The organism is Aequorivita iocasae, from assembly GCF_016757735.1.
Taxonomy (GTDB): Bacteria; Bacteroidota; Bacteroidia; order Flavobacteriales; family Flavobacteriaceae; genus Aequorivita; species Aequorivita iocasae.
Genome location: NZ_CP068439.1, coordinates 1,787,157 through 2,625,000 on the forward strand (window position 1 = coordinate 1,787,157; position 837,844 = coordinate 2,625,000).

The 837,844-nt window shown below is 38.8% G+C and carries 749 protein-coding genes, 12 tRNA genes, 4 rRNA genes, 1 other RNA gene, 2 pseudogenes and 2 riboswitches (2 of these 770 only partly in view); of the genes and pseudogenes, 485 read left to right on the plus strand and 283 right to left on the minus strand.

The annotated features are described in order from the left end of the window. From JK629_RS08245 to JK629_RS08260, 4 genes are all read left to right on the plus strand, one after another. Positions 1 to 24, plus strand: partial view of a DUF6252 family protein gene (locus JK629_RS08245; RefSeq protein WP_202335185.1) — the final stretch only. The gene continues 504 nt to the left of window position 1, outside the view; 24 of the gene's 528 nt are visible here — the last part of the coding sequence; its start codon lies beyond the left edge, outside the window; it ends in the stop codon at positions 22 to 24. 373 nt (positions 25 to 397) lie between these two features. Beyond that, on the plus strand, positions 398 to 640 hold the full coding sequence (locus JK629_RS08250; RefSeq protein ID WP_202335186.1) for a hypothetical protein: 243 nt from the start codon (positions 398 to 400) through the stop codon (positions 638 to 640). Positions 641 to 643: 3 nt separating this feature from the next. Further along, entirely contained in the window at positions 644 to 2,416 is a 1,773-nt protein-coding gene (locus tag JK629_RS08255; protein ID WP_202335187.1) for a tetratricopeptide repeat-containing sensor histidine kinase, read from the plus strand. A 95-nt stretch (positions 2,417 to 2,511) separates the two neighbouring features. Then, entirely contained in the window at positions 2,512 to 3,159 is a 648-nt protein-coding gene (locus tag JK629_RS08260; protein WP_202335188.1) for a response regulator, read from the plus strand. Positions 3,160 to 3,261: 102 nt separating this feature from the next. Here the strand turns inward: JK629_RS08260 and metK are convergent, their stop codons facing one another. Then, positions 3,262 to 4,518, minus strand: a complete 1,257-nt coding sequence (metK, locus tag JK629_RS08265; protein WP_202335189.1) for a methionine adenosyltransferase — start codon at positions 4,516 to 4,518, stop codon at positions 3,262 to 3,264. Between the two features lie 243 nt (positions 4,519 to 4,761). Continuing rightward, positions 4,762 to 4,879, plus strand: a riboswitch (SAM riboswitch). Between the two features lie 127 nt (positions 4,880 to 5,006). Between metK and JK629_RS08270 the strand changes: the two genes are divergently transcribed. From JK629_RS08270 to JK629_RS08320, 11 genes and pseudogenes are all read left to right on the plus strand, one after another. Then, positions 5,007 to 6,176 (plus strand): trans-sulfuration enzyme family protein, encoded by a 1,170-nt coding sequence (locus tag JK629_RS08270; RefSeq protein ID WP_202335190.1) that lies wholly within the window; start codon positions 5,007 to 5,009, stop codon positions 6,174 to 6,176. Further along, positions 6,158 to 7,330: pseudogene (locus JK629_RS08275) on the plus strand (bifunctional aspartate kinase/homoserine dehydrogenase I); the annotation flags it as partial. The gene JK629_RS08270 and the pseudogene JK629_RS08275, both read left to right, overlap by 19 nt. A 125-nt stretch (positions 7,331 to 7,455) precedes the next feature. After that, positions 7,456 to 7,878 carry an OsmC family protein gene (locus JK629_RS08280; protein ID WP_202335192.1) on the plus strand — a complete coding sequence of 141 codons (423 nt, stop codon included), beginning with the start codon at positions 7,456 to 7,458 and terminating at the stop codon, positions 7,876 to 7,878. 164 nt (positions 7,879 to 8,042) lie between these two features. Continuing rightward, positions 8,043 to 8,150: riboswitch (SAM riboswitch) on the plus strand. Between the two features lie 240 nt (positions 8,151 to 8,390). After that, the gene (locus JK629_RS08285; protein WP_202335193.1) at positions 8,391 to 9,404 is read left to right on the plus strand and encodes a homocysteine S-methyltransferase family protein; all 1,014 of its coding nucleotides are present in this window, start codon (positions 8,391 to 8,393) and stop codon (positions 9,402 to 9,404) included. Then, entirely contained in the window at positions 9,401 to 10,342 is a 942-nt protein-coding gene (locus JK629_RS08290) for a pyridoxal-phosphate dependent enzyme (protein ID WP_202335194.1), read from the plus strand. The genes JK629_RS08285 and JK629_RS08290 overlap by 4 nt, the downstream gene beginning before the upstream one ends. An 83-nt stretch (positions 10,343 to 10,425) precedes the next feature. Beyond that, entirely contained in the window at positions 10,426 to 13,122 is a 2,697-nt protein-coding gene (gene metH, locus JK629_RS08295) for a methionine synthase (RefSeq protein WP_202335195.1), read from the plus strand. 112 nt (positions 13,123 to 13,234) lie between these two features. Next, positions 13,235 to 14,191 (plus strand): methylenetetrahydrofolate reductase [NAD(P)H], encoded by a 957-nt coding sequence (metF, locus tag JK629_RS08300; RefSeq protein ID WP_202335196.1) that lies wholly within the window; start codon positions 13,235 to 13,237, stop codon positions 14,189 to 14,191. A 20-nt stretch (positions 14,192 to 14,211) separates the two neighbouring features. Further along, positions 14,212 to 15,306 carry an acyloxyacyl hydrolase gene (locus tag JK629_RS08305; RefSeq protein WP_202338027.1) on the plus strand — a complete coding sequence of 365 codons (1,095 nt, stop codon included), beginning with the start codon at positions 14,212 to 14,214 and terminating at the stop codon, positions 15,304 to 15,306. A gap of 3 nt (positions 15,307 to 15,309) precedes the next feature. After that, on the plus strand, positions 15,310 to 16,062 hold the full coding sequence (locus JK629_RS08310) for a head GIN domain-containing protein (RefSeq protein WP_202335197.1): 753 nt from the start codon (positions 15,310 to 15,312) through the stop codon (positions 16,060 to 16,062). Positions 16,063 to 16,089: 27 nt separating this feature from the next. Next, positions 16,090 to 17,199 carry an acyloxyacyl hydrolase gene (locus JK629_RS08315; protein ID WP_202335198.1) on the plus strand — a complete coding sequence of 370 codons (1,110 nt, stop codon included), beginning with the start codon at positions 16,090 to 16,092 and terminating at the stop codon, positions 17,197 to 17,199. Positions 17,200 to 17,227: 28 nt separating this feature from the next. Continuing rightward, positions 17,228 to 17,977, plus strand: coding sequence for a head GIN domain-containing protein (locus JK629_RS08320; RefSeq protein WP_202335199.1), 750 nt, complete (start codon positions 17,228 to 17,230; stop codon positions 17,975 to 17,977). On the opposite strand, the gene gldA is transcribed toward JK629_RS08320, so the two are convergent. Beyond that, a complete protein-coding gene (gene gldA, locus JK629_RS08325) occupies positions 17,964 to 18,863 on the minus strand; it encodes a gliding motility-associated ABC transporter ATP-binding subunit GldA (protein ID WP_202335200.1) in 900 nt (299 codons plus the stop codon). The two genes, JK629_RS08320 and gldA, sit on opposite strands and share 14 nt — an antisense overlap. Before the next feature lie 251 nt (positions 18,864 to 19,114). On the opposite strand from gldA, the gene JK629_RS08330 reads away from it, so the two are divergent. After that, entirely contained in the window at positions 19,115 to 20,197 is a 1,083-nt protein-coding gene (locus JK629_RS08330; protein WP_202335201.1) for a bifunctional 3-deoxy-7-phosphoheptulonate synthase/chorismate mutase type II, read from the plus strand. 4 nt (positions 20,198 to 20,201) lie between these two features. Here JK629_RS08330 and JK629_RS08335 read toward each other — a convergent pair whose 3' ends face one another. Continuing rightward, positions 20,202 to 20,657: a hypothetical protein gene (locus JK629_RS08335; protein WP_202335202.1), complete on the minus strand. Its 456-nt coding sequence runs from the start codon at positions 20,655 to 20,657 to the stop codon at positions 20,202 to 20,204. Positions 20,658 to 20,738: 81 nt separating this feature from the next. Between JK629_RS08335 and rsgA the strand changes: the two genes are divergently transcribed. The 10 genes from rsgA to rlmN all read left to right on the plus strand — a co-directional run bounded on the left by rsgA (position 20,739) and on the right by rlmN (position 32,133). Next, positions 20,739 to 21,686 (plus strand): ribosome small subunit-dependent GTPase A, encoded by a 948-nt coding sequence (gene rsgA, locus JK629_RS08340; protein ID WP_202335203.1) that lies wholly within the window; start codon positions 20,739 to 20,741, stop codon positions 21,684 to 21,686. 78 nt (positions 21,687 to 21,764) lie between these two features. After that, entirely contained in the window at positions 21,765 to 22,217 is a 453-nt protein-coding gene (gene dtd, locus JK629_RS08345; protein WP_202335204.1) for a D-aminoacyl-tRNA deacylase, read from the plus strand. A gap of 62 nt (positions 22,218 to 22,279) precedes the next feature. Beyond that, a complete protein-coding gene (locus JK629_RS08350) occupies positions 22,280 to 24,178 on the plus strand; it encodes a DUF3857 domain-containing protein (RefSeq protein WP_202335205.1) in 1,899 nt (632 codons plus the stop codon). 13 nt (positions 24,179 to 24,191) lie between these two features. Then, a complete protein-coding gene (locus tag JK629_RS08355; RefSeq protein ID WP_202335206.1) occupies positions 24,192 to 26,210 on the plus strand; it encodes a transglutaminase domain-containing protein in 2,019 nt (672 codons plus the stop codon). Further along, on the plus strand, positions 26,210 to 26,536 hold the full coding sequence (locus tag JK629_RS08360; RefSeq protein ID WP_202335207.1) for a nucleotide pyrophosphohydrolase: 327 nt from the start codon (positions 26,210 to 26,212) through the stop codon (positions 26,534 to 26,536). Before JK629_RS08355 ends, JK629_RS08360 begins: the two co-directional genes overlap by 1 nt. After that, positions 26,537 to 26,779: a hypothetical protein gene (locus tag JK629_RS08365; protein WP_202335208.1), complete on the plus strand. Its 243-nt coding sequence runs from the start codon at positions 26,537 to 26,539 to the stop codon at positions 26,777 to 26,779. Next, a complete protein-coding gene (locus JK629_RS08370; protein ID WP_202335209.1) occupies positions 26,776 to 28,020 on the plus strand; it encodes a 3-phosphoshikimate 1-carboxyvinyltransferase in 1,245 nt (414 codons plus the stop codon). Before JK629_RS08365 ends, JK629_RS08370 begins: the two co-directional genes overlap by 4 nt. 152 nt (positions 28,021 to 28,172) lie before the next feature. Then, on the plus strand, positions 28,173 to 29,222 hold the full coding sequence (gene queA, locus JK629_RS08375) for a tRNA preQ1(34) S-adenosylmethionine ribosyltransferase-isomerase QueA (protein ID WP_202335210.1): 1,050 nt from the start codon (positions 28,173 to 28,175) through the stop codon (positions 29,220 to 29,222). Between the two features lie 130 nt (positions 29,223 to 29,352). Beyond that, positions 29,353 to 31,011 carry a T9SS type A sorting domain-containing protein gene (locus JK629_RS08380; protein WP_202335211.1) on the plus strand — a complete coding sequence of 553 codons (1,659 nt, stop codon included), beginning with the start codon at positions 29,353 to 29,355 and terminating at the stop codon, positions 31,009 to 31,011. Between the two features lie 81 nt (positions 31,012 to 31,092). After that, positions 31,093 to 32,133 carry a 23S rRNA (adenine(2503)-C(2))-methyltransferase RlmN gene (rlmN, locus tag JK629_RS08385; protein ID WP_202335212.1) on the plus strand — a complete coding sequence of 347 codons (1,041 nt, stop codon included), beginning with the start codon at positions 31,093 to 31,095 and terminating at the stop codon, positions 32,131 to 32,133. Positions 32,134 to 32,181: 48 nt separating this feature from the next. On the opposite strand, the gene JK629_RS08390 is transcribed toward rlmN, so the two are convergent. After that, the gene (locus JK629_RS08390) at positions 32,182 to 32,988 is read right to left on the minus strand and encodes a T9SS-dependent choice-of-anchor J family protein (protein ID WP_202335213.1); all 807 of its coding nucleotides are present in this window, start codon (positions 32,986 to 32,988) and stop codon (positions 32,182 to 32,184) included. A 322-nt stretch (positions 32,989 to 33,310) separates the two neighbouring features. Here JK629_RS08390 and JK629_RS08395 point away from each other — a divergent pair, with 322 nt between their 5' ends. From JK629_RS08395 to dnaG, 5 genes are all read left to right on the plus strand, one after another. After that, positions 33,311 to 34,288, plus strand: coding sequence for a polyprenyl synthetase family protein (locus JK629_RS08395; RefSeq protein ID WP_202335214.1), 978 nt, complete (start codon positions 33,311 to 33,313; stop codon positions 34,286 to 34,288). A 134-nt stretch (positions 34,289 to 34,422) separates the two neighbouring features. Further along, a complete protein-coding gene (locus tag JK629_RS08400) occupies positions 34,423 to 34,989 on the plus strand; it encodes an RNA polymerase sigma factor (protein ID WP_202335215.1) in 567 nt (188 codons plus the stop codon). Continuing rightward, complete coding sequence (locus tag JK629_RS08405) at positions 34,976 to 35,770, plus strand: hypothetical protein (protein ID WP_202335216.1); 795 nt, start codon at positions 34,976 to 34,978, stop codon at positions 35,768 to 35,770. Before JK629_RS08400 ends, JK629_RS08405 begins: the two co-directional genes overlap by 14 nt. A 73-nt stretch (positions 35,771 to 35,843) precedes the next feature. Beyond that, on the plus strand, positions 35,844 to 36,914 hold the full coding sequence (locus tag JK629_RS08410; protein ID WP_202335217.1) for a hypothetical protein: 1,071 nt from the start codon (positions 35,844 to 35,846) through the stop codon (positions 36,912 to 36,914). Positions 36,915 to 37,020: 106 nt separating this feature from the next. Beyond that, a complete protein-coding gene (dnaG, locus tag JK629_RS08415; RefSeq protein ID WP_202338028.1) occupies positions 37,021 to 38,979 on the plus strand; it encodes a DNA primase in 1,959 nt (652 codons plus the stop codon). A 1-nt stretch (position 38,980) separates the two neighbouring features. Here dnaG and JK629_RS08420 read toward each other — a convergent pair whose 3' ends face one another. Continuing rightward, entirely contained in the window at positions 38,981 to 39,613 is a 633-nt protein-coding gene (locus tag JK629_RS08420) for a response regulator (protein ID WP_202335218.1), read from the minus strand. 164 nt (positions 39,614 to 39,777) lie between these two features. Continuing rightward, positions 39,778 to 40,566 (minus strand): NAD(+) synthase, encoded by a 789-nt coding sequence (gene nadE / locus JK629_RS08425; protein WP_202335219.1) that lies wholly within the window; start codon positions 40,564 to 40,566, stop codon positions 39,778 to 39,780. Between the two features lie 105 nt (positions 40,567 to 40,671). Here nadE and gldB point away from each other — a divergent pair, with 105 nt between their 5' ends. Together gldB and gldC are read left to right on the plus strand one after the other, a co-directional pair. Then, on the plus strand, positions 40,672 to 41,631 hold the full coding sequence (gldB, locus tag JK629_RS08430; RefSeq protein WP_202335220.1) for a gliding motility lipoprotein GldB: 960 nt from the start codon (positions 40,672 to 40,674) through the stop codon (positions 41,629 to 41,631). Then, on the plus strand, positions 41,631 to 41,969 hold the full coding sequence (gene gldC / locus JK629_RS08435) for a gliding motility protein GldC (protein WP_045079207.1): 339 nt from the start codon (positions 41,631 to 41,633) through the stop codon (positions 41,967 to 41,969). Before gldB ends, gldC begins: the two co-directional genes overlap by 1 nt. 22 nt (positions 41,970 to 41,991) lie before the next feature. On the opposite strand, the gene yihA is transcribed toward gldC, so the two are convergent. Both yihA and JK629_RS08445 read right to left on the minus strand, forming a co-directional pair. Continuing rightward, positions 41,992 to 42,597, minus strand: coding sequence for a ribosome biogenesis GTP-binding protein YihA/YsxC (gene yihA / locus JK629_RS08440; protein ID WP_202335221.1), 606 nt, complete (start codon positions 42,595 to 42,597; stop codon positions 41,992 to 41,994). A 133-nt stretch (positions 42,598 to 42,730) separates the two neighbouring features. Continuing rightward, positions 42,731 to 43,495: an alpha/beta fold hydrolase gene (locus JK629_RS08445; protein ID WP_045079209.1), complete on the minus strand. Its 765-nt coding sequence runs from the start codon at positions 43,493 to 43,495 to the stop codon at positions 42,731 to 42,733. 205 nt (positions 43,496 to 43,700) lie between these two features. On the opposite strand from JK629_RS08445, the gene mraZ reads away from it, so the two are divergent. From mraZ to JK629_RS08525, 16 genes are all read left to right on the plus strand, one after another. Continuing rightward, the gene (gene mraZ, locus JK629_RS08450) at positions 43,701 to 44,174 is read left to right on the plus strand and encodes a division/cell wall cluster transcriptional repressor MraZ (RefSeq protein ID WP_202338030.1); all 474 of its coding nucleotides are present in this window, start codon (positions 43,701 to 43,703) and stop codon (positions 44,172 to 44,174) included. Next, a complete protein-coding gene (gene rsmH, locus JK629_RS08455; protein WP_202338029.1) occupies positions 44,161 to 45,057 on the plus strand; it encodes a 16S rRNA (cytosine(1402)-N(4))-methyltransferase RsmH in 897 nt (298 codons plus the stop codon). Before mraZ ends, rsmH begins: the two co-directional genes overlap by 14 nt. Before the next feature lie 70 nt (positions 45,058 to 45,127). Next, a complete protein-coding gene (locus JK629_RS08460; RefSeq protein ID WP_045079210.1) occupies positions 45,128 to 45,454 on the plus strand; it encodes an FtsL-like putative cell division protein in 327 nt (108 codons plus the stop codon). A 52-nt stretch (positions 45,455 to 45,506) separates the two neighbouring features. Continuing rightward, entirely contained in the window at positions 45,507 to 47,507 is a 2,001-nt protein-coding gene (locus JK629_RS08465) for a penicillin-binding protein (protein WP_202335222.1), read from the plus strand. Then, on the plus strand, positions 47,504 to 48,967 hold the full coding sequence (locus JK629_RS08470) for a UDP-N-acetylmuramoyl-L-alanyl-D-glutamate--2,6-diaminopimelate ligase (RefSeq protein WP_202335223.1): 1,464 nt from the start codon (positions 47,504 to 47,506) through the stop codon (positions 48,965 to 48,967). Before JK629_RS08465 ends, JK629_RS08470 begins: the two co-directional genes overlap by 4 nt. A gap of 3 nt (positions 48,968 to 48,970) precedes the next feature. Continuing rightward, positions 48,971 to 50,212 carry a phospho-N-acetylmuramoyl-pentapeptide-transferase gene (gene mraY / locus JK629_RS08475; RefSeq protein WP_202335224.1) on the plus strand — a complete coding sequence of 414 codons (1,242 nt, stop codon included), beginning with the start codon at positions 48,971 to 48,973 and terminating at the stop codon, positions 50,210 to 50,212. A 1-nt stretch (position 50,213) separates the two neighbouring features. Beyond that, positions 50,214 to 51,551 carry a UDP-N-acetylmuramoyl-L-alanine--D-glutamate ligase gene (gene murD / locus JK629_RS08480; RefSeq protein ID WP_202335225.1) on the plus strand — a complete coding sequence of 446 codons (1,338 nt, stop codon included), beginning with the start codon at positions 50,214 to 50,216 and terminating at the stop codon, positions 51,549 to 51,551. 13 nt (positions 51,552 to 51,564) lie between these two features. After that, positions 51,565 to 52,755 (plus strand): FtsW/RodA/SpoVE family cell cycle protein, encoded by a 1,191-nt coding sequence (locus JK629_RS08485; RefSeq protein WP_202335226.1) that lies wholly within the window; start codon positions 51,565 to 51,567, stop codon positions 52,753 to 52,755. Continuing rightward, positions 52,752 to 53,837, plus strand: coding sequence for an undecaprenyldiphospho-muramoylpentapeptide beta-N-acetylglucosaminyltransferase (gene murG / locus JK629_RS08490; RefSeq protein WP_202338031.1), 1,086 nt, complete (start codon positions 52,752 to 52,754; stop codon positions 53,835 to 53,837). The genes JK629_RS08485 and murG overlap by 4 nt, the downstream gene beginning before the upstream one ends. 64 nt (positions 53,838 to 53,901) lie before the next feature. Then, positions 53,902 to 55,257: a UDP-N-acetylmuramate--L-alanine ligase gene (gene murC / locus JK629_RS08495; RefSeq protein ID WP_202335227.1), complete on the plus strand. Its 1,356-nt coding sequence runs from the start codon at positions 53,902 to 53,904 to the stop codon at positions 55,255 to 55,257. After that, positions 55,247 to 55,963, plus strand: a complete 717-nt coding sequence (locus tag JK629_RS08500; protein ID WP_202335228.1) for a cell division protein FtsQ/DivIB — start codon at positions 55,247 to 55,249, stop codon at positions 55,961 to 55,963. The genes murC and JK629_RS08500 overlap by 11 nt, the downstream gene beginning before the upstream one ends. A gap of 4 nt (positions 55,964 to 55,967) precedes the next feature. Continuing rightward, positions 55,968 to 57,320, plus strand: a complete 1,353-nt coding sequence (ftsA, locus tag JK629_RS08505; RefSeq protein WP_202335229.1) for a cell division protein FtsA — start codon at positions 55,968 to 55,970, stop codon at positions 57,318 to 57,320. A gap of 40 nt (positions 57,321 to 57,360) precedes the next feature. After that, complete coding sequence (gene ftsZ, locus JK629_RS08510) at positions 57,361 to 59,331, plus strand: cell division protein FtsZ (RefSeq protein ID WP_202335230.1); 1,971 nt, start codon at positions 57,361 to 57,363, stop codon at positions 59,329 to 59,331. A 148-nt stretch (positions 59,332 to 59,479) separates the two neighbouring features. Further along, positions 59,480 to 59,929: a GatB/YqeY domain-containing protein gene (locus JK629_RS08515; protein ID WP_202335231.1), complete on the plus strand. Its 450-nt coding sequence runs from the start codon at positions 59,480 to 59,482 to the stop codon at positions 59,927 to 59,929. A 12-nt stretch (positions 59,930 to 59,941) separates the two neighbouring features. Beyond that, positions 59,942 to 60,015, plus strand: a tRNA-Arg gene (locus JK629_RS08520). A gap of 275 nt (positions 60,016 to 60,290) precedes the next feature. After that, positions 60,291 to 60,656, plus strand: coding sequence for a SpoIIAA family protein (locus JK629_RS08525; protein WP_202335232.1), 366 nt, complete (start codon positions 60,291 to 60,293; stop codon positions 60,654 to 60,656). Positions 60,657 to 60,691: 35 nt separating this feature from the next. Here JK629_RS08525 and JK629_RS08530 read toward each other — a convergent pair whose 3' ends face one another. Continuing rightward, positions 60,692 to 61,135: a DUF1569 domain-containing protein gene (locus tag JK629_RS08530; RefSeq protein WP_317193636.1), complete on the minus strand. Its 444-nt coding sequence runs from the start codon at positions 61,133 to 61,135 to the stop codon at positions 60,692 to 60,694. Positions 61,136 to 61,244: 109 nt separating this feature from the next. On the opposite strand from JK629_RS08530, the gene radC reads away from it, so the two are divergent. From radC to JK629_RS08560, 6 genes are read left to right on the plus strand one after another with little or no spacing between them, the layout of a single operon-like run. Beyond that, positions 61,245 to 61,940, plus strand: a complete 696-nt coding sequence (gene radC, locus JK629_RS08535; protein WP_202335233.1) for a RadC family protein — start codon at positions 61,245 to 61,247, stop codon at positions 61,938 to 61,940. Between the two features lie 6 nt (positions 61,941 to 61,946). After that, a complete protein-coding gene (locus JK629_RS08540) occupies positions 61,947 to 63,242 on the plus strand; it encodes a DUF7033 domain-containing protein (protein WP_202335234.1) in 1,296 nt (431 codons plus the stop codon). Next, entirely contained in the window at positions 63,232 to 63,921 is a 690-nt protein-coding gene (locus JK629_RS08545) for a YjjG family noncanonical pyrimidine nucleotidase (protein ID WP_202335235.1), read from the plus strand. The genes JK629_RS08540 and JK629_RS08545 overlap by 11 nt, the downstream gene beginning before the upstream one ends. A gap of 49 nt (positions 63,922 to 63,970) precedes the next feature. Further along, positions 63,971 to 64,516, plus strand: a complete 546-nt coding sequence (locus JK629_RS08550; protein WP_202335236.1) for a hypothetical protein — start codon at positions 63,971 to 63,973, stop codon at positions 64,514 to 64,516. Positions 64,517 to 64,520: 4 nt separating this feature from the next. Then, on the plus strand, positions 64,521 to 65,936 hold the full coding sequence (locus JK629_RS08555) for a DUF5723 family protein (protein ID WP_202335237.1): 1,416 nt from the start codon (positions 64,521 to 64,523) through the stop codon (positions 65,934 to 65,936). Continuing rightward, entirely contained in the window at positions 65,933 to 66,730 is a 798-nt protein-coding gene (locus JK629_RS08560) for a hypothetical protein (RefSeq protein WP_202335238.1), read from the plus strand. Before JK629_RS08555 ends, JK629_RS08560 begins: the two co-directional genes overlap by 4 nt. Here JK629_RS08560 and JK629_RS08565 read toward each other — a convergent pair. Continuing rightward, entirely contained in the window at positions 66,727 to 68,004 is a 1,278-nt protein-coding gene (locus JK629_RS08565) for a replication-associated recombination protein A (RefSeq protein WP_202335239.1), read from the minus strand. The two genes, JK629_RS08560 and JK629_RS08565, sit on opposite strands and share 4 nt — an antisense overlap. A gap of 90 nt (positions 68,005 to 68,094) precedes the next feature. Between JK629_RS08565 and JK629_RS08570 the strand changes: the two genes are divergently transcribed. After that, positions 68,095 to 68,877, plus strand: coding sequence for a rhomboid family intramembrane serine protease (locus JK629_RS08570; protein WP_202335240.1), 783 nt, complete (start codon positions 68,095 to 68,097; stop codon positions 68,875 to 68,877). 2 nt (positions 68,878 to 68,879) lie between these two features. On the opposite strand, the gene rlmB is transcribed toward JK629_RS08570, so the two are convergent. The 5 genes from rlmB to JK629_RS08595 form a co-directional block, all read right to left on the minus strand. Then, on the minus strand, positions 68,880 to 69,620 hold the full coding sequence (gene rlmB / locus JK629_RS08575) for a 23S rRNA (guanosine(2251)-2'-O)-methyltransferase RlmB (RefSeq protein WP_202335241.1): 741 nt from the start codon (positions 69,618 to 69,620) through the stop codon (positions 68,880 to 68,882). A gap of 134 nt (positions 69,621 to 69,754) precedes the next feature. Beyond that, complete coding sequence (locus tag JK629_RS08580; protein ID WP_202335242.1) at positions 69,755 to 70,180, minus strand: hypothetical protein; 426 nt, start codon at positions 70,178 to 70,180, stop codon at positions 69,755 to 69,757. Positions 70,181 to 70,200: 20 nt separating this feature from the next. Beyond that, the gene (locus JK629_RS08585) at positions 70,201 to 71,637 is read right to left on the minus strand and encodes a RagB/SusD family nutrient uptake outer membrane protein (protein ID WP_202335243.1); all 1,437 of its coding nucleotides are present in this window, start codon (positions 71,635 to 71,637) and stop codon (positions 70,201 to 70,203) included. Positions 71,638 to 71,655: 18 nt separating this feature from the next. Next, positions 71,656 to 74,739, minus strand: a complete 3,084-nt coding sequence (locus JK629_RS08590; RefSeq protein WP_202335244.1) for a SusC/RagA family TonB-linked outer membrane protein — start codon at positions 74,737 to 74,739, stop codon at positions 71,656 to 71,658. A gap of 121 nt (positions 74,740 to 74,860) precedes the next feature. Beyond that, on the minus strand, positions 74,861 to 76,558 hold the full coding sequence (locus JK629_RS08595) for a POTRA domain-containing protein (protein WP_202335245.1): 1,698 nt from the start codon (positions 76,556 to 76,558) through the stop codon (positions 74,861 to 74,863). A 185-nt stretch (positions 76,559 to 76,743) separates the two neighbouring features. Here JK629_RS08595 and rpsL point away from each other — a divergent pair, with 185 nt between their 5' ends. From rpsL to JK629_RS08795, 40 genes are all read left to right on the plus strand, one after another. After that, positions 76,744 to 77,118 (plus strand): 30S ribosomal protein S12, encoded by a 375-nt coding sequence (gene rpsL / locus JK629_RS08600; protein ID WP_014782632.1) that lies wholly within the window; start codon positions 76,744 to 76,746, stop codon positions 77,116 to 77,118. 60 nt (positions 77,119 to 77,178) lie between these two features. Beyond that, on the plus strand, positions 77,179 to 77,655 hold the full coding sequence (rpsG, locus tag JK629_RS08605; protein WP_045079235.1) for a 30S ribosomal protein S7: 477 nt from the start codon (positions 77,179 to 77,181) through the stop codon (positions 77,653 to 77,655). Between the two features lie 3 nt (positions 77,656 to 77,658). After that, complete coding sequence (gene fusA, locus JK629_RS08610) at positions 77,659 to 79,791, plus strand: elongation factor G (protein WP_202335246.1); 2,133 nt, start codon at positions 77,659 to 77,661, stop codon at positions 79,789 to 79,791. Positions 79,792 to 79,802: 11 nt separating this feature from the next. Further along, the gene (gene rpsJ, locus JK629_RS08615; RefSeq protein ID WP_010181931.1) at positions 79,803 to 80,108 is read left to right on the plus strand and encodes a 30S ribosomal protein S10; all 306 of its coding nucleotides are present in this window, start codon (positions 79,803 to 79,805) and stop codon (positions 80,106 to 80,108) included. 147 nt (positions 80,109 to 80,255) lie between these two features. After that, positions 80,256 to 80,867, plus strand: a complete 612-nt coding sequence (rplC, locus tag JK629_RS08620) for a 50S ribosomal protein L3 (RefSeq protein WP_202335247.1) — start codon at positions 80,256 to 80,258, stop codon at positions 80,865 to 80,867. Further along, on the plus strand, positions 80,867 to 81,496 hold the full coding sequence (gene rplD / locus JK629_RS08625) for a 50S ribosomal protein L4 (RefSeq protein ID WP_062622475.1): 630 nt from the start codon (positions 80,867 to 80,869) through the stop codon (positions 81,494 to 81,496). The genes rplC and rplD overlap by 1 nt, the downstream gene beginning before the upstream one ends. A gap of 7 nt (positions 81,497 to 81,503) precedes the next feature. Beyond that, positions 81,504 to 81,794, plus strand: a complete 291-nt coding sequence (rplW, locus tag JK629_RS08630; RefSeq protein ID WP_045079239.1) for a 50S ribosomal protein L23 — start codon at positions 81,504 to 81,506, stop codon at positions 81,792 to 81,794. A 26-nt stretch (positions 81,795 to 81,820) separates the two neighbouring features. Next, positions 81,821 to 82,645 carry a 50S ribosomal protein L2 gene (gene rplB, locus JK629_RS08635; protein ID WP_202335248.1) on the plus strand — a complete coding sequence of 275 codons (825 nt, stop codon included), beginning with the start codon at positions 81,821 to 81,823 and terminating at the stop codon, positions 82,643 to 82,645. Between the two features lie 3 nt (positions 82,646 to 82,648). Next, the gene (gene rpsS, locus JK629_RS08640; protein WP_062622473.1) at positions 82,649 to 82,927 is read left to right on the plus strand and encodes a 30S ribosomal protein S19; all 279 of its coding nucleotides are present in this window, start codon (positions 82,649 to 82,651) and stop codon (positions 82,925 to 82,927) included. A 6-nt stretch (positions 82,928 to 82,933) separates the two neighbouring features. Then, positions 82,934 to 83,344, plus strand: a complete 411-nt coding sequence (gene rplV, locus JK629_RS08645; RefSeq protein WP_202335249.1) for a 50S ribosomal protein L22 — start codon at positions 82,934 to 82,936, stop codon at positions 83,342 to 83,344. Positions 83,345 to 83,348: 4 nt separating this feature from the next. Beyond that, positions 83,349 to 84,074, plus strand: coding sequence for a 30S ribosomal protein S3 (gene rpsC / locus JK629_RS08650; protein ID WP_202335250.1), 726 nt, complete (start codon positions 83,349 to 83,351; stop codon positions 84,072 to 84,074). A gap of 18 nt (positions 84,075 to 84,092) precedes the next feature. After that, complete coding sequence (gene rplP / locus JK629_RS08655) at positions 84,093 to 84,512, plus strand: 50S ribosomal protein L16 (RefSeq protein WP_154191847.1); 420 nt, start codon at positions 84,093 to 84,095, stop codon at positions 84,510 to 84,512. An 11-nt stretch (positions 84,513 to 84,523) separates the two neighbouring features. Further along, positions 84,524 to 84,715 (plus strand): 50S ribosomal protein L29, encoded by a 192-nt coding sequence (gene rpmC / locus JK629_RS08660; protein WP_202335251.1) that lies wholly within the window; start codon positions 84,524 to 84,526, stop codon positions 84,713 to 84,715. 15 nt (positions 84,716 to 84,730) lie between these two features. After that, entirely contained in the window at positions 84,731 to 84,994 is a 264-nt protein-coding gene (gene rpsQ / locus JK629_RS08665) for a 30S ribosomal protein S17 (RefSeq protein WP_014782644.1), read from the plus strand. 2 nt (positions 84,995 to 84,996) lie between these two features. After that, the gene (gene rplN / locus JK629_RS08670) at positions 84,997 to 85,365 is read left to right on the plus strand and encodes a 50S ribosomal protein L14 (protein ID WP_045079247.1); all 369 of its coding nucleotides are present in this window, start codon (positions 84,997 to 84,999) and stop codon (positions 85,363 to 85,365) included. A 13-nt stretch (positions 85,366 to 85,378) separates the two neighbouring features. Next, positions 85,379 to 85,693 (plus strand): 50S ribosomal protein L24, encoded by a 315-nt coding sequence (rplX, locus tag JK629_RS08675; RefSeq protein ID WP_202335252.1) that lies wholly within the window; start codon positions 85,379 to 85,381, stop codon positions 85,691 to 85,693. A gap of 2 nt (positions 85,694 to 85,695) precedes the next feature. Continuing rightward, positions 85,696 to 86,247 (plus strand): 50S ribosomal protein L5, encoded by a 552-nt coding sequence (rplE, locus tag JK629_RS08680; RefSeq protein ID WP_202335253.1) that lies wholly within the window; start codon positions 85,696 to 85,698, stop codon positions 86,245 to 86,247. Between the two features lie 3 nt (positions 86,248 to 86,250). Further along, positions 86,251 to 86,520: a 30S ribosomal protein S14 gene (gene rpsN / locus JK629_RS08685; RefSeq protein ID WP_202335254.1), complete on the plus strand. Its 270-nt coding sequence runs from the start codon at positions 86,251 to 86,253 to the stop codon at positions 86,518 to 86,520. A gap of 87 nt (positions 86,521 to 86,607) precedes the next feature. Beyond that, on the plus strand, positions 86,608 to 87,009 hold the full coding sequence (rpsH, locus tag JK629_RS08690; RefSeq protein ID WP_202335255.1) for a 30S ribosomal protein S8: 402 nt from the start codon (positions 86,608 to 86,610) through the stop codon (positions 87,007 to 87,009). A 15-nt stretch (positions 87,010 to 87,024) separates the two neighbouring features. Further along, positions 87,025 to 87,567: a 50S ribosomal protein L6 gene (gene rplF, locus JK629_RS08695; RefSeq protein WP_202335256.1), complete on the plus strand. Its 543-nt coding sequence runs from the start codon at positions 87,025 to 87,027 to the stop codon at positions 87,565 to 87,567. An 11-nt stretch (positions 87,568 to 87,578) separates the two neighbouring features. Then, positions 87,579 to 87,935: a 50S ribosomal protein L18 gene (rplR, locus tag JK629_RS08700; protein ID WP_068763103.1), complete on the plus strand. Its 357-nt coding sequence runs from the start codon at positions 87,579 to 87,581 to the stop codon at positions 87,933 to 87,935. 8 nt (positions 87,936 to 87,943) lie between these two features. Further along, entirely contained in the window at positions 87,944 to 88,468 is a 525-nt protein-coding gene (gene rpsE / locus JK629_RS08705) for a 30S ribosomal protein S5 (RefSeq protein WP_045079253.1), read from the plus strand. An 11-nt stretch (positions 88,469 to 88,479) separates the two neighbouring features. After that, positions 88,480 to 88,659: a 50S ribosomal protein L30 gene (gene rpmD / locus JK629_RS08710; RefSeq protein ID WP_045079254.1), complete on the plus strand. Its 180-nt coding sequence runs from the start codon at positions 88,480 to 88,482 to the stop codon at positions 88,657 to 88,659. Between the two features lie 14 nt (positions 88,660 to 88,673). Next, entirely contained in the window at positions 88,674 to 89,126 is a 453-nt protein-coding gene (rplO, locus tag JK629_RS08715; RefSeq protein WP_202335257.1) for a 50S ribosomal protein L15, read from the plus strand. A 12-nt stretch (positions 89,127 to 89,138) separates the two neighbouring features. After that, positions 89,139 to 90,482: a preprotein translocase subunit SecY gene (secY, locus tag JK629_RS08720; RefSeq protein ID WP_202335258.1), complete on the plus strand. Its 1,344-nt coding sequence runs from the start codon at positions 89,139 to 89,141 to the stop codon at positions 90,480 to 90,482. Positions 90,483 to 90,485: 3 nt separating this feature from the next. Next, complete coding sequence (gene infA / locus JK629_RS08725) at positions 90,486 to 90,701, plus strand: translation initiation factor IF-1 (protein WP_026452613.1); 216 nt, start codon at positions 90,486 to 90,488, stop codon at positions 90,699 to 90,701. A 95-nt stretch (positions 90,702 to 90,796) separates the two neighbouring features. After that, positions 90,797 to 90,913 (plus strand): type B 50S ribosomal protein L36, encoded by a 117-nt coding sequence (ykgO, locus tag JK629_RS08730; protein ID WP_009779203.1) that lies wholly within the window; start codon positions 90,797 to 90,799, stop codon positions 90,911 to 90,913. A gap of 3 nt (positions 90,914 to 90,916) precedes the next feature. Next, positions 90,917 to 91,291 (plus strand): 30S ribosomal protein S13, encoded by a 375-nt coding sequence (gene rpsM / locus JK629_RS08735; protein WP_026452614.1) that lies wholly within the window; start codon positions 90,917 to 90,919, stop codon positions 91,289 to 91,291. An 11-nt stretch (positions 91,292 to 91,302) separates the two neighbouring features. Beyond that, entirely contained in the window at positions 91,303 to 91,704 is a 402-nt protein-coding gene (rpsK, locus tag JK629_RS08740) for a 30S ribosomal protein S11 (RefSeq protein ID WP_202335259.1), read from the plus strand. Positions 91,705 to 91,794: 90 nt separating this feature from the next. After that, positions 91,795 to 92,400: a 30S ribosomal protein S4 gene (gene rpsD / locus JK629_RS08745; protein ID WP_202335260.1), complete on the plus strand. Its 606-nt coding sequence runs from the start codon at positions 91,795 to 91,797 to the stop codon at positions 92,398 to 92,400. A gap of 94 nt (positions 92,401 to 92,494) precedes the next feature. Continuing rightward, positions 92,495 to 93,487 carry a DNA-directed RNA polymerase subunit alpha gene (locus JK629_RS08750; protein ID WP_202335261.1) on the plus strand — a complete coding sequence of 331 codons (993 nt, stop codon included), beginning with the start codon at positions 92,495 to 92,497 and terminating at the stop codon, positions 93,485 to 93,487. Between the two features lie 152 nt (positions 93,488 to 93,639). Further along, a complete protein-coding gene (gene rplQ / locus JK629_RS08755; RefSeq protein WP_202335262.1) occupies positions 93,640 to 94,137 on the plus strand; it encodes a 50S ribosomal protein L17 in 498 nt (165 codons plus the stop codon). A gap of 128 nt (positions 94,138 to 94,265) precedes the next feature. Next, positions 94,266 to 95,387: a glutamine-hydrolyzing carbamoyl-phosphate synthase small subunit gene (gene carA / locus JK629_RS08760; RefSeq protein WP_202335263.1), complete on the plus strand. Its 1,122-nt coding sequence runs from the start codon at positions 94,266 to 94,268 to the stop codon at positions 95,385 to 95,387. A gap of 79 nt (positions 95,388 to 95,466) precedes the next feature. After that, positions 95,467 to 96,753, plus strand: coding sequence for a phosphopyruvate hydratase (eno, locus tag JK629_RS08765; RefSeq protein ID WP_202335264.1), 1,287 nt, complete (start codon positions 95,467 to 95,469; stop codon positions 96,751 to 96,753). A gap of 177 nt (positions 96,754 to 96,930) precedes the next feature. After that, positions 96,931 to 98,217, plus strand: coding sequence for a citrate synthase (locus JK629_RS08770; RefSeq protein WP_202335265.1), 1,287 nt, complete (start codon positions 96,931 to 96,933; stop codon positions 98,215 to 98,217). 63 nt (positions 98,218 to 98,280) lie between these two features. Then, a complete protein-coding gene (locus JK629_RS08775; protein WP_202335266.1) occupies positions 98,281 to 99,195 on the plus strand; it encodes a dimethylarginine dimethylaminohydrolase family protein in 915 nt (304 codons plus the stop codon). Positions 99,196 to 99,371: 176 nt separating this feature from the next. After that, complete coding sequence (locus tag JK629_RS08780) at positions 99,372 to 101,552, plus strand: S9 family peptidase (RefSeq protein WP_202335267.1); 2,181 nt, start codon at positions 99,372 to 99,374, stop codon at positions 101,550 to 101,552. 28 nt (positions 101,553 to 101,580) lie between these two features. Continuing rightward, on the plus strand, positions 101,581 to 102,984 hold the full coding sequence (locus JK629_RS08785; RefSeq protein WP_202335268.1) for a peptide MFS transporter: 1,404 nt from the start codon (positions 101,581 to 101,583) through the stop codon (positions 102,982 to 102,984). Between the two features lie 31 nt (positions 102,985 to 103,015). Further along, positions 103,016 to 104,806 (plus strand): peptide MFS transporter, encoded by a 1,791-nt coding sequence (locus tag JK629_RS08790; protein WP_202335269.1) that lies wholly within the window; start codon positions 103,016 to 103,018, stop codon positions 104,804 to 104,806. An 85-nt stretch (positions 104,807 to 104,891) separates the two neighbouring features. Further along, on the plus strand, positions 104,892 to 105,428 hold the full coding sequence (locus JK629_RS08795) for a thioredoxin family protein (protein ID WP_202335270.1): 537 nt from the start codon (positions 104,892 to 104,894) through the stop codon (positions 105,426 to 105,428). A 27-nt stretch (positions 105,429 to 105,455) separates the two neighbouring features. On the opposite strand, the gene JK629_RS08800 is transcribed toward JK629_RS08795, so the two are convergent. The 4 genes from JK629_RS08800 to JK629_RS08815 all read right to left on the minus strand — a co-directional run bounded on the left by JK629_RS08800 (position 105,456) and on the right by JK629_RS08815 (position 110,375). Further along, positions 105,456 to 107,480 carry a ComEC/Rec2 family competence protein gene (locus JK629_RS08800; RefSeq protein WP_202335271.1) on the minus strand — a complete coding sequence of 675 codons (2,025 nt, stop codon included), beginning with the start codon at positions 107,478 to 107,480 and terminating at the stop codon, positions 105,456 to 105,458. Positions 107,481 to 107,580: 100 nt separating this feature from the next. Continuing rightward, entirely contained in the window at positions 107,581 to 108,171 is a 591-nt protein-coding gene (locus tag JK629_RS08805; protein WP_202335272.1) for a C40 family peptidase, read from the minus strand. A gap of 44 nt (positions 108,172 to 108,215) precedes the next feature. Beyond that, entirely contained in the window at positions 108,216 to 109,334 is a 1,119-nt protein-coding gene (lpxB, locus tag JK629_RS08810) for a lipid-A-disaccharide synthase (RefSeq protein ID WP_202335273.1), read from the minus strand. A 63-nt stretch (positions 109,335 to 109,397) separates the two neighbouring features. Continuing rightward, on the minus strand, positions 109,398 to 110,375 hold the full coding sequence (locus JK629_RS08815) for a D-alanine--D-alanine ligase (protein ID WP_202335274.1): 978 nt from the start codon (positions 110,373 to 110,375) through the stop codon (positions 109,398 to 109,400). A gap of 110 nt (positions 110,376 to 110,485) precedes the next feature. On the opposite strand from JK629_RS08815, the gene JK629_RS08820 reads away from it, so the two are divergent. Both JK629_RS08820 and JK629_RS08825 read left to right on the plus strand, forming a co-directional pair. Then, positions 110,486 to 111,118, plus strand: a complete 633-nt coding sequence (locus JK629_RS08820; protein WP_202335275.1) for a PASTA domain-containing protein — start codon at positions 110,486 to 110,488, stop codon at positions 111,116 to 111,118. Further along, positions 111,105 to 112,151 carry an RluA family pseudouridine synthase gene (locus JK629_RS08825; protein ID WP_202338033.1) on the plus strand — a complete coding sequence of 349 codons (1,047 nt, stop codon included), beginning with the start codon at positions 111,105 to 111,107 and terminating at the stop codon, positions 112,149 to 112,151. The genes JK629_RS08820 and JK629_RS08825 overlap by 14 nt, the downstream gene beginning before the upstream one ends. Positions 112,152 to 112,185: 34 nt before the next feature. Here JK629_RS08825 and JK629_RS08830 read toward each other — a convergent pair whose 3' ends face one another. Further along, on the minus strand, positions 112,186 to 113,547 hold the full coding sequence (locus tag JK629_RS08830) for a T9SS type A sorting domain-containing protein (protein ID WP_202335276.1): 1,362 nt from the start codon (positions 113,545 to 113,547) through the stop codon (positions 112,186 to 112,188). Positions 113,548 to 113,643: 96 nt separating this feature from the next. After that, complete coding sequence (locus JK629_RS08835; protein WP_202335277.1) at positions 113,644 to 115,395, minus strand: T9SS type A sorting domain-containing protein; 1,752 nt, start codon at positions 115,393 to 115,395, stop codon at positions 113,644 to 113,646. Positions 115,396 to 116,145: 750 nt separating this feature from the next. Here JK629_RS08835 and JK629_RS08840 point away from each other — a divergent pair. The 6 genes from JK629_RS08840 to JK629_RS08865 all read left to right on the plus strand — a co-directional run bounded on the left by JK629_RS08840 (position 116,146) and on the right by JK629_RS08865 (position 126,558). Further along, positions 116,146 to 118,503, plus strand: a complete 2,358-nt coding sequence (locus JK629_RS08840; protein WP_202335278.1) for a T9SS type A sorting domain-containing protein — start codon at positions 116,146 to 116,148, stop codon at positions 118,501 to 118,503. A gap of 235 nt (positions 118,504 to 118,738) precedes the next feature. Then, positions 118,739 to 120,880 (plus strand): S46 family peptidase, encoded by a 2,142-nt coding sequence (locus JK629_RS08845; protein WP_202335279.1) that lies wholly within the window; start codon positions 118,739 to 118,741, stop codon positions 120,878 to 120,880. 87 nt (positions 120,881 to 120,967) lie between these two features. Continuing rightward, a complete protein-coding gene (locus JK629_RS08850; RefSeq protein ID WP_202335280.1) occupies positions 120,968 to 121,858 on the plus strand; it encodes a DUF808 domain-containing protein in 891 nt (296 codons plus the stop codon). 111 nt (positions 121,859 to 121,969) lie between these two features. After that, on the plus strand, positions 121,970 to 123,367 hold the full coding sequence (locus tag JK629_RS08855) for an HYR domain-containing protein (protein WP_202335281.1): 1,398 nt from the start codon (positions 121,970 to 121,972) through the stop codon (positions 123,365 to 123,367). A 150-nt stretch (positions 123,368 to 123,517) separates the two neighbouring features. After that, entirely contained in the window at positions 123,518 to 124,123 is a 606-nt protein-coding gene (locus JK629_RS08860; RefSeq protein WP_202335282.1) for a hypothetical protein, read from the plus strand. A 32-nt stretch (positions 124,124 to 124,155) separates the two neighbouring features. Further along, positions 124,156 to 126,558 carry a TonB-dependent receptor gene (locus tag JK629_RS08865; RefSeq protein WP_225625977.1) on the plus strand — a complete coding sequence of 801 codons (2,403 nt, stop codon included), beginning with the start codon at positions 124,156 to 124,158 and terminating at the stop codon, positions 126,556 to 126,558. A 150-nt stretch (positions 126,559 to 126,708) separates the two neighbouring features. On the opposite strand, the gene JK629_RS08870 is transcribed toward JK629_RS08865, so the two are convergent. After that, entirely contained in the window at positions 126,709 to 127,044 is a 336-nt protein-coding gene (locus JK629_RS08870) for an STAS domain-containing protein (protein ID WP_202335283.1), read from the minus strand. Between the two features lie 231 nt (positions 127,045 to 127,275). Here JK629_RS08870 and JK629_RS08875 point away from each other — a divergent pair, with 231 nt between their 5' ends. From JK629_RS08875 to JK629_RS08890, 4 genes are all read left to right on the plus strand, one after another. Further along, positions 127,276 to 128,913, plus strand: coding sequence for an ABC-F family ATP-binding cassette domain-containing protein (locus JK629_RS08875; RefSeq protein WP_202335284.1), 1,638 nt, complete (start codon positions 127,276 to 127,278; stop codon positions 128,911 to 128,913). Positions 128,914 to 128,987: 74 nt separating this feature from the next. Beyond that, a complete protein-coding gene (locus tag JK629_RS08880) occupies positions 128,988 to 129,698 on the plus strand; it encodes a flavodoxin family protein (RefSeq protein ID WP_202335285.1) in 711 nt (236 codons plus the stop codon). Between the two features lie 58 nt (positions 129,699 to 129,756). Next, complete coding sequence (locus tag JK629_RS08885) at positions 129,757 to 130,257, plus strand: DUF4251 domain-containing protein (protein ID WP_202335286.1); 501 nt, start codon at positions 129,757 to 129,759, stop codon at positions 130,255 to 130,257. 53 nt (positions 130,258 to 130,310) lie between these two features. Further along, positions 130,311 to 130,688, plus strand: a complete 378-nt coding sequence (locus tag JK629_RS08890; RefSeq protein ID WP_202335287.1) for a PH domain-containing protein — start codon at positions 130,311 to 130,313, stop codon at positions 130,686 to 130,688. Here the strand turns inward: JK629_RS08890 and JK629_RS08895 are convergent. Continuing rightward, entirely contained in the window at positions 130,683 to 131,066 is a 384-nt protein-coding gene (locus JK629_RS08895) for a DUF3037 domain-containing protein (RefSeq protein WP_202335288.1), read from the minus strand. The two genes, JK629_RS08890 and JK629_RS08895, sit on opposite strands and share 6 nt — an antisense overlap. After that, complete coding sequence (locus JK629_RS08900; RefSeq protein ID WP_202335289.1) at positions 131,044 to 131,841, minus strand: HipA family kinase; 798 nt, start codon at positions 131,839 to 131,841, stop codon at positions 131,044 to 131,046. Before JK629_RS08900 ends, JK629_RS08895 begins: the two co-directional genes overlap by 23 nt. Before the next feature lie 142 nt (positions 131,842 to 131,983). Here JK629_RS08900 and JK629_RS08905 point away from each other — a divergent pair, with 142 nt between their 5' ends. Beyond that, positions 131,984 to 133,462 carry a potassium/proton antiporter gene (locus JK629_RS08905; protein ID WP_202335290.1) on the plus strand — a complete coding sequence of 493 codons (1,479 nt, stop codon included), beginning with the start codon at positions 131,984 to 131,986 and terminating at the stop codon, positions 133,460 to 133,462. On the opposite strand, the gene JK629_RS08910 is transcribed toward JK629_RS08905, so the two are convergent. Further along, a complete protein-coding gene (locus JK629_RS08910) occupies positions 133,451 to 134,305 on the minus strand; it encodes a hypothetical protein (protein WP_202335291.1) in 855 nt (284 codons plus the stop codon). The genes JK629_RS08905 and JK629_RS08910 overlap by 12 nt on opposite strands. Positions 134,306 to 134,438: 133 nt before the next feature. Here JK629_RS08910 and JK629_RS08915 point away from each other — a divergent pair, with 133 nt between their 5' ends. From JK629_RS08915 to JK629_RS08940, 6 genes are all read left to right on the plus strand, one after another. Beyond that, complete coding sequence (locus JK629_RS08915; protein WP_202335292.1) at positions 134,439 to 135,680, plus strand: alpha/beta hydrolase-fold protein; 1,242 nt, start codon at positions 134,439 to 134,441, stop codon at positions 135,678 to 135,680. A 19-nt stretch (positions 135,681 to 135,699) separates the two neighbouring features. Beyond that, positions 135,700 to 136,227 carry a DUF3124 domain-containing protein gene (locus JK629_RS08920; RefSeq protein ID WP_202335293.1) on the plus strand — a complete coding sequence of 176 codons (528 nt, stop codon included), beginning with the start codon at positions 135,700 to 135,702 and terminating at the stop codon, positions 136,225 to 136,227. Between the two features lie 156 nt (positions 136,228 to 136,383). Then, the gene (gene yaaA / locus JK629_RS08925) at positions 136,384 to 137,145 is read left to right on the plus strand and encodes a peroxide stress protein YaaA (RefSeq protein WP_202335294.1); all 762 of its coding nucleotides are present in this window, start codon (positions 136,384 to 136,386) and stop codon (positions 137,143 to 137,145) included. Between the two features lie 48 nt (positions 137,146 to 137,193). Further along, positions 137,194 to 137,853: a uracil-DNA glycosylase family protein gene (locus tag JK629_RS08930; protein WP_202335295.1), complete on the plus strand. Its 660-nt coding sequence runs from the start codon at positions 137,194 to 137,196 to the stop codon at positions 137,851 to 137,853. Between the two features lie 201 nt (positions 137,854 to 138,054). After that, a complete protein-coding gene (locus tag JK629_RS08935; RefSeq protein ID WP_202335296.1) occupies positions 138,055 to 141,846 on the plus strand; it encodes an HYR domain-containing protein in 3,792 nt (1,263 codons plus the stop codon). A gap of 127 nt (positions 141,847 to 141,973) precedes the next feature. Continuing rightward, a complete protein-coding gene (locus tag JK629_RS08940; protein WP_202335297.1) occupies positions 141,974 to 144,100 on the plus strand; it encodes a M3 family metallopeptidase in 2,127 nt (708 codons plus the stop codon). Positions 144,101 to 144,335: 235 nt separating this feature from the next. On the opposite strand, the gene JK629_RS08945 is transcribed toward JK629_RS08940, so the two are convergent. From JK629_RS08945 to JK629_RS08995, 11 genes are all read right to left on the minus strand, one after another. Next, the gene (locus JK629_RS08945; RefSeq protein ID WP_225625986.1) at positions 144,336 to 144,740 is read right to left on the minus strand and encodes a hypothetical protein; all 405 of its coding nucleotides are present in this window, start codon (positions 144,738 to 144,740) and stop codon (positions 144,336 to 144,338) included. A gap of 22 nt (positions 144,741 to 144,762) precedes the next feature. After that, a complete protein-coding gene (locus JK629_RS08950; RefSeq protein ID WP_202335298.1) occupies positions 144,763 to 146,928 on the minus strand; it encodes a S46 family peptidase in 2,166 nt (721 codons plus the stop codon). 154 nt (positions 146,929 to 147,082) lie between these two features. Beyond that, positions 147,083 to 147,622: a hypothetical protein gene (locus tag JK629_RS08955; protein ID WP_202335299.1), complete on the minus strand. Its 540-nt coding sequence runs from the start codon at positions 147,620 to 147,622 to the stop codon at positions 147,083 to 147,085. Positions 147,623 to 147,843: 221 nt separating this feature from the next. Beyond that, positions 147,844 to 148,344: a GreA/GreB family elongation factor gene (locus tag JK629_RS08960; RefSeq protein WP_202335300.1), complete on the minus strand. Its 501-nt coding sequence runs from the start codon at positions 148,342 to 148,344 to the stop codon at positions 147,844 to 147,846. A 120-nt stretch (positions 148,345 to 148,464) separates the two neighbouring features. After that, positions 148,465 to 149,043 (minus strand): T9SS type A sorting domain-containing protein, encoded by a 579-nt coding sequence (locus tag JK629_RS08965; protein ID WP_202335301.1) that lies wholly within the window; start codon positions 149,041 to 149,043, stop codon positions 148,465 to 148,467. A gap of 86 nt (positions 149,044 to 149,129) precedes the next feature. Beyond that, complete coding sequence (locus JK629_RS08970; RefSeq protein ID WP_317193637.1) at positions 149,130 to 150,017, minus strand: DUF5777 family beta-barrel protein; 888 nt, start codon at positions 150,015 to 150,017, stop codon at positions 149,130 to 149,132. A 5-nt stretch (positions 150,018 to 150,022) separates the two neighbouring features. Next, positions 150,023 to 150,400, minus strand: coding sequence for an OB-fold protein (locus JK629_RS08975; protein ID WP_202335302.1), 378 nt, complete (start codon positions 150,398 to 150,400; stop codon positions 150,023 to 150,025). An 11-nt stretch (positions 150,401 to 150,411) separates the two neighbouring features. Further along, positions 150,412 to 150,960, minus strand: a complete 549-nt coding sequence (locus tag JK629_RS08980; RefSeq protein ID WP_202335303.1) for a YceI family protein — start codon at positions 150,958 to 150,960, stop codon at positions 150,412 to 150,414. Between the two features lie 22 nt (positions 150,961 to 150,982). Further along, a complete protein-coding gene (locus JK629_RS08985; RefSeq protein WP_202335304.1) occupies positions 150,983 to 151,345 on the minus strand; it encodes a hypothetical protein in 363 nt (120 codons plus the stop codon). 163 nt (positions 151,346 to 151,508) lie between these two features. Next, positions 151,509 to 151,976: a hypothetical protein gene (locus JK629_RS08990; protein WP_225625987.1), complete on the minus strand. Its 468-nt coding sequence runs from the start codon at positions 151,974 to 151,976 to the stop codon at positions 151,509 to 151,511. Positions 151,977 to 152,030: 54 nt separating this feature from the next. Continuing rightward, positions 152,031 to 153,782: a hypothetical protein gene (locus tag JK629_RS08995; protein ID WP_202335305.1), complete on the minus strand. Its 1,752-nt coding sequence runs from the start codon at positions 153,780 to 153,782 to the stop codon at positions 152,031 to 152,033. Between the two features lie 116 nt (positions 153,783 to 153,898). Between JK629_RS08995 and JK629_RS09000 the strand changes: the two genes are divergently transcribed. From JK629_RS09000 to ligD, 5 genes are all read left to right on the plus strand, one after another. Next, positions 153,899 to 154,408 (plus strand): RNA polymerase sigma factor, encoded by a 510-nt coding sequence (locus tag JK629_RS09000; RefSeq protein ID WP_202335306.1) that lies wholly within the window; start codon positions 153,899 to 153,901, stop codon positions 154,406 to 154,408. 58 nt (positions 154,409 to 154,466) lie between these two features. Then, positions 154,467 to 155,378 (plus strand): FecR family protein, encoded by a 912-nt coding sequence (locus tag JK629_RS09005; RefSeq protein ID WP_202335307.1) that lies wholly within the window; start codon positions 154,467 to 154,469, stop codon positions 155,376 to 155,378. Then, the gene (locus JK629_RS09010) at positions 155,359 to 157,920 is read left to right on the plus strand and encodes a carboxypeptidase-like regulatory domain-containing protein (RefSeq protein WP_202335308.1); all 2,562 of its coding nucleotides are present in this window, start codon (positions 155,359 to 155,361) and stop codon (positions 157,918 to 157,920) included. Before JK629_RS09005 ends, JK629_RS09010 begins: the two co-directional genes overlap by 20 nt. A gap of 845 nt (positions 157,921 to 158,765) precedes the next feature. Continuing rightward, entirely contained in the window at positions 158,766 to 159,539 is a 774-nt protein-coding gene (ku, locus tag JK629_RS09015; protein ID WP_202335309.1) for a non-homologous end joining protein Ku, read from the plus strand. A 2-nt stretch (positions 159,540 to 159,541) separates the two neighbouring features. Beyond that, positions 159,542 to 161,959 (plus strand): DNA ligase D, encoded by a 2,418-nt coding sequence (gene ligD / locus JK629_RS09020; protein WP_202335310.1) that lies wholly within the window; start codon positions 159,542 to 159,544, stop codon positions 161,957 to 161,959. An 86-nt stretch (positions 161,960 to 162,045) separates the two neighbouring features. Here the strand turns inward: ligD and JK629_RS09025 are convergent, their stop codons facing one another. From JK629_RS09025 to JK629_RS09060, 8 genes are all read right to left on the minus strand, one after another. Beyond that, entirely contained in the window at positions 162,046 to 162,630 is a 585-nt protein-coding gene (locus JK629_RS09025; RefSeq protein WP_202335311.1) for a DUF1989 domain-containing protein, read from the minus strand. 7 nt (positions 162,631 to 162,637) lie between these two features. Beyond that, positions 162,638 to 163,087, minus strand: a complete 450-nt coding sequence (locus JK629_RS09030) for an MgtC/SapB family protein (protein WP_202335312.1) — start codon at positions 163,085 to 163,087, stop codon at positions 162,638 to 162,640. 18 nt (positions 163,088 to 163,105) lie between these two features. Next, on the minus strand, positions 163,106 to 163,774 hold the full coding sequence (gntA, locus tag JK629_RS09035) for a guanitoxin biosynthesis heme-dependent pre-guanitoxin N-hydroxylase GntA (RefSeq protein ID WP_202335313.1): 669 nt from the start codon (positions 163,772 to 163,774) through the stop codon (positions 163,106 to 163,108). A gap of 114 nt (positions 163,775 to 163,888) precedes the next feature. Continuing rightward, the gene (locus tag JK629_RS09040; protein ID WP_202335314.1) at positions 163,889 to 164,149 is read right to left on the minus strand and encodes a SemiSWEET transporter; all 261 of its coding nucleotides are present in this window, start codon (positions 164,147 to 164,149) and stop codon (positions 163,889 to 163,891) included. A gap of 2 nt (positions 164,150 to 164,151) precedes the next feature. Next, positions 164,152 to 164,673 carry a DUF421 domain-containing protein gene (locus JK629_RS09045; protein ID WP_202335315.1) on the minus strand — a complete coding sequence of 174 codons (522 nt, stop codon included), beginning with the start codon at positions 164,671 to 164,673 and terminating at the stop codon, positions 164,152 to 164,154. A 77-nt stretch (positions 164,674 to 164,750) separates the two neighbouring features. Further along, positions 164,751 to 165,233, minus strand: a complete 483-nt coding sequence (locus JK629_RS09050; protein ID WP_202335316.1) for a YciE/YciF ferroxidase family protein — start codon at positions 165,231 to 165,233, stop codon at positions 164,751 to 164,753. A 715-nt stretch (positions 165,234 to 165,948) separates the two neighbouring features. Then, on the minus strand, positions 165,949 to 166,350 hold the full coding sequence (locus JK629_RS09055) for a VOC family protein (RefSeq protein ID WP_202335317.1): 402 nt from the start codon (positions 166,348 to 166,350) through the stop codon (positions 165,949 to 165,951). Between the two features lie 30 nt (positions 166,351 to 166,380). Continuing rightward, positions 166,381 to 166,542, minus strand: coding sequence for a DUF1328 family protein (locus tag JK629_RS09060; protein WP_202335318.1), 162 nt, complete (start codon positions 166,540 to 166,542; stop codon positions 166,381 to 166,383). Positions 166,543 to 167,072: 530 nt separating this feature from the next. Between JK629_RS09060 and JK629_RS09065 the strand changes: the two genes are divergently transcribed. The 3 genes from JK629_RS09065 to JK629_RS09075 all read left to right on the plus strand — a co-directional run bounded on the left by JK629_RS09065 (position 167,073) and on the right by JK629_RS09075 (position 172,797). Next, a complete protein-coding gene (locus tag JK629_RS09065) occupies positions 167,073 to 169,229 on the plus strand; it encodes a peptidoglycan DD-metalloendopeptidase family protein (RefSeq protein ID WP_202335319.1) in 2,157 nt (718 codons plus the stop codon). Between the two features lie 167 nt (positions 169,230 to 169,396). Next, entirely contained in the window at positions 169,397 to 170,248 is an 852-nt protein-coding gene (locus tag JK629_RS09070; protein WP_202335320.1) for a helix-turn-helix domain-containing protein, read from the plus strand. Positions 170,249 to 170,529: 281 nt separating this feature from the next. Next, positions 170,530 to 172,797, plus strand: a complete 2,268-nt coding sequence (locus JK629_RS09075; protein WP_202335321.1) for a hypothetical protein — start codon at positions 170,530 to 170,532, stop codon at positions 172,795 to 172,797. A gap of 187 nt (positions 172,798 to 172,984) precedes the next feature. Here JK629_RS09075 and ssrA read toward each other — a convergent pair. Further along, positions 172,985 to 173,383, minus strand: a transfer-messenger RNA (tmRNA) gene (ssrA, locus tag JK629_RS09080). Between the two features lie 88 nt (positions 173,384 to 173,471). On the opposite strand from ssrA, the gene JK629_RS09085 reads away from it, so the two are divergent. Genes JK629_RS09085 through JK629_RS09095 form a run of 3 tightly spaced genes read left to right on the plus strand, consistent with a single transcriptional unit; the run spans position 173,472 to position 176,700 of the window. Further along, a complete protein-coding gene (locus JK629_RS09085; protein WP_202335322.1) occupies positions 173,472 to 174,620 on the plus strand; it encodes a T9SS type A sorting domain-containing protein in 1,149 nt (382 codons plus the stop codon). A 28-nt stretch (positions 174,621 to 174,648) separates the two neighbouring features. Then, complete coding sequence (locus JK629_RS09090; RefSeq protein ID WP_202338037.1) at positions 174,649 to 175,857, plus strand: NAD(P)-dependent oxidoreductase; 1,209 nt, start codon at positions 174,649 to 174,651, stop codon at positions 175,855 to 175,857. A 30-nt stretch (positions 175,858 to 175,887) separates the two neighbouring features. Further along, positions 175,888 to 176,700: an SDR family NAD(P)-dependent oxidoreductase gene (locus tag JK629_RS09095; protein WP_225625991.1), complete on the plus strand. Its 813-nt coding sequence runs from the start codon at positions 175,888 to 175,890 to the stop codon at positions 176,698 to 176,700. A gap of 23 nt (positions 176,701 to 176,723) precedes the next feature. Here the strand turns inward: JK629_RS09095 and JK629_RS09100 are convergent, their stop codons facing one another. The 12 genes from JK629_RS09100 to kdsA all read right to left on the minus strand — a co-directional run bounded on the left by JK629_RS09100 (position 176,724) and on the right by kdsA (position 188,900). Beyond that, positions 176,724 to 178,094 carry an FG-GAP-like repeat-containing protein gene (locus JK629_RS09100; protein WP_202335323.1) on the minus strand — a complete coding sequence of 457 codons (1,371 nt, stop codon included), beginning with the start codon at positions 178,092 to 178,094 and terminating at the stop codon, positions 176,724 to 176,726. A gap of 40 nt (positions 178,095 to 178,134) precedes the next feature. Further along, positions 178,135 to 178,977 (minus strand): T9SS type A sorting domain-containing protein, encoded by an 843-nt coding sequence (locus JK629_RS09105; RefSeq protein ID WP_202335324.1) that lies wholly within the window; start codon positions 178,975 to 178,977, stop codon positions 178,135 to 178,137. Positions 178,978 to 178,998: 21 nt separating this feature from the next. Further along, complete coding sequence (locus tag JK629_RS09110) at positions 178,999 to 180,966, minus strand: DUF3857 domain-containing protein (RefSeq protein ID WP_202335325.1); 1,968 nt, start codon at positions 180,964 to 180,966, stop codon at positions 178,999 to 179,001. A gap of 1 nt (position 180,967) precedes the next feature. Beyond that, positions 180,968 to 182,935: a hypothetical protein gene (locus tag JK629_RS09115; RefSeq protein ID WP_202335326.1), complete on the minus strand. Its 1,968-nt coding sequence runs from the start codon at positions 182,933 to 182,935 to the stop codon at positions 180,968 to 180,970. A 56-nt stretch (positions 182,936 to 182,991) separates the two neighbouring features. Then, positions 182,992 to 183,660: a DUF1361 domain-containing protein gene (locus JK629_RS09120; RefSeq protein ID WP_202335327.1), complete on the minus strand. Its 669-nt coding sequence runs from the start codon at positions 183,658 to 183,660 to the stop codon at positions 182,992 to 182,994. After that, positions 183,632 to 184,027: a ribosomal maturation YjgA family protein gene (locus JK629_RS09125; protein WP_202335328.1), complete on the minus strand. Its 396-nt coding sequence runs from the start codon at positions 184,025 to 184,027 to the stop codon at positions 183,632 to 183,634. Before JK629_RS09125 ends, JK629_RS09120 begins: the two co-directional genes overlap by 29 nt. Then, complete coding sequence (locus JK629_RS09130; RefSeq protein WP_202335329.1) at positions 184,024 to 184,677, minus strand: SanA/YdcF family protein; 654 nt, start codon at positions 184,675 to 184,677, stop codon at positions 184,024 to 184,026. The genes JK629_RS09125 and JK629_RS09130 overlap by 4 nt, the downstream gene beginning before the upstream one ends. Before the next feature lie 5 nt (positions 184,678 to 184,682). Continuing rightward, positions 184,683 to 186,029 (minus strand): cell envelope integrity protein CreD, encoded by a 1,347-nt coding sequence (gene creD, locus JK629_RS09135; RefSeq protein WP_202335330.1) that lies wholly within the window; start codon positions 186,027 to 186,029, stop codon positions 184,683 to 184,685. Between the two features lie 27 nt (positions 186,030 to 186,056). Continuing rightward, a complete protein-coding gene (locus JK629_RS09140; protein ID WP_202335331.1) occupies positions 186,057 to 186,587 on the minus strand; it encodes a Coq4 family protein in 531 nt (176 codons plus the stop codon). Between the two features lie 51 nt (positions 186,588 to 186,638). Beyond that, positions 186,639 to 186,938 (minus strand): winged helix-turn-helix domain-containing protein, encoded by a 300-nt coding sequence (locus JK629_RS09145; protein WP_068763179.1) that lies wholly within the window; start codon positions 186,936 to 186,938, stop codon positions 186,639 to 186,641. Positions 186,939 to 186,940: 2 nt separating this feature from the next. After that, positions 186,941 to 187,549, minus strand: coding sequence for a hypothetical protein (locus JK629_RS09150; RefSeq protein WP_202335332.1), 609 nt, complete (start codon positions 187,547 to 187,549; stop codon positions 186,941 to 186,943). Positions 187,550 to 188,081: 532 nt separating this feature from the next. Continuing rightward, positions 188,082 to 188,900 carry a 3-deoxy-8-phosphooctulonate synthase gene (gene kdsA / locus JK629_RS09155; RefSeq protein WP_202335333.1) on the minus strand — a complete coding sequence of 273 codons (819 nt, stop codon included), beginning with the start codon at positions 188,898 to 188,900 and terminating at the stop codon, positions 188,082 to 188,084. Positions 188,901 to 189,078: 178 nt separating this feature from the next. Between kdsA and typA the strand changes: the two genes are divergently transcribed. From typA to JK629_RS09180, 5 genes are all read left to right on the plus strand, one after another. Beyond that, positions 189,079 to 190,872: a translational GTPase TypA gene (gene typA, locus JK629_RS09160; protein ID WP_202335334.1), complete on the plus strand. Its 1,794-nt coding sequence runs from the start codon at positions 189,079 to 189,081 to the stop codon at positions 190,870 to 190,872. 90 nt (positions 190,873 to 190,962) lie between these two features. Further along, positions 190,963 to 191,166, plus strand: coding sequence for a hypothetical protein (locus tag JK629_RS09165; RefSeq protein ID WP_202335335.1), 204 nt, complete (start codon positions 190,963 to 190,965; stop codon positions 191,164 to 191,166). Beyond that, positions 191,150 to 192,544, plus strand: coding sequence for a class I SAM-dependent methyltransferase (locus tag JK629_RS09170; RefSeq protein ID WP_202335336.1), 1,395 nt, complete (start codon positions 191,150 to 191,152; stop codon positions 192,542 to 192,544). Before JK629_RS09165 ends, JK629_RS09170 begins: the two co-directional genes overlap by 17 nt. Further along, positions 192,534 to 194,024, plus strand: coding sequence for a sulfatase-like hydrolase/transferase (locus JK629_RS09175; RefSeq protein WP_202335337.1), 1,491 nt, complete (start codon positions 192,534 to 192,536; stop codon positions 194,022 to 194,024). Before JK629_RS09170 ends, JK629_RS09175 begins: the two co-directional genes overlap by 11 nt. Before the next feature lie 19 nt (positions 194,025 to 194,043). Beyond that, positions 194,044 to 195,525 carry a sulfatase-like hydrolase/transferase gene (locus JK629_RS09180; protein ID WP_202335338.1) on the plus strand — a complete coding sequence of 494 codons (1,482 nt, stop codon included), beginning with the start codon at positions 194,044 to 194,046 and terminating at the stop codon, positions 195,523 to 195,525. Positions 195,526 to 195,537: 12 nt separating this feature from the next. On the opposite strand, the gene JK629_RS09185 is transcribed toward JK629_RS09180, so the two are convergent. Then, on the minus strand, positions 195,538 to 196,257 hold the full coding sequence (locus JK629_RS09185; RefSeq protein ID WP_202335339.1) for a glycosyltransferase family 2 protein: 720 nt from the start codon (positions 196,255 to 196,257) through the stop codon (positions 195,538 to 195,540). 117 nt (positions 196,258 to 196,374) lie between these two features. On the opposite strand from JK629_RS09185, the gene JK629_RS09190 reads away from it, so the two are divergent. Continuing rightward, positions 196,375 to 197,862 carry a hypothetical protein gene (locus tag JK629_RS09190; RefSeq protein WP_202335340.1) on the plus strand — a complete coding sequence of 496 codons (1,488 nt, stop codon included), beginning with the start codon at positions 196,375 to 196,377 and terminating at the stop codon, positions 197,860 to 197,862. Between the two features lie 10 nt (positions 197,863 to 197,872). Here the strand turns inward: JK629_RS09190 and JK629_RS09195 are convergent, their stop codons facing one another. Then, the gene (locus tag JK629_RS09195) at positions 197,873 to 199,018 is read right to left on the minus strand and encodes a glycosyltransferase family 2 protein (RefSeq protein ID WP_202335341.1); all 1,146 of its coding nucleotides are present in this window, start codon (positions 199,016 to 199,018) and stop codon (positions 197,873 to 197,875) included. After that, positions 199,015 to 200,304, minus strand: a complete 1,290-nt coding sequence (locus tag JK629_RS09200; protein ID WP_202335342.1) for a glycosyltransferase family 39 protein — start codon at positions 200,302 to 200,304, stop codon at positions 199,015 to 199,017. Before JK629_RS09200 ends, JK629_RS09195 begins: the two co-directional genes overlap by 4 nt. 99 nt (positions 200,305 to 200,403) lie before the next feature. Between JK629_RS09200 and JK629_RS09205 the strand changes: the two genes are divergently transcribed. The 6 genes from JK629_RS09205 (at position 200,404) to JK629_RS09230 (ending at position 207,111) form a co-directional block, all read left to right on the plus strand. Further along, complete coding sequence (locus tag JK629_RS09205) at positions 200,404 to 201,387, plus strand: GNAT family N-acetyltransferase (protein WP_202335343.1); 984 nt, start codon at positions 200,404 to 200,406, stop codon at positions 201,385 to 201,387. Continuing rightward, positions 201,384 to 202,484: a DegT/DnrJ/EryC1/StrS family aminotransferase gene (locus JK629_RS09210; protein WP_202335344.1), complete on the plus strand. Its 1,101-nt coding sequence runs from the start codon at positions 201,384 to 201,386 to the stop codon at positions 202,482 to 202,484. The genes JK629_RS09205 and JK629_RS09210 overlap by 4 nt, the downstream gene beginning before the upstream one ends. After that, a complete protein-coding gene (locus tag JK629_RS09215) occupies positions 202,485 to 203,765 on the plus strand; it encodes an O-antigen translocase (protein WP_202335345.1) in 1,281 nt (426 codons plus the stop codon). Positions 203,766 to 203,821: 56 nt separating this feature from the next. Further along, positions 203,822 to 205,303, plus strand: a complete 1,482-nt coding sequence (locus tag JK629_RS09220) for an oligosaccharide flippase family protein (RefSeq protein WP_202335346.1) — start codon at positions 203,822 to 203,824, stop codon at positions 205,301 to 205,303. A 98-nt stretch (positions 205,304 to 205,401) separates the two neighbouring features. Further along, positions 205,402 to 206,052 (plus strand): acyltransferase, encoded by a 651-nt coding sequence (locus JK629_RS09225; RefSeq protein WP_202335347.1) that lies wholly within the window; start codon positions 205,402 to 205,404, stop codon positions 206,050 to 206,052. A gap of 75 nt (positions 206,053 to 206,127) precedes the next feature. Beyond that, complete coding sequence (locus JK629_RS09230; protein ID WP_202335348.1) at positions 206,128 to 207,111, plus strand: hypothetical protein; 984 nt, start codon at positions 206,128 to 206,130, stop codon at positions 207,109 to 207,111. Here JK629_RS09230 and JK629_RS09235 read toward each other — a convergent pair. Continuing rightward, a complete protein-coding gene (locus JK629_RS09235; protein WP_202335349.1) occupies positions 207,108 to 208,247 on the minus strand; it encodes a glycosyltransferase in 1,140 nt (379 codons plus the stop codon). The two genes, JK629_RS09230 and JK629_RS09235, sit on opposite strands and share 4 nt — an antisense overlap. 47 nt (positions 208,248 to 208,294) lie before the next feature. Between JK629_RS09235 and JK629_RS09240 the strand changes: the two genes are divergently transcribed. Continuing rightward, complete coding sequence (locus tag JK629_RS09240) at positions 208,295 to 209,404, plus strand: glycosyltransferase (RefSeq protein WP_202335350.1); 1,110 nt, start codon at positions 208,295 to 208,297, stop codon at positions 209,402 to 209,404. Further along, positions 209,391 to 209,804, plus strand: coding sequence for a sugar 3,4-ketoisomerase (locus JK629_RS09245; protein ID WP_202335351.1), 414 nt, complete (start codon positions 209,391 to 209,393; stop codon positions 209,802 to 209,804). Before JK629_RS09240 ends, JK629_RS09245 begins: the two co-directional genes overlap by 14 nt. On the opposite strand, the gene JK629_RS09250 is transcribed toward JK629_RS09245, so the two are convergent. Genes JK629_RS09250 through JK629_RS09260 form a run of 3 tightly spaced genes read right to left on the minus strand, consistent with a single transcriptional unit; the run spans position 209,787 to position 212,330 of the window. Further along, positions 209,787 to 210,719 carry a glycosyltransferase family 2 protein gene (locus JK629_RS09250; RefSeq protein ID WP_202335352.1) on the minus strand — a complete coding sequence of 311 codons (933 nt, stop codon included), beginning with the start codon at positions 210,717 to 210,719 and terminating at the stop codon, positions 209,787 to 209,789. The genes JK629_RS09245 and JK629_RS09250 overlap by 18 nt on opposite strands. Further along, positions 210,709 to 211,605 (minus strand): glycosyltransferase family 2 protein, encoded by an 897-nt coding sequence (locus JK629_RS09255; RefSeq protein WP_202335353.1) that lies wholly within the window; start codon positions 211,603 to 211,605, stop codon positions 210,709 to 210,711. Before JK629_RS09255 ends, JK629_RS09250 begins: the two co-directional genes overlap by 11 nt. Continuing rightward, positions 211,602 to 212,330: a class I SAM-dependent methyltransferase gene (locus JK629_RS09260; RefSeq protein WP_202335354.1), complete on the minus strand. Its 729-nt coding sequence runs from the start codon at positions 212,328 to 212,330 to the stop codon at positions 211,602 to 211,604. Before JK629_RS09260 ends, JK629_RS09255 begins: the two co-directional genes overlap by 4 nt. A 115-nt stretch (positions 212,331 to 212,445) precedes the next feature. Here JK629_RS09260 and JK629_RS09265 point away from each other — a divergent pair, with 115 nt between their 5' ends. Then, positions 212,446 to 214,077, plus strand: coding sequence for a S8 family peptidase (locus JK629_RS09265; protein ID WP_202335355.1), 1,632 nt, complete (start codon positions 212,446 to 212,448; stop codon positions 214,075 to 214,077). Here JK629_RS09265 and JK629_RS09270 read toward each other — a convergent pair. From JK629_RS09270 to JK629_RS09280, 3 genes are all read right to left on the minus strand, one after another. Continuing rightward, positions 214,074 to 214,757, minus strand: coding sequence for a cell division ATP-binding protein FtsE (locus tag JK629_RS09270; protein ID WP_202335356.1), 684 nt, complete (start codon positions 214,755 to 214,757; stop codon positions 214,074 to 214,076). The genes JK629_RS09265 and JK629_RS09270 overlap by 4 nt on opposite strands. A 78-nt stretch (positions 214,758 to 214,835) precedes the next feature. Next, positions 214,836 to 215,306, minus strand: a complete 471-nt coding sequence (locus JK629_RS09275; protein ID WP_202335357.1) for a tail fiber protein — start codon at positions 215,304 to 215,306, stop codon at positions 214,836 to 214,838. Positions 215,307 to 215,455: 149 nt separating this feature from the next. Next, positions 215,456 to 216,040 (minus strand): transposase, encoded by a 585-nt coding sequence (locus tag JK629_RS09280; RefSeq protein ID WP_202335358.1) that lies wholly within the window; start codon positions 216,038 to 216,040, stop codon positions 215,456 to 215,458. Between the two features lie 219 nt (positions 216,041 to 216,259). Between JK629_RS09280 and JK629_RS09285 the strand changes: the two genes are divergently transcribed. From JK629_RS09285 to JK629_RS09300, 4 genes are all read left to right on the plus strand, one after another. Further along, positions 216,260 to 219,277 carry a tetratricopeptide repeat protein gene (locus tag JK629_RS09285; protein ID WP_202335359.1) on the plus strand — a complete coding sequence of 1,006 codons (3,018 nt, stop codon included), beginning with the start codon at positions 216,260 to 216,262 and terminating at the stop codon, positions 219,275 to 219,277. A gap of 31 nt (positions 219,278 to 219,308) precedes the next feature. Beyond that, the gene (locus tag JK629_RS09290) at positions 219,309 to 221,045 is read left to right on the plus strand and encodes a porin family protein (protein ID WP_202335360.1); all 1,737 of its coding nucleotides are present in this window, start codon (positions 219,309 to 219,311) and stop codon (positions 221,043 to 221,045) included. Positions 221,046 to 221,123: 78 nt separating this feature from the next. Then, positions 221,124 to 222,761, plus strand: coding sequence for an amidohydrolase (locus JK629_RS09295; RefSeq protein WP_202335361.1), 1,638 nt, complete (start codon positions 221,124 to 221,126; stop codon positions 222,759 to 222,761). Between the two features lie 75 nt (positions 222,762 to 222,836). Beyond that, on the plus strand, positions 222,837 to 223,334 hold the full coding sequence (locus tag JK629_RS09300) for a YkgJ family cysteine cluster protein (RefSeq protein ID WP_202335362.1): 498 nt from the start codon (positions 222,837 to 222,839) through the stop codon (positions 223,332 to 223,334). Positions 223,335 to 223,392: 58 nt separating this feature from the next. Here JK629_RS09300 and JK629_RS09305 read toward each other — a convergent pair whose 3' ends face one another. Continuing rightward, positions 223,393 to 224,625, minus strand: coding sequence for an exo-beta-N-acetylmuramidase NamZ family protein (locus tag JK629_RS09305; RefSeq protein WP_202335363.1), 1,233 nt, complete (start codon positions 224,623 to 224,625; stop codon positions 223,393 to 223,395). Between the two features lie 9 nt (positions 224,626 to 224,634). Between JK629_RS09305 and JK629_RS09310 the strand changes: the two genes are divergently transcribed. From JK629_RS09310 to JK629_RS09440, 28 genes are all read left to right on the plus strand, one after another. Continuing rightward, a complete protein-coding gene (locus JK629_RS09310; RefSeq protein ID WP_202335364.1) occupies positions 224,635 to 225,870 on the plus strand; it encodes an ABC transporter permease in 1,236 nt (411 codons plus the stop codon). Between the two features lie 375 nt (positions 225,871 to 226,245). After that, positions 226,246 to 227,604: a pyridoxal-phosphate dependent enzyme gene (locus JK629_RS09315; protein ID WP_202335365.1), complete on the plus strand. Its 1,359-nt coding sequence runs from the start codon at positions 226,246 to 226,248 to the stop codon at positions 227,602 to 227,604. A gap of 72 nt (positions 227,605 to 227,676) precedes the next feature. After that, positions 227,677 to 228,057 carry a DUF202 domain-containing protein gene (locus tag JK629_RS09320; protein WP_202335366.1) on the plus strand — a complete coding sequence of 127 codons (381 nt, stop codon included), beginning with the start codon at positions 227,677 to 227,679 and terminating at the stop codon, positions 228,055 to 228,057. A gap of 56 nt (positions 228,058 to 228,113) precedes the next feature. Beyond that, the gene (locus JK629_RS09325; protein ID WP_202335367.1) at positions 228,114 to 229,415 is read left to right on the plus strand and encodes a DUF2851 family protein; all 1,302 of its coding nucleotides are present in this window, start codon (positions 228,114 to 228,116) and stop codon (positions 229,413 to 229,415) included. A gap of 62 nt (positions 229,416 to 229,477) precedes the next feature. Next, positions 229,478 to 229,708 (plus strand): PspC domain-containing protein, encoded by a 231-nt coding sequence (locus JK629_RS15520; protein WP_225625995.1) that lies wholly within the window; start codon positions 229,478 to 229,480, stop codon positions 229,706 to 229,708. After that, positions 229,705 to 230,712: a potassium channel family protein gene (locus JK629_RS09330; RefSeq protein WP_202335368.1), complete on the plus strand. Its 1,008-nt coding sequence runs from the start codon at positions 229,705 to 229,707 to the stop codon at positions 230,710 to 230,712. Before JK629_RS15520 ends, JK629_RS09330 begins: the two co-directional genes overlap by 4 nt. A gap of 102 nt (positions 230,713 to 230,814) precedes the next feature. Next, complete coding sequence (locus JK629_RS09335; RefSeq protein ID WP_202335369.1) at positions 230,815 to 232,440, plus strand: alanine/glycine:cation symporter family protein; 1,626 nt, start codon at positions 230,815 to 230,817, stop codon at positions 232,438 to 232,440. Between the two features lie 14 nt (positions 232,441 to 232,454). Then, a complete protein-coding gene (locus JK629_RS09340; protein ID WP_202335370.1) occupies positions 232,455 to 233,339 on the plus strand; it encodes a ComEA family DNA-binding protein in 885 nt (294 codons plus the stop codon). Positions 233,340 to 233,386: 47 nt separating this feature from the next. Beyond that, entirely contained in the window at positions 233,387 to 234,553 is a 1,167-nt protein-coding gene (locus JK629_RS09345) for an acyl-CoA dehydrogenase family protein (protein WP_202335371.1), read from the plus strand. Positions 234,554 to 234,583: 30 nt separating this feature from the next. Further along, entirely contained in the window at positions 234,584 to 235,996 is a 1,413-nt protein-coding gene (locus JK629_RS09350) for a carboxypeptidase-like regulatory domain-containing protein (protein WP_202335372.1), read from the plus strand. Positions 235,997 to 236,083: 87 nt separating this feature from the next. Continuing rightward, a complete protein-coding gene (rpsU, locus tag JK629_RS09355) occupies positions 236,084 to 236,278 on the plus strand; it encodes a 30S ribosomal protein S21 (protein WP_202335373.1) in 195 nt (64 codons plus the stop codon). Positions 236,279 to 236,398: 120 nt separating this feature from the next. Beyond that, a complete protein-coding gene (locus JK629_RS09360) occupies positions 236,399 to 237,283 on the plus strand; it encodes a tyrosine-type recombinase/integrase (RefSeq protein WP_202335374.1) in 885 nt (294 codons plus the stop codon). Between the two features lie 61 nt (positions 237,284 to 237,344). Then, positions 237,345 to 237,647: a ribosome hibernation-promoting factor, HPF/YfiA family gene (hpf, locus tag JK629_RS09365; RefSeq protein WP_202335375.1), complete on the plus strand. Its 303-nt coding sequence runs from the start codon at positions 237,345 to 237,347 to the stop codon at positions 237,645 to 237,647. A gap of 113 nt (positions 237,648 to 237,760) precedes the next feature. Continuing rightward, a tRNA-Thr gene (locus JK629_RS09370) sits at positions 237,761 to 237,834 on the plus strand. A gap of 39 nt (positions 237,835 to 237,873) precedes the next feature. After that, positions 237,874 to 237,956: transfer RNA gene (locus tag JK629_RS09375), tRNA-Tyr, on the plus strand. A 67-nt stretch (positions 237,957 to 238,023) separates the two neighbouring features. After that, positions 238,024 to 238,096 (plus strand) — tRNA-Gly (locus JK629_RS09380). A gap of 82 nt (positions 238,097 to 238,178) precedes the next feature. Then, positions 238,179 to 238,250, plus strand: a tRNA-Thr gene (locus JK629_RS09385). A 56-nt stretch (positions 238,251 to 238,306) separates the two neighbouring features. Further along, positions 238,307 to 239,494, plus strand: a complete 1,188-nt coding sequence (gene tuf / locus JK629_RS09390; RefSeq protein ID WP_202335376.1) for an elongation factor Tu — start codon at positions 238,307 to 238,309, stop codon at positions 239,492 to 239,494. Between the two features lie 107 nt (positions 239,495 to 239,601). Beyond that, positions 239,602 to 239,674: transfer RNA gene (locus tag JK629_RS09395), tRNA-Trp, on the plus strand. A 51-nt stretch (positions 239,675 to 239,725) separates the two neighbouring features. Beyond that, positions 239,726 to 239,914: a preprotein translocase subunit SecE gene (secE, locus tag JK629_RS09400; protein ID WP_045081577.1), complete on the plus strand. Its 189-nt coding sequence runs from the start codon at positions 239,726 to 239,728 to the stop codon at positions 239,912 to 239,914. Positions 239,915 to 239,917: 3 nt separating this feature from the next. Continuing rightward, positions 239,918 to 240,472 carry a transcription termination/antitermination protein NusG gene (gene nusG, locus JK629_RS09405; protein ID WP_202335377.1) on the plus strand — a complete coding sequence of 185 codons (555 nt, stop codon included), beginning with the start codon at positions 239,918 to 239,920 and terminating at the stop codon, positions 240,470 to 240,472. 65 nt (positions 240,473 to 240,537) lie between these two features. Next, positions 240,538 to 240,975 (plus strand): 50S ribosomal protein L11, encoded by a 438-nt coding sequence (rplK, locus tag JK629_RS09410; protein ID WP_202335378.1) that lies wholly within the window; start codon positions 240,538 to 240,540, stop codon positions 240,973 to 240,975. A 21-nt stretch (positions 240,976 to 240,996) separates the two neighbouring features. Beyond that, the gene (gene rplA, locus JK629_RS09415; protein ID WP_202335379.1) at positions 240,997 to 241,695 is read left to right on the plus strand and encodes a 50S ribosomal protein L1; all 699 of its coding nucleotides are present in this window, start codon (positions 240,997 to 240,999) and stop codon (positions 241,693 to 241,695) included. Positions 241,696 to 241,707: 12 nt separating this feature from the next. Further along, positions 241,708 to 242,229, plus strand: coding sequence for a 50S ribosomal protein L10 (gene rplJ, locus JK629_RS09420; protein WP_202335380.1), 522 nt, complete (start codon positions 241,708 to 241,710; stop codon positions 242,227 to 242,229). Between the two features lie 57 nt (positions 242,230 to 242,286). Then, on the plus strand, positions 242,287 to 242,664 hold the full coding sequence (gene rplL, locus JK629_RS09425; RefSeq protein ID WP_202335381.1) for a 50S ribosomal protein L7/L12: 378 nt from the start codon (positions 242,287 to 242,289) through the stop codon (positions 242,662 to 242,664). A gap of 137 nt (positions 242,665 to 242,801) precedes the next feature. After that, a complete protein-coding gene (gene rpoB / locus JK629_RS09430) occupies positions 242,802 to 246,614 on the plus strand; it encodes a DNA-directed RNA polymerase subunit beta (RefSeq protein WP_202335382.1) in 3,813 nt (1,270 codons plus the stop codon). A gap of 93 nt (positions 246,615 to 246,707) precedes the next feature. Next, positions 246,708 to 251,006, plus strand: a complete 4,299-nt coding sequence (gene rpoC, locus JK629_RS09435) for a DNA-directed RNA polymerase subunit beta' (protein WP_202338039.1) — start codon at positions 246,708 to 246,710, stop codon at positions 251,004 to 251,006. Between the two features lie 53 nt (positions 251,007 to 251,059). After that, positions 251,060 to 251,380, plus strand: a complete 321-nt coding sequence (locus tag JK629_RS09440) for a DUF3467 domain-containing protein (protein WP_202335383.1) — start codon at positions 251,060 to 251,062, stop codon at positions 251,378 to 251,380. 73 nt (positions 251,381 to 251,453) lie between these two features. Here JK629_RS09440 and JK629_RS09445 read toward each other — a convergent pair whose 3' ends face one another. Next, positions 251,454 to 253,052, minus strand: a complete 1,599-nt coding sequence (locus JK629_RS09445; protein ID WP_202335384.1) for a peptide chain release factor 3 — start codon at positions 253,050 to 253,052, stop codon at positions 251,454 to 251,456. A 475-nt stretch (positions 253,053 to 253,527) separates the two neighbouring features. On the opposite strand from JK629_RS09445, the gene JK629_RS09450 reads away from it, so the two are divergent. The 7 genes from JK629_RS09450 to JK629_RS09480 all read left to right on the plus strand — a co-directional run bounded on the left by JK629_RS09450 (position 253,528) and on the right by JK629_RS09480 (position 268,760). Further along, positions 253,528 to 263,463 carry a DUF7507 domain-containing protein gene (locus tag JK629_RS09450; protein ID WP_202335385.1) on the plus strand — a complete coding sequence of 3,312 codons (9,936 nt, stop codon included), beginning with the start codon at positions 253,528 to 253,530 and terminating at the stop codon, positions 263,461 to 263,463. Positions 263,464 to 263,518: 55 nt separating this feature from the next. Further along, positions 263,519 to 264,460, plus strand: coding sequence for a PorP/SprF family type IX secretion system membrane protein (locus JK629_RS09455; protein ID WP_202335386.1), 942 nt, complete (start codon positions 263,519 to 263,521; stop codon positions 264,458 to 264,460). 12 nt (positions 264,461 to 264,472) lie between these two features. Beyond that, positions 264,473 to 266,416 (plus strand): OmpA family protein, encoded by a 1,944-nt coding sequence (locus tag JK629_RS09460; protein WP_202335387.1) that lies wholly within the window; start codon positions 264,473 to 264,475, stop codon positions 266,414 to 266,416. Between the two features lie 104 nt (positions 266,417 to 266,520). Next, positions 266,521 to 267,039, plus strand: a complete 519-nt coding sequence (gene idi, locus JK629_RS09465) for an isopentenyl-diphosphate Delta-isomerase (RefSeq protein ID WP_202335388.1) — start codon at positions 266,521 to 266,523, stop codon at positions 267,037 to 267,039. After that, positions 267,036 to 267,449, plus strand: coding sequence for a 6-pyruvoyl trahydropterin synthase family protein (locus tag JK629_RS09470; RefSeq protein WP_202335389.1), 414 nt, complete (start codon positions 267,036 to 267,038; stop codon positions 267,447 to 267,449). The genes idi and JK629_RS09470 overlap by 4 nt, the downstream gene beginning before the upstream one ends. Beyond that, complete coding sequence (locus JK629_RS09475; protein WP_202335390.1) at positions 267,446 to 268,423, plus strand: type I phosphomannose isomerase catalytic subunit; 978 nt, start codon at positions 267,446 to 267,448, stop codon at positions 268,421 to 268,423. Before JK629_RS09470 ends, JK629_RS09475 begins: the two co-directional genes overlap by 4 nt. A 70-nt stretch (positions 268,424 to 268,493) precedes the next feature. Then, positions 268,494 to 268,760 carry a hypothetical protein gene (locus JK629_RS09480; RefSeq protein WP_202335391.1) on the plus strand — a complete coding sequence of 89 codons (267 nt, stop codon included), beginning with the start codon at positions 268,494 to 268,496 and terminating at the stop codon, positions 268,758 to 268,760. On the opposite strand, the gene JK629_RS09485 is transcribed toward JK629_RS09480, so the two are convergent. The 3 genes from JK629_RS09485 to JK629_RS09495 form a co-directional block, all read right to left on the minus strand. Next, positions 268,755 to 269,468: a DUF4369 domain-containing protein gene (locus JK629_RS09485; protein WP_202335392.1), complete on the minus strand. Its 714-nt coding sequence runs from the start codon at positions 269,466 to 269,468 to the stop codon at positions 268,755 to 268,757. The two genes, JK629_RS09480 and JK629_RS09485, sit on opposite strands and share 6 nt — an antisense overlap. An 83-nt stretch (positions 269,469 to 269,551) precedes the next feature. Further along, the gene (locus tag JK629_RS09490) at positions 269,552 to 270,889 is read right to left on the minus strand and encodes a DUF819 family protein (protein WP_202335393.1); all 1,338 of its coding nucleotides are present in this window, start codon (positions 270,887 to 270,889) and stop codon (positions 269,552 to 269,554) included. 43 nt (positions 270,890 to 270,932) lie between these two features. Then, positions 270,933 to 271,862 carry an alpha/beta hydrolase family protein gene (locus JK629_RS09495; protein ID WP_202335394.1) on the minus strand — a complete coding sequence of 310 codons (930 nt, stop codon included), beginning with the start codon at positions 271,860 to 271,862 and terminating at the stop codon, positions 270,933 to 270,935. Positions 271,863 to 272,084: 222 nt separating this feature from the next. Between JK629_RS09495 and JK629_RS09500 the strand changes: the two genes are divergently transcribed. Further along, positions 272,085 to 272,861, plus strand: coding sequence for a S1/P1 nuclease (locus JK629_RS09500; protein WP_202335395.1), 777 nt, complete (start codon positions 272,085 to 272,087; stop codon positions 272,859 to 272,861). 15 nt (positions 272,862 to 272,876) lie between these two features. On the opposite strand, the gene JK629_RS09505 is transcribed toward JK629_RS09500, so the two are convergent. The 3 genes from JK629_RS09505 to htpG all read right to left on the minus strand — a co-directional run bounded on the left by JK629_RS09505 (position 272,877) and on the right by htpG (position 279,948). Beyond that, positions 272,877 to 273,227 (minus strand): DoxX family protein, encoded by a 351-nt coding sequence (locus JK629_RS09505; protein WP_202335396.1) that lies wholly within the window; start codon positions 273,225 to 273,227, stop codon positions 272,877 to 272,879. 132 nt (positions 273,228 to 273,359) lie between these two features. Next, on the minus strand, positions 273,360 to 277,865 hold the full coding sequence (locus JK629_RS09510; protein ID WP_202335397.1) for an HYR domain-containing protein: 4,506 nt from the start codon (positions 277,863 to 277,865) through the stop codon (positions 273,360 to 273,362). A gap of 190 nt (positions 277,866 to 278,055) precedes the next feature. Beyond that, on the minus strand, positions 278,056 to 279,948 hold the full coding sequence (gene htpG, locus JK629_RS09515) for a molecular chaperone HtpG (RefSeq protein ID WP_202335398.1): 1,893 nt from the start codon (positions 279,946 to 279,948) through the stop codon (positions 278,056 to 278,058). 225 nt (positions 279,949 to 280,173) lie between these two features. On the opposite strand from htpG, the gene JK629_RS09520 reads away from it, so the two are divergent. Both JK629_RS09520 and JK629_RS09525 read left to right on the plus strand, forming a co-directional pair. Further along, a complete protein-coding gene (locus JK629_RS09520; protein WP_202335399.1) occupies positions 280,174 to 280,863 on the plus strand; it encodes a TetR/AcrR family transcriptional regulator in 690 nt (229 codons plus the stop codon). Next, positions 280,863 to 282,170 carry an ABC1 kinase family protein gene (locus tag JK629_RS09525; protein ID WP_202335400.1) on the plus strand — a complete coding sequence of 436 codons (1,308 nt, stop codon included), beginning with the start codon at positions 280,863 to 280,865 and terminating at the stop codon, positions 282,168 to 282,170. The genes JK629_RS09520 and JK629_RS09525 overlap by 1 nt, the downstream gene beginning before the upstream one ends. A 175-nt stretch (positions 282,171 to 282,345) precedes the next feature. On the opposite strand, the gene JK629_RS09530 is transcribed toward JK629_RS09525, so the two are convergent. Beyond that, positions 282,346 to 284,799, minus strand: a complete 2,454-nt coding sequence (locus tag JK629_RS09530; RefSeq protein WP_202335401.1) for an alpha/beta hydrolase family protein — start codon at positions 284,797 to 284,799, stop codon at positions 282,346 to 282,348. Positions 284,800 to 284,939: 140 nt separating this feature from the next. Here JK629_RS09530 and JK629_RS09535 point away from each other — a divergent pair, with 140 nt between their 5' ends. After that, positions 284,940 to 285,947 (plus strand): 3-oxoacyl-ACP synthase III family protein, encoded by a 1,008-nt coding sequence (locus JK629_RS09535; protein ID WP_202335402.1) that lies wholly within the window; start codon positions 284,940 to 284,942, stop codon positions 285,945 to 285,947. 193 nt (positions 285,948 to 286,140) lie between these two features. Here the strand turns inward: JK629_RS09535 and JK629_RS09540 are convergent, their stop codons facing one another. Further along, complete coding sequence (locus JK629_RS09540; RefSeq protein ID WP_202335403.1) at positions 286,141 to 288,579, minus strand: outer membrane beta-barrel family protein; 2,439 nt, start codon at positions 288,577 to 288,579, stop codon at positions 286,141 to 286,143. A 373-nt stretch (positions 288,580 to 288,952) separates the two neighbouring features. Here JK629_RS09540 and JK629_RS09545 point away from each other — a divergent pair, with 373 nt between their 5' ends. Beyond that, positions 288,953 to 289,312 carry a CoA-binding protein gene (locus JK629_RS09545; RefSeq protein ID WP_202335404.1) on the plus strand — a complete coding sequence of 120 codons (360 nt, stop codon included), beginning with the start codon at positions 288,953 to 288,955 and terminating at the stop codon, positions 289,310 to 289,312. Here the strand turns inward: JK629_RS09545 and JK629_RS09550 are convergent. Next, positions 289,283 to 290,728: a sodium:solute symporter gene (locus JK629_RS09550; protein WP_202335405.1), complete on the minus strand. Its 1,446-nt coding sequence runs from the start codon at positions 290,726 to 290,728 to the stop codon at positions 289,283 to 289,285. The genes JK629_RS09545 and JK629_RS09550 overlap by 30 nt on opposite strands. A gap of 133 nt (positions 290,729 to 290,861) precedes the next feature. On the opposite strand from JK629_RS09550, the gene JK629_RS09555 reads away from it, so the two are divergent. From JK629_RS09555 to ftsY, 12 genes are all read left to right on the plus strand, one after another. Beyond that, positions 290,862 to 293,351, plus strand: coding sequence for a T9SS type A sorting domain-containing protein (locus JK629_RS09555; protein WP_202335406.1), 2,490 nt, complete (start codon positions 290,862 to 290,864; stop codon positions 293,349 to 293,351). Between the two features lie 82 nt (positions 293,352 to 293,433). Beyond that, positions 293,434 to 294,054 (plus strand): recombination mediator RecR, encoded by a 621-nt coding sequence (recR, locus tag JK629_RS09560; RefSeq protein ID WP_202335407.1) that lies wholly within the window; start codon positions 293,434 to 293,436, stop codon positions 294,052 to 294,054. A gap of 3 nt (positions 294,055 to 294,057) precedes the next feature. Beyond that, positions 294,058 to 295,179 carry a glycosyltransferase family 2 protein gene (locus JK629_RS09565; protein ID WP_202335408.1) on the plus strand — a complete coding sequence of 374 codons (1,122 nt, stop codon included), beginning with the start codon at positions 294,058 to 294,060 and terminating at the stop codon, positions 295,177 to 295,179. Positions 295,180 to 295,277: 98 nt separating this feature from the next. Further along, positions 295,278 to 296,603, plus strand: a complete 1,326-nt coding sequence (locus tag JK629_RS09570) for a dihydrolipoamide acetyltransferase family protein (protein ID WP_202335409.1) — start codon at positions 295,278 to 295,280, stop codon at positions 296,601 to 296,603. Between the two features lie 111 nt (positions 296,604 to 296,714). Continuing rightward, on the plus strand, positions 296,715 to 297,488 hold the full coding sequence (locus tag JK629_RS09575; RefSeq protein ID WP_202335410.1) for a 3'-5' exonuclease: 774 nt from the start codon (positions 296,715 to 296,717) through the stop codon (positions 297,486 to 297,488). A 7-nt stretch (positions 297,489 to 297,495) separates the two neighbouring features. Next, the gene (locus JK629_RS09580; RefSeq protein ID WP_202335411.1) at positions 297,496 to 298,107 is read left to right on the plus strand and encodes a fumarylacetoacetate hydrolase family protein; all 612 of its coding nucleotides are present in this window, start codon (positions 297,496 to 297,498) and stop codon (positions 298,105 to 298,107) included. A 1-nt stretch (position 298,108) separates the two neighbouring features. After that, on the plus strand, positions 298,109 to 298,450 hold the full coding sequence (locus JK629_RS09585) for an Hpt domain-containing protein (protein WP_202335412.1): 342 nt from the start codon (positions 298,109 to 298,111) through the stop codon (positions 298,448 to 298,450). Between the two features lies 1 nt (position 298,451). Continuing rightward, positions 298,452 to 299,699, plus strand: a complete 1,248-nt coding sequence (locus JK629_RS09590; RefSeq protein WP_202335413.1) for a competence/damage-inducible protein A — start codon at positions 298,452 to 298,454, stop codon at positions 299,697 to 299,699. 77 nt (positions 299,700 to 299,776) lie between these two features. Further along, positions 299,777 to 300,016, plus strand: a complete 240-nt coding sequence (gene rpmB, locus JK629_RS09595; RefSeq protein WP_014782807.1) for a 50S ribosomal protein L28 — start codon at positions 299,777 to 299,779, stop codon at positions 300,014 to 300,016. Between the two features lie 27 nt (positions 300,017 to 300,043). Further along, positions 300,044 to 300,226 (plus strand): 50S ribosomal protein L33, encoded by a 183-nt coding sequence (gene rpmG, locus JK629_RS09600; protein ID WP_081211513.1) that lies wholly within the window; start codon positions 300,044 to 300,046, stop codon positions 300,224 to 300,226. Between the two features lie 8 nt (positions 300,227 to 300,234). Further along, a complete protein-coding gene (locus JK629_RS09605; protein ID WP_076692490.1) occupies positions 300,235 to 300,387 on the plus strand; it encodes a DUF4295 domain-containing protein in 153 nt (50 codons plus the stop codon). Between the two features lie 117 nt (positions 300,388 to 300,504). After that, a complete protein-coding gene (gene ftsY / locus JK629_RS09610; RefSeq protein WP_202335414.1) occupies positions 300,505 to 301,458 on the plus strand; it encodes a signal recognition particle-docking protein FtsY in 954 nt (317 codons plus the stop codon). Between the two features lie 97 nt (positions 301,459 to 301,555). Here ftsY and JK629_RS09615 read toward each other — a convergent pair whose 3' ends face one another. Continuing rightward, the gene (locus tag JK629_RS09615; RefSeq protein WP_202335415.1) at positions 301,556 to 303,451 is read right to left on the minus strand and encodes a S9 family peptidase; all 1,896 of its coding nucleotides are present in this window, start codon (positions 303,449 to 303,451) and stop codon (positions 301,556 to 301,558) included. Between the two features lie 177 nt (positions 303,452 to 303,628). Between JK629_RS09615 and rimO the strand changes: the two genes are divergently transcribed. From rimO to JK629_RS09645, 6 genes are all read left to right on the plus strand, one after another. Further along, a complete protein-coding gene (rimO, locus tag JK629_RS09620; protein WP_202335416.1) occupies positions 303,629 to 304,930 on the plus strand; it encodes a 30S ribosomal protein S12 methylthiotransferase RimO in 1,302 nt (433 codons plus the stop codon). A gap of 155 nt (positions 304,931 to 305,085) precedes the next feature. Then, complete coding sequence (locus JK629_RS09625; RefSeq protein ID WP_202335417.1) at positions 305,086 to 305,391, plus strand: hypothetical protein; 306 nt, start codon at positions 305,086 to 305,088, stop codon at positions 305,389 to 305,391. A 33-nt stretch (positions 305,392 to 305,424) separates the two neighbouring features. Continuing rightward, positions 305,425 to 306,645: a glycosyltransferase gene (locus tag JK629_RS09630; protein WP_202335418.1), complete on the plus strand. Its 1,221-nt coding sequence runs from the start codon at positions 305,425 to 305,427 to the stop codon at positions 306,643 to 306,645. 103 nt (positions 306,646 to 306,748) lie between these two features. Continuing rightward, positions 306,749 to 307,699, plus strand: coding sequence for a T9SS type A sorting domain-containing protein (locus tag JK629_RS09635; RefSeq protein ID WP_202335419.1), 951 nt, complete (start codon positions 306,749 to 306,751; stop codon positions 307,697 to 307,699). An 85-nt stretch (positions 307,700 to 307,784) separates the two neighbouring features. Beyond that, positions 307,785 to 308,186, plus strand: coding sequence for a DUF1801 domain-containing protein (locus JK629_RS09640; protein WP_202335420.1), 402 nt, complete (start codon positions 307,785 to 307,787; stop codon positions 308,184 to 308,186). A 567-nt stretch (positions 308,187 to 308,753) separates the two neighbouring features. Beyond that, positions 308,754 to 309,266: a hypothetical protein gene (locus JK629_RS09645; RefSeq protein ID WP_202335421.1), complete on the plus strand. Its 513-nt coding sequence runs from the start codon at positions 308,754 to 308,756 to the stop codon at positions 309,264 to 309,266. Between the two features lie 20 nt (positions 309,267 to 309,286). Here JK629_RS09645 and JK629_RS09650 read toward each other — a convergent pair whose 3' ends face one another. Next, positions 309,287 to 309,643, minus strand: coding sequence for a hypothetical protein (locus JK629_RS09650; RefSeq protein ID WP_202335422.1), 357 nt, complete (start codon positions 309,641 to 309,643; stop codon positions 309,287 to 309,289). A gap of 128 nt (positions 309,644 to 309,771) precedes the next feature. Between JK629_RS09650 and JK629_RS09655 the strand changes: the two genes are divergently transcribed. The 3 genes from JK629_RS09655 to JK629_RS09665 all read left to right on the plus strand — a co-directional run bounded on the left by JK629_RS09655 (position 309,772) and on the right by JK629_RS09665 (position 312,043). Then, positions 309,772 to 310,908, plus strand: coding sequence for a tyrosine-type recombinase/integrase (locus JK629_RS09655; protein WP_202335423.1), 1,137 nt, complete (start codon positions 309,772 to 309,774; stop codon positions 310,906 to 310,908). A 74-nt stretch (positions 310,909 to 310,982) separates the two neighbouring features. Then, the gene (locus JK629_RS09660; protein WP_202335424.1) at positions 310,983 to 311,465 is read left to right on the plus strand and encodes a hypothetical protein; all 483 of its coding nucleotides are present in this window, start codon (positions 310,983 to 310,985) and stop codon (positions 311,463 to 311,465) included. Between the two features lie 221 nt (positions 311,466 to 311,686). Continuing rightward, positions 311,687 to 312,043: a hypothetical protein gene (locus JK629_RS09665; protein ID WP_202335425.1), complete on the plus strand. Its 357-nt coding sequence runs from the start codon at positions 311,687 to 311,689 to the stop codon at positions 312,041 to 312,043. Between the two features lie 94 nt (positions 312,044 to 312,137). Here the strand turns inward: JK629_RS09665 and JK629_RS09670 are convergent, their stop codons facing one another. After that, on the minus strand, positions 312,138 to 313,703 hold the full coding sequence (locus JK629_RS09670; protein ID WP_225625999.1) for an IS1182 family transposase: 1,566 nt from the start codon (positions 313,701 to 313,703) through the stop codon (positions 312,138 to 312,140). Between the two features lie 176 nt (positions 313,704 to 313,879). On the opposite strand from JK629_RS09670, the gene JK629_RS09675 reads away from it, so the two are divergent. Next, positions 313,880 to 314,389, plus strand: a complete 510-nt coding sequence (locus JK629_RS09675) for a hypothetical protein (RefSeq protein ID WP_202335426.1) — start codon at positions 313,880 to 313,882, stop codon at positions 314,387 to 314,389. Between the two features lie 332 nt (positions 314,390 to 314,721). On the opposite strand, the gene JK629_RS09680 is transcribed toward JK629_RS09675, so the two are convergent. After that, positions 314,722 to 315,777 carry an IS110 family RNA-guided transposase gene (locus tag JK629_RS09680; RefSeq protein WP_202335427.1) on the minus strand — a complete coding sequence of 352 codons (1,056 nt, stop codon included), beginning with the start codon at positions 315,775 to 315,777 and terminating at the stop codon, positions 314,722 to 314,724. A gap of 197 nt (positions 315,778 to 315,974) precedes the next feature. On the opposite strand from JK629_RS09680, the gene JK629_RS09685 reads away from it, so the two are divergent. After that, positions 315,975 to 317,243, plus strand: a complete 1,269-nt coding sequence (locus tag JK629_RS09685) for a chloride channel protein (RefSeq protein WP_202335428.1) — start codon at positions 315,975 to 315,977, stop codon at positions 317,241 to 317,243. A gap of 97 nt (positions 317,244 to 317,340) precedes the next feature. On the opposite strand, the gene JK629_RS09690 is transcribed toward JK629_RS09685, so the two are convergent. Next, positions 317,341 to 318,906, minus strand: coding sequence for an IS1182 family transposase (locus JK629_RS09690; protein WP_225625999.1), 1,566 nt, complete (start codon positions 318,904 to 318,906; stop codon positions 317,341 to 317,343). A 176-nt stretch (positions 318,907 to 319,082) separates the two neighbouring features. Here JK629_RS09690 and JK629_RS09695 point away from each other — a divergent pair, with 176 nt between their 5' ends. Next, complete coding sequence (locus JK629_RS09695) at positions 319,083 to 319,595, plus strand: hypothetical protein (RefSeq protein WP_202335429.1); 513 nt, start codon at positions 319,083 to 319,085, stop codon at positions 319,593 to 319,595. 323 nt (positions 319,596 to 319,918) lie between these two features. On the opposite strand, the gene JK629_RS09700 is transcribed toward JK629_RS09695, so the two are convergent. After that, the gene (locus tag JK629_RS09700; protein ID WP_202335430.1) at positions 319,919 to 320,974 is read right to left on the minus strand and encodes an IS110 family RNA-guided transposase; all 1,056 of its coding nucleotides are present in this window, start codon (positions 320,972 to 320,974) and stop codon (positions 319,919 to 319,921) included. Between the two features lie 244 nt (positions 320,975 to 321,218). On the opposite strand from JK629_RS09700, the gene JK629_RS09705 reads away from it, so the two are divergent. The 8 genes from JK629_RS09705 to JK629_RS09740 all read left to right on the plus strand — a co-directional run bounded on the left by JK629_RS09705 (position 321,219) and on the right by JK629_RS09740 (position 329,737). Next, positions 321,219 to 322,334, plus strand: a complete 1,116-nt coding sequence (locus tag JK629_RS09705) for an FG-GAP repeat domain-containing protein (protein WP_202335431.1) — start codon at positions 321,219 to 321,221, stop codon at positions 322,332 to 322,334. 104 nt (positions 322,335 to 322,438) lie between these two features. Continuing rightward, positions 322,439 to 322,876, plus strand: a complete 438-nt coding sequence (locus JK629_RS09710) for a VOC family protein (protein WP_202335432.1) — start codon at positions 322,439 to 322,441, stop codon at positions 322,874 to 322,876. 281 nt (positions 322,877 to 323,157) lie between these two features. Continuing rightward, positions 323,158 to 323,643: a hypothetical protein gene (locus JK629_RS09715; protein WP_202335433.1), complete on the plus strand. Its 486-nt coding sequence runs from the start codon at positions 323,158 to 323,160 to the stop codon at positions 323,641 to 323,643. A gap of 249 nt (positions 323,644 to 323,892) precedes the next feature. Next, positions 323,893 to 324,288 carry a hypothetical protein gene (locus tag JK629_RS09720; RefSeq protein WP_202335434.1) on the plus strand — a complete coding sequence of 132 codons (396 nt, stop codon included), beginning with the start codon at positions 323,893 to 323,895 and terminating at the stop codon, positions 324,286 to 324,288. A gap of 94 nt (positions 324,289 to 324,382) precedes the next feature. Next, complete coding sequence (locus JK629_RS09725) at positions 324,383 to 326,287, plus strand: ORC-CDC6 family AAA ATPase (RefSeq protein WP_202335435.1); 1,905 nt, start codon at positions 324,383 to 324,385, stop codon at positions 326,285 to 326,287. A 124-nt stretch (positions 326,288 to 326,411) separates the two neighbouring features. Further along, positions 326,412 to 326,756: a hypothetical protein gene (locus JK629_RS09730; protein ID WP_202335436.1), complete on the plus strand. Its 345-nt coding sequence runs from the start codon at positions 326,412 to 326,414 to the stop codon at positions 326,754 to 326,756. Positions 326,757 to 326,908: 152 nt separating this feature from the next. Continuing rightward, positions 326,909 to 328,906 carry an excinuclease ABC subunit UvrB gene (uvrB, locus tag JK629_RS09735; protein WP_202335437.1) on the plus strand — a complete coding sequence of 666 codons (1,998 nt, stop codon included), beginning with the start codon at positions 326,909 to 326,911 and terminating at the stop codon, positions 328,904 to 328,906. A 231-nt stretch (positions 328,907 to 329,137) separates the two neighbouring features. Further along, on the plus strand, positions 329,138 to 329,737 hold the full coding sequence (locus JK629_RS09740; protein ID WP_202338040.1) for a hypothetical protein: 600 nt from the start codon (positions 329,138 to 329,140) through the stop codon (positions 329,735 to 329,737). Between the two features lie 542 nt (positions 329,738 to 330,279). On the opposite strand, the gene JK629_RS09745 is transcribed toward JK629_RS09740, so the two are convergent. Then, positions 330,280 to 331,806 (minus strand): GH3 family domain-containing protein, encoded by a 1,527-nt coding sequence (locus JK629_RS09745; protein ID WP_202335438.1) that lies wholly within the window; start codon positions 331,804 to 331,806, stop codon positions 330,280 to 330,282. Between the two features lie 115 nt (positions 331,807 to 331,921). Here JK629_RS09745 and rluF point away from each other — a divergent pair, with 115 nt between their 5' ends. Next, positions 331,922 to 332,776, plus strand: a complete 855-nt coding sequence (rluF, locus tag JK629_RS09750; protein ID WP_202335439.1) for a 23S rRNA pseudouridine(2604) synthase RluF — start codon at positions 331,922 to 331,924, stop codon at positions 332,774 to 332,776. A 73-nt stretch (positions 332,777 to 332,849) separates the two neighbouring features. Here the strand turns inward: rluF and JK629_RS09755 are convergent, their stop codons facing one another. Beyond that, on the minus strand, positions 332,850 to 333,284 hold the full coding sequence (locus JK629_RS09755) for an Hsp20/alpha crystallin family protein (RefSeq protein WP_202335440.1): 435 nt from the start codon (positions 333,282 to 333,284) through the stop codon (positions 332,850 to 332,852). 206 nt (positions 333,285 to 333,490) lie between these two features. On the opposite strand from JK629_RS09755, the gene JK629_RS09760 reads away from it, so the two are divergent. Further along, positions 333,491 to 334,765, plus strand: coding sequence for a DUF2254 domain-containing protein (locus JK629_RS09760; RefSeq protein ID WP_202335441.1), 1,275 nt, complete (start codon positions 333,491 to 333,493; stop codon positions 334,763 to 334,765). Here JK629_RS09760 and JK629_RS09765 read toward each other — a convergent pair. Beyond that, complete coding sequence (locus tag JK629_RS09765; protein WP_202335442.1) at positions 334,762 to 335,157, minus strand: TerB family tellurite resistance protein; 396 nt, start codon at positions 335,155 to 335,157, stop codon at positions 334,762 to 334,764. The genes JK629_RS09760 and JK629_RS09765 overlap by 4 nt on opposite strands. 62 nt (positions 335,158 to 335,219) lie before the next feature. Then, positions 335,220 to 336,410 carry an ADP-forming succinate--CoA ligase subunit beta gene (gene sucC, locus JK629_RS09770; protein ID WP_202335443.1) on the minus strand — a complete coding sequence of 397 codons (1,191 nt, stop codon included), beginning with the start codon at positions 336,408 to 336,410 and terminating at the stop codon, positions 335,220 to 335,222. A 194-nt stretch (positions 336,411 to 336,604) separates the two neighbouring features. On the opposite strand from sucC, the gene lysA reads away from it, so the two are divergent. From lysA to JK629_RS09785, 3 genes are all read left to right on the plus strand, one after another. Beyond that, a complete protein-coding gene (gene lysA / locus JK629_RS09775) occupies positions 336,605 to 337,810 on the plus strand; it encodes a diaminopimelate decarboxylase (protein ID WP_202335444.1) in 1,206 nt (401 codons plus the stop codon). 158 nt (positions 337,811 to 337,968) lie between these two features. Beyond that, positions 337,969 to 338,160 carry a cold-shock protein gene (locus JK629_RS09780; RefSeq protein ID WP_202335445.1) on the plus strand — a complete coding sequence of 64 codons (192 nt, stop codon included), beginning with the start codon at positions 337,969 to 337,971 and terminating at the stop codon, positions 338,158 to 338,160. Between the two features lie 158 nt (positions 338,161 to 338,318). Further along, the gene (locus JK629_RS09785) at positions 338,319 to 344,447 is read left to right on the plus strand and encodes a M36 family metallopeptidase (RefSeq protein WP_202335446.1); all 6,129 of its coding nucleotides are present in this window, start codon (positions 338,319 to 338,321) and stop codon (positions 344,445 to 344,447) included. 83 nt (positions 344,448 to 344,530) lie between these two features. Here JK629_RS09785 and JK629_RS09790 read toward each other — a convergent pair whose 3' ends face one another. From JK629_RS09790 to bshC, 13 genes are all read right to left on the minus strand, one after another. Next, positions 344,531 to 345,472: an NAD(P)H-dependent flavin oxidoreductase gene (locus JK629_RS09790; RefSeq protein WP_202335447.1), complete on the minus strand. Its 942-nt coding sequence runs from the start codon at positions 345,470 to 345,472 to the stop codon at positions 344,531 to 344,533. Beyond that, positions 345,472 to 347,106, minus strand: a complete 1,635-nt coding sequence (locus tag JK629_RS09795; protein ID WP_202335448.1) for a S8 family peptidase — start codon at positions 347,104 to 347,106, stop codon at positions 345,472 to 345,474. The genes JK629_RS09790 and JK629_RS09795 overlap by 1 nt, the downstream gene beginning before the upstream one ends. Before the next feature lie 9 nt (positions 347,107 to 347,115). Continuing rightward, positions 347,116 to 348,306, minus strand: a complete 1,191-nt coding sequence (gene mnmA / locus JK629_RS09800) for a tRNA 2-thiouridine(34) synthase MnmA (protein ID WP_202335449.1) — start codon at positions 348,304 to 348,306, stop codon at positions 347,116 to 347,118. A 76-nt stretch (positions 348,307 to 348,382) separates the two neighbouring features. After that, complete coding sequence (locus tag JK629_RS09805) at positions 348,383 to 349,072, minus strand: toxin-antitoxin system YwqK family antitoxin (protein WP_202335450.1); 690 nt, start codon at positions 349,070 to 349,072, stop codon at positions 348,383 to 348,385. 75 nt (positions 349,073 to 349,147) lie between these two features. After that, positions 349,148 to 351,028, minus strand: a complete 1,881-nt coding sequence (gene yidC / locus JK629_RS09810) for a membrane protein insertase YidC (RefSeq protein ID WP_202335451.1) — start codon at positions 351,026 to 351,028, stop codon at positions 349,148 to 349,150. A gap of 99 nt (positions 351,029 to 351,127) precedes the next feature. Beyond that, positions 351,128 to 352,747, minus strand: coding sequence for a CTP synthase (locus tag JK629_RS09815; protein WP_202335452.1), 1,620 nt, complete (start codon positions 352,745 to 352,747; stop codon positions 351,128 to 351,130). 98 nt (positions 352,748 to 352,845) lie between these two features. After that, positions 352,846 to 353,499 carry a spermidine synthase gene (locus JK629_RS09820; RefSeq protein ID WP_202335453.1) on the minus strand — a complete coding sequence of 218 codons (654 nt, stop codon included), beginning with the start codon at positions 353,497 to 353,499 and terminating at the stop codon, positions 352,846 to 352,848. After that, a complete protein-coding gene (locus JK629_RS09825; protein ID WP_202335454.1) occupies positions 353,496 to 353,723 on the minus strand; it encodes a DUF3820 family protein in 228 nt (75 codons plus the stop codon). The genes JK629_RS09820 and JK629_RS09825 overlap by 4 nt, the downstream gene beginning before the upstream one ends. Beyond that, the gene (locus JK629_RS09830) at positions 353,710 to 354,240 is read right to left on the minus strand and encodes a DUF922 domain-containing protein (RefSeq protein ID WP_202335455.1); all 531 of its coding nucleotides are present in this window, start codon (positions 354,238 to 354,240) and stop codon (positions 353,710 to 353,712) included. Before JK629_RS09830 ends, JK629_RS09825 begins: the two co-directional genes overlap by 14 nt. 72 nt (positions 354,241 to 354,312) lie before the next feature. Continuing rightward, complete coding sequence (locus JK629_RS09835) at positions 354,313 to 354,717, minus strand: OsmC family protein (RefSeq protein WP_202335456.1); 405 nt, start codon at positions 354,715 to 354,717, stop codon at positions 354,313 to 354,315. Next, positions 354,714 to 356,615 (minus strand): LysM peptidoglycan-binding domain-containing protein, encoded by a 1,902-nt coding sequence (locus JK629_RS09840; protein ID WP_202335457.1) that lies wholly within the window; start codon positions 356,613 to 356,615, stop codon positions 354,714 to 354,716. The genes JK629_RS09835 and JK629_RS09840 overlap by 4 nt, the downstream gene beginning before the upstream one ends. Positions 356,616 to 356,666: 51 nt before the next feature. After that, complete coding sequence (gene guaA / locus JK629_RS09845; protein WP_202335458.1) at positions 356,667 to 358,196, minus strand: glutamine-hydrolyzing GMP synthase; 1,530 nt, start codon at positions 358,194 to 358,196, stop codon at positions 356,667 to 356,669. Between the two features lie 153 nt (positions 358,197 to 358,349). Next, entirely contained in the window at positions 358,350 to 359,945 is a 1,596-nt protein-coding gene (bshC, locus tag JK629_RS09850; protein ID WP_202335459.1) for a bacillithiol biosynthesis cysteine-adding enzyme BshC, read from the minus strand. A 181-nt stretch (positions 359,946 to 360,126) separates the two neighbouring features. Between bshC and JK629_RS09855 the strand changes: the two genes are divergently transcribed. Beyond that, a complete protein-coding gene (locus tag JK629_RS09855) occupies positions 360,127 to 362,589 on the plus strand; it encodes a M14 family metallopeptidase (RefSeq protein WP_202335460.1) in 2,463 nt (820 codons plus the stop codon). A 4-nt stretch (positions 362,590 to 362,593) separates the two neighbouring features. On the opposite strand, the gene JK629_RS09860 is transcribed toward JK629_RS09855, so the two are convergent. Continuing rightward, positions 362,594 to 363,346, minus strand: a complete 753-nt coding sequence (locus tag JK629_RS09860) for a DUF6503 family protein (RefSeq protein ID WP_202335461.1) — start codon at positions 363,344 to 363,346, stop codon at positions 362,594 to 362,596. A 59-nt stretch (positions 363,347 to 363,405) separates the two neighbouring features. Beyond that, positions 363,406 to 364,011 (minus strand): alpha-ketoglutarate-dependent dioxygenase AlkB family protein, encoded by a 606-nt coding sequence (locus JK629_RS09865; protein ID WP_202335462.1) that lies wholly within the window; start codon positions 364,009 to 364,011, stop codon positions 363,406 to 363,408. A 144-nt stretch (positions 364,012 to 364,155) separates the two neighbouring features. Between JK629_RS09865 and JK629_RS09870 the strand changes: the two genes are divergently transcribed. The 3 genes from JK629_RS09870 (at position 364,156) to JK629_RS09880 (ending at position 368,464) form a co-directional block, all read left to right on the plus strand. Continuing rightward, a complete protein-coding gene (locus JK629_RS09870) occupies positions 364,156 to 364,716 on the plus strand; it encodes a LemA family protein (RefSeq protein WP_202335463.1) in 561 nt (186 codons plus the stop codon). Positions 364,717 to 364,742: 26 nt separating this feature from the next. Then, positions 364,743 to 366,482, plus strand: coding sequence for a DUF2207 domain-containing protein (locus JK629_RS09875; protein WP_202335464.1), 1,740 nt, complete (start codon positions 364,743 to 364,745; stop codon positions 366,480 to 366,482). A 113-nt stretch (positions 366,483 to 366,595) separates the two neighbouring features. Continuing rightward, positions 366,596 to 368,464, plus strand: coding sequence for a vWA domain-containing protein (locus tag JK629_RS09880; RefSeq protein ID WP_202335465.1), 1,869 nt, complete (start codon positions 366,596 to 366,598; stop codon positions 368,462 to 368,464). Positions 368,465 to 368,533: 69 nt separating this feature from the next. On the opposite strand, the gene JK629_RS09885 is transcribed toward JK629_RS09880, so the two are convergent. The 5 genes from JK629_RS09885 to JK629_RS09905 all read right to left on the minus strand — a co-directional run bounded on the left by JK629_RS09885 (position 368,534) and on the right by JK629_RS09905 (position 374,033). Next, on the minus strand, positions 368,534 to 370,960 hold the full coding sequence (locus JK629_RS09885; RefSeq protein WP_202335466.1) for a T9SS type B sorting domain-containing protein: 2,427 nt from the start codon (positions 370,958 to 370,960) through the stop codon (positions 368,534 to 368,536). Positions 370,961 to 371,032: 72 nt separating this feature from the next. Next, positions 371,033 to 371,869: an ABC transporter permease gene (locus JK629_RS09890; protein WP_202335467.1), complete on the minus strand. Its 837-nt coding sequence runs from the start codon at positions 371,867 to 371,869 to the stop codon at positions 371,033 to 371,035. A 5-nt stretch (positions 371,870 to 371,874) separates the two neighbouring features. After that, positions 371,875 to 372,771, minus strand: a complete 897-nt coding sequence (locus JK629_RS09895; RefSeq protein ID WP_202335468.1) for an ABC transporter ATP-binding protein — start codon at positions 372,769 to 372,771, stop codon at positions 371,875 to 371,877. Positions 372,772 to 372,981: 210 nt separating this feature from the next. Then, on the minus strand, positions 372,982 to 373,374 hold the full coding sequence (locus tag JK629_RS09900) for a DUF1398 domain-containing protein (protein WP_202335469.1): 393 nt from the start codon (positions 373,372 to 373,374) through the stop codon (positions 372,982 to 372,984). Positions 373,375 to 373,841: 467 nt separating this feature from the next. Further along, positions 373,842 to 374,033, minus strand: coding sequence for a hypothetical protein (locus JK629_RS09905; RefSeq protein ID WP_202335470.1), 192 nt, complete (start codon positions 374,031 to 374,033; stop codon positions 373,842 to 373,844). A gap of 528 nt (positions 374,034 to 374,561) precedes the next feature. Here JK629_RS09905 and JK629_RS09910 point away from each other — a divergent pair. Both JK629_RS09910 and JK629_RS09915 read left to right on the plus strand, forming a co-directional pair. Next, positions 374,562 to 375,494, plus strand: a complete 933-nt coding sequence (locus JK629_RS09910) for a peptidylprolyl isomerase (protein ID WP_202335471.1) — start codon at positions 374,562 to 374,564, stop codon at positions 375,492 to 375,494. 66 nt (positions 375,495 to 375,560) lie between these two features. Continuing rightward, the gene (locus JK629_RS09915) at positions 375,561 to 376,097 is read left to right on the plus strand and encodes a YfiT family bacillithiol transferase (protein ID WP_202335472.1); all 537 of its coding nucleotides are present in this window, start codon (positions 375,561 to 375,563) and stop codon (positions 376,095 to 376,097) included. Positions 376,098 to 376,145: 48 nt separating this feature from the next. On the opposite strand, the gene JK629_RS09920 is transcribed toward JK629_RS09915, so the two are convergent. Further along, complete coding sequence (locus tag JK629_RS09920; RefSeq protein WP_202335473.1) at positions 376,146 to 376,712, minus strand: thioredoxin family protein; 567 nt, start codon at positions 376,710 to 376,712, stop codon at positions 376,146 to 376,148. A 167-nt stretch (positions 376,713 to 376,879) separates the two neighbouring features. Here JK629_RS09920 and JK629_RS09925 point away from each other — a divergent pair, with 167 nt between their 5' ends. The 3 genes from JK629_RS09925 to JK629_RS09935 are packed head-to-tail and all read left to right on the plus strand — an operon-like array spanning position 376,880 to position 378,074. Then, on the plus strand, positions 376,880 to 377,191 hold the full coding sequence (locus JK629_RS09925; RefSeq protein ID WP_202335474.1) for a phosphoribosylpyrophosphate synthetase: 312 nt from the start codon (positions 376,880 to 376,882) through the stop codon (positions 377,189 to 377,191). After that, positions 377,181 to 377,519, plus strand: a complete 339-nt coding sequence (locus JK629_RS09930; protein WP_202335475.1) for a tRNA-binding protein — start codon at positions 377,181 to 377,183, stop codon at positions 377,517 to 377,519. The genes JK629_RS09925 and JK629_RS09930 overlap by 11 nt, the downstream gene beginning before the upstream one ends. A 45-nt stretch (positions 377,520 to 377,564) precedes the next feature. Next, on the plus strand, positions 377,565 to 378,074 hold the full coding sequence (locus JK629_RS09935) for a DUF6265 family protein (RefSeq protein ID WP_202335476.1): 510 nt from the start codon (positions 377,565 to 377,567) through the stop codon (positions 378,072 to 378,074). Positions 378,075 to 378,078: 4 nt separating this feature from the next. Here JK629_RS09935 and JK629_RS09940 read toward each other — a convergent pair whose 3' ends face one another. From JK629_RS09940 to JK629_RS09965, 6 genes are all read right to left on the minus strand, one after another. After that, positions 378,079 to 379,041: a cation diffusion facilitator family transporter gene (locus tag JK629_RS09940; RefSeq protein ID WP_202335477.1), complete on the minus strand. Its 963-nt coding sequence runs from the start codon at positions 379,039 to 379,041 to the stop codon at positions 378,079 to 378,081. Continuing rightward, positions 379,038 to 379,460, minus strand: coding sequence for a transporter substrate-binding domain-containing protein (locus JK629_RS09945; protein WP_202335478.1), 423 nt, complete (start codon positions 379,458 to 379,460; stop codon positions 379,038 to 379,040). The genes JK629_RS09940 and JK629_RS09945 overlap by 4 nt, the downstream gene beginning before the upstream one ends. A 102-nt stretch (positions 379,461 to 379,562) precedes the next feature. Next, on the minus strand, positions 379,563 to 381,179 hold the full coding sequence (locus tag JK629_RS09950; protein WP_202335479.1) for a SulP family inorganic anion transporter: 1,617 nt from the start codon (positions 381,177 to 381,179) through the stop codon (positions 379,563 to 379,565). A gap of 75 nt (positions 381,180 to 381,254) precedes the next feature. After that, complete coding sequence (locus tag JK629_RS09955; RefSeq protein ID WP_202335480.1) at positions 381,255 to 382,856, minus strand: phytoene desaturase family protein; 1,602 nt, start codon at positions 382,854 to 382,856, stop codon at positions 381,255 to 381,257. 118 nt (positions 382,857 to 382,974) lie between these two features. Then, positions 382,975 to 383,370, minus strand: coding sequence for a PUR family DNA/RNA-binding protein (locus tag JK629_RS09960; RefSeq protein ID WP_202335481.1), 396 nt, complete (start codon positions 383,368 to 383,370; stop codon positions 382,975 to 382,977). A gap of 66 nt (positions 383,371 to 383,436) precedes the next feature. Beyond that, a complete protein-coding gene (locus tag JK629_RS09965; RefSeq protein WP_202335482.1) occupies positions 383,437 to 385,194 on the minus strand; it encodes an ABC transporter ATP-binding protein in 1,758 nt (585 codons plus the stop codon). 132 nt (positions 385,195 to 385,326) lie between these two features. Between JK629_RS09965 and JK629_RS09970 the strand changes: the two genes are divergently transcribed. From JK629_RS09970 to yajC, 4 genes are all read left to right on the plus strand, one after another. Next, on the plus strand, positions 385,327 to 386,424 hold the full coding sequence (locus JK629_RS09970; RefSeq protein ID WP_317193696.1) for a Glu/Leu/Phe/Val family dehydrogenase: 1,098 nt from the start codon (positions 385,327 to 385,329) through the stop codon (positions 386,422 to 386,424). An 86-nt stretch (positions 386,425 to 386,510) separates the two neighbouring features. After that, positions 386,511 to 387,455, plus strand: a complete 945-nt coding sequence (gene nusB / locus JK629_RS09975; RefSeq protein ID WP_202335483.1) for a transcription antitermination factor NusB — start codon at positions 386,511 to 386,513, stop codon at positions 387,453 to 387,455. 55 nt (positions 387,456 to 387,510) lie between these two features. Beyond that, positions 387,511 to 387,987: a DUF1573 domain-containing protein gene (locus JK629_RS09980; protein ID WP_202335484.1), complete on the plus strand. Its 477-nt coding sequence runs from the start codon at positions 387,511 to 387,513 to the stop codon at positions 387,985 to 387,987. A gap of 27 nt (positions 387,988 to 388,014) precedes the next feature. Further along, positions 388,015 to 388,305: a preprotein translocase subunit YajC gene (gene yajC, locus JK629_RS09985; protein WP_202335485.1), complete on the plus strand. Its 291-nt coding sequence runs from the start codon at positions 388,015 to 388,017 to the stop codon at positions 388,303 to 388,305. 86 nt (positions 388,306 to 388,391) lie between these two features. Here the strand turns inward: yajC and pepT are convergent, their stop codons facing one another. Next, positions 388,392 to 389,654 carry a peptidase T gene (gene pepT / locus JK629_RS09990; RefSeq protein ID WP_202335486.1) on the minus strand — a complete coding sequence of 421 codons (1,263 nt, stop codon included), beginning with the start codon at positions 389,652 to 389,654 and terminating at the stop codon, positions 388,392 to 388,394. A gap of 85 nt (positions 389,655 to 389,739) precedes the next feature. Here pepT and JK629_RS09995 point away from each other — a divergent pair, with 85 nt between their 5' ends. The 10 genes from JK629_RS09995 (at position 389,740) to guaB (ending at position 402,284) form a co-directional block, all read left to right on the plus strand. Next, positions 389,740 to 390,756, plus strand: coding sequence for a quinone-dependent dihydroorotate dehydrogenase (locus tag JK629_RS09995; protein ID WP_202335487.1), 1,017 nt, complete (start codon positions 389,740 to 389,742; stop codon positions 390,754 to 390,756). Further along, on the plus strand, positions 390,753 to 391,367 hold the full coding sequence (locus tag JK629_RS10000; protein WP_202335488.1) for a LysE family translocator: 615 nt from the start codon (positions 390,753 to 390,755) through the stop codon (positions 391,365 to 391,367). The genes JK629_RS09995 and JK629_RS10000 overlap by 4 nt, the downstream gene beginning before the upstream one ends. A gap of 63 nt (positions 391,368 to 391,430) precedes the next feature. Further along, a complete protein-coding gene (locus JK629_RS10005; RefSeq protein ID WP_202335489.1) occupies positions 391,431 to 392,294 on the plus strand; it encodes a hydroxymethylglutaryl-CoA lyase in 864 nt (287 codons plus the stop codon). Continuing rightward, positions 392,295 to 393,836 (plus strand): bifunctional metallophosphatase/5'-nucleotidase, encoded by a 1,542-nt coding sequence (locus JK629_RS10010; RefSeq protein WP_202335490.1) that lies wholly within the window; start codon positions 392,295 to 392,297, stop codon positions 393,834 to 393,836. Further along, positions 393,836 to 394,318: a heme-binding domain-containing protein gene (locus JK629_RS10015; RefSeq protein WP_202335491.1), complete on the plus strand. Its 483-nt coding sequence runs from the start codon at positions 393,836 to 393,838 to the stop codon at positions 394,316 to 394,318. The genes JK629_RS10010 and JK629_RS10015 overlap by 1 nt, the downstream gene beginning before the upstream one ends. A 116-nt stretch (positions 394,319 to 394,434) precedes the next feature. Further along, on the plus strand, positions 394,435 to 395,655 hold the full coding sequence (locus JK629_RS10020) for a DUF4856 domain-containing protein (RefSeq protein WP_202335492.1): 1,221 nt from the start codon (positions 394,435 to 394,437) through the stop codon (positions 395,653 to 395,655). Between the two features lie 70 nt (positions 395,656 to 395,725). After that, entirely contained in the window at positions 395,726 to 396,847 is a 1,122-nt protein-coding gene (locus JK629_RS10025) for an imelysin family protein (RefSeq protein ID WP_202335493.1), read from the plus strand. Next, complete coding sequence (locus JK629_RS10030; RefSeq protein WP_202335494.1) at positions 396,847 to 398,211, plus strand: HTTM domain-containing protein; 1,365 nt, start codon at positions 396,847 to 396,849, stop codon at positions 398,209 to 398,211. Before JK629_RS10025 ends, JK629_RS10030 begins: the two co-directional genes overlap by 1 nt. 9 nt (positions 398,212 to 398,220) lie before the next feature. Next, complete coding sequence (locus tag JK629_RS10035; protein ID WP_202335495.1) at positions 398,221 to 400,653, plus strand: TonB-dependent receptor; 2,433 nt, start codon at positions 398,221 to 398,223, stop codon at positions 400,651 to 400,653. A gap of 158 nt (positions 400,654 to 400,811) precedes the next feature. After that, the gene (gene guaB, locus JK629_RS10040; RefSeq protein ID WP_202335496.1) at positions 400,812 to 402,284 is read left to right on the plus strand and encodes an IMP dehydrogenase; all 1,473 of its coding nucleotides are present in this window, start codon (positions 400,812 to 400,814) and stop codon (positions 402,282 to 402,284) included. A 232-nt stretch (positions 402,285 to 402,516) separates the two neighbouring features. Here guaB and JK629_RS10045 read toward each other — a convergent pair whose 3' ends face one another. Both JK629_RS10045 and JK629_RS10050 read right to left on the minus strand, forming a co-directional pair. After that, positions 402,517 to 403,029 (minus strand): OmpH family outer membrane protein, encoded by a 513-nt coding sequence (locus JK629_RS10045; RefSeq protein ID WP_202335497.1) that lies wholly within the window; start codon positions 403,027 to 403,029, stop codon positions 402,517 to 402,519. A gap of 116 nt (positions 403,030 to 403,145) precedes the next feature. Beyond that, entirely contained in the window at positions 403,146 to 403,385 is a 240-nt protein-coding gene (locus tag JK629_RS10050) for a hypothetical protein (protein ID WP_202335498.1), read from the minus strand. Between the two features lie 208 nt (positions 403,386 to 403,593). Here JK629_RS10050 and JK629_RS10055 point away from each other — a divergent pair, with 208 nt between their 5' ends. The 6 genes from JK629_RS10055 (at position 403,594) to JK629_RS10080 (ending at position 411,907) form a co-directional block, all read left to right on the plus strand. Continuing rightward, positions 403,594 to 405,552 carry a peptidylprolyl isomerase gene (locus JK629_RS10055; RefSeq protein WP_202335499.1) on the plus strand — a complete coding sequence of 653 codons (1,959 nt, stop codon included), beginning with the start codon at positions 403,594 to 403,596 and terminating at the stop codon, positions 405,550 to 405,552. Continuing rightward, positions 405,549 to 406,406, plus strand: a complete 858-nt coding sequence (locus tag JK629_RS10060; RefSeq protein ID WP_202335500.1) for a peptidyl-prolyl cis-trans isomerase — start codon at positions 405,549 to 405,551, stop codon at positions 406,404 to 406,406. The genes JK629_RS10055 and JK629_RS10060 overlap by 4 nt, the downstream gene beginning before the upstream one ends. Beyond that, positions 406,363 to 407,835, plus strand: a complete 1,473-nt coding sequence (locus JK629_RS10065) for a peptidylprolyl isomerase (protein ID WP_202338042.1) — start codon at positions 406,363 to 406,365, stop codon at positions 407,833 to 407,835. Before JK629_RS10060 ends, JK629_RS10065 begins: the two co-directional genes overlap by 44 nt. A 9-nt stretch (positions 407,836 to 407,844) precedes the next feature. Further along, positions 407,845 to 408,798: an AAA family ATPase gene (locus JK629_RS10070; RefSeq protein ID WP_202335501.1), complete on the plus strand. Its 954-nt coding sequence runs from the start codon at positions 407,845 to 407,847 to the stop codon at positions 408,796 to 408,798. Positions 408,799 to 409,011: 213 nt separating this feature from the next. Further along, a complete protein-coding gene (locus JK629_RS10075; protein ID WP_202335502.1) occupies positions 409,012 to 411,276 on the plus strand; it encodes an aconitate hydratase in 2,265 nt (754 codons plus the stop codon). A gap of 148 nt (positions 411,277 to 411,424) precedes the next feature. Further along, complete coding sequence (locus tag JK629_RS10080; protein WP_225626005.1) at positions 411,425 to 411,907, plus strand: TlpA family protein disulfide reductase; 483 nt, start codon at positions 411,425 to 411,427, stop codon at positions 411,905 to 411,907. Between the two features lie 11 nt (positions 411,908 to 411,918). Here JK629_RS10080 and JK629_RS10085 read toward each other — a convergent pair whose 3' ends face one another. The 8 genes from JK629_RS10085 to JK629_RS10120 all read right to left on the minus strand — a co-directional run bounded on the left by JK629_RS10085 (position 411,919) and on the right by JK629_RS10120 (position 417,497). Further along, complete coding sequence (locus JK629_RS10085) at positions 411,919 to 412,503, minus strand: SET domain-containing protein (RefSeq protein ID WP_202335504.1); 585 nt, start codon at positions 412,501 to 412,503, stop codon at positions 411,919 to 411,921. Positions 412,504 to 412,623: 120 nt separating this feature from the next. Beyond that, a complete protein-coding gene (locus JK629_RS10090; RefSeq protein ID WP_202335505.1) occupies positions 412,624 to 413,328 on the minus strand; it encodes a lycopene cyclase domain-containing protein in 705 nt (234 codons plus the stop codon). 3 nt (positions 413,329 to 413,331) lie between these two features. Beyond that, entirely contained in the window at positions 413,332 to 413,781 is a 450-nt protein-coding gene (locus JK629_RS10095) for a sterol desaturase family protein (protein ID WP_202335506.1), read from the minus strand. 55 nt (positions 413,782 to 413,836) lie between these two features. Further along, complete coding sequence (locus JK629_RS10100) at positions 413,837 to 414,679, minus strand: phytoene/squalene synthase family protein (protein WP_202335507.1); 843 nt, start codon at positions 414,677 to 414,679, stop codon at positions 413,837 to 413,839. Then, positions 414,676 to 416,142 carry a phytoene desaturase family protein gene (locus JK629_RS10105; RefSeq protein WP_202335508.1) on the minus strand — a complete coding sequence of 489 codons (1,467 nt, stop codon included), beginning with the start codon at positions 416,140 to 416,142 and terminating at the stop codon, positions 414,676 to 414,678. Before JK629_RS10105 ends, JK629_RS10100 begins: the two co-directional genes overlap by 4 nt. 121 nt (positions 416,143 to 416,263) lie before the next feature. Beyond that, positions 416,264 to 417,166 carry a MerR family transcriptional regulator gene (locus JK629_RS10110; protein ID WP_202335509.1) on the minus strand — a complete coding sequence of 301 codons (903 nt, stop codon included), beginning with the start codon at positions 417,164 to 417,166 and terminating at the stop codon, positions 416,264 to 416,266. A 93-nt stretch (positions 417,167 to 417,259) separates the two neighbouring features. After that, positions 417,260 to 417,342: transfer RNA gene (locus tag JK629_RS10115), tRNA-Leu, on the minus strand. A gap of 82 nt (positions 417,343 to 417,424) precedes the next feature. Continuing rightward, positions 417,425 to 417,497, minus strand: a tRNA-Lys gene (locus JK629_RS10120). A gap of 204 nt (positions 417,498 to 417,701) precedes the next feature. Here JK629_RS10120 and JK629_RS10125 point away from each other — a divergent pair. Continuing rightward, positions 417,702 to 418,223, plus strand: coding sequence for a shikimate kinase (locus JK629_RS10125; protein ID WP_202335510.1), 522 nt, complete (start codon positions 417,702 to 417,704; stop codon positions 418,221 to 418,223). Here JK629_RS10125 and JK629_RS10130 read toward each other — a convergent pair. Next, positions 418,215 to 418,718, minus strand: a complete 504-nt coding sequence (locus tag JK629_RS10130; RefSeq protein WP_202335511.1) for a phosphoribosyltransferase family protein — start codon at positions 418,716 to 418,718, stop codon at positions 418,215 to 418,217. The genes JK629_RS10125 and JK629_RS10130 overlap by 9 nt on opposite strands. A 21-nt stretch (positions 418,719 to 418,739) precedes the next feature. Continuing rightward, complete coding sequence (locus JK629_RS10135) at positions 418,740 to 419,129, minus strand: RNA-binding S4 domain-containing protein (protein ID WP_202335512.1); 390 nt, start codon at positions 419,127 to 419,129, stop codon at positions 418,740 to 418,742. Positions 419,130 to 419,206: 77 nt separating this feature from the next. Here JK629_RS10135 and JK629_RS10140 point away from each other — a divergent pair, with 77 nt between their 5' ends. Then, positions 419,207 to 420,139 (plus strand): FKBP-type peptidyl-prolyl cis-trans isomerase, encoded by a 933-nt coding sequence (locus tag JK629_RS10140; RefSeq protein ID WP_202335513.1) that lies wholly within the window; start codon positions 419,207 to 419,209, stop codon positions 420,137 to 420,139. Between the two features lie 76 nt (positions 420,140 to 420,215). Here the strand turns inward: JK629_RS10140 and JK629_RS10145 are convergent, their stop codons facing one another. Both JK629_RS10145 and JK629_RS10150 read right to left on the minus strand, forming a co-directional pair. Continuing rightward, on the minus strand, positions 420,216 to 421,169 hold the full coding sequence (locus tag JK629_RS10145; RefSeq protein ID WP_202335514.1) for a transketolase family protein: 954 nt from the start codon (positions 421,167 to 421,169) through the stop codon (positions 420,216 to 420,218). 17 nt (positions 421,170 to 421,186) lie between these two features. Then, positions 421,187 to 422,032, minus strand: a complete 846-nt coding sequence (locus JK629_RS10150) for a transketolase (protein WP_202335515.1) — start codon at positions 422,030 to 422,032, stop codon at positions 421,187 to 421,189. 176 nt (positions 422,033 to 422,208) lie between these two features. Between JK629_RS10150 and tgt the strand changes: the two genes are divergently transcribed. From tgt to JK629_RS10180, 6 genes are all read left to right on the plus strand, one after another. Continuing rightward, positions 422,209 to 423,339 carry a tRNA guanosine(34) transglycosylase Tgt gene (gene tgt / locus JK629_RS10155; protein ID WP_202335516.1) on the plus strand — a complete coding sequence of 377 codons (1,131 nt, stop codon included), beginning with the start codon at positions 422,209 to 422,211 and terminating at the stop codon, positions 423,337 to 423,339. Position 423,340: 1 nt separating this feature from the next. Further along, on the plus strand, positions 423,341 to 424,420 hold the full coding sequence (locus tag JK629_RS10160) for an LptF/LptG family permease (protein ID WP_202335517.1): 1,080 nt from the start codon (positions 423,341 to 423,343) through the stop codon (positions 424,418 to 424,420). Continuing rightward, positions 424,407 to 425,309: a DMT family transporter gene (locus JK629_RS10165; protein ID WP_202335518.1), complete on the plus strand. Its 903-nt coding sequence runs from the start codon at positions 424,407 to 424,409 to the stop codon at positions 425,307 to 425,309. Before JK629_RS10160 ends, JK629_RS10165 begins: the two co-directional genes overlap by 14 nt. 50 nt (positions 425,310 to 425,359) lie before the next feature. Beyond that, complete coding sequence (locus JK629_RS10170; RefSeq protein ID WP_202335519.1) at positions 425,360 to 426,313, plus strand: acetyl-CoA carboxylase carboxyltransferase subunit alpha; 954 nt, start codon at positions 425,360 to 425,362, stop codon at positions 426,311 to 426,313. A gap of 168 nt (positions 426,314 to 426,481) precedes the next feature. Further along, positions 426,482 to 428,035: a replicative DNA helicase gene (gene dnaB, locus JK629_RS10175; protein ID WP_202335520.1), complete on the plus strand. Its 1,554-nt coding sequence runs from the start codon at positions 426,482 to 426,484 to the stop codon at positions 428,033 to 428,035. Between the two features lie 167 nt (positions 428,036 to 428,202). Continuing rightward, on the plus strand, positions 428,203 to 429,387 hold the full coding sequence (locus tag JK629_RS10180) for an asparagine synthetase B (RefSeq protein ID WP_394369431.1): 1,185 nt from the start codon (positions 428,203 to 428,205) through the stop codon (positions 429,385 to 429,387). On the opposite strand, the gene JK629_RS10185 is transcribed toward JK629_RS10180, so the two are convergent. From JK629_RS10185 to thrS, 5 genes are all read right to left on the minus strand, one after another. Further along, positions 429,384 to 430,331 (minus strand): OmpA family protein, encoded by a 948-nt coding sequence (locus tag JK629_RS10185; protein ID WP_202335522.1) that lies wholly within the window; start codon positions 430,329 to 430,331, stop codon positions 429,384 to 429,386. The genes JK629_RS10180 and JK629_RS10185 overlap by 4 nt on opposite strands. A gap of 108 nt (positions 430,332 to 430,439) precedes the next feature. Then, complete coding sequence (rplT, locus tag JK629_RS10190; protein ID WP_202335523.1) at positions 430,440 to 430,784, minus strand: 50S ribosomal protein L20; 345 nt, start codon at positions 430,782 to 430,784, stop codon at positions 430,440 to 430,442. A gap of 96 nt (positions 430,785 to 430,880) precedes the next feature. After that, positions 430,881 to 431,078, minus strand: a complete 198-nt coding sequence (gene rpmI / locus JK629_RS10195) for a 50S ribosomal protein L35 (RefSeq protein WP_202335524.1) — start codon at positions 431,076 to 431,078, stop codon at positions 430,881 to 430,883. 56 nt (positions 431,079 to 431,134) lie between these two features. After that, entirely contained in the window at positions 431,135 to 431,647 is a 513-nt protein-coding gene (infC, locus tag JK629_RS10200; RefSeq protein ID WP_262896523.1) for a translation initiation factor IF-3, read from the minus strand. Positions 431,648 to 431,705: 58 nt separating this feature from the next. Further along, positions 431,706 to 433,652, minus strand: coding sequence for a threonine--tRNA ligase (gene thrS / locus JK629_RS10205; RefSeq protein WP_202335525.1), 1,947 nt, complete (start codon positions 433,650 to 433,652; stop codon positions 431,706 to 431,708). 681 nt (positions 433,653 to 434,333) lie between these two features. Between thrS and JK629_RS10210 the strand changes: the two genes are divergently transcribed. The 5 genes from JK629_RS10210 (at position 434,334) to rrf (ending at position 439,631) form a co-directional block, all read left to right on the plus strand. After that, a 16S ribosomal RNA gene (locus JK629_RS10210) occupies positions 434,334 to 435,857 on the plus strand. A gap of 162 nt (positions 435,858 to 436,019) precedes the next feature. Beyond that, positions 436,020 to 436,093 (plus strand) — tRNA-Ile (locus JK629_RS10215). A 174-nt stretch (positions 436,094 to 436,267) separates the two neighbouring features. Next, positions 436,268 to 436,344, plus strand: a tRNA-Ala gene (locus JK629_RS10220). Between the two features lie 170 nt (positions 436,345 to 436,514). Then, positions 436,515 to 439,341 (plus strand): 23S ribosomal RNA (locus JK629_RS10225). 180 nt (positions 439,342 to 439,521) lie between these two features. Continuing rightward, a 5S ribosomal RNA gene (gene rrf / locus JK629_RS10230) occupies positions 439,522 to 439,631 on the plus strand. The 16S, 23S and 5S rRNA genes sit together here with 2 tRNA genes alongside, the layout of an rRNA operon. A gap of 99 nt (positions 439,632 to 439,730) precedes the next feature. On the opposite strand, the gene JK629_RS15525 is transcribed toward rrf, so the two are convergent. From JK629_RS15525 to JK629_RS10270, 9 genes are all read right to left on the minus strand, one after another. Then, the gene (locus JK629_RS15525; protein ID WP_225626007.1) at positions 439,731 to 439,955 is read right to left on the minus strand and encodes a DUF6095 family protein; all 225 of its coding nucleotides are present in this window, start codon (positions 439,953 to 439,955) and stop codon (positions 439,731 to 439,733) included. After that, complete coding sequence (murQ, locus tag JK629_RS10235) at positions 439,948 to 440,763, minus strand: N-acetylmuramic acid 6-phosphate etherase (protein WP_202335526.1); 816 nt, start codon at positions 440,761 to 440,763, stop codon at positions 439,948 to 439,950. Before murQ ends, JK629_RS15525 begins: the two co-directional genes overlap by 8 nt. A gap of 27 nt (positions 440,764 to 440,790) precedes the next feature. Further along, a complete protein-coding gene (locus JK629_RS10240; RefSeq protein WP_202335527.1) occupies positions 440,791 to 441,594 on the minus strand; it encodes a DUF4249 domain-containing protein in 804 nt (267 codons plus the stop codon). Between the two features lie 4 nt (positions 441,595 to 441,598). Beyond that, complete coding sequence (locus JK629_RS10245; protein WP_202335528.1) at positions 441,599 to 443,959, minus strand: TonB-dependent receptor; 2,361 nt, start codon at positions 443,957 to 443,959, stop codon at positions 441,599 to 441,601. Positions 443,960 to 444,023: 64 nt separating this feature from the next. Further along, complete coding sequence (locus JK629_RS10250; protein ID WP_202335529.1) at positions 444,024 to 446,252, minus strand: NADP-dependent isocitrate dehydrogenase; 2,229 nt, start codon at positions 446,250 to 446,252, stop codon at positions 444,024 to 444,026. A gap of 906 nt (positions 446,253 to 447,158) precedes the next feature. Beyond that, a complete protein-coding gene (gene rplS, locus JK629_RS10255) occupies positions 447,159 to 447,509 on the minus strand; it encodes a 50S ribosomal protein L19 (protein ID WP_202335530.1) in 351 nt (116 codons plus the stop codon). Positions 447,510 to 447,641: 132 nt separating this feature from the next. Further along, on the minus strand, positions 447,642 to 448,316 hold the full coding sequence (gene trmD / locus JK629_RS10260; RefSeq protein WP_202335531.1) for a tRNA (guanosine(37)-N1)-methyltransferase TrmD: 675 nt from the start codon (positions 448,314 to 448,316) through the stop codon (positions 447,642 to 447,644). Next, positions 448,316 to 448,810 (minus strand): tetratricopeptide repeat protein, encoded by a 495-nt coding sequence (locus JK629_RS10265; RefSeq protein ID WP_202335532.1) that lies wholly within the window; start codon positions 448,808 to 448,810, stop codon positions 448,316 to 448,318. Before JK629_RS10265 ends, trmD begins: the two co-directional genes overlap by 1 nt. A 46-nt stretch (positions 448,811 to 448,856) precedes the next feature. Then, on the minus strand, positions 448,857 to 450,029 hold the full coding sequence (locus JK629_RS10270; protein WP_202335533.1) for a DUF748 domain-containing protein: 1,173 nt from the start codon (positions 450,027 to 450,029) through the stop codon (positions 448,857 to 448,859). Between the two features lie 231 nt (positions 450,030 to 450,260). Here JK629_RS10270 and JK629_RS10275 point away from each other — a divergent pair, with 231 nt between their 5' ends. The 3 genes from JK629_RS10275 (at position 450,261) to JK629_RS10285 (ending at position 452,164) form a co-directional block, all read left to right on the plus strand. Continuing rightward, positions 450,261 to 450,749: a hypothetical protein gene (locus JK629_RS10275; protein WP_202335534.1), complete on the plus strand. Its 489-nt coding sequence runs from the start codon at positions 450,261 to 450,263 to the stop codon at positions 450,747 to 450,749. 284 nt (positions 450,750 to 451,033) lie between these two features. Beyond that, positions 451,034 to 451,393 (plus strand): hypothetical protein, encoded by a 360-nt coding sequence (locus JK629_RS10280; RefSeq protein ID WP_202335535.1) that lies wholly within the window; start codon positions 451,034 to 451,036, stop codon positions 451,391 to 451,393. Positions 451,394 to 451,465: 72 nt separating this feature from the next. Then, entirely contained in the window at positions 451,466 to 452,164 is a 699-nt protein-coding gene (locus tag JK629_RS10285) for a hypothetical protein (protein WP_202335536.1), read from the plus strand. 93 nt (positions 452,165 to 452,257) lie between these two features. Here the strand turns inward: JK629_RS10285 and JK629_RS10290 are convergent, their stop codons facing one another. The 3 genes from JK629_RS10290 to JK629_RS10300 all read right to left on the minus strand — a co-directional run bounded on the left by JK629_RS10290 (position 452,258) and on the right by JK629_RS10300 (position 457,040). Further along, positions 452,258 to 453,823, minus strand: coding sequence for an IS1182 family transposase (locus tag JK629_RS10290; protein WP_225625999.1), 1,566 nt, complete (start codon positions 453,821 to 453,823; stop codon positions 452,258 to 452,260). Between the two features lie 240 nt (positions 453,824 to 454,063). Next, positions 454,064 to 455,512, minus strand: coding sequence for a glyceraldehyde-3-phosphate dehydrogenase (locus tag JK629_RS10295; protein ID WP_202335537.1), 1,449 nt, complete (start codon positions 455,510 to 455,512; stop codon positions 454,064 to 454,066). A 139-nt stretch (positions 455,513 to 455,651) separates the two neighbouring features. Then, positions 455,652 to 457,040, minus strand: coding sequence for a trypsin-like peptidase domain-containing protein (locus JK629_RS10300; RefSeq protein ID WP_202335538.1), 1,389 nt, complete (start codon positions 457,038 to 457,040; stop codon positions 455,652 to 455,654). Between the two features lie 262 nt (positions 457,041 to 457,302). Here JK629_RS10300 and dapF point away from each other — a divergent pair, with 262 nt between their 5' ends. From dapF to mltG, 3 genes are read left to right on the plus strand one after another with little or no spacing between them, the layout of a single operon-like run. Further along, positions 457,303 to 458,076, plus strand: coding sequence for a diaminopimelate epimerase (dapF, locus tag JK629_RS10305; RefSeq protein WP_202335539.1), 774 nt, complete (start codon positions 457,303 to 457,305; stop codon positions 458,074 to 458,076). Further along, positions 458,073 to 458,645: a GNAT family N-acetyltransferase gene (locus JK629_RS10310; RefSeq protein WP_202335540.1), complete on the plus strand. Its 573-nt coding sequence runs from the start codon at positions 458,073 to 458,075 to the stop codon at positions 458,643 to 458,645. Before dapF ends, JK629_RS10310 begins: the two co-directional genes overlap by 4 nt. A gap of 6 nt (positions 458,646 to 458,651) precedes the next feature. Further along, complete coding sequence (mltG, locus tag JK629_RS10315; RefSeq protein WP_202335541.1) at positions 458,652 to 459,695, plus strand: endolytic transglycosylase MltG; 1,044 nt, start codon at positions 458,652 to 458,654, stop codon at positions 459,693 to 459,695. Positions 459,696 to 459,708: 13 nt separating this feature from the next. Here the strand turns inward: mltG and JK629_RS10320 are convergent, their stop codons facing one another. Together JK629_RS10320 and JK629_RS10325 are read right to left on the minus strand one after the other, a co-directional pair. Then, on the minus strand, positions 459,709 to 460,719 hold the full coding sequence (locus JK629_RS10320) for a M28 family metallopeptidase (RefSeq protein ID WP_202335542.1): 1,011 nt from the start codon (positions 460,717 to 460,719) through the stop codon (positions 459,709 to 459,711). Between the two features lie 16 nt (positions 460,720 to 460,735). Next, positions 460,736 to 461,059 carry a hypothetical protein gene (locus JK629_RS10325; RefSeq protein WP_202335543.1) on the minus strand — a complete coding sequence of 108 codons (324 nt, stop codon included), beginning with the start codon at positions 461,057 to 461,059 and terminating at the stop codon, positions 460,736 to 460,738. 154 nt (positions 461,060 to 461,213) lie between these two features. Between JK629_RS10325 and JK629_RS10330 the strand changes: the two genes are divergently transcribed. Together JK629_RS10330 and JK629_RS10335 are read left to right on the plus strand one after the other, a co-directional pair. Beyond that, positions 461,214 to 462,596 (plus strand): MBL fold metallo-hydrolase, encoded by a 1,383-nt coding sequence (locus tag JK629_RS10330; RefSeq protein WP_202335544.1) that lies wholly within the window; start codon positions 461,214 to 461,216, stop codon positions 462,594 to 462,596. 170 nt (positions 462,597 to 462,766) lie between these two features. Further along, a complete protein-coding gene (locus JK629_RS10335) occupies positions 462,767 to 463,771 on the plus strand; it encodes a T9SS type A sorting domain-containing protein (protein WP_202335545.1) in 1,005 nt (334 codons plus the stop codon). Positions 463,772 to 463,846: 75 nt separating this feature from the next. On the opposite strand, the gene JK629_RS10340 is transcribed toward JK629_RS10335, so the two are convergent. After that, complete coding sequence (locus JK629_RS10340; protein WP_202335546.1) at positions 463,847 to 464,326, minus strand: ferritin-like domain-containing protein; 480 nt, start codon at positions 464,324 to 464,326, stop codon at positions 463,847 to 463,849. 166 nt (positions 464,327 to 464,492) lie between these two features. Between JK629_RS10340 and JK629_RS10345 the strand changes: the two are divergent. From JK629_RS10345 to JK629_RS10355, 3 genes and pseudogenes are all read left to right on the plus strand, one after another. After that, positions 464,493 to 465,560, plus strand: a pseudogene (locus JK629_RS10345) (NAD(P)/FAD-dependent oxidoreductase); the annotation flags it as partial. A gap of 158 nt (positions 465,561 to 465,718) precedes the next feature. Then, positions 465,719 to 466,240, plus strand: coding sequence for a DUF421 domain-containing protein (locus JK629_RS10350; RefSeq protein WP_202335548.1), 522 nt, complete (start codon positions 465,719 to 465,721; stop codon positions 466,238 to 466,240). A 77-nt stretch (positions 466,241 to 466,317) separates the two neighbouring features. Then, positions 466,318 to 466,461: a hypothetical protein gene (locus tag JK629_RS10355; protein ID WP_202335549.1), complete on the plus strand. Its 144-nt coding sequence runs from the start codon at positions 466,318 to 466,320 to the stop codon at positions 466,459 to 466,461. A gap of 132 nt (positions 466,462 to 466,593) precedes the next feature. Here JK629_RS10355 and JK629_RS10360 read toward each other — a convergent pair whose 3' ends face one another. From JK629_RS10360 to JK629_RS10370, 3 genes are all read right to left on the minus strand, one after another. Continuing rightward, on the minus strand, positions 466,594 to 467,076 hold the full coding sequence (locus JK629_RS10360) for a hypothetical protein (RefSeq protein WP_202335550.1): 483 nt from the start codon (positions 467,074 to 467,076) through the stop codon (positions 466,594 to 466,596). A gap of 88 nt (positions 467,077 to 467,164) precedes the next feature. Continuing rightward, complete coding sequence (locus tag JK629_RS10365) at positions 467,165 to 467,731, minus strand: adenylosuccinate lyase (protein WP_202335551.1); 567 nt, start codon at positions 467,729 to 467,731, stop codon at positions 467,165 to 467,167. A gap of 5 nt (positions 467,732 to 467,736) precedes the next feature. Further along, positions 467,737 to 468,411, minus strand: a complete 675-nt coding sequence (locus tag JK629_RS10370) for an SIR2 family NAD-dependent protein deacylase (RefSeq protein ID WP_202338044.1) — start codon at positions 468,409 to 468,411, stop codon at positions 467,737 to 467,739. A 122-nt stretch (positions 468,412 to 468,533) separates the two neighbouring features. On the opposite strand from JK629_RS10370, the gene JK629_RS10375 reads away from it, so the two are divergent. From JK629_RS10375 to JK629_RS10415, 9 genes are all read left to right on the plus strand, one after another. Beyond that, positions 468,534 to 469,196, plus strand: coding sequence for a TrmH family RNA methyltransferase (locus tag JK629_RS10375; protein WP_202335552.1), 663 nt, complete (start codon positions 468,534 to 468,536; stop codon positions 469,194 to 469,196). Next, positions 469,193 to 469,543 carry a hypothetical protein gene (locus JK629_RS10380; RefSeq protein WP_202335553.1) on the plus strand — a complete coding sequence of 117 codons (351 nt, stop codon included), beginning with the start codon at positions 469,193 to 469,195 and terminating at the stop codon, positions 469,541 to 469,543. The genes JK629_RS10375 and JK629_RS10380 overlap by 4 nt, the downstream gene beginning before the upstream one ends. 3 nt (positions 469,544 to 469,546) lie before the next feature. After that, the gene (locus JK629_RS10385; RefSeq protein WP_202335554.1) at positions 469,547 to 470,119 is read left to right on the plus strand and encodes a non-canonical purine NTP diphosphatase; all 573 of its coding nucleotides are present in this window, start codon (positions 469,547 to 469,549) and stop codon (positions 470,117 to 470,119) included. A 311-nt stretch (positions 470,120 to 470,430) separates the two neighbouring features. Beyond that, positions 470,431 to 472,245, plus strand: a complete 1,815-nt coding sequence (locus JK629_RS10390; RefSeq protein WP_202335555.1) for a DEAD/DEAH box helicase — start codon at positions 470,431 to 470,433, stop codon at positions 472,243 to 472,245. Between the two features lie 87 nt (positions 472,246 to 472,332). Continuing rightward, positions 472,333 to 472,953 carry a GNAT family N-acetyltransferase gene (locus tag JK629_RS10395; protein WP_202335556.1) on the plus strand — a complete coding sequence of 207 codons (621 nt, stop codon included), beginning with the start codon at positions 472,333 to 472,335 and terminating at the stop codon, positions 472,951 to 472,953. Positions 472,954 to 472,979: 26 nt separating this feature from the next. Then, entirely contained in the window at positions 472,980 to 473,744 is a 765-nt protein-coding gene (locus JK629_RS10400) for a carboxypeptidase-like regulatory domain-containing protein (protein WP_202335557.1), read from the plus strand. A 65-nt stretch (positions 473,745 to 473,809) separates the two neighbouring features. After that, the gene (locus JK629_RS10405; RefSeq protein ID WP_202335558.1) at positions 473,810 to 475,171 is read left to right on the plus strand and encodes an aldehyde dehydrogenase; all 1,362 of its coding nucleotides are present in this window, start codon (positions 473,810 to 473,812) and stop codon (positions 475,169 to 475,171) included. Between the two features lie 78 nt (positions 475,172 to 475,249). Continuing rightward, the gene (locus JK629_RS10410) at positions 475,250 to 476,896 is read left to right on the plus strand and encodes a T9SS type A sorting domain-containing protein (protein WP_202335559.1); all 1,647 of its coding nucleotides are present in this window, start codon (positions 475,250 to 475,252) and stop codon (positions 476,894 to 476,896) included. A 12-nt stretch (positions 476,897 to 476,908) separates the two neighbouring features. After that, positions 476,909 to 477,610, plus strand: a complete 702-nt coding sequence (locus JK629_RS10415; RefSeq protein WP_202335560.1) for a 2'-5' RNA ligase family protein — start codon at positions 476,909 to 476,911, stop codon at positions 477,608 to 477,610. Between the two features lie 47 nt (positions 477,611 to 477,657). Here the strand turns inward: JK629_RS10415 and JK629_RS10420 are convergent, their stop codons facing one another. Further along, complete coding sequence (locus JK629_RS10420) at positions 477,658 to 478,284, minus strand: SDR family oxidoreductase (RefSeq protein WP_202335561.1); 627 nt, start codon at positions 478,282 to 478,284, stop codon at positions 477,658 to 477,660. A 202-nt stretch (positions 478,285 to 478,486) separates the two neighbouring features. Here JK629_RS10420 and JK629_RS10425 point away from each other — a divergent pair, with 202 nt between their 5' ends. The 6 genes from JK629_RS10425 to lepB all read left to right on the plus strand — a co-directional run bounded on the left by JK629_RS10425 (position 478,487) and on the right by lepB (position 484,152). Beyond that, positions 478,487 to 479,368, plus strand: coding sequence for an SDR family oxidoreductase (locus JK629_RS10425; RefSeq protein WP_202335562.1), 882 nt, complete (start codon positions 478,487 to 478,489; stop codon positions 479,366 to 479,368). Between the two features lie 187 nt (positions 479,369 to 479,555). Then, positions 479,556 to 480,326, plus strand: a complete 771-nt coding sequence (locus JK629_RS10430; protein WP_202335563.1) for a ParA family protein — start codon at positions 479,556 to 479,558, stop codon at positions 480,324 to 480,326. Next, positions 480,327 to 481,226, plus strand: coding sequence for a ParB/RepB/Spo0J family partition protein (locus JK629_RS10435; protein ID WP_202335564.1), 900 nt, complete (start codon positions 480,327 to 480,329; stop codon positions 481,224 to 481,226). It abuts the gene before it with no gap. Next, on the plus strand, positions 481,216 to 481,797 hold the full coding sequence (locus JK629_RS10440) for a DUF5683 domain-containing protein (protein WP_202335565.1): 582 nt from the start codon (positions 481,216 to 481,218) through the stop codon (positions 481,795 to 481,797). Before JK629_RS10435 ends, JK629_RS10440 begins: the two co-directional genes overlap by 11 nt. 7 nt (positions 481,798 to 481,804) lie before the next feature. After that, positions 481,805 to 482,515, plus strand: coding sequence for a 4-hydroxy-tetrahydrodipicolinate reductase (dapB, locus tag JK629_RS10445; RefSeq protein ID WP_202335566.1), 711 nt, complete (start codon positions 481,805 to 481,807; stop codon positions 482,513 to 482,515). Between the two features lie 80 nt (positions 482,516 to 482,595). Then, positions 482,596 to 484,152, plus strand: a complete 1,557-nt coding sequence (gene lepB / locus JK629_RS10450; RefSeq protein WP_202335567.1) for a signal peptidase I — start codon at positions 482,596 to 482,598, stop codon at positions 484,150 to 484,152. 63 nt (positions 484,153 to 484,215) lie between these two features. Here the strand turns inward: lepB and JK629_RS10455 are convergent, their stop codons facing one another. Beyond that, positions 484,216 to 485,334 (minus strand): PQQ-dependent sugar dehydrogenase, encoded by a 1,119-nt coding sequence (locus JK629_RS10455; RefSeq protein WP_202335568.1) that lies wholly within the window; start codon positions 485,332 to 485,334, stop codon positions 484,216 to 484,218. Between the two features lie 118 nt (positions 485,335 to 485,452). On the opposite strand from JK629_RS10455, the gene JK629_RS10460 reads away from it, so the two are divergent. The 3 genes from JK629_RS10460 to JK629_RS10470 all read left to right on the plus strand — a co-directional run bounded on the left by JK629_RS10460 (position 485,453) and on the right by JK629_RS10470 (position 489,000). Next, positions 485,453 to 485,944, plus strand: a complete 492-nt coding sequence (locus JK629_RS10460) for an acetyl-CoA carboxylase biotin carboxyl carrier protein subunit (RefSeq protein ID WP_202335569.1) — start codon at positions 485,453 to 485,455, stop codon at positions 485,942 to 485,944. Then, positions 485,940 to 487,379, plus strand: coding sequence for an acetyl-CoA carboxylase biotin carboxylase subunit (accC, locus tag JK629_RS10465; protein ID WP_202338045.1), 1,440 nt, complete (start codon positions 485,940 to 485,942; stop codon positions 487,377 to 487,379). The genes JK629_RS10460 and accC overlap by 5 nt, the downstream gene beginning before the upstream one ends. A 79-nt stretch (positions 487,380 to 487,458) precedes the next feature. Beyond that, positions 487,459 to 489,000 (plus strand): acyl-CoA carboxylase subunit beta, encoded by a 1,542-nt coding sequence (locus JK629_RS10470; RefSeq protein ID WP_202335570.1) that lies wholly within the window; start codon positions 487,459 to 487,461, stop codon positions 488,998 to 489,000. A 12-nt stretch (positions 489,001 to 489,012) separates the two neighbouring features. On the opposite strand, the gene JK629_RS10475 is transcribed toward JK629_RS10470, so the two are convergent. Next, positions 489,013 to 489,813, minus strand: coding sequence for a sulfite exporter TauE/SafE family protein (locus JK629_RS10475; RefSeq protein ID WP_202335571.1), 801 nt, complete (start codon positions 489,811 to 489,813; stop codon positions 489,013 to 489,015). 190 nt (positions 489,814 to 490,003) lie between these two features. On the opposite strand from JK629_RS10475, the gene JK629_RS10480 reads away from it, so the two are divergent. From JK629_RS10480 to JK629_RS10530, 11 genes are all read left to right on the plus strand, one after another. Continuing rightward, positions 490,004 to 492,508 (plus strand): cation-translocating P-type ATPase, encoded by a 2,505-nt coding sequence (locus JK629_RS10480; RefSeq protein ID WP_202335572.1) that lies wholly within the window; start codon positions 490,004 to 490,006, stop codon positions 492,506 to 492,508. Positions 492,509 to 492,631: 123 nt separating this feature from the next. Then, positions 492,632 to 493,210 (plus strand): outer membrane beta-barrel protein, encoded by a 579-nt coding sequence (locus JK629_RS10485; protein ID WP_225626009.1) that lies wholly within the window; start codon positions 492,632 to 492,634, stop codon positions 493,208 to 493,210. A 25-nt stretch (positions 493,211 to 493,235) separates the two neighbouring features. Then, complete coding sequence (locus JK629_RS10490) at positions 493,236 to 494,324, plus strand: DUF6544 family protein (protein ID WP_202335573.1); 1,089 nt, start codon at positions 493,236 to 493,238, stop codon at positions 494,322 to 494,324. Positions 494,325 to 494,328: 4 nt separating this feature from the next. Beyond that, a complete protein-coding gene (locus tag JK629_RS10495) occupies positions 494,329 to 494,541 on the plus strand; it encodes a hypothetical protein (RefSeq protein WP_202335574.1) in 213 nt (70 codons plus the stop codon). Between the two features lie 234 nt (positions 494,542 to 494,775). Beyond that, positions 494,776 to 495,558: an MlaE family ABC transporter permease gene (locus JK629_RS10500; RefSeq protein WP_202335575.1), complete on the plus strand. Its 783-nt coding sequence runs from the start codon at positions 494,776 to 494,778 to the stop codon at positions 495,556 to 495,558. After that, a complete protein-coding gene (locus JK629_RS10505) occupies positions 495,559 to 496,311 on the plus strand; it encodes an ABC transporter ATP-binding protein (RefSeq protein ID WP_202335576.1) in 753 nt (250 codons plus the stop codon). It abuts the gene before it with no gap. 4 nt (positions 496,312 to 496,315) lie between these two features. Continuing rightward, positions 496,316 to 497,302: an MlaD family protein gene (locus JK629_RS10510; protein ID WP_202335577.1), complete on the plus strand. Its 987-nt coding sequence runs from the start codon at positions 496,316 to 496,318 to the stop codon at positions 497,300 to 497,302. Positions 497,303 to 497,351: 49 nt separating this feature from the next. Further along, positions 497,352 to 497,984: a Crp/Fnr family transcriptional regulator gene (locus JK629_RS10515; protein WP_202335578.1), complete on the plus strand. Its 633-nt coding sequence runs from the start codon at positions 497,352 to 497,354 to the stop codon at positions 497,982 to 497,984. Positions 497,985 to 498,096: 112 nt separating this feature from the next. After that, positions 498,097 to 499,122 (plus strand): c-type heme family protein, encoded by a 1,026-nt coding sequence (locus JK629_RS10520; protein ID WP_202335579.1) that lies wholly within the window; start codon positions 498,097 to 498,099, stop codon positions 499,120 to 499,122. Positions 499,123 to 499,125: 3 nt separating this feature from the next. After that, entirely contained in the window at positions 499,126 to 499,707 is a 582-nt protein-coding gene (locus tag JK629_RS10525) for a methyltransferase domain-containing protein (protein WP_202335580.1), read from the plus strand. An 80-nt stretch (positions 499,708 to 499,787) separates the two neighbouring features. Beyond that, positions 499,788 to 501,128, plus strand: coding sequence for an MBL fold metallo-hydrolase (locus JK629_RS10530; protein WP_202335581.1), 1,341 nt, complete (start codon positions 499,788 to 499,790; stop codon positions 501,126 to 501,128). Here the strand turns inward: JK629_RS10530 and upp are convergent, their stop codons facing one another. Further along, positions 501,129 to 501,782, minus strand: coding sequence for a uracil phosphoribosyltransferase (gene upp / locus JK629_RS10535; RefSeq protein WP_202335582.1), 654 nt, complete (start codon positions 501,780 to 501,782; stop codon positions 501,129 to 501,131). Positions 501,783 to 501,897: 115 nt separating this feature from the next. Between upp and JK629_RS10540 the strand changes: the two genes are divergently transcribed. The 5 genes from JK629_RS10540 (at position 501,898) to JK629_RS10560 (ending at position 508,462) form a co-directional block, all read left to right on the plus strand. Next, entirely contained in the window at positions 501,898 to 502,209 is a 312-nt protein-coding gene (locus JK629_RS10540; RefSeq protein WP_317193639.1) for a hypothetical protein, read from the plus strand. An 11-nt stretch (positions 502,210 to 502,220) separates the two neighbouring features. After that, positions 502,221 to 502,361: a hypothetical protein gene (locus tag JK629_RS10545; RefSeq protein WP_202335583.1), complete on the plus strand. Its 141-nt coding sequence runs from the start codon at positions 502,221 to 502,223 to the stop codon at positions 502,359 to 502,361. A gap of 52 nt (positions 502,362 to 502,413) precedes the next feature. After that, positions 502,414 to 502,812, plus strand: a complete 399-nt coding sequence (locus JK629_RS10550) for a hypothetical protein (protein WP_202335584.1) — start codon at positions 502,414 to 502,416, stop codon at positions 502,810 to 502,812. Between the two features lie 140 nt (positions 502,813 to 502,952). Then, positions 502,953 to 507,284, plus strand: a complete 4,332-nt coding sequence (locus JK629_RS10555) for a CusA/CzcA family heavy metal efflux RND transporter (protein ID WP_202335585.1) — start codon at positions 502,953 to 502,955, stop codon at positions 507,282 to 507,284. 11 nt (positions 507,285 to 507,295) lie between these two features. Beyond that, entirely contained in the window at positions 507,296 to 508,462 is a 1,167-nt protein-coding gene (locus JK629_RS10560) for an efflux RND transporter periplasmic adaptor subunit (protein WP_202335586.1), read from the plus strand. A gap of 87 nt (positions 508,463 to 508,549) precedes the next feature. On the opposite strand, the gene JK629_RS10565 is transcribed toward JK629_RS10560, so the two are convergent. The 6 genes from JK629_RS10565 to JK629_RS10585 all read right to left on the minus strand — a co-directional run bounded on the left by JK629_RS10565 (position 508,550) and on the right by JK629_RS10585 (position 515,065). Next, positions 508,550 to 509,533 carry a M14 family metallopeptidase gene (locus JK629_RS10565; RefSeq protein WP_202335587.1) on the minus strand — a complete coding sequence of 328 codons (984 nt, stop codon included), beginning with the start codon at positions 509,531 to 509,533 and terminating at the stop codon, positions 508,550 to 508,552. A gap of 52 nt (positions 509,534 to 509,585) precedes the next feature. Beyond that, entirely contained in the window at positions 509,586 to 510,638 is a 1,053-nt protein-coding gene (locus JK629_RS10570) for an ATP-grasp domain-containing protein (RefSeq protein ID WP_202335588.1), read from the minus strand. A 2-nt stretch (positions 510,639 to 510,640) separates the two neighbouring features. Next, entirely contained in the window at positions 510,641 to 512,476 is a 1,836-nt protein-coding gene (locus JK629_RS10575; protein ID WP_202335589.1) for a flavohemoglobin expression-modulating QEGLA motif protein, read from the minus strand. Positions 512,477 to 512,739: 263 nt separating this feature from the next. Beyond that, positions 512,740 to 512,868: a hypothetical protein gene (locus JK629_RS15595; protein WP_262896508.1), complete on the minus strand. Its 129-nt coding sequence runs from the start codon at positions 512,866 to 512,868 to the stop codon at positions 512,740 to 512,742. 61 nt (positions 512,869 to 512,929) lie between these two features. Then, complete coding sequence (locus tag JK629_RS10580; protein WP_202335590.1) at positions 512,930 to 513,919, minus strand: aldo/keto reductase; 990 nt, start codon at positions 513,917 to 513,919, stop codon at positions 512,930 to 512,932. Positions 513,920 to 514,258: 339 nt separating this feature from the next. Beyond that, a complete protein-coding gene (locus JK629_RS10585; RefSeq protein ID WP_202335591.1) occupies positions 514,259 to 515,065 on the minus strand; it encodes a response regulator transcription factor in 807 nt (268 codons plus the stop codon). Between the two features lie 291 nt (positions 515,066 to 515,356). Here JK629_RS10585 and JK629_RS10590 point away from each other — a divergent pair, with 291 nt between their 5' ends. The 9 genes from JK629_RS10590 (at position 515,357) to JK629_RS10630 (ending at position 524,994) form a co-directional block, all read left to right on the plus strand. Next, positions 515,357 to 516,031, plus strand: a complete 675-nt coding sequence (locus tag JK629_RS10590; RefSeq protein WP_202335592.1) for a SprB repeat-containing protein — start codon at positions 515,357 to 515,359, stop codon at positions 516,029 to 516,031. Between the two features lie 730 nt (positions 516,032 to 516,761). Beyond that, entirely contained in the window at positions 516,762 to 517,151 is a 390-nt protein-coding gene (locus JK629_RS10595; protein ID WP_202335593.1) for a DUF302 domain-containing protein, read from the plus strand. 208 nt (positions 517,152 to 517,359) lie between these two features. Beyond that, entirely contained in the window at positions 517,360 to 518,664 is a 1,305-nt protein-coding gene (locus JK629_RS10600; protein ID WP_202335594.1) for a TolC family protein, read from the plus strand. A 6-nt stretch (positions 518,665 to 518,670) separates the two neighbouring features. Then, positions 518,671 to 519,750 (plus strand): efflux RND transporter periplasmic adaptor subunit, encoded by a 1,080-nt coding sequence (locus JK629_RS10605; RefSeq protein ID WP_202335595.1) that lies wholly within the window; start codon positions 518,671 to 518,673, stop codon positions 519,748 to 519,750. A 2-nt stretch (positions 519,751 to 519,752) separates the two neighbouring features. Beyond that, positions 519,753 to 522,950 carry an efflux RND transporter permease subunit gene (locus JK629_RS10610; RefSeq protein ID WP_202335596.1) on the plus strand — a complete coding sequence of 1,066 codons (3,198 nt, stop codon included), beginning with the start codon at positions 519,753 to 519,755 and terminating at the stop codon, positions 522,948 to 522,950. Positions 522,951 to 523,072: 122 nt separating this feature from the next. After that, positions 523,073 to 523,378, plus strand: coding sequence for a hypothetical protein (locus tag JK629_RS10615; RefSeq protein ID WP_202335597.1), 306 nt, complete (start codon positions 523,073 to 523,075; stop codon positions 523,376 to 523,378). A 165-nt stretch (positions 523,379 to 523,543) separates the two neighbouring features. After that, a complete protein-coding gene (locus tag JK629_RS10620) occupies positions 523,544 to 523,729 on the plus strand; it encodes a YgaP family membrane protein (RefSeq protein ID WP_202335598.1) in 186 nt (61 codons plus the stop codon). A gap of 117 nt (positions 523,730 to 523,846) precedes the next feature. Continuing rightward, on the plus strand, positions 523,847 to 524,146 hold the full coding sequence (gene hpf / locus JK629_RS10625; protein WP_202335599.1) for a ribosome hibernation-promoting factor, HPF/YfiA family: 300 nt from the start codon (positions 523,847 to 523,849) through the stop codon (positions 524,144 to 524,146). A gap of 11 nt (positions 524,147 to 524,157) precedes the next feature. After that, positions 524,158 to 524,994 (plus strand): universal stress protein, encoded by an 837-nt coding sequence (locus tag JK629_RS10630; RefSeq protein ID WP_202335600.1) that lies wholly within the window; start codon positions 524,158 to 524,160, stop codon positions 524,992 to 524,994. Positions 524,995 to 525,065: 71 nt separating this feature from the next. Here the strand turns inward: JK629_RS10630 and deoD are convergent, their stop codons facing one another. The 5 genes from deoD to JK629_RS10655 all read right to left on the minus strand — a co-directional run bounded on the left by deoD (position 525,066) and on the right by JK629_RS10655 (position 528,125). Further along, positions 525,066 to 525,767 (minus strand): purine-nucleoside phosphorylase, encoded by a 702-nt coding sequence (gene deoD / locus JK629_RS10635; RefSeq protein ID WP_202335601.1) that lies wholly within the window; start codon positions 525,765 to 525,767, stop codon positions 525,066 to 525,068. Further along, on the minus strand, positions 525,751 to 526,422 hold the full coding sequence (gene deoC, locus JK629_RS10640) for a deoxyribose-phosphate aldolase (protein ID WP_202338047.1): 672 nt from the start codon (positions 526,420 to 526,422) through the stop codon (positions 525,751 to 525,753). The genes deoD and deoC overlap by 17 nt, the downstream gene beginning before the upstream one ends. Further along, positions 526,422 to 526,724 carry a thioredoxin gene (gene trxA / locus JK629_RS10645; RefSeq protein WP_202335602.1) on the minus strand — a complete coding sequence of 101 codons (303 nt, stop codon included), beginning with the start codon at positions 526,722 to 526,724 and terminating at the stop codon, positions 526,422 to 526,424. The genes deoC and trxA overlap by 1 nt, the downstream gene beginning before the upstream one ends. 60 nt (positions 526,725 to 526,784) lie before the next feature. After that, positions 526,785 to 527,651 carry an RsiV family protein gene (locus tag JK629_RS10650; protein WP_202335603.1) on the minus strand — a complete coding sequence of 289 codons (867 nt, stop codon included), beginning with the start codon at positions 527,649 to 527,651 and terminating at the stop codon, positions 526,785 to 526,787. A 69-nt stretch (positions 527,652 to 527,720) separates the two neighbouring features. Next, positions 527,721 to 528,125, minus strand: coding sequence for a hypothetical protein (locus tag JK629_RS10655; protein WP_202335604.1), 405 nt, complete (start codon positions 528,123 to 528,125; stop codon positions 527,721 to 527,723). A 104-nt stretch (positions 528,126 to 528,229) separates the two neighbouring features. Between JK629_RS10655 and JK629_RS10660 the strand changes: the two genes are divergently transcribed. The 3 genes from JK629_RS10660 to JK629_RS10670 all read left to right on the plus strand — a co-directional run bounded on the left by JK629_RS10660 (position 528,230) and on the right by JK629_RS10670 (position 531,482). After that, positions 528,230 to 529,465, plus strand: coding sequence for a PAS domain-containing sensor histidine kinase (locus JK629_RS10660; RefSeq protein ID WP_202335605.1), 1,236 nt, complete (start codon positions 528,230 to 528,232; stop codon positions 529,463 to 529,465). Further along, the gene (locus JK629_RS10665; RefSeq protein WP_202335606.1) at positions 529,466 to 530,518 is read left to right on the plus strand and encodes a response regulator; all 1,053 of its coding nucleotides are present in this window, start codon (positions 529,466 to 529,468) and stop codon (positions 530,516 to 530,518) included. Between the two features lie 124 nt (positions 530,519 to 530,642). Beyond that, entirely contained in the window at positions 530,643 to 531,482 is an 840-nt protein-coding gene (locus JK629_RS10670) for a universal stress protein (protein WP_202335607.1), read from the plus strand. Between the two features lie 57 nt (positions 531,483 to 531,539). On the opposite strand, the gene JK629_RS10675 is transcribed toward JK629_RS10670, so the two are convergent. Beyond that, complete coding sequence (locus tag JK629_RS10675; protein WP_202335608.1) at positions 531,540 to 531,764, minus strand: hypothetical protein; 225 nt, start codon at positions 531,762 to 531,764, stop codon at positions 531,540 to 531,542. A 140-nt stretch (positions 531,765 to 531,904) separates the two neighbouring features. Here JK629_RS10675 and JK629_RS10680 point away from each other — a divergent pair, with 140 nt between their 5' ends. From JK629_RS10680 to JK629_RS10715, 8 genes are all read left to right on the plus strand, one after another. Beyond that, positions 531,905 to 532,750: a universal stress protein gene (locus JK629_RS10680; RefSeq protein ID WP_202335609.1), complete on the plus strand. Its 846-nt coding sequence runs from the start codon at positions 531,905 to 531,907 to the stop codon at positions 532,748 to 532,750. Between the two features lie 18 nt (positions 532,751 to 532,768). Continuing rightward, positions 532,769 to 533,617, plus strand: a complete 849-nt coding sequence (locus JK629_RS10685) for a universal stress protein (RefSeq protein ID WP_202335610.1) — start codon at positions 532,769 to 532,771, stop codon at positions 533,615 to 533,617. Positions 533,618 to 533,628: 11 nt separating this feature from the next. Continuing rightward, complete coding sequence (locus tag JK629_RS10690) at positions 533,629 to 534,480, plus strand: universal stress protein (RefSeq protein WP_202335611.1); 852 nt, start codon at positions 533,629 to 533,631, stop codon at positions 534,478 to 534,480. 5 nt (positions 534,481 to 534,485) lie between these two features. Then, on the plus strand, positions 534,486 to 535,334 hold the full coding sequence (locus JK629_RS10695) for an ATP cone domain-containing protein (protein WP_202335612.1): 849 nt from the start codon (positions 534,486 to 534,488) through the stop codon (positions 535,332 to 535,334). 2 nt (positions 535,335 to 535,336) lie between these two features. After that, a complete protein-coding gene (locus JK629_RS10700) occupies positions 535,337 to 536,716 on the plus strand; it encodes an MBL fold metallo-hydrolase RNA specificity domain-containing protein (RefSeq protein WP_202335613.1) in 1,380 nt (459 codons plus the stop codon). Between the two features lie 267 nt (positions 536,717 to 536,983). Then, positions 536,984 to 537,577, plus strand: coding sequence for a YceI family protein (locus JK629_RS10705; RefSeq protein WP_202335614.1), 594 nt, complete (start codon positions 536,984 to 536,986; stop codon positions 537,575 to 537,577). Positions 537,578 to 537,620: 43 nt separating this feature from the next. After that, positions 537,621 to 538,916: a hypothetical protein gene (locus JK629_RS10710; protein ID WP_202335615.1), complete on the plus strand. Its 1,296-nt coding sequence runs from the start codon at positions 537,621 to 537,623 to the stop codon at positions 538,914 to 538,916. Positions 538,917 to 538,983: 67 nt separating this feature from the next. Continuing rightward, positions 538,984 to 539,562 (plus strand): YceI family protein, encoded by a 579-nt coding sequence (locus tag JK629_RS10715; protein ID WP_202335616.1) that lies wholly within the window; start codon positions 538,984 to 538,986, stop codon positions 539,560 to 539,562. 126 nt (positions 539,563 to 539,688) lie between these two features. Here the strand turns inward: JK629_RS10715 and JK629_RS10720 are convergent, their stop codons facing one another. Further along, positions 539,689 to 540,180, minus strand: a complete 492-nt coding sequence (locus tag JK629_RS10720) for a hypothetical protein (protein ID WP_202335617.1) — start codon at positions 540,178 to 540,180, stop codon at positions 539,689 to 539,691. A gap of 203 nt (positions 540,181 to 540,383) precedes the next feature. On the opposite strand from JK629_RS10720, the gene JK629_RS10725 reads away from it, so the two are divergent. Then, positions 540,384 to 541,016 carry a hypothetical protein gene (locus tag JK629_RS10725; protein ID WP_202335618.1) on the plus strand — a complete coding sequence of 211 codons (633 nt, stop codon included), beginning with the start codon at positions 540,384 to 540,386 and terminating at the stop codon, positions 541,014 to 541,016. A 1-nt stretch (position 541,017) separates the two neighbouring features. Here JK629_RS10725 and JK629_RS10730 read toward each other — a convergent pair whose 3' ends face one another. After that, positions 541,018 to 541,845 (minus strand): universal stress protein, encoded by an 828-nt coding sequence (locus JK629_RS10730; protein ID WP_202335619.1) that lies wholly within the window; start codon positions 541,843 to 541,845, stop codon positions 541,018 to 541,020. Positions 541,846 to 542,068: 223 nt separating this feature from the next. Here JK629_RS10730 and JK629_RS10735 point away from each other — a divergent pair, with 223 nt between their 5' ends. The 8 genes from JK629_RS10735 to JK629_RS10770 all read left to right on the plus strand — a co-directional run bounded on the left by JK629_RS10735 (position 542,069) and on the right by JK629_RS10770 (position 549,281). Then, a complete protein-coding gene (locus JK629_RS10735; protein WP_202335620.1) occupies positions 542,069 to 542,572 on the plus strand; it encodes a cytochrome c in 504 nt (167 codons plus the stop codon). Between the two features lie 66 nt (positions 542,573 to 542,638). Further along, the gene (locus tag JK629_RS10740) at positions 542,639 to 543,214 is read left to right on the plus strand and encodes a fasciclin domain-containing protein (RefSeq protein WP_202335621.1); all 576 of its coding nucleotides are present in this window, start codon (positions 542,639 to 542,641) and stop codon (positions 543,212 to 543,214) included. Between the two features lie 27 nt (positions 543,215 to 543,241). Next, the gene (gene nosZ, locus JK629_RS10745; protein WP_202335622.1) at positions 543,242 to 545,209 is read left to right on the plus strand and encodes a Sec-dependent nitrous-oxide reductase; all 1,968 of its coding nucleotides are present in this window, start codon (positions 543,242 to 543,244) and stop codon (positions 545,207 to 545,209) included. A 202-nt stretch (positions 545,210 to 545,411) separates the two neighbouring features. Beyond that, the gene (locus JK629_RS10750; protein WP_202335623.1) at positions 545,412 to 546,038 is read left to right on the plus strand and encodes a hypothetical protein; all 627 of its coding nucleotides are present in this window, start codon (positions 545,412 to 545,414) and stop codon (positions 546,036 to 546,038) included. Between the two features lie 15 nt (positions 546,039 to 546,053). After that, entirely contained in the window at positions 546,054 to 546,488 is a 435-nt protein-coding gene (locus JK629_RS10755; RefSeq protein ID WP_202335624.1) for a nitrous oxide reductase accessory protein NosL, read from the plus strand. Between the two features lie 67 nt (positions 546,489 to 546,555). Next, positions 546,556 to 547,809 carry a nitrous oxide reductase family maturation protein NosD gene (locus tag JK629_RS10760; RefSeq protein ID WP_394369416.1) on the plus strand — a complete coding sequence of 418 codons (1,254 nt, stop codon included), beginning with the start codon at positions 546,556 to 546,558 and terminating at the stop codon, positions 547,807 to 547,809. Beyond that, the gene (locus JK629_RS10765; RefSeq protein ID WP_202335625.1) at positions 547,796 to 548,506 is read left to right on the plus strand and encodes an ABC transporter ATP-binding protein; all 711 of its coding nucleotides are present in this window, start codon (positions 547,796 to 547,798) and stop codon (positions 548,504 to 548,506) included. Before JK629_RS10760 ends, JK629_RS10765 begins: the two co-directional genes overlap by 14 nt. Continuing rightward, entirely contained in the window at positions 548,499 to 549,281 is a 783-nt protein-coding gene (locus JK629_RS10770; RefSeq protein ID WP_202335626.1) for an ABC transporter permease, read from the plus strand. Before JK629_RS10765 ends, JK629_RS10770 begins: the two co-directional genes overlap by 8 nt. 174 nt (positions 549,282 to 549,455) lie before the next feature. Here the strand turns inward: JK629_RS10770 and JK629_RS10775 are convergent, their stop codons facing one another. Continuing rightward, positions 549,456 to 551,510: an acetate--CoA ligase family protein gene (locus JK629_RS10775; protein WP_202335627.1), complete on the minus strand. Its 2,055-nt coding sequence runs from the start codon at positions 551,508 to 551,510 to the stop codon at positions 549,456 to 549,458. 185 nt (positions 551,511 to 551,695) lie between these two features. On the opposite strand from JK629_RS10775, the gene JK629_RS10780 reads away from it, so the two are divergent. The 20 genes from JK629_RS10780 to JK629_RS10875 all read left to right on the plus strand — a co-directional run bounded on the left by JK629_RS10780 (position 551,696) and on the right by JK629_RS10875 (position 570,463). Next, complete coding sequence (locus tag JK629_RS10780) at positions 551,696 to 552,094, plus strand: c-type cytochrome (RefSeq protein WP_052671304.1); 399 nt, start codon at positions 551,696 to 551,698, stop codon at positions 552,092 to 552,094. After that, entirely contained in the window at positions 552,084 to 553,409 is a 1,326-nt protein-coding gene (locus tag JK629_RS10785; protein ID WP_202335628.1) for a cbb3-type cytochrome c oxidase subunit I, read from the plus strand. Before JK629_RS10780 ends, JK629_RS10785 begins: the two co-directional genes overlap by 11 nt. A gap of 6 nt (positions 553,410 to 553,415) precedes the next feature. Next, positions 553,416 to 554,342, plus strand: a complete 927-nt coding sequence (nadA, locus tag JK629_RS10790) for a quinolinate synthase NadA (protein WP_202335629.1) — start codon at positions 553,416 to 553,418, stop codon at positions 554,340 to 554,342. After that, a complete protein-coding gene (nadB, locus tag JK629_RS10795) occupies positions 554,342 to 555,916 on the plus strand; it encodes an L-aspartate oxidase (RefSeq protein WP_202335630.1) in 1,575 nt (524 codons plus the stop codon). The genes nadA and nadB overlap by 1 nt, the downstream gene beginning before the upstream one ends. Next, the gene (locus JK629_RS10800; protein ID WP_202335631.1) at positions 555,913 to 556,509 is read left to right on the plus strand and encodes a thioredoxin family protein; all 597 of its coding nucleotides are present in this window, start codon (positions 555,913 to 555,915) and stop codon (positions 556,507 to 556,509) included. The genes nadB and JK629_RS10800 overlap by 4 nt, the downstream gene beginning before the upstream one ends. 204 nt (positions 556,510 to 556,713) lie before the next feature. After that, positions 556,714 to 557,982: an acetyl-CoA hydrolase/transferase family protein gene (locus JK629_RS10805; RefSeq protein ID WP_202335632.1), complete on the plus strand. Its 1,269-nt coding sequence runs from the start codon at positions 556,714 to 556,716 to the stop codon at positions 557,980 to 557,982. A gap of 108 nt (positions 557,983 to 558,090) precedes the next feature. Further along, positions 558,091 to 558,519: an RrF2 family transcriptional regulator gene (locus JK629_RS10810; protein WP_202335633.1), complete on the plus strand. Its 429-nt coding sequence runs from the start codon at positions 558,091 to 558,093 to the stop codon at positions 558,517 to 558,519. 45 nt (positions 558,520 to 558,564) lie between these two features. Further along, a complete protein-coding gene (locus JK629_RS10815; RefSeq protein WP_202335634.1) occupies positions 558,565 to 559,032 on the plus strand; it encodes a hemerythrin domain-containing protein in 468 nt (155 codons plus the stop codon). Between the two features lie 116 nt (positions 559,033 to 559,148). After that, entirely contained in the window at positions 559,149 to 559,874 is a 726-nt protein-coding gene (ric, locus tag JK629_RS10820) for an iron-sulfur cluster repair di-iron protein (RefSeq protein WP_202335635.1), read from the plus strand. A gap of 134 nt (positions 559,875 to 560,008) precedes the next feature. Continuing rightward, positions 560,009 to 561,220, plus strand: a complete 1,212-nt coding sequence (locus tag JK629_RS10825) for a hypothetical protein (protein ID WP_202335636.1) — start codon at positions 560,009 to 560,011, stop codon at positions 561,218 to 561,220. 118 nt (positions 561,221 to 561,338) lie between these two features. Beyond that, positions 561,339 to 563,744, plus strand: a complete 2,406-nt coding sequence (locus JK629_RS10830) for a heavy metal translocating P-type ATPase (RefSeq protein WP_202335637.1) — start codon at positions 561,339 to 561,341, stop codon at positions 563,742 to 563,744. A 63-nt stretch (positions 563,745 to 563,807) separates the two neighbouring features. Continuing rightward, positions 563,808 to 564,014, plus strand: coding sequence for a cbb3-type cytochrome oxidase assembly protein CcoS (gene ccoS, locus JK629_RS10835; RefSeq protein ID WP_202335638.1), 207 nt, complete (start codon positions 563,808 to 563,810; stop codon positions 564,012 to 564,014). Between the two features lie 13 nt (positions 564,015 to 564,027). Continuing rightward, complete coding sequence (gene ccoN / locus JK629_RS10840; protein WP_202335639.1) at positions 564,028 to 566,229, plus strand: cytochrome-c oxidase, cbb3-type subunit I; 2,202 nt, start codon at positions 564,028 to 564,030, stop codon at positions 566,227 to 566,229. Between the two features lie 2 nt (positions 566,230 to 566,231). Continuing rightward, positions 566,232 to 566,429: a CcoQ/FixQ family Cbb3-type cytochrome c oxidase assembly chaperone gene (locus tag JK629_RS10845; protein WP_202335640.1), complete on the plus strand. Its 198-nt coding sequence runs from the start codon at positions 566,232 to 566,234 to the stop codon at positions 566,427 to 566,429. Continuing rightward, a complete protein-coding gene (locus JK629_RS10850; protein ID WP_202335641.1) occupies positions 566,426 to 567,409 on the plus strand; it encodes a cbb3-type cytochrome c oxidase N-terminal domain-containing protein in 984 nt (327 codons plus the stop codon). The genes JK629_RS10845 and JK629_RS10850 overlap by 4 nt, the downstream gene beginning before the upstream one ends. A 39-nt stretch (positions 567,410 to 567,448) precedes the next feature. After that, positions 567,449 to 568,870, plus strand: coding sequence for a cytochrome c oxidase accessory protein CcoG (gene ccoG / locus JK629_RS10855; protein WP_202335642.1), 1,422 nt, complete (start codon positions 567,449 to 567,451; stop codon positions 568,868 to 568,870). A gap of 20 nt (positions 568,871 to 568,890) precedes the next feature. Then, positions 568,891 to 569,337 (plus strand): FixH family protein, encoded by a 447-nt coding sequence (locus JK629_RS10860; RefSeq protein WP_202335643.1) that lies wholly within the window; start codon positions 568,891 to 568,893, stop codon positions 569,335 to 569,337. A 10-nt stretch (positions 569,338 to 569,347) separates the two neighbouring features. Further along, the gene (locus tag JK629_RS10865) at positions 569,348 to 570,085 is read left to right on the plus strand and encodes a sulfite exporter TauE/SafE family protein (protein WP_202335644.1); all 738 of its coding nucleotides are present in this window, start codon (positions 569,348 to 569,350) and stop codon (positions 570,083 to 570,085) included. A gap of 12 nt (positions 570,086 to 570,097) precedes the next feature. Continuing rightward, on the plus strand, positions 570,098 to 570,265 hold the full coding sequence (locus tag JK629_RS10870) for a hypothetical protein (protein WP_202335645.1): 168 nt from the start codon (positions 570,098 to 570,100) through the stop codon (positions 570,263 to 570,265). Positions 570,266 to 570,277: 12 nt separating this feature from the next. Further along, positions 570,278 to 570,463: a hypothetical protein gene (locus JK629_RS10875; protein WP_202335646.1), complete on the plus strand. Its 186-nt coding sequence runs from the start codon at positions 570,278 to 570,280 to the stop codon at positions 570,461 to 570,463. A gap of 51 nt (positions 570,464 to 570,514) precedes the next feature. Here JK629_RS10875 and JK629_RS10880 read toward each other — a convergent pair whose 3' ends face one another. The 6 genes from JK629_RS10880 to JK629_RS10905 all read right to left on the minus strand — a co-directional run bounded on the left by JK629_RS10880 (position 570,515) and on the right by JK629_RS10905 (position 576,390). Then, complete coding sequence (locus JK629_RS10880) at positions 570,515 to 571,135, minus strand: SCO family protein (protein WP_202335647.1); 621 nt, start codon at positions 571,133 to 571,135, stop codon at positions 570,515 to 570,517. Between the two features lie 11 nt (positions 571,136 to 571,146). Beyond that, positions 571,147 to 571,839 (minus strand): formylglycine-generating enzyme family protein, encoded by a 693-nt coding sequence (locus JK629_RS10885; protein ID WP_202335648.1) that lies wholly within the window; start codon positions 571,837 to 571,839, stop codon positions 571,147 to 571,149. Between the two features lie 89 nt (positions 571,840 to 571,928). Next, positions 571,929 to 573,395: a copper-containing nitrite reductase gene (nirK, locus tag JK629_RS10890; protein ID WP_202335649.1), complete on the minus strand. Its 1,467-nt coding sequence runs from the start codon at positions 573,393 to 573,395 to the stop codon at positions 571,929 to 571,931. A 27-nt stretch (positions 573,396 to 573,422) separates the two neighbouring features. Further along, positions 573,423 to 574,706 (minus strand): alginate export family protein, encoded by a 1,284-nt coding sequence (locus JK629_RS10895; protein ID WP_202335650.1) that lies wholly within the window; start codon positions 574,704 to 574,706, stop codon positions 573,423 to 573,425. A 103-nt stretch (positions 574,707 to 574,809) separates the two neighbouring features. After that, positions 574,810 to 576,174, minus strand: a complete 1,365-nt coding sequence (hemN, locus tag JK629_RS10900) for an oxygen-independent coproporphyrinogen III oxidase (protein ID WP_202335651.1) — start codon at positions 576,172 to 576,174, stop codon at positions 574,810 to 574,812. A gap of 142 nt (positions 576,175 to 576,316) precedes the next feature. Beyond that, positions 576,317 to 576,390 (minus strand) — tRNA-Pro (locus JK629_RS10905). Between the two features lie 248 nt (positions 576,391 to 576,638). Between JK629_RS10905 and trxB the strand changes: the two genes are divergently transcribed. Then, positions 576,639 to 577,601: a thioredoxin-disulfide reductase gene (trxB, locus tag JK629_RS10910; RefSeq protein ID WP_202335652.1), complete on the plus strand. Its 963-nt coding sequence runs from the start codon at positions 576,639 to 576,641 to the stop codon at positions 577,599 to 577,601. 65 nt (positions 577,602 to 577,666) lie between these two features. Here trxB and JK629_RS10915 read toward each other — a convergent pair whose 3' ends face one another. From JK629_RS10915 to JK629_RS10940, 6 genes are all read right to left on the minus strand, one after another. Then, a complete protein-coding gene (locus JK629_RS10915) occupies positions 577,667 to 578,098 on the minus strand; it encodes a hypothetical protein (RefSeq protein ID WP_202335653.1) in 432 nt (143 codons plus the stop codon). A gap of 150 nt (positions 578,099 to 578,248) precedes the next feature. Beyond that, positions 578,249 to 578,968: a head GIN domain-containing protein gene (locus JK629_RS10920; protein ID WP_202335654.1), complete on the minus strand. Its 720-nt coding sequence runs from the start codon at positions 578,966 to 578,968 to the stop codon at positions 578,249 to 578,251. 19 nt (positions 578,969 to 578,987) lie between these two features. Continuing rightward, positions 578,988 to 580,748, minus strand: coding sequence for a PspC domain-containing protein (locus JK629_RS10925; RefSeq protein ID WP_202335655.1), 1,761 nt, complete (start codon positions 580,746 to 580,748; stop codon positions 578,988 to 578,990). Further along, a complete protein-coding gene (locus tag JK629_RS10930; protein ID WP_202335656.1) occupies positions 580,745 to 581,083 on the minus strand; it encodes a PadR family transcriptional regulator in 339 nt (112 codons plus the stop codon). Before JK629_RS10930 ends, JK629_RS10925 begins: the two co-directional genes overlap by 4 nt. After that, complete coding sequence (locus tag JK629_RS10935; RefSeq protein ID WP_202335657.1) at positions 581,080 to 581,265, minus strand: hypothetical protein; 186 nt, start codon at positions 581,263 to 581,265, stop codon at positions 581,080 to 581,082. The genes JK629_RS10930 and JK629_RS10935 overlap by 4 nt, the downstream gene beginning before the upstream one ends. Continuing rightward, the gene (locus tag JK629_RS10940; RefSeq protein WP_202335658.1) at positions 581,249 to 581,749 is read right to left on the minus strand and encodes a DUF4870 domain-containing protein; all 501 of its coding nucleotides are present in this window, start codon (positions 581,747 to 581,749) and stop codon (positions 581,249 to 581,251) included. The genes JK629_RS10935 and JK629_RS10940 overlap by 17 nt, the downstream gene beginning before the upstream one ends. Before the next feature lie 134 nt (positions 581,750 to 581,883). Here JK629_RS10940 and JK629_RS10945 point away from each other — a divergent pair, with 134 nt between their 5' ends. After that, complete coding sequence (locus tag JK629_RS10945; RefSeq protein ID WP_202335659.1) at positions 581,884 to 582,336, plus strand: DUF4442 domain-containing protein; 453 nt, start codon at positions 581,884 to 581,886, stop codon at positions 582,334 to 582,336. A gap of 192 nt (positions 582,337 to 582,528) precedes the next feature. Then, entirely contained in the window at positions 582,529 to 582,726 is a 198-nt protein-coding gene (locus JK629_RS10950; RefSeq protein WP_045079953.1) for a hypothetical protein, read from the plus strand. A 54-nt stretch (positions 582,727 to 582,780) separates the two neighbouring features. Here the strand turns inward: JK629_RS10950 and JK629_RS10955 are convergent, their stop codons facing one another. The 7 genes from JK629_RS10955 to JK629_RS10985 all read right to left on the minus strand — a co-directional run bounded on the left by JK629_RS10955 (position 582,781) and on the right by JK629_RS10985 (position 590,000). Next, a complete protein-coding gene (locus JK629_RS10955) occupies positions 582,781 to 583,761 on the minus strand; it encodes a hydrogen peroxide-inducible genes activator (protein WP_202335660.1) in 981 nt (326 codons plus the stop codon). A 57-nt stretch (positions 583,762 to 583,818) separates the two neighbouring features. Beyond that, positions 583,819 to 585,153 carry a DUF58 domain-containing protein gene (locus JK629_RS10960; protein WP_225626011.1) on the minus strand — a complete coding sequence of 445 codons (1,335 nt, stop codon included), beginning with the start codon at positions 585,151 to 585,153 and terminating at the stop codon, positions 583,819 to 583,821. 73 nt (positions 585,154 to 585,226) lie between these two features. Further along, positions 585,227 to 586,219 (minus strand): AAA family ATPase, encoded by a 993-nt coding sequence (locus tag JK629_RS10965; protein WP_202335661.1) that lies wholly within the window; start codon positions 586,217 to 586,219, stop codon positions 585,227 to 585,229. Between the two features lie 4 nt (positions 586,220 to 586,223). Further along, the gene (locus tag JK629_RS10970) at positions 586,224 to 587,417 is read right to left on the minus strand and encodes a DUF4350 domain-containing protein (RefSeq protein ID WP_202335662.1); all 1,194 of its coding nucleotides are present in this window, start codon (positions 587,415 to 587,417) and stop codon (positions 586,224 to 586,226) included. Next, positions 587,407 to 588,132: a hypothetical protein gene (locus JK629_RS10975; protein ID WP_202335663.1), complete on the minus strand. Its 726-nt coding sequence runs from the start codon at positions 588,130 to 588,132 to the stop codon at positions 587,407 to 587,409. The genes JK629_RS10970 and JK629_RS10975 overlap by 11 nt, the downstream gene beginning before the upstream one ends. Beyond that, entirely contained in the window at positions 588,125 to 589,051 is a 927-nt protein-coding gene (locus JK629_RS10980; RefSeq protein ID WP_202335664.1) for a hypothetical protein, read from the minus strand. Before JK629_RS10980 ends, JK629_RS10975 begins: the two co-directional genes overlap by 8 nt. Next, positions 589,026 to 590,000: a stage II sporulation protein M gene (locus JK629_RS10985; protein WP_202335665.1), complete on the minus strand. Its 975-nt coding sequence runs from the start codon at positions 589,998 to 590,000 to the stop codon at positions 589,026 to 589,028. The genes JK629_RS10980 and JK629_RS10985 overlap by 26 nt, the downstream gene beginning before the upstream one ends. A gap of 40 nt (positions 590,001 to 590,040) precedes the next feature. On the opposite strand from JK629_RS10985, the gene JK629_RS10990 reads away from it, so the two are divergent. Both JK629_RS10990 and JK629_RS10995 read left to right on the plus strand, forming a co-directional pair. Continuing rightward, positions 590,041 to 590,766 (plus strand): RDD family protein, encoded by a 726-nt coding sequence (locus tag JK629_RS10990; RefSeq protein WP_202335666.1) that lies wholly within the window; start codon positions 590,041 to 590,043, stop codon positions 590,764 to 590,766. Next, a complete protein-coding gene (locus JK629_RS10995; RefSeq protein ID WP_202335667.1) occupies positions 590,763 to 591,386 on the plus strand; it encodes a trimeric intracellular cation channel family protein in 624 nt (207 codons plus the stop codon). Before JK629_RS10990 ends, JK629_RS10995 begins: the two co-directional genes overlap by 4 nt. A gap of 78 nt (positions 591,387 to 591,464) precedes the next feature. Here the strand turns inward: JK629_RS10995 and JK629_RS11000 are convergent, their stop codons facing one another. Further along, positions 591,465 to 592,175: a peptidylprolyl isomerase gene (locus JK629_RS11000; RefSeq protein WP_202335668.1), complete on the minus strand. Its 711-nt coding sequence runs from the start codon at positions 592,173 to 592,175 to the stop codon at positions 591,465 to 591,467. Positions 592,176 to 592,177: 2 nt separating this feature from the next. Between JK629_RS11000 and JK629_RS11005 the strand changes: the two genes are divergently transcribed. After that, positions 592,178 to 592,819 carry an NUDIX hydrolase gene (locus JK629_RS11005; protein WP_202335669.1) on the plus strand — a complete coding sequence of 214 codons (642 nt, stop codon included), beginning with the start codon at positions 592,178 to 592,180 and terminating at the stop codon, positions 592,817 to 592,819. Between the two features lie 115 nt (positions 592,820 to 592,934). Beyond that, positions 592,935 to 593,738, plus strand: coding sequence for a lysophospholipid acyltransferase family protein (locus JK629_RS11010; protein ID WP_202335670.1), 804 nt, complete (start codon positions 592,935 to 592,937; stop codon positions 593,736 to 593,738). 84 nt (positions 593,739 to 593,822) lie between these two features. Here JK629_RS11010 and JK629_RS11015 read toward each other — a convergent pair whose 3' ends face one another. Both JK629_RS11015 and JK629_RS11020 read right to left on the minus strand, forming a co-directional pair. Then, positions 593,823 to 594,467: a hypothetical protein gene (locus tag JK629_RS11015; RefSeq protein ID WP_202335671.1), complete on the minus strand. Its 645-nt coding sequence runs from the start codon at positions 594,465 to 594,467 to the stop codon at positions 593,823 to 593,825. A gap of 6 nt (positions 594,468 to 594,473) precedes the next feature. Further along, positions 594,474 to 594,968: an RNA polymerase sigma factor gene (locus JK629_RS11020; RefSeq protein ID WP_202335672.1), complete on the minus strand. Its 495-nt coding sequence runs from the start codon at positions 594,966 to 594,968 to the stop codon at positions 594,474 to 594,476. 113 nt (positions 594,969 to 595,081) lie between these two features. Here JK629_RS11020 and JK629_RS11025 point away from each other — a divergent pair, with 113 nt between their 5' ends. Beyond that, entirely contained in the window at positions 595,082 to 596,356 is a 1,275-nt protein-coding gene (locus JK629_RS11025) for an NAD(P)/FAD-dependent oxidoreductase (protein ID WP_202335673.1), read from the plus strand. Positions 596,357 to 596,399: 43 nt separating this feature from the next. On the opposite strand, the gene JK629_RS11030 is transcribed toward JK629_RS11025, so the two are convergent. The 3 genes from JK629_RS11030 to JK629_RS11040 are packed head-to-tail and all read right to left on the minus strand — an operon-like array spanning position 596,400 to position 598,474. After that, complete coding sequence (locus JK629_RS11030; protein WP_202335674.1) at positions 596,400 to 596,735, minus strand: hypothetical protein; 336 nt, start codon at positions 596,733 to 596,735, stop codon at positions 596,400 to 596,402. A gap of 27 nt (positions 596,736 to 596,762) precedes the next feature. Beyond that, entirely contained in the window at positions 596,763 to 597,878 is a 1,116-nt protein-coding gene (locus JK629_RS11035; RefSeq protein ID WP_202335675.1) for an adenylate/guanylate cyclase domain-containing protein, read from the minus strand. Beyond that, complete coding sequence (locus JK629_RS11040) at positions 597,878 to 598,474, minus strand: YdeI/OmpD-associated family protein (protein WP_202335676.1); 597 nt, start codon at positions 598,472 to 598,474, stop codon at positions 597,878 to 597,880. Before JK629_RS11040 ends, JK629_RS11035 begins: the two co-directional genes overlap by 1 nt. 220 nt (positions 598,475 to 598,694) lie before the next feature. Here JK629_RS11040 and JK629_RS11045 point away from each other — a divergent pair, with 220 nt between their 5' ends. The 9 genes from JK629_RS11045 (at position 598,695) to JK629_RS11085 (ending at position 605,714) form a co-directional block, all read left to right on the plus strand. Beyond that, the gene (locus JK629_RS11045; RefSeq protein WP_202335677.1) at positions 598,695 to 599,216 is read left to right on the plus strand and encodes a DUF2975 domain-containing protein; all 522 of its coding nucleotides are present in this window, start codon (positions 598,695 to 598,697) and stop codon (positions 599,214 to 599,216) included. Positions 599,217 to 599,218: 2 nt separating this feature from the next. After that, complete coding sequence (locus JK629_RS11050) at positions 599,219 to 599,422, plus strand: helix-turn-helix domain-containing protein (protein WP_202335678.1); 204 nt, start codon at positions 599,219 to 599,221, stop codon at positions 599,420 to 599,422. A 138-nt stretch (positions 599,423 to 599,560) separates the two neighbouring features. Further along, positions 599,561 to 601,714: a TonB-dependent receptor gene (locus JK629_RS11055; protein ID WP_202335679.1), complete on the plus strand. Its 2,154-nt coding sequence runs from the start codon at positions 599,561 to 599,563 to the stop codon at positions 601,712 to 601,714. Between the two features lie 111 nt (positions 601,715 to 601,825). Further along, the gene (locus JK629_RS11060; RefSeq protein ID WP_202335680.1) at positions 601,826 to 602,485 is read left to right on the plus strand and encodes a hypothetical protein; all 660 of its coding nucleotides are present in this window, start codon (positions 601,826 to 601,828) and stop codon (positions 602,483 to 602,485) included. Between the two features lie 72 nt (positions 602,486 to 602,557). Beyond that, positions 602,558 to 603,886 carry a 2TM domain-containing protein gene (locus tag JK629_RS11065; protein WP_202335681.1) on the plus strand — a complete coding sequence of 443 codons (1,329 nt, stop codon included), beginning with the start codon at positions 602,558 to 602,560 and terminating at the stop codon, positions 603,884 to 603,886. Between the two features lie 97 nt (positions 603,887 to 603,983). Continuing rightward, a complete protein-coding gene (locus JK629_RS11070) occupies positions 603,984 to 604,295 on the plus strand; it encodes a 2TM domain-containing protein (RefSeq protein ID WP_202335682.1) in 312 nt (103 codons plus the stop codon). Continuing rightward, positions 604,295 to 604,609, plus strand: a complete 315-nt coding sequence (locus JK629_RS11075) for a 2TM domain-containing protein (RefSeq protein WP_202335683.1) — start codon at positions 604,295 to 604,297, stop codon at positions 604,607 to 604,609. Before JK629_RS11070 ends, JK629_RS11075 begins: the two co-directional genes overlap by 1 nt. An 11-nt stretch (positions 604,610 to 604,620) precedes the next feature. Then, positions 604,621 to 604,926, plus strand: a complete 306-nt coding sequence (locus JK629_RS11080) for a 2TM domain-containing protein (RefSeq protein WP_202335684.1) — start codon at positions 604,621 to 604,623, stop codon at positions 604,924 to 604,926. A gap of 32 nt (positions 604,927 to 604,958) precedes the next feature. Next, the gene (locus JK629_RS11085) at positions 604,959 to 605,714 is read left to right on the plus strand and encodes a LytR/AlgR family response regulator transcription factor (protein WP_202335685.1); all 756 of its coding nucleotides are present in this window, start codon (positions 604,959 to 604,961) and stop codon (positions 605,712 to 605,714) included. Here the strand turns inward: JK629_RS11085 and JK629_RS11090 are convergent, their stop codons facing one another. Beyond that, complete coding sequence (locus tag JK629_RS11090; RefSeq protein ID WP_202335686.1) at positions 605,715 to 606,938, minus strand: LETM1-related biofilm-associated protein; 1,224 nt, start codon at positions 606,936 to 606,938, stop codon at positions 605,715 to 605,717. 150 nt (positions 606,939 to 607,088) lie between these two features. Between JK629_RS11090 and JK629_RS11095 the strand changes: the two genes are divergently transcribed. The 3 genes from JK629_RS11095 to JK629_RS11105 all read left to right on the plus strand — a co-directional run bounded on the left by JK629_RS11095 (position 607,089) and on the right by JK629_RS11105 (position 609,802). After that, a complete protein-coding gene (locus JK629_RS11095; RefSeq protein WP_202335687.1) occupies positions 607,089 to 607,775 on the plus strand; it encodes a DUF4331 family protein in 687 nt (228 codons plus the stop codon). A 29-nt stretch (positions 607,776 to 607,804) separates the two neighbouring features. Next, positions 607,805 to 608,431, plus strand: coding sequence for a DUF4331 family protein (locus JK629_RS11100; RefSeq protein ID WP_225626013.1), 627 nt, complete (start codon positions 607,805 to 607,807; stop codon positions 608,429 to 608,431). Positions 608,432 to 608,524: 93 nt separating this feature from the next. After that, positions 608,525 to 609,802: a tetratricopeptide repeat protein gene (locus tag JK629_RS11105; RefSeq protein ID WP_202335688.1), complete on the plus strand. Its 1,278-nt coding sequence runs from the start codon at positions 608,525 to 608,527 to the stop codon at positions 609,800 to 609,802. Between the two features lie 255 nt (positions 609,803 to 610,057). Here JK629_RS11105 and JK629_RS11110 read toward each other — a convergent pair whose 3' ends face one another. Further along, positions 610,058 to 610,852, minus strand: a complete 795-nt coding sequence (locus JK629_RS11110) for an anti-sigma factor (RefSeq protein ID WP_202335689.1) — start codon at positions 610,850 to 610,852, stop codon at positions 610,058 to 610,060. 6 nt (positions 610,853 to 610,858) lie between these two features. Further along, entirely contained in the window at positions 610,859 to 611,392 is a 534-nt protein-coding gene (locus JK629_RS11115) for an RNA polymerase sigma factor (RefSeq protein WP_202335690.1), read from the minus strand. A gap of 213 nt (positions 611,393 to 611,605) precedes the next feature. Between JK629_RS11115 and JK629_RS11120 the strand changes: the two genes are divergently transcribed. The 13 genes from JK629_RS11120 to JK629_RS11180 all read left to right on the plus strand — a co-directional run bounded on the left by JK629_RS11120 (position 611,606) and on the right by JK629_RS11180 (position 630,304). Continuing rightward, on the plus strand, positions 611,606 to 615,049 hold the full coding sequence (locus tag JK629_RS11120) for a M36 family metallopeptidase (protein ID WP_202335691.1): 3,444 nt from the start codon (positions 611,606 to 611,608) through the stop codon (positions 615,047 to 615,049). Positions 615,050 to 615,131: 82 nt separating this feature from the next. Further along, entirely contained in the window at positions 615,132 to 615,674 is a 543-nt protein-coding gene (locus tag JK629_RS11125; RefSeq protein WP_202335692.1) for an NADPH-dependent FMN reductase, read from the plus strand. Then, positions 615,674 to 616,975 carry an aminodeoxychorismate synthase component I gene (gene pabB, locus JK629_RS11130; protein ID WP_202335693.1) on the plus strand — a complete coding sequence of 434 codons (1,302 nt, stop codon included), beginning with the start codon at positions 615,674 to 615,676 and terminating at the stop codon, positions 616,973 to 616,975. Before JK629_RS11125 ends, pabB begins: the two co-directional genes overlap by 1 nt. A 103-nt stretch (positions 616,976 to 617,078) precedes the next feature. Beyond that, on the plus strand, positions 617,079 to 617,765 hold the full coding sequence (locus JK629_RS11135) for a helix-turn-helix transcriptional regulator (protein WP_202335694.1): 687 nt from the start codon (positions 617,079 to 617,081) through the stop codon (positions 617,763 to 617,765). Between the two features lie 6 nt (positions 617,766 to 617,771). Beyond that, on the plus strand, positions 617,772 to 618,476 hold the full coding sequence (locus JK629_RS11140) for a DUF3307 domain-containing protein (RefSeq protein ID WP_202335695.1): 705 nt from the start codon (positions 617,772 to 617,774) through the stop codon (positions 618,474 to 618,476). A gap of 12 nt (positions 618,477 to 618,488) precedes the next feature. After that, entirely contained in the window at positions 618,489 to 619,793 is a 1,305-nt protein-coding gene (gene tilS, locus JK629_RS11145) for a tRNA lysidine(34) synthetase TilS (protein ID WP_202335696.1), read from the plus strand. Between the two features lie 236 nt (positions 619,794 to 620,029). Beyond that, positions 620,030 to 621,013 carry a 6-phosphofructokinase gene (gene pfkA, locus JK629_RS11150; RefSeq protein WP_202335697.1) on the plus strand — a complete coding sequence of 328 codons (984 nt, stop codon included), beginning with the start codon at positions 620,030 to 620,032 and terminating at the stop codon, positions 621,011 to 621,013. Between the two features lie 27 nt (positions 621,014 to 621,040). After that, a complete protein-coding gene (gene gap, locus JK629_RS11155) occupies positions 621,041 to 622,039 on the plus strand; it encodes a type I glyceraldehyde-3-phosphate dehydrogenase (protein WP_202335698.1) in 999 nt (332 codons plus the stop codon). A gap of 3 nt (positions 622,040 to 622,042) precedes the next feature. Next, positions 622,043 to 622,900 (plus strand): N-acetylglucosamine kinase, encoded by an 858-nt coding sequence (locus JK629_RS11160; protein ID WP_202335699.1) that lies wholly within the window; start codon positions 622,043 to 622,045, stop codon positions 622,898 to 622,900. A gap of 6 nt (positions 622,901 to 622,906) precedes the next feature. Continuing rightward, positions 622,907 to 624,475: a glucose-6-phosphate isomerase gene (gene pgi, locus JK629_RS11165; RefSeq protein ID WP_202335700.1), complete on the plus strand. Its 1,569-nt coding sequence runs from the start codon at positions 622,907 to 622,909 to the stop codon at positions 624,473 to 624,475. 85 nt (positions 624,476 to 624,560) lie between these two features. Further along, complete coding sequence (locus JK629_RS11170; RefSeq protein ID WP_202335701.1) at positions 624,561 to 626,102, plus strand: YifB family Mg chelatase-like AAA ATPase; 1,542 nt, start codon at positions 624,561 to 624,563, stop codon at positions 626,100 to 626,102. A 101-nt stretch (positions 626,103 to 626,203) separates the two neighbouring features. Further along, entirely contained in the window at positions 626,204 to 629,071 is a 2,868-nt protein-coding gene (locus JK629_RS11175) for a M16 family metallopeptidase (RefSeq protein ID WP_202335702.1), read from the plus strand. A gap of 102 nt (positions 629,072 to 629,173) precedes the next feature. Further along, positions 629,174 to 630,304: a DUF2891 domain-containing protein gene (locus JK629_RS11180; protein WP_202335703.1), complete on the plus strand. Its 1,131-nt coding sequence runs from the start codon at positions 629,174 to 629,176 to the stop codon at positions 630,302 to 630,304. Here the strand turns inward: JK629_RS11180 and JK629_RS11185 are convergent. Together JK629_RS11185 and JK629_RS11190 are read right to left on the minus strand one after the other, a co-directional pair. After that, a complete protein-coding gene (locus JK629_RS11185) occupies positions 630,301 to 632,874 on the minus strand; it encodes a hypothetical protein (protein ID WP_202335704.1) in 2,574 nt (857 codons plus the stop codon). The genes JK629_RS11180 and JK629_RS11185 overlap by 4 nt on opposite strands. Positions 632,875 to 632,941: 67 nt before the next feature. Further along, a complete protein-coding gene (locus JK629_RS11190; RefSeq protein WP_202335705.1) occupies positions 632,942 to 633,757 on the minus strand; it encodes a peptidoglycan-binding protein in 816 nt (271 codons plus the stop codon). Positions 633,758 to 634,021: 264 nt separating this feature from the next. Here JK629_RS11190 and JK629_RS11195 point away from each other — a divergent pair, with 264 nt between their 5' ends. From JK629_RS11195 to JK629_RS11210, 4 genes are all read left to right on the plus strand, one after another. Further along, positions 634,022 to 634,372 carry a hypothetical protein gene (locus JK629_RS11195; RefSeq protein ID WP_202335706.1) on the plus strand — a complete coding sequence of 117 codons (351 nt, stop codon included), beginning with the start codon at positions 634,022 to 634,024 and terminating at the stop codon, positions 634,370 to 634,372. 418 nt (positions 634,373 to 634,790) lie between these two features. Further along, positions 634,791 to 635,075 carry a hypothetical protein gene (locus JK629_RS11200; protein WP_202335707.1) on the plus strand — a complete coding sequence of 95 codons (285 nt, stop codon included), beginning with the start codon at positions 634,791 to 634,793 and terminating at the stop codon, positions 635,073 to 635,075. A 108-nt stretch (positions 635,076 to 635,183) separates the two neighbouring features. Next, positions 635,184 to 635,981 carry a sensor histidine kinase gene (locus JK629_RS11205; RefSeq protein ID WP_202335708.1) on the plus strand — a complete coding sequence of 266 codons (798 nt, stop codon included), beginning with the start codon at positions 635,184 to 635,186 and terminating at the stop codon, positions 635,979 to 635,981. Beyond that, a complete protein-coding gene (locus JK629_RS11210; protein ID WP_202335709.1) occupies positions 635,981 to 636,634 on the plus strand; it encodes a response regulator transcription factor in 654 nt (217 codons plus the stop codon). The genes JK629_RS11205 and JK629_RS11210 overlap by 1 nt, the downstream gene beginning before the upstream one ends. Here the strand turns inward: JK629_RS11210 and JK629_RS11215 are convergent. Both JK629_RS11215 and panB read right to left on the minus strand, forming a co-directional pair. Further along, the gene (locus tag JK629_RS11215) at positions 636,631 to 637,332 is read right to left on the minus strand and encodes an RluA family pseudouridine synthase (protein WP_202338051.1); all 702 of its coding nucleotides are present in this window, start codon (positions 637,330 to 637,332) and stop codon (positions 636,631 to 636,633) included. The genes JK629_RS11210 and JK629_RS11215 overlap by 4 nt on opposite strands. Before the next feature lie 52 nt (positions 637,333 to 637,384). After that, on the minus strand, positions 637,385 to 638,203 hold the full coding sequence (gene panB / locus JK629_RS11220; protein ID WP_202335710.1) for a 3-methyl-2-oxobutanoate hydroxymethyltransferase: 819 nt from the start codon (positions 638,201 to 638,203) through the stop codon (positions 637,385 to 637,387). A gap of 70 nt (positions 638,204 to 638,273) precedes the next feature. Here panB and JK629_RS11225 point away from each other — a divergent pair, with 70 nt between their 5' ends. Then, positions 638,274 to 638,738 carry a nuclear transport factor 2 family protein gene (locus JK629_RS11225; RefSeq protein ID WP_202335711.1) on the plus strand — a complete coding sequence of 155 codons (465 nt, stop codon included), beginning with the start codon at positions 638,274 to 638,276 and terminating at the stop codon, positions 638,736 to 638,738. Positions 638,739 to 638,740: 2 nt separating this feature from the next. Here JK629_RS11225 and JK629_RS11230 read toward each other — a convergent pair whose 3' ends face one another. After that, positions 638,741 to 640,165, minus strand: coding sequence for an L-serine ammonia-lyase (locus JK629_RS11230; protein WP_202335712.1), 1,425 nt, complete (start codon positions 640,163 to 640,165; stop codon positions 638,741 to 638,743). Positions 640,166 to 640,287: 122 nt separating this feature from the next. Here JK629_RS11230 and JK629_RS11235 point away from each other — a divergent pair, with 122 nt between their 5' ends. Both JK629_RS11235 and JK629_RS11240 read left to right on the plus strand, forming a co-directional pair. After that, positions 640,288 to 640,659, plus strand: a complete 372-nt coding sequence (locus JK629_RS11235) for a S24 family peptidase (RefSeq protein ID WP_202335713.1) — start codon at positions 640,288 to 640,290, stop codon at positions 640,657 to 640,659. After that, positions 640,656 to 641,927, plus strand: coding sequence for a Y-family DNA polymerase (locus tag JK629_RS11240; protein WP_202335714.1), 1,272 nt, complete (start codon positions 640,656 to 640,658; stop codon positions 641,925 to 641,927). Before JK629_RS11235 ends, JK629_RS11240 begins: the two co-directional genes overlap by 4 nt. A gap of 54 nt (positions 641,928 to 641,981) precedes the next feature. On the opposite strand, the gene JK629_RS11245 is transcribed toward JK629_RS11240, so the two are convergent. After that, on the minus strand, positions 641,982 to 642,740 hold the full coding sequence (locus JK629_RS11245) for an SDR family oxidoreductase (RefSeq protein WP_202335715.1): 759 nt from the start codon (positions 642,738 to 642,740) through the stop codon (positions 641,982 to 641,984). Between the two features lie 21 nt (positions 642,741 to 642,761). Further along, a complete protein-coding gene (locus JK629_RS11250) occupies positions 642,762 to 643,532 on the minus strand; it encodes a DUF1206 domain-containing protein (protein ID WP_202335716.1) in 771 nt (256 codons plus the stop codon). A gap of 235 nt (positions 643,533 to 643,767) precedes the next feature. Between JK629_RS11250 and dnaK the strand changes: the two genes are divergently transcribed. Then, positions 643,768 to 645,684 (plus strand): molecular chaperone DnaK, encoded by a 1,917-nt coding sequence (dnaK, locus tag JK629_RS11255; protein WP_202335717.1) that lies wholly within the window; start codon positions 643,768 to 643,770, stop codon positions 645,682 to 645,684. 74 nt (positions 645,685 to 645,758) lie between these two features. On the opposite strand, the gene JK629_RS11260 is transcribed toward dnaK, so the two are convergent. From JK629_RS11260 to JK629_RS11270, 3 genes are all read right to left on the minus strand, one after another. Continuing rightward, the gene (locus JK629_RS11260) at positions 645,759 to 646,274 is read right to left on the minus strand and encodes a hypothetical protein (RefSeq protein WP_202335718.1); all 516 of its coding nucleotides are present in this window, start codon (positions 646,272 to 646,274) and stop codon (positions 645,759 to 645,761) included. A gap of 370 nt (positions 646,275 to 646,644) precedes the next feature. Continuing rightward, positions 646,645 to 647,358: a leucine-rich repeat domain-containing protein gene (locus JK629_RS11265; RefSeq protein ID WP_202335719.1), complete on the minus strand. Its 714-nt coding sequence runs from the start codon at positions 647,356 to 647,358 to the stop codon at positions 646,645 to 646,647. Positions 647,359 to 647,454: 96 nt separating this feature from the next. Then, positions 647,455 to 648,096 carry an alpha/beta hydrolase gene (locus JK629_RS11270; RefSeq protein ID WP_202335720.1) on the minus strand — a complete coding sequence of 214 codons (642 nt, stop codon included), beginning with the start codon at positions 648,094 to 648,096 and terminating at the stop codon, positions 647,455 to 647,457. Positions 648,097 to 648,141: 45 nt separating this feature from the next. Between JK629_RS11270 and JK629_RS11275 the strand changes: the two genes are divergently transcribed. The 3 genes from JK629_RS11275 to menD are packed head-to-tail and all read left to right on the plus strand — an operon-like array spanning position 648,142 to position 651,331. Beyond that, positions 648,142 to 648,567: a PaaI family thioesterase gene (locus JK629_RS11275; RefSeq protein WP_202335721.1), complete on the plus strand. Its 426-nt coding sequence runs from the start codon at positions 648,142 to 648,144 to the stop codon at positions 648,565 to 648,567. Next, on the plus strand, positions 648,567 to 649,634 hold the full coding sequence (locus tag JK629_RS11280) for an isochorismate synthase (protein ID WP_202335722.1): 1,068 nt from the start codon (positions 648,567 to 648,569) through the stop codon (positions 649,632 to 649,634). Before JK629_RS11275 ends, JK629_RS11280 begins: the two co-directional genes overlap by 1 nt. 32 nt (positions 649,635 to 649,666) lie before the next feature. Next, on the plus strand, positions 649,667 to 651,331 hold the full coding sequence (menD, locus tag JK629_RS11285) for a 2-succinyl-5-enolpyruvyl-6-hydroxy-3-cyclohexene-1-carboxylic-acid synthase (RefSeq protein ID WP_202335723.1): 1,665 nt from the start codon (positions 649,667 to 649,669) through the stop codon (positions 651,329 to 651,331). Here menD and JK629_RS11290 read toward each other — a convergent pair. Then, positions 651,326 to 651,730 carry a hypothetical protein gene (locus JK629_RS11290; protein WP_202335724.1) on the minus strand — a complete coding sequence of 135 codons (405 nt, stop codon included), beginning with the start codon at positions 651,728 to 651,730 and terminating at the stop codon, positions 651,326 to 651,328. The genes menD and JK629_RS11290 overlap by 6 nt on opposite strands. An 85-nt stretch (positions 651,731 to 651,815) precedes the next feature. Here JK629_RS11290 and JK629_RS11295 point away from each other — a divergent pair, with 85 nt between their 5' ends. After that, positions 651,816 to 652,646, plus strand: a complete 831-nt coding sequence (locus tag JK629_RS11295) for a CvfB family protein (RefSeq protein WP_202335725.1) — start codon at positions 651,816 to 651,818, stop codon at positions 652,644 to 652,646. A 3-nt stretch (positions 652,647 to 652,649) separates the two neighbouring features. Here JK629_RS11295 and JK629_RS11300 read toward each other — a convergent pair whose 3' ends face one another. Together JK629_RS11300 and JK629_RS11305 are read right to left on the minus strand one after the other, a co-directional pair. After that, positions 652,650 to 653,093 (minus strand): hypothetical protein, encoded by a 444-nt coding sequence (locus JK629_RS11300; RefSeq protein ID WP_202335726.1) that lies wholly within the window; start codon positions 653,091 to 653,093, stop codon positions 652,650 to 652,652. An 83-nt stretch (positions 653,094 to 653,176) separates the two neighbouring features. Then, entirely contained in the window at positions 653,177 to 654,295 is a 1,119-nt protein-coding gene (locus JK629_RS11305) for a C1 family peptidase (protein ID WP_202335727.1), read from the minus strand. A gap of 72 nt (positions 654,296 to 654,367) precedes the next feature. Between JK629_RS11305 and JK629_RS11310 the strand changes: the two genes are divergently transcribed. After that, a complete protein-coding gene (locus tag JK629_RS11310) occupies positions 654,368 to 655,207 on the plus strand; it encodes a 1,4-dihydroxy-2-naphthoyl-CoA synthase (protein WP_202335728.1) in 840 nt (279 codons plus the stop codon). On the opposite strand, the gene JK629_RS11315 is transcribed toward JK629_RS11310, so the two are convergent. From JK629_RS11315 to JK629_RS11375, 13 genes are all read right to left on the minus strand, one after another. Further along, complete coding sequence (locus JK629_RS11315; protein ID WP_202335729.1) at positions 655,208 to 655,603, minus strand: hypothetical protein; 396 nt, start codon at positions 655,601 to 655,603, stop codon at positions 655,208 to 655,210. It abuts the gene before it with no gap. Positions 655,604 to 656,072: 469 nt separating this feature from the next. Further along, positions 656,073 to 656,402: a putative quinol monooxygenase gene (locus JK629_RS11320; protein WP_202335730.1), complete on the minus strand. Its 330-nt coding sequence runs from the start codon at positions 656,400 to 656,402 to the stop codon at positions 656,073 to 656,075. A gap of 419 nt (positions 656,403 to 656,821) precedes the next feature. Next, on the minus strand, positions 656,822 to 658,489 hold the full coding sequence (gene asnB / locus JK629_RS11325) for an asparagine synthase B (protein ID WP_202335731.1): 1,668 nt from the start codon (positions 658,487 to 658,489) through the stop codon (positions 656,822 to 656,824). Positions 658,490 to 658,810: 321 nt separating this feature from the next. Beyond that, positions 658,811 to 659,332, minus strand: a complete 522-nt coding sequence (locus JK629_RS11330; protein WP_202335732.1) for a hypothetical protein — start codon at positions 659,330 to 659,332, stop codon at positions 658,811 to 658,813. Between the two features lie 65 nt (positions 659,333 to 659,397). Further along, complete coding sequence (locus JK629_RS11335; RefSeq protein ID WP_202335733.1) at positions 659,398 to 661,812, minus strand: alpha-ketoacid dehydrogenase subunit alpha/beta; 2,415 nt, start codon at positions 661,810 to 661,812, stop codon at positions 659,398 to 659,400. Positions 661,813 to 661,911: 99 nt separating this feature from the next. Then, positions 661,912 to 662,136: a hypothetical protein gene (locus JK629_RS11340; RefSeq protein WP_202335734.1), complete on the minus strand. Its 225-nt coding sequence runs from the start codon at positions 662,134 to 662,136 to the stop codon at positions 661,912 to 661,914. 29 nt (positions 662,137 to 662,165) lie between these two features. After that, positions 662,166 to 664,979, minus strand: coding sequence for a gluzincin family metallopeptidase (locus tag JK629_RS11345; protein ID WP_202335735.1), 2,814 nt, complete (start codon positions 664,977 to 664,979; stop codon positions 662,166 to 662,168). Then, positions 664,976 to 666,220, minus strand: a complete 1,245-nt coding sequence (locus tag JK629_RS11350) for a T9SS type A sorting domain-containing protein (RefSeq protein WP_202335736.1) — start codon at positions 666,218 to 666,220, stop codon at positions 664,976 to 664,978. Before JK629_RS11350 ends, JK629_RS11345 begins: the two co-directional genes overlap by 4 nt. 17 nt (positions 666,221 to 666,237) lie before the next feature. Then, complete coding sequence (locus JK629_RS11355; protein ID WP_045079866.1) at positions 666,238 to 666,927, minus strand: LOG family protein; 690 nt, start codon at positions 666,925 to 666,927, stop codon at positions 666,238 to 666,240. A 70-nt stretch (positions 666,928 to 666,997) separates the two neighbouring features. Further along, positions 666,998 to 669,829 (minus strand): excinuclease ABC subunit UvrA, encoded by a 2,832-nt coding sequence (gene uvrA, locus JK629_RS11360; RefSeq protein WP_202335737.1) that lies wholly within the window; start codon positions 669,827 to 669,829, stop codon positions 666,998 to 667,000. A gap of 90 nt (positions 669,830 to 669,919) precedes the next feature. After that, positions 669,920 to 670,933 (minus strand): hypothetical protein, encoded by a 1,014-nt coding sequence (locus JK629_RS11365; RefSeq protein WP_202335738.1) that lies wholly within the window; start codon positions 670,931 to 670,933, stop codon positions 669,920 to 669,922. Between the two features lie 274 nt (positions 670,934 to 671,207). Beyond that, positions 671,208 to 672,920 (minus strand): gamma-glutamyltransferase, encoded by a 1,713-nt coding sequence (ggt, locus tag JK629_RS11370; RefSeq protein ID WP_202335739.1) that lies wholly within the window; start codon positions 672,918 to 672,920, stop codon positions 671,208 to 671,210. Continuing rightward, positions 672,917 to 673,501 (minus strand): acyl carrier protein phosphodiesterase, encoded by a 585-nt coding sequence (locus JK629_RS11375; RefSeq protein WP_202335740.1) that lies wholly within the window; start codon positions 673,499 to 673,501, stop codon positions 672,917 to 672,919. The genes ggt and JK629_RS11375 overlap by 4 nt, the downstream gene beginning before the upstream one ends. A gap of 40 nt (positions 673,502 to 673,541) precedes the next feature. Here JK629_RS11375 and JK629_RS11380 point away from each other — a divergent pair, with 40 nt between their 5' ends. Together JK629_RS11380 and glmM are read left to right on the plus strand one after the other, a co-directional pair. Next, positions 673,542 to 674,612: an acyltransferase family protein gene (locus JK629_RS11380; RefSeq protein ID WP_202335741.1), complete on the plus strand. Its 1,071-nt coding sequence runs from the start codon at positions 673,542 to 673,544 to the stop codon at positions 674,610 to 674,612. A 78-nt stretch (positions 674,613 to 674,690) separates the two neighbouring features. Next, positions 674,691 to 676,079, plus strand: a complete 1,389-nt coding sequence (glmM, locus tag JK629_RS11385) for a phosphoglucosamine mutase (RefSeq protein ID WP_202335742.1) — start codon at positions 674,691 to 674,693, stop codon at positions 676,077 to 676,079. A 39-nt stretch (positions 676,080 to 676,118) separates the two neighbouring features. Here the strand turns inward: glmM and JK629_RS11390 are convergent, their stop codons facing one another. Continuing rightward, positions 676,119 to 676,820 carry a T9SS type A sorting domain-containing protein gene (locus JK629_RS11390; RefSeq protein ID WP_202335743.1) on the minus strand — a complete coding sequence of 234 codons (702 nt, stop codon included), beginning with the start codon at positions 676,818 to 676,820 and terminating at the stop codon, positions 676,119 to 676,121. Positions 676,821 to 676,902: 82 nt separating this feature from the next. Next, positions 676,903 to 677,775 carry a lysophospholipid acyltransferase family protein gene (locus tag JK629_RS11395; protein ID WP_202335744.1) on the minus strand — a complete coding sequence of 291 codons (873 nt, stop codon included), beginning with the start codon at positions 677,773 to 677,775 and terminating at the stop codon, positions 676,903 to 676,905. Between the two features lie 147 nt (positions 677,776 to 677,922). Here JK629_RS11395 and JK629_RS11400 point away from each other — a divergent pair, with 147 nt between their 5' ends. The 3 genes from JK629_RS11400 to JK629_RS11410 all read left to right on the plus strand — a co-directional run bounded on the left by JK629_RS11400 (position 677,923) and on the right by JK629_RS11410 (position 679,805). Then, entirely contained in the window at positions 677,923 to 678,276 is a 354-nt protein-coding gene (locus JK629_RS11400; RefSeq protein WP_202335745.1) for a four helix bundle protein, read from the plus strand. Between the two features lie 177 nt (positions 678,277 to 678,453). Next, the gene (locus JK629_RS11405; RefSeq protein WP_202335746.1) at positions 678,454 to 679,104 is read left to right on the plus strand and encodes a rhomboid family intramembrane serine protease; all 651 of its coding nucleotides are present in this window, start codon (positions 678,454 to 678,456) and stop codon (positions 679,102 to 679,104) included. Between the two features lie 14 nt (positions 679,105 to 679,118). Next, positions 679,119 to 679,805: an SIMPL domain-containing protein gene (locus JK629_RS11410; RefSeq protein WP_202335747.1), complete on the plus strand. Its 687-nt coding sequence runs from the start codon at positions 679,119 to 679,121 to the stop codon at positions 679,803 to 679,805. Positions 679,806 to 679,880: 75 nt separating this feature from the next. On the opposite strand, the gene JK629_RS11415 is transcribed toward JK629_RS11410, so the two are convergent. Further along, positions 679,881 to 680,993 (minus strand): TlpA disulfide reductase family protein, encoded by a 1,113-nt coding sequence (locus JK629_RS11415; protein WP_202335748.1) that lies wholly within the window; start codon positions 680,991 to 680,993, stop codon positions 679,881 to 679,883. Positions 680,994 to 681,128: 135 nt separating this feature from the next. Between JK629_RS11415 and JK629_RS11420 the strand changes: the two genes are divergently transcribed. Then, positions 681,129 to 683,495 (plus strand): GAF domain-containing protein, encoded by a 2,367-nt coding sequence (locus tag JK629_RS11420; protein ID WP_202335749.1) that lies wholly within the window; start codon positions 681,129 to 681,131, stop codon positions 683,493 to 683,495. Here the strand turns inward: JK629_RS11420 and JK629_RS11425 are convergent, their stop codons facing one another. Beyond that, positions 683,496 to 684,680 carry a Pycsar system effector family protein gene (locus tag JK629_RS11425; protein WP_202335750.1) on the minus strand — a complete coding sequence of 395 codons (1,185 nt, stop codon included), beginning with the start codon at positions 684,678 to 684,680 and terminating at the stop codon, positions 683,496 to 683,498. A 52-nt stretch (positions 684,681 to 684,732) separates the two neighbouring features. Here JK629_RS11425 and JK629_RS11430 point away from each other — a divergent pair, with 52 nt between their 5' ends. Both JK629_RS11430 and JK629_RS11435 read left to right on the plus strand, forming a co-directional pair. Beyond that, positions 684,733 to 688,410 carry a BamA/TamA family outer membrane protein gene (locus JK629_RS11430; protein ID WP_202335751.1) on the plus strand — a complete coding sequence of 1,226 codons (3,678 nt, stop codon included), beginning with the start codon at positions 684,733 to 684,735 and terminating at the stop codon, positions 688,408 to 688,410. A 6-nt stretch (positions 688,411 to 688,416) separates the two neighbouring features. After that, positions 688,417 to 692,130 (plus strand): metallophosphoesterase, encoded by a 3,714-nt coding sequence (locus JK629_RS11435; RefSeq protein WP_202335752.1) that lies wholly within the window; start codon positions 688,417 to 688,419, stop codon positions 692,128 to 692,130. Between the two features lie 74 nt (positions 692,131 to 692,204). On the opposite strand, the gene JK629_RS11440 is transcribed toward JK629_RS11435, so the two are convergent. Together JK629_RS11440 and JK629_RS11445 are read right to left on the minus strand one after the other, a co-directional pair. Continuing rightward, positions 692,205 to 692,696 carry a Dps family protein gene (locus tag JK629_RS11440; protein ID WP_202335753.1) on the minus strand — a complete coding sequence of 164 codons (492 nt, stop codon included), beginning with the start codon at positions 692,694 to 692,696 and terminating at the stop codon, positions 692,205 to 692,207. A gap of 259 nt (positions 692,697 to 692,955) precedes the next feature. Continuing rightward, positions 692,956 to 693,114, minus strand: a complete 159-nt coding sequence (locus tag JK629_RS11445; protein WP_202335754.1) for a hypothetical protein — start codon at positions 693,112 to 693,114, stop codon at positions 692,956 to 692,958. 127 nt (positions 693,115 to 693,241) lie between these two features. Here JK629_RS11445 and cysQ point away from each other — a divergent pair, with 127 nt between their 5' ends. The 7 genes from cysQ to JK629_RS11480 all read left to right on the plus strand — a co-directional run bounded on the left by cysQ (position 693,242) and on the right by JK629_RS11480 (position 698,339). Continuing rightward, the gene (gene cysQ, locus JK629_RS11450) at positions 693,242 to 694,030 is read left to right on the plus strand and encodes a 3'(2'),5'-bisphosphate nucleotidase CysQ (RefSeq protein ID WP_202335755.1); all 789 of its coding nucleotides are present in this window, start codon (positions 693,242 to 693,244) and stop codon (positions 694,028 to 694,030) included. 1 nt (position 694,031) lies between these two features. Then, positions 694,032 to 694,454 carry a DUF2061 domain-containing protein gene (locus tag JK629_RS11455; RefSeq protein WP_202335756.1) on the plus strand — a complete coding sequence of 141 codons (423 nt, stop codon included), beginning with the start codon at positions 694,032 to 694,034 and terminating at the stop codon, positions 694,452 to 694,454. A 6-nt stretch (positions 694,455 to 694,460) separates the two neighbouring features. Then, a complete protein-coding gene (cysC, locus tag JK629_RS11460; protein WP_202335757.1) occupies positions 694,461 to 695,048 on the plus strand; it encodes an adenylyl-sulfate kinase in 588 nt (195 codons plus the stop codon). 168 nt (positions 695,049 to 695,216) lie between these two features. Further along, positions 695,217 to 695,591: a four helix bundle protein gene (locus tag JK629_RS11465; protein WP_202335758.1), complete on the plus strand. Its 375-nt coding sequence runs from the start codon at positions 695,217 to 695,219 to the stop codon at positions 695,589 to 695,591. 72 nt (positions 695,592 to 695,663) lie between these two features. Continuing rightward, on the plus strand, positions 695,664 to 696,569 hold the full coding sequence (gene cysD, locus JK629_RS11470) for a sulfate adenylyltransferase subunit CysD (protein WP_202335759.1): 906 nt from the start codon (positions 695,664 to 695,666) through the stop codon (positions 696,567 to 696,569). A gap of 67 nt (positions 696,570 to 696,636) precedes the next feature. Next, a complete protein-coding gene (locus tag JK629_RS11475; protein ID WP_202335760.1) occupies positions 696,637 to 697,038 on the plus strand; it encodes a GxxExxY protein in 402 nt (133 codons plus the stop codon). 44 nt (positions 697,039 to 697,082) lie between these two features. Then, positions 697,083 to 698,339 (plus strand): sulfate adenylyltransferase subunit 1, encoded by a 1,257-nt coding sequence (locus JK629_RS11480; RefSeq protein WP_202335761.1) that lies wholly within the window; start codon positions 697,083 to 697,085, stop codon positions 698,337 to 698,339. A 94-nt stretch (positions 698,340 to 698,433) separates the two neighbouring features. Here JK629_RS11480 and JK629_RS15600 read toward each other — a convergent pair whose 3' ends face one another. Beyond that, entirely contained in the window at positions 698,434 to 699,690 is a 1,257-nt protein-coding gene (locus JK629_RS15600; RefSeq protein WP_202335762.1) for a T9SS type A sorting domain-containing protein, read from the minus strand. A gap of 279 nt (positions 699,691 to 699,969) precedes the next feature. Here JK629_RS15600 and JK629_RS11490 point away from each other — a divergent pair, with 279 nt between their 5' ends. From JK629_RS11490 to JK629_RS11545, 12 genes are all read left to right on the plus strand, one after another. Further along, positions 699,970 to 700,131: a T9SS type A sorting domain-containing protein gene (locus JK629_RS11490; protein WP_202335763.1), complete on the plus strand. Its 162-nt coding sequence runs from the start codon at positions 699,970 to 699,972 to the stop codon at positions 700,129 to 700,131. Positions 700,132 to 700,557: 426 nt separating this feature from the next. Beyond that, complete coding sequence (locus JK629_RS11495; RefSeq protein WP_202335764.1) at positions 700,558 to 701,985, plus strand: lipopolysaccharide biosynthesis protein; 1,428 nt, start codon at positions 700,558 to 700,560, stop codon at positions 701,983 to 701,985. A 7-nt stretch (positions 701,986 to 701,992) separates the two neighbouring features. Further along, the gene (locus tag JK629_RS11500; RefSeq protein ID WP_202335765.1) at positions 701,993 to 703,150 is read left to right on the plus strand and encodes a glycoside hydrolase family 88 protein; all 1,158 of its coding nucleotides are present in this window, start codon (positions 701,993 to 701,995) and stop codon (positions 703,148 to 703,150) included. A 5-nt stretch (positions 703,151 to 703,155) separates the two neighbouring features. Further along, positions 703,156 to 704,286, plus strand: a complete 1,131-nt coding sequence (locus tag JK629_RS11505; protein ID WP_202335766.1) for a polysaccharide pyruvyl transferase family protein — start codon at positions 703,156 to 703,158, stop codon at positions 704,284 to 704,286. A gap of 1 nt (position 704,287) precedes the next feature. Beyond that, positions 704,288 to 705,187 carry a glycosyltransferase family 2 protein gene (locus JK629_RS11510; RefSeq protein WP_202335767.1) on the plus strand — a complete coding sequence of 300 codons (900 nt, stop codon included), beginning with the start codon at positions 704,288 to 704,290 and terminating at the stop codon, positions 705,185 to 705,187. Between the two features lie 224 nt (positions 705,188 to 705,411). Beyond that, positions 705,412 to 706,776, plus strand: a complete 1,365-nt coding sequence (locus JK629_RS11515) for an O-antigen polymerase (protein WP_202335768.1) — start codon at positions 705,412 to 705,414, stop codon at positions 706,774 to 706,776. 6 nt (positions 706,777 to 706,782) lie between these two features. Then, positions 706,783 to 707,883, plus strand: coding sequence for a glycosyltransferase (locus tag JK629_RS11520; RefSeq protein ID WP_202335769.1), 1,101 nt, complete (start codon positions 706,783 to 706,785; stop codon positions 707,881 to 707,883). Positions 707,884 to 707,885: 2 nt separating this feature from the next. Next, positions 707,886 to 709,061 carry a glycosyltransferase gene (locus tag JK629_RS11525; RefSeq protein ID WP_202335770.1) on the plus strand — a complete coding sequence of 392 codons (1,176 nt, stop codon included), beginning with the start codon at positions 707,886 to 707,888 and terminating at the stop codon, positions 709,059 to 709,061. Between the two features lie 4 nt (positions 709,062 to 709,065). Next, positions 709,066 to 710,208 carry a glycosyltransferase family 4 protein gene (locus JK629_RS11530; protein ID WP_202335771.1) on the plus strand — a complete coding sequence of 381 codons (1,143 nt, stop codon included), beginning with the start codon at positions 709,066 to 709,068 and terminating at the stop codon, positions 710,206 to 710,208. Between the two features lie 71 nt (positions 710,209 to 710,279). Further along, positions 710,280 to 710,885 (plus strand): sugar transferase, encoded by a 606-nt coding sequence (locus tag JK629_RS11535; RefSeq protein WP_202335772.1) that lies wholly within the window; start codon positions 710,280 to 710,282, stop codon positions 710,883 to 710,885. Between the two features lie 63 nt (positions 710,886 to 710,948). Further along, positions 710,949 to 711,545 carry an acetyltransferase gene (locus JK629_RS11540; protein ID WP_202335773.1) on the plus strand — a complete coding sequence of 199 codons (597 nt, stop codon included), beginning with the start codon at positions 710,949 to 710,951 and terminating at the stop codon, positions 711,543 to 711,545. A gap of 368 nt (positions 711,546 to 711,913) precedes the next feature. After that, on the plus strand, positions 711,914 to 713,323 hold the full coding sequence (locus tag JK629_RS11545; protein ID WP_202335774.1) for a choice-of-anchor tandem repeat GloVer-containing protein: 1,410 nt from the start codon (positions 711,914 to 711,916) through the stop codon (positions 713,321 to 713,323). Between the two features lie 311 nt (positions 713,324 to 713,634). Here the strand turns inward: JK629_RS11545 and JK629_RS11550 are convergent, their stop codons facing one another. Further along, positions 713,635 to 714,414, minus strand: a complete 780-nt coding sequence (locus JK629_RS11550) for a sigma-70 family RNA polymerase sigma factor (RefSeq protein ID WP_202335775.1) — start codon at positions 714,412 to 714,414, stop codon at positions 713,635 to 713,637. Between the two features lie 147 nt (positions 714,415 to 714,561). On the opposite strand from JK629_RS11550, the gene JK629_RS11555 reads away from it, so the two are divergent. Beyond that, positions 714,562 to 714,768: a hypothetical protein gene (locus JK629_RS11555; protein ID WP_202335776.1), complete on the plus strand. Its 207-nt coding sequence runs from the start codon at positions 714,562 to 714,564 to the stop codon at positions 714,766 to 714,768. A gap of 149 nt (positions 714,769 to 714,917) precedes the next feature. On the opposite strand, the gene JK629_RS11560 is transcribed toward JK629_RS11555, so the two are convergent. The 4 genes from JK629_RS11560 to JK629_RS11575 form a co-directional block, all read right to left on the minus strand. Beyond that, entirely contained in the window at positions 714,918 to 715,097 is a 180-nt protein-coding gene (locus tag JK629_RS11560) for a hypothetical protein (protein ID WP_202335777.1), read from the minus strand. 10 nt (positions 715,098 to 715,107) lie between these two features. Beyond that, positions 715,108 to 715,392, minus strand: coding sequence for a hypothetical protein (locus JK629_RS11565; protein WP_202335778.1), 285 nt, complete (start codon positions 715,390 to 715,392; stop codon positions 715,108 to 715,110). A 70-nt stretch (positions 715,393 to 715,462) separates the two neighbouring features. Continuing rightward, on the minus strand, positions 715,463 to 715,873 hold the full coding sequence (locus tag JK629_RS11570) for a DUF5675 family protein (RefSeq protein WP_202335779.1): 411 nt from the start codon (positions 715,871 to 715,873) through the stop codon (positions 715,463 to 715,465). 10 nt (positions 715,874 to 715,883) lie between these two features. Continuing rightward, positions 715,884 to 716,642, minus strand: a complete 759-nt coding sequence (locus tag JK629_RS11575; RefSeq protein ID WP_202335780.1) for a hypothetical protein — start codon at positions 716,640 to 716,642, stop codon at positions 715,884 to 715,886. A gap of 713 nt (positions 716,643 to 717,355) precedes the next feature. Between JK629_RS11575 and JK629_RS11580 the strand changes: the two genes are divergently transcribed. The 5 genes from JK629_RS11580 (at position 717,356) to JK629_RS11600 (ending at position 720,422) form a co-directional block, all read left to right on the plus strand. After that, positions 717,356 to 717,724 (plus strand): nuclear transport factor 2 family protein, encoded by a 369-nt coding sequence (locus JK629_RS11580; RefSeq protein ID WP_202335781.1) that lies wholly within the window; start codon positions 717,356 to 717,358, stop codon positions 717,722 to 717,724. Continuing rightward, complete coding sequence (locus tag JK629_RS11585) at positions 717,714 to 718,139, plus strand: VOC family protein (protein WP_202335782.1); 426 nt, start codon at positions 717,714 to 717,716, stop codon at positions 718,137 to 718,139. Before JK629_RS11580 ends, JK629_RS11585 begins: the two co-directional genes overlap by 11 nt. 45 nt (positions 718,140 to 718,184) lie before the next feature. After that, positions 718,185 to 718,589 carry a VOC family protein gene (locus JK629_RS11590; RefSeq protein ID WP_202335783.1) on the plus strand — a complete coding sequence of 135 codons (405 nt, stop codon included), beginning with the start codon at positions 718,185 to 718,187 and terminating at the stop codon, positions 718,587 to 718,589. Beyond that, positions 718,589 to 718,888: a hypothetical protein gene (locus JK629_RS11595; protein WP_202335784.1), complete on the plus strand. Its 300-nt coding sequence runs from the start codon at positions 718,589 to 718,591 to the stop codon at positions 718,886 to 718,888. The genes JK629_RS11590 and JK629_RS11595 overlap by 1 nt, the downstream gene beginning before the upstream one ends. 472 nt (positions 718,889 to 719,360) lie before the next feature. Beyond that, positions 719,361 to 720,422 (plus strand): Fic family protein, encoded by a 1,062-nt coding sequence (locus JK629_RS11600; protein ID WP_202335785.1) that lies wholly within the window; start codon positions 719,361 to 719,363, stop codon positions 720,420 to 720,422. A 249-nt stretch (positions 720,423 to 720,671) separates the two neighbouring features. On the opposite strand, the gene JK629_RS11605 is transcribed toward JK629_RS11600, so the two are convergent. The 13 genes from JK629_RS11605 to JK629_RS11665 all read right to left on the minus strand — a co-directional run bounded on the left by JK629_RS11605 (position 720,672) and on the right by JK629_RS11665 (position 732,145). Continuing rightward, on the minus strand, positions 720,672 to 721,082 hold the full coding sequence (locus tag JK629_RS11605) for a hypothetical protein (protein WP_202335786.1): 411 nt from the start codon (positions 721,080 to 721,082) through the stop codon (positions 720,672 to 720,674). Positions 721,083 to 721,443: 361 nt separating this feature from the next. Continuing rightward, on the minus strand, positions 721,444 to 721,713 hold the full coding sequence (locus JK629_RS11610) for a hypothetical protein (RefSeq protein ID WP_202335787.1): 270 nt from the start codon (positions 721,711 to 721,713) through the stop codon (positions 721,444 to 721,446). A 16-nt stretch (positions 721,714 to 721,729) separates the two neighbouring features. Then, entirely contained in the window at positions 721,730 to 722,026 is a 297-nt protein-coding gene (locus JK629_RS11615) for a hypothetical protein (protein ID WP_202335788.1), read from the minus strand. A 151-nt stretch (positions 722,027 to 722,177) separates the two neighbouring features. Then, positions 722,178 to 723,122 carry a hypothetical protein gene (locus JK629_RS11620; RefSeq protein WP_202335789.1) on the minus strand — a complete coding sequence of 315 codons (945 nt, stop codon included), beginning with the start codon at positions 723,120 to 723,122 and terminating at the stop codon, positions 722,178 to 722,180. 11 nt (positions 723,123 to 723,133) lie between these two features. Then, complete coding sequence (locus JK629_RS11625) at positions 723,134 to 724,006, minus strand: DUF6175 family protein (protein WP_202335790.1); 873 nt, start codon at positions 724,004 to 724,006, stop codon at positions 723,134 to 723,136. A gap of 10 nt (positions 724,007 to 724,016) precedes the next feature. Further along, on the minus strand, positions 724,017 to 724,490 hold the full coding sequence (locus JK629_RS11630; RefSeq protein WP_202335791.1) for a hypothetical protein: 474 nt from the start codon (positions 724,488 to 724,490) through the stop codon (positions 724,017 to 724,019). A 2-nt stretch (positions 724,491 to 724,492) separates the two neighbouring features. Beyond that, positions 724,493 to 725,344: a CsgG/HfaB family protein gene (locus JK629_RS11635; RefSeq protein ID WP_202335792.1), complete on the minus strand. Its 852-nt coding sequence runs from the start codon at positions 725,342 to 725,344 to the stop codon at positions 724,493 to 724,495. A 73-nt stretch (positions 725,345 to 725,417) separates the two neighbouring features. Then, positions 725,418 to 725,975, minus strand: a complete 558-nt coding sequence (locus tag JK629_RS11640; protein WP_202335793.1) for an outer membrane beta-barrel protein — start codon at positions 725,973 to 725,975, stop codon at positions 725,418 to 725,420. A gap of 274 nt (positions 725,976 to 726,249) precedes the next feature. After that, a complete protein-coding gene (locus tag JK629_RS11645) occupies positions 726,250 to 727,089 on the minus strand; it encodes a response regulator transcription factor (protein WP_202335794.1) in 840 nt (279 codons plus the stop codon). A gap of 180 nt (positions 727,090 to 727,269) precedes the next feature. Further along, positions 727,270 to 729,165, minus strand: coding sequence for a histidine kinase dimerization/phosphoacceptor domain -containing protein (locus tag JK629_RS11650; protein ID WP_202335795.1), 1,896 nt, complete (start codon positions 729,163 to 729,165; stop codon positions 727,270 to 727,272). A 133-nt stretch (positions 729,166 to 729,298) separates the two neighbouring features. Next, positions 729,299 to 729,451 carry a hypothetical protein gene (locus tag JK629_RS11655; RefSeq protein WP_202335796.1) on the minus strand — a complete coding sequence of 51 codons (153 nt, stop codon included), beginning with the start codon at positions 729,449 to 729,451 and terminating at the stop codon, positions 729,299 to 729,301. Between the two features lie 193 nt (positions 729,452 to 729,644). Further along, positions 729,645 to 730,316, minus strand: coding sequence for a response regulator transcription factor (locus tag JK629_RS11660; RefSeq protein WP_202335797.1), 672 nt, complete (start codon positions 730,314 to 730,316; stop codon positions 729,645 to 729,647). Between the two features lie 2 nt (positions 730,317 to 730,318). Continuing rightward, positions 730,319 to 732,145: an ATP-binding protein gene (locus tag JK629_RS11665; protein ID WP_202335798.1), complete on the minus strand. Its 1,827-nt coding sequence runs from the start codon at positions 732,143 to 732,145 to the stop codon at positions 730,319 to 730,321. A gap of 479 nt (positions 732,146 to 732,624) precedes the next feature. Between JK629_RS11665 and JK629_RS11670 the strand changes: the two genes are divergently transcribed. The 17 genes from JK629_RS11670 (at position 732,625) to JK629_RS11750 (ending at position 756,484) form a co-directional block, all read left to right on the plus strand. After that, the gene (locus tag JK629_RS11670) at positions 732,625 to 733,803 is read left to right on the plus strand and encodes a T9SS type A sorting domain-containing protein (RefSeq protein ID WP_202335799.1); all 1,179 of its coding nucleotides are present in this window, start codon (positions 732,625 to 732,627) and stop codon (positions 733,801 to 733,803) included. 611 nt (positions 733,804 to 734,414) lie between these two features. Next, positions 734,415 to 737,144 carry a KAP family P-loop NTPase fold protein gene (locus JK629_RS11675; protein WP_202335800.1) on the plus strand — a complete coding sequence of 910 codons (2,730 nt, stop codon included), beginning with the start codon at positions 734,415 to 734,417 and terminating at the stop codon, positions 737,142 to 737,144. Next, positions 737,128 to 738,483, plus strand: coding sequence for a DUF262 domain-containing protein (locus JK629_RS11680; RefSeq protein ID WP_202335801.1), 1,356 nt, complete (start codon positions 737,128 to 737,130; stop codon positions 738,481 to 738,483). The genes JK629_RS11675 and JK629_RS11680 overlap by 17 nt, the downstream gene beginning before the upstream one ends. Further along, the gene (locus JK629_RS11685) at positions 738,483 to 740,447 is read left to right on the plus strand and encodes a GmrSD restriction endonuclease domain-containing protein (RefSeq protein WP_202335802.1); all 1,965 of its coding nucleotides are present in this window, start codon (positions 738,483 to 738,485) and stop codon (positions 740,445 to 740,447) included. The genes JK629_RS11680 and JK629_RS11685 overlap by 1 nt, the downstream gene beginning before the upstream one ends. Continuing rightward, the gene (locus JK629_RS11690) at positions 740,437 to 741,162 is read left to right on the plus strand and encodes a hypothetical protein (protein ID WP_202335803.1); all 726 of its coding nucleotides are present in this window, start codon (positions 740,437 to 740,439) and stop codon (positions 741,160 to 741,162) included. Before JK629_RS11685 ends, JK629_RS11690 begins: the two co-directional genes overlap by 11 nt. 568 nt (positions 741,163 to 741,730) lie before the next feature. Further along, positions 741,731 to 742,609: a DUF4007 family protein gene (locus tag JK629_RS11695; protein WP_202335804.1), complete on the plus strand. Its 879-nt coding sequence runs from the start codon at positions 741,731 to 741,733 to the stop codon at positions 742,607 to 742,609. Beyond that, positions 742,599 to 745,820: a hypothetical protein gene (locus tag JK629_RS11700; RefSeq protein ID WP_202335805.1), complete on the plus strand. Its 3,222-nt coding sequence runs from the start codon at positions 742,599 to 742,601 to the stop codon at positions 745,818 to 745,820. Before JK629_RS11695 ends, JK629_RS11700 begins: the two co-directional genes overlap by 11 nt. Further along, positions 745,817 to 746,920, plus strand: coding sequence for a phosphoadenosine phosphosulfate reductase family protein (locus tag JK629_RS11705; protein WP_202335806.1), 1,104 nt, complete (start codon positions 745,817 to 745,819; stop codon positions 746,918 to 746,920). The genes JK629_RS11700 and JK629_RS11705 overlap by 4 nt, the downstream gene beginning before the upstream one ends. Positions 746,921 to 746,933: 13 nt before the next feature. Beyond that, a complete protein-coding gene (locus tag JK629_RS11710) occupies positions 746,934 to 747,461 on the plus strand; it encodes a hypothetical protein (RefSeq protein ID WP_202335807.1) in 528 nt (175 codons plus the stop codon). Continuing rightward, positions 747,461 to 748,693, plus strand: a complete 1,233-nt coding sequence (locus tag JK629_RS11715; RefSeq protein ID WP_202335808.1) for a DGQHR domain-containing protein — start codon at positions 747,461 to 747,463, stop codon at positions 748,691 to 748,693. Before JK629_RS11710 ends, JK629_RS11715 begins: the two co-directional genes overlap by 1 nt. Continuing rightward, positions 748,694 to 749,842, plus strand: a complete 1,149-nt coding sequence (locus JK629_RS11720; RefSeq protein WP_202335809.1) for a cysteine desulfurase family protein — start codon at positions 748,694 to 748,696, stop codon at positions 749,840 to 749,842. Next, on the plus strand, positions 749,835 to 752,039 hold the full coding sequence (locus tag JK629_RS11725; RefSeq protein WP_202335810.1) for a DEAD/DEAH box helicase family protein: 2,205 nt from the start codon (positions 749,835 to 749,837) through the stop codon (positions 752,037 to 752,039). The genes JK629_RS11720 and JK629_RS11725 overlap by 8 nt, the downstream gene beginning before the upstream one ends. 10 nt (positions 752,040 to 752,049) lie before the next feature. Beyond that, complete coding sequence (locus tag JK629_RS11730) at positions 752,050 to 752,280, plus strand: hypothetical protein (RefSeq protein WP_202335811.1); 231 nt, start codon at positions 752,050 to 752,052, stop codon at positions 752,278 to 752,280. Continuing rightward, positions 752,277 to 754,463, plus strand: coding sequence for an AAA family ATPase (locus JK629_RS11735; RefSeq protein ID WP_202335812.1), 2,187 nt, complete (start codon positions 752,277 to 752,279; stop codon positions 754,461 to 754,463). The genes JK629_RS11730 and JK629_RS11735 overlap by 4 nt, the downstream gene beginning before the upstream one ends. Position 754,464: 1 nt before the next feature. Further along, a complete protein-coding gene (locus JK629_RS11740; RefSeq protein WP_202335813.1) occupies positions 754,465 to 754,986 on the plus strand; it encodes a hypothetical protein in 522 nt (173 codons plus the stop codon). A 104-nt stretch (positions 754,987 to 755,090) separates the two neighbouring features. Next, a complete protein-coding gene (locus JK629_RS11745; RefSeq protein ID WP_202335814.1) occupies positions 755,091 to 755,294 on the plus strand; it encodes a hypothetical protein in 204 nt (67 codons plus the stop codon). A gap of 60 nt (positions 755,295 to 755,354) precedes the next feature. Beyond that, positions 755,355 to 756,484, plus strand: a protein-coding gene (locus JK629_RS11750) for an IS3 family transposase (RefSeq protein ID WP_202335815.1) whose coding sequence is annotated in 2 segments (ribosomal slippage) — positions 755,355 to 755,616 and positions 755,616 to 756,484 — 1,131 coding nt in all. Because the reading frame shifts where the segments join, the coding sequence is not laid out codon by codon here. A gap of 10 nt (positions 756,485 to 756,494) precedes the next feature. On the opposite strand, the gene JK629_RS11755 is transcribed toward JK629_RS11750, so the two are convergent. The 3 genes from JK629_RS11755 to JK629_RS11765 form a co-directional block, all read right to left on the minus strand. Next, positions 756,495 to 756,965: a hypothetical protein gene (locus tag JK629_RS11755; protein ID WP_202335816.1), complete on the minus strand. Its 471-nt coding sequence runs from the start codon at positions 756,963 to 756,965 to the stop codon at positions 756,495 to 756,497. A gap of 477 nt (positions 756,966 to 757,442) precedes the next feature. Beyond that, entirely contained in the window at positions 757,443 to 759,170 is a 1,728-nt protein-coding gene (locus tag JK629_RS11760) for a UvrD-helicase domain-containing protein (RefSeq protein WP_202335817.1), read from the minus strand. 3 nt (positions 759,171 to 759,173) lie between these two features. Further along, a complete protein-coding gene (locus JK629_RS11765; protein WP_202335818.1) occupies positions 759,174 to 760,976 on the minus strand; it encodes an ATP-dependent nuclease in 1,803 nt (600 codons plus the stop codon). Positions 760,977 to 761,217: 241 nt separating this feature from the next. On the opposite strand from JK629_RS11765, the gene JK629_RS11770 reads away from it, so the two are divergent. Then, positions 761,218 to 761,442 (plus strand): hypothetical protein, encoded by a 225-nt coding sequence (locus JK629_RS11770; RefSeq protein ID WP_202335819.1) that lies wholly within the window; start codon positions 761,218 to 761,220, stop codon positions 761,440 to 761,442. Positions 761,443 to 761,638: 196 nt separating this feature from the next. Here JK629_RS11770 and JK629_RS11775 read toward each other — a convergent pair whose 3' ends face one another. Together JK629_RS11775 and JK629_RS11780 are read right to left on the minus strand one after the other, a co-directional pair. Beyond that, a complete protein-coding gene (locus tag JK629_RS11775) occupies positions 761,639 to 762,052 on the minus strand; it encodes a helix-turn-helix domain-containing protein (protein ID WP_202335820.1) in 414 nt (137 codons plus the stop codon). A 36-nt stretch (positions 762,053 to 762,088) separates the two neighbouring features. Continuing rightward, the gene (locus tag JK629_RS11780; protein WP_202335821.1) at positions 762,089 to 762,481 is read right to left on the minus strand and encodes a helix-turn-helix domain-containing protein; all 393 of its coding nucleotides are present in this window, start codon (positions 762,479 to 762,481) and stop codon (positions 762,089 to 762,091) included. Positions 762,482 to 762,733: 252 nt separating this feature from the next. Here JK629_RS11780 and JK629_RS11785 point away from each other — a divergent pair, with 252 nt between their 5' ends. The 3 genes from JK629_RS11785 (at position 762,734) to JK629_RS11795 (ending at position 769,782) form a co-directional block, all read left to right on the plus strand. Further along, on the plus strand, positions 762,734 to 765,736 hold the full coding sequence (locus JK629_RS11785; protein WP_202335822.1) for a SusC/RagA family TonB-linked outer membrane protein: 3,003 nt from the start codon (positions 762,734 to 762,736) through the stop codon (positions 765,734 to 765,736). Positions 765,737 to 765,746: 10 nt separating this feature from the next. Next, the gene (locus JK629_RS11790) at positions 765,747 to 767,138 is read left to right on the plus strand and encodes a RagB/SusD family nutrient uptake outer membrane protein (RefSeq protein ID WP_202335823.1); all 1,392 of its coding nucleotides are present in this window, start codon (positions 765,747 to 765,749) and stop codon (positions 767,136 to 767,138) included. A gap of 109 nt (positions 767,139 to 767,247) precedes the next feature. Further along, positions 767,248 to 769,782: an alpha/beta hydrolase family protein gene (locus JK629_RS11795; protein WP_202335824.1), complete on the plus strand. Its 2,535-nt coding sequence runs from the start codon at positions 767,248 to 767,250 to the stop codon at positions 769,780 to 769,782. Between the two features lie 51 nt (positions 769,783 to 769,833). On the opposite strand, the gene JK629_RS11800 is transcribed toward JK629_RS11795, so the two are convergent. From JK629_RS11800 to JK629_RS11820, 5 genes are all read right to left on the minus strand, one after another. Further along, positions 769,834 to 770,088, minus strand: coding sequence for a DUF6520 family protein (locus JK629_RS11800; protein WP_225626016.1), 255 nt, complete (start codon positions 770,086 to 770,088; stop codon positions 769,834 to 769,836). Positions 770,089 to 770,166: 78 nt separating this feature from the next. Next, positions 770,167 to 771,648, minus strand: coding sequence for a DoxX family protein (locus JK629_RS11805; RefSeq protein ID WP_202335826.1), 1,482 nt, complete (start codon positions 771,646 to 771,648; stop codon positions 770,167 to 770,169). An 812-nt stretch (positions 771,649 to 772,460) separates the two neighbouring features. After that, positions 772,461 to 772,853, minus strand: coding sequence for a VOC family protein (locus tag JK629_RS11810; protein WP_202335827.1), 393 nt, complete (start codon positions 772,851 to 772,853; stop codon positions 772,461 to 772,463). Positions 772,854 to 772,890: 37 nt separating this feature from the next. After that, positions 772,891 to 773,412, minus strand: a complete 522-nt coding sequence (locus JK629_RS11815) for a hypothetical protein (RefSeq protein WP_202335828.1) — start codon at positions 773,410 to 773,412, stop codon at positions 772,891 to 772,893. A 326-nt stretch (positions 773,413 to 773,738) separates the two neighbouring features. Then, entirely contained in the window at positions 773,739 to 776,213 is a 2,475-nt protein-coding gene (locus JK629_RS11820; protein ID WP_202335829.1) for a T9SS type A sorting domain-containing protein, read from the minus strand. A gap of 316 nt (positions 776,214 to 776,529) precedes the next feature. Between JK629_RS11820 and JK629_RS11825 the strand changes: the two genes are divergently transcribed. Next, the gene (locus JK629_RS11825) at positions 776,530 to 777,147 is read left to right on the plus strand and encodes an SOS response-associated peptidase (RefSeq protein WP_202335830.1); all 618 of its coding nucleotides are present in this window, start codon (positions 776,530 to 776,532) and stop codon (positions 777,145 to 777,147) included. A 4-nt stretch (positions 777,148 to 777,151) separates the two neighbouring features. On the opposite strand, the gene JK629_RS11830 is transcribed toward JK629_RS11825, so the two are convergent. Both JK629_RS11830 and JK629_RS11835 read right to left on the minus strand, forming a co-directional pair. Further along, complete coding sequence (locus JK629_RS11830; protein ID WP_202335831.1) at positions 777,152 to 777,859, minus strand: SOS response-associated peptidase family protein; 708 nt, start codon at positions 777,857 to 777,859, stop codon at positions 777,152 to 777,154. A 156-nt stretch (positions 777,860 to 778,015) separates the two neighbouring features. Continuing rightward, positions 778,016 to 778,876, minus strand: coding sequence for an SDR family oxidoreductase (locus JK629_RS11835; protein WP_202335832.1), 861 nt, complete (start codon positions 778,874 to 778,876; stop codon positions 778,016 to 778,018). Between the two features lie 225 nt (positions 778,877 to 779,101). Here JK629_RS11835 and JK629_RS15605 point away from each other — a divergent pair, with 225 nt between their 5' ends. From JK629_RS15605 to JK629_RS11845, 3 genes are all read left to right on the plus strand, one after another. After that, entirely contained in the window at positions 779,102 to 779,233 is a 132-nt protein-coding gene (locus tag JK629_RS15605; protein ID WP_262896509.1) for a hypothetical protein, read from the plus strand. Between the two features lie 187 nt (positions 779,234 to 779,420). Then, the gene (gene dinB / locus JK629_RS11840; RefSeq protein WP_202335833.1) at positions 779,421 to 780,635 is read left to right on the plus strand and encodes a DNA polymerase IV; all 1,215 of its coding nucleotides are present in this window, start codon (positions 779,421 to 779,423) and stop codon (positions 780,633 to 780,635) included. Continuing rightward, complete coding sequence (locus tag JK629_RS11845; RefSeq protein WP_202335834.1) at positions 780,635 to 783,625, plus strand: DNA polymerase III subunit alpha; 2,991 nt, start codon at positions 780,635 to 780,637, stop codon at positions 783,623 to 783,625. The genes dinB and JK629_RS11845 overlap by 1 nt, the downstream gene beginning before the upstream one ends. A 621-nt stretch (positions 783,626 to 784,246) precedes the next feature. Here the strand turns inward: JK629_RS11845 and JK629_RS11850 are convergent. The 6 genes from JK629_RS11850 to JK629_RS15610 form a co-directional block, all read right to left on the minus strand. Further along, the gene (locus JK629_RS11850) at positions 784,247 to 784,924 is read right to left on the minus strand and encodes a hypothetical protein (RefSeq protein ID WP_202335835.1); all 678 of its coding nucleotides are present in this window, start codon (positions 784,922 to 784,924) and stop codon (positions 784,247 to 784,249) included. A 63-nt stretch (positions 784,925 to 784,987) separates the two neighbouring features. Beyond that, positions 784,988 to 785,650 carry a response regulator gene (locus JK629_RS11855; protein ID WP_202335836.1) on the minus strand — a complete coding sequence of 221 codons (663 nt, stop codon included), beginning with the start codon at positions 785,648 to 785,650 and terminating at the stop codon, positions 784,988 to 784,990. Continuing rightward, on the minus strand, positions 785,647 to 787,686 hold the full coding sequence (locus tag JK629_RS11860; protein ID WP_202335837.1) for a tetratricopeptide repeat-containing sensor histidine kinase: 2,040 nt from the start codon (positions 787,684 to 787,686) through the stop codon (positions 785,647 to 785,649). Before JK629_RS11860 ends, JK629_RS11855 begins: the two co-directional genes overlap by 4 nt. A gap of 85 nt (positions 787,687 to 787,771) precedes the next feature. Next, positions 787,772 to 787,933 carry a hypothetical protein gene (locus tag JK629_RS11865; RefSeq protein ID WP_202335838.1) on the minus strand — a complete coding sequence of 54 codons (162 nt, stop codon included), beginning with the start codon at positions 787,931 to 787,933 and terminating at the stop codon, positions 787,772 to 787,774. A 214-nt stretch (positions 787,934 to 788,147) separates the two neighbouring features. Next, positions 788,148 to 788,864 (minus strand): LytTR family transcriptional regulator DNA-binding domain-containing protein, encoded by a 717-nt coding sequence (locus JK629_RS11870; RefSeq protein WP_202335839.1) that lies wholly within the window; start codon positions 788,862 to 788,864, stop codon positions 788,148 to 788,150. A 38-nt stretch (positions 788,865 to 788,902) separates the two neighbouring features. Continuing rightward, positions 788,903 to 789,034 carry a hypothetical protein gene (locus tag JK629_RS15610; RefSeq protein ID WP_262896510.1) on the minus strand — a complete coding sequence of 44 codons (132 nt, stop codon included), beginning with the start codon at positions 789,032 to 789,034 and terminating at the stop codon, positions 788,903 to 788,905. 110 nt (positions 789,035 to 789,144) lie between these two features. Between JK629_RS15610 and JK629_RS11875 the strand changes: the two genes are divergently transcribed. The 8 genes from JK629_RS11875 (at position 789,145) to JK629_RS11910 (ending at position 799,577) form a co-directional block, all read left to right on the plus strand. Next, the gene (locus JK629_RS11875) at positions 789,145 to 789,768 is read left to right on the plus strand and encodes a hypothetical protein (RefSeq protein ID WP_202335840.1); all 624 of its coding nucleotides are present in this window, start codon (positions 789,145 to 789,147) and stop codon (positions 789,766 to 789,768) included. Between the two features lie 652 nt (positions 789,769 to 790,420). Then, the gene (locus JK629_RS11880; RefSeq protein ID WP_202335841.1) at positions 790,421 to 790,663 is read left to right on the plus strand and encodes a hypothetical protein; all 243 of its coding nucleotides are present in this window, start codon (positions 790,421 to 790,423) and stop codon (positions 790,661 to 790,663) included. Positions 790,664 to 790,959: 296 nt separating this feature from the next. Next, positions 790,960 to 791,505, plus strand: coding sequence for a sugar transferase (locus tag JK629_RS11885; protein ID WP_317193697.1), 546 nt, complete (start codon positions 790,960 to 790,962; stop codon positions 791,503 to 791,505). A gap of 176 nt (positions 791,506 to 791,681) precedes the next feature. Continuing rightward, the gene (locus JK629_RS11890) at positions 791,682 to 792,821 is read left to right on the plus strand and encodes a DegT/DnrJ/EryC1/StrS family aminotransferase (protein ID WP_202335842.1); all 1,140 of its coding nucleotides are present in this window, start codon (positions 791,682 to 791,684) and stop codon (positions 792,819 to 792,821) included. Between the two features lie 68 nt (positions 792,822 to 792,889). Continuing rightward, positions 792,890 to 794,815, plus strand: a complete 1,926-nt coding sequence (locus JK629_RS11895) for a polysaccharide biosynthesis protein (RefSeq protein WP_202335843.1) — start codon at positions 792,890 to 792,892, stop codon at positions 794,813 to 794,815. A 183-nt stretch (positions 794,816 to 794,998) separates the two neighbouring features. Then, positions 794,999 to 795,784, plus strand: coding sequence for a polysaccharide biosynthesis/export family protein (locus JK629_RS11900; RefSeq protein ID WP_202335844.1), 786 nt, complete (start codon positions 794,999 to 795,001; stop codon positions 795,782 to 795,784). A gap of 81 nt (positions 795,785 to 795,865) precedes the next feature. Continuing rightward, entirely contained in the window at positions 795,866 to 798,229 is a 2,364-nt protein-coding gene (locus tag JK629_RS11905; protein WP_225626017.1) for a GumC family protein, read from the plus strand. A 10-nt stretch (positions 798,230 to 798,239) separates the two neighbouring features. Next, the gene (locus JK629_RS11910; protein ID WP_202335846.1) at positions 798,240 to 799,577 is read left to right on the plus strand and encodes a capsule assembly Wzi family protein; all 1,338 of its coding nucleotides are present in this window, start codon (positions 798,240 to 798,242) and stop codon (positions 799,575 to 799,577) included. A gap of 180 nt (positions 799,578 to 799,757) precedes the next feature. On the opposite strand, the gene JK629_RS11915 is transcribed toward JK629_RS11910, so the two are convergent. Both JK629_RS11915 and JK629_RS11920 read right to left on the minus strand, forming a co-directional pair. Next, the gene (locus JK629_RS11915) at positions 799,758 to 800,762 is read right to left on the minus strand and encodes a lipoate--protein ligase (protein ID WP_202335847.1); all 1,005 of its coding nucleotides are present in this window, start codon (positions 800,760 to 800,762) and stop codon (positions 799,758 to 799,760) included. Between the two features lie 98 nt (positions 800,763 to 800,860). After that, positions 800,861 to 803,152 carry a TonB-dependent receptor gene (locus JK629_RS11920; RefSeq protein ID WP_202335848.1) on the minus strand — a complete coding sequence of 764 codons (2,292 nt, stop codon included), beginning with the start codon at positions 803,150 to 803,152 and terminating at the stop codon, positions 800,861 to 800,863. 193 nt (positions 803,153 to 803,345) lie between these two features. Between JK629_RS11920 and JK629_RS11925 the strand changes: the two genes are divergently transcribed. Then, positions 803,346 to 804,914 carry an NAD(P)/FAD-dependent oxidoreductase gene (locus JK629_RS11925; RefSeq protein ID WP_202335849.1) on the plus strand — a complete coding sequence of 523 codons (1,569 nt, stop codon included), beginning with the start codon at positions 803,346 to 803,348 and terminating at the stop codon, positions 804,912 to 804,914. Between the two features lie 99 nt (positions 804,915 to 805,013). On the opposite strand, the gene JK629_RS11930 is transcribed toward JK629_RS11925, so the two are convergent. Further along, positions 805,014 to 805,442 (minus strand): FKBP-type peptidyl-prolyl cis-trans isomerase, encoded by a 429-nt coding sequence (locus tag JK629_RS11930; RefSeq protein ID WP_202335850.1) that lies wholly within the window; start codon positions 805,440 to 805,442, stop codon positions 805,014 to 805,016. Positions 805,443 to 805,646: 204 nt separating this feature from the next. On the opposite strand from JK629_RS11930, the gene JK629_RS11935 reads away from it, so the two are divergent. From JK629_RS11935 to JK629_RS11965, 7 genes are all read left to right on the plus strand, one after another. Then, positions 805,647 to 806,474: a helix-turn-helix domain-containing protein gene (locus JK629_RS11935; protein WP_202335851.1), complete on the plus strand. Its 828-nt coding sequence runs from the start codon at positions 805,647 to 805,649 to the stop codon at positions 806,472 to 806,474. Positions 806,475 to 806,572: 98 nt separating this feature from the next. Beyond that, positions 806,573 to 807,142, plus strand: a complete 570-nt coding sequence (locus tag JK629_RS11940) for a YceI family protein (RefSeq protein ID WP_202335852.1) — start codon at positions 806,573 to 806,575, stop codon at positions 807,140 to 807,142. A 304-nt stretch (positions 807,143 to 807,446) separates the two neighbouring features. After that, positions 807,447 to 808,370, plus strand: a complete 924-nt coding sequence (locus JK629_RS11945) for a DsbA family protein (RefSeq protein ID WP_202335853.1) — start codon at positions 807,447 to 807,449, stop codon at positions 808,368 to 808,370. 288 nt (positions 808,371 to 808,658) lie between these two features. Continuing rightward, complete coding sequence (locus tag JK629_RS11950) at positions 808,659 to 809,429, plus strand: SDR family NAD(P)-dependent oxidoreductase (RefSeq protein WP_202335854.1); 771 nt, start codon at positions 808,659 to 808,661, stop codon at positions 809,427 to 809,429. A gap of 261 nt (positions 809,430 to 809,690) precedes the next feature. Continuing rightward, positions 809,691 to 810,515, plus strand: coding sequence for a 4,5-DOPA-extradiol-dioxygenase (gene ygiD, locus JK629_RS11955; protein WP_225626199.1), 825 nt, complete (start codon positions 809,691 to 809,693; stop codon positions 810,513 to 810,515). Positions 810,516 to 810,532: 17 nt separating this feature from the next. Next, the gene (locus tag JK629_RS11960; protein WP_202335856.1) at positions 810,533 to 810,955 is read left to right on the plus strand and encodes a DoxX family protein; all 423 of its coding nucleotides are present in this window, start codon (positions 810,533 to 810,535) and stop codon (positions 810,953 to 810,955) included. Between the two features lie 21 nt (positions 810,956 to 810,976). After that, positions 810,977 to 811,543, plus strand: a complete 567-nt coding sequence (locus tag JK629_RS11965) for a TetR/AcrR family transcriptional regulator (protein ID WP_202335857.1) — start codon at positions 810,977 to 810,979, stop codon at positions 811,541 to 811,543. Positions 811,544 to 811,589: 46 nt separating this feature from the next. Here the strand turns inward: JK629_RS11965 and mnmE are convergent, their stop codons facing one another. From mnmE to JK629_RS12000, 7 genes are all read right to left on the minus strand, one after another. Further along, on the minus strand, positions 811,590 to 812,978 hold the full coding sequence (gene mnmE / locus JK629_RS11970) for a tRNA uridine-5-carboxymethylaminomethyl(34) synthesis GTPase MnmE (RefSeq protein WP_202335858.1): 1,389 nt from the start codon (positions 812,976 to 812,978) through the stop codon (positions 811,590 to 811,592). Positions 812,979 to 813,096: 118 nt separating this feature from the next. Next, the gene (locus JK629_RS11975; protein ID WP_202335859.1) at positions 813,097 to 813,603 is read right to left on the minus strand and encodes a hypothetical protein; all 507 of its coding nucleotides are present in this window, start codon (positions 813,601 to 813,603) and stop codon (positions 813,097 to 813,099) included. A 144-nt stretch (positions 813,604 to 813,747) separates the two neighbouring features. Next, entirely contained in the window at positions 813,748 to 814,866 is a 1,119-nt protein-coding gene (dnaN, locus tag JK629_RS11980; RefSeq protein ID WP_202335860.1) for a DNA polymerase III subunit beta, read from the minus strand. Positions 814,867 to 814,970: 104 nt separating this feature from the next. Further along, the gene (gene gldG / locus JK629_RS11985; RefSeq protein WP_202335861.1) at positions 814,971 to 816,662 is read right to left on the minus strand and encodes a gliding motility-associated ABC transporter substrate-binding protein GldG; all 1,692 of its coding nucleotides are present in this window, start codon (positions 816,660 to 816,662) and stop codon (positions 814,971 to 814,973) included. Then, positions 816,662 to 817,369 (minus strand): gliding motility-associated ABC transporter permease subunit GldF, encoded by a 708-nt coding sequence (gene gldF / locus JK629_RS11990; protein WP_202335862.1) that lies wholly within the window; start codon positions 817,367 to 817,369, stop codon positions 816,662 to 816,664. Before gldF ends, gldG begins: the two co-directional genes overlap by 1 nt. Before the next feature lie 11 nt (positions 817,370 to 817,380). Next, on the minus strand, positions 817,381 to 817,677 hold the full coding sequence (locus JK629_RS11995; RefSeq protein ID WP_202335863.1) for a putative quinol monooxygenase: 297 nt from the start codon (positions 817,675 to 817,677) through the stop codon (positions 817,381 to 817,383). A 12-nt stretch (positions 817,678 to 817,689) separates the two neighbouring features. Continuing rightward, the gene (locus JK629_RS12000; protein WP_202335864.1) at positions 817,690 to 818,523 is read right to left on the minus strand and encodes an SAM hydrolase/SAM-dependent halogenase family protein; all 834 of its coding nucleotides are present in this window, start codon (positions 818,521 to 818,523) and stop codon (positions 817,690 to 817,692) included. Between the two features lie 107 nt (positions 818,524 to 818,630). On the opposite strand from JK629_RS12000, the gene JK629_RS12005 reads away from it, so the two are divergent. From JK629_RS12005 to JK629_RS12015, 3 genes are all read left to right on the plus strand, one after another. Continuing rightward, positions 818,631 to 819,584: a PhoH family protein gene (locus tag JK629_RS12005; protein ID WP_202335865.1), complete on the plus strand. Its 954-nt coding sequence runs from the start codon at positions 818,631 to 818,633 to the stop codon at positions 819,582 to 819,584. A 66-nt stretch (positions 819,585 to 819,650) separates the two neighbouring features. Then, on the plus strand, positions 819,651 to 820,598 hold the full coding sequence (locus JK629_RS12010; RefSeq protein WP_202335866.1) for a phosphoribosylaminoimidazolesuccinocarboxamide synthase: 948 nt from the start codon (positions 819,651 to 819,653) through the stop codon (positions 820,596 to 820,598). 196 nt (positions 820,599 to 820,794) lie between these two features. Beyond that, positions 820,795 to 828,354 (plus strand): choice-of-anchor Q domain-containing protein, encoded by a 7,560-nt coding sequence (locus tag JK629_RS12015; protein ID WP_202335867.1) that lies wholly within the window; start codon positions 820,795 to 820,797, stop codon positions 828,352 to 828,354. 57 nt (positions 828,355 to 828,411) lie between these two features. Here the strand turns inward: JK629_RS12015 and JK629_RS12020 are convergent, their stop codons facing one another. Beyond that, complete coding sequence (locus JK629_RS12020; RefSeq protein ID WP_202335868.1) at positions 828,412 to 829,677, minus strand: acyloxyacyl hydrolase; 1,266 nt, start codon at positions 829,675 to 829,677, stop codon at positions 828,412 to 828,414. Between the two features lie 78 nt (positions 829,678 to 829,755). Between JK629_RS12020 and JK629_RS12025 the strand changes: the two genes are divergently transcribed. Continuing rightward, complete coding sequence (locus JK629_RS12025) at positions 829,756 to 831,129, plus strand: alanine/glycine:cation symporter family protein (RefSeq protein WP_202335869.1); 1,374 nt, start codon at positions 829,756 to 829,758, stop codon at positions 831,127 to 831,129. Here the strand turns inward: JK629_RS12025 and JK629_RS12030 are convergent. The 3 genes from JK629_RS12030 to JK629_RS12040 all read right to left on the minus strand — a co-directional run bounded on the left by JK629_RS12030 (position 831,126) and on the right by JK629_RS12040 (position 834,703). Then, a complete protein-coding gene (locus tag JK629_RS12030; RefSeq protein WP_202335870.1) occupies positions 831,126 to 832,040 on the minus strand; it encodes a hypothetical protein in 915 nt (304 codons plus the stop codon). The two genes, JK629_RS12025 and JK629_RS12030, sit on opposite strands and share 4 nt — an antisense overlap. A 31-nt stretch (positions 832,041 to 832,071) precedes the next feature. Then, complete coding sequence (locus JK629_RS12035) at positions 832,072 to 833,409, minus strand: MBOAT family O-acyltransferase (protein ID WP_202335871.1); 1,338 nt, start codon at positions 833,407 to 833,409, stop codon at positions 832,072 to 832,074. 208 nt (positions 833,410 to 833,617) lie between these two features. After that, positions 833,618 to 834,703 (minus strand): M42 family metallopeptidase, encoded by a 1,086-nt coding sequence (locus JK629_RS12040; RefSeq protein ID WP_202335872.1) that lies wholly within the window; start codon positions 834,701 to 834,703, stop codon positions 833,618 to 833,620. 127 nt (positions 834,704 to 834,830) lie between these two features. Between JK629_RS12040 and JK629_RS12045 the strand changes: the two genes are divergently transcribed. The 3 genes from JK629_RS12045 to JK629_RS12055 form a co-directional block, all read left to right on the plus strand. Next, positions 834,831 to 835,532 (plus strand): DUF4294 domain-containing protein, encoded by a 702-nt coding sequence (locus tag JK629_RS12045; protein ID WP_202335873.1) that lies wholly within the window; start codon positions 834,831 to 834,833, stop codon positions 835,530 to 835,532. Between the two features lie 584 nt (positions 835,533 to 836,116). Further along, positions 836,117 to 837,640, plus strand: a 16S ribosomal RNA gene (locus JK629_RS12050). 162 nt (positions 837,641 to 837,802) lie between these two features. Next, a tRNA-Ile gene (locus JK629_RS12055) sits at positions 837,803 to 837,844 on the plus strand; it runs 32 nt beyond the window's last position.

The following is an 837,844-nucleotide window of genomic DNA, read 5'->3' on the forward strand; positions in this document are numbered from 1 at the left end:
AATATTGAAGTGACCAATCAGTAATAAATTTTTGAAGGAAATCTCTATGTTGAGGTTTTTACGTGGGCCGGGGGCAGAACGCAAGTTTTTCCTCCGGTTTTTTTTACAGGTTGAGAAATTTAATTATTTCCTAAAGTTTTATGGACAATGTGCTTTCGGAAATAAGGCAACTGCCTTATTGCTTTTGCCTTTTAGTAAAGGCATCTTTGTATAAGAAGTTTAAAATGATCTACTAACCAGATTATTTTCACGCTGAGGGCGAAGTGAGGAGCGCCTAAAGTAATAAAAACCCCATGTTCAACTATGGGGTTTATTATTTTACAAAACAAATAAGGCAGATGCCCTATGGGTAAAAACAAAAAAGAAATATATATTTAAGGTTTATAACCAGTTACTTATGATGTTGCAGCTAATCTTCACAATAGTACTACTCTTCTCAATTTTGGGAATGCTGATTTGGGCGTATATGGAAAATAGGGCACTCGGCAGAGCCCATGCGCAAAGCATTTCTGAGTTGGAAAGTGCAATATCCATAAATTATGGGCAGGTAAACTTTAGAAAACAGCATCTCAACAACTATCAATTTATGCAGTACAATTTACACGAGGCTCTGGTGGTTCAATCTGAAATAAAATTATAGTTTATGTTTAGGTTTTTACTGTTTCTTCCGGTGCTAATGAATTTCACCGCCACGTATTCACAGAGCAAGAAAACAATTGATTCCATAAATACACTTTATGTCCAAGGGCTCAATATTCCACAAGATTCCATTGTTGCACTTTTTCAACAAAACCTAAAAGATGCCGAGAAAATTTCCTATGAATTAGGAATGGCAGGCGCACATTCACAACTGAGTTTGGTGTATGCCTACCAAGGAAAATATGAGGAAAGCACCAAAAGTTCCATTGAAGGGATAAAGATTTATGAAAAACTAAACCAACTGGACCGAGTTGCTGATTATTATGCCGAAATGGGCTATAGCATGAAGTACCGTGATATGGAAAAGGCACTTTACTACATGCAAAAAGGAAAGGCCATTGCTGAAGCCAATAATTTTGAGAATGAACTAAAGGATATTTATAACAACTACGGCGTTTTGAAAGAAATAAATAAAGAGCTGGATAGCGCTCTTTTCTATTTTGAAAAAGGCTTACAAATAAAACTGAAGCTCAACGACACCATAGGCATACCCTATAGTTGGAGTAATTTGGCCGGCGTGTATGGCTTGCAGGAAAATTTTTCAAAATCGAGGGAATATTTCAGCAAATCCCTTCAGCAACGATTGCAATGGGCAGATTCATTGGGCATTGCTGAAAATTATACACAGTTGGGTGAAGTTTTTGTTGCAGAGCAAAAATGGCGCAACGCAATTCCGCTAGTACATAAATCTTTACCTATTTCAAAAAAGAAACAGTATCAAAATCTCACACAGTATAACTACAAGCTGCTTTCAGATATTTATAAAAAATTAAAAAATACAGATTCGGCTTTGTATTATTTTGAACAATATGCTGCGATAAAAGATAGTGTACACGGACTGAAGGTGCAGGAGCGAATCGCGGCCTTAAACGTGGAATTTGAAACAGAAAAAAAACAAAACGAAATACTGCAACAGCGTGCCCAGCTTGCCGAAAAGGATTTGGAGGTACGTCGTAAAAACACTTTTATTTTTGGGAGCCTCGGGCTGGCATTGATTCTTGGCCTGCTCGGCTATTTGCTTTACAATCAGCAAAAACTTAGAAACCGTCAGCTTCAAAAAGAAGGTGAATTGAAAACCGCTTTGGCAAAAATTGAGACACAAAATAAACTGCAGGAGCAACGTTTACGAATATCCCGTGATCTTCACGACAATATTGGCGCACAGCTTACTTTTATCATTTCCAGCATTGATAATTTAAAATTTGGCTTTACGGATATAAGTGAAAAATTAGGCAGCAAACTCAGTAATATCAGCAGTTTCACACAGCAAACTATTTATGAGCTGCGCGATACCATTTGGGCGATGAATAAGGAAAATATAACCTTTGAAGATCTTCAGGCTCGTATCGCCAACTTTATAGAGCACGCAAAAAACGCCTCAGAAAAGACTGATTTTTCGTTTAATATAGAAGGAAATATTGATGAAGCACATGTTTTTTCTTCCGTAGTGGGAATGAATATTTACAGAATTATTCAAGAGGCTGTTAACAATGCCTTGAAATATGCTTCTGCAGATGAAATTGAAGTTAATATATCTGAAAAGGAGGCCAAATATAATATTGAAATTACTGATGATGGAATTGGGTTTGACCAGGATAATACTGAGCTCGGCAATGGATTAAATAATATGAAAAAACGTGCTAGGGAAGTTGGAGGCACGCTTCAAATTAAATCCTCAAAAAAGGGAACTTCAGTTTTGCTGAAGGTACCGAAATGATTCAAAAAAAATAAACTAATAAGGCAATTGCCCTATTTTTTTGATTATTCTTAAAAGGTATTTTTAGTATCTTTAAAACAACTAACCCGCAAAAGATGCTTAAAGTTGCAATAGTTGACGACAACACTTTTCTTATAAATGCCGTGAAGGAAAAACTCTCTTTTTTTGATGATGTTTCCGTGAAGCACACTTCCATGAACGGCACCGAATTACTAACAAAATTGGAAGAAAACCACAACCTAGATTTAATTTTGATGGATATTGAAATGCCCGTGCTGAGCGGTATTGAAACCACTCAAATCGTAAAGCAGAAATACCCACACATAAAAATAATCATGCTCACGGCTTTTGATAACGATGAGCATATTTTCAATGCAATAAAGGCTGGCGCTGATGGATATTTGCTTAAGGAAATCAATCCAAAGGATTTATACGAGGGCATAAAGGAAACCTTAAACGGCGGGGCTGCAATGAATCCCTCCATCGCAATGAAAACCTTAAAATTGCTCCGAAACCCGATAGATATACAAAATCCTCGCGACCAAGAAGAAATATCACTTTCCACACGCGAGGTGGAGGTTTTGGAACAACTCAGCAAAGGTTTGAGCTATACAGTTATTGCTGATCATCTTTTCCTTTCGCCCAGCACCGTGCGCAAACACATTGAAAATATCTACAAAAAACTGCAGGTACATAGCAAGATAGAAGCTGTTCAAAAGGCTAAAAACCATAATATCATTTAAAGCACCAACAAATAAATCCCAAATTCCAAATAGTAACTTTTGGGATCTGGGATTTGTATTTTGGAATTTATTTAATATTGTCAGTTCGAGCGCAGTCGAGAATTATTTAAGTTGAAAAGCTTCCTTCACCTTATCAACATAATCTAACTTTTCCCAAGTAAAAAGTTCCACTTCCTTTGTAATCTGTCCATTGTAGGGGCTTTCAAAAGTCTTGGTAATAACTTGTGGTTCTCTTCCCATATGCCCGTAAGAAGCGGTTTCGGAATAAATTGGGTTTCTCAATTTCAACCTTTTTTCAATAGCAGCAGGACGCATATTGAAAATTTCTGAAATCTTTTTTGCGATTTCGCCGTCAGACAAATTAACATTTTTAGAATTGTATGTATTCACCAAAATTGAAGTTGGTTCCACAACGCCAATTGCGTAAGAAACCTGCACTAAAACTTCATCTGCAACACCGGCTGCAACAAGGTTTTTCGCAATATGCCGTGCAGCATAGGCCGCACTTCTATCCACTTTACTCGGGTCTTTTCCGCTGAAAGCGCCGCCGCCGTGGGCTCCTTTTCCGCCGTAAGTGTCTACTATAATTTTTCTGCCAGTTAAACCGGTATCGCCGTGGGGCCCACCAATTACAAATTTTCCAGTTGGATTTATGTGATAAACAATATCGTCATTGTACAGTTTCTGAACATATTCCGGCAAAAGCTTCTTTACTCTCGGAATTAAAATCTCAACTATATCTTTTTTTATTTTTTTCAACATTGGCTCGTCTTCATCAAACTCGTCGTGCTGTGTGGAAACAACAATTGCCACGATTTTCTGCGGAATATTATCGTCGCTGTATTCAATGGTAACCTGACTTTTTGAGTCTGGGCGCAAATATTTTATTTCAGAATTTTCACGGCGAAGGGCAGCCAATTCAATCAAAATTTTATGTGAAATATCCAACGCCAACGGCATATAGTTTTCAGTTTCCTTTGTGGCGTAACCAAACATCATTCCTTGGTCGCCAGCACCCTGTTCTTCCTTGTTTTCACGATCCACACCCTGATTGATGTCCTGGGATTGTTCGTGAATTAACGAAATAACACCGCAAGAGTCCCCACTGAATTTATATTCGCCCTTTGTGTAACCAATTTTATTAATTACATCACGCGCAATATTTTGAACGTCAAGGTAGGTATTGCTCTTCACTTCGCCCGCCAAAACGACCTGTCCGGTTGTTACTAAAGTCTCGCAAGCAACTTTACTTTCAGGGTCGAATGCTAAAAAGTTATCCAAAAGCGCATCGCTTATTTGATCCGCAACTTTGTCTGGGTGTCCTTCGGAAACACTTTCCGAAGTAAATAAATAGGCCATAAAATGGTTTTAAAATTTATATTTTTCAGAAGATTTGACGAATGCCGACGAGGAAGTTTTCACTGCCTTTAGCATTTTTTATTGAGGTTGCAATCAGTCAAATCTTTCCTCTTAATTTGTCTTGGGCAAAAGTAAAAAAATTAAATGAACCGCAATTTTATTTAAAGTTTTTTGGCGAAATATTTGGTTATTAAATTTTTCTGACGCTATATTTGCGCTCACAAAGTTCAAAACTTTATTGAAATGTTATCAAGAAAGGCCGAGGGAATAGACCCTATGACGCCTTAGCAACCCTTTCTCCGGAAAGAAGGTGCTACATTCTACAACAATTTTGAATTTCAAAATTGGCGATAGATAACGACAAGACAATTTCTTTTCTGAAATTGCTTTTCATTTTTTTCTTTTTAACATTTTTCTATTGAAGTACGTCACAAGGCGCATTTTGACTTTTGGTTTAATCTATTTATTAACTCAAAAAAATTAGAAAAATGAGTGCAACAAAAATTATCCATTCCATTCCAAGTGATCCGTTAACGGGAGCTATTTCCGTCCCGGTTTACCAAACATCAACCTTTATCCAGGAAGCGCCGGGCATCAACAAAGGTTTTGATTACGCCCGAAGCAACAACCCAACCCGTAAAGTGCTGGAAGATGTGGTTGCCCAACTTGAAAACGGCCATTCCGGTTTTGCCTTCGCAACAGGATTGGCTGCCATTGATTCAGTTTTAAAATTGCTTTCAGCAGGTGATGAAATAGTTGCGGTTGATGATATCTACGGTGGTGCGTACCGACTTTTCACTCACGTTTATGAAAAACTGGGTATAAAAGTAAATTATGTTGATGCCACTGAAGTTGAAAATGTAGCGAACGCCGTTTCAATAAAAACCAAACTTGTTTGGATTGAATCACCAACGAATCCAACTTTGAAGATTTCAGATATTGAAGCTATTTCGAAAGTAGCTAAAAGTGTAAATGCACTTTTAGTTGTGGACAATACTTTCGCTTCCCCAATTGCCCAAAAACCGATTGATTTGGGTGCTGACATTGTTATTCACAGCGGCACAAAATACATCGGTGGCCATTCCGATTTAGTGGCGGGATTGGTAGTAACAAAAACTGCAGAGCTTTCCGAAAAAATAAAATTCATCCAAAATGCTTCGGGTGGAATTTTAGGTCCGTGGGATTGTTTTTTGACCATTCGCGGAATTGAAACCTTGGACATTCGCTATAAAAAACAATGCGAAAATGCTTTCAAAGTAGCCCTATTTTTGGAAAGTCAGGATGCGGTTTCAAAAGTGCATTATCCAGGTTTGAAAACCCACAAGAATCACGAAATCGCCAAAAAGCAACAAAACGGTTTGTTTGGCGGAATCGTTTCCTTCAGCTTAAAAAATGACACGCAGGAAGCAGCCGTAAAATTCGTGACCAATACGGAATATTTTAAACTTGCAGAAAGTCTTGGCGGTGTTAAAAGTTTGCTTTGCCATCCCGCACAAATGACGCACGCTTCCATTCCGCGTGAAATCCGTTTGAATGCAGGAATCAACGATTCGCTAATCCGCCTTTCTTGTGGAATTGAAGATGCGGAAGATTTGATAAACGATCTTTCGGAGGCCTTCAAAACCATTGAAAATTCAAAAGAAATTCTAACCTATTAAACCGAAAAAAGATGAGTGCAGCAACAATAGAACTTCCTTTGGAACAATTGATAAATCTAGAAAAGATTAAAAAGAAAAAAATAAACATCGCCATTTTCGGACACGGAAATGTAGGCAGCCATTTAGTAAACCAAATCATTTCTTCGAAAGAGGAAATCTCTCGAAGACGCGATTTGGAGCTGAATATTTTCGCAATCGCAAATTCAAAAACCCTATTGCTCCAGCAAAATGGATTAACCAAAAATTGGATTCAAGAAAAAACAGTATCGGGAAAGGAATATACTCCCGAAGAAGTGATTTCCTTCGCAAAGAAAAATAATCTACAAAATCTGATTTTAGTTGATAATACGGCTGATTCGGGCTTTGTTCAAAATTATTTAGCCTTTGTTGAAAATGGTTTCCATTTGGTTTCCTCAAATAAAATTGCAAATACGTTGGATTTGAATTTTTACAAAGAACTTCGCCAAAAGTTGATTTCAAAAAAACGGCAATATCTTTATGAAACTAATGTTGGAGCAGGGCTTCCGTTGATTGATACGATTAAATTATTGCATCTTTCAGGTGAAAATATCACGCGAATCCGTGGCGTGTTTTCGGGTTCGTTGAGCTATATTTTCAATACATTTTCGGAAGAGGATAGAACGTTTAGTTCGGTTTTAAAATCTGCAATCAACAAAGAATTTACAGAGCCTGACCCTCGCGAGGACCTTTGTGGCAATGACGTTGGTCGGAAATTGCTTATCTTGGCTCGTGAATTGGATTTACACAACGAATTTGCAGATATTTCTATTCAAAACCTAATTCCAAAGGATTTGCGAAAGGTTTCAAAAGAAGAGTTTTTGGAGCGATTGAACGAATTGGACATTCCCTTTCAAATCAAAAAGAAGAATCAATCGAAAGATTCCGTTTTTCGTTATGTTGCCGATTTGCACGGTGATTTATCAAAGGAAACGGGCGCGCTTTTGGATGTGAGTTTGGTGTCGGTTTCCAAAAATAGTATGCTGGGAGCACTTAAAGGTAGCGACTCGATTTTTGAAATTTACACCGAAAGTTACGGTGATAATCCAATTGTGATTCAAGGTGCTGGAGCAGGGGCAGCGGTTACTGCGAGAGGCGTTTTTGGAGATATTTTGAGGATTAGTGATAAAGATTAAAAAAGACACAAGACTTAAGACCGCTGCGCTGTAAGACATAAGACAGAAAAAGCTTTTAATAATTTTAGTCCTACGTCTTACCGTCTTAAGTCATTCATCATTAAACGATAAACAAAATATAGCATATGAAAGTTTCACTAAACAGAATCAACGACAACTATCTTTTTGAAGCAAAGGGCGCTTCAGGCGTACCCGTTTTAATCGACAATAAAACAGACGAGCCCTCAAAAGGCGCAAGCCCGATGGAACTTTTGTTGATGGGTGTTGGGGGTTGCAATGCAATAGATATTGTAATGATTTTAAAGAAACAGCGGCAGGAAATCACTTCCTATAAAATAGAGGTGGAAGGTCAACGTAAGGAAGTGCGCGATGCAAAACCGTTTGAAGCAATTCACATAAAACTGTATTTGGAAGGCAAAATTGATGAGGCAAAAGCCGTTCGTGCTGCACAACTTAGTTTTGAGAAGTACTGTTCGGTTTCCATCACGCTGGAAGCTTCGGTGAAAATTACGTATAGCATTGTGCTTAATGGGAAAGCGATTAAATGACGGAAAGTAAGAAAGGACGAAAGGATAAAAAGAAAAAAAGACGAAATGACAAAAGATAAATTCCTTTTCGTCCTTTAGCGAAGCGGACTTGGGTCACTTCCAAAACTAATTTTGTATTGTAAACTTTATAATGTTACTTTGTATCAGTTCATATTCATAGTTAAAAGTTATCAAGAAAGGCCGAGGGAATAGACCCTTTGACGCCTTAGCAACCCTTTCGCCAGAATGAAGGTGCTACATTCTACTTCTGTTTTTGCAGAGATAGATAACACAAAACAGGTTTTTCCTTCACCTTTTCTTGATATTTTTTTGGTTCCCCCTTCGAAGGGGGTTAGGGGGATGTTTATGGCGTGCCCCTTCGGGTCGGGCTTTCCACTGCAATCTTTTTAGTTTGTCACCTTGAGCGCAGTCGAAAGGTCGCTGATAAATTAAAAAGGATAGAGTTTATCCTGAGCGGAGACGAAGGGCTACAATCCCTCACGCAAATTTGAACTTCAATTAAAAATCAGGAAATGAATAAAATACAACAAGCACTTCAAAACCGAATCCTAATCCTCGACGGCGCAATGGGCACGATGCTGCAGCGCTACAAATTTTCGGAAGAAGATTTTCGTGGCGAACGTTTCAAAAATTACCATAAATCGGTGCAAGGGAATAATGACTTGCTTTCCATCACACAACCACAAGCCATTGCTGAAATCCATTCAAAATATTTTGCAGCCGGCGCCGATATTGTGGAAACCAATACCTTTTCCAGCACTACCATCGCAATGGTCGATTACGATATGCAGGATTTGGTGTATGAATTAAATTACGAATCCGCTAAAATCGCAAAAAAAGTCGCTGAGGATTTCACCGAAAAGGAACCGAACAAACCACGTTTCGTAGCGGGAGCCATAGGCCCGACAAACAAAACGGCAAGTATGAGCCCAGTTGTTAATGATCCCGGTTTTCGCGCCATTTCTTTTGAGGAATTGCGCGTTGCTTACAAACAGCAGGCCGAAGCCTTGATTGATGGCGGTGTGGATTTGCTTTTAGTTGAAACCATTTTTGATACATTGAATGCAAAAGCAGCTCTTTTCGCAATCGATGAAATAAAAGAAGAACGAAATCTCGACATCCCAATAATGATAAGTGGAACTATTACCGATGCTTCCGGGCGCACGCTTTCCGGCCAAACGGCAGAGGCGTTCTTGATTTCAATTTCGCATATTCCCCTGTTGAGCGTAGGTTTCAACTGTGCCTTGGGCGCCAAACAGCTCACGCCCCATCTTGAAGTGATTGCAAACCGCACCAAGCTTGCCGTGAGCGCCTATCCAAATGCAGGCTTGCCAAACGCATTCGGGGAATACGATGAAAGTCCGAAGCAAATGGCGGAGCAGGTGAAGGAATATTTGGACAAACAATTGGTAAACATCATAGGCGGTTGTTGCGGCACCACGCCAGAACACATAAAAGCCATTGCCGAAATCGCTTCGCAATACAAACCACGACCTGTTTTTAAATCTGAAAACCTTACTGTATGATACCCACAAAACAAGAAGTCGAAGCAGCTGGCGCGCGAGTAAAACCATACGTTCACAACACGCCCGTTTTGAAATCTTCCTATATAAATGAACTTTCCGGCGCGGAAGTTTTCTTTAAATGTGAGAATTTCCAAAAGATGGGAGCTTTCAAAATGCGGGGCGCGACCAATGCAATTCTTCAGCTTTCCGAAGCGCAGAAAAAGGCTGGAGTTGTAACGCATTCCTCCGGAAATTTTGCACAGGCACTCTCATTGGCAGCGAAAAATCTTGGCGTGAAAGCCTACATCGTGATGCCCGAAAATGCACCACAAGTAAAAAAAGAAGCGGTTAAAGGTTACGGCGGAATTATCACAGAATCCGAATCAACCCCAATTGCGCGTGAAACTGAGGCTGAACGGATTCAGAAAGAAACGGGTGCAACATTTATCCATCCTTCAAACGATAGAAATGTAATTCTTGGAAACGCAACTTCCGCCGCGGAATTGCTTCACTCACACCTCGATTTGGATTATGTTTTCACACCCGTTGGCGGTGGCGGATTGATTGCCGGAACATCACTTTCGGTTAATTATTTTGGAAAAAATTGCAAAACAATCGGCGGCGAACCGTTTGAGGTTGACGACGCTTTTCGAAGTTTAAAAAGCGGGAAAATAGAATTCAACGAAAACACAAATACAATCGCCGACGGACTTAAAACCTTTCTGGGCGATGTCAATTTCCCCATAATAAAGGAATTCGTTTCAGAAATAATATGCGTTGAAGAAACCGAAATCATTTCAGCAATGAAACTCATTTGGGAACGGATGAAAATTATTGTCGAACCTAGTAGCGCTGTAGCTTTTGCAGCTTTGCTCCGGGAAAAAGAACGCTTTAAAAATAGAAAAATAGGAATTATCATTTCTGGCGGAAATGTGGATTTAAAAAATCTGCCATTTTAATCTCTGTGCCCTCAGTGCTCTCTGTGCCTCCGTGGTGAAAAAATAAAACACAAAGACACAGAGGACGCAAAGGATAATAAAAAATGAAAACAGAAAATAAAAAATACCTAAAACTTAGCGGTCTCGAGCCTCTTATAATCACTCCCGAAAGCAATTTCATAAACGTGGGGGAACGCACTAATGTGGCAGGTTCAAAGAAATTCCTTCGATTGATTAAAGAAGGTGATTTTGAGGAAGCGCTTTCCGTTGCCCGCGAACAAGTGGAAAACGGCGCGCAGATCATCGACGTGAATATGGACGATGGTTTGATCGATGGCAAAGAGGCAATGGTGAAATTCTTAAACCTTGTTGTCGCAGAGCCCGATATTTCACGCGTTCCAATAATGATTGACAGCAGTAAGTGGGAAATTATTGAAGCCGGTTTACAGGTGGTACAAGGCAAATGTGTGGTGAATTCCATCAGTTTAAAAGAAGGCGAAGCAGAATTTATCCATCACGCAAAACTCATAAAACGCTACGGTGCCGCGGTAATCGTAATGGCTTTTGATGAAGTGGGCCAAGCTGACAATTACGAAAGAAGAATTGAAATCGCCAAACGCTCCTATGATATTTTGGTGAATCAGGTAAAATTCGCTCCCGAAGACATCATTTTCGATTTGAATATTTTCCCCGTGGCAACGGGAATGGATGAGCACAGAAAAAACGCTGTAGATTTTATCGAGGCTACGCGCTGGGTTCGCGAAAATCTGCCACACGTGAGTGTGAGTGGTGGCGTGAGCAATGTTTCCTTTAGTTTCCGTGGGAATGATCCCGTTCGGGAGGCGATGCATTCCGTGTTTTTGTACCACGCCATTAAAGCGGGAATGAACATTGGGATTGTAAATCCGGCGATGTTGGAGGTGTACGATAACATTCCGAAAGATTTATTGGAACGCGTGGAGGACGTAATGCTCAACCGTCGCGATGATGCTACGGAACGTTTACTCGATTTTGCCGAAACCGTAAAAGGAACGGCAAAGGAAAGTAAAATCGATTTGTCATGGCGGGAAGAACCGTTGCAAGACCGTATTACGAGAGCGTTGGTAAAAGGAATTGATGAATTTATTTTAGAAGATATCGAGGAAGCGCGTCAAAGCGTGTCAAAACCCATTGAAGTCATCGAGGGTCATTTAATGACTGGAATGAATGTGGTTGGCGACCTTTTCGGAAGCGGAAAAATGTTTTTGCCACAAGTGGTGAAATCTGCGCGAGTAATGAAAAAAGCAGTAGCGTACTTGCTTCCATACATCGAAGAAGAAAAACTTAAAAACCCACAAATTGGAGATTCCAAAAATGCAGGGAAAGTGTTGATGGCCACTGTTAAGGGCGACGTTCATGACATTGGGAAAAATATTGTAGGCGTTGTTTTGGCCTGCAACAATTATGAAATTATCGATTTAGGCGTTATGGTTCCACCTGAAAAAATAATAGCAACGGCGAAGGAAGAAAATGTGGATGCAATTGGCTTGAGCGGTTTGATAACACCGTCATTGGACGAAATGGTCTTTTTGGCCAAGGAAATGCAACGCCAAAATTTCAAAGTACCTCTTTTAATTGGCGGGGCTACAACAAGCAAAGCGCACACGGCGGTTAAAATAGACCCCGAATACGAATGTGCTGTGGTGCATATAAACGATGCTTCCCGGGCGGTAACCGTTGTAGGCGATTTGTTAAAAAAGGAAAGTTCGGTTTCATATAAAGAAAACTTGAAAAAAGAATACGATAATTTCCGAAAGGATTTTCTGAAAAGACAAAGAGTAAAAACCTATATATCAATTGAAGAAGCTCGAAAAAATAAGTTTCAAATTAATTGGAAAACTTCGGAAATTAAAAAGCCGAACCAATTGGGCGTGCAGATTTTGAAGGATTTTGATTTGAATATTTTGAAAGATTATATCGATTGGACACCCTTTTTCCGAAGTTGGGAGCTGCACGGAAGGTTTCCAAATATTTTGAAGGATGAAATTGTAGGCAAACAAGCAACCGAATTATTTGCTGATGCACAAAAAATGCTCGATAAAATAATTTCAGAGAAACTCTTGGAAGCACGCGCCGTTTTTGGAATTTTTGAGGCGAATACTGTAAATGATGATGATATAACAATTCAAAATTCAGAATTCAGAATTCAAAATTATTTTTTCCGAACGCTACGCCAACAATCACAAAAAGCCGCTGGAAAACCGAATCTTGCCTTAGCCGATTTTATTGCGCCAAAGGAAACAGGAATTCAGGATTATATTGGTTGTTTCTGTGTAAGTACTGGTTTTGGTACTGCTGAATTGGCTTCAAAATATGAGAAAGAGCACGACGATTACAATGCCATAATGGTAAAAGCTTTGGCAGACCGTTTGGCAGAGGCTTTTGCGGAATTTCTTCACAAAAAAGTGCGGACAGAATTTTGGGGTTACGCTTCCGAAGAAAATCTTTCCAATGAAGATTTAATTTCAGAAAAATACAAAGGAATTCGTCCCGCGCCGGGCTATCCCGCTTGTCCCGATCATTTGGAAAAAATCACTATTTGGGAAGTTTTAGAAGTAAAGGAAAACATAGGTGTGGAACTTACCGAAAGCTTGGCAATGTGGCCGGCGGCTTCGGTTTCGGGATATTATTATGCAAATCCCGAGGCGCGCTATTTCGGTCTTGGAAAAATTAAGGAAGACCAAGTAAAAGATTTCGCAAAGAGGAAAAATATAAATTTAGAAGAAGCCACGAATTGGCTGAAAACAAATTTGGCGGACTAGTCCCCTCCCTGCCCTCCCCAAAGGGGAGAGGGGGCAAATAATATAAAATCGATAATTAAAATAAAAATCCCAAAAGCTCCCTCTCCTTAGGAGAGGGTTGGGGAGAGGACTTATGAAAGTAACCGAACACATAAAAAACGGCAACGGAAAAACACAGTTTTCGTTCGAGATTTTACCGCCTTTAAAGGGCGAAAATATCCATTCCATTTTTGAAAATATTGATCCTTTGATGGAGTTTCAGCCGCCCTACATAAACGTAACCTATCATCGTGAGGAATACGTTTTTAAGGAATTAAAAAATGGTTTAATAGAAAAGAAAATCGTTCGTAAACGTCCTGGAACGGTGGGAATTTGTGCCGCAATTCAAAACAAATATGATGTGGATGCCGTACCACACATTCTTTGCGGCGGATTTACGAAAGAAGAAACCGAAAATTTTTTGATAGACCTTCAGTTTTTGGGAATTGACAATGTTATGGCTTTGCGAGGCGATGCCGTAAAAAGTGAAACCTATTTCACACCCAATAAAAATGGCCACAAGTATGCCTGCGATCTTGTTTCACAAATAAATTCGATGAACAAGGGCCAATATCTCGATGATGAACTTCAACATACTTTTCCGACCGATTTTTGTGTGGGTGTAGCTGGCTATCCCGAAAAACATATGGAAGCGCCAAGTAGCGAGAGCGATATCCATTTCCTAAAAAAGAAAATTAAGAATGGTGCGGGATATATAGTGACACAGATGTTTTTCGACAATGAAAAATATTTCAAATTTGTGGAAAAATGCAGAGCAGAGGGCATTATCGTTCCTATTATTCCCGGCTTAAAACCCATTGCAGTGAAATCGCATCTCAATTTAATTCCACATCGCTTTAAAGTGGATTTGCCCGATGCGTTGGTAATGGAAGTGGTAAAGGCAAAAGATAATAAAGCCGTTCGGCAGATTGGGATTGATTGGTGCGTAAAGCAAAGCAAAGAACTTGTAAAAGCGGGAGTGCCTTTTCTTCATTATTATTCTATGGGGAAAAGCAGCAATATTAAAGAAATTGCTTCGCAAGTATTTTAAGATTGTTTTATTTTGCGGTAATGTCCCGAATTGCGTTTTTAGTGGTTTTTCTCACAACTTCTTTTGTTTTTTCACAGGAAAAAAACAAGGATTTTTTTGTGGACGCCAATTATTTCTACGGAACCATTCTTCGGCACAATAAGGATATTTCACATTTGGTAAAAGCCCATCCCGATGGTTTTATTATTGGTTTTAACCGAAAAACCTACGGAGCCGAACGATGGCAACAGGAATATAACTATCCCGATTGGGGTTTTTCTTTCGTGCATCAAAATGCGCATTACGATGTTTTGGGTGAAAATTATGGGCTGTACGGGCATTTCAATTTTTACTTTTTAAAGCGAAATCTTTTTTTCCGAATAGGGCAGGGTATTGCATACAATACCAATCCGTTTGACTTAGAAACCAATTTTAAAAATAATGCTTACGGTACCCGTTTGTTGAGTTCAACCTATTTGATGCTGAATTACAACAAGCAAAATCTTTTCAAAAACTTCGGGGTTCAGGCGGGGATTGCTTTAGTGCATTATTCAAATGGAAATTTTAAGGCGCCAAATTCCAGTACAAATGCGTTCACTCTAAATGTTGGTGTGCAATATTCCGTTGCCGATGAAAGAAATCCGGAATACATTTCCGATTCACTTTCGAATAAAATTACAGAACCTATAAAATACAACTTTGTGCTTCGCGGCGGTTTGAATGAAAGTGATTATTTAAACCTGGGCCAGCATCCCTTTTTTGTTGTTTCTGCCTTTGCAGACAAGCGGTTGAGCTATAAAAGTACGATTCAGTTGGGCGCAGATTTTTTTTATTTACCATTTCTGAAAAAGGAAATAGAATACCTTTCCGTTGCTTTTCCCAGTTTTGGCGTAAAAGGCGATGAAGATTTTAAGCGGGTGGGAATTTTTGCCGGTCACGAACTTCGAATCAACCAATTGGCAGTGGTTTCACAAGCCGGATATTACGTTTATTATCCCTACGATTTTGAAGGACGAACTTATTTTCGCGCGGGGTTGAAATATTATTTTACTGATAAGCTTTTCACTGCAATCACATTAAAATCACATGGAGCGAAAGTGGAAGGCGTTGAATTTGGTGTAGGAATTAGAATATAGTTTATGAAGAAATTGGTATGTATGGTATTGGTTTTTTTGTTGCTTTCGTGCGATTCCGAAAACGGGTGGGATTGTGTGCAAGCGGCAGGAGATTCAATTTCCAAAGAATATGTTGTTTCAGATTTTTCAAAAATCAGGATTGAGGACGATGTGACATTATATTTGAAACAGGGCGATTCTACAAAAATAATTCTTGAAACCGGCGAAAACCTCTTGAGCGATATTTTCGTAAGGGTTGAAGGAAATACTTTGGTGGTGAAAGATAGAAATGCTTGCAATCTGGTTCGCGATTACGGAATTACAAAAGTTTTTGTAACAGCGTCGAACATCACAGAAATCAGGAATAGTTCAGCTTACGATGTAATTGGTGAAGGCATTTTACATTTTCCAAAGCTTACTTTAGTCAGCAATAGCAGTGCCGGGCCAGAAAACATACGTAAAAGTGGCGATTTTTATTTGAATTTGAACGTTGAGGAATTTCAGGTAGCAGCCAATGGGCAGAGCGTTTTTTATATTTCGGGAAAGGCTGGCAAGGCCAATATAAATTTTGCGGACGAATTTCCACGTTTTGAAGGCAAAGATTTTCTAATTGATGAACTTAATGTTTTCCAAAGAAGTGCTAACAAAATGATTGTAAATCCACAACAAAGTATCGTCGGAAAAATCGTGGCAACGGGCGACATTATTAGCCACAATCGCCCGCAGTTGGTAGATGTAAAAGAATTATTCACGGGCAGGCTATTATTTAAAGATTAGTTTATCTTTACTGGCGTTGAAAAAAATATGAAGCACCTTCTTTCCGTAATTTCAGTCCTATTTATAAGTCTTTCGCTTTTTTCACAAGAAGAAGAATTGAAACCAATTTCACTGGAGGCAGATTTTTTCTACGGAAGTATTCTGGAGCACAATCCGGATATTGAGCACTTAATTACCGGACATCCCACAGGGTTTATTCTTTCCTTTAATCGAAAAACCTATGGGTTTAATGAATGGGAACGTCGCTATAATTATCCAGATTGGGGTTTTACGGTTGCTTACCAAAGCATGCACAACAAATATTTGGGAGATGTTGTGGGAGCATATGGACATATTAACTGGTATTTTTTAAACAGACATTTTATGCTTCGCGTGGGCCAGGGAATTGCCTGTGCTGCCACTCCGTATGATGCTGTAAACAATTTTGATAACAATGCCTACGGGACATATTTATTGAGTACCACATTGTTAAAAGGGAATTTTGTACGCGAAAATATTTGGAAAGGTCTTGGTTTTCACGCTGGTTTCACTGTTATCCATTATAGTAACGCAAATTTTAAGGCGCCAAACAACAGTACAAATACTTTTGCGCTGAACGCTGGGGTAAGTTATCAGTTGGGTTATAAAGAATTTCCAGAATATATAAAAAAAGAAGATTCGCTTAGCAGAACACACGCTGAGCGTGTAAAGTTCAATTTTGCCTTTCGGACTGGCGTTAATGAAAGTGATGTGGTTGGGCTCGGGCAGGAACCCTTTTATGTAGCTTCATTTTTTGCCGATAAACGCATAAACTATAAAAGCACATTTACCGCTGGGGTAGATGTTTTCTTTTCTACTTTTTTAAAGGAATTGATCAATTATCGCTCTATCGCTTACCCTGAAGACGGTCTTTCTGGTGATGAAGATTACAAGCGGGTTGGGGTTTTTGTGGGTCACGAATGGCGTTTCAATAAAGTGGCCTTTGTTTCGCAGTTAGGGTATTATGTATATTGGCCCTATGAATTTGAAAACCGAGTTTATAACCGTTTGGGGTTGAAAAGATATTTTTTCAGTGATAAGGTATTTGCCGCGGTAACCGTTCATGCGCATTGGGCGAAGGCCGAAGCTGTGGAATTTGGCGTTGGTTACCGATTGTAAAATTCTGAAATTTTCAGAAATAATAAATATGAAGAATTTAGTTTACGCTTTATTGATTTTGTTTTTTGCTGGATGTAGTTCAGATTCGGGCTGGAACTGTATCCAGACATCCGGAGATATTGTACAGAAAGAAGTTATGGTACCTTCATTTACCAAAATATTGGTATGGGAACGTACCAAAGTATTCATCCAGCAGGGTGACGTTCAAAAAGTAATTATTGAAACTGGCGAAAATTTAATGAACGATGTGGAGGTTTCGGTAACCGACGGGATGCTTGAAATTCACAACAATAATAGTTGCAATTTGGTTCGCGATTATGAGCTTACAAAAGTTTATATAACATCCCCTAATATTTCTGAAATTAGAAGCAGCACCGGTTATGCTATTGAAAGCATCGGGGTACTTAATTACCCTTCATTGACACTTTTATCCGAAGACCAACAGAACGAAGATCAGTATCACATTGACGGTGATTTTAAATTGAATTTGAATGTACAAAGTTTGAGTGTTGTGGCAAACGGACTCTCCAAATTTTATTTAAAGGGAAGTGCAACAAACACCAATTTTGGTCTGTACGCGGGCGATTGCCGAATTTTTGCTGAAAATTTAACTGTACAAAATCTATATGTTTATCATCGAAGTACAGGTGAAATGGTAGTAAATCCACAACTGGCCATTCGCGGCAAGATTGTGAGTTTGGGTAACGTTATTTCCAAAAACAGACCTTCAATCGTTGAGGTTGAAGAGCTCTATCGCGGCAAGCTTATTTTTGAATAGTCAATTCAGAAAACAATTTTTCTAGCGTAGTGTTTTTTTGGTGTAGCTGAAGAATCTTTAAGCCATTATCGTGCGCAAAATCAAACACTTTTCCGCGCATATCCTGCTCGGTTTCAAAGTAAAGCTGATACACAAAACCGATGGAGTTTTCAACTTTTTGAATCTTCGGAAGCTGTTGCAGTGCCACTTCTTCCACACGATAATCAAATTCCACTTCAATAATCTGTTGCTGATTATTTTTTAAATCTGAAAGTTTTTTATCGAGCACTATTTCGCCTTTGTTTATAATTATTACGCGATCGCAAATGGCTTCCACTTCCTGCATGATGTGGGTGGATAGCAAAACCGTTTTTTCCTTCCCCACGTTTTTTATAAGCTGACGGATTTCAATCAATTGATTTGGGTCCAAACCGGTTGTTGGTTCATCTAAAATCAAGACTTCGGGGTCGTGCAACAGTGCATTTGCAAGCCCAACCCGTTGGCGATACCCTTTTGAAAGTTGTCCGATTTTTTTGTTCGCTTCGGGCGTTAAACCGGTTTTTTCAATAACGCTTTCAACTTCCTTTTTGGGAATATTGTAGATTCCCGCATTAAAAAGAAGGTATTCGCGAACGTACATATCCAAATAAAGTGGGTTGTGTTCCGGCAGATAGCCAACGCTTTTTTTTACGGAAATATCATCCTTCGTTACTTCAAAACCATTCACGATCGCCACACCTTCCGAAGCGGGAAGAAAGGTGGTCAAAATTTTCATCATTGTGGATTTTCCAGCGCCGTTAGGACCCAGAAATCCTACAATTTCCCCTTTTTCAATGGTGAAGGAAACCTTGTTAAGCGCTTTTTGTTCGCCGTAGGTTTTGGTTATATTTTCTACTTGTATCGACATATTTTCAGAATAGCAAAACTACATAAATTTTCTTCTGAAGTGTTTATGCTTCGCGATTTAAAATTTTTCCTAAAACGTTTTCCGGCTCACAATTATTGGCTACTTTAGCGGCTATGATTATGAAACCTATTTACAATTTTTCCAAAGCGTGGTGGCATATGTTCCAAAACATTCGCTAATTGGGATTATTGTATTTTAAAATATACTTTTGAAAAGTCCCATTTTGGGGCTTTTTTTATGAAATTGACTTTATGGAAAACAAAAAAGAACTGCGCAATTGGTTAGATGCCTTTGGGTTAAACCATCCACTTGTAATTGCGGGGCCTTGCAGTGCCGAAACTGAGGAGCAACTGCTGAAAATAGCGCATCAATTGAAGGATACAGACACTTCTGTATTGCGCGCTGGCATTTGGAAACCAAGAACTCGCCCGGGTAACTTTGAGGGCGTTGGCGCTTTGGGCCTAAAATGGCTTCAAAAGGCAAAGCAAGAAACCGGATTGCTCACAACCACTGAAGTTGCAAACGCAAACCACGTAGATTTGGCACTACAGCACGATGTAGATATTTTGTGGATTGGCGCGCGCACTACGGTTTCGCCTTTTATTGTACAGGAAATTGCAGATGCGGTAAAGGGAACTGATAAAATAGTGTTGGTGAAGAACCCGGTGAACCCAGATTTGGCGTTGTGGTTGGGTGCTGTGGAACGATTTTATACCGCCGGAATTACCAAGCTTGGGGTAATCCACCGTGGTTTTTCTACTTATGAAAAAACGCGTTATCGCAACAATCCCGAATGGCAGATTCCTATTGACCTTCAAAACACATTTCCAGATTTACCACTTATTTTGGATCCCTCGCACATTGCGGGCAGACGCGATATTATTTTTGACCTTTGCCAAACTGCGCTCGATCTAAACTATGATGGGTTGATGATTGAAACACACTTTGACCCGGACAACGCGTGGAGCGACGCGAAACAGCAAATCACGCCCCAGGCTTTGGAAAAAATGACGGTGGATCTAAAAATCCGAAAAGTAGAGGGGGACGAGGCAGAGTTCAACAATCAATTAAATACATTGCGGACTCAGATTGATTTAATAGACGATCAAATCATGGACATGTTGGGCAAGCGGATGAAGATAGTTGACGGAATTGGCGCTTTGAAAAAGAAAAACAATGTTGCCATTTTACAGGTGAAACGATGGAATGAGGTGCTCGGCAGGATGATTTTGGAAGGCGAACAAAACAAGCTCAGCGAAGAATTTGTTCTAAAAATATACAAAGCCATTCACCAAGAGTCCATAAATCACCAAAAAAAGATAATAAACGGATAACAACTTATTGTTTAGGTCGCTTAAAGATTAGCCGTGTTATGAATATGCCTTGGCCGTCCTTTTCGCCTGCATCGCTTTCCACGGCACTGGTTACAAAGGCTAGGTCCCAACCTTCAGCAAGCATCGTATTTATTTTAGAGGTTATAAGGGCATCGTTAGCTGCAATGTTTTGGAATCGTATTCCGCCGAGATTATAGAAATTAAGAAGTTTGGTTTCGTCGTAATCCTTTACGCGAATTTCTGAGCGGTCCGCTTTGTTGCGTGAGTTGTCGTCTTCGCTTTGGGTGGTAGTAAATTCTTTATAGTCGCGTTCGCTATTTGTGGAAATCATTCGGGAACGTCCCAAACCATTTGGAACAATGGATTCCACAACGGTTACAACGTTCACTTCATATTGCTGCGCTAAAATTTCAGAAGAAATTAGCAACATAAAAACTAAAGGAAGGATTATTTTTTTCATAACAGTATGAATTTGATATTTACCTAAGTAAAAATAATTAATTATGGCAATGTTTGTTTTAATTTTCAGATTTTTGTTACAATGAAAGGCATCGTCTATAAATCTACTGGCAGTTGGTATTCCGTGAAAGCGGAAAACGGCACATTTTACGATTGCCGTATAAAAGGGAAATTCCGCATTGGCGGTATTAAAAGCACAAACCCCGTTGCCGTGGGCGACCACGTAGATTTTGATATTGAAAAAAAAGGCGATGAAACCGTTGGGGTGATAAAACATATTGACGAACGTGAAAATTACATTATCCGCAAATCTGTAAACCTTTCCAAACAAACCCACATCATTGCTGCGAATATTGACGTCGCTTTTCTTTTGATAACGCTGAACAACCCGCCAACATTTACCACTTTTATAGATCGTTTTTTGGTAACTGCGGAGGCCTATCACATTAAAGCTGTGCTCCTTTTCAACAAAATTGACACATACAACGAAGACGAATTGTTAGAGATTAAATTCCTCGCTGCACTATACCGAAAAATAGGGTATGAGTGTATTGGGATTTCAGCAATAACAGGAAAAAATATTGACAAGGTAAAAGCGCAAATGCAAGATAAAGTAACGATGTTTTCGGGCCATAGTGGTGTAGGGAAATCTACTTTAATCAACGCAATTGAACCCGACCTGGATTTAAAAACCTCAAAAATCTCCGAACAACATCTGCAGGGGCAGCACACAACCACTTTTGCAGAAATGTTTGACCTTTCCTTTGGCGGACAAATTATTGATACGCCCGGAATTAAAGGTTTTGGCGTGGTGGAAATGGACAAGGAAGAGTTGGGGGATTATTTTCCTGAATTTTTTGAACTGAAGGAAAATTGCAAATTCAATAACTGCCTTCATTTGGAAGAACCCCATTGCGCGGTAAAGGAAGCTTTGGAAAACGAGGAAATAGCGTGGTCGCGCTATAAAAGTTACCTGCAGATATTGGAAGGCGAGGAGGATCACTTCAGAAAAGATATTTATGAAAAGTAAAATTCCAAACCACAAGCACCAAATACCAAAATTCCACTAATCTAACTATCCAACAATCTAAAAATCCAACGATACAAAATGCGCGTTTTAATCCAAAGAGTAAAAAAAGCATCTGTTACCATTGAGGGAGAAATATTTTCGGAAATAAATCAGGGCTTACTTATTTTGTTGGGAATTGAAACGGAGGACTCCCAAGAAGACATTGACTGGTTAGCAGGTAAAATTGCCCGTTTGCGGATTTTTTCGGATGAAAACGATGCGATGAATCTTTCGGTACAAGATGTAGGAGGGGATTGCTTGGTCGTTAGTCAATTTACGCTTCACGCCAGCACCAAAAAAGGAAACCGTCCCTCATTCATAAATGCCGCAAAACCCGAAACTGCTATTCCACTCTATGAAAAGTTTGTGCTTCAGCTTGAAAATGAGACAAATAGAAATATAAAAACTGGGAACTTCGGAGCTATGATGGATGTTGCTTTAATAAACGACGGCCCGGTGACAATTTGGATGGATTCAAAAAAAAGAGAATAACTCTTTAACTTTTTTTTAACCTTTCGGAATTTTTATATATTGCCAAGCAATAAATAAACTTTATGAAAAAGATTTTTTGCTTGGCAATTCTATTTTGCTCAGCTCATATATTTTCCCAAACCAATTATTCTATAGCATCTATTTCCAAGGAACTTACTGAATATTCCAACAGTGTACTTATTGATGAATTGGTTGAGATTGATGTTACCAATTACAATAAATTAGAGCAGAAAAATCACCGCGTGGTAGCTGTGCTTAATAAATTGGGCGATGGCGATACGCGGCTCTATGAATTTTACGATGAAAATTCACGCGTAAAAGATATTGAGGTAAGAATATACAATGCTTCGGGTAAGCAAATAGAGCATTTTAAAAAAAAGGATTTTATGGATGTGAGCCGTACGGGCATCAGTATTTATAGTGATGACCGTATGTTGGGCGTAAATTACACCCCCACTACATACCCATATATTGTGGTTTTTGACAGTGAAACAGAAACGGGTGATACCGCTTTTTTAAGCTCTTGGGTTCCGTTAAATGGGTATGCGGAAAGTACCCAAAAGAGTGTAATGAAAATAAAATATGATCCAGCGAACAAGCCAAAATACAAACCACAAAATTTGGAAGGTTTTGATATCTCAATTTCTGAAACACCTGAAGAATTAATCTTTTCAGCTACAAATCTTGCGGCAATTCGCTATGAGGAGCACAGCGTATCGATGAGTAAAATATTCCCTGTAGTTTATGTATCGCTAAACAACTTTAAATTAAAAGGAACTGCCGGCTCGGGTAAGGATTGGCAGCAATTTGGAAGTTGGATGAATAAAAGTTTACTTTCTGATGTTAGCGATCTTCCCGAAGGTACTGTGGCACGCGTTAAAAGTCTTGTGGCAAATGAAACAACCAACGAAGGTAAAGCGCGAAAGATATATCAATTTGTACAAGATAAGGTTCGCTATGTAAGCATTAATATAGGCATTGGTGGGTGGAAACCGATGCTTGCCTCTGAAGTAGATAAGTTGAGCTATGGCGATTGCAAAGCATTAACAAACTACACCAAAGTACTACTTGATGCCGTGGGCGTTCCATCGTACTATACAATTGTATACGGCGATGAAACAGAGTGGGATATTATGGAAGATTTTTCTTCCATTCAAGGAAATCATATCATTTTAGGAATACCTAATAATGATGAAATAACATGGTTGGAATGTACCAGCCAAGATACGCCCTATGGCTATATTGGTAATTTTACTGACGATAGGGATGTGCTAATATTAACACCAGAAGGCGGTAAAATAGCCCATACCAAAATTTATGAAACTGAAGAAAACACAAGAGAGAATATTTCAAAAGTAAAAGTAGATGCAGCTGGCAACGTAGTGGCAAATTTTAAAAGTGTATCAAAAGGGCTGCAGTATGATGGAAAATATTTACTTCCCAAACAAAAACAGGAGGATATAGACCAGTACTACAAAAAGAAATGGAGCTACATCAATGGTTTCTCGATTGCGGATGTACAATTCAATAACGATAGGGAAACTGTGGTTTTTGAAGAAGAATTGGCGCTCAATATTCCAAATTATGCAAATCCGGTAGGCAATGATTATCTTTTTTGTGCTAATATTTTCAACCAAAACCAGCACATTCCACCGCGAATTGAAAACCGCAAACAAAACCTATACATTGATAACGGATACATCCATACTGATTCCGTTGAAATTGAAATACCTGAAAACTTTGAAGTAGATGGCCTTCCGGAAGAAACTATACTGGAAACCAAGTTTGGAACCTATCAAATGGGTTTCAGCAATGCTGATGATAAATTGATATATACTCGCAGAATACTTATAAAAAAAGGGGAATATCCTCCTTCAGAATATGAAAATTACCGTGATTTTCTTAGGAATATCGCCCGTTTGGACAAAACAAAAATACTTTTAAAACAAAATGTACAATAAACATCTCTACCCAATGAAACCAAGTTTACTTACCCTGATTGCAATTTTGTGCTTTTTTGGCACATCGGTAGCCCAAAACTATAAATTTGGAAAAGTCTCCAAGGAAGAACTGCTCCAAAAAGAACATCCCTCAGAACCATCGGCAGAAGCTGCAATTTTATATAGGGAAACGCATTCAAATTTTGAGTATTCAAGTGACTCTGGATTTTATATGGTTACAGATGTTTTTGAACGTATTAAAATCTACAATAAAGAAGGCTTTGATTGGGCTACAAAAGAAGTTGATCTGTACCAAGGTAGCTCAGGCAAGGACGAAATTTCAGGATTAAAAGCTTATACCTATCATTTGGGAGCCAATGAAAAAATTGAAGAAATAAAACTTAAAAGTGAAGGGATTTTTGAAGAGAAAACTAACAAATATATCCATAAGGTAAGATTCACTATGCCAGATGTAAAAGAAGGGTGTATCATAGAATATAAATACACCATCAAATCACCTTTTATAAGCAATATTGATGAGTTCCGTTTTCAGGAAACCATTCCTGTTGAGAATGTGGAGGTACGTTTTGCTTCTCCAGAATATTTCGTTTTTAAAACACACCAAAAAGGGTGGGTTCCCTATAAAGTGGATAAGGATAGAAGAGACCGTACAATTTCATTATCAAACGCACGCTCCGAGTTTGATAAATACGGAAACATGGTAAACAAAGGAGGCGCAAGAGAAGTAAAGTTAAAAGAGGATATATATTTAATAAAACTGAGCAATGTTCCCGCAATGAAGGAAGAAGCATATGTAGGTAATATTGATAATTACTCCACCAGCCTTAAGTTTGAGTTGAGCTATGTTGATTTTCCGGGGAGTCCGTTGGACACCTACTCCACTACATGGGAAGATGTTTCAAAAGGCATCTATCAAGTAGACTCTTTTGGAGACGAACTGGCCCGAGACAATTATTTTGAGGACGATTTAAATAATCTATTAAAGGGCGTCAGCAATCCCGAAGAAAAAGTGAGCCGTATATTTTCATATGTGTTAAATAAAATGACTTGGAATAATAATACAAGTTATTACACAAATGAAGGCGTTAAGGAAGCTTATAAAAAAGGGTCCGGAAATGTAGCCGATATTAATCTGATGCTTGTGGCTATGTTGCGCAAAGCAAATTTGAATGCCGATCCTGTTCTAGTAAGCACCAAGAATCACGGAATGCCTTTGTTCCCAACACGCAATGGTTTTAACTATGTAATTGCAGGGGTAGAACTTCCGCAAGGGGTTTTACTGCTCGACGCAACCAATAAAAATGCAGAAATAGGTGTTTTAAGACCCAGCATAATGAACTGGCAAGGAAGAATTATAAAGAAAGACGGCTCTTCGGGCTGGGTTTCCTTGACGCCCCAAACCCCCGCAGTAAAGAGCGCAATGGTAAATGCTGAAATTAAATCAAATATGTCCGTTACTGGAAAGGCGCAAACCAGGTTCACGGGCAATTACGCTTTATATTACAGAACAGAATATAAAAGCTTAAATGAAGATGCTCAGCGCAAAGCGATAGAAAAAAACAGTAATCAAGCAGAACTTTCTGCACTGCATTTTGAAAATCTAGAAACTGTGGGAAAACCCGTTTCACTGAATTATGATTTCGAATCTATTGATGCAGTAGAAGATGTGGCGGGCAAGCTATATTTTTCGCCCATGGTTTTTATGGCAACCAAAGAGAGTCCATTTAAGCCCGAAACTCGCGACTATCCTATTGATTTTGGTTATCCTATGAAAGATCGTTACATTATAAACATTACAGTACCCGAAGGATACAAAGTGGAATCTATGCCGGAAAATGCAGTATTCAACTTAGGTGAAAATACTGGGAGCTATCGTTATTTAATATCCCAAATGGGCAACAAGCTACAGTTATCTGTAGAGTTTTCCATAAACAAATCTTTCATCGCCGCTGATGAATATGGTAATTTGAAAAAATTCTTTGAACTTTTAATAGCTAAGGAAAACGAAAAAGTTGTACTTTCAAAGGCATAATGGATATTAAAAACGCACAACAGGTAGTAGATAATTGGATAAAACAGCATGGAGTTCGCTATTTTAACGAACTTACCAATATGGCGCAGCTCACTGAAGAAGTTGGTGAAGTAGCACGTATCATAGCACGCCGCTATGGCGAACAAAGTGAAAAGGAAACCGACAAAACCAAAGATCTGGGAGAAGAGCTTGCCGATGTTATTTTTGTGGTACTCTGCCTTGCAAACCAAACTGGGGTTGATCTTGAAAAAGCCTTTCAGGAAAAACTGGACCTAAAGGCCAAACGCGACCACGATCGGCACCATAATAACGATAAACTGAAATAAATGTTCAAAAAAGTTATAAATACAAAGGGCTTTTGGAAATCGGTGTTTGCGCTTGCCATTGCTTTCGTGGTGCTTTTTTCACTTATTAAATGGGCCATAGAAGGTTTTGAAATAGCTTATTTCACCGAACAAAACCCGGTACTATTTTTCCTCACCCTTTTTGTAGCGGGGTTTGTTTATGGTTTTTTTGTCACTTTCGGAAAATTTAGAGCAAAGCTTAAGGAAAAGGATTCTGGGCAATGAAAGCCATTCTAAAACGTGGAGAGCTTCCTTCGGAAAATATAAAAATCAATATCGGCGGTTCAAAAAGCGAATCGAACCGCCTATTGATCCTTCAGGCACAATTTCCAAATATTTCTATTGAAAATCTATCGGAAAGTGACGATTCTACAGTACTCAAAAAGGCATTGAACGTCATAAACGGAACGGTGGATGTGCACCATGCCGGCACCGCCATGCGTTTCTTGACGGCTTACTTTGCTGCAAAGGAGGGCGCGGCTATATTGCTCACCGGTAGCCAGCGTATGCAGCAACGCCCCATAGGTATTTTGGTGGAAGCACTCAGAAATTTGGGCGCTGATATTGCATTTGTTAAAAATGAAGGTTTCCCGCCTCTAAAAATAAAGGGAAAAAAACTTTTGAAAACTGAGGTAACCATCAAAGCAAACGTGAGCAGTCAGTATATTTCTGCATTGATGCTCATGGCGCCCATGTTGCCCCATGGGTTGAAAATTGTTTTAGACGGTAATACCACTTCCGTACCTTATATTGAAATGACCCTTTCACTGTTGAAAAAAATTGGAATTGAAAGCAGTTTTGCCAATAATGAAATCGTGGTTTCCGCTGCAAAAAATGTTGAAAAACAGTCTTTAATTGTGGAATCTGATTGGAGCTCAGCCTCTTATTTTTATAGTTTGGTTGCGCTTTCCGAAAGTCTTCAAGTCACATTAGGCAGCTTTTCAAGAGAAAGTTTACAGGGAGATGCCGCTTTGGCGCAACTCTATAATTCATTGGGCGTAGAAACGGTTTTTAATGCTTCTGAAAAAACCATATCACTTGTAAAAAAAGACATTCCCCTGCCAGATTCCTTGTTGCTCGATCTTTCTAATACACCAGATTTGGCGCAAACTATTGCCGTAAGTTGTTTTGGTTTGGGAATAAGTTGTAGGCTGACGGGACTCCACACCTTAAAAATTAAGGAAACTGACAGACTCTTGGCATTGAAAACTGAACTGGAAAAATTGGGCGCTACGGTTCAGATTGATGAAAATTCACTAAGTCTCGAAAAAACATCGCAGATTTATTTAAATAAAACTATTGAAACGTATCAAGACCACCGAATGGCGATGGCTTTTGCACCCCTGGCTTTAAGAACGGAGCTTACCATTCAAAACGCTGAAGTAGTTTCAAAATCGTACCCAAATTTCTGGAAAGACCTTCAAAAAATTGGGGTGGTATGTGAGTTGGGCAGTTCCGCAAAATAGAATTTTTGCTTTCCAAACATCTTCCATATCCCGCATCCTGTACTCATCGCAAAACATTTCCAAATAATAAACCTTCATTTACTTGACAACGCCTGTTTTGAGGTTGTATATTTGCAGCCTTTTAAAATCTAAAGACACAACGCATTATGGGAATGAAACTTTCAAACTTCAACTTCAACCTTCCAGAGGAATTATTAGCTGAATATCCAGCTCCGAACCGTGACGAGTCACGATTGATGGTTCTGGACAGGAAAACCAAAACCATTGAACATAAAATGTTCAAGGATCTAATTGATTATTTTGAGGAAGATGATGTATTGGTAACTAACAATACAAAGGTTTTTCCGGCGCGTTTGTTCGGGAACAAAGAAAAGACCGGGGCCCGCATTGAAGTTTTTCTTTTAAGGGAATTGAATCCAGAAACGCGTCTTTGGGATGTTTTGGTAGATCCTGCCAGAAAAATAAGAATAGGGAATAAGCTGTATTTTGGAGATGATGAAACCCTGGTGGCAGAAGTGATCGATAACACTACTTCGCGTGGAAGAACACTCCGTTTTCTTTTTGATGGCTCTTATGAGGAATTCCGCAATAAGTTGACGGAATTAGGTGAAACACCCCTTCCGAAATATATAAAAAGAGAGGTAGAGCCAGAAGATGCAGAGCGGTATCAAACTATCTTTGCTAAAAACGAAGGAGCTGTTGCAGCACCTACGGCTGGCCTGCACTTTTCAAAACATTTGTTGAAACGCCTTGAAATTAAAGGTGTAAACGTGGCTGAAGTTACCCTTCATGTAGGTCTGGGCACTTTCAGCTCTGTTGAGGTAGAGGATCTTTCAAAACACAAGATGGATTCTGAGGAAATGGAAATTGACCAAAAAGCCGTAAATATTATTAATACAGGCATACAAAAGAAAAGACGCGTTTGCGCTGTTGGGACAACAGCAATGCGTGCTCTGGAAAGTTCCGTTTCATCAAATCATACCCTTAACTCTTACAAAGGATGGACCAATAAGTTTATTTTTCCTCCGTATGATTTCAGTATAGCTAATGCGATGGTAACAAACTTTCACACCCCAAAATCTACCCTATTGATGATGGTTTCTGCTTTTGCGGGTCACGATTTCATTAAACAGGCTTATGCCGAAGCCGTAAAGGAAAAATACAGGTTCTACACTTATGGTGATGCCATGTTGATTATTTAACGCTTACATCTACGTATATTAAAATCCCGACATTTTCGGGATTTTTTAATTTATAAGTGTTTGGTTTTCTTATCTCAAAGAAAAAATATACCTTAGTGTTCCTTTAATATAATATTATCCAGCTTTTTGAATGAAAAAAACAATACTTTTCTTCATCTTAAGTTTTGCAATTTTTACTGCCTTTTCACAAGGTGGAGGGCAAGATTTGCCTAAAAGCTGGGATTTTAATTTTGCCGAATACCCACCTATCGTTAATCTTCCTATATTGGATTTTGAATTAATAATGCAACAGGACAGCATAAATGATTTGGACAAAAGTTTGCCATGGCGTTATGGAATTGAAAGACCCATAGTTCTAAATATGGAAAGGAATGGGCTTTGGACCGTATTGCCAAACGGTGGAAAAATTTGGCAAGCTACTATAAAATCACCTGGGGCGCTTAACCTAAGTGTTAATTTTGATGATTTCTTTTTACCACTTGGATCCCGACTTCAGCTTTTTAATCAGGACCGTACAGATGTTACCAGGACCTATACAAATTCACAAAACAGAATAGGTGGGCAAATAGGAACTTGGTTTGTAGAAGGAGACGTAATCTGGATAGAATATTACCAGCCTCCAGGAATTCAAGGTACGCCAAGACTTCAAATAAATAGTGTCATTCACGGCTATAGGATGGGAAGGGTCAGTGCCCTTTTGGAGGGAAACCGTGGTATGAATGATTCAGGAGCTTGTAACTATGATGTGAACTGTCCTATTGGAAGCGATTTTGACCCAAATAAGGATATCGTCAAAAAAGCTGTTGCTTTATTGAATTTAGGTAATGGCTACTTATGCTCGGCAGCACTGTTGAATAATGCCCAAAACGATAAAACACCATATTTGCTAACAGCCAACCATTGTCTTGAAAATAGCAATCCAGCGCTTTGGACAGTCCGGTTTAATTGGGTAAGCCCCTCTCCGGTCTGTGCAACAGGCGAAGAAAGTGGAGATATTCAAACAAATTTTACAATAAGCGGTGCTGAGCTTAAGGCTAAAAATAGCTTTAGTGATTTTGCACTTGTAGAATTATTTGATGCCATTCCCGAATCCTGGGATGTGGTCTTTGCAGGATGGGACAATACCGATAACAACCCTGAGTTTGAAGTGGGAATACACCATCCCAATGGAGATATTATGAAAGTATGCAGGGATGACTCTGGCGCTACAAAAGTAGATGCCAACGGAACACAAGTTTGGTTAATAGGTGGCGGAGCGCACGGTAGCGGCGATGGTTGGGAAATAGGAACTACAGAAAGCGGTTCCTCTGGCTCGCCCCTATTTAATGAAAACGGTAAAATAATTGGACAGCTATATGCAGGCCAATCTGCCTGTAATGGCCAAGAAAACAATAAGGATTATGATGTTTACGGTAGGTTTGGGGTTTCTTGGAGTTCTGGGAACACTCCAGAAACACGTCTGCAAGATTGGTTAGACCCCAATAATACGGGCTTAACCTCTATTGAAACACTTCAAAATATTTTGAACGTACCAGAATTTCAGCTTATAGGCGATCTTAAAATCTATCCAAATCCGGCAAGCACATCGTTAACAGTAATGAATAATAGATATCCACATTTGTCCTTTCAGTTTTTAAATGTTATGGGACAACGTATACATTCAGGGTCATTGTCAAATACTATGAACACCATAGCAGTGGATAATCTTACAGAAGGAGTGTATTTTTTATATTTAACTGACGAGGATAGCAAGGACTCCATCACTAAAAAAATTATAATAAAAAAGTAAGCCTTAATTCTATTTATCCAAAGAGCCTCTATTCTGCCAAGGAAAGAGGCTTTTTTCTTTAAAATACAGTAATTTTGCACGATGGTTTCAGAAAAAAAGGACATAAGGGCACTTTCAAAAGAAGAACTTCGAAGTTTTTTTGAAAGTATTGGCGACAAAGCTTTTCGGGGTACACAAGTTTACGATTGGCTATGGAATAAGGGCATTCACAATTTTGATGATATGACCAACCTTTCCAAGGAAACCCGTGCCCACCTCAATGAAAATTTTGTAATTAACCATATTAAGGTTGACCAAATTCAAAAGAGTAGCGATGGGACGATAAAAAATGCTGTAAAATTGCATGATGATTTTGTGGTGGAATCCGTTTTAATTCCTACCAAAAAAAGGACTACCGCCTGTGTATCCTCGCAAGTGGGTTGCAGTTTGGATTGTACATTTTGTGCCACCGCTCGGTTGAAAAGAATGCGGAACTTGAACCCCGATGAAATTTACGATCAAGTAGTAGCAATAGATAAGGAAAGCCGTCTGTACCACGACAAACCGCTTTCAAATATTGTATTTATGGGTATGGGCGAACCGCTTATGAATTATAAAAACGTTCTTGAATCCATAGCGAAAATTACTTCGGAAGAAGGTTTGGGAATGTCGCCAAAAAGAATTGTCGTGTCAACTTCCGGCGTGCCGAAAATGATAAAAAAGTTGGCAGATGATGAAGTGAAATTCAACCTTGCCGTTTCCCTGCATTCCGCAATTCAAGGAACACGGGAGCAGATTATGCCTTTTGCAAAGAATTTTACATTACCCGATTTAAGAGAATCCTTGGAATATTGGTACAGCAAAACCAAAAGAAAAATCACATACGAATACATTGTTTGGAAAGGTATAAACGATAAATGGGCCGATATTGAAGCCTTAGTCACTTTTTGCAAGTACGTACCCTGCAAGGTAAATATAATAGAATACAACCCAATTGATGACGGCCGTTTTCAGCAAGCTTCACCTACTGTTATAGAAGATTACCTTCAAGCTTTGGAACACGAACGAATTCCGGTAACAGTTAGAAGAAGCAGAGGTAAGGATATTGACGCTGCCTGTGGGCAGTTGGCAAATAAACAATAAAAAAGAGCGGCAATTGCCGCTCTTTTTGAATTCAGTATAAAACTTAAATTATTTTTTTACAATTCTGAAAGTTTTGGTTGCACCGTCGATAGTAACAGAAGCAATGTAAACACCAGACTGAAGTCCAGAAATATTCACAGTTTCGTTGTTGCTGGCAAGTTTTTGAGCAACTACTTCTTGGCCTAACATATTGTAAAGAGCAACACGCTCCATAGCAGTGTTAGCAGAAAGGTTTAATTGACCGTTAGCAACGAAGTGTTTGAAACCTTGGAACTCGTTTGTTCCCACTGCTAAAACACCAGTAATCATTACATCGTCAATTGAAAGAAAATCTTGATCGGTAACATCATGGTGTCTGAAAGCAACATAAACCATCTCACCGGCTAAGCTAGAAAGGTCTAGGGAACGATCATATTGAGTTCCTAAGTTATCAGGGTCATCGTAAACTTCTGTAAAAGTAACAGTTGCATTTTCTAAATCTGCAATATCGCTACTTGTACCAACATATACACTGTACTTCTCTAAATCCCAAGTTGCAGCTGCAGCTTGAACTTTCCATGATAATTCAACCAAGCCATTTGCAGTTGTTAAATCAATTGCAGGAGACACAATCCAGTTATCTGGAGTTAATGGAACACCTTGCCAAGATCTTGAAATAATTGAAACTGGAGTTACAGGGTTTCCGTTTCCGTCTTCAACAACAAATAGATCAGCCCAAAAATTTCCATCTCCATCTTCGTCATATCGAGTCCAATCTGAAACGTCTTCATCATTGAAATCGTCTGTAAAGAAAACAGTCTGTGCATTCATAGCAAAGCCAGCAAATAATGCGGCCAATAATGTAATTTTTTTCATTTTAAATATTAATTAGGGTTAAAAATTTTATTGTTCCAAAGTTAACCTTTGAGCCCTTGTTTTACGACACTTCCCAAGAGTTTAACGCATTTTTGAATATTCTGAAAAGTTCATTGTGTTGCTTTGTGTTATGCTCAATTATTAACACGTTTTTTATTAATTTCTTCTTAAAGGCCGTCTTTGGTTGCTTTATTTGTTTTTGGGAGATTATGGGGGGCTACTAAAATTTTGTTAATAGAAGTATTGCGCAACCATTTTTGAAGGATTTTATAAAATATCGTAACAAAATCCATCGCTCATTTTTAACTATCTTTGAACCTTTATGAAGATAGTTTCGCGCATTAAACTTCCTATTGAAACCGAGATGGAGCTTTTTGAGAAAAAGTTCTCCGCTTCCATGTCTTCCAAAGTCTCCCTATTAAATAGAATCACCCATTACGTTGTAAACCGAAAGGGAAAACAGATGCGCCCCATGTTTGTTTTTTTGATTGCAAAAATGACCGGCAACGGCCAAGTAAACGAACGTACCTATCGCGGTGCGTCTGTTATCGAGCTTATTCATACCGCAACTTTGGTGCACGATGATGTGGTGGATGACAGCGACCGCCGCCGGGGTTTCTTCTCCATAAACGCACTTTGGAAAAATAAAATAGCTGTTTTGGTTGGCGATTATCTTCTTTCAAAAGGATTGCTTCTTTCAATAGATAATGACGATTTTGATCTTTTGAAAATTATTTCGGTAGCCGTGCGCGAAATGAGCGAGGGCGAATTGCTACAGATTGAGAAAGCCCGTAGGCTCGACATTACCGAAGAAATCTATTTTGAAATAATTCGCCAAAAAACCGCCACATTAATAGCAGCTTGTTGTGCCATGGGCGCACGTTCCGTGATGGCACCTGATGAGGAAGTTGAAAAAATGCGCAAGTTTGGCGAGCTTATTGGCACCGCCTTTCAAATAAAGGATGATCTTTTCGATTATGGCAACGAGCGCATTGGCAAGCCTACGGGCATCGATATTAAGGAGCAGAAAATGACGTTACCTTTAATATATGCGTTAAATAACTCTTCTTCCCAAGAAAAAAAATGGCTTATCAATTCGGTTAAAAACCATAACAAAGACAAGCAGCGCGTTAAGGAGGTTATCGCCTTTGTAAAAGATAACGGCGGTCTTGATTATGCGGTTGCAAAAATGAAGGAGTATCAAAAACATGCGCTGCAACTTCTTGAAACTTATCCCCCCTCACCTTATAAGGAATCATTGGAGTTAATGGTGAATTACGTAATTGACAGGAAAAAGTAGCAGTAAGCAGTGCCCGTATGCAGTGGTTTAACTGCAAACTGCGAATAAAAACTGAAAACTTTTTTAACTTCAGACAACCATTATTCAAACATCTGCGTCTATTAAAATAGAAGCCTTAAACAGCAAAGCGTATTTTGAAAATTATACCCTTACATAAAAACTATTCAAAGTTGATTGCCAAAGCGTCCAAAGGCGACCGCCGTGCGCAGCATCAATTATTTGAAATGTTTTCGCCAAAAATGTTGGGCGTGTGCAGACAGTATTTAAAAAATAATGATTTGGCTGAGGAGGTTATGCTTTCGGGATTTTTCAAAATGCTTACACATTTAAATGATTTTAAGAACGAAGGCAGTTTTGAGGGTTGGATACGAAGAATTATGGTGAACGAGAGTATTTCGCAACTTCGGAAGGACAAAAAGCTGCATTTCGTTTCCGAAGCGGAAATAGATAACACAACAGAGCATTCCACTTTTATTGAAACCGAACTTGAGGAAGCCGATATCCAAAAAATGATAGATAGTCTGCCGGAGGGTTACAAAACAGTGTTTGTGCTCTATGCGGTGGAAGGTTATAAACACAGTGAGATAGGAGAGTTGTTACAGATTAGTGAAAACACTTCAAAAACGCAACTTTTCAAAGCACGCAAGATGCTTAAAAATATGGTAAAACAACAAAATAATTTAAGCTATGGCACCCTATAAATTGGAAGACAACATTCGCGAAAAGCTGGAGGCAAGAGAACTTAAGCCATCAGCCGACGCATGGAGAAAACTGGAAGCAAAACTGGATGCCGAACAGCCCAAAAGGAAAAACTTTTTTTGGTATTACGCAGCCGCAAGTTTTGCGGGGTTGCTAATAGTAGCATCAATTTTCTTTAGTAGAAATGCTCCAGAGATAAACAATCAAGTAGTTGATGAAAGTATAGACCAGCCCAAAATTGAAGAGAATTCTGAAACTGTTCCACAAAGTATCAATAAGGAAGAAATTGCTTCGGAAGAAAAAAAGAATGATAAAAATACTTCTGAAAAGCAACAGGAAAATAAACAAACGCCCCGTTCAAATAAATCGCAACTGCTTCCACAACCCAATGTAAGAAAAAAATCTGCCGTTGAAGAAAAGATTGAAAAGACCGAAGCCATTGCCGAACACATGGAAGTGAAACAACCCATGAATGTTGAGAAGCCCGTTCCTTCTGAAGAAAACAGGATTTTTAATACCAAGGTAGATGAAGTGGTTGCATCGGTTAAAAAATTGCAGGAAAACAACACTAAAGTTACCGCCACCGAAGTGGAAGCATTGCTAAACAGCGCCCGTCGCGATATTCAAACCCAACGAATTCTTAGCAGTCCTAAGGTAGATGCCACCGCTCTGTTGCAGGACGTAGAATGGGAGCTTGAAAAAAGTTTCCGCGACAAGGTTTTTGACGCCCTAGGCGAAGGTTTCAATAAGATTAGAACCGCGGTTTCGGAACGTAACGATTAAACAATTGTACAATAAATCATTCATCAATAAATCATTCATCAATAAATCATCATTAATCAAAAATCGAACAGTTATGAAATTAATTACATTTACTACCGCCCTCGCCCTTTGGCTACTTGCAGGGATTTACGTCCAGGCTCAAGAAAACGATCACGATACGCAAACTTCAGTGGAGCGGCTCAATTCTTTAAGGGAAACAATTATTCAAGAGGAAAAAGATGCGCTGAAGGCGGGCGTGGAAAATATAAACCAGCGTGTTGAAAATGAAAACATCACCGAAGCGGAAGCGGAAATACTAAAGCAAGAGCTTGCTGAAAAACATGCGCTGAATATTGAAAACCGTTTGGCAATTATAGACAATAAGGTAGCACTATTGCAACGAAACGGAAAGGTGGACGAAGACGAGGACAATCAAATTATACTTCGATTCGGTTCGTCCGGTAAGGATAATGAAAATGACAACGTACTCTATATAGGTCCAAAAAACAAAAAGCGAAAATACGACCGTCGCACCACCTCAGACCTTGTTTTTGCCTTCGGCCTCAACAATGTAATTACCGAGGGCGAATCTTTGCAGGATTCAGATTTTAAGATTGCGGGAAGTCGCTTTGCCGAACTTGGCTGGGCGTGGAAGACAAGAGTATTCAAAAATACAAATTGGCTGCGCGTAAAGTATGGTCTTTCCGTTCAATTCAATGGTTTAAAACCGACCGATAACCGTTATTATGTTGATACGGGAGAGCAGACAGAGCTTCAGGAATATCCTTTAGATTTGGACAAATCAAAATTTAGGATGGACAATCTTGTGGTTCCCATACACTTTGAATTTGGTCCTTCAAAAAAGATAGAACATGATGGGTATTTTCGTTATTCTACCGAAAACCAGATAAAAATAGGTCTTGGTGGTTATGCAGGTATCAATCTAGGCGCGCGCCAAAAATTAAAATTTGAGGAAGAGGGCGAAGACAAAAAACTAAAACTTAAAGCGAATTATAACACAAACAATTTCATTTATGGCCTTAGTGGGTATATAGGTTGGCAGGGTATGGCACTGTATGCCAAGTATGACCTCAACACCATTTTCAAGAATAACCCTATTGAGCAGCGCAACGTTTCACTCGGTCTGCGTTTTGATATGGATTAGCAAGCATCTTTTCATATTCGTTGTTTAAAACCTGTGTGGATTTTTAAAATTCGTGCGGGTTTCTTTTCGTAATATCCCTATTTTTACAAATCAAAAATCTAACAATCTGATCTCTAAAACCACCATAGACAATGTGTTTGAAACCGCCCGGGTAGAGGAGGTGATCGGTGATTTTGTACAGTTGAAAAAATCCGGGAGCAATTATAAAGGTCTAAGCCCCTTTACCGATGAGCGTTCGCCGAGTTTTATGGTGAGTCCGGTAAAGCAAATATGGAAAGATTTCAGTAGCGGAAAAGGAGGAAACGCAGTGGCCTTTTTGATGGAGCACGAGCATTTTACCTATCCCGAAGCTATAAAATATTTGGCAAAAAAATACGGAATCGAGGTTGAGGAAACCGAACAAACTACCGAAGACAAAGAACAAGCCAACGAGCGGGAGAGCTTATATTTGGTAAGTGAATTTGCAAAAAATTATTTCCACAACACATTGGTAAAAACCGAAGAAGGAAAAGCCATCGGGGTTTCCTATTTTAAGGAGCGCGGTTTTACTGATGAAACAATTGCAAAATTTGAGCTCGGATATTCGCCAGACTCTTGGGATGCCTTTACCAGTCACGCCATTAAAAAGGGTTATAAACTTGAGTTTTTGGAAAAGACAGGGTTAACAATTGTAAAGGAAGAAAAACAATTTGACCGCTTTAAGGGAAGGGTAATGTTTCCAATTCTCAGTATGAGCGGGCGCACATTGGGTTTTGGAGGGCGTATTTTAACTTCAGATAAAAAAGCGGCAAAATATTTAAACTCTCCCGAAAGTGATATTTACCATAAGAGCAAAGTGCTTTACGGAATCTTTCACGCCAAGCAAAGCATTGCAAAAGAAGACAATTGCTATTTGGTAGAAGGTTATACCGATGTTATCCAGTTTTACCAAACGGGCATTCACAATGTGGTTTCTTCATCTGGAACCGCACTTACTTCAGAGCAGATTCGGCTTATAAACCGGCTCACAAAAAATATAACCGTGCTGTTTGACGGTGACGCGGCTGGGCTTCGTGCATCGCTTCGCGGCATCGATTTGATTTTGGAACAAGGAATGAACGTAAAAATCTGCACTTTTCCACAAGGGGAAGATCCAGATAGTTTTTCACGCAAAAATTCTCTCGAAGAACTCACGCTTTATTTGGAAGAAAACGCAAAGGATTTTATCACTTTTAAAGCCTCACTTCTCGCTTCCGAAGCAAAGAACGACCCCATAAAAAAATCTGAGACCATTCACGATATGGTTAATAGCATCGCCAAAATTCCCGATGTTATAAAAAGAGAAGTGTATATAAAAGAATGCTCCCGAATAATGGACATTTCAGAACAGGTTCTTTTCAATACGCTTGCGCAGATTTTTCAAAAGGACAGAAAAGATACTGCCAAAAAAGCGACCGTACCACAAGAAGCTTTTCAAGTAATTCCCGCCGAAAAAAAGATTGATAAGGTAGATGTGCAGCTTCATCTAGAACAGAAAATTATTGAATTGCTATTGCTTTATGGAAATGTAGAAGAAGATTTTGAGGAATTAATTTTGGAGGCAGATGATAAAGGCGAAATAACCTTTAGGCCAGAAATTCACAAGTCACGCGTTTTTGAAAAAATTTATTTAGACTTACAGGAAGATGAGATTGAATTTACAAATTCAGAGTTTAAGGAGTTGTATTTTGAAGTGGTCAATCGTTTTAACCAAAATCCAGAAGCAAAGGCCGAGACATTTATAAATGAACTAAAGCCGGAGTTGGCTTCTGCGGTTACACATATTTTGATGGAAGAGGAGCGTTATGTACTCCATAACTGGGAACGTAAGGAAATTTATGTGAAGGAAAAAGAACAAACCATAGCCCAAATGGTTAGTGAAACCATATTGAACCTGCGTCGCCATTTAGTTTCACAGAAAATAAACGAACTTTCCGAGACAATGAAACAGGAAGACAATCCTGAAAAAGAATCTGGTCTACAGGAAATTGTTGATTACTTAAGCCTTAAAAAAGTGCTTTCCAATAAACTTAACCGGGTTTTATAGCCTAGTTAAACTGAAACATCCGGGCTTGGTTTATCAATTCTGCCAAGCTTGTAACGTTTAGTTTTTTTAAAAGCCGTGTTTTATAAGTACTCACGGTTTTTTCATTGATTTCTAAAAGGGATGCTATGTCTTTGTTGCGTTTGCCGTTGGAAAGCAAATTTAACACTTCTATTTCACGCGCCGAAAGCTTTTTGTATCTACCAACAATTGTGTTGTCATTAACGGAGTGGTTGCTGAAAGCCGCTGTAAGCTCATCGTTTAAATATATGCCACCCAGCGCAATACGCTTAATAGCTTGTAAAAATTCTTCAGAAGACGATGTTTTTGAAATGTAGCCTGCAGCACCTGATTTTATAGAGCGTAATGCATAAATTTCTTCTGGATGGGATGAAAAAATAGCGATTCGCGTTTTTGGAAATTCCTCACGAATACTTCGTAGGGCGTGAAAACCATTAATTTCTGGAATGTTCAATTCTAAAATCAAAATGTCTGGGCGTTCTTCCTCAAGGCACTTCAACAATTCCGATCCTCGCGCTACTTTCCCAACAATAGTATACTCATTTGTGCTATCAAGCAAAATTGAAGCACCTTTTCTAGTTACAGGGTGATGGTCTGCAATTACAACTTTTTTCATCTTAGTGTTTTTATAAATTCAAAAATGTATAAAACCTTCAGATTTGGGGAGCATATGAGTTTTAGACACGTAATATTAATATTACATTCTGAATATATAAAATATACACGTAAAGAAAATTAAACCTTTCGTTTAATGGTTAAATTGTTCGGTAAATAACAATATTATTTAAATTCTTTGGGAATCTCGCAAATTGGAATTGGGAGCATTTTATGCTGGTTGGCCTTATTTAATCTTTTATAAATATCAAAAACTACTTTTTCCCTCTCTGAAAAATCGGAGCTGCTTTTACCCTTTTCATCCATTCTCATCGCCCATTCCAGTTCATCATAGCTTGCGCCAAGTTGGTCTTCATCTGTTCGGTCGTCACCCCATAATCCATCTGTTGGTGCCGCTGCAATTATTTCTTTATTTATTCCCAAGAATCGTGCAATTTCATAGACCTCACTTTTCATCAAATCGGCAATAGGGCTTAAATCCACACCGCCGTCGCCGTATTTTGTATAAAAACCTACACCAAAATCTTCTACTTTATTGCCGGTTCCCGCAACTAAATATTTGTTAAAGGCTGCAAAATAATAAAGAGTTGTCATCCGCAATCGGGCACGTGTATTTGCTAGCGACATGAAGCGCTCTTCTTCTTTTTCAACTTTTGGTAAAGCGATAATCAAAGAATCGAAAACAGGGGTGAGGTTTACTTCAATTTTTTCAACTTTTGGAAAATTTTTCTTCAGCCAAGCAATATGATTGACTGCTCGACTTACTTGTGATGATGCCTGATGAATGGGCATTTCCACACATAATAAATTAAGCCCGGTTTTTGCACATAGCGCTGAGGTTACCGCCGAATCTATACCGCCACTTACTCCTATTACAAAACCATCCATTTTTGCGTTTTGCGCATAGTTTTTAAGCCAATCTACAATATATTCTATAACTTTTTCAGTCTGCATTTTCTGTGTTTTTAATCTTTTATAATAATACCTTTGCACCGCAAAAGTGATTAAAGATAAAATTAATAAAAAGGATTGGCGTTAACCAACAATAACATTTTTTCTATGGTGAAATATTGCGCATTGGTTCTCTTGGGTGTTTTCTTTTTTTCCTGTAATGACGAGAGCAAGGTTGAAAAGGAGATTGAAAGAATTCCTATAAATGTGGAAATCATCCGTTTTGATAAGAAGTTTGCGGCTGCTACTGCCGAAACACTCCCAAAATTAAAAGCTGAATTTCCAGAATTTTTTCCAAAACAGTACAACGATAGTATTTGGATTGAAAAATTGACGGATACGTTACAAACCCAACTCGAAGCTGAGATAGAAAAAACTTTTCCCAACGAGGAAAAATTGGAAAATATATTAATTCCATTGTTTCAACATATTAAATATTACTTCCCGAACTTTAAAACCCCATTGGTGGTGACCACTACCTCAGATGTAGATTATCGCAACAAGGTCATCCTTGCAGATAGTATGCTGGTTATTGCTTTGGATAATTACTTGGGCGCCGATCACCGTTTTTACGAAGGCATTGATAAATATATTTCCAAAGAAATGAAACCTTCACAAATAGGTCCCGATGTGGCCGAAACCTATGCAAGACAGTATATAAAACCGCCCAACAAATCTACTTTTTTGGGTCAGATTATTTATTTCGGAAAAGAGCTCTATTTAAAAGATCTTTGGCTTCCAAACGCTACAAATGCTGAAAAAATAGGCTATACCGAAGAAGAATACCAGTGGGCCGAAGAGAACGAGGAATATATGTGGCGCTACTTTATTGAGAAGGAATTGCTCTACAGTACAGACCCAAAGCTGGGGGCACGGTTTATAAGTCCCGCGCCTTTTTCAAAATTTTATCTGGAAATAGATAATGAATCTCCGGGAATGTTGGGGCGCTATTTGGGCTGGAAGATTGTTCGCGCCTATATGGAAAAAAATGATACAGATGTTCAGCGACTAATGGTAACAGATGCTGAAGAAATATTTACGAATTCAAAATACAAACCAAAGAAATAATGGCAATTAAACACACTTCAGAAATAAGGCTAAAAGTGGGTCTTGACGAAAATAAAATACCTGAAAATATCCATTGGACAGCCGAGGACGGCGGCGTGTCAAACGAGGAAACAAAGGCGGTGATGCTATCGGTTTGGGACAGTAAAAGCAAGGAATCGCTCCGGATAGACCTTTGGACAAAGGAAATGCCCGTGGACGAGATGAAAATTTTCTTCCACCAAACCTTAAGTGCGATGGCCGATACATTTCAGCGTGCCACCAATGACGAAAAGATGAGCGCCACGATGCGCGATTTCTGTGATTATTTTGCTGAAAAATTGGAGTTGAAGCGGGGATAAGGCCGATTAAACCTAACAGGTCTCAAAGACCTGTTAGGTTTTTATTTAATTCGTCAATATAATTCAACACTTCATCCCTTCCCGTGGAATCACTGCCTGAGGTAACAAAATACGGCGGCATTTCTTCCCAGGTTTCGAGCATTTTTTCGGTGTAAGCAGCCATATTTCTTTCCAATGCTTTTGGCTTCAGCTTATCTGCTTTTGTAAAAATGATGTTGAAGGGGATTCCACTTTCGCCCATCCATTGCATAAACTCCAAATCGATGGGTTGCGGTTCGTGGCGGCAATCTACCAATACAAAGGCGAGTACCATTTGCTCCCGCTTTTCAAAATAATTGGTGATGAATTTCTGAAAAGTCTTTTTACTGCTTTTTGAAACACGTGCATACCCATAGCCCGGTAAATCCACCAAATACCAATTCTTATTTACTAGAAAATGGTTTATAAGCTGAGTCTTTCCAGGTCTTCCCGAAGTCTTTGCCAAACTCTTGCGCTGCATCAACATATTGATAAGCGAAGATTTCCCAACGTTACTGCGTCCAATAAAAGCGTATTCCGGCAAACGGTCCTTTGGGCATTTGGCAACATCGCTGTTGCTCATTACAAATTCTGCCGATTTTATGTGCATTGCTTTAGGGTTAGGAGTTAAGAGTTAAGAGTTAAGAGTTAAGAGTTAAAAGTTAAGGGTTAGGAGTTAAGGGTTATGCGGGAGAATATGTTTTTTTAGAAACTTGAAACCTGAAACCTGAAACTTGAAACTACTAAAACCCTCGTTTCTGTAACCAAGAGTAAAGAAGTTCATTAAACTCATCGGGATGCTCCATCATTGCGGCGTGGCCACATTTATCAATCCAGAATAATTCAGAATCTGGTAGTAGTTCATCAAACTCAATGGCTACTTCCGGAGGGGTTACGTTGTCATTTTTCCCCCAGATAATACAGGTTGGGGTGTACATTTTGGGCAAATCCTTTGCCATATTGTGCCTGATGGCACTTTTTGCAATGGCCAGTGTCCGTATTAATTTGTTTCGGTCGTTTACGGTTTCATAAACGTCGTCCACAATTTCTTTGGTAGCCACAGCAGGGTCGTAAAAAACGTTTTCGGCTTTTTTCTTTATGTAATCATAATCGCCGCGTTTTGGGTAGCTTTCGCCCATGGCGCTCTCGTAAAGACCAGAACTTCCGGTGATTACCAAAGCTTTTACTTTTTCGGGATACATTTTTGTGCAGAGTAGGCCAATGTGCCCACCCAGCGAATTTCCCAAAAGAATCACTTCCTCATAACCCAAATGGTCGATAAACTGCCCCACGTATTTCGCGAAATTTTTCACGTTGGTACGCAAGAGGGTCATTTTGTAAATGGGCAATTCGGGTATAAGGATTTTATATCCCTTTGGCGGAAAGAAATCTGCAACTCCGTCAAAATTGCTTAACCCGCCCATTAGTCCGTGAAGAATGATTATTGGTGTGCCTTCACCTATTTCTAAATATGAAAATTTTCCTTCTTTCTTTAAGTTTTCCGACATGCTGTGGTTGGTGCAATTTAGAAAGACAAAAGTAAACAAAAATATTTCATACGGTCTATTTAATGTTAGGCTTTGTTCATCGCCAGTTCCATTTTAGGTTATCTACAATGTGGTAAAACTTATCAACAAAGTGGTAGAATGTGGTAAAAAGTGGGAAAAGTTATATATATTTGAAACTATAAATTACAAATCGGGAATTTCCACAATGCTCAATCTAATAGGCACATACGAATGTAAAGCAGACGTAAAAGGAAGGGTCATGGTACCTGCGCCGCTGAAAAAGCAGTTGGCGACCGTGGCTCCCGAAGGCTTCGTTATCAAGCGCGCGGTCTTCCAGCCCTGCCTGGAAATTTACCCGATGAAGGAATGGGACGCCCTCATGCTGAAAATGGGCGAGCTGAACCGATTCAACAGAAAAAATAACGATTTCATAAGAAGGTTTACGGCTGGCGTAAAGACTGTAGAGCTTGATGCTACAGGCCGATTGCTCATTCCAAAGGACTTGCTCTCTTTTGCCGGCATCAACAAGGAAATTGTGTTCTCTTCCGCGATAAACATTGTGGAGGTTTGGGATAAGGAAAAATACGAACAGGCCATTGACGATGCCGCAAGCGATTTTGCCGATTTGGCCGAAGAAGTAATGGGAAATAAAAGCAATGATGGTGATGGAATATCATAATCCGGTTTTGCTGAAAGAAACTGTTGATGGGCTTAACATAAAGCCAGATGGGGTTTATGTTGATGTCACTTTCGGCGGTGGCGGCCACTCCCGCGAAATCCTGAAGCGGTTGGGCCCCGCTGGAAAACTCATCGCCTTTGATCAGGACAAGGACGCTTTGCAAAACGCTATCGACGATATGCGTTTTTTGCTTATAAACCAAAATTTTCGGTTTCTGAAGCAATTTTTGAGATTCCACGGTTTTAGGACGGTGGACGGGATTTTGGGCGATTTCGGGGTTTCATCGCATCAGTTTGATGTGGCCGAGAGAGGTTTTTCTACCCGTTTTGAAGCCGATTTGGATATGCGTATGAATCGCGATACAAATTTTTCGGCATATACGGTGGTCAATAAATATGAAGAGGTTCAATTGCGAAATGTGCTTTCAAATTACGGTGAATTGCGAAGCGCTGCAGGAATGGCCCGCGTAATTGTGGAAGCGCGCCAGACCGAAATGATAAAAACGAGCGAACAATTAAAAAAAGTGCTCAGCAGGTTTCTGCCGGCGCATAAAGAAAACAAGATTTTGGCCCAGATATATCAGGCCATTCGCATCGAGGTGAATCAGGAACTGGAGGCGTTGAAAGAGTTTTTGCTTCAAACGAACGAAGTTTTAAAACCGGGTGGGCGCCTTAGTTTAATAAGCTATCACTCTTTGGAGGATAGGTTGGTAAAAAGATATATCCGCAACGGATTGTTTGAAGGGGAGCCAGAGAAGGATGCTTTTGGGCATTTTGAAGTGCCGTTCAAGGCGGTGGGGAAATTTATAATCCCTTCCGATGAAGAAATAAAACAAAACAACCGTGCCCGAAGTGCCAAGCTTCGCATAGCGGAAAAAATATAACGTAGGCGCCCGATTCATCGCGCGCCAAATTAACGAATCAACGAATCCCGAATTAACGAATTAACAAATTTTGAAAGAAGGTTTTTACAACATAATAAAAGGAAAATTTTTGGTGAGCGACGACGCGCTGAAAAACTGGCGCTTTATCATTTTCCTCTCCGTATTGGCTTTGATTATGATTGGCAGTTCGCACAGCGCAGACAAAAAAGTCCATAAAATTTCAAAATTGAATGCACAAGTGAAAGAACTGAAAAGTGAATATGTTGATGTGCGAATGTTGTTGATGCAGGCACGGATGGAGAGCAAAATTATTGCCGCAATGGAAAGTCATGGGTTGCAACCATCCACAACACCTCCGAAAAGAATTCGAATAATTGAACCGGAAAATAAAAAATAGCTAATGCTAAAAGTGTAACCATTAATCAATAACTGACAACCGATACCTGATCATGGCTTTTGAGGAAAAAAACATATTAAACCGTCTATACGTCGTTGCCGGATGCATGTTTCTTTTTGCGCTTGCCATTAGTGTGAAGTTGATGAACATTCAGTTTGTGGATGGTGAAAAATATCGCGAATTGGCAAAGGAGAACACCACGAAAAACTTCGTGATTCCTGCGAACCGCGGAAATGTTTACGCCGATGATGGCAGTCTTTTAGCTACTTCAGTCCCAAAATATGACATCCGCTTTGACGCGGTAACGGTTTCTTCGGAAGATTTCAAGGAAAATTTAAAGCCACTTTCCGAAGGGTTGAGCAAAATGTTTGGGAAGCCCGTTTCGCATTATCAAAATATGTTCAGAAAAGCGCGTGCCGATAAAAACAGGTATTTGCTTATCGTAAAAAATCTGGGCTATTCAGATTATATAAAGGTGAAAAACCTGCCGCTTTTCCGCAAAGGTCCCTACAAAGGTGGAATTATTGTGGAACAGCGCACCGTCCGCGAGCATCCCATTGGTAAGATAGCGCAACGCACCGTGGGCGATGAGGCTTATGACCGTCCGGGATACTACGCCGTTGGTTTGGAGGGAGCATTCAACGATTTGCTTACGGGCAAGGAAGGCCATAGGCTAAAGCAAAAAATAGCCAAGGGCCAGTGGAAGCCAATTTCCGACGACAATGAGATTGAGCCGCAGGATGGCTATGATATCGTTTCAACCATAAACGTGAACATTCAAGACATCGCTCACCACGCCTTGCTAAAACAATTGGAATATTACGAAGCCGAGCACGGAACCGTAATTGTGATGGAAGTAGCAACGGGCGAAATAAAAGCCGTCTCAAATTTGGGCCGCACCTCCAACGGAACCTATTATGAAAAATTGAACTACGCCATCGGCGAATCGCACGAGCCGGGCTCTACCTTTAAGGTAATGGCAATGATGGCCGCTTTGGAAGATAAGGTAATAGACACCAGTACCGTGGTTGATACAGGCAACGGCGTAAAGGTTTTCTACGGAAGAAAAATTTACGATTCGCACCGAGGCGGCTACGGAAAAATTTCGGCTGCAAAAGCTTTGGAAGTTTCTTCAAACATTGGATTGGCCACAATTATAAATGATAACTATTCCAAAAATCCCAACAAATTCATCAACCGTTTAAAAAGCTGGCATCTTACCGAAAAAACAGGCGTTGCCATTAAGGGTGAAGGCGTACCAATGATTCCACAGCCTGGCGATAAAAAGTGGAGCAAGAATGCACTTCCTTCTATGGCCTATGGGTATAACCTACGTCTCACTCCACTTCAAACTTTAAATTTTTACAATGCCATTGCCAATAACGGCGTAATGGTAAAACCTCGTTTTATAAAGGAAGTCCGCGCTTGGAATGAAAAAGTAACTACCTACGACACCAAAGTAATAAACCCTAAAATTTGTTCTGATGAAACCTTGGCCAAAATCAAGGAAATTATGAAGAACACTGTAATGCGTGGTACGGGTAAATCGCTTTATTCTCCAGATTTTTCAATGGCCGGTAAAACCGGAACTGCCCGAACCGAATATTGGATGCCGGATTGGAAAAGCAACCGCCGTTACATTTCTTCTTTTGCAGGCTTTTTTCCTGCGGAAAACCCAAAGTATTCTTGTATCGTGATTATTCACAAACCGAGTACGAAAAAAGGGTTTTACGGCGCCGATGTTTCGGGACCTGTTTTTAAAAGAATTGCCCAGAAAATTTTTACCGAGTCCCGAAATATCGACAAGGTTGAAAGCATAGAACAACCAGACCCAACCATTGAAAAGGATTTTGAAAGATATTATGCCAAGTTGCAACAACCCGCCAAAACAATTCCGAATGTAACCGGAATGGCAGGAATGGACGCCGTTTCCTTACTTGAAAATCTCGGGCTGCGAGTGCAGGTTGTGGGCAATGGCACCGTTGCCAGCCAATCCATAAAGTCTGGCGAAACTTTAAAGAAGGGACAAACCATAACCTTGAATTTATCGTGATATTGTTAAAGGACATATTGTACAAAGTTACCATCGAAAGCGTCGTTGGCAGTACTTCCGTGGCTATAAACAATCTGGAATTTGATTCCCGAAATGTTTCTTTAAACGACGTTTTTATTGCGATAAAGGGAACGGTTTCAGATGGGCATCAATTCATAAAAAAAGCTGCCGACCAAGGTGCCTTGGCTATTATTTGCGAAACCTTGCCAGAAAACATCATCAACGGAATTACCTATGTGCAGGTTGCGGATTCGCATAAGGCATTGGCGATAATGGCTGCCAATTACTACGGCAATCCTTCCGAAGAATTAAAGCTTGTCGGTATAACCGGAACCAACGGGAAAACAACGGTTTCTTCTCTTTTATATCAACTTTTTAAAAAAGCGGGCTTGGAAGCTGGCTTGCTTTCCACCGTAAAAATAATGGTTGGCGATACCGAATTTAAAGCCACGCACACTACGCCGGATTCGTTGACCATCAACAAATATTTGCGCGAAATGGTGGACGCTGGCGTGGAATATTGCTTTATGGAAGTGAGTTCGCACGGAATCCACCAAAAACGAACTGAGGCGCTTCATTTCACCGGAGGCGTTTTCACCAATCTTTCGCACGACCATTTGGATTATCACAAAGATTTTGCGGAATACCGCGATGTGAAAAAGTCCTTTTTTGATGCTTTGCCGAAATCTGCTTTCGCACTGGTAAATGTGGATGACAAAAACGGCTTGGTAATGCTTCAGAATACGAAAGCGAGAAAATATACCTACGCCCTAAAAACCTACGCCGACTATAAAGCCCAAATTCTGGAAAGCCAATTTACAGGGCAACTTCTGAAAATAAACAATCAGGAATTGTGGGTGAAATTGATTGGTGGATTCAACGCGTATAATCTACTTGCAATTTTTGGTACCGCACATCTTTTGGAGTTAAAGGAACTTGAAATTCTTCAAATAATGAGCACACTGGAAAGTGTGGGCGGCAGGTTTCAATATTTAATTTCAGAAAAGAAAATCACTGCTATTGTGGATTATGCACATACGCCCGATGCCCTGAAAAATGTCTTGGAAACCATAAATGAAATCCGCACGGGCAACGAAGAAGTTATAACCGTGGTAGGCTGTGGCGGTGACCGCGATGCCCAGAAGCGCCCGGTTATGGGAAACATTGCCGCTTCGTTGAGCACCAAAGTGGTTTTTACCAGCGACAATCCGCGCACCGAAAATCCTGAAAAAATTATCGAACAGATTGAAAAAGGCGTGCCTGCCGAGCATTATAAAAAGACGATTTCAATAACAAATAGAAAGGAAGCCATAAAAGCGGCTTGCCAAATGGCGCAGGAAAACGATATCATTTTGATTGCCGGAAAAGGCCACGAAACCTATCAGGAAATAAACGGAGAGCGCTTCGATTTTGATGATTTTAAAATAGTAAACCAACTTTTAACCGCCCTAAACAAATAGCCAATGCTTTACTATCTTTTTGAATATTTGGATAAAACATACGACGTGCCAGGTGCGGGGCTGTTCAATTTTATTACGTTCCGGGCAATTTTGGCGGTTATCCTTTCGCTTTTTATCGCCACGGTTTATGGAAAAAAAATAATCAATTATCTACAGAAAAAACAAGTTGGCGAATCTATCCGTGATCTTGGTTTGGAAGGTCAAAACGAAAAAGCAGGAACCCCGACCATGGGCGGAATCATTATAATTCTCGCCACATTGGTTCCTGTTCTGCTTTTTGCGAAACTTGAAAACATTTACGTAATTCTTTTGATTGTTACCACCGTTTGGATGGGAACCATCGGATTTATTGATGATTATATCAAAAAGTTTAAAAATGACAAACAAGGATTACCGGGAAAATTTAAGGTAATTGGCCAAATTGGTTTGGGCCTTTTTGTGGGTACAACCATGTATTTGCACCCAGACATTATTGTGCAGCGTACCATCGAAAATCCTGAAACTGAAACTCAAGTAACAGAAGTTATTGCCAAAGAGTCCGTAAATACATTTTACGTAAAGGACAAAGCAATGCTTACCACCATTCCTTTTGTGAAGGAAAACGAATTTAATTATTCTAAACTCATAAGCTGGGCGGGTGAAGATTATAAAAGTTATGTGTGGCTCATTTTTATCCCCATCGTAATTTTTATTATCACGGCAGTTTCAAACGGTGCCAATCTCACAGATGGAATTGACGGTCTTGCCGCTGGGACCTCGGCTATAATTGGGCTAACGCTTGCGCTATTTGCATGGGTTTCCGGTAATGTTATTTTTTCAGATTATCTCAACATTATGTACATACCAAACACCGGTGAAATGACCATTTTTATCACCGCGTTCGTAGGAGCGCTTATCGGTTTTTTATGGTACAATACCTATCCCGCCCAAGTATTTATGGGCGATACGGGCAGTTTGACAATTGGCGGAATTATAGCCGTAATTGCAATTGCAGTTCGAAAAGAACTGCTTATACCCATTCTCTGTGGAATATTTCTGATGGAAAATCTTTCGGTTGTTTTGCAGGTAAGCTGGTTTAAGTACACAAAGAAAAAATTTGGTGAAGGCAGGCGCATTTTCAGAATGTCGCCATTGCATCACCACTATCAAATAAAGGGTTTCCACGAAAGTAAAATTGTTACGCGGTTTTGGATTGTGGGAATTTTTTTAGCCATTATCACGATCGTCACCTTAAAAATTAGATAAAGTGAAACAGCGGTTGGTGATTTTAGGAGGAGGCGAAAGCGGGGTAGGCACAGCCATGTTAGGATTAAAAAAGGGGTTTGAAGTATTTGTTTCAGACTTCGGAAAAATAAAGGAAAAGTACAAACAAGTTCTTATAAATAATGGAATTAAATGGGAAGAGGAAGGCCATTCCGAAGCCAAAATTCTTTCGGCTGACATAGTGATGAAAAGTCCGGGAATTCCCGATAAGGCACCAATTGTTAAAAAGTTGCACGAAAAGGGAGTGAAGGTTATTTCTGAAATTGAATTTGCTTCAAAATATACCAAAGCAACAATCGTAGGAATAACCGGAAGCAACGGAAAAACAACCACCGCAAGTTTGACCTATGAATTGCTGAAAGACGGCGGATTGAATGTGGCTTTGGGAGGTAACATCGGAAAGAGTTTTGCAGAGCAGGTTTCAGAGGAAAAGTTTGAAAATTTCGTACTCGAACTCAGCAGTTTTCAGCTGGACGGCATTGAAATCTTTGCACCGCATATTGCAGTTTTGACCAACTTGAGTCCGGACCATTTGGACCGATATGATTATAAATATGAAAATTATATCGCTTCAAAATTCAGGATAACGATGAACCAAACCTCGCAGGATTACTTCATTTATGACGCAGATGATGTTGAAATCATAAAGTGGCTTTCGCAAAATTCCATAAAATCACAACCGCTGCCTTTTTCAACCAAAAAAGAATTGAATCAGGGAGCATTTAAAAGAAACAACGAAATAATAATAAAAATAAATAATACAGAATTTACTATGCCAATCGCAACAATCGGAATACAAGGGGAACACAATGTAAAGAACGCAATGGCCGCCAGTACGGTAGCCACACTACTGAGAATTAGAAAACAGACCATTCGTGAAAGTCTTGAAGGATTTCAAGGTGTGGAGCACAGATTGGAAAAAGTTTTGAAGATAAACAATGTGATGTATATCAACGATTCCAAAGCCACGAATGTAAACGCAACTTTTTATGCTTTGGACAGTATGGAAAACCCAACCGTGTGGATTGTGGGCGGTGTGGACAAAGGGAATGATTACAGCGAACTCTTACCATTGGTGAATGAAAAGGTAAAGGCGATTATCTGCTTGGGAGTTGATAATGAGAAAATAATCAATGCCTTCGGAAATGTTGTGGATACAATAATTGAAACCGATTCCATGGCGATGGCGGTGCAGGTTGCCTACAAATTGGCTGAAAGAAATAACACCGTTTTGCTTTCCCCGGCCTGTGCAAGTTTTGATTTATTTGAAAACTACGAAGATCGCGGCAGACAGTTTAAGGATGCGGTGCGAAATCTATAATTCTTAAAAACAAGTGAAAAATATTTTCCATTACATACAGGGTGATAAAGCAATCTGGGGAATTGTAGGCCTTTTGGCGTTATTTTCCTTTTTGCCGGTTTACAGTTCTAGTAGCAATCTGGCCTATTTGTACGGAGATGGAAGCACGTTGCCTTATTTGCTCCGTCATTTTTCACATTTGGTTTTAGGTTTTGGAATTCTTTATGGGATCCACAAAATACCTTATCATTATTTCCGGGGACTTTCCATTATCGCCATGCCGATTATAATTTTGCTTTTGATAATCACGATGGCAGAGGGTACAACTATAGATGGAGCCAACGCAAGCCGCTGGATACGTTTGCCTTTTGTAGGTATTACATTTCAAACTTCTACACTCGCAGGAGTGGTTTTGATGACTTATGTAGCACGGTATCTTTCGCGCATAAAAGACAAGACGGTTACTTTTAAGGAAACAATTTTACCGCTGTGGTTGCCAGTATTTTTAGTGCTGGCATTAATACTTCCCGCTAACTTTTCTACTACGGCAATTTTCTTTTCAATGATCGTGATGTTGGTTTTTGTAGGAGGCTATCCTTTAAAATATTTGGGAATAATCCTAGGTGCAGGATTAATATTCCTTACGCTTTTTGTGCTTACGGCTAAGGCATTTCCAGGCGTTTTCCCAAACCGTGTGGATACTTGGATAAGCCGTGTTGAAAACTTTAGTGATGATACAGATACAGAGGCCGATTATCAAATAGAAAAAGCAAAAATAGCAATCGCCTCTGGTGGTGTGGCGGGATTGGGGCCTGGAAAAAGCGTACAGAAAAACTTTTTACCTCAGTCTTCCTCAGATTTTATTTATGCAATAATCGTTGAAGAATTTGGCCTTTTGGGCGGCATGTTTTTGATGGTTATGTATTTGTTTCTGCTTTTCAGAATTGTCGTTGTAGCGCACAAATCGACCTCCATTTTTGGAAAACTATTGGTCATTGGCGTGGGCTTACCCATTGTTTTTAGGGCGATGATCAACATGGCTGTTGCCGTCGAATTGTTTCCGGTAACGGGTCAAAACTTACCCTTAATAAGCAGTGGCGGTACCTCAATTTGGATGACGTGTTTAGCACTTGGAATGATTTTAAGCGTGAGCGCAAAACGGGAGGTGGTTGCAAAAGAAGAAACAGAAGAAAACCCATTGGATATTTTAAGCGAAACAATTTGAAATATAAATTCATCATATCAGGCGGAGGCACCGGAGGTCATATTTACCCGGCGGTTGCCATTGCGAACGAGTTAAAAACCCGTTTTCCCGATGCTGAATTTTTGTTCGTTGGCGCAAAAGATAGAATGGAAATGGAAAAGGTGCCACAGGCAGGTTACAAAATAAAGGGCCTGTGGATTTCTGGGCTGCAGCGTAGTTTATCATTGCAGAATTTGGCGTTTCCGTTGAAACTTGTTTCCAGTCTTGGAAAATCGCTTAAAATTCTTAAAAAGTTTAAGCCAGATGTTGCAATTGGTACGGGCGGTTATGCCAGTGCTCCCTTGTTGCGAATGGCGGCTTTGAAAGGCATTCCTTGCTTAATTCAAGAGCAGAACAGCCATGCTGGCATCACCAACAAATGGTTGAGCGGTAAAGTTCAGAAAATTTGTGTGGCGTATGAAGGAATGGAAAAATTCTTCCCTTCCGAAAAAATAAAATTCACCGGCAATCCCGTGCGGCAGGATTTGCTGGATATTTCTTTAAAAAAAGAAGAGGCAATGGCATTCTTCAATTTAAAAAAAGAAAAGAAAACCTTGTTGGTTTTGGGCGGAAGTCTTGGCGCGCGCCGCATCAATCAATTGATAGAAAAATCACTTCCTTTTTTTGAAAAACAGAATTTGCAAGTTATTTGGCAATGCGGAAAATTTTACGAAGAAACCTATAAAAACAAAGGTTCCCAAACGGTTCAAATCCATCCTTTTTTAAACCGAATGGATTTGGCATACGCTGCGGCAGATTTCATCATTTCGCGTGCGGGTGCTCTTTCTGTTTCTGAGTTGTGCTTGGTGGGGAAACCAGTACTGTTTATTCCTTCTCCCAACGTAGCTGAAGACCACCAAACCAAAAACGCGCTGGCAATTTCAGAAAAAAATGCCGCGTTATTGATTAAGGAAAGTGAACTGGATGCCAATTTCGAAAACGAATTTTCAGCATTGCTTGCTTCCGAAGAAAAGCAGAAAACCCTATCTGAAAACATAAAAAAACTAGCAAAACCAAACGCAACCAAAGATATAGTTGAAGAGATTGAAAAACTTTTACAATGAACAATAACCAATAACCAATAAAAATTAACAATAAAGCCATTACACAATTAATCAATAAAAAACTTTGAACAACCTTAAAGACATACAAACTTTCTACTTCGTTGGCATTGGCGGCATTGGGATGAGTGCGCTTGCGCGTTACTTTAAAATGCAGGGTAAAAATGTCTTTGGTTATGACAAAACTTCAACAGATTTGACCGATGAATTGGTAGCCGAAGGAATACCTGTGACTTTTGTGGATGAAATTTCTGAGGTTCAAAAAGAGGTGATTTCCAACGAAAATGTATTGGTAGTTTATACGCCCGCCATTCCCAAGTGTAATAAAATTTTAAACTATTTCTTTTCCGAAGAATTTTCAATCTTAAAACGCGCCCAGCTTTTGGGTGAAGTTTCTAAAAACACCCTTTGCTTGGCGGTGGCGGGTACTCATGGTAAAACCACAACTTCAGCCATTTTAGGTCATTTGCTAGCTGAATGTAATATGCCCGTAACCGCATTCTTGGGGGGAATAGCAGAGAATTATAATTCAAATTTTATTTATAAAGGCAGTGAAATAACTGTTGTGGAGGCTGATGAATTTGACAGATCTTTTCTGCAGCTTCGGCCAGACATTGCTTGTGTAACATCAATGGATGCCGACCATTTGGACATTTATGGAGATGCTAATGAAATAGAAGATGCTTTTCGAAATTTTGCAAAATTGGTTGAAAAAGAAGATAACGTTTTTATAAAAAATAACCTTCCGTTAGACGGAATGACTGTTGCTGTAGAAGAATCCGCAGATTACGAAGCTCAAAACGTAAAAATTGAAAACGGTGCATACCTTTTCAATTTAAAAACCCCGACGGAAACGTTGGAAAACTTAACCTTCCATCTTCCAGGGCACCACAATCTTACAAATGCCATTATGGCTTTGGGTATGGCGATTTTAGCAGGCTCCCCAACCGATCGTCTGCCCAAAGCATTGGCATCTTTTAAAGGGGTGAAGCGCCGCTTTTCCTATAAAATAAAAACCGAAGAATTGGTTCTGATAGACGATTATGCGCACCATCCCACAGAAATTGATGCGTTATTTCAAGCCGTTGACGAAATGTACCCAAACGATCACAAACAGATTGTTTTTCAGCCACATCTTTTCAGCAGAACTCGTGATTTTGCAGAAGGTTTTGCAAAAAGTTTATCGCAGTTTGACGAAGTTGTGCTGCTCGATATTTATCCTGCACGGGAAGAACCTATTGAAGGTATTACTTCGGAATGGCTTTTAAAGCAAATAATAGCAAAAAACAAAAGACTGGTTTTTAAATCTGCTTTGCCAGAGGTATTGTTGAAATCAAAATGCAGGATAAAACTGCTCGTTGGGGCAGGAAATATTGGTGCCGAAGTAAATAAATTAACAAAAATATTGAAAAATGAAGCGTAGCATTGAAATCATCAAATTTATCATTTTGCTTGGCATTATGGCGTTTCTTTTCAGCTTTACCAAAAAACGAAATGATTCGCGAAAAATAAAAAAACTGGACGTAGAGTTTGTCGATGAAAACAGCCCGTTTATAACCTACAATACAGTTAATAAATTGTTGATACAAAATCATGATAAGGTTACGAGCATAGACAAAGAAACTTTAGTTTTGAAGAAGATGGAGCAAAGATTGCGGGAAAACCCTATGGTTCGTGATGCTCAGGTCTATATCTCGGTTGACGGTACTTTGGGGGCAAAAATTGAGCAGCGCAAACCTATAGGCAGGGTGTCTGCTTCGCCGGATTATTATTTAGATGCAGATGGAAAGAAGATGCCGTTGTCTGACGTTTATTCAGCTAGGGTGCCAATAATTACCGGAAGTTCAAAAAATAACTTCAATGAAGTTACGCCGCTACTTCTTAAGATTGAAGCAGATGAGTTTATGAAGCGTAGTGTAGTGGGCTTAAACCAAAAAACGAACGGCGATATTGAATTGGAACTTCGGAAAGTAGATTTTAAAGTACTTTTCGGAAAACCCGAAAACATCGACAAGAAGTTTCAAAACTTTAAAGCGTTTTATAAAAAAACAAAACAAGATAGTACTCTTTATGGGTACGGTACGGTAAGCCTGAAATTTGAGAGTCAGGTAATCGCCACAAAAAAGTAAGGCCATGGAAAACGATAATATTGCTGTAGGATTGGATATAGGAACTACCAAAATCGTCGCGATGATTGGTAGAAAGAACGATTATGGCAAAATGGAAGTATTGGGAATAGGAAAGGCCAAAAGCCTTGGTGTACACCGGGGCGTGGTAAACAATATTACCCAAACCATACAGTCCATCCAGCAAGCGGTACAAGATGCTGAAACTTCTTCTGGGATGAAGATAAAAGAAGTAGTGGTAGGCATTGCCGGCCAGCATATAAGAAGCCTTCAGCATAGCGATTACATTACGCGTCCCAATGGTGAGGATGTTATAAGTGAAGCAGATATTGACAGGCTTTGTAACCAAGTACACAAGCTGGTAATGCTTCCGGGAGAGGAGATATTGCACGTCTTGCCCCAAGATTTTAAGGTGGATGGACAGGCCGAAATAAAAGAGCCCATCGGTATGTACGGCGCACGTTTGGAAGCAAATTTCCACGTAGTTGTGGGGCAGGTTTCCTCCATCAGAAATGTGGGAAGATGCATCAAAAGCGCAGGATTGGAACTTTCGGCCATCACTTTGGAGCCTTTAGCTTCCGCAAAAGCGGTTTTGAGCCAAGAGGAAAAAGAAGCCGGCGTTGCCTTAATTGATATAGGAGGTGGAACGACCGATTTGGCGATTTTCAAAGATGGCATTATTCGCCATACCGCTGTAATTCCTTTTGGTGGAAATGTGATTACTGAAGACATAAAGGAAGGCTGTTCCATTATTGAAAAGCAGGCAGAACTTTTGAAAATAAAATTTGGTTCAGCTTGGCCCGGTGAGAACAAAGACAACGAAATTGTTTCAATCCCCGGCCTTCGCGGAAGGGAACCGAAGGAAATCAGTTTAAAAAATCTTTCAAAAATAATCCATGCCCGTGTTATCGAAATTATCGAGCAAGTGTATATGGAAATTAAAAATTACGGCCACGAAGAGCAAAAGAAGAAGCTTATTGCAGGAATAGTACTTACCGGAGGCGGGGCGCAGCTCCAGCACATTAAGCAACTCGTGGAATATATTACCGGAATGGATACACGTATTGGCTATCCTAATGAGCATTTGGCAGGCGATAGCGATGCCGAGACTACAAGTCCGATGTATGCAACTGCGGTAGGTTTGGTGCTCAACAGTTTGGAAAGCAAAGAAAAATCTTCATTGATGAAACGTTTTTCACACGAAATTGAGTCGGAGGTAAGAGAAGAAAAAGCTGATACGTCGGAAAATGAAAAAGAAATTAAAGAAGAAAAGGTAAAGGAAAAGGAACAGAAAACTTCAAAACGGTTTTTTGATAAATGGGCAGAGAAGTTTAAGGAGTTTTTAGACAATGCCGAATAATAAAAAATTGAATAAAGAAAGGACCACAAATAGAAAAAATATGAGCAGTAAAACAGAATTTGATAACATTTCATTCGACCTGCCGAAAAACCAATCAAACGTGATAAAAGTGATTGGTGTAGGCGGCGGAGGGAGTAACGCCATTAACCATATGTTCAGCCAGGGCATAAAGGGAGTTGATTTTGTAATTTGCAATACAGATTCACAAGCATTGGAAAACAGCCCCGTGCCTATCAAAATTCAGCTTGGAGTGTCCTTGACCGAAGGTTTGGGAGCAGGTGCTAATCCTAAGGTTGGCGAGCAATCTGCCGTAGAAAGTATGGAAGAGATCCGCAGCATGCTTACCACCAACACCAAAATGATTTTCATTACTGCGGGTATGGGTGGCGGTACTGGAACCGGTGCTGCGCCAATTATTGCAAAAATGGCAAAGGATATGGATATTCTTACTGTGGGTATCGTGACCATTCCATTTCAATTTGAAGGGAAAACACGAAATGACCAAGCACAGATAGGTGTTGAGAAACTACGTCAAAACGTGGACTCTTTGGTGGTTATCAACAACAATAAATTGCGTGAAGTTTACGGTAACCTTGGTTTCAAGGCTGGTTTCTCAAAAGCCGATGAAGTTTTGGCCACCGCTGCTCGTGGTATTGCCGAGGTTATCACGCATCACTACACTCAAAACATTGACCTCCGCGATGCTAAAACAGTACTTGCCAACAGTGGTACTGCTATTATGGGAAGTGCCACCGCTTCTGGCGCTAACAGAGCTAAGGAAGCCATCGGTAAAGCTTTGGACTCTCCATTGCTCAACGACAACAAAATAAAAGGTGCCAAAAATGTCTTGCTCCTCATAGTTTCTGGTACTGACGAAATTACTATTGACGAAATTGGTGAAATCAGTGATCATATTCAAGATGAGGCTGGCCATAGCGCAAATATCATTATGGGTGTTGGCGAAGAGGAAAACCTAGAAGGTTCTATTTCTATCACCGTTATCGCCACGGGGTTCAATGTAGAACAACAAAACGAAATAGTAAATACTGAAACAAAAAAAATAATCCACACACTTGAGGATGAGCAAAGAGCTGAACAAAATCTTACGCCAAAAGCAACAGCTAGTTCTGTTAAGTTGCCAGAGCAACCCTTAAACACTCCTCCTAAAGCTGAACACGTCGTTGTAAAGCATACGCTTTTTGACGATGCTGAGGTGGAAGAGAAATTGCCATTTGAAGGTTACATTAAAACTTCAGAGTTATTGAAAAATATAAATGTTTCCTATGAAGAAGTTAAAGCAAAAAATATAGAGGAATTCAATCAGGTAGAAGTCAATAAAATTAATGTGAACGAATTTGTGATTCTTGAAGCTCTTAAAGAAAATAAGAATATCAACAATACTTCTTCCGAAGAAAAGGACGACCAAATACTCATGTTTGATCTCCCCATAAACACTACTTCAAAAAAGTCTTCAGAAAAGGAACAAAAAGAAGAAACAATTTTCTTTGACCTAGACAATATTGAGGTAAAAGACCATGTGGAGATTATTCCGGTTACCGAAGTTTCCGGTAACGGCATAAAGCGTTACAGTTTGGATGATTATCAAGAAGTAGAAAATAGGCTCAATAGTGCAAAACCATCTAAATTGACAGCAGAAGAGGTTGAGGATGACGACGCAGAAATTATTTTTGAAAAAAGAACTGTTTCTGAGCCAAACGCAACTGAAACTGAGGTGAAAGAGGAGGAAGATCCTATGAATTTACCCATTTCGAAAATTTTGAGTGATCGTACCGAAGAGCGCAAACGTAAAATGAAAGAATTTAATTACAAATTCAAAAACAGCCCTTCACGTATTGATGAGATTGAAAAGCAACCGGCCTACAAACGTATGGGCATTGACCTGAATGAAACCAAGAATGAACCTAACATATCACGAACCTCTGTAAATACAGATGATGATGATATTTCCTTGCGAAAAAACAATTCATTTTTGCACGATAATGTGGACTAGATGATGAATTTTCGCTTAAAGCAGGGGCCCAAATTTCTTTATTGAGTTTGGGCCTTTTTTACAATAAAAAGGTTTCTATAAAACAAAGCATTGCTGTTTTAAATTTCGGCTTAATTGAGTATCTTCGCACTCAATTAAAAATACAGCAATGAGCTTACAGGAAAAGGTAATGGAAGCAATGAAGACCGCAATGAAAGCGAAAGATACTAAATCTTTGGAGGCATTGCGGGCCGTTAAATCTGCTTTGTTATTAGCACAAACGGAAACAGGTTCAAAGGTAGATTTAAGCGAAACTGAGGAGATAAAACTACTTCAGAAGCAGGTAAAACAACGAAAGGATAGTGCTGCAATTTACAGGGAGCAAGGGAGAGAAGATCTCGCCGAACCAGAATTGGCCCAAGCACAAGTTATTGAGCAGTTTTTGCCCGCGCAATTAACCGAAGCAGAAGTTAGCAAGATTGTTGATGAAATTATTATTGAAACTGGAGCTTCATCCATGGCAGATATGGGAAGGGTTATGGGCTTAGCCAGCGCAAAACTTGCTGGCAAAGCAGATGGTAAAACCATTTCTACTGTTGTAAAATCCAGATTGTCATAAAATAGTTTAAAAGGCCGCGTGGCGCAACTGAATAGCGCATCAGATTTCGGCTCTGAGGGTTGGGGGTTTGAATCCCTCCGCGGTCACGAATAAATAGAAACGGAGAAAAAGTCTTGAACAAGCTCAGACTTTTTCTCCGTTTCTATTTTCAAAGAGAAGAACTTTGAGTAATCAAGAAGTGTAATCCCTTTATGAATTACGATTTTAACCTTCAAAATAAGTTTTAATCCTTTTTTAGGATTAATTCCCAATGGAATAAACCTAATCTCCAAGCTTTAAAAATGTGTTAATTAATACATTTTTAATAGTCATAGCCTCCAACAATATTTAACTTCAAATGCTAAACTTAAATTTCAAAATTATGTTTACTATTATAAATGGGCTTCCAAAAGATACTTTGGGAATACTAATTTCAGGGAAAACCACAAAAGAGGATTATGAAAGATTGAACCCATTACTGGAAACACATAAAAAAAATCATGAAAAAATTAAGATGCTAGTTGAAGTAAAAGATTTTAACTATTCAGCAGGAGCGTTGTGGGAAGACCTCAAGTTTTCCTTCAATTATTTGGGCTCCATATCCGCTATTGCAATTGTTACCGAAAAAGAGTGGTTGGAAGAATCCATGGAAACATTTGGAAAGGTATGGCCTAACTTAAACGTTGAGGGTTTTGAATTTGAGGAACAAAAGAAAGCATTGGATTGGCTCAAAAAACAGAAAGTTTAATGAGTGCCTTTGTTTAAATGGATTCAATAGGTGCTTTAAACCCCGAATTGTTTTAAATGGTGGTCCAAATGTTTGTATTGCATTTGCCCCCATTGCTGCGGTGTAAATTTTCCAAAAACTGGGTGTGGCTCCCATTGGGTTTCATTTTTTTTCTCATGAAACTTGTCTATCAATATTGCAAGTTCGTACTTTTCTGTTGCAAAATCCTTGCTGTCTTTAATTTTAAAAGCCTTTGCAGTAGGTAAATTCTGTTTCCACGGGTTGTCATTATACAACATTTTCTTAAACAGGAAGGCGAGTGGAAAAAATTGTTTTTTCAGATTGCCCTTCCCCAGTGAGACCTTTAAGGGCTGTTGGCAATGGTGCAACATTTGGGCAACGTCCATCTTTCCCCATCTGCCTTCACTTTCCTGGGTAAGATTGTTCAACCTTTCCTTTATTTCTGAATATGCGTTGTTTTCAAAAAGTGATTTCATCATTTATAGTTTTAAACAATAAATGTATTTAAAATTGGCAAGTAAAAAGATTGTTTTCAATTCTTTATGCAATTTAAGCATTCATTATTATCTTTAATAAAAAGCTTAAAGTATGGAAGAAAACAATTCCTTTTCCATAAAAAACTGGAATGAGGACGACCGTCCGCGTGAAAAATTGTTGCTCAAAGGCCGCACAGCACTTAGCGATGCTGAGCTAATTGCCATTCTAATTGGATCCGGTAGCCGCAATGAGAGTGCAGTGTCCCTAAGCCAGCGTATCTTGGCTTCAGCGGGCAATAATTTAAATGAACTCGGAAGGCTAACCATTCCTGAATTGATGAAATATAAAGGGATAGGTGAAGCAAAAGCAATCTGCATTGCTGCTGCAATGGAACTTGGACGGAGAAGGAGGGCTGAAGAAGCTCTGGAGCGAAAAAAAATAACTTCAAGTAACTCTGTGTTTGAATATGTCCAGCCCATTATTGGCGAACTTCCACACGAAGAGTTCTGGATTCTGTATCTAAACAATTCAAACAAAATTATTAAAAGCGCACAGCTCAGCAAAGGTGGAATTACCGGTACTGTGGTAGATGTTCGATTGGCGTTTAAAGAAGCTTTGCAGTTGGGTGCTGTGGGTATTATTTTGGCACACAACCACCCTTCTGGTACTTTAAAGCCCAGTCAGGCAGATATTCAGCTTACCAGAAAACTAAAAACAGCTGGGGAAAGTCTTGACATAAAAGTGCTAGACCACCTTATAATTACCGAAAAAGCGTACTTTAGCTTTGCTGATGAAAATATGCTGTAACCTTTTATGTTGTTAATCTACACCCAAAAACTCACTCCGCGAATTTCTTATATTTTTAAGCATATTTGTTTGCGTATCTTGGGGATTGAGGCGGTTTTTACCTCGGGGATTGAAGAATTTATCTCCCACGCGGGCCCCAAGATTTCATATGGGAAAAAACCTTTGGGCAATGAGCTTTTTTTCCATAGCTATGGACTTTTAGAGCAACAGGGGCTTGAAGCTATTGATGTCGCAGTAAAAAAATGGGGCGATACGTATGGTTTTTTTTCGGTTTCAAACAATAGCGGGCTTCCATTTGATATTTTTTCTGCAAGTTTTTTTATGATTACGCGCTATGAAGAGTACTTGCCCCATGTAAAAGACGATGTTGGCCGTTTTATGGCTTCGGAAAGTTTGGCATATAAGGAAGGCTTTCTTCAGCAACCCATCGTGGATATCTGGGCACATCTTTTTAAGAAAAAACTTCTAGAAACTTTCCCAGAAATGAAATTTCCTGAAAAAGAGATCGTCATTCACCCCATTATTGAGGCATCCCAACCTTACGCCTATAAACAAAAGGGAATTTTTAGATCCGTTATGGGCTATTTTAATAGTTTGGTAAAAGGGCAATTTCGAAATATCTTAAACCGCACACAGGTTATTTTAGGCTTAAAACGCGACCCTTTTGACAGCTTTAAGTGGATAATAAACAAAGCTACTAGAAGTAATTTTAAGCTATCCGTTTTTTTTCTCTTAGGAAATGCAGTTTCTTTTAATGAGAGCATGAACACACACCGGCAAAAGTTTAAAATGCTAATTAAGTTTGTGGCAGATTATAACGAAGTGGGTCTTATTTTTTCATTCAATTCTCTGAACAATTATGAAATGTTGAAAAAAGAAAAGAAGCGCATGGAAGAAATAACCAACCGCGCGCTAAAAGTGTCCATGAATTCTGATTTTTTAGTAAACCTCCCAGATATTTACAGACATCTGGTGGAGCTTGAGGTAAAGAATGATTTTACGATGGTATTTCGTGACACCGTTGGCTTTAGGGCCGGAACCTGTACCCCTTTTCTTTTTTATGATTTGGATTATGAAATAAAAACTCCTTTGGTGGTGCATCCTATCGCAATGACAACCATGGCTTTTCAAAAAAAATATGCTTCAGATATTGAAAAAAATGTAGATAATGCCATTGAAGAGGTAGACAAGGTAAAAGGTACATTTACCATGATCTTTTCAAACAAAGATTTTTCTTCCGAAGAAAATAACAGGGTTTGGAGAAAGATTTTTGCTGAAAAATTACAGAAGTATGCAGAATAATGAAATAACTGACGTTTTTTTTGATTTGGACCATACCCTGTGGGATTTTGATCGAAATTCTGGCTTGGCGTTTGAAAGGGTCTTCAAAAAGCACAAAATTAAATTGCCATTGACCGATTTTCTAAAAGTATATGAACCTATAAACTTTGCATACTGGAAAAAATATCGAGAAAATGTTGTAACAAAAGAAGAGCTGCGCAGAGGAAGGCTTACCGAGACCTTTCAATACTTTAAAACAAAACTCCCATTGGCCACCATAGATTCGCTTGCGCACTGCTATATTGAAGAACTGCCTATAGACAATCATCTTTTTTTGGGTACAGTTGAAATTCTCGAATACCTTTCTGGCAACTATAAACTACATATTATTACAAATGGTTTTGAGGAAGTACAGCATCTTAAACTTCAAAACAGCGGCATTAAAAAATACTTTAAAACTGTAACCACATCCGAAGAGGTAGGGTTAAAGAAGCCCCATCCTGTTATATTTAAAACCGCCCTTGCAAAAGCTTCAGTCGCCCCAAGAAATAGTGTTATGATTGGAGACAGCTTGGAAGCAGATATTATAGGGGCGCATAATGTGGGAATGCATACCTTGTTATTTAATTATAGAAATGAAATTGTTGCAACGCCCCATTTTGCCATAACCGAACTTTCAGAAATTAAAAAACATCTGTAGTAATAATCCTTCATTTTGGACGTTAAAAATTAGTAAACTATCCCCACTTATGAATAAAACCATATCCCATTCCATCTATATGGTTTGTGCTTGTTTGTTATTTTCAGCCTGTATAAAAGATACCGATTTTGACCAGGCCGAAGAAATAGCACTGACCCCCATTGTAGAACTAGACCTGATATATTTTAATCTTCGCGCAGACCAGTTTTATGATACTATAAATTCTACCCCTGTATTAACTGTTACGGATACTACGGAAATTAAATTTTTAGATGACAGCTCCCTTCAGGAAAGCCTAAAGCGCGCAGAGTTTTATTTTAAATTTACAAATAGTATCCCTCGGACTTTTCAAGTAGATTTTCAGTTTTTAAGTGAAACGAATGATACAACATATGTTGCGGGAACATCGGTTATTGAGGGAATGCCCGCCGCGCCTGTAATTACTGAATTTATTGAAAACGTGGAGGAAGACGATATTCTGCGATTGACACAAGCCAATAAGGTTGTGGTTTCCGTAACCATACCCTCATCCAATGAGAGTTTGGAAGGCACATTAAATTTAAAATCCAAGACAACCTACTTTTTGGAATACTAATACCATGCGATACTTATTTACCTTTATACTATCCCTCTTGGGCTTTTTTGCTATTTCCCAAAACAAGCAGATTCTTTATGGTTTTGATGACGTGCCCCAATCCTTGATGCTCAATCCCGGAAGCAAAGTTACTCAGCAAAAACATTTTGGAATCCCGTTTTTGTCCCAAATTCATTTTAACGGAGGCTCCTCGGGCGTATCGGTTTATGATATTTTTAAAGATGGAAATGATAATATCAACGACCGTATTACACAAAAGCTATTTGAAATGAAGAATACGGATTTCTTTACTGCAACACAACAATTGGAGCTTCTAAATTTTGGTTGGCGCGCAAAGAATGAAATTTACTTTTCAGGTGGAATTTATCAAGAGTTTGATTTTATTTCCTATTTCCCAAAAGATCTTGCCATATTGGCTTGGGAAGGAAATAGAGATTATTTGGATTACCAATTTGATTTGGGAGAGATTAGTACCACCGGCGATTTTTTGACGGTTTACCACTTTGGCCTAAACAAGCAAATAACCAATAAACTAACAGTAGGTGCTCGTTTAAAAGTATATTCTAGCATGTTCAGTTATCGGAGCGTCAACAATTCTGGAACTTTTACAACCCGATTGGGTGATGAAAGTTCAGAAAACATTTATGAACATACGGTGGAAAATGCTGATGTATCTGTAGAAACTTCTGGTTATGCTTCTCTGCGCGATTTGGATGGCGCTTCGCAGGTAACTAATGAAATATTGGGCAGGGCCTTTTTTGGAGGAAACATTGGGGTAGGGGTTGATCTAGGGTTTAATTACGACATAAACGATGCTTGGACTCTTACAGGGAGTGCCCAGGACGTTGGCGCTATTTTTCATTCAAAAGATGTTGAGAGTTATCGCGCCCATGGAACTTATACATTAGATGGGATAAACCTAATTTTTCCGCCTTTGAGCGAGGGAGACTCCACGTTTCCCTATTATGACGACCTTGAAGATGAGATAGAGCGTGAAATTCCCATAGATACTCTCACCAATTCATATACCCAGTTCCGGCCCGTAAAAATTAATGCGGGTATAAGTTACGGCTTTGGTAGGTTTAGTGTTTCCGGTGAGTGTGATTGTTTAAATAAGGGCGGAGGTACACTTCATAAGCAAAATGTAGGGTTGCAATTCTATTCAATCTTTAGACCTAAAGGACCGCAAATGGCCGGCACACTTTTTTATCATAGAAGAATTACAAACTATCTTTCTGCAAAAGCAACATATACGGTAGATTCCTATTCCTTTTCAAATGTAGGTTTAGGTGTTTCCGCAGCTATTGGCAATGTCAATTTTTATCTCGCGGCAGACAATCTTATAAGGTATGGCAACTTGGCAAAAGCAAAAAGTGTATCTTTACAGTTAGGCTTTAACATAATAATTGACGAGGAATGAAACGTATTTTACTACTTGCATTTGCCATATTTTTGACTATCAGCGTTGGAGCGCAACAAACTAATTTGAGTGAGTATAGTTATATTGTTGTTCCTGATCAATTTGATTTTTTAAATGAAAAGGATAAATTTCAGCTCAACTCGATGTCAAAGTTCTATTTTGAAAAAAGCGGTTTCAATGCTTATATGGCAGATGAGGCTCCAAATGCGAACCGATGTGACGGACTTTATGCAAATGTGGAAAAGTTAAAGAGTATTTTGGGCACAAAACTTCAAATTGTTTTAAAGGATTGCAACAATCAAGAAATCTACAGAAGCCAAGAAGGGAAAAGCAAGTATAAGGAATACGATAAGACTTATCAAGATGCGCTTCGCAAGGCATTTAATAGTGTAGAAATGCTAGGTGTAAATCAAAAAGATGTAATTCTCATAGACGATAATAGAAATACAAGAATAGCATCTAACCAAAAAAATCAAAATACGGCGCAGGAAGAGCTTCCTATTTCAAAAGTTTCAAGAATTTCAGGAAATTTGCTTCCCGATGCAAAATTCTCAAATTATACCCAGGACGGAAAAACATTTCTGTTAAGAAAAACTACGGAAGGTTATGCCTTGTATGAAGAGTCTTCAAGTGCTGATGATGGACTTTTACTAAAAGGGAAAATCATTGTGATGGATGAAGTGGTAAAATATATGGACACTTCTGGAAAAGTTTGGACCGCTGCTTTTGATGCATCTGGAAATTTATCAATTAAGGACGATTCCACAACAAGCATTTATCATTCTGTAAATTAAAAGTCGTATTTGTCCTTCCAGAGCTGCTTTAAATAATTTTTCAAGGTGTTTTCTTTGGGATTGTTTCCAGGCTTGTAAAAAGTGGTTCCTTTTATTTCTTCGGGCAAAAACTCATGCGGAACAAAATTGCCCTCGTAATTGTGGGCATATTCATATTCCTTTCCGTAGCCCAATTGCTTCATTAACTTTGTGGGCGCGTTTCTAATAGATAAAGGAACTGATAGGTCCCCCGTTTGCCGAACTGTGTGTTGTGCTTCACCTATCGCTTTATAGGAAGCGTTGCTTTTGGGCGAAGTGGCCAAGTAGATGGCACACTGGCTTAATATAATACGCGCTTCGGGATAGCCAATGGTATTTACCGCCTGAAAGGTACTGGTAGCTAGTAAAAGTGCATTTGGATTTGCCATGCCGATATCCTCGGAAGCTAAAATTACCATTCTACGGGCAATGAACTTGATATCTTCACCTCCTTCAATCATTCGTGCTAGCCAGTATACTGCTGCGTTCGGATCGCTGCCTCGAATGGATTTTATAAATGCCGAAATAATATCGTAATGCTGCTCTCCAGTTTTGTCATAAAGCACAGTATTTTTCTGCGCCTTTTGCATCACAAGCTCGTTGGTTATGATAATTTTACCTTCTTTTTCTGAAAGAACTACCAACTCTAAAATATTTAAAAGCTTTCGGGCATCACCCCCAGAAAGCCTTATGATTGCTTCTGTTTCCTTTAAGGTTACATTTTTTTGTGAAAGAATTTCGTCTTCGTTTAAAGCTCTTTTAAGTAATGCTTCCAAATCCTCACGACTAAAAGGTTCCAGAACATATACCTGACAGCGAGATAGCAAAGCAGGGATTACTTCAAAACTTGGATTTTCGGTAGTAGCTCCAATTAAAGTAATCCAGCCCTTTTCTACAGCACCCAACAGCGAATCCTGCTGCGATTTACTGAAACGATGAATTTCGTCAATAAATAAAATTGGATTTTTAGTAGAAAATAGTGTATCGCTTTTTTTAGCTTTTTCAATTACTTCCCGAACTGCTGCAACACCGCTGTCTACAGCACTTAGGGTATAAAACGGTCTGCCACTTTCATTTGCAATTATATTTGCAAGTGTGGTCTTTCCAGTTCCTGGTGGTCCCCAAAAAATCATGGAGGGAATCATTCCGGTACCCAATTGTGATGTAAGTGAACCTTTGGGCCCTACTAAATGCTGCTGGCTTAAATAGCTCTCGAGAGTTGTGGGGCGGATCCGTTCGGCGAGGGGTGCGTTCATAATTTTCAAAATTACAATTTTAATAAATCGGTTTCACTGACAATTTATCATAATTTTGGTTTTGGGAGTGTTTTTTGTAATCACACATTTATGTCAAAATCAGACCAATTAAAGTTCAGTCCCGAAATTTTTGGTTATCCTTTACTTTTTGTATTGGGGCTTTGGATTGTGTATTGGGTCGAAGCGCGTTTCAATATAAATTTTAACCCATACGGTATTTTCCCAAGAAAGTTGGATGGCCTCTGGGGTGTCCTTTTTAGCCCTTTTATCCATGGTAGTTTAAAGCATCTTTTTAATAACTCGGTTCCGCTTTTTGTTTTGACGGCTGCGCTCTTTTATTTCTACAGGGAAATTCGCTGGAAGGTTTTAATTTTCGGCTTGTTAATTACAGGTATAGCTACCTGGGTTATTGGGCGCCCATCACTTCACATAGGTGCAAGTGGGGTTGTGTACCTGCTTGCTTCTTTTTTATTTTTTAAAGGTATTTTTTCAAAGCAGTATCAGCTTACAGCATTGGCATTGGCAGTAGTGTTTCTTTACGGTGGAATGCTTTGGTATGTTTTCCCCGTAAATCCAGAAATATCTTGGGAAGGGCATCTGTCTGGTTTCTTTGTAGGTCTTGTTTTTGCTTTTTTATTTAAAGGAAACTCTATTGAGCGAAAAAAATACGAGTGGGAGCGGGAAGATTACAACCCCGATAACGATCCTTTTTTGCGACAATTTGATGAAAATGGAAACTTTATCGAAATTTCAAAAGAGTCCGTAGAGGATGCTTTAGGGCATCCAAATAAGCTTTCGGATACCGTTGAAAGAAAGAATACAGTTAAAATAATATATACATTAAGAAAAAACAGTAAGGACAAATCTGACTAATGCTACAAGCGTCTTTGCCTAGTAACTTCATATAAAAACGCGCCACAGGCAACGGAAACATTCAAAGAATTTATTTCACCGAGCAGGGGTAGAGAAGCCCTTTCATCTACAAGGCCAAGTACAGATTTTGATATGCCTTTCCCTTCTGAGCCCATAATGATGGCCAATGGTTTTTTTAAATCTAAAGAATAAATTTCTGTATTCGTTTTTTCGGAGGCTGCTATGGTCGTAATTCCTGAACCTTGCAAATAAAAAATTGCATCTTTAATATGCTCTACTTTACAAATTGGAATTTTAAAAATTGCTCCGGCTGAAGTTTTAACAGTATCACCAGAAACAGGAGCCCCTCCTGATTTTTGAATTATAACTGCGTCAACTCCCGTGCATTCTGCCGTGCGCAAGATTGCACCAAAATTCCTAACATCTGTTATTTGGTCAAGGATGAGGAAAAGTGGAGTTTTTTGAGTCTCTAAAACCTTTTCAACAATTGTTTCCAGTGATTGAAAAGCTATTGGCGATGTAAGTGCTACTATGCCCTGATGATTTCCCCTAGTGAGCCTGTTCAGTTTTTCAAAAGGAACTATATTTATAGATACATTTGCCTTTTTCAGATCTTTTACAAGACTCTCAATTTTATCATTTTCTGCCCCCTTTTGGATATAAACCTTATCAAAAACAATGTTTGAAGCCAATGCTTCTTTTATAGGGTAAATGCCAAAGATGGTATTTGTTTTGTCTTGCATAATTAATTGCTTATTTCTTAAGAATTCGCAACAAAGGTAATTAGAATATTCTTGCTTTTAAGTTTTTAATTATATGCAAAAAAAAACACCCCTTAAGATAAGGGGTGTTTTACAAATTATAGGTTATCTAAAATTTAATTTTTAACTCCTATTAAAGCTCTACCTCCTGAAACAACATCAGCTTCTCCCTGAATTGCAAGGCGGAAGAAACGTCTTGTGTCGTCTATAGAATTATCTACAGCCGTAACACCAAACATGGTTTCACGCGTATTTGCCGGGATAGTAACTGTACTTTCAAAAGTATAATTTTCAGGTGCAGTAGGCAAAGTATCCACAGGTATTGTTATTACAGTAAATGTTCTATCTGAACTTGATAAATCTGAAACAAATACCTTAACACTATCTGTTTTACTACCTCCTTCTGGCACACTTATGTTCTTGTTAGGGGTTACAAAACCAACTACGGTTTTTCGATCGGTGTTATAGTCATCATAAGTTTCACAAGAAACAGCGATGATGGCTATTGTAAGTATAACAATTAATATATTAACTCTTTTCATTTTGATACAATTTAAAATTATTAATACCCAGGATTTTGTGTCAGGTTTGGATTTAAGTCCGTTGCAGATTGTGGAATGGGCAATTGAAATTTATTACTTCCTGCAGGTAATGTTAATTGATCTGAAGGAGTACCGGTTCCATCAGCAAGATCCCCAAAACTTTCACGTTCTACAGCCTGTCCCCATCTTTTAATGTCGAAGAATCGTTGGCATTCAAATGCAAATTCAAGTCTTCTTTCCAAACGGATAGCATCGCGTAAAGCTGTACCAGTTTCTCCACTTGGTGGTGTAGTATATCTTTTAGATCTCACTCTATCCAATGCTGTTCTGGCAGGACCTTCTTGACCTAAGTTGTAGTATGCTTCTGCAGCATTTAAAGATGCTTCTGCAGCTCTAAATATTTTTAAATCTACTAAACCATTAGTTTGTCCAGGTCTCCCGAACAATTTTTTGATAGCATTAAAGTCTAAGTTATCTGCGTTGTTTCTTGCTTGTAATGTATAAGCATCTTTACGAATATCATCATCTTCAAATAATTGATACAGTTCGTAAGAAACAACATATTCTGGGATAAGATTTGTAAGGCCTCCTTGGCTCCAAGTTACACCGATGTTAAATCCAAGAATGGATAATTCATTTTCTATGTAAAAAAGTACTCCAGCTCTACTTGTATCTTCCCATACATCCACAACATCTGTGCGAGGGGCTACCGGGGTGCTTACACCATTAGCTACATTTATAGCATTTTGCCATTGGCCCATGTAAAGATATACACGTGATAGTAAAACTCTTACAGCATCTTTTCCCATTCTACCTGGTCCATTGGTCTCATTTATGTCAGCTAATGCTTCTGATAAATCTTGTGCAATTTTATCATAGGTTGCGCCAACGGTTTCTCTTGCAGGTTCAATTAGCGGATCTGGCTCAGTAACATAGGCAATACCTAAACTTCCGTTTGCGTCACCTGATTGAGTAGGTATTTTTGCAAAGAAAGTTGCAAGGTCTAAATGTGCAAGAGCTCTTAAAGCTTTCGCCTCAGCAACAACGTTTGCCTTGTTTTCACCATCATAACTTTCGCTTTTTGAAATTAGCAAGTTAGCGCGGTTTATCAATTGATAGGCTCTTTGGTACAATCCGCCCATTGGTTCATCAGCGGCTCCATACTGCCAGTTATGTAGTGTTCTTCTGGTATTTCTTCCACGTTGTGCGAAAGTAACATTATCTGAAAGTACATCTGGAGCATCATACATTCCTCCAGCATCACTTCCACCATATAGTGGTCCGAATGTTAGTGCTCTGTAGATACCACGAGTGGCATTTTCAAAATCTTCTGCCGTAACATAGGCATTTTCTGTACCGAACTCATCGAAAGGTACTTGATCCAGTTCTTCATCACAGGAAGTTAAGCCCCCTACGAATAATGCCAAAACTGTTATTTTATAAATTATGTTTTTCATTTTTACTTTTTTTTAGAATTAGAAACTTACGTCCAAACCTACTTGGAAAGATTTTGTGTTTGGATAGCTATATAGAGTAGCCTCACCAGGTGCTACTACATCTGCAAAAGAAATAGTTTCACCAGATGAAAGACCTACCTCAGGATCTCCCCAGAATTTTGTGAAAGTCAATAAGTTTTGGCCTTGTGCATAAATTCTTAAAGAGCTAATTGGAGTTTTTTCCAAATATTTATTTGGGAAACTATATGACAATGTAATGTTTCGCATACGTATATAATCTCCTTTTTCTAACCAACGGTCAGAATTTCCAGTAACAGTTGCGTCATCTGCAGCATAAATTGGACTTGGTAATACCCCTGTATCACCAGGTTGTTGCCAGTAGTTGAAAGCGCCAACTGCTTGATTGTCAGCTATTGCAAGACCGTCAGATTCGCGATCGCTTCTCACAAAGTTATTGATCCAGTTTCCAGCTTTGAATACAAAATCTGTACGTAATCCAAATCCTTTATAGGTAATGTTAGAGAAGAAACCTCCTTCTTTATCTGCAATTGTAGATTTTCCTTGGAAAACACGATTGTCGTTTTCGTCAGTAGGTAAGTCTGAAGCAAAATATGTATTGCCATCGGCTCCGTAAAACAGGGATCTTCCTGTAGCTGGATCAACACCTGCATAGCGAATTAAGAAATGCTCATTAATTTTTCTACCCTCACTATATCGTATATTGAAAGCATTAGGAGTCACGTCTTCACCGTCAGGTAACTGTACTATCTCAGTATCCAAGAATATAATGTTACCTCCTAAAGTCCAAGTGAAATCTGGAGAACGGAATATGTCCGCTTTTAAAGAGATTTCTAGACCTTTATTTTGAATTTCCCCAAGGTTACCCGCAATACCTTCTACGCCCTCTGGGTCAATAATACCGGCTTCCCACGCTGTAGGAATGTCGAAAAGTAGATCTGTAGTATTTCTGATGAAATAATCAGATACTAAACTAAGACGTTTATTGAACATGTTTAGCTCTAAACCTACGTTATAGGTCTCTGTAGTTTCCCACTGAATCTCAGGGTTTGCTACTCGTGCAGGGATAGTTGCTGAACCACCTGGATAAGAGTCAAAAGTTACAGTACCTTGCGATGCGTAACGTGGAATACCATCTCTGTTACCCACAGTACCGTAAGCAGCTCTAATTTTAAGATCGTTTACAGCATCAATAGAAAAGAAATCTTCTTTTGCAATGTTCCAACCAAGACTTCCACTGTAGAAAGTACCGTATTGTACGTCTTTACCAAAGTTAGAAGAACCGTCACGGCGCACAGATCCAGATAATAGATATTTTTCTTTGTAGTCATAATCTGCGAAAGCACCATAGGAAACAAGAGTTAATCTGGTTCTATTGGTAAAACCGTCTGTTAATACTGCAGCATTCTCTTGGGTGGTTAATAAAGCAGATGGGAAACCGATGCTTCTTACAAATGCTCTGTTAAACTCATTCATGTTATATTCATAAAGACCCAACACGTTTAAGTTGTGGTTATTCTTATTAAGATTGTAAACCAAACGATTACTTATGGTCAAATCCAGTCTGTGTTGTTGGTCGTCAAACTTATTTCCTGGGTTATCAGGATCTCCAATAAGAGCATCCAAGATACCACCTGGCTTAGAATAACTTTCCCTTCTAGTAGCTCCCCAGTTTACAGCAACATTAAAGCCGTAACTCCAGTTTTTACTAAAAGTAACCACAGCATCAACACTACCGATTGTACGGTTTTCAATATCTTCACTAGGTTCTGATAATAAAGCTCCACGAACAGGGAAGCCTGTGTGGGTAGGATTATATACTGGATTTCCATTCTCGTCAACTACAGTATTTCCGTCCTCATCTAAAAGAAATTCTGTCTCATAACCATTATAATCCAACATTCCGCGGAATGGGTTTTGTGTGTTGTTTCTATCACGTGGCTCATCACTCATAGAGCGTGAATAACCTACGTTTACACCGACTGAAAGCCACTCTTTAGCGTCAAAGTTTACGTTAAGGCGTGTTCCTAATCTTTCAAAACCATCAATATTATCAATGATGCCAGTATTTCTGTCGTTTGATACTGAAAAATAATAATCCATTTTTTCAGCACCCCCTGAAATAGAAAGACTGTTATTTTGAATAATACCGTCTTTTAATATAAGCTCTTGCCAGTCCACTTCTCTGTCCAATAGAGTTTGACGCTCTGGTGAACCAGGTTGTGTTGTAACACCAGGAAGGGTAGCTGCACCAGTTACACCTAATGCATAAAGCTCTGCCTCATACTGCATTTTTTCAGCAGCGGACATCATTGTGTAATTTTGTTCAATAATTGAGGTTGTTCCGTATCTTGAACTGAAACGGATTACTGCATCCTTATTTCTATTACCAGTTTTAGTTGTAATTACAACTACTCCATTAGCACCACGTGAACCATAACGGGCAGTAGTAGCTGCATCCTTAAGAATTGTTATATTCTCAATATCCTCGTTTGGGATGTTTGCTAAGTCTTCTTCTCTAATAGGTGCTCCATCCACGATATATAAAGGTGAAGATGCTCCAGCAGTTAAAGATCCGGTACCACGAATACGAACAAAAGCTCCTTGACCCGGCTTACCGTTAGCAGCAGTTACCTGTACCCCGGCGGCCTTCCCTTGCAGCATGTTGTCAATACTGGTAGTCGGAGCCATTTGTGACAATTCCGAAGCGGAAATGGATACAACAGCTGATGTTTGTACTGTTTGGTTTCGTGTAGAATATCCCGTAACTACTACCTCTTCCAAAGATGCACCGGGCACCAATGTTACATCAATAGTGTTTTGAGCGCCTACTTTCACTTCCTTGGTGTCGAAACCTACATAACTAAAGGTAAGTGTTTGGCCCACATTGGCAGAGATGGTATAGTTTCCATCAAAATCTGACTGTGTTCCAGTACTTGTTCCTTTAATAATAACGTTTGCACCAGGCAATGGCAGACCTGTATCGTCTGTCACCGTACCTGTAATAGTTTTTTGCTGTGCGAAGGTAAGCTGCACAACTAACGCTAATAAAAGCGTTAAAATTCCACTAAACTTTGTTCTCATTTTTATAAATTATTTGAATTAGCCAACGGCAAAAATCATAATAAAAAGTTAATTACACAAGTATTTGCTCCCAATTTTTATGTTTTATTTGGCGAAATAGTGTGGGTTGGCGGATTGTTTGTTAAAATTTTGAAGAAATGCTGATATGGATTTTTGTATTCGAAAAACTGAAATTTCCATTTTGCGAGTTCCCGTTCGCTACATTGAAACGGAATAAGCCTGCCTTTGTGCTCAATCCCAGGCCTAATCCAAAACTATAGAGATTTTCTTTTAAAGCTGCGGTCTCATTTTCAAAATACGCCACATCTATGATGGAGTGTATGAATACCCCCTCATTAAATAGATAGCGGTACTCTGTATTTATTACCGAATATAGCGAAGCGTCAATACTGTTTTCATTAAAGCCACGAATACTGTTTATTCCACCAAAGCGGAATAATTCGTTCACTAGATAGGTTTCGCTGAAAAGAACACTCGTGCTATTTTGAACAAAAATGGAATTTTTATAATTTAAATTGAAAATGTTGCTAATTCTGGATTCTACGCTAAATTGATCTTCAGAACTCCCTTCTCTTTTGCGAGACCCGATGCCCATGTCTAAAAATATTGCCGTCTTCACCGGAAAAAGTTTTCGATTTTGTGGTTTTATATAGGTGCCTCCCGCAATAAAAAACTTTGATTTAAAATCTTCCACGGGCACGCCCGCTATTGCTTCATCCAATAAGTTGCTGGATTCGTAGCGTTTGTAACCAACGTAAACAGTAGATTTTGGGTCTATCTGGTAGGTAGTGCGTATTTGCTGCTCAGTGGTGATAAAGGTGCTGTCTCTTTTAAAAATCTTTAGTTCTCCGCTTAGTCCAAATGGTGTTCCTAAAATATAAGGCAGGGTGAGTCTTGTTCTGAAGTTTACCTGCTCTTCGCCATCGGCTTTATAATTTATTAAAAGTTGCTCGCCATAATTTAAGTTGTTGTTCAATTCTAAATTAAGGTAACCGTTGAAAGTCAATTTTTGGGTTTCCTCATCGGTGGCGAAACCCAAAATACCGTCAAATAAGTTATTGTTCTGCTTTTCCAAATAAAAATATACTACCGTTGAGTCTTTTCGGAACAAAGCTTCGGGGGGTTTTATGGTGGAGACAAAGCCTAGACTGTTTAGATTTTCGTTTTGAGCTACTAATTTCTTTTGATTAAAAACACGCCCTTTTCGAACGCCCGCATAATATTTCAAAAATGATTTTGGAAACTTTTCGTAACCCTTCACAACTATCGAATCTACGGTTCTAATGGTTCCGTTGTCCACGAGTAAATTTGCGCTCAAGACGCCGTTTTCACCTTTTTCAAGTTGGGTGAGCTTTACGCGTGCAAAGGCATTTCCTTTTTGGTTGCGAATTGCGGTAAGCATTCCGAGTGCGCGGGGAATAGTTTCAAATGGAAGTATGAAATAAGTTTCCGTAATCTCAGAAGCAACCCGCTGAAGTTCTTTTTTGGTAAAATCTTCTTCTGAATAGAAAACCTTTATTTCTCTGTACTTTTTCCCGAGAAAGAAATCTGCAACATAGCTGCTGTCGTTTTCTTTTTTAAGCTGAAGCAATTCACTTTCAATAAACCCCATGCGCTGAAGCTTAAGATAAAGGGTGTCGGTTTCATTTTTTATTGAATTGAAATCTTCAAACGTTGTTTGCATTTGAAGCGAGTCTTTAATGCCTTCGGAAATGGGTTTTTCTGTTTTTAGGGAAAGGGTGAGTTCCTGTGCATTTATTCCGAAGAAAAAACAGGTATACATATTAAGGTATAGAAAAATATACAGGAATCTTTTCAAAAAGGTGATATTTGCTGTGTAAAACTAACGCTTCAAGTTGCCATTTCATATCTAAATCTAAAAAATAATGAAAGTATGCTGAAAATTAATTCAGTATGGTTTGATTAGTAAAAAAAATATTCTACATTTGCATCCCCTAAAAATAGGGGTGTTTTATTTTTAAACAGTAATAATACATATTTTATATGCCAACAATTTCACAATTAGTACGTAAAGGAAGAACCAAAATAACCAAGAAGAGTAAATCGGTTGCTTTGGATTCGTGCCCACAACGTCGTGGTGTTTGTACGCGTGTATATACTACTACACCTAAAAAACCAAACTCTGCTATGCGTAAAGTAGCAAGGGTTAGGCTTACAAACGGTAAGGAAGTAAACGCATACATCCCGGGCGAGGGGCACAATCTCCAAGAGCACTCGATAGTATTGGTTAGAGGTGGAAGGGTAAAGGATTTGCCAGGAGTTAGGTATCACATTGTTCGTGGAGCTTTAGACACCGCAGGTGTTGCAGGCCGCACGCAACGTAGATCTAAGTACGGAGCAAAACGCCCAAAGAAGTAAAATGAAAACGGGTCGAGAATGAATAGAAATATTTAGTTCAAGGCCATTAACAAACAACAAATGAGAAAAAGACAGGCCAAAAAAAGACCACTTTTACCAGATCCGCGGTTTAACGACCAGTTGGTTACACGTTTTGTAAACAACATGATGTGGGACGGAAAAAAGAGTGTGGCTTTCAAAGTTTTCTACGATGCAATTGACATTGTGGATGAAAAGAAACAAGACGAAGAAAAAACTGCGTTGGAGCTTTGGAAAGATGCACTTTCCAATATTATGCCCCACGTAGAGGTGCGTAGCCGTAGAGTTGGTGGGGCAACCTTCCAGATTCCTATGCAGATTCGTCCGGACCGTAAAATTGCAACAGCAATGAAATGGTTGATCACCTATTCAAGAAAAAGAAACGAGAAATCCATGGCCGCTAAATTGGCCGGCGAAATTCTTGCAGCTGCCAAAGAAGAAGGCGCCGCGGTGAAAAAACGTATGGATACTCACAAAATGGCAGAAGCTAACAAAGCATTCTCACATTTCAGATTCTAAAAAATGGCACAAAGAGATTTAAAATACACAAGAAATATCGGAATTGCCGCGCATATTGATGCCGGTAAAACCACAACTACAGAGCGTATCCTTTTTTACACGGGGGTAAGCCATAAAATTGGTGAGGTTCACGATGGAGCTGCAACCATGGACTGGATGGAGCAAGAGCAGGAGCGTGGTATTACCATTACTTCGGCTGCTACTACTTGTACTTGGAGGTTTCCATTGGAAAACGCACAACCGCTACCTGAAACAAAAGATTACCATTTCAACATTATTGACACTCCCGGCCACGTGGATTTTACCGTAGAGGTAAACCGCTCGCTGCGTGTTCTTGATGGTTTGGTATTCCTTTTCAGTGCTGTGGATGGTGTTGAGCCACAATCAGAAACAAACTGGAGACTTGCAGATAACTATAAAGTGCCTCGCATCGGTTTTGTGAATAAAATGGACCGTCAGGGAGCAAACTTTATGGCTGTATGTCAGCAGGTAAAAGATATGTTGAAGTCTAATGCAGTGCCAATTGTTTTGAACATTGGTGACGAAGCAGACTTTAAAGGGATTGTGGATCTTGTGAAAAACCGTGCCGTAATATGGCATGATGATTCATTCGGATCAACATTTGATGTTGTGGAAATTCCTGAGGAATTAAAAGCTGAAGCAAAAGTTTTACGCGGTAAACTTATTGAAGAAGTTGCCGCTTATGACGAAAATCTACTTGAAAAATATATGGAAGATGAAGACTCCATTACTGAAGAGGAAGTGCACGCTGCACTTCGCGCTGCGGTTATGGATATGTCTATCATTCCTATGATTTGTGGTTCTTCGTTTAAAAATAAGGGGGTTCAGTTTCTTTTGGACGCTGTTTGCCGTTATTTGCCAGCTCCAACTGATAAAGAGGGTATTATAGGTGTTAATCCAGATACTGAAAAAGAAGAAATACGCAAGCCAGATGTTACTGCTCCTTTTGCAGCATTAGCATTTAAAATTGCTACAGATCCATTTGTTGGTCGTTTGGCATTCTTCCGTGTTTATTCTGGTAGATTGGATGCAGGTTCTTATATATTGAACAACCGCTCAGGTAAAAAAGAGCGCATCTCTCGTATCTATCAAATGCACTCCAACAAACAAAATGCTATCGATTATATTGAAGCTGGAGATATTGGAGCGGCTGTTGGATTTAAAGATATCAAGACTGGTGATACCATGTCTGATGAGAAACATCCAATTGTGCTGGAAAGTATGGACTTCCCAGATCCTGTAATCGGTATCGCGGTAGAGCCAAAAACCAAAGCAGATGTTGATAAATTGGGTATGGCTTTGTCAAAACTTGCAGAAGAAGATCCAACATTCCAAGTACGTACGGATGAAGCTTCCGGGCAGACTATTATTTCTGGAATGGGAGAGCTTCACTTAGATATTATTGTAGATCGTTTGCGTCGCGAATTCAAAGTAGAAGTAAACCAAGGTCAGCCCCAGGTTGAGTACAAGGAAGCTGTTACAAGAGCTGCAGATCACAGAGAGGTATATAAGAAACAATCTGGTGGTCGTGGTAAATTTGCTGATATCGTATTTACACTTGAGCCAGCCGAAGAAGGCAAAATTGGTCTTGAGTTCGTAAACGAAGTAAAAGGTGGTAACGTTCCAAAGGAATTTATTCCGGCTGTTGAAAAAGGTTTCAAACAGGCAATGGTCAATGGGCCGCTAGCAGGTTTTGAGGTTGACAGTATGAAAGTTACTTTAAAGGACGGATCTTTCCACCCTGTGGATTCAGATGCACTGTCTTTTGAATTGGCTGCAAAAATTGGTTTCAAAGAAGTTGCCAAAAAAGCAGGAGCCGTAATTCTAGAACCTATCATGAAACTTGAGGTGCTTACACCTGAAGAAAACATGGGCGATATAGTTGGTGACCTTAACCGTCGTCGTGGTACAATCAGTAACATGAGCGATCGTGCAGGAGCTAAAGTAATTAAAGGCGAAGTGCCACTTTCTGAAATGTTCGGTTATGTGACAACATTAAGAACATTATCTTCAGGCCGTGCAACTTCAACTATGGAATTTTCACATTATGCTGAAACACCTTCTAACATTTCAGAAAGTGTAATAGCAGCAGCAAGAGGAACCGCTAACGTATAATAAATTCAGCAATGAGTCAAAAAATAAGAATAAAACTAAAATCTTACGATCACAATTTGGTGGACAAATCTGCTGAAAAAATCGTTAAGACCGTAAAGAGTACTGGAGCTGTAGTTACAGGGCCAATTCCTTTACCAACACACAAAAAAATCTTTACCGTATTGCGTTCTCCACACGTGAACAAGAAAAGTAGAGAGCAATTCCAATTAAGTTCATACAAAAGACTTTTGGATATCTACAGTTCTTCTTCAAAAACAATTGACGCTCTGATGAAATTGGAGCTTCCAAGTGGTGTAGAGGTAGAGATCAAAGTATAGTGTAATTCTGAAATTCAGAATTTAAAATGTCCTCAACGATGGTTGGGGAAAAACGGAAACAAAATAATATTCAGGGTTGAATTTATTTTGACCCTGTTTTTTTTAAATAGCAATTATAAATAAGTAATAATCAATAAATAATTAAATATGTCTGGGTTAATTGGAAGAAAGATAGGGATGACCAGCATCTTTGACGACAACGGAAAGAACATTCCGTGTACCGTTATAGAGTGCGGCCCCTGTGTTGTTACCCAAGTCAGAACCAAAGAGGTTGACGGGTACGAAGCTCTTCAACTTGGTTTCGATGACAAGAAGACTGTTACAAAAGCTGCCGAAGGGCACGCCAAAAAAGCAGGAACCGTTGCAAAACGCAAAGTCGCCGAATTCAAGGGATTTGAAGAAAATTACAAATTAGGCGACACAATTACCGTGGAGCATTTTATCGAAGGTGAATTCGTGGATATCGCGGGTACATCTAAAGGTAAAGGTTTCCAAGGGGTTGTAAAGCGTCACGGTTTTGGCGGTGTGGGTCAAGCGACTCACGGTCAGCACAACCGTTTGCGCGCGCCAGGTTCTATTGGAGCTGCATCCTATCCTGCGAGAGTATTCAAAGGAATGCGTATGGCAGGCCAAATGGGCAACGAAAGAGTAAAAGTTGAAAATTTAAGAGTTTTGAAAGTAGTTCCTGAAAAGAACCTACTTGTGGTTAAGGGAGCAGTTCCTGGCCATAAAAATTCTTATGTAATGATTGAGAAATAATGAAGGTAGCTGTATTAGACATAAACGGAAAAGACACAGGCCGGAAAGTTGAACTTTCTGCAGATGTGTTCGGAATAGAGCCTAACAATCACGCGGTTTATCTTGATGTGAAACAATACCTTGCCAATCAACGTCAAGGAACTCACAAAGCAAAGGAGCGTGCTGAGATTGCTGGTTCTACCAGAAAGATAAAGAAGCAAAAAGGAACCGGTACTGCCCGTGCAGGTAGCATCAAGTCTGGTGTATTTAAAGGTGGTGGTAGAATGTTCGGACCTCGTCCACGTAACTACTCCTTCAAATTGAACAAAAACCTGAAGCGTTTGGCACGTAAATCTGCCCTTTCGATGAAGGCAAACGATAAAGCTATTTTTGTGATGGAAGACCTAAATTTTGACGCTCCAAAAACCAAGAATTTTACCGCGGTTTTGAACAGCTTAGGGCTTAACGACAAAAAATCTTTATTTGTGTTGGGAGACTTAAATAATAATGTATATTTGTCGTCTCGCAATTTGAAAGGTACTGAAGTTATAACTAACTCACAACTAAGTACTTATAAAATTATGAATGCAAATAGTGTAGTGCTATTTGAAGGTTCTTTGGAAGGAATTGAAACAAACTTAAGTAAATAGAAACAAGATGAACATCTTAATTAAACCTATAATTACGGAAAAAGCTACGAAAGATGCCGAGGACAAAAATGTTTTTGGCTTTGTAGTGAACCCAAAGGCGAATAAGGTAGAAATCAAGAAAGCGGTTGAGGCTGCTTACGGAGTTTCTGTTGAAAAAGTTCGCACAATGAATGTCCGCCCTGATAGGAAGACCCGTTATACAAAAACAGGTGTCCAAACTGGTAAAACGAATGCTTACAAAAAAGCAATCGTACAGGTGGCGGAAGGTGATACAATAGATTTTTACAGTAACATCTAAGGAAACTTAGATTTAAAAAGACACAAATGTCAGTAAGAAAATTAAAACCAATCACCCCAGGTCAGCGTTTTAGGGTTGTTAATGGTTTTGACGCCATTACAACCGATAAGCCGGAGAAGTCGTTACTTGCTCCGAACAAAAGATCTGGTGGTAGAAACAGTCAAGGAAAAATGACCATGCGCTACATAGGTGGTGGTCATAAGAAGAAATATCGAATTATCGATTTTAAACGCGACAAGGCGGGAATTCCTGCTACCGTTGCCAGTATTCAATACGATCCAAACCGTACTGCGTTTATCGCACTTTTAAACTATCAAGATGGTGAAAAGCGATATGTAATTGCGCAAAACGGACTACAAGTTGGTCAAAACATCGTTTCCGGTGAAGCAGTAGCTCCAGAGATAGGAAACGCAATGCCACTTTCAGCTATTCCATTAGGTACTATCATTTCCTGCATCGAGCTTCGTCCCGGTCAGGGAGCCATTATGGCGCGCAGTGCTGGTGCTTTCGCACAGCTTATGGCCCGTGATGGAAAATATGCTACCGTAAAACTTCCTTCAGGTGAAACCCGATTGATCTTGGTTGAGTGTATGGCTACCATCGGTGCCGTTTCAAACAGCGACCACCAATTGTTGGTATCTGGTAAAGCCGGTAGAAGCAGATGGTTGGGTAGAAGACCACGTACAAGACCAGTAGTGATGAACCCAGTAGATCACCCAATGGGTGGTGGTGAGGGCCGCGCTTCAGGAGGTCATCCACGTTCTAGAAAAGGTATACCTGCCAAAGGTTACAGAACCCGTACTAAAACGAAAGCAAGTAATAAATACATCTTAGAACGAAGAAAGAAATAAGTTATGGCAAGATCGTTAAAAAAAGGACCGTTCGTTCATTATAAACTAGACAAGAAAGTTCAACAAAATGTTGAGGACAATAAGAAGACCGTTATCAAAACTTGGTCGCGTGCTTCTATGATAACTCCAGATTTTGTTGGCCAAACCATCGCTGTACACAACGGGCGCCAATTTGTTCCTGTGTATGTTACAGAAAACATGGTAGGGCATAAACTAGGAGAATTTTCACCTACAAGATCATTCCGTGGTCACGCAGGTGCTAAAAACAAAGGTAAAAAATAATAGGCCATGGGAGTTCGTAAAAGAGAAAGAGCAGAAGCAATCAAGGAAGCCAAAAAGACAACGTACATGGCTAAATTGAACAATTGCCCCACTTCACCAAGAAAAATGCGCTTAATGGCGGATTTGGTAAGAGGTGAGAAAATAGACAAAGCACTTAACATTTTGAAGTTCAGTTCAAAGGAATCTTCACGCAAATTGGAGAAACTACTTTTGTCTGCCATCAACAACTGGCAGCAAAAGAACGAAGATGCTTCAATTGAGGATGCAGATCTTTTTGTGAAGGAAATCCGTGTGGACGGTGGAACGATGTTGAAGAGGCTTCGTCCAGCACCACAAGGCCGCGCACATAGAATAAGAAAACGTTCCAACCACGTAACACTGGTGTTGGGAGCTAACGATAACACACAAAGCAAGTAATTAAATGGGACAGAAGACAAATCCAATCGGGAATCGCTTAGGTATCATTAGAGGTTGGGAATCCAACTGGTACGGAGGCAACGACTACGGCGATAAAATTGCCGAAGACGACAAGATTAGAAAATACATTCACGCCCGTTTGAGCAAAGCTAGTGTGAGTAGAGTAATTATTGAGCGTACGCTTAAACTTGTAACCGTTACTATAACCACTGCCCGTCCCGGTATCATTATCGGTAAAGGTGGCCAGGAAGTAGACAAGCTAAAAGAAGAGCTTAAGAAAATTACAGATAAAGAGGTACAGATCAACATCCACGAGATCAAAAGACCTGAGCTTGATGCATATTTGGTAGCTGCGAGCATCGCGCGCCAGATTGAGAGTCGTATTTCATACCGTCGTGCCATTAAAATGGCAATCGCGGCAACAATGCGAATGAATGCTGAAGGTATTAAAGTTCAGATCTCAGGACGTTTGAACGGCGCTGAAATGGCACGTTCAGAATCTTATAAGGAAGGTCGTATCCCCTTATCAACTTTTAGAGCCGATATTGACTACGCTTTAGTTGAGGCACATACTACCTACGGTAGATTGGGTGTTAAAGTATGGATTATGAAAGGCGAAGTATATGGAAAGAGAGAACTTTCCCCACTAGTTGGTTTATCAACCGGCAAAAAGAGTGGTGGTAAAGGTACTCCAGGACGCGGTGGCAACAAAGCACGTCGCAGAAAGTAATTTTTTAAATAGAAAAAAATGTTACAACCTAAAAGAACAAAGTACCGTAAACAAATGAAAGGCCGTATGAAGGGCAATGCCGAACGTGGCAACCAGCTAGCATATGGAACCTTCGGTATAAAATCGTTGGAATCAGAATTTCTTACAGCAAGACAAATTGAAGCTGCACGTATCGCCGCTACCCGTTTTATGAAAAGAGAAGGTTCTATCTGGATTATGATTTTTCCAGATAAGCCAATTACCAAAAAACCTCTTGAAGTACGTATGGGTAAAGGTAAAGGTGCCGTGGAATATTATGCTGCTGTGGTAAAACCAGGAAGAATGCTTTTTGAAGTATCTGGTGTTCCAGTTGAAACAGCAAAAGAAGCATTGCGCCTTGCGGCACAAAAGCTTCCGGTAAAAACTAAATTTGTAATGTCTCGGGATTTCCAAGCATAATTTTTTGAAAGATGAAACAATCAGAAATTAAGAAAGCATCAACGGCAGAACTTCAGGAAGCATACGCTGAATCTAGAAAGGCATATTCAGACCTTAAAATGGCTCATACCATTTCACCGTTGGAAAATCCAATTCAACTAAGATCCCAAAGAAGGGTGATAGCAAGAATAGCGACTGAACTAACTAATAGAGAAGTGCAATAATTGTACAGCTGAAAGATGGAAGAAATTAAAAGAAACTTAAGAAAAGAACGTATAGGTGTTGTAACCAGCAACAAAATGGACAAGTCCATTGTAGTTGCAGAGGTGAAAAAAGTAAAACACCCTATGTACGGAAAGTTCGTGCTTAAAACGAAAAAATACGTTGCGCACGACGAGACAAACAACTGCAACGAAGGCGATACTGTAAAGATCATGGAAACACGACCTTTAAGCAAAACCAAATGTTGGAGATTAGTAGAAATAATTGAAAGAGCGAAGTAATTATGTTACAACAAGAATCAAGACTCAAAGTCGCAGACAATACCGGTGCTAAAGAAGTTCTTTGCATTCGCGTATTGGGCGGAACAAAAAGAAGGTATGCTTCCATTGGTGACAAGATTGTAGTTTCTGTAAAAGAAGCAACACCAAATGGAAACATTAAAAAAGGAGCAGTTTCTACAGCAGTTGTAGTTCGTACCGTAAAGGAAATAAGAAGACCTGACGGTTCTTACATCCGTTTCGATGACAATGCGTGTGTGCTTTTGAACCCACAGGGTGAAATGAGAGGAACACGCGTTTTCGGCCCGGTAGCAAGAGAGCTTCGTGACAAACAATTTATGAAAATAGTATCATTGGCACCAGAGGTGCTTTAATATGAAAACTAAGATGGCAAAGCTTAAAATAAAATCAGGCGATACAGTAGTAGTTACTGCCGGTGAGCACAAAGGCTCAGAAGGTAAGGTAATGAAAGTATTCCTTGACAAAAACAAAGCAATCGTAGAAGGAGTAAATATGGTTTCAAAACATGAGAAGCCAAGTGCGAAAAACCCACAAGGTGGCATCGCAAAAAAAGAAGCTCCTATCCATATCTCAAACCTATCATTGGTGGATCCAAAATCTGGAAAAGCTACACGTGTAGGGTACAAAATGGAGAATGGCAAAAAAGTACGATTTTCAAAACAATCGAATCAAGCAATATAGTTATGGCATATTCACCAAGACTTAAAGAAGAGTACAAAAGCAGAGTGGTCAATGCACTCACTGACGAATTTGGTTACAAAAACGTCATGCAGGTACCAAAATTGGAGCGTATTGTTGTTTCCCGCGGAGTGGGTGCAGCAGTTGCTGACAAAAAACTTATTGACTATTCGGTTGATGAGTTTACAAAGATAACCGGGCAAAAAGCAGTAGCAACCATGTCCAAGAAAGACGTTGCAAACTTCAAACTTCGTAAAGGCATGCCAATTGGTGTGAAGGTTACGTTGCGCGGAGAGCGTATGTACGAATTTTTGGATAGATTGATTACCTCTGCATTGCCACGGGTACGTGACTTTAACGGAATTAAGGCAACTGGTTTTGACGGAAGAGGAAACTACTCTCTTGGAATTACCGAACAGATTATCTTCCCAGAAATCGATATCGATAAAGTGAAGAAAATTGAAGGAATGAATGTAACGTTCATCACCAGCGCAAATACCGATAAAGAAGCGAAATCATTATTACAAGAATTGGGATTACCCTTTAAAAAGAACTAAGAGATGGCTAAAGAATCAATGAAGGCCCGCGAGGTTAAGAGACAAAAAACGGTATTGAAATACGCTGCCAAACGCAAAGCTTTAAAAGAAGCTGGCGATTGGGAAGGCTTACAGAAACTACCTAAAAATGCCTCACCCGTACGTTTGCACAATCGCTGTAAGCTTACCGGAAGACCAAGAGGGTATATGAGAACTTTTGGAATTTCACGCGTAATTTTCCGTGAAATGGCAAATTCAGGGTTAATTCCGGGAGTGCGCAAAGCATCCTGGTAAGAATAGATTTTTTTCTGTTCAAAAGAAAAGTATAAACTGGTTGAAGGTTTGGAATAGTCCAAAAACCACATCCGCAAATTCAAATAAATGAATACAGATCCAATTTCAGATTATCTAACGCGAGTTAGAAATGCTGCTAAAGCCGGACATCGCGTTGTAGAGATTCCAGCATCAAACCTTAAAAAGGAGATTACAAAAATCCTTTTTGATCAAGGATATATTCTAAGCTACAAATTTGATGACGAAAGCACCGCACAAGGTATCATCAAAATTGCGTTGAAATACGACAAGCTTACAAAAGAATCAGTGATCAGGAAAATTCAAAGAATAAGTAAACCAGGTTTACGTAAATACGCAAGTTCAACAGAACTTCCTCGTATTTTGAACGGATTGGGTATTGCAATTGTTTCTACTTCTTCGGGAGTAATGACAGGCAAGCAAGCCAAAGCTCAAAATGTAGGGGGTGAAGTATTGTGTTACGTTTACTAAAAAATAGACAAAGAAATGTCAAGAATAGGTAAAAACCCGGTAGCAATCCCACAAGGAGTTACAGTTGATGTAAAAGACAACGTAATTACCGTAAAAGGAAAATTAGGAGAGTTAACTCAGGAATATGCTGATGTAACTATAAAAGTTGAAGACGGAAACGTATTGGTAGAACGCCCTTCCGAATCTAAGGATCACGTTGCAAAGCATGGTCTTTATAGAGCTTTAATCAATAATATGATTGTAGGCGTAAGCAAAGGATGGACCAAGGAATTGGAGCTTGTAGGTGTAGGTTACCGCGCCAGCAGCCAAGGACAAAAATTAGATTTGGCATTAGGATTTTCACACAATATTATTTTGGACATCGCGCCAGAAGTAAAAGTGGAAACCGTATCTGATAAAGGTAAAAACCCAATCGTAAAATTAACGTCTCACGACAAACAATTGGTTGGACAAGTAGCGGCTAAAATACGCGGCTTCCGTAAGCCAGAACCTTACAAAGGAAAAGGTATCAAGTTTGTAGGTGAACAATTAAGAAGAAAAGCAGGTAAATCTGCATAACAAATAGAGTTATGGCATTATCAAAGTACGAAAGAAGAGAGCGCTTGCGCATGCGAATCAGAAAAACGGTTGAGGGGACCGAAAGTCGCCCACGTTTGGCTGTTTTCCGCAGCAACAAGGAAATATACGCTCAAATTATTGACGATGTAAATGGAAAGACCATTACCGCTGCATCTTCAAGAGATAAAGATATTGACGCTTCAAAAGTAAACAAGGTTGAAGCTGCAAAATTGGTAGGAAAAGCAATCGCAGAAAAAGCTGTTAAAGCAGGTGTTGAAACCATCGCTTTTGACAGAGGCGGTTACCTATACCACGGAAGAGTAAAATCATTAGCTGAAGGTGCACGCGAAGGTGGCCTTAAATTCTAAGTAGCATTATGTATCAAGATTATAAAAACGTAGAATTAGTAAAACCAGGAGGTCTTGAATTGAAAGACCGTTTGGTAGGTGTACAACGTGTAACCAAGGTGACCAAAGGTGGTCGTGCCTTCGGATTTTCAGCTATTGTAGTTGTTGGTGACGAAAAAGGAGTGGTGGGCCACGGTCTTGGAAAATCCAAGGATGTAGCTAGCGCGATAGCAAAAGCTATTGAGGATGCCAAGAAAAACTTGGTTCGCATTCCACTTAACAAAGTGACACTTCCGCACGAACAAAAAGGAAAATACGGCGGAGCCCGCGTTAACCTTCTTCCAGCTGCGCCTGGTACCGGAGTAATTGCCGGTGGTGCCGTACGTGCCGTATTGGAAGCAGTAGGGGTTCACGATGTATTGTCAAAATCACAAGGATCTTCTAACCCACACAACGTGGTAAAGGCAACTTTTGACGCTCTTTTGCAAATGCGAAGTGCGCAAACTGTAGCTGACCAAAGAGGAATTTCACTTGAAAAAGTATTCAAAGGATAAATATCAGAGCGATGGCAAAAATTAAAGTAACAAAGGTAAAGAGCGTTATAAAGCGCCCAAAAAACCAAAAGAGAATCATGGAATCGTTAGGGCTTCACAAGATGAACCAAACGGTTGAGCATGAAGATACGCCAAACATTCTTGGTATGATCAATAAAGTTAATCACTTGGTTTCTGTTGAAACCAAATAAGGAAACACGAAAAAATGGATTTAAGTAACTTACAACCCGCCGCAGGATCGGCGAAAAACAAAGGCAAGCGAGTAGGTCGCGGACAAGGTTCCGGTAAAGGTGGTACTGCCACCCGCGGACACAAAGGAGCAAAATCACGTTCAGGTTATTCCAAGAAAATTGGATTTGAAGGTGGACAGATGCCCCTACAACGTCGTGTTCCTAAGTTTGGTTTTACAAACATCAACCGTAAAGAATATAAGGGAATCAATATAGATACTCTTCAGCAGCTGGTTGACGACAAGAAAATAAATGATGCCGTTGACTTTGAAACCTTAGTTGGTTTGGGTCTTGCCGGAAAGAACGAAATGGTTAAGATTTTAGGAAGAGGAGAGATTAAGGCAAAACTAAAAGTATCTGCGCACAAGTTTACTGCCTCGGCAAAAGAAGCTATTGAAGCTGCCGGAGGTGAAGTAGTAACATTGTAACAACAGCTAAGGATGAAATTTATCGAAACCTTAAAAAATGTTTGGAAAATAGAAGAGTTGCGTAACCGCATCCTACTTACCTTGGGAATGCTCTTAGTGTACCGTTTTGGGGCGCAAGTAGTATTACCGGGTATCGATGCAGATATGCTTGCTCAATTTGCAGGTAAGTTTGATTCAGGCGGTATTGGCGGATTGCTAAACGCATTTACAGGAGGGGCTTTTGCCAATGCTTCTGTTTTTGCTTTAGGTATTATGCCATATATTTCTGCTTCTATTGTTGTACAGTTGATGCAAATTGCTGTGCCATACCTTCAAAAATTACAGAAAGAAGGAGAGAGTGGTCGTAAAAAGATCAATCAGATTACACGCTGGTTAACCATCGGTATCTGTTTGGTTCAGGCACCAAGCTACCTTGCGGGTCTTCCGGCAATGGGAGTTCCTGCTGAAGCTTTCGTAATGGGCCAGAGTGTAATGTTCTACGTTTCCTCGGTAATAATTTTGGTTACTGGAACAATTTTTGCAATGTGGCTGGGTGAAAAGATTACTGATAAAGGTATAGGTAATGGTATCTCCATACTTATTATGGTTGGAATCATTGCTCGTTTGCCTCAATCATTTGCGCAGGAATTTGTTTCAAGAGTTATGGAGTCAAACGGTGGTTTGATTATGATTCTTATTGAATTGGTTATCTGGTTCGTGATTATCCTGCTTTCCATTATGCTGGTAATGGCGGTTCGAAAGATACCTGTTCAATACGCACGAAGAACAGCAAGTGGCAGTTACGAAAAGAATATTTTCGGCGCCCGTCAGTTCATTCCTTTAAAGTTGAATGCATCTGGGGTAATGCCAATCATCTTTGCCCAGGCAATTATGTTTGTGCCTTCTGCGGTAGCTAGTCTTTCTGAAAGTGATTTTTCGCAAAGTATCCAAGCAACGTTCAGTGATATCTTTGGATTTTGGTACAACTTGGTATTCGCAGTATTGATTATTATATTCACATATTTCTATACTGCAATCACTGTTCCGACCAATAAAATGGCAGACGACCTTAAAAGAAGCGGTGGGTTTATTCCGGGTATCAAACCAGGTTCACAAACCGCTGAATATTTAGATCGAATTATGTCTCAAATAACCCTTCCAGGTTCTATCTTTTTGGCCTTGATCGCTATTTTTCCCGCGTTCGTTGTTAAATTGATGGGTATCCAGCAAGGATGGGCATTATTTTACGGTGGTACTTCCCTCTTAATTATGGTGGGTGTAGCTATCGACACAATGCAACAAGTAAACTCGTACTTATTGAACCGTCATTATGATGGCTTGATGAAAAGCGGCAAAAATAGAAAAGCAGTAGCATAAATTATGGCAAAACAAAGCGCAATAGAACAAGATGGAAGTATAGTGGAAGCACTATCAAACGCAATGTTCCGTGTGGAACTGGAAAACGGTCACATTGTAACCGCACACATTTCTGGTAAAATGCGAATGCACTATATAAAACTTTTGCCAGGCGATAAGGTGAAACTTGAAATGAGCCCATACGACTTAACTAAAGCAAGAATAACATACAGATATTAATACAATGGACCTCACGGTTCATTGAACACTAAATAAAAAAGAGAGATGAAATCGCAGATTCCATCTCACCGATAAAAATCAAATAACAAGGAGAGATGAAAGTAAGAGCATCCGTAAAGAAAAGAAGTGCCGACTGCAAGATTGTTCGCAGAAAGGGCAGATTATATGTAATTAACAAAAAGAACCCAAAGTTCAAACAAAGACAAGGATAAGTTATGGCAAGAATCGCAGGTGTAGATATCCCGAAGCACAAAAGGGGTGTAATCGCGTTAACGTATATCTTCGGAATCGGTAAGAGCCGTGCCCAAGATATTCTGAACAAAGCCGGAGTTGACGAAGACAAAAAAGTAAGTGAATGGAACGATGATGAAATCGGAGCTATTCGTGACGCTGTAGGGTCTTTCAAAATCGAAGGTGAATTACGTAGTGAAGTTCAATTAAGCATCAAACGCTTAATGGATATTGGTTGTTACAGAGGTATTCGTCACAGATCGGGTCTTCCACTAAGAGGACAACGTACTAAGAATAACTCTCGTACCAGAAAAGGAAAACGTAAAACTGTTGCTAACAAGAAAAAAGCAACTAAATAAAACCTAACGTTATGGCAAAGACAAGTCAAAAAACTACAAAAACAGTTAAAAAACGCAAGGTTAATGTTGAATCTGTTGGTGAAGCACACATTACTGCTTCCTTTAACAACATTATCGTCTCGTTAACAAATAAGAACGGAGATGTTATCTCTTGGTCCTCAGCCGGTAAAATGGGCTTCCGTGGATCTAAGAAAAACACTCCTTATGCGGCTCAATTGGCATCAGAAGATTGTGCAAAAGTTGCACATGATGCTGGTTTGCGTAAAGTAAAAGTTTACGTAAAAGGGCCAGGAAACGGTAGAGAGTCTGCAATACGTTCCATCCACAACGCAGGAATTGAAGTAACCGAAATTATCGACGTTACCCCAATGCCGCACAACGGATGCCGTCCTCCAAAAAGAAGAAGAGTTTAATTAATTATAAATATCAATCTGAAGGAATCAAGAACTAAAGGATTAACGTAAGACCTTAATTTAGTTTTCCTTCATAACCTTAAACAAGAAATGGCAAGATATACTGGTCCAAAAACTAAAATCGCCCGTAAGTTCGGGGAAGCTATCTTCGGAGACGATAAGTCTTTCGAAAAAAGAAACTACCCTCCTGGGCAACACGGTAATGCACGTCGTCGTGGTAAAAAATCTGAATATGCAATCCAGTTGATGGAGAAGCAAAAAGCGAAATATACCTACGGTATCTTGGAGCGTCAGTTCAGAAATATGTTCAAAAAAGCAACTGCTGCACCTGGAATTACAGGTCAGGTTTTGCTTCAATTGTGTGAGTCACGTCTAGATAACGTGGTTTACAGAATGGGGATTTCCCCAAGTCGTGCGGGTGCTAGACAATTGGTATCGCACCGCCACATCACCGTTAACGGTGAAAAAGTAAACATTCCATCATACCAATTAAAACCTGGCGATGTAGTAGCAGTTAGAGAAAAATCAAAATCTCTTAGTGCAATCAACGATTCGTTGGCAAATGCAAGTCATGTTTACGAATGGATTACTTGGAATAACGATAAGAAGGAAGGAACTTTTGTTTCCGTTCCTGAGCGTATCCAAATCCCAGAAAACATCAACGAGCAGTTTATCGTCGAATTATATTCTAAATAATAAATAATCATATTGGTATTTGGCCAAAGGGTTTATAGTATTCTTCAAACTTTTAAACCGCGCAACCAAATAACAATTAAAACGAAGAAAAAAAATGGCAGTATTTAGTTTTCAGAAGCCTGATAAAGTTATAATGGTAAATTCTACCGATTTCGAAGGGAAATTTGAATTTCGTCCTTTGGAACCGGGTTACGGACTTACCGTTGGTAACGCATTAAGACGCGTATTACTTTCCTCATTGGAAGGATTCGCCATTACTTCGGTTCGTATCGAAGGCGTGGATCACGAATTTTCAACCATTGCAGGAGTCGTTGAAGATGTTACCGAAATTATTTTGAACCTTAAACAAGTTCGTTTCAAAAGACAGATTGACGAAATAGATAACGAAACCGTTACTATTTCAGTATCTGGAAACGAGCAGTTGAAAGCGGGTGATTTCCAAAAATTCATTTCAGGATTCCAAGTATTGAACCCAGAATTGGTTCTTTGCAATATGGACAAAAAAGTGAATCTTAATTTCGAAATCACTATCGAAAAAGGTCGCGGCTATGTTCCTGCTGAAGAGAACAAAAAAGCAAACGCTCCTTTGGGAACCATCTTTACGGATTCTATCTACACTCCAATAAAAAACGTGAAGTACAGCATTGAAAACTTCCGTGTAGAGCAAAAGACTGATTACGAAAAATTGGTTTTTGAAATCGTTACAGACGGATCAATCCACCCAAAAGATGCTTTGACCGAAGCTGCAAAAACCCTGATCCATCACTTTATGCTGTTCAGCGATGAGCGCATTACCTTGGAGGCAGATGAAATTGCACAAACTGAAACTTATGATGAAGAATCTCTTCACATGCGCCAGTTGCTTAAAACAAAATTAGTAGATATGGATCTTTCGGTTCGTGCGCTAAACTGTTTGAAAGCTGCTGAAGTTGATACCTTGGGCGACCTAGTATCTTATAACAAAAATGACTTGATGAAGTTCCGTAACTTCGGTAAAAAATCGCTTACTGAGCTTGAAGAGCTTGTAAACGTAAAAGGACTAAATTTCGGGATGGATCTTGCAAAATATAAATTAGATAAAGACTAGTTGATTAACGATTTCAGATTTATGATTTCAGATTGCTGAAGTTTTAAATCTGAAATCAACAATCAGCAATCGACAATCGTTAATCATTAACCCATCATAATTTGCTCTCCGAAGAACGGATCTTGTAGCAAGATGATGATAACAAAAACGTCATGAGACACGGAAAAAAAATAAATCACTTAGGTAGAAAAACTGCCCACAGACATTCAATGTTGGCCAATATGGCTTGCTCACTTGTAGAGCACAAACGTATCAACACTACTGTTGCAAAAGCAAAAGCGTTGAAGCAGTTTGTTGAGCCATTGGTAACAAAGTCTAAGGAAGACACCACGCACAACCGTCGTTTGGTTTTTGCAAAATTGCGTCAAAAAGAAGCAGTTGCAGAACTTTTCAGAACTGTTGCGCCAAAAGTTGGTGACCGTCCGGGAGGTTACACCCGAATTATTAAATTGGGTAACCGTCTAGGTGATAACGCTGATATGGCAATGATAGAGCTTGTGGATTTCAACGAAATTTATAATGCTGGCAAAGCTACTAAGAAGAAATCTACACGTAGAAGTCGCCGTGGAAGCGGTTCTTCAGCTGCTGCTCCTGCTGCAAAAGCCGCTCCAGCAAAAGCCGAGAAAGAAGCTAAAAAAGAAGAGGAGTAAATGAATTCCAATTCGATAAATAACAAAGGGATAAGCGTTTTCGTTTATCCCTTTTTTTTATACTATTTTTGCAAAGATTTTGCGAAATGGGAAAATATTAAAACAATAGAATCCACAAAAACAATAGCATGAAATACCAAACACGAAAAAAAGCACTCATTTTATTGGCCGACGGAACTATTTTCTACGGAAAAGCAGTTGGCGGCAAAGAAGGCTCCGCCTTTGGTGAAGTTTGTTTTAATACCGGAATGACCGGTTACCAAGAAATTTTTACGGATCCTTCTTACTATGGGCAAATTATGGTTGCCACCAATGCCCACATCGGGAATTACGGCACCAACAAAGAGGAAGTGGAATCTGAAGGAATAAAAATAGCAGGTTTGGTGGTTCGCAATTTCAGTTACCATTATTCCCGTTCCGCGGCAGATGATTCCTTGGAAGAATTTTTAAACAGAAATAATTTGCTGGCCATAAGTGATGTGGACACCCGCGCTTTGGTAAGCTACATTCGCGACAATGGCGCAATGAACGCCGTGATTTCAACAGAAGTTGATAATATTGAAGGTCTCAAAAAGCAGTTAGCAGCCGTACCCGATATGAACGGACTGGAACTCGCTTCAAAAGTTTCTACAAAAGGGCCTTATTTCTTCGGAGATGAAAACGCTAAATACAAAGTGTCTGCTTTGGACCTCGGAATAAAGAAAAATATTCTTCGTAATCTAGCCGAAAGAGATTGTTATGTGAAAGTGTTTCCCTACAGTGCTTCTTTTTCAGAAATGGAAGCTTTCAACCCCGATGGTTACTTTATTTCCAATGGGCCAGGTGATCCGGAGCCACTACACAGCGCCATAGAAGTTGTAAAGACAATTTTGGATAAGAAATTACCCATGTTCGGTATTTGTTTGGGGCATCAGGTTTTAGCCTTGGCCAATGGTATTTCAACCTATAAAATGCACCATGGCCATCGCGGAATCAACCATCCAGTGATGAATCACGTTACTGGAAAGGGTGAGATTACTTCTCAAAACCATGGTTTCGCAATCAATAGGGAAGAAGCTGAGGCAAACCCAAATATTGAAATTACACACGAACATTTGAACGACCATACGGCGGCGGGAATACGTTTAAAAAATAAACCTGCTTTTTCAGTGCAGTACCATCCCGAAGCAAGTCCGGGACCGCACGATGCTTCGTATCTTTTTGATCAATTCATCGAGAGCATTGAAACGCATAAATTTGAAACAGCATAAAATTTTCCAGACCCCAAAGGTTTTAAAACTTTTGGGGTCTTTTAAAAAAATATTAAACAATAACTATTAATTTTTACCAATGAGCATCATCATCGACATCAACGCAAGACAAATTTTCGACTCTAGAGGAAACCCAACTATTGAGGTTGACGTAATTACCGAAAACGGTTTTATGGGCCGGGCAGCAGTTCCATCCGGAGCTTCCACTGGTGAGCACGAAGCTGTAGAGCTTCGCGATGGCGGAAAAGATTATATGGGAAAAGGTGTGTTGAAAGCTGTGGAAAACATTACAGGAAAAATTGCCGGGACGCTTTTGGGAATTTCTGTTTTTGAACAGGAGTTGATTGATAAAACAATGATTGATTTAGACGGCACCAAAAATAAATCGAAATTGGGCGCCAATGCAATTTTAGGCGTTTCGCTGGCTTGCGCAAAAGCAGCCGCAGCTGAGCTGGGCATGCCGCTTTATCGCTACGTGGGTGGAGTGAGTGCTAAAACACTCCCTGTGCCTATGATGAATATTATTAATGGCGGTTCGCACAGTGATGCACCTATCGCTTTTCAGGAATTTATGGTAATGCCCGTGAAGGCAAAAAGTTTCACGCACGCGATGCAAATGGGTTCCGAAATTTTTCATAACCTTAAAAAGGTATTGCACGACCGTGGATTGAGCACGGCAGTTGGCGACGAAGGCGGATTTGCCCCAACTTTAGATGGAACGGAGGATGCTTTGGATACCATTGCAAAAGCAACCAAAAAAGCAGGTTACAAATTGGGCGATGATGTAATGATTGCTTTGGATTGCGCTTCTGCTGAATTTTATATTAAGAAAAAATACGATTACACAAAATTTGAAGGGGAAAAAGGAAAAGTGCGTACATCAAAAGAGCAGGCAGATTATTTAGCTGAATTATGCGAAAAATATCCCATCATTTCTATTGAAGACGGTATGGACGAAAACGACTGGGAAGGCTGGAAATATTTGACAGAGAAAATTGGCGATAAAGTTCAATTGGTTGGAGATGATTTATTTGTGACAAACGTGGAAAGACTTTCAAAAGGTATTTCAGAAAAAATAGCCAATTCAATTTTGATAAAAGTGAATCAAATTGGCACGTTGACCGAAACCATAGCAGCTGTAAATATGGCCCACAATGCAGGCTATACATCTGTTATGAGCCACCGAAGCGGCGAAACTGAAGATAATACTATTGCTGATTTGGCGGTGGCTTTAAATTGCGGCCAAATAAAAACTGGTTCCGCTTCACGAAGTGATAGAATGGCAAAGTACAATCAGTTGCTAAGAATAGAGGAGCAATTGGGTGAAGTGGCTTATTTTCCCCAGCAAAATGCCTTCAAAATATAACTTTTAATAGTTTGTTTGAAAACCTCGCTAATGGCGGGGTTTTTTAATTTTCAAAAATCCACTAAGCATCGATGATTTAAGGATTTTTTAACCTAAGATTACTTCGAAATGTTAAAAAAATAGCTTTAGATTTTGTAATTTAGCATTTCTGAATAAATAAAAAACACACAATATTTTATGGCAAAGATGGCGACCCTCGAAATAGATGGAAAAAAATACGAGTTCCCCATTGTGGAAGGGACTGAAAATGAATTAGGAATAGATATAAAAAGTCTTCGTAGCGATACCAATGGGGTTGTTACTTTAGACCCTGGGTATAAGAATACAGGCTCTTGTGAGAGTGCCATAACCTTTCTGGATGGTGAAAAGGGAATTCTCCGCTATAGGGGATATTCCATTGAGGAACTTGCTGAAAAAGCTCGCTTTTTGGAAGTTTGCTATCTTCTTATTTTTGGGGAGTTGCCCACAGAGGAACAACTTGAAAAATTCCATAATGATATAAAAGCACAATCGCACGTTGATGAAGATGTTAAAAAAATATTGGATGGCTTTCCAAAATCTGCCCATCCTATGGGCGTGCTTTCATCATTAACTTCTGCTTTGGTTGCATTCAATCCATCATCGGTAAATGTAGATAGTGAGGAAGATATGTATAAAGCCATAGTGAAAATCTTGGCAAAATTCCCCGTACTAACTGCGTGGACTTACAGAAAACGGTTGGGTTTACCGCTTGATTATGGGGATGACTCGTTACGCTATGTGGATAATTTTGTAAAAATGATGTTCAAAAAGCCAAGTGGGGAATACACATCAAAGCCTACTGTGGTTGATGCATTAAACAAACTATTGATTCTACATGCAGACCACGAACAGAATTGTTCTACCTCAACGGTACGTATTGTAGGTTCATCGCACGCAGGTCTTTTTGTTTCTATTTCTGCAGGTATCGCGGCACTGTGGGGGCCACTTCACGGAGGTGCTAACCAAGCAGTTATTGAAATGCTGGAAGCTATTAAGGAAGATGGTGGCGATACCAAGAAATTTATGGCAAAAGCAAAAGATAAGGAGGATCCGTTTCGTCTTATGGGCTTTGGCCACAGAGTGTATAAAAACTTTGACCCCCGTGCAAAAATCATCAAAAAAGCTGCCGATGATGTTCTAGAAGATTTAGGAATTGAAGATCCCGTTCTGGACATTGCAAAGGCTCTTGAAAAAGAAGCGCTGGAAGATCCATATTTTGTGGAAAGAAAATTATATCCTAACGTAGATTTCTATTCGGGTATCATTTACCGTGCCTTGGGTATTCCGGTAGAGATGTTCACTCCTATGTTTGCCCTTGGGCGTCTTCCGGGCTGGATAGCGCAGTGGAGAGAGATGAGGCTACAAAAAGAGCCGATTGGCCGTCCAAGACAAATTTATGTGGGTGCTAACCTTCGTTCCTTTGTACCTATCGAAAAAAGATAAATACTTATTTTTAATACTTTTAAAAGCACTTCCGAATCGGGGTGCTTTTTCTATATTTGCGATATGATCAATTTAAACATTAACGACGAAACTTCAAGACTACGTGTTGTGGTGCTGGGTCGCGCCGACAGCAATGGACCCGTTCCCAAGTTGGAAAATGCCTACGATCCCAAATCGGCAGAGCATATTAAGGCTGGTACTTATCCTAAGGATGAAGATATGGTAAAGGAAATGGAGGCCGTGGCCGAAGTTTTTAAAAAGTATGATGTAAAAGTGTACAGGCCACAATCCATTAAGGATTATAACCAAATTTTCTCGCGTGATATAGCCTTTGTAATTGAAGACAAATTTATCATCGCAAATATTTTGGAAGATCGTTCCATGGAAATTGAAGCCATAGAGCACGTAATCAATCAGATTGACCCTTCAAAAATTATTGAATTTCCAGAAAATGCCCATATAGAAGGAGGTGATGTTATGCCTTGGGGCGATTATATTTTTGTAGGCGCCTATTATGGTGAGGACTATCCAAATTTTATAACTGCACGTACCAATCTGAACGCTGTAAAACACCTACAAAAATTGTTTCCACATAAGAAGGTAAAATCTTTCAACCTCAAAAAAAGCAATACTGTCGCAGATGAAAATGCATTGCATTTAGATTGCTGTTTTCAGCCGTTAGGTAAGGGCAAGGCCATTATACACAAGGAAGGGTTTTTGATTGAAGAGGAGTATAATTGGCTTATAGATTTCTTCGGAAAGGAAAACTGCTTCCACATTACAAAACGCGAAATGTACGATATGAACAGCAATGTATTCTCAATTTCGCCTGATGTGGTCATTTCAGAGAAAAACTTCACGAGATTGAATAACTGGCTGCGTGAGCAAGGTTTTACGGTAGAAGAAGTTCCTTACGCTGAAATATCAAAACAGGAAGGTTTGTTGCGTTGCACTACCATGCCATTAGTGCGTGATTAACTCAAAACCTAATTATTAAGGATTTGCATTTTTGGATTGTAATAGTGTACAATTTGTAAGGGTTTGTAACTAATTGTTATTCGCGTTAAATAACGCTTCAAGGGCTTATTTAACAAAAAAACCTTACGCTCTTTCACAAAAAATTAGTAAACTTGGCGTAACAAAATTTTAACACTTTGAAAAGATTCAATTCCCTTCCCTTTTTATTGCTGTTTCTAACAGCTTTTTCCACCCTTATAGCCCAACAAAAAAACATAAGCCTTGAAGAAATTTGGGGTGGAGCTTTTAAAACCCAAGGTCTAGACGCATTAAATTCCATGAACAACGGAAAAGAATATGCGGTGCTCAATTATGACCGACAGAACAAAGCTTCTACCGTTGATGTTTATGACTACAAAAGTGGCCAGAAAGTACGAACCCTATTGAATAGTGCAGATTTAAAAGGCATCAATTACGTAATTTCTTATGAGTTCAGCAAGGACGAGTCAAAGATTCTATTTACTACAGAGCTGCAGCAAATATATCGTCGTTCCTCCTTGGGAACTTATTACGTGTACGATATTGCTTCAAAACAGTTCAGTTTGGTTTCCACACATAAAATTCAAGAGCCTACCTTTAGCAATGATGGTAGTAAGGTAGCTTACGGATATCAAAACAATCTGTATATAAAGGATTTGAAATCTGGAGAAACTAAACAGATTACCACAGACGGTAAAAAGAACAGTATTATAAATGGGATTACCGATTGGGTTTATGAGGAAGAATTCGCGTTTGTGCGGGCATTTGAATGGAGCAAGGACGGCGATAGGCTAGCTTACATTAAATTTGATGAAACCGAGGTGCCACAGTTCAATATGGATCTTTACGGCAACGAACTCTACCCTTCTGCAGACACCTTCAAATATCCAAAAGCTGGAGAGGCAAACTCCAAGGTTTCATTGCATTTATATGATCTTGGTAGTGAAAAAACTTCTGAAATAAACCTTTCAAAATACAATAGCTATTATATTCCACGGTTACTTTGGACGCAAGACAACAACCTTTTGAGTGTGCAGCTTACCAATCGTCATCAAAATGAAATAGATTTGGTTTTTGTGGATGCTTCAAACAATACGTCAAAATTAATTTTAGCAGAAAAAGATGACGCATACGTTGACGTTACCGACAACCTTACCTTTTTAAACAACAACAGTTTTTTCTGGACCAGTGAACGGGATGGTTGGAACCACATTTACCAATACGATAAAAATGGAAAGCTGCTAAATCAGGTAACTCAAGGGCCTTGGGAAGTGACGGCTTATTACGGTTTTGATCAAAATACGGGCCGTGTTTACTATCAAAGTACCGAGAACGGAAGCATCAATCGTGATGTGTACTCCATACTTCCTTCCGGTAAAAATAAAGTACGCTTAACACAACAAACAGGAACCAACGATGCCGACTTCAGTGCAGATTATACCTATTTTATAAATACATTTTCAGACGCAACAACACCTTTTGTTTTCACGCTTCGGGAAGCTAAAACTGGCAAACTGCTTCGTGAAATAAAAAATAATAATGATTTAAAAAATCGTCTGGCTTCTTATAAAATTTCACCTAAACAGTATTCAACTATAAACATTAATGGTGAAGATCTAAATATGTATATGATAAAACCATTGGATTTTGATGAAAGCAAACAATACCCATTGTTTTTGTATCAATATTCAGGTCCCGGCTCACAGAATGTTTCCAATAGTTGGATGTCCTCTAACGATTATTGGCATGAAATGCTTGCCAATGAATATGGAATTATCATAGCCTGCGTGGACGGTCGCGGAACTGGCTTTAAAGGAAGAGATTTCAAAAAAATGACCCAAAAGGAATTGGGCAAATATGAAGTTGAAGACCAAACGGCTGTTGCCAAAAAATTGAGCGAGCTGCCCTATATTGATGCTTCGCGAACAGGTATTTGGGGCTGGAGTTACGGTGGATTTATGTCTTCAAATTGTCTTTTCCAGGCACCCGATACGTTTGAAATGGCCGTCGCCGTGGCGCCAGTGACCAGTTGGAGATTTTATGACAGTATCTATACAGAGCGCTATATGCAAACCCCGCAGGAAAATGCTTCTGGCTATGATAATAACTCCCCCCTTTCACACGTAGATAAGCTGAAAGGAAAGTTTTTATTAGTACACGGAAGTGCCGATGATAACGTACACGTACAAAATACAATGCGTTTAATAGAAGCTTTGGTGCAAGCCAATAAGCAGTTTGACTGGAGAATCTATCCAGATAAAAACCATGGAATTTATGGTGGAAATACCCGCTTGCATCTTTATACTTTAATGACCAATTATATCAAAAACAATTTATAAAAATCAACACTAACTAATAATTAATCTTATGTCAGAAGCACTTCAATATCAAAAGCAAAAAGAACTATTTGGACACCCAGTAGGTCTTTATATTTTGTTCTTTACCGAAATGTGGGAACGTTTCTCCTATTATGGAATGCGGGCCATTTTGGTACTTTATTTGGTTGCAGAAGCTACCAGTGATAATCCAGGATTAGGGTGGACAAATGCCGAAGCGCTTTCATTATACGGAACTTACACCATGCTTGTTTACGTTGCTTCCATTCCAGGAGGATGGATTGCCGATAAATTTATGGGCCAGAAGCAATCCGTACTTGTAGGTGGTATTCTTTTGGTGGCAGGGCATGGTATTCTTTCAATAGAAGAAATGTGGGCCTTTTACACCGGACTTGGATTGATTATAGCGGGTGTAGGTATGCTAAAGCCAAATATTTCAACTATGGTTGGTGGTCTGTATAAAACTGGAGACATTAGAAGAGATAAGGGCTTTACAATCTTTTATATTGGTATTAATATAGGTGCTTTCTTATCCAGTTTAATTGTAGGATATGTTGGGGAAGTTTATGGATGGCACTACGGTTTTGGTCTAGCGGCGATAGGTATGGCTTTAGGACTTATTCAATATTTGGTAGGGCAGAAGCATTTGAAGTACGTAGGTAACAACACCAACAAATCTATCGATCCCGAAGAAAAAGCAGCTATGAAGAGACCGCTTTCTAAAGTTGAAAAAGATAGAATGATAGTTCTTTTCATTTCTTTTATATTGGTTATAGTATTTTGGGGAGCTTTTGAACAAGCGGGAGGTTTGATGAATATTTACGCATCTGAAAAAACTGATCGTATGTTAATGGGTTGGGAAGTGCCAGCATCTTGGTTTCAGTCCCTTAACGCCATGTTTATAATTATTTTGGGAACTTCCGTAGCTGCCTATTGGGCGCATAGAAAATTGAAAGGAAAAGTTTCCACCTCACTTTTTAAAATGTGTATTGGTTTGATAATAATGGGGACGGGTTTTTTCTTCATGACCGCTGCAGCCGCACAGTTTAACAGTGATGGCGCATCAGCTATGTACTGGTTAGTATTGGCTTATCTGTTCCATACCGTGGGAGAATTATGTCTATCGCCAGTTGCGCTTTCTTATATTACAAAATTAGCTCCTTTGAAATATGCTTCCTTGATGATGGGAGTATATTTTGCGATGACTGGTTTTGGAAATAAGGTTGCTGGACTTTTGGGAGAATCTGCTTCTGATTTAGGTGAATACACTGTGTTTACGGGAATTGCGGTATTCTGTGTTGCCTTTGGATTATTAGTTTTATTGATAAGAAAGAAACTTGAAAAACTTACGCACGGCGCTGAGGATAATGAGCGTGAACTTCACGACAACGAGCCTTTTGAACTTGCAGATCCAGAAATCAACAAGACAAACTAATTTTTCAGCAACATAACCAAAACATTTACCGATGAACACCGATATAGAAAATCTGTTTAAAGACAAAGTTTTAGGGCACCCCGCGGGATTGTTTATACTCTTTTTTACTGAAATGTGGGAGCGTTTTTCCTTTTATGGAATGCGAATCCTTTTGGTGCTGTTCCTTACAGCTCCAATTTTAAGCGACAACCCGGGCTGGGAATGGCCGCGCGAGCATGCGCTTGCACTGATAGGTACCTATGCATCACTTTTGTATCTAACGCCTATTATTGGTGGCTGGATTGCAGATAAGATTACAGGTTACCGAATGGCCGTGGTTTTGGGTTGCATTATTATGACCCTGGGTCACGCTTCTATGGCGCTGGAAACTACAGCTTCCTTTTACTTGGGTCTTGCACTTCTGGTTATTGGGACAGGTTTTTTTAAGCCGAATATTACTTCCATCATTTCTGAAATGTATAAAGGTAAGGAATCGAAAAAAGACGGTGCTTATACAATCTTCTATATGGGTGTAAATGCCGGAGCTTTCTTTGGAATGATGCTTTGCGGTTATTTAGCTGAAAATTATGGCTGGTCTTGGGGCTTTGGCCTTGCCGGTATTTTTATGTTCTTGGGGATGCTACAGTTCCTTTTGGCGAAAAATCTATTCGGAAGTGTAGGCGCCAAACCTACCAAAATTCACGAAGTTGAAATTCCACAGAATATAAACGAAGAAAGACCTGAATTGCGAAATGACCAAGCAGAAGAAGCCCCTATCAAGTTAAATCCATTCACAATGTTTGACAAAATCTTGGTAGTTCTTTCATCTGTGGGTGGTTTACTCTATCTTTTTAACGACCCTTTGGAGAAGATTGGAGGTACATCCTTAGTTCCTTTTGAAGTAGGCGGATTGAGCGGAACCAATTTTGTAGTTTTAACGGCATTGTTCTTATTTTTAATATTATTGATTACCCGTATTGTAAGATACTTGCCTATAGTTCGTGATAGAATTATCGCGGTTTCCATATTTGGTCTTTTCACCGTTTTCTTCTTTTCGTTCTTCGAGCAATCGTTAGGATCCATGACCCTTTTTGCAAGAGATTATACCGATAGAACATTGGTAGGCGATTCAGCTATGATATTTAAAATCGTGGATGCACTTTTAACTACTGTTCCTTTAATAATAATTACTTGGGTAATCTATTTGCTATTTAAGAAAACATTCACCATAATTGGCGCTTCAAACATAGTACTGGCAATTGCTTTTATTGGGGTTTGGGGATTGGTACTTTACCGCTTATATGATAAGTTTTCACAGGAGGGCAACGAAGTGGATGCCACTTGGTTTGGTATTTTAAATTCCTTTTTCATTATTACCCTCGCACCACTTTTTTCCAGATGGTGGGAGAGCAAATACAATCCAAGTGCAGGTATGAAATACGGTATTGGTTTGATATTACTGGGATTAGGATTTGCGGTACTTTCTTACGGTGCGTCAGATATACCTTCAGGGGCGATGACAGCTTCCGTGAGTATGATATTTCTAATTTTGGCTTATTTGCTGCACACTATGGGAGAACTATGTATTTCACCAGTAGGACTTTCATATTTAAGTAAACTTGTTCCTGCTAGAATGATTGGGTTTATGTTCGGGGTGTGGTACCTTGCCATTGCCGTGGGCCAAAAGGCTGCAAATACAATGGGCGGGATGATTGATAAGATTTCTGCGGAGTATTCCTTAGGAACCTTCTTTTTAATTTTTGCATTAATACCCATTGGCGTGGGGGTTATTGCGATGATTCTTAACCCAATTCTAAAAAAATTAATGCACGGTATTCGTTAACACACAATACTTTATAATATAAAAGCGTTCCTTTTTATGGAACGCTTTTTGTTTCAAAATATTTAAAATCACTAAAGCATTTATAATGAAATATTTATTACTCTTTTTTCTTATTGTTTCCGCAGGTACGGTCCATTCACAGGATAAAATCAAGTGGATGACCATGAACGAAGCGCTTGCCGCGCAAAAGAAAGAACCGAAAAAGATTTTTATGGACGTTTATACCACGTGGTGTGGTCCCTGCAAGATGCTCGATAAAAATACTTTCAGTGATGCGGACGTAATTGAATATTTGAACAAAAACTATTATGCGGTTAAATTTAACGCAGAAGGGACTGAAAAGGTAACTTTTAATGATTTTACCTATACAAATCCTAATTATGATCCCGCCAGAAAAGGTAGAAATTCACAGCACTTATTTGCGCACGCATTAAAGGTTAACGCCTATCCAAGTGTTGTTTTTTTCACGGAAGAAGGCAAGTTAATCCAAACGGTACCAGGGTACAGAACGCCTCCCCAACTTGAGATTTTCCTAAAAATGATACATACGGACGATTATCTAAAAATAACCACTACCGAGGCTTGGGAAGAGTATCAGAAGAATTTTAAACCCACATTTTAGTATAGCCACTTCGGTTTCATATTCGGGCTATTCTATTGGGAAAGCTCCTTGTTTTGCAGTATGGCGGAACGGGAGCTTTTTTAGTTTGCAGGTTTTTTCCCAGCGTTTTACATAGGAATAATAGTTACTGCCATCGGCAATAATTTGTACAGGCTTTAAGCTATCAATTAGTCGGTTGAGGTTTATTTTTGGACTGCTAATGAGCAGAATTGTATTCACATTCGTTGCATTGGGAAAGACCCCCAAACTATCTAAAACCAAAACATTTTTATTGTTATACTTAAAGAATCCCGGAATCTTTTTTTCCGAATAGGAATTAGTATTTACGGCAATTTTATACGATTTAAGAGGATATGTTTCAGAAGTATTTGAAATACTATCACTTTTAAAAACCGTAAGATGCTTTCCGTTTTTATAAGCGATTAATGTCTGTTTACTCTTTTGAAATATCAAGAATTGATTTCCAGAATACCTGAATTCATCATAAATGTAGATTGAAATTAATACTGAAATTGCCAATAAGGAAATTACCAGCCTATGATAGTTCATCTTTTTAAGAAGTAATGCAATGGCAATAATTAGTAAATAGGTTCCCAAGACTTTTAATATAGAAAAATGGATTTCCTTAAAGAGGAATTCGTCTTGGACTGCTATCCAATGAATAAAGCCATTAAGACCTTCAATCAAAAAATTATAGCTGTCTGCAAACCAATTTGGCAAGCTGTCAAAACTCGCCAATAGAACAATCAATATTCCGCCGCACATCAAGATTGTTAAAAAAGGCAGTACCACTATATTGGTGAGCAAAAATAATCCTGGAAATTGGTGGAAATAGTATAAACTTAACGGTAGAACCCCAATTTGTGCACAAATAGTAACGGAAACGATTCCCCAAGTTTTCCGCACAATCCAGTATTTTGAATAGCCTACTTTATAAAAAAGCGGTTGTAGCCAAACGATAAAGAAAACTGCAAGATAGCTAAGTTGAAAACCAACCTGGAATAACCATAGTGGATTGATGATTAAAAGCGTAAAAAATGAAAGGAATAAGGTGTTTATGGAATTTATCTCTCGGTCAAAAAGTTTGGCAATTGCAAAGAAGCTGAACATTGTTACCGCCCGCGTAACTGAAGGCGATAATCCCGATAACAATGCAAAACCCCATAAGAGAATAACAATGAATGTAGCTTGAAAAAAAACACCATATTTCCATCTTACAAAGGGTTTAAAAAGAAATGCGAGAATAATATATAAAATGCCCACGTGTAGCCCCGAAACGGCCAAAATATGCACGGCTCCCGCAGCGGCGTATTCGTTGTACAGATTTTTGTCAATGTCTTTCTTTTCGCCCAAGACAAGCGCTTGTATAATGGCGCGTTCGTCCGTTTTTAGGTTGGTGTTTTGAAATTTTGTAATTATATGCGCGCGTATGTTTTGCGCAATACCCATCAAAGTTTTGGAAGCTTTTTGTGTTTTTAGAATAGGGGAGGATGAAAGGCGTAGCTGTCCATAAACCCCTAATGATTTCATATATTTTGAGTAATCAAACTGGTGCGGGTTCAGTGGTTTTTGAATTTCGGTAATTGGGGCATATACAAGTAATATTTCATCGGGCGAAAAAGATTGTTTTATAGATTTTTTTGAAATATTCAGCAAGATTTTTCCTGCCGCGGGATTGTTGTTTATTGCGGTTATCGTTGCAAAATACTTTAGATAGAATTTGTCGGGTTTTAAGCTCTGGTTTATTTTCAACTGTACTAAATCTGCTTTGTTTTCTGAAATAAAGTGCGAATAATGGTTGGGTTGAAATTCTGGCAGCTGCATCTGATATGTGAAGTAACCAATGGCGAAAAAGCAGAGATAGACAGCTATTCCGAAGTAAGGTTGCTGAACCAATTGCTTTTTTGCCCAAAACCAAAGACCCGCAACTATTGCTAGGATTATGAAAAGATAAGAGAGAAAAAAAGAATTAGAGGGGAGGTAATGTGCAGTGAGAATCCCCAGCACGAGGAAAGCCGAAAACTTTACTATTGCAAAGTTGATGAATTTCATGCCCCAACCTTTTAAGTGTTTTACTTAAAACTTATTGGGGAGAATGGAAATAAAATTAAAAAATATATTTTGCAAAAGCAAAGTTGCTGAAACCGAAAAATTAAATGACCCGCCGCACTTCCACAAATGTCTTTTTCCAATAGTCCTCATCGAGTGAGGAAATAATAACACCGGCCCGGGTCGTGGAGTGGATAAATTTTACTTCACCGCGTTTTGCCTCAACTACCAAACCTACGTGGTTTATGGTGTTTCTGCTGGTGGTTTTAAAGAAAACGAGATCGCCTTCCTCGATATCCTTAAAAGAAATAAGTATCCCCTTTTTAGCCATATCTCGCGAAATACGAGGTAGGCTAATATTTTCCTTTTGGAAAGCGGTGTATACCAGACCTGAACAGTCCATCCCGGCATCAGTAGTGCCACCAAATTTATAGCGTGTTCCCTCAAAGGTTTTTGCGTAATCTATAATTCCTTTCTTAATTTCTTTTGGAGATTCTTCAGAGGCTTCCGAAGTGTTTTCATCATCCCTTTTTGCTACAATTTTATTGTTTTTGTGCAGATTTACTTTTCGGGTAGTTTTAGTTCTTGTTTCTTTTTTCCCTTTGATGGCCTCTGGAACTTTACCAGTGTTTTTGGTACTACCGCAGGATATGAGGAATAAAGCCAAAAAAGAAAGAAAGAGTAGTTTTCGCATCGATAAAAAATAGTGGATGAAGGTTTAAAAATATAAAAATTTATTTAATTTCTCTTTACGGCAGTATAGATTAGTCTGGCCGTGGTTTCACTTGCACCACGACCTCCGAGTGCTTTTTCCAATTCGTAATAATCCAAAAACATAGTAGCCCGTTTATACGGATCCAAAATTTTTGTGAGTTCTTCTTTTAGCTTTATTGTGTTGAATTCGGTTTGGATAAGTTCGGTAACAACTGTTTTATTGAGAATTAAATTTACCAGTGAAATGTATTCCAACTTAATGACCCGTTTGGCAATTTCATAGCTAATCCTGCTACCTTTGTAGCAAACCACTTGTGGTACTTTGAAAAGAGCGGTTTCAAGTGTAGCTGTGCCCGAGGTAACCAAGGCAGCTTCTGAAATACTTAAAAGATCGTAGGTTTTATTAGCTACAAAATGCACATTTTTAGTACTGAGAAAACTTTCGTAAAATGATTTTTCCTGACTTGGCGCACCGGCAATAACAAATTGATAATCCTTAAAATCTTTCGCTACCGAAATCATTATTTCCAGCATTTTCTTTATTTCCTGTTTTCTGCTGCCGGGAAGCAATGCTACCACTGGTCGATCATCTAAACCGTTTTCTTTTTTGAAGATTTCGGGATCAACTTGGGGTCTGTTATAAATGGCGTCAATTAGTGGGTGACCCACAAAATGAACCGGAAATTCATGTTTTTTTTCATAAAAACCCTTTTCAAAGGGAAGGATAACATACATCTCATCCACATCACGCTTTATATCTTTTATTCGCCCTTCCTTCCATGCCCAAATTTGGGGCGAAATGTAATAATGCGTTCGGTATCCTTTTTGCCGCGCCCATTTCATAATTCGAAAGTTGAAGCCGGGATAGTCTATAAAAATAATTACATCGGGATTGAAGCGCTCAATATCCTTTTTGCAGAATTTGATGTTTTTAAAAATAGTTTGAAGGTTTAGTACTACCTCTGCAAAGCCCATAAAGGCAAGTTCCCGATAATGTTTTACCTCGGTGCCGCCAACCTCACGCATCAAATCGCCACCCCAAAAGCGAAAATCCGCTTGGGAATCTTCTTTTTTTAAGGCTTTCATTAAATTGGCCCCGTGCAAATCTCCGGAGGCTTCGCCTGCTATGAGGTAGTATTTCATTTTGAAAAGTTATAAGTTTAAAGTTGTGGTTTCGGATAATAACTAGAAACTTGAAACAAGTAACTATTTTATTACATTTTGAATAAGAATATCAAAAAATTCCGTCAATGTCATTCCTGCTTCTCGGGCTTGTTTAGGGACGATGCTTTCTGTGGAAAGACCCGGATTTGTGTTTATTTCCAGAAAAAATGGTTTTCCTTTCTCAATAATAAATTCACTGCGGGTGATTCCCTTCATATTTAGTAATTTATATATGCGAACGGCTTCTTTTTTTACCATTTCCGTTTCTTCTTCTGAAATTCTTGCGGGGGTAATTTCCTGCGACTTCCCAAGGTATTTTGCTTCATAGTCAAAGAATTCATTTTCCGAAACAATTTCGGTTACGGGCAGGGCGATTATTTCTTCGCCTCTATTATAAACTCCCACCGAAACTTCAACTCCAACGAGAGCTGTTTCAATAATGATTTCGGTGTCTTCGGTAAATGCTTTTTCTATTGCTGGCATCATTCCTTCCATATCGTTCACTTTGCTGATGCCGAAACTGGAGCCAGAGCGATTTGGCTTTACAAAACAGGGCAAGCCGGTTTTTTTTACTATTTCTTCAACGTTAATCTCCCCGCCTTCATTTATGTAATAGGAATTTGCGGCGCGAATACCAAAATTTTTCAATACCGAAAGACAGTCGCGTTTGTTGAAGCTCAGCGCGGCCTGATAATAATCTGTGCTGGTATGTGGAATTTTCAACAATTCCCAATAGGCCTGCAGATAACCATCTTCACCGGGCGTGCCGTGGATGGTGTTGAAAATGGCATCGGGATGGATGGTTTCGGTACCATTGACAAAACTGAAATCGGCTTTGTTTACGGGATGTTTGGAACCGTTTTTTGCTACAAAGTACCAGCCTTCTTCCAAAATATGGACGGGATACACCTCATATTTATTTTTATCAAGGGCGTTGCAAACCACGCCGCCGCTGTTTATCGAAATTTCAAACTCGCTGGAATAGCCGCCCATAGCAACGGCAATATGTTTTTTACCCATAACAAATCATTAAAAGCTGCGTTAAATAACTGGTAAAACAAAAATATCACTTATCCATAGAAAGATACTAACTTTGGGTTTTATATTTTTGTGCATTAACAAACAAACGTATGACTTTTTTCCAGTTCGTATTTTCCAAGGTATTTTTAAAGCAGCTGCTATTGGCAATTGTAGCCTTGCTAGTCATGGCTTTTTTGATATTATGGTGGTTGCGCTTTAGCACAAACCACAATGAAACGATAGAGGTGCCCAACCTTGCAAAACTATCTTTGGACAAAGTGGAGGAGACCTTGGACGAAATGGACCTTCGTTATGAAATCTTGGATTCGGCAAATTACAATCCCGATTACCCAAAGTATTCCGTAATCGAACAAATTCCGAAACCTGGTAAATTTGTAAAGGAAGACCGAAAATTATATTTAACACTGAACCCTTCGGGCTACCGTAAAATTGAAGTGCCCGATGTGTTGGGGCGTACACGCCGGCAGGCAGAACCTACGTTATTGGCCATGGGTTTCAAAATAGGAAAGATAAGTTACCGTCCGCATATTAGCGACAACGTTTTGGAAATGCGCTACAAAGGCGAAAAGCTTGAGGTGGGCACACCGCTGCAGAAAACTTCAGTGATAGATTTAATCGTTGGGGATGAATCGCTCAATAGAATTCAAACTGAAGACGATCCTTCCGAAGAAAACCCAGAGGCTCCAACAGAAAATGAAGAAGCGAACAATGGCGAATTTTAACGAAGAGCAAATAGAGGATACCGATGGCAGTGATGATCTTTATGAACATTACCGTTTTAAGGCAGACAAAGGACAGGGTGCGCTTAGGGTAGATAAATACCTTATGAACCTGATTGAAAAAGCGACCCGCAATAAAATACAAAAAGCAGCCACCGCTGGAAATATTTACGTTAACGGCGTTCCCGTAAAATCAAACTACAAAGTGAAGGGCAATGATGTGGTGACGGTGCTTTTTGAGCATCCGCCATATGAATTTCTGCTTGTTCCTGAAAATATTCCTCTCGACATAGTTTATGAAGATGATGCTGTACTCGTAGTGAACAAGCCTGCGGGAATGGTGGTACATCCCGGTCACGGCAATTACAGCGGAACACTTATAAATGCACTGACGTATCATTTTGAAAACCTTCCGAATAATTCGAGTAACAGGCCAGGATTAGTACATAGAATAGATAAAGACACCAGCGGACTTTTAGTTATAGCAAAAACGGAGGAAGCAATGACGCACCTCGCCAAACAGTTTTTCGACAAAAGCACCGAGCGCGAATATGTAGCCCTTGTTTGGGGAAATGTGGAAGAAGAGGAAGGTACCATTGAAGGAAATATCGGCCGCCATCCCAAAAACCGCTTACAAAACACCGTTTACGAAAACGATGAAGAGGAAAAGGGAAAGCCAGCTATTACCCATTACAAAGTTTTGGAACGTTTGGGGTATGTTACGTTGGTTTCCTGCAGATTGGAAACAGGCCGTACCCACCAAATTCGGGTGCATATGAAATACATAGGCCACACCCTATTTAACGATGAGCGTTACGGAGGCGAAAAGATATTGAAAGGAACAACTTTCACTAAATACAAGCAGTTTGTTGAAAACTGTTTTAAAGTTTTACCACGTCAAGCTTTGCATGCCCGCACCTTGGGTTTTGTGCATCCCGTTACAGGTGAATTTATGCGTTTTGAATGCCCAATTCCAGAGGACATGGAAGCGTGTTTGGAGAAATGGCGGAATTATTCGCAGCATGTTATTGAATAGAAATCCCAAAGTTCAAGCACCAAATTCCAAAAGGCTAGATTTTTATTACTTGCTTGGTAACAGATCCTTTTTCATTGGTGATATTTATGAAATAAACACCTTCAGTCAAACCATTGAGCGAAGTTTCATCTTTTCCTAAAGTGATCCTTTTTAAAACTCTTCCACGGCTATCTGTAATTCGCACTTCACCATTTTCAATTCCTGAAATAGTAAAATTGTTTAAAGTAGGATTGGGATAAATTGAAAAATTATTCTCAGCTAAGTTTTCATTGTTGTTAAGCAAACCACAGTCTTGTAAAATTTCTTCACGAGTATTACAGCCCTGGGCATTATCGTATATTATAGCTTCATTGGCTGGGTCGTTTAAATACTCACAGATATTTGGATAATCACATATAGCTAATTCAGGACTGCCGTGAATAACAAGTTCGTATAGCGGGGTGTTTATATCTATATTTGAGAGTGCTGAAATGTCATTTAGTAAATAATTACCTTCAAAATATAAAAGAAATACATTGGTCAAGTTTTCAAGACCATTTAAACTTGTTAATAATGGAGCATTGACAATGCCAAAACTTCCTAGAGAAGTTGTGAGATTACTAAAACCCTCAAGATTCGTTACTGCTGTATTCCCAGATAAATAAAAATCTCCACTCGAAACAAGACTCTCGAAACCATCAAATGATTCTAAGCTAGGATTAGAATATATTTCTATTCCTTCCTCACCTACTGTAACCAAATTATTCAATCCTTCTAAGTTTATTAGATTTTGGTTTGCTATTATTCTAAGATCACCTAATTCAGTTATATTGTTTAGACCATTTAAATTATAGAGCAAATCATTGTCAGTAATATGAATCCCATCAGCACTTGTAAGATTGGTCAACCCCATTAAACTTGTTAGGGAAGGGTTTTCTTCTATTAGAATGTGCGCTGTAGTTGATGACAAACTTTCTAAACCCTCTATCGATGAAAGTATCGGATTTTGAATAATTCTTAAATCTTGAGAAACTTCTTCCAAACTCTCAAGTCCACTTAGATTCTGTAGACTTTGATTACCAATAATATAAAGTCGTCCGTAGGTGTCTCCATCAGTTACAGCTGTTAAATTGTTCAGACCATTAAGGTTTGTTAGAGCAGCATTATTTAGGATACGTAAATTTTCAACCCGGATTATTTGGGATAGGCCATTAAGGTTTGTTATTTCACCTGACACAGCTTCTTCTATTCGGAGAGTTCCATTTATTTCTGTACAATTAGGATAATCTATGATAAAATTATCTATCTGACTTTGCGAAGTAAACGTTACAAAACCGGTAGGGCACTGCCCAAATAGGAAATTTGATGCAGAAAAAATAAAAACTAGCAATCCCGAAAATAGTATTTTTGAATTCATTAGTAATATAAGGGTAAGCCTCAAATATAGGTATAATGTTCAGTTTCCAAAATTTGAGGCTTTTTGTTTAAAATTATTCTAATCGGAGTGATTTAATCAATTCTTCATCCACTTCGCAGTAAATGTTTTCTTTCCGTCAGAAATTGTTACGAAATACATTCCATTATTCAAATGTTTTAGATTATAACTGTTTGATTTTTCAAGATTACCTTCTTCTGAAAAAACTACTTTTCCATCGATACTATAAATATTCACTTTTGCATTTTCCATAGCTTCGGGAATTTTAAAGGACAACATTCCTTCTGAAGGATTTGGGAATATTTTAATTATGGAGCCAGTGTTAAAGTCAGTAACACCCATAATTTCTTCTATTTCCACAAAGCCATCGCGGGTATTGTCGCCTTTGTAGCCATTGCGATGAATGTTTTCTGGGTTGTACGGTACGTTTAGATTATACACATTCACAAAAGTAGAATCTACTCCTGCGCCAAAAGTTAAAGTGTAACTATTTGCTGTAAGATCTAACATTCCGTCATTGTCTACATCGCCCAAAACGGCGCCGTTCAAAAAGGTAAAACCATGGGGGCGTAAAGGAAATCCATCTATTTCACCAGACCCGTCTAAGGAATAGGCATGTATATAGCCTTCACCAGCAGCATCTGTTAGGACACTTGGGAAAATAATATCAGAGATACCATCATCATTGACATCGGCAATGGAAAGTACACCTTCGGTACCGCCATATTTTTCTATCGGGAAATTGGGTATGTTGCTGCTGCTTTCATCCAGGCCATATATAACGGGAAGTTCTACGCCGGGAGTACCACTGGTAATTCTATCGGACATAAAGATTTCAAAAGTGCCATTTGCATCTATGTCCAACACTGTTGGGGGAGAATAGGTCCAACCACTCAAAGGGATGGGCCAGCCCAGTCTGTAGTTGCCATCGTGTTCCATAACATAGAAGCGGGGATTGTCTCCGTGGTTGCTTCCTATAATTTCCAAGTCGTCGTCCCCATCAAGATCAGCGAGGATTGGGGATTGGTAGGAATAACTTACTGTAGGGTCAAAAACTGGAAAACCTGGAAATACTTGCCCTTGGTTATCAAAAATATACATTCCTGCTGAAGAGGCGGCTATAACCACATCGAGGTTGCCGTCATTATCCATATCTGCAATAGAAGGAGTGAAAGCAGGGGTTGCTGCTACCTCTACGGGCCAATTTGCATTTATTGGAGTTCCGTCCATTTTAATAGCATGCACAAAGCCTTGGGCGCTCCCTACGCGTTCGCCGGTAATAATCTCCAACATTCCATCGCCATCCAAGTCTGCTAATGCTGGGGCGTTAATCATCCAGTGGTCGTCAAAGTTTAAAGGCCAACCCGGCAGGTCTGCTCCCGTGGGATCAAGAAGGTACACGCGACCCGCATTGGGAACACCTCCTGTATTTAGTACAATCTCCAGAGTGCCATCGTTGTTTAAATCTGCAACCGATGGAGGAAGTAGGATGGTGCCGCTAACGGTTTTTTGGAAAAGTATAGTACCGTTACCTTCAAGGGCATAAAGGGTATTCCAGATACCGTAGAGTATTTCGTCTATACCATCATTATCAATATCTGCCAAGGTGGTGCCACGACTGTTTTTAAAATTGGGATGTGCTGGCTCCCCAAAGCGCCAGAGTTGGTCAAATACGTGGGTTTGTTCTGTATTGTTATAATCTTGGGGTAGTGTAACCATTTCTACGGAAATGGTGCCGTCTTGATTTAAAGATGCTTTTTTGCCTTGTTGCTGGGCGGTGGAGCCTATGGCTAAAGCAAGGGCAGATAGGAGGGTAATGGTTTTTTTCATAAGTTTTCAGTTTATTTTTATAAAGCTATCGATAAATGTTGGGTTATCAAAAAGATGGGGCAAGAAAGCTTACTTGGAAATTTTCAGCAGTAAAGGATGAAGGGTTTAATATTGAAGTAATGGATTTAATATTTATAAAATACGCTTTAAACACGCTATAAACACGCTATAAATACACTATATATATACTATGAATATGCTATACATATACTTTAAACTATTGGTTTATTATGATATAATGCATTATTCTATTTTTAATTTTTTTTGTTTTCAGGTTTGGAAGTAATAAGTAATTATTACAATAATTGAATTATTAGTTGGTCTGTATTTTTTTGGAGTTGCGTTCTCTTCTAAGGAGCTGCCATTCCATTCAAGCTAGGGAGCAATCACCTCGTCTGTTTTGCAGCCACCCCTGCCATACAGGGCAGGGAGAGCGATTACTTTTTTTTTGGATTTTTGCATATTACTAGTTCCTTCCCCCTGTGATAATTTCAAATAGAAGATTCTAAATTTTTAAAGAGGAAGGTGGCTTTTGGTTTTTTCTGCCAAAAGACCGAAGGGGTTTTGTCTTTTATTTTTATAACAAGTACCCACCCTTCTGCTTCGCAGCCACCCCTCCCTTTTAGGGCGGGGAATATTTTTTTAAAATAAGATTTTTTTATTTTTTGGATATATATATATATATATATTGTGCCAGTTAAACCAGAAGCTCATCAACCCCTCGACACCTAAACTCATAAACTTTTAAAAATGAAACACCTACTACTCACCCTAACCCTGCTTACCTCTTTTTTTGCCAGCGGCCAGATAGTAAACATACCCGATACCAATTTTAAAAATGCATTGCTAAACCATAACCCTGTTATTGATACCAATGGGGATGGGGAGATACAATATAGTGAGGCAGAGGCTGTAGAAATTTTATATGTACTAGAGAAGGCTATTATTGATTTAACTGGTATAGAGACTTTTGAGAATTTGAAAGAATTAAATTGTCAAAGCAATTTTTTAAACGAATTAAATATTTCTTCTAATATAAGCCTAGAAAGACTTATTTGCTATAATAATAATATTCAAGTATTAAATATTTCCAACAACCCATTATTGCAGATTCTGCAAATTAGTTCAAATAACTTAACAACAATTAGTGCATCAAACAATGCTAATTTGGAAGAAATCAATTGTGATAATAATAATTTAACTACAATTGATGTTTCCCAATTTCCAAATATTACAAATATTAGTTGTAGTGATAATAATATAGTTGGATTGGACGTGAGTAATAATCAATTTCTTGAAATATTATGGTGCTTTGGAAATGAAATTAGTGAGTTAGATGTTTCTCAAAACCCAAATGTTCGATTTTTATGGGTCTCCAATAATGAATTAACGAATTTGAATCTTGAAAATAATTTACTTTTAGAAACATTTTATGCCGTAGAAAACCCTATAAGTAATTTCGACTTTTCTTCAAATATAAATTTAAGAGTGCTCAACATTTCGAACACCTTAATTACTGAATTAGATCTATCTAATAATCCTGAATTATGTAATATAAAGGTTAGAAATATCCCATCTTTGGAATATATAAATTTAAAAAATGGAAATACTGAGGTATTAGGAGGGGGGTGTACTCAGGATGCACTATCTTTAACAAACAACCCCAACCTCCAATTTATCTGCGTAGAAGACGCCCAATACGCCGCAAACAACTTTACAGATATTCCACCCTTGGCAACCTTTGTTGAGGATTGCACAATCGCCAACGGCGACCTAAACCATATAACAGGCACCGTAAAATACGATGACGAAAACAACGGCTGCGATGGTGGCGATGTTGGGGTTGGTAGGTTGCTTGTAAACACTACGGATGGCACCAACAATTTTGCAACCACTACAATAAACACAGGCGATTACAACCTTACCGTAGCAGAGAATACTTATACCACTACTGTTTTGGGGCTTTCGCCTTACTTTTCATTAAGTCCGGCGCAGGCGGTTGATACTTTTGTAGGTTTTAACCAAACCGAGATTGCTGATTTTTGTATCGCGCCAACCACCACCGCCAATGACCTTGCGGTAACCCTTGTGCCACTAAATGCTGCCCGACCCGGATTTGAGGCCAGCTATAAACTGGTCTATGAAAACGTGGGCACTACCCAACTGAGCGGCAATGTAGAACTGGATTTTGATGGAATGCTTGTAACGTTTGTAGAGGCTACGCCTACGGAAACTTCCATAAACGGAAATACTATTTCTTGGGATTACAGCAACCTAAACCCTTTTGAAACCCGTAGTATTGAAGTGGTTTTTGAAGTGGCGCAACCGCCCATTGTTGAAAGTGGCGATGTGCTGCCCTATATTGCAAGGGTAAATCCCGTAAGTGGCGATGCCGCACCTGATGATAATGTTTTTCAGTTAAACCAAATTGCGGTAAACAGTTTTGACCCGAACGACAAGCAGGTATTGGAAGGCTATCAAGTATTGATTGATGATGCTGATGAATATCTACATTACGTGGTGCGCTTTCAAAATATGGGAACCGCGAATGCCATAAACGTACGCGTGCAGGATGCGCTGGATGAAAAACTGGACTGGACAACATTTAAGGTTCTCGATGCCAGCCACGCTATGAAAACACAGCTTGTAAATGGGTCGATAGATTTTATTTTTGACAATATCAACCTGCCCACGGCTTCTTCGGACCCTGAAGGAAGCCAAGGTTTTGTGGCGTTTAAAGTGAAACCCGTTTCCACGGTTCAACTTAACGATGTAGTGGCAAATGCTGCGGATATCTACTTTGACTTTAATGCGGCGATTGTAACCAATACCGTATTCACCACTTTTGTTGATGAATTGGCGGTTGCGGATTTTGAATCTTTAAAGGTTGTAGCATTTCCAAATCCCGCCAATGATATCCTTAATATTCAGGCAGAGGGTTCTATTTCTTCAATTGAGATTGTAAATATACTGGGGCAGACCTTACTTACTTCCAAAGGGAACAGTAATCGTGAACAAATTGATATTTCTGGACTAAGTGCTGGGAATTATTTTGTGCGTATTGTTGCAGGGAATGTTAGTAGTGTTTTGCGGATTGTGAAAAAATAACCCACCGTGTCTGACACACCCCGTCTGACCCACCCCGCCTTCGGGCCCCCCTCCCTTGGAGGGGGGCTATTTATAACATTGACCATCTTCTCTTAACAAAAAGTTAAAGTTGCTCTTTTCGGTAACGTTCGCGCAGTATAGTAGACGAATGCGTTTATATTTACAAGCCGATAAATTTCAGCGTATTTTACGCCTATTTATTGAGCATTTTATAAATAAATAACTCCCTTTAAGAATGAAAAAATTACTTATTTGCTTTCTCCTCGCTACTTTTGTATTGCCTGTTCAGGCCAATGAGGGTATGTGGTTTTTAATGCATATTGAAAGGTTAAACTACCGCGATATGCAAAAAATGGGGCTGCAGCTTACGCCCGAAGAAATTTATAGCATAAACAATTCCAGCCTTAAGGATGCCATTGTGCAATTTAACCGTGGGTGCACTGCTGAAATTATATCAGATAGCGGTTTGGTGCTTACCAACCACCATTGTGGCTACAGCCAAATTGCAGAACTTTCCACTGCGGAAAACGATTATTTGACCAATGGGTTTTGGGCGGGAAATTACGCTGAGGAATTAAAGCCAAAGAAACTTTCCGTTCGCTTTTTTGTACGTATGGATGATGTTTCAAAACGCATTTTGGGGCAGGTGAATGATAAAATGACTGAAGCCGAACGCGAAGCTGCCATAAACCGTGAAATCGCAAAGATTGAGCAGGAAAACAACGAGGGTGGAAAATATACCGTTTCTGTAAAATCCTTTTATCAGGGCAATGAGTTTTACTACTTCGTTTACCAAGATTATAATGATGTGCGATTGGTAGGTACACCGCCGGCAAGCATAGGGAAATTTGGAGGGGATACCGACAACTGGGAATGGCCAAGACATACAGGCGATTTTTCACTTTTTAGAGTGTATGCTGATAAAGACGGTAACCCTGCGGAATATTCACCAAACAATGTGCCCCTGAAACCCAAATACCACTTAAAAACTAGTTTGAAAGGTTTTGAGGAAAACGATTTTGCTATGATCCTTGGATACCCTGGAAGGACTAACCGTTGGATGCCCGCAGGCGGCATACAGCAAAACGTAGATTATGCGTATCCAGCTTGGGTGGAGGCTTCAAAAACCTCTATGGACGTAATGAAGAAATATATGGACAAGGATCAGCAAGTAAAACTTGACTATGCGTCAAGCTATGCGTCTATTGCCAATTATTGGAAAAATCGCCAGGGAATGATAGATGCGCTTACGCAACATAAAACTGCGGAAAGCAAACGAAAGGAAGAAAAAGCTTTTCAGAAATGGGCCTCCAAAAAAGGCAATGAAAAATATGCCAATGTGATACCCGTTATTAATAACTACTATAAAAATACCAATAAGGCTAGTGCACACGACAATTACTTGGGCTTGTTGTTGCGTACCCGTATGGCAACTATTCCTTACCGCTTGGGCAATGCACTGGATTATTATTTACAACAAAACGAAGCAAAACAAGCTGAGGTTAAGCCACAGCTAGAGGCGGAGATTAATGACCTTTATGAGGGTATCTATATGCCTTTAGAAAAAGATGTGCTTGCCGCCCAGTTGAAGCTTTATTCCACCAAAGCGGAAAATATTGCGCCTATGGTAGCGCGCATTGCAACTGCCAATAATAAAAGTGAAGCAGGATGGAATGACTATTTAAATACCGCTTTTGAAAACAGTATTTTTCAATCAAAGGAAAAAGTAGAAGCCTTTATGGCAAATCCCAATGCCGAAGTTTTAAGGAATGATTCTTTGTTCCAACTTTCCACAGATTTGCTGAAGCGCTACCGCTATGAGTCTGAAGAAGAAAAGCAATTGAACAATGACTTTGAACGTGCATACCGTTTGATGGTACAGGGAATGCGTGAGATGAATCCAGACGCCAAATACTATCCTGATGCAAATAGTACACTGCGCTTAACGTATGGAAAGGTAATTGCATTGCCGGAAGATAAGCGCAATGATGCTGTGAAAAATTACTACACAACATTGAAGGGGACTATTGCAAAATACCAACCGGGCGATGATGAATTTGATATGCCGCAAAAATTGATAGACTTATATGAGAAAAAAGATTTTGGTCAATATGCTGATGATGACGGCTATTTGCCAGTAAACTTTTTAACGGATAACGATATTACTGGTGGAAACTCTGGTTCGCCAGTGCTGAATGGCAAAGGTGAATTAATTGGATTGGCCTTTGATGGAAACATTGAAGCGATGGCGGGCGACGTTATTTTTGACGATCAACTGCAACGCACCATCAATGTAGATATTCGCTATGTATTGTTTTTAATAGACAAATTTGCAGGAGCGAGCCATATTATTGATGAATTGACGATAGTAAAATAAACACTTTTTCTTCCAATACCTTTTTATTAAACCCTGTATATTTATTTAAATTTACGGGGTTTTAATTTTTTATATAATTATAAATATATGGCATCAGGAATTTTTGCAATACTGGATGATATAGCTGCACTGTTGGACGATGTGGCAATGATGAGCAAAGTGGCAGCCAAAAAAACGGCTGGCATTTTGGGTGATGACCTAGCGGTGAATGCCGAAAAGGCCTCTGGTTTTGCCTCTTCCCGTGAAATTCCTGTTCTCTGGGCAATTACCAAAGGCTCTTTTTTAAATAAATTGATTATTCTGCCCATAGCCTTTTTGCTGAGCGCTTTTTTACCTTGGGCAGTGACCATAATCTTAATTTTAGGGGGATTATATCTGGCTTATGAAGGGGCAGAGAAAATATATGAGTTCTTTTTTCCCCACACCCACGTGAAGGAATCTTTTGTAGAGGAGGGGCTTACCGAAATTGAAATTTTAGCCATTGAGAAAGAACGTGTAAAATCAGCAATTGTGACCGATTTTATCCTGTCATTAGAAATTGTGATTATAGCTTTGGGTACCGTGGTAGAAGAACCCATAGGCACCCAGATTATGGTAGTGAGCGTTATTGCAATTCTTGCCACGGTTGGAGTTTACGGTATTGTTGCACTTATTGTACGTATGGATGAAGCGGGTTTTAAATTGATAAAACGTAGTAAGACAGAAACTAGTTTTTCACGTAAGCTAGGAAATTTATTGGTACAAGCACTTCCAAAAGTTATTAAAAGTTTAAGCGTTATAGGTACCATAGCCTTATTATTGGTATCGGGCGGTATATTTGTACACAATGTAGATTTCTTCCATCATTTATTACCCTCATTGCCTTCCTTTCTTTTGGAATTTGCCGTGGGGCTTATTGTAGGTTTTATTTGTTTAGGTGTTGTGGTTATCTTCAAAAAACTTTGGCGAAGGGTAAAAGGGAAAAGTGCATCTGTCTAACAATTAAATTTTTAGCAATTTGGTAGCGATAAATTGATTAATATCATTTTATTTCCTACAAATACAATTCTATATTTGCCGCCGAAAAAGTATTAACCTTTAAAAATTATTATGAATAAATTTTACACTTTATTGTTTACATTACTTATTGCTGCCACTTCATCTGCGCAGGTTTTAAACGAAACCTTTGACGATAATAGTGGTTTTGTTACTTCAACACCTTTCTTTTCTGACGGTGCTGGAGATTTCTTCGGACTTGCCGTAGTGGAGGATTTTAACGGGGAGCCAGTTCCAACACAGATTAAGGCCTACACAGGGTTTACAGGTGGATTTTTAACTGGAATGGACCTGGATGGTGAAGGCGCCAGTTTGCCAATATTCATCGAATGGAACGGGCTAGACATAGATGGGTTTACCGATTTGATGTTTAGCGGTGAATTTGCTGAGTTTTTTGATGCTCCAGGCGATATTGATGATTTAGACTTTCTTCGCATAGATTATCAAATTGACGGTGGGGGTTACCAAAATCTTATCTGGTTTGAAGGAGCTGACTTTACCGGTGGCGGGGGAACTGCCAACGGAAACTTTAGAGAAGATACCGATTTTGATGGTGAGGGTGACGGAAATGTTTTAACAGATGCAGCACAAGTTTTTACCAAAGCTATAACAGGGACAGGGGCAGTACTTGACCTTCGTTTAACTGTTTCTGTGGATTCTGGTGATGAGGACTTTGCGGTTGACTCATTTTTGATTACAGGAACAGCCCCTGATACTACTCCTCCCGTAATTACTTGTCCTGCAGTTATTGAACAGGACAACGATGCGGGTATTTGTGGCGCTATTGTAACTTTTGATCCTGCAACTGCCACTGATGATACTGATCCTAACCCAGTAGTAGTTCAGACTTCAGGCCTTGCTAGTGGATCGGAGTTTCCAGTGGGAGTTACCACTATAGAATTTACAGCTACAGATGCTTCAGGTAATTCCAGCACTTGCACATTTACAGTTACTGTAATAGATGCAGAAATTCCAGAAATAGTATGCCCTCCTACACAAACTGTAATGGCAGATTCCAACGATATGTATGAGCTTCCAGATTACGTGGGCGATGGGTTGGTTACAATTACTGACAACTGCGCTACTACTTTTACAACACTTCAAATTCCTGCTGCGGGAACGATGGTGGGCGTAGGTACTACCAATGTAATCATTGAGGCCACAGACGATGCCGGAAACACTGCGGGCTGCAATTTTGACGTCGTGGTTGAACCATTTTTGAGTGTGAATGACATTGCACTTTCTCAAATTGTATTATATCCCAACCCAGCAAAATCAACAGTTAGTGTTAATGCAACTGTTGAAAGCATAATTGTTTATAATGTAGCTGGACAAAAACTTATGGAAACCAGCAGCAATAGTTTTGATGTTTCTGAATTGGCTAATGGTATTTATTTAGTGAAAATTACCACTGCCGAAGGCACTGCAATTAAGCAGTTGAGCGTTCAGTAAGCTATTTTATTTGAATTCTATAGAGAAAACCATCTGTTACTTACGGGTGGTTTTTCTTTTTATATAGATTTTATTGAACAATAAAATGTCAAAAAAATTTACGCAAATGCCTTCAATTTTGCGACATTTGAATTCCAATAAATCTCAAGGTTGAAAAAAAGACTGTTTGCCATAGCATTTCTGTTAGTACTGTTCGCTCCGGTGGCAACAATGTTTCTATTCCATTTTGAGAAAGCTGCGCTAAAACGCGAAATTAAATGGAAGATGATTGCAGGAATAGACCAAAATGAATTGGTGCTGCTGAAATTTTCAAAAGAAGAAGCTGAGACAAAGTTGCGGTGGGAACATTCCAAGGAATTTGAGTACGAGGGACAGATGTATGATGTTGTTTCCAAGGAAACAAAAGGAGATACCATTTACTATAGATGCTGGTGGGACCACGAGGAAACTGCCCTTAACAAAAAGTTGCAACAGCTGGTTACCCAGACTTTTGATAAAGATAAGGACAAGCAAAGAACCCAAAAGCAACTAAATAACTACTTTCAATCCTTTTTCTGTTCAAAATTTTTTGATTGGCAGGCCACTGCCTTAGAAAACTTTCAAAAAATTTATCAGCCTATAGCATATGAGCGCAATTTTAGTTCCATACGTTTAAGTCCTCCCACGCCACCTCCCCAAGTACAGTTAGTACCCAATACTTTATCATTAGCGCTTTCAATACACATTGAAACTGCATTCTATTGTGTTATTTATTGACACCTTAACAATTAAACAAACCAATTTTTAAAATGAAAAAACTATACATGCTATGGTTATTGTTGGTTATTGTGGGAACTTCCTACGGACAAACCATTACCATAACAGATGCGCAGAACAACGAACCGGTGGAGTTGGTTACCCTTAGCGCAAATTCAAAATTATATGTTACCACAAATGCCAAAGGCAAGGCTGATGTTTCAGCATTTAAGAATGCCGAAAAAATTGAAATACGCAGTCTTGGCTATAAAACGGTGGTAAAGAGTTATAGCGAGCTGGAGGCAGAGGGGTTTTCTCTTTCGCTTGAAATTTCAAACTTAAATCTTGACGAGGTAGTTATCTCTGGATCTCGATGGCGGCAGAGCAGTGATGATGTTCCGTCAAAAATAATTTCTATTTCATCGAAAGATGTAGCCCTTCAAAACCCACAGACAGCCGCCGACTTATTGAGTATTTCTGGGAAAGTATTTGTTCAGAAAAGTCAGCAAGGTGGAGGCAGCCCCATGATTCGTGGTTTTGCAACAAGCCGTTTGTTATATTCTGTGGATGGCGTTAGGATGAACACGGCAATTTTCCGTTCCGGAAATCTTCAAAATGTTATCAATCTGGATCCTTTTGCCATTGAAGGCACCGAGGTGCTTTTTGGTCCCGGCTCAGTAATTTACGGTAGTGATGCCATTGGGGGGGTAATGAGTTTTCAAACCTTGACGACACGACTTTCACTAACCGAGTCGCCATTGGTAACAGGAAAGGCCAATGTGCGCTATTCTTCTGCCAACAACGAAAAAACAGGACATTTTGATGTGAATCTGGGTTTCAAGAATTGGGCATTTGTCACTAGTATCACGTCGTGGGATTATGACCATTTGCGCCAAGGAAGCCACGGGCCCGAAGAGTATATTAAGGATTATTATGTACAACGACAGGACAGCGTGGACGTCGTGATCTGGCAGGATGATAAACTGTTGCAGGTTCCCTCGGCCTATTCGCAAATAAATATGATGCAGAAAATTCGCTTTCAACCAAATGAGCGTTGGGACTTTCAGTACGGATTTCATTATTCGGAAACTTCACCTTACGGAAGGTATGACAGGCATACGCGTGTTCGCAATGGCACTGCCCGTTATGCCGAATGGGATTATGGCCCGCAGATTTGGATGATGAATAATTTAAACATAAACCATACTGCAAACAATTCGGTTTTTGACCAATTGAGCCTTCGCTTGGCACACCAGTGGTTTGAGGAGAGCAGGATAGACCGCTCGTTTAACAGTAATGAACGCAATACACAAAGTGAAGAAGTGGGGGCTTACTCCGCAAACCTTGATTTTATAAAGGGTACGGGAGAGCGGAATACTCTTTTTTACGGTGTGGAATATGTGCTGAACGATGTAAATTCCAAAGGAGAAGTAACAGATGTTCCAACAGAAGTTTCTGTAACTGGGCCGGCTCGGTATCCAAAATCCACGTGGCAGTCAATGGCTGTATATGTAACCGACGAGTTTAAAGCAGCCGATAATTTCACATTAAGTGCTGGCGCACGCTACAACTATGTGTTGTTGGACGCTGAGTTTGACACTACTTTTTACCCCTTTCCCTTCACAGAAGCCAATTTAAAGAATGGCGCGCTTACCGGGAGCATTGGTGGGGTATATCGTCCAGACGATTCGTGGGTAATAAGTGCCAATTTGGGAAGCGCGTTTAGAGCGCCAAATGTAGATGATGTGGGAAAAGTTTTTGATTCAGAACCTGGTAGCGTTGTTGTTCCCAATCCAAATTTGAAGCCTGAATATGCCTACAATGCAGACTTAGGAATTGCAAAGGTTTTTAATGATGTTATAAAAGTAGATGTTACTGGATATTACACATCCCTCAAAAATGCCTTAGTGCGCAGGGATTTTAAATTGAATGGACAGGACAGCATTATATATCAGGGCGAATTGAGCCAAGTGCAAGCAATTCAAAATGCAGCCGTGGCACATGTATATGGGGTGCAGGCAGGCGTGGAGGTGAAATTGCCCAAGGGTTTTGGCTTTTCAACAGATGTAAACTTTCAGAAAGGTGAAGAGGAATTGGACAATGGAGAAACCAGTACTTCACGCCACGCTTCACCATTTTTCGGTGTTTCGCGCTTAAATTATAAAGCGAATAAGTTGCATATGGAGCTGAACGTGAATTATCAAGGGAAATATGATTTTGACGAGTTGCCCGAGGGAGAAAAGGAGAAGACGGAAATCTATGCGCTTGATAAAAATGGAGATCCGTATGCCCCCGCTTGGTACACCCTTAACTTTAAGGCCCTTTATAAGTTAACGGATACCTTTGATGTGAGTGGCGGGATTGAAAATCTTACCGATCAACGTTATCGACCCTATAGTTCGGGAATTTCGGGAGCTGGAAGAAATTTTATTCTTTCAATTACGGCACATTTTTAGTTTAATTTCCAAAGGTTGGGGACAAAAAAATATGTGGGTTTGTATTCACATTTTTTATATATTTGGATCGAGCCTTATGGCTTATTTCTCCCCACTTAATTTGAGAAAACCCGCACTGTTATGGTGCGGGTTTTTAAATTAATAGTGAATTTAATGTGAGTGATTTAAAAAGCCGATGTAAGGATATTTTTTTGGAATTTTTGAGTAATATTGAATTCCCACAAAAGAGAAAATAGATTTCACCTTATCATTTTCCCTACAAAACAGAATAATTTCCTTGTTGTTCTCCCGTGCCTTTTCCGAAGCAATATAAAGCATATAAGCCCCTGCCTGGTCAAATTTTTCCAGGGCATCCAGATCAATGATTAAGGATTGGGTTTTGTCCAGTGCGGCTTCAATTTTAAACTGAACCTCCGAAAGGTTGCCACTGTATAATCTGCCTTCTAAACTTAAAAAACGGTTGGTTAAAAAACTATGCAATGTCATGCTAAGTGATTAAAATTAATGATCACATAGGTTTGCGTAGGAATTTAAGGGCGATTGTGATTTAGGACAGAAATTTTGATTTGTGAATTTACAAAATGATTTTCAATTGGAAGGGATGAATGTTGTGCGAAGATAGCTACCTAATGCATTTTTTAATTCTATTTATCCAAATGATTATAAGTAATCGTAATCCACTTCTTTTTAATAGTTTTGCAACCTCAAAATTTTGATATGATTTCAATAGATGGTTTAGCGGTTGAGTTTAGTGGTGAAACACTTTTTAGCGATGTCTCCTTTGTAGTGAACGAAAATGACAAAATAGCGTTGATGGGAAAAAACGGCGCCGGAAAAAGTACGATGATGAAGATTATTGCCGGTGTACAAAAACCCACCCGTGGTAATGTGCGCGCTCCAAAAGATGCCGTAATTGCATATTTGCCACAGCATTTATTGACGGATGACAGCTGTACAGTTTTTGAGGAAGCTTCCAAGGCCTTTAAGCAGATTTTTGAAATGCGGGACGAAATGGACCGCTTGAACAAAGAACTGGAAACCCGAACCGATTACGAGAGTGATGAGTACATGACCATCATTACCAAAGTGGCGGAATTGGGAGAAAAATACTATGCTTTGGAAGAAATAAATTACGAGGCCGAAGTGGAAAAGACGTTGCGTGGCTTGGGCTTTAAAAGAAGTGATTTGCACCGCCCCACATCAGTATTTAGTGGTGGGTGGCGTATGCGTATTGAGCTTGCCAAACTGCTGCTTCAAAAGCCCGATCTTATTTTGCTGGACGAGCCCACCAACCACGTAGATATTGAATCTGTAATCTGGTTGGAAGATTTTTTACTGAATAAAGCAAAAGCGGTTATTGTTATTTCTCACGACAGAAAATTTATAGATAACATTACCAACCGGACCATTGAAGTTACAATGGGGCGCATTTACGATTATAAGGCCAACTACAGCCATTATTTGCAATTGCGTGCCGATAGGAGGGCGCACCAGATAAAGGCGTACGAGGAGCAACAAAAATTTATAGCCGAGACCCAACAATTTATTGAGCGTTTTAAGGGTACGTATTCCAAAACCAATCAAGTGAATAGCCGCGAGCGGATGCTGGAAAAGCTTCAGATTATAGAGATTGACGAAATAGATACTTCGGCTTTGGCACTTCGTTTTCCACCTGCCCAGCGCAGTGGGGATTATCCTGTAATTGTGGAGGGAATGACCAAAAAATACGGCGACCATGTGGTTTTTAAAGATGCCAATATGAGCATATCGCGTGGCCAAAAAGTGAGTTTTGTGGGAAGAAACGGTGAGGGAAAATCTACCATGATAAAAGCCATTATGGGTGAAATAGATTTTGAAGGAACCTGTGCCTTGGGGCATAATGCCAAGGTAGGCTATTTTGCACAGAACCAGGCCGCACTTTTAGACAAGGAACTCACCGTTTTTCAAACTGTCGATGAGGTTGCAAAAGGCGAAATACGCACCCAAATAAAAAATATTCTTGGTCGCTTTATGTTCAGCGGTGATGATATCGATAAAAAAGTGGGGCTGCTTTCTGGTGGGGAAAGAACCCGTTTGGCGATGGTGAAGTTATTGCTGGAGCCTGTAAATGTGCTCATTCTCGATGAGCCTACAAACCATTTGGATTTAAAATCGAAAGATGTTTTAAAAGAAGCCCTGCTTCAGTTTGATGGCACCTTGATTTTGGTTTCCCACGACCGCGATTTTCTTCAAGGTCTTTCCGAAAAAGTATTCGAATTTAAAGAAAAACGCATTATTGAACATTTTGAAACCATAGACGATTTCCTTCAAAGAAATAGAATTGAGAATTTGAAGGAGATTGATTTGAAGGTTTAATCGGTGAATTAAAAGCTTAGTTTTTAAAATTTTAGAGGTGTTTTTATTATTTATTACCTTTAGAAATAAAAACTATGAAAAAACCAGACTTTTCAAGTTTAAAAGCACTCTATATCAATTGTACCCTAAAACAGTCCCCGCGGATGAGTCATACACAGGGCTTGATGGATGTTTCGCAAAAAATAATGAAAGCCGAAGGGGTTTCTTTTGAAAACATTCGATTTGTGGACTATGCTGTTGCATATGGCGTATATCCAGATATGACCGAGCACGGAGCCAAGGAAGATGCCTGGCCGGAAATTTGGAAGAAAGTAGATGCTGCCGATATTCTGATTATTGGAACTCCTATTTGGCTGGGCGAAAAATCCTCTGTGGCCAGTAAATTGATTGAAAGGCTGTATGCAATGAGCAGTCTTCAGAATGAAAAGGGGCAGTATTATTTTTACGGAAAGGTAGGCGGTTGCATCATTACCGGAAATGAAGATGGAATAAAGCATTGTGCTATGGGCATTCTCTATGCCTTACAGCACGTGGGCTACAGCATTCCGCCACAGGCAGATTGTGGTTGGATAGGTGAAGCCGGCCCTGGGCCAAGTTATCGGGATGAGGAAAGTGGCGCGAAGAATAATGATTTCACCAATAGAAATACAACCTTTATGACCTATAATCTCCTCCATTTGGCAAAAATGCTGAAAGAGCAGGGAGGGTATCCAAAATACGGCAATTCCCGAAAAGATTGGGATGATGGCACTCGCTGGAATTTTGAAAATCCTGAATACCGCTAAATTCATTTAAATGACTTGGGCATAATCATTGTACAGTTTATTTAAAAAATTACAGATTATGAAAAAGCGTATCTTTTTATTTATAGCCCTGTTTTGTTTTACCCTTAGTAGCTTGAATGCACAGAATAAAACCACGAAAACGCAACCGACAGCAGAGACAGAACAAACTCAAACAGAAATTTTATTGAATTCCAAAAACTTTGAGTTTATTGCAAATACAGCAATTCCATTAAGCGGCCCCACAAAAAATTTAGTTGGAAGCAATTATTCCATAACCTTTACCCCTGAAATGGTGACAAGCAATATGCCTTTTTACGGCAGAGCATATAGCGGAATGATTATGGGCCGAGATAAAGGCATGCGTTTTAAGGGAAAACCTGAAGATTTTATTATAACGAGTGCAAAAAATGGTTATAATGTAACTACTACTATAAAAGGAGAAACTGACATTTACGTTATTTCAATTTCAGTGGGATACTCCAGTTTTGCCACACTTTCCATTAGCAGCAACGATCGTGGCACCATAAGTTATCAAGGAGAAATTGTTAATAATGAATAATATTGATTTTAACAATCTAACAATCTAACAATCTAACCATCTAAAAATCTAAAATGAGTCTATTCAATAAAATATTGGGAAATGCCAGCGAAGTTTCCTCAGAAAAACTAAACGAAAAATACGGACGTCTTTTAATTCAGGGCGAAGTGGTAGAACTTGGTTTCAAACTTTTCCGCGATGTGTTTATGTTTACCAATAAACGGTTAATTTTGATAGATGTTCAAGGTTTAACGGGAAGTAAGGCGGAGTATAAATGTCTTCCCTACAAACACATTTCGCGATTCTCTTTGGAAACTGCGGGCACTTTTGATCTGGACGCCGAACTGAAGATTTGGATAAGCAGCGAAGACTTGCCAACGGTGAGTAAAAAGTTCAACAAGAGCATAGATATTTACGAAGTGCAGAAATATTTGGCGGCAAAGGTTTTATAACACCAATTCTGCAAAAAGTCGTTTTAAGGTAGCTTCCAAATTATCACTAAAGCCATTATGGGGACGTGAAGTTTGAAGTGAAGAACTGCGTTGGGCAGTAAGCCAGCGGAATCTGTCGGGTTTTTCCCATTGGGCCACGGGGCCTCCGTCTTTGGAGCCTGAACATATTTTTTCAAAAGCCTTTAAATTGTTTTCAATCTCTTCAACTTCCAATTCGCAGGAAAAGAGTTTTAACTTTTCGGTGTCAATTTGGTGTTTGCAATTCAAATAGTTGGCTCCTTTGCAGAAAAGGATTATCCCAACATTCAGGAATTCCTCGCGTTCCACGCGGGGCACCAAACGTATTACCGCATATTCATACAAGTGTTTCCCGGGCATCCTGAATCTGTTTTACAAAGTTGTTCGCATTGTTTCTTCTCGTCACCAAAAACTGGTAATATACTTCCCTGATTTCTTCCGAAGACATTTCAAAACCTTCCCAATCGAGCCAATCTGCGGGAATAAGATCAGTTATTTCGCGAAGTTTTTTATCTGGCAAAAGCGCAATCATTTCTTCATTAATTTCTTCAATCAACGCAGCTTGTGGCAAAAGCACGTGATCTTTAATATAAGGAAATGGCGTAACAGCCGCTTTTTGCCAATTGCTCCAAGAATGATGAAAATAAAAAGTAGCGCCGTGATCTATCAGCCAAAGTTCCTTATGCCAAATAAGCATATTGGTATTTTTTACGGTTCTGTCAATATTTGTGGTAAAAGCATCTACCCATACAATTTTGGAAGCCAAGGTTTCATCAACCTGTGTTACTACGGGGTCAAATGTTAAAGCTCCCGAAAGAAAATGCAGTGCCAGATTAAGTCCGCGGCTGCCCTTTAATAGATCCTGTATTTCCTCGTCGCCTTCACTTCTGCCAAAAGCTTCGTCTAAATTTGCGAAAACAAGCTCGGGAATTTTTAAGCCTAAAGTTCGTGCAATTTCGCCACCCAACAATTCGGCAATCAACGCTTTTGTGCCGTGTCCTGCCCCGCGAAATTTCAAAACATATTTAAAATCATCATCCGCTTCGGCCAAGGCTGGCAGCGAACCGCCTTCACGCAAAGGGGTTATGTAACGTGTAACGTTTACGGTGCGGAGCTCTATTTTATTGGTTGCCATTGCCTACAAAATTAAGTTTATTTGTGAATATGAGGTACCATTCTGTAGAGATGTTTTTTTATCCCTTAAAATTAGAATCCAATATTTTTTGAAAGTTTAAATTCGTATTTTGCTAAAATGTGAAACCTTAAACTAAAAGCTATTGGATTTAACCATTGAAAACATTTTACTTGTTGGCTCGTTACTACTTTTTATAAGCATAATAGCAGGTAAAACTTCTTATAAATTTGGTGTTCCCACTTTAGTACTTTTCCTGGGAATAGGAATGCTTGCCGGTGAAGATGGTATAGGCGGCATCAGTTTTGACGATCCGCAAATCGCTCAGTTAGTTGGTATTATTTCATTGAATTTTATTCTTTTTTCAGGAGGTCTTGACACTGATTGGAAAGCTGTAAAACCAATTATGAAAGAAGGTTTTGCACTTTCAACGTTGGGGGTTTTACTTACCGCTGTTGGCTTGGGAACCTTTGTTTATTACGTTACAGATTTTACCATTTATGAAAGTTTGCTTTTGGGGAGTATAGTGTCATCAACAGATGCTGCTGCGGTGTTTTCCATTCTGCGTTCCAAAAATCTTACGCTTCGAACCAATTTACGTCCCACCCTGGAAATGGAAAGTGGGAGTAACGATCCCATGGCCTATGTGCTTACAATCGCTTTTTTAGTTTTGGTAATCAATCAGGATAAAGGATTGGTGTCTATGATTCCACTGTTTTTTCAACAAATGATTATTGGAACCATCGCTGGGTTTGGCTTTGGAAAGTTGAGCAAGGTTATAATCAATAAAATCAACTTGGATTTTGAGGGTTTATATCCCGTGCTCGTCATCGCGCTAATGTTTATAACCTTTTCCGTAACCGATTTTGTGGGCGGCAACGGCTTTTTGGCCATTTATATTTGTGCGGTCTTTTTGGGGAACCAGTACTTAATCCACAAAAAGACCATTCTTAAAATGTATGATGGGTTGGCGTGGTTGATGCAGATTGTACTTTTCTTGACGTTGGGGCTTTTGGTATTTCCATCGCAGATTGTTCCTGTGATTGGTATTGGACTTTTAATATCGTTGTTTTTGATCTTTGTAGCACGTCCCGTAGCGGTTTTTATGAGTTTGATTCCTTTTAAGATGAAATTGCGGAGGCGTTTCTATATTTCTTGGGTGGGTTTACGCGGGGCAGTGCCGATTGTGTTTGCAACCTATCCATTATTGGCGGGAATCGATAAAGCGAATATGATTTTTAACATTGTATTTTTTATTTCGCTGACCTCCATTTTAATTCAGGGAACTACGCTTTCCGTAGTCGCGAAATGGTTAAGGGTGAGTATTCCCAGTGAAGAGAAAAAAATATCTCCTTCTGAAAAATTTCTTGAGGAACATCCCAAAACCGAAATGCGGGAAATTGGTATTGCAAAGGGGAACAAGATAGTCGGTAAAAAAATTGTGGATATTGAATTCCCAAAAACCGCAATTATCGCAATGATAAAAAGAGACGACAAATACATCACTCCCAACGGAAACACGGTCATTAATGCAGATGATGTGCTCATCGTGCTTTCCGAATCAGAAAAGGGAATCAAAAAAGTCTTCAAGGCATTGAAAATCCAAGAATTTTCAGCTGCCTAAATTTGAATAAGGGGTTTTGTAGATACTTTTTGAATCATATTTTCTAGCATCCTCAGCGGCCTCCAATTCTTTTTCAGAATAATTTAAATTGAAATGGGGCAGAATTTCACTTTCAAATTTATTGGGAAACGAAGGGTATTCCAAAAATAAATTGTTTCCGAGCCGAAATTTTTTTGCAGTGTTTTTATGCGCTTCAACCATTGCGAATAGATAATTTTCCAATGATTCAAACTGCTTTTCTTCGTCCAAAAAATAATTTTGCAGCAAATTGGTGGGATGATAAAACCATTCCACAAACCCACGGCCAGATTTTAAAAGGCTTGCAACCACTTCCTCCGTTTTTCTATCTATAAAAATCCAAGGAACTTCGGGATATGCTTTTTGGAAAAGCTCGATAAAGAATACATTCCATGATGTAAGTTTGAAAACAACTTGTTCGGCTTCGGCCAGCGGCCGTAAATAGCTTTCAATGATAATTTTTAAACTTTTTAAAAGTATTTTTTCTTCCAAATTGTAAAATATTGCCGATAACAACAATCCGTTTATGGCCTCCGTTTCGGAAACAACCCTTGTCTTTTTGGAAGCGCGAAACATATTTGCCAACAGCGTTGAACCGCAATGGGAAGTGTGAAAAATAAAGCCTTTTAGCGGTAATAATTCTCTGTTTTCTGAAATGGTTTCCGCAGTTAAATCGAGTTCTTTTCGCTTGGAATTTTTAGAGCGCACTACAGGAACTGCATCATTAAAAAAAGGTGAATCAAATACTTCTGCGGGCAATTTTTCAAAGATTGTAACGGGGGCTTCCAATATTTGGGTATAGACTGGAAAGTATACTGTTTTCAATAATAAAATATTTCAAATTACAAAACGTGAAACTACAAAATGTGATGCAAAAGCAATTAAAATATTTTAAACGAAAGAAATATTTTCGGTTAACTTTGAAAATGGTTTAAATCACTGACTTAAAATTTTAATTATGTGTAAACAGCTACTACTTTATTTTCTTCTATTTACTGTTTTACAGAGCGGGTTTTCACAGGAAATTTCAATCGGCAAACGCGATAAGGTTTTTTCTGAAATTCTTCAGCAAAACAGGGAGTTTTCAGTCTATTTTCCACCTTCCTATAATATTGCGGTTAACCAAAAATATCCCGTGCTTTATATTTTGGACGGCGATTACAACTTTCAATACGTTGCTGGAATTTTGGAGTTGCAGGGCGGAATCAGTGAAGTTATTCCAGAAATGATATTAGTGGCAATTTCAGGAAAAGGGACCAACGAGTACCGCAAAAACTGCAAACCAAAAATTGAAGGCGTGGAAGATAGCGGCAATGCCGAGGAAATGGCAGGTTTTATTGAAAAGGAATTGATTCCGTATGTAAACAAAAACTATAAAACGGCAGATTATAAAATTCTTGGCGGCCATTCCGTGGGCGGTATTTTTGTTATCAATACGGCAATAAACCATCCCGAACTTTTCAATGATTATATCGCCATAAGTCCCGCGCTTTGGTGGGGCAAAAATGCGATGGAGGATGTAATTGAAAACACTTGGGGCAAAACCGGAAGCACTACGGCTAGTGTGTATATTTCACTCGCCAACGAACAGGGGATGGGCGTAAATGAATTCATCAAAAAGATTCCTAAAAATATGATGGGTAAAAACATACATTTTCAAGAGTTTCCCAATGAAATCCATAATTCCGTTGGGCTTCCCACCTATAAATGGGCACTGGGCGATATTTTCAAAAACTGGTATGTAAAGGAAGAGTATTTTGATTCTGCGGAAGCTTTAAAAAATCATTATTCCGAAGTGAAGAGACAATATGGCAGTATTTTCAATATTCCATATACCATTGTTGGAAATACCCATTATATGCTTCAAAAAAATGAAAAGGAGCGAGCAAAAGTGCAAGCTGCTCTAAGGGAGCTCAATCCAAATGCATTGGTTCTTTTTAATACGTATAGAGCCGGGAAACTTGTGGACAATAAAGATTATGCTGAAGCCGAACAGCTTTTAAATGATGCTTTGACCATCAATCCAAACAATTTTGACAGTTATGATGTTTTAGCCCGGATTAAAATGGCAAACGGTAATACTGCCGAAGCAAACGAAACCATTGATAAAGCTTTAGGTTTGGCGAACAAACAACAGGCAAGACAATGGCAAATAAATGAGTTATTGGAAACTAAGGCCGAAATAAATAAAAAGCCGTAGTTTTATTGAGAATATTATTATGAAAATACTCTTTAAAATAGCGCGAATTATAACAGTTCTAATTCTTTTCGGAATGGTTATGGGTTGTGATGACCCCAAGGAAATAAGCTCTTTTGACCCAAACCATTGGGAAGACCATTATGCGGAAATTCCCAAGAGTGATTCGTTACAATCTGGAAAAACCTATTTGAGTATCTATTCGCATATTTATAGTTTTACTTTGGAAAAATCGCAAAATCTCACTGCAATGGTCAGCCTTCGGAATGTAAGCGATGGCGATACCATTTATATTTCAAAAGCAGATTATTACAATACCAAAGGAGAATTGATACGTAGCTATTTTGAAAAACCAATTCAACTTAAACCTTTGGAAACCGTTGAAATCGTTATAGACGAAACGGATGAGCACGGAGGCAGCGGCGCCAATTTTATTTTTGAATGGACTACAAAAGCAACAACTCCCGAACCCATTTTTGAAGCAGTTATGACTTCGCTGCGGGGTTCGCAGGGATTGAGTTTTACAACACAGGGCAGAAGGATTGAGTGAAATATGAATTACGAGCGACGAATTACGAGAATGACGAAAGTGGAAATTAGAAATACGAAGTAAGAATACCGAATCCCGAATCCCAAATCAACCAAAACAATTTTGAATTCTGAATTCAAAATTGTTTTCGTTATTTTTGAAGCAAAGAAGAATTTAATGAAAATAGTTATATCCCCAGCAAAAACGCTGGATTTTGAATCAAAACTTCCCACTGCCCGCGCCACCCAGCCCAAGTTTTTGGAGGAAGCCGAAATGATAAACAACAAGCTGGAGCGTAAAAGCAAAAAAGCGATAGGTAAGTTGATGGACATCAGCGATAAATTGGCCGAACTCAATTACCAACGTTATAAGGAATTCCAGACTCCTTTCACAAAACAAAATGCCCGACCAGCAGTCTATGCCTTTGCTGGCGATGTTTACGCGGGTTTGGACGCTTATACCATTCCTTCGGAAAAGATTGATCTGTTGCAGGATTCCCTCCGAATCCTTTCGGGAATGTACGGAATGTTGCGTCCGTTGGATTTGATTCAGCCCTATCGGTTGGAAATGGGCACCAAACTTCCTATGAATCGTAAAAAAGATTTGTATGCTTTTTGGAAAAAAACACTTACCGAAACTTTGAATAACGAATTGGAAGAAGGCGAGCTTTTCTTAAATCTTGCCAGCGTTGAATATTTCAATGCCATTGATGAAAAGAAATTGAAAGTGCCCGTTATCTCGCCAGTTTTTAAGGATTTCAAAAATGACAAACTGAAAATAATTTCGTTCTTCGCCAAAAAAGCACGTGGCAGTATGAGCCGTTTTGCGATTGATAAGAATGTAAAAACCTTGGATGAATTGAAAGCGTTTAATTATGATGGTTATGGTTTCAGTGAAGAATATACTGAAAAGGAGAGTGAGCCTGTTTTTATTCGATAAATCTAAAATCTAAGTGTCCAGAAATCTAATAATCTAGATATCTAAAATTTGTTCCACCACATCCACCCATACCCGCCATTTATTCCCGAAAATGCAACCAAACTGATAGTGGGAACCCTTCCGCCACCACGTTTCACAACCGGGGAATTGAAAGAGGGCGATGTGGATTTTTGTTACGGCAGCCGCGACGGACAATTATGGTTGATTTTGGATAAAATATTCGGCTTGGATCTAAAATTTGAAACCACAGCCGAAGCAATTAAGCAACGCGAACATTTTTTAATAAAAAGAGGTATCGGAATCTGCGATATGGTGGCTTCTGCCAGAAGAGAAAAAATTGATGCTTCAGATATTGGAATGTTGGAAGTGGAACTGCGCGATTTGGTTGCCGTGCTTCAGCAAAATCCTAAAATTGATACGTTGCTTTTCACGGGCGGAAATAGCAAAAACGGTCCGGAATATTTCTTCCGAAGAAAACTGAAAGAGTGCAATATTTCCCTGAAGTTGGTTTCAAATAAGGTGCCTCGAATCCATACATTTCAACTTCCGGAAAATGGCAGAACTGTAAAAACAGTTTCATTAATAGCACCATCAGGAGCAGCTAATAGAGCTGTTGGCAGCCTTTCAGCCTATAAAAAAATGAAAGATGAATTCCCCGAAAAAACTACGATAGATTTTCGGGTGGAACAATACCGTCCATTTTTTTAAACATTAAACTTGAGACAGGAATAACAATCTGTTAATAAACAACTTACGGCCAATTAATCGCTGGGCCTATTGCTGGGCTTTATTTGCAGCTAGAAAAAAATCCCCAATATTTCATAAATTCTGTTGCCTTATTATTTGGCAATTACTACAATTTAGATTATTTTTAACGACATTTTAACTTTTAATTTAAATTATCAATTTATGAAGAAAATTACATTATTACTCTTGCTGGTTTTTTTTGCCGCAGGAACTACTTTTGCCCAATGTATTGTGACGACACCGTATTTGACGGTGAACTCCAATAATAGTGGCAACGTTCAGACTATTTCTACCTGTAGTTATGGGGGGGATTACAATACTGTAAATGCCCTTATCATTGGAGCAAACTATCGCTTTACTTCTGCTGCGGGTTATGTGACAATTACAGATACAAGTAACAATGTACTGGGATTTGGTCCAACTCCAGTGACAATCAATAACATTTCAGTTGCCTCTATCAGGTTGCACAACACTACTAGTGCTGCTCCTGCTTGTGGAACTGATACTTCTTGTCACACTACAACCATCCAACGACTTATTCCGCCGCCGGCCAATGATCTTTGTGTGAATGCTATCAATATAGGTTCTGACGGAACTATTGCTGGAACAACATTAGGGGCCACTGTAGATAGCGCAGGAACTTGTAACGGTGTTACTAACACTGTTGCTGGGGTATGGTATTCCTTTACCGATGTTACGGGAGTAGGTTCAACAGTAACCATAAATACGTGTTCTGCCATTGGATATGACACCAAACTTTCAGTATATACAGGAAGCTGTGGAGCCTTTACTTGCGTTACTGCTAATGATGATGCAGGTGCCGCCTGTGGTATCAGCAGTGTAAGAAGTGAAGTAACCTTTACTACTGATGGTTCTTCTACCTATTACGTGTTGGTACATGGATTTAGCACCACTGGGAATTTTGAATTAAATGTATCTGGTTTGCCAACATTAGGCGATCCGCCAGTTATTGCTTGTCCATCTAATATTACTGCAAACAATGCGCCTGGCCAATGTTCAGCGGTTGTAAACTTTACTGGAGTAGCTTTTGATACCGAAGATGGAAACATCTCTGGCGATATTGTTGCCACCCCTCCAAGCGGAAGTGATTTTCCTGTAGGTGATACTACTGTAACCCTTTCGGTAACTGATAGCGATGGAAATACTTCGACTTGTAATTTTATCGTTACTGTAATAGATAATGAATTACCAGTAGCAGTATGCCAAGACATAACTGTAGAGCTCGATCCTGTTACAGGAGTTGCGAATATTACGGCTGCCGATGTGGATAATGGTTCGTCAGACAATTGTGGAATAGCTTCAATGACTCTTGATGTTTCTTCTTTTGACTGTTCCATGACAGGCGCTAACACTGTTGTTATGACTGTTACAGATGATTCTGGAAACATATCTACTTGTACTTCTACGGTTACTGTTGAGGACAACACCGCTCCTGAAATATTCTGTGTAGGTGGTTTTGGTACTTTTACAGAATCAGAAGATTTTGAAGCTGGCTTACCATCTGGCTGGTCAACTGTAGTTAATACAGGTACTTGCGATTGGATCAATAGTGGAGATATGCCTACCGGCGATGATTTCCCAACATTGGCAATGCTTTTTGATGATGATGACTGTGGTCTTGGTGCACCGGCAAGTAACGTAACGCTACTTTCGGCTGTGTATGATTTAACTGGAGCTTCAAACGTATCCCTTGGCTATGATGTTGCTTTCCAGGAGTCTGGAACACAAACTTTTACGGTTGAGGTTTTTGATGGTACAGCTTGGCAACAAATTGCCCTTTATGAAGATGATCTGGATCCAGACATCCAGACAGAAACTATCGATGCTTCTGCATATGCCAATGCGAATTTCCAAGTTCGTTGGACTTATGACGACAATGGCGGCGAATGGGGCTGGGGAGCTGGCGTTGACAACTTCCTGTTGAGCTACGATGCTTCCTCAGGAGGAGGTCTTGATGTCTTTCTAGATGCTAACGGTATGGCTAGTATAGACCCTATGGATTTGCTTGTAAACGTAAATGAAGCTTGTGGATATACTATTACTGCAGGTGGAGTAGGTGGCGGAACTATGGGATCGCTTTCTACTTTATTTACTTCAAACAACGGTGGATCACCTGGTTGGGCTGTTATGTACGACCTTACCGTAGGTCCAAATGACATCGAGGTTACTGATATTGATGTGAACATTGACGGTACCTCTACCTTCAACCTTGATATGTATACCTTAGTAGGTACCTATGTTGGTAACGAGACAAATGCTGCTGCATGGGGTTCTCCCGCGGCTTCTGGAACTGGAACCGGACTTGGAATAGACCAGCCTAGTAACGCAGTGCTTTCTACCCCGGTAGTTTTGAGCGCGAACACCACTTATGGTATCGCTATAGTGACCGACTCTGGTCAAAACTACACCAATGGTGATGGATCCAACCAAAACTTCTCGAATGCAGACCTATCATTGTCTTTAGGTACTGCCGTTGCAGGATTGTTTACTGGATCTGTGTTCTCTCCACGTGTGTGGAATGGTACTATAAACTATACTACAACTGGAGGTTCAGGCCTTGATTTTACTTGTGCAGATCTTGGTGAGAACCAAGTAGAAGTTACTGTTACTGACAATAGTGGTAACGAATCTACTTGTATTGCAATTGTAAACGTAATAGATCTTATTGCACCTGTTATTACTTGTGGACCTCCTGTAATTACTGAAACTGAAGAAGTAGACTTTGAAGGAAGCTCTATACCTAATGGGTGGACTACTCAGATTAATGCAGGTTCGCAGGACTGGACTTTTGGTTCCGGTGATATGCCCACAGGCACTGACTTCCCTTCTAATGCAGCCATCTTTGATGACGACGCTGCAGGTAACGGCGCAGTGAACAATGCTACGCTTATATCTCCAGTATATGATCTAAGCGGTGCTTCTACTGCCTCATTATCTTTTGATTATGCAATGCAAGAGTTCCTTGGTGATGGTACGCTTACTGTTGAAGTTTATGACGGTGCCGCATGGCAAGAGATCTTGTTTGTAGATGTGAGTACCAACCCAACCAATACAGGCGCTATTGATTTGGCGGCTTACTTAAACGCTAACTTCCAAGTTCGTTATACTTATGATGATGAAGGCGGCTGGGGCTGGGGTGCCGGTGTTGATAATTTCGAGCTTACCTATTCTATCGTTCCAACGAGCAACATTGTAGAAATCGAATTGGGTCCTGATGGTACTACTTCTGTAGATCCATACAGTCTTGTATCCAACATAGATGAAGCTTGTGGTATTTCTACAATCGCTGTAGATGTGCCAACAGTTAGTTGTGCTGATATAGGAGGTACGTTTATGATAACTGTATTTGTTAGTGATACTAGCGGCAACATTGCTTCTTGTATTGCAGAGGTAAGTGTAGTTGACAGACTTGCACCAGAACTTACCTGCCCAGCCGATCAAACCGTTGATCCGGGAGCAGGCAACCTGTTCTACATCTTGCCTGATTATTTCGCCACTGGCGAGGCAACAGCTGATGACAACTGTACAGATCCTGTGACTATCACAACCCAAGACCCGGCTCCTGGAACGGCACTTCCTGATGGAACTTATACCATTACGATGACCGCCACCGATGAGTACGGAAACACAGCTACCTGTGACTTTGAGCTTACCGTGGAAACTGTTCTTGGCGTGGATACCAACTCACTGGAGACCGGACTGGCACTATATCCAAATCCAGCGAGCAGCGTTGTGAACCTTGTCAACAAGACCAACATCTCCCTAGAGAAGATGATGATCTATGACATAAACGGAAAACTAGTAAACCAAACAGACCTTCGCACTATGCAAGGTGAAAGAGCAGTAGATGTTTCATCACTTGCTTCTGGAGTTTACATGGTACAGATTATTGGTGACAACGCAAGCACTGTGAAGCGCTTGATTAAAGAATAATCACCAAATAACCAACCAAAAAAGAAAACCCCCTCAGCTTTTGCTGAGGGGGTTTTTGATTATAGGTACTTCACTATTTACATCTTCCAATTATGTATCTTTACGGGTCGTATTAAAAATCAATAAAATGAAAAATGCAATTCCTTTATTTATATTAGCCCTTATGGTGGTGGCTTGTAAAAATTCCAAAGAAAAAGAAGACCCAAATCAAACTGAAGAACAAATGAATAAGATTGAAAATCCGTTACTTTCAGAAAGTACCTTACCCTATGGTGCACCTGATTTTTCCAAAATTAAGGATGAACATTTTAAAGCGGCAATGCTTGAAGGAATAGAACAACAAAAGAAAGCCGTAGAGGCAATTGCCAATTCTGAAGAGGAACCCACTTTTGAAAATACCGTCCTTGCCCTTGAAAAAAGTGGTGAATTATTAAATAAATCTTCACAAATATTTTATGCACTTGCAGCGGCAAATACCAATGAGATATTGCAGGCAGTGGAGGCAGAAATGGCTCCAAAATTTGCTGCCCAAAATGATATGATTTATTTGAATGATAAACTGTTCAAGCGCTTTAAAACACTTCACGATAAAAAAGAAGATCTAAATCTCGATGCTGAATCTTTAAAACTTTTGAAAGAATATTATGAGGATTTTGAAATAGCGGGCGCCAATCTCTCTTCGGCAGATAAAGAAAAGCTTAGGCAATACAATGAAAAAATTGCTACACTAACTACTAAGTTTGGAAGAACCCTTTTGGATGCCAACAATGCCGGAGGAGTTACTTTTACGGATAAAGCAGAATTAGCCGGAGTTGATGAAGATTTCCTAAAGTCCAAAGAACACAAAGACGGAAATGGGTGGACCATTCCGTTACAGAATACTACCCAACAACCTTTACTGCAATCCATGGAAAATAGGGCAAGCCGCGAAAAGCTTTTTAAAGCTGCATGGCATAGAGCAGACCAAGGTGCAAACAACACAAGCGAAATAATAAAGGAATTGGTGGAAGTACGGGCACAAAAAGCGAAACTTCTTGGCTTTAACAATTTTGCGGAGTGGAGTCTTCAAAAAACTATGGCAAAAACTCCTGAAAAAGTAAATGATTTTTTTAGCGGCCTAATTCCAGCCGCTACTGCAAAAGCAGAAGCTGAAGCTGCTGAAATACAGAAAATGATTAAAGCAAAAGGACAAAATTTCACATTAGAACCTTGGGACTGGAATTATTACGCCGAAATGGTTCGAAAGCAAAAATACGATCTCGATGAAAATCAAATAAAACCTTATTTTGAAATTAACAACGTATTGGAAAAAGGGGTATTCTATGCGGCAAATAAACTTTACGGCATTACTTATAAACCCAGAACCGATATTCCAACTTATCACGAAGATGTAAAAGTCTATGAACTTTTTGAAGAAGATGGCGAGCCATTGGGCCTTTTTTATACAGATTATTTTGCACGCCCCAGTAAGAGTGGTGGTGCATGGATGGACAATTTTGTAACCCAGTCTAAACTGTATAACAAAAAGCCCGTTATCTATAATGTGTGTAATTATCCAAAACCAGCAAATGGCGAACCTGCTTTATTGACCTATGATGAGGTGGAAACTATGTTCCATGAGTTTGGCCATGCGCTGCATGGGTTCTTTGCAAACCAAAAATATCCTTCCCTTTCAGGGACTGCAGTGGCGCGTGATTTCGTGGAGTTTCCCTCGCAGTTCAATGAAAACTGGGCGTTATATCCTGAAGTTTTGAAAAATTATGCCCTTCACTATAAAACAGGGGAGCAGATTCCACATGCCCTAATTGACAAAATTAAGAACTCGGGCACATTTAATCAAGGGTATAGTTTAACGGAAAATTTGGCTGCATCAAATTTAGATATGCAGTGGCATACTATTTCATCTGATAAAAAGATAGATGATGTAGATGCTTTTGAAAAAGAAGCTTTACAAAGAACTAAACTCGACGTAGTTCATGCGGTTCCTCCAAGATATCGCTCCACCTATTTCTCCCATATTTTTGCAGGAGGATATGCTGCTGGTTATTATTCCTATTCATGGACAGAGATGTTGCACCACGATGCCTACAATTGGTTTGAGAACAATGGAGGGATGACACGAAAGAATGGACAGCGTTTCCGTGATATGGTATTGTCTAGAGGAAATACAATGAACATGGAAGAAATGTATAAAAATTGGCGAGGAAGTGCTCCTAAAATTGGGCCTATGCTGAAGGCGAGAGGCTTAAAGTAAAATTGTAAATAAACCTCGAATTCACGAATGTTTTTTTAAAATTATTCGTGAATTCGTGGTTTTACATTAAATACATTTTAACTTTTTAAAGGAAATGTAATCCCCACTGCAAATGCTCCAGCGAATTGTTCCACAGATGGCTGGAAGTAATAAGAAAATCCTAAGTCAACATTATTGTTTTTTCCTAATTCCAATCCCAAAGCGAATGGAATATGGTAAATAACTCCTTTTCTATTTATGTATCAAAGGTTGTGATTGTTTCAAACTTTCCGATTGAAGCTCCTATTCCTATTTCCGTATAGGGGGCTACCCAAGGTATTGGAGCTCTTAATCTTACTTTTCCCCCTGCTAAAAATGCTTTTGATTCCGCTTTTTCATTAGTGGGATTGTTATTTATGTCTTTTCCATTTGAATTTGTTATAATAAAACCTGCATAAGGTCTCATTTCAAACCAAGAGGCTACCTTTAGTACTAATTCTCCCTGGGCCAAAAAACCTGTAGCAACTACATCATCAACGCTGTTATATGGTGCGCTAAGTCCATAGCCAACTTGGGCATTAATTGATTTTTCTTTTATGAATTGTGCTTTTAATAAATTTGAAGATAGAATTATTATTAACAGTATTATTGTCTTTCTCAAGGGAGTACAGCTCTTAATGTTATTACTTTTTCTTGTTTTTGGCTTTTTCTTTCTTAGGATGCACCAACTTCAACTCTTCAATCAAGTTGGTTGCGCCAGCGTATTTATCCACTATAAAAAGGACATAACGAATATCAACCATGATGTTACGGGATAGGGCAGGATCGTAATAATAATCGCTCATAGTTCCTTCCCAAACACGGTCGAAGTTTAAACCTATTAGATTTCCGTGGGCATCAATGGCGGGACTGCCGGAGTTTCCTCCGGTAGTGTGATTAGTACCAATGAAGTTAACAGGCATCTTGCCGTTTTCGCCATACTGTCCATAATCTTTTGTTTTATATAGATCGATTAGCTTTTGGGGAACGTCAAACTCGTAATCACCTGGTACGTATTTTTGCATTACGCCTTCCAAATGTGTAACGGGTTCGTAATAAATGGCATCGGCAGGAGAGTAGCCAGCTACTTTTCCATAAGTTACACGAAGGGTTCTGTTGGCATTAGGAAAAATGCGTGCCTCTTTCGGACTCAATTCGAGTAAAGCCTTCATATAATCTCGGTGAAGACCAGAGATATTGAGTTCCAGTTCTTCATATCTTGGGGCTACTTTATCAAAATAAGTATTAGCCATTTCCTGCACTACTTTAAAACCTGCATCGTTTTTTAGCTTTTCCATAACGGTTTCGGCATCACCTTCCAATAAGGCTTTTAAAGAAGCATAATCTACAAATGCAGAATTGCTGTAAACATCGTTCGTTAGCATTGCAGCATTTATGTTGTTAAAGGAAGAAGGCAAAAACTGGGCGGGTACATTTTTTGCGTAAAGTGCGATTAAGACTTCAAAAACCTCTTTGTCTACTTGCTTGCTGTAATCCTTGTAATGGCTTTCTGCACCTTCAATAAGATTATTTCTTCGATCTTCAAAAGATTGTGCGCCACGGTTTTCATACACCTGTTTCAATTGATATGTTTGGTATGCCATGCGCAGCAATTCTACATTGCGTATCACCGTTTCTAAAAAGTACTCCCTGGCCAAGGCATAAGGCTCAATTTCGGTATAGTATTGCTCAAATTGTGGCAAAAGCTGTCCATATTCCTGTTGTTTTCCTTTTATATTTATTTGTTCGGTAAGTTCGTTTTCTTGTTGTTTTTTAATGCCTACAGCATTGCTTTTCGTTAAACCAAGCGTTTCTCCTTTCCACTTTTTCCAGTAATTGGCAATGCGGGCAAATTTAGATGCATATTGAATTTTTATCTGCTGGTCTGCACGCATATACTTATCCTGAATGGCCAAAGCGGCATCGCGAATGGCGATACGGACTGGGTTTACTGTATTTATAACCTGTTCTATGGCAATGGAAGGTAAATACTCATCCGTAGTGCCGGGATAGCCAAAAACCAAGGTGAAATCGTTTTCTTCCACACCATCTAAGGAAATTGGCAAGAAGTGTTTGGGGGTATAGGGTACATTGTCTTCAGAATATTCCGCCGGACGGTTGTTCTTGTCTGCATATATCCTGAAAAGTGAAAAATCGCCTGTGTGTCGTGGCCAGATCCAATTGTCGGTATCGTTGCCAAACTTTCCAATTGAAGAAGGTGGGGCACCCACCAGACGAACATCCTTAAAGGTTTCTACCACAAAAAGCATGTATTGGTTTCCTTCGTAAAAGGTACGTACGCGGTTTTCTTGCCAAGACTCTTTTGGCGAAGTACGCACTATTTCGGCAATATTCTCTTCTATTTTTTTCTGTTTATCCGCTTCGCCCATCTCCGGGGTAATTCCTGTCATTACTTGGGTAGTTACATCTTCAATCCGAACCATAAAACTCGCGGTAACCCCTGGGTTGGGAAGTTCTTCTTTTTGACTCATCGCCCAAAAACCGTTTTCTAAATAATCATTTTCCAAAGAGGAATGGCTTTGAATCTGTGAATATCCACAGTGGTGATTTGTAAGCAAAAGCCCCTTGTTGCTGATTACTTCAGAAGTACAGCCTCCATTAAAATGTGGTACTGCATCTTTTAGACTTGCGTTGTTTACGTCATAAATGTCCTTGGCGGTCATTTTCATGCCAAGATTTGTCATTTCGGCTTCGTTCATCCCTTCTAAGAGCGAAGGAATCCACATGCCGCCTTGTTGTGCAAAAAGAGGAAAAGATAGAAGAATAAAAAATAGTCGGAACAGTTTCATTTGAATGTTTTTTTAATTGTTGCAATATACTAAATAGAAATATTTATGAACGACAAATTAAATATTCATAACGTTTTTGACGGTATGTTTTAAAACGAAAGAAGTCCGATTTTTTTAAATCGGACTTCATTTAGATTTGTTTTTGATAGTTTAATTAAAGGCCACAGTCATCTAGACAGTATTCAAAATACATAGCACAGCTATTGCCGCCATAAGGTAGACCTGCTGCCCAGCCTGTTTCTGAACCTGTTGGGCCATTTACTTCTGCATGCGCTGCAATACATAGACAGTTTGGTAAATCTGATAAAGGAATACTGTAGGTATAGGTAGTAGTTCCGTTCGGATGGCTTGCCGAGTAAGGGAAATGTCCAATACGTGGATTTCCGGATTTATTGGATGGCCGTTGGGAACAATCTCCTACAAAAAGGTGTGATGCGTTAAGGATCCAGTCCCCTTCCATGCTATAGGTGACCAATAGGTTGTCTCCGTAGATTGCAACCTCTACATTTCCAGAATCGTAATGTTGTCCTGCCATAAGATCAACTTGAACGCAATAACCGTCACTCGTAGGTTGCTCTCTTGAAGCCACAATATCATCAGGTTGATTGATTAAAAGATTGTCATTTTCGTTATCCTTAGAGCAACTGGAGAGGAAAATTACACCTAAAAAAAGAATAAGTAATTTTGTTTTCATAATATTTATCAATGTGTGGTTAGCCAACAAAAATAAATATATTTCAACACAAATAGACGAAATACATTAAATAATCGATAAAAAGCATATTTGTTTATACTAAATGTTAAAAAATACACACTAATCTGAAAAATTAAATATTTATTGAAAGAATACTTTTCTAGATAAGAAACTGTTTGTTGAAATTGAAGGCAAAAGATTTAAAACCAACAAATAATAAATTAATACTTAATATTTAAAATCTCCAACTTTTGGGTTCCCCCCGCTATATTAAAAGGAATTACTTCTCCAGCCTTATGGCCGGTGAGGGCCACGGCAATAGGAGCAACAAATGCAATTTTTCGCTTCTTAACATCAGCTTCGTCTACACCCACTATCTGAAATGTTTGAGGAGAAGGAGATGTTGAAATTTTATAACTTACCGTAGCGCCAAAGCGCACTTCATTTTGGGGCTGGGTGGCAGGATCAAGAATACGGGCAGAGGCAATGCGTTCGTTCAGTAAATCCAATTTACCATTTAATACCGCCAGCTCAACCCGGCGTTGCTGCTCATGAGTGGTGGGGAGAGTAGCGCACGCATTCTCCAATTGCTCGCGCTCGCTCTGTAAAAGTTTCATTCCCGTGGGGGTTACGTAGTTGGTAACACCTTCTGGCAATGCAGCGCGCGGAGGTATTATGGGTGTTTCTTCTTGGTCGCCTTCTTTAACAAATCCTCGACTCATACTACTTTATTATATCTAAAAAACACTTTTATTTTAATTGCTGGGAATTTCAAAAAACATAGTAATATAATAAAGACTGCCTAAAAAGGCAGTCTTTCATTTAAAAAAAGTATTTTTTTACTACTGCTTTATAACTTTAAAAGTAGAATTCAATTCGCCAGAGGATGCATTTATAAAATAGATACCGCTTTCTAAATTTGCCATATCTATTTCTGTAATGTTACCGGTTGCAGCTTCTTCTGCAATTACTTGCCCCAAGATACTGTAAATTTTGTAACGGTCTAATTTATAAAGGGAGGCTACCGTTACTTTATTGCTTACAGGGTTAGGGTAAAAAGAAATATTTTTTCGAAATTTTTCTTCCAGGGAAGCCGTTTGTTCTACTGTTATGGTTCCGACCATACCTGAATGCACCTCACATTTATAATCATTTACACCCGTTTCCGTAAATGTGTAAGAAAACTGCGAGCCACTTCCCGTAAGTATACCACTGTCAAAATCTTCTTGACTGCCAGATTCGCTTGTCACCGAATGGGGAACTTCATCTGTCCAAGTCCATCTTACGGTATCACCCATTTCTATTGAAATACTTACGTTTGCACTAGGTACGCCAACAAACCAGTCTAGGTCAAAAGTGGTTTGTGCAGTTGCCATCGAGGCGGTTAGCACTGTTAATAATAAAAGTTTAATTTTTTTCATAATAAATGTTTTATGGTTAATAAATAATTGATGTTATTAATTTTAAATATTTTCAAATTTCAGCTGTATGCTTCATAAACAATTTCTCAAAAAACACGGCTTATATTAAATCCGAAAAAGAAGTCTCCATCACTCCAATCGCCTTGGCCTTGTATAATATATCCTTCTTCAAACATAGCTTGGGCATTCGTAAAGTGCATTTGGAACACGTGCCCACCTGTTTCTATATCTACGCCCACTGACAATGGGTTTCTAAAATTGGAATTTTCGTTTCTGTTTAAATGGAGCCCGTAATCTGCATTAATGCTTACGCGGGTCGATATTTTATAGCGTCCGCCCAGGCCCAACGCAAATTGGTTATGGTCTTCATCGTAATTTAACGTGGTTCCATCTGCCAAAACCTTACGACTGCGGGTTGCCAAGTTTTCATGAATATAAGTTGGGGCCAGTAAAAATGAAAACGATTCATTGAATTTTCGCGACACTAAAAGCTGTGAAGTATAGGTAAGCCTGTCAGAAAATTCCAAATTTGCATACTGATCCCTTTCCAATGAACTATTGATTGTTGCCAGATTATAGCCCACGAGGGTTACGGGAAACCCATCCCTTTCCTGGGTTATTAATTGGTACTTGGCGTGAATTCCGTATTTTTTTTGAAAAGAGCTTCGGGCAATTCCTATATTAAGCCAATCGGTAAATCCATAAATAAACTTTAACTGGGTTACTGCATTGTCCAGGCCGAAGAAATCGTCAAAACCATTTTTTACCGATCCGAAACGGTGCGCCACCACAAAATAGAAATCATTTTTACTGGCAAGTTTTGTAGATTCAAAATTTACCACTTTCAGACCCTTAAAAGCGGCAATTACCGTTTTGTCGATTTCTGCTTCGTTTTCCAGATTGTTCAGTAAATCTTCTTGTGAAAAAAGACTCAGCGGAAGAAGGAACAGTAAAAAAATAATTTTTTTCATCATTAAAGCTATTTTATCATGCTGCATTGATCCAGTTTTACGATTTCAAAAAGCTCGTCATACCCAATACATCTGCCTTTGATTGCTACTTTGTTATTTGCTCTCAGTTCCGGGATTTCCTCGGAAAAACTTGCATATACACTTTCGTTAAGAGTAACTGCGCCTTCTTCTATAGCGGTTATAGTTCCGGTTACGGTTATGGTTTTGTTGAGCAAACTAGCACCATCATCTGTTTTAAATCGTTCCAACAAATAAGGCGCTGTAATTTCCAGTTGTGAGGTTTCCGATTGAATGTCCCGATGGTCTTGGTACATATAGTTATAAACCATAAAACCACCGATTACAACCAACAATATCAAAATCAGGAATAATCTTTTCTTTTTCATTTGTTTTCTTATTATTGCTTCTGAAGTTTAAATACTGTGGAAACGTTTACCTCATCGGCAATCTTTTTGCTTACGATGGATGGAATTTTAATGTTGAATTCTTCTGGTTTTAGTACAAATTGGGCAGTAACCCATACATCTTCTCCTTTTTTTGAAATCACCGCGGGCACTTCCATGGTCTTGTCAGTACCGTGAAGGTTGAAAGTTCCGTTTATAACATATTCTTTCTCTCCCGATAATTCGGAATAGTAAAAATCTTGTATCTTACCTTTAAAGGTAGCTTTGGGATATTTGGAGGATTCTATATAATTTTCATTAAAATGTTCTTCCATTAATGCCACTTTAAAACGAAATCCTTTCATTAGAGCAAGTGCGGCAAAATTTCCAGTGCCAGTTTCCAAAACTGCGCTTACATTGTTGTTTTCAGCCTTAACTTCCTCAAAAGAAGGAACGGAGGCCTCAAAGTTTATTTCTCCGGTTTTGGTCGCAAATTTTTCTTGGCCAAATGCAGTTACCACAAAGGCGAAACAAAAAATCAATAAAACGATTATGGTTTTCATATGTAGAATTATTTTATAAAATCTAGTTTTCCAGCAGTCCATCTTGGTTCCACTGTATTATTAAGTCTATTTGTTGTTGGGGCAATCGTGGCCCGCCCAAGGGCATTAACCCTTGCTCGCCTTCGTTTCTGCTTATTCGGTCTATTAGGCCTCTGGTTTCAACAGCATTTTTTATTTCCGAATAATTGGTCAAAGGCATAGGCGCGCCATTTTGGGGCGGATTTCTGTGGCAGGCAGTACATACATTTTCAAAGACAAAGGCCACTTCTTGAAAGGTTACAACCTCTATAGGATCTTGTTCGTCAATCGCTACAATATCGTCATAAGTGCTGGTGGTGCAGCTTACCAACAAGGCAGAAAAAAAGAGGAAGCAGTATTGTTTCATAAAGTGTTTGTGTTTTTTCCTATATAGTATTAGAACATTTAAATAAGAGAAAACCCTACTTAGTGAAGTAATTTTTTTGAAATGAACCCTTGTTCCCAAAATGTATCCAAACAAAAAAGCCACGGAAAACCGTGGCTCATTCGCGGGGAAATTAAACAAACAACTATATTTTTTCAAAGGTGAGGAAATCGGTGCCGCCATTGCCACCGCTCACATCTGTTAATTGAATTTTTGAATTGGTTACCGAGATTATGTCCCAATCATCTGACAGTTCTTCGAAGTCTGGTGGCGAAGCAAAGAAAATATTGAAGTCGGTATCGCTGGAGCCGCCATCGTCATCATTGGAATTGCTATCTGTTACTGACCAAGTTCCTGTAATTGTAGTACTTCCGTTTATCGCTACCAGTGAGCCGTTTTCATTAAAAGTAAACGTATAACCGGTAAAATGGTTTGTTTCATTTTGATCAGAATCTAAGTAATACGTTATTTTCCATGAGCCGCTTTGGGCGGTGTTTTGGGTTTGCTGTATTGTAGTATTCTGCGGCTCATTGTTATCATCGTCCTTATCACAAGACATGGCAAGACCGGTGTAGATAAATATAATAAGCATTCCTTTTAGTGTCAATTTCATAGTTTTAGAATTGTTTTAGATTAGTATTTGTACAAAATAATGTTATTGAGTTCTTTAATTCTTTTTAAATATCAAAGTGTCTTCAATTTCCCCTTGACTGTTTCGGGTTATAAAAGTTACCGATGTGGTCGTATATTGTAATGCTTTGTATTCATCATCGTCAGCGCCATTTATTGGGCTGTCCATATCAAATTCAAAATTGAGTTCTGTTCCGGTTACCGTGATTATCCAGATACCGTACACATATTCCGATCCGTTGGAGGCAAAAACGGTTTCATTGTTGTAAAAATTGAAATCATAGCCATTAAAATCGGAAGTCTCATCCCCGCCATCGTCCAGAAACTTTTCAACGTACCATGTGCCAGAGACCAAAATATCGCGCAGTTCCTGTGGGTCGGGGCCGCCACCGCCACCGCCGTTTGGCTCGCGGCCAAAGGTGAGGTAGTCTGTCCCGCCACCGCCGCCACTTACATCAGAGAGACGAATAATAGTCTGTGTAGCTTCCAGCACTTTCCAATCATCGTTTAATGCTGCAAAATCACCATTTGTACTTGTCTCAAAATTCATTATGAAGTCCAGATTGCCGCTATTTACTTCGGCGGTCCAAAAACCGTTAATTGTGTTTCCGTTGCTTACCGATGTGGCTGAGCCATTTCCGAAGAATGTAAATTCGTATGCATCAAAATTTGAAGTATGGTCCGTGCCGTTTTCTTCCAGTAAGTTTACATACCAGTTTCCCGTAATCAGGTTTTCAATAAAAAGGTTCAACTCGGTGTTGTTGCCGCCCGTATTTGGATTTCGGCTAAAGGTCAAAAAGTCTGTACCGCCATCACCGCTTATGTGTTTTAGGGTAATAATTTCGGCGGTTGCCTCCAGTATTTCCCAGTCTTCATCAAGTTCATCCAGTGGGGCAGTGGTTCCGAAGAAAAAGTCAATTTTAAAATCATCAACAAGGGCCCACGTTCCAGCTGTAATTACACCTGCTTTTACCGTTTGTGCCGTTCCGTCCAGAGCGAAGGTAAATTCATAACCGGCATAATTGTCGGTTTCGTCATAATCATCAAAAAAATACGCTACGTACCAAACCCCCGTGGTAAGATCTTCCTCAAACTGCGAAATATCTATAGGGTCTCCACCGCCATTGGCCACACAGTCCGTAATTAAAGTTTGCAATGCCGTATGGCTGCTCACTTCTGTTGTGGAACCATCTTCGAGCACCACCGAAATTGGGAAATCTAAACTTATAAAATCGTCTGGTCCCAAATTTTGCAGAAAGCTGTAGAGTTCAATATCGTTATTAATTGTAACGGTACCCGTTTGCTGTTGGTCTGCGTTATAGGTGAAAAAAGAAATAGGATATACAATATCCAAACAGCCTATTTCCACTTCATTGGCGCCACAGGAAGCCGCGAGGGCATCCAGCTCTACTTGGCTATTTACGGTAACTTGCGTGAAATCAAACAGTTCCAAAGTAATAGGAAAGTTTATTTGTAACGTATCGGTATCATTGGGGAACTGGTTAAATATTTGTACAATCAATAAAACATCCTCTGGAGTATTGACGGTTACCTGTTGCCCATTTGCAACTACCGTTATCGGGAGCACCACCGAAGCGCAGCCGTTGCCATCAATTATATCATCATAGGTTCCAGGATTTTGGGAAGTGCGCAACAGCAAGGTTGTGAGTGGCGAACTGGCGGTTATAGTTTCCTCTTGGGTTTCATCAATATGCTCTTCCTCCTCTTTTTGGCAAGATAAGAGCGAGAAGCCCAAAAAGAGCACCGCGAAAAATTTGAAAAAATGCATTTTATTCACATTCCGAAAGTTAACGTGTTATACCATAATAACAAATAAAGAAAAAACTACCCTACCCTACAAGTGGAAATATTTTTAAATATATTTGACCACCGTCAATCTCATGTATGAAAGAACCTGAAAACGTTTGTAACGAGAGTATATTCAATCGTCTTTACGAAGCCCACGGCAAACCGGTCTGGCGCTTCATCTATTATAAATGTGGCGATGGAGCGCAGGCGGACGACCTGGTGCAGGAAGCCTTTATAAAACTGTGGCAAAATTGTGCAAAAGTAACCCAGGAAAAGGCAAAGTCTTTTTTATACACCGTTTGCAACAATGCGTTTTTAAATGAAGTAGCGCACAAAAAAGTTGTTTTGAAATACGCCAAAGCAAAGCCCACAATAACAAATTTTCAGTCTCCGGAGTTTATAATGGAGGAAACGCAATTTCACGAAAAGCTCAAGAGTTCAATTGAAAATCTTACCGAAGCGCAACGCACCGCCTTTCTTTTAAACCGTATTGAAGGAAAAAAATATGCTGAAATTGCCGAAATTTTAAATATATCGGTTAAAGCCGTGGAAAAGCGAATGAGCAAGGCTTTGGCAACGCTTCGGGATGAAATTGGAAATATATAATATATTTTAAGGTAGGGTAACGCCCGTTATGGCTGTTATACCTTTGAACATAATGAAAATGGAAAAAGACCAATTATTGCACAAATGGCTCAACAATGAAGCTACTGCAGAAGAGCTGGAACAGTTAAAGGCAGATCCAAAATACGCTTCCTATCTTCAGATTGCCGATGCCAGTTCAGGTTTTGGGGTTACTGAAATGAATAGTGAGGAAAACTTCGTAGCTATTTCAAAAAGGATAAAACCCGTTCGTCAATTACAAAAGCCGAATGTTTTTTCAGTGGTTTGGAAGGTGGCCGCAATATTCGTATTGCTGCTGGCGGGGTATTATTATACTACCACTTTGGACACTTCCATCACAACCGATATTGCACAAACAGAAACATTTTTGCTGCCCGATGATTCTGAAGTTATGATGAATGCAGGCTCCCAGATTACTTATAACAAAAAGGATTGGGAAAAAACAAGAATGCTTTCCTTGGAAGGGGAAGCATATTTTAAAGTAACAAAAGGAAATAAATTTAGTGTGAAAACTCCTGAAGGAACCGTAACCGTGTTGGGCACACAATTCAACGTTTCCGCACGGGATGGGCTTTTTGCGGTTTCCTGTTATGAAGGTTTGGTAAGCGTGGCCTTCAACGAAACGTTTATAAAATTGGCTGCCGGTGAAAAAGTGGAAGTGGAAAACGGAAAACTAGTAAGTAGCGGTGCTACCGAAAATCCTTCGCCAGTATGGATCCACAGGGAAAGCAGTTTTGAAAATGCGCCCCTGCAAAGGGTGATAAAAGAACTGGAAAGGCAATATCCCGTAAAAGTTTCCGTAGAAAATATTGATACCGCCAAAAGATATACCGGCACCTTTACCCACAAAAACCTTGAACTCGCACTAAAGTCAATATGTGAACCCCTGCAGCTGAATTATAAAATAAATAAAAACGGAGCAGTAACCATTGATGCCAAAAATAGCAAGTAGCTACCAAATCTTGGTTTTCCTTTTGGTGTTCTGTGTCTTTGGAACAAAAACCACGGCGCAGGAAACTGAAAAGACTAGCCTTGTGGCCTATTTGGAAACTTTGGAAAAGCAATATAATATCCGCTTTTCCTATGTTGGGAAAGAAGTTGAGGGCATTACCCTAAAACCGATTTCCCAACAGGATACACCTATTGAAAACGTACTATCCTACCTTCGGGAGAATACGCCCTTTCTTTACAACCGTATCAACGAACGTTATATAACCATTACTTTCAAGGAAAATGAAGACCACCTTTGCGGAAGGATAATCGACTTTGAGTCCCAATTGCCGCTTGAAGGAGCAACTATTATTTCAGAGAATAATACTTTCAAAACAGTCTCAAACGCTGAAGGTTTTTTTTATGTCCCAAAACCAAACAAAAAAACAAATTTTACAGTTACCTATGTGGGGTATGCCCCAATCAAAAAAAGCACCTTAGATTTAGCTGCAGATTGTGCTGCTTTACTTCTTGTACCTTCAGTTTCGGAGCTTGAGCCTGTTATGGTGCAAAACATTTTTACCAAAGGAATAGATAAAAACCTAGACGGATCCATTTTGCTTTCCACCCAGCATTTCGGTCTGTTACCAGGACAAGTGGAGAATGATGTGCTGCAGATTGCGCAGGCACTACCGGGTGTTGAGAGTGTTGATGAAACTATTTCCAACATCAACATCCGCGGTGGCACGCACGATGAAAACCTGATGCTTTGGGATGATATTAAAATGTATCAAAGTGGGCACTTCTTTGGCCTAATTTCCGCTTTTAATCCTGACCTTACAAAAAAAGTGACCCTCTATAAAAATGGAACCAACATCCGTTATGGCGATGGGGTCTCGGGCGTGCTGGATATGCGTTCAAAAAATACACTTTCCGCAAAAACCGAAGCGGGAGTAGGCTTCAATCTTATAAACGGAAACGGGTTTTTGGAACTTCCCATATCTACAAAAACAAGCATACAGCTAGCTGCGCGAAAATCCATTAACCACCTTTGGGAATCGCCCGTTTATAAAAATTATACCAAACGGATTTTTCAGGATAGCGAAATTACCAATGTTGAAAATAGCCAAAACAACATTGCAATAAATACCGAAGAGGATTTCAGTTTTTACGATGTAGGCACCAAATTGCTCTGGGAGGTTTCAGAGAAAGACATGCTACACATCAACTTTTTGACCATAGATAATTCCTTGGATTTCACCGAAACCTTGGAAACCACTTCCCTGTCTAAAACAAGTAAATTGGAACAGCGCAGCCTGCTAGGTGGTATTTCTTGGGATCGCTCCTGGAATGATAAATTTGAAACCAGTGCTTTAGTATACGGCACCTATTATTTGCTGGACGCTATCAATAAAGATATTTTTACCACCCAGGAACAAAAGCAACAAAACGAAGTGCTGGAAACGGGCGTGAAGCTGGACGCTGCCCTCAAACTTTCGGAAAAGCTAAAACTACAAACTGGCTATCAGTTTTCAGAAATAGGTATTGCAAACACCCAGGATGTAAATTTGCCTCGGTTTCGCGATTATGAAAAGGATGTACTGCGAACCCACGTGGTTTTTGCGGGATTGAATTATCTTTCCGGCAACCAAAAAACTTATCTCTCAGCTGGTTTACGTGGGAATTATTTTGTCAAATTTGAAGGGTTTCGCTTTGAGCCCAGAATGAATTTTCATCAAAAATTGGGGAACGGCTTTGCGGTTGAGGTTTTGGGCGAGTTCAAGAGTCAAAGCACAACCCAACGTATTGATTTTGAAAGTGATTTTTTGGGCCTCGAAAAACGTCGATGGGTCTTGGCCGATGGACAGCAAACTCCCGTTATTCAAAGCAAGCAAGCCTCTGCAGGGGTGGTTTATAACAAACGCGGTCTGTTTATAAACACCGAAGTTTTTTACAAAATTGTTGAAGACATAAATATTGCTAATCAAGGTTTTCAGAACCAATTTCAATTTTCAAAAGCATTAGGGGAGTATACGGTAAAAGGGGCGGAGTTCGTAGTCAACCAAAAAACAAAATCGCTCAGCCTTTGGGCCAGCTATATTTACAGTAAGAATGATTATGAGTTTAAAAGCTTAATGCCTTCTTCGTTTCCCAATAATTTGGATATTCAGCATGCTGCAAACGTGGCAGGCAGCTATTCGTGGCATGCCTTCAAGCTTGCTTTGGGAGTGAATTGGCACAGCGGAAGACCTTATACCGTTCCATTAAAAAATGCAGAAACTTCTGTAGAAGGGGGCGTTACAACCATTCAGTACGACCTGCCCAATAATGAAAGATTGCCGGATTATTTTAGAACTGACTTCTCGGCGGAATACCTTTGGAAACTATCATCTTCCATTGATGCCAAGCTAAACTTTGCGCTATTAAATCTTTTGAATACCCAGAACGTTTTAAACGTCCGCTACACTTTGATAGCCGATGAAAACAACCAAGCTTTAGTAAATAAGGTTGAGGAAATTTCCTTGGGTATTACACCCAACTTTTCGTTTCAGCTTTTCTTTTAATAGCGCTGTAATTATTCCATGAATTCGTCAATCGTCCCTCTTCGGACCTAATCCTTTATTTTTTTCCCTGAATATAACTGATTATTAACAATACCAAAATCAAGACAACGGTGGCAACAAATAAATTTCCTACACCCATAATAAAAACGGTTTTAAAGATTTGTAAAAGTAAAGATAAAACAATAGATGGAATCTAAGGTATTGCAGTTTTAAAATAGATTTATAAACCTTATCTCGTGGTTTTTCGCTGGTTTTTCTTACATCCCGAATGGATAGCATCCTAAACACCTGAATAACATAAAAGTGACACTATTGCCAAAAGCAGGGAAAGACCTGTGATTAATAAAATGCTAAATTTTATAGGCTTAACAGAAAATACGTTAAAGCCTGACCTTTTTCCCCTTGGCATATATGGGTATTATGGTTAAGTAAGTTAGTAAATTCAATAAGGGGGCAAACAAAAATAGAAGTGTTCAATAGATATAAATATCCTAAAAAGTTCTTTTTTTAATCCATATGCACCATTTCGTCATTATTACTCGAGCTTTTAAATAGGAAGCTTTTAATGGAAGATGTAAAAAACGGCAGTCAGAAAACAAAAGACCACCAGTAGCAGCTGGTTTTATGGCTAAAGTATCTTTCCTTTTTCATAAGTGGAAAAAGCTGATGGGACCTATTGTAATTACCATCAGTATTCGTGCAGATATGTACAATAATATACTAAACCTTTCAAACAGCATAGCAGTACACAGAAAGAGGTGATGCAATAGCACATAACTGTTAAAGTATCGTGAAGTACTATTTCTTTTGAAACTTTCATTTTAACTTTAATGAAAAAGGACAATATGAGATCAATTTGGAATGGTTCAATAAGTTTTGGTTTGGTGTCAATTCCCATAAAAATGTACAGTGCTTCCGAAGACAGAAAACTTGACCTGGACATGCTTGATGTACACGACAATGCCCGAATACGGTATAAACGCATCAACGAGGAAACAGGAAAAGAAGTAGCATGGAAGGACATCGTGAAAGGCTTTAAAAAGGATGATGCTTATATTGTGCTGGAGAAAGAAGATTTTGAAAAGGCAAATATGAAAAAGAGCAAAACAATAGATATAGAAGAATTTGTAGAGGAAGCCCAAGTTTCCGATCTTCTTTTTAAAAAGCCTTATTTTTTGGAACCACAAAAGGAAGGTGGAAAAAGCTATAACCTTTTACGCGATGCCCTTAAAAAAACAAAGAAACTGGGCGTTGCTACTTTCGTTATGCGCCAAAAGGAAAACTTAAGTCTTATAGGAGTCTATAAAAATGCCCTGGTAGTTCACGTTATCCGCTTTGCCGATGAAATCAGGGACCCCGAGGATTTGAAATTACCCACTGCCAAAGTTTCTAAAAAAGAAGTGGATATGGCGCTTTCACTTATTGAAAATTACACTACCGACTTCAAACTTGAAAAATATAAAGATGTTTACAACAAACAGTTGATGAAAATAATCAAAAACAAAGCATCTGGAAAGAAATCACGTACTAAGAAAGTAGATACCACCCCCACCGCCGCCAACGATCTTATGGCAAAACTTAAGGCCAGCCTTGAAAAGAAAAAAAGTAAAGCTTCCTAATTGTGGCACTGCAGGATTACATAAAAAAACGAAAATTCAACAAAACACCAGAACCAGAAGGCGAACTGGATGATAATAATGCTTATCGCTTTGTGATCCAAAGGCACAAGGCTAGCCATTTGCATTACGATCTACGTCTTGAAATGGAAGGCGTACTAAAAAGTTGGGCAGTACCAAAAGGTCCTTCCATGAATCCCTCAGATAAACGATTGGCCATTATGACCGAAGATCATCCTGTAAAATACCTCACGTTCCACGGCGTAATTCCAAAAGGAAATTATGGCGCTGGGGTGATGGACATTTGGGACGAGGGTACCTATCAAGTTCTGGAGGATGAAGATCCAGTTAAACAATTAAAAAATGGCGACCTTAAAATTGAATTCTACGGAAAAAAAATAAAAGGAGCTTTCGCTCTAGTGAAAATGAAAAGGGATACTGAAAAGAACCAATGGTTACTGATCAAAAAAAAGGATGCCTTTTCAACAGATCTACATTATGATGCCGAGATTTTCGCATCAAAAAAAAAAGTAGCTAAACCCGGAAAATTAAAACCCCTAAATACCAAAACCTATATTGAACCAATGCTGGCCAGCACGGGAAAAAAAATATTTAAGGACCCCGATTGGGTTTTTGAGTTGAAATGGGACGGCTACCGTGTGTTGGCCAATATTCAGGATGGCCATGTGGAGCTATATTCCCGCAATGGCATTTCCTACAATAAAAAATTTGCTTCCATTAAAAAGGAATTGGAAAATGTGTCTAACGATTGTATCCTCGATGGGGAAGTGGTACTTGTAAATAAAAAAGGAAACTCCGATTTTCAAAAACTTCAAAATTACGATGCGGGCACTTCTGGAGATCAATTGAAATATTATGTGTTCGACTTGCTCCACCTAAACGGCCACGATACTTTGGGGCTTAGTCTGCTGGAACGCAAAAGCCTCTTGCCAGAAATATTGAAGGACTTAGATAACGTAGTTTATTGTGACCATATCAAGGCAATGGGCCCCACACTCTACAAACGCGCAATAGATGCAGGGATGGAAGGGGTAATTGCGAAAAAAGCCGATTCAACTTATACTCCTGGCTACCGAACTTCAAATTGGCTAAAAATTAAAAGTACCAATACCGAAGAAGCTATTATTTGTGGCTATACCGATTCTGTTACTGGCGGAGCTCTTTTTGGTTCGCTTATTTTGGGAATGTTCCATGGGAAGAAACTTATCTATGTGGGCAATTGCGGTACCGGCTATTCCAATGCGGAACAAAAAGAAATATTAGAGAAGCTTAAGGCCATTGAAACGGATACCAATCCTTTTGAAAAAAAAATTACCTTAAAGGGAAGAAACCCCCACTGGGTAACGCCACAATTAATCTGTGAGGTGAAATTCTCCGAATGGACAAAAAACGGAATAATGCGGCACCCTGTATATAAAGGGTTGCGGAAGGATAAGGATTTGGAGGAAATAAGGCCACAGTCAAAAAAGACTTCCACAAGTACTCCTGCCAGCGCTTCCTCACTGGAGATAGATGGTATATCTGTGCCTGTTACGAATCTAGAAAAAGTGTATTGGCCCGCATCAGGATATACCAAATATGATTTGATTGACTATTATTTAAATATTTCTGAAACCATTTTGCCATATTTAAAGGATCGTCCACAAAACCTTCACCGTCATCCTAACGGTATTCAAAAAAAAGGTTTTTACCAAAAAGACAACGAGTCATTGCCCGACTGGGTGGAATCAATTAAAATTTATTCCGAATCTTCCAAAAAAGAGATTGACTATCTGCTTTGCCAAAATGAGGCCACTTTACTTTATATGGCAAATCTAGGCTGCATCGAAATTAATCCGTGGAATTCCACAATTAAGAATTTAGATAAACCCACCTATACGGTAATAGACATTGATCCTTCTGATAAAAATAATTTTGAACAGGTAATAGAAGTTGCATTAGCAGCTAAAGAAGTATTGGATTTGGCGAAAATTAAGGGGTTGTGCAAAACTTCTGGATCCAGTGGCATGCATATCTATATTCCATTGGGAGAAAAATATAATTATGAGCAAGCGCGTGACTTCACCAAATTATTGTGCTATTACATCCACGAAAAATTACCAAAACTCACCAGTATGGAGCGTGTGGTGAAGCTTAGAAAAAATAAAATATATCTAGATTTTTTACAAAACAGACGGGGTCAAACCTTGGCAGCTCCCTATTGTGTACGACCAAAGCCCGGGGGTACTGTTTCCGCACCCCTATTGTGGAAGGAGGTAAAACCAGGTTTGGATCTTTCCAGTTTTACTCTTAAGAATATGCCGCAACGAATCTCCCAAAAGGGTGATTTATTTAAAGCTGTATTAGAAAAGGGAATTGATATGAAAAAGACGATTGAAATTTTAAATTCTCATGAGGGTTGAGGCAAAAGTTTTTTGCAGTAGAATAGGGAAGTTGCTCTGTCTGAATACCTTTATTAGTCGTTCGGTTATATATAGCACACGATACTTTAATTTATAATAATTTCATACTGAATCGGCTTAAATGTGCCCCCATTGCTATCTTCGGCCGAGCAGGCTGTAAGGCCAACTATTAAATCCATTTGGGCCTCAAAGAGTACAAAATCATTTGGCTGGCTCATAGGGGGCAAGACCGAGAGCTTGCCATTACTGTCAAACTGTACATTCATAAAAATATTAAAGGCTGTGGGAATGTCATCGGGAAAAATATTGAACGGTTTCAAATTTGTATAAAGGTTTTCAAAACAGCTGGGGTGGTATTCAGGATTATCATACATTATCTGAAAGGTTTCGGGACTGCAGGGCGCCAATAAAAAATCATTTCTGCCATTGGTGTCCTCCAGTATCTTCACCATCTTACGGCTACGGTTGCTCCATAGATGGTTTCCGGTACTAATAAGTATGCTTTCCTCAAAATCTAAGGTTTTACCAGATGATATCTTTTCACGTATATCGTGTTCATTAAAAAGTACCATATCGCTTACCTGCATTCCCTGCGGATCTATAACACGTAATCTTTCACCTTTTTTTAATGTAAACGCAGCCCCTGTTTGGGGGGCAATCTCCTCTATCATATTTTCCTTATTTTTTGATGTGATCTTTATGGTTCTTTTTATAAATCTTCTTGTTGTAATAGCCCAACACCAAATTTACAATAACTATTATAAGCGTACTTGCTGCCAGTTCTATATACATACTCAAGGCTGCCAAACACCCCAGCGCCGCACTGCACCAAATAGCGGCCGCGGTTGCCAGGCCAGATATTTCTCTTTTGCGTTTTACTATAACGCCTGCGCCCAAAAAACCCACGCCTACAATAATTTGACCTGTAATTCGGGTTAAATCTACATTAGGCAAATCAATATATTGAAATGAGATTCCAATAAATATAGCGGCTCCCACAGCTACCAATGCGTTGGTCTTAAGTCCTGCATTCTTATTTTTCATCTGGCGTTCTATCCCTACACAGATTCCAGCTATCATTGCAATTACGGTATTTAATATAAATTCAAAGCTACTTATGGGCTCCATACTACGGGGTTGGTTGAATTATTTATGGTGAAAGGGGCACTTCCAGGTTTGCCCTACCTGTCGGCCACTGTATTGGCGTGCTTCACTTTCCTCCCCAAAATCCTGCAATACTGGGTTAATGCTTCCTTGCAGAGCAGCATCACGCTCCCTTATCTTATCGCGCACTTTATAGTAAACGCCCATCTCGCGTAACTTTTCAAATTGGGAATGTAGATTGAATACTAAGGTAGGGTAAGGGGAGCGGCGTGCCATGCGCGATGCTAGGGGATGAAGGCCTACTACATAAAAAGCTTTTCCTCCCAGACTGAAACTAAAGTTTGGATTATTGGGATCTTCACTTACCGTCGGGTCCCATGGCTTTATATCTATTTCATGCAAAAACTGTAATTGACGCCATAAAAGATTTTCAAATTCTATCTCACTTACTACCTCCGCCTCTGGAAATACGGCAATAAATGACTCAAAATCCTTACTCTCAAAATCGTAATGGGCTATATAGTTTTTTAGGTCGGCCATTAAGGCGATCGCAGTTTTTTTGCTCCCCAAACTCTCATAAACGTTTAATTGGTACTTTTCCATTTGGAAAACCGTATTGGCCATAATGCAGGGATGATTTTCTTCTAAAATGAAGTTTTTAAAATCACGGGATATAGCATCGTTTCCTTGTGATTGTATTGATGGTTTCATAGCTTTTTTTATGAAAATTATTAAATTGAGCCTATAAAACCCATTGTTTTAATATTTCCTTAGCGGCTATTTAAAGCTATTTTAACAGGTTTAATCCATCCGAAAGCAATTGTGTTAATCTTTTGATTTATAAAGCAACATAAGCAGTAACATAGATGAGTTCAGCAAAAATGAAATTCCATTGGTGAGGATGATGGGGTAGTCATTTTTAATAATGCCATATATCACCCACAGGCCTACCCCGCCCAAGAGCAATACAAACATAAAGGGCGAAATATCCATCACTTTCTTGGTCATCCAGGATTTTACAAGCTGGGGCAATACGGCCACTGTAGTAAGTATTCCGGCAATAAACCCTAAAATTTGCTCTTCCATATTTATCGGTCCACATCCGTTAAGAGCCAGGCCTTAAGGTGCTGGTTCATATCTTCACTATGCAATACGGTAATATCACCCGTTGTTTCAAAAACCACCGCCTCTATTTCTGAATAATCAGTTACATTGGCTTCCCGTAATTTAGCGCGCAAATCTCCCTCGGTTACCCTGGCTTTTCTTAGATTATCATGAAATATATCCTTATGTTCCATTAACAATAAGGGAGTATTGTCTATAGCATTTTGAAACGGCTTATAACGCCTAAAGAATGCTGCCGATAGTTGAAAGAAATAAATAGCCAGTAGCCCTAGCGCTCCCTCAGCCAAAGACACGGTACTGGACAAAACCGTAGTGGCAATTAGCGACCCCACTGCCACGGTCATGGCAAAATCAAAACTGGACATTTTACTGAAGCTCCGTTTTCCGAAAATGCGCGTAAAGGCAATCACTAATATATAAATCCCTAAACAGCTTATTACTATCCGCCCGGCACTGGACCATGTAAGGTCTAATATTTTTTCCATAATAGTTGTTGTTTGATTCGACTAGTTAAAAAAAAAGTCCGTATTAAACGGACTTTTATATGTACATTCAAATAAGGTTATTTGGCCTTATCGTTTAATCGTTTTTCTGCAAGATCATTCAGTTTTTTGTCGGCATTATACTCTTCGTCCAATGTCTTCTGAAGTTTCTTTGCAATAGCGTCATGGCCCAACTCCTTGGCATAGCGCACTGCCGTGCCGTAGCCCGAAATCTCATAGTGCTCCACTCGTTGCGCCTCGGCTATCATTCCGGCATTCTTTACATCATCGTCCTTCACCTCATCGAGAAAATCCTCGGCTTCCTTTATCAATCCCTTCATTGCCTTACAGGTCTCCCCGCTCGGATCAATGTCCAGATTATCACAAATTTCCTTTAGGCGTTGCTTGTGCTCCTTGGTTTCTTCCAAATGGTCCTCAAAAGCTTTTTTGAGTTTCGCGTCCTTCGCATTCTTTACCATTTTAGGTAATGCCTTTGTCAATTGATCTTCAGCACTGTAAAGATCCTTTAATTGATGTTCAAATAATTCTTTTAAGTCTTTCATAGTAATAAGTTTTTTTGTTTTGAACTAAAATTAAAAATCATCCCTCACACAAAAAACTACTTTACCAATGTTTTAACGCTCCTGTTTTAAAATCGACACATTTTTAACGAAAAGTGTTAGTGATAAGCTAACCAGTGGCTTGGCAAAGGAGCGTACATGGGTAATTTCAATAATAACCATGACGCTATTCAGCATTATTGTCAATTGGTTCAGCAAGTATGAAGTGGGGGTTTTATATTTTATTACAATAGCTTGTGTATAACAATCCGCAATTCCCCAAGTATCCAATATATATTGGGTGGGTAATCCACTTTTGTTTTGGACTGGCGTTTATGTGTATACTTGAATGGCTTTGGAAAATAACCCCTTATAATTTTTAGCATAACTGCTTTTTGAATATATAATTCATTTGAATAATAAAAAATGATACCCTTATGTGCTATCATAAAATTAACGGCTCCAAAGGAAGCAATTCAAAAAGAATTTGAGGCCGAATTTGATGGGCGAGAATTTTTTTTCAACAGAGACCATAAAGGGTTTTGCATTTTCAAAGCATTGCGTGATCTTAGATTAAGCCAGGGGGCATAAAAGCAAGTCGAGTTAGGGGTCATTCCTGTTTGCACAAAGATGACAGCATAAAGACAATCCTGTTTATTATAAAAAAAGCGTCTGAATTACTTGTATTCAAACGCCTTACCTATAGGATTGTAGAATATTATTCTTTGAAGTTAACCATCCAATTAATTCCGTATTTGTCGGTACATCTGCCGTAATGTGCCCCCCACGAGGTTTTTTGAAAAGAGGTGTGTACTTTTCCCCCTTTTGATAATTCGGCAAATGCAAACTTTGCGCCCCCCTCATTATCCATATCCACACCTAAGTGCATATTAGTTCCATCGGTTAAGGGAGTGTCTGGGGCGGCATCGTATCCAAGTATTGTAAAATTTTTTCCTCTTAACTCCGCATGCTGCCATTGGGTTCTGTAATTTTCGGGGAGGTCAATAGCTTTGTTCTCATATGTCTCAATATTTACTATTTCACCTCCAAAAATTTCTTGATAATAGTTAAAGGCCTCTTGACATTGACCTCTGAATGATAAATAGGCTTCAATTCTCATAGCTGTTTTTTTGTTTGTTAATGGTTCAAATTATCTTCTAAAAAGGCGTGACAAAAGCCCCAATACTAATAGCACCAAGAAAATGTAAAAAATAATCTGGGCAATGTCCGCTGCACCTTCAGCTATTCCACCAAATCCAAAAATGGCAGCGATAATAGCAATTACTAGAAAAATAATAATCCATCGTATCATAATAATAAGTAGTTTTTTTGTTAGTATGGAACTAAGATACCTATGCAAAACAAGCTATAAAATTTTTTAAAGGTAGTTTAACGGCAGTTGTTAAATATTTTAAAACGCAAGGAGATAATCTTGGAAGGGGAATTTTTCTTGTTAATTAAACTCTAGTCGAAGTTGGCTAGTACGCGATAATTAGTGAGCTGCTTATAAAAGTGTTCGTGGTTTACCGAAAATCAAACACACAATTCAAGAGATGAAACAAATAAATTGCAAGAAGAGCATTAAAGAAGCATACGTGCCGCTATAAATTGTCAATATTTTAAAACACACCCGAAGTAGATATAAGCCATTAAAAATAATTCCTACAAAAATTAACAAATAAAAGTAATTGATATTCAATTATTTACTAAATTTACCCTACAAGTTATCCAACTTTGGATAGTTATTACCGCTCTCCTCAATTTTAAGCAATACCTGTTATCAGGTACTACATTTCCCAATTGAATAATTTAAGGATTGTCCAACTTCAAAAATTGAGTAAAATGACTGCAAAAAAAATTATTAGAGTTGGGGCTTCTAAAAAAAAGACGCCCTTGACAAATGTTGCCACCTCTAAAAAAAGGATGGTAAAGAGCACTCCCAAAACAACTGTAAAAACCCCTGTACGTCCCACCATTGCTAAGCGGGGAAAAGTTTCTGCCAGTACGATAAAAAAGGTAGGCACTGTGGCCCAAGTGAGGCACTTTAAGTTTGCTGAGGAGAAGCCTCTTCGGTTTGATCCCAAAAAAGTTAATGCTGAGGTTTTTAAAAGAGGCGCCAATGCCCCCAAAAACATTGAGTTTGCCATGGAACCCACCGAGGGCGGTGTGGTGCTTTTTCATCCAACCCCAGGATTTACGAGCCAAGAAAAGCAATTGGCGCAACTTTCCATCTGGGTTAAAATCTATAACAAAGGCACGGAAACGGTTGATCTTGACGAAGTAATTTTGGAATATAAAAAGGGCAATACTACCGTAAAAAAGGAGGTGTATCTGCCCACAGATAAACTTGTTATTGAGCCTGCCCATTCCGCCAATTGGCAGAATAGTCGTGAATATCATGAGAATGGCGATGTGGTTTTTCTGGAGGCTCCATTTCCGACTAGTGTAAAATTGAGCTTTAAATTTAAAAACTATAGTGGGGCGCTCTCAGTTACCAAAAGTCTAAAACCCTATGAGCACGCAGTTGCACTTCCTTTTAGTAAAAATGATTTTGGCGATGAGGAATACATTTCCGGTTATTCCATGCACGGTGGCGGCAGCCAGGTGTTTGCTTATGATCTGGTTGTGGATGCTTATGAGGATAAAGCTTGGCGAGGGGTGCTCCCTGGCAAGGACGGGAGTAAAAATGAAGACCATCGTATCTGGGGTAAGCCTATAAGGGCAATGGCAGATGGCACCGTGCTACATTTTGAAAACAACATTCCCAACAATTGGAAACCCGATGGGTCAGAGGCAGGAATGAAAAAGCAAAAAGATGAGCTTTGGGGTTCATTTGATTATGGTGGCTCCGGCAATCATTTCTACATACGTCACGGCAATGTGGTTGCTCTATATGCCCACATGCAGAAAGGTTCATTAACCAGTGGCTTACTAAAAAAGGGCGCAACCGTTAAAAAAGGTGCCATTCTGGGAAAAGCTGGCAATGCGGGCAACTCCAGTGGCCCGCACCTACACATACATATAAAGGCATATAAAAACGATAGCGAACCGGACAGCGGTGCTTTTAGACCATTACTGTTCAACACGGGCTATGCAATAGGAAAGGATAATTATAAAACTCCGAAATCCAATATCAATTGGTCTAAGCTAAATACCCAAGGTATTCCAGGACAAAAAAGTAAGGCGTGTTTTGTAGCAATGGAACATCCCTATTGTGAATATCCAACCAATTGGGGTGAAGTGGCAAAACAGGGAGTATCTCATGCTAATTATCAAACAGAGTTTGACAAGATTTGGACATGTGGCTATTATCCCGTATGGGTTGATGGTTTTGATGTAAACGGAAAAACCTATTTCAACGTTATTTTCCGCCCTTCAAAAAAAGTGGCCTGGGTAGCACGGCACGATATGGATGGCAAAAAATACCAAGCTGAATTTGACAAATGGAACGAAGAGGGATATAGGCTTATAAATATAAACTCCTATCTGTTAAAAGGCAAGTTGCGGTATGCAGCAGTATGGAAAAAAGATAATTCTGTAAAATGGATGGCCTATCATGGACAGCCACTTGCCTGGCATGAGGCTAATTTTGAAAAACATCATAAGGCAGGTTGGGTGCCGGTAAATGTTTCCTGTGTTTTCGTAGGCTCAAAAACATATGTTGCAGCCCTTTGGGAAAAGAAAAGCACTGGTGGTTTTTACTTACGGCCTGAAATGGATCTGCAAGCCTTTAAAAATTACTTTAAGGATTATTCCGAAAAGAAAAAGTTCAAACTCGTCTATTTGGACGCTTATGTAAAAGGAGGAAAACCACAATTGAGTGGAATATGGTATAAAAATGCACCCGACTATAATACGTGGTGGGAAAAACACCATCTCTCTAGCACACAATACCAAACTGAATATACCAATATGCTTTCCAAAGGCTATCTTACCCGTTGTGTTGTGGGTTACGAAGCTGATAATAAAGCAACTTATGAAGGTATTTGGTCTAAATAATCTCAAGAAAAGGACAGATAGCGCGCCTTGCTTTATCGATACCAAATAGCTTCTTCATAGGCTGTTATCTGTCCTTCTTATAATTAAAAGAAACCATCTGCCGTAGTTGCACCTTTTCAAAAGACGCTAGGACTTGTTAATCCCACTAATGGTTTCAAAAGTATATTATGCCCAAAATAGTAAACATACCACCCAGTATTTTCTTGGCGCCTTTTGTACGCAATTATACCCTTTTGGACTTTAATACTAATGAGGCAGGGCTAATTTGGCCATGTTATTCCGGTCCCGAAATGTGCCTACTTTTTTTTCAGGGTGCGTTTCCTAAAAATTTGGCAATTAACTACGCTCCATCCCTAGACCAAGTATTAACGCGTATTTGGTTAAAAGGGCTTTTTACCCAATTTAAAGAAAGTTGGAAATTTAAGGGGAAGTATTCCATTTTCAAAATACAGTTTACCCCTAATGGCTTTCATAGCCTGTTTGAACTGCCTTTAAAGGAATTCAAAGATAAAATTGTGGATGCCCAGGCTGTTTTTGGCAAGGAAATTTTACCGTATTGCGAACAGTTGCAGCAGGCACAGACCATACATGAAATGGCCGCACTTACCGATGAATTTTTAAAGAGTTATGTAGTTCAAAGAAAATTAAGTAGTACCAAAAAAAGCGTAGCCCTGGTTTGCAATGCAATAGTGCAGTCTAATTGTGCAATATCGATAGAAGAGTATGCAGCAATGGCCAAGATGAGTATTCGCAATTTTGAACGAAATTTTATAAAACAGGTGGGAACAACCCCCAAGGTGTTTTGCCGTTTACTGCGCTTCCATCGTGCCATACAAACAAAACTCATAAACCCCAGTAAATGTTGGACCAGTATTGCACTGGATTGTGATTATTATGACCAGATGCACATGATTCGGGATTTCAAAAAAATTGCTGGCATCTCCCCGACAGGGCTTTTTGAAAATAACTATCCTTCTTCCCTTCGTATTAAAAATGTAAAACGATCTATCGCAATATAAGGTTCATTCCTAGATTTATTAAAATAAGCTGTCGCTTTTGTACTATTTCAATTAATGGGGGAGTATTAACTTTATTGTTTCCTTGTATGGTATTTAAAAGCGATGAATTTTTCACTCCTCTGATTAAATCGATTTGCTTACATTTTAAAGTATATATCAAAAAACTTCCCTTTGAAATGATTGTAAGGTTTGTTGGTTACGTCAGCAAACATAATAGTTAATGGAGTATGCCCAAAATCCAAATGGAAACAGAGTAGGCACTAACCTATAAATATGTAATCATGGCAAAGAATCCTGACTACCCAAACAGAAACTTCAAGATCCATATCGATTTTGAACAACCCCCAGAAAGAGATTTCCCGCTTATCGGCTTTCTTTTTCATTGGCGGGGAATATTGCTCCAATGGCAATATGCGAAAGACAATGTTCTGGAATTTAACCTAGACAAATTGCCAGCGCATAGCCGTGAAATGAAAATAAACCCGGAACAGCTCAGGCTTTTTATTGCACCAGCTTCCGACAAAAAAATTACACACATTAAAACTACGCAAGAGTTGCAAAACTATAAGGCTTATGAACCCATAATGACATGGAACGCTAACCAAGAAATTACTATTTTACCAATTCCTGAGGTATTGTCCCGTTTTTGGCTTAAATGCAAATGTCGCGTTAGTGGAAAGGTTTCAAAATGGTTCAACCTAGGGAACAGCTGGGTAGATCGACCTGTTTGTAGGGCACGTGTACATATTTGTGAAATAGACCCTATTTGGTATTGGATCTATAGAATACCGGATCATATAATCGCCAAGGTCCCAGATGCCATTTTAAAGCCCGTTTTTAAATTTCCGATTCCTATACCAGACCCAGCGCCTTTTCAGCGTATTGAGCGCTTTCCGATGATGGAAGGGTCAAACGAGGAGAATATTTTTAAAACGCAATCTTATACAGAACTGCGTAAGGAGACGCTTTCCAAATTACCCGAATTGGGTTCTGAAATTAGACAACAACTCGCTTCTGGCAACCTTAATAATATTCGGGAAACAATTGCAAAAAACTATACATTATTTCACCCGTGGTTTTGTTTTTGGCCTTGGTGGTGGCCCTATTTTTACCGTTGTAAGGAATTGGCTGTGGTTGAAACTAACGCGAGTGGCAGGTTTGAAAAGAGCATTTACTATAATTGCTTTGGCGATAAACCCGATATTTATATTTGGGTGGAATATATGATAAATGGGGTGTGGACTACAGTTTACAAACCACCTATTCCTTGCAATACGCACTGGAACTATGCTTGCGGCACCGATATAAACATCCACCTTACCCATAATATGGTTGCGGGTGATTGCTGTTGCGATTGCCATCTGCCGGGACAAAATGTGTGGTTGCGGTCTGTGGGCCATACTAGCGTTTCACATATAAAACAGACGCATCAACTGCTGCCACCACCTATGCAATCTGTGGTATATGACCGGGTTGGGCTAACCGATGCCGGCGCTGCAGGAGATAGTTTTTTGGTTACCACAGTCGATGATTATAAAAGACCGTTTGGAGGAAACCCTACATTTAGACTGGGCTTTGGTAGCGATCTGCCAAATTCCAATATGTACTATTATCGCTGGAGCTATAGAAAAATATCCCTTACCGATCTATCTCCCCTCTCTTCCTATGAGCCACTGGAGCCTAAAGGGGCAACATTCTATAAAGGGTATGATTACGTTTATACTGATTCTAATGGCGATGAACAATGGGGCGCTGACAAGGTAAAACTGGGTCCTTTTACCGAAGGGCCCAATGACAACCTGTACATTATACCGCCGGAATTACCAGAAATGGCACCTTTCAATATAGCGGCAGATTCGCATCCACATTGGCACCAACAGACTTATAATATGGATACAATAACGTTTGATTCCACAAATCTGGAAGGTGATGGTCTCTATGAGTTTAAACTGGAGTTGTTTGACAAAGCGGGTAATCTTCTACAAAATCTTCCCAAGGCAACCTTTAAAACGCCACGGCATGATGATGCAAGCTTTAGTGAGAATGCGCCCGATATTTTACTGGAGAATCCCACTTCTTCCAATGCGGATGCCTTCAATGTTATTATGCGCATAGACAACGGCCAGTGCGAAGGCGATATTTACACCGTGAATGTGAATGGCGAACCAGCTTCTTCCAACTGTTGTGGCTTTGTAAAATACAAGCCCGCTGGCGAAGAAGCCGAACTAGAGCTTACCTTTAGGGCGGTACACCCTACCAATTTTGCTGAGTTCAGCTTTGGTGTGGTTAAAGGAACCTGCGGAAGTGTGGCAACAGCCTCTGCACGGGGAATGGTTATAGACAGTGCCTCTGGCTATACTTTGAACACAGCCACCGGAATATACAGCAAGACATTTACTCCTTCCGAATTATTGGGCGAATGTTATGAAAATGGAACCGGTAAAGCGGCCTTTGCAGAAACCTTGCACATAATTTCTACGGCTACGGACGGAATATCACGAGTTGCTAAAGACTATGGAAGGACTGTGGCGTTTGCATTGGAGCCTTAAAGGTCTCATAATCTCAAATAAGCAAAAAACCGTAAATTTAGTTTTACGGTTTTTTCTTTTCTTCCGTTGACAATTGCTAAAAACACAACAAGTCGGAGCGCGAATACCTTCTCCCAAGATTTCAAGCATGCTTAGCTATTTCATAAAATAAAAAAGCCACACCTTCAGGTGCGGCTTTCTCAGTTAATGGTGGAGCCGGAGGGATTCGAACCCTCGTCCAAACGCGCAACCATATTGCTTTCTACATGCTTAGTTTTCGTTTTGATTTTCGAGAGATTGCCGGTTGAAAACTACCAACGCACTCCTTAGCTCCATTTAAGTTTCGCAATCGCATCAGAGCCCTGCGATTGCTAGGTTTACTTTCACGAAGCCGCTAAATCGAACGCCGTAAACCAAGGCCTTCGAGCGACTTCCTGCTTGCCCACCTTGTGGGCCGAGGCATACCGTACTATAATTCGGGTTATGCAGCTAGGGCGTAGTTATTCTCGCCGTTTAAAAAGTGTGAAATATGATATTAACGAGCTATATCCCAGCGCTCGGCATGCTTACAATACAATTAGACCCGCTGTCAAAACCAGTCGGCCCCTTTTTTCAATGAACAATTGTCAATAAACAATTACCAATTTTTGAATGCTTATAGCATATAGCTTACAGGATACAGCTGCCAAAGATACATGAAAAACCCTATCTTTGCCACCGCAATATTAAATCAATATTCACGCCAAAAAGTTATGAATCTACGTGTTTTACTCTTTTTTTTTCTTATGAGTATTGCTGCAAGTGCTCAAATTATTAATATTCCAGACGCCAATTTTAAAAATGCTTTGGTAAATACCATATGTGCAGATCTCGATGCCAATGGTTCTCTTGATGGTGATGTGGATACAAATAACGATGGGGAAATAGATGTAGATGAAGCTGAAAATGTTTTTCGATTGGTGGTAGATGATCAAAATATTGATTCCATGGAAGGATTACAATACTTCATTCATCTTTTTCGATTAAGTTGCCAAGATAATAACTTAACAGAATTGGATTTGTCTGCTTTACAATATCTGGAAACAATAGGTTGTGGGAGAAATCAACTTACTACGCTTGACTTTTCAGGTAATTGGCGATTGGAACATATAGTGTGTGAGGATAATAATTTAATTGAAATAAATATCACTCAATGTGTCAATCTTGAAAGATTATACGCTTACGGAAATCAACTAACTAGTTTGGATCTTTCCCTGTTTCCTCAATTAAGGGATTTGAACTTACAAATTAATAATTTTACCCACTTGGATGTAAGCCAAAATCCTTTACTAGACTCCTTTAATTGTGGCGATAATCAATTGTCCACTTTAGATATTACACAAAATCCATTAATAGATTGGTTGGTTTGTGTGCGCAATGATCTGGAAATTTTGGATATGAGAAATGGCAATAATTCCATATTGGAAACCTTGCAAGCACAAGGAAATCCATTACTTGAGTGTATTCTCGTAGATGAAGAAAATGCTCCTCGCCCAGAATGTGACCCTCCATGGAATGACGGTTGGTGTGTGGATCCCGGTGTTCGCTTCAGCGAAGATTGCCTGTTAAGCACCGCTGAGTTTACAAAGTCTGCTTTTACAATATTTCCCAATCCGGCAGGCAACGTTTTGAATATTAAAAGTTCTAAGAAAATTGATCAGGTGAAAATTTATAGCCTACAGGGAAGATTGATTTCTGAAGGCTCTGAACCGAATTTAGACCTTTCAAAATTTGCAGCTGGAACATATATTGTCAAAGTATTAATAGATGGAACTTTAAATACTAAAATGCTTGTAAAAAAATAAAATTCTTAAAAACTATTTTAATATGCCTATAACCTTTGCCATCATCAAAGAACGCAAAACTCCGCCAGATCGTCGGGTGGTTTTTTCACCGGAAAAGTGCCAAGAAGTCATACAGAAGTTTCCCGATGCACGGATCATCGTGGAAGCCTCAGATGTTCGTATCTTTCCAGATGATGCGTACCGCGATGCTGGTTTTAAAGTGTTGGAAGATGTGTCATCAGCAGATGTGATGCTGGGCGTAAAGGAAGTGCCCGTAGATGCTTTAATTCCGAATAAAAAGTATTTCTACTTCAGCCACACCATCAAAAAACAACCTTACAATCGCAAATTGCTAAAGGCGATGCTCGCTAAAAATATTGAAATGTTTGATCACGAAACCATCGTAAATGCAGACAAACATAGATTGATCGGGTTTGGGTATTATGCTGGATTGGTGGGCGCCTATAATGGGTTTAGAGGTTTAGGTTTGCGTGATAGGCTGTTTGCACTCCCAAAAGTTGAAACCCTTCCAGACCTTGAAGCCGTAAAAGCGGAACTGGATAAAATTACACTTCCAAATATAAAAATTATCCTTTCTGGAACAGGAAAAGTTACAAGAGGTGCAAAGGAGATTCTCGATCACCTTAAAATTCGCGAGGTTACTGATACCGACTACCTTTTCAAAGATTTTGAAGAACCGGTTTATTGTTTAATTGACGTTACTGAATACAACAAGCGCAAAGACGGCGGAGCATTTGATAAGGAAGAGTTTTATAACGACCCTTCTGATTATGAAAGTGATTTTATGAAGTATGCCAAAGTGAGCGATATGTTTATCTCGGGACATTTTTATGGCAATGGCGCCCCGTATCTGTTCACTCGCGAAGATGCCAAACATCCTGACTTTAAAATAAACATCGTAGCGGATATTTCTTGTGATGTGGATGGGCCTATAGCAAGCACCTTGCGCGCATCTACCATTGCCGATCCATTTTACGGATATAACCCCCAAACCGAAGCGGAAACGGCTTTTGATGCTCCCGGCGCAATAACCGTTATGGCGGTAGATAATTTGCCTTGCGAGCTGCCCAAGGATGCAAGTGAAGGATTTGGCGATATGTTTATGGAACATGTTATCCCTGCATTTTTTAATGGCGATAGGAATGGCATCTTGGAACGTGCAAAAATAACTACTGCAGACGGAAAACTCACTTCTAGATTTGCATATTTAAAGGATTATGTGGAAATTGCCGATTAACAAATTAACTTTTTGTTAACAACCTTGCAATTGAAACTTACTGAAAAAATAAAACAAACAGCCCTTGTAACTGGGGCCGCTTCAGGACTCGGTTTTGAACTTGCCATGCTACTAGCCCAAGATGGTTATGATCTTTTTTTAGTGGATGTTGATATCCAAGGGTTGGAAAAGGCAAAAAAAGAAATAGAAACACAATTTTCTTCTGAAGTAAAACTTATCGCAAAAGATTTGAGTACCTGTAATGTGGCACCTGAAATTTTTGAAGCGATTGAAGATGTACCTATTGACGTTCTCATTAACAATGCAGGATTTGGAATTTTCGGGAGCTTTCAAGATACAGATTGGAAGCGCGAGGCCGAAATGCTCAATCTGCACGTTGTTACAACAACACATTTGACCAAGCTTGTCTTAAAGGGAATGGTAGCTCGAGGCAAAGGGAAAATTCTTAATATGTCGTCACTTGCGGCTTTTCAGCCGGGACCCTTAATGTCTTTATATTATGCTTCCAAGGCTTATATACTCTCTTTTTCCGAAGCGATAGCAAATGAGCTTAAAGACTCTGGAGTTACTGTAACAGTACTTTGCCCGGGACAGACCAAAACTTGTTTTCAAGATGTAGTTTCAAATGGCATAGGCAAGTCTTCTTCCGAAAATAAAATCAGTTTTAACATAGCTTGCCCTAAAGCCGTTGCTAAATACGGATATGAGGCCATGCAAAAAGGTAAAATAGTTGCCATTCCAGGCAATATTAACAAACTGCTTTCCAAACTTCCGCGTTTTGTTTCACGGCGTACCGCTACTGCAGTTATAAGGCGCATTCAGGAAAAGAATCGTGCCCATTAACTTTACTCTTTCAAATACAAGATTTATTTTTTGATAAAGCTGTTCATTTGGAATTTTCCATCCTCCAGCGCTATTTTTAAATAATACACTCCAGGAGTAAGGTTTTCAATATTGAGATGAAAGTTATCAGAATCTATACTGTAGTGCTGCTGGACGTTGCCCAGAGTGCTAAGAAGCGTAACGCTTGAAACAGCAGTGTTATGGAACTTTAAATTGATAAAGTTTTTTGCAGGATTTGGAAATAAGGCGATATTGGAAATTTCGTTTTCGTTTATAGCTAGGACAGGGTCAGTTTGATTGATCCAAAAAACACTGTCTGCATCATTTACATTGATGGTAAATAAATCTTTGTCATTATCGTTATCAATATCAAAAGCTTCAATATCAAAGGTATCGCTAATTGAAAATTCTTCAGACCCTTCCGTAAAATTTCCATTGCCATCATTAAATAGCACAACACTGCTATAGGTTTCTGTGCCAAAGGCAAATTTGGCTATTACTAAGTCTAGGTCGCCATCAACATCTATATCAACCAAATCAACATCTGAGGCTGGTTCTGCCGAGTATAGGGTGGTAAAGTTTTGGAAAAGGGAAGTGCCATTGTTTAAATAGCCCCTAACCAGATTATCGGCTTCCACAACTACAAGATCTATAGTGCCATCGCCATTATAATCTCCACTATCTACTTTCCACGTTGCTACTTGGGGTAACATTTGGGGACTTTTAAAAAAAGTGCCATCGCCATTTCCCGTCCATATTTCATTTTCACGTCTTGCCTGAAGCGGCGAATTGCCCTTTAAGATTATAATGTCCATATGGTTGTCTTGGTTAATGTCAACCACGGTAGCTTCGCTGGAATAACTGCCAGTAGTCCATGGCATTTGGGTTAATATTAACGATTGTGCGCTGCCCTGGCTTAAATATAATTTGTCTTCAGCTTGTAAGTTGTAAACAGCACAAAACACATCCATAAACCCATCCTCATTAAAATCTGCAACTTCTACGGCCCACACGTCATTGCCTAAATATTGCCCTATTGTAAAAGTCCCAGTTCCGTCATTAAGAAATATCCTGCTTGATGTAACTGCATCTAAATCTCCGTCATTATCCATATCGGCAAGTTTGATGTCTTCATTGACGGCAGTACCGAATTCACCGAATAATGTAAAGGTAGAGTCTCCATTATTGGTCCATACCTTCGTTGCATTTAAGGGACTTTGGCCCGTAAAGGCGTTATATGTTTGCAAAAAATCTATTTGTCCATCGCCGTTCACATCACCAAAAGCGGCAGCGGTAGGAAATGTGCCCGGTACATGAAAGCCCTCCTGCAAAATCTGTGATTGAGCGGCATTTGCTAAAGTTAGAATAAGCAGTGAATATAATACTCCCTTCATTTTTTTTTGTTTTTGTAGGTTTTAAGTAAATAGGGAATGGTTATGTCTTTATTATTTTTTTTGTCAGATTTCCTTGCTCTGTTTCCAGTATAAGTATGTAAAAACCGGCTGGAAGATGTGAAATATCTACTGAATCATTAAAATGGGTTTTCATAACTGCTTGCCCGTTAATATTGAAAATGGTTATTTGAGTAATATCAAGATTGGGTGATTTTTCAATAGAAATTGTATTGATGACCGGATTTGGCGTAAGGGTGATGCTGTCTTCATTAAAATTTTCCACTGAAAGGGTTTGGGTTCCCGAGACAGTTATATAGTAATTAAGATCGGGTCTGTTTAGGTCATAATTACTTTTGTAAACATAGGGAGTATTGCTACACGCGGGAGAATCTATTTTGTACCAAGAATAATCATAAGTATCTGAGGTGCCGCCCAAAAAAAGGACCTTTCCGTCAAATTCTTGATGAACTTCTACCAAAATTCTATCCTGCCCTGCAGGGACGATAACAGGAGTGCTGAACGTTAATGGCAATATAACATTCGCCAGAGTTCCTACAACAATAGGATCACTAGAACCCAGTATATTGCTTTCTGAAAATGAAGCGGGAAAATCCTCATCAATTGTATAGATCTTAACTATAATTGAGGGGCCCGGGATTGCAATGGTACTTTGAATACCAACGTTTGCGATATCAATTTCGAAATCACCAGCGATACCAAAATCAGCCAATTCGAATACTCTCGCCCAATCATTTCCACCAATTCCGCAGCTATAATTTTGAATTTGATCTACAATGTTATTGCCAATGTTATGTTTTAGCGTAATCACTTGGCTAAAGGATACTTGAGTGATCAATGCCACTATTAAGTAAATTTTTTTCATATAGAATGTTTGGAGTTGATGTTAAATTCGTTTTAATTGGATTGGTTCCTCTGCTTGAACTTTTATAAGGGTTTCAAAAAATTGTCGCAAAGCTGGATATGCTTCTTTTGAAAAACTAGTATTATTCAATTTGGCGCTCAGTCGTATGTTAACTTTACTCCCCGCAACGTCATAAACTACCGAAAGCTCTCCATCATTATTGGGAAGTTTCAGGATTTTGTTCTCTGGGACCTTAACAATTTCGTAGGCGTCCCGGACATCTATAGAGACCAAATAATTATTTATTACAGGGAAACCAAAATCAATAGGATAGATGCGGGTTTCTTTTGAAAAAGGGTTTTCGGAAAAATAGGGTTTTGCCAAGAATGGATACACAAACAATATATCGCCTACCGGTTGCTGGTGTATGGTGATGTCAAAGGTTTCTTTATAGGGTTGTTCCAAGTCTTGTTCGTTTTCTACTTGAAGATTTGAAATGTCCAATAATTCATTGCTATTCTGTTTTCTTTTTATTATTTCCTCTTTGGAAAAATCGGCGTTGTCCCTTCTTTTGGATACTGCCACGTAGCCCGTGGAAATTTCACTTACCTTGCCGGAAAATAACCCACTATTATTAGCAGTAAGTTGCATATTTATATAATGCATGTTTTTGGCGATAGGAACTATAGGTTCCCAATAACTACCTTTTTTAAAATCAAGTACACGACCTTCTCCATTTAAATCGCGAAAGGGAAGTACCCCAAACGAAGTATATTTATCTGTAGCATCCAATATGTATTTAGTGTTGTTGATATTAAGAAATGCCACGGCATAGTTAAAATCTGTAAGAACTGGGTACTGTTTGGTTGGTTTAGCTTTGTCGCGTGTTGCCAACAGCATTATTTTTGCGTCTAGACCTACAGCTTCCAGGGCGTTTATAAGAGTTAAATTAATTTCGGAACTGTTGCCAACTCCTTTTTCAAAAGCTTCTTTTACACGAATGTCGCTGAGTATTCTGTATTGTTTGTTCCAAGTCATTTTTTTCTGGACAAAATAATAGACTGCTTTTGCACGTTCCAATTCATCTGAAATCGAGCTTATTGAGGTAGGAAGTTGTTCCGAAAAAAAACTTGTGTATTTTAATTGGCGCCCCAAATCCTTATCGTATCTAAATTGGCGGTCCACATCTTCCCAGCTTTTTGAGAATGCGGTTTTACTTTCATCCAAACGAACTATGTCCCGAAGTTCAAATTTCATTGCGGGAATATAATTGCTTTCAGAAAGCATGTGCTTCTCTTCCTTAAAGGCGGGAATGGCTTTCATAATATAGGTAGCCGATTCGCAATCTCCGGGGACCTTGAAGCCGGGCAAGTGAAAACAATCCCGTTTTATTTCGGCATGGTTCACATCCAGTTTTCTGTCTCCATAAAGTGTTCGGTTGTAGGTATAATTTCCTGGTATTTCTGTGTGCAGCTCTGAATAAAGGGTCGGTAAGCTATTCATAAATTCCCATACACCCATATGTTGCATATATGGAGTTTCTATGCGATAGGTATATTCCAAAATACTACCGTCCTGGACGTTGGGAAAGGCAAATTTTTTGAGCGACCAGTATTGATTTTCATCGGTATCAAAGATTGCTTTATCACTCACGTAAACTTGTGATTGACCGTTATGGGTCACGGCTTTAAGATTTTTAATATTTTCCTGTACGTTGTTTTCACGATAGTAGGGAATTTCCACATGATCAAATTCAAAATTTTTGGCATGCAATACCTTGATTTTCCTATGAACTTCCTTGATTAGCCTGATGTAACCATCGGCAGCATCTACTGTGTAGTTTCCCCTTTCATAAAGCACTACGCCATTTGCTTCTGGGTCTAAGGAATAGCTGGTCATGGCGAATTCTTCCGGTAGGGGTTCCCCAAAGGTGTGTGGGGGTTGTTGTTGCGAATAGCAAAGCGATACAAGAAATAAAAGGCAAATTAAATTTAACTGTTTTATTGTCATTCTATATTTTTTTTAAAACGATTGATTCTTCTTTCAGCATGGTTACCATAGTGCCAAAATATTCTTTTAAGGATTGGTATGCATCTGAGGGAAACCGATAGGCATTAAGCTTCATATTAAAACGTATATTTAGTTTGCTGCCCTCTGAAACGTAGGTGACTGAGCATTCGCCATCTTCATTTGGAAGTTTTATGCTTCTGCTTTTGGGAAGTTGTTCAATTTCATATACTTCACCCAAATCTATTGAAATTAAATATGTATTCGTAAACGGAAAACCGAAATCCATGGGGTAGCTGCGCGCTTCCATTTTAAAGGGATTTTCAGTAATATAGGTTTTATGGAAGAAAGGATTGAGAATTACTTTATCGCCTACTATTTCTGGTTCAATGGATATAGCGTAGCTTTCCTTAAGGGGTTGTTCAATTTTTTCAATGTCATCTACTTGATAATCCGTAATTTCTATTCCCGCTTTTTCATTTAGTTTTTCTTTTATGTACCCCTGCAGGGTTTCATCTTCAATGGTATTTCTTTTTTCCAATGCTATGTATCCATAATTTGCCTGGCTTACTTTTCCTGAAAAGGTACCGTCTGCCGCTGCAGTTATTTGTGCATTTACGTAATGGATATTTTTTTCAAAGGGTTCAATGGGCATCCAATAGCTTCCGTTTTTAAAATCCATTACGCGACCTTGCATATTGAGCGCCCGAAAGGGAATGACTCCAAAAGGAGCTTGTTTGTCTGTGGCGTCCAGTAAATAGATTTTATTTTGAATTGTAAGTACAGCTACAGTGTAATTGAATTTGGTGAGGACTGGGTAAAGCTCTGTGGGCAGTCCATTTTGTCTTGTTGAAAGTAACATCAATTTTGCATCAAGGCCTGCAGCTTCCAAAGCATTAATAAGTGAAAGATTAATTTCTGGAACACTTCCTTTTCTTTCATCAAAAGCATCTTTTACCTCTGTTTCTGAACTATAATAGCTGCCATCCCAAGTATAATGGTCTTTAATGAAACTGTAAATTGCTTTTGCCTTATCAGGCATATCGGTTTTTGAAAGAATTGAATCTGGTAGACGTTTTTTAAAATAACTTGTTTTATTTAGCTGATCTCCAATATCTCCTTTTTTTAGAAGCTTATCGACATCTTTCCATTCCGTTGAAAATTTTTTCGTTTTACTCCAACCAGAAGCAGTATGAATTTCTTTAGGTTCAAATTCTACCCGAGCAATATAATTTTTTGGTGAAAGCATATAATCTTCCATTTTAAAAGCGGGAACGTCCTTCATAGCATATAAGGTCATCGGACATCTAATAATTTCAGTATTGTAAGTTGTTTGTAAACAATCACCGACAACCTCGGATTTGTTTAAGTAAAGTTTTTGATTGCCATAAAGTACATTGTTAAATTGAAAAGCTATAGGTATTTTAAATAAAAATTCACTGTAAATTTTTGGAAGTTCTCCTTGAAATTCCCATCCGTAAAAATTAAAAAGAAATGGAGATTCAATTTTATAAACATATTCAATGATGCTACCATCCTTCACATTTGGAAAAACCATCCTAAAAACTTTGCCAATTTCAGGATCGGAAGTTATAAACACAGCATCAGCATCAACTTTTGATTTAGCTTTTCCATTATGGGTCCATCCGCTATATCCAGCTAATTTTTCACTTGTTTCATCTGAGAAAAACAATGGAATATCAACAGTGCCTCCCTCAAATTTTTTTGAATCAAAAACTTTTATTTTTCTGTGTACTTCTTTTATTAATTTAATATAGTCACCAACGGTATTATAGTAATAATAACCTTGTTCATACAAAACAACGGCTGCGGCTGTTGAGTCTTTTTCGTAAACAGTTAGTGCAAAATCACTTTCTGAAGGTTCGCGAAATTCAGCTATTTCTCGTTCTTGGGAATAGAGAAAATTAATTGAAAGAAGAATTAGAAAAAAGCAGAGGGGACGAATTAACATAAATAGCACTATTAATTATTTCGCAAAATAAACTAAATATTATAATTACAAAATGCTTAATCTTCCATAAAATCAAAAAGATATTTCTCGAAAACCCAATAAACTAATTTTAAAAATAGACCAAAAAGTATTGTAAATGCCCAAGCTTCCAAATTGTCAATTGGGACTGTGATTATTTCGAAAACATCTGTAAAAAGGATAAAGGGATTGTGAAGAACATCCCAGGAATTCCACCGTAATACGCGCCCGAGATACATTCCAAAACTTACCGCAAAAGGAAGGATAATCAGGGATTTTAAAATCAGTTTTTGGTTGAAATGCTTAAAGCACAATTGTTTCATTTCCTTAACGGAAACTACATAAAAAGCGAGTCCCGTAACTGCAAAAACCGCAATCATCAAACTGTCAAAACCAAGCCATTCCATTGGGCTTAAGCGCAGGTGGATAAAATCCGTCAATAAATACGGCGCATTGGGGAGAAACAACAACCAAACTATTAATAAAAAGGACAGTTTCAGCTTTTTGATCTGTTTTTGGCTTTTCATATAAGTGGAAATGAAAAATGGGATCATAGCCAAGAATAGGTTCCATACCAAAAAAAGATAGAAAAAGGAATGGGTTATTTTTAAACGAACAGAAAGCAGAAAAATGCTAAAAACCGTCAGTAAAAAAAGAGGAAACCAAATGTTGAAACGATCAAAGAGAAATGTTTTTAGGGTCTTCATTTTTGATATATATATTTTCGATTAATAAAATAAGTAAAAAGCCCAGTGTATAGACAATCAAGTCCCGCCAATCAAACACGGAGCCAATAATGGTCATTAGTATTTCTGAATGGATATTCAGTTTTTCAGCAAACTTGAATAATTGGAGCATTTCCACGAAATAGGCAAAAGCCAATACGGAAACGGCAGTTTGGAGAACATGATTTTTTATAAAGATTTTTATAAAGCAATAGATTAGGAGTATAACAAGCACATCGCCCAAAAAACCTCTGATAAAGTGATTGAAATGGAAATAGGCAATGGCAATCTCTGCTGCAAAAAGAATGCTTGTTGCCAAAATATGTCTTGTCGAAATATAAAACTTCATTGTATTGCTATTTTTTCCCCCAAGTATTTTGGTCGCGAATCAAAAACAATGTCGAGACAGGCTTTTATTCGCGCCAAGTATTCCCGAAGTTCTGTTTTTGCGGAATATTTCCCCGCGACCGTTTCGGCGTTAAAACCTATTGCTGCAATGCCTTTTTGTTTTGCCAGGAAAATTGCACGTTCGTTATGGAAACTTTGTGAAATTACCGTAAACCTATTCAATCCAAATATCTTTTGGGCTCTTAAAACAGAATCCAAAGTGCTGAATCCGGCATAATCCAAGACTATTTTTTCTTCGGGTATTCCTAATTGAATTAGGTCTTTTTTAAAAAGCAAAGGTTCGTTGTAACCTATTCTGCCATTGTCGCCGCTCACTAAAATAAAATCAATCTTTCCAGCTTTAAAAAGTTCCACGGCCGCTCTTATTCTGAATAGACAATACAGGTTTATATCGCCATTGGCTATAAATTTTGAAGTGCCCAAAAGCAAGCCTACCCTATTATGCGGAATTTCTTCGGTACTTTGAAAGGTTTGGTTTTCCGTTTCCAAAAGCACGTAAGTGTCCAAACAAATAATGGCAAACAATACAAATGGGCTTAGCAATAAAGCCCATTTATAAAGTTTTGCAATTTTATTGAAAAGTGTCTTCATCTTTTTCAATCGTTATTCCAATCAATTCGCCGTGAGGTAAACATTATGATTGCTAGGATTAAGAATAGACCAATACTGCCTACCAAAAGTGCATAGTTTTCCAATTGGATTATCACATAAATAAAACCATATAGCGAAACCAACGAGCCGCAGATGAGCAACGGAAATTTAAATCCTTTTAAAATGGCGCGCGAATAGATCGTTATCAATACAATTACTGAAAATGCGGCAACGGCATACGCTTTAAAGAAATTACTATGCTCTGAAATGGAGATGAGCAGCGTATAGAACATTACCAAAGCCAAACCGATCATCATATATTGAAAGGGGTGGATGTAAATTCTGCTAACCAATTGTATCAGTAAAAAAACCAACAATGTTAAGCCGATAACCAAAATGCCGTATTTGGCAGTGCGTTCGCTCTTTTGGTATTCGTCCACGGGAATGATAAGTTTGGTGCCGAAAGCGAAAGCTGAAAGATCTGGCAGATGCCCAAAAAAAGATTGCTCAAACTGTCTGTTTATTTGCAGGATGCGCCAAGTAGCCGTAAATCCCTCTTGGCTTATTTCCTTATTGGTGTCTTCGGGCAGAAAGTTACCGTCAAAACTGGGGGAGTGCCAGTTCGATTTCATGGTGGCATCGGTTTCTTTTCCTATTGGTAAAAACTTCAAACTTTCGCTGCCGTTTATTTTTAAGTCGAATGAAAAGGGAAGTGGTGCAGCGAATATTTCCTTCGCGTTTGCAATGTATTTGCTTTGGATGGTGTTCAAATATTCCGTGGAATATTGGGGCGTCATTGAAAGTGCTTCCGAAGCTAAGTTTACAACCGGAGTGGTTTTTATTCCCTTTAAGTTTGTGGTTTTTAGAAGAACGGTCGCCTTTTCCCAAAGAATGTTTTCTTCTGGAATATCAGTATCCGAAAAATCAATTGTGGGGAAATTTCCCTTTACGCCAATGGCCGCGGAATAGACCACCGATTCATAAATACTTCGGTTCAGCGGTTTCGTATTAACATTTGATGTAATGTTCAATTCATCGGGAAAGAAGTAAGCGTTTTCTATTGTTTCCTTCGTTTTCGTATAATAGGCGTTACTTTTTTCGTTGAAAATCTTTTCCTCTGAAATCATTTTATAAGGAATTTTCACGATGGGGCCGGAGAGCAAGACCTCATTTCCCCATTTTTGATTTATCTCGCGCACAACTTCTTCCTGCCTATACGCCCGTTCGTTAATTAATGATTTTACGAATTCCAAAGGAATCAATAAAACCAATAATAAAAATCCTACTACGAGCATGCGCGCGGTGATGGAGTTGCGCATCCAATTGCTGAATCTACTTTTTTTCTGTTCCATAATTTTTGTGTTAAAGGTTAAATGCCATTAGTTTATTGTTTGTGGACTGTATTGAAATTCATTGTATTGATATTGAAGTTTCTGAAGTTTCAATAATTGTGTTTCGGAAAAGATTACTTTTCTAAACCCTTCAAAATCTGTGTGTAATAATTTTTGGAAATCAAAGTGGTGGAAGGTGTTGATCTGTTTACCAATTAAGTAGGAGTTGTAATAATAGGAAGCATATTTTGGGAGAAGGGTGGTTCCCAATAAAAGTACGCCCGTTAAATAAGGCGTTCGTTTGCCGTTGCCGTAGCATAAGTATTGAAGCGCAATTTCGTTTTCCACATTGGTGCCGAAACCGGATAATACGTGGTAGGCATCGTGGCGTTCCACTTTTCCAATAAGTTCGAAACCATTTTTATTGAGAAATGCGCCTAAATTTTTTCCAAAGCTGTTATTTGGATATTCAAGTAATTCAGCTGTGCTGATTCCCCAGGGTTCTTTCTTTTTGAATTTCAAATAAATTTTTTGGGACCATTCAAAGAGTTTCTCTATAAGTTTTTTCCGTAGCTTCATATATTTAAAGTACTTTGTATTTCAAAGTGAAATGATAAAAAAATATAATTGTTATGTTTTCGGTTTTTGAATCAATTTCTCAAGAGCATCAATATGCTTTTTAAATTCCGCCTTTCCCAGCTTTGTGGCTATGTAATTTGTATTTGGCTTTCTTCCCACAAAACTTTTTTCCACCAAAATATATTCTGCCTGCTCCAGTGCTTTTATGTGGCTGGCCAGATTGCCATCGGTAACATCAAGCAATTCCTTAAGCCTATTGAAATCTGCATCCTCGTTCACTACAAGTATGCTCATGATTCCCAAGCGGATGCGATGGTCAAAAAGTTTGTTTATGTTGTCTATGATGCCCACTTTTAGCTTTTTCTTTCTTTAATATACATTATACTTCCATAAATAATATGGAAAAGCCCGAAGCCCAAGAGCCAAAACCATAGGCCATAACCGGGAAGAGCCGCACAAAGTAAGCCGATGATAATTTCTGCATAGCCCAAATATTTTACGTTGCCGATGGTGTATTTTGAGGCATTTACAAGCGCCAGTCCATAAAATATAAGCATTAACGAAGCACTTAAACCATAATGCTGACTATTCAATTTGATGATGATGTAAATTCCACCCGTTACAAGTGGGATTAGAAAATTTATGAGTAAACGACGGGTGGTGGCATCCCAAATTTTCTCATTGTTTTTTTTTGCTTTTTGGGTCGTCAACAGATAAGCTGTGACTACGCTGAGAATTGCCACGGAAGCCAGGAGCGCGAGCAAGAGTTTAAAATTCCAACTGTGGAGGGTAAGAAATTCCCCCGGTTTTGGGAAAAGATATATGTATGCTATTGCCGCTCCAAGAATAGCATAGACTCCAGCAAAGATACCGGAGAGCCCGCTCAGCGATATAAAACGGGAAGAGCGGTTCATTAAGTTTTTAATCTCGCTTATGTCTTTTAGATAATCCTGATCACTCATAATAAAGTACTTTGAAAAACAAAGTAAATATAAAAATGTTTGTTAGCCAAATAAAATTCTGAAATATATAGAGCAGTTTTATGGTAATTAAATTAAGTAGGAGAAACCTTACGTTAAAAAAGGGGGAAATCCCCCTACAAATTCAGGGTTTTTCCTCTTGACTGGTATTGTTCTTCTTCGCATCTTTACACTATCAAATTAATTGGGGAGTTAATTTTAGATATGAGGGCAGAAGCTGTTTCTTTTCAGAAGCAGCTTTTCTTTTTTTAATCTGGACTTAATGATAAAAACAGGAAAAATCCTGTGTAAAAAGGGGGAAATCCCTGTTGATTGTTAGCAGATTTAGTGCGATATTTGAATACTTATTTAATTGGGGAGTTTTATAAGTAATGAGGTTAAGGACTGTGCCCCAATTGGGTACAGTCCTTTTTTAAAAAGTAACGATGCTTATTTTATAGAGTTTTGTTATTAGCCAAAGCGCCCTGCCATTTTGTGATGGCAGGGCGCTTTAATTATATAAATTTTTATAGAGCTATAATTGATTGATGGTTTTTCTTATAGCTACAAGATCCGTTAATAACTTCTCAAGTAGGTTTAAATTTAGCATATTGGCACCATCGCTTTTTGCGTTTGTTGGGTCAAAGTGGGTTTCAATAAAAATTCCATCGGCGCCGGTAGCTATTCCCGCTCTCGCAATTGTTGAAATCATTTCGGGCCTACCACCTGTAACGCCAGCACTTTGGTTGGGCTGTTGCAAACTGTGGGTAACGTCCAAAACAACGGGGGCGTATTGTTTCATTGTGGGAATACCCCGAAAATCTACAATCATATCCTGATAGCCGAACATGGTTCCGCGATCTGTAATCAGTACTTGTTCGTTATTGCAATCTGTAACCTTGGTTACGGCATGCTTCATGCTTTCCGGGCTCATGAATTGTCCTTTTTTCAAATTCACTACTTTTCCAGTTTCGGCGGCAGCAACCACCAAATCTGTTTGGCGTACCAAAAAAGCCGGTATCTGTAAAACATCCACGTATTCCGCAGCCATTGTTGCATCACTCACTTCGTGAATATCGGTAACGGTGGGAAGGTCAAAAGTTTCAGAAACTTTGCGGAGGATTTTCAAAGCTTTTTCATCGCCAATTCCCGTGAAACTATCGATTCTGCTTCGGTTTGCTTTTTTAAAACTTCCTTTAAAGATGTATGGAATTTCGAGGGCATCTGTAATTTTTACAATCTTTTCGGCAATCTGCATTGCCATTTCTTCGCCTTCAATGGCGCAGGGACCGGCGAGGAGAAAGAAATTGTTGGAAGTTGTGTGTTTTATTTTTGGGATTAAATTAAGTTTCATACTATAATTTTAGTAGTGTAAAGATAGGTATTTTACTATTCTGATATGTCGTCAAGCTAACACTGCTTTGTTTCATTTATTCCAACCTACTATTTCAACTAAAATAAACACCCAACTTTTATTTCTAATCCACTTAGAAACACTACTTTTGCACCCTCTTAAAAAAAGGAGCATTGCTATGAAAATTAAAAACATCGCCATTATTGCACACGTTGACCACGGTAAAACCACCTTGGTTGATAAAATTATGCACCACTGTAGCCTTTTTCGTGAAAACGAAAACACTGGCGAACTTATCTTGGATAATAACGATTTGGAACGCGAACGCGGAATTACCATTACTTCAAAAAACGTTTCCGTTGTTTATAAAGACACTAAAATAAACATTATCGATACCCCTGGTCACGCCGATTTTGGTGGCGAAGTGGAGCGTGTATTGAACATGGCAGATGGTGTTCTTCTTTTAGTTGATGCTTTTGAGGGCCCGATGCCGCAAACACGTTTCGTGCTTCAAAAGGCGATTTCGCTTGGGTTGAAGCCTTGCGTGGTTGTAAATAAAGTGGATAAGGAAAACTGTACGCCAGATGAAGTACACGAAGCGGTATTTGATTTAATGTTTGAATTGGGCGCAGAAGAGTGGCAACTAGATTTCCCAACCGTTTATGGTTCTGCAAAGCACAACTGGATGAGCGAAGACTGGAAAAACCAAACCGAAACTATTGAGCCGTTGCTTGATATGGTATTGGAACACATTCCATCACCAAAAGTGGAGGAAGGTACCGTGCAGATGTTGATTACCTCCTTGGACTTTTCGTCTTTTACAGGGCGTATCGCAATCGGTCGTTTGCAGAGAGGCGTTTTAAAGGAAGGAATGCAGATAGCCTTGGTGAAACGAGATGGTAGTAAAGTAAAATCAAAAATAAAGGAACTTCATACTTTTGAAGGTTTGGGCCGTAAAAAAGTTGCTGAAGTACAAGCGGGCGATATTTGTGCGTTGGTAGGCTTGGAAGGTTTTGAAATTGGCGATACCGTTGCCGATGCCGAAAACCCCGAAGCACTTAAAACCATTGCCATTGACGAGCCTACAATGAGTATGCTTTTCACAATTAACGATTCTCCTTTCTTTGGAAAGGATGGAAAGTTTGTTACTTCGCGCCACATTAAGGAGCGCCTTGAAAAGGAATTGGAAAAAAACCTTGCCTTGCGCATGCAACCAACGGACAGTGCTGATAAATTTATGGTTTTTGGCCGTGGGGTTTTGCACCTTTCGGTTTTGATTGAAACAATGCGCCGTGAAGGATACGAACTTCAAATCGGGCAGCCTCAAGTAATCATTAAAGAAATTGACGGCGTAAAATGTGAGCCGGTTGAGGAAATGACCATCGATTTGCCCGAAACAGTAAGTGGAACTGCCATTAATATGGTAACCATCCGTAAAGGGGAAATGTTGAGCATGGAAGGAAAAGGGGAGCGAATGATCTGTAAATTCATCATACCATCCCGTGGAATTATCGGTCTTAGAAACCAGTTACTTACTGCAACTGCGGGTGAGGCTATTATGACACACCGTTTTCTTGAATACCAACCTTTGAAAGGAGGGATTCCTGAAAGACAGAACGGAAGTTTGGTTTCTATGGAAACGGGGCAAGCCATACCGTACTCAATTGATAAATTACAGGATCGTGGACGTTTCTTCGTAAATCCTAACGAGGATATTTACGAAGGGCAGGTTATTGGTGAAAACACTCGCCAAGACGATATGTCGGTAAACATTACCAAAACCAAAAAGCTATCAAACGTACGTTCTTCGGGAGCTGACGATAAGGCACGAATTATTCCCGCTATTAAATTTTCTTTGGAAGAAGCGTTGGAATACATACAAAAAGACGAATACGTCGAGGTAACGCCAAACCATTTAAGACTTCGAAAAATATATTTGAAGGAAGTGGACCGCAAGCGTAATAAATTGTAGAAAAAAGAAAATCGCCAAGCAACTCAATAAACTTGGCGATTTTTAGTTAATTTGTTGTCGCCGAAAGGCAAACACAGAAAAATAATAGGTATGAATTTTCTTTATTTCGATCCAGGGCTGGGAGCCATGATAGTACAGGCGGTAGTGGCAGCAGCAGCTGGCATTTTGCTTTTTTCAAAAAATGTTATGTATAAGGTGAAATCTTTTTTCGGATTGGTAAAAGAGGAAAAGGATACTTACGATTCAATTGACGTTGAAGAGCAAGACACCGATACACATGACAAAAAAAACTGACGCACACCAAGCTTCATTTCGCGATCCTTCGGGGTATATTTTTTACGAAGGAAAAACCCTGCGAAGGGCTATCAAACCTATATATTTTCCGCAATACAACAAACTGAAAGAAAGCGGTTTTTTTAAAAATCTTATTTCAAAAGGCTTGCTCATTCACCATGAGGAAACTGCTGTTTCTTCTGACGAAATAATTATTACCCCGGAAGAAATTCCATTTATTACAAATCCGTACGAATGGAGTTTTGAGCAATACAAGCACGCCGCGCTCCACACCTTAAAAATTCAGAAATACGCACTTTCAAAAGGATTTATTTTGAAGGATGCCTCTGCTTATAACGTAACATTTCACAAAGGAAAACCTATTTTTATCGATACGCTTTCCTTCGATTTTTATGAGGAAGGCACTCCTTGGCGCGCTTATAAACAATTCATCACCCACTTTTTTGGACCTTTGGTTTTGGCAAAATATCACGGCACCGAAATCTTTAAAATGATGCAAACGCACATTGACGGTATTCCGGTAAAATTGATTTCGTCTTTATTGCCCACGCGTACCAAACTTAGTTCGGTAGTATATCCAAATATTCACTTGCTCGCCAAAATGGAAAGCAAGCACAGTGAAGACTACAAAGCTGAAACCAAGATAGCGACTCTTTCCAAAAAGGCCCAGGAAAATATTTTGGAAAGCCTTTATGATTACATAAAAGGCTTAACGTTAAAAGAAGCCAGTGAATGGGGCAATTATTACGATAAAACCAATTATGACGAAACTGCGTTTGAAGCAAAAAAAACGCTCATAAAAGAATGGATAAAACCATTGGCACCGCAAAAACTGATTGACGTGGGCGGAAATGACGGAACCTTTGGACGCACTGTTATTGACAGTGTACCACATATAATTGTGACTGATATTGACAGCAATGCGGTAGATTATAACTACAAACAGCTTCAGCAAAACAAGGAAACCAATATGTTGCCCTTTGTATGCGATGTGCTACAGCCCGCACCGGGCATCGGTTTCAACAATACGGAGCGCAGTTCGTTAATGCAGCGTTTGGCAGATTATGCGCCCGATGTTACCATGGCTTTGGCTTTGATACATCACATTACGCTTTCCGGAAACGTTCCTTTTGAAAAATCGGCTGAATTTTTTGCTTCATTTTCTAAAAACCTGATCATTGAGTTTCCAACCCGGGAAGATTCCTGGGCGCAATCGCTATTGGTACGCAAGCGTGAATTTATTAACCATTTTGATTTTTACAATGAAATGGAATTTGAAAAGGGATATTTAAAATACTTCACCCTTGAAAAAAAGGAGACTGTAAAAGGCACCAAGCGTTTGCTGTATCTTTTGAAAAACAAAAATCATGCAGGCTAAAAAAAAACAGGGTCTTTTCTCGGGTTTTTTGAACAACGGGAATGCCTATCCTGTACTTACGGCCGTGGCGGCGGGTCTTTACCCATTATTGTTTTATTACACAAACAATTATAAAATGATCAATTCCTGGGGACACCTAGGGTATTTTGTCTCTGTATTTTTATTGTTTCCCATTGCTGTATTTTTTTTGGCACATAAAATTTCTGGGGTAAACTTGTTCAAGAAATTTCAGCCGTTTGTTTTACCTTTTTTAAACTTTTTCTTCTTTTTTTCTTATTTGAATATAGCACTGTATGCTGGCTTTAATTGGTTGCGAACCCTTATCATATTTGGAGTCGCTGTTTTGCTTGCCTTTTTGCTTCGAAAATTTTTCAAGAAAATCATTGGCTTTCAACTCATACTTGCCGTCATTGGTATTTTCACATTAGCGCCCGTGGTTATTAAGCAGCTTAATTATTCCAAGGAATGGATGGCGCAGCCCGATGCAATCGAGGAAGCTGTATTTAAGAAAAAACCTAATATTTATTTTATTCAGCCTGATGGGTACGCAAATTTTTCGGAGCTTAAAAAGGGTTTTTACAATATTCCGAATAGCGAATTTGAATATTATTTGAAGGAAAACAATTTTAAAAACTATCCCGGTTTCCGAAGTAATTATGCCGCCACACTGCCCACTAACAGTGCGGTGTTTATGATGAAGCATCATTATTATAACAACGGCTCCGATTTTACCGAAACCATTGACGCCCGCAATGTAATTGTATCAGATAATAGTGTGCTTCGCATATTGAAGAACAACGGTTATCGCACATTTTTTCTTACCGAGCAGCCCTATTTTTTGACCAACAAGCCAAAGCTTGGTTATGATTTCTGTAATTTTTCAACGGAAGAAATTGATTTTGTCACTACCGGCATTGGAGAGCCAAAAGATGTAATAAAACCTTTCGATAACTATTTGGAAACTTATGCTGATGGCCCTAATTTCTTTTTTATTGAAATTTTCAACCCCGGGCATATTACAAATACTATAGAAGATTCCAAAGGGGTGGAGGGAGAGCGCCAACATTATATGGAAAGTTTGGCGGAAGCAAATAAAAAACTGACCCAACTTACAAAGTCTATTCTGGAAAAAGATCCGAAAGCATTGATTGTAATTATGGCCGATCATGGCGGATTTGTGGGGATGACAAACACGGGCGAATCCTACACTAAGAATACGAACCCTGATTTTGTGAACTCCATATTCAGCACCATACTTTCCATTCATTGGCCCAATGGGGAAGCGCCGGAATTTGATAAGGAATTAAAAACCTCGGTTAATCTTTTTAGAATTTTGACCGCATATTTAAGCGAGGAAAACTCATATCTTGAAAATTTACAGGAAAACGGGAGTTACATAATAATCAACTCTGGCGCACCCCAAGGCGTTTATGAATATTTGGACGATGCGGGAAGTGTAATTTTCAAGAAACTTTCATAAGATAAAGAAACAAAGCAAAGTGTTAAAAAACTTTCTCAATAATAACAAGGAGTATCCGGTTTTGGCAGGTATTTCGGCTGGTCTTTACCCTGTGCTGTTTTACTATTCCAGAAATTTTGATATGTCAAAATCATGGGAACACCTTTTATATTTCACAGGTGTTTTTATACTGTTGCCCGCTCTGGCCTTTTTGATATTCCACAGACTTTCAAAGTTGGTCATTTTTAAACCCTATCAAAAATACGTATTACCCTTTTTAAATCTCTTCACGTTTTTATTCATTCTGAAAACTTTTGTTTTTGTACCTATTGAACGTAAAATAATAGTTGGGATTTTTATTGTTTCGCTATTGTTCGCAATATTTCTTTATCGACATTTAAAGAAGTTAATTGTGATCGAATTGCTTTTGGCCTTGATAGGTATTTTTTCAGTTTCACAGATAATATTCCAAAAATTAACTTATTCTGACACGTGGAAGCAACAGCCGGACGATATTGAAAATGTGGTTTTTAAAAAGAAACCCAACGTATACTTTATTCAACCCGATGGTTACGTGAGTTTTTCTACCTTGAATGATGATTTTTACAATGTCGGAAACAATGCATTTGAAACCTTTTTAGAAACTACCAATTTTAAAACCTATCCAGATTTTCACACCAATTATAAATCGACTTTGGCTTCAAACAGTAGTGCTTTTATGATGAAGCACCACTACTACGATTTTAATTTGGATAAACAAGAAGTAGAGAATGCCAGAGAAATTATTATTTCTGAAAATCCCGTTCTCAACGCTTTCAAAAGCAATGGATATGAAACCTATTTTCTGTCGGAAACTTATTATTTTTTGAATAACAGGCCAAAAATGGGGTATGACCATAGCAGTATTCCATATGGTAAGGTTCCGTTCCTTAATAAAGGTTTGGGGGAAGTGCAGCCCGTTTTGGAACCGTTGAAACGGTATCTTTCCGATTCTATCCAAACTCCCAAATTCTTTTTTATACAAATACTCAAACCTGCCCATATAAATACTACGGCCGGTAGCTCGCAAGGTGCGGCCGTGGAGCGTGAAAAATGGATTGAAAGATTAAAAGAGTCCAACGAATTGATGAAAAATCTTATCATTGAAATATTGGATAAGGATCCACAGGCGCTTATAATATTAATGGCGGACCACGGTGGGTTTGTAGGCCTAAATTATACTGGGGAAGGCGATACAAAAACCGAAAATATAGCCATAAAAAAATCTATTTTTAGTACGAACCTTACAATTCATTGGCCAAAAAACGAAGTGCCAGAATACGATTCCAAATTAAAAACGCCGGTGAATGTTTTTAGAATTCTTTTTACCTATTTATCCGGAAACGAAAAATATCTTCAAAATTTGCAGGCAGATGAAAGCTACATCTGCTTAACCGGTGGTACCGAACCTGGCGTTTATAAATATGTAGATGGTTCCGGAAATTATGTCTTTGAAAAAATAGAGCCCGAAAAAGGCAAATAATGTTTTAGAGATTTAGCGGGAAAATACATTGTATTTAAAAATGCACCAAAGTGCCCAAAGTCCGTCTTTCCAGTTTATTTTTTTCCCTTCTTCGTAAGTTCGACCGTAGTATGAAATGCCTACCTCATAGATACGTATTTTTTTTACGCGTGAAATTTTCGCCGTTACTTCAGGTTCAAAACCAAACCTTTTTTCCTTTAAATCCAACCCTTTTAGAATATCTGCCCTAAACAGTTTATAACAGGTTTCCATATCGGTTAGGTTCAGATTGGTAAACATATTACTTAAAAATGTGAGAAACTTATTTCCGATAGTATGCCAAAAAAACAAAATTCTATGCGGATTCCCGCCCATAAATCGGGAGCCATAAACCACATCGGCCTTATTTTCCAAAATTGGTTTCAACAAAAGGGAATACTCATTCGGGTCATATTCCAGATCGGCATCCTGAATAATTATAAAATCACCTGTTGCCATTTGAATGCCTTTATTTAACGCTGCGCCCTTTCCTTGGTTTTTTTCAAAGGAAAAAAACTGAACGTTACAATCAAGATGATTTTGAATAAATTTCTTGATGATATTTAAGGTGTTGTCCTTAGAACAATCGTCAACAATTACAATTTCTTTTTGCAGGTTGTTGGGCAGTTCTAATTTATAGAGTATTTCCAAAATTTCAAGAATGGTATGTTCTTCGTTATAAGCCGGAACAATTATAGAAAGCGCTTTTTGCATGAAATAGATTTGATAGCAAATATATGCATCTATTTTTTTAAAATTTCAATAATTGTCTTCCATTCATAAAGAGGTACTGAAAGCATTAAATTACTTATTTTTGATTTCAAATTTTTGATGAAAGCGAAAACTATAGGTTATCTGTTTACCCTTTTGGGCTTTGTTCCAATGGCCATATGGTGCTTTCATTATATAGATTACGATCTTTGGTACGATGAGGTATATTCGCTTGAAGAATTTGCCTTGAGGGACTTTTCTACCACGCTGTTTTATTATCCAGCACCCAACAACCATATTTTTTACAATTTCACCACACAACTTATTTCAAGGGCATTTGGATATCGGGATATTTTTTCCGCAGAGGCACATACCTATATTTTTCGCGGATTTCAATTGATTATTTCACTGTTATCCGCTTTTTTATCGGTTCGAATTCTAAAGCGTTTTTTTGGCTATAAAAGCAGTTTTCTTTTGTATGGCATTCTTTTTACCACCATTCCGTATATGAATTTTTCACTGCAGCTTAGAGGTTATAATATGAGTGCGCTTTTTTTGGTGATGCTGGTCTATTTTTCGTGGACTTATATTTCGGATAAAAAAAACCTTTCACTTTTTATTGTGTTAATCTGCAGTTTGTTGCTTTTGTATACAATACCTTCAAATCTATACGTACTTGTGGCTTTTGGGTCTCTACTTTTCTGTAGTTGGTTGTATTATTACCGTAAAAGGGAAAATATTTCACGGCTATATTTTAATGTGATGATTTCAGTAATCGGTGGGGCTGTTTTAGCATTTTTCCTGTATTTGCCAATATTGGAAGATGTAATGTTTAACAAATACTCCAATAGAGGTCCCTTTGGGTTGCTTTATTCATTTCACGTCTTAAGAATTGCGGTTGTCGATTTTTTCTCAAATAGATATTTTTTATTGCTGTTGTTGCTACCGGGATTATTTATTTTTTATAAAAAGAGCTCAATAAAGGAACGCTACTATTTTTTGTTTTTGGCATCTCTTTTTGTTGTGCCATTTGTGCTTTCCTTTTTACATCAAAAAGCTCCATTTCCCAGAGTTTTTGTTCCGTTGGCTCCTATATTCTGTATCATTTTGACGATACTGATCGTGAAATTTATTGATACTTTAAAGGTATATCAAACACGCATTTTACAAGTAGTTGTTTCGGTTTACTGTATTATTGTTTTTCTGAAAGAAATGGATAGAAACAATGTCATTATTTCAAAAAATATGGTTGAGAATAATATGGAAACCCAGGATTTATACAGAAATTTTTACTTGGGAAATTTTTACAAGCAAGACAGCACGATGAACTATTTGAGCAAAATCCATAATAATTATCCGGTGGTCAAATACGATCAAAGAGACCAACCTTCCACTGATTTTTATTTAAGAAAATACAATATCACCTTTTGTGAAGTTGATACTATAACAGCTATTTCTAACCAATTAAAAGAAAGGGGAAAAGTGTATGTTTTAACTTCATTTAAGAATAGAACAGTAGATGCGCTTAATAAAATAGGCAGTATTGAAATAGAGGTTTTAAGCCCCGAGTATGCTTTTACAAATATTATTAGCGTACAAAAAAAATAAAGAGTAAAATTTATTTTTTCAATCCAAGAATACTGAAAAACAAACTGAAAAGTATAATCTGAACGCCCAATAGCATTAGCGTAATTGCAGGAATAACTCTTCTTAAAATTGCCGTGCTTTCAATATTTCCATAACCGGTGGCCTGCCAATCTGAATATGCCAAAAAGCTTAGAACTATTCCCACAATAACCAAAACAAAACCGGTTATCAAGCCTTTTTCCAAATTAATAAATTTGAAAAGCCGGTCATATTTTTTTGACTTCGGAAGAAGTTCGTTTTCTACCGTGAAAACTTTTGTTAGGCCGTAAAAAAGGATAAACTGGAAACCAATAAGTATAAAGCCGGAAGTGAAAAGAAGGGTGTGCACATCAAAATTTACATTTCCAACGGAAACGGGACCCATAATTAAAAACGCCGAAGTAATCAGCCCAAAAAGCATTAACAACAAACCGGGAACCATAAATAACCAATTGGGGCTGTAGAGCACCAAAAACCGTAAATGCCTCCAACCGTCACGCCATGTATTCAAATGTGGTGGTCGGGAGCGCCCATCAGGTGAAAGGATGGTCGGTACTTCAGCAATTTTAAGATTTTTAAGACTTGCCTTTACAATCATTTCGCTGGCAAATTCCATGCCTGTGGTTTTGAGCTCCATTTTGTAAAAAGCTTCCTTGCTGAACCCACGCAAACCGCAGTGAAAATCACCAATTTTACTTTTAAAGAATAATCTTCCAATAAAGGAAAGTACCGGGTTTCCCAGATATTTGTGTAGAAAGGGCATGGCACCTTTTTTAATTCCGCCCTTAAAACGATTGCCCATTACCAAATCATAACCTTCCCGAAGTTTCATGATATAGGGCATCAAATTTTCAAAATCATAACTATCATCGGCATCGCCCATAATAATATACTTTCCGTTTGCTGCTTCTATGCCGCCCCGCAGTGCACTGCCGTAACCTTTTTGTGGAACGTTTATAACAGTAGCGTTTAAATCTTTTGCAATTTGTTGTGAGCCGTCCGTGCTGCCGTTGTCAGCAATAATAACTTCACCCACTATGTTTTTTCGTTCAAAAAAACCTTGTGCTTTTTTTATGCAAATGGCAAGGGTTTCGGCTTCATTTAGGCACGGCATTACAACAGATAGCTCTACGTTCATATTTTTGAAGTTATTTTTCGGAATAAAATAATTCCGATTAAAATGGCAAAAAAGTAATTGTAAAATAAATAGCGCATAATGGAATGCGAAGCAAATGCCACGATCATTGCATTTGAAACTATAAGTGTGGAACCAAATAGCAGCAATCCATTATTGACAGACCATTTTCTAAAAGTAATTATTGTGCTATAAAGAAAAAGAAGCAATGTGAGCACTGCCGGCAGGATTCCCTTAAAACCGTGAAAAATACCTTCAAAATAAATAGATATGTATTTTTCGAAATTATCTTTCACCAAAACGGGAAGCATATTTTTTGCGGCCTTTTCGGCCAAAATTACATTTTCACTCAATTTATTGGTTTTGCTCTCAAAATAGTTCATCGTGGGAACGTGAAAAGATCTATTGCAGATCCACGGAAAATTGTTGTGAAAAAGCATGTATTTTTCAGTGGCGTCGCCTTCTACCTTTGAACTCAAAAGACCTAAGCTGTCAATTTTTTGATAGGTTCTTGAAAAAACTATTTTTTCATTCTCAGTTTTCATCAAAGAAGCATCTTCTTCATCTGAAACATAAAGTGGCAAAGTGAGTGCATTTACATAGCTGAAGGGCGTGGTAACAAAGAAACCGTGAACGGCTTTATGATATGTCTTGTCTAAGGTTTGAGTGATAATTGGCAAAATAAAAAGAAGTATCCCAAAAAATAGATTGGGTCTGTTAAGAATATTTTTTCGCTCTTTTAAAATGTACAAAACCCCTAGAATGGGGGCAACAATTATAAACTGACCGCGCGTAAGGCACAATAATATAAATGCAATAGAAAGGTGAACTAATTTATTGGGCTGGTTGTTAAATAAAAAATCTAAGCTATAAGCTATCAAAAACAGGTAAAAAGGATAGGAGAGTCCTTCCGAAGTCAGATTGTTTCCCACCAAAAGTGGCGGAAAATATGGGAAAATAAGCAGTATGAACAACACAAAATACTCCCAGTTTTTAAGTTTCAGAAGTTGTTTGCATGTTTTTTGAAGCTTGGCAATTGCCAAAAAACCTAGCAACAGCTGAAAAGCAACCACAGCGGTTTCAAAAAAGCTGCCGAAAAAAAGATCAAAACTCCTCAAAAAAAGTCCGTAGCCTGGAAACCTGTAAAAATGTACTCTAAAATAGGTGTTGGTATCGGGAGAATAGATGGCCGGTTGAAGAACAAAATAAATAAAGACCGCTAAATAGATTAACAGCAATAACCCATCAAACGCAGAAAATTTTAATCCTCTTGTAGAATATTTAAACAATTTGATGGTTTTAATTAATTATTTGTGGGACTGTAAAACTAAAAATAAATTTTAGCTTTACATTCTTATACCGAAACCCTTTTTAAAAAAAGAAATCACTTGGAAAGCAATACATTTTCAGTAAAAAAATATACTGCGGAAGATAAACTTTTGTGGCAGAAATTTCTGGAGAATTCCAAAAATGCAACTTTTCTGTTTCAAAGGGATTTTATGGAATATCATGCCGACAGATTTACGGATTATTCCCTTCTGGTATTTAAAAAAGGAAAAGTTGTTGCGGCCCTGCCAGCAAATATTTCTGAAAATACCGCGTATTCCCATCAAGGATTGACCTACGGAGGTTTGCTGCTTCAGAAAAAAACAAAGTTGAAGGAAGTTGTTTTGATTTTTAGCAGTGTGCTTCAATTTCTGAATGAAGCGGGAATTGAACATCTTCATTTAAAAATGTTGCCGAAAATATATAATTTATTGCCTTCTGATGAAATGGATTATCTGCTTTTTATTACAGAAGCGGAAAAGGTGCGTACCGATGTTTTAAGCGTAATTGATAACCAAAATCCGTTAAAGATTGCTGCGAACCGAATGGAAGGAGTGAAAAAAGCAAATAAAAGCGAGCTTCGGATTGAGGAAGAAAATGATTTTGAACCGTTTTGGGAAAAAATATTGATTCCCAACTTAGCTCTTCGCCATCAAGCGCTGCCTGTACATTCATTTGGTGAAATAACCGAACTGGCAAACAATTTTCCGAAGAACATCATCCAGTTTAATGTTTATAAAGCAGATGAAATTGTAGGCGGCGCAACTATTTTTGAAACCGAAACCGTAGCGCACGTGCAGTATATTTCTGCAAATGAGGACAAGCAGCAATTGGGGACGTTGGATTTTTTATTTGAGTATTTAATAACCGAGCGTTTCAGAAATAAAAGATATTTCGATTTTGGGACTTCCAACGAGAACCATGGGAAAAACATAAATGAAGGCCTGCTTTATTGGAAGGAATGTTTTGGGGGCCGCTGCATTGTACAATCATTTTATGAAGTGAAAACCGCAAATTATAAAAAATTAGCAACCGTTTTTTTATGATTCCATTTTTAGACCTACACGCCATAAATAAACGTTTTGAAAAGCAATTTCAAGACGGCTTCAAGCAATTTCTGGATTCGGGATATTATGTTTTGGGAAGTCAAGTAAAATTGTTTGAAGCAAATTTTGCGCGCTATTGCGGCACGAGTCACTGCATAGGTGTTGGCAATGGTTTGGACGCTTTGCGGTTGATTTTGGAAGGATATAAAATTCTTGGAAAATTAAAAGACAATGATGAAGTTTTGGTTGCATCAAATACCTACATCGCTACAATTTTGGCAATAAAACAAGCCGGCTTAAAACCTGTTTTGGTGGAGGCAGATTTTAATGCGTATAATTTCGATATCAATTCACTTAAAAGTGCTATTTCAGAAAAAACGAAGGCGATAATGCCCGTTCATCTCTACGGACAGCTTTCGCCAATGGAAGAAATTTTAAAGATTTCAAAAGAAAATAATTTGCTCGTTATTGAGGATGCCGCACAGGCCCACGGAGCTAAAAATAGTGATGGAAAACTGGCGGGAAATATTGGCGATGCGGCTGGCTTCAGTTTTTATCCAACAAAAAATTTGGGTGCGCTGGGAGATGGGGGAGCGGTAACTACCAATGATGACGAATTGGCGTCTGTTATTGCAAAACTTCGAAATTATGGAGCTTCCACAAAATACGTAAATGAGTTTGTGGGCTTAAATTCAAGACTTGATGAAATACAGGCTTCCTTTTTAAATATAAAGTTGCCTACACTGGATTCTGATAATGAAAGCCGTAGGACAATCGCGAAAAAGTATATTTCAGAAATAAAAAATGATAAAATAATTCTTCCGCATTACGATGGAAGTGAAAACCACATCTTTCATCTTTTTGTGGTTCGCGTTGAAAATAGAAATGAATTTATAGATTACTTGGACCGCAATGGAATTGGCCATTTAATCCATTACCCCATTCCGCCACACAGACAAGAGGCGCTTTCTGAATTTAAAAATTTAAACTTTCCCGTTACCGTAAAAATCCATGAGCAAGTAGTGAGCATTCCCATAAGCCCAATACTTTCTAACGCTGAAGTTGAGACTATAATATCAGTTTTAAATAAATATTAGGTGAAAATACCATCCTTTATACGCGGTAATTTGCTTTTGAAGATGACATCGCTCAATGCTGTGGTGGTAAGTATCAGGCTCTTGATTTCTGCCGTTGTGCAACGTCTTCTCTATGATTATGTAGGTGCTGTAGGACTTTACAAAATTGGTCAGCTTAGAAGTTTGTCGCAGTTATTGATGTCAATCTCTTCGCTCGGTACTTTCAGCGGCCTGGTAAAATATGTTGCAGAATACAGGTCAGACAAGGCCCAGCTTCAAAAGCTATTTAGCACTACGTTTGTTTTTACCATATTTGGTGTTTTAGGTAGCTGTATCACGCTGCTTGTGTTTTCAGACCTCATCAGCGATTATCTTTTTGCCTCAAATGAATTTTCATATATAATTAAATTAACTGCTGTTATTATTCCCTTCATCGCGGTGCAACGCGTTTTTAATGGAGTTATAAACGGACTGTCCGAATACAAAAAGTTTGCAAAAATCGATTTGGTCAGTTACCTGCTTACGGTGTCATTAACTCTGTTGTTTCTTTTCCAGTACAATTTGGACGGGGTGCTGATAGCTATTAGTATTACGCCGATAATTCAGGTATTGGTCCTGCTTTTCTTTTTTTTCAGAGTACTGCGTGGCTACATAAGTTTCAAGGATATAAAATTGAAATCCCCTATGGCAAAAAGCCTTTTTGCGTTTACGGTTATGTCCTTTGTGAGTTCCATTTTACTACCTCTTGTGGAAATAGATATAAGAAGCATGCTGGAAGAACGAATGTCAGGACGGGACGCCGGGGTATGGACCAATATGACTTTTATTTCGAAAAATTATATGGTTTTTTCAGGTTCCCTTTTTACATTATATGTGCTTCCCAAATTTGCGGGAATCTATTCCGCAAATAATTTTAAGAAAGAAGTTTTCAATATTTATAAAACCATTTTGCCGCTATTTGCCGCAGGTATGATTCTGGTTTATCTTTTTAGACACCTTATAATTGAATTGTTATATCCAGGATTGACCGAAATGGCGCCACTCTTTAAATGGCAGCTGATAGGAGATTTTATTAGGCTCGCGTCTTTGGTGCTTCTAAACCAGTTTTTGGCAAAAAAATTAGTGCGAAGTTTTATATTTTCGGAGCTTTTTTCATTGGCGCTTTTTTATGTGCTGGCCCAATTGCTTGTTGCTCCGTATGGAGTTGAGGGAATTGTAATCGCACATTTTATCAGGTATGTGCTTTATTTTTTTGTTGTTTCATTTTTAGTGTTCAGATATTTTAAAAAACAAAGAAAGTAAATTTTAAAGGAAAAAATCAGGTAAAGTTTAGATAGCTTTGAAACCAATTTTGTTGCATGCTTGATTCTAAAAACTCTTACAGACAGGTAATTAAGGCCACTTCGCTTTTTGGGGGGGTTCAGGTATTCAATATTTTGATTTCCATAGTTCGCTCAAAATTTATCGCCTTGTGGATAGGCCCTGCGGGTTTTGGCATCGCCACGCTTTTGAACACGACCATAGGCCTCATCAACGGAATGACCAATTTGGGATTGGACAGAAGTGCCGTAAAGGATATTTCCTTCAGTCATGCCAACGCACAACCTGAAGGTACCGCACGCACCATCCAAATTGTGAAGAGATTAGTGTGGTTTACCGCTATTTTGGGCAGTGTAATTATGCTTGCGGGCGCTCCGTGGTGGAGTGAGATTGCCTTTGACTCAAAGGAATATACCCTATCCTTTGTCTGGATTTCTTTGGCACTGTTTTTTAAACAGCTTTCCAATGGTCAGTTGGCAATACTGCAAGGCCTTCGAAAATTAAAAAAACTTGCAAAGGCGAATCTGTATGGAAATCTTTTGGCACTGCTCATTACGCTTCCCCTGTATTATTTTTACCGAATTGACGCCATTGTACCTGCAATAATAATTTCTTCTTTTATCGTTTTTATTTTTACCTATTATTTCGCCCATAGTGAAAAGGTTGCTACCATTAAACTTACCAACAGGGAAGCTTTTGTTGAAGGAAAAACAATGGTGCAATTGGGGCTTACGCTGAGCATTAGCAGTATGATCGGTCTTTTGGTAGCGTATATTATTCAAATCTTTATTAGCCAAACTGGGGGGCTGTCGGAAGTGGGTCTATACAACGCCGGGTTTGTTATTCTGAATGCATATGTGGGGCTGGTCTTTACGGCTATGGAAACGGATTATTTTCCGAGATTATCTGCAATTTCCGATAGGATTGAAGCCATACGCCAAACCGTTCTTGAACAAGCTTTTATCGCTATTCTTCTCATTCTGCCAATTATAGTAATTTTTTTGGCGGCCGCGCCATTCATTATTGTGCTTTTATATTCCAATGAATTTGTACCGATAATAGATATGGTTCGTTGGGGTATTTTGGGAATGGTATTCAAAGCCGTTTCCTTTTCCATGGGATACATCTTAATAGCGAAAGGTGACTCAAGACTTTTTATGAAAACGGCAATCGGGTTTAATGCTTTACTCTTAATAATGAATCTTTCCGGCTATTATTTTGGCGGTTTGGAAGGCTTGGGGATTAGTTTTTTATTATATTATATCATTCATTTCATAGGCTTGCGGATGATTACAAAAACACGATATGATTTCTATTTTAATAAAAGCTTTTACGGCATCTTCGGCATTTGTGTTTTAATATGTGGAATTTCATTTTTGTTGACCTATATAGAATATTCCTATCTTAAATATGGTTTGTTAATAGTTATGGCTGGTTTTTCTTTTGTATTTTCATACATCCAATTGGATAGAAAAATGGACATAAAGGAATTATTCCGAAAGATTTTTAGAAGAAAATAATGGTCGGCTCGTTAAAAAGAACATATCGAAATACCCGCGAGAGTTTTAGGTTTTACCTCTCGGTGAATTGGATAAAAACCATTTATTTCAATTTCAGGATGTTTCCCGTAAAAACGGCCCGGAAGCTGCCTGTTTTTTTCTATGGACCAGTAAAACTCTGCGCAATACGTGGTAAGATTATAATTAAAGCTCCTATTAAACGGGCGATGATCGGATTTGGACAGCCATATGAAATGAATACAAAATTTCAAGGCATTTCCGAACTTTTCTTAAATGGAACATTTGTAATTAAAGGACATATTCAATTTGGTAAAGATTATTTTATATACATATCAGATAATGCATACTGTGAATTTGGACATATGGCATCCCTAGCTTCTAGAGGTAAGTTAATTTGTAAAAATAAAATTGTATTCGGCGATTATGCTCGAATTGGATCAGAATCGCAGGTAATAGATACCAATTTTCATCAAATGATTAACACTCAAACGAACGAAAAATATCCGATGGATGGCACCATTAAATTAGGAAACTACAATTTTATTGGCAATAGAGTTTCAATAATGCAGAAAACTATAACGCCCAATTACTGTACTATAGCCTCAAATACATTGTGTAATAAGGACTATTCAAAGCTCGGGGAGAATATCTTAATAGGAGGGATACCGGCAAAATTATTAAAGGAAAATATATCGCGAGATTGGCTTGGTGAACAGGATATTTTAGAGAAATATTTGATAATAAAATAATTTAGAAAAGACGTAATCGGGGCTATATAATTATCTTTGCAAAAATAAATCTTCAGCCTTCCATTTTTTACTCCTATGCCACTTTCCCTATACAATCCCTTTGACGATTTAATTTTTGACGAACATTTCTGCTTTCTTTCGGGAGCGCTCACTACCGAAAAAATGCCAGTGTTTCCACAATGGTTGATGGACAAATTTAAGTTTGGCGATGAGCGCATCGAAATGATGGACAAGCAGAAAACCTACGTATATGCCGATTTGGAATTGCCCTGCTCCCCAGAGGTAAAAAATGCCTTTGACGCACTGGATGAAAAAATTCAGGCCGCCTACAAAAAAGACTACGAGGGAATGGCCGCGCTGGACGAACTGCTCATCTTTCAATGGACGGGCAGAATGTTGTACGGCCTACTTTATTATGAAATGCGGTACGAACGCGACCGATTGCTGCGGCAAGGGGAGGAGTTTGCCCTTTCCACGCAGTTGAAACAGCGGTTCGGGAATTTCCATTTGATGCTCCAATCCATTGTTGAGTCGGTTTCTTTCGTTGGAAGAAAGCCGTGGAGCATAGTGGTGTTTCCACTGAAATATTCGGCCGATATTTTCAGCTATCGCGATGATGCCATCAATCTGCTGTTTTCATTTGGGGTAAACGGTTTTGGCTTTGTTGCGTGCTTACAGGACAATGGTATAATTGCCGAAAAGCAAAAAGAGTTACTCGAAAAAATGAAAGGCCAGGTTTTGCACCCTATCCAGTTTGAGGAATTGTACGCCCGGTTCCATTACTCCGATTATATCTTACAGTATAACCCGGAATACAAAATTGAAAGGAAGGATAATGCAATTACTATAGAAGCGATTCCTATTGAAAAAAAGGGAAGCAAGCCTATTTTCGGGTTTTGGGACGAGGATATTTTTGCCCAGTTGCTCGCCAACTATTGGAGCGTTTACGGCATTGAGCGGGAGGATATCCTACAATTTCAAAAGCCGCCGCTCAGCTTTTTGGAAAACCCGTATTCCAAGGATTTTATAAAGCCGGAAGCAATCGATTTGCCTTTTTAATTAGAATTCCAAACTTTCAAATATTTCTTGGCCATTGAAATATAATGGTGTTCCCGTTCAATAAACGCCCGTGCATTTTTTGAAATAGTTTGTAATTTTTCGGGATTCAAAATTAGGTCTTCCATTTTTTGGAATAAATAATCCACATCGGGAAGGGCGTTGATGCACACTTCATCTTCCTTTAGATTATAATGCTCCAAAAACTCCGCTTCGGCACCGGTAAAAACTACCTTTCCCTTTGCCATGGCTTCCAAAGCGTTATAACCTTGGTCATACGCAAACACTTGGTCCAAAATTATATGCGCTGAATTGTATTTTTCGATGTATTCGGAATAGGGAACATTTTCAACGGTTATCACTTCAATATTATTGGAAAATTTATGCTGGATTTTTTTCAGTGCAGCTTCAAAATAATCATTTCCTTTTTTAAAATAATTTGCCCGATTAATGCCGTGGAAAATGATAATTTTTTCAGAAACGGGAAGGGGTAGATAGTTTAACTTTTCAGTATTTACGGGGTTTGGTATAAGTCCTAAGTATTTTGAATGTTGTTGCAACGGAATGTCATAATCTAAATCGGAAGCAATAATTCCATCTACTTTTTCAAAAACAAAATTGTGTAATTCTTTGTAGTCGGCTTTTAAATATTTCAAAGCAGGAAAAAATTCTTTTTCAGATATTTTCCCTTCAAAATAGGGACTGAAAATTGAATACCGAAACTTTTTTTCAAAAGCATATTTCACGCTCATGTAATCTGTGCCACAGGAAAGTAGAAATAGCTTTGTATTGTTTTTTTTTAAAAAAGAAATAACTTCTTTTTCATATTTCGGCTGCAAGCCAAACGGGCTTTCATTTATAAGTTGCACAAAGTAAAAACCGGAGAAAACTTCCTTTTCCCGAAAAAATTGATTTTTAAGTGAAATGGAAGTAATATCCAAACCCATGATTTTAAAGAGCAGGACCTTAATCTTTTTTGAAAATCCGGAATCGTATTTCCGTTTTAAAAGTATGTCTGAAGGGAATTTTTTAAAATCATCGCCCGTCGAAACCAACGTTACCTGGTGGCCCAATTGCTGCAACCCTTCTTTTAAGGAGTTATGCAACCTGCTGTATTCGCCCACCAAAAGTATTTTCATAAAAGCTATATTTGCGTTGTGCAATCAAAAATACACAATAATTGACGATGCCCACCCAAAAGAAATTTAAAGTGTGTCTTGTTTCCATTTCACTTGCAAAAGGAGGGTTGGAGCGGTCTTGCGCCATGCTTTCACAAATGCTGGAATCTTACGGTCACGAAGTGCATTTGGTTATTTTGAACGATGAAATTGATTATCCATACAGCGGAAAATTGCTGAATTTGGGAAAGCTGAAAACCGAAAAGGATTCGATGGTGAAGCGTTTGCTGCGTTTCCGAAAATTTCGAAATTATTTAAAAAAGGAAAATTTTGATGTAGTTATCGACCACCGACCCAAAAATAATTTTGACCGCGAGAAATTTTATTCTCAATTTATTTATCGTGAATTGAATAAAATATATGTGGTACACAGTTCAAAAAAGACTGAATATCTCACTGAAAATTTATCGGCTTTTTCAAAAATCTATAATAAGAATATATTGAACGTTGCGGTTTCTGAATATATTGAAAACGAAATTCTTAAAAAAGAAGGAATCACAAATTCCGTTACCATCCACAATGCTTTCAATCCTACCTGGGCGGAAGAAGCTGGAAATTTCCCTGAAATCCTTCAAAACAAAAAATACATACTTTCTTATGGCAGAATGGACGATTCCATAAAGGATTTTTCATTTTTGATTAAAGCTTTTTCGCAATCAAAGGTTTGGGAAAAGGATTATAAATTGGTCATTTTGGGCGATGGGAAAGACAAACAGATGCTCCAAGGTTTAGCGGCTTCACAACTTGGTGCGCAGCATATTTTGTTTTTGCCATTTACAAAAAACCCTTTTGAGATTATCAAAAAATCGCATTGTGTAACCCTTACCAGCAAATACGAAGGATTTCCGATGGTGCTTGTGGAATCACTTTCTTTGGGAACGCCCGTGGTTTCATTGGACGTAGTTTCGGGGCCTTCGGAAATCGTGCAGCATAAAAAAAACGGATTGCTGATTGCCGAAAGAAACTTATCTTTATTTGCGGAAGCGTTGCAAACAATTTGCTTTGATGAAGGAATGTATAAAACTATGAAAAACAACGCCCGACCATCCGTTGAAAAATTTTCAATGCAGACCATTTCTGAAAAATGGAACCAAACTTTACAGCATGCCCTACACTAAAATAGAAAATATCGATTTAATTGAAATTCCCAAAATAACCGATCCGCGTGGCAATTTGTCGGTAGTGGAAGAAGGTTTTTTGCCTTACGCCGTAAAACGCGTTTATTATTTGTACGATGTGCCCAGCGGTGCCTATCGCGGCGGTCACGCCCACAAGGAGCAACAGGAATTTTTGATACCCCTTAGTGGTAGTTTTGAAGTTATTTTGGATGATGGGGAAAACAAAAAATCCGTTACTCTCAATAAACCAAATAAGGGATTATTGATACCTACGGGAATATGGCGGGAACTTGAAAATTTCTCCTCAGGCGCAGTGTGTTTAGTGCTCTCATCCGGCAGATTTTTGGAAAGCGATTACATTCGGGAATATGACGAATTTAAGCTATTTAAAAGTACCTAAACGCAGGCCTAACTTTTCCAGATTATCTTTCGTTTTTGAAAGATATTTCAAAATTGTTTTATTCTGCCGAAGTAGAAACTGCTGTTTTTTACTAAGGTTTTCCAGATTTATTTTCTGAAAATTTTTCTGAAAAGCATCTTTATTACCTTCTATTTTTGCCAAAATACAAAGGGAATATCTGTTTAAATCCAGAAATTTTTTAAGCGCGGGATTGTTTTTTTCGTAATTTTCATAGGCCTCAAAATTGGCTTTTTCTTCCAGATTTTTTACACTTTGGAACAAGCTATTTTTTCGAACTACGTAAGTGGCACAAACTTTTGGACTAAAAACAATTGTGTATTTTAACCCAATACGCACGTAAAGATCAGTATCTTCGCCACTTTTTATTTTGGGGTCATACCAACCTGCCACTTCAAATACGTTCTTGTTAAGTACAGTGGAAATACTCAACAATACCGAATCCAATTGGCTGGCTTCAAAATAGTCTACTACCACAGCATCCGTTCCAATGGTCTTAATGGAATAACTATTTTTAAAAGTTTTTCCGTTGCGCTTTATTTCGGTAGCGGTGGCAAAAACGGATTCATTGGGAAATTGGTTTATCAATCTATTTTGCTCTTCCAAATAGAATGGATACCAATAATCATCGGCATCCATTAATGCTATATATTTTGAATTTGCCTGTTGTATCGTAAAATTTCGTGCGGCAGATGCCCCGCTGTTTTCCTTTGAAAAATACCGAATACGCGGATCGTTGAATTTTAAAATTTCAGCTTCACTTTTGTCGGTTGAACCATCATTCAAAATCACTACTTCAAAATCTGTAAAAGTCTGGGCCAAGACACTTTTCAAAGTATCGGCAATGTACTTTTCTTTATTAAAGACCGATATGACTACTGAAAATCTAGGCATCATTTGGTTTTATGGAACTAAGATACCCCAAGCGGTACAAATCAAAAAGGAAAAGTGAAGGTTTTGGTGAATACAGATTTTTGAGCATGGGTTTTCTGAAAACACTGAAAAACCCTCTTACCGAAAACAATAAGTTGCGATTCTTTAATTTTAAATACGTTTTTAAGATTTTCACCGTATCTGCTTCTATTGCTCCCCTTTTATAAAAATTCAACAAATTTTGAAGTGCCAACTCAGATTTTTTTATAAAATCCTCGTTGCTTTCCAAATTCAAGTGAATCACCGGATTGTCTATATGTAAAATGGAAATACTATTCTTTTGAAGCTGATTCGCAAATACGGAATCCTCGTAACCATATCCCGCAAGTTTTTCGTTGAATTGTATAATTTTGAAAATTTCCTTTTTTATGGCAAACCCCATGGTTATAAAACTTAGGCAGGGATTTTTTACACGTTCCGCAAGTGGAAGACTTTCCCGATCGGTCCCGTATTTGTGCCTCAAACTGAAATTTTCCGAAACATTTTCCGGATACTTTATTCCGCCGAAAATAACCGAACTTCCTTTTGAAAAGGCCGATAGATAGTTCATGATAAATTCTGAAGAAGAAGGAAAAGTATCTGCATCCAAAAATAACAGCCAATTGTGTTTGGCCTTTTCGGCCAAAAGATTCCTGATTTTGCTTCGGCCAATATTTTCACCCAAAACCTGAAAACTACAGTTTTCTATGGAATTTATTTTTTTATTTTCTTCTAAGAAATTTTTATTGGTGGAAGCATCGTCCAGTACGATTATTTCATAAGCTACAGTTGCAATTTCACACTGTTTCTGCAGATTTTCCACCAGCGAAAGCACATTGTAATTATAGGTTGGAATTAATACGGAAATCATTTTCTGCAGATTAAAACGGTTTCTTCCATAAAGCCGTAACGTTCATTTCCCGGAAAAGTTTTGATTTCAATAGTTTGAAAACCGCTATCCTTTAAACGTTGCCGCAATCCTTCAACAGAATAAATGCGCACGTGGTCTTCCTGCCCAAAGGCTGCCAATCTTTCTGACGCCGTTTTTTTTGAGAAATCCTCATAAATTTCCCCTTCCTTAAATGGTGTTTGGATAATACATGTTCCCTTTGGTTTTAAAACACGGAAAAGCTCCTCCATCGCCTTTAAATCATTTTCAATATGCTCCAAAATATGATAACAGATTATGAGATCAAAAAAATTATTCTCCAAAGGAATTTTAGTAATGTCGTACTGATAATCTGCCAAAAATTCATCTTCAAAATCGGTGCTGAAATATTCAATATTCGGGTTTTTCTTTAAATTTCTATAAACACTTCGCGAAGGTGAAAAATGGAGTACTTTTCCATTCAGTAAACTATTTTCGGTTAGGTAAGAATAAAGTCTGCGAGTTCGTGAACGGCTGCCGCAGAATGGACAGAGCTTATCTCCGTCCGGAATGGCGATAAAATTTCTTAAACCTCGCCCACAGACAGTACATTCATATTTTTTTCCGTGGAGGTGAAATGCAAATAACGACCTGAAAAACACCTCATTTTGAAAAAGGAATTTTTTTGGTAACACGGAAAGTGCTATCTTTTTTAGGGTTTGGTACATGCCGCTAAAATACAGCAAACTTTTTTAGGGTGAAAGCAAATCCAACATCCTACTAAAGACTCCTTTTTTAAATTAGCCTATACTTTAGAAAAAAAGTATCTTTAAAAAAAAGTTCGTGCGCAATCTGTTGCTTTTCTTTATTCTCATTGCATCAATTTTTTCTGTAAATGCACAGGAAGAAGCTTGGTTTTATCTGCGGGCACGCGATACTTCCTTTTCACCTTCATTTGAAAAAAAGGGTGATTATTTAATATATACCGGGCAAGATCCCAAACTGAGTGCTGGACTTCAAAATTACACTATAAAAGCATTCAAGAAGACTCAGAAAAATGCCATAAGGGAAAACTTAAACAAAACTTTTTTTGTGATAGCAGACAAAAAAAGTCTGTTGCACGATTTGCTGATAAACATGGCCGATATTTTTGAATCTGGTGAAATAATTTCAAAGGAGGACAGGAAAATATTTGAGCCCAATGACTACGGGCTTACTAGTACCATTGGAGATAGCAAGGGTTTTAAAGTAAGCTTGGATTATCTGGATTTTCTAGAATTGCCCAAAGCTTGGTATTATACCACTGGAGATAGAAATACTTTTGTTGGAATATCTGATGGCATTATTGATACAACAAATGCGGAATTTAAAGGGAAGATTACCGTATTAAAAAAATCGTATGATGTTAAGGGGCACGGTAGCAGCGTGGCTTCAATAGCCGTTGGTCAGGGCGATAACAGCTATGGTGTGCCTGGCGTTTGTTATGATTGTAGTATTTACGCAACCACGTATGGGAGCTCAAAGGCGTTGAGCATTTTTACAGAGTTGGCAGATGCTGGTGCCAAGGTTATAAATTGTAGCTGGCTTAGTAGCTTTTCAAGTCCAAAAATACAGGAAGGGATCAACGAGTTGCTCAAACAGGGTACTGTGATTGTAGCTTCCGCCGGGAATAAGCCATGGAGTGTCACTTTTGGTCAAAAGTCTTATTACCCCGCCTCATATGATCATGTAATTTCAGTTTCTTCAGGAATGTTCAAATACGATAGTATAGAGGACAACATTATACAGTTAGATTCTGGTGAGTATTATGCAGAAAATATTAGAGGTCATGTGGGGAGAACAGTAGGTTTTGAAGGTAATGATCTGAAAGGTAAAGCCAAAATATGGCCTATTTCCATAACAACGCTAAATAAGGATGTGGATCTATTGGCCCCATCGGTAGGTATTGTACAATTGGCCAAAACATTAAGGACAAACAAAATTTCCAATATACCTTTTGAGGCTACCTCGCCTTCCGCCCCTTTGGTTTCCGGAACAATCGGCTTAATGTTTTCTCTCTACCCTTGTCTGCCGGCAGATGAGGTGGAGAGTATTTTAAAAATGACGGCTATGAATATTGACGACATTGAGGTTAACAAACCCTACGCAGGAATGTATGGTGCTGGAATTTTAAATTCTGGTCGGGCCGTGGAAATGGTTTTTGATATGTTTGCCCAAAAAGGCAGCGTAAAAATTGAAAACCAGCGTTTCAGTCGGTGGGATTTTAAACTCACCTCTATTTCTGAAGTTGTGATGCGAAATCAAAAATTCACGGAAGATTCTTCCTTGAAATTAACATCCAAAAAAAGAATTGTAATTTCTGAAAACACAATTTTAAAACCGAATTCCAATGGGAAAATTCATCTCAAAATTGACCCTTCGCTCAAAAAAGAATGTGAACTTCAGCTTCGCGATCCAAATATTCTAAATGATTAAACCGTTTTCTGAACTACTTCAAAAATCTGGTTTTCGTCACATTTCAAGGTTTTGGAAGGATATTTCAGCAGCAATGCATAATCGTGCGTTGCCATTAAAATAGTGTTGCCATTTTTATTTATTTCGCGCAAAACTTCCATTACTTCCACACTAGTTTGTGGGTCTAGGTTTCCCGTGGGCTCATCTGCCAAGATAAGTTCGGGATCATTTAAAAGAGCACGCGCAATGGCAACGCGCTGCTGCTCCCCGCCCGAAAGTTGGTAAGGGTATTTAAAGGCTTTGGTTTTCATATCCACCTTATCCAACACCTCGTTAATTTTGCTTTCCATGGCGGCTTTGTCTTTCCAGCCCGTTGCTGTCAAAACAAAGTTGAGGTTATCGCGCACCGTGCGATCATTCAAAAGTTTAAAATCCTGAAAAACCACGCCCAATTTTCTTCGTAAAAAAGGAATGTCTTTTTCTTTCAAAGTTGCCAAATCATATCCTACAATATTGCCTTCCCCTTCCTGAAGCGGAAGATCACCGTAAAGCGTTTTCATAAAACTACTTTTTCCGGTTCCGGTTTTCCCGATTAGGTACACAAATTCCCCTTTTTCCACTGAAACGGAGACATCAGAAAGAACTAAATTGTCACCTTGATAGATGGAAGCATCTTTTAAAAATAATACGGTATCGGCCATTGGGATTATAGATTTACGATTTCGATTTCAAAAGTAATTTGAATTACTTCAAACTGCAACTGATTACTGCCAACATATTTATTTTTCTGAAGTTTTTTCTTTCAAAGCATCTATTTCTTTTTGCTGTTGAAGCGTATAAAGTGTCAATTCTTCAATTTTTTGTAGCAAAAGAAGGTTCATTTCTTTCAATGAAATTCCTTCGGTTTCCATCGTTTCCGCAGAAGGTACATTTGGCAGATGGTTGTTTTCTTTTAAGAATGCTTCCAGGTCTTCCAAGGAAATCAAACTGTAATTTGGCATCATTTCGGAAAAACCATTATAATAGGTCTCAAAAACATAATCCGGAGCAACGGCGCCGTCCAGATCCACCAAAACTTCCTGTGTGTGGATTTTTCCTTTTACGGTCAAAAGCTCATCGGGAATAGTTGTGCCAATGCCTATTTTTCCATCCTTTTCAGAAAGATTTTTAAAAGGATTGCGCTGTGCTGTGGCGGAAAAACAAAACAGCAGAACAATGGTAATTACGATTTTAGGTAACAATTTTTTCATGACAAATAATTTTTATAAAAATAGGGGTTATTTTTTGAATCAAACGTTTTTGATTTTTACCATCGCAAGCGTAAACAATAGCAATAGGCAGAGACAAGGCATGCCTTGTCTCTATGAATCAATCAATCAATCAACCCATACGTCTGGCATTAATTATTGAATTTATCATCATTCCAATTTTGTGGGTTTTTGATAATATAATTTTCAATTCGGTTATATTCCGCGTGGTTGCGAATAATATGGTCGTGAAACCCCGCCTGCCAACCATTTTCTATTTCCAATCGGTTGGCGTGGCGCGTTACCGCCGATTTATACGAACCTACGATGGACGAAATGGTGTTTTTTCCGATATTTTGGAATAGGGTTTTCCCCGGTATATACAGGGCATGCCCTGTATATACAACACCGGGGGCATGCCCTGTATCTACACCGGGGGCATGCCCTTTATCCGTCGGGTTATCCGGTTTATCAATCAATAAAATTCCGTGAATATGGTTGGGCATAACCACGAATTCGCCCAACGAAACGAATTTTGAATGATTTGGAATTTCGTGCCACAAAATATCCGCAATAATCCCCAAGGATGAAAAAACCATTTTCCTATTCGTTATTTCCCCAAAATAATGATTCCTGTTTTTGGTGTAAATGGTTATAAAATAGGTGCCGTTCCAGCCGTAATTCCACCATTGGGCGCGGATGGATTCAATTCTATATTTTCCCCTAAATTTCGCCACCTTTCAATTGACATTCAAATCTTTGAAATGAAATTCTAATTCTTAAAAATAAGGAATATTTGCATAAAAATCTGAAATGTAATTTATTGCCATTTATAGCGTTATATTCCTATGAAAATTCTTCAAAAAAACATTCGTTAATTAAACCTTAAAAAATTACAGTATCGCCAAAAGCTACATTTAAAGTTAAATATCTTTACGCCACAAAAACTGTAAATAATGATAAAGAATTTTCTTGTTTTTTCACTTTTCCTATTCCTTTCATTTTCATCCTTTTCGCAGCAAACAGCGGTCTTTACAAATGACCTCGCCGATTTCAACCAAGCGCTGGAACTCTACAATAACGGGCAATATTTGGCTGCGCAAATTCTTTTCGACAAAATAAAAAACAGCAGCGATGATGAAACCGTGCAAAGCGATTGTGCCTATTATATTGCGAATGCGGCGGTGAGGCTCAACCAGCAAAATGCCGACCAGTTGATGGAGGAATTTGTGGAGAAATATCCCACAAGCTTAAAGCGAAATTCAGCGTATATAGATGTAGCAAACTATTATTTTGAAAACGGAAAATATGCCTACGCCCAAAAATGGTACGAAAAAGTTGATACGGGAAATTTGAGTCGAAGCGAGCAGGAACGTTTCAATTTCAATAACGGGTACGTCTATTTTAAGGCGAATCGATATGACGAGGCGAAAAGTTATTTCAACAAAGTTTCAACTTCACAGAAATATGGCTCGCAGGCGAAGTATTATCTAGGTTTTATCGCTTACGAAGGCGATGATTATGAAGAAGCCAATAAAAATTTTGAAGAGGTAAAAGGAGAGGAGCGCTATTCCGAAGATCTTAGTTATTACCAAGCCGATATGAATTTCAAGCTCGGAAATTTTGAAAAGGCTATCGAAATGGGGAAGGAGCAGTTTGATAAATCCAGCCCGCAGGAGAAAAGTCAGCTTTCCAAAATTATTGGGGAAAGTTATTTCAATCTTGAAAAATATGCCGAAGCCATTCCATTTTTAAAGGAATACAAAGGACTGCGCGGCAAATGGAACAACACCGATTACTACCAGTTGGGCTATGCCTATTACAAACAGGGCGATTACGAAAGCGCCATTGGCGAGTTCAACAAAATTGTTGACGGAAAGAACGCCGTTGCCCAAAACGCCTATTACCATTTGGCTGAGAGTTATCTAAAACTCGACAAAAAACAGGAGGCATTGAATGCTTTTAAAAATGCTTCGGAAATGGATTTTAGTGCCGAAATTCAAGAAGATGCTTATCTCAATTATGCAAAATTGAGTTACGAGATTGGTAATAGTTACAAAAGCACGCCCCAAGTTTTGCTTTCGTTTATTGAAAAATATCCGAACAACTCCAATAATGACGAACTGAAACGATTGTTGATCGACAGTTACATCACTTCAAAAAATTACAAAGAGGCGTTAGATTTGCTCGAAAATAACAAAAATTTTGCGGATGAAGACGCCTATCAAAAAGTTGCTTTTTACCGTGGAATTGAATTGTATAATGAAGCTGATTACAACGAAGCGATGTCGTTTTTTGACAAAAGCCTGAAATATCCCAAAAACCGGGATTTCACAGCGCGCGCAACCTATTGGAAGGCCGAAAGCGATTACCAACTCTCAAATTTTGAAAAATCGTTGGCTGGCTATAAAAAGTTTGCACAAATGCCGGGCGCGCAGAATACTTCAGAATATAAAAACTTGAAATACAATTTAGCCTACAACCATTTCAAACTTAAAAATTATACTGAAGCTATTTCAAATTTCAAAAGTTACGTAGGTTCTTCTTCCGCTGAAACAACCCGAAAAAAGGACGCATACCTGCGATTGGGCGACAGCTATTTCGTGACCAGCCAATATTGGCCGGCAATGGAAAACTACAACGCCGCAATCGATTTGGGCGGCGATAATGATTATGCACAGTTTCAAAAAGCCATTAGTTATGGTTTTGTGGATCGCAGCGAGAAAAAAGTCGAAGAGCTTATCACATTCATAAAAAAGTATAATAAATCCGTTTATCGCGATGATGCCTTATATGAATTGGGAAATACCTACGTGGCGCAAAACAAAACCAGCGAAGCTATTTCGGCTTACGATCAATTGGTTCGCGATATTCCAAATAGCAGTTTTGTTTCAAAAGCATTGTTGAAAAAAGCCTTGATTTATGACAATACCGGAAAGAGCAACGATGCGTTGGCAATTTTCAAAAGAGTGGCGAAGGACTTTCCTTCAACGCCCGAAGCATTGCAGGCTGTTTCTTCCGCAAAAATAATTTACATAGACCAAGGAAATGTTGACGAATACGCCCGTTGGGTAAAAACCTTGGATTATGTGCAAATGGGCGACACTGAACTTGACGATGCTACGTACTTGGCGGCGGAACAACCGTATTTGGAGAATAACCAGAGTCAAGCCAAAGGTAGATTTGAGGATTATTTAAAACAATTCCCGAATGGGCAGCACGCTTTAAACGCACATTTTTATTTGGGTCAGATTTATTTCGCTGACGGAAAAAACGATCAAGCCATTCCGCATTTTGAATATGTGGTGAACCGCGAGCGAAGTGAATTTACAGAACAAGCCTTGGCGCGTGTTTCGGAATTGTATTTGGGTAAAATGGATTACCAAAATGCCTTAAAATATTTGAAGCGTTTGGAAGCCGAAGCCGATTTTCCGCAGAATATCATCTTTGCGCAGACCAACAGTATGAAGGCTTCGTATGAATTGAAGCAATATGCCGAAGCTGTAAATTATGCCGAAAAAGTGCTTCAAAATTCAAAGATTGACAATTCAATTAAAAGTGATGCACAGGTAATCATCGCCCGTTCGGCGATGAAGACCAATAACGAGGCAAAAGCCAAAACCGCTTACGACGAAGTTCAGAAAATTGCAACCGGTGCCCTTGCTGCCGAAGCGCTTTATTACGATGCCTATTTCAAAAATAAAGAAGGAAATTTTGAAGGCTCAAATGCTTCCGTGCAGAAATTGGCGAAGGATTATTCAGGCTACAAACTCTACGGCGCCAAAGGTTTGGTGCTGATGGCGAAGAATTTTTACGCTTTGAAGGATGCATACCAAGCGACCTATATTTTGGAAAGCGTTACCAAAAACTTTACCGATTTCCCAGAAGTAGTTGAAGAAGCAAAAGCCGAGCTTGCAGTAATCAAAAACGCAGAGGCAAAAACCAATTCTTCCGTTGAAACCGGCGGAAACTAAGCAATTATTTTAAAACGATATTACTATAAATATGTCAAAGAAACGCATAGTATTATTTTCAATCGCAACAATATTATTGTTCAATCTTTCGATGTTTTCGCAGGAAAAAGAACTCGATCCGGAGGTTGTAAATATCGTAAAACCATATACCCCTACAATTTCGGATGCCTTTAAAGTGAAGGAAACTCCTGAATTGAACGATTCCATTTCAACCACAAAAAAGGAGGTGAAGTACAGCATTTTCTCGGTTCCTGTGGCTTCTACTTTTACACCTGCGAAAGGCAAGGCTACTACAGTTGAAAAGGCAAAACCCATTAAATTATACGATAATTACGCAACGCTGGGCTTCGGGAATTACACTTCCATTTTGGGCGAATTTTACAGCAATTTTGAAATCAGCCGTACCGATAACGCCGGGTTTTTCTTTCGTCATAATTCCTCACAAGGAGATATTAAAGATGTGAAATTGGACAATAAATATTACGATACCAGTCTGGATGCCAATTACACAAGCAGACAAAAAGATGCAACCTATAGGCTTGATGCGGGCGTGGAACATCAAATATACAACTGGTACGGTTTGCCCGAGGATTACGTGACATATCTTGACAACGTAATTACTGATATCAATCCGTTGCAAATGTATTTTAGCGGTTACGCGGGCGGAAGTATTGCGTTGGACGATTCGTTTTTTGAAAAGGCGGCTTTGAACATTCGCTATTTGGGTGATGCGTTTTCCTCTTCGGAATTCAATGCTACTTTGAAGCCTGAGTTTTCTTTTCCGTTGGAAAATTTGACTTTTAATATTGATGGAGATATTGATTATTTAAGTGGAAGTTTCGACAGAAATTACACAAACACTTCAGACATTAAATACAGTTATTTAAATGCAGGCTTGGCACCGTCCATCACTTTTGTAAATGATGGTCTTTCTGTTTCATTGGGCGTTGCGGGGTATGTGAGTTTGGATTCTGAAAACAGTGACACGGAATTTTCGTTATACCCAAAATTGAATGCCTCGTACCGTTTATTGGACGAAACCGTGATTGTTTACGGAGGGGCAGAAGGCGGGCTTCAGCAAAATACTTATTATAATTTTAAGGAGGAAAACCCATTTGTTTCGCCTACTTTAAATATTGCGCCTACCAAAAAACTCTACGAAGGTTTCGGTGGAATTAAAGGGAAAATCTCTAATTCCGTTGCCTACAATGTTCGAGCTTCTTACGGAAAAGATGAAAACCGGGCGCTTTTTCAAATGAATCCTTTAAAGATTTACAACGCAAATTTTGAAGGATACGAATATGGAAATTCTTTCAATGTAGTTTATGATGATGTAAATACACTTGCCTTTTTCGCAGAATTGAAAGTGGAGGTTTCAAATACATTTTCATTGGGAATAAACGGAACCTATAATAGTTACAGCACAGATTTACAAAGTGAAGCGTGGAACTTACCGGATTTAAAGGCTTCGGTGTTTTCAGATTTCAACATAACCGAAAAATTATACGTTGGCGCTTCCTTGTTTTATGTTGGCGAACGAAAGGATTTGGTTTATAATAATGATCCTTTCGGGAATTCCATAAATCAAGAGGTAACTTTGAATGGCTACGTTGATGCCAATCTTCACTTTGGTTATAGGTTCACGGATAGACTTTCAGCGTTTGTAAAGGGAAATAACCTTTTTGGTGATAATTACGAAAAGTGGCTTAATTACCCTGTTCAAGGAATTCAGGGATTGGCAGGAGTAACCTATAAGTTTGATTGGTAACCATTAAAAAATTATAATTTCTGAAAACATCCGTCTTTGGCGGATGTTTTCTATTTTTACACCCTAAGAGAACCAATTATGCAAAAACTACTATTTCTATTATTGGCAATAGCCATTGCTTCGTGCGCTCCCGAAAAAATTCCCGCAGATTTATTGATTAAAAATGCAACCATTTATACGGTTGATAAGGATTTTAGCACGGCGAATGCACTTGTGGTAAAAGATGGAAAAATTCTTGAAATAGGCTTAAAACCTGAACTTGAACTGAAATATAAAATAAAGGAAACCTACGATGCAAAAGGCAATACAGTTGTTCCGGGTTTGATTGATGCACACGCGCATTTGTACGGCCTCGGTATGAGTTTACAACAAGTAGATTTAGTAGGAACTACAAGTTTTGAAGAGATTTTGGGCCGTGTGGTGGCCTTTCAGGAAGAAAAGAATATGCCTTACATCATTGGTCGCGGTTGGGACCAAAACGATTGGGATGATAAAAGTTTCCCCACTAAAAAAGAATTGGATTCCTTATTTCCAAATACACCTGTTTCTTTACGCAGAATTGACGGCCACGCTATGTTGGTTAATTCAAAGGCTTTGGAATTGGCCGGAATTACTTCAAAAACTAAAGTTGCCGGAGGCGAAATAGTTTTGGAAAACGGCGAACCAACAGGTATAATTGTTGATGCGCCAATGCGATTAATAGGAAAAACCTTCCCGGAAATTACAGCTGAAGTTTCCACCGAAGCACTTTTGGAAGCTGAAAAATTATGCCTGCAATACGGATTGACAACTGTTGACGATGCAGGTTTGGATAGAAATATCATTGAGCTGATTGATGCACTTCAAAAAGAAGGAAAATTTAAGCTCAGAATGTACGCGATGGTCAGCAACAGTCCCCAAAATCGTGATTATTATTTAAGCAACGGAATTTATAAAACCGAAAGATTAAACGTGCGTTCTTTTAAAGTATATGCAGATGGCGCTTTGGGATCCCGTGGTGCCGCAATGCGTGAGCCATATAGCGATATGCCTCATCATTTTGGAGCAATGATTACAACTGCCGACAGCTTGGATTATTTAGCCCAAAAAATTGCTGCTTCAGAATTTCAAATGAATACGCACGCCATTGGCGATTCAGCGAATATAGCAGTTTTGAGAGCTTACAAAAAAGCATTGGAAGGTAAAACCGATAGACGTTGGAGAGTGGAACATGCGCAGATCATTTCAGCTGGGGATTTCAATTATTTTGATGATAACAACAATATTCTTCCTTCGGTACAACCAACGCACGCCACCAGTGATATGTATTGGGCCGAGGATAGAGTGGGAGCAGAACGTATAAAGGGCGCTTATGCTTATAAGGAATTATTGGACAAAGCAGGAAGCATTGCTTTGGGAACCGATTTCCCTGTAGAACAAGTAAACCCGATGTACACTTTTTACGCAGCCGTTGCCCGAAAGGATTTAAAAAACTATCCTGAAAACGGATTCCAAATGAAGGATGCTTTAACACGCGAAGAAGCTTTGAAAGGAATGACAATTTGGGCAGCTTTTGCAAACTTTGAAGAAAACGAAAAGGGAAGTATTGAAGTAGGAAAGTTCGCGGATTTCACGGTTCTTGATAAAGATATTATGAACGTTGATGATAAGGAACTTCCAAATACAAAAGTTTTGGCAACGTTCATCAATGGCGAAATGGTTTACCAAGCCAAATAATTAAACTAGGCGTCCTCTGCGCCTTTGCGGTGTAAATTTTACCGCAGAGGCGCAAAGAGCGCAGAGAAAATTGAAATGGAAAATATCCTAAAACAACTTCCACAAAAAGCAAAAGAAGCAGAGGCGGAAAACAAAAAGTTTTTCGCGAAGCTGAAAAAGAAACCGCCCAAACATCTCGATAGCTTGATGCAAGAATTGCATGAGGAAGAATTCAAAAGGACAGATTGTTTGACTTGCGCCAATTGCTGCAAAACCACAGGCCCGCTTTTCACCGACAAAGACATCGAGCGGATTTCAAAACATTTTCGAATGAAACCGCAGCAATTCATCGAAACCTATTTGCGGATTGACGAAGACAAAGATTATGTATTGCAAAGCGTTCCCTGCACTTTTTTGGGAGCCGATAATTACTGTAGTATTTACGACGTGCGCCCAAAAGCCTGTCGCGAATTTCCACATACGGATAGAAAGAAATTTCAGCAGATTTCAAATCTTACAATAAAAAACGTAGCCATTTGTCCGGCGGCTTTTAATATTGTGGAGGAGATGAAACGAAGGGTAAATTCCAAATAACAAAAACCAAATTCCAAAATAAATCAATTAGTTACTTTGGAATTTGAGATTGGGTGCTTTATGGATATAACAAATACTTCTCCCGAATCTTCTGAAAATTAGCAAGCCCATCTTTCCAAGAATCCCGAATTTCTTCCGCAGATAAACCTTGTTCAATTTGTTTTTGCAATTTTTCCGTTCCGGCAAGTTTCACAAAAAATGAATTAAAGAAATCTTTCTTTTTCCCATTGGCGTTGTAGGCTTCAATCAACCATTCCAATTTGATTTTGCTCAAACGCGGTTCTTTCCGTAGATCTTTTCCGTGGCAAAGTTCCCCTTTGAATTTTGGGTCTTTTGCACCTTCGTTGGCTTGGGGCGTATATTTAAAAGTATATTTTGAAGTGGGCAAACTAGGCGCTCCAAAAACCTGAAATTGCATATCCGTGCCGCGACCAGCGTTTATAAATGTGCCTTCAAAAAAACAAAGGCTTGGGTAGAGGTTTATGGCTTGATCGTTCGGAAGGTTGGGGGATGGTTTTATGGGAAGTGCATAAGGTGTTTCGTGTGTGTAGTTTTGCATTTCCACCACAGTTAATTTGCATTTTATTTTATCTTTTAACCAGCCTTCGCCATTTATCATCTGTGCATATTCGCCAATAGTCATCCCGTGAACCACGGGAATAGGGTGCATCCCCACGAAACTTTGATGTTCGGTTTCCAAAATTGGGCCGTCAATATAATGTCCGTTGGGGTTTGGACGGTCCAAAACAATAACCGGAATTCCAGCTTCCGCGCAGGCTTCCATCACGTAATGAAGCGTGGAAATATAGGTGTAAAACCGCGCGCCCACATCTTGAATATCGAATACAATTACATCAATTCCCTTCAATTGCTCTTGCGAAGGTTTTTTATTGCTTCCGTAAAGTGAAATCAACGGAACGCCTGTTTTTGAATCAACACCATCTTTCACATGTTCGCCGGCATCTGCGGTTCCGCGAAAACCGTGTTCTGGGGCAAAAACTTTTTTTATTGAAACTTTTTTCGAAATCAAAAAATCAACCAAATGCTGGTTTTCTTTTTCCAAAAAAGAGGTCTGATTTGCAACCACACCCACATTTTTACCTTTCAAAATTTCAGAATAAATCTGAAACTGCTCCGCACCAACGATGATTTGTTCGTCTTGATTCTTGGTTCTTGCTTCTTGATTCTCTTTTATATCTTCTCTTTCTCCTTTCTTCTCAACCGAACTTCCGCAGGAAATAATAGTCAAAACAACCAATAAAACTGTATTTTTGAAAAAAGTTAAGCCCATAAAATCGTAGTGAATTTCGAATTTTTCATCGCTCGGCGCATCATTGCTTCCAAGGACTATAAAAGTAGTATTTCGGCACCGATAATAAAAATTGCAATTACCGCAATTGCGCTCGGCATTATTATGATGCTAATTTCCATTGCCACAGGCGTTGGACTTCAAAAAAAGATACGCGAAAAGGTTTCGGCTTTTAATGGCGACATCATTATTACGAATTTCGACACCAACTTTTCCAACGATTCGCAAAACCCGATTTCAAAAAAACAGGACTTTTATCCAACCTTTAAAAATATTGAAGGAATAAAACACGTGCAAATCACTGCTTCAAAAGGCGGCGTAATCCGCACCGAAACAGATTTTGAAGGCGTGGTTGTAAAAGGCGTTGGTGAAGATTATGATTGGGAATATTTCAAGGATTATTTGGTTGAAGGCAAACTACCGGATTTTAAAGGTGTTTTAAATGAAGATATTCTTATTTCAGAGTATTTGGCGAATCGGCTACATCTAAAATTAGGCGATAAAGTGACCACTTTCTTCCTGAACGATGAAGTCTCAAAAACGCCACGCAGCCGCGGTTTTGATATCGTGGGAATTTACAATAGTGGCTTTCAGCAGTTTGACGAACAGTTTATAATTACAGACATTCGCCACATTCAAAGATTGAATAAATGGGAAGACGACCAAATTGGCGCGTTCGAGGTTTTTGTGAACGATTTTGATGAAATTATCCCTATTGGGCAAGAAGTTTATAACGAAACGGCAAGCACTTTGGACACGCAGACCATCCGCCAGAAATATGCCTCCATTTTTGAATGGCTCGATCTTTTCGATTTCAATATTATAATGATTATTGGAATTATGATTTTAGTGGCGGGCATCAATATGATTACGGCGCTTTTGGTTTTGATTTTAGAAAGAACCCAAATGATAGGGATTTTGAAAGCCTTGGGCAGCAGCGATTGGAGCGTGCGGAAAGTGTTTTTGTATAACGCAATGTATTTGATTGGCGTCGGTCTTTTTTGGGGAAATGTTATTGGAATCGGGCTGCTTTTGGTTCAGAAATACGGAAAAGTTTTTAAACTTAATCCAGATACTTATTACGTTAACGAAGCGCCTGTTTATTTGAGTTGGGATTATATTTTAATTTTGAACGCAGGTACTTTTCTACTTTGTCTTTTAATGCTTTTGATACCTTCTTTTATCATTTCAAAAATTTCTCCTGTGAAGGCGATTCGGTTTGAGTAATAAAATCAATTGGCACTCAATCACTTTTAAAATTCCTAATTCTATTCTAACTTTAAATAAGCAACTAACCTATGGAAGAATCCATAGGTGGAATAGCTTTTTAATAGTATTGCTTAAACATATAAGAGAGTTATCTTTAATTCTTATATAGTATATTTATAGTATGTATATAGTATGTATATAGTATATATATAGTATGTTTATAGCGTATTTAAAGTATATATTCTTTAACTTTTACTTATACTTATTTGTCAATCTTCTAATTCTCTATTTTTTGGCAAAAATCATTAAGCATTTCGATATTAATAGGTATTGGGTAAGTAATGCATTTTGTTTTCATCTATTAATTGTACCTTTGACGCCTCAAAAAATATTATGGAATACGCAGAAAATATATTGGGAACCATCGGCAATACGCCTATGGTAAAAATCAACAAAATAGTTGGGGATATTCCCGCTTTGGTGCTCGCCAAATACGAAACTTTCAATCCTGGAAATTCTGTAAAAGATAGAATGGCAGTGAAGATGATTGAAGACGCCGAAGCCGATGGCAGATTAAAACCCGGCGGTACCATCATCGAGGGAACTTCCGGAAATACGGGAATGGGCCTCGCGCTTGCCGCAATCGTAAAAGGCTACAAAATGGTCTGTGTAATCAGCGATAAGCAAAGCAAGGAAAAGATTGATATTTTAAAGGCTGTGGGAAGCAAAGTGATTGTTTGCCCAACAAACGTTTCTCCCGAAGATCCGCGCAGTTATTATTCTACTTCAAAACGGTTGGCAGAGGAAACTCCCAACAGTTGGTACGTAAATCAATACGATAATTTAAGCAATACAAAAGCACATTACGAAAGTACTGGTCCCGAAATTTGGAAACAGACCGATGGAAAAGTAACACATTTTGTGGTTGGCGTTGGAACTGGCGGGACGATAAGTGGCGTTGGAAAATATTTAAAGGAAAAAAATCCAAACGTGAAAATTTGGGGCGTTGATACCTACGGAAGTGTTTTCAAAAAATACCACGAAACGGGTGTTTTTGACGAAAACGAAATCTATCCATATATCACCGAAGGGATTGGCGAAGATATTCTTCCAAAGAATGTGGATTTTAGCGTGATTGACGGTTTTGTGAAAGTGACCGATAAAGATGCGGCAATCTATACCCAAAAGCTTGCCAAAATGGAAGGTTTTTTCTTGGGGAATTCTGCTGGTGCAGCAATTAAAGGCTTGCTTCAACTGAAGGATAAATTTACGAAAGATGACGTAGTGGTAGTTCTATTCCACGACCACGGTAGCCGCTACGTTGGTAAAATGTACAATGACGAATGGATGCGCGAGCGCGGTTTTGTGGAAGATGAAGTGAAAAATGCTTCCGATTTAATTCAAGAGCACGCTGATAAACCGTTGATTACTGTAAAAACTGAAGAATTGGTAGGGCATGCAATAGAAAGAATGAAAAAATACCACATCAGCCAAATTCCAGTGGAAGATACTTCAGGTTTTGTGGGCGCTTTGGACGAAACCGATTTACTCCGTAAATTTTTGGAAAACAAAAATGTGGCCGACCTTCCCATAAAAGAAGTAATGCACAAACCTTTTCCAATCGTAAAAAAGAGCACGCCCATTGAAGAAGTCTCAAAATTGATCCATAAAGAAAACAATGCCGTTTTGGTAGATTTGGGTGATGGAAACTATAATATTATTACTAAGCACGACATTATTCGCGCCTTGTAGTTTTATTCATATTCAAAATAATATCCCGCTTCACTATAAATGGAGCGGGATTTTTGTTATTTTTAGGCTACTATGAAAAACGAGGCTAAAAAATTATTTCGCTTTCTGCGCACCAAGCCAGTTCCAGCAAATACCAATGAAATATTGGCGTTGGAACGTACCAAATTGGCCAATGAGCGCACGCTGCTTTCCTATATTCGTTCCTCCCTTTATCTTTTGCTCGGCGGAATTGGAATTCTGCAATTAAAGGATTTTGAAAGTATAAAATGGCTTGGCTACGTGGCGCTCGCAGTATGTGTAATTTTTTTGGCAGTCGGCATTTTTAGGTATGTATTATTATCGCGACGGCTATACAAATGGAACCGTATTCTATATGTAGATACTGTTTCTGAAAAAGTTCAAAAACAGGTAGATACGCAGGATAAAATGCAAAACGAAAAAGTAGAAGCATAATATTTTTTACTATATTTACCTCTCAATTTTAAGACTCCCCTTAAAAGTTATTAGCAATGAAAGAGGATTTTCTGCACTATGTGTGGAAATTTCAGAAGTTTGATGTGGGCAGTCTTTACACTTCGAATGGTGAAATTTTGCACATAAAGAATCAAGGGAGCCATAACCTTAATTCAGGACCGGATTTTTTTAACGCACAAATAGAGTTGGGCGGTCAGCTTTGGGCCGGCAATATTGAAATCCATATTAAATCCTCAGATTGGTACGCCCATGGCCATGAAACCGATTCAGCTTATGATAACGTTATACTCCATGTTGTTTGGGAGCACGATGCCGAAATTTATAGAAACGATGGCTCTGTGGTTCCAACGTTTATTATAAAGGAACACGTCCCAAAAACTACGCTAGGGCAATATAAACAACTTTTTTCCAAAGAAAACAAATGGATAAATTGTGAGAATGATTTTAAGGAAACCGATGATTTCATCATTGAAAACTGGCTAGAAAGACTTTATCTGGAAAGGCTACAGAAAAAGGAAGAAATACTTTTAAAAGAACTGAAAGCTACCCAAAACCATTGGGAAAGTCTGCTTTTCAGAATGCTTTGCAAAAACTTCGGGTTGAAAGTGAATGGCGATTCCTTTTTCAGTATCGCAAAATCAATTGATTTTTCCGTTGTGAAGAAATGTAGTCATGAACGGCAAGATTTGGAAGCATTATTAATAGGTCAGGCAGGATTGCTAGAAGGTGAAGCGGAAGACTGGTACTTTAAAACGTTGAAATCTCGCTATGAATATTTAAAGTATAAGTTTCAATTGAATAATGAAAATGTAGTCGTTCCGAAGTTTTTCAGGCTTCGCCCGCCAAACTTTCCCACGGTTCGTTTGGCGCAGTTTGCCATGCTTTATTTTGGGCAGCCCAAATTATTTTCAAAAGTAATTGCGGCAAGGCATGTACATGAATTTTATGAATTATTTAATGTAACCAGCAGTGAGTATTGGGATACGCATTACAATTTTGGGATAGGATCGTTACAGCGCAAAAAGCGCGTTTCAAAGAGCTTAATGGATCTTTTGATAATCAATACAGTAATTCCATTGAAGTTTTGTTATGGAATGCAAAACGGCAAGGATGTTTCTGAGGAAATACTGAGGCTTGCATTTTCTATTTCTTCTGAAGATAACACTATTGTGAAAAAATTCAATTCCCTTAAAAACATTTCAACAAACGCTGGCCAAAGCCAAGCCCTATTGCAATTAAAGAGTGAATACTGCGAGAAAAATAAATGCTTGCACTGCGCCATTGGTAATGCTATTATTGGCTCGCAAGCAAAATCAAGAGGAAGTAGATTGGTTTAAAACTGACTTTTTTCTTTTCTTCTATATTAAAAATTTTGAGGGAAAAAGTGTAATTTGCAGCTATGTTACAAGCCGTTTATTCCTTACGTCATTACCTTGAAAAGAGAGGCTTTTATGTTTCCTCCCGTTTTGCGGATAGATTAGGCATGCGCGCCAAAAGTGTCCGCCTTTTTTTTATTTATGTTTCCTTTGCCACTCTGGGTGCGGGTTTTGCCATTTATCTTACAATGGCATTTTTACTGCGTTTGAAAGACTTAGTGAATACGAAACGAACCTCCGTCTTTGATCTATGAGGCAAATGTTTAATTCTAAAATAGCAGTTGCTCTTTTTTTGCTCTTGGTAGTATTTATGACAGGAGTTATTGGGTTTCGTTTTTTTTCAGACTATAGTTGGATAGATGCTTTCTACATGACGGTCATCACTATAACAACCGTTGGCTATGGAGAGGTAATGCCCTTAAGTCCGGGTGAAAAAGTTTTTGTTTCGCTTCTCATCATTTCCAGTATCTTTATCGTAGGGTATGCCATTTCGGTAATCACTGAATATATTTTAAGTAAGAACATAGGTATTTTAAGACAGAAAAAAGTGCAAAAAAAATTGGAATCCATGCATGGCCACATAATTGTATGCGGTTATGGCAGAAACGGAAAACAAGCGGTCCAAAAGCTTTTGGCCTATAAGCGTCCCTTTGTTATTATTGAAAAAGACGAAGAAGTTATAGATCGCTTTTCCGATGAAAAAAATCTATTTATTCTCGGTAATGCCATAGAGGACGATGTGTTGCTAAAAGCTGGAATAAAAAAAGCTTCAACCCTTATTTGCGCCACGCCAAATGATGCAGATAATTTATTTATAGTCCTTTCAGCGAGGCAGATGAATAAGAATCTTAAAATAATAAGCCGCGCCAGCGAAGAAACCAGTTATAAAAAACTGAAACTTGGCGGGGCAGACAATGTAATTATGCCCGATAAAATAGGTGGAGACCATATGGCATCGTTGGTGGTAGTGCCAGATCTTGTTGAATTTTTGGATAATCTTACTGTTTCAGGGCAACATGACAGTATTAATGTGGAACAAATACCATTTGAGAATATGTGTCCCGATGGCAAGGAGCAGGCTATTAAGGAATTGGATGTTCGCAAAAAAACAGGTTGCTCCATCATCGGTTACCGCTCGCCAACTGGAGAATACATTGTAAACCCAGAGCCTTCACTCGTGTTACAAAAAAGCTCAAAGTTGATACTAATTGGGCGACCTGAGCAAATAGAAAACTTAAAAAGGGAATACGGCGTTTAAGAAAGCGTTAACAAATTTCCTTTTAATTTTTTGAAATTGTAGTTTTTTTTAAGCATCTTGCTCTGTTTTATTTCAAAAAACGTTTCATCTTAAAAATCCACTATGAAGAAATATCTTCTTTCGCTAATTACTTTTTTAATTCCAATTATCACTTTTGCGCAGGATACCACTGCTTCTGAGAAAGTTGATGAAATTTTCCAAAAATACACGGGTTGGTTTGTTGAATTAATATTTTACGAAATACCATTTTCTGAGTCTTTTCAAATACCCTGGGTGTTAATAGTGTTAATTGGTGGCGCATTTTATTTTACCATCTATTTCAAATTAATAAATTTTACGGGTTTCGGTACCGCTATTCGAGTAGTTCGCGGAAAATATGAAGACATAGAGAAGCACGGAGCTGATACACTCTACGGAGATGTTACGCCAAACGAACAGGAAAATTTAATAGAAACCATTCGCGATGACAGTGCAGATGGAGAGGTTTCACACTTTCAGGCATTAACTGCAGCACTTTCTGCTACCGTAGGCTTAGGAAATATTGCCGGAGTGGCGGTAGCGCTATCCATCGGTGGGCCGGGAGCGACTTTCTGGATGATTGTTGCAGGTTTACTGGGAATGGCATCAAAATTCGCTGAATGTACACTGGGTGTAAAATTTCGGGATGTGGGACCTGACGGGACCGTTTACGGAGGGCCAATGTACTACCTTAAAAAAGGACTTGGCCAGAAAGGAATGGGCGGACTCGGTAAAGTGCTCGCCATACTTTTCGCAATATTTGTAATTGGTGGTTCCTTTGGGGGCGGAAATATGTTCCAGGCAAACCAAGCAGCGGCACAATTTGTTCAACTTTTTGAATTGCAGGGAACCAATGCAGCAATATGGTTTGGGATTGCAATGGCAATTATAGTTGCCGTAGTAATTATTGGCGGTATCAAACGGATTGCAAAAGTTACCGAAAAGATAGTGCCGTTTATGGCGGGAATTTATGTTTTGGGAGCCCTCATTATTTTAGCTGCAAATTATCACCACATAGGCGATGCCTTTGCTTTGATTTTTGAAGGCGCTTTCAGCGGACTTGGAATTGCCGGTGGTTTGGTGGGTGTAATGATTCAGGGAATTCGCCGGGGCGCATTTTCAAACGAAGCTGGGGTTGGTTCCGCAGCTATTGCACACTCCGCAGTACGCACTAAATATCCTGCTTCCGAAGGGATTGTAGCGCTTTTGGAGCCTTTTATTGATACTGTTGTTATCTGTACTATGACGGCTTTAGTAATTGTAATCACTAATTTCGACAATAATATTATTCAATACGGTGTAGAAGTTAAGGAAGGTGTTGAGCTTACCGCAACGGCTTTTGACAGTGTAATTCCACACTTTTCGGTAGTATTAACCGTGGCCGTTATTCTATTCGCTTTTTCTACCATGATTTCATGGTCTTACTACGGAATGCAGGGCTGGGTTTATCTATTCGGAAGAGGTAAAGTTACCGAGCTTATTTATAAATTGTTATTTTGTATCTTTATATGGGTAGGATCGGTTATCAGCCTTGGGTCTGTTATCAACTTCTCAGACGCAATGATATTTGCAATGGTAGTTCCGAACATTATAGGGGTTATTCTGTTAACGCCTGTTGTTAGAAAAGAACTCAAGCGCTATATGACCGCCATCCGTACCAAACACGAGGCCATTGATGATGGACTTGAAGATATGTCAAAGCATTTGTAAACAAACATTTTTATATGGAGTTAAAATCCCACTTTACGTTCAGCAAACAGCAACGGAGTGGGATTTTGCTTTTGTTGCTGGTTATTGTTTCGCTATTATGTATTTATTGGTTCGTGGATTTTTCAGAAGAAGATACATTTGATATTTCTTCTGCTGAAATTGTTTCCGCTCAAAAGCAAATGGATTCCCTTCGGCTTGTTGAAATTGAAAACAGAAAACCTAAAAAATATCCCTTCAACCCAAATTTCATAACAGATTATAAAGGTTATGTTTTAGGAATGTCCAATGAGGAAATTGACCGGTTGCTTCAGTATAGAAAAGAAGGAAAGTGGATTAATTCGGCAACAGATTTTAAGAAGGTTACCGGTGTTTCAGATTCTTTGTTGAATGAATTGAGCCCTTATTTCAAATTTCCCGATTGGGTGACCAATCCAAAACCAAAAAACAATTTCAAAAATTATAAAAGCGAAAAAGGTTTTGCTGAAAAGCCCTACGAGCAAAAAATTGACTTAAATAAAGCTACAGAAGAACAGTTGCAGCAAGTAAGCGGCATAGGCGAAGCACTCAGCAAGCGGATAATTTCGTATCGTGAAAAATTGGGTGGATTTTCAAATGATATTCAGTTATACAATGTTTTCGGACTGGAACCTTCCGTGGTACAGCGCACACTCAATCTATTTACGGTAAAAACCCCTAAGGCTATTTCAAAGATTAATGTGAATACTGCTTCTGCTTCCGATATCTCGACCATTCCCGGCATCTCTTTCGAGATGGCTAAAAAAATCTGGGAATTTAGGCGGCTTCGCGAAAAACTAACCAGCATACAGGAACTGGACAAAATTGAGGGAATGACGGAAAGAAAGTTACAGCTAATTCATTTATATTTGTCCGTTGAGTAAATTTTCTAAATCGCCGAAAGGCTTACAAATATTAGTTTTAAGACCGCATGGATAAAATGTATTTTACAGAGGAACACGATTTTTTCAGAAAGAGTTTTCAGGATTTCCTTCAAAAGGAAGTAGTGCCACACATTGAAAAATGGGAAAAAACTGGGCATATTGAGCGCTTCATCTGGGAAAAATTTGGTGAGATGGGCTACTTTGGTATTTATCAGCCTGAAGAATATGGAGGTCTTGATTTAGACCTTTTTTATACCGTAATTTTTTTAGAAGAACTTCAAAAAATTAATAGTGGCGGTTTTGCGGCCGCGATGTGGGCGCATGCATATCTTGCCATGACACATTTAAAAGTGGAAGGCAATCATGAGCAAAAGGAAAAATATCTAGCCCCCAGCATCACTGGTGAAAAAATAGGCTGTCTTTGTATCACAGAACCTTTTGGTGGTAGCGATGTTTCTGGAATGCGGAGTACCGCTGAAAAAAAAGGGGACAGCTATATTTTAAATGGTTCAAAGACTTTTATCACTAACGGTGTTTACAGCGATTATTTGATAGTAGCGGCCAAAACAGCCCCCGAACTAGGCAATAAAGGCATCAGTATTTTTGTAGTTGATCGTGATGCAAAAGGGATTTCTGCAACAAAGCTTGACAAATTAGGCTGGCGAGCCAGCGATACCGGCGAAATAGCTTTTGACAATGTTGAAATTCCCGCTAAAAATTTAATGGGCGAGGAGAATAAAGGATTTCCGTACATAATGCAGCACTTCGCATTGGAACGTTTGATTATGGGCATCAATGCGCACGCACGAAGTGAGTTTGCTTTGGAATATACCATTCAATATATGAAAGATCGTTTTGCCTTTGGGAAAAGCATTTCGAAATTTCAAGCCTTGCGTCACCGCGTTGCCGAGATTGCTAGTGAAATTGAGGTTAGCAAGACCTTTAACTATGTTACCGCAAAACGTTTGAACGATGGTGAATATGTAGTAAAGGAAGCCACGATGAGTAAACTTATTTCCACCAAAGTTGCCGATGAGGTGATGACCGAATGCCTTCAGTTTTTGGGTGGTTACGGATATATGGAAGATTATCCTTTGGCGCGTTTGTTGCGTGATAGCAGACTAGGGCCCATTGGTGGCGGAACTTCAGAGATTCTTCGGGAAATAATTGCTAAAATGATTATTGAAGGGAAGGAATATAAGCCGGCGAAGTAAAATTATTTATTTTAAAAAATCAATTTGGAAATGAAGCATTTCACTTTAAAGCATTTTTCTTTATTATTTGTTTTTTTTATCGGGACCACCACCTTCGCACAAACAGAGCTAAAGGGAAAAGTGGCCGATTTCTTAACATTTCAGCCCATTGAAAGCGCCAGTGTTTATATAGAGAATACCACTATCGGTTCCATTACCAATGCCGATGGTAATTTCGTTTTAAAAGTACCACACCAACATTTGCAGGACACGCTTGTTATTTCTTCCATTGGGTATAAAAGTTTTAAGATTGTCATTAGTGAATTTGAAAACGGTTCCGATATTTTCTTGGAAGAAGACGTTGCATCCCTCGATGAAGTCGTGATCGTCGCAGATCCGCGCCCCACAACTGGAAATGGTATTGTTGAGAAAGCCATTGAAAAACTCCCGAAAAACCTTCCCGAGAAAGCCTACCTTCAAAAGGGATTTCTTCGCCACAAAGAGCGCAATAAAAAGGAGTACAAATGGCTTATTGAAAGCGCCATTACAATCTACGACTCCAGCTATGCTGCCGGAGCTAAAGACAATCTAAAAATAAACGTAGACGAAACCCGCAAAAGCTATGATTTAAGGGATATTGACAGTCTTTTTACATATTCAGCCTATCTTAAAAGTATGAATTCAAAAAGTGGAAATCTAAATTCGGTGAAAACTTCATCATTGGTTGAGGCCATAAAATGGAACGACAGCCGCGTAAATGGTTTGGAGAATCTTTTTAAAGGAAAGCTCAATTTGGTCCGAAATTCAAATGTTACGGGTGCTTTGTTAGGAAAAAATATGTTGGAAAAGCATCAGTTTGCACTCGATACTATTCTTGTGGATAATGGAAGAAAACTCTATAAGATAAAAATTGAAAAAGGGGCGGATTTTGTGGGTCTCAACACACCTAATATTTATAACGAAGGCTTTGAGCCAAAAGGGTGGATTTATATTTATTATGATAATTACGCCATAAAAAAAGTGGAATATGAATTGGTCGCTGCGTCCGACGTTCAGAAAAAGCGAAGCAAGAGCCTTTTTGATACACAGACCATCCATAAACTAGTAATAACCTATAAAGATTACGACGGAAAGATGTATCCGAACTACATTTATTACGAAACGCCAAAACTTGTAAACACAGGCGACCGCTCTTCAGATAGAATAAAGACGGAGGCTGAGCCCGGTTTTGACAAAGACGAACAATATTACTATACCATTCAGGAAATTTTGTTTAGCGACATTATTCAAGATTCAGAATTAATAAATCAGGAATTACAACAAAATAATTGGTCTGCAGATATTTTCTCAAGCAAACCCTATAACGAATCGTTTTGGAAGAATTACAACGTTTTATTGGAAAGCAAAGAAGAGGAGAAGCTAATCCAGGATTTAAGCAAGCGCGCCTCTTTATATAAAGAGTAATTTTTTCAAAAAAACTGAAAACTGAATACTAATTACTGAAAAGTTTTTTCTACTTTTGCAGTCCTAAAGAAAGGAGGTGATGACACTATGTTAATTATACCAGTTAAAGACGGAGAAAATATCGACAGAGCGCTGAAGCGTTTCAAGCGTAAATTTGATCGTACCGGAACTATGCGTCAGCTACGTGCAAGACAACAGTTTACGAAGCCTTCTGTTAAGAAAAGAGCACAGATTCAAAAAGCACAATACATTCAAAACCTAAGAGATCAGGAAGAGATTTAGTGTTTCTATTTTGAAAATTGAAGATATATATCCGCTGGAATTTTTTCCAGCGGATTTTTTTGTGAGTATATCTGCCAATAAAAATTTCACTATTTTTAACTCACAATTCACAACTTACAAATGCCCTTACAAGCCTTCAGTGATTATCTCCAACTCGAAAAAAAATATTCGCGACATACGTTGACTGCATATTTAAAGGATTTAGAAGATTTTCAAACTTTTGCCTCGCAAGAGTATCAATATGATGAAATAGCAAGCGTGAATTACGCAATTATAAGGAGCTGGGTTGTTGCGCTTGTAGATTCAGGCATCTCTAACCGGACTGTAAACCGAAAGATTTCCTCATTAAAAACCTACTATAAATTTCTACTGAAAACCGGCCAGATAGAAGTTAATCCATTGGCCAAGCACAAAGCGTTGAAGACTTCAAAAAAAGTACAAGTTCCTTTTTCCGAAAGTGAAATTGAAAGCGTAATGAAACTCCTTGGTTCTGAAAATAGCTTTGAGGGAATGCGCGACCGTTTAATAATAGAGCTTTTTTATGCTACGGGCATACGCAGGGCAGAATTGATCCGCATAAAACTGAGCGATATTTCTTTTGCGCAAAAAACCCTAAAGGTTTTAGGCAAAAGAAATAAGGAGCGCATAATTCCGCTCTTGCCTGCAGTGTTAAAAACTATTGAAGAATATTTGCCGTTTCGGCAGGAGCTTGAAAATGTAAAGGACGATCACTTATTGTTTCTTACCCCAAAAGGGGTTAAAATTTATGAAACTCTTGTCTATCGGATTATAAATTCTTACTTTAGTAAAGCTTCCGAAAAAGTAAAGAAAAGTCCGCATATTTTGAGGCATTCTTTTGCAACACATCTTTTGAACGAAGGCGCTGACATTAATGCGGTAAAAGAATTGCTGGGCCACTCCAGCCTTGCTTCAACCCAGGTTTATACACAAAACAGTATAGCGAAACTGAAGGAGGTCTATAAAAACTCCCACCCGCGTAATTAAAAAACCAAATAGGCTTATGGCATAAAAATACATAGTATATTAACTTTTAAAATAATATAATATGAGAGTGAACGTGCAAACACCCAACTTTGCTGCCAAAGATGAATTATTGGTATTTGTTGAAAAGAAACTGAACAAGCTGGAGCATTTTTATGATAAAATTGTTTTTGCAGATGTGTTTTTGAAAGTGCAGAAAACAAGTGAGAAAGAAAATAAAATTGTGGAAGTGCTATTAAGTATTCCTGGAGATGATGTAATGGTTAAAAAAGAAGCAAAAAGCTTTGAAGAGGCTACAGATGAAGTTGTAAAGACTTTGGAGCGGCAGCTTAAAAAAAGAAAACAAAAACAAAAAGCATATTTGTAATATAATTTTTTAGAAAAAGTTTTGTAGAAAAAATAATTTCTCTACATTTGCAGTCCGTTAGAAATAGCGGACTTTTTTATGGCTAAAAAATAGTCTTAAAAAGAGGTCAAAAAGCCGATGTAGCTCAGCTGGCTAGAGCAGCTGATTTGTAATCAGCAGGTCGTGGGTTCGAGTCCCTCTATCGGCTCTTTAAGAAGGAAACGTTCCTATAATTATTTAACGTATCGGGGAGATACTCAAGCGGCCAACGAGGACAGACTGTAAATCTGTTGGTTTTCACCTTCGCAGGTTCGAATCCTGCTCTCCCCACACTTTTAGCGGAAGCGTGAATTGAAATATTGAAAACCAAGATTCTGAAATGTAGGATCAAAAAAATGCGGGAGTAGCTCAGTTGGTAGAGCGTCAGCCTTCCAAGCTGAATGTCGCCGGTTCGAACCCGGTCTCCCGCTCAATATGAGTTACAAGTTGTAAAGTTGCAAGTTACAGGTTGGAGTAACCTGAAACTCGAAACCGGAAACCTGAAACCAAAACGCCGGTGTAGCTCAGGGGTAGAGCGTTTCCTTGGTAAGGAAGAGGTCATGGGTTCAATTCCCATCATTGGCTCAGATTTAGAATACAATAGATCACTAATATATAACTAAGATTAAAATTAATACAAAATGGCAAAAGAAACATTCGATCGGTCAAAACCACACTTAAATGTTGGTACAATTGGACACGTAGATCACGGTAAAACAACGTTAACCGCAGCTATTACCAAAGTGATGGCTGATGCTGGTTTTTCGGAAGCCAGATCATTCGACCAAATTGATAACGCTCCAGAGGAAAAAGAAAGAGGTATAACAATCAACTCTTCACACGTAGAGTACCAAACAGCAAACCGCCACTATGCGCACGTTGACTGTCCTGGTCACGCGGATTACGTTAAGAACATGGTAACTGGTGCTGCTCAAATGGACGGTGCTATATTAGTTGTAGCTGCTACAGACGGACCAATGCCGCAGACTCGTGAGCACATCCTTCTTGGTCGCCAGGTAGGTATCCCACGTATCGTTGTATTCATGAACAAAGTGGATATGGTTGATGATGAAGAATTACTTGAGCTAGTTGAAATGGAAATCCGTGACCTTCTTAACTTTTACGAGTATGATGGAGATAACGGACCTGTAATTGCTGGTTCTGCACTTGGCGCACTTAATGGTGAGCAAAAGTGGGTTGATACAGTAATGCAGTTGATGGAAGCAGTTGACAATTGGATTGAACTTCCAACTCGTGATGTTGATAAGCCTTTCCTAATGCCTATTGAAGATGTATTCTCTATTACTGGTCGTGGTACCGTTGCAACAGGACGTATTGAAACTGGTGTAGCTAACACAGGTGATGTTGTTGACATTATCGGTATGGGTGCTGAAAAATTGACTTCTACAATTACTGGGGTTGAAATGTTCCGTAAAATTCTTGATAGAGGTGAAGCTGGTGATAACGTAGGTATCCTTTTAAGAGGTATTGAAAAGAACGACATCCGTCGTGGTATGGTTATCTGTAAAAAAGGATCTGTAACGCCACACGCTAAATTCAAAGCTGAGGTTTATATCCTTAAGAAAGAAGAAGGTGGACGTCACACTCCATTCCACAACAACTACCGTCCACAGTTCTACGTTCGTACAACTGACGTAACTGGAACAATCATGCTTCCTGACGGTGTTGAAATGGTTATGCCTGGTGATAACTTAACTATCCATGTTGAGTTACTTCAGCCTATCGCAATGAACGTTGGTCTTCGTTTCGCTATCCGTGAAGGTGGACGTACCGTTGGTGCAGGTCAGGTAACTGAAATTTTAGACTAATTTCTATATAATTAAAAGCGCTGGGTGTCCCGAATTAACGTCGGGATACCTTGGCTTTTATAGCGGGTTTAGCAGAATGCCAATAAAATGGAAGCTAATCCTTAGAAACGGGTTTAGCTCAGTTGGTAGAGCACTGGTCTCCAAAACCAGGTGTCGGGAGTTCGAGCCTCTCAACCCGTGCTAAAGATGATAAATAGTTAAACATCTTGAAAAATTTTAAACTGCGACAAAATGGTAAACTATATTACAGAATCGTATAAAGAACTTAAAAACCACGTTACCTGGCCTACCTGGGCTGAAGCACAAAAACTAACTGTTATTGTGGCAGTGTTTTCTGTTTTGTTAGCCTTGGCAGTTTGGGGAGTAGATACCGTTTTCAGCAAGGTCGTGGGTTTATATTTTGATTGGATCAAGTCCTAAGCAATGACCGAAACAACAAGTACAAAAAAGTGGTATGTAGTCCGTTCAGTTAGTGGACAGGAAAACAAGATCAAATCGTATATCGAAACGGAGATAAAACGATTGGAGCTTGAGGATTATATTGATCAGGTGCTCGTGCCCACTGAAAAAGTAATACAGATTCGTAACGGAAAAAAAGTAAACAAAGAACGTGTTTACTTTCCCGGGTATATAATGATACAAGCAAACCTGGGTGGAGAAATTCCGCACATTATAAAATCAATAAACGGAGTAATAGGTTTTTTGGGCGAAACCAAAGGTGGTGATCCCGTGCCGCTTAGACAGTCTGAGGTAAACAGAATGCTTGGAAAGGTTGATGAGCTTTCTGTGAAAGACGACAGTGTGAACATCCCTTACACAATAGGCGAAACTGTAAAAGTAATAGACGGGCCGTTCAACGGATTTAACGGAACCGTAGAAAAGATAAATGAAGAAAAACGCAAGCTTGAAGTAATGGTGAAAATTTTCGGAAGAAAAACACCTTTGGAATTGAGCTATATGCAAGTTGAAAAAGTTTAATTGTTACGCTTAATAGGTTTTTTCAGAGGCTTCCACTTTTGAAGGACCACATTTAAAAATTAGAAATGGCAAAAGAAGTTAGTAAAGTAGTTAAGTTGCAAGTTCGTGGAGGTGCTGCTAACCCATCACCACCAGTTGGACCTGCCCTTGGTGCTGCCGGTGTTAACATCATGGAATTCTGCAAGCAGTTTAATGCTAGAACCCAGGATAAGCAAGGAAAAGTATTGCCAGTAGCGATCACGGTTTACAAAGACAAATCATTTGATTTTGTTATTAAAACCCCACCCGCTGCCGTACAAATACTTGAAGCTGCTAAGGCAAAAAAGGGCTCCGGTGAACCACACGCAAAAAAAGTAGCCACAATCTCTTGGGACCAAATCAAAACGATCGCGGAAGACAAAATGCCCGATCTTAATGCATTTACCGTTGAGTCTGCCATGAAAATGGTAGCTGGTACTGCACGTTCCATGGGAATTAAAGTAAAAGGTGACGCACCTTTTTAATCTGAAAAAAGAATCTATAAAATGGCACGATTAACTAAAAAGCAAAAGGAAGCCGCTTCAAAAATAGAGCCTAACAAGGCCTATTCAGTAGCTGAAGCTTCTGCTTTAATAAAAGAAATCACCAGCGTAAAGTTTGATGCTTCCGTTGACCTTGCGGTACGTCTTAACGTGGATCCACGTAAAGCGAACCAAATGGTTAGAGGCGTTGTTACCCTTCCACACGGAACAGGTAAAGACGTTAAAGTGTTGGCATTGGTAACTCCAGATAAGGAGGCCGAGGCTAAAGAAGCAGGAGCAGACTACGTAGGTCTAGATGAGTACCTCGACAAAATTAAAGGAGGATGGACAGATGTTGACGTTATAGTAACTATGCCAAGTGTAATGGGTAAATTAGGTCCTTTAGGACGCGTATTAGGTCCTCGTGGCCTTATGCCAAACCCAAAAACAGGTACAGTGACAATGGACGTTGCTAAAGCAGTTTCTGATGTAAAAGCTGGTAAGATCGATTTTAAGGTTGACAAAACCGGTATTGTACACGCAGCAATCGGAAAAGCATCTTTTGATGCCGAAAAAATTGCAGGAAATGCAAGAGAATTATTAACAACCCTCGTTAAGCTAAAGCCTCAAGCGGCAAAAGGTGTTTACATAAAGAGTATCTATATGTCTAGCACAATGAGCCCAGGTGTTGAAATCGACACTAAAAGGTTTACTGAGCAGTAAAAACTGGAAATTATGACAAGAGAAGAAAAATCACAAGTAATTGAAACGTTGACTGCGCAGTTGTCTGATAATGCCAATATCTATTTGGCAGATATTTCAGGACTAGACGCAGGGAATACTTCCAACCTTCGTAGGGCTTGCTTCAAAGCAGGTGTTCAGTTGGCAGTTGTTAAGAACACATTGCTTAAAAAAGCAATGGAAAGTTCCGATAAAGATTTTGGTGAGCTTACAAATATCCTGAAAGGAAACACATCTTTGATGATTTCTGAAACAGGAAATGCTCCAGCTAAAGTAATTAAGGAATTCAGAAAAAAATCTGATAAGCCTCTTTTAAAGGGAGCCTACATCCAAGAGTCAATTTACGTTGGCGATAACCAATTGGATAGTCTGGTTGAGCTTAAATCTAAAGACGAGCTTATTGGAGAAATTATCGGGTTGCTACAATCCCCTGCCAAAAACGTTATCTCTGCTCTTAAGAGTGGTGGTAGCACAATTGCAGGACTTGTTAAAACCTTATCCGAGAGAGAAGGATAAAATTTCATTAAGCACTAATTAATTTATATAAACACAATTTTTTTAAAAACGATAGAAATGGCAGATTTGAAAGATTTCGCAGAACAATTGGTTAACCTAACAGTAAAAGAAGTTAATGAGTTAGCTACAATATTAAAAGATGAGTATGGCATCGAGCCTGCTGCTGCAGCTGTTGCTGTTGCTGCTGGTGGTGCTGCTGCTGGTGGAGAAGCCGCTGAAGAGCAATCAGAATTCACAGTAATGTTGAAGGCTGCTGGCGCATCTAAACTGGCAGTTGTAAAACTAGTTAAGGAATTAACTGGCGCTGGTCTTAAAGAAGCAAAAGAATTAGTTGATAATGCTCCATCTCCTATTAAAGAAGGTGTAGCTAAAGATGAAGCTGAAGCTTTAAAAGCTCAATTAGAAGAAGCTGGAGCAGAGGTTGAGCTTAAGTAAGCTCCCTACGTTCCAAACCTTAAGGTTTAGGTCTTCCCGATAGTTCGGGAAAGACCTAAACCATTTTGCGTATATAATGGTGAATGCCTTTTTATACGATTATTTCATTTTTATTTTAATTAAAATTCCGTCCATAGATGTCAGCAACGCAAACTGAAAGATTGAATTTTTCCTCTGTAAAAAATAAGCCGGAATATCCCGACTTTTTGGACATTCAGATTAAATCCTTTCAGGATTTTTTCCAGTTGGAAACCAAATCAGAAGAAAGAGGCCAAGAAGGATTGTACAAAACCTTTTTGGAAAATTTCCCGATTACCGATACCCGAAACCAATTCGTTTTAGAGTTTTTGGACTATTTCGTAGATCCGCCAAGATATTCCATACAGGAGTGTATTGAACGTGGTCTTACCTATAGCGTGCCTTTAAAAGCACGTTTAAAACTGTACTGTACGGACGCCGAGCACGAAGATTTTGAAACCATCGTGCAAGATGTTTACTTAGGTACAATCCCGTACATGACCCCTAGCGGAACTTTCTGCATCAACGGGGCCGAGCGTGTAGTTGTTTCGCAACTTCACCGTTCGCCAGGGGTGTTCTTTGGCCAGTCGTTCCACGCTAATGGAACCAAACTTTACTCTGCCCGTGTAATCCCTTTTAAAGGTTCGTGGATTGAGTTTGCCACAGATATCAACAGTGTAATGTACGCGTACATTGACCGTAAGAAAAAGTTACCTGTAACTACACTTTTCCGTGCCATTGGTTTTGAAAGGGATAAGGATATTCTTGAAATTTTTGATCTTGCGGAAGAAGTAAAAGCTTCAAAAACAGGACTTAAAAAATATATTGGTCGTAAGCTAGCCGCCCGTGTGCTAAAAACTTGGCATGAGGATTTCGTAGATGAAGATACTGGCGAGGTTGTTTCCATAGAACGTAACGAGATTATTTTAGACCGTGATACTGTTCTTGAAAAAGAACATATTGACGAAGTAATTGATTCTGGTTCTAAGACTATATTATTACATAAAGAGGATAATCTTCAGGCAGATTACGCAATTATCCATAACACTTTGCAAAAGGATCCTACCAACTCAGAAAAAGAAGCGGTAGAACATATTTATAGACAGCTTCGTAACGCTGAACCGCCCGATGAGGAAACAGCTCGTGGCATCATCCACAAACTTTTCTTCAGCGACCAGAGATATAATCTTGGTGAAGTAGGTCGTTACAGAATGAACAAAAAACTTGGTCTTGATATCGCAATGGATAAGCAAGTGCTTACCAAAGAAGATATCATTACCATTGTTAAATACTTGATCGAGCTTATCAACTCCAAAGCTGAGATTGATGATATTGACCACCTTAGTAATCGTCGTGTACGTACTGTAGGGGAGCAATTATCACAACAGTTTGGTGTTGGTCTTGCCCGTATGGCGCGTACCATACGTGAGCGCATGAACGTTCGTGACAACGAGGTGTTTACACCTATTGATTTGATTAATGCGAAAACACTTTCGTCAGTAATCAATTCATTCTTTGGTACCAACCAGCTTTCTCAGTTTATGGACCAGACCAACCCTCTGGCAGAGATTACGCACAAGCGTCGTCTTTCAGCACTTGGGCCAGGTGGTCTATCCCGTGAAAGGGCAGGTTTCGAGGTTCGTGACGTTCATTATACACACTACGGAAGGCTGTGCCCGATTGAAACCCCGGAAGGACCAAACATTGGTCTTATTTCTTCACTTGCGGTTTATGCCAAAGTGAACAACCTTGGTTTCATAGAAACTCCATATCGTAAAGTAACGGATGGAAAAATTGACTTGAAGCACGAACCCGTTTATCTTTCTGCTGAAGAAGAGGAAGAAAAACATATTGCACAAGCCAATATACCATTAACAGATAAGGGTGAAATTGATACAGATAAGGTAATTGCACGTATGGAAGGTGACTTCCCACTTGTGGAACCAACAGTAGTAAATTACGCCGATGTTGCACCAAACCAGATTGCATCTATTTCTGCATCGTTGATTCCTTTCTTGGAACACGATGATGCTAACCGTGCATTGATGGGGTCAAACATGATGCGCCAGGCGGTACCTTTGTTGATTGCAGATTCACCAATCGTTGGAACAGGTCTTGAAAGACAAGTTGCCTCCGATAGCCGTGTATTGATAAATGCTGAAGGAGATGGTGTGGTTGAATACGTTGATGCAAATGAAATTACCATTAAATACGACCGTACCGAGGAAGAGCGTATGGTAAGTTTTGATAGCGATTCAAAAACATATCAATTAATTAAATTTAGAAAAACAAACCAAAGTACTTCCATTAACTTGAAGCCTATTGTTCGCAAAGGCGATAGAGTTAAAAAAGGACAGGTACTTTGCCAAGGTTATGCTACCGAAAAAGGAGAACTTGCACTGGGACGAAACATGAAAGTCGCTTTCATGCCTTGGAAAGGTTACAATTTTGAGGATGCAATCGTTATTTCTGAAAAAGTGGTTCGTGAAGATATTTTCACTTCTATCCATATAGATGAATATTCTTTGGAAGTTCGTGATACCAAACTTGGTAACGAGGAATTGACAAATGATATTCCCAATGTATCGGAAGAAGCCACAAAAGATTTGGATGAATTCGGTATGATCCGAATTGGAGCCGAGGTAAAACCTGGTGATATCCTTATCGGAAAAATTACTCCTAAAGGAGAAAGCGATCCAACTCCAGAAGAAAAACTGCTTCGTGCCATTTTTGGTGATAAAGCAGGTGATGTTAAGGATGCTTCTCTTAAAGCTTCACCGTCTTTGAATGGCGTGGTAATAGACAAGAAATTGTTTGCCCGTGCTGTAAAAGATAAACGTAAGCGAGCGAAAGACAAAGAAGATATCGCTGAACTTGAGGCAAAATACGAAGCAAAATTTGTTGCGCTTCAAGATGTATTGGTTGAAAAACTTTTCGCCATTGTAGGTGGAAAAACTGCCCAAGGTGTAAACAATGACCTTGGCGAAGTAGTATTCCCAAAAGGTAAAAAGTTCACATTAAAAATGCTCCATGCCGTTGACGATTACACCCACTTAACTGGTGGTACTTGGACGACCGATGATGAAACCAACGTGTTGGTGGCAGATTTGATGCACAACTATAAAATTAAAGAAAACGACCTTCAAGGTAACTTGCGTCGTGAGAAGTTTACAATCTCTGTGGGAGATGAGCTTCCTTCCGGAATTTTGAAACTTGCAAAAGTTTACATCGCTAAAAAGCGTAAACTGAAAGTAGGGGACAAGATGGCGGGACGTCACGGAAACAAAGGTATTGTTGCACGTATTGTACGTGAAGAAGATATGCCTTTCCTTGAAGACGGAACTCCTGTTGATATCGTGTTGAACCCACTTGGGGTACCATCGCGTATGAACATTGGGCAAATTTATGAAACGGTTCTTGGATGGGCTGGACAAAAATTAGGTCGCAAATATGCAACCCCGATTTTTGATGGTGCAACCATTGATCAAATCAATGAATTGACCGATGAAGCTGGAATCCCAAGATTTGGACACACCTATCTATTTGACGGTGGAACCGGTAAGCGTTTTGATCAACCTGCAACCGTAGGTATAATCTATATGCTGAAACTGGGCCACATGGTAGATGATAAGATGCACGCGCGTTCAATCGGTCCCTACTCACTTATTACGCAACAGCCGCTTGGTGGTAAAGCACAATTTGGTGGTCAGCGTTTTGGGGAGATGGAAGTTTGGGCACTCGAAGCATATGGTGCATCCAGCACACTTAGGGAAATATTGACTGTTAAATCTGATGATGTTATTGGAAGGGCGAAAACCTACGAGGCAATCGTAAAGGGTGAAACCATGCCAGAACCAGGATTACCGGAATCTTTCAACGTACTTATGCACGAATTGAAAGGATTGGGTCTTGACATTAGATTAGAAGAATAAATTGAAACCCCTGCTAATGCAGGGGTCTCAAAAATTCTTACCGAAACCATTTAAATGGTTTCAAAAACAACAACAAAGTTTATTTAAATCATGATGAACAGAAATAAAGAAAACACAGTACAGAAATTCGACAAGATTTCTATTGGTTTGGCTTCTCCTGAATCCATTTTGGCGGAATCACGCGGCGAAGTTCTAAAACCCGAAACAATCAACTACCGTACGCACAAGCCAGAGCGTGACGGTCTTTTCTGTGAGCGCATTTTCGGTCCGGTAAAGGATTACGAATGTGCCTGTGGTAAATATAAAAGAATACGCTACAAAGGTATTGTTTGCGACCGTTGTGGTGTGGAAGTAACGGAGAAGAAAGTACGTCGTGACCGTGTGGGGCATATCAATTTGGTGGTTCCCGTGGCGCACATTTGGTACTTCCGAAGCCTTCCGAACAAAATTGGTTACCTTCTTGGGTTGCCTTCCAAGAAATTGGATATGATCATTTACTACGAGCGTTATGTAGTAATTCAGCCAGGTATTGCAAAATACGAAGGTGGTGAAGCCGTTAAGAAAATGGATTTCCTTACTGAAGAGGAATACATTGCAATCCTTGACACACTTCCGCAGGAGAACCAATATTTGGAAGAAAGCGATCCAAACAAATTTATCGCGAAAATGGGAGCGGAGTGCTTGATCGATCTTTTACAAAGAATCGATTTGAACACACTTTCGTACAACCTTCGCCATAAAGCAAACAACGAAACTTCAAAACAACGTAAAACCGAAGCGCTGAAACGTCTTCAAGTTGTGGAAGCACTTCGTGATGCAAACAAAAACCGCGAGAACAAGGCCGAATGGATGATTATGAAAGTAATCCCGGTAATTCCGCCAGAATTACGTCCATTGGTGCCACTTGATGGTGGTCGTTTCGCAACATCAGATTTGAACGATCTTTACCGAAGAGTAATCATTCGTAACAACCGTTTGAAGCGATTGATGGAGATTAAAGCTCCAGAAGTTATTCTTCGTAACGAAAAACGTATGCTTCAAGAATCGGTAGATTCATTGTTTGACAATACACGTAAATCTTCCGCGGTAAAAACTGACAGCAACCGTCCGTTGAAATCCCTTTCAGATTCATTGAAAGGAAAACAAGGTCGTTTCCGTCAAAACTTGCTTGGTAAGCGTGTGGATTATTCGGCACGTTCGGTAATCGTCGTTGGACCAGAATTGAAATTGTTCGAGTGCGGTCTTCCAAAAGATATGGCTGCCGAGCTTTACAAACCTTTCGTAATCCGTAAATTGATTGAGCGAGGGATTGTAAAAACAGTAAAATCTGCAAAGAAAATTATAGATAAAAAAGAGCCGGTAGTTTGGGATATTCTTGAAAATGTTTTGAAAGGACACCCAGTATTGCTAAACCGTGCTCCAACGCTTCACCGTTTGGGAATCCAAGCGTTCCAGCCTAAATTGATTGAAGGCAAGGCAATCCAGCTGCACCCATTGGTATGTACCGCATTCAACGCGGATTTCGATGGTGACCAGATGGCGGTACACCTTCCACTTGGGCCAGAGGCTATTTTGGAAGCCCAGTTGTTGATGCTCGCTTCGCATAACATTTTGAACCCTGCGAACGGATCTCCGGTTGCGGTTCCTTCACAGGATATGGTTTTGGGTCTTTATTATATGACCAAACTGAAAAAGACCATGGGCGATGTGGTGGTTAAAGGAGAAGGACTTACTTTTTATTCTGCCGAAGAAGCTATTATTGCCTACAACGAAGGGCAAGTAGATTTGAATGCCGAAATAAAAATACGTACCAAGGATTTCAACGAAAATGGTGAATTGGTAAAACAAATCATCACCACAACTTTGGGAAGAGTAATCTTCAACGAGCAAGTTCCCGAAGAAGCTGGTTTCATTAATGAGGTATTGACGAAAAAATCACTTCGTGATATTATCGGAAGGATTTTGAAAGTAACTTCAGTTCCCGTTACTTCAGCTTTCCTTGATGAAATTAAAACCCTTGGCTATAAATTCGCCTTTGAGGGTGGATTGTCTTTCAGCCTGGGTGATATTATCATTCCTGCCGAAAAACAAAGTATGATTGATAGTGCCAACGAACAAGTAGATGGCATTATCAACAGCTACAACATGGGTCTAATTACCAACAACGAACGTTACAACCAGGTAATTGATATTTGGACCGCAACCAACGCTGAACTTACCGAGCTTTCTATGAAGCGTATTCGTGAAGATCAGCAAGGTTTCAACTCTGTGTATATGATGCTTGACTCTGGTGCGAGGGGTTCCAAGGAACAAATTCGCCAGCTTACAGGTATGCGTGGATTGATGGCGAAACCAAAAAAATCAAACTCCGGTGGAGGCGAGATTATTGAGAACCCGATTCTTTCCAACTTTAAGGAAGGTCTATCAATTCTTGAGTACTTTATCTCTACCCACGGTGCGCGTAAAGGTCTTGCGGATACCGCTCTTAAAACAGCGGATGCAGGTTACCTAACCCGTCGTTTGGTGGATGTTTCACAAGATGTTATCATCAATATTGAAGATTGTGGCACCCTTCGTGGAATCGAGGTTTCACCATTGAAAAAGAACGAAGAAGTTGTAGAAACTTTGGGAGATAGAATTGTTGGGCGTACCGCGCTTAATGATATCGTAAACCCATTGACCAAGGAATTATTGGTTGCCTCCGGCGATCACATTTCTGAGGAAATAGCAGAAGCCATTGAAAAATCGCCCTTGGAAAGTGTGGAAGTTCGTTCCGCCCTAACTTGTGAGGCAAAACAAGGAATCTGTTCACAGTGTTACGGTCGTAACCTTGCAACCAATAAAATGGTTCAGCGTGGTGAAGCAGTAGGTGTTGTGGCCGCACAATCCATCGGGGAGCCCGGTACACAGCTTACGCTACGTACCTTCCACGTGGGTGGTATCGCGGGTAACATTTCCGAAGAAAATAAATTGGTCGTTAGATTTGACGGAAAAGCTGAGATCGAAGATCTTAAAACCGTTAAAGGTGAAGACAACCAAGGAAAAACGGTAGATATCGTTATTTCCCGTACTTCTGAAATTAAACTTGTTGACAAGAAAACAGGAATTACACTCAGCACCAACAACATTCCTTACGGTTCCACACTGTATGTGAAAGATGGCGATAGCCTAAATGCCGGTGATGTTGTGTGTTCTTGGGATCCATATAACGGGGTAATTATTTCTGAATTTGCTGGAAAGATCAAATACGAAAACATTGTTCAAGGTTTGACCTATCAGGTTGAAATCGATGAACAAACCGGTTTCCAAGAAAAGGTAATTACAGAATCTAGAGATAAAAAACGTATCCCGACCCTGCAGATTTTAGGGAAGAAAGACGAAATTATCCGAAGCTATAACCTGCCGGTTGGTGCCCACTTGATGGTGGACGATGGCGACAAGATCAAGATTGGTAAAGTACTGGTGAAAATTCCACGTAAGTCTGCGAAAGCGGGTGATATTACTGGAGGTCTTCCACGTGTTACCGAACTTTTTGAAGCGCGTAATCCTTCCAACCCAGCGGTTGTTAGCGAGATTGACGGGGTAGTTTCCTTCGGAAAAATTAAGCGTGGTAACCGCGAGATTATCGTCGAGTCCAAATTGGGCGAACTGAAAAAGTATTTGGTAAAACTATCAAACCAAATTCTTGTTCAGGAAAACGATTACGTTCGTGCAGGTATGCCACTTTCCGATGGTTCCATTACGCCAGAGGATATCCTTCGCATTAAAGGCCCTTCAGCAGTACAACAATATCTTGTGAACGAAGTTCAGGAGGTTTACCGTCTGCAAGGGGTGAAAATTAACGACAAGCACTTCGAGGTGGTTGTTCGCCAAATGATGCGCAAGGTACAGATCCAGGATCCGGGAGATACAACTTTCCTTGAAGATCAATTGGCTCATAAAGATGATTTCATTGAAGAAAACGATAAGATTTTTGGAATGAAGGTGGTAACAAACGCCGGTGATTCCGAAAACTTGAAGGAAGGACAAATCCTTACTTCACGTGAACTTCGCGATGAAAACTCTTTATTGAGAAGAAATGACAAAGTGCTTGCAGAAGCGCGCGATGCGGTTCCTGCAACGGCAACTCCGGTACTTCAAGGTATCACCAGAGCGTCGTTACAGACCAAGTCATTCATCTCTGCAGCTTCATTCCAGGAAACCACCAAAGTACTTAACGAAGCGGCTGTTGCCGGTAAAGTAGATACTTTGGAAGGCTTGAAAGAGAACGTAATTGTAGGACATAAAATACCAGCCGGAACCGGTATGCGTAGATATGATACTATAATTGTAGGCTCTAAACAAGAGCTTGAGGAAATGAACCGCGTAAAGCAAGAAGTAAATTATAATTAATACTGAAAAAGGTGCGTTTTGAGAAACGCACCTTTTCTTTTTATAAAAAACACATGGCAGATCAAAAGAAAGAACAGCCCAAGCAAGGGCAGATAAATATAGAATTGGATGAAAGTGTTGCGCAGGGAATTTATAGTAACCTGGCAATTATCAATCATTCCGTTTCTGAATTTGTGGTTGATTTTGTTACCATAATGCCAGGAATCCCAAAAAGTAAAGTGAAGTCGAGAATTATCTTGACGCCACAGCACGCAAAAAGATTCCTAAAGGCATTGAACGACAATGTAAAAAGATTTGAGAACGCCCACGGCGAAATAAAGGATTACGAGCAACCGCCCATTCCTTTAAACTTCGGCCCGACCGGCGAAGCATAATAAAAAATCCAGCTTTTTGAGCTGGATTTTTTTTATTTAGTTATAAGTTATGGGTTTTTTGCCTAAAGCCTTTTTATTTTGTCTTTTCAAATTCACTCACAAAATGCAATTTCACATTCGGATATTTTGATTGCGTCATCTGCAGCGTAAATGCTGAATCTGCGAAAAACACCAATTGGCCGCGCTTGTCCTTCGCCAAAAACTTCGCTTTAACCCTTTTAAAATCTGCAAATTCCTCGCTTTTTGGATCTTTTGCTTCTACCCAACAGGCTTTGTGCACGTTTAGATTTTCATAGCTGCATTTTGCGCCATATTCGTGTTCCAAACGATATTGAATTACTTCAAACTGAAGTGCGCCCACGGTTCCTATTACTTTCCTGCCATTCAATTCCAAAGTGAAAAGTTGCGCCACACCTTCATCCATCAATTGGTCAATGCCTTTTTCAAGCTGTTTGCTCTTCATTGGGTCTGCGTTGTTGATGTATTTAAAGTGTTCCGGTGAAAAGCTGGGGATGCCTTTATATCGCATTTCCTCGCCTTCAGTCAACGTATCGCCAATCTTAAAATTTCCTGTGTCGTGAAGCCCGACAATATCGCCGGGATAGGAAATATCAACAATTTGTTTTTTTTCAGCAAAAAATGCATTTGGGCTACTGAACTTTAATTTTTTGCCATTTCGAACGTGCAAATACGGTGAATTTCTTTCAAAAGTACCCGAAACAATTTTCACGAAAGCCAAACGGTCGCGGTGCTTCGGGTCCATATTTGCGTGAATTTTAAATACGAAGCCCGAAAATTCCTTTTCGTCCGGTTTCACCAAACGCGTGTCGCTTTCTTTTGGGCGCGGGGTAGGGGCAATCTCTACGAAACAATCCAACAATTCACGCACGCCAAAATTATTCAAAGCCGAACCAAAAAAAACGGGTTGAAGTTTCCCTTCCAAATATTCCTCACGGTCAAAATCTGGATAGACCTCATAAACCAATTCCAGTTCATCGCGAAGGGTTTTTGCTGGTTTTTCGCCAATAAGCTTTTCAAGTTGTGGGCTTTGAACATCTTCAATTTCAATGGTTTCCTCAATATTTTTTCTGCTATCGCCACTAAAAAGATTTATATTCTTTTCCCAAATATTATAAATTCCTTTAAAGTCATATCCCATTCCGATGGGGAAGCTTAGAGGTGTTACGCGTAGGTTCAGTTTTTGTTCAATCTCGTCGAGCAATTCAAAAGCATCCTTTCCTTCGCGGTCCATTTTATTGATGAAAACAATCATCGGGATATTGCGCATTCGGCATACTTCAACAAGTTTCTCGGTTTGTTCCTCAACTCCTTTTGCCACGTCAATTACCACAATTACGCTATCAACGGCAGTCAATGTTCTAAAAGTATCCTCGGCAAAATCCTTGTGGCCGGGCGTATCAAGAATGTTGATTTTTATGCCTTCGTATTCAAAAGCCAACACGGATGTTGCCACGGATATTCCACGCTGGCGCTCTATTTCCATAAAATCGCTGGTAGCGCCTTTTTTTATTTTGTTGCTTTTTACCGCGCCCGCTTCCTGGATGGCTCCACCAAAAAGAAGTAGTTTCTCCGTTAAAGTAGTTTTTCCCGCATCGGGGTGGCTAATGATACCGAAAGTTCTTCGGCGTTTTATTTCTTTTTGTAGGGACATTTTTTTAATCTAAATTGGTTGCAAAGATAAAATTTGTAAGTATAGAATTGGCCTCTTGACTAATATAATTAATCAATCTTTATATCTGTTTTTGCGATAAATCTATAATTTTTCCTACGGTTTTTTTCTTGTTAGTTTTTGTTTTATGTACAGTCAATATTCTAAATATCGGGGTCGCTTTTTATGATAAATAAAGAAACAAAAGGTTAGAACGCTGTTTTTTTCCTACCTATAGATATCTCAAAAGCCTTATATTCAGCATATATACGTACTAACACGTATGTCTTTTTCCTACAAAATTCCTTTCATTTTTTATCAATTTAGGTCGTTTGCCGACTATTTTTTACATTTTAGCTAATACTTGTTTGTCAGTAATTTTTAACAGTTTTTACACTGTATATTTGACCATTAATTGAGGTGAAATGTTCAATTATTGCATTATCAAAAGATATCGGTATAAATAAAATTCTAACTTATGTTTAAAATAATTACTAAATTATTTGCTTCTGATAAGAGGTTCTTAATAGGTCTCATTTTAATAGTTTGCTTGAGTAGCCAAGGTTATTCTCAGGTAAAAGAATCTAGCGATGGAGAACAGGTAATATTGCCATATTCCCAAGAATATTTGGATCAATATAACGCTAATTTAGATAAAAAAGCGGCGGAATATAATTCAACTTTCCGTTCAAGGTCTAAAGCTGAAGCTTTCAATAACGCCCAAAGAGGAGGAACGGTTGGGGCTTGTAATTTAATTACTTGCGGTTCCTTTGAAAAAACGGATGTTAACGGGGGAACTTTCCGCACCGCTGTAGGGGGAACAAATGGACAATACCAAGCCGATGCCAGATATACTTGCTGGAACGATGATGGGACGGTTGATTGGTCAGAGGGACAGTATATTTCTTACTCAACTACGAACTCAAACGTTTTATATCCCGCTATTATAGAACCTTCCACATTTGATGGAGGTGGTTTTGCTATTTTTTCTTATCAAAATGAAGCAATTCGTCAAACTTTAAATGTTGTTCCAAATACAATTTATACCGTGTGTTTTGAAATAGCAGTAATACCTCGATATAATACGGTAAACAGTAACAATCAAGGAGGTGGAGTAATTGAATATGCGCCCAATTTGCAATTTGGAGTAAGAAATGGGGCTGTTCAAATTTCTGATCCATTAACTTACACCCACAACGATTTAGTACAGCATCCATTGAGTGATTTCCCAACGAGATTATCATTTGCCACAAATGGTAATAACGGAAATCAGAACCCTGGAGGCTGGACCGAGATAAACCCTTATTGGGAAAATAGATGTATTACTTTTAGATCTGGCAATAGTGCTACATCGGTTGAAGTTTTTTACAAAACTGGAAACCCTGGAAGATCAGTTGTTTTAGTTGATGGTTTAAGATTATCGGTTGAGGGTTATGCAAATGCCCCTACGCTTTCTCTAACTGAAAAGACCTATTGTGTGCCTACACAAGTACAACTAGATAGCTTTGTTACTTCTACAACTCCACCAGGAGCACAATTAAGATGGTCTGCTAACTCAGATTTAAGTAATCCCCTGGCTGTTAATCCAACTGTTACGACTCCAGGTATTTGGTATGCATTTTATTTTAACCCCACTTTAGGTTGTACTTCACCATCCCGAAAGCTTACATTAACAAATACAGATTTAAATTCAAGCTACACAAAAGTAAATGTAACTTGTTTTGGTGGAAATAATGGTTCTATTGATTTATCTGTTACCGGTGGATCAGGGACATACACTTATGCCTGGACCGCCAGTAACGGTGGAAGTGGTTTAAATCCCACAGCTCAAGATCAATCTGGTCTAACTGCTGGTACTTACAATGTAACTGTTAATGACGGTACTTGTACTACTTTAGAAACTATTGTAATTAATCAACCTAATCAAATAAATGTCGATGCGGGCAATTACGGTCCACTTTGTGACCGAATAAATCCCATAACTCTAACGGGTACTCCTACGGATTCCAATGGAACTTGGACTGGAATAGGTGTTACAAATAATGGCAATGGTACGGCAAGCTTCAACCCAACGGGTCTTAGTGGCACGATAACTGTTACCTATAGTTATACAAATGGTAGTGGCTGCTCCAACAGCGATACTGCTGATATAGTAATTAACACCACACCTTTAGTAGACGATCCGTCGGATGTTACTGCCTGCGACAGCTACACGCTTCCTGCCTTGACGCACGGAAACTACTTCACCGGCAGCGAGGGGACAGGTACTGCATTGAGCGCTGGTTACATAGTTGAGACTACCCAGACAATTTACGTGTACGCAGAGACTGGCACTACGCCCAACTGTACCGCTGAGAACAGCTTCTTGGTAACGATCAACGACACCCCTTTGGTGGACGATCCGTCGGATGTTACCGCCTGCGACAGCTACACGCTTCCTGCCTTGACGCACGGAAACTACTTCACCGGCAGCGGTGGTACAGGTACTGCATTGAGCGCTGGTTACATAGTTGAGACTACCCAGACAATTTACGTATACGCAGAGACTGGCACTACGCCCAACTGTACCGCTGAGAACAGCTTCTTGGTAACGATCAACGACACCCCTTTGGTGGACGATCCGTCGGATGTTACCGCCTGCGACAGCTACACGCTTCCTGCCTTGACGCACGGAAACTACTTCACCGGCAGCGGGGGGACAGGTACTGCATTGAGCGCTGGTTACATAGTTGAGACTACCCAGACAATTTACGTATACGCAGAGACTGGCACTACGCCCAACTGTACCGCTGAGAACAGCTTCTTGGTAACGATCAACGACACCCCTTTGGTGGACGATCCGTCGGATGTTACCGCCTGCGACAGCTACACGCTTCCTGCCTTGACGCACGGAAACTACTTCACCGGCAGCGGGGGGACAGGTACTGCATTGAGCGCTGGTTACATAGTTGAGACTACCCAGACAATTTACGTATACGCAGAGACTGGCACTACGCCCAACTGTACCGCTGAGAACAGCTTCTTGGTAACGATAAATAATTGTGGAATTCAACTTGAAAAAATTGCTAGTCCAAATAACTCTCAGGGTTGTACCCCTATAGCTCCAGGAGAATCGATTACATATACATTTAATGTTTCAAATCCAGTAGGGAACGCTCCTATAAATAATGTTGAATTAAGAGATCCATTAATTGACCCAACAAACAATCCCCTTCCTGGCCCTGTTAGTGGAGATACATCAAATCCAGGAGTTTTAGACGCAGGTGAAACTTGGGTTTATACTGCTTCCTTCATAATAACTCAACAAGATATTATAAATGGACAAGTTCAGAATACTGCTACAGTAAATGGACTGGTTCAAACCACAGGCAATCCTTATCCAGTTTCAACTTCTGACTCGGTTACAGTAAATCTTTGCCAAAATGCTGAAATTTCCATTGTGAAATCTAGCGTGAGCGCAACTGGAGATTGTATTAATTTTGAAGTTGATGATACAATTGACTACAAATTCGTAGTAACAAATGAGGGTGATGTTGATATCACGGATGTTATTGTAAACGATACTAAGCTTGGTGGTGTAATTGCTGGGCCTGCAATGGGAGACGTTAATCTTGACGGAATATTAAATGTAGGTGAAGTTTGGACATATAATGCATCATATACGATTACACAGTTCGATATAGATTTTGGTTCAGTAGTGAATATTGCAACCGTAGAAGGTGATACAGCTTTGGGGCATAGAGACGCTACCAGTAATACAGTTACAGTTTTAATCTGCCAGAGCGCGGACATCGCGATCGTAAAATCGAGCGATCAAGTACCGGGCAACAACGGATGCGTTGACCTAGCGGAAGGCGATGTTATCACCTATACCTTTACAGTGACCAACGAGGGCAATGTTTCCATAGACAATGTAGTTGTGGCCGATCCATTGGTAGGCCTTTCTGCAATCACTGGCCCAACGGGCGACACCGGTTCAGACGGTATCCTTGGACTTGATGAGATTTGGGAATACACGGCGACCTATACCGTAACGCAGTCAGATGTTGACGCTGGCCAGGTAACTAACCAAGCAGCAGTCAACGGCCTTGCAATGAACCCATCAAATACTCCGGTATCCGATGACTCACACCCAACCTCTACCACAGCGGATGGCGATACAGTTGTGGTTATCTGCCAGAGCGCGGACATCGCGATCGTAAAATCGAGCGATCAAGTACCGGGCAACAACGGATGCGTTGACCTAGCGGAAGGCGATGTTATCACCTATACCTTTACAGTGACCAACGAGGGCAATGTTTCCATAGACAATGTAGTTGTGGCCGATCCATTGGTAGGCCTTTCTGCAATCACTGGCCCAACGGGCGACACCGGTTCAGACGGTATCCTTGGACTTGATGAGATTTGGGAATACACGGCGACCTATACCGTAACGCAGTCAGATGTTGACGCTGGCCAGGTAACTAACCAAGCAGCAGTCAACGGCCTTGCAAGGAACCCATCAAATACTCCGGTATCCGATGACTCACACCCAACCTCTACCACAGCGGATGGCGATACAGTTGTGGTTATCTGCCAGAGCGCGGACATCGCGATCGTAAAATCGAGCGATCAAGTACCGGGCAACAACGGATGCGTTGACCTAGCGGAAGGCGATGTTATCACCTATACCTTTACAGTGACCAACGAGGGCAATGTTTCCATAGACAATGTAGTTGTGGCCGATCCATTGGTAGGCCTTTCTGCAATCACTGGCCCAACGGGCGACACCGGTTCAGACGGTATCCTTGGACTTGATGAGATTTGGGAATACACGGCGACCTATACCGTAACGCAGTCAGATGTTGACGCTGGCCAGGTAACTAACCAAGCAGCAGTCAACGGCCTTGCAAGGAACCCATCAAATACTCCGGTATCCGATGACTCACACCCAACCTCTACCACAGCGGATGGCGATACAGTTGTGGTTATCTGCCAGAGCGCGGACATCGCGATCGTAAAATCGAGCGATCAAGTACCGGGCAACAACGGATGCGTTGACCTAGCGGAAGGCGATGTTATCACCTATACCTTTACAGTGACCAACGAGGGCAATGTTTCCATAGACAATGTAGTTGTGGCCGATCCATTGGTAGGCCTTTCTGCAATCACTGGCCCAACGGGCGACACCGGTTCAGACGGTATCCTTGGACTTGATGAGATTTGGGAATACACGGCGACCTATACCGTAACGCAGTCAGATGTTGACGCTGGCCAGGTAACTAACCAAGCAGCAGTCAACGGCCTTGCAATGAACCCATCAAATACTCCGGTATCCGATGACTCACACCCAACCTCTACCACAGCGGATGGCGATACAGTTGTGGTTATCTGCCAGAGCGCGGACATCGCGATCGTAAAATCGAGCGATCAAGTACCGGGCAACAACGGATGCGTTGACCTAGCGGAAGGCGATGTTATCACCTATACCTTTACAGTGACCAACGAGGGCAATGTTTCCATAGACAATGTAGTTGTGGCCGATCCATTGGTAGGCCTTTCTGCAATCACTGGCCCAACGGGCGACACCGGTTCAGACGGTATCCTTGGACTTGATGAGATTTGGGAATACACGGCGACCTATACCGTAACGCAGTCAGATGTTGACGCTGGCCAGGTAACTAACCAAGCAGCAGTCAACGGCCTTGCAATGAACCCATCAAATACTCCGGTATCCGATGACTCACACCCAACCTCTACCACAGCGGATGGCGATACAGTTGTGGTTATCTGCCAGAGCGCGGACATCGCGATCGTAAAATCGAGCGATCAAGTACCGGGCAACAACGGATGCGTTGACCTAGCGGAAGGCGATGTTATCACCTATACCTTTACAGTGACCAACGAGGGCAATGTTTCCATAGACAATGTAGTTGTGGCCGATCCATTGGTAGGCCTTTCTGCAATCACTGGCCCAACGGGCGACACCGGTTCAGACGGTATCCTTGGACTTGATGAGATTTGGGAATACACGGCGACCTATACCGTAACGCAGTCAGATGTTGACGCTGGCCAGGTAACTAACCAAGCAGCAGTCAACGGCCTTGCAAGGAACCCATCAAATACTCCGGTATCCGATGACTCACACCCAACCTCTACCACAGCGGATGGCGATACAGTTGTGGTTATCTGCCAGAGCGCGGACATCGCGATCGTAAAATCGAGCGATCAAGTACCGGGCAACAACGGATGCGTTGACCTAGCGGAAGGCGATGTTATCACCTATACCTTTACAGTGACCAACGAGGGCAATGTTTCCATAGACAATGTAGTTGTGGCCGATCCATTGGTAGGCCTTTCTGCAATCACTGGCCCAACGGGCGACACCGGTTCAGACGGTATCCTTGGACTTGATGAGATTTGGGAATACACGGCGACCTATACCGTAACGCAGTCAGATGTTGACGCTGGCCAGGTAACTAACCAAGCAGCAGTCAACGGCCTTGCAAGGAACCCATCAAATACTCCGGTATCCGATGACTCACACCCAACCTCTACCACAGCGGATGGCGATACAGTTGTGGTTATCTGCCAGAGCGCGGACATCGCGATCGTAAAATCGAGCGATCAAGTACCGGGCAACAACGGATGCGTTGACCTAGCGGAAGGCGATGTTATCACCTATACCTTTACAGTGACCAACGAGGGCAATGTTTCCATAGACAATGTAGTTGTGGCCGATCCATTGGTAGGCCTTTCTGCAATCACTGGCCCAACGGGCGACACCGGTTCAGACGGTATCCTTGGACTTGATGAGATTTGGGAATACACGGCGACCTATACCGTAACGCAGTCAGATGTTGACGCTGGCCAGGTAACTAACCAAGCAGCAGTCAACGGCCTTGCAATGAACCCATCAAATACTCCGGTATCCGATGACTCACACCCAACCTCTACCACAGCGGATGGCGATACAGTTGTGGTTATCTGCCAGAGCGCGGACATCGCGATCGTAAAATCGAGCGATCAAGTACCGGGCAACAACGGATGCGTTGACCTAGCGGAAGGCGATGTTATCACCTATACCTTTACAGTGACCAACGAGGGCAATGTTTCCATAGACAATGTAGTTGTGGCCGATCCATTGGTAGGCCTTTCTGCAATCACTGGCCCAACGGGCGACACCGGTTCAGACGGTATCCTTGGACTTGATGAGATTTGGGAATACACGGCGACCTATACCGTAACGCAGTCAGATGTTGACGCTGGCCAGGTAACTAACCAAGCAGCAGTCAACGGCCTTGCAATGAACCCATCAAATACTCCGGTATCCGATGACTCACACCCAACCTCTACCACAGCGGATGGCGATACAGTTGTGGTTATCTGCCAGAACCCAGTTATCGCGATCGTTAAGACGGGTGTGTTCAATGACGTTGACGGCAACCAGTGCGCCGATGCGGGCATCGATACTATAACCTATACGTTCACGGTTACCAATGAAGGAAACGTGAGCCTATCGGGCATAACAGTGACCGACCCATTGCTGCAGGCGCCGAACCCAATAGTGGACATCGTGTTCCAGGGTGGCGATACCGATGGCGACAATGAGCTTGACGTGACCGAGACCTGGACCTACACGGCCACCTCGTATACCATCACACAGGATGATATCGATACGGGCAGCGTGACCAACCAGGCAACCGTGACGGGCACTGCACCAGACCAGACCACGGTAGAGGATCTATCGGGAACAGATGTGACCAACGATAACGAGACCGTTATCGAGCTGTGCCAGAACCCAGTTATCGCAATCGTGAAAACTGGAATCTTCAATGATGAGAACCAAAATGATTGTGCAGATGTGGATGAGACTATCAGCTACACTTTCACAGTAACAAATGAAGGGAATGTGAGCTTGAGTAATGTAACCGTAACCGATCCATTGATTGCTACAATCACTGGCCCCACAGGTGACACTGATAGTGATGGCGAGCTTGACGTTACTGAAACTTGGGTATTTACTGGAACTTATGTAATAACACAAGACGATATTGATCTTGGATTAGTGAAAAACCAAGCTACAGCTGAGGGTACAGCACCTGATGCTACAGTGGTGAGCGACTTATCGGACGAGAGTAGTGTTCTTGAAGATGATCCAACAATTGTTGAACTGTGTCAAGATCCTGCTATTGCAATCGTGAAAACTGGAATCTTCAATGATGAGAACCAAAATGATTGTGCAGATGTGGATGAGACTATCAGCTACACTTTCACTGTTACCAATGAAGGAAACGTGAGTCTAAGTTCTGTTGAAGTGACTGATCCATTATTAGGAGGACCAATTGCAGGACCAGATAGTGGCGACACTGATGGTGATGGAGAGCTTGATGTTACTGAAACTTGGATTTACACAGGTAATTATTCAATAACGCAAGATGATATAGATGCGGGTCAGGTAGTTAACCAAGCTACAGCAAAAGGTAATGATCCAATGGGCAATCCTGTTTCTGATCTTTCAGATGAAAGTAGTGTTCTTGAAGATGATCCAACAATTGTTGAACTGTGTCAAAATCCTGCCATTGCAATAGTTAAAACTGGAATCTTCAATGATGAGAACCAGAATAACTGTGCAGATGTGGATGAAACTATTAGCTATACATTTACTGTTACCAATGAAGGTAATGTGAACCTAAGTAATGTAACTTTAACGGATCCATTGATTGCTACAATCACTGGTCCAACAGGAGACACTGACGGAGACGGAGAACTTGATGTTACTGAAACTTGGGTATATACAGGAAATTATGCAATCACACAGGTTGATATAGACGCTGGCGAAGTAATTAACCAAGCTACAGCGGAAGGTACTGCTACTGATGCTACTGTTGTAACGGACCTTTCTGATGAAAGTAGTGTGCTTGAGGACGATCCTACTATAATTGAACTATGCCAAAACCCAGTAATAGCTCTTATTAAAACTGGAGTTGTTGATGATACAAATGGAAATGGTTGTGCAGATGTAGGTGAGACTATTGAATATAGCTTCACAGTATTCAACCTTGGTAACGTTACATTATCAAATATAACCGTAACAGACCCATTGGTGAGTGTAATAGGAGGACCAATAACATTGGCCCCAGGTATTACTGACGGAACATCTTTTACAGCTTCTTATACAATTACACAAGCTGACATAGATGCTGGATTTGTTGAAAACCAAGCTACAGCAACAGGTACTGATCCTTCTGGAAATTCCGTAAGTGATCTATCTGATGATAATAGTGAGGTTGAAAATGATCCAACTATTACTGAACTTTGCCAGAACCCTGCAATAGCATTGATAAAAGTGGGAGTTCCAAATGATGAAAATGGTGATGGCTGCGCAGATCTTGGTGAAACTATTCTCTACACCTTCAGTGTTAAGAATACAGGAAATGTTGCATTGACCAACATAATAATAACAGATCCATTAGTGACTGTTGTTGGTGGACCGATTGATTTGATCGCAGGAGAAGAGGATACAACAACCTTTACCGCTGTATATACAATCACTCAAGCTGATGTTGATGCAGGCCTTGTGGAAAACCAAGCTACTGCAGAAGGTATTGCTCCTAACGGGGATGTGGTAACAGATCTGTCTGACAATAATAGTTATACAGAAGATGACCCAACCATAGTAGATGTTTGTAACGTAGTTTCAAACCCTTCGATTTCACTTGAAAAAACAGGTGTGTTCAACGATGAGGATGGAAATGGTTCGGCAAATGTTGGAGAAACAATATCATATACATTTACCGTAACCAATACTGGAGATGTGACTTTGTACAATATTGTTATTACGGATCCATTACCCGGTATTGAAATCTTCGGAGGACCAATTGCAGAATTGGAGCCAGGTGAGGTAGACAGTACTACATTTACAGCAACCTATACTATCAACGATCAAGATATAGGAAATGGTGAAGTAGTGAACCAAGCTACCGTAACTGGAGAAGATAGTGAAGGAACTATCGTTGAAGATGAGTCTGATGATCCAACAGATTTAACCAATACCGATAATAACGGTGATGGTGAACCTGATGATCCAACAGTTGTAACACTTCCTTTCGTATTGGATACAACCTTTGAAATATTCAACGGTATTACACCGAACGGAGATGGACTTAACGATTATTTCCAAATAGTTGGAATTGAGAACTGGCCAAATAATAACGTGAAGATATTCAACCGATGGGGCGTACTCGTCTTTGAAACTAACGGTTACGGCGGCTCAGATGGTAAACAGAATGTTTTCAGGGGTATTTCTGAAGGACGTGTAACTGTTCAACAGAACGAAGAACTGCCAACAGGAACATACTTCTATATTCTTACCTTCCCGGCAGATAATCCAGGCAAGGCAGATTATACAGGTTACTTATATATTAACAGATAGAAAATCAAAAAAATTCCTGGGAGGAAATTCCCTCCCAGGATTAAAATACATAACTATGAAACACAGTTATCTAACGCTACTAATTTTGATTTTACTTGGCACGTTTTCAAGTAAAGCGCAGCAGGATCCACAGTACACGCAATATATGTACAATACGCAGGTGGTAAACCCTGCATATGCCGGAAATCGTGAAGCCTTAAGTATTGGTCTGCTATACCGAACCCAATGGGTAAATTTTGGTGATGGAGCCCCTAATACGGGTACCTTCACAGTAAATTCACCAATTGCAAGCAATATGGGGCTAGGCCTATCTATAGTAAATGATAGAATTGGACCGGCAGTCGAAACAAACTTTAATATAGACTATTCTTATAGCATTAATACTTCAGAAACGGGCAAAGTTTCATTCGGTCTTAAAGCAGGACTCGATATCTTGGATGTAGATTTTAATAAATTGAACATCTTGGATGATAACGACCCCTATTTTGAAGAAAATAATGTAGACAATAAACTGCAACCGCAAATAGGTGCAGGTATTTATTATAATACCGAAAAGTTTTATGCAGGTCTTTCTGTTCCAAACTTTTTAACCACCAAACATTTTGACACGGGCAGTATAGAAAATACGCAAATTGAAACAACCGCTGCAGAACGTATGCACTATTTCCTTATTGCGGGTTATGTGTTTGACCTTAGCGATAATCTAAAGTTTAAGCCCGCAACCCTTTTTAAAATGGTAAGTGGTTCTCCTTTACAGGCAGATGTGTCGGCAAACTTTTTATTATATGACAAAGTTACCCTCGGAGCAGCATACAGATGGAGTGCTGCAATGAGCGGACTAGTTGGCTTTCAAGCTACAGACAATATTTTCATAGGCTTTGCTTATGATTACCAAACAACAGATATTGAAGCTTACAGCGATGGTTCTTATGAAGTTATGCTTCGCTTTGAATTGTTTAACAGACCAGAACGAGTGCTAACACCAAGATTCTTCTAAAAAATAAAGACTATGAATACAATAGTACGTAACATATTTATAATCGCAATGGTGGTCTTTACCACCAGTAATGCCTTTTCACAAAAAAAGGATATTAAAAAAGCAAACAAAGAGTTTGATAAGTTTGCCTACATAGATGCCCGCGAAATATATTTAAAGGTAGTTGAAGACGGATATGAATCTGCTGAAATATTTAAGAACCTGGGTGACACATATTATTTTAACAGTGATTACACAAATGCTGCAAAGTGGTATGATAAACTTGTAAACCAATTTCCAGATCAAACCGAAGCAGAGTATTATTACCGGGCGGCACAATCTTTAAAAAGCTTAGGAAAATATGCTGAATCTGATGCACTTTTAAAAGATTACATTGCCAAAGGAGGCAGTGGACTAGTAATAAAAACCTATGAGGACGATCCTAATTATTTGAAAAGCACTGTTTTTAAAGAAAGGGATTTTGTTATTGATAAAGTTTCAGTCAATTCATCAAATTCAGATTTTGGCGCAACGTTTTACGGAAAGGATAAAATAGTATTTACTTCAGCAGGAAACTCAACCGGTGCCAAAATAAATGAATGGAACCAAGAACCATATTTAGATCTTTTTATAGCTGATAGAGCACCTAAAGGTGAATTGAGCAATCCTATGAAGTTAGGAGGTGATATAAATACCGCCTACAATGAATCTACAGCTACTTTCTCTAAAGATGGAAAAACCATTTATTTCACCAGAAATACTTATTTGGAAGGAAAAAAGGGTCTTGATAAATCTAATAAGAAGTTTAAGACCTTGAGATTGTCGCTTTATAAAGCCACAAAAACCGGAGATCATAATTGGACAAATATTGTTGAGCTTCCTTTTAACAGTAAAGAATATTCTGTGGCACACCCCGCATTAAGCCCAGATGGAAAAAAATTGTATTTTTCTTCCGATATGCCAGGTACATCTGGTATGTCTGACCTTTGGTATGTTGATATCTTGGGCAACGATAAGTACGGACCCCCCGTAAACTTAGGACCTGAAATAAATACAGAAGCTAGAGAGTCTTTTCCTTTTATAAGTGATGCTAATAATCTTTACTTTTCCAGCGATGGTCGCTCAGGCCTTGGAGGTTATGATATATTTGTAACTCCACTTGATAATGAAGGAAAACCTGGAAAAATAACAAATTTAGGTGCTCCCACAAATAGTGCCCAAGATGATTTCGGCTTTATCATTAACGAAGACGATCGCATAGGTTACGTAGCCTCAAATAGAGGGGGAGATAGGGGTAGTATTGATGACGATATTTATTTGGTAAAAGAAATTTGTTCAATTACCATACAAGGTAAAGTTTTTGACAAAGAAACGAAAGACCCGTTGCCTGGAACACAAGTGAGCTTACTTGATGAAAACAATCAATTGGTAAGTCAAACCACAGCTAAAAATGACGGAACCTATAGTTTTGTTGGTGATTGTGGAACACAGTATACAGTAAGGGGAGTAAAAGAAGGATACAACCCTTATGAAAAAATGATTGAAACTCCAATGCTCTCCGGTACTGTGGATGTACTCCTTCCACTGGAAAGAATTGGCCCATGCCCTCCCAATGATTTAGGCTGTAAATTGAACTTACAACCAATCTATTTCGATTTTGATAAATCAAACATCCGTCGCGATGCTGAAATAGAACTGGCTAAAATTCTAGCGGCCATGAGAGAATACCCAGAGTTAATTATTCATATTGAATCGCACACAGATTCACGTGGTAATGACAGTTACAATATGGCTCTTTCAGAGCGTCGCGCACAATCTACACTTAAGTGGTTAGTAGGTAAAGGCATTGACGCCAGTAGACTTACTGCCAAAGGATATGGAGAATCACAACTAGTTAACAATTGTACAAATGGAGTGCCCTGTACTGCCGAAGAACATCAGCTTAATAGACGCTCCATGTTCATAATAAAGAATTAGATTAACCAAATTAAATAATAAGAAGCGTTCAATACTTGCTATTGGGCGCTTTTTGCTTTTAAAACGTTTTCCCTTTTCGTACTTTTGAACCCAAAGGGCTATTAATGGAAGAAGAAAAGGTAATCCTCGTTAATGAAAAGGATGAGAAAATTGGGTTAATGCTCAAACAGGAAGCCCATGCAAAAGGGGTTCTACACCGGGCATTTTCAGTTTTTATTTTTAATTCAAAAAAGGAACTGATGTTACAACAACGTGCCGTTCATAAATATCATTCTCCAGGGCTTTGGACCAACACTTGCTGCAGCCATCAGCGAGATGGCGAATCTTCGCTGGATGCTGGAAAAAGAAGACTTTATGAAGAAATGGGTTTTGTCACAGGTTTAAAAGAAACAACTTCCTTCATTTATAAAGCACCTTTTGACAATGGTCTCACAGAGCACGAACTGGACCATATTCTTGTGGGAAGCTTTGATGGAACTCCCGATATCAATCCAGACGAAGTAGCAGCGTGGAAATGGATTGGCTTGGAAGAAGTAAAAAAAGATATTCAAGTCAACCCAGAAATTTATACTGCATGGTTTAAAATTATTTTTGATAAATTTTACCAACACTTACTTATATGAGCCTTACCGTCTATAGAAAAGCACATTTTAACGCCGCCCACAGACTTTTCAGAAAAGAATGGGACGATGCTAAAAACCTTGAAGTGTTTGGGAAATGTAGTAATCCCCATTATCACGGTCATAATTATGAGTTGGAAGTTGGAATTTCTGGGGAAATTGACCCAAAGACAGGCTTTTTGATTGATCTTAAAATTTTAAGTAATATTATTAAAGAAGAAGTTGAAGATTCCTTTGATCACAAAAATTTAAACATAGAAGTCCCCGAATTTAAAGATCTTAATCCCACCGTAGAAAATATAGCTGTTGTGATCTGGAACAAAATCAGGATGCGAATTGATTCAAAATATGGTATTTCAGTGAAACTCTATGAAACGCCACGTAACTTTGTTTTCTATAACGGTAATCAATGATTACATTACCTCCATTATATCCTTTAAAATTCTCCCCTATACTGAAAGAAAAAGTGTGGGGAGGAAATAAATTACAAAAGCTATTCCACAAAACTGCCAAAGGATATGTGGGAGAAAGTTGGGAGATTTCAGGGGTGGAAGATAGTATTTCTGAAATTGCAAATGGCCCCTTAAAAGGACATACGCTCAATTGGATATTGAAAAATTATAAAGAAAAACTGGTTGGAGAAAAAGTCTATCAAGAATTTGGGAATCAATTTCCATTACTATTCAAGTTTATTGATGCTCGTGAAGATCTTTCCGTTCAAGTTCATCCTGACGATTTTTTAGCTAAAGAAAGGCATAATTCCTTCGGAAAAACTGAAATGTGGTATATCTTGAATGTGGAAAACGACAGCAAGCTTATAGTGGGATTCAATAAAGAGATTAACCAAAAGCAGTATGTTCATTATCTCTCTGAAGGCAAAATTACCGAAATCTTGAATACCATACCAATAAATAAAGATGACGCTTTTGTTTTAAAGCCTGGAACCGTTCATGCCATAGGAGCAGGAGTGCTTTTGGCTGAAATTCAACAAACTTCAGATATCACCTATCGTATTTATGATTGGGATAGGCCCGATACTAATGGCCAAATGCGTGCATTGCATACTGATTTAGCTTTAGGGGCAATTAAGTTTAACCAATCAAACTCCAAAATTGCTTATTCCCCAGTAAAAAATTTACCCAGTCTTATCAGTACAACAGATTTTTTTACCGTAAACAAACTCGTGCTTTCTAAAAATTACATCCGAAACCTAAAAGATATCCCTTCTTTTACCGTATATATGTGCATAGAAGGAAACGCAGTACTGAAATCTGACGATTTTTTAGAAGAAATTAAAATGGGAGAAACTATCCTGATTCCTGCACAATTGCCAGAGCTCAAATTCAGTACCAATTCAGCATCATTTTTAGAAGTGTACATTCCTTAATTGTTCGTACCTTTGCCGAAATTATAAAAATTCACAATTAATTAAAAAATACCGCCTTAGCGGGAAAATTATGGCAAACGTAAGAGATTTAAAAAAAGACATTAACTATGTCTTGGGTGATATTATTGAAGCAGTTTACATTTGGGAGCTAACCAATCCAGATAAAGACAACAAAAAGGCTGAAGCAATTATTGATGAAGCAATTGTAACTTTTGATGAGCTAATTACAAAAGTAAACCAAAAGGATGTGGAAGATAAAAAGAAACATTTTAAAGCAGTAAATACTGAACTTGAGGAACGTGGCAGAAAGCTTATAGATAAGATAAACGCATTATAGTATAGTATCTTCCTTTTTACGCTTTACAATAAAAGACTCCAATTCCTTACCGTATTTGGAGTCTTTTATTTTTGGCGCCAATGAATTATAGACAGTATCCAAGTATTTGATATTTGAATTATAGGCCTCGCTCAAAATCAAGTAGGGCGCTACTTCATAATCTTTATTGTTTAGCGCAAAATTGATTGTAGTTAAATATTTACTCGATATAAGCGCTTGTTGTTTTCTGTTTAAATCTATTTCTGATGAATCGTTATTTTTCTTTCCTTTTTTGAAACGTTGTTCAATATATTCAAGATTTTTTGCCACGTAACGTTGCTTCAGTTTGTCATATTCCTTTAAAATACTATCGTTTGCGGAGCCTTTTACTGTTGCGGCACTGCCAAAATTTTCCAATTTCGTTTCGATATTCAATTCTCCATTTTCAGCAAAAAATGTAATTCGGTCGTCCCGAAGACTACCATCTTTAAGCCTTACATATAAATAATAAATTTCAGGACTTTCCACTTTTTCAGAAAAGGAAAAACTTGAATTTCCGTCAACGATTACAGAATCTACGGTAACCAATACCGTGTCTTCAAATTTCTGTAGTAGTAACGTGCCCTTTTTAAGTCCTTTCACTGTTCCGGTAAGATTCATCGTTTCCGTATCTGTGGAACAACTTAGCAACGTAAGGAAGATTATGGTAAGGGAAAGAATATAGCGCATCTTATATTTTTTTAAAGGACAAACCTAAGCCAATAGCAATTGAGATTTTTTAAGGTGCAAAGATGATATTTTTTTTAGAATTTTTATGCGCCTGAAGCCAATTGCATCAAAACCGTACATAAAATCGCAGCTACTGTACCAATGGCATAGCCAAACACAGCCAAAAGAACCCCAACCGTTGCCAGTGAAGGGTGAAAAGCAGAAGCAACTATAGGTGCCGAAGCCGCTCCACCAACGTTTGCTTGGCTTCCCACGGCCAAAAAGAAATAGGGTGCGCGAATCATCTTTGCTACCAAAATCATAATACCTGCGTGTACGGCCATCCAAACCAGACCTATAACAATAAGCCACATATTGTCGAAAATAAGCGTCAAGTCCATTTTCATTCCTATACTCGCTACCAAAATGTATATAAATACACTTCCAAACTTGCTAGCGCCCGCACCTTCATAAGCTCTTAGTTTTGTAAAAGAAAGTAGCACTCCAATAATTGTGGTTATGGTTATCATCCAAAAGAAACTGGAATCCAAAAAAGTAAATATATTTCGCGTTATTCCTTTTGGAATACTATCTACTACCGATGTAAAATAGGCACTTAACCAATCGCCTCCGAAATGTGCAAAACTTACCGTTCCGAAAGCAATGGCTGCCAAAATCATCAAATCGGTCAAAGTGGGGTTTCTATCTACGCTTTTGGCATAATCTGAAACTTTGTCCTTCAAACTTTCTATTGCTGAAGTATCTGCTTTCAACCATCTATCAATTCTTGCAGATTTCCCAATTCCGAAGAGAATGATGGCCATCCAAATGTTTGCTACTACAATATCCACAAATACCATCCCGCCATACAATTTTTGGTTGTAACCGTAAATTTCAAGCATTGCCGTTTGGTTGGCACCTCCGCCAATCCAGCTTCCTGCAAGTGTAGAGAGTCCCCGCCATACGGCATCGGCACCTTCACCGCCCACAGCCTCGGGATGGATACTTCCAACTATCAAAACTGCCAACGGTCCCCCAAGTACAATCCCTATCGTTCCTGCAAAAAACATTATCAAGGCTTTAGGCCCTAAGTTGAGAACGCCTTTTAAATCGATGCTCAGCGTCATTAGCACCAGCGCGGCGGGTAATAAATAACGGCTGGACATATAGTATAGACTAGTACTTCCTTTAGAAGCTTCGCCAGTTTCAGAAACGGAAGTCCAATCTGGCGAAATAATTCCTGCTGTAGTCAGCAAAGCAGGAAGAAAATAAGCCATAAAAAGTGCAGGGACGACTCCATAGAATTTTTTCCAAAATCCTTCTTCGCGGGAAGAGGTGTAAAAAATGAAGCCCAGGGCTATCATCAATATTCCAAAAACAATAGTATCGTTGGTAAAAAGGGGAGTGGTGTCCCTTATTATTTCAGTAGTTGTATCCTGCATTTTGATGGTTTTGACGCAAAATACAATTATTTTTTAATTTGTATTATTTTTTGATAAAATCACTAATAACTGAAATTAATTTAGGAGCTACGGGCAGATTATAAATATTGTAAGACTTGCTATTCTCCAGATCATTCCCTTCAATTTCTTTTAAAACATGATTCATTTTTTCAATGATTGCATATGTTGCATCAGGTTTTGCGTTTTTTAATAATTCTGCTTCAGAAACCTGTACTTGAATATCCTTATCACCATTAACGATTAAGACTGGAATGTTGAGTTTTGTAATTTCAACCTTGGGATCATACTGCATCCAAGTGAATATGAAAGGCTGAATTTCTTTCCTAAAAATTGAAGCTAAGCCAGGACTGTAATTAAGGGCAACCCCATTTGCTCTTAAATCGTCAAAAGATGTGCGGGCATTATCTACTAGCCCTGGGGCTTGGTTGGCAAGTTGGTCTATAATTACATCATCAATTTCCTGTCCGGCACCCGCAATGGAAATAAACCCATCTGCGGCTTGCTGAGCAGCCACCATCCCCACAAGTGAGCCTTGACTGTGGCCGATGATGTAGACTTTTGAAAAGCGTTCATCTTTCTTAAAATAGTTGAGTACGGCCGTAGCATCTTCAATAAAGTCATCAAAACGAATGTTTTTTTCATTCAAAGCACGCATTTTCATTTGCTTTACAATTCTTTTGTCATATCTGAATGATGCAATATTGTTATCATATAAACCTTCGGCTAAAAATTTTATGGAATTGTTTACCACCATTTGCTGATTGCCATTCCTGTCAGTCGGACCGCTACCGCCTATTATTATTGCAAGAGGTGGTTTTTCGGTTTTTTCCGGAACCATTAAGGTACCATCAATTAGGGGAGTGATGCTTAAATCTTCAGAATTATATTTTTTGTTTTGGGCCGTTGCTATTATTCCGAAGAAGAAAAAAAAGATTACAAGCGTATTTTTCATGTATTGTGTATTTTACTTGACAATTCAGTAGTTATGTTTTAACAGTCAAATCTGGTTTATATTGCTTTTATGTCTAATATGAATATTTCAAGCTTATATAAATGAAATTATTTATAATGAGTTGTTTTTTTTAGTATTTGAAAAGTTTTAAATCAGTTTTGAAATTAGGGATGTTATCTTTGCCGAAATTGACGACTTATCTCAATGTTAAAACTATCAATAATGAAAAAAATAATGATTGTGCTTTTTACCTGTTTACTTTCCAACGGTATTATTGCTGCAGAAGACTGGGGAAAAACCGGACATAGGGTTGTAGGTGAAATAGCCGAAAAATATTTAAACAAAAAAACAGAAAAGGAAATTTCAAAATTGCTGAACGGTCATTCCCTCGCATTTGTAGCGAATTATGCTGATGATATTAAAAGTGACCGGCAATATGATGGGTACAAACCGTGGCACTATGTAAATTTCCCTTTCGGCGAAAAGTATGAAGGCCATCACCGTAATGAAAATGGTGATATTATTCAGGGAATTGAAAAATGCATTTCTGTTTTAAAAAACAATAATTCCCCAACGGAAGAAAAGATTTTTTATCTAAAAATGTTAGTCCATTTTATGGGCGATCTGCACCAACCCTTGCACATTGGTTTGGAAGATGATAAAGGTGGTAATGATTTTCAGGTACGCTGGTTTAGCGATGGTACCAATCTCCATACGGTTTGGGATTCCAAAATGTTAGATTTTTACGATATGTCCTATACCGAACTTGCTGTAAATACTGATGTGCTCACTAAACCACAAGTTGAAGCTATAAAAAAAGGTTCTGTTTTGGATTGGATGTATGAAAGTCGTGCGCTTTGCGAAAACATTTATGGAAATACCGAAATTGGCGAAAAACTAGGTTACGGGTATATGTATGAATATATGGATGTTTTGCGATTTCAACTTCAAAAGGGTGGAATACGTTTGGCCGAAGTTTTAAATAATGTTTTTAGTTAATCACAGCCTCTTCCATTAGGTGTATATATATGCCCAATACATTAGCCCAAATTGCAATGGAAGCCTCAAAATGAGCAGCCATTTAGGTAAATTCATTGCTACTTTTTCATTTTGGAGCATATAGATGTGTACCGGTATAAAAGCGAAAAGCATTGCAATAATTCCCCAGGCAGCTTCTTCCTGTGTATTTTTATTCAATATCATAAAGCCCAAAACCATTTCTGCGACACCGCTTAACATAACCGCCGTAGTATGTGCAGGAATATATGGAGGCATAATACGTTCATATAATTTTGGTTTTCTAAAGTGATTCATTCCTGCGAGTATATAAAGCACTCCCATTAAATATTGATGCCACGGTAACATAAAGTTAATTTTTTTAGATTTTAAAAGTACTCTTTTTTTGACTATTCCATGGCGCCAGAATATTTCAAAATAGAAAAGCCTCCTTATGTTTCCATAAGAAGGCCTTCAAGTTTAAATTATTTATGAAGAAAATTATTCTTTAATCAAGCGCTTCACAGTGCTTGCGTTGTCACCAATAATCTGTACCATGTAAACTCCAGAAGCAAGTGATGAAACATCTACTGCTCTTTCACCTTGCATAGTGCGAAGGTCTGTTTGGTTTACTAGTTTTCCGTTTATGTCATAGATCATCATCTTCTCTAGGGAGATGTTGGTCTTGTTGACAAGGTTCACAACGCTGCTCGCTGGATTTGGATATAGTGCCAGTCCGGCATCCAGTGAGTTGGTATCCACGCCAAGAACAGTTTCCACGATAAGCTCAAAGTCACAGGTAGCTGTGTTTCCGTACTCATCGGTGGCGGTCATCGTAATGGTATAAGTTCCATCAGGAAGTGCTGTTCCAGGAGCAGGGTCTTGGGTTGTGATAGTCACAGGGTCTGTACAGTTGTCATCAGCTGTTGCCTCGCCAGTGGCGAAATAATCAGGCAAGATGTAGAACAGGTTGCCTGCTCCCGGATCAACGGTTTGATCGGCTGGGCAGGTAAGTTCTGGTGCCAAAAGATCAACTACGGTTATCACTGCAGTACAGGCTGCAATATTACCACTAGCATCACTGGCAAATACCGTGACGGTTATAGGCGTTCCTATATCAGCACAACTAACTGTTGGCACATCTACCGCAAGTACAGTAATACCACAAGCATCATATGAGAGGGGGCCTCCGGGTATTTCAACGAAAAAGGCATCACCATCAGAGTTAGTAAGTGTAAGGTTCCAGTTCGCTGGATCAAATTGACCTTCAAAGCCTGGCATAAAATTACTTATCACTGTTTCATTATTTCCAAGAAGATTATCATCGGTTTGCGAACGGAATCCGAAAACATCGCCTGGTGCAACAGCTACAGAGGCACTACCAGATTGGTTACCCTGTGCTGGATTAGTCAATTGAGTATAGGTGCCATTCAAAAGGTAGCCGAAACTATCAAAACCTGGATCATCATTTGAAGTATAATCCCAATCAAAAGATACGGTCGCTGCTTCTGTTACACTTACGGTAAAATCTGTAAAACCTTCACCTATTGAACCATTATCACTACCAATAACCATTACCTCATAGGTGGTTGGTAATGTAGCCAATAACGCCATGGGGTCAACAGTTGCAGTGCCATCGGGGCCAAGCTCGATAGTGGCGTCCTGGCATACAAGTACGGGTGCGGTATTGTCAATAACGTTAACGGTTGCAATACAGGTGGATGCGTTTCCACTGTCATCGGTAACAGTAACCTCAATCTGGTTTTCCCCAAGATCGGCACAGGTAAAGTCAAGTCCAGAGCCTCCCCCTACGGTATAGTTAATGGTTCCATTCCAAACACGCGGAGAAAAAACCGATCCGCTAAACGCGCCGCTTACTGCCGCACCCAGGGTTAGAGAAAGGTCTGCATTTGAGTATGCTTCATTGGTACCATCTCCATTAGTATAGCGTGGTACTGCATCCATGATAATTGCAATGCCATATGTAGTATTAGCATTTAAAGTTACAGGTGAAGCTAAGGTTACGCTGCTTGGTACATCTGTACCTGCACCCGTTCCAGTTCCTGTAGTTACAGGAGATCCCCAGGCTCCGGGATTAAGTTCATTTCCAACATAGCTACCGACCAAGGTATAAAAATCAAGGTTGATTGCAGAGGTGCTAGAAGTATTAACCTCAAGGTCTGTAATTTCAATATCATTTGGGCCTACGGTAAGATCATACATAACTGTCCATCCGGCTGCTCCTCCGTTGTTAGAGGTAAATAATGTTGATAATGAACCCATGCCTCCACCACCGGTTCCTCCTACTGTAATAGTATATCCACAAGCCTCATCTATGTTTATCAATAAGTCCATAGGATCAATGCTTGCCATTCCATTTGCATCAAGTATTACATCAAGTGGTGTTGCAGATACATCATAGGAATATTCAATGCCCCAAGCATTAAGGGTTCCTGTATCTCCACCGGCGTTATCTGATACAGTTAGCGTCCAGTCTCCCAACGTGCTCTCTCCGTCAAATGCTGACAATGGATTGTTAGGAGTAAATGAACCTGAAGCGGCAGGAGGACCAGGCTGGCATTCGTCTTCAATCGGACTTGCTGCTTCATCGTCAAGCGTGATCAAAAGGTTGTTGCTGCTACAACCAAACCCTGTTCCGGTATATCCCATTCTGTCTACAATCACTGCAGTTGTCCCTGCAGGAGACTGTAGTGTAACAATTAAGTCACCTACCCAAGTATGGGTGATGTCTAAGTTTACATTAAGATCGGTAATTTCAAAATCGTCCGCCACGGTTATTGTGGTCGATACTCCCGCTGGGTTATTGTCGGTAATTGGCAGTGCTGGGCTATCAGAAACTGTATCGGTTACTGTAGCGGGCTCACCAATACAAGTGATAGCTGGTGCGGTATTATCTTCAACTGTAACTGTAGCTGCACACGTAGAGGAATTTCCACTTGCATCGGTAACCATTAAGTAAATCGTGTTTGCACCAACCATTGAACAGTCGAAAGTTCCACCAAAAGCATCGGGAATAATATCATAGGTCAATCCTCCATTAAATACACGTGGACTAAAAGCGGTTCCGCTAAACGGAATATTACTTGCAGCCCCCAACGACATAGAAACATCGGCATTTGAAAAATTTTGATTTGCTCCGTTACCATTTGTGTATCGATGCGCATGAGTTGCGTCCATCACAATTGCCATAGCATATGTTGTTCCAGATTGCAAAGTAATTGAAGAGCTTAAAGTTGCCGTAGAAGGAACATCGGTTCCTGCTGTAACTCCAGATCCTGATGCAACTGGAGATCCCCATGGGGCGGGATTACCGGTATTGCCAACATAAGTTCCTTCAAACGCATAGACATTTATAGTAAAAGGATCGCCGGCGGCAGTAGTAGTATTTACGTCAATTGCAGTAAGAGCAATATCACTTGGCCCGACTGTTACATCAAAATAGACAGCACCGCCTGGGTTACCTCCGTTTGTGCCCACAAAAATAGTCTGAAGATTTCCAGAACCGGCAGGTCCCGAAGTGCCAAACTCATACGTTACAATACTACAATTGTCTAAAGAACCATTATCTATTTCAAGTGGATCTAGCTCGTATAACCCATCTTCATCCAATTCAACTGTAATATTTTGGCAAATTACATTAGGGGCTTCGTTATCTACAACGGTTACCATAAATTGACAGGTTGAAGTATTGCCATCGCTGTCAGTTACCGAAAGTGTAACGGTAGTGTCTCCCACAGCAAATAAACTTCCACTAGCCGGGGTGGCAATTATATCTCCAGATATGTTGCCGTCTTCAGTATCAAAAGCTACTCCCGCAAAGTTTACAGCAGCTCCACAAACACCGGAATCGTTATTTACGACAATATTAGCCGGACATGCTATAATTGGTGGGTCGCCTATAACCACTGCAGGAAATCCAGAAATATTCAGATCAAAAGGACCTGTGGCTCCTCCAAAACTATGAACTAATATATAATATGTTGAAGAACCATCAGTATTAAACGATACTTGACTTTGAAGACCACAGAAATCATCGTTTCCTGCTACACAAGTAAAAGCTCCACAAGAACCATTGTAAACGCTAATTTTAGTATCAAAGGCAGCTCCTCCACATAAACTCAAGGTAACTGCAGAGCCGGTAATTGAATTATCAGTGAATTTATACCAAACTCCTGGGGAGGTGATACTAGTGCCACAAAATGGATTTCCAGAATCAGTACTTGCAAAAACGGTTGTGCCACTTATTGTTCCATCGCCAGTAATAGTAATAGCATTAGCGCATAAATCGTTTGGCGGAGCAGCTTCTGCCTCCAACTTCATTGAAAAATTATTTATCAAGCCAAAGTTTCTAGTGCAGCCATTGTTAGCCACTATACTTCCGCACCTTTGAACTACGCTCAGGGGTGGTTCTCCAGCTGGTTGTGATCCAATTACAGGATTTTCGTTCAATATCCAAAAAACATCATTTCTACTTGCCTTGAGGGCAACTGAAATGGTATTGTCTATTTCAGAATAGAGGTTAACATTGGGGAGTGTAAAAACAACGGAATAGATAAAGCCCAAAGGGCCTGGCGTTACCGTTTGTGTAACTGTTGATGCTGCTACTAAAGTGCCGGGTCCACTACCACAAGCACCTGTTGCACCATTAGTGGTACAGTCTGTATATATGCTTAGTGTTAAATCATATGGAGCGGCAGAAGCTAAATTAAAAACATTTACCGTTACCTTTTGTAGTATTCTGTTGCTGCCTGCCATAACAATAGCATCTGCCATTGAAGTACTAGGGCCATTTGCGGTTGCGGTTATTTCAGCACCATTGGCTCCTAAATTGTCAGTTTCATAAATTGTGGTCAAAGCACGCGACTGCATGTTTTGCGTTGCGGACACTCGTGCATTACCAAGCGCCGTTGCTACTCTTTCTTCCTGAGCATTTGCAACAAATAGTGTGCAAAGCCCAAAAATTAAGAACATTGTAATTTTTTTCATAATCGGAATGATTTTATAGTTAGACCATTAAAAGTATGTTAAAATTCCGAAATAAACCATATTATGTTTAAGTTTTTATGTTAAATATTGTGTATATAAAAATCTATTTAAGATTATTCTGAAATATCAATAAAAAAGGCCACTGCAGTATATTTTGCAATGGCCTTTTATATTTTTTATTTGATTAATTTTATTTAATCATCTCATAACTGCGCTTTATGAACGCCGTAAGTTCTTCTCCTTTGAGTAAATTTTTGCTCAACCTTGCCAAATCGAGAGCTTGGTTTACCAATCTTTCTTTCTTCTTTTCGGTTTTTGTATTCAGGATTTCACTAACCAATTCATGGTTGGTATTTACTATCAAATTGTACATTTCCGGGAAGCCTCCCATCCCAAACATACCGCCACCACCGGTTTTCTGCATATCTTTCATTCTACGCATAAATTCGGGCTCGGTAATTATGAACGGGTTTGCATTGCTGTCCAATGCTTCAAGTTGTACGCTGAATTTTTCTTTCGGTATAACGCCTTCCAAAAAGGTTTTCAGCGTTTCCTTTTCTTCGTCGGAAAGTTTTGAAATCTGTGCATCGTCCTTTTTGATGAGGTTTTCCACGTGATCGCTATCCACGCGTACAAAGGAAATTTTCTCTTCCTTGCTTTCCACTTTTTGAAGCAAATGTGCAACTATTGGCGAATCCAAAAGCAATACTTCATATCCTTTCTCTTTGGCGGCTTCTATGTAGCTGTGCTGTTCTTCTTTGTTGGAAGCATAAAGAAGTACTAGATTGTCGTCCTTATCGGTCTGCACGTCTTTTATTTTTTCCTTGAATTCTGAAAAGGTGAAATATTTGTCGTCAACCGTTGGATACAGGGCAAAATCCTGTGCTTTTTCAAAGAATTTATCTTCAGTCAACATTCCGTATTCAATAACGATTTTAATGTCGTTCCATTTCTTTTCAAAGCCATCGCGGTCATTGTTGAAAAGACTTTTCAACTTATCTGCGACTTTTCGGGTTATGTAGCTCGAAATCTTTTTCACAGCGCCATCGGCCTGCAAATAGCTACGCGATACGTTCAGCGGAATGTCCGGACTGTCAATAACCCCACGGAGCATCGTCAAGAATTCGGGCACGATTCCTTCCACGTTATCGGTTACGAAAACCTGGTTTTGATAGAGCTGGATTTTATCCTTTTGAATGCTCATATCGTTCGTCATCTTCGGAAAATAAAGAATTCCGGTAAGATTGAACGGATAGTCAACGTTCAGGTGAATGTGGAAAAGCGGCTCCTCGAACTGCATTGGGTACAATTCGCGATAAAATGAATTATAATCTTTATCTTCCAATTCAGTGGGCTGCTTAGTCCACGCCGGGTTTGGATTGTTGATAATATTGTCAACTTCCTTCGTTGGCGCTTTGTCGTCTTCTTTTGCGCCTTCAGGTTTTGGAAGGGTTTCGGTGCGCGTTCCGAATTTAATCGGAATTGGCATAAACTTGTTATATTTCACCAGTAACTCACGGATGCGGCTTTCTTCCAAAAATTCGGTAGAATCGTCGGCTATGTGAAGGATAATCTCAGTCCCTCTTTCCTTTTTATCGGCTTTTTCAATGGTAAATTCTGGCGAACCGTCGCAGCTCCAGTGTACCGCTGGCTCATCTTTGTAGCTTTTGGTGATGATTTCCACCTTTTTGGCAACCATAAAAGCGGAATAAAACCCAAGTCCAAAATGCCCAATAATCCCGGCATCCTTTCCGTTTTTATCTTTGTATTTTTCGATGAATTCCTCTGCGCCGGAAAAGGCGATTTCGTTGATGTATTTTTCAACTTCATCTTTGGTCATCCCAATTCCTTGGTCAATAATGCGAAGTTCCTTTTTCTTTTTATCGAGCTTCACTTCAATCATTGGGTTGCCGTATTCCACGCCTTCAGCTTCGCCGATGTTAGCCAAATGTTTCATTTTTAAGGTAGCATCCGTCGCGTTCGAAATCAATTCACGAAGAAAAATTTCGTGATCACTGTATAAAAACTTTTTGATCAGCGGGAAGATATTGTCCACCGATACATTAATAGTTCCTTTGCTCATATTTCTTATGTTTTATTTAATAATGCTATTAATTCATTTTTACTTAGTCAAATAAAATACCAAGCCTTAAAATTCTGCCACGTTGTCACTTCAAATAACTATAAGTTTTCGGTTAAACTTTAACAGAATATTTTGTTTAACTAAACGATAAAAACATTGAACAAGAGTTATCTTTGTATTTAAGTAACGACCTCCACTATCAGTAATATAAATTAAGAATATACCATGGCAACTGGAACAGAAAAATCAGCTAAAACAAACAAAGCAACTTCAAAGAAAAGCGTTAATACAGGCAAGATTACCAATGCATATATGGAGTGGGTTTTAACGAAAGAAAAAGCACCGCTTAGTGTTTTCAAATTTTGTAAAGAGAACAATTTTAGCGAGGGTCAATTTTATGAACATTTTGGTTCTTTTGAAGGACTGCAAATGGCAATTTGGAACGCTTTTTATGAAGAAACCATCCGCTTGGCAAACCAGGATGAAGGGTACGAAGCCTATACTAATAAAGAAAAAATGCTCACCTTTTTTTACACGTTCTTCGAACTTCTCACCATAAACCGAAGCTATGTACTGTTCACATTACGCCAACATCAACATATGATGAAGAATTTGAGCCAGTTAAAAGGGCTTCGGCAGAATATAAAGCATTTTGCGGCAGCTTTAATTCGGGAAAGCAATGAAGATAAAAAGTTGAAAATCCTGAAACAATCGGTAACCGTTTTTTCTGAAGGTGCGTGGCTGCAAACGCTTTTTCTGTTAAAATTCTGGATGGACGATAACTCTCCAAATTTTGAACACACAGATGTTGCTATAGAAAAATCGGTCCGCGCCATTTTTGATGTTTTTGACACCCAACATTTGGAAAGCGTGCTGGATTTCGGAAAATTTTTATGGAAAGAAAAAATGGCTTAATGAAGACGATAGATAAAATTCCCACAAACAAAATTCAGCGTGCTTCAAAATTAATGACAACTGGCGTGAAAGTTGGCGGCAATTATTTGAAGTATTACGGAAAAAAGCTGGTTAATTCTGAAACCACAAAAGATGAATTGAACGAAAGCAATGCCGAAGATATTTACGACGGTCTGAAAAATTTAAAAGGAAGCGCGCTAAAAGTTGCCCAGATGCTGAGCATGGAAAAAAACATAATGCCGAAAGCGTATGTTGAAAAATTTTCCTTGGCACAATTTCAAGTTCCACCACTTTCCGCACCTTTGGTACGGAAGACTTTTAAAAAATATTTTGGCGATACACCCGAAAGCCTTTACGATACATTCAATGCGGAATCTGTGGCTGCGGCAAGTATAGGGCAGGTTCACAAAGCTACAAAAAATGGTAAAAATTTAGCCGTAAAAATCCAGTATCCCGGCGTTGCGGAAAGCATCAGTAGTGATTTGGCCATGATAAAACCGGTGGCAATGAAGATGTTCAATATAAAAGGAAAGGACAGCGACAAATATTTTAGGGAAGTAGAAGATAAGTTACTGGAAGAAACCGACTATTTATTGGAAGTTGAACAAAGCAAGGAAATTACCGATGCTTGTAAAAACATTCCGAATCTACTGTTTCCAAAATATTACGAAGAACTTTCCGGAGAGCGCATAATCACGATGGATTGGATGTCGGGCCAGCATCTTTCTGAATTCACCAAAACAAATACCGATAAAGTAAAAGCGGATAAAGTAGGGCAGACACTGTGGGATTTTTATATGTTCCAAATGCACCGATTGAAGCGGGTGCACGCTGATCCGCACCCCGGAAATTTTTTAGTGGACGAAAATACAAACTTGATTGCAATAGATTTTGGTTGTGTTAAGACAGTTCCCGAGGAATTCTATGTGCCTTATTTTGAACTGGCAAAACCCGAGAATATAAATAATCCGGAAGTTTTTTTAGAGAAAATGTATGCTTTGGAAATTTTAAAAAAAGAAGATTCGCCTGAGGAAACAAAATTCTTTTCAGAGCTTTTTCACGAAATGCTAAGTCTTTTTACCCAACCTTTCCACAGCGAAACCTTTGATTTTGCTAATAAAGAATTCTTCGGAAAGATTGCCGAATTGAGCAATAGATACTCCAAAGACACTGAAATTAGAAAGATGAACGGCAATCGTGGCTCCAAACACTTTTTATATATAAACCGAACTTTTTTTGGACTGTATAATTTAATGAACGATTTGGGAGCAAAAGTTTCTATAAATAATTTTAATAAATACATTTAAACTTTAACAAAACTTTGTTTAATCCTTTAACAATTTCACTAAACAAAGAATAGTATCTTTACAAAGAGTAATCGAATATTAAATTGCTATGAAAAGGTAAAAAATATTCTATTATTTAATTGGTTAGGTTGTTTAAGAAGGGCGCGTCTTTTGCGCCCTTTTTTTGTTTTCTAAACTACTGTTTTATTTCATCGGAAACGTGTATGGGTTTTTCGTTTTTATTCTTTACATATTTATCAAGCCATTGGTCCTGTTCCCACAACATATGAAGTATACTTTCCTTTGCACTATACCCGTGGCTTTCCTTAGGTAGCATAACCAGTCTTGCCGTTGCTCCCAAACCTTTTAAAGCATTGAAATAACGCTCACTTTGTAGCGGATAGGTGCCTGAATTATTATCTGCTTCCCCATGGATGAGCAACAGTGGCGTCTTCATTTTATCAGCGTGCATAAAGGGCGACATTGTGTTATAAGTTTCAGGAGAATCCCAATAACTTCGCTCTTCACTTTGGAAACCGAAAGGCGTAAGAGTTCTGTTATAAGCACCACTTCGGGCAATTCCCGCTGCAAAAAGGTCAGAATGGCTTAACAGGTTCGCAACCATAAACGCACCGTAGGAATGACCGCCCACGCCCACACGATTTCTATCGATATAGCCCATCTTGTCAACGGCATCAATGGCAGCTTTGGCATTGCCCACCAATTGAGTCCTAAAAGTATCGTTGGGTTCTTCGTCACCCTCCCCCACAATGGGAAAGGCCGCATCGTCCAAAACCACATAGCCCTGGGTTACCCAATAAATGGGCGAGCCGTAGTATGGATAAATAAATTCATTGGGGTTTGTGGTGTTTTGCGAGGCGCTGTTTTTGTCCTTAAATTCGCGAGGATATGCCCAAAGAAGCATCGGCATTTTTTCTTTCTTCTGCATATCGTAACCAATGGGCAGATACAAAGTTCCTTCAAGCTCCAAGCCGTCATCGCGCTTGTAGCTAATAACTTCCTTGTGTACATTTTGGATGCTCTTAAAAGGATTTTCAAAAGAAGTTACTGGCGTTAAATCGTTCTTCTTTTTAATATTTCTGAAATAATAATTGGGATATTCGTTCTGCGATTCTATCCGTACCAAAATTTTCCCTTTCTTCAGATCGATTGCCGAATTCAGATTTTCCAGCTTATCGGTGTATTCAGATTTATAGATGCGTTTTGTTTTTTGGGTCTTTAAGTTGAATTCATCTATAAAGGGAAATTGTCCTTCCTCCGAAAAACCATCGCCCATGAGAAAGGCGTTGCCATCAACCATTTCGAGGACCCTTTCGTCAAAATCGTTTCGGGTGGTTACAAAATTGCCGGGGTCGTTATACCTGTCCTGATAATTTCTATCAAAAATAATCTTTGGCGTTTCCGAAGCATTTGAAGGATTGAAGAGATACGATTTTGTATTTCGGTTGTTCCACCAATAATCTGACGCAAGGGCCAGATTGTCATTTCCCCAAATAATTCCAGAGTAACGGTTTTGGGTTTTTAAAAGCAGTTTTTCCTGTCCGTTGAAGGGAGCTGGCAGTTCGTACACCGCATCGCGATAATCTACCTTTACTTCCGGATCGCCTTTATCCATTGCCTCGGCCCAATAAAGGGTTGCGGGTTTATCAGCGCGCCATTCCATTCTTCTTTTGCCCATTCGGGTCGCCATAAATCCCTTGGGCTCTACTTCGTTTAGCGGTACATCGTTTACTTTTTGAATAAGTTTGCCTTCGTTATTATAAATATTGGTTTCAAATGGAAAACGACTATACGGCACGATATAGGAAAAGGGTCTTTTGATTGTATTCACCATTACATAATTGCCATCGGGTGAAAAATCCAATTCATCATACATAGCTGTTGGAAGAAAATCAGAAACTTTTCCTTCCACCGAAATCTTTTTTATCTCCGACAGGGCCAATTGTTCAAAATTATATTCGTCGTTGGGGCTGCTCAGCAAATCCTGATAGGTTCGGTTTTGGGCCTTTTCACCGTCGCTTACGGTGATGGTCGGGCCATCGGGAACGGCTTCATCTGTATTTATCAATTCCTTTCTATCCGGCGGAATTACATTTACCAACACGGCGCTGCCGTCTTTAAACCAATTAATTGGATTGCCCATATTCGCGTTCACTTTTAGATTGCTGAGTTGTTTGGCGGTACCGTTTTCAATATCCGCAAGCCAAAGCTGTACACCATCTTCCACCGTATTCAAAAAGGCAACCATTTTTTGGTTAGGTGAAATGGTAAAGTTTGAAAGCCGTGGATTGCTGGGTATTCCGGATACTTGCCGAGCGTCTTTTTCGGAAGCCTTTTTCACTTTTATATTATTATAAAACCGGGTTCTGCTGCCGATGTTGGTTTTGGGGTTTATGCGAAGTCCGCCCAACCGCAATTCAGCTTCAGAAAGTTCGGCAATAGATTTATAGGCATCGCGATAAAAAAGAACTACATTTTCACCGTTGCTATCAATCCAAACCGAAGGTGCTAAGGGCGCCTCCACAAGTTCCAGAATTTCCTTTGGAGGTTTTTGATAGGTGAGTTTTTCCTGTGCAACAAAACTTCCTGATAGATGAAGAAGGATGGCAATTGCGATGAGTTTTTTCATAATCTTAAAAATTTAAGTTTTAAAGATATTCAAAAAAGGAGATATTACAATTGCTATGCACGCATACTATATAAACCACGATTTGTTTCCTTAAAAAGCGGTATATAGTTATCTTTCCAAATTATTTTAAACTGAAATAAATGTACACTTCAAAAATTACCGGTTTGGGATATTACGTACCCGAAAACGTGGTTACCAATGACGATCTTTCAAAATTAATGGATACCAACGATGCTTGGATCCAGGAACGTACGGGCATAAAAGAAAGAAGACATATAAAAAAGGGCGATGGCAACTCTACTTCGGTAATGGCAGTAAAAGCTTCAACCATCGCTTTGGAACGCGCCAAACTTAAACCTACTGATATTGATATGATTGTTTTTGCCACGCTAAGTCCCGATATGTATTTTCCCGGCGGTGGGGTAGAAGTACAAGAAATGATGGGAATGCGAACCATTCCCGCATTGGATGTACGCAACCAGTGCAGTGGTTTTGTGTATGCACTTTCCGTGGCCGATCAATTTGTGAAAACGGGAATGCACAAAAATATTTTGGTAATTGGCAGTGAAAACCATAGTGGCGGACTGGATATGACCACGCGCGGAAGAAATGTTTCCGTAATTTTTGGTGATGGCGCCGGTGCAGCGGTAGTTTCAAGGAATGAAACTGGAAAAGGTGGTATTCTCTCCACCCATCTTCACAGCGAAGGACAACATAAAAACGAGCTGTCATTGCAAGGACCGAGTACTAGTCATTGGGTGCCAGAAATTATTGCTGAAAATCCCCAAGAAAATATACCTTATTATCCAGTGATGAACGGTCAGTTCGTTTTTAAACACGCCATTGTCCGTTTTGCTGAGGTTATTCAAGAAGGATTGGAAGCTAATAATTTGAAGGTTGAAGATATTGATATGTTGATTCCGCATCAAGCAAATCTTCGTATTTCTCAATTTATTCAGCACAAATTGAAGCTTACCGACGATCAAGTTTTCAATAACATTCAAAAATATGGTAACACTACCGCTGCATCCATTCCAATCGCACTCACGGAAGCGTGGGAAGAAGGAAAAATCAAGGAAGGCGATCTGGTGGTCTTGGCAGCCTTTGGAAGTGGCTTTACGTGGGGAAGTGCTATTATTAGGTGGTAATATTACTTCTGCAAAAAATATAAAAAGCCTTTCAGAAATTGAAAGGCTTTTATTTTACCTAAAAATGGTATAATTCGTTAAAGGCTAATTCAAATAAATTATAAAATGAACTTTCAGGTATTATGTTGTAATAGACGAGATGCAATCGTGCATAGTTTCACCCCATATCACTTTTTAACAAAAGAATAACGGTCTAAAAAATTCCACCGCCTCCAGATGATGTGTTGTCGTCTCTGTTTTTTCTGCTCTTAGCACGGTAATTACTTCCTCCAAACCTATAGGATAAGCCAACGTAAATAGTATTACTCTCGTTTTTAAACTCCCCGCTCTGTGGGTAGGGCGTATTACCGCTGAAAACAAACTTCATAGAATCCAAAACGTCGTTATAATTTACACTGAATGTTCCGCGGCCTTCCCATAAAGTATAACGCGCTCCCAAATTGACGAAATATAGGGGTTCCGATTCAAACTGGATACCCTTGTTTTTTGCGCGATAAAGTCCAAAGGCCGAAAACGTAAGATCTTTGGTAATCGTAAAATTATTCGACATTCTTACATTCCAAGCTATGTTGTCTACTTCCGTCACTTGTGTTATTATGTCGTCAACTGTGGGAGTTCCTGTTGGATTTTCAAATGCTTCGGTAATTCCCTTTTGGGTTCGTTTGTAAAGTTCAAAACTTGTATTGAAGCTCCACCACTTTGTAAGTTTGTAATTTGACGAAAGTTCAATTCCGTATAAATCCGTGCTGCTAAAATTTTGAAAGGTGAGAATGGACCTATCTAAATTTGTGCGGTCAATAAGTATGGCGCGGTTTATTTCGTTATCAACCAATCGGTAAAATATTCCTCCCGTGATACTTCCCTTTTCTAAATTTCGGGTATAGTTGACCTCTATTGAATTGGTAAACTGTGGTTCCAGATTGATGTTTCCGAATGAAGAAATTAAAGGCGTGCTGAATTCGCGAATTGGATTCACCTGGTCGAGTCCGGGACGATCCACTCTACGACTGTAACTAAGCTGGTATTGGTTTTTTTCACTGGGAGAATAGGTAACAAAAGCGCTGGGGTATACCTGAAAATAATCGTTGGTGAAAGCACGTATCTTGTTGGTGTCAGCTTTTACGCTAACGTTTTCTACGCGTGCTCCTAGCTGATAAGACCACTTTTCGTAATTTTTTCCAAATGTGGCATATAGTGAATAAATATCGCGTACGTATTCAAAACGGGTTGAGGGGGTTGGTACCAATTCACCATTGGCATTATAACTTTCGCCGTTGGACGCATAATCGATATTAGTTTCAAATAGTCTCGCTTCCGCGCCGGCTTCAATTTTTACACTTTCTGAAAGTGGATTCACATAATCCAGATTTACGGTAAGTTGATTACGGTCTGTCTCGTCATTATCTGCAAAGTTTTCTAAAGGTGAAGCCCCGCTGAACACATATTTTCCCATGGTTTCATTTGAAAATATATTGTAGTCAGCCTCAAGTTCAAGCGTGTGATCGGTCTTTTCAAAATTCAGCTTATAATCAAAATTATATTGAGAAGAAATATTTTCATTGTCAAAATAGAATAACTGTTGCTGATTGAGGGAGGGTTGGTCTAAATAAAATATCGAAGAACTTCCCACGCCCAGTCCGTCATATAAATTTTGGTTAGTGAAGATGGATAGAGTGTTTTTATCATTTAAATAAAAATCTAATCCCACTTTGAAAAGATTGGATTTACTGTCATCCAAAAAGTGGATTACTTCTTTGGAATTGTTTAGTGAACGAGAAATGAGCCCATCGTTCTCGTTTTTGGATACATTGTTGCTAAGGTTGGCATACATGTTAAACTTTCCATTTCTGTAATTCATATCCAGGCCGGCGTTAAATTTGGCGTTTTCCTTATAGGTAAGCCCTACGGAAGCGTTGCCATTGAACCCCACATTTACATTTTTATGAAGAATAATATTTATTATTCCGCTCATACCCTCAGGATTGTATTTTGCCGAAGGGTTGGTAATGAGTTCAATTTGTTTAATGGATGAGGATGGAATTTGCTTCAGCAATTGCGCTACGGGAATGTTTGAAAGCTTGCCATCTACCATTACGCGGACATTTTGATTGCCGCGCATGGAGAGTTCACCGGTTTGTTGGTCAACGCTTACGGTTGGTAGGTTGTTCATGATATCGGAGGCTGTGGGACCAGCGGTAGAAAGATCTTTGCCCACATTTATTACCTTTTTGTCCAAACGTTGTTCAATGGTAGATCTTTCGGCCACAATGTTTACCTCATCAAGTGAAGCTATATCTTCTTCGAGTAATATATTGCCCAAATAAATATCTTCATTTCCTTTTGTGATGTTTATTTCAGTTGTAAAAACTTTATATCCTATATACTGGATAATTACTTGGCTCTTGCCTTCCGGTATTTTGTGGATTTCAAATTTCCCAGTATCGTCAGTTACTGCACCTGTAATAATTTCACCGTTTAAATTTTTTACCACTACCGCTACGTAGGGAAGCGGTTCGTTTAGGATTTTGTCTGTAACGCTACCATAAATATTGCCCGGTTTTTCTGAAGGGTCAACAGAAGCGTGTAGCGTGCCGAATGTGATGAATGCGATTAGCAATAAGATGTTTTTCATTTGTGTGATTGATGTTAATGATTTATGAATTAAAAAAGACCGATATATTGCAATAGATATTACCTTGTATAACATACTAACTCTGCAAATGTTACCGTACTTATATATACAAGACGATATTTATTTTTTTCTGTTACACCAAAAGTGAAGAATTTTTAAAAAAACAAACCCGAAGCAAGTGCTCCGGGTTTGAAATCTTTACTGCAATTATTAACACTAACCATCAACGTAAAAACTGCCGCAGTAAAGAATGAAATTCTAACTACTATATAGACGCCCAAGTTTTAGTAATGTTTCATGGTATTTTTCATTTTAACGAACATTTATGAAATCTTGCAGAAGAGAATTGTATTTTCATAAAAAAACAATCAAAATGAAGAAAACACTAGTACTAGGCGCTAGCCTAAATCCTGGGCGCTATTCTAACCTTGCAATAAACAGATTGGTAAGTTATGGCCACACTGTGGAAGCAGTGGGTTTAAAAAAGGGTATTGTTGCCGGTGTCGAGATTTCCACAGAAAAGGAACAATTTAAGGACATTGACACCGTGACACTCTATTTAAATCCCAAACGCCAAGAGGAATATTATGGGTATATTGTTTCGTTAAAGCCGAAGCGCGTCATTTTTAATCCGGGTACGGAAAACCCTGAGTTTTATGATATTCTCAAAAAGAACAATATTGAAATTGAGATTGCCTGTACCTTAGTTCTTTTGGGTACGAATCAATATTAGACCGAGAAATGTAAGCGCTCCGTTCAAAATAAGTATAAAAAATCCAAATTCAAAGTTTAAATAGGTGGTGCAAAAGGTACTTATTGCATACCCCAAAAAGGGAGTCAATATTGCCACTATGGGCACAAGTTTATCTTCTACTTTCCATTTTGTGAATAGTCCGTAAGCATAAAGTCCCAAAAGGGGGCCATAAGTGTATCCTGCAAAAACGAAAAGTTTTGCAATTACAGAATCATCAGCAATTACATATTTAAAAATAATAATAACGGCAATCAGCAAAAGTGAAACCAAGATGTGAATTAGCTTGCGAACGCGTATTTGTTTTGCTTCTTCATATTTTTTTTCAATTTCCAGAATATCAATACTGAATGAAGTAGTTAAAGCAGTTAATGCACTATCAGCACTACTGTAGGCCGCTGCAATCAATCCTAAAATAAAAAGAACCGCAACCCCAATCCCAAATTCGTTCTGCATAGCTAATGTGGGGTACAGTTGGTCTTTGTGGGCGTCAATTCCGTTTTGTGCTGCGTAAACAGTCAGTAGCAACCCAAGTACCAAAAACACAAAATTCACGATGATCAGGACAATGGTAAACCAAAACATGTTTTTCTGGGCATCCTTTAGATTTCTGCAGGTAAGGTTTTTTTGCATCATATCTTGGTCCAGCCCTGTCATTACAATTGCTATAAATGCTCCACTAATGAATTGTTTCACAAAATGATCGGCAGATTTCCAATCATCAACAAAGAAAATCTGGCTCATGTCGCTATTGGCAATGAAAGTGAAAAGTTGACTTCCCGAAAGTCCTAAATCTGTAGAAACATAATAGACCGAAACACCTACAGCTATTAACATGAACAGGGTTTGGAGCGTATCTGTCCATACAATTGTTTTTATCCCACTTTTAAAAGTATAAAGCCAAATTAGCAAAATAGTGATGGTAACGGTTACCCAAAAGGGGATGTTCATTGCGTCAAAAATCAAATTTTGTAGCACAACCGCAACTAAATAAAGTCGAAAACTTGCCCCCACAACTCTTGAAAGGAGGAAAAAGGAAGCGCCGGTTTTGTATGAGGCATTTCCAAATCTGCCCTCCAAATAGGTATAAATTGAAGTTAAGTTTAAACGATAATAAAGTGGAAGAAGTACGGTTCCAATCACCGCATAGCCTACAGTATAACCTAGAACCACTTGAAAGTAGCTAAACTTTGAAGCCTCTACCCAACCCGGAACTGAGATAAAAGTAACCCCGCTTAGAGAGGCGCCAATCATTCCAAAAGCGACCAAATACCACGGCGATTGTTTTCCTGCCTTAAAAAAATCAGCGTTACTGCCACCTCTATTTGTGAAATAGGAAATTAGAATTAGAACCAAAAAATATCCAAGAATAAGTAACAATATGTGTAAGGATTGCATAAAATTTAAGACTTCAATGGTTTAGCGTATTTTTTTGGTAAAAATACAAAGATTGGGTTCTTCAACATTTTTATTTTTAATACATTTGAAAACTTTGCATATATAATAACATAACTTCCTTAAAATTAAAAAGATGCGTTTTAAATTACTTCTATTTTTTACATTATTTTTTGGTTCTTTTGTCGTTCAGGCACAAGAATATCTTCAAATGATTGATGCGGGTACCTATAAGGTACAAGAGATTATTGACAGTGCCGAGGCTTACTTTGCAAATCGAGACAAGGGACGAGGTACTGGTTATAAACAATTCAAAAGATGGGAATACAACGCCCTGCGAATGATGAATGAGAATGGGTATCTTCCAAGTGTTGAAGAACGCCTAACCGAACTAGAACAATGGAATGCTTATTTAAATGCTACTGCAGCAAGCAGATCGGTTCTTAACGACAACTGGCAGGAACTTGGCCCTACAGATTGGAACGCCACTTCGGGTTGGAATCCTGGCGTGGGCAGAATTACAGGTCTTGCCATTGAGGAGGGAAATGAGAACCACATGATAATAGGCGCAAACACTGGGGGGGTATGGAGAACTATAGATGGAGCACAAACTTGGACGCCACTGTGTGATTATTTTTCTAATCTCTCTGTTTATAGTGTTGCGATTGATCCATTAGATTCTGACACCTACTTTTTTGGTTCAACTAACGGAAGGATTTTTAAATCCACAGATGCCGGCGCAACTTGGAACTTATTAGGTACTATTGGAAACAGTATTGTAAATAAAATCTTAATAAACCCATCCAACAACAATATTATTTTTGCGACCGCGGAAAATGTAGGTATTTATAGATCGACAGATAGTGGTGTGACTTGGAATGAGCCGGTTGCAGATACAAGAGGATATGATGTAGAGTTTAAGCCAGGAGACCTGTCAGTGGTATATGCTTCAGGAAGTGGCTTTCACAAATCTACTGATGGAGGTGCTACTTTTACAACCATTGGAGGTTTTGCCACGGGCCCTAAAATGATTGGCGTTTCGGCAAATGATCCAAACACAGTGTATGTGCTTGAAGCAACAGGAAGTAGATTTGGTGGATTTTACACCTCCAGCAATAGTGGAGATAGTTTTACAAAAATAAACCATGGAAGCCTAAACTTTTTTGGATACAGCACCAGTGGAAATGATAATAGTGGTCAGGCTCCACGAGATATGGGTATAGCAGTTAATCCTACCAATGTAAATGAGGTACATATTGCAGGTATACTTACTTGGCGATCTAGCAATGGTGGAACCACTTTTAGCTGTACTTCAGACTGGATTCCAGCAAATGCCGCTTCACAAAATATTGGTTATTGTCACGCAGATGTAGATGATCTTCAATATTATGGGACTACCTTGTATGCTATTACTGACGGGGGTGTTTATAAGGCTGAGAATACGGGTGCAGTGAATGCTAATTATTATGAAGACCTGACACAAGGTTTGGGAATTAGGCAATTTTATAAAATTGGGGTTTCACAAACAGCAGATGTTATTGTATCAGGAGGTGCACAGGACAATGGAACTTCTTTTTATACACAGGCAACCCAATGGAAAGATTGGTTGGGCGCTGATGGTATGGAATCTTTCATAGATAAAACAAATTCTAATATTTTTTATGGAACCAGCCAGAACGGTCAGCTGTATAGAAGCCAAAATGGCGGTAATTCTTATATCGGTATCAATGAGCCCGGAAGTGGCTCTGGAAATTGGGTAACACCCTTTGAACAAGATCCAATCCTTGTAAATACTGTGTATGTAGGTTATAACCGTGTTTATAAATCTTCAAATTTGGGTGGCAGTTGGACAAGCATTTCCCAAGACCTTATTGGAAATCTTGACAACATGAAAATTTCACCTACCAACAATCAGGTAATGTATGTTTCAAGAGGCCCTTTTCTCTTTAGAACCGAAGATGCTGGAGCTACGGATTGGGTACAAACAGCTTTTCCCGGAGGAACAATAAACTCAATAGCGATACACCCTACAAATCCCTATAAAATTGCAGTGGCAATTACCGGAAACAGCCGCGTTATGGTTTCCGAAGATGGAGGCGATACGTGGATAGATTATAAAAAGAACCTTCCCAACTTTAGTGCCTTGGCGCTTATCTGGGATAATAATGGTAAAGATGGCCTGTACCTAGGAATGGATTATGGTATCTACTATATTGACAATACATTTACAGATTGGCAACCATACAGTAACTTATTGCCAAATGTTATCATAAATGAATTGGATATAAACAATACAACAAACATGCTGTACGCAGCAACCTATGGAAGAGGCCTATGGGTATCGCCTTTGGTAGATGGAACAGCAGGTGTTAATGATACTATTTCTGAAGTTTCAGTAAGTATTTACCCAAATCCTGCAAGGGATTCGTTTACAGTTGCATTGCCAAAATCCCTAAATGCAGAGTTAAGAGTCTTTGATATTTCTGGTAAACTACTTATCTATGAAGCAGAAGCTTTGATTTCAAATAAGCATTCGGTTGATGTTTCATCGCTTTCTGCCGGTACATATTTTGTTCGGATCAACAGTGAAGAAGGTACAGCAACCAAAAAACTTCTTATAAACTAAGAACCTTTTTATATTAGGAATGCTTCGGGAAAAGCCTCTTTTTCTGAAGCATTTTTTTTATATTGGCAGCACGAATCAGGCTATGGAATTTTCTTCAAAACTTCTTGAAAACGCAGTAAACGAAATGTCCCAACTCCCCGGAATTGGTAAACGTACCGCCCTGCGATTGGTGCTTCACTTACTAAAACAATCTAAAGAACAAACTCAAAACTTAACCGCTAGTTTGCTGAAAATGCGCGAGGAAATAAACTTTTGCGCAAATTGCCACAATATTAGCGATGCCAAGCTTTGTGAAATATGTGCCAATCCGCGCCGCGATGAACAATTGGTTTGTGTGGTTGAGGACATACGCGATGTAATGGCCATTGAAAATACCAGTCAATACCGTGGCCACTACCACGTGTTGGGCGGAAAAATTTCCCCGATGGATGGCATTGGCCCTGGCGATTTGACCATTCCATCTTTAGTTGAGAAAGTAAAATCCGGAAACGTGCGCGAACTTATTTTTGCGCTCAGTTCTACCATGGAAGGGGACACTACTAATTTTTATATCTATAAACAGATTGAGCCATACCATATAACCACCACCACCATTGCCCGTGGCATTTCAGTTGGCGATGAGCTTGAATATGCAGATGAGGTTACGCTGGGCCGAAGCATCCTGCACCGTATTCCTTTTGAATCTTCATTAAAAAGCACATAAGTTTTGAAACTATCTGTTGTTATACTTAATTATAATGTGCGCTTTTTTTTGGAGCAGTGCATTCGTTCCGTTCAAAAAGCCATCCAGCATTGGGATGCCGAAATCATTGTAATCGACAATGATTCAAAGGACGATAGCTGCCAAATGGTCAAAACCCTTTTTCCAAATGTAGTCTTGATTGAAAATAAGGAAAATGTAGGTTTCAGCAAGGCAAATAATCAAGCTGTGGCTGTTGCAAAAGGTGAATACCTATGTATTCTGAACCCAGATACTGCTGTTTCCGAAGATACTTTTAGAAAAACCATTGAGTATTATGAGAGTGTCGAAAAGATTGGTGCCCTGGGCGTTTATTTAATGGATGGAACAGGGAATTTCCTACCCGAAAGCAAAAGAAATCTTCCAACTCCAAAAGTCTCTTTGATGAAACTCACCGGTTTTACCCAGAAATATTATGCAAATCATATTATCGATAGTGAAAAAGGCGAAGTAGAAGTACTGGTAGGTGCTTTTATGATTTTGAAAAAAAGTATTTACAATGAAGTGGGCGGATTTGACGAGGATTATTTTATGTATGGCGAGGACATAGATTTTTCGTACAAAATAACAAATGCCGGTTATAAAAATCATTACCTGGGAAACACTACCGTACTGCACTATAAAGGGGAAAGCACCAAAAAGGATGACGCATACTTTGAGCGCTTTTACGGGGCAATGCAGATTTTTTACCAAAAACATTTCAATAAAAACTTTCTATTGGGAAGTTCCGTGTCTGCCGGAGTTGCCTTGGCCAAAGCTGTACATAAAATTTCTTTCGATAAAAAAGTGGAACCACTTCCTACTTTGGATCGAAATTACTTCTTCACCGAAAATATTGAATTACTGGAAAAACTCTCTGAGAGTACAGCCACTATTTTCCAAATGGTTTCAAAAAATATGCATCCCTTGGTTTCCTTAGAAAACAGTCTGCTAGTTTTTGATGCTGAGTATATTTCCTATGCGGAAATTTTCAAATTGATGAAACAATTGAAAAACAAAAACAATCTTTTCCGCATACGTCCTGCGGGCTGCAACTTTATAATAGGGAGCGACCAAAGTGACGAAAAGGGTGGTGTGGTTGTTTTTTAAGAAATTTGAAACCCAGAACGAACAAATTTTAACTAATTTTGCAAGGTTTTTAAAACAAGCACATTTGTGCTTACCAAATTCGACATTGAAAAAGTATTATGGCAAAATTTGAATTGAAACTGCCCAAAATGGGTGAGAGTGTTGCAGAGGCAACCTTGACTAACTGGCTAAAGGAAGTGGGCGATACCATCGAGGCTGATGAGGCTGTGCTTGAAATCGCTACCGATAAGGTAGATAGCGAAGTACCCAGCGAGGTAGATGGCGTTTTGATTGAAAAACTTTTCAACGTTGATGATGTAGTGCAAGTTGGGCAGACCATCGCTATAATTGAAACCGCCGGCGGAAGTAACGGAAGTGAAAAGGCCGTTGCCGAAAGCACTCCTTCCCCAGAAGTTGTGAAGGAAGTTGAAAAGCAAGTAGAAACCGCAAAACAAGCTACCCAGGCCCCAATTGAAAATAGCGGAGACCGCTTTTATTCGCCTTTGGTTAAAAATATTGCAGCTGCCGAAGGTATTTCGCAAGCTGAACTTGACGGAATTTCCGGTACGGGAAAAGACGGTCGCGTAACCAAAAACGATATTTTGGAATATGTTGAAAACCGTTCCTCTTCAAAAACAGAAACACCCCAGCCACAAACAGTAGTGGAGGCAAAAAATCCTGAAACGGCAAAAACTACGGAATCTGTAAAACCTAAAGCTCCGGTTTCAGTTAGTGGTGAGGATGAAATTGTTGAAATGACCCGAATGGGCAAACTCATTGCGCACCACATGGTTGAAAGTACTCAAACTTCAGCACACGTGCAGTCTTTTGTGGAGTGCGATGTTACCAACGTTTGGAACTGGAGAAATAAAGTAAAGAACACCTTTGCGAAACGCGAAGGGGAGAATCTTACTTTCACCCCAATATTTATGGAAGCCGTTGCAAAAGCGCTGAAAGACTTCCCCATGATGAATATTTCCGTTGACGGGAATAATATTATTAAGCGTAAAAATATAAACTTGGGAATGGCTGCGGCGCTGCCCGACGGAAATCTAATTGTTCCGGTAATTAAAAACGCCGATAGATTAAATCTAGTTGGAATGAGCAAAGCGGTAAACGACCTTGCAAACCGTGCGCGCGAAAACAAATTAAAACCAGACGAGATACAGGGCGGAACCTACACGGTTACCAATGTGGGAACCTTTGGAAGCATCATGGGAACACCTATTATAAACCAGCCACAAGTGGGTATTTTGGCTTTGGGTGCCATCCGCAAAGTACCTGCGGTTATTGAAACTCCAGAGGGTGATTTTATTGGTATTCGCCATAAAATGTTCCTTTCGCACAGTTACGACCACAGGGTGGTGAACGGTGCTTTGGGCGGACAATTTGTTAAGCGAGTTGCCGAATATTTGGAAGCTTGGGACGTTAATCGAGAATTTTAAAACATCGATATTTTGAAAAAAGGGAGGTTTTGAAATCAAAACCTCCCTTTTCCTTTTTTATGCGTCTTCAAAACTTCAATTAAAAGTATCTTTGCGCAACAAAACAAAACAATGGAACTCAATTTAAAAAAACCAATCTGTTTCTTCGATCTTGAAACCACCGGAATCAATGTGGCAACAGACAGAATTGTAGAAATAGCAATATTAAAAGTATTCCCAAATGGAAACAAGGAAAGCCACACTTGGCGCGTAAACCCTGAAATGCCCATTCCCGCAGAATCTTCCGCCATCCACGGAATTACTGATGAAATGGTGGCAAACGAACCAACCTTTAAGGAATTGGCGTCAAAAATATATGCACTTATAAAAGATAGTGATTTGGGTGGTTTTAATTCAAACCGTTTTGACATTCCATTGCTGGCCGAAGAATTGCTCCGTGCCGAAGTGGATTTTGATATGAAAAAGGCACTTTCGGTAGATGTGCAGACCATTTTTCATAAAATGGAAAAGCGAACCTTGGAAGCGGCCTATAAATTTTATTGCAACAAAGATTTAACCGATGCGCACAGTGCCGCTGCTGATACAAACGCAACCTACGAAGTTTTAAAGGCACAGCTTGACAAATATCCTGATTTGGAAAATGATGTAAATTTTCTTGCAGATTTCAGTTCGCACCGTGACCATGCAGATTTTGCAGGCTTCATAAGTTATAACGAAGAAGGTGTTGAGGTCTTTTCTTTCGGAAAATATAAAGGAAGTTTGGTTACTGAAATTTTGGAAAAAGATTCTGGCTACTTTGGTTGGTTGTTAAATGCGGATTTTCCACTTTATACCAAGAAAGTATTGACCAGAATCCGACTTCAGAAGTTAAATACAAAATTCTAAATTTATAATGAAGATAATCTGTATTGGTCGAAATTACGCAGACCACATAAAAGAACTGGACAACGCAAAACCAACCGACCCGGTTATTTTTTTAAAGCCAGATACTGCAATATTATTAAAGAAGCAACCGTTTTTTATTCCAGAGTTTTCAAATGAAGTGCATCATGAAGTGGAATTACTGGTTCGAATTAATAGAATTGGTAAACATATTGACCAAAAATTTGCTCATAAATATTATGATGAAATAGGCTTGGGGATAGATTTTACTGCACGGGATTTACAGACAGAATTAAAGGAGAAGGGATTGCCTTGGGAAAAGGCAAAAGCGTTTGACGGTTCTGCAGTTATTGGAAATTTCATTGATAAAGAGCAATTTACAGATATAAACAACATAGAATTTAGCTTAAAAAAGAATGGAAAAACCATTCAAAATGGTAATTCTATGCTGATGATGTGGAAAATCGATGCTTTAATCGAATATATTTCAAAATATTTTACCTTGAAAATTGGGGATATTATCTTTACAGGAACTCCCGCAGGGGTTGGTAGTGTTAAAGCTGACGATGTGTTAACGGGATATATAGGGAAAACAGAAATGTTCTCCATTAAAGTTAAGTAAGATGACTAAATATTATGCAAAAGAGAATCTTAGCGAAATTGCTGATGGAGATCAGGAATTTTTACGGGTTCTTGCACAAACATTTTTAGATGAGATTCCCCCTGATTTACAATCCATGGAAGAAGCCATTGAGAATGAAAACAGGGAATTGGCATATCAGTTTGCCCATAAAATGAAACCAAACATTGAAATGTTCGGTATAGATGCGCTCAAGGATATTACAAGTATCGAGGCGTGGTCAAAGACATCCAAAAGCAAAGCTACGGTTCTTCCGCATCTGGAAAATGTGCTTGGCACATTAAACCATGTTTTTGACGAACTGAGAGAAGACTTCCAATTATAATATGCTCGCAGAAATTATTACCATAGGCGATGAGATTCTCATAGGCCAGATCGTTGATACCAATTCGGCTTACATTTCAAAAGAATTGAACAAAATTGGGGTAAAGGTCTATCAGATTACCTCTGTGCAGGATGAGCGGGAACATATTCTACAAGCGTTTAAGGATGCAAAAGAACATGCCGATTTAATTATTATCACTGGGGGTTTGGGCCCTACCAAAGACGATATTACCAAACAGACGTTTTGCGATTTTTTTAATGATACTTTGGTTGAGGACCAAAGTGTGATTGAAAACGTAAAACACCTTTTTGAAAAATACCAGCTCAATAAACCTTTGCCCGCAAACTTTCGTCAGGCAATGGTCCCTTCCAAGGCTACTATCTTGATGAATAAGTACGGTACCGCTCCCGGAATGTGGATGGAAAAAGACGAAATTGTTTTTGTATCACTTCCCGGTGTCCCCTATGAAATGAAGCATTTATTGCAAGAGGAAGTTTTACCCCGAGTAATTAAGCGTTTCAATAGGCCGCATATTTATCATAAAACGCTTTTAACTTATGGTTTGGGCGAAAGCGCCATTGCCGAACGCATTGCCGACTGGGAAAACGCCTTGCCGGAGGAAGTAAAACTTGCCTATTTGCCATCTTTGGGAAAAGTGCGTCTCCGCTTATCTTCAACGGGAAATGACGAAAGAGTACTAAAGGAAAGCATTGACTCAAGAATGGAAATCTTGAATGAAATGCTGTCGGATATTGCAATTGGATATGAAGATGAAACCAGTATAATTGGTAGGATTGCACATATTTTAACTCAAAAGAACCAAACCTTAAGTTTGGCAGAAAGCTGTACTGGAGGAGCAATTGCAGAAAATATAACAGCCGAGCCGGGCGCTTCTTCCTTTTTTCTGGGAAGTATTGTCCCATATAAAACTGAATTAAAAACTAAAATACTCGGGGTTCCATCTTCCATAATAGAAGAATTTTCCGTTGTTAGCATTGAGGTGGCCGAAAGTATGGCGCTTAATTGCAACAAACTTTTTGCGACTGATTATGCCATTGCCACTACAGGGATTGCGGGCCCCACAAAAGGTGATGGCATAGATGAAGTAGGTACGGTATGCATTGCTATTGCTACTCCAGATGGCGTTGTGTCAGAAAAATTCAACTTTGGAAATGACCGTTACCGTGTGATTAAAAAGACAACAAATAAAGTCTTTGAGATGCTCCTGAAAGAAATTTCGAAAAACTAATTTTCTTTTGTTGTACATCACAAAAGAATTACTTAAATTTGCACCCTGTTTTAAAAATAACTTAAAAAGGTTAAGGAATGTCAAGAGTTTGTGAACTTACCGGAAAGAAAGCGATGGTTGGAAATAACGTATCGCACGCAATGAATAAAACCAAACGTAAGTTTGATGTAAACTTGCTCAAAAAGCGTTTTTATATTCCAGAGGAAGACAAATGGGTTACCCTTCGTGTTTCAGCTTCTGCTATAAAGGACATCAATAAAAAAGGTATTTCTGCGGTTATGAAAGAAGCCCGCGAAAAAGGCTTTTTAACTAAATAATTGCAATAATCAATAAAGTCTGTTACAATGGCTAAAAAAGGAAATAGAGTACAAGTGATTTTGGAGTGCACAGAGCACAAGGAGTCTGGACAACCAGGAACTTCACGTTATATCACTACCAAAAACAAAAAGAATACACCGGACAGAATGGAGTTGAAAAAATTCAACCCAATCCTGAAGAAAATGACGGTTCATAAAGAGATTAAATAATATAAGTCATGGCAAAGAAATCAGTAGCATCGTTACAAACAGGTTCAAAGCGTTTAACCAAAGCAATAAAAATGGTTAAATCGCCAAAAACAGGAGCATATACATTTACTGAAGCTATCATGGCTCCAGAATTTGTAAACGACTGGTTGAACAAAAAATAACCAGCTTAAAATATTAAGTAAAAGCCACTTTTTTGCGAAGGTGGCTTTTCGTATTTTTGCCTTTTTGAAAAATTGCAATATTAAATTTTTCACTAGCTAACAACCTACAACTGAAATATGAGTTTATTCAAAAAAATATTTTCAAAAGAAAAAAAGGAAACCCTCGATAAAGGGCTTGAAAAAACAAAGACATCCTTTTTTGACAAACTGAGCAAAGCCGTTGCTGGCAAGAGCAAAGTGGACGATGATGTTTTGGACAACCTTGAAGAGGTTTTGGTCTCCAGCGATGTTGGCGTAAACACCACCCTTAAGGTAATTGATAGAATTGAAGCTCGTGTTGCCAAGGATAAATATGTGGGAACCGATGAGTTGAATAAAATTCTCCGTGAGGAAATAGCAGGTCTTTTAAGCGAAATAGATTCAGGAAACGCCACAGATTTTGAAATTCCCGCAAACAAAAAACCATATGTAATTATGGTTGTGGGTGTAAATGGCGTGGGGAAAACAACTACTATCGGTAAACTTGCCTATCAATTTAAAAAAGCTGGAAAGAAAGTAGTTTTGGGAGCTGCGGATACTTTCCGGGCTGCGGCAATTGACCAGCTTCAAATTTGGGCAGATAGAACTGATGTTACAATCGTAAAGCAAAGCATGGGCAGCGATCCTGCCAGTGTTGCGTTTGATACTTTGCAAAGTGCTGTAAACCAAAATGCAGATGTGGTTATCATTGATACTGCTGGCCGACTTCACAACAAAGTGAACTTAATGAACGAGCTTACAAAGGTAAAACGTGTTATGCAAAAAGTAATCCCCGATGCACCGCATGATGTGCTTTTAGTGTTGGATGGTTCTACAGGACAAAATGCTTTTGAACAAGCCAAGCAGTTTACCGCCGCAACCGAAGTTACATCTCTTGCCGTCACAAAACTAGATGGAACTGCCAAGGGAGGCGTGGTGATTGGGATTAGTGATCAATTCCAGATTCCTGTGAAGTATATTGGCGTAGGCGAGGGAATGGAAGATCTTCAGGTATTTAACAAATTTGAGTTTGTTGATTCTTTCTTTAAGTAATTTCTTTGAAAAAAAATAAGCTACGAATTCATGAATATTTTTTATTCTTAAATTCGTGGCCAAAATCTTTAATCTTTTCTCTTTTCTTCTCTCTTATTTAGAGTGTTTCCTTCAGCCAATTAAAAAACTCCCGTTGCCAAACGAGCGCGTTCTGTGGCTGCAAGACCCAGTGGTTTTCTTCGGGAAAATAAACCAGTTTGCTTTTTATTCCCTTTAACTGTGCAGCCTGAAAAGCACCCAGGCCTTGTTCAATAGGCACACGATAATCTTTTCCGCCCTGAACGATCATAATGGGAGTATCCCATTTGTCAACGTAGGTTATGGGATTGAATTCATTGAAGGATTTTTGTGCTTTTGCATTGTCTTTTTCCCAATAAGCACCCCCCATATCGTAGTTCACAAAAAATAATTCTTCAGTGGTTCCGTACATTGCTCGGGTATCAAAAACGCCGTCGTGGGCAATAAAGGTTTTGAAACGTCCATTGTGATTTCCTGCCAACCAAAACACGGAATAACCACCAAAACTAGCTCCAATAGCGCCCAATCGGTCTTTGTCCACATAGGATTCTTTAGAAATATCGTCAATGGCATCTAGGTAATCCTGCATAGCACCGCCACCCCAATCGCCACTTATAGCTTCGTTCCATTCCACGCCGTGACCTGGCATTCCGCGGCGGTTTGGTGCTACAATAATGTAACCCTGGGAAGCCATCAATTGAAAATTCCATCGTGTAGAATAAAACTGTGATAGTGCCGATTGTGGCCCGCCCTGTGCATAAAGTAGCGTTGGATATTTTTTGTTTTTGTCAAAGTTGGGAGGAAGAATAACCCAAACCAACATTTGCTTTCCGTCCTTAGTTGTTACCATTCTCTTTTCAACTGTTGGCAAATCAAGTTTTCCGTAGAATTCGTTGTTTACTTGGGTAAGTTGCTTAAAGGTTTTGCTCTTCAAATCAAAAGAGAATATTTCCGAAGCGTGGTTCATATCTGTTCGGGTAACAATCAGTTGGCCGTTGTTTTCTGCAACAATACCCGTAACGTCAAATTGCCCTTTTGAAAGTTGTTCAACAACCGCCATTTTTCGTGTCTTTCCGGGATAATCAACTTTAAAAATTTGTTGTGTTCCATCTACAGGAGCCGTGAAATAAATGTCTTTATTGTTATTTGCCCAAAGAAATCCGTTAACCGTTCCATCCCATTGAGAAGTAAGGTTTTGTTTTACGCCATTTTCCAAAACGATAATATCATTCTTATCGGCTTCATAACCATCCGTTTTCATTTGAAGATAAGCTAGCGCACCTTCTGTTGAAAAGGCCGGTTGGGTATCATAGCCTTTGTTTTCTTCGGTAATATTTTCTGTCTGTTTGCTGGCAAGGTTGTATTTATAAATATCTGTATTGGTGCTTAGGGCATAATCAGTGCCCGCCTTCTTTTTGCTTACATAATAAATGTTTTCACCTTTGGGGCCCCAAATATAGTCCTCGTCACCACCAAATGGTTTTTGTGGTGTGTAATAAGGTTGGCCTGGCGTAATATCGGTTTCGGCGCCAGTGTTTATATCTTTATAAAAAACGTGATTGTAGGAACCATCGTTCCAAGTGTCCCAATGCCTATAATCTAAGGAAGTATAAACATAGACATCACTTTTTGGGAGGTCGCTGTAAATATCCTTTCCTGTAACTTCCTTTATCTCTACTGGTTTATCAATCAACATATACTGTCCATTTGGCGAAAGATTCTTGTCGGTAACCTTTGCTTCCTCTTTAGAGATTTCAGTAAAATTTCCTCCACTAATTGGCATTTTGTAAAATTTGGAATCAAAACTATTCTCTTCCACATTTGGAGTTGCTACTTTATAAAAAAGTTCTTTTCCGTCAGGGGAAATACCTATAGGGCTCACTTTTTTCACCTGCCATAAAAGTTCAGGTGTCATTTTTTGGGCAAACACAATTCCGGCGCAAAGAAAGGCCAGTAAGAAGATAATTTTTTTCATTTTAAAAGTATTTTTTAGATGCGTAAAGTTACTTAAAAAGTCGCAGTGTTCAGTCTCAGTTGGCAGTAATTGGAATTTGGCATTTGTTTCAGATTTTTCGTGGTATCTTTGCGCACTTTTAAAAATTCAGGACTCTATAGCAAATGAGATGTTCTGAATAAAAAATATAATTGAAGTATGCGTACCAAAACCTTAAAAAAGAACAAGATAAACGTAGTTACCCTTGGTTGCTCCAAAAATGTGTATGACAGCGAGGTGCTGATGGGGCAGTTGCGCGCCAGCAATAAAGAAGTTGTTCATGAGGAGGAAGGCAATATTGTGGTGATAAACACCTGCGGTTTTATTGCCAATGCAAAGGAGGAAAGTATCAATACCATTCTTGAGTTTGTTCAGAAAAAGGAAGAAGGCTTGGTAGATAAGGTTTTTGTTACCGGCTGTCTTTCCGAAAGGTATAAACCAGATCTTCAAAAGGAAATTCCAAATGTGGATGAGTATTTTGGAACTACCGAGCTTCCCGGATTGCTGAAAGCTTTGGGTGCCGATTATAAACACGAATTGATTGGGGAACGAATAACCACAACTCCAAAGAACTACGCATACTTCAAAATTGCAGAAGGTTGTGATCGCCCGTGTTCGTTTTGCGCAATCCCAATCATGCGTGGAAAGCATCGAAGCACACCCATGGAAGATTTGGTAACAGAAGCCGAAAAACTTGCGGCAAAAGGGGTAAAGGAACTTATTTTAATTGCACAAGATTTAACCTATTACGGACTAGATCTATACAAAAAAAGAAACCTTGCAGAACTGCTTCAAAAGCTAGTAAAGGTAGAAGGCATAGAATGGATACGTTTGCACTACGCTTTCCCAACGGGTTTTCCGATGGACGTTTTGGAAGTAATGCGTAACGAACCAAAAATCTGCAATTATATCGATATTCCGCTTCAGCATATTGCCGACCCAATTTTAAAATCAATGCGTCGCGGAACCACAAAGGCAAAAACTACAAAATTATTGGAGGAATTTCGGGCAGCCGTTCCCGGCATGGCAATACGCACAACGCTTATTGTAGGCTATCCTGGCGAAACCGAGGAAGATTTCCAAACCCTAAAGCAATGGGTAAAGGACATGCGTTTTGAGCGTTTGGGCTGTTTTACTTATTCCCATGAAGAAAACACCCATGCTTATAATCTGGAGGACGATGTTCCGGAAGAGGTAAAAATGGATCGCGCAAACCAGATTATGGAAATACAATCACAGATTTCTTGGGAATTGAACCAGCAGAAGATAGGAAAGGAATTCCGAGTGGTGATTGACAGAAAGGAAGGCGGCTATTTTGTAGGACGCACCGAATTTGACAGCCCCGATGTAGATAACGAAGTGTTGATCAACGCCGAGGAAGGCTATCTGCGCACTGGCGAATTTTTCACAGTAAAGATAACCGCTGCCGAAGACTTTGACCTATATGCCGAAGTAATCTAATCTGTCACACTGAGCAGCAGGTCCTGAGCGAAGCCGATGGGCATTTAAAGGATGGCTGTATTAAATGGCGAATGTTACGTTGGGTAGATAACTCAAAATAATAACAGTTCACAAATATGTTGCTGAATTGTTATCTTTGAAGGAAACCCGCAGTTATGAGAAACTCCCAACGCTTCAAATTTCCAAAAACGGTACTGTTCGGGATAACCGTACTTTATATAGTGTTGATGCTGGCAACCTATTTTTTGTACTATAAAGAACCCGTTATTGTCTGTGCCCAGCGTATGCTGACCGCCCAGGCACTGGCTCTACTTTTTCAAGTAGCGCTCAATTATATAAACTACCACTCCAAAAATAAGATTGTGATATTGGCAACGCTATTTGTTAGCGCCATGCTATTCCTTGGGGCGCTTACCGCTTTCTTTAATTTGGGAATGATGTGCGAACTCTATGGTTTTTAAGTAAAAGATATCCCGACACCTGAAACCAGAAACTTGAAACAACTTTTAATTATTGGCCATACATTCCCAGAACCTAGCACCACTGCTGCGGGAAGTAGGATGATGCAACTGGTTGAGTTGTTTCAGGAAGAAAATTACCAAATCACTTTTGCCAGTACAGCGGCTTTTTCTGAAAAAACTGAAAACCTTCATGCGCAGAATATTTCCGTAAAAAATATTAGGTTGAACGATGCTTCTTTTGATGAATTTATAAAAGAATTGAATCCCGAAATCGTAATCTTTGACCGCTATATTACTGAAGAACAATTCGGTTGGCGCGTTTCGGAAAATTGCCCGAATGCCCTAAAAATACTCGATACCGAAGATTTACATTTCCTTCGAAAGGCTAGGGAAGAGGCGGTGAAAAACAATAAACCCATTTCTGAAGCGAATCTTTTTTCGGAAACTGCAAAGCGCGAATTGGCGAGTATTTTACGTTGCGATTTGTCACTTATCATTTCAGAATATGAAATAGAACTGCTACAAAATACTTTTAAGATTTCTTCAGAAATACTTTACTATCTGCCCTTTTTGGTCGAGACTATCTCTGAAAATACTCCTTCATTTGAACAACGCCAAAACTTTTTCACCATCGGCAATTTGCTACATGCACCAAATGTAGATTCTGTTTTGCAGTTAAAGCAAATTTGGCCGGAAATAAAAAGCCAGCTTCCTGAAGCTGAACTTCATATTTATGGAGCGTATGCGCCACAACAAATACTTCAGCTTAACAATAAAAAAGAAGGTTTTATCATAAAAGGCTGGGCGGAAGATGTAGAAACCGTGATGAAAAACTACCGAGTGCAATTGGCTCCGCTGCGTTTTGGTGCAGGTTTAAAAGGCAAGCTTTTGGATGGGATGCAATTTGGTTTGCCTTCTGTAACCACGGAAGTTGGCGCGGAGGGAATGAACGGCGAACTTCAAATTGGTGGAAGCGTCACCACTTCAAAAGAAGATTTTATAAATGCTTCCGTAAAATTATATTCCGAAGAAAAGCTTTGGAACCAAGCACAACTCAACGGTTTCGAAATCATAAAACAGCGTTTTCAAAAAAGCCTTTTTTCAGAAGATTTTAAAAGACACATTCGCACGCTTTCTTTAAAACTTGAAAAACATCGCCAAGAAAATTTTATTGGGCAGATATTTCAGCACCACACATTGCAAAGCACAAAATATTTGAGCAAGTGGATTGCGGAGAAAAATTCCTCTAAATAATTAGTTCTTTTTTTTTAAAGGGAAATGCAAAGCTGATTTGCTATATTTGATAATGCTACCTAAGTTGTGGAACTGTTGACAAAGTTTCTTTTAATAAAAAACTATGAAAAATATACTACTCTTTTTACTTGTAATCACCCCCAATATAATCTTTGCCCAAATAAACGGCTATCAATCCCGGAGCATACAAGGCTTTGAGGTATATGTGCTAGAAGAGGCCCTAAATAACCACCCACAGGAGACCAATGAGGCTATTGATTTATTGACTACAAAACTGGCAGAGATTGTTGATTTTGGGTTAAAAGAAGAAATACTGGAAGAACTACGCTTGGTAAAAATTTTCATGGATTGGAACACGACCAATGGTTCCGCCGTCTATCACCCGTACCTACAATGGTTGATAGACAATGGCTACATAGTGGAAAAATGGAAATCCATTGAAATATCCAATATCAACAATTTTATTAATTGGACGGAATTAAACCAACCCTTTATGGTCATGCACGAAATGGCACATGCCTATCATCACCGGGTGTTGGGCTTTACCTATGCACCCATACTACAGGCGTACAACAGTGCCATGCAAAGTGGCCTTTACGATTCCGTGCTGTATCATGCCGGGAACGGCGTATACTATTATCGCGAGGCATATGCCGCAACAAATGAAATGGAATACTTTGCGGAACTGACAGAGGCCTATTTGGGTGAGAATGATTTTTATCCCTTTATCCGTGAGGAATTGGAAACGCATGACCCTGTGGCCTATGCTATTTTGGTAGGCATTTGGCAGTTTGAACAATTGGGAGTTGAAGACAACAAATATACCGATGTTGTACTGTATCCTAATCCTACCGATGGGCTTATAACCTTAAAATGGAACAACACATGGAGGGCAAAAACATTAAAAATCATCACCCTGGAAGGGAAGGTTTTACTGGAGCAGGACACAAACGCGACGGGCGATACCACGCTTAACATTGCTAACTTGGCTGCCGGAATGTATGTGCTCGTGTTGGATAATCTAAAGACCTATAAAATAGTGAAGGCACATTAAGCGGTTTTTAAATACCCCTCAATTATAGATTGAAGGATATATTTATTTTAATTTTTATCAAGGTGCAACCCAATACTAAAATACCATGGCTATCCCTTCTAAAGATATTTTGGAATACAACAAAACGCAAATAGTAGCGGACGGAGCAATCTGCGATCTTCTTTCAATAGAAATCAGCAAACACTTGCCCGAAGCCGAAGGCAAGATCTGGCACGGCCATCCCGTATGGCTTTTGGAGGGCAATCCCATTGTGGGTTACAGCAAGGAGAAAAAAGGGTTGCGGCTTATGTTTTGGAGCGGGGCCGACTTTAACGAAGAAGGCTTGGACGTGAGGGGAAAAAAATTTAAGGATGCCTCTAAGTTTTACCAATCAGTAAACGAAATCAATACGGAAAATTTAAAACGTTGGCTGGAAAAATCAAGGGCAATACAGTGGGACTATAAAAACATAGTAAAACGAAAGGGGGTCTTGGAAAGGTTGAAATAAAAACTTTTAGTTGGCTATTCCTCTTAATTCACACAGGCATTTCGCAGATTTTTTATGCTTATATTACAAAGAAAAATAAGAATTTTCTATAGGAAACAGAGGGGAATTCTATTTAATAGTATATGGTAAGTTGCCTCATGCGACTAAAATGTACAGGCAAGTTTAATGGGAGATAAATTCGGTTAAGATTTAAACCATTGTGTTCCTTGATGCCTTTTGGTTTATATAATATCGTATTTAGAAGGTTTCTATGTAATATTTAGGAAGTATCTAGGAAGTATCTAGGAAGTTGCTATGTAGTTGGGTCGGCATGGAGACGGCATGGAGTCGGCTTACAGACGGCATGCAATCGGCTTAAAGTCGGCATGTACTTCTTGTATTTTTAGCGAAAAGTTTCTATTTTTACTTTAGAAACCAACAAGTTTAGCCATGGGAGGATTCACTTACGAAAATAATAAAAAAAATCCAAGAATTTACAAAAATTCTGATGAATTTGGGTTGTGCAGTTTATTTGTCAAAGAATTTAAGATAGCCTTACTGCCTCTGTTAAAGTATAAAAAGGTTGGCATGCTCCACCAGCGGCTGATGAGTTTATGCTCCAAAATAAAATTATTGGATCCCACTTCGGAAAAGGGTAACCGCTCCATGGGAGGGGGCCTGAAGACGCTCAAGGGCAAAATGTTGCTAAGGGAATTTGTCTTTACGCCCAAAGCAGGCATACGGCAGCATTTTGGGAATCCGGACATAGATGAAGCGGATTTCACATTGACCTGGCGCGGATTTGATCCCTCTTCGGCCCGATTTCCGAAGGGAGCGACGGATTTTGAGCTCATATATTTAGTATTGGCGTATGATCCCGATATAAATTTATTTGCTACTTATGAAGCGGTACCCATTCGAAGATCAAAACAGGGGAAAGCGGAAGTTTTGGTGATGCCGCTAGCGCGGAAGGTGAAGAAAAAAGAGGGGATGTATTTTATTCCCGTTATCGGACTGCGGTTTTTAGAGATTATTGGGGAAGAGGAGTATGAATGTTTGGGGCAGGATGCTGTTGGGATTGAGATTTTGGGGGTATATTAGTTGTTGGGTTTGGATTAGCATTACTTTCGTTTTTTAACGATGAGGATTTCATCGTCTGAAAATTCCATCCAGGCAAGGTCGTAGATATAGTGGAACATTTTGTTATGGGAGTTAATGTGGAAATGAGTGTGATACATAAACCGGAATTTCTTTTTCTCAAGCACGTTTCTATATATTTTGACTTGAGATTTATTATTTCCGAGCAATTCTGATAAGATGGAATAGTTTCGCTTTAAGTAGCCGTTTATTTCTATGGCTGCCTGTTTGGATGCATAGCGAAGGTGTTTGTGGTACTGGTTTTTGCAATAGGTAGAGCAGAAGATTTTATCGGTTCGCCCTTTCAGTGGTTTTTCGCATATTTTGCATTTCCTGTCCATGCGGTCATTGTTATTACTGTAAATATAGAGTATCCGTTCCTAACGGATAAACACACTTATGGACGTTTTCTCCTATATAATGGGACATTTTTTTCACTAATTTTGGTAGAAACCAGAAAAATAGCGAAATGGATACGACAAAAAGGAATACAATTATTCTATTTGCCCCGCGCGCCAATGCGGGGCGCGTAAAGGTAAGAATTCCCTACGAACTAAAAGCGGAACGGGAAGCCTTTAAAAAACTGGACGGCACGTTTTACCATTACAATCAAAAACTGTGGAGTATCGTAAACACCGAAGAAAACCTAAAAAAAGTTCGACACCTTTTTGGCAGCAAACTGGTGGTTGAAAATGAGGTGTCCCCCGCCAAGATACCACAATTCAGTCCTTCTGAAAAAATTCAAAAGGAACTGGACCGCAATCAACAAAAAATGGTTTTAAAAGGTTTTAGCAACAGTACCATACGCAGCTATCAAAGCTGCTTACTTCAGTTTTTTAAGTATTTCGAAACTGCGGATTTAAGAACCATAACCAAGACCCAAATTGAGGGCTATGTGTTTTTTTTGATCAATAAATATAAAATAGGCGACCAACAACAGAACATGGTCATTAATGCCATTAAGTGCTATTATGAGCATACGTTGGAAATGCCCCGTGAGTACTATAACATCACCCGCCCAAAGAAGAGCAAGGACCTGCCCAATGTTTTGAGTACGGAGGAAGTAAGGCAAATAATAAACCAACCCACAAACATAAAGCACCGTGCCATCCTCCATATAATCTATGGTGGGGGTCTGCGCGTGGGCGAGGTGAGGCGGTTGCGGGTAAAGGACATCCGCAGTGATGACGGCTATATATTTATTAAGGACAGCAAGGGAAAGCGTGACCGGCATACGGTGCTTAGCCCGCTACTGTTGGATCTGTTGCGCAACTATTACCGGCAGCACCGGCCCAGCTATTGGCTTTTTGAAGGGCAGGACGGCGGGCAGTACAGTGCCAAGAGCATACAGCAAATTTACCGAGCTGCGGTAAAGGCCACCAATAGCAACCCCTGGAGCACGCCGCACACCCTCCGGCACAGCTTTGCCACCCATTTGATGGAGCGGGGAACCAACATAAGGTATATACAGAGCGCACTGGGCCATGCCAGCACCAAAACGACCGAGGTGTACACCCGTGTTTTGGGTATTAACAATAAAACTTTAAAGAGCCCTTTGGATACTTTGTATGAAACGGTTACATTTGGGAAAAAAGAACCCCATTGACGTTCGCACATGTGCGATATAAACGCAATAGGGGGTTCGTTTATACACATGTTGTGCGTCATACCGACAACCTAATGAAAATTGAATTTAACTACATATTAAAAGACCACGGTTGGGCGATTGGAAAGCTTAAATCAAAAGATTTTTCGACTGAATTTAATGCGTCATATCTTCACGACACTCTGAATTCGATTATCAATGCACTCATCGGACTTTTGACTGACCGAAAAAGAGTTATGATTCCATTTTATGACGAACCTGGAGAACACCAATTAGTGATTGAAAAAATTGATAATACCAAAAAAATTACGATTGAATTGAAATGGTATGAGGATTACGCAACTGAATACTTTATAGATTCGGACAAATACGAATTACTTTATAAAGGAGAAACAACATTGAAAAGTTTTATCACTAACGGATTTAACTCTATCGAAAAAATATTAAACGAAAACGGAATTGAGGGATATAAAGAAAAATGGAGGCGTGAATTCCCAATTGTTGACTTTAAAAAACTGACTGAATTAAAAAGTACGAACGCACAACAATGGCTATAATTCATTGCGGTTGAATTCCTAATCGGAATTCAACGCTTATTTGTTATCTTTCGGCTACGGCGGAAAGAATCCTACGGATTTTTCCGCAACAAAATCATAGCCAAACACGTTGTAACACATTTAAATGACTAACATCGGAAAATTAATTGAATAATAAAGCGAATAATTTATCTCTAACTTCAAGAGTTACTTATTTGAAAATGAAATAAAAAATAACGGAAATGGACAATAATAAAATAACTGAATTCCAAAAAATAACAGAACGATTACAAAAAATTCGTAAAAATTTATTTGAGGAATGGAAATTAAAATATCCTTCGCATTATAGATTAGAAAGTTCAGCATCCGAAATAATGGAATTACTAAAAGAAACCAAAATTGAGGATGAGGAATTTGAATTTTGGAAATCTTGGAAAATTAGAGAAATGGATATTTTTATAGCTGATTTGGTTGGAGAATTGCATCACGATTATGAAAAAAGGCTCAAGCGCTATCACGGAAAATGGTCTAAAGAAAAAGAGAAAATTGACACTCTGATTGCTGAATTTAAACAAAAGTTTGGAAATCGAACTGAATAAAAAACGTGTTACAACAATGGTAACCGTTGCACAACCCCTTAATTCCGTAAAAGCTGACCCCGTTTAAGCCGTTTTAAGCGGCTTTATTTTTTGTTCACGCTACAGCGTAGGCACTCTTCGGAAGTATTAAAAACGGGGCTATACATCTCTGAAGGTGCTTTTTCAGTGAAAACGTAAGCGCAAGGCAGATTGCCCCACTTTTTGACCGTTTCTGGACGAACTTTAGGTATTTTTTAAGGTTGTAGGCCATTGCCGAGAGGTGCATGCACTTGTTGGCCTGTGCCAGCCCAATGGTATTTACCTTGCCAAGCCCCATAAACTGGGTGAGCGTTCCGAAGACCGGTTCCACCGTACTCTGCCTTTTGCCCTTCATATACCTGCCCAGTGGGCTGCTTACACGGGCAATGTTACGTTCATATTCCTCTCGATATGCTGTTATGTTGATGCGTTTTTCGTGCGACTTGCCGATGCACTGGGCCTTGATGGGACAGCCCTTGCAATCGCTCCTCCTGGTGAAATAGTTATCCTTGAGCGTTCCCTTTTCCAGTTTCTGCTTGCGGAAGGTCACCTTTTTTCCCTGTGGGCACAGCCAGTAATTCCCGCCCTCTATATAGACAAAACCCTCCGGGCCACCTTTGTAGGTGCCGTGGGGCGGGATAAAGCTCTTGATGCCCTGCCTTTCAAGGAATGCATAGTTCTCGCCGCTGCTGTAGCCCGTGTCGGCCACGCAGTTTTCCCAGACCAGGCCTTGTTTCCCTAGCCGCCGTTTTAATCGCTGTACAATGTCCGGCAATTGCTGGTTGTCCTTTCCATCCGCGTGGTAGGCCCTTATATCGCTGATCACGTGGTGGGCGGTGTCCACGCACAGCTGGCTCAGGTAGTTGAGCTTCCGTGCCTTGCCGGGCTTTACGCTGATGCGGGCATCGGGATCGGTGGGGCTGTAATGGGTCTTGTTGCTGGTATATTTACTTCCCTTGTTTCCCGCTCCGGGGCGCTGATCTTGGTCTTTGTTCCAGCGTTTGTTTCGTGAGGCAATGGCATTGAGTTCCTTCCCGTTGGCGGTAATAGTACGCTGGCCTTTATCTGATCTATCGCCCTTGCTTTTGCGAAAGGGCTTTTCTTTATCCATTGCGCTTATGTGGCGAACCTTACGAAGATGTGATTCCAGCTCTTCTTCCGGAACCTTCAGCTCCAGACTGTCCATAGAGGCATTGGCCTTGACCGGGGCGCTGTCCACCGTCTGGGTATGGCCGCTGACCATCCCCACATCCACGCAGAGGGTGAAGACCTTGGTGAACACTGCTTCAAAGACATCCTCGGGAAAGAGTTGCCGCGTACGGCTGATGGTAGAGTGCCAAGGGAGTTGCTCGTCTATCCCATAGCCCAAAAAGTAGAGGATATCCAGGCGCATCCCGCAATGTTCCACAAGCTTGCGGTCGCTGGTGATGTTCTCCAAATAACCAACCAGACAAAGCTTGAAAAATACGATCGGGTCGATGCTCTTTTGGCCGCTGTCGCCATAAAAGTCCCTTGTAAGTGCATATAAATAATTCAGGTCCAAAGCCGATTGTAGCCGACGGTAAAAATTGTGCTCCGGAACGCGCTCGCTCAAACGGAAATCGTTGAAGAGCTTTTCTTGGTAGATCTTTTTTCCTTGCATACCATGAAATTACGGAAAATCCTTAACTTGTGCAACAGGCACAATGTATAACAACAATTGCGGCTTTGTGTCCTGCGGACACAACCGCATAAGCATAAAAGTCGGTAATTTTAGCTATCTTAGTTTTTAACCAATCCGCAACTGATTGTTATACAAGAACGTTGGCAAACATTAGAATGAACGACGATAGAAGAAAAAAAATCGAGTTATTAAAAAGAAAAAATAAAGTCAAAAACGATGTGAAATTTTTGACTGAATTCTATGCGGATATAGAAATCGTTGAATTTCTGACAAATGACGAATTGAATAAAATGTTTGCATTCGACAAAAAGGAAGATGTTAGAAATTATAATCTTGAATTTTCTTACTCGCCATCTGAAAACGAAACTGTGAAATCAGACTTATCCGACTTGATTGAAGACAGTTTTTTGTTCAAACCTTATGATTTAAGCGACCAAACTTATTGCTTAACCCATAAAACAGAATTCAATAAAATCTTTGAGAGAACATTTATAGAAAATAACATTCCGACTTTGATTTACACTAGCGATGGAGAAATATCAATTGTGGTTTCTAAAGAGGTTGTCGATTACGAATTAAAAGACGGAATTAAAACTCAAAAAGAATGGTGGAATATAATTGTTGGAGGAATAAAAGGAATAAAACAAATCATAAATAAAAAATAACGTTTGCCAACACCGGCTCCTATGAAAAGCACTAATCCCGTTCTTCAAAAATAATATTTTTATTTTAATCAGCTTTTAATGATGATTTTGGGGTGTTTAACTGTTGGCAATCCTCTCCTTTTTGCTGATTGATTGTCAACAGTTAAATACTTATAACTTGCTCCGCATCCTATATGTGATCAACTCGTATTGGTCGTCACCAGCATCTGTATGATTATAAGTTATAATAAACCTGGCCACTTGCTATAAAATGTGATTCCAATTGCTTGGATCACCCACGGTGTTTTGTGATACAGGTAAATCTACTTCTTTGTGAGCTTAGTTATAGTTTATTATTCAATGACCCCTATTTCATAAGGAGTTTCTGTTTTTATGACTGCTAAAGTTCTGCTCAATAATTTACGGGCGACCTTGATTATTATTGATTTGACGTTTTTTCCCAAATGCCTGCGATAATAGGTCTGCATTATCGGGTCTGTCCTGATGGCCTGCCAGGAGGCTTCTATAAAATAACTGCGCATCAATCTATGTGCCCGCATGGTTATTCCCGTGCTCTTTTGGTTGTCGCCACTCTGGTGGATTCCCGGTGCCAGCCCGACATAGCCGGCCAGATGTTTTATGCTGTTAAAACGCCTGAGATCTCCAAGCTCGCAGAGGATGCCGCAGGCTACGATACCACCTATGCCCGGAACACTTTTCAGTAAATAATAATCTTTCTTGTAATGCTTGCGGCAATAGGCACGCATCTTTGTGGAGACATCTCGCAGCTCCTGGTCTATGAACCTGAAGCTGCGCATCCTGCTGTCCAGTGTCTCACGTGCCGATGGATATGCAAAGGCCACTTCGTCCACCCAATTGCGGAACTTGTGACTCCAGTGGTCATTGTCAAACTCCTCGGGAATAGCAATGCCAAAATACAGCAACTGCATTTTTATAAGGCTCTTGATGCGCCTATAGTCCTTGACAAGATCGTTTCTTCTTCTGAAGAGACTGCGCAGCTGCTCCCGCTCCACATCGGGAACGTGGATGCTCTCAAGCCTGCCGTCTTTTAGCTCCCTGCTTATCAGTTGGGCATCTATTCTATCTGTTTTGGTATAACGCTCTTTTCCCTTGCGGTGGATATCGGCAGGATTGACCACTAGGGAATTCCAGCCATAGGTTTTAAAACTGCGGTGGGCGTAATAGCCGCAACAGCCAGCTTCATAAGCGGTGGTAACCTGATGGTCGGGAAAATGCTTGGTTACATACTCGTATAATACTTCAGGTTTTGGGGGCATAGCAAATGACTTGCCGCCAAACAGGTCGGTGGCACAATGAACTTTCCAGCTCCGCTTGTGAATGTCGATGCCAATGTATAACTTTGGTTGGGCAGTGGGTTCTAATTTCATATCTTATTGTTTTGGTGAACTTTAAAGATACGAGACTCGCTGCTTTTTCATAGATGCTATAGCACATTGCGGCCGAATTTTCGGCAGAAAATTCACCGCAGTTTTGCTATCTTTATCGCAAGCGGCGAAAATCCTGCGGATTTTCCCACAACGCGCCATACACCAAACGTTGTATGCCATAAAACAGAAACGAAACAGTGAAATTAAAACGAAGAAGAAAATTAGTAACGTATTTAAACATTTTAGACCAACCTGTCCGATTTAACCCATTCGTTTTCAGTCGGACTTTTTTGTTATGGGCTTTACTTGGATTAATAGGTGGAATTATTGCAGGAGCTTATTGGATTGGACTTGAGTTTCTAACTCATCAATTAGCTTTTTTTAGTGGTTGGCAAGTAATTCCTGTAATGGCGATTTGCGGACTTTTAGCAGGTTTGATAATTCACTTCATAGGAGACCCGGGAGAAATACATTTGATTGTAAACAATATCCGATTTAATAAAGGAAAACTTGACCCTAAAAATAATCCTTCAATGGTTCTCTCTTCATTGCTATGCGTTGCGTCAGGTGGAAGTCTCGGACCCGAAGCGCCATTGGTTCAAGTAACAGGCTCAACAGGAACTTGGATAGGAAAATTGTTTCGACTAAAAGGAGAAGAATTAAGGTCGTTAAGTATCGCAGGAATGGCTTCAGGATTTACAGCTTTATTTGGTGCCCCATTGGGCGGCAGCCTCTTTTCATTAGAAATTCTTCATCACAAACACGCAGTTGAGTATTACAAAGCAATTATTCCTGCGTTTGTTGCAAGTTGCTTTAGCTATTTAGTTTTCGCCTTAATCATTCATTTGGGACTTGGTCCTATTTGGGATTTATCTGCTTATGAATATTCAGGGATTTTTGATTTTGGCTATGCAGTTCTCTTTGCAATAATCGGAGCAGCCTTTGGTTGGGCTTTTATTTTTTGCACCAAATTTTTCAAATCACTTTTCGAGAAAAAACCCATACCAATTTACATCAAAGCGTTAATTGGTGGAATTCTACTTGGCATCATAGCATTTTACTTTCCATTAACCCGATATTTTGGACATCACGAAATTAACGAACTTCTTTCAGGGAATTTTCCATTGACTTTATTGCTTGCTATTTTGATTTTTAAAATTATCGCCATCTCAATTACTGTAACATCAGGTTGGAGAGGTGGATTTATTATTCCGCTGTTTTTCGTAGGAGCTACGTTAGGACTAATTATCCATCAACTATTTCCGACAATAAATTTGACATTAGCGATAGTTAGCTGTATGGCAGCAATTAACGCTTGCGTAACCCGAACACCAATGAGTACAACCATTTTACTTGCAACATTGACAGGGTTTGGACATTTTATCCCAATCTTATTTGCAAGTTTGACAGGCTATTTTTTAGCTCCGAGAATACCTTTTATAAGTTCACAAATGGAGAAAGAATGAAAAAATACGGCATACAACATTGGTAACCGTTGCACAACCCCTTAATTCCGTAAAAGCTGACCCCGTTTAAGCCGTTTTAAGCGGCTTTATTTTTTGTTCACGCTACAGCGTAGGCACTCTTCGGAAGTATTAAAAACGGGGCTATACATCTCTGAAGGTGCTTTTTCAGTGAAAACGTAAGCGCAAGGCAGATTGCCCCACTTTTTGACCGTTTCTGGACGAACTTTAGGTATTTTTTAAGGTTGTAGGCCATTGCCGAGAGGTGCATGCACTTGTTGGCCTGTGCCAGCCCAATGGTATTTACCTTGCCAAGCCCCATAAACTGGGTGAGCGTTCCGAAGACCGGTTCCACCGTACTCTGCCTTTTGCCCTTCATATACCTGCCCAGTGGGCTGCTTACACGGGCAATGTTACGTTCATATTCCTCTCGATATGCTGTTATGTTGATGCGTTTTTCGTGCGACTTGCCGATGCACTGGGCCTTGATGGGACAGCCCTTGCAATCGCTCCTCCTGGTGAAATAGTTATCCTTGAGCGTTCCCTTTTCCAGTTTCTGCTTGCGGAAGGTCACCTTTTTTCCCTGTGGGCACAGCCAGTAATTCCCGCCCTCTATATAGACAAAACCCTCCGGGCCACCTTTGTAGGTGCCGTGGGGCGGGATAAAGCTCTTGATGCCCTGCCTTTCAAGGAATGCATAGTTCTCGCCGCTGCTGTAGCCCGTGTCGGCCACGCAGTTTTCCCAGACCAGGCCTTGTTTCCCTAGCCGCCGTTTTAATCGCTGTACAATGTCCGGCAATTGCTGGTTGTCCTTTCCATCCGCGTGGTAGGCCCTTATATCGCTGATCACGTGGTGGGCGGTGTCCACGCACAGCTGGCTCAGGTAGTTGAGCTTCCGTGCCTTGCCGGGCTTTACGCTGATGCGGGCATCGGGATCGGTGGGGCTGTAATGGGTCTTGTTGCTGGTATATTTACTTCCCTTGTTTCCCGCTCCGGGGCGCTGATCTTGGTCTTTGTTCCAGCGTTTGTTTCGTGAGGCAATGGCATTGAGTTCCTTCCCGTTGGCGGTAATAGTACGCTGGCCTTTATCTGATCTATCGCCCTTGCTTTTGCGAAAGGGCTTTTCTTTATCCATTGCGCTTATGTGGCGAACCTTACGAAGATGTGATTCCAGCTCTTCTTCCGGAACCTTCAGCTCCAGACTGTCCATAGAGGCATTGGCCTTGACCGGGGCGCTGTCCACCGTCTGGGTATGGCCGCTGACCATCCCCACATCCACGCAGAGGGTGAAGACCTTGGTGAACACTGCTTCAAAGACATCCTCGGGAAAGAGTTGCCGCGTACGGCTGATGGTAGAGTGCCAAGGGAGTTGCTCGTCTATCCCATAGCCCAAAAAGTAGAGGATATCCAGGCGCATCCCGCAATGTTCCACAAGCTTGCGGTCGCTGGTGATGTTCTCCAAATAACCAACCAGACAAAGCTTGAAAAATACGATCGGGTCGATGCTCTTTTGGCCGCTGTCGCCATAAAAGTCCCTTGTAAGTGCATATAAATAATTCAGGTCCAAAGCCGATTGTAGCCGACGGTAAAAATTGTGCTCCGGAACGCGCTCGCTCAAACGGAAATCGTTGAAGAGCTTTTCTTGGTAGATCTTTTTTCCTTGCATACCATGAAATTACGGAAAATCCTTAACTTGTGCAACAGGCACATTGTATAAGCGTAATGCGGGCTAAAGTGCTAAATTTAAACAAATTGAATATTAATAAACATAAGGTTAAACCGAAAGTGAAGTGCTTCTAATCCCGCACTACGCTTATACTTGACCGTTACCCACCATTATAAATGAATAAAGGAGAACTCAAGGCCGAAATAGCGAATGCAATTCCGAAGTTGTTAGGAATGGTTAAGGAGAATTGTATCAATATTCTTTCGGAAAATTTAGTTTACATCATATCGGAAATAAAAGAGACGAATCTGAAACCTGACTTAGAACGTAAACGCCGAATCAAAGAAAATAAAACAAAGTCACCATTATCATTTGAAGAAGCTGTGTTGCGACTATTGGATCTTTATGATAATCTATACGATATTAACCTAGTTATCTACAAAGCAGAGAAAAAGAGAACTATTATTGAAATACGATATTATCCTAAATCATCACTTAGTGAAACATTTCGAGAATCTGTTGTAGAAAAATCACCAATGCTTCATTGCAAAATCGCCTTACCCATTTATCATAAGGAAAAAAAATTCGACGTTAATTGGGAGCATAACAGCTTTGCACATAAATGGAATGAGATCACCTATCGGAAGAAGCTTCAAAAGGAAATCGACGCAATAAAAAACGGTGGGTAACACCGCATCCTATGAAAAGCACTAATCCCGTTCTTCAAAAATAATATTTTTATTTTAATCAGCTTTTAATGATGATTTTGGGGTGTTTAACTGTTGGCAATCCTCTCCTTTTTGCTGATTGATTGTCAACAGTTAAATACTTATAACTTGCTCCGCATCCTATATGTGATCAACTCGTATTGGTCGTCACCAGCATCTGTATGATTATAAGTTATAATAAACCTGGCCACTTGCTATAAAATGTGATTCCAATTGCTTGGATCACCCACGGTGTTTTGTGATACAGGTAAATCTACTTCTTTGTGAGCTTAGTTATCTGTTTATTATTCAATGACCCCTATTTCATAAGGAGTTTCTGTTTTTATGACTGCTAAAGTTCTGCTCAATAATTTACGGGCGACCTTGATTATTATTGATTTGACGTTTTTTCCCAAATGCCTGCGATAATAGGTCTGCATTATCGGGTCTGTCCTGATGGCCTGCCAGGAGGCTTCTATAAAATAACTGCGCATCAATCTATGTGCCCGCATGGTTATTCCCGTGCTCTTTTGGTTGTCGCCACTCTGGTGGATTCCCGGTGCCAGCCCGACATAGCCGGCCAGATGTTTTATGCTGTTAAAACGCCTGAGATCTCCAAGCTCGCAGAGGATGCCGCAGGCTACGATACCACCTATGCCCGGAACACTTTTCAGTAAATAATAATCTTTCTTGTAATGCTTGCGGCAATAGGCACGCATCTTTGTGGAGACATCTCGCAGCTCCTGGTCTATGAACCTGAAGCTGCGCATCCTGCTGTCCAGTGTCTCACGTGCCGATGGATATGTAAAGGCCACTTCGTCCACCCAATTGCGGAACTTGTGACTCCAGTGGTCATTGTCAAACTCCTCGGGAATAGCAATGCCAAAATACAGCAACTGCATTTTTATAAGGCTCTTGATGCGCCTATAGTCCTTGACAAGATCGTTTCTTCTTCTGAAGAGACTGCGCAGCTGCTCCCGCTCCACATCGGGAACGTGGATGCCTTCAAACCTGCCATCCTTTAGCTCCCTGCTTATCAGTTGGGCATCTATTCTATCTGTTTTGGTAAAACGTTCCTTTCCCTTGCGGTGGATATCGGCAGGATTGACCACTAGGGAATTCCAGCCATAGGTTTTAAAACTGCGGTGGGCGTAATACCCGCAACAGCCAGCTTCATAAGCGGTGGTAACCTGATGGTCGGGAAAATGCTTGGCTACATACTCGTATAATACTTCAGGTTTTGGGGGCATAGCAAATGACTTGCCGCCAAACAGGTCGGTGGCACAATGAACTTTCCAGCTCCGCTTGTGAATGTCGATGCCAATGTATAACTTTGGTTGGGCAGTGGGTTCTAATTTCATATCTTATTGTTTTGGTGAACTTTAAAGATACGAGACTCGCTGCTTTTTCATAGATGCTATAGTTCATTGCTTGCGACTTTGCCTACGGCCAGTTCGCACTTCGTGCTCGTGTCCTCTCGGAAAGTCCTCACAAATTTGCTATCTTCGGTTTGTGGCGGAAAATCCTCCCCGGTATTGCTTCGCCAGTTCGCACTGCATGCTCGTGTCACACAACAAAACCATAGTCCAAACGTTGCCCACAATTATGGAAAAAATCAGAACACCAATATTATTCCTTGCATTTTTGACAATTACTTTTAGTGGAATTGCACAAGAAGTTACATTTTTCAACGCAGACGGATTCTTTTCAATCGGGACACAATCGAACCGAACCGCTTCTATAACCTTGTTCGACATAGATAAAGACGGGAATTTGGATGCCCTCGTAGCAAATGGCAGACATTGGGCAGAACAGAACTACATTTATTACAATGACGGAAAAGGAGGTTTTAAAGTGGCTCAACCCATCGGAAAATTCCTTGATGCTTCCTATGCCATAAAAAGTGCGGACTTCAACAATGATGGATTTACAGATATTGCAGTGGCCAATGACAACATTCCCAATAAAATATATTTTGGGTCATCCAATCAAAACTTTGACAACGAAAGCACCTTTGGTTCAATATCGCCTTCAAGAAATCTTGAAATAACAGATATTGATAATGATGGGGACTTTGATTTAATACTATCAAACAGAAAAGCTGAAAACGAAATTTGCCTAAATGATGGACGGGGAAACTTTGAAAACACTATTACTTTTGGAAACGAATCTGACCAGACTATACAAACCAAGGTAATAGACATTAATAAAGATGGATTTTTGGACTTGGTAACAGCAGAGAGACAAAAGAAAAATAAAATTTACATAAATGACGGAAAACAGAATTTTATAAAAACCATAGCGTTTGGCAAGGAAGAAGATGAAACTCGTTCAATCGATATTGGCGATTTTGATAAAGACGGATTTTTAGATATTGTAACAGGAAATTTAGGTTCTAAAAACAGTATTTACTTTGGTGATGAAAATTTGAGTTTCAATCGAGTTTTTCATTTTAAACCAGAACGTAACACTTCATCCATTAAAATATCTGATTTAAACCAAGATGGTTATTTGGACATCATTGAGGGAAATTCAGAAGAACGAAATTATGTTTATTTAGGACAAAAAAATGGAACGTTTACAGAGATTGGATTGCGGGAAGACTTAAAAGATGACACCTATAATATTGAGGTTGGAGATTTGAACAATGATGGTTTTCCCGATATTGTGGAATCAAACTCTGGAACTTGGAATATATATTACAGAACGCAAAAAAAATAACTGGGGGCTCCTAAAAACAAAAACCCTGCTCTCTGGTGCAACGGTATTTTATTATGAACCGATACTTCATAATGATAGGCAAACAACAGATTAAAAAGTAAAATATGGCAAGCATCAATCCACACATCAACTTTAACGGCAATGCGGAAGAAGCATTCAACTTTTACAAATCTATATTTGGTGGAGAGTTCACTAAATTAGTGCGGTTTAAAGATCTGGCAAGTGCCGATTTTCCAGTTTCGGAACGTGAAGAAAATAAAATTATGCACATTGCACTACCCATAGGCAAAAGCGTTTTAATGGCTAATGATGTACCTGAAGTTTTGGGGCGAACAAACGAAAATGAGAACAGGAGCAAAATTGTAATTAGTGCAGAAAGTAAAGAAGAAGCAGACAGACTATTCAACGGCCTTTCGGTAGGCGGACAAATTGAAATGCCAATTTCCGATAGTCCTTGGGGTACGTATTTTGGTATGTTTAGGGACAAATATGGAATTGAATGGATGGTAGATTTTGACACAAATAACAAGGGAATTATTTAACCGAGGAAACAACAACGAAACCATAGCCTAAACGTTGTAGCACATTAAAACCGTAGCGATGGGTACAATTTGGTCTGTGCCTACTTGGTAAATCCTCATTCAAAAAGACATAATTTTCCTTGCCCCAACCAAAACCGCGCCCAGCGGTTTTTTTTTAACCACCACTTAGTGAAAAGAAAGGAAAAACCCTGTAAAAAAAGTGCGTCATTGCGGAATACCGTAAAAAAAGTCCAATAAGGCCTTCTACATTTGGTTTATTAACCTTTAAAAATGAATGCTTTATGGCAAATTTATCAGAAAACAGACTCAATGAAGTCTTAGACCCCGCAGTGCTTAGCGCTGCCATTACCGGCCTTGACGCCTTTATGGAAGGCCTGCCAGAGGGAGTACTGAATGACGACCAACGCCGACGCTACACCGGTATGGACGTGGACAACCGCGTGTTTGTAGAAACTGTGCTGGATGTTATGGCCGGTAGTGGCGCCAGCGTGCTGCCCGCCAGCTTCCAGTTGGCCACCCTACAGGTAGACTACCAGTTGTTTGAGCAGGTAAAGGCAGTTCTTGCCCGCGTGGCGCAGGTGCAGCGCAAGCTGGAAGACCTCCTGCGCATCTCTGCCCACGAGGCCTTCACCTATGCCTTGGCGGTTTATGCCATTTATGAAACCATGAGCAAGGCAGGCAGTGAGGATGCCCGTGCGGGTTTTGAACTGATGCGTGAGCGTTTTGCCGGGCAGGGCGGTGGCAGACCTGCTGAAGAGGAGCTTTAAGCCAACTTCTAAATGAAAGAACGGAAGGGCAGCCTTCCGTTTTTTTAGTGTCTGTTTTCAAACCCAAAATGTATTATAATGATACAGATTAGTACTATAATAATACTGAAAAAATAATAATATGATATGGAATAGTACCAAAATGATACAAAACAGTACTTTAACAATACAGGAAAGGACTAAAATGTTACTAAAAAGATGCTAATTTGATGCAAAGTGGTATTAAAATGATACAGGAAAGCCAATAATATGATACAGAATAGTATCAAAACAATACTAAAAAATATTAAAATGAAAACCACCAACCCACAACCGTCATTGCCACACATAGGCACAATGCTCCGAGCCCATATTAAAAAACACCGATTGTTTAGAAGTGTGCTTGCCCGTATGCTTGGCAAGCCTGATTCGGTAGTACTCAGATATGAAAAAAGAGAGAGCCTACAGTGCAGCCTGCTTTGGGAACTCTCCCTAGCCATAAAGCATAACTTTTTTGCAGACCTCGCCGCCCAGCTGCCGCTAGACTTTACCACCAACGCCCCAGACCCTACGCTGCCCTTACAGGAGCGGATTGCTATACTGGAGGAAGAGAATAAGGTGTTGAAAACTAAGGTGGAAACGCTTATGGCGGTGGTGGGGAAGTAGGTGGGTTTTTGTTTATATTTGGAATTAAGCAACTTCACCCAGAATATAGACTATATTATTTTTATTCGTGAGCTAACAATTTTAATTAAAAGTAATGGATAACAAAACCAAAATAAACATTAAGGATGCCTTTGATTCAATACTGAGGGCTGATTATTTATCAATAGATAGAATTAAGGATTTAAATCAATTAAGCGATTATTATGTCGACCCTTTCAATACTATTTCTAGCATCCTTCAGAAGCAAGATAATTTTATTTCTGGCAGGCGTGGTACAGGTAAAACAACTGCGCTATTAAAAGGATATTTTGAATGTTTGAAAACCTTGAAAAAAGGAGAGGAATCAGATTATTTTCATTCAAATAAAATTCTCCCACTATATATTGACTTGAGCAATTGTAATGATTTATTCGAAAAAGACAATTTAGCTTTACTTGAAATTCATTTTGTACGTCAGCTTATAGACTCCTTAAAAAGGCAGATTGAATCTGTTTTGGATGAAAAGTTCTTGTTGCTTTTCAAAAAGGAAAACCCTGCACTAGATGACTTAGATATTATTGAAAAACTTTTAGTAGAAGGAGTCACTGTATCAAAATCTAAAAATATCGCAGCTACAGATAAAAGAATCTCTGAACAAACCGATAGTTTTGCTCTGGAAGTTACACCAGAAAAAATGGGTATTTCTGCTCAAATTTCAGATAAAAATGAAACAGAAGAAATAAGAAGCTATAATCAAACTAAAGGATTAAACATTCAAGAGTTTTTAAATAAAATAAAAGACATTATAAAAAAAGCAAAAATCGATTATGTCTATCTCTTTCTTGATGAATATTCTGATCTAAATAATAAATCACAAGTTCATTTGGCTGGATTGATTAAAAGTCTATTAGGTTCAAAAACGAATTTGTTTATTAAAATTGGGGTAATAACAGATAGATTTGATTTTGGGAGTAATATAATTGTAGGTAGAGATATTTTTCATATCCCCTTAGACTTAAATGAACATGTGGAAAGGTTAGGAGGTTTAAGTCCAGCATTAAACAAATTTGAAGAACTAATTCTTGAATTAGTAGAGAAAAGGTTTGCTGCTTTCAATGTTGGATTAAAATTCGAAGATATTCTAAAGGCTAATAAATCGGAAATCGTATCTAGAATTGCTCGAGAATCAATCGGTGTAACAAGAACTATTGGCTTAATTCTACAAAATGCATGGAAGCAAGCCGAAATAGGAACTAATCAAATTGGTTTTTCAGAAATTAACTACGGTATTCGAGCAGCGAGAAAAACATATTTCAAACAGTATGAAGGAGCTGTTAAGAGAAAACTAATTCCAGGATTTTATAATGATATGTGGAATGCATTAATAGGAAAAGCGATTCAAGAAAAAGACAAGCATTCAGATAGACCGGCAAGTCATTTATTGGTTGACCCTAAAAGAAATCATTACTTAAATGTGTTCAAAGAGAATTTCATGGTACATCTTTTAGAAGAAGGTAGGTCTTCTAAATATGGAGGTAATTACAATCTTTATTCAATTGATTATGATATCTGTCTAGATCTAAATATAAAGTATGCCGAATCCAAAGACCAATATACCGGGATAAGGTTTATATATGATGATGTACTATCCGAATTTGATGGTTACTTTTCTACCGAACAGCTAAAAAGCTATAAATGTCCTAAATGTGGTAGAATTTATCAAGAAGAGGAGGTCTCACAAGCAAAAGTTAAAAGATGTTTTGAAGATGATGAGAAGTTGGAAGAAATAGTTCATCAAGAATTTGAAGTTACTGATGGAAATTTTGCAGAAGTTGAGGTCAAAATTCTTGGTCTGATTGCAATGCTTAAAATAGAGGATAACATGTCCGCAGTTGAAATAGCAAACTCTGTAGGTTGTAGTAGACAAAAAGTCTCAGGGTGGTGTTCAAGAGTGCTTGCTCCAAAAGGTGATGTTCTAATAGAGGTTAAAAACGGGAAAAATTATTATTATGGAGAGTAAATATATTTCCTAGCCCAAACCCACGGGTGCGCTTTTCCAAAGCGTGCCCATCTAAATAAAGCATTTTCAATGGGCTCTTATAAATTTGTTCTAAGAATATATAATTAACTTTAAATAAATAATTATGAAAAAACAAATACTATTAATTTTTGGGTTTTTAATAATTTTTTCCTGTGGTCCAAAAATATCAATGGCATTACATCCAGAAAGGTTAGTTTTAGGAATGTCTAAATCTGAAGTTATTAGTGCAATGGGGGAACATATTCCTATGAAAATAATTGGATCAAAATATTATGAGACTGGCAGTATAGAAGTAGGTCAATATTATGATAAAAAATTGATTGTTGGGCAAGGATGGGCCGAGGAAATATATTACTTATATTTTTTTAATAATAAATTGGTTCAATGGGGCAGACCACAGGACTGGCAAAAAGAAGCTGACCGAATTTATGAGATTAGAATTAAATGATTTTATTAACATTTTACCCCACGCTAGCGCCAGCGTCCCGCTCGTGCCAACATATCAAAAACCATAAATCTCTCACTACTCAATAACAACTACTCACTACTAAATTCCCACTTCTATTTTCGCTACCTTTGTAAGGCAATGAAAAAGAACAAATGAATTTTAAAATAGCTTCCGAATTCCAACCCACCGGCGATCAGCCGCAGGCCATCAAGGCATTGGTAAACGGCCTAAATGAAGACGAAAAATACCAGACCCTGTTGGGTGTAACCGGCTCGGGTAAAACCTTTACCGTGGCCAATGTAGTGCAACAGGTACAAAAGCCCACCATTGTTTTGGCGCACAATAAAACCCTAGCGGCACAGCTGTACACGGAGTTTAAAAACCTATTCCCCGAAAACGCGGTGGAGTATTTTGTTTCCTATTACGATTATTACCAGCCCGAAGCGTTTATACCCAGCAGCGGCACCTATATAGAAAAGGATCTTTCCATAAACGAGGAGATTGAAAAAATGCGGCTTAGCACCACCTCGTCCCTGCTTTCGGGCAGGAGGGATGTGCTGGTGGTTTCCTCGGTTTCCTGCCTGTACGGTATCGGAAATCCCGTGGAATTCCAAAAGAACGTAATTACTTTGGAAAAGGGGCAGATCATTTCCCGCACCAAATTGTTGCACCGTTTGGTACAAAGTCTTTACTCAAGAACCGAAGCGGAGTTCAACCACGGCCGTTTCCGCATAAAAGGAGATACGGTGGATGTGTACCCTGGCTATGCGGATGATGCTTTTAGAATCCACTTTTTCGGTGATGAAATTGAGGAAATTGAAGTCTTTGACCCCTTGAACAACAACATAAAAGCCAAATACGACCGACTGAATATTTACCCTGCAAATATGTTCGTTACCTCGCCAGATGTGCTGCAGGGCGCCATTCGCCAGATTCAGGACGATTTGGTAAAACAGGTGGAATATTTTGGCGAAATAGGAAAACATCTGGAGGCAAAACGTCTGGACGAACGAACCAATTTCGATTTGGAAATGATACGCGAACTCGGCTATTGCAGTGGGATTGAAAACTATTCGCGCTACTTGGACCAGCGACTGCCCGGCACGCGCCCGTTCTGTTTGCTGGATTACTTTCCCAGGGATTATTTAATGGTTGTGGATGAGAGCCACGTAACCATTCCGCAGGTAGGCGCCATGTACGGCGGCGACCGTTCCCGAAAGGAAAATCTTGTGGAATATGGCTTTAGATTGCCAGCTGCGATGGATAACCGTCCGCTAAAATTTGAGGAATTTGAAGCCCTCCAAAACCAAGTAATCTACGTAAGCGCCACGCCCGCCGATTACGAACTTGAAAAAAGCGGCGGCGTGTATGTGGAACAGATTATCCGCCCCACCGGTCTGCTGGACCCACCCATTGAAGTACGCCCCAGCCTAAACCAGATTGACGATTTATTGGAGGAAATCCAATTGCGGGTAGAGAAAGACGAACGCGTTTTGGTAACCACCCTTACCAAAAGAATGGCAGAAGAACTTACCAAATATTTAACCAGAGTACAAATCCGTACCCGCTACATCCACAGTGATGTGGATACCTTGGAACGCGTGGAGATTATGCAGGATTTGCGTCTTGGACTCTTTGATGTTCTGGTAGGTGTAAACCTTTTGAGGGAAGGGCTGGATTTACCGGAAGTTTCCTTGGTAGCCATTCTCGATGCCGATAAGGAAGGGTTTTTGCGAAGCAACCGCTCGCTCACTCAGACCGTAGGCCGCGCCGCCCGGAACCTAAATGGAAAGGCAATTATGTATGCCGATAAAATCACTCGAAGTATGCAGGAAACCATTGACGGCACCGAATACCGCCGCCAAAAGCAGATTGCCTATAATGAAGCGCATGGCATTACGCCAACGCAGATAAAAAAATCATTTGAAAACTCATTGACGAAATCCAAGCAGGAGGCTTATACGTTTGAAAATGCCGAAACCCTCGCCGCGGAATCGGAAGTAGAATATTTGACCAAGGCACAGATAGAAAAGAAAATCCGCGACACCCGAAAAGCCATGGAAAAAGCCGCAAAGGATTTGGACTTTATGATGGCCGCCAAGTTGCGGGATAAGATTAAGACGTTTCAGAAACAATTGGAGGAAGTTTAAATTCAATTTTCAATGCTCAATGTTCAATGCTCAATGTTCATTTTTATTAACCTGCAACCTGCAACCTGCAACCTGAAACCCGAAACCTGAAACCTGAAACCTGAAACCTGAAACAAAAAATACAAATCCCAAATCCCAAATCCCAAATCCCAAATCCCTAACACCCAATACCGAGAATTTATAATGCCTTTAACGTCCCTCATAAAACCTATTTTGTACTTTACCATTTCTATGGTTTCAGCGCAAAATATCAATTTGGACAATAAGATTATTCCCGAGAGCATCAAAAAAGAAGTTATTGAGGCGATTTCCTTTTATCCTGAACTGTACGATACCGCAATTGAATTCAAATTCAAGGATAATATTAAAAAATCCACCATGCAGGCGCAGCCACGGTTTACAAGCTTTTTTAAGGCGAAGGAAAATCGTGAGTATGTAATTCTGATTAGTAGAAACATACAGATAGAAGGTGAGCATTTCACCATGAAAGATATTCCCTCTGAGGTACAGATAGGTTGGCTAGGACACGAGTTGGGCCACGTGATGGATTATCGGGAGCGTACAAATTTTGGTATGCTCATCTTCGGAATAAAATACCTTTTTTCCTCAGCGCATATCAAGGAAGTGGAGCGTGCGGCAGATACCTACGCTATTGCGCACGGCATGGGGGATTATATTTTAAAGACGAAGAATTTTATACTTGACAACGCCAATCTTTCAGAAAAATATAAGGAGCGTATCCGCAGACTCTACATTTCTCCAGAAGAAGTAATGGAGCTCATTAATAAAAACAAAGTAGAAGAGGAGCCTGAGATTGTTGGGGAGGGATAGTTGGATGGTTAGATTGTTGGATTGTTAGATTTTTGGATTGCTGGAAGACCCTTGACCCTTCGACTGAACTTTGACTATGCTTATGGCGACAAGATTTAAGAAGAAGTAATGGAGCTCATTAATAAAAACAAAGTAGAAGAGGAGCCTGAGATTGTTGGGGAGGGATAGTTGGATGGTTAGATTGTTGGATTGTTAGATTTTTGGATTGCTGGAAGACCCTTGACCCTTCGACTGAACTTTGACTATGCTTATGGCGACAAGATTTAAGAAGAAGTAATGGAGCTCATTAATAAAAACAAAGTAGAAGAGGAGCCTGAGATTGTTGGGGAGGGATAGTTGGATGGTTAGATTGTTGGATTGTTAGATTTTTGGATTGCTGGAAGACCCTTGACCCTTCGACTGAACTTTGACTATGCTTATGGCGACAAGATTTAAAATTTTGTATTTTTCATTACTAATTACTAATTACTAATTACTAATTACTAATTACTAATTACTAATTACTCACTACTCACTACTCACTACTCACTACTCACTACTCACTACTCAATTTGAGTTTTTACAAACCTTTCCCACTCAGCAAACTTTTCCTCGTCCATAACCTTTTCCATTTTTACCTGTCCGCCCTTCTTTTTGTTTTTGGCGTTCCATTCGTGGAAAATTTCAGGATTCACGGTATTCACTTTTACCCCCTTCAATGCTTTTGAACGTGCGACTGCGTAGTTTTTATTTGCTTCCTTTAAGGCTTCATCCAGTGCGTCGGCTATTTTTGCTGCGTCGATTTCGGTTTCCGTACCCAAATACCAATGGTGGTAAAATTCGCCCTCTATTTTGACCGCTGCTAAAGTAAATTCGGGGATTTTTATATCGAATTTCTCCTCCATTTCACGCAAGGCAACTTCCATTTTGTTCACGGATAATTGTGAACCAACCACATTTAAAAAGAATTTGGTCCGCCCCGTGATTTTTATTTCGGCCTTTTCCACATCGGTAAAAGCAATGGTATCGCCAATCAAATAGCGCCAAGCGCCCGAGACTGTACTGATTATCAAAACATAATCCACACCCGGTTCCACTTCGGCGAGGGTTAGGGCAGGGGCGTCCTGTGCAAGGGAACCATCATCGTTGATATACTCGGGTTTGAAGGGAACGAATTCAAAATAGATTCCATTGTCGGTAACCAACTTCATTGAAGTGGTATCGGGCCTATTCTGAAACGCCAAAAATCCTTCCGAAGCCAAATAGGTGTCAATCACAATAATGGGATGCGCCAATAATTGGTTAAAACTCTTCTCATACGGCTGAAACGCAACACCGCCAGTGGTATAGACCTGCAGGTTTGGCCAGATTTCGTGAATGTTTGCCGCATCGTGGTATTCAATAACCTTCTTCATCATCAATTCCATCCACGAAGGAATGCCGCTGAGGGCACCAATGTCCCAATTTCGGGCATTTTTGGCAATGGTTTCCACCTTTTGGTCCCAGTCGTCCATTTGGGCAATTTCCTCTCCCGGTTTGTAATAGCCCCGAAACCAAAACGGAATGTTGCTGGCGCTGATACCGCTTATTTCACCCTCCAAAAACTGATCCTGTTCCTCCAGATTGGTGCTGCTGCCCAGCATCATGATTTCCTTTTCGTAAAAATCGGAAGGGATTTCAAAATTGGTCAATGCGCCCACTTGCTTGATGCCCGTGGTGCGAATGGCCTCAATCATCTCGTCGGTAACGGGAATGCGTTTTGAGGTTTTTCCGGTCGTGCCGCTGCTTCGGGCAAAGTAGGTAGGCTTTCCGGGCCAGCTAATATCTTCCATTCCTTCCTGGGTCTTGCACCACCATTCGGCCTCCATTTGGTGGTAATCAAAATAGGGAACTTTCTCGGCAAACTCTTTTTCAATATCGGTTGCTTCAAGAATTTTTGAAAAGCCGTAATATTTCCCAAAGGCGGTGTCCTTTGCCTTTTCGAGCAGATTTTTTAGGACTTCCCGCTGCGATTCCACAGGAGGTTTTTCTGAAACGATCGCTCCCCGTAGATCGATCGCGGTTTTTATTATTGAGCCGAGTATTGCCATTGTTGAAATTTTTGTTGAAACTACAATTTTTTAAAAAGTTGGATAGGGCGTTTAAATCAAATTTAACCTTTTCGCCATGCGCTGCAATAATGGTATCTTTGTTGAAAAATTAGAAATGCACCATCCAGATTCCGTACGATTGAACAAGGCCATAAGCGATAGCGGTTACTGCTCCCGCCGCGAGGCTGACACTTTAATTGAAAAAGGGCGCGTAACCGTGAACGGTGAAAAAAGCGGACTTGGTGATCGCGTAATGCCCAATGATGAGGTTCGTGTGGATGGAAAACTCATCAAGGAAAATACAGCCGAAGTGTTTATAATGCTGAATAAACCTGTTGGAATTACCTGTACCACCGATACCCGCTTTGACGATAACGTAATTGATTTTGTAAACCATCCCGAACGTATTTTTCCCGTAGGAAGGTTGGACAAACCAAGTGAAGGCTTGCTGTTGCTTACCAATGAAGGTGATATTGTAAATAAAATATTACGTGCCGGGAACAAACACGAAAAGGAATATATTGTAAAGGTAGATAGGCCCGTTACAGATGAATTTATAAAACGTATGGGGTCCGGAATTCCTATTTTGGATACCGTAACCAAGCGATGTAAAGTTGAGCGGATAAGCAGGTTTGAGTTTCGGATTATTTTGGTGCAGGGCTTAAATAGACAAATTAGAAGAATGTGTGAATATTTAGGGTATGAAGTTGTGGCCTTGCAGCGAACCCGTATTATGAATTTGGAATTGGGCAACTTGCCCCTTGGGCAATGGCGAGACCTTACCCCAGCAGAACTTAAAACCTTGAAAGATTCCGTAAAGGATAGTGATGGCCTGCCGAAGGCTTATCAAAAAGATGGTCGTGAAAAAGCGGTAGAAACAATAAAGCCCGAAAAGAAAAGGCAAGCGGAGCGGAATTTAAAAAGGGAGCAAAATAGTACTGGAGGACGAAGAAGGAGAGGCCCCAATTAATCCCATAAAAAAACCGCGCACCGATTGAGTAGCACGCGGTCATTTTCAACTAACTAACCAAATTAAATTTCAATTATGAAATCTCAACCATTTTCTTCAATGCTTTCTTTTCTTCCATCTTTGGAAGCGTAACCCTAAGGATTCCATTTTCATAATTGGCTTGAATATCTTCCACTTTAATATTTTCAGGAAGTTTAAAAGAACGTTCAAAAGTTTGATAATTAAATTCCCTTCTTCTAAACTGGGAATCGTTGCTTTCTTCCTTTTTTTCTTCTACCTTTTTTGAAGCTATTTTTAAGGTATCTTCCTCAACCTCAATAGTAAAATCTTCCTTTTTCAAACCTGGAACGGCCAATTCGACTACAAAATTCGGGAAATTTTCAATAATATTTACTGCTGGAATGCTAAATGTTTCATAATTATTATTAAAGACATCTAACTTGTTATCAAAAAGCAGATTATCCCATAGTCCCGGAAACCAAATATTGTTTTTATTAACTGTTTTCATAACTATATATTGTTTAAGTTTTGACTTATTTTTCAATTTATTAGTCAATAATAATTCCAACACGATACAACGGACAAGTTGACTGAAAATGAGCATGTTTTGGTGACTTTTTGGCACTTCACATTTAATGCTCCAGAAGATTTAATTCATTTTTAAGATTTTTAACTAGGGGTTTCAGTACTTTTAAAAATCACTAACTACCCACTATGAAAAAACTTTTTATCCGCATTTTTGATTTCTTCAATACTGTTGAAAGTAAAATTGCTTTTTATCCCACACTCTTTGCTATTTCCGGGTTTTTTGTAGCCGTTTTAATGATCTATTTGGAGCAACACGGCATTTCCAGGGAAATTATGGATGTGTGGCCAATATTAATGGTAGAAGATGGCAATACGGCCCTCACGGTCCTTAGTGCATGTTTGGGCGGACTTATTTCGTTGATGGTTTTTAGTTTTTCAATGGTAATGCTGCTGCTCAGCCAGGCATCAAATAATTATTCCCCGCGACTACTGCCAGGCTTAATAAGTGATAGGCGACACCAGATCATATTGGGTATTTATCTCTCCACGATTCTTTATAATATATTTATTTTATTCTCAATTGAACCTAGTGAGGATAAATATACGCTTCCCGGTTTTTCGGTGCTTTTGGGTATTGTTTTTACCATAGTCTGCTTGGTTGCTTTTATCTATTTCATCCATAATATTTCCCAGAGCATTCAGATAAACAATATTTTGGATGTTATTTTTGAATATGCGGAAAGAAGGCTGCAAGGCTTAATTGAATCTGAAAAAGGAAAAACTAAAAAGTTTTCCAATACGGATAATTGGTATGAGTATAAAGCGGGAAGAAGCGGTTATTTCCAGAATATATCCATAAAAAATATTTTGAAGATTTGCGATGACGAAGAAACCAAGATTTACATAACAATACCGAAGGGGCTGTTCGTGCTGAAGAATTCAATTTTTTTAAAATCTGAAAAGCAATTGGATGAAAAAGTTGTGAATTCAATCATTTCCAATATCAGCTTTGCCCGTGGCGAATTGGTTGAGGACAATTATATTTTGGCATTTAAGCAAATTACCGAAATAGCCGTTAAGGCAATGTCACCGGGAATCAATGACCCAGGAACCGCAATTAACGCCATTGATTATTTAACCGATTTATTTGCGCTACGGATGCAAAAAAATGATAATGGAATTATTATACATAAAGAAAATGCAACCCTTAGAGTGGCAGTCGTAACCTTTAAGGAATTAATGTATAACGTGATGGCTTCTCTGCGCACCTATTGTAAGCATGATCCGGTACTGGTTGAGAAATTGTTGTGGATGATGGTCTATCTTCAAAAACAACCTGCCGCAGAGAACAATTACCACAAGGTAATCAAGGAAGAAATGACAACGCTATTGGAGCAGGCTAAAAACTCCTTTGATTCTGAGTGGGATGTTTTAACGATTGATAAAATGATAGCTGGCTAGTTGTAATATATTTTAAAAATTTTCAGGAGTTCTTCAGCTGGCACTATATTTTCTTCATATTCATTCATTTTTTTCAAAATCTGATCTGCAACAACGGGGCGAATGCCCATTTTTAGCCCGAAATTTTTCAATGCCACAATTTCAGATTCGTGGGCTTCATTGTCTATATTCATCATCAAGATCAATTTGTAGAAATGCGTGATACGTTCCACTTCACTGAAAACGGGTCGTGAGGGTTGAGGGTTCTCAAATAGATCGACCAATTCCCTATCCGAAATATCCATACGTAGGGCCAACTTTTGGATAAAATCTATTTCGGAAGGTTTGATTTTTCCGTCAGCCATGACCATGTTTATTAAATCACTAAGAAGGGATTTGGGGTTGCGTTCCATACTTTTTATTTCAAAAAAAAGCCCTTGCAAATGCGAAGGGCTTTTATAATTATTAATTGTATTTATGAAAGAACAGCTTTTACCTTATCGGCCGCCTCTTGAAATTCAATAGCACTCTGTACATCCAGTCCACTATCGTCAATTAGTTTTTTTGCAATGTCTGCATTGGTTCCCTGCAAACGTACAATGATTGGAATGTTGATGGTTCCCATATTTTTATAGGCATCAATAACACCTTGCGCCACGCGGTCGCAACGTACAATTCCACCAAAAATATTTATCAAGATTGCTTTTACGTTTGGGTCTTTCAATATTAATTTGAAAGCAGCTTCCACACGCTCTGCATCTGCAGTTCCTCCAACATCAAGAAAGTTTGCGGGTTCACCGCCAGCTTGCTTAATAAGATCCATCGTTGCCATTGCAAGTCCGGCACCATTTACCATACAGCCAACGTTTCCGTCCAGGTCAACATAGTTCAAGCCTTTTTCCTTTGCTTCAACTTCTACGGGGTTTTCCTCGCGCTTGTCGCGCATTTCCATATAATCTTTGTGGCGGAAAAGTGCGTTATCGTCAATACTTACTTTCGCATCAACCGCGATAATTTTATCATCACTTGTTTTTAAAACTGGATTTATTTCGAAAAGCGAAGAATCAGATTCGTTGTATGCTTTGTAAAGCGCAGTAACAAATTTTGTCATTTCCTTAAAAGCCTTTCCGCTCAAACCAAGATTGAAAGCAACCCTGCGCGCCTGAAAACCCAAAAGACCCACTGCGGGATCAATTTCTTCCGTGAAAATTAAATGTGGAGTTTCCTCGGCAACGGTTTCAATGTCCATTCCACCTTCGGTAGAATACATAATCATATTTCTTCCTGTGGAACGATTTAAAAGCACGCTCATATAATACTCTTCTGGCTCACTATCGCCAGGATAGTAAACATCTTCGGCTACCAAAACTTGGTGCACTCTTTTTCCTTCTGCAGAAGTTTGCGGAGTAACAAGATCCATCCCTATGATTTTTCCAGCGATATCCTCAACTTCCTGTAGATTCTTTGCAAGTTTTACACCTCCGCCCTTACCACGGCCACCGGCGTGAACTTGAGCCTTAATAACGTGCCAACTCGTTCCGGTTTCTTCGGTAAGTTTTTTGGCGGCGTCCACAGCCTCTTTAGGAGTGGTTGCCACGATACCGCGCTGTATTTCAACGCCAAAACTGTTTAAAATTTCTTTTCCCTGATATTCGTGTAAATTCATAGTAGCGGTTTTGTACTTGTTTATGGAAGGCAAAAATAACAAATGTTGCAGGAATGGACTAATGTTTTTTGAAGCTTTGCATGCCAGAAATTTTGTAGATTTCACAAATCTGAAAATTTAAGTGATTATTAATGAAGTAATTCGAGTTACATCTCTATTTTTACGCCTTAATTTTTAAAATTTATTCTAAAGAAATGAAAAATCAAGACCTTTTGGCAATTGCCAAAGAATTCGGAAGCCCTGTTTATGTTTATGACGCCGCTAAAATAGAAAAGCAGTATAAACGTTTGACCAGCGCTTTTGATAAGGTGGATAGTTTAAGAATAAATTATGCAGTAAAGGCACTTTCCAATATCTCCGTGTTGAAATTGCTCATTAATATGGGAAGTGGTTTGGACACCGTTTCCATACAGGAAGTAATGCTAGGCTTGGAAGCTGGGGCAAAGCCTGAGGATATAATTTACACTCCCAACGGAATTTCATTGGAAGAAATTGAAAAAGCCGCAAAACTTGGCGTGCAGATAAATATTGATAACCTCTCCATTTTGGAGCAGTTCGGTACCAAGCATCCCAAAACTCCAGTTTGTATTCGCATAAATCCACACGTTATGGCGGGAGGGAACGCAAATATCTCTGTGGGGCACATTGATAGTAAGTTCGGGATTTCGATTCACCAAATGCCTTTGCTGAAGAGAATTGTGGAAAATACCGGAATGAACATTAATGGTATCCATATGCACACGGGAAGTGATATTTTGGACATCGACGTTTTTCTTTATGCTTCAGAAATACTCTTCAATGCTGCGGAAAATTTTGATAATCTGGAATTTATTGACTTTGGAAGCGGCTTTAAAGTTCCCTATAAAGAAGGCGATATTGAAACAAATGTTGAGGAATTGGGAAAAAAACTAAGTAAAAGATTCAACGAATTTTGTAAAAAATACGGTAAAAAATTAACCTTGGCTTTTGAGCCCGGCAAGTTTTTGGTAAGCGAAGCTGGGCAGTTTTTAGTGAAAGTGAATGTTATAAAACAAACTACTTCTACTGTGTTTGCCCAGGTGGACAGTGGATTCAATCATTTAATCCGCCCGATGCTGTATGGTTCACAGCATGAAATTTCAAACATTTCGCGACCTCATGGCAGGGATCGTTTTTACACTGTAACGGGCTACATCTGTGAAACAGATACGTTTGCAAACAATAGAAGAATTCCCGAGGTTCACGAAGGTGATATCCTTTCTTTCCACAACGCTGGGGCGTATTGCTTTACTATGGCGAGCAACTACAATTCGCGCTATAGACCGGCGGAAGTGCTTTGGTATAAAGGGAAGGCGCATTTAATCCGTAAAAGGGAAACATTTGAGGATATTCTGAAAAATCAAATAGCTATTGATTTGTAGTGATGATTCGAATTTGTTTTTTGAATTTTAATCAAAAACGTTAATTTTTTACAGAAATTTTAAAAATTTACGTTTTTAAAATAAACAATCATAAAAAGTGTATTTGTCAATTATAATACTATCTTTGCCACTTATTATAAATATTTTAATTAAATACAATGAACAAAGGAACAGTAAAATTCTTCAACGACACCAAAGGTTTTGGTTTTATCACTGAAGAAGGAACCAACAAAGAACATTTTGTACACATTTCAGGCCTAATCGACGAAGTTCGCGAAGGTGACGAAGTAGAATTTGATCTTCAAGAAGGCAAAAAAGGATTGAACGCGGTAAACGTAAAAGTGATTTAATACACACAATTTTTTTAAGACAAAGCCTCCCATTTTGGGAGGCTTTTTTTTTGGATTGTGTTTGGCTCAAAGATTTTTTTTATTTTTTTTGATGACATGTATATGGTTTACACGATTTTAGTATACATTTATACAACTAACTAAACCAAGTTTCAACAATGAAAAGATCAACACTACTCTTGATGGTGTTGTGCATAGTGACTATTCAGCTATCTGCACAACAGAAAAAACCACAAAAAGAAAAAGAAAACCAAAGGATAGCTGCTGAGCCGTCATCCATTTCACTAGAAAATCTTATCAAACAGCCCAGTTCTGTATATGTTATCACAAAGCAGCATGTGAGCAGTATCAGTGGTATTCGCCACGTATATATAAGGCAAGCTATTAACGGTTTGGAAGTTTATGGAACCGAATCCAGCGTGCACATTGACAAAAACGGAAAGGTTTTAATGGAACACAATAAGTTCTTAAAAGACGTACAAGTAACTGTTAAGAGTAGTTCGCAAGGAATTTCAGCTAGACAGGCAGTAACTTCTGTTGCAAGCCAAATGGGTTACACAATTACAAATCTTCAAGAAGTAAAAAGCATTGGAGGTAAAAATAAAGCTACTGTCTTTAATAAAGCAGGCATATCTTCAGAGGAAATTCCTGCCAAATTAATGTATTATTATCGGGAAGGTATTGGAACCTATTTGGTATGGGAGCTCTCCGTAGCCGAAAAAAATTCTTCAGATTGGTGGAATTTTCGCGTAGATGCTTCAACCGGGAAAATAATAGACAAAGATAATTGGACAATTTCCTGTAATATTTTGGGAGATCACGAAGACCATGTCCATACTTCTGCTACGCCGTCGGCCCCATTCATTGGCCCAATGAATGAGCCAGTAGAAAATAATGCTATTGTTTCAGAAAGTTTTGCGCCTCCCGCAGCAAGTTATAGAGTGTACGCAATGCCCGTAGAAAACCCAAATTACGGAACCCGTACATTGGTAACAAATCCGGAGAATTTAACGGCCTCACCTTTTGGCTGGCACGATACTAATGGAGATGACACCCCAGAATTTACCAACACCCGCGGAAATAATGTGGATGCGTATGATGATGATAACGCAAATAATAATCCAGACGGTAAATATGCTTTTAGCCCTGGGGGAAATTTGATTTTTGATTTTCCGCTAAACACTACTTATAGTGCGGGTGACCAATCCGAAAATGCCGCAATCACTAACTTGTTTTATTGGACAAACATTATACACGATGTAACGTATCAATATGGTTTTGATGAAGCTAGCGGAAATTTTCAACAGAATAATTACGGAAACGGTGGGTTGGGAAATGATCCTGTAAACGCTGAAGCCCAAGATGGATCTGGAACTTGTAATGCTAATTTTGGAACTCCTGCAGACGGATCTAGACCACGTATGCAAATGTATGTTTGTAATTCTCGGGATGGTGATTTGGATAATATGGTAATTATCCATGAATACGGTCATGGAATTTCAAATAGGTTGAGCACATTAGGTGGAGCAGAGCAAATGGGAGAAGGTTGGAGCGATTATTATGGCTTAATGCTTACAATGGAAAGTGGGGATGCTGGACCGGATTCGCGAGGTGTTGGAACTTGGTTGATTGGCGAGGGCCCTGGCGGACCAGGGATAAGAACTTGGCCATACAGTACTGATTTTGGAGTAAACCCACATACCTACGATGATATTAAGACTGAAGTAGCGCCACACGGGGTTGGCTCCGTTTGGGCAGAAATGTTGTGGGAAATGACATGGGAGCTTATAGCTATCCATGGATTTGATACAGATTTTTATAATGGTAACGGGGGAAATAACATTTCTTTGGCGTTGGTTACCGAAGGCTTAAAATTACAACCAAGCCAACCTGGTTTTGTAGATGGCCGTGACGCTATTTTAGCTGCAGATATGGCAATGTACGGGGGGGCTAATCAGTGCGCTATTTGGGAAGCTTTTGCAAGAAGAGGTCTCGGCTATAGTGCCATTCAAGGTTCTTCGGGAAGTAAAACTGATGGGACAGAAGCTTTTGATTTACCGCCATCTTTTTCAAGTTTGGATGTTATTGATGAAGTATGCCTTTCTGATGGAATTCAAACAGGCCTTTCAGGCGGTAATCCAACTGGGGGTGTTTATAGTGGTTCCGGGGTAACCGATGATGGCAATGGAATGACTTTTACTTTCGATCCAAGTGTTGGTGGCCCAGGTTTGGTAACCGTAACGTATATAGTGAACGATTTCTGTACTGGAGCACCAACTACTTTAACAGACGATATCAATGTAACCAACGACCCCCCGGAAATTATATGTATGGGCTCTGGAACTATCCCAATGAACGGAACTCAAACAAGCACTCCCGGAGCGCCGATTCCTGATAATAATCCTACTGGTGTTACTGTGAATATGAATGTCACTGAAAATGTAACCATTACAGATTTGGATGTAAATCTCAATATATCCCATACTTGGGTTGGTGACGTAATTGTTACAATAAAATCACCATCGGGAACCATGGCTACAATAATTGATAGGCCTGGAAGAACAACAAGTGGATTTGGGTGTTCCGGAGATAATATTGTTGCTGTTTTAGATGATGAAGCTGCCACTGCTGTGGAAAATGAATGTGCAGGATCAGTGCCTACAATAAACGGTTCTTTCATTCCAAACAACCCCCTGTCAGTATTTGATGGGGAAAGCACTATGGGGTTATGGGAGCTTACGGTTTCTGACGTTGTGAGCCCAGATGCTGGTACAATAAACAGTTGGGGTATAGATTACGATTATGAAGTAACTGCGCCAGTATTGGACGTTACTCTTGACGGAAGCGGAAATGCCACGGTAAATGCAGAAGATTTGCTTTTTAGTGTTAGTGTAGATTGCGGAGGTTATACAGTACTTGCTGGAAGCCCATTAGCCCCCACGGTGAGTTTTACCTGTTCTGACACAGGTTTGAATACAGTGGCTGTTGAGGTAACAAATGACAACGGTGCAACGTCAACCTGTTCTGCCTTAGTAAATGTTATTGGCGGCGGAGGCGGCGGAGGCCCCTTTACTTGCCCTGGCAATATTACCCAAGACAACGATCCGGGCATTTGCGGTGCAGTTGTAACCTATACTGTTCAATCACCTTCCGGTTGTGGGGGGGCAACTCCTATAACCTTTACATATACAGGTGCTCCAGAAGTATTTATAGTGCCAGCCGGCGTAACCGAAATTACCGTTGAAAATTGGGGCGCCTCAGGTGCCGATGGAGATGGTTCCGGTGCGGGTATTGGTGGATTGGGAGGTTATGCCTCTGGCGTACTTTCTGTAACCCCAGGCGACGTTATTAATATTTTCGTAGGTGGCCAAGATGGTTATAATGGCGGAGGCATGGTTCCAGGTTCTACTGCAGGAAATGGCGGTGGCGCTTCAGATATACGCATTAACGGAGTTACATTAGCAGACAGGGTGCTTGTTGCTGCCGGTGGCGGTGGCGGCGGTAGTACTGGATGTGTAGCAGATTGGATGGGCGGTAATGGCGGCAATGGTGGTGCTGGCGATCCAGGAATTAAAGGAGTTGATAGTCCAAATGGGGGCGGTGGTTTTGGAGGCAGTCTTCAAACTGGTGGAGCTCCAGGAATTGGATGTGCAGGATTTTTAGGTGGCCCAGGTGGCGATGATGGTACGGGGGGAGTTGGACAAAGCTGTTGCTGCGCAACAATACCAAATGGTGGTGGCGGTGGCGGTGGCTATAATGTTGGCGGCGGCGGCGGCGGTGGTTCTGCGGGAACAACTGGATGTTCGGGTAATGACAAAGGTGGCGGCGGCGGCGGCGGTGGCGGCCTTTCCTATATTGGAGGTGTTACTAACGGTTCTATTAATAATGGAGTTAATTCTGGCAACGGAATGATTGTTATATCATACATTAATACTGGAACCGTCACACAAACAGCAGGTCTTGCTAGTGGTGATATCTTTCCGGTAGGAACAACTACCAATACTTTTGAGTATGACGATGGTGTAAACCCAGTACAAACCTGTTCTTTTGATGTAACTATTAATGACACCGAAGCTCCAGCGGCAGTTTGCCAAAACATCACCGTTCAGCTGGATGCTTCTGGAAATGCTTCAATAATTCCTGCCGATGTTGATGGCGGAAGTACTGATAATTGTGGAATCGCTTCCTTAAGTGTTTCTCCAAGTACTTTCACTTGCGCAAATGTAGGTGCAAACAATGTTACCTTTACTGTAACTGATGTCAATGGAAACTCAAATACCTGTACCGCAGTAGTTACTGTGGAAGACAATGTAGCTCCAGCGGCAGTTTGCCAAAACATCACCGTTCAGTTGGATGCTTCTGGAAATGCTTCAATAACTCCTGCCGATGTTGATGGCGGAAGTACTGATAATTGTGGAATCGCTTCCTTAAGTGTTTCTCCAAGTACTTTCACTTGCGCAAATGTAGGTGCAAACAATGTTACCTTTACTGTAACTGATGTCAATGGAAACTCAAGTACCTGCACCGCAGTAGTTACTGTGGAAGACAATGTAGCTCCAGCGGCAGTTTGCCAAAACATAACCGTTCAGTTGGATGCTACTGGAAATGTTTCCATTACTGCTGGTGATGTTGATGGAGGCAGTACCGATGCCTGTGGAATTGCAAGTACTTCAATTGATATTACAGATTTCACTTGTGCAGATATTGGTCCTAATAACGTGACCTTAACGGTAACTGATGTAAATGGAAACTCAAGCACTTGCGTAGCTGTGGTAACTGTGGAAGATGACCTCCCACCAACAATAGTTTGTCCTGAAAATATTACTGCAAATACAGATTTGGGAATGTGTAGTGCAGTTGTAAGCTTTCCAATGGCATTAGGTCAGGATAATTGTAGTGTTACTGTTTCCCAAACAGGTGGTCTTGCAAGTGGAAGTGCTTTTCCGGTAGGGGTTAATACAGTTGAGTTTACTGCAACAGACGGTAGCGGAAATACAGCAGTTTGTAGCTTTACCATTACGGTTGTTGATAATGAAGTGCCAACCATGGTTTGCCAAAACATTACAATTCAATTGGACGCGTCAGGAAATGCATCAATAACTGCAGCCGATGTTGATGGAGGATCTACTGATAATTGTGGAATTGCAAGTATATCAGTTAGCCCGAGTACTTTTGATTGTAGCGATGTGGGCGATAACCCGGTAGTATTAACCGTTACAGACGTTAATGGAAATTCCAATACCTGTACAGCAATCGTAACTGTAGAGGATATTACTCCTCCTGTAGCAGTTTGCCAAAACATTACAGTTGAATTGGATCCCGTTACCGGAACTGTAACTATTGCTGGAACAGATATTGACGGTGGAAGTACGGATGCCTGTGGAATAGATACTTATAATTTGGATATTGATACTTTTGATTGTTCAAACATTGGCGATAACACAGTGGTACTTACAGTAACAGATGTTAATGGAAACATTAGTACCTGTACGGCTATCGTAACTGTTGAAGATAACACCAATCCAGAGCTTGTCTGTCAAGACTTTACGCTGGAACTTGGGGCTGATGGAACAGCTACGCTAGATCCAAACGATGTAATAGCAAGTAATACTGATAATTGCGTAATTGCAACTGTGGCAGTAGATATTACTGAATTTAGCTGTGCCGATATTGGCACCCCTGTAACGGTTCAGGTATTTACAAGTGATGTAAATGGAAACTTAAGCACTTGCACTGCAGTGGTTACGGTTGTGGACTTATTGGCGCCAGTACTTACTTGTCCTACAGATCAAACGGTTGATCCGGGAGCTGGTAATTTATTTTACATTGTTCCAGATTATTTCGCAACCGGAGAAGCAACAGCAATTGACAACTGTACTGACCCCGTTACTTCAACTACACAAGATCCTGCAGCAGGCACACCTTTATCTGATGGTGTTTATACCATTACACTAACTGCGGAAGATGAATACGGAAATGTATCTACTTGTACATTTGAGCTAACCGTTGAAAGTGTCTTGGGCGCTGGCGACAACAATGCTAATATTGGAAGTTTAGAAATGTATCCAAATCCAGCCCAGCATACCGTAACGATCGGAAATCCACAAAGCCTATCTCTTGAAAAACTAAGTATTTTTGATTTAAGAGGAAGAATGGTAAAATCAATCGATCTTAGAAGTATGGGAGCCGAGAAAACAATTGATATTTCTGAAATGGCCGCCGCTACGTATCTTGTAATTATTCAAGGTGAAAACGGACAGACTACCAAAAGACTTATCAAGGAATAAACATTTGGTTTTAATTGAAAAGTAAACCCTTCCAAGTTTAGTTGGAAGGGTTTTTTATTTATTAAAAGTTGAAATTAAAAAATTTATAAATTGATTATTTCTTTCTTTGCTTTTTCAAATTCGGCAACCATATCCTTAAGTATTTGGGCTGCAGGTTTAATATCGTGAATTAAGCCAGCAATTTGTCCTATTTCCAGTTCGCCTTCTTCCATATCGCCTTCAAACATTCCGCGTTTGGCACGAGCGCGGCCCAAATGTTTTACAAGGTCTTCCTTAGAAGGGTTTGTGGTGTAAAGTTGCATTACGCTTTCAAAAAATTTGTTTTTCAGCATCCGTACGGGTGCCAACTCTTTTAAAGTAAGTTGCGTGTCGCCTTCTTTGGCATCGACCACCATTTGTTTAAATGCCCTATGGGAAGAGGCCTCTTCCGAAGCTACAAAGCGGCTACCCACTTGCACACCATCTGCGCCCAGAACCATTGCTGCGAGCATGCCTCTACCGGTTGCTATTCCGCCAGCGCCAATCAACGGAATTTCCAACTGCTCTTTAACCATTGGAATTAATGTGAAAGTTGTGGTTTCCTCACGCCCATTATGGCCGCCAGCTTCAAAACCTTCGGCAACTACTGCATCAACACCCGCTTCCTGTGCTTTTAAAGCAAATTTTATGCTACTTACAACGTGTACAACAGTAATTCCGTGCTCTTTAAGTTTTGAAGTATAGGTTTTTGGATTTCCGGCTGAGGTGAAAACAATTTTTACACCCTCTTCAATAATGATATCGATTATTTTATCAATATCTGGGTAGAGCATCGGCACATTTACGCCGAAAGGTTTATCAGTCGCTTTTTTACATTTCAGAATATGCTCGCGAAGAATTTCCGGATACATAGAGCCTGCGCCCAAAAGCCCCAAGCCCCCGGTATTTGAAACAGCGGAGGCCAAACGCCATCCGCTGTTCCAAATCATTCCAGCTTGGATAATTGGGTATTCAATATTAAAAAGTTCGGTAATACGGTTTTGCACTACTGCTTAATAATTTTATAGCTTGTTGTTTTATTGTTTGAAGTGATTGAAGCTATGTACATTCCAGAGGAAAGTCCCGAAACATCTACACTGTTATTAAGTGTGGTAATTTTGGTTTGAAAAATCTTTTTGCCCAAAACATTGTAAAGGGCAAAATCTGCATTTTCGGCATTTTTTGGAAAAGAAATGTTTATTTGCGTAGTTACTGGGTTAGGATATAGTGCAAAGTTATTTTCCTGTAATTGGTCTTCAACACTTAATAGCAATAATGCTTCCAATGCATCTCCAAAATTTGGAATTCCATAGCCCATATTATCGGTAGGGTTATTATACATTGAGGCAGATTCACGGATTGCCTGCATCACTACATCATTCTTTAAATGTGGAACGGCTTGCCAAAGAGAAGCAACGGCACCGGCTGTTATTGGGGATGAAAAAGAAGTTCCGTTTGCATAGCTCAAATTTCCATTAGCTGTTACAATGGCGGCATCTTCACCTTGAGCCATAACGTCTGGTTTTACTCTACCATCAACCGTTGGTCCATGGGAGCTAAAGCCAGCATAGTTTCCGTTGGAATCTACCGCACCGATTGTAAAGGCACCTGGGGCATCGCCCGGCGTACCTACGTAACCAAAATTCCAAGGCTGCCCGTCATTTCCAGCTGAAGTTACTGTGATCATGCCTTTGTCAAAAGCTAGATTTGCGCCACGCGCACCAATAGTGGTTTGTCCATCAAGGTCTGCATAAGAGTGGTCGTATGCTGAGTTGTCAAAATCTTGATATCCCAGAGAAGTATTAGTTACATAAACTCCCAAACTATCAGCACGTTCTAATGCTTCTACCCAATAGGCTTCTTCGGCGGGAGATTCGTTATTATCATCTTCGGTCACAAATAGATAGTACGATGCTCCGGGAGCAGTTCCTACAAATTGACCGTTCAAAAAGGCAGCTGCATCGCTAAATGTAGATGCACCGTGATTTCCGGTTCCAGTGGGACTTTCTACGCGGGCGACAAAATCATAATATCCCAATAGTCTTCCTTCATTTCGTAATGTAGCATAGGCGGGGTTGGTCAACACATTGGGGTAACCATTGTCCATAAATGCTACTATTATATCTTCTCCAATATAATCGTTTTCGTGAAGATAATCCACGTTTATCATTTCAGTTTGGTTTGCCGCATTGCCATAATTGTAAATGGGGCGTTCTGCTTGTTCAAATTCAAACTTGTCTTGGGTGAATTGTTTTCCGGCTGAGGGTCTGTTCAAAGATTTATCGGCAAATTCTATATCTTCCACAAAAGATAGATTCAAAAGTGCATTTATATTATTCTCGGTCCCGCGCACATATACGGCATTCATCCATTTAGACTTTGCCATAACTGTAATTCCCGTAGCGGCTTCTATGAGTGCCTTTTGAGCTTCATTCAGGGGTACATCGCGTTCATCAATTACAATTCCTTGTGCATTCTTTCTATCAATAGCCGCTTGGGTCATAATGGTGATAGGGTTGGCCAAAGCCACAGCAACTACTGCTGGATCCTTTGCCTCTAAAAAGACAAGGGCTTCCTCAGTTTGGGCAAAACCTAGTGTAGAAATAAGAATAACAAATAATAGGGAAAATTTTTTCATCATAATATTTTTTTAAGAGATTACGCCGCTCCCCAATAATTCATTTCCAAAATACCAGGCAACAAATTGGCCTTCGGTTATGGCGGATTGCGGGTTTTCAAATATAACATAAAGTCCGGAAACTGTGGCGTGTATTATGGCTTTTTCCAAAGGCTGTCTATAACGGATACGCGCCATGACCTCCATTTTTTGGTTTTCGGAAAGCTTGAGGTCTTCGCGAATCCAGTGGACTTCTTCTTTTTTTACAAAAAGTCCACGACGGTAAAGCCCTGGATGCTTTTTTCCTTGTCCAGTGTAAATTACATTTTCGTTTACATCTGTAGCAATAACAAACAAAGGTTCTTTTGTTCCCCCAACGGCCAATCCTTTTCGTTGTCCATTTGTAAAATAGTGCGCTCCTTGATGCGTACCAATTTTTTTGCCATCGGACAGTGAATAGGTGTGTTTTGTCGACAGATATTCCAATTCTTCTGCTTCGGAAGTAAAATTGGGAGGTGCTAATGTGTATTCCTCAAAATCTGAAGGCACTTCTACTATAATGCCATCCTTAGGAGCCAATTTCTGTTGAAGGAATTCTGGCAGCCTCACTTTTCCGATAAAGCACAAGCCTTGGGAGTCACGTTTTTCAGCTGTAATTAAATTTTGTTCCGAAGCTATCTTTCTCACTTCTGGTTTTAGTAATTCACCAATAGGGAAGAGTGTTTTTGAAAGCTGATCTTGTGAGAGTTGGCAGAGAAAATACGATTGATCCTTGTTTGGATCTTTCCCTGAAAGCAATTGATAGATTTCCTTACCATCCTTCTCGATACTACCTTTGCGGCAATAGTGACCTGTAGCAACAAAATCAGCTCCAAGTCCGAGGGCAATTTTCATAAATACGTCAAATTTTATCTCACGGTTGCAAAGCACGTCTGGGTTTGGGGTACGTCCCATTTGGTACTCTCGGAACATATAGTCAACAATACGTTCTTTATATTGTTCGCTTAAGTCTACCGTTTGAAAGGGAATGCCTAATTTTTCTGCGACAAGCATTGCATCGTTGCTGTCTTCCAGCCAAGGACATTCATCAGAAATTGTTACTGAATCGTCATGCCAATTCTTCATAAATAGTCCAATAACATCATAGCCCTGTTCTTTTAAAAGATAAGCTGCAACGCTGGAATCTACGCCTCCGCTAAGACCGACAACTACTCGTTTTTTCATAAAAATTTAAGAATGTAAAGATTATAGATTTGTGACTATAACTGTCGGGAGATTGTTTCCAAACTTACTCCGCGTACTATTTATCCTTTTTCGGGTATGTTTCCTCCAAAATCACTTCTCCGTTTTTGTAGTATTTCCAAAGGCCGTTTTTTCTATCGTCTTTGTAAAACCCTTCAATTACCACATTACCGTAGGCATCATAATATAAAGCTGGCCCCTGTAGTTGGTCTTCCTTATAAAGGAGTTTTTTTAACATTACACCCTCGGGAGAATAATAAACGTCTTCGCCTTCCTTTATGCCGTTTTTATAGTGGGTTTCCTGTGTAACTATCCCGTTGGGGTAATATGTTATCACTTTTCCTTCCAGTTTACCTTTTACATACTGCTCACGGGTCATAACATTTTTCGTGTTCTCGTGATAATAAATCCATTCGCCAATGCGGTCTTTACCCTGCATTTCTCCTTCGCTAACGAGTTTCCCTTTTATGGTGAAGTATTTTACGTGGGCAAGACCATCCTTCCCTTTAAAACTTTTTATGACCGTGGGTTGCCCTTTACAGTCTTCACAATAAAACTTGAACTCGCCAACCTCCTTTCCGTGTTCAAAGGTTCCTTCATAGCGAAGCTGGTTGGTGCCTTCATACATTTTTTTCCAAATGCCATGACGCTTTCCCTGGGCGTCCATTTGGTTAATTTCACTTTGTGAAAAAGCAGAATGGGAGCAGAGTATTATTCCGAAGAAGAAGATTAAAGCAGTTTTTTTCATCGTTCATTTACTTAAAAAGCAAACGTTTAAATTTAAAATCTATTTTTTAAATCGTTTTAAATCTAATTTTAAAAACTAACGTTTTCCGACTTTTTTCTGTTGCTCTGCCTGTTCCATCATCTCGGCCATTTTTCGCTGAAATTTGTTTTGTTTCTTTGGCGTGGCTTTTTTCACCTGAATTTTAGCGTGAACTTTGTCTTCATCAATAATGAAGTTTTTGATTACAAGCATAATACCAATGGTAATGAGGTTTGAAACAAAATAATACAGTGAAAGTCCACTCGCATAGTTATTGAAGAATACCAACATAAACAGGGGCGAGAGGTACATTAGGAATTTCATGTTTGGCATACCGGGCTGTTGCTGTTGCTGCATATTCTGGCCCATTGTCATCATCATATAAACAAAGATGGCGATGGATGCCAAAATAGGGAAGAGGCTCACGTGATCTCCATAAAATGGAATATGGAACGGCAGCTCTGCAATGGTGTCATAACTTGAAAGGTCATCTGCCCAAAGGAAACTTTTCTGCCTTAAATCAAAAGCCGATGGGAAAAACGTAAACAGCGCATAAAATACCGGAATTTGCAGCAAAGCTGGCAAGCAACCCTTTAGCGGACTGGCTCCAGCAGAGTTTTGCAGCTTCATGGTTTCCTGTTGTATTTTTAAGCTATTGCCTTTGTATTTTTCTTTTATTTCGTCAAGTTCTGGTTTCAACACCTTCATCTTTGCCTGTGCCAAATACTGTTTGTACTGCACTGGGGAAAGCAAAAGTTTTATAAGAATTGTCAAAACAATAATTGCGATTCCCGCAGGAAGGAAATCGCTCAAAAAGCCGAATAACGGTATGATAATATATTTGTTTATCACACCAAAAATACCCCAACCCAGAGGCATGGCTTCATCCAGATTCCTGCCGTATTTTTTAAAAATCTGATAGTCCGATGGGCCGTAGTACATATTCATGTCATAAGACAAGGCACCATTTTTTGGCTCCAAAAGCATTTTTGCACCGTATTGTTTTGTAAATGTGGTATCTACTTCTTCATCTTTTACCAAATCAACCGAGGTCAATTTCACTTCTTTAAACGGAGTGTCGGTAAGTAGCATGGAGCTAAAGAAGTGTTGGCGGAAGTTCATCCAAGTAACGTCCTTCTCCAATTCATCATCTTCGCCTGAAGGAGAAAGTTTTGAATGCTTTTCATCATCGTATTCATACGTTAAGCGCGAATAGCGGTTTTCGTACGAAATACTTTTGGCGTGACGATACCCCTTCAACTGCCAATCCAAATACATAGGCTGCGAAGTGTTGATAATACCATCCAGTCCTTGGCTATTGATGCTGAAGTCCATCATATATTCGCCCGGGTGCAAGGTGTAGCGGTATTCAATAAAACCATTTTCTGAAGTTTTGAGCTTCATGGAAAGCACTTGGTCTTCTCCATTTTTGCTCAATGTAGGTTCAAAATAGAGCTCTTGTGAGTTTAAGGTTCTATTTTCAGATGCAAACTGAAGATTTAAGGAAGCTGTTCCATCTTTTATCAAATAAACAGGAACTGAATCATATTTGGTAAATTTCTTAAGAAGGGCTTCGGTTATGTATCCACCTTTATTGCTCACTTCCAAATAAAGCACATCATTTTCCAAAACGGTTGTACCTTCAGTGGCAGAAGGAAGTGTTTCTGAATATGCAAAGGAGCCCAGTTTGTTTTTTAATTGCTCAAAAGCCAGCGAGTCGCCTTTCACAGTCATAGAGTCTGTTGTAGCTTGTGCTAGGGTAACTTCCTCTGTGGTTTTTGATGCTTGAGCTTCTTTTTTGGCAGCGGCTTCGGTTTTGGCTTTTTCTGCCTGAATTTCTTCCTCGGTGGGTTTGTTTATATAAAGCATCCAGATTAGGATTCCACCGATTAATAAAAAGCCTATGAGTGAGTTAAGGTCGAATTTTTTTTGTTCCATCTTTTATTTCTTCTTTTGAAATCAATCAAAAGCATATTAACGTTAATGCTCTTTGGCAGGGCAATAATCCCGCCTTTTCTTTTATTGCGTCAAATTGTCTTATTTCTTTTTTGAAGCGTGTTGGTGAACTGCCTTTACAAAAGCCACAAAAAGGGGATGTGGATTGGCTACCGTACTTTTGTATTCTGGATGATATTGGACCCCGACAAACCAAGGATGTTCAGGTATTTCTACAATTTCTACCAGTCCAGTATCAGGATTTATTCCAGTAGGAACTAGCCCTGCTGTTTCAAACTGCTCACGGTATTTGTTATTGAACTCATATCTGTGGCGGTGGCGTTCCTCTATGGTTTTTGATTTGTAGACCTTGCTTACGATGCTTCCTTTTTTCAGATCGCATTTCCAAGCTCCCAAACGCATGGTGCCGCCCATGTTGGTAATGTTTTTCTGATCTTCCATAATGCTGATTACCGGATTTTTGGTTTGCGAATCCATTTCGGTACTATTGGCGTCTTTCAGTTTTAGTACGTTTCGGGCAAACTCAATAACTGCCATTTGCATTCCCAAACAGATTCCCAAAAATGGAAGGTTGTTTTCGCGAGCATACTTTACGGCTGCAACTTTACCCTCAACCCCGCGTTCACCAAAACCGGGCGCGACTAAAATTCCGTCAAGTTTGGAAAGTTTCTTGCCAATGGTTTTTGCATTTATATGTTCAGAATGGATGTATTCTACCTTCACTTTTACTTCGTTTTCAGCACCCGCGTGGATGAAGGCTTCCAAAATTGATTTGTAGCTATCCTGTAATTCTACGTATTTTCCAATAAGGCCAATGTGAACTTCGCCCTTTGGATTTTTGTGTCTTTGCAGAAATTTATTCCATTGTTTTAAATCTGGCTTTTTTGAATCTTTCAAATTTAATTTCTGCAGAGTAACCGTGTCCAAACCTTCTTCTAGCATCATATTTGGCACATCATAAATAGTGGAGGCGTCAATAGATTGGATAACCGCCTCTTCCTTCACATTACAGAAAAGCGCCAACTTTCTTCGTAAATCATGTGAAAGTTCGTGCTCGGTTCTGCATACCAAAATGTCTGCACGAATTCCACTTTCCATCAAGGTTTTTACGGAGTGTTGGGTTGGTTTTGTTTTTAATTCGCCAGCGGCGGAAAGGTAGGGTACAAGCGTTAAGTGAATAACAAGGGCATTGTCATCACCCATTTCCCACTTCATTTGACGCACCGCTTCAATGTAGGGCAATGATTCAATATCGCCCACGGTCCCGCCTATTTCGGTAATTATTATGTCGTACTCGCCCGTGTTCCCGAGTAGCTGAACACGTTCCTTTATTTCGTTTGTTATGTGTGGAATAACCTGAACGGTTTTACCTAAAAATTCACCACGACGTTCTTTTTCGATTACACTTTGATAAATTCGGCCTGTGGTAACGTTATTTGCCTGTGAAGTATTTACATTCAAAAAACGCTCGTAGTGACCCAAATCAAGATCGGTTTCGGCACCATCATCGGTTACGTAGCACTCGCCGTGTTCGTATGGATTCAGCGTTCCAGGATCCACATTTATGTATGGATCCAGTTTTTGGATGGTCACACGGTAGCCTCTGGCTTGCAGTAACTTAGCTAGCGATGCCGCAATAATTCCTTTTCCTAAAGATGATGAAACCCCGCCCGTAACGAAGATGTATTTTGTAGTGCTCATGAATACCTTTGCTGAAATAACTATACGGGATGCAAAGGTACATTTTTATTATGGAAAGGAAAGGGATAAAGTTTAAAATGTGGCACCTCCAAATCAAACTATTGAGCTGGCTGTTTTTGACCAATTAGTAGTGTATTGGTTCCGTTTATTTTTTTATAAACTTTAAGCTCAAAATCGCTCCCAAAATTTGAGATAATTTTTTCAGCGGTTCCCGACTCGTTTTTCAAGTTTACCCCGATATTAAAAATTAACCAACCACTTTTACAGAGTAATTTTGAAATATTCTTACAAAATTCTGTTCCATAAAAGATGTGAGGTACCTTGGTGTCTATAAAGAGGTCTATAATTATCAATTGAAATTTTTCCCTACAGGTTTTTACATAATGAAACGCATCGTCTTCTTTAATCTGGAGGTTTTTGGAAGCAGATATTCCAAATTCTTCTTTTGCAAGTCTTATAATTTCGGGATCAATTTCAACAGCAGTTATATTTTTGTGGTAATCAAATGTTTCACGAAGCGAATGAATGATACTTCCGCCGCCCATTCCCAAAAGTAAAATATTTTCTACTGTATTTAAATCAATTTTGGTCAGTCCAATTTCCAATATTTTTTGAAGCGAACCGTAGGAGTAATTTGCGTTTTCGGTATCCAAAACCTTTTTACCGTTCACGTAAGTAATTTCCAAAGTTCCATTAATTGTTGAAGAAAAGCGCCGTGTAGTGGGCCAAATGTAGCTGAAAAGCTTCTTCATTTTTTTATCAATTTTTGCACCAATCCTTCCAAACCGTTCAATTTCAGTTCATACATTTCGGCCATCATTCTGCCAAGTTTTCCCTCGGGGAAACCTTTTTGTTTAAACCATACAAAGTAATATTCGGGAATATTTGCAAGGTAATAGCCTTCGTACTTGCCGAAGGGCATTTTGTAGTTTGCCAATTCCACCAAGTGGTTGGGGTCGGGCTTATTTCCAAGCATCGTATGCAGCTAATTGTTGGGCAATATATTTTTGCCAGAAAATTTCTTTCTCTTCATTGCGGGAATGATCGCTCTCAGCATCAAATTTGTTTTGCATTGCGCGTCTTTTTTGCTCTACCTGTTTGTAAATACCTTCTATTTCTGACTTTATTCTTTTAGTGAATTTTTTTCCTTGAAGGTTTTTACGGAGTATGCGGGCGTGCAGTTCCGAAATGTCAAAATGGGCCTGTTCGTGTCTTAAAATATGGGCGTTCACTCTTTGGGGCATGTACCACGAACCTTCTGGGCTAAAAAAACTATCCACGGAATATTCCACATTTATATCCCCGTTTTGTATGGAATATGAGTATTGAAAACTGATACCAGTATTGGTGCTGGCTACAAAACTTGCGCTCGGAATTGGCTTTCCGCGGAAGTCATTCCAACTGAGTTTTTGGTTTTCATTCCACAAGATTTTTTCGGTATTAAGCTGTGGAACAAAAAGAAAGAAAAATATGAAGATTATGAGTAGTTTCATAATTTATGGAATATCAAAAACAATATCTAAAATTCATTGGGCATTGCAGTTGAACTGGCAATTGCTATTACTTCATCCCCAATTAAAGGAAATTATTTTTTCAATATCTGGATGAAGGCTATAAAGCACCGGGCAGGTTCTAGCGGTATTCTCCAATATTTTTCGTGCTTTTTCCTCTATGCCCGTAGGAAAATCCAGAACAATTTCAATTTTCGAAATGCGCCGTGGTTCTGCAGCCATTGTTTTGGTAACCATCGCGGTAGTGCCGTCAATGCTCACTTCCATATCGCGCGCCTTGATACCCATAACCGTAAGCATGCAGTTGGCAAGCCCAGTGGCTACGGTATCTGTGGGTGAAAAAGCTTCGCCTTTTCCGTTATTGTCCGTTGGGGCATCCGTGATGAACTTGTCACCCGATTTTAGATGCTCATTTTCGGTGCGAAGATTTCCGAGATAGGTTACTTTGGCGGTGCTCATTCTACAACATCAAATTTAAGTTCGTCGTTATATTTTAAAATATAGGCAGCTTCGTTGCAGTAGCCTTCGGTTTTCGATTTTTCATATCGAAATTTATTTTCAATATAAACCGTTTCGCTTTCGGGCAGTATGGCATCGTAAATATCTTTTTCCGAAGCCAATCGCAGCAATACATCATAGGTTACGTCAAAGCCCCGAATGGCATATCTGTTGGGAAGTACGCCGTATTTGTTTTTGTAACTTATTAAGAAAGGGATGCGGTCTTCGGGGTTAATATTTTTGTTTACGGATGGGAAAGTGAAGTTCAGCTTTGCCAATCGCATACTGGAAACCTCGTGCCATTCATATGCATCATTTTTGTTCAAAGTGAATAAGCGCATTTTATAATTATTGGGCATTGCGGAAAGTACATTTACGGCACTACTTACCAATATGGGGTTTTCAGATTCTAGAATTACCCAATTTTCCATCCCCTCAGAAGCTACCGCTGTTATGTCACTTGCTTGAATGTATCCGCTGCCTCTGGGCGATACCGTTTTTGCTGTTGGAATAGCAGTTTGAATCATTTCTTTTTGCTTCACTCTTTTGCTATCTGAAATAATAATGATATTTTTCCCTGCACTGTTTTCTTTTAGATAGCGAATCATTGTTTTTTGAAGCACGGCATCGGTGGGAAGCGTCTGAAAAAGATTGTCGTTCATTGCCATTTCCCTGTTGCTCAATGGTGAAAAAACCGGAATTTTTTCACCTTTGAGCATAGCTGAAGCCTTTTCCACATTTTTTTGAAGAAGCGGGCCAATTACGGCATCTACATTTTTGAACTCATTTCTTGAAATAATGGAAGCTACTTTGCTGTCGCTTTTTTCGGTATCATACACGTTTAATGTTACCGAAATGCCGTTATCTTTTGCAAACTCTGCTGCCAGCAAAGCACCACTATAAAAATCCAAAGCCACCCGAAGGGTTGGATCCTTTTTTAATAAATCTTGGTCATTGCTGGTAGAGTCATTAACATTTCGCATTAAACGGAAAGGGAGCATCAATGCTACCGTTTTCATTTTTTTGTTTTCAATTCTTTTTTCTAGATCGATGACCGAAATATCAGCTTGTGAAATTGCGGTTTCGTCTTTTGGCAATTTAAGAATCATGCCATCTTTCAAACCATCTTTTGCATATGGGTTAAGCGCTATTATTTCTTCTTCGGAAAGCCCAAATTTTACTTTTAGCCTATAATAGCCTTCTTTTGGTTTTACTTCGTAATACTGAAAATTTTCTTCGTCAATTTCAGCATTTTCGATTACTGCTTTATCTGGAACGACTAGGGTTGTGCCCACTTTTAAGCTTTCGCCTAAATCTGGATTTAAATCTTCCAGTTCGGCAATGGAAATTCCAAATTTTCTGGCGATCCCGAATTTAGTTTCCTTCGCCTTAACGGTATATTGTTGGGTGCCGGGTAAAGTGTTTCCAATATTTGTATTAGTATTCCCAGTATTATTGGAAGCGGCGGGAATCAACAATCGCTCACCTTTTCTGAGGCCACGGGAATACAATTCCTTATTTAATTTTTTTATATCGTCAACACTTACGTTGTAGAGTTGCGCAATGCCATAGAGTGTTTCCTTTTTTTTTACTTTATGGTCGCGGTAATTGTTGTTGTTTGTTCCCGAACTTATTACACTGCTGGAGGGAATGATGAGCACACTGTTAACCTTTAATTCATTTCTGGAATCGGGGTTGAGATTATAAATAGTTTCTTCGGATATATTATACTTTTTTGCAATGCTATAAACGGTCTCGCCCTTTTGCACAGCGTGGCTTTTGTATTGTTGCTGGGCCGCAGAACCACAACTTACCATAAAAAGTACGGTTACCGAAACGTATATTAAACACTTCAACATAGAGATAATCAATTTTTTAGATTTGCCAAACATAGTCTCGATTTCATTTTGTTATTCCCACTCGATGGTCGCGGGCGGTTTTGAGCTAATGTCATAGACTACTCTATTAACGCCTTTCACGCGGTTTATTATATGATTGCTCACTTCCTGTAAAAATTCATACGGAAGGTTTACCCAATCTGCGGTCATTCCATCGGTGGATTCTACGGCACGTAAAGCAACTACTTTTTCATAGGTTCTTTCGTCACCCATAACGCCCACACTGTTTACAGGAAGCAAAATTGCTCCGGCCTGCCAAACCTTATCATAAAGGTCCCACTTCTTTAATCCATTTATAAATATTGCGTCAACCTCTTGTAAGATACGAACTTTTTCTGCGGTAATATCTCCCAAAATTCTGATTGCAAGTCCGGGTCCCGGGAAAGGATGCCTGCCCAATAATTCGGGGTCAATGCCCATTTCCTTTCCAACGCGTCGCACTTCATCTTTAAAGAGCATTCTTAAAGGTTCCACGATTTTCAGTTTCATAAAATCAGGCAATCCGCCTACGTTGTGATGACTTTTTATGGTAACCGAAGGGCCGTTTACTGAAACGCTTTCAATAACATCTGGATAAATTGTTCCCTGTGCCAGCCAGTCAACGCCTGTTAATTTGTGTGCTTCATCATCAAAAACCTCGATGAATGCGTTGCCGATGGCTTTTCGTTTTCTTTCGGGATCGCTCTCATTTCGCAAAGCTTCCAAAAAGCGTTCCGAAGCGTCAACACCTTTTACGTTCAGCCCCATATCTTTGTATTGGTGGAGCACGTTTTCAAATTCGTCTTTACGAAGCAGACCATTATTCACAAAAATGCAAAAGAGGTTTTTACCGATGGCTTTGTTCAGTAGAATTGCAGCAACCGTAGAATCTACGCCGCCACTTAAACCAAGTACAACCTTTCCGTCGCCAATCTGCTCTTTTAAAGTTTCGACCGTAGTTTCCACAAAGGCAGCGGGAGTCCAGCTTTGTTCAACGCCAGCTATATTCACCAAAAAGTTCTCAAGCAATTGTTTGCCGTGGGTGGTATGATATACCTCGGGATGGAATTGGATTGCGTAGGTTTCCTCGCCTTCAATTCTATATGCGGCATTCAATACATCTGTTGTGCTCGCCAAACGCACTCCGTTCTCAGGAAGTTGCGCAATGGTGTCGCTATGGCTCATCCACACGTTTGTGTTTTCGGGAATATCCTTAAAGAAATCCTCGCCAGATTTTATCATAGAAAGCTTCGCTCTTCCGTATTCGCGAATGTTTGAAGGTTCCACACTTCCGCCGTTGAAATGTGCCAAATACTGAGCGCCGTAACAGACCGCCAAAAGCGGTTTGTGACCGCGAATCTGTGAAAGATCCGGGTGAGGCGCATCTTCCGCGCGAACGGAAAACGGACTGCCCGAAAGGATTACGGCCTTAAACGGGTCAAGACTTTCGGGGATGTGATGGTAAGGGTGAATTTCGCAGTAAATGTTCAGTTCCCGCACGCGTCTCGCGATAAGTTGGGTGTACTGCGAACCAAAATCTAAAATGAGGACGTTGTTTTGCATAGGCAAAAATACTTTAAATATATAAGTTGGTTAAATGGTTGTCGGGAATTTTTTATGATATTTATTTTGTCGGGTCGAGCGCAGTCGAGACCTAATTATTAAAAGGAAATTGATATTTTTTGATGCCGAGCGAACGGACATTTAAAAGTTTTTTCATAATTCCAAAATAGTAAAATTTGCATCTAACGGCTCCAGGTTTTCTTTCAATAGATCCAGCAAGCTTTCGCCATATTCCAAGTAAAACTCAGAGAAATTAAGCTGCCGTTCCTGCAAACTTTGGTTTGGGAACAGTTGGTTTTGAATATTTTTTAATCGATCAAGTTCATCAGAAAGTTTTCTTTTTTGCGCTTTAAGCAATCGTTTTTCAAGATTGTCCAAGCCGTTTAATTGCTTCTTTTCCTGTGCGCCAACTGCTCCCAAAAAAGAAGCATCAGTCTGTTTTGCAAGTTCATATAAATCCTTAAATTGTTTTTTGAGAAATTCTTTTTGTTGTGAAAAGTCGATTTCTATTTTTGAAATTTCCCGAGTATGTTTCGATATTAGTTCGTGTTGCGGAAGAAATAAATCATCAATTTCTACATTCAGTTTTTGCAATTTTTCAGAAAGCATTTTAGGAACCAAAAGCACAGAATTCCGAAGTAAAAGAATAGGGAAAGGAACTTCCACTTTGTTAAAATAATCCTTCAGCTGAAACCAATACGCCAATTCCCCGCCGCCGCCAATGTAACAGAGATTCGGTAAAATAACTTCCTGGTACAATGGGCGCAACAATGCATTTGGAGAAAAACGCTCTGGGTTTTCGTGCAGTTCCTTTAGGATTTCTTCTTTGGAAAAGGAGATGTCTGTTTCATTTACATAAAAGCGGCTGTTTTTTTCGATGATGCGTTCGCGAAGTTTTTCCTTTAAATAAAACATATTTATTTCACGAGGATGCACTTGTTCCGAAAAGCCCAAAGCGGTCAATTTTTCTGTCGTTTCGGAAACTTTTTTAAAGCTGAGGTTTTCGGTCAGTTCCTTTTCGGCATAGGGAATAAAACATTTTTTCAGCGCTGCATCGTTGCCGTCAACAATCACCAAACCGTGATGGTAAAACAGCGTGTTAGCCAAAAAATGCGTGGCATCAGCCAAATTATCGTGTTTTGTATATGCATCGGAGAAATAGGAAATCAACTTTTTGGCATTTTCGCTTTCTCCGAACTCCTTTTTCAATTGGTGCTTCACTTCCTTCAATCCTTCGGTGGAAAGTTCACCAACCGCGCCGGAAGCATCTCTGTCCCATTTCACCTTTTTTCCGAAAAGATTGAAGTAATTTATTTCCTCAAAATCGTTGTCTTCCGTCGCCATCCAATAAACAGGGACAAAATGGTTGTTGGGGTATGTTTTGTTGAGTTTTTCAGCAAGGTTTATGGTAGAAAATATTTTATAAAGAAAATATAAAGGCCCTGTGAAAAGATTGAGTTGATGTCCCGTGATTATTGTAAACGTATTGTGCTCCCGTAATAAATCTATATTGCTCAAGGTAGATTGCGAAATAGAATTATCGCCATACTGAAGCATGATCCGTTTCGAAAGCAAATGCCTTTTTTCATCGGTAAAATTTTTCTGTTTTTCTACAAGCTGATGCTTAAAATTCTCCAAGTTTGGAAAACGGTTGTAAAAAGGATTTAGGCCTTCATCTTCAGCGAGATAATCGCAGATCAATTTTGAAAAATAACCTGTGTCTTTGTACGGAATGGAGTGGGTTGGCATAGGATTTCTGAAAAAATTCAAACAAAAATAACCGTTTTAAATTGAGTGTAGGTCTAAAGATACGTTAATATGGTTTTCAAGTTCCAAATTTCAAGCACCACATACCAAAATGTGCCCATTGGAATTTGGAATTTCGTTTTTGGAATTTACCTATCTTTGGCCCTCAATTAAAATACATCAAATGGTTCGCAAGTTAGCTTTTCTTCTATATTTAACGCCTGTTTTCATTTTTGCCCAACTGCAATCCCCTTCCGAGTTTTTGGGGTATGAAATTGGCACCCAATTCTCCCGTCACGCCGATGTTGTTTCCTATTTTGAACACGTAGCGGCAAACAGCGAAATGGTGAAATATGCTGACTACGGAAAAACCAACGAACGCAGAAGATTGACTTATGCGGTGATTTCTTCCGAAGAAAACCTTGCAAATCTTGAACAAATACGCACCGATAATTTAAAAAATATTGGCATTCTTTCCGGGAGTGCGACTCCCGATAAAGCAATTGTTTGGCTAAGTTATAACGTTCACGGCAACGAAGCCAGTAGCAGCGAAGCCGCGATGAATACAGCATATAAACTTATTACTGAACATGCAGATTGGCTTAAAAATGTTGTGGTAATTATGGATCCGGGTGTAAATCCTGACGGTCGTGATCGCTATGTAAACTGGTACAATCAAGTGAAAGCTTCACCTTATAATTCATCCCGGGATGCAATAGAGCACAATGAGCCTTGGCCCGGCGGCCGGCCAAACCATTATCTTTTTGATCTTAACCGAGATTGGATGTGGGCAAGCCAAGTGGAAACCCAGCAACGCTTAAAAATTTACAATCAATGGATGCCGCAGGTACATGTTGATTTTCATGAGCAGTTTATTAATAACCCGTATTATTTTGCACCTGGAGCAGAGCCTTATCACGAAATAATAACCGATTGGCAACGAGAATTTCAAAATATAATAGGGAAAAACAACGCGAAATATTTTGATGAAAACGGCTGGCTTTTCTTTACCCGCGAGAGTTTTGATTTGCTATATCCCAGTTATGGCGATACCTACCCATTATATATGGGTGCCATCGGGATGACCTATGAACAGGCCGGCCACGGAATGGCAGGCTTGGGAATTATAAACGACGAAGATGTTGAGCTTACTCTTGTTGATCGCGTGGCGCATCATACCACGACTGGACTTTCAACCATTGAAGTTGCTTCACACAATGCTGCTTCCCTTAATTCTGAATTTAAGAAATTCTTCAAAAACGATAATTTAAAGTACAAAAGTTTTGTATTGAAAGGCAATCCCGATAATTTACAAGCGCTAGCGGCATTATTGGACAAACACGAAATTAAATATGGCTATGCCACTGGAGGTATCGTAAAAGGTTTTAATTATAACGAAAATAAAAATGGTGCCATGAATGCCCAGGGCGCATTGGTTGTGAGCACCAATCAACCAAAAGGCAAAATGGTTCAGGTGCTTTTTGAGCCCAATGCTGCCTTATCAACGCCCATTACTTATGATATTACTGCTTGGAGCTTGCCGTATGCCTATGGTTTGGAAACTGTAGCAAGTACCAGTTTAGTTCCTGCCAATGCATCGGCTCCAGCCAATAAGGTTTCAAATATAACTATGCCATCAGCAGCGGGATATATCGCTAAGTGGAAAAGTTTACAGGATGCGGAATTTTTGTCTGCATTGTTGAAGGAAGGTATAAAAGTGCGCTTCTCAGAAAATGAACTTGGTTTTGGGGGTAATACTTTTGGTCGCGGTAGTTTGATTATTACACGTAGCGATAATAAATCCAATGTAGATTTTGAAAAAACGCTTATTGAAATTGCGAATGAAATGGGACGGCAGTTGTATGCTTCGCCCACGAGTTTCGCAGACAACTTGACCGACTTCGGTTCACAATATGTGCATTTAATAAAAAATAAGAAAATAGCAATGTTGCAGGGGGAAGGCACTTCATCATTAAGTTACGGCGCACTTTGGCACTTTTTTGAAACACAATTAAAATACCCCGTAACCTCAATAAATACAGATGATATAGAAAACATTCAATGGGCAGATTATGATGTGCTGATATTACCGGATGGGTATTACAAGTCTATTTTAAACGAAGCGTCTTTTAAAGCCGTGGAGGAGTGGATAAGCAACGGTGGGAAAATTATTGCAATTGCCAATGCCGTTAGCATTTTTGAAGGCAAGGATGGTTTTGATTTGAAGAAAAATAATTCTGAAAAACCTAAAACGGAAACCGATTCCATTGGCAATATGATACCTTACGCCCAACGCGAACTGGAAAGCACAAAAGAATTCATAACGGGAAGTATCTATAAAGTGAAATTGGACAATACCCATCCTTTGGCATTTGGCTATGGAGATACTTATTACAGTTTAAAACTCGGCAGCGATTCCTATAAATTTTTAAATGAAGGTTTCAATGTAGGCTATATAAAAGACCCAGAAAGCGTTTCAGGTTTTTCTGGGGAAACAGCAAAGGCTAAATTAAAAAACTCAATAGTTTTTGCGGAAGCGAAAAAGGGCAGGGGCAGCGTAGTTTATATGGTTGATGATGTTAGTTTCCGCTCCTTTTGGCAGAATGGGAAACTTTTTTTGGCGAATGCGGTGTTTTTTATCAATTAAAAAACTACTTGTTCTCTAAAATTTCCACAGAAATATTTTTTGTTTTAATCTCGGAGAGTAGCTCTAGTTTACCATCCAAATAAAGAGAGTCCATGGTTTTTAAATCGACTGTCTTCCAAGGCTCCAATTTGTAGTTTTCGTAATCAACAAACCGTATTCCGTTTATCATTCTTGGATTGTAGGCTTTGCGGAAACGGATGCCGCCTTCGCCTGTGTAGAATTTATAGGCGAAATAATCTACAGTGAAATTCTGCTGGTTTATCCAATACATATAAACATCTTCGTGGTCTGTTCCGCCGCTATCTTCTTCAAAAGTTACCTGTATTTCATAATATTTTTCACCCTCTATTTCAGCGTTGCCTACCAGTTCCTTTTTAACTGCGGAGTCGTTTAGGCCATAGGGCAACTGTACAAAATAATGTACGGAATTTACCGAGTTTGCATATTTGGTAGCCGTAGAGTCGGGAACAATAATCTTATTGGCATTCACATAGCGTTCAAAACCCGTGTTGGTAAGCACATCCAAGGTCTCGCCAAGGGAATCTGTAATGGTACGGGTAAATTCATATTGGCCATTGTGGCGTTTGCTACTGTATTTGGTATTTCGGAAGGTGAAGTTTATCATGGCTGCTCCATAATTTTCGCCTCCGGCATTCGCAATTGCTTTGTCTACGATTTGCTGAGCGGTACGTTTTTTCTCTTCTGGCTTGCAGGAGCTAAAAATTATCAGAGAACAGATTATTAATAGATATTTCATAGAATTTATTTTTTAAAGATACGAATCTATATACGAGGCTCAAAATAGATAATTTTATATTAGACAATCGTTCTAAAAGTAAGATTGACCCTCGGCGATTGTATTTTTTTTGTAGGTGGCAAGCGGTGCAGCCAGTGGGTTTGTGTAGCACCTTTCATAATCAATAGGCTACCATGTTGTAGGTTTAGGGAAACGGTTTCTTTGGTTTCCTTATGTTTAAAGGCAAACTTGCGCTCTGCCCCAAAACTTACCGAGGCTATGGCGCCATTTTTTTTCAGGTCTTTTTCGGCATCGCTGTGCCATGACATGCCTTCCTCGCCAGAGTGGTAAAGGTTTAATAGGCAACTGTTAAAAGTTTCGCCACTTTTTGTTTCTATTTTCTTTTTTAGTTGCAGGAGTTCGGGTGTCCACAAATGCGCTTTTTTTGTCACTTTTGAATAGGTATATTCAAACTCTTTTTCACCGTACCATGCTACTTTTCTTTTGGTGATAATTTTTTTTCCAAAGATGATGGCTTCGTCATTTTTCCAGGCAATGCTATTCAGAAGTATGTTGTAATAATGATTGGCTTCTTTTTCAGAAAATACCCTTCCGAAGTAATTTACAATACCATCCCTAGGCAACAGGTTATGCTCGGTATCCATTTCAAAGTTGAACAATTCCATAATGGAACAAATAACAAACAACAAATTCCAACTTCCAAATAACAATTAACAATTAACAATTAACAAATAGCGTATAACCCCTAACTTTATAGTATCTTAGATGTTTCATTTTTAAGTAATAAGCAATTTTAAAAAACCGCTATTATGAATATTATTTTACTTGTTATTGGTATTCTTGCTGTCGTGGCTATCCTACTTGTTATAGTCTATAACCGTTTTGTAAAAAATAGAAATATGGTAAAAGACGCTTGGAGCAATATAGATGTTGCCCTAAAACGCCGCTATGATTTGATCCCGAATCTAGTGGAAACTGTCAAGGGATACGCAGCACACGAAAAATCAACCTTAGAAAGCGTAATTGAAGCCAGAAATGCCGCGATGGCAGTGCCTTCAAACGATATAAATGCACAGATAAAGGCTGAAAACCAACTGCAGCAAAGTCTGCGCAGTATATTTGCCTTGGGGGAAGCATATCCAGATTTAAAAGCAAATATTAACTTTTTGGACCTGCAGCAAAAGCTTAACGAAATAGAAGAGAACCTAGAGCGCAGCCGAAGATATTATAATGGTACCGTACGGGAGAACAATACTTATGGAGAGAGTCTGCCGGGGGTAGTGTTTGCCGGAATGCTCAACTACCAGCATTTTGATTATTTTGAAACCGATGAGGCCAGCCGTGAAAATGTGAAGGTGAGTTTTGGGTAGCGTGATGGATTGTTATATTATTTGAAATGAATAGCATTGTGGCAATAAACACCAAGATTAATAATCTGTTGTTGGATAAAAAACTATTCCTGCTTTTTTTTGGGATGCTATTTTTTCTGAAAACATCAGCGCAGGATTTTATTGTCAACAAATGCGTGGTTGATATTTATATCAGCGAGGAAGGCTATTTTGATGTCATGGAAAATTATGACATTACTTTCACGGCCCACAAGCACGGTATCTTCAGAACCATCCGCACCAATTATGATTTATTTACCGAAGATAGCATTCAGGAAAAGCGTAAAATAAAGATTAGAAATATTGAAGTGCCCAATCATAAGTATGAAGCTGATTTCGATTTTGTACAGAAAATTAGTGACAACCTTCAAATAAAAATTGGCGATAAGAATAAAACCATTATTGGTCCGCAGCATTACGAAATAAAGTACAGGGTTTACAACGCTTTTCTGTTTGGTGATTCGCAGATTCGGTTTTACTGGAACATAAAATCTGACATGTGGCAAACCGTTTTTGAGAAGATAGATTTTAACATCCATCCACCGGAGAATGTTGATGTAGGTTTGGACAATATTTTTATCTATACAGATTTTGGTGGTGAAACAAATGAAAGCACGGAGTATGATATTAATTACGAAAATGGAGTTTTTAAGGCAAAGAGCCTTCCGCGTTTTAAATCATATTTAGGTCAAAATGTAACGGTACTGCTCAATCTTCCTTTGGGTTCTGTAGAGGAAATCAAACCTTGGTGGCCTTTCTGGACAAATTATGGCTGGACTTTGATACTCGCCGTATTGTTAGTGCTGTTTTATTGGGTATGGAATAAATATGGCAAAGATGATAGGGTAGTGGCAACTACCAGTTACTTTCCGCCCAGCGGCATAGATCCCGCAATGGCTGGTTTTTTAATTGACGATACCGAAGATACACAAGACCTTATTGCCTTGATCCCATATTGGGGTTCGCGAGGAATTATCACTATGGAGCAAATACCAAAAAAGGGCTGGTTTGGTAAGGACGACACCAAATTAACCAAACTTAAACCCTTGCCCGACGGTGCGCCCGATTATGAACGGAAAATTTTTGACGGGCTTTTTGGCAGCTCAACAGTTTCCTCGAAACAGGAAGTGTTGATAAGTAGTCTAAAAGATTCATTTTATACGAAAATGGCAAGTGCCAAAACACTTCTGAAAGCCAAAGCTCAAATATATTATGAGGCCGAAGCAAAGAAAATGCAGACCCGAACTATAATTGCCACATTGCTTCTTGGGGTTTTTCTATTTGGCTTTTTCTTACTTATATGGGGGCTTTTTGCCGCTTTGGCAGTAATTCCAGTTACTGTATTTCTTTTATTTATGACAGTCCATTTAGTAAAGAAAAATACAAAAGGCAATAAAATGCTTTCCGAGTTAAAAGGTTTCAAAAGCTTTATAAAGATTGCTGAGGAAAACAAGTTAAAAATGCTATTGCGAGACAGTCCGTCTTATTTTGAGACCACTATGGGGTATGCCCTTGCTTTTGGACTATTCAATCAATGGACTAAAAAGTTTGAGGCACTGGATCTGCAACCGCCCAGTTGGTACACTTCATCAACCGGCGCCATTACGATGCACAATTTTTCACAATCATTTTCAGATTCCATTTCTACGGCTAAGGCTACCATGGTAAGTTCTCCATCCAGCAGTAGTTCTGGTGGTGGCGGTTCATCGGGCGGCGGTTTTGGCGGTGGCGGTGGCGGGAGCTGGTAGTAAAATCGTTATATTTTTTCCCTCACCCAAAGCTCGCGTTCCCTCATTTCTCGTTTTGTAGTATTGTAATGTGCGGTAGTTTTACTTCAAGTTTAACACTAAAACCACATATTATGAAAACACTCTTCACATTGTTTACAGTAGTATTACTGAGCCTTCAGCTACACGCACAGATAGTTACCATCAGCGGTACAGTAACCGATGATACAAGTCTTGTTTTGCCTGGAGCAAATGTTATTATCAAAGGAACTTCCACAGGAACACAAACGGATTTTAATGGCAAGTACAGTATTTCAGCACAAATAGGGCAGAAATTGGTTTTCTCCTATGTAGGATTTGAAACCGAAGAAGTTAAGATAAAAAAAGCTGGAGAAATTAATGTAACATTAAAGCCGAGTGCTGCCTTGGATGAGGTTGTAGTTACAGCGTACGGAGGAAGAAGAGAGAAAAAATCCTTGGGGTATGCCGTTGTTCCCATTCATTCAGCAAATCAAGCTCTTCAAGGTAAAGCCTCGGGTGTGCGGATCAGGGGTTCGGCTTCTTTATATGGCTCAAGAAGCTACGAAAACAACAACCGCGTTGCGGAAAACGAATCCTACGGCCGCATTGAGGAAAATATTTTTAAAAGCGTAGTTACGGCACCACTATCTACCTTTTCAATAGATGTTGACAAAGCAGGTTACAGCAACATCCGCCGAATGTTGAACAATGGGCAGAAAATACCGGAAGATGCCGTAAAGATTGAGGAAATGGTAAATTACTTCGCCTATGACTATCCGCAGCCCACAGGCAAAAATCCGTTTTCAATTACTGCAGATATGGTAAACTCACCGTGGAACCAAGATGCCAAGTTGGTGCGGATTGGTTTAAAAGGAAAAGATATTTCCCTAGAAAATGTTCCGCCTTCAAACTTGGTGTTTTTATTAGATGTTTCTGGTTCTATGAATGATACCAACAAACTGCCATTGCTGAAAGCTGCTTTAAATGTTTTGGTAGATAAATTACGTGAAAAAGACAAAGTTTCAATCGTAGTCTACGCAGGTGCTGCAGGATTGGTATTGCCGCCCACTTCGGGAGCAGAAAAACAATTAATTCGAAATGCCATTGAACATCTTAGCGCCGGTGGCTCAACAGCGGGTGGCGCAGGAATTGAATTGGCTTACAAAGTTGCAACTGAAAACTTCAGCAAAAAAGGAAACAATCGGGTCATTCTAGCCACGGATGGCGACTTTAACGTTGGTGCTTCCAGCGATCGCTCCATGGAGAACCTAATTGAGGAAAAACGTAAAAGCGGTGTATTCCTTACTTGCTTAGGTTTTGGAATGGGTAATTACAAAGACAGCAAACTTGAAACTCTAGCCGATAAAGGCAACGGAAACCATGCTTATATAGACAGCATGCAGGAAGCGCAAAAAGTGTTGGGCACGGAATTCTTCGGAACTCTTTATACCATTGCAAAAGATGTAAAAATTCAAGTAGAGTTTAATCCCTCAAAAGTTCAGGCATATAGATTGATTGGATATGAAAACCGTTTACTGAACGATGAAGATTTTAAGGACGACACCAAAGACGCAGGTGAATTGGGCAGCGGACACACCGTTACCGCGCTGTATGAAATAATTCCCGTGGGTGTAAAAAGCAAATACTTGAAGGCTATTGATAATTTGAAATACACAAAACAAACCAATCTAAATTATAGAGATGAAATGCTTACGGTAAAATTCCGCTATAAGGAACCCAATGGTGACGTAAGTAAATTGATTGAGAAAACAGTGAAAGACGAAAACATTTCCATAGATAATGCTTCAGATGACTTAAAGTTTTCAGCTGCGGTAGCCCTTTTCGGAATGCAGCTGCGCAAATCTGAATTTATAAATACTAAAAAAAGAGAAGATGTAATTGTATTGGCAGAGGCTGGTAAGGGAACCGATGCCGACGGATACCGAGCAGAGTTCATAAGGTTGGTAAAGAGCAGCAAATAAAACTTAGCTATGAATTTGTGATGTGGTTTGGTTTTTTGATCGAAAGGGCGCAAAAGCGCTCTTTCTTTATTAATAATTCACATAAACCCAACCTATAAAAGCTTCGGGATATTTGGGGTCGTTCAGCACCAAGACGTAATAATAAGTGCCCACGGGAACGGTACTTCCCGTAAACAGCAGTCCTTTTGTAGCCACACCATCCCAAAAGCCATCAACGTTATGGGCAGTGTGTATCAGGTTACCCTCGCGAGAGTAAATGTTAAGTTCAAAGTTTTCGTAAATGTTCAGCAGATTGCTTATTTCAAAAGTATCGTTTATACCATCACCGTTGGGTGAGAAACCTTGTGGAATAAAAGGAGCACAGTTTTGTGTAGTCAATAAAAAGGAAGCTGTGGTAAAGCAGATTTCGTTTTCGAGCCGTACATAGATTGATTGTGGATCAGTGCCGTTTTGATATTGTGTTGGATTGCTAATGGGATTAGTATTCTCCAAAGCATTTTCCATAGTTGTAAAATACAATATTACATCATCGTTCCCCGTGCTTATCAAATCGTCCTGTTGTGTTAAGTCAAAAATTGCCGTATCAAAACCTGTGTCGCATTCCAATAGATTGGGCAAGTTGGGAATGGGAGGGATGCTTTCAAAGGAAATAGTTTGCTTAAAACTGTTATTGTCCTCCCGAAATTCTTCAACCGCGCCGTTGCCATTTCCATCATCGTCCACAACAGCTATGATTGTAAAAGTATTTGGTAAACTGTCTGGCAAAAGAAGTTCTACCTCGCCATTTTCACTACTACCAATTGGAAGACTTTGCTGTGTTTGCGAAAGTCCCAACAAAAGTCCGTTCGTATAAAACGCTATGGAAGTATTGGCAGGCAGCGGTGCCGTGGCTTCCAAATTATAAACCGTAAAAGGAAGCAATAATTCTCTATCGCGACAGGCAGAAATTTCAGGAAGTTCAATCGTGGCATCGGGCAAAGGGCACGGAACAACCTCTACAGCAAAACTATCAACTAGAAAACAATCTGGATTTGAAACTCGAATATAAATGGTCTCTGGGTTTTCGGTATTCTGAAAGTTTTCAGGATTTGCAATTGGGTTTTCATTGTTTTGCGCATCTGCCTCAGAAAGATGAAAACTCAATTCATAAACGGGGTCAATCTGGGAAGTTGATTCGGTTAAATCAAAAAATTCTTCGCCAATAACATCACAAGTTTCCAGATTGCGAAGTCCCGTAATTATTGGATTTAGCAATAAATGGATTGATGTTTCGTCTTCGTTGTTTTCTTCATTTATTTCATCGACTATTCCGCTGCCGTTTCCGGTATCATCCACGATAGCTTTAAGAATAAAATCTGATTCAATATTGCTGGGAACCGTAAATGTTACGGTTCCACTTTCCTGTCCGTCAATGGGTATCACTCCCACAGTAGCACTTTGAGCTACTAAGGTTTCATCTGCATAAAAAGCAATGGGTGTTCCGGCAGGTAATATATCGGTACTGTTGAAGTTATAAACGGTATAATCTATGGTCAGCTCCCGATTGCCACATTCCGTACCGCCAATTATATTATCAATTGAAATAGTAGCATCCGGCAGTTGGGTATTTAATACGGTAATAATGTTGTTCACCATCACAAAATCCTGTCCGCTGGTAAGTTGGATAGTAGCTGAGGTATCGCCCGGGCTTATATAATTAGAAATAGGATACACATCAATATCCATATTGTAAAGTACATCACTGCCCGTAAAACTGTTGGTGCCATTAAAGGCATTGTCGGGAGGATTTAGCGGCAGATTGCTAAGAATATTCCCATTGATGCGAAGGGTTTCGTTTACAGCAAGTCCACGGTCGCCTTCCCAAGCCAGGAAGCCTATTTTGGCACCTTCGGTATCCAAAACCATCAAATTACTCAAGGTTATTTCCAAAGTTTGGTCAACGCGCGATACACTTTGCAAACCATCAAATATATTTACTTGATTGTTGGGAAGGGTCACATCCTCATAAACCACGGTCACCGCCCAACCCCCGAAGTTGGTGCCCGAGCCTGGTGGACTGCAATATGCAGGAATTACAAGCGTAAGGTCTAAATCGGAAAGTGTATAGTTGCCATTTCCGGTGGTTTGAATTTGCTCGGTAACATCTGCAAATGCTGAAAAATAAATATAATCCTGTCCGCCGCTGTTATAACTTTCATTAAAGGTGCGTTCTGCAGTTATCGGAACTTGGTTGAAGGTTACGTTGAAATCCCCAGGACCAGACCCTGCCCAATATAAATAGGCAGCAACTACCTCTTGATTGGATTGTAATTGAAAGTTGGCACTGCTGCTGGTAAGAATGAAGCATTGTCCGCCTTGACCATTTTCTTCAACATTTAATGTATTGCCAAATGCTGTGTAGTCATATTGACCATTGAATTGCCTAAAGAGCGAAATATCCTGAGAAAAAACTCCAGTGAAGATAAATAAACAGAATATGGAAAAAATGTACTTCAAAAAAGAGTTTTGTTGATTGCCTGTTAAATATAGGAAAAAATGAAGTTATAGCTCCATAAACATATCAACTCACTAAAGATCTCTTTTTTTTAGAATGGCGTAGGACCAATAAATAAAAAGGGAGGTCCAAATAAGAACAATCAACACATTGAGCCAAGTAACCTGATAGTCTTTTGTGAAATTTTCACCCAATTGATTTGCAGCAGACTGAATTGCGCCCAAACGGCTAAGTGGTTCTTTTATAAGGTTTGCCATTGCATTCAAAGGGAAGAATTGCGCAACATTATCAGCAATTTCCGTGTCTTTGAAAAATTGCCATTTCATCAAGCCATAGCCCAACCATTCCACAATTTGCCATATAATCAAAAAACCTAATGCAAAGGCAGAACGTTTCACCAAAACCCCAAGAAAAAGACAGAAAGAGAAGAAGGCGACAAGTTTTATGAAATAAGCGCCTATGTATTCCATATCGCTAAAAATGATTCCTATTTCATTGTAATCTGAAAAGAAAAGTCCCAAAATCAATGAGACACCAAAAATAAAAACCGTTGATATCACTGCAAAAAGCAAGACGGTCAAAAACTTTGAAAGTACAAATTCCTTTTTGCTAAGGCCGTCAATAAGGTTTTGTTTTAAAGTTCTATAACTGTACTCATTGCTCATCATGGAAACAATCACTATGGCCAAAAACAATTTCAAAATTGCTGCCACATAGGTATTGAAATGCCAGATATACGGAAAGTTGAAAATTCCCTGATCGGCAACCCGAAAGTGAAAATCACCAAAGTTAAACTCAATGGACGCAATTAGGGCGATAAAAGTGATTAGTACAAAATAAATTATGGAAATAACCTTTGCCGAACGGTTATAGCGCAGTTTTTGAAGTTCTATATTTAATAATCGTAGCATTGCGGTTAGTTTTGTTTGGTAAGTTCAAGGAATTGTTCTTCAAGACTTTCCTTGCGTTTCACAAGGTGGCTAAGCGTGATGCCTTTTTCAAAAAGAAGTCTGTTCACTTCCGAAGCATCCATCGGGGCGTTGAGGTAAGCGATTAAATAATCGCCTTCGCGCTTTACGATGCCAAAGGCAGCGTTTCCTTCCAAAGCATTTTCAAGCGCTTCCATATTGTTGCTCTGCATCGTTAAAAAACCGTGACTGGCGTTCATCCCATCCACACTGCCAGAATAAAGACTCACACCTTTCCGAAGAATGACCACGTGTGTGCACACTTTTTCAACCTCGTCGAGTAAATGCGAAGCCAGCAAAATGGTTGTTCCTTGGGAGGCAATTATTTTTATTATTTCGCGGATTTGATGGATTCCCTGCGGGTCTAATCCGTTTGTTGGCTCATCGAGTATTAATATTTCAGGGTCGTTTAGCAGTGCCGAAGCGATTGCCAAGCGTTGTTTCATCCCTAAGGAAAAAGTACTGAACTTGCTGTCCTTTCTGTCCAAAAGTCCTACAAGCTCTAGTTTTTCAGAAATCTTTTCTTCCGAAACTTCCTTTATTTTACACACCAGTTGCAGGTTTTGCACGGCGGTCATATACGGGTAAAAGTTGGGGCGTTCAATGATGGCGCCTACTTTCTTTAAAGCGTTGTGTGTATCTATGTTGCCATCAAACCATTTAAAGTCGCCAGTAGTTTTGTTTACCACATTAAGCACGATGCCCAGTGTGGTACTTTTACCGCTACCGTTTGGGCCGAGGATACCGTAAACATTGCCTTTTTCAATTGAAAAGGAAAGATTATCCACGGCAGTTAGGGAGCCAAATTTCTTGGTTAGATTATTTATGGTGAGAATGTTTTCCACAGGATTGTTTTTGGATGGTTGTTGATTGTATGACGAATGGGTTAGGGTTTTGTTACATTTTAGCGAAAAGCGAAAAGCGAAAAGCGAAAAGCGAAAAGCGAAGAGCGAAGAGCGACGAGGGATGTGGAAATTATTTAAGATGAAAAAGTCATGTCTTATTTGCTTCTTAAGTTGTTTTTTAACTTAGTTCTTTGTTAGCGGTTCATTGTTTTATACGGTTGGTACATGTTCAATTGTAACTTCATTTTCAACTTTGTCAAAATAAACACAGGTCATTTTTTCAAGATTTACTATCCATTTCTCAATTCCTGTTTCAGCGCTATGTTTACAAAATGTAAAATAGTCTGTTTCTCCTTTTTGGTGGATTTTCAAATATTCTTCAAATTTTTGCTTATCAGTATAATCTGCTATATCCAATTCTTCATATTTCGGTTTAGATTTCGTCCGAAAATTGTTCTTTCCAAAATATTCAGTATGGCTGTCCGACACCCAAGTTTCAAATGCCGTTACTCCGATTTGCTTGATTTCCTCAATATACTTTGGAAATTCCGCCCCTGATTTGATTTTACTGTGGGCTAATTCAATTTGTTCTACTGTAAACATTATTTCCTTTTCTTTAATGTTATTCTTTTCCGTTTCGTTGATTTCAATGACCGCCAACGCTCAGGCTAAGAAACGTAGGGCTTTCGAAGCGATTAGCTGTCCACCGAAACCAAAGTTTGTTTAATGAACGAACCTTTCTGAAAGCCTTGTCCGCTCTATGTCTTCTTAGCTATTGTTGGCAGTATGTGCTTTTATTTCTTTTTTATTATTTGTTTTCAAAGACTGTCCAAACAGAAAACTTAGTCCTATCAAAATTGGAAGTGCTAGCCAAGCCGTAAACACTAATTCAATTCCATTTTGTCCGTCCGATACATAGCAAAGAGTTTCTCGACTCGTGAAGAATAGTGCTAAACTGGCTTGAATGAAAGTGTATTCAATTAGATTAAAGAAAGTCAGTCGAGTTGTTAAATTCTCAAGTTTCTTTTCTGTTAAAGTTGGTAAATGTCGATAGAAGATAATGGGTAGTGCTAGTCCACCAATAATTGTAATTGACCAAGAACTGTCCAAGCATTATGGCAATCAAGTCCAAAAGAAGAAAGTAGCATTTGAAAACCAAGAAGCCCAATCGCAGTAAAACCCGGTATAAAAAATCCAACTGCTGAAAAAATCAGAGTCGGCTTTAATAAGTTAGGTTTTCTATGTTTCAATTCTGCCTGCATTTTTTCTAGGTCATTTTTGCATTACTGCCAACTTGTTCATATCCCCAACTCTATTGGGTTTATACCGCTAATATAGTTGGCTATACCCAAGTTCTAGTATTTTTATGTGGTGTATTTCCCAAATATACAAATTTACCCTTTCCAAACCCTTCAATATACGTTCAGCAACCATATAATTCCTAAACCCCGCTAGATACCATTCAATCCTTCCCGTTTGGGTCTTGAAACCATGTGTTAGGGTTCAGAACCCTTCCGTATAGGTACACCAACCCTAACGGATGTGTGTAGAACCCTAACGGATACGTCCCACAATCCTAACGGATACGTCCGACACCCTAACGTATGTATATAGAACCCTAACGGATACGTCCCACAACCCTAACGGATGTATGTAGAACCCTAACGGATACGTCCCACAACCCTAGCGCATGTATGTAGAACCCTAATCGCTCATTCCTCATCGCTAGTCGCTAGTAATTCTTTCTTCCTATTTCCTTACCTTTGCGTTTCAATTTAAAAAAACAAAAAATGCAAGACGGTATTTACGCAAAAATAACCACCGAAAAAGGAGAAATCCTGATAAAACTAACGCACGACAAAACTCCGGGAACGGTTGGAAACTTTGTGGCTTTGGCTGAAGGTAATTTGGAAAATTCAGCAAAACCACAGGGAACACCCTATTATGATGGGTTAAAATTTCACCGTGTAATCCCAGATTTTATGATTCAGGGCGGCGATCCAAAGGGAACAGGCTCTGGCGGACCGGGTTATGATTTTGAGGATGAGTTCCATCAAGACCTTCGCCACGATACCCCGGGGGTGCTTTCCATGGCAAATGCTGGGCCAGCGAGCAACGGTAGTCAATTTTTTATAACGCACGTTGCAACGCCTTGGTTGGACAACAAACACACGATTTTTGGAAATGTAGTGGAAGGGCAGGACGTTGTTGATAGTGTTGCGCAAGGCGATACTATGCAAAAGGTTGAAATAATCCGCGTAGGCGAAGAAGCCAAAAACTGGAATGCTGTTGAGGCTTTTAGAAGTTTTACTGGTGAAAGGGAGCAGCGAATTGCAAAAATGAAAGAGGCTCAGGAAGCCGAACTGAAAAAAATTTCAGAAGGTTTTGATAGAACCGATAGCGGACTTCTTTACAAAATAATTCAAAAAGGAAACGGGAAAAAAGCCGAAAAGGGAAAAACAGTTTCTGTGCATTACAAAGGTGCATTAACTGACGGAACTGAATTTGACTCGTCATACAAAAGAAAACAACCGATCGATTTTCAACTGGGCGTTGGCCAAGTAATCGCTGGTTGGGATGAAGGCATCCAATTATTGCAAGTGGGCGATAAGGCCCGTTTTGTAATTCCTTCACATTTAGGTTACGGTGAACGCGGAGCTGGCGGGGTTATTCCTCCAAACGCATCCTTGATTTTTGATGTGGAATTGATGGACGTAAAGTAGTGATTCGGGATTCGAGATTTGTTAATTAGAATCTCGAATCCCAAATTAACGAATTCCGAAAGCTAAATGGATTTAGAGAAACTGAAATACCCAATAGGCACGTTTGATTGCCCTTCAAACATCACTTCAGAAAAGCTGGAAGCTTGGATTTCTATTTTGGAACATTTCCCCAATAGATTAAATAATTTGGTAAGCAACCTTTCCGAAGTGCAATTGAACACACCCTACAGGCCAGAAGGCTGGACGGTACGCCAAACAATCCATCACGTTTATGATAGCCACCACAATGCCTATACACGTTTTAAATGGGCGTTGACTGAAGCTACCCCGATAATTAAAGCCTATGATGAAAAAGCTTGGGCAGAAACAGCTGATGCCAAAAACGCGCCCATAGATTTATCTTTAGTGGCAATAAGCGCTTTGCATGCCAAATGGACATATTTATTAAAAGGACTCTCCATAGATAATTTTCAGAGAGAAATAATTCATCCAGAGCGCAATCGCACTATGTCTTTGGCTTATATGACAGGTATGTATGCATGGCACAGCAACCACCATTATGCACACATAGAAAATTTGCTAAAAAGGGAAGGGTGGAAGTGAACAATTATCAGTTAACAATAAACAATTAATAATTTCACGGTTAAACAGTTAACCAATTTCTTCCTTCCACTTAATATTACACCCAATACTCGGTTTTTGATCCTTTCGCTGCGGATTGTTATTAAGTATGTTATCAAGTGCTTCCCGCAGGTCGCGACCGTTTACGGGAATGCCGTTTCCAGGGCGGGAATTATCTAATTGACCCCGATAAACAAGTTTCAATTCATCATCAAATAAATAAAAATCTGGGGTGCAAGCGGCATCATAAGCCTTTGCAATTTCTTGGGTCTCATCAAATAAATAAGGAAAAGGATAATTTTGTTTTCGTGCCGTTCGCCACATTTCAGCTGGAGAATCTTCAGGATATTTTATAACATCATTGCTGTTAATGGCCACAAATCCAAATCCTGTAACGCGATAATCATTACAGACCCGAACCAACTCTTCATTTACGTGTTTCACAAATGGGCAGTGGTTACAGATAAACATAACCACAGTACCTTTTTCGCCGCGAACGTCTTTTAGTGAGACAGGTTTGTTGGTTATCGCGTCAATTAATGTAAAATCGGGTGCTTTGGTTCCCAAAGAAAGCATTTTAGATTCTGTTCTGGCCATTTTATTCTTTTCTAAATTAGTTGACAAATTGGGGTTTAAAGTTACGATTTTTGAATGGTTATTGAGTTGGTGGTTTAAAGCCTTCTAAACTTTTTCTATTAAAGAATTTATAAAACTTTGCCGTTGCAAAATATCTCCATTAACTTTAAAAACTAAACCAATCTATTATGAAAAACTCATATTCATCATTATCCGTAGCAATCGAAGATTTACAAAATCACGGTTTTACAGAAGACTTCAACCTTGTAGGCGAAGGCATTGAATCTAAAAGTCTTAAAAAGAAATGGAAAGCAGGGGAATTGGACGTTGTGAAGTTTTACCGTTTTGAGGGAATGACCAATCCGGGCGACAACACTATTCTTTATTTAATAGAAACCCACGACGGTCAGAAAGGCTTGCTGGTTGATGTTTACGGTGCCGACCAAGGTGAGATTTCTCCTGAAATGATTAAAAAACTTTCCATTCACCATGACGAATGATTTAACCTGGGCCGATTTTGAGAAAGTCGAAATGCGCGTGGGGACCATAATTGAAGCCAACGATTTTCCCGAAGCGAGAAATCCTTCCTATCAACTTTTAGTAGATTTTGGAAATGAAATTGGGCAGCGGAAAACTTCTGCGCAAATAACTTCACTTTATTCCAAAGAGGAATTGATTGGCAAGCAAGTAGTTGCCGTAGTTAATTTTCCGAAGAAACAGATAGCCAATTTTATGAGCGAATGTCTGGTTTTGGGTGCTGTAGAAGGAAAAAATGTCACCTTACTACGGCCCGATATGAAGGTTGAAAACGGTTTACGAATTTTATAGCTAAAGTTTTTTTGTGATATCTTCGCTGAATCAATCCACTCAATAATGAATAAATATTTACTTTTTCTATTACTTCCATTAGTCTTCATTGCATGTAGAGAAAATCCTGAAAGAAAAAACGCAAACACAGCAGCCGCCGAAGAAAATTTTGAAATGATAGAACAAATGCAATGGCTTTTAGGAACTTGGGTGAACCAGAATGGAGAAGAATATTCCCAAGAAACGTGGTCTGCAGAAAATGACAGTACTTTTACTGCCTATAGTTTTGTTGAGGTAAATAAAAAGAAGGTTGTTTTTGCTGAAACTATGGCACTTGAGCAAAAAGGAGAAAACTTATTGTTGACAGTAGCAGTCGCAAATCAAAACGATAAAAAACCAGTTACATTTAAAATGATTTCTTTAGAAAATGGACAAGTCATTTTTGAAAATAAAAACAACGATTTTCCGCAACGCATAGTCTATACAAATTCTGCAAAAGATTCACTCCACGCTTGGATCGAAGGGACTGAAAATGGTGAGCCAAAAAAGATTGATTTCTCCTTTTCAAGACAATAAAAGCTCAGGATTGCTTTTCTGAATAGTCCTTTATTTCTTTTACAGGCATAAGGGTTACATCATAAATTTTCCAATGAAATTCTTGGAGTTTTTTTAATCCTTCTTCAATAGACTGGGAAAGGTCTATTCTCGGTTCTGCTATAACCTGCACATCTCCAAAATATACCTGTCCTTCTTCCCGAAACCGTGCTTTTGCATCTATAACCCATTCCCAAGATTTTACAAAGCGCTCTGTTTTTTCCACCAGTTCATCGGGTTTTTCGTCTTTAATGTGCACTGGTTTTCTATCCATTAAATCCTGAACGGCATCCTTTAAATTTGTATACCCATCCTTTAAAACTGAAAATGAAATAAACAGCGCCGCACTGGCATCTGCCCACCACCAACCCATACCAAGCCCCAAAATTCCAGCCATGGCCGCAAAACCAGTCATATAATCGGCCTTTTGCGCATTGGCATCGGTATAGAGAATTTTATTGTGAAGTTTTTTTGCGAGGGGCAATTTCTTATAGCCCAAATACATCGCTGGCAGCGAGCTATATATTAGTACAGCAATCATTATCCAGCCCATCCAAATTTGTTTTCCAAATAAAACAATAGTGCCAATAGTAGGATGTTCCGCTTTTATAAGGGTTATAGTGGAATCAACCAAAAGAAAAACTCCCATTCCAAAAAGGGCAATACTACCCGTTAAAAACGCAATGCTGAACACGCGGTGAAAGCCATACTGAAACTTTTGGGTGGGTTTTCTATTATAAATGCGCGAAGCTATCAAAAAGGAAATTGCAGGAATTATACTAAGGGCATCTTCCAGCCAAGCTGTTTTCATTGCCTGAGAAGAACCCATAACCAGATACATAAGTATAACTACGGTTGAAAGATATACTATAGTAATCCATTCCAATTTTTTTGCTTTTTTCAGCTTTTCCTTTAAATCTTCGGGAAGTTCAAAAGCTTCATTTCTCATTGTTTTTTGTTTTTGGTGATGAATTTTTCTAGATGAAAAAGTAAGCGGTTTTCGCCTCGTGGAATAAAGAGAACGTGCTTATCATCATAGGGCTTGGTCATTCCCACTTTCTTTTTCCAATTTGAGTCTTTTTCAAAACCGCCAAGTACAATGTCCAATTGATAATTTTCGAGTTTTTTTACTAACTCCGTTTCATTGTCGACAATAAATTGGGTCTGCATTCCTTCTTTTTTAGCAAAATTCTCTACAAAGTTTTTTTCAAATGAAGTTGTGATGGAATCAGTATTGGGAACAATCCCAACACGCAAGGAAGATTTTTTTGCGTTTTTATAAGAATTGTTTGGGTCTTTTGGGAAATTGCAAGCGCTACAAAAAAATACGAATAGCAGTAACATCCCCAAATGTGTGAATTTCCGCATACTATTTTCTTATAAATTTATAAAGAACCTTAAAAAAGGAATTATAAATTTTTGCTAAAATTCAGAAATCAACTTTTTCTTTAAGGGATTGTAAGGTAAAAACTATGCGTCAGCATCCAAAGTATCCGTCACTACATAATAACGGGGATCTTCAATAGAGTCTTCAATTATGGTTTCAAACTCAGGGTTCCATTTTAAGAGAAGTGCTTTGCAGTCTGGGCTAAGATGAGTAAGCTTTACCTGCTTTCCGCTGTCCAAATATTTATTGGCAATATTCCGCACGGCTTCCACACCGGAATGGTCTGAAATCTTGGACTCAATAAAATCGATTTCTATAGCATCAGGATCATTAGAAACATCAAATTTAGTGTTGAAAGCTGATGTTGAACCAAAAAATAACGGGCCCCATATTTCGTAGACTTTTGTCCCGTCTTCCTTAATTCTTTTTCGGGCGCGAATCATTGTGGCGCTTTTCCAAGCAAAAACAAGCGCACTCATAATTACACCTACAAATACAGCTATTGCCAAATCTTGCCAAACAGTGACCGCCGAAACGGTTATTAAAACAATGGCATCGGAAAGCGGAATTTTATTCAAAATTCTAAAACTGCTCCACGCAAAGGTGCCGATAACCACCATAAACATTACACCCACCAAAGCTGCGATAGGGATTTGTTCAATCAATGGTGCGCCAAATAATACAAAACAAAGCAATGCAACAGCAGCTACCGTTCCTGAAAGTCTACCACGGCCACCCGAACTCACATTAATGATAGATTGCCCAATCATTGCACAACCACCCATGCCTCCAAAAAACCCATTTAAAATATTTGCGCCACCTTGGGCCACGCACTCGCGATTACCGCTTCCGCGGGTTTCGGTCATTTCATCAATTAAATTAAGGGTCATCAACGATTCAATTAATCCAACTGCAGCCAATAAAAATGCTGTGGAAATTATTAAATCCCAATGGCCATTTAGGGTGTCTAAAAACCCAAAAATCTGGGTTTGGAAAACCGGCAATGAGCCCTTCAAGCCAGTCCCGCCACCGTCACGTATAAATGAACCCACAGTACTCACATCAAGGTTTCCGAAGATAGTTATACACGCTACTACAATGATTGCTATTAAAGCTGCAGGAAGTTTTTTAGTGAGTTTCGGCAGACCGAACATAATAGCCATTGTTAAACCAACCAAAGCCAACATTACCCATAAATCTGGCCCGGTGAGCCATTGCGGGACCGTACCACGGCTTTCCTTAAAAAGACCTAATTGTGAAAGAAAAATCACGATTGCCAAACCGTTTACAAATCCCATCATTACCGGATGTGGTATAAGCCGAACAAACTTTCCAAGTTTAAAAACGCCTGCCAAAATCTGGATTGCGCCTACAAAAAGAAGTGTTATAAAAAGCCATTGCAGTCCAAGATATTGTACGGGCTCGGTTAATGTTAATCCAACTTCATTACCTTTTTGAATTAAATGAACCATTACCACTGCCATAGCTCCCGTTGCACCGGAAATCATTCCCGGACGCCCGCCAAAGAGGGCGGTTACGAGCCCCATAATAAAAGCGCCGTAAAGACCCACTAATGGGTCAACACCTGCAACAAAGGCAAAGGCAACGGCTTCTGGTACTAACGCCAAGGCAACGGTAAGCCCTGAAAGTATGTCGTTTTTGGGATTTTGGGTAAAGGACAAAAGGTATTTTGCAAGCATTTCGTTTTTTTAAGGCGGCAAATATAGGGCTTTCTATTTTAGGGATAAAAATCAAGAAATCTAGTCAATAGAGTCCTACTGATTTTTTTGAGCCTTCACTTCCTTAAAAATTTTCCAAGACCGAAACTTCAAAATTGCAGTAGCGCACAGCAATCCCGAAAGCATTGCGCCTGCCACGCCAACTAGTGTGATGTCCTGACCTGTTAGAAACAAACCTTTTATTTTTGTTTTCGGACGTAAAAAAGGAAGTGCAAAACGTTCCGGCGAATGGGCAAGGCCATAAATCTCGCCACTTTTATAATTTGTGAAATTTTCTGTTGATAGAGGAGTTGAGACTTCGGAAGCTACAACGGTTCCTTCTATTTGCGGAAAAAACCTGTAGAGAACTTTTAGCATCTCTTTTTCAAAATTCTTTTTTAGTTGAAGATATTCATCGCCACGTTTCATCCAATTCGAATCTTTATATTCTTCAAACCAATCCATATTTCCTACTGAAATAGCTTGAATGGTTGCAGTATTGGGGTTTTTGGTTTCCCAATTTGGGTCCTTTGCTGAAGGGAAAGAGATATAGGCAAAATTTTCAGGAGCATTTTTCAATGTAGCTTCTTCAAAAATGGCATCAATGCCGTCGTGTTTGTAATACCACAGATTGTGCTTCGGAAGGTTTAAAGTTTCACTTGATTGATTTAAACCCAAATACAAACAAATATGGGCACTGGCAGGCTGCACATTTTTTAAGCTGAAATTGCAAACTTTTCGGTCTTCTTCCGTAAGCAGATGGTGGAAAGTATTGTTTACGCCAACGTTGCTTATTACACTTTTGCACGAAATAAATTTTTCTCCAAGCTGTATTCCTTTCACCTTAAGGTTTTCGGTAACGATTTTGGTGACATCGGCATTTATAAAAATTTTTCCTCCGTGTGCAGTAAAGACCTCTAGCGTTTTTTCACAAATTTGGTCCGCGCCGCCAATAGGGTAGTAGCCACCTTCCAAAAAATGCCCAATGACCATAGCGTGTGCGGCAAAACTGCTTTTTTTTGGCGACAGGCCGTAATTGCCACACTGCGCACAAAGAACCGCTATCAACCGTTGGTTATTGGTGAGTTCATTTAAAACCTCCCAAGTGGTTTTTTGTGAAAATTTTGAATATCTTTTTCTGAAGATCCAACCAGCGGATTTACTGAACCACGGCTCAAAGATTTTTTCAAAGAAGAAGGCGCTGCCACGTTTGTTGGTTTTTTCAATGAGTTTAAGGTAACTGTGGATTGTTTTTTCTTCTTCGGGAAAATAGCTGATGAGTTGTTTTCTGAAATTTTCCTTCCCCGCCTTAAAGAGATATTCTGTGCCTTCAATCTCTGCTATATCATATACTTCACCCATAGGTTCCCACTCCAATTTTCCATCCGTTAAAAAGTCAAAAAAACCGCGCAAGGAAGCATCTTCGGCCATGTTGCCCACGTAATGTACGCCTACGTCCCATTGAAATCCATCCTTGCGCTTAAAGCTGTGTGTGAAACCGCCGGGTACGTAATGCCGCTCAAAGATTGCAACTTTTTTACCGGCTTTTACGAGCCAGGTCGCAACGGTGAGGCCGCCCATTCCACTGCCAATTACAATATGGTCTAGCCCCGAAAAATCCAGATTTGGCTTGTAGGGTCGGTATAGTTTGTTTACCATAAAAGTTGTTGGGAAAAAGTTTTATTCCTGAAAAATAAGCAAAGTATTTGAGCTTCTGAAATAAAAAACCGGCAGCGGTTTTTGACCGTGCCGGTTTATATTTTTTAAAACTTGAAAATTATATGTCGTCAAATTCAATATCGGTGAAAGTGCTGGTATCAGTTTGTCCATTTTCTTTGGGTGGGGCTGCAGCCATTTCTACTTCATCGCTTTCTTTTTTATAATCTTTTTGGTGACGTTCGCTTATTACTTCCTCACCTTTTTCATCGATTACGTAGTTTATCATTTCTTCAAGGTTATCTTTAAACTCGTTGAAATCTTCTTTGTAAAGATAAATCTTGTGCTTTTTGTAATGGTAGGAACCATCGTCATTTGTGAATTTTTTGCTTTCGGTAATGGTAAGGTAAAAATCTCCTGCCTTTGTGGACCTTACGTCAAAAAAATAGGTGCGTCTTCCGGCGCGCATTACTTTTGAAAAAATCTCTTCTTGCTCCATCGTATAGTGGTCACTCATAATTTCTGTTTTTTGCTAACGTTTTGCCAAAAATCCAAAAAAAATCCAAATCAGCCAAAGTAAAATTTACATTTCTTTTTCCAAAAGCTGTTTTGCGTACAGTTCCTTATAATAGCCTTCGGTATTTACTAAATTATTGTGGGTGCCCTGCTGTATGATTTTTCCTTCTTCCAGCACAATAATTTTGTCGGCATTTTTGGCGGAGGAAATCCTATGGCTCACAATTATAGTAGTTTTTTCTTTTGAAATTTTATGCAGGTTTTGAAGTATTTGCTCTTCCGTTTCGGTATCTACCGCAGAGAGGCAATCGTCAAACAGAAGTATTTGTGGGTCTTTAATAATGGCACGAGCAATGGAAACACGCTGCTTTTGTCCGCCACTCAAAGTAATTCCGCGTTCGCCCAAAACCGTGTCATAGCCTTTTGTAAAACCAATTATGTTTTTGTGCACGGCGGCATTTTTTGCTGCTTCAATAACTTCTTCTTCGGAAGCATTTTCTTTTCCAAAACGGATATTATTGCGAAGTGTGTCACTAAAAAGAAAAGCATCTTGTGGTACATAACCAATACTGTCGCGCAAATCTTCGAGGTTTAAGTTTCTTATTACTGTATCGTCTATTTTCAACATTCCTTCCTCTACGTCGTAAAGTCTTCCTATCAATTCAAGAATTGTGGATTTTCCAGAACCTGTATTACCTACAATCGCAAGTGTTTCACCTGGTTTTACTGTAAAAGAAATATCCTTTAAAGCGGTAATTCCAGTGTCGGGGTATGTAAATGATAAATGATTGAATTCAATATTTCCTGTTATTGGAGTGCTTTCTGTAACCAAATTTTCAATGGAAGGTTCGGTTTCCAAAAATTCATTGATGCGTTTTTGTGAGGCCTCTGCCTGTTGCACCATTGACGTTACCCAACCCACAACTGCAACGGGCCAAGTGAGCATATTCACATAAATTAAAAATTCAACGATGGTTCCAAATTCCGCAATCTGGCCGTTTATATATCGAGTTCCACCGATATATATTACGAGGATATTGCTAATGCCTATTAACAATATCATTAAGGGAAAAAACAGGGCCTGCACCTTTGCCAAATCTATGTTTTTCACTTTGCTGCCTTCTGCAAGTTCTTCAAAATTGGCGTTGGTGCGCGGTTCAATTCCGTAGGCTTTTATTACAGCAATGCCACTAAAACTTTCCTGTGTGAATGTGGTGAGTTTTGAAAGGTATTGCTGCACAATGGTTGTGCGTTGGTTAATAAGTACACTTAGTTTATAAATGGCAAGTGAGAGTATAGGTAAGGGGGCAATAGCGTAAAGCGTTAGGATAGGAGCTTGGTAAAACATATAACTGATTACAACTATAAAAAGTGTTGCGGTTGTAATGCTGTACATAAGTGCCGGCCCAACGTACATGCGCACTTTGGAAACATCCTCGCTGATGCGGTTCATCAAATCGCCAGTACGGTTCTGTTTGTAGAATCCGAGCGAGAGTTTTTCATAATGTTGAAAAATTTCGTTCTTCAGATCATATTCTACATAACGAGAGACTACAATAAAGGTTTGCCGCATCATAAATGTAAATAGCGCAGACAGTAACGCAGCACCTAACAGCAATAAAATATTGATGAGCAGTTCGTGTTCCACAATACCAACATCGGTAATTTCACCGTTCATATACTGTTTCACCGCCGTTAAGGAATCGCCAACTTTCATCGGTACTACCAGCTTGAAGACGGTTGCGATAATGGTAATGAAAACACCTAATAGTAGACGTCCTTTATATTTTAGAAAATATTTGTTGAGGTATTTTAATTCTTTCATTTACGTTCCAGTTAGCTGTGCACTAACTTTTTTAAAATTCTTAAATTAACAACCATTACTTTGTGGAATTGACAACAATAAGCTACTTTTGCACCGCCTTTTTAAAGGATGAATAAAATAATAAAAAAAGCTATGGTAACTGAAGTAATTAAAACAAACGAACTTCACAAAGTTGACCCGGTTTTCGGGCAAATGTCCTTTGACAATCATGAGCAAATCGTTTTTTGCAATGACAAAGATACTGGATTAAAAGCAATAATTGGTATTCACAATACGGTTTTGGGACCTGCTTTGGGCGGTACCAGAATGTGGAATTATACCAGCGAGTGGGAAGCTTTGAATGATGTATTGCGTCTTTCCCGCGGGATGACCTATAAAAGTGCTATAACAGGCCTAAACTTGGGCGGTGGAAAGGCGGTTTTGATAGGAGATGCAAAAACCCAAAAAACACCAGAATTAATGTTGAAGTTCGGTGAGTTTGTACATTCACTTGGCGGAAAATACATTACTGCCGAAGATGTAGGGATGGCAACTTCAGATATGGATTTGGTGCGCACGGTTACCCCTTACGTTACCGGAATTTCAGAATCAAAAGGCGGTGCGGGCAATCCGTCACCCATTACTGCTTACGGCGTTTTTATGGGAATGAAAGCTGCGGCAAAATATACTTTCGGAAGCGAATTGCTTGAAGACAAAGTAATTTACGTACAAGGAATAGGTAATGTAGGCGAAGCTTTGGTTGAAAATTTGAGCAACGAAGGAGCCAAGGTGTATATTTCAGATATAAACCAAGAGCGTCTGGAAGAAGTGCGTGACAAATACAGTGTTGAAATTTACGGCGGAAGCAATCTTTACGCAGAAAAGATGGACATCTACGCACCCTGTGCCTTAGGGGCTACTATAAATGATTTTACCATAAATCAATTGAACACAAAAATTATTGCCGGGGCGGCCAATAACCAATTGGCTGAAGAGCAGAAGCACGGAAAAATGCTTCGCGAAAAAGGAATTGTGTACGCACCGGATTTCTTGATTAATGCCGGCGGAATTATAAATGTGTATGCGGAACTTGAAAATTACGACCGAAAGGAAATAATGCGTAAAACCGAAAACATTTACAATACTACCCTGGAAATATTGAAGAAAGCTGACAATGATAATATTACAACACATCAAGCCGCATTCAATATTGCACAGGCCAGAATTGACGCAAGAAAAAGCGAAAAGTAGTTTTCTTTTTTCTTAAAACACTATCTTTGCAGCGCACAAGAGCATTCTTGTGCGTTGTTTCTTTAAAAACAGTTCTTTCAAAAAATATGCTTACAAGAAGACATATCCGAGTAAAAGTTTTGCAGTCCGTTTACGCCTATAAACAGCGTGAAAATCCGAATATAGATTCACAGGAAAAATTTCTGATGCACAGCATAGACCAAATGCAGGATCTTTATTTATTGTTGTTGCAGTTACTTGTGTCACTTCAGGAGCAGGCAGACAGCTTTCTTAACCGTTCGCAAAAAAAGCATCTTGCAACCACACTTGAAAAGAACCCCAGCCGCACTTTTGTTGACAATAAGCTTTTAAAGGTAATCGCCGAAAACGCAACTTTTTCTAATATTATTGAAAAGAAAAAACTCAATTACTGGAAGTTGGACAGCGAGTATGTTTCAATTATCTTTAACGAGCTGCGCCAATTGGAATGGTACGATAATTACCTTTCAAAAAAAGAAACTACTTACAAAGAAGATAGAGATTTCATAATTAAGGTTTTCAAGGAATTAGTGGCGCCCAATGACAAGCTTTACGAATATTTGGAAGACAAAAGATTGACGTGGGTAGATGATTTTCCCATTGTGAATACGGCCATTGTAAAGATGCTCAATAAACTTTCAGAAAAAAATGCCTCCTCCCTTTTAGTTCCCAATCTATACAAAAACGATGAGGACCGTGAATATGCGTTGCAGCTTTTCAGAAAAGTGATTTTGAACGAAGACAAACTGAATGCCCAGATTGAGGGAAAAACACCAAACTGGGACCAAGAACGCATTGCCGATGTAGATTTGATAATTCTGAAAATGGGCATTGCGGAATTTCTGTATTTTCCATCCATTCCTGTAAGAGCCACAATCAATGAATACTTGGAAGTTTCCAAAGAATATTCAACGCCTAAAAGCAGCATTTTTGTCAACGGAATTTTAGATAAAATAGTGAAGGAATTTGAAGAAAATGGCAAACTCAATAAAATTGGACGCGGACTTCAATAAAAGTAAAAAAATCCCTATTTTTGGCGTGCTAAAAACATAAAAAATAACAATTATCATGAAAAAATCAGTATTATTAGTAGCAATACTATCTGTTTTCGCTTTTTCTTCTTGCAAGGATAATGCAGCAGATAAAGTAAACGAAGAAAATGTTGCAACAGCGGAGGCGCGTGATGCAGAGTCAGGTAAATTTCCCGTAATCACTTTTGAAGAAAGTCAATTTGATTTTGGTACTATTGACCAAGGGACAAATGTGGAGCACGTTTTTAAATTCAAAAACACTGGTGAGGCCCCTTTAATGATCGTAAATGCTAAAAGTAGCTGTGGTTGTACAGTTCCAGAATATACTAAGGAACCGGTTGCGCCAGGTGACTCAGGAGAGCTTTTGGTAAAGTTCAATGGTAGCGGTCAAAACCAAGTGAGCAAAACAGTTACACTTACTACAAACACAAAAGCTGGGACAGAAACTTTGACAATCAAAGCTTTTGTAAACCCTAAAGCTGGTGCTGCGCCCATTAAAACCCCAACTTCCTAATACCCATTTTAGGAATAAATAATTGCTATGGAACAAATACAAAGTTTTTTACCAATAATATTATTGTTTTTGGTGATGTATCTTTTTTTGATACGTCCCCAAATGAAAAAAGCCAAACAGGAAAAGCAGTTTGCCGCCCAATTAAAAAAAGGTGACAAAGTGATTACCACTGGCGGAATCCACGGAAGAGTATTAGAACTTAATGATGATGGAACCTGCGTTATTGAATGCGGTGCCGGAAAAATAAAGTTTGAAAGAGCTGCTATTTCTATGGAAAGAACAGTAAAACTAAATGCTCCCGTAAAAGAAAAGAAATAGTAAATTGTTCCTTTTTAAATAAAAAACTCCCTCACTCTATTTTTAAATAGCTGAGGGAGTTTCTTTTTGGTGTAATTGAGTAAAATTTACTCCTCTTCTTTTTTAAACCTTGAGATATCCTCTGCGGTAATTTTAGCAATATTCACAATTACTTCTACAGCCTTTTGCATACTTTCAACAGGTACGTATTCATATCTGCCGTGAAAATTATGCCCTCCTGCAAAAATATTTGGGCAAGGAAGCCCCATAAAGCTTAATTGCGAACCATCGGTTCCGCCGCGAATTGGTTTAATGATGGGTTCAATACCTGCTTGCTCCATGGCTTGCTTTGCAATTTTCACAATGTGCATAACAGGCTCAATCTTTTCACGCATATTGAAATATTGGTCTTTAATTTCAACTGTCACCACCTCCATTTCAAATTGTTCGTTTAAATCATCAGCCAGTTTTTGGATCATTTCCTTTCTGGCTTCAAAATGCTTTTTATCGTGGTCGCGAATAATGTATTGAATCTTGGTCTCATCCACAGTACCTTTTACTCCGTGCAAATGAAAAAAGCCTTCGCGTCCTTCGGTATGTTCTGGAGTTTCAAGTCTTGGTAAAGAATTTATGTAGTCGGTAGCTATGTACATACTGTTTACCATTTTTCCTTTTGCGTAACCTGGATGCACAATTTTTCCTTTTACGGTAACTACCGCTCCTGCAGCGTTGAAGTTTTCATACTCCAGCTCGCCCACTTGGCTTCCGTCCATAGTATAGGCCCAGTCTGCGCCAAATTTTTTCACATCAAACTTATGGGCGCCACGTCCAATTTCTTCATCGGGGGTAAACCCAACGCGAATTTTCCCATGCTTAATCTCGGGATGGTTGATGAGATATTCCATTGCGGAAACAATCTCTGTGATACCCGCTTTATCATCTGCTCCCAAAAGCGTTGTACCATCGGTCGTAATTAATGTTTGGCCTTTATAAAGCAACAAGTCCTCAAAATAATCTGGGGAAAGCACGATGTCCTGTTCTTTGTTCAGCACAATATCTTTTCCGTTGTAGTTTTCAACAATTTGCGGTTTTACATTCGCTCCTGTAAAATCCGGTGAAGTATCAAAGTGAGAAACAAAACCGATTACGGGAACCGGATGCGAGACATTTGACGGCAAAGTGGCCATTATATAAGCGTTTTCGTCAATAGTTACATCTTCCATGCCTATTTGCTTAAGTTCTTGGGCAAGTTTATTGGCAAGATCCCATTGCTTTTTGGTGCTTGGGGTAGTGTCGCTATTTGGATCGCTTTCGGTATCCACGGTAACGTAACTTTTAAAGCGATTTATAATGTGTTGTTTTTCGATCATAGTTTTTCTTTTACATTACAAAATAAAGCATATTCAAAATAACAAATACATAGTTTAGTGTATTTTTGTACCACATTTTTCAACTATGTATAAAAGCGTCATTCGTCCATTGTTTTTCAGTTTCGATCCTGAGAAAATTCACTATTTTACATTTTCCTTGATTCGATTTTTTCATAAAATTGGATTCGGAAGTATTTTCAGAAGTATTTATAAAATAGAAAGCCCAAAACTGGAACGCGAACTTTTTGGACTGAAATTTTCAAACCCTGTGGGACTTGCCGCAGGTTTTGATAAAGATGCAAAGCTTTACAAAGAACTTTCAAATTTTGGTTTTGGTTTTATTGAAATAGGCACCGTTACACCAAAGCCGCAACCCGGGAACGACAAACCGCGCTTGTTTCGGTTAAAAGAAGATGCTGCAATTATAAACCGAATGGGTTTCAACAATGGCGGAGTAAAAGAAACAGTTGAAAGATTAAAGGGTAATGAAAAGGTTTTAATTGGCGGAAACATTGGTAAAAACAAAACCACTCCCAACGAGGAAGCGGTAAAAGATTATATAATCTGTTTTGAAGCGCTTTTTGATTATGTGAATTATTTTGTAGTAAACGTAAGCTCACCCAATACTCCAAACCTGCGCGCCTTGCAGGAAAAAAAGCCATTGACTGATTTGTTGAAAACGCTTCAGGACAGAAATAATTTAAAAGAAAAACGCAAACCAATTCTTTTAAAAATAGCTCCCGATTTGACCGATGAACAACTTTTGGATATCATTGAAATTGTGGAAACGACAAAAATTGACGGCGTTATCGCAACCAATACCACCATTTCCCGCGAAGGAATTTCTTCTGAAAGTAAAATGGAAATGGGTGGTTTAAGCGGAAAACCTTTAGCCAAGCGAGCGACGGAAGTAATCCGTTTTCTTTCAGAAAAGAGCAACAAAGCTTTCCCCATAATTGGTGTTGGCGGAATCCATTCTGCTGAAGATGCTTTGGAAAAACTTGATGCCGGGGCAAGTCTTGTACAACTTTACACAGGTTTTATTTATGAAGGTCCTGGACTTATTAAACAAATAAACAAAGCGATTTTAAAGCGAAAATGATTGAAACCCTAATTTCATTCTCCATCGCAACGCTTGCCTTGGCCATTTCTCCGGGTCCGGACAATATTTATGTGCTTACGCAATCGTTGGTTAATGGGACTAAAAGCGGTATTGCCACAACTGCGGGATTGATTAGTGGCTGTATCGTTCACACTACACTTTTGGCTTTTGGAATCTCGGCAATTATAACCGCTTCCGAAGAAATTTTCTACGGAATAAAAATTTTGGGTGCGTGCTATTTAATTTTTTTAGCCTATAAAGTCTATAAAAGTGATGAGCACATTTCGTTGACTGAAAATGCTCCGCAAAAATCATACTCGCAACTTTTTAAAACCGGTGTTATCATGAATTTGGTAAATCCTAAAGTGATGATTTTCTTTTTGGCCTTTTTTCCAGGTTTTCTGTGGAATGAAGGTGGAAACACAGTAATTCAGTTTTATATTTTGGGAATTACTTTTATGATTTTTTCCTTTATAACTTTTAGCGCAATTGCAATGGCTGCTGGGAAAATTTCAAAATTACTTTTGGAGTGGAAAAATATGGGAATAGTATTGAAATGGCTCCAAATTATTGTTTTTATAGGAATTGCTGTTTTTATATTATTACCGTAAAGCTTAATCCTTTTTTAAAATTGAAAGATTCCTGCCTTTGCAGGAATTGCTATCTTTGAAGCAATGCAGCAAGTAAAAATTATAGAATGTCCGCGCGATGCCATGCAAGGCATCAAAGACTGGATTCCCACATCTCAAAAAGTGCAATATATTCAATCGCTTTTGCGCTGTGGTTTTGATACCATTGATTTTGGAAGTTTTGTTTCACCAAAGGCGATTCCGCAAATGCGTGATACCGCCGAAGTACTTTCAAAGTTGGATCTTTCTACCACTAAAAGCAAATTACTTGCCATTATTGCGAATTTACGCGGAGCGGAAGATGCCGTAAGCCATTCAGAAATCAATTATTTGGGCTATCCTTTCTCCATTTCTGAAAACTTCCAGATGCGTAACACCCACAAAACCATTTCAGAATCCTTGGTGATACTTCAGGATATATTGAACCTTGCCGAAAAAAACAATAAAGAAGTGGTTGCCTATCTATCCATGGGCTTCGGAAATCCTTACGGTGACCCATGGAATGTTGAAATAGTAGGCGAGTGGACGGAGCGGCTTGCTGCTATGGGAGTGAAGATTCTTTCCCTCAGTGATACGGTAGGTTCTTCTACACCTGAGATAATTTCATATTTATTTACTAACTTAATAGCCAAATATCCCCATATAGAATTTGGCGCACATTTGCACACCACACCAAACGCTTGGCATGAAAAAATTGATGCAGCATATAAAGCTGGCTGCAGAAGATTTGATGGAGCCATTCAAGGTTTTGGCGGTTGCCCAATGGCAAAGGACGAATTAACGGGAAATATGCCTACCGAAAAAATGCTCAGCTATTTTACGGCTGAAAAAGTTTTAAGTAACATAAACCCAATGTCTTTTGAGAGTGCGCACAATGAAGCAACCAAAATTTTTACTAAATATCATTAAATGAAAAATTTTTTACTATTGGTTTTTGTGGGCTGTTTTTTTTCGAGCTGCCAAATCTTTCAACAAGTATATCCCGAAGACCCAATAAAAGGAGCGGGGGCCATTACCCTCAAATTTATTCAAATTAACGATGTATATGAAATTGCTCCCTTAAATGGGGGTGAATATGGTGGGCTGGCACGTGTGGCGCATATTCGTGATTCAATCAAGGAAAAATATCCAAATACCTTTTTATTCCTGGCCGGAGATTTTCTTAACCCTTCTCTAATTGGTTCTCTCACGATTGATGGCGAACGTGTAAATGGCAAACAGATGATAGACGTACTTAATGCAATGGATATTGATTTGGTAACCTTTGGTAACCATGAGTTTGATTTGAGTGAAAAAGACCTTCAAAAAAGATTAAATGAATCAAATTTTACCTGGACCACTGCTAATGTAAGGCACGTTACTGAAAAAGGACTTATGCCTTTTGCTACTAAGTGGGAATATTCTACAGTGCCCACATCAGATTTTTCCACCTTCAGCGCCACGGATGCGGATGGAAATATCATGAAATTTGGAGTTTTTGGCGTAACGCTTCCTTCAAACCCAAAAGCTTATGTTTCGTATGGCAATATTTATGAGAATGCAATTCGGGCGTATGACCTAGCCATTCAAAAAGCTGATTTTGTAGTTGGCCTTACACACGTTTCCCTAGATGAGGATAAGGAAATTGCCAAGCGACTGAGAGCACTACCTTTGATAATGGGTGGACATGAACACTATAATATGCTTATAAAAGAAGGGAAAACCATTATTTCCAAAGCAGATGCCAATGCTAAAAGTGTTTACGTACATACCCTCATCTATAACCTTCGTACAAAATATCTTCATATCAATTCTGAATTGATGATGGTAACAGATAAAATAGCATCTTCGGCCAAGGTGGAACGCGTAGTAAACAAATGGACCGAAATTTTGGACAAAAAGCTAAAAGAAGTGATAGAAAACCCCAGTGAGATAATATATAGAGCATCGGATCCATTGGATGGAACTGATACCTCCAACCGAAGCAAACAAACCAATATAGGTGAACTTATAACCCGCTCCATGGCATATGCCTATAATGATAAAGTGGACGGTGCTTTGGTAAACGGTGGCTCCATACGAATTGATGATAGATTGGTAGGCGATATTACCAGCGCAGATATATTTAGGGTACTTCCCTTTGGAGGAAGTGTTTTAAAAGTAGATTTAAAAGGAAGTTTATTAAAAGAAGTTTTGGAATACGGAAAATCACAAAGCGGTGAAGGCGCTTATCTTCAACGTTACAAATTTTCCCAGAACCAGAATGGGGAATGGCAAGTAAGCGATAAGCCAATAAGCGACAATAAAACATATACTGTAGCCTTCAGCGACTTTTTGCTGAAAGGTTTGGACATTCCTTTTTTAACTCCTGAAAATAAAGGCATTGTGAAGGTCTATACACCCGATGAAACTGAAAATGCCGCAGATATTCGGAAGGCAATTATTTTCTATTTAAATTCGCTAAAAAAATAATGATTAAAAAGATTGTAAAAATAATTTTGATTTTGCTGCTGATAGCTTTGGTTGCAATTCAATTTATTCGTCCCGAAAAAAATAACGGAGGTTATGAAAGCGTTGCTGCTTTTGAAGCCGAAACCAAGCCTTCTGCAAAAGTTGCAATCATATTAAAAGACAATTGCTACGACTGCCACAGCAATCAAACCCAATATCCATGGTATGCAGAGATCGCGCCCTTTTCACTGTGGCTTGATGAACATATTGAGCACGGGAAAGAGCATTTCAATGTTTCTGAATGGAGCAAATACTCCATAAAAAAGAAAGAACACAAGTTAGAGGAACTGGTTGAAATGGTAGAGGATGATGAAATGCCCTTGAGGTCCTATACCATTATTCATGGTGATCTTTCCGAGGAAAATAAAAAGTTGCTGCTGCAATGGGCTGGGGTCGCTCGACTTCAATACAAACACCAATTGGAAGTTTCTTTAAACGAATAATTATTCCTATTAAATTTATTTAAATTAATTCTAAATAAACTTGTGAGGTTTATTACTGACTATTATTTTTGCGGCTGAAAAATCAATCTATCTTAATTCAGTCTAAATAATATTTAATGAAAAATCTACTTTCAGCCACACTAGTCATTTCAGCACTTTTTTTTGTTTCGTGTTCCTCTGACGACGATCAGCCAATAGTACAAAATACTGTTGAAGTTCCTTCAACTTATAAATTTATGCGCAATAGCGAGTCAACAGTTAACTTTGATGGCCAAACCACAAGAATTCTAATGGCGGGTGAAACTGCTAACGCTTTTACTGACTTTGACAATGCTACTGAAGCATCATTATTGGCAATGTTCAACCATCAAGCCGGAAACAATGATTTTACAGAAGCCGATTTAAATGCCTCAGATAAAAACCTTCGAAGCAAAACTGCAGCTTCCTATGATTATTTTTTTACTAATACTTCAGAAAGTGCCGAAATAAAAGCAACTTTTGAAAACTATATTTCTTCACAGGTAAATGAGGTTTTTCCAAATATTATGGTAGTTGCTACCCCTGGAACACCTGGACAGATTGCAGATGGCACTAGAACACGTTACGTGAGCGCGAAAGGTTTAGAATACAACCAGGCCTTTGCAAAAAGCCTTTTGGGTGCTGTAATGGCAGACCAAATACTTAATAACTATTTAAGTGCCGCTGTGCTTGATGATGGTAATAATCGTGAAAATAACGATAACGGTATTACTGAAGAAAACAAATCTTACACAACTATGGAGCACAAATGGGATGAGGCCTACGGTTACCTTTATGGAACCTCTGCAAATCCTGAAAACCCAAATCTAACCATAGGCGAAGACGACAAATTTTTAAATGAATATGTAGGCCGCGTTAACGATGACCCAGATTTTTCAACTATAGCCGCAGATATTTGGGATGCATTTAAACTGGGTCGTGCCGCAATTGTCGCAAAAAATTATGAAGTTCGCGATGAGCAGGTAGCTATAATCCGCGAGAAAATTTCTGAAGTAATTGCCGTTCGTGGTATTTATTACCTACAGGCCGGTAAAAATAAAATTGTTGACGGCGATCGTCAGGGCGCTTTCCACGCTTTATCTGAGGCCTATGGCTTCGTTTACAGTTTACGTTTTACAAGAAAATCAGATAACAGTACACCGCTTTTCACAAAAACTGAAGTGGATGCGCTATTGAATATGCTTATGAATTCTTCAAACAATGGCTTTTGGGATATTGCCCCAGAAACATTGGATGCAGTATCTGAAGCTATGGCTGCAAAGTTCGATTTTACCGTTTCAGAAGCGGCAAGTTTATAGTTTAATTGTGTTAGTAGCCAATCGGCCGTTATTGCTGGCCGGTTGGTTTTTTTTAATAAAAATACTTACGATGAAATTTTTAAAAATAGGAATCCTTTTAGCAATCGTAGCAGCATCAATTGCCGCATGTTCAAGCGATAGCGATAGCCCAGAAGAAACAAACGACACGTTTGACCGCGGCGCAATGCTTGCCAATTGGGCGGATAATATCATCATTCCCGCGTATAGCAGTTTCAATTCCAAAGTAGTTGAAATGGAGAGTGCAACAACTATTTTCAACGCAATGCCCACAGTTGAGAACCTACAATCGCTGCGCTCAGTCTGGAAAGAGGCTTATGTATCATTCCAGAATGTTTCTATGTTTGAAATTGGAAAAGCAGAGGAAGTACGTTTCCGAAACCGATTGAACGTTTATCCTACAAACGTTGCCCAGATTGAAGATTTTATCGCAACGGGAAATTATGATTTTGCGTTGCCTTCTACTATAGATAAGCAAGGGTTTCCAGCATTGGATTATATGCTGAATGGCCTTGCTGAAACCGATGCTGAAATTGTAACTTTTTACACTTTAAATTCCAATGCTGAAGGGTATAAAAACTATTTGAAAACCCTTTCCCAAACTATTTCAAGTTTGAGCAATGAGGTGCTTACAAGCTGGACGGGCGGTTACCGCGATACGTTTGTGGCAAATACAAGTTCATCAGCCTCCGGTGCTGTTGACAAACTTACCAATGATTATATCTTTTATTTCGAAAAAGCGCTTCGGGCCGGTAAAGTGGGTATTCCCGCAGGTATTTTTTCAAGCGGAACTTTGCCCCAAAACGTAGAGGCATTCTACAAAAAGGATATCTCAAAAGAACTTTTATTGGAAGCCATTGATGCTAGTGTAAATTTCTTTAACGGAAGAAGTTTTAATGGAAATTCCACTGGACAGAGTTTTAAAACATACTTGGATTACCTGAATACCATCAAAAATGGTGAAAACTTAAGTGCTTTAATAAACAATCAATTCGCGGTCGCAAAGAATAAAGCAAACGAGCTGAACGTTAATTTTATACAACAAATAGAAACTGACAATACAAAAATGCTAGCTTCCTATGACGAATTGCAACGGCTTGTTGTACTTATGAAGGTAGATATGGTACAAGCTTTTGATGTAACCATAGATTATGTTGACGCTGACGGGGACTAATGTTAGCGGCAGTTCAAAAATATTTCAAGAAAGACACACAGGCCGCACCACTTGCAGTCTTTCGTGTTCTTTTTGGATTTATGATGTTTTTGAGTATCGTCCGTTTTTGGATGAATGGTTGGATTGAAAAACTTTACATCCAACCAAAATTTTTCTTCAGTTATTACGGTTTTGAATGGGTTAAGCCTATTGGCGATTATACCTATCTTCTTTTTATAATTTGTGGAATTGCTGCGCTTTTTGTGGCTTTGGGCTACAAATATCGCATAGCGATTATTGTTTTCTTTTTAAGTTTCACTTATATCGAGTTGATGGACAAGACCACCTATCTTAACCATTATTATTTTATAAGCTGCGTAGGGTTTTTAATGATTTTTCTTCCCGCAAACGCATATTTTTCTATAGATGCTTATAAAAATCCAAACAAAGCATTTCAATTGGTTCCACAATGGACCATAGATAGCATCAAACTAATGTTGGGCATCGTCTATTTTTATGCAGGCTTGGCAAAACTGAACAGCGATTGGCTGTTTAAGGCCATGCCTTTAAAAATCTGGCTCCCCTCAAAATACGATCTTCCTTTTCTGGGAGATTTAATGCAGCAATCCTGGGTGCATTATACTTTCAGTTGGAGTGGCGCCCTGTATGATCTGGCCATTCCATTTTTATTGCTATATAAACGTACACGCTGGTTTGCCTTTGCTTTAGTTGTAATTTTTCACGTGATAACGCGGATATTGTTTCCTATTGGGATGTTTCCGTATATAATGATTGTTAGCACACTTATCTTTTTTGGCACGGGCTTTCACAGAAAAATAATCCGTTTTATTTCGAAATTATTGCGAATTGATTATTCCAAAATGGTCGCTCTTACGCAAACAAAGAAATACCGTTTCAAAAGAAATATTGCCTTGCCGATTCTTGCCGTGTTTTTTGTATTTCAGCTAGTGTTTCCGTGGCGCTATTTGGCGTACCCCAACGAGCTTTTTTGGACAGAGGAAGGCTATCGATTTTCTTGGCGGGTTATGTTGATGGAGAAAGCGGGCTATGCGCAATTCAAAATAAAAAATACAGAAACCGGGGAGCAATTTTTAGTGGATAACACAGATTTTTTGACGCCCTTCCAAGAAAAACAGATGAGCACCCAGCCAGATTTTATACTGCAATACGCACATTTTTTAGGAGAACATTTTGAAGCACAAGGTCACGAAAATATAGCTGTGTATGCAGAAAGTTATGTAGCACTCAACGGTAGGTTGAGCCAGCCCTACGTTGACCCAAATGTAGATTTGATGAAACAACGGGAATCTTTCCGTAGAAAGGATTGGATTTTACCATTTAACGATACCATTAAAGGACTTTAAAATAATACAATGTTGAAAAACGCCCTCTTTTTATTTTTTCTTTTTTTGAACTTTTCAGTAGTTGCACAATTTTCAATTTCTGGAAAAGTAATTTCAAAAGAAACCCAAGCCCCGATAGCCTACGCCGAAGTTTATATTTTGGATCTTGGAAAATCTAAAGTAAGCGATGTAGACGGAAATTTTGAATTTTCCGATATTCCTGCAGGCACTTATGAGTTTGCGGTCTTTAATCTGGAATATGAAGTATTGAAAAAACAGTTTACTATTTCAGAAAACACAGCGATAAATTTTGAATTGGAACTGCTGGGCGAGCAGCTTTCCGAAGTACGGATCACAAAACGTAAAGAGGAAATTTTCGCTTTGCGGAATTTAAAACAGGTGGAAGGCACGGCCATTTACGCTGGAAAAAAGAGCGAAGTGGTTGTGATGGACAACTTGACTACAAATACTGCCACCAACAATGCACGACAGATTTATGCGCAGGTTGTAGGGTTGAATATTTATGAAAACAACGACGGTGGCTTACAGTTGAACATTGGCGGTCGTGGTTTGAACCCAAACAGAACCGCAAATTTCAACACACGCCAAAACGGTTATGATATTTCAGCAGATGTTTTGGGCTATCCCGAAAGTTACTACACTCCGCCCGCCGATGCCATTAGCGAGATTGAAGTGGTTCGTGGCGCGGCTTCGCTTCAGTACGGAACGCAGTTTGGCGGATTGATAAATTTTAAGTTGCACCAACCCAAGCCGAAGAAAAAAATAGAATGGATTTCCCGACAATCCTTAGGTTCGTATAAACTTTTCAATAGTTTCAACAGTCTGAGTGGCACCGTGGGGAAGTTTGGCTATTACGCATATTACAACTTTAAAACGGGTGATGATTTCAGGCCCAATTCTGAATTTGATTCGCACAACGCCTACGCTCATTTGGAGTATAATTTTTCAGAAAAAACAACCCTCGCTTTTGAAATTAGCTATTTGAACTATTTAGCGCAACAACCGGGAGGACTTACGGATAAACAGTTTGAGGAAGACCCAACTTTCAGCAACCGGACGCGAAACTGGTTTAAGGTAGATTGGAAATTGTATTCGCTGCGTTTGGATCACAGTTTTTCGGAAAAAACAGATTTCAGCCTAAACCTTTTTGCACTGGATGCCTATAGAAAATCGGTTGGTTTCCGTGAAAACAGGGTTTCACAGCAGGATGATCTGGATGCGCCGCGTGAATTGATTTCAGGAAATTTCAACAATTGGGGCGCGGAAGCCAGACTTTTGACACATTATAATTTATTTGGAAACGAAAATGTAGTATTATTTGGCGGAAAATATTACCAATCAAACAATAGCGAACGCCAAGGGCCGGGAACCAACGGTAGTGACGCCAATTTTGAATTCGCTTCAGAAGAGTTTCCGAATTATCCGCGCCAAAGTGATTTTGAATTTCCAAACCTGAACTTTGCTGCCTTTGGGGAAAATATTTTTAACATTTCTTCCAAGTTTTCGGTTACGCCCGGTTTCCGTTTTGAATATATTAAAACGCAAAGTGAAGGAGAGTTCAAAAAGATAAATTTCGACATTGCAGGCAATCCAATTCTGAACGAGGATATTGCGGACAACCGCGAGTTTGATCGTGCATTTGTGCTTTTGGGAGTAGGGTTGAGTTACAAACCCGTGAAATCTATGGAAGTTTATGGGAACGTGAGCCAAAACTACCGTTCGGTTACTTTTAATGATATTAGAATTACCAATCCTTCTTTGGTTGTCGATCCAAATATTACTGACGAGGAGGGCTATACTTTTGATTTGGGCGCACGCGGAAGGTTTGGCAAATACCTTTCGTATGATATCGGTGGTTTTTACCTGAGCTATCAAGATAGGTTAGGGGTGATCGTGCGCGAGGTGAGCGATATTCAAGAGGAGCGTTTCCGCGGAAATATTGGCGATGCGGTTACCTATGGTTTGGAAAGTTTTGTGGATTGGAACATTATGGAAACTCTTTCAGCCAATAGAAATTTTAGGATGAATTATTTTGTGAACCTCGCATTAACCGATAGTGAATACACTTCTTCCGAAGAAAATAATGTGGAAGGCAAGAAAGTAGAATTTATTCCTGCAATCAATTTAAAAACCGGGCTGGGCTTTGGTTACAAAAACTTTTTGGGAAGCCTGCAATATACGTATTTGAGTAAGCAGTTTACAGATGCCACAAATAGCAAGCGCGATTTTGAAAGCCAGAGTGGCATTGTGGGCGAAATCCCTGCTTATGATATTTTGGATCTTTCCTTGGCATACACTTTTGGTCGTTTTAAACTGGAAGGCGGTATTAATAATGTTTTGGATAACAGTTATTTTACGCGAAGAGCTACCGGGTATCCTGGTCCGGGAATCCTTCCCAGCCAGCCACGTACTTGGTATGCGACGCTGCAGATAAAGTTATAATTGAAAATGACAGCGAGATTTTTAAACATATCTCTATATTTTTAATAGTTGCAGGATAATTCACAATTCTTAATTCAAAATTCTGAATTAAAAGATGTACATTTGCACGCAATTAATCCATAACCACTTTCGCTCTTTCGGAAGTTAATTTAATTGCAATGACCGCACACGACAACAAGATTCTTGGGGAAGGCCTTACTTACGATGACGTACTTTTGGTGCCTGCCTATTCCGAAATTTTACCGCGCGAAGTTTCCATCGCCACAAAATTTTCACGAAATATTACATTGAACGTCCCCATCGTTTCTGCAGCGATGGATACCGTTACCGAAAGCGCCATGGCCATTGCTATTGCCCGCGAAGGCGGTATTGGTGTGCTTCACAAAAACATGACTATTGAAGAACAGGCTGCCGAAGTACGAAAAGTGAAGCGTGCCGAAAGCGGCATGATAATCGATCCAGTTACTTTAAAGAAAACTGCAACTGTAGGTGATGCCCAAAAGACGATGCGCGAGTACAGTATTGGTGGAATCCCCATTACGGATGATGCTGGAAAACTTATAGGAATTGTAACAAACCGCGATCTTCGTTTTGAAAAGAATTTAAAGCGAGAATTGAGTGAAGTTATGACTTCCGAAAATTTAGTGACTGTTGCTCAGGGAACATCCTTAAAGGAAGCTGAGATAATTCTTCAGCAAAATAAAATTGAAAAGTTACCTGTAGTGAGCGATGACGGAAAATTGTTGGGGCTTATTACATTTCGAGATATAACAAAACTTACCCAAAAACCTATAGCTAACAAAGATAAATTTGGAAGGCTACGCGTTGCCGCAGCATTAGGGGTTACAGCAGATGCAGTGCAAAGAGCAGAAGCTTTGGTAAATGCACAGATTGACGCTGTAATTATTGATACTGCCCACGGACATACAAAAGGAGTTGTTGAAGTTTTAAAACAAGTAAAACAAAAATTTCCGGATTTAGACGTAGTAGTTGGGAATATTGCCACAGCTGATGCTGCAAAATATTTAGTCGATGCAGGTGCCGATGCCGTAAAAGTTGGAATTGGTCCTGGCTCAATTTGTACCACTCGTGTGGTGGCGGGAGTTGGGTTTCCACAGTTTTCTGCGGTGCTGGAAGTTGCCGCGGCTATTAAAGGTAGCGGTGTGCCCGTGATTGCGGATGGTGGAATTCGCTACACAGGCGATATTCCAAAAGCGATTGCTGCTGGCGCAGATTGTGTTATGCTCGGGTCGCTATTGGCAGGAACAAAGGAATCTCCCGGAGAAACGATTATTTATGAAGGAAGGAAATTTAAATCATACCGCGGTATGGGTTCTGTGGAAGCGATGAAACAAGGCTCCAAGGATCGTTACTTCCAAGATGTGGAGGATGATATCAAAAAACTGGTTCCGGAAGGTATTGTGGGCCGTGTACCGTACAAAGGTGAATTAGTGGAAAGTATGACGCAATTCATCGGCGGCTTGCGGGCTGGAATGGGTTATTGTGGCTCCAAGGATATTGAGACTTTAAAAGAGAATGGCAAGTTTGTAAAAATAACCTTTTCAGGAATTGCGGAAAGTCATCCACACGATGTAACTATTACGAAAGAGGCGCCAAACTATAGTAGATAGCGTTTTAAGAATTAAATAATCTTTTGAAAAAGCATGGGAGTTTTCCTATGCTTTTTTATGATAGAGAGTTTTGCAATTGTTTAAAATAATTGATAATTGTTTCCCATGGAGAGCTTTCTTTTTTCTTCAATTGCACCTTATGAATTTCAAAATGTAGTTTATTGATAAATAGATGTATAAAAAAAACGTGGAACTTTCAAAGTACCACGTTTCTATCTAAAAAAATTATGCTTTATTTTCCTTCTTCTGCTGTAATTGTAATTCCCAACTCGGTAATGATTGGCAGCGTAAGGTCGTAATTAGGGTCTAAATAAACCATATCTGTGGAGGTCTGCATTACTTGGGTGTAATTTTGCGCTTTAGCTACTTTATCCAATGCTTCTCCGATTTTCTTATAGAGTGGTTGTAAGTATTCTTGTTGTTTAATCTCCATAAGCTTGGCGCCGTTCTGCTGAAATTTTTGGATATCGGCCTCTAGCGTTAAAAGTTCGGTTTGTTTTGTTTTTTTTACTTCAGGAGTAAATGTAGCTTCGCCAGCTTTATATGCTTCTGCCAACTTTTTGTATTCGTCCACTTTTTTGTTAAGGTCAATGTCCAATTGCTTCCCATAGGTTTCCAATTGGGTCTGTACGGTTGTCATTTCGGGCATTTTGGAAAGTATGTAATCTATATCTACGGCCCCAACCTTGCTTTGTCCGAAAGTGGTAAGACCAATAAAGAATACGGCAATTTTTAGAAATTTCATTTTATTATATTTTAAAATTTAGGAGCGCAATATTACTATAAATATTGCAATTATACAGGCAGTTACGCTATTGATTGTAAAAAAATGTGTGCACAAACTTTAGATCCCTTTGTGCACTATTCATCATAAAGTTGTCCTCGGGTAGGTTTTAAGATTTGCCGGAGTGTATCCATCTGGCTTTTTTCAACAACCATAAATGCGGTGTGGTGCATATTGGTAATTTCTTCGTTTCCTGTTAAGGCGTTCTTTAGGTTTTCAGTTTCGGCAAATTCACTAAGATGCTTTGCGTGGTGTGTGGCAATATGTTTTGCATTTGGCCCTCTGAAATCCCATATAAGTTTCACTTTTTCAGTCATTTGTGTTTTCTTGAAAAGAAATATTTCTTCAAAACGGAGGCAATATTTTCTTTATTATAAAAATCTACCGCAATGTACGGGTTTCTGTGAAAATTAATAAAACCACAAAACACTATAATTATATTAAATTCGTTTGCATCTCTGATGTGTGTTACCACAGTTTTTTTGCTATTTTTGCCACGCTTCAATAAAAATAAATATTCAAAAAATGATGAAAAACCTTATTTCCGTATTCATTTTAGCACTAATGTGCGCCACTGCCGTTTTCTCGCAAAACAAAAAAGAGGTATTGATGACCATTGATGGCAGCCCAGTGTACGCCAAAGAGTTCAAAAGGGTGTACAACAAAAATCTCAATTTGGTCCAGGACGAATCACAAAAGGATATTGACTCATATTTGAATCTATTTATAGATTACAAATTGAAAATTGCCGAGGCAGAATCACAAGGACTTGCCGATAGACCATCTTATCAAAATGAGCTTTCACGCTACCGCGACCAGCTCTCCAGAAATTATCTTTTTGAAGACAAAGTGACCGAAACCTTAGCTAGGGAAGCTTATGAACGTGGAAAAGAGGAAATTAATGCTTCGCATATTTTAATAAGAGTAGATTATGAAGCTATGCCGCAAGACACCCTGGCAGCGTATAAAAAAATAAAGTCTATACGCGAAAGAGCACTTAAGGGAGAAGATTTTGCCAAGCTTGCGCAAACCCTTTCCGAAGAACCCGGTGCCAAGGACTCTGAAGGTAATTTAGGCTATTTTTCAGTATTCTCAATGGTATATCCTTTTGAAACCGCTGCATATAATACCAAAGTAGGGGAGATTTCAGAAATTATACGCACCCGCTTTGGGTACCATATTTTGAAGGTACACGATAGAAGAACCAAAATGCCCAAGATTTCGGTTTCGCACATAATGATTTCCGATAAAAAAGGACCCCGTGATTTTGATCCGGAACAACGCATAAACGAGCTATATACTATGGCTAAGCAAGGGGAATCTTTTGAAAACCTCGCCAAGCAATTCTCTGATGATAAAAACTCTGCGATACAGGGCGGTAAGCTCAAGCCTTTTTCCAAAGGCGATCTTAGAGCCCCAGAATTCGAAAATGCCGCCTATGAACTTAATAATGTAGGTGAAATAAGCAAGCCCATAAAAACCGATTTTGGCTGGCACATTATTCGCTTAGATGAAAAACTGGCAATGGAAACCTTTGAAGCCCAAAGGGAAGAGCTTGAAAAGAAAGCTGGCGAAGGTGACCGTTCTAAGGTTGTTACCAATGCAATCAACAAAAAAATAAAAGAAAAGTACGGTTTTAAAAAAGGAGAAAGCTATTTGCCCTATTTTGATACTTTTGTTAGTGATGATGTTTTGGGAAGAGGCTGGGCAAGACCTCCTGTACCTGCTGAAGAGGATAAGGTTCTTTTCACCATTGGTGATAAGGAGGCGACTTTTACAGAATTTGCCACGTTTATAGCGGGACGCCAAAAAACAACCAGACCCTTTAAACAAAAGGAATCTTTGCTGGTAGCCTTTTATGATGAATTTGAAACCGAAGTGCTTAAGGACTATTTTAAAATGGCACTTGAAGGTGAAAATGAAGATTATGCGGCCATAGTTGCTGAATACCGTGACGGTCTTTTAATTTTTGATGTGATGGAAAAAAATGTTTGGGACAAAGCAAAAACCGATTCTATTGGTCTTCAAAATTTTTATAACAAGACAAAACAGAATTACCAATGGAAGCAACGCGTAGATGCAGATTTCTATTCTGCTACCAACGAAACTTTTGCACAGCAAGTACAAAGCATGCTTGCCGAAGGTAAAACCTCCGAAGAAATTAAGGCAGCAGTGAATACAGAAGGTAAAGTAAATGTAATGGTTACCCCAGGAATTTTTGAGATTGATGATGAAAAACTTCCAAAAAACATGGAAATTAAAGAAGGGATCTCTACCATTTTCAAAAGCAATGATTCCTCGGTTATTGTGAATGTAAAGCAGGTTATAGCCCCGGGATTAAAATCACTCGATGAGGTTAAAGGAAGAGTATTGAGTGATTATCAAAACGAACTCGAGAAGAATTGGATGGAGAGTCTTCATAAAAAATATAAAGTTGAGGTAAATAAAAAAGCTTTAAAACGAGTAAAAAAAGACCTTAAGTGATAAACCGAATTTTTCATATCATACTTATAAGTACTTTTATTACTTCCTGTGATTATTTTAGACAGGAAACAAACGAAAATGCAATTGCCAGAGTTAACAATACGTATTTATACGAAGCTGATATCCAAAAATTGATTTCTGAAGATATTTCTTCTGAAGACAGTACCTTAATAGTAAACAACTACATTAACAGGTGGGCAACCCAGCAGTTACTGATAGACCAAGCAAAAATCAATCTTTCCCCAGACAAGCTTGAGCAATATAACAAACTGGTAAAGGAATATCAAAATGATTTGTTGACCGAAGCGTATAAAAACGTTATTGTTGGCAAGCAATTGGACAGTGTAATATCAGAACAGGAATTTCAGGAGTATTATGAGAACAATAAAGATAATTTCAAATTAAAGGATTTTCTTGTAAAACTACGTTATGTGCAACTTCCGGTAAACTATGATGGCCTTTCCGCTGTTCGTGAAAAATTAAACCGCTACAATGAGAAGGATAGAAAATCGCTAAACAGCCAAGATTATCAATTTATATCCTCAAATTTTAATGATTCTGTTTGGATAAAAAAAGAAGTTTTAACACAGGCATTGCCCATCATCAGGGGCGCCAATGAACAAGTGTTAAAAAAATCCAATTTTGCACAACTGCAAGATTCATTAGGAGTATATTTGATGAAAATTGAAAATGTGCTCAATCCCAATGATACCGCACCACTTTCCTATGTTAAGCCTACTTTGAGGCAAATTATCCTAAACAAACGAAAGCTTGAACTTATAAAAAAACTTGAAACAGATATTACAAAAGATGCTATTGAAACAAACAATTTTGAAATCTATAAAAATGAATAAATTCTTATTCGTAATACTATTTTCCACAACAGTGCTACAAGCACAAATCGTTGTAGAGCCAGACAGTAGCGGTGTAGTTAAAAGCAACGATTCTTTGGTGGTACAGCAAACCGAAAAACGCGACACACTGAAACTTTTTAAAAGATATAAAGCAGAAGGTGTAAGTGCAGTGGTGGGAGAATACGTTATTTTGGATAGCGATATTGACAAGGCCTATGTAGAAATGCAATCACAGGGAATGTCCATTGAAGATATTACCCGCTGCCAATTGATGGGCAAATTGATGGAAGACAAGCTCTATGCGCACCAAGCCAAACAGGACAGTATTTTAGTTCCCGATGCTGAAATAAACGGGATGATAGATCAACAACTACAATATATGGTGAGCGAACTGGGCAGTGAGGAAAAAGTAGCCGAATATTACCGAAAAGACAATATTGCCCAACTTAGGAAAGATCTTTTTGAGGCTAATAAAAGCATCAAATTAGCCAGTTTAATGCAGCAAAAAGTAATTGAAAAAGTTGAAGTAACTCCAGAGGAAGTTAGAACCTTCTTTTTTTCCATTCCAGAAGATGAGCGTCCGGTTTTTGGAGCTGAAATAGAAATCGCCCAAATAGTAATTGATCCCGAAATTACCAAACAAGCTATAGATGAGGTAATCGCAAAATTAAATGCAATTCGTGCAGATGTTTTGGACAATGGCGCAAGCTTTTCTACCAAAGCGGTTTTATATTCAAAAGATCCCGGTTCTTCTTCTAAAGGAGGGCTTTATACTGGGGTTAAAAGAGACTCCCCTTGGGCAAAAGAATTTAAGGATCAAGCTTTTTCTCTTTTGGAAGGTGAAATAAGCGAACCTTTTGAGACCGAATTTGGATGGCACATTCTTTATGTTGAAAAAATTCGCGGGCAAGAAGTTGACGTTCGCCATATTCTAATGTTTCCCGAAGTATCACAACAATCCATTGATGCTGCACAAAAAGAAATAGAGGATATTAAAGCCAAAATAAGCTCGGGTGAAATCACATTTGCCGAAGCTGCCCGAAAATTTTCTGATGATAAGGAAACAAGAAACAATGGAGGACAATTGATTAATCCAATAAATTTTGACACCAAGTTTGACCTTACCAAAATGGACCCGACACTTAGTGCCCAAGTGTATAATTTAAAAGAAGGGGAAGTTTCTGAAATTTTTACGGATCGTGACCGTACAGGGAAAAGTAGCCTCAAAATTCTTACCGTAACAAAAAAATATGCTGAGCACAAAGCTGATTATGCCAATGATTATGAGCGTATAAAACAACTGGCACTCCGTGAAAAACAAATTAAGGTAATAAACAAGTGGCAGAATGAGAAAATAAAAGATACGTATATTAGCATCAATCAAGATTACCAGGATTGTGAATTTGCTGGAAATTGGTCAAAAAAATAATAGAATAATATGTCAGACGTAGCAGCGGTAACACAACTGGTTTCAAAATACGACGCCCTCAAAAAAGAAATAAAGAAAGTAATAGTAGGTCAAGATGAAGTAGTTGAGCAGGTTTTGCTCGCTATCTTTTCAGGGGGCCATGCATTGCTTATCGGAGTTCCTGGGCTAGCTAAAACTTTATTGGTAAATACCGTTGCAGAAACTCTTGGTCTTAAATTCAAAAGAATCCAGTTTACGCCAGATTTGATGCCAAGCGATATTTTAGGTTCCGAAATTTTGGACCAAAACCGCGAGTTCAAATTCATAAAAGGACCCATTTTCGCCAATATCATCCTAGCTGATGAGATAAATAGAACACCGCCAAAAACTCAAGCAGCGTTGCTAGAGGCAATGCAGGAACGTGCTGTAACTGTGGCAGGCCATCACTACAAGTTGGATTTGCCATACTTTGTACTTGCAACCCAAAACCCAATAGAGCAAGAAGGAACCTATCCTTTACCTGAAGCACAGTTGGACCGTTTTATGTTTGCCATCAATCTTGAGTATCCTTCCTTTTCTGAGGAAGTTGAAGTGGTAAAGCAAACCACTACGGGCAAAATCCAAACTGTAAATGCACTCTTTACTGCGCAAGAAATTATTGATTTTCAACAATTGATAAGAAGAATTCCCGTAGCCGATAATGTTGTGGAATACGCAGTAACACTTGTAGGAAAATCACGTCCTAATAGCTCTACCGCCACAGATACAGTAAAAAACTATATTGATTGGGGCGCTGGCCCACGAGCCTCACAGAACCTAATTTTGGTAGCTAAAGCGAATGCTGCGCTTCACGGAAAGTTCTCTCCGGATATTGAGGATGTTCAGAAAGCCGCAATCGGAATACTTCGGCACAGATTGATAAAAAATTATAAGGCTGAAGCCGAAGGATTGAGTATTGAAGAAATAATCAAAAGCCTGTTTTAATTCAAATTTTATTCTTTCCTTTTGGAATTATAAAACAATCTTTTATAATATTCTGAATTTCTTAGTTTTTCATAGGTAATATTATCATATCAATAATTATATTCAATAATATTTAATATTTAATGAATTATGTTCATTAAATAAGCATTTTCATTAAATATTTTTTAAATATTCCAAATTTTTGTATTTTCGCAAACAACTAAAAATACAACTATGGCTTTTGATATTGACATGATTAAAAAGGTTTATGCCCAGATGGCAGAACGTGTTGACAAAGCACGTGAGATCACGGGAAAACCACTTACGCTTTCCGAAAAGATTTTATACTCACACCTTTGGGATGGTAACCCAGATAAGGCTTTTCAACGTGGAAAAGATTATGTGGATTTTGCCCCAGATAGAATAGCCTGCCAGGACGCAACTGCCCAAATGGCGCTTTTGCAATTTATGCAGGCCGGAAAGAAAACGGTTGCGGTACCCACTACCGTACACTGTGATCATTTAATTCAAGCCAAACAGGGTGCAGCTCCAGATTTGAAACGTGCCAACGAAACGAGTAACGAAGTTTTTGACTTTCTGGAATCTGTTTCAAACAAGTACGGAATTGGCTTTTGGAAACCGGGCGCCGGAATTATCCACCAAGTTGTTTTGGAAAATTATGCATTTCCCGGCGGAATGATGATTGGTACCGATAGTCACACTGTTAATGCAGGAGGTTTGGGAATGGTAGCAATTGGAGTTGGGGGCGCTGATGCCGTTGACGTAATGGCAGGAATGCCTTGGGAATTAAAATTTCCGAAGTTGATTGGTGTAAAACTTACCGGTGAACTAAACGGTTGGACGGCTTCAAAAGATGTTATTTTAAAAGTAGCTGGAATACTTACCGTAAAAGGTGGAACTGGTGCTATTGTTGAATATTTTGGCCCTGGCGCAAAAAATCTTTCCTGTACCGGAAAAGGAACAATCTGTAATATGGGTGCCGAAATAGGTGCAACCACTTCAACCTTTGGGTATGACGACGCAATGGAACGTTTTCTAAGAGCAACAGACAGAGCGGATATTGCAGATGAAGCAAATAAAATTCGGGAATATTTAACGGGCGATGATGAGGTCTATGCAAATCCAGAAAAATATTTTGATCAAGTTATTGAAATAGATTTATCTACGCTACGTCCACACTTAAATGGACCATTTACACCAGATTTGGCAACTCCGGTGGGGGAATTGGGTGAAAAAGCAAAGAAAAACGATTGGCCCATAAAAGTGGACTGGGGCTTAATAGGTAGCTGTACCAACTCTTCTTATGAAGATTTAACGCGCGCCGCTTCTATTGCACAACAGGCCATCGATAAAAAATTAAAACCGAAAAGCGACTTCGGAATAAATCCTGGTTCGGAACAAATTCGTTTTACAGCAGAACGTGACGGACTTTTGGACGTTTTTGAAAATTTAGGAGCAACCATTTTTACAAATGCCTGTGGCCCGTGTATTGGCCAATGGGACCGAAGCGATAGAAAAGGAGAGGAAAAAAATACGATTGTACATTCCTTCAACAGAAACTTTTCAAAACGTGCGGATGGAAATCCAAATACCCACGCTTTTGTGGGCTCACCAGAAATGGTTGCCGCAATCGCAATCTCGGGCCGCTTGGATTTTGACCCTATGAATGATACCCTTCTAAATGAAGACGGACAAGAGGTAAAGCTTGACGAGCCACGTGGATTGGAATTGCCACCCAAAGGTTTTGAGGTGGACGATAACGGTTATTTGGCACCAAGGGAAGATGGAAGTTCCGTTGAGGTGAAAGTTGCAAAGGATAGCGAACGTCTACAATTACTGGATCCTTTCCTGCCTATTAAGGATTCTGAATTACAAGGTGTAAAATTATTAATAAAGGCTTTCGGAAAATGTACCACAGACCATATTTCTATGGCTGGCCCTTGGTTGCGCTATCGTGGCCATTTGGACAATATTGCCAACAATACCTTGATTGGCGCCGTAAATGCTTTTAACAAACAAACCAATTTTGTTAAAAATCAATTCACAGGTGAGTATGGTGGCGTGCCAGATGTACAGCGTGAGTATAAGGCAAAAGGAGTAAAAACGATTGTTGTGGGTGATCATAATTACGGTGAAGGATCATCGCGAGAGCATGCGGCAATGCAGCCACGTCATTTAGGTGTTGCGGCGGTTTTGGTAAAATCATTTGCACGGATCCATGAAACTAACCTAAAGAAACAGGGGATGTTGGCACTTACTTTTGCAAATGAAGCAGATTACGATTTAATTCAAGAGGATGATACCTTCAACTTTGTAGATATTGCCAATTTTTCTGAAAACAGACCGTTAACCATTGAAATTGTACATAAAGATGGAAGAAAGGATACCATCAAGGTAAACCATACTTATAATGATGCACAAATTAAGTGGTATCGTGAAGGTTCAGCTTTAAATTTGATAAAAAAGCAAAACTCTTAAAAATGCCTTTTAAAGAAGTTAAACCTAACAGGACTTTAAATCTGTTAGGTTTTTTTATACCTTAAAGCCGATGAAGTTTATAAAGAAACACTGGAGCAACATATTGTTTTTTGCTTTTTTAGCTTTGTTGGTTTTTCCTCAAACTAGGATGCCAATTCAGGTTTTTGTACAGCGGCTCGTTTCGTTTTCGCCTTCCGAAAAGGATAAAACGGAACGAGAAACTCTTAATGGTTATGAGTGGAATTTACAACGATTAAATGGTGAGGAAATCAATTTTTCACAGTCTGAGGGCAAGGTAATTATTGTAAATTTTTGGGCTACATGGTGTCCGCCTTGTGTTGCAGAAATGCCTTCGTTCCAGAAATTATATGATGACTATGGAGGCAAGGTTGATTTCTATTTTATTACTTCGGATGAATCTGAAAAAGTAAAGAGGTTTCTTCAGAAAAACGAATATACGTTGCCAGTTTTTCTTCAAGAACAACAGGCGCCAAAACAATTGAGGTCACAAGCCTTGCCCACTACTTATTTGATTTCAAAAACTGGTGAAATGGTAATAGCGGAAGAAGGCGCCGCAGATTGGAATAGTAAAAAAGTGAGAGCGTTACTAGATTATCTTTTGAATGAATAAGTTACTGTAAATTATCCGGGAAAATGGTTTTTTAGAATAGAATCCATCTCCTTTTTACCTTCGGCAATTGCGGTAATAGTGCTCCACAATTTTGGGGTTATCAAAGATTTTAATGGTTGCTCAACATTAAGAATTGCGGGGAAATTTTTTATGAGCTGCTCGTCCCAAACTTGATGAAAATTTAATAAATCGTCGGGATAGACGGTTTTGCGTTTCGTACCTTCCTCAATACCGTTAAAAGGCTCCGAAACATTTAAATAACCATAATCGTCCGTCAATTCTTCTCCTGCTTGAATATCGCGTATCGCAATTTCAAAATCATAGGCCGTAGATAGGCAGTTGCTTTTAAAACTGTGGTTCACATATCGACCATAATCCCAGCAGAGCACAAAGTTTCCCTTGTTGTTTCGGTAGCAATAGGTTTCCAGAATATTTTGGTACAGCGAATTCATTTTTTTCATCTTGGCCGGTGTGAATTCACGGTCCAAATCATCCAAAGCCCATGTTATGGTCCCGGCTGGTATAAATTCAGTAGCAACAACGCCGTATCCAATTTTATCACTTATAAACTTTAGTTCTGTTTTGGGATGTATCATAAACAATTCTAATTTTTAGGATTAAATGTAATGCAAAATATTTTTTGAATTACCTTCACTAAGGTATTGTATATAATATATTATAGCTGTTAATTTGATGATTTTTTTCACCAGAAGCTTTTAAGCTTTCCCTGGTTTGGAAGAATATTTTTCTTTGAATTTTTCCATCAATACAAATACTGTTAGTAACATTCCCAAGGCATAAATGCTGTCTTCAATAGGGACCGTTCCCAGGCGTATGCCCAGATTTTCGGCATTGTGGTACCAAACCACTTCTTCGTCTATCCAGCTGCCGGTAAGAAAACCATTCACAATAAAAAAAGGAATGAGAAGAATAGCGAAGACAGGAAAAAAAACGGTTAAAGCTTCGCGTTTATAATTAAATACCAGAGCTAGTAAAACAATGGCGTATCCAAAATTAATGGCTGTATACCACCGATCGTAAAAATAAAGCAGGGTAGCGATTAAAATAGTTTGTAGCAAATAATATACTATTTCAGTTGTTTTCCGGGAAATTGAAAACTTGGGAAGCAAATCTTTAAAAGCGTATATTGTAAAAAGACAGGCGTACGGAATACAAATGAAGAATAGCCATTCTTCCAAAGGTAAACTGCCAAGATTAATTCCAGACAAGTACATTTCATTGAATCCCCAAACTCCATGTTGTGTAAAAATAATGTCCCAGGGAATAAAAAAAGCCATCATAATAAAGGTGGCCGGAAAAAAATATTTCCAGAGTTTATAAAACTTCAATTTTGGGTGAAAACTAAATAAAAACGGAATACTTAACGAAGCTAGATCAAGCAGAAGGTAAAAATGCCACATGGGTTATTTTTTGAAATATTTCAAAGGCGGAAACAGCATCCCGAAACACTCTCCTTTTTCTTTGCCCAAATGTTTATGATGTATTTTATGTGCTCTGCGGATACCGCGCGCATACCAATTATTGGCATTTCGGAACATTTTAAAACGTTGATGAATGAAAATATCGTGAACAAAAAAATAGGTGAGTCCATATGCAAAAATCCCTAAGCCAATGGGCAAACCTGCCCAAAAACCAAAATAACTCCAGCCCACAAAACAACTGATGCTTACCAACGCATAAAACAGAAAAAAATAATCGTTACGTTCCCACCAACTGCCGTGGTCTTTATGGTGGTGGTCTTTATGTAATTTCCACAAAAAACCATGCATAATGTATTTATGGGTAAACCACGCCATGAATTCCATAATGCAAAATGTAGCAATAAAAATTAATATCCAAAGAACGGTCGTCATTATTATTTGTTAATTTGTTAAGGCAATTATTGTTGTTAATCCTGGGACCTTTGTGTTATTTAACCAAATTTAATTGATATTTTACGTAGCTGCGTGTTAAAAGCCCAATTTTTTCAATATTTGGAACACGAATTCGCGAATTCTTAATTTCTGTGGCAGGTGTTTTCTGGAGTTTTTTCAACAGTCTTTTATAATATCTGTAAGCAACAAAAACGCCAAGTTTTGAATCATGTGGCAACTGAAGAATGCCTTGGTAACCTTGGGTGAAGTTTTCTTCAATTTCTTCAATTATTTTACTTTTAGAATCTTCGTCCAAAGAGTCTAGATTTGTGTTTGGAAAATATGTTCGGCTTAAGCTTTCATAATCTTCTTTCAGATCGCGCAGAAAATTTACTTTTTGAAAGGCAGAGCCCAAATTCATGGCAGATTCTTTCAGTTGCTCATACTTTTCAGCGTCTCCTTTCACAAAAACTTTTAGGCACATCAGGCCCACAACATCTGCAGAGCCATAGATATATTCATTAAATTCTTCTGTAGTTGTGTAAACACTTTTGGTAAGGTCCAAACGCATACTGTCCATAAATGTATCAATTAAATCTTTTTGAATATTGTATTTATAGACTGTTTCCTGAAATGAATTTAAAATTGGGTTTAGACTTATTCTATCTAAAAGAGCTTCTTCCAAAGCATTTTCAAAGCGACTAAAAAGCACCTCTTTGTTGAAATCGTGAAAGGAATCAACAATTTCATCAGCAAAACGTACGAAACCATAAATATTATAAATGTCCTGCCGTATGGAAGGCCCCAGCAGTCGGGTTGCCAACGAAAAGGATGTGCTGTAGGTTTCAGTTACCTGTTTGCTGCATTTTTTGGAAACTATGTCAAAAAGTTCTTTCACTGTTTTATTTCTTTTTCAATTAATCCTGCAACTAATTTTCCAGAGATAAGGGCTGGAGGGACCCCTGGCCCGGGTACGGTAAGCTGCCCCGCAAAAAAAAGATTTTTAACTTTTTTACTCTTCAGTTTTGGTCTTAAAAAAGCTGTCTGCATTAATGTATTGGCAAGTCCGTAAGCGTTTCCTTTATAGCTGTTATAGTCAGAAATAAAATTATTTATGCAAAAAGACTCTTTAAATATAATGTATTTTTTTACCTCCTGGTTGATGGTTTTTTCAAATCGTTCCATTATTTTCTCGAAATATTCCTCGCGTATCTCGGGAATATCATCAAGACCGGGAGCCAAAGGGATTAAAAATATCCCCGCTTCTTTTCCTTCGGGAGCTACACTTTTATCGGTTTGAGAGGGAAAACTAGCGTAAAATAATGGTTCTTCGGGCCATTGTGGCACATCGTATATTTGTTGGGAATGTTTCTCAAAATCCACATCAAAAAAGAGTGTGTGGTGATCCACATTTTTTATTTTCTTATCGAATGCGACGTAAAAAAGTAGGGCAGAAGGCGCAAAGGTTTTCTTCTTCCAAAAGTTTTCAGTATACTGTCGGAATTTTTTATCCAAAAGTGTTTCGGTGTGGTGATAGTCGGCACCGCTCAAAACTACATCGGCTTTAATTTTTTCTCCATTAATTTGCAATGCAGAGGCTTTTCCGTTTGTGACAATTATTTTTTCTACATTTTGATTGGTTTTTATAGTTACGCCCAATTTTTCGGCTAGTGTTTTTATTCCTTCAATTACTGAATACATTCCCTTTTTTGGATGAAATGTGCCCAAGCCGAAATCTGCATAGTTCATAAAACTATAAAAGGAAGGTGTATTTGAAGGTTTTGCGCCTAAAAATAAAACAGGGAACTCTAAAATTGAAATTAATCGAGGGTTTGTAAATTCACGACGTACATCTTTACTTATGGTGCTGAAGAATTGCCCAATTTTTTTCATAGTAGCAATAGTGACCAGTTCTACCGGTGAAACACCTGGCCGATAAACCAAATCTTTAATGGCTATATTGTAATTGTCCATGGCTTGGGCCATAAATTTTCTTAACTTAATTGAGCTTCCAGGTTCTTCATTTTCAAAAGCGGTGCATATTTTTTCAAGGGTATCTTCAATGGTTATAAAATCATTAACCCCAAAATAAACCCTATATGCGGGGTTCAGTTTTTCCAATTCATAAAAATTTGAGGGTATTTTCCCAAAGTCTTCAAAAAAGCGTTCAAAAACATCGGGCATCCAGTACCAAGTGGGACCCATGTCAAACGTAAAACCATCTTTTTTAAATTGTCGAGCGCGCCCGCCAATGGTCTCATTTTTTTCATAAATGGTTACATTATTTCCTGTTCCTGCCAAGTAGCACGAAGCGGCAAGCGATGAAAATCCAGAACCAATAACCGCAATGTTTTTTTTCATATTGTTTAACAAATTTACATTTTATTTAAACAAAAAAGAAATTTGCGTGTTTTTATTTTTGGGTTCTTTTGAAAGTTTTAAGAATAGTATTATTCGGTATTGGGGGTTTCAGATATTGAAATCAGGTACTGGCTATAGTTTCTATTTGGTCAGTAAATTGTTTGATATCCTTAAAAAACTTAATATTTTTAGAGTTTTTAACATCTTTTCCAACTTTTCTGCCTAGCACCCAAAGCTCGCTCGGGCCTTTGTCGCAAACCTCTTTTTGAAATTCGTTGAGATAATTGTTTAGATTATATTTTTCAGGATGTACCGTAAAATAACTTACAAATATGACTTTCTTTTTTGTTTTCAGTAAATGTTTTAGGCTTTCTAAGGGGATATTTGCGCCTAAAAAGATAGTATTGAAACCCGCTGATTGTAATTCATAATTGGCATATAATAAACCAATTTCGTGGATTTCCTGATAAGGAAGATAGAGTGAAAAAAGTTGTTTGTTATTTTGTGCAACAGATTTCTTATTGAGCGCAGTGTGCAGGATTATGCAATGCTTTATTTTTTCGGAAATGAAGTGCTCATGTGAAGGATCAATAGTGCCAGAATGCCACAGTACCCCCATCTCGTTTAGTAAGGGTACAAAGAGTTCTGAAAAAGTTTCCCGGAATGATTTTTTCTCAAGAATTTTTTTCAGTGTATCGTCAAAAAGCTCACTGTCAAACTCAAACATGGCTGATTTGAATACGTTCAGCAAATATTCAGAATCAAGCCCATTTATAGTTGTTCTTATCAATGCCTGAATTTGTGCAGTATCTAAACTTGCAAGTTTTGATATTTTATGCCCAGCATTGTAGAGATAGGCAATATTCAATAATTTTTTAAGGTTTTCGATATCGTACTTTCTTATGTTGGTATCGGTACGATCTGGTTCAAGAAGATTATAGCGTTTTTCCCATATACGGATAGTATGGGCTTTTACATTTGAAAGATTTTCAAGATCCTTAATGCCAAATTGTGTTTTGACCACTGAAGAAAAATTAAAATTATTGTGTGAAAGTACTAAAAAGAAGTGAATTTGTTTAGATAAATTTAAAATTCTCTAAACATAATGGAAAAAATGTACCCGGGATGGGACTTGAACCCACACGCCCAAAGGACACATGGCCCTCAACCATGCCTGTCTACCAATTCCAGCACCCGGGTGGATACTTTGTATAATTCGGTTTAAAACTATTAAAAAAATATTTTAAACAAAAAAAGTTAAACCAATGGCTTAACTTTTTAGTGACCTGGCTGGGGCTCGAACCCAGGACCACCTCCTTAAAAGGGAGGTGCTCTACCAACTGAGCTACCAGGTCTTCCTTAATGCGGGTGCAAATATACTATCATTAAATTAAATTTTCAAAACGAAAATGGATTAAATTTGAGGAAAATTCAAAACCTTTGAAATTCAGGGGTTCGCAAATGAATTTTTTCTTAAAAAATTTACATTTGAATAAATAATCAATAAAAATCAGAAGATTGCTATACCATATTTTGAGAAATTCGTAATTTAAAAATCTATGAAAATTGTTTTGGTTGGATATATGGGAAGCGGAAAATCTTCCATAGGAAAAAAATTGGCAGAAGTTGTGAAACTTCCTTTTATGGATTTGGACTCTGAAATTGAAAAAACTGAAGGAATTGCGGTCTCCGAAATATTTTCCCAAAAAGGAGAGATCTATTTTAGGAATATTGAGAACAAGATTTTAAAAAAGGTACTTGATCAGCCAGATAACTTTATTTTGGCCACCGGAGGAGGAACGCCCTGCTATGGTGATTCTATGGATTATATATTGAAAAAACAGGGTGTTGTATCAATTTATTTAAGGACGCCATTAAAGGTTTTGGTTTCCAGATTGATGTTGGAAAAAGACGAACGCCCCTTATTGATTCATATAAATACTGAAAATGAACTTGAAGACTTCATTAGGAAACATTTGTTTGAAAGGGCATTTTATTACAATCAGGCAGCGGTAACTATTGATGTGGTATCGGAAAGCATTACCGAAACCGTAGCGAAAATAATTCTGAAGTTATTCTAATACTGCTCTGTCATTATTTTTTTCAAATATAACTGAAACGTTTTCGTTCAGCGAAGTGGAAAGGGAAATACCTTTAAAATCTGCTTTTACAGGGTATTTTTTGTGATTTCTATCTACAAGGACCGCCGTTTTGAATTGCTTTAAGGGAACTTCCAGAAAATGCTTTACACCATATATCAAAGTGGTTCCAGAATGTAGTACATCGTCAACAAGCAATAAAGATTTGTTTTGATATTCTTCTGTTTTTAAAGAAGTCTGAATTGGGTTGGTAGGATTCTTTTTGTCAATTATCACTTCGCAGAGAAGGACTTTTATTGGAGAAATTTTCTCAACTTCAGTTTTTATTTTTTTCGCTAGGAGAAAACCATTGGTCATAATGCCAGCAACTACTACCTCTTTTTCATCTACATTTGTTTCGTAGATTTGATAGGCAATCCGCTTAATTTTATGGGCTATCTGCTTTTTGTTGAGAATTACGGTATTTATTTGCTGCATCTGCTTTTTTTTCAAATATAGTTATAACGTCTCATTTTCCTCATCTGTAGATTCGGTAAAATCATCCAAATCCCTTCTATCTTTTTTGGTGGGCCTGCCAACTCCCTTTTTGCGATAATAGGTTTTGGCATATTGCAGCATCTCGTTTGTTTCAAATGCTTCTTTGGGCGTTGTATCCTTTCTGTAAATATCTACCAGTTTTGCCCCTACACGGCTTTCCGGAAGATCCAATACTTCCAGTTCATAATTAATTTGGTTTTTCCGAAGGTTTATAGTATCGCCCGGATAGACGTCTCTGGAAGGTTTCACGATATCACCGTTTACCCTCACGGAACCTTTTTTGCAAGCTTGGGTAGCCATGTTTCTGGTTTTCAAATAACGTACCGCCCATAAATATTTATCAATCCTCATAATTAATATGCCCAAAACATCGTTAATGTAGTGTGCAAAAATAACGGAAAATTGTATCTTGCGCCCACAAAAAATTGATGATGATAAAAATAAAATATGCTTTTGTGCTTCTACTTTTGATACTGGGAGTAACTGTTTCTTGTAAAAAAGATGATGACAATCGTCCTGAACCCATACCCCCAAGAGATCGTGGTGCTGAAGCAATTAGGGCGCAAGATTCCATTGAGAAATTTTTAGAGACACATTATTACAATTACATGGAGTATCAGACAGACCCTGAAAATTTTAAGTTGAAGTTTGACACTATTCCCGAGGGTAGCGATTTAATTCCATTAATTCAACAAGTTGATTTTAAGGAAGTGAAAGATGTTATTGATCCCAGTGTAACTTATAAACTTTATTACCTTAAAGTACGTGAAGGAGGGGGTGATAAACCACATTTTTCAGATTATACTATCAATACTTATGAGGGACTTTTATTTGAGGATAGATCAAGTTTAGATCTTTTTGATAGTTCTGTAATCCCAGTTCGTTTTAACCTCGTGGATACTCCTACTGCCCCAGGCATCATCACTGGACTGCAGCAAGCTTTAATTGAATTTAGAGGTGCCTCTAACATTATTGAAAATCCCGACGGGACACTTACTTTTGAGAATTATGGTATTGGGGCGGTATTTATTCCTTCAGGTTTGGCATATTATCAATATCCAACAGCAGATGGAGGATTAAAGGCATATGAACAAGTTATTTTTTCATTTGAATTATTTGAATCCGAAGTTGCGGACCATGATGGAGATGGTATCCCTTCTTTTATGGAAGACCTAAACAACAATGGCTATTTACTTGATGACGATACCGATGGTACTGGGGGTGCAAATTATTTGGATAATGACGACGATAACGATGGAAGACTCACAGAATATGAAATTGAAATAGATGGCAATGGAAATATAACCTTCCCGGACGTAGATGGGGATGGCATTCCAGATTATTTAGATGCCGACAGTTAGAATGTTATAAAATATGCACTAATAAAAAAGCCCGATTCTTTTAAGAAACGGGCTTTTTTTAATACTATTTTTTAAATTATTTACGGGCAGTAACTTTTTGAACAGCGCTTACAATTGCTGAGGCATTCAAACCATATTTATCCATTAATTGTTCAGGAGTTCCGGACTCACCAAAAGTATCCTGTGTAGCAACAAATTCTTGTGGAGCTGGATGATGCGTAGAAAGTAAACGAGCTACACTTTCTCCCAAACCACCCAAAAAGTTATGTTCTTCTGCAGTTACTACACAACCTGTTTTTTTAACGCTTTTCAATATTGCTTCATCATCCAAAGGTTTTATGGTGTGAATGTTTATGACATCGGCGGTAATTCCACTTTCGTTTAAGGTTTCAGCAGCTTGTAATGCTTCCCAAACCAGATGGCCGGTTGCTATAATAGTAACATCTGTGCCTTCCTGTAGTTGGACTGCTTTCCCTATTTGAAAGTTTTGGTCTGCAGGAGTGAAATTTGCAACTTTCGGTCTTCCAAAACGCAGGTAAACAGGGCCTTCATACTCGGCGATAGCAATTGTGGCTGCTTTTGTCTGATTATAATCACATGTATTGATTACCGTCATTCCCGGAAGCATTTTCATCAAACCAATATCTTCCAGAATTTGATGCGTTGCACCATCCTCCCCTAAAGTAATCCCAGCGTGTGAAGCACATATTTTTACATTTTTCCCGCTATAGGCTACGCTTTGACGAATTTGATCGTAAACCCTTCCGGTAGAAAAGTTTGCAAAAGTACCCGTGAAGGGAATCTTCCCGCCAATGGTCATTCCCGCTGCAATACCAATCATATTTGCTTCGGCAATACCAACTTGAAAGAAACGCTCCGGATGGTTTTCCTTAAACTCGTCCATCTTTAATGAACCTGTAAGGTCTGCGCAAAGTGCTACAACATCCTTGTTTTTCTTTCCAAGCTCCGTAAGTCCGTCGCCAAAACCTGACCGTGTATCTTTTTTACCTGTATCTGTATATTTTTTCATCTGAACTATTTTCAATTTTAATAATCTCCTAAGGTTACAGGATTCTGTGAAAGTGCTGTTTCCAACTGTTGATCGTTTGGTGCTTTTCCGTGCCAATCGTGGGTGTGCATCATAAAATCTACGCCATTGCCCATTACAGTATGTAGCAAAACACAAACTGGTTTTCCGTTGCCTGTTTTTTCTTTGGCCTTTTTCATTCCAGCAACGATAGCTTTTAAATCGTTTCCTTTTTCAATATCCATCACATCCCAACCGAAAGCTTCAAACTTTGCTTTCAGATTTCCGAGCGGAAGAACATTTTTGGTAGCACCATCAATCTGCTGCCCGTTTAAATCTACGGTTACTATTAGGTTGTCCACGTTATTTCCGGCGGCATACATTATTGCTTCCCAATTTTGGCCTTCCTGTAATTCGCCATCACCGCAAAGAGTGTAAACTATGTGTTTGTCTTTGTTTAGCTTTTTTGTGAGTGCTGCCCCAATAGAAACTGAAATGCCCTGGCCCAAAGAACCCGAGGCAATACGAACACCCGGTAAGCCTTCATGAGTTGTTGGATGGCCTTGCAAGCGTGAATTCAAAAGACGGAAGGTATTTAACTCTTCCACCGGAAAGTATCCAGCTCTTGCCAAAACACTGTAGAAAACGGGTGAGATATGTCCGTTTGAAAGAAAGAATAAATCTTCGCCAATACCGTCCATCGTGAAGTTTTCGTTTCGTTCCATCAATTCATTGTATAGTGCAACGAAAAATTCGGTACAGCCAAGTGAACCACCGGGATGCCCAGAATTTACTTTGTGTACCTGCCGTAAAATATCTCTTCGGACCTGAATTACCAAATCCTCAAGCGCTTTGTAATCTGCCATAAATATGTGTTAATTTTCAGTTTCAAAAGTAAGGCATTCAATGGGCCGTTCAAAGTTGAAACGTATGCTTTTATTAACGATTTGAGAGTTTTGTTAACATGTCATTCAATTCTGAATACAGAATTCTAAATTCAGAATTATAAGGTTATCTTTGCCACCTCAATAAAAATTGCTGAATGCACTTTAAGTTAGAAGCTACAGATTTACAGAGCAGTGCCCGCGCCGCTACAATTACTACAGATCACGGAATAATAGAAACACCAATCTTTATGCCCGTTGGAACCGTTGGAACGGTAAAAGGCGTGCATCAGCGTGAGTTGAGGGAAGATATAAATCCTGACATTATTCTTGGAAATACGTACCATTTATATTTAAGACCGCAAACCCCTGTTCTGGAAAAGGCTGGTGGCCTCCATAAATTTATGAATTGGGACCGAAATATTTTGACTGACAGTGGGGGCTACCAAGTGTATTCGCTTTCGGCAAATAGAAAAATCAAAGAGGAAGGCGTAAAATTCAAAAGCCATATCGACGGTAGTTACCATGTTTTTACGCCTGAAAATGTAATGGAAATTCAACGTACCATAGGCGCAGACATAATTATGGCTTTCGATGAGTGCACGCCGTATCCATGCGAATATAATTATGCAAAACGTTCTATGCACATGACACACCGTTGGTTAGACCGATGCATAAAGCATTTAGAAAAAACGCCTTTAAAATATGATTACGGGCAAACATTTTTCCCTATTGTTCAAGGAAGTACCTATAAAGATTTAAGAAGACAATCTGCGGAATATATTGCTTCTGTGGGCGCGGAAGGCAATGCTATTGGTGGACTTTCAGTAGGCGAACCCGCTGATGAAATGTATGAAATGACAGCGGTGGTTACGGAAATTCTTCCGAAGGAAAAACCACGATATTTGATGGGCGTGGGTACACCTGTGAATATTTTGGAAAATATAGCGCTGGGTATTGATATGTTTGACTGTGTAATGCCAACCCGTAACGGAAGAAATGGGATGCTTTTCACTTCCGAAGGAATAATCAATATCAAAAATAAAAAGTGGGAGGCTGATCTTTCAGTAATAGACCCCATGGGAATAACTTGGGTAGATACGGAATACAGCAAAGCGTATCTTCGACACTTATTTACTGTAAACGAAATGCTTGGAAGGCAAATAGCTACTATCCATAATTTAGGTTTTTATTTATGGTTGGTTCGTGAGGCGAGAAAACATATATTAGCGGGTGATTTTACCGAATGGAAAAACGGTATGGTAAAGAAATTGGATCAAAGACTATAACATGCTCAGCATACTGGATAGGTACATATTAAAGAAATATTTGGGCACTTTTTCGCTCCTTTTGCTTCTTTTTATACCAATTGGAATCACTGTCCATCTCGCCGAAAAGATTGATAAAATTTTGGAAAATGAAGTTCCTTTGAGTGAGGTTCTTATCTATTTATACAACTTTACCATTTATTTTGCGAACCTGCTTTTTCCGCTTTTTTTGTTTCTTTCGGTAATATGGTTTACTTCAAAATTGGCAAACAATACCGAAGTAATTGCTTTTTTAAGTAGCGGGGTTTCCTATTATCGGTTTCTTCGCCCGTACATAATTGGCGCTACCATAGTTTGCATTGCAGCACTTGTTTTTAGTATGTATTTGGCACCCAAGGCCAGTAAGGGTTTTAATGAATTTTCCTATAATTATCTAAAAAAAGGAAAGCAAGACAGGGACCAAAGCAATGTTTACACGCAGATAAACGACAACGATTATATTTACGTAAGCTATTTCAACGTAACCGATAAAGTAGGCAGCAACTTTACTTTAGAACATTTTGAAGGAAATAAAATGACCTATAAAATTTCCGCAGCGCAGATAAAGTATAATGAAAAAGATAGCACTTACTCCTTGTTTCACTATAACAAAAGAAAGATAGGGGAGTTTGAAGATGTTTTGGAAAGCAAGCCAAAATTGGACACCGTTTTTTCATTCGATCTGGAAGATTTAACACCTGTAACATACATTGCCGAAACGCTGAATTTTACCGAGCTGAACGATTTTATCAAAAAAGAAAAAGCCCGTGGTTCTTCATACATTAACCGTTATGAAGTGGTTCGCTACAAGCGGTGGAGTTTGCCCGTTTCTGCATACATACTTACCATTATTGCCGTAGCGGTGTCTTCGGTAAAAAGGCGCGGTGGAATGGGGCTGAACCTTGCCATTGGCATTGGTATCGGGATGGTTTTTGTTTTCTTTGATAAAATTTTCGGTACCATGGCGGAGCAAAGTGATTTTTCACCTTTTGTGGCTACCTGGTTTCCAAATTTTGTTTTTGGAATATTGGCAATCTATCTTTTAAGAAATGCGAAACGATAAGCTCCTCAATTACCTTCACCTACATTTTATTGTTTTTATTTGGGGGTTTACCGCCGTTTTGGGCGCGTTGATTTCTTTGGAAGCCATTCCATTGGTTTGGTACAGAATGTTACTGGCCGCAGGGTTGGTTTTTCTTTTTTTGCTTTTCAAAAAGGAAAATTTAAAGTTTTCACTAAGAACATTGGGCAAATTTTGCTTCGCCGGAATTCTTATTGCAGTGCATTGGCTCACTTTCTTTGGGGCAATAAAAGCATCAAATGTTTCGGTGACGCTTGCAGTTCTCTCTACTGGAGCTTTTTTTGCGTCTCTGTTGGAGCCGCTACTCTATGGAAGAAAGATAATTTTATACGAAGTATTGTTTGGACTTATCGTAATAGTTGGGCTTTACATAATTTTTGATGTAGAGGCTTCCTATACTTTGGGCATTATTTTGGCGCTTATTTCAGCATTTTTAAGTGCGCTCTTTTCAGTAATCAATGGAAAGTTTGTCTTGCAGCATAAGGCATCGGCAATTTCTTTTTATGAATTGCTCTTTGGCGTTATAGGCATCAGTATCTATCTCGCCTGTGCGGGTAAATTCACCACAGAATTCTTCACCATTTCGGCACACGACTGGATTTATTTAATAATCCTGGCTTCGGCCTGCACTGCCTATGCTTTTATCGCTTCCATACATGTAATGAAATGGATAAGTCCCTACACTGTTATGCTTACCATAAATATGGAACCTGTGTATGGTATTATTTTGGCGCTCATTGTTTTGGGAGATTCTGAAAATATGAGTCCACAGTTTTATTACGGCGCGGCTATTATATTACTAACGGTAATTGCCAACGGAATCATTAAAATAACCCAAGAAAGAAAACGAAGAAGATTACGCAACACCTAAAACAAAATTTTATCTTTGTACACCAACCTTTACAAAAAGAAGGAAAAATTATGGAATATCTTGATTTTGAACTCCCTATAAAAGAATTACAGGAACAATACGAAAAGGCCTGTCTAATTGGCGAAGAAAGCGATGTAGATGTGACCAATACCTGTAAACAGATTGAAAAAAAACTAAACGACACCAAAAAGGAAATATATAAAAACCTTACGCCTTGGCAGCGTGTGCAGCTTTCGCGTCACCCAGACCGTCCATACACCATGGACTATATTAAAGCCATTTGCGGAGATTCATTTCTAGAACTTCACGGCGACCGAAGTTTTAAGGACGATAAAGCAATGGTAGGTGGTTTGGGAAAAATTGGTGACCAAAGTTATATGTTCGTGGGTCAGCAGAAAGGCTATAATACAAAAACCCGTCAATTCAGAAATTTTGGAATGGCGAACCCCGAAGGGTACAGAAAGGCCTTGCGCTTGATGAAATCTGCTGAAAAATTTAATGTACCTGTAGTGTGCTTTGTAGATACACCCGGTGCTTTCCCTGGTTTGGAAGCAGAAGAAAGAGGACAGGGTGAGGCCATTGCACGTAACATCCTTGAAATGACTCGCTTGAAAGTACCAATTATTGTAGTTATAATTGGCGAAGGAGCAAGTGGTGGCGCTTTGGGAATAGGCGTTGGCGATAAAGTATTAATGCTTGAAAACACTTGGTATTCGGTAATTTCTCCCGAAAGCTGCTCTTCTATTTTATGGCGAAGCTGGGAATTTAAAGAACAAGCTGCCGAGGCCTTAAAGCTTACGGCAACAGATATGAAAAAACTTAAGCTAATTGATGAAATTGTAAAGGAACCTTTGGGCGGTGCCCATAGTGACCGTGAGAAAACTTTTACAACTGTGGCAGGTGCCATTGAAAAGTCTTATGCTACCTTAAAAATGTTATCCCCAACCGATTTGGTTAAAAAAAGGATGGAAAAATATTTGGAAATGGGTGAGTTTAAAAGTTAAATCTAACAATAGCTTATCATACCGTAAATCCGAGGGGAAAGCCTCGGATTTTTTTACGGGTTATCAACAATATTTTGCAGTTTTCAACAGTTCAATTGTTGATGAACGGTTAATATAGTAAAGCAAAAAATCATATAATCCTCTTAACATTTTCTTTACATTCGCTTCATGGAAAAAATCAAACCTCAAACCAGTTTTTCAACCCGCTCTTCGCAGGTCATCTCGCTTGAAAAAGGCAAAATACCCCCGCAAGCTATTGATTTAGAGGAGGTTGTGTTAGGCGCTTTGATGATTGACAAAAAAGGTGTAGATGAAGTAATAGATATCCTACATCCTGAAGTTTTCTATAAGCAAGCGCACCAGCATATCTTTGAAGCTATTCATGATTTGTTTGAAGACAGCCAACCAGTGGACTTATTAACCGTTTCCACACAACTTAAGAAGCAAGGTAAAATCGAGCTCGTTGGCGGAGAGTTTTATTTGATTCAATTAACCCAAAAAGTGTCCTCTTCGGCACATATTGAATTCCACGCGCGTATCATTCTTCAAAAATATATTCAGCGAAGTTTGATTAAAATTTCAAACGAAATTATTGAAGATTCTTATAATGAAAGTACCGACGTTTTTGACCTTTTGGACAACGCCGAAGCAAAATTGTACGAAGTAACACAGGGAAACATAAAGCGTTCTTCAGAAACCGCACAGAATCTTGTAATCCAAGCTAAGAAAAGAATTGAAGAAATAGCTAATAAAGAAGGACTTTCCGGAATTCCATCAGGTTTCACCAAAGTCGACAAACTTACCTCGGGCTGGCAACCGAGCGATTTGATAATCATTGCTGCTCGTCCGGGTATGGGTAAAACCGCCTTGACACTTTCCATGGCCAGAAATATTGCCGTGGAGCACAATATTCCTGTGGCTTTCTTTTCTTTGGAAATGTCCTCGGTACAGCTTATAACCCGTTTGATTTCTTCGGAAACTCAATTGAGTTCAGAAAAACTACGTACCGGAAACCTTGAAAAACACGAATGGGAACAACTGAACGTAAAAGTAAAGGGGCTTGAAAAAGCGCCACTTTTTATAGACGATACCCCTTCGCTTTCTATTTTTGATTTGCGGGCAAAGGCGCGGCGACTTTCGTCACAGCACGGCATCAAACTTATAATTGTAGATTATTTACAATTGATGACCGCCGGCGGAAGCCAAAAAGGAGGGAACCGCGAACAGGAGATTTCCACAATTTCCCGAAATCTTAAAGCTTTAGCAAAAGAACTGAACATTCCTGTAATTGCACTTTCACAACTTTCGCGAGCCGTGGAAACACGCGGCGGCAGCAAACGCCCATTACTTTCAGACCTTCGGGAATCTGGAGCGATTGAGCAGGATGCCGATATTGTTTCCTTTATATATCGCCCCGAGTACTACAAAATTGACGAATGGGATGATGAGGAACACACACCAACAGCTGGTCAGGCAGAATTCATAGTTGCAAAACACCGTAATGGCGGTTTGGATGAAATTCGTTTGAAGTTTATCGGCCACCTCGGTAAGTTTGAAAGTCTCGATAACTTTGATACACCGATGGAAATCCATTCCAGAATGAACGATGCCGCTAACGATGATACTTTTAAAACAAAAAATCTTCCATCACCCAATGAAGCTTTCGGAAGTTCTATGAACGATGATTTTTCCATCGACGAGGATAATGATGTGCCGTTTTAATAATCCTTAGGTACTTTGGCTTAAAAATTGTCGTTATATTTATTCCCGCGAATGCGGAAATCTTATCATTTCATTTTTTCGAAATATTTATTATGCCGAAATACGTTGCAATCATATTATTACTTCTTTTTTCAATAAAAGCTTCTGCTTCTTACGTACTTATTCCAATGGATGCCGAGGGCCAAAAGGAACACCTAAAAGCTTATGGCATTACCTATTGGGTTTTGGAGAAGCAACAAAAAGTAAAATGGTTGCTGAATTACAGAGGCGGCTCTTTTTTGATGCCCGATTCCCCTGAAATTCAAAAGGAATGTCAGATTCGCGGGGTTTCTTTTGAAGTGATTTCGGATAGCAAAACAGAACAAATTCTTACAGATATTAGCAGTCCGTCCAAAAATATGGACGCAGTCGTTTTGGAAAAAGCTCCTAAAATTGCGGTTTATTCCCCCAAAGGAAACCTTCCATGGGATGATGCGGTTACTATGGTTTTGACATACGCCGAAATTCCATATACTGTAATTTATGACGAAGAGGTCTTAAGTGATCAATTGATTCTCTACGACTGGCTGCATTTGCACCACGAAGATTTCACTGGCCAATATGGAAAATTTTATCGCGCCTATCGTTCCGCACCTTGGTATATTGAAGAGAAGGCTAAAGCTGAAGCGATGGCCGCAAAATTGGGTTACAATAAAGTATCTGAAGAAAAACTAGACGTTGCCAAAAAAATACGTGATTATGTGATTGGTGGCGGATTTATGTTTGCCATGTGCAGCGCTACTGATAGTTTTGATATTGCGCTTTCGGCTGAAGGCGTAGATATTTGCGAACCTATGTTTGACGGCGACCCAAGTGAGCCAGGGTATCAGAGTAAAATTGATTACAATAAAACCTTTGCTTTTAAGGATTTTATTCTCGAACGCAGCCCGATGGTCTATGAGTTTTCAAGTATTGATATGACTGAAAAACGTAGAATTGCCAAAGAGAGTGATTACTTTACCTTAATGGACTATTCGGCTAAATGGGACCCTATTCCTACGATGCTGTGTCAAAACCACACTGCCTTGGTAAAGGGTTTTATGGGACAGACAACATCATTTGATCGTGATGAGATAAAGGCGAATGTTTTGGTTATGGGTGAAAACAAAAGCAATGGCGAAGCTCGCTATATTCATGGAATAAAAGGAAAAGGTTTCTTTACTTTTTACGGAGGCCATGACCCAGAAGACTATCAGCATCGAGTAGGGGACGCAAAGACTGAATTGGCACTTCACCCAAATTCGCCGGGCTACAGGCTTATTTTGAATAACGTTTTATTTCCAGCAGCTAAAAAGAAAAAGCAAAAAACCTAAATCTTTTTTAAACTTTCGTAGTAATCCTTCGGCGGTAAAACTGTAATTTCCACCCTTCTATTTTGTTGTTTGTTTTCTTCAGTATCGTTCGGAAAACGAGGTTTGCTTTCGCCATACGGTTTTATCTCGAATTCATATAACGAGTCTTCCCCAAAAATTTCAATCAATCTATTTTTTACTGAAATACACCTATTTTCAGAAAGCGTCATGTTTGAAACTTCATCACCATCACTATCTGTATGGCCTTCCACCAAAATGGTTGCCTTATCTACTTGCCGAATAGATTCAGCCAGAGAATCGAGACTTTGTTTGGCGTTTTCCTTTAAGTCATATTTGGCAACATCAAACAAAACATCTGCATTAATGGTAAGTTTAATTACGCTATTTATAGCGCCAATCGCATCCAAATCGGCCCCTGCACTTTTGCTTTTGCAAAGGTCTTTTAAATCGGTAATCTTAAGAAAATAGAAAACGGTTTCGGTATCAATTCCTTCTTTATTTAAATCTATGGATGATTTTCCACCGGCAATTTTTCCCGCATAAATCCAATCTTTTCCATTTTGGGAGATTTCAACTTTAGCAGGTTCTTTTGAAGGGCCAACTTCAAAAAGATAAAGATCGTCGCCCGGCAGGTTCATAAAGCCATTGTCCGTGAATTCCACAGTCAAACTGCCGCCGCAGCCCAGCGATGTAAAATTTGGAGTTTGGTAATTTTTATAATTTGGTTCGTGTAGACATTGCACGCTGTCGCGATATTTTTGAATTGGTGGGGGAGTTCCAACTTTATATTCAATAAGTTTATCTGCAAATGAAATCTTTCCCAAAGGAAGATAAATAGATTCGTATCTGTCAATTCTGTAAAGTTTTCCTGTTCTTTTTTGAGCAAAAAGAAACCCTTGGGAAGCAAATAGAATAATGAAAAGAAGAAATTTGAAACAAGACATCGATCTATTTTTAACGAAGATACTGAAACTTCTTCAGTTGAAGTTTTAGCATAAAAAAACCGCCTCATTATTGAAGCGGTTTTTAGGCGAAATAATATAGTTAATGTCTTATTTTACTTGTTTTACGATTGCGGCAAAAGCCTCTGGGTGGTTCATAGCCAAATCTGCCAAAACCTTACGGTTAAGTTCGATTCCGTTATTTTTTAAACTTCCCATAAATTGTGAATAAGACATTCCATGCTGTCTTGCACCCGCGTTGATACGGGTAATCCATAAGGATCTGAAATTTCTCTTTTTTGCACGGCGGTCACGGTATGAATAAAGCATCGCTTTGTCCACAGCGTTTTTAGCAACCGTCCATACGTTTTTACGTCTTCCAAAGTAACCTTTGGCTTGTTTAAGAACCTTTTTTCTGCGGGCTCTTTTCGCAACTGAGTTTACTGATCTTGGCATAATTTTAATTTTTTTGTAGCAGGCGATTCATTAATTCTGAATTCTTTGATTGCACTACTCCAGGGTTTAAATAATTGTTTTAACCGGTTAGGCTTTTTACTTCATTCGAAGCATTAGCTTAACATTAGGCTCGTCGGCCTTGTCCACCAACCCGTCATGGGTCAATGCAAGTTTGCGTTTTTTGCTCTTCTTTGTTAAGATGTGGCTTTTAAACGCATGCTTTCTTTTGATTTTACCTGTACCCGTTAGCTTAAAACGCTTTTTGGCACTGGATTTTGTTTTTTGTTTCGGCATGTTTCCTACTTTTTATTTATTATTTCGCTTTATTGTTAACTTCAAATATTGAAGTTTTATTTCTTTTTCGGGGCAATGAACATGATCATGCGCTTGCCTTCCAGTTTTGGCATTTGCTCTACTTTACCGAATTCCTCAAGATCGCGCGCAAGACGCAAAAGCAAAATTTCACCTTGGTCTTTGTAAATGATGGAACGCCCTTTAAAGAAAACGTATGCTTTCAATTTTGAACCTTCCTGCAAAAACTTTTCGCCATGTTTCTTTTTGAACTCGTAATCGTGATCATCGGTATTTGGCCCAAACCTGATTTCCTTAATGGTAACCTTGGTCGCTTTGGCCTTTAGCGCCTTTTCACGTTTTTTCTGCTCGTAAACAAACTTTTTATAGTCTATTACTTTGCAAACTGGCGGGTTGGCGTTTGGTGAAATTTCCACGAGATCGAGCTCTTGCTCTTCAGCAATTTCGCGCGCTTTTTTTAAAGGATAAACTCCTATTTCAACATTATCACCTACAAGGCGTACTTCTTCCGCACGAATCTTTCCGTTGATTCTGTGTTGATCTTCTTTAATTACCCTTGCAGGGCCTCTACTTCTTTTTCTTCGTATTGCTATGGCTTACTAATTTTAGTTAAACATTAAATTCTTTCGATTCTTCTTTTATTGCTTGTTGAATCAATTCTGAAAAGGCTTTTGGCGTCATTGTGCCTAAATCGCCTTCGCCGTGTTTACGTACAGAAACCGTTCCATCTTTTTCTTCCTGCTCCCCAACAATCAGCATATAAGGGATTTTGTTCATTTCGGCCTCTCTAATTTTCTTGCCAATTGTCTCGTTCCTATTGTCAACAAGGGCGCGAATTTCGTCATTTTCAAGCAAATTTAAAACTTTTTGTGAGTATTTTTCATATTTTTCACTTAATGATAATATACTCACCTGTTCTGGCATTAACCAAAGTGGGAAATTCCCACCCGTATGTTCCAGTAAAATAGCTACAAAACGTTCCATACTGCCAAAAGGGGCACGGTGAATCATAACAGGGCGGTGAGTCTCATTATCACTGCCTTTATATTCCAACTCAAAACGCTCCGGTAGATTGTAATCTACCTGAATTGTTCCCAATTGCCAACTTCTTCCTAATGCATCCTTGACCATAAAATCCAGTTTTGGCCCATAGAAAGCAGCTTCACCATATTCAACTTTATAATCCAAGCCTTTTGCTTCAGCTGCATTTACGATTGCTTTTTCGGCTTTTTCCCAATTTTCAAGACTTCCTATATATTTTTCAGGTTTCTCCGGGTCGCGCAATGAAACTTGGGTATAAAAGTTTTCGAAACCTAATGAACCAAAAACGTACAAAACCAAGTCAATCACTTTTTTGAATTCATCATCCAATTGGTCTGGAGTACAGAAAATATGGGCGTCATCTTGGGTAAAACCGCGAACACGCGTTAATCCGTGCAGTTCACCGCTTTGTTCGTAGCGATATACGGTGCCAAATTCAGCAAAACGTTTTGGTAAGTCTTTATATGACCACGGTTTGCTGTTGTATATTTCGCAATGATGTGGGCAGTTCATTGGTTTCAATAAAAACTCTTCACCTTCATTTGGCGTTTTGATCGGTTGGAAGCTGTCTGCTCCGTATTTTGCATAATGACCGGAAGTAACATATAATTCCTTTTGGCCAATATGCGGCGTCACCACCATTTCATACCCTGCTTTTTTCTGTGCTTTCTTTAAAAAATTCTCAAGTCTTTCGCGCAGGGCAGCACCTTTTGGCATCCACAACGGAAGACCTTGCCCAACTTTTTGCGAAAATGTAAAAAGCTCTAATTCCTTTCCAAGCTTTCTGTGGTCACGCTTTTTTGCTTCTTCCAGCAATTCCAGATATTCTGTTAGATCTTTCTGTTTTGGAAAACTGATGCCATAGATACGGGTAAGTTGCTTGTTGTTTTCATCGCCGCGCCAATAGGCTCCGGCAATGCTCATTAATTTTACGGCTTTTACAATTCCGGTGTTTGGAATATGCCCACCGCGGCACAAATCGGTAAAGGTGTCGTGGTCGCAGAAAGTAATGGTTCCGTCCTCTAAATTTTCAATCAGTTCAACTTTATATTCATTGCCCTGCTTTTTGTAATAATCCAAGGCATCTGCTTTCGAAGATTCGCGCATGGAAAACTCAAACTTTCCGCGGGCAATCTCCAGCATTTTATTTTCAATCTCCTTTAAATCCTTTTCAGAAATAGTTTTGTCCCCAAAATCAACATCGTAATAAAAACCGTTTTCGATCGCAGGACCGATTGTCAATTTTATGCCAGGGTACAATTGCTCCAGAGCTTGAGCAAGAATGTGTGCGGAAGAATGCCAAAAAGCCTTTTTCCCTTCCTCGTTGTTCCAAGTGTATAGCACAAGGTTCCCGTCCTCCGTCAATGGAGTGGTAGCTTCCACAGTTTCGTCATTAAAGGAAGCCGAAATTACATTGCGAGCTAATCCTTCGCTTATATTTTTGGCCACGTCCATAGGCGTAACCCCTGCATCAAAATGCTTTACACTTCCGTCTGGTAAGGTAATGGCTATCATATACTGAAAAATTTTAGGGTGCAAAGATACTATTAGTTTCGGCCGTTTGCAATAATCACTTTAAGGTTTATTATTACTTTTTGGGCGTTCCCAATAACCGTTTCCGGTTATTGGTCAGGCTTTCACTACTCGCTTCCCCAGACGCTTTTTTAGTGCTTGGGGTGAGCTCAAACACGCCGTTCAATCCTTAACGCAAACAGAACTTCCAGATCTAGTATATATATTAAGGTATAATTATACCAAAATTTTTTTTACTGCTAAATACTGCCCTTTCAGTAGCTTATAAAACAAATTGAAAAAACTATGAAAAAACCTTTCAAATAAGTTTGCGGGAATGCAAAAGGGTTCTATATTTGCACCCGCTTAGCAGAACAGATAGAGGGTTCGGCAGGTCAAAAAAAGCTCTTTAAATTTTTTTTGAAATATTTTTTAAAAAGGTATTGCGGGATTAAAAAAGAGTTGTACATTTGCACCCGCTTAGACAGTGAGTGACTACAGACCACGATCTGTCGGCGAGCGAGAAAGAGACAAAAGTTCATTGAGATATTGAAATTGACAGCGTAGGCCACCGCCCGAAGGGGTGGGTGGTCGACAAAGAAAACTAAACTAAGTGAGAATCCCGAGAATTTTTTTGAGAGTCGGGCTCTTTTGGTGTATGGTCGCAATATTATTGAAGATTATACGATGAAGAGTTTGATCCTGGCTCAGGATGAACGCTAGCGGCAGGCCTAACACATGCAAGTCGAGGGGTAGAGGGTGCTTGCACCCTTGAGACCGGCGCACGGGTGCGTAACGCGTATGCAACCTACCTTCTACAGGGGAATAGCCCAGGGAAACTTGGATTAATGCCCCATGGCCCATACAGATAGCATTTGAAGTATGGTAAAGATTTATCGGTAGAAGATGGGCATGCGTCCCATTAGCTTGTTGGTAAGGTAACGGCTTACCAAGGCTACGATGGGTAGGGGCCCTGAGAGGGGGATCCCCCACACTGGTACTGAGACACGGACCAGACTCCTACGGGAGGCAGCAGTGAGGAATATTGGACAATGGGCGGGAGCCTGATCCAGCCATGCCGCGTGCAGGAAGACTGCCCTATGGGTTGTAAACTGCTTTTTTACGGGAAGAAACACCCCCACGTGTGGGGGCTTGACGGTACCGTACGAATAAGGATCGGCTAACTCCGTGCCAGCAGCCGCGGTAATACGGAGGATCCGAGCGTTATCCGGAATCATTGGGTTTAAAGGGTCCGTAGGCGGGCGTCTAAGTCAGTGGTGAAATCCCGCAGCTCAACTGTGGAATTGCCATTGATACTGGTCGCCTTGAATCAATGTGAAGTGGCTAGAATATGTAGTGTAGCGGTGAAATGCTTAGATATTACATAGAATACCGATTGCGAAGGCAGGTCACTAACATTGCATTGACGCTGATGGACGAAAGCGTGGGGAGCGAACAGGATTAGATACCCTGGTAGTCCACGCCGTAAACGATGGATACTAGCTGTCCGGCCTGCATTGGTAGGCTGGGTGGCCAAGCGAAAGTGATAAGTATCCCACCTGGGGAGTACGTTCGCAAGAATGAAACTCAAAGGAATTGACGGGGGCCCGCACAAGCGGTGGAGCATGTGGTTTAATTCGATGATACGCGAGGAACCTTACCAGGGCTTAAATGTAGTCTGACAGGGGTGGAAACACCCCCTTCTTCGGACAGACTGCAAGGTGCTGCATGGTTGTCGTCAGCTCGTGCCGTGAGGTGTCAGGTTAAGTCCTATAACGAGCGCAACCCCTGTCGTTAGTTGCCAGCATGTAAAGATGGGAACTCTAACGAGACTGCCGGTGCAAACCGTGAGGAAGGTGGGGATGACGTCAAATCATCACGGCCCTTACGTCCTGGGCCACACACGTGCTACAATGGCAGGTACAATGGGCAGCCACGCCGCAAGGCGGAGCGAATCCACAAAACCTGTCTCAGTTCGGATCGGGGTCTGCAACTCGACCCCGTGAAGCTGGAATCGCTAGTAATCGGATATCAGCCATGATCCGGTGAATACGTTCCCGGGCCTTGTACACACCGCCCGTCAAGCCATGGAAGCTGGAAGCACCTGAAGTCCGTCACCGCGAGGAGCGGCCTAGGGTGAAGCTGGTAACTGGGGCTAAGTCGTAACAAGGTAGCCGTACCGGAAGGTGCGGCTGGAACACCTCCTTTCTAGAGAAAGACGACCGAAATTCAACAAGAGAAGGCTCTTATATTGAAAAACGAGGGGTCTTGCTTGGTTTAGCTGTCAATTTTAAAATATTATGGTCAACAGGTTAAGTCTCAGTACATCAAAACTGAATGCTGAACACTGAACATTGGGGCCAATTACAGAGTCCCATAGCTCAGCTGGTTAGAGCGCTACACTGATAATGTAGAGGTCGGCAGTTCGAGTCTGCCTGGGACTACAACCGAAACCGAGACGGAAATCGAGATCGGAGTTTGAAAAAAGTATTTCTTCGGGAATATAAGTTCATAAACACATATTGAAAGGAAATTTTAGAAGTTGGGTATCCCAAGTTGACGTATAAGTCATCAATTAACTGATAACTGTTAACTGATAACTGGCAACTGAAACAAATGGGGGATTAGCTCAGCTGGCTAGAGCGCCTGCCTTGCACGCAGGAGGTCATCGGTTCGACTCCGATATTCTCCACCAAGGACAACAACCGTTGCCTTCCATTAGCTGCCCGTTATCCGGGCCTGGGGGACACGGGGATCCGGACAGTTCATTGACATATTGGAAACAAAGAATACGAGAAAAGTAATAATTAAGTGTATACTTTTAGTATACGAAATTTGAATAACTCATTAAAAGAGCAAAAAGTACAATAAGCAAAATAAGGGCGTATGGGGAATGCCTAGGCTCTCAGAGGCGAAGAAGGACGTGATAAGCTGCGAAAAGCTGCGGGGATTGGCACATACAAGTTGATCCGCAGGTATCCGAATGGGGCAACCCACCGTATTGAAGATACGGTACCCGAAAGGGGGCGAACCCGGGGAACTGAAACATCTAAGTACCCGGAGGAAGAGAAAACAATAGTGATTCCGATAGTAGCGGCGAGCGAAATCGGATTAGCCCAAACCAATGCCGTTACGGCGGTATTGGGGTTGTAGGACCGCGACATTTGATGCGCAATGAACTAGAACACGTTGGAAAGCGTGGCCATAGACGGTGATAGCCCGGTATAGGCAAGGAGCGTTATCGATAGCGGTATCCTGAGTAGTGCGGGGCACGTGAAACCCTGTATGAATCCGGCGGGACCATCCGCCAAGGCTAAATACTCCTGAGAGACCGATAGTGAACCAGTACCGTGAGGGAAAGGTGAAAAGAACCGTGAACAACGGAGTGAAATAGAACCTGAAACCATACGCCTACAAGCGGTCGGAGCCAGTTTACTGGTGACGGCGTGCCTTTTGCATAATGAGCCTACGAGTTACTGTTGCCAGCGAGGTTAAGGTCCTTAGGACCGGAGCCGCAGCGAAAGCGAGTCTGAATAGGGCGCCATAGTTGGTAGTAGTAGACGCGAAACCGTGTGATCTACCCTTGGGCAGGTTGAAGTTTGGGTAACACCAAATGGAGGACCGAACCCGTTGACGTTGAAAAGTCTTGGGATGACCTGAGGGTAGGGGTGAAAGGCCAATCAAACTCGGAAATAGCTCGTACTCCCCGAAATGCATTTAGGTGCAGCGTTGACATATAGTTTTATAGAGGTAGAGCTACTGATTGGATGCGGGGGCTTCACCGCCTACCAATTCCTGACAAACTCCGAATGCTATAAAATGTTGGTCAGCAGTGAGGGCATGGGTGCTAAGGTCCATGTCCGAGAGGGAAAGAACCCAGACCATCAGCTAAGGTCCCCAAATGATAGTTAAGTTGAAAAAACGAGGTTGGACTGCACAGACAGCTAGGATGTTGGCTTGGAAGCAGCCATTCATTTAAAGAGTGCGTAACAGCTCACTAGTCGAGCGGTCCGGCATGGATAATAATCGGGCATAAACTATCTACCGAAGCTATGGACAGATTTATTCTGTGGTAGGGGAGCATTCTGTTTGCGCCGAAGGTGCGCCGCGAGGCGTGCTGGAGCGGACAGAAAAGAAAATGTAGGCATAAGTAACGATAATGCGGGCGAGAAACCCGCACTCCGAAAGACCAAGGTTTCCCCAGCTATGCTAATCAGCTGGGGGTTAGTCGGGGCCTAACGCGAACCCGAAAGGGGTAGTGGATGGACAACGGGTTAATATTCCCGTACCTGCCCGCGCCAAAAGCGACGGAGGCGAAAAGATGGTGCGCACTGACGGAATAGTGCGTTGAAGCGAGCAGCAATGCCGTGATAGTACACTGAGGCTCCGGCCAAGGTGATAATCCATTGTATCGACTTCCAAGAAAAGCGAGCGAGGCAGCCCGTACCCTAAACCGACACAGGTGGTTGGGATGAGAATTCTAAGGAGCTCGAGAGATTCATGGCTAAGGAACTAGGCAAAATCGACCCGTAACTTCGGGAGAAGGGTCGCCCACGGCAACGTGGGCCGCAGTGAAGAGGTCCAGGCGACTGTTTATCAAAAACACAGGGCTCTGCAAAATCGAAAGATGAAGTATAGGGCCTGACACCTGCCCGGTGCTGGAAGGTTAAGAGGAGATGTCAGCTTCGGCGAAGCATTGAATTGAAGCCCCAGTAAACGGCGGCCGTAACTATAACGGTCCTAAGGTAGCGAAATTCCTTGTCGGGTAAGTTCCGACCTGCACGAATGGTGTAACGATCTGGACACTGTCTCAGCCATGAGCTCGGTGAAATTGTAGTATCGGTGAAGATGCCGATTACCCGCTGTGGGACGAAAAGACCCCGTGCACCTTTACTATAGCTTAGTATTGGTTTTGGACAAGTAATGTGTAGGATAGGTGGGAGACTTTGAAGCTGCGTCGCCAGGCGTGGTGGAGTCATTGTTGAAATACCACCCTTTGCTTGTCTAGAGTCTAACCCTTCGAAAAAGGGGACAGTGCTTGGTGGGTAGTTTGACTGGGGTGGTCGCCTCCAAAAGAGTAACGGAGGCTTCTAAAGGTTCCCTCAATACGGTTGGCAATCGTGTGTAGAGTGCAATGGCATAAGGGAGCTTGACTGAGAGACCTACAAGTCGATCAGGTACGAAAGTAGAGCATAGTGATCCGGTGGTTCCGCATGGAAGGGCCATCGCTCAAAGGATAAAAGGTACGCCGGGGATAACAGGCTGATCTCCCCCAAGAGCTCACATCGACGGGGGGGTTTGGCACCTCGATGTCGGCTCGTCACATCCTGGGGCTGGAGAAGGTCCCAAGGGTTGGGCTGTTCGCCCATTAAAGTGGCACGCGAGCTGGGTTCAGAACGTCGTGAGACAGTTCGGTCTCTATCTACAGTGGGCGCAAGAAATTTGAGTGGATCTGATCCTAGTACGAGAGGACCGGATTGGACCGACCGCTGGTGCACCAGTTGTCCCGCCAGGGGCACCGCTGGGTAGCTACGTCGGGAAGGGATAAGCGCTGAAAGCATATAAGCGCGAAACCCACCACAAGATGAGATTTCTTTAAAGGGCCGTGGGAGACTACCACGTCGATAGGCCGTAGGTGCAAGGGCGGTAACGTCCCAGCCGAGCGGTACTAATAGCCCGTAAGCTTATGTACGCCGCCTTCCCCGCTCCGGCGGGGAGAGCAACTCTTTTTTTAGGTAGGTTCGCTTTTCCCCTATTGTCTGTTTCCATATGTCAAGATATTTGTTGCGCGAATGCGCAACGCTTTAGGCCCTAGGCCTTAAGCGACAGGCCCGGGGCCTGCTGCTTATGGCTTAGAGCACATAGCTAAAACTAAGGTGGTTATAGCGACGGGGCTCACCTCTTACCATTCCGAACAGAGAAGTTAAGCCCGTTTGCGCCGATGGTACTGCAATCCTGTGGGAGAGTAGGTCGCCGCCTTCCTTTAAAACCTTCACCATGCATTTGGTGAAGGTTTTTTTTATGGAGTAATGCGTAGAGGGACTTGTTGGAGATTGGAATGTTTCTCCGAAGGCGAAGCTTCTAAAATATTGATTTCAGAATCGTATTTATTCCTTTAAAACACAGAAAAATTGCTGCTGCACCAGCTATAATTCCAAAGAAAAGAAATACGAAGAACATAAATGTTTCTTTGTTGAGAAAAGATAAGGTTAATAAATAAGGACTTAAAAAAAGCAATGGCAAAGCAAAGGCCATGAATTTTAGGCCTTTTTTTAACAAATCAAAATCTGTGTGTTCTTTACCCATTTTGAAAATTGTTTATTGCATTGCGAACGTTTTTATGTTTTTCCAAAAGTGATTGTGCCTGTTTTTCAGAAACATTCAATTCACTCATAATCATTCGTACACCTCGGTCCACGAGCTTATTATTGCTTAACTGCATATCTACCATTTTGTTTCCCTTTACTCTTCCCAATTGAATCATCGCAGTGGTCGAAATCATATTAAGAACTAGCTTTTGGGCCGTACCAGCTTTCATACGGGAACTGCCAGTAACAAATTCGGGTCCGACAGTCACAACAATCGGAAATTTTGCAGTATTAGCCAAAGGGCTTCCTTCATTGCAAGTTATACAACCTGTGAAAATATTGTTTTCATTACATTTCTTAAGCGCTCCAATTACGTAAGGAGTTGTTCCCGAAGCTGCAATGCCAATCACAATATCTTTTTCTGAAATGTTTTCTTTCTGAAGATCTTCCCAACCTTGGTTTTCGGAATCTTCAGCAAACTCTACGGCTTTACGAATGGCAGTGTCGCCACCTGCTATTAAACCGATCACTAAATTGTAGGGAACACCAAAAGTTGGAGGACATTCGCTAGCGTCAACAATTCCCAAACGGCCACTCGTTCCTGCGCCTATGTAAAATAACCTTCCTCCATCCTTTAATTTTTCAACTACTTTTTCGGTAAGTTTTTCAATCTGGGGAAGTGATTTTTCAACAGAAAATGCAACGGTTTTGTCTTCGTTGTTTATGTTTTGAAGCAATTCAGAAACGCTCATTTTTTCCAAATGATTGTATTTTGAATCGGATTCTGTTGTTTTAATAAAAGACATATTCAAATTTACGATTAAAAATAATGGTTATTGAACAGTATAATTAAGTGTAGAAACTTCTGAAATCCTAAAATAGCCCAATGGAAAATTATCAGGATTTGTTTCATTTACAATATTTCCTCGGACGGTTGCAGGCTGCGTTTCAAAAGGTCCACCGCCACCATCACTGGTTTGCTGTAAAAGGATAAACATAAAGTTGTAATAGGCTTCACTTACACCGTATATATTGAATTGTACCTCGTCTCCAGCAGCAAGATCTTCCACCAAATAGTAACCAAAAATGGTATTTCCATCAAAAAACTCATCTTTATAAACGTCTAAAACGTCACCTCTTTCTGAGAGTCCTTCAAAATAATAAAAGTTTTGTTCGCCTGCAGGATCGGTGAAAAATGCTTTTAGTTCAATATCTTCACCTGTAAAGCCGCCATCATTGCGCTGTTCCACAAATTCTAAAGGAGAAACATTATATAACTGCTCAGTTGCGCTGTAGGTCTCATCTTTGTAAATAACTTCTAATCTATAATCTTTTCCAGGCTCTACGGGGAAAGGTGCCATATAAATACCATTGTTAAAATATTCAAGATTTACAATAAATCCTTCTTCTGTAATAATCTTTACTTCAGCATCTTCGATAATAGTATTTTCGTTTCCGAAAAATGGTTTAGTTGTTGTCAACCTCACTCTCGCTTGAACTTGATCTTCGTTACTATTTTTGTTACAATTAGCTTCAATTACTAATCTAGGTGGAGCTGTATTCAGCTCTACATCAATTACATCTTCACAGGAAGCAAAAATTCCGAAGAAAATCACCAATAAAAATAACTTCTTCATACTCTTAAAATTTAAAATTATAGGTTACCGAAGGGATTATCCCAAAAATGGAAAGCCGAACGGCTTCATTTTTACCTGTGTCAGTGTTTTCACGAAAGGAGACCGAAGCGGCGTTTTTACGATTATACACATTGTAAATGCTAAAAACCCATTCGCCTTTCCAACGTTTTGTACTTTCAGGCTTAGGAGTCCAAGTTGCGGAAAGGTCCATACGGTGGAACGCTGGAAGACGACTGTTGTTTCGGGCTTCGTAAACGGGAACAACCACACCGTTGTATTCATATTGTCCTTCCGGATAGGTTGTTGGTATTCCTGTTTGGAAGATAAAATTTGCTCCAAAAGACCATTTGGTTGTGAGCTGATATTGTCCAGTTACTGAAATATCGTGCGTTTTGTCCCAAGGCGAATTATACCAATCTCCATTGTTTATTCCACTTTCAGCTGGGTTTCTTCCGGGTGTTCGTTGCTCACTTTTTGAAAGGGTATACGCTAACCAACCTTGTAATTTTCCAGGGTTTTTTTTGAAAAGCATCTCCAATCCGTAGGCTCTTGCTTCCCCATTCAAAAGAATTTGTTCTACTGCGTTGTTGGCAATTAAATCGGCATCGTCCACATAATCCAAACGGTTTTTTACTTTTTTGTAAAAAGTTTCCACTTCGAGGGAATAATTTTTGAAATTTCTGAAATAACCCAAGGCTACTTGATCTGCCAACTGTGGTTCAATATATTTTCCGCTCGGCGCATAAATATCAAAAGGGGTTGGCGAAGTGGTATTGCTGATTAAATGGATATATTGGGTCATCCTATTATAGCTCGCTTTTATGGAAGAGTCGTCATTCAGCAAATAGGAAATTGCAAAGCGCGGTTCCAAATTGGCAAAAGATTTTATGGTTTCACTTCTGCTAAAAGAAACTGTATCAATTGGTTTCGCCTTTTGATAGATATCTAAATCTGGATTGTAAATTATCGGGTTGTCGTTTTCGTATAAAAACAGTTCGTCTTGCCCCAAACGGTTGAAAGTAGATAATCGAAGCCCAGCCTGTACCGAAATTTTATCTGAAAGATCTATTTCAGCATCAACGTAAGCTGCGTTTTCCCAAGCGTATTTATCGGTAAGTTTAAAAGGGTTGATTCCAGAATCTTCCGTAGTTGGCGTTACATCACCTGGATTGAATTTGTAATAAATACTGTTGATTCCGTAGCGCAAATCCACGTTGTTTGAAATGTAATGTGTGAAGTCATATTTCAAATTGAAATTTCGAATGCCGCTGTCAAAGTCAAACTCTACAAATTTTAGTTCCAAACCGTAATAATAATCTGAATAAATCAAAGATAGATTCGAAAATAATTTATCTGAAAAAAGATGGTTCCAACGAAGATTTAGCGTTGTATTTCCGAAGCTATTCGCGAAGCTATCAGAGATTTCAAAAACATCCCTTCCGAAATAACCGGACAAATAAAGGCGATTATTATCGTTTAGGTTATAACTAAGCTTGGCATTCAAATCATAAAAGTATGCTACATTATCATTGTCGAAAAGAGGCAAAAACAAGTGCGCATAACTACTTCTTCCTCCAATCAAAAACGATGCTTCGTCCTTTTTTATGGGGCCTTCCAAAAGCAATCTGCTCGCCACCAAGCCAATGCCGCCGCTGGCGTGATATTCGCGTTTGTTTCCGTCTTTTTGGTAAATATCTAAAACTGAAGAAATTCTTCCGCCATAACGGGCCGGAATCCCGCCTTTGTAAAGCGTCAAATCTTTTATGGCATCGGGATTGAAGACCGAAAAGAAACCGAACAAATGCGAAGAATTATAAAGTGTGGCTTCGTCCAACAAAATTAAATTTTGATCAGCAGCGCCCCCGCGGACGTTAAAACCGCTGGCACCTTCACCCGCACTGGTAACTCCGGGAAGTAGTGTTATTGCTTTGATAACATCCACTTCGCCCAAAACCACAGGGATTTTTTTAATAGTATTTGTAGAAAGTGTGTTTGCGCTCATCTGTGAACTGCGAATATTGAGTTTTTCGCCATTGGCTTCAATGATTACCTCATCCAAACTTTCGGTATCGGTGGCTAGGGCCAAATCCTTTTTTGTATTTTCAAAAAGGGAGATTTCAAGTTTTTGGGTTGCAAAACCAATGCTGCTGTAAACAATTTCATAATCGCCTTTTGGAAGTGTAATGGAATAATAACCGTACTGGTTGGTTACCGTACCTGTTTGAAGCGAAGGGATAATAACATTTACACCAATCAAAGTTTCGCCTGTATCCGCTTCAGAAATTGTGCCGCTGATAGTATATTTTTCCTGACCGAAGGCTATAAAGCTTCCGAGAAAAAGTAGAAAAGTTAGTATTTTTTTCAAATGTTTGATTGTTATATATAAAAAAACCTCCAGCTGTACTGAAGGTTTTAAAACGGTTAGATTACTACTTTATTTCTGAAAGTATGTTATTAAAAGTTTTGCTCGGTCGCATCGCTTCCGAAACCAGCTTATCGGTTGGTTCGTAATAACCACCAATGTTTACTGAATGCCCTTGAACGGCGATCAATTCATTATTTATTTTGGCTTCGTTTTCCTTTAATTCTGTTGCGATGGGAGTGAAGATTTTTTTCAAATCTGCGTCTTTGTCTTGTTTTGCAAGCGCTTCCGCCCAATACATCGCCAAATAGAAGTGGCTTCCGCGGTTGTCCAGTTCCTTTACTTTTCGTGAAGGTGATTTACTGTTGTCTAAGTATTTTTCAGTGGCTTCATCCAAAGCATCTGCCAAAACGATTGCTTTTGGATTGTCATATTTCGTTCCCAGATGTTCCAAAGAAACTGCTAAAGCCAAAAATTCTCCCAAAGAATCCCAACGAAGATGGTTTTCCTCTAAAAATTGTTCAACGTGTTTAGGGGCAGAACCTCCTGCGCCTGTTTCAAACAAACCGCCGCCACTCATCAATGGAACGATTGAAAGCATTTTTGCACTCGTGCCCAATTCCAAAATAGGGAAGAGGTCAGTTAAATAGTCACGAAGTACGTTTCCTGTTACAGAGATTGTGTCCTTTCCAGCTTTTACGCGTTCCAAAGTATATTTGGTAGCTTTTTCGGGGGAAAGGATTTTAATTTCAAGTCCTTCAGTATTGTGATTTGGAAGGTATTTATTCACTTTTTTGATGAGTTCGGCATCGTGGGCACGGTTTTCATCCAACCAAAATACAGCTGGATTTCCGGTTGCCCGGGCACGTTCAACGGCAAGCTTTACCCAATCTTGAACAGGTAAATCCTTTACTTGACACATTCTCCAAATATCACCTTTTTCAACAGTATGTTCAATAATCACTTTTCCGGAAGCATCCAAAACCTGTACTTTTCCGTCTGCGGAAATTTCAAAAGTTTTATCGTGGCTTCCGTATTCTTCGGCTTTTTGAGCCATTAAACCTACGTTTGGAACGGTTCCCATTGTGGTTGGGTCAAAGGCTCCGTGTTTCTTGCAGAATTCGATAGTGGCTTCGTAAACACCTGCGTAACTGCTATCAGGGATTACAGCTTTAGTATCGTGAGATTTCCCATCAGGTCCCCACATTTGCCCAGAATTTCGGATCATTGCCGGCATAGATGCATCGATAATTACATCACTTGGAACGTGGAGATTGGTAATGCCTTTATCGCTATTCACCATCGCCAAATCTGGGTTTTCGGCCATTATTTTTTTAATATCCTTAAGAATAGCGTCTCTTTCGTCTTCATTCAATTCGGAAAGTTTGTTTTCCAAATCGCCCAAACCGTTGTTGGCATTAACCCCTAATTTCTTAAAAGTATCGGCATATTTTTTGAAAAGATCCTCAAAATAGACTTTCACCGCATACCCAAAAATAATCGGATCACTCACCTTCATCATTGTTGCCTTCAAATGAACAGAAAACAATACTTTCTTTTCTTTTGCATCTTTCACTTGTTCTTCCAAAAAGTTTATCAATGCTTTTTTGCTCAATACTGTAGCATCTATGATTTCACCTTTTAATACTTTTAGATTATCCTTTAAAACTGTTTTATTTTCTCCATTTTCTACCAAAACAATGCTCAAAGTATCATCAGCAGCCATCGTCAATGATTTTTCATTGTGAAAGAAATCGCCGTGTTGCATTGTGGCAACATGGCTCTTACTATTACTGCTCCAAGCGCCCATACTGTGTGGGTGTTTTTTTGCGTAATTTTTTACGGCTTTTGGGGCGCGACGGTCGCTATTTCCTTCACGGAGAACAGGATTTACTGCGCTTCCTTTTACTTTGTCGTATTTTGCCTTTATTTCTTTTTCTTCGGAAGTAGTAGCAGTTTCAGGGTAATCTGGAATATTGAAACCTTTCTTTTGAAGTTCTTCAATAGCTTCATTTAACTGCGGAAGGGAGGCGCTAATATTAGGAAGTTTTATGATGTTTGCCTCTGGGGTTTTTGCAAGTTCTCCCAATTCGCTCAAATCATCATTTACGCGCTGTTCTTCTTTTAGAAATTCCGGGAAAACCGCCAAGATTCTTGCCGCTAACGAAATATCACGGCTTTCGAGTTTTATGTTTGCAGGGGAAGTAAATGCTTGAACAATAGGTAAAAAAGAATGTGTGGCCAAAGCCGGTGCTTCATCGGTTTTGGTATATATAATTTTGGAAGATTTTGTCATTGAAATGTTTTTTGGAAATAATGATTTTTTGAAATTTAAAGGAATGCAAATATAAACATTTGCAAGAGCTTTTAAAAGCTTAGGAGGGTCTTAATTGCATCTGTTTGATAGCATGTTTAAGGGTATAATAATATAATATTTGGTAGTTTATTAAACGTATCGGACGTTTTTAATTTAGCGCTCATTCATCCACTGTTCATACTTTATTTATAACCTATCTATGACTTATCTATGGCTTTGGTACGGGTGATCCTAAAGTTTGACCCGTCCTAAAACACTTATTGATTCGGTTATGGATTAGGGAGTGAAATCAATTTTTCAGAAGATTAACTAAAATGAATATTTTATAGAATAGGTTAAAACAAGAAAAGCCATATCACTGTATAAATACATTATGATATGGCTCCTTGTAAAGTAAATCGTTACCAACTATCCTGACAGAATCTGGATCAAAGCAAGGTTATTAAAAGCTTGCAGTTGTGACTTACTTACACGGGTTTCGTTTTTGTAATTTCCGTTTTCCGTGAGGTTAACGCCATTTTCAAAAACTGACCCAAAACTTTTTTTAATCTCAATACTAATAATCTAAAGATCGTGAGTATCTCAAGCAATCAAAAAAAGCCTGTAAAGTGTTTTCTTTTTATTTTTTCAAATCTGGAGACTAACATTCTTGCGAGCGTTAGCTTCATCAGTAATTTAAAAAAATGGTGTAAAAGAACGTTACTTTGTTTTATCAATAGGGCTGTTAGGCCGTTTTGATAGAGCTAATATAGAGCGGAAAATTTGATATGCAACACTTTGTAAGTCTTTAAAAATCCACTGTTTACAAACAAGCGTTGTGAACAATTGTTCATAAAAAAAGCCCTGTAAAAACAGGGCTTTTGAGAGTTTTCAACAAAGAATAAACTACATGCGTTTTTCTTTGATACGGGCTTTCTTCCCGGTAAGACCTCTAAAGTAGTAAATACGAGCTCTGCGCACGCTACCTTTTTTGTTGATCTCAATTTTTTGAAGGGCTGGCATATTAAGTGGGAAGATACGTTCCACACCAACGGTACCGCTCATTTTACGGATTGTAAAGGTTTTGGTAACACCTGTTCCCTTAACTTGGATTACAACACCTCTAAAGAACTGGGTTCTTGTTTTTTCACCTTCACGGATTTCATAGTAAACAGTGATTGTATCACCAGCTCCGAATTCAGGAAATTCTTTTTTCGTAACAAATTCGTCTTGTACAAATTTTAGTAACGCTTCCATTTTGTCAATTTGATATAGTTTAAATTAAAACAACATTCACGATTTTCGCCAGAGGTTGGATTAAGTGGGTGCAAAAGTAAGGAATTTATGTTATGAAGCAATGTTTTGTTTTATTTTTATAGAGAAAAATCATTACTCCAACAAATCTGGCCTACGCTCTTTAGTGCGTTTATATGCTTGGTCTTCGCGCCATTCCTCAATTTTGGGAGTATTGCCGCTTGTGAGAATTTCAGGAACTGCCCAGCCTTTATATTCCGCGGGGCGTGTGTAAATAGGCGGAGCCAACAGATTATCTTGAAAGGAATCTGTAAGGGCACTGGTTTCATTCCCCAACACGCCGGGAATCAAGCGGATCACGGCATCGCATACAATGGCTGCGGCAAGTTCACCGCCGCTGAGCACAAAATCGCCCACAGAGATTTCACGGGTTATGAAATGATCGCGCACGCGTTGGTCCACACCTTTATAATGCCCGCAGAGAATAATAATATTTTCCTTTAGCGAAAGCTCGTTTGCAGTATGCTGATTGAAAGTCTTACCGTCTGGCGTCATATAGATTATTTCGTCATAATCCCTTTGGGCCTTCAATTCTGTAATGCATTTATCGATGGGCTCAATCATCATTACCATTCCCGCGCCCCCCCCAAATTGATAATCGTCTATTTGTTTGTAGGCATTTGTGGAATAGTCCCGAAGGTTGTGCGTGTGTACTTCCACGAGGCCTTTTTCTATGGCGCGTTTTAAGATGGAGGCCTCAAAGGGACTTTGCAGCAATTCTGGCAATACTGTTATTATATCAATTCGCATTATAGAAATTCTTTTTTCATTTTACAACGGTCTATAGAGCCTTTGGCGCGTTCCAATACACCTTTGTCCAAGGTGTCCATGGCGCATTTTTTATAGTATTCAATCGCTTCGTCCAATTTTCCCTGTTGTTCATACATAATTGCGTATTCGTTGTAGATGGTGGATTTTGTAATGCCGGGAATATTTATGGCGGTGTCTAGAAGCTCTTTTAATTCATCATATTTTCCAAGAGTAGAGAGCAGTACGGAATAGTTGTAATAAACAGGCGGATACATGGGGCTTTTTTCTAAACACAACTTGTATAGCGTTTCTCCTTTGTCAAACTCCTTGAATTTTACCTCATAAAGGTAGCCTAAGTGATTATAGGCTTTTCCGAAGTTTGGGTCCATATCAATTATTTTTTCAAGCTTGTTTGTGGCTTCATCATAAGCTCCATTTTTTATATCTGTGTTTGCTTGATTTAGTAATTCCTCAAGTTTGGTGAGATGGTCCATTTTTCAGAAAATTTAGAGTTGCAAAAATAGGCAATTCCTACTGAAACTATCCTTTTCTGGCTTCTTGTTCCTTTTTGCGCTCCGCTCTTCGTTTTTCGCGTTCTTTTTTTCGAAGTTCACGTTTTTGTTCCCGGGTTAAATTTTCCTGAAAGGCATCCTTAAATTCAATATCATTATCTGTTTCACTGGTAAATGCTTTTATCCAAGCATTTTCAAAAATATTAAAGACTGTGGGCCATACCCCTGCTTCCACATTATTTAGATCTCCCTCAAAGGGAACTTTGGTGGCCAAAGTATCGGTGCCTTGGTTTTTCAGTATAAACTTAAATAAACCTACAAAGCCTTCCCATAAAACACCTAAGAAACCATCCTCTTTTCCTATTAATTTTGTATCGGTCAAAAGAGGTTTAACATACCCAACAAGGTGGCCATCTGCGATGGCTATTTCACTAAAAAGTCCAAAGGTTCCTGACTCAAAATCGATACCGGCATAATGTCTGGTGAAATCATTTAGGGCGGTAACCTGGGCATCCTGCAATGAAAATGATAGATCCATATCTGGAATTTCCTTTACCAGATTCATATTGCCTTCCAGCGCTACTTTTCCATTGCCCATGGAAACGCCCGTGGCGCGAATGGGCGAGGGGAGGATGCGGTCTTTTTCAACCACATTCCTAAGGTTGTCTGCGGTAAGCTCTAATTTATCTATCTGTAAATCTATATTGGGCTCTGCGGTAAGCTGCACAAAGGCCACTTTGCCGTCGTGTACTTCAAAATGGTTGATGTCTATGGGCACAATATCTGTGAGTGCCTTGGTCCAATCATCCACATTTGCATCGCCGCTTTCCTCTTTTTGGTCTTCAAAAACGTAGATAACCTCGGGGCTGGTCATTATTATTTCGCTCACGATTTTTCCCTTAAACAGCGATTTCCACTCGATGGAAATATCGCTTTTGGGAAAATTCAAAAACGGAACCTGGCTTTCTGCCGTTCCTTTGTTCAGGTACATTCCATTGATAACATAGGCGCCGCGAATAAGAGCGATATCCACATCTTCCACCTGGCCGTAATAGCCCGGGATATTTGCCAATACCTTATTGATATTGTTTTTTACCAGCGTAGGCAGGTACAGCCTAAAGGCTATGAGAAGGATTAATATGATAATAGGAACCGTATAGCGTTTCTTTTTGAAGCGGCTTCTTTTTTTGGTCTCAGACATAGGTTGCGCAAATGTTTTTAACAAATTTGATTGAAACCTCAGAAATTATCAGTTAATGAACTCATAAAAATACAAAGGGTTTTTAGGTGCATGCAGGGCAGGCACTTTAAAGTAGGAAAAATCCTGCGTAATAAAAGGGGGATTTCCCCCTTAAAAATCAGGATTTTTCCTCTTGACACATATTATTTTATTTAAAAAATTGCAACAGTATTAATTTTAAAACAAGAACGTATGAGCAACACAAATCAAAACCTACTGAACCAGGTAATTGACGCAAACGTCATGGCAACTATCATGGAAAGTCTTGCAACGGTACAGGCCGCCCTGCCCGATAGCACCCTAACGCCAGAACAATGCAGCAGCCTAAACGCCATAAGCGTGGACAACAAGGTGTTTGCCGAAGAGGTGCTAAACGAGATGGACACCAACCCCCTTGCCGCCGTAAATGCCACTTACAACAGAGACTATCTGGCCAACGACCTGCAACTTTTTGAACAGGGAGAAACCATTGAAACCCGGTTGATGGATCTTCTACAACGGGTTCGGGACTTAAAGCGCATGGCTGGGCATGAAAGCTATGGCATGGCCACGGGAGCCTACGGCATGATTGAGGTTATGGCCCGCACGGGAGTACCGGGCGCACAGGCAAGCTATGATAGGCTTAAGGTACGCTATGCGGGGCAAGGAGGCAGAAACCCCACTCCGCCATTGCAAGAGTAAAGGTCATGAAAAGCAGGTAGCAATACCTGTTTTTTTGGAACTGTTAGCTTATTGTCTAATAAAATTATATAGGAGTCTAATTAAATAGGATAGTAGTCTAATTAAATATCATAAAAGACTAATTAAATATCATAATTGTCTAATTAAATATCATAATTGTCTAATTAAATATCATAACTGTCTAATTAAATATCATAACTGTCTAATTAAATATCATAACTGTCTAATTAAACACCATAATAGTCTAATTAAATAGCATAACAGTCTAATTAATTTCTATAATTATGAAAACAAAATTCATCCAAAAGAACACCTCTCCTCATTTGGGAAAATTGGTTAAAGACCATATTACAAAGCATAAAGTATATAAAAGCTCGCTGTCCCGTTATATGGAGCGCCAACCTTCCACCATTGAGTATTACCTTAAAAAGCCCACCCTGCAAACAGCCATACTCTGGGAGTTGAGCACCTCCCTAAAGCACAACTTTTTTATGGACCTTGCCGCCCAGCTGCCGGCAGACTTTACAACCAACGCCCCAGACCCAACCCTGCCTTTTAAGGAGCGCATTGCCGCGCTGGAGGAGGAGAATAAGATATTGACAACGAAGGTGGAAACGCTTATGGCGGTGGTGGGGAAGCGATAAATTTATATATTAGCAGATACATGCGAAATAAACTGCATGTTGATATTTACTAGTTGCCAGCAAGCTAAAAAAATGAGAACACTAAAAATAATTTCTCTAATTTCTATATTTTACGTGGCTGTAGCTTGTAATTCTAAATTATCCCACCAAGAAATTTCAGATAAAGCAAAGAAAATAACACAAGTGATTAACGAAAAGAATATTGATGTTTTTCATAATTGGCAGTTTGAGTATCGTGGAAAAGGGGAAATATGGACTAAATCAATAAATGACAGAACTAATTTTACAGCGTACTATTTTAAAGAAAAGGATAGTACTTCTTTTATGATTTTTTCTCGTGATTTAAAAGGGTCGGAATATCCTTGTCTGGTAGAAATTGACACATCCCAATATCAATCCAACTTCTGGTTTACAAAAACAGAAAACGGACAAATAGAAATTAGTTCAACAAAAAAGGATGGAACTGACACAATAATCGGGAAAAACTACTCGGAGAAAGATGTCTTCGGAGAAAATAATCCTTTTAACGAATTAAATAAATTGAGTAATTTAAAAGATGAGATTGGAGTTGTAAGTATTTATAACAATCAAAGACTTGGAGATTTTACTCAATTTTATATAACTTATGAGGATGTTTTGACATACATTCCTGATAACCTAAACTTAAATCCAAAGTATAAAGATTTTTGGTTGGGAAATTTTCAAACAGGAAAAACAATTAATAAAAATTGGAATTTAAGGCATCTCGAAAATCCAAAGCAAGGAGGATAAAGCCAGCTGGCAACAAAGGTAACCGTTGCACAACCCCTTAATTCCGTAAAAGCTGACCCCGTTTAAGCCGTTTTAAGCGGCTTTATTTTTTGTTCACGCTACAGCGTAGGCACTCTTCGGAAGTATTAAAAACGGGGCTATACATCTCTGAAGGTGCTTTTTCAGTGAAAACGTAAGCGCAAGGCAGATTGCCCCACTTTTTGACCGTTTCTGGACGAACTTTAGGTATTTTTTAAGGTTGTAGGCCATTGCCGAGAGGTGCATGCACTTGTTGGCCTGTGCCAGCCCAATGGTATTTACCTTGCCAAGCCCCATAAACTGGGTGAGCGTTCCGAAGACCGGTTCCACCGTACTCTGCCTTTTGCCCTTCATATACCTGCCCAGTGGGCTGCTTACACGGGCAATGTTACGTTCATATTCCTCTCGATATGCTGTTATGTTGATGCGTTTTTCGTGCGACTTGCCGATGCACTGGGCCTTGATGGGACAGCCCTTGCAATCGCTCCTCCTGGTGAAATAGTTATCCTTGAGCGTTCCCTTTTCCAGTTTCTGCTTGCGGAAGGTCACCTTTTTTCCCTGTGGGCACAGCCAGTAATTCCCGCCCTCTATATAGACAAAACCCTCCGGGCCACCTTTGTAGGTGCCGTGGGGCGGGATAAAGCTCTTGATGCCCTGCCTTTCAAGGAATGCATAGTTCTCGCCGCTGCTGTAGCCCGTGTCGGCCACGCAGTTTTCCCAGACCAGGCCTTGTTTCCCTAGCCGCCGTTTTAATCGCTGTACAATGTCCGGCAATTGCTGGTTGTCCTTTCCATCCGCGTGGTAGGCCCTTATATCGCTGATCACGTGGTGGGCGGTGTCCACGCACAGCTGGCTCAGGTAGTTGAGCTTCCGTGCCTTGCCGGGCTTTACGCTGATGCGGGCATCGGGATCGGTGGGGCTGTAATGGGTCTTGTTGCTGGTATATTTACTTCCCTTGTTTCCCGCTCCGGGGCGCTGATCTTGGTCTTTGTTCCAGCGTTTGTTTCGTGAGGCAATGGCATTGAGTTCCTTCCCGTTGGCGGTAATAGTACGCTGGCCTTTATCTGATCTATCGCCCTTGCTTTTGCGAAAGGGCTTTTCTTTATCCATTGCGCTTATGTGGCGAACCTTACGAAGATGTGATTCCAGCTCTTCTTCCGGAACCTTCAGCTCCAGACTGTCCATAGAGGCATTGGCCTTGACCGGGGCGCTGTCCACCGTCTGGGTATGGCCGCTGACCATCCCCACATCCACGCAGAGGGTGAAGACCTTGGTGAACACTGCTTCAAAGACATCCTCGGGAAAGAGTTGCCGCGTACGGCTGATGGTAGAGTGCCAAGGGAGTTGCTCGTCTATCCCATAGCCCAAAAAGTAGAGGATATCCAGGCGCATCCCGCAATGTTCCACAAGCTTGCGGTCGCTGGTGATGTTCTCCAAATAACCAACCAGACAAAGCTTGAAAAATACGATCGGGTCGATGCTCTTTTGGCCGCTGTCGCCATAAAAGTCCCTTGTAAGTGCATATAAATAATTCAGGTCCAAAGCCGATTGTAGCCGACGGTAAAAATTGTGCTCCGGAACGCGCTCGCTCAAACGGAAATCGTTGAAGAGCTTTTCTTGGTAGATCTTTTTTCCTTGCATACCATGAAATTACGGAAAATCCTTAACTTGTGCAACAGGCACAAAGTATATAAGCTATGGCTTGGGTCTGTCGTCACTTGGAAAATCCTACAGATTTTCCAAAACCAGTTTGCATCAAGAAATGTCTGTGCCGAGACACGCCACAGCTCATATACATAAACGTTAACGGAAAACAACAGAGTTTGCAAAAAAAATCCCGCTATAAACATAGCGGGATTTTGTATTTATAGCTATTTACTATTAATAATAAGTATATCTTCTAACTTGCGCAATATACTTAGCCAAGCGAATAACCTGATGGCTGTAGCCATATTCGTTATCATACCACACATACAGCACTACGTTTTTACCATCTTCGGTGGTGATGGTTGCGTTACTGTCATAAATAGCGGGCGCGGAAGAACCAACGATATCACTGGATACCAATTCATTGCTCAATGAGTATTTTATTTGCTCTACCAAATCGCCCTCCAAGGCGTATTTTTTCATTGTTGAATTAATGCCGTCCAAAGTAGTTGGGGTGGCCAATTCAAGATTCAGAACTACTAACGAGCCGTTGGGAACAGGCACGCGAATGGCGTTGCTGGTAAGTTTACCGGCAAGAACTGGCAACGCTTTTGCCACAGCGCTTCCGGCTCCAGTTTCGGTAATTACCATGTTTAATGCTGCGGCACGGCCACGACGGTATTTGCTGTGCATATTGTCTACCAAATTCTGGTCGTTTGTATAGGCGTGGATAGTCTCCAAATGCCCACGAACTACTCCAAAAGAATCCTCCACGGCTTTTAAAATAGGAGTGATAGCGTTTGTGGTGCAAGATGCTGCTGAAAAAATATCAACTTTATTAGGGTCATAATCGTTTTGGTTTACACCGTGTACAATATTGGGTACGCCTTTTCCGGGAGCGGTAAGCAATACTTTTGAAGCTCCTTTGGATTTTAGATGACGACTCAATTCCTTATCATCGCGGAAAGCACCCGTGTTGTCAATTACCAACGCATCTTCAATTCCGTATTGTGTGTAATCGATATCCTCTGGATTGTTTGCAGAAATGATGTGAACTGTTGTTCCATTAATAATCAAAGCACTGTTTTCAAGATCGGTACGCACTGTTCCAGGAAAGTCACCGTGTACAGAATCATACTGTAATAAGGATGCTCTTTTGTCCAAAACGGTTTGATCCATTTTTCCGCGCACTACAATAGCACGAAGGCGTAATTGATTACCCTTCCCCGTACGGGTCATAAGCTCTCGGGCCAGCAAGCGGCCAATTCTTCCAAAGCCATAAAGCACCACGTCTTTTGGAACAATGTTCTTGGTTTCCTTGGCATCCTTTAATTTATCGGAAACAAAGGAAAGGGCGTTTGAGTATTTGTCATCTTCCAAATGAAACTCATAAGTAAGCTTGCCGATGTCCAGTTTTGCCGGTGGAAGGTCTAACGTTTTGATAGCCTGTGCAATTTCAACAGAGTCAAAAATTGAGATTGGCTTTTGAACAAATTCGCCCGCATATTCGTGAAGGTTTAAAATTTCGCTCACGTTGCGGTCTATAAGTTGGTTGCGGAAAAGTACCAATTCAATGGACTTATCGTACCAAAGGTCGCTAATAATTTTTATAAATTCTACAGCTGCTTTCCGGCGATCTGTTTGAAAAGAAAGTTCTTTTTCATAAACGTCATCAAAACTCATAAGGAAGGATTTTTAAAGGGTTTAAAATTTGGTGCAAAAGTACTTATTTCCATCGGCTTGGGGAAATAAAATTATAAAATAAAAACACCGCTGAGGGTTTTGGTTTTCAGCGGTGTTTTAAGGGATTTGCAATACTGTTTTATCTGAAAATAAATGAATTTATGTTGCCGGCAGTATCCATAAAGGTCATTTTGATTGGTGAGCGATAATCACGCTGTGTCATAATTCGCTTTACATCATCAATGTCATTAACGGTCTCGTCATTAATTTTGGTAATTATGATTCCTTCTAATTTGTATTGTGCTATTTCTGGCGTAAGGGCGCGTGTAACCGTAACACCATTTTTAAGGCCCCGTTCCTTTAATTCTTCAGAAGAAGTGTTTTTCACCTCTAACCCCAGATCGTCAATGGAGAAAGTTTCCAATTTTACCAACGTTACAGGTATCTTTCTTTCCCGTCCATTGCGAAGAATGGTTACTTCCACCACGTCATTTGGTCTTTTTGAACCCAAATACCCTGAGAGATCCGCAAATTTTGAAACTTTATAACCATCCAATTGTTTTATAATATCGCCTTCTTTTATTCCAGCTTTATCTGCGCCGCTACCTTTTTCAATGCCACCTACAAAAACACCTTCAGTGTCATTGATGCCATATTTTTCAACAATTTGTGGATTGATATTTCCTACCTGTATTCCTAAAATACCACGCTGCACGTTTCCGTATTCCAAAATATCCTCAATCACTTTGCGCGCATTGTTTGAAGGAACAGCGAAGGAATACCCCACATAACTTCCCGTTTCCGAAGTAATGGCGGTATTTATGCCAATCAATTCGCCACGGGTGTTGACCAAGGCACCACCGCTGTTTCCACGGTTTACGGCAGCGTCTGTTTGAATAAAGGATTGTGGGTTGCCGTCAAACTGGTTTAAATCACGGGCTTTTGCGCTAATTATTCCAGCGGTAACCGTTGAGGTTAAGTTGAAAGGGTTCCCAACGGCAAGCACCCACTCGCCAATTTTTATATTGTTTGAATCGCCAAAAGGAATAAAGGGAAACTCTTCATCGCCATCAATTTTTACTAGGGCAATGTCGGTGTTTGGATCGGTGCCAATCAATTTTGCCGTATAGGTTTTGTTGTTGTTTAAGGTAACCTCAAGATTTGTAGCGTTGGCAATTACATGGTTGTTTGTAACAATATATCCATCGGGTGAAATGATTACACCGCTTCCGCTGCCTACACGGGCCCGGGGTTGACCGCCACCTTGAAAGTATTCAAAAATATTGGTGGGTTGTGTGCTAACACTCATGTTTTTAACATGCACTACTGCATGTACTGTTTTTTCCGCAGCATCGGTAAAATCAGTATTCATTTCGGCAGCTGCAGCAGAAAGGTTAGTGGGAATAAAATTTGTACTTTGCTCGGGCTGGAAAGAAATGTGGTTTTTTGTCTCAAAAAGTTTGTAACCCCCAAGTGTAATGGCTCCGGCAAATAATGCTACTAGAAATAAACGGATCGTTTGCTTCATTTTTTAAAAATTTTAATTAATAATGCTTTAAAAAAATTCAAAAACTCTTTTTTCAAGTTTTCCATTTTTCTCTGTTTTAAGAGTTTCCGATCCTGGAAAGAACAAAGGAAGAAACCCTTTTTTTGAAGAGATAATTTTAATTACTTCAACAAATTTAACAAGTATAGCTTGAAAATAGTATGCCAAAAACACTGTTTTAACTTGCATTTAACGTCAAAACGGCAATGGTACTCGCAATGGCTTTTTATATCTTTGCGCAGTTATGGAATTTACCTTTTACAAATATCAAGGCACGGGAAACGACTTTGTGATCATCGATAATCGCGAAGAATTTTTTCCCAAAAAAAACACAGGCCTTGTGGCAAAAATCTGTGACCGTCGTTTTGGAGTGGGAGCTGATGGGCTGCTATTGCTGGAAAAGCATCCTTCGGCAGATTTTAAAATGGTTTACTATAACAGTGATGGAAATCTTAGTTCCATGTGCGGGAATGGCGGAAGGTGCATTTCGCATTTTGCAAAGTACTTGGGAATTATTTCAGAAGAAGTAACTTTTGAAGCTGTTGATGGAATGCATGAGGCAACGGTGAAAAATGATTGGGTTTCTTTAAAAATGAATAACGTTGAAAATGTAAATATTTCTGAAGAATATATTTTTTTGAACACTGGATCACCGCATCATGTGGAAATGGTCTCTAATTTACAGGATTTTGATGTGTTTACTTGCGGCAGAAACATTCGGAATAAAATCTACGGAAATGAAGGTGCAAATGTGAATTTTGTGGAACAAGATGATGCTGCCATTTTTTCAGTCCGAACATATGAACGCGGGGTGGAAAATGAAACTCTTTCCTGTGGCACAGGCGTAACTGCCGTTGCAATCGCAATGTTTGAAACCGGCAGAACTACTGAAAATAAAGTACTGCTGAAAACCCCGGGCGGCCAGTTACAGGTTCGTTTTGATAAAATTGGCAATGGCTATAAAAATGTGTATTTGGAAGGGCCGGCAACGCAAGTTTTTAAAGGAATCTGGAAATGATTACATTAAAAGGAGAACATATTTTTTTACGTGCCTTGGAACCTTCCGATTTGGATTTTCTATATAATCTGGAGAATGATGAAACCCTTTGGGAAGTAAGCAATACCACCACACCCTATTCCAAATATATTTTGAAACAATACCTTGAAAACAGCCATCGCGATATTTATGATGTAAAGCAATTACGATTAGTGATTTGCAAAAATGACGACGAAGCGGCTGTGGGCTTTATAGATCTTTTCGAGTTTGACCCCAAAAACAAAAGGGTAGGGGTTGGGATCGTTATTTTTTCTGAAAAAGAAAAAAGAAAAGGGCATGCTTCGGAAGCATTAAAACTAACCTGCGATTATGCTTTTAAACATTTGAACGTACACCAAATATTTGCTGGAATAACAACCGAAAACGAAGGAAGCATCAAACTTTTTGAAAAAGCTGGTTTTGAAAAAAGCGGCATTAAAAAAGACTGGGTTTTTTCTGAAGGAAAATACAAATCTGAATACTTTTATCAATTAATTCCAAATTCCAAATTCCAAATTCCAAATTCCAAATCCCAAATCCCTAATTCCTAAATTAAAATGTACATAAAAAAAATATTGATAATCATTGTTTTGCTCGGTGCCGTTGGGATGGGCGCATTTGCTTGGTATGTTTACAACACTGCCTTTTCTGGAAATACAGCTTTCAACAATAAAGAAGCTCACGTTTATATTTCTACCAATGCCACGATAGATGATGTGGCTGAAGAACTGGAGCCGCTTTTGAGGGATACTGAATCTTTTATAACCATAGCAAATCAGAAAAAATACAGCTCAAATATCAAACCAGGGCATTTCATTCTAAAAAAGGGAATGACCAATAATGATATTGTAAATACTTTGCGAAGTAAAAATATTCCGATTAATGTTAAATTCAATAATCAAGAGCGTTTACAGGATTTGGCTGGTCATATTTCAAATCAAATTGAAGCAGATAGCCTTTCGTTATTGGCGGCAATGCGCGATCCAGAATTTTTGAAAGAAGTAGGTTTAAATGAGGAAACAGCGCTTTCATTGTATATTCCGAATACCTATGAGTTTTATTGGAACAGTTCCGCGGAAACCTTTCGCGACCGAATGAAATCTGAATACGAACGATTCTGGAACGAGTCCAGAATGCAAAAGGCCAAAAAATTAAATCTTTCCCCCGAACAAGTAATGGCCTTGGCTTCCATTATTCAGAAGGAAACCGCAAAAGTAGATGAACGACCAAGGGTAGCGGGAGTGTATTTGAATAGATTGAAAGTGGGAATGTTGCTTCAAGCAGATCCAACGGTTATTTACGCAATAAAGCGCACCACCGATGATTACAATCAAATTATTAAAAGGGTACTTTATAAAGATTTGGAAATTGATTCTCCATATAATACATACAAATACGCTGGAATTCCGCCGGGCCCAATAACAATGCCCGATATATCTTCAATAGATGCTGTATTAAACCCAGAAAAACACGAATATTATTACTTTGTTGCAGATGTGAATAATTTTGGATATCACAAATTCGCAAAAAGTTTAGCCCAACACAATGTAAATAAAGCTGAATACGTGCGTTGGGTTAACAGCCAAGGTTTGAACAGATAAAATTCAGCCGTAGCTAAAGTTTATCTGCTATAATTCTTTTTTCGCGATTGGCTATCTCCCAGGCGGTATAAAAAATTAGCCGGGCGCGTTTCTCCATTAAATCATATTCTATTTTATCTGGAGTGTCGGTAATTTTATGGTAATCTTCGTGCACTCCATTAAAATAAAAAATAATAGGAACATTGTTCTTCGCAAAATTATAGTGATCGCTTCGGTAATAGAAACGGTTGGGATCGTTGGGGTCATCATATTTATAATCTAGCTCTAGTTGGGTATATTTTTCATTTACTTCAGAAGAGACATCCTGCAGCTCCTGGCTCAGTTTATTGCTTCCTATGAGATAAATATAGTTTGGGCTATCTTTTTTTTCTGGATCAATTCTTCCAATCATATCTATATTCAAGTTACAAACTGTATTTTCCAAAGGAAACAGAGGGTTTTCAGTATAATATCTGGAACCATACAGACCAATTTCCTCTCCCGTTACGTGAAGAAAAAGGATGGAGCGTTTGGGTCCATTGCCATCTTTAACAGCTTTTTGAAAGGCCTGGGCTATTTCCAAAATTGCAACCGTTCCGCTTCCATCATCATCTGCACCGTTGAAAACATTGCCTTTGCTATCCATCCCAACGTGATCTAAATGGGCAGAGATTACAATAATTTCGTCGGGTTTTTCTGAACCTTTAATAAAAGCTACTACGTTTTCGGAAGATTTTGGATCTTTTCTTCCTTCAAAATAACTTTGGGGAATATTTTGATAATAATTGTTCTTTTCAATGGGAGATTCTATTCCTTCATCCATATAGAAATTACGGATGTATTCGGCAGCTAATTTTTGCCCCTTGGTTCCCGTCATACGTCCTTCCATGGCATCACCTGCATAAACATATAAATGCTTTTGAAGGTCTTCGGCGGTTATGGTTTTGGCATACGCTACATTGTCTTTTTTCTGAGCAGTTGCATTTTGGGCAGAATTGCACGAGAATACGATGGATGAAAAAATCGCGAAAAATAATACTTTCATAAAAATTGAGCTATTGTTATTCAAAAGAAACAAGTTCATAATCCTGCTCAGACAAGCCGCCATCACCCGTTTTCTTATAATTGAACGTATAAGTTTTTGTAACCTCATTACCTTCCCGATCTTGTGATTTAACGGTTATTTTAACCAAATAACTTACCCCAAAAGATCCTTCTCCGGTCTCAGTTTCTATTACTTCAATATTTTCATCGGTAAATTTTGTGCCTTCAGGGAGCTGAAGCTTTTCAATTATATCTTTTTTTGCCAAGTCGCGAACTACTTGTTCTTGGTTTTTTTCGGTGCTGCAAGCTACCAAAACGATTGATAATAGAATAAAAGCCATTTTTTTCATCTGGAGTATCTATTTTAGGTTATTGGGTAAAGATAAAATAAGTTAAAAGTCTTAATGCAAAATTTATGTGAAAAATGTAAGATTGAATATTTCATGATAAAATTTAGAAAATACAATACCTATCTTTGCCGAAAATGGACATACTATGAAAGTTGAACAGATTTATACAGGCTGCCTATCGCAAGGCGCATATTATATTGAAAGTAATGGTGAAGCCGCTATTATAGATCCTCTGCGCGAAACAAAGCCATATTTGGATCGTGCCAAAAACGACGGAGCCAGAATTAAATATATTTTTGAGACACACTTCCATGCAGATTTTGTGAGCGGCCATATTTCGCTTGCACAACAAACGGACGCTTCCATTGTTTATGGACCCAATGCCGATCCGTCTTTTGAAACAATCTTGGCAAAAGATGGTGAAACTTTCCACGTGGGGAATGTAACCATTACAGCTTTACACACTCCCGGCCATACCATGGAAAGCACCACCTACTTACTTAAGGATGAAAGCGGAAAGGATTATGCGATTTTTAGTGGCGACACCCTTTTTTTAGGAGATGTGGGCCGTCCAGATCTAGCGCAGAAAGCAAATGAAGTTACTCAAGAAGATCTTGCGGGTATTCTTTACGATAGTCTCCGCAATAAAATAATGCCCCTGGCGGATGATGTAATAGTTTACCCTGCCCACGGCGCAGGTTCCGCTTGCGGAAAAAATATGATGAAAGAAACTGTGGATACGCTTGGTAACCAAAAGAAAATGAATTATGCCCTTCGGGCCGATATGACCCGGGAAGAATTTATAGAGGAAGTAACTGAGGGGTTGGCGCCACCTCCCATTTATTTTCCCATGAATGTTAAAATGAACAGGGAGGGGTACACCGCTTTTGACGAAGTAATAGCTCAGGGAACCACGCCCTTGAGTGCTTCTACATTTGAAGCAGTTGCGAATGAAACCGGCGCGGTGGTACTGGATGTTCGTAACCAAAAAGATTTTATAGAGGGGCATATTCCAAGATCAATATTTATAGGATTGGATGGTGGTTTTGCTCCGTGGGTAGGTGCTCTATTGGCAGATGTGGAACAAAAAATTTTATTGGTAGTTCCTTCAGGAAGGGAAGAAGAAGCCATTACCAGGCTTTCACGTGTAGGTTTTGATAGAGCTCTGGGCTATTTGCAAGGCGGAATAGAAGCTTGGAAAGCTGCCGGAAAAGAAATAGATACTTTAGAATCTGTTGATGCGGAGACTTTGAAGAAAGAGCTAGAAAACAATGCCCCAGTTTTTGATGTTCGAAATGACGGCGAATATTCCACGGCACATCTTCCAACCGCCAAACATACCCCTCTCACATTTTTAAATGAATATTTAAAGGAGTTTCCTGTGAAAGATAAATTCTATTTGCATTGTGCCGGCGGATATCGTTCTGTGATCGCGGCTTCAATTTTAAAAAATAGAGGCATTCATAATGTTGTGGATGTTGCGGGTGGTTTTGCAGCAATAAAAAATGCAGACATCCGTATAGTTTAAGTTTTTAATAATATTTAATTGAAAAGTCCCAATCGTAGTTTTGGGGCTTTTTTGTTTTTATAATACATTGTATTTCAATGAATAAAGATTTTTTGTTAAACTTTTATAAAAAAAGATTAAACAAAATAATTAATTCTTAGTTTTACTCCGAACTAAAAACTCTATGTATTATGAAAAAATTATTACCAATCTTTGCAATTGCATTATTTTCAATTGCTTCAATTGCACAAACAGCTCGTGTACAAGTGATACACAACTCAGCCGATGCGGCTGCAGCAGAAGTGGATGTTTATATAAACACTGATTTAGCGTTAGATGATTTTGCTTTTAGAACAGCAACACCTTTTCTTGATCTTCCAGCAGGTGTAGAAATTAATATTGGCATCGCACCCGGAAATAGTACCGATGTAGGCGATGTGTTATTAACAGTGCCCGTAACACTTACGGCCGATGAAAAATACATTGTCGTGGCAGACGGAATTGTTAGTCCAACAGGTTACAACCCTGCACCTCCATTGACTTTGCAGGTTTATCCAATGGCCCGTGAAATGGCTTCAAACCCAGCAAATGTGGATATATTGGTACATCACGGTTCTACAGATGCTCCAACTGTGGATGTGGTTGAGACTGGCGTAGGCGCAGGGACCATTGTGGATGATATAAGTTATACTGAATTTCAAGGATACCTTGAATTGCCTACCGCAGATTATGTGGTTGAAATAAGAGATGCAAGTGGCACGGTGGGGGTAGCTGCTTACCAAGCTCCTTTAGCAACTTTGGGTCTTGATGGCGCAGCATTGACCGTATTGGCATCTGGATTTTTGGATCCTTCACAAAATTCAAACGGTCCGCAGTTCGGTTTGTTTGTGGCAAGCCCCCTTGGTGGTGACCTTTTGGAGCTTCCATCTGCACCCTTAGGAGTAAATGAGTTTAGTGATGCATCTTTCTCAATCTATCCAAACCCTGTAAACGATAGACTGTATATTAGTGCAAATAATATAGATTTAAGCCAATATTCCGTAGCTATAACAGATATGCTTGGGAGGATACTTACAAATGATGTATTAAACATTGATAACACTGTGAAAGTGGATAACTTAAGTGAAGGAATTTATAACCTTACGATTTTAGACGGAAATAGAATAGTGATTAGTAAGAAGTTTGTTAAAAATTAAACAAACATTAGTTAAATTGAAAAAGTCCTGGAAATTTATATTCCAGGACTTTTTTTTTAAACTTGAAAAAAGGAATTAATCGTCTGCAAGATCTTCAAGCGTTTTAACACGATTTAATGTTGTATGAATTTCGGATGCTTGCTTTTGTAACAGATTTGAAATTTTCGGTGGAAAATTATAATTTTTCAGCTTATCCTCATATTCTTCCCAACTTGCTTTTTCACCTCTTATGCATTCTTCCAAAACCGCTTCGTCATCATTTCCTGATACGGCGCTTTTAATGTCAATCCATGTGCGATGAAGATCGCCGGTAAAACTTCCGCTATCTTTTGGTTTTTCGTTGAGATTTATAATCTCCTGCGATAGCTCATTGGTAAAGCGCCCTCTTTGCGCAGCTTGTTGTTGAAGAAAAGTTTTCAATCTTGAATTTTCTGCATCTTTCATTGCCTTTGTAAATCCTTTTTCGGCATCATAATTTTTCTCCAAGAGTTCTTGTAGATTGTCTACAAGCTTTTCGTGGTTGTGTTCTTTTGCTTTTTCATGAGTTGTTTTCATATCTTTTCTTTTTTTAAAATTCAAATTAAAGATACTTTTCATAAGGGCGAGAGCATCTTATCATTATCACAATTGAGAACTTTTTAACGATTGCCGGAGATATTATAAATAAATATTAAAGAGAAAGCATTCCTGATGCAGATTGCTTAAATTTCAATAAAAAAATATGGAAGTACGCTCCAACGAGCCTTTTTGGCTTATCAAAAATTCCTTACCCCAAAGCTATCCTTCATTGAGACAATCAATTTCTTCGGAAGTTCTAATCATCGGCGCAGGAATTACGGGAGCTTTGATTGCCCATAAACTTATGAAGGAGGGTAAAAAAGTGATTATGGTGGACCGTCGCGATGTTTGTAACGGTAGTACGGCTGCAAGTACCTCCATGCTTCAATATGAAATAGACGTTCCTTTGCACACATTGATTAAAAAAGTAGGTCTTACCTGTGCCGTCTCCAGTTATCAAAATTGTGAAAAAGCAATTAGCGATTTAAAGGAGATTGTGAAAGAAATTTGTTCCGATTGTGGTTTTCAGCAAAAATACAGTTTGTATTTTGCCTCTTCAAAAAAAGATGTCTCTTTTCTGAAAGATGAATTTAAAGCAAGGCAACAGCATGGTTTTAAGGTGAAATGGTTAACAAAAGAGGAACTAGATACGCTGGGCCTTAAAGCCTATGCAGCTATTGAATCAAAATCGGGTGCAGTAATGGACGTTTATACACTGGCAAATGACCTATTAAAATTTAACCTTAAAAATGGGCTACAGATATACGATCGAACAGAAATAGACAGCATAAAGTCCCAAAATGAAAAATTAATTGCCAAAACAAAAAACGGTTTTAGCATCGAAGCGGAAGATGTGGTGCACTGCACAGGCTATGAAAGTACCGAAACGGTTAAGGAAAATATAGTTGCCTTAAAGAGTACCTTCGCCTTGGCTTCTGAAGCTTTTGAAAAAATTCCAAAACCATTTGCTAAAAGAATTTATTGGAATACTGATTCACCCTATCTTTATTTTAGAAGCACAGATGATGGCCGTATTGTAATGGGCGGCGGCGATCGGGATTTTAAAAATGCCACCCGTCGTGACGCCATGCTCTCGCGAAAGGAAAAGGAGCTTACTAAACGTTTTCAAAAATGCTTTCCGGACGTTCCTTTCGTGGCAGATTATTCTTGGGCGGGCACCTTTGGGGAAACAAAAGACGGATTACCATATTTTGGCAAACCGGATCCAGATAAAAACGAGCATTATATTTTGGGTTTTGGCGGAAATGGCATTACCTTCAGCGTTATGGGGATGGAAGCGATTGTCCATTCCATCAATAAAACACCGCACCCCTTTTTGGAATATTATAAATTTAACAGATAAATGAATTAATAACTAAATCGACTGAAATGATAAAATGGTTTGAAGCATCTACCACATCTATTGTTGCAATTATTCTTACGGCCATAGGAATTTATGCTGCCACAATCATATTTACAAGATTGGCAGGCAAACGCAGCTTTTCAAAAATGAGCAGTTTTGATTTTGCTATGACGGTGGCCATTGGCTCTATAATTGCCACTACGGTTTTATCAAAATCGGTCAGTTTGGTTCAGGGAGTGGTCGGTTTGGCGGCAGTGTACATACTCCAAATTTCAGTGGCAATGGTTAGACGGTTTAAAATTGTACAAACATTAATTGACAACGAACCCCTGCTGTTAATGGATGGGCAGCACATACTTTACGAAAACTTAAAAAAGGCAAGAGTCACTGAAACCGATTTACGCTCCAAACTTCGCGAAGCAAATGTTTTGGAGCTCTCACAGGTGCGTGCCGTAATATTTGAATCTACTGGAGATATTGCAGTGCTTCACAGTAAGGATGAAGATGTAAAATTGGAAGAATGGCTGCTTGAAGGTGTGGAGCGTTAGGTGTTAATTCTGTTTTAATTTTTTGATTGGCAGCGATAGATTCTGTACCTTATCATTTCATCATAAAAATAAAAGTTATGGAAAAGAAAGAAAAAAACCTTGAACAGGAAAAACAGAGCAAAAAAGAACAAGCAATCAATAAGAGTGCTACACACGGGAAAGATATAAATTACCAAGAGAAGGAAAGAAAAGAAAAGCACCAACCACGGGATACAGCTTGAAAAAAAAATTAAAAAGCGCGATAAAATAATTTTCTATGGCGCTTTTTCATTTTGATCCAATTTTACTATGCAAAACCCAATTTTGCTTTACGATTTTTCTTTTGTGGGAATTGAATAGAATAATTTATTGAATCAATTTTGAACATAGGAGCCACAGCCTTTAAAGTTTTGAAAATCTGATCCGTTATTCAATTTTATGGAAACTTTTACTTGGTGGGTCATTTCTTTTCCGTTCATGTCCCCAATACACTTTTCTTCTATAAGCATCACTTTTATAGTCCCCTTATCTGGATTTGAAGTGAAGGTAGTGGTTTTGCCTGTAATTTCAGGGGTTGCTATAGACGCAGAAAAAGATTTTAAGCTCTCAACGGCCGATTCAAAATGAATTTTATCTGCATCCAAAGTTACACTCCAAAAAGGCTCCCCACCACTTCCTTTAAAAACACGTGTTAACTCACGGTTTTCGGGAATTGTATCCAGCCTATTTTCATTGTATTCCATGGTAGCTTTCGTATCGGTCGGGATGATGGGTTCCTCATCTTCCTTTGTCGAATTTTTACAGGAAAAAAAAGCTAAACCTAAGAGTGTAAGCACAATTAAGACTTTAATTTTCATAATGGTGTTTTTATAAATTTACATAAAGCTAAAAAAATCAAGTGGCTTAAAAAACCACTTATGGTTATTTTAACACTGAAGAAAGATTCTATGAAATCTTTTTTAAAATTTTCCGCGCCCTGGCTTGGTACCCAGCACTTTTGTGTGGGGCATTTGTAATGAGAATATCTCGCAATTCTGGATAAATCCATATTTTGTCGTTATCCCATCCCAAATAATAAAGACATTGCATTGCAGGAGCTTGGCAAGCTACTTTTTGATCTGTAATGAGCCAATCAAAACAGCACTCTGTTATAATTTTTCGTTCATTTTTGTTTAATACTTCATAAAATACCCCGCAGCTTTTCATAAAATGATAATGGCAAAGCATTTCACAAATTTTTGCACAAGAGCGCAAGGCGGAATCATTTTTAATGGTCGGGAGTTTTTCAAAAAACAAATGCATGTATTTAAAGAAATTTTTTGCCTTGTATTCACAAATAATTTCCAGCACCCAAGCGGATTGAACCAAAAGTTCACTATCCTCAGCAAAACACCATTGCAGTGTTTCGCGAACATAATGGGTTTTTTTTGTTACCCACATAGCAATTTCCACGCGCTTGGTTTTACTGCTATCAACCTCCATCAATTTTTGCTTTAAATCTTCAGGCAACATAATTTTTAATTTAGAAGTTCAACTACTTTTGGAACACCTATAGATGCTTTTTCAGCAAAAACCATAATTTTTTTACTTTCTGAAATGGATGGTTTTGGATCCACAAAATAGATCTGAGCATCTGGTTTGGCATATTGAATCAAACCAGCTGCAGGATAAACTTGCATGGAGGTTCCCACAATTATAATGGCATCTGCTTTTTCAACAACTTCTGCAGCAACTTCAATCATCGGCACCATTTCACCAAACCAAACAATGTGTGGTCGAAGTTGGTGGTTGTTTTCGCATACATCGCCCCAATTCAGATCTTCTTTCCATTCCATCACTAAGCCTTCATCAAAGGTGCTTCTAGCTTTCAACAATTCGCCGTGAAGGTGAATCACATTTGTGCTGCCGGCGCGTTCGTGCAGATCGTCTACGTTTTGTGTAATGATTGCCACATCATGTGCTTTTTCAAGCGCTGCTAATGCCCTGTGCGCAGGGTTTGGTTGAACGGTCAATAATTGTCTGCGGCGTTGGTTGTAAAAATCCAGAACAACTTCCGGATTTCTTTTAAAACCTTCGGGAGATGCAACCTCCATTACATCGTGCCCTTCCCAAAGTCCTCCACTGTCGCGAAACGTTTTTATACCACTTTCCGCGCTCACACCTGCGCCAGTCAATACTGCTATTTTCATAATTAATTATTGAATTACTAAGTTATTTAAAAATTGCGGTTTTAAGAAAGAAACTATTAACCCAATAACTTTTATATTAGCGAAATCGAAATTCGATATTTTTTCAACCAAAAATCTTTTCCGCTTTGGATTTAGCATTGTTTCAATATTTACAAACCTATCTCACCGAACGAAGGACTGCCTTGTTTAAAAAAGTGCTGTCTGAACGAACCCGCCATTTTACCGTAGCTACTGAAGATGTATACCAGCTCCACAACACCAGCGCGGTAATGCGTACCTGCGATGTTTTTGGGATTCAGGATCTGCACGTTGTGGAAGAACGCTTGGGAAAACGTGTAGATAAGGAAATTGCGATGGGCGCGCAGAAATGGGTAAGTTTAAAGCGGTACCATTCCATCACTGAGTGTATTAAAAATTTACGGAATTCAGGCTATCAAATTATTGCTACCACGCCCCACGACAATTCTACCATGCTCCATAAATTTGACGTTTCAAAAAAGAGCGCCTTTTTCTTCGGAAAAGAAAGCGACGGACTTAGCGATACGGTAATGAATGCAGCTGATGGCTATCTTAAAATCCCGATGTATGGCTTTACCGAAAGCTTAAATATTTCAGTTTCCGCGGCAATTATTTTGCAAAGCGTGGTTTCAAAAATGAAGCAGAGCAAAATAAATTGGCAGCTTTCCGATACAGAAAAATTCGAGATTGAAATGGAATGGATGAAAAAGACTATTAAGGCTTCAGAAGAGATAATTGAACGGTATTATCTTGAAAACTCGAAGCAATGATTGCTGAAAAGATGATTTTGCGAACTCATCCATTATTTGAAATTGAATTTAGAAGAGATGGATTTAATGTGGTAGATAATTCAAAATTCAATACAAATCGGTTTTATCATTTTGACCTTATAAGTGAAATAGAAGCGAAGATAAAATCAACAAATTTTTTTATCACGGCAATTAATTTTATACTTTTTGCAGGTCCTAAATATCATTATTACGATAGGCAACAACTCAAATTTAAATATGAAAAAGAAGAGGTTGCTATTTTCATCGAAAGTTGTGATTTTGAAACACTTCTGCAAATTTCAGAAAAAATAAAATCTCGCATCTCAAATCTAAATACTCAACACTAAAAAATGAAACTCGTCTTCGCCACCCACAATAAAAACAAGTTCACCGAAGTAAAAACAATGCTTCCGAAACATATTGAATTGTTAAGCCTGGACGATATAGGCTGCCAAGAAGACATTGCCGAAACGGCAGATACAATAGAAGGCAACGCCATTTTAAAAGCAAACTACGTGCGTGCCAATTACAATTTAAACTGTTTTGCCGATGATACCGGTCTGGAAGTACAATCATTAAATGGAGAACCGGGAGTTTACAGCGCCCGCTATGCTGGCGTTTCACACGATTCTGCTGCAAATATTAAAAAACTGCTGAAAAATCTTGAAGGCAAAGAGGATAGAAGCGCCCGTTTCAAAACAGCCATTGCACTGAATATGGAACACGAAGAAATTATGTTTCTGGGCATTTGCGAAGGCGAAATAATTAAAGAACTCCGAGGCGACTCAGGCTTTGGCTACGACCCAATTTTCCAACCGAAAGGTTTCAATAAAACCTTTGCAGAAATGACACTTCAGCAAAAAAGTGAAATTGGCCATCGCGGAAAAGCAATGCGGCAATTGATTGATTATCTTTCTAAATAAGTCACAGTTTGCAGTCACAGTTCACAGTTTTAGACCTCAATGGTTAACCCTTTGAAGTCAATTGTTTTAGACAAAAGACTACCAACTGCGACTGAATACTGAAAACATTTTTAAAGTTTCACAAAAAACTGCTAACAGTGACTACTAACTGAAAACTTTAAGTTACTTTTGCGCCCTTGAAAAATCAATAGCCATTGCTTATGGTTTTCAGGAAAAATCCTCAGGGTGAGGAGTGTTATAGTGAAGCTGTCCGTTTTTTATATGTCCAGTAGCTTCCCATTAGCACGCATATAAAAACTTTATTATAAAAAATGACAGCATTTAAAGCACTCGGCTTGGAAGAAAATCTTCTAAAAGCCATCGCCGACATGGGTTTTGAAACCCCTTCGGAAGTACAAGCAAAAGCAATCCCAATCCTTTTAGAGCGTGAAACCGACATGGTTTCCCTGGCCCAGACAGGAACGGGAAAAACCGCAGCATTTGGTTTTCCAATGTTGCAAAAAATTGACGTGAACAGCCGCACCACACAAGGGCTTATTCTTTCGCCAACGCGCGAACTTTGTCTTCAGATTACAAATGAAATGATAGCTTACGGCAAGTATTTGCCAGGGCTAAACGTTACCGCCATTTATGGTGGTGCAAGTATTACGGACCAAGCCCGCCAGATTAAAAAAGGTTCTCAGATTATTGTTGCAACCCCTGGTAGAATGAAAGATATGATTGGTCGGGGTCTTGTAGATATTTCAAAAATTGAATACTGCGTGCTCGATGAGGCAGATGAAATGCTCAACATGGGCTTTTACGAAGACATCACGGAAATTCTTTCACATTCACCAAAAGACAAAAGCACTTGGCTTTTTAGCGCAACGATGCCCAAAGAGGTATCCACCATCGCCAAAAAGTTTATGCACACGCCTGTGGAAATTACCGTAGGGACAAAAAACGTGGGGTCTGACCAAGTTTCACATGAATATTATTTGGTAAATGCACGCGATCGTTACAATGCCTTAAAGCGTTTGGCAGATGCAAACCCCGATATTTTTTCGGTAGTTTTTTGCCGAACAAAACGCGACACCCAAAAAGTGGCGGAACAATTAATTGAAGATGGCTACAATGCAGCTGCAATACACGGAGATTTAAGTCAGAACCAACGCGACTTGGTAATGAAATCTTTCAGAAACCGTCAAATCCAAATGCTTGTAGCAACCGATGTTGCTGCCCGTGGTATTGACGTTGATGATATTACACACGTAATAAATTACCAACTTCCAGATGAAATAGAAACCTACACCCACCGAAGCGGCCGTACGGGTCGTGCCGGTAAAACAGGTGTTTCCATCGTTATTGTTTCAAAAAGTGAAGTTCGAAAAATAAAAAGCATCGAAAAAATTATCCAGAAACAATTCGTTGCAAAGGAAATACCTTCAGGTATGGAAATCTGCGAAGTGCAAATGTTTCATTTGGCCAATAGCATCAAGGATACCGAGATTAACCCTGAAATAAATTCATACCTTCCAAATATCAACGAGGTATTGGCAGATTTTTCGAAGGAAGAACTTATTAAAAAAGTATTCTCCGTAGAGTTTACACGTTTCTTGAATTACTATAAAAACAGTAAGGACCTAAACATTTCCGGAGAGCGCAACTTTTCTGACGAAGATGCAAAAGACAGTACGCGGTATTTCATAAATATCGGTAACAAAGATGATTTTGATTGGATGAGCCTTAAGGATTTCCTTCGCGATTTGTTACAACTTGGGAAAGACGATGTTTACAAAGTTGACGTAAAAGATAGTTTCTCCTTTTTCAACACAGATACTACCCACCAAGAATTGGTGATGGGTATTTTTAAGGATTTTAAACTTGACGGAAGACAGATCAACATTGAAATATCCAAAGATACAGGACGCAGCAAAGGTAGAAGTGGTGGCGGCGGACGCGATCGCGGTAGAAGAAGAGGTGATAGAAATGATCGTGGCGACGGCGGCGGAAGAAAAGGCGGTTTTAAAAAACGTAGTGGCGGTTTTGATGGAGGTGACAAGCCAAAATTCAAAGGCAAGAGCCGAAGGGGTGCACCGCGTCCAGAAGCAAAGGGCACGGGCGGAAGACGCCGAAGAAAAGGATAATAACCAATTATTAAACTTTAGTACCACTTTAACGTCTATATAAGTATATTTACGGGCCTTTTAATCGAAGCCCGTTTTTTTAAGCTTATGCAAACCTTCAACTTTCTGCAGGAATACATACTGGAAAACGACCGTGTGCGGCTGAGACCCCTGCACCATAAAGACTTTGAGTTGCTGCTTCACTTTTCTGAAGAACAACCAGAGCTTTGGAAGTACTCCCTGCAACCGGCCAGTGGTTCTGATAATCTAAAGGCCTATATTGATTCTGCCATACTCGGTAGGAAGCAAGAAACGGCATACACTTTCATCGTTTTTGACAAACGTACCCAGCAAATTGCGGGCAGCACCCGTTTTTATGATTTTCAGAAAAACCACAACACCGTACAATTAGGGTATACTTGGTACGGCAAGGAATTTCAGGGAACCGGAATAAACAAACAATGCAAAATGTTGATGCTTGAATTTGCCTTTGAAACTTTATATCTAGACCGTGTTGAGTTTCGTGCAGATGCTATAAACCAGCGTAGCATTGCTGCGATGAAAAGCATAGGTTGTACTGTTGAAGGCATCTTGCGTAATAACTGTGCGGCGCCAACGGGTAGAAGGGACAGTATTGTCCTCAGCATCCTAAATGACGAATGGTTTGGCGGGGTCAAGGAAAAATTGAAAGCTAAAATTGAAATCGAAAGAAAGGTTTCGCCCCAGTGAAATTTTTCCGTATATTGAAACATTGTATGAAAAGAATACTCCTACTTTTTGCCCTAATGGTAACCGTTGCAAATTCCTTTGCCCAAAACGAAAATGTCATAAAGGGTACCGTAATGAACGATGCCAACGATAATGTCTTGGAAAATGTAAACATTGTAAACCTTAATCAAGTAAAAGGCACAACTACTAATGAAAAGGGTGAATTTGCAATCAAGGCTGCGGTAAATGACACGCTATATTTTTCATATCTGGGCTTTAAATCCCTGCGGGTTCGCGTTACCAATGACTGGTTGAAGTTTGGCGATATAAAGGTGAAAATGACCGAACTGGGCATCGCCCTCGAAGAAGTAGTGGTAAAGCCGGTTCAACTAACGGGCTATGTAGAGATTGATGCAAAACTAATCCCCATTTACGATAATTACCGATACCGTATTTCAGGTTTAAACACGGGTTATGAAGGCGGAAGCAACCAGCCCGGTGCCGTTAGTAAAGTACTGAGCTCTATCTTTAATCCAGCAGATTTTCTCTATAATGTTTTTGGAAAACGACCGAAACAGATGCGGAAGCTCCGGCAAATGAAGGAAGATGATGAAATCCGAAATCTCCTTCAAAGTAAGTTTGACCGTGAAACCTTGATGGCCGTGCTCCAGCTGGAACGTGCAGATATTGATGAAATACTGAACAAGTGCAGCTATTCCAAAGATTTTATACGTACCGCAAACGACCTTCAAATTCTCGACGCCATCAGTGGTTGTTATGAAGAATACAAGATTTTGAATAGGGAGAAGTAGCATTTTTCTTCTTTTTTTAACACCATTCAATTTCATTAAAAGTATTTTTAGTGAAAATTGATTCCATGGAACAAATAGTCAAGAAACAACGGGTTTTTTTCAACACCCACGCAACAAAAAACCTTCCCTTTAGAAAAGCGCAATTAAAAAAACTTCAAACAGCATTAGAAGAAAACGAACCACTTCTGCACGAAGCCATTTATAAAGATTTCAAAAAGTCAGAGTTTGATAATTACACCACTGAGCTTTCGCTACTCTACAAAGACATTAAAGAAGCCCGCAGCAATATATTTAATTGGGCGCGTACTAAACCCGTTTCTACAGGCATCCTCAATTTCCCCGCTTCCAGTTACATTATTCCAGAACCTTTGGGCGTCTGTTTGGTCATTGGCGCATGGAACTATCCCTACCAACTTTCCTTCGCCCCGGTTATTGCAGCAATTACTGCTGGAAATACTGTAATACTAAAACCTAATGAACTGCCGACACACACCGCAGCCGCAATGGCAAAAATTGTAAAGGAGAATTTCGATCCAGCTTTTTTCACGGTAGTTGAAGGTGGAGTAGAAGAGACCCAAGAACTTTTGAAGCAGAAATTCGACAAAATATTTTTTACCGGTAGTACCAAAGTAGGCAAGATAGTTTACAAAGCCGCCGCCGAAAATTTAACGCCAGTCACACTGGAATTGGGTGGTAAAAGTCCCGCCATCATTACTGAAAGTTGCAACCTAAAAGTTTCGGTGAAGCGATTGGTTTGGGGAAAATTTTTAAATGCAGGACAAACTTGCATTTCACCTGATTATGTTTTGGTTCATAAAAGCATCGAACAAAAATTTCTGGAACAGACAAAGGAGGAAATCATAAATCAGCATTTTGCTTTTGAAAACGATAATTACCTCCAAATCATAAACAACGATAATTTTGAGCGTCTTAACAAAATGCTCGTACCAGAGAAAATATATTTTGGGGGAGAAAACAATAAAGAAACCCGCTACATCCAGCCCACAATAATGCAAAATGTAACGATGGAAGACGCCGTAATGCAAGAAGAAATTTTCGGCCCAATCCTTCCCGTTCTCACCTACGAAACTATAGAAGAAGCCATTGACAAAGTAAACAGCCTACCCAAACCATTGTCTTGTTATCTGTTTACAAAAAGCGCTTCAATAAAGAAGAAAATTTTAAAGGAAATCTCCTTTGGTGGTGGTGCCATTAATGAAACCGTGATGCACATCAGCAATTCAAACCTGCCCTTTGGCGGCGTTGGCCACAGCGGTATTGGCAACTACCATGGCGAAGCAGGTTTTAAAACTTTTACCCATTATAAAAGTGTGATGGACAAACCTACCTGGCTCGATCCCTCCATCCGTTATTACCCGCATACTCCTTTTCGATTGAAGTTGATGCGGTGGTTTATGAGGTTTTAATTTTGAAAGGCATTTAAATGAAAGAAAAATATCTTTAAAATTTCATTAACTTACTCAGCTAAAACAAAATAGTGACCAATGAAAAAACTTTACATCTTATCATTAATTTTCACTGCCCAATTAACCTTCGCCCAAATACGTTTCCAAAATATCCCCCAAAACGCAATTTATCCCGAAAGCATGGCGGTTGAAACAATCACCGCAAACATAGCATACCAAGGTTATGACGAAACCCAAGCCTATTTCGGCCAAGGCGAATATGAAATCTATTTAGACAATGTAGATGGAGTGCTGGACAAACCAATTATAGTCCTAGATGGTTTTGATCCGGGCGATTCCCGTGATATTCCCGGTCTTTATGCAAGCTTAAGTTTTGATGGACAAAACATGGCAGACATCCTTCGCGATGAAGGTTTTGACATCGTAATTCTCAACGCTCCCCTTTACAATACGGGAGGAAAAGATATTGACGGCGGCGGCGATTACATTCAGCGAAACGCAATGGTTTTGATAGCAATGATTCAGCAATTAAACGCAGATAAAGTGGGCGATAACGAACTGGTAGTATTAGGCCCAAGTATGGGAGGTCTTATTGCTCGCTACGCCCTGTCATATATGGAAGATAACAGTTTGGATTCTGAAACGCGTCTATATATTTCTTTTGATGCGCCACATCGCGGGGCAAACATTCCTATCAGCCTTCAATATTTAATAAATTACTTTGCAATTCAAGTAGGTGATGCCACCGCCCAACAAGTTGTTGATCAGTTGCTGAACTCTCCTGCAGCTAAAGAAATGCTTACAGACCATTTATTAGGGCACTTGCTTGCGGGTTCCGATTATGAACAAGACCCAACAAAAGTATTGCCTTTGGGCGCCCCAGGTTTTAGAAATGAATTTCAGGCAGAGTTGGATGCCCTTGGCTTTCCCGGCAATGTAAGAAACGTTACCATGATCAACGGTGCAGGCAATGGAACCACCACGGGTAGCCCAGGAATAACAATTGTTAATACCAACCTTGAAATAGATGCCACTACCGATGTAGATGTGGCACTGAACTTTACGCCAGCCGCAAATCAAAGCAATACCGTTACAGATGTTACCGTAAACTTTTTTGGTTTTCCTATTAATACATATCAAACAACCGCACAATCGCCAAACAATACAGCAGGCGTAGACAGCGCTCCGGGCGGAACGGGAAGTATAAGCGATGCGCTTGGCGATGGCGGTGGCAACCAAGTGCTTATTGATTTCATAAATGCACTTCAGCAGGACTTATATTCTTTCATTCCAACTATGAGTTCTTTGGCGATAGACAATCCAGATTGGTTTGCAACACCAAATTTGAATGATTCCCCTTTTGTGAATTTTTACATTCCAAATGATAATGAACCACACGTTACCGTAACGGCTGAAAGTGCTCAATTCGCTTTGGATGAAATTAGGGATGGGGTACTTTCTGTAGGCGAAAATCAGTTTTCAAATCAATTTATTCTAGCTCAAAACCCAGTTCAAAAAAATATCAACATTGTAATTCCAAGCAATACTTCAATACAAAATTTAACGGCGACGGTTTTCAGCATAACCGGTCAAAGACTGATGCAAAAAACATGGGCACGCCCAAGTATGGAATTAACTTGGAACCATAATCTTTCCAATGGAATTTATTTGTTGAAATTGGACAACGGTATTTCAACGCAAACCATAAAAATGATTGTAGAGTAAAGATTTTTACGGATGAAAAAATTTGTAATTGCTATTGGCGTTTGTTTGGGTATTTTTTCGTGTGCTCCAAAAAAGCAAAATATAATCGCTATAGATGTGCTTTTGATTCCTTCGGAAGAAATGTATGCACAATCCCTTCAGCTAAACTCATTTATAAATCAAAACAATCCCGAAACCATACAGCTCGATGAAAACCATGTGCCGCATATCACGCTTCTGCAGTGTTTCATAAAAGAGGAAGATTTAACGAGTGTTACTAACGCATTAGAAGTAGATAATATATTTGAAGGGCTTTTTGAAACAATTAAAAACGATTCCTTAAACGCGAAAAGCCTTTTTTATTACGAAGACAAAGAGGAAAGTTTCGCAATGGTTGCTGTTGAAAAGAGCAATTTTTTAATGAAACTTCACGAAAAAATCATCGAACTTATTCAACCTTATACTGTGAAAAACGGCTCGCAAGTTTCCTTTATACAAAACCCGGATGGAAGCCCAATTAGTGAATCTACTGTAACTTATGTTCCAGAGTTTATTGACAAGCACAGTTTTGGAAATTTTGATCCGCACATAAGTCTTGGAGTAGCACAGACCAAACTTTTGGACAGCTTGGCTGAAAATGTTTTTAAACCAATCAAATTTCAGGCTGCCTCTTTAAGCGTTTACCAATTGGGAGATCACGGTACAGCCCATAAATTGCTTTGGAAAGCTGAATAAAAAAGCACCTTTTAAAAGGTGCTTTTTTTTATAATCAGAATAGAATATTAAATCTTTTCCAGCGCAGCCTTTATATAAACCTCGCCTTCCAAAATTTCAAAAGTTTTGTTTCTTGCAACAGCATCATCTAACGCGCCAACGAGTGTTTCTGCAACGTCTCTACGTGGTATTTCTCCGCGCTTGTTCAGTTTGTTGTCCAGTTCAATTTTTCCTTTTCCGTCGTTATTGGTTAGTGATCCTGGGCGCACTATGCTATATAGAATTCCCAATTGTTTTAGATATTCATCAGCATTGTGTTTTGCCTTTAAATATTCTTGAATTTCGTCAGCTTCCTCGGGTTTATCAGCACCCATGGAACTTAGCATAACAAATTTTTTCACGCTTTTTGCTTTTGCGGCATCCATCAGCTTTTTGGCACCCTCCTGATCAACTTCCTTTACTTTTTTTCCGCCTGAACCAGCTGCAAAAATTACCTTGTCAATGCCGTTGGTGGTTTGACTGACATCTTTTTCAAGATCTGCCAAAATGGTTTCCACACCTTCATTCTGAAATTGTGAAACCTGCTCTTCCTTTCGAACCATCGCCACCGGCTTGAATTTTTTAGATTCCTTTAAAATTGAAATTATCTTTTTACCCGTGGTGCCATGCGCACCTGCTACTAATATTTTTTCCATATTCTAAATATATTGGTTGTAATTGGGAAAACCGTGTAGTTTCACAACCTTTAACCCTTAAAAAGCCGTCTTTTAGGGCTTTATTAACTTTCGGGTTTATTTTTCGCAATTAAACCGAAATGTTTCTTGACCATTAAATCTTTCCAACTAATTATTCATTCCTAATATTACTGCTTATCTTTACAAGCAAACACAAAAATTCATGGATTACACTTCAAAAATGCTTCGCGACGACGCGCTAAAAGGGAAAACAATAGTAGTAACCGGCGGCGGAAGCGGCCTTGGAAAAGCAATGACAACCTACTTTTTGGAACTCGGCGCAAACGTGGTTATCACTTCCCGAAACCTTGAAAAACTACAAACGGTAAAAGAAGAATTGGAAACCGCAACCGGTGGAAAAGTATTGCCTGTGCAGTGTGACGTGAGAAATTATGAAGAAGTTGAAGCAATGGTGGAAGCTTCGGTAAAAGAATTTGGAAAAGTTGACGTTCTTTTGAACAATGCCGCAGGAAACTTCATTTCACCAACGGAACGACTTTCCGCAAACGCTTTTGACACTATAATTGACATCGTTTTAAAAGGAACAAAAAACTGCACCCTTGCCTTCGGAAAACATTGGATTGATAAAAAAGAAACCAATAAAACTGTTTTGAATATTGTTACAACATATGCCTTCACGGGGTCAGCATACGTTGTGCCGAGTGCTACTGCAAAAGCTGGTGTATTGGCTATGACGCGCTCCTTGGCGGTAGAATGGGCAAAATACGGAATCCGTTTTAATGCCATCGCTCCCGGGCCATTCCCGACAAAAGGCGCTTGGGACAGATTGCTACCGGGCGATTTGAAGGAGAAATTTGATCCCGCAAAAAAAGTTCCCGTAAAGCGTGTGGGCGAACACCAAGAACTCGCTAATCTCGCCGCATATCTCGTTTCCGATTTTTCAGCGTACATAAACGGCGAAGTAATAGTTATAGATGGCGGCGAATGGCTAAAAGGCGCTGGGCAAATGAATCTTTTGGAAGAAGTTCCTCAACAAATGTGGGATATGCTGGAGGCGATGATACGCGAAAAAAAATCTAAATAACAAAACCCAAGCACCAAATTCCAAGACAGTTGAATTTTGATTTTTAAAGATTGATATTTATTTGGAATTGGGGATTTCAAAATTTGGGATTTTCCCGCAGGGTCATTGTTTACTTCCTGTTAACAAAAATGATTTTCTATCCACATAAATAATTGTACTTTTAACTGCTAAAATTTCAAGCAAATTAATGGGTAAAATAATTGCAATTGCAAACCAAAAAGGAGGCGTGGGAAAGACCACGACCTCGGTAAATTTAGCGGCCTCACTGGGCGTTTTGGAGAAAAAGGTTTTACTCATAGATGCAGATCCACAGGCCAATGCCACCTCGGGTTTGGGCATAGACGTTGAAACTGTTGAAATGGGAACCTATCAATTGCTTGAGCACAGCGCAACGGCAAAGGAAGCAATCGTTTCAACAAATTCTCCAAATTTAGATTTAATACCTTCCCACATAGATTTGGTGGCTATTGAAATTGAATTGGTAGATGTGGAAAACCGCGAGTATATGCTGAGAAAGGCAATAGAAGGCTTAAAGGCAGATTATGACTATATTCTCATAGATTGCGCACCTTCGTTGGGCTTATTAACCTTGAATGCGCTTACAGCGGCAGATTCGGTAATCATCCCAATTCAATGTGAATATTTCGCCTTGGAAGGCCTTGGAAAACTTTTGAATACTATTAAAAGCGTTCAGAAAATACACAACGTAAACCTCGATATTGAAGGATTATTGTTGACTATGTACGACCAACGTTTACGTCTTTCAAACCAAGTTGTGGATGAGGTGAAAAAGCATTTTGATGAAATGGTTTTTGAGACAATCATTCAAAGAAACGTGCGTTTAAGTGAAGCGCCAAGTTATGGTGAAAGCATCATCAGTTACGATGCCGCAAGCAAAGGAGCCGATAATTATTTAAGTCTGGCGCATGAATTAATCCAGAAAAACGAAAAAGAATAAATGGCGAAAGCAACCAAAAAACAAGCCCTCGGCCGCGGACTTTCAGCATTGCTGAAAGATCCGTCCAACGATATAAAATCTGTTGCCGACAAAAATGCCGACAAGGTTGTGGGCAGCATTGTAGAGCTGGAATTGGGCAGTATTGAAGTAAACCCTTTTCAGCCTCGAACAAGTTTTAACGAAGAATCACTTCGTGAGTTGGCTTCATCCATTAAGGAATTGGGAGTTATACAACCGATTACCGTTCGTAAACTCGATTTCAATAAATACCAATTGGTAAGTGGCGAGCGCCGTTTTCGTGCCTCAAAATTGGTTGGGCTGGAAACTATTCCCGCGTATATTCGTATTGCCAATGATCAAGAATCCTTGGAAATGGCTTTGGTGGAAAACATCCAGCGCCAAGATTTAGACCCAATTGAAATTGCACTTTCATACCAACGTTTGATTGAGGAAATAAACGTTACTCAAGAAGAATTAAGTGATAGAGTTGGAAAGAACCGTTCAACAATCGCTAACTATTTGCGTTTACTAAAACTGGATCCGATCATCCAAACTGGAATGCGCGACGGCTTCATAAGCATGGGCCACGGCCGTGCGCTTATAAATGTTGATGATTTAAATGACCAACTCGATATTTACGAAAAGATTTTGAGCCAAAGCCTATCAGTTCGCGATACCGAAGCACTGGTGCGAGGTTATAAAAATCCTGAAAAAAAAACTAAGCCACAAAAAGCCACTGCGCCGCCATTTGCCAAAAAGGCAAAGAAGGAATTGACCGATCTTTTTGAGACTTCAGTTGAAGTAAAAGTCGCAAAATCCGGTAAAGGACAACTAGTTGTTCCCTTCAAAAACAAAGAAGACTTCGAACGTATTTTGAAGCTAATCAAAAGTGAAAAATAATTTCCTAAATATTTTTTTTTTAATCTTCGCCACAGGATTGTTTGCGCAAACTACTGATTCCTTAAAAGTAAAGAAAGAAGAAAGAGTAATGGTGGTGAATGATTCAATTTTACCAAAAGAGGAATACAATCCGTTGGCTCCTGCAAAAGCTGCATTTTACTCCGCGGTGGTTCCGGGTCTGGGGCAGGTTTACAATAAAAAATACTGGAAAATCCCTATTATTTATGCAGGGATGGCGGCTGGAGTTTACTTCTATAAACAGCAAGATGATGAATACGATCGTTTCCGGGATGCTTACAAACGAAGACTTGCGGGCTATGACGATGATGAATTTCAAGGAATTTCTGACGACCGATTGATAAATGCCCAAAAATCTGCACAAAAAAACAAGAGCATCAGCATTATTGTTACCGTTGCTTTTTATTTGCTGAATGTAGTTGATGCCAATGTGGATGCACATTTACGGCAATACGAAGTAAGTGAAGATCTTTCGCTGCAACCCAATTTTGATTACAATCAATTTAACGCACAACCGCAGTACGGAATATCGCTGACTTATCGACTTAAATGAATTTTCAATGAAAATAGCACTTCTCGGTTATGGAAAAATGGGCAAGACAATTGAAAAATTGGCTTTGGAAAAAGGTCATTCCATCGTTTTTAAAAGCTTGAGTAAAACTGCTGAAGGGAAATTTGAAGACGCAGATATCGCCATTGATTTTTCATCCCCAGAAGTGGCTATTAAGAATATTTCAAAAGCATTGGAAGCTGGAACACCAATTGTTTCCGGTACAACAGGCTGGCTTGATAAATATGATGAAATGGTAAAGTTGTGTGAAAATCGTAACGGAAGCTTCATCTATGCGTCCAACTTCAGCGTTGGGGTAAATCTTTTTTTCAGCATAAATGAGTATGCCGCAAAGTTGATAGCGCCGTGGAAAGAATATAACGTTTCAGTGGAAGAAATACATCACCTTCAAAAGAAGGATGCTCCCAGCGGCACGGCCATTACCATTGCCGAGGGAATTTTGAAACACAGCGATAAAAAGGATTGGAAGCTAAATACTTCCGAAGAAAATACTTTAAATATTACAGCAAAACGGGAAGAAGATGTAAAAGGAACACATATAGTTTCCTATGATTCCTCCATCGATACCATTTCATTGAAACACGAAGCGCACAGTCGTGAAGGATTTGCTTTGGGGGCTATTTTGGCAGCGGAGTTTTTAAAGGATAAAAAAGGTATTTTTACAATGAAAGACGTGTTAGGAATAAAAATTAACGATTGACAATTGTAGATTGCCGAATCCCAAATTAACGAATTAACAGCTTTTAATAAAGAATAAAAAACAATAATAAATAATAAACGATGAGTTGGACAGGTTGGTTTATATTTTTTTTGATAGTTCAGGTAATCCATTTTGCTGGCACGTGGAAGTTGTACCAAACAGCAGGTAGAAAAGCTTGGGAAGCAGCCGTACCGGTTTACAATGCCGTGGTTTTGATGAAGATTATCAAACGCCCCTGGTGGTGGACCATTTTGCTTTTTGTGCCCATCGTAAATTTAATTATGTTTCCAGTGGTCTGGGTGGAAACCTTGCGCAGTTTCGGCCGTAATTCCACAACCGATACGGTTTTGGTTTTGCTGACTTTGGGTCTCTATATTTATTACATCAATTACACCCAAAAAGTAACCCACATAAAAGATAGAAGCTTGAAACCGCGTACTTCCACGGGAGAGTGGGTGAGTTCCATACTTTTTGCGGTAGTTGCCGCCACCATTGTGCATACCTATTTTATGCAGCCGTTTACCATCCCCACTTCTTCTTTGGAAAAGACCCTTTTAGTTGGTGATTTCCTGTTTGTGAGCAAATTCCATTATGGAGCGCGCACGCCAATGACGCCCATTTCTTTTCCAATGGTACACGATACCATTCCCGTAATTAAAACGAAATCATACCTGTCCAAACCACAGATTCCATACTTTAGATTTCCGGGATTCCAGGATATAAAGCGGAATGATATTGTAGTTTTCAACTGGCCCGTAGATACGGTAAATGCCTTTCAGCAATATGGAGATGGTAAATATTACTACAAACCAATCGATAAAAAGTCCAATTACGTAAAGCGCTGTGTGGGTCTTCCGGGAGATTCTTTGGAGGTTCGCGATGGTTACGTTTTTATCAACGGAAAACAAAATGAACTGCCCGATAGAGCAAAGCTTCAGTTTAGTTATGATGTGCAGGTTAATAGCCCGCTAAACCCTGAAATGCTTTACAATCGTTATGATATTACCGATCGTTATGGTTTTGGAAATAACACATATCGTTTTGGTGGTATTTCGGAAGAGTCCTTAAACATGTTGAAGAACAATCCAAATGTTGTCAATATTTCGCGTTTCCGTGGTGAAAAGGGAGTTTGGGACGAAGGAATATTTCCGAATAATCAAAACTATCCTTGGAACAACGATTACTTTGGACCTTTATACATTCCCAAAAAAGGCGCCACCGTTTCCATTACGCCCGAAACGTTACCACTGTACAAACGAATTATAGAGGTATATGAGGGAAGCGAAATAGGTATTGACAATAAAATAACCCAATCTGGAACTCAAGTTTTATTAAACGATCAACCAATTACTGATTATACCTTTAAAATGGATTATTATTGGATGATGGGCGATAACCGTAACAACAGTGAGGACGCTCGTACTTGGGGATTTGTACCTTTCAACCACGTAGTAGGCAAGCCCGTATTCGTTTGGATGAGTTGGGATGACGTGAATAAAAAGGTGCGTTGGGAAAGACTTTTCACCACCGTTGGCGGTAGCGGAAAACCGGTTTCTTATTTAATGTATTTCGTAATTGCCGTAATCGGTTGGTTTGCATTTGATTTTTATAGAAAAAGAAAAAAAGGAGCTAAGTAATAAAATTAAATAAGCCACGAATTCATGAATGATTCATTAAAATTCGTGAATTCGTAGCTAAAATTATTCAGGAATCAAACTGAATATTCCTTGTCCTTCAACAGCTATATAAATTAATCCATCAGGACCCATTTTTACATTTCGTACACGACCGATATCCTGTGCGATTTTTTCACGGTTTATAACTTTTTCACCTTCCAAAGTGAGCAATTCCACATAGGCAAACTTCAAAGAGCCGACCAATAGTTTTCCTTTCCATTGCGGGTATTTATCACTTGTTACAAAAGCCATCCCCGAAGGTGCAATTGAAGGTACCCAATAATAAATGGGCGGCTCAATCCCTGGTTTTGTGGTTTGATCGGTAATTTCCGTACCGCTGTAATTGATGCCATAAGTAACGATTGGCCAACCGTAATTAGCTCCTTTTTTCACAATATTTATTTCATCGCCACCTTTCGGGCCGTGCTCGTGCAACCAGATTTCTCCCGTTTCAGGATGCTTCGCCATACCTTGCGGATTGCGGTTTCCGTAGGTGAAAATTGCTTTTTTGGCATTCGGTTTATTGTAAAAAGGATTGTCAGTTGGGATGGTGCCATCCTCATTCAATCTATAGATTTTTCCGCCATCACGGGTTATGTCCTGTGGATTTACTTCGCGTTCGCCACGTTCCCCAATAGAGAAATATACAAAGCCATCATTGTCAAACTCAATCCGTGAACCGAAGTGCTGCCCAGCCGTAGTATTGCGCTCCGCTTTGTAAAGGGTTTCTATGTTTGTTAGCGAAGTGCCTTCCAACTTGCAACGCATCAAAGCTGTGTGCCCCCCTTTTCCTGGACCTTCTTCCGAAGCAAAGGTCATATAAATCCATCCATTTTCACTGTAATTAGGATGCAATTCAATATCCATCAATCCGCCTTGCCCGCTGTTGTATACCTCGGGGACATTAGCTATTTCTTTTTTTTCACCATTTTTAAAATGAATTAACCGTCCATCTTTTTCGGTAATAAGCATACTGCCATCTGGCAGCCACGTCATTCCCCAAGGAATTGAAAGGTTTTTTACCACTTCTTCAATTTTATAAGACTGCGGTTCGGTTTTTAGCGCTACATCATCTTTCTTTTTCTGCTGGGCGCAGGAAGCAAAAACAACAAATGCGGTAAATAAAAATAAATATCTTTTCATAGTAATTGATTTTAGCTAAAGATACCAAAAGTTGAAAAGGAATTTTCTAAAAGGATTCCCAATTCCTTTTTGCCGAAACCTCTAACAAACCTTATCTTTAACCAAAATTTCTAATTTTATGGAAAGCTATCGCATAAGTGTTGATGAAAATTATGAATTCCAATTGAGTGCCAAGGATATTGAAAAAATTGACCAAGCAGAACTTTCGGCACAAAAAATTCACCTACTTCACAATAATAAATCTTTCGCAATTGAGCTTTTAAAAAGTGATTTTGTTGACAAAAAATATAGTGTGAAAATAAACGGAAACACTTACGAAGTAAACATTGCCACTCCCTTGGACCAGCTTATTAAGGAAATGGGACTTTCCCTTGGCAATGCTTCGGTGGAGGACGAAATCCATGCTCCTATGCCGGGTATTATTTTGGAAGTAAACGTTTCTAAAGGCGATGAAGTTAAAAAAGATGATTTCCTCTGTGTTTTGGAAGCTATGAAAATGGAAAACACCCTCACGGCACCACGTGACGGCGTTATCAAATCTGTAAACATTGTTAAAGGGGAAACTGTGGATAAAGGAAAACTTTTAATTGAATTTGAGAAGAATGATTAAAAAAATATTAGTTGCCAATAGAGGCGAAATTGCGTTGCGAATAATGAAGACCGCCCGTAATATGGGGATTAAAACGGTTGCCATTTATTCTGAAGCAGACAGGAATGCACCACACGTAAAGTTTGCCGATGAAGCAGTATGCATTGGTCCGCCGCCTTCAAATGAATCGTATTTATTGGGGAACAAAATTGTAAAAGTTGCAATGGAATTGGAGGTAGACGCCATCCACCCAGGTTATGGATTTTTGAGTGAAAACGCTGAATTCGGTGAAAGTGTCGAAAAAAGTGGAATGATTTTTATCGGGCCGAAATCGCACGCAATCCGCGTGATGGGAAGCAAACTTGCTGCAAAGGATGCCGTAAAAAAGTACGACATCCCAATGGTTCCCGGTACCGATGAGGCCATTACCGATGTTTCCGCTGCAAAGAAAATAGCAAAAGAGATTGGCTTCCCAATTCTCATAAAAGCTTCCGCGGGCGGCGGTGGAAAGGGAATGCGAATTGTTGAAAATGCAAATGAATTTGAAGACCAAATGAAGCGAGCAATCAGCGAAGCTGAAAATGCTTTTGGCGACGGCTCGGTTTTTATTGAAAAATTTGTCACTTCGCCGCGCCATATAGAAATTCAGGTTTTGGCAGATAATTTTGGAAATACCGTCTATCTTTTTGAGCGCGAATGTAGTATTCAGCGTCGCCACCAAAAAGTGGTGGAAGAAGCGCCGTCTTCAGTTTTGACTCCAGAGTTACGCAAACAAATGGGCGAGGCAGCTGTAAAAGTGGCAAAAGCCTGCGATTATGTGGGTGCTGGAACGGTAGAGTTTCTTTTGGACGACAAGCACAATTTCTATTTTCTCGAAATGAATACTCGCCTTCAGGTGGAGCATCCCGTAACGGAATTAATTACCGGTCTTGATCTAGTGGAACAACAAATAAACGTTGCCAATAATGAAAAACTTTCTTTTGCACAGGAAGATCTTGAAATCACAGGACATGCATTTGAGCTGCGTGTATATGCAGAAGATCCGCTGAACAACTTTATGCCAAGCGTAGGGAAACTGGAAGTGTACCGTCCGCCAAGCGGAAAAAATATTCGCGTGGATGACGGGTTTACCGAAGGAATGCAGGTGCCCATCCAATATGACCCCATGCTTTCAAAATTGATAACCTATGGTAAAAATAGAAACGAAGCCATGCAACGCATGCTGGAAGCCATTTCAGAATACGATATTGAAGGGGTGAGCACTACGCTGCCTTTTGGAAAATTTGTCTTTGAACATGTGGCTTTTCGCAGTGGAAATTTCGACACCAATTTTGTAAAGAAATACTATTCCGAAGAAAAGCTAAAAGCTATAAATGAAGAAGAGGCAAAGGTGGCAGCACTTTTTGCTTTAAAACAATTTTTAAAAGATTCAGAAATGCTTCGTATGCCGAAGTAAAACCTCTGCCCTCAGTGCCTCCGTGGTGAAATATTAACCACAAAGACACAGAGAACTCGGAGAAAAAGAATTCAATTATATGAGCGATAATAATAAAAAATTGCAAGAACTAATTGCTGAAGCCAAAAAAGGAGGTGGCGAAAAGAGAATTTCAAAACAACACGAAAAGAAAAAACTCACCGCCCGCGAACGCGTGGAGTATCTCCTCGACGAAGGCTCTTTTGAGGAAATGGGCATCCTCGTAACCCACAGAACCACCGATTTTGATATGCAAAACGAAGTGTATTACGGCGATGGGGTGGTTACAGGCTATGGTACAATCAACGGTCGTTTGGTATATGTTTTTGCGCAGGATTTTACTGTTTTTGGCGGCGCACTTTCTGAAACCCACGCAGAAAAAATCTGCAAGGTGATGGACCACGCTGTTCGCGTGGGCGCGCCCATTATTGGATTGAACGATTCCGGCGGGGCAAGAATTCAGGAAGGCGTTCGCTCACTGGGCGGATATGCCGATATTTTTTACAGAAACGTACAGGCTTCGGGCGTGATTCCACAGATTTCGGCAATTATGGGGCCTTGTGCCGGTGGCGCGGTATATTCGCCGGCGATGACCGATTTCACTTTGATGGTGCAGGACAGCAGCTATATGTTCGTTACGGGGCCAAATGTGGTGAAAACCGTTACCAATGAAAACGTTACTTCCGAAGAATTGGGCGGCGCGCGTACCCACGCCACCAAAAGTGGCGTTACGCATTTTACGGCTGCCAATGATATAGTATGTTTGGAGCAAATAAAAACCCTGCTCAGTTACCTTCCACAGAACAATAAATGTGTTGCCGAGAAATTACCTTTTGAGACCGCGGATGAGTTTCGGGATGAATTGGAAACTATTGTTCCAGATTCAGCCAATAAGCCTTACGATATGCACGAGGTAATCAAGGGAATAATTGATGCAGATTCTTTTTTTGAAGTGCATAAAGATTATGCAGATAATATTATAGTGGGTTTTGCACGGCTTGGAGGTAGAAGTATTGGCATTGTTGCAAACCAGCCCATGAGTTTGGCAGGTGTATTGGACGTTGACAGTTCAAAAAAAGGTGCCCGTTTTACTCGTTTCTGCGATTGTTTTAACATTCCGCTTTTGGTATTAGTCGATGTGCCTGGCTTTCTTCCGGGTACGGACCAAGAATGGAATGGAATTATTCTAAACGGGGCCAAATTACTTTACGCCTTAAGCGAAGCAACAGTACCGCGTGTTACTGTAATTACCAGAAAAGCATATGGTGGTGCCTATGATGTGATGAACAGCAAGCACATTGGTGCAGATATGAATTATGCTTGGCCAACCGCCGAGATCGCCGTAATGGGGGCAAAGGGTGCTAGCGAGATTATTTTCAGAAAAGAAATTGCCGAAGCTGCAAATCCGGAGCTGAAACTTTCGGAAAAGGAAGCGGAATATGCCGAAAAGTTTGCAAATCCGTTTAAAGCCGCGCAACGTGGGTTTATTGATGAGGTAATCCAACCACGGGAAACACGCAGAAAATTGCTGAAAGCTTTTGCAATGCTTGAAACGAAAGATGTATCAAGACCCAATAGAAAACACGGCAATATACCATTATAAAAAAGAAAGAAATCAGTTGGTAAACTCTTTGATAATTATGTAGATACCCATCAACAACACAAACCAACCGAACCCTTTTTTAAGTTTTTTTCCATCAACGAAAGCATTCAGTTTAATTCCTATAAATATTCCAACAATAGAGATTGCGGTAAAAGTTAAAAGAAACATCCACTCAATATCCAAAGTGGCAATATCTCCCGTAAAACCTATCAATGAGTTTATAGCAATAATTAGCAATGAGGTTGCTACAGCTTTTTTCATTGGTAATTTTGCCAATAAAACCAAAGCGGGTATAATTAAAAATCCTCCACCAGCTCCCACCATGCCGGTTACAAAACCAAGAAAAATTCCTTGCAGCATAATAAATGGATAATTGTAGGAAACTTTAGCACCCACTTCTGGCTCGGGTCTTTTATTGCTAATCATTGTAATGGAGGCGGCCAGCATAACAATTGCAAAAAAAAGCATTATTGCAATATCTTTCGTAAATTTAAAATCATTCCATTCAAAAAGATGTTCAGGTATCGCAGGGAGAACGAACCTTCTGGTTAAATAGACAGCAATAAAAGCAGGAGCAGCAAAAATAAGTGCTGTTTTAAAATCGACGAGCTTTTTTTTCATATTGCGAATGGCACCCACGAGGGCAGCAGTACCTACCACATATAACGAATAGCCCGTTGCGACAACAGGACTTAAAGAAAAAAGATACACCAATACCGGCACTGTCAAAATTGAACCTCCGCCACCTATCAAACCTAAAACAACACCCACCAATAGGGCGCCAAAATAACCTATAATTTCCATAAGCTCCATTTGTGCTATGATTTTGGTATTGCAAGGTTAACCATTATTTAAAAAAATGTAGCAATATGAATGGACGAATCTCAATTTAAATGGAATAAGTAAGCCTGCAACAAATTTTTCATTGATATTTATCATAGAATATTTGTGGCATTGTGCTTATTTTAACAGATTGAAACTTTAATGATTTTTTATTTCGTCTATGGTAATAGAGAATTTTAACATTCAAGGTCTAACAGATTCCGAAGTCTTGGCTTCGCGGAAAAAGTTCGGCAGCAACATTCTTGAATCAAAAAAGAAAAACCATTTTATAGAGGCTCTAAAGGGTTTGGTAAAAGAACCTATGGTGATTTTACTGCTGGTCGCTGCCACGCTTTATTTTTTTACTGGCAATACTGGTGATGGAATTTTTCTTGCCGTTGCGATTCTTCTGGTCGCAGCCATCTCACTCTATCAGGACGCCAAAACCCATAATGCGCTCGAAAAACTCAAGGAACTTTCACAACCCCATTGCAAGGTTATTCGAAATGGAGAAATAGTTGAAATAAAAAGCCAAAATGTAGTGGTTGGCGATTTTTTAATGGTTGATGAGGGCTCTACGATTGTTGCCGATGGCAGGATTGTGCATTCAAACGATTTTTCAGTCAATGAGGCTATTTTAACTGGCGAATCCTTTTCTGTCGAAAAAGATTCCTTCTCTAAGGATAGTCAAATTTTTATGGGTACCCAAGTAGCTGGAGGACTTGCTATTGCTGAAATATGTGCTATAGGCAATCAAACCAAGGTGGGAAAAATAGGTAAAAGCATAGAAGACATCACTTCCGAAAAATCGACACTCGAACTCCAAATAAACAATTTTGTAAAAAAGATGGTAATCGTGGGAGCGATTGTCTTTCTTTTGGTTTGGGGCATCAATTATTACAATTCCCAAGATATTTTAGATAGTCTTTTAAAAGCACTTACTCTCGCTATGAGCATTTTGCCCGAGGAAATCCCAGTTGCCTTTACCACTTTTATGGCCATAGGTGCATGGCGGTTAATGAATCTGGGTGTTATTGTAAAACAGATGAAAACCGTTGAGGCCTTAGGTAGCGCTACGGTGATTTGTGTTGACAAAACGGGAACAATTACGGAGAATAGAATGCGCCTTGATAAGGTTTATACCTTGGAAACTGACCAAACCAATTCGGTTGCAGAAACATTAACTCCCAGTGAGAAAGAACTTATTATTACTGCAATGTGGGCCAGTGAGCCCATTCCATTTGATACCATGGAGCAATCGCTACATAGTTTTTATGAAAGGATTGTTGAAAATGATGAAAGGCCCAATTTCAAAATGGTCCACGAATATCCTCTGGGGGGCAAGCCACCCATGATGACCCATATTTTTGAAAATACGGAGGGCTATCGAATCATAGCCGCCAAAGGCGCGCCCGAAGCTTTGATTGCCGTTTCCAATTTAAGCGAAAATGAAAAGGAAACTTTAAAAAAGAAAACAACTGATTTGGCGGCCCACGGCTATCGGGTTTTGGGGGTTGGAATTTCGAAATTTGATGGAACCAACTGGCCAAAAAAACAGCAGGATTTCAGTTTTGAATTTAAGGGATTGGTCGCTTTTTACGACCCTCCGAAGGAGAATATATCTAAGGTGTTTAACGATTTTTATAATGCAGGAATTGCCGTAAAAATAATCACTGGCGATATTGCAGAAACCACTGCTGCCATTGCGAAAAAAGTAAGCTTTAAAGGCTCAGAAAAAGTTGTGTCCGGTGATGAACTAGTTGCTTTAAACCCTTCTGAATTACAAAAAATCACTTCAGAGAAAAATATTTTTGCCCGAATGTTTCCCGAAGCAAAACTAAAAATAATAAAAGCCTTAAAGGCACAGGGGCATATAGTAGCAATGACAGGCGATGGCGTCAATGACGGACCCGCTTTGAAAGCTGCAAATATTGGCGTGGCAATGGGAACGAAAGGAACTGAAATCGCCAAACAATCAGCCTCTCTGATACTGGCTGATGATGATCTTTCCAAAATGGTGGATGCTGTGGCAATGGGCAGAAAAATTTATTCCAACCTTAAAAAAGCCATTCAATATATCATTTCCATACACATACCAATCATACTTACCGTATTTATTCCGCTGGTTTTGGGATGGGTGTACCCAAATATTTTTACGCCTGTACACGTAATTTTGTTGGAGTTAATTATGGGCCCGACTTGTTCGATAGTTTATGAAAACGAACCGCTGGAAAAGGATTCCATGCTTCAAAAACCACGGCCTTTTTCCAGCACCTTTTTTAATTGGAGCGAACTTTTCACCAGTATAATCCAAGGGTTGGCAATTACCGTGGGTGTGCTTACTGTCTATCAAATTGCCATACAAAGCAATGCAAATGAAGCCGTGACGCGAACTATGGTCTTTACCACACTTATAACTGCAAATATTGCTTTAACATTCGTAAACCGATCATTTATTTATTCCATTTTTACCACTTTTCAATATAAAAACAACTTGGTGCCGATTATCATAGGTATTACTATTGCAATTACTTTATCGCTTCTGTTTGTGCCGCCGTTTACTAAATTCTTTGAATTTGAGAGGCTTGACATAAACCTAATTGGCATCAGCGTGGGTGTAGGCCTAATGAGTGCCCTGTGGTATGAAATTGTAAAATGGTGGAAACGCCAACAAATTTCAAAATAATCTGTTTTTACTTTATGAATAGTTTTAAGTTGTTCATAAACAGGGCTGGACTGATTTTCGTCATTTTTTAAGTCTTTCTGCTACAGTACTTTTAGTTAATGTTTTTAATTAAACTTTACTGATATGAAAAAGTTCAATTTTTTGGTTTCAATGACAATTTTGTTATTCGCTTTTAACTTGAAAGCGCAAGAAAAATGGTCAGTGGAATTTAGACCAGGCCTCAATTTTCCTACGAGTGATGTGGGTAATACCGATGCCAAGGTAGGTTTTGGTTTCGAACTTACAGGTGCATATAAAATCTTGCCTTATTTGGTTGCTTATGTAGGTTGGGGCTTAAACGAGTTTAAAGGTGAAGATAATTTGCTAAAGGAAGATGTTACCCTCAAGGAAACAGGATATACCTTCGGTTTTCAGATGATACATCCCATAGGCACTTCCTCATTTTCTTACTTAGCACGTGCTGGAGCGATTTATAATCACATAGAAATAGAAAATAACAGTAGCACTTTTAACGCTGATACTGGACACGGATTTGGATGGCAAGTGGCCGCTGGAGTAGATTATGAATTTGCTGCAAATCTCGCGCTGCGCCCAATGCTACGCTACCGTTCACTTTCTAGAGATGTAACTATTGAAAATATTTCTTCGGAATTAAAACTGAATTATATCTCATTTGGAATCGGCTTAGTTTGGGAATTTTAGACTGAAATCACGAAAAGTATTTTAAATGAAAATTGCATTTGCCATTTTTCTGTTGCTTCATGGGCTTATTCACTTGATGGGCTTCTTCAAAGCATTTGGTTTTGCTGAAATTCCGCAGCTTTCACAAAAATTTTCAAAACCGGAAGGTCTTTTATGGCTCACGGTTTTTTTAGCTTTTGCAGTTGCGGGAGTTTTATTTCTCATGAAAAGTAACTTTTGGTTTTGGGTGGCCATAGCCGCTGTAGTAGTATCTCAGGTTTTGATTTTTGTGAATTGGCAGGACGCCAAATTTGGCACTTTCGCCAATTTGATCATTATTATTGTAGCTCTATTGGCAATAGCTGGCTGGAATTTTGAAAGAAAATTTAAAAAAGATGTTTTCCAATCCTTTGAAAAGGTTGGCATTTCCGAAGAAATAATTTCTGAAAATGATATTGCCCAGCTTCCCATTCCGGTTCAAAATTATTTGAAGTATGTAGATGTTATCGGCAAGGCAAAAATCAGTAATGCGAAAGCTATTTTTAAAGGGGAAATGCGCGAAAAGGGAAAGGATTGGTTTGCGTTCACTTCGGAACAGTATAATTATTTTGAAGACCCCACGCGCTTGTTTTTTATGAAGGCCAATTTCAAAGGCTTGCCCACCCAAGGCTATCATCGATATAAAGATAGAAAGGCTTCTATGGATATAAAATTGCTTTCCATTTTTCCGGTAGTAAATATTAACGACCCCGAAATGTACAAAACCGAAACCGTAACCTTTTTTAACGATATGTGCCTATTTGCGCCAGCAGCCTTGATTGATGCTAAAATTGAATGGGAAACCATTGATGCACATACGGTAAAAGCAACTTATTCCAATATTGGAGCTCCCATTTCGGCAATATTGTATTTCAACGCAAAAGGGCAATTAATAAATTTTGTTTCGGACGATAGAATGGATGTAAATTCAAAACAGACCATTCCTTTTTCCACACCGGTACATATATATGGCAAAATCAATGGTTATAATTTACCTGTTGTGGCGGATGCCGTTTATCATTTTCCCGATGGCGATTTTGTTTACGGAAAGTTTTATTTACAGGATGTTCAGTATAATTTGAAAAAATTAAATTGAGGAAATGTCGACTTCAAATAATAGAAAACTTCTCTTTATAAAAATCGTACATACGGCTATTTGGCTTTTTTTCAATGCGGTGATTTTCTATCTTTTATATGCCGCCATCACAGATAAAATTGATATTTGGGTGTGGATTTGCATCGGTCTGGTTATTATTGAAGCATTGGTTTTGCTGGCCTTAAAAATGTTTTGCCCGCTCACGGTTCTGGCCTGAAAATATTCCGATTCTACGAGGGACAATTTCGATATTTTTCTTCCCAATTGGTTGGCCAAATACAACAAGCTTATTTACTCTGCAATATTTGGCATTGCAGTTATTATCGTGATTTATCGCTTGGTTTCGGGTTGAAACCCCCGAAGGCTTTAATCTCATCGTCAGTAGGTTAATGATTTATGTCATTTTTTAGGGTATGGGCCTGTGGTATATTTGGGTTTTCCGTGTTTGAGAATGAATATAGCTAATCCCATATTAATCCGTACCAAGTCCTTCTTTGCTGAAATAGGCGATATGGCCTTTTTTGCGGCAAGATTTTTTCGGGAAGCATTCACATCTCCTTTTGAATTTAAGGAACTTCTGCGCCAATGCTATAACATGGGCAACCGTTCCTTTTTTTTGGTGGGAGTTACCGGATTTATTCTGGGCCTGGTTTTTACCCTGCAATCACGGCCAACCTTAATGCAATTTGGTGCCCAATCGTGGATGCCTTCAATGGTCAGTATTTCCATCGTGCGTGAAATAGGACCCGTAATAATCGCCCTAATCTGTGCGGGCCGCATCGGCTCGGGTATAGGGGCAGAACTTGGTTCTATGCGCGTTACAGAACAAATAGACGCTATGGAAGTTTCAGGCACAAACCCATTTAAATACCTAGTGGTTACCCGTATTGCGGCCACAACCTTAATGTTACCCTTGCTAATTATTATGGGCGATGCAGTTGCCCTTTTTGGCTCGGCCATAGTTGAAAATTTAAAAGGTGAGGTTTCATATATGCTGTATTTTAATCAGGTTTTTAATGCTCTCAGCTTTAGCGATATAATTCCCGCCACCATAAAATCCTTCTTCTTTGGTTTTGCCATAGGCCTCGTGGGCTGTTATAAAGGTTATAACTGTTCCACGGGAACCGTAGGGGTGGGGGAGGCATCAAATGCGGCCGTTGTATATACCTCTATGCTGCTGTTTGTAATAGATTTTATTGCCGTTTTTGTTACCGACATATTTATTGAAGTATAAATGGATTCTGCGAAAAACATAAAACCCGTTTTGGAATTAAGAGACCTCCATAAAAGTTTTGGGGACAATCACGTATTGAAGGGTTTTAACCTCAAACTTTATGAAGGTGAAAACTTAGTGGTGATGGGGAAATCGGGTTCGGGAAAATCGGTAATGGTAAAATGCTTGGTCGGTCTTCTTCAGCCAGATAGCGGAAGTATTAAAATAAAGGATCAGGATATTACCGCAATGGGGCAAAAGGAGCTGGATGTGCTTCGTACCGAAATAGGCTTTCTGTTCCAGGGCAGCGCATTGTACGATAGCATGACCGTTCGGGAAAATTTGGAATTTCCGCTGCGGCGCCATAAGGATAAAATACAAAATTTTCAGGACACCGAAACCCTGGTAAAGGAAGCACTGGAAAATGTGGGCCTGGCAAATGCCATAGATTTAATGCCCTCCGAACTTTCCGGCGGAATGCAGCGGCGGGTGGCCTTGGCCAGAGCGCTCATCCTAAAGCCCCAAATTATTATGTATGACGAGCCAACAACAGGCTTGGACCCAATTACGGCCAAGGAAATTATACAGCTAATGCGGACCATTCAACTAAAATATCATACCTCTTCGCTTATAATTACCCACGATGTGGACTGTGCGCGGGTAATATCGAACCGGATGATTTTGTTGGTGGATGGAATCAATTATGCCGAAGGAACATTTGCGGAACTTTCAAATTCAAAAGATCCGCAAATTCAAGCATTCTTTAAAAACTAATGTTATGGGAAAATCAACTTCACAAAAAGTACGGGTCGGCGTATTTGTCGTCGTAGGTACAATTCTGCTCGTTGCCGCGCTTTACTTTATAGGTAACCAACAGCACCTGTTCAGTAAAAATATTGAACTCTATGCAACTTTCGATAATGTAAATGGGCTAACCTTGGGCAACAATGTGCGCTATTCCGGAATAAACGTGGGCACGGTGAGCAAGATTGAAATGATTGAGGAAGGAACCATCACCGTTCAAATGAAGGTGGAGGCCAAGACCTCAAGATTTATAAAAAAGGACGCCATCGCCTCCATTGGGTCAGATGGGTTGGTAGGAAGTATGGTTGTGAATATTATTCCTGGAAAAGCTCAAAATACACAACCTGTTATTGCGGGCGATACCATTCAATCATTCAGTAAAATTGGCGCTGATGATATGCTTTCAACACTAAATACTACTAATGAAAATGCCGCTTTGTTGACAGCAGATTTGTTGAAAATAACCAATAAAATTCTAGAAGGCAAAGGTACCTTGGGCGCCTTGGTTACAGATACTTTATTGGCACAGGACTTAAGACAGACGGTGGTAGAGCTAAAAAAAACCACTGCGGGAACTTCGGCTACAATTTCACAAATCAATAAAATTATTTCAAAAGTTAATTATGATGAAAGCGCCGCGGCGGTACTTTTGAGTGATACCGTTGCAGCAAATCAAATAAAAAGTGTTTTTGCTAAGCTTGAAAAATCCAGTGACGATATTAATGAAATAACCAAAAATCTGGATGATTACATCACCGAAATTAAAACGGGAAATGGCACCTTGAATTATATTACCCAAAATGCGGTTTTGGTAAAAAATATTGATTCTACAATGATCAACATAAAAGAAGCTGCCGAGAAATTGAATGAAAATATGGAAGCTCTAAAACACAATTTTCTTTTACGCGGATATTTCAGAAAATTGGAGCGACAGGAAAAGAAGGAAGGTAAGGAAAACTGATTTATATTTGGTATTTTAGTTCTTTAGAAACCAACCAAAAAATTCTTCCATGCTCACGGATTTAAAAGAAAATTTCAACAATATTTTTGAAGAGGCCCTTATTGCTGAAATAAATGAGGTTGGTACATTCAAAGAGGTAAAAGAAGGTGAAAAATTAATAGAGATTGGCGATTACGTTCGCTCCATGCCCTTGCTTATTTCTGGAGCGATAAAAATTTTAAGGGAAGATGATAACGGCGATGAACTGTTGCTATATTTTTTGGAACGGGGCGATACCTGTGCCATGACCTTAACTTGCTGTCTTGGGCAGACAAAAAGTGAAATTCGTGCTATTGCAGAACTTGACACAACCTTGATTATGATTCCCATCCAAAAAATGGAGGAATGGACAGGGAAATATAAAAGTTGGCGCAATTTTGTTTTCCAAAGTTATCACGAACGCCTTACTGAAATGCTTGAGACCATTGATAGCATTGCGTTTTTAAAAATGGATGAGCGCTTAGTGAAATACCTTCAGAACAAAAAAAAAGTCACCAATGACCCCTTGATTAATTCCACACATCAGGAAATTGCCTATGAGCTTCACACCTCCCGCGTAGTGGTTTCGCGCTTGTTGAAAAAACTGGAATCTATGGGAAAAATTGAACTTTACAGAAATAGTATTAAAATAGTTTCGCTTTAAAATTTCAAATTTAGCGCGCTATCCTCGAATGGGTTTGGAATGTAACTTTTGTTACTGTCAATAGTGTGTTTTCCCTTTATTTTTGAAGTGTCCACAACTTTATACTCAAAATATGAAACTTTTAGCCACATTATTTTTGATCAGCTTATTAAGTGCCTGCAATACCAATCCTCGCAAGGAATATTTGGCGATTGCTGAAAATATTGAGAACACCGCAACCGAAATAAATCAAGAGCATCCCGGCAAGAAGCTTATGGAAAACAATTGTTATGCCTGCCACAATCCAAAAACCGCTGAAGAAGCAATGATAGCCCCACCAATGATAGCCGTGAAGATGCACTATATAACTGATGAAACTTCAAAAGAAGAATTTATTGAGGCAATGGTGGCGTGGGCCAAGAATCCTTCCGAAGAAAAATCAAAAATGCCGGGCGCTGTCAAGAAATTTGGTTTGATGCCCTATCAATTCTACCCAGAGGAAACTATTGTGCAAATTGCAGATTATATGTTTGATAACCATATAGAAGAGCCCGAATGGTTTGACGCCCACTACAAGCAAATGCACGGCAATCGACCCCAAATGAAAGGTAAAATGCGTCGCGGAATGGGCAATGGTAAAGGGATGGGTAAAAACCAAAATACAAATGCTCAACCTTCTGTAAAGGAGCGCGGCATGCAAATAGCCCAAACCACTAAAGCCGAATTGGGTAAAAACCTGATGGGCCAAATCCAACAAAACGGGGTAATTGCAGCCCTAGACTTTTGTAATGTCCAAGCTCTGCACATAACGGACAGTATGGCTACCGTCCATAAAGCATATATTAAGCGCGTTACGGATAAACCGAGAAACCCACAAAACAAAGCCAATGCAGCAGAGCTACAATATCTTGAAAACTTCAAAAAGCAAGTAGCTGCGGGCGGCGAATTAAATCCCATTATTGTGGAAATGGGCAAGAACACAGAATTTTATTACCCAATCATTACCAATTCCATGTGTTTGAAATGCCACGGCACTCCTGGTAAGGAACTTGAAACGCTCACTTTGTCCAAAATTGAGGAATTATACCCAACGGATAAAGCTACCGGTTACGGCGAAAATGAAGTACGTGGCATTTGGAGCTTTCGATTTGAAAACTAGCACATGAATTTTTACGAAACTTTTTGGAACCACAAATACCTAAGTGGTGAAACAGGCTGGGATATTGGCTACGTTTCTACGCCAATAAAGGAATACATCAACCAACTTTCAGATAAAAATTTAAAGATTTTGATCCCCGGCGGCGGCAATTCCTATGAAGCGGAATATCTTTTCAAAAAGGGATTTAAGAATGTTTTTGTGGTTGATATTTCTTCTATTCCGTTAATGAATTTAGCCAAGCGCGTGCCATCATTTCCGAAGGAAAATCTTTTGCATGCAGACTTTTTTGAACTCGAGGATTCCTTCGATCTTATTTTGGAACAGACCTTTTTTTGTGCATTAGCCCCCTCACTTCGCGAAGCTTATGCTAATAAGATGCATCAACTACTTAAACCGGAAGGGAGATTGGTGGGGCTTCTTTTCAATATTCCTTTAAATGACGACAAACCGCCTTTTGGTGGAAATAAAGTGGAATATAAAAAGCTTTTTTCAAAAAAATTCAAGATTGAAAAAATGGAGATTGCGTATAATTCTGTTGCTCCTCGGGCGGGAAATGAGCTATTTTTCAGACTTAAAAGGAGATAAGATTTAAATTTTTGTTAGAATTAAGCTTCTGATTACAGTATTTGGATAGTCTTTTTTAAATTGAATAAAAATATAGCATTATGAAAATTAAACAATTTGAATACGAGCCCCTTTCACATTTTTCATACGCCATTATCAGCGATGGCAAAATGGCTCTGGTAGATCCTGAAAGAAACCCAATGCAATACTATAAATATGCCGAAGAAAATGGTGCTAAGATAGTTGCCGTTTTTGAAACACACCCACATGCCGATTTTGTGAGCTCACACCTTCAAATTCACAAAGAGACGGGTGCAAAATTGTACTGCAGTGAGAAAACGGGGGCCGATTATCCCCACCATGCTTTTGATGATGGCGATGAGGTAAAAATGGGCAATACCATTTTTAGGGCCATAAACACCCCGGGTCATTCCCTCGATAGCGTGACCATTGTTGCCACGGAAGAAAACAAAACCGCACTGTTTACGGGCGACACGCTCTTTGTGGGAGATGTTGGCCGTCCCGATTTACGCGAAAAAGCAGGACATATGAAAGCTAAACGCGAAGAACTTGCAAAGATGATGTATGATACCATTCAAAATAAATTTACCGATTTGCCCGATACTGCATATGTTTATCCCGCCCACGGCGCAGGCTCTCTCTGCGGAAAGGGAATGAGCGAGGATGCTTCGTCAAGTACGTTGGGCAACGAGCGCATTGGCAATTGGGCATTTAAAAAGCAAACCGAGGAACAATTTGTAAACAACCTGTTGGATTCCCAACCCTTTATTCCACATTACTTTGGTTACAACGTAGATATTAATAAAAATGGTGCAAAAAACTTGCGTTCCGCTCTAGGTAAGATTGATTTCAAAATAGCTGTACATGAACCCAAAAACAATGATTTTATAGTTGATATTAGAGGCGAAGAAGTATTTAAAAAGAATCATCTGCCAGGCAGTATTAATATAATGGCGGTCTCGGAAACATCAAAATTTGAAACCTGGTTGGGTTCCATTGTAAAACCCGAGGAAAAATTTCATATAGTAGTAGATTCAATTGAAAACGCAGAAGAAATTCTTGAACGTACCGCAAAAATTGGGTATGAAACAAATGTATTGTCAGTTATTACTATTGACGATGACGCACATGAAAAATCGGATAGTTTGAACCTGGAAGATTTTAAAAAGAATACTGAAAAATATACAATTGTTGATATTCGCAACGATAGTGAAGTAGCAGAAGGTAAATTTTTTAAAAATGCTATTGCAATTCCATTAAACCAATTGCGTGAAAAAGCAAAAGAAATTCCTACAGATAAACCCATCGTAGTACACTGTGCTGGCGGATACCGCAGTGCGGCAGGATACAGTATTCTTGAAAAAGCGCTAAATAAAAAGAATGTATTTGATTTAAGTGATGATGTAGAGGATTTTAAATAATCACAGTTTTACACCAAAAGCCAAATCGCCAGCATCGCCCAATCCCGGGATAATGTAACCCCGGCTGTTTAGTTTTTCATCCACTGCGGCAATCCAAAGGTGGGTGTTTTCTGGAAAAATATCTTTAATATATGCTATTCCGGGCTTGGCGCCGATAATTGAAAGAATGTGAATTTGCTTAGGTGTGCCGTGGGTTTTAAAAGCTTTAAGCACGTTTTCCAAAGTTTTGCCTGTGGCAAGCATCGGATCCGTTAACAGTAATGTTTTACCTTCAATGGATGGGGATGCCAGATAATTTACAATAACTTCAAAATCATAACCGCCCTCCGGATGGTGCCTATATGCTGAAATGTAAGCATTTTCAGCCTTGTCAAAAAAACTTATAACACCTGTGTGGAGCGGCAGAGCGGCTCTTAAAATGGAGCAGACCACTAAGTCCGTTTCAGGTACGTTCATTTCCTTTTCCCCCAAAGGGGTTTTAACAATTTCCTTTTTATACTGCAAGGTTTTACTCATCTCATAACAGAGGATTTCCCCAATGCGCTCAATATTTTTGCGGAAACGCATGGAATCCTTTTGGATAGACACATCACGCATTTCCAAGATAAACTGGTTGAGAATGGATTTTTCGTTGCTGAAGTCGTGGACAATCATGATCTAATGGAGTTTATACGAAGTTATAATTTCTTACCGATGAATAGAAAAATTCAATAGATATAATTTGCTGTGTAACAAAAGTTACTGATTTTTTTAATAATTAGAATCATTTTTGACTATTCTAATTATTTCATACTATATGATTCCGGTCATGGTCTTCTTAAATCACAAGGGCTTTATGGGCAATATGGGCGCAGCGTGTATTGCCTCTGCGGGCTTTGGAATGACCAAGGGCAGTGGGGTAAGTATAACCACTTTCCCAATTGTTCCAGATTATAAAAAGTACCCAGACACCATGGGAAGAAAGTTAGGTAAGACTTTTGGTGAAATAGGTCTTGCGGGCCACTGGCTCAAACTTGCATTGCATTATACATTTATTTACCAAGCCAAAATGAAACCTTTTTGGTATTTAATTCCAGAATAAAATTTATACTCATGACTAAAATAATATCAAAATTCAAACGCTTTGTGATGATGAACCCCATCATACAATTTTTTAAATTTATCTTTTTGAGCATTAAAGTATTGCTCATAGTGGCTGGAGCTCATGGCGGAACCCGAAAAGCTGGATACTAAACTGACGCTCCTCATAAATTATATGAAAAAGAATACATATTTTTGAATCTAATTGAAAACAATTTTCGCCATATCGTTTTCCTTACTTGTCGTTTTCCAAAGCGTAGGCCTTGGTATGGCTGATGTTTTGCTGCTTGGACGTTTTGTAAAGCACGCTGAATACCATTCTGAAAATTATGGAGATGACTTCTTCACTTTTGTGAAAAAACATTACGGTTCCCTAAAAAAGGAACATCAACAAAATCATAATGAGGATGATCAGGAGCATCAAGAACTCCCTTTTCAGCATATTTCCTGTCACCACGCGTTAACCGATGTGTGGCTAGTTCCCTTTGAAATTTCTATTGTAAAAGTGGAAATAAATGCATTGCAACCACACGTCTTCCACTATCAAAATTTATATTCTTCTCTTGAAAAATTCGCTATTTTTCAGCCACCTAAGTTTGCATAACTAAACAGACCTTTCTCGGAAATAATTATTTCCAATTTCATCTACGGTCACAATTTCCCGTTTTCACAGCGGTCAAAATCATTTTTTTATTTCGTTTTTCAACAATTTTAAGTTGAAGAATTCAAACGTATAATTTAGTTATGTTAACAAGAATCATTCAATTCAGTATAAAAAACAAACTGCTCATCGGGCTCTTTACGTTACTGCTTATAGGCTTTGGGGTGTATTCGCTCACACAGCTATCCATAGGCGCCGTACCCGATGTGACCAACAATCAAGTACAGGTTATTACAACTTCGCGCAATCTTTCCACCCAGGATATGGAGCAATTTATTACCTATCCCGTAGAACTGGAAATGGCAAATTTACCAGGAGTAAAGGAAATTCGCTCGGTTTCAAAATTTGGCCTGTCAGTGGTTACCATCGTTTTTGAGGAAAATCTGGGCACGTATTTGCCACGCCAACTCATAGCCGAAAAAATCCAGGCAGCCACCGAGAATATTCCCGAAGGTTTTGGCACCCCGCAAATGGGGCCTATAACCACAGGATTGGGAGAAATCTACCAATATATTCTCGATGTAAAGCCTGAGTTTAAGGATACCTATTCCATCACAGAATTACGCACAATCCAAGATTGGATCGTGAAACGGCAGCTCTCCGGAATTCCTGGGGTAGTAGAAGTGAACACTTGGGGCGGACATTTAAAACAATATGAGGTTGCTATAAATACAAACAAGCTAAATGCAATGAATATCACTGCCCAAGAGGTGTTCACAGCATTGGAAAAAAACAATAGTATTTCGGGCGGCGGTTATATTGAAAGGGAAAATCAAGCTTATTTCATCCGCGGAGAAGGCTTGGCGGCTTCCTTGCAAGATATAGGGAATATCGTGGTAAAAAATGAAAATGGCTTCCCTATTTATATGAAGGATATCGCAAAAGTGCAATTCGGAAGCGCCCCTCGTTTTGGCGCGATTACCGGAAACGGTGAAGGCGAAAAAATCCTCGGACAAGTAATGATGCTGAAGGACGGCAACTCAAACCAAGTAATTAAAGCCGTTAAGGAGCGCGTTGCTAATATTTCCGAATCGCTGCCAGAAGGGGTTTATATCAACCCCGTTTTGGACCGTAGCGTTCTCATTGGCAAAACCACTTTTACCATAGCGGAAAATCTCATTCTTGGGGTGCTTATTGTAATCTTTGTAGTGGTGCTCTTATTAGGAAATCTCAGGTCTGGCCTTGTCGTTGCATCTGTGATTCCACTATCCTTACTTTTCACACTCTCGCTGATGTATCTTGTGGGCGTAGATGCAAATTTGATGAGCCTTGGGGCAATTGACTTTGGGATAATAATTGACGGAGCGGTAATTATTGTTGAATTTGTAGCATTTCAGATAAGTAAGAACGCAACCAAACTGAACACTTTTTCTTCGGAAGAAAAGCAATTGGCAAAAGATAAGCTCACCGTAAAAAGTGCTTCGAAAATGATGAATTCCGCCATTTTCGGACAGCTCATTATTTTAATTGTTTTCATCCCAATCCTTTCGCTTAGCGGGGTAGAAGGCAAAATGTTTAGACCTATGGCGCTTACATTCAGTTTTGCACTTATTGGAGCCATGGTGCTTTGTTTTACATACGTTCCCGTCGCTGCATCTCTATTTTTAAAACCTACGGAAACTTCAAAAAGAAATATTTCAGTTCAAATTATGGCTTTCCTGAACCGTTTTTACGAGCCAAGTATTCGTTGGGCATTGGGTGCTAAAAAGCTAGTCTTAGGAATGGCAGTACTTATTTTGGCAGCAACTGTATATCTTTTTACAACCATGGGCGGCGAATTTGTACCAACTTTGGACGAAGGCGATTTTGTAATCCAACCTGTACTTAAAACAGGTACTTCCCTCAAAAATACCATAGCAATTACAACGCAGATTGAAGAAATTCTGATTGAAAACTTCCCCGAAGTAGATCAGGTAGTCAGCCGTATTGGAGCCGCCGAAGTGCCCACAGACCCTATGTCTATGGAAGAGAGCGATATAATAGTTACCCTTAAACCCAAAGACGAGTGGGTGTCGGCCACTAGCAAAAATGAACTTGCCAATAAATTTAAGGATGCCTTGGCAGTAATCCCTGGGGTGGAGGTGGAATTTACCCAACCCATAGAAATGCGCTTCAATGAACTGATTACAGGTGTTCGTGCAGATATTGCCATCAAGATTTTTGGGGAAGACCTTAACGTTTTAAATCGGAAAGCAAACGAAATTAAAAGTCTTGTTGAAAACGTAGAAGGCGCCGATGATATTACCGTGGAAAAGGTGGTAGGCCTGCCAGAGATGAATGTAAATTTTAACCGGACAAAAATTGCACGTTATGGACTCAACATTGAAGATTTAAATGAGATGATTGCCATGGGGTTTGCCGGCAAATCTTTGGGAAGCATTTTTGAAGGGGAAAAACGTTTTGATCTTGTGGTCCGTTTGGATGAAAACAACCGTCGCGACCTTTCAAGCCTTCAAAATCTATATGTAGATACCCCTTCTGGTGAAAAAGTTCCGTTACGCGAGCTTGCAGATATAAAATACACAAAGGGCGCGGCAAAAATATCACGGGATGATACCAAACGTCGCATTGTTGTGGGTATAAACGTTCGTAGCCGTGATCTACAAAGCGTGGTGGACGATGTTCAAAAATTGATTGATGAAAACATACAACTTCCCATAGGTTATTCCATAGATTATGGGGGGCAATTCGAAAATCTGCAAAGCGCTAAAACCAGACTGATGTTAGCAGTTCCCGTAGCCTTGTTGTTGATTTTCTTCCTGCTTTATTTTGCATTCAATTCCATAAAGGAAGCCTTGATGATCTATTCGGCCATTCCTTTGGCAGCGGTTGGTGGGGTATTGTTGCTCTGGTTGCGCAATATGCCTTTTAGTATCTCGGCAGGCGTTGGTTTTATCGCTCTTTTTGGAATTGCTGTTCTCAACGGAATTGTTTTAATAGAACATTTTAAGGAATTAAAAAAAGAAGGAATGACAGATAAAAAAGAACGCATCATTTTAGGTGCAAAAAATCGTTTGCGGGCTGTTTTGCTTACAGCTGCCGCAGCCGCACTTGGTTTTTTACCAATGGCCATTTCTACCAATGCAGGGGCGGAAGTACAAAGACCTTTGGCAACAGTAGTTATTGGCGGTTTGGTTACAGCCACGCTTTTAACCTTGATTGTTTTGCCGGTGCTGTATTCCATTTTTGATTCCGACAAGAAGACAATCCGATTTAAAAGAAAAAGAAAAAAACTACCTGTTGCGGTAATAATTTTTCTGCTAAGTTTTTCGGGTCTGGCTCAGCAAAGCCCTAAAACCTTAAATGATTTACAGCAAATGGCTTTGGAAAACAATGCGGGATTGAAAGCTGCTTCACTTCAGAAAGCGGAAGCAAATGCCTTGATAGGCAATGCTTTCAATTTTGATAAAACAACGGTTTTTTATGAATATGACGAAAATAATTTAGCACCCAACAATGAACCGCTCAAAGTATTTGGCGTGCAGCAAGGCTTTCTTTTTCCCACGGTTTACTTCGCTGAAAAAAATGTAAACCAGCGGCAGTTTGAAATGCAGAGCAGCCAATATGAGCTTCAAAAGCGCAGAACGGAAGCTTTAGTTGCCGCAGCATATTATCAATTTCAGTTTGAGAAAAATAAAGAACGCGTTTATTTTAGTCTGGACAGTCTCTATCAAAACTTTGCCCGTGCCGCCCACCGCCGTTTTGAACTGGGGGAAACCAATTACTTGGAAAAAATAACCGCCCGCGCCAAACAGCGGCAGTTGGAAACCAATTACAGGCAGAGTAGGGAAGAGGTGCAGATTGCATTGGAACGCTTAAAGGCAGCGGTTCAATCAAATGACAGTTTGGTTATTTCCCGACAACCCTTGGAGAAATTACAACTTACGCTGGCTACTATGGAAGCACATCCCGCTATAGATTACTATAATAACAGGACCGATTTTTTTGAGGCAAAGCGCAGTCTGGAAAAACAGCTTTTGCTTCCCGATATCAGTCTTTCGTATTCTTTGGGAAGCAATTCGGGCTTAAGCCAAAATCTCTATGCCTATCAAGTTGGGCTTAAAATTCCATTGCTTTTCAGCGGAAATGCTTCAAGAATCAAAGCTTCCAAAATTGCTGCTGATGTAAGCCAGCAACAGGCTGAAGACTATAAAATACATCTCAATTCGCGAAAGGCACAATTGCTCAATGAGCTTTCAAAGTATGGGGAAGCCCTTCAATATTATGAAAATGAGGGAAAAACTCTTTCCGAGGAAATCCTGAAAGCGGCAAATAGCGGTTTCAAAAATGGAGAAATAGATTTTTTTCAATACATACAAAGCCTTGAAAACGCTTATGAGATTGAACTCCAATATCTCGAAAATCTCAACAATTACAATCAGGCGGTCATCGCCCTCAATTATTTAATATTATAAAAACATTCGTTATGAGTTATATAAAATCACTTTTGTTGCTTTCCGTTTTGGTTCTGGCAGCCTGCAACAATTCAAAATCAGAAGAATCTCCTCTTGAAATGACGTCGGAAGAAAACAATTCTGGAATGATCCATCTTTCAAAAGCACAGTTTGAAAACGCAAAAATGGAGGTGGGGCAACTTTCCGAAAAACCTTTTGCCCAAAAGGTTCAAACCAGCGGCATGATTGACGTGCCGCCACAGAATAAGGCGGTGATAAGTGCCTTTGCGGGAGGATATATCAAAAACACCCCATTATTGGTGGGTAATAAGGTTACTAAAGGGCAACGGTTGGTAACCCTCGAAAACCCTGAGTTTATTACTATGCAGCAAAATTATCTTGAAACTGCCGAACAGCTATCCTATCTAAAATCGGAGTACGAACGGCAACAGATAATGTTTGAAGAAAAAATTACTTCCCAGAAAAGCTTTCTAAAGGCCGAAAGCGAGTACAAATCAAACTTGGCTCGCTATAACAGTTTGAAGAAAAACCTTGAAATACTAAACATAAATCCTGCATCGGTTCAGGCTGGCAATATTGTTTCAGCAGTAAATATCTACAGCCCCATTGACGGCAACGTGACCCAGATATTTGTGAATACGGGCACCTACGTCTCGCCAGCCGACAAGATTATGGAAATTATGAACACCGACCATATTCATTTGGAACTAAAGGTTTTTGAAAAGGATCTCCTACAGCTTAAAAAAGAACAGGAAATACTTTTTACCGTTCCCGAAGCCTCCAAAGAAGTATTCAAAGGCGAGGTGCATTTGGTGGGAACATCCATTGACCCCAATATGCGAATTGCCATGGTGCACGGGCACATAGACGAAAAGGACGAGCACAACTTTACCGCTGGCATGTTTGTGGAGGCACAGATTGTTACAGGCACCTCAGACCAATGGGCGCTTCCGGAAAACGCCGTGGTGGAAATGGAAGGTAAAAACTACATTTTAAAGATTGAAAACGAGAATGCAGAAGAATTGGAAATCCTTCCCGTGGAAGTAGAAATTGGAGAGACTTACAATGGCTTCACGGCGATTGAGAAATCTGAGAAATTTAAACCTGAAACTAAGTTTTTAACCAAAGGTGCATTTGTGCTCTTACAGGAAGATGCTGGTGGCGGGCATGGTCATTAAGAAACTACAGGCGTCATTGCGAGCGCAGCGAAGCAATCTCTTTGGGTTTAGGTGATAACATGGTTATGGGCATTTTCTCCGGACAGATTAACTGCGTTGAATCTTCGATTTGCTTGAATCGCTCCTTAGATTGCTGCTTCGCAATGACGGCTCACTGTTAGCTTCAGTCGCCACAAAAAAACCATCGTTTCCTTGCTTTTGGTATAAGGGCATAAAAATATATGCATCCCATTTACTGTAAACGGGTTTCCCGTTTTGATATGCTAAAAGTTCCCCTTTTTTAATAGGCTGAAAATTACTGTAGCCGGCTTCCATCCTAAATTCATCCTCGGGTGCTAAGCCATGTCTGTAGCTTATTTCAAAAGTCTTTTGTTTCTTTTTGTTATCAAGGAGCATGGCGGCTGCTTCGGGATAGTGGCTAAGTTTTTCTAGGTCCAATTTACAAGCATTTACAAGTGCTAACCAAATTATCCCCTCATGATTCATTTCCGCCACTTTGCTTTCGTGCTGGCCTCCTTCAAATACAAAACCTGTAATGCCAATTCTACTTTCATAATGATCTATACACCCCAATACGATATCGGAAAACCCACGTATTATGTGGGTAGGAAATTGATGCGCCCACACATCATTGTCGTTTACCTCTTGCACCGATATGTAGGGCGCACTGGCAGAGGAAGTAGTGTGGCAGTCTAAAAAATACCGCTTGGTAAATTCTTCTTCGGGATATTGATTGAGTATTTCAATAATCTCAAACATTTCTTTCTTTTCGTGACTGTCTATAATTTTATTCTTAATATTTTCAACGGTCCAGGTTCGGTTAAGGTCTTCATCAATAAAGCGTACACCTTGCTGCAGGGCCGCTCTATTTCCAGATACGCCAATTACCCTGCCTTTTATCTTTGGTTTTTCCGCTTCCAATATTTCAAATACTTTCTGAAGTGCCCTTAGGCCACTGGGTTCATTTCCATGTATTCCTGCGGTTATAAATAACAAGGGGCCATCAAGTCCAGAACTGTAGGTTCCGATAACCCTAGGTATTTCAATATTTATCTTTTTATAATTATTCATTACACGGTGTGCTTTACGTATTAAATCTTTTTTACGGCCTATTCCTTAATAATTAATCCATGGTAGCCAACTCTTTATTGGTCAAGCTATTTTTATAATATTTTTTATACTCTATTTTACGTTCAATAGCCGCTACAACGGTATCTGTAAAGGCAGGAAGTTTAATATCTTCGCAATAGTCCAAACCTCCCGGGCTTAAAACATTTATCTCTATTAATTTATCATTCACAATATCAAGGCCCACAAAAAAGAGTCCGTCTCTAATTAATTTTGGCGCCGTTAGTGAAACAATTTTTTCTATTTCTGGGGTAAGTTTGGCCTTTTTTGCCTTAGCGCCCAGGGCAAGGTTGCTTCTAAACTCTGAACTGTCATTATTTACTCTTCTAATAATGGCTTTTTCCCCATCTTCTTCCAGTAATTTTCCGTTCATAAGAATAACTCTTACATCGCCCTTACTCACTTCAGGAAGAAATTCTTGGGCAATTATATAGCCTTTGGCACTGATGGTATCTACTATTTGATTGAGGTTTTTCTTGTCCTTATCAATCAAATACACATCTTGCCCGCCAGAACCTTCCAATGGTTTTAGCACCATTTTTTTACCCATTTTTTCCCAGAACTTTAACAGGTCTTCCTTATTGCGGGTGATTAGGCTGTCTGGTTTTATTTCAGAAGGCAGTTCCTCAAAATAAAGTTTGTCAATAAAGGCGTGGCTCATTGCAAATGCATCGTTTAATACCAATACACCATTTTGCTGTATCATTCTTGCAAAGGCAATTCCGCTATGCTCTGCCCAATGTCTGTCTGAAGTTTCCTCTGTAGGATTGTTTCTTAAAAACACTACGTCCATATCTGTACTTGGCACAGCCTTGGCTTTTAGTTTGTCGTCCTGCACTTGTTCCCAGAATTCTTCTACAGTTTCCCCTTTTACCGAGGCGGGTATTTTTTTACAGCGCAGCCTTATGTTTTCATCGCGGTGGAAAATAAAGTCGCCAACGCTCATTACATACACGGTATGGCCGCGCTCGTGCGCTTTTTTCAATATGACCACCGAAGTCCCGCAAGCCTCGGTTTTAATATCACTGATTACAAAACATATTTTCATATTTATATAAGTTTAGAGAGGGAAACCCCTTGTTTAAGTTTGTCTATTCGTTGTTCAAAATCTTTTTGTTGCAGGTATCTTGGTTTTAATTTTGGGGCCTGCAGTAATCCCCGGGCAGATAAATCTGTAATCATCGGTACGTGTTTAAGCGCAAATTTTCCTGCCAGCAGAAATTCCAAATTCCCACCCTCCATAAGATACTCACGCAGTTGAACCAGGCCTTTTAAGTAAATAATATCCTTTAAAAATCCACCCCCCTGAAACATTCTGGAAGTAATATTAAAAGCGTTTTCTTTTGAAAAATTATGGGTACTATAGAGCAGATTGAAGACTTCTTTAAACTCCGCATTCTCCATAAGTGCCGCTCCAGCCACTACACGTCCAGCCAGCATCCGCAAACGATTGGCGGAAAGACTCCCTATTAAATATTCAGAAAGTACGGCAATGCCTTCCTGTAGGGGGTCGTAATCTGCAAAGCCTACACCTAACTGACTTAAGGGCTGTTGCTTGCCGTTGTAGTGGGTAAGGGCGTGGGTGCCTATTTCATGCTGTATCAATGCCTGTGCCTCCTGATGCGTTAATGTATAATCGGCCGGCAGATAGAGTTCTCCATTACTTACCATCATAACATTCACATCCTGGCGTATATGGACTTTAGATTGAAAATTGGCATCTTGTTGCTTAAAGAACTCAAATTCAGCTTCCGCCATTTTAGCAAATGCATTTGCATCCAATAATTCTGCATTATTATTTTGAATGTCTTCGGGTATGTTTTGAAGTATTAATTCTGCTTCGGTTACTATGTTTTTATCCAGCCCTTTATAGAGTCTCACACTGCTGTAAAAAAAGTTTTTAGAGCCCCGTTCCTTCAGCATAGTTAGCTGTTGATCCAATTCTTCCCGCTTTTCGTGGAAAAGGTAAGAGAGCGCGGGATCATCTATTTGGTCTATTTCCAGGTTGTATAGTTTCCTTTTGAGAATATCCGGATCAATGGGGAGGAGACGATAGTGATATTCTTCTACCTTTTTAAAGTTACTTTCAAAAAAACTGTTTCGAATACTCTGTATGTTTACGGGCGCCACCAACAGTAAAAACTGATAGCTGTTTTCTATCTGTGTAAGCTCACGGTCCATTCTAAACACTTCCTTATGGATTTTCCGTTTCCCCAAAGCGTAATAACTGGCCAATTTACTGGAAGTCTGTACCCGTATAAATTCAAAAACCGATTGCTGAATAGCCTTGGCCACGCTCTCTTGGAATTGCCTAAAATAAAGTGGATATACCTCACCCTCGCCATCACGAAATACGGGGGGTACTTCTAAGCCTATGAGCGTTCCGCCACAGTCTTTTATCTCTTCTATACTCATTAGGGCAGACTCGTTTTTTTGCTGCCGTTGTTTGGTTTGCTCTATCCTAGCATTTAACTTTACGCCATAGGTTGTACCTTGAATTTTTTCAAGTGCCTTGCGAAGTACGTCCAAGGAAACCGGAAGCTTGTGCGAAGGACCACGAATCACGAATTCGGTACTGCTTTCAGGCCCACTGTATATTTCCATAAGAAAAAAACTACCAAAACGGGCGCTCATCCTTTCGGTGAGTTGACTTATAATTTCACGGGAATATTCAAAATTATCCTCCCCAATAATCAGGTAGCTGGCTCCTGTTCGTGCTAGCCGTAAAGTTGCTTTGTCATTGGGGCGCTTCCTATAAATAAGAAGAAAAGGAACATCGTGCTCCAAAAACAAAAAACCCCCATTTGGAAGACTCTTGACGGTACGTTGCCCGTCTGCAAGTTCTCCTATCAGTTCTTCTTTGTCCGTCACAGCAATTGCCTTCATGAGTTCAATTTTTTCTCGCTTTTTATCCTTTTGTTGATGGGAATATATAAAAACCCAAGTGTAGCCATCTTGTTTTTAATATTATTTAACAAGGCATTAGGACAGATTTGTAAGTTTGAAACGCCCCTTTGATCCTCCCTCAACAAGGTCGGAACAGGCTCTTCAAAGGGGAAATTTTTTGTTTAGGACAAGATATTTATAAGGGGTGAGGCGGATTTTAATGCAAAGGTGATTGGAAATATCTCCCTTATGGGAATTTAATCTTATTCCTCGGAATCATCTATCTTTCCCTCCCTTTTATCCTTCCTATATTCCTTTTCCTGATTGGCGTTGTTTTTTTCAGGATCAATGGGGCGTTGCTCTGGTCTTGTGGAATCTTTTCTACTTTCCATAAATATTTGTTTTAATAGGTGCTTGTGAATTATTATCTCATTCCACTTTTATAAGATAGGCTTAAAGCGGAGTCTGGGCTTTTTCATAAATAAGTTTTTTGTCTTTCAATTCTTTCCAAAACGCTGCCGGGATTTTTGTATTTAAGGCTTTTACATTATCCTGAACCTGTTCTATTTTGCTTGCCCCGGGAATGATGGACACAAATTCATCTGCCGCCAACACAAAATGCATTGCGGCGGTTATTATATCAATATCGTGCTTTTTGGCAATGGCAGCTATGTTTGCCCGTTTTTCCGCCATTCCCTTCGGGATGGTAGGCTTGTAGTTATAACGCTCTCTACCGGCTATATAACCAGAATTGTAGCCTGCCCCCGAAACTAATTTCACCCCCTGCTTTTTTACGGCAGGCAGCAATCGGTCCACAGCATCTTCATGCTCAAGAATGGAGTACTGCGTGGCCGAAAGACAAATATCCGGGTCGGCAGCTTCCATACAATCCAAGATAGGGCGTATCTTGTTAACCCCCATTCCCCAAGCTTTTATGATGCCTTGGGAACGGTAATCGGAAAGCACTTTGAACGCACCTTTTTTGGCTATTTCCATATGATATTCGTACCGATCGCCCACTTGATCCTCAGAAAGGTCGTGTACATATACAATGTCAATGAAATCAAGCCCCGTTCTTTTTAGACTATCTTCTATTGATTTCTTTGTGGCATCTGCCGAATAATCGTGGTAATAATCAAAGGGCAACGGATTTTCCCACATAGTAGGTGGGACCTCTTCCTTAGGCACTTCCTTGAAAAGGCGCCCCACTTTGGTAGAGAACAAAAATTCATCTCTATTTTGTTTGTTAAGAAATTCTCCAAAGCGGCGCTCACTTTTGGTAAGCCCGTACCAAGGGGAGGTATCGTAATAACGAATGCCCAAATCCCAAGCCTGTTGCAGAATGTTGTGTGCCTGTTCCTCTGTAATATTTTCAAAGCCTGTACCAATGGCAACGCCACCTAGTCCTAGCTTGTGTTTCTCTTTCATTTCCAGTTTTTTCATAATTATCGCTTTTATCCTCTAAATTAAAGGTTCTATTTTTTTCTGGCAGTTAAGGAAAGGTTATAATTGTGAGGCTTGAGACGTGAATCGTGAATCGTGAATTGTGAATTGTGAATTGTGAAACGTGAGACGTGAGACGTGAGACGTGGGTCGTGAATTGTGAATTGTGAAACGTGAGACGTGGGTCGTGGGTCGTGGGTCGTGAATCGTGAATCGTGAATCGTGAATTGTGAAACGTGAGTCGTGGGTCGTGGGTCGTGGGTCGTGAATTGTTGAATTGGGGAATTGTGAATCGTTAGGGTTGTCATAACCCACTGTCGTAACGCAGCTAAATGATAGTTATAGATTTAGCTCGATCACGTTGTACAACAGACTTTTTGCAATAAGTTCGGCAGCGTTGGAGCAGCCACTTTTGGCAAGTATATTTTTCCGGTGGGTTTTCACGGTATTTGGGGAAAGGTGAAAATTTTCGGCAATCTCTTTTGCGTTAAGTCCTTGGGCAATGGCAGTGATAACTTCTTTTTCGCGATGGGTAAACAAGCTGGTAAAAGGAGTATCGTCTAATTTTTTTGGGGGACTAAAAACTTCCTTGTCCAATGGTAGGTTATAATATGATTTGCCCCCGTGCAGGTGAATGAAGGAGAGAGTGTCAGTCTTTGTGGTTTTTAAATGTGTAATATCGGTATGCACTGTAAACACATGCTCTACGGCATCATTTTCCGATAATGTTAGGGTGGTACACTGCATAATCATAGTACGGTGCTTTCCTTTATGGTCCACCATTTTGTAGGGATATAGTATTTTATAATCCAACAGTTCATCAGGCCTTAAAAAGTTCACAAAAAAGTCCTTGATTATGCGTTCTTTCTTCTGTATAAGTTCAATCTCTTCGGGCAAGGCCTGTTGCAAAAGTTGCAGCATATTAACATCTTCCGGCGCTATGCCCGTAAAATCAGTCACTGAATCGGAAATAAAATCAAGCTCCAAGTTGTGCATGTTTAGCACATAATAATACGATTCGCCCATCGTAAAAAAAGTAGCAAATCTATGCAGCTGCTCTTTTGTGTTGTATTCCTTATAGTTTTTTATTTTATTCGAGTATTCTGATTGCCAGAAGTTTACTACCTCTTTAAAGTTTTGGGACATTATATTTTGTGTTATCTATTGGTAACAATATAAAATCGGGATTCTATTAAGAATCGATTTTCCGGTAAAAAAATAGAAATCCTTTAGCAAAAAACCTAAAACATTTACACTTTTTAGTAACATAATTTCAAAATTATGGGCTAAAAAAACCTGGGGTTTGAAGCACAACCTTAGAAAAAACGGCAAATAATATCCCCCAAAAAGGGTATTGACTTTGCCTAAAAAATCCTGTTTGTTTGTAAGAGATAAAAAAATAATACCATGTTCAGGATTAAATTTTCAATAGTATGTATGTTTTGTGCCCTTGTACTGCCCGGCTGTTCCGACTCTACTGATGAGGCTTCAGATCCGGAAAATTCCTGTGAGAATAGCGGGCTCCAAATAGAATCAATAGAAATTGAGGAAAACATGGCCACCGCCACGGCTACCGGGGGTACGCCGCCCTATGAGTATGAGTGGAGTGACGGTACCCAAGGGAATGTATATATCGGTTGGTCTGGGACCTACATGGTAACCGTGACCGATAGTAAAGGATGTACTGCCACGCGAGAGGCTTTGCTAGAAGGGGTTTATAACTTTGCAGGCACTTGGGAAATGGTAGTGTTTCAGGAAGATGTGCCCGTAGGGGAGTATGTGGAACATTATAGTACAGATTGCCCAGATATTGTAGTAAATAAAACCTCTATGAGCGGCAGCTATGAATTTCAATTGGGGGAATATGAGGCCTTGTTTGAATATAGCATCACAGACAGCACCATAAATACCAACATTGAATATAACGCAGATTGCGAGATTGTATCTGATTTGCCCGATACCGAGACCGAAAATACCGAAACGGGAGAGGGGGTTGTGTACTTTGATGGCAGCAATTTTGTATTGAACTACTTTAATGGCGGGGAAGAAACCGTAATTATTTTAGGCCAGGACAGGATAAAAATAGCAGATGAGGAATACGAGCGGTTGTAAGTAGCTAACCCCTCCATTAACACCCATAAATTCGTTTAGGATTTGTGGGTTTTTTTGTATTTCATTTGACCAATTGTAAAAGCGTCATTGCGAGCGCAGCGAAGCAATCTCTTTGGGTTCAGGCAATACCATGGGTGTAGGCGTTTTCCCTAAACAGATTGCTTCAGTCGCTCCTTGGGTCGCTCTTTCGCAATGACCTCTCGACTCCTCTCGAGGTAGGCTAACCAACTTAGGACAGGCTGTTCAGAATAGTCTTTCATGGAGACGCTCAGGGTTAGAAAAGGGGATATTGAGACGGGATGGTATAGATTTTATATGTATTATGTTTATTTAATACGCTATAAACATACTATAAACATACTATAAATATACTATATACATACTATAAATACTCTTTAAGTGAGTGATGAGTATTGAGCCGTGAGCTGTGAGTGGTGAGCTGTGAGTGGTGAGTGGTGAGTGGTGAGCCGTGAGTGGTGAGCCTTGAGTGGTGAGTGGTGAGCCGTGAGCCGTGAGTGGTGAGCCTTGAGTGGTGAGCCGTGAGAAGTGAGTGGTGAGACTTGAGTGGTGAGTGGTGAATTGTGAGACGGTTTACTATTTTTTGTAAACTTCGTACTTCGTGCTTCGTACTTCTTACTTCAAAAATTTCCCTTGTGTAATCTTTGTTACTGAACACTCCGGTTTAAAGGCTTAAATTTGAATTAAGTTATTCATTTAAAACAATTAAGCTATGAGTTATTACATCAGTACAACATTAAAGAACACAAGTTTTAAAGAGGCCATTGAAAAAACAACGGCAGCTTTAAAAGAAGAAGGTTTTGGGGTGTTGACCGAAATAGATATAAAGGCCACCTTAAAAAAGAAGTTGGATGCAGACTTTTACAATTATACCATACTTGGCGCCTGCAATCCGCACATGGCGCATCAGGCATTACAGGCGGAAAACAAAATAGGAACCATGCTTCCCTGCAACGTGATAGTGCAGGAACGCGAGCCCGGCACCGTTGAGATTTCGGCGGTAGATCCCGCGGCTTCCATGATGGCGGTACAAAATGATTCGTTGGCAGGCATAGCCAAAGAGGTTCAAGAAAAATTGACCAAAGTCATTAAAAGTATTTAGGGACGTTTCGTGGTTGGTTCATTCCTGATAAGTGCAGATTTTATTGGTTAGTGAAGAGGCTGTCTCTTTTCAATTATCATTGATCAATTATCAATGATCAATACTTAATATTCACTATTCACTACTAACTACTCACTCCTTCTCGGTAACATTAGTTACTGACTTGTCTTGATTTCTGAAGTATGTTTGCATCAAATTAAAAATTACAATGAAGATTAAAAATATAACTACACTAATAGCGATGTTGCCCACGCTACTATTTGCGCAACAAACCGTCCCCATTTCCAAGGCAGAAGTGCTGGAAAAAGTGGTGCAGCAAAACAATAAACTGAAGATTGGCGAGCAGCAGGTACTTGCCGCAAAAGGCGATTACAACCAAACCAACGCGGTTTTCCTACCTAATATAACTGCGTCGCATACCGGAATGGCAACCACCAATCCGTTGATGGCTTTTGGTTTTAAGTTGAATCAGGAAATAGTTACCCAAGCCGATTTTGATCCGAATAAATTGAACAATCCTTCGCAGATCAATCTGTTTGCAACAAAGTTTGAAGTGCAACAGCCACTTATAAATGTGGATGGCATTTTTCAACGCAAAGCCGCAAAAGCAAAATGGGAAGCTACCCAAATGCAGTTGGCGCGCACGGGAGACTATCTTTCCCTTGAAACCGAAAAAGCTTATATGCAACTCCAACTTGCCTATAAAAGTGTGGAAGTTTTGGAAACCGCTTTAAAGGCCGCCAATGAAAACCTTCGGTTGGCGAACAATAGTTTTAAGCAGGGCTATTTGCAACAGAGCGATGTGCTTGCGGTGCAAGTACGTGTTACCGAAGTGGAAAACCAGTTGCAATATGCCAAAAGCAATGTGATAAACGCTTCGGAATATCTTGCAGTTTTAATGAATGAAGAGGTTTCCGGTGTTTTAAAACCAACGGATTCGTTGATGGTTTCTTCGGAATTGAAGGCAGCTGAAACAATTTCCAATTCCAGAGCCGATATACAGGCCATGGAATTTGCCGCCGAAGCCTACAGACAAAATTACAAAGCAGATAAAATGACTTTTCTACCAAGGCTGAACGCTTTCGGAAGCTACGAACTTTACGATGACCAGATTTTTCAGGCCGATGCCAATGGCTATCTGTTTGGAGCGGCCTTGACTTGGAATCTTTTTGAGGGTTCTAAACGCTTCGGAAAAACTCAAAAAAGCAAAGCGGAATTCAACAAAGCAAATCTTGAATTGGAGCAATACAAAGCCGAAAGCCAATTGGAGCTGAATAAGGCAAAACGAATGTATCAGGATGCAAAAAACAATTTAAACCTGACCGAGTTGGCGCTGGAACAATCAAAAGAAGCGCTCCGCATTCGTACCAACAGATTTAAGGAAGGTCTTGAAAAAACCACCGACCTTTTAATGGCTGAAACGCAGTTTTCACAGAAACAATTGGAATATTACAATACTGTTTTTCAGCATAATTATGCTTTGGCATATCTTCAATTCTTAACTAAAAACTAATCAGTGATGAAAAAAAAATATTCTCTAATTCTATTCTTGGCAGTACTCAGTTTTACTGCGTGTAACAATTCTTCCGAAGAAAAAAACATCGATAACACAGCGGCCATTCCAGTAAACGTGAGTTCCGTAGCGGCCGAAAATAATACACCTTTTTTAACCGCCAGTGGTAAAATAGAAGCCGCCAACAGCGCCACACTAAGCACCCGAATGATGGGCTTTGTGGACAAGGTGCACGTGAATGTAGGCGAAAAAGTTACAAAGGGACAATTGTTGGTGAGCATCAACAATTCAGACCTTTCTGCAAAAAGTGCGCAGACTAGCGCTGGTATCACTGAAGCACAGGCGGCTTTCAACAATGCTGAAAAGGATTATCAACGTTTTAAGAACCTCTTTGCGGAAAATAGCGCAAGCCAAAAGGAACTCGACGATCAACGCGCGCGTTACGAAATGGCAAAAGCCAGATTGGAAGGCGCAAAACAGATGAAGAACGAAGTGCAATCGCAGTTTGCCTATGTAAACCTTCGTGCGCCTTTCAGTGGCGTAGTTACCAATAAATTTATTGAAGCGGGCGATATGGCGAATCCCGGAGTACCATTGATTTCAGTAGAAGGCCCTGGCAATTTTGAAGTAACCGCTTCAGTACCCGAAAGTGAAATTTCTAAAATAAAATCAGGCACCGAAGTACAAGTGATTGTAAAATCTTCAGATAAAATACTTCCCGGCACGGTTACCGAAGTAAGCACTTCCGCTAAAAACACGGGTGGACAATATTTGGTAAAAGTGGTCTTGGACAAAACCGATGCCGATATTCTTTCGGGTATGTACGCCACGGTTCAATTTCCCATAGAAAGGAAAGCAGATATTACCACAATTTTGGTTCCAAAGGAAGCAATAGTTAAACGAGGGCAATTAACCGGGATTTACACCGTAAGCCAAAGCAACACGGCATTACTGCGCTGGTTGCGAGTGGGAAGAACTTTTGGCGATAATGTGGAAGTACTTTCAGGTTTGGCAGCAGATGAAAACTATATAATTTCTTCCGAAGGAAAACTTTACAACGGAGCGAAAATAACCATTAAACAATAATCATGAAGGACGGATTAGCAGGCAAAATTGCCAAGTTATTTATAGGCTCAAAGCTTACGGTACTGTTGATGATCGTGTTTATGGTCATTGGGGTGTACAGTTCGTTTTTAATCCCGCGCGAGGAAGAACCGCAGATTGATGTGGCCATGGCGGACATCTTTGTGGGCTACCCGGGAGCTTCCCCAACAGAGGTTGAATCCCGTGTTGTAAAACCATTGGAAAAACTGGTGTCCAACATTCCCGGCGTAGAGTATGTGTATTCCACTTCTTCCAAAGAAGGGGCGATGGTAATCGTACAGTTTTATGTGGGCGAGGATATTGAGCGATCTTTCGTAAAACTTTACAACGAAATGAACAAGCACATGGACCTAATGCCTTCAGGCGTTACCATGCCGCTTGTAAAACCCCGCGCCATTGATGATGTACCGATGCTCGGAATCACCCTTTGGAGCGAAAATTACGACGATTTTCAGCTGAAGCAAATTTCAGACGAGCTTACCCAGGAAATTGAAAAAGTAAACAAGGTTTCCACCACCCATAAAATCGGGGGCAGAAACCGACAGCTGCGGGTAATATTGGATAAGGATAAATTGGCTTCCAGCGGACTCGACTTTTTGGGCGTTGCCGAAATGATAAAGGCAAACAATCAGCAAATGAGCTCCGGCAGTTTTGACAAAAACGATACGGAGTTTTTGGTTACCACCGGAAGTTTTCTAAAATCAGCGACCGATGTTGAAAACTTGGTGGTGGGCGTTCAGCAGAACCAGCCTATTTATCTGAAACAGGTTGCCGCAATTTTTGACGGTCCCGAAATCCCGAGGCAATATGTTTCCTTTGGGTTTGGAGGTGCGAGCGAAAACATCTCCAATTATCCTTCGGAATATCCCGCCGTAACCATTTCGGTTGCAAAACGAAAAGGCGCTGACGCCATGAAAATTGCCGATGTGATTATTGACAAGGTTGACCATTTGCGAAGCAATCTGATTCCCGATGATGTTCATGTAGAAATCACCCGTAACTACGGTGAAACAGCTTCCCACAAGGTTTCGGAATTGTTGATGCACCTTATAGGTGCTATTATAGCTGTTACTTTGGTAGTGATGCTCGCTATGGGTTGGCGAGGAGGTTTGGTAGTGTTTTTATCAGTGCCCATCACCTTTGCTTTGACACTTTTGAGTTATTACCTGCTCGATTATACATTGAACCGGATCACCCTTTTCGCTTTGGTATTTGTTACGGGAATCGTAGTGGATGACTCCATCATCATAGCCGAGAATATGCACCGGCATTTCAAGATGAAACGCTTGCCGTTTAAGCAAGCTGCCATTTACGCCATAAACGAAGTGGGTAACCCGACCATTTTGGCAACCTTTACGGTAATCGCTTCCGTCTTGCCGATGGCTTTTGTTTCTGGATTGATGGGTCCGTATATGTCGCCAATGCCCATCGGGGCTTCGATAGCTATGATACTTTCGTTGTTTGTGGCACTGACCATTACTCCGTATTTGGGATATATCTTTCTTCGTGAAAAAGAGAAAAAAGGAAAAGCTCCCAAGCCCGAAAAACCTTTGGAGAATACTTTTATCTATAGAATTTATTCGAAACTGGAAACTCCTCTGATCGAAAACAAAAAGACACGTTGGCTGTTTTTGGGGATTACCGTCGTGATGCTTTTAGGTTCTATAATGATGTTCTTTACCAAATCGGTTGCCGTGAAAATGCTTCCTTTCGACAATAAAAACGAAATGCAGGTAGTGATCGATATGCCCGAAGGAACCACTTTGGAACGCACCGCAGTAGTTGCCCGCGAAATTGGACAATACCTTTCCACACAGCCCTTGGTAGTGAATTATCAAAATTACGTTGGTACTTCGGCACCGATAACCTTTAATGGTTTGGTGCGTCATTACGATTTACGTGGCGGTAGCAATATGGCCGATATACAAGTGAATTTGGTGGGCAAGGAAGACCGTAGCGAACAGAGCCACGAGATTGCAAAACAACTGCGACCGCGCATTCAAGAAATTGGAAGGAAGTTTGGCGCCAATGTAAAAATAGTGGAAGTGCCGCCGGGGCCGCCAGTATTATCAACAATTGTCGCTGAAATATATGGACCCGATTACGACCAGCAGATAGCAGTAGCCAAAAAAGTTGAAAACATTTTGAACGATACCCAAGATGTGGTTGACGTAGATTGGATGGTGGAAGCAGACCAAAAGGAATACGAGTTCATTATTGACAAGGAAAAAGCAATGCGTTATGGCGTGGCACCACAACAGATTGTTTACACTATGAGTATGGCGCTTTCAGATAGACCGGTAACCAATCTTTATGCTGAAACTGCCACTAATCAAGTGGGAATATTACTCGCTTTGGATGAAAAGGAAAAATCTACCATCCAGGATATTTCGCAGTTGAAGATTGCTTCAAAACAAGGCAATATGGTTTCGGTGGGCGATTTGGTAACGGTGCAGGAAAGCACCCGTGCAAAAAGCATTTACCGCAAAAACCAAAAACGTGTGGTTTATGTCTTGGCAGATATGGCGGGAGAGCTTGAGAGCCCTGTATATGCCATTTTGGGAATGACCGATAAGCTTAACAATATTGCATTGCCGGCAGGTTATAAAATGAACGAACTGTATTTGCAGCAACCCGAACACGAAGACGACTTTACCGTGAAATGGGATGGGGAGTGGCAGATAACTTTGGAAGTTTTCCGCGATTTGGGAATTGCCTTTTTGGGGGTAATCATCATCATTTACATTTTGATTGTAGGTTGGTTCCAAAACTTTAAGGCGCCAGTTGTAATGATGGTTGCCATTCCGTTATCGTTGATAGGAATTGTGCTTGGTCACTGGATTATGGGTGCATTTTTCACCGCTACATCCTTCATTGGAATGATTGCCTTGGCGGGAATTATGGTGCGAAACTCGGTGCTGTTGATTGACTTTATAAACCTGCGAACTGCAGAGGGAATTCCGTTAAAACAAGCCGTAATTGAAGCAGGCGCAGTGCGAACAACCCCAATATTATTAACTGCAGGAACGGTGGTTATTGGAGCATTTGTAATACTGTTCGACCCAATTTTCCAAGGACTTGCCATTTCGCTGATGGGCGGGACTATTGTTTCTACTGTACTAACACTACTTGTTGTGCCTTTGGTGTATTATATGATTGAACGGAAGAATTATAAAGAGTAAAGAACATAAAACAAAGAACATAGAACATAGAACATAGAACAAAGAACAAAGACTTAAGACTATTAAGTTAATTTGACTTTGAATAAATAAAAGTAATAAACAATAAACAACACAATAATCCAATGAAACTACTAATAGTAACCGTGGTGGACGAATTTCAGAAAGAAGTGCTGCACCTTTTCAAAAGAGCCAATATTGAGAGCTACAGCGGTTCCGATATTGAAGGCTATAAAAATGCGTCATCCTTTATGATGAACTCCAGTTGGTTTCCTTCGGAAAAGGGAGGAGCCGATAGCAGCATGTTTTTTTCTTTTACCGAAGAGGAAAAAATTGATTTGTTTTTCAGCTTAGCAACACAATTCAATAAAAATTTGGAAACCAACAACCCAATCCATGCGGTGGTAGTACCCATAGAACGGAATATTTAAGCAGTTAACAATTAACAATTAACAATTAGCAATTAGCAATTAGCAGTTATTTAATTTTCACTATTCACTATTCACTATTCACTATTCACTATTCACTATTCACTATTCACTATTCACTATTCACTATTCACTATTCACTAATTAATAAACTTAAATTAAATAATTATGATTAACAGATATATTAGGGCAATTGCCGGGACTTTTATTTTGATTAGCCTTCTTTTGGCTGTGTATGTAAATATCAACTGGTTGTGGTTCACAGGGTTTGTGGGCGTCAACTTGCTGCAATCATCTTTTACAAAGTGGTGCTTGATGGAAAAAATTTTAAAAAAACTGGGTGTTGACAATTGACAATATTCACGTATAATCAGGTATTGAGGTACAGGTTATGTTGAAATATGACCATGGTTATTTTAAAACTGCCAATTGTGGGGTATATTTGAAAAATAGAAACCAATTGAAAATATCATGACTATAAACATTCAATATGTGAAAATGCCTACCAGCGAGGCTATGAACGAATACGTAGAAAAGAAACTACAAAAACTTGCCGATAAATATGAATGGCTCATTAGGGCTGATGTAAGTTTTAAGATGGAAAACAACGTGTACGGCAAGGGAAATATTTGTGAAATGGAACTGAGTCTTCCGGGACCAAAAATCTTTGCAACATCAAAAGAAGCAACCTTTGAGGCAGCCGCTAAAGAAACAATTTCCGATTTGGAAAAGCAGCTTAAAAAACGAAAGGCAAAATTCACAATCCATTAAATCCAATTAAGATGAAAAAAATAGTAGTTCCCGTAGATTTTTCCCGTCATTCCGAATATGCTATGGAAGTGGCCGCAAATATTGCAAAAAAACAAAATGCCGAAGTAATAGCTATACATATGATGGGCCTTAGTGAGGCTGTGGTTACACGCGACGAAAGCAAGGAGGTTTTTGAAGCAATGTATTATATGAAACTTGCGGAAAAGCGTTTTGCGGAATTTCTCGACAAAGATTATTTGGAAGGCGTTAAAGTTACAGACGCGGTCCACAATTATAAAATTTTCAGTGAATTGAATGATGTAGCCCGAGATTTTGGAGCAGATTTAATAATAATGGGTTCTCACGGAAGCTCAGGTTTAAAAGAGGTTTTTGTGGGGAGTAACACTGAAAAAGTAGTGCGTACATCAGAAATTCCTGTCTTGGTGATAAAGCACCGCCATGAAAATTTCAATCCTGAATTCGGGGTTTTTGCGTGCGATTTTTTGGAAAACTCAGTGGGTCCCTACAAGCGCGCGCAGAAAATGTTTGACGCCCTAGGAATCAAAATGCAAATGCTCTATGTAAATCTTGCTGGCGATTTCCGCAGTACCCGCGAAATTGAAAAAAGAATCCTTGATTTTCTGAAAAACGCCGGAGAGTCCAATCCGCTGGAAACTCTGAACAGCGTAATTCAGTACAACGAATATTCCGTGGAAGCAGGGATTTTTGGCTACAGCCAAGTAAGCAATGCTGATATTATTGCACTGCCAACGCAAGGCCGTCAAGGTTTGGCACACTTTTTCTCAGGAAGTATAGGCGAGGACGTTGTAAACCATTCCGACTTGCCGGTTATGACCTTTAAAGTTTAGTTAATTGCTGGAGACATCAATTAACGATGAAAGAGCAGGAATTTCGTAGATGGGTTTCTGCTTTTTTCATTTTACAATACTGTATTAAGGGCAATTTCAATCATTTTTGAAAAGCTACCCTCGCGTTCGTCAGCGGTTGTTTTTTCGCCGGTTACCAATGAATCGGAAATGGTCAAAATAGCCAATGCTTTCACATTAAATTTAGCTGCTATGGTGTAAAGTCCCGCAGCTTCCATTTCCACGCAAAGCACACCAAAATCTGCCCACTGTTTATAACTGTTGAAGTCATCTTCATAAAACTGATCGCTTGAAAGCACATTGCCTGCTTTTATGGAAATGTTATTATTCTTGGCGTAAAGCGCTGCTTTCATAAACAAATCAAAATCGGCAGTGGGCGAGTAGTCGCAGTTTACAAAACGGGTATTGTTAATGCCTGAAGTGGAAGAGGCTGCCATGGCAATCACGATATCACGAATATTTATATCCTTTTGGTAGCTTCCCGCAGAACCAACTCGTATCAAATTCTTTACGCCGTAATCGTTAATAAGTTCGTGGCAGTAAATTAAAGCCGAAGGAATGCCCATTCCCGTGCCCTGAACTGAAATTGGTTTTCCTTTAAAAGTTCCGGTATAGCCCAACATTCCGCGAACGTCATTGTAACATTTGGCATTTTCTAGAAACGTTTCCGCAATCCATTTGGCGCGCATCGGGTCGCCGGGAAGTAAGACTGATTCTGCAATCTCTCCTTTTTTTGCTTCAATATGTGTGCTCATCTGTGTCTTTTTTGGTGTAGGTTACAATTTCAATTCCCGAAGAAGTTCCAATTCTGCTAACGCCCATTGCTATATATTTTTTGACGGTAGCGGCATCTTTTATTCCGCCAGAGGCTTTTATTTTTAAACTATCACCCACCTCATCAACCATTATTTTTACTGCATTTTCAGTTGCGCCGCCTGTTCCGAGGCCTGTTGAGGTCTTTACAAAATCAGCGCCTGCCTGTTTGGCAATCTGGCAAGCCTTCCGTATTTCAGAATCGGTTAAATAGCAGGTTTCCAAAATTACTTTTAAGGGTCGGTTGCCAATGGCTTTTTTCACGGCGGCAATTTCATCTTGAACTTGCTTGTACAATTCGGCTTTTAAAAAACCGATGTTCAGTACCATATCAATTTCATCGGCTCCGTCATTTACAGCTTGTTCGGCCTCGCAAACCTTGGCGTTTTGGCTGCTTGCACCCAACGGAAAACCCAGTACTGAAGCTATTTTTACATTGCTGATCTTCAATTCAGTTGCAGCTAAGGAAACGTAACAGCTGTTTACGCAAACCGCGTAAAAGTTGTACTTTTTTGCTTCATTGCAGAGCTTTACAATGTCTTTGGGAGTCGCAGAGGCTTTTAAAAGGGTGTGGTCTATGAAATGGCTCAGTTGCATCAATTTTTATGTTGATTGATGATGGAAACCAATTCATTTTTCTGCAGTACGCCACTTTGCCGCCAAAGTTGTTTGCCGTTTTTGAAGAGAATCATCGTTGGTACCCCGCGCACTTGAAATTGCGCAGCTAGGGGCTGGTTTTTGTCAACGTCAATTTTTACAATTTTTACGGTATCGCCCAGGTCGTCTTTCACTTGCTTTAGAATGGGAGCAAGCATTTTGCAGGGGCCGCACCAATCTGCAAAAAAGTCAACCAATACGGGAGTATCGGAATTGATTATGTCTTTAAAATTGCTTTTCATTTTGTGGGTTATCGGTTATCGGATGTCGGTTTTAGTTTGCTTGATTGTTATTCTTTTCTCTCACAAAATCAAAGGATTTTTTTTGTATTTTCTTAAAACGGGCATCAAGGTTTGTAATGGAATTTTGATGGAATAAGTTCCCGTATAGGATGGGCAGATTACGCAGTCGTCAAAATAGAACTCTACTACATCATCATTTATTACAAAGTTGTTTTTTGCGTCAAAAAAATCATCGGCAGAAATTGCCCAACAGTCGTAATACATTTCGCCAGAATTTATTTTTTCCTTTAAAAGCGTATTTAGTATTTCGCGCAATTCTTCCTCAGAGCCATTGTTGAAAAAATCTTCGTAGTTCATAAAAACAGCCCGTTCCAGATCAAAATTCAAACAATCAAAAGTGTATGCTGCGTGTGCTGCACCGGTGTAATGATTCTCTTTATAAAAAAGAACACTTATGAGCCTATCGTTAAGGTTGTAGATTTTATAGTCTACCCTGCGCAATTCATTTTGTTTTGGAATTCCCAACGAATCGCAAAGCCGTTTTTCTTCTAGAATCTGTTTTTCAACTCCTTTGGCATCCAGGTAATAGTTGCTGATGTATTCGTTAAAGTTTTCAAATTGTGGCTTTATTTTTTCGTTTAGATAAGGGTATTTAAAATCCAAAGTGTACCAATCGCCTTCTTTTAAAAATGATTTTGAGATTAGCAGGTTTTCCAGTTCTGCCTTGGCATCATTTTTTTCAAGTAGTTCTTGCCTTTTTATGATGAGGGTTTTTTGTTGGGCTTCCAGATTTCTGTCGGAAACTTGGATGGAATCTACAATTTCTTCCGGATTGTCTTCAGGATCACTTTGAACATCTGCGTTTTTTGTATCATTTTTACAACCTATAAGGGTAAGTACTGCTATGACTGTCAGAAGAATTTTCATGGTATGGGGGTTTAGGTTCATAAAATTAAACAAACAAATTTTATGAAGAAAAATCATTTTTAAAACAATTTAATCTTTCAATAGGTTTTTTAGTTTCGCAAGCATAATTACTTCACTTTTGTTTTTTCCTGAAAAGGAATTGGCGATGGTGTTTGCGGTTTTCCAAATGAGCTGTTTTCTTTCATGGGTAAAAAGTTTGGGATGCTCTTTTTTATAGTCTGCAAAACTTTCAAAACAGTCATTTGCATCCAACTGTTCGTAATCAAACCAATCAAAAACCACTTCTATTTGATAAGCGGCATCGGTATGAAAAGGATCTTCGTAATCGTCCAGATTTTTCCATTGCTCGATTACAATTTTTTTCAAAGCCTCATATTCTGCCTTTCTAACTATTTTGTCGGCAGCGGCTATGGAATAAAAAAGCTCGCCCATTTTTTGGTAAAATACGAGCTGGGGTTTGTCCAGGGTTCCCATAATTTTAAGTTTATTTTATGGTTGTAAAACTAAATAGATTTCTATTGAAATTTTATGACATTCATCAGTTAAGAAAAACTGTTTAAAATCCTTACTTTTGGGGAATGAAGGTTTTTGAAGAAAAAGAGGGCAATATTTTCAGGATTCTTTCCGAGGCCATTTCGGAAGGTATTGTTATCGTTAACGAAAGTCAGCAGATTGTAACTTCAAATGATGCCGCGAGCAGAATGTTTGGCTATACGCCCGAAGAACTTTTGGGCGAGAACCTGAGCATTTTAATACCCAGGGAATATAGAAGCACCCATCCAAAGCAGGTTAATGAATTTTTGAAAAAAAGTAATCCCCGGCAAATGGGCCATGGGCGCGATTTGTATGGCCGCCACAAGGACGGCAGTGTTTTTCCTGTTGAAGCCGGATTGAACCCTTTTGAAGTTTATGGCAGTAAATATGTAATGGCTTTGGTTACTGATATTTCTGTACGCAAAAATCAAGAAAAAGAAATTATTCAGCTTAACTTATCCTTGGAGCAAAAAATAGATGAGCGTACCAAGGAACTTAAACAGACCATAAAAGAATTAAAGGAAGAAGTTGCAAAACGCAAAGAGGCAGAATATAAAATAAAAGAATCGCTTCGGAAGGAGCGTGAGCTCAATGAGCTTAAAACAAAGTTTCTATCGCTGGTATCGCACGAATTTAAGACACCATTAAGCGGGATTTTAACCTCGGCGACACTTGCAGGAAAGTATACCGAGACGGAGCAGCAGGACAAGCGTGAAAAGCATTTGAAAACCATTCAAAGCAAAGTAAAGTATTTGAACAATATCTTGAATGATTTTTTATCCATTGAGCGTTTAGAGTCTGGCAAAGCCAGTTATAAATTTGAAGTTTTTCCACTGAGTAAAGTAGTTAATGAGGTTATTTATAACGCAAACATGCTTTTAAAGGACGGGCAAAAAATAAATTATCCGAGCAATATTGATGAAATAATAGTGGATTTTGATGAGAAAATACTAGAGCTTTCCCTTACAAACCTTATAAATAACGCCATAAAATACTCTCCAGAATACACCACTATTGATGTAGTAGTAATACCCGAAAAAGAAAATATTTGCATCCAAATAATTGACGAGGGTATGGGGATCCCGCAAAAGGAACAGAAATATATTTTTAATAGATATTTTCGGGCGGAAAATGCACTGTTGGATCAAGGTACCGGCATTGGCCTTAACATAGTAAAAAGCCATTTGGAAAATTTAGGCGGTACCATTACTTTTGAAAGTGAACAGAGTAAGGGCAGCATATTTACAATTTCCTTTCCTACCAAAAATCATACAAATTAAATGAAGACAATACTTCTTATTGAAGACGATATCGCACTAAGAGAAAACACTGCAGAACTTTTGGAACTTTCCGGTTACAATGTTTTTACGGCCCCAAACGGTAAAGTGGGCATCGAAAAAGCTAAAAAGACCCCTCCCAATATTATTATCTGTGATATTATGATGCCAGAAATAGACGGTTATGGCGTACTGGAAGCCGTAGCTTCTGAAGAACGCACAAAACATATCCCATTTATATTTCTTTCTGCAAAAACAGAGCACAAGGAAATTCGCAAGGGCATGGATATGGGAGCTGATGATTACCTTACAAAACCATTTGACGAGGAAGAATTGTTAAGTGCCGTAGAAAGCCGATTGGCAAAAGCCAGTATATTGGCAATGCGAAAAAAAAATAAAGTTGAGGAGGCCGATGGGGGCGAGGAAAACCCACAGAATCTGAACCAGTTGAAAAACTTTTTTTGTGATGAAGGTGAAGCATCTAATTATAAAAAAGGAGAAACCGTTTATCAAAAAGGCGACCACTCAAACAGTATGTTTTTAATCTTAAAAGGGGTTGTGAAAACACATACGATGGACGCCAACGCTAAAGAGCTTATAACAGGTCTTTACAAGGCCGATGACTTTTTGGGATTCACTTCTTTTGACGATAACATTCCCTATAATGAAACTGCTACAGCTGTAGAAGAAACTGAAGTTGTAGGAATTTCAAAAACCTATGTGAAGGATATTCTGAAAAAAAGCCAAGATGTTTCCTTGGAATTGATGAATCTTTTAACCGATAATCTTTCCGAAATAAAGCAGCAATTAGTTAAAATGGCTTACAGCTCCGTTCGGAAAAAGACTGCCAGTACCATTCTTCAATTTGTGGAGATTATGGACAAAAAACCAAATGCCGCCCTACGTATTTCTCGAAATGATCTTGCTACCACTGCAGGAATCGCCACCGAAAGCCTAATCCGTACACTTTCTGATTTTAAAAAGGATGGAATTATTGAGATTGATGGTCGCGATATTCGTATTTTAGATTTGGAAAGCCTGCGCGACATTCAGTAACCTTCTAAAAAACACTCGGCGTGTTGCTTTTGGTAGTGTTTAAAAAACAATTTCCCCAAAACTGATTTTTATCATTTTCTGTGCCGGCCCATACAAATATTTTTGTCGAGAAGATTATGATACAATGATGAATATATTGATCCCCACAGATTTTTCTGAAAATTCACACAATGCCATTCGTTATGCGCTGGACTATTTTGCCGATATTTCAGTGAATTTTTATATTCTTCACATTTCGCTGAAAAATTCATTTTACAAAGAATTGGAACCCGATGGGTTCTTTGAAGCCTCTGGGGGCAAACATACTTTACAAACACCTTCGGCACTGTTAAAGGAAGAAATAAAAAAGTGTGAATTGTTCTCAAAAAACCCAAACCACAAGTTTTATCCCCTTTACGAAAGCGTGTTGTTGGTGGAAGCCATAAGAAAATACGTTGAAGAAAAGGAAATAGACTATATTTTGATGGGCACAAGAGGAACCTCAAAAACCAATAGGAGTAATATGGGCAGTAATACATGTGATGTGATCACTAAGGTAAAATGCCCAATATTGGTAATTCCAGAAAATGCGAGGTTCAATGGTATAAACAACATTGCATTTTTAACGGATTATAATTGCCTTTTACGAAACAGGGTCATCACTTCCCTTTCCGAGACACTGGATTTGCACAAATCACCACTTCGAGTGCTTCACATCAAAGCTCAAAATTCAGATCTTACTGCATCCCAAACGGACAACAAAGGGTTTTTGCATTACTTTTTCAAGGAAAAAAAGCACAGTTTCCATTTTGTGGAAAACAAAGACTTAGAAATTGGCATTCAGGATTTTGTAAATACCTGGGAAATTAGCCTAGTTTCCATAGTTGCCAAAAACCTCAATCTTATTCAAAGATTGTTATTGCGGCCTTCACTAAAATCTGTTAGATATACTGCAGATGTGCCTTTTTTGGTGCTCCATGAATAGTGTTTATAGCCTAACTTTAGGTGAAATTAGTTACTATTTAAATGGGGCAGAACAAAATCATTCTTCTTTACCAATTGGATAATCCTCATAAAAATCTTCAAAAGTTTTATTGGTGGTATAATTATCATTTAAAACCTTAAAGACTGAGAATACTAAAAAAGCTTGTCCAAATACAGTTAAGTAAAAAACCCAGCTAAACGGAAAATCCATTGCGGCAAAGATTGCGACCGTAATCAAAACAAAGGTGGTTACTACAAGATAGGTGATAGCAGAAAAATGCATAACTTTTTAGTTTTAAAGTACGAAATAAATGCTGGTCTGCTCTTAATTATTCCTTAAAAATCAGACTGTTGATTGATATTTATCATATTTTAATACTACTGTAATGTTTATCTTTACGTAATTGTTTAAAACATTCTGCCATGCGAAAAATACTCATCCCTACCGATTTCTCAGAAAACTCGATGAATGCGATTAAGTATGCGACAGAGCTCTTTAAATATGAGCAGTCTGAAATTTATTTGCTCCATGCTTTTTCCGATTCGGTATATGAAGATAAAGCCCGTTTAGCCGACGCGGTTTTTGAGGAATTACAACAAAAGGCACTTCAAAAAGCTCAGGGTAATCTGGAGGAAACACGGAAACAAATCTTCGGATTTTCACCAAATCCAAAACATACTATTCACACCATTGCAGAGTTTGGCCTGCTGGTAGATTCGGTAAATGATTGGGTAGAAAAAGAAAATATAGACGTGGTAGTTATGGGAACCAAGGGTGAAACTGCCGATAAAAAAATAACCTTCGGCAGCAATACGCTTCAGGTAATAAAATATGTAAAATGCCCAGTACTCGCCATTCCGGCAGTTTATGGAGATGTACATCCAAAAAACTTATTGTTCCCAACAGATTATCAATTGCCCTACAAACGCCGTGAGCTAAAACTAGTTAGCAGTATTGCGAAATGTTTTGTTTCGAAAATGGATTTCCTTTACGTTTCAAAATTTCCGTCACTCACCTTGCGGCAGCAGGACAACAAGAAATTTCTGGAAGCCTCTTTCTGTGATAACCAAATCAATTTTCATCAAGTTAGTGGTACAAATGTTACCAAAGCTATCAATACCTTTATCATTGAAAACCCTATAGATATGTTGGTAATGGTAAATACGCGCCATTCCTATTTGGAAAACATACTCTACCAGTCTACTATTGAAAAGATAGGGCTCAAAATAGACATTCCTTTTTTAGTACTTCAAAATCTACCGAGATAAACTTTTAAAATATTGAAAATGAAAAAAATTCTTGTTCCAACCGATTTCTCAAAAAATGCATATGCGGCTTTGTTTTATGTTACAAAACTATTTAGTGATGAAGCATTGCAAATAACAATTCTACATTCCTTTGGTGAAGAAGTAGGCAAGCTAACAAGCCGTGTGGATATTGGCCGTTCCGACAATATAATTGAAAAACTCTACCGTCAATCTAATGAGGATGGGGAGCAGCTGGTCCATAAAATCAAGCTCGACTCCTCTAAAGTTGCACACAATTTTGAAGTTATTTCCACGCCTGCGACTTTATCAAAAACTGTTAATAAATTAGTTTCTACCGAAGGGATAGATCTTGTGGTAATGGGAAGCAAGGGCCGCACGGGTGCCGAGGATGTACTCGTAGGAAGCACAACCGAGAAGATAACCAAGTCTTTGGAAGGTTGTCCGCTGCTCATTGTTCCCCGGGAGGTGGATTTCGTAATCCCTTCAAACATTGCCTTCGCCACAGATTACAATGATTTTTACCAACTTTCAAAGCTGCGACCAATAGTTCGGTTGGTACGGCAGTACAATTCAACTTTACATTTGGTACACGTGGGCAGTAAAAGTGAATTGGACACAAACCAACAACAAAACCTGGAGAAATACCAAAATGATCTTACTGAATATAATACACAGTTTCATTTCATCTCGAAAGGGGAAAGTATTTCTAAAACGTTGCACACTTTTATAGACAATAATACAATGGATTTATTGGCCCTGGTTTATCATAAACATGCTTTTTTAAAGCAGCTTTTCCGGGAGCCAGTAGTTAGTAGGGTAGGAAAACATACCCACATACCCACATTGGTAATTCCTATTAAAAAATAAAATTTCTAAAAATGAAAAAAAGAATTTTGATTCCCACAGATTTTTCAAAAAATGCCTGGAATGCAATAAAATATGCTATGGAGCTCTATAAAAGGGAATATGTGGAGTTTTTCATTATGCACACCTATTACCTTTCGGGGTATTCAAAAGAGAACTTATTGAGTCCGGAGCCTACTGAAAAAGATCTTAAAAAAGTTCAGGAAGCTTCCAAAAAAGATATGGAAAAGCTGAAGGTTCAAATGGGTTTTTATGAGGAAAATGACAACCATACATTTCATTATATGAATGAATTTGGGTCTTTTTTCGATGTACTGAAGAAAACTGTGGAAAAGCAAGACATAGAATTGGTAATTATGGGGACCCAGGGTGAAACGGACAATAAAACCGTGATTTTGGGAAGCAATGCCGTAAATGCGATGGAAAAAATACGAAATTGCCCAGTGCTTGCCATTCCTTCCAATGTGTTGTTCAAGGACCCCAATGAAATTGTATTCCCCACAAGTTTTAGAACCCATTACAAAGAAAAGGAGCTCGCTACATTGGTTGAAATCTCCCGCTGTACCAACTCCCCAATCCGTATTTTGCATATTCAAAAAGGGAAAAACCTTTCAAAAGCACAACTGGAAAATAAAGCTTTGCTGGAAAAAATTTTGGAAGCTGCCAGTTTCACCCATCATACTCTTTATGACATTGAAATCAATGATGGTGTACGCTGTTTTGTACAAAGCCGACAGAGCGAGATGATTGCCATTGTAAACAAAAAGCACAATTTCTTTGGAAGTGTGTTTTCAAACCCGATGGTCAAAGAACTCGGCAAGCACACTAATGTGCCACTTTTGGCGATGCACGATTTAAGAAATTAAACAAAATGGCAAAAAACCTCTCGGATATCGAAATCATAAAACATTCTGGCGAAAAGGCGAAGTTTTCAATTGAAAAATTAAAAACTTCGCTACGGAAAAGTGGTGCGGACGAAGCATTGGTTTACGAAATTGCAAATAATGTGCGCGATGAGCTTTACCAAGGTATTTCTACCAAAGAAATTTACAATCGTGCCTTTGCACTTCTCAAAAAAAAGAAAAAAGGCTACGCTTCAAAATATAAGTTGAAGAAAGCAATCTATGAGCTCGGGCCCACAGGTTTTCCGTTTGAAAAATTTATTGGGGCAATCCTTTTTTATAGCGGTTATGAAGTAAAAACTGGGCAATTTTTGCAGGGAAAGTGCGTAACCCACGAGATAGATGTAATAGCGCATAAAAATGGCCAATATGTAGTGGCGGAATGTAAATTCCACAGTGATGAAGGCCGAAATTGTGATGTGAAAGTGCCATTGTATATACACTCGCGCTATCGCGATATCCTTAATTTTTACGGGGATAGAAACCATGGGGAAAAACCCAATGAGGGTTGGGTAGTTACCAATACCCGTTTTACTGAAGACGCCATGAAATATGGTGCCTGCGTGGGGCTTTATCTTTTAAGTTGGGATCTCCCTAAAGATAATGGCATCAAGGACCGTATTGACCGTCTGAACCTTTATCCTATTACAGTTTCCACACTTTTAAGCCAACGCGAGAAACAGTTTCTGCTCAGTCGGGACGTGGTGCTATGCAAACAATTGTTAAATGATCATTTCTATTTGGACCATTTGGGAATATCACAAAAGCGGATAGAACGGATTTTAGAGGAGATTAAGCTTTTGTGCAAAAACCACTGATCATGAAAAAAATTAAAATTCATTTCTTCGGCGCAGCTGGAACCGTAACCGGTTCCAAATTTTTGATTGAAACCACGGAACAAAATATCTTAATTGATTGTGGAATGTTTCAAGGTGTTAAAGAACTGCGCGAAAAAAACTGGGAATATTTGCCCATTGATGTTTCAGAGATAGATGTAGTTTTGTTAACCCATGGCCACTTGGACCATACCGGTTATTTGCCGCGATTGATAAAACAAGGTTTTCGAGGAAAGATAATCGGTACTGCGCCAACGCTTGCAATTACGAAAATAATATTACTGGACAGTGCAAAAATTCATGAAGAAGAAGCGGAGAAGGCCAATGAAGAAGGCTATTCCAAACACAAACCAGCCGAACCTTTTTATAGCGTTGAAGAAGCTGAGGCTACATTTGGTTTTTTCCACGTTGAAGAAAAAGACCAGTGGATTGAACTTTCAGAAAGCATAAAATATCGGTTTCGGTATAATGGCCACATTCTTGGCGCCACTTTTATAGAACTAGAAATCTTTGGAAAAACCTTTTTGTTTTCAGGAGATATTGGAAGAGAACACGATTTGCTGCTTTTCCCACCCGAAAAACCAAAATGGGCAGACTATCTTTTTATTGAAAGTACCTATGGCAATAGGCTTCATCCACGGGAAAGCGTTTCGGAAAAACTGGTGGAACTCATCAACAAAACCATTCACAATCGCGGAAATTTGATTATTCCTTCCTTTGCGGTAGAACGTTTGCAGACGCTTATGTTTTTACTTTGGAAATTGTACAACGAAAATAAAATTCCAAACATCCCAATTTTTATTGATAGCCCGATGGGTAATAACGTGCTTTCTGTATTTCAAAATTTTCCGGATTGGCACAAACTGCCGTTGAAGGATTTCAACGCAATGAATAACAGAATGAACATTATTACTTCCTATAAAGAAACTTGGGAAACTATTGATAATCCGCAACCAAAAGTTGTTATAGCCGGTAGCGGAATGGTAACAGGTGGAAGGGTTTTGACCTATTTGAAGCAAATGATTGACAAAACAAACACCACCATTTTAATAGTTGGTTATCAAGCTGAAGGCACTCGTGGCCGCCAACTTTTGGAAGGAGCGTATGAGTTGAAATTCTTCGGAAAATATTATCCCGTAAAAGCTGAAATACATCATATTGAAAGCCTTTCTGCCCACGCAGACCAACAAGGGCTTTTGGATTGGACCAACAACATTAAAAACATCCCCGAAGAAACCTTCCTTATTCACGGCGAGCCGACAGCGCAGGATGCTTTTAGGGTAAAGTTGCATGATACTTATGGTTGGAAGGTGACTATTCCTAAATTATATGAGATTAAAGAAATTCTTGTAGAATCTTATTAAAAAAAATAAATAACAGCGTATAATTTTTATAGCTTCAAGGCTATCAGTTCATCATCTACATTGCTTCTTTATAAACAGTTTTTCTATTGTCTATCAATCTCTGGTATTGATAAAGCACACATTACATATAGAAAAATTTCACCTTAACAGATTAATTAAAATGTACAGTTTTCTGACATTGGTCATATACAGACCATTTGATGACGATGGTCATATTTACACTCTTTAATCGATTTTATCTTTACAAAAAATTAAAGAGTATATATTATGAGAACTTATAAAAAATTAAAACTAGCATTTGGAACCCTTTTATTAACTGCTTTAGCCCTACAAACTTCTTTGGCACAGACGTATCAATTAAGTAATGCTTCTTCTTCCTTAATAATAGATGGCACATCAAATATCCATGATTGGGATATAACTGCGGAAAATCAACAAGGAAAAATTGTGGTGGTTTTGGAGGATGGTAAACTTGTAAGGATTGATCAACTTGATTTTAGTGTTAAAGCTGAAAGTTTAAAAAGCGGAAAGTCCGGTATGGACAAAAACACCTATAAAGCTTTAAATACTGAAAAGCACAAGCAAATAGTGTATAAGCTAAAAAAGGTAAATGCTATTAACTGCACATCAAATAATAGCTGTAAGGTAACAACCAATGGGAGCCTTACAATAGCTGGCACTACTAATTCTGTTGATATCACATTCGATGTAAAGGTTGTAGGTTCTAAAATTATACTTTCTGGGAAAAAAACCCTTAAAATGACAGACTATGGTGTAGAACCCCCAACAGCAGTATTTGGAACAATTACCACAGGTGATGCCATCGATGTAAAATTTGAGTCAAATTTCATAAAACAATAAAAATAAATTTTAAAACAAAGTATTCACCCTTAAAATAATTAAAATGAAAACACTAGCCACTTATTTTTGTACCGTATTATTGATGCTTTTCGGCCTACAAACATTTGCACAAGTATCATTAACACGAGACTTGGACAATTTTAGATATCCCGACCAAAGAGGTATTAATCAATTTGAAGCTCCAAAAGACACCGCCTCCACATTTAATGGAGTAAATGTTCGCATAGGTGGGGCATCAACCATTCAGTTTCAAGCTTTAAACCATGAAAGTACAGGTGTACCTTTAGATGGAGATGGAAATCCGCTTGCACTTATTGAAATAGGGGATAATTTTAATTTACCAACAGCAAACTTAGATCTTGACGTTCATCTATATGATGGAGTGAGAATGCACTTACGAACCTATTTGTCTTCTCGCCACCACCCTGAACCTTATGTAAAAGGCGGCTATATCCAGATTGATAAGCTGAACTTTATAAGTGAAGGTTTTATGGAAGATTTAATGAAAAATGTTCGGATTAAAATTGGGCATATGGAAAATAACTATGGGGATGCCCATTTGCGAAGAAGTGATAATGCACAGGCTATTTACAACCCATTTGTTGGAAATCTTATAATGGACGCTTTTACTACCGAAGTAGGAGGAGAGGTTTATTATTTTAACAGTGGTTTCTTAGGTATGGTGGGTGTCACAAACGGTAAATTAAACCAATCTGTAGGCAACCCAGATACAACTGATCCATCGTTCATAGCTAAGTTAGGTTACGATAAGCAATTAAATGATGATTTGCGCTTTAGACTTACTGGTTCTGTATACCACACCAATAAAAGTGGCAATGCATATTTGTACCACGCAGATAGAGCAGGTTCAAGATATTACCTAGTGTTGGAAAACGAAGAGGCTTCAACTTCATCAAATTTTACCTCTGGTAGGTTTGCCCCTGGTTTTAGAAATGAGCTTACCGCTTTTATGATAAATCCTTTTGTTAAATATGGTGGCCTTGAATTCTTTGGAACCTTTGAAAAAGCCTCTGGAAAAGCAAATTCCGAACTTGATGACAGAACTTTCAACCAGTATGCTGCTGAGGTACTCTACCGTTTTGGTAATGAAGAGAATGTATATATTGGTGGACGTTATAACTATGTAGAAGGAGAAATGATGGGCGGAACCGATATTGATATTACAAGATTTAATCTGGCAGCAGGCTGGTTTATGACCAAAAATATCCTGGCTAAACTAGAATATGTAAACCAGAAATATGAAGGGTTCCCTTCTAACGATTTAAGAAACGGAGGTAAGTTTGACGGAGTTATGGTTGAAGCCGTAATAAGTTTTTAAAAATGCAATGTAATTAAAAAATAAGGTGGAGAAATAAAACTTCTCCACCTTTTTAAATTATAAAGCTATGAACCCTTTTATACTTTCCTGTTTGGTTTTTGTACTCAGCCTAAAGGGTTGGACACAAAATGATTTTAAGACAAAAACAGTTCAAATTCTTGCTAGTAGTGAACTTTTTATAAAAGGGGATACCAACATAAGCGAGTTTAACTGTAATTTTAATACCTTATATTTGGGTGAGTTTAAACATGTAACCTACTCCAAAAAAGAAAATGAAATCAGATTCAAGGATGCGATCCTTTCTTTAAAAAATAAGGGTTTTGATTGTGGCAATAGCGCTATAAATAAAGATTTTCATTCTCTGCTCAAAACTAAAGAGTATCCGATTATTACTCTTGAATTGACCGAAATAACTTTAAATGAACATAAAAAGGGCAAAGCTCACGTAAAAATTACCATTGCAGGAACAAAAAAAGAATATTCTTTTCCCATAGACTTTTTCTCTTCACCTACAAATCGTTATGTGGGTAAATTAAAATTGGACATTCGGGATTTTAATCTTGAACCTCCTAAAAAGTTGTTCGGGCTAATTGTAATTGATGAGAAGATTGAAATAAACTTTGATCTGGTGGCAGAAATTTTTTAATTGCGATCAAATTTTTATAACTATTAACAGTAAATGCGTTCATTAAGAGTGGTTTAACTTAGACATTTGTGTTATTTAATAGTTAATAAAAACAATAATAACGCAAATTTTATTTGCTAAAAACAACTACTTAAAATAATTGTAATACTGCTCCAGATTAATTTTAATACTTGATAAAACTTTGTTGCCATCCGCTATAGTCGATACCTTACTCAAAATCTCAATTTTTTCAATTAGCGGATGTAAAAAAATATGAAGGTTATCGTGTGGTGCACCTTTCATAGTACATTCTCTAACTACAACGTTTTTTACTTCATTAAGCTTTTTTGCAAGTAGGTGAAAGTCTTCCACGGAAGTCGTTTCATTGGTTTTAATCAACTCAATCATTTTGGCCACACCTTCTGTTGTTTCAGTATTTGCGCTCCATTTTCTACCATTATCTAGGGTTATTTCATTTACCCAGGAATTTTCGAATGTGTGCTGTTCATTATTAATATCCTGTTCATCTAACCCCTCAATAGTTTCTCTTTCTTCGGATATGGATGGCTTATGATTGGGTTCTTTACAATTTGAAAATAAAGCGGAAATGAGCCCTAGTGTTAAGATTGTTTTTTTCATAATAATATATTTTTCCTTGTGCCTTTTAATGGTGATCTAGTTTATATATCAAAAAAAGTATTTTTTCGGTAACCTATTTATGATTATAATCATAATTAAAATTTTTGAAAATGGGACACTTTGTTTCTAACTTAGGAGTTTGAAACAGAGAACCGTATATTTACATACCACATATTAATTTTAATCAATTAAATACCTCTAAGATGAAAATGCGCCTCATTTTTTCCTTTGTTGTTTGTACATTAATCGGTTGTTCAAGTAGCCGTTTGGTTGATGAATATAGAGATACAGAAACTCCAAATTTTCAGGCAAATAAAGTGTTGGTAGTTGGTTTAACACCAGATGGGGGGCTTCAGCGGCAATTTGAGTACAGCCTGCAACAAGCCTTGGAAAAGGAAGATGTAATTGCCGTAAAAAGTGTTGATTATTTTAAAAGTACCTTTTTTGAAAACAATCAAACCGAAGAAAATTTAAAAAATATTGAAAATGAACTTTTAACTGCAGGTTTTGATGCTGTGCTTTTTTCAAAAGTTACCGGACAGGAAAGTATGGTCACAATCGCTCAATCTTATAGAAACCTTACAAAATCCTTTGAATCATTCAGTGATTATTATAAGGAAAATAGACCTGTGTATGGTAATGAGCAGAGCGAAGACTATCCAGTTTATAATACCGAAACTTCATTGTACTGTCTCTGCCCCGGCAAGGAGCGTGAACTAATCTGGCGGGGCAAGATAAACATTGTCAATCCGCCGGGAGCTGCATCCACAATTCGTGATTATGTAAAAACAATTGTGAAAACGCTAAAAAGGAATAACCTTCTAATTGCAAATTAGTTTACTCGTGAAGTACCAACAGTGGTACAAGTGACCCATATTTGATTTTTGAGGTTTCTGAGCCAAATATAAAACGATCGAGAAAATTTTTGCGCTCCACTATCATGGCATGCAGTTGAACGGGAATTAACTGCTCAAAGGCATTAATGGCCATTGATGCGGGTATATTTTTAATAGAAAAACGTTCAAAACCTATTTCTTTGAATACCTCTTCAGTATGGTTCCTTTGCGAGGACAGTTCAATACTTTCTTCCTCTATTTCAAGAATTTTTAAGGAGGCGTTGTGTTTCTTTACTATTTCCGAAATGATATTGAGCGATTTGTGTGCTAAATCATATTGATAATTTAGCGATAGCAAAACAGAATTAATTTTTTCAAAAACAAAATCTTCAGGAATCACAATAACGGGACAATCCACGTTTCGTATAATTTTCAAGGTATTACTTCCAAAAATAACCTCTGCAGCACCTGTTGCACCGTTGGATCCCATTATTATTAAATCAATATTGTTTAACGCTACAGCTTGGTTTACAGCATCCACAATATTGTCAAAATCAATTTTTGGAACAAAGGTGAATTCCTCTCCTTCCGAAATTGATTCACAATATTGGACCATTTTTTCCAGCTCCTTTTTATTATCGTTCAAAATGCCTTCATAAACCGATGCACCAGGAGCACCATAAAGAACATCGGCAGTTATATAGCCCGAAGTTTTTTGCGAGTTGAGAATATGAAACGTACACTTTTCAGCTTCAAAAAATTTCAGAGCATACCTAATCGCATTCCTTGAGTTTTTTGAAAAATCTGTGGGTAAGAGTATGTTTTTCATCTTTTTGATTTTCTTCAAAAATAATTTTTATAATCAATATTTAAAATGATTTTAATCATAATTAAAGGGATTGAAAATCAAAATCTTTGTCCTTTTCATAAGTTTTATTGGGCTAGGAATTAGAGACAAAAAATAAAAGATAAAAATATCCTTATATGATAAAAATCATATTTTATAAAACGGTTCACCACTAAATTTGTCATATAAATTAATCTTAACTACTATGAAAATTATAATGAAATCCCTAGCCGCGATAGCAATCCTAACCTTGATAAGCTGTGGCGGAAAAGAAGAAAAAAAGAATGATAGCATCCAGATTGGCCAAAAGCCTGCAGCTACCGAAACCCCTAAAGAAGAACCAGCCTCAACGGAAAAACCTTCAGAGATGGTTGACTTAACCAATAAGGGTATTGGCCCAATTAAAAATGTAGAGCTTTCACCGGAAATAGACCAGGCAATGGCTGCCAAAGGAATGGAAGTTTATAAAACAAAATGTATGGCTTGCCACAAGCCCGACAAAAAGTTTATTGGTCCGGCACCAACTGGAATTTTAAAAAGACGAACTCCAGAGTGGATTATGAATATGATCTTAAACCCAGAGGAAATGACCCAAAAAGATCCGCTGGCGCACGAACTTTTAAAAGAGTTTAATGGTTCACCGATGGCAAATCAGGGACTCTCCGAAGAGGAAGCCAGACAAGTATTGGAATATTTTAGAACGCTTTAACACATACTTAAATAACCAACCCCTTGCAGGGTCTTAGAACCTGCAAGGGCTAAAACCAGAACCAATATGAAAACCTTTATTAAACTGCTATTTTTTTCAGCTGCGATCCTTGTTTTAGCAGCCTGTAAAAATGAATCTACCGAAGGTAATGCAACTGTTTCAGACAGTGCTGCAACGCCTGGCTCCACTTCAGAAAAACAAGGTCAGGCATTTATTGAGAATGACGAATCAAAACCGAATGTACTCCAAATTGCAATTGGCTCTCCAGACCACAGTACACTTGTAGCCGCAGTACAAGCAGCAGAATTGGAAAACGCTTTGGTGAATGCAGGGCCCTTAATGGTTTTTGCTCCTACCAATGCAGCCTTTGATGCATTGCCAGCGGGAACTGTGGAAGATCTTTTAAAGCCAGAAAACAAAGATAAACTGGCATATATTTTAAAAAACCATGTTACGCCGGGTAACTATTCCAAAGATTTTTTGAAGAAATTTAAAAAATTGGGACAGGCAAGCAATGAAAACGTTTCCGTGGAGGTAAAAGGAGATGATGTATTTGTGGGCGGTGCTAAAATTATAGCAAGCGTGCCAGCCGGTAACGGTATTGTACACGTGGTTGATAAAGTGATATTACCAGCAAACTAATCGATTGAATAATATAAATTAAAAACAATGAGAAAAACAATTAATATCTTGGTTTCACTTATTATGGTTGCCGGTTTGGTAGGCTGTAACAATGGTGGAAACAAAAAAGGAAACAAGGGGCAAGGTGGTTTAGCTACCAACGCCGCTGAAAAAGTGTATGTAGCTCCTGGGGAGCATGATGAATTTTACGCCTTTATTTCTGGAGGTTTTAGTGGGCAGCTTTCTGTTTATGGCTTACCATCAGGGCGTTTGTTCAAAGTGATTCCTGTCTTCTCCCAAGATGCTGAAAAAGCTTGGGGTTATAATGAGGAAACCAAACCAATGTTAGAAACTTCATTCGGTTTTGTGCCTTGGGATGATAGTCACCACCCAGACATTTCACAAACGAATGGTGAATTGGACGGACGTTGGGTATTCATAAACGGTAACAACACGCCGCGTATTGCACGTATTGATTTAACCACTTTTGAAACTGCTGAAATTATTGAAATTCCAAACAGTGCCGGTAACCACAGTTCTTCTTTCATTACAGAAAATACCGAATATGTTGTTGCAGGAACACGTTTTTCAGTGCCCGTGCCACAGCGAGATATGCCGATTAAGGAATATAAAGGAAACTTTAAAGGCGCCCTTTCATTTATTAGTGTAGATCAAGAAACCGGCCGAATGGGCATTAAATTCCAATTGATGATGCCTGGGTTTGATTACGACCTTTCGCACCCTGGACGCGATAAATCACACGGATGGTTCTTCTTTACAACCTATAACACTGAAGAGGCAAACACTCTGTTGGAAGTAAACGCTTCACAAAACGATAAAGACTTCATTGCAGCCGTAAACTGGAAGAAAATAGAAGAGTACGTAAACAATGGCGGCGGAACAAAAGTTCCAGCAAAATATGCGCACAATGTTTACGATGATGAAACACATACTGCCACCTCTACTATGATGGATGAAGTACTTACAGTTAATCCACTGGATGTTCCCGGAGCTGTTTACTTTCTTCCTACCCCTAAATCACCACACGGTTGTGACGTAGATCCTACGGGAGAATACATTGTAGGTAACGGAAAACTTTCTGCCGATTTAACAGTGCACTCGTTTACCAAAATGCTTGATGCAATCGAAAACAAGAAATTTGATGGGGAGGCTTACGGTATTCCAATCTTGAAATTTGAAGATGTACTTGCCGGGACTGTAAAACAACCAGGCTTAGGCCCATTGCACACCGAGTTTGATGGTAAAGGGAACGCTTATACAACATTCTTCATTTCTTCTGAAGTTGTAAAATGGAAAGTAGGAACTTGGGAAGTTGTAGATCGTCAGCCAGCATACTATTCCGTTGGGCACGGTATGATCCCTGGTGGAAACTCACGCAAGCCTTTTGGAAAGTATTTTGTGTCTATGAACAAGATTACGAAAGACCGCTACTTACCAACAGGACCAGAGGTTACCCAATCGGCCCAGCTGTATGATATTAGTGGCGATAAGATGGAACTTTTGCTGGATTTCCCAACAATTGGTGAGCCACACTACGCTGCCGGTATTCCAGCAGATATTGTTGCAAAAAATTCTAGACAAATATTTAAACTTGCCGAGAACAAGCACAAATATGCCACACTTTCTGATGGCGATGCAAGGGTAGAGCGCAATGGAAACGAAGTTCATATTTATATGACGATGATTCGAAGTCACTTCAATCCAGATAATATTGAAGGTATAAAAGTGGGCGACAAAGTTTATTTCCACGTCACAAATCACGAGCAAGATTACGACGTGCCCCACGGTGTGAGCATGATTGGGGCAAATACTTCTGAATTGCTTATTATGCCAGGCCAGACCGAAACCTTTGTTTGGGAGCCTAAACAGGCCGGAGTATGGCCGTTTTATTGTACTGATTTCTGTTCTGCGCTGCACCAAGAAATGCAAGGGTATGTTCGCGTAAGCCCAGCAGGTTCCAATACAGAGCTTAAATGGTCTTTAGGAGAAGATTAATAAAGAAGTTTTTAGTTGTGAAAATACTGGATTAGTGAAGATGGTATTTTCAAAGGAAAGACGGGGGGTTCGTTGATTTCCCCCCGTCTTTAAAAAAAACCTAAGACCTTGTCTTTTACCTAAATATTAAATCAGCTATCTGCACAAACGCTTAAACAGAAAAACCAACCGTACTGATGTTTAAGATTTAAAATCCAACAAAATGAGAAAAGCAGGAATATTAATGATAATTGGCTCTTTGTTGCTATTGGGTCTGTTTAAATTTCCATTATGGAATATTATGTTGGGCGCACCTCAATATCCAGATCCGCTTGGAATGGATATTTATATTGAAGGGATAAAAGGCGTTCAGGAATTTGACATAAAAAATATTGACGGGCTAAACCATTACATTGGTATGAAAACCATACCACAGCCTGAAGATATGTGGGAGTTTGAAGTGTTTCCTACAGTTATCGCTATTATGGTTGCAATTGGCGTAGTTATTGGCTTGCTTGGTTTCTTCGGAAAAGTAAATTACAAGTGGTTTCTGGGGTGGTTCATTTTAATGTCAGTGTTGGGAATACTTGGAATGTATGATTTTAACGCTTGGCTCATTGACTATGGTACCAATCTAGACCCAAAAGCCATTATGAAATTGTTAAATCCAGACGGTACCCCTATGACTTATAAACCACCTCTTATAGGCTATCAAAAGATGCTTAACTTTGATGTAGATTCATGGCCGGCAACAGGCGCATATATGATGTTTGTGGGTATGATGCTAACGGTCGTAGCTTTCTTTGTTGGAAAGAAAGAATATAAAAAATTAAGAAAAATTAAACCTTAAAACAGTAACTGCATAATGAAACTTTTTTTCTTGTTAAGTATAATTACCGTGTTGCTTGTATCGTGCAACGTAAGTCCACAGCATATAGAATATGGAACCGACGCCTGCCACTACTGTAATATGACCATTGTGGACCGTCAACACGCGGCACAGCTTGTGACGACTAAAGGAAAAGCCTTTAAATATGATGCCATTGAGTGTATGGTCCATTCCTTACAGGATGATAAAAATGATTCAGAAATTGCGCTCTATTTAGTTGCCGATTTTAACCAAGCAGGGCAGTTGATAGACGCTACTATGGCTTTCTATCTAGTGAGTGAACAAATTACCAGCCCCATGGGTGCAAATCTTTCTGCTTTTGAAAATGAAAAATCTGCCCAAAACGCAAAGCAAAAATTTACTGGAGAAGTATTTTCTTGGGAAAAAATTCAAAAGCATTTAAAACAATAATGTAAAATCTTAAGTAAAAATCCCGACTAAACAAACCCTTTTTTTAATTAGTAGTCTTATCTTAAAATTGAAACGCACACTTCAAATATTCACTTTTATTTTCTTTGTTTTTTATTTCGCTCAAGGCTGGACAAAAACAATAACTGTTTGCCAGAACTGTACAATAAAAACAATTCAGGAAGGAATAAACCAGGCTTCGGAAGGAGATACGGTTGTGGTGAAAAAAGGAAGATACCCAGAATTTAATATAACCATAGACAAAAGCCTTATTTTGCTGGGAGAAAACCTTCCCATTATTGATGGTCTTGACAAAGGCGAAATCATCAAAATTGTGGCAGACAATGTTACTGTTGATGGTTTTAAAATTATAAACGTGGGCACGAGCTATACTTCAGATTACGCTGCGGTTAGAGTAATAAAAAAAGATGGTTTTTTGATCCAAAATCTGGAACTCGAAAAACTTTTCTTTGGAATATATCTAGAAAAAGCCAATAACGGAAAAGTGCTGAATAACACCATAAAAGGCGATGCCGTGAACGAATACAATTCCGGCAACGGCATACAGCTTTGGTACTGCAAGAATGTTGAGGTTAGTGGAAACAACGTTCAGAACGTTCGCGACGGAATCTATCTGGAATTTTCAGACAATATTATAATCAGCCACAATCTTAGCCGGAACAACCTGCGGTACGGGCTGCACTTTATGTTCAGCAACAACGATATTTATGAATACAATACTTTTGAGAACAATGGGGCAGGTGTGGCAGTCATGTTTTCGAAATTTATTGAAATGAATAATAATGTCTTTATGGAAAATTGGGGAACTGCTGCTTTCGGACTTCTTTTGAAAGAAATTAACGATGCCAAAATAACAAACAATGTTTTTAAAGAGAACACCGTGGGAATAAACATTGAAGGCAGCAACCGTATTGCTTATAAAAACAATAATTTCATAAGTAATGGTTGGGCAATAAAAGTGCGCGGTGCTTGCTACACCAACATTTTTGAGAATAATAATTTCCTGTATAATTCTTTCGATATTTCATACAATAGCAACCTGAACGACAATAAGTTTAGCCATAATTTTTGGAGCAATTATACGGGTTACGATTTGGATAAAAATGGCATTGGCGATGTACCGTACCGTCCCGTAAAACTGTTTTCCTATATCGTAAACCGTACTCCGGAAACCATCATTCTGCTGCGAAGCCTGTTTATAGACATTATAGATTTTTCAGAAAAAGTTTCCCCCGTTTTTACTCCTGATAATTTGGTAGACGAAAACCCAAAAATGAAGCCCATAAAACATGATAGAAGTTAAGAATTTATATAAAAAATTTGGCAAGAACGAAGTGCTCAAGGGCATCGACCTCACTATTGATCGCGGTGGAATATTTTCCGTACTCGGCCCAAACGGGTCTGGAAAAACCACGCTCATAAAATGTATTTTGGGAATGGTTTTGCCAGATTCGGGACAAATTTTCATCGATGGGAAACCGTTGAAAAACAATTTCAAGTACCGAAATGAAATAGACTATCTGCCACAAATAGCAAACTTTCCGGGCAATTTGAAAGTGAGCGAACTTATTGATATGATCAAGGATCTGCGCGATGCCAAAGCAACAAAAGATGTAGAATTGATCGAACTGTTCAAACTGCAACCTTTTCTCAATAAAAAACTGGCAAACCTTTCCGGCGGCACGAAACAAAAGGTGAATTTGGTACTGACATTTATGTTTGACAGTCCTTTGATAATCCTTGATGAGCCCACGAGCGGTCTCGATCCAATTTCACATTTACGGTTAAAGAATCTAATTTTTTCCGAAAGGGAAAAAGGCAAAACTATTTTGGTAACCTCACACATTTTAAGTTTTGTGGAAGAAATTGCCGACGAGATTGTTTTTCTTTTGGAAGGAAAAATTTATTTCAAGGGTAGTATTCCAGATTTGAAGGCAAAGACCGAACAACCCGATTTTGAACACGCCATAGCCTCCATTTTATCCTCAAGTTATGCTTAAAATATTAAAATACAGTTTTTACGATTTAATGCGCAGCCGCTGGAGCTACGTCTATTTTCTCTTCTATTTATTGCTTGGCGTTGTACTTCTATTTTTGAACAACGATCTATCAAAAGCGGTGATAACCCTAATGAACGTTATCATTATTTTGGTGCCGCTCATCGGGACCATTTTTGGGGTCATGTATTATTACAACTCCCGCGAATTTACCGAACTGCTTTTGGCACAGCCCGTAAAACGTAGTTCTATTTTTCTCGGTCAATATTTTGGAGTGGCAACCTCCCTCTCCATGAGTTTGGTCATTGGCCTCGGAATGCCTTTCGTTTTCTACGGCATTTTTAACAGTAGCGCTATTTGGGATTTTTCACTCTTGCTTGTAACCGGCGCGTTTTTGACCTTCATTTTTACCGCGTTGGCTTTTGTGATAGCACTTTCAAACGAGAATAAAATCAAAGGTTTTGGTTACGCCATACTTTTGTGGTTGTTTATGGCAGTAATTTATGATGGCATCTTTTTAATGTCGCTATTATATTTTGAGGATTATCCGTTGGATAAATTTTCACTTATCGCAACCATGCTAAACCCGGTAGATCTTTCGCGGGTTTTGATACTTTTAAAACTTGATATTTCTGCCCTTTTGGGATATACCGGTGCCGTTTTTCAGAAATTTTTTGGAACCAGTTTAGGTTTGACGCTCTCTTCTGTATTGTTGACCTTATGGGTTTTAGTTCCTACTTTCTTTATTTGGAGAATTGCTAAGCGGAAGGATTTTTAATTGATTTTTTATATGATATTGATACCTGTTATTATAACGTGATATTATTTCAATAATTGGAGACAACCCACAAAAAATAACGTTTTATAGCTACTTTATCAGCATCGAATAAAACATTTTCCCTTTTAGGAAATGTTTTATAATATAACTTTTGATCTTTCAAATATTATTCAGTCATCTTAGTCGCACCCGCGCATCAACAGCAACAATACTTTTCCAGGTGCCAATCAAGGGATTGATGTCCATTTCGGTAATTTCCGGGACAGCTTCTGCCAAAGCCGAAAGCCGTTGGATGATTTCCACAAATTGGTTTTCGTCAACGCCCTCTCGGCCCCGCGCACCCTGAATGAGTTTATACCCGCGAAGCGATTGGACCATTTGCTGGGCTTCGTTTTTTGAAATAGGGCTTAAACCCGCCGAAACATCGTTCAGCACTTCTATAAATATCCCGCCCAAACCGCAAAGTATAGTATGGTTGAAACCTGGCTCTTTCATTACGCCCACAAACAGTTCCAGTCCCGCCAGTTGCGGCTGTACCATTACTGCCCTTGCGGAATCTATTTGCATCAGCCTATCAAAGGTTTCCGAAACTTCTTCTTTGGAAGTAATGTTCAGCACTACACCTTTTGCATCACTTTTGTGGAGTGGACCCACAACTTTCATCACCACAGGAAATTCCAGGGAATCCATCGCGGCGAGCAGGTTTTCCTTTGAATTTTCCACCAGTTCCATAACCCGTGGAATTCCAGCCGCATCTAACAGCTTCTGCGTTTGGGGGGCATCCAAATAACCCTCGGAGGCCGTATCGATAACGCCTCGTATTTTTTCGATGTCAATTTTCGGGAGTGAAATTGCTTCGGAAACAGGTTCCGGCGTATTGAAAACCTGGGAGAGAGCTTTCCCCAAAACCACTTCATCGGGGAAGTTGATGTGCCCTTTCTTCAAAAATGATTGAATTTCACGTTGCGCATTCACCACGGAAGGCAGCACAGGAAAAATGGGCTTGTTACAGATTTCGAGTTTGACGCTCAACACATTATAAACATTTTCCACATCAAAAAGTCCCGGACTGCCGAAAACCACGGCCATCGCGTCTATGTTGTCAAATTTGTGTTCGCAGTAATCGATGATGATACCCAATTGTTCGGCAGTGCCCGTGGCCAAAAAATCGATGGGGTTGGCTACGGAAGAGCCGGGGTAGAGAAAGGTTTTCAGCTTTTCGGCATCAGGTCCGGATATTTCGGGAACTTTTAGGCCGCCTTTTGAAAGCTCATCGGCCAGCATCACCGCCGACCCGCCGGCGTGGGTAATGATGGCAATGTTTTTCCCCTCCAGTTTTTTGTAGTTGAAAATTGAGGCCACGCTCAACAGTTCCTCGCGGCTGCTGCAATACACAATCCCCGCTTTGTGGAATAGTGCGCGCACCGTCATATCGCTACTCGCAATCGCTCCAGTATGCGAAGTGGCGGCACGACTTCCTTCGGTAGTGCTCCCTGCTTTAATGGCCGCTATTTTCGCACCTTTTTTTATGAGGGACGAAGCGTGTTTCAGCAGCTTTTGCGGATTGGAAATAGTTTCGAGATACAGCAATTTAATCAACGGGTCTTTTTCGGCATCGAAGTTTTCGTCCATATATTCCAAAATATCCTCAACGCCCGTCTGGGCTGCATTTCCAACGGAAAATACGTTCACGAAGGAAACGCCCAGCGCCATTCCGGCTTCCATAATAAAGACTGCCGTGGCGCCCGACCCCGAAATGAGGTCGCAACCCTTTGGGTTGAACTGCGGCACGGGAGCGGTAAAAACGCCTTTGTAATTTTCGGTGATTACGCCGATGCAGTTTGGGCCAATCAGGCAACCATCAACCGAATTGACTGTCAAAACTATCTGCTGTTCCCATTGTTTTCCCTGTTCGCCCGCTTCGCCAAAACCTGCGGAAATGATTATAAAAGCCTTCGTGTTTTTTTCTTCGGCTAAAATTTTTACCGTTTCGGGACAATATTTTGCGGGAATGGCAAGAATGGCGAGGTCAGTTTCGGGAATTTCCTTTACTTCAGAAAAACTCTTTATGCCTTGAACCCTTTCTTCCTTTGGGTTCACCGCGTAAAGATTTCCCGCAAACCCTCCGGCAAGAATATTTTTAAGCATATTGCCACCGGGCTTTTTGGTATCATTGGAAGCACCGATTATGGCGATACTTTTCGGATTTAGTAGTTGGTTGTTGACCATATTTTTTAGAAATGAAGTTGAAATGCAAAGTGAATTCGAGGGATTTTTGGGAAGTACGAAATTAAAAGATGTTTAAGTCCTAAAAACTGATAAATATCATATTTCGCACAGCAGTGAAAAGGTATTTTTATGCCCAAATAATTCAAATTGAAATGGTCTCCAATCCAAGGCCTTATATTTTTATTATGGCGATTTTGCTCGCCCTTTTCGGCTTTTATAACTATGTAATCTATAATACCGACGGCTACGTGGCCGTCGAAAAGTTATCTCCAGTGGCAGTGAAAGGCCAGCAGCTGTTCCAAAGCAACCGTTGTTGGTCCTGTCACCAATTGTACGGTTTGGGCGGATATTTGGGTCCCGATTTAACCAACGTGTATTCTACAGAAGGCAAAGGCCCAAACTATATAAAAGCGTTTTTGAACAGCGGGGTGAAGAGTATGCCGCAATTCCATTTTACCGAAGAAGAAAAGGATGCCCTCGTGGAATACCTGAAACAGGTGGATGAAACGGGCATTTATCCAAATTATGACGCCGAGATTGAGGCCACGGGCTGGGTTAAAATAAAGTATCGAAATGAAGAATAAAGTGCCGCTCTATTTCTTGTTGTTTGCGCTCACCGCCCTGTTTTTAGGCATGCTCTTTGGGCTTACCGCATCGTTTCAATACCTCTTGCCCGATTTTTTAAAGGAAACCGTTCCCTTCTCCAAACTGCGGCCCTTTCACGTTACTTCGGAAACTTCGTGGATTGTGCTCGCCGCCACGGGCAGCATCTATTTCTTTATCGCTTCGGTTGAGAAATTTGAACTTTTCTCGCGCAAATTACAATCGCTGCATTTCATACTTTTCCTGTTAACGGGCGTCGCCATTTATTTCTCTTTTGCTTTCGATTATACCGAGGGGCGCGAATATTTTGCCTTCAAACCCATTTTGATGATCCCGATATTACTGGGCTGGGTACTTTTCGGTATCAATTATTTCAAGACGCTTTATACCAATATGAAAGGCTGGCCCGTCTATTTTTGGATGTGGGGCACGGGCATCGTTTTTATGTGCTACCATTTGATGGAGGCGCATTTTTGGCTGTTCGATTTTTTTAGGTTGCATTTTATAAAGGATTTTGCCGTACAATGGAAATCCACCGGCTCGTTTACGGGCTCGTGGAATATGCTGGTTTACGGTATTTCAATTTATCTGATGTCCAAAATCAAAAAGGATACCGACGTGGCTACCAATAAAATGGCGTTTTTCTTCTACTTTTTGGGACTCACCAATTTGATGTTCGGCTGGGCGCACCATACCTATTTACTGCCCACACAGCCGTGGATCCGCTACGTTGCCTATGCGATAAGTATGACCGAGTGGATTGTTTTGGCGTCGATTATTTACAATTGGAAACGCTCTGTTTTAAAGGTAGAAAAGGAAAACCACCCAATGGCTTATCGGTTTCTGCTGGCAACCGATTTCTGGATTTTTATAAATATTATTTTGGCGCTGTTGTTCTCCATTCCTGCCATCAATTTCTTTACCCACGGCACGCATATTACGGTGGCGCATTCTATGGGAACCACGATCGGCATTAACACGACGATACTTTTTTCGGCGCTATTTTTTATTGCCTATTCTTTGCGGCCAACGTTTCAAACCGATACCAAATGGGTGAAGCGCGGTTTTGTGACCTTCAATATTTCGCTATTTATCTTTTTCATTTCGCTGATAATTGCCGGAGCCAAGCGCAGCTACTGGATGTACGTTTCTAAGGAAGAATCGTTTGCTGAAATGCAGGATTCAATCGTGCCGTACTATATTTCGTTTTTCATCTTTGGAATTGGGATTTTTGTTTCGCTGTTGATCGTTGCAGCGCCTATTTTCAAAGCATTACTTCAAAAAATTAAAACTTGATTCCCGATGGATTTACTTCAAAAAATAACTGAACTGAAAAAGCAGAAAAATGCTGTAATCCTCGCGCACTATTACCAAGTGCCAGAAATACAGGAGGTGGCCGATTATGTGGGCGACAGTTTGGGCCTTTCGCAAAAAGCTGCGGAAACCAATGCCGAAATGATCGTTTTTGCCGGCGTGCATTTTATGGCCGAGACCGCAAAGATTTTGAACCCCGACAAAAAAGTTTTATTGCCCGATTTGCTGGCGGGTTGCTCGCTGGCAGATTCGTGTCCGCCCGATGCTTTCCGGACATTGGTGGAAGCGCATCCGGACCATATGGTGATAACGTACGTGAATTGTTCTGCGGAAGTAAAAGCCTTGAGCGATATAATCTGTACCTCTTCCAATGCCGAAAAAATTGTGAATTCCGTGCCAAAGGACGTTCCGATTATTTTTGCGCCCGATAAAAATCTGGGGAAACATATTCAGAAGAAAACCGGACGGAAAATGCTGCTTTGGGACGGTGCCTGCATTGTGCACGAAGCATTTTCGATGGATAAATTGCTAAAACTTTACAAAGAGCACCCGGGTTCAAAAATTATTGCGCACCCCGAAAGTGAGAGCCATATTTTGGAGACCGCAACTTATATCGGTTCCACGGCGGGCATGATTGATTATGTGAAAATGCATCCTGCGGAAAAATTTATAGTCGCCACCGAAGCCGGAATCCTCCATAAAATGCAGCAAGAAGTACCGCAGGCAATATTGATTCCCGCACCCGCCGAAGAGGACAACACTTGCGCGTGCAGCGAATGCGCATTTATGAAAATGAATACGTTACAAAAACTCTACAATTGTTTGCTGAACGAAACCCCGCAGATAGAGGTTTCGGAGGAAATACGAAAAAAAGCCATTCTGCCCATTGAGCGAATGCTGGAACTATCAAAATAATGCTGGAAACCAATTTTTTGATCATCGGTTCGGGCGCTGCGGGTTTAACACTCGCAGTGAAACTTGCTACGGAATTTCCGAAGAAAAAAATCACGGTCGTAACCAAAGCCCATCAATCGGAATCGAACACCAAATATGCCCAAGGCGGCGTAGCTGCAGTTTTTGATTTAAAGGAAGATTCCTTTCAAAAACATATTGAGGATACGCTGATTGCCGGCGACGGACTTTGCGACAAAACCGTTGTGGAAATGGTCATAAAAGAGGGGCCAAAAAGATTGCGCGAACTGATGGATTGGGGCGCTAAATTTGACACCGATGCCGACGGCGAACTCACGCTGGGCAGGGAAGGAGGCCATTCAAAATTTAGGGTAATACACCATAAAGATACGACGGGAAACGAGATTGAGCGCACGCTTTTGGAACGCGTCAATCAACTACCAAATATAACTTTGCTGCCACATCATTTTGCGATAGATTTGATAACCGAGCATCACTTTTCCGAAGAAAGGACTGAAAATCTTTCGTGTTACGGCGCCTATGTTTTGGACCAAATTTCCGAGAATATTTTTACGATAAAGGCCGACTGTACCACGCTGGCTTCCGGGGGAATGGGGCAGGTTTACGGGCACACCACCAATCCTGCGGTTGCAACGGGCGATGGCATTGCGATGGCCTATCGCGCAAAGGCGCGCATCCAAAATATGGAGTTTATACAGTTTCACCCAACGGCGCTGTACGACGGAAATAACGGCGCTTCATTTTTGATTTCGGAAGCTGTGCGTGGCTTTGGAGCATTTCTTCGGAATAAAAAGGGCGAACGATTTATGTTGGAATATGATGAACGCGGCGAATTGGCTTCCCGCGATATCGTTTCGCGGGCTATAGATTCTGAAATGAAAAAATCGGGCGACGATTGTGTTTTTTTGGATTGTACGCATTTGGATAGTGTCGATTTCAAAAAACACTTCCCAACTATTTTTGAAACCTGTTTGCAGCGAAACATTAATGTGGCAAAAGATTGGATTCCCGTAGTTCCGGCATCGCATTATTTGTGCGGTGGGGTGGTGGTTGATATGTATGGAAAGACTTCGGTGGAAAATCTTTTTGCCTGTGGCGAATGCTCTTGCACCGGCTTGCATGGTGCCAATAGACTGGCATCCAATTCGTTGCTGGAAGCGTTGGTTTATGCGGACCGCATTTTTCAGTATCTCTGTAAACATAAGCCTTTACGGACGACCAAAGCCATTCCGGAATGGAATGACGAAGGCACGGTTTTGTTGAAAGGTTCTGATGTTCTTCAACAAAAAACGGAGCAGTTGCAACGGTTGATGCGACGATATGCAGGCGTGGTTCGGAATAATAGCGATTTAGAAAAAGCATCGGCACAGTTGGAGGTTTTGTATTTTGAAATGGAAGCCCTGTACCAAAAACACAAATTAAATACGCCCCTCTCAGAGCTTCGGAATATGGTAAATGTGGCGCATTTGATTATTCAGCAATCCATGAATCGTAACGAAAACTGTGGCGGTTATTTTAATGACGATTATAAAACATATATAACAGAAAAATTATGAAGACTTTACTAGAAAATTCGGTTAAAAAAGCAATGGATTATTCCGAATACAACTTGCTTTTTAAACAGTTAGTGGCGGAAGGCCGAACCACTGGTGAACCTACCCAAGAAAAAATTGATTATACAAAACTGAACTTTAGCCGTACCAAGCGATTGGATAAAACCGCAGAAATTGCAGAAGAAAGCGTTGAAGTTTTCAAAAATATTTCTGAAAAACAAACATGGCTTGTAATCAGCGAACCGTGGTGTGGCGATGCCGCGCAAACGCTTCCGATTTTGAACAAGATTGCGCAACTTTCGGAAAACATCGATTTGAAGATTGTGCTTCGCGATGAAAACCCCGAATTGATGGATGAATTTTTGACCAATGGTTCGCGCTCCATTCCCGTAGTTATTATCCTTGATGAAGATTTCAACGTAATCAATACTTTCGGTCCGCGCTCGAAGGCCGCGACAAAATTGGTTGCCGATTACAAGGAACATCACGGCAAAATTGACGACGCCTTTAAGGAAATGCTGCAAGTGTGGTATAATAATGATAGGGGAGTTTCAATAATTAATGATATTTTGGAAGCTCTGATTGTAAAAGCGTAAAAGGAATCAAAACGACGATTTGACCCACGACAAACAGAATAATTACTATCACTCGGGTTTCAAACCGTTGTGCTTCCAACAGTCGTAATTTCAACTGTGGTGGCTACAACCGTCGTGGCTCAAAAGTTCAATTTTCAAAAAATCTGACCAAAGTCATTTTAGAAGCAGATAAGATTCCCAACCTTTGCATAAAACTTAAAAATTATGCAAATCGTTTCAGCCCAAGAGGCCATATCTATAGTAAAATCTAATAATCGCGTATTTTTTCAGGGAGCCGCAATGACGCCCAATTTGTTGATAGACACCTTGTGTGAACGCTATCGCGAACTCAAAAATGTAGAAATAATCCAAATCCACACCCACGGTGAGGCTAAATATACACAAGCTCCATACAACGAAGCTTTTAAGCTTTCAAGCTGTTTTGTGGGTGATAACGTTCGGAAAGGTGTTAATACTATTCACGGCGATTATATTCCAGTTTTTCTGAGTGAAATCCACTGGCTTTTCAGAAGAAACATCCTGCCTTTGGATGTGGCTTTCATTCAAGTGTCTACCCCAGACAAACATGGGTATTGCTCATTGGGTGTTTCAGTTGATGTTACCTTGCCTGCCATACAAACAGCAAAACACGTTGTAGCCCTTATCAACCCAAACGTTCCGCGAACCCATGGCGATGGCATTATTCATATAAAAAATATAGATTTTGCCGTAGAAATTGATGAGCCTATTCACGCATCAATATTGGGAACACCAACAGATATTGAAGCTACAATAGGAAGGCATGTTGCTGGATTGGTGGAAGATGGCGCAACGTTACAAATGGGCATTGGCAATATTCCAAATGCCGTGCTTCATAATTTGGGCAACCATAAACGATTGGGAATTCACACCGAAATGTTCAGCGACGGAATACTTCCTTTGGTAGAAAAGGGAATTATCACTGGGGAAGATAAAGAAATCAAAACTGGCAAAATAGTTACTTGTTTTGCGATGGGTACCCAAAAATTATACGATTTTATTGATGACAACCCAATAGTGCATTTTAAAGAAGCCGGCTATACAAACGATACTGCTATCATTCGTAAAAACCCAAAGGTAACTGCTATCAATAGCGCCATTGAAATTGATTTGACGGGACAGGTTTGTGCGGACAGTATTGGTATGTATCAATATTCCGGTGTGGGCGGGCAGATGGATTTTATACGAGGCGCTTCACTTTCAGAAGGAGGAAAGCCTATTATTGCTATGCCTTCAGTCACTAATAAAGGGATTTCAAAAATTACCCCGTTCTTAAAGGAAGGAGCCAGCGTTACTACCACCAGGGCACACGTTCATTATGTGGTTACCGAATATGGAGTAGTTAATCTTTTTGGAAAAGGAATTGAACAGCGGGCGAAGGCACTTATTTCCATTGCGCATCCCGATCACCGGGAAGCCTTGGAGCGCGAGGCGCGAAAGCGTTTTCATAACTAAAGTTATAAGGTTACTTTTTTTAAAGTGGATAAAAGGAGCTATTTTTTTAAGACAGATTTGTCCTTGAATAATATTGTTATTACTTACTTTTAAAGAAAATAAATCTATATGTTTTCAAAAGCTTGTGAATATGGTATTCGTGCCGTTCTATTTATAGCTAAGCAATCCCAAAAAGATTTGCGTCCAAATATTACGGAAATATCCAAAGCTGTAGATTCTCCAGAACCATTTACAGCCAAAGTTTGCCAGCAGCTTGCCCGTGCTGGTATACTTCTTTCAAAAAAAGGGCCCAATGGCGGATTTTATCTTGAAAAAGACTCCACTTTAAAACTGGCTGAAATAGTAGCAACAATTGATGGAGATAATATTTTTAAAGGGTGTGGCTTGGGACTTCGGGAATGCTCTTCGGAACATCCCTGCCCTGTTCACGATCAATTTATGGTCGTGCGGAACGGTTTAAAAAAGATGTGTGAAAATACGTTGGTAATGGAGCTCGCCGCAAATTTAGAAGAAGGCGAAACGTTTTTGAAAGTTTAAGATTAATTACATGCGCGCAAATACAGGATCAAAATATGTTCAGAAATGGAAAAGAAAAAGCCTATAAAACGTCACAAGGCATTACAACCTTTAAGCCGTCAGCATCATTTTGGGCTGCTTTTCAGTTGGAAACTGCGCAAAGGTTTCAGTAAAAATATTGATCCAGAAAGACTTCAAAAATATGCTTCTTGGTTTTTTGAGAAAGAAATTAAGCCACATTTTGAAGCTGAGGAAAAGTATGTTTTTACGGTTTTGAAAGAAGAGAATGAATTGATACATAGAGCCTTAAAAGAACACAGGCGAATAGAAAACCTTTTTAAGGAAAACGAAAATCCTGAAAAATCCCTAAGGCAATTGAAGCAGGAGCTCGATGCACACATTCGCTTTGAGGAACGCATCCTTTTTAATGAAATCCAAAAAGTGGCTACCGCCAGCCAACTTGAAAAAATTTCGGAAATCCATTCAGAAAACCCATCCCGGCCTGAATATCCTGACCCTTTCTGGGAAAACTAAGAATTTCTTTTACAAATCCTTTATTAAGATAAAAATATCCTTTTATGATATAGGTCATATTTTGGTTGTCATTTTATGTGGAAATTTGTTCCAATCAATTCATAAAAATAAATACTATGACAACACTTCAAGAAAAAACAGTAGCCGATGTGGTTACAGACAATATAAAAGCAGCCCATATCTTTAAAAAACACGGCATTGATTTTTGCTGTGGTGGAGGCATTAGCATTAAAAAAGCCTGTGAAAAAGCAAAAATTGATCCAGCTATGTTGGAAGCGGAACTGCTGGGCCTTGATGTCATCCAGGATAGGACCAAGGATTACAACAGTTGGAAACTGGATTTTCTTACAGACCATATTATCAACATTCACCATACATACGTTGAAGAAAATAGTCCGCTGCTTTTACAGTATGCCCAGCGTGTAAACCACGTTCACGGCCATCATTATACAGAGCTTGGACAGATTGAGACTTTGGTAAAACAAGTGGTGCAGGAGTTGGCTTCACATATGAAAAAGGAAGAATTGATTCTTTTCCCTTTTATTAAAAAACTTGTAAAGGCTGAACGCGAAGGTGGCGATATTCCCGCCATCCATTTTGGAACTGTTGAAAACCCCATAAAAATGATGGAAGCCGAGCATGAAGAGGCTGGCGAAATATTGCGTCAAATTGCAAAATTGAGCAATAACTTTACACCACCAAAGGGTGCCTGCAATACGTACAGGGCTTTTTATGCCAAGCTTGATGAGTTTGAGCAGGATTTGCACCAGCACGTACATTTAGAAAATAATATTCTTTTCCCAAAAGCCTTGAACTTAGAAAAGAAATTAAAGAAAAGCTAATCTGTTTTTAGAAGTATCCACAGCCCCAAATCTTAGACTTTTTTATTTGATTGGTTTTTTTGAGCAGTTCGGTATTATGGCAACTTTGAATGTTTGTAGCCACAATCCGAACTGTTTTTTAATTTTGAATCTTGATGAATTTAAGAAAACACATAGCCTTTGCGCTTTTCTATTTTCTCCTGGTGGCGCTTATGGGAGTTTTGCTACGCCTTTTTTTTGTCACCCCCCTTCCGCTTAATTATAAATACATATTGCATGCACATTCGCATACGGCGCTTCTTGGCTGGATTTATTTAGGGTTGACAACTTTGATCTTCAAAATTTTTCTTTCCGAAGCACAAAAACCGAAGCTCTACCAACGTATTTTTGTGTTTACAAACCTGTGCATAGTGGGAATGCTTATAACCTTTCCCATTCAAGGGTATGCGTTATATTCCATTATTTTCTCTACGCTGTTTCTGTTTGCTTCCTATTGGTTTGCCTGGTTCGCGATAAAATATATTCCGCAGCATTTTAAGAAACGGTTTTCTTGGAAGCTTATAAAAACTGCGTTGTGGTATTTGGTTATTTCAAGTGTTGGTCCTTGGGCAATCGGGGGTGTGATGGCAACCTTGGGCCCAGGGTCTATTTGGTACAAATCTTCCATTTATTTTTATCTTCATTTCCAGTATAACGGATGGTTTATAATTGCTCTTTTGGGGGTACTGTTTTATGTTTTAGAAGGAAAAGGAATTCAATTTAATACTGAAAAACTAAAATCATTTTTCCTTCTTTTGAACGTTGGTGTACTATTCACAGTCTTTCTTTCCTTTCTTTGGTTTGTTCCGCCCACAGCTATTTATATTTTGGGACTGGCTGCAGCAGTGGCGCAGCTTTTAGCCTTTTATGAGTTGTATTTTTTACTGAAAACCCATTTTTCCGTTTTAAAAACTGCTGTAGGTAAAAATGCCTTTTTTTTTCTGAAAATAGCAGGAATATTAATGGTTTCTAAACTTATAATGCAGCTCTTTTCCGCATTTCCATATGTTGCAGATTTAGCTTATCAACTAAAGGATTTTGTAATTGGATATCTACATTTAGTTTTCTTAGGCATCGTTATCACAACAATGCTAGCGTTTCTGAAATACTTTAAATTAATTACGTTGCCCAATAGTTTTCTACGACTCTTTCTTTTTGCATTCGCAAGCACAGAGCTGCTCATTTTTTACAAAGCTTTCGCACTTTGGTTGGGGCTTCCTTTTTTTTCGGAATATTACTTACTGATCGCAATTTTAAGTTGCACATTTCCAGTTGCGGTGGGAGTTTTATTTTTAAAAAACCTTAAAAATTTATATCTTACTCCATAAAGCACGAAATTGTAAACATTCCATTTTCATAATTAGAATCAAAGTTGATAAATATCATTTGACAAAATTAAATCTGTTGCAACCTTTGCAAAAGGTATAACGAGCAAATTTTAGATTGATGGTAAACTGTTTCCATTGCGGCGATGCGTGTTTGGACGTTGAAATTAAGCATGAGGAAAAATCCTTCTGTTGTCATGGGTGTAAGACTGTGTTTGAAATTCTGCACGATAACGATTTAAGTTATTATTACGACCTTGAAAAAAACCCTGGAATTTCCCCAACGGAAATTTCAGGAAAGTATGACTTTCTGGACAATGAGGCGATTGTTGAAAAATTGCTGGAATTTAACGATGGCAATACGCGGATTGTTTCTTTTTTAATTCCTTCCATCCATTGCAGCAGTTGCATTTGGATTCTTGAAAACCTCAATAAACTTAACCCAGCAGTTAAATCTTCACAAGTAAACTTTCCCGAAAAAACGGTACGGATCACCTTTTCTGCTGATGAAAATTCACTGAAGAATCTAGTGATTCTTTTAAGCCGAATAGGTTACGAACCCTACATTTCGCTGGACGATTCCGAGAAAAAGGAAAAAAGCGTAAACCGAAGCCTCATTTATAAACTGGGCATCGCAGGCTTTGCCTTTGGAAATATTATGTTCCTCTCATTTCCAGAATATTTTGAACATTCTGAATTTTGGCTGGACCAGTTTAAACCCTTTTTCCGCTGGTTGATGTTTGCATTCTCACTGCCCGTTGTTTTTTACTCGGGAAGTGGGTATTTCACTTCAGCATACAAAGGCCTTCGTTCCAAAATCTTAAACATAGACGTTCCCATAGCGTTGGGAATCGCTGTGCTTTTTATTCGAAGTACGATAGATATTGTTTTCGATTTGGGCACAGGCTTTTTTGACAGTCTCTCGGGCCTTGTATTCTTTTTGTTATTGGGGAAATTTTTTCAGCAGAAAACTTACAGCTACCTTTCCTTTGAACGCGATTACAAATCATACTTTCCAATAGCCGTTACCAGACTTTTCAGAAACGCTGAAGGCAAAGTAACTGAAGAACAGGCCGAGGTTTATACCATACAGAAAGGCGATCGCTTGCTAATTCGCAACAACGAAATAATTCCCGTAGATGCTATTTTAATCAAAGGGAACGCGCTTATTGATTACAGTTTTGTTACCGGGGAAGCGGAACCCATTAGCAAGCAAAGTGGCGATAAACTCTTTGCAGGTGGAAAACAGCAAGCCGGGATTTTGGAAGTTGAAGTTTTAAAACCTGTCGCCCAGAGTTACTTGACGCAACTGTGGAGCAACGATGTTTTTAGCAAGGATAAAACCGGCGTTTTTGAATCAATAACTGACAGCATCAGCAAACGTTTTACTGTCGTTTTGCTTTCAATAGCCTTTATTGCTACCATTTTTTGGCTTGTGGTCGATCCTTCCAAAGCGTTTAATGTGTTTACTTCGGTTTTGATTGTTGCCTGTCCGTGTGCCATTGCATTAGCTGCGCCGTTCACTTTAGGGAATGTTTTGCGAATCTTCGGAAGGGAGAAATTGTATTTAAAGGAAGCTTCGGTTATTGAACAAATGGCAAAGCTGGATACCGTGGTTTTTGACAAAACGGGAACTCTCACAACCAACCAAAAAAATATGATCACCTATGAAGGCGTTGCGCTTTCGCCGGAAGAAAAACAATTGCTCACGAGCACACTTAGGGCATCAAGCCATCCTTTGAGCCGTTCGCTCTACAACATTTTGGATAAAAATAATATCCAGACCTTGGATGAATTTGAAGAAGAAGTAGGGAAGGGGATTTCCGCCACTTCTAATAATAATTCCATAAAAGTAGGTTCGTATGATTTTGTTGGAAATTATGATGGGATGATTTCCGAAGTTAAAAACAGAACTACTGTCCATGTGAGTGCCAACCAGGTTTACAAAGGATGCTACATATTCAATAGCGAATACCGAAAAGGGGTTGCCGAAATTTTTGAACAGCTTGAAACGGATAAAGAAGTAATAGTGCTTTCAGGCGACAACGAAGGCGAACGCAAACGTTTGGAAGCATTACTGCCAAAAGGAACTAAACTGTTTTTCAATCAAAAACCGGATGATAAGCTTAATTTCATAAAAACCCTTCAACAAAGCGGAAAACAGGTATTGATGATTGGCGATGGATTGAACGATGCAGGAGCATTAAAACAGAGCAATGTAGGTTTTGTGATCTCAGAAAATACAAATGTATTTTCACCAGCCTGCGATGGTATTTTGGACGCTTCCCAATTCAAAAAAATTGGGGATTTTCTAAACCTGTCAAAGAAAGGAGTGAACATCATAAAATGGGCTTTTGTGTTTTCGCTGTTTTATAATTTAATAGGTTTGGCATTTGCGGTTACAGGACATTTACAACCCGTAGTTGCAGCCATATTAATGCCTTTAAGCTCTATAAGTATAGTGGTTTTTACAACCTTGGCGACCCAATATGTGGGAAAGAAATTAAGAACGGATATAAATAAGTAAAATTGACAAATGTCATATTTTAAAGAAGTTTGCAATAATATTTTTGAAAAATAATTATCAGGTATGACCATAATCTATATGCTCTTGGCAATCAGTGTTTTTGTGGCGCTCATTTTTTTTGCACTGTTTATTTTTTCAGTAAAAAAGGGCCAGTATGATGATACCTACACTCCTTCCGTACGTATGCTTTTTGACGATGAACTGGTAAAGGAAGGCTCTTCAAGCCCTAAGAATACTTCAAAAGAAAATAAAACCAATCCAGAAAAATAATTCTATTAACACTATGCAAACAGAACAGTTTTACTATGACAACAAGATTGTCAAAAAATTCATCAATGCAACCATTTTTTGGGGTATCATTGGTATGAGCATAGGCTTGCTGCTAGCCTATATGTTTTTGTTCCCAAACATGACTGATGGTGTTTCCTGGCTCAGTTTTGGGCGTTTAAGACCCTTGCACACGAATGCGGTAATTTTCGCTTTTGTGGGTAATGCCATTTTTGCGGGAGTCTATTACTCCACCCAACGCTTGCTGAAAGCACGAATGTGGAGTGATTTTTTAAGTAACTTGAACTTTTGGGGCTGGCAGGCCATAATTGTTGGTGCTGCTATTACGCTTCCATTGGGTTACACAACCTCAAAGGAATATGCCGAACTCGAGTGGCCCTTTGATATTGCCATTGCGGTAATATGGGTAGCTTTTGGTCTAAACCTAATTATGACAATGGTTAAAAGACGTCAGCGCCACTTATATGTGGCCATCTGGTTCTATTTGGCAACCTTTGTTACAGTAGCTGTTTTGCACATAGTAAATAGCATGGAGCTTCCCGTATCTGCGCTTAAAAGTTATTCGGCGTATTCTGGCGTTCAGGATGCTTTGGTACAATGGTGGTATGGGCATAATGCGGTTGCTTTTTTCCTAACTACGCCTTTCCTTGGGTTAATGTATTATTTTGTGCCGAAAGCGGCCAACAGACCTGTATATTCCTATAGGCTTTCTATAGTTCACTTTTGGTCCTTGATATTTATTTATATCTGGGCGGGGCCTCACCACTTACTTTACACAGCGTTGCCAGAATGGGCTCAAAATTTAGGAGTGGCTTTTTCGGTAATGCTTATAGCACCATCTTGGGGTGGGATGATAAACGGACTTTTAACGTTGCGTGGCGCTTGGGATAAAGTTCGCGTTGATCCAGTATTAAAATTTATGGTTGTGGCAATTACCGGCTATGGTATGGCAACTTTTGAGGGGCCCATGCTTTCACTTAAAAACGTAAACGCGATAGCGCACTTTAGCGACTGGATTATAGCTCACGTTCATGTTGGCGCACTCGCTTGGAACGGATTTTTGACCTTTGGTATGATCTATTGGTTGGTACCGCGCCTATTCAAAACAAAATTGTATTCCATTAAATTAGCGAACGCCCATTTTTGGATAGGAACTTTAGGTATCATAATGTATGCACTGCCTATGTACGTTGCAGGTTTTATGCAAGCATCAATGTGGAACCAGTTTAATCCAGATGGAACATTAACCTATGGAAATTTCCTAGAAACGGTTACGGAAATCATCCCTATGTATTGGATGCGCGCCATTGGTGGCAGTCTGTATATTACTGGAGCGTTTATAGCACTTTATAACGTAGTGATGACTGCGCGCAGGGGTAGTAAGGTCACCGATGAACTTGCCGAAGCAGCACCATTAACACCTGTAACCAAAAGGCAAACTTCAGGGGAAGGTTACCACACTTGGTTGGAGCGAAGACCTATCAAATTGACTATTTATGCAACTATTGCAATTCTAATTGGAGGGGCTGTGCAGATTATTCCATCCTTAATGGTGGACGATTACGTTCCCGTAATTTCAAGTGTGAAACCTTATACACCTTTGGAATTGGAAGGACGCGATATATATATTCGTGAAGGCTGCGTAGGCTGCCACTCTCAGATGATTCGTCCTTTTAGGAGTGAAGTGGAACGCTATGGCGAGTATTCAAAATCTGGAGAATATGTGTATGACCATCCATTCCTTTGGGGAAGTAAACGTACAGGGCCTGACTTACACCGAGTGGGAGGAAAATATTCCGATAACTGGCACTTAAACCATATGTACGACCCACAGAGTACTTCATCAGGTTCTATAATGCCTTCCTATAAATGGTTGATAAATACAGAATTGGATAAATCAGATACCGAGACAAAAATGCGCGCCATGGTTAGTTTGGGAGTGCCCTATACAGAAGAGGAAATAGCCCGTGCGCAAGAATGGATGGATGAGCAAGGAACCCAAATTGAGAAAAACCTTTACAGCGATCCCGACTTTGTAAGTACGTATGAAGCAAGTAAAAAATATGCAGAGGAAAATGGAGAGGATTTTATTGAAATGAAAGATCGTGAAATTGTAGCGGTTATAGCTTATTTGCAACGATTGGGTACAGATATTAAAGTACAAACCACCGAAGATGCTTCGGCCAAAAACGAATAGTTATGTTGAAATTTGTAAAAGGAAACCTCGAGAACATAGATAACGTTCAAATATATCCAATGATTTCTTTATTGATATTCTTCGTATTTTTTGTGGTGCTTTTTTATTGGGTAATCACCGCCAAAAAAGAACATATCAAAGAAGTGAGCAATATTCCATTGGAAGACGATACTAACCACCAAAACGAAAAAATACTATGAAAACCACAGCATCATTTTTAAGGGTTATCGGTTTTGCGATACTAGCCTTCTTTCTCTTAGAGCTTACCATTGGTTCCGGTGAACAGTGGGCCATAATAAAATACCCGATCATTTGGGCTGTTTTGGCAATGTTGCTTTTTTTCGCCATAGCTTTAGAAACTATCGCTGCAGCTTTACAGCGTATTCTCTTCGGTGGGCTGAATCCCGAAGCGAAAGAGCGCTACCTAGCTGCTGAAAAGCTAAGAGAACAAAACCGTTTCGGATGGTTTAAAAGAAAATATAGCGAAATGCTCGGCGCAAAACCTGTTGAAACAGAACAGGAAATTGTTTTGGATCACAATTATGACGGCATCCGGGAATTGGACAACAAACTTCCACCTTGGTGGGTATATATGTTCTATGCAACTATAATCTTCGCCGTTGTGTATTTGGTGCGCTATCACATTTTTGACGGTACAGATCAAAGAGAGGAATATGAAATAGAAATAGCACAGGCAAAAGCAGAGGTTGAAGAATATAAAAAGAATAACAAAGATTTAATTGATGCCAATACAGTGGAACTACTTACCGATGCTAGCGATATTGAAGCCGGAAAGAGCATTTTTGTCGCAAACTGTGTAGCCTGCCATAAAGATAGCGGTGGAGGAGGTATCGGGCCTAATCTCACAGACGATTATTGGATATTGGGCGGGGGAATCAAAAATATTTTTCACACTATAAGTGAAGGAGGCCGAGCCGGAAAAGGAATGATTTCATGGAAAACAGACCTAAAACCTAGCGAGATGGCCCAAGTAGCAAGTTATGTTATGACACTCCACGGTACCAACCCTGTAGATGGTAAGGAACCTGAAGGAGAGGTGTGGGTAGATGAAAATGCGCCAGTGGACAATGTGGAAGTAAAAGTAATAGACTCTACCACAATTAAAATTGAAATGAACAATGAGCCCGTCGTAGACGATCTTCGAGCAGAAGGGAAGTAAAAACATTTAAATTAATAATTTACCAAAACAAAAGACACTTTGGATACTCCCGAAAACGAACGGTTTAGAGACAGCATCGGTACAATTAACGAAGAAGGTAAAAGAGCTTGGGTTTATCCCAAAAAACCTTCCGGCAAACTGTATGAATACAGAAAATATGTAAGTTACTTTCTGCTTGCTTTTCTGTTTGCTGCTCCGTTCGTGAAAATTAATGGAAACCAGTTCCTGCTCTTTAATGTTTTGGAGCGCCGTTTCAATATTTTTGGATTCCCCTTTTGGCCCCAGGACTTTTATTTGTTTGTTATAATGATGGTGATTGGGGTAGTTTTCATCATATTTTTCACTGCGGCTTTTGGAAGAATCTTTTGTGGATGGATTTGTCCACAGACTATTTTTATGGAAATGGTTTTCCGCAGGATTGAATATTGGATTGATGGGGATAGGGGAGCACAGATACGTTTAAGCAAACAAGCGTGGAATGCTGAAAAAATTAGAAAGCGAGTATTAAAGTGGTTTATATTCTTTGTAATCTCTTTTTTAATTGCAAATATATTCCTTGCGTATTTAATAGGAAGTGACCGCCTCATACAATATGTTATTGAGGGGCCATTGGGGCACATCAGTACCTTGATTTCCTTGCTGATATTCACTGGCGTGTTCTATTTCATATTTGCTTGGTTCCGCGAACAAGTCTGTATTATAGCCTGCCCTTATGGGAGGTTACAGGGAGTATTGCTGGACAATAAATCTATAGTTGTGGCATACGACCACAAACGTGGCGAAAAAGAAGTGGGGCGTGCCAAATTCAAAAAGAATGAAGATCGTGAAGCTACTGGCAAAGGCGACTGTATAGATTGTTTTCAATGTGTACATGTTTGTCCCACGGGTATTGACATCCGTAACGGTACGCAGTTGGAGTGCGTTAACTGTACCGCTTGTATAGACGCGTGCGATAGCATTATGGAAGCGGTAAATCTGCCAAAAGGATTGATTCGTTACGCAAGTGAGGAGAATATTGAAAAAAAGGCAAAATTCAAATTTACGCCACGCTTAAAGGGGTATACCGCAGTTTTGGTGATATTGATAGGGGTTTTAACGGGTCTTTTATTTTTGAGGAGCGATGTAGAGGCAAATGTGCTGCGTCTTCCGGGACAATTGTATGAGCATAAAGAGAATAACATAATCAGTAATGTTTTCACCTATAAATTGCTTAACAAAACTACGAGGGATATTGAAAATATTCACTTTAAACTTAAGTCGCATAAAGGAACGATTCATACCGTAAAACAAGGTGAACTGGTTGTTCCAGCACAGGGATTGGCCGAAGGAACCCTTTTTATAGAAATTAATAACGCTGCCTTAACGGGCGATAAAAACAGGGTGGTCATAGAAGTGTATAGCAATGGAGCCTTAATAGAAACTACCAGCGTTACCTTTCTTGGGCCAAGAAATTATAATTAAGAAAAATTAAAAAGTAGGTTATGAAAATAAATTGGGGAACAGGACTAGTGATTGGAATGATATTTTTTATAGGCTTCATTTTATTTTTTGTTATAAAAATAAGTACCGATAAAAAGTACGATTACGATTTGGTAACGGAAGAATATTATAAAAAGGAATTAGTATTTCAAAAAGAAATCGATGACAGAGCAAATTCAAATTCCTTGGAGGCTAACATTATAGGTAAAAAAACTGAGAAAGGCTGGATGCTAACTTTTCCCGAAAACCTTGATTATACCAAGATTACAGGTACTGTGTTTCTTTATAGACCCTCCAATAAAAATCTTGATTTTCAAGAGCCTTTGAAGCTTTCGTCCAACAGCTTAGTAATAGCCGATGAACGTTTGGTTGCCGGCCGATGGAACACTATTGTTCAATGGAGTTATGAAGGAAAAGATTATTTATATAAAAAAGAAATAGTTTATTAATAGACATTGAATGCTATACACCGCCCTCATATTTGGATTAATGGGAAGTTTCCACTGCGTGGGAATGTGCGGGCCTATTGCTTTCCTATTGCCCGTAGACAGAAGTAATAATCTGAAAAAAGTTGGACAGATTTCACTATATCATTTCGGAAGAGTACTCGCATACAGTATTATAGGATTTATTTTCGGTTTGGTGGGTAAAAGTTTGAATCTTTTCGGCTTTCAGCAACAGCTTTCTATTTTAATTGGTGTTTTAATGCTTGCCGTTATTTTCATTCCGCAGAAAACCTTTAACAATCACAATTTTTCAAAACCTATTTACAGAATCATTTCCAAAGTGAAATCTGCATTGGGAAAAGAACTCAAAAAGAAAACCCCCGATACTTTTTTGACCATTGGTTTCTTAAACGGTTTTTTGCCGTGTGGTTTGGTCTATATGGCGGTTTTTGGAGCCATTGCTTCTGGCAATGCTCTTGAGGGAAGTTTGTATATGGCAATCTTTGGATTGGGAACCATTCCATTGATGACGTCGGCCATTTATCTGGGTAATTTTTTAAACGGGCAGGTACGCCAGCGCATCCGCCGCGCAATTCCCATATTTGTAGCAATTATAGGCTGTCTTTTTATAGTTCGTGGTATGGGTCTGGGCATTCCGTATATTTCACCAAAACCCATGACCGAAAGTGTAGATGCCAATTACAACTGTCACACCGTGACTTCAGAAGATAAAACAATTTTTAACCATTAAAATATTGAAATTATGACAACTACAATGATTCCCTTGGCAAATTGGGGTATGGGTACGGCCCTCATCATTTTCTTTGCAGTTTTATGTGTTGTGCTTTCCGCCATTGTTATCAACTTTGTTATGGGCGGTAAAAAAAAGAATAACGAAGAAATAACTACCCCTAAAGATGAAAACATTTAAAATTGATACATTATGAAAATTATAAACTCTATTCCACTGGTTGATTTTAGTGGTGGCGTAGCAGCAACTATAATTTCAATAGTTGTTTGCTTTGCTCTTATCGCTGGGCTAATTTTTTATGTGAAACGTAGCAAAAAGCGAAAAAACATGGTTCATAATCGAAAAAAGAAGAATGACAATCCCGAAAGAAAAGGTTAGAATTTCAAAATATTAATATTTATTTTTTTCTGTTTTTCAAATATTATCTTCTTATTTGGCCAATTCAATGATGGCTTGCACCGTTTCTTTATTGTCAACACCCAAGCCTTCCTGCTGATGCACCATTTCACCATGATGGTCAAAAACACTTATAATATTTGAATGTGAAAAATCCATCGGAGAGATTTCTTTATAATTAACTGCCAACACAGCTGCAAATTCGCGGGTATCTGCTTCGGTTCCGCGAAGGAAGAGCCATTTATCATCCTCCATTTCATTTTCTTTACTAAAAGCTTTTAGCCTTTCAGGGGTATCGGTTTCTGGATCAATGCTTACAAAAACATATTGTACATCGTCCTTTTTTTCCTCGGGCACTTGTTTTTCAATATTGCGCATATCTGCAACCAAACGTGGACAAGCAGCTTTACAGGTTGTGTAAATCATAACCATAACAACTACTTTTCCTTCAAGGTCTTTCAGTTCAATTTCTTCTCCATTTTGAGTGGTCCAATGGGAGGGAAGATTATAAATAGACATTTCCGGAATGGCTTCACTTACGGCTTTTTTCACTTTTGCAGAATCAGAGGTGTCTGTATTTTTTTCTGAATTACTATTGCAGGAAAAAAAGCTCCCCAAAGCAAATGCTATTACCAAATATCTAAATTTTTTCATGTTTCTAATTTTTAATTTTCAACATCCTTCGCACATCGAAAACCTAAGTTTTGTGAAGAATAGCGAGCCTTCATACTTCCCCGAAAGGCATAGCGCATAAATGCCGCATAATTCATTAAATCTGAAGCTCCTATTGCCGCGCTTCCGCAGAAGAGATTGGAGTCTTTGTCAACGTCTTTTCGGGATTCTCCCGATATTAATACCGAATTAAAATCTAAAGTCCATTCCCACACCAAACCGTGAAGATCGTAGATTCCCCAATAATTTTTGAAGGTTTCGCCTATAGGGTTTTTAAAGGTTTTTGGGGTTTCGTACCAGTTTAGGATGAATTGGTTGTAGGTTTCTAGTCTTCTTGCATCCTGCACATTTTCATTGGCCATAGCAGCAAACTCCCATTCGTCCATTGTGGGTAGCCGTTTGCCTTGACATTCACAATATTTTTTTGCTGCAAACCAGGAAACATTTGTTACGGGAGCATTTGGAAGGCCTTGAAAAGCTTCGTCATTCTTCCAGTTTGTTAAATAGCTTTTATCGGCAAATAGGGTTTTGACATTGCTTTTTTTCCATTGCGGATATTCTTTCACGAATTTTAAATATTCGGCATTGCTTACGGGATATACATCCATTAGAAAAGGATCAACCTTTACAGTTTGGTCCTCGGCGCCATATAGCGGAAGATAAACCCCGCCCTTCACTAAAGCCATATTATCATTTTGGGCTGCGACCTCGCAAAATAATAATGAAAAGACTAAGAAAAGGGCGGAGCTATATAATTTCAATTTTTACAATTTTATTATTTGTTTCTAACGGCTTGAACCATTGCTGGGGTAACTTCTTTTTTAGAATTTCCCCAACTGTTATAAACATAGGTCAGTACATTTGCTACTTCTTCATCACTAAGCGCCTGTGCTGTCATAACGCTGTTATACTTTTTACCGTTTACAGTTATTTCACCGGTTTTACCGTGCAATACAATATCGATTGCTCTGTCCACATCGGCATTTAGATAATCAGATTTTGCCAAAGGAGGAAAAGCGTTCTCAATCCCTTTTCCATCAGCTTGGTGACAGGCTGCGCAAGTAGCTAAATATTGATCCTTTCCAAAGGTCATACGTTCTTCAAGGCTTAAAGCTTTCACCTCTTCTTTTGGTTCTTTTCTCGTACCGTTGGGCATAGACTGTATTGCTCCACCTTCAGGAAGATAAATATCATCGCGGATTTCACCAGAATAGATGCGCTTGTCTTCTTCGCCTTCTACTTTTAGCATTGCCAAAGCACCTTTATTGAACGCTCTGAAAATAGAGTGGTCTACAAGTATAAAGGTTCCGGGAACATCTACACGAAACTCCACAATTGCTGCACCACCTGCAGGAATTAATGTTGTTTGTACATTTTCATTGATCATATCACCGCCTTCCACGTGAACTTTGTCAAAAATTTCACCAATAACGTGGAATGAGGAGACTAAGTTTGGCCCACCGTTTCCAACGAAGAGACGTACTTTTTCACCCACTTTTGCAGTAATGGCATTGTCGCCAGTCATTGCTCCAACACTTCCATTAAAGACTACATAATCTGCCTTTTCATCAATGGCTTTCTGCATATCGAAGGCTTGTAAGCCACGATCGCCATATTTGCCTTCGGTATAGAAATCACCTTGCATGATGTAATATTCTTTGTCCACTGGAGGCAAACCACCTTCCGGCTCTACCAAAATAAGCCCGTACATGCCGTTGGCAATGTGCATTCCCACGGGCGCGGTAGCACAGTGGTAAACATACAGTCCAGGATTAAGCACTTTGAAAGAAAACACTTTTTCATGGCCGGGAGCTACAAAAGATGACTCTGCCCCACCACCGGGACCGTTCACGGCGTGAAGATCTATGTTATGCGGAAGTTTGTTGTCTGGGTGATTCTTTAAGTGAAATTCTACCTCGTCGCCCACGCGGGTTCGGATGAAACTTCCCGGGACGGTTCCGCCAAAAGTCCAATAAACATATTTAACGCCATTAGTCATTTCACCCTCACGTTCTTGGATTTCCAAGTCCACGATTAGTTTTTTGGCCATTCGTTTTCCTACGGGAGTAGGCACATTTGGTGGAGAAGTAAGTTCCGCAATCATTTCTTGATTTACAGGAATTTCTACAGTATCGTTGTATTTTTTCTCTGACTGGTCATTTACACAGCCCGAAAGAAAAGCAACCGCGCCAAGGCCCAGCAGCATATTGGTAATTAACTTTTGTTTGATAACTAATTTCATAGGTTCGGTTTTTAAAAAGTGGTGGTTTTATTGGTTATTATTTTCAATTTCTGGTTTTTTCCAAGTAAATAAAGCAGGGTCTATCGTCACCATTACCCATGCCCAATTATTTGTATTTCCATCAAAATTATTTTTCAGGATTTCAATTCCTTTTGAAATAAAAAAGTGTGAATATCCTGCCTGAATACCTGTAAAATTGCTCGTTTTGAACGAAGTTACTAAATCTACTTCAAAACCCAAAACTTTTGAAGTATTGTCATCTATTTCCGCGGCAGCGAAAAATTGATGAAGCGCCAAATAAACGTTTGATTTTTTAGTGAAGGCATATTTTACATTTCCATAAAAATCTACTAAGCCCACATTGTTAATATGATTGCCTACATAGAAATAATCCATAAACCCATTAAACTTGTGATTGGTTCCATAAAGTGGGTTAAAGGCTTTGTTTTCTCCATTGGCAGGGGCGCCATAATCATTTCCGCTTTGCAGTTCGGCACCTATGCCAATGCGTAGATTTTCCAAAGCAGAATAATTCGCCTCCAATGAAAGAAGGTAGGCGCTTAAATCATTATTTGCCACGTCATTCCCGAATTGATAGTAGAGATTTGAAGCAAAGTTGAATTTACTCAAATTCGCGTTTAAATGAAGTCCTGCGGTTTGACTATAGCGCGTATCGTTTTTTGATTTGTCGGTTTCATCAATATATTGCAAACCGTTGTTCAAAAAGAGAAAACTTGCTGATAATTTTTCCCAATCCTTGTCAAGCCAAACATATTGAAGGCTTTTATAGGTATTTGTTTTAAGGATATTTCCAGTCAATGCTTCTCCATCTTGGTTGTATGCAGCTCCGAAATGTAGCTTCAAAAAGCTGGGTTCGTATTTTAAAATAGCAGCATCGTGGCTTCTTCCTTGTTGCGCCCAGCCTACATTTCCGAAGAAACGCTGGTCGTCGTAAACAATTTCCTGACGTCCAATTTTTAAGGAAAGGTCTGGAACCATTACAACATCTGCCCAAGCTTGATGCAACGAAAATCCGTTTTCGTCTGCTACATTTAGCTGCGGAACATCGCCCCAAACCCTTACATCCTGAGGACTTAAATAAAAATGAAGCTTTTCGGTCTTGTAACTGAAGTTTAATCTTGTGCGTTGCGAAACAAAGGCAGCAGGCTCTGTATTATCTGGAAAAAGATTTTTGTAGCCGTGGCGATATTCAAAACGTGGGCGAAGCTCTGCATCTAATGTAAACTGTGAATATATGTTAGTAACTGTAAGAATAAGAATTACCAAGAAAACATATTTTGGGGCGAACATAATAGCTATAAATTTATTTCAGATACAAATATCTTATTTTGTTGTGGTAACAAATATGACGTTTATCAGTATTTTAAAAAATCTGAAATTTTTAAAATAATTTTTAGATAGTCATAGAAAAAAGTTGCGTTTCTGGTTTGCTGCGCTGCAAAAGCACATCAAAAGCCATACAGATGTTACGCACATAGGGACGCCCCTTTTCGGTAATTTGAAGTGTTTTGGAACCTATGTTTACCAAGCCATCATCTTCCATTTCTTTAAGTTTTTCGAGCGCTCCGGGCAGTTCCTCAAATTGAAGCGAAGCATCTTCCCACGAAGTTTCCAAACGGCACATCATATTCAAGATATGTTTGCGGATAATAAGATCTTCTGAATTTAAAATGTGTCCGCGATACACGGGAATAATATTTTCATCTACCAGCTCCTGATATTCCTCTACGTTTTTTACATTTTGCCCAAAACTGTACCAGCTATCGTCAATTGCAGAAACACCTAGTCCCAGCATCAATTGGGTTTTGCTATCGGTATAGCCCATAAAATTTCGGTGGAGGGTCTTATTTTCTACGGCTTTATAAAGGCTATCAGTTTTAAGGGCGAAGTGATCCATTCCAATTTCTATATATCCCGCTTCTTCAAGCATACGCTTACCAGTTTCGTACATATCACGCTTTTCAATGGCACTGGGAAGATCTTCTTCTTTAAACCCGCGTTGGCCATTGCCCTTTATCCACGGCACGTGCGCGTAGCTGTAAAAAGCAATACGATCTGGCATTAACTCCTTTGTTTTCTCAATGGTGTGTATAACGTGTTCCTTTTTCTGAAAGGGAAGTCCAAAAATAATGTCGTGCCCGACTGAAGTGTAGCCAATTTCGCGGGCCGTTTCGGTTACGCGTTTTACATTCACAAATGGCTGCAACCTGTGGATCGCCATTTGTACGGTTGGATTGTAATCCTGAACCCCATAGCTAACCCTTGTAAAACCATAATCAAAAAGCGTCTGCAAATGTTCTTCGGAAGTATTGTTTGGGTGTCCTTCAAAGCTGAAAGATGGATTTGGGGCTATGGTTGCATCTCGAAAAATTCCTTTAATGAGCAATTTTAGATTTTCCGCGGAAAAAAAAGTAGGCGTACCACCGCCAAGGTGCAATTCTTTAATTATGGGTCTTTCCGTAAATAATTTCAAATAAAGTCGCCATTCCTTTAAAACAGATTCAAGGTAGGGAGTTTCCACATTGTGGTTTTTTGTGATACGCTTGTTGCAGCCACAAAAAGTGCAAAGGCTTTCACAGAAAGGAAGGTGAATATAGAGGCTTATGCCTTCTTTAGAATTACTTTCAGAAAAACTTTTAATTACTCCTTTTTTCCATTGGTTTAAAGAAAAATCATCGTTTTTCCAATATGGAACTGTGGGGTAACTGGTATAACGTGGTCCGGGAACGTTGTATTTTGAAATTAAACTGTTTTGCATCACTCATTTTCTTATGGGCGCAAAATTACCTATGGTGCGGTTGCTGTAAAATGATATTTATCAGTTGAAAGGAATAAGAAATCCTTGCATTTCGGCTTTATATAAAAAAGAGCACTGATTATTTCAGTGCTCTTTTAAAAAGTCGGGATGACAGGATTTGAACCTGCGACCCTACGCCCCCCAGACGTATACGCTACCAGACTGCGCCACATCCCGAAAATTGAATGGCAAAAATAAAGAAATTTAAAAGTTCTACAAATTGTTTTGCCTTTTAAAATTAAGCATTATCGAAAGAGAAAAATAAAAGCTTTTTTTAAAAGATTTTATTTGATTTAAACCTTAAAAATATTAATACTGTAATAGCGTATAATGATAATAAAATAACAATTCTTCATAACTTTTGGGTTTTCATTCCTCTGAAAGTTGTTATTTTTACCATTCAAAAAATACACAGGAATACAATTATGAGCGAAACTATTGAAAGAATAAAATGCCTGATTATTGGCTCAGGGCCAGCAGGATATACTGCTGCCATTTACGCCGCACGTGCCGATTTAAAACCTGTAATGTACACAGGAATGGAGCCCGGCGGACAATTGACAACCACAACTGAAGTTGACAATTTTCCCGGTTATCCGGAAGGGATAGACGGCCCAACGATGATGGTTCAATTACAGCAACAGGCAGAGCGATTTGGAACAGAGGTGAGAATTGGAATGGTTACAGCTGTTGAATTTAGCGATGAAGTTGGCGGTATCCATAAAATCACTGTTGATAACTCCACAAAACTTGAAGCCGAAACCGTAATAATTTCCACTGGGGCAACCGCAAAATATTTGGGTTTACCAAGCGAACAAAGATTGCGTGGCGGCGGGGTTTCGGCCTGCGCTGTTTGTGATGGTTTTTTCTACAAAGGTCAGGATGTGGCAATCGTGGGAGCAGGGGATACCGCAGCAGAGGAAGCTACTTATCTAGCTAACATTTGCAACAAAGTAACCATGCTTGTAAGAAAAGATTACATGCGGGCCTCAAAAGCGATGCAGCACCGCGTTAACAACACCAAAAACCTTGAAGTACTTTATAACACCGAAGTAGATGAAGTTTTGGGCGAGCAGGTAGTGGAAGGTTTACGAATGGTAAATAACCAAACAGGTGAAAAGAAAGAAATAGCAATCACGGGATTGTTTATTGCTATTGGTCACAAGCCAAATACCGATATTTTTAAAGGACAACTTGAAATGGACGATACCGGTTATTTGATAACAAAAGGAAAATCTACCAAAACCAATAAACCCGGTGTATTCGCGAGTGGCGATGTGCAGGATAAGGAATATCGTCAAGCTGTAACTGCTGCCGGAACCGGCTGTATGGCTGCGCTTGATGCGGAACGTTACCTTGCTACAATTGAAACGGAAGTAACGGCATAACAATCTTCATTATATAAAAAAAGCCGCTGTATTCGCGGCTTTTTTATTTTTTTTTATTTTCCAGTTTACAGTTTCGTAAATGTCAATAGTTCAATATCGCCATTTCCACCACTAACATCGGAAAGTTCTATAGTTGAATTACTAACTGAAACGATTTCCCAATCATCATTAAGTTGGTTAAACGGAGTCATTTGCCCAAACTGAAGCACCAATTCCTCACTACTTGAAGAATTATCATAAGCCCAAGTTCCACTTTCGGTCAAAAGATCATTTTGTGCTACTACTGAACCATCTTCCTTGAAATCGAAAACAAAGCTTTCAAAATCTATTGTATGGTCAGATTGGCCATCAAAGTAATTACTGATTTCCCATTCGCCCTGAGGAAGGGTGGTTTCTATTTGTTCAAATTCATTGGTGTTTGCATCGCCAGAATCATCATCAGAACTGCAGGATAATGCAATTACTACTACTGCTAATAAAATCAATATCTTTTTCATAATTTTTTTGTTTTTTCTAATGTTGTAATTTAAGTAGAGAAAACCTCTTAAAATTTTTATAAATGATAAAAGACCTAACAAAGTTTTAGCAAACTGTTAGGCCTTTTTGGCAATTCAAGGCGTTTTAAAAATGAAATAATGTCGATAGCTTTACATTTTATGCACACTGCCCGAATGGCTTTTATTTGAATTTACTGATACAGGGTTTCCGTAATAATTTATATCTCCACCGCTGCTTACATGGGTTTCAAGTTTTTCCTGAACGTTTACGGTTACTTCGGCACCACTGGATGCTTCCGCATTACAATTTAGCACTAAAAGCTCTTTAGCATTTAATTCACTACCGCTTGAGGCGTCCGCATTGAGAGATGACGCTTTGCCGGAAATTTTTAAATCGGCACCGCTACTGGTTTTAGCGATTAATTCCTGGGCAAAGACTTCTACTTCCAAATCGGCACCGCTGCTGCTTTTAAGGCTCAAATTCTGGCTTTTTATTACAGAATTTCCGGTAACATCGGCGCCGCTACTGGCTTCCACAGTATTGAGCTCTTTGAATGTAACGTAAACTTTTTTGGCATTGGAACGCCCAATATTTTCAGAAGTGGTAATGTGCAGTTTTCCATCTTCCACATCAGTTTCAATATACTGAAGCAAATTTTCGTCAGCTTCCACTACAATTTTGTTTTCATCACCTTGGGTAAGATAAACGTCAAGCCCGGCACTGCCGCGTACTTCCGTAAAATCTGCGGTTACTTCGCGTTCTTCGGTTACAACCTTTCCGTTGCCGTTTTCTCCTGTGGTAATATTCAGGTTACAGGCACCCAAGATAAGTGCTGCGCCTATTGCGATTATAAAATTTGTTGTTTTCATATCGATTGGTTTTTGGTTATTAATCTATGGTAATTGTTATGGTTTCACTGGTATTTGTGGATGCGGTATTTTTATTATTGAAATCTTCTTTTACTTCTTCCTCCCAGTTTTTATTGATAGTTTTTACACTGTCAATAGTTTTATCGGAATGGAAGATTTCTGTGGAATCCATTTCATCAACCCTTTCATCTTTCTCTTTGCAATCCAGGCATTGTACCTCGCTTTTTAAAATTCTGTAATAGTGCGCTTCGTTGTCCCAATTGCTTAACTCATCAAAATCTGAATTATAGCCATAATAGGAATTTGCATTCTCTTCAGAATAAATTACCGTGCCTTCGGGTACATAAACCGTTATTTCAATTTGCTGGTCGCGGTATTTATTTTTTGTATCGGTAATAAAGAACCCATCCAGCAATAAGCTGTTATTTTCAAAGGAATACTTATATTCAATAGCTTCTGCACGTTTTTTTGCGTCGAGGTGATTGTTGCCCTCTGCTGTTTTTTCAATTACAATTTTTCCTATGGAATCTTTTGTGGATTCAATATTCAATAGAATATCGCTTGAATAAATTATTCTTTTGTCATCTTCGGTATATTTCAATTCAAGACCGTTTTCACGGCTCACTTCATAACTATATTGTTTATCGGCGCGCATTGCAATTCTCAGGGTATCTCCTGTGCGAACAGCAAGGGTCTGCTCTTCAATGAAGTTGCCATCGTAAGCTTGTTCTGTTGCCTGTTTTATTCCCAAAACAGCCAAACCAATTACCGACAATGCCCAAACTACAATCAGTAGGATTTTTACGGTAGAGCTCATCGATTTCAGATTGCTAATTAAAAGCTTCAACCCTAAGATGAACAATACAAAAAATGGAATGCCTACGGCAAACAGGGATAGCAGAGCAATCAGCCACAGAGGTACATTGGTTGTATCAACCAGCGCGATATACTCGGTCAACTCTGAATTGCCCCAAAAATCTATCGATCCAAAGGTGAAAAAGCCTACAACCAAACCAATTATTGTGGAAAGGGAAACAATAATTATCAGTACGCCGATAAATTTTACAAAAACTTTAAAAAGTGTCATTATTAAGATTCCCAAGCTATCAAAAAAACTGGATGCGCCACTTTTCACTTTGTTGCCGTATTTGTCATAATCTACGTTTTTTACCCGGTCAGTAACATTGTCAAAGCCTTCTTTGAATTTTCTTTCAATGTTGGAAATATTCACGGGTTCGCCGGTCATTTTAAGTTTTTCTGAAGTAGTGAGTGCTGGCGGAACCAGTATCCACAGCAGGATATAGACTACTATTGGAGAGCCCATTCCGGCAACAACTAAAAGTATCCACAAAAGACGGATCCAAATAGCGTCTATGCCGATGTAGTGCCCAATTCCGGAAGAAACCCCAGAAATATATTTGTTGTCAACATCACGAAAAAGCTGTTTGTGTGAAGCAGTAGCCCTTGATTTTGTATAGGTTTTTGAAGAAGGGGGTACATCTTCAAAAATTTCGTCGTCAACTTCATAATCTTCAGGTTGTCCCATCACTGAAATCACTTCGTCAAGATCTTTTAAAGTGACTACCTGTGAAGGGCTTTCTATTTTTTCAGAAAAAAGTTCGCCAATGCGGGCTTCAATGTCCTGCATAATTTCTTCACTACCGTCAGCTCCTTTCAGCGATTTGCGGATGGCGTCTAGGTAGCGCGAAAGTTTCCCAAAGGCATCTTCGTCTATGTGAAAGGAAGTGCCTGCCAAATTTATATTTACTGTCTTGTTCATTTTGTGTTTTTTTCGCTGGTTACTTTGTTCACGGCCTGTTGCAGTTCTGCCCAGGTATCGTTCAATTCGGTTAAAAATAGTTTACCGGTATCGGTAAGTTCATAATACTTGCGTGGCGGTCCGCTGGTAGATTCTTCCCAACGGTAAGAAAGCAAGCCCGCATTTTTTAGCCTTGTGAGCAGCGGATAGATTGTGCCTTCCACGACAAGCATTTTTGCGTCCTTTAGGGTTTCCAGTATGTCTGAAGTATAGGCCTCGCCGTCTTTTAAAACGGAAAGGATACAGAACTCCAAAACCCCTTTTCGCATCTGTGCTTTTGTGTTTTCGATTTTCATAATTGTTCTTTACTTGTTTTTAATTCTTGTTCGCTATTGTTGATGAATGAATAGGGGAGCACACTTGTGGTTTCTTCGCATTGTTGATGAGTCAATGCGCTAACAGTTTCCTGTTCCGTGGGCATACTTACACCTATAAACTGTAAAATGGCGGCCAATAGGTAACTAACTAATGTGCTCATTTTGAATAGGGTTTTTAAGGTTGGTTTTTATAAATGATATACTAAGTGGATAATTATAAAGTTTTCCGCGTGAAGCGTGGATGGAGGCATTGATTACGGCATACAGCTCAAAAACGAACAATGCCAGAAGCAATAAAATGGCCAATCCGAACAATAATATGTATCCTGAAAGATTTTGAATGTTGTTTACTGAAAACTCCCCCGCATTGTGATCAATGGTTTCAATCAAAGAGATAAAATCCGTTGCGAAAATGATAAAGAAGGGAAGGCATATCAATCCTATTAATATGGTATATACCAAAACACTCAATTGAAAATTGATTGCCTGTTTTCCGTGCTCGTCCACAAAAGCCTTTTCCTTATTGAATGTCCAAATCAATAATGGCGCGATAAAATTCGCGAACGGGAAAAAGTATTTTAAAAAGGTAGATAAGTGAATAAATGCACTTACGTTTTTCTGGTTTTCTGAAATTGTAGTTTCCATTGCTTGTTATTTTCTTATGCAAATATATGTCTAAAAGATAGTAGTATGTTACGCATAGTACTAAAATTAACATATTTTTAACAAATAGGATGTGTAGGATATATTGAATATCTTCGTGAACTATTTAAGTCGAAATGAAACTGAGCCCAACTAAAATCAATACTTTTCTATTGTTTAAATTACCTGCTGCATATTTTACTGGAGTGCGTGTAAAATCAATTTCAGAAACCACTTGCATAACCACGGTAAAACATCGATGGATAAACCAAAACCCGTTCAAATCCATTTTTTGGGCGGTACAGGGGATGGCTGCAGAGCTCAGTACCGGCGCAATGATTATGGCGAAAATAAAGGAAAGCAATAAAAAGATCTCCATGCTTGTGGCGAATAATAGCGCAACTTTCACTAAAAAGGCTAGGGGCAGAATTCTGTTTACCTGTACAGATGGTGTAATGATAAATGAGGCCATTAATAAAACTATTGCTACGGGTAAAGGTCAAACCATTTGGATGAAATCGGTAGGAAAGGACATGGCCGGAGATGTGGTTTCTACTTTTGAATTTGAATGGACTCTGAAGGTCAAATAATGCAAACATCAATCTTTTAGGGATTTGTATAGTCTTGAGGGTTGGTTAACAATTTTTTAACAGAATGAATTAGACTTCAAACAGAATTTAATTGAAAAAAATTAGTTATATTTAAAACTCATTAATACAAAACTTCTTCTGCCTATTGTAAAAATCTACCTACTTAAATTTTTAACTAAACCTCAATTAGCTATGGCAAGAGCAATGTTTGATTACACCAAAGCTGTACTTTCAAAAGTAAGTTTTGACGTCAATTTGTTTTGCAAGGAGTTGAAGAAAGCGTTAACCAGATTGCTTCCCTACGAAGTAGAAGAACTAAAAGTCTGGATTGATTCGCTTATCAAGCAGAACCCACAATTAAATCAATGTCTAATTTATTTAAACCCATAAAAAAATCCCGCTTTTACTAGCGGGATTTTTTAGTAATTGATTAAGCGTTAAGGGTCATAAAGTTGTTTTCATTAATAACTTATAACTGAAAGCCGACTTTTTTTTAGTTGGACTGATGATTTTCACGTCCTGAAAAGCAATTGCCCCGCGGATTACGCCAGAAATAATATCGTGCAGTGCATTGATAATTTGCATTTTCAACTCACTTTTACTGTAAATCAAACTCACTTCGCGCGCTGGGGAGGGTTCTTTAAAATATTTTAAGTTTTTGGTTTGGGATGGCAAAATGTCCAACGTATGTAAATAGGGCAGGAGCGTCATTCCCAAGCCTTCATCTGAAAGTTTTATAAGGGTTTCAAAACTTCCACTTTCCAACTGGAACTTATCGTGGCTGTTGTTTTTAGAGGCTTTGCAAAGATTTATTATCCCATCGCGGAAACAATGTCCGTCTTCCAGCAATAATATATCCTCGATGTCAAGATCAATGATTTCCAGTTTTTCTTTAGAGGCCAAACGATGGTTTTCCGGAATGTAACCCACAAAGGGCTCGTAATAGATAGGCCTTTCTTTAATTTTTTCCTGACCCAAAGGCGTTGCAGCAATGGCAGCATCTAAGTAGCCATCGTTAATTTTTGCAATGATTTCATCGGTATTCAGTTCTTCGATTTTCAATTGCACCTTTGGATAGCGGTTTGAAAAACTTTTCAGAAACATGGGTAACAAAGTTGGCATTACCGTAGGAATAATACCAAGTTTGAAAGTCCCGCCAATAAAGCCTTTTTCCTGATCTACAACATCTTGCATGCGTTCCGACTCATTGACGATGTTTCGAGCCTGCTCTACAATTTTTTTACCGACGCCCGTAAGTTCAATGGGTTTTTTACTTCGGTCAAAAATCTGGATTTCAAGTTCCTCCTCCAGTTTTTGAATCTGCATACTAAGTGTGGGTTGAGTAACAAAAGTTTTTTCGGCGGCTTTTGTGAAATTCTGCTGTTCGGCCACGGCCAAAACGTATTTAAGTTGTGTAATTGTCATTGTAAATTATATTTATGCAAATTTACATATTTAATCAATATAATTTATAATGAAAATTTAAAGAAGCCCTCTCGCCTTTATTTCCAAATACTTATTAATTGTGTTCACCGTAAGATTTTCCGGCGCGGTAAGAATGGATTGGATGCCGTATTTGTGAAGTTCGTTAACTATTAGTTTCTTTTCATAAATAAATTTTTCAGCAATCGTCTTCTCAAAAACTTGATGGGTCGTGGTTGCCTTTTTATTCATAAATGATTTCAACTCGGTATTCTCAAAAAAGATAACCACCAAAAGATGCGTTTTATTAATTGCCTGCAAATACGGCAACTGACGGTGCAAAGCATCCATTGTTTCAAAATTTGTGAAGAGTAAAAGCAGACTTCGTTGCTTAATATGTCGCTTCACATCAACATACAAACGCGAAAAATCACTTTCTGAAAAATCGGTTTCCACGTTGTAAAGTGTTTCCAATATAAGGTGCATTTGCACACTTCGGCGTTGTGCGATGACACGGTCGTCCACTTTTCGGGAAAACGTGAACATTCCGGCTTTGTCGTGTTTTTTGAGGACTATATTTGAAATAACGAGCGTAGCATTAATTGCATAATCCAGCAAACTCAAGTGGTTGAAGGGCATTTTCATCACCCTCCCCTTATCAATCACCGCATAAACTGGCTGCGATTTCTCGTCCTGAAATTGGTTCACCATCAAGCTGCTTCGTTTCGCCGTGGCTTTCCAGTTTATATTCCGCACATCGTCGCCCGACGTGTAATCCTTTATTTGCTCAAACTCCATGGTATGGCCAATTCTTCGGATTTTTTTAAGTCCGAAAAGTTTCAGTTTATTGGTAAAAGCGATGAAATCATATTTTTTAAGCTGAAGGAATGAAGGGTAATTTGGGACCATCGCTTCTGCGGAAAATTGTTGTTTCCGGGCAACCAATCCCAAAACCGTAGAAGAAAAGATGTTCAAATTTCCGAAGTGATATTCCCCGCGCTCTGTTGGCCGGACTTGATAGGTGAATTTTTTTTCTTCGGAAGCATTTAAAATAGCTTCAATCTTAAAATCGCGAACCTGCCATTGAATGGGCAATTCATCAATAATCTTCACAGAAGTTTTAAACTGAAACCTATTTACAACCTTAATTTCAATGGAATTATCATCACCGTTGGAAAGCTTTTCGGGAAGTATTCGCTGTGCCTGAATTCCAGTTTTATTTCGATATAATAAGAAGATATCGAAAACAAAAACTCCCAAAAGCAAATAAAATAAAAGCTTAACCACGCCAAACAATTCTTGGAAGAAGTAAGAAAACACAAACATAACCGCCAGCGAGAACAGCACGCTGAAAAATCGTTTTTTTAGGTATAGGCTTTTAAGGAATTTCTTCACTTTTTAAAATTTGTTTCAGGTTTCGGGTTTTTCTATTGGCCATCCGCTATTGAGCGCCCAGCACCCAGCATCTTTATCTCGGAATTTCGATGGTTTCAATAATCTGTTGAACCACTTTATCTGCCGTTATTCCTTCCATTTCACGCTCTGGGGTTAGCATAATTCTATGCCTTAAAACCGAAGGAGCAATTTTTTTAATATCGTCCGGCGTTACAAAATCGCGGCCGTTCATTGCAGCCAATGCTTTGGAAGCATTCATAATTGCCAACGATGCACGTGGCGAGGCGCCCAAAAATAAGTTGGCGTTGGTCCGCGTATTTTCCACAATTGCTGCGATGTATTTCAGCAAATTGCTTTCAATGATTATCTGTTTTATGGTGTGTTGGTATTCCGCAATCTGTTTTGCGTTCAGCACTTGTATCACGCTATCCAAGACGAAAGCATCCTTCCGGTGGTGCTCGTTTTCAAGAATGTGGATTTCCTCTTCCAAAGTGGGGTAGGGCACATTTATTTTAAAAAGAAAACGGTCCAATTGCGCTTCGGGCAGGGCGTAAGTTCCTTCCTGTTCTACAGGGTTTTGGGTGGCAAAGACCAAAAATGGCGGTTGCATTTTATATTCGGTACCGTCCATTGTTACTTGGCGCTCTTCCATTATTTCAAAAAGTGCAGCTTGCGTTTTTGCGGGCGCACGATTTATTTCGTCAATCAAAACAATGTTTGAAAAAACGGGACCTTGTTTGAATTCAAACTCGCTTGTTTTTACGTTGAAGATTGAAGTTCCCAAAATATCGCTCGGCATCAAATCTGGCGTAAATTGGATCCTGCTGAAATCTACTGCCAATGTTTTTGCCAACAATTTTGCGGTCAAGGTTTTCGCAACGCCCGGAACGCCTTCAATTAACGAATGGCCGTCGGTAAGTATTGAAATGATTAACATTTCTAGCATATCGTGCTGCCCAACGATTACTTTGCCTAATTCAGCTTTTATTTTTTCAACCGCTTCCTGCAGATTTTTTAAATCGATTCGCGAATTGAATTCCAAGGGATTTTCCTGTGTTTCTTCCATAATTTTATAGTCTAAATGCTTCTATTTGCTTGTTCAGTTCCAGTAAATCGGCTTCGCTGTGCACTGATTGTTCTTTTAAGTGTTTTATTAAGTGCATTAATTTCTGGGTCTTTTCGAAGGTGTTTCCACTTTTCAGTGCCAGTTTTTTAATGAAATCTTCTGTAATATCATTGGTGTTTAAATAATATTTTGAGCGAAGAGTTTCCAAAAAATAGGTGATTTTCTTCGCAATAATATTACCATAATCTTTGTGTTGAAAATAGAGGTCGCCAATGGTTTTGGTAAATTCCACCGAAGTATTTTCAAGCGGTTTTATCACTTCCACAACGCGTTGCTCGCGTTTACTTTTGAAAAGCACAAAAATCAGCAATCCGCCCATCAACACATAATATGCCCAGGTAAGCGGCGCTTGGTCCAATACAAAACGCATAGGCGATTCCACAACTTTTCGGCCAGATTTTAGATACTCATCCCAATAAATTTTATCGGCATCTATATAGGAAAGAACATTTGCGGCATATTGCGCATTGCCTTTCAGCAAGTAATAATTGGAAAATGCTTCGGGCAGGTTGTGCAATAAAAACTGTCCTTTTCCGAAGTTTACCTTCACATAATTCAAATCCCCCAAATCGTTATCGGCCTCTTCATTTTCATAATACCCCAAGGCAGTGGTTTTCAAAGTATCTATTTCAATAAAAGAGGCTTTAAAAACGCCTTTTTTGAAAGCGGGAAGTGAATCCTGTTTCAACGATGGCGAGAAAAATTTTGGGTGAAGTTCTTCCTCTAAAATGTTGTAGTTGGCGGCAGAATCAATATTTAATGAATCACGTAGAATATACCCAATGCTTCGCGACGAAATGAATACGGTATTTCCTTTTTCCACATACTTTAAAATTTCATCTGCCTGTCTTTCATCAAAGAAAATATCATCATTTATAAAAATGTAGGCTGAATTTTGAGTATAGGTGCTGTCCGTTAAAAATTCATACGGGTCTTTGTCAATCTTTTCTATTTCAGCATTTTTGAATAGTGAAGCGGCTTCCTCAAAAAATACAAACCCACCAAAAGGAATTTTATCTATCGAAGTATAGCTGGGGCGCCAATTTATGGGTTTTGGACGCACAAGCTCGGTAATCACGATGATAAGCAGCGCTATCCCAAAAACCCAAAGTACTCTTTTTGAACGTTTATCCAGCATTTTTCAAGTTTTGGTTCAGTCTTTCAAAATCTTTTTGAGCGTTTTCAAAACCGGCTTTGTCCAGCGCATATTCGCCGTACCAAATATTATCGTACAGGTAAGAAGTTTTTTTGAAATTTTCCTTTAAGGCTGCGTTTTCAATTTCGCGATAGTAGTCACTGTTGGTTTTTTCAAAATGCCAGTTTATAATATTGTTTAAAGAAAGCAATTTTAAGGATTTTAAGTACATATATCGTATTGCCAGTCGGTAATTTTCTTCTTTTAGGGCATTCTTGATATAGCTGTCCAGATCGATATTTTCAATGTGCTCCTCCTGAATATTCAGTGGAGCCACCATTTTGCTTTTTCTGCTGAAAAATGACGAAGCATTATCGCCCACGAGCAATTTCACCAGTATGTAGATGGCAAAAACGATAAGCAAAATGTACACGATAATTTTTATGATTTGATAGGCTTCCGGTGAAAGATGGAAACCAAAAATATCGCCCATTCTATTAAAGAACCAAGTGATGGCACGGCCTAAATAATTTTCTGCTTCACCTTCCATCACGTCGTAATCAAAATCGTTTCCGGAATATTTCTCACTTAAATTTTCTGAGAAATGTTTTGGAATAATCTTACTGCTGTCAACGGCCACTGTAAGACTGTCCGCTTCCGCAGCTTTGGCCGCGAGGAGATTTAAAAGAAAAAATATTATAAAAAGAAATCTACTCACCGGCGCCTATGTTTTCAATACGCTCGCGCGTGGCTTCATTATATGTTTCTTCGTGAACGGAGAAATAAAGAATACCGTTTACAAACTGAATCATGGATTGATTAAGGGTGTATAGGATTAATAGTATAGATAGGGCAAGCGTCCAAACCACGCTGGCTCCTGCGGAATTTGCAAGATCTACGCCGCTATCTAAAGAATGAAATGCATAAATTCCAATTAAAATTCCGGGAACCATCATCACCACAAGCATTAAAATACCAAGCAACATCCCGATAATAAGATTTGTGAGCACACTTTTCCAAAAAAAGCTTTTCAAAAGTTTCCAGCCTTCACCAAAAGCATCTATTACATCTTTATTACTGTTTATCATAGCCATAAATGCAAGACCCATCCAGCTGGTATATGCAAGAACGATTAAATAATATGCGAAGGTTCCGATTATTGGTATAAACCCCAAGATCATTCCCGCAACCATAGCAACTACATAACCAATAACCATTAATATTATGAAGAGAATAATTTTTCCGAGGTTTTGTTTTACCATTTCCCAGACCTTTCTTTTTTCTACGGCGGCACCCCTGTTTTTTTCATATTCTATTACGTAAACCGCAGCAAGACTATAGTTTAGCACGGCTGTAATTATATACAGAATGAAAAATCCCATAAACCCCAAGCCCAACATTATAAAATAACTTGAATTGTCACTTTCAATTCCATAGGTATTTGAGGCATTATATGCACCTAAGAAACCTGTAACCATTAAATAGCTTACTCCTAAGAAACTTAAAATAAAAAGCCCGTTGTAACTAATGAAGATGTTTAAAAAAGGCTTAAAATTCTGTTTGAAAAACTCAAAGTAGGTAGTAATCATTTCGCCTACATCGCGTTGCTGTTTAAGTGGTATATATTTGTCTTGCATGCTTTCTGTTGAGGATAATTGGATAAATAACGTAATAAAAAATAATAAGTGCCAAGGAGCTAAAAATAATGGTCATTGCCAACCATACAGGCATATTGCTGTAACGGGTTATAAAGCCTTCAATAAACCCTGCAATGATGAAAAAGGGAATGGTGCTAACCACAATCTTAAGGCCGTCCTTCGCGCCTTTTAAAAATGAAACTTTCCGAGAATATGTTTTTGGAAAAAGAATACTGTTGCCCATCACCATTCCCGCGCAGCCTGCAATTACGATTACCGAAATCTCAATGGTTCCGTGCAGCCAAATGCTTTTTGAAGCTTCAAAAAGTAAATCGCGGTTATAGAAAAAAGTGAAAAATGCCCCGAGCATCACTCCATTACTGAATAGTATGTAAGCCGTACCTAAAGAGGTAATTACTCCGAAAGCATATGCCAAAAACGCTACGCGAATGTTGTTAATAGTGATTCCCAAAAAAGTGCCAATCTCGCTCCCGCTGTTGTAGATGGCGGTTGGGTCGCCTTTGTCAATATTATTCAAGGTTTCATTTACATAACCATCACCAAGAATCAACCGTACAAAGGAATCATCATTCAATGCTGAAATGGCGCCAATGGCTGTAGCTGTCGCAAAAAGCAAAAAAGAGAAAAAAAGCATGCGTTGGTGCTCCTTGAAAAACAACGGAAACTCTTCCTTCCAAAAACTTACAATACGGTTTTTTGTCTCCTTTTTGTTTTTATAAATTTTTTGATGCGCTTGTGATGCCAATGAATTCAAATACTGGAGCGCCTTGCTATCGGGATAATAGGTTTGCGCATAGGCGAGGTCGTTGGTCAAGTGGAGGTAATGGTCGGCAAGCTGGTCTGGACTTATTTTTGAATTAAGTGTGATTGCTTTTTCAAAAGCAATCCATTTTTCCTTATTTTGCTTGACGAATGCTGCTTCGCGCATCTGTTGAAATTTTTGGATAAATATAACCACTTGCTTTTACATGGCAAACTTAGAAATCAATACAACCCAAAACGTAAACCTAGACTATAAAATAGTTAGTGTTGGGGAGCGCATCTTAGCCTTTTTAATAGACATCTTCCTTTTTTCTGTATACTTTTTTATTGTAGAATTGGCTACTGAAGCTATGAATATGGCTTTTAGTGATAATTGGACGGTTTTTGGTTTGCAACAATTGCTACTTTTGCCAGTAATGTTCTATTCGCTGTATATGCATACACTTTTCAACGGAAGGACAGTCGGCAAAATGGCTTTGAAAACACGAGTTGTAAAAGTAGATGGAAATCCCGCCCGCTGGAGCGATTACATGGTTTTGTGGATGCTGCGTTTGGTAGATATTTGGATCTTTTTGGGTTCCATTGGGTTGCTATCCATTATTTTTTCTGATAAAAGACAGCGTGTGGGAGACCACGCTGCGGGAACGGTCGTGATAAGTACAAAAAACAAAGTAAAAATAAGCCATACCATTTTAGAAGAAATAGCTGAAGATTACCAACCTAAGTTTTTAAACGTCACGAAGCTCACCGATAAAGACGCTAGACTTATAAAGGAAACGTATCTTATCGCACTAAAATCAAACGATTTCAAAACACTACATACACTTAGGAAGAAAGTGGAAAGTGTTTTGGAAACTTCTTCAGATTTATATGACAAACAATATATAGATACCGTTTTGCGCGATTATAATCATTATACACAGAACATGTGAACCTGATATTATTAATAGATATTTTGGGGACCATTGCGTTTGCCATTTCTGGAGTACTAACGGCACTCAACAAACGCTTGGACCCATTTGGAATTTTGATAATTGCCTTTGTAACTGCTGTTGGCGGTGGAACTTTGCGCGATGTTCTTATTGATGCAAACGTAGCTTGGATGCGTAACCTGACCTTTGTTTACGTTATTTTCTGCTCTACAATTTTTGCGGTAGTTTTCAGAAAAAGACTTGGTTACATTCGCAGATCACTGTTTTTGTTTGACACTATCGGTATCGCGCTATACACTATTGTAGGTGTGGAAAAAGGCATTGCCGCAGGTTTTCACCCTATAATTTGTGTTGCTTTGGGAACAATGACGGCCTGTTTTGGAGGAGTTTTGCGAGATATTCTTTGTAATGAAATCCCGATTATCTTCAGAAAGGAAATTTATGCCACGGCTTGTATTTTGGGTGCTTCGGCCTATTTTCTTTTACATTTTACCCCAATTTCTGAAGATTTTATAGTTATCATTTCTGGGTCAATTGTAATTATAGTTCGTTTGTTTGCCGTTTATTTCAATCTTTCGTTGCCGAGTATTTATAGGAAGGATGAGTTGGAAAATAGATAAATAATTATTCAATTTATAAAAAGTATAAAATTCCATTTAAAATTATTTGGAATTTGGAGCTTGAAATTTGGGGATTTCTCACTCAATCACCTTAGCACTAATATAAATATTGTTCAAAGGCCAATCCCCATCGTCCGCTTTCACCTTTGAAATTTCCTCTACCACGTCCATACCCTTGGTCACTTTCCCAAAGATGGTGTATTTTCCGTTCAAATGCGTTGTAGAGGATTTTGGCCCAAGGAAGATGAAAAATTCATACGGAGCTGTTCTGTTATCGGGGTTCTCGCGGTATTCCTTTGCGCCCGAAACCGTTCCGTATTCATGAATTCGGCCGGGAACGATTTCCGCGGGAAGCAAGTATTCCTTCCCTAGCTCTGCGCGTTTTTTCTGCGTTGAAACCAAATCACTATTGCCAGCTTGAATTATAAAATTTGGAACCACGCGATGAAAAAAGGTTTCGTCAAAATAGTGCTGCTTCACCAAATAGATAAAATTTGCACGGTGCAGCGGCGTGTCTTCGTAAAGTTCTAATTCAATATCGCCAAAACGGGTAGTTACCAAAACCTTTGTTTCGGGGTTTTCCTTTCCGTATTCGGTTAAAAACGAAACCACATTATCGTTCGTAATTTCAGGATAGTCTGTTTTTGCCGAATCAATTTTTATATTTTGCTCACTATCATTTTTATTTTCCTTTTGAACTTCAACATCAGTTTCGGACTGCTTTTTCTTATCTTCACAGCTTCCAAAGAACAGAACAATTCCCAGGCTATAAACAAACAACTTCTTCATAAATGGATTTTCGCGATTTTGAAAAACGGATTGTAAAAGTAACAAAAATGGAACTTCCAGGCGAAACGGTCCAATTTAAAATGGCGCCTATGGAGCGTTTGCAGGAACTGAAGCGCGTTGCCCGCGGAAAAAACACAGCAAAAAGGGCAGGGGTGATGTCTCTTTTTTATCCGTCGGAAGATTTTGAAACGCGGTTGATTTTAATTCTTCGGAAAACATATAAAGGCGTTCACTCAGCACAGGTTGGTTTTCCCGGCGGCAAACTTGAAGATAAAGATAATTCCATACAAGATGCGGCCTTACGTGAAACCGAAGAAGAAGTAGGCGTTTCGCGAAATACCATTTCGGTTTTAAAAGCGCTAACAGAAATCTATATACCGCCCAGTAATTTTTTTGTGCAGCCTTTTTTAGGAATAACCGCCCAATCCCCAAAATTTATTCCGCAGGAAGAAGAAGTGGAAGCACTGATAGAAGTAACCCTCCGCGACTTGATGGACGATTTGAATATAACCACACAAACCCTGTCCACCTCCTACGCCAAAAGCATCGAAGTGCCGGCGTTCAAACTAAACGGACATATAGTATGGGGAGCTACAGCTATGATGCTCAACGAAGTGCGCGAATTGCTTAAAAAGGTACTGTAATGGCTTATTTTAGTATATTTGTATTGCTTAGCCTGTGGTTGGGGGCTGTCATAAATTTCCAATCTATGGCTACTTTTATTACGCAAATTGAATACTGACCACTGATTATTAAAAAATGAGTCTCTTTAAAAAAAATCCTTTTGGGCATATACTTTTTTTAAAACTTTGGCTAATACGCATAGCAGGACTATTAACTCACCGAAGGTTCAAAGGTTTTAATGAGTTGAAAATTGAAGGAAGCGAGATTCTTAGAGAGCTTCCAGATAGAAATGTACTTTTTGTAAGCAATCATCAAACTTATTTCGCAGATGTTGCGGCCATGTTACATGTTTTTAATGCTAGCTTGCACGGCCGAGAGGATAGCATTAAAAATGTTGGCTACCTCTGGAACCCGAAACTGAATATCTATTTTGTTGCAGCAAAGGAAACCATGAAAGATGGTTTGTTGCCAAAGATTCTTGCCTATGCTGGTTCTGTAAGTATTGAACGCACTTGGCGTGAAAAAGGAAAAGAAGTAAACAAGCAGGTGAAGATGAGCGATGTAAGCAATATAACCAAAGCGCTTAACGATGGTTGGGTTATTACCTTTCCGCAGGGTACCACCAAACCATGGAAACCCATACGAAGAGGAACTGCACACATTATAAAGAAAAACAAACCTGTAGTAGTGCCCATTGTTATTGATGGTTTTAGAAGGTCTTTTGATAAGAAAGGACTTCGAATAAAGAAAAGAGGCATTCTTCAATCCATGGAAATTAAGCAACCGTTGGATATTGATTATGAAAATGAAACGATGGAGCAGATTGTGGAAAAGCTGGAATACGCCATTGAACAGCACCCTTCTTTTCTGAAAGTAATACCTTCTTCTGAAATACAAAGCGAAGAAGAACTTAACAAAGAACGGCAATGGCGGTATTAAAAAAAATAGCGGTTCTTAGCAGCAGTGTCTAGTGTGTTAATTTGAAAATTGAATTATTCCACTTCGCCTATAAATGAAACCTTTTTAAATTTCTATCTTCTTTAACTCTTTATAGTTTTTGTGCAATTTTCTCAAAAGGATTCCGTAGACAATCCTATAAAATAAAAGTATAAAGCCAATCATCACAATTCCGAAAAGTATTTGAATAACAAAGAACATTTTCATAAACCTTTGTTGTGAAATATTTGTGATACCGTAATCTTCGGTCATAAACTGGAATACAATATCTTGATTGAAATAGTAATAAAAATTAATTCCTATAATAAGCAAAATAGACCCTGTAACATTGTAAATCACAAAATACTTGACGGTTTTTCGTGTGCGCAGAATATTTTTCATCAAGTCTTTTATGGAATCTGTTGTTGAAATCTTACGGTAGTTTAAGTAAAAAAGAACTATAAAAAATCCAAACACCGTATAGTTAAGCACGTTTACACCCACCAAAACATTGTGAAGACCGATATCATCGCTAAACTTGGTACTGGATTCGGGTACCATAAAGGAAAGAAGAGTCCAAAATAGAATTTCGGCAATGCTTATGTAGAATATCCATTTCACTATTGAAGAGGATTTCTTCAACAACATTTTATAAATATCCTCATAGGAAAGTTTCGGAAGTTCATGCTCCCTGCTTTGCCATTGTTTTTTTAATAGTTCCAGTTCATCCATTGTGGGTTACGGATTTAAAATGGTTCGTAATTTTTCTTTTATCCTGTTCATTTTAACGCGTGCATTTACTTCAGTTATCCCTAAGGTTTCGGAAATCTCCCTATAGTTTTTGTCTTCCAAATAGAGAAAAACCAATGCTTTGTCAATATCGTTCAGATCCTTCACGGCACTGTACATAAGCTTCAATTGTTGTTCGGTTGTATCATCATAAGGTTCTGAGGTAATTTTAAAACTAATCCCTTCAAAATCCTGTGTTTTTATGTTGCGTTTTGATTTTCTGTAAAGCGTTATTGCGGTATTTAGAGCCACGCGGTACATCCAAGTACTAAATTTTGAATCGCCCCTAAATTTTGGGTATGCGCGCCAAAGCTGAATGGTTATTTCCTGAAACAGATCGTTATGAGCGTCACTGTCGTTGGTGTATAACCTACAGATTTTGTGTACAATGTTCTGATTCTCCTCTAGTTGGGTCACAAAACTATGTTCCAGTTCTTTGTTCAATGGTAGTTTGTTAGCTTTAGATTAGTATTTATGCAAAGAGGTTTGTTACAAAAATCATAAAAATTAAACGAACTCGCTCTACAATGCCTAAATTTAGGGTATAAAATCAACAGATGAATATTCCCGAAACCGATGTGCCCCGAATAGTCGTAATAGGCGGCGGATTTGCGGGTATTTCCTTCATAAAAAAACTTCAAAAAGAAAAAATACAGATTGTACTTTTTGATAGGCACAACTACCATACTTTTCAACCGTTGCTATACCAAGTTTCCACGGCAGGTTTGGAACCAGATTCTATAGCATATCCACTTCGGAAGATTTTTAGGGAAAACGCCGATTTTCACTTTAGAATGGCTGAGGTTGAGAATATAGACACTGAAAAAAATACAATCCACACTTCTATTGGCAGCTTGCAATATGATTATCTTGTTATTGCCACGGGCACCCGCACCAATTTCTTCGGAAATGAGAATATCGCAGCAAACAGTATGCCCATGAAAACAGTACCTCAAGCCCTAAACATTCGCAGCTTGATGCTTCAGAATATTGAAAAAGCAGATATAACTACTGATGAAAGGGAAAGAAAGCGCCTGCTGAATTTTGTGATTGCAGGCGCAGGGCCTACTGGCGTAGAGCTTGCGGGAGCTTTGGCTGAATTTAGAAAAGGAATTCTTGAAAACGATTATCCCGAGCTGGAAGAAGAAGAAATGAAGGTCCATCTAATTGAAGGATTGGACCGGGTACTACCGCCAATGAGTGAACAAGCTTCGGAAAAGGCACAAAAATTTCTGGAAAAACTTGGGGTTCAGATTCATTTGAAAACTTTTATAAGCGATTATGACGGTAAAACGGTTACCACAAAAGATGGAAAAAAATTTGAAACCGCAACGTTTATTTGGGCTGCCGGAGTTACCGGAGCACCTATAAAAGGAATAAATGGCGATGCTTTAATAGAAAAAGCCAATCGATATAAAGTGGATGAATTCAATAAAATAAATGGTTTTGAAAATATTTATGCACTGGGCGACATCGCACTAATGGAAACCGAGGAATACCCCAAAGGACATCCACAGGTTGCACAACCTGCAATTCAACAAGGAAAACAACTGGGGAAAAATTTCAGAAAAATGCTAAGAGATGAACAAATGGAGCCTTTTGAATATTTTGATAAAGGTACCATGGCCACAGTAGGTAGAAATAAAGCAGTAGTAGATTTGGGCAAGCTGCACTTTGGTGGTGCTATTGCCTGGTTTTTATGGATGTTTGTTCACCTATGGTTTTTGGTGGGTTTTAGAAATAGGGTAGTAACGTTTTTTAATTGGACATATAGTTATATTAACTATGACCGTGCTGCGCGGCTGATTATCCGTCCATTTAAAAAAAATTAATTGTTATTTGTTGTTGAGTTATTTTAAAAATGCAACCTGTGGCTTATTGAACCTTTACCGCGATAGGTCCACCATTTGAAACCCAACCACCACCAATTTCATCAATGTTAACATCCAACTCATCGGAAGTTTCAATCTTTTTGAGATTTACTTTTACTTCATCATAAGTGTCAACACTTTTAAGGTTTACGTTTAGTTCGTCATAAGTGTTAATATCAACCAAACGTACGTCCATTACCTCCGTAAAAGTTTTATTTGGTAGAGTTTCGGTCTCATTTGCGTGAGCGGATGGAATAAATTCAAAGTCTCTCATCACATTTATGGTAAGGCAAACAGCGATGATTGTTAAAATGATTTTTGTGTAGTTGTCTGTTTTCATAATTGTAAATTTTATAGTCTTGTAGTATTATAATTTTTCATAGGTGACCAATGCAATCTCCTCACTTTTACCGCGTAGCTTTTCTTTCCCCATTTCTTTTTTGGTAACGCCTTTAGGTAATTTATAGGCAATATCGGCAAATGGTTTTGAAGCCAAAATTTCTACGTCCAGTTCTTTGCACATGGCCTGAATACGTGAAGTAGTGTTTAACACATCTCCAGAAAATGCAATGTCACGTTTTATCTGCCCAATTTCACCAACCATTACCGTGCCGTAGTGAAGACCGACTTTGAATTCGGGAACGACACCGTATTTTTTTAAATATTTTGGGGCTTTATATTTAATTATTTTTTTCATGCTATAGTAGCATTGTATAGTATTTCCGCGTTTTAGGCCCCATTTCATTTTCCAGGACACAACCACTTCGTCACCCACGTATTGATAAACTTCACCATGAGTTTGTACTATGGCAGGGGCAATATGCCTAAAAAAATCTTTCAAAAAATTAAAGTATTTCTCTTCACCCAAATTTTCGGCGATTCCTGTAGCATTTTTAATATCGGCAAACATGAAAATACGCCTTTCGTGCTTTGGGCGAAAATATCTTCCTATTAAATAATCCGGAAAAACCCCCGGTCCATACTTATCATTCACCATTAAAACAATAAGCGTTACCAAAACGATGAAAAGCCAAATGATATAATTCTTAATGAAAAGCCAAGTGCCAAAAAAAGAAACTGTTTGCTGAAGCACTTCCGAAGTATAAAAAGGAACTCCCAAGTCTTCACTTGTTATATACAATGCTCCAATGGCACCTACCAAAAAAGCGGTGACGGTGTAAGCGATTATTAAATAAAGAAGGGCTTTCCAAAAAACCACACGCCTAAGCCAGCGCTCCATTAAATTTACGGTTACAATGCCACCTATGAGACCAGCTGAAATAGCAACAATTAGGTTTGCCATTACTGCTGAATAAAAATCGTAGCTCGAACTCAATACACCGTTGCTCTTTAGGGTGATAAATTCATAAAAAAACATGACACTTGAAATGATGACCCAAGCTATTAATATCCAAAAGGCGCGTCGGGCATAAAACCACAATTGTCGTGTGGTGTATCTCTCAAAATTTGGTTTTATTGCCATTAGCAGTTTTTGTATTTATCATGAAGACCAACGCCATTTTTTATCATAGGAATGCACTTTTCCAATCTACTCTTTTGGGTAGCTTCACGCTTTGCTTGCCCAATATATTCAGCATATTCGCGCTGTTTACCGGGAGTGAGTTTTTGAAAATGATTTTTCAATGAAGCATCTTTGTTGAAAGCATCTTCAAGTAAAGAGGGGATTGAAATACTTTTTTTTCTCACGGGTTTCAATTCCTTTCCAGCTTTGCAGTTGGCAATGGCTTCTTCTATATATTCCAAAACAATTTCTGGTTCAATTTTATCATTCTCTTCAAAGCGCCATTGGCGCAATGCTTTGGTAACACCTTCTTGCGCATTGATAAGTTTTTGGTGTTTGTCTTTCAAAAAAACACCCTGGTGAAACCAGAGGGCCAGATGATTTTTGAAATCGGCCATTCCCACTACCATTTTTCCGTCTAAAGTGTAGGTGGGTTTCCCCCATTTTATTTCTTCCTTTAATTCGGTTTGCAATATAATTTCGCGGAGTTTCTGCAGCTCTTGCTTCCACTTGGTTTGATTTTTAAAGAAGGCATCCACTTTTGTTGAATCGTCCATTTCTATTTCTTTTCTTCCGAAGATACAATTTTCCCTTTCTTCTTTCCTAAAAAAGCTTTGTTGAATTTTTCAGTAAAAACCGTAAGACCCCAAAAAAAATAGATGATTGTATTTAGAAAAATTGGCTTGTTAAAAATAATTGTTGATAAATAAAATATATTTATTGTTTATCAATAAATAATTATCTATTTTCGCAAAGTAATTTTAAAATCAACCAAAAATGAAAACAAATATTATAATGAAAGTGATGAATATTATATTCTGGATAATATTCATTGGTTTATGCATAAAAACAGGAGCTTTGCTCGTCTCTCTTTTTGTGACCCTTTTTATAAATTCAAATGGTGCAGCGGATACTTATATGGGGCTGGATTTGCTAAATGTTTACAATTTTAACGTGGAATATTATCTTGGCATAGCCAGTTTTTTGATAGCGTTGTCGGCTTTGAAAACTTATCTTGCTTATTTAGTGATAAAACTTTTTATGAAATTTGATATAAATTATCCCTTTAACCAAAAAACAGCCTCGGCAATAATAAATATGAGCTATTACGCGCTCAGTATTGGCGTAGTTGCTATAATAGCTGAAAACTACGGCAGTCGTATTATGAAACAAGGGTTAATTTTACAAATTGATTGGGGGGCAGAACCGTTTTTGTTTTTTGCGGGTGTCATTTACATCATCGCATTGGTCTTTAAAAGAGGAGTAGAAATACAAAACGAAAATGAACTAACAATCTAATTATGCCAATAGTTGTAAACTTGGACGTAATGATGGCCAAGCGAAAAATGTCATTAAACGAACTTTCTGAAAAAGTTGGGCTCACGCTTTCTAACCTTTCCATCTTAAAAACCGGAAAAGCAAAGGCGGTACGCTTTAGCACTCTGGAAGCTATTTGCGAAGTTTTGGAATGTCAGCCTGGAGATATTTTAGAATTTGTGGAATGATCTTAAATAAATACTTCTAAAAAAAATGTAAAGCTCAAAATTACAGTTGAGCATTTCATTTTTACAGTTCAGCATTTTAATTTCTGAAAAGAGTAGCCAATATTTCATCTTTGAACTGAAAATAAAACCAACCATTTTATGAAGATTTCAGTTATCACTTTTTTACTAGTTATTTTTCCAAGCTTTCTATTGGCGCAAACCACCATTTCAGGAACGGTTATGGACAATAAGGGAGTTCCAGTTTTTGGAGCCAATGTTTATTTGGAAGGCACTTACGATGGAAGTACTTCAGATGAAAGCGGAAAATTTTCATTTGAAACTTCCGAAACCGGAACACAAACCTTGACTATTTCTTATGTTTCTTTTGAGCCCACAAAAATCATTGATGATGTTTCAACGATGAAGCACCTCAAAATAACGCTTCGCGAAGACGTTAATTCACTGGAAACTGTAACTATTTCCGCCGGATCTTTTTCCGCAGGTGATAACAGCAAAATCTCCGTTTTAAAACCTTTGGACATTGTTACAACCGCAAGTGCTTTGGGCGATTTTGTGGGGGCGCTACAAACCCTTCCCGGAACCACGACTGTCGCTGAGGACGGTCGCCTCTTTGTACGCGGGGGTGATGCTGGTGAAACCCAGATTTTTATCGACGGCATTCGTGTGTTTACGCCCTATTCACCTACTGCAAACAATGTTCCTACACGCGGGCGTTTCAGTCCTTTTCTGTTTGATGGAATTACCTTTTCCACGGGCGGTTATTCTGCCGAATATGGGCAGGCACTGTCTTCCGTTTTATTATTAAATACAATTGATGAACCTTCGCAAGAAAAGACTGATATCGCCATTATGAGCGTAGGTGGTGGTCTTGGCCATACTGAAAAGTGGGAAAAGAGCTCGTTGAGTGTTAATGCTTCTTATATAAATTTAGGACCCTACATAGCAATTTTGCCAGACAGGAATGATTGGCAAAAACCTTTTGAAACAGCTTCGGGAGAAGCGGTTTTTCGGCAAAAGATAGGCGATGGTCTCTTAAAAATTTATGGAGCTTTTGATACTTCGGATTTTGAACTTACCCAAGAAGACATAAACCAGCCCGAAGGAACACGCTTTAAGCTAAACAACCAAAACTTTTACACCAACGCAAGTTACAGTGAAATGCTAAATAAAGGTTGGACCATTTTTGGTGGTGGAAGTTACACTTACGGAAAAACTAAAGTTGGAATTGATGAAGCAAATATAAAAGATACTGAGAATTCAGCACATCTTAAACTGAAGTTGAAAAAACGTTTTAGCAATCGGTTTAAATTAAATTTTGGAGTTGAACAATTTTTGACCGACTTCAATGAAGATTATGACGACCCCAATGTTGATGCAAAGTTAGGTTTCAACAATAATATTTCCGCAGCATTTACAGAGGCCGATATTATTTTTTCACGGAAACTTGCCTTAAAACTGGGCGTTCGTGGGGAGTACAGTGAATTATTTAAAGAGTTTACGGTTTCACCCAGAATTTCTTTTGCGTACAAAACTGGAAAGAGCAGCCAGCTTTCTTTGGCCTATGGCGATTTCTTTCAGCAACCGGATAGTGAAGTGCTCAAATTCACAAACAATCTGGAAGCCCAGCATACCCAACATTATATTATGAACTATCAATACTCAGCCAATAATAGGATTTTTCGTGCTGAAGTCTATAGAAAGCAATACACCAATCTTGTAACTTATAATGATGAATTTCCAGACATAAATACAACATTTAAAAACAATGGCGATGGCTTTGCGCAAGGACTTGATTTGTTTTGGCGCGACAATGAAACACTTAAAAATATAGATTACTGGGTAAGCTATTCCTACTTGGATACCCAACGGAAATATAAGAATTATCCTTTTGAGGCCACTCCGAGTTTTGCAAATACGCACAACCTTTCCGTGGTTGCGAAATACTGGATAAATGATTGGAAAAGCCAGATAGGTTTCAGCTATCAATACGGTAGCGGCAGAACTTACACCGATTTGAACGAGCCTGGATTTCTTCAGAAAAAAACCAAGGGATATAACAGTTTAAGTTTGAATTGGGCGTATTTAATTTCACAACAAAAAATTCTCTATGCTTCAATAAACAATGTTTTTGCTTTTAAAAACGTGAATGGGTATCAATATGCCAAAACTCCCGATATAAATGGAAACTTTGCCCGCCGAGAGTTACTTCCCGCTGCAGATCAGTTCTTTTTTGTGGGCTTTTTCTGGACCATTAGCGATGACGGCAAGGACAACCAGCTAGATAATCTATAGTAATCACAATTCATCTGTAAAATTCAACAGTTCAGAATTTCAATTTTTAAAAGCTAAGTTTTTTAGGGGAAATTTGAACAACAATTAATACTAACTAAAAAATTAGAAACCATGCAAAACGTAGTCACTTATTTAATGATTTTTTTCACGGCCCTCATTATGCAGGGGCAAACAGATTCTGCAGTAAATGCAGCTGCCCACCCAACCAAATACCAACAGGGAATGCGTAAAGCCTTTCAGCTTTGGCAGGAGAACAAATCGTGGGAAGCCGCAAATGTTTTTGAAAGAATCGCGGCAGCAGAACCTGATAACTGGTTGCCTCCTTACTATGTAGCTCAAATTAATGTAATCAATAGCTTCACTGAAAAAGACGCAACCAAGCTGAAAGCGCAATTGGATAAAGCACAGGATTTCATTAACGATGCGACTGCAATTTCAAAAGAGAATCCAGACTTACTGGTTTTACAGGCACAATTATATACGGCTTGGATTGTTTTTGACGGTCAACAATACGGAATGACCTACTCCCCAAAAGCTTCAGAACTATACAGTAAGGCTTTGGCGCTCGCGCCTAACAATCCACGTATAATTTTGGCAAAAGCCGAATGGGATATGGGCGGTGCAAAATATTTTGGGCAATCCATTGAGCCCTATTGTAAAGACATTCAGCGGGCCATTGAACTTTTTGCTACCTTTAAACCAGCAGGTGAATTTTACCCAACATACGGCGAAGAACGCGCAAAGCAGATACAAGCAGAAAGCTGTAAATAAAAAATTTGCTGCAAATTCACGAGTGTTTTTTTAAATCATTCGTGAATTCGTAGCTAACAAATAATTATTTCAATGCGTATTTTAAAGGATTTTGGTAAGGCTTTTTTTGTAGGAACCCTAGTTTTTATTATTCTGGGTTTGATACAGTATGCCAACGGATATCAGTATGATAATGGAAGGGATATTCTTATCACTTTTCTATATAATCAGCTGTATGCCGTGATTCTTTATATGGTGAATGCGTATTATTTTGATTTTTTGTTAAAGGTCTTTCCTAATGAAGTCTTTAAGCTGAAGAACCTTTTAAAAGGACTTTTCGGGGGAATTCTTGTTACTCTTTTGGCACTTTTCCTAATAAGGATCATAACGGAAGTGCTTATAGATGGAAGGGGCTTTTCAGAGTTTATTGCTTCCGAAAAGATGCAGTATTACTACATTTCATTTGTAATATCTGTAGTGGTCACGACCATTTTTTATGTGGCCTATTACTACAGAAATAAGCAGCAAACTATTGTAAAGGAACAGAAAATAATTGCCGGTACGGCTTCGGCAAAATTTGATGCCCTTAAAAACCAACTGGATCCGCATTTTCTTTTCAATAGTTTAAATGTACTCACCAGTTTAATTGAAGAAAATCCCGAAGCCGCTACACGTTTTACTACTTCGCTTTCCAAAGTGTATCGCTATGTTTTGGAACAAAAAAATAAAGAGTTGGTTACGCTGGAAGAGGAACTGAGGTTTGCGGAACTTTATATGTCGCTACTGGCGGTACGTTTTGAGGACAGTATTGTTTTTACTTCACCTTCAAAATTGGAAAACCCGCAGGCCAAGGTAGTTCCGTTATCGCTTCAACTTTTGTTGGAAAACGCAGTTAAGCACAACCAGGTTATGCCTTCGAAAAAACTTTATATAACTATTTCAGAAGAAAACGGCAATTTGGTTGTCACCAATAACAGTCAGCCAAAACAGGTTTTAAAAGAGAGTACGGGCGTTGGGTTGCGCAACATTCGCGACAGGTATGCACTCTTGACGAAACGCCCTGTAATTATTAACGAAAGCGAAAAAAAGTTCAGCATTGCAATACCCATTTTGGGTGAAAATCTTCAAATTATGAACACACCGGATGCTTATATTTCAGAAAAAAAGTACAAACTCGCTAAAAAACGGGTGGAAAAACTAAAAGGGTTTTACATTCACTTAACGCTATATATTTTAATGGCTCCGGTATTTATTTACTTAAATTATATTTCCCGGGCGGGCTTTCCGTGGGCGCTTTTCCCGATAGTTGGTTGGGGCATTGGGGTTATGGGCCACGCTGCGGAAACTTTTAATTACAACCCGTTTTTTGGCAAGGATTGGGAAGCGCGTAAAATTCGTGAGCTAATGGATAAGGATGAATAAACGACAGTCCATCCCCCTAAAGCTACAGTTGGGAGATCGTATTTTTTTGAAGCCTTTAATCTTTGATACCTTTATACTATAATTAAAAACTACAATTATGGAAACCGAAAATAACAAAGACAACAAATATTTTAAAGCCAAACAACGGGTGGCAGAGATCAAGAAATTCTACACCAGTTTGATGTTTTATGTAGTATTCATTTGCGCTTTGGCAGGACTGAATTACTATACCAATGAATTAAGGTATCCATGGTTTTTGTGGGCAGCATTCGGTTGGGGAATCGGGATCTTTTTTCAGGCCATTAAAACATTTAGATGGGCGCCATTTATTGGCAAGGACTGGGAAGAAAAAAAGATGAAACAGTTTATGGAAGAGGAGGAACAAAAATCTAAAAATAATTGGAACTAATGTATTCTGAAAATTTAAAATGGAGAAAGGCCCGTAGAAGGGTAGATGCGCTAAAAGGATTCTACAAACATCTGTTGGTTTATATACTTGTAAATGTTGCCCTGTTTATTATAAGGGGAAGGGTTTTGGAATTTTTTCAAATTGAATCGAACGATAAAAATTTTGTTGAGTGGATTGATTGGAATATTTTGATAGTTCCACTGTTTTGGGGCATCGGGCTACTCTTTCACGCGGCTAAGGTTTTTCAATATAAATTCAAGTTCCTAAAAAACTGGGAAGACAGACAACTAAAAAAATTTCTTAAAGAAGAATAAAAATCACTACAATGGACACCAAGAAAAGTTTGGCCTACCTGCGGGCAAAGAAAAAAGTGGAAACCCTAAAGGGATTTTACAGTCACTTGGCGGTGTATATAATTGTTAACATAGCGATTATCCTTGTTTCGGCCAATGTTTTTAATGCTAAGGAAATAAACTTTGCACATTGGAGCAATTACGTTACCGCTATTTTTTGGGGCATCGGTTTGGTGTCTCACGCCCTGTACGTGTTCTTTGTTATGAATGTGAACAATAATTTTCTAAAACGCTGGGAAGAGAAAAAAATAAAGCAATTTTTGGAGCAAGACCTTTAGAAATCTACAACTTGAAACCAGAAACCAACCCTATGAACGTACTGATCATCGAAGACGAAAAACCCTCTGCTCGTTACCTGCAGCGGATGCTCGAAAAGCAAAAGGTAAACGTAAACCAAATGCTGCATAGCGTGGAAGAAGCTGTGGTGTGGTTTCAAAACAATGAACATCCCGATTTGATATTTCTCGATATTCAATTGAGCGACGGACTTTCCTTTGAAATTTTTGATACGGTGGAAGTAAACAGTGCAATAATTTTCACCACGGCTTTTGATGAATATGCCTTGCAGGCATTCAAACTGAATAGTATTGACTATCTATTGAAACCAATTGACGAAGCCGAGCTTCAGGCTGCCGTTAAAAAGTATAAATCCTTTAAACCTAGCCCCGCAAACGTACAGCTCAATTTTGAGGATATTAAAAAACTGCTCGTAAATCCTGTGGAGCGCGAGTATAAAAAGCGATTTACCACAAAAATAGGGCAGCACATAAAAATGATTTCTGTTGATGAAATAGAATGTTTTTATTCTGAAAACAAAGGTACATACGCACACACCGTAGATGGCCGCGATTATCTATTGGAAACTACTTTGGAACAACTGGAGCAGGAACTTTCTCCGGCAACGTTTTTTAGAATAAGCCGGAAGTTTTACATAAATATCAATTCAATAAAAGATATAATTGCGTACACAAATTCCCGGCTTCAATTAAAGCTTAATAGTTTTAAGGGACAGGAAGTGATTGTAGCCCGCGAGCGTGTTAAGGATTTCAAGCTTTGGTTGGAGTAGCTAATCTTTTCTTTTTAAAGTTTCAATTCTATTTTCCTGAAAGGAAGACGGTAAAAGCTTCGGAATAAATTTCACCAAAAGCGGCAAAAGAACCGTTCCGCCGGGCAATAGAAATATTGTAAGCGATGGGATGGTTTTACAAATATCCAATAATTGTTCTTTCACTTTCGATTTTTCTTCAACAGAAAGATCGCGGAGGGTGGACTGCCCAAGCAGCACCATCAATTCGCCACTTTCCTCCAGTTCGCGTGCCAAACGGTCTTTGTTGCGGATAATCAACAATTTTACAGTTGAAGCAGATTGTTTGTAAAACTGCTTCACTGGGTGCGAATATTCAAAGAGTAGGATTTTTTCTGTATAATTTTTTGAAAAAGTATTTAGCGCCAGCAGACTTTTTTGAAGTTCGGTTTCAGGATAATCAAGTGTAACCAAAAGCTGCTGTAAAAATTGATGTTCTATTTCATCCATCTTTAAATCCTCCCACACGGTAAGGCAGCAAAGGTCAAGCAGATATTTTTTCTCCAATGAATTTTTGCTATTCTTCAAATAATTTAGGCTTTCCAAAAAAGTGGCCGCGCCGCCTTCAGTATCATCAATTATATATTGTGAAGAAGTTTCAAATAGTTCGATTAACAGTTTGTCGTACTTTGTTTTTTTCTTTTTGGATTTCAAAGTATAAAAACAGCCAGTTAACACAAAGGCTTCCAGTTGTTTGTAATATTTTTTTGCAGAATTTGGCTCTGAAAGCCATTGCTTGTATGCCAAAACGTCTAAATAGAGAAGGGCATAGGTAAGTAATGAAACGGTATTCTTTTTAAGAAGAGTATTTGCTTCCTGCAAACGCGTAGAAAGTATATGTTCCAAATTATTGACTGGACTTTGATTGAGTGAAAATTTGTGAAAAAAACCAGTTTTCTTCTTTTCCAGATCTTTGTAGAATAACAAAATACTAGCCACAGCTTCCTTATTATCTACGGTTTTATTTTCTTTATAAAATTGAAACAGCAAAGCGTGGAAGAGGTTTATTTTTGTAAGTTCTTCCTTGGTAAGTTTTAATTTACCGTACGATTTTTTAGGTAGAGCAGCAACCGAAATTCCATATATAAAACCGGTTTGCTTTAAAGCGTCATAAAATTCATGTTCATCATTATAAGGTGCCACGAGATCGTTCGTATCAAAAAGATTTAGAAATTTTAAGATCCAATCTGGTGCGGAGGGGTTCATCGTGTAAATAATTGACTATTTTCGGGCAGTCAAAATTAGTGTTTTTTTACGTTAACAAAAGATTAACGCTCTTATAAAAACCATGCTGTTACATTTAAACGTAAGTATAAGCGAACAAGTAAAAATAAATAATATAAACCAACAAAAAAGATGAAAAAATCAAAAATTTTTGCAGTAATCGGTGGAATAGGCGTAGCCGTACTATCGATATTTTTAATATCCGCAGATCACATTGACGCTCCAGCAGTAGCAGGAACCAATGCGGATATAACAGACTTTTATGCCTTTCAGGGTGAAAATAGCGGAAACCTTGTTTTTGCTACAAACGTTCAAGGGCTCTTGGCTCCAGGGCAACCCACGGAGCAGGCTGAGTTTGACGAGTCAGTTTTAATTGAAATTAATATTGACAATAACAACGATCTTAAGGAAGATTTAGTTATTCAAGCTATTAGACGTGGTGACTCCATGTATTTCTTTGGACCAACCGCACCAGCAACGCAAGGTTTGCAAAGTACAATTGCAACTTCAACCCGCAGAAGCGTAAAAATTTCTACCAAGGATGATGTCCAAACAGCTGAAATAGATGGTATGAAGTTTTTTGCGGGACCCCGCGAAGATCCTTTCTACTTTGATTTCAATCAATACAATGAAATTTTAGCGGGTACAGCAACCAGTTTTGACAATCCGGGTACCGACACCTTTGCAGGCTCAAACGTATTGAGCGTTGTAGTGGAAGTTCCAAAATCCATGCTTCCAGGAGGCGTAGCGGGTGTAAATCCATTTGCACCCAACACACCTATATATAATGTGTGGGTTGAAGCTAAAAGAAAACAATAAAAATTGCTAACCTTAAAAATTTAAAAAAGATGAAAACATTAAAATATATAACCCTTTTTGCTGCAATTTCAACATCACTTTTATTTGTGCAGTGTAAAGATGACGACGATAACGTAATAATACAGGAAACCTGTACCGACGGAATCATGAACGGTGAGGAAACAGATGTAGATTGCGGTGGGCCTGACTGCACACCTTGTGGGCAAGTACTTGACTTCAGCGGAACCTATATGCAGGAAGACCAAATGGGTCGCCCCGGTATTAACACGGTTTTTGGAACAGATGGTTTTAAAGACACCTTTAATGTAACCGTACCTTCAGAAATGCAAGCTGCATTTCAGGATAAATTTGAAACTAAATTATTGGGTTTAAATCCTGGATATACTGAAAACGCATTAGGTCTTGACGCCACTACTTTTACAACAGTACTTTCCAATGATGTATTGTGGGTAGCAAAAACAGGTATCACAACATACTTTAACGGTACCGAAATATTGACCGGTAGAACCTTGAGCGATGATGTGATAGATGTATCATTACTATTGATCTTTGGCGGTCCTGATGGCTCTGAGAATCCAGGCTTGACCAGCGATGGTGTGCCATCAAACGATGTTGCTTTTTCAAGTAGCTTCCCATATTTGGCTGGACCATTTTAATAGACCTAATTTAAAATCAGAAAAGAGAACCGTCTGTGTTCTCTTTTTTGCTTTAATAGATTTTAAAAGGTAAACCAACTTAAAATATCAATTATGAAAAAAATCATCACAATACTTTTCATTGCTATTTTTTTTGGATGTCAGGAAAAGGCTGAAAAAATCACCGATAGCAATGATTACAATAAATATTTAATTACCACAAACATTCCTTCAAAAGAAGCGATAGAAAAAGATTATGAATTTTGGCAGGAAAAGTTCAATAATGATTCCACACATTTGATGGAGATGAATCGTTTATCTGGAATTCACGCAGCACTTTTTGGTAGTACGGGCGATATTTCCCAATTAAAAATTTCAGAAAAATTAATAAAAAAATCCCATGATATTGCCGCTCGCAATAAAGATACTTATTTGCGGAGTCTGGCCCACAATTATATTTCGCAACATCGTTTTAAAGAAGCGCAGGTTTTGCTTGATAGCGCTTATGCATACCCAGATAATAAAAAGCAAACGGAAATGATGCTTTTTGACGTGGCGATGGAATTGGGTGAGTACGAGAGGGCAGATACGCTATTGGGAAGAATTAAAAGCCCAAAAGATTTCAATTATTTAATCCGTTTGGCAAAATGGAGCGATCACAACGGAAATTTGGAGGCTGCAATAAAATATTTGGAGCAGGCAAGGCAAGTTGCCGAAGAGCGCAATGACCAGGCACTAAAATTGTGGATTTACAGCAATATTGGCGATTTTTATGGGCACGCTGGCCGACTTTCGGATTCGTACAATAGTTATCTGAAAACACTGAAATTAGAGCCGGACAACCATTATGCCAAAAAACAAATTGCGTGGCTGGTATATTCTTCCGAGAAAAATGCAAAAGAAGCGAATAGGATTTTAGATTCAATAATGGTAAACCATAAAGCACCGGATTATCACCTATTGAAAGCTGAAATAGCAACCTACGAAGGAAATTTTTCCGAGGCAGAAAAGCAAAACGAATTATTTATAAAAACTGCGGAAAACCCTGATTATGGTGCAATGTACAATACGTATTTAATTAATCTATACGCTGAAACCGATCCAGAAAAGGCCTTAAAATTAGCAGCGATGGAAATTAACAACCGTGCCACTCCAGAAACATACCAATTGTTGGCATATGCACAACTAAAGGCGGGTCACAAGGAGGCGGCGCTAAAAACCATTGAGGAATATGTAGCGGGCAAAACTGAGGAACCCAAGGCACTGTTTCATTCTGCATTGGTTTATAAAGCTAACGGAATGGAGGAGAAAGTAGCTACTTTAAAAGAAGAATTGCTAGGTGCCACTTACGAACTGGGACCTGTAAAAGCAAAAGAAATTAAAAATTTGTAAGTAATTGAAAACCATAGTTGGCAGTTTTACGTAAGTATTGTTGAGGTTGGTTATCTACCAAGATATTGGTAGATTTTACGAAACCGGTTAATCCCGGTTTTTCAGAGTTTTTTTGTTAGTTGAAGCGTCCGCCATTGGCGGACGCTTTTTTAATGGGAATGTTTCTTTGTTTTTTGCTCATCCACAATACTTTCTCAGCTACTTAAAATTAAAAGGCCCTACGTTCTATGCAGGGCTTCTTAAAAATCTTTTTTTTTAAATAGTTATCATTCCTAAAATATATAATTGAGACATTGTTGGTGTTTCACTTCCGCCTTCAGGCTCTAAGGTTATACCAAAGGCTTCTGGATCTGGGAAATTTACAAACTTATAGATACCTTCTCCTATTTCACTTTCCGCTGAGATCAAACCTACACTGGTTGGGGTGAGTGGTTCCATTTTAAGCGACCACACTTGATAAACTTTTCCGCGGGGTGGTGTAGGCAGTCCTTTGGTATCAATATATGCAATGCTCTCTTTTTTATTTAAATATACTTTTGCAAATGCTTCAGGTGCTACAGCCTGGTTGCCCGGTAATGTATATGCTTGGTAATCTTTCGATCTTAAAACTTCAAGCACTTCATTATTTTCAGCAAGCTGGGTTTCGGTATTGGCTTTTTCTTCGCGTAGAATGGTATTTTCAGTGGTTGTAACTTGAATTGAATTATTTAAATCACTGTTTTGTTTCAACATCCACATGATGCCACCCATAAATAATATTGCTGCGGCCCAACCCGTTATGGCAGCCCAGTTCAATGATCTTATTTTATCATTTGCGGTGCTGTTATTATTTCTGATTTCGTTTAAAATTTCTGTCCAGGTCATGGCCTGAACAGGCGGGGAAACAGTTTCGGCTAAAAGCAAGAGTGACTCCTCGATAAGTTCGAGCTCGCGACGTACTTCGGGATAAGTATTAACGCCTTGTTGCACAATTTGCGCCTCGTCGGGAGGCAATGCGCCGCATACATACATTTCCAATTGGCCTGAGGCTATAATTTCTTCGGGATCCATAATATTTTATCCTAGAACCATTGCCCGTAATTCATTGATACAGGTTCGGTTTCGTGTTTTAAGTGTTCCTAATGGTATTTCTAATGTCTTTGATGCTTCGGCCTGGGTAAATCCTTTAAAATATAAAAGGTCTATTATTTTTACACAAGCTGGTTTAAGCGCATTCACGAACTTTTGTATGCCGATGGCATTGGTTTTTTTGTTTAGACTATCTGAGGATGACAATATATCTACGAAATTTGTGGTACTTAGGTTTTTTTTTGAATTTTTAAATGCTTTTGAGCGTGTTTCGTCTATTGCCGTGTTACGTGCAATATTCAAAAGCCAGGTAAAAAAACGACCTTTATCTATAGAATATGAACCAGCATTGTTCCAAACTTTTATAAAAACATCCTGTAAAAGTTCCTCTGCGGTTTCTTCATCTAAAACGATACTGTAAATTATTCCTTGGATAGCTTCGCAATACATTGTATATAAACGGGAAAAGGCTTTTTCGCTCCCATTCTGCATCTCAATAATGAGATCGTTAGGTTGTTCCATTGATGGTTGATTTTTCAGTAAATGTACAGAAATAATTAATTAAAATTTATAATTGATTTAGAGGTGGAGTTAATATGAAATTACAGTCTTATGTATTAACTATGTTAAATTTCTTTTGAATTTTAAGAAAACCTTGTGAAAAAACTATTTTTTAATAGCTTTACAAAAACTTAACCGACTTAAAACGAGTATTAATCTAAACAAAATCAAAAAATGAAAAAAGTTACCCGGATTTTATTCCTGGCACTGGTGTGTTCATTTTCGAGCACATTGATCGCACAAAACTTTTCAAAAGGAATCAACCAACAGTTGGGGCATTTTGTAGAGCAGAATGAACTATTGCCACAAGATGTCCAGTGGCAAATTACGAGTGAAACTGTTAGTAGCATTAGCGGAATTCAGCACGTTTACTATAGACAGGTATTGAATGGTGTTGAAATATTTGGCACGGAATCTAGTATTCATTTTCTATCTAATGGAGAGGTCATATCGCAGAATAGTAAATTTATAAAGAATACTGCCCAAAAACTAAAAGGTTCAACTACACCAGCGCTTACGGCAGCACAAGCCGTACAGGCCGCGGCAGTACAATTGGGCTATACAGTTAACGGGTCATTATCAATCTTGGAAAGTGCCCAGGGGGTTGACAGAAAGACACTGCTTAATGACGGTGGAATTTCATTAAGTCCTATACCTGCAAGGTTGATGTACGCAATTACTGAAACTGGAGATTTGGTTTTAACTTGGGATATTTCAATAGAAGAAAAAAGCCAAGAAAACTGGTGGAGTTTAAGAGTTGATGCTGCAACAGGAGCTATTGTTAATAGAGCTAACTGGACGGTTACTTGTGCAATAAATCACGATCATAGCGATGATGTAAAAGAATTAAACTTTAACACTAATCTTTATGATATTCCAAATTACGATGAATTGATTCGAGATGCTGCTGGATGTAATGAATGTTATGAGGTATTTGCATTACCACTTGAAAGCCCATATTATGGTAGCCGCACAATAGAGAGTCAACCTGCTAATGCTACAGCTTCTCCTTTTGGATGGCACGACACTAATGGCGCTGCTGGTGCAGAATATACTGTAACACGTGGTAATAATGTGAACGCCTATGAAGATGGCAATAATCCAGGTTATCAACCTGATGCCGGAGCAAACTTAGACTTTATAGGATATCCTTTCAGCCAAATTTATACCAGTGGTAACCAATACGAAGATGCCGCTATTACCAACTTATTTTACATGAACAATATTTTTCATGACATCATGTATCAATATGGTTTTGATGAAGAGGGTGGTAATTTCCAAGAAAACAACTACGGAAACGGTGGCGCTGGAAGCGACTCTGTAAATGCCGAGGCGCAAGATGGATCAGGAACTTGTAACGCAAATTTCTCGACACCTGGGGATGGAAGTAATCCAAGAATGCAAATGTACATTTGCGGAGATAAAGATGGAGATTTTGATAATCTGGTAATTCTTCATGAATATGGTCATGGTATATCAAACCGTTTAACAGGAGGCCCTAATGCCTCTAGTTGTTTGCAGAACCAAGAACAGATGGGAGAAGGCTGGAGTGATTTCTTTGGTGTGTTATTGACTATAGAGCCTGGAGATTTAGGCACTGACGCTAGAGCAGTAGGGACATATCTTTTTGGTCAAGGCCAAGGAGGTGGAGGTATTCGTGATTATCCTTACAGTACTGATATGGGGGTAAATCCACAAACGTATGATTTTATAAAGACTGCGGCCGTACCACACGGTGTCGGCTCTGTATGGGCTGAAATGCTTTGGGAAGTAACTTGGGCATTGATTGATGAGCACGGATTTGATTCAGATATTTATAATTTTACTGGTGATGTAAACCAAGATGCTGGAAATATTCAGGCGTTGGCATTGGTTACTGAGGGTATGAAATTACAACCTTGTAGCCCTGGTTTTGTTGATGGCCGTGATGCAATTTTTGCTGCAGATCAAGCATTGTATGGTGGTGCTAATGAGTGCCTTCTATGGGATGCATTTGCAAAAAGAGGATTAGGATTCAGCGCTACGCAAGGCTCCTCGGGCAGCAGAAGTGACGGTACACAAGCTTTTGATACTCCCTCACAAACAGCTTCTTTATCTGTACTGGAAGAAGTATGTGCATCCTCAGAAGTCTTGACAGATCTTAGCGGTGGAACTCCCAGCGGAGGAACCTACAGTGGCCCTGGCGTAACTGATAATGGCGACGGATCTACTTTCACTTTTGACCCAGCAGCTGCAGGAGTTGGTGTACATACAATAACTTATGATGTTCCCGGCGGACCTTGTTCTATTGCATCTTCTGCAACAGATACTATTGAAGTACTTGCAGTACCCCCTGGCCCAACTACTACCGGTGTAACCGATTTTTGTGTTGGAGAGGCCGTAACTGTTACAGCCACCTTAAATGACCCTTCTAATGTAATACGATGGTTTGATGCCCCCACTGGAGGTAATTTCCTTTTTGAAGGCACTTCATACACATTTACACCTTCTGGCTCTACTAGCGTATATGCACAGGAAAGTGCTCCTGGGCCACTATCTCAACTCGTAATTTCAGAAATTAACCTAGAAACTCCGGATAGATTTGAAATTCAAAATGTAGGAGTTGCAACAGATTATACTGGCTATAGAGTTGCTGTAAGTGAAACTCCATATCTAGATATAAATACTGTAAATCCGATTGTTAAGACTTTAGGAAATATGGCAGCAAACTCTGTTATGGATTGGAATGATGACGGTGGTGCTGGCTATTGGGGAAATAACTTATTTTGGGATAACAGTGGAACAGGATGGATTCTTATAATCGATCCTTCAGGAAATGTAGTAGATTCTGTATTCTGGAATTTCAGTGCTGCTGAAATCAACGGATTCAATGTTACCATTGGTGGCTTTAATATTACAGCTGCTGATCTTGATTGGACAGGAACAGGAGCATCCTTAACTACTGAGTGCGCTTCAGGATCTTTCAGAAGAGTGGGTGATACCAATGCAGCGGCTGATTGGACCGGAACTTGCGAAACCGCAGATTTCGGCACACCAAATAGTGATATAAACCTAGGAACCCCCGGATGTGCGGGAGAGCGTACGCTTACTGAGGTTATCGCGGAAACTGAAAACCCCGTTATCACTTGCCCCGCAAATGTTATGGTCCAAGTTCCACTAGGAGAACAATTTACTTTACCAGATTATACTGTTGATGCATCGGCAACTGATAACTGCCCAGATCCAGTAATTACTCAAGATCCTGCAGCTGGTACTATGGTTGGTCCTGGTGTTACAACTATGACTATGACTGCTACCGATAGCGCTGGTAATGAAGATACCTGTACTTTTACCGTTACTGTTGATGAGGTTTTGGGAGTTGGAGATAATGATTTTTCAAATAACATTTTGTTATATCCTAATCCTACAACTGGTACACTTACCTTGTTGAATAAAACTACAGCACAACTTAATAACGCAGTTATTACAGATGTAAAAGGTAGAATTATTAAAACAATAGACTTAACCACAGCGGGAATTGAAACTAATTTCTCTTTGGAAAGTCTTGCAACAGGTATGTATTTTGTAAAAATAAATGCAGAAAACAATAGTATTGTTAAACGCATTGTAAAGCAATAAGCTAAAAACAATTTTTTTTGATACCCGCGTCATTTTTATGACGCGGGTTTTTTTACACCTTTGTTTTCAATAACTTTGACAAATGAAAAAAATTTTATTCCTAGCTGGGAGTAACAGCAGCAAATCCATCAACCATAAACTCGTTCGTTTTGCATCATCACAAATAATGGGGCATGAGGTTGAACTAATTAAATTAACAGATTACGATCTTCCTATGTATGGAGAAGATATGGAACGAGAAAAGGGGTATTCAGTAAATTTAAAAATGCTTTATAATAAAATAAAAGAAGCCGATGCACTGGTTATTTCTGTCAACGAACATAACGGAACAGTTTCAGCTTACTTTAAGAATACCATTGATTGGCTTTCCAGACTGGACCGTCAGTTTCTCAAAGAAAAGAAAATCCTTCTGATGAGCACTTCAAACGGAAAACGCGGCGCTGCTTCTGCTTTGGAATACACAAAAAATGTACTTCCCAGATTTGGCGCTACCATTGTTGAAAGCTTTAGTTTTCCTTCATATTCAGAAAACTTTTCGGAAGAATCAAATTCAATTTCCAACGAAGTGCTACTCTTGGGATTTACAGATGTTATTCAAAATTTTGTGCATCAAATTGAGCAATAATGCGAACCATAAAGAAACTTTCTTTTTCTTTAAACGAAAATCTTAAAACAAGTTTACTGCTTTGGGCACAACAGTTTGATGAGGTTGTTTGGATGGACAGCAACAATTATTCACAAAAACATGCCACCTATCAGGCAATTCTGGCAGTCGATGCTTTTACCGCTATAAAAACTGATGCTCACAATGCTTTTGATAAATTAAAAGATTATCAACACTCAACGGCAGATTGGATTTTTGGCTATATGACCTATGACCTTAAAAACGATGTAGAAAAGTTGAATTCCAATAATTTTGATGGCTTGGGTTTTCCGGACCTATATTATTTTCAACCAAAAAAAATTTTCCTTTTTACTGAAAATAGTGTGGAGATGCATTATTTGAATATGGTCGCAGATGAAATTGATAATGATTTCCGGACTATTTCTGAAATTAATCAACACCCCGAAGAACCTGTCCATCAGAAAAATATAAAAATAAGCATCCGGACCTCTAAAGACAACTACCTTCAGAAAGTGGAAGAGGTGCTTGAGCACATTAAGCGGGGAGATATATATGAAGTAAACATCTGTCAGGAATTTTATGCCGAAGATGCTGAAATCAATCCATTGGAAGCATTTATTCAGCTCAATAGAATTTCCAAGCCTCCATTTTCAGTTTTTTTAAAGCTAAACAATATTTTTGCCCTTTCAGCTTCCCCCGAGCGCTATTTAAAAAAAACTGGAACTACTGTTATTTCGCAGCCTATAAAAGGAACGGCCAAGCGTTTGAAAAACAAGAAAAAGGATATAGAAATGGCGCAGCAATTGGCAAAAGACCCAAAAGAGCGCAGCGAAAACATAATGATTACAGATTTGGTGCGAAACGATCTCTCCCGCATTGCCGAAAAAGGAAGTGTTTCCGTTGAGGAACTTTGCGCCATCTATACTTTTGAACAAGTGCATCAAATGATTTCTACGGTTACCTGTAGTGTTTCGCAAAATACCTCCAGCGTTGAAATTTTAAGAAACACCTTCCCAATGGGCAGCATGACGGGTGCACCAAAAATTTCTGCAATGCAGATTATAGAAGAAACAGAAGATGCCAAGCGTGGGCTATACAGCGGGGCTATCGGCTATTTCACGCCCACGGGAGATTTTGACTTTAATGTTGTTATTAGAAGTATTCTCTATAATTCTTCCACTAAATATGTAAGTTTTTCCGTTGGTGGGGCCATTACAATAAATTCTGTGCCCGAAAAGGAATACGAAGAATGTTTACTTAAGGCAAAAGCTATGCGTGAGGTATTACATACTATTTTATAAGTTATTAAACTTATAAATCCTATTTATTAGTTTTTAAGCTAATAAAATACATTTATTAGTTTTTAAGCTAATAAAAAATGTATATTTGAATAAATATTAAAAAATGACCTACTCCGTAATATCTGGCGATATTGTTTCATCAACAGGTTTGCATATCCAAGACCGCAAATTGGTGGAAGAATATCTAAACATTTTGCTCCAAAACTTGAAGAAGGAATTTAATGTGTATGGTCGCATTATAAAAGGTGACTATCTGGAATGTGTGGTTCCGAATGCCTCTCAAGGGCTACAAGTGGCCCTTGCCATAAAAAGCTTTGTAAAGGCAATTCCCATCCAAATGAAAACTTATAAAAGCGAAGATAACAGGATAAAACAGTTCAAAACCCACGGAATAAGGCTAGCAATAGGATATGGAAAACTAAGCCGTTACAAACCGGAAGAAGGTATAATTGATGGCGAGGCCATTTACCTTTCAGGTCGGGAAATAAGTGGGGAGACAACCTACAACAAAGAACGCATCGTTATAAAAAACACCCTGTTTTTTGCATCAAAAAACGAAGATTTTAATAAAAATTTCCAACCTTTACTTGCATTGCTGGATGTTTTATTGAGCAAAGCAACCGCACGACAATGTGAAGTTTTGTACTTAAAATTAATGAACAACCAAGAAGATGAAATAGCCAAACGCCTAGGTATTGGCCAGTCTGCTGTAAATCAGCACTCTACAAGCGTTGGCTGGAATGCTATTGAAGAAGCGGTAAATTATTATAAAATGGTAATTTCAAAATAGAAGCTTATGGGATTAAAGGAATTATTGCTACTTCAATTCATCGCACACCTTTGTTTGGATTACTTTTTCCAAACAGATAAATTGGCAAACCAGAAAAATACAATTGGTTTTAAAAGTTCCTTTTTATATTGGCACGGTTTGGCGTGCTTTGCATTGGCGTGGTTATTTTCGTTGCAAATCAATTTTGTTTTCTTTGCGGCAATAATCGCCATAAGCCATTTCTTATTAGACGGGTTTAAGCGCCACCTTAATAACAATAGCTATTTTGGACGCTATGCTTTTTTTATAGACCAGACTGCACATTTGGCAATCCTTACCTTGGTAGTTTTTTGGTATGATAAATGGCACGCTATAATTCCTTCAATCGAGGTCTCCATAAATTTTAGGTACTTGCTTATAGTTACGGGGTATTTGGTCTGTTTAAAACCAGCAAATATATTTATAAGAGAAGTGTTCAGCTCTACTGAAATTCAAGTTAGTAGCGACAATGAAATGCCCAATGCCGGAAAGGTCATAGGCGTTTTAGAGCGTATTTTAACACTTACATTTATTTTAGTTTCACAATATTCAGCAGTAGGCTTTCTCATTGCCGCAAAATCTATTTTACGTTACGGAAACAATGAAACATTAAAAACGGAATATGTGCTAATAGGGACAATGCTAAGCTTTGGAATTGCCGTTATTGCGGGTATTATTATTAATTTCTTTTAAATTACAATCAGATTGTTAGCCCAATTCATAAAAGATATTGAAATTCATTTTTCTTTTTTAAAAGAAAAAAAACTGCTCATCGCCTGCAGTGGCGGCTTGGACAGTGTGGTTTTAACACATTTGATGAAAAGATCGGGTTTCCAGATTGCACTAGCACACTGTAATTTTTCCCTCCGCGGAAAGGAGAGCGATGATGATGAGATGTTCGTAATCGGTTTGGCAAAACAACTTGAAATTCCTGTGTTTGCTGAAACTTTTGACACCAAAACATTTGCCCGGGAACATAAAATTTCAACCCAAATTGCAGCCCGCGAACTCCGCTACGCTTGGTTTGCTGAAATTTTAAAGGATTTTAAGTATGATTATCTCTTGACCGCCCACCATTTGGATGATGATCTGGAAACATTTTTTATCAACCTTTCACGTGGTACGGGTTTAAATGGCCTCACAGGAATTCCAAAGCAGAACAATAAAATCATTAGACCACTTTTAAATTTTTCAAAAGAAGAAATTTCAAAATTCGCTAATGAAAACAGTTTGAAATGGCGAGAGGATAGCAGCAACAAAAAAACAGATTATCTTCGGAATAAGTTGCGATTGGAAATGCTGCCGAAATTTAAGGAAACCAACGAAGCTATTCTGAAAAATTTTCAAAAAACCCAGCAAAACCTACAAGATTCGCAAAGCCTCATTGATGATTATATGGCTTTGGTCTACAAACTTACAGTAACAGAAGCTGAAAATTCATATAATATAAATATCCCAAAAATTCTGGAACTGCCACATACTGATGCCTTGCTGTATCAATTGTTGTTCGACTTTGGGTTTACGGAGTGGAAAGATGTTTCAAACTTGCTGGACGCACAAACGGGAAAACAGGTTTTTTCAAAAACGCATCGACTTTTAAAGAACCGAGACGAATTAGTACTAACGGAAATCGATACAGAAAAAACCAATTATGAATTTTTAATTTACGAAGATGGAATAACCACGCCGATAAATTTAAAAATAGAACCCTCAAAGTATATTGGCGAAACCGAAAAAAACTTGATTTACGTTGCTTCAGAAAAACTAAACTTTCCATTAAAACTAAGAAAGTGGGAGAGAGGGGATAGTTTTCAGCCTTTCGGAATGACAGGAAAAAAAAAGCTCAGCAAATTTTTCAAAGACGAAAAAATAGCTCTTAATGAAAAGGAAAATATATGGTTGCTTTTATGTGACGAAAAAATAGTTTGGGTAATCGGTCACCGGATGGACGACCGTTTTAAAGTAACGAAAGAGTCAAAGAAGATTTTGAAGATAATTTGGAAAGCCTAATAATACAAAACTCCCGACCAGTGGCCGGGAGTCTTTAACAAACCTAACTTAGTAAACTTTAAAGTGCACCAAGAATATTTTCTATCCCCACAAAAAATATTGCTTTGTGCATTATCCACTAATTCTATAATCCAAATATAGGATAGGAAATAAATTTCCACAATACGTACTTACACGTATTTTTTTTCTGATGGAAATCATTTTGAATTGTAAACAATAATAGTAACTTTCCATTTATGAATAGACCAAAAAAAATAGGGGTTTTAACCAGTGGGGGAGATGCCCCGGGAATGAATGCTGCAATCCGTGCGGTTGTAAGAGCTTGCGCTTATTACAATCTTGAATGTGTAGGCATTTATCGCGGATTGCAAGGTTTGATAGAAGGTGATTTTAAAGAACTTAATGCCCGTACTGTAAAGAATATTATCAACCGCGGTGGAACCTTTCTAAAATCTGCACGATCAAAAGAGTTCCGAACTGAAGAAGGTAGAAAAAAAGCTTTCAATAATCTACAAAACGAAAATATAGATGCCTTGGTCGTTATTGGTGGGGATGGTACTTTTGCAGGCGCTTCCGTTTTTATTAAGGAATTTAACTTCCCGATTGTGGGTCTTCCCGGAACCATAGATAATGATATAAATGGCACCGATTATACAATTGGTTATGATACAGCTCTAAATACTGTGGTGGAAGCCATTGACAAAATTCGAGACACAGCAAACTCACACAATCGCCTTTTTTTGGTAGAAGTAATGGGCCGCGATGCAGGCGACATTGCCTTGAATGCAGGAATAGGGGCTGGAGCCGAGGAGATTTTGATACCCGAACAGAATATGGGCCGCGAACGTTTGGTTGAATCACTAAGCAGAAGTAAAAAATCTGGAAAAACTTCAAGTATTGTTGTGGTTTCCGAAGGAGACCAAATTGGTAAAAACATTTTTGGCCTTGCCCAGTATATCGAAGAAAATTTAAAAGAATATGAAGTTAGGGTTACCGTACTTGGCCATATACAACGGGGCGGCTCCCCAAGTTGTTATGATCGTGTGCTCGCAAGCCGTCTGGGCGTCGGCGCTATTGATGCACTTTTGCGCGGTGAAACTAATGTGATGATTGGTATCGTTCACAATAAAGTAGTTTCAGTTCCTTTTTCAGAAGCAATAAAGGGAAGTAATGAAATAGATGAAGATTTGATTCGCGTGGCAGATATCATTTCAATTTAAAAAAATAAAGAAAAATAAAATTAATAAATGAAGACGAAAATAGGAATTAACGGCTTTGGTCGAATTGGGCGTTTAGCTTTCAGAATAGCATCTCAAAGAAAAGATATTGAAATAGTTGCGGTAAATGATTTGTTGGAAGTAAATCATTTAGCATATTTATTGAAATATGACTCCGTACACGGAAAATATCCCGGAACAGTTGAAGTAAAAAATGGAGATTTGGTAGTTGATGGCAATAAAATAAGGGTTACGTCAGAAAAAAATCCAGCAGACCTGAAATGGAACGATGTAAACGCAGAAATAATCATTGATTGTACAGGAATTTTCAAGGAAGTAGATACTGCCTCATCACACTTAAAAGCGGGAGCAAAAAAAGTGATAATCTCTGCACCTTCCAAAACGGCACCTATGTATGTCATGGGCGTCAACCATACAGAGGTAAAATCTTCGGATACAATTATTTCAAATGCCTCATGCACCACAAACTGTCTTGCGCCGATGGCAAAAATAATAAATGACGAATATGGAATTGTTGAAGCTTTAATGACAACAGTACATTCTGTAACAGCCTCACAGTCCACTGTGGATCAGCCTTCAAAGAAAAATTTCCGAATGGGCAGAAGCGCATTGAGCAATATTATTCCCACAACTACGGGTGCAGCTGTTGCTGTAACTAAAGTTATTCCAGAGTTAAAGGGAAAATTGACTGGAATGGCTTTTCGTGTTCCCACTGCAGATGTTTCGGTGGTTGATTTAACTGTTAGAATTAAAAAAGCAACTACATACGAAGAAATAAAAGCACTTTTCAAGAATGCTTCTGAAAATGAGTATCACGGAATCGTGAATTATACAGAAGACCCAGTGGTTTCGCAGGATTTTGTCTCCGACCCGCATATATGTACTTTTGATGCCAACGCCGGCATTGCGCTTAATGATAATTTCTTTAAGTTAGTGGCTTGGTACGATAACGAATATGGCTATTCTGCAAAATTGGTTGATCTGGCCGCGCACGTTGCAACTTTATAAATTATGATTTTAATAACCGATGGAGGCTCTACAAAATGTGATTGGGTTTTGTTAGATAATTCCGGCAATCTAGTTTTTAAAACAGCTACTTTAGGTCTGAACCCAACGGTTGTTCCAAAAGAAGAATTATTGCTTCGCATTGCCTCAAATGAAGATTTAAAAAATGTTTTCCAAAGTGCTGAACTGCTCGATTTTTATGGGGCTGGTTGTGGCACGCCCACATTGCGAAACATTTTAATGGAAGTTTTGGAAACATTATTTACAAATGCAAAAGTAACCGTTTCCGAAGATATGGTTGCGGCAGTTTTTGCGACTACAACTGAAGCGGGAATTGTGTGCATTTTGGGTACAGGCAGCAACAGTTGTTATTTTGATGGAACTGACATCCATGCGCCAACCCCCGCTTTGGGCTTTATTCTGATGGACGAAGCAAGTGGCAATTATTTCGGAAAAAGATTGATCCGCGATTTTTATTATCATCGAATGCCGAAGGAGATTGCTTCAGAATTTGAGAACCGTTTCAATCTGGAAGCCGATGAAATAAAAATGAATCTGTACAAAAAGCCAAATCCAAACGCATATTTGGCGTCTTTTGCCCAATTCATATTTACACAGAAAGAAATAAACCCATACTTTTACGCGCTGATAAAAGAGGGCATTTCAAATTTTATAGAATGCCGTATTCTTTGTTATGAAAAAGCGCACGAGGTCCCCGTTCATTTTATTGGCTCCATCGCACATTTTTCAAAAGAAATTATAGAAGAATGTTTTGCAGAGCACAACCTTGAACTTGGAAATATCGTTCAACGTCCCATTGATGGTTTGATTGGTTACTATAAAAAAAGAATTCAAAAATCGTAAATCCAAATGTTTTTACCCGCTATAAATCCTACAAAAACAAAAGCTTGGCAAGCACTTGAAAATCATTTTCAAAAAATCAGCGAGCAACAGTTGCAGGATATTTTTGAAAAGGATGCCGATCGCGCCAATCATTTTAAAATTGAATGGCAGAATTTTTACGTAGATTATTCAAAAAATCGAATTACAAAAGAAACCATTTCTCAATTATTGAAACTTGCCGACGAAGTAAAACTTAAGGAGGCCATATACCAACAATTTTCGGGAAAAAAGATTAACGAAACCGAAGATCGTGCCGTGCTGCACACTGCTTTACGTGATTTTGAAAATATGAAGCCCGTAGTAAAAGCCACGCTTCAAAAAATGGAACTTTTTTCGGAAGGAATAGTATCGGGTTCGCATAAAGGGTTCACTGGAAAACCGATTACAGATGTTGTAAATATAGGCATTGGCGGCAGCCATTTAGGGCCAGAGATGGTCACGGAAGCGCTTCATTTTTATAGGAATCATTTAAAAACGCATTTTATCGCAAACATTGATGGCGATGCCGTTGCCGAAATTTTAAGTGAATTAAACCCGGAAACAACTCTTTTTATCATTGTTTCAAAAAGTTTTACAACCCAGGAAACCATTGCAAATGCTATCGTTGTGAAGGAGTGGTTTTTAAAAAGTGCTTCAGAAGCTGACATTCAAAAACATTTTGTGGCAGTTTCGGCAAATATTGAGGGTGCAAAAGAATTTGGTATTTCAGAAGCAAATATTTTCCCGATGCAGGATTGGGTTGGTGGCAGATTTTCACTTTGGAGTTCGGTAGGACTTTCTATTTGTTGTGCTATTAGTTTTAAGAATTTTGAAGCGATGCTGAAAGGCGCTTATGAAATGGATAACCATTTTAAAAATGAAGATTTTGCAGGAAATATTCCCGTGATACTTGCTTTACTTTCAATTTGGTACAATAATTTTTTTAAAGCGGAAAGTGAAGCTGTTGTGGCATATTCACAATACCTTCACAAACTTGTACCTTACCTGCAACAGGCGGTAATGGAAAGCAACGGCAAAAGCGTGGACCGTAATGGGGAAAAAATAGATTACCAAAGCGGGATGATAGTGTGGGGCAATGTCGGTAGTAATTCGCAGCACGCTTATTTTCAGCTTTTGCACCAAGGCACAAAATTGATTCCAACCGATTTTATTGGTTTTAGTCAGTCTTTACACGGCAATAAAGAAAACCATAATATTTTAATGGCTAATTTTTTTGCGCAAACTGAAGCACTTTGGGAGGGAACCCATCATAAAAATATTGAAAATTCTTTTAAATCCTTTGACGGAAACAAACCCACCAATACTATTCTGATAAAAAAATTGTCGCCCAAAAATCTAGGAAGCCTTATTGCGCTTTACGAGCACAAACTTTTCGTTCAAGGCATTATTTGGAATATTTTCAGTTACGACCAATGGGGAGTCGAATTAGGTAAAACCGTGGCAAAAGGAACTCTAAGAGCTATTGAAAGTAAAGACCCCTCTAAGATCAAAAACCAATCAACCGCTAATTTGTTGAAAAAATTTATGAAAGAATAGCTACAAACTTCGCACTTCACATTTCAAACTTCCCACATTTTTTATATCTTTCAGTTATAAACTCCCCGTTTATACTTACTGAATTATGCTTACAAAAGTTTATGGAAGCGCCGTATTTGGCGTGGAGGCAACTACTATTACTGTAGAAGTAAACGTTGATAATGGAATAGGGTATCATTTGGTTGGCCTACCTGATAATGCCATTCGCGAAAGCAATTTTCGTATTGCTGCTGCCCTGCAAAACAACGGTTACAAAATTCCCGGAAAGAAATTGATTCTCAACATGTCTCCGGCAGACCTTCGGAAGGAAGGCTCTGCATATGACCTTACGTTGGCGATGGGTATTCTCGTTGCCACGGAACAGATTGAAGAGCGAAATCCACTTTCGGAATATATTATTATGGGGGAACTTTCCCTTGACGGAAATTTGCAACCCATTCGTGGTGCTTTACCAATTGCGCTGAAAGCAAAAGAGGAAGGTTTTAAGGGATTTATACTTCCGAAACAAAACGCAAAAGAAGCTGCTATCGTTGAAGGAATTGAAGTTTATGGAATTGAGAATATAAAAGAAGTAATCGATTTTTTCAACGAGAACATTCCCCTCGAAAAAACCGAGGTGGATATGGTGGCCGAATTTTACGAGCACTTAGAACATCCCGAACACGATTTTGCCGATGTAAAAGGGCAAGAATCCATTAAACGCTGCATGGAAATTGCCGCTGCGGGCGGTCACAATATTATTTTGATTGGTCCACCCGGTTCGGGAAAAACGATGCTTGCCAAACGTCTGCCCAGCATTCTTCCACCCATGACTTTACAAGAAAGTCTCGAAACTACAAAAATACACAGTGTCGCCGGACGCACTATGGAAAAAGGCGGCATTATGACTTCGCGTCCTTTCCGCAGTCCGCATCATACAATTTCAGATGTTGCCCTGGTTGGTGGCGGACAATATCCGCAGCCGGGTGAAATAAGTTTGGCGCACAACGGCGTGTTGTTTTTGGATGAATTACCCGAATTTAAGCGCGGTGTGTTGGAAGTAATGCGCCAACCCTTGGAAGATCGCGATGTAACAATTTCCCGTGCAAAATTCACAGTTACCTATCCCTCCAGTTTTATGCTCGTGGCGAGTATGAACCCAAGTCCGGGAGGATATTTTAATGATCCTGATGCGCCTGTAATGTCTTCACCTGCAGAAATGCAGCGCTATTTAAGTAAAATTTCCGGTCCGCTTTTGGACAGGATAGACATTCACATAGAAGTAACGCCAGTTCCGTTTGAAAAACTGAGCGACGAACGCCGTGGTGAATCCAGCATTGTAATTAGGGAGCGGGTTACCAATGCCCGCAAAATTCAAGCGGAACGCTTTTTGGAATTTGAAAAAGTACATTACAACGCCCAAATGGGAGTGAAGCAGATTCGTCAGTTTTGTAAACTTGACGAAGCTTCGTTACAACTTTTAAAAACCGCCATGGAACGTTTAAATCTTTCTGCTCGTGCGTATGATCGTATTCTAAAAGTTGCAAGAACCATTGCCGATTTGGAAGCTTCCGAAGAAATAAACGGCAATCACATTTCCGAGTCAATACAATATAGAAGTTTGGATAGGGATGGGTGGTTTGGATAATATTTCGAAATTATTAACCACCGTCTCGTTTTAACTTATTTTTAAGATTTAAACACGCTTCACATAGTATCTTTAAAACTTTCTTAAAATGATACTCAATTATGTTTAAAAACTCACTTAAAATCAGTGTTGTGGCAATAGCTATGGCAACATTGATAGCTTTTTCCTGTAAGTCAAAACAAGAGGCAAGCACCGATGAAAGCGCCAAACTTTCCGTGGAATTTGAAAAATACGAATTAGATAATGGCCTAGATGTAATTCTTCATCAAGATAAAAGCGACCCGATTGTTTCACTCGCCATACAATACGGCGTAGGTTCAAACCGTGAAAAAACGGGACGTACCGGCTTTGCCCACTTGTTTGAGCACATGCTTTTTCAAGAATCTGAAAATGTACCGCAAGACCAGTTTTTTAAAACAATCCAAGATGCCGGAGGAACACTTAACGGCGGAACGTGGAAAGATGGCACGATTTATTATGAAGTGGTGCCCAAAAATGCAATGGAAACCGTAATGTGGCTGGAAAGCGATCGCATGGGTTATTTAATAAATACAGTAACAGAATCTGCCTTTTATAACCAACAAGAGGTAGTGCAGAATGAAAAGCGCCAAAGGGTTGACAATAATCCTTATGGGCACACCAGTTGGGTAATTGACAAAAATTTATATCCCGAAGGGCATCCATACAATTGGCAGGTAATTGGCGAATTGGAAGATCTTCAAAATGCGACTGTGGAAGACGTAAAGGAGTTTTACGATCGCTTTTACGGTCCTAATAATGCAACTTTAGTTTTAGCGGGAGATTTTGAAACCGAGGAAGCCAAAAAAATGATTGAAAAATATTTTGGTGAAATAAAGCGTCGCCAAGAAGTGGAGCCTTTAAAACCACAACCCGTGACTTTAGCGGAGACAAAAAGGCTTTATCATGAAGATAACTTTGCCACAGCCCCCCAACTAAATATGGTTTGGCCAACGGTGCAACAATATACTGAAGATGCGTATGCGCTGGATTTTTTTGGTGAAATACTTTCACAAGGAAAAAAAGCGCCACTGTATAAAGTTTTGGTGAAAGAAAAAGATCTTACCGCCAGAACTACAGCGTACAATAACTCAAGTGAATTGGCGGGCGATTTTCAAATCTCGATAACAGCAAACAATGGAGTTGATCTAGATTCCATTGAAAGTGGTATAAATGAGGCTTTTATCCTTTTTGAAAAAGAAGGAGTGACTGATCGTGATATTGAAAGAATTAAAGCAGGTCTCGAAACCCAATTTTACAACGGAATCAGTAGCGTGTTGGGTAAATCATTCCAATTGGCACGATATAATGTGTTTACCAACGACCCAGGTTTTATTACAGAAGATATTGAAAACATCAAAAAAGTGACCAAGGAAGATGTGGTTCGTGTTTACAATAACTATATAAAAGATAAACCCTACGTAATGACCAGTTTTGTTCCAAAAGGGCAGTTAGAGCTTATCGCTGAAAATTCAGAAAAAGCAAATGTGGTAGAAGAGGAGATTAAGGAAAATGTAACTAAAACCGTTGAAAATGCAGATACGGAAATTGTAAAAACACCTTCCAGCTTTGACCGTTCCACCCCACCGGTTCAAGGGACAGCCCCTGAATTGTCTATTCCCGAAATTTGGAATGCAACGCTTGAAAACGGGATAAAAGTTTCTGGAATTGAGCAGAACGAAATTCCAACCGTTAACTTCAGTTTGGTAATTGAAGGTGGCCACCTACTAGATAATATGCAAAAAAACGGAGTGGCAAACTTAATGAGTGATATTTTAATGGAAGGTACAGCCAATAAAACCCCTGAAGAGTTGGAGGAAGCCATTGACCTTTTGGGTGCAAGCATCAATATGTACACTACGGATGAATCTATCGTAATTAGAGGCAATACCTTGACCCGTAATTTCGATAAAACAATGGATTTGGTAACCGAAATCCTCTTAGAACCGCGTTGGGATGAAGAAGAATTGGGCCGTATTAAAACCAAAACCATTAACCAAATAGAACGTTCCGATGCAAACCCAAATGTAGTTGCAAATCGGGTCTACAATAAAATTCTTTACGGAGAAGACCATATTTTCAGTTATCCTGCTATTGGAACCGTTGAATCTGTAAAGGCAATTACCATGAACGATTTAAAGGAGTATTACAACAAGAATTTTTCGCCTTCTATAAGTTCATTCCAAGTAGTTGGAAAAATTGACAAAGAGGCAGTTTTGAAAGATTTGAAAGGCTTGGAAGAGCGTTGGGCCGCAAAGAAGGTTGCTATTCCTGAATATCCAATTGCAAATAATAGAGATAAAGCCTCCCTTTATTTTGTAGATATTCCAAACGCTAAGCAATCTGTAATTAATGTTGGTTATATAGCATTGCCAAGAACCGATGTCGATTTTTACCCAGCGGAAGTGATGAACTATAAATTGGGTGGCTCTTTTTCAGGAAATGTGAATTTAATCTTGCGTGAAGAAAAAGGCTATACTTATGGTGCACGAACCGGTTTCAGCGGAAGTAAAATTCCTGGAACATTTACAGCTTCTTCAAGCGTTAGAACCAATACCACTGGAGAATCTGTAGAGATTTTTAGGGATGAAATTTCAAAATACAAAGAAGGTATTTCTCCCGAAGATCTTGAATTTACGAAGAATGCACTTATAAAATCTAACGCCCGTCGTTTTGAGACACAGGGTTCACTTTTGGGAATGTTACAAGAAATCAACGAATATAACCTTCCGGCAAATTACATTGAAAAAGAGGAAGCTATAGTGCAAAATATGACGCTGGAACAACATAAAGCGCTTGCCAATAAATATCTGGATGCTTCTAAAATGGCTTACTTGGTTGTTGGCGATGCCGCAACCCAGTTTGCACAATTTAAGGATATGGGTTTTGACGAAGTAAAACTGCTTGATAAAAACGGTGAGGAAGTAAAGCTTGATGATGTGAAACTATAAAAGTTATTATTAAAAATTTATTGGCCACGCATTCAGGAATAAAAAATTATTCCTGAATGCGTGGCTTTGTATTTTTTATCTTTATACAAATTCTACAGTTTTATGAAAAAACTATATATACCTTTATTCTTCATAATTATGTTTTTTAGCTGTAAAAATCAAGATCAAAGCCCAGAAGTTTTTAAGGACGAAGATCCCGCCAATCAAGAATTTCCTAAACCAACATTTACTGTGATGGAAGCTAATAAACTCCTAGAACTTCCCCTACACTGTGTGGGCACGAAATATCCGTATAAACCTGGCGAGACATTAGAAAGCAAAGCAGATTTGGTGGAACCAATCGCTGTACATCCTATATTCTACGGCTGTTTTGATTGGCATAGTGCCGTTCATGGATACTGGTCAATGGTTACATTGCTGAGACAGTTTCCAGCAATGGACAAGGCTCAGGAAGCTAGAAAATTGCTGAAAGAAAAAATCACTGCAGAAAATGTGGCTACCGAGGTTGCCTTTTTTGAAAAGCCCATCAATATATCTTTTGAAAGAACCTACGGTTGGGCTTGGCTTCTAAAACTTTCAGAAGAACTACACAATTGGGACGACCCAATGGCGAAGGATTTGGGACAAAACCTAAAACCATTGGCAGATATTATTGTGCTTCGTTACAAAGAATTTCTTCCAAAACTGAATTACCCAATCCGAGTGGGCCAGCATACCAATACAGCCTTCGGATTGACTTTCGCTTATGACTACGCTGAAACTATGGGCGATTTGGAATTAAAACAATTAATTGAAAAGCGTGCCCGAGATTTTTATATAAATGATGTAAACTGCCCAATAACCTGGGAACCCAGCGGATACGATTTTCTCTCACCCTGTCTGGAAGAAATTGATATAATGCGCCGTGTGCTTTCTCCGGAAGAATTTATTCCTTGGCTTGACAAATTCATGGCGCAATTGGTCAATAAAAATTATCACTTAAAAGTAGGAGAGGTAAGTGACCGAACCGATGGAAAGTTAGTGCATTTAGATGGTTTAAACTTCAGTAGGGCTTGGGTCTTGTATGGTTTGGCAAAACATTATCCACAATACAAACACTTAGAAAACATTGCCAATGAGCACATAGCCTATTCCTACCCAAATTTAGTGGGCGATACTTATGAAGGTGGCCATTGGCTTGGCAGTTTTGCAATTTATGCTTTGAATACCTTGCAAGAAAAATCTGTCCATTAAAAAGTAATTTTTGGATTGGTATTTTTCTCAACTTTCTTTGTTTTTATAAGGTTTTCAATTTCTGAAAACTGTTCTTCGAGCAGCGGATGCTTCAAAATGGCATCAATGTAATTCAGACTACTTTCACTTAAATGCCTCGAAAGTGTTGGTTCGTAAAACTCCCACGGATCGAAAAAGGATTTATTCGGTTTTTCAGTTAAGGAAAGGATGAGATCATTTTCTTTTTCAAGAAAAAGTTTAAGTTTGAAGCGAGTACTTTCGTTTGTAATTGATCCTTTAAAAAAAGCTTCCACATCATCAATGGAGACTTTGTGCGGCATAAAAATTTTAAAATATCGCAGGTTTCCCTCGGCGGATTCTTCCCAGTTAGTCAAATAATCACTGAGATAATTTGGGATTTTGTCCAGATTGAGCCCCGTTTCCAAATCAACGACGATATTATCGGACTCATTTTCGTTTTTGTGGATGTGCAGGATTTTGTTTTCTTTTTTGAATTTTTCAATCAAATAATTTGTGTACAGACTTTTACTGTTTATTATTTCAACATATGCAATCTGTTTATTGCCCAAAATTTGATTGCGCAGCAAGTAATTGTGCAAATCCAAACATCCCAAAAGCCCGCTGTTGTCAATAGCTCCCGCATCTATAAAGTGGCCGTGGCCCTTTATCTTTGCAGCGGGGCTAAAAATAGGAAATCGGTTTGTGGTTGAAACAGCTTGGTAATATGGGATGGTTTTATTACCTGCCAAATCGGCAAGGTTTTCTGCATAAGGAAAAATAGCGTTAAAATCTTTTTGCTTCACTGACCAGAGAATGCCACGATTTCCCTTTTGGCCCGCAGTATTCATAATTAATGATGGAAAGTAACCATCTTTCAAAAAGGCTTCTTTCCAGAAATCGCGAAAGGAAATTTCAGAAAGGTGTTTTGAAGGCGTGTTTTGGATGGTGTTTTGATATTTCACCATTGCGTAGTATGGACGGTCGCGAAGGCCTATACGTTGGCTGAATGGCCACAGTTTGCGGTAGGTGTCCAGTCCAAAAGTTAAGGTTAAATCCAAAGAAGTGTAATTTTGTTTTGCAAGGGAATCTATTTTCTTTTTAATTCGAAGGGTATCCAGGCCATTTTCTTTAAAAAGCCCCGTATATAGTGCCAGGCCTAACGAACCGCCGGATGCACCTGAAAAAGCAATACTTTGCTTCAAAAGTTTTCCCTCAGTATTTGTTTGTAATTTGTTCAGCACATTAAGTGTCCAAACGTTTGCTTTTAAGCCGCCGCCGTGTGAAGCTATAAAGAAAAGTGTGTTGTCCTTTTTTGCTTTTAGACTATCCAGAAATACAGCTTCGGGTATTTCGGTCTTTGTATTTTCAACCAGATCCAGTTCGTGGGTGGTTACTTCGGTATTGGTGCAGTTTGTAATAATTACCAGCGCGAAAAATATTAAGCTAATTGCCAAAAAGGCACGATAACTTTTGGTGGTCAGCAATTGCTTTTTTCTGGCAACAAAAAAGTACTTGCCCAAACTAGCCATTATAAAATAATAAAAGTAGAAGAAAGCGAGTAAAATGGGAACGCCATTCATCAGGGGCCAACCAAGAATGCTGGCCAATGTGAGAACGAAAAGAAAAATTGCAGCCACTAAAAAGTTCAAATAAAACATTAACAGATAGTTCTCTGATTTTTCCAGAAAGTGGATTTTTTCAAAAAATATCCGTACGGGAAGATATTTGGCGCTAGTTAAGGTATTTAAAATCAAACTGAATTTGGAACGCAACAATCTGAAAAAAATATAATTGAACATGCACGCATAGCTCGTCAACAATAACAGTATAAAACCCCCGGGACTGAAATTTCCCCATGTGAGTGTGTTGAGCAGCAAGACCACACATAAAATTGCTATGATTAAATACCAAAGGGCTAATTTTCTGTATAATTTTATAAGTATTTCAGGAAGTTCTTCGGTAGTTTTTTCACTTTCATATTTGCTAATTTTTTCTTTCAAATAGATATAAAGTATAAAGGGAACAAGAAGGAGCACGTAGATAATGATCTTAACCTTATCAAAAGGAAAATCCTCAAAAATAAAGTTTGGCTTAAAACTGCTTATAATGAAGTGGATCCAAACAATGTGTATCAAAATGCCCGTAGAATAGCGGAAATAATTGGCCCAGTTATCCGGTTTGTAGCCAGAATTTTTATCTGTGGTAAAAGTATAAATCGTGAATTTTTTAAAAATCCACCAGTTTAGGGGGTGCTTTGCGTGCCAGTAGGTATAATCGCCACTGTTATTGAGATCAGCAGCATAATAGGTATAAATAGGGTAGTGGGAAAGCGCAACAGCCAGCCCGTTGATAAAAAAGAATGCCAAAAACAAGGAAACCCATTTGGTCTCTATCAAATCAACCATCATAGTGAAGGCCTGATCCATTTGGGTCAACAATAAAAGAATGATCAAAATGACCAAAAGACTTAAAATAGAAGACTTAAAGAAGTTTTTGAAAGATTTGAAAAGATGATGCACAACATCAATCAACTTTGTTATCCAAGATTTTTTTTCTTCAGTTTCTTTCATGAAAAAAATATAAGCTTCTAATTTAAAGATAATTATCTAGAAAATTTTTTTTTGAAATAACAATAAATTATACCAATGGCTCGATTGAGAAGACATCCAGTTTCGATTTTCTGAAATTACGGGTTCTTTTTAAAACGGCAATTCCGTTACGGGAGCCCGCTTGGTTAGTGTTTCCTTCAATGGTTTCAATCACGTCGTTACCCACGGAAATGATAATACCTGTATGCGTCCAATCATATCTCGATTTTTGCAATAGAAAAAAATCGCCCGGTTTCATCACCGAAGGATTGTTGCGGACAGATTGGTAACGAGTTAACAACCCTTTGCTTAAACCTGTAGTCCCAACGGTATCGCAACTGTAAGTAAGAGGCATTAAGCTGCGGAAATCCTTCCCGAGCGCACTGGCGGCTTGGTCTAAAATTGTTTGCGCAAACCCCATGCACCAATACCAGAGCGAACCGTCGTGACCGTCCATATACGCCCGCACCCAAGGGCCACTGTTTTGCTGTCCTTTTATTTCCAATTCAAAAGGTGTATTTTTTAAATGATTTTCGGCCGCTTCCACAACAGCATTTCTCAACGAACTTGATTGCAATGGTTTCTCAAAAGCATCTTTCATCCCTTGAGAGAGTTTTTCAAAAAGTTGTGGAGTAACAACCCCATTTTGCTCTACTTGAATGGATTTTTGAAAATTCTTGACTGCTTTTTCGGTTGCCGGTCCAAAATCACCATCGATACCCGTGACCGTTCCGCTTGCGGGATGCTGAATTGCATAAAGGGACAGCCACGACTGAATTTTCATAACATCCTTTTTATTATTGTCACCGTCTTTTTTTTGGGTTTTGGTAATGGTGAGTTCGTCTAAATATTTGTTTTTTTTCATATTATTTTCTTTGCTTCCCCAATGCTAAAAATCTATGCTTCTTAAGCATCATTAAATATACTTACTATTAACTCTTTATACAACAGTGTTTTAACTATTTTTTTAGAAGTGTTTTACCCATTGTGTTGAAGGAAAAACCCTTATTTTTTATAGGAAAATTCCTCTATTTATATAGGATTTTTCCTGTTTATTTAGACGTGAGTGCGCTTTTTTGAATGTTTTTGCTACATTCGTTTCTTCTATAACCAAAAAATAATCTCAATTATGTCAAAACCATCAAATTGTATTACCGTAGCCGAAGCAAGACAATTACAAAATAACTGGGTAGCAACCCGTGCCGTAGATATTGAACGGGCACAGGGCTCGCCGGATGCACGTGAGTTTTTATTCAGCGTTGCTGAACTTCAACAGTTTTTAGATTATATAAATGCAGGTTCGGGGATGGGGGCGCAGCCTGGCGTCCGGATTTATTTTGCTGCTTATGATAATGCTACTAATGACAAAGCAACTGTATTTTTAGCACCAACTAATGGTATAACTCCGGGATCACCGAACAATTATAATTTGGAGCCTTTGAATCAAGGAATATCTGGTTTTCCTCCGAAGAATTATTAAGTTTTCTAAATATTATTTTTCCTGTTTTTTTAATTTAGTAATAACTAAAATGAATGTTTCCTTTACATTTATTCTTTTCAATTATTTAAAAGTAATTTTAGAAATATCTCTTTTCAAAATGATAAATCATAATACTCAAATTTTTTCAACAAGTGCTAGCAGCCATATTTGTTAACATATTTGAGCTTCTTGCTTTTATTTTTGGTGTTTATTACTACACAAAAAATAAATCCACACCTACTTATTATTTTGTTTCTTTCTTAGGATTTACAATATTTTCAGAAATATTAAGATGGTACGTGGTTTTCATTGAAGATGGGATCTTAAATTTTTTGGAAGGAACAGGTTTTGAAAGTAATTATTGGCTGGCAAATATTTATGCGATCGTTAGCTATCTCTTTTACATAAATTATTTTAAATGGTACTTAGCGGCCAAAAGATCAATAAAGATTTTAAATCTGGTATCGGTTGTGTTTTTGGCCGTGAGCATTTTGGAGATTATCGTATCGAAAGGGTTTTTCGTGGGGTTCATGCCAATTTGCAATATTGTGGGCACCCTTCTTGTATTCTTGAGCATAGCATTTTACTATTTGGAGTTGCTGAAAAGCGACCAAATTCTGATGGTGCAAAAGAGCTTGCCTTTTTATGTTTCGGTGGGAGCTTTGATTTTCCACCTTTGTACCACACCTTTATTCCTTTATAGCTCTTATTATAGTAATTCTATAGACCCTGACTTTGTCATATTGTATAGACGGGTTATCTTTGGGACTAACTACTTACTGTATTCCATCTATATAGCTGGATTTTTGATATGCTTACCGAAAAAGGACCCTTACTTCCCCAAGAAAAACTTTTAATAGTTTATTTTATTGCCGTATTGTTGTTTTTTGCGGTATTTGCAATTGTGTTTTTTGTTGCTTTTCAGCGTCGAAAAAATAAATTTTTAAAGGAACGGTATGAAGCAGAGAAGCGATACCAGCGCGAATTGGCAGATTCACAAATAGAGATACAAGAACAAACCTTAAAAAACATCGCTTGGGAATTGCATGATAACGTGGGCCAATTGCTTTCTGTTGCAAATATTCAATTGAATGTTTTGATGAATTCCATCCCTGCTACTTATCACGAACAAATTCAGGAAACAAAGGGCATAGTGCAAGAATCTGTTCAAGAAATACGCTCTCTCTCCAAAGTGCTCAACAACGATGTAGTCCTAAAAAACGGCCTGCTTGCATCCCTAAAGGTAGAACTTGACCGATTTAAGCGACTTGGCTACCTAGATGCCTCACTAAAAATAACAGGCGACATAATTCCTATAAATAGCGCGAACGAAATTATCCTTTTCCGTATTCTGCAGGAATTTCTTTCTAACGTGCTAAAACACGCACGAGCTTCAAAATTATTTGTACATTTAGAATATAAAGAAAAAACCTTGGATATTTCAGCAATGGATGATGGTATTGGCTTCGACACTTTGGCGAAAAGTGACAATTCAGGAATAGAAACAATGAAGAGCCGCGCAGCACTTATAAGTGCTGAATACACCATAACCTCAAAAAAAGGAGAAGGTACTCAACTATATTTAAGTTATCCCTACAAAAATATCTAATGAGCGAAAACACAAAACATACAGTTGCCATTGTTGATGATCACTCGCTCTTTGCCACCTCTTTGGGAAAACTTATCAATTCGTTTTCAGATTTCAAAGTGCTTTTTTATGCTAAAAATGGACAACAACTTCAAAAAATAATGGAAGGAAGTTCTGAAAAGCCTGAAATCATACTGCTGGACATCAATATGCCCGTCATGGATGGTTTTGAAACAGCTGAATGGTTAATGCAACATCACCCCAGTATAGGTGTGCTAATACTCTCTATGGAAGATGAAGAGCAGGCCATTCTAAGAATGTTGCGCAGAGGAGCGAAGGGATATCTGTTAAAGGATATAAATCCAAATACACTGCACACAGCCCTTTGTGAATTGATAGAAAAAGGGTATTACCATTCTGAAAAAGTATCTGAAACATTACTGCATTCCCTAACGCCCGATGAGGAAGGAAGAATTCTTGATCTTAAAGAAAACGAGCTTACTTTTATAAAATTGGCCTGTTCTGAAATGACTTATAAGGAAATAGCCAATATAATGGATTTAAGTCCAAAAACTATTGATGGATACCGTCAAGAATTATTTAAGCGGTTTAAAATAAAAAACAGGGTAGGGTTGGTAATATTTGCTCTTAAAAAAAATCTAATTCATCTTTAATTACAAGCATTCCAGACGGCATCATTTGGAAGGGGCGCATCAATACAAATTTCTTCTTTTTGCACAGGATGGGTTAATCTAAGCGTTTTTGCATGAAGGTGAATGCTTCCATCTGTATTACTTCTGTCAAACCCATATTTCAAATCTCCTTTAATGGTACACCCAATAGCCGATAGCTGTGCCCGAATTTGATGATGCCTGCCAGTTTCCAGTATAATTTCCAGTAAATAATAATTGTCAAGTTTTTTCAGAAGTTTATAATGGAGGATCGCTTTTTTGCTGCCCGGAACTTCGTTGATGTGAGGGTATGATTTGTTCTGTTTTGGATTTCTTTTTAAGAAATGTGTAAGCGTATCCGCCATTTTTGGGGGAGAATTCTTCACTATTGCCCAATATATTTTTTCGGTTTCTCTTTCTGAAAACATTTTATTCAATCGCGCCAATGCCTTTGAAGTTCTTGCAAAAACCACAATCCCGCTTGTAGGTCGGTCTAATCTGTGAACTACCCCAAGAAATACTGCGCCGGGCTTGTTGTATTTTTCGGCAATGTATTCCTTCACAACCTCGGAAAGAGGCGCATCGCCCGTTTTGTCGCCCTGCACAATATCGCCCGGGCGCTTGTTTACGACAATTAAATGGTTGTCTTCAAATAGAACCTGAAGATTATCTTTAGTGCTATGTGGGCTAGATTTCTGGATTGTTGGATTGTTGGATTGCTCGATTTTTGGATTCTAAAAATCTAATCACCTATTAATATTGTTCACTGTCATTTGGAAAATCACCGCTCTTCACATCTTCGCTGTATTTACTGAAAGCACTTTTCATTTCAGTATATAAATCGAGATACCTTCTTAAAAAACGTGGATTGAATTCGTGTGTCATACCAAGCATATCGTGGGTTACCAAAACCTGTCCGTCAACACCATTTCCGGCACCAATACCGATTACGGGAATGCTTATTTTTTCTGCAACTTCCTGTGCCAATTTAGCGGGAACCTTTTCCAACACCACTGCGAAACAACCTGCTTTTTCAAGCAATAATGCGTCAGAGATTAGTTTTTCCGCTTCCTCTTCTTCCTTTGCGCGCACGGTATAAGTTCCAAATTTATAGATGGATTGGGGGGTTAAACCCAAATGGCCCATCACGGGAATTCCCGCATTCAAAATTCGTTTTATGGATTCCTTTATTTCCTTTCCGCCTTCAAGCTTCACAGCGTGACCGCCACTTTCTTTCATGATTCTTATTGCTGAGCGCAATGCCTCTTTTGGATCACTTTGGTAACTTCCAAAAGGTAAATCAACCACAACCAAACTGCGTTCGATAGCGCGAACCACAGAAGCCGCATGATAAATCATTTGGTCCAGCGTAATCGGCAGCGTAGTTTCATGGCCAGCCATTACATTGGATGCCGAATCGCCCACCAAAATTACATCTATACCGGCGCTGTCCACAATCTTGGCCATTGTAAAATCATATGCCGTGAGCATCGAGATTTTTTCGCCTTTCCTTTTCATGTCCACCAAAGTTTTGGTGGTAATACGTTTGTACTCTTTTTTGGCTGTTGACATATTTCTAAAATATCTATATATTAGAGTGTAAAAGTACTATTTTTGATAAGTAACCAATTATTTTTTGAATATGAAATCTGTATTCTTTCTTTTTTCCATTTTACTGGCAGTTCAAAGTTTTGGACAGGAGTCCCTTTCCTCAGAAAATGCAAAAATAATCATTAATATTTTTATGGATGGGTACCGAGCCGGCGACACCCTAAAAATGAAATCGGTCATGCATCCCAATATGACTATGAATCGCGCATACGTGAATACCGAACAGGAAAATATTCTAATGTTCATTCGGGCGTCGGAATTGCTTACTTATGCTGCCACAACGGGAAAAGAGCAAGTATGGGATGAAAAATTGACCGATTACATTGTGAATAGTGATGGAAATATTGCCCATGTGTGGAGTCCCTATGAATACTATCTTAATGGCAAGTTCAGTCATTGTGGGGCCAACTCTTTCACTCTTGTTTATACCGATGAAAGCTGGAAAATATTGCGCCTTATAGATTCCTTGCGCATTGGGAGCTGTAAAATTGAATGATATTAGCAATCGCTAATATTTACCTGCACAGCTAAGCCACCCTCACTGGTTTCCTTGTATTTTGAAGTCATATCCTTTGCGGTTTCCCACATCGTTGAGATTACTTTATCGAGGGGTACTTTTGCTTTTGAAGGATCGCTATCCAGAGCCATTTCACAAGCATTGATGGCTTTGATGGCGCCCATCGCATTGCGCTCTATACAAGGAATTTGCACCAAACCAGCAATGGGGTCGCAGGTCATACCTAGATGATGTTCCATTGCAATTTCACTGGCCATCAAGCATTGTTCTGGTGTCCCGCCCATTAATTCGCATAGCGCGCCCGCAGCCATTGAGGATGAAACGCCAATCTCTGCTTGGCAACCACCCATTGCGGCCGAAATGGTAGAACCTTTTTTGAAAATGCTACCGATTTCACCTGCTGTGAGCAAAAATTTTCGAACATCCTCAAAATTGGCATCGTGGTTTTCAATCACCATATAATACATCATCACTGCAGGAATCACACCCGCACTTCCGTTAGTGGGTGCAGTAACCACGCGGCCCAAGGAAGCATTTACTTCATTTACGGCGAGGGCAAAGCACGAAACCCATTTCAGGATTTGCCGAAATTTAACTTCTGTATTCCTAATGGCTGCAATCCATTCCTCGGCATTTGTGTATTTATGGTTGCCAATTAGGTTTTTATTCATCTCAAAAGCTCTGCGCGTAACGTTCAGTCCGCCAGGCAACGTGCCTTCCGTATGGGCGCCAACGTACATGGAATCTAGCATTACATTCCAGATTTTCTTTAAGCCGTCATTTATTTCGGCTTCGCTTCGCAGTGATTTTTCGTTTTCCAGAACTATTTCAGAAATGCTTTTTCCTTCGGCTTTGCAATATGCTAATAGTTCCGTTCCTTTTTCAATAGGGAAAGGGAATTGCGCAAATTTTGCTAATTTTATCTTTTTGCGTTTTCGCTCTTTTTTTACTGTAAAACCGCCCCCGATAGAATAGAAGGAAGAAGATTTTTTGGAACCATCATTCAGCGTAGCCCGAAAAGTCATGCCGTTGGGATGAAATTCCAAAAACTTGCGATTGAAGATTATGTTTTGTTTCGGAAAGAAAGGTACTTCCTTTTCGCCGTTAAGCTTCAACTTATTTTCAGAATTGATAAAATCAATTTCCTTTTCAATATTTTCAATAGGAAAAGTTACCGGATCAAAGCCTGAAAGTCCTAGCATTACCGCAAGATCCGTCGCGTGGCCTTTTCCTGTGAGTGAAAGCGAACCGTAGAGGTCCACTGAAATTTGGGCTACTCCATCAAACTGGTTTTTTTCTTTCAGTTCGCCAATCCATCGTAGGGCGGCACGCCACGGGCCCAAAGTGTGGGAGCTGGACGGGCCAACTCCTATCTTCAACATGTCAAAAACGCTGATACTTTCCATAAATTTATTCTTAATTCAAACCTAAGAAATTTTAAGGGATCTTGCTAAAGGGAAGTAAGGAATTGTTTATAATTTATAATGGAAATATTCCATAAAAAAGGAAATATTCCTATTTTTGAACTATGGAAATTATCACTTCAGGAAAGCTTACAAAAGTAAAAAGCAGGCACGAGCCGGGCGTGTCAAAACAAACTGGTTTTACAAGCCCCGCTACACATTATTTGGAACCGACAATTGATTTGAACCAAGAACTGGTAGTGAATCGCGATGCTACTTTTTTCGTACGGATTGACGGAAATGCTTTTAAGGAATACAATATTCTTGATAGGGATGTGTTGATTATCGATAGATCACTATCCAGGAATTTTGATGATTTGGCGCTAATAATTCAGGAAGGGGAATTTAAAATACAGCGTATTCCCTTTGGTTTTTCTGAAGAAGGGGAGTTCATTGTGTGGGGAATTATTACTTACATAATCCACTCCGCCCGATGATTGCCCTGGTTGACTGTAATAGTTTTTACGCTTGTTGCGAACAGGTTTTCCGGCCCGATCTCTTGGGAAAGCCCGTTGTGGTTTTGAGCAATAACGATGGATGCGTGATTGCTGCAAACAAGGAGGCGAAAGCCCTCACAGACATCCCGATGTTCGAGCCTGTCTTTAAAATAAAGGATCAATTGCTGGCGCATAAAGTGAACTTTTTCTCCTCCAACTATACACTTTATGGCGAAATGTCGCAGCGCGTTATGAACATTCTGGGAACATTTTCGCCCAATGTGGAAGTTTATAGCATTGACGAAGCTTTTGCGGATCTTTCAGGAATGAAAAAGGCTTCTCTAAATAAATACGGACACGAAATTAAAGATACTATTTTCAAGAATACGGGTTTACCGGTTGGCGTTGGAATTGCTCCCACAAAGGGCTTGGCGAAACTGGCCAATAAAATGGCAAAAAAGATTGTAGAAAACAACCACGTTTTTGTGATCGATTCCGAAGAGAAAAGAATTGAAGCCTTAAGGTGGTGCAAGATTGGCGATGTGTGGGGTATTGGCAGAAAGCACGCCGAACGGTTGAAGAATATAGGAGTCTTTAATGCTTTTCAATTCACTGAAACCCCGCTGCAATGGGTGCGAAAGGAAATGACAGTGGTAGGCGAGCGTACCTGGCGCGAGCTAAAAGGCGAACTTTGCAATGAGTTTGTAACGCAGCCACCTCCCAAAAAGGGAATTGGCACTGCAAAATCCTTTGGCATAAAGTTGCCCGATCTGGAACGTATTGAGGAAGCCTGCGCCTATTACATAAGCGAAGTGAGTGAAGTTTTGCGCGCCCAAAAATCCTGTGCTACATATCTCCAGGTTTTCGTGATCACAAATTACCATAGCAACGTGGATGAGCAATATTCAAATAGCCGTACTGTCACTTTAGAGATTCCCACCAACGATACCTTCAAACTTATTTCAGCTGCGCGGAAGGCATTGGTAGAAATTTACAAGCCTGGCTATCGCTACAAAAAATTGGGGGTGAACCTTACGGGCATCATTCCGCAGGATTATGTGCAGGGCAATCTGTTTCACCAGCCTTCAAAACTGAACCACCCAAAGCTGATAGAAACTTTTGATGCCATCAACCGCAAATTTGGAAAAGCAACCATTTCTTCAGGTTTGGTGGGAACACGCTTGCATGAATGGGAACTCATAAAAAAGGAAAGGAGTCCGCGCTATACTACACAGTGGGGAGAGTTATTGTCTATAAATTCCAAATAAAAAATCCTAAATTTCAAAAAAAACTTTTGGAATTTTTTATATGATGCTTTCGGTTTAAATAGCGGTACTTGTTATTCCGCCATCTACAACCAAATTTTGTCCAGTTACAAAAGAAGATTTATCCATTGCGAAAAAAGCAATGACGCTGGCCATTTCGTCTGCTTGGGCAATTCGGCCCATGGGCGTGTGTTTTAGCACAGGTTCGATGCGTTCTTTCAATTTTAAAAGGTCGCTCGTTAACGGTGTTTCGGTAAACCATGGCGATATTGCATTTACGCGGATGCCGTCTCGTGCCCATTCGGTAGCGAGATTTTTTGTTTGCATGATCAATCCGGCTTTGGACATTCCGTACGGCGAACCGGTTTGGGTGTCCATCACCCCGGAAACCGAGGAAACATTTATAATAGAAGCATTACCAGATTTTTTCAAAAAGGGATACAATTTTCGGCTTAAAAGAAATGGAGCGGTCAGGTTGATGCCAATTATTTTTTGGTATTCCTCTTCGGAATATTCTACTGCAGCTTTTCTGATGTTGATTCCGGCATTGTTCACTAAAATATTCAATATTCCCCAACGTTTTTCAACATCTGAAAAAAGAGCTTCGATATCTTCCTTTTCTGAAACATCACCCACAACCCCAAATGCTTTAAAACCGTCATTCTGAAGTTGTTTTTCAAAAGTGTTTACTTCCTCTTTATTTCGTGCGGTGAAAACAACTTCCGCGCCAAGCGAAAGAAATTCCAAAACGGTTGCTCTTCCTATTCCTTTGGTGCCACCGGTAATGACGGCTTTTTTATTGTTTAGATTCCACATATTATAAATTTAAGCGGGTGGTTATTTAACACTTAAACTGCTGTACTTGGCCTTAATTATCATAAACACGCCATATGCCACTACCCCCAATGCAATGAGGCCCATAACTATGTTTCCGAATTCATTTTCTATAAACCCAAAGGCATCAGTTTTGCTCAATTTATTGGCGTTACCTGCAAATCCTGTTTTTAAAAATAGAAACCCCAATATACCTGCTACGATACCTCGTGAGGTATGTCCAACTTTTCCGGCTGGCAATATAAGGTTTTCGGCTTTTTGTGGAATTCCGGCACTTTCAACATCTTTTTTAAATTTTCCGGAATATGCATTATATAATTCATACAATGCCTTTCCGGCTAAACCAAGTCCTATAATTAGAGCAACTGCGGTGGCATACTCAGATTCAAATACTTTTGTGGTAAAAGATTTCCCGCCGTTATTGGAGCCTATTACGGTACTAATGGCTTTAATTGCCAAGACGCAGTATAAAACACCACTAATAAAATAAGCGATTCGCTTTACAGTACCCTTCGTATTGTTTTCCATCTCCTTGGGATTGGTAAATGCTTGATACCAGCGCCAAAATACATATCCCAATAGCCCTATGGCCAATAGAATCAATAATACTTGACCGAAGGTTTGTTTGGCTATAAAATCTATAACGGCTCCTGAGCCTGATTTTTTTCCGCCATAGCCAAAAGCAGCCATTGCGGTAAGTGCTCCAGTAATGAAATAAACGATGCCTTTTGTTGCGATACCGAAACTGGCAAATTTTTCTTTCTTACTACTCATCTTTTAATTTTTTTTCTTAAAGTTACCTTTTATAGAGTTGATATTCAAAAATTTAATTTTATTTCTAAATTTCTATTAATTCTTAAGCTTCCTTTTTCGTCCCTTTTGTGGATTCCTTTTTTTTACGAAAATTCTCATAAAACTGACAGCTTGGCATAAACTTTCCCTTGGCACATTCCTTGACTTATAGAAATCGTAATTAAAAATCGAAGTTTTAATATATAACACTAATAATATGAGTAAAATAATTGGAATCGACTTAGGTACAACCAACTCCTGCGTTGCCGTAATGGAAGGTAGCGAGCCAACGGTTATTCCTAACGCCGAAGGAAAAAGAACAACGCCCTCCGTAATTGCATTTGTGGAAGGTGGCGAAATTAAAGTAGGTGATCCTGCAAAACGTCAGGCGGTTACAAACCCTACAAAAACCATAAGCTCCATAAAACGATTTATGGGGAACAAATATTCCGAATCTAAATCTGAAGCGGAACACGCAGCTTACAAAGTGGTAAAAGGTGACAACGACACCGCCCGTGTAGATATTGACGGACGTATGTACACCCCACAGGAATTGAGCGCGATGATTCTTCAAAAAATGAAGAAAACCGCTGAAGATTATTTAGGACAGGACGTTACCCGCGCGGTAATTACAGTTCCTGCATATTTTAATGACAGCCAGCGCCACGCAACCAAGGAAGCGGGCGAGATTGCTGGACTTAAAGTAGAACGTATTATAAACGAGCCAACGGCTGCGGCACTTGCGTACGGACTTGATAAAAAAGGAACCGACCAAAAGATCGTGGTTTTTGACTTTGGTGGTGGTACACACGACGTAAGTATCCTTGAATTGGGTGACGGTGTTTTTGAAGTATTGGCTACAGATGGTGATACCCACTTGGGTGGTGATGATGTTGACCAAAAAATCATTAATTGGTTGGCAGATGAATTCAAAAAAGAAGAAGATTTTGATTTGAAGAAAGACCCAATGGCCCTTCAACGTTTGAAAGAAGCTGCTGAAAAGGCAAAAATTGAGTTGTCTTCCTCAACGCAAACCGAAATCAACTTGCCTTATATTACAGCTACTGCCAGCGGACCAAAACACTTGGTAAAAACGTTGACACGTGCAAAGTTTGAGCAATTGATTGAAGATCTTGTAAAAAGAACCATCGCGCCTTGCGAAAAAGCACTAAAAGCTGCCGGATTGAGCAAAAGCGATATTGACGAAGTAATATTAGTAGGTGGTTCCACCCGTATTCCTGCAGTTCAGGAAGCCGTGGAAAAATTCTTTGGAAAAAAACCTAGTAAAGGTGTAAACCCAGACGAGGTTGTGGCCGTAGGTGCCGCAATCCAAGGTGGTGTATTGACCGGAGATGTGAAAGATGTACTTCTTTTGGACGTAACCCCACTTTCACTGGGTATTGAAACAATGGGCGGTGTGATGACCAAATTGATTGAGGCCAACACTACCATTCCTACCAAGAAAAGTCAGGTATTCTCTACTGCGGCCGATAACCAGCCAAGTGTTGAAATCCACGTATTGCAAGGGGAGCGCCCAATGGCGAACGACAATAAAACTATCGGTCGTTTCCATTTGGACGGTATTCCACCAGCACAACGCGGCGTGCCACAAATTGAAGTAACGTTTGATATTGATGCCAACGGTATCATTAAAGTAAGCGCTACCGATAAGGCTACCAATAAATCGCAGGACATTCGTATTGAGGCTTCTTCCGGACTTACCGAAGAGGAAATCAAAAAGATGAAAGCGGATGCCGAGGCAAATGCCGAAAGCGATAAGGCTGCAAAGGAAAAAGTTGAAAAACTGAACGAAGCAGACGCAATGATCTTCCAGACTGAAAAGCAACTGAAAGAGTTTGGCGATAAATTATCTGACGATAAGAAAAAGCCAATTGAGGAAGCTTTGGAAGAACTGAAAAAAGCGTACGAGACCAAAGAAGTAAGCAACATTCAGCCTGCTTTAGATAAGATTAACGAAGCTTGGAAAGTTGCTTCAGAAGAAATGTACAAAGCCCAAGCAGAGCAGCAAGGCGCCCCAACCGGTGATGCCGGAGCTGGAGCCGAGCAGGGAAGCACAGGCGGCGGCGCTGAAAACAGCGACGTTGAGGACGTAGATTTTGAAGAAGTAAAATAAGTTTCTAGAAATAGCTTAATGCAAAAACCGCAACCTGAAAGGGTTGCGGTTTTTTTTTAATTAAAGGAAAGTTTTTATTTAATCTCTTTTTGAACATAAACCTTCAATTCGCTTTCATCCATTTTTAGCAGTTTTTCGAGTTTTTTATTTTTCTGGATTCCCTTGCCAACATTTTTGGAATATAGGTTTAGCACACTTTTTACTCCCGCTAGGTTGCACAGTAACTTATTTTCCTTTTCGGTAGGATTTTCTATGGCAAATTTGCTCCAACCTGCCAAATACATTACCAATAAATCCGAATTATCAGCCGTAAGCCCTGTTTGGAAATCTCCCAACTCTATGGATATTGTTGGGGTTCCTGTCATCCATTGCAATAAAAATGAGTTTACATCTTTCCGTTGCGCGGGATTTTGATTTATGGGGGTATTTTTCAGCCAGGTTATTGCATTTACCACTTCAGTTTCATAATTTTTGAAATCCGTTTCACTTTCCAAAGTGATGTTTTGCGGTACCTGATATTCTTGGGCTGACAAAACATTACTGGCCATTGCGATAAAGAGGAAAAGGAAAATACTTTTAATGATTCTCAAAATTGAAATTTTAAGATTAGTGTTTTATTTTAGAAATATAGTAATTAAATTTATAAGTCTTCATCTTTACTAGATATGACATTTAATTTTCTCCCCATACTTTTGATATTATCCAAAATGTCACGCTATATTAAAAAAAGAGCGACCTCAAAAAAGGCCGCTCCAATTTAAAAGCTCTTTTTTTTAACCAAATATTAAGCTTTAGGGTCTTTGGAGTGGGTGGGGGCCACTTGGTTCAAAGACCGAGCGCAATCTACTAATATTTTTCAATTATGCAATGCTTTTTATCGATAAAATATGTTTATTACCGTGGTTATAAAAAATAAGCGGCCCGTTACAGACCGCTTGGAAATGAGGAAATAGAATAGTGTTAATCTTCATTTTCGTCCCGCTCTACAGCTATTATGGACTGGGCGGGCTCAATTTGTGGGGAATTATTGAGTAAGTCTAATTTTGCTCCGGAATTTGACAGCAATATCACTGAAAAATCACTCGGATTGTTAAAATTATTTTCTGCTACCATAAGCTGTTTCAGATTTGGGCAACTTGCCAACTCTTGTGGTAATGCACCGGATAAATCGTTATCAAATACATTAAAGACCTCAATCTGCCTAAGATTTCCTAAGCTTTCGGGCACAGTTCCAATTAGTTGATTACTGCTTAAATGCAACTGCTTCAAATTTGAAAGTTTGCCCAAGGACTCCGGAATTTTGCCGCTAATGGCAGTACCGTTTATTGCTAAAATTTCTAATTGTAACAGATTGCCCAATTCCGCAGGGATGGTTCCTGAAATTGGATTGAATGACAATTCCAACTTTTTTAAATTTTTTAGCTGTCCCAAAGATACAGGCAACGTCCCGTTTAAATTATTGAACAATAAATTGATGCCAATTACCTTATTGTTTTCAACCGTGACTCCATACCAGGATTCTACGGGTTGCTCTACGTTCCATTGTTTGTTCCATTCCAAACCATTGGTAGCGGTATAAAGATCTAAAAGAACTTGTTTTTCTTCCTTGCTTACTTGCGCTAAAACTATAGACGCTATAAAGATACATACGAAGGTTAGTAATGCCTTTTTCATAGTTTGGGGCTATTTGAGTGTTAAAGCGTAGTAAAAGAAAATCAAAAGAAGTTAAAACACAAAATTATTCGATGAAATACACAAAAAAAACAGAAATTATTGGGACAGCTTTAGCAAAAATTCCCTGTTCACTTCATGTGTTCCATTAAAAACCTCAATTTTCAATCGGTTTTGAAAGAGCTTGCTTCCCTTAAGCTTTTCTTCTGTTTCGCGTGCTTCAGTAATGTATTGGTCTTTATTGCCATAAAGATAGATCACTTCTGTTTGGGTGCTTAAAAACTCAAAATCTGCAGGTTCTAGTTCATTTGGAATACCGCCCGAATGCAGAATCAATTTATTGCATTGGATTTTTCGGCTTGCCACCCATCGTGCTGCTATGGAAACCCCTTGGGAATAACCTAGGACAATTAGATTAGTTGTTTTTCCAACCCTTTCTTTGCTATAAACTTCATCAATATAGTTCAGAATATTTTGGGTTTCCATCTGTGTGTTCTCGCGCGTAAGCCAAGAGGCTCCCACATGTTTAAAATCTTTTCCCTGGTAATATTTTGACGGGGCTTGCGGGGCGATGATGTAATTTTCATCAGCGTTCAGTTCTGAAAAATAATTAATAAAATATTTGCTCAGATAGCCCATTCCATGAAAAACAACCCATATATATTTGGTTTTTTCCGTGAAATTGTTGAGTGTATGATAGGTATTCGTAGTTTTGTAGGTAGCTTCTTTTTGGGTACTCATATGGTTAACTTCAATTTTGTATTTTTACAAATGTAAACCAATACGATGAAGTACACCAACGATGAAATTTTGGCAGCTTGTAACAAAATGTGCCAGAATACCCTAATGGAAACCTTGGGGATAGAATTCACCGAAGTAGGCGATAATTTTTTAGTAGCCAGAATGCCTGTTACCACACGGGTACATCAACCAGATGGTGTTTTGCACGGCGGTGCCTCTGTGGCTTTGGCGGAAAGCGTGGGCAGTGCTGCAGCTTTTATGTTTTTAAATGCAAAAGATGTGGTAATCCGAGGAATTGAAATTGCCGCCAACCACGTAAAAAGCGTCAGCGATGGTTATGTATATGCCCACGCGAGTATTGTACACAAAGGGAGAACCACACAGCTTTGGCAGATTAAGATAAAGAATGAAAACGGTGCCCTTGTCTCACTGGTAAAACTCACAACCCTTACCTTACCAAAAAAACCATAATGGACTTTCACCTACTGACCGAAAAAATTTCAAAACAATTAAACCATAATTTGCCCTTCGTGGTGTACTCCTTACCACAAGAAGATGAGGTTTCCGTTTTGCTCCAAAAAAACCAAGAGCTTTTTACACTTACTGAGATGACCCAAAATGGCTTTGTTTTTTCCCCTTTTGAATACATTGGCAATGCGCTATTTATTCCTGAAAATGCTTCTGAAAAAATTAGTGCAGAATTGGCAAAAACCGAAGTGGAATTGACAAAGTTAGCAATTGCGGAAAACTCCGCGGGACAAAAAGAATATACAGAAACGGTAAGAAAAACAATTGAAAACATTAAAAGAAGAAAAGCCAATAAAATAGTTCTTTCACGCTTTAGGGAATTTCAATTAAATAACTTTTCTGTAGAATTGCTTTTAAACCGTTTATTTTCAACATACCCTACCGCCTTTCGATACATTTGGTACCATCCCCAAACTGGGATGTGGTGTGGCGCTACACCGGAAATCTTGGTACAGGTGAAAAAGGATTCCTTTAAAACGATGGCATTGGCGGGCACACAGCCTTTTACAAACAAAGTACCGGTGGTTTGGGGGCCAAAGGAGCTTGACGAACAGCAATTGGTAACGGATGCTATAACCAATAGCTTGCAACGTGTAACTTCGGTTTTAAAAGTTTCAAATCCACATACCCATAGAGCTGGCTCATTATTGCATTTGCGAACAGATATAACTGGAATTCTAAAAAACGGAAAAGCTACATTGACTACAATAGCTGCTGCCCTTCATCCTACACCCGCCGTTTGCGGTACACCACAAAAGTTTGCTAAGGAATTTATCAAAGAAAATGAAGGCTACGACCGTGAATTTTATACTGGATTTTTAGGACCTATACAAGAAAATGGAGCAACAGCCTCATTAATGGTAAATCTGCGTTGTATGAAAATTGTAAATAATACTGCCCGTATATTTGTGGGTGGCGGCATTACCATTGGCTCACAACCAAGTGACGAATGGCAGGAGACACAAAATAAAATGCAGACCATGCTTCAAGTATTGCAGCCTATGCTGTAATAATTTTCAGCGTCTTTGTACCTTTGCGAAGCATGAAATTCTCAAATAAGATTCTCTCACAAACGCTTGTTCAATTATGTTTGGACAAGGGTATAGACCATATAGTTATTTCTCCCGGATCGCGCAATGCCCCACTTACCCTTAGTTTTGGGGAACATCCAGATTTCAAATGTTTTAGCATAGTAGATGAGCGATGCGCCGCCTTTTTCGCATTGGGAATTGCGCAACAGCTACAAAAACCTGTTGCAGTTGTTTGTACCTCTGGCTCGGCTTTGCTCAATTATTATCCCGCCGTCGCTGAAGCGTTTTACAGCGATATTCCATTAGTTGTCATTTCGGCAGATAGGCCTACAAATTATATAGATATTGGCGATGGGCAGACCATCAGGCAGGAAAACGTTTTTGAAAACCACATTCTTTACAGCGCCAATTGCAAAGAAGGTGACGACTTTCAGATTAAAAATGAAACCGAAATAAATGTTGCCTTAAATACCGCCATCGAGCTGAACGGCCCCGTCCATATAAATATTCCCTTTTCTGAACCTTTATACCACACTTCGGAAAACCAAATGGTCTGGCCGCAAAATGTAGCGGCACGTTTGGATAAAGAAACTTTTGAAGAAAATTTGGAACCTTTTTTATCCAAATGGAATTCAAGCAGACGAAAAATGATTTTGGTGGGCGTTTTACCTCCAAATAGTGTGGAACGTAGTTTTGTGGAACAACTGGCCAAAGATGAAAGTGTTTTGGTGCTGACCGAGACCACTTCCAACCTTCATAATGAAAATTTCATCACGGCCATAGACCAACTTATCGCGCCCTTAACGGACGAAGGCTTTAAAAAATTGCAGCCAGATATTCTGCTCACCTTCGGTGGAATGGTGGTGTCAAAAAAGATCAAAGCATTTCTGCGTAGTTTTCCGCCAGAACAGCACTGGCACGTAGATGCCAAAAAAGCCTTTGATACTTATTTTGTGTTGACGCACCATTTTAAAGCAACAGTTAATAATTTCTTTCTGAAATTTCTTCCGAAGACAATCTCGGTTGAAAGTGATTACCAAAAACATTGGCTTTCCACAAAGCAATACAGATTGCAACGGCACGAAGCATATGAAAACGAAATTCCATATTCTGACTTTATGGTTTTTTGTGAAATATTCCACAGCCTTCCAGAGCATATTCAGTTGCAATTGAGCAACAGCGCAACGATTCGTTATGCCCAACTTTTTGAGCTTCCACCTTCTGCCGAAGTTTTCTGCAATAGAGGCACCAGCGGAATAGACGGAAGCACGAGTACCGCAGTTGGTGCGGCATACGCTTCAAAACTGCCTACTGTTTTCATAACGGGCGATCTTGGTTTTTTCTATGACAGCAATGCGCTTTGGAATAATTATATCCCAAAAAATTTTAAAATAATAGTTGTGAATAATAATGGCGGGGGTATTTTCAGAATCCTACCTGGCGAAAAGAATACACAGCTTTTTGACACCTATTTTGAAACGAAACATGATTTAAGCGCAAAACAGCTTTCGGAAATGTATGGTTTTAAATACGAAAGAATTCATTCAAAAGAAGACATAAAGATAACGCTGAAAAATTTTTTCAGTATAAAGGAAAAACCTGCTTTGCTGGAAATTTTCACACCTTCGACTGTGAATGATAAAGTGCTTTTGGAATATTTCAAGTTTATTTCATAAATATCCTTTTCCCCAAATAGCAGCTTCTAAAAGGTTATCAAACATCTGAAAAGGTTTTTTACAGAACTTAGCCTCCAGTTCGGCATTGGTGTGTCCCACTTCATTATAATTTACCACTCCCACGGCACGCAATGTGGGTACTTTATTCAAATATTTGTAATCCATAGGCTTAATGGAATAAGAGTGTACGCGATTGGAAATATAGACCCAAGGCTTCGTTCCTAAATAGTTAAGGCCTTTTAGCAAAATGGAAAAACCAGTCTTATAGGAAAGAATTACACCTTCTTTTGCTTCAAAAATAACAATGCCGTTATAGAAATAAACCATGCCGATATCTGTTTCCAGTTTTTTCTTTAACTGCAAACCAGGCGGAAGATTATGTGGAGCAATTTTTTCCATTTTCAACGTGAATTTACATTTTAAGTTTGATTTGTATATACGTGGTGAGCACTTTTTTTGTCAAGAATACAGTACCTTTGCAGCTATGATAAAATTAGGTGAATACAATACTTTGGAGATTCTTCGGGAAACCGAACCGGGTCTATATTTGGGTGATGGTGAGGAGAATGTGGTACTCTTGCCACATAAGTATAAGCCCGAGGAATATGAAATAGGAGATGAGATATCAGTTTTTATATATCTCGATAATGAAGAGCGCCCCATTGCCACTACGCTGGATCCTTTTCTGCAACTAAATACGTTTGGTTATTTGCATTGCAGCGATGTTACCGAGTATGGCGCCTTTATGGATTGGGGCTTAGAAAAGCAGCTCTTTGTTCCGTTTAAGGAGCAGGCTCGCCCAATGAAAAAGGGCAATTGGTACATTGTCTATTTATATATTGATGAAAAGACCAACCGCTTAGTAGGAAGCAGCAAAACGAACCATTTTCTTCAGAACGAAAACCTGACCGTAGAACCTTTTCAGGAAGTGGATATTTTGGTAACTCACTTGACGGAAAAAGGAGCAAATGTTATCGTTAACGGATTACACAAAGGATTGATTTATATTGAAGATATCTTTGAAGATATTCGCACTGGGGATAAAATGAAGGCTTTCATAAAAAAAATTCGTCCCGACAATAAAATTGATATCGTTCTGCAAACCCCAGGATATAAAAGCATTGAACCAAACGCAAACTTTATAAGGGAAGAGCTGGAAGCTGCTGGCGGTTTTTTGCCGCTTCACGACAAATCAGACCCGGGCACTATTAAAAATATGTTGGGGATGAGCAAGAAAAGCTTCAAAAAGGCAATTGGCACACTTTACAAAGACAAGCAGATTATAATTAAAGAAGACGGAATAGAGCTCTTGTAAATTTTAATAACCGTTTATGCGATAAGGAGCGCAACGTGGACAAACACCGTAAGGAGGACAGGAGTCTGCAAAAAGGAAACCACGGGAAGCGTCTTTATAGGCAATGTTCTTAACTTTGGTTGAACCGTCGGCGCTGTAACTGCTGTTGCCAAATACGCCATATTCTTTAGGATCCAAAGAAATCTGAATGTCAGATTTCACATAGTTTTCACTAGCTGCCATCGCATCATACATACTTACCGGTTCCCGATAATTGTTTTTATTCATTTTAAATGAAGGAAGCTTGTTTGAAATCTTTTTCGAAAAATCTGAATTTGAAGATAATAGTGAAGCGCTCATTAAACTCTCAACTTCTGGCAAGCTCACAAAATCCAATTTATACTTATTGGACTCAAAATCCAACTGTGCCGAGGCAAGCAGCGGAAACAGAAAAAGAAGAAGTAACAATTTTTTCATCATTACAAAGGTAACAAAAGTTAGGCCAAGTTTAAGCTTGAATCTAAATTCAAAACGTTGTGAAAGAATTGTTATTATAAACTCAAGTTTTTGGCGGTATTTTTAGGTACTGCATCTTGGTGAACCGTAATGCTTATTGCCTTTAAACGCATATAGGCCTCGCTAAAATATACATATCCGCCGTTGGCTACGCGTGTTTCGTCTGTTCCCCAACTGTTTTTTACTTTGTAATATTTTGTTCCGTTTTGATCCCGGAGCATGCCTGTTATGTGCATTAAATGATCATCGGTGGTATCATAGTTTTCAAACTCTTGCTGGCGGTATTCTTGTGTAATTTTCTTTTCGGGATAAATGCCTTGCAAGGCTTTAATATTATTTTCAACTGTTTCGGGAATTACCGCAACACCATCTTTTGAAGAAAAGGTCTTTTCGCTTACATCGCAATCCAATTCTACGGTAAAACCGTTTTCCAAAGCGTTGTCAATAGTCGCCATCATTTCATCCAATGGTACATTGTAAAAGCTGCCATTGCTCCAATTGTCTGGTATATTCAAGATAAATTTTGAATAGAAAGGAGCATGGGTAAAACTGGTAATGTTCACGTAATCTGCAGGCTGGATTTTGGTCATTGCCAAAAAGGTTTGTGGCGTGTATTGTTTCCCTTCATAAGTGAAGTTGGATACGTTTTTTCCCAAATAAACATCGAGTACACTTTCTATTGCGGTGCGCCATTTTGGGCTGAGCTTTCGTCCGGGATTGTCAACATAGGTTTTCAACATTGCTTCCAGCACGGCAACCATTTCAGCGTGGTTGTGGGTGGTTTCCCCATTATCCAGACCATTAAATGCCGCTTCGGGAACCAAACCATTTCTTTCAACAGCATTCATCACATCGTGCGCCAAGCCACCTTCACTGAATTGCGCTTTTCCTTGTCGCATAATAAAGTTTTCAGCTTTTAAGGGGTAGGTGTTTCGCACTTGGTACATTTCACTCAAATCAATTTTTTCTCCCGTAAGGCGAATTATTTCACTTTCCAAAAACGAAGTGCTGCTAAAGCTCCAGCAGGTTCCGGTAATTCCCTGGCTTATGACTGGAGTTGCTTCTAAATCTACAATTGTAGTGAATTTGTAAGCTTCTTGTGCGGTTAGGGTTACAGTAAAAAGAATTGCAATTAGAAAAAATACGTTGCGCATAATGTTTGAAGTTGTATTAATGATATTCCTCCTTCGCGGGAATTATTATCTTTGAAAACAAAAATAATAATTATGTCTTCACCCAACTGGAAAACAGCCAAAGAATATACCGATATTACCTATAAAAAAGCTAACGGCGTTGCCCGAATTGCCTTTAACCGTCCTGATGTGCGTAATGCCTTTCGTCCTAAAACCACGGCGGAATTGCTTGATGCTTTTCACGATGCACAGGAAGACACCTCCATTGGCGTGGTTTTGCTTTCTGCGGAAGGACCTTCCAGTAAAGATGGTGTTTATAGTTTTTGTAGCGGTGGCGATCAAAAAGCGCGTGGCCATCAAGGCTATGTAGGGGAAGATGGCTACCATCGTTTAAATATTCTCGATGTACAACGTTTGATTCGCTTTATGCCGAAGGCTGTTATCTGTGTGGTACCGGGATGGGCCGTAGGGGGCGGGCACAGCCTGCACGTGGTTTGTGATTTAACCTTGGCAAGTAAAGAACATGCTATTTTCAAACAGACCGATGCCGATGTTACCAGTTTTGACGGCGGCTATGGAAGTGCCTATTTGGCAAAGATGGTAGGGCAGAAGCGGGCGCGTGAAATCTTTTTCCTCGGAAGAAATTACTCTGCGCAGGAAGCTTTTGAGATGGGAATGGTGAACGCCGTGGTTCCGCACGAGAAACTGGAGGCTACTGCTTATGAATGGGCGCAGGAAATTCTTGCAAAGAGCCCTACCTCTATTAAAATGCTAAAGTTTGCAATGAATTTAACTGACGACGGAATGGTAGGCCAACAAGTTTTTGCGGGGGAAGCTACGCGGCTTGCCTATATGACGGACGAAGCTAAAGAGGGCCGTGATGCTTTTCTTGAAAAAAGGAAGCCTAATTTTGACAAAAAGTGGTTGCCGTAATCAATTTTCCTGGGTGAGTTCGCTGTTTGCCAATTCTTTTTGTACCCAGGCCATGGCTTCGCTTAGGGTTTCAAAGATTTCAAATTTCTTTTTGTAGAACATGCTTTCCAGTTTGGCATTTGATTTTGCCAAATCAGTTTTCGCTACTATGGCCATGGCCACACGGTTGTGGATTTTTGAGGTATCTAGATAGGTGAGGGGGTCAACGGCGTAGTTAAAGACTCGGTTTGAGATGTAGACCATTTTTTTGTTTGCAAAATGTTTGTCTATCACTTTGCGCAGTTTGTCATTGTGGGCCGGGATTACAGTAACCCCTTCCTTAACCTGGTTGACGAGGAAGTTATCAAAGATGAAAACTTCTGACTCCTTGAAATCGTAATAGTGGAACATGCCCATAGTGCTTTGTATTGGTTGGTTTTTTAAAGATAAGGAAGTTTTGATTATTATTTTAAGTCTGTTTTTTTAATATTCTTGTGACTGTCTCGTCTCGAGATATGGCTATGGCTTAAAATTGATTTACGGAGTTTTTATATTTCGTTTTCAATTTGCTCATAGGTCAAAATTCTGAAAGAGAGTCCGTTTGGTTAGAATAAGTGATTACAATAAAATTCAGAAATATAATTAAATTTCATTGTGTCCAAATGTTTGCCAAGATGTAAATTAAATTAAAATAATATAGTTTTTATTCCCAGCGTATATTTTATAGTTTCCCTTCAAATATACCCCAAAACCCAAGTTGTTATAACATAGTTTTATGCATCTTATTAACGAGAGGTTATGGGTAAGTACACGTAAAACCTGCAAAGGGTTTTATGGAGTAGGCGGGGAGAGGGGATTGGTTAGAGGTGTTGTTAAAGCCAGTTTTTTATTTTTTAATAAATTCCTTTTCAATCTTCCATTGTGAAATGGTCGGTGGGCCGGCTAAAAATACTCTGGAATCTTCTATAAATTTTTGTAAATGTTTTGTTTGCATATGCGCTGTATTGTAGTAATTATCATCGCTCCATACTTCGTAAAGTAAAATTTTTGATGTATCCTTTAAATCAGTATGCAGTTTAATACTTACAAAGTGAGGCTCCTTTGTAACATTTTCTATTAGTTCGGTTAAACCAGCTATGGCATCATTACTTTTTGTGGGTTGAATATTATATTCAACAAGCACAATTAAATTCTTCTGATTGTTTTCTGCTTTCATCGGTTCATTTGTTTTATTACAAGAGACAGAACTAAAGATGAAGAGAAGCAATACTTTTGATACCGTCATTTTTGTTTTCATATCGATATATATTAGTGAATTTAGATTCTTTTTTGTAATACTGATTGCGTGCAGGTATCTTGTAGATAAAACTATCAATTTTTTATTGATTACATCTTTTATAGTTACTCATCAAATATAACTCAGAACCCAGTCAGTTAAAGTATAGTTTTCAGGAACTTATTAACGAAAGGCTGTAGAAAGTGCAATAAAAAACGCCAGTGATTTCGTTTCATTGGCGTTTGACCTATTAATAAATTGTTTAATTCTTCCTTAAAACCATGGCAAATTTTAAGAATAACTTAAATGTACAAAAAATATAAATAGGCCGAGACAAAAAAAATATAGCTTACTTCTTACTACTTGGCATACGCATCTGTATGTACGTTTTTAACCGCCCGGCCACTTGGGTCGTTCATATTCTTAAAGCTGGCGTCCCACTCCAAAGCAATGGGGCTGCTGCACGCCACCGAGGGTACACTGGGCACGCTTAGCGCAGCGGTATCGCTTGGGAAATGTTCTGCAAAAATACTTCGGTAATAGAACTCTTCTTTGCTGGTAGGGGTTTGTATTGGGAACTTGTATTTGGCGTTTGCCAATTGCTCGTCGGTTACTTTTTCGTTTACCATTTCCTTTAGGGTGTCTATCCAACTGTAGCCTACGCCGTCACTAAACTGTTCTTTCTGGCGCCAAGCAACGCTTTCGGGGAGCATGTCTGCAAAGGCTTTTCGCAATACCCACTTTTCCATACGTTCGCCGTTTATCATTTTGTCCTGTGGGTTTATGCGCATGGCGACGTCCATAAATTCCTTATCGAGGAAAGGCACACGTCCTTCAATGCCCCAACTAGCTAAACTCTTGTTGGCGCGCAGGCAGTCGTACATATGTAGTTTGTCTAGTTTGCGGACTGTTTCTTTGTGCAGTTCTTCTGCATTTGGTGCTTTGTGAAAATAGAGATAGCCACCAAAGATTTCATCTGAACCTTCACCGCTCAATACCATTTTTATACCCATTGCCTTGATGGCGCGTGCCATAAGGTACATGGGCGTGCTGGCACGGATGGTGGTAATATCATAGGTTTCCAGATGATAAATTACATCGCGGATGGCGTCTATGCCTTCCTGGATTGTAAACTTTATTTCGTGGTGCACGGTTTTTAAATGATCTGCCACTTTTTGTGCGGCGGCAAGATCGGGACTGCCTTCAAGACCTATTGCAAAGCTATGTAGCTGTGGATACCAAGCGCCTTCGGTATCTTCGCTTTCAATACGCTTGTCGGCATATTTTTTTGCAATTGCGGAAGTAATGCTGCTGTCCAGACCACCGGAAAGCAAAACACCGTAAGGTACATCGCTCATCAATTGACGGTGCACGGCGGCCTCCAATGCTTTACGGAGTTCTGCAATTTCGGTAGCGTTGTTTTTTACGTTTTCATATTCCATCCAATCGCGGGAGTACCAGCGCTTCAGTTCGCCTTCGCGGCTGTCTAAGTAATGACCGGGAGGGAAGAGCTCAATTTTGGTACAAACGCCTTCCAAAGCTTTTAATTCAGAAGCCACATAGAAAGTTCCATTTTGGTCCCAGCCCATATATAGGGGAATGATGCCCATGTGGTCGCGGGCAATAAAATAGTTATCGTTTTCAATATCATAGAGCGCAAAGCCAAAGATGCCGTTCATTTCATCGAGGAAGCTGGCGCCTTTCTCTTTATATAGAGGAAGAATTACCTCGCAGTCGCTTTTAGTTTTAAACTCGTAATTTTTGAATTGCTTGCGGAGCGCCATATGGTTATAGATTTCGCCATTGGCGGCCAAAACAAGATTGCCGTCACTGCTGAAAAGCGGTTGCTTTCCAGAAGTAGGGTCAACAATAGCAAGGCGCTCGTGCGCCATTATAGCTTTGTCGTTACTAAAAATTCCGCTCCAGTCTGGCCCGCGGTGACGGATACATTTTGCCATTGACAATACCTGGAGTCTGAGAGCCTCTGCGGGCTCTTTTAGTTTGAATGCACATACAATTCCACACATAATTTCTATTTTTTAATGGTTAGTTTTAAGTCAAAAAAAAGCCCGCCAGGTAAAAAACCTGACGGGCTATATATCGCGACAAGTTTTTGTTACGGCAGCTCGTTATTATTATTGTTATTTAAACTGATGAAATACATAAACTTGATTTTGTTTGCAATTGAATTGCTAATTTAAAGTAATTAATTTTATACTTCCAAATATTTATTGAATAAAACGCAAATAATAGTTTAAACTATTGAATATTCGATAAAGTGCAATTTTCTATAGTGTCACAGTGAATTGTAATAAATCTATTCATAATATATAATGATTAAATAGTTTTCAATTCATCAATAATACAATCTCCTGAGGAAGGGAATCTTTAGGAATTTTATTGCCTGCGGTGTTATAAAACGCATACCTAACGTTGATGTCATCTAAGAGTTTTATCATATAAATCTCCCGTTTTGGGTTGTAAAAGGTAATAAAGTCTGCATGGCGAATAGTATAATCTTTATAATCACCTTCTACTTTTAGCCTAACCTTTGCGGGAATAATTTCGCTGGGCATAAATTCGGAATTGAAAATCAGGATACCATTGGGAAGATAGGAAGCCGAAAAGCCCGGGCGGCCATCCTCTTCAAATTTGGCAATGTAGCGTATGTTTTGCGCATCCTGCATTCCATCCATTTCTTGCACTTGCCATTCGGAAACGAAGTTGGTAGGAAATAATTCTCCTTGACGGTCCAATACGGGTGGGGGGACTTGTGATTCTGGTATGTAGCGAACATTATCATTAACATCCTGTGCATAGATACCAATACTAATTAAGATACTTATCAATAGCGAAAAAATGTTTCTCATAGCGGTATGTTTTATAATACGCTATAAGATACGGACCTTAGCTGAAGAATAACAGGACTTTAGCGTTATCTTAACTTCGGAAAAGAAGAAGGGTTGGCCTCATGCATAATTTCATACACCTTTTCATAAATATCCTCTACCGAAGGCTTGCTGAAATAATCACCATCAGTGCCATAAGGTGGACGGTGGTCTTTTGCAGAAAGCGTTTGTGGCTTGCTGTCCATATATTTATACCCGCCCTGTACTTCCATTATATGGTTCAAAATGTAAGCTGAAGCACCGCCTGGCACATCTTCGTCAATAACTAGTAGGCGATTGGTTTTTGATACACTTTTTACTATGTCGTGGTTGATGTCTAGGGGAAGTAGTGACTGAACGTCAATAATTTCGGCATTTATTCCTGCCTGTTGCAGTTCCTTTGCGGCTTCTTCTACAAGTCGTAATGTACTTCCGTAGGAAACCAATGTAATGTCGGTTCCTTCCTTAATTGTTTCCACAACGCCTATTGGGGTCTTGAACTCCCCAAGGTTGTTTGGCATTTTTTCCTTCAAACGGTAACCGTTTAAGCATTCTATTAGCAAAGCGGGTTCGTCGGTTTCCAATAAGGTATTGTAAAAACCTGCTGCTTTGGTCATATTGCGAGGTACGAGAATATACATTCCGCGAAGTAAATGTATCAAGCCGCCCATTTGTGAACCACTGTGCCAAATACCTTCCAGCCTGTGGCCACGGGTACGTACTATTAATGGAGCTTTTTGGGTGCCATTTGTTCTATATCGGACGGTAACCAAATCGTCACTCATAATTTGAAGGCAATATAGAATGTAATCCAAATACTGTATCTCTGCTATAGGACGAAGCCCTCGCATAGCCATACCGATTCCCTGACCGAGAATGGTGGCTTCGCGAATTCCTGCATCGGCTACCCGTAGCTTACCATATTTTTCCTGCATTCCTTCGAGGCCTTGGTTTACATCGCCAATTTCGCCACTGTCTTCACCAAAGATCAATACCTCCGGATGTTTGCTGAAAATAGCGTCAAAGTTATCGCGAATGATTACTCTTCCGTCCACTTCCTCGGCATCAGAGGCGTAGGAGGGAAGTACTTCTTTTATGGTCTTGGCATTTTCTTTAGCCTCGCTATAAAGGTGTGCGCTGTATTTGGGCTGGATTATTTCATAATAATTCCCGATCCAATCCTGTAGTTGTTTCTTTTCGGAAGAATCTTCTCCAACCACATAACGAAGTGCTTTTCGTGCGGAAGCAAGAATATTTCTACGTAACGGCTCTTTTTCGGAAGCCAGTTCGTTCTTTATTTTTTCAATGAAATTTTTATTTGCGCTATTCTCAGCTAGATTTCCCAATAATAGAACGGCTTCTTCCTGCTCCTTTTTTTGAGGTGAAATGAATGCTTCCCAAGCAGCTTTTTTGCCATCGCGCACTTTTTTCTTGATTTCCTTTTCAATTTCAGAAAGTTGCTCTTCAGTGGCAATATCACTGGAGATAATCCATTCACGCATTTTTACATTACAATCATACTTCGCCTCCCACTCCAGACGTTCCTTGCTTTTGTAGCGTTCATGTGAACCGCTTGTGCTGTGGCCTTGCGGCTGCGTAAGCTGTTGTACGTGGATTAAAATAGGAACGTGCTCTTCACGGGCAATTTTTGAGGCACGGTTGTAAACCTCGATAAGTTCTGGATAATCCCAACCTTTTACGCGGATAATTTCATAGCCATCTTCTTCTTCGCTGCGTTGGAATCCTTTTAAAATTTCTGAAATATTTTCTTTCGTTGTTTGGTATTTTGCGTGGACAGAAATACCGTATTCGTCATCCCAAACACTCATGACCATGGGTACTTGCAATACCCCGGCAGCATTTATGGTTTCCCAGAAAAGACCTTCACTGGTGCTGGCATTCCCGATGGTTCCCCAGGCAACTTCATTTCCATTAATAGAAAAATTGGTTTTGTTTTCAATACCCTTTACATTTCTGAAGATTTTTGAAGCTTGTGCCAAACCCAATAAACGGGGCATTTGGCCTGCCGTGGGAGAAATATCTGCACTGCTGTTTTTTTGTTGGGTAAGGTTTTTCCAACTACCGTCCTCGTTTAAACTATGGGTTGCAAAGTGGCCGCCCATTTGCCTTCCGGCGCTCATTGGGTCAGCATTTATATCGGTGTGGGCATAAAGTCCTGCAAAAAACTGTTCGATGGTAAGTTTACCGATGGCCATCATAAAAGTTTGATCGCGGTAATAACCACTGCGCCAATCTCCATTTTGAAATGCTTTTGCCCATGCCAGTTGCGGTACTTCTTTTCCATCGCCAAAGATTCCAAACTTCGCTTTTCCGGTAAGTACTTCACGGCGCCCAAGCAGACTACATTCCCGGCTGGTAACAGCTATTTTGTAATCGTTTATAACTGTTTCTTTGAAATCGTCAAAGGAAATCTCGCCGTTGGTCTTTGGGTCTGTCTGCATTTCAATGGGTTTTAGTTTTGCAAAAATAGCGAAATTGGGGGTGTTTCGCAACGCTTAGTTATCCACAGGCCGTTTTTGGAGCCCCATAGATTATTTTGATTAATCCATTTTGGAAGGAATTATCCTAATTATCAACAATCTAAGCAATAAAATAAATGGAAAACCGTGCAGCAAGACATCAAACCAATCGGCCCCCTGCATTCCTTCGGCACCGCCTGCAATCCATTTCAGTTTTCCCCAAATGTGTGGTTCGGGAAAGAAAGGTGCCAAACCAAGGGTTAGGCAGAGTAAAAAAATGATTCGCCAATTGTTTAACAGTTGCATTTTTGGAGATTGTTTTTTAAAATTAAACATTAATACCACCTTCTGGTAAACAACCCAAGTAAGGTTTTAGGGCTTAAAGTAATAATAAACCTTACTTTTTCGTCATAATGCGGCAGATTTGGCTCAAAACCTAGGTTTGAATAGATTGGAAAATAAATTTCAAAATAATCTGCTACCAAACTTACGCGAATTCCGCTGTCGAAAACCGCATTCACGCCCCGGTCCTTATTCCCTACTAGCCCCACATCGCCATAGGCGTAGATCCACCTCCAAATATTAGTGCTGGCATTGACCGTAGTTATCCAGCTATTAGCATAGGCCGGCTCCAATTGTGATTTAAAACCGCCTTCTGCTATGATGAGCTGCTGGCTGAAAAGACCAGAATCTTCACTTCTCCCGTAATAATTGTAATCAAAAAGATAATCATTGGGACGATCGAGTGCAAAGCTGAAAAAGTCTTCATTTTCTCGTGTGTCATTAAAGAGGAATACGCCCGCAAAAAAACGGAGGTTCAATTGGCGATTGCTCAAGAAGAGCTTACGATATTCCAAATCAACGGAAAGTTTGCTGAATTTTGAAGAAATTTCATAATCTGCAACTCCTCTAAAGTAATTGATAAGGTTGGGATTTGAATATACATACTGCATATTGAAAACGCTGTAATTGGGCTCTTGGTCTGGATCATTGGGGTTTTCATCTCTGTAAACGTTCACATTCCGAAGGTTAATAAACTGTTTTTCATTGTCTCTTAAATCTTCATTTCTGAAAGCGAAAGTGATGTAGGGGGTAAAGCGTTTGTAAAAAAGACCGCGATCATACGAGTAATAATTTCCAGAGAAACCATAGCGCATTGCGTACAGATTTTCTTGGTCCAAAGTTTGTGTATAACTGATGGAGGCACTTCCCACAAGGGTTTTTGAACGGAACCCAAATTGTGGCTCCAAACTATAAATAACCGCCTTGGGAAGTACAGTTTTGTTGTAAAGCCGTAACCCCGCAGAAACGCCATCATACAAATTATATTCAAAGATGGGCATAAAGAAAAACTGGGTGTAATTTGGATCTTCCACATCTTGAAAAAGCCGGAATTGTAACGGTTTGTTCAAAAGACCATCGACTGTTTTAAAGTTGTTTCTTCTGTTGTATTCTGGAATTCTGCCTTCATAGTTGAGGGCTAATTTTCGAATGTTTTGTGCAGGAATGGTTACCGTGCTTATGCTGTCTACAGGTTTTGTCCAGGTTTTATAGACAATTTCATCTTTGTTAAGACCGTAAAGCGATATGGGCAATTCATTTTTTCTATTATTTTTTATGAATACCTTTAAGGAATCGCCTTGCTTTTCTACCCTTTTTATTTTGAAATCAATCGTAGTTCGGGTATCGGCAAAATCATCAAAGAACCAATTTATGGGAAGTTCGGTTTTTTCTGAAAGAAAGTTTTCAAAATCAGCTGATTTAATGGGATTCAATTTTTCTTTAGCATAAAACTCTTTTATACTGCTGTTCAAAATATCGTCGCCCAAATAATCTTTTAAATAACTCAAACCTGTAGCGCCATAATAGCCATTGGCAATGTTCATATTGAATTTTAAAAGGGAATCCTTTGGTGTGGTCAGCGCTTGGTGAATATTGTTTCGAGCCATATTCAAATACAGAATAGGGTATTGGTCATTAAATTCCAGCTCTGCCGCATGCGCCCAACGGATGATCCACCAATTGCTAAGATTACCTATTATCTTCATTTTAGGATAGTAAGTATCTACATATTCCATCATCAAATAAATCTGCAATGCATCCTGAAGCCAATAATCATCGCGGGAATCCATTATTAAAGTATTATCAATATAGCGTCTTGTAATGGTTTTAAGCTGTTCCATATCATACTCAAAGCCATCGGGAAAAGGACTTATGAAACGTGGCAGTTGGTTTAGGCCGTATACAGGGTTGGTTTTATAATCGGTTTCGCTGACAACCATTTTTTCGAAAGGATAAGCCCCAAGCCTTTCGTCCAAAAAATGCACGATACGGTCAATCATCAAAGCTTGTACAGGTGGATTAACCTTACTGTTTTGAAGATTGGTTACAATCTGTAGTTTGTCGGTTTCAATAGTTTCGAAGGTTGAACTTTTTTCCAGGTACAAAGTTGCACTCGTCCTATTTTCACCAAAAAGAGTAGTTGATTTTATATTTTGAGAAACCTTTTCCTCCACCACATTTAAGTCTGAAGTAACCAAATAATTTTTAGGAAGATGAAGTGCTACTGAAAACTCCGATGGCGTCAAAAATAGGTCGTCCGTATTTTTATTGCTATACACCTGCCATCCTCCGTCATAAACCGCAGGAGAAAGATACCAATACCGAAGCCTGTAATTACCTTGCTTATCTATGCCGTACCGCGTAAACTTGCTGTCCGGCGCTTTTATGGTATATATTATACTGAAGGTATAACTACCACCCGGCAGTAAGGGCTCGCCTGGGATAATTCTTACTATATCTACTTCTTCAGCACGTTGCCACTGTAAGGAAATACCACGGGCATCGTATAATTTTCCAATAGTAGTTTTTCCACGATCTTCATTTCTTTCAAAATGAAAAGAGCTGTCGTAATTCTCTGCAAAGCGTTTTCCCAAGGGACTGGTTTTGGTAGAGAAACTATTGGCCCAATCAAATAAATATATTTCTCTTAATGTATCTGCTGAAGTGTTTTTATAGGTTATTTGTTGTTGGATAGATAGTGTTTTGTGGGAAGGGTTGAGCGTGGCGTCAATATTTATAACATGCTGCGCCCGTGTTTGGATTGCCAAACAAAGTAAAAGAAGATATAGGATGCTTTTTGGTATCAAAAAGATTTTAGAAATTTAAAGGTGCGGGAGGCTGGAAGGTTGCATTTTAAATAGTAAATACCATTGGAAAACTTACTTACATCTACAGAAAGATAGGTGGAATTTTCTGATGTAAATTCTAAAAGTTTTTGTCCAAGGATATTGTAGATTTCAAACGAAATATTTTCAGAAAAATTGGAGTTTAAGCGAATATTAAGATTTTCTGATACAAGGGTGTTTTCTAAAGCAATAAAATTTTCAATCAAATAATCATTCGTGTTTAATACGATTTCTTTATTTGTTTCCAGATTCATGACAATAGGCAGGTGGTCACTCATATTATAAAGATTTTCACGCAGTTCTTGACTAAAATCTCCGGTGCAGTCTGTACTATTTATACTGTTGTCATAACAATTGCCGTTGTTTCCAAATGACTTATAAGTATCATCTATGTATTTTAGTTTCGGGTCGCTGCGCATGTTTTCTGATATAGTAATAAAATCAAATCTATCATCAAGTCCACCGCCCGCTCCTGCGCCAAAGGGACCGGAACTTATTCGCGTGCTTTGCGAATGTATATCCTGAAAATTAATGTTATTGTTCCAAGAGCCCGGACGGTCAATGGGATCAACCATCACGATAGCGTTCGTGGGGTCCAATAGCTCTTGGTATCCAGGTTCGCTTGCTGTATAAAAGTTGAAATCCCCGCTGAAAATCACAAATGAGTTAGGGTCCAAGGTTTCCAATCTATTGGTAAACTGGTTCACCATATCTAACCGCAATGTTTGGTTACCGCTTCCTTGGCTCGATTTAAGGTGCGTCACAAAAACTTCAATTACCACAGGGTCTGATTGTTGATCTGCAGTACTGAGCTTAAGGGTATAATGGTTTATATCGCGCACTTGCGTGGGAATAACTTCGGCTGCTTCCAAAGAAAACATACCTTTTCTGTAAAACAAAATTTGTTGGTGGTCTGGATCGCCAGATTGGCTGGGTTCAAAAGGAGCCCTTACATAATTAATACCTTCATCGTTTAGGGAAGTATTCAAAATTAAATCGGCGCCATATTCACTTTCAAGCTCACAAATCATAAAAAGATCTGGTTCATATTCGTCAAGTATTTCCATTAAAATCTGTTCACGATTGTTGGGCTGTGCAGAGGGAAATTCAAGTAAGTTGTAAAACATTGTCTTAATGGTTCCTTGCGCACTAACGCAGAGCGAAACAATTAAAAAAGCCAATGTCACTATATTTTTAAGCATTCAGTAATTTTAAAAAATTAGAAGTTCGGACTTAAGTTGTACTCGTTGTAAAAATCATTTAATATTTGAAGCACTTCATCTTCCGAATCAACTAAATGTACCAGATCCAAATCTTCTGCACTTACGTTGTTATTGGCTTCCAGAAGGGTTGTTTTTATCCATTCAAAAAGACCTCCCCAAAATTCCGTTCCAACAAGTATTAGAGGGAATTTATCAATTTTATGTGTTTGTATGAGGGTTAAGGCTTCAAAAAATTCATCCAAGGTTCCAAAGCCGCCGGGCATTACAACAAAACCTTGGGAGTATTTTACAAACATAACCTTTCTTACGAAGAAGTAGTCAAAATCGATACTTTTATCGCTGTCAATATAAGGGTTGTCGTGCTGCTCAAAGGGAAGGGTAATGTTTAGACCAACGGAAGTTCCTCCGGCCAAATGTGCTCCTTTGTTTCCAGCTTCCATGATTCCTGGTCCACCGCCGGTTATGACGCCGTAACCATTTTCAGTAATTTTTTTGGCAATGTTTTCGGCCAGTTTATAATATTTGTGGTCTGGTTTTGTGCGGGCAGATCCAAAAATAGAAACACAAGGCCCAATACGACTCATTTTTTCATATCCGCCCACAAATTCTCCCATGATTTTAAAGATGGCCCAAGAGTCGTTTGTTTTTACTTGATTCCAGTTTTTAGGTATTTGTTCGTCTCTCATTTATTTAGTATTCAGGATTTCTTGCAGTTTTATTTTTATATACTGTAAATTTCAAATTTCTTTTTAGGGCTCAATGTAATTCTTTTTTAAGAAATTGTGCGGTATAGCTTTTTTTGTCCTTTGCAACTTCTTCGGGGGTTCCCAAGGCCATTACCTTTCCACCTTGTTTTCCGCCTTCAGGGCCTATATCAATAATATAGTCAACGGTTTTGATTACGTCTAGATTGTGCTCAATTATCAAAACGGTATTTCCTTTGCCAACTAATTTATTCAACACAACCATCAAAACACGAATGTCCTCAAAATGAAGCCCGGTTGTGGGTTCATCTAAAATATAGAACGTATTTCCCGTGTCGCGTTTGGAAAGTTCAGTTGCCAATTTAATTCGTTGTGCTTCTCCTCCCGAAAGCGTGGTAGATTGTTGTCCCAAGGTTATATATCCCAAACCAACATCCTTTATGGTTTTTATTTTTCGATGGATTTTCGGAATATTTTCAAAGAAACCATCAGCTTCGTTAATTGTCATTTCCAAGACGTCATAAATGGATTTTCCTTTGTAGCGAATTTCCAACGTTTCGCGGTTGAAACGTTTGCCCTGGCAAGTTTCACATTCCACGTAAACATCGGGTAGAAAATTCATTTCAATAACGCGTAAACCAGCACCTTTGCAGGTCTCGCAACGCCCCCCTGCAACGTTAAAACTGAAACGTCCGGGTTTATAACCACGAATCATTGCTTCGGGAGTTTTTGCAAACAGATTGCGTATTTCAGAAAAAACGCCTGTGTAAGTAGCTGGATTGCTTCGTGGCGTCCTGCCAATCGGTGATTGGTTTATATCGATAACCTTATCAATATTTTCGAGCCCTTCAATTTTTTTATAAGGCATCGGTTTTTTTACCCCGTTGAAAAAATGTGCGTTTAGAATAGGGTAGAGGGTCTCGTTGATGAGCGTACTCTTTCCACTGCCGGAAACGCCCGTTATTCCAATCATTTTTCCCAATGGAAATTCAACGGTAATGTTTTTAAGATTGTTGCCTGTTGCACCTTTTAAAATCAGTTTCTTTCCGTTTCCTTTTCGGCGTTTTTTAGGTATTTCAATTTCTTTTTTTCCGTTTAAATAATCTGCCGTTAGGGTATTGTGTTTTTCTATTTCCTCGGGCGTGCCTTGCGATACTATTTCGCCGCCGTGCCTTCCCGCTGCTGGGCCAATGTCTATCACATAATCGGCACTTTCAATCATATCTTTGTCGTGCTCCACAACAATAACGGAATTGCCAATATCTTTTAATTGCTTTAATGAATAGATCAGTCGTTCGTTATCGCGCTGGTGAAGGCCAATACTGGGCTCATCCAAAATATAGAGCACCCCCACCAATTGCGAGCCTATTTGCGTTGCCAAACGGATTCGTTGCGCCTCGCCCCCTGAAAGCGATTTTGAACTGCGGTCCAAAGCCAAATAGGTCAAGCCCACATCAACCAAAAACTGAAGCCTAGAGCGTACTTCCTTTATAATTTCCGACGCGATTTTAAGCTGCGTTTCCGAAAGGTTTTTTTCCAGATTTGCAAACCATTCCGCAAGTTCAACTACGTCCATATTGGCGAGTTCGGCAATATTCTTTTCGTTTACCTTGAAATAAAGAGATTCTTTTCGGAGTCGGGTTCCGTTGCATTCCGGACAGGCGATTTTGTCCATATATTCCTTTGCCCAACGTTTAAGTGAAGTGGTTTCGTTTGCGTCAAAAGTATTTTGGATAAAAGTTGCAACCCCTTCAAAGTCTATTTTATAACTGCGGGTAATACCAAGCTCTTTTGAAGCAACATCAAACTTTTCATTTCCACCGAAAAATATAACATCTTTAGCCTCTTGAGGAATACTTTCAAACGGATCGCTCAATTTAAATTTGAAACGTTCCGCAATCAGTTCAAGTTGCTTAAAAACCCAATTGTTCTTTTGGGGGCCATGTGCAGCCAAAGCACCTTGCTTTATGGATAGTTTGGGATTTGGCACCAACTTGTTAAGGTTCACCTCATAAAGCTTCCCCAGCCCTTTGCAATTGGGGCACATTCCTTTTGGGGAATTGAAGGAAAAATTGTTCGGCTCGGGATTAGGATAGGAAATTCCTGAAGACGGACACATCAATGAACGGCTGAAATAGCGGGCTTCGTTGGTGTCATTGTCCAAAACCATCAGTACATCATCGCCGTGGTACATCGCGGTATTAATGGTTTCGGAGAGGCGTTTGTCATTATCACTTTCTCCGGAAACCTTTAAGCGATCAATTACTATTTCAATATCATGGGTTTTGTAACGGTCAACCTTCATACCCTTTACAATATCGCGCACTTCGCCGTCCACGCGTACTTTTAGAAAACCTTGTTTGGCGATCTGCTCAAAAAGCTCACGGTAATGCCCTTTACGGGAACGGATTATGGGAGCCAAAATGCTTACCTTTTTATCGGTAAAATCTTCGAGTATAAGTTGTTTTATTTGTGCATCACTGTAGCTGACCATTTTTTCACCGGTGTTGTAGCTGTATGCATCACTTGCGCGCGCGTAAAACAGACGGAGGAAATCATAAATTTCAGTAATGGTGCCTACTGTGGAACGTGGGCTTTTACTCGTGGTTTTTTGCTCAATGGCAATTACCGGGGAAAGGCCTTCAATTTTATCTACATCAGGTCTTTCTAAACTTCCTAAAAATTGACGGGCGTAGGCAGAAAATGTTTCTATATAACGGCGCTGGCCTTCGGCATAAATGGTATCAAAAGCCAAAGATGATTTTCCGCTGCCGGAAAGTCCCGTAATTACAACTAACTTTTCTCTTGGAATTCGAACGTCAATGTTCTTTAAATTGTGGACGCGGGCGCCCAAAACTTCAATAAAATCCTCATTTTTCGACATAGCTTGCAAAGGTACTCAATAGATTGGAAAATAAAGAATGCATGGTATCACCGAGGTGTTAATTTTTGATATGAAAATAGGGACGTTTTATTAACGGTTTACTTCCTTGGAAAGAAAAATATGAAATGTAACTGCAACATAAAATATAGTGCTTAATACAATCGAAAAGCCAATTATAAGTGTAACTACTGAAAAACTAAGCATTAGATAGGTTATTGGAAGCAAAACGCCAAAGATTGTGAGTAGCAAAAAGACAATGTATAAATAATAGATAAGCTGCGGAGTTTTTCTATCTATGTAACTTTGGAATTGGGAGAGCTTTGGCATTACATCTTTCGTTAAATGTTCCCATAGTTTCGAAAAGAAAACTTCGTTAAAGGAAGAATCTTCAAACATATCCGGATTTATGGTATTGGCAAGCGTTAAAATTTTTTCCCTATGACGTTCAAAAACCGCTTCCAAATTTAAAGACTCCTTATAATTTCCGAATTTATATCCAAAAACATACCACAGCCCTGAACCGCATTTATGTTCTAGCCATTTTTCGAGGATGCTATTGTCATAAAAGATAGGGTAATTAAGGGTTTCGGGAATGTGTTTTTCTTTTGGATTGGTCATTAACAGCGATTTCAACTCCAAATAAAGGTTTTCGGTCTCGCCGAAATGATGCGTTTCCTGTAAAAATTCAATAGCCAGTTTTGATTTTCCCTTGTAAAACTCCTTAACCTCAAAATAGGAAAGATCAGCATAATCTTTTTCCATATAATCCTTCAGTCCCGGAAGCCAAATATTTGAATGAAACAAAATTTCAGCAATATTGCGGAAGTTGTGCATTTTTTGGGTTGTCTTGCTTATTTTATGGATTATCTTGGTTTTATATAACTTTTGCCTCATTGCAGAAGCAGCTAAAAAAACCATTAAAATTGCCGATAAAAACCCGCTGATGCCAATGAATATAGTTGCTGTTTTTTTTAAAGTTTCTTCAAAACCCCTTGTGTCTTGATATTTGTTGTAGAGCAGAAAAATTAATACTATGCAGATTATACCACTTATCACAAACGCAATAGTAGAATACCAATCCTTAAGCAAAGATTTATTAATCATACATAAAAAAAGCCACAAATGAGGCTAAAACATTTAAGTGGATTTTTTGGAATAAGAAATTTATCTGTAAAAAGAATTTAATTCTTTATGGTGATTTTTTTTAAATGAAAATATATGCCTCGCAGTAGTGTACATAGCATAGCTTAATAAAAAAATCAGTCTAAATTTCTAAAAAATCCATGTTAATTCCCTCAAATCTAACCTTTTTTACTGCCCCAATATACACCATTCGATATAATGCACAAGATTTCGTTTAAAGGTGTAAATAAAATAGTTAGTAGCCAATAGCCGTATCGTCACCCCTTCTGTCTGCTCCACCTTCAAGTTTTCCATTGGGCAAGACCAATATTGCATCTATGTAACCTATTTGTGGGAGTATCTCTGTAGAAGAAGAATATCCTTTTGCTTCCAGATTATATATTGTTTCATTAGAAAATCCCTCTTCTTCAAATAAAATCACGTCTGGCAACCACTGGTGGTGAAAACGGGGAGCATCCACTGCTTGCTGCATATTCATATTAAATTTATGTACATTTAGAAATGTTTGTAGCACCGAAGTAATAATTGTAGAACCGCCCGGAGTGCCCAAAACCATTAATAATTTTCCGTCTTTTTCTACGATGGTTGGGGTCATTGAGCTTAACATTCTTTTTTGTGGAGCGATGGCATTAGCTTCTCCACCTATAAGCCCAAACATATTGGGAACACCGGGTTTGGCACTAAAGTCGTCCATTTCGTTATTCAAAAAAAAGCCGAGGTCCGAAATATAGAGCTTTGAGCCGTACGAAGCATTAAGTGTTGTGGTTACTGACACGGCGTTTCCAAATTTATCTACTATTGAAAAATGGGTGGTTTCCATACTTTCGGCACCGCCTATTTTTCCTGGCTTAATTTCTTCTGAAGGAGTAGCTTTTTCTAATGAAAAATTTTCCATTCGTTTTAAAAGATAATTTTCTGACAACAGCGAATCCACAGGAATATCAACAAAATCGGGGTCGCCCAAGTATTCACTCCTATCTGCATAAGCCCTTTTTTCGGCTTCGACCAAAAGCTGTATATATTTCGTGGAATTGTGCCCATATTCTGAAACGGGGTATGGCTCAACCATTTTTAAGATTTGCGCCAAACAAACGCCCCCGCTTGAGGGTGGTGCCATGGAAATGAGCTTAACATCTTTGTACTTAAAAACTATAGGTTCCCGCCAAATTGCCTCATATGCGTCTAAATCTTCCTGTGTAATGATAGCTCCTTTTTTCTTCAAAAAATCGATCATTTTTTTCCCAGTATCACCTGCGTAAAACTCTGAGCGACCATTTTTCGCAATTCGTGAAAGTGTATTTGCGAGTGCTATATTTTTTAAAGTATCCCCTTGTTTATAAATTTCAGTAAATATTGAAGATTCATCGTTTGTTTTTTCAAATTCTTCTTTAAATTCCTCAAAACGTGCTTTTTGCTTTGCAGTTATTACATATCCATTATTTGCAAGGTCTATAACTGGTTTTAGTAAAATTTCCATTGGAAGGGTTCCAAACTTTTCGTGTACTGCAAATATCCCCGCTATACTTCCCGGAACGCCTACGGCAAGGGCACCATCCGTACTTTTTTCTGCAATTACATTGCCCTCTTGGTCCAAATACATATCTCTAGTGGCCGCCAACGGGGCTTTCTCCCTAAAATCGAGGGAGCCAATTTCACCATATTGACTTCTGTAAACCATAAATCCACCACCACCAAGATTACCCGCATTGGGGTAGGTTAGGGCAAGTGCCATTTGTGTAGCAATCATTGCATCAAAGGCATTTCCGCCCATTTTAAGTATATCGGCTCCAATTTTTGAAGCTTCCGCGCGTGCAGAAACTACCATGGCGCTGTCTGCAATTACGGCTGCTTTTTCACTTTTTGGTTTTTCAATACTTGCTTGAGCTTTCGGTTTTTCCTTGCAGGCAAAAGTCAAAAAAGCAAACAATAAAAGATGTGCTGGTTTCATAAGCTATCAAGTGTGTCTTGGGAAAAAACAATCAGTTCTTCAAAAAAGGAAGTGAATTCGGCTTCAAATTCCTCATAATATTCTTCAAGTTCTGCCACGGCGAGATTCATTTTTGAAACGCCTTTGGTACGCACGTTCATTTGTGCCAAAATTTTACTGATTCCCTCAACGGTGGCGTAGCTTAAAAGCCAATTGTCGGCAATCATATAAGGCATCATTTTTTGGATTCTCGCGGGAAGAATAGTGAAGTTTTTCCGAAGCAATCCATAAAAATTTTGCACATATTCATCCAAGGGTTCATTTGAATATTTATCCCAGTTTTTTGCCAAAAAATGGTCGTAAAGAATATCTACAATTACCCCGCTGTAATGGCTGTAATTTTTGTGGAGCCGAGCCGTGCTTTGGTGTACCGTGGGATGTGCATCGGTAAAAGTGTCAATGGCGCGGTGCAGCAAAATGCCTTTTGCAATGGCAGGGGGAAACTTTAAATAACGTTTTCCTTTGATGCCATCGGCAATAAAATTACCGATTATAACTTCTTCGTCATTGCCGGAAAGGTAGATGTGGGCCAAAAAATTCATTCAATAAATATATGTATTTTTGGGCTGTAAAAATTGAAAATTGAACCGATTACCAAATTTGGACCCACTGCGGTTTTTTCTCGCATCGTTGGTGTTACTCTTTCACTTGCCCCAACTTTCCGCCAACCAGGGATTGCCTTATTTTGATAGCCTTCCTATCTTTCACCGCGGTTTGGAAGCGGTTTATATGTTTTTTGTGCTCAGTGGTTTTTTGATTATTCGCCTTATTTATCGTGCAAAAATCAGGGATGCTTTCTCGATAAAGGATTTTTATATTCGAAGGATTCTGCGGATTTTTCCACTCTATTATCTCATTTTGGGCTTTGGGCTATTTTTTTACAATGTGCTTTTGCCTTTTCTGAATATTCCTTTCGAAATAAATTACACTTGGAAAGAAGCTTTTTTTTATAACGTTTTCTTTCTTCCGAATGTATTTGCGAAAATCTATGAACCCGGCGGCATACTTGAAATTTTGTGGTCCATTGGAATCGAGGAACAGTTTTATTTGGTAATTGCGCCTTTGCTATTCTTCATAAATGTTAAATGGGTATTGCGGGTTTTGGGCATTTTGCTGCTTGGGTATTTCATACTTTATTGGTCCGATGTTTTTGAGGTACTCCGTAACTATACTTTTGTGTTTTTCTATCTGTTCTCGGGAGGGGTAATCGCAATTTTGGAAGAAAAGCAAATGCTGGATTTTTTAAAACGTTCGGCGATTTTTCCTTTGGTGATTTGCATTGCGACATTGCTTTATTTTACAACGGATTGGTTTCTATTTGAACCGCTTTGGCTTCGGGCTGCCTTCACGTGTTTTCTCTTTGGATCTTTTATCCATTCGCTGGCATTCAATAATCGGGGAGTAGAGGTAAATAGTAAAATTTTATACCATTTCGGTAGTATTTCCTACGGAATTTATATGTTTCACGCCATAGTTTTAAATGCTGTTGTATTTTTGTTTTTGAAACTGGAAATGCTCCAAAACCTTAATGAAACTTTAACCATATTTTTATTGCACCTGCTTACCTTCGCAGGTACACTTTTAATCGCTCATTTATCTTACACCTACTTTGAGCTTTACTTTTTAAAATTGAAAAATAAATTCAGAAAATAACTTTTGAAGTACGAGGTACGAAATACGAAATACGAAGTGTGAAGTACGAAATACCTCAAATCAAAAAAACAGTAAAAAATGACATTAATAAAATCTATATCAGGAATCCGTGGAACTATTGGCGGAACGCAGGGCGAAAACCTAACTCCAATTGATGCCGTAAAATATGCCGCAGCCTATGGAACTTGGGTAAAACAACAACGAAACAAGGAAAACTACAAAGTTGTCGTGGGCCGTGACGCACGTATTTCCGGCGAAATGATCCAGCAATTGGTGATGAATACCTTGGTAGGAATGGGCATTACCGTAATAGATTTAAATCTTTCCACAACGCCAACGGTGGAAGTTGCGGTAGCTTTGGAACATGCCGATGGCGGAATCATTTTAACAGCAAGCCACAACCCAAAACAGTGGAACGCTTTAAAATTATTAAATAATAAAGGCGAATTTTTAAATGCGGAAGCCGGACAACAAATCCTTGACATTGCCGAAAATGGAACTATTGCATTTGCGGAAGTTGATAATTTGGGCGAAATTCATAAAAACGATGCCTATATCGATTTGCATATTGATGAAATATTGAATCTTCCTTTAGTGAAAGCCGATGCCATAAAACGTAGCAAATTTAAAGTAGTTGTTGATGCGGTGAATTCCACGGGAGGCATTGCAGTGCCGTTGCTTTTGGAAGCTTTGGGAGTTGAACCCGTAAAACTGCATTGCACGCCAAACGGACAGTTTCCGCACAATCCCGAACCGTTGAAGGAACATTTGGGCGATTTGATGGAAAGTGTTGTAAAAAACCACGCCGACTTCGGAATTGTGGTTGATCCAGATGTTGATAGACTTGCTTTTGTGGATGAAAAAGGCGAAATGTTTGGCGAGGAATATACGCTGGTTGCGGTTGCCGATTATGTTTTACAAAATACGCCCGGAAATACTGTTTCAAATATGTCATCTTCCCGAGCTTTGCGCGATGTTACCGAAAAACACGGCGGAACATATACTGCCAGCGCAGTTGGTGAAGTGAATGTAGTTGAATTGATGAAGGAAACAAATGCCGTGATAGGAGGAGAGGGCAATGGCGGAATTATTTATCCAGAGTTGCATTACGGTCGCGATAGTTTGGTTGGGATTGCTTTGTTTTTAAGCTTTTTGGCAGAAGAAAAAATAGCCGTGAGCGAACTTCGGAAAAAATACACCGCTTATTTTATGAGCAAAAAGAAGATTGAATTAACCCCACAATTGGATGTTGACGCCATTTTAAAAGCGATGGAGACAAAATATGCTTCAGAGGAAATAAACACGATTGACGGCGTAAAAATAGACTTTGCGGAAAATTGGGTACATCTTCGAAAATCAAATACGGAGCCGATTATTAGGGTTTACACCGAAGCGAAAAGTCAGGAAGAGGCAGATGCTTTGGCGGATAGGATTATTGGGGAGATTAAAAATGTTGCGGGGATATAAAAGGTTGGTTTAGAAATGAAAATTTCAGACGCTGTAAATTTACTTTTTAAAAAATTTCTTATTTAGTATTTCATTTTCATCGTTTTCTATTGATATAAAGTATATACCTGGCTTTAAATCCCCAACATTTATTTGAGATAGATTTTTTGTGTTATATGAAACCTGTCTTCCTTGGAAATCATAGATAATGATTCTATTTATGGAAATATTATGATTGAATTTTATATTGAGAATATCAGTAGAGGGATTAGGATAGATTGATAAGGATTGATTATTAAATTCACTTATCGATAAGTAACTATTACTATATATTGCCTGGTCTCCATTTGAAGCTGTTACAATAAGAGTTCTATCCTGACCGGTTTCAATAATTTCATATTGGAATGGATCGAATGGTGGTTTATTCCAGAAAGATTGATATAAATCGGAATACACATTATTCTCTTCAAGATTACAACTCCCCGCTAGCCAATAAATGCCAGCTGAAAAACTGAACTCGGTAGTTCCATTATATATAATAGTTCCTGCTCCGCCTGTACCACCACATACTCCTGTATAAAATTCATTAGGCTCAATAAAATCTGCGGGAACGTGATTTTGTTCACTATTAATTGGAGGAATATAACTCTGTCCATCCAATATCAAATCATGTAAAATCCAAGTTTGCTCAAAAAGCCGAATGTCCTGTGATAAGCAAGAAAAGCCAATTAAACAAAACAAAAGAAGTGTAAAGTTTTTCATCGGAAGATTGTTTAATTGATTTACGATTAAATTTAATTCTATTAAAGATATTAAAAAATAAATTGTTTCAGATCAATTCATATTAAGTATTCCGCAACTTCCACCGCTTGTGCGACCATAAATAGTACTCAGGCTTTTCACGAATCTGTGCTTCCAAAGCATCAAAAAACATTCGGGTAATTTGAAAATCTGGGTATTCCTTTGGATTGTCAACCAATGGGACAAAAGTAGTTTTATAGTATCCGCGCTTTACTTTTTCAACCTTTAAATACAATACCGCAAAATCAAGCTTTTTTGCCAGTTCCTCGGTTCCGGTAAACACGGGCACATCAATTCCCATAAACGTGTCACGGTGTTTAAAGGCGCCCTTTTTTGGGGTTTGGTCGGAAAGAATGTAGGTGAGCGTTTTTATTCCTTTTTTCCACTTTCGGAAAAGGACAGCTACAATCTTTTTATTGCTCACAATGATGCCACCGAAGTGTTCCCGAGTTTTTTTTACAAGCGCATCAAATTGCTTGCTGCCCAAAGGCTTGTAAACTGCGTGGGCTTGGTGCTGCATCAATTTGTTGAGAATTCCGCTCCATTCCCAATTGCCGTAATGACCTGCCATTAGTAGAATGCTTCGGTCTTTTTGATAATAGGGATCAAGTATTTCAGCATTAGTTACCACAAAACGTTTTCGGATTTCTTTTTCAGAAATGGTAAAGGCTTTTATGGTTTCAAAAATAATATCACATAAATGCTTGAAGAATTGCTGGGCAATATGATCTCTTTCTTTCTGCGTCTTTTCGGGAAAAACCAACGCAAGATTGTCCTTCACAACCTTTTTGCGATAGCCAATAATATAATAGGCCAAAAAATAAAGTGCGGTTGATTTTATGTACAAAATGCGCATCGGCAGAATGGAAAGCAGCCAAAGAATTGGATAAGCCAGTATATAAAGCAATCTTTGCATAGGAATTATTAGCGCAAAACTACTGTTTTTTGAAATAAGAAATACCAAATTCGAAATGGGAAGTTTGAAACCGGAAATTTGAAATTTTTAAATGCGAAGCTTTGTTTTCAAAACGTTTATTTAAAGTTGTAAATTTGAAATAAAAAAATGAGTGTAGAGTTAAAACAAAGAACCCAAAAATTTGCTTTGGATTGCTGGCGTCTGTGTGCTGAAATACCCAATTCGCGTGAGTACAATGCCTACGTGCATCAATTGATTAAAAGCTCCAGTTCTGTTGGTGCGAATTATAGAGCAGCCTTGCGAGGAAAATCATCTCGTGATTTTATAAATAAACTGAAAATTGTTGAAGAAGAAGCTGATGAAAGTGCGTTTTGGTTAGAAATGTTTTCTGCAATTTTAAAAGATAATCAAAACACTTTACATAGATTAAACAAAGAGGCAAATGAAATTGTTGCTATAGTTGTAACTTCTATTAAAACTGCTAAGAAGAATCTAAAATGAGAAATACGAAATACGAAATACGAAAGACAAAATACGAAAGACGAAATACGAAGTGTGAAATTAGATATACATTTTCTTTATTTCAAAATCATTTTTTCGATGTCTAGTTTTCTACTTCTTATTTTTTCACTTCCCATTTCTAACTTCCCATTTCTAACTTCTAATTTCTAACTTCAAATGCAAAACTTACACATCGCAACAATCGTAATCATCGCTGCCAATGTAATCATCTCGATGAAAGGTTTCAATGATTTTTCCTTTTTTGAAAAATATAAATTCAACATTGCCGGAATACGCCGCGGCGAGCAGATACGTATGTTTAGCTCTGCTTTTTTGCACGCAGATTTTTCGCACTTGCTGTTTAATATGCTTACGCTTTACTTTTTTGCGCCTGTGGTTATAATGAGTGTGGGCGTTACGTATTTTGTGATAATCTATGTGGCAAGTCTGCTGATTGGAAATCTACTTTCGTTCTATTTCCACAAAGACGAATATCATTACAGCGCAATAGGAGCGAGTGGTGCGGTAATGGGCATATTATATTCAGCTATTTTGTTTTTCCCCGATATGGGACTTTATCTTTTCTTTATCCCTATCCCAATCCCAGCTTGGCTTTTTGGGATGGCATATTTGTTGTACTCTATCTACGGAATGAAAAAAAGATTGGGAAACATTGGCCACGACGCCCACATTGGTGGGGCCATTGGCGGTTATATACTAACACTTGTTTTTGCACCTTATTTGTTTCAAACAAGTTTATGGATCGTGGTTTTACTCGCCATTCCATTAATTCTTTTATTCGTTCTTCATAAACTAGGAAAAATTTAAAAAAAAAGAAAACTATGAAAACCTTACAAACACTTTTAATCTTAGCAATAACTACAACTACCGCGATGGCTCAAAACACACTTCCACCAAACACCATAGACGTTACAGGCGAAGGTATTGTTCGTGTAGTTCCAGATGAAGTTACTATTAACATTCGTGTGGAAAACACCGGAGAAAACACCAAAACACTCAAAGAGCAAAACGATGCTACCATCAGCGAAGTTTTGAAATTTCTAAAAAAAATGGACATAGCCGAAAAGGATGTGCGCACTGAATATATGAACCTCAGCAAAAACTACGACCATAATAGTAAGACATACACCTTTGCTGCCAATCAATCACTTTCGGTAAAAATTCGCGATTTAAAAAAGTACGAACCTGTCATGAAGGGTTTATTAGATACGGGAATCAATAGAATTGACGGAGTAAATTTTTCCTCATCAAAAGAAGATGCCTTAAAAAGCGAAGCCCGTAAAAAGGCTGTCGAGAATGCCCAGATGAAGGCAAAGGAATATGCTTCTGCTCTCAACCAAACTGTTGGAAAAGCCGTTTCTATAAGTGAGTATAATAATTCAAGCGGACCACAGCCTATGTATAAAATGGCAATGATGGATTCTTCCTCTAACGGTGGTGACCAAACCATCGCACTAGGAGAAATAGAAATTAGAACAACCGTAAACGTTAGCTTTTTACTGAATTAGAAAGTAATACTTCAATAAAAAAAGCCTCGTTTCCTTTTAGGAAGCGAGGCTTTTTATTTTTTTAAATTTTAATTGCTATTCCTCAAAAAGGGTAGCCATTTTTGCTTCCAAAGCTTCACCGCGAAGATCTTTGTCAATAATAACTCCGTTTTCATCCAGCAAAAAGGTTGCGGGTATGGATCGGACACTGTATTGTTGGGCAATTGGATCCTGCCAAAACTGTAGGTTGGAAACATGGTACCAATCCATATTGTCATCTTTTATGGCTTGAATCCATCTGTCTTTCTGTTCAGCTTTGTCTAAGGAAACACTTATAATATTTAGGCCTTTATCGTGGTATTTGTTATACACCTTTACAACATTAGGATTTTCAAGACGGCATGGTTTACACCACGATGCCCAAAAATCAATTATAGTGTATTTTCCCATGGCATCTTTTAAAGACATCATTTCACCACTTGGTGTAGGTGCACTGAAGTCTGGTGCTGGACTGCCCACTTCAGCTTTTTTTAGGGCTTCAAGACTGGCTTTTAAATCTTCTGTAAGTTCAGAAGATTTAATTTTATCGTTTAGGTTTTCAATATACTGCGAGGCTTCTTGGGGTGTGATCTCCTTCTTATTTACCATTTCTGATATGAGCATTATAGAAAAAAGGGAGTTGTTATTATCTTTTAAATATTGCTTTTTATATTCGGTTTCCTCACCAACCAAATTAAGGTTTTCACTCTGGAGTTTTGTAATTGCAGCAGTGTCATTATTCTGTCTGGCTTCACGGAAACGATTCATGCTTTCTTGCTTTTGGTTATTGAAAACAATCATCCTGTCCACAAAATTTCCATAAGATTCATTTTGTTTACCTCCTTTAATACGTGAGGCCTGCAGACTATCTGCATAGATGGTTGCAACCATATCTTCATTTTCTGGAAAATATAGCACGGAGCCATTAATATCATCGAATCTTAAGAAATTTAAGGTTGCGCCTTCAGTCTTTGGGTAGCTGGCTGAAAATTTACCCTCAGTAACCGTTAATGTATCTATGGCCTTGGGTTGTTTGTTTTCCAATCCATACACATATATTTTAGCTCCTTCAGGAAAGCCTACAGCTTCTCCTTCCAGTTTATAGGTATTGGTATCTTTATTGCAGGATATTATAGAAAGTGCAAGTAGTGTAGCAATAATAAGTCTCATAAATACGTCTTTTTTTAAGATTTGGGCAAAAATAGCTGTTTATTCTTTGATTGTGTGAAATGTGCTAATTTTTTATTATTTATTAACATATTTGCGCATTTAGAAGCCGTATTTTTATCCCATAAATAACTTTTAATGAATACTGTAAATAGGGATTTCCCGCTAAAAATAAAAATAGGTTTTAAAAAGGTTTTTGATGCCTATAGGGAAAGTACGCCCCAAACTGATGCCGAAAAAAAACTTGCTGAATCCATTCTTTCAATAGAAGAAAAGTTCCCAAAATTATCCTCTGGAATATGTGATTTTAAGTTGCTTCCTAAATATAAAGAACAAATAGATACTATTTTAAACCCGTTGTTTCCGTCGGTTTTGGGAAGCAATGAAATAAAATTTGCTACCATTCCATTTCAGGATGTAGCCTTTAAGAGCAGTCAGCGTTATAAAAATATCATTGCAGCTGCGGGGCCGGATTTTTCTCTGGATATCATCAATTTTGATGAAGACCAATTTTACATTATGGGATGCAGTATTATACTGAGTACTTATTATGGTAAAAAGGTTGATTTCAGGCGCTCTTATTATTATAACATTCCCGATGAAAGGGGAATGATGAAGCATTATAGATTGCTATATAATGCAGATTTTGTGGAAATTAAGAAAACCGAGCAGGCAAAAGAAATTACGGAAGAAGATATTAATGAGCTTTTGGAAAGCTTTGAGGATATTTCTGTGTGGAAAGAAAAGTTTCCGCCTAAAAGTTGGATTTTCAATGGCTTTGTCATTGCTACGCTGACCGATGTATCATTAAGTGTTTCAATTTCCGACTTTAAGTCAAACCTTTTGCGTTTGGAAAAAAACGGAGGATTTGAGAATACAGAATTCAGCCGTATTTTTCGTTCTATCTTCGACTTGAAGGATTTGATGATAGGCTTTACTGATTACAACGAGGAATCAGAAACTTTTGAAAGAATTTTATTTAAAGAGATTCCCAGTTTTATTCTTAATAATAAAAAATCACAGCTAAGCAAAGATGCACTCTGCAGTGCTTCTTATTACAAGCTTTTCAAACAAAAAGAGTTTTATTGCGTAACTGACGCTGAGCGCTACCATGCAATGTATCCTGAAAATCTGCTTTATAAAAAGATGCTAGATCAGGGGATGAAAAGCGCCATATTCGCTTCCATTGTTTCCGACGATAAGATTTTGGGCGTTTTGGAACTTGTTTCACCCAACGCGAACGAATTAAATACGATAAACGCAAATAAACTGCGTGATATCATGCCTTTCTTAATTGACTCTGTAGTGCGTTCCAAAGAAAATCTTGATAATGAATTGGAACTCATAATCCAGGAGGAATGTACGGCAATTCACAGTAGCGTGCACTGGAAATTCCGACAAGAGGCAAGTAGATATTTACACTCAATCAATGAAGGCAGTCCCACTTTTTTCAGGGAAATTATTTTTGAAGACATCTATCCGTTATATGGACAAACCGATATCAAAGGTTCATCCGAAGCAAGAAATGAAGCAACCAAGCAGGATTTGATCCTTCAACTGACCTATATTGATGAGCTTTTAAGAAAATTATCAAATCAAAGTTCCCTGCCTATTTTTGAACAGATGAAGTTCGCCATAGCAAGTTTTTCACAAGAAATCAAAGAGAACCTGCAAGTAGATACCGAACGGAAGATCATGAATTTTATATCTTCTGAGATCATTCCGCTATTCAAGCACATCAGACAAAGAAATGACACGCACAGAGCTTGGGTAGACGAATATTATAAGATGATTGATATGAATACGGGGTTTGTGTATAAATTCCGAAAGGATTATGATGAATCTGTAATGCAAACCAATAAAAGGCTCGCAGCGCTTTTGGACAAGAAGCAACAAGAAGCCCAAAGAATGTATCCACATTATTTTGAGCGGTTTAAAACTGATGGGGTAGAGCATAACTTATATATAGGGGAAGCTATTACCAAGGAAAAATCTTTCAATAAAATATATCTGAAAAACCTAAAACTATGGCAGTTACAGGTTACTTGCGAGATGGAGAACAGTTTTTATCGCTTCAAGGATTCCTTGCCCATTAGTTTAGATGTAGCGTCCATGATTCTAGTTTTCAACGGGTCTTTGTCATTGCGTTTCCGTATGGATGAAAAACGTTTTGATGTAGATGGCACCTACAACGCGCGCTATGAAGTAGTTAAAAAGCGGGTCGATAAGGCAAATATAAAGGGCACGGAAGAGCGCGTCACCCAACCCGGTAAAATAGCTATAATCTATTCCCAAAAAGAAGATGAAGAAGAATATCTAAAATACATTTACTTTCTGCAAAATCAAAAGATGCTCGATGAGCAAATTGAGATATTGGAACTTGAAGATCTACAGGGCGTAACGGGCTTGAAAGCTTTACGCGTAAAAGTACTTTACAGCAAAAACAATGATAAGATCAAGGAATATTATACCTACGAGGATCTCATATCACACATTGAAGAATAGTTACATTTCCAAATAAAAGAAAACCGCAAAGGCAATCAAGGAAATGATGGTTCCTGCCACAAAAATAGTATAGGTAAGTCTTAAAATTCTGTATTTTCTGTCAAGAACCTTTCCTAAGAAATATAAATCTTTTGTAAGTGATTTATATACGTAGTTTCTGTCTTTCAAAAGTTCTTCAATTGCCCATTCGTATTGGTCTAGCTCCATTTTGTGGAAATTTCCAAAAAAGGTAAGGTTTACACTTTTATTGGCCACGTCTTCTTTTGTAAATTCCCCTCGCGTCACGTTGGGTCGGGTTGCAATTACCGCTAAAATCATTGTAATGGCGCTAAAAAGAATAAAAATAGCAGTAGGGATTATTAAGTAATTGTTGTTGTCTAATTTTGAAATGAGATTTGAAAGCACCAATGAAATAATAATCGCATTTACCGAAAGCATAATATTTGCCTTGGTATCTGCAATATCGCTCAATTTCATATGGTTTCTGAGGGAAGTTCTGTAAAAAGTCTGAATGCCGCGTTCAGGGCTATCATTTTTGTATTTTGCCTTCAGCTTTGCCTTAACACGTTCTTTCTGAATTTTAGCTTTTTGTTTTTTCCGGTCTTTCAGAAGGTCTGCGAGGTTTTCTTCCTTAACGGGCTGCCACTTTTTTAAAGCATATTCGGTATAGAATTGATGGTCTTCTACCAACACTTTAATATTCTCATCCAACCATTCCTTGGACGTATAATTGTGAATATTTTGAAATAGATATTCTTGTCTTAAAAATTCGCTGGCTTCCTCAAAATAGTCTTTGCCAAAATGTGAAGAATCCGCATCGCGGATTGCTTTTTCAAGATCATCATTTGGAACGGTATCTTTAAACTTGGTGGCTAATATGCACTTTTCAACCCCTTCAATTATAGCATCCTCAACGTCGTTTTCCTTAAGAAATTTTTTTGCGATTTTCACACTTTCCTCTTCGTGGTTTTCGCGCCCCACAATATATCCCGTGTCATGAAGCAAAGCCGCCAATCGCAGTATTGTAGCATCTTTAACATCAATTTGGGAGTTTTCAATAATTTCATTTATACTTTTATAAACACGTTTTGAGTGGGTATAATTATGATAAACATAAGTACTCGGAAGCTTGTCTTTAAATAGTTTGAAGATAAAATTATCTGCGGCTTCAACAATATTGCTCATAAGAAACATTTAGGTATCCAAAGTAACAAAAAATCAACGCACGGAAATATATATGATTAAAATTAACATCTTTATAACTTTTGTTGCCACCGCGCTCCTTTCTGCTTGTGCAACCTACGAACCACAATTTAGAAACTCAACAAACAATCCATCCCCAAATCTTTCGGAAGATAAGGTAGATAAAACCTTTTACCTTATCGGGAATGCCGGAAATTCTGGGAACGAGCTTTCAAAATCACTTCAATCCCTGAAAAAACATATTGCCGAAAACAATACGGAAGACAGCTATGTCTTGTTTTTGGGAAATAGTTTCTATCCCTCAGGAATGCCACCGAAGGATGAAGAAGCAAAAAGGCAAGCCGAAAATTCCATGCAATTGCAGATTGACGCGCTGAAAGGCTTTAAGGGAAAGGTAATTGTGCTTCCCGGAAATCGTGACTGGAAGTCGGGGGTGGACGGCCTAGAGCTGGAAGAAGATTTTTTAAAAGCACGTTTTAACGATGCCGACGTGTTGCAGCCCAATAACGGTTGCCCCTTGGAAAGTATTGATATTAATGAAAATGTACATCTTATTGCCCTGGATACACAATGGTTTCTGGAAGATTGGGACAATAATTCTAAAATGAACGATAAGTGTGATATCAAAACCCGCGAAAAATTGTTTATTGAAATAGAAGGCGAATTAAAGAAGAACGCTACAAAAACAATTGTTTTTGCAATGTACCACCCTATGATTACCTATGGCGAGCACGGTGGTAAATATCCCGCAATCCACAAAGACTTTTTCAGCACCTTGATCAAACAGGTGAAAATCCAAGGCGCAATCTCTAAGCAAGACCGATATAATAAGCGATATAACGCTTTGATGAGCCGTCTGAAAGTGCTCACCAAAGATTTGGATCGTCTTGTATTTGTTTCGGGTCATGATGAGTCGCTACAATACAATGATGACGGCACGGTAAAACAAATTGTATCTGGTGCCGGTTCTGGCGCTACTGCCGCCGCCCTTGGTCAGTATGGACAATTTGTATATGGACACGAAGGTTTCGCAAAGCTAGAGGTGGGGAAAGACGGGGCTTCACAAGTGGAATTTTTTAAATCTGAAGACAATGGTAATTATGAAATGATGTTTCAAAAGGAAATCTTTCCGCCGATTGAAATGTACGATTTTTCAACCCTGCACGAAAACTTCCCCCCAACTGTAAAATCACAGGTATATACAGATGAAATGGTAGATAAAACTGGTTTTTACAAAGCTTTGTGGGGCGAACACTACCGGGAATTATACGGAACAGAAGTAACTGCTAAAACTGTGCTGCTCGATACGCTGTACGGTGGCCTAAAGGTAATCCGTGCCGGGGGAGGGCACCAAACCCGTTCTTTGCGTTTGGAAGATAAAGATGGCAGAACCTATAACATGAGAGCTTTGAAAAAGAGCGCCGTACAATTTCTACAAACAGTTATTATTAAGGATAAGGAAATAGAAAATGATTTTTTAAATACCATTCCTGAAGACTTAATTCTCGATTTCTATACGGCTGCACATCCTTATGGAGCCTTTACGATACCTAAGCTGGCTGAAGCCGCAAATATATTGCATACCAAACCAAAGCTTTTTTATGTTCCCAAGCAAAAGGCTCTAGGAAATTTCAATGCCGAATATGGCGACGCCCTTTATATGATCGTGGAAAGACCCGATGAAACTTTCACCGGACCCATTTTCAATTTTCCAGATGATATGGAAAGTACCGACGATTTATTGGCAAAACTGCGCGAGGATGAAAAATACAAACTAAACGAAAAAGCTTACATACGTGCACGGGTTTTTGACATGCTGGTGGGTGATTGGGATCGTCATAACGATCAGTGGCGGTTTACACAACACGACAATGAAGACGGCACGGTGACTTTTGAACCCATTCCTCGCGATCGCGATCAAGTCTATTCCTATTTTGACGGTGGGCTGTTTGATTTGGCACGGACTGTTTTTAATACCTCACGCCAATTTCAGGTTTACGGCGAGGAGTTGAAACATCCTAAATGGTTCAATGCTGCCGGAATAAAACTTGACCATGCCTTAATTCAAAACAATGGAAGGCAAGCGTGGCTTGAAGAAGCAGCTATAGTGCAGCAAAGTATTACAGATGAAGTAATTGAGGCGGCATTTAAAGATCTTCCAAAAGAAGTACAGGATGAAACTGCTTCCCAAATAATAAAAAAACTGAAAGGAAGACGCAACAGTCTAGTTGAAATTGCGGAAGAGTATTATGAATATCTTGCAAAGCTGCAAACAATTACAGGAACCGATAAGGATGATTATTTTGAGATAACCCGTCTGCCAGAGGGAAAAACCAATATCAAGACTTACCGTATTAAAGACGGAAAAAAGGATGGTTTAATGGTTGATAGAACTTTTGATGCAGACGAAACCAATTCGATTTGGGTATATGGACTGGATGATGATGATGTTTTTGAAATAAAGGGAAAAGGCGATCGCCCTATCTTTTTAAGAATCATAGGAGGGCAAAATAATGACACCTATAAAATCGCCAATGGCCGAAAAGTGAAAATTTACGACCAGAAAAGCAAGAAAAATACAATAGAAGAAAAAGGTGGCGCAACCTTTAAGTTTACGGATAATTATGATTATAATACCTACAACTACAAAAAGCAAAAGCAAAGCATTAGCCTTTTTCTTCCCACGGTAGGGTACAATCCTGACGATGGTTTTAAAATTGGCCCATCATATGTGTTAACCTTTAACGGATTCCAAAGAAATCCCTTCTCACAACAGCACCGCATAAGTGCAGGTTATTATTTTGCCACAAATAGCTTTAATATCAATTACGAAGGCGAGTTTGCAAACATCTTCGGAAGTTGGAATTTTTTAGTGGGAGGTTACTTTAAAAACCCCAATTTTTCCGAAAACTTTTTCGGCTTTGGAAATGAAACCATAAACCCTAATTATGAATTTGATCTTGGTATGGATTACAATCGTGTTCGCATTGGTGGCTATGGAGGTTCTATTGGTGTAACCAAAAATTCCCCTTACGGAAGTACATTTCAATTCAAGGCCCTATTTGAAGGTATTGAAGTAGAAGGCACCAATGATAGGTATATAACAGAAGTTGTTCCCCCTCCCACCGAACTTGACGAAACCAAGTATTTCGTTTCCGCAGAAGGAAGTTATCAATACGAAAGTTATGACAATAGGGTAAATCCCACCCGCGGAATGAATTTTTCCTTAGTGGCCGGAGGAACCCAAAATATTGATGATAGCGAAAAAATATTTGGTTATGTAAAACCACAAATAGTGTTTTACAATGCCTTGACGCGCAACAGAAAACTGGTACTAAAAACAGACGTGCGCGGACACTTCAATATTGGCAACAACTTTGAGTTCTATCAAGGTGCCCAATTAGGAAGTGATATGGGGCTGAGGGCATATCGAAATGAACGTTTTACAGGACGAAGTGCCGCGGTGGCAGGAGCAGACCTTAGATATAGTTTCAATAAATTCAAGACTGCACTTTTGCCCATTCAGATTGGAGTCTTTGGAGGTTATGATGTGGGAAGGGTTTGGGTGCCCAATGATACCTCAGAGGTATTGCATAGCTCCTATGGTGGAGGCTTTTGGGTTAATACCGCTGACCTCTTAAGTGGTACTTTCAATCTTTTTGCAGGTGAGGAAGGATTGCGCTTTACCTTCGGTATTGCTTTTTCAATGTAACAATTTATGATTTTTAAAAAGTTCTATTTTTTATTTTTTACGGTGTTTTTCATTTCCTCCTGTGCTACGTATGCACCGCAGTTTAAGGATAAGGATGCAGCACCATTATATCCTTCCCAAAAAAAAATAGAAAAAACTTTTTACTTGGTTGGCGATGCCGGCCTTTCACCAATGGGCGGAATGAGTGATGCGCTGGCTACCTTCAATAATTATCTTAAAAAAGAAAAAACGGAAGGCAACTATACCATTTACTTGGGGGATAATATTTATCCCATAGGAATGTTTCCTGAAGGACACCCAAGGCGCGAGGAATCAGAAAATATGATTGACGCCCAATACAAAGCAGTTAGCGATTTCAAAGGGCAAACCATATTTATTCCCGGTAATCACGAGTGGTACAATAATGGAGTAATGGGTGTTGCCCGTGAAGAAAACTATGTGGAAGCACTATTTCCGGAACAGGATGCCTTTAGGCCCAGCAATGGGTGTCCGTTGGAAAGTGTAGCGGTTTCTAAAAACATTCAGTTGCTCATTATAGATACGCAATGGTATCTGGAAGATTGGAACGCACACCCCACCATCAATGAAAACTGCGACATAAAAACCCGTGAAAAGTTTTTTATTGAGCTAGCCTTGGAATTAGAAAAAAACCAAAATAAAACAATTGTCTTCGCCATGCACCACCCGATGTTTACCAATGGCAATCACGGTGGTTATTTTGCGCTCGAAAAACATTTATATCCTTTTCAAAAAAAAATCCCTATGCCCCTTCTTTCCTCTTTGGTAGTGCAGGTACGTTCTCAGGGAGGGGTTTCGGTTCAGGATAGGTACAATGAACTTTATAATAGCTTAATGAACAGGCTTCAGGAACTGGTAAAAAATAATCAGCGATTGGTTTTTGTATCGGGCCACGACCATAATTTACAGTATATAGAAAAAGATGGTTTAAAACAGATTGTTTCTGGGGGTGGCGCAAAAGAATCATATGCAGCCCTAGGGAAAGATGGTTTCTTTAGCACTGGCATGCAAGGTTTTGCCGTGCTGGATGTGTTTGAAGATGGTTCCTCTTGGGTGCGTTATTTTGTAAAAGGTGAAAACTTTCAGCCGAAAATGATCTTCCAAAAAGAAGTTGTTCCCGCTCCGGTAAAAAAAGATATTTCTGAATTACCAGAGATATTTCCGCAACAATATACAGTCCCCATCTATAAGCAAGACAGTATTAATGATGCATTATTTTTTAAAACGGTTTGGGGCGCAAAATACAAAGAAGCATACTCAACGCCAGTTACCGCTCAAGTTGCTTCTTTAGATACTTTGTATGGAGGTTTAAAAGTGATTCAGGAAAATAAGGGAATGGATTACAATTCACTTTTAATGGAAGACAAAAATGGCAACCAATATCGCATGCGCGCAATGGGCAAAAACGCCTTGCAGGTTTCAAGAAAACTCATTTTTGAAGATACTGAAGACAAACCTACAGATACTGAAAAGTCTGATGCCCCTTCCGTAAAAGGACAAAATACAAATTTTTATACCGCTTCGCATCCATATGCTATCATGGCAATTCCGGATATGGCGCGGGCCATAAATATTTTTTATACAACCCCTCAATTGTATTACGTTCCCAAGCAAAAAAGTTTGGAGGGTTACAACGATAGCTTCGGAAATGATCTGTACCTAATTTCTATTGAACCTTCCGAAAAAATTGAAGGGGAAGGACTCTTTAAGTATCCCGATGATGTAGAAACAACCGATGATATACTGATCAAACTTCGAAAGACAGGAAACGTTCAAGTTGATGAGGAAAATTATATAAAATCCCGATTGTTTGATATGCTAATTGGCGATTGGGACCGTGAGCCAAACCACTGGCAATGGGCAGAATTCTACAACCGATATAAAAAAAATGTTTACGTTCCCATACCTAACAACCGGGACAACGCATTTTCCAGTTTTGAAGGAAATATTTTTGATTATACCCGCTCAATTTTTAATGGGTCGCTGCAAACCCATGTATATGGCGGAAATTTGAGTGATCTGGTTTGGTTTAATAAAGAAGGGGTAATTCTGGACCGGGCACTATTAAAAAATTCGGGTCGCGAACAATGGAAATATTTGGCCAAATCAATTCAAGACAGCATAACCGATGCTATCATTGAGAAAGCTTTCAATAATATTCCGCCAGAGGTACAGAATGAATCTTTGGAAGATATAAAACAAAAATTAAAGGAACGCAAACAAAATCTGGTTGCCATTGCCGATAAGTATTATACCTATCTCTCCACCTTACAGACCATTGTTGGGACAGATTATGACGATTTATTTGAAGTTACAAGACTTGCTGATGGCAGAACAAATGTGAGAAGTTTTACTACAATTAACGGTATAAAATCAGATACTTTAATTGATAGAACATTTTCAAGAAATGATACTAAAGAAATATGGATATACGGCCTCAACGGCAATGATAAATTTATTGTCGATGGAGAGGATGATGATTTAATTTTTCTAAGGTTAATTGGCGGAAGGGATGAAGACATTTTTAGTTTAAAACAAGGTAGAAGGTTAAAAGTTTACGATTCTGAAAGTATGCCTAATACCATTGAAGAAAAAAATGGCGGAAGTCTTCGTTTTACTGATGTGTATAATTTAAATACCTACAATTATCGCAAACAGATAGATCGTTCACAGGGGTTGGTTTCAGCAATTGGGTACAATCCCGATGACGGATTTCGAGCAGCCCTACAGTATGCGTACAGGGTCGATAATTTTCAACGGAATCCCTTTTCACAAAAACATATAATTAATGCAGCTTACTTTACCGATATAAACAGTTATGAAATATCTTATTCTGGAGAATTTGCAAATATTAAGGACGATTTAAACCTTAGCTTTGGCGCCCGGTATACAAGCCCCAATTATAGAATGAATTTCTTCGGCTTTGGAAACGAGACTGAAAATTTACAAGATGATAAAGGGTATGATTACAATAGAATAGAAGTACAGCAAATATCTGCCAATGTGGGTTTACTTCGCAATAGTAATTTTGGTAGCTTCTTCAAGCTGCAAACTACTTTTGATGCTTATGAAGTAGGCAATTCCCCCACCAATTTTATTTCCGAAGCAACAGTTCAAAATAAAGGAGAGACAAGCTATTTCGGAACGGTGGAAGGAATCTATAATTACCGCAGTTTTGATGATCCACTCAATCCAACCATAGGGATGATGTTTGACCTTAACGTGGGTGTTACCGATAATTTGGAAGATATGGACGATGTATTTGGCTTTTTAAAAACACGTTTAGGCTTTTACAATACCTTGGTAAAAAAAAGAACCTTAGTGCTTAAAACCAATGTAAATTATCAAATAAACATTGGAGAAAATTATTTATTCTATCAAGCTGCAAGTTTGGGGGGCGACAATGGCTTACGGGGTTATAGAGAACATCGTTTTACCGGCAAGTCATTTTTGGTAGGGAGCGCAGATTTGCGGTATAGTTTTCCGAAATTTAAAATTGGGCTATTGCCTTTTCAAATTGGAATATATGGCGGTGCAGACCTAGGAAGGGTTTGGCTGCCCGATACCGATTCAGAAAAATGGCACAATTCGCGAGGCGGTGGCTTTTGGATTAACGGTTCCGGTGGTTTGAATGCAAACCTCAGTCTATTTAATTCTACGGAAGGCACCCGACTTACTTTTGGGCTCGGCTTTGATTTTTAGAAACCATATTAAAAAAAATGTGGGAAACACAGATGAATCTTTCTATGTTTCCCACACTTAGTTTTATGATTAGTTTATGCTCCTGGGTGGGTTTCGCCAGTTTTCATTGTCCAAGCGTCTAGCATCCAACTTACTTTTTCAATGTGGCCTATAAAGCCACCAATCAAATCAATAGTACCTTCATCGCCAGCGGCATCAGCTTTTTCAACAACGGTACGCATTTGCTTTAGTAATTTTCCGTGATCATCCAGAAGTATTTCAACCATCTTTATATCTTTTGTGTCAGAAGGAGATTCTTTAATGTTACTCATTTTCAAATAGTCGGTAAAGTTGCTGGTAGGTTGAAAACGTAGTGTCAATATTCTTTCTGCAATTTCATCAATTTTCAACTTTGCATCGTCGTACATTTCTTCAAACTTGATGTGAAGATCAAAGAAATTATGCCCAATTACATTCCAGTGAAAATTTCTGAGTTTTTGGTAGTACAAATGGTAATCTGCGAGTAGTACATTTAGTTCTTTGGCAGTTGCGGTAGTTTTCTTTTTATCGAGGTTTAAGTAGCTCATTATATTGTTTTTTAAGGTTCCCCTCAAAGATAATTAACCTTAGAATAGCAATCAATTTTAAGAAATAGTTTAGCCTTTTTTTAACTCATATAAGTGTCTAGTCACATCTTGTTTTAGTCGTGAGTCGTGAGTCGTGGGTCGTGAGTTGTGAGGCGTGGGTCGTGAGGCGTGAGTGGTGGGTCGTGGGTCGTGAGAGGTGAGACGTGAGTCGTGGGTCGTGTACGTCCCTGATATAGGTTGACCACTTTAAAAGTGACGGTTATTTTGAAGACTTTTTATTTTCAGTATTACCCTTCTCGGCTCGGTTAGGCGGTTTTGGCAATTTGGTATCTTTTTTAATGTCGTCCTTATCCTTTTCCACCTCTCCATATTGGTTGTGGTCACGCTTTTTTCCGAATCCGTCAGTTGTATTTCCCATGAGTATATTTTTCTTTAAAAATACAAAAGATTTTGCGGTGGCAGCAAGTATTTTATAAGTATTTCAATCCTTCCAAACAACCTCATTAAATTCAAAATTGTACCTTTCTAGCCCAAAAAAACTAAATATGCAATCACTATTAGCTGTTGCGATAAAAGCCGCTTTAAAGGCTGGTATCGAAATCCTAAAAGTCTATAACACTAACTTTGATGTGGAACACAAAAGCGATGATTCCCCGCTAACCCAGGCCGATAAAAATGCAAATGAAGTAATAAACAGCTTTTTAAAGCATACCCAAATACCCATTATAAGCGAAGAAAATAGGCAGTTGGATTATTCCGAAAGGAAAGAATGGAACCGTTGCTGGATTGTAGATCCATTAGACGGCACCAAGGAATTTATAAAGCGAAATGGTGAATTCACCGTAAACATTGCTTTGGTTGAAAACGGTAATCCCGTACTTGGGGTAATTTACGTTCCCGTTTCAAAAGAATTGTATTTTACTTCTGCGGATGGGAAGGCTTCAAAAAAAATAACTGTTGTTTCAGAAGAAGATTCGATTGATGAAATTTTTAAAAATGCCAAAACCATCCGTTCAAGCATAGCCTCTTCCGAAGTTAAAATTGTAGGCAGCCGTTCGCATCTAAATGAAGAAACTAAAAATTACATAGCGACAATAGAAAAAGAAAATAAAGTTGAAATAGTTTCCAAGGGAAGCTCCCTGAAATTCTGTTTGGTAGCTGAAGGGCTTGCGCAGCTTTATCCCCGGTTTGCCCCAACCATGGAATGGGATACGGCCGCGGGACAAGCAATCTGCAATGCTGTGGGAGTATCAGTGATTGACCAATCTACCCAAAAACCCATGAAGTACAATAAACCCAATTTGCTCAACAATTATTTTTTGGTAAAAGCATAGCATGAAAGATCAATCCCGAAAAAGGCACATAGCCAAAACCATCACATGGCGTATGGTTGGTACGCTGGACACCATATTTTTGTCTTGGCTCATTACCGGAAATCCGCTGACGGGGCTTAAAATTGGGTTTGCGGAAGTGATAACCAAAATGATACTCTACTATCTCCACGAACGGGTTTGGTTTAACATTAACCTTTCAGAAAAAGGCATTATCCGCGAAAGTCGCAAGCGCCATGCTTTAAAAACCTTTACGTGGCGAGGGGTTGGCACGCTGGATACGATGTTGCTTTCTTGGTTAATCACAGGCAACCCATTAACAGGACTTAAGATTGGTCTTTCGGAACTTTTGACAAAAATGTTTTTATACTATCTTCACGAACGTGTTTGGTATCGCACCAATTATGGGCTGCCAAATAGAAAATAGATTTTTATGGAAGAAAACATAATTCCACATAATTTTAGTATTACGCAACAGCAACGGTGTGATTTAAACAAGCACAAGCCTTTATTGATTTGGTTTACCGGGCTTTCCGGTTCCGGAAAATCAACAATTGCAAACGCGCTTGAAAAAGCTTTATTTGAAAAAGGGGTTCACACCTATTTATTGGATGGCGATAATGTGCGCAAGGGATTAAACAATAATCTTTCCTTTACCCCAGAAGACCGAAGTGAAAATATACGTCGTATTGGTGAAGTAGCCAATTTAATGATTGATGCAGGTTTGGTAGTTTTGGCATCATTCGTTTCACCCTATAGGGATGACCGCGAAAATGTAAAGCGTATTGTGGGTTACGAAAATTTCGTGGAAGTTTTTGTGAACACCCCGATAGAGGAATGTGAACGTAGGGATGTAAAAGGATTATATGAAAAAGCGAGGACTGGTGAAATCAAGAATTTTACTGGTGTAAACGCACCCTATGAAACCCCCATGGCTCCAGATGTGGAAATAAATACAATTGTGATTTCTATAGAAGAAGCGGTGGCGATGATTATGAAATTTATTGCAAAAAAAATATAAAGGGAATCGTTAATTCGGGATTCGGGATTCGTTAATTAGGAATTTGGAATTAGGAATTAGGAATTAGGAATTTGGAATTTGGGATTTGGATTTTGGAATTTGGATTTTGGAATTTGGGATTTGGGAATTTGTGTTGAATTAGAGTGATAGCATTATAAACGATGGTCTATGGCAGAAAATTTTGAAAAGCTGCATTGTTGGCAAGCTTGTTATGATTTGAAAACTTATTTGAAAACTAATATTTCGGAAAAGTTGCCAAAAACTGAAAAATTTGAGTTGTATTCACAAATTTTGCGTGCTTCACGTTCTTCAACTGCAAATATAGCGGAAGGCTGGGGGAGGTATCATTACAAAGAGAATATCAATTTTTTACGTTTTTCAAGAGGTTCGGTGGCTGAAATTTTGGATCATTGCATTGAAGCAAAAGATTGTGATTATATAAACTTGGAAACTTTAAATGAAATTCGTTCAAAAACTGAAAAATGCATACAATTGATAAATGGCTATATCAGGTATCTTCAAAATAGGAATGATGAAAAATGAACAAACTCCCAAACTGATAAACTAGAATTGACAAATTAACGAATTCCAAATTAACAAATTAACAAAAGACGAATGAGTAAATATTATTTAAATTATTTGGACGAACTTGAATCTGAAGCCATCTACATTCTCCGGGAGGTTTGGGCACAATTCCAAAATCCCGTTATATTATTTTCAGGCGGAAAGGACTCCATTCTTGTGACGCATTTGGCAAGAAAAGCATTTTATCCATCCAAGATTCCGTTTCCATTGCTGCATGTAGATACTGGTCACAACTTCCCCGAAACCATTCAGTTTAGAGATGATTTAATAAAGGAATTGGGACTACAATTAATAGTGGGCTCCGTTCAGGAATCGATTGATACAGGGAGGGTTGCCGAGGAAAAGGGAAAAAATGCAACACGCAACGCACTTCAAATTACCACTTTGCTCGATGTCATAGAAAGCAACAAAATAGATTGCGCCATTGGCGGTGGTAGGCGCGATGAGGAAAAGGCCCGTGCCAAGGAACGTTTCTTTTCGCACCGTGACGATTTCGGTCAATGGGACCCCAAAAACCAACGGCCGGAGCTTTGGAATTTACTTAACGGAAAACATTTTGAAGGCGAGCATTTTCGAGCTTTCCCCATAAGCAATTGGACTGAAATGGATGTGTGGAACTATATAAAACGTGAGAATATAAAAATTCCTTCCCTGTATTTGGCACACCAACGCGAAGTGGTTTGGCGAAATGATTCGTGGATTCCGGTTTCTGAATTTTTAAAGTTGGAAGAACACGAAAAAATTGAAACCAAAAAAATCCGATTTAGGACTTTGGGAGACATCACCATTACTGGCGGTATAGAAAGCAACGCCGACACTTTGGAGAAAATTGTTGTTGAAGTTGCAGCAATGAAGCAAACTGAGCGTGGCAACCGAAGTGATGATAAACGTAGCGAAACGGCTATGGAAGACAGGAAGCGGCAGGGGTATTTCTAAGGAATCCGTAATAAACGAATTTTTTCCGAATTAATCCAAAATTAAACTAAGTATCCAAATTTAGGGGATGGAAACTAATAAGATATTATTTAAGGACGAGAGTTATAAGATTATCGGCGCTTGTATGCAGGTACATAATAATTTAGGCCCTGGTTTTTTGGAAGCTGTTTATGAAGAAGCGCTGGAAAAAGAGTTCCGTAATTTGAGCATCCCCTATAATAAGCAAGCTAAGCTAAATATTTTCTATAATGACGAAAAGTTGAGTAAAACCTATAGAGCAGATTTTATATGCTATGAAAAAATTATTGTAGAGATTAAGGCAATAAGTATAGTTCCAATGGCCTTTTCCAAACAATTGAGAAATTATTTGAAGGCGACAAACCTTGAACTGGGAATACTCGTCAATTTTGGAGAGTCATCCCTAACCTATAAAAGAATTTTAAATAAACCCAATCCGAACCATTCGTAATAATTCGAATAAATTCGTGCAAATTCGGATAAATAAGTGATAATATGGAAATAGACAAAAACCAATTACTAAGGTTCACCACCGCTGGAAGTGTGGACGATGGCAAGAGCACGTTAATAGGAAGATTGCTTTACGACAGCAAGGCCATATTTGAAGACCAACTGGAAGCTATAGAGAATACCAGCCGTAAGAAAGGTCACGAGGGTGTTGACCTTGCCTTGTTTACAGATGGACTTCGCGACGAGCGGGAGCAGGGCATAACCATTGATGTGGCCTATAGGTATTTTACCACCCCAAAGCGTAAATTCATAATTGCCGATACACCGGGGCACATTCAATATACACGGAATATGGTTACAGGGGCTTCAACGGCAAATGCAGCTTTAATATTGATAGATGCCCGTCACGGAGTAATTGAACAAACCAAGCGCCACGCTTTTATCGCTTCCCTCTTGCAGATTCCACATATTATCGTTTGTATCAATAAAATGGATTTGGTGGATTATTCAGAAGAAGTATATGAAAATATCGTCAACCAATTTGAGGAATTTTCCTCAAAATTATATGTAAAGGACATTCAGTTTCTTCCTATAAGCGCTTTGAATGGGGATAATGTGGTAAACCGTTCCACAAACATGGATTGGTACCAAGGCGCTCCTTTATTATATACTTTGGAAACAATGCACATAAGTAGCGACATCAATAAAATAGATGCTCGTTTTCCGGTACAAACAGTTTTACGCCCACAACGGGAAGGTTTTATAGATTACCGAGGATATGCAGGTCGTGTGGCCAGTGGAATCTTTAGGCCTGGTGACGATGTAGTTGTGTTGCCTTCCGGCTTTACTTCCAAAATTAAAAGTATAGACAGTATGGACAGTTCTTTGGAAGAGGTATTCGCGCCGATGTCTGTTGCTATCACCTTGGAAGACGACATAGACATCAGCCGTGGCGATATGATTGTTAAGGAAAATAATCAACCAAAAGCATTACAGGAATTTGACGCTATGCTGTGTTGGTTTAACAATTCACCAGCAAGACCTCGCGCGAAATATACTATTGTTCATACTTCCAACGAACAAAAAGCGATGATAAAAGAGGTGGTGTATAAAATTGATATAAACACTTACGCTCGCGAAGAAGAGGACAAGGAACTAAAAATGAACGACATTGCCCGAATCAGCATTCGGACAACAAGACCATTAATGGTTGATGAATACCGCGATAACCGAATTACTGGCAGTTTTGTGCTGATTGACGATGCAACCCATGAGACTGTTGCGGCTGGGATGATTGTATAAATTGGCTATAAGCTATAAGCATTAGGCTTTAAGCATTAGCATTAATGACTTACGACACAGAAATTCACATACTTATTTATTCAGCAGCTAAGCCTCACTCCTTAATAACTTTATAAATTCCCATTTGTCCTTCCGATACTACCTTCATAAAGTAATGTCCGGCCGATAAGTTAGATACATTTACTTGTGACTTTGTTGACCCAATGTCCTGTTTCAATACTTCTTGGCCCATTACATTGTAAATAACCACATTTTGAATTTCTTTGTATGCGGCCAGCTGCAATACTTCTTTTATAGGATTTGGATGAAATGTAAATGCATCAATTGCATAATCCGCCGTTCCCAATACATCGGTCTGAAACGTATACGGCCCAGCCCAGGTACTGCTTCCGGTTCCCCCGCAATCGGATTGTACGTAATAGTCATAAGATGTATCTGGACTTAAACCTTCCAATAGATAAGGTTTTTCCTCCACTACTATTGTAGTTCCTGTTCCTTGGGTAAAACCGGCGATGCCCCATTCTAAATTCCAAGTAGTTGCAGTACCGTTTTCGGTCCAATCCAAAATAGCGGAAGTCAATTGAATATCTATTGCTGTTTGGTCAGTAGGAGTGGTACAGGGATCTGTTCCCCATGAAATTAAAGCATAGCCGCTATGGCCCGAGCCAGGTTCGCTACCTATTCCATTTCCGCCGCCACCGCCACCGCCATAGGCACTGCCATTGGCAGCAGGGTCGGTAACATTGCAAGAAGAATCAACAAATCCAGCGCCCTTACCGCCATTGCCACCGGGAATTCCGCCACTGTCACCGCCACTTCCTCCAGGCGTTTGGCAATTTCCAGACCAGGGAATAGTATCGCTACCAGTGGCACCATCGCCATCAGACCCAGCGGCACCGCCACCGCCACCGCCAAAATAGGTCCAATAGCCACCACCTCCTGTACCGCCCATGTAGTTTACAGTACCTCCGGCGCCAACACCACCGGCACCGCCACCACCAAGATCAGGATTGGCAACCCATGTTCCCGGCTCACCGCCAGTTGCTTCTATAAATGCTCCCACACTAGTTGTTTCCCCAGCTGTACCACTTTCGCCACCGGCGCCAATAGTAACTGGTATTACATCAGTAGGAACCACGGTAAAAGTACCCATGGCATAACCCCCGCCGCCGCCACCGCCTGATCCGTTTGTCCCGCCGCCTCCGCCGCCGCCGATTACTTCAATAGTTATGGATGTTACCCCAGGAGGAACAGTGAAATCGCCTGAAGCCGTAAATTCTTGTGAGCCGGATTGCGCCCAAACAAATGGGACGGAAAATGCAATGGTAAATAAAGTAAAAATCTTTTTCATAGTATATGTTTTAGAATAATTCAACAATTTATATAAAATTCAGATAAATTCTTACAAATAGGGATAAAATTGGATTCGTTAATTTGGGATTTGGGATTTGGGATTTGGGATTTGTGATTTGGGATTTGTGATTTATTATGATGGGGCGAACTTGCAGTATATAATAGGAATGAAGCTTTATTGACCCATTCTGCATAACCAACAATAAAATTTTTGTTGATATGGTGGATGCTGACCACAAATAAGTTACGGGCCGGCACAAGTTTCTATATTTTGCCCATGGCACACGTACTCACGGAAGAAATATATTCTTGCTCAACGCGATCCAGAACGATGTTAAATGGAGGTAAAGTCATTACAATGGAAGCGCAGCAGCCAATGATGCAACTCGACTTAAGCCCCTTGCCAAAAGGAGCTTATTTATTAAAAATAGAGACTTAAACTGGCATGGCGGTAAAGACCAAAGGATTTTAAAAAAAATTATAAAAGGTTTAAAGATTGCTTTTTTGCCGCACGAGAGAATGTAGACAAAAAGGAAGACGACGCAGTTTAAGATAATACGAAAATCTGGAAAATCAAAGTTTTAAATTACTGATTTTAAGCGATATATTTAGTTTGGCTTTTGCTGTATTATAATTTATTCCAGTTTAAGACTTCAGGATACCTACATAATTTTTCCTACCATTTAATTAACATTTAATCGATTTTAATTGGCAGTTAATCGAGATGGGTTGGTTATCTTTGCGGGCTTAAATTTTTTTGAGACGAGTATAGCGCTGGTTTTAAATTTTATTGACTACAATGTGAAAGTCATTAAGAAACACTAATATAAGGTGGGATAATGAAGTTTAGTTTAATTATTTTTAAATGAGCTTAAGACAACAAGCAATCAATGGCGTAATATGGACCTTTGCTCAGCAATTTTCTGTGCAAATTATCAATTTTGGAATGCAAATTGTTTTGGCTCGTTTACTAATGCCAGAAATGTTTGGGTTAATTGCGATGATTAACATCTTTATTTCAATTGGACAATTGCTAATGGATGGTGGGATGACCACTTCTTTGATAAGAACTAAAAATTCTGATAACAAAGATTACTCTACAGTCTTCATGACTAATTTATCGGTAAGTATTTTTGTTTATTTAATTGTTTTTGCTTGTGCTCCCTTAATTGCTGATTTTTATGATCAAGCTATTTTAACGGAAATAGTTAGGGTATTTGCTCTAATGTTTGTGATTAATGCTTTTTCAGCTGTTCATGTGGCAAAACTCACCAAAGAAATGAATTTTAAAAAGCAAATGACCTTTCAAATTCCATCTACGGTAATTGGAGCCATAACGGGAGTCACTTTAGCTTTATTGGGCTATGGGGTGTGGAGTTTGGTCTGGTTGAATTTGGCACAAGTAACAGCTTTAAGTTTGCAGTATTGGCTAATGACCGATTGGAGGCCGTCTTTTATTATAGATAAAAGCAAACTAAAATATCATTTTAATTTTGGTTATAAAATGACACTCTCGGGATTGCTGGATAGAATATATAATAATGCTTATAATATTGTAATTGGGAAATTCTTTAGTCCAGCTCAAGTTGGCTTTTTCTATCAAGCAGAATCAATGCGATTGTTCCCAGTAAACCAAATTGGTAGTGTATTGGGAAAAGTTACATACCCAATGTTTGCTAAAATTGAAACCGACAAGGAATTAAAAAATGCTTGCAAGAAAACGATGAAACTGGTTTTGAGCGTAGCCATTCCAGTAATGTTTATTTTAATTCTTGTGGCAGATGATTTATTCTTGTTGGTATTTGGTGAAAAATGGATGCCTGCAGTACCTTATTTTAAAATATTAGCGATTGCTTCTATAGTGCGCCCTATTAGTGGTTACAATCTTAATATCCTTAAGGTAAAGGGAAGGAGCGATTTGTTTTTAAAAGTTGAAGTAATCAAAAAGATTCTTGGTGTAGCTGCTATTGCTATAGCCCTACCATTTGGCATTATGCCCTTAGTGATTTCTTTAACAGTAGTTTCTTATTTGTTTGTGATGGTTAATATGATTGTTTCTGGACGACTGATTAATTATAAAGTTTATGAACAGTTAAAGGATATTAGTTTATTGTATTGTATTGGATTTGTTGTTACCGTTATTTGTTATTTTATCCTTCCTTATATGTCAACTAATATTTTAATTGTTAATTTATTAATAGGTGCGATTTTTTATGGGGCAACATATGTTCTTTTGTTGTTCTTATTTGAAAGGCAGGTTATACATTTAATAATAGGACTGTTGAAAAAATAGTAGGAAAATGAAAAAAAAGAAAGTTGTCTATATTGTTTTAGGCTTATCATTGATTTTGAATATCCTATATTTTAAGTTTGATACTTTTGATTATTTATGGCCTAAAATTCAGGCCAGATACTTTCCTGAAGAAACTATAAATGGATACAACAAAGAAATTGAAAAGAAAATAATTGATGTGTCCATAAATATGCTTGATAAAGATCCAGTCATGATTTGGAGTGAACCCAAAGGCTTCACACAAACGCTTTTGTCCAGCAACCATATCACCAGTACAGCTGAATTTAGATTACATAATTATCCAAGAGCATATTTATACTACGGTTTATCAGAATACTTAATTAAAAATAATAATCAAAAGAAATTGTTAGAACTAAAAAAATCATTTGATAAATTATATGATTTTGATAATTTAAATGAGATTAAATTTTACCGAATCGATCAAGTACCATTTGGATTAACAGCTTTAAACTTATATAAACATTTTAAAGAAGATAAGTATTTAAAATTTTCTAAAACTCTTTATCATTTTATTCTGGAATATCAAGAGCAAGATGGTATAATATCATATAGAAAAGGTAAGCATACCGTATTGAATGATATGTTAGGGATGATTATTCCTTTTCTTATAAAATTTGATGAATATAATAAGAATAATGAAAAATTTCCTATTGTAAAAAAACAATTGGACTATTTCATTAAATATGGAATTGACACAAAAACATATATGCCTTCGCACGCTATTAATAAAGATGTAAAAGTTAAAGTCGGTTCGATAAATTGGGGGAGAGGAATTGGCTGGTACGCAATAGCCCTTTCTCAATATTATCTATCAACTGGGGAATATGAGATTGAAATTAATGGATTATTATCTACATTAAAATCTTTAAAGAATTCTGAACAATTATGGAGTCAATTTCCTGGAAATTACGAGAGATTTGATGCTTCGACAACTACAATGATTTTATATTCAAATGCAATTATGAATACAACAGTTCTAAATAAACAAGAAATATTTAAACTTTTGAAAAATTATATTTCAAAAGACGGTTTAATTCTGGAAACTTCCGGAGATACCTATGCTGTTAATAATTATTCCAACACTTATGGAAAAAGCGAACTGTCGCAAGGGATGTTACTTCTTTTATTAGCTAATTCAAAATAAATGAAATGAAAAGAAAGATAGCGATATTAACACAACCATTACACGATAATTATGGTGGATTATTACAGGCATATGCATTATCAAAAACGTTAAATCAATATGGAGATGTACTTATTATAAACAGATGGGGCGGACATAATTCATACATTAAAAAATTTGCTTCAAAAATAAAACACTCATTGATTAGAAACCCAAACATTCCAACAAAATCACAAAAGGCTATAATATCTCAACATACAAATGCATTTAGAGAAAAGTACATTCCTAATATTAGCCAAAGAATTACGACAGATAAAGGAATGAGAGAACACAGTAAGATGGGTTTTAACACTTATGTAGTTGGCAGTGATCAATGTTGGCGGCCCAACTATTCTCCAAAAATAACTAATTTTTTTTTAGACTTTGTGAGAGATAAACAGAACTTAACCAGAATATCCTATGCCGCATCTTTTGGAACTTCAGAGTGGGAATTTAATGATGAACAGACGAAAATTTGCAAAGACTTAATACAAAAATTTGAGGGTGTCTCGGTAAGAGAAAGTTCTGGCGTACAGCTTTGCAAAAATCATCTAAATAGTGATGCAATACATGTTTTAGACCCAACTATGCTTTTGGATATTGAGGAGTATAAAAAATTGACGGAATCTGAAAATGTATCAAAAAGTATGGGTAATTTAAAAGTATATGTATTAGATAAGTCTGTGGAAAAAACTAAATTAATTGAATATGTTACTGAAAAACTAAATCTTAAATCCTTTGAAGTAATGCCCGATAAACGCATGAGGAATGCAAGAGTAACTTCTAATAACGTAAACGAATTTATTTATCCTTCGCCTCTAGTTTGGCTTAAAGGGTTTCAAGATGCCGAATTTGTGATTACCGACTCTTTTCACGGAACTGTATTTTCTATTTTACATAACTTACCTTTTATAGCCATTGGAAATGAACGGCGTGGACTTTCCCGCTTTGAATCCTTGCTTCAAATGTTTGGTTTGGAAGATAGGTTACTTATTGAATATAATATTGAAAATGCCAATGAAATTTTAAAAAGAAAAATTAAATGGTCTGAAGTTAATAATAAGCTTGAAAAGGAAAGAAAGAAAGCGAAAAACTTTTTAAATACATATCTAAAATAATATGTTTTCAGTAATCATTCCATTATACAATAAAGAACTAAGTATATATAATACAATACAGTCCATATTAATTCAGTCTTACAAAGATTTTGAAATTGTTATTGTAAATGATGGTTCTACCGATAAAAGTGTAGAAGTGGTTGAGAAAATCAAAGATGATAGAATTCGTTTGATCCATCAAGAGAATCAAGGTGTTTCTGCTGCTAGAAACACAGGAATTAAACACGCAAAACACGAATGGATTTGTTTTTTGGATGCGGATGATTTGTGGGAGAAGGAGCATTTGGATGAATATTGTCAGGTATTAATTAAACATTCTCAAATACATTGGATGTTTTCAGGCTTCACTTCAAAAAACAAAAATAAACGCTGGAAATATATTTATTATAAAAATGGATTTCTTAACAATGTGTTTGACGGTTTACTTAATGGATTAAAAATTCATACAAGTACAGTTTGTGTAAAGAAAAAACTCTTTGATATATATCCTGATTTATATTTTAGGGAGGGTCTTAATAATTCGGAAGATAGAGAGGTGTGGTATAAACTATGCTGTATAGATCGATCTCCTTACAATATATCTAAATCATTATCTATTTATGATGTAAATGTGAGTGGATCGTTAACTAAAAACAAGACGGAAACAGTAAAAGCTCACTTTTTAAATATGAATAAACGCTTATCTGAATTTCATTCCTACGTCTCTCTAGACGATAGTGATAAAAAAAAATTTGAAAATTTCATTTTTAACTTCAATAGAACCTTAATAAAAAGCGCATATATTGGTGGATTTATAAAAGATGATTATAAAGATTATTTAAACAAGTTTGAGTATAATTTTTTTTCTTACACTATTAATTTTAATAAAACTATAAAGAAAATAATAATTAAACTCTGTTGAGTAACCTCATTTATTTGTTTTGAAAATTATGAAGTTCTTAAGCCAAAAACGGATGGCAGTGACCATTCTATAATTGAAGAGTATGTTGGGATTAACTAAAAGCAATATATTTATTATTATCCTTTTCAGAAAAATGATTTATTATTAATTAGATGCTTAGAAAGCTAATATTTATAGGTTTAACCGTATTCTTATGTGTTTACTACTTTGTACCTGATGAAAGAATGGACAAAGGGGTAATATTAACTCTACTTCTGTTAGTAACTGTGGTAACTGCAATGTTTTTTACTAGAAGAGAAACAGAACCATTTCTGAAAGCTCAATTCTTTAAGCATTCTAACCTAGCGGTTTTGGGGATTTTAATTGTTAATTTCCAGTATTATATTGATTATTTGATTGGTAACATTCCTTCCAGCAATGATTTTATTTTTGTAAATCCACAAATTGTAATCAAATCTCTTACCCTATCAATTATTGGTCTTTTGATGTTTTATTTAGGTTATCTAAGTTTTAATAAAAGAAAAAAGCACATTGTTCAAAAGAAAAATGAACAGATTATTAAAACAAGATTTCTAGAGGTTTTAGTGTTGGTATTTCTGATATTGTTTTTTTTAACTATTAATGTAAATTATGTTTTAGGTGGCTATGGTACTGAAACTATCGGACAGAATGCTTTGTACATCTCACTCCTGTTAAAAATTTTTATAATAGCAATTGTAATACAAAAATCAAGAAATTTAATCTTGATGAAAAAAACCAAATTGAGTTTTAAAAGTTATTTGTCCTATTTGGGGCTAATTACAAACATGTCTTTAACATTATATCTTTTTACTGTAATACTCAGTGGAGACAGGGGGCCATTAATTACCTTTGTTTTAATTATTTTGGCTGGGTATTTATTTGTTACAAGACGTAAATTAAAAACAAAATATGGAATCATTTTTGTAATAATAGGAGCAAGTTTTATTACACTATTGGGTATTGTTAGAACATTTGACTCTAATTTATCTTTTTTAGATAAACTGCAATTAGCTTTTCAAGAGAATCCTTTTAGCATCGAAGAATCTTTTTTACCACAAACCAAGGAATTGGCAGGGTCTGTTAAAGCTAATCACCACGCCTTGGATTTTGTTCCTAAACAGCACGACTTTTTGTATGGAAGGTTTCAATTTCAACAAATAACTGTAGCAATACCTTTTTTCAATATTTTTAATAGCCTAATATTTCAAGATGATTCTAAAAAGTATGCAGGGTCAGCTTCATTTGTCACATGGATTTTTCAAGGGGATAAACCTAGTTATGGAAATGGGACTTCGGTTATAGCAGATTTTTATTTTGATTTTGGATTAATTGGGGTAATTTTCGGCATGTTTCTTTTCGGATATTATATGCGTTTCGCTGAAATTACAATGTACACATATCAATTACCTTCTTTATTGGGACATTCCTTTTTTATGGTTTATATTGGTAGTGCAATATACATTTCTAGGTCATCTTTTCTTTTCGAGTTTAGAACTGTTGTTTGGGTTTGTGCAATATTATTAATTAATCAATACTTTTTTAATAAAAAACAGTATACTAAAGCTTGAGTATTAATGATTAAGAAAAATTTCTGTTTTTTTGTTTCAACACTTGATAGTGGGGGGTTAGAAAATTATTTATTGCGATTTTTGGAATATAAAGCTTCGGATTTTAATAAAATAGTTATTTTTTGTAAAGCAGGGAGGGGAGGACAGCTAGAAAAGCGCTATTCTTCTATATCTAATTTAATTATATATAAAAAAAAAATAGGTTTCTTTAATCCTAAAGACTATATTTCTTTATACACCTTTTTTAAAAAATCTAAAATAGACACTATTTGTGATTTTACAGGAAATTTTGCAGGATTAATTTTATTTACGGCAAATCTTGCCACCATAAAAAAACGAGTTGTTTTTTATCGAGGGTCAACAAATCATTTCAATGAATCTAAATTAAGATTGCTATACAACAAGTTTGTAAAAAACTTGACCTACAGATACGCCACAAATATCTTATCAAACTCTAATGCCGCATTTGATTTTTTCTTTTCTCATGATTGGAGAAATGACACTCGTTTTAAGGTAATTTATAATGGTATAAATCCTCAACAATTTATAGAAGAAAAAGAAAATTTGAGAAATGAATTCAATATTCCTAAAGACGGTTTCGTAGTTGGTCATACCGGAAGATACAATATGGCCAAGAATCATCAAACAATTCTAAAAGTCGCAAAAGAATTATGTACTAAATATAATGATATCTATTTTCTATTATGTGGTAATGAAGTGAAGGATAAATTAAAAGCTAAGGTTAAGAAAGAAAAATTAGAAGATAGAATTATTTTACAAAACAATCGGGAGGATATACCTAAAGTTTTGAATACAACCAACTGTTATTATTTCCCATCAATTACAGAGGGTCAACCAAACTCATTAATTGAAGCGATGGTTTCGGGAATCCCAATAATAGCCTCAAATATTGAACCGATACTTGAAACTACTCCAAAGGCAATCCATCATCGGTTTAAAAACCCCATGGATGTTGAGGGATTTGTAGCTGAAATTGAGAAAATCTATTTAAATAGAGACAATATTTCCTCTTATTGTTGTACCGAATGGGCCAGGAAACATTTTGATCATAAGGTATTATTTGAAAAATTTTATAATGAATTGTGAATATGGAATTAGTATTTGTTACTGAGGCAAGATTTGTAAAAAATAGACTTGGAGATTATTATGCGGATAGTTCTTTTAATTATGAATTATGGAATCGTTATTTAGAATCATTTTCTAAAATAGCAATCATGGCTCGGGTGAAGAGGGATGATGATTTTAGAGCCAATTCGTCTCTATTGTCTTCTGGGAAAAATGTCTCCTTTATTGAATTACCTTATTATATAGGACCTTTACAGTATTTTTTAAACTTAAGAAAATTAAAGAAAGTAATTAAACAAACTATTAATAAATCAAATGCCACATTTATATGTAGGGTTCCAGGCAATATTGGCGATTTAGCAATTAGATGCTTAATTAATAAAAATAAGAATTATGGATTAGAAGTAGTTGGTGATCCTTGGGATGTTTTTGCTAGAGGTAGCATTAAACATCCTTTAAGAAGTTACTTACGAAAAATATCATATAATTCATTAATTTATAATGTTCAAAATGCGTCAGCAGTACTTTATGTTACCAATGAAACTCTGCAAAAAAAATATCCGGTAAGATCGAATACTTTTGAAATTTCGGCTTCTAATGTTAATATAGATGATTCTTTAATTGCGGTTGATCCTAAATCACATTCTTTTAAAAATGAATATCAAATTATTTCCATTGGATCCCTTGCTCAAATGTATAAATCTCCTGACATCTTAATCAAAAGCATTAGGATGCTTAAAAATAAAGGTATAAATTGTAAGCTAATCTGGTTGGGAGATGGTGATTTTAAAGAAGATATGGAATTTTTTGCTAAAGAGTTGAATTTGGATAATGATATAACTTTTTTAGGTAACGTTGATAAAATAAAGGTTCGAGAATATTTAATTCAGTCAGACATTTTTGTACTAGCCTCGCGTACGGAAGGACTTCCAAGAGCAATTATTGAAGCAATGTCGGTTGGTCTACCTTGTATCGCCACAACTGTTGGTGGTATTCCAGAATTATTGGATAATGCAGTTTTAGTCCCAAAAGACAATGCTGATGCAATGGCAGAAAAAATTAAAAAATTAATTGAAATTCCAGAGTTCTATAATGAACAAGCAAGTTTAAATTTAAGACGATCGCATAATTATAAGAATAGTGTCTTAAGAGATAAACGAAAACAATTTTATCAATATCTAATTAATTTGAGAAATTAATAAAATGCATATTCTCCACTTAATAAAAACTAGTGAAGGGGCGACTTGGGCTGTGAGGCTGCTACAAGAAATCCATAAAAGACATGATGACATTACTTTTAGCGTTGTTGTTCCAAAGGGAGGAAAACACTTTCACGAGTATTTAAGTTTATGTGAAAATGTTTATGAGTTTTCATATACCATTGATTGGGATTTATTAAATGCAGGAAAGACATTTAAAAAAATAGTTTTAAAAGAAAATCCCGATATAATTCATAGTTGGTTTACTCAAACGACCTTGTATGCGCGTCTATTTTTGAGAGATATCAAAATTCCTAGAATTTTTCAGGTTGTTGGTCCTGCACATCTTGAAAATTCATTATTCAAGTGGGGTGATTTAAGAAGTGCCCAAAATAATGATTACTGGATTGCAACATCAAGATATATCTATAATATCTATATTAACGCAGGAATATCTGAAAATAAATTATTCTTGAATTATGCATTTATTGATGTTGAAAATATATTAAAAGCTAAAGAACAGATTCAACCTAAAAATTTTAGAAAAGAATTTAATTTAGCCGAGGATATCAAAATCATTGGAACCGCATCATATATTTATCCCCCTAAATTTTATGAAAAAAGTGGAGTCAAAGGGCATGAATACCTGTTACAAGCATTTAAATTTTTGATAGAAGAAAGGGATGACGTTGTTTTAGTAATTGCTGGTTCAACTTTCGGTAATAATTGTTCGTATGAAAATAAGTTGAAGGAATTAGCTGAAGAGATTGGGAATGAAAAAATATTCTTTACTGGTAGATTTGATCATATTTATGAAGTAATATACAACTTCGATGTATTTGTTTATTTGTCAAAATCTGAAAATTTAGGCGGTGTATATGAAAGTTTGCTTTTTGAGATCCCTACAATTTCTTCCAATAAAGGAGCTTTGCCAGAATTGGTAATTAATAATGAAACTGGCTTTAATGTTGACCCTTCTAATTATGAGGAATTAATACAGAAAATCAATTTATTATTGGATAATGATTTCCCAATGTATAGAAAAAGAGGTAAAGAATTGGTATTAGAAACTTTTAATAAAAATGATATTATAGCTAATACCTATAAATTATATAAAAATATAATCACTAAAGAAATAAATATATAACGATTGCTAACATTAAGTAAATCAAATGAATTTATTCTAATCTTTATTATTTTCATTTTCTATTTTGAATTATGTACAATTCTTTTCTTAAACCTCTTTTCGATTTTATATTCGCCGTTTTAATTTTATTGATTCTAAGTCCAATATTTTTATTGGTTTGGCTATGCTTAACAATAGTAAACAACGGAAAATCTTTTTTTTATCAACGACGCCCAGGCAAAGGAGAAAAAATCTTTACTATCGTCAAGTTTAAAACAATGACCGACAGTAGGGCCAGTAGCGGTAAATTACTGCCCGACGCACAACGCCTTACAGCTATAGGCAGTTTTGTACGCAAAACCTCCTTAGATGAACTGCCCCAATTACTAAACGTTTTAAAAGGCGATATGAGCTTCGTGGGGCCAAGGCCGTTATTGCCCGAATACTTACCTTTATACAATGACAGGCAAAGAAAGCGGCATAACGTAAAACCTGGAATTACCGGCTTGGCTCAAGTAAATGGCCGCAATGCCATCAGTTGGGAACAGAAGTTTGAATATGACATTTGGTATGTAGAAAACCAAAGCTTTGCGTTAGATTTGAAAATTCTTTTTAAAACTGTACAAAAGGTATTTAAAAGTGAAGGGATTGCGCAGGAGGGGCAGGTTACTGCGGAGCGGTTTACAGGGACAAAATAGCTTTAGGCTATAAGCTTTAGGTTTTAGGCAGAAGGGAAGGTGTAATTATAAAATATTTAAAGGATGATATTATTTGGCGCCAGTGGGCATTGTAAATCGGTTATTGATATTGCAGAATCAATAGGAGAGCGTATTAGCGTGGTTTATGATGATAATCCAAAAGCAGCGGCTGTGTGCCATATTCCTGTCAAGAAATATATGGATGGAACCGACGGTACTGACGAATCTTGGATAATTAGCATTGGGAACAATAGAATTCGAAAGAAAGTAAAGGAAAAACTGCAATGTGATTTTGGGCTACTTAAACATAAAACAGCCACAGTTTCTAAATGGTCAACGATAGGTGAGGGAACTGTGATCATGGCGCAGGTAGTTATCAATTCATGTACTTCGATAGGGGAGCATTGCATCATCAACTCTGCTGCCGTTATTGAACACGATTGTCAGATAGAAAACTTTGTACATATTTCCCCCAATGCCAGTTTGGCTGGTGGCGTTACCGTTGGCGAGGGTACGCATATTGGAATTGGCGCCTGTGTGCTGCCGGAAATCAAAATAGGAAAATGGGCTACTATTGGAGCTGGAGCGGTGATAATAAAAGATGTTCCCGATGGGGCAGTTGTTGTGGGAAATCCTGGAAGGGTTATCCATGATCAATAAACAATTTGTCTGGGCCGTCTATTTTCAATGCTCTTAAATAGGACAGGAATTGTCCTGCTTGAACCGATTTGTGATATCCAATCCACTAAATGCATCACATCTAAATCCTCTAGCATTTTACAAATGCATCAATTACCCAATTGAATACTTTCCCCATCCCAACAAACAACCATTTATCCAAATCTACAAAGGGTACAAAGCAAACCGATATAAACAACAAATGAGTCTCCCTTAAAGCCTTAAATATAATTTATTTATTTTTTTTTAAATTAGAACCGTTTAAAACCATACCTCTTAGTTTCATAACCAACCAACCAACCAACCAACCCACCAACCAACCCAACCAACCTAACCAACCCAACTCAACAATGAGAATTCCTTTACCCTCCTACCTAAAACTCTTTCTATTTGTTTTTTTGTTTTTTCAATTGTTATGGGGATATTCCCAAACAGTAACTAAACTATTTGACTTTAATGCTGTGAACGGAAAAAGGGCCTATGGCGACCTGATAAGTGATAACACCTTTTTTTATGGTACTACCACTGAAGGGGGAACACATGAAAAAGGGGTTGTATTTAAAATAAAGGTTGACGGCACCGATTTTATGAAGCTACACGATTTTAATGATACCGATGGAGCAAAACCTTATGATGGTTTAACCCAAATTGGGGCTGAGCTCTTTGGGGTTACGCTTCGTGGTGGTCCAGACAATGAAGGTGTTATTTTTAGGTTGAATACCAATGGTTCCAATTATACCATTTTAAATCATTTTTCGGGTAATGCAGGCGGTTCCCTACCCAACGGAACGCTGTATTTTGACGGCACTTTTCTTTATGGCACTACCTATTCCGGAGGCTCAAATGCTGGTGGAGGCACCATTTATAAGCTAAAACCCGACGGCTCCAATTTTACGACCATCCACAGTTTCAGCGGGAGCAATCCTATAAACGGGGCGCAGCCACAAGGTGAATTGATCTTTGATGGCATCTATTTTTATGGAGTAACTTTTAATGGGGGTACAAATAGCAAAGGGATAGTCTATAAAATCAAACCCGATGGCACCGATTTTACGAAACTGTTGGATCTTATTGGGAACAATGGCGTTAATAATGTGGAACCAAGTGCGCTTTTATTGCACAATGGCTTTTTATACGGATGTGGCTTTTTGGGAGGGGCCAACGAAAATGGATTTATTTATAGGATTAGTACCCAAGGTACCGATTATATGATATTGCATGATTTTGATATTTCCTCCGGCATAAAACCGCACTGTAAGCTAACTTTTGTAAACGAATATCTATATGGCACTACAACTGCGGGGGGGCTGACTGGGGGTGGTGTACTTTTTAAAATTAAACCGGACGGCTCAGATTATACCGTACTTTATAATTTTGGTACAGAAAGCGGGTATAATTGTTGGAGCTCCCTGCTTTATCGAGGTAATCATCTATATGGTATTACCGCAAGCGGCGGTAGCAATAACGATAATGGCACTATTTTTCAATTGGATGATGGCCTGCCGCTTGCGGTTCCAAATTTTGACAAAAGCGTTACTATATCCTTGTATCCAAATCCCGTAAAGGACATTTTGCATATAAGCTTACCGGAAAACAAAGAGACCAAAGTAAAACTATATGAAGCAAGGGGAAGGTTGCTTTTGGAACAGACCATATACAATAGTGCCCTGTTAGATATAGGAAATTTTAAAACTGGGGTATATATAATTGAGGTAGGGAATAAAGCCTATAAAGTGCTTAAGCAAGGCGGTGGGTTTTAAGCTAAAGTTAATCCCTGCAACAATTAAAAGCTTCGCTGCGGAAACAAATATTGAATTTAGATGTAAATTGGATTAGGGAGAGCTATTACTATAAAAACTATCAAATTCTAAATCTTTTTAAACTCAAGGGTATTTTCCCGGGGAGCGCTTTTATAAAGGGTGACCTTCTATACAGAGCATTTGTAATGCGAATAACCACCAATATCTAACTTTCACTTCACATCGCTGGTGCGGTTGTTCCGCCCAGGTCCTCCGTAACGATAAGCCTATAAACATTGAAGCATAAGCGAAATGCTAACGAACTAAAAATCCTAACTGTTTAAGTCCGGAGAATACCTATTAATTAAACTTAGATGCAATGCTTTTTTGGCGGTCTTTAAAAGTTCTTCCACTTCAGTAGCTGTGGTATTTCGTATTTTGGCAATTTCTTCCAGTTCCAGATGCTGGTTTGTATACAATTCAAAAACATTTTGTGATGCCAAGGGTAAATTATGCAACACCATGTTGATGTGATTTTGAATTGCTTCCTCACTAATATCTTCATCTATTTTCTCAAACAAACCCTTCTCATTGTCCTCTATAAAAACTTCATTCAAATTATAAACATTATGGTTATACCACATATCATCAAGTTCTTCAATCATCAGTAAATCACCACCGCCGTCTGTACTGTATTTTTCCTGCATTTCATCCCACTCAGCTTTGGAATAGGAGTCAATATTTTTAAGAAAAAAATCATCGTACTCCTCATCTACGATAGTCTCTTCCAAAAGTTCATTGGTTTTTTTGAACAACCATAGATAGAAATATTTTTCATGTGCAACCTCTTCAATATTATCGTAGATTTCAATAAATAATTGATCGATAAAGTCATCCGCTTTATACTTGCCTTTGGAAAATTTTCCTTTTTTTATTGCGCTATTCAATCTTTCATTTATGTATTGCCTTATTTGGGGCATTATTTTTAATACCAATTCATTAAAAGACGCTTGTTTGCCTTCTTTTTTTAATTGAATAAGATCCGTAAAAGTATTGGTTACCAATAAACGGAACTCTTTTTTACTTTGGAAATAGGAAGTATTGGGTTTCATAATTTCTGTTCTTAAATTTTGAATACTAAAGATAGGCTCATATCGTTGGAGATAAAATGACATATATCAGTAATAATGACGCGTCCGGAATAAAGGCTAAACAAATTATTGGCTTAGCACCCCTAGGTGACCTTCTTTTAAAGTGCTATGAGTAAATACAATCCACTTTGGGAATTTGTTCAAGAGAATGGCAACCCACAAATAAAATTAACTTTTGATGAAATACACAGAATCATAGGAATTGGGATAGACCATTCATTTTTGAATTACAAAAAGGAATTGACCCAATATGGTTACCAAGTAGGAAAAATATCCCTTAAAGATAAAACAGTGATTTTTAATAAAATAAACTAATAAAAACAAAAACAATTCCCCAACTATCAGTTCACACTTCCACCAATTAAATATTCAACTTTCTGACAATTCTAGGACAAAATGTGAAAAACTGACCACTGAACACTATCAAAAAAACCCTCCAAAAAAGAGGGTTTTCACACCAAATTTTATTCCTCATTAAGCTTTTTAATCCGTCTATCTACCCATTTTAAAAATACAGTAACAAAAAAACTGCTTAAGGTTCCAATAATGGCCATACATACGGTCACTATAATATCATCAATGGGTAGATTTGGTAAAATCCCGAAAACTATTCCGCCAATAATTCCTACTCTATAAGTGTCCATAATTCCTGGCTTATCGGTCGGGATCAAGCAATGGGTTCCTTTCAGGTATGGCAGTCGGGCCAAAGGGCTCGTGGTTGTCTTCCCAGTCATCCTCATCCCGGATTACAGCCTGACAGATTACGGTCGCAACCATTCCGGCAACCATAACATAGCCCGCCAGTTTTATAACGGGAGCGGGGAGAAGCCCTGGGGCAGCTAATATGCTAACTCCCAACGAAGTCAATGCCATTCCCACATTTCTGATAAAACGGAAAAATTTCGGTGTTGGTTGTTCCAATCGTTCAAAAAAATTCATGAGTTTAGTTTTTCAATGTTATATGATAAATCCGCCCACCCACCCTTTTTATTAATTGTTTAACCATTGGTCAGCGCCCCGAGAATTCGGAACAAATGGTCAAAAACAATGCTTCATGCGCTTCCCGAAAGGCCTCTATCCGCAGTAACACCCTGTTCAATGCATTTTGCGATCCCAGACCTTTACCCAATCCTGTCAATTGGGACATAGGAGCAATGACACCCCCCAAATCTTCGCTCCCTTCAGTTAAGGGTCTGATTAGAATTCCTTTTCTCCCATATACATTTTTCAACAATAAATGATGCCTGTATTCCGGTGAATAAAAAGTCTCCATTTCATAGGTGCCATCGGGAATACATGAATTCCCGCTATCATTTGGCAACCAAGGAAGCTCAAGACAAAAACATAAAAATTGGCCTTTGTGGAATAAAGCTCCGTGGCTTGCCATTTTATAATGGGTGCGGTGCAGATAAAAGTCCATCTTGAAATTTTTACGGCAATTGATCTACACCTACAATCGCTAGGGCATTGAACGAACCATTCCTCAAGGAATACATTTCACCGTTCACCTCTTGAAAGAAACTTACCCCTATCACCTGTATTATAGGTAGGGTAGTGCCGGCGGTCACACTGGAAGTCAAATTAATAGCTGGCTGCAATTGCTGATCCCACGGTAGTATTGCCGAAAGTTCATGGTCCTCCTCAAAAGTTACGCCCGCAAAGTCCAGGGCACATATACCAGCCGCCAATTGAATATGGGTAGTTCCTCGTGGGGCATCAATGGTTTCAATGGGTACAAATGCGTCAATCGCAACATCCAAGGTGCCCGTTGCCCGATCAAAAGTAGGGGTGTACCCATTAAAAAACACGGTGTTCAGTTTTCCCTTAAGGTTAAAATCAAACCCGGTCAATAAGCTCATGTCGCCATCTTGGACGGTGCGTTTCCCCCTGTCGTTCAACTGATCCGATTTAACGATTGCCATTAATTGTTTAACCAATCGCGAAGTCAGCCTATTGTCACTTGCCTGTCGCAGTAACAAGCGTTCAGCTTTCCGTATCAATTGCCCTCCCTTTCCGGCGGTACCAAATTCCATCCCATTTTCACGGGTACGTTGAAAGGCAGGATCCGTTTCAATGCGTTTTTTGTCAATTCCGCCTTTTTCACGGACCATATATCCGTCTTGCGTTTTGTAAAAGGTATAATCTCCTATTGTACCTTTAAATTTTACAATTCCTTTCTGTTTTGCCATAATAACAAATTTTTAAGTTAAACATAGCACAAACCTACAACGCCAAAACGCCCATCCAATCTCGTAAAACACAGCTTTCACCATTTTGCAGAATGCTGCACATCATTGCGTATATAGCCATAAATCAACACGTTCTGTATATAACTGCAGTACCTAAAATCCCAATCAATGCTGGTCTATTCAATTTTGTAGCGAAGCAAAACAATTTATAAAAGATCTCCACTTTCAGCTGAACTTCCCATTTCCCGAATTAACAATTCCACAATCCAAAAATCCAACAATCCAACAATCCATCCAGAACGTCATTACGAAGAAGCGACCCAAGGAGCGACTGAAGTAATCTCTCGAGGTATGGGCACAATCATTATAACAAGTAGCTACCCAATATTTCAAACAATAACAACTCAATGATCCACAATTCCAAAAATCCACAATTCCAAAAATCCAAAAATCCAAAATCCAATTGCTAATTGTTCATTGAAGTCAACTTTAATCAGGCACCAATACTAAAACGTGCTTCATAGCTATAACTATTTGTTCTTATTAAAGATATTGAAGACTGTTGTCGCAATCAACCCGTTTGTTTGTCGTATTTACACAGTAGACCAGGCACCAATTCCTCGTATCTTTGGAATAGGATAAATTATTGACCGCCATGGATATGTCCCTAAATTTAAAAATGAGACAGATTATAACACCCTAAAGAAATTAGTATGACGGCAAAAGAAGATTTTTTACGCAAATTTAATGAGGCCTATGCGAAAAGTGATACCGATTTTTTGATTGCCCACGTTACCAATGATATTGAATGGACGATTTATGGCGACAAGACAATTTCCGGTATCCAGGATTTTAAAACGGCAGTGGAGAAAATGAAAAGTCAAGCAAAGGTAGTTTTGAAGTTAGATCAGATAATCACCCACGGCAAAACCGCCGCCGTAAATGGAATGATAAAAATGACAGGGAACGGAAAAACTTCCACCTATGCCTTTGCGGATATATATATTTTAAGCGGCTTCAAAAACCCAAAAGTAAAACAAATGAAATCGTATTTAATTAAAATTGGGAACGATGAAAAATAAAGTAAAAACCTTTTGGATAAACCTTCCCGTAAACGATGTGAAAAAGTCAAAGGAATTCTTCAGGAAGCTGGGCTTTTCCGAAACGGAGCGCCAACCCCCAAATAACGAATACGCAGGCTTTTATTTGGATGAAAGGAAAACGGTACTGATGCTTTTTCCGAAGGAACGCTTTGCGCAATTTGCGGGCAACCCCATTTCCGATACCCATAAAGGCACGGAAGTATTTTTAAATATTGATGCTCCCACGCGGGAATATGTGGATGAATTTGCAACAATAGTGAAGGAAGCTGGCGGTACGGTATATGCAGCGCCTACCGGGGTTGATGGATGGATGTATCTAATGGGGTTTATAGACCTGGATGGCCACCGCTGGGGAATGCTTTATATGGATAATTCCAAAATGCCTTCGGAATAGTATATCATATTCTAACCAAACGAAATAAACAAAAAACCCTAAACCATGAAACAACAAATTTTTATAAACCTTCCCGTAAGGGATTTGGACAAATCGAAAGCATTTTATGTGAGCCTAGGATTCACCATAAACCAACAGTTTTCAGATGAAACAGGGGCGTGTGTGGTGATTTCGGATACCATTTTTGTCATGCTGCTTACGCATGATAAGTTCAAACAGTTCACCCCTAAGGAAATTGCCGATGCCCATAAAACCACCGAGGTCCTCAACGCCCTAAGTGTAGCGAGCAAAGAAAGGGTGGATGAACTAATGGAACTGGCTCTCAACAATGGTGGTACCCCAAATGGTCAGACTCAGGAATATGACTTTATGTACGGCCGCGACTTTAACGACCCGGATGGCCATATTTGGGAACTGTTTTATATGGATATGGAGAAATTACCTAAATAATGCCGAGGGCAATATGTTCGGCATCCATTCCATGGAGGAAGAGCAAGGACAATACATTTTTCAATAGCGAAAAGGAAATGGGCAACATTGTTGAAATATTCCAAACAAACATTTCGAACTTTAAGGACGCAGCCAAAATAACATCGACAATCCAAGGACATTTTCCTTTTTACGATACAAATTTTGATTTGGAGGACAGTGATAATATTCTTAGGATAGAAGCTGCTGAGCCTATAGATGCCTCGGGAATTTGTGAGTTACTCTCCAAGGCCGGTTTCAAGGGAACTTTATTGACCTAAACGGCAACAGAAAATTAAGTTCAATTTTTCGTAAGCCAATAGCGTGCACTTTTAAATTAAATGCTCTAGGCTGTAGGCTTTAGGCTTTAAGCTTTAAGCAAGAGTCCAACAATCTAATAATCCAACCATCCAATTAGGCTATAAGCTATAGGCTAAAAGCTGTCTGCTAGAGTCCAACAATTCAACTATTCAATTAAAAGATTCCACAATCCAACAATCCAGCCATCTAATCATCCAAAAATCCAATTGTTAATTGCTAATTGTTAATTGTTCATTGAAAAACCCATTTACAGAAAATCATGAGGAGAAGCAGAATGCTGGCATCAAAAATAGTAATAGATAAAAAATCATCTTTCTATACACGATACTAACTATATGTAAAGAAATTTCGAAAAACCGAACACAAATCAATAACATGTATAGAAAATCTAATTATCTTTACATATAATATGTTGTACCTAAAGTACTAATTATGAACTGGAAACCACAAAACCTTCCATATCCACAAGCGCTGGAAAGTATTAAAATACTAAAGCTTTTACCGGAAGCGCATCGCGCCTTGGCTGAATTAAAAGGAGTGGCACAATCTATACCACGACAAGATATTTTGATTAATACACTTGCCATACAGGAAGCAAAAGATAGTTCAGCAGTGGAAAATATCGTCACCACTCACGACGAAATTTATAAAGCCAGTATGGGTATTGAAAATATTACCTCTAGTAAGGCCAAGGAAGTCCAAAATTATATTGCAGCAATGAAAAAAGGATTTGCCCTTGTGGCAAGTCATAACTTTTTAACACTGAATCATATTAAGGAAATCCAAGGCATATTGGAAAACAATAATGCGGGATTTCGAAAAGTTCCTGGCACAACGTTAAAGAATCAAGATACCAATCAAGTAGTATATACTCCGCCACAGAGCAAGGATGAAATAGATAGGCTTATGCAAAACTTGGAAACCTATATCAATAATCCTGATCTTTTGCCCTTAGACCATTTGATTAAAATGGCGGTATTCCATTTTCAATTTGAAAGCATCCACCCTTTTTATGATGGTAATGGCCGCACGGGGCGGATTTTAAACATATTGTACTTAATACAATATCAATTGTTGGAAATACCCATCCTATATTTAAGTAAATATATTATACAGCATAAGAATGATTATTACCGCTTACTTCAGCAAGTACGCGATGACGGACAATGGGAAGAATATCTTTGTTATATGCTTACCGCCGTAACTGTTACGGCAAAAGATACTTTGCAAAAAGTAAAAAATATAAAAGCCGCAATGGCACAGTATAAAATCATCTTACGGTCCAACTATAAGTTTTATAGCCAAGATCTACTCAATCATTTATTTAAACAGCCTTACACAAAAATAGAATTTTTACAGCACGAATTAAATGTTTCGCGGATTACGGCAGCTAACTATTTGAATCAATTGGCTAAAGATGGCCATCTTACAAAACACAAAATTGGAAGGGCAAATTATTATGTGAATGCTTCTGTTTTAAATGCTTTAAATTAATGATTTTAAAATTTAGATGGGCTTTCTCACTTGTGTTTATAGCCAGGTGTTCTAAGAAAACCACCTATCATAAAGCTTTATAGATTAACTTTTAACGGGAGGTTCTATCAAATATAGGTTTTAGCTGTAAGCTATAGGCTTTAAGCAAGAATCCAACAATCTAATAATCCAACCATCCAACCATCCAATTAGTCTGTAGGCTTTAAGCTGCTGCAATTGCTTAACTAGTTAGTTTGTTCTTTTTTTTTATTAGAAAGGGAGGAAGTCGGGGTTTAGATATTCCTTTTTTGCTTTTTCTGAATTGTATATATCAAGACTGTAATGAAAAGCTATCAGTTCCCGGAAGTTATTTTTTAATCGGGGGAATTTTGTTATAAAGTCCGTAAAACTATCTGTATCTGATTGACACATAAAATGATGTACTGCCTTTATGGCTGCTACTGTTAGCGTTGTGTTGTATTTGTGCTTTGCCCCGGCAAAAGCCACAAACTTTTTTAATTGGCTCTGGATATTCCTTTCGGCCTGGAGAAGGCCGTATTTATCAATGTGGATATAGGCCAAGCGCAAGTGAGCCTCGTGGGTAAAGTGTACGGGATCAAATTGACAGCTACTGAATTTTTTCTCGAACTCGGAGTCCGATAGGGTATAGTGATTTTCCATGGGTGGATATAATTTCTGGCTATTTTTGTTATTCACTTTTGCACGTCTTACATTTTTGGGTTTTGGGTTGTGAAAGATGATGCTAAAGATGGGAATAAATATAAAACAAAAATATTACTGCAATATTCCATCTTTGGAGAACTGGAAAGCACCAATTGAAATATGTGAGTCTGCTCGATTCTTATTCATTAATACTAAAAAACCACACCATTTAACAATTCTCCCCAGATTGTTAGTGGTGTGGTTTAGGTAAGGAATGAACTGGAAAATAATTATGGACTTTAGATTCCTCTTTCCAATAGTGGCTAAACAATTCCTAGATATAAGATATGCTGATTTATTTAATACATAATATCAGAATTCATTCCTTGTTTTTTAAATTGGATAGGCTTCGACTTTCTGATTCATTGTCATTTTTTACTTTGATATAAGCCCATATAGCACAGATGGGATTGGTTATTAATAGTCCAAATCCAAATGTGAATAAAAAAGTAAGCCCTGTAATAACAAACATTATAACGGCGCCAGTAAGTGTGGCATAAAGCATTCCTAACGGTCCGAAAAAGAAAGCTAGGATAGCCGCTGTACCAGGACTTTTCTGGGTTTTAACTATGATGGTTTGATTTTCCATAATATGTTGCTTTAAATTATTGCTTTATATAAATACCGGTATTGGTCTCATTAAAAAACATTGTCATTGTTATTCCTGAAACGGAGAAGGGAAAAGTTTCTCCAAATTCCTCAATGGTCCCATCTTTACCATCAAATGTATAGGTGCCCTCAACTGGTCTACTATCACCCGGTTCATAAAATGAGTATTCTGAATTATTAATAAAAGTGTAAGTTCCATCATCACTTCTTTCACCTTTCCATACTGTATTGGCTAGAGAATTTGAACCTATATCATTGTCATCATCTTTTTTACAGGAGGTTTGTAAAAGCATTGCAATACTGATCGTTAAGATTAAAAATGTTGTTTTCATATTAGTAATGGATTATATTAATGTTAAAAATTATTTATTTTGAAAGAAGGAAATGAGGAATTATCCTAAAATTCCAATTGTAGTTCAGTCATTTTATTCCTTATTATTTAAACTAAAACAAACTTTTATAAATTATGGTCTGAGGTTTACTGTTATAATAGGCCTTTGCTATATCGGCCAATGTTTTAAGACGATCTCTTTCCATATTTTGGTTGTCCTGCCGTCTTTCTTTTGCTTCCTTAAGGCGTTCTTTTTCTGCAGCATCAATTTTATTTTCTACAGAGGAGATTAAGGTGACTGCCTCATTATAACAATTGGATTGGGGATTAATGTTGCTTAATATTGATAGAGCAGTGTTATAATCCTTTTTTGCTAGACTGGCTTTAACTTGTGTTATATTAGAGGTACACTCATTATTGATGTAGCCATTGTACGCAATAACTTGTTTTTCCTGAATATTTTTATAGCAGCCACTCACTTCTTTTGGAATAGAATACAACAGACCAATAGCTTTTTGATATTGCTGCATTTTTATTGCTGTATCCACATCATCCAGTATTCTTGGACAATTGAGCGTATAGAACTTAATAATGTTATTTTTTACTTCATCCATAAAAGCATTTATCTCCCGATTGCCTGTACTAATTTTTGAAATGCTTTTGGTAATCGCCTTAGCTTTGCTATAGCCATCTCCTTTTATACTTTCGTTATAGGAGCCAAAGATTTTTCCTGAATTTATTTCTTTTACAAAAAGGTTAAATTCCGCTTCAATTACATGGATGTCTTTCATACCTTCTACTTCACTATGCTCATATATTTCATAAGTAGGATAGATTACGAAATTATTGGTATAGCCTTCGCCCGATACGCCATAATTGTTAACGAGATGCTGGATTTTGCTTTCAAGTTTGCGGATGTCAGTTTGGGAAAGCATTTCGGAATTATCTGGCAATACTAAAGATAGTGAAATAGTATTTGGGGCTTCGCCAGTATATTCCTGTTGAGAGTAACTTTTGAATATTGATAATAATAAAATCAATGTGGAAATTATTTTCATACTATTGGTTTTTACTGAATTGTTATTAAAATTATTCCAGAACGTGGGTTTTCAGCTTTTACAGGAACATTTATACTTCTAAAAAATTCTTTTATTTTACGCTCTACTTGAGCGGCCTTATTGTTGCGACCAGTTTGGGGATCGCGGATAGGATATTTATAGGAGTCAACCATTATCTGATTTTCTGTAGATGTATAGCTCACATAATTTTTATAGGAGCTTTCCTCCAGCCAGTCCTGAATTACATACTTTAGCTCATCATTTTTGGCTGGCACTATGCTTTCCATGGTGAAATTTGAATTTGGCGAAATATCGATTTCCAGTTTTAGGGTCTGGCCATTCTCCACTATTTGACCAAATTTTTCATTTAAGGTCACCAAAAAGGGTTCTAGACAATTTTTAATAGCTATTTGTGAAAGTGAAGTAAAATCATTCGTGACTCTCAACTGTGAATCACAATTGACAGTTGCCAAGGCATCACCATTATCTGTGGCATTACCCGCCAAAATTATTGTCATTCTATTTCCTGAACTTGATTTATAAAGAATCAAATCAACTTCTACCATAATGTCGGTACCCGCCATTTGGTATAATTTTTCTTTTAGGCCTGTTTTGTTATCATCTTTTGCAGCCTCATCCCGCTCCATTGACTTTAACAATGTGCTAAAGTCTTTGGTGGTATATCCTCGTTGATCAAAAGCATTTTTAACTTCTGAAATCGCAATGCGCAGTTCATCCTTTGTTTTTATCTCTTCACTGTATGAAAGATCTCCTTTTAATAAAGGCACAACCATAACACTGGGTTGTACTGTATTCACTTGGGAATGTGCAGTAAGGGTTAGTAAAATTGAGATTACAAAAAAGAAGTTGTTTTTTAAATTCATAATTATCTTGTTAAAGTCCAAATTTTCGGATTATTCCATTTTCTTCAAGGTTTTTCTTTAAGCTCTTGGTGTTGATTTTAAGATCCATGGTTAAATGTACCTCCCCTTTTATTTTTTGTTTTGGAGTGGATTGAAATGAAGAGAGAATAAACGTTTGCATTCGCTTATTGAAGAATTCATTGAAATAGGTTGCATTTTTTTGCAATTGTTCTTTTTCATCAATTCCCACCAAGGGCTTACTGTAATTAGAGCTGGAGATACCGCGGAAGAAAAGATTTTCAAAGGCTAGTCGTTCTGCTTGGTATTTTGCTTGAGCTTCATCTTTACCTATACCTGAACTGCGCACTGAAATTGTTTCCATTCCTTCGGACGACAGGTAGGCTACTTTGCCCGACGTGAAATTATAATCTGTCTTAGAACCTCCACAGCCTAAAAATAGTTGTAGCATGAAAGTTGCTATGATAAGACTTAAAAGCTTCTTCATATTTAAATTTTTGATTTGCACAATAGTTTGGCATTACTTTGAAATTTTTCCAATATAGCTTCCCCGCCTTTTGAGACTTTAGCGGAGGATATTTCAGCTCCTTGCACATCTATGACTTTAAGTTCGCCTATTTCAACTTCACGCTTAATACTTTTACCGCCTGCATCATAAGTAGTAATTTCAATTACACTATACTTATCGTTTTTTTGGGTACCAGTTTGGGTGCCAACATTTAATAAAACTTCCTTTGCTTCCTCCTTTTTTGTTTCCACGATTTCCAAGATTTGAGTATGTATAGGGAAATAATTTTCAATGAATGCATCGATATATTTTTGCATTCTTATTAGGGAGTTGTCAAATGCCTTTGCGGGTGTGCTATTCGCCCCTAATGAACTTTTAAGAACACTATTAAGAAAACTGTCTTCTGGCTTTAAGGTAGCGGAATAGATAACTTGTCCTGTTTCCACATCCAATACATCTAAACTGAAGGAGATATTGCAGTCATAATAAAAACTACTTTCTGTAGCGTGTTTTGTGTAATTCACATAAATAACCCTTCCTGTTACTAACTGTTCGGCTCCCTTTGCATTGGCTTGGGCCACAATATCACTGTTTAGAAAATTTTCCGTTTTTTGAAGTTCTTTTTCAGAATTTATTTTCTCGAAATTTTTTCTATCCACAATTTCAAAGCGGTTAGTAGCAATAAAGGCCTGTTTCACCTTTTCATAAATGGCATCGGATTCGGCTGGAAAGGATGCAACTTTTTCAAAAGGGAGTAAGGCTACCGTGGTTTTTTGTGACCAACTTTTTAAAGCCATCACAAAAAATAAAATGAGGAGTAATTTTATTTTCATAACTATAAATTAAAATTGATTTGGATTTTAGAATTATTGGTGTTTTTTAGCTTATGAGTGATTTTCTCCACTCCTAAAATTTATAGGACGCACCAATTTTTAGAATGGCAATCCCGTAGCCCAATTCAGCATTGGCGGCAAATTGATCTGTGAAAAAGTAGCGCCCGCCCACGTGCGCTCCAGCCAAAATTCCTGAACTTCGGCCATCCAATTCGTCTATAATGTCATCATCAATTTCATCATCATCATATTTAAGAGTAAGACCGACGTAACCTAACCGGACTCCCGCGTAAACGTCAAACTTTTCCTGATTTACAAAGTGGTAATTACCCACAGTGCCAATATTGAAGTAATTATAATTGATAGTTTCATAATCATTCTGGCCAAGCCTGTATTCATATTCACTTTTAGTCCCACCAATAAATCCTCCAATAGAAAGATTTTCCATTATAAAATATTCGCCAGAAAGTTCGATAGGAGGAATTTTAGTAGCATATCCACTTCCCGAGGCATAATAACCTCCAACACCAATCCCAAAGTTGGCGACCATATCGCCTTTTTCAAATTGAGCGGAAACTAATGTTATGCAAAACAATGCACTAAAAAGAGATAGTTTGTTTATAAAACCCATAATGTTTCAGTTTTAACGTTAACAATACCGCTAAAATGAGCATTAAGACGACTTTAAGAAACTAAAAATGAAAATGTGCCCGATACCAATGAAAATTGGCTTTTATCTAGATTTTTGATAAAGTAGCTCTGATCGCTTCGCAACTTTGGACTTGTAGGGCTAGGATTAAAGAGGATTATGCTGTTGCCCTTAAAATTCTAAAAGCGCATTGCAAATGCCAGAGTAAATAGGCACGCTTTACAAAAGCGCGCGAGTAGAATAGTGAATACGGCTATTATCTGAATTTTTGATAAAGTAGCTCGAACCGCTTTTCAACTTCCGGCTTGTATGTTTTGGAGATATGGCAGATGTGTTCCCCGATTTTAAGGCGGCTACCGTTGATGCGGCCCTGAAGGACAGGATGGGAGAGGTTTACGATCTCGCTTTCGTTGATTCGGATAAAGGATACAGGCAATTTACTTGCTAGTTCGGCAAGCGAGGCGGGTAAATAATAAGACTCTTTCTCCCAGGTTTCCAAACGGGTGTAGTTGGTACGGAGTTTTATATAGCAGGGCCGGTTCTTCAACTTCGTTTTAGATTCGTTCAGTTTTGTGGAATTGGTGGTAATGAGGGCTATGTTGGAATAGGGCAGGGGGACTTGGGATATTTGATTGGTGCCCTGCTCTTTGATATTTTCAATATAATCGGTGAAACATAAAAGCCCCTCCTTTGTGGGCAGGGACTTTTCATTTTTATTTCTGTGAAGGGCGGTCTGAATAGCGCGAACTACTTGCTGGGTATCCAAATGGGGTTTTGTCTTTACCAAGAAGTTATCGTGCTTGGTTTTTAAGCCCTCAAAAAAGGTTTCATTGTCATCGTAATCGGTTACATAAATAAAGGGAATATTATAGGATGTAGAAAGTATCTTGCCCAAATCGATACCCGTTTGTTCCCCTTCCAGATCGATGTCCAGCAAGGCAATATCCGGAATTTTATTCTGTATCCGTTCCAAAGCTTTTTCCACGCTGGGGGTAAAGCCATCTACACTGTAATTTTCTTCCGAGAGGGCCATGGATAGTCGTTTGTATAAAATGGCTTTATCCTCTACTATTAAAATGTGGGCTTTTGGTTTCATTTTTTTGGCTTTAGGCTGTAAGCTGTATGCTATAGGCTTGGTTATTTTATTATTTTATTTAGACATGAGGCTGTAAGACTTAGGACCTAAGACTATAAATATTTTTTAAATCTCATTACTCATTACTCATTACTCATTACTCATTACTCATAAGTCTTACCGTCCTAAGTCCTTTTTATATTAATTCTTAGGAAAGCTTATCTCCATTTTCAATCCGTTCTTTCCATCCAGTTTGAAAGTGCCTTTGTATTCCATTGTCAATAATTTTATGGTTTCCATTCCGAAGGAATCCAGTTTATCGATATTGAAATTAGCAGGAGGTCCTTTCCCGTTATCCGTTAAAATTAATATATATTTTCCGTTATGCTCTTTTAGGCTTATGGAAATAACCCCACTATCAACATTGGGAAAGGCATATTTATAGCTGTTGGTAACAAATTCGTTGATGATAAGACCTATGGGGAAGGAGATGTCTGCACGCAGGGTTATGTTGGCAACATTTTCTTCCAATGTTATGTTTGGTCTGTTATAGGCTTTTGTTACATTTTCCAATAAAGCGGAAATATAGGTTATTGCATTTACGTTCGTTACATCCTCTTTTTTGAATAGTTGTTTGTGCACCTCAAACATACTGCTGATACGGTTTTGTAGCTCGTCCAGTTTTTCACGATAGGAGGGGTCGGGGAATTTACCCTTGGCTAACGAAATGAAGAAATCTATAAAGGAAAGGTTATTCTTTAACCGGTGGTGCAGTTCGCGCTGTAGGTCTTCCACGAGGACTTTTTGTTTTTCAATTTCCTCTTTTTGTTTTTTGTTTTTGTTGTAGGCCATAAAGAAAAAAGCGAGCCCGGCCAGAGAAACAACAAAACCAGCACCAATGGCCCATTTTTGGGTCTTTTCCTTTTCTGTTAAAAGCGCTTGTTCGGCCTTTTCCTGTTTGAGGGTCAGGTTTTCCTTGTCCTTTTCTTCGGTAAGGAATTTGGTGGAAATATACTCGTTCCGCAATTTTTCTCGTGCCCTATTGAGGCTATCGTTCAGTAGAAAATAACGATTGGCTTCTTCCGCAGGATCTTGTTTAAGCCTAATAATGTATTGCAATGCCTCCAGTTCCCAATCCGGGCTTTTTGTTTTGAGGGCAATTTGCATGGCCTTATTGGCATGGTCTAAGGCTTTAGGCTGGTCTTTATCCAAGTTGAAATCGGCAAGATGGATATTGGAAGCAAATTGTCCACTAATATCTTCCAACTGTACTCGCTCTGCAAGCGATTGTCCCATTAATTCCCCGCCCATATTGTCGCCATTTTTAAAAAGCGCATACCCTAGATTGTCCGTAATGCGGGCTTTTGTTTCGGGATAAGCATTTAGTTCTGTTGCAGCCAATAGCTTCTCATATATTTTTATGGCTTCCTCATAATTTTGCTGCTCTTTGTGGTTTACGGCCATATTGTTGAGCAGGGCGGCGCGTTGCTTAAAGCTTGTAGCGTAAAGCAAAGCATTTTCATATGCCTTTTGGGCATTGGCAAATTCCCCCGCATCGTTGCAGGCAATGCCCAAGGTATTGTAGAGTTTGTAATGCCCCAGACTGTCCTTGCCTTTTTCTAAATAACCCAAGCCCTTTTGGACGGTTTGCTGTGCCTGGAAAAAATCGCCTAGGTTTCTTTCCACATCGGCCTTGTTTAAGTGCAAGCTTATTAGAAGATCTATATCATTTACACTAACAGCATAGGTTATTGCCTCTTTGTAACAGCTATTGGCCGCAATGAGATTGGGTAGTTCAGCGGTATAGAATGCCTCTCTAAAGCGTGCCTGCGCCATGCCAATAGTATCTTTCAGGGATTGGGCATAAAGAAACATTTTTTTTGCAGTCGCAATTGCCTGCCCATACTCCTTCTTTTTGGATGCGGCTTTCATACTGTTGATGTAGGAATTGTACAGGGTGTCCTTTTCTTGCTGGGGCACACTATTTTTTTTAGTGGTATTGGGCCTGGTGGGATGTGAAGGAATAGCATTGTAGCCGTGGAATTCCACTAGGAAGAAAGAAAAAAACACAAGGAATAGAAGAAAATTTCTATTCATACATAGAGGAGTTGGTTAGTTAGTTTATTTCTACAAGGTACAACTATATGTTTTACACTTTAGGGATTGGTTTTTAAATATAGAAAAAATTCCCGAAGGCGAAATATGATCGGCTTCGGGAATTGATTGGGTTTTAATCATCCCCATTGGGGTCCACGGGATCGTTTTCTTCCTCGCCGCCTGTGGCCTGATGGTTCCCGTTTTGGGTTAGCGGTTGTGGAGTGCAAGAGGTTAGGTTTATTCCCAACACTAGCATTAAGGCACAAAAAAATACTGTTTTTTTCATCTCTATTCATTTAGAGGTTAAACAAAGTATCCTTCTGCCGCGCGGCTTTAAAGTGGGAGGAAGCAGACCTTCGGATTTTTTTCAACTCCCCACAGAGTTGCAGATCCTCTTCCTTTGTACGTTATAAAATTAGGCGGGTATAAATGAAAAAAGGTTCCATTTTAGGAACCTGATGGTAGAAATTTTGGAACCTTTAGGTTCCTATTATTGCCTGTTGGTGAAGTTTTAAAAGCAATTGCTTTTCATTGCTAACATCCATCTTTTCAAATATGGATTGTAGGCGCTTGTTGACGGACTTGTATTTGATGGGGAGTTTTCCAGCTTCGTACAGCTCGTCCCAGTCTGTAATACAATTTATATCCGGTAGGTATTCAATTATTTTCTTATCAATATCGTCCAATTGCAGGGCGAAGGCAAAACGTTTTTGTTGGTTGGTATGCACTTCCTGGCTAAAATAGGATTCCCCCTTTAAAATCCGCGGAATTGCCAAGAGCAATTCGCTGCTGCTGTCGCTTGCCTTAAGCACATAGCCTTCTGGCTGAAAGTTTTGCATGACGGGGTGGATAAATTTTAGCTCATCGTGGGAGGAATATACAATTTGCGGCAGCTTATAATTAAGTTCCTTGATTTTTTGGAGCAAGGCTTGGCCATCCTTTATTAGTCGCGATTCCGGTTGGCGCCTAAAGGTTAGATCGGTGATCAAGAGATCTACAGGAGCTTCCACCTTGGAGGAATTCAGAATTCTAAACCCTTCGTCGCAATCAAAGGCCGACGAAATCTTATAAGCCGGAAAGGCATCAGTTAGCTTTCCTATAAGATTTTCGAGTGTATCCTGTTCGTCTTCAATAATTAAGATGTGCTTCATAATCAAAAAGCGGTTATAAATATTCCAATCTCACTTCCTTTGTTTTTTACGGCATCAAAGCGAATGCTTCCCTTTATTTCATTTACACGCATACGCATATTGCCAATACCGTGGCCTTTTTTTAGATCCTCGTCCGTAAACCCTATTCCGTTATCCGTTATGGTAACATCGATATTTTTATTTGTTTTCTGGAATTTTACGTTGGCCGTTGTTGCTTGTGAATGGTTTTTTATATTGGAAATTGCCTCGCTGATGATAAGGTACAGGTTTCTTTTGATGGTATCGTCCACCTCTGCCCAAGGGATGGTATGGATGCCGGCGTGGGTTATTTTTAAGGAGTCGCTATTATAATCAAATAGCAGGTTGATTATTTGATCGTCGAATTCCAGTTGTGAAAAAGGAATTTGAAACAATTCGTGGGAGAGGAGCCTGATGCTGTCTTTTACTTCCCGAACCTTCTTCGCTATTTCCACTTCTCCTTTTTGTTCGAGATTTGAAGCGATTTTTTCCAAATCCTTCGCTTTGGTGGAATGCAGATCGGCCCCTATTTTTTCGTGTTCTTTTTGTTTTGTTTGGGCAATGTTGATTATGTGTTCGTCACGAAGTTTCCGCCTGCGGTTTTTCGAATAGTAAAAAATGCCAAAAATGCCGAGAAAGGCAGTTAAGGCTATAAAGCCATAGCGTTGGTTGAGGTTTGTGGCTTGTTGTACCTTTAGTTCCTTTTCTGCATTGTCTTGTTTTAGTTGTAGGTTTTCCTTTTCCTTTTCCTGTGTTTCATATTTTATCTTATAGTCAGTAACTTGGGCAGTAACCTGGGTATTATACAGCATGTCTTCAATTTCTTTAAACTTTTTATGGTATTCCAATGCCACTTCAAAGTTGCCCCGATTTTCATAAATTTCAGATAAAGATTCATAAGTAAGTAAAATAAGTACGGGTTGAATTTCTTGATGTTTATTAGTCTCTAGAACTTCTAAAAGGAATTTTTTAGCCTTATCATATTTTTTTTGATGTAGGTAAAAATCACCAAGATTATATGTATTTGCTGCTTTAAATATATGCTCAGTATTTTTTACGATATTATATTGAGCATTATAAATTTTCAATCTTTCTTCATCATCTTTTGATATATAGGCAATATTAGCAGATGAAGAATACGCAACATATAATAGGTATAAATTATTAATAGATTTAAAATAATTGATTGAAGAATCAATAAGGACTTTTGCGCGGTCTAAAGAATCAACAGAAATTATGCCATCAGCATACTTTTGTTGTGACCAAGCCAATAAATAGGAATTTTTAGAAGATTTTGAAAATAAGTATTGCTTTTTACCTGATATATAATCGCCGCCAGCTTTTTTAAAAAGATTATTTTCGTATTCTTCGATATTGTATAAAGTTAAGGTATCTCTTGCCTTATTGGAAAATTCCTTTGATTTTTTTAAAAATCGAATTTGTCTATTTTTATCTCCAATTAAAGAATAATATCTTGATAATTCAAAATTATAAACTCCAGCAAGTTTGGCATCTTTCTTATCAATAATTTGGACGGCTTTTGTGTAGTAAAATACAGCGCTGTCTTTTAGGGCGACATCTTTATAATAAATTCCCATCAAATTATAATCTCTCGCTAGTCTAATGGAATCCTGATTTTGCCGATCAAGTGTAATACTTTTTTTTAAAAATGAATATACACTATCGTATTGAAACCGTATAAGTTTTACATAAGCTTTAGCAGCATATGCATCGCTCCCAAAAGGTTTTGTTTCAATTTTCAATAACGAATCGCTGATTGAGTTTGCTAAATCTGGATTTGTATATTTCAAATTTTCAATGTAATGAAAATTCTTATTAGCAGTAGTGCTTTCTTGGGCTAAAATTTTAAAGCTGGTAAATAAAAAGAGTAAGCTTAAAAGCTTTGTGCATAAAGCAAATTTAAAGATTTTTGTGTAATATGTTTTTTTCATGATAAAACGATTGATGCATTTAAAATTAAATGTTAAATACCTGCAAATCAAATAAAGTAATAGAAAATATGAATGATGTTATTTTCATTCTTATGTAGTAAGTTTTCATTTTATTGGGTGACATTTTCACCTTATTTTGAATTTCTATTAACATAAAAATGAGTTGGAAGAGCCACTTTATGGTTCAATGTAGTGTCAAATTGTGCAATATTGGACCTTGCCTTTCACTTACTGACCCGCAAATTCTCATCAATATTAGGTCTGTTTTCATTTAATTTTTTTCAGAGAGGTATTAATGCCGAAACTTGGCAGCTTAATAATCAATAAATTCTAAGATTATGAAAAAAATTATTCTTGCACTTTTTTTGATTGGTAATTGCACCTTCGCGCAGCTAACTTCCATTCCGGATCCAAATTTTGAACAGGCTTTGATTGATTTGGGTTATGACGATGTTATAGATGGGCAAGTGGTTACAGATAATATTGACGATATTATTGTTTTGGAAGTAAATGAATCCGGAATAAATGACTTAACAGGTATTGAGGATTTTACGGCATTGGAAAATTTATCTTGTTACATCAATAATTTAAGTGCAATAGACATTAGCAATAACCTTGCTCTTAAAAGAATCGATATACGTGATAACTTGCCTTTAACAGCATTGGATGTTTCGTCTAATTTAAATTTGGAATATATATTGATGAGCAGCCCATTAATAAGTTCAGTGGATCTGAGCAATAATCCTAACCTAAAAGAATTTTACTCCCGTGGTGAAAACAGCAACTTGACATCTGTAGACGTTACGAATAATCCTTTGTTGGAATCCTTACGTGTACGAAGTAATAGCATCAGCGAATTGGACCTCAGCAACAACCCTTTATTATATATAGTTGAATGTGATGACAACCTTCTTACTAGTCTCACAGTAACAAATATGCCAGCTTTACAATATCTTTTTTGTGCAAAGAATATGATAACATCATTGGATGTAAGTCAAAATCCCAATCTTGAATGGTTTTATTGCTCTGAAAATCAGATATCGACATTAGATTTAAGCGAGAATATTATTTTAAGCCAATTTGGTTGCGATATCAATCAACTTACGCATCTTGACGTAAGAAATGGTAATAATTCAGAAATCGTTGATTTTAATTCTTCAGGAAATCCACAACTTACTTGTATTTTCGTAGATGATGTAAATGCACCCATACTCTTAAATTGGGTAATAGATCCTGCTTCCACATTTGTTGCAACAGAGGCTGAATGCGATGCTCTTGGTATAGCCGAAGTGGGTTACCATAATTTCCATCTTTACCCCAATCCAGCAAATACATCGTTCTCAATACACTCACAAGTTCCCATTAATAAAGTAATCCTGCACAATTCAATGGGAAAATTAATTTCTGAATACACAGAACAAAAAGCTTATTCCCTAACAGGTCTTTCTTCAGGGATATACTTTGTGAGAATAGAAACTGATAACGGATATATGATTAAGAAACTTGTGGTTCAGTAAAATTATTTTGAAGTTGTCAACAGCCGGGGTGTATTGCCCCGTTTCATTTACCTCATCCCAATAATTACTCCAATTCACAGTTTTTGTTGCTAATACATAGTTTAATTTACTTCCAAGTATCCAATTATCCAAGTTTCTAAATATCCAACAATCCAACAATCCAACAATCCAACCATCCAACCATCCAACCATCCAACCATCCAACAATCCAACCATTCAACAATCCAACCATTCATTCGCTCATTGCTCGTCCTTCGTCGCTCGTCGCTCGTAGCTCGTACTTCCTACTTCGTATTTCGTACTTCGTACTTTTTATCGAGAATGTAAATTTTAAACAACACTTGTAATGTTAATTCAATATATTTGGTTTCTCCCCTTTTATTTTGTTCCAGTGCGGAATCCCGTAATGGGATGGATTACGGACTATATTATATTTGAATTCTGACTAAACCAATAGCATGCCACCAAACCAAAACCCTGAGCAAATAGCGCGCTATAAAATTGACGCCATGCTATTTAAAGCAGAGTTGTTTACGGGAAGGTTTTGAGGGGAATCATCAAATGGAAATTCAAAATGCTTAATTATTTAGTAATCTCTTTATAATTTAAAAATGTTGAATGATTGGATAGAAAATTGCAGAAAGTATGTATTGCGGTATCTATTAATTATTGCAATTTTATTTGTTTCTAAAAACATTATACAGAAACTTTTAATTGGTCTTGGCAAACTCTTCAATTTTGAATCGACCGAGTTTAAAATAGGTTATATTATATTGATAATTCTTGGATTTAGTAGCTACCTATTCTTAATAGATAAAAAATTTATAGTTTCAAAAAAGGGGCATTTCCTTGCAATTGCTCTATTCTCAAGTTATTTGATTTTTCGATTTTTCGACAACGGAGTTATATATCTTCCAGAACCCACGCTTTTAAAATACATTGATGTCGTTGTTTTATTTTTTCTATTGCATTGTATTCACTGGAGCAACATTAAACTACTAAGCTCAATTACAAATTCCAACAGTAAGGACTTTTTTATCAACGATGCTGTATTTGTAGATGGAGAAATTGATAATGAATTAATTGTACAAAAACTTATTACTAGCATTAAAGGCTACAAACCTAAAAACTCATTTAGCATAGGCATTAATGCGGAATGGGGTTTTGGTAAATCAACCTTTTTACATCGATTTGATCAAGAATTTAGAAAAACCAATTCCGAAACCATTATGTTTTGGTTTCACATTTGGAAAAATAAAGGTGATAAAGCAATCATTGATAATTTCTTCAAAGAATTCGCAACAAACCTTAAGCCTCACTCTGCTGAAATTGAAGATAATATTGAAAAATATACTGATGCTATTTTAAGTGTAAGTCCGGGAGAGATTAGCAATTTAATACGAGCTGGTAAAGATATCTTTAGAGAAGATCATAGTCTTGAAGGGTACTATCAAAAGATTCAAGAGGCTATCAAACGGATTAATCGCCAAATCATAATTATACTTGATGATTTGGATCGACTTGAAAACAACGAAATTCTTGATACCTATAAAATTATAAGAACATTATCTGATTTTGACAATGTGATATTTCTAGCTGGTTATGACAGAAATTACCTAGAAAAAACACTTGGTGATAGTAAGGAGAACTACATAAATAAAATTTTTCAAGTAGAAATTGATCTCCTACCATTTGATGAGAGTCAAATCAATGAAATGCTTTTGGATGGTATTAAAAAAGCATTTCCACATCGTATTAATCAAGAAGACAAGCAAGAAGAACACATTAGAAATGAAAAATTATTTCTAGTATTTAACTCCTTATTTGCTGGTAAAGCTTTTCAAGCATCTTTGGATTTATCTAACATTAGTCTTGATAATTTACTTAATGAAGAAACCCAATTTAGTTGTAGTGACTTAAAATTAGATTATAAATATTTTATTAGAACCTATAGAGATCTAAAGAGATTTCTTAATGAATTTAAATTTAGTAAAACCTTAATTAATACGAATGATATATATCTTCCCGATTATGTACTATTTAGACTTTTAACTTTTCGCTATAAAAATTTACACCATTTAGTTTTTGAAAAAATATCAAACATTATTGATAACAAAGACTATGACGTGGTAAATGAAAAAATGACTGATAGTTGGAACGAGACTGATGGTAGTCATTATATTTATACTGAAAGCTCAAAAGAAAAACTATTCGATACACTGAAAGCGAATAATTATAATTTAAAAGATATAGAAATCATAAATGCTTCCTTATGTATTTTGTTCGGTGAAAAAAGTAAAGCTTTCTATGAAACAAATCAATATACTATTTCTAAATCTTATTACACAAATTTTTATTTAAGAAATGGAATTCCTAATGATGCGTATACTGTCTCTAAATTTAAAGAATCTTTTTACGCAGGTAATATAGTAGACTTGATAAATAAAATGAAGGGTTTGTCTCAAAATGTTAGATTACAAGCTTTCAATGAGCTAAAATTATATTTGTTTTCAATTGCTAATTCCGTAGAAAACAACAAAGCTGATTTTTCAAAATTTATAATCGCATTAAATCACTTTGAATTCATTTCTCTGGTAAACGATTTCAAGGAAGTTGAAAAAATAATTCAAAATTTCTCGGAAAAAACACCGAATCTTACTCATACAGATTTAAAGGATGCTCTTATTAATTCAAATATAATTATAGGTCCACTAGATCGCTTTTTAGCAGATGTAATCATCAATGCAGCAAGAAAAGAAAGAGATGATATATACACAAAAGAAAATTCTATCGAATACGCTAATTTTCCTTTTAATGTAACAGACACCAAGAATATATTATTAGAAAAGTTCGAAAACGTCTTGAAACAAAATGTAGGATATAATATTCACTTTAGCTACTACACCCTTCAAGTTGATTTTATTGCGGTAGACTTTCAAATAATACTAGCATTTAAAGCTGACAAGCTATTTAAAAAACACATCCAACGGAATTTTCTTCATTTTTTGTGGGTAGGTTATCTAGATTTTAAAGCAGAACCAGAAGGATTCCCACAAGAACATCAGACTTATAAACCTAATGATTTTCTTTGTCAGATTTTCTGCAACATAACAGATTGGAAGGCTCTAAAAGCTCATAAAAAAAATAAAGATATTTATAAACAATTTAGAGAGAATGGATTCAAAAACTATAATGAGTATTTGATGACTGAGGAAATTGAAAATATTATAGTAGGTGAAGACCACAAATCGAAGTTGGAAAGGATTAAAAAATTAATGAAAGTCTTTATTGCCAATGATTGTAAACCATTAAACAGAAAACAATTTGCAGAAGTTAAATAAAAACCTTCAAAAACCTACAGCAGCAATTTTCAATATTAAAAAATTGCTTCAATGTAATTTTAAAATTGCAGCCTATCAACGACCTTATAAATGGTCTGTTAAAAATGTAAATGATCTCATTGACGATATGATAACTTTTCAAGAGAAAAACGCATATCGTATAGGTACTATTATTATTTACAGAGGTAAAAAAAAGAAGATTAAAGAAATTGTAGACGGTCAACAACGCTATTTAACTTTATTGCTTATATACAAAGCTTTAAAAGAAAATGAACCGTCTAATACCTTACTAAATTTCGATGTACCTTCTTTAAATAATTTAGAATTTGACAATGCGATCAGTATTGCTAATCTAAAAGCAAATTATGCTCATATACAATCTAGAGTTACTGATTTTGATGAAGGTTTAATTCGTTTCTTTTTAGAAAAATGTGAGTTTGTTCAAGTTACTATAACCGATTTAGGAGAGGCCTTTCAGTTTTTTGATTCCCAAAACTCTAGAGGTAAAGCTTTATATCCTCATAATTTACTGAAAGCTTTTCACCTTCGTGAGATGAACCACCTAGAGGAGCCTGAGAAAATCAAAATTATTGCGCATTGGGACAAAACAGATCCTCAATTCCTTAAAGATGCTTTTGCCAATTATTTTTTTAAAATCAGGAATTGGTCAACAGGTAAAAGTGCGTCCTATTTTTCTAAAGATGAAATATCCGTTTTTAAGGGGGTAAATCTTTTAGACAATCAATTATACCCATATGCCCGGTCTATTGCCATAAATGCAAAGTATGTAGGCTTAAAACAGCAGATTCTCTATGACTTTAATGATAGCCAAGAGCACTTCCCCCACCAGCTTGATGCATTCACTGTAAATGGCGAGTGGTTTTTTGATTTTGTAAAACACAAATCTAAAATGGTTGAAGCAATTAAAGACTTTACAAATGACTATTACAACTTTGATGATCATAATTCTAAAGCTTTTGAGGTCATTAATAAATTAAATACTTATACTAAATCGTATAGAACAGGAGATAAGTATTGCCGTAATCTATTTGAAGTAACCCTGCTCTATTACATCGATAAATTTGGAGAAAAGCAACTGGAAAAAGTGATTCCATTAATTTTCTTTTGGGCTTACAGACCTCGTATAAAACTTACAGCCGTAAGACTTGAATCTGTTGACAACCATGCGAGACATCCTAATAGCCTCATTCGCCTCATTAAAGAAAGCTTAACCACATCTCAAGTACTCATCTATAGACTCAAACCAATTACTAAAATAGGCGGTAATTCTGATGAGCTAGCTAGACTATATACTGAATACAAACTTATCCAAACCTAATGTCCAAAAATCCACCACTATTAAGTATTTCTGATATTTTTAAAAATGCAAATTATAGCATACCTATTTATCAACGTGAATATGCCTGGACAATCACGGAAGTTACACAGTTGCTGTCTGATCTATGTAGTCAAGCAAAAGCCAATCAAAACGACAACTACTATTTAGGCACTTTAGTTATTAATAAAGGAATTCGTGATATAGAAGAAGTTATAGATGGACAGCAACGATTAACCACCCTATATATACTACTAGCTTACCTGTCTCACAATAAAGAATCATCTTATAATCTTAATTTTGATTTTGACACGCTGTTATTTGATTCCAGACCCCATTCAATTAGCGCTTTACAAGCCGTCTATCATAAAAAACTTGATGATGTAAATGAACCAGCAATAAAAGCAACTTATAAAATTATTAGAGATAACCTAAGTCAATATTTTGAAGAGTTTAGTATTACAGAGGAAGAATTTACAGACTACCTTTTAAATAAAACGCTTCTTCTCAAAGTTACAGTACCACCGGATACAGATCTTAACCATCATTTTGAGATTATGAATGTCCGTGGTGAGCAACTTGAAAAGCACGAGGTTCTCAAATCAAGACTTATGGGGTTTTTAAAAGATTACCCAGAGGATCGGGAACTATTTAATACTGTATGGGAAGCTGCAAGTGATATGAACCGATATATACAGTTGTTCTTTACAAGGATTACAGGAGATGATACTAAAAACTCCCGAAAGAAAATCTTTGGAAATGATGGAAATACAATACCAGAATGCTATGAAGAATTACTTACAGCCTTTATAAGTACTCAAGAGGTATATGAAAAAGAAAATAAGTCATCTAAATCAAGTTTGAATAAAATTCTAGAGTCAAAAGAAATAATTCACTTGGAAAAATCTGAAAATAAAGAATATCAGGAACAACTTACAGCTGTTATTAACTTTCCTAATTTTTTACTTCACGTTTTAAAAATTCAAGAAAACAACAAGGATGTAGCCTTAGATGACAAACAATTACTCAAACAATTTGAGCAAGTTTATAATTATAAGAGTGATCAATCTAAGTTTGCTAAAGATTTTTGCTATAGTCTACTCAAAATGAAATTTTTATTTGATAAATACGTTATTCGAAATTTAGATTTAGGACAGGACACCAAATGGATATTATGGAAGCAAGTTCATCAGTTTCAAAAAGGAAAATCACATTACTTTAAAGATACATTTGAGTGGGCTGAGAGGGAAGATGAAAACAATAATGATAATAATCGTATCATAATGTTACAATCTATGTTTCACGTATCTTTTCCTACAAGAATCTATAAGCATTGGTTTAACGCTACCTTATATCACTTGTTTAATAATTCTAAAAGGGGAGTAATTGAGGCAGAAGAGCTGATAGCTTATTTGGAAAAATTGAATGATGCTTTTTTCTTTGATCGAAATCAATCATCTGATGATGATTTAGCATATGAAGAAATTATTTTCAACAATAAGGCTTTAGCAAAAAATAATACTGTAAGCGATGATATTTGGAGTTTAGGCACGCAAACTAAAAATTTCATATTCAATAGGCTTGACTATTTAATTTGGTATTATTCCACAATAGAGACAGAAACTCATAAAAATCTAATTTCAATTGATAAAGCTAAAAATTTTCAATTTGGTTTTAGAAGTTCAGTAGAGCATTTTTTTCCTCAACACCCTAGAAATGGAGATGAACCTCCTTTTGACAATATAGATTGCTTTGGAAATCTTTGTCTTATTAGCCAGCAAAAAAACTCACGTTTTAGTAATGACTTACCAAAAGCAAAAAAAGCAAACTATCACAGACCAGATGACAAGCCCGAAAGCTTAAAAATGGAATTAATGTGGGAAAATGCCGATAATTGGAATGCGGAGAATCTTGAAAAACATGAGAAATTAATGATTGAAATCTTAAACTCAACTTATGAAGGATAGTATTGAAAATAGGTTCTCCTTAAAAGATATAAAAAGTGCATTTGACCATTTCCTTGGACAAGAAAAGTATGGTGTCCGAGATATATTTAATGGTATCCTAAATTCAATTAGCAAACAATTACAACAAGAAGGGATTTATGCGTTTTGGTGGAAAAATGAAAATGACTTGCTTAAAAACCATTTACTAAATCCAGATACATCCTATTATTTAAAAGGTCCACATGACAACTCAGAAAAGGCAAACCACTTCTTAAGAGTAATTTTCAATAAAGAATGGATAAACAATGCTAGTCAAGGTACTCATATCTGCTTATATGTAGGGAAAAGCACAAATATTAAATCAAGAATAAATGGTCAAATAAAATACAATATAGATCCAAAAAAGTTTAACCAATTTGATCCTACTATCTGGAAAGATAGTAAAAGTAAAAATCAATTAGATGACGATCATAGTCATCTATGGCCAGAATCCAAGAACAATGAAAGATTAACAAAATGCAAATATGGTTTTGGTAAAAAACCTAATACTGTAAGTCAATTGCGTATAGGCTTGGAACGTCTTTTTAATACCGATGCATTAGAATTAATTAAAGAGCACGTAGAGATTTCATTTTTACCTTATCCTGGAAAAGAAAATGCTGTAAACCGTTTCTTTATAGAGGAAAAACTAATCGCTTCTTTGTATCCTATTTTAAACATAGATGTTGAGAGATAATAACTTACACTTTAATCCGAATCTTTACATTTGTTTTTCGAAAATCCTTAATCATTCTCAAAACATTAATAGCATTATCCCAAGCCTACTTCATTTCCACCTACACTTCAGCCGCAGCTTTCACAGTATCAAAAGAAATTTCATAAGTTCGGTTAGAAGACCAACTGTATGTTCAAGCTTGGCAGGAATAATAGTCTAAAATATTAACAAAATACCTACCCCCATTACGGTGTTTCGGAACAACCAATGAAAAGCCCACCATATTTTAAGTGCCAAATAAAAATGAAACCCTTAGGTGTGGGTGAATTATCATTTTTTCCTATATTTACAGCTCTCCCCTTTTAAATTGTCCCTAATGCGGAATCCCGTAATGGGATGGAATTAAATTGTTTTAAATTTATTAATTCCGGGTAAGAAATCATTTTTAGACAAACTAGACAATTGGAGATTTAATTAACAATAATCAGAAATTCGTGGTTAACAACTCGAATGGATTTAAACTCGATTAATATCTAATAATTGGTTACTTTGTAGCTTATAAAATAGTTTTTCATACGAAAATATGATATTGGAAAATACTGAAATAATTAAATATACATTCTCTGGACATGACTCTTTTCAATGCCGACAACTTTGGTTAAAAAAGGGTTATGACTATGTGCAAGAAGGGAAGAATTTTAACGATGAAGATGCGGTTGTTGAACTTGGAGTTGGGAAAAATATGGTTTCATCAATTCGTTTTTGGTTGAAGGCTTTCAACATTATCGACAACAAGGACATACCAACTGAATTTGGAAAGCGATTATTTGATGACGAAACTGGCTATGATCCTTTTTTGGAAGATGAAGCAAGTCTTTGGCTTTTGCATTATCAGTTAGTGAAAAATGGTTTTGCTTCTATATACTCTATCATTTTTAATGAATTCAGAAAAGAGAAACTCTTCTTTAACAAAGAAACCTTTGTAAACTACATGAAGAGAATTGGAGAGAGCAATCCTGATTTGAATTTCAATGAAAACACGGTTGCTAAAGATTTTATTGTTTTTTCAAACCTTTATAAAAGTGATCCTGAAAGTAAGGATGTTGAGGATAGTTTTTCCGGCATTCTTTCTGAAATAGAACTTTTAAAGACCAGTGGAAAAGGCAAAGATGAGCAATTTTTCATTGAGAATTCAGAAAGAGACGATCTTCCTGAGTCAATCGTTTTGTATGCTATCTTGGACAATCCAAACTACACAAATTCAATTAGTTTAAATTCCCTTGAGTTTGATTGGAATAGTCCAGGTTCAATTTTCGCTTTAAATCGTTCGGGATTGATGAATAAAATCGCTGATATTATTGATGATTCCAAAGAAGTAACTTTTACTGATCAGGCTGGGATTAAAGAATTACAGTTCAAGAAAAAAGAAGACGCTTACAAAATTTTAGATAGATACTATGCCAAATAATTTCACTACATCGGTAAATATTATCAGAGATACTGATAGGGACTTCAATTACATCCCAACACCTAATTCGAGACAAGTTGTTAGCCAAATAGTTAATGACTTTAAAAAGGGGATCCGTTCATTTAATATAGTGGGAACGTATGGAACTGGTAAATCTTCATTTCTTTTGGCGTTCGAGCAAAGCGTACAAGGAACGAAACGTTACTTTGAGACTAATTTCCTTGCTGATCCTAAGTTTGATTTTATAAAATTTATTGGTTCTTATGCTTCTATTGTAGAGCAATTTGCAGATGCATTTGATGTTCAAATAAATAAGAATCAACAAGAAAATATACTTTCAGAAATATTTAACCGATACCATTATATTGGAAAAGAAAACAAAGTTTTATTTATACTAATTGATGAGTTTGGAAAGTTTTTAGAGTATGCTAGTAAGCACAACCCTGAAAAAGAATTATACTTTGTTCAGCAATTGGCAGAATTCTGTAATAACCCAAAGCACAATATTGTTTTACTTACCACAGTTCACCAAAGCTTAGAATCTTACGCTTATTCACTAAGTAAAACCCAACAACAAGAATGGACAAAAGTAAAAGGGCGTTTTCGTGAAATCACTTTTAACGAGCCTGTTGAGCAGCTTTTGTTCTTGGCTTCGGAATATGTCGCAGAAAACTTTGAAACAAAGACTTCAAAATCAGAAATTGAAAAATGTTTGAAGCTCACTACTGAAACGAAAGCCTTTAACTTCAACAAAGATTTTCTAAAAGAAATTGCTTCAAAACTATATCCGCTTGATATTCTTTCCGCCAATATTCTCACGTTATCATTGCAAAGATATGGACAAAATGAACGTTCATTATTTTCATTTCTTGAATCATCAGACCATACAGGTTTGGCTAAATTTAACAAACAAGTAAATCCATTTTACAATCTGTCAAATGTTTATGATTACCTCAATTTCAATTTCTATTCGTTTTTAACATCAAAATATAACCCCGATTTTTCTGCTTGGAGCTCTATCCGCTCAGCTATGGAGGAAGTGGAAAGAGCGTTTGATTCCAACATTAATGATTACATCAAATCGGTAAAAACGATTGGACTTTTGAATATCTTCTCAGCAAGCGGTTCAATATTGGACTTGAATTTCTTTGTTGATTATTTGAAAACTGCTTGTGGAGTGTCAGATGCCAATGATATTATAAAAAATCTTGAAGCCAAGAATATTATTCGCTACCGTTCCCATTCAAAACGATATATTCTTTTTGAAGGAACAGATTTAGACATTCAAACTGCATTGATAGAAGCGGCAAATAAAATTTCGGAAGTGGTTGATATTACAACTCTTCTGAATAAACACATTCAATTCAATCCAGTTTTTGCCAAGCAATATTCCTTTGCAACAGGAACTCCGAGATATTTTGAATTTATTATTTCAGACTATCCCGAAACCAAAAAAAATCCAGAAGGTGAAATTGATGGCATTGTGAATCTTGTTTTTAATAGCAAGCTGAAAGAAGACGATATTCAAAATAAATCAAAATTACAGGAGGAAGCGATTATTTACTGTTTTTTTAAAAACTCAGCTGAGATAAAAAACTTATTGTTTGAGATTGAGAAAATTCAAAAGGTTATTGAAGAAAATAAAGATGATAAGGTAGCCAAGAGAGAACTTGAAAATATTGTTGAATCACAAATACGTTTATTAAACCACTATATAACGGATAGCATTTTTTCAGGCAGCAAAGATGTGAAGTGGTATTTTAATGGTGAAGAAAAGAAAATTGTTGATAAAAAGGACTTCAACAAGTTGCTTTCTCAAGTTTGTAGCTTAGTATATGATGCCACTCCTGTTTTTAAAAACGAATTGGTTAACAAACATAAAATATCTTCTTCAATTCATACAGCCAAGAAAAGATATTTTTCAGCATTAGCCAATGATTGGGATAAAGAAAATCTAGGGTTTGAAGACTCAAAATTTCCACCCGAAAAAACCATTTATCTTTCATTGCTAAAAGAAAATGAAATTTCACCCATTCGCGAAAACGCAACAGACGTAATTGCAATTGATAAGAAATCAAGTTTTTTCAAACTCTGGAGAGCCTCAGAAGACTTTTTAGAAAGTGCTAAATCAGAGCAACTGAAAGTTTCGGAGCTAAGTGAACTTTTAAGCAAGCGTCCATTCAAACTCAAACAAGGCTTGATTGATTTTTGGGTTCCCACCTTCTTGTTTTTAAAACGTGATGATTTTGCGGTATTCGGTGAAGATAGCTACATCCCTAATCTTTCAGAGGAAAATTTAGAACTGATAGCAAAGTATCCTGAAAAATATTCTATCAAAACATTTGATATTGAAGGCGTAAAGCTTGATATTTTCAACAGCTACCGAGCATTTTTGAATATTGCTACTGAGCAAAAATTTGACAACAATTCTTTTATAGAAACCATCAAACCTTTTATTGTTTTCTACAAACAGTTACCAGAATACAGTAAGAACACAAAAAGACTTTCACCATCAGCTATTAAGATTAGAAAAGCGATTGCCACCAGTAAAGACCCAGAGGAAACATTTTTTGAAGCATTTCCTAGTGCTTTAGGATTGTCTCTTTCTTCTTTACAACAAGACAAGTCTAAACTTCAAAACTTTACTAGGAGTTTGCAGGAGGGAGTAAGAGAACTACGAACCGCTTATGATGAGTTAGTGCAGCGTTTTGAAGATTTCATTTGCAGTGAGTTTGTCGGGAATACAGCTGACTTTGATGAATATAAAGAATATCTTCAAAAACGTTTTTCAAAGCTAAAAAAACATATGCTTTTAAGTAATCAAAAGACTTTTGTACAGCGTTTAGATTCACCGCTTGATGATCGAAAGGCTTGGTTGAATTCAATAGTACAGGCGGTTGCCGGAAAAACTTTAGAAGCATTCTCTGATGAAGATGAAATCCTGCTTTACGAACGATTCAAGTCAATGATTTTGGAATTGGATAGTTTAACCAAAATCTCAAAAACTGATATTGATGAAAGTAAAGAAGAAGTTATTGGAGTTAAAATCGATTCGTTTTTTAGCAAGTTAGACCCCAAAGTGGTTCGAGTACCAAAGAATAAGAGCAAGGAGATTGAGCAATTGAAAAATGAGCTAAGAAATAAATTGGGAAAAGACAATACTTCAAACATTGCAGCTGTCTTGAATCTATTAAAAGAATTATTACAATGAGCAAAGTAAGACACGTATTAGGCATATCAGGAGGAAAAGACAGTGCAGCTTTGGCTATTTATGTCAAAACTAAATATCCTTCTATTAATTTAGAATTCTATACCTGCGACACAGGTAAGGAATTAGACGAAACCTATCAATTGATAAAAAATCTGGAGATTTATCTTGGAATCAAGATTGAACTTTTGCAAGGTGCACAAAATAGTTCAGAAGACCCCTTTGACCATTTTTTGAAAATGTATGGAGGTTTTCTGCCCTCCTCGCAAGCTCGTTGGTGCACCAAAAAGTTAAAGTTAGAACCTTTTGAAAACTATGTAGGAACAGATCCAGTGATTTCTTATGTTGGAATCAGAGGTGATGAAGAAAGAGAAGGATATATTTCTACCAAAAAAAATATTCAATCAATATTTCCATTTCGTAAGAATATTTGGAGTCAAGATGTTGTTCAAAAAATGCTTTCGAACCAAAATATAGAGCAATTAATAGAAATGTCTTCAAGCATAGACTTTGGTAAAAATCAGGAAAAAGCATTACTAACGATTACTCGAAAGTTGGATACAAGTTTCACCATTGACCAAAAGCTAAATGTTTTATTAGATGCAAATGTGAAAGCGTTTAATCATTTAGTTTTTGATTACTTGAAAACAACCGATTACCCTTTAGCAACTGAAGCTACTTTTCCGCTTTTGGAAAATGACGAAGTATTGTTGAGAGATGACATTTTTAAAATATTGAAAGAAAGTGGCGTAGGTGTACCCGCATATTACAACAAAATAGATTTTGAAATTAATGGAAAAAAAGGAGAATATGCTAGAAGTCGCTCTGGCTGTTTCTTCTGCTTTTTCCAACAGAAAATTGAATGGGTGTGGCTGTATGAACAACATAAAGATTTGTACTTAAAAGCAATGGAATATGAGAAAGATGGTTATACGTGGGCACAAGGCGAAAGTTTAGAGGATATAATTAAACCTGAAAGAATCGAACAAATCAAGGAAGAGTACATTAAAAGAATGGAACGAAAATCAAAAGTTAAATCACCTTATCTGGTGGACATCTTGGATGATGCTGAGGGAGAAGGATGTGCTGCTTGTTTTATTTAATTTTTCTGAGGGTATGACTGGTAGTGCATTTTCATTAGGAGAAGAAGTAGAATTGAGAAAAGTCGAGTATAAACTTCACGGAGAGCTGTGGAAAAAATTTACCTCTACTGATTTTGATTTAAATTTTGAGAATTGGATTAAAATAAAATACTTGAATGAAAATGCAGATGATTTTGATGATAATATAAGAGATGTTCCCCATAATAAAGGTGGGTTATACTTGTTTTATGTGAAATGTCAAATAATTTCTGGAATAACCGAATACCCTTTATATGTTGGAAGGGCACAAATAACAGAAAACCAAAATCTAAGAAAACGAGTTAAAGAATATTTCCAGAAATATAGCAAGAGTAATGAAAGACCTAAGTTAACCAGAATGTTCAATTATTGGAAGAATGATTTGTACTTAGCTTATTATCCACTAGATGATAACGAAGATGTGATTAGTATTGAAAATCAATTCATAAACTCTTTACTTTTACCTATGAATACTGAAATTCCAGATACCGAAGTTAAACAAGCAATTAAAGCATTCCAATAATGAAAATACCTGCATTAAGATCTAAAATAGGAGATTGGGATTATTACGTAACTACTTTAACATTTGAACAAGTGAGACAGTATGTCTCAAAAATTGATGACCAGTTACATAAGTCAGATTCACTTAAAGATTTGATTCAAAGAAGCATTACAAATAACTTTTTAAGTATAAAAGATTACATTATTAATCAACCTTCTGTTTTTTTTAATTCACTTGTCCTTGCTGTTTATGACGATTATCCTAATTGGCAAGAAATTGAGTTTAAATATGATGGTATTGAAACTTATAAAATGGGCTTGCTTGATTTTTCAAGTAATCATAAAATATTTCCCGTTGATGGTCAGCATCGTGTTGAAGGAATAAAGGCAGCATTAAGAGAAAATCCCGAATTTAAAAATCATCAAATAGCTGCAATATTTATTGGTCATAAAAATGATATTGAAGGCAAACAACGAACAAGAAGGTTGTTTACAACTTTAAACCGATACGCAAAACCGGTTAAATTAGATGACATTATTGCGTTAGATGAAGATGACTCTGTTGCAATAGTAACAAGGCATATGCTAGAAGAATATGATTTATTTACAGATAAAAGAGTAATTTATTCTAAACAAAAGGCAATACCCACCAATAATAAGGATGCATTAACTTCAATAATAACTCTATATCAAGCTAATGTTGAATTATTTAGTGTTTACTATGAAAAAAAGTTTGAAAAAAAACCTACGAAGAATCGAGTCTCTGAGTATTTAAAATTCAGGCCATCAGAAGAAGAAATTGAAGAATTTAAAATCTTTTGTATTCAATATTGGGACTCATTTAAAAGTAAACTTTCTTTTATAACCGAATATCTAACCCTAGATGTTAATGCTGCCGTGCCCTACCGAAATAATGAAACCGGAGGAAATCTTCTTTTTAGACCAATTGGGTTACTTCCATTTTTAAAAGCAAGTTTAACAATCCACAAGAGAGAGGAAAAGACTTTCAATGAAATTTTTGAAAGGTTTAATAATATCAATTATGCTATAGATACTCCGCCTTGGCAGTATGTTGTATGGAACCCTATTGAAAATAAAATGATTATGAATGCATCTTCTTTAACATATTTGTTATTGATATACCTATATGATAGTAAGATACTTCAAGGAAATGAATTACAAAAATTGAAAGAAGGTTACGCTTCAAAAATTTCCTACGAGCAGAATCTAGATGATGTTTTAAATGAGATCTAATTGGAAGAATTGAACAAAATATCATACCTCGACTACAACGCCACCACCCCAATCGACCCAAGGGTATTTAAAGCAATGTTACCGTTTTTAAAGGACAATTTTGCCAATCCAAGCAGCACCCACCATTTTGGACAGAGTATCAATGGAAAAGTAAAACAGGCTCGTGAACAAATCGCAGATTTTATTAATGCTGAATCTAATGAATTAATTTTTACTAGCGGAGCAACAGAAGCTATTAATATTGCCATTAAAGGAATTGCGGAAAGCTATTCAAATAAAGGAAAACACATCATCACTCTATCAACTGAACACAAAGCGGTTTTAGACACTTGCAAAGATTTAGAACGAAAAGGTTTTGAGGTTACTTATTTGCCTGTTCAACCTAATGGATTGATTGATTTAGTAGAATTGAAACAAGTCATACGACCTGACACTATTTTGGTTTCCGTAATGTATATCAATAACGAAACCGGAGTCATTCAACCAATAAAAGAAATTGCAACATTGACCCACCAAAATGGAGCTTTGTTTATTACAGATGCCACACAAGCAGTTGGCAAAATTGAAATTGATGTAGATGCTTTAGGCATTGACTTACTTTGTTTTAGCGGTCATAAAATGTATGCTCCAAAAGGGATTGGAGCCTTGTATGTAAGAAATAAAACAAAACTCACCCCTCAAACGCACGGAGGTGGTCACGAACAAGGCTTGAGAAGTGGTACACTCAATGTTCCTGGAATTATTGCCTTGGCAAAAGCTTGTGAAATAGCCAGTGAAGAAATGGCTTTGAATCAAAGAAAAATTTCTGCATTGAGAGACAAACTCGAAACTGAATTTTTAGAACTGCCAAATACTTCACTTATTGGTGATTTAGAAAACAGAATTTTCAACACGACCAATATTTGCTTCAAAGGACAAGATGCCAATGTTCTGATAGGCAGAATGAAAAATATTGCTGTTTCCAATGGCTCTGCTTGTTCATCGGCTGTTATTGAGCCATCCCACGTTTTGAAAGCTATGGGATTAAATGATGATGATGCTTTTGCCTCTCTCCGTTTTTCATTAGGAAAATACAACACAATTGAAGACATTGAAACTGTAGTCAACAAAATAAAAGAACTCACTCAACCAAATTTTAAATATGCTTAAAGATTGTGATTGGTCATTGGATAGAGATTACAAAACTGGTTCAGAAAATGAGCCTTTGCAATTCTATTTGGATGGATTAGCCAATAGCAAAGAATTTAATTTGTTGTTGGGTTATTTCAGTTCATCAGCTATTAATTTACTTTCTGTTGGCTTTGCCACATTCATCAGCAAGGGTGGAAAAATGAAAATGGTTATCAATCACTTGCTTTCATCAAAAGATAAAGAAGCTATTGAAAAAGCCGCCCAAGAATCGATAAACAAAGTTTTTGATTTAACAGATGTAGTAAGTCTTGGACGAGTTCTTGATGAATATGATACGCATTTTTTTGAATGTTTGGCATATTTAATAGCAGAAAAACGCATTGAAATAAAGGTTATCAAACCCAAGAACGGAAAAGGAATAGCCCATTACAAATCAGGCGTTTTTAGTGATGGTCAAGATGCTGTTGGCTATCAAGCATCTTGCAACTTTACCTATTATGGTCTTTCTGAAAACATAGAACAACTAGAAGCTTTTTTGAGTTGGGAAAATGGCAGGTCAAACAAACTGATTAAAAAGCAACTTAAACTCATTGATGACTATTTCGCTGAAAAAGATGAAGATGTTGAATATGTCTCTGTTAGTGAAATTGAAGTCGTTCTAAAAGACAGATTTGGCAAGAAAGACATCAACGAATTGCTTGTTCAAGAAGAACAATTACTAAAAAAGAAACAGAGTTTAATGCTTTCTAATCCAAAGCTTAAAAAAACTATCAGTAAGCTTTTTAACGAAATTGAAATAATTAGACGCACACCAAGATTCCCATATTCAGAAGGAGCGAGAGAATATCAGATTAATGCTTACAACAGTTGGGTAGCAAATAATTACAAGGGTATGTTTGCAATGGCAACAGGAACAGGTAAAACGATAACCTCGCTTAACTGCCTACTTTACGAATACAAGAAAACAGGAATTTACAGGGCAATTATAACCGTACCAACAACGGCTCTGGTTGAACAATGGAAAAAAGAATGTGCTAAGTTTAATTTCAGAAATATCATTACTGTCAGTTCAAAAGAAAATTGGGATAAAAACCTAGCATTTTTCAATACTGCCTCAAAACTGATTGATACTTCTTATATCGTCATTGTTACTTATGCTTCTTTGGCAAGACCAAAGTTTCAAAGTTACTTTACACAACTTCCAAAAGACACTATTTTAATTGCAGATGAAACGCACAATTTGGGTTCTCAAGGAATTTTAAGATTGCTGCCAAACATCCATCTTGAAAAACGAATTGGATTATCCGCAACTCCGCACAGAAAATTTGACGAATTAGGAAATCAAGCCATTCAAGACTTTTTCAATGATGAGCCACCTTACATTGTTTCCTATTCAATGGAAGAAGCATTGAATATTGGTTGGTTGTGTAAATACACATATCACCCACACATTGTAAAGCTAACAGACCAAGAGATGGAAAAGTATAAAGAACTTTCCCTTCAATTGTTGAAAATGGGCTTATTTGATAAAGAGACAGGTTCTTTTAGAAGCACTCCAGAAATTGAGAAGAAACTATTAGAAAGAAAACGAATCATTCACAAAGCATCCAATAAATTAAATGCATTCAAAGCTATATTAAGAAGTGAGTTTGACAAAAGAAAGAATCTGAAATACACTTTAATTTATGTTCCGGAGGGCATTGAAGCAAATTTTGATGAAGCTGATTACAGTGTTGAAACCGAAGTCGAAAACAGATTAATTAATGAATATACAAAAGCAGTAAGCCATACAGATGATTCAGTAATGGTGAAACAGTTTACTGCAAATTCTACTAATCGTGAGGAGATTTTAAAAAACTTTGAAGAAAGTAAAATTCACGTATTGACCTCTATGAAATGTTTGGATGAAGGTGTTGATGTACCACGTTCCGAATTGGCGATTTTCTGTGCAAGTACAGGAAATCCACGACAATTTATCCAAAGAAGAGGAAGGGTTTTGCGGTTGCACAAAGATAAAATTCACGCAACCATACACGATTTAGTAGTTGTGCCGGAAGTATCTGATGAAAGCACTTTTGAAATGGAAAAAGGGCTGGTAAAAAAAGAACTCGAACGAGTGGTTGACTTTGCTAATCTGGCAATGAACAAAACCGCCACGTACGAAACGCTGAAAAATATTTTGGACTACTACAATTTAAACCTTAACGATTTATAAAATTCTTCTTATGGCAAGGAAAGACGATATACTCAAAAGTTTTTTAACCCACGAGCTCATTGAAAACAAGTATAAACTTAAAAAAGAAGAAATGCCTTCTACAGTTAGAGAAGCTTTGAATTCTGATATTCCGATAGTAAAAGCAGTTGCTTTAATTGTGGAGGGCTTGGAAAAATCTCCTACAGCAACTGATAATGAATTGAGAAATAGTGTTCTTCAATTTTTAAATACTGCGATATGATAATTAAAAAAATACAAATAGAGAATTACCTCTGCTATTATAGTATAAACACTTTTCAATTTGAGGATGGTCTTAATATTGTTTTAGGCGAGAACAATGAGGGTAAGACTAAGTTTTTTGAAGCTGTTGAGTGGTTGTTTGATGGCAGAACAGATGATGTAGTTAATCTAATTTCAGCAAAAAAACTAAATGAAATTAGTTCAGGAGATAGCTTTAGAGTAAGTGTATCAATGATTGTAGAACAATATGAGACCGAATCTAAAATATCAAGAAGTTTTACGGTTAACAAAAAAGCGACTAATGAGATTGACACGTCAAGTGTTTTGTTCGAAGGAGAAGAGACAGACAATACCACAGGAGAAAGAATTCCAAAGAACGCACAAAACCTACTGGACAGAATTTTTCCATATCAAATACGAAAGTATTCAATGTTCAAAGGAGAAACTGAATTGAACATATTTGATAATGATGAAGCTCTCGCAAACTTAATAAACCTTTTTTCAGATGCCAGACATTACGAGAAATACACTGAAAAGGGGGCTTTTTTAAGAGATAAAGCTGAAAAAGCAGTTGAGCAATCGACAAGGCAAAATAGGCGAAATCAGAACGCTTATAATTTATTAGAAAGTGAAATATCTCAGCTGCATAGAGAAAAAGAAAGATTGAAAGTTCATCTTAATAGTACTGAAGAAGAAAAGACTAAGCTTGAAAAAAACATAAAAGAAGCTGAGAAATACGCTAATAATGCCAAGGAATTAGAAACAATAAATAAAAGAATTGAAAATATTGAAACTAAAATTTCGCTAGCAAACAGAATAATTGACTTTAATTTTACAACCTCTCTTTTTGATGAGAATTGGATTCTAGTAAACTTTGAGCCATTCCACAAAGAGTTTTCAGAAAAAATTGCAGCCCACAGTATAAAGAGAAGAGAATTACAATCAGAATACGATAAGGAAAAGGGCATTAAAGAAGGTGAGAAAAGGGTAAAAGCTGAACTTCTCAATAATGCGGTTCCGCTACCAGATAATATTCCTTCAAAAGCAATTATGGAGGAAATGCTTAGTGAGAAAATTTGCAAAGTTTGCAATAGATCTGCTAATCCAAATGGAACAGATGAAGAAGTTAAAGCATATAATTTTATGATGTCAAGACTTAAAACCTATCTCGAAAGTCAAGCCGTCAAAGAAAATGAACCTGAAAAAGATGAACTACTATTTAAATATGATTATGCGAACAGACTTGAAAATTTAAGTATAAGCCACGAAGACAATCTGAAAAACTTAAGATTAATCCGTTCAGATATAAAAGATAAATTTGAGTTAATAAGTGAAAGGGAAAAGGAAAAGCAAGGGTTTGAAGAACTTCTAGAAAAAGAAAAAGATGAAAGAAAGAAAATTTTAGGCGACTCAAAAATTGCCGATGAATCAAAATTATTAAATGTTTTTAAGAATTATACACATTGGCAAGAAGACTTTAAATCAATAAATAAAGATTATTTTAATCTAAATACAAAATTTCAAGGCATACTGAATAAGATTAAGTTAAAACAGGATGAAAAAGATAAAATTGATTTAACTTCTGCAAGTTCATTTTTATTAAAAACCAGAGATATTCTAAGACATATCGAAGTAATATTCAATGAAACTAAGGAAAAAAAATTTGACGAATTCATTAATAGACTTGAAAGCAAGTCAAATAAATATTTGAGTAAAATCAACGTTGAAGCATTTACTGGTCAGATTAAGTTCTCTAAAAAGAGAATTGGAGGGGATAGAATGAAAATTGAGGTTTCACTCTTCGAATCTGGTGGCAGATATTTTGTTCCAGGTACAGCAGTAAGAACTTCAATGAACATTTCTATCCTTCTTGCAATTTCTGAACTTGCCAACGAAGTTAGGGATGAAACCTATCCGATGATTTTTGATGCACCTACATCTTCATTTGGAGAAACTAAAACGGGTGATTTTTTAAATCTAATTTATGAAACATCAAATCAAAAAATAATACTCCTAAAAGACTTTATCGGTTCTGTTAAAAATCCTGATGGTTCAATTAAAGAATTATTTATAAAGAATGAGTTCAACTCTGTAAAACGAAAAAAGGCATTTTGGGTAAAACTGGAAAGGCCATTTGACAAAAATATACTATCAACAATTAATACTGAAGTAAACCCATTATAAGATGAAAAATTTGTTTGAAAAATGGAAAGAAAAAATTCCTAAATACCACATAGTTTTTAGAGAGACTTTATTTGAAAAATTGACGCGTACAGGTGGTGGTGGTGAACAAGGAAGAGAAGATAGAGGGAAACAATTCTCAAACAACTATGAGTTATATATTTATGCTTTCTTTTTTGGGTTGTATAAAGACGAATATAGTCCAATATCCGAGGGTTCAAGGAAAATTGATTTTAGTATGCCTATTAAGACTTGGGGTAGTAAAACTAATGTTTTAGGTCGTAAGGACTTTACTAACTTGCAAGAAAATATGTTTATATCACTTTTAGCAAAAACGGACATTGACCTAGTAGCTCTTGAAAAAGGAGAATTGGACGAAGATGATGCAGTAAAACTGTTGATTAAAACAATGGAATCTTACACCAACGGAGGACTCATTCTGATAAAGGAAAAACTGGAAGAAAATCCTAACTACTTCCTTCAGCCGACTTCATTTGTGAATATGATATTAGAGACCGCTGATTAATAAAAGGAATAATTTATAAGATATGAAACCTAAAAAAAATAGTGGGTCCTTAAAAAACAATAGTTTATATTTGAATATTCTCCCCAGTTTTAAAAATTAAAACAATGAAAAAAAATAAATTTTTATTTTTAGGGGGAGTATTTTTTCTATTTCTTACCTCATTTTCACATGAGGTTGCGGAAGTCTACATCTGCAAAGGTCCACAAAGCAAGAAATACCATTATAAAAAAGACTGTAGAGGTCTTTCAAGTTGTTCTACGGATACCTATTCGGTAAAATTAAGCGAAGCTAAGAAACTGGGGATGTAAGCTTCCCTTAAAACCGAACTGTTTAAAAGTAGAATAATTATCTTAAATTTAAACAGTATTATGAGACGAAGTAAATTTTCACCGCAACAGATTGCAAAGATTTTAAAGGAATTCGACAACGGAAAGAGTGTTGACCAGATCAGCCGTGAGCACGGTGTTGCCCCTGCGACCTTCTATAAGTGGCGCTCCAGGTATGCCGGGATGAACACCAAGGAGCTCAAGCGCCTCAAGGAGCTGGAAGAAGAGAACGCCAGGCTCAAGCAGATGTATGCCTCCCTTGCCCTTGACCACCAGATGGCCAAGGAGATCATCGAAAAAAAGCTCTAAAGCCCTGCAGGAAGCGAACCATTGCCAAAGAACTTATTCATTACGGCATCTGCAGGGCGTGCCGTGTACTCAACATGAGTAAGAGTGTTTATTATTATAGGCCGTTGCCCAAGGATGACAGCGAGATAGAACAGGCCTTACAACAAAAGGCAAAGGAACATTCAGAGGAAGGTTTTTGGAAGGCCTATGACCGGTTGCGCGAAGAGGGAAAACCCTGGAACCATAAGCGTATGCACCGGGTCTATGTGGCACTGGGGCTCCCCTTGCGCAGAAAGGTGAAGAAACGTTTGCCTGCCAGAACAAAAGAACCCCTGGAGGTTCCAAGCGAGCTCAACCATACCTGGAGCATGGATTTTGTAACAGACGTCCTAGAGAACAAAAGGCGCTTTAGGGCATTTAATATAATCGACGATTTTAACAGGGAGGCACTCCATATTGAGGTCGACTTCTCCCTGACGAGCAACCGCGTGGTCTGGGTGCTCAACCACCTTATCAATAAAAAAGGCAAACCAAAAAAAATACGGATGGACAACGGCCCTGAGTTTATCGCCAAGATCGCCTCGGAATGGAGCGAGATGCACGATATCGAGTTCAAGTATATACAGCCGGGGAAACCCACACAAAATGCGTTTGTCGAAAGGTTCAATGGGAGTTACAGAAGAGGGGTGCTCAACAAATATATCTTTGAGGATATAGATCAGGTAAGGGAGCAGACACAGATATGGATGCACGATTACAACCATTACCGCCCGCACGACGGGCTGGGTAAAATACCGCCGGTAAAATATGCGGAACTTAATTCTCTTGGGGCTAGCCCCAAGAGAATTAAAAACAATAAGTTTGTAGAAGTATTAGAAAAATGAACAGTTCTAATTAGGGGAAGCTTACAGGTTGTTGCCTTAACGCAATGTCAATGACATTAAAAGGTGGTGCAACAACCCAAGTGTGTCCGGCTTGGAATTCTCCGTCATCAACAGACCAAAAATATTTAGTTTCAATCTTTGATTCAATGGGGAAGTCAATTGTTAAACTTCCTTTAGTTAAATAATTCCAATAGCCTTCCTTTTCAAGAATTCTGCTCAAAACAATTGAAATATCTATACAGGCACCAAGTCTACCATCTTTTTTTAATTCCTGATTCAAAATTTTCGCAATGAATGGGATTTCTTTTTTTGCTCTTTCTATATATTCAATTGAGTATTTTTTCTCATTTACATAATTAGCATACAACTCAAGGAATCTGTTGTTTTTTTGTTCTTGCTTTAGAAATTCATTAGAATCATAGAAAGCTATTGAATTGTAGTCAATGTTTAATTTTTTAAAATGTTTTTCTAATGCGGTCATCTTTTTTTAAATGGTGTGGAATATGTATATACGCTATACGTATTGCGTATATATAGCACATATGCGCCATTAGTTTTTTATTAATTTCAAAAATAAAACAAACTCAAAACCCACCCAATACGAATACCGTAAGAGTGGGTTTTATATTGGGGAGAATGCACAATAAATAAATTAATCTCCTTTCTTATGCTTGTGTGGCTTCAGAGATGGTGTGTTCTTCGGAGTATCCTTATTATCTCGTTGACGTCTATCGGGCTCACCGGTAGATTTCGCTATTCTTTTTCTTCCTGGTTTAATTCCCATAATTTCTAATTATTAAATTATTCTACAAATAAATTTAATAATTTAAAGAGAAAATAAATCCTAAAAAATTAAGAAGTTATAAACCAAAAATTAACAAACCCACCCATTACGGAAAACCGTAAAAAAAGGGAGGGGGGTATACCAAATGTCGAAGTTTTTTGTTAAATAAATCTTTTAATTTCTTAGACCATTCAATGTAAATCTATCTAACAATGGTGAAGGTAAACCCGCCTGTCTTAATATAAAGACGTGATGACACGCTCGCGTAACTGCAACTAAAAATAATTTTCGAGATCTTTGAAAAGTCACTGGATTATCTCCTCTTAATTCTAGTGGAGCATTATATTGATTTTGAAAGATGATGACACCATCAAATTCCTTCCCTTTTGCTTTATAGGTAGTCATAACATTAATTCCAACTTCCGATGCTACATCACCGGATAATTGCGCTTCAACAATTGCTCTTTGTAAAATGCCCCTTGCATTCGCGTAACATTTATTTTCAATCCAGGTTTGGGTAAGATCACGCATTATAATTTTTCCTTGATTATAAGCGATAAGATATTCTGAATGGCTTGCAAATGATTTTATTGCACCAACTGAACACGTTAACAGCTTTTGTTGAATAAATCTCCAATCTTTTGATGGATTACCAGATAATTGCATGTTTCTTAATTCATTTATTAAATTAATGAAATATGAAACCGTTGTTCCCCCAGGTTTCTTATCCGAGTATACTTTTTCAATCCACGAATTATATTTTTTTATCTCGTTTTCTTTTCCGGTGGCGCTGTAAAAATCTTTAAGAATATTTAAAACCCACAGAAGGTGTTGTTTTTCATTAAGAATAGGTTCAAGCAAACAAGCTATCATGCGGCTAGAAAGATTCGTCTCGGTTACGTCAAATTGTACTCTATGATTTATTTCTTTTGCTCTTAAAGCCGCCGATATCATCTTTACACCTTTAGCCCAGGGACATAATATGGCTATACTTTGAGGATATTCACCCGTTTCTCTTTTAATAGTTTCTTTAAGAATTCCAATACTTGATCTAATCCATTTATCTCTATGTTGGACTTGAGGACTGTAAATTAACGAAGTTACCCCCTTATAAGTTCCATTTCGAGGTGTATTATTTAAAACATCGCGTGCAAAATATAAAATTTCAGAATTTGGGCTTCTATAATTTTCAGATTCCAAGGTAATTTCTATAGGAGAAAGAAATTCTTTTATACTATTAATTCGTTCGGGATTTATATCGGGTCGGTAATCAAAAATTTGTTGGTCCAAATCACCTAAAAGAATAAGTTGAGAAATATGATTAAACAATTTAATAAATTCCCACTGCTCCGCATCGGTATCTTGAGCCTCATCAACTATAATTAACGGGAAAGTATTTGCTAGAGTTTTTCTAATCCTATTACTTTTGACAATAATTTCTAAAGCAACTTTTGAAAATCGATCAAAAGTAATTTTGCCTTCCATGTATAGTAAATTATCTTTTTCTTTTACCCATATTTCATCATTTTCATTACGATTTAATCTCAGTGCATCCTCATCGTGAGGTGGGATTATTGTGATTTTTTTGGGACTTCCTAATAGATAGCAATGTGTTTTTATTATTTCTAAAAAGAAGGCATGAAAAGTTTGAACATATAATTGTTTTCCGAATTTTTTATGTTCTGAAAAGTTTGAAGACGACTGTAAAATTCGAGATTTGGCATTTCTCGAAAAGCTCAAAAAAAGTACTTTTTGACCTCTATTAAGATTATTATCTTCTATATATTTAAATGCCTTTGCTAATGCTATTGTTGTTTTGCCCGACCCTGGCCCACCAATCACTAGTAAATTTGTGTTACAATTTAATATTGATTTTCTTTTGAGGTCTATGTTAAGTGACATATCTTATTCTTCTTCAGAATTTTCAACATCCTGTTTACTAGAAAAATCAATAGGATTTATATGTTCAGGCTGCGGGAAACTATTATAAATTTCATGGAAAAAAGTAACTAGAGTTGGAGGTAAATTATTTTTGTTACACATTTCGACTAAATCAGCCGAACGTCTTTCACCTTTTTTTTGCTTTAATGCTTCAAGTGTAAAAGATTTGACTAAATCGTCAATAGGTTGTTCGTCTGGAATAAAAGGACCCGAACCAAACTCACCAACTTTTTTTAAATCCTTCAAAAAATCCCATTGAATAGTAATCGGAACTTCATTAATCAATAATTTTTCTATTCCGTTCACTGGAATTTCAGTATAGAAATCGAAAGTTTCCTGTAAAGCTTGGATTTCTTCTGGAGTTCTTTTCAAATAATCAAAAAAGGCATAGGTTTTTAATCCAATTGATTTAAAAAATTTGCCAAACTCAAGTACGGTCCCGTCTCCCCCCGCTTCAAATATCGTAACCCCAGACAAATCAATCGGATAGTTATCAAAATCCTTTTCTAATATCTTTGAAGCAGATGTAAGCACTTCTAACTCAGTAAGACCTTCACCAACAATAACCGCATTACCTAATATAACCTCAGCTATAGAATGGCGTATCTTACGGCGATAGTTTTTTGATTTCAATCCTGACGCTAAGCTTAAATTTTTCCCTTTCATTATTCCGATTTCATCTTTACTCAAAATCATTATGTTCTGTGGATCAAATTTTTCAATCACATAGGGGGAGTGGGATGTTACAAATGATTGAGTAGTAGTATTAATCAGGTAATTAATTATTCGCCGTTGCGTATGAGGAGGTATGGAAATTTCTGGCTCTTCCATGGCAAAAATAATATTTTCCTTTTTTAATTCTGCAATAGCTGAAAGCAAAGCAAATACTAAGGTACTTAGTGTTCCATTTCCTAACTTTTGGAATGGCACTGGTGATTGATTTATTGATGATGACATGAAAAACGCCAAAGTTTTTCTTAAATGATCTCGAGTTAATTGGGAGACATGAAGAGTTGTAGCTTTATGATTATTAGGTAGTGCAATATATTGTCCAATACGCTTTTCAATATTATCTAAAACTTTTCTAAGTGAACCAATACTATCTTCCAAAGGAGGATTTAAGTCTTTAAGTCTACCCCTCGTCTCTTCCCAAAATTTCGGTCGCATTTCGCCTACTCTTAAGAGAATATCTAATAAACTCCCCTGTTCTAAACTTAATGCCCTGCTACCAGTCCGGATTGCTCTTAAATAAAGGAAGCCAATTTGTCTTTTCCTAAACTTTGTGAGCTCAGAAAAAACACCTTCTTCTTCATTAGGGGAATGGGAGTAAAAAGTTTTGGCAACAAATTCATCTTCTTCTTTATCATAATTTCCCACAAATTTAATTCTTAAACATTCTTGCGTATGTTCTTCATCAGCATCTTCAATTTCCCCTTCTTGTAAAATTTCCTTTTTCCCCATGTGCCAAAACTCTAAGTGACTTCTAAAAATACTTTTTAATTCTTCTGAAATATCAATTAATACAACTTCTATATTAATTTCCACCAATTCCCCATTTTGAAGAATATACTCTCCATTATAGAAATCATATTCATCTATTGCAGAAGGACGGTTAATACGATCAGGTCCTAGAACTAAATCTAAAGCTTCGCAAATTGTAGATTTTCCAATATTATTTCTTCCGACTAGAAGTACATGCCCATTAAAGTACAAAGTGGATTCTTTAATCCCTCTAAAATTGGATATAGATAATTTACTGACTTTCATAAAGATATTCTAAGATTAATTTCTAGATATTTAAGCGCCATATAGTTACTAAAATGGAGTTTATATATAACAAACGCAAGCCCCCACATTACGGAAAACCGTAAGAGCTCAAATTTTTTAAAAGGGGAGAACCCAAATATACATTTTTATTTTAAACAATTCATCCTCAGTAAATTTTGTAGAACACTAAAAAACAATTCATTATATTTGAATATTCTCCCCAGTTTTAAAAACTAAATCAATGAAAAAAAGTAAAATTTTATTTTTAGGGGGATTGGCATTTTTATTTCTTACCTCATTTTCTTATGATGTTTCTGAGGTCTACATCTGCAAAGGACCCCAAAGCAAGAAATACCATTATAAAAAGGATTGTAGAGGTTTATCAAGCTGTTCTACCGATACCTATACTGTTACCTTAAGCGAAGCCAAAAGGCTAGGTCGTTCTCTTTGTGGATGGGAAGATTAATCTGAAAAGATTTAATTTTGAAGTATGGATAACTACGGAAAATTTTATAGAGAACAATTTAAATTCTCCCTATTGATGGCAGCAATTGCAGGAATTGTTGTTTTCTTTTTGTGGCTTTTTGGAGTAATATAATTTTAAACAGGAATCTTATTGGATAAATACTAGAGTATAACATATTTAGCAGAGAAAGCTCGATTTATCCCTCAGAGCTATTACTTTTTTTAAGTAAAGTCATTAATTCTTCCCGAGCCATTTTTAGCTGTTTCTCAAAAAGTTCAATAGTTTCCTTTAATGGGTTATTCACGGTCTCAATATTCGCTGATATATTAGTAGCGTTGACATTGCTGTTTTCATAAAAGTTTAGGGTATTATATAAAACTTTTTCTTCACTAAATTCTTTGAGTCCTTCAAAGGTAACTCCCAAAGCATTCGCAACTTCTTTTAATTTGTCATCACTTATATTCTCGGATTGTTCCATTTTAGAAACAGCTTGCTTTGAAATGCCCCCTAGTTTTGAGGCGAGTTCCGACTGGGTCATTCCACGAAGCTTTCTAATTCTTTCTATTTTTCTACCTCTATGCAAACTGAGTGTATTTGTAATGTCTTCCATAATCTAAAGAATAATAATTTTAGTTTTTGATAAGGGTTATTTTTTTTTGTTCAGTAATATTCTAATTTTTTCTTTTTCACTTTCTAGTAGTCTCTCATATAATTCTACTACTTTATCAATAGGGCTGAAAACTTGATGGATTCCGTGCCCATTTTCTTGAATAGTTGAATTTTCTATTTTATTATTTATATAATAAACAGCTAAGCTTTCGTCAAAATTTTTGATAGCTTCAGATGGAACATTTAATATTTCGGCTATTTGGTTTAATATGTTATCATCAACAATTGCTGCATTTTCAATATTGGAAAATTCAGCTTGGGAAATACCCAATTCATTTGCCAATGTTTCTTGCTTAACACCTCGAAGTTTTCTTACATGGGCAATTTTCTGGCCAGTATGCATTGTTTGATTCTTTATAGATGCTTCCATGAGTTTTAATATTTGAGTAAATTTAATAAAAGTCAACCTAATAATTATAAAAATCAACCAAAATTATTTTTTATCTATTTACATTTTTAATTAATTGCGGTCGAAAGGGTTAGCCAACTAAAGAAAATCTATCACTTTTTTGCTTTTCTATGTTAATCCTTTAAACAAAAAAAGACCCACCCCGAAGGTTATGAAGCTGTGGGGGCAGGCCAGTAGTTAAATGAATGTATAACAATTAACCAATGCAAAATTATGAATAAAAATTACACTGGCAGTTATTGCCTTGCATTTAGATTTTTCTTATTTTTAAGTTTCTCCACGACATTGCCTGCCTTTGCGCAGGATTACTCCCCTCCCTTGATAACGGGCCAAGTAACAGATGCCAACGGCCCGTTAGCTGGGGCCAACGTCCTCATAAAAGGGGCGGCCCAAGGCGCCATTACTGACATTGAGGGCCACTACAGCCTGAGGGCAACTGCTACCGATACCTTACTCTTTACTTATCTGGGCTATGTGCCCAAAACGGAAGCCGTAAATGGCCGTAGCATTATTAATGTGGTATTACAGGAGGATGCCCTGGCTCTGGACGCGGTGGTTATTAATGCTGGGTATTATAAGGTTTCCGATAGGGAGAAAACAGGAAGTATCGCTCGCATTACCGCTGCCGAAATTGAGAACCAGCCCGTCTCCAATCCCCTGGCCGCTATGCAGGGTAGGATGGCAGGGGTGAACATTGTGCAGAACACTGGCGTGCCGGGCGGTGGGTTTTCGGTGCGCATCCGTGGGCGTAACAGCATTCGTGCAGATGGGAGTGAACCCCTTTATATTGTGGATGGGGTGCCGTATCCTTCGCAGTCGTTGGGTATGGGTTCAATATCTTTAGTAATGGGTGGGCCACAAAGTCCGTTGAATGGGATTAGCCCTACCGATATCGAAAGTATTGAAGTATTAAAAGATGCCGATGCCACGGCCATCTATGGTTCAAGGGGGGCAAATGGGGTTGTTCTCATTACAACCAAAAGGGGAAAAACAGGAAAGACAGAATTTACCTTTAGCGCAGAAAGTGGTCTGGGTAGAGTGGCTCGAACTCAGCGTTATTTGAGCACTGACGAATATCTGGCCTTAAGGAAAGAAGCTTTTGCAAATGATGGGATCAGTGAATATCCTGCCTTTGAATATGACATAAACGGTACATGGGAACAAGATCGCTATACTGACTGGCAAAAAGAACTTTATGGCGGTACAGCCTATTACTCACGGACACAAGCGGCCTTTACGGGTGGTAATGTAGAGACACGCTTTTTATTGCGTGGAAGCCACCAAAAAGAAACTACGGTTTTTCCTGGAGATTTTGACTATATAAAAAATGCAGTTTTGGGCACTGTATCGCATACCAGTAAGGACGATAAATTTTCAATTCGATTTACGGGTAATTATGTCACAGATAACAATGACCAACCCACTACCTCATTTGTTTTCCAAGGTAAGACCTTAGCTCCAAACGCTCCTGCACTTTACGATGAAGATGGGGAATTGAATTGGGAGAACGGAACCTTTAGTAATCCATTGGCGTTATTGAATGCCGAATATCTTTCAAAAACTTCCAATCTAACGGGCAGTGGATATTTGGAATATAAAATATTCAGCCATTTTTCCCTAAAAGCAAATCTGGGTTATAACGAAATGCATCTAGAGGAAAGCAGGACTTCTCCGAATACGGTTTACGATCCCGCCTTTGGTTTGGACAGTAGTTTTTCCTCTATTACCATTAATAACGGAAGACGTAGTTCGTGGATTGTGGAGCCACAATTGGAATATGGGAATTCTTTTGGAAAGCTAAAACTAAATCTCCTATTGGGTACTACTTTTCAAGAGGAGTCTTCAAAAAACACACTTACCACAGCAAGTGGTTTTACTACCAATAACCTCATATACGACCCTTCCTCCGCCTCCTTTATTTCTATAGATTCCAATTCCGATGAGGAATATCGGTACAATGCAGCTTTCGGCCGTCTCAATTTAAATTGGGACAAAAAATACATTTTAAATTTTACAGGAAGAAGGGATGGCTCCAGCCGATTTGGGGCTGGAAGACAGTTTGCAAATTTTGGTGCAATAGGTGCTGCCTGGCTTTTTGGAGAGGAAGATTTTATCAAGGAAGGTATTGAATTTCTTAGTTACGGTAAGCTACGCGGCAGTTATGGAAGTAGCGGGAATGACCAAATTGGCAACTATCAATATCTTGATACCTATGTGGGCAGTGGGCTCAGCTACCAAGGAATCCCTGGGCTACAACCCTCACAACTATATAACCCCAACTTTGGGTGGGAAAGCAACAGAAAAATGGAAATGGCTTTGGAGCTAGGATTTCTCAAGGACAAAATCCTTTTTACTGCCGCATACTACCGCAACCGTTCCTCGAACCAATTGGTAGGAATACCACTGCCAGGCACTACGGGTTTCCCTTCCCTAAATGGAAATCTTGATGCTACGGTTGAAAATACTGGCTATGAGTTTGAAATGAACACCATAAATATTGAAAGTACCCAACTACAGTGGACCACGGGAATTAACTTAACTATACCCCGCAATAAGCTTATCTCGTTTACAGGACTTTCCGAATCTACCTATGCCAATCAATATGTGGTGGGGGAGCCATTGGATATTGAGCTATTGTACAATTATTTGGGTGTAGATGCCGAGACGGGTCTTCACACCTTTCAGGATTATGATGGGGATGGACAGATAACAGCACCCAACGATCTTAAGAAGTCGGTTTACCGAGGAGTTGATTATTTTGGTGGGCTTTCAAATACCCTCAGTTATAAAGGTATTTCACTGGACGTGCTGCTACAGTTTGTAAAACAGGCCGGATGGACCTATGCATATACCAATGGCCTACCGGGTACACGCACAAATCAGCCAATAGCTATTTTAGACCATTGGCAAAATCCAGGCGATTCTTCCACCAACCAACTTCTTACGGCTGGCTATAATGACGAGGCTGCCATAGCCTATGGCCGTTACCAAAACAGCAGTACCGTGATTGGGGATGCCTCTTATATTCGACTTAAAAACCTTTCCCTTTCATATCAAATACCCAAAAATAGTCTTGGGTTGGACTGCAGGGTGTACGCATTGGGGCAGAACCTATTTACCGTTACAGATTTTGAAGGGGCAGATCCGGAAAGTAGAAATGTAGAGCAGTTGCCGCCCTTGCGGATGATAAGCATTGGAACAGAACTAAAATTTTAAATCATTGATTATGAAAACAACACACATATTAATTAAACAGCACTTTTTCCATATTATTTCTCTTGTAGTAGTCTCTTGTCTACTATCCTGCCAGGAATTTGTAGAGGTGGACACCCCAAATTACCTCTTGTCTGGAGAAAATGTATTTACAGATAAGCAAACAGTAGAAGCGGCCATGATTGGGATATATGGACAATTGAGGTCAAATCTTTTGCTTACGGGCGGTTCGAAGGGGATGAGCAATTTGTTGGGGAATTATGCAGACGAAATTGATTTTTACGGTGACATAGGACTCGCCGAGGATGTATTTTATAAAAATAATCTTTTGGCTTCAAATGCAACGGTAGCAGAAATATGGAATGGCTGCTACAGCCAAATTTACGCAACCAATGCCATTATTGAAGGGGTAGCAGGTTCTGCCTATTTTTCGGATGAGGAAATCAGGCAATATTCTGGGGAAGCAAAATTCTTACGGGCCTTAATTCATTTTTATCTATATAACCTCTATGGAGATGTTCCCTATATAACCACAACTAATTATATCGAAAACCAGTCGGTAAAGAGGGATGATAGGGAGACGGTATACACCAATTTAATCTCTGATTTAATATATGCAAAAGAAAATTTGCCCGATGCAGATACTAGTGGTGAGCACGTTAGGGCGAATGCCCGCACGGCAAGGGCATTGTTGGCACGTGTATATTTATACAACAAAGAATGGTCACAGGCTGAAGCTATGGCATCTTCCGTAATTGTGGATTCCCAATGGCAGACCAATCTGGAAAATGTATTTTTAAAGGAAAGCCCTTCCATTTTATTACAGTTAATGCCAGAGTTTGAGGGCATGAATACCTTGGAGGCAGAGACTTTTATCTTTGAAACTGCTCCACCCCCCACTAGGGCATTGTCAAACGGACTGATAAATTCATTTGAAGCTGGTGACCTGCGAAAGACAATGTGGATAGGGGAAGTCTCCGATGGGAATCAATCTTATTATTACCCCTATAAATACAAGCATCGCTCAGGGGAGGGAGGCAATGCGGAATATTCCGTTATTCTTAGGTTGGCAGAGCAATACTTAATTAGAGCCGAAGCCCGCGCAAAAATGGGAGATATTGCTGGAGCTCAGGCAGATATTAACAAAATCAGAACTCGAGCTGGACTAGAGAATTCCACTGCCACCTCCGAAAATGAATTACTGGCAGCGATACTACAGGAGCGAAGGGTGGAATTGTTTACCGAACATGGACATCGATTTTTTGATCTAAAGCGTACCGAAAACCTTGATGTTTTTTTGGTCCCCATTAAACCGGGATGGAATAGTACTGACGGCTTATTTCCCCTTCCCGAAAAGGAACTGCTTACGAATCCGAACCTTCAACCCCAAAATCCTGGATATTAACATGAATTTCTTGAAGATTCACAAATTACTTTGGATTAGCATACAAGGAGTAATTTTTTTCCTTCTTTTCTGTCCGGCTTGTGCTCTTTGGGGGCAAGCCACAGAGAAGATGGATCTTACTCCAAAGGACTACCACCTATGGCACTATTTATTGGATCCAAAAATTTCCGATAATGGTAATTGGGCCTCATATTTACTACATTATCAGAATGCCGAAGATACTTTGGTACTGCAGCATATCTCCAATAAAAAACGTTATGCATTTCCAAATGGGAGCGAACCTCGTTTTCTTGGGGATAGATGGTTTGTCTATAAAACCGCAAACACCCTCGAAATTTTTGATTTGGAAATCCATTCCAAACAACAAGTTCCTAATATCATAACCTATAAAGTATCACCCAATAATGAATATCTGTTTGCCTTATCGGAAAAAATAGCAAATGAAAAGAGAGAAAAAAGACTTGAAATCTTGAAACTTGGGTCGGGAAATAAACGTAGTATAAAGAATGTCCAGGATTTTATCCCTAATGAAAATGGGAATTTATTGGCCCTAATGGTTAAAGAGGACAATTCGTGGAGTTTAAAAGTAGTAGAGGTACACAATAATAAAATTTTTCCTATTACCATATATAACACTCATAATCCGATAAGTAATATAGTTTGGAGTCCGAAAAATCAAATTGCTTTTTTTGAAAAAAGTGGTAGGGAAGGGAGTAAAAGAATTCTTTGGCTTAACAGTGTGAAACGGAAATTGGATCCAAAAGTATTTGATATAAAGAACAGGTTAGATATTGACAGTACCTTGCAGGTTTACGATAATCCACTGGCGTCCTTGAGCTTTTCTGAGGACGGAAACAAGCTTTTTTTCCAGCTTAAACAACGTAAGGACACAAGAAGTGTGGATAATCACGGCTCCAGCGTACAAGTATGGAATGCAAAGGATAAATTAATTTATCCGGTTCATGAAGGAAATAAAGGGTTTTTTGAAAATCCTGCATTTACCATGTGTTGGAATCTTGGAACCGACACTACCTTCCCCTTGGGCGATGACCAAAGCTCTAAGGCAATATTGATTAAAGGCTCAAACTATGTATATACCCATAGTATATTGGATGATATGATTGCCCACGATGAGAGTCGGGCCCCTACGCCCATATATGTGTATAACTTGATAGATGGCAGCAAACGTTTCGTGATGTGGCGAAAGCCTTATATGCCTATTAAGGTTTCCCCGTCAGGAAGAAACCTCATTTATTTTGACGAAAGTAATTGGTGGATCTATAATGCCAAAAATGACCAGCACACAAATATTACAAAAAACATTTCAAGTATATTTAAGAATATGGAATACGATTGGTCGGGTGTTAAACCTCCATATGGCCTTTTGGGATTTACTAATGATGAGAATAAAATTATAATTTATGATAAATATGATCTTTGGGAGATTTCTCTCAATGGAGCTACAGCCCAGAGACTTACTCGGGGAAAGGAGAATAATAGAATATTTAGATTTGTAAAGAGCGGGGAATATATAGCTAACGGTAATGGCTATTTAGTACCGAGAGTTGATTTAAAAAAGGGAATTATCTTAAAAGGGGAAACATGGAATGGAGATACCGGATATTATAGTCTATCGGACGGCGGTATAACGAAAGTAATAGTCGAAGCAGACGCTAAAGTGGATTGGTTACAGAAAGCAAAAAACAAGGATACCTATCTTTATACCATCGAAAAGTTTGATATGCCTCCAAAGTTAATGTTGGTGAGTACATCCCACCAAGCGGTCGAACTCTTTCGTAGCAATCCCCAGCACGAAAAATATAAATGGGGGAAAGCTGAACTTGTGAAATATTCAACTGAAAAAAAAGATAACTTAAAGGGTGCATTGTTCTATCCTGCGGATTTTAATCCCCAAAAAATGTATCCAATGGTTGTATTTATCTATGATAAAATGAGCGGAACATTAAATAAATATGAAAACCCTACTCTTTATACAGCGGCCGACATCAATATTACCAATTTCACCTCAAGAGGCTATTTTGTCTTTTGTCCAGACATCCAGTATATAAATAATGAGGTTGGTAAATCGGCCCTCGAATGTGTAGAGGCTGGGGTATCTGCTGTTTTAAATATAGCTCCCATCTCTCCATTAAAGATCGGATTGTTTGGCCATTCATTTGGTGGCTATGAAACTTCTTATATTATAGGGAATTCAAAAATGTTCGCCGCAGCAATTAGTGAATCGGGAATACACGATGTAAAATGTTTTTACTTTTCGATGGCTTGGTTATGGAATCTGCCACAATATGCCCGATTTCTAAATTCCCAGCAAAGATATTCGATTCCTTATTTTGAAAATCCATTTATATATGAGGAAAATTCGCCAATCAATTATGTCGCATCAATACGTACTCCCCTTCTGACCATCACCGGAGGCACGGATACTAATGTAAATTGGGAACAATCCGTACAAATGTATAACGCAATGAGGTTATTGGGTAAGGAACATATAATGCTAATTTATCCTGATGAAGGTCATGATTTTTTTGGGTTGGAAAATCAAATTGATATGACCTACAAGCGCTGGCAATGGTTTGATCATTATTTAAAGGATGAGCCTCCACTGCAATGGATGCTTCCTTAACCATAAAAAAAGGCTGAATAATCAGCCTTTCTTTAACAATACGAAAATATATCAAGGTTTAAATCGTATCTCGTTGCATGCAGTATGCATGCTATTCCAACCAAATGCTTGTTGTAGCGATGCATTTCTACATACTGGCCCTCCTGTTAAAGAACAGTCTACAGAAACTTTACAAGGCAACGGGGCATCAATATACCCCGTTGGGTCTGCATTGACATTTTCCATTGAATTACTGGCGAATGCACCGGCAATAGCAATGGCAAAAACTGCGAGTGGCAATAGCCACTTTTTTCGAAAATTTTTCATTGTATAAAAATTTTAATTAATAATATGCCTACTCTTTTTTACAGGTTTTCAGCTTCTCCTGACTTCGCGCTAAGTATTTTATTTTAAAAAGTTATCTTTGAAAGTAAACCTATATAACTTAGTATCTATAAGGGCGTATAGATTGTGGCCATACATCGAAATGGAGAGTAGCTTCTCCTTTGGATTGTGATACAGGTAAAAACTGAATTCATAGGTATTTGAGCTAATATTATATACATCAATTATTCCCGCAGCAATACCTTCAGGCTCGTACTTTCCTAAACGATCCGATTGAATAAGCAGATAATTGCCAAAACTACTTGATAGACCATTTACTCTTATTGATTTACCACTTAAGCGCCTTTCATGTGAAGATTCCAGCTCATCTATAAATATTTGTGGCTTTTCTATAGTGTCAATTGTTTTTTGTGTTTTAATTCCCTTAAGATCAAGTGAGGAAACGAGATATTTATTCTTATAATAGTAGGTGTAAATAACTTTATTGCTTTGCCTATTGAAGTGTAATTGTCCATCACGATCAAAATAACCATCTATATTACCTTCCAATATATTTGGGAACAATTCTATTTTTGGAACGGAATCTAATCTAATGGTGCCTAACAGATTATTCCCGGTTTCACTACTAATAGTTCGGATAACAAGATTTTTGGTATCCATTGGTTCAGCAAAATTGAAATAGGCCCTCGGGTAGAAAGTCTTGGTTACATTCCAATCGCTAATTTTACCTACATGAATAATTGGGACTGTTCCATCAAAAAGAAAAAAGATGCTATCAATAATTCGAACCCGTGGCATTTTGTATTGAACTTTGCTTTTTGGCAACTGTATTCTAAAATTTGTTGTATCCTTTAAATCAAAGGATATGCGAGTTACTTGTTTGGGAGCAGTATAATTGCCCAAATAAAGATTGTTTGCGTCACTCCCCCCAAAATAATAGGAATTGTAATTAAGTTCAACAGTATCCTTAGGTACTATTGGGTGATGCGGATATCGCCTTATAAAGGCGTTGTTTCTATGAATTTTTTTCTCGGAAAAAGCAAACAATATGGCCACGATACTTATCCCAATAATAGCAAGGGCAGCCAGCAAAAGCAGGGTCTTTTTTGCGGGATATCTGTTTGCAAAAAAGACCGCCACTGCTGCCAGAATCATGAAAAATATATTGAAAAAAATATGCTGTGTCCAGCTGAGTTTTTCTAATACTCCACCGCAGGAGCAGGGCACAAAGTCAGAGAAATTAAGGATGATAAAAATATAGGCCGTAAACATCACCATCAGTGTAAAACTGGCGTAGAGGGCAATGGTTCTAAAGCGTTCTATAATTAATAAACAAGCAATAAGAATCTCTATTCCCGGCACGGCCCAGGCAATAAAACCTGCGTATGCACTTAGTAATGGCGATTGTGCCAATTGCACAGTGAAGGTTTCAAAGTCAAGGAGCTTGCTAACTGCGGCGTAGAGGAATAGGAATACAAATAGATAGCTGCCCACATCTATGAAAGTGTTTTTAAAATATGATTTTTTAATTAGATGCCACATAAGATTGTGTTAAGTGCATTATTGAAGGTTTGTTAAAATTAGGGGGTGGGAACTAATGTAGAATTATAAAAAGGGCCCATAATTGAGCAAAAAGAGCCCAAAATTGGCTCTTAAGTTTTTGAATATTTCATTAATGCCAAAGTTTATGGTAGCGGTATTTAGGAGCTGCCGTTCTTAAACAAAACGTTCTTGTTGTGCTCTTATAACCAATTCGTTATCGGGAAGGCCTTCAACTTTAAAGAATTCCTTCATTTTGGTCCGCCTTCTTTGAATGGTAGTGCGGGAAATAAATAGTTTTTTCGGTATTTTATTTAAGGGGGTGCCCTTTAGTGTTTTTATATAAATGGGAATAGGGTATTTCTCAAATAGGGATTTGAAAAGCTTGGTTCAAGATTATTTAAGGAAGGTAGGCCTAAGCAATTAATGGAATTGGTAAATGTAAAAACTTTTGATGCGGGATTGGTGCAGTTGTATTATAAGCGTAAAAAATAAAATGTTATATGCAATAGAAGGTAGCCTAATTGCTTTTTTCCAACTTCTAAACAAGATTGGAGCCAGTTCACACTCGTGTCTCACAAATTTTGCTTCGCCAGTGCACACTGCGTACTCGGTTTAGCCTTTTGGAGCGTTTTTTAAAATCGTGTCTTTATATCCACCCCTGTAGGTGTTAATGGTATGGCCATTATCTTTCTAAACGTATTTCAAACGCAGAGAGTGGAGTGAATAAGGCGATAAGTTCCTACTATATTCCTACTCGCCTGCGTTTGCATACGCATTAGATCATGTTTCAATATGGTTTATTAGTAAGTTGGCTAATCGTTCAATTCAGAAACAATAATCTCATTGCCATCCATATCATAGCAATGGAAAAAAGAATATTCCGGGGTCTTAACAATTTCCGTTTTCAATTTTACCTTATTACTTAGTAGTCGTTCATAAAGCGTTTCAATATCAGTGGTATAAATTACCATTGTTGGCTGTTCCCCAGTTTGATTGCCTATCCGTTCTCTTTGTTTTTTAGTATCTGCCTTTAAAAACCAAATCCCTAAGGAATCGAGAGGTTCACTGCCCAAATGCAAGAACCGTTGCCCTACATCCGTAGTTACATCAAACATTCGTTTAAAGCCAAAGTTCACTTCATAGAAAGTCGCAGATCTTTCATAGTTTTCTACAAGTAGTACTATTCTACCTAAATAGTTTTTCATAAAAAATAAAATTTAAAGATTAATAAAAAAATAGCTATTACAGTAAGTTATACTGCAAAATTGCCTGTTGATAAAGCTTTTGAAATGCCTGTTCGTCGGTGGGTTCAATCCAGTTATAGCCAATGGCCTTCCATGCTTCCGTATAATGCTGTAACGCTAACAATTGAATATATTCATTACCACATACCACATAATCTGCCCAAAATTGCAGCAAATAACCTCCGTATTTTGTATGGTATTTTTTTGCTTCTGAATAACTATTAAACCACTTATGTATTAATCCAATCCCATTACTTCTAAAAAGGAGATCATTTCTTTCAATATGTTGCTTTAAATCTTCCCATCGTTTAAACCCGTATTCGGAAGCAACAATGTGGTACACGTCCTTTAAAAGAAGATGCTTTCTTTTTTTCTCAAACTCTGAAGAGGATAGGTTTTTAAAAAATGGAAGACGTAAGTAGTTTTTGACCGTAGTGTCAAAATCGGATTTAAATTTTTTGTGAATTAATTTGGCCTCAATTTTAATCTGATGAAGCCGTATAGGACGTAACACTTTCATAATATCCTTTTCGTTGCCATTACTCACTATTGGCGGATTTATGAAATGAATAAAAAAAGAAAAGAAAAGGTGACATCGTCTTTTGTGAGTACAGGCATCCTTTTAATACCTATGGACAAATTTAAAAATAAAAATGTTATTTCCCAAAATGATTTTCGTCCGTTGGTATCCACTGGCTCGCTTTTGAAAAGCGTGCCTATTTATTTCGGCATTTGTAATGCCCTTCACGGGGTTTGAAACCGAGAAAATTATTGTTTTTGGTATGCACCCCCGCTGCTACATTTTAAAGCCTACACCACATATTCAAACTACCCTAATCTGATAATTCAATTTTGCTTTATAAACTTCTTGGTACTACTTTTTTGAGCAGTATCCGTCACTTTTAAAAAATAAATGCCGGTATATAGATTATCGATATTGAGAAAATTGATTCCATTTGGGTCTGATTCACTCAGGAGAAGTTGACCAAGGTTGTTGTATATTTTTGCACCTACTATTTTGGTCGCACTTTCAATATTCACTATTTGGGTTGTTGGATTTGGATATATTGAAAAAGAAAATGTGCTGTTTTGTAGAAGGGATAGTATAAACGTGTTTTTATACCATATAATTTGACAATCTATATATGATGAAGCAACAATATCCATATCCAGATCCCCGTCCAAATCAGTTATTAAAACGTCATTTGCTTCGTAAACATTATCAGTTAAAATTATTTCAGCTCCGAAATTTCCCTGCCCGTCAATATTTTCAATCCAACCAATTTTATTTTGGTAATAGTGGGTAAAGGCAACATCCATATCATTATCATTATCTAAATCTCCAAAGGCAACTTCATTTGGTAATCCTTCTTGCGTAATTACAGTTACATTTCCAAAACTTCCATTACCATCAGTATTTTCAACCCAAATTAGATTTTCATCTGAATCTGTTGCGCCAATTACTACATCCATGTCTCCATCCATATCCATATCTACAGCATTTAATAAACGAACGCGACCGCCTGCTAATTGATAAATTAAGATTTCATCACTAAAGTTGCCCATGCCATCTAAATTCTTAAGCCAAGTTGCCTGTCCGGTACCTGAAAAACGTAGGCTTAATATATCAATATCGCCATCATTATCTAAGTCTGCTGGAAAAGTATCGGAATAAGTTCCGGCGAATGACGGAAGGTCGTGTTGGACGTTAAAATTTCCGAGTCCATCCGTGTTTTCCATCCATCCAAATGAAGAACTACTTCTAAACAAAATGTCAATATCATTATCCCCATCTATATCTGCTACTTCCAAAGCAGTTAAAATATTTACAACGCTATTTGAGATATCATTTACAGGTCCAAAATTCCCCAAACCATCAAGATTTTCGTACCAGACAATTTTTTTTATATTTGGAGAATGTGTGCCAGCAATGAGGTCTATATCATTATCACCATCAACGTCTGCAGCCCGTATATAGACCGCATGATTAGGATAATCTATCCCTTTTGGTTTTCCAAAATTTCCGTGTCCATCTATATTTTCGAACCACGCAATTAAACTATTCCCAGATGCATAGTCGTTATTTGATGCAGATATTAAATCCAGATCCCCATCACCATCCAAATCAGCCGAAGTTATTTTTTCTATATAGTCAACGTCTTCAACTATTATATTTTGGTTTCCAAAATTACCCATCCCATCTTCATTTTTATACCAACTAATTTTAGCACTTTTGGCGGCTATGCACATCACATCCAAATTTCCGTCATTATCAACGTCTGCGATTTTGATACCCGTTGGTAAGCTAACCTTATCAGATACTATTCTGGCTGAGGAAAAGGACCCTTGACCATTCAGGTTTTCAAAGAAGCCAAAATAATTGTCGTTTTTGGCTGCAAAGAATACATCATTATCACCATCGCTATCAATATCTTCCACATTTATGCCAATTGCTCCATCTATATTAGAACCAATGTATTGTAAAGGACCGAAATTACCAGCGCCATCAATATTTTCCTGCCATGCAACAAAATCATTAATATTACTCGTTGAAATTATATCATGATCACCATCATTGTCAATATCCGCTGCAAATACCGAGGTGGGTTCACTTACTCCAGAACTAATTATCCTTTTTAGACCAAATGTTCCATTGCCATCTAAATTTTCATACCAGATTAGTGAGTTATCATAATAAGTAGCTAATAATATGTCTTTGTCCCCATCGCCATCCAAATCAGCTGTTTTTAATGATATTGCTTCTGCAACATCGCCATCTACAATAGTCTGACTTCCAAATTGGCCCAACCCATTTAAATTTTCAAGCCATACTACTCTATTTCCATTAAAGTAGTGTGACGACAATAAATCTAAATCGCCATCAGAATCAATATCATCAAAATAAACTGATCCTTTAAAATCTGAAATATTACGCTCTACTCCAAAATTTCCAAGTCCATCCAGATTTTTGAACCAAACAATTCTATTAGCGTAATTATTACTCACTATGGCGTCCAAATCCCCATCTCCATCTATATCGGCTAAAAATGGAGCAGCTACATAATGAGTAAAAGGATAGTTTTTTATTAACTTTCTTATTCCATATGTTCCTTGACCATCGGTATTTTCATACCAAACTACATTGCTATTTCCAGCGGTCATAATGTCCAAATCACCATCCCCGTCAATATCACCAAAAAAAGCATCACTGGGTCTAATAACATAACTATTATCTGTTATGATCTTTTCTTCAAAAGTGGTCTGAGCCAATAAAAGATTAAATGAGGAGAGGACTAATGTGAATAAAAGATTTGATTTCATATTTTTTTTTAGAAGTGCAATATATTAAAATTTTGTTAATAGAATGGGTTTGTTTGTTTGGGTAGCGTCTTGTAAATTAGTGAATAGGTGAGTGTGTGGATCTGGTAGTTTGATTTTTTTGATAGTGATTTTGCTTCTTTCTATATACATTCATTTTTACCCCTTCCTTCCTTTCGTTTCCGTTGAGGGTAAACTAGTTAATCTGGTTGTTCAGGACAGGCTATTTTTCGAAAGCCTGGAGGAGCGTTTTTTATAGATAGCCATTCACAATCACTACTTCCGTTTTTTTTGTATTTTTAAATTACAATTATAAATTATGTGCTACCACACCAAACTAACTGCTGATAAAAGGCTGATTGAAGCAGAATTTGATGCCGAATTTTACGAACCGGAACTGTATGTTCCCAAAGAGGCTATCAATGGTTTTGCTTTTGCGAAAAATCCTATTGTTCTCGACGAGGATAAGGGGCATATCAGCATGGCAAACTGGGGCTTGATACCTTTTTGGGCAAAGGATGATTCCATAAGAAAGATGACATTGAATTCCCGAATTGAAACCGCCGCATCAAAACCCGCTTTTCGGAATTCCGTAAAAAACCGTTGTCTTGTGATTGCCGATGCCTTTTATGAATGGCAGTGGCTCGATGCGAAAGGAAAGGAAAAACAAAAATATATTATCAAGCCCACCGCTCAGGAAATCTTTGGCTTTGCAGGGTTTTACAGCGAATGGATCAATCCTTCAACCGGTGAAAACATGACTACCTATACAATAGCAACTACCGAAGCAAACGAGCTAATGGAGGAGATACACAACAATAAAAAAAGAATGCCCATAATATTAAAAAAGGAAAATAGAAGGGATTGGCTAGAAGGAGGCGCTTTGGAAAATTTTCAGTTTCCTTACGAAGTTACATTAACAGCTAAAGCTATATAAATAATCACATTTTGCGATTTAATTGGGTTGCAACTACCTTTTTATAGGAATGAATTTCCTCCCGGTACATTGCTGTTCCTTTATAGGACGTTACTTTTAATCGGTCTTTTGTAAATCCAAATTGGAGTAGGGATTTAAGGGCAGCTTCTGCAAGGTCTTCCCGTAACCATTCTTTCCTAAAAGTATCATCAAGTATAAATGGAATTTCTCTTTCAAGGGAAATCACATTTTTATTTGCAGGATTGGTAATTATGCAGCAGGAAAAAAGTTCTTCGTCAATTAAGGAATAAATACCCGCAAATGCAAACAGTTTGCCCTTTGCCCCATCACCATTTGTAACCTTCCAAATTTTTCTATTTTTATTTCCCTCAATTAATTCGTTTAAATAAAATCCATCTGCCAAAATTAAACACTTACCAAAATTTAGGGAAGGCTTATTGTATTTTAAATTTAAAAACTTCTCGATAGAAATTGCATGCAGATTATATTGTTGCCGAAAGGAAAGAATATTATCACTTTCATTTGCGGGAATAAATCCCCAATGGGCGGGCCATATTCCATCGGGATCGTGCTGTGGTATGATATAGAGATTTGGAAAACCAAGCGCAGTTCTATAAGAATAGGGTTCATACTCACACATCACCCTAAAATAGGCATCAAAAAAATCCTCAATCTCTAAATCCGTTTTATTTAAAGAGACTTCAATACACATAAGTTAAATATAGAAACTTCTTCAATAATGGGATAAAATTTCATAAGGATTATTTCCAAATGGAATTTTAATCCTTAAAATTGACCATCCAATCTATTCCATAATTATCGGTGGATCTTCCTTAAGGTGCTGCCCTCATTTTTTTTAGAAATGGAGTTATCCCCCTATAAGTTCGCCCCCGTTGATATGAATAAATTGTCCCGTTATATAACTGCTGTCCTCGCTGGCTAAAAAAACATAGGCAGGACCCACCTCACTGGGTTGTCCCGCTCTTCCCATCGGGGTATCTTGACCAAAATCAGTTACATCATCAAATGTTGCGGGAATAAGGGGCGTCCATATGGGGCCTGGTGCTACTCCGTTTACACGTATGCCCTTTGATGCAAGATTGCTGGACAGTGAGCGCGTAAAACTAACAATAGCGCCCTTTGTGCTGGCGTAATCCATCAAATGATCACTTCCCCTATAGGCGGTTACGGAACTGGTGATTATTATAACGTCTCCCTTCTTTAAATGAGGAAGCGCTGCCTTGGCTATATAAAAATATGCGAATATGTTGGTTTGAAAAGTTTCCGTTAATTGTTGCTCCGAAATCTGTTCCAGCTTGTCTTTTGGAAATTGTACGGCGGCATTATTGACTAAAATATTTAATTTCCCGTAGTGCTTTATACACTCAGCAATACTCTTTTTACAAAACTTTGCATCCTTTAAGTCTCCTTCCAATATTAAACATTTGCTCCCTTCCTTTTCAACCATCCTTTTGGTTTCTTTTGCATCTTTGTTTTCCTCTAAATAAACAATGGCCACAGAAGCACCCTCCCTGGCAAAGTGTACGGCTACACTCCTTCCAATACCACTGTCTCCCCCGGTAATAAATGCTACTTTGCCTTTTAATTTACCACTGCCTTTATAATTTTCTCGAATAATCTCCGGTTGTGGTTTCATTTTATTTTCCTCCCCGGGCTGAGATTGCGTTTGGGAAGGAAATTTCTTTGGTTTGGATTTCTCTTTTTCCATAGTGTGTTTTTTATTTTTAAAATTATTAAACATTTAGCTATAATGTAGATAGTTTAGAATTGTTTTAACGAAGGTGGCATAATCTTAAAAAGATAAAAAAGATCTCCGTACATATGCTTTTAGTTAATTATTTTAAAAATAGGTGCCAATGGAATGTTATAAGGTATTTACTATTAGAAATTTGACGCTACTTTTAATAAAAAAAAATTTTAAAATTGAATTGCTATGAAAAATGAAAGAAATCAAACGGGCAAGGAGAACAATCTACAATTTGCTGGAAACAACCCTTCCCAGAATGACAGAAACCAAGATCCCACAAGAAAACAAGGGGATGATTGGAATCAAGAAGAAGAGTAGGTAATATGATTGCCTAGTCAATTTGGCCTCCATCATTTATGATGGAGGTTTTTTTATAAAATTTTCTTCACTACATTTCATTTACCTCCTGTCTCTCTCCGTCCTTCTTCATCCAGATTGATATTGTTTATAAAATTCCTACTGGAATAATTCCAAACAAATGGAAATATTCCATATTTTTGTATTGATGAAAAAATCAATTCTCCATCTTGATTTGGATACTTTCTTTGTGTCGGTAGAGCGCTTGCTAAATAGCGAATTGCTAAAAAAGCCGGTATTGGTAGGGGGTACGGGCAGTAGAGGAGTGGTAGCCGCCTGTAGTTATGAAACCAGAAAATATGGTGTCCGCTCGGGGATGGCAATGAAAATCGCAAAACAACTTTGTCCCCAAGCAATTGTTATTCGTGGCAATGCGGGTACCTATATGAAGTACTCAAATCTTATCACGGATGTTATTCGTGATTCCGTCCCATTATTTGAAAAAACAAGTGTGGATGAGTTTTATGTTGACCTGACTGGCATGGACCGATTTTTTGGAAACTATAAGTTTGCTTGCGAACTGCGCAAACGTATTATCAAGGAATCGGGATTGCCAATTTCTTTCGGACTCTCCCAAAATAAAATAGTGAGCAAGGTGGCAACGGGTGAGGCCAAACCCAACAACCAGCTTAAAATTGATTACGGTTTTGAAAAGGCGTTTTTGGCGCCATTGTCCATCCGAAAAATACCGATGATCGGCAAAGCCACTGCCCAAACTTTAATCCACCTGGGGATTGATCGCGTAAAGCTCATCCAGGAAATGCCGGTGGAAATGCTTACTTCCGTTATGGGCAAGAACGGGCAGACCATCTGGAACCGTGCCAATGGAATTGACAGCACCCCCGTAATTCCCTATTGCGAACGCAAATCAATCTCCAATGAGCGCACATTCAATCTTGATACAATAGATGTCCAGAGACTCCGGGACACCCTTACCGCTATGGTAGATACCCTGTGTTACCAACTCAGGCTTGGAAATAAAATGACGGGTTGTGTCTCCGTAAAAATCAGATACTCCGATTTCCAGACCTATAACAAACAAATTCGCATTCCCTACACCAGTGCCGACCATATTCTAATACCCGCCGCAATGGAACTTTTTAATAAACTCTATGAACGCAGGATATTGGTTCGGCTAATAGGTGTAAAGTTTTCCCATTTGGTTGGCGGCCATTACCAAATTAACCTTTTTGACGATAACGAAAAGACATTGAACCTCTATAAATCCTTGGATCATATCCGTAACCGTTTCGGGGCAGGCAGTGTTATGAAGGCTTCCACACTGGATGTGCGGACCGTTATCTCCGGCCGTAATCCATTTGATGGCGAACCGCCCATTTTATTGGCCCATAGAAATCAATAATGTATATCAATTGCCATACATATTACTCTTTGCGGTACGGGGTGCTTTCAGTACCCCAACTCTTGCAATTGGCAAAAGAACATACTATCGAATCTTTGGCACTTACTGATATTAACAGTACCTCCGCCTGTCTGGAATTTATAAGGGAAGCAACAAAAGAAAACCTTAAACCCGTGGTTGGGGCCGATATTCGTAACGGAAACACCCGATGCTATGTCTGCTTGGCAAAAAACAATAATGGCTACCTGGAAATCAACCAATTTTTAACCCAATACCTTCATGCTAAAAAGGACTTCCCCGAAATCCCACCCTCATTTTTGAATGTAATAACTATTATTCCCTTTGAAAAAGTACTTGAATATGAACTGGAATCCTTCGCTCCAAATTGGTACATCGGCATTTCTGTAGCAGACCTTAACAAATTAAAATTCTCCCATCTAAAACAGCATACTGAAAAACTGGTGTTATTACAGTCTGTAACCTTCTGCAATCAAACACATTTCAATATCCACAGATTACTGCGGTGCATAGACCTAAATATTGTGTTAAGCAAATTGCCGGAACTAGAACAGGGAAGTGCCAACGATAAAATGTACACTCTACATGAACTCGAAAGGCGGTTTGAGGATTTTGAATATATCTTATCAAACACCCGGTCTATTTTAAACTCCTGTACTATTGATTTTAAATTTGATGAAAAGCGCGTGAATCAAAACCAAGCTACCTATCTTTCCAATACCCAAGAGGATTATGAATATCTGGTTTCCTTGGTAAACCAAAGGATAGCGTCCCGATATAAAACGATAACCCTCAAAATAAAGGAACGGATTGAAAAGGAACTTCATGCAATCCAGCAAATGGACTTTGTTTCTTACTTTTTAATCAATTACGATATTGTTCAATATGCGATAAAGAATGACTATCCCTACATTGGGCGGGGCAGTGGGGCAAATAGTGTTGTCGCTTATATTTTGGGGATTACCAATGTGGACCCGATTGAATTGGACCTCTATTTTGAACGTTTCATCAACCTGTATCGTTCCTCACCGCCTGACTTTGATATAGATTTTTCTTGGAAGGACAGGGATGATGTTACCCGCTATATTTTTGAACGTTTCCCAAATACCGCCCTTATGGGTACTTATGTAACGTTTCAATTCAAAGCAGTTGTTCGGGAGCTTTCCAAAGTATTTGGACTGCCAAAAGCCGAAATTGATGCGTTTTTAAAAGGCGACAGAGAGCATAAAAAAAATGACCATTACTTTAAACTGGTAACAAAATATGCCACTCTTATCCATGGGGTCCCAAATTACCTGAGTGTGCATTCTGGCGGTATCGTAATTACCAAAAACCCCGTACAGGCTTATTGCGCCACCTTTATGCCGCCCAAGGGTTTCCAAACCCTGCAGATAGATATGCACATTGCGGAAGCAGTAGGTATTTTTAAATTCGATATCCTTGCCCAACGCGGACTTTCAAAGATTAAAGATACCATTCAATTGATCAGGGAAAACCAACCCGAGGCCCAGATCAGAGACATTGATGATACCACTCCATTTAAGAATGATCCAGAAATTAACGCCCTTCTAAAAGTAGGGGACTGTATGGGCGTTTTTTATGTGGAGTCGCCCGCCATGCGTACCCTTATGACCCGTCTGCAGACCCAGGATTATTTAGGTCTGGTTGCCGCCAGTTCTATCATTCGTCCCGGCGTTACCAATGGCGGGATGAAGAATGCCTATATAGAGCGACATCGATTTCCAGAAAAAAGGGCAGAGGCACATCCCGTTCTTTTGGAAATTATGCCCGAGACCTATGGGGTAATGGTGTATCAGGAAGATGTTCTCAAAGTTGCACATTATTTTGCAGGCTTGAGTTTGGCCGAAGCAGATGTATTGCGAAGGGGAATGAGCGGCAAGGGCAGGAGCAAGGAACAATTTGATGCCCTGGAAAGGAAATTCTATGAAAACTGTAAAGAGAAGGGCTACACCCAAAAAGTGATAGAAGAAGTTTGGGATCAAATCAAAGCATTTGCCGGCTATGCGTTTGCCAAGGGACATTCGGCATCCTATGCGGTAGAGAGCTACCAGAGCCTGTACCTTAAAAAATATTTTCCATTGGAGTTTATGACTGCGGTTCTTAACAATGGCGGAGGCTTTTATAATCTGGACACCTATATAAACGAAATCTTCAGATGTGGCGGTACGGTTGAAAATCCTTGCATAAACAATAGCGACCACGGCAATTGCATAAAGGGGAAAACAGTGTACCTAGGTTTTGGGATGATAAAGGATCTGGACCATCGCAGTATTCAAAAAATACTCAATGAACGCCAACTTTTTGGTCTTTTCAAAAACTTTAATGATTTTTTGGATAGATGTAAATTGGGATTGGAACAGCTACTATTGCTAATCCGATTAAATTCCTTTAGAGCTTTAGAACCCAATAAACACAGATTAATGTGGTTTGCGCACCTAAACAACAATTCGTATAAAAGCCAGCACAACCAACCCCAATTATTTAAACCTAAACGGGTAAATTATAATTTACCCTTATTAAAAAGCGAACACATTATTGACGCCTATGACAATCTTGAATTGTTGGGCTTTACGTTACACAACGATTTCAATTTCATAAAACCAGGTAATTATCCCACCACCAAGGCAAGAGATTTAAAAAATTTTGTAGGTAGGGAAATTACAATTCTCGGCAAACTGGTCACCTCCAAAACTACAAAAACTTCAAAAGGAGACTATATGGCTTTTTCCACCTTCTTGGATAGAAAAGGGGTATGCTTTGATAGTGTCCAATTCCCAAAAGTAATGACCAAATATCCAGTGATAGGTATGGGAATTTACTTTATAAAAGGAACTGTAACTGAAGATCTGGGTTACTATGCTATAACTACAGAACAGCTGGTAAAAGTACCGCGTCTTCCTGACCCTCGATTTACCGAAGAACAAAAAACACAAAAATCAATTTCGCAATAACCAAAAATCCATAATTGATTATCTACAGCATACCCCTAGCAAATTCATTAAATTAATAGTAAAACACCTTTTTGCAACAAAGCTTACTGTTTTTAACTTGGGAGCATCTTGTGAAAATTTGAAGCAGTTTTATCTGTCTAATACCCTGGGATCTTCTTAATTAATAATACTTATCAAGCTATTTTACTCCGAAACCTAATGCTCATTTTTTCTCCAGCTTTTCAGAAAATGTACATTTTAATAGATTTTTTTGAATCATTCTTCATTCCCAGTTTTAAAATAAAAAAACATAGCTTACAAATCTCCCACCGCTATTGCCCTGGCCGTAAAGGATTCAAAGTCCAGGAGCTTGCTTATTGAGGCGAAGAGGAATAGGAATACAAACAGATAAGTACTAACAACTATCGTAGTGTTTTTCAAATATGATTTTTTAATTAGAGAACACATAAGGTTGTGTTTAGTGCGTTATTGAACGTTTGTTTAAATTAGGGGGTGGGAACTAATGTAGAATTATAAAAAGAGCCCATAATTGAGCAAAATGAGCCCAAAATTGGCTCTTAAGTTTTTCAATAATTCATTAATGCCAAAGTTTATGGTAGCGGTATTTAGGAGCTGCCGTTCTTAAACAAAACGTTCTTGCTGTGCTCTTTTAACCAATTCGCTATCGGGAAGGCCTTCAACTTTAAAGAATTCCTTCATTTTTGTCCGCCTTCTTTGAATGGTAGTGCGGGAAATAAATAGTTTTTTCGGTATTTTATTTAAGGGGGTGCCCTTGGAAAGTTCGTTTAAAATTAAATAATCCTGTTGGCCAAGTATATCCTCATTATAGATATATTTTGTTATCAACTGAATAACAGTACGGCTGTAAAAAATAGAATAATCCGTTAATTGTTGTACGGCTAAACGCAAAGTTTCGGCATTACAATCCAACGCGTCCATAAATCCATCTATAGAAACAAGGTTACTTAGCTGTAAAATTTGGAAAACGGTGGTATGGGGAATGATAACCAGCTTTTTCGGAATAGGATATTTTAAATCCAGATATATTAAAAAATCTTTTGGACACTTAAAATCCGTATATGTGGCAAAAGGAAAATCCAAGTTAAATATTACAAACTCAAAATTATTTTCCCCTAGCACCTTGTGTAAATTTCCAGCTGAAGCAATACTGGGACTTATTATGAAAGGTTCAAATTTGACACCCATTTTCTCTCCCATCTCCTCAAATACATCCAAAATCAATTGCCTTAGGGAGGGTAGCTGTTCTAGCAAAAGATATTTTTTGATGCGCTTCTTCAAAATGCTTAATTTTTAAACTCCATTTACTTTTATACATAAACAGTTGACTCAATTTTATTACCCTTACAATAATCCTGCTTCCTTAGCGCCTTTGATCAGCTGTACATCACTGCACCCTTGTTCCAGCTTCAGCACATCCCTAAGCTTATTTTTTCTTCTTTCTATGGACCGAAGGGACAAAGGGAGAATTGCTACCAGTTCCTTATTTAGTTTACCCAACGATAGGTGGTACAGCAATAACTTGTCATAATGGTCCAAAACATAGGGCTTTTCATAACCTTCGGTTAAAAATTTCCGCACCGTTTTTGTATAATAACACCCTCCCTCCAAAACTTCCTTACAGGCAGTCTGTAAAATATCGGGATTCAACTCGCTCTTTATAAGCAACCCTTCAGGATTTATTAATTTCATTAAATCCTGGAGCAGGGGATAAGTATCATACGCGGTAATTACCACTATTTTACTGCCTGCCTGCGCTTTCCGGATGGCAATCCCTAATTCCAAACCTGATAAATAGTCTAGGTCTTGGGGCAGCCCTATATCCAACAATACCAAATGGATCTCCCTCTTTTTAAAGTTGCTTTCCAAACTCGATACTGCCTCTGCAATGGAATGTGCCCTTTCAATTGAAAAGCTATATGCTTCCAACTTTTTTATCGAATCAATATACCCCTCCAGGATCATGGGGTGGTCATCTATCATCAAAATATTGATACAGGTTTTCATTGTATATTTAATTTAAATGGAATGCGTATCATCACAGTGGTCCCAATACCTATAGTGCTTTGTATGCTAAAGGTACCGTTCAGCTTCTGGCTTCTGGCTTCCATATTTTTCATTCCTAAGCCCCGTTTAACGCGAGCGTATTTAAACCCTTTCCCGTCATCAGTTACGTTGAGATAAAGTGTATCCAATTCCCTATACATCAGGATACTTATTTTGTGGGCTCTTGCGTGTTTTACCACATTTTGGAGTATTTCTTCCACAATCCGCTGTAAGTTAATTTTTGATACATACGATAGCTGTTGCCAATCAGCCGGGTTCTTACACTCAAAAACAGAGGTTAACCTGCCGATCTCGCTTTTCTCCGCCAAAAGTGTCTTCAGGGTATCTAAAAATCGTTCTTCCTCAGTATAAACAATACTTCTAAGTTTATGGGAAAGGTTGCGTATTTCGCTTTCCAACTGCTCCAATAAATTTAAATTCTTCCTATTCAGGCTTAGCATCTCCTTTTCTCCACCCACAGGGGCCGTCTGCCATTGAAAACGCAAGGTAAAAAGACGCGAGACTATATGGTCGTGCAACTCCTTCGAAATACGCTGCCGCTCCTCAGTTCTTCCCTTTTCCAGATTGGTCTTCTGCGTTAGGGCCATCAAGTACATATCCTCATCGTATTGCTGTTGTTCGCGCTCGAAAAGCAATTCCCTATTTTTTGATCGTTGCAGTTTGTTTAAATAAAGTAGGATTGAAATAGCAGAAATCGATACACCCACAATTATTATCCACAACCGCTGCCGGAAAAGACGCTCGTTTTCGGCTATGTATTTGGCAGTCTCATATCGTATCGCCGTAAATTTGTTTCTCAACTTACGGTCGCGGGCGTTAATGCTTTTGTCTATCTCAATATGCTGCCGTAAATAAGGTATGGTATTGGGCCGGTCCAATGCCGCCAACAACTCCAGTGCCTCCAATTTATGGTGCGTCAATTCTTTTCCGCTGGCCATTTCCAATGCTTCTTTTGCGTATGCTATCCCTTCCAAAGTATCGCCTATCTTCCCGTAGTAATTTGCAAGGTGCAATCTGCTCATAATGGAACCGGCGGTTTCTCCCAAACTATCCCGTAAGCGCATGGCAAAGCGCATATCTTGCTCCACATCATCCAATTTTCCTAAAAAGACCAAACAGTGCGCTTTATTATCCAGCAACATAGCGTGAAGGGCTGGACTTCTACTGAGTTCATTCACATAGGTAAGGGCAGTGGTGAAAACGGATTCCGCCTTTTCATAGTTCCTCATTTTATGAAATCGAACGCCTTGGTTGTTCAAGTTTTCCAATTTGTAATACAGGGAGTCCTTAAATGAAGGTATCAACTGGGAAGCTTTGTTGTAATAGTGCAGCGATTTATCAAATTCTTCCATATCGTCCGCATTATTGCCCAGTACATTATAACAGCGGTATTGTTGCCGGGGCTTTTTGGCCTGCTCAAAAATCTTGATGCATCGAAACAATAAAATTTCGGCCCCTGTCAGATCATGGGTTTCGCTGGCAATATATGCCATATTGTAAAGCATTTTTCCAGAATAATAGTCATTCTTTGCAGCGGTAAAATATTTATAGGCCCTATTGTAATGTTCATAACTTCTACCGTATTCCTTTCCTCTCAAATAGTAGGAGGCGTAGTTCCAATGGGCATCACCCAAATGCGCTGGGTTTTCCAAATCCTTCGCTAATTGCATCCCTTCCGCCGCGATCCTGATAAAGTAGCTGGTGTCAGGTAAATGTTCCGCTACCTCAACTAGTTTGCTTATCCGGGAGTACTTTACACTGTCCGCCCTTGTAGATCGTATAGCACTGTAGGCAATTTTTAAATAGCGCTCTCGCGTAATGGGAGATAGGCTGTCCTGTTGTGCTTTTAATAAATATTTTTCGAAATTCTGATGTAGGTGCGGGGTTTGTGCCGTGATGCCAATGGGCATAAAATATAGCCATAGCATAAGTGCAAATGTAATCTCCCGCCTACCATAGGGATAGTAGGTGATCATAGATTTAAGTTTCGGGGAGTAAACAAATCTAAGAAAAGCCTTCAAAATATAAAAGGCTTTTCTTTTTATCACATAATTGGTGGCATCAGTCCTTTTCATTATCAGGTTCCCTACTGTGTTCACCACCGCTTCCATAGATGGGAGGTGCTTTGTAAACATTTTTTTCATTGTTCAAGGGGGTAGGGGTACAGGAAATTAATAAACCAATAAAACCCGCAATACTGAGGTATAGAATTTTTGTTTTCATTGTGTACATGATTAATTAAACAATAGTTTTTGTCCCATCCTCTGAAATGGGAATCATTGTGCACAATGAACCGATCTTAAACCGGCCGGAGAGCAACCTCCTTATGGCTAAGGTAGTAGGCGCATTTTTAAATACCGAATTTTAAATATGCTAATCTGTGAATAGCAGGGTTGTACATGTGAAGAGGGGGGGTAGAGCATGTGAATGACATAAATTAGTAAATTGTTATAGGGGTTTTTTGGACCCACTTTTTAATGGTACTTATATTGGTTTTATATTTTCTCGTATACTTCAAAGGTTTTCCATGATGCCGCAAAAAGAGTTCTTTCCTTCCCATATTGATTTTAAACACATAAAAGGAATTGATAACCTGCCCCCTGTTAATCTTTTGAAAATGTTTGGGCAATAAGGGGAAAGTATGCTTTAGGTTCTTAAAGTTATGTACAAGCGAACCGTCCTTCATTATAAAATCAGTGGTATAATTATCGGCCTGTATAAAAACTACATTGTGAAGATTGATATAGTGAAAATCGTAGTATTCTTCAATGCAAAAAATTGAACTTGCTTCATAAGTGTATTTATAGTTTGAAAAAGTGCTCAATAGGCCTTCTCTTGTATAGGGAGCCAAGATAACATCCAAAAAACCGGACTTAAATGCTTCAAATCCTTTTGCAGGGGATGATGTAAGTCCAATATAATGCGGTATTTTACCAAAGTCATGGCCTATCGTCCTTAGTATATCGTCTATAGACATGGTAGCCTGGTCTAGATGTACCAGTATTAGTTCAGGGTAATGTCCAAGAAGCCTTTTCCGATAACTTGCCATTTCTTTTATAATCCCTAAACACTTTAATCCTAACGTCGCTTCAATCGTCGGCATAGCATCCAATAATGCTGGTGGCGGATCTCCTATTATTAAATAATAACGCAAACTATCGGGTTTTGATAGTGCATATTACTGCAATATGATTAAAGAAATTGGCGGGTACCCGCCAAAGTTGGCGGATACCCGCCAATGTTTTGGGCAACATTGTAATACTTTGCAATAGAAACATTTACAAACCCCGGCATGAAGTTTTTTATCAAAATATTTTCTTCCATCTGTCAAAGAGTGTCCTACACTTTTTTAAGAAATCAAAAAGCCGGAAAACCATAAATCAGGAATCGTTCTACAAATCCATATTTCATTAGCTAACTAAAAATTCAATATCATGAAAACAGAAATCAACAAATTTTGGAAGTATTTTCTATCCATCCAGATAGATTTAATCAATGCAGATCATAATGGAAATGCTGCTCTCGGCAATAAGCTCTTTGATAACCTACACAAAAAGGGAAAAAAAATCGATCGCCAATTGGCCTTTTTAATTGTATATAGAATTGATGGGGGAAGCATGGCGAAATTGATATTTATCCCAAAAGGAAAATATCACCTAAGGGCAATAGCGGCAAAAATGCTTGCTTTGGCCCCTAACTTGCCCCTCTGGGTTTTTGACATAGGTATTAAGCCATACCCGGAATCGATAATTTCCCTATGTGCGAAACATAATTTTTTGAAACATGACACCACAATCTATCAAATTTATTTTGCCGTACACAAAATTTATAAATCCTCCAACAAGCTTCATCTCCTAATTTACCTACAAGTCGATAAGTCAATTTCAAAATCGGAACTCCATGAGGCTATGGAAAATATATTGCTGTGGTTTTTGGGCGATACGCTATACTATAAACATATTAGCCGCTTTAGGATAATCCGTAGAAAATATTCGGCAATAAATTTTATCCCAATGGACGAATTCATAAATCTGGTGCAGTATAAGTCTATAAATTAACCGGGTATGTTAAATAAACTTTATGGAACCATTCACTAATTAAATCCCAAATCCCAAATCAACAAATCTGTCACACTGAGCGCAGTCGAAGTGCCGAATCAACAAATCTGTCACACTGAGCGCAGTCGAAGTGCCAAATCAACAAATCTGTCACACTGAGCGAAGTCGAAGTGCCGAATCAACAAATCTGTCACACAGAGCGAAGTCGAAGTGCCGAATCAACAAATCTGTCACACTGAGCGCAGTCGAAGTGCCGAATCAACAAATCTGTCACACTGAGCGCAGTCGAAGTGCCAAATCAACAAATCTGTCACACTGAGCGCAGTCGAAGTGCCAAATCCCAAATCCCAAATCCCAAATCCCAAATCAACAAACTCAAAAACTCAAAAACCAAAATACCCCTCTTAGTTCAGTCGTACATAAGTACTGTTCACAGAGCAATAATGTAAGGTACAGGCACTAACAGTATATAGTTCTGCCTTTATCCCTATAGGGTTCATGCTGGGCCTATGGTACCCAAAGCCTACCCAAAGCCTACCCAAAGCCTACCTAACGATTAGCCAACGGTTATCTTCTTAATGGTGAAAGCATGAAATTCATTATTAGAAAAAATTCTCCCCTAACATGAATGTTGTTTTGAAACCTAGATATTATGGAATCAAAAGACCCCATAAAAAAGTTAAGTCTCGCTAAAGAGACTCCAAGGCTCTCCAGGGTAGTAATATATCCAAAGGACATTCAGCTCCTTACTGGCAAATCCTATCGCCATGCCTTATATCTTAACCAAGAAATTAGGGCCTATTTCAAGAAAAAATCCCACCAGCTTCTTACCATATATGAATTCTCAGAATATACAGGTATTGGCATAGAAATAATTTTTTCGCATTTAAAATAAACCGTGAATTCCAACAGTCTTACCCTTACCGAAAATTTAGATCGCCATTACCATTCATAATCTAAGCGTTTATAATATGTATTGTCCCGACCTCAAAAAAAATCAATTGAACAAACAAATTATACCTTTATCAAATCAACTAAAATGCCTAAATTTCAAACCAATAAACAATAAACAATAACCAATAACCAATTAACAATTAACGAATCAACGAATTAACGAATTAACGAATTAACGAAAAACAAATTAACCTCGGCCCTCTGAACTCTGAACAAAAACCCCCGTCCATCAAAAGAATATTCGACATATCCCTATCCCTAATACTTTTGCTGGTAACCGGCTGGTTTATACTTTTATTAATTTTTCTGTCTTATATCGATACAGGCAAGGGCCTTTTCCTGCAATCCCGAGTAGGACAGTATGGCAAACTTTTTACCATTTATAAAATCCGAACGATGCATATTCACAAAGCCTCTATTTCTGTATATGGCAGATTTCTGCGACGTTCCAAGCTGGATGAGTTGCCACAACTTTTAAATATCATTCTGGGGCAAATGAGTTTTGTAGGGCCACGGCCAGATGTCCCCGGCTATTATGACCAATTGCAGGGAGAGGCCCGGAAACTTCTGCAACTAAAACCTGGGTTTTGCAGTAGGGCTGCGCTTAAATATTTTAACGAGGAGACACTCTTGGCTGCACAGCAGGATCCGCTGTACTATAACGATACGGTTATATTTCCCGATAAAGTGCAAATGAACCTTGAATACTATTACCACCAATCTTTTTTAGAAGATTTAAAAATTTTATGGAAGTGCTTGTTACGTAAAACTGGAGGGATTTGAAATAAATAAACGAATTACAAGCCAAGGTGGTCGAAATTGAAAAAACAATAGATATTGAAATTTTGATTGTAACAAGTAACTGTAATCTATTGGGCAACCTGTGTGTAACTTTATAGCAATTAAGTGCTGGCATACTTCCAAAACTGTTTACTTTTGCAAAAAAATTACGGACAGTTATGTCAGAAACAAAAATATATCTTTCTTCCCCCCACATGGGCGGAAATGAACAATCTTTTGTGAATGAAGCATTCGATACCAATTGGATTGCTCCCTTGGGCCCAAACGTAGCAGGTTTTGAAAAAGATTTGGAAAGCTATCTTGGGAATGGAAACCACGTTGCAGCCTTGAGTTCGGGTACCGCTGCATTGCATTTAGCTTTAATTTTATTGGGTGTTGGAAAAGGGGATGAGGTAATCTGCCAAAGTATGACCTTCTCAGCTTCAGCGAATCCCATTGTGTATCAGGGAGCAACACCTGTATTTGTCGATAGCGAACCTGAAACTTGGAATATCTGTCCAAACCATTTGGAGGAAGCCATAAAAGACCGCATTGCAAAGGGTAAAAAACCCAAAGCAATCATAGCCGTTCATCTTTATGGAATGCCTTATAAGGTTGAAGAAATAAGAAAGATTTCTGAAAAATATGAAATCCCAATTGTTGAGGATAGTGCGGAAGCATTGGGGAGCAGTTATAAGGGTCAAAAATGCGGCACTTTTGGAGATATATCCATCCTTTCCTTTAATGGAAATAAGATAATCACCACCTCAGGGGGTGGCGCTTTGGTATCCCGAAATTTAAAGCACAAGGAAAAAGCAATCTTCTTGGCAACCCAGGCGCGCGATGCAGCACCACACTACCAGCATTCCGAAATAGGCTATAATTACCGACTTAGCAATATTTCCGCCGGAATTGGCCGTGGACAAATGCAAGTGCTTGACAAACACGTGGCCTTACGGAGAAAGATGCACGAATTTTATCGCGATATTTTTAAGAAAAAGAACGGTGTAACCGTATTTGCTGAGCCTAACAGTGATTATTTTTCAAACCATTGGTTGTCTTGTATTTTGGTTGATACTGCCATTTGTGGTTTTACTTCAGAGGAAATAAGATTGGCAATGGCAGAAAATAATATCGAATGTAGGCCGTTATGGAAGCCGATGCATTTACAGCCTGTTTTTACAAATGCACCTTATTACGGAGGAAAAGTGGCTGAGAAATTATTTAATATTGGACTTTGTTTGCCCTCGGGTTCAAATTTAATAAGTGAAGAAAAAGTTAAGATTAACGATGTTTTGATACCTTTTATCGATAAATAGGTTATATTTGTAGCCCCAAATTTAACCAAAACGTGCCTTATAACAAATCACTTTTTGAGCAATTAAAAATGCGCACTAGAACAATAGGTTTATTAAACCGTCGGTATTTGCCCCGTTGGGCGGTATTGATGCTTGACATTATAATTTGTTTGATCTCGGTCGGTTTCACTTATTTGATTTTGGAGGGAACACCCTTAAAGTTCCAGACCGTTTGGCCTTTTTCTCTCCGTACCCTTTTTGTTCTGGGAACCAATGCAATATTCTTTTATATTTTCAGAACTTATTCGGGCATTGTGAGACACTCCACCTTTACCGATATTTTCAGGGTAGCGGCAGCTTCTTTTTTAACAGGAATTACGGTGGTGCTTTTTAATACAGTTTATTATCTCTTTGAGGGAGAAAAAATATTCCTTACCACTGGGGTTCTATTGTACATGTTCTTTTCCTTTACATTAATGTTATTCCTTAGAATTGCTGTAAAGGAGGCTTATCAGTATATACGTAGAATGAATATTGGAAAGGTCAAAAAACGGGTATTGATAGTGGGAATGGACAATCAAACCATTAACCTGGGAAGGGCACTTACCTCCGAGTCTGATCAAGCTTTTCAGTTAGTAGGGTTTATTACTGAAGATTTTACCAATAAGAGCTTAAACGTACTGGGAAAACCGGTTTTTTTAACATCTATCACAAAGGATTCTATAGAATTTGCCTTCTTGCTGGAAAAACATCGCATTGATGGGGTTTTAATGGTTCGCGATTCTTTATCGGTAGCAGAAACCAATGAAATAGTGGAAGCTTGTTTGGCAAATAAAATACAGGTGTTCAATATGCCATCTGTTGAAAATTGGAACCAACAGCAAAATCTGCAAACGCAGATAAAGCATATTGAAATTGAGGATTTATTGGATAGGTATCCCATTGAAATCGATTCTGCGATTATTAAAAACGATCTTGAGGATAAAACTATTTTGGTTACCGGAGGTGCGGGTTCCATTGGGAGTGAAATAGTAAGGCAATTGGCCTTATTCAATCCACGGAAAATTGTGGTTTTGGACAATGCGGAATCGCCCTTATATGAAATGGAACTTTATCTGGGAAATACGTTTCCAGATCTGGAATTTAGCACTATCCTTGCAGATGTAAGGAATATTGACCGGCTTGAGATGATATTTGCCAAATTTAAGTTTGATTTGGTTTTTCATGCAGCGGCCTATAAGCACGTTCCCTTAATTGAAAAAAATCCTTACGAGGCTGTAGGGGTTAATATCTTGGGAACCGTAAACCTAGCCAACTTAGCGGTACAGCACGGCATTGATAAATTTGTGATGATTTCTACCGATAAGGCCGTAAACCCAACAAACGTCATGGGAGCCTCCAAACGGGCCGCTGAGATGTATGTACAGTCCCTGCAAGAAAAGATAGGCACGCACACCCGTTTTATTACAACACGCTTTGGAAATGTATTGGGATCCAATGGTTCGGTAATCCCACATTTTAGAAAACAGATTGAAGCAGGAGGCCCCGTAACCGTTACCCATAAGGATATTATTAGGTATTTTATGACCATCCCGGAAGCCTGTCAATTGGTATTGCAAGCAGGTACCATGGGCAAAGGGGGGGAGATATATGTATTTGATATGGGGAAACCCGTAAGAATACTCGATATGGCAGAACGGATGATAAAACTCTCCGGATTTCAACCTTATAAGGATATTGATATACAGTTTACTGGCCTGCGTCCGGGAGAAAAACTGTATGAAGAACTTTTAAGCGATACGGCCCAGAGCTTACCTACCTTTCATAGCAAGATTATGGTGTCGAAAATACCTGCTGAAGATTTTTACGCGGTAAATGAAAAGATACAGGCCATTATCAAGGCTACCCAACAAAACAGCAGGATGGAAGTGGTTTTAAAAATTAAGGAATTGGTACCGGAGTTTATTAGCCAAAATTCCGAATTCCAGCATTTGGATTTACAGCATCAGAATTAATATTATTATGTTATCTAGCATCTTAACCTTCATATTTGTGAAGGTTTTCTTTTTAATAATTTTTAAGGTGTTTTTTAAATTTTTTAAGGTGTATTTTAAATTAATGTAATTAAGAACTTAAGGACTTTCTTAAATCGTTATTTCCTTTAGGGTACGGTTGATAAAAGATTATATTTGCAAAATATGAAGCGATATTTTATAAGATTAGTAGTGGTTATTTGCCTCGGTACCATGGGGGTATCTTGTGTTTCTCCAAAAAAGATTGTTTATTTCCAAGATTTAACCGAAGGGCAGCGAGTGCTGGACACCCTACATAAAAGTTCCAAAATTCAACCCGGAGATCTTCTTAGCATTGTTGTTTCAGCTTACGATTTAAATGCGGTTCGCCCTTTTAACCTTATGAGTGAAACACGCCCTGCAGCTGAGGTCTCGGGAATAAGTATAAACAATACCAACCAACAACAAGCCTATCTCACCGCCCAGGACGGAACCATAGATTTTCCCGTGTTGGGAAATTTAGAGGTAGCAGGTTTAAGCCGAACGGAATTAAGTGAAAGGCTCACAAAGCGTATTTCCGAATATGTGAAAGATCCTATTGTTACCATCCGTATCCTTAACTTTAAGGTGAGTCTTTTAGGGGAAGTAAACCGGCCTGGAACTTATAATGTGGAGGGAGAGCGTCTAACTTTACCTGCTGCCTTGGGACTGGCAGGCGATATGACCATATATGGAAGAAGGGATAATGTATTGGTGATAAGGGACGACGGCAAAACGAAACAGTATGAATATTTGGACCTAAGAAGTGCAGATGTTTTAAACAGTGAATATTATTATTTGCAACAAAATGATGTAGTATATGTTGAACCCAACCGGGCACAAGTGCAGAGTAGTAGTTTTAATAGAAATGCAGTTGTTTATATAAGTGTTGCATCTTTGCTTCTGTCTGCAATGGCTATTATATTTAGATAGCTTTAAATACTACAAAAAAATACACTCTTTAATTATTCTATAATTAAGAGGGAAAGAAATTTTATGGAAGAGAATCAAAAAATGCAAGATTCAGACGAGCTTTCATTACGAGAGCTAATTGAACAATATACCCAATTTTGGTATTTATTTGTTATAGGGGTGCTTATCGCATTGGTGATCGCATTTCTTTACTTACGATATACCCCCCAGCTTTATCAGAGCAAGGCAACCATTATCATCAAGGATGAAAAAACCCAGAGCCCATTGGAAATGGCGGCTTTTTCTCAATTCGGAAGTTTTCTTTCCCGCTTTAAGAATAACCAAATAGACAATGAACTTGCCATCTTTAATTCCAAAAGATTAATTTCTGAGACCGTAAAGGAGTTACAGCTCAATATTAAATATGAGGTAGTTGGCAATATAAAGACCTCTGAACTGTATGGCTACAAACCGTTTGAGGTTAAGTTTCAAAGTTTTAATGAGGATTTGGATACAAATGTACCCGTCCTCTATTTCAAAATTTTGTCCAGCAACGAGTTTCATCTTGAAATTGAGGGAATTGAAACTGCCGATACTTATAATTTCGGAGAACAAATAAGACTGCCTTTTGGCGAGATAACCGCATTGCCAAACCTAGAGGATGCTGAAAAATTTGAAGGATATGTAAATAAGACCATACTCGTAAGTTACCACTCGGTAGAGAAAGTAGCCTTGGGTTTTCAGGATCGTGTCAATATTCTTAATACGGATGGCAAGAGTAATGTAGTGGAATTGTCCATACAGACCCAAAATAAAGAAAAGGGAGAGGATTTTTTAGATGAACTGGTACGACAGTACAATAAAGATGCGGTGCAGGATAGAAATGAGATCGCGAAAAAAACATCGGCCTTTATTGAGTCACGATTGCAGATTATTACCAAGGAGCTGGATTCGGTTGAAAGCAATAAGGAAGATTTTAAAAGCTCCAACCGCTTGACTGACATTCAGGCGGAAGCCCAAATAACCCTGGAAAATGCCAGTGAGTTTAATAAGCGTCAGTTGGATGTTTCTACCCAAATGGAGTTGAGCAATACAATGATAGACTATATCAAGAATAGTAATCCTGATGAATTGCTGCCCGCAAATATTGGAATCTCCAATGAAAGTGTAGGCACGGCAGTGAATAATTACAACGAACTTATTTTATACCGAAATAAATTATTGCAAAGCTCCACCTCCAAAAATCCTGTAGTAAAGAGTGTAAACGAACAAATTGCCCAAATGCGCGCCAATATTTTGGGGAGTTTGGAAAATTCTAGGAATGGCTTACGCATTGCGATGAAGGATTTGAACATGCAGGAAAATATTATTAGCTCCAAAATATCGCAGGTTCCGGCCAAAGAAAAAATATTTAGGGGCATAGAACGGCAACAGACCATTAAGGAGCAGCTCTATCTCTTCTTATTGCAACAACGGGAGGAGGCTTCCATTGCGCTTGCTGCCACTGCAGATAGAGCTAAAATTGTGGATAGTGCCTATGGGCCCCAAGAGCCGGTTTCACCAAAAAAATCAATTATATACTTAGGTGCTTTTTTAGCGGGATTACTAGTACCCTTTGGGGGAATTTATAGCTTTTTCTTGCTCAGTACCAAGGTAAAAAACAGAAAAGACGTTGAAAAACATTTAAAGTCGATTCCAATAATTGGGGAAATCCCGAAGATACAAAAAGGGGAGTCAGAATTAATAAAGTTTAACGACCGCAGTATTATGGCAGAGGCTTATAGAATATTGAGGACCAATCTTCAGTATCTATTTATCAATAAACTGGAAGAAAACGAGAAAGGGAAAACACTCATTGTAACATCAACTATAAAGGGCGAAGGAAAAACTTTTGTGGCTTTCAATTTAGCATTGACCTTATCCCTTACAGGGAAAAAGGTAGTGCTTGTGGGAGCCGATATTCGTAATCCACAATTACAACGGTATTTGCCAGAGCATTTAAAGTCAAAGAAAGGACTTACGGAATATATAGTATATGACGATTTGGAGCTAGCGGATGTTGTAGCACAAAGTGATTATAATGAAAATCTGAGTATTGTTCTCTCTGGCGCCATACCTCCAAACCCAGCTGAATTGTTGTTGCAAAAGCGCACCAAGACGTTTGTGGAGGCGCTAAAGAAAGAGTATGACTACATTATTATGGACACGGCTCCATCCATGCTTGTGACTGATACTGTTTTAATCAATAAATTGGCAGATATTACCTTATACGTGGTTCGTGCCGGTTATACAGATAAACGGTTACTAGACTTCCCGCAGGATGCTATTGAAGATGGGCGCTTGGCTAATGTGGCTATCGTCCTAAACAATGTAAGTTTGAACAATTTTGGCTACGGAAATAAATATGGCTATGCCTATGCGAGGGAAGAACAGTCTTTGCTGAAAAGGATCTTGAATAAACACTAGGTTAATCTCGATGAAAAACCTCTTATTAATATTTTTCCTTTTCCCTTTAATGCTGTTTTCACAAGAATTTGAAATAGGTGGCGGTATTGAAACGAAGGCCATCTTATCAAATGAAAACGAAACCCCGTTTTGGTTCCACACCAATACAAATTATGCCGTAGGGGAACTCACCAATCTATCGGCAACAGCTGGGTTGAAAGCAAGCTTAACATATTCAAAATTTAAGTTGAATGCAGGTGCTGCAGTGTATGGAAGGGATGGGGTTGCGCATAATGTACAGCGAAGGGATTTATATCTTCAATTTGAAAATTCCTGGCTTCTAGCCACGGTGGGTTCAAAAAAACAAAAAGAAGTGCTGGACGGACTTTCTGCAACAAACCAAAACTTTTTGTGGTCTGGCAATGCTAGGCCTTTGCCTGGCATACTCATAGAGGCAAATAACCCTTTTAAAATTTCAAATACATTCCGCATTGATTGGGGAATAGGACATTACGTAATGAACGATGAGCGGTATGTGGATAATACCCAGTTGCACTACAAACGATTGGGTGTGATAACTACATTTAACGAAAACAACCAGCTTACGCTCGGTGTGCAACACTATGCCCAATGGGGCGGTACTTCTCCTGAATGGGGAAAGTTAAAAAGTGGGTTTAAGGATTTTGTCAATGTTTTTTTTGCCCATACTACTGAAGAGTATGGTATAGAAGGGGAGACGCTGAACAAGCTCGGCAACCATTTGGGAACCCTTTTGCTGAAATATGAACTTAAAAATACTCTGGGGGCATTTTCAATTTACCACAATCATTATATAGAGGATGGAAGCGGCACGCGATGGGCAAACTTTCCCGATGGACTGTGGGGTATCTATTTTAAACCACAAAACCAAAAAATTATAAGTTCCGTACTTTACGAATATATAGATACGGTGGACCAAAGTGGGATATCTGTTGGAAGCGGAAAGGATAGTTATTTTAATAACTCTATATACAGGAGCGGGTGGACCTATGAAGAAAATATTATAGGAATACCGTTTATTCTTTTCGATAAAGAGGTAGAAATTAATGAAGAAAATACTGCTTTTATCAGTAACCGTTCAAAAACACACCATTTTGCTGTAATGGGAGCATTCAGTAAATTTCAGTGGAAACTTAAAAGTACCTATGCTAAGTATCTGGGAACCTATGGAAAACCTTTATATCCCGAATGGAAATATTGGTACAACTTCGGCTCGCTTTCCTATAAGAGTGAAAAACTCGGTACATTTTCAGTATTGGGCGGGATGGACTTTTCAAACGTTGCCGATACACGTGTTGGGGGAGGAATTGAATATTCCTATTCCTTCTAAAATCAATTTTCTTTTTCTTTCTTCTGAAAAAGAAAACCTAATGGCAGCCAGATAAAAAGAAACAGAAACTTTCCCGTTACAAATCCTATTATAGTTATCAACGCGGCTATAACCATTAAAAGTATTTTGATGTTTTTACTCATCTTGAATTCTTTTAATATTTAACATTTCCGAAATGCTCTATACTTCATCTGCCCCATACACCAATTCAATGAAATCAATTTTGGGTATATCACCAAAATACTCCTGTATTTCAATATCCTTCAACAGTTCTGAAATATCCTCTTTTTCATAGCGGGCACCTTCCAAAAGTTTTTCTAGGTTTTCCACGGGCTCTTTTCCGAAGAAATCCCCATAAATTTTAAAATCTTTTATATGCCCTTTTTCAACAAAAATCCTGAGGTCTATTTCCCCAACTGTAAAACGCTTGCTACGCTGAACATTGAACTTAGGGGAACGGCCATAATTCCAGTCCCAAGTATCATATTTTTCTTCCTTTAGTTGCTGCACTGCTTTCCATTCCTCGGACGTTAAGTGATAGCTTTCAAATGGCTCACTTTCCTCGTAAAGCCCTTCCAGCAGCAATTTTCTAAATTCTTCAATCTTTAATGGTTCTTTTAAAAATTCAGAGATATTCGCAACCCGGCTGCGTACCGATTTATGTCCTTTAGACTCAATCTTGCTCATTTTCACATTTAGTGCATTTACCACTTCACCCAAATCAGTATCAAACAATAGTGTACCGTGACTAACCATCCGCTTTCCCGTTGAAAATTGCGCTGTGCCAGAGATTTTCTTTTCATCAACCTGTATATCGTTTCGGCCCTTTAGTTCTGCATCAAGGCCCAAACTGTTCAAAACCTTTATCACGGGTGCTGTAAACTTTTTAAAATTGTTCAGACTTTTTACATCGTGGTTGGTGATAAAACTGAAATTGAGGTTCCCAAAATCGTGATATACTGCGCCACCTCCCGAAACCCTTCGCACTACGTGAATATTGTTTTTTTCAATATACTCGTGGTTTATTTCCTCCAATGTATTTTGGTTGCGGCCAATGATGATGGAAGGTTCATTAATGTAAAACAACAGATAGTCGTTTTCAGCACTAAAATTCCGTAGTGCATATTCTTCCAATGCAAGGTTTAATCGCGGGTTTGTGTTGCCTTCGTTTTCTAAAAAAATCATTTCTGTTTGTTTGGTCTGTAAAGATAAGGGATATTGTAGTGAAAAGCGAAGAGCGAAGAGCGAAGAGCGAAAAGGGAAAAAAGCTTACAGCCTGCGGTCTACAGCTTATAGCTCACCTTAACTCCGCCATACCAATTCCTCGGCATTCCGGGGTAATAGTATCGAGGTTCGGCACCCCCAAAGCCTGTAGCATTTATCAAAACTGAAGATGCATATTTTTCATCGGTAAAATTGTTTACCCCTGCGTTTATTTCAAAAGTAAGCTTTTTTGAAAGTTGTTTTTTAAAAGAGGCTTTAGTATTGAAAACCGTATATTTTTCTGAATAAAGTTCGTTGGCATCGTTGAGTGGAATTGCGCCAATATGAAGAAAGTTTGTGTCCAACTTAAAGTTTTTAAATCCAAAATTTATTCCTCCGTTTATTTTTTTATCGGGTACGCCAGTAAGTTGGTTTCCCGAAAAATCATTTTCGTTATCCACAAAATCAATAAATTTATGGTCAGTGATTTCGGCATTTATATAGGGGGAAATGTATAGAAACTGATTTATGGGTTGATTGTATGAAATACTCAGCTCAAAACCTTTATGTTCCGTCTTTCCTGCGTTTCTGCCAATATACTGATCGTCGCCAACGCGCTCTGCTACCAATAAATCATCAATATCCAAAAGATATGCATTGAGTTGAAAAGATAACTTTCTTTTAAAAAGGAAAAGCTCGGTTCCCACTTCATAATTAAAACCCTTTTCGGGTCCAAGATCGGGATTTATGACTCCTGCCGGCGTAAGTGTTTCCTCAATGGAAGGATAATTAAAACCGCGACTGAAGTTGAAATAGGCGCTACTGTTTTCAGTGAATTGGTATAACAAATTTACATTCGGTGCCAAAATGGGTTCAAAATTACGTTCAGCACTTTTGTTTGCCTCTCCATCATTAAAGTAGTCCATAAAATCATAATTGGTTTGGTTAAAATTGACGCCAAATTGACCTTTTAGCTTTTTTGTAAAAGGAAACGTTACGGTTATAAAAACATTCAAATTGTCTCTCCTTTCAATATTATCGCTCAACAAATCGCCATCCAAACTTCCGTTGCCATTGTTATCTTCATATAAATTTTCAAGGGTTTGCCAATTGTATTCGTCTTTGTAAAATTCGCCACCAAAACTGAGATTGGCTTTGTTTTTTAAAAATGAAAAGTCTTTTGCAAAAACCGTCCGCGCTCCGTAACCATTGGTGAATTCATCCAAAATATTGAACGGTCTCGGTTCGTAATGATCTAAATAAGTATAAAAAACACTACTGGTATTGCTGAAATTTTCAGAAAAACGGTGTGTAAAGCTAAACCCAGCCAATGTTTGTTTGTTATCTTCATATCCTTTTGCAGCTTTCCAAGTAAATGCAGCCTGTGCGGGGTTTTCTTCAAAGGCGGTTTTACTGATGGAACTTGGAATTTGTGCAAAGTAATCAACGTAATTCATTAAAAAACTGAGTTCATTTCGTGGATTGAATGTATAAGTAGCTGTTAACAATACCGATTGCCTGTCATAGTTGCTATTCTCACGAAAACCTTCTGTTTGTAAATGATCGTAATTTAAATTGACTGAAAACTTTTCATTGGAAGTTGCTGTTGAAACGGAGTTTTTTATCAGCCCAAAGGAGCCCACTGTCAGGTTGGTTTTAAAAAAAGATTCCCCAAAATTCACTTGTTTTGAATTGAGCAGCAAAGTTCCGCCCAAATTGGTTCCGTATTGAGTAGCTTTCGGACCTTTTACTATTTCCAGGGATTGCAGGTCTTCTGGATTAAAAGCATCGATTGAAGTTTCTCCAATACCGTTCGTAATCGGAATTCCATTAAAATACGCACGAATTTTATTGGTACCATAAAGCGTGCGCGAGCCTACGCCCCGAATTACGATTCGGTTGGTATTGATGGCGCCGCTTTGGATATAAACACCGGGCGTTTCATTAATTGCTGCCACCAAATCCATAGGGCTGTATGCTTCAAATTTTGCTGAAGTTATCTTTTCTGTAGGGATTATAACCTTGCTTTCCTTTTGGTAGGTTGATGAAATAATAACCTCTTCTAAATTTTCCAATTTTACTTTTGGATAAAGGATAAATGTTGAATTGTTCTTTGAAAGTTGAAATGTTTCGCTATAATAATTGGGATGCTCAAACCTTAAAGTAACAGGAAGTTCCAATGAATTCATAATTATAAAAACCCCTTCCGAATCTGTTATTGCCACTTGTTTTTCCTTTAAGAAAACCGTTACTGTCTCAATTGGAATACCCTTATAAGAAATGACTTTGCCTTTTATTTCCTGTGAGTACGAAAAATTAAAAAAGGCAGTCAACAGTAAAGTCGCCACGGCTTGAAAGTAAAGTAATTTCATTCTTTATGTAATTTCAGTATAGGTTGTATTACCATGTTTAATTGTTTTACAACAGTTTTCTTTAAAAATAGCAATTAGTATTAGAAAATAAGAGCCCGCTAAAAAGTTTACATATTTCTTAACGGAAGAATGAGGGGTGGAATAGGTATATCCCTGATTACATTATCCAATTAACTCCCTATCTTTGCCGCCTATGAGCAGATTGGTTCAAATAGCGATTTTACCACGGCAACAAGAAGACTTGGAATTCATTTTGGAACTTGCCTTGGAAAAGGAAAAACTTCGAAAAGAAAACATTAGCGACTGGCGCATCCGCAAACGCTCCATTGATGCGCGCCGTAAACCTATCAAAATAAACCTTCAAGTTGAAATGTGGTTGAAAGGCGAAAAGCGTGAAATTATTCCGCCATTTATACCGCAGAATGTTTCTTCTTCCAAAGAAATTGCAATAATTGGAGCGGGCCCGGCCGGGCTTTACGCTGCACTAAGAGCTATTGAGGCTGGCTTAAAACCAATCGTTTTTGAACGTGGAAAAGACGTCCGGGAGCGCAGAAGGGATTTGGCCGCGATCAATAAAGACCAAATAGTAAACCCAGAAAGTAATTATTGTTTTGGCGAAGGCGGTGCTGGAACCTATTCTGACGGAAAACTTTACACCCGAAGCAAAAAACGTGGCAATGTATTAAAAGCTTTGGAATGGTTTGTTCATTTTGGTGCCGATGAAGATATTCTTGTAGATGCCCATCCGCATATTGGCACCAATAAACTTCCGAAGATAATCACTGCAATGCGGGAAGCCATTATTGAAAATGGGGGTGAAGTGCATTTCAATTCAAAATTGACAGATTTAAAACTGAAAGATAATACCATTGAGGCGATTCAAATAAATGCCGAAAAATGGTTTGAGTTTGAAAACGTAATTCTTGCAACCGGCCATTCCGCAAGGGATATTTTTTATTTGCTTCATGCTAAAAATATAAAAATTGAAGCCAAGCCCTTCGCCATTGGCGTTCGGGTGGAACATCAACAGGAACTCATCGATTATATTCAATATCACGGCGAAGTTGACAATCCATATTTGCCACCGGCCAGTTATGCTCTTGTAGAACAGGTAGATGGATTGGGCGTTTATTCATTTTGTATGTGTCCGGGCGGAATTATTGCGCCCTGCGCCACCGAGCAGGAAGAGGTGGTTACCAACGGCTGGAGCCCAAGCAAACGGAACAATCCGTATGCAAATAGCGGCATTGTAGTAAGCGTGGAACCCAAAGATTTACCGAATTATAAAGAAGGTGATCCTTTTGTGTGTTTGGACTTTCAAAAGTTTGTGGAACAGCGCTGCTGGGAAGCAGGAGGGAAGACCCAAAAAGTGCCTGCCCAACGGATGATTGATTTTGTGGAAGGAAAGGTTTCTGAAGATTTTCCGAAGACTTCATACCAACCCGGAATTGTATCAGCAGATTTAAATGAAGTGCTTCCGCCAATGATTTCAAAACGTTTGAAAAAGGCTTTTGTAGCCTTCGGAAAAAAGATGAAAGGTTATTATACAAACCAAGCGGTTTTGCATGCGCCCGAGAGCAGGACTTCTTCGCCTGTTTCCATTCCACGCGATTCAGAAACATTGGAACATATTGAAATAAAAGGATTATACCCTTGTGGTGAAGGTGCAGGCTATGCGGGCGGGATTATTTCCGCAGCGATTGATGGGATTAATTGTGTTGATGCGATTGTTTTGAAAAATGCTTTAGGCTATAAGCTTTAAGCAATAAGCTTCTACATTTTATATTTGCCTAAAGCCTACAGCCTAAAGCAAAAAAAAACCACCTCTCGGCAGTCTTTTTTTTTAAAATATATTTTAGAATTACTTAATCTCTAGTAATTCAAGTTCAAAGGTCAGGTCTTGACCGGCCAATGGGTGGTTGGCATCAACGATGATAAAACCGTCCTTTACATCGGCAACGCGCAATTGACGCTCACTACCATCTGGATTTTTGGAAACTAGTCCCATACCTACTTCTGGTTTTATATCCTGTGGCAAGTTCTCACTTGGTATTTTTTGAAAAAGTTCTTTTTGAACTTCGCCGTAAGCTTCTTCTTTAGGAATGGTAATGGTTTTCTTTTCGTTTTCCTTCATATTTACCAATCCTTTTTCAAAACCTGGAATTAAACGACCTTCACCGAGTTTTACCTCCAGTGGTTCGCGTTGTACGGAACTGTCGAACACTTGTCCGTTGTTCAATTTTCCTGTGTAATGAAGTTTTACGGTTTCATTTCCTTGTACTTGACTCATAATTTTGTTTTTTCAATTATTGTTCAATAAGGGGGCAAAACTATGGGTTTGCATTGCCAATTCCACAGAAAAGAACCATTAATCCTGAGATTTATGGAAATATTAACGGATTTACCCTTGAATATAAGAGGTGGTGGGGGATAATGAAGAGAACTGATTTAAAATTTGTAAATTTAGTTTTTATACTACATCAGTAATTAAGCAATGGACCAACCAGTAAAAATATTTAGGTTTGACATTGAAGAAGCAAAAAAAGTTGCTTCTTCACCTAATGAACCTCATATCCACGATTTTGAAGAAATCCTTATAGGAATGGAGGGTTCTATTGAGCATTTCATAGATTTTGAAACCACAACCGTAGATGCTCCCTATGTTTGTTTTGTAAGCAAAGGTAAGGTTCACAGAGTAAAGCCTATAGTAAAAGATGGTAAGTGCGATGTTTGGGTCATTAGGTTTAGTAGTGAATTTGCAGCTGAAATTATTTTTCAACTTTACGCTGCATTCCACAATAAGGCTAATATATTTTGGCCGGTTGAAAGGCTTACGGGACGCCTTCCGGTTTTGACTGAAATGATGTATAATGAATTAAGGCAATCAAATCCTGATTTTTCCGTCATTCGCCATTTGCTCAATGCCGTTATTTCGATTGTGTTATCAGAAAAACAGAAACAGCAGCCCACAGATATTTCCTCAAACCAAAATGAGACGTTTACCAATTTTCTCGCCATTTTGGAAGAAAATTTTCGGCGCCCCTTGAGTGTGGGATATTATGCAGAAAAATTGTTTATGAGCACACGGAACTTAAATTTGATTTGCCAAAATATTCTACAGCAAAGTGTGTCGGAAATCATTGAAACCAGAAAATTGATTGAAGCCAAAAACCTTCTCACTTCCACCGATAAAACCATTGCCGAAATAGCCTACGAATTGGGTTATAATGAAAATTCTTATTTTTCCAATGTTTTCAAAAAAAAATCGGGGCAAACACCAGGTGAGTTTCGGGATGAAATGCGAAGCCTGTTAACTTCCTAAAATTATACCTCTACTACCGAAAAGTGTAATTCTTAACATCCGTAGTGCTACTATTTTTGTAATCAAATAATTAATTAACATTTTAATTCTAAATGATTATGAAAAAAGTACTGATTTTAGTTGTAATGTCCCTATTTACAATAGGAACTTTTGCACAGACCCAATGGCAGGTAGACCCAAACCATTCTTCGTTAAACTTTAGCATCAAGCATTCAGGCATTAGTTTGGTGAATGGCAAGTTTTTAGACTACACAGGTAGTTTAACCACCAATGGCGAGGCCTTGCGTGATGCACAATTTAATTTTAACGTGCAAGTGGCAAGTATCAACACCAATGTAGATGCGAGGGACAAGCACTTGAGAAGTGCCGATTTTTTTGAGGTGGAAACCTATCCGACTATGACCTTTAAAAGCACCAAAATTTTAGCGACCGGTAAACCAGAACATTTTTTATTGTATGGCGAGCTTACTATTAAAGGAGTTACAAAACCAGTAATTTTTGATGTGTACTACGGTGGAACTGCCAAAAGCGACCAAGGTGAAAAATTAGGTTTGAAAGCGAAAACCACTATCAACAGGTTTGACTACAACATTAATTTTGACCCTACCGCAGCTGGTATTGGTAAGGATGTGGATATTGTAGTTCATCTACAGTTCGCCAAACAGTAAAACTATTTAAAGTGAAGTTATTCATATTTTAAATTTAGAAATCATGAAAAAGTTTAAAATCCAAAAGATAAGCAGAGAAGACGTGTATGTAAGATATTGGATTGCAGCTAGTCTTATCTTGATAGTATTAATGGGACAATTAACAGGATTTCTATTTTATTTTCTACTCCTGTTAGCGGGCTTATTATTGTTTACCGGTATTGTAGAAAAGAGTATTATTAAATCAAAGTTTTACCCAGATAAATAGATAGCGCCTTTTTAGCTGATATTATAAAATTGTAATTAAAGTTCACAAAAAAATTCTATGCATACTAATGTAAAAAACCCACTGATTTGTGATCCAGAAACAGGTGTTTGTGAAATACCTACAAGGGAGCATATACTCGAAAAGATTGAAGGAGAAAAGGCTATTACGAAACCTATTCGGGTAATTTACTATACGGATCCTATTTGCTCAAGTTGTTGGGGCATTGAACCACAATTGCGTAAGCTAAAGCTAGAATATGGGCATCTAATCGATTTTGAATATAGAATGGGTGGGCTATTACGCGACTGGAATTATAACGACGGTGTTATTACTAAACCCGAAGATGTTGCACAACATTGGGATGATGTAAGCTATTATTTTCAAATGCCCATAAATGGAGACATCTGGCTGGAAGACCCTTTGCATTCTTCCTATCCGCCCTCAATAGCTTTTAAGGCTGCACAATTGCAGGACGAGCAAAAGGCACTGCTATTTTTGCGGCGAATGCGAGAACTATTGTTTATTGAAAAAAAGAATATTGCTAAATGGGAACATATAGCCATGGCGGCTGTCGATGCCCAATTGGATGTAAATAAATTGAATGAAGATTATCTAAACGGCAAGGCGGAACAAAATTTTTTTGAAGATTTGGAACTTGCTCGGCAATTAGGAATAAGAGGTTTCCCAACAATTATTTTTATAGATGAAGACGGAATCGAACAAAATGTATACGGGGCAAGACCTTATACGGATTATGAGATAGCGATAAAGAAGTTATTGCCCATAAGTAAGAAAATGTATTACGACCCTTCGTTAAACAACTTGTTCTCCCTCTATCCATCACTCACGGTAAAGGAATATGCGGAATTAGCCGATACAAACATCATAATAGCCAAACAGATTTTGGATGAGTTGCACAGAACTGAAAATCTTAAGAGAATAGAAACTAAAAATGGCAACTTATATAGCATAATATTATGATAGCTTTTACTGAATAATTTCAAAAAACGAAAAAATGAAACCTATATTCACCAAATACCCAAAGTACTGTAATATAAACACTGGGGTATGTGTTATTCCGGTTCAAATTTTTGAACCTATAGAAATAATGGAATTTTCTAGTTATTATGAATTTCTGTAGGAATCTTCCCCATCAAAATAGTTGTTTTCCCAATATTACAACCTTACTACCTAAAAGTGTAAGTTATAACCCTACCCTAATAGCGAACTTTGTTTCATTAAATGATATTAACATAAAAATATAAAATCATGGAACATGTAGTAAGAAGATTAGAAAACAAAATAGCCATCATTACGGGTGGTGCTGGCAGTATAGGTAAAACAACGGCCAAACTGTTTTTAGGCCAAGGCGCAAAAGTATTTTTGGTCGATCTCAATGAGGCTTCCCTTAAAGAGGTAGTAGAAGAATTAAGCAGTAAAAACGTAAAGTATTCAGCAGCCGATGTCACCAAACCGGACGATGTGAAACGCTATGTAAAAGAAGCGGTAAATGCATTTGGGAAAATTGATATATTTTTCAATAATGCTGGAATTGAAGGTGTAGTAAAAACAACCGTAGCATATCCAGAAGAGGTGTTTGACAAGGTCATTGCCGTAAATGTTAAAGGTGTTTTTTTAGGAAACAAATATGTTTTACCCCATATGAACGATGGCGGAAGTATTATCCTTACCTCTTCAGTAGCTGGAATTACGGGCAGTTTAAATGTAACGGCCTATATTGCCAGTAAACATGCCGTTGTAGGTATGATGAGAAATCTTGCCTTGGAGGTAGCCCCTCGAAACATTCGCGTCAATACCATCAACCCTTCTCCGGTAGATAATAGAATGATGCGTTCTTTGGAAGCTGGTTACAATCCTGAGGATGCAGCTGGAATGAAAAAAGCCTTTGAAAATTCAATTCCCTTAGGGCGATACGCTGATCCGGTTGAAATTGCACAGCTTGTTCAATTTTTGGCAAGTGATGAGAGCAAATTCATTACTGGCACAACGCAAGTGATTGATGGTGGAATGAATGCTTAACAGATGGTAGAGGGTCGCAACTAAATTTTAAGTTGTAAGGTTTTGTGTTTTTCATAATTTGGTTGGTTTTTAACCTTGCATTCTTAAAAAACCATTCAGCACACTTTTTCTAAAATGATTAATAGCAAAAGATGTTGGGTGGTTTGTGGCCCTTTATGTTCGAAGTTCATTTCGCAAAGCAAGTTTCGTAGTTAGATTACATCAATGAATAGAAAACAATTTTTAAAATCAATGGCACTATTGCCGCTAATAGGTTCAAGTATGAATTTGAAAGATTTAAATAAAATGACTGCAACAATGAGTAATACAGAAAAAATGCCTGTACTATTCTTGGGTCATGGAAGCCCTATGAATGCCATTGACGAAAATGAATTTGTGGCAAGTTTTAGACGGCTGGGAAATGAATTGGTACGCCCCAATGCAATACTCTGTATTTCTGCTCATTGGGAAACGAATGGCACATATGTAACAGCAATGCAAAATCCTCCTACCATTCATGACTTTGGAGGTTTCCCACAGGAGCTTTTTGAAGTACAGTACCCAGCACCGGGAAGCCCTCAACTGGCAAAACAGACCAAAGCGATAATAACAAAAACAAATGTAGGATTAGATGATAAATGGGGGCTCGACCACGGAGCGTGGAGCGTTATAAAACATCTCTATCCCAATGCCGATATCCCGGTAATTCAAATGAGCATTGATTATACACAGCCTGCAAAATATCACTATGAATTAGCAAAGGAATTGAATAGCCTTCGCACACAGGGTGTTCTAATTGTGGGAAGTGGAAATATGGTACACAATCTTCGCATGGTTTCGTGGAAAAGGTTAAACGAAGTATATGCCTACGATTGGACTATAGAGGCCAACGAAAAGATGAAAAACTTTATCGTTAACGAAGATCACAAAAGTTTAATTGACTTTAAATCCCAAGGAAAAGCTTTTGAGTTAGCCATCCCAACGCCCGAACATTATATGCCGTTGATTTACACCTTGGCATTAAAGACCAAAAATGAAGAAATAACAATATTTAACGACAAACCTGTTGGAGGTTCACTGACTATGACTTCAGTTAAGATAGGTTAGAAACAAAGCAATGAATTATGAAAAAATTACTGAATATTGAATTAAACGAGAACACCGTTAGTATAGCTGTTTTATTATTAAGGTTTGGTGTTGGTATAATGATGCTTGTTCATGGAATTCCAAAACTATACATGCTGTTTAGCGGAGATATTCAGTTTCCCAGTGTTATGGGGATGAGCGCAACGTTTTCATTAGTACTAACTGTGGTTGCAGAAGTATTATGTTCTATATTACTGCTAATTGGACTTTTTACCAGAATAGCGGCCATTCCATTGATTATAACCATGTTGGTAGCCGTATTAATGATTCACGGTAGCGATCCTTATGCTATGAAAGAATTAGGACTGTTTTACTTGTTGGCCTATGTATTAGTGTTAATACTTGGCAGCGGTAAATATTCTTTTGATGCTATTTTGAAAAACTATCAATTAGAAGAATAGATATTGTTAATATATACAGCTATGTCCGTGTCAAAAACCATATTGGTTAGGTCACTTGTGCTTTTTCAAACACATGGAATCAAGACTGTTAGAATGGATGATATAGCCAAAGAAATGGGTTTATCAAAGAAGACCATTTATCTTCATTATGGCAGTAAAAAGGAATTGGTTCAAAAATGTATTCACTATCTTTTTGATTTACATTTTTCAAATATCAAAAGGATTCAAGATGAAAGGGGAACACCGATAGAGAAAATAAAAAAGATTTATGAATACGCCGTAAAACATTTAATAAAAGTTACACCTAATTTTTATTTTGATTTAAAAAGAGGTTATCCGGAAACCTATCAGTATTATGCCCTTCAACGCGGTAAAATAGTTTTTGGTATAATTAAAACCTTATTGAAAAAGGGGCAAAGGAGTGGTGAAATAGACCCCACAATCAATACCCAGTTGTTTTGTGAATTTCATCTGATAAATCTGGATCAAGTAATAAGCCATAAAACCGCGCTTATGGAATATAGCTTGCAAGACCTATTGGACAACACTATTAGAGTGAGCCTGAATGGTATTATTAAAAGACAATAATTTATTCAGCTCATTTTAAATTTAAATCCTATATTTTAATGGGTAATTACTTCCCGATGCAGAAATTGGCAAAAATATTACCAAGCAGTTCGTCATTAGAAATTTCACCGGTTATTTCACCAAAATAATGCAGTGCCTGCCGAATGTCTATGGCCAGTAAATCACCACTTAAATTACTGTCCAAGCCCTGTTGTACTTTGATGATTTCTTCCAAAGCTTTTAGCATAGCGTCATAATGACGGCTGTTGGTAACGATGGTTTCGTTGTTACGAAGCGCGCCAGTGTTTACAAACTCGAGCAATTTATTTTGAATTTTCTCAACGCCTTGCCCAGTTTTTGCGGATAATAATTGAAGATTGCCCATTGCAAGCTGTAGATTTTCTATTTCTTCTTTCGAAAGTTTATCAACCTTATTGGCAACAATCAAAAGGTTTTTTAAAGGGTATTTATTTTTAATGGTTTCAATTTCCACTTTGAACTTTGAACTTTCAACTTTGAACTTTTCAGCATCAAAAAGATAAATTACTACCTGTGCCTGTTCTATTTTCTGAAATGTTTTTTGAATTCCCAAACCTTCAATAACGTCCACCGTTTCACGTATTCCAGCTGTGTCAATAAAACGAAACCCGATACCGCCAATGATTATTTCATCTTCAATAGTATCTCGTGTCGTTCCAGCAATATCACTCACAATGGCACGTTCCTCGTTCAACAATGCATTTAATAGCGTAGATTTCCCCACATTTGGTTCGCCCACAATGGCTACAGGTATTCCATTTTTTAAAACATTTCCTGTGGCGAATGAATCTATCAAGCGCTTTAAAACGTGGGTTATTTTTGATATAAGTTTTTGAAATTCTTCACGGTTAGCAAATTCCACGTCTTCTTCAGCAAAATCCAGTTCTAATTCTATAAGTGAAGCAAAATTCAAAAGTTCTTCCCGAAGCTTTTTTATTTCCGAGGAAAAGCCCCCGCGCATTTGTTGCATAGCCAATTGATGGCTGGCGGCACTATCGCTTGCAATAAGATCTGCAACTGCTTCTGCTTGGCTCAAATCCATCTTTCCATTCAGGAATGCACGAAGTGTAAACTCACCCGCTTGTGCCATTCTGCAACCTTTACGCAGGCATAGCTGAATTATTTCCTGCTGAATGTAATTACTACCGTGACAGGAAATTTCAACCACATCTTCACCTGTGTAACTGTTTGGGTTTTTAAAAATGGTGACGAGCACTTCGTCAATAATTCGTTCACCATCTTTTATATGACCCAAATGAACGGTATGGGTTTTTTGTTTTACGAGTTCTTTTCTTGATACGGAACTAAATATTGAAGAAGCAATTGCAATGGCATCGGGGCCCGAAAGCCTTAAAACAGCAATTGCTCCTGCGCCTGCCGGTGTTGCCATTGCCACTATGGTGTCTGTGTGTGTCATTGGCTGTAAAGGTACGGTTAACTTTGGAAAAGTTTTAAATTTAATGGAAGTTGAAATTAACACATAAAAAAAGGGTGCACAAATGCAACCCTTTTTGGTACAACGTTCCTTTGCTTAATTAATATGCAAAATTTTTAAAATTTCCACTCATAGTGATAGCTGGGCCCGACCCTGATGTTGCGGTGATGGTAAAATTTCCGGAGATTAAACGTCCGTCCTCATTTTCAGGATTTTCTTGATTTTCTAAAATATTGATCTCTCCTTCAGACGCATTATAGGTTACTTGATTGGTTTGATCCCGAATTACAACGCTGGTTACAAAACCATTGGTAGCAACGTCATTAATAATTTTAGTGATTCCGCTTCCAAAGCCTCCAGTATTATTTAAAAAAATACGGATAATATTGGTGTTTTCGTCAGTTACTGCAAGGGTTAATCCATTGTCACTGTAATCGCTTGAGTAAAACCCCAAACGAGATGAATAATTACTGCCAAAGCCTCCACCGTTTATGGTTGCGTTAAATTTCGCTTCTGGAGCACTTCCGCCACCTCCATCATCCTTTTTAGAACAGGAAATAATTACTACTGAGAGTAAAAGAATGCTAAATGTTTTTAGGGTTTTCATGTGTTTCGTTTTCGTTATTGTTAATTATAGAGTTAAATTAACAACACATCGGCCCCATTAAATTATGTCATCAATATGTAAAAAAAACCGCCACTTGGGCGGGTTTTTAATTCTGCTATTCTGATTAAATAAGACTCTAACAATTTAATTGTTCAACATCACCGGCATTACAAGCATGGTAACGGTTTCACCTTCATCCAGACCATCCACTGGCGTTAATATTCCTGCGCGGTTAGGTAGGCTCATTTCCAAAGAAACTTCATCGCTTGTTAGGTTGTTCAACATTTCAGTAAGGAAACGGCTGTTGAAGCCTATTTGCATATCATCCCCTTGGTAATCGCAAGTAAGGCGCTCTTCGGCTTTGTTGCTGTAATCTATGTCTTCAGCTGAAATATTCAGTTCGGCACCTGCAATCTTTAAACGGATTTGGTGGGTAGTTTTGCTGGAAAAGATAGAAACACGTCGAACGGAATTCAAAAATTGATTTCTATCGATAACCAATTTGTTAGGGTTTTCCTTCGGAATAACCGCTTCGTAATTAGGGTATTTTCCATCGATTAAGCGGCAAACCATTTCAGTGTTCTCAAAAATGAATTTGGCGTTGCTGTCGTTATACTCAATGGTAACATCTTCCTCGCTTCCGGCAAGAATACTTTTCAAAAGCGTCAAAGGTTTTTTCGGCATAATAAATTCCGCGGTTTGCGAAGCACTGATGTCGTCACGGGTATATTTAACCAATTTGTGCGCATCGGTTGCTACAAAAACCAAATTATCTGTTGAAAATTGAAAAAACACACCGCTCATCACAGGGCGTAAATCGTCGTTTCCAGACGCAAAAATGGTTTTGCTGATGGCAGTAGCAAGCACATCACCCTGCACCACGGTGGATGACGGATCTTTCAATTCCACGGCATTGGGAAATTCTTCGCCACTGGCATATGCAAGCGCATATTTACCGTGATTACTGCTTATTTCAATAGTATTGTTGTCTTCAACAGTAAACGTTAATGGCTGTTCTGGAAAGGTTTTTAAAGTTTCAAGCAAAAGCCTTGCAGGAATACAGACCATTCCTTTTTCGGTGCTTTCTACTTCCAGCTTGGAAGAAATGGTTGTTTCCAAATCAGAAGCCGAAACAGTAAGGGATTTTCCATCCAAATTAAAAAGAAAATTATCTAAAATAGGAAGCGTATTATTGTTGTTGATAATACCGCCCAAAACTTGCAGTTGTTTTAATAAATACGAACTCGATACGATGAATTTCATTGAATATTTATTTTTTTGATCAGAATAATGATAAATGCCTTGGTTTTAGCATACCTACAAATATATTTCAATTGAAGTGTTTGTTAAAACAAACTTATTAACATTTAGCGGGTGTACCTGCGTTTGCGGTAAAGCACAAAACCGATTCCGAAAAGGGCTAATAAACCCAACGGTAACAGGAGGTTAAGTACTTGCCACTTTGTTCGCTGTTCCACGGTTTTTTGTGGATCGAGAAACGGCACCGCAATTTGCCGCGTGCGAATGTTTATAAGTCCGCTGTCGTCCAGGAGATAATTAACGGTATTCAGCAGAAATTCCTTGTTTCCGTAGAATTGATTGGTCATTTTGTCGAAGCCAAGTTCGAGCGGACGATTGCCCTGCAATTGGTTTTTTATGAGGTCTCCATCGCTAATAACAACCATTTTTGAGGGTTTGCCGTCATCTATATTTTTCACTCCATTTAGGGAGATAGGCTTTACCCGATTTTTATAAACTGAAGTAAATTTACCTTCCAGTAAAACCGCGAGCGGAATTTCACCAGCATTGTATTCATTGGGATTAGGACCTTCATTGACTACCTGTAAATTCTTTGGAATTTCAACATCAAAATCAATAGGGAAGGGCAGTCCCACAATTTTCGATATTGGGGATGTGGAAAGTAAAACCGTTTTTTTAAGTTGGTTCGGAAGTGTATCAATCGCGCTGGCATAATCAAACTTTACAGCTTCAATATTTGAAACGATGGGGTGGTTGTTTGCACTGCTGCTCAACGGACTGAAAAACCAGGGGTAGCGATTGTATTGAGCCTCACGCTCGTCACCACTGGCCAGAACGATAGGGGCGGAGTACACGTCTTTCACCAAATTGGGGTTGACGCGGATGCCATATTTAAAGAAGAAATCATTTAAGTTTAAATCCTTTCCAAAGGCAAACATATTTCCGCTTACGGTGTCCAGCTGCATTTGGGTGGCATCCATCACCCACAGTGATTTACCGCCGTTCATAATATATTGGTCCAATACATATTTTTCGGCATCACTAAAAGCTTCGGTGGGCTGAGCGGCAACTATTAAATCGAAACCCTCCAACGCTTTAAAGGTCATTTCGGGGTTTGACGCAACCGAATCCAACGTAAAGGGTGCAATAAAATAATAGTCGCGAAGCGTTGCAAAAAAGTCGGCAATGTAACGGTCGTCATATTCCCCATTGCCTTTTAAAACGGCTATTTTTTTTGACTTTTCCGTTGCCAATTTCTTAAAACCGTCTGCAAACGCATATTGTAAATTTTGCAGCGAACTGTTTACGCGTTCTTCGGAAGTGGCACCTAGTTGGTTTTTCAGCAACGGAATTTTGACCGATTTGCCATTGTGATGCGCCAATGCCCACGGATAAACAAGTTCGGTGCTCTGCTTACCACTTTCGGTTACGGAAACTTGGGCTGGGGTCAATCCAAATTTTTCAAATTGTGATCGGAATGCTTCGTTGCCTTTTTCCGTGGGGTCTATAAATTCAAATTTTATATTGTCGTTATAGGCCGAAAATTCGTCTAAAAGTTGTTCAGTTTCACTTTGAAGTCTTCGGAATTCCGGCGGAAAATTTCCTTTCAGAAATACATCTACTATCAATGGGGAGTCTACTTGATCAACAATTTGTTTTGCTTCTTCTGAAAGGGTAAAACGGTTATCCTGTGTGAGGTCAAAGCGTTTGTAGAAATAGTTTCCAAGGATATTCAAAAGAATTAATCCTCCCACCAAAACGGCAATTGAAACGATATTTTTTTTAATTGAAGTCTTCATTATTGTTTCTTCAATTTAAAAATGGTCAAAGCGATGAAAAATGCAGTTACACTTAAAAAATAAATCAAATCCCGGGTGTCCAATACCCCACGCGCCACGCTGTCAAAATGCGCCTTCATTCCCAAATTGGAAATATCGAAAGAGGAAGAGGTAAAGCCCTCAAACCCATAATAGAGCGCAAAACAAAGGAAAACGGCAATTATAAAAGCCACGATTTGGTTTTGCGAAAGTGTGGAAGCAAAGATCCCGATGGAAGTATATGCAAACACCAAAAATAGCAGTCCGATGTAGGAACCAAGGGTACTGCCCACATCCCAATTACCGGGCGGATTGCCCAAGGCTGCTATGGTAAAAACGTATAATATGGTTGGGATTAGTGCGATTATAATTAGGATGACTGCTCCGAAATATTTTCCTAAAACTATCTGCTTTAGTGAAATGGGTTTTGTAAGCAGAAGCTCCAAGGTGCCCATTTTCATTTCGTCGCTAAAGGCGCGCATGCAGACGGCGGGAATCAAAAAAAGCAAAACCCACGGCGCGAGTTCAAAATAGGGGGAAAGGTCTGCAAAACCAGAATCGAGAATGTTGAAATTTCCTTTAAAAACCCACAAAAACAACCCATTGATCAATAAAAAAACAGCAATCACCAAATACCCAATGGTACTTGAAAAGAAGGAATTTATTTCGCGTTTAATTATTGTAAACATTCAGTTTTAAATTATTTTAAACTGTGAAGTGTATCAACACTCCAAGCTTCAGCTTTTTCTTTAAACATCGGTTTTGTTACACTCCATACTTCTTTGAAAAGCTCACTATTTCGGTAGTTTTCCAAATCGTTTTCATCATTCCAACGGCTGTAAGTGAAAAAGATTGTTTCGTTATTTTTATCGTTGTAAAGTTCCAAAAATTCGCAACCGGGATAAGCGCGTATTTTTTCTTTCACGGTTTCAAAATTAGCCAGAAAAGCAGGAATGTGTTCTTTTTCAAACTGCATTTTTACAATTCTTGTAAACATTTTTCTTTTAATTTATGAATTAAAGTTAACCGTAATTGTGTCTCTAAACTCCAGTCCAAAAAGGCTTGAGGCGCCGCCCACGGAAGTAGGATTGCTTTTGTATATGGCCAGTTCCAAAAATTGAGATGAATTCCATAGCGCCAACCGCTTTCCGTCCTCCTCGCGTTTTTCGGGAGGTTGCTCAAAGTTGATGGCATCGCTGTAATGGGTGTGTATCCTGCTAAATTTCTCAGAGCGGGCATTGATTATAAATTCCCTTCCTTTTCCGACGGTCTCAAATAACTTTTTTGAAATATTGCTGATTACGTTTCCGTAGTTGTCAATATAAATTACGTTGCCAATTATTTGGCTCTCTTTGTTGTTTACTACGGGACGGATGCCCGTCAATTCCTTGATTTCAGTAATGGTTTTACCAATTACTTCTAGCGTTCCGCCCCGTGCAATGTGGCCGGCCACTTTCACAAATACATCCAAAACGGGAAAATTGCTGATTACCCGATCGTGAATATTAATTTCAACAATTTTCTCAGGGCGAATTTCCGAAGTGAGCATGGAGATAATCCCATTGTCAGCACACACAAAATAATGGCCGTCCATCAATACCGCAATGTGCTTATTTTCAGGATTTAATTCAGAATCGACGCCAATTACGTGTATACTTCCCGGAGGGAAACTTTTATAGGCATTCTGAATAATGTATGCGGCTTCGTGTAGGTGAAATGGTGAAATGGAATGGGAGATATCAACAATTTTAGCGTCTTCCATTTCAGTATAAATAGCTCCCTTTACCGCGCCAACAAAGTGATCTTTCTCTCCAAAGTCAGTAGTAAGTGTGATTATGGCCATAAATGGATTGTTGATATTTTCTTAAAAGAATTACCACAAAAATAGGTTACTTTTGTTAGTAGCAAAACTATTTTTTGCATATTCCAAATAATAAAAAAGCACGCCTTTTGAACGAACTTATCATCGAACTTACAGAGATTAGCCCAAAGGAATTCTTTGGACTTGAAAACGCTAATATTGACCTTCTTAAAAAATATTTTCCAAAACTGAAAATCGTTGCACGCGGCAATAAAATTAAAGCCTATGGTGATGAAGATGTGCTAGAGGAATTTGACCGACGCATTACAATGCTGTTGGAGCAGTACGTAAAATACAATAGAATAGATGAAAACGTGATTGAGCGTGTTTTACTGAGCAGAAATAAAGAAGAATATGAAACACCCGTGGGTAGCGGTGAGGTTATTGTGCATGGGGTGAGCGGCAAACCTGTAAAAGCACAAACTGCCAATCAACGAAAATTGGTAGCACTAATGGCAAAAAATGATATGGTTTTTGCTGTAGGTCCAGCAGGAACAGGAAAGACATATACCGGTGTTGCACTTGCGGTTAAAGCATTGAAAGACAAGGAGGTAAAGCGAATCATCTTAACAAGACCTGCGGTAGAAGCTGGAGAAAATCTAGGTTTTCTTCCGGGAGATTTAAAGGAAAAACTCGATCCATATATGCAGCCGTTGTACGATGCCCTTCGTGATATGATACCTGCGGAAAAGCTTGCATCGCACATTGAAACTGGGGTTATTCAAATTGCCCCTTTGGCCTTTATGCGTGGACGTACCTTGGACAATGCATTTGTAATTTTGGACGAAGCACAAAACACTACGCACGCACAAATGAAAATGTTTTTGACCCGTATGGGAAAAAACGCCAAGTTTATGATAACGGGCGATCCCGGGCAGATTGACCTTCCGCGGCGCGTAATTTCAGGTTTAAAGGAAGCATTATTGGTTTTAAAAGATGTAAAGGGTGTTGGGATGATTTATTTGGATGACAAAGATGTTATCCGTCACCGTTTAGTGAAGGAAGTGATTGCTGCTTATAAGAATATTGAAAACGTAGACTAAAAAATTCCAAAATATTAAATTCCAAATTCCAATTTTTAAATCGAAAATCGTATATCTAAAATCAAAATGAGTAATACTATAATTTCAACCAACTTTAACTTTCCTGGACAAAAAAGTGTGTATCACGGAAAAGTGCGGGAGGTTTATACTTTAACGAACAATATACTTTTAATGGTCGCTACAGATAGGCTGAGCGCTTTTGATGTAGTGATGCCAAAGGGAATCCCATATAAAGGACAAATCCTGAACCAAATTGCGACCAAAATGATGCGCGATACCGAAGATTTGGTTCCAAATTGGCTGATAGCTACACCCGATCCAAACGTTGCCATTGGTGAAGCCTGCGAACCTTTTAAGGTTGAAATGGTTATTCGGGGTTATATGAGCGGCCATGCGGCCCGTGAGTATAAAGCAGGAAAAAGAGTGCTTTGTGGTGTTGCAATGCCCGAAGGAATGAAGGAAAATGACAAATTTCCCGAACCAATAATCACCCCAGCAACAAAGGCTGAAATGGGCGATCACGACGAAGATATTTCTCGGGAAGATATTTTGAAACGTGGCATTGTTTCCGAGGCAGATTACCTTCAGCTGGAAGATTATACTCGAAAACTTTTTCAACGCGGAAGTGATATTGCTGCTAAAAGAGGATTGATTTTGGTGGATACCAAATATGAATTTGGAAAAACTAAGGATGGGAAAATAGTTCTCATTGATGAAATACACACTCCGGATTCTTCACGTTACTTTTATGCAAACGGCTATGAAGAACGTCAGAAAAACAACGAACCCCAAAAACAGCTCTCAAAAGAATTTGTACGCCAATGGTTAATCCAAAATGACTTTCAAGGTTTGGAAGGGCAACAAGTTCCATTTATGAGCGACGAATACATTGAAACTGTTTCGGAAAGATATATTGAATTATATGAAAACATTACCGGCGAAAAATTCATAAAAGCAGATGTTTCCAATATTCACGACCGTATTGAAAAAAATGTATTGGAATATTTAAAATAAATTATACTTCCTAATTATATTTTAAAAACACCTTCAATAGGTGTTTTTTTATTTTCCCAATCTTACAATAAATTCTCTCTTTAACATATAGTATCGGTGTAAAGTATTGTCTTTCAAAAATTTTAACACTCCTTTGGGAAACCGACCCTTTAAATTTTAACGTAAGTATTGGTAATTAACTTAAAAAATCAAGCTTATGAAAATTAGAATTACGCGAAACCTTTTCTTATTGGTTTCAATTTTTATGATAACGGGTATTGCCTTTGGGCAGACCTATAATGTAACTAACGGGGCGAACAATGGCCCAGGATCTCTTCGGGATGCTGTAAATCAAGCAAACGCAGACGCTTTTACACCTTCCTTTATAACATTTGATCCAGCAATAACTGTTCTTATAACTGGAACACAAATGCAGGTTACCGATGAACTTCAAATTACAGGAAATGCAGATGGTTCTACAATAATAGATGGAACAAATGCCAACAATCGCGCTTTTCGATTTGTGAATGTTTCAGGAAGTTTGGATCAATTAACGATTCAAAATTTTACAAGCAATGCAAACGGAGGCAGTGTGGTTGCAATAGCAGCCAATAATTTTGATGTGACCAATTGTGTCTTTATTAATAACGAAGCACAAGGAGCCAATGGTGGTGGCGCCTTGTATTTAAACGATATTGTAAATTCCACTGTAACAGATAGTGAATTTACTTCTAATTCTGCAACGGCAGCAGCGGGAAGTGGTGGAGCGATATTCGTAAAATCCTCTGGGGTTTTGACTGTCTCGAGTACGACCTTTAATGGAAATTTCGCGATACGGGCAGGTGGTGCAATTGAGACTGACTCTCCAGGAACGATTTCATTTACGGATTCTAATTTTATTAATAATGAAGCCATTGGTGTAACAGCTCCCGGAAACGGAGGTGCATTCCATATTACAGGTTCTGGGAACTCTTCTTTTTCAGGAGGATCAGCAACTGGCAATATTGCCATTGAAGGCGGCGCCTTTTGGAATGGAGCAGGAACGATGACAATTGACGGAGTTACGTTTACAAATAATTCGGCTTTAGGCCCAAATACAGGTGGAGGTGCTTTATTCAATAATGGCGGAACTTTATCAGTAAGCGCAAATACCAATCTTTCCCAAAACATCGCGTTGGGAGCAACTCCCGGAGGTCGTGGTGGTGCCATTTTTAATAATACAGGCGGAACGCTTACACTTGCTCCTGGTTTAAATATAAATGGAAACTACGCTAGTCGTGCTGGTGGGGCGATTGAGGATGCCTCTGAAGGCACTCTGGTTTTAACCGGAATTACTTTGGAAGGAAATTCCGCTGGAGCCGATATAGGCTTGGGAACAATGGCAAATCCTGGAAATGGTGGCGCCTTACATTTGTCTGGTTCCACTTCAGCAAACATTACAAATAGTACTATTCAAAATAACCAAGCTGCACAAGAGGGTGGCGGTCTTTGGAATAACACAGGTATAATGATGGTAATGGGTTCAACCGTTTCCGGAAATATTGCCTCAGGTAACGCAGCTGATGATGGCGGTGGTGGAATATTCAATAATGGAGGTTCATTAACAGTTTCTTCCACAACAATTTCTAATAATATTGCCGATGGAACATCGGGTTCTGGTGGGGGAATTTTCAATCTTACTCCAGGAACACTGAGTGTTGACGGAATTACAATTTCAGGAAATACAGCCAATAGAGCTGGTGGGGGAATAGAAATTAGTTCAGCTACCGGAGAAACATATTCTTTTAACAATGTTACTTTTAGTGGAAATAACATTGCTACCGCCAACCCTGGAAATGGTGGTGCATTTCATATAAGTGGTCCCGGAAATTCAACTTTTACAGATTGTACGGTAGCAAATAATACCGCAGCAGAAGGCGGTGGTCTTTGGAATGGATCGGGTACTATGACAGTTTCTGGCGGAACTTACAATAATAATGAAGCCACAGGAAATGATCCGGATCAAGGTGGTGGTGCTCTTTTTAATAATGGCGGAACCATGATCGTAAATAATTTTGCTGATATATACAGCAATATAGCCACCGGTACATCTGGTTCTGGAGGCGCAATTTTAAGCACAGGAGGAACCTTAAATACAGATACTATATTTCTTTCTTCCAATGGTGCCAATAGAGCAGGTGGAGGTATTGAGATTATTGATGGCACTGCGAACCTTTTGGATATATCACTAATCTCAAACGATGTAAATGGAATTGCTACGGGCGGAACTCCAAATCCAGGTAACGGAGGAGGACTTCATATAACAGGAAATGCAACTAATGTTACATTGAGTGGAATCGTATTTTTAAACGAAGCTGCCTCCGAAGGTGGTGGCCTTTGGAACAATGGCGGAAGTATGAATATTCAGGGAGGTATATTTTATACCGATACTTTTATTGATTTCAATAAAGCTGAAGGCGATGCCGCCGATAATGGCGGTGGAGGTATTTTCAACAATGGCGGAACTTTAACCGTTGCACCAAATACACAAATAGTTAGAAATATTGCAAGTGGTACTGCTGGCTCTGGTGGAGGTATATTTAACCTTACGCCAGGAACTCTTATTGTTGATGGCGTTACCTTTGAAAATAACACTGCAAATAGAGCCGGTGGTGGAATTGAATTGAATTCTGCAATGGGCGAGACTTTTACTTTTAATAATGTTGTCCTAAATCAAAATACGGTGAATGCGCCTGCTCCAGGTAATGGTGGAGGATTTCATATTACTGGTCCCGGAAATGTAAATTTCAATAATGGAATTGTAACAAATAACACTGCTTTTGAAGGTGGTGGTCTTTGGAACGGTACAGGAACTATGACCGTAACTGCAACTACAATAACCGGAAACACGGCAAATGGCGATGCTACCGGAGGCGGTGGGATTTTCAATAATGGTGGAATTTTGAACGTAGATGCAGCAACAGACCTAACTTCGAATGTGGCAATGGGAGCTACTCCTGGTGGCCGCGGTGGTGCATTGTTCAATAATACTGGTGGAACTTTAAATATTGCGACCGGAAGTACAATCTCCGGAAATTATGCAAGCCGTGCCGGTGGCGCTATTGAAGATGCTTCGGGAAATACTTTGGTATTGGACGCAATTACTTTAGAAAATAATTCCGCGGGAGTTGATATTGGTCTTGGCACAATGGCTAATCCTGGTAACGGTGGCGCTGTCCATCTGTCAGGGATGACGAATGCAACAATTTCAAATAGTACTATTCAGAATAATAAAGCTGCACAAGAAGGCGGTGGATTGTGGAATAACTTAGGAATAATGACTGTAGAAGATACACTTCTTACAGAAAATACCGCAAGCGGAATATTGGCCGATGATGGTGGAGGAGCATTGTTTAATAATGGCGGAACAATGAATGTTTTGGCTGGAACAGAAATCACCAATAATACTGCCGATGGAACTGCAGGTTCCGGCGGAGGTATACACAGTACAGATGGGGATGTAACCGTAACTGATGCAATAATTACAAATAACATTGCTAACCGTGCGGGTGGCGGAATTGAAATTGCAGCGGGAACATTGACCATGTCCGGAACTACATTAAATACAAATAATGCTGGAGTTGCTCCCGCTGTAGCTTCCCCTGGGAGCGGTGGTGGTCTTCACGTAGGTGGAACTGGAAACGCTACTATTTCAGGAGGAACGGTTGATGCAAACATAGCTGCTTCTGAAGGTGGTGGTTTATGGAACGGCGCAGGAACAATGACAGTTGATGGAGTGCCTGTAACAAATAATATTGCAAGTGGAGCCGATGCGGATAATGGGGGTGGAGGAATTTTCAACAATGGAGGTACTCTCGATATTCTTGCAGGAACTACTATAAATAATAATATTGCCGATGGAGCATCTGGCTCGGGAGGAGGAATTTTCTCAACAGCTGGAGCCGTTACTATTGCAAATATTCAAATAACACAAAACTTTGCCAATAGAGCTGGTGGTGGTATAGAAGTAATTGCCGGAACACTTGATTTGAACGGAACCCTCATAGCATTAAATGATGTAAATGGAACCGCTGGAACACCAAATCCAGGAAACGGTGGTGGAGTCCATATTTCTGGTGTTACAAATACAACTATTAATGACGCTTCAATTTCTGCGAATATTGCTTTTAATCAAGGCGGTGGTCTTTGGAACCAAGCAGGTAGCACTATGAATGTTATAAACACGATGGTTGATTTGAATAAGGCAGTAAGTGGCTCTGGCGGTGGTGGTATTTATAACAATGGTGGTGATTTAAATCTAACAGACGGTACAATTCAGAGCAATCTTGCAACCGGAGTTTCAGGTTCTGGCGGTGGAATTTTGACAACCGATGGTGGTGTAGTTATCACTGGCGGAATGATTGATGCCAATGCCGCAAACCGCGCCGGTGGAGGTATTGAGATTGTTGCTGGAACACTGGATATGACAAACACTTCCTTAATAGGAAATAAAGTTGATATCGCAGCAGGAACACCAAACCCCGGAAATGGTGGAGGAATGCACGTAACAGGAATTGCAACCGTAAATATTTCAGCAAGCACAATAACAAATAATGATGCCGCAAGCGAAGGTGGCGGTTTATGGAACCAAGCCGGAAGTACAATGACTGTAGATGGTTCATTGTTGGATAGCAACACTGCCCGTGGAAATGATGCCACAAATGGTGGTGGAGGTATTTTTAATAATGGCGGTATTTTAATGGTCCAAAATTCTTCAACCATTACAAACAATACTGCAACTGGAACTGCTGGTTCTGGGGGTGGAATTCAAAATGTGGATGGCGGTTCAGTAACCGTAAATAATTCTGTAATTGCAAATAATTCTGCAAATAGAGCGGGTGGCGGTATTGAGGATAACTCTTCAGTTACACCAGGAATTATTACACTTTTGGATACAAATCTTGATAACAATAATGTCGGAAATTCCCCAGGAAACGGAGGTGGTCTTCACATAACTGGTCCAGGAACGGCAAGTTTGACTAATGGTACCGTGAATGGAAACACCGCAACTGCCGAAGGTGGTGGATTGTGGAACGGTAGCGGTACAATGACTGTAGATAATGTTGCCATAGATGGAAACACAGCAAGTGGAAATGATCCAGACCAAGGTGGTGGAGGTATTTTCAATGAAGGCGGTATTTTGATAGTCCAAAACGGAACAACTATCAGTAATAATATTGCTAATGGAACTTCTGGTTCTGGTGGGGGTATTTTGAATAATTTGGGTGCTTTATCTATTTCAGACTCTGAATTAACTGGAAATTTATCAATGCGTGCCGGTGGTGCAATTGAGGAAAATTCATCTTCAAGTAGTTTATTGATAATAACAAATTCAGATTTAATGAATAATAGTACTGCTTCTGCCCCAGGAAACGGTGGTGGATTGCACATTACTGGTGCTGGAGATTCAAATATTACTGGTGGAAATGTAAGCGGAAATACTGCTTCACAAGAAGGTGGTGGTTTATGGAATGGTGCAGGTACTATGACTGTGGACGGCACTATAATAGATGCAAATATTGCCAGTGGTCCCGCAGCAGATGATGGGGGTGCCGGAATTTTCAACAATGGTGGTACACTTAATGTGCTGAATGCAACACTTTCAAATAATGTAGCTGATGGTGCTGCAGGTTCCGGAGGTGGAATTTTTAACAATGAAGGAACGCTTACTGTTTCAGATTCTGAATTTTCTGGTAACGCTTCAATGCGTGCCGGTGGTGCAATAGAAGATAAATCCTTGGCTGGAAATTTATTGACTCTGACAAATGTAAATTTGATGAACAATAGTACGGCTTCCGCTCCCGGAAATGGCGGTGGATTGCATATAACTGGCCCCAGTGATTCAAACATCACTGGCGGAATGGCCTCAGGAAATACAGCTTCCGCAGAAGGTGGTGCTTACTGGAATGGTGGTGGCACAATGACCATAGACGGAACAACCATTGATGGAAATACTGCAAGTGGAGCTGATGCCGATCAAGGTGGTGGAGGTATTTTTAACGAAATGGGAACATTGGTTGTTATGAATACTACTATTTTAAATAACATTGCTGATGGAGCCGCAGGGTCTGGTGGTGGTATTTTGAACAATCTTGGTACTTTGACCGTTTCTGATTCTGAATTCACAGCAAATACTTCTATGAGAGCTGGTGGTGCAATTGAGGAAAACTCAGTTGCTGGAAGTGAATTAAATCTTACGAATGTGATATTCACTTCAAATACAACAGCTGCTTCCCCAGGAAATGGAGGAGGACTTCACATTACTGGTGCGGGCGACTCAAATATTTCTGGAGGCTCTGCTACTGGAAATATTGCTGCCTCTGAAGGTGGTGCTCTTTGGAATGGCACTGGATTAATGACCATCGACGGAATGACAATCGACGCCAACATAGCTGAAGGAGCCGATGCTGATAACGGTGGTGGAGGTGTTTTCAATAACGGAGGTACATTAAATATTATCAATGGAACTTTAATTACAAACAACCTTGCTACCGGAGCAGCTGGTTCGGGTGGTGGATTGTTGAGTACTGCTGGTGATGTTACAATTTCTGATTCATCATTGTCTGGAAATGCCGCAAATAGAGCAGGTGGCGCTATTGAATTGATTGATGGCACGCTCACGTTTACAAATTCTGATATGACCACAAATGATGTTAACGGAACTGCTGGAACTGCAGCCCCAGGGAATGGTGGTGGACTTCATGTAACAGGAAACAGTGGTTTAATTACAATTTCGGGAAGTATAATTTCAGGAAACGAAGCTGCCCGTGAAGGTGGCGGACTTTGGAATCAAAGCGGTACTTTAATGGCTGTTGAAACTTCAACCATTGATGGCAACAGTTCTTTTGGAACTGCTGCAGATGACGGTGGCGCTGGAATCTTCAACAATGGAGGAATGTTGGAAATATCTACTTCAACAATTTCAAATAATTCAGCGAGTGGAGCAACAAGTGGTGGAGGTGGTATTCACAATGCTTCCGGTGGAGATGTAACTGTAATGAGAAGTACAATTTCGACAAACACAGCAAACGGTGCTGGGGCCGGAATTTACAATAACGGCGCAAGTTTCGATTTGAATGCGGTAACAGTTGCATTAAACAATGCACTGTCTGACGGAGGTGGAATTCAAAGTGACACCAATACTTCATTGAAAAATACATTAGTCGCGCTGAATACTGCAACTTCTGGAACAGATGTTAATGGAAGCTTTGTTTCCAACGATTACAATTTGATCGGAACTGATGATGCTAACGCTTTCCCTGAACAACCGAATGACATTGAAGAAACTGACCCAATGGTTGGCCCACTTCAAAACAATGGCGGATTGACTGAAACGCACGAATTGCTGGAAGGCTCGTTGGCGTATAATGCCGGTGATCCTGCAGATTTATTCAATGATCAAATTGAGCAAGCTGTATTTGGAGGAATCCGTGATATTGGAGCCTTTGAAGCCCAAACGATTTTACTTTCTGTGGATGATATTACCGAAGGAGGAAGTGGAATTGTAATCTATCCAAACCCATCCAGAGGTTTTGCAACAGCTAAAATTCCAGCAACGTTTGGAAACAATTTACAAATTGTAATTATGGAATTAGGTTCTGGAAAAATAGTTCGTGAACTCAGAGGTACTGTCGGTGAAACCGATTTAGATTTCAGTAGTTATGCGAATGGAGTTTATATAATAAAAGTTATTTCTGAGACTTCAACTTCTACCCATAGGTTGATTTTATCAAAATAATTGTTTGTTTGAATTTAATTATTTTGAAAAGCCCTTTCCTTAACAGGAAAGGGTTTTTTAATTTCGCTCCCGATGGTTGAAGCTATACACATAACCAAAGCTGAGCTCTGTAAAGTCTGCTTGTCCCAAATTGGCATTCAGGTGCGCACCCAAATAAAAATTATTTTTCGGGGCCTTTTCCATTCCTATTAAATAATATTTAAGCCCCAAACGGGAAGATATACGATGTTTTCTTTTATAGCTGCCGTCCAGCTCGCCCAAAACCCAAGTTTGTGAAATTTCCCTTGGCGTATTATCCCAGCCTTCGTTTATACGCCATTCCAGTTTATAGGCAGGTTTATGTAGATTGTAACCCAGTTGTAGGTCAATACCCACGTGGTTTAGGAATATTTCACCGTGGAGGCTAATCCCTAAATTTGTAGCGTAGTACCACGGATCACTTCTAAAATAATCAAACTCTCTACCTGCCTGCACCAAGGATTCATTTCCATTTATATAATCGTAATAATGCTGGTAAAAGCGATAATAAAAGCCAAGGCCTATTTTAAATGTATTATTATATACGCGACCATATTCACCAGCAATTGTATATACATTTCTTTTATCGTTAAAAGCCAAAGCAAAAACGTTTTGACCTAATCCCCCACGCACTGCTACATAATTATAAACAGTATTTTTATACACTGGAAGATTTCCTTCAGAAACAATTTCAGGGTGTTTTAAAGGGTTCTTTATAGCTGCCGAAAGACTCACCAAAAATGAATTATATCCTTGGTTTAGCAAACGCGTATGTCCGTTTGAATGGTGTGAATACCCCAGCCCCAATCGCCAATCCAAATTTTTGTTTGAAAGAAATTGATAATAAAGATACATTCGGAATGCCCAGGTAATGTCTGTAGTCACCGCTTGGTTTTGAGGGTTTGTTGCGGCGTCAAATTTTTTCGTGAAATAAGATGCGCCCATTCCTGTCAATACGCTCCATTTTTCACTTTTAAAGGCTTTAAATTCTATAAAAGGCATAGCAGTTAATGCAAACCCCAAACTGTCCAGATTTCCAAAATCCGTTATTCCAATAGAAATACCCGTTTTAGGATTTTTCAAGCGTTGTGCCCATTGTTGCGGATTGTTTATATGATGGCGTCCAAAATTGAAAATTAATTGTTTTTGTAATTCAGTATCGGGAAAGCCATCATTAGCTTCCATCGTAAGGCCCAAAAGAATTTCAGGAGTAAAAGTAAATGCACTTTTTTTCCAATTGCTATCGGTTTGAGCAAAGGAGAAAAAGGTTATGCCAAGAAGCAATAGGGTTAGTTGTTGTTTCATTTGGTGCTGCAAGTAACAATTTCCTACTTAATTTTAAAAATTTAAAACTTACATTCGTTGTAAATCTTCATAATCTCAATGGAAAAAATAGATAATTTTATTAGTGAACTGGCTTCTTTTGCTTGGGGTTTGCCGCTATTAGTAATTTTGATTGGCGGCGGGTTGTATCTTTTAATCAGGATTAAATTTTTACCATTTCGGTATTTGGGTCATGCTTTCGCAGTACTTCGCGGAAAATATGACAATGAAAATGATGCTGGTGAAATTACTCATTTTCAGGCCTTGACCACTGCACTTTCGGCCACCGTGGGAATGGGCAATATTGCGGGAGTCGCTGTGGCCATTGCTATTGGAGGGCCCGGAGCCGTATTTTGGATGTGGGTAAGTGCTATAATTGGGATGTCAACTAAATTTTTTACTGCCACGCTAGCCATTCTTTATAGGGGAAAAGATAGTGACGGAAAAATACAAGGAGGCCCTATGTATTTTATTACTGAAGGATTGGGGAAAAAGTGGATGCCCTTGGCAATTCTTTTCAGTGTGGCAGGACTGGTGGGTGCTTTGCCTGTATTTAATGTAAACCAACTTACGCAGGCAATTAACGATATTCTTTTAAAACCCGCCGGACTTTACCATGGTTTTAAAACAGATTTAATTGTAGGCCTTGTATTGGCCACTCTAACGGCAATTGTAATTTTAGGCGGGTTGTCACGAATTAGCAAAACTGCTTCCAAAATGGTACCTGCAATGGTTGTGCTCTATTTTGCTTTGGTATTGATTATTCTCATCGTTCATATAGAAGTTGTACCATCCTATTTGGGACTGATTTTTACCGATGCATTTTCCGCAAGTTTTTATAAAGGAGATGCTTTTTTGGGTGGAGTTATTGGCGGAATTATTCTTTTGGGAATCCGTCGTGGTGCTTTCTCAAATGAAGCGGGGATAGGAACCGCGCCAATGGCGCACGGTGCGGCAAAAACCAATGAACCCATTCGGGAAGGTTTGGTGGCCATGCTGGGCCCAGCAATTGATACCCTAATAATTTGTACGCTTACTGCCCTGGCGATTTTGGTTACAGGCGTATGGCAAAGCAGTAATGCCAATGGGGTGAGCTTAACATCTTCAGCTTTTGAGGAAAGTATTCCTGTTTTTGGAAAATACGGTTTGTTGGCCTGTATTGCTATTTTCAGCATCTCATCACTTTTTTCCTATTCCTATTACGGCAGCAAGTGTATGTCTTTTTTATTTGGCGCCAAAAATAAGGGGATATATAACTATTTCTACATTTTGAGTATCCTGGTGGGGGCAACAACTTCGCTTAACATGATGATTAATTTGATTGATACTTTCTTTGCCTTAATGGCAATTCCCACGATGACAGCGACAATTATTCTAGCGCCAAAAGTTATAAATGAAGCGAAAATTTATTTTAAAAAATTGAAAGAGTATTAATGCAAACTATCCAATTTTCGGTTCACCAAGGCTGTGAACTTCTTCGCGCCATCAGGATTTAAATGGTTTTCGTTTAAAAAATCTCTTACACTAAATTGGACCGTATCGGTTTCCTTGTCCAAAAGTACTACGTTGTTGTATTTTTTTACAATTACTGAAAGAATGCTATCACGGCGGTGCACAATTTGTGGGTTTCTTTTTTTTAGATAAGTTTTATATAGGGGTATTGTAGAAATTATAACTTTCAAGTCCTTCGCTTTCATATAATCTAACATTTGGAATAGAAAAGTAGTGTTCGTTTTAAAAATATCTAGATTTTCGTGAGTATAAATTTTGAAATATTTATTATTTATTTCAGAAGTGTCATATTTTAATTTATGAAATGAACCATAATAATTATTGATGTTGAAACCAAATTCGTTTAACTGTTCTTGGTTCTCGCTCCCTTTATAAAAATAGTAGTCTTTTAATTTAGAGGAAAAATATCGAGGGTTGGAAAGATAGATGAGTTTATCATTAAAATATGTTTGTCTCTCAAAAGTATTGATTCCATAATAATTCAAGTAAATATTATTTTTCCAATAATTCTGTGAGTGATATGGTAACTCCAAGTGCATATATGAAACCTCGAATAATACATATTTTAGTTTTGGAAGCCTATCAATAACACCTTGTAGAATTAAAAAATCTTCTTTGTGATGCTGTGAGGCTGATGCAAGAGTAATAGCCCGCAACTGTAATAAAGAAGGATTGATACCACCCTTAACTTGGGAGGAACCCAGTGCAATAAATTCTATTTTAGAGGAATTTGATTCTAAATATTCACTCACTATCTTGTACGTTACTGGCAGTTGAAGGGCTAAAATTTCCAGAATACAATACATCACAATAACAGGAGTGAAAAAAAACATACAGTATTTTAAAAACTGCTGCAGTGATTTATTAAAATTGGAAATAGATAAAATCTTCTTTAAATCCGGCATATTGAAAAATTATAAAAATAAATATATAATATATAATCCATCGAAGAGGGCGTTTTATATTTTTATCCAGTTGACTGAATGGAAAATCCTTATTGCGAGTAAATATTTCCAGCGTAAGCATTAAAATTGTAAATGTTAAAAAAGAGCTGTTTACGATTAGACCAATTTCTCCACTTGGAATGAAACTAAAAATTCTATGAAGTATGATCCAAGCCTCGTTTATATTTAGACTTCTAAATAGCACAGCTGAAAAGATAAGTACGAGAATAAAAAATAGAGGTAATAGATAATTGCTTCTCTCTGAATTATGAAAAAGACTCGATTTCCTCTTCTTCGTTAAAGGAGTTCTTTCCAGAACAATCAAAAAGCCTTGAAAAGCCCCAAAAATCACAAAAGTCCAATCCGCCCCATGCCATAAACCGATTAAGCCCATAGTTAAAAAGATAGCGATATTACGGCGGCGGCTGCTACGCAGGTTTTTCTGAATAATAGGGAAGTACACATAATCCGTAAACCACCGTGTGAGCGTGATGTGCCAGCGTTGCCAAAACTCCGTCATGCTTTTTGCCAAATACGGAATGTTGAAATTTTTACTCAAGTTGAAGCCAAAAAGTTTTGCGGTACCTATGGCAATATCTGAATAACCCGAAAAATCGCCATAAATCTGAAAAAAGAAAAGTACTGAAGCATACAGCAATGATAAACTACCGTAGTCTTCCGGACTTGCATACACCATATTTACAACATAGGCGGCATTATCAGCAATTACCATTTTCTTAAAAAGCCCCCAAAGTATTTGGCGCAGGCCTTCTTTAACTTGAACGGTATCAAACGATCTTTTTTTGCTGAACTGCGGCAACAAATCTGAGGCTTTTTCAATGGGGCCTGCTACCAACTGCGGAAAGAAACTGACAAAGCACAAAAAATTTAGTAGATTTTTGGTGGGAGCAATTCTGTTTTTATAAACATCAATCGTATAGCTCATCGTTTGAAAAGTATAAAAACTGAGGCCCACGGGAAGAATCAGATTCAGCGTACTAAAGGCATATTCGCCCTGTTGCATATTAAAGAGAAGCGAAAATTCATCTATAAAAAAATTGTAGTACTTAAATAGAAAAAGAACTCCTAAATTCCAAGCAATACTGCTATAAAGAAAAAGCTTTTGTTTATTATTATTTTCAGTTCCCTTAATGGCCAGGGCTGCAAAATAATCTACTAAAGAGCTCGCAACTATCAAAAAAAGAAACCGCCAATCCCACAGCCCATAAAAAAAATAGCTGGCAGCCAGCAGAATCAAGTTTTGCCCTTTTATTCTTTTAAAGCCAACTGCCCAATAAAGCAAGAGGGTAAAAGGCAGAAACAATCCAAATGAAAAGGAGCTGAATAACAAAGTTTGCTGGATTTTGGGGTAAATATAACAAAAAAGAGACCGCTACAAATTTTAGATTCTAGCGGCCTTTCTTTTGATTCAGGAAAGGGATTAACCTACTGAATTTTCATTTTAATTATTCAAAATAACTAAATGTATCACCATCTTTAATATTCAATAAAGTTTCATAGATAAGTTTTATTACATTTTCCACATCATTCCTGTGGACCATTTCCACAGTGGTGTGCATATATCGAAGCGGTAATGAAATCAAGGCACTTGCCACCCCGCCATTGCTATACGCAAAAGCATCTGTATCTGTGCCAGTGGCTCGGGAAAGGGCTGCACGTTGAAAGGGAATCATTTTCTTTTCGGCGGTTTCTACAATTAAATCGCGAAGTTTTTGTTGTACGGCTGGAGCATAGGCAATAACTGGGCCGCAACCAATTTCGGCCAGCCCCTGTTTCTTTTTGTCAATCATGGGTGTGGTAGTGTCGTGTGTAACATCTGTCACTATTGCAATATTTGGTTTTATGCGTTCGGCAATCATTTCAGCACCGCGAAGCCCAATTTCTTCCTGTACAGAATTCGTTATATAAAGACCAAAAGGAAGTTTCACTTTATTTTTGTGAAGAAGCTTTGCAACCTCGGCAATCATAAAACCACCCATGCGGTTGTCCAAAGCGCGGCATACAAATTTATCTTCATTCAAAATATGAAACTGGTCGGGGTAAGTAATAACACAGCCCACATGGATTCCCATTTTTTCCACTTCATCTTTATCCTTCGCGCCCACGTCTATAAAAATATTTTCAGGTTTGGGAGTTTCCTCTTTAGCTTTATCACGGGTATGGATTGCTGGCCAGCCAAAAACCCCTTTTCTTATACCGTTTTTGGTGTGGATATTCACAATTTTTGAAGGTGCGATTTGGTGGTCACTTCCACCATTTCTAATTACATACAGAAGTCCATTGTCACATATATAGTTAACGTACCACGAAATTTCATCCGCGTGGCCTTCAATAACTACTTTAAATTTAGCCTTGGGGTTTATAACTCCCACGGCCGTTCCATACGTATCCGTAAAAAATTCATCAACGTAGGGTTTCAGATAGTTCATCCATATTTTTTGTCCTTCCCATTCATACCCAGTAGGGGCTGCATTGTTTAAATATTTCTCTAAAAATTCAAGCGATTTGTCATTTAATATTGAAGTAGTCATAAATTGGTTTTTCTGAAAAAATGTGAGTTGGGTAAAATTAGTAAATTCTAATTAAAGGGAACAATGCAATTTGCTTATTTTTGGAACGTTTTTAGATAACACCTAGTTTTTTATAAAACCAAGTTTAATGAAGATTTGCACACCTATATATATACCTTTTTTACTACTCGGTCTAAATGCCGTCAATGGGCAGACCGATAGTGAATTCTTGAAAAAACAGGAAGATTCTACGGAAATCATGTATTATATAATTGAAGGAGACACTATAGCCCGCGAAATAATAGATCTTGACGAAGTGATTCTGCTGGATAAGCTGAAATTTAAATCTGAACAAGACAGGAGACGCTATCTTATACTGCGCAGAAAAACACGTAAAGTCTATCCCTACGCAAAATTAGCCTCTGAGCGGCTGACAACAATGACCGAAAGACTCAAAACCATAGAAAAGAGCAGGGACAAAAAACGATATACCAAGCGTATCCAAAAATATGTAGAGGGTGAATTTTCTGAAAAACTAAAGAAATTGACCCATACCGAAGGGCAAATTTTAGTAAAGTTAATTCACAGACAGACCGGCCGTACCGCTTTTGAACTTGTAAAAGAGCTTCGCACTGGCTGGCGCGCCTTTTGGTATAATACAACAGCCAACCTTTTTGAAATCTCACTTAAGGAAGAGTACAGACCTTTTGAAGTAAAGGAAGATTATTTAATTGAAGATATTTTAGAAAGATCCTTTCAAGAAAACAACCTTGAACGCCAAGAGCCCGCTTTCCCAATCGACTATTTAGACCTCAAGGCTCATTGGAACAAAAAAACTGTTAATAACTAAGATACTCAGATAGTTGTGTAGAACTTTAAAACATGTTATGTTTGTAGTTCGCTCTTTTGTTTTTTGACAACGACCATTATATCAACTACTTGGCTTAATTTTTTTTTTTTGGGCCTTAGTTCAAGAGATGTTTTTTCTAGAAGATTTTTTTTTTGAATACTAAAAAGTTAGTTTTCAAAACGTTATTATTTGTTATTAAAAATTTACTCAAAAAACCTTTCAAATAAGTTTGCGGGAATGCAAAAGGGTTCTATATTTGCACCCGCTTAGCAGGACAGATAGAGGGTTCGGCAGGGCAAAAAAAGCTCTTTAAATTTTTTTTGAAATATTTTTTAAAAAGGTATTGCGGGATTAAAAAAGAGTTGTACATTTGCACCCGCTTAGACAGTGAGTGACTACAGACCACGATCTGTCGGCGAGCGAGAAAGAGACAAAAGTTCATTGAGATATTGAAATTGACAGCGTAGGCCACCGCCCGAAGGGGTGGGTGGTCGACAAAGAAAACTAAACTAAGTGAGAATCCCGAGAATTTTTTTGAGAGTCGGGCTCTTTTGGTGTATGGTCGCAATATTATTGAAGATTATACGATGAAGAGTTTGATCCTGGCTCAGGATGAACGCTAGCGGCAGGCCTAACACATGCAAGTCGAGGGGTAGAGGGTGCTTGCACCCTTGAGACCGGCGCACGGGTGCGTAACGCGTATGCAACCTACCTTCTACAGGGGAATAGCCCAGGGAAACTTGGATTAATGCCCCATGGCCCATACAGATAGCATTTGAAGTATGGTAAAGATTTATCGGTAGAAGATGGGCATGCGTCCCATTAGCTTGTTGGTAAGGTAACGGCTTACCAAGGCTACGATGGGTAGGGGCCCTGAGAGGGGGATCCCCCACACTGGTACTGAGACACGGACCAGACTCCTACGGGAGGCAGCAGTGAGGAATATTGGACAATGGGCGGGAGCCTGATCCAGCCATGCCGCGTGCAGGAAGACTGCCCTATGGGTTGTAAACTGCTTTTTTACGGGAAGAAACACCCCCACGTGTGGGGGCTTGACGGTACCGTACGAATAAGGATCGGCTAACTCCGTGCCAGCAGCCGCGGTAATACGGAGGATCCGAGCGTTATCCGGAATCATTGGGTTTAAAGGGTCCGTAGGCGGGCGTCTAAGTCAGTGGTGAAATCCCGCAGCTCAACTGTGGAATTGCCATTGATACTGGTCGCCTTGAATCAATGTGAAGTGGCTAGAATATGTAGTGTAGCGGTGAAATGCTTAGATATTACATAGAATACCGATTGCGAAGGCAGGTCACTAACATTGCATTGACGCTGATGGACGAAAGCGTGGGGAGCGAACAGGATTAGATACCCTGGTAGTCCACGCCGTAAACGATGGATACTAGCTGTCCGGCCTGCATTGGTAGGCTGGGTGGCCAAGCGAAAGTGATAAGTATCCCACCTGGGGAGTACGTTCGCAAGAATGAAACTCAAAGGAATTGACGGGGGCCCGCACAAGCGGTGGAGCATGTGGTTTAATTCGATGATACGCGAGGAACCTTACCAGGGCTTAAATGTAGTCTGACAGGGGTGGAAACACCCCCTTCTTCGGACAGACTGCAAGGTGCTGCATGGTTGTCGTCAGCTCGTGCCGTGAGGTGTCAGGTTAAGTCCTATAACGAGCGCAACCCCTGTCGTTAGTTGCCAGCATGTAAAGATGGGAACTCTAACGAGACTGCCGGTGCAAACCGTGAGGAAGGTGGGGATGACGTCAAATCATCACGGCCCTTACGTCCTGGGCCACACACGTGCTACAATGGCAGGTACAATGGGCAGCCACGCCGCAAGGCGGAGCGAATCCACAAAACCTGTCTCAGTTCGGATCGGGGTCTGCAACTCGACCCCGTGAAGCTGGAATCGCTAGTAATCGGATATCAGCCATGATCCGGTGAATACGTTCCCGGGCCTTGTACACACCGCCCGTCAAGCCATGGAAGCTGGAAGCACCTGAAGTCCGTCACCGCGAGGAGCGGCCTAGGGTGAAGCTGGTAACTGGGGCTAAGTCGTAACAAGGTAGCCGTACCGGAAGGTGCGGCTGGAACACCTCCTTTCTAGAGAAAGACGACCGAAATTCAACAAGAGAAGGCTCTTATATTGAAAAACGAGGGGTCTTGCTTGGTTTAGCTGTCAATTTTAAAATATTATGGTCAACAGGTTAAGTCTCAGTACATCAAAACTGAATGCTGAACACTGAACATTGGGGCCAATTACAGAGTCCCATAGCTCAGCTGGTTAGAGCGCTACACTGATAATGT

What these genes read in the sequence shown, in the direction of transcription:
- JK629_RS08250 (WP_202335186.1), top strand. Translation starts at nt 398, where the DNA reads ATGATGTTGCAGCTAATCTTCACAATAGTACTACTCTTCTCAATTTTG.
- JK629_RS08255 (WP_202335187.1), top strand. Translation starts at nt 644, where the DNA reads ATGTTTAGGTTTTTACTGTTTCTTCCGGTGCTAATGAATTTCACCGCC.
- JK629_RS08260 (WP_202335188.1), top strand. Translation starts at nt 2,512, where the DNA reads ATGCTTAAAGTTGCAATAGTTGACGACAACACTTTTCTTATAAATGCC.
- metK (WP_202335189.1), bottom strand. Translation starts at nt 4,518, where the DNA reads ATGGCCTATTTATTTACTTCGGAAAGTGTTTCCGAAGGACACCCAGAC.
- JK629_RS08270 (WP_202335190.1), top strand. Translation starts at nt 5,007, where the DNA reads ATGAGTGCAACAAAAATTATCCATTCCATTCCAAGTGATCCGTTAACG.
- JK629_RS08280 (WP_202335192.1), top strand. Translation starts at nt 7,456, where the DNA reads ATGAAAGTTTCACTAAACAGAATCAACGACAACTATCTTTTTGAAGCA.
- JK629_RS08285 (WP_202335193.1), top strand. Translation starts at nt 8,391, where the DNA reads ATGAATAAAATACAACAAGCACTTCAAAACCGAATCCTAATCCTCGAC.
- JK629_RS08290 (WP_202335194.1), top strand. Translation starts at nt 9,401, where the DNA reads ATGATACCCACAAAACAAGAAGTCGAAGCAGCTGGCGCGCGAGTAAAA.
- metH (WP_202335195.1), top strand. Translation starts at nt 10,426, where the DNA reads ATGAAAACAGAAAATAAAAAATACCTAAAACTTAGCGGTCTCGAGCCT.
- metF (WP_202335196.1), top strand. Translation starts at nt 13,235, where the DNA reads ATGAAAGTAACCGAACACATAAAAAACGGCAACGGAAAAACACAGTTT.
- JK629_RS08305 (WP_202338027.1), top strand. Translation starts at nt 14,212, where the DNA reads ATGTCCCGAATTGCGTTTTTAGTGGTTTTTCTCACAACTTCTTTTGTT.
- JK629_RS08310 (WP_202335197.1), top strand. Translation starts at nt 15,310, where the DNA reads ATGAAGAAATTGGTATGTATGGTATTGGTTTTTTTGTTGCTTTCGTGC.
- JK629_RS08315 (WP_202335198.1), top strand. Translation starts at nt 16,090, where the DNA reads ATGAAGCACCTTCTTTCCGTAATTTCAGTCCTATTTATAAGTCTTTCG.
- JK629_RS08320 (WP_202335199.1), top strand. Translation starts at nt 17,228, where the DNA reads ATGAAGAATTTAGTTTACGCTTTATTGATTTTGTTTTTTGCTGGATGT.
- gldA (WP_202335200.1), bottom strand. Translation starts at nt 18,863, where the DNA reads ATGTCGATACAAGTAGAAAATATAACCAAAACCTACGGCGAACAAAAA.
- JK629_RS08330 (WP_202335201.1), top strand. Translation starts at nt 19,115, where the DNA reads ATGGAAAACAAAAAAGAACTGCGCAATTGGTTAGATGCCTTTGGGTTA.
- JK629_RS08335 (WP_202335202.1), bottom strand. Translation starts at nt 20,657, where the DNA reads ATGAAAAAAATAATCCTTCCTTTAGTTTTTATGTTGCTAATTTCTTCT.
- rsgA (WP_202335203.1), top strand. Translation starts at nt 20,739, where the DNA reads ATGAAAGGCATCGTCTATAAATCTACTGGCAGTTGGTATTCCGTGAAA.
- dtd (WP_202335204.1), top strand. Translation starts at nt 21,765, where the DNA reads ATGCGCGTTTTAATCCAAAGAGTAAAAAAAGCATCTGTTACCATTGAG.
- JK629_RS08350 (WP_202335205.1), top strand. Translation starts at nt 22,280, where the DNA reads ATGAAAAAGATTTTTTGCTTGGCAATTCTATTTTGCTCAGCTCATATA.
- JK629_RS08355 (WP_202335206.1), top strand. Translation starts at nt 24,192, where the DNA reads ATGAAACCAAGTTTACTTACCCTGATTGCAATTTTGTGCTTTTTTGGC.
- JK629_RS08360 (WP_202335207.1), top strand. Translation starts at nt 26,210, where the DNA reads ATGGATATTAAAAACGCACAACAGGTAGTAGATAATTGGATAAAACAG.
- JK629_RS08365 (WP_202335208.1), top strand. Translation starts at nt 26,537, where the DNA reads ATGTTCAAAAAAGTTATAAATACAAAGGGCTTTTGGAAATCGGTGTTT.
- JK629_RS08370 (WP_202335209.1), top strand. Translation starts at nt 26,776, where the DNA reads ATGAAAGCCATTCTAAAACGTGGAGAGCTTCCTTCGGAAAATATAAAA.
- queA (WP_202335210.1), top strand. Translation starts at nt 28,173, where the DNA reads ATGAAACTTTCAAACTTCAACTTCAACCTTCCAGAGGAATTATTAGCT.
- JK629_RS08380 (WP_202335211.1), top strand. Translation starts at nt 29,353, where the DNA reads ATGAAAAAAACAATACTTTTCTTCATCTTAAGTTTTGCAATTTTTACT.
- rlmN (WP_202335212.1), top strand. Translation starts at nt 31,093, where the DNA reads ATGGTTTCAGAAAAAAAGGACATAAGGGCACTTTCAAAAGAAGAACTT.
- JK629_RS08390 (WP_202335213.1), bottom strand. Translation starts at nt 32,988, where the DNA reads ATGAAAAAAATTACATTATTGGCCGCATTATTTGCTGGCTTTGCTATG.
- JK629_RS08395 (WP_202335214.1), top strand. Translation starts at nt 33,311, where the DNA reads ATGAAGATAGTTTCGCGCATTAAACTTCCTATTGAAACCGAGATGGAG.
- JK629_RS08405 (WP_202335216.1), top strand. Translation starts at nt 34,976, where the DNA reads ATGGCACCCTATAAATTGGAAGACAACATTCGCGAAAAGCTGGAGGCA.
- JK629_RS08410 (WP_202335217.1), top strand. Translation starts at nt 35,844, where the DNA reads ATGAAATTAATTACATTTACTACCGCCCTCGCCCTTTGGCTACTTGCA.
- JK629_RS08420 (WP_202335218.1), bottom strand. Translation starts at nt 39,613, where the DNA reads ATGAAAAAAGTTGTAATTGCAGACCATCACCCTGTAACTAGAAAAGGT.
- nadE (WP_202335219.1), bottom strand. Translation starts at nt 40,566, where the DNA reads ATGCAGACTGAAAAAGTTATAGAATATATTGTAGATTGGCTTAAAAAC.
- gldB (WP_202335220.1), top strand. Translation starts at nt 40,672, where the DNA reads ATGGTGAAATATTGCGCATTGGTTCTCTTGGGTGTTTTCTTTTTTTCC.
- gldC (WP_045079207.1), top strand. Translation starts at nt 41,631, where the DNA reads ATGGCAATTAAACACACTTCAGAAATAAGGCTAAAAGTGGGTCTTGAC.
- yihA (WP_202335221.1), bottom strand. Translation starts at nt 42,597, where the DNA reads ATGCACATAAAATCGGCAGAATTTGTAATGAGCAACAGCGATGTTGCC.
- JK629_RS08445 (WP_045079209.1), bottom strand. Translation starts at nt 43,495, where the DNA reads ATGTCGGAAAACTTAAAGAAAGAAGGAAAATTTTCATATTTAGAAATA.
- mraZ (WP_202338030.1), top strand. Translation starts at nt 43,701, where the DNA reads ATGCTCAATCTAATAGGCACATACGAATGTAAAGCAGACGTAAAAGGA.
- rsmH (WP_202338029.1), top strand. Translation starts at nt 44,161, where the DNA reads ATGGAATATCATAATCCGGTTTTGCTGAAAGAAACTGTTGATGGGCTT.
- JK629_RS08465 (WP_202335222.1), top strand. Translation starts at nt 45,507, where the DNA reads ATGGCTTTTGAGGAAAAAAACATATTAAACCGTCTATACGTCGTTGCC.
- mraY (WP_202335224.1), top strand. Translation starts at nt 48,971, where the DNA reads ATGCTTTACTATCTTTTTGAATATTTGGATAAAACATACGACGTGCCA.
- JK629_RS08500 (WP_202335228.1), top strand. Translation starts at nt 55,247, where the DNA reads ATGAAGCGTAGCATTGAAATCATCAAATTTATCATTTTGCTTGGCATT.
- ftsA (WP_202335229.1), top strand. Translation starts at nt 55,968, where the DNA reads ATGGAAAACGATAATATTGCTGTAGGATTGGATATAGGAACTACCAAA.
- ftsZ (WP_202335230.1), top strand. Translation starts at nt 57,361, where the DNA reads ATGAGCAGTAAAACAGAATTTGATAACATTTCATTCGACCTGCCGAAA.
- JK629_RS08515 (WP_202335231.1), top strand. Translation starts at nt 59,480, where the DNA reads ATGAGCTTACAGGAAAAGGTAATGGAAGCAATGAAGACCGCAATGAAA.
- JK629_RS08525 (WP_202335232.1), top strand. Translation starts at nt 60,291, where the DNA reads ATGTTTACTATTATAAATGGGCTTCCAAAAGATACTTTGGGAATACTA.
- JK629_RS08530 (WP_317193636.1), bottom strand. Translation starts at nt 61,135, where the DNA reads ATGATGAAATCACTTTTTGAAAACAACGCATATTCAGAAATAAAGGAA.
- radC (WP_202335233.1), top strand. Translation starts at nt 61,245, where the DNA reads ATGGAAGAAAACAATTCCTTTTCCATAAAAAACTGGAATGAGGACGAC.
- JK629_RS08540 (WP_202335234.1), top strand. Translation starts at nt 61,947, where the DNA reads ATGTTGTTAATCTACACCCAAAAACTCACTCCGCGAATTTCTTATATT.
- JK629_RS08545 (WP_202335235.1), top strand. Translation starts at nt 63,232, where the DNA reads ATGCAGAATAATGAAATAACTGACGTTTTTTTTGATTTGGACCATACC.
- JK629_RS08550 (WP_202335236.1), top strand. Translation starts at nt 63,971, where the DNA reads ATGAATAAAACCATATCCCATTCCATCTATATGGTTTGTGCTTGTTTG.
- JK629_RS08555 (WP_202335237.1), top strand. Translation starts at nt 64,521, where the DNA reads ATGCGATACTTATTTACCTTTATACTATCCCTCTTGGGCTTTTTTGCT.
- JK629_RS08560 (WP_202335238.1), top strand. Translation starts at nt 65,933, where the DNA reads ATGAAACGTATTTTACTACTTGCATTTGCCATATTTTTGACTATCAGC.
- JK629_RS08565 (WP_202335239.1), bottom strand. Translation starts at nt 68,004, where the DNA reads ATGAACGCACCCCTCGCCGAACGGATCCGCCCCACAACTCTCGAGAGC.
- JK629_RS08570 (WP_202335240.1), top strand. Translation starts at nt 68,095, where the DNA reads ATGTCAAAATCAGACCAATTAAAGTTCAGTCCCGAAATTTTTGGTTAT.
- rlmB (WP_202335241.1), bottom strand. Translation starts at nt 69,620, where the DNA reads ATGCAAGACAAAACAAATACCATCTTTGGCATTTACCCTATAAAAGAA.
- JK629_RS08580 (WP_202335242.1), bottom strand. Translation starts at nt 70,180, where the DNA reads ATGAAAAGAGTTAATATATTAATTGTTATACTTACAATAGCCATCATC.
- JK629_RS08585 (WP_202335243.1), bottom strand. Translation starts at nt 71,637, where the DNA reads ATGAAAAACATAATTTATAAAATAACAGTTTTGGCATTATTCGTAGGG.
- JK629_RS08590 (WP_202335244.1), bottom strand. Translation starts at nt 74,739, where the DNA reads ATGAGAACAAAGTTTAGTGGAATTTTAACGCTTTTATTAGCGTTAGTT.
- rpsL (WP_014782632.1), top strand. Translation starts at nt 76,744, where the DNA reads ATGCCAACAATTTCACAATTAGTACGTAAAGGAAGAACCAAAATAACC.
- rpsG (WP_045079235.1), top strand. Translation starts at nt 77,179, where the DNA reads ATGAGAAAAAGACAGGCCAAAAAAAGACCACTTTTACCAGATCCGCGG.
- fusA (WP_202335246.1), top strand. Translation starts at nt 77,659, where the DNA reads ATGGCACAAAGAGATTTAAAATACACAAGAAATATCGGAATTGCCGCG.
- rpsJ (WP_010181931.1), top strand. Translation starts at nt 79,803, where the DNA reads ATGAGTCAAAAAATAAGAATAAAACTAAAATCTTACGATCACAATTTG.
- rplC (WP_202335247.1), top strand. Translation starts at nt 80,256, where the DNA reads ATGTCTGGGTTAATTGGAAGAAAGATAGGGATGACCAGCATCTTTGAC.
- rplD (WP_062622475.1), top strand. Translation starts at nt 80,867, where the DNA reads ATGAAGGTAGCTGTATTAGACATAAACGGAAAAGACACAGGCCGGAAA.
- rplW (WP_045079239.1), top strand. Translation starts at nt 81,504, where the DNA reads ATGAACATCTTAATTAAACCTATAATTACGGAAAAAGCTACGAAAGAT.
- rplB (WP_202335248.1), top strand. Translation starts at nt 81,821, where the DNA reads ATGTCAGTAAGAAAATTAAAACCAATCACCCCAGGTCAGCGTTTTAGG.
- rpsS (WP_062622473.1), top strand. Translation starts at nt 82,649, where the DNA reads ATGGCAAGATCGTTAAAAAAAGGACCGTTCGTTCATTATAAACTAGAC.
- rplV (WP_202335249.1), top strand. Translation starts at nt 82,934, where the DNA reads ATGGGAGTTCGTAAAAGAGAAAGAGCAGAAGCAATCAAGGAAGCCAAA.
- rpsC (WP_202335250.1), top strand. Translation starts at nt 83,349, where the DNA reads ATGGGACAGAAGACAAATCCAATCGGGAATCGCTTAGGTATCATTAGA.
- rplP (WP_154191847.1), top strand. Translation starts at nt 84,093, where the DNA reads ATGTTACAACCTAAAAGAACAAAGTACCGTAAACAAATGAAAGGCCGT.
- rpmC (WP_202335251.1), top strand. Translation starts at nt 84,524, where the DNA reads ATGAAACAATCAGAAATTAAGAAAGCATCAACGGCAGAACTTCAGGAA.
- rpsQ (WP_014782644.1), top strand. Translation starts at nt 84,731, where the DNA reads ATGGAAGAAATTAAAAGAAACTTAAGAAAAGAACGTATAGGTGTTGTA.
- rplN (WP_045079247.1), top strand. Translation starts at nt 84,997, where the DNA reads ATGTTACAACAAGAATCAAGACTCAAAGTCGCAGACAATACCGGTGCT.
- rplX (WP_202335252.1), top strand. Translation starts at nt 85,379, where the DNA reads ATGGCAAAGCTTAAAATAAAATCAGGCGATACAGTAGTAGTTACTGCC.
- rplE (WP_202335253.1), top strand. Translation starts at nt 85,696, where the DNA reads ATGGCATATTCACCAAGACTTAAAGAAGAGTACAAAAGCAGAGTGGTC.
- rpsN (WP_202335254.1), top strand. Translation starts at nt 86,251, where the DNA reads ATGGCTAAAGAATCAATGAAGGCCCGCGAGGTTAAGAGACAAAAAACG.
- rpsH (WP_202335255.1), top strand. Translation starts at nt 86,608, where the DNA reads ATGAATACAGATCCAATTTCAGATTATCTAACGCGAGTTAGAAATGCT.
- rplF (WP_202335256.1), top strand. Translation starts at nt 87,025, where the DNA reads ATGTCAAGAATAGGTAAAAACCCGGTAGCAATCCCACAAGGAGTTACA.
- rplR (WP_068763103.1), top strand. Translation starts at nt 87,579, where the DNA reads ATGGCATTATCAAAGTACGAAAGAAGAGAGCGCTTGCGCATGCGAATC.
- rpsE (WP_045079253.1), top strand. Translation starts at nt 87,944, where the DNA reads ATGTATCAAGATTATAAAAACGTAGAATTAGTAAAACCAGGAGGTCTT.
- rpmD (WP_045079254.1), top strand. Translation starts at nt 88,480, where the DNA reads ATGGCAAAAATTAAAGTAACAAAGGTAAAGAGCGTTATAAAGCGCCCA.
- rplO (WP_202335257.1), top strand. Translation starts at nt 88,674, where the DNA reads ATGGATTTAAGTAACTTACAACCCGCCGCAGGATCGGCGAAAAACAAA.
- secY (WP_202335258.1), top strand. Translation starts at nt 89,139, where the DNA reads ATGAAATTTATCGAAACCTTAAAAAATGTTTGGAAAATAGAAGAGTTG.
- infA (WP_026452613.1), top strand. Translation starts at nt 90,486, where the DNA reads ATGGCAAAACAAAGCGCAATAGAACAAGATGGAAGTATAGTGGAAGCA.
- ykgO (WP_009779203.1), top strand. Translation starts at nt 90,797, where the DNA reads ATGAAAGTAAGAGCATCCGTAAAGAAAAGAAGTGCCGACTGCAAGATT.
- rpsM (WP_026452614.1), top strand. Translation starts at nt 90,917, where the DNA reads ATGGCAAGAATCGCAGGTGTAGATATCCCGAAGCACAAAAGGGGTGTA.
- rpsK (WP_202335259.1), top strand. Translation starts at nt 91,303, where the DNA reads ATGGCAAAGACAAGTCAAAAAACTACAAAAACAGTTAAAAAACGCAAG.
- rpsD (WP_202335260.1), top strand. Translation starts at nt 91,795, where the DNA reads ATGGCAAGATATACTGGTCCAAAAACTAAAATCGCCCGTAAGTTCGGG.
- JK629_RS08750 (WP_202335261.1), top strand. Translation starts at nt 92,495, where the DNA reads ATGGCAGTATTTAGTTTTCAGAAGCCTGATAAAGTTATAATGGTAAAT.
- rplQ (WP_202335262.1), top strand. Translation starts at nt 93,640, where the DNA reads ATGAGACACGGAAAAAAAATAAATCACTTAGGTAGAAAAACTGCCCAC.
- carA (WP_202335263.1), top strand. Translation starts at nt 94,266, where the DNA reads ATGAAATACCAAACACGAAAAAAAGCACTCATTTTATTGGCCGACGGA.
- eno (WP_202335264.1), top strand. Translation starts at nt 95,467, where the DNA reads ATGAGCATCATCATCGACATCAACGCAAGACAAATTTTCGACTCTAGA.
- JK629_RS08770 (WP_202335265.1), top strand. Translation starts at nt 96,931, where the DNA reads ATGGCAAAGATGGCGACCCTCGAAATAGATGGAAAAAAATACGAGTTC.
- JK629_RS08775 (WP_202335266.1), top strand. Translation starts at nt 98,281, where the DNA reads ATGATCAATTTAAACATTAACGACGAAACTTCAAGACTACGTGTTGTG.
- JK629_RS08785 (WP_202335268.1), top strand. Translation starts at nt 101,581, where the DNA reads ATGTCAGAAGCACTTCAATATCAAAAGCAAAAAGAACTATTTGGACAC.
- JK629_RS08790 (WP_202335269.1), top strand. Translation starts at nt 103,016, where the DNA reads ATGAACACCGATATAGAAAATCTGTTTAAAGACAAAGTTTTAGGGCAC.
- JK629_RS08795 (WP_202335270.1), top strand. Translation starts at nt 104,892, where the DNA reads ATGAAATATTTATTACTCTTTTTTCTTATTGTTTCCGCAGGTACGGTC.
- JK629_RS08800 (WP_202335271.1), bottom strand. Translation starts at nt 107,480, where the DNA reads ATGAAATTCATCAACTTTGCAATAGTAAAGTTTTCGGCTTTCCTCGTG.
- JK629_RS08805 (WP_202335272.1), bottom strand. Translation starts at nt 108,171, where the DNA reads ATGCGAAAACTACTCTTTCTTTCTTTTTTGGCTTTATTCCTCATATCC.
- lpxB (WP_202335273.1), bottom strand. Translation starts at nt 109,334, where the DNA reads ATGAAATACTACCTCATAGCAGGCGAAGCCTCCGGAGATTTGCACGGG.
- JK629_RS08815 (WP_202335274.1), bottom strand. Translation starts at nt 110,375, where the DNA reads ATGGGTAAAAAACATATTGCCGTTGCTATGGGCGGCTATTCCAGCGAG.
- JK629_RS08820 (WP_202335275.1), top strand. Translation starts at nt 110,486, where the DNA reads ATGACTTTTTTCCAGTTCGTATTTTCCAAGGTATTTTTAAAGCAGCTG.
- JK629_RS08825 (WP_202338033.1), top strand. Translation starts at nt 111,105, where the DNA reads ATGGCGAATTTTAACGAAGAGCAAATAGAGGATACCGATGGCAGTGAT.
- JK629_RS08830 (WP_202335276.1), bottom strand. Translation starts at nt 113,547, where the DNA reads ATGAATTCAAAAATACTATTTTCGGGATTGCTAGTTTTTATTTTTTCT.
- JK629_RS08835 (WP_202335277.1), bottom strand. Translation starts at nt 115,395, where the DNA reads ATGAAAAAAACCATTACCCTCCTATCTGCCCTTGCTTTAGCCATAGGC.
- JK629_RS08840 (WP_202335278.1), top strand. Translation starts at nt 116,146, where the DNA reads ATGAAACACCTACTACTCACCCTAACCCTGCTTACCTCTTTTTTTGCC.
- JK629_RS08845 (WP_202335279.1), top strand. Translation starts at nt 118,739, where the DNA reads ATGAAAAAATTACTTATTTGCTTTCTCCTCGCTACTTTTGTATTGCCT.
- JK629_RS08850 (WP_202335280.1), top strand. Translation starts at nt 120,968, where the DNA reads ATGGCATCAGGAATTTTTGCAATACTGGATGATATAGCTGCACTGTTG.
- JK629_RS08855 (WP_202335281.1), top strand. Translation starts at nt 121,970, where the DNA reads ATGAATAAATTTTACACTTTATTGTTTACATTACTTATTGCTGCCACT.
- JK629_RS08865 (WP_225625977.1), top strand. Translation starts at nt 124,156, where the DNA reads ATGAAAAAACTATACATGCTATGGTTATTGTTGGTTATTGTGGGAACT.
- JK629_RS08870 (WP_202335283.1), bottom strand. Translation starts at nt 127,044, where the DNA reads ATGACATTGCATAGTTTTTTAACCAACCGTTTTTTAAGTTTAGAAGGC.
- JK629_RS08875 (WP_202335284.1), top strand. Translation starts at nt 127,276, where the DNA reads ATGATTTCAATAGATGGTTTAGCGGTTGAGTTTAGTGGTGAAACACTT.
- JK629_RS08880 (WP_202335285.1), top strand. Translation starts at nt 128,988, where the DNA reads ATGAAAAAACCAGACTTTTCAAGTTTAAAAGCACTCTATATCAATTGT.
- JK629_RS08885 (WP_202335286.1), top strand. Translation starts at nt 129,757, where the DNA reads ATGAAAAAGCGTATCTTTTTATTTATAGCCCTGTTTTGTTTTACCCTT.
- JK629_RS08890 (WP_202335287.1), top strand. Translation starts at nt 130,311, where the DNA reads ATGAGTCTATTCAATAAAATATTGGGAAATGCCAGCGAAGTTTCCTCA.
- JK629_RS08895 (WP_202335288.1), bottom strand. Translation starts at nt 131,066, where the DNA reads ATGCCCGGGAAACACTTGTATGAATATGCGGTAATACGTTTGGTGCCC.
- JK629_RS08900 (WP_202335289.1), bottom strand. Translation starts at nt 131,841, where the DNA reads ATGGCAACCAATAAAATAGAGCTCCGCACCGTAAACGTTACACGTTAC.
- JK629_RS08915 (WP_202335292.1), top strand. Translation starts at nt 134,439, where the DNA reads ATGTGTAAACAGCTACTACTTTATTTTCTTCTATTTACTGTTTTACAG.
- JK629_RS08920 (WP_202335293.1), top strand. Translation starts at nt 135,700, where the DNA reads ATGAAAATACTCTTTAAAATAGCGCGAATTATAACAGTTCTAATTCTT.
- yaaA (WP_202335294.1), top strand. Translation starts at nt 136,384, where the DNA reads ATGAAAATAGTTATATCCCCAGCAAAAACGCTGGATTTTGAATCAAAA.
- JK629_RS08935 (WP_202335296.1), top strand. Translation starts at nt 138,055, where the DNA reads ATGAAGAAAATTACATTATTACTCTTGCTGGTTTTTTTTGCCGCAGGA.
- JK629_RS08940 (WP_202335297.1), top strand. Translation starts at nt 141,974, where the DNA reads ATGAAAAATGCAATTCCTTTATTTATATTAGCCCTTATGGTGGTGGCT.
- JK629_RS08950 (WP_202335298.1), bottom strand. Translation starts at nt 146,928, where the DNA reads ATGAAACTGTTCCGACTATTTTTTATTCTTCTATCTTTTCCTCTTTTT.
- JK629_RS08955 (WP_202335299.1), bottom strand. Translation starts at nt 147,622, where the DNA reads ATGAAAACAAAATTACTTATTCTTTTTTTAGGTGTAATTTTCCTCTCC.
- JK629_RS08960 (WP_202335300.1), bottom strand. Translation starts at nt 148,344, where the DNA reads ATGAGTCGAGGATTTGTTAAAGAAGGCGACCAAGAAGAAACACCCATA.
- JK629_RS08965 (WP_202335301.1), bottom strand. Translation starts at nt 149,043, where the DNA reads ATGAAAAAAATTAAACTTTTATTATTAACAGTGCTAACCGCCTCGATG.
- JK629_RS08970 (WP_317193637.1), bottom strand. Translation starts at nt 150,017, where the DNA reads ATGATGAAAAAAATTATTTTTTTACTGTTCCTTCTTCCGCTGAGTCTT.
- JK629_RS08975 (WP_202335302.1), bottom strand. Translation starts at nt 150,400, where the DNA reads ATGAAAAAGAAAAGATTATTCCTGATTTTGATATTGTTGGTTGTAATC.
- JK629_RS08980 (WP_202335303.1), bottom strand. Translation starts at nt 150,960, where the DNA reads ATGAAAACCATAATCGTTTTATTGATTTTTTGTTTCGCCTTTGTGGTA.
- JK629_RS08985 (WP_202335304.1), bottom strand. Translation starts at nt 151,345, where the DNA reads ATGAAACAATACTGCTTCCTCTTTTTTTCTGCCTTGTTGGTAAGCTGC.
- JK629_RS08990 (WP_225625987.1), bottom strand. Translation starts at nt 151,976, where the DNA reads ATGAAATTGACACTAAAAGGAATGCTTATTATATTTATCTACACCGGT.
- JK629_RS08995 (WP_202335305.1), bottom strand. Translation starts at nt 153,782, where the DNA reads ATGCATTTTTTCAAATTTTTCGCGGTGCTCTTTTTGGGCTTCTCGCTC.
- JK629_RS09000 (WP_202335306.1), top strand. Translation starts at nt 153,899, where the DNA reads ATGAAAGAACCTGAAAACGTTTGTAACGAGAGTATATTCAATCGTCTT.
- JK629_RS09005 (WP_202335307.1), top strand. Translation starts at nt 154,467, where the DNA reads ATGGAAAAAGACCAATTATTGCACAAATGGCTCAACAATGAAGCTACT.
- JK629_RS09010 (WP_202335308.1), top strand. Translation starts at nt 155,359, where the DNA reads ATGCCAAAAATAGCAAGTAGCTACCAAATCTTGGTTTTCCTTTTGGTG.
- ku (WP_202335309.1), top strand. Translation starts at nt 158,766, where the DNA reads ATGAGATCAATTTGGAATGGTTCAATAAGTTTTGGTTTGGTGTCAATT.
- JK629_RS09025 (WP_202335311.1), bottom strand. Translation starts at nt 162,630, where the DNA reads ATGATAGAGGAGATTGCCCCCCAAACAGGGGCTGCGTTTACATTAAAA.
- JK629_RS09030 (WP_202335312.1), bottom strand. Translation starts at nt 163,087, where the DNA reads ATGGAGCCCATAAGTAGCTTTGAATTTATATTAAATACCGTAATTGCA.
- gntA (WP_202335313.1), bottom strand. Translation starts at nt 163,774, where the DNA reads ATGAAACCATCAATACAATCACAAGGAAACGATGCTATATCCCGTGAT.
- JK629_RS09040 (WP_202335314.1), bottom strand. Translation starts at nt 164,149, where the DNA reads ATGGAAGAGCAAATTTTAGGGTTTATTGCCGGAATACTTACTACAGTG.
- JK629_RS09045 (WP_202335315.1), bottom strand. Translation starts at nt 164,673, where the DNA reads ATGGAAAAAATATTAGACCTTACATGGTCCAGTGCCGGGCGGATAGTA.
- JK629_RS09050 (WP_202335316.1), bottom strand. Translation starts at nt 165,233, where the DNA reads ATGAAAGACTTAAAAGAATTATTTGAACATCAATTAAAGGATCTTTAC.
- JK629_RS09055 (WP_202335317.1), bottom strand. Translation starts at nt 166,350, where the DNA reads ATGAGAATTGAAGCCTATTTATCATTCAGAGGTCAATGTCAAGAGGCC.
- JK629_RS09060 (WP_202335318.1), bottom strand. Translation starts at nt 166,542, where the DNA reads ATGATACGATGGATTATTATTTTTCTAGTAATTGCTATTATCGCTGCC.
- JK629_RS09065 (WP_202335319.1), top strand. Translation starts at nt 167,073, where the DNA reads ATGACTGCAAAAAAAATTATTAGAGTTGGGGCTTCTAAAAAAAAGACG.
- JK629_RS09070 (WP_202335320.1), top strand. Translation starts at nt 169,397, where the DNA reads ATGCCCAAAATAGTAAACATACCACCCAGTATTTTCTTGGCGCCTTTT.
- JK629_RS09075 (WP_202335321.1), top strand. Translation starts at nt 170,530, where the DNA reads ATGGCAAAGAATCCTGACTACCCAAACAGAAACTTCAAGATCCATATC.
- JK629_RS09085 (WP_202335322.1), top strand. Translation starts at nt 173,472, where the DNA reads ATGAAAAACCCTATCTTTGCCACCGCAATATTAAATCAATATTCACGC.
- JK629_RS09100 (WP_202335323.1), bottom strand. Translation starts at nt 178,094, where the DNA reads ATGAAGGGAGTATTATATTCACTGCTTATTCTAACTTTAGCAAATGCC.
- JK629_RS09105 (WP_202335324.1), bottom strand. Translation starts at nt 178,977, where the DNA reads ATGAAAAAAATTTACTTAATAGTGGCATTGATCACTCAAGTATCCTTT.
- JK629_RS09110 (WP_202335325.1), bottom strand. Translation starts at nt 180,966, where the DNA reads ATGACAATAAAACAGTTAAATTTAATTTGCCTTTTATTTCTTGTATCG.
- JK629_RS09115 (WP_202335326.1), bottom strand. Translation starts at nt 182,935, where the DNA reads ATGTTAATTCGTCCCCTCTGCTTTTTTCTAATTCTTCTTTCAATTAAT.
- JK629_RS09120 (WP_202335327.1), bottom strand. Translation starts at nt 183,660, where the DNA reads ATGAAGACCCTAAAAACATTTCTCTTTGATCGTTTCAACATTTGGTTT.
- JK629_RS09125 (WP_202335328.1), bottom strand. Translation starts at nt 184,027, where the DNA reads ATGAAGTTTTATATTTCGACAAGACATATTTTGGCAACAAGCATTCTT.
- JK629_RS09130 (WP_202335329.1), bottom strand. Translation starts at nt 184,677, where the DNA reads ATGAAGACACTTTTCAATAAAATTGCAAAACTTTATAAATGGGCTTTA.
- creD (WP_202335330.1), bottom strand. Translation starts at nt 186,029, where the DNA reads ATGGAACAGAAAAAAAGTAGATTCAGCAATTGGATGCGCAACTCCATC.
- JK629_RS09140 (WP_202335331.1), bottom strand. Translation starts at nt 186,587, where the DNA reads ATGAAGCTACGGAAAAAACTTATAGAGAAACTCTTTGAATGGTCCCAA.
- JK629_RS09150 (WP_202335332.1), bottom strand. Translation starts at nt 187,549, where the DNA reads ATGAGTGATCAGGATTATCTAAAAGACATAAGCGAGATTAAAAACTTA.
- kdsA (WP_202335333.1), bottom strand. Translation starts at nt 188,900, where the DNA reads ATGAAACTTAATTTAATCCCAAAAATAAAACACACAACTTCCAACAAT.
- typA (WP_202335334.1), top strand. Translation starts at nt 189,079, where the DNA reads ATGAAAATTAAAAACATCGCCATTATTGCACACGTTGACCACGGTAAA.
- JK629_RS09165 (WP_202335335.1), top strand. Translation starts at nt 190,963, where the DNA reads ATGAATTTTCTTTATTTCGATCCAGGGCTGGGAGCCATGATAGTACAG.
- JK629_RS09170 (WP_202335336.1), top strand. Translation starts at nt 191,150, where the DNA reads ATGACAAAAAAAACTGACGCACACCAAGCTTCATTTCGCGATCCTTCG.
- JK629_RS09175 (WP_202335337.1), top strand. Translation starts at nt 192,534, where the DNA reads ATGCAGGCTAAAAAAAAACAGGGTCTTTTCTCGGGTTTTTTGAACAAC.
- JK629_RS09185 (WP_202335339.1), bottom strand. Translation starts at nt 196,257, where the DNA reads ATGCAAAAAGCGCTTTCTATAATTGTTCCGGCTTATAACGAAGAACAT.
- JK629_RS09190 (WP_202335340.1), top strand. Translation starts at nt 196,375, where the DNA reads ATGAAAGCGAAAACTATAGGTTATCTGTTTACCCTTTTGGGCTTTGTT.
- JK629_RS09195 (WP_202335341.1), bottom strand. Translation starts at nt 199,018, where the DNA reads ATGAACGTAGAGCTATCTGTTGTAATGCCGTGCCTAAATGAAGCCGAA.
- JK629_RS09210 (WP_202335344.1), top strand. Translation starts at nt 201,384, where the DNA reads ATGATTCCATTTTTAGACCTACACGCCATAAATAAACGTTTTGAAAAG.
- JK629_RS09220 (WP_202335346.1), top strand. Translation starts at nt 203,822, where the DNA reads ATGCTTGATTCTAAAAACTCTTACAGACAGGTAATTAAGGCCACTTCG.
- JK629_RS09225 (WP_202335347.1), top strand. Translation starts at nt 205,402, where the DNA reads ATGTTTCCCGTAAAAACGGCCCGGAAGCTGCCTGTTTTTTTCTATGGA.
- JK629_RS09230 (WP_202335348.1), top strand. Translation starts at nt 206,128, where the DNA reads ATGCCACTTTCCCTATACAATCCCTTTGACGATTTAATTTTTGACGAA.
- JK629_RS09235 (WP_202335349.1), bottom strand. Translation starts at nt 208,247, where the DNA reads ATGAAAATACTTTTGGTGGGCGAATACAGCAGGTTGCATAACTCCTTA.
- JK629_RS09240 (WP_202335350.1), top strand. Translation starts at nt 208,295, where the DNA reads ATGCCCACCCAAAAGAAATTTAAAGTGTGTCTTGTTTCCATTTCACTT.
- JK629_RS09245 (WP_202335351.1), top strand. Translation starts at nt 209,391, where the DNA reads ATGCCCTACACTAAAATAGAAAATATCGATTTAATTGAAATTCCCAAA.
- JK629_RS09250 (WP_202335352.1), bottom strand. Translation starts at nt 210,719, where the DNA reads ATGATGCCTAGATTTTCAGTAGTCATATCGGTCTTTAATAAAGAAAAG.
- JK629_RS09255 (WP_202335353.1), bottom strand. Translation starts at nt 211,605, where the DNA reads ATGATTTCCGTATTAATTCCAACCTATAATTACAATGTGCTTTCGCTG.
- JK629_RS09260 (WP_202335354.1), bottom strand. Translation starts at nt 212,330, where the DNA reads ATGTACCAAACCCTAAAAAAGATAGCACTTTCCGTGTTACCAAAAAAA.
- JK629_RS09270 (WP_202335356.1), bottom strand. Translation starts at nt 214,757, where the DNA reads ATGGCCGATACCGTATTATTTTTAAAAGATGCTTCCATCTATCAAGGT.
- JK629_RS09275 (WP_202335357.1), bottom strand. Translation starts at nt 215,306, where the DNA reads ATGAAAAAATTGTTACCTAAAATCGTAATTACCATTGTTCTGCTGTTT.
- JK629_RS09285 (WP_202335359.1), top strand. Translation starts at nt 216,260, where the DNA reads ATGATAAAGAATTTTCTTGTTTTTTCACTTTTCCTATTCCTTTCATTT.
- JK629_RS09290 (WP_202335360.1), top strand. Translation starts at nt 219,309, where the DNA reads ATGTCAAAGAAACGCATAGTATTATTTTCAATCGCAACAATATTATTG.
- JK629_RS09295 (WP_202335361.1), top strand. Translation starts at nt 221,124, where the DNA reads ATGCAAAAACTACTATTTCTATTATTGGCAATAGCCATTGCTTCGTGC.
- JK629_RS09300 (WP_202335362.1), top strand. Translation starts at nt 222,837, where the DNA reads ATGGAAAATATCCTAAAACAACTTCCACAAAAAGCAAAAGAAGCAGAG.
- JK629_RS09305 (WP_202335363.1), bottom strand. Translation starts at nt 224,625, where the DNA reads ATGGGCTTAACTTTTTTCAAAAATACAGTTTTATTGGTTGTTTTGACT.
- JK629_RS09315 (WP_202335365.1), top strand. Translation starts at nt 226,246, where the DNA reads ATGGAATACGCAGAAAATATATTGGGAACCATCGGCAATACGCCTATG.
- JK629_RS09320 (WP_202335366.1), top strand. Translation starts at nt 227,677, where the DNA reads ATGAAAAACGAGGCTAAAAAATTATTTCGCTTTCTGCGCACCAAGCCA.
- JK629_RS09325 (WP_202335367.1), top strand. Translation starts at nt 228,114, where the DNA reads ATGAAAGAGGATTTTCTGCACTATGTGTGGAAATTTCAGAAGTTTGAT.
- JK629_RS15520 (WP_225625995.1), top strand. Translation starts at nt 229,478, where the DNA reads ATGTTACAAGCCGTTTATTCCTTACGTCATTACCTTGAAAAGAGAGGC.
- JK629_RS09330 (WP_202335368.1), top strand. Translation starts at nt 229,705, where the DNA reads ATGAGGCAAATGTTTAATTCTAAAATAGCAGTTGCTCTTTTTTTGCTC.
- JK629_RS09335 (WP_202335369.1), top strand. Translation starts at nt 230,815, where the DNA reads ATGAAGAAATATCTTCTTTCGCTAATTACTTTTTTAATTCCAATTATC.
- JK629_RS09340 (WP_202335370.1), top strand. Translation starts at nt 232,455, where the DNA reads ATGGAGTTAAAATCCCACTTTACGTTCAGCAAACAGCAACGGAGTGGG.
- JK629_RS09345 (WP_202335371.1), top strand. Translation starts at nt 233,387, where the DNA reads ATGGATAAAATGTATTTTACAGAGGAACACGATTTTTTCAGAAAGAGT.
- JK629_RS09350 (WP_202335372.1), top strand. Translation starts at nt 234,584, where the DNA reads ATGAAGCATTTCACTTTAAAGCATTTTTCTTTATTATTTGTTTTTTTT.
- rpsU (WP_202335373.1), top strand. Translation starts at nt 236,084, where the DNA reads ATGTTAATTATACCAGTTAAAGACGGAGAAAATATCGACAGAGCGCTG.
- JK629_RS09360 (WP_202335374.1), top strand. Translation starts at nt 236,399, where the DNA reads ATGCCCTTACAAGCCTTCAGTGATTATCTCCAACTCGAAAAAAAATAT.
- hpf (WP_202335375.1), top strand. Translation starts at nt 237,345, where the DNA reads ATGAGAGTGAACGTGCAAACACCCAACTTTGCTGCCAAAGATGAATTA.
- tuf (WP_202335376.1), top strand. Translation starts at nt 238,307, where the DNA reads ATGGCAAAAGAAACATTCGATCGGTCAAAACCACACTTAAATGTTGGT.
- secE (WP_045081577.1), top strand. Translation starts at nt 239,726, where the DNA reads ATGGTAAACTATATTACAGAATCGTATAAAGAACTTAAAAACCACGTT.
- nusG (WP_202335377.1), top strand. Translation starts at nt 239,918, where the DNA reads ATGACCGAAACAACAAGTACAAAAAAGTGGTATGTAGTCCGTTCAGTT.
- rplK (WP_202335378.1), top strand. Translation starts at nt 240,538, where the DNA reads ATGGCAAAAGAAGTTAGTAAAGTAGTTAAGTTGCAAGTTCGTGGAGGT.
- rplA (WP_202335379.1), top strand. Translation starts at nt 240,997, where the DNA reads ATGGCACGATTAACTAAAAAGCAAAAGGAAGCCGCTTCAAAAATAGAG.
- rplJ (WP_202335380.1), top strand. Translation starts at nt 241,708, where the DNA reads ATGACAAGAGAAGAAAAATCACAAGTAATTGAAACGTTGACTGCGCAG.
- rplL (WP_202335381.1), top strand. Translation starts at nt 242,287, where the DNA reads ATGGCAGATTTGAAAGATTTCGCAGAACAATTGGTTAACCTAACAGTA.
- rpoB (WP_202335382.1), top strand. Translation starts at nt 242,802, where the DNA reads ATGTCAGCAACGCAAACTGAAAGATTGAATTTTTCCTCTGTAAAAAAT.
- rpoC (WP_202338039.1), top strand. Translation starts at nt 246,708, where the DNA reads ATGAACAGAAATAAAGAAAACACAGTACAGAAATTCGACAAGATTTCT.
- JK629_RS09440 (WP_202335383.1), top strand. Translation starts at nt 251,060, where the DNA reads ATGGCAGATCAAAAGAAAGAACAGCCCAAGCAAGGGCAGATAAATATA.
- JK629_RS09445 (WP_202335384.1), bottom strand. Translation starts at nt 253,052, where the DNA reads ATGTCCCTACAAAAAGAAATAAAACGCCGAAGAACTTTCGGTATCATT.
- JK629_RS09450 (WP_202335385.1), top strand. Translation starts at nt 253,528, where the DNA reads ATGTTTAAAATAATTACTAAATTATTTGCTTCTGATAAGAGGTTCTTA.
- JK629_RS09455 (WP_202335386.1), top strand. Translation starts at nt 263,519, where the DNA reads ATGAAACACAGTTATCTAACGCTACTAATTTTGATTTTACTTGGCACG.
- JK629_RS09460 (WP_202335387.1), top strand. Translation starts at nt 264,473, where the DNA reads ATGAATACAATAGTACGTAACATATTTATAATCGCAATGGTGGTCTTT.
- idi (WP_202335388.1), top strand. Translation starts at nt 266,521, where the DNA reads ATGGAAGAAGAAAAGGTAATCCTCGTTAATGAAAAGGATGAGAAAATT.
- JK629_RS09470 (WP_202335389.1), top strand. Translation starts at nt 267,036, where the DNA reads ATGAGCCTTACCGTCTATAGAAAAGCACATTTTAACGCCGCCCACAGA.
- JK629_RS09475 (WP_202335390.1), top strand. Translation starts at nt 267,446, where the DNA reads ATGATTACATTACCTCCATTATATCCTTTAAAATTCTCCCCTATACTG.
- JK629_RS09480 (WP_202335391.1), top strand. Translation starts at nt 268,494, where the DNA reads ATGGCAAACGTAAGAGATTTAAAAAAAGACATTAACTATGTCTTGGGT.
- JK629_RS09485 (WP_202335392.1), bottom strand. Translation starts at nt 269,468, where the DNA reads ATGCGCTATATTCTTTCCCTTACCATAATCTTCCTTACGTTGCTAAGT.
- JK629_RS09490 (WP_202335393.1), bottom strand. Translation starts at nt 270,889, where the DNA reads ATGCAGGATACAACTACTGAAATAATAAGGGACACCACTCCCCTTTTT.
- JK629_RS09495 (WP_202335394.1), bottom strand. Translation starts at nt 271,862, where the DNA reads ATGAAAAATACGCTTGTAATCTTTTTTTTCTTCTTCGGAATAATAGCA.
- JK629_RS09500 (WP_202335395.1), top strand. Translation starts at nt 272,085, where the DNA reads ATGAAAAAAATAATGATTGTGCTTTTTACCTGTTTACTTTCCAACGGT.
- JK629_RS09505 (WP_202335396.1), bottom strand. Translation starts at nt 273,227, where the DNA reads ATGTTACCGTGGCATCAATATTTAATGGGAGTGCTTTATATACTCGCA.
- JK629_RS09510 (WP_202335397.1), bottom strand. Translation starts at nt 277,865, where the DNA reads ATGAAAAAAATTACAATGTTCTTAATTTTTGGGCTTTGCACACTATTT.
- htpG (WP_202335398.1), bottom strand. Translation starts at nt 279,948, where the DNA reads ATGAGCAAAGGAACTATTAATGTATCGGTGGACAATATCTTCCCGCTG.
- JK629_RS09520 (WP_202335399.1), top strand. Translation starts at nt 280,174, where the DNA reads ATGGCAACTGGAACAGAAAAATCAGCTAAAACAAACAAAGCAACTTCA.
- JK629_RS09525 (WP_202335400.1), top strand. Translation starts at nt 280,863, where the DNA reads ATGAAGACGATAGATAAAATTCCCACAAACAAAATTCAGCGTGCTTCA.
- JK629_RS09530 (WP_202335401.1), bottom strand. Translation starts at nt 284,799, where the DNA reads ATGAAAAAACTCATCGCAATTGCCATCCTTCTTCATCTATCAGGAAGT.
- JK629_RS09535 (WP_202335402.1), top strand. Translation starts at nt 284,940, where the DNA reads ATGTACACTTCAAAAATTACCGGTTTGGGATATTACGTACCCGAAAAC.
- JK629_RS09540 (WP_202335403.1), bottom strand. Translation starts at nt 288,579, where the DNA reads ATGAAAAACATCTTATTGCTAATCGCATTCATCACATTCGGCACGCTA.
- JK629_RS09545 (WP_202335404.1), top strand. Translation starts at nt 288,953, where the DNA reads ATGAAGAAAACACTAGTACTAGGCGCTAGCCTAAATCCTGGGCGCTAT.
- JK629_RS09550 (WP_202335405.1), bottom strand. Translation starts at nt 290,728, where the DNA reads ATGCAATCCTTACACATATTGTTACTTATTCTTGGATATTTTTTGGTT.
- JK629_RS09555 (WP_202335406.1), top strand. Translation starts at nt 290,862, where the DNA reads ATGCGTTTTAAATTACTTCTATTTTTTACATTATTTTTTGGTTCTTTT.
- recR (WP_202335407.1), top strand. Translation starts at nt 293,434, where the DNA reads ATGGAATTTTCTTCAAAACTTCTTGAAAACGCAGTAAACGAAATGTCC.
- JK629_RS09570 (WP_202335409.1), top strand. Translation starts at nt 295,278, where the DNA reads ATGGCAAAATTTGAATTGAAACTGCCCAAAATGGGTGAGAGTGTTGCA.
- JK629_RS09575 (WP_202335410.1), top strand. Translation starts at nt 296,715, where the DNA reads ATGGAACTCAATTTAAAAAAACCAATCTGTTTCTTCGATCTTGAAACC.
- JK629_RS09580 (WP_202335411.1), top strand. Translation starts at nt 297,496, where the DNA reads ATGAAGATAATCTGTATTGGTCGAAATTACGCAGACCACATAAAAGAA.
- JK629_RS09585 (WP_202335412.1), top strand. Translation starts at nt 298,109, where the DNA reads ATGACTAAATATTATGCAAAAGAGAATCTTAGCGAAATTGCTGATGGA.
- JK629_RS09590 (WP_202335413.1), top strand. Translation starts at nt 298,452, where the DNA reads ATGCTCGCAGAAATTATTACCATAGGCGATGAGATTCTCATAGGCCAG.
- rpmB (WP_014782807.1), top strand. Translation starts at nt 299,777, where the DNA reads ATGTCAAGAGTTTGTGAACTTACCGGAAAGAAAGCGATGGTTGGAAAT.
- rpmG (WP_081211513.1), top strand. Translation starts at nt 300,044, where the DNA reads ATGGCTAAAAAAGGAAATAGAGTACAAGTGATTTTGGAGTGCACAGAG.
- JK629_RS09605 (WP_076692490.1), top strand. Translation starts at nt 300,235, where the DNA reads ATGGCAAAGAAATCAGTAGCATCGTTACAAACAGGTTCAAAGCGTTTA.
- ftsY (WP_202335414.1), top strand. Translation starts at nt 300,505, where the DNA reads ATGAGTTTATTCAAAAAAATATTTTCAAAAGAAAAAAAGGAAACCCTC.
- JK629_RS09615 (WP_202335415.1), bottom strand. Translation starts at nt 303,451, where the DNA reads ATGAAAAAAATTATCTTCTTACTGGCCTTTCTTTGCGCCGGAATTGTG.
- rimO (WP_202335416.1), top strand. Translation starts at nt 303,629, where the DNA reads ATGCGTACCAAAACCTTAAAAAAGAACAAGATAAACGTAGTTACCCTT.
- JK629_RS09625 (WP_202335417.1), top strand. Translation starts at nt 305,086, where the DNA reads ATGAGAAACTCCCAACGCTTCAAATTTCCAAAAACGGTACTGTTCGGG.
- JK629_RS09635 (WP_202335419.1), top strand. Translation starts at nt 306,749, where the DNA reads ATGAAAAATATACTACTCTTTTTACTTGTAATCACCCCCAATATAATC.
- JK629_RS09640 (WP_202335420.1), top strand. Translation starts at nt 307,785, where the DNA reads ATGGCTATCCCTTCTAAAGATATTTTGGAATACAACAAAACGCAAATA.
- JK629_RS09645 (WP_202335421.1), top strand. Translation starts at nt 308,754, where the DNA reads ATGCTCCACCAGCGGCTGATGAGTTTATGCTCCAAAATAAAATTATTG.
- JK629_RS09650 (WP_202335422.1), bottom strand. Translation starts at nt 309,643, where the DNA reads ATGGACAGGAAATGCAAAATATGCGAAAAACCACTGAAAGGGCGAACC.
- JK629_RS09655 (WP_202335423.1), top strand. Translation starts at nt 309,772, where the DNA reads ATGGATACGACAAAAAGGAATACAATTATTCTATTTGCCCCGCGCGCC.
- JK629_RS09660 (WP_202335424.1), top strand. Translation starts at nt 310,983, where the DNA reads ATGAAAATTGAATTTAACTACATATTAAAAGACCACGGTTGGGCGATT.
- JK629_RS09665 (WP_202335425.1), top strand. Translation starts at nt 311,687, where the DNA reads ATGGACAATAATAAAATAACTGAATTCCAAAAAATAACAGAACGATTA.
- JK629_RS09670 (WP_225625999.1), bottom strand. Translation starts at nt 313,703, where the DNA reads ATGCAAGGAAAAAAGATCTACCAAGAAAAGCTCTTCAACGATTTCCGT.
- JK629_RS09675 (WP_202335426.1), top strand. Translation starts at nt 313,880, where the DNA reads ATGAACGACGATAGAAGAAAAAAAATCGAGTTATTAAAAAGAAAAAAT.
- JK629_RS09680 (WP_202335427.1), bottom strand. Translation starts at nt 315,777, where the DNA reads ATGAAATTAGAACCCACTGCCCAACCAAAGTTATACATTGGCATCGAC.
- JK629_RS09690 (WP_225625999.1), bottom strand. Translation starts at nt 318,906, where the DNA reads ATGCAAGGAAAAAAGATCTACCAAGAAAAGCTCTTCAACGATTTCCGT.
- JK629_RS09695 (WP_202335429.1), top strand. Translation starts at nt 319,083, where the DNA reads ATGAATAAAGGAGAACTCAAGGCCGAAATAGCGAATGCAATTCCGAAG.
- JK629_RS09700 (WP_202335430.1), bottom strand. Translation starts at nt 320,974, where the DNA reads ATGAAATTAGAACCCACTGCCCAACCAAAGTTATACATTGGCATCGAC.
- JK629_RS09705 (WP_202335431.1), top strand. Translation starts at nt 321,219, where the DNA reads ATGGAAAAAATCAGAACACCAATATTATTCCTTGCATTTTTGACAATT.
- JK629_RS09710 (WP_202335432.1), top strand. Translation starts at nt 322,439, where the DNA reads ATGGCAAGCATCAATCCACACATCAACTTTAACGGCAATGCGGAAGAA.
- JK629_RS09715 (WP_202335433.1), top strand. Translation starts at nt 323,158, where the DNA reads ATGGCAAATTTATCAGAAAACAGACTCAATGAAGTCTTAGACCCCGCA.
- JK629_RS09720 (WP_202335434.1), top strand. Translation starts at nt 323,893, where the DNA reads ATGATACAGAATAGTATCAAAACAATACTAAAAAATATTAAAATGAAA.
- JK629_RS09725 (WP_202335435.1), top strand. Translation starts at nt 324,383, where the DNA reads ATGGATAACAAAACCAAAATAAACATTAAGGATGCCTTTGATTCAATA.
- JK629_RS09730 (WP_202335436.1), top strand. Translation starts at nt 326,412, where the DNA reads ATGAAAAAACAAATACTATTAATTTTTGGGTTTTTAATAATTTTTTCC.
- uvrB (WP_202335437.1), top strand. Translation starts at nt 326,909, where the DNA reads ATGAATTTTAAAATAGCTTCCGAATTCCAACCCACCGGCGATCAGCCG.
- JK629_RS09740 (WP_202338040.1), top strand. Translation starts at nt 329,138, where the DNA reads ATGGTTTCAGCGCAAAATATCAATTTGGACAATAAGATTATTCCCGAG.
- JK629_RS09745 (WP_202335438.1), bottom strand. Translation starts at nt 331,806, where the DNA reads ATGGCAATACTCGGCTCAATAATAAAAACCGCGATCGATCTACGGGGA.
- rluF (WP_202335439.1), top strand. Translation starts at nt 331,922, where the DNA reads ATGCACCATCCAGATTCCGTACGATTGAACAAGGCCATAAGCGATAGC.
- JK629_RS09755 (WP_202335440.1), bottom strand. Translation starts at nt 333,284, where the DNA reads ATGAAAACAGTTAATAAAAACAATATTTGGTTTCCGGGACTATGGGAT.
- JK629_RS09760 (WP_202335441.1), top strand. Translation starts at nt 333,491, where the DNA reads ATGAAAAAACTTTTTATCCGCATTTTTGATTTCTTCAATACTGTTGAA.
- JK629_RS09765 (WP_202335442.1), bottom strand. Translation starts at nt 335,157, where the DNA reads ATGGAACGCAACCCCAAATCCCTTCTTAGTGATTTAATAAACATGGTC.
- sucC (WP_202335443.1), bottom strand. Translation starts at nt 336,410, where the DNA reads ATGAATTTACACGAATATCAGGGAAAAGAAATTTTAAACAGTTTTGGC.
- lysA (WP_202335444.1), top strand. Translation starts at nt 336,605, where the DNA reads ATGAAAAATCAAGACCTTTTGGCAATTGCCAAAGAATTCGGAAGCCCT.
- JK629_RS09780 (WP_202335445.1), top strand. Translation starts at nt 337,969, where the DNA reads ATGAACAAAGGAACAGTAAAATTCTTCAACGACACCAAAGGTTTTGGT.
- JK629_RS09785 (WP_202335446.1), top strand. Translation starts at nt 338,319, where the DNA reads ATGAAAAGATCAACACTACTCTTGATGGTGTTGTGCATAGTGACTATT.
- JK629_RS09795 (WP_202335448.1), bottom strand. Translation starts at nt 347,106, where the DNA reads ATGATGAAAAAATTTTCCCTATTATTTGTTATTCTTATTTCTACACTA.
- mnmA (WP_202335449.1), bottom strand. Translation starts at nt 348,306, where the DNA reads ATGAAAAAACGAGTAGTTGTCGGTCTTAGCGGAGGCGTAGATTCCAGC.
- JK629_RS09805 (WP_202335450.1), bottom strand. Translation starts at nt 349,072, where the DNA reads ATGAAAAAAACTGCTTTAATCTTCTTCTTCGGAATAATACTCTGCTCC.
- yidC (WP_202335451.1), bottom strand. Translation starts at nt 351,028, where the DNA reads ATGGAACAAAAAAAATTCGACCTTAACTCACTCATAGGCTTTTTATTA.
- JK629_RS09815 (WP_202335452.1), bottom strand. Translation starts at nt 352,747, where the DNA reads ATGAGCACTACAAAATACATCTTCGTTACGGGCGGGGTTTCATCATCT.
- JK629_RS09820 (WP_202335453.1), bottom strand. Translation starts at nt 353,499, where the DNA reads ATGAAGAAGCTTTTCAGCTACATTTGGCCCACTACACGGCGCTTTTCT.
- JK629_RS09825 (WP_202335454.1), bottom strand. Translation starts at nt 353,723, where the DNA reads ATGCTTGGAAATAAGCCCGACCCCAACCACTTGGTGGAATTGGCAAAC.
- JK629_RS09830 (WP_202335455.1), bottom strand. Translation starts at nt 354,240, where the DNA reads ATGAAACTACTCATAATCTTCATATTTTTCTTTCTTTTTGTTCCACAG.
- JK629_RS09835 (WP_202335456.1), bottom strand. Translation starts at nt 354,717, where the DNA reads ATGAGCACCGCCAAAGTAACCTATCTCGGAAATCTTCGCACCGAAAAT.
- JK629_RS09840 (WP_202335457.1), bottom strand. Translation starts at nt 356,615, where the DNA reads ATGTTGAAGTGTTTAATATACGTTTCGGTAACCGTACTTTTTATGGTA.
- guaA (WP_202335458.1), bottom strand. Translation starts at nt 358,196, where the DNA reads ATGCAAAACAACGTCCTCATTTTAGATTTTGGTTCGCAGTACACCCAA.
- bshC (WP_202335459.1), bottom strand. Translation starts at nt 359,945, where the DNA reads ATGCCAACCCACTCCATTCCGTACAAAGACACAGGTTATTTTTCAAAA.
- JK629_RS09855 (WP_202335460.1), top strand. Translation starts at nt 360,127, where the DNA reads ATGGTTCGCAAGTTAGCTTTTCTTCTATATTTAACGCCTGTTTTCATT.
- JK629_RS09860 (WP_202335461.1), bottom strand. Translation starts at nt 363,346, where the DNA reads ATGAAATATCTATTAATAATCTGTTCTCTGATAATTTTTAGCTCCTGC.
- JK629_RS09865 (WP_202335462.1), bottom strand. Translation starts at nt 364,011, where the DNA reads ATGGAATTGTTCAACTTTGAAATGGATACCGAGCATAACCTGTTGCCT.
- JK629_RS09870 (WP_202335463.1), top strand. Translation starts at nt 364,156, where the DNA reads ATGAATATTATTTTACTTGTTATTGGTATTCTTGCTGTCGTGGCTATC.
- JK629_RS09875 (WP_202335464.1), top strand. Translation starts at nt 364,743, where the DNA reads ATGAATAGCATTGTGGCAATAAACACCAAGATTAATAATCTGTTGTTG.
- JK629_RS09880 (WP_202335465.1), top strand. Translation starts at nt 366,596, where the DNA reads ATGAAAACACTCTTCACATTGTTTACAGTAGTATTACTGAGCCTTCAG.
- JK629_RS09890 (WP_202335467.1), bottom strand. Translation starts at nt 371,869, where the DNA reads ATGCTACGATTATTAAATATAGAACTTCAAAAACTGCGCTATAACCGT.
- JK629_RS09900 (WP_202335469.1), bottom strand. Translation starts at nt 373,374, where the DNA reads ATGTTTACAGTAGAACAAATTGAATTAGCCCACAGTAAAATCAAATCA.
- JK629_RS09905 (WP_202335470.1), bottom strand. Translation starts at nt 374,033, where the DNA reads ATGCAGGCAGAATTGAAACATAGAAAACCTAACTTATTAAAGCCGACT.
- JK629_RS09910 (WP_202335471.1), top strand. Translation starts at nt 374,562, where the DNA reads ATGCAAGACGGTATTTACGCAAAAATAACCACCGAAAAAGGAGAAATC.
- JK629_RS09915 (WP_202335472.1), top strand. Translation starts at nt 375,561, where the DNA reads ATGGATTTAGAGAAACTGAAATACCCAATAGGCACGTTTGATTGCCCT.
- JK629_RS09920 (WP_202335473.1), bottom strand. Translation starts at nt 376,712, where the DNA reads ATGGCCAGAACAGAATCTAAAATGCTTTCTTTGGGAACCAAAGCACCC.
- JK629_RS09925 (WP_202335474.1), top strand. Translation starts at nt 376,880, where the DNA reads ATGAAAAACTCATATTCATCATTATCCGTAGCAATCGAAGATTTACAA.
- JK629_RS09930 (WP_202335475.1), top strand. Translation starts at nt 377,181, where the DNA reads ATGACGAATGATTTAACCTGGGCCGATTTTGAGAAAGTCGAAATGCGC.
- JK629_RS09935 (WP_202335476.1), top strand. Translation starts at nt 377,565, where the DNA reads ATGAATAAATATTTACTTTTTCTATTACTTCCATTAGTCTTCATTGCA.
- JK629_RS09940 (WP_202335477.1), bottom strand. Translation starts at nt 379,041, where the DNA reads ATGAGAAATGAAGCTTTTGAACTTCCCGAAGATTTAAAGGAAAAGCTG.
- JK629_RS09945 (WP_202335478.1), bottom strand. Translation starts at nt 379,460, where the DNA reads ATGCGGAAATTCACACATTTGGGGATGTTACTGCTATTCGTATTTTTT.
- JK629_RS09950 (WP_202335479.1), bottom strand. Translation starts at nt 381,179, where the DNA reads ATGCTTGCAAAATACCTTTTGTCCTTTACCCAAAATCCCAAAAACGAC.
- JK629_RS09955 (WP_202335480.1), bottom strand. Translation starts at nt 382,856, where the DNA reads ATGGTAAACAAACTATACCGACCCTACAAGCCAAATCTGGATTTTTCG.
- JK629_RS09960 (WP_202335481.1), bottom strand. Translation starts at nt 383,370, where the DNA reads ATGAGTGACCACTATACGATGGAGCAAGAAGAGATTTTTTCAAAAGTA.
- JK629_RS09965 (WP_202335482.1), bottom strand. Translation starts at nt 385,194, where the DNA reads ATGAAAGAATTAAAATACCTCAACAAATATTTTCTAAAATATAAAGGA.
- JK629_RS09970 (WP_317193696.1), top strand. Translation starts at nt 385,327, where the DNA reads ATGGTAACTGAAGTAATTAAAACAAACGAACTTCACAAAGTTGACCCG.
- nusB (WP_202335483.1), top strand. Translation starts at nt 386,511, where the DNA reads ATGCTTACAAGAAGACATATCCGAGTAAAAGTTTTGCAGTCCGTTTAC.
- JK629_RS09980 (WP_202335484.1), top strand. Translation starts at nt 387,511, where the DNA reads ATGAAAAAATCAGTATTATTAGTAGCAATACTATCTGTTTTCGCTTTT.
- yajC (WP_202335485.1), top strand. Translation starts at nt 388,015, where the DNA reads ATGGAACAAATACAAAGTTTTTTACCAATAATATTATTGTTTTTGGTG.
- pepT (WP_202335486.1), bottom strand. Translation starts at nt 389,654, where the DNA reads ATGATCGAAAAACAACACATTATAAATCGCTTTAAAAGTTACGTTACC.
- JK629_RS09995 (WP_202335487.1), top strand. Translation starts at nt 389,740, where the DNA reads ATGTATAAAAGCGTCATTCGTCCATTGTTTTTCAGTTTCGATCCTGAG.
- JK629_RS10000 (WP_202335488.1), top strand. Translation starts at nt 390,753, where the DNA reads ATGATTGAAACCCTAATTTCATTCTCCATCGCAACGCTTGCCTTGGCC.
- JK629_RS10005 (WP_202335489.1), top strand. Translation starts at nt 391,431, where the DNA reads ATGCAGCAAGTAAAAATTATAGAATGTCCGCGCGATGCCATGCAAGGC.
- JK629_RS10010 (WP_202335490.1), top strand. Translation starts at nt 392,295, where the DNA reads ATGAAAAATTTTTTACTATTGGTTTTTGTGGGCTGTTTTTTTTCGAGC.
- JK629_RS10015 (WP_202335491.1), top strand. Translation starts at nt 393,836, where the DNA reads ATGATTAAAAAGATTGTAAAAATAATTTTGATTTTGCTGCTGATAGCT.
- JK629_RS10020 (WP_202335492.1), top strand. Translation starts at nt 394,435, where the DNA reads ATGAAAAATCTACTTTCAGCCACACTAGTCATTTCAGCACTTTTTTTT.
- JK629_RS10025 (WP_202335493.1), top strand. Translation starts at nt 395,726, where the DNA reads ATGAAATTTTTAAAAATAGGAATCCTTTTAGCAATCGTAGCAGCATCA.
- JK629_RS10030 (WP_202335494.1), top strand. Translation starts at nt 396,847, where the DNA reads ATGTTAGCGGCAGTTCAAAAATATTTCAAGAAAGACACACAGGCCGCA.
- JK629_RS10035 (WP_202335495.1), top strand. Translation starts at nt 398,221, where the DNA reads ATGTTGAAAAACGCCCTCTTTTTATTTTTTCTTTTTTTGAACTTTTCA.
- guaB (WP_202335496.1), top strand. Translation starts at nt 400,812, where the DNA reads ATGACCGCACACGACAACAAGATTCTTGGGGAAGGCCTTACTTACGAT.
- JK629_RS10045 (WP_202335497.1), bottom strand. Translation starts at nt 403,029, where the DNA reads ATGAAATTTCTAAAAATTGCCGTATTCTTTATTGGTCTTACCACTTTC.
- JK629_RS10050 (WP_202335498.1), bottom strand. Translation starts at nt 403,385, where the DNA reads ATGACTGAAAAAGTGAAACTTATATGGGATTTCAGAGGGCCAAATGCA.
- JK629_RS10055 (WP_202335499.1), top strand. Translation starts at nt 403,594, where the DNA reads ATGATGAAAAACCTTATTTCCGTATTCATTTTAGCACTAATGTGCGCC.
- JK629_RS10065 (WP_202338042.1), top strand. Translation starts at nt 406,363, where the DNA reads ATGCTATTGAAACAAACAATTTTGAAATCTATAAAAATGAATAAATTC.
- JK629_RS10070 (WP_202335501.1), top strand. Translation starts at nt 407,845, where the DNA reads ATGTCAGACGTAGCAGCGGTAACACAACTGGTTTCAAAATACGACGCC.
- JK629_RS10075 (WP_202335502.1), top strand. Translation starts at nt 409,012, where the DNA reads ATGGCTTTTGATATTGACATGATTAAAAAGGTTTATGCCCAGATGGCA.
- JK629_RS10080 (WP_225626005.1), top strand. Translation starts at nt 411,425, where the DNA reads ATGCCAATTCAGGTTTTTGTACAGCGGCTCGTTTCGTTTTCGCCTTCC.
- JK629_RS10085 (WP_202335504.1), bottom strand. Translation starts at nt 412,503, where the DNA reads ATGATACATCCCAAAACAGAACTAAAGTTTATAAGTGATAAAATTGGA.
- JK629_RS10090 (WP_202335505.1), bottom strand. Translation starts at nt 413,328, where the DNA reads ATGTGGCATTTTTACCTTCTGCTTGATCTAGCTTCGTTAAGTATTCCG.
- JK629_RS10095 (WP_202335506.1), bottom strand. Translation starts at nt 413,781, where the DNA reads ATGACGACCGTTCTTTGGATATTAATTTTTATTGCTACATTTTGCATT.
- JK629_RS10105 (WP_202335508.1), bottom strand. Translation starts at nt 416,142, where the DNA reads ATGAAAAAAAACATTGCGGTTATTGGTTCTGGATTTTCATCGCTTGCC.
- JK629_RS10125 (WP_202335510.1), top strand. Translation starts at nt 417,702, where the DNA reads ATGAAAATTGTTTTGGTTGGATATATGGGAAGCGGAAAATCTTCCATA.
- JK629_RS10130 (WP_202335511.1), bottom strand. Translation starts at nt 418,718, where the DNA reads ATGCAGCAAATAAATACCGTAATTCTCAACAAAAAGCAGATAGCCCAT.
- JK629_RS10135 (WP_202335512.1), bottom strand. Translation starts at nt 419,129, where the DNA reads ATGAGGATTGATAAATATTTATGGGCGGTACGTTATTTGAAAACCAGA.
- JK629_RS10140 (WP_202335513.1), top strand. Translation starts at nt 419,207, where the DNA reads ATGATGATAAAAATAAAATATGCTTTTGTGCTTCTACTTTTGATACTG.
- JK629_RS10145 (WP_202335514.1), bottom strand. Translation starts at nt 421,169, where the DNA reads ATGAAAAAATATACAGATACAGGTAAAAAAGATACACGGTCAGGTTTT.
- JK629_RS10150 (WP_202335515.1), bottom strand. Translation starts at nt 422,032, where the DNA reads ATGGCAGATTACAAAGCGCTTGAGGATTTGGTAATTCAGGTCCGAAGA.
- tgt (WP_202335516.1), top strand. Translation starts at nt 422,209, where the DNA reads ATGCACTTTAAGTTAGAAGCTACAGATTTACAGAGCAGTGCCCGCGCC.
- JK629_RS10160 (WP_202335517.1), top strand. Translation starts at nt 423,341, where the DNA reads ATGCTCAGCATACTGGATAGGTACATATTAAAGAAATATTTGGGCACT.
- JK629_RS10165 (WP_202335518.1), top strand. Translation starts at nt 424,407, where the DNA reads ATGCGAAACGATAAGCTCCTCAATTACCTTCACCTACATTTTATTGTT.
- JK629_RS10170 (WP_202335519.1), top strand. Translation starts at nt 425,360, where the DNA reads ATGGAATATCTTGATTTTGAACTCCCTATAAAAGAATTACAGGAACAA.
- dnaB (WP_202335520.1), top strand. Translation starts at nt 426,482, where the DNA reads ATGGAAAAAATCAAACCTCAAACCAGTTTTTCAACCCGCTCTTCGCAG.
- JK629_RS10180 (WP_394369431.1), top strand. Translation starts at nt 428,203, where the DNA reads ATGGATGCCGAGGGCCAAAAGGAACACCTAAAAGCTTATGGCATTACC.
- JK629_RS10185 (WP_202335522.1), bottom strand. Translation starts at nt 430,331, where the DNA reads ATGTCTTGTTTCAAATTTCTTCTTTTCATTATTCTATTTGCTTCCCAA.
- rplT (WP_202335523.1), bottom strand. Translation starts at nt 430,784, where the DNA reads ATGCCAAGATCAGTAAACTCAGTTGCGAAAAGAGCCCGCAGAAAAAAG.
- rpmI (WP_202335524.1), bottom strand. Translation starts at nt 431,078, where the DNA reads ATGCCGAAACAAAAAACAAAATCCAGTGCCAAAAAGCGTTTTAAGCTA.
- thrS (WP_202335525.1), bottom strand. Translation starts at nt 433,652, where the DNA reads ATGATAGCCATTACCTTACCAGACGGAAGTGTAAAGCATTTTGATGCA.
- JK629_RS15525 (WP_225626007.1), bottom strand. Translation starts at nt 439,955, where the DNA reads ATGGGTAAAGAACACACAGATTTTGATTTGTTAAAAAAAGGCCTAAAA.
- murQ (WP_202335526.1), bottom strand. Translation starts at nt 440,763, where the DNA reads ATGTCTTTTATTAAAACAACAGAATCCGATTCAAAATACAATCATTTG.
- JK629_RS10240 (WP_202335527.1), bottom strand. Translation starts at nt 441,594, where the DNA reads ATGAAGAAGTTATTTTTATTGGTGATTTTCTTCGGAATTTTTGCTTCC.
- JK629_RS10250 (WP_202335529.1), bottom strand. Translation starts at nt 446,252, where the DNA reads ATGACAAAATCTTCCAAAATTATATATACCAAAACCGATGAAGCACCG.
- rplS (WP_202335530.1), bottom strand. Translation starts at nt 447,509, where the DNA reads ATGGAAGCGTTACTAAAATTTGTACAAGACGAATTTGTTACGAAAAAA.
- trmD (WP_202335531.1), bottom strand. Translation starts at nt 448,316, where the DNA reads ATGCGAATTGATATAATAACAGTATTGCCAGAATTGCTGCAAAGTCCC.
- JK629_RS10265 (WP_202335532.1), bottom strand. Translation starts at nt 448,810, where the DNA reads ATGGACCATCTCACCAAACTTGAGGAATTACTAAATCAAGCAAACACA.
- JK629_RS10270 (WP_202335533.1), bottom strand. Translation starts at nt 450,029, where the DNA reads ATGTCTGAGACCAAAAAAAGAAGCCGCTTCAAAAAGAAACGCTATACG.
- JK629_RS10275 (WP_202335534.1), top strand. Translation starts at nt 450,261, where the DNA reads ATGAGCAACACAAATCAAAACCTACTGAACCAGGTAATTGACGCAAAC.
- JK629_RS10280 (WP_202335535.1), top strand. Translation starts at nt 451,034, where the DNA reads ATGAAAACAAAATTCATCCAAAAGAACACCTCTCCTCATTTGGGAAAA.
- JK629_RS10285 (WP_202335536.1), top strand. Translation starts at nt 451,466, where the DNA reads ATGAGAACACTAAAAATAATTTCTCTAATTTCTATATTTTACGTGGCT.
- JK629_RS10290 (WP_225625999.1), bottom strand. Translation starts at nt 453,823, where the DNA reads ATGCAAGGAAAAAAGATCTACCAAGAAAAGCTCTTCAACGATTTCCGT.
- JK629_RS10295 (WP_202335537.1), bottom strand. Translation starts at nt 455,512, where the DNA reads ATGAGTTTTGATGACGTTTATGAAAAAGAACTTTCTTTTCAAACAGAT.
- JK629_RS10300 (WP_202335538.1), bottom strand. Translation starts at nt 457,040, where the DNA reads ATGAAGCAAACGATCCGTTTATTTCTAGTAGCATTATTTGCCGGAGCC.
- dapF (WP_202335539.1), top strand. Translation starts at nt 457,303, where the DNA reads ATGGAATTTACCTTTTACAAATATCAAGGCACGGGAAACGACTTTGTG.
- JK629_RS10310 (WP_202335540.1), top strand. Translation starts at nt 458,073, where the DNA reads ATGATTACATTAAAAGGAGAACATATTTTTTTACGTGCCTTGGAACCT.
- mltG (WP_202335541.1), top strand. Translation starts at nt 458,652, where the DNA reads ATGTACATAAAAAAAATATTGATAATCATTGTTTTGCTCGGTGCCGTT.
- JK629_RS10320 (WP_202335542.1), bottom strand. Translation starts at nt 460,719, where the DNA reads ATGAAAGTATTATTTTTCGCGATTTTTTCATCCATCGTATTCTCGTGC.
- JK629_RS10325 (WP_202335543.1), bottom strand. Translation starts at nt 461,059, where the DNA reads ATGGCTTTTATTCTATTATCAATCGTTTTGGTAGCTTGCAGCACCGAA.
- JK629_RS10330 (WP_202335544.1), top strand. Translation starts at nt 461,214, where the DNA reads ATGAAAGTTGAACAGATTTATACAGGCTGCCTATCGCAAGGCGCATAT.
- JK629_RS10335 (WP_202335545.1), top strand. Translation starts at nt 462,767, where the DNA reads ATGAAAAAATTATTACCAATCTTTGCAATTGCATTATTTTCAATTGCT.
- JK629_RS10340 (WP_202335546.1), bottom strand. Translation starts at nt 464,326, where the DNA reads ATGAAAACAACTCATGAAAAAGCAAAAGAACACAACCACGAAAAGCTT.
- JK629_RS10350 (WP_202335548.1), top strand. Translation starts at nt 465,719, where the DNA reads ATGATAAAATGGTTTGAAGCATCTACCACATCTATTGTTGCAATTATT.
- JK629_RS10355 (WP_202335549.1), top strand. Translation starts at nt 466,318, where the DNA reads ATGGAAAAGAAAGAAAAAAACCTTGAACAGGAAAAACAGAGCAAAAAA.
- JK629_RS10360 (WP_202335550.1), bottom strand. Translation starts at nt 467,076, where the DNA reads ATGAAAATTAAAGTCTTAATTGTGCTTACACTCTTAGGTTTAGCTTTT.
- JK629_RS10365 (WP_202335551.1), bottom strand. Translation starts at nt 467,731, where the DNA reads ATGTTGCCTGAAGATTTAAAGCAAAAATTGATGGAGGTTGATAGCAGT.
- JK629_RS10380 (WP_202335553.1), top strand. Translation starts at nt 469,193, where the DNA reads ATGATTGCTGAAAAGATGATTTTGCGAACTCATCCATTATTTGAAATT.
- JK629_RS10385 (WP_202335554.1), top strand. Translation starts at nt 469,547, where the DNA reads ATGAAACTCGTCTTCGCCACCCACAATAAAAACAAGTTCACCGAAGTA.
- JK629_RS10390 (WP_202335555.1), top strand. Translation starts at nt 470,431, where the DNA reads ATGACAGCATTTAAAGCACTCGGCTTGGAAGAAAATCTTCTAAAAGCC.
- JK629_RS10395 (WP_202335556.1), top strand. Translation starts at nt 472,333, where the DNA reads ATGCAAACCTTCAACTTTCTGCAGGAATACATACTGGAAAACGACCGT.
- JK629_RS10400 (WP_202335557.1), top strand. Translation starts at nt 472,980, where the DNA reads ATGAAAAGAATACTCCTACTTTTTGCCCTAATGGTAACCGTTGCAAAT.
- JK629_RS10405 (WP_202335558.1), top strand. Translation starts at nt 473,810, where the DNA reads ATGGAACAAATAGTCAAGAAACAACGGGTTTTTTTCAACACCCACGCA.
- JK629_RS10410 (WP_202335559.1), top strand. Translation starts at nt 475,250, where the DNA reads ATGAAAAAACTTTACATCTTATCATTAATTTTCACTGCCCAATTAACC.
- JK629_RS10415 (WP_202335560.1), top strand. Translation starts at nt 476,909, where the DNA reads ATGAAAAAATTTGTAATTGCTATTGGCGTTTGTTTGGGTATTTTTTCG.
- JK629_RS10420 (WP_202335561.1), bottom strand. Translation starts at nt 478,284, where the DNA reads ATGGAAAAAATATTAGTAGCAGGTGCGCATGGCACCACGGGTAAAAAG.
- JK629_RS10425 (WP_202335562.1), top strand. Translation starts at nt 478,487, where the DNA reads ATGGATTACACTTCAAAAATGCTTCGCGACGACGCGCTAAAAGGGAAA.
- JK629_RS10430 (WP_202335563.1), top strand. Translation starts at nt 479,556, where the DNA reads ATGGGTAAAATAATTGCAATTGCAAACCAAAAAGGAGGCGTGGGAAAG.
- JK629_RS10435 (WP_202335564.1), top strand. Translation starts at nt 480,327, where the DNA reads ATGGCGAAAGCAACCAAAAAACAAGCCCTCGGCCGCGGACTTTCAGCA.
- dapB (WP_202335566.1), top strand. Translation starts at nt 481,805, where the DNA reads ATGAAAATAGCACTTCTCGGTTATGGAAAAATGGGCAAGACAATTGAA.
- lepB (WP_202335567.1), top strand. Translation starts at nt 482,596, where the DNA reads ATGAGTTGGACAGGTTGGTTTATATTTTTTTTGATAGTTCAGGTAATC.
- JK629_RS10455 (WP_202335568.1), bottom strand. Translation starts at nt 485,334, where the DNA reads ATGAAAAGATATTTATTTTTATTTACCGCATTTGTTGTTTTTGCTTCC.
- JK629_RS10460 (WP_202335569.1), top strand. Translation starts at nt 485,453, where the DNA reads ATGGAAAGCTATCGCATAAGTGTTGATGAAAATTATGAATTCCAATTG.
- JK629_RS10470 (WP_202335570.1), top strand. Translation starts at nt 487,459, where the DNA reads ATGAGCGATAATAATAAAAAATTGCAAGAACTAATTGCTGAAGCCAAA.
- JK629_RS10475 (WP_202335571.1), bottom strand. Translation starts at nt 489,813, where the DNA reads ATGGAGCTTATGGAAATTATAGGTTATTTTGGCGCCCTATTGGTGGGT.
- JK629_RS10480 (WP_202335572.1), top strand. Translation starts at nt 490,004, where the DNA reads ATGGTAATAGAGAATTTTAACATTCAAGGTCTAACAGATTCCGAAGTC.
- JK629_RS10485 (WP_225626009.1), top strand. Translation starts at nt 492,632, where the DNA reads ATGAAAAAGTTCAATTTTTTGGTTTCAATGACAATTTTGTTATTCGCT.
- JK629_RS10490 (WP_202335573.1), top strand. Translation starts at nt 493,236, where the DNA reads ATGAAAATTGCATTTGCCATTTTTCTGTTGCTTCATGGGCTTATTCAC.
- JK629_RS10495 (WP_202335574.1), top strand. Translation starts at nt 494,329, where the DNA reads ATGTCGACTTCAAATAATAGAAAACTTCTCTTTATAAAAATCGTACAT.
- JK629_RS10500 (WP_202335575.1), top strand. Translation starts at nt 494,776, where the DNA reads ATGAATATAGCTAATCCCATATTAATCCGTACCAAGTCCTTCTTTGCT.
- JK629_RS10505 (WP_202335576.1), top strand. Translation starts at nt 495,559, where the DNA reads ATGGATTCTGCGAAAAACATAAAACCCGTTTTGGAATTAAGAGACCTC.
- JK629_RS10510 (WP_202335577.1), top strand. Translation starts at nt 496,316, where the DNA reads ATGGGAAAATCAACTTCACAAAAAGTACGGGTCGGCGTATTTGTCGTC.
- JK629_RS10515 (WP_202335578.1), top strand. Translation starts at nt 497,352, where the DNA reads ATGCTCACGGATTTAAAAGAAAATTTCAACAATATTTTTGAAGAGGCC.
- JK629_RS10520 (WP_202335579.1), top strand. Translation starts at nt 498,097, where the DNA reads ATGAAACTTTTAGCCACATTATTTTTGATCAGCTTATTAAGTGCCTGC.
- JK629_RS10525 (WP_202335580.1), top strand. Translation starts at nt 499,126, where the DNA reads ATGAATTTTTACGAAACTTTTTGGAACCACAAATACCTAAGTGGTGAA.
- JK629_RS10530 (WP_202335581.1), top strand. Translation starts at nt 499,788, where the DNA reads ATGAAAATTAAACAATTTGAATACGAGCCCCTTTCACATTTTTCATAC.
- upp (WP_202335582.1), bottom strand. Translation starts at nt 501,782, where the DNA reads ATGATTGTCCACGACTTCAGCAACGAAAAATCCATTCTCAACCAGTTT.
- JK629_RS10545 (WP_202335583.1), top strand. Translation starts at nt 502,221, where the DNA reads ATGACTAAAATAATATCAAAATTCAAACGCTTTGTGATGATGAACCCC.
- JK629_RS10555 (WP_202335585.1), top strand. Translation starts at nt 502,953, where the DNA reads ATGTTAACAAGAATCATTCAATTCAGTATAAAAAACAAACTGCTCATC.
- JK629_RS10560 (WP_202335586.1), top strand. Translation starts at nt 507,296, where the DNA reads ATGAGTTATATAAAATCACTTTTGTTGCTTTCCGTTTTGGTTCTGGCA.
- JK629_RS10565 (WP_202335587.1), bottom strand. Translation starts at nt 509,533, where the DNA reads ATGAATAATTATAAAAAGATAAATATTGAAATACCTAGGGTTATCGGA.
- JK629_RS10570 (WP_202335588.1), bottom strand. Translation starts at nt 510,638, where the DNA reads ATGAAAATATGTTTTGTAATCAGTGATATTAAAACCGAGGCTTGCGGG.
- JK629_RS10575 (WP_202335589.1), bottom strand. Translation starts at nt 512,476, where the DNA reads ATGAAGGCAATTGCTGTGACGGACAAAGAAGAACTGATAGGAGAACTT.
- JK629_RS15595 (WP_262896508.1), bottom strand. Translation starts at nt 512,868, where the DNA reads ATGGAAAGTAGAAAAGATTCCACAAGACCAGAGCAACGCCCCATTGAT.
- JK629_RS10580 (WP_202335590.1), bottom strand. Translation starts at nt 513,919, where the DNA reads ATGAAAAAACTGGAAATGAAAGAGAAACACAAGCTAGGACTAGGTGGC.
- JK629_RS10585 (WP_202335591.1), bottom strand. Translation starts at nt 515,065, where the DNA reads ATGTCCCAAAACTTTAAAGAGGTAGTAAACTTCTGGCAATCAGAATAC.
- JK629_RS10590 (WP_202335592.1), top strand. Translation starts at nt 515,357, where the DNA reads ATGTTTTGTGCCCTTGTACTGCCCGGCTGTTCCGACTCTACTGATGAG.
- JK629_RS10595 (WP_202335593.1), top strand. Translation starts at nt 516,762, where the DNA reads ATGAGTTATTACATCAGTACAACATTAAAGAACACAAGTTTTAAAGAG.
- JK629_RS10600 (WP_202335594.1), top strand. Translation starts at nt 517,360, where the DNA reads ATGAAGATTAAAAATATAACTACACTAATAGCGATGTTGCCCACGCTA.
- JK629_RS10605 (WP_202335595.1), top strand. Translation starts at nt 518,671, where the DNA reads ATGAAAAAAAAATATTCTCTAATTCTATTCTTGGCAGTACTCAGTTTT.
- JK629_RS10610 (WP_202335596.1), top strand. Translation starts at nt 519,753, where the DNA reads ATGAAGGACGGATTAGCAGGCAAAATTGCCAAGTTATTTATAGGCTCA.
- JK629_RS10615 (WP_202335597.1), top strand. Translation starts at nt 523,073, where the DNA reads ATGAAACTACTAATAGTAACCGTGGTGGACGAATTTCAGAAAGAAGTG.
- JK629_RS10620 (WP_202335598.1), top strand. Translation starts at nt 523,544, where the DNA reads ATGATTAACAGATATATTAGGGCAATTGCCGGGACTTTTATTTTGATT.
- hpf (WP_202335599.1), top strand. Translation starts at nt 523,847, where the DNA reads ATGACTATAAACATTCAATATGTGAAAATGCCTACCAGCGAGGCTATG.
- JK629_RS10630 (WP_202335600.1), top strand. Translation starts at nt 524,158, where the DNA reads ATGAAAAAAATAGTAGTTCCCGTAGATTTTTCCCGTCATTCCGAATAT.
- deoD (WP_202335601.1), bottom strand. Translation starts at nt 525,767, where the DNA reads ATGAGCACACATATTGAAGCAAAAAAAGGAGAGATTGCAGAATCAGTC.
- deoC (WP_202338047.1), bottom strand. Translation starts at nt 526,422, where the DNA reads ATGCAACTGAGCCATTTCATAGACCACACCCTTTTAAAAGCCTCTGCG.
- trxA (WP_202335602.1), bottom strand. Translation starts at nt 526,724, where the DNA reads ATGAAAAGCAATTTTAAAGACATAATCAATTCCGATACTCCCGTATTG.
- JK629_RS10650 (WP_202335603.1), bottom strand. Translation starts at nt 527,651, where the DNA reads ATGAAAATTCTTCTGACAGTCATAGCAGTACTTACCCTTATAGGTTGT.
- JK629_RS10655 (WP_202335604.1), bottom strand. Translation starts at nt 528,125, where the DNA reads ATGGGAACCCTGGACAAACCCCAGCTCGTATTTTACCAAAAAATGGGC.
- JK629_RS10660 (WP_202335605.1), top strand. Translation starts at nt 528,230, where the DNA reads ATGAAGGTTTTTGAAGAAAAAGAGGGCAATATTTTCAGGATTCTTTCC.
- JK629_RS10665 (WP_202335606.1), top strand. Translation starts at nt 529,466, where the DNA reads ATGAAGACAATACTTCTTATTGAAGACGATATCGCACTAAGAGAAAAC.
- JK629_RS10670 (WP_202335607.1), top strand. Translation starts at nt 530,643, where the DNA reads ATGATGAATATATTGATCCCCACAGATTTTTCTGAAAATTCACACAAT.
- JK629_RS10675 (WP_202335608.1), bottom strand. Translation starts at nt 531,764, where the DNA reads ATGCATTTTTCTGCTATCACCTATCTTGTAGTAACCACCTTTGTTTTG.
- JK629_RS10680 (WP_202335609.1), top strand. Translation starts at nt 531,905, where the DNA reads ATGCGAAAAATACTCATCCCTACCGATTTCTCAGAAAACTCGATGAAT.
- JK629_RS10685 (WP_202335610.1), top strand. Translation starts at nt 532,769, where the DNA reads ATGAAAAAAATTCTTGTTCCAACCGATTTCTCAAAAAATGCATATGCG.
- JK629_RS10690 (WP_202335611.1), top strand. Translation starts at nt 533,629, where the DNA reads ATGAAAAAAAGAATTTTGATTCCCACAGATTTTTCAAAAAATGCCTGG.
- JK629_RS10695 (WP_202335612.1), top strand. Translation starts at nt 534,486, where the DNA reads ATGGCAAAAAACCTCTCGGATATCGAAATCATAAAACATTCTGGCGAA.
- JK629_RS10700 (WP_202335613.1), top strand. Translation starts at nt 535,337, where the DNA reads ATGAAAAAAATTAAAATTCATTTCTTCGGCGCAGCTGGAACCGTAACC.
- JK629_RS10705 (WP_202335614.1), top strand. Translation starts at nt 536,984, where the DNA reads ATGAGAACTTATAAAAAATTAAAACTAGCATTTGGAACCCTTTTATTA.
- JK629_RS10710 (WP_202335615.1), top strand. Translation starts at nt 537,621, where the DNA reads ATGAAAACACTAGCCACTTATTTTTGTACCGTATTATTGATGCTTTTC.
- JK629_RS10715 (WP_202335616.1), top strand. Translation starts at nt 538,984, where the DNA reads ATGAACCCTTTTATACTTTCCTGTTTGGTTTTTGTACTCAGCCTAAAG.
- JK629_RS10720 (WP_202335617.1), bottom strand. Translation starts at nt 540,180, where the DNA reads ATGAAAAAAACAATCTTAACACTAGGGCTCATTTCCGCTTTATTTTCA.
- JK629_RS10725 (WP_202335618.1), top strand. Translation starts at nt 540,384, where the DNA reads ATGAAAATGCGCCTCATTTTTTCCTTTGTTGTTTGTACATTAATCGGT.
- JK629_RS10730 (WP_202335619.1), bottom strand. Translation starts at nt 541,845, where the DNA reads ATGAAAAACATACTCTTACCCACAGATTTTTCAAAAAACTCAAGGAAT.
- JK629_RS10735 (WP_202335620.1), top strand. Translation starts at nt 542,069, where the DNA reads ATGAAAATTATAATGAAATCCCTAGCCGCGATAGCAATCCTAACCTTG.
- JK629_RS10740 (WP_202335621.1), top strand. Translation starts at nt 542,639, where the DNA reads ATGAAAACCTTTATTAAACTGCTATTTTTTTCAGCTGCGATCCTTGTT.
- nosZ (WP_202335622.1), top strand. Translation starts at nt 543,242, where the DNA reads ATGAGAAAAACAATTAATATCTTGGTTTCACTTATTATGGTTGCCGGT.
- JK629_RS10750 (WP_202335623.1), top strand. Translation starts at nt 545,412, where the DNA reads ATGAGAAAAGCAGGAATATTAATGATAATTGGCTCTTTGTTGCTATTG.
- JK629_RS10755 (WP_202335624.1), top strand. Translation starts at nt 546,054, where the DNA reads ATGAAACTTTTTTTCTTGTTAAGTATAATTACCGTGTTGCTTGTATCG.
- JK629_RS10765 (WP_202335625.1), top strand. Translation starts at nt 547,796, where the DNA reads ATGATAGAAGTTAAGAATTTATATAAAAAATTTGGCAAGAACGAAGTG.
- JK629_RS10770 (WP_202335626.1), top strand. Translation starts at nt 548,499, where the DNA reads ATGCTTAAAATATTAAAATACAGTTTTTACGATTTAATGCGCAGCCGC.
- JK629_RS10775 (WP_202335627.1), bottom strand. Translation starts at nt 551,510, where the DNA reads ATGGTCAACAACCAACTACTAAATCCGAAAAGTATCGCCATAATCGGT.
- JK629_RS10780 (WP_052671304.1), top strand. Translation starts at nt 551,696, where the DNA reads ATGGCGATTTTGCTCGCCCTTTTCGGCTTTTATAACTATGTAATCTAT.
- JK629_RS10785 (WP_202335628.1), top strand. Translation starts at nt 552,084, where the DNA reads ATGAAGAATAAAGTGCCGCTCTATTTCTTGTTGTTTGCGCTCACCGCC.
- nadA (WP_202335629.1), top strand. Translation starts at nt 553,416, where the DNA reads ATGGATTTACTTCAAAAAATAACTGAACTGAAAAAGCAGAAAAATGCT.
- nadB (WP_202335630.1), top strand. Translation starts at nt 554,342, where the DNA reads ATGCTGGAAACCAATTTTTTGATCATCGGTTCGGGCGCTGCGGGTTTA.
- JK629_RS10800 (WP_202335631.1), top strand. Translation starts at nt 555,913, where the DNA reads ATGAAGACTTTACTAGAAAATTCGGTTAAAAAAGCAATGGATTATTCC.
- JK629_RS10805 (WP_202335632.1), top strand. Translation starts at nt 556,714, where the DNA reads ATGCAAATCGTTTCAGCCCAAGAGGCCATATCTATAGTAAAATCTAAT.
- JK629_RS10810 (WP_202335633.1), top strand. Translation starts at nt 558,091, where the DNA reads ATGTTTTCAAAAGCTTGTGAATATGGTATTCGTGCCGTTCTATTTATA.
- JK629_RS10815 (WP_202335634.1), top strand. Translation starts at nt 558,565, where the DNA reads ATGGAAAAGAAAAAGCCTATAAAACGTCACAAGGCATTACAACCTTTA.
- ric (WP_202335635.1), top strand. Translation starts at nt 559,149, where the DNA reads ATGACAACACTTCAAGAAAAAACAGTAGCCGATGTGGTTACAGACAAT.
- JK629_RS10825 (WP_202335636.1), top strand. Translation starts at nt 560,009, where the DNA reads ATGAATTTAAGAAAACACATAGCCTTTGCGCTTTTCTATTTTCTCCTG.
- JK629_RS10830 (WP_202335637.1), top strand. Translation starts at nt 561,339, where the DNA reads ATGGTAAACTGTTTCCATTGCGGCGATGCGTGTTTGGACGTTGAAATT.
- ccoS (WP_202335638.1), top strand. Translation starts at nt 563,808, where the DNA reads ATGACCATAATCTATATGCTCTTGGCAATCAGTGTTTTTGTGGCGCTC.
- ccoN (WP_202335639.1), top strand. Translation starts at nt 564,028, where the DNA reads ATGCAAACAGAACAGTTTTACTATGACAACAAGATTGTCAAAAAATTC.
- JK629_RS10845 (WP_202335640.1), top strand. Translation starts at nt 566,232, where the DNA reads ATGTTGAAATTTGTAAAAGGAAACCTCGAGAACATAGATAACGTTCAA.
- JK629_RS10850 (WP_202335641.1), top strand. Translation starts at nt 566,426, where the DNA reads ATGAAAACCACAGCATCATTTTTAAGGGTTATCGGTTTTGCGATACTA.
- JK629_RS10860 (WP_202335643.1), top strand. Translation starts at nt 568,891, where the DNA reads ATGAAAATAAATTGGGGAACAGGACTAGTGATTGGAATGATATTTTTT.
- JK629_RS10865 (WP_202335644.1), top strand. Translation starts at nt 569,348, where the DNA reads ATGCTATACACCGCCCTCATATTTGGATTAATGGGAAGTTTCCACTGC.
- JK629_RS10870 (WP_202335645.1), top strand. Translation starts at nt 570,098, where the DNA reads ATGACAACTACAATGATTCCCTTGGCAAATTGGGGTATGGGTACGGCC.
- JK629_RS10875 (WP_202335646.1), top strand. Translation starts at nt 570,278, where the DNA reads ATGAAAATTATAAACTCTATTCCACTGGTTGATTTTAGTGGTGGCGTA.
- JK629_RS10880 (WP_202335647.1), bottom strand. Translation starts at nt 571,135, where the DNA reads ATGAAAAAATTTAGATATTTGGTAATAGCATTTGCTTTGGGGAGCTTT.
- JK629_RS10885 (WP_202335648.1), bottom strand. Translation starts at nt 571,839, where the DNA reads ATGGCTTTAGTGAAGGGCGGGGTTTATCTTCCGCTATATGGCGCCGAG.
- nirK (WP_202335649.1), bottom strand. Translation starts at nt 573,395, where the DNA reads ATGAAATTAGTTATCAAACAAAAGTTAATTACCAATATGCTGCTGGGC.
- JK629_RS10895 (WP_202335650.1), bottom strand. Translation starts at nt 574,706, where the DNA reads ATGTTCGCCCCAAAATATGTTTTCTTGGTAATTCTTATTCTTACAGTT.
- hemN (WP_202335651.1), bottom strand. Translation starts at nt 576,174, where the DNA reads ATGCAAAACAGTTTAATTTCAAAATACAACGTTCCCGGACCACGTTAT.
- trxB (WP_202335652.1), top strand. Translation starts at nt 576,639, where the DNA reads ATGAGCGAAACTATTGAAAGAATAAAATGCCTGATTATTGGCTCAGGG.
- JK629_RS10915 (WP_202335653.1), bottom strand. Translation starts at nt 578,098, where the DNA reads ATGAAAAAGATATTGATTTTATTAGCAGTAGTAGTAATTGCATTATCC.
- JK629_RS10920 (WP_202335654.1), bottom strand. Translation starts at nt 578,968, where the DNA reads ATGAAAACAACAAATTTTATAATCGCAATAGGCGCAGCACTTATCTTG.
- JK629_RS10925 (WP_202335655.1), bottom strand. Translation starts at nt 580,748, where the DNA reads ATGAACAAGACAGTAAATATAAATTTGGCAGGCACTTCCTTTCACATA.
- JK629_RS10930 (WP_202335656.1), bottom strand. Translation starts at nt 581,083, where the DNA reads ATGAAAATCGAAAACACAAAAGCACAGATGCGAAAAGGGGTTTTGGAG.
- JK629_RS10935 (WP_202335657.1), bottom strand. Translation starts at nt 581,265, where the DNA reads ATGAGCACATTAGTTAGTTACCTATTGGCCGCCATTTTACAGTTTATA.
- JK629_RS10940 (WP_202335658.1), bottom strand. Translation starts at nt 581,749, where the DNA reads ATGGAAACTACAATTTCAGAAAACCAGAAAAACGTAAGTGCATTTATT.
- JK629_RS10945 (WP_202335659.1), top strand. Translation starts at nt 581,884, where the DNA reads ATGAAACTGAGCCCAACTAAAATCAATACTTTTCTATTGTTTAAATTA.
- JK629_RS10950 (WP_045079953.1), top strand. Translation starts at nt 582,529, where the DNA reads ATGGCAAGAGCAATGTTTGATTACACCAAAGCTGTACTTTCAAAAGTA.
- JK629_RS10955 (WP_202335660.1), bottom strand. Translation starts at nt 583,761, where the DNA reads ATGACAATTACACAACTTAAATACGTTTTGGCCGTGGCCGAACAGCAG.
- JK629_RS10965 (WP_202335661.1), bottom strand. Translation starts at nt 586,219, where the DNA reads ATGGAAGAAACACAGGAAAATCCCTTGGAATTCAATTCGCGAATCGAT.
- JK629_RS10970 (WP_202335662.1), bottom strand. Translation starts at nt 587,417, where the DNA reads ATGCTGGATAAACGTTCAAAAAGAGTACTTTGGGTTTTTGGGATAGCG.
- JK629_RS10980 (WP_202335664.1), bottom strand. Translation starts at nt 589,051, where the DNA reads ATGCAAGACAAATATATACCACTTAAACAGCAACGCGATGTAGGCGAA.
- JK629_RS10985 (WP_202335665.1), bottom strand. Translation starts at nt 590,000, where the DNA reads ATGCGCGAAGCAGCATTCGTCAAGCAAAATAAGGAAAAATGGATTGCT.
- JK629_RS10990 (WP_202335666.1), top strand. Translation starts at nt 590,041, where the DNA reads ATGGCAAACTTAGAAATCAATACAACCCAAAACGTAAACCTAGACTAT.
- JK629_RS11000 (WP_202335668.1), bottom strand. Translation starts at nt 592,175, where the DNA reads ATGAAGAAGTTGTTTGTTTATAGCCTGGGAATTGTTCTGTTCTTTGGA.
- JK629_RS11005 (WP_202335669.1), top strand. Translation starts at nt 592,178, where the DNA reads ATGGATTTTCGCGATTTTGAAAAACGGATTGTAAAAGTAACAAAAATG.
- JK629_RS11010 (WP_202335670.1), top strand. Translation starts at nt 592,935, where the DNA reads ATGAGTCTCTTTAAAAAAAATCCTTTTGGGCATATACTTTTTTTAAAA.
- JK629_RS11015 (WP_202335671.1), bottom strand. Translation starts at nt 594,467, where the DNA reads ATGGATGAACTGGAACTATTAAAAAAACAATGGCAAAGCAGGGAGCAT.
- JK629_RS11025 (WP_202335673.1), top strand. Translation starts at nt 595,082, where the DNA reads ATGAATATTCCCGAAACCGATGTGCCCCGAATAGTCGTAATAGGCGGC.
- JK629_RS11030 (WP_202335674.1), bottom strand. Translation starts at nt 596,735, where the DNA reads ATGAAAACAGACAACTACACAAAAATCATTTTAACAATCATCGCTGTT.
- JK629_RS11035 (WP_202335675.1), bottom strand. Translation starts at nt 597,878, where the DNA reads ATGGCAATAAAACCAAATTTTGAGAGATACACCACACGACAATTGTGG.
- JK629_RS11040 (WP_202335676.1), bottom strand. Translation starts at nt 598,474, where the DNA reads ATGGACGATTCAACAAAAGTGGATGCCTTCTTTAAAAATCAAACCAAG.
- JK629_RS11045 (WP_202335677.1), top strand. Translation starts at nt 598,695, where the DNA reads ATGAAAACAAATATTATAATGAAAGTGATGAATATTATATTCTGGATA.
- JK629_RS11050 (WP_202335678.1), top strand. Translation starts at nt 599,219, where the DNA reads ATGCCAATAGTTGTAAACTTGGACGTAATGATGGCCAAGCGAAAAATG.
- JK629_RS11055 (WP_202335679.1), top strand. Translation starts at nt 599,561, where the DNA reads ATGAAGATTTCAGTTATCACTTTTTTACTAGTTATTTTTCCAAGCTTT.
- JK629_RS11060 (WP_202335680.1), top strand. Translation starts at nt 601,826, where the DNA reads ATGCAAAACGTAGTCACTTATTTAATGATTTTTTTCACGGCCCTCATT.
- JK629_RS11065 (WP_202335681.1), top strand. Translation starts at nt 602,558, where the DNA reads ATGCGTATTTTAAAGGATTTTGGTAAGGCTTTTTTTGTAGGAACCCTA.
- JK629_RS11070 (WP_202335682.1), top strand. Translation starts at nt 603,984, where the DNA reads ATGGAAACCGAAAATAACAAAGACAACAAATATTTTAAAGCCAAACAA.
- JK629_RS11075 (WP_202335683.1), top strand. Translation starts at nt 604,295, where the DNA reads ATGTATTCTGAAAATTTAAAATGGAGAAAGGCCCGTAGAAGGGTAGAT.
- JK629_RS11080 (WP_202335684.1), top strand. Translation starts at nt 604,621, where the DNA reads ATGGACACCAAGAAAAGTTTGGCCTACCTGCGGGCAAAGAAAAAAGTG.
- JK629_RS11085 (WP_202335685.1), top strand. Translation starts at nt 604,959, where the DNA reads ATGAACGTACTGATCATCGAAGACGAAAAACCCTCTGCTCGTTACCTG.
- JK629_RS11090 (WP_202335686.1), bottom strand. Translation starts at nt 606,938, where the DNA reads ATGAACCCCTCCGCACCAGATTGGATCTTAAAATTTCTAAATCTTTTT.
- JK629_RS11095 (WP_202335687.1), top strand. Translation starts at nt 607,089, where the DNA reads ATGAAAAAATCAAAAATTTTTGCAGTAATCGGTGGAATAGGCGTAGCC.
- JK629_RS11100 (WP_225626013.1), top strand. Translation starts at nt 607,805, where the DNA reads ATGAAAACATTAAAATATATAACCCTTTTTGCTGCAATTTCAACATCA.
- JK629_RS11105 (WP_202335688.1), top strand. Translation starts at nt 608,525, where the DNA reads ATGAAAAAAATCATCACAATACTTTTCATTGCTATTTTTTTTGGATGT.
- JK629_RS11110 (WP_202335689.1), bottom strand. Translation starts at nt 610,852, where the DNA reads ATGGATCCCGAAGAAATTATAGCCTCAGGCCAATTGGAAATGTATGTA.
- JK629_RS11115 (WP_202335690.1), bottom strand. Translation starts at nt 611,392, where the DNA reads ATGGAACAACCTAACGATCTCATTATTGAGATGCAGAATGGGAGCGAA.
- JK629_RS11120 (WP_202335691.1), top strand. Translation starts at nt 611,606, where the DNA reads ATGAAAAAAGTTACCCGGATTTTATTCCTGGCACTGGTGTGTTCATTT.
- JK629_RS11125 (WP_202335692.1), top strand. Translation starts at nt 615,132, where the DNA reads ATGAAAAAAATTTTATTCCTAGCTGGGAGTAACAGCAGCAAATCCATC.
- pabB (WP_202335693.1), top strand. Translation starts at nt 615,674, where the DNA reads ATGCGAACCATAAAGAAACTTTCTTTTTCTTTAAACGAAAATCTTAAA.
- JK629_RS11135 (WP_202335694.1), top strand. Translation starts at nt 617,079, where the DNA reads ATGACCTACTCCGTAATATCTGGCGATATTGTTTCATCAACAGGTTTG.
- JK629_RS11140 (WP_202335695.1), top strand. Translation starts at nt 617,772, where the DNA reads ATGGGATTAAAGGAATTATTGCTACTTCAATTCATCGCACACCTTTGT.
- pfkA (WP_202335697.1), top strand. Translation starts at nt 620,030, where the DNA reads ATGAATAGACCAAAAAAAATAGGGGTTTTAACCAGTGGGGGAGATGCC.
- gap (WP_202335698.1), top strand. Translation starts at nt 621,041, where the DNA reads ATGAAGACGAAAATAGGAATTAACGGCTTTGGTCGAATTGGGCGTTTA.
- JK629_RS11160 (WP_202335699.1), top strand. Translation starts at nt 622,043, where the DNA reads ATGATTTTAATAACCGATGGAGGCTCTACAAAATGTGATTGGGTTTTG.
- pgi (WP_202335700.1), top strand. Translation starts at nt 622,907, where the DNA reads ATGTTTTTACCCGCTATAAATCCTACAAAAACAAAAGCTTGGCAAGCA.
- JK629_RS11170 (WP_202335701.1), top strand. Translation starts at nt 624,561, where the DNA reads ATGCTTACAAAAGTTTATGGAAGCGCCGTATTTGGCGTGGAGGCAACT.
- JK629_RS11175 (WP_202335702.1), top strand. Translation starts at nt 626,204, where the DNA reads ATGTTTAAAAACTCACTTAAAATCAGTGTTGTGGCAATAGCTATGGCA.
- JK629_RS11180 (WP_202335703.1), top strand. Translation starts at nt 629,174, where the DNA reads ATGAAAAAACTATATATACCTTTATTCTTCATAATTATGTTTTTTAGC.
- JK629_RS11185 (WP_202335704.1), bottom strand. Translation starts at nt 632,874, where the DNA reads ATGAAAGAAACTGAAGAAAAAAAATCTTGGATAACAAAGTTGATTGAT.
- JK629_RS11190 (WP_202335705.1), bottom strand. Translation starts at nt 633,757, where the DNA reads ATGAAAAAAAACAAATATTTAGACGAACTCACCATTACCAAAACCCAA.
- JK629_RS11195 (WP_202335706.1), top strand. Translation starts at nt 634,022, where the DNA reads ATGTCAAAACCATCAAATTGTATTACCGTAGCCGAAGCAAGACAATTA.
- JK629_RS11200 (WP_202335707.1), top strand. Translation starts at nt 634,791, where the DNA reads ATGGTACTTAGCGGCCAAAAGATCAATAAAGATTTTAAATCTGGTATC.
- JK629_RS11205 (WP_202335708.1), top strand. Translation starts at nt 635,184, where the DNA reads ATGCTTACCGAAAAAGGACCCTTACTTCCCCAAGAAAAACTTTTAATA.
- JK629_RS11210 (WP_202335709.1), top strand. Translation starts at nt 635,981, where the DNA reads ATGAGCGAAAACACAAAACATACAGTTGCCATTGTTGATGATCACTCG.
- panB (WP_202335710.1), bottom strand. Translation starts at nt 638,203, where the DNA reads ATGTCAACAGCCAAAAAAGAGTACAAACGTATTACCACCAAAACTTTG.
- JK629_RS11225 (WP_202335711.1), top strand. Translation starts at nt 638,274, where the DNA reads ATGAAATCTGTATTCTTTCTTTTTTCCATTTTACTGGCAGTTCAAAGT.
- JK629_RS11230 (WP_202335712.1), bottom strand. Translation starts at nt 640,165, where the DNA reads ATGGAAAGTATCAGCGTTTTTGACATGTTGAAGATAGGAGTTGGCCCG.
- JK629_RS11235 (WP_202335713.1), top strand. Translation starts at nt 640,288, where the DNA reads ATGGAAATTATCACTTCAGGAAAGCTTACAAAAGTAAAAAGCAGGCAC.
- JK629_RS11240 (WP_202335714.1), top strand. Translation starts at nt 640,656, where the DNA reads ATGATTGCCCTGGTTGACTGTAATAGTTTTTACGCTTGTTGCGAACAG.
- JK629_RS11245 (WP_202335715.1), bottom strand. Translation starts at nt 642,740, where the DNA reads ATGTGGAATCTAAACAATAAAAAAGCCGTCATTACCGGTGGCACCAAA.
- JK629_RS11250 (WP_202335716.1), bottom strand. Translation starts at nt 643,532, where the DNA reads ATGAGTAGTAAGAAAGAAAAATTTGCCAGTTTCGGTATCGCAACAAAA.
- dnaK (WP_202335717.1), top strand. Translation starts at nt 643,768, where the DNA reads ATGAGTAAAATAATTGGAATCGACTTAGGTACAACCAACTCCTGCGTT.
- JK629_RS11265 (WP_202335719.1), bottom strand. Translation starts at nt 647,358, where the DNA reads ATGAAAAAGGCATTACTAACCTTCGTATGTATCTTTATAGCGTCTATA.
- JK629_RS11270 (WP_202335720.1), bottom strand. Translation starts at nt 648,096, where the DNA reads ATGAGTACCCAAAAAGAAGCTACCTACAAAACTACGAATACCTATCAT.
- JK629_RS11275 (WP_202335721.1), top strand. Translation starts at nt 648,142, where the DNA reads ATGAAGTACACCAACGATGAAATTTTGGCAGCTTGTAACAAAATGTGC.
- JK629_RS11280 (WP_202335722.1), top strand. Translation starts at nt 648,567, where the DNA reads ATGGACTTTCACCTACTGACCGAAAAAATTTCAAAACAATTAAACCAT.
- menD (WP_202335723.1), top strand. Translation starts at nt 649,667, where the DNA reads ATGAAATTCTCAAATAAGATTCTCTCACAAACGCTTGTTCAATTATGT.
- JK629_RS11290 (WP_202335724.1), bottom strand. Translation starts at nt 651,730, where the DNA reads ATGGAAAAAATTGCTCCACATAATCTTCCGCCTGGTTTGCAGTTAAAG.
- JK629_RS11295 (WP_202335725.1), top strand. Translation starts at nt 651,816, where the DNA reads ATGATAAAATTAGGTGAATACAATACTTTGGAGATTCTTCGGGAAACC.
- JK629_RS11305 (WP_202335727.1), bottom strand. Translation starts at nt 654,295, where the DNA reads ATGCGCAACGTATTTTTTCTAATTGCAATTCTTTTTACTGTAACCCTA.
- JK629_RS11310 (WP_202335728.1), top strand. Translation starts at nt 654,368, where the DNA reads ATGTCTTCACCCAACTGGAAAACAGCCAAAGAATATACCGATATTACC.
- JK629_RS11315 (WP_202335729.1), bottom strand. Translation starts at nt 655,603, where the DNA reads ATGGGCATGTTCCACTATTACGATTTCAAGGAGTCAGAAGTTTTCATC.
- JK629_RS11320 (WP_202335730.1), bottom strand. Translation starts at nt 656,402, where the DNA reads ATGAAAGCAGAAAACAATCAGAAGAATTTAATTGTGCTTGTTGAATAT.
- asnB (WP_202335731.1), bottom strand. Translation starts at nt 658,489, where the DNA reads ATGTGTGGAATTGTATGTGCATTCAAACTAAAAGAGCCCGCAGAGGCT.
- JK629_RS11330 (WP_202335732.1), bottom strand. Translation starts at nt 659,332, where the DNA reads ATGAGAAACATTTTTTCGCTATTGATAAGTATCTTAATTAGTATTGGT.
- JK629_RS11335 (WP_202335733.1), bottom strand. Translation starts at nt 661,812, where the DNA reads ATGCAGACAGACCCAAAGACCAACGGCGAGATTTCCTTTGACGATTTC.
- JK629_RS11340 (WP_202335734.1), bottom strand. Translation starts at nt 662,136, where the DNA reads ATGCAACTGTTAAACAATTGGCGAATCATTTTTTTACTCTGCCTAACC.
- JK629_RS11350 (WP_202335736.1), bottom strand. Translation starts at nt 666,220, where the DNA reads ATGCTTAAAAATATAGTGACATTGGCTTTTTTAATTGTTTCGCTCTGC.
- JK629_RS11355 (WP_045079866.1), bottom strand. Translation starts at nt 666,927, where the DNA reads ATGAGAGACGAACAAATACCTAAAAACTGGAATCAAGTAAAAACAAAC.
- uvrA (WP_202335737.1), bottom strand. Translation starts at nt 669,829, where the DNA reads ATGTCGAAAAATGAGGATTTTATTGAAGTTTTGGGCGCCCGCGTCCAC.
- JK629_RS11365 (WP_202335738.1), bottom strand. Translation starts at nt 670,933, where the DNA reads ATGATTAATAAATCTTTGCTTAAGGATTGGTATTCTACTATTGCGTTT.
- ggt (WP_202335739.1), bottom strand. Translation starts at nt 672,920, where the DNA reads ATGAAACCAGCACATCTTTTATTGTTTGCTTTTTTGACTTTTGCCTGC.
- JK629_RS11375 (WP_202335740.1), bottom strand. Translation starts at nt 673,501, where the DNA reads ATGAATTTTTTGGCCCACATCTACCTTTCCGGCAATGACGAAGAAGTT.
- glmM (WP_202335742.1), top strand. Translation starts at nt 674,691, where the DNA reads ATGACATTAATAAAATCTATATCAGGAATCCGTGGAACTATTGGCGGA.
- JK629_RS11390 (WP_202335743.1), bottom strand. Translation starts at nt 676,820, where the DNA reads ATGAAAAACTTTACACTTCTTTTGTTTTGTTTAATTGGCTTTTCTTGC.
- JK629_RS11395 (WP_202335744.1), bottom strand. Translation starts at nt 677,775, where the DNA reads ATGCAAAGATTGCTTTATATACTGGCTTATCCAATTCTTTGGCTGCTT.
- JK629_RS11400 (WP_202335745.1), top strand. Translation starts at nt 677,923, where the DNA reads ATGAGTGTAGAGTTAAAACAAAGAACCCAAAAATTTGCTTTGGATTGC.
- JK629_RS11405 (WP_202335746.1), top strand. Translation starts at nt 678,454, where the DNA reads ATGCAAAACTTACACATCGCAACAATCGTAATCATCGCTGCCAATGTA.
- JK629_RS11410 (WP_202335747.1), top strand. Translation starts at nt 679,119, where the DNA reads ATGAAAACCTTACAAACACTTTTAATCTTAGCAATAACTACAACTACC.
- JK629_RS11415 (WP_202335748.1), bottom strand. Translation starts at nt 680,993, where the DNA reads ATGAGACTTATTATTGCTACACTACTTGCACTTTCTATAATATCCTGC.
- JK629_RS11420 (WP_202335749.1), top strand. Translation starts at nt 681,129, where the DNA reads ATGAATACTGTAAATAGGGATTTCCCGCTAAAAATAAAAATAGGTTTT.
- JK629_RS11425 (WP_202335750.1), bottom strand. Translation starts at nt 684,680, where the DNA reads ATGAGCAATATTGTTGAAGCCGCAGATAATTTTATCTTCAAACTATTT.
- JK629_RS11430 (WP_202335751.1), top strand. Translation starts at nt 684,733, where the DNA reads ATGATTAAAATTAACATCTTTATAACTTTTGTTGCCACCGCGCTCCTT.
- JK629_RS11435 (WP_202335752.1), top strand. Translation starts at nt 688,417, where the DNA reads ATGATTTTTAAAAAGTTCTATTTTTTATTTTTTACGGTGTTTTTCATT.
- JK629_RS11440 (WP_202335753.1), bottom strand. Translation starts at nt 692,696, where the DNA reads ATGAGCTACTTAAACCTCGATAAAAAGAAAACTACCGCAACTGCCAAA.
- JK629_RS11445 (WP_202335754.1), bottom strand. Translation starts at nt 693,114, where the DNA reads ATGGGAAATACAACTGACGGATTCGGAAAAAAGCGTGACCACAACCAA.
- cysQ (WP_202335755.1), top strand. Translation starts at nt 693,242, where the DNA reads ATGCAATCACTATTAGCTGTTGCGATAAAAGCCGCTTTAAAGGCTGGT.
- JK629_RS11455 (WP_202335756.1), top strand. Translation starts at nt 694,032, where the DNA reads ATGAAAGATCAATCCCGAAAAAGGCACATAGCCAAAACCATCACATGG.
- cysC (WP_202335757.1), top strand. Translation starts at nt 694,461, where the DNA reads ATGGAAGAAAACATAATTCCACATAATTTTAGTATTACGCAACAGCAA.
- JK629_RS11465 (WP_202335758.1), top strand. Translation starts at nt 695,217, where the DNA reads ATGGCAGAAAATTTTGAAAAGCTGCATTGTTGGCAAGCTTGTTATGAT.
- cysD (WP_202335759.1), top strand. Translation starts at nt 695,664, where the DNA reads ATGAGTAAATATTATTTAAATTATTTGGACGAACTTGAATCTGAAGCC.
- JK629_RS11475 (WP_202335760.1), top strand. Translation starts at nt 696,637, where the DNA reads ATGGAAACTAATAAGATATTATTTAAGGACGAGAGTTATAAGATTATC.
- JK629_RS11480 (WP_202335761.1), top strand. Translation starts at nt 697,083, where the DNA reads ATGGAAATAGACAAAAACCAATTACTAAGGTTCACCACCGCTGGAAGT.
- JK629_RS15600 (WP_202335762.1), bottom strand. Translation starts at nt 699,690, where the DNA reads ATGAAAAAGATTTTTACTTTATTTACCATTGCATTTTCCGTCCCATTT.
- JK629_RS11490 (WP_202335763.1), top strand. Translation starts at nt 699,970, where the DNA reads ATGGCACACGTACTCACGGAAGAAATATATTCTTGCTCAACGCGATCC.
- JK629_RS11495 (WP_202335764.1), top strand. Translation starts at nt 700,558, where the DNA reads ATGAGCTTAAGACAACAAGCAATCAATGGCGTAATATGGACCTTTGCT.
- JK629_RS11500 (WP_202335765.1), top strand. Translation starts at nt 701,993, where the DNA reads ATGAAAAAAAAGAAAGTTGTCTATATTGTTTTAGGCTTATCATTGATT.
- JK629_RS11505 (WP_202335766.1), top strand. Translation starts at nt 703,156, where the DNA reads ATGAAAAGAAAGATAGCGATATTAACACAACCATTACACGATAATTAT.
- JK629_RS11510 (WP_202335767.1), top strand. Translation starts at nt 704,288, where the DNA reads ATGTTTTCAGTAATCATTCCATTATACAATAAAGAACTAAGTATATAT.
- JK629_RS11515 (WP_202335768.1), top strand. Translation starts at nt 705,412, where the DNA reads ATGGACAAAGGGGTAATATTAACTCTACTTCTGTTAGTAACTGTGGTA.
- JK629_RS11520 (WP_202335769.1), top strand. Translation starts at nt 706,783, where the DNA reads ATGATTAAGAAAAATTTCTGTTTTTTTGTTTCAACACTTGATAGTGGG.
- JK629_RS11525 (WP_202335770.1), top strand. Translation starts at nt 707,886, where the DNA reads ATGGAATTAGTATTTGTTACTGAGGCAAGATTTGTAAAAAATAGACTT.
- JK629_RS11530 (WP_202335771.1), top strand. Translation starts at nt 709,066, where the DNA reads ATGCATATTCTCCACTTAATAAAAACTAGTGAAGGGGCGACTTGGGCT.
- JK629_RS11535 (WP_202335772.1), top strand. Translation starts at nt 710,280, where the DNA reads ATGTACAATTCTTTTCTTAAACCTCTTTTCGATTTTATATTCGCCGTT.
- JK629_RS11540 (WP_202335773.1), top strand. Translation starts at nt 710,949, where the DNA reads ATGATATTATTTGGCGCCAGTGGGCATTGTAAATCGGTTATTGATATT.
- JK629_RS11545 (WP_202335774.1), top strand. Translation starts at nt 711,914, where the DNA reads ATGAGAATTCCTTTACCCTCCTACCTAAAACTCTTTCTATTTGTTTTT.
- JK629_RS11550 (WP_202335775.1), bottom strand. Translation starts at nt 714,414, where the DNA reads ATGAAACCCAATACTTCCTATTTCCAAAGTAAAAAAGAGTTCCGTTTA.
- JK629_RS11555 (WP_202335776.1), top strand. Translation starts at nt 714,562, where the DNA reads ATGAGTAAATACAATCCACTTTGGGAATTTGTTCAAGAGAATGGCAAC.
- JK629_RS11560 (WP_202335777.1), bottom strand. Translation starts at nt 715,097, where the DNA reads ATGGACACTTATAGAGTAGGAATTATTGGCGGAATAGTTTTCGGGATT.
- JK629_RS11565 (WP_202335778.1), bottom strand. Translation starts at nt 715,392, where the DNA reads ATGAATTTTTTTGAACGATTGGAACAACCAACACCGAAATTTTTCCGT.
- JK629_RS11570 (WP_202335779.1), bottom strand. Translation starts at nt 715,873, where the DNA reads ATGGACTTTTATCTGCACCGCACCCATTATAAAATGGCAAGCCACGGA.
- JK629_RS11575 (WP_202335780.1), bottom strand. Translation starts at nt 716,642, where the DNA reads ATGGCAAAACAGAAAGGAATTGTAAAATTTAAAGGTACAATAGGAGAT.
- JK629_RS11580 (WP_202335781.1), top strand. Translation starts at nt 717,356, where the DNA reads ATGACGGCAAAAGAAGATTTTTTACGCAAATTTAATGAGGCCTATGCG.
- JK629_RS11585 (WP_202335782.1), top strand. Translation starts at nt 717,714, where the DNA reads ATGAAAAATAAAGTAAAAACCTTTTGGATAAACCTTCCCGTAAACGAT.
- JK629_RS11590 (WP_202335783.1), top strand. Translation starts at nt 718,185, where the DNA reads ATGAAACAACAAATTTTTATAAACCTTCCCGTAAGGGATTTGGACAAA.
- JK629_RS11595 (WP_202335784.1), top strand. Translation starts at nt 718,589, where the DNA reads ATGCCGAGGGCAATATGTTCGGCATCCATTCCATGGAGGAAGAGCAAG.
- JK629_RS11600 (WP_202335785.1), top strand. Translation starts at nt 719,361, where the DNA reads ATGAACTGGAAACCACAAAACCTTCCATATCCACAAGCGCTGGAAAGT.
- JK629_RS11605 (WP_202335786.1), bottom strand. Translation starts at nt 721,082, where the DNA reads ATGGAAAATCACTATACCCTATCGGACTCCGAGTTCGAGAAAAAATTC.
- JK629_RS11610 (WP_202335787.1), bottom strand. Translation starts at nt 721,713, where the DNA reads ATGGAAAATCAAACCATCATAGTTAAAACCCAGAAAAGTCCTGGTACA.
- JK629_RS11615 (WP_202335788.1), bottom strand. Translation starts at nt 722,026, where the DNA reads ATGCTTTTACAAACCTCCTGTAAAAAAGATGATGACAATGATATAGGT.
- JK629_RS11620 (WP_202335789.1), bottom strand. Translation starts at nt 723,122, where the DNA reads ATGAAAATAATTTCCACATTGATTTTATTATTATCAATATTCAAAAGT.
- JK629_RS11625 (WP_202335790.1), bottom strand. Translation starts at nt 724,006, where the DNA reads ATGAATTTAAAAAACAACTTCTTTTTTGTAATCTCAATTTTACTAACC.
- JK629_RS11630 (WP_202335791.1), bottom strand. Translation starts at nt 724,490, where the DNA reads ATGAAGAAGCTTTTAAGTCTTATCATAGCAACTTTCATGCTACAACTA.
- JK629_RS11635 (WP_202335792.1), bottom strand. Translation starts at nt 725,344, where the DNA reads ATGAAAATAAAATTACTCCTCATTTTATTTTTTGTGATGGCTTTAAAA.
- JK629_RS11640 (WP_202335793.1), bottom strand. Translation starts at nt 725,975, where the DNA reads ATGGGTTTTATAAACAAACTATCTCTTTTTAGTGCATTGTTTTGCATA.
- JK629_RS11645 (WP_202335794.1), bottom strand. Translation starts at nt 727,089, where the DNA reads ATGAAACCAAAAGCCCACATTTTAATAGTAGAGGATAAAGCCATTTTA.
- JK629_RS11650 (WP_202335795.1), bottom strand. Translation starts at nt 729,165, where the DNA reads ATGAATAGAAATTTTCTTCTATTCCTTGTGTTTTTTTCTTTCTTCCTA.
- JK629_RS11655 (WP_202335796.1), bottom strand. Translation starts at nt 729,451, where the DNA reads ATGAAAAAAACAGTATTTTTTTGTGCCTTAATGCTAGTGTTGGGAATA.
- JK629_RS11660 (WP_202335797.1), bottom strand. Translation starts at nt 730,316, where the DNA reads ATGAAGCACATCTTAATTATTGAAGACGAACAGGATACACTCGAAAAT.
- JK629_RS11670 (WP_202335799.1), top strand. Translation starts at nt 732,625, where the DNA reads ATGAAAAAAATTATTCTTGCACTTTTTTTGATTGGTAATTGCACCTTC.
- JK629_RS11675 (WP_202335800.1), top strand. Translation starts at nt 734,415, where the DNA reads ATGTTGAATGATTGGATAGAAAATTGCAGAAAGTATGTATTGCGGTAT.
- JK629_RS11685 (WP_202335802.1), top strand. Translation starts at nt 738,483, where the DNA reads ATGTCCAAAAATCCACCACTATTAAGTATTTCTGATATTTTTAAAAAT.
- JK629_RS11690 (WP_202335803.1), top strand. Translation starts at nt 740,437, where the DNA reads ATGAAGGATAGTATTGAAAATAGGTTCTCCTTAAAAGATATAAAAAGT.
- JK629_RS11700 (WP_202335805.1), top strand. Translation starts at nt 742,599, where the DNA reads ATGCCAAATAATTTCACTACATCGGTAAATATTATCAGAGATACTGAT.
- JK629_RS11705 (WP_202335806.1), top strand. Translation starts at nt 745,817, where the DNA reads ATGAGCAAAGTAAGACACGTATTAGGCATATCAGGAGGAAAAGACAGT.
- JK629_RS11710 (WP_202335807.1), top strand. Translation starts at nt 746,934, where the DNA reads ATGACTGGTAGTGCATTTTCATTAGGAGAAGAAGTAGAATTGAGAAAA.
- JK629_RS11715 (WP_202335808.1), top strand. Translation starts at nt 747,461, where the DNA reads ATGAAAATACCTGCATTAAGATCTAAAATAGGAGATTGGGATTATTAC.
- JK629_RS11725 (WP_202335810.1), top strand. Translation starts at nt 749,835, where the DNA reads ATGCTTAAAGATTGTGATTGGTCATTGGATAGAGATTACAAAACTGGT.
- JK629_RS11730 (WP_202335811.1), top strand. Translation starts at nt 752,050, where the DNA reads ATGGCAAGGAAAGACGATATACTCAAAAGTTTTTTAACCCACGAGCTC.
- JK629_RS11735 (WP_202335812.1), top strand. Translation starts at nt 752,277, where the DNA reads ATGATAATTAAAAAAATACAAATAGAGAATTACCTCTGCTATTATAGT.
- JK629_RS11740 (WP_202335813.1), top strand. Translation starts at nt 754,465, where the DNA reads ATGAAAAATTTGTTTGAAAAATGGAAAGAAAAAATTCCTAAATACCAC.
- JK629_RS11745 (WP_202335814.1), top strand. Translation starts at nt 755,091, where the DNA reads ATGAAAAAAAATAAATTTTTATTTTTAGGGGGAGTATTTTTTCTATTT.
- JK629_RS11755 (WP_202335816.1), bottom strand. Translation starts at nt 756,965, where the DNA reads ATGACCGCATTAGAAAAACATTTTAAAAAATTAAACATTGACTACAAT.
- JK629_RS11760 (WP_202335817.1), bottom strand. Translation starts at nt 759,170, where the DNA reads ATGTCACTTAACATAGACCTCAAAAGAAAATCAATATTAAATTGTAAC.
- JK629_RS11765 (WP_202335818.1), bottom strand. Translation starts at nt 760,976, where the DNA reads ATGAAAGTCAGTAAATTATCTATATCCAATTTTAGAGGGATTAAAGAA.
- JK629_RS11770 (WP_202335819.1), top strand. Translation starts at nt 761,218, where the DNA reads ATGAAAAAAAGTAAAATTTTATTTTTAGGGGGATTGGCATTTTTATTT.
- JK629_RS11775 (WP_202335820.1), bottom strand. Translation starts at nt 762,052, where the DNA reads ATGGAAGACATTACAAATACACTCAGTTTGCATAGAGGTAGAAAAATA.
- JK629_RS11780 (WP_202335821.1), bottom strand. Translation starts at nt 762,481, where the DNA reads ATGGAAGCATCTATAAAGAATCAAACAATGCATACTGGCCAGAAAATT.
- JK629_RS11785 (WP_202335822.1), top strand. Translation starts at nt 762,734, where the DNA reads ATGAATAAAAATTACACTGGCAGTTATTGCCTTGCATTTAGATTTTTC.
- JK629_RS11790 (WP_202335823.1), top strand. Translation starts at nt 765,747, where the DNA reads ATGAAAACAACACACATATTAATTAAACAGCACTTTTTCCATATTATT.
- JK629_RS11795 (WP_202335824.1), top strand. Translation starts at nt 767,248, where the DNA reads ATGGATCTTACTCCAAAGGACTACCACCTATGGCACTATTTATTGGAT.
- JK629_RS11800 (WP_225626016.1), bottom strand. Translation starts at nt 770,088, where the DNA reads ATGAAAAATTTTCGAAAAAAGTGGCTATTGCCACTCGCAGTTTTTGCC.
- JK629_RS11805 (WP_202335826.1), bottom strand. Translation starts at nt 771,648, where the DNA reads ATGTGGCATCTAATTAAAAAATCATATTTTAAAAACACTTTCATAGAT.
- JK629_RS11810 (WP_202335827.1), bottom strand. Translation starts at nt 772,853, where the DNA reads ATGAAAAACTATTTAGGTAGAATAGTACTACTTGTAGAAAACTATGAA.
- JK629_RS11815 (WP_202335828.1), bottom strand. Translation starts at nt 773,412, where the DNA reads ATGAAAGTGTTACGTCCTATACGGCTTCATCAGATTAAAATTGAGGCC.
- JK629_RS11820 (WP_202335829.1), bottom strand. Translation starts at nt 776,213, where the DNA reads ATGAAATCAAATCTTTTATTCACATTAGTCCTCTCCTCATTTAATCTT.
- JK629_RS11825 (WP_202335830.1), top strand. Translation starts at nt 776,530, where the DNA reads ATGTGCTACCACACCAAACTAACTGCTGATAAAAGGCTGATTGAAGCA.
- JK629_RS11830 (WP_202335831.1), bottom strand. Translation starts at nt 777,859, where the DNA reads ATGTGTATTGAAGTCTCTTTAAATAAAACGGATTTAGAGATTGAGGAT.
- JK629_RS11835 (WP_202335832.1), bottom strand. Translation starts at nt 778,876, where the DNA reads ATGGAAAAAGAGAAATCCAAACCAAAGAAATTTCCTTCCCAAACGCAA.
- JK629_RS15605 (WP_262896509.1), top strand. Translation starts at nt 779,102, where the DNA reads ATGAAAAATGAAAGAAATCAAACGGGCAAGGAGAACAATCTACAATTT.
- dinB (WP_202335833.1), top strand. Translation starts at nt 779,421, where the DNA reads ATGAAAAAATCAATTCTCCATCTTGATTTGGATACTTTCTTTGTGTCG.
- JK629_RS11845 (WP_202335834.1), top strand. Translation starts at nt 780,635, where the DNA reads ATGTATATCAATTGCCATACATATTACTCTTTGCGGTACGGGGTGCTT.
- JK629_RS11855 (WP_202335836.1), bottom strand. Translation starts at nt 785,650, where the DNA reads ATGAAAACCTGTATCAATATTTTGATGATAGATGACCACCCCATGATC.
- JK629_RS11860 (WP_202335837.1), bottom strand. Translation starts at nt 787,686, where the DNA reads ATGATCACCTACTATCCCTATGGTAGGCGGGAGATTACATTTGCACTT.
- JK629_RS11865 (WP_202335838.1), bottom strand. Translation starts at nt 787,933, where the DNA reads ATGAAAACAAAAATTCTATACCTCAGTATTGCGGGTTTTATTGGTTTA.
- JK629_RS15610 (WP_262896510.1), bottom strand. Translation starts at nt 789,034, where the DNA reads ATGGAAGAAAATATTTTGATAAAAAACTTCATGCCGGGGTTTGTAAAT.
- JK629_RS11875 (WP_202335840.1), top strand. Translation starts at nt 789,145, where the DNA reads ATGAAAACAGAAATCAACAAATTTTGGAAGTATTTTCTATCCATCCAG.
- JK629_RS11880 (WP_202335841.1), top strand. Translation starts at nt 790,421, where the DNA reads ATGGAATCAAAAGACCCCATAAAAAAGTTAAGTCTCGCTAAAGAGACT.
- JK629_RS11890 (WP_202335842.1), top strand. Translation starts at nt 791,682, where the DNA reads ATGTCAGAAACAAAAATATATCTTTCTTCCCCCCACATGGGCGGAAAT.
- JK629_RS11895 (WP_202335843.1), top strand. Translation starts at nt 792,890, where the DNA reads ATGCGCACTAGAACAATAGGTTTATTAAACCGTCGGTATTTGCCCCGT.
- JK629_RS11900 (WP_202335844.1), top strand. Translation starts at nt 794,999, where the DNA reads ATGAAGCGATATTTTATAAGATTAGTAGTGGTTATTTGCCTCGGTACC.
- JK629_RS11905 (WP_225626017.1), top strand. Translation starts at nt 795,866, where the DNA reads ATGCAAGATTCAGACGAGCTTTCATTACGAGAGCTAATTGAACAATAT.
- JK629_RS11910 (WP_202335846.1), top strand. Translation starts at nt 798,240, where the DNA reads ATGAAAAACCTCTTATTAATATTTTTCCTTTTCCCTTTAATGCTGTTT.
- JK629_RS11915 (WP_202335847.1), bottom strand. Translation starts at nt 800,762, where the DNA reads ATGATTTTTTTAGAAAACGAAGGCAACACAAACCCGCGATTAAACCTT.
- JK629_RS11920 (WP_202335848.1), bottom strand. Translation starts at nt 803,152, where the DNA reads ATGAAATTACTTTACTTTCAAGCCGTGGCGACTTTACTGTTGACTGCC.
- JK629_RS11925 (WP_202335849.1), top strand. Translation starts at nt 803,346, where the DNA reads ATGAGCAGATTGGTTCAAATAGCGATTTTACCACGGCAACAAGAAGAC.
- JK629_RS11930 (WP_202335850.1), bottom strand. Translation starts at nt 805,442, where the DNA reads ATGAGTCAAGTACAAGGAAATGAAACCGTAAAACTTCATTACACAGGA.
- JK629_RS11935 (WP_202335851.1), top strand. Translation starts at nt 805,647, where the DNA reads ATGGACCAACCAGTAAAAATATTTAGGTTTGACATTGAAGAAGCAAAA.
- JK629_RS11940 (WP_202335852.1), top strand. Translation starts at nt 806,573, where the DNA reads ATGAAAAAAGTACTGATTTTAGTTGTAATGTCCCTATTTACAATAGGA.
- JK629_RS11945 (WP_202335853.1), top strand. Translation starts at nt 807,447, where the DNA reads ATGCATACTAATGTAAAAAACCCACTGATTTGTGATCCAGAAACAGGT.
- JK629_RS11950 (WP_202335854.1), top strand. Translation starts at nt 808,659, where the DNA reads ATGGAACATGTAGTAAGAAGATTAGAAAACAAAATAGCCATCATTACG.
- ygiD (WP_225626199.1), top strand. Translation starts at nt 809,691, where the DNA reads ATGAATTTGAAAGATTTAAATAAAATGACTGCAACAATGAGTAATACA.
- JK629_RS11960 (WP_202335856.1), top strand. Translation starts at nt 810,533, where the DNA reads ATGAAAAAATTACTGAATATTGAATTAAACGAGAACACCGTTAGTATA.
- JK629_RS11965 (WP_202335857.1), top strand. Translation starts at nt 810,977, where the DNA reads ATGTCCGTGTCAAAAACCATATTGGTTAGGTCACTTGTGCTTTTTCAA.
- mnmE (WP_202335858.1), bottom strand. Translation starts at nt 812,978, where the DNA reads ATGACACACACAGACACCATAGTGGCAATGGCAACACCGGCAGGCGCA.
- JK629_RS11975 (WP_202335859.1), bottom strand. Translation starts at nt 813,603, where the DNA reads ATGAAAACCCTAAAAACATTTAGCATTCTTTTACTCTCAGTAGTAATT.
- dnaN (WP_202335860.1), bottom strand. Translation starts at nt 814,866, where the DNA reads ATGAAATTCATCGTATCGAGTTCGTATTTATTAAAACAACTGCAAGTT.
- gldG (WP_202335861.1), bottom strand. Translation starts at nt 816,662, where the DNA reads ATGAAGACTTCAATTAAAAAAAATATCGTTTCAATTGCCGTTTTGGTG.
- gldF (WP_202335862.1), bottom strand. Translation starts at nt 817,369, where the DNA reads ATGTTTACAATAATTAAACGCGAAATAAATTCCTTCTTTTCAAGTACC.
- JK629_RS11995 (WP_202335863.1), bottom strand. Translation starts at nt 817,677, where the DNA reads ATGTTTACAAGAATTGTAAAAATGCAGTTTGAAAAAGAACACATTCCT.
- JK629_RS12000 (WP_202335864.1), bottom strand. Translation starts at nt 818,523, where the DNA reads ATGGCCATAATCACACTTACTACTGACTTTGGAGAGAAAGATCACTTT.
- JK629_RS12010 (WP_202335866.1), top strand. Translation starts at nt 819,651, where the DNA reads ATGAGTAATACTATAATTTCAACCAACTTTAACTTTCCTGGACAAAAA.
- JK629_RS12015 (WP_202335867.1), top strand. Translation starts at nt 820,795, where the DNA reads ATGAAAATTAGAATTACGCGAAACCTTTTCTTATTGGTTTCAATTTTT.
- JK629_RS12020 (WP_202335868.1), bottom strand. Translation starts at nt 829,677, where the DNA reads ATGAAACAACAACTAACCCTATTGCTTCTTGGCATAACCTTTTTCTCC.
- JK629_RS12025 (WP_202335869.1), top strand. Translation starts at nt 829,756, where the DNA reads ATGGAAAAAATAGATAATTTTATTAGTGAACTGGCTTCTTTTGCTTGG.
- JK629_RS12030 (WP_202335870.1), bottom strand. Translation starts at nt 832,040, where the DNA reads ATGTTTTTTTTCACTCCTGTTATTGTGATGTATTGTATTCTGGAAATT.
- JK629_RS12040 (WP_202335872.1), bottom strand. Translation starts at nt 834,703, where the DNA reads ATGACTACTTCAATATTAAATGACAAATCGCTTGAATTTTTAGAGAAA.
- JK629_RS12045 (WP_202335873.1), top strand. Translation starts at nt 834,831, where the DNA reads ATGAAGATTTGCACACCTATATATATACCTTTTTTACTACTCGGTCTA.